The 922,746-nt window shown below is 44.3% G+C and carries 819 protein-coding genes, 53 tRNA genes, 7 rRNA genes, 1 other RNA gene, 4 pseudogenes and 4 riboswitches (1 of these 888 only partly in view); of the genes and pseudogenes, 509 read left to right on the top strand and 375 right to left on the bottom strand.

Going from position 1 to position 922,746, the window contains the following annotated elements; translation table 11 throughout:
* The first annotated feature begins 114 nt into the window (after positions 1 to 114).
* A complete protein-coding gene (gene pfkA, locus K08M4_RS01080; protein WP_009848871.1) occupies positions 115 to 1,077 on the top strand; it encodes a 6-phosphofructokinase in 963 nt (320 codons plus the stop codon).
* Between the two features lie 160 nt (positions 1,078 to 1,237).
* On the opposite strand, the gene tpiA is transcribed toward pfkA, so the two are convergent.
* A complete protein-coding gene (tpiA, locus tag K08M4_RS01085; RefSeq protein WP_012604968.1) occupies positions 1,238 to 2,008 on the bottom strand; it encodes a triose-phosphate isomerase in 771 nt (256 codons plus the stop codon).
* Positions 2,009 to 2,257: 249 nt separating this feature from the next.
* Here tpiA and K08M4_RS01090 point away from each other — a divergent pair, with 249 nt between their 5' ends.
* Together K08M4_RS01090 and K08M4_RS01095 are read left to right on the top strand one after the other, a co-directional pair.
* Positions 2,258 to 2,605 (top strand): 5-carboxymethyl-2-hydroxymuconate Delta-isomerase, encoded by a 348-nt coding sequence (locus K08M4_RS01090; RefSeq protein ID WP_004729703.1) that lies wholly within the window; start codon positions 2,258 to 2,260, stop codon positions 2,603 to 2,605.
* An 87-nt stretch (positions 2,606 to 2,692) separates the two neighbouring features.
* Positions 2,693 to 3,121: a DUF805 domain-containing protein gene (locus tag K08M4_RS01095; RefSeq protein ID WP_086048599.1), complete on the top strand. Its 429-nt coding sequence runs from the start codon at positions 2,693 to 2,695 to the stop codon at positions 3,119 to 3,121.
* A 60-nt stretch (positions 3,122 to 3,181) separates the two neighbouring features.
* On the opposite strand, the gene K08M4_RS01100 is transcribed toward K08M4_RS01095, so the two are convergent.
* The 3 genes from K08M4_RS01100 to glpX all read right to left on the bottom strand — a co-directional run bounded on the left by K08M4_RS01100 (position 3,182) and on the right by glpX (position 5,462).
* Positions 3,182 to 3,529, bottom strand: coding sequence for a DUF3135 domain-containing protein (locus K08M4_RS01100; RefSeq protein ID WP_086048600.1), 348 nt, complete (start codon positions 3,527 to 3,529; stop codon positions 3,182 to 3,184).
* A gap of 136 nt (positions 3,530 to 3,665) precedes the next feature.
* The gene (locus K08M4_RS01105) at positions 3,666 to 4,292 is read right to left on the bottom strand and encodes a helix-turn-helix transcriptional regulator (protein ID WP_086048601.1); all 627 of its coding nucleotides are present in this window, start codon (positions 4,290 to 4,292) and stop codon (positions 3,666 to 3,668) included.
* A gap of 162 nt (positions 4,293 to 4,454) precedes the next feature.
* Entirely contained in the window at positions 4,455 to 5,462 is a 1,008-nt protein-coding gene (glpX, locus tag K08M4_RS01110) for a class II fructose-bisphosphatase (protein ID WP_086048602.1), read from the bottom strand.
* 324 nt (positions 5,463 to 5,786) lie between these two features.
* Between glpX and zapB the strand changes: the two genes are divergently transcribed.
* On the top strand, positions 5,787 to 6,029 hold the full coding sequence (gene zapB, locus K08M4_RS01115) for a cell division protein ZapB (RefSeq protein ID WP_009848877.1): 243 nt from the start codon (positions 5,787 to 5,789) through the stop codon (positions 6,027 to 6,029).
* Positions 6,030 to 6,138: 109 nt separating this feature from the next.
* Here zapB and rraA read toward each other — a convergent pair whose 3' ends face one another.
* The 7 genes from rraA to priA form a co-directional block, all read right to left on the bottom strand.
* A complete protein-coding gene (gene rraA / locus K08M4_RS01120) occupies positions 6,139 to 6,657 on the bottom strand; it encodes a ribonuclease E activity regulator RraA (RefSeq protein ID WP_009848878.1) in 519 nt (172 codons plus the stop codon).
* A gap of 73 nt (positions 6,658 to 6,730) precedes the next feature.
* A complete protein-coding gene (locus K08M4_RS01125) occupies positions 6,731 to 7,648 on the bottom strand; it encodes a 1,4-dihydroxy-2-naphthoate polyprenyltransferase (RefSeq protein WP_086048603.1) in 918 nt (305 codons plus the stop codon).
* 155 nt (positions 7,649 to 7,803) lie between these two features.
* Complete coding sequence (hslU, locus tag K08M4_RS01130; RefSeq protein WP_009848880.1) at positions 7,804 to 9,144, bottom strand: ATP-dependent protease ATPase subunit HslU; 1,341 nt, start codon at positions 9,142 to 9,144, stop codon at positions 7,804 to 7,806.
* Positions 9,145 to 9,202: 58 nt separating this feature from the next.
* A complete protein-coding gene (gene hslV, locus K08M4_RS01135) occupies positions 9,203 to 9,751 on the bottom strand; it encodes an ATP-dependent protease subunit HslV (protein ID WP_004729692.1) in 549 nt (182 codons plus the stop codon).
* 237 nt (positions 9,752 to 9,988) lie between these two features.
* Positions 9,989 to 10,528, bottom strand: coding sequence for an SPOR domain-containing protein (locus K08M4_RS01140; protein WP_086048604.1), 540 nt, complete (start codon positions 10,526 to 10,528; stop codon positions 9,989 to 9,991).
* A 122-nt stretch (positions 10,529 to 10,650) separates the two neighbouring features.
* On the bottom strand, positions 10,651 to 11,655 hold the full coding sequence (cytR, locus tag K08M4_RS01145) for a DNA-binding transcriptional regulator CytR (RefSeq protein WP_086048605.1): 1,005 nt from the start codon (positions 11,653 to 11,655) through the stop codon (positions 10,651 to 10,653).
* Between the two features lie 240 nt (positions 11,656 to 11,895).
* On the bottom strand, positions 11,896 to 14,097 hold the full coding sequence (priA, locus tag K08M4_RS01150; RefSeq protein WP_086048606.1) for a primosomal protein N': 2,202 nt from the start codon (positions 14,095 to 14,097) through the stop codon (positions 11,896 to 11,898).
* A gap of 331 nt (positions 14,098 to 14,428) precedes the next feature.
* Here priA and rpmE point away from each other — a divergent pair, with 331 nt between their 5' ends.
* Both rpmE and K08M4_RS01160 read left to right on the top strand, forming a co-directional pair.
* Positions 14,429 to 14,647, top strand: a complete 219-nt coding sequence (gene rpmE / locus K08M4_RS01155; protein ID WP_009848884.1) for a 50S ribosomal protein L31 — start codon at positions 14,429 to 14,431, stop codon at positions 14,645 to 14,647.
* 331 nt (positions 14,648 to 14,978) lie between these two features.
* Entirely contained in the window at positions 14,979 to 16,268 is a 1,290-nt protein-coding gene (locus K08M4_RS01160; RefSeq protein ID WP_086048607.1) for a malic enzyme-like NAD(P)-binding protein, read from the top strand.
* 216 nt (positions 16,269 to 16,484) lie between these two features.
* Here K08M4_RS01160 and metJ read toward each other — a convergent pair whose 3' ends face one another.
* Positions 16,485 to 16,805 (bottom strand): met regulon transcriptional regulator MetJ, encoded by a 321-nt coding sequence (metJ, locus tag K08M4_RS01165; protein WP_004729686.1) that lies wholly within the window; start codon positions 16,803 to 16,805, stop codon positions 16,485 to 16,487.
* Positions 16,806 to 17,013: 208 nt separating this feature from the next.
* Here metJ and K08M4_RS01170 point away from each other — a divergent pair, with 208 nt between their 5' ends.
* The 3 genes from K08M4_RS01170 (at position 17,014) to metF (ending at position 21,827) form a co-directional block, all read left to right on the top strand.
* Positions 17,014 to 18,195, top strand: coding sequence for an O-succinylhomoserine (thiol)-lyase (locus K08M4_RS01170; protein WP_086048608.1), 1,182 nt, complete (start codon positions 17,014 to 17,016; stop codon positions 18,193 to 18,195).
* A 2-nt stretch (positions 18,196 to 18,197) separates the two neighbouring features.
* Positions 18,198 to 20,609: a bifunctional aspartate kinase/homoserine dehydrogenase II gene (locus K08M4_RS01175; RefSeq protein WP_086048609.1), complete on the top strand. Its 2,412-nt coding sequence runs from the start codon at positions 18,198 to 18,200 to the stop codon at positions 20,607 to 20,609.
* A gap of 318 nt (positions 20,610 to 20,927) precedes the next feature.
* Positions 20,928 to 21,827, top strand: a complete 900-nt coding sequence (gene metF / locus K08M4_RS01180; protein ID WP_086048610.1) for a methylenetetrahydrofolate reductase — start codon at positions 20,928 to 20,930, stop codon at positions 21,825 to 21,827.
* A gap of 125 nt (positions 21,828 to 21,952) precedes the next feature.
* On the opposite strand, the gene K08M4_RS01185 is transcribed toward metF, so the two are convergent.
* The 3 genes from K08M4_RS01185 to argE form a co-directional block, all read right to left on the bottom strand.
* On the bottom strand, positions 21,953 to 22,492 hold the full coding sequence (locus K08M4_RS01185) for a PadR family transcriptional regulator (protein WP_004729682.1): 540 nt from the start codon (positions 22,490 to 22,492) through the stop codon (positions 21,953 to 21,955).
* Positions 22,493 to 22,839: 347 nt separating this feature from the next.
* Positions 22,840 to 25,476: a phosphoenolpyruvate carboxylase gene (gene ppc, locus K08M4_RS01190; RefSeq protein ID WP_198299318.1), complete on the bottom strand. Its 2,637-nt coding sequence runs from the start codon at positions 25,474 to 25,476 to the stop codon at positions 22,840 to 22,842.
* Between the two features lie 252 nt (positions 25,477 to 25,728).
* Complete coding sequence (gene argE, locus K08M4_RS01195; RefSeq protein WP_004729680.1) at positions 25,729 to 26,865, bottom strand: acetylornithine deacetylase; 1,137 nt, start codon at positions 26,863 to 26,865, stop codon at positions 25,729 to 25,731.
* 153 nt (positions 26,866 to 27,018) lie between these two features.
* Here argE and argC point away from each other — a divergent pair, with 153 nt between their 5' ends.
* The 4 genes from argC (at position 27,019) to argH (ending at position 32,370) form a co-directional block, all read left to right on the top strand.
* Positions 27,019 to 28,023, top strand: coding sequence for an N-acetyl-gamma-glutamyl-phosphate reductase (gene argC, locus K08M4_RS01200; protein WP_017063685.1), 1,005 nt, complete (start codon positions 27,019 to 27,021; stop codon positions 28,021 to 28,023).
* 12 nt (positions 28,024 to 28,035) lie between these two features.
* Positions 28,036 to 28,824, top strand: coding sequence for an acetylglutamate kinase (gene argB / locus K08M4_RS01205; RefSeq protein ID WP_086048611.1), 789 nt, complete (start codon positions 28,036 to 28,038; stop codon positions 28,822 to 28,824).
* A 113-nt stretch (positions 28,825 to 28,937) separates the two neighbouring features.
* Positions 28,938 to 30,149, top strand: coding sequence for an argininosuccinate synthase (locus K08M4_RS01210; protein ID WP_009848894.1), 1,212 nt, complete (start codon positions 28,938 to 28,940; stop codon positions 30,147 to 30,149).
* Positions 30,150 to 30,495: 346 nt separating this feature from the next.
* Positions 30,496 to 32,370, top strand: coding sequence for an argininosuccinate lyase (gene argH, locus K08M4_RS01215; RefSeq protein ID WP_086048612.1), 1,875 nt, complete (start codon positions 30,496 to 30,498; stop codon positions 32,368 to 32,370).
* A 295-nt stretch (positions 32,371 to 32,665) separates the two neighbouring features.
* Here argH and K08M4_RS01220 read toward each other — a convergent pair whose 3' ends face one another.
* Positions 32,666 to 32,914, bottom strand: a complete 249-nt coding sequence (locus tag K08M4_RS01220; RefSeq protein WP_086048613.1) for a DUF3624 domain-containing protein — start codon at positions 32,912 to 32,914, stop codon at positions 32,666 to 32,668.
* An 85-nt stretch (positions 32,915 to 32,999) separates the two neighbouring features.
* Between K08M4_RS01220 and K08M4_RS01225 the strand changes: the two genes are divergently transcribed.
* On the top strand, positions 33,000 to 33,347 hold the full coding sequence (locus K08M4_RS01225) for a RidA family protein (protein ID WP_004729674.1): 348 nt from the start codon (positions 33,000 to 33,002) through the stop codon (positions 33,345 to 33,347).
* Positions 33,348 to 33,494: 147 nt separating this feature from the next.
* Here K08M4_RS01225 and K08M4_RS01230 read toward each other — a convergent pair whose 3' ends face one another.
* The 3 genes from K08M4_RS01230 to K08M4_RS22445 all read right to left on the bottom strand — a co-directional run bounded on the left by K08M4_RS01230 (position 33,495) and on the right by K08M4_RS22445 (position 36,193).
* Complete coding sequence (locus K08M4_RS01230; RefSeq protein ID WP_086048614.1) at positions 33,495 to 34,961, bottom strand: dihydrolipoyl dehydrogenase; 1,467 nt, start codon at positions 34,959 to 34,961, stop codon at positions 33,495 to 33,497.
* Positions 34,962 to 35,240: 279 nt separating this feature from the next.
* Positions 35,241 to 35,969: a glutathione peroxidase gene (locus K08M4_RS01235; RefSeq protein WP_016783699.1), complete on the bottom strand. Its 729-nt coding sequence runs from the start codon at positions 35,967 to 35,969 to the stop codon at positions 35,241 to 35,243.
* A gap of 44 nt (positions 35,970 to 36,013) precedes the next feature.
* Complete coding sequence (locus K08M4_RS22445; RefSeq protein WP_017099997.1) at positions 36,014 to 36,193, bottom strand: hypothetical protein; 180 nt, start codon at positions 36,191 to 36,193, stop codon at positions 36,014 to 36,016.
* Between K08M4_RS22445 and oxyR the strand changes: the two genes are divergently transcribed.
* The gene (oxyR, locus tag K08M4_RS01245) at positions 36,192 to 37,085 is read left to right on the top strand and encodes a DNA-binding transcriptional regulator OxyR (RefSeq protein ID WP_086048615.1); all 894 of its coding nucleotides are present in this window, start codon (positions 36,192 to 36,194) and stop codon (positions 37,083 to 37,085) included. The two genes, K08M4_RS22445 and oxyR, sit on opposite strands and share 2 nt — an antisense overlap.
* 118 nt (positions 37,086 to 37,203) lie before the next feature.
* On the opposite strand, the gene K08M4_RS01250 is transcribed toward oxyR, so the two are convergent.
* Complete coding sequence (locus K08M4_RS01250; protein WP_198299303.1) at positions 37,204 to 39,762, bottom strand: penicillin-binding protein 1A; 2,559 nt, start codon at positions 39,760 to 39,762, stop codon at positions 37,204 to 37,206.
* Positions 39,763 to 39,913: 151 nt separating this feature from the next.
* Here K08M4_RS01250 and pilM point away from each other — a divergent pair, with 151 nt between their 5' ends.
* The 13 genes from pilM to K08M4_RS01315 all read left to right on the top strand — a co-directional run bounded on the left by pilM (position 39,914) and on the right by K08M4_RS01315 (position 54,577).
* On the top strand, positions 39,914 to 40,939 hold the full coding sequence (gene pilM, locus K08M4_RS01255; RefSeq protein WP_086048617.1) for a type IV pilus assembly protein PilM: 1,026 nt from the start codon (positions 39,914 to 39,916) through the stop codon (positions 40,937 to 40,939).
* On the top strand, positions 40,923 to 41,537 hold the full coding sequence (locus K08M4_RS01260; RefSeq protein ID WP_086048618.1) for a PilN domain-containing protein: 615 nt from the start codon (positions 40,923 to 40,925) through the stop codon (positions 41,535 to 41,537). Before pilM ends, K08M4_RS01260 begins: the two co-directional genes overlap by 17 nt.
* Complete coding sequence (locus K08M4_RS01265; RefSeq protein ID WP_086048619.1) at positions 41,530 to 42,159, top strand: type IV pilus inner membrane component PilO; 630 nt, start codon at positions 41,530 to 41,532, stop codon at positions 42,157 to 42,159. Before K08M4_RS01260 ends, K08M4_RS01265 begins: the two co-directional genes overlap by 8 nt.
* Positions 42,146 to 42,664: a pilus assembly protein PilP gene (locus K08M4_RS01270; protein WP_086048620.1), complete on the top strand. Its 519-nt coding sequence runs from the start codon at positions 42,146 to 42,148 to the stop codon at positions 42,662 to 42,664. Before K08M4_RS01265 ends, K08M4_RS01270 begins: the two co-directional genes overlap by 14 nt.
* Before the next feature lie 35 nt (positions 42,665 to 42,699).
* Positions 42,700 to 44,418 carry a type IV pilus secretin PilQ gene (locus K08M4_RS01275; protein WP_086048621.1) on the top strand — a complete coding sequence of 573 codons (1,719 nt, stop codon included), beginning with the start codon at positions 42,700 to 42,702 and terminating at the stop codon, positions 44,416 to 44,418.
* 176 nt (positions 44,419 to 44,594) lie between these two features.
* A complete protein-coding gene (aroK, locus tag K08M4_RS01280) occupies positions 44,595 to 45,113 on the top strand; it encodes a shikimate kinase AroK (RefSeq protein WP_009848907.1) in 519 nt (172 codons plus the stop codon).
* Between the two features lie 24 nt (positions 45,114 to 45,137).
* Positions 45,138 to 46,226 carry a 3-dehydroquinate synthase gene (gene aroB / locus K08M4_RS01285; RefSeq protein WP_086048622.1) on the top strand — a complete coding sequence of 363 codons (1,089 nt, stop codon included), beginning with the start codon at positions 45,138 to 45,140 and terminating at the stop codon, positions 46,224 to 46,226.
* Positions 46,227 to 46,305: 79 nt separating this feature from the next.
* Positions 46,306 to 47,823, top strand: coding sequence for an SPOR domain-containing protein (locus K08M4_RS01290; protein WP_086048623.1), 1,518 nt, complete (start codon positions 46,306 to 46,308; stop codon positions 47,821 to 47,823).
* A gap of 69 nt (positions 47,824 to 47,892) precedes the next feature.
* Complete coding sequence (locus tag K08M4_RS01295; protein ID WP_086048624.1) at positions 47,893 to 48,753, top strand: Dam family site-specific DNA-(adenine-N6)-methyltransferase; 861 nt, start codon at positions 47,893 to 47,895, stop codon at positions 48,751 to 48,753.
* Positions 48,754 to 48,941: 188 nt separating this feature from the next.
* Positions 48,942 to 49,616 (top strand): ribulose-phosphate 3-epimerase, encoded by a 675-nt coding sequence (rpe, locus tag K08M4_RS01300; protein ID WP_029222055.1) that lies wholly within the window; start codon positions 48,942 to 48,944, stop codon positions 49,614 to 49,616.
* 102 nt (positions 49,617 to 49,718) lie between these two features.
* Positions 49,719 to 50,405, top strand: a complete 687-nt coding sequence (locus K08M4_RS01305) for a phosphoglycolate phosphatase (RefSeq protein ID WP_009848912.1) — start codon at positions 49,719 to 49,721, stop codon at positions 50,403 to 50,405.
* Positions 50,406 to 50,580: 175 nt separating this feature from the next.
* The gene (trpS, locus tag K08M4_RS01310) at positions 50,581 to 51,597 is read left to right on the top strand and encodes a tryptophan--tRNA ligase (RefSeq protein WP_086048625.1); all 1,017 of its coding nucleotides are present in this window, start codon (positions 50,581 to 50,583) and stop codon (positions 51,595 to 51,597) included.
* Between the two features lie 385 nt (positions 51,598 to 51,982).
* Positions 51,983 to 54,577 (top strand): ExeM/NucH family extracellular endonuclease, encoded by a 2,595-nt coding sequence (locus tag K08M4_RS01315; RefSeq protein WP_086048626.1) that lies wholly within the window; start codon positions 51,983 to 51,985, stop codon positions 54,575 to 54,577.
* Between the two features lie 52 nt (positions 54,578 to 54,629).
* On the opposite strand, the gene K08M4_RS01320 is transcribed toward K08M4_RS01315, so the two are convergent.
* Positions 54,630 to 57,113: a bifunctional diguanylate cyclase/phosphodiesterase gene (locus K08M4_RS01320; RefSeq protein ID WP_086048627.1), complete on the bottom strand. Its 2,484-nt coding sequence runs from the start codon at positions 57,111 to 57,113 to the stop codon at positions 54,630 to 54,632.
* Between the two features lie 350 nt (positions 57,114 to 57,463).
* Here K08M4_RS01320 and K08M4_RS01325 point away from each other — a divergent pair, with 350 nt between their 5' ends.
* The 5 genes from K08M4_RS01325 to K08M4_RS01345 all read left to right on the top strand — a co-directional run bounded on the left by K08M4_RS01325 (position 57,464) and on the right by K08M4_RS01345 (position 63,392).
* A complete protein-coding gene (locus K08M4_RS01325; protein ID WP_086048628.1) occupies positions 57,464 to 58,042 on the top strand; it encodes an aminodeoxychorismate/anthranilate synthase component II in 579 nt (192 codons plus the stop codon).
* A 465-nt stretch (positions 58,043 to 58,507) separates the two neighbouring features.
* A complete protein-coding gene (locus K08M4_RS01330; protein ID WP_065207400.1) occupies positions 58,508 to 59,719 on the top strand; it encodes an aspartate aminotransferase family protein in 1,212 nt (403 codons plus the stop codon).
* Positions 59,720 to 59,826: 107 nt separating this feature from the next.
* Complete coding sequence (gene astA / locus K08M4_RS01335; RefSeq protein WP_086048629.1) at positions 59,827 to 60,846, top strand: arginine N-succinyltransferase; 1,020 nt, start codon at positions 59,827 to 59,829, stop codon at positions 60,844 to 60,846.
* Between the two features lie 39 nt (positions 60,847 to 60,885).
* The gene (gene astD, locus K08M4_RS01340) at positions 60,886 to 62,343 is read left to right on the top strand and encodes a succinylglutamate-semialdehyde dehydrogenase (protein WP_012604932.1); all 1,458 of its coding nucleotides are present in this window, start codon (positions 60,886 to 60,888) and stop codon (positions 62,341 to 62,343) included.
* Between the two features lie 257 nt (positions 62,344 to 62,600).
* Positions 62,601 to 63,392, top strand: a complete 792-nt coding sequence (locus K08M4_RS01345; RefSeq protein WP_086048630.1) for a DUF1338 domain-containing protein — start codon at positions 62,601 to 62,603, stop codon at positions 63,390 to 63,392.
* 177 nt (positions 63,393 to 63,569) lie between these two features.
* Here K08M4_RS01345 and crp read toward each other — a convergent pair whose 3' ends face one another.
* From crp to K08M4_RS01375, 6 genes are all read right to left on the bottom strand, one after another.
* Positions 63,570 to 64,202 (bottom strand): cAMP-activated global transcriptional regulator CRP, encoded by a 633-nt coding sequence (gene crp / locus K08M4_RS01350; RefSeq protein ID WP_004729651.1) that lies wholly within the window; start codon positions 64,200 to 64,202, stop codon positions 63,570 to 63,572.
* A gap of 241 nt (positions 64,203 to 64,443) precedes the next feature.
* Positions 64,444 to 65,313: a phosphoribulokinase gene (locus K08M4_RS01355; protein WP_004729650.1), complete on the bottom strand. Its 870-nt coding sequence runs from the start codon at positions 65,311 to 65,313 to the stop codon at positions 64,444 to 64,446.
* A 77-nt stretch (positions 65,314 to 65,390) separates the two neighbouring features.
* The gene (locus K08M4_RS01360; protein ID WP_086048631.1) at positions 65,391 to 65,603 is read right to left on the bottom strand and encodes a YheU family protein; all 213 of its coding nucleotides are present in this window, start codon (positions 65,601 to 65,603) and stop codon (positions 65,391 to 65,393) included.
* A 114-nt stretch (positions 65,604 to 65,717) separates the two neighbouring features.
* Positions 65,718 to 66,725: a hydrolase gene (locus K08M4_RS01365; protein ID WP_086048632.1), complete on the bottom strand. Its 1,008-nt coding sequence runs from the start codon at positions 66,723 to 66,725 to the stop codon at positions 65,718 to 65,720.
* 270 nt (positions 66,726 to 66,995) lie between these two features.
* Entirely contained in the window at positions 66,996 to 67,466 is a 471-nt protein-coding gene (locus K08M4_RS01370) for a TIGR02444 family protein (protein WP_086048633.1), read from the bottom strand.
* Positions 67,463 to 69,385 (bottom strand): ABC transporter ATP-binding protein, encoded by a 1,923-nt coding sequence (locus K08M4_RS01375; protein ID WP_086048634.1) that lies wholly within the window; start codon positions 69,383 to 69,385, stop codon positions 67,463 to 67,465. Before K08M4_RS01375 ends, K08M4_RS01370 begins: the two co-directional genes overlap by 4 nt.
* A gap of 174 nt (positions 69,386 to 69,559) precedes the next feature.
* Here K08M4_RS01375 and kefG point away from each other — a divergent pair, with 174 nt between their 5' ends.
* The 5 genes from kefG to K08M4_RS01400 all read left to right on the top strand — a co-directional run bounded on the left by kefG (position 69,560) and on the right by K08M4_RS01400 (position 74,177).
* A complete protein-coding gene (gene kefG / locus K08M4_RS01380) occupies positions 69,560 to 70,144 on the top strand; it encodes a glutathione-regulated potassium-efflux system ancillary protein KefG (protein WP_086048635.1) in 585 nt (194 codons plus the stop codon).
* Positions 70,131 to 71,927: a glutathione-regulated potassium-efflux system protein KefB gene (gene kefB, locus K08M4_RS01385; RefSeq protein WP_086048636.1), complete on the top strand. Its 1,797-nt coding sequence runs from the start codon at positions 70,131 to 70,133 to the stop codon at positions 71,925 to 71,927. The genes kefG and kefB overlap by 14 nt, the downstream gene beginning before the upstream one ends.
* Before the next feature lie 157 nt (positions 71,928 to 72,084).
* Positions 72,085 to 72,285 carry a YheV family putative zinc ribbon protein gene (locus tag K08M4_RS01390; RefSeq protein ID WP_086048637.1) on the top strand — a complete coding sequence of 67 codons (201 nt, stop codon included), beginning with the start codon at positions 72,085 to 72,087 and terminating at the stop codon, positions 72,283 to 72,285.
* Positions 72,286 to 72,379: 94 nt separating this feature from the next.
* A complete protein-coding gene (gene slyD / locus K08M4_RS01395; protein ID WP_086048638.1) occupies positions 72,380 to 72,976 on the top strand; it encodes a peptidylprolyl isomerase in 597 nt (198 codons plus the stop codon).
* A gap of 235 nt (positions 72,977 to 73,211) precedes the next feature.
* Complete coding sequence (locus K08M4_RS01400; RefSeq protein WP_086048639.1) at positions 73,212 to 74,177, top strand: isoaspartyl peptidase/L-asparaginase family protein; 966 nt, start codon at positions 73,212 to 73,214, stop codon at positions 74,175 to 74,177.
* A gap of 182 nt (positions 74,178 to 74,359) precedes the next feature.
* On the opposite strand, the gene K08M4_RS01405 is transcribed toward K08M4_RS01400, so the two are convergent.
* On the bottom strand, positions 74,360 to 74,587 hold the full coding sequence (locus K08M4_RS01405; RefSeq protein WP_009848930.1) for a SlyX family protein: 228 nt from the start codon (positions 74,585 to 74,587) through the stop codon (positions 74,360 to 74,362).
* 5 nt (positions 74,588 to 74,592) lie between these two features.
* Complete coding sequence (locus tag K08M4_RS01410; RefSeq protein WP_086048640.1) at positions 74,593 to 75,570, bottom strand: WD40 repeat domain-containing protein; 978 nt, start codon at positions 75,568 to 75,570, stop codon at positions 74,593 to 74,595.
* A 131-nt stretch (positions 75,571 to 75,701) separates the two neighbouring features.
* On the opposite strand from K08M4_RS01410, the gene fkpA reads away from it, so the two are divergent.
* The 37 genes from fkpA (at position 75,702) to rplQ (ending at position 97,292) form a co-directional block, all read left to right on the top strand.
* The gene (fkpA, locus tag K08M4_RS01415; RefSeq protein ID WP_009848932.1) at positions 75,702 to 76,478 is read left to right on the top strand and encodes an FKBP-type peptidyl-prolyl cis-trans isomerase; all 777 of its coding nucleotides are present in this window, start codon (positions 75,702 to 75,704) and stop codon (positions 76,476 to 76,478) included.
* 204 nt (positions 76,479 to 76,682) lie between these two features.
* A complete protein-coding gene (locus K08M4_RS01420; protein ID WP_012604921.1) occupies positions 76,683 to 77,408 on the top strand; it encodes a helix-turn-helix transcriptional regulator in 726 nt (241 codons plus the stop codon).
* Positions 77,402 to 77,791, top strand: coding sequence for a sulfurtransferase complex subunit TusD (tusD, locus tag K08M4_RS01425; RefSeq protein WP_086048641.1), 390 nt, complete (start codon positions 77,402 to 77,404; stop codon positions 77,789 to 77,791). The genes K08M4_RS01420 and tusD overlap by 7 nt, the downstream gene beginning before the upstream one ends.
* A complete protein-coding gene (tusC, locus tag K08M4_RS01430; protein WP_086048642.1) occupies positions 77,788 to 78,144 on the top strand; it encodes a sulfurtransferase complex subunit TusC in 357 nt (118 codons plus the stop codon). Before tusD ends, tusC begins: the two co-directional genes overlap by 4 nt.
* A gap of 8 nt (positions 78,145 to 78,152) precedes the next feature.
* A complete protein-coding gene (gene tusB / locus K08M4_RS01435) occupies positions 78,153 to 78,428 on the top strand; it encodes a sulfurtransferase complex subunit TusB (RefSeq protein WP_086048643.1) in 276 nt (91 codons plus the stop codon).
* A gap of 181 nt (positions 78,429 to 78,609) precedes the next feature.
* Positions 78,610 to 78,984: a 30S ribosomal protein S12 gene (rpsL, locus tag K08M4_RS01440; protein WP_012604917.1), complete on the top strand. Its 375-nt coding sequence runs from the start codon at positions 78,610 to 78,612 to the stop codon at positions 78,982 to 78,984.
* 104 nt (positions 78,985 to 79,088) lie between these two features.
* Positions 79,089 to 79,559, top strand: a complete 471-nt coding sequence (rpsG, locus tag K08M4_RS01445; RefSeq protein ID WP_012604916.1) for a 30S ribosomal protein S7 — start codon at positions 79,089 to 79,091, stop codon at positions 79,557 to 79,559.
* Between the two features lie 166 nt (positions 79,560 to 79,725).
* Positions 79,726 to 81,822 (top strand): elongation factor G, encoded by a 2,097-nt coding sequence (gene fusA / locus K08M4_RS01450; protein ID WP_017104672.1) that lies wholly within the window; start codon positions 79,726 to 79,728, stop codon positions 81,820 to 81,822.
* Positions 81,823 to 81,968: 146 nt separating this feature from the next.
* Positions 81,969 to 83,153: an elongation factor Tu gene (gene tuf, locus K08M4_RS01455; RefSeq protein WP_012604914.1), complete on the top strand. Its 1,185-nt coding sequence runs from the start codon at positions 81,969 to 81,971 to the stop codon at positions 83,151 to 83,153.
* Positions 83,154 to 83,640: 487 nt separating this feature from the next.
* Positions 83,641 to 83,952, top strand: coding sequence for a 30S ribosomal protein S10 (gene rpsJ, locus K08M4_RS01460; protein ID WP_004736761.1), 312 nt, complete (start codon positions 83,641 to 83,643; stop codon positions 83,950 to 83,952).
* Between the two features lie 14 nt (positions 83,953 to 83,966).
* Positions 83,967 to 84,596, top strand: a complete 630-nt coding sequence (rplC, locus tag K08M4_RS01465) for a 50S ribosomal protein L3 (protein WP_004736763.1) — start codon at positions 83,967 to 83,969, stop codon at positions 84,594 to 84,596.
* A 16-nt stretch (positions 84,597 to 84,612) separates the two neighbouring features.
* Positions 84,613 to 85,215 carry a 50S ribosomal protein L4 gene (gene rplD, locus K08M4_RS01470; protein WP_004736764.1) on the top strand — a complete coding sequence of 201 codons (603 nt, stop codon included), beginning with the start codon at positions 84,613 to 84,615 and terminating at the stop codon, positions 85,213 to 85,215.
* Entirely contained in the window at positions 85,212 to 85,514 is a 303-nt protein-coding gene (gene rplW / locus K08M4_RS01475) for a 50S ribosomal protein L23 (protein ID WP_004736765.1), read from the top strand. The genes rplD and rplW overlap by 4 nt, the downstream gene beginning before the upstream one ends.
* A gap of 14 nt (positions 85,515 to 85,528) precedes the next feature.
* Positions 85,529 to 86,353: a 50S ribosomal protein L2 gene (gene rplB, locus K08M4_RS01480; protein ID WP_012604912.1), complete on the top strand. Its 825-nt coding sequence runs from the start codon at positions 85,529 to 85,531 to the stop codon at positions 86,351 to 86,353.
* Between the two features lie 19 nt (positions 86,354 to 86,372).
* The gene (rpsS, locus tag K08M4_RS01485; RefSeq protein ID WP_004736729.1) at positions 86,373 to 86,651 is read left to right on the top strand and encodes a 30S ribosomal protein S19; all 279 of its coding nucleotides are present in this window, start codon (positions 86,373 to 86,375) and stop codon (positions 86,649 to 86,651) included.
* Between the two features lie 10 nt (positions 86,652 to 86,661).
* A complete protein-coding gene (rplV, locus tag K08M4_RS01490) occupies positions 86,662 to 86,994 on the top strand; it encodes a 50S ribosomal protein L22 (RefSeq protein ID WP_004736732.1) in 333 nt (110 codons plus the stop codon).
* 18 nt (positions 86,995 to 87,012) lie between these two features.
* Positions 87,013 to 87,711: a 30S ribosomal protein S3 gene (gene rpsC, locus K08M4_RS01495; RefSeq protein WP_004736734.1), complete on the top strand. Its 699-nt coding sequence runs from the start codon at positions 87,013 to 87,015 to the stop codon at positions 87,709 to 87,711.
* Positions 87,712 to 87,722: 11 nt separating this feature from the next.
* Positions 87,723 to 88,133, top strand: coding sequence for a 50S ribosomal protein L16 (gene rplP, locus K08M4_RS01500; RefSeq protein ID WP_004736736.1), 411 nt, complete (start codon positions 87,723 to 87,725; stop codon positions 88,131 to 88,133).
* Positions 88,133 to 88,324 (top strand): 50S ribosomal protein L29, encoded by a 192-nt coding sequence (rpmC, locus tag K08M4_RS01505; RefSeq protein ID WP_004736737.1) that lies wholly within the window; start codon positions 88,133 to 88,135, stop codon positions 88,322 to 88,324. The genes rplP and rpmC overlap by 1 nt, the downstream gene beginning before the upstream one ends.
* Positions 88,324 to 88,578: a 30S ribosomal protein S17 gene (rpsQ, locus tag K08M4_RS01510; RefSeq protein WP_004736739.1), complete on the top strand. Its 255-nt coding sequence runs from the start codon at positions 88,324 to 88,326 to the stop codon at positions 88,576 to 88,578. Before rpmC ends, rpsQ begins: the two co-directional genes overlap by 1 nt.
* 162 nt (positions 88,579 to 88,740) lie before the next feature.
* A complete protein-coding gene (gene rplN / locus K08M4_RS01515) occupies positions 88,741 to 89,112 on the top strand; it encodes a 50S ribosomal protein L14 (protein WP_004736740.1) in 372 nt (123 codons plus the stop codon).
* Positions 89,113 to 89,123: 11 nt separating this feature from the next.
* Entirely contained in the window at positions 89,124 to 89,441 is a 318-nt protein-coding gene (gene rplX / locus K08M4_RS01520) for a 50S ribosomal protein L24 (RefSeq protein WP_004736742.1), read from the top strand.
* A 24-nt stretch (positions 89,442 to 89,465) separates the two neighbouring features.
* Positions 89,466 to 90,005, top strand: a complete 540-nt coding sequence (rplE, locus tag K08M4_RS01525) for a 50S ribosomal protein L5 (protein WP_004736744.1) — start codon at positions 89,466 to 89,468, stop codon at positions 90,003 to 90,005.
* Between the two features lie 16 nt (positions 90,006 to 90,021).
* The gene (gene rpsN / locus K08M4_RS01530) at positions 90,022 to 90,327 is read left to right on the top strand and encodes a 30S ribosomal protein S14 (protein ID WP_004736747.1); all 306 of its coding nucleotides are present in this window, start codon (positions 90,022 to 90,024) and stop codon (positions 90,325 to 90,327) included.
* Between the two features lie 29 nt (positions 90,328 to 90,356).
* On the top strand, positions 90,357 to 90,749 hold the full coding sequence (gene rpsH / locus K08M4_RS01535) for a 30S ribosomal protein S8 (RefSeq protein ID WP_009847785.1): 393 nt from the start codon (positions 90,357 to 90,359) through the stop codon (positions 90,747 to 90,749).
* Between the two features lie 10 nt (positions 90,750 to 90,759).
* Positions 90,760 to 91,293 (top strand): 50S ribosomal protein L6, encoded by a 534-nt coding sequence (gene rplF, locus K08M4_RS01540; RefSeq protein ID WP_086048644.1) that lies wholly within the window; start codon positions 90,760 to 90,762, stop codon positions 91,291 to 91,293.
* A 9-nt stretch (positions 91,294 to 91,302) separates the two neighbouring features.
* The gene (gene rplR / locus K08M4_RS01545) at positions 91,303 to 91,656 is read left to right on the top strand and encodes a 50S ribosomal protein L18 (RefSeq protein ID WP_009847783.1); all 354 of its coding nucleotides are present in this window, start codon (positions 91,303 to 91,305) and stop codon (positions 91,654 to 91,656) included.
* 14 nt (positions 91,657 to 91,670) lie between these two features.
* Positions 91,671 to 92,171, top strand: coding sequence for a 30S ribosomal protein S5 (rpsE, locus tag K08M4_RS01550; RefSeq protein WP_004736754.1), 501 nt, complete (start codon positions 91,671 to 91,673; stop codon positions 92,169 to 92,171).
* A 7-nt stretch (positions 92,172 to 92,178) separates the two neighbouring features.
* Positions 92,179 to 92,355, top strand: a complete 177-nt coding sequence (rpmD, locus tag K08M4_RS01555; RefSeq protein WP_004736756.1) for a 50S ribosomal protein L30 — start codon at positions 92,179 to 92,181, stop codon at positions 92,353 to 92,355.
* A gap of 5 nt (positions 92,356 to 92,360) precedes the next feature.
* On the top strand, positions 92,361 to 92,795 hold the full coding sequence (gene rplO / locus K08M4_RS01560) for a 50S ribosomal protein L15 (RefSeq protein WP_004736758.1): 435 nt from the start codon (positions 92,361 to 92,363) through the stop codon (positions 92,793 to 92,795).
* Between the two features lie 20 nt (positions 92,796 to 92,815).
* Positions 92,816 to 94,150, top strand: a complete 1,335-nt coding sequence (gene secY / locus K08M4_RS01565; RefSeq protein WP_004736759.1) for a preprotein translocase subunit SecY — start codon at positions 92,816 to 92,818, stop codon at positions 94,148 to 94,150.
* 41 nt (positions 94,151 to 94,191) lie between these two features.
* On the top strand, positions 94,192 to 94,305 hold the full coding sequence (rpmJ, locus tag K08M4_RS01570; RefSeq protein WP_000868186.1) for a 50S ribosomal protein L36: 114 nt from the start codon (positions 94,192 to 94,194) through the stop codon (positions 94,303 to 94,305).
* A gap of 149 nt (positions 94,306 to 94,454) precedes the next feature.
* Positions 94,455 to 94,811 (top strand): 30S ribosomal protein S13, encoded by a 357-nt coding sequence (gene rpsM / locus K08M4_RS01575; protein WP_004738779.1) that lies wholly within the window; start codon positions 94,455 to 94,457, stop codon positions 94,809 to 94,811.
* Between the two features lie 19 nt (positions 94,812 to 94,830).
* The gene (rpsK, locus tag K08M4_RS01580; RefSeq protein ID WP_004738778.1) at positions 94,831 to 95,220 is read left to right on the top strand and encodes a 30S ribosomal protein S11; all 390 of its coding nucleotides are present in this window, start codon (positions 94,831 to 94,833) and stop codon (positions 95,218 to 95,220) included.
* A 31-nt stretch (positions 95,221 to 95,251) separates the two neighbouring features.
* Complete coding sequence (gene rpsD / locus K08M4_RS01585) at positions 95,252 to 95,872, top strand: 30S ribosomal protein S4 (RefSeq protein ID WP_004738777.1); 621 nt, start codon at positions 95,252 to 95,254, stop codon at positions 95,870 to 95,872.
* Positions 95,873 to 95,894: 22 nt separating this feature from the next.
* A complete protein-coding gene (locus tag K08M4_RS01590) occupies positions 95,895 to 96,887 on the top strand; it encodes a DNA-directed RNA polymerase subunit alpha (protein ID WP_004729813.1) in 993 nt (330 codons plus the stop codon).
* Positions 96,888 to 96,911: 24 nt separating this feature from the next.
* On the top strand, positions 96,912 to 97,292 hold the full coding sequence (gene rplQ / locus K08M4_RS01595) for a 50S ribosomal protein L17 (RefSeq protein WP_004729812.1): 381 nt from the start codon (positions 96,912 to 96,914) through the stop codon (positions 97,290 to 97,292).
* A gap of 325 nt (positions 97,293 to 97,617) precedes the next feature.
* Here rplQ and K08M4_RS01600 read toward each other — a convergent pair whose 3' ends face one another.
* Together K08M4_RS01600 and bamJ are read right to left on the bottom strand one after the other, a co-directional pair.
* On the bottom strand, positions 97,618 to 98,112 hold the full coding sequence (locus K08M4_RS01600) for a DUF2780 domain-containing protein (protein ID WP_086048645.1): 495 nt from the start codon (positions 98,110 to 98,112) through the stop codon (positions 97,618 to 97,620).
* A 134-nt stretch (positions 98,113 to 98,246) separates the two neighbouring features.
* The gene (gene bamJ, locus K08M4_RS01605; protein ID WP_017078817.1) at positions 98,247 to 98,867 is read right to left on the bottom strand and encodes a BamJ family beta-barrel-assembly machinery protein; all 621 of its coding nucleotides are present in this window, start codon (positions 98,865 to 98,867) and stop codon (positions 98,247 to 98,249) included.
* A gap of 213 nt (positions 98,868 to 99,080) precedes the next feature.
* Here bamJ and K08M4_RS01610 point away from each other — a divergent pair, with 213 nt between their 5' ends.
* Positions 99,081 to 99,659: a LysM-like peptidoglycan-binding domain-containing protein gene (locus K08M4_RS01610; protein WP_086048646.1), complete on the top strand. Its 579-nt coding sequence runs from the start codon at positions 99,081 to 99,083 to the stop codon at positions 99,657 to 99,659.
* 59 nt (positions 99,660 to 99,718) lie between these two features.
* Here K08M4_RS01610 and K08M4_RS01615 read toward each other — a convergent pair whose 3' ends face one another.
* From K08M4_RS01615 to K08M4_RS01660, 10 genes are all read right to left on the bottom strand, one after another.
* A complete protein-coding gene (locus tag K08M4_RS01615) occupies positions 99,719 to 100,567 on the bottom strand; it encodes a DMT family transporter (protein ID WP_086048647.1) in 849 nt (282 codons plus the stop codon).
* The gene (locus K08M4_RS01620; protein WP_086048648.1) at positions 100,567 to 101,019 is read right to left on the bottom strand and encodes a GNAT family N-acetyltransferase; all 453 of its coding nucleotides are present in this window, start codon (positions 101,017 to 101,019) and stop codon (positions 100,567 to 100,569) included. The genes K08M4_RS01615 and K08M4_RS01620 overlap by 1 nt, the downstream gene beginning before the upstream one ends.
* A 57-nt stretch (positions 101,020 to 101,076) precedes the next feature.
* Positions 101,077 to 101,643: a Crp/Fnr family transcriptional regulator gene (locus K08M4_RS01625; RefSeq protein ID WP_004735262.1), complete on the bottom strand. Its 567-nt coding sequence runs from the start codon at positions 101,641 to 101,643 to the stop codon at positions 101,077 to 101,079.
* Between the two features lie 71 nt (positions 101,644 to 101,714).
* Positions 101,715 to 103,469 (bottom strand): bifunctional lysophospholipid acyltransferase family protein/GNAT family N-acetyltransferase, encoded by a 1,755-nt coding sequence (locus tag K08M4_RS01630; protein ID WP_086048649.1) that lies wholly within the window; start codon positions 103,467 to 103,469, stop codon positions 101,715 to 101,717.
* A 12-nt stretch (positions 103,470 to 103,481) separates the two neighbouring features.
* On the bottom strand, positions 103,482 to 103,919 hold the full coding sequence (locus K08M4_RS01635) for a YHS domain-containing (seleno)protein (protein ID WP_086048650.1): 438 nt from the start codon (positions 103,917 to 103,919) through the stop codon (positions 103,482 to 103,484).
* 9 nt (positions 103,920 to 103,928) lie between these two features.
* Positions 103,929 to 104,678: an NRDE family protein gene (locus K08M4_RS01640; protein ID WP_017078812.1), complete on the bottom strand. Its 750-nt coding sequence runs from the start codon at positions 104,676 to 104,678 to the stop codon at positions 103,929 to 103,931.
* 2 nt (positions 104,679 to 104,680) lie between these two features.
* Positions 104,681 to 105,223, bottom strand: a complete 543-nt coding sequence (locus K08M4_RS01645; RefSeq protein WP_086048651.1) for a hypothetical protein — start codon at positions 105,221 to 105,223, stop codon at positions 104,681 to 104,683.
* Between the two features lie 19 nt (positions 105,224 to 105,242).
* Positions 105,243 to 106,376, bottom strand: coding sequence for an ATP-grasp domain-containing protein (locus K08M4_RS01650; RefSeq protein WP_086048652.1), 1,134 nt, complete (start codon positions 106,374 to 106,376; stop codon positions 105,243 to 105,245).
* Positions 106,373 to 106,960, bottom strand: a complete 588-nt coding sequence (locus K08M4_RS01655) for a DedA family protein (RefSeq protein WP_086048653.1) — start codon at positions 106,958 to 106,960, stop codon at positions 106,373 to 106,375. Before K08M4_RS01655 ends, K08M4_RS01650 begins: the two co-directional genes overlap by 4 nt.
* A 351-nt stretch (positions 106,961 to 107,311) precedes the next feature.
* The gene (locus tag K08M4_RS01660; RefSeq protein ID WP_086048654.1) at positions 107,312 to 109,288 is read right to left on the bottom strand and encodes a bifunctional 2',3'-cyclic-nucleotide 2'-phosphodiesterase/3'-nucleotidase; all 1,977 of its coding nucleotides are present in this window, start codon (positions 109,286 to 109,288) and stop codon (positions 107,312 to 107,314) included.
* A gap of 415 nt (positions 109,289 to 109,703) precedes the next feature.
* Between K08M4_RS01660 and cysD the strand changes: the two genes are divergently transcribed.
* From cysD to cysC, 4 genes are all read left to right on the top strand, one after another.
* Positions 109,704 to 110,648, top strand: coding sequence for a sulfate adenylyltransferase subunit CysD (gene cysD, locus K08M4_RS01665; protein ID WP_226088532.1), 945 nt, complete (start codon positions 109,704 to 109,706; stop codon positions 110,646 to 110,648).
* Positions 110,649 to 110,666: 18 nt separating this feature from the next.
* On the top strand, positions 110,667 to 112,097 hold the full coding sequence (gene cysN / locus K08M4_RS01670; protein ID WP_086048655.1) for a sulfate adenylyltransferase subunit CysN: 1,431 nt from the start codon (positions 110,667 to 110,669) through the stop codon (positions 112,095 to 112,097).
* Positions 112,098 to 112,162: 65 nt separating this feature from the next.
* Positions 112,163 to 113,887 (top strand): SLC13 family permease, encoded by a 1,725-nt coding sequence (locus tag K08M4_RS01675; RefSeq protein ID WP_086048656.1) that lies wholly within the window; start codon positions 112,163 to 112,165, stop codon positions 113,885 to 113,887.
* A 24-nt stretch (positions 113,888 to 113,911) separates the two neighbouring features.
* On the top strand, positions 113,912 to 114,532 hold the full coding sequence (gene cysC, locus K08M4_RS01680; RefSeq protein ID WP_086048657.1) for an adenylyl-sulfate kinase: 621 nt from the start codon (positions 113,912 to 113,914) through the stop codon (positions 114,530 to 114,532).
* 163 nt (positions 114,533 to 114,695) lie between these two features.
* On the opposite strand, the gene K08M4_RS01685 is transcribed toward cysC, so the two are convergent.
* The 7 genes from K08M4_RS01685 to K08M4_RS01715 all read right to left on the bottom strand — a co-directional run bounded on the left by K08M4_RS01685 (position 114,696) and on the right by K08M4_RS01715 (position 120,471).
* Positions 114,696 to 115,604, bottom strand: a complete 909-nt coding sequence (locus K08M4_RS01685; RefSeq protein ID WP_086048658.1) for a TIGR03899 family protein — start codon at positions 115,602 to 115,604, stop codon at positions 114,696 to 114,698.
* A 513-nt stretch (positions 115,605 to 116,117) separates the two neighbouring features.
* On the bottom strand, positions 116,118 to 116,633 hold the full coding sequence (locus K08M4_RS01690) for a DUF3299 domain-containing protein (RefSeq protein ID WP_086048659.1): 516 nt from the start codon (positions 116,631 to 116,633) through the stop codon (positions 116,118 to 116,120).
* A gap of 14 nt (positions 116,634 to 116,647) precedes the next feature.
* Positions 116,648 to 117,907, bottom strand: coding sequence for an ABC transporter permease (locus K08M4_RS01695; protein WP_086048660.1), 1,260 nt, complete (start codon positions 117,905 to 117,907; stop codon positions 116,648 to 116,650).
* On the bottom strand, positions 117,904 to 118,620 hold the full coding sequence (locus K08M4_RS01700; RefSeq protein ID WP_086048661.1) for an ABC transporter ATP-binding protein: 717 nt from the start codon (positions 118,618 to 118,620) through the stop codon (positions 117,904 to 117,906). The genes K08M4_RS01695 and K08M4_RS01700 overlap by 4 nt, the downstream gene beginning before the upstream one ends.
* A 139-nt stretch (positions 118,621 to 118,759) precedes the next feature.
* Positions 118,760 to 119,497 carry a zinc uptake protein ZrgA gene (gene zrgA, locus K08M4_RS01705; RefSeq protein ID WP_086048662.1) on the bottom strand — a complete coding sequence of 246 codons (738 nt, stop codon included), beginning with the start codon at positions 119,495 to 119,497 and terminating at the stop codon, positions 118,760 to 118,762.
* 41 nt (positions 119,498 to 119,538) lie between these two features.
* Entirely contained in the window at positions 119,539 to 119,829 is a 291-nt protein-coding gene (locus K08M4_RS01710; protein ID WP_086048663.1) for a DUF2607 domain-containing protein, read from the bottom strand.
* A 90-nt stretch (positions 119,830 to 119,919) separates the two neighbouring features.
* The gene (locus tag K08M4_RS01715; RefSeq protein WP_086048664.1) at positions 119,920 to 120,471 is read right to left on the bottom strand and encodes a YtfJ family protein; all 552 of its coding nucleotides are present in this window, start codon (positions 120,469 to 120,471) and stop codon (positions 119,920 to 119,922) included.
* Positions 120,472 to 120,722: 251 nt separating this feature from the next.
* On the opposite strand from K08M4_RS01715, the gene K08M4_RS01720 reads away from it, so the two are divergent.
* On the top strand, positions 120,723 to 120,923 hold the full coding sequence (locus K08M4_RS01720) for a DUF1107 family protein (protein ID WP_086048665.1): 201 nt from the start codon (positions 120,723 to 120,725) through the stop codon (positions 120,921 to 120,923).
* Positions 120,924 to 121,194: 271 nt separating this feature from the next.
* On the opposite strand, the gene msrA is transcribed toward K08M4_RS01720, so the two are convergent.
* Complete coding sequence (gene msrA / locus K08M4_RS01725; protein ID WP_086048666.1) at positions 121,195 to 121,824, bottom strand: peptide-methionine (S)-S-oxide reductase MsrA; 630 nt, start codon at positions 121,822 to 121,824, stop codon at positions 121,195 to 121,197.
* A 195-nt stretch (positions 121,825 to 122,019) separates the two neighbouring features.
* Here msrA and tamA point away from each other — a divergent pair, with 195 nt between their 5' ends.
* From tamA to K08M4_RS01740, 3 genes are all read left to right on the top strand, one after another.
* A complete protein-coding gene (gene tamA, locus K08M4_RS01730) occupies positions 122,020 to 123,732 on the top strand; it encodes an autotransporter assembly complex protein TamA (RefSeq protein WP_086048667.1) in 1,713 nt (570 codons plus the stop codon).
* Entirely contained in the window at positions 123,729 to 127,487 is a 3,759-nt protein-coding gene (gene tamB / locus K08M4_RS01735; RefSeq protein WP_086048668.1) for an autotransporter assembly complex protein TamB, read from the top strand. Before tamA ends, tamB begins: the two co-directional genes overlap by 4 nt.
* Before the next feature lie 73 nt (positions 127,488 to 127,560).
* On the top strand, positions 127,561 to 127,914 hold the full coding sequence (locus tag K08M4_RS01740; RefSeq protein ID WP_086048669.1) for a gamma-glutamylcyclotransferase family protein: 354 nt from the start codon (positions 127,561 to 127,563) through the stop codon (positions 127,912 to 127,914).
* Positions 127,915 to 128,041: 127 nt separating this feature from the next.
* Here the strand turns inward: K08M4_RS01740 and fbp are convergent, their stop codons facing one another.
* A complete protein-coding gene (gene fbp, locus K08M4_RS01745) occupies positions 128,042 to 129,052 on the bottom strand; it encodes a class 1 fructose-bisphosphatase (RefSeq protein WP_009847754.1) in 1,011 nt (336 codons plus the stop codon).
* 269 nt (positions 129,053 to 129,321) lie between these two features.
* On the opposite strand from fbp, the gene mpl reads away from it, so the two are divergent.
* The 5 genes from mpl to thiQ all read left to right on the top strand — a co-directional run bounded on the left by mpl (position 129,322) and on the right by thiQ (position 134,981).
* On the top strand, positions 129,322 to 130,680 hold the full coding sequence (gene mpl, locus K08M4_RS01750) for a UDP-N-acetylmuramate:L-alanyl-gamma-D-glutamyl-meso-diaminopimelate ligase (protein WP_086048670.1): 1,359 nt from the start codon (positions 129,322 to 129,324) through the stop codon (positions 130,678 to 130,680).
* 37 nt (positions 130,681 to 130,717) lie between these two features.
* Positions 130,718 to 131,341 (top strand): flavin prenyltransferase UbiX, encoded by a 624-nt coding sequence (locus K08M4_RS01755; protein ID WP_086048671.1) that lies wholly within the window; start codon positions 130,718 to 130,720, stop codon positions 131,339 to 131,341.
* Between the two features lie 43 nt (positions 131,342 to 131,384).
* Positions 131,385 to 131,504, top strand: a riboswitch (TPP riboswitch).
* A 53-nt stretch (positions 131,505 to 131,557) separates the two neighbouring features.
* On the top strand, positions 131,558 to 132,550 hold the full coding sequence (gene thiB, locus K08M4_RS01760; protein ID WP_009847751.1) for a thiamine ABC transporter substrate binding subunit: 993 nt from the start codon (positions 131,558 to 131,560) through the stop codon (positions 132,548 to 132,550).
* Between the two features lie 113 nt (positions 132,551 to 132,663).
* Positions 132,664 to 134,277 (top strand): thiamine/thiamine pyrophosphate ABC transporter permease ThiP, encoded by a 1,614-nt coding sequence (gene thiP / locus K08M4_RS01765; RefSeq protein ID WP_198299304.1) that lies wholly within the window; start codon positions 132,664 to 132,666, stop codon positions 134,275 to 134,277.
* Positions 134,277 to 134,981, top strand: a complete 705-nt coding sequence (thiQ, locus tag K08M4_RS01770; protein ID WP_086048672.1) for a thiamine ABC transporter ATP-binding protein — start codon at positions 134,277 to 134,279, stop codon at positions 134,979 to 134,981. The genes thiP and thiQ overlap by 1 nt, the downstream gene beginning before the upstream one ends.
* Before the next feature lie 125 nt (positions 134,982 to 135,106).
* Here thiQ and yjgA read toward each other — a convergent pair whose 3' ends face one another.
* The gene (yjgA, locus tag K08M4_RS01775; protein ID WP_086048673.1) at positions 135,107 to 135,631 is read right to left on the bottom strand and encodes a ribosome biogenesis factor YjgA; all 525 of its coding nucleotides are present in this window, start codon (positions 135,629 to 135,631) and stop codon (positions 135,107 to 135,109) included.
* Between the two features lie 118 nt (positions 135,632 to 135,749).
* On the opposite strand from yjgA, the gene pmbA reads away from it, so the two are divergent.
* Complete coding sequence (gene pmbA, locus K08M4_RS01780) at positions 135,750 to 137,093, top strand: metalloprotease PmbA (protein ID WP_086048674.1); 1,344 nt, start codon at positions 135,750 to 135,752, stop codon at positions 137,091 to 137,093.
* Between the two features lie 148 nt (positions 137,094 to 137,241).
* Here the strand turns inward: pmbA and mgtE are convergent, their stop codons facing one another.
* The 12 genes from mgtE to K08M4_RS01840 all read right to left on the bottom strand — a co-directional run bounded on the left by mgtE (position 137,242) and on the right by K08M4_RS01840 (position 146,528).
* Positions 137,242 to 138,597 carry a magnesium transporter gene (mgtE, locus tag K08M4_RS01785; RefSeq protein ID WP_086048675.1) on the bottom strand — a complete coding sequence of 452 codons (1,356 nt, stop codon included), beginning with the start codon at positions 138,595 to 138,597 and terminating at the stop codon, positions 137,242 to 137,244.
* A gap of 148 nt (positions 138,598 to 138,745) precedes the next feature.
* Entirely contained in the window at positions 138,746 to 139,021 is a 276-nt protein-coding gene (locus K08M4_RS01790; protein ID WP_086048676.1) for an HPr family phosphocarrier protein, read from the bottom strand.
* Positions 139,022 to 139,023: 2 nt separating this feature from the next.
* The gene (gene rapZ / locus K08M4_RS01795; protein ID WP_086048677.1) at positions 139,024 to 139,893 is read right to left on the bottom strand and encodes an RNase adapter RapZ; all 870 of its coding nucleotides are present in this window, start codon (positions 139,891 to 139,893) and stop codon (positions 139,024 to 139,026) included.
* Between the two features lie 4 nt (positions 139,894 to 139,897).
* A complete protein-coding gene (ptsN, locus tag K08M4_RS01800) occupies positions 139,898 to 140,356 on the bottom strand; it encodes a PTS IIA-like nitrogen regulatory protein PtsN (protein WP_086048678.1) in 459 nt (152 codons plus the stop codon).
* 1 nt (position 140,357) lies between these two features.
* Positions 140,358 to 140,645: a ribosome hibernation promoting factor gene (gene hpf / locus K08M4_RS01805; RefSeq protein ID WP_009847742.1), complete on the bottom strand. Its 288-nt coding sequence runs from the start codon at positions 140,643 to 140,645 to the stop codon at positions 140,358 to 140,360.
* A gap of 76 nt (positions 140,646 to 140,721) precedes the next feature.
* Positions 140,722 to 142,182, bottom strand: a complete 1,461-nt coding sequence (locus K08M4_RS01810) for an RNA polymerase factor sigma-54 (RefSeq protein WP_086048679.1) — start codon at positions 142,180 to 142,182, stop codon at positions 140,722 to 140,724.
* Positions 142,183 to 142,236: 54 nt separating this feature from the next.
* Positions 142,237 to 142,962 (bottom strand): LPS export ABC transporter ATP-binding protein, encoded by a 726-nt coding sequence (lptB, locus tag K08M4_RS01815; RefSeq protein WP_009847740.1) that lies wholly within the window; start codon positions 142,960 to 142,962, stop codon positions 142,237 to 142,239.
* A gap of 2 nt (positions 142,963 to 142,964) precedes the next feature.
* Entirely contained in the window at positions 142,965 to 143,459 is a 495-nt protein-coding gene (gene lptA, locus K08M4_RS01820) for a lipopolysaccharide transport periplasmic protein LptA (RefSeq protein WP_009847739.1), read from the bottom strand.
* Positions 143,440 to 144,003: an LPS export ABC transporter periplasmic protein LptC gene (lptC, locus tag K08M4_RS01825; protein WP_086048680.1), complete on the bottom strand. Its 564-nt coding sequence runs from the start codon at positions 144,001 to 144,003 to the stop codon at positions 143,440 to 143,442. The genes lptA and lptC overlap by 20 nt, the downstream gene beginning before the upstream one ends.
* Positions 144,000 to 144,557, bottom strand: coding sequence for a 3-deoxy-manno-octulosonate-8-phosphatase KdsC (kdsC, locus tag K08M4_RS01830; protein WP_086048681.1), 558 nt, complete (start codon positions 144,555 to 144,557; stop codon positions 144,000 to 144,002). Before kdsC ends, lptC begins: the two co-directional genes overlap by 4 nt.
* Positions 144,557 to 145,528, bottom strand: coding sequence for an arabinose-5-phosphate isomerase KdsD (gene kdsD, locus K08M4_RS01835; RefSeq protein WP_009847736.1), 972 nt, complete (start codon positions 145,526 to 145,528; stop codon positions 144,557 to 144,559). Before kdsD ends, kdsC begins: the two co-directional genes overlap by 1 nt.
* A 34-nt stretch (positions 145,529 to 145,562) precedes the next feature.
* The gene (locus tag K08M4_RS01840; protein ID WP_009847735.1) at positions 145,563 to 146,528 is read right to left on the bottom strand and encodes a calcium/sodium antiporter; all 966 of its coding nucleotides are present in this window, start codon (positions 146,526 to 146,528) and stop codon (positions 145,563 to 145,565) included.
* 263 nt (positions 146,529 to 146,791) lie between these two features.
* Here K08M4_RS01840 and mlaF point away from each other — a divergent pair, with 263 nt between their 5' ends.
* The 8 genes from mlaF (at position 146,792) to K08M4_RS01880 (ending at position 152,286) form a co-directional block, all read left to right on the top strand.
* Positions 146,792 to 147,598: a phospholipid ABC transporter ATP-binding protein MlaF gene (gene mlaF / locus K08M4_RS01845; RefSeq protein ID WP_009847734.1), complete on the top strand. Its 807-nt coding sequence runs from the start codon at positions 146,792 to 146,794 to the stop codon at positions 147,596 to 147,598.
* Positions 147,588 to 148,367, top strand: coding sequence for a lipid asymmetry maintenance ABC transporter permease subunit MlaE (mlaE, locus tag K08M4_RS01850; protein ID WP_009847733.1), 780 nt, complete (start codon positions 147,588 to 147,590; stop codon positions 148,365 to 148,367). The genes mlaF and mlaE overlap by 11 nt, the downstream gene beginning before the upstream one ends.
* Positions 148,368 to 148,369: 2 nt before the next feature.
* On the top strand, positions 148,370 to 148,861 hold the full coding sequence (gene mlaD / locus K08M4_RS01855; protein WP_086048682.1) for an outer membrane lipid asymmetry maintenance protein MlaD: 492 nt from the start codon (positions 148,370 to 148,372) through the stop codon (positions 148,859 to 148,861).
* A gap of 76 nt (positions 148,862 to 148,937) precedes the next feature.
* Positions 148,938 to 149,561, top strand: coding sequence for an ABC transporter substrate-binding protein (locus tag K08M4_RS01860; protein WP_435532560.1), 624 nt, complete (start codon positions 148,938 to 148,940; stop codon positions 149,559 to 149,561).
* A complete protein-coding gene (locus K08M4_RS01865) occupies positions 149,561 to 149,869 on the top strand; it encodes an STAS domain-containing protein (protein WP_004735315.1) in 309 nt (102 codons plus the stop codon). The genes K08M4_RS01860 and K08M4_RS01865 overlap by 1 nt, the downstream gene beginning before the upstream one ends.
* 13 nt (positions 149,870 to 149,882) lie before the next feature.
* Positions 149,883 to 150,137: a BolA family iron metabolism protein IbaG gene (gene ibaG / locus K08M4_RS01870; protein WP_004735316.1), complete on the top strand. Its 255-nt coding sequence runs from the start codon at positions 149,883 to 149,885 to the stop codon at positions 150,135 to 150,137.
* Positions 150,138 to 150,145: 8 nt separating this feature from the next.
* Positions 150,146 to 151,411, top strand: coding sequence for a UDP-N-acetylglucosamine 1-carboxyvinyltransferase (murA, locus tag K08M4_RS01875; protein WP_086048683.1), 1,266 nt, complete (start codon positions 150,146 to 150,148; stop codon positions 151,409 to 151,411).
* Positions 151,412 to 151,560: 149 nt separating this feature from the next.
* The gene (locus K08M4_RS01880; protein ID WP_086048684.1) at positions 151,561 to 152,286 is read left to right on the top strand and encodes a 1-acylglycerol-3-phosphate O-acyltransferase; all 726 of its coding nucleotides are present in this window, start codon (positions 151,561 to 151,563) and stop codon (positions 152,284 to 152,286) included.
* A gap of 124 nt (positions 152,287 to 152,410) precedes the next feature.
* On the opposite strand, the gene K08M4_RS01885 is transcribed toward K08M4_RS01880, so the two are convergent.
* The 5 genes from K08M4_RS01885 to arcA form a co-directional block, all read right to left on the bottom strand.
* On the bottom strand, positions 152,411 to 152,800 hold the full coding sequence (locus tag K08M4_RS01885) for a RidA family protein (RefSeq protein WP_004735319.1): 390 nt from the start codon (positions 152,798 to 152,800) through the stop codon (positions 152,411 to 152,413).
* 135 nt (positions 152,801 to 152,935) lie between these two features.
* The gene (gene pyrI, locus K08M4_RS01890) at positions 152,936 to 153,397 is read right to left on the bottom strand and encodes an aspartate carbamoyltransferase regulatory subunit (RefSeq protein WP_004735320.1); all 462 of its coding nucleotides are present in this window, start codon (positions 153,395 to 153,397) and stop codon (positions 152,936 to 152,938) included.
* A 12-nt stretch (positions 153,398 to 153,409) separates the two neighbouring features.
* On the bottom strand, positions 153,410 to 154,339 hold the full coding sequence (pyrB, locus tag K08M4_RS01895; RefSeq protein WP_004735321.1) for an aspartate carbamoyltransferase: 930 nt from the start codon (positions 154,337 to 154,339) through the stop codon (positions 153,410 to 153,412).
* 287 nt (positions 154,340 to 154,626) lie between these two features.
* Positions 154,627 to 155,631, bottom strand: a complete 1,005-nt coding sequence (locus K08M4_RS01900) for an ornithine carbamoyltransferase (RefSeq protein ID WP_017097535.1) — start codon at positions 155,629 to 155,631, stop codon at positions 154,627 to 154,629.
* A gap of 156 nt (positions 155,632 to 155,787) precedes the next feature.
* A complete protein-coding gene (arcA, locus tag K08M4_RS01905; RefSeq protein ID WP_017096063.1) occupies positions 155,788 to 157,008 on the bottom strand; it encodes an arginine deiminase in 1,221 nt (406 codons plus the stop codon).
* Between the two features lie 577 nt (positions 157,009 to 157,585).
* Here arcA and rraB point away from each other — a divergent pair.
* Positions 157,586 to 158,002, top strand: a complete 417-nt coding sequence (rraB, locus tag K08M4_RS01910) for a ribonuclease E inhibitor RraB (RefSeq protein WP_004735324.1) — start codon at positions 157,586 to 157,588, stop codon at positions 158,000 to 158,002.
* A 125-nt stretch (positions 158,003 to 158,127) separates the two neighbouring features.
* Positions 158,128 to 158,925, top strand: a complete 798-nt coding sequence (locus K08M4_RS01915) for a glycosyl hydrolase 2 galactose-binding domain-containing protein (RefSeq protein WP_086048685.1) — start codon at positions 158,128 to 158,130, stop codon at positions 158,923 to 158,925.
* Positions 158,926 to 159,019: 94 nt separating this feature from the next.
* Here the strand turns inward: K08M4_RS01915 and K08M4_RS01920 are convergent, their stop codons facing one another.
* The 5 genes and pseudogenes from K08M4_RS01920 to pepA all read right to left on the bottom strand — a co-directional run bounded on the left by K08M4_RS01920 (position 159,020) and on the right by pepA (position 164,950).
* Positions 159,020 to 159,514: a GNAT family N-acetyltransferase gene (locus K08M4_RS01920; RefSeq protein ID WP_086048686.1), complete on the bottom strand. Its 495-nt coding sequence runs from the start codon at positions 159,512 to 159,514 to the stop codon at positions 159,020 to 159,022.
* A gap of 49 nt (positions 159,515 to 159,563) precedes the next feature.
* Positions 159,564 to 159,738: pseudogene (locus tag K08M4_RS01925) on the bottom strand (DUF2061 domain-containing protein); the annotation flags it as partial.
* A gap of 141 nt (positions 159,739 to 159,879) precedes the next feature.
* Complete coding sequence (locus K08M4_RS01930; RefSeq protein WP_086048687.1) at positions 159,880 to 162,753, bottom strand: valine--tRNA ligase; 2,874 nt, start codon at positions 162,751 to 162,753, stop codon at positions 159,880 to 159,882.
* Positions 162,754 to 162,856: 103 nt separating this feature from the next.
* A complete protein-coding gene (locus K08M4_RS01935; RefSeq protein WP_017089968.1) occupies positions 162,857 to 163,306 on the bottom strand; it encodes a DNA polymerase III subunit chi in 450 nt (149 codons plus the stop codon).
* Between the two features lie 123 nt (positions 163,307 to 163,429).
* Entirely contained in the window at positions 163,430 to 164,950 is a 1,521-nt protein-coding gene (gene pepA / locus K08M4_RS01940) for a leucyl aminopeptidase (protein WP_004735335.1), read from the bottom strand.
* A gap of 191 nt (positions 164,951 to 165,141) precedes the next feature.
* Here pepA and lptF point away from each other — a divergent pair, with 191 nt between their 5' ends.
* Both lptF and lptG read left to right on the top strand, forming a co-directional pair.
* Positions 165,142 to 166,242: an LPS export ABC transporter permease LptF gene (gene lptF, locus K08M4_RS01945; protein WP_086048688.1), complete on the top strand. Its 1,101-nt coding sequence runs from the start codon at positions 165,142 to 165,144 to the stop codon at positions 166,240 to 166,242.
* Positions 166,243 to 166,245: 3 nt separating this feature from the next.
* Positions 166,246 to 167,316 carry an LPS export ABC transporter permease LptG gene (gene lptG / locus K08M4_RS01950; protein ID WP_086048689.1) on the top strand — a complete coding sequence of 357 codons (1,071 nt, stop codon included), beginning with the start codon at positions 166,246 to 166,248 and terminating at the stop codon, positions 167,314 to 167,316.
* 62 nt (positions 167,317 to 167,378) lie between these two features.
* Here lptG and K08M4_RS01955 read toward each other — a convergent pair whose 3' ends face one another.
* Positions 167,379 to 167,855, bottom strand: coding sequence for an RDD family protein (locus K08M4_RS01955; RefSeq protein ID WP_086048690.1), 477 nt, complete (start codon positions 167,853 to 167,855; stop codon positions 167,379 to 167,381).
* 195 nt (positions 167,856 to 168,050) lie between these two features.
* Between K08M4_RS01955 and K08M4_RS01960 the strand changes: the two genes are divergently transcribed.
* The 14 genes from K08M4_RS01960 (at position 168,051) to K08M4_RS02025 (ending at position 181,896) form a co-directional block, all read left to right on the top strand.
* Positions 168,051 to 168,135 (top strand) — tRNA-Leu (locus tag K08M4_RS01960).
* 245 nt (positions 168,136 to 168,380) lie between these two features.
* Entirely contained in the window at positions 168,381 to 168,788 is a 408-nt protein-coding gene (locus tag K08M4_RS01965) for a VOC family protein (RefSeq protein WP_029223348.1), read from the top strand.
* 83 nt (positions 168,789 to 168,871) lie between these two features.
* A complete protein-coding gene (locus K08M4_RS01970) occupies positions 168,872 to 170,125 on the top strand; it encodes a cyclic di-GMP phosphodiesterase (RefSeq protein WP_086048691.1) in 1,254 nt (417 codons plus the stop codon).
* Positions 170,126 to 170,730: 605 nt separating this feature from the next.
* Positions 170,731 to 172,285: ribosomal RNA gene (locus K08M4_RS01975) — 16S ribosomal RNA — on the top strand.
* Between the two features lie 390 nt (positions 172,286 to 172,675).
* Positions 172,676 to 175,568, top strand: a 23S ribosomal RNA gene (locus K08M4_RS01980).
* A gap of 124 nt (positions 175,569 to 175,692) precedes the next feature.
* Positions 175,693 to 175,808, top strand: a 5S ribosomal RNA gene (rrf, locus tag K08M4_RS01985).
* 442 nt (positions 175,809 to 176,250) lie between these two features.
* Positions 176,251 to 177,805: ribosomal RNA gene (locus tag K08M4_RS01990) — 16S ribosomal RNA — on the top strand.
* Between the two features lie 66 nt (positions 177,806 to 177,871).
* Positions 177,872 to 177,948: transfer RNA gene (locus K08M4_RS01995), tRNA-Ile, on the top strand.
* Positions 177,949 to 177,969: 21 nt separating this feature from the next.
* Positions 177,970 to 178,045: transfer RNA gene (locus tag K08M4_RS02000), tRNA-Ala, on the top strand.
* Between the two features lie 336 nt (positions 178,046 to 178,381).
* A 23S ribosomal RNA gene (locus K08M4_RS02005) occupies positions 178,382 to 181,275 on the top strand.
* Positions 181,276 to 181,399: 124 nt separating this feature from the next.
* Positions 181,400 to 181,515, top strand: a 5S ribosomal RNA gene (gene rrf / locus K08M4_RS02010).
* Between the two features lie 39 nt (positions 181,516 to 181,554).
* A tRNA-Thr gene (locus K08M4_RS02015) sits at positions 181,555 to 181,631 on the top strand.
* A 42-nt stretch (positions 181,632 to 181,673) separates the two neighbouring features.
* Positions 181,674 to 181,789 (top strand): 5S ribosomal RNA (rrf, locus tag K08M4_RS02020).
* Together the 16S, 23S and 5S rRNA genes with 4 tRNA genes alongside form the textbook arrangement of a ribosomal RNA operon.
* Positions 181,790 to 181,819: 30 nt before the next feature.
* Positions 181,820 to 181,896, top strand: a tRNA-Asp gene (locus tag K08M4_RS02025).
* 175 nt (positions 181,897 to 182,071) lie between these two features.
* Here the strand turns inward: K08M4_RS02025 and K08M4_RS21915 are convergent.
* Positions 182,072 to 182,233 carry a hypothetical protein gene (locus K08M4_RS21915; RefSeq protein ID WP_157665727.1) on the bottom strand — a complete coding sequence of 54 codons (162 nt, stop codon included), beginning with the start codon at positions 182,231 to 182,233 and terminating at the stop codon, positions 182,072 to 182,074.
* Between the two features lie 675 nt (positions 182,234 to 182,908).
* Between K08M4_RS21915 and K08M4_RS02030 the strand changes: the two genes are divergently transcribed.
* Positions 182,909 to 183,304, top strand: a complete 396-nt coding sequence (locus K08M4_RS02030) for a DUF2391 family protein (protein WP_086048692.1) — start codon at positions 182,909 to 182,911, stop codon at positions 183,302 to 183,304.
* A 290-nt stretch (positions 183,305 to 183,594) separates the two neighbouring features.
* On the opposite strand, the gene K08M4_RS02035 is transcribed toward K08M4_RS02030, so the two are convergent.
* The 16 genes from K08M4_RS02035 to mutY form a co-directional block, all read right to left on the bottom strand.
* A tRNA-Asn gene (locus K08M4_RS02035) sits at positions 183,595 to 183,670 on the bottom strand.
* A gap of 29 nt (positions 183,671 to 183,699) precedes the next feature.
* Positions 183,700 to 183,775: transfer RNA gene (locus K08M4_RS02040), tRNA-Thr, on the bottom strand.
* Positions 183,776 to 183,811: 36 nt separating this feature from the next.
* Positions 183,812 to 183,887, bottom strand: a tRNA-Asn gene (locus K08M4_RS02045).
* Positions 183,888 to 183,911: 24 nt separating this feature from the next.
* Positions 183,912 to 183,987: transfer RNA gene (locus K08M4_RS02050), tRNA-Thr, on the bottom strand.
* Between the two features lie 56 nt (positions 183,988 to 184,043).
* Positions 184,044 to 184,119, bottom strand: a tRNA-Phe gene (locus tag K08M4_RS02055).
* Between the two features lie 236 nt (positions 184,120 to 184,355).
* The gene (locus tag K08M4_RS02060; protein ID WP_086048693.1) at positions 184,356 to 185,981 is read right to left on the bottom strand and encodes a methyl-accepting chemotaxis protein; all 1,626 of its coding nucleotides are present in this window, start codon (positions 185,979 to 185,981) and stop codon (positions 184,356 to 184,358) included.
* A 317-nt stretch (positions 185,982 to 186,298) separates the two neighbouring features.
* Positions 186,299 to 186,374 (bottom strand) — tRNA-Asn (locus tag K08M4_RS02065).
* 56 nt (positions 186,375 to 186,430) lie between these two features.
* Positions 186,431 to 186,506 (bottom strand) — tRNA-Phe (locus K08M4_RS02070).
* Positions 186,507 to 186,513: 7 nt separating this feature from the next.
* Positions 186,514 to 186,589: transfer RNA gene (locus tag K08M4_RS02075), tRNA-Thr, on the bottom strand.
* Between the two features lie 70 nt (positions 186,590 to 186,659).
* A tRNA-Asn gene (locus tag K08M4_RS02080) sits at positions 186,660 to 186,735 on the bottom strand.
* Positions 186,736 to 186,791: 56 nt separating this feature from the next.
* Positions 186,792 to 186,867, bottom strand: a tRNA-Phe gene (locus tag K08M4_RS02085).
* 7 nt (positions 186,868 to 186,874) lie between these two features.
* Positions 186,875 to 186,950: transfer RNA gene (locus K08M4_RS02090), tRNA-Thr, on the bottom strand.
* A gap of 74 nt (positions 186,951 to 187,024) precedes the next feature.
* Positions 187,025 to 187,100, bottom strand: a tRNA-Phe gene (locus K08M4_RS02095).
* 103 nt (positions 187,101 to 187,203) lie between these two features.
* Positions 187,204 to 188,337: a membrane-bound lytic murein transglycosylase MltC gene (gene mltC, locus K08M4_RS02100; protein WP_086048694.1), complete on the bottom strand. Its 1,134-nt coding sequence runs from the start codon at positions 188,335 to 188,337 to the stop codon at positions 187,204 to 187,206.
* A gap of 69 nt (positions 188,338 to 188,406) precedes the next feature.
* Positions 188,407 to 188,679, bottom strand: a complete 273-nt coding sequence (locus K08M4_RS02105) for an oxidative damage protection protein (RefSeq protein WP_010435637.1) — start codon at positions 188,677 to 188,679, stop codon at positions 188,407 to 188,409.
* Between the two features lie 28 nt (positions 188,680 to 188,707).
* Positions 188,708 to 189,766, bottom strand: a complete 1,059-nt coding sequence (gene mutY, locus K08M4_RS02110) for an A/G-specific adenine glycosylase (protein WP_086048695.1) — start codon at positions 189,764 to 189,766, stop codon at positions 188,708 to 188,710.
* A 165-nt stretch (positions 189,767 to 189,931) separates the two neighbouring features.
* Between mutY and trmB the strand changes: the two genes are divergently transcribed.
* The gene (gene trmB / locus K08M4_RS02115) at positions 189,932 to 190,651 is read left to right on the top strand and encodes a tRNA (guanosine(46)-N7)-methyltransferase TrmB (protein WP_086048696.1); all 720 of its coding nucleotides are present in this window, start codon (positions 189,932 to 189,934) and stop codon (positions 190,649 to 190,651) included.
* A 187-nt stretch (positions 190,652 to 190,838) separates the two neighbouring features.
* On the top strand, positions 190,839 to 191,759 hold the full coding sequence (gene glsB, locus K08M4_RS02120) for a glutaminase B (protein ID WP_009847707.1): 921 nt from the start codon (positions 190,839 to 190,841) through the stop codon (positions 191,757 to 191,759).
* A 247-nt stretch (positions 191,760 to 192,006) separates the two neighbouring features.
* Here the strand turns inward: glsB and hemW are convergent, their stop codons facing one another.
* The 7 genes from hemW to K08M4_RS02155 all read right to left on the bottom strand — a co-directional run bounded on the left by hemW (position 192,007) and on the right by K08M4_RS02155 (position 196,870).
* Complete coding sequence (gene hemW, locus K08M4_RS02125) at positions 192,007 to 193,194, bottom strand: radical SAM family heme chaperone HemW (RefSeq protein ID WP_086048697.1); 1,188 nt, start codon at positions 193,192 to 193,194, stop codon at positions 192,007 to 192,009.
* Entirely contained in the window at positions 193,194 to 193,793 is a 600-nt protein-coding gene (locus tag K08M4_RS02130) for an XTP/dITP diphosphatase (protein ID WP_086048698.1), read from the bottom strand. Before K08M4_RS02130 ends, hemW begins: the two co-directional genes overlap by 1 nt.
* A 48-nt stretch (positions 193,794 to 193,841) precedes the next feature.
* Positions 193,842 to 194,273, bottom strand: coding sequence for a DUF4426 domain-containing protein (locus K08M4_RS02135; RefSeq protein ID WP_086048699.1), 432 nt, complete (start codon positions 194,271 to 194,273; stop codon positions 193,842 to 193,844).
* Positions 194,274 to 194,301: 28 nt separating this feature from the next.
* The gene (yggU, locus tag K08M4_RS02140) at positions 194,302 to 194,592 is read right to left on the bottom strand and encodes a DUF167 family protein YggU (protein WP_086048700.1); all 291 of its coding nucleotides are present in this window, start codon (positions 194,590 to 194,592) and stop codon (positions 194,302 to 194,304) included.
* 29 nt (positions 194,593 to 194,621) lie between these two features.
* Positions 194,622 to 195,179, bottom strand: coding sequence for a YggT family protein (locus K08M4_RS02145; RefSeq protein WP_012604836.1), 558 nt, complete (start codon positions 195,177 to 195,179; stop codon positions 194,622 to 194,624).
* A 92-nt stretch (positions 195,180 to 195,271) separates the two neighbouring features.
* Positions 195,272 to 196,090, bottom strand: a complete 819-nt coding sequence (gene proC / locus K08M4_RS02150) for a pyrroline-5-carboxylate reductase (RefSeq protein WP_086048701.1) — start codon at positions 196,088 to 196,090, stop codon at positions 195,272 to 195,274.
* 63 nt (positions 196,091 to 196,153) lie between these two features.
* Complete coding sequence (locus tag K08M4_RS02155; protein WP_012604834.1) at positions 196,154 to 196,870, bottom strand: YggS family pyridoxal phosphate-dependent enzyme; 717 nt, start codon at positions 196,868 to 196,870, stop codon at positions 196,154 to 196,156.
* A 26-nt stretch (positions 196,871 to 196,896) separates the two neighbouring features.
* On the opposite strand from K08M4_RS02155, the gene K08M4_RS02160 reads away from it, so the two are divergent.
* Both K08M4_RS02160 and K08M4_RS02165 read left to right on the top strand, forming a co-directional pair.
* Positions 196,897 to 197,934 (top strand): type IV pilus twitching motility protein PilT, encoded by a 1,038-nt coding sequence (locus K08M4_RS02160; RefSeq protein ID WP_012604833.1) that lies wholly within the window; start codon positions 196,897 to 196,899, stop codon positions 197,932 to 197,934.
* Between the two features lie 14 nt (positions 197,935 to 197,948).
* On the top strand, positions 197,949 to 199,058 hold the full coding sequence (locus K08M4_RS02165; protein ID WP_086048702.1) for a PilT/PilU family type 4a pilus ATPase: 1,110 nt from the start codon (positions 197,949 to 197,951) through the stop codon (positions 199,056 to 199,058).
* Between the two features lie 333 nt (positions 199,059 to 199,391).
* On the opposite strand, the gene ruvX is transcribed toward K08M4_RS02165, so the two are convergent.
* The 4 genes from ruvX to rsmE form a co-directional block, all read right to left on the bottom strand.
* On the bottom strand, positions 199,392 to 199,814 hold the full coding sequence (ruvX, locus tag K08M4_RS02170) for a Holliday junction resolvase RuvX (protein ID WP_009847698.1): 423 nt from the start codon (positions 199,812 to 199,814) through the stop codon (positions 199,392 to 199,394).
* Between the two features lie 49 nt (positions 199,815 to 199,863).
* Positions 199,864 to 200,427: a YqgE/AlgH family protein gene (locus tag K08M4_RS02175; protein ID WP_054547449.1), complete on the bottom strand. Its 564-nt coding sequence runs from the start codon at positions 200,425 to 200,427 to the stop codon at positions 199,864 to 199,866.
* A 116-nt stretch (positions 200,428 to 200,543) separates the two neighbouring features.
* Positions 200,544 to 201,494 (bottom strand): glutathione synthase, encoded by a 951-nt coding sequence (gene gshB, locus K08M4_RS02180; protein WP_017077777.1) that lies wholly within the window; start codon positions 201,492 to 201,494, stop codon positions 200,544 to 200,546.
* A 9-nt stretch (positions 201,495 to 201,503) separates the two neighbouring features.
* Positions 201,504 to 202,235 carry a 16S rRNA (uracil(1498)-N(3))-methyltransferase gene (gene rsmE, locus K08M4_RS02185; RefSeq protein ID WP_086048703.1) on the bottom strand — a complete coding sequence of 244 codons (732 nt, stop codon included), beginning with the start codon at positions 202,233 to 202,235 and terminating at the stop codon, positions 201,504 to 201,506.
* A gap of 222 nt (positions 202,236 to 202,457) precedes the next feature.
* Here rsmE and K08M4_RS22440 point away from each other — a divergent pair, with 222 nt between their 5' ends.
* Positions 202,458 to 205,778: an Ig-like domain-containing protein gene (locus tag K08M4_RS22440; RefSeq protein WP_086048704.1), complete on the top strand. Its 3,321-nt coding sequence runs from the start codon at positions 202,458 to 202,460 to the stop codon at positions 205,776 to 205,778.
* A 118-nt stretch (positions 205,779 to 205,896) separates the two neighbouring features.
* On the opposite strand, the gene K08M4_RS02195 is transcribed toward K08M4_RS22440, so the two are convergent.
* From K08M4_RS02195 to metK, 19 genes are all read right to left on the bottom strand, one after another.
* On the bottom strand, positions 205,897 to 206,628 hold the full coding sequence (locus K08M4_RS02195; protein ID WP_086048705.1) for an endonuclease: 732 nt from the start codon (positions 206,626 to 206,628) through the stop codon (positions 205,897 to 205,899).
* A gap of 146 nt (positions 206,629 to 206,774) precedes the next feature.
* On the bottom strand, positions 206,775 to 207,275 hold the full coding sequence (locus K08M4_RS02200; RefSeq protein ID WP_086048706.1) for a SprT family zinc-dependent metalloprotease: 501 nt from the start codon (positions 207,273 to 207,275) through the stop codon (positions 206,775 to 206,777).
* Between the two features lie 80 nt (positions 207,276 to 207,355).
* Positions 207,356 to 208,153 (bottom strand): DUF2189 domain-containing protein, encoded by a 798-nt coding sequence (locus K08M4_RS02205; protein WP_086048707.1) that lies wholly within the window; start codon positions 208,151 to 208,153, stop codon positions 207,356 to 207,358.
* Positions 208,154 to 208,388: 235 nt separating this feature from the next.
* On the bottom strand, positions 208,389 to 209,699 hold the full coding sequence (locus K08M4_RS02210) for a cobyrinic acid a,c-diamide synthase CobB (protein WP_086048708.1): 1,311 nt from the start codon (positions 209,697 to 209,699) through the stop codon (positions 208,389 to 208,391).
* A 2-nt stretch (positions 209,700 to 209,701) separates the two neighbouring features.
* On the bottom strand, positions 209,702 to 210,766 hold the full coding sequence (locus K08M4_RS02215; protein WP_086048709.1) for a threonine-phosphate decarboxylase: 1,065 nt from the start codon (positions 210,764 to 210,766) through the stop codon (positions 209,702 to 209,704).
* Positions 210,767 to 210,803: 37 nt separating this feature from the next.
* Positions 210,804 to 211,769, bottom strand: a complete 966-nt coding sequence (cbiB, locus tag K08M4_RS02220; protein WP_086048710.1) for an adenosylcobinamide-phosphate synthase CbiB — start codon at positions 211,767 to 211,769, stop codon at positions 210,804 to 210,806.
* Between the two features lie 76 nt (positions 211,770 to 211,845).
* Positions 211,846 to 212,658 (bottom strand): precorrin-4 C(11)-methyltransferase, encoded by an 813-nt coding sequence (cobM, locus tag K08M4_RS02225; protein WP_086048711.1) that lies wholly within the window; start codon positions 212,656 to 212,658, stop codon positions 211,846 to 211,848.
* 1 nt (position 212,659) lies between these two features.
* The gene (gene cobJ, locus K08M4_RS02230; protein ID WP_086048712.1) at positions 212,660 to 213,499 is read right to left on the bottom strand and encodes a precorrin-3B C(17)-methyltransferase; all 840 of its coding nucleotides are present in this window, start codon (positions 213,497 to 213,499) and stop codon (positions 212,660 to 212,662) included.
* A gap of 2 nt (positions 213,500 to 213,501) precedes the next feature.
* Entirely contained in the window at positions 213,502 to 214,344 is an 843-nt protein-coding gene (locus K08M4_RS02235) for a sirohydrochlorin cobaltochelatase (protein ID WP_086048713.1), read from the bottom strand.
* A 228-nt stretch (positions 214,345 to 214,572) separates the two neighbouring features.
* The gene (locus K08M4_RS02240; protein WP_086048714.1) at positions 214,573 to 216,177 is read right to left on the bottom strand and encodes a cobalamin biosynthesis protein; all 1,605 of its coding nucleotides are present in this window, start codon (positions 216,175 to 216,177) and stop codon (positions 214,573 to 214,575) included.
* Positions 216,177 to 217,007 (bottom strand): precorrin-2 C(20)-methyltransferase, encoded by an 831-nt coding sequence (gene cobI, locus K08M4_RS02245; protein WP_086048715.1) that lies wholly within the window; start codon positions 217,005 to 217,007, stop codon positions 216,177 to 216,179. Before cobI ends, K08M4_RS02240 begins: the two co-directional genes overlap by 1 nt.
* Before the next feature lie 66 nt (positions 217,008 to 217,073).
* A complete protein-coding gene (cbiE, locus tag K08M4_RS02250; RefSeq protein ID WP_086048716.1) occupies positions 217,074 to 218,372 on the bottom strand; it encodes a precorrin-6y C5,15-methyltransferase (decarboxylating) subunit CbiE in 1,299 nt (432 codons plus the stop codon).
* On the bottom strand, positions 218,369 to 219,028 hold the full coding sequence (locus K08M4_RS02255; RefSeq protein WP_086048717.1) for a precorrin-8X methylmutase: 660 nt from the start codon (positions 219,026 to 219,028) through the stop codon (positions 218,369 to 218,371). The genes cbiE and K08M4_RS02255 overlap by 4 nt, the downstream gene beginning before the upstream one ends.
* A gap of 14 nt (positions 219,029 to 219,042) precedes the next feature.
* Positions 219,043 to 220,227 (bottom strand): cobalt-precorrin-5B (C(1))-methyltransferase, encoded by a 1,185-nt coding sequence (locus K08M4_RS02260; protein WP_232460213.1) that lies wholly within the window; start codon positions 220,225 to 220,227, stop codon positions 219,043 to 219,045.
* Between the two features lie 106 nt (positions 220,228 to 220,333).
* A riboswitch (cobalamin riboswitch) is annotated at positions 220,334 to 220,464 on the bottom strand.
* Positions 220,465 to 220,474: 10 nt separating this feature from the next.
* A complete protein-coding gene (locus tag K08M4_RS21920; protein ID WP_157665728.1) occupies positions 220,475 to 220,939 on the bottom strand; it encodes a phosphoglycerate mutase family protein in 465 nt (154 codons plus the stop codon).
* Positions 220,929 to 221,954, bottom strand: coding sequence for a FecCD family ABC transporter permease (locus K08M4_RS02270; protein WP_232460214.1), 1,026 nt, complete (start codon positions 221,952 to 221,954; stop codon positions 220,929 to 220,931). Before K08M4_RS02270 ends, K08M4_RS21920 begins: the two co-directional genes overlap by 11 nt.
* A complete protein-coding gene (locus K08M4_RS02275; RefSeq protein WP_086048720.1) occupies positions 221,941 to 222,897 on the bottom strand; it encodes an ABC transporter substrate-binding protein in 957 nt (318 codons plus the stop codon). Before K08M4_RS02275 ends, K08M4_RS02270 begins: the two co-directional genes overlap by 14 nt.
* The gene (locus K08M4_RS02280; RefSeq protein ID WP_086048721.1) at positions 222,894 to 223,652 is read right to left on the bottom strand and encodes an ABC transporter ATP-binding protein; all 759 of its coding nucleotides are present in this window, start codon (positions 223,650 to 223,652) and stop codon (positions 222,894 to 222,896) included. Before K08M4_RS02280 ends, K08M4_RS02275 begins: the two co-directional genes overlap by 4 nt.
* Positions 223,653 to 223,987: 335 nt before the next feature.
* A complete protein-coding gene (gene metK / locus K08M4_RS02285) occupies positions 223,988 to 225,139 on the bottom strand; it encodes a methionine adenosyltransferase (RefSeq protein ID WP_009847676.1) in 1,152 nt (383 codons plus the stop codon).
* 376 nt (positions 225,140 to 225,515) lie between these two features.
* Between metK and tkt the strand changes: the two genes are divergently transcribed.
* Positions 225,516 to 227,510 carry a transketolase gene (tkt, locus tag K08M4_RS02290; protein WP_086048722.1) on the top strand — a complete coding sequence of 665 codons (1,995 nt, stop codon included), beginning with the start codon at positions 225,516 to 225,518 and terminating at the stop codon, positions 227,508 to 227,510.
* Between the two features lie 88 nt (positions 227,511 to 227,598).
* On the opposite strand, the gene K08M4_RS02295 is transcribed toward tkt, so the two are convergent.
* Positions 227,599 to 227,835 (bottom strand): hypothetical protein, encoded by a 237-nt coding sequence (locus K08M4_RS02295; protein ID WP_086048723.1) that lies wholly within the window; start codon positions 227,833 to 227,835, stop codon positions 227,599 to 227,601.
* Between the two features lie 341 nt (positions 227,836 to 228,176).
* Between K08M4_RS02295 and K08M4_RS02300 the strand changes: the two genes are divergently transcribed.
* From K08M4_RS02300 to mscS, 9 genes are all read left to right on the top strand, one after another.
* Positions 228,177 to 228,881 (top strand): response regulator, encoded by a 705-nt coding sequence (locus K08M4_RS02300; protein WP_086048724.1) that lies wholly within the window; start codon positions 228,177 to 228,179, stop codon positions 228,879 to 228,881.
* A 62-nt stretch (positions 228,882 to 228,943) separates the two neighbouring features.
* Entirely contained in the window at positions 228,944 to 230,311 is a 1,368-nt protein-coding gene (locus K08M4_RS02305) for an ATP-binding protein (RefSeq protein WP_232460215.1), read from the top strand.
* Entirely contained in the window at positions 230,308 to 230,775 is a 468-nt protein-coding gene (locus K08M4_RS22215; protein ID WP_232460216.1) for an ABC transporter substrate-binding protein, read from the top strand. The genes K08M4_RS02305 and K08M4_RS22215 overlap by 4 nt, the downstream gene beginning before the upstream one ends.
* 16 nt (positions 230,776 to 230,791) lie before the next feature.
* Positions 230,792 to 231,550 (top strand): hypothetical protein, encoded by a 759-nt coding sequence (locus tag K08M4_RS22220; protein WP_232460217.1) that lies wholly within the window; start codon positions 230,792 to 230,794, stop codon positions 231,548 to 231,550.
* Between the two features lie 187 nt (positions 231,551 to 231,737).
* Positions 231,738 to 233,261: a PTS transporter subunit EIIC gene (locus tag K08M4_RS02315; protein WP_086048725.1), complete on the top strand. Its 1,524-nt coding sequence runs from the start codon at positions 231,738 to 231,740 to the stop codon at positions 233,259 to 233,261.
* Between the two features lie 206 nt (positions 233,262 to 233,467).
* Complete coding sequence (gene epd, locus K08M4_RS02320) at positions 233,468 to 234,517, top strand: erythrose-4-phosphate dehydrogenase (RefSeq protein ID WP_029222970.1); 1,050 nt, start codon at positions 233,468 to 233,470, stop codon at positions 234,515 to 234,517.
* Positions 234,518 to 234,683: 166 nt separating this feature from the next.
* A complete protein-coding gene (locus K08M4_RS02325) occupies positions 234,684 to 235,847 on the top strand; it encodes a phosphoglycerate kinase (RefSeq protein WP_004735491.1) in 1,164 nt (387 codons plus the stop codon).
* 155 nt (positions 235,848 to 236,002) lie between these two features.
* Positions 236,003 to 237,079, top strand: coding sequence for a class II fructose-bisphosphate aldolase (gene fbaA / locus K08M4_RS02330; protein ID WP_086048726.1), 1,077 nt, complete (start codon positions 236,003 to 236,005; stop codon positions 237,077 to 237,079).
* Positions 237,080 to 237,455: 376 nt separating this feature from the next.
* Positions 237,456 to 238,322 carry a small-conductance mechanosensitive channel MscS gene (mscS, locus tag K08M4_RS02335; RefSeq protein ID WP_086048727.1) on the top strand — a complete coding sequence of 289 codons (867 nt, stop codon included), beginning with the start codon at positions 237,456 to 237,458 and terminating at the stop codon, positions 238,320 to 238,322.
* Between the two features lie 114 nt (positions 238,323 to 238,436).
* Here the strand turns inward: mscS and K08M4_RS02340 are convergent, their stop codons facing one another.
* Positions 238,437 to 239,066 carry a LysE/ArgO family amino acid transporter gene (locus tag K08M4_RS02340; RefSeq protein WP_012604800.1) on the bottom strand — a complete coding sequence of 210 codons (630 nt, stop codon included), beginning with the start codon at positions 239,064 to 239,066 and terminating at the stop codon, positions 238,437 to 238,439.
* A gap of 142 nt (positions 239,067 to 239,208) precedes the next feature.
* Here K08M4_RS02340 and K08M4_RS02345 point away from each other — a divergent pair, with 142 nt between their 5' ends.
* Positions 239,209 to 240,105: a LysR family transcriptional regulator ArgP gene (locus K08M4_RS02345; protein WP_086048728.1), complete on the top strand. Its 897-nt coding sequence runs from the start codon at positions 239,209 to 239,211 to the stop codon at positions 240,103 to 240,105.
* Positions 240,106 to 240,215: 110 nt separating this feature from the next.
* Positions 240,216 to 240,929, top strand: coding sequence for an oxidative stress defense protein (locus tag K08M4_RS02350; protein ID WP_086048729.1), 714 nt, complete (start codon positions 240,216 to 240,218; stop codon positions 240,927 to 240,929).
* Positions 240,930 to 241,049: 120 nt separating this feature from the next.
* Here K08M4_RS02350 and serA read toward each other — a convergent pair whose 3' ends face one another.
* From serA to zapA, 5 genes are all read right to left on the bottom strand, one after another.
* Positions 241,050 to 242,279 (bottom strand): phosphoglycerate dehydrogenase, encoded by a 1,230-nt coding sequence (serA, locus tag K08M4_RS02355; protein WP_086048730.1) that lies wholly within the window; start codon positions 242,277 to 242,279, stop codon positions 241,050 to 241,052.
* 264 nt (positions 242,280 to 242,543) lie between these two features.
* Positions 242,544 to 243,197: a ribose-5-phosphate isomerase RpiA gene (rpiA, locus tag K08M4_RS02360; protein WP_086048731.1), complete on the bottom strand. Its 654-nt coding sequence runs from the start codon at positions 243,195 to 243,197 to the stop codon at positions 242,544 to 242,546.
* A gap of 124 nt (positions 243,198 to 243,321) precedes the next feature.
* A complete protein-coding gene (locus K08M4_RS02365; protein WP_086048732.1) occupies positions 243,322 to 243,921 on the bottom strand; it encodes a 5-formyltetrahydrofolate cyclo-ligase in 600 nt (199 codons plus the stop codon).
* Positions 243,922 to 243,927: 6 nt separating this feature from the next.
* Positions 243,928 to 244,110, bottom strand: a non-coding RNA gene (ssrS, locus tag K08M4_RS02370) — 6S RNA.
* 11 nt (positions 244,111 to 244,121) lie between these two features.
* Positions 244,122 to 244,430 carry a cell division protein ZapA gene (zapA, locus tag K08M4_RS02375; protein WP_004735366.1) on the bottom strand — a complete coding sequence of 103 codons (309 nt, stop codon included), beginning with the start codon at positions 244,428 to 244,430 and terminating at the stop codon, positions 244,122 to 244,124.
* 307 nt (positions 244,431 to 244,737) lie between these two features.
* Between zapA and K08M4_RS02380 the strand changes: the two genes are divergently transcribed.
* Genes K08M4_RS02380 through K08M4_RS02390 form a run of 3 tightly spaced genes read left to right on the top strand, consistent with a single transcriptional unit; the run spans position 244,738 to position 247,752 of the window.
* Positions 244,738 to 245,313, top strand: a complete 576-nt coding sequence (locus K08M4_RS02380; RefSeq protein WP_086048733.1) for a YecA/YgfB family protein — start codon at positions 244,738 to 244,740, stop codon at positions 245,311 to 245,313.
* 24 nt (positions 245,314 to 245,337) lie between these two features.
* Positions 245,338 to 246,516 (top strand): 2-octaprenyl-6-methoxyphenyl hydroxylase, encoded by a 1,179-nt coding sequence (gene ubiH / locus K08M4_RS02385; RefSeq protein ID WP_086048734.1) that lies wholly within the window; start codon positions 245,338 to 245,340, stop codon positions 246,514 to 246,516.
* Positions 246,517 to 246,528: 12 nt separating this feature from the next.
* A complete protein-coding gene (locus tag K08M4_RS02390; RefSeq protein ID WP_086048735.1) occupies positions 246,529 to 247,752 on the top strand; it encodes an FAD-dependent 2-octaprenylphenol hydroxylase in 1,224 nt (407 codons plus the stop codon).
* A gap of 183 nt (positions 247,753 to 247,935) precedes the next feature.
* Here the strand turns inward: K08M4_RS02390 and K08M4_RS02395 are convergent, their stop codons facing one another.
* From K08M4_RS02395 to ygfZ, 3 genes are all read right to left on the bottom strand, one after another.
* Positions 247,936 to 248,142 carry a DUF1107 domain-containing protein gene (locus tag K08M4_RS02395; protein ID WP_004735370.1) on the bottom strand — a complete coding sequence of 69 codons (207 nt, stop codon included), beginning with the start codon at positions 248,140 to 248,142 and terminating at the stop codon, positions 247,936 to 247,938.
* A 561-nt stretch (positions 248,143 to 248,703) separates the two neighbouring features.
* Positions 248,704 to 249,165, bottom strand: a complete 462-nt coding sequence (locus K08M4_RS02400; RefSeq protein WP_086048736.1) for an aminoacyl-tRNA deacylase — start codon at positions 249,163 to 249,165, stop codon at positions 248,704 to 248,706.
* A gap of 4 nt (positions 249,166 to 249,169) precedes the next feature.
* Positions 249,170 to 250,141, bottom strand: a complete 972-nt coding sequence (gene ygfZ, locus K08M4_RS02405; protein ID WP_086048737.1) for a tRNA-modifying protein YgfZ — start codon at positions 250,139 to 250,141, stop codon at positions 249,170 to 249,172.
* Positions 250,142 to 250,308: 167 nt separating this feature from the next.
* On the opposite strand from ygfZ, the gene K08M4_RS02410 reads away from it, so the two are divergent.
* Both K08M4_RS02410 and K08M4_RS22450 read left to right on the top strand, forming a co-directional pair.
* Complete coding sequence (locus tag K08M4_RS02410) at positions 250,309 to 250,569, top strand: FAD assembly factor SdhE (protein ID WP_004735374.1); 261 nt, start codon at positions 250,309 to 250,311, stop codon at positions 250,567 to 250,569.
* On the top strand, positions 250,517 to 250,945 hold the full coding sequence (locus K08M4_RS22450; protein ID WP_354000825.1) for a protein YgfX: 429 nt from the start codon (positions 250,517 to 250,519) through the stop codon (positions 250,943 to 250,945). Before K08M4_RS02410 ends, K08M4_RS22450 begins: the two co-directional genes overlap by 53 nt.
* A gap of 108 nt (positions 250,946 to 251,053) precedes the next feature.
* On the opposite strand, the gene nadB is transcribed toward K08M4_RS22450, so the two are convergent.
* Entirely contained in the window at positions 251,054 to 252,670 is a 1,617-nt protein-coding gene (nadB, locus tag K08M4_RS02420; protein WP_017108682.1) for an L-aspartate oxidase, read from the bottom strand.
* Between the two features lie 389 nt (positions 252,671 to 253,059).
* Between nadB and rpoE the strand changes: the two genes are divergently transcribed.
* From rpoE to acpS, 11 genes are all read left to right on the top strand, one after another.
* Positions 253,060 to 253,638 carry an RNA polymerase sigma factor RpoE gene (gene rpoE / locus K08M4_RS02425; RefSeq protein WP_004735377.1) on the top strand — a complete coding sequence of 193 codons (579 nt, stop codon included), beginning with the start codon at positions 253,060 to 253,062 and terminating at the stop codon, positions 253,636 to 253,638.
* A gap of 26 nt (positions 253,639 to 253,664) precedes the next feature.
* Positions 253,665 to 254,288 carry an RseA family anti-sigma factor gene (locus K08M4_RS02430; protein WP_198299305.1) on the top strand — a complete coding sequence of 208 codons (624 nt, stop codon included), beginning with the start codon at positions 253,665 to 253,667 and terminating at the stop codon, positions 254,286 to 254,288.
* Entirely contained in the window at positions 254,285 to 255,247 is a 963-nt protein-coding gene (gene rseB / locus K08M4_RS02435) for a sigma-E factor regulatory protein RseB (protein ID WP_086048740.1), read from the top strand. The genes K08M4_RS02430 and rseB overlap by 4 nt, the downstream gene beginning before the upstream one ends.
* Positions 255,244 to 255,714: a SoxR reducing system RseC family protein gene (locus K08M4_RS02440; RefSeq protein WP_009847654.1), complete on the top strand. Its 471-nt coding sequence runs from the start codon at positions 255,244 to 255,246 to the stop codon at positions 255,712 to 255,714. The genes rseB and K08M4_RS02440 overlap by 4 nt, the downstream gene beginning before the upstream one ends.
* Before the next feature lie 136 nt (positions 255,715 to 255,850).
* A complete protein-coding gene (lepA, locus tag K08M4_RS02445) occupies positions 255,851 to 257,644 on the top strand; it encodes a translation elongation factor 4 (RefSeq protein WP_009847653.1) in 1,794 nt (597 codons plus the stop codon).
* Positions 257,645 to 257,736: 92 nt separating this feature from the next.
* Positions 257,737 to 258,633: a signal peptidase I gene (gene lepB / locus K08M4_RS02450; protein ID WP_086048741.1), complete on the top strand. Its 897-nt coding sequence runs from the start codon at positions 257,737 to 257,739 to the stop codon at positions 258,631 to 258,633.
* A gap of 26 nt (positions 258,634 to 258,659) precedes the next feature.
* Positions 258,660 to 259,337: a ribonuclease III gene (rnc, locus tag K08M4_RS02455; RefSeq protein ID WP_004735383.1), complete on the top strand. Its 678-nt coding sequence runs from the start codon at positions 258,660 to 258,662 to the stop codon at positions 259,335 to 259,337.
* Positions 259,330 to 260,301: a GTPase Era gene (gene era / locus K08M4_RS02460; RefSeq protein WP_004735384.1), complete on the top strand. Its 972-nt coding sequence runs from the start codon at positions 259,330 to 259,332 to the stop codon at positions 260,299 to 260,301. Before rnc ends, era begins: the two co-directional genes overlap by 8 nt.
* Positions 260,302 to 260,403: 102 nt before the next feature.
* Positions 260,404 to 261,132 carry a DNA repair protein RecO gene (gene recO / locus K08M4_RS02465; protein WP_012604785.1) on the top strand — a complete coding sequence of 243 codons (729 nt, stop codon included), beginning with the start codon at positions 260,404 to 260,406 and terminating at the stop codon, positions 261,130 to 261,132.
* Entirely contained in the window at positions 261,129 to 261,866 is a 738-nt protein-coding gene (pdxJ, locus tag K08M4_RS02470) for a pyridoxine 5'-phosphate synthase (protein ID WP_009847651.1), read from the top strand. Before recO ends, pdxJ begins: the two co-directional genes overlap by 4 nt.
* Before the next feature lie 94 nt (positions 261,867 to 261,960).
* Positions 261,961 to 262,341, top strand: coding sequence for a holo-ACP synthase (gene acpS, locus K08M4_RS02475; protein WP_086048742.1), 381 nt, complete (start codon positions 261,961 to 261,963; stop codon positions 262,339 to 262,341).
* Positions 262,342 to 262,642: 301 nt separating this feature from the next.
* On the opposite strand, the gene barA is transcribed toward acpS, so the two are convergent.
* Positions 262,643 to 265,456, bottom strand: coding sequence for a two-component sensor histidine kinase BarA (gene barA / locus K08M4_RS02480; RefSeq protein WP_086048743.1), 2,814 nt, complete (start codon positions 265,454 to 265,456; stop codon positions 262,643 to 262,645).
* 165 nt (positions 265,457 to 265,621) lie between these two features.
* On the opposite strand from barA, the gene rlmD reads away from it, so the two are divergent.
* From rlmD to rpoS, 13 genes are all read left to right on the top strand, one after another.
* Entirely contained in the window at positions 265,622 to 266,941 is a 1,320-nt protein-coding gene (rlmD, locus tag K08M4_RS02490; protein ID WP_086048744.1) for a 23S rRNA (uracil(1939)-C(5))-methyltransferase RlmD, read from the top strand.
* A gap of 136 nt (positions 266,942 to 267,077) precedes the next feature.
* The gene (gene relA / locus K08M4_RS02495; protein ID WP_086048745.1) at positions 267,078 to 269,303 is read left to right on the top strand and encodes a GTP diphosphokinase; all 2,226 of its coding nucleotides are present in this window, start codon (positions 267,078 to 267,080) and stop codon (positions 269,301 to 269,303) included.
* Positions 269,304 to 269,665: 362 nt separating this feature from the next.
* Positions 269,666 to 270,481, top strand: coding sequence for a nucleoside triphosphate pyrophosphohydrolase (mazG, locus tag K08M4_RS02500; protein ID WP_029223072.1), 816 nt, complete (start codon positions 269,666 to 269,668; stop codon positions 270,479 to 270,481).
* A 132-nt stretch (positions 270,482 to 270,613) separates the two neighbouring features.
* A complete protein-coding gene (gene pyrG, locus K08M4_RS02505) occupies positions 270,614 to 272,254 on the top strand; it encodes a CTP synthase (protein WP_012604779.1) in 1,641 nt (546 codons plus the stop codon).
* 82 nt (positions 272,255 to 272,336) lie between these two features.
* Complete coding sequence (gene eno, locus K08M4_RS02510) at positions 272,337 to 273,635, top strand: phosphopyruvate hydratase (protein WP_086048746.1); 1,299 nt, start codon at positions 272,337 to 272,339, stop codon at positions 273,633 to 273,635.
* Positions 273,636 to 274,212: 577 nt separating this feature from the next.
* Positions 274,213 to 274,494: a cell division protein FtsB gene (gene ftsB, locus K08M4_RS02515; RefSeq protein ID WP_012604777.1), complete on the top strand. Its 282-nt coding sequence runs from the start codon at positions 274,213 to 274,215 to the stop codon at positions 274,492 to 274,494.
* Positions 274,494 to 275,195, top strand: a complete 702-nt coding sequence (gene ispD / locus K08M4_RS02520) for a 2-C-methyl-D-erythritol 4-phosphate cytidylyltransferase (RefSeq protein WP_086048747.1) — start codon at positions 274,494 to 274,496, stop codon at positions 275,193 to 275,195. The genes ftsB and ispD overlap by 1 nt, the downstream gene beginning before the upstream one ends.
* Before the next feature lie 2 nt (positions 275,196 to 275,197).
* Positions 275,198 to 275,677, top strand: coding sequence for a 2-C-methyl-D-erythritol 2,4-cyclodiphosphate synthase (gene ispF / locus K08M4_RS02525; RefSeq protein WP_086048748.1), 480 nt, complete (start codon positions 275,198 to 275,200; stop codon positions 275,675 to 275,677).
* A 22-nt stretch (positions 275,678 to 275,699) separates the two neighbouring features.
* The gene (truD, locus tag K08M4_RS02530; RefSeq protein ID WP_086048749.1) at positions 275,700 to 276,746 is read left to right on the top strand and encodes a tRNA pseudouridine(13) synthase TruD; all 1,047 of its coding nucleotides are present in this window, start codon (positions 275,700 to 275,702) and stop codon (positions 276,744 to 276,746) included.
* A 120-nt stretch (positions 276,747 to 276,866) separates the two neighbouring features.
* Complete coding sequence (gene surE / locus K08M4_RS02535) at positions 276,867 to 277,610, top strand: 5'/3'-nucleotidase SurE (RefSeq protein ID WP_086048750.1); 744 nt, start codon at positions 276,867 to 276,869, stop codon at positions 277,608 to 277,610.
* Entirely contained in the window at positions 277,611 to 278,237 is a 627-nt protein-coding gene (locus K08M4_RS02540) for a protein-L-isoaspartate(D-aspartate) O-methyltransferase (protein ID WP_086048751.1), read from the top strand. It begins immediately after the preceding gene.
* Between the two features lie 35 nt (positions 278,238 to 278,272).
* Complete coding sequence (gene nlpD, locus K08M4_RS02545; RefSeq protein WP_029225456.1) at positions 278,273 to 279,187, top strand: murein hydrolase activator NlpD; 915 nt, start codon at positions 278,273 to 278,275, stop codon at positions 279,185 to 279,187.
* 98 nt (positions 279,188 to 279,285) lie between these two features.
* The gene (gene rpoS, locus K08M4_RS02550; RefSeq protein WP_086048752.1) at positions 279,286 to 280,266 is read left to right on the top strand and encodes an RNA polymerase sigma factor RpoS; all 981 of its coding nucleotides are present in this window, start codon (positions 279,286 to 279,288) and stop codon (positions 280,264 to 280,266) included.
* Between the two features lie 144 nt (positions 280,267 to 280,410).
* On the opposite strand, the gene mutS is transcribed toward rpoS, so the two are convergent.
* Positions 280,411 to 282,972, bottom strand: coding sequence for a DNA mismatch repair protein MutS (gene mutS, locus K08M4_RS02555; RefSeq protein WP_086048753.1), 2,562 nt, complete (start codon positions 282,970 to 282,972; stop codon positions 280,411 to 280,413).
* Positions 282,973 to 283,096: 124 nt separating this feature from the next.
* Here mutS and pncC point away from each other — a divergent pair, with 124 nt between their 5' ends.
* Together pncC and recA are read left to right on the top strand one after the other, a co-directional pair.
* Positions 283,097 to 283,591 (top strand): nicotinamide-nucleotide amidase, encoded by a 495-nt coding sequence (gene pncC, locus K08M4_RS02560; protein WP_086050375.1) that lies wholly within the window; start codon positions 283,097 to 283,099, stop codon positions 283,589 to 283,591.
* Positions 283,592 to 283,730: 139 nt separating this feature from the next.
* Positions 283,731 to 284,771 carry a recombinase RecA gene (recA, locus tag K08M4_RS02565; protein ID WP_086048754.1) on the top strand — a complete coding sequence of 347 codons (1,041 nt, stop codon included), beginning with the start codon at positions 283,731 to 283,733 and terminating at the stop codon, positions 284,769 to 284,771.
* A gap of 299 nt (positions 284,772 to 285,070) precedes the next feature.
* Here recA and K08M4_RS02570 read toward each other — a convergent pair whose 3' ends face one another.
* From K08M4_RS02570 to K08M4_RS02595, 6 genes are all read right to left on the bottom strand, one after another.
* Positions 285,071 to 285,871 (bottom strand): TrmB family transcriptional regulator, encoded by an 801-nt coding sequence (locus tag K08M4_RS02570; RefSeq protein ID WP_009847632.1) that lies wholly within the window; start codon positions 285,869 to 285,871, stop codon positions 285,071 to 285,073.
* A gap of 54 nt (positions 285,872 to 285,925) precedes the next feature.
* Positions 285,926 to 286,987, bottom strand: a complete 1,062-nt coding sequence (locus K08M4_RS02575; RefSeq protein WP_232460218.1) for an ROK family protein — start codon at positions 286,985 to 286,987, stop codon at positions 285,926 to 285,928.
* Entirely contained in the window at positions 286,971 to 288,809 is a 1,839-nt protein-coding gene (locus K08M4_RS02580) for a glycoside hydrolase family 13 protein (RefSeq protein WP_086048756.1), read from the bottom strand. The genes K08M4_RS02575 and K08M4_RS02580 overlap by 17 nt, the downstream gene beginning before the upstream one ends.
* 9 nt (positions 288,810 to 288,818) lie before the next feature.
* Positions 288,819 to 289,652 carry a sugar ABC transporter permease gene (locus tag K08M4_RS02585; RefSeq protein WP_029223077.1) on the bottom strand — a complete coding sequence of 278 codons (834 nt, stop codon included), beginning with the start codon at positions 289,650 to 289,652 and terminating at the stop codon, positions 288,819 to 288,821.
* 37 nt (positions 289,653 to 289,689) lie between these two features.
* Positions 289,690 to 290,973: a carbohydrate ABC transporter permease gene (locus K08M4_RS02590; RefSeq protein ID WP_086048757.1), complete on the bottom strand. Its 1,284-nt coding sequence runs from the start codon at positions 290,971 to 290,973 to the stop codon at positions 289,690 to 289,692.
* A 127-nt stretch (positions 290,974 to 291,100) separates the two neighbouring features.
* On the bottom strand, positions 291,101 to 292,345 hold the full coding sequence (locus tag K08M4_RS02595; protein ID WP_086048758.1) for a sugar ABC transporter substrate-binding protein: 1,245 nt from the start codon (positions 292,343 to 292,345) through the stop codon (positions 291,101 to 291,103).
* A 500-nt stretch (positions 292,346 to 292,845) separates the two neighbouring features.
* Between K08M4_RS02595 and K08M4_RS02600 the strand changes: the two genes are divergently transcribed.
* The 5 genes from K08M4_RS02600 (at position 292,846) to K08M4_RS02620 (ending at position 299,094) form a co-directional block, all read left to right on the top strand.
* Positions 292,846 to 293,874, top strand: a complete 1,029-nt coding sequence (locus tag K08M4_RS02600) for a porin (protein ID WP_086048759.1) — start codon at positions 292,846 to 292,848, stop codon at positions 293,872 to 293,874.
* Positions 293,875 to 293,911: 37 nt separating this feature from the next.
* A complete protein-coding gene (lpxD, locus tag K08M4_RS02605; RefSeq protein WP_086048760.1) occupies positions 293,912 to 294,952 on the top strand; it encodes a UDP-3-O-(3-hydroxymyristoyl)glucosamine N-acyltransferase in 1,041 nt (346 codons plus the stop codon).
* A gap of 98 nt (positions 294,953 to 295,050) precedes the next feature.
* A complete protein-coding gene (locus K08M4_RS02610) occupies positions 295,051 to 295,533 on the top strand; it encodes an early set domain-containing protein (protein ID WP_198299306.1) in 483 nt (160 codons plus the stop codon).
* A gap of 256 nt (positions 295,534 to 295,789) precedes the next feature.
* Positions 295,790 to 296,911 (top strand): ABC transporter ATP-binding protein, encoded by a 1,122-nt coding sequence (locus K08M4_RS02615; protein ID WP_086048762.1) that lies wholly within the window; start codon positions 295,790 to 295,792, stop codon positions 296,909 to 296,911.
* A gap of 311 nt (positions 296,912 to 297,222) precedes the next feature.
* Positions 297,223 to 299,094, top strand: coding sequence for an alpha-amylase family glycosyl hydrolase (locus K08M4_RS02620; RefSeq protein ID WP_086048763.1), 1,872 nt, complete (start codon positions 297,223 to 297,225; stop codon positions 299,092 to 299,094).
* Here the strand turns inward: K08M4_RS02620 and K08M4_RS21930 are convergent.
* Positions 299,077 to 299,220 (bottom strand): hypothetical protein, encoded by a 144-nt coding sequence (locus K08M4_RS21930; RefSeq protein ID WP_157665730.1) that lies wholly within the window; start codon positions 299,218 to 299,220, stop codon positions 299,077 to 299,079. The two genes, K08M4_RS02620 and K08M4_RS21930, sit on opposite strands and share 18 nt — an antisense overlap.
* A gap of 123 nt (positions 299,221 to 299,343) precedes the next feature.
* On the opposite strand from K08M4_RS21930, the gene alaS reads away from it, so the two are divergent.
* The 22 genes from alaS (at position 299,344) to luxS (ending at position 316,577) form a co-directional block, all read left to right on the top strand.
* Entirely contained in the window at positions 299,344 to 301,926 is a 2,583-nt protein-coding gene (gene alaS, locus K08M4_RS02625; RefSeq protein WP_086048764.1) for an alanine--tRNA ligase, read from the top strand.
* Positions 301,927 to 302,146: 220 nt separating this feature from the next.
* Positions 302,147 to 303,328 carry an aspartate kinase gene (locus tag K08M4_RS02630; RefSeq protein ID WP_086048765.1) on the top strand — a complete coding sequence of 394 codons (1,182 nt, stop codon included), beginning with the start codon at positions 302,147 to 302,149 and terminating at the stop codon, positions 303,326 to 303,328.
* Positions 303,329 to 303,420: 92 nt separating this feature from the next.
* The gene (gene csrA / locus K08M4_RS02635; RefSeq protein ID WP_009847619.1) at positions 303,421 to 303,618 is read left to right on the top strand and encodes a carbon storage regulator CsrA; all 198 of its coding nucleotides are present in this window, start codon (positions 303,421 to 303,423) and stop codon (positions 303,616 to 303,618) included.
* Between the two features lie 472 nt (positions 303,619 to 304,090).
* Positions 304,091 to 304,183: transfer RNA gene (locus K08M4_RS02640), tRNA-Ser, on the top strand.
* Positions 304,184 to 304,229: 46 nt separating this feature from the next.
* Positions 304,230 to 304,306: transfer RNA gene (locus tag K08M4_RS02645), tRNA-Arg, on the top strand.
* Between the two features lie 48 nt (positions 304,307 to 304,354).
* Positions 304,355 to 304,447: transfer RNA gene (locus K08M4_RS02650), tRNA-Ser, on the top strand.
* An 85-nt stretch (positions 304,448 to 304,532) separates the two neighbouring features.
* Positions 304,533 to 304,609 (top strand) — tRNA-Arg (locus tag K08M4_RS02655).
* 101 nt (positions 304,610 to 304,710) lie between these two features.
* Positions 304,711 to 304,787: transfer RNA gene (locus tag K08M4_RS02660), tRNA-Arg, on the top strand.
* Positions 304,788 to 304,888: 101 nt separating this feature from the next.
* Positions 304,889 to 304,965 (top strand) — tRNA-Arg (locus tag K08M4_RS02665).
* An 83-nt stretch (positions 304,966 to 305,048) separates the two neighbouring features.
* A tRNA-Arg gene (locus tag K08M4_RS02670) sits at positions 305,049 to 305,125 on the top strand.
* A 100-nt stretch (positions 305,126 to 305,225) separates the two neighbouring features.
* Positions 305,226 to 305,302: transfer RNA gene (locus K08M4_RS02675), tRNA-Arg, on the top strand.
* 101 nt (positions 305,303 to 305,403) lie between these two features.
* Positions 305,404 to 305,480 (top strand) — tRNA-Arg (locus tag K08M4_RS02680).
* A gap of 101 nt (positions 305,481 to 305,581) precedes the next feature.
* Positions 305,582 to 305,658 (top strand) — tRNA-Arg (locus tag K08M4_RS02685).
* A gap of 375 nt (positions 305,659 to 306,033) precedes the next feature.
* Positions 306,034 to 306,291 (top strand): oxaloacetate decarboxylase subunit gamma, encoded by a 258-nt coding sequence (locus K08M4_RS02690; protein ID WP_010435831.1) that lies wholly within the window; start codon positions 306,034 to 306,036, stop codon positions 306,289 to 306,291.
* A gap of 31 nt (positions 306,292 to 306,322) precedes the next feature.
* Complete coding sequence (gene oadA / locus K08M4_RS02695; RefSeq protein WP_029222724.1) at positions 306,323 to 308,104, top strand: sodium-extruding oxaloacetate decarboxylase subunit alpha; 1,782 nt, start codon at positions 306,323 to 306,325, stop codon at positions 308,102 to 308,104.
* Positions 308,105 to 308,113: 9 nt separating this feature from the next.
* Complete coding sequence (locus K08M4_RS02700; RefSeq protein ID WP_004735495.1) at positions 308,114 to 309,244, top strand: sodium ion-translocating decarboxylase subunit beta; 1,131 nt, start codon at positions 308,114 to 308,116, stop codon at positions 309,242 to 309,244.
* A 171-nt stretch (positions 309,245 to 309,415) separates the two neighbouring features.
* Entirely contained in the window at positions 309,416 to 310,369 is a 954-nt protein-coding gene (locus tag K08M4_RS02705) for an NADP-dependent oxidoreductase (protein WP_086048766.1), read from the top strand.
* A 6-nt stretch (positions 310,370 to 310,375) separates the two neighbouring features.
* Positions 310,376 to 310,837 carry a YqaA family protein gene (locus K08M4_RS02710; protein WP_004735497.1) on the top strand — a complete coding sequence of 154 codons (462 nt, stop codon included), beginning with the start codon at positions 310,376 to 310,378 and terminating at the stop codon, positions 310,835 to 310,837.
* A gap of 9 nt (positions 310,838 to 310,846) precedes the next feature.
* Positions 310,847 to 313,705, top strand: coding sequence for a M16 family metallopeptidase (locus K08M4_RS02715; RefSeq protein WP_086048767.1), 2,859 nt, complete (start codon positions 310,847 to 310,849; stop codon positions 313,703 to 313,705).
* Between the two features lie 99 nt (positions 313,706 to 313,804).
* Positions 313,805 to 315,373 carry a glutamate--cysteine ligase gene (gene gshA / locus K08M4_RS02720; RefSeq protein ID WP_086050376.1) on the top strand — a complete coding sequence of 523 codons (1,569 nt, stop codon included), beginning with the start codon at positions 313,805 to 313,807 and terminating at the stop codon, positions 315,371 to 315,373.
* A 10-nt stretch (positions 315,374 to 315,383) separates the two neighbouring features.
* Positions 315,384 to 316,034 (top strand): transglycosylase SLT domain-containing protein, encoded by a 651-nt coding sequence (locus tag K08M4_RS02725; RefSeq protein ID WP_086048768.1) that lies wholly within the window; start codon positions 315,384 to 315,386, stop codon positions 316,032 to 316,034.
* Between the two features lie 24 nt (positions 316,035 to 316,058).
* Positions 316,059 to 316,577 carry an S-ribosylhomocysteine lyase gene (luxS, locus tag K08M4_RS02730; RefSeq protein WP_086048769.1) on the top strand — a complete coding sequence of 173 codons (519 nt, stop codon included), beginning with the start codon at positions 316,059 to 316,061 and terminating at the stop codon, positions 316,575 to 316,577.
* Between the two features lie 203 nt (positions 316,578 to 316,780).
* Here luxS and K08M4_RS02735 read toward each other — a convergent pair whose 3' ends face one another.
* Positions 316,781 to 318,052: an HlyC/CorC family transporter gene (locus tag K08M4_RS02735; RefSeq protein ID WP_009847611.1), complete on the bottom strand. Its 1,272-nt coding sequence runs from the start codon at positions 318,050 to 318,052 to the stop codon at positions 316,781 to 316,783.
* A gap of 127 nt (positions 318,053 to 318,179) precedes the next feature.
* On the bottom strand, positions 318,180 to 318,974 hold the full coding sequence (locus K08M4_RS02740) for a cytochrome C assembly family protein (RefSeq protein ID WP_086048770.1): 795 nt from the start codon (positions 318,972 to 318,974) through the stop codon (positions 318,180 to 318,182).
* Between the two features lie 200 nt (positions 318,975 to 319,174).
* On the opposite strand from K08M4_RS02740, the gene ffh reads away from it, so the two are divergent.
* The 5 genes from ffh (at position 319,175) to rplS (ending at position 322,791) form a co-directional block, all read left to right on the top strand.
* Positions 319,175 to 320,569 carry a signal recognition particle protein gene (gene ffh / locus K08M4_RS02745; protein ID WP_004735506.1) on the top strand — a complete coding sequence of 465 codons (1,395 nt, stop codon included), beginning with the start codon at positions 319,175 to 319,177 and terminating at the stop codon, positions 320,567 to 320,569.
* A 212-nt stretch (positions 320,570 to 320,781) separates the two neighbouring features.
* Positions 320,782 to 321,030, top strand: a complete 249-nt coding sequence (gene rpsP, locus K08M4_RS02750; RefSeq protein WP_004735508.1) for a 30S ribosomal protein S16 — start codon at positions 320,782 to 320,784, stop codon at positions 321,028 to 321,030.
* 26 nt (positions 321,031 to 321,056) lie between these two features.
* On the top strand, positions 321,057 to 321,611 hold the full coding sequence (rimM, locus tag K08M4_RS02755) for a ribosome maturation factor RimM (RefSeq protein ID WP_009847609.1): 555 nt from the start codon (positions 321,057 to 321,059) through the stop codon (positions 321,609 to 321,611).
* A gap of 26 nt (positions 321,612 to 321,637) precedes the next feature.
* Entirely contained in the window at positions 321,638 to 322,378 is a 741-nt protein-coding gene (trmD, locus tag K08M4_RS02760; protein WP_086048771.1) for a tRNA (guanosine(37)-N1)-methyltransferase TrmD, read from the top strand.
* 59 nt (positions 322,379 to 322,437) lie between these two features.
* Entirely contained in the window at positions 322,438 to 322,791 is a 354-nt protein-coding gene (gene rplS, locus K08M4_RS02765) for a 50S ribosomal protein L19 (RefSeq protein WP_009847607.1), read from the top strand.
* Positions 322,792 to 323,206: 415 nt separating this feature from the next.
* On the opposite strand, the gene yacG is transcribed toward rplS, so the two are convergent.
* The 8 genes from yacG to nadC all read right to left on the bottom strand — a co-directional run bounded on the left by yacG (position 323,207) and on the right by nadC (position 330,302).
* Complete coding sequence (yacG, locus tag K08M4_RS02770; protein ID WP_017056605.1) at positions 323,207 to 323,404, bottom strand: DNA gyrase inhibitor YacG; 198 nt, start codon at positions 323,402 to 323,404, stop codon at positions 323,207 to 323,209.
* An 80-nt stretch (positions 323,405 to 323,484) separates the two neighbouring features.
* Positions 323,485 to 324,225 (bottom strand): cell division protein ZapD, encoded by a 741-nt coding sequence (gene zapD / locus K08M4_RS02775; RefSeq protein WP_086048772.1) that lies wholly within the window; start codon positions 324,223 to 324,225, stop codon positions 323,485 to 323,487.
* 26 nt (positions 324,226 to 324,251) lie between these two features.
* Positions 324,252 to 324,866: a dephospho-CoA kinase gene (gene coaE, locus K08M4_RS02780; RefSeq protein ID WP_086048773.1), complete on the bottom strand. Its 615-nt coding sequence runs from the start codon at positions 324,864 to 324,866 to the stop codon at positions 324,252 to 324,254.
* 2 nt (positions 324,867 to 324,868) lie between these two features.
* On the bottom strand, positions 324,869 to 325,738 hold the full coding sequence (locus K08M4_RS02785; protein ID WP_086048774.1) for a prepilin peptidase: 870 nt from the start codon (positions 325,736 to 325,738) through the stop codon (positions 324,869 to 324,871).
* Between the two features lie 68 nt (positions 325,739 to 325,806).
* On the bottom strand, positions 325,807 to 327,033 hold the full coding sequence (locus K08M4_RS02790) for a type II secretion system F family protein (protein ID WP_086048775.1): 1,227 nt from the start codon (positions 327,031 to 327,033) through the stop codon (positions 325,807 to 325,809).
* Between the two features lie 15 nt (positions 327,034 to 327,048).
* Positions 327,049 to 328,734, bottom strand: a complete 1,686-nt coding sequence (pilB, locus tag K08M4_RS02795) for a type IV-A pilus assembly ATPase PilB (RefSeq protein ID WP_086048776.1) — start codon at positions 328,732 to 328,734, stop codon at positions 327,049 to 327,051.
* Positions 328,735 to 329,157 carry a pilin gene (locus K08M4_RS02800; RefSeq protein WP_086048777.1) on the bottom strand — a complete coding sequence of 141 codons (423 nt, stop codon included), beginning with the start codon at positions 329,155 to 329,157 and terminating at the stop codon, positions 328,735 to 328,737.
* A 254-nt stretch (positions 329,158 to 329,411) separates the two neighbouring features.
* Positions 329,412 to 330,302, bottom strand: coding sequence for a carboxylating nicotinate-nucleotide diphosphorylase (nadC, locus tag K08M4_RS02805; RefSeq protein WP_017079961.1), 891 nt, complete (start codon positions 330,300 to 330,302; stop codon positions 329,412 to 329,414).
* 83 nt (positions 330,303 to 330,385) lie between these two features.
* Here nadC and ampD point away from each other — a divergent pair, with 83 nt between their 5' ends.
* From ampD to lpdA, 5 genes are all read left to right on the top strand, one after another.
* A complete protein-coding gene (gene ampD / locus K08M4_RS02810) occupies positions 330,386 to 330,985 on the top strand; it encodes a 1,6-anhydro-N-acetylmuramyl-L-alanine amidase AmpD (RefSeq protein WP_086048778.1) in 600 nt (199 codons plus the stop codon).
* Positions 330,986 to 331,467: 482 nt separating this feature from the next.
* Entirely contained in the window at positions 331,468 to 332,229 is a 762-nt protein-coding gene (gene pdhR / locus K08M4_RS02820) for a pyruvate dehydrogenase complex transcriptional repressor PdhR (protein ID WP_009847596.1), read from the top strand.
* 62 nt (positions 332,230 to 332,291) lie between these two features.
* Positions 332,292 to 334,970: a pyruvate dehydrogenase (acetyl-transferring), homodimeric type gene (gene aceE, locus K08M4_RS02825; RefSeq protein ID WP_086048780.1), complete on the top strand. Its 2,679-nt coding sequence runs from the start codon at positions 332,292 to 332,294 to the stop codon at positions 334,968 to 334,970.
* A gap of 26 nt (positions 334,971 to 334,996) precedes the next feature.
* A complete protein-coding gene (gene aceF, locus K08M4_RS02830) occupies positions 334,997 to 336,904 on the top strand; it encodes a pyruvate dehydrogenase complex dihydrolipoyllysine-residue acetyltransferase (RefSeq protein ID WP_086048781.1) in 1,908 nt (635 codons plus the stop codon).
* A gap of 242 nt (positions 336,905 to 337,146) precedes the next feature.
* Positions 337,147 to 338,574 carry a dihydrolipoyl dehydrogenase gene (gene lpdA / locus K08M4_RS02835; RefSeq protein ID WP_086048782.1) on the top strand — a complete coding sequence of 476 codons (1,428 nt, stop codon included), beginning with the start codon at positions 337,147 to 337,149 and terminating at the stop codon, positions 338,572 to 338,574.
* A 676-nt stretch (positions 338,575 to 339,250) separates the two neighbouring features.
* On the opposite strand, the gene K08M4_RS02840 is transcribed toward lpdA, so the two are convergent.
* Positions 339,251 to 339,856, bottom strand: a complete 606-nt coding sequence (locus K08M4_RS02840) for a LuxR/HapR/OpaR family quorum-sensing transcriptional regulator (RefSeq protein ID WP_017103846.1) — start codon at positions 339,854 to 339,856, stop codon at positions 339,251 to 339,253.
* A 337-nt stretch (positions 339,857 to 340,193) separates the two neighbouring features.
* Between K08M4_RS02840 and hpt the strand changes: the two genes are divergently transcribed.
* Entirely contained in the window at positions 340,194 to 340,724 is a 531-nt protein-coding gene (hpt, locus tag K08M4_RS02845; protein ID WP_009847591.1) for a hypoxanthine phosphoribosyltransferase, read from the top strand.
* 92 nt (positions 340,725 to 340,816) lie between these two features.
* Here hpt and can read toward each other — a convergent pair whose 3' ends face one another.
* Positions 340,817 to 341,476: a carbonate dehydratase gene (gene can / locus K08M4_RS02850; protein ID WP_086048783.1), complete on the bottom strand. Its 660-nt coding sequence runs from the start codon at positions 341,474 to 341,476 to the stop codon at positions 340,817 to 340,819.
* A 286-nt stretch (positions 341,477 to 341,762) separates the two neighbouring features.
* Here can and K08M4_RS02855 point away from each other — a divergent pair, with 286 nt between their 5' ends.
* The 3 genes from K08M4_RS02855 to K08M4_RS02865 all read left to right on the top strand — a co-directional run bounded on the left by K08M4_RS02855 (position 341,763) and on the right by K08M4_RS02865 (position 345,406).
* On the top strand, positions 341,763 to 343,394 hold the full coding sequence (locus K08M4_RS02855; RefSeq protein ID WP_198299320.1) for a SulP family inorganic anion transporter: 1,632 nt from the start codon (positions 341,763 to 341,765) through the stop codon (positions 343,392 to 343,394).
* 322 nt (positions 343,395 to 343,716) lie between these two features.
* Positions 343,717 to 344,634 (top strand): ABC transporter ATP-binding protein, encoded by a 918-nt coding sequence (locus tag K08M4_RS02860; RefSeq protein ID WP_086048785.1) that lies wholly within the window; start codon positions 343,717 to 343,719, stop codon positions 344,632 to 344,634.
* Position 344,635: 1 nt separating this feature from the next.
* Positions 344,636 to 345,406, top strand: coding sequence for an ABC transporter permease (locus K08M4_RS02865; RefSeq protein WP_004735456.1), 771 nt, complete (start codon positions 344,636 to 344,638; stop codon positions 345,404 to 345,406).
* Positions 345,407 to 345,576: 170 nt separating this feature from the next.
* Here the strand turns inward: K08M4_RS02865 and panC are convergent, their stop codons facing one another.
* From panC to sfsA, 7 genes are all read right to left on the bottom strand, one after another.
* A complete protein-coding gene (panC, locus tag K08M4_RS02870; protein ID WP_086048786.1) occupies positions 345,577 to 346,467 on the bottom strand; it encodes a pantoate--beta-alanine ligase in 891 nt (296 codons plus the stop codon).
* Positions 346,468 to 346,475: 8 nt separating this feature from the next.
* The gene (panB, locus tag K08M4_RS02875; RefSeq protein ID WP_086048787.1) at positions 346,476 to 347,270 is read right to left on the bottom strand and encodes a 3-methyl-2-oxobutanoate hydroxymethyltransferase; all 795 of its coding nucleotides are present in this window, start codon (positions 347,268 to 347,270) and stop codon (positions 346,476 to 346,478) included.
* Between the two features lie 22 nt (positions 347,271 to 347,292).
* Positions 347,293 to 347,778 carry a 2-amino-4-hydroxy-6-hydroxymethyldihydropteridine diphosphokinase gene (gene folK, locus K08M4_RS02880; protein ID WP_086048788.1) on the bottom strand — a complete coding sequence of 162 codons (486 nt, stop codon included), beginning with the start codon at positions 347,776 to 347,778 and terminating at the stop codon, positions 347,293 to 347,295.
* A complete protein-coding gene (pcnB, locus tag K08M4_RS02885; protein ID WP_009847583.1) occupies positions 347,775 to 349,130 on the bottom strand; it encodes a polynucleotide adenylyltransferase PcnB in 1,356 nt (451 codons plus the stop codon). Before pcnB ends, folK begins: the two co-directional genes overlap by 4 nt.
* Before the next feature lie 156 nt (positions 349,131 to 349,286).
* On the bottom strand, positions 349,287 to 350,189 hold the full coding sequence (gene gluQRS, locus K08M4_RS02890) for a tRNA glutamyl-Q(34) synthetase GluQRS (protein ID WP_086048789.1): 903 nt from the start codon (positions 350,187 to 350,189) through the stop codon (positions 349,287 to 349,289).
* A gap of 140 nt (positions 350,190 to 350,329) precedes the next feature.
* On the bottom strand, positions 350,330 to 350,776 hold the full coding sequence (dksA, locus tag K08M4_RS02895; RefSeq protein ID WP_009847581.1) for an RNA polymerase-binding protein DksA: 447 nt from the start codon (positions 350,774 to 350,776) through the stop codon (positions 350,330 to 350,332).
* 135 nt (positions 350,777 to 350,911) lie between these two features.
* Positions 350,912 to 351,673, bottom strand: coding sequence for a DNA/RNA nuclease SfsA (gene sfsA, locus K08M4_RS02900; protein WP_086048790.1), 762 nt, complete (start codon positions 351,671 to 351,673; stop codon positions 350,912 to 350,914).
* A 34-nt stretch (positions 351,674 to 351,707) separates the two neighbouring features.
* Here sfsA and hrpB point away from each other — a divergent pair, with 34 nt between their 5' ends.
* The 10 genes from hrpB (at position 351,708) to K08M4_RS02950 (ending at position 368,410) form a co-directional block, all read left to right on the top strand.
* Complete coding sequence (gene hrpB, locus K08M4_RS02905; protein ID WP_086048791.1) at positions 351,708 to 354,206, top strand: ATP-dependent helicase HrpB; 2,499 nt, start codon at positions 351,708 to 351,710, stop codon at positions 354,204 to 354,206.
* Entirely contained in the window at positions 354,203 to 356,602 is a 2,400-nt protein-coding gene (gene mrcB, locus K08M4_RS02910; protein ID WP_086048792.1) for a penicillin-binding protein 1B, read from the top strand. The genes hrpB and mrcB overlap by 4 nt, the downstream gene beginning before the upstream one ends.
* 38 nt (positions 356,603 to 356,640) lie before the next feature.
* Complete coding sequence (locus K08M4_RS02915) at positions 356,641 to 358,980, top strand: patatin-like phospholipase family protein (protein ID WP_086048793.1); 2,340 nt, start codon at positions 356,641 to 356,643, stop codon at positions 358,978 to 358,980.
* 272 nt (positions 358,981 to 359,252) lie between these two features.
* On the top strand, positions 359,253 to 361,841 hold the full coding sequence (acnB, locus tag K08M4_RS02920) for a bifunctional aconitate hydratase 2/2-methylisocitrate dehydratase (protein WP_086048794.1): 2,589 nt from the start codon (positions 359,253 to 359,255) through the stop codon (positions 361,839 to 361,841).
* A 267-nt stretch (positions 361,842 to 362,108) separates the two neighbouring features.
* Positions 362,109 to 362,477 carry a YacL family protein gene (locus K08M4_RS02925; RefSeq protein WP_086048795.1) on the top strand — a complete coding sequence of 123 codons (369 nt, stop codon included), beginning with the start codon at positions 362,109 to 362,111 and terminating at the stop codon, positions 362,475 to 362,477.
* 259 nt (positions 362,478 to 362,736) lie between these two features.
* Positions 362,737 to 363,075, top strand: a complete 339-nt coding sequence (gene glnK / locus K08M4_RS02930; protein WP_004738200.1) for a P-II family nitrogen regulator — start codon at positions 362,737 to 362,739, stop codon at positions 363,073 to 363,075.
* Between the two features lie 27 nt (positions 363,076 to 363,102).
* Positions 363,103 to 364,332, top strand: a complete 1,230-nt coding sequence (locus K08M4_RS02935; RefSeq protein ID WP_086048796.1) for an ammonium transporter — start codon at positions 363,103 to 363,105, stop codon at positions 364,330 to 364,332.
* A gap of 164 nt (positions 364,333 to 364,496) precedes the next feature.
* Complete coding sequence (locus tag K08M4_RS02940; protein WP_012604721.1) at positions 364,497 to 365,513, top strand: Fe(3+) ABC transporter substrate-binding protein; 1,017 nt, start codon at positions 364,497 to 364,499, stop codon at positions 365,511 to 365,513.
* Positions 365,514 to 365,756: 243 nt separating this feature from the next.
* Complete coding sequence (locus K08M4_RS02945; RefSeq protein WP_086048797.1) at positions 365,757 to 367,382, top strand: ABC transporter permease; 1,626 nt, start codon at positions 365,757 to 365,759, stop codon at positions 367,380 to 367,382.
* Positions 367,382 to 368,410, top strand: a complete 1,029-nt coding sequence (locus tag K08M4_RS02950) for an ABC transporter ATP-binding protein (protein ID WP_086048798.1) — start codon at positions 367,382 to 367,384, stop codon at positions 368,408 to 368,410. Before K08M4_RS02945 ends, K08M4_RS02950 begins: the two co-directional genes overlap by 1 nt.
* 157 nt (positions 368,411 to 368,567) lie before the next feature.
* On the opposite strand, the gene K08M4_RS02955 is transcribed toward K08M4_RS02950, so the two are convergent.
* The 13 genes from K08M4_RS02955 to K08M4_RS03015 form a co-directional block, all read right to left on the bottom strand.
* The gene (locus tag K08M4_RS02955) at positions 368,568 to 369,980 is read right to left on the bottom strand and encodes a phosphoglucomutase/phosphomannomutase family protein (RefSeq protein WP_086048799.1); all 1,413 of its coding nucleotides are present in this window, start codon (positions 369,978 to 369,980) and stop codon (positions 368,568 to 368,570) included.
* A gap of 74 nt (positions 369,981 to 370,054) precedes the next feature.
* Positions 370,055 to 372,460: a glycoside hydrolase family 94 protein gene (locus tag K08M4_RS02960; RefSeq protein ID WP_086048800.1), complete on the bottom strand. Its 2,406-nt coding sequence runs from the start codon at positions 372,458 to 372,460 to the stop codon at positions 370,055 to 370,057.
* Positions 372,461 to 372,589: 129 nt separating this feature from the next.
* Positions 372,590 to 374,536, bottom strand: a complete 1,947-nt coding sequence (locus tag K08M4_RS02965) for a beta-N-acetylhexosaminidase (protein ID WP_086048801.1) — start codon at positions 374,534 to 374,536, stop codon at positions 372,590 to 372,592.
* A gap of 12 nt (positions 374,537 to 374,548) precedes the next feature.
* Positions 374,549 to 375,433, bottom strand: a complete 885-nt coding sequence (locus K08M4_RS02970; protein WP_086048802.1) for a glucosamine kinase nucleotide-binding domain-containing protein — start codon at positions 375,431 to 375,433, stop codon at positions 374,549 to 374,551.
* Positions 375,434 to 375,435: 2 nt separating this feature from the next.
* The gene (locus K08M4_RS02975) at positions 375,436 to 377,157 is read right to left on the bottom strand and encodes a glycoside hydrolase family 9 protein (RefSeq protein ID WP_086048803.1); all 1,722 of its coding nucleotides are present in this window, start codon (positions 377,155 to 377,157) and stop codon (positions 375,436 to 375,438) included.
* A 113-nt stretch (positions 377,158 to 377,270) separates the two neighbouring features.
* Entirely contained in the window at positions 377,271 to 378,266 is a 996-nt protein-coding gene (locus K08M4_RS02980) for an ABC transporter ATP-binding protein (protein ID WP_009847565.1), read from the bottom strand.
* An 87-nt stretch (positions 378,267 to 378,353) separates the two neighbouring features.
* Positions 378,354 to 379,337, bottom strand: a complete 984-nt coding sequence (locus K08M4_RS02985) for an ABC transporter ATP-binding protein (RefSeq protein WP_009847564.1) — start codon at positions 379,335 to 379,337, stop codon at positions 378,354 to 378,356.
* Positions 379,338 to 379,339: 2 nt separating this feature from the next.
* A complete protein-coding gene (locus tag K08M4_RS02990) occupies positions 379,340 to 380,365 on the bottom strand; it encodes an ABC transporter permease (protein WP_004734531.1) in 1,026 nt (341 codons plus the stop codon).
* Positions 380,366 to 380,367: 2 nt separating this feature from the next.
* Positions 380,368 to 381,354 carry an ABC transporter permease gene (locus K08M4_RS02995; protein WP_004734532.1) on the bottom strand — a complete coding sequence of 329 codons (987 nt, stop codon included), beginning with the start codon at positions 381,352 to 381,354 and terminating at the stop codon, positions 380,368 to 380,370.
* A gap of 169 nt (positions 381,355 to 381,523) precedes the next feature.
* A complete protein-coding gene (locus tag K08M4_RS03000; RefSeq protein WP_009847561.1) occupies positions 381,524 to 383,206 on the bottom strand; it encodes an ABC transporter substrate-binding protein in 1,683 nt (560 codons plus the stop codon).
* Positions 383,207 to 383,915: 709 nt separating this feature from the next.
* Entirely contained in the window at positions 383,916 to 387,305 is a 3,390-nt protein-coding gene (locus tag K08M4_RS03005; protein WP_086048804.1) for a response regulator, read from the bottom strand.
* 217 nt (positions 387,306 to 387,522) lie between these two features.
* The gene (rsmC, locus tag K08M4_RS03010; RefSeq protein ID WP_086048805.1) at positions 387,523 to 388,545 is read right to left on the bottom strand and encodes a 16S rRNA (guanine(1207)-N(2))-methyltransferase RsmC; all 1,023 of its coding nucleotides are present in this window, start codon (positions 388,543 to 388,545) and stop codon (positions 387,523 to 387,525) included.
* A 110-nt stretch (positions 388,546 to 388,655) separates the two neighbouring features.
* Positions 388,656 to 389,741, bottom strand: coding sequence for an AI-2E family transporter (locus K08M4_RS03015; RefSeq protein ID WP_086048806.1), 1,086 nt, complete (start codon positions 389,739 to 389,741; stop codon positions 388,656 to 388,658).
* A 76-nt stretch (positions 389,742 to 389,817) separates the two neighbouring features.
* Here K08M4_RS03015 and K08M4_RS22390 point away from each other — a divergent pair, with 76 nt between their 5' ends.
* Complete coding sequence (locus K08M4_RS22390; RefSeq protein ID WP_009847557.1) at positions 389,818 to 389,943, top strand: hypothetical protein; 126 nt, start codon at positions 389,818 to 389,820, stop codon at positions 389,941 to 389,943.
* A 140-nt stretch (positions 389,944 to 390,083) separates the two neighbouring features.
* Here K08M4_RS22390 and hemL read toward each other — a convergent pair whose 3' ends face one another.
* A complete protein-coding gene (gene hemL / locus K08M4_RS03020) occupies positions 390,084 to 391,379 on the bottom strand; it encodes a glutamate-1-semialdehyde 2,1-aminomutase (RefSeq protein ID WP_086048807.1) in 1,296 nt (431 codons plus the stop codon).
* Between the two features lie 296 nt (positions 391,380 to 391,675).
* Between hemL and erpA the strand changes: the two genes are divergently transcribed.
* From erpA to K08M4_RS03035, 3 genes are all read left to right on the top strand, one after another.
* Positions 391,676 to 392,017 (top strand): iron-sulfur cluster insertion protein ErpA, encoded by a 342-nt coding sequence (erpA, locus tag K08M4_RS03025; RefSeq protein ID WP_004734539.1) that lies wholly within the window; start codon positions 391,676 to 391,678, stop codon positions 392,015 to 392,017.
* Between the two features lie 338 nt (positions 392,018 to 392,355).
* Complete coding sequence (locus K08M4_RS03030; protein WP_086048808.1) at positions 392,356 to 393,480, top strand: efflux RND transporter periplasmic adaptor subunit; 1,125 nt, start codon at positions 392,356 to 392,358, stop codon at positions 393,478 to 393,480.
* Between the two features lie 10 nt (positions 393,481 to 393,490).
* The gene (locus tag K08M4_RS03035) at positions 393,491 to 396,580 is read left to right on the top strand and encodes an efflux RND transporter permease subunit (protein ID WP_086048809.1); all 3,090 of its coding nucleotides are present in this window, start codon (positions 393,491 to 393,493) and stop codon (positions 396,578 to 396,580) included.
* Positions 396,581 to 396,676: 96 nt separating this feature from the next.
* On the opposite strand, the gene shyC is transcribed toward K08M4_RS03035, so the two are convergent.
* Positions 396,677 to 397,966 carry a peptidoglycan DD-endopeptidase ShyC gene (shyC, locus tag K08M4_RS03040; RefSeq protein WP_086048810.1) on the bottom strand — a complete coding sequence of 430 codons (1,290 nt, stop codon included), beginning with the start codon at positions 397,964 to 397,966 and terminating at the stop codon, positions 396,677 to 396,679.
* Positions 397,967 to 398,095: 129 nt separating this feature from the next.
* Between shyC and tyrS the strand changes: the two genes are divergently transcribed.
* Both tyrS and K08M4_RS03050 read left to right on the top strand, forming a co-directional pair.
* Entirely contained in the window at positions 398,096 to 399,283 is a 1,188-nt protein-coding gene (tyrS, locus tag K08M4_RS03045) for a tyrosine--tRNA ligase (protein WP_004734518.1), read from the top strand.
* A 453-nt stretch (positions 399,284 to 399,736) separates the two neighbouring features.
* Positions 399,737 to 400,582, top strand: coding sequence for a magnesium transporter (locus tag K08M4_RS03050; protein WP_009847552.1), 846 nt, complete (start codon positions 399,737 to 399,739; stop codon positions 400,580 to 400,582).
* A 125-nt stretch (positions 400,583 to 400,707) separates the two neighbouring features.
* Here K08M4_RS03050 and dacB read toward each other — a convergent pair whose 3' ends face one another.
* Together dacB and K08M4_RS03060 are read right to left on the bottom strand one after the other, a co-directional pair.
* Positions 400,708 to 402,141: a serine-type D-Ala-D-Ala carboxypeptidase gene (gene dacB, locus K08M4_RS03055; RefSeq protein ID WP_086048811.1), complete on the bottom strand. Its 1,434-nt coding sequence runs from the start codon at positions 402,139 to 402,141 to the stop codon at positions 400,708 to 400,710.
* A 112-nt stretch (positions 402,142 to 402,253) separates the two neighbouring features.
* Positions 402,254 to 403,300 carry a porin gene (locus tag K08M4_RS03060; protein ID WP_086048812.1) on the bottom strand — a complete coding sequence of 349 codons (1,047 nt, stop codon included), beginning with the start codon at positions 403,298 to 403,300 and terminating at the stop codon, positions 402,254 to 402,256.
* A 515-nt stretch (positions 403,301 to 403,815) separates the two neighbouring features.
* Here K08M4_RS03060 and greA point away from each other — a divergent pair.
* Positions 403,816 to 404,289 (top strand): transcription elongation factor GreA, encoded by a 474-nt coding sequence (greA, locus tag K08M4_RS03065; RefSeq protein ID WP_009847549.1) that lies wholly within the window; start codon positions 403,816 to 403,818, stop codon positions 404,287 to 404,289.
* Positions 404,290 to 404,413: 124 nt separating this feature from the next.
* On the opposite strand, the gene yhbY is transcribed toward greA, so the two are convergent.
* Positions 404,414 to 404,710: a ribosome assembly RNA-binding protein YhbY gene (yhbY, locus tag K08M4_RS03070; protein WP_004734509.1), complete on the bottom strand. Its 297-nt coding sequence runs from the start codon at positions 404,708 to 404,710 to the stop codon at positions 404,414 to 404,416.
* Positions 404,711 to 404,824: 114 nt separating this feature from the next.
* Between yhbY and rlmE the strand changes: the two genes are divergently transcribed.
* From rlmE to K08M4_RS03160, 17 genes are all read left to right on the top strand, one after another.
* Complete coding sequence (gene rlmE, locus K08M4_RS03075) at positions 404,825 to 405,454, top strand: 23S rRNA (uridine(2552)-2'-O)-methyltransferase RlmE (RefSeq protein WP_009847548.1); 630 nt, start codon at positions 404,825 to 404,827, stop codon at positions 405,452 to 405,454.
* A gap of 107 nt (positions 405,455 to 405,561) precedes the next feature.
* A complete protein-coding gene (gene ftsH, locus K08M4_RS03080; RefSeq protein ID WP_041472898.1) occupies positions 405,562 to 407,532 on the top strand; it encodes an ATP-dependent zinc metalloprotease FtsH in 1,971 nt (656 codons plus the stop codon).
* A gap of 88 nt (positions 407,533 to 407,620) precedes the next feature.
* On the top strand, positions 407,621 to 408,451 hold the full coding sequence (gene folP / locus K08M4_RS03085; protein WP_086048813.1) for a dihydropteroate synthase: 831 nt from the start codon (positions 407,621 to 407,623) through the stop codon (positions 408,449 to 408,451).
* A gap of 21 nt (positions 408,452 to 408,472) precedes the next feature.
* Positions 408,473 to 409,813, top strand: coding sequence for a phosphoglucosamine mutase (glmM, locus tag K08M4_RS03090; RefSeq protein ID WP_086048814.1), 1,341 nt, complete (start codon positions 408,473 to 408,475; stop codon positions 409,811 to 409,813).
* Between the two features lie 278 nt (positions 409,814 to 410,091).
* Positions 410,092 to 410,424 (top strand): preprotein translocase subunit SecG, encoded by a 333-nt coding sequence (gene secG / locus K08M4_RS03100; protein ID WP_009847546.1) that lies wholly within the window; start codon positions 410,092 to 410,094, stop codon positions 410,422 to 410,424.
* Positions 410,425 to 410,440: 16 nt separating this feature from the next.
* Positions 410,441 to 410,525: transfer RNA gene (locus K08M4_RS03105), tRNA-Leu, on the top strand.
* Positions 410,526 to 410,578: 53 nt separating this feature from the next.
* Positions 410,579 to 410,655 (top strand) — tRNA-Met (locus K08M4_RS03110).
* Positions 410,656 to 410,892: 237 nt separating this feature from the next.
* Positions 410,893 to 411,348, top strand: coding sequence for a ribosome maturation factor RimP (gene rimP, locus K08M4_RS03115; RefSeq protein WP_004734501.1), 456 nt, complete (start codon positions 410,893 to 410,895; stop codon positions 411,346 to 411,348).
* A gap of 35 nt (positions 411,349 to 411,383) precedes the next feature.
* Entirely contained in the window at positions 411,384 to 412,871 is a 1,488-nt protein-coding gene (nusA, locus tag K08M4_RS03120) for a transcription termination factor NusA (protein ID WP_086048815.1), read from the top strand.
* Between the two features lie 22 nt (positions 412,872 to 412,893).
* Complete coding sequence (gene infB / locus K08M4_RS03125) at positions 412,894 to 415,584, top strand: translation initiation factor IF-2 (protein ID WP_009847541.1); 2,691 nt, start codon at positions 412,894 to 412,896, stop codon at positions 415,582 to 415,584.
* Between the two features lie 135 nt (positions 415,585 to 415,719).
* Positions 415,720 to 416,133: a 30S ribosome-binding factor RbfA gene (gene rbfA, locus K08M4_RS03130; RefSeq protein WP_004734495.1), complete on the top strand. Its 414-nt coding sequence runs from the start codon at positions 415,720 to 415,722 to the stop codon at positions 416,131 to 416,133.
* Complete coding sequence (truB, locus tag K08M4_RS03135) at positions 416,133 to 417,086, top strand: tRNA pseudouridine(55) synthase TruB (RefSeq protein WP_086048816.1); 954 nt, start codon at positions 416,133 to 416,135, stop codon at positions 417,084 to 417,086. Before rbfA ends, truB begins: the two co-directional genes overlap by 1 nt.
* Positions 417,087 to 417,304: 218 nt before the next feature.
* On the top strand, positions 417,305 to 417,574 hold the full coding sequence (rpsO, locus tag K08M4_RS03140; RefSeq protein ID WP_004734493.1) for a 30S ribosomal protein S15: 270 nt from the start codon (positions 417,305 to 417,307) through the stop codon (positions 417,572 to 417,574).
* A 360-nt stretch (positions 417,575 to 417,934) separates the two neighbouring features.
* On the top strand, positions 417,935 to 420,055 hold the full coding sequence (gene pnp, locus K08M4_RS03145; RefSeq protein WP_086048817.1) for a polyribonucleotide nucleotidyltransferase: 2,121 nt from the start codon (positions 417,935 to 417,937) through the stop codon (positions 420,053 to 420,055).
* 125 nt (positions 420,056 to 420,180) lie between these two features.
* Positions 420,181 to 421,104, top strand: a complete 924-nt coding sequence (nlpI, locus tag K08M4_RS03150) for a lipoprotein NlpI (RefSeq protein ID WP_086048818.1) — start codon at positions 420,181 to 420,183, stop codon at positions 421,102 to 421,104.
* A gap of 160 nt (positions 421,105 to 421,264) precedes the next feature.
* Positions 421,265 to 421,672: a MarR family winged helix-turn-helix transcriptional regulator gene (locus tag K08M4_RS03155; RefSeq protein ID WP_086048819.1), complete on the top strand. Its 408-nt coding sequence runs from the start codon at positions 421,265 to 421,267 to the stop codon at positions 421,670 to 421,672.
* 89 nt (positions 421,673 to 421,761) lie between these two features.
* On the top strand, positions 421,762 to 423,099 hold the full coding sequence (locus K08M4_RS03160; RefSeq protein ID WP_086048820.1) for an MATE family efflux transporter: 1,338 nt from the start codon (positions 421,762 to 421,764) through the stop codon (positions 423,097 to 423,099).
* Positions 423,100 to 423,185: 86 nt separating this feature from the next.
* On the opposite strand, the gene K08M4_RS03165 is transcribed toward K08M4_RS03160, so the two are convergent.
* The 3 genes from K08M4_RS03165 to K08M4_RS03175 form a co-directional block, all read right to left on the bottom strand.
* Positions 423,186 to 424,064 (bottom strand): U32 family peptidase, encoded by an 879-nt coding sequence (locus tag K08M4_RS03165; protein WP_016767826.1) that lies wholly within the window; start codon positions 424,062 to 424,064, stop codon positions 423,186 to 423,188.
* Positions 424,065 to 424,082: 18 nt separating this feature from the next.
* The gene (ubiU, locus tag K08M4_RS03170) at positions 424,083 to 425,096 is read right to left on the bottom strand and encodes a ubiquinone anaerobic biosynthesis protein UbiU (RefSeq protein WP_086048821.1); all 1,014 of its coding nucleotides are present in this window, start codon (positions 425,094 to 425,096) and stop codon (positions 424,083 to 424,085) included.
* Positions 425,097 to 425,263: 167 nt separating this feature from the next.
* Positions 425,264 to 427,303 carry a sensor domain-containing protein gene (locus tag K08M4_RS03175; RefSeq protein WP_009847532.1) on the bottom strand — a complete coding sequence of 680 codons (2,040 nt, stop codon included), beginning with the start codon at positions 427,301 to 427,303 and terminating at the stop codon, positions 425,264 to 425,266.
* 257 nt (positions 427,304 to 427,560) lie between these two features.
* Between K08M4_RS03175 and ubiT the strand changes: the two genes are divergently transcribed.
* The 6 genes from ubiT to K08M4_RS03205 all read left to right on the top strand — a co-directional run bounded on the left by ubiT (position 427,561) and on the right by K08M4_RS03205 (position 432,267).
* Positions 427,561 to 428,088, top strand: coding sequence for a ubiquinone anaerobic biosynthesis accessory factor UbiT (gene ubiT, locus K08M4_RS03180; RefSeq protein ID WP_009847531.1), 528 nt, complete (start codon positions 427,561 to 427,563; stop codon positions 428,086 to 428,088).
* Positions 428,072 to 428,575, top strand: coding sequence for a GNAT family N-acetyltransferase (locus K08M4_RS03185; RefSeq protein WP_009847530.1), 504 nt, complete (start codon positions 428,072 to 428,074; stop codon positions 428,573 to 428,575). The genes ubiT and K08M4_RS03185 overlap by 17 nt, the downstream gene beginning before the upstream one ends.
* Positions 428,576 to 428,730: 155 nt before the next feature.
* Complete coding sequence (locus K08M4_RS03190; RefSeq protein WP_086048822.1) at positions 428,731 to 429,129, top strand: DNA polymerase III subunit psi; 399 nt, start codon at positions 428,731 to 428,733, stop codon at positions 429,127 to 429,129.
* Entirely contained in the window at positions 429,122 to 429,577 is a 456-nt protein-coding gene (rimI, locus tag K08M4_RS03195) for a ribosomal protein S18-alanine N-acetyltransferase (RefSeq protein ID WP_029222735.1), read from the top strand. The genes K08M4_RS03190 and rimI overlap by 8 nt, the downstream gene beginning before the upstream one ends.
* Positions 429,578 to 429,749: 172 nt before the next feature.
* Positions 429,750 to 431,330, top strand: coding sequence for a peptide chain release factor 3 (prfC, locus tag K08M4_RS03200; RefSeq protein ID WP_012604694.1), 1,581 nt, complete (start codon positions 429,750 to 429,752; stop codon positions 431,328 to 431,330).
* 106 nt (positions 431,331 to 431,436) lie between these two features.
* Positions 431,437 to 432,267, top strand: coding sequence for a LysR family transcriptional regulator (locus tag K08M4_RS03205; RefSeq protein WP_086048823.1), 831 nt, complete (start codon positions 431,437 to 431,439; stop codon positions 432,265 to 432,267).
* Here the strand turns inward: K08M4_RS03205 and K08M4_RS03210 are convergent.
* A complete protein-coding gene (locus K08M4_RS03210) occupies positions 432,264 to 432,953 on the bottom strand; it encodes a hypothetical protein (protein ID WP_086048824.1) in 690 nt (229 codons plus the stop codon). The two genes, K08M4_RS03205 and K08M4_RS03210, sit on opposite strands and share 4 nt — an antisense overlap.
* Before the next feature lie 96 nt (positions 432,954 to 433,049).
* Positions 433,050 to 434,582, bottom strand: coding sequence for a hypothetical protein (locus tag K08M4_RS03215; protein WP_086048825.1), 1,533 nt, complete (start codon positions 434,580 to 434,582; stop codon positions 433,050 to 433,052).
* A gap of 243 nt (positions 434,583 to 434,825) precedes the next feature.
* Between K08M4_RS03215 and K08M4_RS22060 the strand changes: the two genes are divergently transcribed.
* The 7 genes from K08M4_RS22060 to deoD all read left to right on the top strand — a co-directional run bounded on the left by K08M4_RS22060 (position 434,826) and on the right by deoD (position 442,072).
* A complete protein-coding gene (locus K08M4_RS22060) occupies positions 434,826 to 434,981 on the top strand; it encodes a DUF5363 family protein (RefSeq protein ID WP_157935037.1) in 156 nt (51 codons plus the stop codon).
* A complete protein-coding gene (locus K08M4_RS03220; RefSeq protein WP_086048826.1) occupies positions 434,962 to 435,774 on the top strand; it encodes a TatD family hydrolase in 813 nt (270 codons plus the stop codon). The genes K08M4_RS22060 and K08M4_RS03220 overlap by 20 nt, the downstream gene beginning before the upstream one ends.
* A 204-nt stretch (positions 435,775 to 435,978) precedes the next feature.
* Positions 435,979 to 437,241, top strand: a complete 1,263-nt coding sequence (locus K08M4_RS03225) for a NupC/NupG family nucleoside CNT transporter (protein ID WP_086048827.1) — start codon at positions 435,979 to 435,981, stop codon at positions 437,239 to 437,241.
* Between the two features lie 537 nt (positions 437,242 to 437,778).
* A complete protein-coding gene (gene deoC / locus K08M4_RS03230) occupies positions 437,779 to 438,555 on the top strand; it encodes a deoxyribose-phosphate aldolase (RefSeq protein ID WP_086048828.1) in 777 nt (258 codons plus the stop codon).
* Between the two features lie 108 nt (positions 438,556 to 438,663).
* Positions 438,664 to 439,992: a thymidine phosphorylase gene (gene deoA / locus K08M4_RS03235; protein WP_086048829.1), complete on the top strand. Its 1,329-nt coding sequence runs from the start codon at positions 438,664 to 438,666 to the stop codon at positions 439,990 to 439,992.
* A 75-nt stretch (positions 439,993 to 440,067) separates the two neighbouring features.
* Positions 440,068 to 441,288, top strand: coding sequence for a phosphopentomutase (locus K08M4_RS03240; protein ID WP_086050377.1), 1,221 nt, complete (start codon positions 440,068 to 440,070; stop codon positions 441,286 to 441,288).
* A gap of 64 nt (positions 441,289 to 441,352) precedes the next feature.
* Positions 441,353 to 442,072: a purine-nucleoside phosphorylase gene (gene deoD, locus K08M4_RS03245; protein ID WP_086048830.1), complete on the top strand. Its 720-nt coding sequence runs from the start codon at positions 441,353 to 441,355 to the stop codon at positions 442,070 to 442,072.
* A 95-nt stretch (positions 442,073 to 442,167) separates the two neighbouring features.
* Here deoD and K08M4_RS03250 read toward each other — a convergent pair whose 3' ends face one another.
* Positions 442,168 to 442,779, bottom strand: a complete 612-nt coding sequence (locus K08M4_RS03250) for a YtjB family periplasmic protein (RefSeq protein WP_086048831.1) — start codon at positions 442,777 to 442,779, stop codon at positions 442,168 to 442,170.
* A gap of 109 nt (positions 442,780 to 442,888) precedes the next feature.
* Between K08M4_RS03250 and serB the strand changes: the two genes are divergently transcribed.
* The gene (serB, locus tag K08M4_RS03255) at positions 442,889 to 443,869 is read left to right on the top strand and encodes a phosphoserine phosphatase (protein ID WP_017103874.1); all 981 of its coding nucleotides are present in this window, start codon (positions 442,889 to 442,891) and stop codon (positions 443,867 to 443,869) included.
* A gap of 97 nt (positions 443,870 to 443,966) precedes the next feature.
* Here serB and K08M4_RS03260 read toward each other — a convergent pair whose 3' ends face one another.
* Positions 443,967 to 446,315 carry a PilZ domain-containing protein gene (locus K08M4_RS03260; RefSeq protein ID WP_086048832.1) on the bottom strand — a complete coding sequence of 783 codons (2,349 nt, stop codon included), beginning with the start codon at positions 446,313 to 446,315 and terminating at the stop codon, positions 443,967 to 443,969.
* A gap of 161 nt (positions 446,316 to 446,476) precedes the next feature.
* Here K08M4_RS03260 and radA point away from each other — a divergent pair, with 161 nt between their 5' ends.
* Positions 446,477 to 447,856, top strand: coding sequence for a DNA repair protein RadA (gene radA, locus K08M4_RS03265; RefSeq protein WP_009847515.1), 1,380 nt, complete (start codon positions 446,477 to 446,479; stop codon positions 447,854 to 447,856).
* 234 nt (positions 447,857 to 448,090) lie between these two features.
* Complete coding sequence (gene fusA / locus K08M4_RS03270) at positions 448,091 to 450,178, top strand: elongation factor G (protein ID WP_086048833.1); 2,088 nt, start codon at positions 448,091 to 448,093, stop codon at positions 450,176 to 450,178.
* Between the two features lie 207 nt (positions 450,179 to 450,385).
* Here fusA (K08M4_RS03270) and K08M4_RS03275 read toward each other — a convergent pair whose 3' ends face one another.
* The 7 genes and pseudogenes from K08M4_RS03275 to K08M4_RS03305 all read right to left on the bottom strand — a co-directional run.
* Positions 450,386 to 451,237, bottom strand: a complete 852-nt coding sequence (locus K08M4_RS03275; protein WP_086048834.1) for a hypothetical protein — start codon at positions 451,235 to 451,237, stop codon at positions 450,386 to 450,388.
* A gap of 3 nt (positions 451,238 to 451,240) precedes the next feature.
* Complete coding sequence (locus K08M4_RS03280) at positions 451,241 to 453,631, bottom strand: fimbria/pilus outer membrane usher protein (protein ID WP_086048835.1); 2,391 nt, start codon at positions 453,629 to 453,631, stop codon at positions 451,241 to 451,243.
* Between the two features lie 10 nt (positions 453,632 to 453,641).
* Complete coding sequence (locus tag K08M4_RS03285) at positions 453,642 to 454,322, bottom strand: fimbrial biogenesis chaperone (protein WP_086048836.1); 681 nt, start codon at positions 454,320 to 454,322, stop codon at positions 453,642 to 453,644.
* Between the two features lie 75 nt (positions 454,323 to 454,397).
* Entirely contained in the window at positions 454,398 to 454,982 is a 585-nt protein-coding gene (locus K08M4_RS03290) for a hypothetical protein (protein ID WP_086048837.1), read from the bottom strand.
* Positions 454,983 to 455,172: 190 nt separating this feature from the next.
* Positions 455,173 to 455,811 carry a helix-turn-helix domain-containing protein gene (locus K08M4_RS03295; RefSeq protein ID WP_086048838.1) on the bottom strand — a complete coding sequence of 213 codons (639 nt, stop codon included), beginning with the start codon at positions 455,809 to 455,811 and terminating at the stop codon, positions 455,173 to 455,175.
* Between the two features lie 238 nt (positions 455,812 to 456,049).
* Positions 456,050 to 456,265 carry a VF530 family protein gene (locus tag K08M4_RS03300; RefSeq protein ID WP_086048839.1) on the bottom strand — a complete coding sequence of 72 codons (216 nt, stop codon included), beginning with the start codon at positions 456,263 to 456,265 and terminating at the stop codon, positions 456,050 to 456,052.
* A gap of 164 nt (positions 456,266 to 456,429) precedes the next feature.
* A pseudogene (locus K08M4_RS03305) lies at positions 456,430 to 456,717 on the bottom strand (LysR family transcriptional regulator); the annotation flags it as partial.
* Between the two features lie 432 nt (positions 456,718 to 457,149).
* Here K08M4_RS03305 and K08M4_RS03310 point away from each other — a divergent pair.
* The 3 genes from K08M4_RS03310 to K08M4_RS03320 are packed head-to-tail and all read left to right on the top strand — an operon-like array spanning position 457,150 to position 459,606.
* Positions 457,150 to 457,644, top strand: coding sequence for a TadE family protein (locus tag K08M4_RS03310; RefSeq protein WP_435532561.1), 495 nt, complete (start codon positions 457,150 to 457,152; stop codon positions 457,642 to 457,644).
* Positions 457,645 to 457,655: 11 nt separating this feature from the next.
* Positions 457,656 to 458,213, top strand: coding sequence for a TadE/TadG family type IV pilus assembly protein (locus K08M4_RS03315; RefSeq protein ID WP_086048840.1), 558 nt, complete (start codon positions 457,656 to 457,658; stop codon positions 458,211 to 458,213).
* A 10-nt stretch (positions 458,214 to 458,223) separates the two neighbouring features.
* Positions 458,224 to 459,606 (top strand): vWA domain-containing protein, encoded by a 1,383-nt coding sequence (locus K08M4_RS03320; RefSeq protein WP_086048841.1) that lies wholly within the window; start codon positions 458,224 to 458,226, stop codon positions 459,604 to 459,606.
* Positions 459,607 to 459,784: 178 nt separating this feature from the next.
* Here K08M4_RS03320 and K08M4_RS03325 read toward each other — a convergent pair whose 3' ends face one another.
* Positions 459,785 to 461,473 (bottom strand): AMP-binding protein, encoded by a 1,689-nt coding sequence (locus K08M4_RS03325; protein ID WP_086048842.1) that lies wholly within the window; start codon positions 461,471 to 461,473, stop codon positions 459,785 to 459,787.
* A gap of 90 nt (positions 461,474 to 461,563) precedes the next feature.
* On the bottom strand, positions 461,564 to 462,319 hold the full coding sequence (locus K08M4_RS03330) for a helix-turn-helix domain-containing protein (protein ID WP_086048843.1): 756 nt from the start codon (positions 462,317 to 462,319) through the stop codon (positions 461,564 to 461,566).
* A gap of 194 nt (positions 462,320 to 462,513) precedes the next feature.
* On the opposite strand from K08M4_RS03330, the gene K08M4_RS03335 reads away from it, so the two are divergent.
* The 17 genes from K08M4_RS03335 (at position 462,514) to K08M4_RS03415 (ending at position 478,574) form a co-directional block, all read left to right on the top strand.
* Positions 462,514 to 462,702, top strand: a complete 189-nt coding sequence (locus tag K08M4_RS03335) for a Flp family type IVb pilin (protein WP_086048844.1) — start codon at positions 462,514 to 462,516, stop codon at positions 462,700 to 462,702.
* Positions 462,703 to 462,864: 162 nt separating this feature from the next.
* Entirely contained in the window at positions 462,865 to 463,395 is a 531-nt protein-coding gene (locus K08M4_RS03340; RefSeq protein WP_086048845.1) for an A24 family peptidase, read from the top strand.
* Positions 463,396 to 463,434: 39 nt separating this feature from the next.
* Positions 463,435 to 464,784 carry an ATP-binding protein gene (locus K08M4_RS03345; protein WP_086048846.1) on the top strand — a complete coding sequence of 450 codons (1,350 nt, stop codon included), beginning with the start codon at positions 463,435 to 463,437 and terminating at the stop codon, positions 464,782 to 464,784.
* A complete protein-coding gene (gene cpaB, locus K08M4_RS03350; RefSeq protein WP_009847499.1) occupies positions 464,777 to 465,526 on the top strand; it encodes a Flp pilus assembly protein CpaB in 750 nt (249 codons plus the stop codon). The genes K08M4_RS03345 and cpaB overlap by 8 nt, the downstream gene beginning before the upstream one ends.
* 8 nt (positions 465,527 to 465,534) lie before the next feature.
* Positions 465,535 to 466,992 carry a type II and III secretion system protein family protein gene (locus tag K08M4_RS03355; protein WP_086048847.1) on the top strand — a complete coding sequence of 486 codons (1,458 nt, stop codon included), beginning with the start codon at positions 465,535 to 465,537 and terminating at the stop codon, positions 466,990 to 466,992.
* A complete protein-coding gene (locus K08M4_RS03360; RefSeq protein ID WP_086048848.1) occupies positions 466,982 to 467,251 on the top strand; it encodes a hypothetical protein in 270 nt (89 codons plus the stop codon). The genes K08M4_RS03355 and K08M4_RS03360 overlap by 11 nt, the downstream gene beginning before the upstream one ends.
* Positions 467,252 to 467,265: 14 nt before the next feature.
* Positions 467,266 to 468,531, top strand: coding sequence for a pilus assembly protein TadG-related protein (locus tag K08M4_RS03365; protein WP_086048849.1), 1,266 nt, complete (start codon positions 467,266 to 467,268; stop codon positions 468,529 to 468,531).
* A gap of 2 nt (positions 468,532 to 468,533) precedes the next feature.
* Positions 468,534 to 468,962 carry a TadE/TadG family type IV pilus assembly protein gene (locus K08M4_RS03370; RefSeq protein ID WP_086048850.1) on the top strand — a complete coding sequence of 143 codons (429 nt, stop codon included), beginning with the start codon at positions 468,534 to 468,536 and terminating at the stop codon, positions 468,960 to 468,962.
* Positions 468,962 to 469,462, top strand: coding sequence for a TadE/TadG family type IV pilus assembly protein (locus K08M4_RS03375; RefSeq protein ID WP_086048851.1), 501 nt, complete (start codon positions 468,962 to 468,964; stop codon positions 469,460 to 469,462). The genes K08M4_RS03370 and K08M4_RS03375 overlap by 1 nt, the downstream gene beginning before the upstream one ends.
* A 1-nt stretch (position 469,463) precedes the next feature.
* Complete coding sequence (locus tag K08M4_RS03380; RefSeq protein WP_086048852.1) at positions 469,464 to 470,678, top strand: AAA family ATPase; 1,215 nt, start codon at positions 469,464 to 469,466, stop codon at positions 470,676 to 470,678.
* Positions 470,679 to 470,713: 35 nt separating this feature from the next.
* Positions 470,714 to 472,165, top strand: coding sequence for a TadA family conjugal transfer-associated ATPase (locus K08M4_RS03385; protein ID WP_086048853.1), 1,452 nt, complete (start codon positions 470,714 to 470,716; stop codon positions 472,163 to 472,165).
* A 10-nt stretch (positions 472,166 to 472,175) separates the two neighbouring features.
* A complete protein-coding gene (locus K08M4_RS03390) occupies positions 472,176 to 473,141 on the top strand; it encodes a type II secretion system F family protein (protein WP_086048854.1) in 966 nt (321 codons plus the stop codon).
* A gap of 3 nt (positions 473,142 to 473,144) precedes the next feature.
* Positions 473,145 to 474,116: a type II secretion system F family protein gene (locus tag K08M4_RS03395; protein ID WP_086048855.1), complete on the top strand. Its 972-nt coding sequence runs from the start codon at positions 473,145 to 473,147 to the stop codon at positions 474,114 to 474,116.
* Positions 474,113 to 475,117 carry a tetratricopeptide repeat protein gene (locus K08M4_RS03400; protein WP_086048856.1) on the top strand — a complete coding sequence of 335 codons (1,005 nt, stop codon included), beginning with the start codon at positions 474,113 to 474,115 and terminating at the stop codon, positions 475,115 to 475,117. The genes K08M4_RS03395 and K08M4_RS03400 overlap by 4 nt, the downstream gene beginning before the upstream one ends.
* 24 nt (positions 475,118 to 475,141) lie before the next feature.
* Entirely contained in the window at positions 475,142 to 476,923 is a 1,782-nt protein-coding gene (locus K08M4_RS03405; protein WP_086048857.1) for a hypothetical protein, read from the top strand.
* On the top strand, positions 476,916 to 477,845 hold the full coding sequence (locus K08M4_RS03410) for a glycosyltransferase family 2 protein (protein ID WP_086048858.1): 930 nt from the start codon (positions 476,916 to 476,918) through the stop codon (positions 477,843 to 477,845). The genes K08M4_RS03405 and K08M4_RS03410 overlap by 8 nt, the downstream gene beginning before the upstream one ends.
* A gap of 9 nt (positions 477,846 to 477,854) precedes the next feature.
* Positions 477,855 to 478,574 carry a class I SAM-dependent methyltransferase gene (locus K08M4_RS03415; RefSeq protein WP_009847486.1) on the top strand — a complete coding sequence of 240 codons (720 nt, stop codon included), beginning with the start codon at positions 477,855 to 477,857 and terminating at the stop codon, positions 478,572 to 478,574.
* A 68-nt stretch (positions 478,575 to 478,642) separates the two neighbouring features.
* Here the strand turns inward: K08M4_RS03415 and chrA are convergent, their stop codons facing one another.
* Positions 478,643 to 479,791, bottom strand: coding sequence for a chromate efflux transporter (gene chrA / locus K08M4_RS03420; RefSeq protein WP_086048859.1), 1,149 nt, complete (start codon positions 479,789 to 479,791; stop codon positions 478,643 to 478,645).
* 100 nt (positions 479,792 to 479,891) lie between these two features.
* Between chrA and K08M4_RS03425 the strand changes: the two genes are divergently transcribed.
* A complete protein-coding gene (locus tag K08M4_RS03425) occupies positions 479,892 to 480,818 on the top strand; it encodes a LysR family transcriptional regulator (RefSeq protein ID WP_086048860.1) in 927 nt (308 codons plus the stop codon).
* Between the two features lie 367 nt (positions 480,819 to 481,185).
* On the opposite strand, the gene K08M4_RS03430 is transcribed toward K08M4_RS03425, so the two are convergent.
* Complete coding sequence (locus tag K08M4_RS03430; protein ID WP_086048861.1) at positions 481,186 to 481,740, bottom strand: gamma-glutamylcyclotransferase family protein; 555 nt, start codon at positions 481,738 to 481,740, stop codon at positions 481,186 to 481,188.
* Positions 481,741 to 482,047: 307 nt separating this feature from the next.
* On the opposite strand from K08M4_RS03430, the gene K08M4_RS03435 reads away from it, so the two are divergent.
* Positions 482,048 to 483,232, top strand: a complete 1,185-nt coding sequence (locus tag K08M4_RS03435; RefSeq protein WP_086048862.1) for an NnrS family protein — start codon at positions 482,048 to 482,050, stop codon at positions 483,230 to 483,232.
* Positions 483,233 to 483,579: 347 nt separating this feature from the next.
* Positions 483,580 to 483,897, top strand: a complete 318-nt coding sequence (locus K08M4_RS03440; RefSeq protein ID WP_009847480.1) for a DUF3622 domain-containing protein — start codon at positions 483,580 to 483,582, stop codon at positions 483,895 to 483,897.
* Between the two features lie 174 nt (positions 483,898 to 484,071).
* Here K08M4_RS03440 and K08M4_RS03445 read toward each other — a convergent pair whose 3' ends face one another.
* A complete protein-coding gene (locus K08M4_RS03445; protein ID WP_012604657.1) occupies positions 484,072 to 485,118 on the bottom strand; it encodes a succinylglutamate desuccinylase/aspartoacylase family protein in 1,047 nt (348 codons plus the stop codon).
* Between the two features lie 271 nt (positions 485,119 to 485,389).
* Between K08M4_RS03445 and K08M4_RS03450 the strand changes: the two genes are divergently transcribed.
* On the top strand, positions 485,390 to 485,929 hold the full coding sequence (locus K08M4_RS03450) for a DUF3332 family protein (RefSeq protein WP_086048863.1): 540 nt from the start codon (positions 485,390 to 485,392) through the stop codon (positions 485,927 to 485,929).
* Between the two features lie 171 nt (positions 485,930 to 486,100).
* Here the strand turns inward: K08M4_RS03450 and K08M4_RS03455 are convergent, their stop codons facing one another.
* Positions 486,101 to 487,573 carry an aminoacyl-histidine dipeptidase gene (locus K08M4_RS03455; protein ID WP_086048864.1) on the bottom strand — a complete coding sequence of 491 codons (1,473 nt, stop codon included), beginning with the start codon at positions 487,571 to 487,573 and terminating at the stop codon, positions 486,101 to 486,103.
* Between the two features lie 456 nt (positions 487,574 to 488,029).
* On the opposite strand from K08M4_RS03455, the gene vcdP reads away from it, so the two are divergent.
* The 15 genes from vcdP to pgpA all read left to right on the top strand — a co-directional run bounded on the left by vcdP (position 488,030) and on the right by pgpA (position 501,462).
* On the top strand, positions 488,030 to 488,116 hold the full coding sequence (gene vcdP, locus K08M4_RS22575; protein ID WP_016767614.1) for a small protein VcdP: 87 nt from the start codon (positions 488,030 to 488,032) through the stop codon (positions 488,114 to 488,116).
* Between the two features lie 528 nt (positions 488,117 to 488,644).
* Positions 488,645 to 489,934 carry an NCS2 family permease gene (locus K08M4_RS03460; protein ID WP_086048865.1) on the top strand — a complete coding sequence of 430 codons (1,290 nt, stop codon included), beginning with the start codon at positions 488,645 to 488,647 and terminating at the stop codon, positions 489,932 to 489,934.
* An 84-nt stretch (positions 489,935 to 490,018) separates the two neighbouring features.
* On the top strand, positions 490,019 to 490,483 hold the full coding sequence (gpt, locus tag K08M4_RS03465) for a xanthine phosphoribosyltransferase (RefSeq protein ID WP_017084190.1): 465 nt from the start codon (positions 490,019 to 490,021) through the stop codon (positions 490,481 to 490,483).
* 89 nt (positions 490,484 to 490,572) lie between these two features.
* The gene (frsA, locus tag K08M4_RS03470; RefSeq protein ID WP_086048866.1) at positions 490,573 to 491,826 is read left to right on the top strand and encodes an esterase FrsA; all 1,254 of its coding nucleotides are present in this window, start codon (positions 490,573 to 490,575) and stop codon (positions 491,824 to 491,826) included.
* A gap of 143 nt (positions 491,827 to 491,969) precedes the next feature.
* Complete coding sequence (gene crl, locus K08M4_RS03475) at positions 491,970 to 492,359, top strand: sigma factor-binding protein Crl (RefSeq protein WP_017091097.1); 390 nt, start codon at positions 491,970 to 491,972, stop codon at positions 492,357 to 492,359.
* 76 nt (positions 492,360 to 492,435) lie between these two features.
* On the top strand, positions 492,436 to 493,620 hold the full coding sequence (gene proB / locus K08M4_RS03480; protein ID WP_198299307.1) for a glutamate 5-kinase: 1,185 nt from the start codon (positions 492,436 to 492,438) through the stop codon (positions 493,618 to 493,620).
* 92 nt (positions 493,621 to 493,712) lie between these two features.
* Entirely contained in the window at positions 493,713 to 494,963 is a 1,251-nt protein-coding gene (locus K08M4_RS03485) for a glutamate-5-semialdehyde dehydrogenase (protein WP_086048868.1), read from the top strand.
* Positions 494,964 to 495,119: 156 nt separating this feature from the next.
* Positions 495,120 to 495,569, top strand: a complete 450-nt coding sequence (gene nrdR, locus K08M4_RS03490) for a transcriptional regulator NrdR (RefSeq protein ID WP_086048869.1) — start codon at positions 495,120 to 495,122, stop codon at positions 495,567 to 495,569.
* 40 nt (positions 495,570 to 495,609) lie between these two features.
* Positions 495,610 to 496,689 (top strand): bifunctional diaminohydroxyphosphoribosylaminopyrimidine deaminase/5-amino-6-(5-phosphoribosylamino)uracil reductase RibD, encoded by a 1,080-nt coding sequence (gene ribD, locus K08M4_RS03495; protein ID WP_086048870.1) that lies wholly within the window; start codon positions 495,610 to 495,612, stop codon positions 496,687 to 496,689.
* A gap of 84 nt (positions 496,690 to 496,773) precedes the next feature.
* Positions 496,774 to 497,430, top strand: a complete 657-nt coding sequence (locus K08M4_RS03500; RefSeq protein ID WP_010436361.1) for a riboflavin synthase — start codon at positions 496,774 to 496,776, stop codon at positions 497,428 to 497,430.
* 109 nt (positions 497,431 to 497,539) lie between these two features.
* Entirely contained in the window at positions 497,540 to 498,649 is a 1,110-nt protein-coding gene (gene ribBA / locus K08M4_RS03505) for a bifunctional 3,4-dihydroxy-2-butanone-4-phosphate synthase/GTP cyclohydrolase II (protein WP_004734397.1), read from the top strand.
* A gap of 280 nt (positions 498,650 to 498,929) precedes the next feature.
* The gene (ribH, locus tag K08M4_RS03510; RefSeq protein ID WP_004734398.1) at positions 498,930 to 499,400 is read left to right on the top strand and encodes a 6,7-dimethyl-8-ribityllumazine synthase; all 471 of its coding nucleotides are present in this window, start codon (positions 498,930 to 498,932) and stop codon (positions 499,398 to 499,400) included.
* A complete protein-coding gene (nusB, locus tag K08M4_RS03515) occupies positions 499,400 to 499,867 on the top strand; it encodes a transcription antitermination factor NusB (RefSeq protein ID WP_004734399.1) in 468 nt (155 codons plus the stop codon). The genes ribH and nusB overlap by 1 nt, the downstream gene beginning before the upstream one ends.
* 114 nt (positions 499,868 to 499,981) lie before the next feature.
* Positions 499,982 to 500,956: a thiamine-phosphate kinase gene (gene thiL, locus K08M4_RS03520; protein WP_086048871.1), complete on the top strand. Its 975-nt coding sequence runs from the start codon at positions 499,982 to 499,984 to the stop codon at positions 500,954 to 500,956.
* Positions 500,956 to 501,462 (top strand): phosphatidylglycerophosphatase A, encoded by a 507-nt coding sequence (gene pgpA, locus K08M4_RS03525; RefSeq protein WP_086048872.1) that lies wholly within the window; start codon positions 500,956 to 500,958, stop codon positions 501,460 to 501,462. The genes thiL and pgpA overlap by 1 nt, the downstream gene beginning before the upstream one ends.
* 292 nt (positions 501,463 to 501,754) lie before the next feature.
* Here the strand turns inward: pgpA and dxs are convergent, their stop codons facing one another.
* The 3 genes from dxs to xseB are packed head-to-tail and all read right to left on the bottom strand — an operon-like array spanning position 501,755 to position 504,807.
* Positions 501,755 to 503,638, bottom strand: coding sequence for a 1-deoxy-D-xylulose-5-phosphate synthase (gene dxs, locus K08M4_RS03530; protein WP_086048873.1), 1,884 nt, complete (start codon positions 503,636 to 503,638; stop codon positions 501,755 to 501,757).
* Between the two features lie 21 nt (positions 503,639 to 503,659).
* On the bottom strand, positions 503,660 to 504,544 hold the full coding sequence (gene ispA, locus K08M4_RS03535; protein ID WP_086048874.1) for a (2E,6E)-farnesyl diphosphate synthase: 885 nt from the start codon (positions 504,542 to 504,544) through the stop codon (positions 503,660 to 503,662).
* Between the two features lie 20 nt (positions 504,545 to 504,564).
* Positions 504,565 to 504,807, bottom strand: a complete 243-nt coding sequence (gene xseB / locus K08M4_RS03540; RefSeq protein WP_086048875.1) for an exodeoxyribonuclease VII small subunit — start codon at positions 504,805 to 504,807, stop codon at positions 504,565 to 504,567.
* Positions 504,808 to 505,104: 297 nt separating this feature from the next.
* Between xseB and pomA the strand changes: the two genes are divergently transcribed.
* The 8 genes from pomA (at position 505,105) to K08M4_RS03580 (ending at position 514,757) form a co-directional block, all read left to right on the top strand.
* Positions 505,105 to 505,869, top strand: coding sequence for a flagellar motor protein PomA (pomA, locus tag K08M4_RS03545; protein ID WP_086048876.1), 765 nt, complete (start codon positions 505,105 to 505,107; stop codon positions 505,867 to 505,869).
* An 11-nt stretch (positions 505,870 to 505,880) separates the two neighbouring features.
* Positions 505,881 to 506,828 carry a flagellar motor protein MotB gene (locus tag K08M4_RS03550; protein ID WP_086048877.1) on the top strand — a complete coding sequence of 316 codons (948 nt, stop codon included), beginning with the start codon at positions 505,881 to 505,883 and terminating at the stop codon, positions 506,826 to 506,828.
* Positions 506,829 to 507,167: 339 nt separating this feature from the next.
* Complete coding sequence (gene thiI / locus K08M4_RS03555) at positions 507,168 to 508,616, top strand: tRNA uracil 4-sulfurtransferase ThiI (RefSeq protein ID WP_086048878.1); 1,449 nt, start codon at positions 507,168 to 507,170, stop codon at positions 508,614 to 508,616.
* A gap of 668 nt (positions 508,617 to 509,284) precedes the next feature.
* A complete protein-coding gene (locus K08M4_RS03560) occupies positions 509,285 to 510,193 on the top strand; it encodes a transcriptional regulator GcvA (protein ID WP_086048879.1) in 909 nt (302 codons plus the stop codon).
* Complete coding sequence (locus K08M4_RS03565; protein WP_086048880.1) at positions 510,186 to 510,809, top strand: alpha/beta fold hydrolase; 624 nt, start codon at positions 510,186 to 510,188, stop codon at positions 510,807 to 510,809. The genes K08M4_RS03560 and K08M4_RS03565 overlap by 8 nt, the downstream gene beginning before the upstream one ends.
* A complete protein-coding gene (locus K08M4_RS03570) occupies positions 510,799 to 511,197 on the top strand; it encodes a DUF423 domain-containing protein (protein ID WP_086048881.1) in 399 nt (132 codons plus the stop codon). The genes K08M4_RS03565 and K08M4_RS03570 overlap by 11 nt, the downstream gene beginning before the upstream one ends.
* A complete protein-coding gene (rlmM, locus tag K08M4_RS03575) occupies positions 511,194 to 512,285 on the top strand; it encodes a 23S rRNA (cytidine(2498)-2'-O)-methyltransferase RlmM (RefSeq protein WP_004734383.1) in 1,092 nt (363 codons plus the stop codon). The genes K08M4_RS03570 and rlmM overlap by 4 nt, the downstream gene beginning before the upstream one ends.
* Before the next feature lie 441 nt (positions 512,286 to 512,726).
* Positions 512,727 to 514,757 carry a TonB-dependent receptor gene (locus tag K08M4_RS03580; protein ID WP_086048882.1) on the top strand — a complete coding sequence of 677 codons (2,031 nt, stop codon included), beginning with the start codon at positions 512,727 to 512,729 and terminating at the stop codon, positions 514,755 to 514,757.
* 114 nt (positions 514,758 to 514,871) lie between these two features.
* Here the strand turns inward: K08M4_RS03580 and lipA are convergent, their stop codons facing one another.
* The 12 genes from lipA to leuS all read right to left on the bottom strand — a co-directional run bounded on the left by lipA (position 514,872) and on the right by leuS (position 527,649).
* Positions 514,872 to 515,837, bottom strand: a complete 966-nt coding sequence (gene lipA / locus K08M4_RS03585) for a lipoyl synthase (RefSeq protein WP_017096213.1) — start codon at positions 515,835 to 515,837, stop codon at positions 514,872 to 514,874.
* A gap of 4 nt (positions 515,838 to 515,841) precedes the next feature.
* Positions 515,842 to 516,501 carry a lipoyl(octanoyl) transferase LipB gene (gene lipB, locus K08M4_RS03590; RefSeq protein ID WP_086048883.1) on the bottom strand — a complete coding sequence of 220 codons (660 nt, stop codon included), beginning with the start codon at positions 516,499 to 516,501 and terminating at the stop codon, positions 515,842 to 515,844.
* Between the two features lie 195 nt (positions 516,502 to 516,696).
* Positions 516,697 to 516,975 carry a DUF493 family protein YbeD gene (ybeD, locus tag K08M4_RS03595; protein ID WP_029223108.1) on the bottom strand — a complete coding sequence of 93 codons (279 nt, stop codon included), beginning with the start codon at positions 516,973 to 516,975 and terminating at the stop codon, positions 516,697 to 516,699.
* 232 nt (positions 516,976 to 517,207) lie between these two features.
* Positions 517,208 to 518,389 carry a serine hydrolase gene (locus tag K08M4_RS03600; protein WP_198299308.1) on the bottom strand — a complete coding sequence of 394 codons (1,182 nt, stop codon included), beginning with the start codon at positions 518,387 to 518,389 and terminating at the stop codon, positions 517,208 to 517,210.
* A gap of 93 nt (positions 518,390 to 518,482) precedes the next feature.
* Positions 518,483 to 519,322 (bottom strand): septal ring lytic transglycosylase RlpA family protein, encoded by an 840-nt coding sequence (locus tag K08M4_RS03605; RefSeq protein WP_086048884.1) that lies wholly within the window; start codon positions 519,320 to 519,322, stop codon positions 518,483 to 518,485.
* A 3-nt stretch (positions 519,323 to 519,325) separates the two neighbouring features.
* On the bottom strand, positions 519,326 to 520,447 hold the full coding sequence (gene rodA, locus K08M4_RS03610) for a rod shape-determining protein RodA (RefSeq protein ID WP_086048885.1): 1,122 nt from the start codon (positions 520,445 to 520,447) through the stop codon (positions 519,326 to 519,328).
* The gene (mrdA, locus tag K08M4_RS03615) at positions 520,447 to 522,339 is read right to left on the bottom strand and encodes a penicillin-binding protein 2 (RefSeq protein ID WP_086048886.1); all 1,893 of its coding nucleotides are present in this window, start codon (positions 522,337 to 522,339) and stop codon (positions 520,447 to 520,449) included. Before mrdA ends, rodA begins: the two co-directional genes overlap by 1 nt.
* A 6-nt stretch (positions 522,340 to 522,345) precedes the next feature.
* A complete protein-coding gene (rlmH, locus tag K08M4_RS03620; protein ID WP_009848474.1) occupies positions 522,346 to 522,816 on the bottom strand; it encodes a 23S rRNA (pseudouridine(1915)-N(3))-methyltransferase RlmH in 471 nt (156 codons plus the stop codon).
* Positions 522,817 to 522,819: 3 nt separating this feature from the next.
* The gene (gene rsfS, locus K08M4_RS03625; protein WP_086048887.1) at positions 522,820 to 523,137 is read right to left on the bottom strand and encodes a ribosome silencing factor; all 318 of its coding nucleotides are present in this window, start codon (positions 523,135 to 523,137) and stop codon (positions 522,820 to 522,822) included.
* A 64-nt stretch (positions 523,138 to 523,201) separates the two neighbouring features.
* Positions 523,202 to 524,227: a DNA polymerase III subunit delta gene (gene holA, locus K08M4_RS03630; RefSeq protein ID WP_086048888.1), complete on the bottom strand. Its 1,026-nt coding sequence runs from the start codon at positions 524,225 to 524,227 to the stop codon at positions 523,202 to 523,204.
* Positions 524,228 to 524,236: 9 nt separating this feature from the next.
* Positions 524,237 to 524,893, bottom strand: coding sequence for an LPS-assembly lipoprotein LptE (locus tag K08M4_RS03635; protein WP_086048889.1), 657 nt, complete (start codon positions 524,891 to 524,893; stop codon positions 524,237 to 524,239).
* Between the two features lie 179 nt (positions 524,894 to 525,072).
* Complete coding sequence (gene leuS, locus K08M4_RS03640) at positions 525,073 to 527,649, bottom strand: leucine--tRNA ligase (protein WP_086048890.1); 2,577 nt, start codon at positions 527,647 to 527,649, stop codon at positions 525,073 to 525,075.
* 265 nt (positions 527,650 to 527,914) lie between these two features.
* Between leuS and K08M4_RS03645 the strand changes: the two genes are divergently transcribed.
* Positions 527,915 to 528,385: a zinc ribbon-containing protein gene (locus tag K08M4_RS03645; protein ID WP_086048891.1), complete on the top strand. Its 471-nt coding sequence runs from the start codon at positions 527,915 to 527,917 to the stop codon at positions 528,383 to 528,385.
* Positions 528,386 to 528,480: 95 nt separating this feature from the next.
* Here the strand turns inward: K08M4_RS03645 and lnt are convergent, their stop codons facing one another.
* From lnt to miaB, 5 genes are all read right to left on the bottom strand, one after another.
* A complete protein-coding gene (gene lnt / locus K08M4_RS03650; RefSeq protein ID WP_086048892.1) occupies positions 528,481 to 529,995 on the bottom strand; it encodes an apolipoprotein N-acyltransferase in 1,515 nt (504 codons plus the stop codon).
* A 32-nt stretch (positions 529,996 to 530,027) separates the two neighbouring features.
* Positions 530,028 to 530,918: a CNNM family magnesium/cobalt transport protein CorC gene (corC, locus tag K08M4_RS03655; protein WP_004735253.1), complete on the bottom strand. Its 891-nt coding sequence runs from the start codon at positions 530,916 to 530,918 to the stop codon at positions 530,028 to 530,030.
* A gap of 120 nt (positions 530,919 to 531,038) precedes the next feature.
* Positions 531,039 to 531,500 (bottom strand): rRNA maturation RNase YbeY, encoded by a 462-nt coding sequence (ybeY, locus tag K08M4_RS03660; protein WP_086048893.1) that lies wholly within the window; start codon positions 531,498 to 531,500, stop codon positions 531,039 to 531,041.
* The gene (locus K08M4_RS03665) at positions 531,501 to 532,622 is read right to left on the bottom strand and encodes a PhoH family protein (RefSeq protein WP_086048894.1); all 1,122 of its coding nucleotides are present in this window, start codon (positions 532,620 to 532,622) and stop codon (positions 531,501 to 531,503) included.
* A 165-nt stretch (positions 532,623 to 532,787) separates the two neighbouring features.
* The gene (gene miaB / locus K08M4_RS03670) at positions 532,788 to 534,212 is read right to left on the bottom strand and encodes a tRNA (N6-isopentenyl adenosine(37)-C2)-methylthiotransferase MiaB (protein ID WP_004735256.1); all 1,425 of its coding nucleotides are present in this window, start codon (positions 534,210 to 534,212) and stop codon (positions 532,788 to 532,790) included.
* 308 nt (positions 534,213 to 534,520) lie between these two features.
* On the opposite strand from miaB, the gene K08M4_RS03675 reads away from it, so the two are divergent.
* On the top strand, positions 534,521 to 535,696 hold the full coding sequence (locus K08M4_RS03675) for a 2-octaprenyl-3-methyl-6-methoxy-1,4-benzoquinol hydroxylase (RefSeq protein WP_086048895.1): 1,176 nt from the start codon (positions 534,521 to 534,523) through the stop codon (positions 535,694 to 535,696).
* Between the two features lie 77 nt (positions 535,697 to 535,773).
* On the opposite strand, the gene K08M4_RS03680 is transcribed toward K08M4_RS03675, so the two are convergent.
* From K08M4_RS03680 to lolB, 25 genes are all read right to left on the bottom strand, one after another.
* Complete coding sequence (locus tag K08M4_RS03680) at positions 535,774 to 536,820, bottom strand: lactonase family protein (protein ID WP_086048896.1); 1,047 nt, start codon at positions 536,818 to 536,820, stop codon at positions 535,774 to 535,776.
* Between the two features lie 157 nt (positions 536,821 to 536,977).
* A tRNA-Leu gene (locus K08M4_RS03685) sits at positions 536,978 to 537,062 on the bottom strand.
* A 68-nt stretch (positions 537,063 to 537,130) separates the two neighbouring features.
* Positions 537,131 to 537,205, bottom strand: a tRNA-Gln gene (locus tag K08M4_RS03690).
* A gap of 29 nt (positions 537,206 to 537,234) precedes the next feature.
* Positions 537,235 to 537,319: transfer RNA gene (locus K08M4_RS03695), tRNA-Leu, on the bottom strand.
* A 110-nt stretch (positions 537,320 to 537,429) separates the two neighbouring features.
* Positions 537,430 to 537,506: transfer RNA gene (locus K08M4_RS03700), tRNA-Met, on the bottom strand.
* Positions 537,507 to 537,558: 52 nt separating this feature from the next.
* Positions 537,559 to 537,643: transfer RNA gene (locus K08M4_RS03705), tRNA-Leu, on the bottom strand.
* An 87-nt stretch (positions 537,644 to 537,730) separates the two neighbouring features.
* Positions 537,731 to 537,805: transfer RNA gene (locus K08M4_RS03710), tRNA-Gln, on the bottom strand.
* Positions 537,806 to 537,834: 29 nt separating this feature from the next.
* Positions 537,835 to 537,919: transfer RNA gene (locus K08M4_RS03715), tRNA-Leu, on the bottom strand.
* Between the two features lie 110 nt (positions 537,920 to 538,029).
* Positions 538,030 to 538,106: transfer RNA gene (locus K08M4_RS03720), tRNA-Met, on the bottom strand.
* A gap of 52 nt (positions 538,107 to 538,158) precedes the next feature.
* Positions 538,159 to 538,243 (bottom strand) — tRNA-Leu (locus K08M4_RS03725).
* 87 nt (positions 538,244 to 538,330) lie between these two features.
* Positions 538,331 to 538,405, bottom strand: a tRNA-Gln gene (locus tag K08M4_RS03730).
* A 29-nt stretch (positions 538,406 to 538,434) separates the two neighbouring features.
* Positions 538,435 to 538,519: transfer RNA gene (locus K08M4_RS03735), tRNA-Leu, on the bottom strand.
* 108 nt (positions 538,520 to 538,627) lie between these two features.
* Positions 538,628 to 538,702, bottom strand: a tRNA-Gln gene (locus tag K08M4_RS03740).
* Between the two features lie 29 nt (positions 538,703 to 538,731).
* Positions 538,732 to 538,816: transfer RNA gene (locus K08M4_RS03745), tRNA-Leu, on the bottom strand.
* Between the two features lie 109 nt (positions 538,817 to 538,925).
* Positions 538,926 to 539,000 (bottom strand) — tRNA-Gln (locus tag K08M4_RS03750).
* A gap of 29 nt (positions 539,001 to 539,029) precedes the next feature.
* Positions 539,030 to 539,114, bottom strand: a tRNA-Leu gene (locus K08M4_RS03755).
* Between the two features lie 110 nt (positions 539,115 to 539,224).
* Positions 539,225 to 539,301 (bottom strand) — tRNA-Met (locus tag K08M4_RS03760).
* A gap of 77 nt (positions 539,302 to 539,378) precedes the next feature.
* Positions 539,379 to 539,453 (bottom strand) — tRNA-Gln (locus K08M4_RS03765).
* Positions 539,454 to 539,482: 29 nt separating this feature from the next.
* Positions 539,483 to 539,567, bottom strand: a tRNA-Leu gene (locus K08M4_RS03770).
* 68 nt (positions 539,568 to 539,635) lie between these two features.
* Positions 539,636 to 539,712: transfer RNA gene (locus K08M4_RS03775), tRNA-Met, on the bottom strand.
* A gap of 280 nt (positions 539,713 to 539,992) precedes the next feature.
* Complete coding sequence (gene ychF / locus K08M4_RS03780) at positions 539,993 to 541,084, bottom strand: redox-regulated ATPase YchF (RefSeq protein ID WP_029223110.1); 1,092 nt, start codon at positions 541,082 to 541,084, stop codon at positions 539,993 to 539,995.
* A gap of 10 nt (positions 541,085 to 541,094) precedes the next feature.
* Positions 541,095 to 541,685 carry an aminoacyl-tRNA hydrolase gene (pth, locus tag K08M4_RS03785; RefSeq protein ID WP_010439162.1) on the bottom strand — a complete coding sequence of 197 codons (591 nt, stop codon included), beginning with the start codon at positions 541,683 to 541,685 and terminating at the stop codon, positions 541,095 to 541,097.
* 370 nt (positions 541,686 to 542,055) lie between these two features.
* On the bottom strand, positions 542,056 to 543,000 hold the full coding sequence (locus K08M4_RS03790) for a ribose-phosphate pyrophosphokinase (protein WP_012603389.1): 945 nt from the start codon (positions 542,998 to 543,000) through the stop codon (positions 542,056 to 542,058).
* 27 nt (positions 543,001 to 543,027) lie between these two features.
* On the bottom strand, positions 543,028 to 543,903 hold the full coding sequence (gene ispE / locus K08M4_RS03795; RefSeq protein WP_198299309.1) for a 4-(cytidine 5'-diphospho)-2-C-methyl-D-erythritol kinase: 876 nt from the start codon (positions 543,901 to 543,903) through the stop codon (positions 543,028 to 543,030).
* Positions 543,900 to 544,568 (bottom strand): lipoprotein insertase outer membrane protein LolB, encoded by a 669-nt coding sequence (lolB, locus tag K08M4_RS03800; protein ID WP_086048898.1) that lies wholly within the window; start codon positions 544,566 to 544,568, stop codon positions 543,900 to 543,902. Before lolB ends, ispE begins: the two co-directional genes overlap by 4 nt.
* Before the next feature lie 160 nt (positions 544,569 to 544,728).
* Here lolB and hemA point away from each other — a divergent pair, with 160 nt between their 5' ends.
* From hemA to ybaK, 8 genes are all read left to right on the top strand, one after another.
* Positions 544,729 to 545,988, top strand: coding sequence for a glutamyl-tRNA reductase (hemA, locus tag K08M4_RS03805; protein ID WP_086048899.1), 1,260 nt, complete (start codon positions 544,729 to 544,731; stop codon positions 545,986 to 545,988).
* Positions 545,989 to 546,016: 28 nt separating this feature from the next.
* Entirely contained in the window at positions 546,017 to 547,105 is a 1,089-nt protein-coding gene (gene prfA / locus K08M4_RS03810) for a peptide chain release factor 1 (RefSeq protein ID WP_086048900.1), read from the top strand.
* Positions 547,106 to 547,110: 5 nt separating this feature from the next.
* The gene (gene prmC / locus K08M4_RS03815; protein ID WP_086048901.1) at positions 547,111 to 547,983 is read left to right on the top strand and encodes a peptide chain release factor N(5)-glutamine methyltransferase; all 873 of its coding nucleotides are present in this window, start codon (positions 547,111 to 547,113) and stop codon (positions 547,981 to 547,983) included.
* 208 nt (positions 547,984 to 548,191) lie between these two features.
* Positions 548,192 to 548,575 carry a SirB2 family protein gene (locus K08M4_RS03820; RefSeq protein WP_086048902.1) on the top strand — a complete coding sequence of 128 codons (384 nt, stop codon included), beginning with the start codon at positions 548,192 to 548,194 and terminating at the stop codon, positions 548,573 to 548,575.
* A gap of 27 nt (positions 548,576 to 548,602) precedes the next feature.
* A complete protein-coding gene (locus K08M4_RS03825) occupies positions 548,603 to 549,412 on the top strand; it encodes a SirB1 family protein (RefSeq protein ID WP_086048903.1) in 810 nt (269 codons plus the stop codon).
* A 22-nt stretch (positions 549,413 to 549,434) separates the two neighbouring features.
* Positions 549,435 to 550,289 (top strand): 3-deoxy-8-phosphooctulonate synthase, encoded by an 855-nt coding sequence (kdsA, locus tag K08M4_RS03830; RefSeq protein ID WP_198299310.1) that lies wholly within the window; start codon positions 549,435 to 549,437, stop codon positions 550,287 to 550,289.
* A 518-nt stretch (positions 550,290 to 550,807) separates the two neighbouring features.
* A complete protein-coding gene (ushA, locus tag K08M4_RS03835) occupies positions 550,808 to 552,469 on the top strand; it encodes a bifunctional UDP-sugar hydrolase/5'-nucleotidase UshA (RefSeq protein ID WP_086048904.1) in 1,662 nt (553 codons plus the stop codon).
* A gap of 119 nt (positions 552,470 to 552,588) precedes the next feature.
* Positions 552,589 to 553,062: a Cys-tRNA(Pro) deacylase gene (gene ybaK / locus K08M4_RS03840; protein ID WP_086048905.1), complete on the top strand. Its 474-nt coding sequence runs from the start codon at positions 552,589 to 552,591 to the stop codon at positions 553,060 to 553,062.
* A gap of 128 nt (positions 553,063 to 553,190) precedes the next feature.
* Here the strand turns inward: ybaK and rluF are convergent, their stop codons facing one another.
* From rluF to K08M4_RS03855, 3 genes are all read right to left on the bottom strand, one after another.
* A complete protein-coding gene (gene rluF, locus K08M4_RS03845) occupies positions 553,191 to 554,330 on the bottom strand; it encodes a 23S rRNA pseudouridine(2604) synthase RluF (RefSeq protein ID WP_086048906.1) in 1,140 nt (379 codons plus the stop codon).
* A 176-nt stretch (positions 554,331 to 554,506) separates the two neighbouring features.
* Positions 554,507 to 555,088, bottom strand: coding sequence for a DNA endonuclease SmrA (gene smrA / locus K08M4_RS03850; RefSeq protein WP_009848720.1), 582 nt, complete (start codon positions 555,086 to 555,088; stop codon positions 554,507 to 554,509).
* Between the two features lie 167 nt (positions 555,089 to 555,255).
* Positions 555,256 to 555,396, bottom strand: coding sequence for a DUF3149 domain-containing protein (locus K08M4_RS03855; protein ID WP_004736246.1), 141 nt, complete (start codon positions 555,394 to 555,396; stop codon positions 555,256 to 555,258).
* Positions 555,397 to 555,651: 255 nt separating this feature from the next.
* Here K08M4_RS03855 and K08M4_RS03860 point away from each other — a divergent pair.
* Positions 555,652 to 555,728: transfer RNA gene (locus K08M4_RS03860), tRNA-Pro, on the top strand.
* Positions 555,729 to 555,985: 257 nt separating this feature from the next.
* Here the strand turns inward: K08M4_RS03860 and K08M4_RS03865 are convergent.
* Positions 555,986 to 556,873: a TraB/GumN family protein gene (locus tag K08M4_RS03865; protein ID WP_086048907.1), complete on the bottom strand. Its 888-nt coding sequence runs from the start codon at positions 556,871 to 556,873 to the stop codon at positions 555,986 to 555,988.
* 404 nt (positions 556,874 to 557,277) lie between these two features.
* Here K08M4_RS03865 and K08M4_RS03870 point away from each other — a divergent pair, with 404 nt between their 5' ends.
* The gene (locus K08M4_RS03870; RefSeq protein ID WP_086048908.1) at positions 557,278 to 559,932 is read left to right on the top strand and encodes a beta-N-acetylhexosaminidase; all 2,655 of its coding nucleotides are present in this window, start codon (positions 557,278 to 557,280) and stop codon (positions 559,930 to 559,932) included.
* 536 nt (positions 559,933 to 560,468) lie between these two features.
* Complete coding sequence (locus K08M4_RS03875) at positions 560,469 to 561,182, top strand: oligogalacturonate-specific porin KdgM family protein (RefSeq protein ID WP_009848608.1); 714 nt, start codon at positions 560,469 to 560,471, stop codon at positions 561,180 to 561,182.
* Between the two features lie 262 nt (positions 561,183 to 561,444).
* On the opposite strand, the gene K08M4_RS03880 is transcribed toward K08M4_RS03875, so the two are convergent.
* Entirely contained in the window at positions 561,445 to 561,885 is a 441-nt protein-coding gene (locus tag K08M4_RS03880; protein WP_029223113.1) for a DUF411 domain-containing protein, read from the bottom strand.
* Positions 561,875 to 564,658, bottom strand: coding sequence for a copper-translocating P-type ATPase (locus K08M4_RS03885; RefSeq protein ID WP_086048909.1), 2,784 nt, complete (start codon positions 564,656 to 564,658; stop codon positions 561,875 to 561,877). The genes K08M4_RS03880 and K08M4_RS03885 overlap by 11 nt, the downstream gene beginning before the upstream one ends.
* 331 nt (positions 564,659 to 564,989) lie before the next feature.
* On the opposite strand from K08M4_RS03885, the gene gltX reads away from it, so the two are divergent.
* The gene (gene gltX, locus K08M4_RS03890; RefSeq protein ID WP_086048910.1) at positions 564,990 to 566,417 is read left to right on the top strand and encodes a glutamate--tRNA ligase; all 1,428 of its coding nucleotides are present in this window, start codon (positions 564,990 to 564,992) and stop codon (positions 566,415 to 566,417) included.
* An 83-nt stretch (positions 566,418 to 566,500) separates the two neighbouring features.
* Here gltX and K08M4_RS03895 read toward each other — a convergent pair whose 3' ends face one another.
* From K08M4_RS03895 to K08M4_RS03975, 17 genes are all read right to left on the bottom strand, one after another.
* Entirely contained in the window at positions 566,501 to 567,724 is a 1,224-nt protein-coding gene (locus K08M4_RS03895) for a beta-ketoacyl-ACP synthase (protein ID WP_086048911.1), read from the bottom strand.
* Complete coding sequence (locus K08M4_RS03900; RefSeq protein ID WP_086048912.1) at positions 567,721 to 568,446, bottom strand: 3-ketoacyl-ACP reductase FabG2; 726 nt, start codon at positions 568,444 to 568,446, stop codon at positions 567,721 to 567,723. The genes K08M4_RS03895 and K08M4_RS03900 overlap by 4 nt, the downstream gene beginning before the upstream one ends.
* Positions 568,443 to 568,907, bottom strand: a complete 465-nt coding sequence (locus K08M4_RS03905; RefSeq protein ID WP_086048913.1) for a hotdog family protein — start codon at positions 568,905 to 568,907, stop codon at positions 568,443 to 568,445. Before K08M4_RS03905 ends, K08M4_RS03900 begins: the two co-directional genes overlap by 4 nt.
* Positions 568,900 to 570,099, bottom strand: coding sequence for a beta-ketoacyl-[acyl-carrier-protein] synthase family protein (locus K08M4_RS03910; RefSeq protein ID WP_086048914.1), 1,200 nt, complete (start codon positions 570,097 to 570,099; stop codon positions 568,900 to 568,902). Before K08M4_RS03910 ends, K08M4_RS03905 begins: the two co-directional genes overlap by 8 nt.
* A gap of 5 nt (positions 570,100 to 570,104) precedes the next feature.
* Positions 570,105 to 570,728, bottom strand: coding sequence for a DUF3261 domain-containing protein (locus K08M4_RS03915; protein WP_086048915.1), 624 nt, complete (start codon positions 570,726 to 570,728; stop codon positions 570,105 to 570,107).
* Positions 570,725 to 573,097, bottom strand: coding sequence for an MMPL family transporter (locus tag K08M4_RS03920; RefSeq protein WP_086048916.1), 2,373 nt, complete (start codon positions 573,095 to 573,097; stop codon positions 570,725 to 570,727). Before K08M4_RS03920 ends, K08M4_RS03915 begins: the two co-directional genes overlap by 4 nt.
* Complete coding sequence (locus tag K08M4_RS03925) at positions 573,069 to 573,767, bottom strand: LolA family protein (RefSeq protein WP_086048917.1); 699 nt, start codon at positions 573,765 to 573,767, stop codon at positions 573,069 to 573,071. Before K08M4_RS03925 ends, K08M4_RS03920 begins: the two co-directional genes overlap by 29 nt.
* Positions 573,754 to 574,284, bottom strand: coding sequence for an acyl-CoA thioesterase (locus tag K08M4_RS03930; RefSeq protein ID WP_086048918.1), 531 nt, complete (start codon positions 574,282 to 574,284; stop codon positions 573,754 to 573,756). Before K08M4_RS03930 ends, K08M4_RS03925 begins: the two co-directional genes overlap by 14 nt.
* Before the next feature lie 74 nt (positions 574,285 to 574,358).
* Positions 574,359 to 575,906: an HAL/PAL/TAL family ammonia-lyase gene (locus K08M4_RS03935; protein ID WP_086048919.1), complete on the bottom strand. Its 1,548-nt coding sequence runs from the start codon at positions 575,904 to 575,906 to the stop codon at positions 574,359 to 574,361.
* Positions 575,884 to 577,710, bottom strand: a complete 1,827-nt coding sequence (locus K08M4_RS03940) for a glycosyltransferase family 2 protein (protein ID WP_086048920.1) — start codon at positions 577,708 to 577,710, stop codon at positions 575,884 to 575,886. The genes K08M4_RS03935 and K08M4_RS03940 overlap by 23 nt, the downstream gene beginning before the upstream one ends.
* The gene (locus tag K08M4_RS03945; RefSeq protein ID WP_086048921.1) at positions 577,703 to 578,065 is read right to left on the bottom strand and encodes an ApeI family dehydratase; all 363 of its coding nucleotides are present in this window, start codon (positions 578,063 to 578,065) and stop codon (positions 577,703 to 577,705) included. Before K08M4_RS03945 ends, K08M4_RS03940 begins: the two co-directional genes overlap by 8 nt.
* Positions 578,066 to 578,152: 87 nt before the next feature.
* A complete protein-coding gene (locus K08M4_RS03950) occupies positions 578,153 to 579,541 on the bottom strand; it encodes an AMP-binding protein (protein WP_086048922.1) in 1,389 nt (462 codons plus the stop codon).
* 6 nt (positions 579,542 to 579,547) lie between these two features.
* Entirely contained in the window at positions 579,548 to 580,105 is a 558-nt protein-coding gene (locus K08M4_RS03955) for a COG4648 family protein (protein WP_086048923.1), read from the bottom strand.
* On the bottom strand, positions 580,105 to 580,362 hold the full coding sequence (locus K08M4_RS03960) for an acyl carrier protein (RefSeq protein ID WP_009848591.1): 258 nt from the start codon (positions 580,360 to 580,362) through the stop codon (positions 580,105 to 580,107). The genes K08M4_RS03955 and K08M4_RS03960 overlap by 1 nt, the downstream gene beginning before the upstream one ends.
* A gap of 10 nt (positions 580,363 to 580,372) precedes the next feature.
* On the bottom strand, positions 580,373 to 580,633 hold the full coding sequence (locus tag K08M4_RS03965; RefSeq protein ID WP_009848590.1) for a phosphopantetheine-binding protein: 261 nt from the start codon (positions 580,631 to 580,633) through the stop codon (positions 580,373 to 580,375).
* A gap of 106 nt (positions 580,634 to 580,739) precedes the next feature.
* Positions 580,740 to 581,510 (bottom strand): lysophospholipid acyltransferase family protein, encoded by a 771-nt coding sequence (locus K08M4_RS03970; protein ID WP_086048924.1) that lies wholly within the window; start codon positions 581,508 to 581,510, stop codon positions 580,740 to 580,742.
* Complete coding sequence (locus K08M4_RS03975; RefSeq protein WP_198299311.1) at positions 581,507 to 582,313, bottom strand: beta-ketoacyl synthase chain length factor; 807 nt, start codon at positions 582,311 to 582,313, stop codon at positions 581,507 to 581,509. Before K08M4_RS03975 ends, K08M4_RS03970 begins: the two co-directional genes overlap by 4 nt.
* A 71-nt stretch (positions 582,314 to 582,384) precedes the next feature.
* Between K08M4_RS03975 and K08M4_RS03980 the strand changes: the two genes are divergently transcribed.
* From K08M4_RS03980 to K08M4_RS03990, 3 genes are read left to right on the top strand one after another with little or no spacing between them, the layout of a single operon-like run.
* Complete coding sequence (locus K08M4_RS03980) at positions 582,385 to 582,774, top strand: hypothetical protein (protein WP_086048926.1); 390 nt, start codon at positions 582,385 to 582,387, stop codon at positions 582,772 to 582,774.
* 29 nt (positions 582,775 to 582,803) lie between these two features.
* On the top strand, positions 582,804 to 583,877 hold the full coding sequence (locus tag K08M4_RS03985; protein ID WP_086048927.1) for a methyltransferase: 1,074 nt from the start codon (positions 582,804 to 582,806) through the stop codon (positions 583,875 to 583,877).
* A 24-nt stretch (positions 583,878 to 583,901) separates the two neighbouring features.
* Complete coding sequence (locus tag K08M4_RS03990) at positions 583,902 to 585,143, top strand: NAD(P)/FAD-dependent oxidoreductase (RefSeq protein ID WP_086048928.1); 1,242 nt, start codon at positions 583,902 to 583,904, stop codon at positions 585,141 to 585,143.
* Positions 585,144 to 585,322: 179 nt separating this feature from the next.
* Here K08M4_RS03990 and K08M4_RS03995 read toward each other — a convergent pair whose 3' ends face one another.
* Together K08M4_RS03995 and K08M4_RS04000 are read right to left on the bottom strand one after the other, a co-directional pair.
* Complete coding sequence (locus K08M4_RS03995; RefSeq protein WP_086048929.1) at positions 585,323 to 585,829, bottom strand: Fe3+-citrate ABC transporter substrate-binding protein; 507 nt, start codon at positions 585,827 to 585,829, stop codon at positions 585,323 to 585,325.
* Between the two features lie 139 nt (positions 585,830 to 585,968).
* Positions 585,969 to 587,102, bottom strand: coding sequence for a flagellar assembly protein FlgT (locus K08M4_RS04000; RefSeq protein ID WP_086048930.1), 1,134 nt, complete (start codon positions 587,100 to 587,102; stop codon positions 585,969 to 585,971).
* A gap of 192 nt (positions 587,103 to 587,294) precedes the next feature.
* Between K08M4_RS04000 and K08M4_RS04005 the strand changes: the two genes are divergently transcribed.
* Positions 587,295 to 587,930 carry a FlgO family outer membrane protein gene (locus K08M4_RS04005; RefSeq protein ID WP_012603422.1) on the top strand — a complete coding sequence of 212 codons (636 nt, stop codon included), beginning with the start codon at positions 587,295 to 587,297 and terminating at the stop codon, positions 587,928 to 587,930.
* Positions 587,931 to 587,939: 9 nt separating this feature from the next.
* Positions 587,940 to 588,371: a flagellar assembly lipoprotein FlgP gene (gene flgP, locus K08M4_RS04010; protein WP_086048931.1), complete on the top strand. Its 432-nt coding sequence runs from the start codon at positions 587,940 to 587,942 to the stop codon at positions 588,369 to 588,371.
* A 275-nt stretch (positions 588,372 to 588,646) separates the two neighbouring features.
* Here flgP and K08M4_RS04015 read toward each other — a convergent pair whose 3' ends face one another.
* From K08M4_RS04015 to flgA, 3 genes are all read right to left on the bottom strand, one after another.
* Positions 588,647 to 589,072, bottom strand: coding sequence for a flagella synthesis protein FlgN (locus tag K08M4_RS04015; protein WP_086048932.1), 426 nt, complete (start codon positions 589,070 to 589,072; stop codon positions 588,647 to 588,649).
* Between the two features lie 65 nt (positions 589,073 to 589,137).
* Entirely contained in the window at positions 589,138 to 589,455 is a 318-nt protein-coding gene (flgM, locus tag K08M4_RS04020) for a flagellar biosynthesis anti-sigma factor FlgM (protein WP_086050381.1), read from the bottom strand.
* A 177-nt stretch (positions 589,456 to 589,632) separates the two neighbouring features.
* The gene (flgA, locus tag K08M4_RS04025) at positions 589,633 to 590,379 is read right to left on the bottom strand and encodes a flagellar basal body P-ring formation chaperone FlgA (RefSeq protein WP_086048933.1); all 747 of its coding nucleotides are present in this window, start codon (positions 590,377 to 590,379) and stop codon (positions 589,633 to 589,635) included.
* Positions 590,380 to 590,455: 76 nt separating this feature from the next.
* Between flgA and K08M4_RS04030 the strand changes: the two genes are divergently transcribed.
* The 60 genes from K08M4_RS04030 (at position 590,456) to K08M4_RS04330 (ending at position 652,279) form a co-directional block, all read left to right on the top strand.
* A complete protein-coding gene (locus tag K08M4_RS04030) occupies positions 590,456 to 591,382 on the top strand; it encodes a chemotaxis protein CheV (RefSeq protein ID WP_009848577.1) in 927 nt (308 codons plus the stop codon).
* 11 nt (positions 591,383 to 591,393) lie between these two features.
* Positions 591,394 to 592,221: a protein-glutamate O-methyltransferase gene (locus K08M4_RS04035; RefSeq protein ID WP_009848576.1), complete on the top strand. Its 828-nt coding sequence runs from the start codon at positions 591,394 to 591,396 to the stop codon at positions 592,219 to 592,221.
* Between the two features lie 255 nt (positions 592,222 to 592,476).
* The gene (gene flgB, locus K08M4_RS04040) at positions 592,477 to 592,872 is read left to right on the top strand and encodes a flagellar basal body rod protein FlgB (RefSeq protein WP_086048934.1); all 396 of its coding nucleotides are present in this window, start codon (positions 592,477 to 592,479) and stop codon (positions 592,870 to 592,872) included.
* 4 nt (positions 592,873 to 592,876) lie between these two features.
* Positions 592,877 to 593,290 carry a flagellar basal body rod protein FlgC gene (flgC, locus tag K08M4_RS04045; RefSeq protein ID WP_086048935.1) on the top strand — a complete coding sequence of 138 codons (414 nt, stop codon included), beginning with the start codon at positions 592,877 to 592,879 and terminating at the stop codon, positions 593,288 to 593,290.
* Between the two features lie 17 nt (positions 593,291 to 593,307).
* Positions 593,308 to 594,018 (top strand): flagellar hook assembly protein FlgD, encoded by a 711-nt coding sequence (flgD, locus tag K08M4_RS04050; RefSeq protein ID WP_086048936.1) that lies wholly within the window; start codon positions 593,308 to 593,310, stop codon positions 594,016 to 594,018.
* Positions 594,019 to 594,063: 45 nt separating this feature from the next.
* Entirely contained in the window at positions 594,064 to 595,368 is a 1,305-nt protein-coding gene (flgE, locus tag K08M4_RS04055) for a flagellar hook protein FlgE (RefSeq protein ID WP_086048937.1), read from the top strand.
* Positions 595,369 to 595,637: 269 nt separating this feature from the next.
* A complete protein-coding gene (gene flgF, locus K08M4_RS04060) occupies positions 595,638 to 596,387 on the top strand; it encodes a flagellar basal-body rod protein FlgF (RefSeq protein WP_009848571.1) in 750 nt (249 codons plus the stop codon).
* Between the two features lie 21 nt (positions 596,388 to 596,408).
* Complete coding sequence (gene flgG / locus K08M4_RS04065) at positions 596,409 to 597,197, top strand: flagellar basal-body rod protein FlgG (protein WP_086048938.1); 789 nt, start codon at positions 596,409 to 596,411, stop codon at positions 597,195 to 597,197.
* A gap of 71 nt (positions 597,198 to 597,268) precedes the next feature.
* Positions 597,269 to 598,045: a flagellar basal body L-ring protein FlgH gene (gene flgH / locus K08M4_RS04070; protein ID WP_086048939.1), complete on the top strand. Its 777-nt coding sequence runs from the start codon at positions 597,269 to 597,271 to the stop codon at positions 598,043 to 598,045.
* Between the two features lie 93 nt (positions 598,046 to 598,138).
* Entirely contained in the window at positions 598,139 to 599,230 is a 1,092-nt protein-coding gene (locus tag K08M4_RS04075; RefSeq protein ID WP_086048940.1) for a flagellar basal body P-ring protein FlgI, read from the top strand.
* Between the two features lie 10 nt (positions 599,231 to 599,240).
* The gene (gene flgJ / locus K08M4_RS04080) at positions 599,241 to 600,182 is read left to right on the top strand and encodes a flagellar assembly peptidoglycan hydrolase FlgJ (protein ID WP_086048941.1); all 942 of its coding nucleotides are present in this window, start codon (positions 599,241 to 599,243) and stop codon (positions 600,180 to 600,182) included.
* A 221-nt stretch (positions 600,183 to 600,403) separates the two neighbouring features.
* A complete protein-coding gene (flgK, locus tag K08M4_RS04085) occupies positions 600,404 to 602,284 on the top strand; it encodes a flagellar hook-associated protein FlgK (RefSeq protein WP_086048942.1) in 1,881 nt (626 codons plus the stop codon).
* 9 nt (positions 602,285 to 602,293) lie between these two features.
* The gene (gene flgL / locus K08M4_RS04090; protein ID WP_086048943.1) at positions 602,294 to 603,484 is read left to right on the top strand and encodes a flagellar hook-associated protein FlgL; all 1,191 of its coding nucleotides are present in this window, start codon (positions 602,294 to 602,296) and stop codon (positions 603,482 to 603,484) included.
* Positions 603,485 to 603,885: 401 nt separating this feature from the next.
* Positions 603,886 to 605,085, top strand: a complete 1,200-nt coding sequence (locus K08M4_RS04095; RefSeq protein WP_086048944.1) for a flagellin — start codon at positions 603,886 to 603,888, stop codon at positions 605,083 to 605,085.
* A 647-nt stretch (positions 605,086 to 605,732) separates the two neighbouring features.
* Positions 605,733 to 606,899, top strand: coding sequence for a flagellin (locus K08M4_RS04105; protein WP_086048946.1), 1,167 nt, complete (start codon positions 605,733 to 605,735; stop codon positions 606,897 to 606,899).
* 931 nt (positions 606,900 to 607,830) lie between these two features.
* Entirely contained in the window at positions 607,831 to 609,009 is a 1,179-nt protein-coding gene (locus tag K08M4_RS04110) for a flagellin (protein ID WP_086048947.1), read from the top strand.
* Between the two features lie 81 nt (positions 609,010 to 609,090).
* Positions 609,091 to 609,516, top strand: coding sequence for a flagellar protein FlaG (gene flaG / locus K08M4_RS04115; protein WP_086048948.1), 426 nt, complete (start codon positions 609,091 to 609,093; stop codon positions 609,514 to 609,516).
* A 70-nt stretch (positions 609,517 to 609,586) separates the two neighbouring features.
* Positions 609,587 to 611,593 (top strand): flagellar filament capping protein FliD, encoded by a 2,007-nt coding sequence (fliD, locus tag K08M4_RS04120; protein ID WP_435532562.1) that lies wholly within the window; start codon positions 609,587 to 609,589, stop codon positions 611,591 to 611,593.
* Positions 611,594 to 611,596: 3 nt separating this feature from the next.
* Positions 611,597 to 611,902, top strand: coding sequence for a flagellar protein FliT (gene fliT, locus K08M4_RS04125; RefSeq protein ID WP_086048950.1), 306 nt, complete (start codon positions 611,597 to 611,599; stop codon positions 611,900 to 611,902).
* A 12-nt stretch (positions 611,903 to 611,914) separates the two neighbouring features.
* Positions 611,915 to 612,325, top strand: a complete 411-nt coding sequence (gene fliS / locus K08M4_RS04130) for a flagellar export chaperone FliS (protein WP_086048951.1) — start codon at positions 611,915 to 611,917, stop codon at positions 612,323 to 612,325.
* Positions 612,326 to 612,551: 226 nt separating this feature from the next.
* Positions 612,552 to 614,015, top strand: coding sequence for a sigma-54 dependent transcriptional regulator (locus K08M4_RS04135; RefSeq protein ID WP_086048952.1), 1,464 nt, complete (start codon positions 612,552 to 612,554; stop codon positions 614,013 to 614,015).
* A gap of 182 nt (positions 614,016 to 614,197) precedes the next feature.
* Positions 614,198 to 615,238, top strand: coding sequence for a sensor histidine kinase (locus tag K08M4_RS04140; RefSeq protein ID WP_086048953.1), 1,041 nt, complete (start codon positions 614,198 to 614,200; stop codon positions 615,236 to 615,238).
* Between the two features lie 33 nt (positions 615,239 to 615,271).
* Complete coding sequence (locus tag K08M4_RS04145) at positions 615,272 to 616,681, top strand: sigma-54-dependent transcriptional regulator (RefSeq protein ID WP_086048954.1); 1,410 nt, start codon at positions 615,272 to 615,274, stop codon at positions 616,679 to 616,681.
* A 132-nt stretch (positions 616,682 to 616,813) separates the two neighbouring features.
* A complete protein-coding gene (fliE, locus tag K08M4_RS04150; protein WP_009848554.1) occupies positions 616,814 to 617,125 on the top strand; it encodes a flagellar hook-basal body complex protein FliE in 312 nt (103 codons plus the stop codon).
* 16 nt (positions 617,126 to 617,141) lie between these two features.
* Positions 617,142 to 618,884 carry a flagellar basal-body MS-ring/collar protein FliF gene (fliF, locus tag K08M4_RS04155; protein WP_086048955.1) on the top strand — a complete coding sequence of 581 codons (1,743 nt, stop codon included), beginning with the start codon at positions 617,142 to 617,144 and terminating at the stop codon, positions 618,882 to 618,884.
* On the top strand, positions 618,877 to 619,935 hold the full coding sequence (fliG, locus tag K08M4_RS04160; protein ID WP_012603439.1) for a flagellar motor switch protein FliG: 1,059 nt from the start codon (positions 618,877 to 618,879) through the stop codon (positions 619,933 to 619,935). The genes fliF and fliG overlap by 8 nt, the downstream gene beginning before the upstream one ends.
* 126 nt (positions 619,936 to 620,061) lie before the next feature.
* The gene (fliH, locus tag K08M4_RS04165; RefSeq protein WP_086048956.1) at positions 620,062 to 620,862 is read left to right on the top strand and encodes a flagellar assembly protein FliH; all 801 of its coding nucleotides are present in this window, start codon (positions 620,062 to 620,064) and stop codon (positions 620,860 to 620,862) included.
* Positions 620,862 to 622,181, top strand: coding sequence for a flagellar protein export ATPase FliI (gene fliI / locus K08M4_RS04170; protein ID WP_009848550.1), 1,320 nt, complete (start codon positions 620,862 to 620,864; stop codon positions 622,179 to 622,181). The genes fliH and fliI overlap by 1 nt, the downstream gene beginning before the upstream one ends.
* A 22-nt stretch (positions 622,182 to 622,203) precedes the next feature.
* Positions 622,204 to 622,641 carry a flagellar export protein FliJ gene (gene fliJ, locus K08M4_RS04175; RefSeq protein WP_086048957.1) on the top strand — a complete coding sequence of 146 codons (438 nt, stop codon included), beginning with the start codon at positions 622,204 to 622,206 and terminating at the stop codon, positions 622,639 to 622,641.
* 182 nt (positions 622,642 to 622,823) lie between these two features.
* Positions 622,824 to 624,938 carry a flagellar hook-length control protein FliK gene (locus K08M4_RS04180; protein WP_086048958.1) on the top strand — a complete coding sequence of 705 codons (2,115 nt, stop codon included), beginning with the start codon at positions 622,824 to 622,826 and terminating at the stop codon, positions 624,936 to 624,938.
* Positions 624,939 to 625,048: 110 nt separating this feature from the next.
* Positions 625,049 to 625,537, top strand: coding sequence for a flagellar basal body-associated protein FliL (fliL, locus tag K08M4_RS04185; RefSeq protein WP_086048959.1), 489 nt, complete (start codon positions 625,049 to 625,051; stop codon positions 625,535 to 625,537).
* Positions 625,538 to 625,544: 7 nt separating this feature from the next.
* On the top strand, positions 625,545 to 626,588 hold the full coding sequence (fliM, locus tag K08M4_RS04190) for a flagellar motor switch protein FliM (RefSeq protein WP_009848546.1): 1,044 nt from the start codon (positions 625,545 to 625,547) through the stop codon (positions 626,586 to 626,588).
* A gap of 29 nt (positions 626,589 to 626,617) precedes the next feature.
* A complete protein-coding gene (gene fliN, locus K08M4_RS04195; protein WP_004739851.1) occupies positions 626,618 to 627,028 on the top strand; it encodes a flagellar motor switch protein FliN in 411 nt (136 codons plus the stop codon).
* Positions 627,028 to 627,468 carry a flagellar biosynthetic protein FliO gene (gene fliO, locus K08M4_RS04200; RefSeq protein ID WP_065678595.1) on the top strand — a complete coding sequence of 147 codons (441 nt, stop codon included), beginning with the start codon at positions 627,028 to 627,030 and terminating at the stop codon, positions 627,466 to 627,468. The genes fliN and fliO overlap by 1 nt, the downstream gene beginning before the upstream one ends.
* Positions 627,455 to 628,384, top strand: coding sequence for a flagellar type III secretion system pore protein FliP (fliP, locus tag K08M4_RS04205; RefSeq protein ID WP_086048960.1), 930 nt, complete (start codon positions 627,455 to 627,457; stop codon positions 628,382 to 628,384). The genes fliO and fliP overlap by 14 nt, the downstream gene beginning before the upstream one ends.
* A gap of 11 nt (positions 628,385 to 628,395) precedes the next feature.
* Entirely contained in the window at positions 628,396 to 628,665 is a 270-nt protein-coding gene (gene fliQ / locus K08M4_RS04210; RefSeq protein WP_009848543.1) for a flagellar biosynthesis protein FliQ, read from the top strand.
* Positions 628,666 to 628,671: 6 nt separating this feature from the next.
* On the top strand, positions 628,672 to 629,454 hold the full coding sequence (gene fliR, locus K08M4_RS04215) for a flagellar biosynthetic protein FliR (protein WP_086048961.1): 783 nt from the start codon (positions 628,672 to 628,674) through the stop codon (positions 629,452 to 629,454).
* Positions 629,455 to 629,463: 9 nt separating this feature from the next.
* Positions 629,464 to 630,594, top strand: a complete 1,131-nt coding sequence (gene flhB / locus K08M4_RS04220) for a flagellar biosynthesis protein FlhB (RefSeq protein WP_009848541.1) — start codon at positions 629,464 to 629,466, stop codon at positions 630,592 to 630,594.
* A 346-nt stretch (positions 630,595 to 630,940) separates the two neighbouring features.
* Entirely contained in the window at positions 630,941 to 633,043 is a 2,103-nt protein-coding gene (gene flhA, locus K08M4_RS04225) for a flagellar biosynthesis protein FlhA (RefSeq protein ID WP_086048962.1), read from the top strand.
* 27 nt (positions 633,044 to 633,070) lie between these two features.
* Entirely contained in the window at positions 633,071 to 634,582 is a 1,512-nt protein-coding gene (flhF, locus tag K08M4_RS04230; RefSeq protein WP_086048963.1) for a flagellar biosynthesis GTPase FlhF, read from the top strand.
* A 13-nt stretch (positions 634,583 to 634,595) separates the two neighbouring features.
* Positions 634,596 to 635,483: a MinD/ParA family protein gene (locus K08M4_RS04235; RefSeq protein WP_086048964.1), complete on the top strand. Its 888-nt coding sequence runs from the start codon at positions 634,596 to 634,598 to the stop codon at positions 635,481 to 635,483.
* Positions 635,476 to 636,210, top strand: a complete 735-nt coding sequence (locus K08M4_RS04240) for an RNA polymerase sigma factor FliA (protein WP_009848537.1) — start codon at positions 635,476 to 635,478, stop codon at positions 636,208 to 636,210. Before K08M4_RS04235 ends, K08M4_RS04240 begins: the two co-directional genes overlap by 8 nt.
* Before the next feature lie 42 nt (positions 636,211 to 636,252).
* Complete coding sequence (gene cheY / locus K08M4_RS04245; protein WP_012603445.1) at positions 636,253 to 636,621, top strand: chemotaxis response regulator CheY; 369 nt, start codon at positions 636,253 to 636,255, stop codon at positions 636,619 to 636,621.
* Between the two features lie 114 nt (positions 636,622 to 636,735).
* Positions 636,736 to 637,467: a protein phosphatase CheZ gene (locus K08M4_RS04250; protein WP_086048965.1), complete on the top strand. Its 732-nt coding sequence runs from the start codon at positions 636,736 to 636,738 to the stop codon at positions 637,465 to 637,467.
* Between the two features lie 9 nt (positions 637,468 to 637,476).
* Complete coding sequence (locus tag K08M4_RS04255; RefSeq protein WP_086048966.1) at positions 637,477 to 639,681, top strand: chemotaxis protein CheA; 2,205 nt, start codon at positions 637,477 to 637,479, stop codon at positions 639,679 to 639,681.
* A gap of 13 nt (positions 639,682 to 639,694) precedes the next feature.
* A complete protein-coding gene (locus K08M4_RS04260; protein ID WP_086048967.1) occupies positions 639,695 to 640,819 on the top strand; it encodes a protein-glutamate methylesterase/protein-glutamine glutaminase in 1,125 nt (374 codons plus the stop codon).
* Positions 640,820 to 640,829: 10 nt separating this feature from the next.
* Positions 640,830 to 641,612, top strand: a complete 783-nt coding sequence (locus K08M4_RS04265) for a ParA family protein (RefSeq protein WP_086048968.1) — start codon at positions 640,830 to 640,832, stop codon at positions 641,610 to 641,612.
* Positions 641,599 to 642,741, top strand: a complete 1,143-nt coding sequence (locus K08M4_RS04270) for a chemotaxis protein CheW (protein ID WP_086048969.1) — start codon at positions 641,599 to 641,601, stop codon at positions 642,739 to 642,741. Before K08M4_RS04265 ends, K08M4_RS04270 begins: the two co-directional genes overlap by 14 nt.
* A gap of 217 nt (positions 642,742 to 642,958) precedes the next feature.
* Positions 642,959 to 643,453, top strand: a complete 495-nt coding sequence (locus K08M4_RS04275) for a chemotaxis protein CheW (RefSeq protein WP_009848530.1) — start codon at positions 642,959 to 642,961, stop codon at positions 643,451 to 643,453.
* The gene (locus tag K08M4_RS04280) at positions 643,453 to 643,965 is read left to right on the top strand and encodes a DUF2802 domain-containing protein (protein WP_086048970.1); all 513 of its coding nucleotides are present in this window, start codon (positions 643,453 to 643,455) and stop codon (positions 643,963 to 643,965) included. The genes K08M4_RS04275 and K08M4_RS04280 overlap by 1 nt, the downstream gene beginning before the upstream one ends.
* Before the next feature lie 278 nt (positions 643,966 to 644,243).
* A complete protein-coding gene (gene ccmA / locus K08M4_RS04285) occupies positions 644,244 to 644,861 on the top strand; it encodes a cytochrome c biogenesis heme-transporting ATPase CcmA (RefSeq protein WP_086050382.1) in 618 nt (205 codons plus the stop codon).
* Between the two features lies 1 nt (position 644,862).
* Complete coding sequence (gene ccmB, locus K08M4_RS04290) at positions 644,863 to 645,531, top strand: heme exporter protein CcmB (RefSeq protein WP_086048971.1); 669 nt, start codon at positions 644,863 to 644,865, stop codon at positions 645,529 to 645,531.
* A 174-nt stretch (positions 645,532 to 645,705) separates the two neighbouring features.
* Positions 645,706 to 646,446, top strand: coding sequence for a heme ABC transporter permease (locus K08M4_RS04295; protein WP_009848526.1), 741 nt, complete (start codon positions 645,706 to 645,708; stop codon positions 646,444 to 646,446).
* A 14-nt stretch (positions 646,447 to 646,460) separates the two neighbouring features.
* On the top strand, positions 646,461 to 646,667 hold the full coding sequence (gene ccmD, locus K08M4_RS04300) for a heme exporter protein CcmD (protein WP_009848525.1): 207 nt from the start codon (positions 646,461 to 646,463) through the stop codon (positions 646,665 to 646,667).
* Positions 646,664 to 647,146 (top strand): cytochrome c maturation protein CcmE, encoded by a 483-nt coding sequence (ccmE, locus tag K08M4_RS04305; protein WP_009848524.1) that lies wholly within the window; start codon positions 646,664 to 646,666, stop codon positions 647,144 to 647,146. Before ccmD ends, ccmE begins: the two co-directional genes overlap by 4 nt.
* Complete coding sequence (locus K08M4_RS04310) at positions 647,143 to 649,113, top strand: heme lyase CcmF/NrfE family subunit (RefSeq protein ID WP_086048972.1); 1,971 nt, start codon at positions 647,143 to 647,145, stop codon at positions 649,111 to 649,113. The genes ccmE and K08M4_RS04310 overlap by 4 nt, the downstream gene beginning before the upstream one ends.
* Positions 649,114 to 649,118: 5 nt before the next feature.
* A complete protein-coding gene (locus K08M4_RS04315) occupies positions 649,119 to 649,670 on the top strand; it encodes a DsbE family thiol:disulfide interchange protein (protein ID WP_086048973.1) in 552 nt (183 codons plus the stop codon).
* Entirely contained in the window at positions 649,667 to 650,155 is a 489-nt protein-coding gene (locus K08M4_RS04320) for a cytochrome c-type biogenesis protein (protein WP_009848521.1), read from the top strand. Before K08M4_RS04315 ends, K08M4_RS04320 begins: the two co-directional genes overlap by 4 nt.
* Positions 650,155 to 651,375 (top strand): c-type cytochrome biogenesis protein CcmI, encoded by a 1,221-nt coding sequence (gene ccmI, locus K08M4_RS04325; RefSeq protein WP_012603452.1) that lies wholly within the window; start codon positions 650,155 to 650,157, stop codon positions 651,373 to 651,375. Before K08M4_RS04320 ends, ccmI begins: the two co-directional genes overlap by 1 nt.
* Before the next feature lie 118 nt (positions 651,376 to 651,493).
* The gene (locus K08M4_RS04330) at positions 651,494 to 652,279 is read left to right on the top strand and encodes an MlaA family lipoprotein (protein WP_086048974.1); all 786 of its coding nucleotides are present in this window, start codon (positions 651,494 to 651,496) and stop codon (positions 652,277 to 652,279) included.
* 114 nt (positions 652,280 to 652,393) lie between these two features.
* Here K08M4_RS04330 and K08M4_RS04335 read toward each other — a convergent pair whose 3' ends face one another.
* The 4 genes from K08M4_RS04335 to K08M4_RS04350 form a co-directional block, all read right to left on the bottom strand.
* Positions 652,394 to 653,656, bottom strand: coding sequence for an outer membrane protein transport protein (locus K08M4_RS04335; protein WP_086048975.1), 1,263 nt, complete (start codon positions 653,654 to 653,656; stop codon positions 652,394 to 652,396).
* A 296-nt stretch (positions 653,657 to 653,952) separates the two neighbouring features.
* Entirely contained in the window at positions 653,953 to 655,191 is a 1,239-nt protein-coding gene (locus K08M4_RS04340; protein WP_086048976.1) for an outer membrane protein transport protein, read from the bottom strand.
* Between the two features lie 297 nt (positions 655,192 to 655,488).
* Positions 655,489 to 656,217: a DUF3379 domain-containing protein gene (locus K08M4_RS04345; RefSeq protein ID WP_086048977.1), complete on the bottom strand. Its 729-nt coding sequence runs from the start codon at positions 656,215 to 656,217 to the stop codon at positions 655,489 to 655,491.
* On the bottom strand, positions 656,210 to 656,758 hold the full coding sequence (locus K08M4_RS04350; RefSeq protein WP_004736042.1) for a sigma-70 family RNA polymerase sigma factor: 549 nt from the start codon (positions 656,756 to 656,758) through the stop codon (positions 656,210 to 656,212). Before K08M4_RS04350 ends, K08M4_RS04345 begins: the two co-directional genes overlap by 8 nt.
* Positions 656,759 to 657,317: 559 nt before the next feature.
* On the opposite strand from K08M4_RS04350, the gene fadI reads away from it, so the two are divergent.
* A complete protein-coding gene (fadI, locus tag K08M4_RS04355) occupies positions 657,318 to 658,625 on the top strand; it encodes an acetyl-CoA C-acyltransferase FadI (RefSeq protein WP_086048978.1) in 1,308 nt (435 codons plus the stop codon).
* The gene (gene fadJ, locus K08M4_RS04360) at positions 658,625 to 660,871 is read left to right on the top strand and encodes a fatty acid oxidation complex subunit alpha FadJ (protein WP_198299312.1); all 2,247 of its coding nucleotides are present in this window, start codon (positions 658,625 to 658,627) and stop codon (positions 660,869 to 660,871) included. The genes fadI and fadJ overlap by 1 nt, the downstream gene beginning before the upstream one ends.
* A gap of 568 nt (positions 660,872 to 661,439) precedes the next feature.
* Here the strand turns inward: fadJ and K08M4_RS04365 are convergent.
* Complete coding sequence (locus K08M4_RS04365; protein ID WP_086048979.1) at positions 661,440 to 664,217, bottom strand: insulinase family protein; 2,778 nt, start codon at positions 664,215 to 664,217, stop codon at positions 661,440 to 661,442.
* 306 nt (positions 664,218 to 664,523) lie between these two features.
* Between K08M4_RS04365 and sixA the strand changes: the two genes are divergently transcribed.
* Positions 664,524 to 664,988 carry a phosphohistidine phosphatase SixA gene (gene sixA / locus K08M4_RS04370; RefSeq protein WP_012603460.1) on the top strand — a complete coding sequence of 155 codons (465 nt, stop codon included), beginning with the start codon at positions 664,524 to 664,526 and terminating at the stop codon, positions 664,986 to 664,988.
* A 136-nt stretch (positions 664,989 to 665,124) separates the two neighbouring features.
* On the opposite strand, the gene smrB is transcribed toward sixA, so the two are convergent.
* On the bottom strand, positions 665,125 to 665,655 hold the full coding sequence (smrB, locus tag K08M4_RS04375) for an endonuclease SmrB (protein WP_065678608.1): 531 nt from the start codon (positions 665,653 to 665,655) through the stop codon (positions 665,125 to 665,127).
* A 62-nt stretch (positions 665,656 to 665,717) separates the two neighbouring features.
* Between smrB and prmB the strand changes: the two genes are divergently transcribed.
* The 10 genes from prmB to hflX all read left to right on the top strand — a co-directional run bounded on the left by prmB (position 665,718) and on the right by hflX (position 678,036).
* Positions 665,718 to 666,650: a 50S ribosomal protein L3 N(5)-glutamine methyltransferase gene (gene prmB / locus K08M4_RS04380; RefSeq protein ID WP_009848509.1), complete on the top strand. Its 933-nt coding sequence runs from the start codon at positions 665,718 to 665,720 to the stop codon at positions 666,648 to 666,650.
* A 261-nt stretch (positions 666,651 to 666,911) separates the two neighbouring features.
* Positions 666,912 to 667,553: a LysE family translocator gene (locus tag K08M4_RS04385; protein ID WP_086048980.1), complete on the top strand. Its 642-nt coding sequence runs from the start codon at positions 666,912 to 666,914 to the stop codon at positions 667,551 to 667,553.
* A 517-nt stretch (positions 667,554 to 668,070) separates the two neighbouring features.
* A complete protein-coding gene (locus K08M4_RS04390) occupies positions 668,071 to 669,528 on the top strand; it encodes a protein adenylyltransferase SelO (RefSeq protein WP_086048981.1) in 1,458 nt (485 codons plus the stop codon).
* 157 nt (positions 669,529 to 669,685) lie between these two features.
* Positions 669,686 to 670,414 carry a response regulator gene (locus K08M4_RS04395; protein WP_086048982.1) on the top strand — a complete coding sequence of 243 codons (729 nt, stop codon included), beginning with the start codon at positions 669,686 to 669,688 and terminating at the stop codon, positions 670,412 to 670,414.
* A gap of 72 nt (positions 670,415 to 670,486) precedes the next feature.
* Positions 670,487 to 671,932: an ATP-binding protein gene (locus tag K08M4_RS04400; protein WP_086048983.1), complete on the top strand. Its 1,446-nt coding sequence runs from the start codon at positions 670,487 to 670,489 to the stop codon at positions 671,930 to 671,932.
* 110 nt (positions 671,933 to 672,042) lie between these two features.
* Positions 672,043 to 673,290: an ABC transporter substrate-binding protein gene (locus K08M4_RS04405; protein WP_086048984.1), complete on the top strand. Its 1,248-nt coding sequence runs from the start codon at positions 672,043 to 672,045 to the stop codon at positions 673,288 to 673,290.
* A 181-nt stretch (positions 673,291 to 673,471) separates the two neighbouring features.
* Entirely contained in the window at positions 673,472 to 674,410 is a 939-nt protein-coding gene (locus K08M4_RS04410) for a carbohydrate ABC transporter permease (RefSeq protein WP_086048985.1), read from the top strand.
* On the top strand, positions 674,407 to 675,264 hold the full coding sequence (locus K08M4_RS04415) for a carbohydrate ABC transporter permease (protein WP_009848502.1): 858 nt from the start codon (positions 674,407 to 674,409) through the stop codon (positions 675,262 to 675,264). Before K08M4_RS04410 ends, K08M4_RS04415 begins: the two co-directional genes overlap by 4 nt.
* Before the next feature lie 6 nt (positions 675,265 to 675,270).
* Positions 675,271 to 676,383: an ABC transporter ATP-binding protein gene (locus K08M4_RS04420; RefSeq protein WP_065113367.1), complete on the top strand. Its 1,113-nt coding sequence runs from the start codon at positions 675,271 to 675,273 to the stop codon at positions 676,381 to 676,383.
* A 285-nt stretch (positions 676,384 to 676,668) separates the two neighbouring features.
* Positions 676,669 to 678,036: a GTPase HflX gene (hflX, locus tag K08M4_RS04425; protein WP_086048986.1), complete on the top strand. Its 1,368-nt coding sequence runs from the start codon at positions 676,669 to 676,671 to the stop codon at positions 678,034 to 678,036.
* A 93-nt stretch (positions 678,037 to 678,129) separates the two neighbouring features.
* Here hflX and minE read toward each other — a convergent pair whose 3' ends face one another.
* The 3 genes from minE to minC are packed head-to-tail and all read right to left on the bottom strand — an operon-like array spanning position 678,130 to position 679,897.
* A complete protein-coding gene (minE, locus tag K08M4_RS04430) occupies positions 678,130 to 678,393 on the bottom strand; it encodes a cell division topological specificity factor MinE (protein ID WP_009848499.1) in 264 nt (87 codons plus the stop codon).
* Between the two features lie 6 nt (positions 678,394 to 678,399).
* The gene (gene minD, locus K08M4_RS04435; RefSeq protein ID WP_010436849.1) at positions 678,400 to 679,212 is read right to left on the bottom strand and encodes a septum site-determining protein MinD; all 813 of its coding nucleotides are present in this window, start codon (positions 679,210 to 679,212) and stop codon (positions 678,400 to 678,402) included.
* A gap of 22 nt (positions 679,213 to 679,234) precedes the next feature.
* Positions 679,235 to 679,897, bottom strand: coding sequence for a septum site-determining protein MinC (gene minC, locus K08M4_RS04440; RefSeq protein ID WP_086048987.1), 663 nt, complete (start codon positions 679,895 to 679,897; stop codon positions 679,235 to 679,237).
* 219 nt (positions 679,898 to 680,116) lie between these two features.
* On the opposite strand from minC, the gene K08M4_RS04445 reads away from it, so the two are divergent.
* The 5 genes from K08M4_RS04445 to K08M4_RS04465 all read left to right on the top strand — a co-directional run bounded on the left by K08M4_RS04445 (position 680,117) and on the right by K08M4_RS04465 (position 685,896).
* A complete protein-coding gene (locus tag K08M4_RS04445; RefSeq protein WP_086048988.1) occupies positions 680,117 to 680,407 on the top strand; it encodes a YcgL domain-containing protein in 291 nt (96 codons plus the stop codon).
* A 30-nt stretch (positions 680,408 to 680,437) separates the two neighbouring features.
* Positions 680,438 to 681,436: a lytic murein transglycosylase gene (locus tag K08M4_RS04450; RefSeq protein ID WP_086048989.1), complete on the top strand. Its 999-nt coding sequence runs from the start codon at positions 680,438 to 680,440 to the stop codon at positions 681,434 to 681,436.
* Between the two features lie 134 nt (positions 681,437 to 681,570).
* Positions 681,571 to 682,491, top strand: coding sequence for a LysR family transcriptional regulator (locus K08M4_RS04455; RefSeq protein WP_086050384.1), 921 nt, complete (start codon positions 681,571 to 681,573; stop codon positions 682,489 to 682,491).
* Positions 682,492 to 682,696: 205 nt separating this feature from the next.
* Positions 682,697 to 683,896, top strand: coding sequence for a NupC/NupG family nucleoside CNT transporter (locus tag K08M4_RS04460; RefSeq protein WP_086048990.1), 1,200 nt, complete (start codon positions 682,697 to 682,699; stop codon positions 683,894 to 683,896).
* Between the two features lie 185 nt (positions 683,897 to 684,081).
* Positions 684,082 to 685,896, top strand: a complete 1,815-nt coding sequence (locus K08M4_RS04465; protein WP_086048991.1) for a cation:proton antiporter — start codon at positions 684,082 to 684,084, stop codon at positions 685,894 to 685,896.
* A gap of 188 nt (positions 685,897 to 686,084) precedes the next feature.
* Here K08M4_RS04465 and folD read toward each other — a convergent pair whose 3' ends face one another.
* Positions 686,085 to 686,942, bottom strand: a complete 858-nt coding sequence (gene folD / locus K08M4_RS04470; protein WP_004734180.1) for a bifunctional methylenetetrahydrofolate dehydrogenase/methenyltetrahydrofolate cyclohydrolase FolD — start codon at positions 686,940 to 686,942, stop codon at positions 686,085 to 686,087.
* A 211-nt stretch (positions 686,943 to 687,153) separates the two neighbouring features.
* Between folD and K08M4_RS04475 the strand changes: the two genes are divergently transcribed.
* Positions 687,154 to 687,230, top strand: a tRNA-Arg gene (locus K08M4_RS04475).
* Positions 687,231 to 687,343: 113 nt separating this feature from the next.
* On the opposite strand, the gene K08M4_RS04480 is transcribed toward K08M4_RS04475, so the two are convergent.
* Positions 687,344 to 687,847 (bottom strand): GNAT family N-acetyltransferase, encoded by a 504-nt coding sequence (locus K08M4_RS04480; RefSeq protein WP_086048992.1) that lies wholly within the window; start codon positions 687,845 to 687,847, stop codon positions 687,344 to 687,346.
* A 297-nt stretch (positions 687,848 to 688,144) separates the two neighbouring features.
* On the opposite strand from K08M4_RS04480, the gene aroC reads away from it, so the two are divergent.
* From aroC to K08M4_RS04495, 3 genes are all read left to right on the top strand, one after another.
* A complete protein-coding gene (gene aroC / locus K08M4_RS04485; protein WP_017062360.1) occupies positions 688,145 to 689,230 on the top strand; it encodes a chorismate synthase in 1,086 nt (361 codons plus the stop codon).
* 112 nt (positions 689,231 to 689,342) lie between these two features.
* Complete coding sequence (locus tag K08M4_RS04490) at positions 689,343 to 689,945, top strand: COG3904 family protein (RefSeq protein WP_086048993.1); 603 nt, start codon at positions 689,343 to 689,345, stop codon at positions 689,943 to 689,945.
* On the top strand, positions 689,942 to 690,328 hold the full coding sequence (locus K08M4_RS04495; RefSeq protein ID WP_086048994.1) for a hypothetical protein: 387 nt from the start codon (positions 689,942 to 689,944) through the stop codon (positions 690,326 to 690,328). The genes K08M4_RS04490 and K08M4_RS04495 overlap by 4 nt, the downstream gene beginning before the upstream one ends.
* A gap of 51 nt (positions 690,329 to 690,379) precedes the next feature.
* Here the strand turns inward: K08M4_RS04495 and K08M4_RS04500 are convergent, their stop codons facing one another.
* Entirely contained in the window at positions 690,380 to 691,003 is a 624-nt protein-coding gene (locus K08M4_RS04500) for a trimeric intracellular cation channel family protein (protein WP_086048995.1), read from the bottom strand.
* A gap of 299 nt (positions 691,004 to 691,302) precedes the next feature.
* On the opposite strand from K08M4_RS04500, the gene K08M4_RS04505 reads away from it, so the two are divergent.
* The 3 genes from K08M4_RS04505 (at position 691,303) to K08M4_RS04515 (ending at position 692,829) form a co-directional block, all read left to right on the top strand.
* Positions 691,303 to 691,833 carry an elongation factor P hydroxylase gene (locus K08M4_RS04505; protein WP_086048996.1) on the top strand — a complete coding sequence of 177 codons (531 nt, stop codon included), beginning with the start codon at positions 691,303 to 691,305 and terminating at the stop codon, positions 691,831 to 691,833.
* Positions 691,834 to 691,842: 9 nt separating this feature from the next.
* A complete protein-coding gene (locus K08M4_RS04510) occupies positions 691,843 to 692,106 on the top strand; it encodes a YfcL family protein (protein WP_086048997.1) in 264 nt (87 codons plus the stop codon).
* 201 nt (positions 692,107 to 692,307) lie between these two features.
* Positions 692,308 to 692,829, top strand: coding sequence for an NADPH-dependent FMN reductase (locus K08M4_RS04515; RefSeq protein WP_086048998.1), 522 nt, complete (start codon positions 692,308 to 692,310; stop codon positions 692,827 to 692,829).
* A 221-nt stretch (positions 692,830 to 693,050) separates the two neighbouring features.
* Here the strand turns inward: K08M4_RS04515 and mnmC are convergent, their stop codons facing one another.
* Entirely contained in the window at positions 693,051 to 695,198 is a 2,148-nt protein-coding gene (gene mnmC / locus K08M4_RS04520) for a bifunctional tRNA (5-methylaminomethyl-2-thiouridine)(34)-methyltransferase MnmC2/FAD-dependent 5-carboxymethylaminomethyl-2-thiouridine(34) oxidoreductase MnmC1 (protein WP_086048999.1), read from the bottom strand.
* Between the two features lie 56 nt (positions 695,199 to 695,254).
* Between mnmC and fabB the strand changes: the two genes are divergently transcribed.
* Positions 695,255 to 696,466, top strand: a complete 1,212-nt coding sequence (fabB, locus tag K08M4_RS04525) for a beta-ketoacyl-ACP synthase I (RefSeq protein WP_086049000.1) — start codon at positions 695,255 to 695,257, stop codon at positions 696,464 to 696,466.
* Between the two features lie 141 nt (positions 696,467 to 696,607).
* Here fabB and K08M4_RS22225 read toward each other — a convergent pair whose 3' ends face one another.
* Positions 696,608 to 696,949 carry a hypothetical protein gene (locus K08M4_RS22225; RefSeq protein ID WP_086049001.1) on the bottom strand — a complete coding sequence of 114 codons (342 nt, stop codon included), beginning with the start codon at positions 696,947 to 696,949 and terminating at the stop codon, positions 696,608 to 696,610.
* Positions 696,950 to 696,997: 48 nt separating this feature from the next.
* Here K08M4_RS22225 and K08M4_RS04535 point away from each other — a divergent pair, with 48 nt between their 5' ends.
* From K08M4_RS04535 to purF, 9 genes are all read left to right on the top strand, one after another.
* Positions 696,998 to 698,131, top strand: a complete 1,134-nt coding sequence (locus K08M4_RS04535) for a 4-phosphoerythronate dehydrogenase (protein WP_086049002.1) — start codon at positions 696,998 to 697,000, stop codon at positions 698,129 to 698,131.
* A 12-nt stretch (positions 698,132 to 698,143) separates the two neighbouring features.
* Positions 698,144 to 699,157: an aspartate-semialdehyde dehydrogenase gene (locus K08M4_RS04540; RefSeq protein ID WP_086049003.1), complete on the top strand. Its 1,014-nt coding sequence runs from the start codon at positions 698,144 to 698,146 to the stop codon at positions 699,155 to 699,157.
* 209 nt (positions 699,158 to 699,366) lie between these two features.
* A complete protein-coding gene (locus K08M4_RS04545; protein WP_086049004.1) occupies positions 699,367 to 704,262 on the top strand; it encodes a FimV/HubP family polar landmark protein in 4,896 nt (1,631 codons plus the stop codon).
* A 196-nt stretch (positions 704,263 to 704,458) separates the two neighbouring features.
* Positions 704,459 to 705,253, top strand: a complete 795-nt coding sequence (truA, locus tag K08M4_RS04550) for a tRNA pseudouridine(38-40) synthase TruA (protein ID WP_086049005.1) — start codon at positions 704,459 to 704,461, stop codon at positions 705,251 to 705,253.
* A gap of 175 nt (positions 705,254 to 705,428) precedes the next feature.
* On the top strand, positions 705,429 to 706,355 hold the full coding sequence (accD, locus tag K08M4_RS04560) for an acetyl-CoA carboxylase, carboxyltransferase subunit beta (RefSeq protein WP_086049007.1): 927 nt from the start codon (positions 705,429 to 705,431) through the stop codon (positions 706,353 to 706,355).
* 42 nt (positions 706,356 to 706,397) lie between these two features.
* Complete coding sequence (gene folC, locus K08M4_RS04565) at positions 706,398 to 707,660, top strand: bifunctional tetrahydrofolate synthase/dihydrofolate synthase (RefSeq protein WP_086049008.1); 1,263 nt, start codon at positions 706,398 to 706,400, stop codon at positions 707,658 to 707,660.
* Positions 707,661 to 708,236 (top strand): SPOR domain-containing protein, encoded by a 576-nt coding sequence (locus K08M4_RS04570; protein WP_086049009.1) that lies wholly within the window; start codon positions 707,661 to 707,663, stop codon positions 708,234 to 708,236. It abuts the gene before it with no gap.
* Positions 708,237 to 708,297: 61 nt separating this feature from the next.
* Entirely contained in the window at positions 708,298 to 708,789 is a 492-nt protein-coding gene (locus K08M4_RS04575; protein WP_009848678.1) for a CvpA family protein, read from the top strand.
* 33 nt (positions 708,790 to 708,822) lie between these two features.
* Entirely contained in the window at positions 708,823 to 710,337 is a 1,515-nt protein-coding gene (purF, locus tag K08M4_RS04580; protein ID WP_086049010.1) for an amidophosphoribosyltransferase, read from the top strand.
* A 163-nt stretch (positions 710,338 to 710,500) separates the two neighbouring features.
* Here purF and K08M4_RS04585 read toward each other — a convergent pair whose 3' ends face one another.
* Positions 710,501 to 711,376, bottom strand: a complete 876-nt coding sequence (locus tag K08M4_RS04585) for a LysR family transcriptional regulator (RefSeq protein WP_086049011.1) — start codon at positions 711,374 to 711,376, stop codon at positions 710,501 to 710,503.
* A 228-nt stretch (positions 711,377 to 711,604) separates the two neighbouring features.
* Between K08M4_RS04585 and K08M4_RS22520 the strand changes: the two genes are divergently transcribed.
* The 7 genes from K08M4_RS22520 (at position 711,605) to recR (ending at position 717,596) form a co-directional block, all read left to right on the top strand.
* On the top strand, positions 711,605 to 712,708 hold the full coding sequence (locus K08M4_RS22520) for a response regulator (RefSeq protein WP_086049012.1): 1,104 nt from the start codon (positions 711,605 to 711,607) through the stop codon (positions 712,706 to 712,708).
* A 148-nt stretch (positions 712,709 to 712,856) separates the two neighbouring features.
* Positions 712,857 to 712,994 carry a hypothetical protein gene (locus K08M4_RS22065; protein ID WP_004734169.1) on the top strand — a complete coding sequence of 46 codons (138 nt, stop codon included), beginning with the start codon at positions 712,857 to 712,859 and terminating at the stop codon, positions 712,992 to 712,994.
* A gap of 74 nt (positions 712,995 to 713,068) precedes the next feature.
* On the top strand, positions 713,069 to 713,440 hold the full coding sequence (locus K08M4_RS04600) for a YbaN family protein (protein WP_086049013.1): 372 nt from the start codon (positions 713,069 to 713,071) through the stop codon (positions 713,438 to 713,440).
* Between the two features lie 161 nt (positions 713,441 to 713,601).
* Entirely contained in the window at positions 713,602 to 714,147 is a 546-nt protein-coding gene (gene apt, locus K08M4_RS04605; RefSeq protein ID WP_086049014.1) for an adenine phosphoribosyltransferase, read from the top strand.
* An 18-nt stretch (positions 714,148 to 714,165) separates the two neighbouring features.
* Entirely contained in the window at positions 714,166 to 716,436 is a 2,271-nt protein-coding gene (gene dnaX, locus K08M4_RS04610) for a DNA polymerase III subunit gamma/tau (RefSeq protein WP_086049015.1), read from the top strand.
* 152 nt (positions 716,437 to 716,588) lie between these two features.
* Entirely contained in the window at positions 716,589 to 716,918 is a 330-nt protein-coding gene (locus K08M4_RS04615) for a YbaB/EbfC family nucleoid-associated protein (RefSeq protein ID WP_009848672.1), read from the top strand.
* Positions 716,919 to 716,996: 78 nt separating this feature from the next.
* Positions 716,997 to 717,596 carry a recombination mediator RecR gene (gene recR, locus K08M4_RS04620; protein ID WP_004734155.1) on the top strand — a complete coding sequence of 200 codons (600 nt, stop codon included), beginning with the start codon at positions 716,997 to 716,999 and terminating at the stop codon, positions 717,594 to 717,596.
* A 95-nt stretch (positions 717,597 to 717,691) separates the two neighbouring features.
* Here the strand turns inward: recR and aqpZ are convergent, their stop codons facing one another.
* Together aqpZ and K08M4_RS04630 are read right to left on the bottom strand one after the other, a co-directional pair.
* The gene (aqpZ, locus tag K08M4_RS04625) at positions 717,692 to 718,381 is read right to left on the bottom strand and encodes an aquaporin Z (protein ID WP_086049016.1); all 690 of its coding nucleotides are present in this window, start codon (positions 718,379 to 718,381) and stop codon (positions 717,692 to 717,694) included.
* Between the two features lie 93 nt (positions 718,382 to 718,474).
* Entirely contained in the window at positions 718,475 to 718,723 is a 249-nt protein-coding gene (locus K08M4_RS04630; RefSeq protein ID WP_004734153.1) for a YkgJ family cysteine cluster protein, read from the bottom strand.
* A 159-nt stretch (positions 718,724 to 718,882) separates the two neighbouring features.
* Here K08M4_RS04630 and K08M4_RS04635 point away from each other — a divergent pair, with 159 nt between their 5' ends.
* Entirely contained in the window at positions 718,883 to 719,320 is a 438-nt protein-coding gene (locus tag K08M4_RS04635) for a YcgN family cysteine cluster protein (RefSeq protein WP_086049017.1), read from the top strand.
* Between the two features lie 177 nt (positions 719,321 to 719,497).
* On the opposite strand, the gene K08M4_RS04640 is transcribed toward K08M4_RS04635, so the two are convergent.
* The 8 genes from K08M4_RS04640 to gap all read right to left on the bottom strand — a co-directional run bounded on the left by K08M4_RS04640 (position 719,498) and on the right by gap (position 730,515).
* The gene (locus K08M4_RS04640; protein ID WP_086049018.1) at positions 719,498 to 721,075 is read right to left on the bottom strand and encodes an alkaline phosphatase; all 1,578 of its coding nucleotides are present in this window, start codon (positions 721,073 to 721,075) and stop codon (positions 719,498 to 719,500) included.
* A 192-nt stretch (positions 721,076 to 721,267) separates the two neighbouring features.
* Positions 721,268 to 723,154, bottom strand: a complete 1,887-nt coding sequence (locus K08M4_RS04645) for a BCCT family transporter (protein WP_086049019.1) — start codon at positions 723,152 to 723,154, stop codon at positions 721,268 to 721,270.
* A 214-nt stretch (positions 723,155 to 723,368) separates the two neighbouring features.
* On the bottom strand, positions 723,369 to 723,722 hold the full coding sequence (locus tag K08M4_RS04650; RefSeq protein ID WP_086049020.1) for a hypothetical protein: 354 nt from the start codon (positions 723,720 to 723,722) through the stop codon (positions 723,369 to 723,371).
* A gap of 284 nt (positions 723,723 to 724,006) precedes the next feature.
* Complete coding sequence (locus tag K08M4_RS04655; RefSeq protein ID WP_086049021.1) at positions 724,007 to 724,966, bottom strand: ChaN family lipoprotein; 960 nt, start codon at positions 724,964 to 724,966, stop codon at positions 724,007 to 724,009.
* A gap of 75 nt (positions 724,967 to 725,041) precedes the next feature.
* Positions 725,042 to 725,857 (bottom strand): 23S rRNA (guanine(745)-N(1))-methyltransferase, encoded by an 816-nt coding sequence (gene rlmA / locus K08M4_RS04660; protein ID WP_086049022.1) that lies wholly within the window; start codon positions 725,855 to 725,857, stop codon positions 725,042 to 725,044.
* 193 nt (positions 725,858 to 726,050) lie between these two features.
* Positions 726,051 to 728,087 (bottom strand): methyl-accepting chemotaxis protein, encoded by a 2,037-nt coding sequence (locus K08M4_RS04665; RefSeq protein WP_009848661.1) that lies wholly within the window; start codon positions 728,085 to 728,087, stop codon positions 726,051 to 726,053.
* Positions 728,088 to 728,394: 307 nt separating this feature from the next.
* Entirely contained in the window at positions 728,395 to 729,279 is an 885-nt protein-coding gene (locus tag K08M4_RS04670; RefSeq protein ID WP_086049023.1) for a D-hexose-6-phosphate mutarotase, read from the bottom strand.
* Positions 729,280 to 729,519: 240 nt separating this feature from the next.
* On the bottom strand, positions 729,520 to 730,515 hold the full coding sequence (gene gap, locus K08M4_RS04675; protein ID WP_009848658.1) for a type I glyceraldehyde-3-phosphate dehydrogenase: 996 nt from the start codon (positions 730,513 to 730,515) through the stop codon (positions 729,520 to 729,522).
* Positions 730,516 to 730,834: 319 nt separating this feature from the next.
* Here gap and msrB point away from each other — a divergent pair, with 319 nt between their 5' ends.
* A complete protein-coding gene (gene msrB / locus K08M4_RS04680) occupies positions 730,835 to 731,272 on the top strand; it encodes a peptide-methionine (R)-S-oxide reductase MsrB (protein ID WP_086049024.1) in 438 nt (145 codons plus the stop codon).
* Between the two features lie 179 nt (positions 731,273 to 731,451).
* On the opposite strand, the gene K08M4_RS04685 is transcribed toward msrB, so the two are convergent.
* Positions 731,452 to 732,258, bottom strand: a complete 807-nt coding sequence (locus K08M4_RS04685) for a DUF2989 domain-containing protein (RefSeq protein ID WP_086049025.1) — start codon at positions 732,256 to 732,258, stop codon at positions 731,452 to 731,454.
* 113 nt (positions 732,259 to 732,371) lie between these two features.
* Here K08M4_RS04685 and K08M4_RS04690 point away from each other — a divergent pair, with 113 nt between their 5' ends.
* Positions 732,372 to 732,653 carry a YeaC family protein gene (locus K08M4_RS04690; protein ID WP_009848655.1) on the top strand — a complete coding sequence of 94 codons (282 nt, stop codon included), beginning with the start codon at positions 732,372 to 732,374 and terminating at the stop codon, positions 732,651 to 732,653.
* A gap of 149 nt (positions 732,654 to 732,802) precedes the next feature.
* On the opposite strand, the gene ansA is transcribed toward K08M4_RS04690, so the two are convergent.
* Together ansA and sppA are read right to left on the bottom strand one after the other, a co-directional pair.
* Positions 732,803 to 733,819, bottom strand: a complete 1,017-nt coding sequence (gene ansA / locus K08M4_RS04695) for an asparaginase (RefSeq protein WP_012603507.1) — start codon at positions 733,817 to 733,819, stop codon at positions 732,803 to 732,805.
* A 118-nt stretch (positions 733,820 to 733,937) separates the two neighbouring features.
* Positions 733,938 to 735,788, bottom strand: a complete 1,851-nt coding sequence (sppA, locus tag K08M4_RS04700; RefSeq protein WP_086049026.1) for a signal peptide peptidase SppA — start codon at positions 735,786 to 735,788, stop codon at positions 733,938 to 733,940.
* A 279-nt stretch (positions 735,789 to 736,067) separates the two neighbouring features.
* On the opposite strand from sppA, the gene K08M4_RS04705 reads away from it, so the two are divergent.
* The 3 genes from K08M4_RS04705 to K08M4_RS04715 all read left to right on the top strand — a co-directional run bounded on the left by K08M4_RS04705 (position 736,068) and on the right by K08M4_RS04715 (position 740,920).
* Positions 736,068 to 738,077 carry an NADPH-dependent 2,4-dienoyl-CoA reductase gene (locus tag K08M4_RS04705; protein WP_029224084.1) on the top strand — a complete coding sequence of 670 codons (2,010 nt, stop codon included), beginning with the start codon at positions 736,068 to 736,070 and terminating at the stop codon, positions 738,075 to 738,077.
* 218 nt (positions 738,078 to 738,295) lie between these two features.
* Positions 738,296 to 738,844: an NAD(P)H nitroreductase gene (locus tag K08M4_RS04710; protein WP_004734087.1), complete on the top strand. Its 549-nt coding sequence runs from the start codon at positions 738,296 to 738,298 to the stop codon at positions 738,842 to 738,844.
* A gap of 114 nt (positions 738,845 to 738,958) precedes the next feature.
* Entirely contained in the window at positions 738,959 to 740,920 is a 1,962-nt protein-coding gene (locus K08M4_RS04715) for a DNA topoisomerase III (RefSeq protein WP_086049027.1), read from the top strand.
* A 53-nt stretch (positions 740,921 to 740,973) separates the two neighbouring features.
* On the opposite strand, the gene K08M4_RS04720 is transcribed toward K08M4_RS04715, so the two are convergent.
* From K08M4_RS04720 to K08M4_RS22395, 3 genes are read right to left on the bottom strand one after another with little or no spacing between them, the layout of a single operon-like run.
* Positions 740,974 to 741,975: a DUF3080 domain-containing protein gene (locus K08M4_RS04720; RefSeq protein WP_086049028.1), complete on the bottom strand. Its 1,002-nt coding sequence runs from the start codon at positions 741,973 to 741,975 to the stop codon at positions 740,974 to 740,976.
* Between the two features lie 7 nt (positions 741,976 to 741,982).
* Entirely contained in the window at positions 741,983 to 742,669 is a 687-nt protein-coding gene (locus K08M4_RS04725; protein WP_086049029.1) for an SDR family oxidoreductase, read from the bottom strand.
* Between the two features lie 25 nt (positions 742,670 to 742,694).
* Complete coding sequence (locus tag K08M4_RS22395; RefSeq protein WP_257789282.1) at positions 742,695 to 742,820, bottom strand: hypothetical protein; 126 nt, start codon at positions 742,818 to 742,820, stop codon at positions 742,695 to 742,697.
* Positions 742,821 to 742,931: 111 nt separating this feature from the next.
* Here K08M4_RS22395 and K08M4_RS04730 point away from each other — a divergent pair, with 111 nt between their 5' ends.
* Positions 742,932 to 743,852, top strand: a complete 921-nt coding sequence (locus tag K08M4_RS04730; RefSeq protein ID WP_086049030.1) for a histone deacetylase family protein — start codon at positions 742,932 to 742,934, stop codon at positions 743,850 to 743,852.
* A 65-nt stretch (positions 743,853 to 743,917) separates the two neighbouring features.
* On the opposite strand, the gene K08M4_RS04735 is transcribed toward K08M4_RS04730, so the two are convergent.
* Positions 743,918 to 744,008: transfer RNA gene (locus K08M4_RS04735), tRNA-Ser, on the bottom strand.
* Between the two features lie 325 nt (positions 744,009 to 744,333).
* On the opposite strand from K08M4_RS04735, the gene K08M4_RS04740 reads away from it, so the two are divergent.
* From K08M4_RS04740 to K08M4_RS21935, 3 genes are all read left to right on the top strand, one after another.
* Positions 744,334 to 744,777 (top strand): RrF2 family transcriptional regulator, encoded by a 444-nt coding sequence (locus K08M4_RS04740; protein ID WP_086049031.1) that lies wholly within the window; start codon positions 744,334 to 744,336, stop codon positions 744,775 to 744,777.
* A 36-nt stretch (positions 744,778 to 744,813) separates the two neighbouring features.
* On the top strand, positions 744,814 to 745,998 hold the full coding sequence (locus K08M4_RS04745) for an NnrS family protein (protein WP_086049032.1): 1,185 nt from the start codon (positions 744,814 to 744,816) through the stop codon (positions 745,996 to 745,998).
* A 69-nt stretch (positions 745,999 to 746,067) separates the two neighbouring features.
* Positions 746,068 to 746,220 (top strand): hypothetical protein, encoded by a 153-nt coding sequence (locus K08M4_RS21935; protein ID WP_157665731.1) that lies wholly within the window; start codon positions 746,068 to 746,070, stop codon positions 746,218 to 746,220.
* 433 nt (positions 746,221 to 746,653) lie between these two features.
* Here K08M4_RS21935 and K08M4_RS04750 read toward each other — a convergent pair.
* From K08M4_RS04750 to K08M4_RS04760, 3 genes are all read right to left on the bottom strand, one after another.
* Positions 746,654 to 746,744: transfer RNA gene (locus tag K08M4_RS04750), tRNA-Ser, on the bottom strand.
* Between the two features lie 138 nt (positions 746,745 to 746,882).
* On the bottom strand, positions 746,883 to 748,691 hold the full coding sequence (locus K08M4_RS04755; RefSeq protein ID WP_086049033.1) for a DUF3413 domain-containing protein: 1,809 nt from the start codon (positions 748,689 to 748,691) through the stop codon (positions 746,883 to 746,885).
* 27 nt (positions 748,692 to 748,718) lie between these two features.
* Positions 748,719 to 748,946 (bottom strand): YejL family protein, encoded by a 228-nt coding sequence (locus tag K08M4_RS04760; RefSeq protein ID WP_004734063.1) that lies wholly within the window; start codon positions 748,944 to 748,946, stop codon positions 748,719 to 748,721.
* A gap of 84 nt (positions 748,947 to 749,030) precedes the next feature.
* Between K08M4_RS04760 and yejK the strand changes: the two genes are divergently transcribed.
* The 4 genes and pseudogenes from yejK (at position 749,031) to K08M4_RS04775 (ending at position 752,930) form a co-directional block, all read left to right on the top strand.
* On the top strand, positions 749,031 to 750,035 hold the full coding sequence (yejK, locus tag K08M4_RS04765) for a nucleoid-associated protein YejK (RefSeq protein WP_009848690.1): 1,005 nt from the start codon (positions 749,031 to 749,033) through the stop codon (positions 750,033 to 750,035).
* A gap of 96 nt (positions 750,036 to 750,131) precedes the next feature.
* Positions 750,132 to 750,918, top strand: a pseudogene (locus tag K08M4_RS22525) (Hpt domain-containing protein); the annotation flags it as partial.
* Positions 750,919 to 751,304: 386 nt separating this feature from the next.
* A pseudogene (locus K08M4_RS22530) lies at positions 751,305 to 751,676 on the top strand (Hpt domain-containing protein); the annotation flags it as partial.
* 75 nt (positions 751,677 to 751,751) lie between these two features.
* Positions 751,752 to 752,930, top strand: a complete 1,179-nt coding sequence (locus K08M4_RS04775) for a chemotaxis protein (RefSeq protein ID WP_086049035.1) — start codon at positions 751,752 to 751,754, stop codon at positions 752,928 to 752,930.
* Between the two features lie 98 nt (positions 752,931 to 753,028).
* On the opposite strand, the gene nhaC is transcribed toward K08M4_RS04775, so the two are convergent.
* Complete coding sequence (nhaC, locus tag K08M4_RS04780) at positions 753,029 to 754,465, bottom strand: Na+/H+ antiporter NhaC (RefSeq protein ID WP_017098219.1); 1,437 nt, start codon at positions 754,463 to 754,465, stop codon at positions 753,029 to 753,031.
* 500 nt (positions 754,466 to 754,965) lie between these two features.
* Between nhaC and asd the strand changes: the two genes are divergently transcribed.
* Entirely contained in the window at positions 754,966 to 756,084 is a 1,119-nt protein-coding gene (gene asd, locus K08M4_RS04785) for an aspartate-semialdehyde dehydrogenase (RefSeq protein WP_086049036.1), read from the top strand.
* Between the two features lie 55 nt (positions 756,085 to 756,139).
* Here the strand turns inward: asd and K08M4_RS04790 are convergent, their stop codons facing one another.
* Both K08M4_RS04790 and K08M4_RS04795 read right to left on the bottom strand, forming a co-directional pair.
* On the bottom strand, positions 756,140 to 756,985 hold the full coding sequence (locus K08M4_RS04790) for an ion transporter (protein ID WP_086049037.1): 846 nt from the start codon (positions 756,983 to 756,985) through the stop codon (positions 756,140 to 756,142).
* Between the two features lie 153 nt (positions 756,986 to 757,138).
* Entirely contained in the window at positions 757,139 to 757,777 is a 639-nt protein-coding gene (locus K08M4_RS04795) for a YchE family NAAT transporter (protein WP_004734056.1), read from the bottom strand.
* A 640-nt stretch (positions 757,778 to 758,417) separates the two neighbouring features.
* Between K08M4_RS04795 and adhE the strand changes: the two genes are divergently transcribed.
* Positions 758,418 to 761,123 (top strand): bifunctional acetaldehyde-CoA/alcohol dehydrogenase, encoded by a 2,706-nt coding sequence (gene adhE, locus K08M4_RS04800; RefSeq protein WP_086049038.1) that lies wholly within the window; start codon positions 758,418 to 758,420, stop codon positions 761,121 to 761,123.
* A 147-nt stretch (positions 761,124 to 761,270) separates the two neighbouring features.
* On the opposite strand, the gene K08M4_RS04805 is transcribed toward adhE, so the two are convergent.
* From K08M4_RS04805 to sodB, 3 genes are all read right to left on the bottom strand, one after another.
* Positions 761,271 to 761,954 carry an SDR family oxidoreductase gene (locus K08M4_RS04805; protein WP_086049039.1) on the bottom strand — a complete coding sequence of 228 codons (684 nt, stop codon included), beginning with the start codon at positions 761,952 to 761,954 and terminating at the stop codon, positions 761,271 to 761,273.
* A gap of 275 nt (positions 761,955 to 762,229) precedes the next feature.
* Complete coding sequence (locus K08M4_RS04810; RefSeq protein WP_261340866.1) at positions 762,230 to 762,733, bottom strand: VC2046/SO_2500 family protein; 504 nt, start codon at positions 762,731 to 762,733, stop codon at positions 762,230 to 762,232.
* A 247-nt stretch (positions 762,734 to 762,980) separates the two neighbouring features.
* Positions 762,981 to 763,565 carry a superoxide dismutase [Fe] gene (sodB, locus tag K08M4_RS04815; protein WP_004734050.1) on the bottom strand — a complete coding sequence of 195 codons (585 nt, stop codon included), beginning with the start codon at positions 763,563 to 763,565 and terminating at the stop codon, positions 762,981 to 762,983.
* Positions 763,566 to 763,834: 269 nt separating this feature from the next.
* Here sodB and K08M4_RS04820 point away from each other — a divergent pair, with 269 nt between their 5' ends.
* Both K08M4_RS04820 and K08M4_RS04825 read left to right on the top strand, forming a co-directional pair.
* Entirely contained in the window at positions 763,835 to 764,173 is a 339-nt protein-coding gene (locus K08M4_RS04820; RefSeq protein ID WP_009848715.1) for a Grx4 family monothiol glutaredoxin, read from the top strand.
* Positions 764,174 to 764,272: 99 nt separating this feature from the next.
* Complete coding sequence (locus K08M4_RS04825) at positions 764,273 to 764,902, top strand: DsbA family protein (RefSeq protein WP_086049041.1); 630 nt, start codon at positions 764,273 to 764,275, stop codon at positions 764,900 to 764,902.
* 211 nt (positions 764,903 to 765,113) lie between these two features.
* Here K08M4_RS04825 and K08M4_RS04830 read toward each other — a convergent pair whose 3' ends face one another.
* Positions 765,114 to 766,439, bottom strand: coding sequence for a Na+/H+ antiporter family protein (locus K08M4_RS04830; RefSeq protein WP_086049042.1), 1,326 nt, complete (start codon positions 766,437 to 766,439; stop codon positions 765,114 to 765,116).
* 64 nt (positions 766,440 to 766,503) lie between these two features.
* A complete protein-coding gene (rnt, locus tag K08M4_RS04835; RefSeq protein ID WP_029222960.1) occupies positions 766,504 to 767,148 on the bottom strand; it encodes a ribonuclease T in 645 nt (214 codons plus the stop codon).
* Between the two features lie 188 nt (positions 767,149 to 767,336).
* Between rnt and motY the strand changes: the two genes are divergently transcribed.
* Positions 767,337 to 768,218 carry a flagellar protein MotY gene (gene motY, locus K08M4_RS04840; protein ID WP_086049043.1) on the top strand — a complete coding sequence of 294 codons (882 nt, stop codon included), beginning with the start codon at positions 767,337 to 767,339 and terminating at the stop codon, positions 768,216 to 768,218.
* A gap of 99 nt (positions 768,219 to 768,317) precedes the next feature.
* Here the strand turns inward: motY and K08M4_RS04845 are convergent, their stop codons facing one another.
* The 10 genes from K08M4_RS04845 to K08M4_RS04890 form a co-directional block, all read right to left on the bottom strand.
* Positions 768,318 to 768,752, bottom strand: a complete 435-nt coding sequence (locus K08M4_RS04845) for a DUF2753 domain-containing protein (RefSeq protein ID WP_086049044.1) — start codon at positions 768,750 to 768,752, stop codon at positions 768,318 to 768,320.
* Positions 768,753 to 768,954: 202 nt separating this feature from the next.
* Positions 768,955 to 769,371, bottom strand: a complete 417-nt coding sequence (gene gloA / locus K08M4_RS04850; RefSeq protein WP_086049045.1) for a lactoylglutathione lyase — start codon at positions 769,369 to 769,371, stop codon at positions 768,955 to 768,957.
* Positions 769,372 to 769,496: 125 nt separating this feature from the next.
* Complete coding sequence (nth, locus tag K08M4_RS04855; protein ID WP_010437137.1) at positions 769,497 to 770,132, bottom strand: endonuclease III; 636 nt, start codon at positions 770,130 to 770,132, stop codon at positions 769,497 to 769,499.
* Positions 770,133 to 770,338: 206 nt separating this feature from the next.
* On the bottom strand, positions 770,339 to 771,031 hold the full coding sequence (locus tag K08M4_RS04860) for an electron transport complex subunit E (protein ID WP_004734044.1): 693 nt from the start codon (positions 771,029 to 771,031) through the stop codon (positions 770,339 to 770,341).
* Positions 771,031 to 771,660: an electron transport complex subunit RsxG gene (rsxG, locus tag K08M4_RS04865; RefSeq protein ID WP_016793915.1), complete on the bottom strand. Its 630-nt coding sequence runs from the start codon at positions 771,658 to 771,660 to the stop codon at positions 771,031 to 771,033. The genes K08M4_RS04860 and rsxG overlap by 1 nt, the downstream gene beginning before the upstream one ends.
* A 12-nt stretch (positions 771,661 to 771,672) precedes the next feature.
* On the bottom strand, positions 771,673 to 772,719 hold the full coding sequence (rsxD, locus tag K08M4_RS04870; RefSeq protein ID WP_004734042.1) for an electron transport complex subunit RsxD: 1,047 nt from the start codon (positions 772,717 to 772,719) through the stop codon (positions 771,673 to 771,675).
* Positions 772,719 to 775,259 carry an electron transport complex subunit RsxC gene (rsxC, locus tag K08M4_RS04875; RefSeq protein WP_086049046.1) on the bottom strand — a complete coding sequence of 847 codons (2,541 nt, stop codon included), beginning with the start codon at positions 775,257 to 775,259 and terminating at the stop codon, positions 772,719 to 772,721. Before rsxC ends, rsxD begins: the two co-directional genes overlap by 1 nt.
* A gap of 7 nt (positions 775,260 to 775,266) precedes the next feature.
* On the bottom strand, positions 775,267 to 775,860 hold the full coding sequence (gene rsxB / locus K08M4_RS04880) for an electron transport complex subunit RsxB (RefSeq protein WP_004734040.1): 594 nt from the start codon (positions 775,858 to 775,860) through the stop codon (positions 775,267 to 775,269).
* Between the two features lie 2 nt (positions 775,861 to 775,862).
* Entirely contained in the window at positions 775,863 to 776,441 is a 579-nt protein-coding gene (rsxA, locus tag K08M4_RS04885; RefSeq protein WP_004734039.1) for an electron transport complex subunit RsxA, read from the bottom strand.
* 486 nt (positions 776,442 to 776,927) lie between these two features.
* A tRNA-Asn gene (locus K08M4_RS04890) sits at positions 776,928 to 777,003 on the bottom strand.
* Between the two features lie 509 nt (positions 777,004 to 777,512).
* Between K08M4_RS04890 and uvrB the strand changes: the two genes are divergently transcribed.
* From uvrB to luxU, 3 genes are all read left to right on the top strand, one after another.
* Positions 777,513 to 779,543 (top strand): excinuclease ABC subunit UvrB, encoded by a 2,031-nt coding sequence (gene uvrB / locus K08M4_RS04895; RefSeq protein WP_086049047.1) that lies wholly within the window; start codon positions 777,513 to 777,515, stop codon positions 779,541 to 779,543.
* A gap of 319 nt (positions 779,544 to 779,862) precedes the next feature.
* Positions 779,863 to 781,251, top strand: coding sequence for a quorum-sensing sigma-54 dependent transcriptional regulator LuxO (luxO, locus tag K08M4_RS04900; RefSeq protein ID WP_086049048.1), 1,389 nt, complete (start codon positions 779,863 to 779,865; stop codon positions 781,249 to 781,251).
* 24 nt (positions 781,252 to 781,275) lie between these two features.
* Positions 781,276 to 781,620, top strand: coding sequence for a quorum-sensing phosphorelay protein LuxU (luxU, locus tag K08M4_RS04905; protein WP_086049049.1), 345 nt, complete (start codon positions 781,276 to 781,278; stop codon positions 781,618 to 781,620).
* A gap of 84 nt (positions 781,621 to 781,704) precedes the next feature.
* On the opposite strand, the gene K08M4_RS04910 is transcribed toward luxU, so the two are convergent.
* The gene (locus tag K08M4_RS04910) at positions 781,705 to 782,592 is read right to left on the bottom strand and encodes a YvcK family protein (RefSeq protein ID WP_086049050.1); all 888 of its coding nucleotides are present in this window, start codon (positions 782,590 to 782,592) and stop codon (positions 781,705 to 781,707) included.
* Positions 782,593 to 782,786: 194 nt separating this feature from the next.
* Positions 782,787 to 782,939: riboswitch (molybdenum cofactor riboswitch) on the top strand.
* Here K08M4_RS04910 and moaA point away from each other — a divergent pair.
* The 5 genes from moaA to moaE all read left to right on the top strand — a co-directional run bounded on the left by moaA (position 782,928) and on the right by moaE (position 785,996).
* Complete coding sequence (gene moaA / locus K08M4_RS04915; RefSeq protein WP_029223023.1) at positions 782,928 to 783,917, top strand: GTP 3',8-cyclase MoaA; 990 nt, start codon at positions 782,928 to 782,930, stop codon at positions 783,915 to 783,917. Its footprint overlaps the riboswitch before it by 12 nt.
* A gap of 356 nt (positions 783,918 to 784,273) precedes the next feature.
* Positions 784,274 to 784,786: a molybdenum cofactor biosynthesis protein B gene (gene moaB / locus K08M4_RS04925; protein WP_010437177.1), complete on the top strand. Its 513-nt coding sequence runs from the start codon at positions 784,274 to 784,276 to the stop codon at positions 784,784 to 784,786.
* Between the two features lie 12 nt (positions 784,787 to 784,798).
* Positions 784,799 to 785,278, top strand: a complete 480-nt coding sequence (gene moaC, locus K08M4_RS04930) for a cyclic pyranopterin monophosphate synthase MoaC (protein ID WP_004734026.1) — start codon at positions 784,799 to 784,801, stop codon at positions 785,276 to 785,278.
* A complete protein-coding gene (gene moaD / locus K08M4_RS04935; RefSeq protein ID WP_086049051.1) occupies positions 785,275 to 785,520 on the top strand; it encodes a molybdopterin synthase sulfur carrier subunit in 246 nt (81 codons plus the stop codon). The genes moaC and moaD overlap by 4 nt, the downstream gene beginning before the upstream one ends.
* Positions 785,521 to 785,522: 2 nt before the next feature.
* Entirely contained in the window at positions 785,523 to 785,996 is a 474-nt protein-coding gene (gene moaE, locus K08M4_RS04940) for a molybdopterin synthase catalytic subunit MoaE (protein ID WP_086049052.1), read from the top strand.
* A gap of 234 nt (positions 785,997 to 786,230) precedes the next feature.
* Here the strand turns inward: moaE and K08M4_RS04945 are convergent, their stop codons facing one another.
* Positions 786,231 to 787,553 carry an IS4-like element ISVbsp1 family transposase gene (locus K08M4_RS04945; protein ID WP_086049053.1) on the bottom strand — a complete coding sequence of 441 codons (1,323 nt, stop codon included), beginning with the start codon at positions 787,551 to 787,553 and terminating at the stop codon, positions 786,231 to 786,233.
* A gap of 564 nt (positions 787,554 to 788,117) precedes the next feature.
* Between K08M4_RS04945 and K08M4_RS04950 the strand changes: the two genes are divergently transcribed.
* The 6 genes from K08M4_RS04950 (at position 788,118) to K08M4_RS04975 (ending at position 795,007) form a co-directional block, all read left to right on the top strand.
* The gene (locus K08M4_RS04950) at positions 788,118 to 789,749 is read left to right on the top strand and encodes an ABC transporter substrate-binding protein (protein WP_086049054.1); all 1,632 of its coding nucleotides are present in this window, start codon (positions 788,118 to 788,120) and stop codon (positions 789,747 to 789,749) included.
* A 111-nt stretch (positions 789,750 to 789,860) separates the two neighbouring features.
* Entirely contained in the window at positions 789,861 to 790,781 is a 921-nt protein-coding gene (oppB, locus tag K08M4_RS04955) for an oligopeptide ABC transporter permease OppB (protein ID WP_012603542.1), read from the top strand.
* 15 nt (positions 790,782 to 790,796) lie between these two features.
* Positions 790,797 to 791,699, top strand: a complete 903-nt coding sequence (gene oppC, locus K08M4_RS04960; protein ID WP_086049055.1) for an oligopeptide ABC transporter permease OppC — start codon at positions 790,797 to 790,799, stop codon at positions 791,697 to 791,699.
* A 51-nt stretch (positions 791,700 to 791,750) separates the two neighbouring features.
* Complete coding sequence (locus K08M4_RS04965; RefSeq protein WP_009848635.1) at positions 791,751 to 792,722, top strand: ABC transporter ATP-binding protein; 972 nt, start codon at positions 791,751 to 791,753, stop codon at positions 792,720 to 792,722.
* Positions 792,719 to 793,705, top strand: a complete 987-nt coding sequence (gene oppF / locus K08M4_RS04970; RefSeq protein ID WP_198299313.1) for a murein tripeptide/oligopeptide ABC transporter ATP binding protein OppF — start codon at positions 792,719 to 792,721, stop codon at positions 793,703 to 793,705. The genes K08M4_RS04965 and oppF overlap by 4 nt, the downstream gene beginning before the upstream one ends.
* A gap of 354 nt (positions 793,706 to 794,059) precedes the next feature.
* The gene (locus K08M4_RS04975) at positions 794,060 to 795,007 is read left to right on the top strand and encodes a glutathione S-transferase family protein (RefSeq protein WP_086049056.1); all 948 of its coding nucleotides are present in this window, start codon (positions 794,060 to 794,062) and stop codon (positions 795,005 to 795,007) included.
* A gap of 144 nt (positions 795,008 to 795,151) precedes the next feature.
* On the opposite strand, the gene K08M4_RS04980 is transcribed toward K08M4_RS04975, so the two are convergent.
* From K08M4_RS04980 to K08M4_RS04990, 3 genes are all read right to left on the bottom strand, one after another.
* Complete coding sequence (locus K08M4_RS04980; RefSeq protein ID WP_086049057.1) at positions 795,152 to 797,635, bottom strand: bifunctional diguanylate cyclase/phosphodiesterase; 2,484 nt, start codon at positions 797,633 to 797,635, stop codon at positions 795,152 to 795,154.
* 316 nt (positions 797,636 to 797,951) lie between these two features.
* Positions 797,952 to 800,117 carry a phosphate acetyltransferase gene (gene pta, locus K08M4_RS04985; RefSeq protein WP_086049058.1) on the bottom strand — a complete coding sequence of 722 codons (2,166 nt, stop codon included), beginning with the start codon at positions 800,115 to 800,117 and terminating at the stop codon, positions 797,952 to 797,954.
* A gap of 147 nt (positions 800,118 to 800,264) precedes the next feature.
* On the bottom strand, positions 800,265 to 801,461 hold the full coding sequence (locus tag K08M4_RS04990) for an acetate kinase (RefSeq protein ID WP_086049059.1): 1,197 nt from the start codon (positions 801,459 to 801,461) through the stop codon (positions 800,265 to 800,267).
* Positions 801,462 to 801,802: 341 nt separating this feature from the next.
* On the opposite strand from K08M4_RS04990, the gene yfbV reads away from it, so the two are divergent.
* From yfbV to K08M4_RS05005, 3 genes are all read left to right on the top strand, one after another.
* Positions 801,803 to 802,255 (top strand): terminus macrodomain insulation protein YfbV, encoded by a 453-nt coding sequence (gene yfbV, locus K08M4_RS04995; protein WP_012603549.1) that lies wholly within the window; start codon positions 801,803 to 801,805, stop codon positions 802,253 to 802,255.
* Between the two features lie 311 nt (positions 802,256 to 802,566).
* The gene (locus K08M4_RS05000; protein WP_086049060.1) at positions 802,567 to 803,532 is read left to right on the top strand and encodes an ABC transporter substrate binding protein; all 966 of its coding nucleotides are present in this window, start codon (positions 802,567 to 802,569) and stop codon (positions 803,530 to 803,532) included.
* 252 nt (positions 803,533 to 803,784) lie between these two features.
* Positions 803,785 to 805,251, top strand: coding sequence for a GGDEF domain-containing protein (locus tag K08M4_RS05005; RefSeq protein ID WP_086049061.1), 1,467 nt, complete (start codon positions 803,785 to 803,787; stop codon positions 805,249 to 805,251).
* A gap of 67 nt (positions 805,252 to 805,318) precedes the next feature.
* On the opposite strand, the gene dusC is transcribed toward K08M4_RS05005, so the two are convergent.
* Both dusC and K08M4_RS05015 read right to left on the bottom strand, forming a co-directional pair.
* The gene (gene dusC, locus K08M4_RS05010) at positions 805,319 to 806,275 is read right to left on the bottom strand and encodes a tRNA dihydrouridine(16) synthase DusC (RefSeq protein ID WP_086049062.1); all 957 of its coding nucleotides are present in this window, start codon (positions 806,273 to 806,275) and stop codon (positions 805,319 to 805,321) included.
* 70 nt (positions 806,276 to 806,345) lie between these two features.
* Positions 806,346 to 806,888, bottom strand: coding sequence for a prepilin-type N-terminal cleavage/methylation domain-containing protein (locus tag K08M4_RS05015; RefSeq protein ID WP_086049063.1), 543 nt, complete (start codon positions 806,886 to 806,888; stop codon positions 806,346 to 806,348).
* Between the two features lie 218 nt (positions 806,889 to 807,106).
* Between K08M4_RS05015 and K08M4_RS05020 the strand changes: the two genes are divergently transcribed.
* Positions 807,107 to 807,727: a YecA/YgfB family protein gene (locus tag K08M4_RS05020; RefSeq protein ID WP_009848625.1), complete on the top strand. Its 621-nt coding sequence runs from the start codon at positions 807,107 to 807,109 to the stop codon at positions 807,725 to 807,727.
* Between the two features lie 137 nt (positions 807,728 to 807,864).
* Here the strand turns inward: K08M4_RS05020 and dsbB are convergent, their stop codons facing one another.
* Positions 807,865 to 808,389, bottom strand: a complete 525-nt coding sequence (gene dsbB / locus K08M4_RS05025; protein ID WP_435532555.1) for a disulfide bond formation protein DsbB — start codon at positions 808,387 to 808,389, stop codon at positions 807,865 to 807,867.
* Between the two features lie 120 nt (positions 808,390 to 808,509).
* Entirely contained in the window at positions 808,510 to 810,102 is a 1,593-nt protein-coding gene (gene nhaB / locus K08M4_RS05030) for a Na(+)/H(+) antiporter NhaB (protein ID WP_086049064.1), read from the bottom strand.
* A gap of 641 nt (positions 810,103 to 810,743) precedes the next feature.
* Here nhaB and fadR point away from each other — a divergent pair.
* The gene (gene fadR, locus K08M4_RS05035; RefSeq protein WP_009848622.1) at positions 810,744 to 811,583 is read left to right on the top strand and encodes a fatty acid metabolism transcriptional regulator FadR; all 840 of its coding nucleotides are present in this window, start codon (positions 810,744 to 810,746) and stop codon (positions 811,581 to 811,583) included.
* A gap of 142 nt (positions 811,584 to 811,725) precedes the next feature.
* Here the strand turns inward: fadR and K08M4_RS05040 are convergent, their stop codons facing one another.
* Both K08M4_RS05040 and metG read right to left on the bottom strand, forming a co-directional pair.
* Positions 811,726 to 812,205: a YehS family protein gene (locus tag K08M4_RS05040; protein ID WP_017084024.1), complete on the bottom strand. Its 480-nt coding sequence runs from the start codon at positions 812,203 to 812,205 to the stop codon at positions 811,726 to 811,728.
* A gap of 221 nt (positions 812,206 to 812,426) precedes the next feature.
* Positions 812,427 to 814,487: a methionine--tRNA ligase gene (metG, locus tag K08M4_RS05045; RefSeq protein WP_017084023.1), complete on the bottom strand. Its 2,061-nt coding sequence runs from the start codon at positions 814,485 to 814,487 to the stop codon at positions 812,427 to 812,429.
* A 158-nt stretch (positions 814,488 to 814,645) separates the two neighbouring features.
* Here metG and apbC point away from each other — a divergent pair, with 158 nt between their 5' ends.
* From apbC to K08M4_RS05060, 3 genes are all read left to right on the top strand, one after another.
* Entirely contained in the window at positions 814,646 to 815,722 is a 1,077-nt protein-coding gene (gene apbC / locus K08M4_RS05050) for an iron-sulfur cluster carrier protein ApbC (protein ID WP_086049065.1), read from the top strand.
* Positions 815,723 to 815,978: 256 nt separating this feature from the next.
* Positions 815,979 to 816,620 carry a uridine kinase gene (gene udk / locus K08M4_RS05055; RefSeq protein ID WP_086049066.1) on the top strand — a complete coding sequence of 214 codons (642 nt, stop codon included), beginning with the start codon at positions 815,979 to 815,981 and terminating at the stop codon, positions 816,618 to 816,620.
* 106 nt (positions 816,621 to 816,726) lie between these two features.
* Positions 816,727 to 818,910, top strand: a complete 2,184-nt coding sequence (locus K08M4_RS05060) for an AsmA family protein (RefSeq protein ID WP_086049067.1) — start codon at positions 816,727 to 816,729, stop codon at positions 818,908 to 818,910.
* Positions 818,911 to 819,136: 226 nt separating this feature from the next.
* Here K08M4_RS05060 and cobO read toward each other — a convergent pair whose 3' ends face one another.
* Positions 819,137 to 819,742: a cob(I)yrinic acid a,c-diamide adenosyltransferase gene (gene cobO / locus K08M4_RS05065; RefSeq protein ID WP_029224060.1), complete on the bottom strand. Its 606-nt coding sequence runs from the start codon at positions 819,740 to 819,742 to the stop codon at positions 819,137 to 819,139.
* Between the two features lie 84 nt (positions 819,743 to 819,826).
* Between cobO and K08M4_RS05070 the strand changes: the two genes are divergently transcribed.
* Positions 819,827 to 820,276: a low molecular weight protein-tyrosine-phosphatase gene (locus K08M4_RS05070; protein ID WP_086049068.1), complete on the top strand. Its 450-nt coding sequence runs from the start codon at positions 819,827 to 819,829 to the stop codon at positions 820,274 to 820,276.
* 124 nt (positions 820,277 to 820,400) lie between these two features.
* Here the strand turns inward: K08M4_RS05070 and K08M4_RS05075 are convergent, their stop codons facing one another.
* Both K08M4_RS05075 and rne read right to left on the bottom strand, forming a co-directional pair.
* Positions 820,401 to 821,948, bottom strand: a complete 1,548-nt coding sequence (locus tag K08M4_RS05075; protein WP_004733998.1) for a SulP family inorganic anion transporter — start codon at positions 821,946 to 821,948, stop codon at positions 820,401 to 820,403.
* Positions 821,949 to 822,209: 261 nt separating this feature from the next.
* Positions 822,210 to 825,326, bottom strand: coding sequence for a ribonuclease E (gene rne / locus K08M4_RS05080; RefSeq protein WP_086049069.1), 3,117 nt, complete (start codon positions 825,324 to 825,326; stop codon positions 822,210 to 822,212).
* 618 nt (positions 825,327 to 825,944) lie between these two features.
* Between rne and rluC the strand changes: the two genes are divergently transcribed.
* Positions 825,945 to 826,889 carry a 23S rRNA pseudouridine(955/2504/2580) synthase RluC gene (gene rluC / locus K08M4_RS05085; protein WP_017078123.1) on the top strand — a complete coding sequence of 315 codons (945 nt, stop codon included), beginning with the start codon at positions 825,945 to 825,947 and terminating at the stop codon, positions 826,887 to 826,889.
* A 259-nt stretch (positions 826,890 to 827,148) separates the two neighbouring features.
* Here the strand turns inward: rluC and K08M4_RS05090 are convergent, their stop codons facing one another.
* Positions 827,149 to 827,730 (bottom strand): Maf family protein, encoded by a 582-nt coding sequence (locus K08M4_RS05090; RefSeq protein ID WP_086049070.1) that lies wholly within the window; start codon positions 827,728 to 827,730, stop codon positions 827,149 to 827,151.
* A gap of 149 nt (positions 827,731 to 827,879) precedes the next feature.
* Here K08M4_RS05090 and yceD point away from each other — a divergent pair, with 149 nt between their 5' ends.
* The 15 genes from yceD (at position 827,880) to K08M4_RS05165 (ending at position 840,993) form a co-directional block, all read left to right on the top strand.
* A complete protein-coding gene (yceD, locus tag K08M4_RS05095; protein WP_004733994.1) occupies positions 827,880 to 828,407 on the top strand; it encodes a 23S rRNA accumulation protein YceD in 528 nt (175 codons plus the stop codon).
* A gap of 44 nt (positions 828,408 to 828,451) precedes the next feature.
* Positions 828,452 to 828,622 (top strand): 50S ribosomal protein L32, encoded by a 171-nt coding sequence (gene rpmF / locus K08M4_RS05100; RefSeq protein WP_004737376.1) that lies wholly within the window; start codon positions 828,452 to 828,454, stop codon positions 828,620 to 828,622.
* A gap of 9 nt (positions 828,623 to 828,631) precedes the next feature.
* The gene (plsX, locus tag K08M4_RS05105; RefSeq protein ID WP_086049071.1) at positions 828,632 to 829,657 is read left to right on the top strand and encodes a phosphate acyltransferase PlsX; all 1,026 of its coding nucleotides are present in this window, start codon (positions 828,632 to 828,634) and stop codon (positions 829,655 to 829,657) included.
* A gap of 5 nt (positions 829,658 to 829,662) precedes the next feature.
* A complete protein-coding gene (locus K08M4_RS05110; protein ID WP_086049072.1) occupies positions 829,663 to 830,613 on the top strand; it encodes a beta-ketoacyl-ACP synthase III in 951 nt (316 codons plus the stop codon).
* 80 nt (positions 830,614 to 830,693) lie between these two features.
* Entirely contained in the window at positions 830,694 to 831,617 is a 924-nt protein-coding gene (gene fabD / locus K08M4_RS05115) for an ACP S-malonyltransferase (protein WP_086049073.1), read from the top strand.
* Positions 831,618 to 831,642: 25 nt separating this feature from the next.
* Complete coding sequence (gene fabG / locus K08M4_RS05120) at positions 831,643 to 832,377, top strand: 3-oxoacyl-ACP reductase FabG (protein WP_029222897.1); 735 nt, start codon at positions 831,643 to 831,645, stop codon at positions 832,375 to 832,377.
* Between the two features lie 166 nt (positions 832,378 to 832,543).
* Positions 832,544 to 832,777: an acyl carrier protein gene (gene acpP, locus K08M4_RS05125; RefSeq protein ID WP_012603569.1), complete on the top strand. Its 234-nt coding sequence runs from the start codon at positions 832,544 to 832,546 to the stop codon at positions 832,775 to 832,777.
* A 93-nt stretch (positions 832,778 to 832,870) separates the two neighbouring features.
* A complete protein-coding gene (gene fabF, locus K08M4_RS05130; protein ID WP_004736554.1) occupies positions 832,871 to 834,115 on the top strand; it encodes a beta-ketoacyl-ACP synthase II in 1,245 nt (414 codons plus the stop codon).
* Positions 834,116 to 834,220: 105 nt separating this feature from the next.
* Entirely contained in the window at positions 834,221 to 835,099 is an 879-nt protein-coding gene (gene pabC / locus K08M4_RS05135) for an aminodeoxychorismate lyase (RefSeq protein ID WP_086049074.1), read from the top strand.
* A complete protein-coding gene (gene mltG, locus K08M4_RS05140) occupies positions 835,096 to 836,112 on the top strand; it encodes an endolytic transglycosylase MltG (protein ID WP_086049075.1) in 1,017 nt (338 codons plus the stop codon). Before pabC ends, mltG begins: the two co-directional genes overlap by 4 nt.
* A gap of 10 nt (positions 836,113 to 836,122) precedes the next feature.
* A complete protein-coding gene (tmk, locus tag K08M4_RS05145; protein ID WP_086049076.1) occupies positions 836,123 to 836,755 on the top strand; it encodes a dTMP kinase in 633 nt (210 codons plus the stop codon).
* Positions 836,756 to 836,761: 6 nt separating this feature from the next.
* Positions 836,762 to 837,727: a DNA polymerase III subunit delta' gene (locus K08M4_RS05150; RefSeq protein WP_086049077.1), complete on the top strand. Its 966-nt coding sequence runs from the start codon at positions 836,762 to 836,764 to the stop codon at positions 837,725 to 837,727.
* A complete protein-coding gene (locus tag K08M4_RS05155; protein WP_086049078.1) occupies positions 837,718 to 838,485 on the top strand; it encodes a TatD family hydrolase in 768 nt (255 codons plus the stop codon). The genes K08M4_RS05150 and K08M4_RS05155 overlap by 10 nt, the downstream gene beginning before the upstream one ends.
* 444 nt (positions 838,486 to 838,929) lie before the next feature.
* Entirely contained in the window at positions 838,930 to 840,360 is a 1,431-nt protein-coding gene (gene ptsG, locus K08M4_RS05160; protein WP_086049079.1) for a PTS glucose transporter subunit IIBC, read from the top strand.
* A 228-nt stretch (positions 840,361 to 840,588) separates the two neighbouring features.
* Positions 840,589 to 840,993, top strand: a complete 405-nt coding sequence (locus tag K08M4_RS05165) for a hypothetical protein (protein WP_086049080.1) — start codon at positions 840,589 to 840,591, stop codon at positions 840,991 to 840,993.
* 59 nt (positions 840,994 to 841,052) lie between these two features.
* On the opposite strand, the gene K08M4_RS05170 is transcribed toward K08M4_RS05165, so the two are convergent.
* The 3 genes from K08M4_RS05170 to K08M4_RS05180 all read right to left on the bottom strand — a co-directional run bounded on the left by K08M4_RS05170 (position 841,053) and on the right by K08M4_RS05180 (position 843,710).
* On the bottom strand, positions 841,053 to 841,151 hold the full coding sequence (locus tag K08M4_RS05170) for a methionine/alanine import family NSS transporter small subunit (RefSeq protein WP_009848986.1): 99 nt from the start codon (positions 841,149 to 841,151) through the stop codon (positions 841,053 to 841,055).
* Positions 841,152 to 841,153: 2 nt separating this feature from the next.
* Positions 841,154 to 842,614, bottom strand: a complete 1,461-nt coding sequence (locus K08M4_RS05175; RefSeq protein ID WP_086049081.1) for a sodium-dependent transporter — start codon at positions 842,612 to 842,614, stop codon at positions 841,154 to 841,156.
* A 502-nt stretch (positions 842,615 to 843,116) separates the two neighbouring features.
* Positions 843,117 to 843,710 (bottom strand): outer membrane beta-barrel protein, encoded by a 594-nt coding sequence (locus K08M4_RS05180; RefSeq protein WP_086049082.1) that lies wholly within the window; start codon positions 843,708 to 843,710, stop codon positions 843,117 to 843,119.
* Between the two features lie 145 nt (positions 843,711 to 843,855).
* Here K08M4_RS05180 and cydH point away from each other — a divergent pair, with 145 nt between their 5' ends.
* Together cydH and K08M4_RS05185 are read left to right on the top strand one after the other, a co-directional pair.
* A complete protein-coding gene (cydH, locus tag K08M4_RS21940; protein WP_102248935.1) occupies positions 843,856 to 843,945 on the top strand; it encodes a cytochrome bd-I oxidase subunit CydH in 90 nt (29 codons plus the stop codon).
* Between the two features lie 41 nt (positions 843,946 to 843,986).
* Positions 843,987 to 845,189: a patatin-like phospholipase family protein gene (locus K08M4_RS05185; protein WP_086049083.1), complete on the top strand. Its 1,203-nt coding sequence runs from the start codon at positions 843,987 to 843,989 to the stop codon at positions 845,187 to 845,189.
* 144 nt (positions 845,190 to 845,333) lie between these two features.
* Here the strand turns inward: K08M4_RS05185 and pyk are convergent, their stop codons facing one another.
* Complete coding sequence (gene pyk / locus K08M4_RS05190) at positions 845,334 to 846,782, bottom strand: pyruvate kinase (protein ID WP_086049084.1); 1,449 nt, start codon at positions 846,780 to 846,782, stop codon at positions 845,334 to 845,336.
* A 319-nt stretch (positions 846,783 to 847,101) separates the two neighbouring features.
* On the opposite strand from pyk, the gene mlc reads away from it, so the two are divergent.
* Both mlc and K08M4_RS05200 read left to right on the top strand, forming a co-directional pair.
* Positions 847,102 to 848,319, top strand: a complete 1,218-nt coding sequence (gene mlc / locus K08M4_RS05195) for a sugar metabolism global transcriptional regulator Mlc (RefSeq protein ID WP_086049085.1) — start codon at positions 847,102 to 847,104, stop codon at positions 848,317 to 848,319.
* A gap of 166 nt (positions 848,320 to 848,485) precedes the next feature.
* The gene (locus tag K08M4_RS05200; protein WP_009848992.1) at positions 848,486 to 849,427 is read left to right on the top strand and encodes a chemotaxis protein CheV; all 942 of its coding nucleotides are present in this window, start codon (positions 848,486 to 848,488) and stop codon (positions 849,425 to 849,427) included.
* Positions 849,428 to 849,624: 197 nt separating this feature from the next.
* Here K08M4_RS05200 and K08M4_RS05205 read toward each other — a convergent pair whose 3' ends face one another.
* From K08M4_RS05205 to K08M4_RS05220, 4 genes are all read right to left on the bottom strand, one after another.
* Complete coding sequence (locus K08M4_RS05205; RefSeq protein WP_086049086.1) at positions 849,625 to 852,702, bottom strand: error-prone DNA polymerase; 3,078 nt, start codon at positions 852,700 to 852,702, stop codon at positions 849,625 to 849,627.
* A gap of 109 nt (positions 852,703 to 852,811) precedes the next feature.
* Positions 852,812 to 854,281, bottom strand: coding sequence for a Y-family DNA polymerase (locus K08M4_RS05210; RefSeq protein ID WP_016783826.1), 1,470 nt, complete (start codon positions 854,279 to 854,281; stop codon positions 852,812 to 852,814).
* Between the two features lie 3 nt (positions 854,282 to 854,284).
* Positions 854,285 to 854,992: a translesion DNA synthesis-associated protein ImuA gene (imuA, locus tag K08M4_RS05215; RefSeq protein WP_010437334.1), complete on the bottom strand. Its 708-nt coding sequence runs from the start codon at positions 854,990 to 854,992 to the stop codon at positions 854,285 to 854,287.
* Positions 854,993 to 855,146: 154 nt separating this feature from the next.
* Positions 855,147 to 855,887 carry a YciK family oxidoreductase gene (locus K08M4_RS05220; RefSeq protein ID WP_010437335.1) on the bottom strand — a complete coding sequence of 247 codons (741 nt, stop codon included), beginning with the start codon at positions 855,885 to 855,887 and terminating at the stop codon, positions 855,147 to 855,149.
* Between the two features lie 143 nt (positions 855,888 to 856,030).
* Here K08M4_RS05220 and sohB point away from each other — a divergent pair, with 143 nt between their 5' ends.
* Positions 856,031 to 857,092: a protease SohB gene (gene sohB, locus K08M4_RS05225; RefSeq protein WP_022570679.1), complete on the top strand. Its 1,062-nt coding sequence runs from the start codon at positions 856,031 to 856,033 to the stop codon at positions 857,090 to 857,092.
* A gap of 206 nt (positions 857,093 to 857,298) precedes the next feature.
* On the opposite strand, the gene K08M4_RS05230 is transcribed toward sohB, so the two are convergent.
* The 8 genes from K08M4_RS05230 to K08M4_RS05265 all read right to left on the bottom strand — a co-directional run bounded on the left by K08M4_RS05230 (position 857,299) and on the right by K08M4_RS05265 (position 869,584).
* Positions 857,299 to 858,879 (bottom strand): SpoVR family protein, encoded by a 1,581-nt coding sequence (locus K08M4_RS05230; RefSeq protein WP_086049087.1) that lies wholly within the window; start codon positions 858,877 to 858,879, stop codon positions 857,299 to 857,301.
* Between the two features lie 11 nt (positions 858,880 to 858,890).
* Positions 858,891 to 860,162 carry a YeaH/YhbH family protein gene (locus K08M4_RS05235; RefSeq protein WP_086049088.1) on the bottom strand — a complete coding sequence of 424 codons (1,272 nt, stop codon included), beginning with the start codon at positions 860,160 to 860,162 and terminating at the stop codon, positions 858,891 to 858,893.
* A gap of 83 nt (positions 860,163 to 860,245) precedes the next feature.
* Positions 860,246 to 862,180, bottom strand: coding sequence for a PrkA family serine protein kinase (locus K08M4_RS05240; RefSeq protein WP_029222896.1), 1,935 nt, complete (start codon positions 862,178 to 862,180; stop codon positions 860,246 to 860,248).
* Positions 862,181 to 862,623: 443 nt separating this feature from the next.
* Entirely contained in the window at positions 862,624 to 863,124 is a 501-nt protein-coding gene (locus tag K08M4_RS05245) for a YfbU family protein (RefSeq protein ID WP_086049089.1), read from the bottom strand.
* A 220-nt stretch (positions 863,125 to 863,344) separates the two neighbouring features.
* The gene (gene pflA, locus K08M4_RS05250) at positions 863,345 to 864,085 is read right to left on the bottom strand and encodes a pyruvate formate lyase 1-activating protein (protein ID WP_086049090.1); all 741 of its coding nucleotides are present in this window, start codon (positions 864,083 to 864,085) and stop codon (positions 863,345 to 863,347) included.
* Positions 864,086 to 864,248: 163 nt separating this feature from the next.
* Positions 864,249 to 865,250, bottom strand: a complete 1,002-nt coding sequence (locus K08M4_RS05255) for a lipid A deacylase LpxR family protein (protein WP_086049091.1) — start codon at positions 865,248 to 865,250, stop codon at positions 864,249 to 864,251.
* A 208-nt stretch (positions 865,251 to 865,458) separates the two neighbouring features.
* Entirely contained in the window at positions 865,459 to 867,735 is a 2,277-nt protein-coding gene (gene pflB / locus K08M4_RS05260; RefSeq protein WP_086049092.1) for a formate C-acetyltransferase, read from the bottom strand.
* Positions 867,736 to 868,042: 307 nt separating this feature from the next.
* The gene (locus K08M4_RS05265) at positions 868,043 to 869,584 is read right to left on the bottom strand and encodes a DUF3360 family protein (RefSeq protein ID WP_009846317.1); all 1,542 of its coding nucleotides are present in this window, start codon (positions 869,582 to 869,584) and stop codon (positions 868,043 to 868,045) included.
* Positions 869,585 to 870,374: 790 nt separating this feature from the next.
* Here K08M4_RS05265 and K08M4_RS05270 point away from each other — a divergent pair.
* The 5 genes from K08M4_RS05270 to K08M4_RS05290 all read left to right on the top strand — a co-directional run bounded on the left by K08M4_RS05270 (position 870,375) and on the right by K08M4_RS05290 (position 876,487).
* Positions 870,375 to 871,145, top strand: a complete 771-nt coding sequence (locus K08M4_RS05270) for an ABC transporter ATP-binding protein (protein ID WP_004736532.1) — start codon at positions 870,375 to 870,377, stop codon at positions 871,143 to 871,145.
* Positions 871,146 to 871,281: 136 nt separating this feature from the next.
* On the top strand, positions 871,282 to 872,052 hold the full coding sequence (locus tag K08M4_RS05275) for an ABC transporter substrate-binding protein (protein ID WP_060982331.1): 771 nt from the start codon (positions 871,282 to 871,284) through the stop codon (positions 872,050 to 872,052).
* A 79-nt stretch (positions 872,053 to 872,131) separates the two neighbouring features.
* Positions 872,132 to 872,872, top strand: coding sequence for an ABC transporter permease (locus K08M4_RS05280; RefSeq protein ID WP_012603591.1), 741 nt, complete (start codon positions 872,132 to 872,134; stop codon positions 872,870 to 872,872).
* A gap of 2 nt (positions 872,873 to 872,874) precedes the next feature.
* The gene (locus K08M4_RS05285) at positions 872,875 to 873,552 is read left to right on the top strand and encodes an ABC transporter permease (protein ID WP_009846321.1); all 678 of its coding nucleotides are present in this window, start codon (positions 872,875 to 872,877) and stop codon (positions 873,550 to 873,552) included.
* 199 nt (positions 873,553 to 873,751) lie between these two features.
* Positions 873,752 to 876,487, top strand: a complete 2,736-nt coding sequence (locus tag K08M4_RS05290; RefSeq protein ID WP_086049093.1) for an ImpA family metalloprotease — start codon at positions 873,752 to 873,754, stop codon at positions 876,485 to 876,487.
* A gap of 135 nt (positions 876,488 to 876,622) precedes the next feature.
* Here K08M4_RS05290 and xthA read toward each other — a convergent pair whose 3' ends face one another.
* The 3 genes from xthA to emrD all read right to left on the bottom strand — a co-directional run bounded on the left by xthA (position 876,623) and on the right by emrD (position 881,224).
* Positions 876,623 to 877,429 (bottom strand): exodeoxyribonuclease III, encoded by an 807-nt coding sequence (gene xthA, locus K08M4_RS05295; RefSeq protein WP_086049094.1) that lies wholly within the window; start codon positions 877,427 to 877,429, stop codon positions 876,623 to 876,625.
* Between the two features lie 167 nt (positions 877,430 to 877,596).
* Positions 877,597 to 879,687 carry a S9 family peptidase gene (locus K08M4_RS05300; protein ID WP_198299321.1) on the bottom strand — a complete coding sequence of 697 codons (2,091 nt, stop codon included), beginning with the start codon at positions 879,685 to 879,687 and terminating at the stop codon, positions 877,597 to 877,599.
* 331 nt (positions 879,688 to 880,018) lie between these two features.
* Positions 880,019 to 881,224 (bottom strand): multidrug efflux MFS transporter EmrD, encoded by a 1,206-nt coding sequence (gene emrD, locus K08M4_RS05305; RefSeq protein WP_086049096.1) that lies wholly within the window; start codon positions 881,222 to 881,224, stop codon positions 880,019 to 880,021.
* A gap of 512 nt (positions 881,225 to 881,736) precedes the next feature.
* On the opposite strand from emrD, the gene K08M4_RS05310 reads away from it, so the two are divergent.
* Positions 881,737 to 883,854, top strand: coding sequence for a methyl-accepting chemotaxis protein (locus K08M4_RS05310; protein WP_086049097.1), 2,118 nt, complete (start codon positions 881,737 to 881,739; stop codon positions 883,852 to 883,854).
* 170 nt (positions 883,855 to 884,024) lie between these two features.
* Here the strand turns inward: K08M4_RS05310 and K08M4_RS05315 are convergent, their stop codons facing one another.
* The 5 genes from K08M4_RS05315 to dinG all read right to left on the bottom strand — a co-directional run bounded on the left by K08M4_RS05315 (position 884,025) and on the right by dinG (position 888,930).
* A complete protein-coding gene (locus tag K08M4_RS05315; protein ID WP_086049098.1) occupies positions 884,025 to 885,158 on the bottom strand; it encodes a ribosomal protein uL16 3-hydroxylase in 1,134 nt (377 codons plus the stop codon).
* Between the two features lie 57 nt (positions 885,159 to 885,215).
* On the bottom strand, positions 885,216 to 885,386 hold the full coding sequence (gene rsmS / locus K08M4_RS05320; RefSeq protein WP_086049099.1) for a pleiotropic regulatory protein RsmS: 171 nt from the start codon (positions 885,384 to 885,386) through the stop codon (positions 885,216 to 885,218).
* Entirely contained in the window at positions 885,376 to 885,924 is a 549-nt protein-coding gene (locus K08M4_RS05325; RefSeq protein WP_086049100.1) for a primosomal replication protein, read from the bottom strand. Before K08M4_RS05325 ends, rsmS begins: the two co-directional genes overlap by 11 nt.
* A gap of 22 nt (positions 885,925 to 885,946) precedes the next feature.
* Complete coding sequence (locus tag K08M4_RS05330; RefSeq protein WP_086049101.1) at positions 885,947 to 886,726, bottom strand: sulfite exporter TauE/SafE family protein; 780 nt, start codon at positions 886,724 to 886,726, stop codon at positions 885,947 to 885,949.
* A 128-nt stretch (positions 886,727 to 886,854) separates the two neighbouring features.
* Entirely contained in the window at positions 886,855 to 888,930 is a 2,076-nt protein-coding gene (gene dinG / locus K08M4_RS05335; protein ID WP_086049102.1) for an ATP-dependent DNA helicase DinG, read from the bottom strand.
* 513 nt (positions 888,931 to 889,443) lie between these two features.
* Here dinG and K08M4_RS05340 point away from each other — a divergent pair.
* Complete coding sequence (locus K08M4_RS05340) at positions 889,444 to 890,433, top strand: porin (protein WP_086049103.1); 990 nt, start codon at positions 889,444 to 889,446, stop codon at positions 890,431 to 890,433.
* Positions 890,434 to 890,524: 91 nt separating this feature from the next.
* Positions 890,525 to 891,190, top strand: a complete 666-nt coding sequence (locus K08M4_RS05345; protein WP_232460221.1) for a YccT family protein — start codon at positions 890,525 to 890,527, stop codon at positions 891,188 to 891,190.
* Positions 891,191 to 891,271: 81 nt separating this feature from the next.
* Here the strand turns inward: K08M4_RS05345 and K08M4_RS05350 are convergent, their stop codons facing one another.
* On the bottom strand, positions 891,272 to 892,000 hold the full coding sequence (locus K08M4_RS05350; RefSeq protein ID WP_086049105.1) for a pseudouridine synthase: 729 nt from the start codon (positions 891,998 to 892,000) through the stop codon (positions 891,272 to 891,274).
* A 339-nt stretch (positions 892,001 to 892,339) separates the two neighbouring features.
* Here K08M4_RS05350 and K08M4_RS05355 point away from each other — a divergent pair, with 339 nt between their 5' ends.
* Positions 892,340 to 894,565 carry an NADP-dependent isocitrate dehydrogenase gene (locus tag K08M4_RS05355; protein ID WP_086049106.1) on the top strand — a complete coding sequence of 742 codons (2,226 nt, stop codon included), beginning with the start codon at positions 892,340 to 892,342 and terminating at the stop codon, positions 894,563 to 894,565.
* Between the two features lie 354 nt (positions 894,566 to 894,919).
* On the opposite strand, the gene cspD is transcribed toward K08M4_RS05355, so the two are convergent.
* Positions 894,920 to 895,141, bottom strand: coding sequence for a cold shock domain-containing protein CspD (cspD, locus tag K08M4_RS05360; protein WP_009846336.1), 222 nt, complete (start codon positions 895,139 to 895,141; stop codon positions 894,920 to 894,922).
* Between the two features lie 589 nt (positions 895,142 to 895,730).
* Here cspD and clpS point away from each other — a divergent pair.
* Positions 895,731 to 896,051 (top strand): ATP-dependent Clp protease adapter ClpS, encoded by a 321-nt coding sequence (clpS, locus tag K08M4_RS05365; protein WP_086050387.1) that lies wholly within the window; start codon positions 895,731 to 895,733, stop codon positions 896,049 to 896,051.
* A 39-nt stretch (positions 896,052 to 896,090) separates the two neighbouring features.
* The gene (gene clpA, locus K08M4_RS05370; protein WP_086049107.1) at positions 896,091 to 898,364 is read left to right on the top strand and encodes an ATP-dependent Clp protease ATP-binding subunit ClpA; all 2,274 of its coding nucleotides are present in this window, start codon (positions 896,091 to 896,093) and stop codon (positions 898,362 to 898,364) included.
* Between the two features lie 304 nt (positions 898,365 to 898,668).
* Here the strand turns inward: clpA and infA are convergent, their stop codons facing one another.
* The 3 genes from infA to aat all read right to left on the bottom strand — a co-directional run bounded on the left by infA (position 898,669) and on the right by aat (position 900,377).
* On the bottom strand, positions 898,669 to 898,887 hold the full coding sequence (gene infA / locus K08M4_RS05375) for a translation initiation factor IF-1 (RefSeq protein WP_001040192.1): 219 nt from the start codon (positions 898,885 to 898,887) through the stop codon (positions 898,669 to 898,671).
* An 81-nt stretch (positions 898,888 to 898,968) separates the two neighbouring features.
* Positions 898,969 to 899,667, bottom strand: a complete 699-nt coding sequence (locus K08M4_RS05380) for an arginyltransferase (RefSeq protein WP_029223914.1) — start codon at positions 899,665 to 899,667, stop codon at positions 898,969 to 898,971.
* The gene (gene aat, locus K08M4_RS05385) at positions 899,667 to 900,377 is read right to left on the bottom strand and encodes a leucyl/phenylalanyl-tRNA--protein transferase (protein ID WP_086049108.1); all 711 of its coding nucleotides are present in this window, start codon (positions 900,375 to 900,377) and stop codon (positions 899,667 to 899,669) included. The genes K08M4_RS05380 and aat overlap by 1 nt, the downstream gene beginning before the upstream one ends.
* A gap of 53 nt (positions 900,378 to 900,430) precedes the next feature.
* Between aat and K08M4_RS05390 the strand changes: the two genes are divergently transcribed.
* Positions 900,431 to 900,886, top strand: a complete 456-nt coding sequence (locus tag K08M4_RS05390) for an outer membrane lipoprotein (protein ID WP_086049109.1) — start codon at positions 900,431 to 900,433, stop codon at positions 900,884 to 900,886.
* Between the two features lie 162 nt (positions 900,887 to 901,048).
* Positions 901,049 to 902,329, top strand: a complete 1,281-nt coding sequence (gene aroA / locus K08M4_RS05395) for a 3-phosphoshikimate 1-carboxyvinyltransferase (protein ID WP_086049110.1) — start codon at positions 901,049 to 901,051, stop codon at positions 902,327 to 902,329.
* A 78-nt stretch (positions 902,330 to 902,407) separates the two neighbouring features.
* On the opposite strand, the gene K08M4_RS05400 is transcribed toward aroA, so the two are convergent.
* Positions 902,408 to 902,653, bottom strand: a complete 246-nt coding sequence (locus K08M4_RS05400) for a YciN family protein (protein ID WP_009846345.1) — start codon at positions 902,651 to 902,653, stop codon at positions 902,408 to 902,410.
* A gap of 439 nt (positions 902,654 to 903,092) precedes the next feature.
* Between K08M4_RS05400 and topA the strand changes: the two genes are divergently transcribed.
* From topA to K08M4_RS05420, 4 genes are all read left to right on the top strand, one after another.
* On the top strand, positions 903,093 to 905,723 hold the full coding sequence (gene topA, locus K08M4_RS05405) for a type I DNA topoisomerase (RefSeq protein WP_086049111.1): 2,631 nt from the start codon (positions 903,093 to 903,095) through the stop codon (positions 905,721 to 905,723).
* A gap of 551 nt (positions 905,724 to 906,274) precedes the next feature.
* On the top strand, positions 906,275 to 907,504 hold the full coding sequence (gene glgC / locus K08M4_RS05410) for a glucose-1-phosphate adenylyltransferase (protein ID WP_086049112.1): 1,230 nt from the start codon (positions 906,275 to 906,277) through the stop codon (positions 907,502 to 907,504).
* The gene (glgA, locus tag K08M4_RS05415) at positions 907,494 to 908,948 is read left to right on the top strand and encodes a glycogen synthase GlgA (protein WP_086049113.1); all 1,455 of its coding nucleotides are present in this window, start codon (positions 907,494 to 907,496) and stop codon (positions 908,946 to 908,948) included. Before glgC ends, glgA begins: the two co-directional genes overlap by 11 nt.
* Positions 908,949 to 909,231: 283 nt before the next feature.
* On the top strand, positions 909,232 to 910,029 hold the full coding sequence (locus K08M4_RS05420) for an alpha/beta fold hydrolase (protein ID WP_086049114.1): 798 nt from the start codon (positions 909,232 to 909,234) through the stop codon (positions 910,027 to 910,029).
* 110 nt (positions 910,030 to 910,139) lie between these two features.
* Here K08M4_RS05420 and K08M4_RS05425 read toward each other — a convergent pair whose 3' ends face one another.
* The 5 genes from K08M4_RS05425 to torD all read right to left on the bottom strand — a co-directional run bounded on the left by K08M4_RS05425 (position 910,140) and on the right by torD (position 914,298).
* Positions 910,140 to 910,457 carry a putative signal transducing protein gene (locus K08M4_RS05425; protein WP_086049115.1) on the bottom strand — a complete coding sequence of 106 codons (318 nt, stop codon included), beginning with the start codon at positions 910,455 to 910,457 and terminating at the stop codon, positions 910,140 to 910,142.
* 63 nt (positions 910,458 to 910,520) lie between these two features.
* The gene (locus tag K08M4_RS05430; protein WP_009846351.1) at positions 910,521 to 911,201 is read right to left on the bottom strand and encodes a TVP38/TMEM64 family protein; all 681 of its coding nucleotides are present in this window, start codon (positions 911,199 to 911,201) and stop codon (positions 910,521 to 910,523) included.
* 154 nt (positions 911,202 to 911,355) lie between these two features.
* Positions 911,356 to 911,946: a TfoX/Sxy family DNA transformation protein gene (locus K08M4_RS05435; RefSeq protein WP_086049116.1), complete on the bottom strand. Its 591-nt coding sequence runs from the start codon at positions 911,944 to 911,946 to the stop codon at positions 911,356 to 911,358.
* A gap of 127 nt (positions 911,947 to 912,073) precedes the next feature.
* A riboswitch (cyclic di-GMP riboswitch) is annotated at positions 912,074 to 912,159 on the bottom strand.
* 170 nt (positions 912,160 to 912,329) lie between these two features.
* Complete coding sequence (gene purR, locus K08M4_RS05440; protein ID WP_086049117.1) at positions 912,330 to 913,334, bottom strand: HTH-type transcriptional repressor PurR; 1,005 nt, start codon at positions 913,332 to 913,334, stop codon at positions 912,330 to 912,332.
* 316 nt (positions 913,335 to 913,650) lie between these two features.
* Positions 913,651 to 914,298, bottom strand: coding sequence for a molecular chaperone TorD (gene torD / locus K08M4_RS05445; RefSeq protein ID WP_086049118.1), 648 nt, complete (start codon positions 914,296 to 914,298; stop codon positions 913,651 to 913,653).
* Positions 914,299 to 914,585: 287 nt separating this feature from the next.
* Here torD and torR point away from each other — a divergent pair, with 287 nt between their 5' ends.
* Positions 914,586 to 915,299, top strand: coding sequence for a two-component system response regulator TorR (torR, locus tag K08M4_RS05450; protein WP_086049119.1), 714 nt, complete (start codon positions 914,586 to 914,588; stop codon positions 915,297 to 915,299).
* A 92-nt stretch (positions 915,300 to 915,391) separates the two neighbouring features.
* Here torR and elyC read toward each other — a convergent pair whose 3' ends face one another.
* Positions 915,392 to 916,198 (bottom strand): envelope biogenesis factor ElyC, encoded by an 807-nt coding sequence (gene elyC / locus K08M4_RS05455; RefSeq protein WP_086049120.1) that lies wholly within the window; start codon positions 916,196 to 916,198, stop codon positions 915,392 to 915,394.
* Positions 916,199 to 916,313: 115 nt separating this feature from the next.
* On the opposite strand from elyC, the gene cmoM reads away from it, so the two are divergent.
* The 4 genes from cmoM to mukB all read left to right on the top strand — a co-directional run.
* Positions 916,314 to 917,099, top strand: coding sequence for a tRNA uridine 5-oxyacetic acid(34) methyltransferase CmoM (gene cmoM / locus K08M4_RS05460; protein WP_086049121.1), 786 nt, complete (start codon positions 916,314 to 916,316; stop codon positions 917,097 to 917,099).
* 125 nt (positions 917,100 to 917,224) lie between these two features.
* Positions 917,225 to 918,562 (top strand): chromosome partition protein MukF, encoded by a 1,338-nt coding sequence (gene mukF, locus K08M4_RS05465; protein ID WP_086049122.1) that lies wholly within the window; start codon positions 917,225 to 917,227, stop codon positions 918,560 to 918,562.
* On the top strand, positions 918,543 to 919,343 hold the full coding sequence (mukE, locus tag K08M4_RS05470) for a chromosome partition protein MukE (RefSeq protein ID WP_086049123.1): 801 nt from the start codon (positions 918,543 to 918,545) through the stop codon (positions 919,341 to 919,343). Before mukF ends, mukE begins: the two co-directional genes overlap by 20 nt.
* Positions 919,340 to 922,746, top strand: partial view of a chromosome partition protein MukB gene (mukB, locus tag K08M4_RS05475; RefSeq protein ID WP_086049124.1) — the 5' portion only. 1,048 nt of this gene lie beyond the right edge of the window; the window shows 3,407 of its 4,455 coding nt (coding positions 1-3,407); the start codon lies at positions 919,340 to 919,342; its stop codon lies beyond the right edge, outside the window. The genes mukE and mukB overlap by 4 nt, the downstream gene beginning before the upstream one ends.

Genomic DNA, 922,746 nt, shown 5'->3' on the forward strand with positions numbered 1-922,746 from the left:
TATTCCTGTTGAGGAAATGTAACATAACGTACAAATATAGATTTAAAATCTTGTTGATATACAATCAGCAAGAACAAGAATTGAATAATAGATTCCCAAAAATCGAGGGTGAGCATGATTAAGAAGATCGGTGTTTTGACCAGTGGTGGTGACGCTCCAGGTATGAACGCAGCAGTTCGCGGTGTAGTTCGTACTGCGCTATCAGTTGGCATTGAAGTTTACGGTATTTACGACGGCTACCAAGGCCTTGTGGAAGACCGTATCGAGAAGCTTGACCGTTCAAGCGTATCTGATGTGATCAACCGTGGTGGTACTTTCTTAGGTTCTGCACGTTTCCCTGAGTTCAAAGACGTTGCTGTTCGTGAGAAAGGCATCGAGAACCTTAAGAAACACGGTATCGAAGCACTTGTTGTTATCGGTGGTGATGGTTCTTACATGGGCGCTAAGAAGCTGACTGAAATGGGTTACCCATGTATAGGTCTTCCAGGCACAATCGATAACGATATCGCGGGTACTGACTACACTATCGGTTACCTAACTGCGCTTAACACTGTTATCGATTCAATCGACCGTCTACGTGATACATCTTCTTCTCACCAACGTATTTCTATTGTTGAAATCATGGGCCGTCACTGTGGTGACCTTACGCTTATGTCAGCAATCGCGGGTGGTTGTGAGTACATCATTACACCTGAGACTGGCCTAGATAAAGATCAGCTAATCAGCAATATCCAAGATGGTATTGCGAAAGGCAAGAAACACGCAATTATCGCTCTAACTGAGCTAATGATGGACGCGAACGAATTGGCTAAAGAGATTGAAACGGCAACAGGTCGTGAGACTCGCGCAACCGTTCTTGGTCACATTCAACGTGGTGGTCGTCCTACTGCATTTGACCGTGTATTAGCTTCTCGTATGGGCAACTACGCTGTTCACCTTCTTCAAGAAGGTCAAGGTGGTCGTTGTGTTGGTATCGAGAAAGAAGCTCTTGTTCACCACGATATCATCGACTGTATCGAGAACATGCAGAACCCAGACCGTTCTGAGTTGTTCCGCGTTGCAGAAGAGTTGTTCTAAGCCACGCTTAGCGTTCGCTTGAAAATATTAAAAACCGCTGATTTATCAGCGGTTTTTTTGTGTCCGTTGTTTGGCTTTAAAGCTTGAATCTCAAACGATAGGCAACAAAAAAGGCCAACCTAAGTTGACCTTTCATTCAATTTAAACGGTGACGTTTAAATTAAGCTTTTGCTTCAGCTGCTGCTTTAGCGATAGCTGCGAAGCTTTTCGCGTCTAGAGCTGCGCCGCCAACTAGAGCACCGTCGATGTCTGGTTGTGCGAAGTAAGCTGCTGCGTTTTCTGGCTTAACAGAACCGCCGTATTGGATAACAACTTTCTTAGCAACATCTTCAGATTTCTCAGCGATGTGTGCACGGATTTGAGCGTGGATGCGTTGTGCATCTTCAGCTGTAGCTGCTTTACCAGTACCGATAGCCCAGATTGGTTCGTAAGCGATGATAGCGCCTTCAAGAGCTTCAACACCTTGAGTGTTGATAACAGCGTCAAGTTGACGAGCACATACAGCAACAGTTTCGCCTGCTTCGTTTTGTGCTTCAGATTCACCGATACAAAGAACTGGAGTTAGGCCGTTCTCTTTTAGGAATGCGAATTTCTTAGCAACGAATTCGTCAGACTCAGCGTGGTATTCACGACGCTCAGAGTGACCGATGATGATGTGAGATGCGCCGAACTCTTTAAGCATTGCTGGAGACATGTCGCCAGTGAATGCACCGCTGTTGTTTAGGTCAGAGTTTTGAGCACCTAGGATGATAGCGCTGCCCGCTTCAGTAAGCGTACGCTCAGCAAGATCAACGAAAAGTGCTGGTGGAGCAACTGCTACGTCTACGCCTGTTACGCCTTCAAGTTCAGCGTTAAGACCGTTTAGTAGATCAACAACCATTTCTTTGCTGCCGTTTAGTTTCCAGTTACCCATAACTACAGGATGACGCATAGGAATATCTCCAAAGTATTTAAATAAATCGAATGTAAAAAAGTAAACTTTATTACGAAATAATATAACAGAATAATATCAACAGATCATGACTGTGGTCATGACTTTCTTGGATCTTACTCAATGGTCAGAGTAGATTTTGAGCAAATATCAGTGATCCGGCAGACAGAATAATAGCTAACTTCTCGGATTTTTCATCGTTAGTTGCTATTAAGGGACAAACGATTGCGTTAACAATAGGAAGTAATAATGCCGAATCTAGTTCTAGAGTACTCAAATTCAGTGGATGAGCGAGTGAATATCCAAGGTTTACTGGAAGACCTCCATCAAGTTACATTAAACTGTGGTTTGTTTGATGTACCTTCTGTGAAGTCTCGTTCACTGCGCTGTCATAACTGGTTGGTCGGTGATGAAGAGGACAATGTAGATTTTGTTCATATTAGCTTCGAGTTACTTTCTGGACGTACTGAAGAACAGAAAAGAGAATTGTCGCGTTTGTTAATGCAAACCCTACAAGAACAGGCAAGCCATATCCGCAGCCTAACGGTCAACATACGAGATATGGATAAAAGTTGCTTTCAGAAAGTGATTAACTAGCTAAAAATAATCAACTAGCTAAAAGTGATTCACTAACTATTTGCTACTCACTTTTTGGTAGCGTATTAACTTTTTGAGTATTTTAAGATGTCGATGAAAGATTTACTGCTCTCTTTCAAAGGGAGAATAGGTCGTAAGACTTACTGGATTTGGAATATTTTCTACTACATAGCGATTACTGGTTTTGCTTCTGGTATCTCTGTGTTGTTCCCTGCTTACTCTTACATTCTGCTGCCAGTATTCCTATTGCTGCTCGTGATCCCAGATCTTGCGGTCACCGCTAAGCGCTGGCACGACCGCAATAAGTCGAACTATTGGTTACTGTTGAATGTGCCGCTAGTGCTAGGTCGTTTGGCTTCGCCAATGGCTGCGACTACCACAGAGCCGGTATCACCAATCCATATGGCAGCCACCGTTGCGGCGTTAGTGTGTGGCTTATGGATTTTGATTGAGTGTGGTTTGTTGAAAGGCACAGAAGGTCGTAACGACTATGGCGAAGATCCATGTAAATATTAACAATGAATAGATAAGAGGGAGCATCGCGCTCCCTTTTTTCTTTTTAATACTTTTGCACTTTTAATACATTTTAGGTTCTGCATTCGGCCTAAAAGGAACCACATTTTCCGGTTTAGATTCTTCAAAACTACAGCGACCTTCGAGTGCATCTTGGAATTTACAGAACTGACAACGAAGCTCTTGCATGAGTACGACATTAACATGATGTGGGTTTTTACAGCGACCAACCACCAAATCGATGTGACTTTGCTGAGCGCGTAGCCTGTCTTGCATGGTTTCTGAGGCCGAACAAATCATCTGCTCGCACATTTCGTGTTTGAATTGATTGAATGCTTTAGGATCGCTTTTGGCGAGTTGGACCAGTTCATCAAACGGGGGCAGATTTTGATTTGGCTGTGGCTGTGCCATGATTCCTTCCTTAGCATTAAGCATGTTTCATATACTTTAAGCTTAAGAAAGAAATCTGTACAAATTTTAATCTATCGTCATTTTCTCAACATTGAGACGGAATCGGTGGGTTAGTACTAGCTCTTAGCGCTTGGTATTACGATAAAGGCGTGGGCGTTAAGGTATAAGTACAGCGTCTTTCGCCGGCAATAATGTGTTCAGTGCGGCTTACATGACACTCATTTTTGAGCAGTTCAGTGAAAACATTGAGCTCAGATTGGCATAGGCTAGGGCAACGAGTTGCTGCTTTGCAGATGGGGCAGTGGTTCTCAATTAAGATGTAGTGCTCATCATGTTCTTGAAGTTCAGCCATGTAGCCTTCATCTTCACGAAGTTGGGTGAGTTTTTCAAGCTTACTAATGAGTGAATCACAACCAGACAGTGCAGATTGATACTGCTTAAGTGTGTGTTGTTCACGCTCGGCAGCAACCTTAGCCAACCCTTCTTTACCAAACAGATTTTCTACAGCATCAATTACTTGAATAGTGAGTTCACCGTGTCGGTCTGAAAATTGGCTGTGGCCTTGTTGAGTTAAGGACCAATGGCGAGTCGGACGACCCACTTTTACTTTCACATCATGAAACGCAAGAGTACCGTCATCTTCCAGACTTTGCAGATGTTGCCTTGCACCCATTGTCGTCATGCCAAATTCTTCTGACAGTTGTTTCGCGGTTACCGCGCCTTGACGCTTAATGGTCTGTAAGATTTTGTCGCTTGTTTTCATACTATCTCTGCCTCATGAACTTTACCATTATGAGGCAAGGTATTTATAAAGCAAACCATTTACTATAAGGCTGGTGAAATGCACAGATTATTGATGGCCAATAAAACAAAAGGCTGATACTTGGTATCAGCCTTCGTGCGTTTTGTTGAACCTAGTTTTGGTTTACAGGATGTGACCGATTACTTCTGGGTCTTTACGCTCTAGGTAGTGGATAGATTTGATGCGGCGAATCGTACGACAGCGACCACGGATAAGCAGTGTTTCTGTGGTTGCGATATTGCCTGTGCGAGTGATGCCTTCTAGAAGGTCACCCTTAGTAATACCCGTTGCTGAGAACACAACATTATCGCTGCGTGCCATGTCTTCCATCTTCAGTACGATGCCCGCCGTTACGCCCATTTCTGCACAACGTTCTAGTTCAAGCTCACCGTGCTTGCGGTTCTCTTCTGTATCGCCTTTTACTTCATGACGAGGAAGAAGACGAGCGTGCATGTCACCGTCGAGTGCGCGAATGACCGCCGCAGAAACCACACCTTCAGGTGCGCCGCCGATGCAGTACATTACGTCTACTTCGCTATCTGGCATACACGTTAAGATAGAAGCTGCAACATCACCGTCTGGCACAGCAAATACACGAACGCCCATGGCTTGCATGTCAGCGATGATTTGATCGTGACGAGGCTTAGCCAATGTGGTTACTACTAGAGTATCGAGTGTTTTACCTAGTGCTTTAGCGATGTTTTCTAGGTTTTCTGTTAGTGGCAGCTCTAGGTCAATCACGCCTTTAGCGCCAGGGCCTACTACCAACTTTTCCATGTACATATCAGGCGCTTTAAGGAAGCTGCCTTTTTCGCCTGCAGCTAATACCGCCAATGCATTTGATTGACCCATTGCTGTCATGCGTGTCCCTTCAATTGGGTCAACTGCGATGTCGACAGCGTCGCCGCCCACACCTACGTTTTCGCCGATGTATAGCATAGGTGCATCATCGATTTCACCTTCGCCGATAACGATCTCACCGCTAATTTCGGTTTTGTTTAATAGGCTACGCATTACTTCTACAGCAGCGCCATCTGCAGCGTTTTTATCGCCACGGCCAAGCCACTTGTAACCAGCTAGTGCTGCACCTTCTGTGACACGAGAGAATGACATTGCTAAATCGCGTTTCATGCGGACTCCAAAATTTTCAAAGGGGGAATAGAAATTTCGCGGCAAATTTTATCATATCCCAAAGGAAACGTTTGCCTTTTTGTTTTTTGGAGATTGCTCTCGATCAATTCGCAGTGGAAAACAGTTATTATTCATCAAAATAATCGGTTTGCCGTCGTGGTGGTAATCGTTCACGTCAATATTCGGTAAAAAGCGCTGTTTTTTTCATCGAATGGCGCAAAATATCGAATATATTGAGTGTTTATCCTTGCTCTGCTGAGTAGAATGGGGAAATAAGTGGAGTGAACCTTCACCATCAAACGGATAACTTAAAGGTAGGCCAGAATGTCTTTTGAAGTACTAGAGCAGCTAGAAGCAAAAATTCAAACAGCAGTAGATACAATTGCACTTCTTCAAATGGAAGTGGAAGAGCTTAAAGAAGAGAAACAAGCACTAGCAACAGAAGCTGGTGAGCTTAAAGCAAGCCGTCACGAGCTAGAGCAAAAAACTCAGCAAATGCAGGAAGAGCATTCAGCATGGCAAGATCGCATCCGTAACCTTCTTGGTAAAATGGATGACGTAGAGTAATCGACTCTTCAGATTTAAAAAAACGCCCGCTACTGAGTAGCGGGCGTTTTCGTTTGTGTTCTTATGTTTTGTGTTCTTTGGCTTGTTTTATTATTTGAAGCTGAGTGAGTTACTCGGCCTCTTCTTCTTCAACATCCAGATCGAGTTCTACATCCAAAGGCTCTGCCGAAAGAATAATGCCAGTGTTGTCTGCGTAGAGATAATCTTCCGGTAAGAAGGTCACGCTGCCAAAGTTCACAGGTACATCTAATTCGCCAACACCTTCTTGGCTCGCACCAACAGGGATAGAAGCCAAAGCCTGAATACCAAGGTTCATGTCTTCTAGCTCATCGACTTCACGAACGCAGCCGTAAACCACAATACCTTCCCACTCATTGTCTTCAGCAAGTAGAGCAATCTCAGCATCGATCAGCGCTTTACGCAGTGAGCCGCCACCATCGATTAACAACACACGTCCCAAACCATCTTGCTCTAATACGGAGCGAATTAAAGCGTTGTCTTCAAAACACTTTAATGTCGTGATCTGTCCTGCGAAGGATGCACGTCCACCGAAGTTGCTGAACATTGGCTCCACGACATCGACTTGATCCAAATATATGTCGCACAGTGCTGAAGTGTTGTATTCCATTAGTATACCTTTTGAACAATGAGCTTACTTTGAGTATATCGGTGCTTGATCCCTTTGCAATGATTAGTCTCATTTAACTCAATAGAGTTTGAGCTACGACAACCCCTGCAAACAATAGGTTAGTGACCAGTGAACATTTCACAATCACAGGCATCATTGGCGCGATCTGTGCTGGCTTTTCGGTTTCCCAAACGGCCTTGCCATGCTTGTAAACAATAATAATGCTCAGTAAAAACGGCAGGCTGATCCAGGCCGGTTTTTCTTGAATGAGCAGGTAGATAGCGAAAGAGGCAAGGGCGAGCCCAAGCAGTGCAAAATGATAGTGCTTGGCTTTGCGTTGCCCTAGGCGAACCGCCATGGTGCGCTTACCACATTCGCTGTCGTTTTCGATATCACGCATGTTGTTGATATTGAGCACCGCAACCGCCATCAACCCGCAGCCTAGTGCAGGCAGAAACAGGCTTGGCTCTACATGACCCGTATGTAAGAAGTAAGTACCAGAAACCCCTAACAAACCGAAGAAGATAAATACCGACAAGTCGCCAAGGCCAATATAACCATAAGGTTTATTTCCCACGGTGTAAGCGATGGCAGCCATTATGGCTAATACGCCTAACGCGATGAAAGATAAGATGCTTTCAATCGATGTTAAGGCGTGAAAAATAAGAATCAGCCCTGCGATCATGGTAAATACGATATTGAGGATGATGGCTTGCTTCATGGTTTGCGCAGTCACCGCACCTGATTGCATTGCACGTGTTGGCCCTAGACGGTTTTCGTTGTCTGTGCCTTTTACCGCGTCGCCATAGTCATTGGCTAAGTTCGACAGAATCTGTAATAGAGTGGCGGTTAAAAAAGCCAATAGTGCGATTGATAAAGAAAAGTGACCACCGGCGAACGCTAAACTACTTCCTGTAAGAATAGAGACAAGTGCGAGAGGCAGAGTTTTTGGGCGTGCGGCATCTAGCCAAATCAGTAGAGATTGTTTCATCGTAGGTCTAATTCTTTATAAGTCTTCGTTTCATACTGTGATTTGAGTATACGCCCATTTTTCGGGTAATAAAAAGCCCACTCGAAAGTGGGCCTTGAATTCGCTTATTAGCTGCTATTTCTTTGAGATAGAGCAATAAGTTGGAGTTTGGTGTGCTACAGGATGAAGCGGCTTAGGTCTTCGTCTTCTACGAGCTCGCCAAGCTTAGATATTACGTAAGCTTCATCAATCACCAATTTGCTGCCTGCTCGGTCTGTTGCGTCGAATGAAATCTCATCCATTAGGCGCTCCATGACTGTGTGCAGACGACGCGCACCGATGTTTTCTGTGGTTTCGTTGACACGCCATGCTGCATCAGCAATTTGGTTGATGCCATCTTCAGTGAACTCAATGCCGACATCTTCTGTTTTCATCAGGGCAATGTACTGTTCAGTCAGTGATGCCTTTGGCTCAGTAAGAATACGTTTGAAGTCGTGTGCTGATAGCGCTTCAAGTTCGACACGGATTGGCAGACGACCTTGCAGTTCAGGGATCAGATCTGACGGCTTAGCTACTTGGAATGCACCTGAAGTGATAAACAAGATGTGGTCAGTTTTAACCATACCGTGCTTAGTTGATACTGTGCTGCCTTCGATAAGAGGAAGCAGGTCACGTTGAACACCTTCACGAGATACGTCTGGACCTGAGCTGTCGCCACGCTTACAGATTTTGTCGATCTCATCGATGAATACGATACCGTTGTTTTCAGCGTTGAAGATCGCGCTCTCTTTTAGCTCTTCCTGGTTCACAAGCTTCGCTGCTTCTTCTTCCGTCAGTGCTTTGAATGCGTCTTTGATTTTCATCTTACGCTTTTTCTTGGTGTCGCCCGCTAGATTTTGGAACATGCCTTGCAGCTGGTTGGTCATCTCTTCCATGCCCGGAGGTGACATGATTTCAACGCCCATTTGCGGCGCGGCTACATCAACTTCGATCTCTTTGTCGTCTAGCTTACCTTCACGCAGTTTCTTACGGAAAATCTGACGAGTGTTTGAAGAAGTTGTGTCTTCCGTTGATTGCTCGTTCTGACCCCAAGCATCACGTGCTGGTGGTAGAAGGGCATCAAGAATGCGTTCTTCAGCTTGCTCTTCAGCGCGGTATTGTACTTTTTCCATCGCTTGCTGGTGCGTCATCTTGATCGCAACGTCCGTTAGGTCACGGATGATGGTTTCAACTTCTTTACCCACGTAGCCAACTTCGGTGAACTTAGTCGCTTCTACTTTGATGAAAGGCGCGTTTGCTAGTTTCGCTAGACGGCGAGCAATTTCAGTTTTACCCACACCCGTAGGGCCAATCATCAGGATGTTTTTTGGTGATACTTCAACACGCAGGCTTTCTTCAAGCTGCATACGACGCCAGCGGTTACGCAGTGCAATAGCCACTGAGCGCTTAGCGTTGTCTTGGCCGATAATGTGGCGATTGAGTTCGTGAACAATTTCGCGAGGAGTCATCTCAGACATGGTTTTTCCTTAATTCTTTAATCACTGTTGAATACAACGTTATTGATGGAAGCGGTCGTTACTCGGGCTTTGGCAGCTCAACGGTGCTTTCTAGTTCTTCAATAGTGTGGTGATGGTTGGTGAATACACAGATATCGCCCGCAATGTTCAGCGACTTTTCTGCGATTTCACGCGCATCTAAATCTGTATTTTCTAATAGTGCAGTAGCTGCTGCTTGAGCGAAGTTACCGCCCGAACCGATAGCAATCAGGTCGTTCTCTGGTTGAACTACGTCACCGTTACCTGTGATGATTAGAGAAGCGGTCTCATCTGCTACTGCCAACAGTGCTTCTAACTTACGTAGAGCACGGTCACTACGCCAATCCTTCGCCAGCTCAACGGCAGCTTTGGTTAGGTGGCCTTGGTGCATTTGCAGCTTGCTTTCAAATTTTTCGAATAGCGTGAAAGCATCTGCGGTACCGCCAGCAAAACCTGCCAGTACTTTGTTGTTGTATAGGCGACGTACTTTACGGGCATTGCCCTTCATTACAGTATTGCCTAGAGATACTTGTCCATCACCCGCGATGACGACTTTATTATTACGACGTACAGATACAATGGTAGTCACGAGTAGGGCCTCTTAATATTTCTTATCTTTGGGTATAAAAAGTATATGAGGATGGTGCTCGGATAATTCAAGGAAGGTCGAGTGATGTCGCGCAACTTATCGGCGGAAGTTGTAAGGAAATTTGGCAAAAGGGTGCGGATAAAAGAAAACCTCCACAATGGGAGGCTTTCGGTGTTTGGCTTTTCTGCTTCTGCTTCTGCTTCTGCTTCTGCTTCTGCTTCTGCGGCAAATCTATAACTACTGGGTGTCTTTCCAAATAGCACAAGGTTCGATTTTCGCTCGTTGCAGCTTATGGCGATCTCGCTCTGCATCTCGCTTCAATTTGTATGGTCCTAGAACCACACGATACCAGCTACTGCCATCCTTTTTACGGATTGAGCTTGAGATACCTTGGAAGGCAATATCCAACTTACGTGCTTCAGCTTGGCTTGAGGTTTTGTACGCGCCACATTGCATGATGTAAGGGATCTTCGAGATCTGTTGCTCTTTGGCTTTTACTTCAATCTCGCGGCTTGGCAAGGTTTCAACGTAGTCCCACTTCTCCTCTGGAGGCGGCGGAATGACTTTTGTTGGTTTCGGCTTAGGCTTTGGTTTAGTTACCACTGGAGTCGGTGCTGGCGGCTCAGGGTCATTACTCAATAGGTAAAGTCCGTAACCAAAACCACCGGCGAGGAGGATCGCCAAAAGACCACTACGCCATGGTTTACGGCGAGGGGTTTGTTTTTTGGTCGGTTTTTTCGTGCCACGACCGCGCTTTACATAATCTCTATTAGCCACAAGACAATTCAATAGTTGCTGATTCTGCCCTCATGGTAATCCAGATTGAGTGAGGATAATAGTGCAGAAATGGAAGCGACACATCAAAATGTGCCGCAGAGTTATAAGGGTATTTATGAGAACTACATTCGAGGTGGCGCAGTACTGCCTCGAACGACTAATTTAGCTTCAAGCAGGCGTGACCCTGCTTGTACATCGTTGCCTTTCAGTACGTCGAGCATCATCAGCATCGCTTGGCGTCCAATCTCATAACGAGGCTGAGAAATAGTCGTTAGCGGTGGATCGCAGTATTGAGCGAATTGGATATCATCGAAGCCAACAATCGATAGGTCTTGAGGAACACGTAAACCTAACTTCTTCGCTTCTTGAATCGCACCAATGGCCATCGCATCATTGTGACAGAAGATAGCGGTTGGTTGTTCAGGAAGAGCGAGTAATTGACGAACTGCTTGAGCGCCCGCTTCAAAGGTAAAGTCACCGACAGTGCTATAGGCTGGATTCATTGATACTCCTGCACGACGTAGCGCTTGCTGGTAGCCTTGTTGGCGGAACTTACAAAGCGTTGCTGATACTGGCCCAGAGATTTGTGCTATACGCTTATGACCTAACTGAGCTAGGTAGTTCACTGCTTCAAATGCTGAGGTCAGGTTATCGATGTGTACGGTAGGGAGTTCAAGCTCAGGGGCGAACTCACATGCCATCACCATCGGCGGTAAGTTTTTTTGTTCAGGCTTACTGACATCAAACGGATGGTCGGTACCAAGCAGTAGCATGCCATCAGCTTGTTTAGTGAATACTAAATTAACAAATGAAGACTCACGCTTCTTCTGTTGGCCGCTATCACCCAGTAGAACGAGGTAGTCATTTTCTACTGCGGCATCTTCGATACCACGAATGATCTCTGCGAAATAAGGGTCACAGATATCAGGAACAATAGTGATGATGGTTTTTGATTCGTTGCGACGTAAATTTCTAGCTAATGTATTGGGTGAGTATCCAGCTTCAAGTACTGCTGTCTCAACTCGCTTACGAGTAGAAACCGAGACTTTTTCAGGGTTCATCAATGCACGTGATACCGTGGCTGTTGAAACGCCTGCTAGCTGGGCAACATCCTTCATTGTCGCCATAAATTAAACCCTCTTTTTAATTCCTTTGTTGCCTAAGTATCTAAGGCATGAATAATAAATGTAATCGAATAGATATTGTGAAAGTGTTGCTAACACTTTTTTTATTGCAATATTTTATTCGTTTCACCCGTGTAAAGTTACGGCTAGATTAACAAAAATCACATGACTAGTGTGAAGTTGCTCACGAGAAGTATGAAATATTTGTGAACAAACTTATCATTAGTTTTAACCCAAGTGGGTTTAGCTCAGATCTTGCGGCTCAATATCGAGTGACCAACGGACTTTTTTCGCAGCAGGTAACATATTAATTGCTGGCTTGGCGCTCATTAATAGCTTCTGCATCATCGAGCGAGTCTGTGTTTGTAGAATAAGCTGCCAACGAGACTTGCCGGCTCGCTTGGCCAGTGGTGCAGGGGTTGGGCCGAGCACCATGCAATATTGGTCAAATAACGGATGCGATTCCAATGTGTGGCGCACTTGACGCAAGAACTCTTCCACCAAACGTGTGTCATTGGCTTCCGCTCTAAACAGAGTCATGAAGGTATAAGGTGGCAACATCGCTTGTTTACGCTCTGCCAATGCGGTTTGGGCAAAGTGGTTATAGTCTTTGTGCAGCAACGCTTGTAATAAGCCATGTTCTGGATGGTGAGTTTGTAAGATAACCTCACCAGGCTTACTGGCTCGTCCTGCTCGACCTGCGACTTGAGTAAACAATTGAGCCAATCGTTCAGAGGCGCGGAAGTCACTGCTATATAAAGAGGCATCAACATCCAGTAATGCCACAAGTGTGACATCAGGGAAGTGGTGCCCTTTAGCAAGCATCTGTGTGCCGATAAGAATTTGGTATTCACCTTTGCGAATCGACTCTAACGCGCTTTCTAAGCTGCCTTTACGGCGAGTGCTGTCTCGGTCAATACGAATGGTTTTGTATTCCGGAAATAGCTGGCCAAGTTGAGCTTCCAACTGTTCGGTACCTACACCTACTGTCACTAAGTTCGCTGAACCACACCCTTGGCAATGATGCACAATATGCTGCTGCGAGCCACAATGGTGGCAGCGCATCTCATTACTGTATTGGTGATAGGTGTAGTAAGCATCACAACGCTTACATTCGGCTGTCCAACCACAATCGTGACACATCAGTGCGGGAGAAAACCCTCGGCGGTTGAGGAACAACATCACTTGGTTGCCTGCTTTGAGGTGTCTTTGCATTTCAGCAATCAAAGACGCAGACAAGCCACTTTCTAGATATTCACCCTTAACATCTAACACTTTATTGGTGGTTGGTAGTGCGACACCTGCGCGCGAGGTGAGGGTGAGGTAGCTGTATTTACCTATTTGGGCGTTGTGCAGCGTCTCAAAGGCTGGGGTAGCAGAGCCTAACACAACCGGAATTTGCGCCTTATGAGCTCGCATGATCGCCACATCACGAGCGTGGTAGCGGAGGCTGTCTTGCTGTTTATATGAAGCATCATGTTCTTCATCGACAATAATGATGCCCAGATCGGCAAAAGGCGTGAACAGAGCCGAGCGCGTACCAATCACAATGCCCGCTATTTTGTCACGTGCTGATAACCAAGCATTCAATCGTTCAGAATCGTTTAATCCAGAGTGAATCACCTCAACAGGCACATTAAAACGACGCTTAAAGCGATTAATCGTTTGAGGGGTTAGGCCGATCTCCGGTACTAACACTAACGCTTGTTTACCTTGGTCGAGAATCGGTTTGATCATATTCAGATAGACTTCAGTCTTACCTGAGCCAGTAACCCCCTCTAACAAGAAGCAACCAAAGTCGGTTTGGCTATTTACCGTTGCTATTGCTATAGCCTGTTCTTCATTGAGTTTTGGCTTATCTTGATCGTTTTCGAGATCCACCGGCCATGCATGGCGTTTTGGTTTTTTCTCTACCGATTCAACCCAGCCCTTCTCTTCCAACGTCTTAAGTACCGCGCTGCCCACCTCTTCATCGATGAACTTCTGATGAGGAACCGGGCCGTGCTCAAGCATGTGCATCACTTTGGCTTGTTTGACCGCTCGGCCGAAGCCCTGCATCAGTTGATCTCTGCCTGATGGGGTCAATTGCCATTCAACAAGCGTCGCGAAGTCTGCAGCTTTGCCTTTTCGTAAGGCGCTTGGTAGTGCGTTGGCCAAGGTTTCACCTAGTGGATACTGATAGAACTGGCTACACCATACCAAGAGTGAGTAGACCGATTCCGGCCAAACGGGTTGGTTGTCTAGTAAGGCTTTAATGGGCTTGAGTTTGTCTAATTCGAATTCAGATTCGTTAACCAGAGCCGTAACAATACCTGTTAAGGTTTGTCGTCCAAAAGGCACAGAAACTCGTCCGCCAATTATAGGGAATAGGTGGCTAGGAATCTTGTAATCGAACTGTTTGTCTAGTGGAACCGGCAGTGCCACGCGGGCAATCATTGGGCGCATAAATGGACGACTTTATCTGAGTTGACGAGAGCGGACAGTCTAAAGGATAAGGCGGTTAAATTCGAGAAGCAGTTTGGACCAGCTCAGAGAGTAGAACCAGTGAAGACCACTTAAGCCTTAAATCTTAAAGTGACAAAGGAAATAAAGAGGCTATTGGTGAAAAATGTATCAAATCAGTTGATCCTACCCCACAGATTCATTACTATACTGCGCCTTAAAGGTATGGCTTTATCGCGGTTTAGTGATACAGCGGTGTCTTTATTTATTTTTTAACTACGTGTGGTGTCCGGCTTAGAATCGGATGGCGACACGGCCTAATTGAGGTTTTCCCATGAAAGTTGGTATCCACCCAGAATACAAAGCAGTTTCTGCAACTTGTTCTTGCGGTAACACGTTTGAGTTCAACTCAACGCTAGCAAAAGAATCAATCCACCTAGACGTATGTGACAAATGTCACCCGTTCTACACTGGTAAGCAACGTATCGTAGATACAGGCGGCCGTGTTGATCGCTTCAACAAGCGTTTCGGTGCTCTTTCTAGCAAGAAGTAATTCTCGCTATTTAGACATAAAAAGGACACTTCGGTGTCCTTTTTTGTTGCCTGAAATTTGAGAAAGTACTGAATCGTATTTCATTATTAGGTCAGTTAAAGTAATAGGTTACTGACGTAAATCTTACTTAATCACTTATCCCAACACTCTTTCCTCGAAATTCGCTCTAAAGTTGAGCAGGCGATAGTAATTTCAACTGCCCACTGGTCTTATTAGTAGTGAAATCTCGTTTTTTAATGATACAGATGCTTCAACCACCTAGGAACTTTGAAGTACATCCATTAACATGAACAAGATCCCCCAAATAATAATATCCTAGGAACCTACACCTATGTCTGAAGACAGCCGCCAAGATCAATCCTCTCAAGCGTTATCGCCTCAAGAACAATTCCGTCAGCAAGCTCTTGATTATCATGAGTTCCCAATTCCAGGCAAAATTGCCGTAGAACTGACGAAGCCTGCAAACTCTGCAGAAGACCTAGCACTGGCATACAGCCCAGGTGTAGCTGAGCCTGTTCGCGAGATTGCACAGAACGTCGATAACGTTTACAAGTACACAGGTAAAGGCAACATGGTTGCAGTTATCTCTAACGGTACTGCAATTCTTGGCTTAGGCAATCTTGGTCCTATTGCTTCTAAACCGGTTATGGAAGGTAAAGCGCTACTGTTTAAGCGTTTTGCTGGTTTAGATTCTATCGATATTGAAGTAAAACACCGCACAATCGATGAGTTCGTTGATACGGTTGCGAATATCGCAGATACATTTGGCGGTATTAACTTAGAAGACATCAAAGCACCAGACTGTTTTGAAATCGAGCGTCGCCTGATTGAGCGTTGTGATGTACCTGTATTCCACGATGACCAACACGGTACTGCGATTGTTACGGCAGCAGGTATGCTGAATGCGATTGAGCTTCAAGGTAAGAAACTGGAAGAGTGTAAGATCGTTTGTTTAGGTGCTGGCGCAGCGGCGGTTGCTTGTATGGAGCTACTGATTAAGTGTGGCGCTCAGCGTGAGAAGATCTACATGCTTGACCGTAAAGGTGTGATCCACACTCGTCGTGATGACTTGAATGAATACAAAGAGCTGTTCGCAAATAACACCGACAAGCGCACGCTTGAAGATGTTATCGAAGGCGCTGATCTGTTCTTGGGTGTATCGGGTCCTAATCTGCTACCAGCTAAGGCTCTTACGCTGATGGCTGATAAGCCGGTTGTGTTTGCATGTTCAAACCCAGATCCAGAGATCAAGCCTGAGCTTGCACACGAAGTTCGTTCTGACCTAATCATGGGTACAGGCCGTAGTGATTACCCTAACCAAGTAAACAACGTACTTTGTTTCCCATTCATTTTCCGTGGTGCACTAGACGTGCGTGCGAGCGAAATCAATGACGAAATGAAGCTAGCGGCGGTTAAAGCGATTCGTGAACTAGCGAAAGAAGAAGTTCCAGCTGAAGTATTGGCAGCTGCGGGCGAGACTGCACTGGAATTTGGTAAAGGTTACATCATTCCTAAGCCAATGGATCCACGTCTGCTTCCTCGCATAGCAAAAGCAGTTGCGGAAGCGGCGGTTGAGTCTGGCGTTGCTCGTATTGAGATGCCTGCTAACTATATGGCTTAATGCCTTAATAGCTTAATAGCTTAATAGCTTAATAGCTTAATAGCTTAATAGCGGTTGCTCTATTGAGCGAAAAAGAATAATAAAAAACCGACTCATTTGGAGTCGGTTTTTTTATGTTTATCATTCACAGCGCACTGACAAGTAGTGTCGTGGGTGATGTGATAAATAGGGTTCAGCTATAGCGAATCAATAATGAAGGCAGTGACTGAGTTGTTTTTATTCTTCGTCAAACGCTTCGAACTCGATACCCATCTCTGTCATCAGTTTTTTCACTTCAGTAGGAATATCGTCGGGACGGTCTTTACGAAGATCTTCATCCGTTGGTAGTGGTTGGCCTGTGTACGCATGTAGAAAGGCTTCGCACAGTAGCTCACTGTTTGTTGCATGGCGTAGGTTATTAATCTGGCGGCGAGTGCGCTCGTCAGTAAGAACCTTTAACACTTTTAGAGGGATAGAAACTGTAATTTTCTTTACTTGTTCGCTTTTCTTTCCATGCTCAGCATATGGGCTTATGTATTCACCATTCCAGTCGGCCATTGCGTACCTTCATCACTTTAGTTGTTAGAATAAATTAATAGTGGTGATTTTAGCGGGATTTACTGCCATAAGCAAAGACATATAGACGTCTGGAAGTGTTGACGTCTCACGTTTATGAAAGTAAAGTGAATAACATATATCTAACACAGCCGCAAAATGCCGACAAGCAGCTGTGATTCTCAGACGCAAAATTTGTAAGGAAGCACCTATGAGCAGCCGGAAGCCAGCAACCATCGCCGTACGTACTGGTATCGAGTCAGACACGCAACATCATGCTGTTGTCCCACCCATTTATCTTTCGACTAACTATGGGTTTCCCGCTTTTGGTGAAGTGCCAAAGTATGATTATACCCGCTCTGGTAACCCAAACCGTGGTCTATTAGAAACGGCACTGTTTGAGCTTGAGTCGGGCAAAGGTGCGGTTGTGACTAACTGCGGTACGTCGGCACTTAACTTATGGGTATCCGCTTTCTTAGGTGGTGATGATCTTATCATCGCACCACACGACTGCTACGGCGGCACTTATCGTCTGTTTAACACACGCTCACTAAAAGGTGACTTCAAAGTTCTGTTCGTTGATCAATCGGATCAAGCGGCACTGGATGCGGCGATCGCGCTTAAGCCAAAGTTGATCTTAATCGAAACACCATCGAATCCACTGGTTCGTGTGGTTGATATTGCAGAAACTTGCCGTAAAGCGAAAGAAGTGGGTGCTCTGGTTGCTGTCGACAACACGTTTTTGACGCCTGTGTTCCAAAAGCCTTTAGAGCTGGGTGCTGACTTTGTTATCCACTCAACCACCAAATACATTAACGGACACTCGGATGTTATTGGTGGCGTTGTAGTGACTAAAACTGAAGAGCACGCTGAAGAGCTAGCATGGTGGGGCAACTGTATTGGTGCGACCGGCACACCATTTGATAGCTACATGACTCTACGTGGTATTCGTACGCTAGGTGCACGTATGCGTGTTCACGAAGAGAGTTCACGTGAAATTCTGACGGCGCTGCAACAACAAGATCTGGTGGGTACGATTTACCACCCAAGCCTTCCTGAACATCCGGGCCACGAGATCGCGAAAAAACAACAACTGGGCTTTGGTTCCATGCTGAGCTTTGAGTTTGCGGGCTCTTTTGAAGCACTTAAATATTTTGTAGATAAGTTAGAGCTATTTTCTTTGGCTGAATCACTGGGTGGGGTTGAAAGCCTGATTTGCCACCCAGCTTCGATGACTCACCGTGCGATGGGCGAAGAAGCATTGGCAGAAGCGGGTGTTTCTCAACAACTACTGCGCCTTTCTGTTGGCCTTGAAGATGCGGAAGACCTAATCGACGATCTCAAGCAAGCGTTTGAAAAAACACAACGCTTTATCACTGAAGGGGAGGGTTAATAATGGCAATCTTTCGCCAGCTACATAAATTTGGTGGCAGCAGTTTAGCGAACCCCGAGTGTTACCAACGCGTGGTCAATATTCTTAGAGAGTACTCATCAGCAACCGATTTAGTCGTTGTTTCAGCTGCGGGTAAAACAACCAACCGTTTGATTGAGTTTGTTGAAGCGCTCGATAAAGACGGCCGTATTGCTCACGAATGCCTGCAAACCCTTCGTCAGTTCCAACTTGAGCTGATTGAATCGTTACTTGACGGTGAAACTGCTGAGCAATTAACGGCAACCATTCAACAAGAATTTACTGCTTTGGGTGAGCTTACAGCTCCCTTGAGTGAAGCACAAAAAGCACAAGTACTGGGTCATGGTGAGGTTTGGTCTTCACGTCTGTTAGCCGCTTTGTTGTGCCAACATGACTTACAAGCGGTTGCTCAAGATGCGCGTGCCTTTTTACGTGCAGAAGCGGGTGCTCAACCCGAAGTGGATCGCGCGCGTTCTTATCCTCTGATTAAAGAAGTTTTGGCTCAGCATACGCATTGCCGAGTGGTGATTACGGGCTTTATGGCTCAGAACTGCGAAGGTGAAACAGTACTGCTTGGTCGTAACGGTTCAGATTACTCAGCAACCGTAATAGGCGCTCTGGCAGAAGTTGAACGTGTGACGATTTGGAGTGACGTGGCGGGCGTCTACAGCGCTGACCCTCGTTTGGTTTCGGATGCGTGTTTGTTGCCTCTGCTTCGCCTTGATGAAGCGAGTGAACTCGCTCGTCTGGCGGCTCCAGTGCTCCATAGCCGAACGCTACAGCCTGTCGCTCAAAGTGCTATGGATCTGAGCTTACGTTGCAGTTATCAGCCAGAGGCGGGTTCTACACAGATAGAGCGTGTATTGGCATCCGGTCGTGGTGCAAAAATCATTACCTCTTTAGATGAAGTTCTTATCGTGCAACTGACGTTTGGTCATGGACATGATTTCGACCGTCTAGAAAGCGAAGTGTTGGAAGGTCTTAAGCGTGCTCAACTAGAGCCGCTTGCTTATGAACTTGAACCGGATCAACATTGTTTGCGTCTTGCTTACACAGAAGAGATCGCTGGTGGCGCTTTAGAATATCTACAAGATCACGCGATTGAAGCGGAAATTAAGCTTAAAGAAGGCTTCTCTCTGATTGCGGCGGTGGGTGCAGGTGTGACTAAGAACCCGAACCATTGCTACGGTTTCTATCAGCAGCTCAAGAGCTCGCCAGTTGAGTTCATCTCAGAAGCGAACTCAGGATTGAGCTTAGTGGCTGTGATTCGTAAGAGTGAAACCTCAAGCCTAGTGAAAGGCATTCACTCTCAACTATTCCAAGCGCAGAAGCGTGTTGCGATTGCTTTGTGTGGTAAGGGCAACATTGGTTCAAGCTGGTTGAGCCTGTTTGCTGAGCAAAAGGCGGAACTCGAAAAGCGTCGTGGAATGAACTTTGAATTGGTTGCGGTTGTTGATAGCCAAACCTATTGGTTCGATGACCAAGGTATTGATGCGACTTCTGTAGGTAAGCGTTTTGATGACGAAGCGATTGCCAACAACGGTAACGACTGGTTAGAGCGTTTGGGCTCTATTCAGGGTTACGATGAAGCTGTAGTACTCGATGTCACCGCAAGCCCTGTGCTTGCAGCAAAGTACCTGCAAATTGCACAACAAGGTATCCACCTGATCTCAGCTAACAAGGTGGCTGGTTCAGCATCAAGCGAGTATTACCATCAGGTACAAGATGCTTTCGCTAAGATCAGCCGTCATTGGCTGTACAATGCGACAGTGGGAGCTGGCTTACCGATTAACCACACGGTACGTGACCTGCGCGAAAGCGGTGACGATATTATTGCTCTGTCAGGTATCTTCTCGGGTACTCTATCTTGGTTATTCCAACAGTTTGATGGCACGGTGCCATTCAGCGAGTTGGTTGATTTAGCGTGGCAACAAGGCCTGACGGAACCGGATCCTCGAGCTGACCTCGATGGCTCAGACGTGATGCGTAAGCTAGTGATTCTGGCGCGTGAATCGGGTTTAGATATTGAGCCTGAAAACGTCAAAGTAGAATCATTGGTACCTGAAGAATTACAAGATCTGTCAGTGGATGACTTCTTTGATAAAGCTTCTGTACTGAGTGAAGAGTTGGCCGAGCGTTTAGAGAAAGCGCAGTCTCAACAGAAGGTTCTTCGTTACGTAGCACGTTTAGAGAAAAATGGTAAGGCAACAGTAGGCGTTGAAGCGCTATCTAAAGAACACGCTCTGGCGAACTTACTGCCTTGCGATAATATCTTTGCGATTGAGAGCAAATGGTACAAAGATAATCCATTGGTTATTCGTGGCCCAGGTGCTGGTCGTGAAGTGACGGCTGGTGCAATTCAATCTGACCTAAACAGAATGTCTAGCCTGTTTTAATACTGAGAGCGATTGGCTTAATAGTCAGATCAATTGCTTTAATACTCAGATCGGTTGGTTTAGTACGTAAATGGCATACTATTCACTAAGATAAATAAGGCTGAAAGCACTATGTGTTTTCAGTCTTTTTTCTACATTCTTTCTGCTTTGCGACCCATCTATCGGCTTGAGCTTTTCTCACTATCTACTTGAAAAAAATTCATAATCGATCTGTTGACATTAAATCGTATTCAATACATTCTGGAGACATATAGACGTCTAAACGTCGCTAGGGATTTGAGATTATTTAGTGGTTGCTTTTGCCACAGGGAGAGTAAGATGGGATACACACACGCAAGTCATATCGACGCTTTAAATCAGAATATTGCAGAGCTTTCTGACAACATCAATGTGTCATTTGAATTTTTCCCACCGAGCAGTGAGAAGATGGAAGATACCCTGTGGAATTCTGTTCACCGTCTTAAAACACTTCAACCTAAATTTGTATCAGTAACCTATGGTGCAAACTCGGGTGAGCGTGATCGTACCCACTCAATCATTAAAGAAATTAAGAACCAAACAGGCCTAATTGCTGCACCACACTTAACGTGTATTGATGCTAGCCGCGAAGAGCTGATTCAAATTGCCGACGATTACTGGGCAAATGGTATTGAGAGCATTGTTGCGTTGCGTGGTGATATTCCAGCAGGCGGCGGTGCGCCAGATATGTACGCGTCTGATTTAGTTGAACTGCTTAAATCTCGTCACGACTTTGATATATCGGTAGCGGCATTCCCTGAGGTTCACCCTGAAGCAAAAAGTGCTCAATCTGATCTCATCAACCTAAAGCGTAAAGTAGATGCGGGTGCTAACCGTGCAATCACTCAGTTCTTCTTCGATGTAGAAAGCTACTTACGTTTCCGTGACCGTTGTGTGGCGGCGGGCGTTGACGTAGAGATTGTACCGGGTATCTTGCCAGTTTCTAACTTCAAGCAAGCGTCTCGTTTTGCTGCGATGAATAACGTAAAAGTACCGGGTTGGATGGCGAAGCAGTTCGAAGGTTTGGATGATGATCCAACAACTCGTCAGTTAGTCGGTGCTAGCCAAGCGATCGATATGGTTCGTACGCTAAGCCGTGAAGGTGTGAAAGATTTCCACTTTTACACGCTAAACCGTGCAGAAATGACTTATGCACTTTGCCATACGCTAGGTGTTCGCCCACAAGTCGCTGCGCTTTAAGTAAAGCCTAATAAGTAAAACCTAAGCGCTTGTAAAAAGCCTCTGGCTGTAAAATTTCAAATCCTATAGATACAAAAAAAGGCTTGGACTCTAAGAGTTCAAGCCTTTTGCTTTTCTAGCTTAACTTAAGCAAGAGCACCAAGTTCAAGCAGTACTTCGTCCGCCCATACAATCCATGCTTCACGGATAAGTAGGTTACGACGAAGCGTTAAACGCTCTAGGCGTGCTTGCTTGTCTAGTGTAGATGGCGTTGCGTAGTAAGCCGCTTCGATTTCTTTGTAGTGAGAAACCAGTTTGCGAGACTCTTCAACTAGCTCAGCAAGTTGTACACGGTAAGCGTCAGCAGGTTGTACAGCACAAGCCATTAGCTTAGCTGAGAACTCGTCACGAACGGTTGGGTGTGCAGTTGGTTGTTCAAACCATTCACCTAGCGCGCCACGGCCTGCGTCAGTGATAGAGTAAACTTTACGATCAGGTTTGCCTTCTTGAGGCTCAAGCACGCAAGTTACCTGGTCGTTCTGAGCCATTTTATTTAGCTCGCGGTAAACTTGTTGGTGGCTAGCTTTCCAGAAGTAACCAATGCTTGAAGAGAATTCTTTTGTGATATCGTAACCAGTAGCATCGCGTGTACTTAAAACGGTTAAAATTACGTGTGGTAATGACATGTCTGAAATCCAAATGGTAAACAGTAAACAAATACTTGAACAACAAGTGTGCTTCTATGGCACGTTATATTGGTTATGTTCAAGTAGCACCAACTCAATAGTTGGTTATGTCACCTTACAAAGCCGTTTATCACCTAGGTTGACCAGTTTATTGGTCGAGTGCCGCAGATTATTATTTTGGAGTGTTTCTGCAGTGGAGCAGTAGTATATCTAAATAATAAGCATAAAGTAGAATACATGGACAAAATAACCCAAAAAACTGACAAAATACTCACTAGTGGTTATTTGGCAAAATAAAAAGGCCGCACATGGCGACCTTTTGTTTCTTTTATAGATGGAATCACTAATTAACCAGTGTTTCGCATACCTGCTGCAATGCCTGCAATCGTCACCATTAGCGCTTCTTCTAGCTCTGCTGGTGGTGTTTCACACTTACGAGTACGGTAAAGCAGTTCCGCTTGAAGCATGTTTAGCGGCTCAACATAGATGTTACGTAGACGAATTGACTCAAGTCCCCAAGGGTCGCTTTGCATCAAGTTCTCGTTATTTTCTACATTCAGCACCGCTTTGATGTCTTTCTGCAATTGTTCACGCAGTAATTCACCTAACGGCAGCAGTTCTTTATCAACAAGGCGTTGGTCGTAGTACTTAGCGATTTCCATGTTGCACTTCGAGTACACCATTTCCAACATACCTAGACGAGTAGAGAAGAATGGCCATTCACGACACATCTCTTCAAGTAGCGCTTGATGGCCTTGATCGACAGAGTATTGGATCGCTTCACCAGCGCCTAACCATGCAGGAAGTACCAAACGGTTTTGGCTCCATGAGAAGATCCATGGAATCGCACGTAGGCTTTCTACGCCGCCGTTCGGGTTACGTTTCGCAGGACGAGAACCAAGAGGTAACTTGCCTAACTCTAGCTCTGGCGTCGCTTGGCGGAAGTAAGGAACAAACTTCTCTTCACCACGAACGACGTTACGGTAAGCTTCGCAAGATACTTCAGAGAGCACTTCCATTAGGTCGCGCCATTCTTGTTTTGGCTCTGGTGGTGGCAGAAGGTTCGCTTCTAGAATCGCACTTGCGTATAGGTTGAAGCTATTAACTGCAACATCTGGCAAGCCAAGTTTAAAGCGGATCATTTCGCCTTGCTCAGTTACACGTAAGCCGCCTTTCAAGCTTTTAGGTGGCTGAGAAAGAAGAGCAGCGTGCGCTGGCGCACCACCACGACCAACTGTACCGCCACGGCCGTGGAATAGAGTCAGTTCAATACCTTCTTCTTCACAAGCCTTAACCAACTTGTCCATAGCATCATACTGCGCCCAACCAGCAGACATTACGCCAGCGTCTTTTGCTGAGTCAGAATATCCGATCATCACCATTTGGTGGTTCTGGATAAAGCCACGGTATAAATCAATGCTCATTAGCTGTTTCATCACGGCTTCTGAGTTGTTCAAGTCGTCCAGCGTTTCGAACAATGGACATACATCCATGCGGTACGGGCAACCACACTCTTGTAGCAGCAAGTGAACAGCCAGTACATCTGATGCTGTACGAGCCATAGAGATAACGTAAGCACCAAAGGCTTCACGAGGTTGAGCAGCAACGACCTTACAGGTGTCCAAAACCTCTTTGACCTGTTCAGATGGCTCCCAATCGCGTGGTAGCAGTGGGCGTTTTGAGCTTAATTCATTAGTTAAGAAAGCGACTTTGTCTTGCTCGCTCCACTGGTCGTAATCACCAATGCCTAGGTAGCGAGTCAATTCAGACAGCACATCTGAGTGACGTGTGCTTTCTTGACGAACATCGAGACGAACTAAATGCACACCGAATGCTTTTAGACGACGCAGCGTATCAAGCAGAGAACCGTCTGCAATGACGCCCATGCCACATTCGTGCAGCGATTGGTAACACGCGTAAAGTGGTGTCCAAAGTTGGTCGATGTTCTGTAGCGTTTCTTTCTTCGGTACTTCAGCGTCGTGCAGCTTTGCATCAAGCACTTCTAACGTGTTGTTCAGCAGAGTACGTAGGCTCTTCAGGATGGCACGGTAAGCTTCGTGCTCATCGCCAGCCAATTCACGAACGGCGTCATTACACTTGGTCATCGACAGTTCGGTAATCAGCTCGTTGACGTCACCTAGATACAGGTCAGCGGCTTTCCAGCGAGATAGGCGCAGTACTTCTTTGGTGATGGTGTGCGTTACGAATGGGTTACCATCGCGGTCGCCACCCATCCAAGATGAGAAGTGTACTGGGCGTGCATCGATTGGTAAGCCTTCACCAAGGTAACCTTTTAGTCGGTCATCCATTTCACGTAGGAAATCAGGCACAGCTTCCCAAAGAGAATTTTCTACAACCGCAAAGCCCCACTTAGCTTCATCAAGTGGTGTTGGGCGTTGCTGACGAATCACATCAGAGTGCCAACCTTGAGCGATAAGTTGCTCTAGGCGACGTTCGGTTTTCACTCGCTCTTTGTGTGATAGGTCGCTTAATTCTAATTTAGACAGACACTCGTTGATCTTAACCAACTTGTTGATCATGGTGCGACGAGTGATTTCTGTTGGGTGAGCAGTCAAAACGAGTTCGATGTTCAGGTCGCGAACAGCTTGAGCCGCATCTAGCTTGCTGATGTCGTTTTGGTTTAATTTGGAAAATAGAGATTGCAGCACGTCTGGTTCGCAAACATGCTCCTCACAGTGGCGAGAGATGGTGTGGTATTGCTCTGCCATGTTGGTGAGGTTGAGAAATTGGTTAAATGCACGAGCAACAGGAGTGAGTTGTTCGTTCGGCAGGTTTTTGATTTCTTCAACTAGGCTGTCACGGTCAGCTTTGTTGCCTGCGCGGGCGGATTTGGAAAGTTTACGGATAGTCTCCACTTTCTCTAAGATAACGTCACCATGTGCATCTTGGATTGTGTTACCTAGCAAGCGTCCCAGCATGCTTACGTTACTCTTGAGAGCGGCGTATTTCTCGTTCATTGTCATCCTGCCTCGTAAAAAAATTACATCCATTGTTCCTTGTTAAGTACACAATCTAGCGAAAAGTGCTGTATCTAGTCAAATAAAGCATTCTAAGTTTGCAATTATTAGGTTTAAAAATGCGGGAGAAGTAAATTTTTCAAAACTTAGGGAAAAAGTGAAATTTAATTACAAGATTGCGGCTATATCAGGGATGGCAGAATAAAAGCCACTTTTTAGGGTGGCTTTTATGTGAATGTTCGGATTGAAAAGTAATAACTAGAAACAATATTTACGGATAGATTTACTCAGAACATCAATTGTTGGGTCAATAAAATCGAAGCTTAAGAACTCATCCGGTTGGTGAGCTTGGTCAATTGAGCCTGGGCCTAACACCAAGGTTGGACATAATTCTTGAAGGAAAGGTGCCTCTGTACAGTAGTTCACGGTTTGCGATTCAATCTCACAAACTGATTCCATGCCACCAATAAATGGATGATCGTGCTGGCACTCATAACCCGGAATTGGCTCATGCAGGGGAGTAATCTCAATTCTGCCCGGCCATTTTGCTTCGACTTCTTTAAGTGCGCTGCGCAGCATGTTATCCAAACCATCTAAGCTGATGCCCGGTAAAGGACGAACGTCATAATGCAGCTCACAACAGCCACAGATACGGTTGGCGCTATCGCCACCGTGGATATGACCAAGGTTTAGCGTCGGGCTTGGAATGGCGAATCCTGGGTGATGGTACTCTTTGACTAGCTTGTCACGCAGCTGCATTAAAGCGAACAGCACTTCATGCATGATCTCGATGGCGTTAACACCTAATGCTGGATCTGAAGAGTGACCTGATTTACCGGTTACTCGCACGGCATTGGCAACATGACCTTTATGTCCACGAATAGGCACTAGGCTGGTTGGTTCACCAATAATGCAGTAATCCGGTTTAAACGGTGCATTTTCGGTGAAATGACGTGCACCTAGCATGGTGGTTTCTTCGTCACAGGTTGCTAATACATAGAGCGGCTTGGTTTGTTTGCTCCAATCCATCTTCTTTGCGGCTTCATAAACGAAAGCAAAAAAGCCTTTCATATCGGCGGTGCCTAATCCGTAGAAGCGGTTGTTGTGTTCTGTTAGTGCGTGAGGGTCGAAATTCCAACGTCCTTCATCGAATGGCACTGTGTCGCTGTGTCCTGCAAGCAATAAGCCGCCTTCTCCCGAACCCATCTTTGCGACCATATTATGTTTGCCGGGCTCGACTTCCACGACCTCAACGCTAAAGCCTACGTCTTTAAACCATTGAGCCATTTTTTCGATCACTTTCTCGTTGCCATGATCCCAGCTTGGATCGGTTGAGCTAATGGAGTCGGTGGAAATTAAGCCTTTATAGACCTCAAGGAAACTCGGTAATTGCATAATATCTTCACTTCTACTATTGACAGGAAAACCATAAGTCGGTAAAACACATATTAAATCATATTTAATGCATAAGAAATCAAATATAGCTAGAAATTAAGTATGAATAGTCAAATTTGAAATGTAACTTACCTCAAGAATGGATGTGTTGAGATGTTGAAAACCACGATCATTGGCGCAAGCGGCTATACAGGAGCAGAACTGGCTCTAATGATAAACAGACACCCTGAGCTCACGCTATCAGGTTTATATGTCTCAGCCAATAGTGTAGACGCGGGCAAACCTATCGCTGCACTGCACGGTAAGTTAGCTGGCCTGATTGATATGCCAGTGCAACCTTTAACAAATCCGGAAGAAGTGGCTAAACAGTCTGATGTGATTTTTTTAGCGACCGCGCATGAAGTCAGCCACGACCTCGCGCCAATCTTCCTTGAGAACGATTGCCAAGTCTTCGACCTATCGGGTGCCTTCAGAGTTAAAGGCGAAAACTTCTACCAAGAGTTCTACGGTTTTGAACATCAACACGAACAATGGTTAGACAAAGCGGCTTACGGTTTAGCTGAATGGAACGAACAAGAAATCAAAGAAGCTCAGCTTGTCGCAGTCGCGGGTTGTTACCCAACCGCATCACAACTGGCGATTAAGCCTTTGGTTGAAGCAAAGTTACTGGATGAGAACCAATGGCCAGTGATTAACGCGACCAGTGGCGTTACTGGAGCTGGTCGTAAGGCGACTATGGTCAACAGCTTCTGCGAAGTGAGCTTGCAAGCCTATGGTGTATTCAATCACCGTCATCAACCTGAAATGGCTGCACATTTAGGATGTGATGTGATCTTCACTCCGCACCTCGGCAACTTTAAGCGCGGTATTTTGGCGACCATCACCATGAAATTGGCTGAAGGCGTGACAGAACAACAGATACAAGATGCCTTTGAGCAAGCTTACCAAGGTAAACCTGCGGTGAGATTACTCGAAGAGACATTGCCAAGAATTCAAGATGTAGAACAGACACCTTTCTGCGATTTAGGTTGGAAGGTTCAAGGTCAACACATCATCGTTGTTTCAGCGATTGATAACTTATTAAAGGGTGCATCTAGCCAAGCGATGCAGTGTTTGAATTTACGTTATGGTTTTGCGCCATTAACTGCGTTAGTGTAAGGAAATCTAGATATGAGCCTTAATAATCAACCATTAATCATAAAGTTAGGTGGCGCTGCGCTATCTTGTGGTGAAACACTTAGCAAGTTATTTGGTGCTATCTCTGCTTACCAACAACAGGCACAACGACCAATCGTGATTGTTCACGGTGGTGGTTACCTTGTTGATGATTTGATGAATAAGTTGAACCTCGAAACCGTTAAGAAAGAAGGGCTACGTGTTACTCCTTATGATCAGATCCCAGTGATCGCTGGTGCACTAGCAGGCACGGCCAACAAACTACTTCAAGGTCAGGCAATTAAAGACGGTATCAACGCCATTGGTTTGAGCCTAGCTGATGGTGGTTTATGCAAAGTCAGCGAACTGAACCCTGAACTGGGCGCGGTAGGAAAAGCGGAGCCGGGCGACTCAACCGTTCTGCAAGCGATTCTTAATGCGGGCGCACTGCCAATCATTAGTTCAATTGGTCTGACTGAGCAAGGTCAACTGATGAATGTGAATGCTGACCAAGCTGCGGTTGCCGTTGCAGGCGCGCTTGATGCTGAACTGGTACTGCTTTCTGATGTAAGTGGTGTGTTGGATGGCAAAGGCCACCTGATTCCAAGTCTCAATCAACAGCAAGCTGATGACCTTATTACAGGAAAAGTGATTACCGACGGCATGATCGTTAAGGTTCAAGCCGCACTAGAAGCCGCTAACGGCCTTGGACGACCAATCGAAGTTGCCACTTGGCGATACCCAGACAAACTGACACAACTTTTTGCAGGTAAAAGCATAGGAACACAGTTTTTACCTCAGTAGACCTCACAACGAGTCACTACTTAAAGAATTTAGACAAATAAATTTAACACATAATAATGAAGTCATTTCCAACGCTGACCGCCATGTGCAGTATGGAAACTAGGAGAAAGAAAATGAGCAAAGTTAACGTAAAGAAAGTTGTAGTAGCCTACTCTGGCGGTCTAGACACATCAGTAATCATCCCATGGTTGAAAGAGAACTATGACTGCGAAGTTATCGCATTTGTTGCTGATGTAGGCCAAGGCGACGAAGAGTTGATTGGTATTGAAGAGAAAGCAAAAGCGTCTGGTGCTTCAGAGTGTTACATCGCTGACCTTAAAGAAGAGATGGTAGCTGACTACATCTACCCAACGCTAAAAACGGGCGCTTATTATGAAGGTAAATACCTGCTAGGTACTTCGATGGCTCGTCCAATCATTGCGAAAGCTCAGGTTGAAGTTGCACGTAAAGTCGGTGCTGACGCACTGTGTCACGGCTGTACAGGTAAAGGTAACGACCAAGTTCGTTTTGAAGGCGCATTTGCTGCACTGGCACCAGACCTACACGTAATCGCACCTTGGCGTGAGTGGGATCTAGTGAGCCGTGAAGAGTGTCTGGATTACCTAGCAGAACGTAACATCCCTTGTACGGCTTCTCTGACTAAGATCTACTCGCGTGATGCAAACGCATGGCACATCTCTACAGAAGGTGGCGTTCTAGAAAATACATGGAACGCACCGGATGAAGATTGCTGGGCTTGGACTGTAGACCCAGAGCAAGCGCCAAACGAATCTGAAACAGTGACGCTTAAAGTTGAAAAAGGTGAAGTGGTAGCGGTAGATGGCGAAACAATGACGCCATACAACGCACTGGTTTACCTAAACGAGAAGGGTGCGAAGCACGGTGTTGGTCGTATCGATATCGTTGAAAACCGTCTTGTTGGCATGAAGTCTCGTGGTTGTTACGAAACTCCAGGTGGCACAATCATGATGGAAGCACTGCGTGCAGTAGAGCAACTGGTTCTTGATAAAGCGGCATTCGAATTCCGTGAAGAGCTAGGTGTTAAAGCTTCTCACCTTGTATACGATGGTCGTTGGTTCACTCCGCTATGTAAGTCAATTCTTGCGGCAACAGATGAACTAGCACAAGACGTAAATGGTGAAGTGGTTATTAAGCTTTACAAAGGCCATGCAACGGTGACTCAGAAACGTTCTGACAACAGCCTGTACTCAGAAGAGTTTGCAACTTTTGGTGAAGATGAAGTTTACGACCAAAGCCACGCTGAAGGCTTCATCCGTCTTTACTCGCTATCAAGCCGTATCCGTGCTCTGAATAGCCAAAAGTAATCCTAACCATGAGTTAGTTAGCTAGCCTTTTACGAGCAATCGAAGGCTAGAAAATAGACATTATCATGCAAAGCCCATCCACTATTGATTAGTGAATGGGCTTTTTGCTATCTATTAGTCTAATAAATCAGCTTCGGTTTTTATCATTGAATGGCATATAATTCGCGAACCACACTAAAATAATCAATGGCTCGAACTACTGGTGAATAAATATGTGAAAATAATGAATTAATACTTTATTTTCATTTTGAATTGCCGTAAGTTTAAACCATCAGAAAAATACTGAATCTTAATCAGAATTATCATTTGCAAAAACAGTGAGCACTGTGCAATCAGGAGATACACAATGGCATTATGGGGCGGTAGATTTACCCAAGCAGCAGACACCCGGTTCAAAGATTTTAACGATTCTCTTCGTTTTGATTACCGATTGGCTGAGCAAGACATTGTGGGCTCAATTGCCTGGTCTAAAGCTCTACTGTCGGTCAACGTATTAACCGAGGAAGAGCAACAGAAGCTTGAGTTAGCGCTAAATGAGCTAAAACTTGAGGTGATGGAAGATCCTGAACAGATTCTACGTTCTGATGCAGAAGATATTCACAGTTGGGTTGAGCAACAACTTATCGGTAAAGTCGGTGACTTGGGCAAAAAGCTCCACACGGGCCGTTCTCGTAATGACCAAGTGGCGACCGACCTGAAATTATGGTGTCGTCAGCAAGGTAACCAACTGCTACTGGCACTGGATCGCCTACAAAGCCAAATGGTGAACGTTGCTTCTCAGCATCAAGAAACCGTACTTCCTGGCTACACTCACTTACAACGTGCTCAGCCGGTAACTTTTGCTCACTGGTGCTTGGCTTACGTTGAAATGCTTGAGCGTGATTATTCTCGTTTGAATGATGCGATTAAGCGTCTAGATACATGTCCGCTGGGTTCTGGTGCCCTTGCTGGAACTGCTTACCCGATGGACCGTGAAGAGTTAGCTCACAACTTAGGTTTCCATCGTGCAACGCGCAACTCTCTAGATTCAGTTTCTGACCGTGACCATGTGATGGAGCTGATGTCGATTGCATCTATCTCAATGCTTCACCTTTCGCGTCTTGCAGAAGATATGATTTTCTACAACTCAGGTGAATCAAACTTCATCGAGTTAGCGGATACCGTGACGTCAGGTTCATCTCTGATGCCACAGAAGAAAAACCCGGATGCGCTAGAGCTTATCCGTGGCAAAACTGGCCGTGTATACGGTTCATTAGCCGCAATGATGATGACAGTGAAAGCTCTGCCTTTGGCGTACAACAAAGACATGCAAGAAGATAAAGAAGGTCTGTTCGACGCTTTAGATACTTGGAATGATTGTATGGAGATGGCTGCTCTTTGTTTTGACGGCATTAAAGTGAACGGCGAACGTACGCTTGAAGCAGCAAAACAAGGTTACGCGAACTCAACAGAACTGGCTGATTACTTAGTAGCGAAAGGCATTCCTTTCCGTGAAGCTCACCACATTGTTGGTGTAACAGTCGTCGCGGCGATTGCTAAAGGCTGTGCGTTAGAAGAGTTAACCATCGCAGAGATGAAAGAGTTCTCTGAGGTGATTGAAGAGGATGTGTATGACATCCTGACTATTGAATCGTGTCTTGAAAAACGTAGTGCGCTCGGTGGTGTATCACCACAACAAGTGGCTTACGCGGTTGACCAAGCAGAGAAGCGTTTATCACAGCGTGATACTTCTATCGTTAAGGTTCGTTCTGCTCGTCTGACCGATATTGAAGCGTTGGAAGGCATGGTGGCCTACTGGGCGAATATGGGTGAAAACCTGCCTCGTTCTCGTAATGAACTGGTGCGTGATATTGGTTCGTTTGCCGTCGCAGAGCATCATGGTGAGGTGACAGGTTGTGCATCACTCTATGTGTATGACTCTGGTTTAGCGGAAATTCGTTCGTTAGGTGTTGAAGCTGGTTGGCAAGGCCAAGGGCAGGGCACCGCTATTGTGCAGCACTTGGTTGATAAAGCGCGACAAATGGCGATCAAGAAGGTGTTTGTGCTGACTCGTACTCCAGAGTTCTTTATGAAACATGATTTCTTACCTACATCGAAATCTCTACTGCCTGAAAAGGTACTAAAAGATTGCGACCAGTGCCCTCGTCAACATGCGTGTGATGAAGTGGCGTTGGAAGTGAACTTGGTAGAGCAGGTTATCGCTAAGGTGAATGTTGCTTAAAGTATTGATTTTATAGAGCCTAAAAAAAAGATCAAAAAACTGATCTTTTTTGGGAACAAACTAAGAAAAGTCCGGTCTATTAAAGTACCACTGCTTTTTCTTAGAATTTTCTAAGAAAGCCCTAGAATCGATTGGTTCTGGGGCTTTTTTCTATCTGCTGTTTGGGAAATGATAATCGCTCGATCATTATGATGGATTATCGGATTATCGGATTATCGGATTATCGGATTATCGGATTATCGGATTATTTAACCCTACATCCAATTTCGACTCTCTAGCCAATAAAGACTTTCAGCTAACGCTTTCTAGTTCTTAAAGGCAGCACCACAAACTTCATTATCCAATGCAACGACAGCAACCCACTGAACGCGAAAGCGGCCATCATCAAGGCGATGGCATTGATGGTCTTTGGGTCTTCTTTGAAAAACACCCACCACACTCCCCAACTTAAAATCGACAACACCATCAGTTGGTTCATACAACGTTGGCAGCGGCCGAGTTTGTTACGGATTTTTTCACTTTTATTGCAATGAATGCATGTCATCTTAGGTTTGATTCGCGTTATGCTTGTTGCCCTGATAATAACACGTCACAAGATATTGGATCACGGTGACACAGAGAGAAAGTCGATGATTGAGCGCCAAGAAACCAAACAACGCATGAGCCGTATTGTTAAACACAACGGCACCATCTACCTATGTGGCCAAGTTTGTGCTGATGCGACCAAAGACATCACAGAACAAACACAGACGATGCTGGATAAAGTTGAAGCCCTACTTGAGCAAGCGGGCAGCGATAAAGAGCACATGCTGTCAGCAACGATTTACTTGAAAGACATGAAAGATTTCCAAGAAATGAACGCAGTTTGGGATGCATGGGTACCAGAAGGTCACGCTCCAGCTCGCGCATGTGTGACGGGTGATATGGCTCGTGAAGCGCTACTGGTTGAGATCTCTGTGATTGCTGCTGAGAAGTAATTGCTTAAGCTTATAGTGACGCAATGGCATCAAGAGATCCCAGATACTTCGTCCCTCAGTTCTGGAAAGCCAATGGCTTTCCTTTTTAGTATCTAGTGTTTGCTAACTGCTAACTGCTAACTGCTAACTGCTAACGACAGCCTGAGATTAACAACCAGGGCCACAATCTAGACAGTGTTTCACCATCTCTGGACCTAGGTGCAGTTTCGCATTCAGGTCACGTAGCGCTGTTCGTACACCTTCTTCAATCACTGGGTGGTAGAACGGCATGTCTAGCATTTCAGAAACCGTCATCTTGTTCTGGTGTGCCCAAGCTAATAGGTGAGCCAAGTGTTCTGCGTTTGGTCCCATCATTTCAGCACCAAGGAAGCGGCCTGTACCTTGCTCACCGTAAACGTGCAGAATACCTTTGTTGCGTAGCATCACTCGTGAACGACCTTGGTTCTCGAAAGACACTTCACCTGTTGCGAAACAACCACATGTACCTAAGCGTGTGGTGATCTCTTTGTAAGTTTCACCCACCATCGCGATTTGTGGGTCAGAGAATACCGCAGAGATTTTAGAGCGGCGTAGGCCTGCACGAATCTCAGGGAAGCGACCAGCATTATCACCGGCAATACGTGCTTGGTCTGCTGCTTCATGCAGTAGAGGCAGTTGGTTGCTTGCATCCCCCGCAATAAATACTGATGGCAGCGATGTTTGTAGCGTGTAGTGGTCTGCAACTGGCACACCACGTTCATCAAGTTCTAGAGAGGTATTCTCTAGGCCAAGTTTGTCGGTGTTTGGACGACGACCTGTAGCTGCCAGTACGTATTCAACGACGTTAGTTTCTAATTCACCTTGTTTATTGATGAACTGGATTTCGACGCGAGCTTCGCCTGATTCCGTCGTAATACGCTTCATGCTTTCGATTTTTACATCAGCATCTAGGTAGAACTCTTCATTGAAGGCTTTGTCTGCGTACGCCATGATCTCTGGGTCGGTTACTGGGCCAACTTGACCACCCAAACCGAATAGTTTGGTCTTCACACCTAAGCGATGCAGTGACTGACCAAGCTCAAGACCAATAACGCCCGGGCCAAACACTGCGACTGATTCTGGTAAATCATCCCAGCTGAATACGTCGTCGTTAATGATCAGACGGTCACCAAGTTCATTCCAAACTGCAGGATAGGCAGGGCGAGAACCTGTTGCGATAACTATACGTTTAGCGGTGACAACCGTGTGGTCATCGATTTGTAGCGTGTTGTCGTCTAAGAACTTTGCGTAGCCAGAGATCTTGTCTTGTTCTGGGATTTCATCAACACCTTCTAAAACAAAACCAACAAAACGGTCACGTTCAAACTTCACTCGGTCCATCACTTCACGACCGTTAATCACGATGTCACCTTGTGGGTGAACGCCAAAAGCCGGAGCTTTCTCGATTTGGTGTACACTTTCAGCCGCTGCAATAAGCAGTTTAGATGGCATACAACCAACACGAGCACAGGTTGTACCGTAAGGGCCGCCTTCAATCATCACAACACTGTCAGTGTGTGCTTTTGCAGCGCGGTAAGAACCTAAACCTGCCGTACCGCCCCCGATAACTGCTACATCTACATTGACTTGTTTCATAATAATTTTCTCGCAATAGCTAAATTTAGTTTGAACGAACCCCTCCAACTCTGGTGATTTTTTGAGTGAGTCAGGATAGCGGGTCAGTTTTGTTATTCTGTTTTATTAGGTTTAGCTTGTGACTCTTAGGTTAGCGAGTCAGAAGCTGTATCTTTTTCCAAAACTCAGATAAGAGTGGTTTGGAATAGCTAACCCACAGAGGGTGGGTTAGCTGGTATTACTATGTTATTTAATTACTTAGGTCATTTAATTGCTAAGTGTTTATTAGCGACTAAGTGATTAACCTAGGAAAGCTTCTAGTTCTTCGCTGCCACCGATGTGTTTGCCACCGATGAATACTTGAGGAACTGTTGTGCGACCAGAGATTGCACGTAGGCTTACTGTTGTTGCGTCTTTACCTAGTACTACTTCTTCGTAGTTCAAACCTTTGTCGATTAGGTTCTGTTTCGCTTTCATACAGAAAGGACAGCCTGGCTTAGTGAATACTGTGATTGACTCTTGCTCTTTGTGCTCAGGAGCAATGTAGTTAAGCATAGTATCTGCATCAGAAACCTTGAACGGGTCGCCTGGTACGTCTTCTTCGATGAACATTTTTTCTACCACGCCGTTTTTAACCAGCATGCTGTAGCGCCATGAACGTTTGCCGAAGCCGATGTCGTTTTTCTCAACTAGCATGCCCATACCGTCGGTGAAGTCGCCGTTGCCATCTGGGATGAATGTGATTTTTTCAGCTTCTTGGTCTGCTTTCCATGCGTTCATTACGAACGTGTCGTTTACAGAAACACAAAGGATGTCATCAACGCCGTTTTCTTTGAATACAGAGTGCAGCTCGTTGTAACGAGGTAGGTGGCTTGAAGAACATGTTGGTGTAAACGCACCTGGTAGGCTGAATACGATAACTGTCTTGTCTTTGAATAGCTCTTCCGTCGTTACGTCAACCCATGCATCGCCTTGGCGAGTTGGGAATGTTACTTGAGGGATTGATTGACCTTCTTTAGATGCAAACATATTGATTTCCTTAAATAGTATTTTGAATTTTGTTCTATCAGAGCTTAACGTTTTTCTTTGCTCTGTTTCGTTTCGTTGAGCCCATTATTAGACAAATCCTTTGATAGCTCTAATCGTTTGATGTTATGGTTTTGATAGGTAAATTCTATCAAGAGCATTTTTCTTTTAAATGTTTCTATTAAAACCCTTGTTCTTATTAAAACCTGAGGTAAGAGACTGATCATGAACATTCGTGACTTTGAATACTTGGTGGCGCTCGCAGAGCATAAACATTTCCGAAAAGCGGCAGAAGCGTGTTTTGTCAGTCAGCCGACGCTAAGCGGTCAAATACGCAAACTGGAAGATGAAATTGGACTTCAGTTAACCGAGCGTAGTCCAAGGAAGGTCATATTTACAGAATCAGGCTTACAACTTGTTGAACAGGCCAAGCGCATTCTCCACGAGGTGAAAACCTTCAAAGATATGGCAAGTGGACACGGTGAAGCGATGACGGGGCCGATGCACATTGGTTTTATCCCGACCGTTGGTCCTTATATTTTACCTAAGATCATTCCTCATCTTAAAGAGTGCTTTCCCGATCTTGAGCTTTACCTGCATGAAGCGCAGACCCATCAGCTCGTGAGTCAACTTGAAGATGGCAAGCTTGATTGCTTGGTATTGGCTGCAGTTGATGAAACGGCGGCGTTCAAAGAGATTGATGTATATGATGAACCGTTAAGCGTCGCCGTACCCTGTGATCATGAGTGGGCTAAGCAAGACACGGTCGATATGCTGCAGTTAAATGGACAAACCGTACTTGCACTGGGCGATGGTCACTGCTTACGAGACCAAGCCTTAGGCTTCTGTTTTGCTGCGGGTGCAAAAGATGATGAGCGCTTCAAAGCGACCAGTTTAGAAACGCTGCGTAACATGGTGGCAGCAGGGGCTGGTATTACCTTGCTTCCTCAGTTATCGGTACCAAAGGAAAAACAGAAAGATGGTGTGTGTTATGTTCCAGCGGTGAATCCAACACCTTCACGTCGCATTGTTGTTGCCTACCGACCGGGTTCTCCGTTAAAGGGACGCTTTGAGCAACTGGCTGAAACTATCCGAACTCAATTGGAAAAAACAGCTTAACGGCCAAATTCAGATTGTAGGTACAAAGCCGTTTAAATTGTAGATAACAAAAAAGGGTTGATATGAATTCATATCAACCCTTTTTATTGGTTCAGTTACTTGGTGCAACAAACCCTAGTTAGAACAGCTCTTCTACTGCTTCACCTGATGACGTTGAGTAGATGTCATCATTGAAACGTTCAGTGATGTACTCGGTTGGTTCCGTGCCTTTCTCGAAGTACTCGAACATTGATGAGCTATCGAACTTGTTGGTCAGTAAGCCAGTTTCACGGTCGATACGAACGCGAACGATATTTTCTGGAAGCTCTTTACGTTGTGCTGGAACATCCGCTAACGCTGTGCCCATGAAATCAACCCATGCAGGTTCTGCTGTTTTAGCGCCCGCTTCTGCACCTGTAATCTGATTCTTACCAAGGTTAGAGTTGGCTTTAGTGCGACCTAGGTTACGGTTGTGGTTATCAAAGCCAACCCATACCGTTGCCACCATGCCAGGGCCGTAGCCGCTGTACCAAGTATCTTTCGAATCGTTGGTGGTACCGGTTTTACCGCCGATGTCACGACGCTTCAATGGTTGAGCACGCCAACCTGTACCATTCCAACCTGTGCCTGCACTCCAGTCACCGCCGCCCCAGATGTTGCTGTACATCATTTCACGAACAAGGAACGCGTTTTGCTCTGTGATCACTTGAGGTGCGTATTGTACTTGGGCATCCACATCTTGCTCTGCAAACTCATCAGCCATTGAATCTGAGGTCATTGGCTGTTGGCAATCGTCTTTACACACTACTTTCGGTGTCGCTTGGAATTCAGTTTCACCAAATGGTGTTTCAATGTGGCTGATGTAGAAAGGTTCAACGTAGTAGCCGCCATTAGCGAATACTGAGTAACCTTGAGCTACTTTCATTGGTGTTAAGCTACCTGCACCTAGAGCAATGGTTTCAGAGCGCGGTACTTCGTCAATATCAAAACCAAAACGAGTTAGGTAGTTACGAGTATCATCCAAGCCCACTTCGCGCAGTACACGTACCGCCATTACGTTTTTAGATTGAGCTAAGCCAATACGTAAACGAGTTGGACCTACATAGGTCGGTGGTGAGTTCTTTGGTCGCCATGCCGTACCTTGGCTCTTATCCCATTGATTGATAGGCGCATCGTTGATCAGCGAGGCTAGCGTTAAGCCTTTCTCAATCGCTGCTGAGTAAATAAAGGGTTTGATACCAGAACCGACTTGACGAATAGATTGCGTCGCACGGTTGAATTTGTTGTGTACAAAGTTAAAGCCACCCACCATCGACAATACTGCGCCGTTGTTAGGGTTCATTGCAACAAACGCGGTGTTTGCATTTGGCACTTGGCTTAGTCGCCATTCAACCGGTGTTTCAGATTCAGTTGCAGTTTCTTCGGTAGGCTCTTCAGAGACTTCATCGCCTGTTACTGCTTCATGGCGAACCCAAACTTGCTCACCAACAGCCAAAATCTCTTTCGCTTGAGAAGGTGCAGGGCCTTGGCGGTTGTCCGTTAGGAATTTACGCGCCCAGTTCATGCCTTGCCACTCGATAGTGCCTTCACCTTGGTTCTTAACCCAAATTTGAGCACTTTTCGAATCAACCGCGGTAACAACAGCAGGGACTAGGTCACCATAGGTTGGTTGAGACTTAAGGTGTTTAACGATTTGTTCTTGATCCCACGCTAATTGCGCCGTTTGCCACAATACTTTTTCTGCACCACGGTAGCCGTGACGCTCATCGTAGCCAAGTAGGTTCTTTATCGCGGCTTGGTTCGCTGCTTTTTGCAGTTTCGAATCAACGGTCGTGTAAACCTTCATACCTGATGTATAAGCTTCTTCACCGTAGCGTTCCACCATCCAAGCACGTGCTACTTCTGCAACATACGGCGCGCTCAGTTCGATCTCTGCACCGTGATATTTAGAGATAAGTTCTTCACTGCGAGCTTCATCGTACTCTGATTGAGTGATGTATTTTTCGTCTAGCATACGACGTAATACCACGTTACGACGGTTGGTCGCACGTTCAACAGAATAGATAGGGTTCATGGTTGATGGTGCTTTTGGCATGCCCGCAAGCGTAGCCAATTCACTTAAGGTGAGCTCCGGAAGATCCTTACCAAAATAAACACGCGCTGCTGCACCGAAACCATATGAACGGTGACCAAGGAAGATCTTGTTTACGTAAAGCTCCATGATCTCTTCTTTACTAAGAAGTTGTTCAATGTGGATCGCAATGAAGATCTCTTTGATTTTACGCATGATCTTTTTCTCATTAGATAAGAAGAAGTTACGCGCAAGCTGCTGAGTAATGGTACTCGCCCCTTGTTTGGCTGAACCCGACATCGCAACGACGAGCGCTGCACGGGTGATACCGATTGGATCAATACCTGGGTGTTCGTAAAAACGGCTATCTTCGGTGGCAATCAGAGCTTCAACTAAGTGGCGAGGAATCTCGTCATAAGTCACTGGGTTGCGACGCTTTTCGCCAAATTGAGAGATCAACTTACCGTCTTGACTGAAGACTTGCATTGGGGTTTGGAGCTTCACGTCACGCAAAGTGGCAACATCAGGCAATTCTGGTTTTACGTAATAATAAAACCCAAAAATTGTACTGACTCCAAGAATCATGCAAATCAATGTAAATATGAATAATCGCTTTATGAACTTCACCGGATAATCCCTGATTAGTTAAGGCTGATAAGCAGCAAACCCTTGTACTCTAGGCTAAAAACTTAGCTTTCGTTTATTAACGCTTATTTAACTAATAATCACAACCCCTAGATAATCAACGAAATGCTTGGCACTTCAGGAGCTAGGTCACATGGGTTCATCATTAATTACAGGTATAGATATAAATCATCACAGCATCAAAGCCGTGGTACTAAAACCCGTGGGGGAGTTGTATGCCCTAGCGGGATACAAAGAGCTGCCGATTTCGGACGACATTTTTACAGCTAACCATACTTTGGAGTATCAGAAAACTGTTAAGAAACTTAAAGAACTTAGGAAAGGTCTGCCTTTTGGCTGTTGCAACGTCGCCATTTCAGTACCTGATAACACGGTGATCAGCAAAGTACTGCAAATAGAGAGTGAGTTAGAAGACAGAGAGAAAGAGTTTTCGATCTATCAAACCTTTGCTCACCAGTCGCCCTTTCCTATCGAGGAGCTGAGTTTAGATTTTGTAAAGCTGGAAGACAAACGATTTGGTAAAGGATCGACAACCAGTTATCAGGTGTACGCCACTCGCAAAGAAGTAGTGGATAGTCGGGCTGATGCTTTAAATAAAGCTGGGTTTAAACCTGTTGTCGTCGACACCCAAGCACATGGGCTGCTCAATATTTGGCAGTTGGCTTCTCGGCTGTACCCAGAAAAAAAGAATTGGCTATTGGTCGATATCGGAATCGACCAAACCTCGTTAGGGATTATCCCGCAGGATTCGGCACCCTTCTATAAAGACATCGCCTTTGGTACTCAAGATCTTCGCGCTACTGATAGCCCTAATGACATAGAGGATGTGTTCGGCACCGCAGAGGATACACATAAGTTTATTGTTAATTTGATCGAAAAGCTCAAGCGCCAGTTGCAACTCTATTCCTCGGTGAATGCGCTTGAGCCGATATCCGGGATTTGGTTGATGGGCGAGGGAGCCAGCACGCCGATGCTGACGGAAGAGTTACAAAGACATTTTCAGTTAAGTTGTGAATCGCTGAATCCTTTGTCGTTATTTGAAAATAAGGTAGCGAAGAAACGTCGCTTACCCATGGACTGGCAAAACTTTGGAATTGCGGCTGGCATGGCGATGAGCGGACTCAAATGGCAAGGAGGGAAGCATGTTGCATCAAATTAACCTACTGCCTTGGCGCGATGAGATTCGAGTTCAGCATAAGAAGCGTTTTATCCACATTATCGTCCTCGGAGGTCTTCTTGCGCTTGCAGGGCAATGGGCGGTGGGTAACTATTTCCACGATCAGCAAGACAAGCAGCAAGCTCGCCTTACTTACTTAAAGCAATACATTGCGCAGCTCGACCGGCAAATTCAGTCGTTGAAAGTCGCGGAGCAAGAACATAAGGCGATTCTGACTCGACTCAACGTTGTGGAGTCTTTACAGCTTGGTCGTAACAAGACCACCGACTTTATGAACCTGATGCCAGAGCTGATTCCTGAGGGAGTCTATGTCGACAAGATAAAGATGAATGGTCAGGAAATTGAAATGTCGGGCATCAGCGACAGTACCGCTCGTCTCGCCACTATGTTGGATAATTTGGAGCGCTCCGAGTCACTTAAAAGTGTCGAGATGCACTCTATTATCCATAACCGCAAGCGCTTCAATAAAGAGTTTCAGACCTTCAAGGTCTCTTTTGTGTTTAGCCCTGTTTCTTTAGACAACGCAACCGCAGAGAGCACGACCGCGAACACAAAAGATAAGGGGGCGAATCATGGCTAACCTTCAAAATCGGATTAGTTGGCAAAATAGGATTAGCTGGCAAGATCTCGATGCTGATGAGATCACCGAATGGCCGCTGTTGCCCCAGCTGCTCGTGATTCTGTTGTTGATGGTATTGATCCAAGGTGTTGGGACTTGGCTGTATGTGCTGCCTTTAGATGATGAACTGCAGCAGATGAAGCAGCAAGAGCAGACCTTGAAAGCCACCTTGAGAATAAAGGCCAATAAGGTTGCGGCCTTACCTAAGCTTCAGAGTCAGTTGGATGAGCTAACCAGTCGCTATGACTATCTGTTAGAGCAGCTGCCGGTTCAAAAGGAACTTGCCAGTATGTTGGCCTCAGTGAATGAACTTGGTTTGGATAATGCGCTGACCTTCACGCGCATTGATTGGGGGCAAAAGCAGAACAAAGAATTCCTCTATCGGTTGCCTCTCAATATTGAGCTAACCGGCGACTACCATGAGATTGGCGATTTCTCAGCAGCCATCGCAAAGCTGCCACGTATTATTAGCTTTGATGACGTGAACTGGCAGCGAGTTAGCCAAGAAAGCAGCACGTTGCACTTTCGAGTTCGCGCTTATACCTACCAGTTTAAACCGGAGGTAGATGATGAAATCCAATAGAGCGTTGTATTCAACCTTGTTATTACTCGCGCTGACGGGCTGTAAAGCTAATCAAGATTCGTTAGAAGACTTTGTGATGCAAGTTGAAGCCAAAGCAAAAAAAGAGGTTGAGCAACTTGTCCCAGCAACGGAATTTGCAGCCGCTAACTATCAGCGAAGAGCATTTCGCCCTCCCTTTGAGCTCCCTAAAGAAGCCATCGTACAAAACCAACCTCTGGTTAAGAAAGACTGTTGGCAACCAAGCGCACGCTCTCGCAATGGCAAGCTAGAAAAATACCCGCTGAGTAAGCTGCGTTTAAGAGGCGTAATGGGCAGTGGAACAAGCGTTTCAGGGTTAGTACAAACACCCAAAGGGAACGTGGTCAATGTGAAAAAAGGTCAGTTTATTGGCTTAAACAATGGTCGAGTTACTAAGGTGACGAGCCAGTATGTACAGATTAATGAAACCCTTCCAGATGGTTTAGGTTGTTGGCATAAGCGCAACGTTAAGCTCGCTCTGAAGTAAACCAATGTCACATGATGTGGATATGAGATGTAAATATGATTAAAGGACTAAGTAAGTTAATAAACAAAGGGCTGCAAAGCCTAGTTGTGTCTGTGATGTTGGTGGTTAGCGTGTTCAGCTATGCCGAGAGCTTGCCAAATCAATTGGAAAATATTGATTTTAGGGTCAACAAGGAGAAAGACGCCGTCATCATTATTGAATTGGCAACCAGCACTGCTGTGGTGGATGTTCAACGTGCTCAGGAAGGTTTAAGTATCGAGTTACTCAATACTCAGGTGAATGACGATAAGCTTTACCTCCTGGATGTGAAGGACTTCGCGACCTCAGTTGAAGGCATTGAGGTGTATAAGGAAACGCCCAGTACGCGATTGTTGGCAACGATCGCTGGTGACTATCAATATGAATACAGCTTAAAAGGTCGCTTTATTGAGGTAGTGATCAGTAGGCCTACTATTGATGAAGTGACAATAGAGAAAAATGTTTTAGAAAAAGAAGGCAAGGTGATATCGATTAACTTCCAAGATATCCCTGTACGTAATGTTTTGCAGCTTATTGCTGATTACAACGATTTCAATCTCGTTGTTTCTGATTCAGTCACGGGTAATCTGACTTTACGTTTAGATGGTGTGCCTTGGCAGCAAGTTCTCGACATTATCTTGCAAGTTAAGGGGTTGGATAAGCGTGTTGATGGCAACGTTATCTTGGTGGCACCTAAAGCTGAGCTCGACCTTAGAGAGCAACAAGCGCTAGAGAAATCTCGTTTGGAAGAAGAGCTAGGTGAACTCAAGTCGGAAATCATCAAGATTAACTTTGCCAAAGCCACCGACATTGCCGACATGATTGGTGGGGAAGGGGCGGTAAGCATGTTGTCCGAGCGAGGCTCGATTACCATTGATGAGCGAACTAACTCTCTGTTGATCCGTGAATTAGAAGAAAACATTGCGGTGATACGAGGCATTATTGAATCGCTAGACATTCCCGTGAAGCAAGTTCAGATAGAAGCACGTATTGTCACTGTTACTGAGGGTAATCTTGATGAACTAGGAGTGCGTTGGGGCGTTTCCTCGACCAACGGAAGCTTCAAAGTTGGCGGCTCGATAGAGGGCAACCATCCATTGCAAATTACGCCGTATGACGATAATGGTGGGAATAGTGCGATTGACGATTTCCTCAACGTTAATTTAGGAGCAACTTCCCCGAGCGCGTCGAGTATTGCGTTTCAGGTAGCCAAGCTGGGTTCTGATACCTTGCTCGATCTTGAATTGTCAGCACTGCAACAAGAGTCGAAAGCAGAGATTATTTCTAGCCCACGCTTAATTACCACCAATAAAAAACCCGCTTATATTGAGCAAGGTACTGAGATCCCTTATTTAGAGTCTTCTTCAAGTGGTGCTACTTCAGTCGCATTTAAGAAAGCGGTATTGAGTCTCAAGGTGACTCCGCAGATCACCCCCGACAATCGTTTGGTATTGGATTTGAGTGTGACTCAAGATAGGCCGGGGCAAGTGGTGAAAACCGGTACCGGTGAAGCTGTCGCTATTGACACGCAAAGAATTGGGACGCAAGTGCTTGTTAATAATGGTGAAACGGTCGTGTTAGGTGGTATTTTTCAACACAGTGTGAGCAGCCAAGTTGATAAAGTTCCACTGTTAGGAGACCTTCCTGTTCTTGGCGCATTGTTCCGTCGTAGCTATGAAAATGTAGGTAAAAGTGAACTACTTATTTTTGTCACACCTAAAGTTGTGATTCAGTAATGAACAATTAGATTAAAAATAAAGTTGCATTAGTGGCACCTAACCTTGATAATTTCGGGTCTTATCACGAATTATCTGTGAGGAATCGGTGCCACGGGCCTTTTAATTTCAGTACTTGTACTGACCTACCTTGTGGCGATGTCATTGAATTAACGTTGTAAATTACTGCTAAAAACATGGCTGAGAAACGCAATATTTTTCTTGTTGGCCCAATGGGCGCCGGCAAAAGTACAATTGGTAGACACCTAGCTTCCCAACTTCATATGGAGTTTCTAGACTCTGACACTGTGATCGAAGAGCGCACTGGCGCAGACATCGCATGGGTTTTTGATGTTGAGGGCGAAGATGGTTTCCGTAAGCGCGAAGAATCTGTAATCAACGATCTGACAGAAGAACAAGGTATTGTTCTTGCGACAGGTGGTGGTTCAGTGCTGAGCAAAGAAAACCGTAACCGTCTATCTGCACGAGGCATTGTTGTATACCTAGAGACAACAATTGAAAAGCAACTTGCTCGCACTAACCGCGACAAGAAACGCCCTCTACTTCAAACAGACAACCCGCGTGATGTGCTAGAAGATCTAGCTGTATCTCGCAACGCACTATACGAAGAAGTGGCGGACTACACAGTTCGTACTGACGACCAAAGTGCAAAAGTGGTAGCCAACCAGATCGTAAAAATGCTAGAAGAACGTTAAGTTCATTTTTCGGAGAGCAAACCCATGGAACGGATTACGGTCAATCTAGCTGAGCGTAGCTACCCTATCTCTATTGGCGCCGGGTTATTTGAAGACCCGGCGTACCTTTCTTTTTTATCAGGTAAACAGAAAGTTGTTGTTATCAGTAATGTGACAGTAGCGCCTCTTTATGCTGATAAAATTTTATCGCTATTGGATCAAGTCGGCTGTCAGACATCTCTTTTAGAGTTGCCAGACGGTGAGCAATACAAAACACTTAAAACGTTCAACTCAGTGATGAGCTACATGCTTGAAGGTAATTACAGCCGCGATGTGGTGGTGATTGCTTTGGGTGGTGGTGTTATCGGTGATTTGGTCGGTTTTGCTGCCTCTTGCTACCAGCGCGGTATTGATTTCATTCAAATCCCGACGACCCTTCTTTCTCAAGTGGACTCCTCTGTAGGTGGTAAAACTGCAGTGAACCATCCCCTTGGCAAGAATATGATCGGCGCTTTTTACCAACCAAAATCTGTCATCATCGATACTAACTGCCTATCAACGCTTCCAGAGCGTGAGTTTGCAGCGGGTATGGCTGAGGTGATCAAATACGGCATCATTTACGATGAAGCCTTTTTTGGCTGGTTGGAACAGAATCTAGAGAAACTGTATCAACTTGATGAAGACGCACTGATTACCGCGATTGCTCGTTGTTGTGCAATTAAGGCTGAAGTGGTTGCTATCGATGAAAAAGAGTCAGGAATCAGAGCGTTATTGAACCTAGGTCATACATTTGGTCATGCGATTGAAGCAGAACTAGGCTATGGTAATTGGCTACATGGTGAAGCTGTGTCGTCAGGCACTGTAATGGCAGCAAAAACCGCCCAATTACAGGGACTGATTTCTCAGCAGCAACTTGAGCGAATTATTTCTATACTCAAGAATGCGAAACTACCAATCCATACGCCAGAAAGCATGTCTTTTGAAGACTTTATGAAGCACATGATGCGCGATAAAAAAGTGCTGTCTGGTCAGTTGCGTCTGGTATTACCAACAAGTATTGGTACTGCTGAAGTGGTTGCTGATGTACCTCAAGACATCATTAAACAAGCGATTGATTTCTGCCGTACTCTTTAAATTCGGTTGTGAGGTTGCCTAGCTAAAAGTTAGGCAACTGAAGCGCTTTACAGATCGAACTTATCAGTAGGGATCCCCAATGAGTTTGGCTCATGATTTAAGAGTATTGGAGTTAGAGTCTCAAGTTGAGTTGCTAGAGCGTTTACAGCTTTTAACTAACTTTGGTTCAAACTTTGTAAATGTTGCTGGTAAAACGGGTTCTGGCCGATCTTGGTTAGCTCAGCGTTATCTTGAAGCATGGTCGACAGAAAAAAATCAGTGTTTACTGCTTTGTCACCCAAGCCAAGACGATCAACAGCGCCGCGCACTTATTCTTAGTCAGATTGTTTCTGACCCACTCTTTAATCAAGATGATTCTTTATCTGATAGCCTTGCTAGGTTACTGGATGGAGAGTCGTGTAATGTGCTTATTGTCATTGATGACGCCCACCGATTGTCTGAGCTACTGGTATCAGAATTATGGATGTTGGTACTTGAATCTCAATCAAACCCTCAATGGACGATTAATATCGTTCTGTTCTCGCAAACTGGTCACCTAGACACGCTATTAACACGACTTAGTTACGGTCAGCCGCACAAACCTATCGCCCTTGAGATCGATGATCTTTCGCAACCAGAAGCTGAACATTTCTTTGAGTCACTGGTGATTCGATATGTCGATGATGAGTCAGAATCTCGGGTGCGAAATGCATTTAAAAAAGCGAAACCTTTGCCCGGTGAGCTAATGGCCTTAGGAGAATTGAAAGTGGAAAAAAGGATTATTATTCGCTCAATCATTGGTTCACCTATCAATATTGCGATTGTGGTGGCGTTGTTGTTGCTTGTTATCGGCGGCGGTTACTGGTGGATGTTTAATCAACCAACGCCTGACGATAAAGCGCAATCTATTATCGCCCCTATTGAGCAGACAGTTATTCCAACGTTGGAAGTGGAAAATGTAACTGAGCAAGCCACAATCGACGGAACTGTCGATTCTGAAGCCGAAGTTGATATGAGTTATCAAGGTGCTGACGATGACAGCTCTTCTTTGCCGCCGGTCGTGGTTGAAGAGACAGCCAGTGTTGGTCAGGTAGAACAAGATCAGCAACGTGTGGTGATCACCTCTGATGTGGTCGATGCTTTGCTTGATGATAAACCTGAGAGTGTTGATACCAGTGCAATTGAAGCTGTAGTTGAAGAAAAGACAGATGCAGTCGTTATCCCGCAGCCTGATGTTGTGGAACGTGAGTCATTGCCGGCAACGAATGAAGGTTCAGAGCTAACACAATCAGCACCTCCGACAAAAAAAATTACATTTTCATTTGCACGCGAAGAGCTACAAGCTATCTCGCCGCGCGCTTATACCCTGCAGTTGAGTGCGATGACATCATTGGAAGATGTACAATCTTTCATTGAAGAGTATGAGCTTGAGAACAAGGTTCGTATTTACCCAACACTTCGTAACGACACCAAGTGGTTTATTATCACTTATCAAGATTACCCAACGATTCAAGTGGCGCGAGATGCGGCAAGTGCGTTATCAAAACCACTTCAACAGTTGGAACCTTGGGCAAAATCGATGAATCAAGTGCATCGAGAGATAGAACGTGCGAAATAACCCTGAGCTTAGCCTCAAAATATGTTACATTCCGCAGCCTTATTTTTGAGTTGATAGATAGAGCAGTAAATGAAAAAGCAGCGTGCCTTTCTAAAATGGGCTGGTGGTAAATATGGCCTAGTTGAAGACATCCAACGTCACCTGCCACCTGCTCGTAAATTGGTAGAACCGTTTGTCGGTGCCGGATCAGTATTTCTGAATACTGATTTTGAACAGTACCTACTTGCAGATATTAATCCTGATCTTATCAACCTATACAATCTACTTAAAACCGATCCTGAAACCTATATCACTGAAGCGAAGCGTTGGTTCTGTCCGGAGAATAACCGTAGAGAAGTGTTCTTAGATGTTCGCGCTGAGTTCAATGGTACAGATAACGTTATGTATCGCTCGTTAGCTTTCTTGTACATGAACCGATTTGGCTTCAATGGCTTGTGTCGTTACAACAAGAAGGGCGGTTTTAACGTTCCGTTTGGTTCTTATAAAAAACCTTATTTCCCTGAAGCCGAGCTAGAGTTTTTTGCTGAGAAAGCGAAAAAAGCCACCTTCGTCTGTGAGGGATACCATGAAACCTTTAGCCGTGCGCGTAAAGGCTGTGTGGTTTACTGCGATCCTCCATACGCACCACTGTCGAACACGGCTAACTTTACCTCTTACGCAGGTAATGGTTTTAGCTTAGATGACCAAGCTGCACTGGCGGATGTTGCTGAAAAAGCAGCGATGGAACGCGGTATTCCTGTTTTGATTTCAAACCACGACACGACGTTAACTCGTCGCTTATATCATGGTGCAGAATTGAACGTGGTCAAGGTGAAACGCACCATTAGCCGTAATGGCGCGGGGCGTAATAAAGTTGATGAGTTACTGGCGCTTTTCCATAAAGAGAAAAACCAGCAACACGCTTCAACAGAGTTGTCGTCGTCAGAATAACCCTCGAACTCATTAAATTGAGTGACCAACGGATACTTTCTTAAACTAATCTTTCGAACTGCTAGGATCTGCTTAGGTGCTTAGGTAGAATTGCACACCAAATAGTCTTGGGATTGAGTCTTGTATTTGTGTATGAGATGTCACAAGGCGGTGATATTCGCAATTTACTCACTCTTAAGAGGTTTGGTATGAAAGATTTTCTAATCGCTCCATCGATTTTGTCTGCAGATTTTGCTCGTCTTGGTGAAGACGTAGAAAAAGTACTCGCAGCCGGTGCTGATGTTGTGCACTTCGATGTGATGGACAACCACTACGTACCTAACCTGACTTTTGGCGCACCTATCTGTAAAGCGCTGCGCGACTACGGCATCACTGCTCCTATCGATGTTCACTTAATGGTTAAGCCTGTGGATAGCATCGTACCTGAGTTTGCTAAAGCCGGTGCATCAATGATTACCTTCCACGTTGAAGCGTCTGAGCACGTTGATCGCACTCTACAGTTAATCAAAGAACACGGCTGTAAAGCGGGTGTCGTACTTAACCCAGCAACGCCACTTTCTTGCCTTGATTACATCTTAGACAAAGTCGACATGATTCTACTTATGTCGGTGAACCCAGGCTTCGGTGGTCAATCTTTCATTCCTCACACACTTGATAAGCTGCGCGCAGTTCGTAAACTTATTGACGAATCAGGCCGTGATATCCGTCTTGAAATTGATGGTGGCGTGAAGGTAGATAATATCCGTGAAATCGCAGAAGCGGGCGCAGACATGTTTGTTGCAGGTTCAGCTATCTTCAATCAACCAGATTACAAAGAAGTGATTGATGAGATGCGTGCAGAGCTTGCAAAAGTAAACGCATAATCGTAAAACTACAGATAGATTGAATATTAAGGGGCTAATTGGCCCCTTTTTTACGTCTTAGAGCTCAACTCATAAGGCGAACATAATAAATAGGAAAGTAAGATGTCATTAAGCTCAATAAAACTGATTGCCTTTGATTTGGATGGAACCTTGTTAGATAGCGTGCCTGATTTGGCTGTCGCCGCTGACCAAGCTTGTCAGGAACTGGGTTTTTCTTCAGTAAGCGAAGAACAAGTTCGCGACTACGTGGGTAATGGTGCTGACGTGCTTATCGGACGTTCACTGAGCCGCAACCTGACGGTTGATCCAAACCTAGAGCCTGAACTGCTAAAGAAAGCGCGTATCTTGTTTGATGATTTTTACGAGCAGAGTGGCCATAAGCTGAGCCACCTTTACCCATCAGTAAAAGAAACGTTAGCTGAGTTGGATAAAGCGGGCTTCACCATGGCGCTTGTAACAAACAAGCCATCGAAATTTGTACCAGCCGTTCTGGCGCAACACGATATTGATAAGTACTTTGTTGATGTGTTAGGTGGCGACTCTTTCCCAGAGAAAAAGCCGAATCCAGTAGCGTTGAACTGGTTGCTAGAAAAGCACAATGTAAAAGCTGAAGAGATGCTGATGGTTGGCGATTCAAGCAATGACATCAAAGCGGCTAAGAATGCCGGTTGTCACTCGTTTGGTCTGACATACGGCTACAACCACGGTGAGTCGATTTCAGTATCAAACCCTGACTATGTCGCAGACAATATTGCGCAATTACTAGATGTCGTTCTAGTTTCAGCATAAAGCGGATAAAAGTTAGCTAACCTACTAGCAAAATACTTATCAATGAGTACACTGGATGAGCCGTACAGAAGAGCTGTACGGCTTTCTATTTTAAAGTTAAGAAGCTAAGTTTTTCAGATACTAGGTTAAGAAACTAAGTTAACGAGCTTAGCGAACAAGCAAAGGAATTAAAACCATGAGCAAGCCCATCGTATTGAGTGGTGTTCAACCATCTGGTGAACTAAGTATCGGTAACTACTTGGGTGCTCTACGTCAATGGCAACAGATGCAAGATGATTACGATTGCCAATACTGTGTTGTAGACCTTCACGCAATTACGGTTCGTCAAGATCCGAAAGCGCTGCATGAAGCGACTCTAGACGCATTAGCAATCTGTCTTGCTGTCGGTGTTGATCCAAAGAAGAGCACGCTATTTGTTCAGTCACACGTACCAGAGCATGCTCAGCTTGGTTGGCTTCTTAACTGTTACACGCAAATGGGTGAGCTGAGCCGTATGACTCAGTTTAAAGATAAGTCTGCACGTCACTCAAACGACGTAAACGTAGGCTTATACGACTACCCAGTGTTGATGGCTGCAGACATCCTGCTTTACGGTGCTCACCAAGTGCCAGTAGGTAGCGACCAGAAACAACACTTAGAGCTAGCGCGTGATATCGCAACTCGCTTTAACAACATCTACGGTCCTGAAACGCCAATCTTCCAAGTACCAGAACCTTACATTCCAACAGTGAATGCACGTGTAATGAGCCTGCAAGATGCGACGAAGAAGATGTCTAAGTCGGATGACAACCGTAAGAACGTGATTACTCTGCTAGAAGAGCCTAAGTCGATCATCAAGAAGCTCAACAAAGCGCAAACCGATGCAGAAACGCCACCACGTATTGCCCACGATTGGGAAAACAAAGCGGGTATCTCTAACTTAATGGGTCTTTACTCAGCGGCGACGGGTAAAACCTTCGAAGAGATCGAAGCGCAGTACCAAGGCGTTGAGATGTACGGTCCATTCAAGAAAGACGTAGGCGCAGCATTGGTTGAAATGCTTGAGCCGATTCAATCTGAATACCACCGTATCCGTGCTGATCGTGCTTACATGGACGCAGTAATGAAAGCCGGTGCTGAAAAAGCCTCTGAGCGTGCGGCAGTAACACTGAAAAAAGCATACGAAGCAGTAGGTTTTGTTACTCGCCCATAGGGTGGACTAAAACAACTCGCTTGAGTATTTGAGCCCAAAGTAGCTTTTGTTTACTTTGGGCTTTTTAATGCACATTCCATTTGCCTCCCTCGAAACCCTCTTGTTTGAATTGATTATTCACGCAGTATCTGACTAGCATATCCATAATTGTAATGCTGTGCAGATGATCTTATTCAGCGCTTCTAGACTTTATAAATTTTCGCTCATTTCTATATATGTTGGAAATATATAACGTGCCAAACAATTGATGATTCCAAAGTGATAAGTTCCTCATTTTCTTGCCAACTGACTTATTCCTTTCATAAATAAACCTGATAGTTACCACAAAATACATGACTGCCCATAGATGGCAGTGACTATAAATCAATGAACTCAGGTGAAACGGATGACTCTTTTACACAAACCTTCATTGCTAGCAGTGGCAATTGGTAGCTTGTTAACCACAAGCGCACACGCTGATTTGTTTATTTCACAATATGTGGAAGGCGGCAGCTACAACAAAGCGGTTGAGATCGCCAATAACGGTGATAGCAGCATTAACTTAGATGGTTACTCACTGGCGAAGTCAGCCAATGGCAACGGATCATGGGGCGCCACTTTACCTTTAGATGGCCACGTTTTAGCGCCCGGTGAGGTACTTGTAGTCGCGCACACCAGCGCAAGTGACAAAATTAAAGCGGCTGCTGATATTCTTAACGCGTCGATTGCTAATCACAATGGTGACGATCCGCTCGCTATCTTGAATTCAGATGGTTCGGTACATGATGTTGTCGGTTTGATGGGCGATGTGGACTGGGGTAAAGATGTTACTTTGGTTCGTGCTAAACAAACACCTTCGGCGACGTTTGATGCTTCACACTGGGTATCGCTACCAAAGGACAACATTGAAGGATTAGGTTCACTAGACAATGTTGAGTTACCTGACGCGTTTGCTTGTACACAAGATGGCTCTGCTCCTGTATTCACGACTATTCAAGAGATCCAAGGCGAGGGCGCAACATCACCGTTCATTGATGGCTATCCATACATCACTGACGATGAGTACTTCGTCAAAGGTGTGGTAAGTGCAGTCACTACGGGCATAACCAAAGGTTTCTACCTGCAAGCACTTGATGATGACTTCAATTCAAGCACTTCTGAAGGCCTATTTATTCACACCAACCAATCGAGTTCAGAACTGGCTGCGGGCGATGTGGTATGTGTGAAAGGTAAGGTTCAAGAATACTACAGCCATACTCAGCTTAAAGTTGAAAACAACCAATGGCTAAAACAGGGCGAACAACAAGCGCCTGAAGCGACAGCAATTGAAGCCTTAGACAGTGACGAGAACTTCGCTGCAACGCTTGAGCGCCATGAAGGCATGTTAGTGAAAACAACCGAAGCGCTTGATATGCGTGTAACGCGTACCTTTGGTTATGACTACGCAGGTCGTCGTAACAACATGGTACTGGCCCATGAGCGTATTAACATGCAGCCGAATCAGTTATCTGCAGCTGGCTCTGAAGATGCGAAACAGCAAACTAAAGATAACGCAGACCGTCGTCTTTTCGTTGAAACCGATCAAAAAGCCGGTGACGGACAGGTTCCTTTCTATCCAGACTTTGGCCGTACCGATATTGACCAAGATGGTTCAACAGAAGACTACATCCGTATCGATGACACCATTGTTGGTCTAGAAGGCGTACTGACCTACAGTTACGGTGAGTATCGTTTAGTGACAACCAACCAGATCTCGGCTGAGAACTTTGTCCGTAATGACCCACGTACTGATAAGCCTGATATGGATGAAGGTGATCTACGTATCGCGACCTTCAACGTATTGAACTACTTTAACTCTCCATTTGGCGGTGACGCGAACCAACACGGCAACAACCGTGGCGCGAACACCATCACTGAATTTGAGATGCAGCAAGAGAAGATTGTGAACGCGATTCTTCGTCTAGATGCCGACATCATTGGTTTGATGGAAATTGAGAACAACGGTTTTGGTGAAGGCTCTGCCATTCAGCAGCTTGTAAACCAACTGAATGATCGCATTGAGCGTAAGAAAGACCGCTATACCTTTGTGGCTGTCGATTCGAACGGAGATGGCGTAACCGACGAGATGGACTCGATTGGTACTGACGTCATTACAACAGGTGTTATTTACCGTAAGAAAGTGGTTAAGCTTAAAGACAGTCGTGTTATCGCGATGCCAAGCCAACAAGCGCCAGAAGTGTTAGACGATGCTGGTAAGGTGATTGAAGACGGTAAGAACTACCAACGTGACTCATTGGCGCCAACTTTTAAAGTGAAAGGCACCAAAGAGAAACTCACCGTTGCGATTAACCACTTTAAATCGAAAGGTTCTAAGTGTTGGGAAGATGCAGCCCCTGTCGAACAGGGCGGCCAAGGTGGTGTTGATGCTGACAAGCAAGGTTCATGTGAGAACTTCCGTGTGGCTGCAGCAGTTGCTCTGGGTGAAGCGCTAGATGGCATTAAAGGCCATAAAGTGATTCTGGGTGATATGAACTCGTACGGCATGGAAGACCCAATGCTGGTACTGACGGATTACTCGGAAGAGAAATACGGTAAGCAAATCAAAGCGGCGCGTAACACCTACATTGACGGTGTCGAGCAGTTTGGCGATAACGGTGCGGTGATTACTAAGAACTACGGCTACATTAATGCTGTGGCTCAAAAGCACCCAGACAGCTGGAGCTACTCATACAATGACGAAGTGGGCGCACTGGATCATCTGTTGATCAGCGACAGCCTAAAAGACATGGTGGTGGATGCAACTGACTGGCATATCAATGGTGGCGAGTCTAAGCTGCTTGACTACAACGAAGAGTTCAAAGGTGACCTACCTAAGTACCAAGATCTCTTCCGTTCATCGGATCACGATCCGGCGGTTCTTGAGCTTAAAGTCGGTGGTTCGTTTGGTTTCGGTGCGCTGATGTCATTGTTTGGTTTAGCGATGTGGCGTCGTCGTAAGTAATAAGGCTTTTCGAGTCATAATAAACCGCTACCTATAGGTAGCGGTTTATATTTTAGTTACTTATGGATTCCATTTTTTCAAGGTCGTATTGGCGAATTTGTACCGCTTCTTCCAGTGGGACCGGTTTTGAAAACAAGTACCCTTGGACAATGTCACATCCATATTGTTTAACATATTCTAGTTGTTCAATGGTTTCGACACCTTCAGCGACGGTTCTTGTTCCTGTAGACCGCCCAATTGCGACAATGCTTTTTAATAGTTCATGAGCGGTATTCGATTCTGAAAGTTGCCAAATAAAGCTACGATCTATTTTAATTTCATGAATAGGAAGTAATGACAAATACTTCAACGAAGAGTACCCAGTACCAAAATCATCTAAGGCCAAGTGAAACCCTTTGCTACGAAGTTGATACGCAACTTTTGCTACCTCTTCTGGATTTTTTAGCATGATGCCTTCGGTGGCTTCTAGGCATATATGGGATGGGTTTATACCGTAGCGCTCTGTTATTTTTATGATATTTTCAGCAAAGTTTGTATCACCAATTTGAACTGGTGATAAGTTCAGTGCCAGTAATATAGGAGCATTGTCTGGAAAATCGAGTTCTGAATACTGTTGGTAGGCTAACTCAATTAAATACCAACTTAATGCGCGTATATGACCACTGACTTCAGCGACGGAGATAAACTCATCAGGGTAAACGTTACCCAATGTTGGGCTTTTCCATCGAGCTAGAGCTTCGATTCCCCATAACCTTCCAGACTGTAAGCAATACTGAGGCTGATAATCTAAATAAATTTCTTTTTTCTCTATCGCTGCAAGTAAATTGTCTTCAATCAGAAACTTACGTTGATTTTTCGCAGAGGTTTTTGATGAGAAAATAGCACAGTTTGCTTTGCCTTCTGATTTCACAAAATGGAGCATAATATCAGAGCTTGCGAGTAACTCATCGACAGTGCGCCCGTGATCGGGGTACACGGCGGCACCTAAGCTAAAACTGATATCAAATTCATGCTCAAAGCATTGATACTTGGTCGCAAGTTCATCATGAAATAGTTTCATGACGCTTTCTGCCTGTTTTAGGCTGTTTAGATCAGGGAAAGTAACAATAAATTCATCACCTCCGAACCGGAACACTTCTGAAAAATTAGGGCATACTTTTTTTAGCGTTTGAGATATCTGTATTAAGAGTTCGTCCCCAACACTGTGTCCGTAGTAGTCGTTGATGTTTTTAAAGTTATCTACATCAATAAAACAGACAAGAAATTTATCGTCATCTGATTGAGTTTTGGCTAACTCTTTCTCCATATAGACTTCAAAAAAGTGTCGATTAAAAAGCCCAGTCAGTTGGTCATGATTAGCAAAGTGATTTAGCGTGCTGTTGGCAGTATTGAGCTTTTCAAAGTCAGATTGAATTTCAGCTTGATAAGATTCAAAGCGACGAGATACTAGAGTGCTTACATAATATGAGAGTAGTCCGACTAATAGAACGACTATGCTATACATGAGTGCTAAGCGATTGAGCTCATCATTTCTTTTTTCAATCAACTCGGCATTTTTTTTAGCAACAAGTCTTTCTAATGCAGTGACACTAAAGCTCGCGCCTATCGTCCAGCCCCAAGTACTATTTTTGACGACATAACTAAGGTTTTCTAACGAGTGATTGTCGGCAGCTAAGTGTCTGACATAGACATCCGATTGTTCCAACAGCGTGACTGCTTGAGTGCGGAAGTGTATGTTTTTAATATTATGGATATTAGTGCCAATAAAGCTAGGAGTGGTATGAGCCAGCACATCGCCTTTCGTGTCGATAACGTAGAAGTTACTCTGTTGACCAAGTTGAAGCTGACTTAACCATTCGAGTACATTATTTTGAATGTCTGATTGGACATCTGTAATAAAGTCACTTGTACCTATGTACCAATTATATGGCGAGAAATTAACAATATAGCCTATTTTTTCATACTGTTTTGCGAATGTATTCGGCTTTATAAACCACCATTTATGAAAGCCTTCCTTTTCTTCAATTGCTTTCTTGGTTAATTCCTGAGCAATAAAGTGTCCTTTAGCATCTTTATAGTCCCATCGGGAAGCTCCTTGGGAGCTAGGAAATATAGGGTGGAAAATAACAGTCCCATCATGGTGGTAAATAAAAGGGTAACCACGACCGTCATTGAATCTGTAGTTTTTCAAACTCGAATGAACCAAGGTTGTAAACTCTTGTTCACTTAATTGCGGGTTGTCTGTATGCAGTTGATTTAGTATTGAGTGAATGCGGAGAGTATGAGTTTTTATACTGTCGCGTAGCGTAGTTATTGTTGTTTCTTCTAAATAGTTGAGCTGCTTATTTACATAGCTGACTTGAGATTTTAAATAGGCTTTTTTTTCTTCAACAATATCGGATTCTATGTGAGTGATTTCTTGATTGGTTCGTCGATAACTATCATTGACCGATAACGAAAAGACGATAATAGAAAATAGAACCACAGTTATAGTCGGTATGTAACGAATTAGGTAGACGAGCTTGTTCTCTTTCATTTTTCTATTAAAGGTCAGTAAATTCACGCTAATGATAACTCAAACAATTATTCATTGAATTGTTATTTTTTACAAAAAAAGAACCATGCCATAAATAACATGTAACTTTGTGTGGTTTTTGTTTTTATGGAGCCTTGACGTGGATGGGAGGCATCTGTTGTATTGAGAAGACAAAGTAAATCACTCTGGCTTCATTGCCAGTAACGTTTATGTATTTGTAGTGTAAAGTTATCAGGGCAGCGAAAGCTGATTTTCTTTTTGTCATTTTCACTTGCCTTTCTTGCTTTATATTGCACAATACCGCCCCTATATCTTCCAATCATTTAGTATTTAGCAAACGATTTCGACCCATGTTACTTATCATCGATAACTACGACTCTTTTACCTATAACTTGTATCAGTACTTCTGTGAGTTAGGGGTCACTGTAAAAGTTGTTCGCAACGATGAGATTGATATTGCGGGTATTGAAGCGCTGAATCCTAGCCATCTTGTTATCTCGCCGGGTCCTTGTACGCCCGATGATGCGGGCATTTCGCTACAGGTGATTGAACACTTCGTAGGTAAGCTACCGATCTTAGGTGTGTGTCTTGGTCATCAAGCCATTGCTCAAGTCTTTGGTGGTGAAGTGGTGAGAGCCAGACAAGTGATGCACGGTAAAACCTCTCCAATACGCCACAATGGCAAGAGCGTTTTTCAAGGGCTTAATAACCCTCTAACTGTGACACGTTACCATTCCCTAGTGGTGAAAAATGGCACGCTACCTGACTGCTTTGAACTGACGTCTTGGACGGAATTTGAAGATGGCAGTATGGATGAGATTATGGGGTATCAACATAAAACCTTGCCGATTGATGCCGTCCAATTTCATCCTGAATCGATTAAAACAGAGCAAGGACACCAGCTTCTCGCTAACTTCTTAGAGCGTTGAGTGTTTAAATTCGACCCTTTCTCCATCTAAATAAGCCAGTCAAACCTGTTAGTCCATTCGTTAAGCGTTTAAATTCGGGCGCACCGCGTCTCTTACTCCTCTGACGCTGATCACTTTTTATAACATTTCTCTCTCTTCAGGCTAAGTTTTTAGCCTATGCAAAATTATTCGCCTTATTTCGTCTCGACCCCAATATACCGCAATGCCAGTAAGGCTTTGCTGTTACCGGTTATGCGTTTAGGTAAAAAAAGCTTCATAAAACAGATTAATTGATGCATAAATAGTCATGGATAGTGACGTTTAGCTGGTTGTTAGGGATGGCTAAAGAATAATCTACTATTGAAAACGTTAATTAAATGTAAATATAATGCTGCAGCGGGATTATGGCGAGAGAAAATATCTTTGTCTCACTTATGAACCAGTACGCTTATTTGCGAAGCTTGCGGTATCGAGAAGGAATGTACGATGACAGTGGAAAAAAAAGTAGAACGTAGTCTGTTTAATGAGGTGATGGTGCCTTGTTATAACCCAATGGAAATGATCCCAGTAAAAGGGGAAGGCGCACGCGTTTGGGACCAACAAGGGCGAGAGTATATCGACTTTGCTGGTGGTATCGCTGTGAGCTGTTTGGGTCACTGTCACCCTGCAATGGTTAACGCAGTTACAGAGCAAGCAAACAAGATTTGGCATTTAAGTAATGTCATGACCAACGAACCAGCACTGCGTCTAGCGAAGAAGCTAACAGACGTATGTTTTGCCGAAAAAGTATTCTTTGCCAACTCTGGAGCAGAAGCTAACGAAGCAGCATTGAAGCTGGCTCGTCGTTGGGCTGCGGATGTTCATGGTCCTGAGAAATCTGAAATCATTGCATTCAAACAAGGTTTCCACGGTCGTACTTTCTTTACCGTAACTGTGGGTGGTCAAGAGGCTTACTCTGATGGCTTCGGTCCTAAACCGGGCGATGTCACTCACCTGCCTTACAACGATATTGCCGCGCTAGAAGCGCACATCTCAGATCGCACGTGTGCAATCATGATGGAGCCTCTGCAAGGCGAGGGCGGTATCATCTCTCCAACTTCTGAGTTCGTGAACACGGTTCGTGAACTGTGTGACAAACACAATGCGCTGCTTATCTTTGATGAAGTGCAAACAGGTAATGGCCGTACTGGTAACTTTTACGCTTACCAAGGCCTAGGAGTGACACCTGACATCCTAAGCACTGCAAAATCACTGGGTGGCGGTTTCCCAATCGGTGCAATGCTAACGACCACTGAACTCGCGACACACCTAAAAGTCGGTACGCACGGTTCTACTTACGGCGGCAACCCACTGGCGTGTGCCGTTGCTGAAGCGGTTGTTGATGTGGTTAGCCAACCGGAAACGCTAGCTGGCGTGAAAGAACGTGAAGCACTGTTCCGTGATGGTTTAGCTAAGATCAACGACAAATACCAAATATTCAGTGAAGTTCGCGGTAAAGGCCTATTGCTAGGCGCTGCGCTTAATGAAGCATGGCAAGGTCGTGCTCGTGATGTATTAGTGGCAGCAGGCGAACAAGGCTTGATGGTACTGGTTGCGGGTGCAAACGTGGTTCGTTTCACGCCATCACTGGTTATTACTACACAAGAAATTGAAGAAGGTTTATCAAAACTAGACAAAGCAATCGCTACGCTAGTTTAGCCTGAGCGGCGTCATAGGAATGATCGCCATTAGAGCGATCCCATGACGTACTGCTAAAGGCCCAAGATTCTCGTTTTGGGCCTATTTTGCATCTGGAGGGAATATTGATGCTAGTTGTTCGCCCAATAAAATTATCTGATTACGATGCGCTGCATACCTGCGCGGTTGAATCTGGTCACGGATTCACATCTCTTCCGGTTAACGAAGAACTGTTAACTAACCGAATTTCTCACTCTGAATACAGCTTTGCCAAACAAGACGTGACTGAACCCGGTGATGAAGGCTATCTAATGGTCGGCTTTGACACTGAAACCGGAGAAGTCGCAGGTACCACAGGCATCGAAGCCTCAATTGGCTGGGATGTTCCGTTTTACTCTTACCACATCAGCAAAGTGGTTCACTCATCGCAAAAGCTGGGCGTGAATAACGTCGTGAAGCTACTGACTTTTGGTAATAACTACACCGGATGCAGTGAAATCTGCACACTGTTCTTGCGCCCGGCTTTCCGTGGTGGATTGAATGGTCGTTTGATGTCTAAGTGTCGCTTCTTGCTCATGGCAGAACACCCTGAGCGTTTCTCAAAAACCATTTTTGCTGAGATGCGTGGCGTATCCGATGCAGAAGGTAATTCTCCTTTCTGGCAATGGCTGCAAGATCATTTTTTCTCGATTGATTTTACGCTCGCCGATTACCTAACGGGTATTGGTAAGAAAGGCTTCATTGCTGACCTAATGCCGAAGTTACCTATCTATGTGAACCTACTGAGCAAAGAAGCTCAGGCAGTAATTGGAGAGGTTCATGACAATACGCGCCCTGCACTTAAGTTGCTGGAGCGTGAAGGTTTCACCAATCGTGGTTATGTCGACATCTTTGATGGGGGCCCAACGGTTGAGTGTGATCTAAGAAATATCGAATCAGTGCGTCATGCAATTCGAGCTCAAGTGACAATTGCAGAGCATTCAAGCTCTAAAGACTTCCTAATTGGTAATACCTCGTTTGAGAACTTCCGCGCAGTAGCCGCGAAAGGCGCGTATGACCAAGCAAGCGACACAGTGATTTTATCATCTGAAGTAGCAAGCGCTCTTGAAGTAAAAGAAGGCGAATTCGTTCGCATGTTGGCTCAATAAGAGCGGCGATTATCTGTCGAAGATTTTAAGGATAGAAGTATGACTCAGTGGATAGCAGGACAGTGGGTGGCAGGTCAAGGCGACGCCATGACATCAGTAAGCCCATACAACAATGAAGTCGTGTGGCAAGGCGATAGTGCAACACCAGCGCAGGTTGAATCTGCAGTAGCAGCGGCTCGTGATGCGTTCTTAGTTTGGAAGAAACTGAGCTTTGCAGAGCGTGAAGCGATCGTGTTGAACTTTGCTGAGAAGGTAAAAGAGAACAGCGAAGAAATTGCACAGATTATTGCAAAAGAGACGGGTAAACCGATTTGGGAAACTCGCACTGAAGCGGGTGCGATGGCGGGTAAAATCGCTATCTCTATTCGTGCTTACCACGAACGTACGGGTGAAGCTTCACGTGAAGCCGCAGGCAACCAAATCGTACTTCGTCATCGCCCATTAGGCGTAATGGCGGTATTTGGCCCTTACAACTTCCCAGGTCACCTACCTAACGGTCATATTGTTCCTGCACTGCTATCGGGAAATACCGTGGTCTTTAAGCCGTCAGAGCAGACACCTTGGACAGGTGAATTTGCGATGAAGCTATGGCAAGAAGCTGGCCTTCCTGCTGGTGTGATCAACCTAGTGCAAGGCGCTAAAGAGACAGGTATCGCACTGGCTGATGCTAAAGGTCTTGATGGCGTGCTATTCACGGGTAGTGCTAATACCGGTCATATCCTTCACCGTCAATTCGCGGGTCAACCGGGCAAGATGCTGGCGCTAGAGATGGGTGGCAATAACCCTATGGTGATCAGTGACCAATTTGGTGATGCTGACGCGACGGTTTATACCATTATCCAATCGGCTTTTATCAGTGCAGGTCAACGTTGTACGTGTGCTCGTCGCTTGTATGTTCCTGTTGGTGAGAAGGGCGATCAACTGCTCGATAAGCTCGTTGCGGCTACCTTGAAGATTCGTGTTGATCAGCCATTCGCTGAGCCAGCACCCTTCATGGGTCCACAAATCTCTGAAGCGGCAGCTAAGTTCATTTTGGACGCGCAAGCTAATCTGCAATCGTTAGGTGGTGTAAGCCTAGTCGAAGCAAAAGCGGGCGAAGCGGCGTTTGTTTCTCCGGGTATCATCGATGCAACCAACATTGCTGAGTTGCCAGATGAAGAGTACTTCGGCCCATTACTGCAAGTGGTTCGCTACCAATCGCTAGAGCAAGCCGTTGAACTGGCTAATGACACGCGCTTTGGTTTGTCTGCTGGCCTAGTTTCAACCGACGATTCGGAGTGGGAATACTTCGTTGACCATATCCGTGCGGGCATTGTTAACCGTAACCGCCAGCTAACAGGCGCAAGTGGCGATGCTCCATTTGGTGGTCCAGGTGCTTCGGGCAACTTACGCCCAAGTGCTTACTACGCGGCTGACTACTGTGCTTACCCTATGGCGTCAATGGAAGGTGGTGAAACTCAACTGCCAGCTACGTTTAGCCCCGGTATTGAGCTGTAGTTTTTGCTTTTAAGCTATAACTTGATGAATCACAAGCTTATGAGCTCTAGGTTCATGAATAACAGATTCATTGATTGATTGTGTAATAAGGAAGCGGTGTTATCGCTTCCTTTTTCCATCACGTCCTACACCTAGATTGGGCGGTAGATAATAATAGAACAAGTATGTCACAGGCTGATGGCTGCTGACTCTGTGTCCAGCCTCTCCCTCTCTAATCCAAATTACTAGCTTGCTAGAACCTCTGACAAGGAGTCACCATGACGCCCGATCTACTCTTTAAACCACTATGGGATGATTACATTCACAGGCTTTGCCCATCGGCTGAGAAAGTACACCATTTGCTGAAAGAAGATGAAGCTCTGATTAATGATCACATTGCACTGCGTACTTTCAATGTTGCACCACTGGGTATTGAAACATTGGCTAAACCTTTCCTTGAGTTAGGTTACAAGGCGTGTGGCGATTACTTATTTGAGAGCAAGAAGCTAGTGGCTAAGCATTACGAGCACCCAGATCCAAACCAACCGAAAGTGTTCATTAGTGAGTTGAAAGTCGAAGAGTGTTCAAGTGACTTGCAACAGATCGTGGCTAAGTTGGTTGAGCAAGTCGACGCAAGCAAGCTTCAAGGTCATGAGTTCTTGTTTGGTGGTCGCCTTTGGGACCTGAGCTTCGCGGATTTTCAAGTTCTAGCAAAAGAGAGTGAATACGCGTCTTGGCTAGCGGCTCATGGTTACGGTGCAAATCACTTTACGGTGAGTGTGAACCAGCTCAATGAGTTCGATGAAGTACAGACTGTGAATGACTATTTGAGTGATTCAGGTTTCACTATCAATGCATCTGGTGGTCAGGTTAAAGGCTCTCCAGAGGTCTTATTAGAGCAATCATCTACAATGGCAGACAAAGTCCCAGTTTCATTTGTTGAAGGCAATGAGATGATTCCTGGAGGCTTCTATGAGTTCGCTAAGCGTTATGCGATGGCCAACGGTGAGCTTTATACAGGTTTTGTTGCAGCATCGGCGGATAAGATCTTCGAAAGCACTAACGGTTAAAGAAAGATGCGAGTACGGGCTTTGCTCTAGAGATTCAGATAGGCTTCGCTTCGAGAGTATTTTCGCTTGGAAGCTGTAGGTGTTTCATTCGTATTTTCTTTGTAGATCTTTAGAAAACAAAAAAGCCACCAAATTCGCATTTGGTGGCTTTCAAATTTTTGGCTCAGTTAATCGAGATTAACGAGTGCCGTATACCACGATAGTTTTACCGTGTGCAGAAATTAGGTTCTGCTCTTCTAGCATCTTCAAGATACGACCAACTGTCTCACGAGAACAACCAACAATCTGGCCAATCTCTTGACGAGTGATCTTGATTTGCATGCCGTCAGGGTGAGTCATTGCATCTGGCTGTTTCGCTAGGTTTAGTAGCGTTTGAGCGATACGACCTGTTACGTCAAGGAACGCTAAGTCACCAACCTTTTGGCTAGTTACTTGTAGACGGTTTGCCATTTGCGCTGAAAGGCGCATTAGGATATCTGGGTTCACTTGGATAAGTTGACGGAATTTCTTGAAAGAAATCTCAGCTACTTCACAAGGAGATTTTGCACGAACCCATGCAGTACGCTCTTGGTCTTCTTCGAACAAGCCAAGCTCACCGATGAAGTCGCCTTGGTTTAGGTAAGAAAGAATCATTTCCTTACCTTCTTCGTCTTTGATAAGAACTGCCACAGAACCTTTAACGATGTAGTACAAGGTTTCTGCCTTTTCACCAGCATGAATCAAAGTACTTTTTGAAGGGTACTTATGAATATGACAGTGTGAAAGGAACCACTCTAATGTTGGATCGGTTTGGGGTTTACCTAGAACCATAATATCTTACTTCCTCTGCAGGGTATGCTTGCCGCTTTCCATATTTTAGCTAAGCCTGAATTGACGTAGCTAGGATAAGAGCACTCGTTGAGTGCTGCAAGCTATCTTGTGTTTCGTTTAAGAATAGTATCCTTTTTCAGGTACTATTTCTTGATTTTAATCGTGACCAAGCTACGATTTTTTACGCAAAATTGTGCACATGATCACGGTATGAAAAGTAATCAACCAGAATGTTGTTTTGTTAGCCTATTTTCCCGGTTTCTATAAGTTGTTGCAGGATAGGCCTTACAATGAGTTCCATAGCAAAACTCATCTTGCCGCCAGGTACTACAAGCGTGTTGTGGCGCGACATAAATGAGCCATCAATCATAGCCAGAAGATAAGGGAAATCGACGTTTTTGATGCCGCGTAAGCGTATAACAACGAAGCTTTCATCTAAACTTGGGATCCCTTTAGCATTGAGAGGGTTTGATGTGTCTACCGTTGGAACACGCTGGAAGTTGATGTGAGTACGTGAAAACTGAGGAGTAATGTAGTTAAGGTAATCATCCATCGAGCGAACAATTGAGTCCATTACTGCTTCGCGAGAATGACCACGATCGCGTGTGTCACGAACGAACTTTTGGATCCATTCTAGGTTTACGATAGGCACCATGCCGATCAGCAAATCGACGTGTTGAGAAACATTGATGTCCCCATCTACCACACCGCCGTGTAGGCCTTCGTAAAACATCACATCGGAATTTTCAGGGATCTCTTGCCATGGTGTGAAGGTGCCTGGCATTTGATTATAAGGCACGGCTTCATCAAAGGTGTGTAGGTAGCTGCGGACTTTGCCCGTACCTTCATTACCGTATTGACGGAAGAACTCTTCTAATGCACCAAAATCGTTAGCTTGTGGGCCAAAGTAGCTGATGTGCTTACCTTGCTCGCGCGCCTTACGGATCTCGACGTCCATCTCTGGGCGAGTGAAGCGATGGAAACTATCCCCTTCAACCCAAGCAGCCTTTACGTCCATCATATTGAACATTTTGCGGAAGGCTTCTGAGGTGGTGGTGGTGCCGGCTCCAGATGAACCCGTCACCGCAATAATTGGATGTTTAGCGGACATGACAACCCTTGTCTTTTGAGTAACTTACTTGTTAGCAATCGTTTACCACTATAACACGGCTCCTTTATGAGCGCAGCCTAGAAGCGTTTTGTGACTTGAATATCAACGGTTTCATGCAGCTCAGAAAACACGATACTCACTTCTCCTGAGGCTAATTGATGTTTCACTTGGTCAATTTTGTTTTGCAGTGAAACTTCTATGTCACCGTAGTCTGTACCTTCACGCAGCACGAATTCTTTAATGAGGTTTTCCAGTGTCTCTGGCGCAATGTCTTGCCATGGGATGATCATAAATACTTCTCTCTTTTATGTTCATGGATAGGTTTATTGATGTAGAAATGAATGAGCTTAGTAATATTCTCACTTCTATTTAATAAGGCTCGGACATTTTACTAAGGCTCGTCATTATGCCGAATCTTGGATACTTTCATAGTAGGCGGGTAATGCTTCTTCTAACCAAAATCTTGGCTTGAGTGTGCTACCTGTAATGAACCCGACATGGCCACCTTTCTGAAACAGACGATAATCAATATTGTCTGGTAGTACGAACTTTGGAATCACATCATCAGTCATGAAAGGATCATCTTTGGCATGAATGATCTGAGTCGGCAGTTTGATCTTTTTGAGTTTAGGCAGTGCGGAGCATTGCGCATAATAATCTTGTGCGTTCTTGAAGCCGTGCAGAGGTGCAGTGATTCGTTCATCAAACTCATATAGTTTGGTGATCTTCTTAATGGTTTTCGCTGTGATACCAAGCTTTTCCTGTAGCAAGTTAGCTTTTTTTAAGGCGTTTGATTTTAGAGAGTTGAGTAGATACTTTTTATAGAGCTTGGAAAAGCCCTGCTCAATGCGACTAGAACAACACGCTAAGTCAAAAGGTGCAGAAACTATCGTTGCCGCCGAAAGTAGAGGATCGTCCGCGTACTCAGCCAAATAGTTCGCCAACATGTTTCCACCTAAAGATATGCCAACCGCAACTTTGGGGTTGTTGGGGAACTGCGCGTGCAGATGTCTTAGGAAAAAGCGCGCATCTTCAACTTCACCGGAGTGATATGCTCGAGCCAAGCGATTCGGTTTTCCGCTGCATCCTCTAAAGTGCATCATCACGGATAACCAACCATCTTTAGCAAAGGCATTCATCAGTCCGTTGGCGTAAGGGCTCTCAAAGCTACCTTCTAAACCGTGGAATAGAACGAATATCGGCTTGTTACTTAGTTTATCAGAGCTTGGATTGTCATTAGTCGAGTTGTCACCATCAGGCGATTCACTCCATGCAAGGTCTAGGAAATCGCCGTCGGGAGTTTCTAAGGTTTGCCAGTGAGGGTCAAACAGCGCCTGCTTTCTAATAAACCGTGGCACTAAGGTTTGTAAGTGCGGATTAGATAGACCGGCCGCTGCGGTAAATATTGTCATAAAACAGTCCATGCTTCTTTTATGGGCTTTGATAAGGTGTTGAGCTTGTAGTGAAAGGCCCACGTTTTTATTTGAGCTTGGTTGATTCTCGTCATAAGCGCAAGAGTTTCACTTATATAGGTTACAAAACAGGTTGTGGGTAACTGGTTGAGTATTATAGAGGTTAAGCTCTATATCTTGCTAATAATCGAGTCACCATCGCGTGAGCACGAAGAGCGATAGTCCCAAGTAAGCTTGGAGCTTGATTGAATAAAAGGAAAAGGGAATGCGTTAGGGCTGTGGTGCTGGTTCAGAAAAAGCGGCGTAGAGATTTTCCGCCCCTAATAAACGACAGTACTGTAAAGCGAGCGGTGATTGTTGGTTCGCAGTAAGTTGAAGAGACTTAATGCAATCAACGAGATCTGATTGCTGTTGCTTCTCTAGTTGCAGCTCAAATTGTAAGGCTTCACGGTAGAGTGAATCAACAACGTGTGCTTTGAGGTGTTTACGCAGCTCTCGATAACTATGAAGCAAGGTTTCAGAGCGGCTTAAGCATTGTTGAACCTTGTGCCACTCTTCCTCAGCAAAAGAGAGTTGCTGCTCATCAAGCCATTTGAGAAGCAGCAGTAGATTGACGTTACCATGGAATTGGTTTTGCAAAGCTAAGCACGCATCCTTAACACCGCGCACACTGTAATACTGAAGGCTAAATTGCCATAGTCGTTCCAGTGTTAGTGATATTGGGGCGTGCTCTGGGCTCATAAGCTATCCATATCCAGTTCCATCTGATCAAGCTCTTCTTGAGTGGACATCCAATCCATTTCAACTTCTTCTAGCTGTGACTTACTGCTCGCTTGGAGAGCGAGTACTTTATTCAGTTTAGCCTTATTTTCAGCTTCATACAGTGAAGTGTCGGATAATTCTTGCTCAGCTTCTTCGAGAGATAGCGTCAGCTTATCCATTTGCTTTTCAAATTGAGTTAGCTTTTTACGCAGTGGTGCCGTCAGTTTACGGAACTCGGCTTCTTTACGTTTTTGCTCTTTTTTCGCTGCTGCACTGTTGGCGCTGTCTTTTGCTGGTGCCAATGCTTGTGCTTCTTTGCGCTCAACTTTCTGTTGTTCGGTTAGCCACTTGTAGTAATCGCTTAGGTCACCATCAAACGGTGCAACTTGACGGTCGTGTACAAGGTATAAATCATCCGTAGTGGCACGAAGTAGGTAACGGTCGTGCGATACGATAACCATCGCGCCTTCAAACGTCTGCAACGCAAACGTCAGCGCCTGACGCATGTCGAGATCCAAGTGGTTAGTTGGTTCATCGAGTAGCAACAGGTTTGGTTTTTGCCATACCAGTAGCGCTAATACCAAACGTGCTTTTTCACCACCAGAGAATGGTGCAACCTTGTCGAGGGCTTTTTCACCTTGGAAGCCAAAGCTACCTAAGTAGTCACGCAGTTGTTGCTCTGTGTGTTTAGGGGCAATCTGCATCATGTGTTGCAGCGGTGTTTCTTCTGGGTGCAGCGTCTCTAATTGGTGCTGAGCAAAGTAACCCATTTTAACGCCTTGCGAATAGCTCAGCTCTCCACCTTGCTGTTTCAGTTCGCCTGAAAGCAGTTTAATCAGCGTTGATTTACCTGCACCGTTTCGACCCAGTAGGCCGATACGACTGCCCGGTACTAGATTCAAGCGAATCTTTTCTAGAATCAGGTTGTCATCGTAGCCCGCTGATACTTCATCCATCATCATGATTGGGTTCGGCAGCGCGTCTGGTTCTCTAAACTCAAAGCTGAATGGGTTATCAAACTGAGCGGGCAGCACTTGTTCCATTTTCTCCAGCGCTTTAATACGGCTTTGCGCTTGGCGAGCCTTTGAGGCTTTATAACGGAAACGGTCAATGTAACTCTGCATGTGAGACATCTGTTTCTGCTGCTTTTGGTACATCGCTTGTTGCAGAATTAGCTTTTGCGCTCGTTGGGTTTCGAACGATGAGTAGTTACCCGTGTACTCATTGAGCTGTTGATTTTCAACGTGCACGATGCGGTTGACGATAGGATCTAAGAAGTCTCTATCGTGCGAGATAAGCACTAGCGTTCCTGGGTAGCTTTGTAACCAACGTTCTAGCCACATTACTGCGTCTAAATCCAAGTGGTTGGTAGGTTCATCGAGTAGCAGTAGGTCACTGCGACACAGTAGGGCTTGCGCTAGGTTCAAACGCATACGCCAACCACCCGAGAACTGGGTTAGGTTCCATGTCATTTGTTCTTGGCGAAATCCTAGGCCATCCAATAACTCGGCAGCACGTGCTTTGATGCTGTAACCACCAATGGTTTCAATCTTGCCGTGGATCTCTGCGACCAATGTACCGTTGTCGGCTTGTTCGGCTTTCTCAAGTTGATCTTCAAGGCCACGGTATTCACGGTCGCCATCAATTACGTATTCAATGGCTGTTCTTTCTAATGCAGGTGTTTCTTGAGCAACCCAAGCCATTTCCCAGTGAGCGGGTTTACTGAATGAACCGGCATCAATCGATAGCTCGTCTTTAATTAAGGCGAACAGCGTAGATTTACCACAGCCATTTTTACCAACCAAGCCAATCTTGTCGCCAGGCTGAAAAGTGGCAGACGCTTGGTCGAGGAGTGGCTTACCGCCGCGTAGCAATTGAATATCAGAGAAAGTAATCATAATTGAAATAGCATAGAAATTAGAGGTGAACAGACGCCTGCATAGTAGGCTGAAACCAGATAAAAGTCGATCACAATGCAATTTGCGTTATGATGCCAATAACATATTAGTAACTTTTGCTTAAATTCTTGTGGCCTTGCCACCGTTTAGCCTTCAAAGGAATGTTTCAAAGGAATGAGTAATACTCCCTCGACAGACAACCCCGTGCCAAAGGTGCTGGTCATCTATGCGCACCCAGAGCCGCAAACCTCAATCGCTAACCAGATCATGGTTAAAAAGATCGAGTCGCTTGGGAATGTCAAAGTCCACGATCTCTACGCCATCTATCCTGACTTCTTTATTGATGTGCCTTCTGAGCATGCATTGCTGCTTGAATATGATGTGATCGTGTTCCAACACCCTTTGTTTATGTATTCCTGTCCTTCGTTGTTGAAAGAGTGGTTTGATCGCGTGTTAGGCAAGGGTTTTGCCTTTGGTGAGCAAAGTGCGCTTAAAGGTAAACACTGGCGCAGTGTGATTACTACCGGTGGTAAAGGAGAGGCATTTGGAGAGGCAGGCTATAATAAATATCCATTACAAGAGATTTTGCAGCCATTCGAGTTAACCGCCGCTTTGTGTCAGATGCACTGGATGTCACCTTTAGTTCTACACTGGGCAAGAAACGTCTCGGATATGACGCGTTACCAACACGCGGAAGCGTATCGAAATTGGCTGCGAGACCCGCTACAAGATATAGGAGCAGATGATGGCTCTGACTAACGATTTTCTACAAAGTAGCGTTATATTTTTAGCCGCTGCTGTGGTTGCGGTTCCTATCGCACAGCGCGCGGGATTAGGTTCGGTACTCGGTTACTTATTAGCGGGTGTGGCGATTGGCCCATGGGGACTTGGTTTAATCAGTGATGTAGAGGCGATTCTACACTTCTCCGAATTCGGGGTGGTACTGCTGCTCTTCTTGATTGGTCTCGAACTTAACCCGAAAAAGCTGTGGCAGATGCGAGCCCCTATTCTCGGACTCGGTGGCGCGCAAGTGCTGATCACCACCCTGATTATTACCGCCATCGCGTGCATGTTTGGTTTAACTTGGCAAACTAGCTTAGTCATCGGCATGGGTTTAGCTTTGTCTTCGACCGCTATTGCGTTGCGTGTTATTGAAGAGCGAGAGCTTGGTGGCAAAGAAGCAGGGCAGTCAGGTTTTGCGGTATTACTTTTCCAAGATATAGCAGTAATCCCTATGTTGGCGATGCTGCCTCTGCTTGCGGGTAATACCGGTGGCAGTTGGGCGGACATGTTATGGATGCTAGGCGGTGTTATAGGCTTACTTGTTGGTGGCCACTTCTTGTTGAGACCACTGTTCCGCTACGTGGTCATGAGCGGTGTGCGTGAATTGTTCACGGTCGCGGCGCTGTTATTGGTGATTGGTATTGCTGTCATCATGCAGCAGATTGGTTTGTCGATGGCATTAGGTACTTTCTTGGCAGGCGTGCTTCTGGCTGAGAGTGAATATCGCCACGAGTTAGAAATCGCAATCGACCCATTTAAAGGGTTACTGCTTGGCTTATTCTTTATCTCGGTTGGTATGGCGGTGAACTTAGGTTTACTGGCAGAAAGTCCATTCGCAATATTGATTGCGGTGTCGTCTCTGGTCGTATTGAAAGGATTAGTGCTGTATGCACTCGCTCGTATCTTTGGCACTCAAGCTAAAGCGCGCAGCCGAATGGCGATGATTCTCAGCCAAGGTGGTGAGTTTGCCTTTGTTATTTTTACCGCGGCGAGTGCACAAGGCATCTTAAGCGGCGACCAAGTGTCGTTCTTACTGGTGGTCGTGAGCCTTTCTATGGTGACCACGCCATTGATGCTTAAGCTGCAAGACCGATTTTTTGCTCGTCAACTTAACCAAATCAGTGAAAGCGCGATGTCTTCGGATGTGGTTGATCGCAGCCCTCGAGTGATTATTGCGGGCTTTGGTCGTTTCGGTCAGATCATTGGTCGCTTGATGTATGCCAACAAGATTCGTATTACCGTCCTTGAAAGTGATGCCAGCCAAATCCATATCCTAAGAAAATTCGGCTACAAAGTGTTTTACGGAGATTCCACTCATCTAGAGCTGTTGCGGGCAGCCGGTGCAGACAAGGCGGAAGCCATCGTGTTGTGTACTGACTCTCCTGATGAAATCATGAAAACCGTCGATTTGTGTAAGCAGCACTTTCCACGCTTAAAGATCTTAGCGCGTGCTCGAAGCCGTGTTGAAGCGTATCAATTACTTAACCACGGTGTGAGTAACTACTCGCGCGAAACCTTCCTTGGGGCACTGGATTTAGGTCGTCAAACATTGACCGAACTTGGAATGCACCCATATAAAGCGAAGCGAGCAGAAGCACACTTTAGGAAATTGGATAATGGTATGCTCAAAGAGTTACTTCCTCAGCATAATGAAGATGCTGAGTTGGCCCAACGAGCAAAAGAGGCTCGTAAAGAACTCGAAGAGATTTTTGGACACGAGATGGAAAACGATCACCAGTCTCGAAATTATTGGCAATAGCTTGAAGTGATAACTAATGCTTGAACTATAGAAATATAGCTTGAGCATAGAAATAACAGTCTAGATAACTAATCTAATAATAAACGTGGTCTCTGCTTTGCCTTTAATAGAGCTAGAGCGAAAGAACTGCGAATCCAGAGTAGTAAAGGATATCAACGTGAAACAGAAAAAACGCTTTATCGCAGGGGCGAGCTGCCCAAGCTGCAAGACTCAAGACACACTCCGCTGGTGGGTTGAAAACAATATCGAGCTGGTGGAATGTGTCGATTGCGACTTCACAGAACAGCGTAAACCGAAAACTGTAGAGAAATCTGAACACGCGAATCAAGAAATGATCGGTATTTTTAAGCCAGAATGATTGAGTTTCGTCAATTGATCCCCATAATATCCCGGTACAGAATTTTTCCTAAGCTCAACTGTTCGAGCTTAGTCCAAACCTCCTTGGAGCTCTCATGAAAATTGAAAAGAACGTAGTAGTTAGTGTTGCATATCAAGTGAAACTTGAAGATGGCGTAGTAGTTGACCAATCAACTGCAGAAGCTCCACTAGATTACCTTCACGGTCACAACAACCTAATTACAGGTCTTGAAAAAGAGCTTGAAGGCAAAGTAGCTGGCGATAAGTTCTCAGCAACTGTTACTCCAGAAGACGCTTACGGCGAGCACAACGATGACTTAGTTCAACGTGTTCCTGCAGACGTATTCCAAGGTGTTGAACAAATCGAAGTTGGCATGCGTTTCCTAGCGGATACTGACCAAGGTCCAATCCCAGTTGAAGTTACTGAAGTAGATGGCGACGAAGTTGTTGTTGACGGTAACCACATGCTAGCTGGCCAAACTCTAACGTTTGACGTTGAAGTTGTAGCGGTTCGTGAAGCGACTGAAGAAGAAGTTCAACACGGCCACGTACACCAAGAAGGCGGCTGTGGCGGTCACGACCACGATCATGATCATGATCACGAAGGTGGTTGCTGTGGTGGCGAAGGCCATGACCACGCTGAAGAGAAAAAAGACGGCTGCTGCGGCGGCGGTAGCTGTGGTTCTCACTAATACCGAACTAACGGTTTAGTTAAAGAATATTGAAAGCCTCCCTTGTGGAGGTTTTTTCGTTTAAGGAGTCTCGCTTTTTGAGCTGACTTTTAATCTAGCGAACTAAGTGCCTGCAAATCTAAGTGTCCGCAAATCTAAGCATTCGTAAAAAGTTTGGTTTTCGCTATCAGACATCAAACCATGGATGTGGTATTGATAGCACAACATTATAAGACGACGTCAGTGGAGAGTTCGCATGTCACAGCCTTTTTCAATTGCCATTCATGGTGGTGCAGGCACCATCTTACGAGAGCAAATGAGCGATGAATTAAAAACAGGCATTACCGAGGCTTTGGAAAAGTCGGTTTTGGCTGGCTATCAAGTTTTGCAATCGGGTGGCGATGCGCTAGATGCAGTGGTTGCGTCAGTCAAGGTGATGGAAGACAGCCCGCATTTTAATGCCGGTAAAGGCTCTGTTTTAACTCATGATGAATTTGTTGAGATGGATGCCTCTGTGATGCACGGGCGCGAAATGGATGCGGGTGCTATTGCCGGTGTCCGCCATATCAAAAACCCAATTGAGCTTGCGCGTGATGTGATGCTAAAAAGCGATCATGTGCTGCTGATTGGTGAAGGTGCAGAGAAGTTTGCGTTTGAACACGACTACACCTTTACCGAGCAAGATTACTTCTTTACTGAGCGTCGTTATGACCAACTTCAGTCGATGAAAGAGAAAGGTATCTTTGCTTTGTCGGAAGCAAAATATGATGAAGAGCAAGCTGATAAATACCCAGACGACAAGAAATACGGCACGGTTGGTGCGGTCGCATTAGACCAAGCCGGAAACTTAGCGGCAGCAACCAGCACAGGTGGCGTAACCAATAAGAAATACGGCCGTGTAGGTGATTCTCCTATTATTGGTGCAGGCACTGTTGCTGAAAATGGCAACGTGGCCGTTTCAACGACAGGAATGGGCGAGTTCTTTCTACGTAAAATGGTTGCCAGTGATGTAGCAGCACGAATGCGTTATCTCAAAGAAGATGTGCACACGGCTTGTGAAACGATCATTCAAGGTGAATTGAAAACCATGGGCGGAGAAGGTGGCTTGATTGCTATTGATGGCCAAGGTGATATCCACTTCGGTATGAACAGTTCAGGGATGTATCGTGCGAGTGTTGATACTAGTGGCTGCGTGGAAGTGAAAATTTATGCCGATGACTAAGTTTGTATTGGCTTAACTGGCTTTAGTTGAATTAGCGCAGGTTAAACAAACAAAAGGGCGACAGATAAGCATCTGTCGCCCTTTTAGTTTTCTATGTCCCGTCCTAAAATGTGTTTACACATCGACGACGAGAGACTAACGATATGCGTCGCTAGAATTAATTCGTTACCTTTAAACCGCACTTAATAGTGTGGAGGTGGTGTCTCTTCTGATGCGTCTGCTAAGTTAGAGCCATCCATATTTTTCACTTTGCCCACCACGAACTTCATCTGGTCTTGCATTCTCGTGATCAACATTTGTTGCTGGCTAAGCGCTTCATTGAGTTCTTCAATGGTCTGTTCTTGGAAAGCTAGCTGACACTCTAGGTCATTTACGCGGCTTTCTAGTTGTTCAACTCGCTTTTCTGTCATCGTTCTTAATCCACATTCCAAGCTTGGGCAATGCCCGCTGAGGTGCCCGATATCACACGGTTCTTATCATCAAAGGCTGCATCATACACTACAGCACGAGGAGGGCGAGCATCTTTTAGTGGCTCAGCATCGTGGCGAGAAATTCGTTTTCCATCTTGAGTATTCCACACGCTCACTTGGCTTGATGGCGTACCCGTCACCAACATACTGCCGTCGTCAGAAAAGCGAGCACTGGAGAATATCAGCTGTCGAGACCAGCTCTGCAATTGCGCTTGAGGTTCACCCGTTTCTAGATCCCAGATCATCGCTTGATTGCCGCCATCGGAGGTGAAAGCAAATTCTCCATCCCGTTGTAGCGCAACTCGTACGACTCTTTGTTCATGTTCAAAGGTACGTATGACCAAGCCTGATTCGGTATCCCAAAGGTAAGCTTTGTAGTCGTTACCGCCTGATAATGCGTAGCGCCCATTCGAAGATAGGGAGACGGAATTAACTTTTTCTCGGTGAGCGAGGAACTCCAGACGGCGTCCGGTGACTAAGTCCACATAGATAGCTTTACCATTAGATAGGCCCAGCAGTACTTTTTCACCATTGCTAGAGATATCAACATCACGAATTAAGCCATCGGAAATCGACCATAGCCCTTCAGCTTGTGTCCAAGATAAGTCCCAAACGGCGAAATTCATCTGACTGGCGGTAATGGCAAAGCGACCATTGTCAGAGATGCGAATACGGGATACTTGATTTTCGGATTGATCTTGTGGACCAAGCTGAGCCAGTTCTTTGTCTTGGACAAGATCCCAAAGCAGCAGCTGTTTTTGCTGCGAGTAGAGTAGGGCGAAGCGTCCATCTCTGCTTAACGCAAAGCTGGTGGCACCATTGGGTTCAATTTCCCAGCGTTGATCATCATCTTGGAAGAAAAAGCAGCCATTTAACAAGGTGATGACAATCGTACATAGCAATGAGTGGAAAAATATTCGCATCACATCCAATAATCCGGTTTGTGTCGAAAGACATATGACTAGTATATTGTTATAACTAACGTATTCACACCAATCTAATCATTAGATTTGTGCACAATAACCAATGGCTTGGCCATTAATTGGAGAATTCAATGAAATCAGTTTTAAAAGTATCACTGCTTGCCGCAACGGTTATGCTAGCAGTTGGTTGTCAGAAAGAAGAACCAAAGGCAGAAGCTCCACAGGTAGAAGAAGTTAAAGTTGCAGCAGTAAACTTTAAAACAGAAGATGACAAAGCGGCATACGCAATCGGTGTATCTTTCGCTAATTACTTAAGCACAAGCATTGATAAGCCAAGCGAGCTAGGTATTAACCTAGACAAAGCGATGGTTCTTCAAGGTATCGAAGACGTATTCGCAGAGAAGACGGCACTTAACGAAGAAGAGACTCGCGCAGCTCTTGAAGCTCTAGACAAACGTGTTGCTGAAACGATGCAAGCACAAGCGGCAGAAAAGTCAGCAGAAGTGAAGAAGGCGGGTGATGACTTCCGCGCTGAGTTCGCTAAAACTGAAGGCGTTAAGCAAACTGAATCTGGTCTACTTTACCAAGTAATGACGGCTGGGGAAGGCGCTTCTCCAAAAGACACTGATACGGTTCAAGTACACTACAAAGGTACGCTAACAGACGGTACTCAGTTCGACAGCTCTTACGATCGTGGCGAACCAGCAACATTCCCACTAAACCGCGTAATCCCAGGCTGGACTGAAGGTGTACAACTGATGCAAGTGGGTTCTAAGTACAAGTTCGTTATCCCGCCAGAGCTAGCATACGGTGAGCAAGATACACCGACTATCCCAGCTAACTCGACGCTAGTATTCGAAGTAGAGCTACTAAACATCGATAACGCTGAAGCAGCTCCTGCACAGTAATATCAGTTCACAACCTCGTACTAAATACGTTGATTGAATAAAAAGCCTAACTTTAAGTTAGGCTTTTTTTATGACTTGAATATGAGTATTTGATTTTTAAACTTGTTCTAAATCACTAGTTGCAATGTTAGCTAGGTGTGCAATTAAAATTTTCTGATAAACTTACATAAATTTGTTGATTTTTCACACGAAGGTAAGGAATAAGTGACTACTACAGAAACAGTCAATGCGGACATGTTACTCGAAATGGAATCAGTCCATGTCATGCCATTCAGTGAACACGATAAAATTATCTTAAGATCTTATGAGGCCGTAGTTGATGGTATTGCGAGTCTGATCGGTCCGTTTTGTGAAATCGTTTTACACTCTTTAGAAGACCTCAATACTTCGGCGATTAAAATTGCCAATGGTGAAAATACAGGTCGTCAGGTTGGTTCGCCAATCACCGATCTTGCATTGAAGATGTTGAAAGATATTGAAGGTTCTAAGCGTAACTTCTCTCGTTCATATTTTACTCGCGCTAAAGGCGGGGTACTAATGAAGTCGATCACGGTTGCTATCCGCAATGGTGAAGACCGAGTGATTGGCTTACTGTGTATTAACGTGAACTTAGATGCGCCATTCTCACAAGTGCTGCAATCTTTCATGCCTACGCAAGACGCGGACGAAGCTGCGTCATCTGTTAACTTTGCTAGTGATGTTGAAGAACTTGTCGACCAAACGGTTGAACGCACGATTGAAGAAATCAATGCAGACAAATCTGTATCGAACAACACCAAAAATCGCCAAATCGTGATGGAGCTATACGACAAAGGTATTTTCGACATCAAAGACGCGATTAACCGTGTTGCTGAGCGATTGAATATCTCTAAGCACACAGTGTACTTGTACATCCGCCAACGTAAAACAGAGGATGAAGAGGGTTGTTAAGCTATACACTCTTAGTTAATGGGCCCGTTTACGGCTCACAATCCGCAAGAAGTGCTTATCAGTTTGCCGTGGCTCTATTGAAACAGGGCCACAAACTTCACAGTGTGTTCTTCTATCAAGACGGCGTCAGCAATGGCTCTGGCATTACTGTACCTGCTAACGATGAATTTGATTTGGCTGCCGCTTGGCAAAAACTGGCGGACGAGCACAATGTTAGCCTTGAAACGTGTGTGGCTGCGGCGCTAAGGCGTGGAGTGATCAGCACTGAAGAAGCGGCGCAACATCAGTTAAGCGCATATAATCTAGCGTCTGGATTCACTCAGGCCGGCTTAGGGAGTTTATCTGAAGCGCTATTAACACAAGATAGGGTTGTGCAGTTTTGAGTAAATTGGCCTTTATATTTAACAGCTTCCCTCATACAACGGCTGCGGGTAGGGAAGGGCTAGACGCATTGTTAGCGGCTTCAGCTTACAGTGAAGACATTAGCGTATTCTTTGTCGGTGATGGCGTTACACAGCTTCTCAAGGCGCAACAGCCTGATGAATCCCTATCACGTGACTATATTTCTGCATTCAAGCTTATGGACCTCTACGACATCGAGCAGGTTTACGTGTGCCAACATAGCCTCAATCAGTTTGGTCTCTCGACCGATAACCTACTGATCGATGTGACTGCGCTAGAAATGAATGAGTTGACGCAGAAGTTAGCTCAGAGCCAAAAAATACTGACTTTCTAGGGAACGTTATGCTTCATATTGTAAAATCAGTAGACAAACTCAAGCTTGCATTGACGTACTCACAACAAAAGGATCATATCCTTTTGGTTGAAGATGCGGTGTATGTTTGCCTTCCAAATCATGAGTTATTCAATCAAATCTCAACCGTTGAACATGTGTCGGTATTAAAAACAGATCTTTATAGCCGAGGTTTACAACAACTTGCTTCAAGCGCTCTGGATCAAGTGGACTTCGATGGATTCGTAAAACTGACTGTTTTGAACGATAAATCAGTCACTTGGTAGCTGTATTTTATCAGTGTGGTTAAAAAAAGACCATCCTGAGCTCTAGACGGCTAAAAAAGATCTGTATATTTCTTGACACACATCCCACTGCTGAATAGAATTTTGCGTCCCTATTTACACTATGTGTAATAGGGCTAGATTTTTCATCAAGCTTACTTTCAAGTAAATCAGGAGCTAGTTAATGGCAACTATTAACCAGTTGGTACGTACTCCTCGTGTAAAGCAGGTTGTTAAAAGCAACGTGCCTGCACTAGAAGCGTGCCCACAAAAACGTGGTGTATGTACTCGCGTATATACTACTACTCCAAAAAAACCGAACTCAGCACTACGTAAAGTATGTCGTGTTCGTCTAACTAACGGCTTTGAAGTTACTTCATACATCGGCGGCGAAGGTCATAACCTTCAAGAACACAGTGTTGTTCTTATCCGTGGTGGTCGTGTTAAAGATTTACCAGGTGTGCGTTACCACACTGTTCGCGGTGCACTTGACTGTGCAGGCGTTAACGACCGTAAGAAAGGTCGTTCTAAGTATGGTGTGAAACGTCCTAAGTCTTAATGCGTCTTTTTTTTAAAAGAAAGCGTTAAGTAAGGCCAAACACTATTTATTTATTATTCTGAAAAGTTTTGGAAAAAACCTGAAGAAGACAACGGAGAAATTCCATGCCACGTCGTCGCGTTATAGGCCAGCGTAAGATCCTTCCAGATCCTAAGTTCAAATCTGAACTGCTGGCAAAATTCGTTAACATCCTTATGGTTGACGGAAAAAAATCTACTGCAGAGAAGATTGTTTACACTGCACTAGAAGTTATGGCTGAGAAATCTGGTAAAGATCACTTAGCTGTATTTGAAGAAGCTCTTGAAAATGTTCGTCCAGCGGTAGAAGTTAAATCTCGCCGTGTGGGTGGTTCAACTTACCAAGTACCTGTAGAAGTTCGTCCGGTTCGCCGTAACGCTCTTGCTATGCGTTGGGTAGTTGAAGCTGCGCGTAAGCGTGGTGAAAAATCTATGGCTCAACGCCTAGCTGCTGAAATGCTAGACGCGTCTGAGAACAAAGGTACTTCGGTTAAGAAACGTGAAGACGTTCACCGTATGGCTGACGCAAACAAAGCGTTCGCACATTACCGCTGGTAATACCTTTTTAGTGCTGCAAGTTTCCTTGCAGCACTTCTTTAGTTCCTATGCTTATGCTAGGAACTATTGCTATTTCTAGGGCAAGCACTTTTTAGCGAAGTATCGCTTTTAGCGCATAATCTAGACATAGCAATAGTCCCTAAGTCTCTAATAAGAGGATTCAACCGTGGCTCGTAAAACTCCTATTGAGCAATACCGTAATATCGGTATCGTTGCTCACGTAGATGCAGGTAAAACAACCACAAGTGAACGTATTCTGTTCTATACCGGTCTTTCTCACAAAATCGGCGAAGTTCACGATGGTGCAGCAACCATGGATTGGATGGAGCAAGAGCAAGAGCGCGGTATTACGATCACTTCAGCAGCAACTACTACGTTTTGGCGTGGTATGGAAGCTCAGTACTCTGACCACCGTATTAATATCATCGACACTCCGGGGCACGTTGACTTCACAATCGAAGTAGAACGTTCTCTGCGTGTGCTTGATGGTGCAGTTGTTGTGTTCTGTGGCTCATCTGGTGTTGAACCTCAGTCAGAGACTGTATGGCGTCAAGCTGATAAGTACCAAGTTCCACGTATGGTTTTCGTTAATAAAATGGACCGTACAGGCGCAGACTTCTTGCGTGTAGTTGAACAGATCAAGGATCGCCTAGGCGCAACTCCTGTTCCAATTCAACTGAACATTGGTGCTGAAGAAAACTTCCAAGGCGTTGTCGATCTTATCAAGATGAAGGCGATTAACTGGAACGAAGCTGACCAAGGCATGACTTTCACGTACGAAGATATTCCTGCAGACATGCAAGAAATGGCTGAAGAATATCGTACAGAACTTGTTGAAGCTGCTGCAGAAGCAAATGAAGAGCTGATGGATAAGTACCTTGAAGAAGGTGAACTAACAGAAGCTGAAATCAAACAAGGTCTCCGTACTCGTACCCTTAATAATGAAATCGTACTTGCTACATGTGGTAGTGCATTCAAAAACAAAGGTGTACAAGCTGTTCTAGATGCAGTTGTTGACTTCCTTCCTTCTCCAGTCGATGTACCTGCAATTAAGGGTATCGATGATGACGAGAATGAAATTGAGCGTCACGCGGACGACAAAGAACCGTTCTCAGCGCTAGCATTTAAAATTGCAACAGACCCATTTGTTGGTACTTTAACTTTCATCCGTGTTTACTCTGGTGTTGTTGAAAGCGGTAAAACAGCTTACAACTCTGTGAAGAAGCAACGTGAACGTTTAGGGCGCATTGTTCAAATGCACTCAAACAAACGTGAAGAAGTAAAAGAAGTACGAGCAGGTGACATCGCAGCCATTATCGGCCTGAAAGATGTTACTACTGGTGAAACTCTGTGTGACCAGAACCATAAAATTGTTCTTGAACGTATGGAATTCCCAGATCCAGTTATTCAGATCGTTGTAGAGCCTCGCTCGCAAGCTGATCAAGATAAAATGACTATCGCGTTAGGTAAGCTAGCGGCAGAAGATCCATCGTTCCGTGTTGAAACGGATGACGAAACTGGCCAGACACTAATCTCTGGTATGGGTGAACTGCACTTAGATATCATCGTTGACCGCATGAAACGTGAATTCAGCGTGAACTGCAACGTTGGTAATCCGCAAGTTGCTTATCGTGAAACCATTCGTGGTACAGCGAAAGCTGAAGGTAAATTTATCCGCGAACATGGTGGTAAAGGACAGTACGGTCACGTGTGGCTGAAACTGGAACCATCAGAAGCCGGGGAAGGCTTTGTCTTCGTAGATGAAATTGCCAATGGTATCGTGCCAAAAGAGTTCATCACCTCTGTCGCTAAAGGCGTTGAAGAGCAAATGAACAATGGTGTATTAGCGGGCTATCCAGTTTTGGATATCAAGGCTACACTATATGATGGTTCTTACCATGAAGTAGATTCAAGTGAGATGGCGTTTACAATCGCTGCCTCTATGGCTTTCAGAACGGGTGCACTAGAAGCGCAACCAGTTTTGCTTGAGCCTATGATGAAAGTTGAAGTAACTACTCCAGAAGACTGGATGGGTGACGTTGTTGGCGATATTAACCGTCGTCGCGGCATCATCGAAGGTATGGACGAGGGGACAGCTGGCCTGAAGATAATTCGTGCACAAGTTCCGTTGTCTGTCATGTTCGGTTACGCAACTGATTTGCGTTCTGCGACACAAGGTCGTGCTTCTTACTCTATGGAGTTTAGTGAGTACGCTGAAGTGCCAAAAAATGTTGCTAATGCAATCATTGCAGAGCGTGGTTAAACAAAAGGGATGCATTTTTTTCATTTTTTGAAAGAACAATGCGTCCAAATATTGCGCTAACGAGAGTTGGCGCATAAAATAGCAATTTCTGGCGCGTCTCGCTCAATAATGAACGTGGCGAATCATAACTAGGAAGGAACACGATTGTGTCTAAAGAAAAATTTGAACGTACGAAACCGCACGTAAACGTTGGTACTATCGGCCACGTTGACCACGGTAAAACAACTCTAACTGCTGCTATCTGTACTACACTTGCAAAAGTGTACGGCGGTGTTGCTAAAGATTTCGCATCTATCGATAACGCTCCAGAAGAGCGCGAGCGCGGTATCACAATCGCAACTTCTCACGTTGAGTACGATACTCCTGAACGTCACTACGCACACGTAGACTGTCCTGGACACGCCGATTATGTTAAAAACATGATCACTGGTGCTGCTCAAATGGACGGCGGTATCCTAGTTGTTGCTGCTACAGATGGCCCTATGCCACAAACTCGTGAGCACATCCTACTTGGTCGTCAAGTTGGTATCCCTTACATCATCGTATTCATGAACAAATGTGACATGGTTGATGATGAAGAGCTACTTGAGCTAGTAGAAATGGAAGTTCGTGAACTTCTTTCTGAGTACGAGTACCCAGGAGACGACCTTCCAGTAATTCAAGGTTCTGCACTTGGCGCTCTAAACGGCGAAAAGCAGTGGGAAGACAAGATCGTTGAGCTTGCAGAAGCACTAGATTCTTACATTCCACTTCCAGAGCGTGCTGTTGATCTACCGTTCCTACTTCCTATTGAAGATGTATTCTCAATCCAAGGTCGTGGTACTGTAGTTACTGGTCGTATCGAGCGCGGTATCCTACGCGTTGGTGACGAAGTAGAAATCGTTGGTATCAAAGAGACTACTCTTACTACTTGTACTGGTGTTGAAATGTTCCGTAAGCTGCTTGACGAAGGTCGTGCAGGTGAGAACGTTGGTGCACTTCTACGTGGTACTAAGCGTGATGACGTTGAACGTGGCCAAGTACTTTCTGCTAAAGGTTCAATCAACCCACACACTAAGTTTGAGTCTGAAGTATACGTACTTTCTAAAGACGAAGGCGGCCGTCACACTCCTTTCTTCAAAGGTTACCGTCCACAGTTCTACTTCCGTACAACTGACGTAACAGGCGATATCACACTTCCTGAAGGTGTTGAAATGGTAATGCCAGGTGACAACGTTCAAATGACTGTTGAGCTAATCGCTCCAATCGCAATGGACGAAGGTCTACGTTTCGCAATCCGCGAAGGTGGCCGTACAGTTGGTGCTGGTGTTGTAGCTAAAATCTTCGCTTAATAGCATTTAGATTTTTGCACACTCTTCATTAGAAGAACTGCGTAAGAAAAGGGAAGCTTCGGCTTCCCTTTTATTTTATTCCACTTTCCCGCCATTTTTATTTTTGCTTTCCCCTCGAACTCCCATCCCTTGTTACTCTACTTTTGTTACGCAGCTTGTCCTCGAAACCTTTACACAAATATATTCCGATTATTTTTCCAACACCACTTGCATACTAAAACGTGATCTGTATAATGCATCGCACTGGCTAACGCCGGTTTGTGAACCAATGAGCACTGAGGAGTAGGTCTTACCTAGTAATGTATACTCAGCTTATGTTCGCGGTTAATAAAAATAGTAAGCCTTGTGTTTACTTCAAAAGTTAACTGACAATGCGTCCTAATTTTGGATGCTACGGTTTCACATAAATCAATCGGCATTCTCTCGTTCTTTCGAGCTTGAGTGGCGATATTGTTTGTGTAATTTTTAATAATTGGAGCTCTGTCTCATGCAGAACCAACGTATTCGTATCCGCCTTAAAGCGTTTGATTACAAGCTAATCGATGCTTCAACTGCGGAAATCGTTGAAACAGCAAAACGTACTGGCGCACAGGTTCGTGGTCCTATTCCACTTCCTACTCGTAAAGAGCGTTTCACTGTTCTTACCTCTCCACACGTCAACAAAGATGCACGTGATCAGTACGAAATTCGTACTCACAAGCGTTTGATCGACATCGTTGAGCCAACAGATAAAACTGTTGATGCTCTAATGCGTCTTGATCTTGCAGCTGGCGTTGATGTTCAAATCAGCCTAGGTTAAGGGAGATAAGAATAATGATTGGTCTAGTCGGACGTAAAGTGGGTATGACCCGCGTATTTACTGAAGAAGGCGTTTCTATCCCAGTAACTGTTGTTGAGGTTGAAGCGAACCGTATTTCTCAAGTTAAAACTCTTGAGACAGACGGCTACGCAGCAATCCAAGTAACTACTGGTGCTAAGAAAGCTAACCGTGTAACTAAACCTGAAGCTGGTCACTTCGCGAAAGCGGGTGTTGAAGCAGGTCGCGGTCTTTGGGAATTCCGTTTAGAAAACGGCGAAGAGTTTGAAGTTGGCGCTGAGCTAAACGTAGAACTTTTCAACGAAATTAAAAAAGTAGACGTTACTGGTACATCTAAAGGTAAAGGCTTCCAAGGCGCTATCAAGCGTTGGAACTTCTCTACTCAAGATATGACTCACGGTAACTCTTTGTCTCACCGCGCACCGGGTTCAATTGGCCAATGTCAAACTCCAGGCCGCGTGTTTAAAGGCAAGAAAATGGCAGGTCACATGGGTGCTGAGCGTGTAACGACTCAAAACCTAGAGATCGTACGTGTTGACGCTGAGCGCAATCTACTCCTTATTAAAGGTGCAGTACCAGGCTCAACAGGCGGTAACGTGATCGTAAAACCTGCTGTTAAAGCATAACGTCTAGGAGTAAGTAATGGAATTGATGGTTAAAGGTGCTGATGCACTAACTGTTTCCGAGACTACTTTCGGACGTGACTTTAACGAAGCTCTAGTACACCAAGTAGTTGTTGCATATGCAGCAGGTGCTCGTCAAGGTACTCGTGCTCAAAAGACTCGTTCTGAAGTATCAGGCGGCGGTGCTAAGCCATGGCGCCAAAAAGGTACTGGCCGTGCACGTGCTGGTACAATTCGTAGCCCAATCTGGCGTACAGGTGGTGTTACTTTTGCTGCGAAACCACAAGATCACAGCCAAAAAGTTAACAAGAAAATGTACCGCGGTGCTATGAAAAGCATTCTTTCTGAGTTGATTCGTCAAGAGCGTCTAATCGTTGTTGATAACTTCTCTGTAGAAGCACCAAAAACAAAAGAACTTGTAGCTAAGCTTAAAGAGCTTGAGCTAAATGACGTTCTGATTGTGACTGGCGAAGTAGATGAAAATCTATTCTTAGCTGCTCGTAACCTATACAAAGTAGATGCACGTGATGTTGCTGGTGTTGATCCAGTATCACTAATCGCTTTCGACAAGGTTCTGATGACTGCTGACGCAGTTAAGCAAGTTGAGGAGATGCTAGCATGATCACTGAAGAGCGTATCTTAAAAGTTCTACGTGCTCCGCACATCTCTGAAAAAGCAACTATGGCAGCTGAGAAAGCGAACACTATCGTTTTCAAAGTAGCTAAAGATGCAACTAAGAAAGAGATCAAAGCAGCTGTAGAAAAGCTATTTGAAGTTGAAGTTAAGTCTGTAAATACTCTTGTATTAAAGGGTAAGACCAAACGTCAAGGTATGCGTGAAGGCCGTCGTTCAGACGTTAAGAAAGCCTACGTTACTTTGAAAGAAGGTCAAGATCTTGACTTCGTTGGCGGCGCGGAATAACAGGAGTAGTAAAAATGGCTATTGTTAAATGTAAGCCGACTTCCCCTGGTCGTCGTCACGTCGTTAAAGTTGTTAACGCTGACCTGCACAAGGGTAAGCCATACGCACCACTTCTAGAGAAAAACTCTAAGAACGGTGGTCGTAACAACAACGGTCGTATTACAGTACGTCACATCGGTGGTGGTCATAAACACCATTACCGTCTGGTTGACTTCAAACGTACTAAAGATGGCATCCCAGCGAAAGTTGAGCGTCTAGAATACGATCCAAACCGTAGTGCTAACATCGCTCTAGTTCTGTACGCAGACGGTGAGCGTCGTTACATCATTGCACCTAAAGGTGTTAACGCAGGCGACCAGATCCAATCTGGCGTAGATGCTGCAATCAAAGCAGGTAACACTCTGCCGATGCGCAACATCCCAGTAGGTTCTACTGTACACTGTGTTGAACTTAAACCTGGTAAAGGTGCACAACTAGCTCGTTCGGCTGGTGCTTATGCTCAAATCATCGCTCGCGATGGTGCATACGTAACTATCCGTCTACGTTCTGGTGAAATGCGCAAAGTTCTTTCTGAAGGTCGTGCAACGATCGGTGAAGTTGGTAACTCTGAGCATATGCTACGTGAACTTGGTAAAGCTGGTGCTTCACGCTGGCGCGGCGTACGTCCAACCGTACGTGGTGTAGTAATGAACCCGGTGGATCACCCACATGGTGGTGGTGAAGGCCGCACATCTGGTGGTCGTCACCCAGTATCTCCTTGGGGCGTTCCTACTAAGGGCTTCAAGACTCGTAAGAATAAGCGCACTGACAAGTACATCGTACGTCGTCGCACTAAATAATTTATAAAGAGGAATCGCCATGCCACGTTCTCTCAAGAAAGGTCCTTTTATTGACCTACACTTGCTGAAGAAGGTAGAGAAAGCGGTGGAAAGCGGAGACAAAAAGCCTATTAAGACTTGGTCCCGTCGCTCAATGATCATCCCAACAATGATTGGTTTGACCATCGCTGTCCATAATGGTCGTCAGCACGTCCCAGTTTTCGTTACCGAAGAAATGATCGGTCACAAACTAGGCGAATTTGCACCAACTCGTACTTATCGCGGTCATGCTGCAGATAAGAAAGCTAAGAAGAAATAAGGAGTAGATGATGGAAGCTTTAGCTAAACATAACTTTGCTCGTATTTCTCCACAGAAAGCTCGCTTAGTTGCAGACCAAATTCGCGGTAAGTCGGTAGACCAGGCTCTAGAAATTCTAACTTTCAGCAACAAAAAAGCTGCTGTTTTAGTTAAGAAAGTTCTTGAGTCAGCTATCGCTAACGCGGAACATAACGAAGGTGCAGATATCGACGATCTAAATGTCGCTAAAATCTTCGTAGATGAGGGCCCTATCATGAAGCGTATTATGCCTCGTGCTAAAGGTCGTGCGGATCGTATCTTGAAGCGTTCAAGCCACATCACTATTGTTGTAGCAGATCGCTAAAGACTAGGAGAGTAAGCAATGGGTCAGAAAGTACATCCTAATGGTATTCGTCTTGGCATCGTCAAGCCTTGGAATGCTACATGGTTTGCTAATACCAACGAATTCGCTGACAACCTAGACGGCGACTTCAAGGTACGTCAGTTCCTTACCAAGGAACTACAAAAAGCATCATTATCTCGTATCGTTATCGAGCGTCCAGCTAAGAGCATCCGTGTGACTATTCACACAGCTCGTCCTGGCGTTGTTATCGGTAAGAAAGGTGAAGACGTAGAGAAGCTACGCGCAGCTGTAGCTAAAATCGCAGGTGTACCAGCGCAAATTAACATCGCTGAAGTACGTAAGCCTGAGCTAGATGGTCAGCTTGTAGCTGATAGCATCGCGTCTCAACTAGAGCGTCGTGTTATGTTCCGTCGTGCAATGAAGCGTGCGGTACAAAATGCTATGCGTCTAGGCGCTAAAGGCATCAAAGTACAAGTAGGCGGCCGTCTTGGCGGTGCTGAAATCGCACGTTCAGAGTGGTACCGTGAAGGCCGTGTGCCTCTACACACTCTACGTGCAGACATTGATTACGCAACTTCTTCGGCTCACACTCAATACGGTGTGATCGGCATTAAAGTTTGGATCTTCAAAGGTGAGATTCTAGGCGGTATGCCAGCTGCTAACGCAGTAGAGCCAAAAGGCGATAAGCCTAAGAAGCAGCGTAAAGGCCGTAAGTAAGGAGTCGAACGATGCTACAACCAAAACGTACTAAGTTCCGCAAGGTTATGACTGGTCGTAACCGTGGTCTAGCTAAAGGTACTGAAGTAAGCTTCGGCGAATTCGGTCTTAAAGCTGTTGGCCGTGGTCGCCTGACTGCACGTCAAATCGAAGCGGCACGTCGTGCTATGACACGTCACATTAAGCGTCAAGGTCAAATCTGGATCCGTGTGTTCCCAGACAAACCGATTACTGAAAAGCCTCTTGAAGTTCGTCAAGGTAAAGGTAAAGGTTCAGTTGCGTACTGGGTTGCTCAAATCCAACCAGGCAAAGTTATGTACGAGATGAATGGCGTACCTGAAGAGTTGGCACGTGAAGCGTTCCGCCTAGCGGCACGTAAACTGCCTGTTAAAACTACTTTTGTAACTAAGCAGGTGATGTGATGAAAGCACAAGATCTACGCGAAAAGAACGTTGAAGAGCTTAACGCTGAGCTATTGAATTTGCTACGTGAACAGTTTAACTTGCGCATGCAAGCTGCAACTGGTCAACTACAGCAAACTCATACTCTAAAAGCTGTACGCCGTGACATCGCACGTGTGAAAACTGTTTTGACTGAAAAGGCAGGCGCATAATGAGCGAAACTAACCGCATCCAGCAAGGCCGTGTAGTAAGTGACAAGATGGACAAGTCTATCGTTGTTGCTATTGAACGTACTGTAAAACACCCAATTTACGGTAAGTTCATCAAACGCACGACTAAAGTACACGCACACGACGAAGACAACACTTGTGGCCTAGGCGACAAAGTTGAAATCGCTGAGTGTCGTCCTCTGTCTAAGACTAAGTCTTGGACATTGGTTAAAGTTCTAGAAAAAGCGAAGATTTAATCTTTGTAATTCTATAACTTATAAGCGGCTCCAAATAATTTTTTGGAGCCGCTTGTTTTTTGTCTACCCAATTTAAAAAAAGGGTGGTACAATTCGCGTCCCTTTTAAAGAGGCAGCCCGACCCGAGAGGGTCTAGTTTTAATATTTAGCGGAGCACTAACAATGATCCAGATGCAAAGTACACTTGACGCAGCAGATAACTCTGGCGCGCGCAAGGTAATGTGTATTAAGGTTCTGGGTGGCTCTCACCGCCGTTATGCACATATCGGTGACGTCATCAAGGTTACAGTGAAGGAAGCGATTCCTCGCGGTAAAGTAAAGAAAGGTGATGTTCTGAAGGCGGTAGTAGTGCGCACCCGTAAAGGCGTTCGTCGCCCAGACGGTTCTGTCATTCGCTTCGACAGTAATGCTTGTGTATTGTTAAATGACACTACTGAGCAACCAGTCGGCACACGTATCTTTGGTCCTGTGACTCGTGAACTTCGTAACGCGAAATTCATGAAGATTGTATCACTTGCACCTGAAGTTCTGTAAGGAGCGGCAACATGGCAGCTAAAATCCGTCGTAATGACGAAGTAATCATTCTTGCTGGTAAAGATAAAGGCAAGAAAGGTAAAGTAACTAAGGTTCTGACAACTGGTAAAGTTGTTGTTGAAGGCATCAATCTTGTTAAAAAACACCAAAAGCCGGTTCCGGCTCTAGGTCAACAAGGTGGCATCGTTGAACAAGAAGCAGCTATTGATGCTTCTAACGTTGCAGTCTTTAACGCGGCTACTGGTAAAGCAGACCGTATCGGTTTCCGTATCGAAGATGGCAAGAAAGTTCGTTTCTTCAAATCTAACGGCGAAACTGTTTCTAACTAATTAGAAGTAATTTGGAGTTCTACTATGGCGAAACTGCATGATTACTACAAGTCGTCTGTAGTCGCTGAGCTTACCAAAGAGTTCAGCTACACAAGCGTCATGCAAGTCCCTAGGATTGAGAAAATCACCCTAAACATGGGCGTTGGTGAAGCAATCAACGATAAGAAACTGCTAGAAAACGCAGCATCTGATATGGCAACGATCTCTGGTCAGAAGCCACTTATCACGAAAGCGCGTAAATCTGTAGCTGGTTTCAAAATTCGTGAAGGCTACCCAATTGGTTGTAAAGTAACCTTGCGTGGTGAGCGCATGTGGGAATTTTTAGAGCGTTTAATCTCTATCGCACTTCCACGTGTACGTGATTTCCGTGGTGTTAGCGCTAAGTCTTTTGACGGACGCGGTAACTACAGCATGGGCGTTCGCGAGCAAATCATCTTTCCGGAAATCGACTACGATAAAGTCGATCGTGTCCGCGGTCTTGATATTACTATCACGACATCTGCGGGATCCGATGAGGAAGGCCGAGCTCTGCTGGCTGCCTTTAACTTCCCATTCCGTAAGTAAGGGTAGGGTTACTGTTATGGCTAAACAATCAATGAAAGCACGTGAAGCTAAACGTGCAAAACTAGTAGTTAAGTTCGCTGAAAAGCGTTCTGCGCTAAAAGTTATCATTAGCGATGTAAACGCATCTGAAGAAGATCGTTGGAATGCGGTTCTTAAACTGCAATCTCTTCCACGTGATTCAAGTGCATCACGTCAGCGCAACCGTTGCAACCAAACTGGTCGTCCACACGGTTACCTACGTAAATTCGGTCTAAGCCGTATTAAGGTTCGCGAAGCTTGCATGAAAGGCGAGATTCCGGGTCTTCGTAAGGCTAGCTGGTAATTGCCACTTAATCATTTGGAGTAAATCTTATGAGCATGCAAGATCCGATTTCGGATATGCTGACCCGCGTTCGTAACGGTCAGGCAGCAAATAAAGTTGCTGTAAAAATGCCTTCTTCAAAGCTTAAAGTTGCAATTGCTGCATTACTTAAAGCTGAAGGTTACATCGTAGACTTCGCTGTTGACAGCGAAGCAAAACCTGAGCTAGAAGTTACTCTTAAGTACTTCCAAGCTAAACCTGTAATCGAGCAAATCAAGCGCGTATCACGTCCTGGTCTAAGAGTTTATAAAAATAAAGACTCTTTACCTACAGTGATGGGTGGTCTTGGTATTGCAGTTGTTTCTACTTCCAAGGGTCTGATGTCTGACCGTGCTGCTCGTAAAGCAGGTCTTGGCGGTGAAATCATCTGTTACGTAGCTTAAGGAGTAGATTATGTCTCGTGTTGCTAAAGCACCTGTCGCTATTCCAGCTGGCGTAGAGGTGAAACTAAACGGCCAAGAAGTTACTGTAAAAGGTAGCAAAGGTGAGCTTACTCGCGTTCTTAACAGCGCCGTAGTTATTGCACAGGAAGAAAACAACCTAACTTTCGGACCGAAAGAAGGTGTTACTAACGCATGGGCACAAGCTGGTACAGCTCGCGCTCTAGTTAATAACATGGTTGTGGGTGTTACAGTGGGCTTCACTAAGAAGCTTACTCTTAAGGGTGTAGGTTACCGTGCTGCTATGAAAGGCAACGCTGTAGGTCTAACTCTTGGTTTTTCTCACCCAGTAGAGCACGCTCTACCTGAAGGTATTAAAGCTGAGTGCCCTAGCCAAACTGAGATCATCATTACTGGTTGCGATAAGCAAGTAGTAGGTCAAGTTGCGGCTGACATTCGTTCTTACCGTGCTCCTGAGCCTTACAAAGGCAAAGGTGTTCGTTACGCAGATGAAAATGTGCGTACTAAAGAAGCTAAGAAGAAGTAAGGTATCACTATGGATAAGAAAGCATCTCGCATCCGTCGTGCTACACGTGCACGTCGTAAGATTGCAGAACTTGGTGCAACTCGCCTGGTAGTACATCGTACTCCTCGCCATGTTTACGCACAAGTTATCTCGGCAAACGGCTCTGAGGTTATCGCAGCTGCTTCTACTGTAGAAAAAGCGATCCGTGAGCAAGTTAAGAACACTGGTAACGTCGATGCAGCTAAAGCAGTTGGTAAAGCTGTTGCTGAGCGCGCTCTTGAAAAAGGCGTAGCTTCAGTTGCATTTGACCGTTCTGGTTTCCAATACCACGGTCGAGTAGCGGCGCTAGCAGAATCTGCTCGCGAAGCTGGTCTGAAATTCTAAGGTAGGGTTGGAAGATGGCTAAAGAACAACAACAAGCTAATGATTTGCAAGAAAAGCTGATCGCTGTTAACCGTGTATCTAAGACGGTTAAAGGTGGTCGAATCATGAGCTTTACTGCACTAACAGTAGTTGGTGACGGTAATGGTCGCGTAGGTTTCGGTTACGGCAAAGCTCGTGAAGTACCTGCTGCGATTCAGAAAGCAATGGAAAAAGCGCGTCGTAACATGGTTACTGTTGCGCTTAACGAAGGCACTCTTCACCACCCGGTGAAAGGTCGTCATTCGGGCTCTAAAGTTTACATGCAGCCAGCTGCTGAAGGTACAGGTGTTATTGCCGGTGGTGCAATGCGTGCCGTACTTGAAGTTGCAGGCGTACATAACGTTCTTTCTAAAGCATACGGTTCAACGAACCCTATCAACGTTGTTCGCGCAACGATTGGTGCTCTAGTAGACGTTAAGTCACCAGAAATGGTTGCTGCTAAACGTGGTCTAACTGTTGAATCTATTTCGGAGTAAGCACACGATGGCAACTATTAAAGTAACTCAAACTAAAAGCTCAATTGGTCGCCTACCTAAGCACAAAGCGTGTCTTAAAGGTCTAGGTCTTCGTCGCATCAACCATACAGTAGAACTTGAAGATACTCCGTGCGTACGCGGTATGATCAACAAGGTTTACTACATGGTTAAGATTGAGGAGTAATCAGAATGCGTTTGAATACTCTATCACCGGCTGCTGGCTCTAAACCTTCTAAGAAGCGTGTAGGTCGTGGTATCGGTTCTGGCCTTGGTAAAACAGGTGGCCGCGGTCACAAAGGTCAAAAGTCACGTTCTGGCGGCTCTGTTCGTCCAGGTTTTGAAGGCGGTCAAATGCCTCTAAAACAACGTCTACCTAAATTCGGTTTCACTTCTCGTAAGAGCCTAGTGTCTGCTGAAGTTCGTCTAGCTGAGCTAGCGAAAGTAACAGGTGACGTAGTTGATCTTAACAGCCTTAAAGCTGCTAACGTTATCACTAAGAACATCGAGTTTGTTAAGATTGTTCTTTCTGGTGACCTAAGCAAAGCTGTGACTGTTAAAGGTCTACGCGTGACTAAAGGCGCTAAAGCTGCAATCGAAGCTGCAGGCGGTAAAATCGAGGAATAATCTCGAGGAACGAGGTACAGATGGCTAAGAAACCAGGAAAAGATTTTCGTAGTGCTCAGAGCGGCTTAAGTGAATTAAAGTCGCGCTTGTTATTCGTAATTGGTGCACTTTTAGTATTCCGAGCCGGCTCTTTTGTGCCGATCCCTGGTATTGACGCAGCTGTACTTGCCGATTTGTTCGATCAGCAAAAAGGTACCATCGTAGAAATGTTTAACATGTTCTCCGGTGGTGCTCTTGAGCGTGCATCTATATTAGCATTGGGTATCATGCCGTACATTTCGGCATCGATCGTAGTCCAATTGCTAACTGTAGTTCATCCAGCGTTAGCGGAACTCAAGAAAGAGGGTGAAGCAGGCCGTCGTAAGATAAGCCAATATACACGCTACGGCACGCTTGTACTTGCAACATTCCAAGCTATTGGTATCGCAACAGGCTTACCAAACATGGTCGACAATCTGGTTGTTATCAACCAAACCATGTTTACGCTTATTGCTACCGTGAGTTTAGTAACTGGTACCATGTTTTTGATGTGGTTAGGTGAACAAATCACTGAGCGAGGAATCGGTAATGGTATTTCCATTCTGATTTTTGCAGGTATTGTTGCTGGATTGCCTTCTGCAATCGGTCAAACAATCGAGCAAGCGCGTCAAGGTGAATTGCATGTGCTTCTTCTGTTGTTTATCGCGGTATTGTCTTTTGCTGTAATTTACTTCGTAGTTTTCATGGAACGTGGTCAACGTCGTATCGTCGTTAACTATGCGAAGCGTCAACAAGGTCGTAAAGTTTTTGCAGCTCAAAGCTCTCACTTGCCTCTTAAGATTAATATGGCAGGTGTTATTCCAGCGATTTTTGCATCAAGTATTATTTTGTTCCCAGGAACATTAGCGCAATGGTTTGGTCAAAATGGTGAAAGCAGCGCGTTCGGTTGGTTAACTGACGTGTCATTAGCTCTTAGCCCAGGTCAACCTTTGTATGTAATGCTTTATGCAGCAGCTATAATCTTCTTCTGTTTCTTCTATACAGCGTTGGTGTTTAACCCGCGTGAAACAGCTGATAATTTGAAGAAGTCTGGTGCATTCGTACCCGGTATCCGCCCAGGTGAGCAGACAGCGAAATATATCGATAAAGTGATGACTAGACTAACCCTTGCGGGCGCTCTATACATTACTTTTATATGTCTGATTCCTGAATTCATGATGGTCGCGTGGAACGTTCGTTTCTACTTCGGCGGCACATCACTACTAATCGTAGTGGTAGTTATCATGGATTTCATGGCACAGGTACAGACTCATCTGATGTCACAACAGTATGATTCTGTGTTAAAGAAAGCGAATCTGAAAGGTTACGGCCGTTAATCCGGTAGTAATTATTTCGATTCCATTTACGGAGTTTAGCAATGAAAGTTCGTGCTTCCGTTAAAAAAATCTGTCGTAACTGTAAAGTTATCAAGCGTAACGGTGTCGTTCGCGTGATTTGCAGTGAGCCAAAGCATAAGCAACGCCAAGGCTAATCAGCAGAAATTTTTACTTGAAATACTAGGTAGAGTCGAGTATATTCCTCGGCCTACCTTTTGCGTGCAAAAGAAGTAGTATGCCGCAGCGTATCCATCACGGGCTTTGCTGCGGATAATTCTTTTATGAACCCCCTTAGGAGTGAATAATGGCCCGTATAGCCGGCATTAACATTCCTGATCATAAGCATTCTGTAATTGCACTTACTGCAATCTACGGTATTGGTAAAACTCGCTCTCAAGCTATTCTAGCTGAAGTGGGTATTGCTGAAGATGCTAAGATCAGTGAACTAACTGAAGAGCAGATCGATCAACTGCGTGATGGTGTAGCTAAATACACTGTAGAAGGTGATCTACGTCGTGAAGTATCGATGAACATCAAGCGTCTTATGGACCTTGGCTGTTACCGCGGTCTTCGTCATCGTCGCAGTCTACCACTACGTGGACAGCGTACTAAAACCAACGCTCGTACCCGTAAGGGTCCGCGCAAGCCGATCAAGAAATAGTCGGATAAGGTAGAGTACAATGGCAAAACAACCAACTCGCGCGCGTAAGCGCGTACGCAAGCAAGTAGCTGATGGCGTAGCGCACATTCATGCTTCTTTCAACAACACAATCGTAACTATCACTGACCGTCAAGGCAACGCTCTTGCATGGGCTACAGCAGGTGGTTCAGGTTTCCGTGGTTCTCGTAAATCTACTCCGTTCGCAGCACAAGTTGCAGCTGAGCGTTGTGGTGAAATGGCTAAAGAATATGGCCTAAAGAACTTGGAAGTTATGGTTAAGGGTCCAGGTCCAGGTCGCGAATCTACTGTTCGTGCACTGAACGCTGCTGGTTTCCGTATCACTAACATTGTTGATGCGACACCAATCCCTCATAACGGTTGTCGTCCACCTAAGAAACGTCGCGTTTAAGTTTCGTTTCTAGGAATATTGGAGAAAGATCATGGCAAGATATTTGGGTCCTAAGCTGAAGCTTAGCCGTCGCGAAGGTACTGACTTATTCCTTAAGTCTGGTGTCCGTGCGATCGATACCAAGTGTAAAATTGATAACGCACCAGGTGTACACGGCGCTCGTCGCGGTCGTCTATCTGAGTATGGCGTTCAGCTTCGTGAGAAGCAAAAAGTTCGTCGTATTTACGGCGTTCTAGAAAAACAATTCCGCAACTACTACAAAGAAGCTGCACGTCTTAAAGGCAACACAGGTGCAAACCTGCTTCAGCTTCTTGAAGGTCGTCTTGATAACGTAGTTTACCGTATGGGCTTTGGCGCTACTCGTGCTGAATCTCGTCAACTAGTTAGCCACAAGTCTATTCTAGTTAACGGTAAAGTTGTAAACGTTCCTTCTTTCAAAGTAGCGGCAAACGACGTTGTTTCTATCCGCGAGAAAGCTAAACAGCAATCTCGTATTAAAGCGGCTCTAGAAGTTGCTGAACAACGTGAAAAGCCAACTTGGATTGAAGTAGATGCTGGCAAAATGGAAGGTACATTCAAGCGTATGCCTGAGCGTTCTGACCTATCAGCTGACATCAATGAACACTTGATCGTCGAACTTTACTCTAAGTAAGGTTAAAAAAAGAGAGGACACAATGCAGGGTTCTGTAACAGAATTTCTTAAGCCGCGTCTTGTTGACATTGAACAGATCAATACGACACACGCGAAAGTAACTCTTGAGCCATTAGAGCGCGGTTTCGGCCACACTCTAGGTAATGCTCTTCGCCGCATTCTTCTATCTTCTATGCCGGGTTGTGCCGTAACAGAAGTTGAAATTGAAGGTGTGCTACACGAATACAGCACTAAAGAAGGCGTTCAGGAAGATATCCTGGAAATCCTTCTAAACCTTAAAGGTTTAGCTGTACGCGTTGCTGAAGGCAAAGATGAAGTGTTTATTACACTGAACAAATCAGGCTCAGGCCCTGTTGTTGCAGGTGACATCACCCACGATGGTGATGTAGAGATCGCTAACCCTGAGCACGTAATTTGTCACCTAACGGATGACAATGCTGAGATCGCTATGCGTATCAAAGTAGAACGTGGTCGTGGTTACGTTCCAGCTTCAGCTCGTATCCATACTGAAGAAGATGAGCGTCCAATCGGTCGTCTACTTGTTGACGCTACTTACAGCCCGGTCGATAAAATCGCCTACGCTGTAGAAGCGGCACGTGTAGAACAACGTACTGACTTAGACAAGCTTGTTATCGATATGGAAACGAACGGTACTCTTGAACCTGAGGAAGCAATCCGTCGTGCAGCTACTATTTTAGCTGAACAATTGGATGCGTTCGTAGATCTTCGTGATGTACGTGTACCTGAGGAGAAGGAAGAGAAGCCAGAATTCGATCCTATCCTACTACGTCCTGTAGACGATCTTGAACTAACAGTTCGCTCTGCTAACTGTTTGAAGGCAGAAGCGATTCACTACATCGGTGATCTTGTACAGCGCACTGAGGTTGAGCTACTTAAAACGCCAAACCTTGGTAAGAAATCTCTTACAGAGATTAAAGATGTGCTTGCTTCACGTGGTCTTTCTCTAGGCATGCGTCTAGAAAACTGGCCACCAGCGTCAATCGCTGAAGATTAATCGAAAAGTTAGAAGGATTAGGTCATGCGCCATCGTAAAAGTGGTCGTCAACTCAACCGCAACAGCAGTCATCGCAAAGCGATGTTCAGCAACATGGCTAGCTCTCTTGTTCGTCACGAAGTTATTAAAACTACCGTGCCTAAAGCAAAAGAACTACGTCGCGTAATTGAGCCATTGATTACCCTAGCTAAGACAGACAGTGTTGCTAACCGTCGTCTTGCATTTGCTCGCACTCGTGATAACGAAGTTGTGGCAAAACTATTTAATGAACTAGGCCCGCGTTTCGCGGCTCGCCAAGGTGGTTACACTCGCATTCTTAAATGTGGTTTCCGTACTGGTGATAAAGCTCCAATGGCTTACATTGAGCTTGTAGACCGCCCAGCTGCTGAAGAAGCTGCTGAGTAATCTATACTAGATTCTTAATACAAAAGCCGAGCATTAGCTCGGCTTTTTTGTATCTGCAGAATAAGGAATAGATAATATAAATTGCACCATGATATTTGGCATTTTTTGTTTGTCTTATCTACGCCATTTTTCAAAAATATCTCGTATCTCGTATCTCGTATCTCGTATCTCGTATCTCGTATCTCGTATCTCGTATCTCGTATCTCGTATCTCGTATCTCGTATCTCAAATCCCTTTTATCCAACGCATAAAAAAGAGCACCGAAGTGCCCTTACCATATTTTTCAACTAATCAACTAATCAACTAATCAACTAATCGCTAAGGCCTACTGCCAAATAGCTGCAAGTGAATCCATCAGTCCGCTGGTTGCACCTTGAGATTGAAGTGTTTGAAGAATGATTGGCGCGAATGTTGTGATCATTGACGAATCCATACCTAACCCAGCAAACGCACTTTCAACGGCACCTTGCGAGCTTAATACTGACGATAGACCCGTAGAGTCAAGCGTCGACATGCCCGGAATCAGCGTTGCGAGTTCTTTGTTGTCTACAGAGCCAAGAGAATTTTGTGCAAGTGCCAGCATTGAACCGATGCCGCCGATTGCTTGATCGCTAGTTACAGACGTCTGATTAGCAACGGTATCAGCAAGTGGTGTTGTTTCGTTTTGCTGAGACCACATATTCACAGCTGCCATTAGTGCAGTTTGTGATAGTTGGGAATAGTTGGTATCTGATGTTGAACCGGTTTGTTCAGAGTCGCTAGTGCTAGCGCAAGAGACTACAGCAAGGCTGCTGAGCATAGTGATGAGTATTTTCTTCATTATTCTTCCTTAAGTAATAAAGTAATCGACCTATTCACTATAAACGAAAAACGGCGATGTAGTCACATCGCCGTTGGATTATTTTAATTTTATTTGCCTATAGTTTTTTGTTTTACTAAAGGTTTTTATAAAAATTAAAGAATTGCTAGAAGCTCTACTTCAAATACTAGAGCTGCAAATGGTGGGATTGCAGCACCTGCGCCGCGCTCACCGTATGCTAGATCTTGAGGGATGTATAGCTTCCACTTAGAGCCAACAGGCATCATTTGTAGAGCTTGTACCCAACCTTGAATTACGCCAGTTACTGGGAATTCAGCAGGTTGACCGCGAGATACAGAGCTGTCGAAAACAGTACCGTCAGTTAGTTCGCCGTGGTAGTGAACACGTACTTGCTTGTCTGCAGTAGGGATTTCGCCAGTACCTTCAGTTAGTACTTCGTACTGAAGACCAGACTCAAGAACTGTTACTTCTGAACGAAGAGCGTTGTCAGTTAGGAAAGCTTCGCCGTCAGCTGCTGCTGCTTTAGCTAGTTCTTGACGTGCAGCTTCACCACGAGTATGTAGCTCTTGTAGTGCGTTGTTGATTTCGTCAACTTCGATAGCTGGCATGTCACCAACTAGAGCTGTTGCGATACCAGCAGCGATTGCGTCAACGTTTAGGCCTTCAAGACCAGAACCAGCAAGTTGTTGGCCCATTTGTAGACCGATACCGTAGCTAGCTTTTTGCTCTACAGTTTCAAATTTTACTTCAGACATGAAAAGTCACTCTTTTTGTCAGTACGAAAAGGGTAAGAATACCAGTATTAGCAGGCTGAATAAACGGCTAGCCCCTGATCACTTACGCTTTACCGCGTCCAAATCACAGCTATGTCAATTTTCTTGCTTTGGTCTCTGTTGTAGCGGAAAGATCTATACTGTTGGTACTTTGGTTTTTATACTGTAGTTATTCAATGTATAGGACGCAGTGGCATGAATCGTCGTCAAAAGAAAAAACAGAAAGTAGACCACTTAGCAGAGTTCAAGGACCGACTGAATCAGGTCAAAGAGAAACTAAGCTCGATCGATCTAAAGAAAATGAAAACCTCAACAGTGCAAACTTGGGGATCATTGCCGAAATTACACCAGAAATTATTGATGGTGATTTCGCCGATCATATTAATCTTATTGTTTGCACCGCTACCAGAGCCTAAAGTAGACAACGCACCAGCAACATCTCGTGTTGAGCTTGAGATAAATACTGTTGGCTTAAGCGAGCTGAAAAATACTAAAAGTAATTCTTCTGAGCCAACCAGTTGGCAAGAGTATCTTGTTAAGCAAGGAGATACGTTAGCTCAAGTGTTCCGAAATAATGATCTACCGCTGTCTGATCTTAACGCTTTGGTTCGTATTGAAGGTGCAGACAAGCCGCTTAGCCAGATTCGTAAAGGCCAGCTGGTTCGATTCAAACTAGCCGAGACTGGGCAACTAGACATTCTTCAGCTTGAGAAAGGCAATACTTCGGTGATGTTTTTCCGGTTATCAGATGGTGGCTTTGGTCGCAGTAAATAGATGAATAGTGAACCTGAGTTAAAGCACTTCACCAGACACATATAAACGATAGAAAAGAGCTAAGCATTAGCTCTTTTTTTTGGTCGCTTGAAAGGGGCGAGTGGCAAGATGATGAGCATAATACCGATAAAGGTTAACGTATCTGGTATCTCATCAAACCATATTGCACCTATTAACGCGACAAACACCAGTCCTGAATACTCAGCCAAGGCAATTTGGCTAGAGTGTGCTTTTTGGTAGGCAGCAACCGCAAGGCCGTTGTAACTCAAGATTAACGTTGCACTGAGTGCTATGTATCCCAAATGCTCCACCGATACCGGTTGCCAGTATAGGAAGCACAGTACCAATGATGCTGGAATAGAGAATAACGTTGTCCACCACAGCGTAGTGATCACCGTTTGCTCACTCGGAAGCTTTCTTACCAATACATTGAACAGTGCGAGCGTCAGAGCTGTGCCTAATGCAAACAATGCAGCCCAATGAAATTGCGATGGCCTCAAGACAATCAGTGCGCCAATGAAGCCGATAGTGGTTGCTATCACCTTACCCAGTGCGGGTTGCTCTTTGAGTAGAAACATTGAGAGAGGCAGCATCAACAAGGGTGCGACGTAAAATACAGCGTTAGCGGTGGCCAAAGATAAATGGGTAATTGCGACGACCATACATCCACTGCCAATTAGTATTAACTGTCCGCGTATGATGGTCACTTTGGCTTTTTGTAAGCGTCGTTGTTCCTTTTTCTGTTGTAGCCACAAAGGAGTAATGATGAGCAGAGATATCAACTGTCGGAAGAAAATATACTGAAGAGGTGGCACTTCGCCATTCAATAGTTTTACCGCTACGTCCGAAAGTGAGGCAAACAAGTTACCTGCAATCAGTAATAGGATACCGACAGTGATATTCGACATTACTTCTCTAATCTCATATCGACGTGCGGAATATCGTCTTCCAAGTACATCTCAGAGATCGTTTTGAAGCCGTGGCTCGCATAGAAGTTTTCTAAGTGTTGTTGCGCACCAATATCGATAGTCGTGCTCGGCCAAAGAGCCTCACAGCGTGTTAACGCTTCTTTTATCAATTGATGGCCTAAACCATCACCTCTTGCCGATTGCTTCGTTGCCACTCGACCGATGCTCGTGTTGTCGTAAGAAGTTCCTGGTGGTAACAAGCGTGCACACGCCACTAACTCTGCATTAGCATAGCCAAGCAAGTGTTCAACACCTGCGATTGTGTCTTTACCGTCGAGCTCTGGATAAGGGCAATTTTGCTCAACAACGAACACATCGACTCGTAATTTAAGTAATTGATAAAGCTGTTGTGTTGAAAGTTCAGAGAAGGGAATTGAGTGCCAAGTGATCATGTTTACATCCAGAGGTTATCGATGCTCTGAATGTACTATGTGCGATGATTGTTGGCATTAACTATTGTTAATTCGACCTTTAATTCTGCTCAGGCTGATCGCTGTTATTCCTAGATAGGCCGCAATTTGATTGTCGTTCAAGCGCTGTTCAAGGTCGGGATAGTGCTCGCAGAAAAGCTGATAGCGTTGCTCTGGGGTATAGAGCAGCATAAAGCGTTCTTTATTTTCCTTATGCATCAGCTGAGTTTCTAACAACTTTAAATACAGAGGGTTGTTTGATGCCCGCCACTCGATAACTGCGTTCATTGGCAGTTCTAACATAGTAATTGGTGTGAGCGTTTCTAATAAGTAAGGGGACGCTTGGTTTTTTATCAAACTCTCAAAGCCGATGATCCAGTCTTGTTCCCAGTAGAACTCTTTGCTGTATTGCTTACCGTCATTAGTGAGGTAGCAAGCGTGGCACAATCCCTCAAGTACAAAGTAGATTGAACTCGCCATCTCACCTTGATTGATCAGGATGTGTCTGGTTGGCAGCTCAAGCGGTTTCGCGACGGCTAATAGAGATTCAATCTGACTTTCAGAGAAGTCGAAGCTTTGTAGTTGTTCGATAAAAGAGGTGTGCATGGAAATAACCTAACCCAAATAAGTGTCGAAATCATCGCACTTATTTGAGTATAGGTACAGAGCAGGCTAAATCAGCGTCGAGTGTGTTGCTCTAGGTAGTCTTGAGCGAGTTCTCTACCCATGTATTTAGCAAGAGTTTTCAATGGTACTTTCTTAAGATTAACCACAATCAAGCCATCTAGAGCATCATTAAATGATGGGTCGACGTTAAAGCACACCAATTTACCATTCATCCCTAGATACTGGCGCAGTAGTACTGGTAGGCCTTTTCCTTGCTCCATACGCGCTAACACTTTAGAGAGCAGAGGAACACTCGCCAATGACGATAACAGATGATTTTGCCAGAATACATGATTACTGGTATTGAGTGGTGACGAAGGAGAAACTAGATTCGCCTTTTCCTCATCGTAGTGGTGAATCGATAAGGTAGTCGCGATCAACAGACGAGCATTGTGACTGTAATCATTACTGATACTGACTGGGCCGAATAGGTGAGTGTATTGAGGATGACGATACACGAAGGCCGCGATTCCTTTCCATAAGAGTAACAGTGAGTTAAGGCTCTTTTGATAAGGCTTACTCACTACAGAACGCCCAAGCTCGATACTGTTGTCTAAGGTATCGATGAATTCTTGATTGTAGTTAAACAGGCTACGAGAGTAGAGGTTATCAAGCCCGTGCTCAGCGATGAGCTTGTCGACCATACCAAGTCGGTATGCACCCACTAATTCAGCCTTGGTTTTATTCCAAACAAACAGTTGGTGGTAGTAAAGGTCATACTCATCTAAATCACAGGCAAGCCCGCTGCCTTCTCCAACTTCTCGGAAACTCTCTTCTCTCACTCGACCAATTTCTCGCATCAAGTTGGGGATTGATTGGCTTGGTGTGCAGTAGACTTCGAAGTCACCTTGCTCGAGCAATTTCATCTCTTCAGGGAGTGAATTGATCTCTATTGCCAAGACTTCTTGTGGAATCGGAGCAATCACTTGAGTATCAAAAGAGGGCGCGTGGATTGGTGTGTTCGGGCTATCTTGTTGACTCATCAGGTAGGTATTGAGTCGCAGGTAGTTGACGATATCCATTTCTTGTTCAAACGATTTTATTTCTGAGTATGGAATCGAAGAGCCAATAGAGATAGCGATCGTGGTCGCTTGCTTATTGAGGAGTTCACGGCCGAGTAGAGCTGTTCTTAATAGTGGATGGACACGGCCAGCTTGATAGAAAAGCTCACTGTTTTTACCATTGATAAAGATAGGTACCGTAGTGGCTTGATGACGTTTGACGAATTTGGCTACCGATTTGCTCCATTCGATGTCTGTCAGTGTCTTTGCCCCTTTGCGGTAACTCGAGACTTCGCCCGCAGGGAACACAATCAGCAGTCCACCATCTGCTAAGTGACGATTGGCATCTCGAATCGCTTTGGCGTTGGTTCGTTTCGATTCTTTACTGTTAAAGACATCGACTCCGATGAAAAGATCATCCAGTTCAGGCAATCGCTTGAGTAACTCATTGGCCAAAACCTTCACATCCTTTCTGACCGATCCTACGAGATCGGCAAGGATCACACCTTCAATGGCGCCAAGTGGGTGGTTCGCCACAATCACCACCGGTCCTTCTTCCGGGATGTTTTCCGTGCTTCCCGATACAACCGAGTAATCGATATTGAGCGCCGATAGGGTGTAATTCATGAATTCGAAACTAGATAACTCGTTTTGTCGATCTTGATAGAGTCGGTCTAACTTAGATAGCCCTGTTGCCCACTCGACAACAGACTCACCTAAACCAAAAGGTGTGTAACGTGGTAAACGAAAAGGACTATCAATCATAATGAAGCTACCTTATTTAATCAGTTGCGGCCAAACTTTATCGGCTTGTTGAATATGTTGTGCTTGGTCTTGCTCCCAACGCTGTTTAATCTCTTGGTCGTAGTTGAGGTAAAGCTTGTTATCAACAATCGTCCATTGGTTCGGGTCTCCGGGTGCAAAATCACTTTTTGCTGATACTGCCCAAGCGCAATAGCCACCATATTGAGGGGCATATTTTTCAGGATTATTAACAAATAAAGTCAGATTCTTTTCAGAAGAGAAATACCAGTCCGCACCCTTGTACTCGGTGCTGAATTTTTTACTGCCTTCGACGGGGTTGCCTGAAGTGAAATACGCGACAGTATCGTAACCATCGAGTGCCTTGCTGCTAAAGAATCCGGTGTAGATTTCATCGGCGGCAAATACGTATGGGCTAACAAGTAGCATGACCATGGTTAATAGTTTTCTCATGATGGACTCCTATAGATTGATTACGGGTGATAAATCGAAGGTAAAGCGCTGTTGATTTATCTGGCATGGCTTAATGGGTTCACAAGGCGATCCGGGTGCATAAAACATAGAGGCTTGGCCGTGTAGATTGCGTAAGTGTGTAAAGCTCACCGTATGTGCGTCTTCACGATGCATACAGGTCGCTAAATGAGGCTGTTCGCTATGATGGTGAGAGTGAAATTGAAGTAAGTTCTGCTGATTCTTACCTGTTGTCATAAGCTGATCGTATTTTGCTTGTCGGTAGGCTTGTACTCGCTCTAAATCAACACCGGATGAGAAGAGTGGAGAATCAGTGTCGACGATGTGCTGTTGAATACCATCCCACATGTAGGCGATAACCAACCCATTGTTCTGAGTTAAGTTCGGCGCAAAAGCCAACAAGGTAAACGGGGCAAAAGAGTGCAGGTCGAGCTGATGAAATGCTTCAGAGAGCTGACTGATGTTACGACTCGATGATAGATTCTTGAGTAGCAAACCACGGCTGACTAAAGGTCCAACAGGGACTATGCCTTGATAGTTATTGAGTAGGCATAGTGAAAGCCCGAACTCATTGATACTGATCCAGCTACCACCGCCAGTTGGGTCGAGTGGCATGATGATATCGACGCCGTTAACTCGATACTGTTTAGGCGGCATTGCTAGTGCTCGCGTCTTTTGTTCGTCACGGTTAAAAAAGACCTGATAACCATTTTCTTCAAGCAGCCAAGATACTGAACACATGATTATTGCTCCCTCAGATAGCTGCTGGTGGTTGGGGCATAACCAAAGGTATTGCATGTTTCGACATCAAGAAAGGTCGTGATCACCTTGATCATCGCATAGTGATGATTGGCATGCAGAGCAGCAAAGGTGACCTCTCTTTCTAACGTAGAAGGCAGGCTGGCGAATACTTGTGTATCCATTGAAACTTCGGTTTGGATCATGATAGGCGCTTCGAGATCTCTGCGGTCTAGTCGTTCAAGCCAGTTGATCACATAATGGATCTCTTTTACTGCAATTGAGCGGTCGTATTCGACGGGATGACCACGACGGCGAGTGTTGTAATCAACGGTCGCATTCTCTTTTAAAATTAAAGCGTGAAAAAGATCGAGCGTGTGACGAGTATGCTCACCAATAGAGCTTGTGACGTGCGGCTTTGCTCGTGTCAGATAGTCGCTGTCAGATATCGCTAACAAAAACTCTAGACCCTGATTCAATATCTCTACCGCTCCTTTGATACTAGGAGAGAAAGAAGTGAGGGCGATCGGTTGGGCTATGGGGTTCATTCATGGTCCTCGTACAAAGTTAGTCAGTGGTCGGATATTGTTGAACAAGACGTCGCTCTTCTTGCCACGCAGCGAATAAGCTCTTGAAAGAAGGAGTCTTATGGCCTCGTTGTTTTTGCTGAGCGCCAATATCAAAAAGAATACGGTATTGCAGAAGTAGCGTAGAAAATATCTCTCGCAGCGGTGTATTGCGATCCCAGATATGCCCTGCCTCACTGCTTGCGCCATTGACCTCAAGGATCGTGAAATCCTCGCCGTTCATTAGGCTGTGCATGTCCTTAAACTTGACGTCGAGTCGGCCAAAATGAAAACCATCGAAGTCATCGAATATCTCGTCTAAACGTTCAGTTAAAGCCCGAGTGATGTATTGATTGCCATCGCGGAAGATGCAGCCACGGCTATGGCTTCCTGCGAACGCGAGTTGGAACTCTTCGCTCTCTGCGAGCACTTGATCCAATTTATCTTCATGTCTTGGTAGATAAAGGTGACTAATCTGCCCAGCACGCGGGCTATTTTCAATTAATTGTTTGAGTGTCGAGCTGCCATCACCCACCACCATGGGTGCGTATTTGAGTGTGATCGAGATGATCTCGCCTTGCTTTTTGTTTGGGTAGCGAACATAGAAAACACCCGCTTCGGCTTGATAAGGCGCCTTTTCTTGCAATAGAAAGCGAGCGTTATTTGGGAAAGATTCAACATACTGCTCAAGTTGATCTTGTGTGTTGATCAGCTTGACGCCAACACCTCGGCAGCCAAGATCCGGTTTGGCCACAATCGGAAAATCGAGATCGGATTGTATGAGTGCGCGGCGTGCATCTTCAGCTTGTTTCTTACCGCTGAGATCCGTTTTGGTTAGGGTAATGAACGGTGAGATCCAACGTTGACTTGAAGATCCGGCAAGGCTCAATATCTCGTGCTTTGATTCGCCGACCATACCACTGAGTTTGATGCTCGGATTGGCGATGAGCGGGAGCGCCCAGTCAAAGTGTCGTAACCCTTGCATCAGGCTTTGAATCACCACTGGCGTGTAGAAAAACCAAGTTGGAAGAAACTCGTAAGGAGAGACACTGCGCACGGTATCTTTTTCAAGCAGGGGCATGCCTGCATTAATTTGATGCGCTGGAATGATGCGAATATCTTGCGGTGAACTCATGATAATCCTCTAGAGTAGGTTTTATTCATTAATCGATTACCGATAAACAGCAAAGCGATGGCACACGGGATGATGATCCATTGATATTCAGAGGCTTGCAGCCACGCTGATGTCCCTAAATAGTAGATGGCAGAGAAGACAATGCCAGTCCAGAGCGCAGTGGCACTAATAACGGCAAATAAGAAAGTAGGCAGTGGGATGGCGAAAAAGCCACTTAAGGTAAAACCGACGGTACGAAGCCCGGGAATAAAACGGATGATAAACAGACTGCTGAACGCGTTTTGACGTAATTTAAAGCGAAGTGCACGAAAGTACTTATTAGTGAGAGCTTTGTAACGAACGCTTCGGAAATAACGTCCTGATTTACCTAGGTAATAAAGACCTAAGTCACCCGTGGCAATGCCGATGAAAATGGCAAGCAGGGCATATTGAGGAAGAATGAGCCCTTGAGTGGCTAAACCGGCAGCGGTAACAATCGCCAGATCTTCAAGCAGGTAAGAAAGCGCAATAATGCCAAGCATCAGCCATAACAGCGACTCCTCCCCTGAATTTAACCATGCTTGAATGCTCTCGATGGTGCCCATCAAATGTCCTTATCTATCCTATTAACGAATGGCTTAATGGCCATTCATTGAGTGTAGTAAATTAAATAGACAGGAGGAGCTGAGAAAAACTTACAGATGATTGAGGATTTTTTGTGCGAGCTTGATTCAATCCGTGGTTTGGAATGCGTTGTTTAAGTCGATCTTAAAGCGAAAATATGGTGTTTTTAAAGTGGATCTTAAAGCGAAAAATATGGTGATTTTAAAGTGGATCTATCGAGTATTTGGCGTTGAAAGTAGGGCGTTGGATATGGGGATCCCATATGAAAAAGAAAAAGGCTGAGTCGTTAAACTCAGCCTTTCAGAACATTAACTATCGATTACTTAAGCAATCTATTTAGTTAGGTCAATCTGGTAAACAGCAAAACCAACATCGTCAGTCGCAACGCGTTTCATCGGGTATTGACCCTTTTCTTTGATGAACTCTGCCGCTTTCTCGCTTGGAGACGTTTCAAAGCGGATATCTAGCTTTTTATCCGTTTTGATTGGCGCAAATGACCAGTTGTTATCAGCCGTTGGGCTCACTTGACCTTGCTCTTTGCTCACTCGAGATATGTAGTTCGCTAGAACAGTACGGTTCTCATCTGGTGCATCAAATGCGATGAAGTCTTCACCCGTACCAGGGAACTTATTGCTGTATGCACGGTAGTTGTTGGTCGCGATGATGAAGTCTTGCTTCATATCGATTGGCTTACCTTGGTAAGTTAGACCAACGATACGCTCAGAACCTTCGTTAATAACCTTACAGTTACCATCATATTTTGCTGGCTGTGTAACATCAATTTGGTACTCAACGCCATCGATAACATCAAAGTTGTAAGTGCGGAAGCCATCCCAATCAATAAGCTGCTGAGGTGCAGTGCTGTTTACGTCGATTTGTTGGAATTGACCTGTAGTACACTCTAGCCACTCTTTTACTTCTTTACCGGTTACCTTCATCGCAACTAGCGTGTTCGGGTAAAGGTATAAGTCAGCCGCGTTACGGAACGTTAGTTGACCAGACTCTACTTCAGTAAAGTTCGCTGGGTCATTCTTACGGCCACCCGCTTTAAATGGAGCTGCTGCTGAAAGGACAGGAATATCGGCTAGATCAGGGTCACCTTGAATGAAACGCTCTACGTAATCTTTTTGTGCAAGGTTAACAATCTGTACTGTTGGATCGTCTTGAACAAGTGCCAAGAAGCTGTACATCACGTCGCTTGCTTTACCGATTGGTTGGTTAACGAAATCACGTGTACCTATGTGATCTGCTTCTAGTGCTTTAACGATACCAGTATCAGCGTCAGCAAGAGATTTCTTTTCGATTTTGTCGTAGATAGGGCGTGCTTCTGATTGGCCTTTAACGACTTCCCACTTACCGTCTTTTTGTGCAAGTGTTAGATCCATGACACCAACGTGGCTACCCCAACGACCAGGCATTACTGCTGCAACGCCGTTCATTGTGCCCGTTTCGTTGTCGATGCCTTGAATGTCATCAAAACCTTTACCTGGGAACACGGCGTGAGAGTGGCCGAATGCGATAGCATCAATGCCGTCTACTTCAGATAGGTAGAACGTTGAGTTCTCTTCGCCATTTTTGTATGGGTCAGTTGATACGCCTGAGTGAGGGATAGCAACGATGACTTCAGCGCCTTCCGCTTTCATTTGAGGCACTAACTCGTTAGCTGTCTCAATGATATCGCGAGCGGTCACTTTACCTTCAAGGTTCTTCTTATCCCACGTCATGATTTGTGGTGGAACAAAACCGATATAACCCACTTTCACTTCATGTTCTACGCCAGCAGTATCTTCAAAGGTGTGTGTCTTGATGATGTAAGGCGTGAAGTAGTGTTCTTTGTTTTCTGCGTCGTAAACGTTAGCACTGATGTATGGGAAATCAGCGTCGTTGATAGACTCTTTTAGGAACTCAAGACCGTAGTTGAATTCATGGTTACCTAGGTTTGCAGCGTCGTAATTTAGTTGGTTCATTGCTTTATATGCAGGGTGAACTTCGCCCGCTTCGATGCCTTTGTCTGCCATGTAGTCACCCATAGGGCTACCTTGCAGCAAGTCACCGTTATCAACTAATACGCTGTTGGTTACTTCGCTTTGAGCTTCTTTTACTAGAGTTGCAGTACGTGCTAAGCCGATTTTTTTCGATGGCTTGTCTTTGTAGTAGTCGTAATCCATTAGGTTGGTATGGATATCCGTCGTTTCTACGACACGTAATTTAATCACTTCATCGGTATCTGGTGTTGTTGTACAGCCTGCTAAAGTCAGACCAAGACCCGCAAGTACAGCCAATGACAAAGGTTTCATTGCAACTTTCATTTTGGAGCTCCAAAGTGGATTAGTAGAAAATTCGTTGCGTAATGTAACAAAATGGAATGAAACAATGATTACAACGAATGTTAATTCGTGACTTAGATCGATTCCTTTATGGTGTTCTGCAAGGCGCCTCCCAAAGCTGCTCAATCGATACGCAATTTATATCGATAATATTAGTCCATTCATTTCACCTGCTTATCGATAAATTCAGTCCCTTATCAGCTTTTCGAATAAAAAATGAAATTTTAGAATTTCCAGTAATATGAGAGGCTCGTCATAATGCTTATATCAAGGACGTATCAGGCAGACGAATAGCAAGGATAGCTCAAAACGAAGCTTCTGTTTTCTTCTAGTGCCAATACTCCCATTCACTTAAGTGGATGAGTTAAATCCCATGCTTGGTAAGACCAAGTAATGAATTGCTCGTAACGCGAGCCTTAAAGGAAGCACTGAAATGGACCAAGAACGTTTAACCCACCTAAAGCAGCTCGAAGCGGAAAGTATTCATATTATCCGTGAAGTGGCGGCTGAGTTTGATAACCCAGTGATGATGTACTCCATCGGTAAAGATTCTTCTGTGATGCTTCATTTAGCTCGCAAAGCGTTTTATCCAGGCAAGATTCCATTCCCACTATTGCACGTTGATACGGATTGGAAATTCCGCGAGATGATTGAGTTTCGTGATCGTACGGCTAAAAAGTACGGCTTTGACCTTTTAGTACATAAGAACCCAGAAGGTATTGAGATGGGTTGTAGCCCATTCGTACATGGTTCTTCGAAGCACACGGACATCATGAAAACACAGGGCCTTAAGCAGGCGTTAAACAAGTACGGGTTCGATGCCGCTTTCGGAGGTGCACGTCGTGATGAAGAAAAATCTCGAGCGAAAGAGCGTGTTTATTCTTTCCGCGATAAGAACCATACATGGGATCCAAAGAATCAGCGTCCAGAGCTTTGGCATACCTACAACGGCCAGGTTAATAAGGGCGAAAGCATTCGTGTCTTCCCGCTATCTAACTGGACTGAGCTCGATATCTGGCAATACATCTACCTAGAGAGCATCGATATTGTTCCACTTTACCTTTCAGATAAACGTCCTGTGGTTGAGCGTGATGGCATGCTGATCATGGTTGATGATGACCGTATGGAACTGCAAGAAGGTGAAGTGATTGAAGAGAAAAGCGTTCGTTTTCGTACTTTAGGCTGTTACCCATTAACCGGAGCGGTTGAATCTGAGGCGAATACGCTAACAGGCATTATTGAAGAAATGCTGGTGGCGACGTCTAGTGAGCGTCAAGGTCGAGCGATTGACCATGATCAGTCGGGCTCTATGGAGCTGAAAAAGCGCCAAGGTTATTTCTAAGAATCTAAGGAAAGAAAAATGAATAGTGCAGTAGAAGCCGAATTGGCTGAACTAGGGATTGAAGGTTATCTAAGTCAGCATCAGCATAAATCTATGCTTAGATTTTTAACTTGTGGCTCGGTAGATGATGGTAAAAGTACCTTAATCGGCCGTTTACTCCATGATACAAAACAGATTTATGAAGATCAGCTAGCGGCGGTTCACTCAGATAGCCAACGAGTGGGTACCACAGGTGAGAAGCCTGACTTGGCACTGCTTGTTGATGGTCTGCAGGCTGAGCGTGAGCAAGGGATTACGATCGATGTGGCTTATCGTTACTTCTCGACTCAAAAGCGTAAATTCATTATTGCTGATACCCCAGGGCATGAGCAGTACACGCGTAACATGGCAACCGGCGCTTCAACGTGTGATCTGGCTGTGATCTTGATTGATGCTCGTAAGGGCGTTCTGGATCAAACACGTCGTCACTCGTTTATTTCTAACCTGCTTGGTTTGAAGCATTTCATTGTCGCAGTCAACAAGATGGATCTGGTGGAGTATTCACAAGATCGTTTTGAAGAGATTCGCGATCAATATCTAGAGTTTGCTGAGAACTTAGAGGGCGAAACTAACATTCAGATTCTGCCAGTTTCGGCGCTTGAAGGCATCAACGTTGCAGCGCCAAGTAAAGAGCTTGCATGGTTCGAAGGCCCATCTCTATTAGAAGTGCTAGAGAACGTCGATATTGACCAAAAACGCTCTGCGGGTGAATTCCGATTCCCTGTGCAGTATGTCAATCGTCCTAACTTAGATTTTCGTGGCTTTGCCGGCACAGTCGCTTCTGGTCGTGTCAGCGTCGGTGATGAAATCAAGGCATTGCCTTCAGGTAAAACCTCGAAGGTGGCAAGCATTGTGACCTTTGATGGTGAACTTGAATCAGCACAAGCCGGTTTGGCGGTAACGCTGACTCTTGAAGATGAGATCGATATCAGTCGTGGTGATTTGATTGTGCTGGAAAACGCGCAAATTGAATCTACTAACTATGTATTGGCTGACATCGTGTGGATGACAGAACAACCACTGCAACCGGGCAAAGCTTACGACATCAAAATCGCAGGCAAGAAAACCGTCGGTCAGGTTGAAACGGTTCGTCACCAATATGACATCAACAACCTGTCGACTTACGCTGTCGATGAGTTGCCACTGAATGGCATTGGCTTGTGTGAATGGTCACTGAACGAGACTGTCGCGCTGGATAAATACCGTGAGAGTGCTGATACCGGTGGTTTCATCGTTATCGACCGATTAACTAACGTGACGGTTGGTGCGGGTTTGATTCGAGACCGTTTGGACTCTGTTGAACAGCAAGTTGGCAACTTCTCTGCATTTGAACTTGAGTTCAACGCATTGGTACGCAAGCACTTCCCTCATTGGGATGCCAAAGATCTAAGCCAACTACTGAAGTCATAAACGACCAAGTACCAGCTTATTGAATCAGGCGGAAACCGATCGTTTCCGCCATAAAGGACGGGTATATGTGGCAACAAGGATTTGTATTAGCGATTTTGCTCGGCATCATTACTTGCCTGCTCGTTACCCGTATTAAGCCAAGCTTTATCTTTGCTGGCGCGGCGTTTATTGCTTTTATGGCTGGCATGATCGACTTGTCGAGCCTAGCCAATAATTTCACTAACTCCTCGTTACTGACTTTAATTCTTCTGATCCTCGCATCAAGTGCGTTGGAGAAAACTCGCTTAATCAGCTGGGTTAGCCGCAATATCTCTGAAGGTCGGCTAGGTACAGTGGTTGCGAAGTTGGGTATTTCCACAGCGCTACTTTCTTCTTTTACCAATAACACCGCGGTGGTTGTCTCTTTGATCGGGGCGATCAAACGTAATCAACAACATGCGCCATCTAAATTACTTATTCCTTTGTCATATGCTGCCATCTTAGGTGGAACACTGACATTGATCGGCACCTCTACCAACTTGATCATCAATAGCTTCGTTGAAGATGCGGGTTTGCCGAGCCTAAACTTTTTCACACCGACCTTGATCGGTTTAGCTGTCTTAGTCGGTGGTGTGTTGATCCTCATTCCTCTGAGCTACTTCTTACCCAGCTACGACGATGGCTCTCAAGACGATCTACCTTACTTTCTCGAGGCGCGAGTTGAGCCGGGTTCTCCTTTAGTTGGCCGCAGCGTCAGCGAGAATAACCTCAGAGCATTGAGAAAACTGTTCTTAGCGGAAGTGATTCGAGACGGTAAAACAACCGCGTCTATAGACCCTGACTTCATACTTCAAGCTCGTGATCGACTACTGTTTTGTGGTGATGTCGAGAGTGTTGCAACACTGCAAGAGATCCAAGGGCTAACTCTGTTTGGTCAGCACCACCTGAACGGCCAGAGCTTTGTTGAGGTCGTAGTCAGTTCATCGGCAAGCTTCTGTAATAAAACCCTCAAAACCAGCCAGTTCAGAGATCGCTTCGATGCGGTTGTGGTTGCCATTCGTCGTGGTCATGAACGCCTTGAAGGTGGCCTTGGAAACATCACATTAACCGCTGGCGATACCTTGATTTTGGTTCCAGGAAAACGTTTTGAAGAACAGCGTCAACAACACAATAAAGAGTTTGTGTTGATGAACGATCTAGACTCAAGCGCCAAGCTTGATGCCGATAAATCGACGTTTGTGTTGCTCGGATTTGCTAGTGTGATTGGGTTATCGCTCGCTGATGTAGTCCCGATTATTAAAGGGCTCGCGGGATTTTTATTATTGCTGGTGGTATTTGGCGTAGTACAACTTGGTGAGCTTCGCCGCCGCTTCCCCGTCGATATTGTCGTGATCGTTGGTTCGGCACTCTCTATTGCTCAACTGATGATTTCATCTGGGTTGTCTGAGCGAATGGGGCTGATGTTTATGGAAGCCTTTAATGGCTGGGGTGTGTTTGGAGCGCTAGTCGCGACCTATTTCATGACGTTGGTCCTGACTGAGTTGGTGACCAATAATGCGGCGGCGGCACTCTCGTTCCCAATTGGCTACAGTATGGCTGTCGGTTATGGCGTTGACCCAATGCCGTTTATTATGGCGGTTCTGTTTGGTGCCAGTGCCAGTTTTATTTCGCCATACGGCTACCAAACCAACTTACTTGTTTATAGCGTAGGTAATTACCATCTCACGGATTATCTACGTATCGGCATCCCAATCTCGATTGTCTATTCGGGTTTGGTGTTGACCCTAATTCCTTACTTTTTCCCATTTTAATGCTGTTTATTTAAAGGACTAATTATGACCGCAATACTCAAACCAAAAGATGAGAATGTTGTGTGGCATCAACACTCGATTGATAAAGCATTTCGCTCTAATCTGAAATCACAAAAGCCAGCTGTGCTCTGGTTCACGGGATTATCTGGTTCTGGGAAGTCGACAGTCGCTGGAGCATTAGAAAATCGCTTGGCACAGCTTGGTTACCATACTTACTTATTGGATGGCGACAATGTCCGTCATGGATTATGTAGCGACCTTGGCTTCTCTGAGCAAGACCGTCGAGAGAATATTCGTCGTATTGGTGAGCTCGCTAAATTGATGGCGGATGCGGGTTTGATCGTGTTGTCAGCGTTTATTTCTCCACATCAAGCTGAAAGACAGTTAGTGCGAGACTTGCTACCCGAAGGCGAGTTTTTAGAGGTGTTTGTGAACACGCCACTCGAGGTTTGTGAGCAGCGTGACCCTAAAGGCCTATATAAGAAAGCACGTGCGGGAGAAATCCCGAACTTCACAGGTATTAGTTCAGCTTATGAAGCGCCTCGCAACCCAGAAATCGACTTACCTGCGGGCGAAAAGACACTCGATGAACTGGTCGAATTGTGTATTGATGCTTTAGAGAAACGTAATATTTTAGCCAACTGAGATCGCTGGTATGACTAAGGCTGCTCTCCTGCTTATTCTCGGCGGATAAATAGTGCAGCTTTGGTTTACCGAGACAAGAAACCTATCCTCTAGATTCTCTTTACACTTATCAAGACTCTTCACTGTGTACACCGTCTATTTTTTACAGTACCGACTCGACTGTCTAGACGGTGTAATTCACACTGCTTTTAACTTCTGTCTGAACCGTAAATTTCTGGCTCAATAGCGCAATCAGTTGGTCGTAATACTGCGTGTTAGGCTTGTTGCCAAGTAAGTTGCAAAGCTCATTGCCTGTAGGGCTGAATCGGTAGTAAATCAGCTTCACCCCTTTTGACAATGGTGCTAGTGACATGCCCTTACCTTGATAAGTCAAGTGCAGAGCTGGATCGAAATCAATCTCTCCAGATTCTAATTCTGTGCCCAGAATAATCCCAAGTTCAATCAAGTGGAGCAAGCTAGAGTAGGGCAGGTTGTGTCCACCAAGATTGATGGTGTTGGTGGTGTCCCTTTTACCAAAACTGAAGATTCCAGCATGGGATTTAAAACCGAGTAAAAGCTTTCTGCTGTTATCGCTACCAAAGCTACAGCCAAGTGATGCCGCTCTTTGCAGAGTGAGTGCTTCTTTCGGTGTCATATCTTGTAAGATCTTCAGCGCCTTCATTGACGTTGAGCCTGGGTTGGTCACTTCTCTCTTTAGTACCTGAGCCCATAGCCTCTGCATCGAGGTATTGTGGATCTCTTGTGCCATATCGAAGAAACGGTATAGCCAGTCCTGATCAGGGTCTCCTGCTGCTTCATCCTTACATGAAGAATGTGCCAACTTTAGAATCTGTTCTAGATTCTTTTGACGAAGTTCTTTACGTTTTCTTTCTCGTAATAGTGCTCGTTCGATAAGGGTACTTTCACCTTTATCGCTTGGTTTTGCACTATGACTAAGTAAGGAATCGAGGCCGAAGCTTTGTGCGATGTGCAGCATTCTGTTTGCACTGTCGGCAATATGAGGTTTTTTCTCATGCTTGGGCTGTGTATCGCTAGCATGCTCAATGATCACTGGCTGTTTGGTTTCTGACATAAGAGTACCGTTAGGAGACGACTCAATACCAATCGTAGTCAATAATTGCTCACCCTAGCTTGTTAAAACGCTCGATAACAGCATTAGAATTTTTGATTATAGAATAACTACTTATCAAAAAGCCCCGCCTTGTTCCCAAGCCTTTTTCTACGCTATTTCTGAACACTTACTTATTGTGATTGGTATAACTGTCTAAAATGTAACTCTTTATCTTATTGGTGGCTAGATTTTGCGTGCAGAGTTGAAGGTTTCAACAAAATTTTACTTTTGCTAATGATAATAAAATGTTAAATTTGTTGTAATTCTCAAGGAGGAGCTATGAATCAAGTCAATGATAACAAGCTGAAGAAACAGCTTAGTATAGGGTTATTACTCGCTACTTATGTGGCTGTGCTAGCTTACTTATCTAATTACATCGTGTAATTTAGAATAAAATCATCGTTATTAAACTGTTATTGAATAATATTACTTGTTCAGTGACGGCAGCTCATCCTTGAGCCACCCTTCTAATAACTACATGTCATCGTATTCTTCAATCGCAGTACCTTCAATAAGATACCCCGTTTGCGCCAAGTCATGGCTTATTGACTCCGTTTTCAGCGTACCGACTAAATAGACCACATCCCATAATTGCTGGATTGGTGCACCTTTAGGGAACTTCACATAGATGATTTGGTTCGGCGGCGGCGGCGGTACGTGGATACATGCGCCAAAGTATGGCACGAGCAGAAACTCAGTGATCATATTCTCATCGCCTTCCAACGGAATCACAAAGCCAGGAATCTTAACTGTGCTGCCATTCAACTCCGGACGAACAGCGCCAAGTGTCGACTGTTGAGGTTTGTCCATACTGTCGTGGTTAACCATCGGCATGCCAAATGAGTCGAGTTGTGCTCGCTCTGACTCTGGAATCAAGTCAATCCAATCGAGGGTTAATACCGATTCGTCAGCCTGAGTGGTGTCAGCGTGAGCTGTGCTGATAAATGGGAACATAAGTAACCCAAGTATCAGTAAGAATTTGCGTTGCATCGTAGGTTCCTATTTTAGATTCGAATAGTCATGCCATCAGACAATGACTGACGGTAAGCCCTGAAAGCGGGAATAAAGCCGATAATGATTCCGGCAACTTGCACCAACATAAGCAGTTTCCACTCATGAGGTGTGATTGCGGATATCGATATGTTGATACCATAACTTTGTTGCACAATAGGAGCAACTACTGCGATCAGGGCAAACAACACGGCAACACCCAATGTGATACCGAGGAAGGTTAGGGCACTTGCTTCACTGATCAGTAAACCAAACACATGACGAGGCCTTGCTCCCATCGCGCGCAGAATAGCCATCTCTCGACGTCTTTCTTGCAAGCTAGTCAGTAGGCTACTTAGCATTCCTAATAGTCCCGCGACTACAACAAACCCTGAAACAATCAGTAGCGCTTGTTCTGCAACGGCCATCATTCCCCACAATTCATGAAGCGCAATACCCGGCATAATGGCGCTCAAAGGTTCTTGGCGATAGTTATTGATTTCTCGTTGCAGTGCAAAGGTTTGGATTTTCGATTTAAGGCCAACCATCATCGCGGTAATCTGCTTAGGTTGGAAATCGTAGGTCTTTAATGTTTCTGCATCTGGCGTGTGCCCTAGGTTGGCTCCTGATTCCCAGCCCACGTGAATCGCTTCAATCGCCTCTAACGAAACATGCACTGTTTTATCTACTGGTGTGCCAGTTGGCGCGAGTATTCCGACAATTGTGAAGGGCAGGTTATCATGGCGACTAAAGGCAACATCACTGATACCGTGTGCAAGAATGATGTGATCACCGATTCTGTAATCTAACTTCTTCGCGACATCAGCCCCAATCACTACATCAAATAGCTGTTTAAACTCCTTACCCTGCTTAAAAGTAAGTGGTTGCTTACTTCCATAGCGATAGTTTTCGAAGTAGCTATGGTTAGTCCCCATTACACGGAAACCTTTATGCGAATCTCCCAATGAGATGGGTATCGCCCACTTTACTGCGTTGTGCTGGCTAAATTCTTCATAGCTTTTCCAGTCGATGTTGTTGGTCGCATTACCGATTCTAAATACGGAATAAAGCAGCAGGTTTACCTGACCAGAGCGGCCACCGACGATAAGGTCAGTACCTGAAATCGTATTCGCAAAGCTGCTCTTAGCTTCGGTTCTTACACGTTCCACACCGAGTAATAGAATGACTGACACCGCCACAGTGAGAATAGTTAGAATGGCTGTGGCTTTACGGTTGAGTACGCTTTTTAAGGCTAAGTGAGTAATTACTTTCATACGACAACCTTAGCTTGGTTAACGGTTTTTAAATCTATGGTTCGAGTGAACAGTTTTTCTAATGTTGGATCGTGACTAACAAAGATCAGGGTAGAACCCGCCTGATTCGCTTGTTCTAGCAACAGTTCGATGAAGGCTTCTCGGTTGTCATGATCCAAAGCCGATGTTGGTTCGTCGGCAATGATGATCTTTGGTTGGCCGATTAGAGCGCGAGCTGCAGCGACACGTTGCTGTTGACCAATACTCAGCTCAGTAACAGGTTTGTTCATTAAGGCTTGAGGTAGCTTTAATCTGAGCAACAACTCTTGAGCGGTTGCTTGCAGGCTGTTCTGACTTTCAGTGACTTGCTGCTTACGAATCTTAGAAAACTGACAAGGAAGCGTCACGTTGTCGATGACTGACAAGTAAGGAAGCAGGTTAAATTGTTGGAATATATAACCAATATGATCGGCTCTGAATTTGTCTCTCTGGCGAGGTGTTAGCTGTGTGAGATCTTGGCCAAGGATAGATACTTCGCCTTGTTCAGCTTGGTTGATTCCGGTCAGTAACCCTAACAATGTTGATTTCCCGCAACCACTAGGCCCTTTGATGAAAAGGTGCTCTTGGGCTTGGATATGCAGTGAGGGGATCTCTAGCGTTGAGGGCAATTCAGGCTTCCAACGAAAGCTGATATTTTCGAGTTTGACCACAAGTGATGAACTGTCAAAAGACATATTAGCTCCAATAATTAAAGCGGTGTCTCTACTGGACAGTTATTAGAATAATAAATTCCCAGAGCACACCGATTTGTACAGCCAAGTAAGTGAATACTTACTTGGCTGCTTATCTACGTTTAATTCAATCTAATGCTAATTAGAATCGAAAACTAATACGATCTGCGTTAAGCACTTCTTGAATTTGAGCACTGTCAGTTAGCAGGTTCACAGTCATTGATTTTGTGTTGCTGAACTTAGAGAACCACTGAGTATTCACGGTATCCAGTTTTTCAATGTCAGAACATTGGTAGTGGTACTCGACAGTGAACTCACCGTGGCCGCCTTCTGAGTGGTCATGGCCTTCGTGGTCATCATGATCGTGCTCAGCATGGTCATGGCCTTCGTGGTCGTCATGATCGTGTTCTGCATGGTCATGGCCTTTGTGGTCGTCATGATCGTGTTCTGCGTGGTCATAGCCTTCGTGGTCGTCATGACCGTGTTCTGCGTGGTCATGACCTTCGTGGTCGTCATGTTCGCCTTCAGCGTGGTCATGGCCTTCATGGTCATCATGATCGTCTTCTAGGGTGTTCGTCACTGACTTAAACTTCAAAGTACAGCTTGCATTGTTGAAACCAAATAGTTCTTCTGGCTTGTTCAGTTGCGTAATCGCTTGTTCAAACACTTTCTTTTGCTCGGCAGTTTCTGGAGCATGTTCAAAGCCAACCACATCAGCGCCGGGAGCTGTTACTTCAACAAGCAGCTCTTGCCCATCTTGAGCGATGTTCACTTCAACTTTACCGTGCACGTGTGCTTCGTGAGAGCGGAATTCTTCGTTAGCTAGAACATTCGTTGAGACAGTCATGCCGATAACAACGGCTAAAATAGTAGGTTTCATGTTTTTTTCCTGAATAAAGGTTAATTAAAAAGTAGTGGTAATTAAGCGATATTTACAGGAGGTGAACGTGCTAAATAAGCGAAATACAGGCGCTGTAACGAAATGACTGACTCTGTGATAGCGACAGTAAATTCCGAATGGAACTCTGGGATCTGTGGCAGTGAATGCGCCGTAATGAACTGATTTATCGAAAACAGTTCACAATGATGTGAAGAATGATGATGTGGGTCGATATCCACAATGTGTGTCGCTGCTAACACGCTCAACATGAGCATCAGCCCAAGCAAGAAGCCTGTTTTACGTTTCACATTATTAGGTGTGTTTTTCCACATCAGGATGATTAACCACAGAATTAAAAAAGGATACTGTTATAATATAACAATATCCTTTGGTCAGGTCTCGAAAAAGACGCGAATATCTTATTAAAGGCTCGCTTTAATCAACTCAATGACTTGAGTGACTTCTGAGTCGTTTAATGCCCCTTCTTTAACAAACAATATTTTACCTTGCTTGTCTTGAACGATAATCGCTGAGCTCTCATCTTTTAAAGCCCATGATGACGCTACGGTTCCGTCTTCATCTAGCACCATAGAAGACCATGGAAATTCTTCTTTACTACTTTCTGCTGACGATTTAACAAAAGATCCAGTTCCCCAAATCGCATCATCTTGGTTGATGATGGTCGTGGTTTGGTAGCTGTCTTCTGCGAATTTCGATGCTGTAATGGCTGCCATTAGTGGTGCGTTGAGTTCTTTTGAGCTGCTACGGCCAGCAATAGCTTGAACGACGCGAACTTTACCTAGAAGATCATTGGTTGCCCAAGCTTGATATCCAGTATTTCCGTCGTTTAGTACGATTTCACCATAGTTGCTAACATCGACAGCAGGCAGAGTTTCACCTACAGATAAGTTGTGAGCATTGGCGAAGAGTGGAGAGGCTGCGGCTAAAAAAGCCAGTAGAGTTTTGTTTTTCATTATATTTTTGTTCCGCTTATTGGTTTGCTCTGGAAGTATAATATGAAATTTGAAAAATGCCTCTTTAACTTTTTATCGTACGACGTAGAAATAAGTTGCAGGCTTGTTACCAAAAGGTATAATGCATCAATGTCGAGATGAACAATAGATTATCTTGCTGTATGCTAAGGGAATTAGCGATTGAATGTGCTTTGAATACGTTGGTGTTCAGGTGCGTGACTGTAGTACTCAAATGGAATTGAGGTTGTATTATGTTAAGAAATTTTTCTACTTACCGACCACATCAGGTGGCGCGTTTCGTTAAAGTCCTGTTCAAAGGCCAGTTTGCTATTGAGGGTATCGGAGAGTTTCGCTTCGACCAAGGCAAGGTGCTTCTCCCTGAAGTTTCAGACAAACAAAAGCTCACTATTTTTAAAGAAGTTAACGGCACCATTGCTGCTTTGCCGGTCTAATTGACTTTTATTGAGTTGAATTGCTTCAAATAGATTAACAATAAAAAAGGGTTTCCTAATGGAAGCCCTTTTTTAATAGATGAAGTTCTAGTTTGTATGCCTAATACCAATCGTAGTAAATAACTGTTCATCCTAGCTGGTTAAAACACTCGATAACATCGTTAGAAATTTTGATTGTAGAATAACTACTTATCGAAAATTTCTGCCTTGTTCTCAAGCATTTTTCCTGCGTTATTTATGATCACTTACTTACTGTGATTGGTATAACACATTATTGCGGAGGGAAGCACACACCTGTTCCACCTAACCCGCAATAACCATTCGGATTTTTAGCTAGGTATTGCTGGTGGTAGGTTTCTGCGAAAAAATATTTTCCAGCAGGTAGAACTTCCGTCGTGATCTCGTTGCCTAATGATTCAGTCATTGCTCGTTGGTATTCACGTTTAGAGTGCTCAGCGATAGTCTGTTGTTCTTCGCTGAAGGTGTATATAGCAGAACGGTATTGAGTCCCTAAATCGTTGCCTTGGCGCATACCTTGAGTTGGGTCATGGCGTTCCCAAAAGGTCTCAAGTATTCGAGCTAAAGACGTTTGTTCGCTATCAAAAATGACACGAACCACTTCGGTATGGCCGGTTTGTCCGCTACATACCTGCTCATAAGTGGGGTTAATCGTGTATCCACCAGCGTAGCCAACGGATGTTGAAATAACGCCGTCCAACTGCCAGAACAAACGCTCAGCTCCCCAGAAGCATCCCATACCAAGTAGGACTTCTTGTTGAGAGCCCGTAGGCGCATCAAGCAGATCGGTTTGATTGACGAAATGACGCTCAGTGATTCGAATTGGGTCAGTATGTCCTGGTAGTGCGGTTGCTGCAGAAACCATTTGTTGTTTGTTTAGCATGTTATATTCCTTTTCGCATACGTTTACCGCGCTGGCTTTTATTTTACTTGGGTTCATATTAACTGTTGGTCAATATTGATTAAGTCTTTACATTAGACCGTGTTATTGCCGGATTTATTACAGACTCAATGTCTTTTTAGCGGTATTATTTCTTTTCATTTATTAACGTATTGATAACTTCTTCACCAATTAAACATGATAAGAAAAACTTTACCAGTTCTGATTGGCACTCTACTGTCATCGACGCTCGCTTTCGCAGACGTTTCCCTTGAAATTAAAGGGCTTGATGGCGCGCTTGCTGATAATGTGGATGCTTATCTGAGTGCGATTCCTGAAGAAGAGTACTCGGTTTCATTAAGGTTCCAATCTCGCTTGGAGTCTATGATAAAAGAAGCCCTGAATGCGTTAGGTTACTACCACCCTAATATCACATTTTCTCACCCCGAAGATGATACCGAAATGACCGTTACGGTTGAGCCGGGAGAGCCTGTTGTTATTTATACCTCAGATATCGTTCTGACTGGTGAAGCCAAAGATGACCCTGATTTTTTGGCCTTGATAGCTAAGAGCAAGCTGTCTAAAGGTTCGATTTTGAATCATGGTAGTTATGATTCTTTAAAATCATCGATCCGCAACCTTGGATTAGCGAAAGGTTACTTTGATGGTGCGTATGATCTTAGTAAGCTAGAAGTCGCTCCTGAATTAAATCGCGCTTATGTCCGCCTTCATTACAACAGTGGAATTCGATATCACTTTGGCACCACTCAGGTTACTGGCAGTCAGATTGAAGAAGATAAGGTGAAATCGCTTAAATCATTTGAAGATGGCGAACCTTACTCAATTACCAAAGTTGGCGAATACAACCAAAACCTTTCTAATACTGATTGGTTCTCTTCCGTATTTGTTGAACCCGATTTAAGTCAATTGGGCGAAGGCCGCGAAATCCCGATGAAGGTGAGCCTTGCTCCGCAAGCTCGTAACCAAATCGAAACGGGTATCGGTGTCTCAACAGACCTTGGTGTGAAAGGCACTCTTAAATGGAAAAAACCTTGGGTTAATGACAGAGGCCATAGCTTCAATAGTAGCTTGTCGATCTCCAAGCCTGAGCAGACGATCACGGCAGCTTATAAAATCCCATTAGATGACGTACTTAATGACTACTATCAAATTAAGTATGGTATGAAGAATCTGGATAACCGTGATACCAAGAGTTTGGAGTCAAACTTAGCCTTAGAAAGGTATTGGCGTCTGGATAATGGCTGGCAACGTACGGTATTCATTCGATACTTGGTCGAAAACTATGAACAAGGTTTGCAAGATGACTTAGCGCAATTCGTATTGCCGGGTATTTCTTTCTCGCGAACTCGAACGCGCGGTGGCTCGATGCCGATGTGGGGCGATAAACAAACCATAATGTTTGAAGCGGCTGATGACACCTTGTTATCTGAAACCCAAGTCGTACGTTTTCAAGGCCAAACCGCTTGGATTCGAAGCATTGGCGATAACCACCGAGGTTTAACCCGTCTTCAATTCGGCGGAAACTTTGCGGATGAATTTGATAAGTTATCACCGTCTTTAAGATTCTTTGCCGGTGGTGATAACAGCATCCGTGGTTATGGCTATGAGTCGATCTCTCCTCGCGATAAAAGTGGTGCATTAACGGGTGCGAAATTCATGGCAACCAGCTCGTTTGAATACCAATACCGCTTGGTTGGAAACTGGTGGGGCGCTGCATTCTACGATATTGGTGATGCATTTAATGACAAGCCAGAGTGGAAGCACGGCACCGGTGTCGGGGTGCGTTGGGCGTCCCCCGTTGGTCCAGTGAGTCTAGATTTTGCTTGGGGCCTAGATGCGAAGAAAGGCGATGAGTTCCAACTGCACTTTAGTTTAGGACCTGAATTATGATCAAAGTGATGGGCAAGTGCATCAAGTGGACGTCGATCTCATTGACGTCTATTTTGCTATTGGTGATAGCCCTGCTCGGTTTTGTTTTGTTCACCAATCCAGGGTTGAACACCGTGTTGTGGGGCGCTGAAAAAGCATTACCACAACTTAAAGTGGAAAGTACTAAAGGCGCTCTTTTCCCAAATTTTACGCTTAATAATGTTCAGTTTAAAGATGACAGCCTGCATATCGATACCAAGGTTCAAAAGCTTAACTTGGCTATTAACCCTCGTTGTTTGCTTGATCCTAAGTTGTGTGTTGATCGTTTAGCGATTCAAGGGTTGGATTTCGCATTTACTGAACTGCCTCCTGCGTCTCCAGAAGAAACAGAACCTACTCCGCCCGTAACATCGGTAAAAACACCGTTGCCAATCGTGATCAACCGTATCGCTTTGTCTGATATCAAGCTGAATATCTTGGGTCATGAAATTGAATGGAGTCTGTTCTCTACGGCTTTGAGTATGCAGGGCGAAAAGCTGACGATATCGCCAACCTTATTCAATGATCTTAAGGTTAAACTCGCGGAGTCGACAGAAGAACCGCAAGCAGAAAAGGTTGAGCCAGAAGTTGCCGTTAAAACTGCTATCGAATTGCCGGAAGTCTGGATTCCTTTACAGGTTGTGTTGGAGCGTTTTGATCTTAACCGTTTCACCTTAGAACAAGAAACACCAATCGTTGTTAATCACCTTGGATTAGAGGCACGCGGGGGTAAACACACGGTTGATGTTTCAACTCTCGAACTCGATATGCCACAAGCCAGCGCGAATTTAGCGACGAAGGTTGAGCTCAAGGGGGGATATCCGCTAGAACTTTCTTTGGATGCGTTAGTGAAAGAAACCGACCTTGCTGGTCAGAAATTATCACTAAAAGCACAAGGTAGCGTGGCTAAGCTAAACCTAGATGCCCAATTTTCTGAGCTGATTGAGGCAAAGCTATCTGGGGATATTCAACCCTTAGAGCCTACTCTACCATTTGACCTTCTTTTAGAGGGCGGACAAGCGCAGTGGCCTCTTACCGGAAAAAGCGATTACCAAGCGACAATTGAGCAATTCAAAGCTAATGGCTCACTAGATGGTTTCAATGTTCTACTTAAAGGTGAGGCCGATGGTAAGGAAATCCCTGAGTTAGCCATCGATCTGCAGGGTAAAGGCACGACGGAACAGATTGAGTTCGAGCGTCTAAAGCTGAATACATTAGGTGGTGAGTTGAATGGTGTGGTCAAAGCTAACTGGAAGAGTCTCGTTAACTGGCAAGCTGATGTAACACTTAAAGACATTCAGCCGGGCCTGCAATGGCCAGAAGCCGAGGGTAACATTAGCGGAAGCATCGTCACCTCGGGTGAGTTGACGGAAGCGGGCGGTTGGGCGATTGAATTGCCTAAACTGGATATTGAAGGGATCTTGCGAGAGTACCCTCTGGATATCGAAGGTCAGTTGTCAGCGTCGGATCGCAGCGCGAGCGGTGAACCAAAGCTGAAAACCAGCGGTTTGAGCTTGGCTCATGGTGTTAACTCGATTAAGGCACAGGGGCAACTTGATAAGCAATGGGACATGGGCGTTGAGATCTTCTTCCCTGAGCTTGCAAAAAGTAGTCCTGAGCTGAAAGGTAGAGTGATCGGTAGCATCCAACTCAGTGGCCCAACGAAAGAGCCAAAAGTCGATCTCGCGCTTAATATTGATAAGGTCGATTGGAATAACGAAGCGACACTAGAATCCTTGTCTCTGATTGGCTCGGTGGTTCCTCTTCCATTACCTGAAGCTCAAGCAGACCTTGTATTAAAAGCTAAGAACTTAACCTACCAAGCACAAAACGTGGAAAGCATTGATTTAACCGTGAATGGTGGTGAGAAGCTCCATACGGTGACACTCGATGTGATATCCGATCTCGTGTCTGCAAGTTTGGCCATCTCTGGTGAGTTGATACAAAAACCTTCCATCATTTGGGATGGTTCGTTAGACAGAGTCAAAATTACCACTCAACAAGGCCCTTGGTTATTAGATCAGCCTGTCGCTATTAAAGCCGATGTCGACAAACAGTTAGCCGATGTTCAAGCGCACTGTTGGATACAAGCTAGTTCGAGTGTGTGCTTAGATGAAGACGTTCGTGTTGGAAAGTCGGGTGAGGCCAAACTGGGTATCAACCAATTCGATTTTGAGCAGATCCAAGCTCTCATGCCTAAAGAAACGCAATTACAGGGCTTAGTTAATGCGACGGCTCACGCTAAGTGGTCAGAGCAAGGTGAGCCTGAAGTTACGATAAGCGTTGATATGCCGAAAGGACAAGTTGTTCAACAAGTTGACGAACCAATCACATTGGGTTGGGAAAGCGTTGCATTGAGCGCACAACTGAAAGACAACAAACTGGATGCCGACTTTAAGCTGGATGTTTCGGATAATGGTGACTTGTCTGGCACAGTGTCGTTACCTGATATTCTCGCGGAAGATAAAATGGTCGATGCAGCCATTAAGTTGACCACCTTCCATCTCGATTTCTTACAGCCGATCCTCGGCGAATACAGCCTATTGAAAGCCGACCTGGAGAGTGACCTTCAAGTGAAAGGCTCCTTGATGCACCCTCAAGTCTTTGGTCAATTTTCTGTTGATGGCATTCAAGTCAAAGGCGATGTGACGCCTGTTGATGTGAAAGGCGGTCGTATCGACCTCGACTTTGATGGTTATAGTGCAAAACTGGATGCGAATGTTGAAACGCCTGATGGTCACCTTGATATCGTAGGTTCCGGGAATTGGCAAGATCTTAAAGCATGGCACTCTAACGTCAGAGTGTTTGCCGATGAGTTGATGGTTGATATTCCGCCAATGGTTAAAGTGAAGGTTGTTCCTGACATGACCATTGATGTCACACCAGAGCTTGCGAAAATCACTGGTGATATTGCATTACCTTGGGGGCGAATCGTTGTAGAAGACTTACCACCTTCAGCGGTAGGCATCTCTTCTGACCAAGTTATCTTGAATAAAGAGCTTGAGCCTGAAAGTGAAGGTACGATCCCATTTAATGTGATGACCAATATTAATATCTCCATTGGTGATGACTTTAAACTTTCAGCCTTCGGCCTTGAAGGGGGATTAATCGGTAAGTTGAATGTCGCTCAAAAAGACCAAGGTCCTTTCATCACTGGTGAAGTGAACATCGTGGATGGTACTTACCAATCCTTTGGGCAAGATCTCTTGATCAAAGAAGGTAAGATTCTAATGAATGGGCCTCCGGATCAACCATATGTAGCGATCAATGCGATACGTAACCCTGACAATACTCAAGATGATGTGACCGCTGGTATTCGTGTGACAGGCCCAGCTACTGAGCCAACCATAGAGATTTACTCTGACCCCGCAATGCCGCAAGCGAATGCGCTGTCCTATATTTTACGTGGTCAAGATATCGATGGTGAGTCGAACGGTTCAATGACAACGACCTTAATTGGCTTAAGCTTGGCGAAGAGCGGTAAGGTTGTCGGCGAAATCGGTGAAGCCTTTGGTGTACAAGATTTACAACTGGATACAGCAGGCTCTGGGGATGACTCACAAGTAACGGTAAGTGGCTACATTCTGCCTGGTTTACAGGTGAAGTATGGTGTGGGTATCTTTAACTCGTTAGGCGAGTTTACCGTTCGTTATCGATTGATGCAGGATCTCTACGTTGAGGCTGTATCGGGTCTAGACAGTGCCGTGGACCTTCTCTATCAATTTGAATTCGAGTAAATCAATTTGAATTCAAGTTGCTGAGGTTTCATCCATTGGTCGGTATGAAAATCGAAAGGATTATGGGGTATTTATGCAACATCTTGTTTTTGTATATGGAACCTTGAGACAAGGTCAATCGAACCACCACTATTTGCAGCAATGCGAGTACTTAGGCCGGTTTGACACCCTTGAGGAGTACGCTCTTTTTGATTTAGGTGCCTATCCAGCGATGATTCTTGGAAAGAAAAATGTCGTTGGCGAAGTCTATGCCATTAACGACGAAGTTTTAGCGTCGCTCGATCGGTTAGAGGATGTTCCTGTTGAGTACCGTCGCGAGCAAATAGAGACGATATTTGGTTTAGCATGGGTATATTTGTATCAGCTTGATCTAACGGCTAATAACGAAATACTTTCGGGTGACTGGTGTAAACGGGACAACCCGTAATAGCTATCTATTCGTAATATCTAAGCTATCTACTTGTAATTTCTATACATTCTGAGTTGTCGAACAAAAAGCCAGCAAGTGATGCTGGCTTTTTTAATGGCGTTAATTTGAGAAATAAGCGAGACGATTAGTCTCTGTTAAGTTCAAGAAACTCTTCTACTTTTTTTACCATGTTCTTAGAACCGACAAAGAAAGGCACACGTTGGTGCAGTTCTGTTGGTTTTATATCCATGATGCGTTGGGCGCCATCGGAGGCAATACCGCCAGCTTGCTCCATGATGAAGGCTATTGGGTTGCACTCGTACAGCAGACGCAGTTTACCCTGAGGGTGGCTTTGCGTACTCGGGTATAAGTAGATACCGCCTTTCAGAAGATTACGGTGGAAATCTGATACTAGAGAACCGATGTAACGTGATGTGTAAGGGCGGTTGTCGCTTGGCTCATTTTCTTGGCAGTACTTGATGTACTTTTTAACACCCGTAGGGAAGCGAATGTAGTTACCTTCGTTGATCGAATAAATCTTACCTTCATCAGGGATCATCATGTTTTCATGAGACAGACAGAAGGTGCCCAGAGATGGGTCGTAGGTGAAGCCATTGACACCTGCACCGGTTGTGTAAACAAGCATAGTTGAAGAGCCGTAAATTACGTACCCCGCGGCTACTTGCTTGTGTCCTGGCTGTAGGAAGTCTTCTTGTGTTGGTGGGGTACCAACAGGCGATACTCGACGATAGATAGAGAAGATTGTACCAACAGAAACATTGACATCGATGTTTGAAGAGCCATCCAGTGGGTCCATCAGAACGACGTATTTTGCGTTTTTGTTGAGCTCTTTATTGAAGGCGACAGCTTCGTCTTCTTCTTCACTTGCAACGCCACAAACTTGGTCACGAGCTTCTAGAGCCGCTTTAAATTTGTCGTTCGCGTAAAGGTCTAGCTTTTGTTGCTCTTCACCTTGAACGTTGTCTGTACCAACAGCGCCAGTAATGTCGACAAGGCCTGCTTTGTTGATTTCACGGTTAACAATTTTCGCAGCAAGACGAATTGATGACAAAAGGGATGATAGATCACCGCTTGCATGGGGGAAGTCACTCTGTTTCTCAACAATGAACTCACCAAGGGTGCGCATCTCAGACATGTTATTTCCTTAAACTTCTCTCAATATTAGGGGGAATTTGAGCACTATAGGATTCGCCTCTTACTTGGGCTTTATTCACCTAGACGCCTAGTTAAATTCTAAAGGTTAGATCTTTTTAATGGTAATGAACTAAGCGACGCAGATCTCACTTACTATGTCGACTAAATTTCTTTTGCATTGCTACTCGCTTTTAATCGTCATTTAATGATAATGAGTGCAGTAGTTTGATTTAGACATGGTTCATTTAGCCAAGCGTTTGGAAGCAATTTATGCATATTCATATCTTAGGAATTTGTGGCACCTTCATGGGAGGTGCTGCGGTATTGGCTCGTCAATTAGGTCACAAGGTTACCGGTAGTGACGCGAATGTTTACCCACCAATGAGCACTTTATTGGAGTCTCAAGGGATTGAAATTATTGAAGGGTTTAACCCAAGCCAGTTAGAACCAAGGCCTGATCTCGTGGTCATTGGCAATGCGATGAGCCGTGGCAACCCGTGTGTTGAGTATGTCTTAGATAACAACCTTAGATACACATCAGGGCCGCAGTGGTTGCAAGAGTTCTTACTGCATGACCGTTGGGTTCTGGCGGTATCGGGAACGCATGGCAAGACAACAACATCGAGCATGCTGGCTTGGATCTTAGAAGACTGTGGCTATGCACCGGGCTTCCTTGTCGGTGGGGTATTGGGTAACTTTGGTATTTCAGCTCGCCTTGGTGAAAGCATGTTCTTTGTGGTAGAAGCTGACGAATACGACAGTGCTTTTTTCGACAAACGGTCTAAGTTCGTTCATTACCACCCAAGAACCTTAGTGATGAATAACCTCGAATTCGATCATGCTGATATCTTCGATGACCTTGAAGCAATCAAGCGACAGTTCCATCATTTGGTTCGCACAGTGCCAAGCAATGGTCGTATTTTCTCACCGAAGCAAGATACCGCGATCCAAGATGTGTTATCTCGTGGCTGCTGGAGTGAAACTGAGTCGAGTGGTGAACTTGGTGATTGGGATGCCAAGAAGTTAGTTAAAGATGGTTCCAAATTTGAGGTGTACTTCCAAGGTGAATGTGTTGGAATCGTAGACTGGGATTTAGTTGGCGATCATAACGTAAGCAATGCTTTGATGGCGATTGCGGCGGCAAGACATGTTGGTGTGACACCTGACTTAGGGTGCGAATCACTGGCGACGTTCATTAATACCAAGCGTCGCTTAGAGTTTAAAGGCGAAGTAGCTGGTGTTTCTGTCTATGACGATTTTGCACATCACCCAACGGCGATTGAACTTACGCTGGGCGGCTTACGTAATAGGGTCGACACAAAGAAAATCATTGCCGTTTTAGAGCCTCGTTCTGCCACCATGAAGCGCGGTGTGCACAAAGAAACCTTGGCTGACTCGCTCAAGCAGGCGGATTCTACCTACTTATTCCAACCGGATAACATTGATTGGTCGGTACAAGACGTTGCCGATGCGTGCCATCAACCTGCGCACGTAAGTGATGACATGGATGCATTCGTTGCTAGAATTGTCTCAGAGGCACAAGCGGACGACCAAATCTTGGTAATGAGTAACGGTGGCTTTGGTGGCATTCATCAAAAACTGTTGGATGCGTTGGCACTCAAGGGCTAACTGAACCAAGACCTTATAATTTGAAGTAATTGAGAACATGACAAAACACGATAAAGCGATAACCCTCGCTTTCACTGGCGCATCTGGTGCGCCTTACGGACTGCGTTTACTTGAATGCTTATTGGCGGCAGATTATCAGGTCTATTTACTGATATCGTCGGCAGCGCGAGTGGTGTTGGCGACCGAGCATGAACTTAAGTTACCTGCTGGGCCAGATGCTGCGAAACAAGCTTTAGTTAAGCATTTAGATTGCGCCCCAGAAAAGCTGGTGGTATGTGGCAAAGATGATTGGTTCTCACCGGTTGCCTCTGGTTCAGCAGCACCGAAGCAGATGGTGGTGTGTCCATGCTCTGCAGGTAGCTTGGCATCAATTGCTCATGGCCTATCAGATAACTTGATCGAGCGTGCAGCAGACGTGGTTATGAAAGAGCGAGGACAGTTGTTGTTGGTGGTTCGTGAGACGCCATTTTCTACGTTGCATTTAGAGAATATGCACAAACTCTCGACCATGGGCGTGACGATTATGCCTGCAGCTCCGGGTTTTTATCATCAACCTAAGTCGATTGAAGACCTGGTCGACTTTATGGTGGCACGTATTCTTGATCACCTTGGTATCGAGCAAGGTTTAGTGCCACGTTGGGGTTACGATCAACGTAATTGATCCAAACTTGATAGCTTATTGTTAAAATTCGAATTACAATTCTGAACACTCATCGGGGAGCGAACCATTCAAATAATGAATGCGAGCTGAGATCAAGCAAGTGCTTGGGACCCGTAAACCTGAACCAGATAATGCTGGCGTAGGAATTGAGTTAGGAACAACCTCTACCGTTCTCCTCCCTCAAACCTGTGCCGCTCAGACCATGGAGAGCGTCCAGTGAAATTAACATTAACAACTCTTGCTGTTACTACAGCCATCTCTTTTTCTGCCTTCGCTGCAGACAACACCTTAACGGTTTACACTTACGACTCTTTTGCTGCGGATTGGGGCCCTCGTCCTGCCGTTGAAAAAGCATTCGAAGAAAAGTGTGGTTGTGATGTGAATTTTGTCGCGTTAGAAGATGGAGTGTCTATTCTAAACCGCTTACGTCTTGAAGGTGGCAACAGCAAAGCTGACATCATTTTAGGCCTAGATAATAATCTCATGGCTGAAGCGAAATCTACAGGCTTATTGGCTGAGCACAGTGTTGATACATCATCTGTGACGCTTCCTAACGGTTGGAACGACAGTACCTTTGTTCCTTATGATTTTGGTTACTTTGCGTTTATCTATAACAAAGAGAAGCTAGCAAACCCGCCAAAGAGCCTGAAAGAACTGGTTGAGCAACGTGACGATCTTAAGGTTATCTATCAAGATCCACGTACATCAACACCAGGCCAAGGCATGATGCTATGGATGAAGTCGGTTTACGGTGATGAAGCAACTGCAGCATGGAAGAAGCTTGCTCAGAAAACTGTGACTGTGACTAAAGGTTGGTCTGAAGCTTACTCTATGTTCCTAGAGGGCGAGTCTGATTTAGTGTTGTCTTACACAACTTCCCCGGCTTATCACATCATTGCAGAAAGTGATTCTAAGTACGCAGCTGCAAGCTTTGAAGAAGGTCATTACACTCAAGTGGAAGTGGCAGCGAAGGTTAAAGGTAGCAAGAACGAAAAGCTTGCCGATGAGTTTATGGCATTTATCTTAAGTGATGAGTTCCAATCGGCGATGCCTACTGGCAACTGGATGTACCCAGTGACCGATGTTGAGCTACCAAAAGGGTTCGAGCAACTTACGGTTCCTCAGAAAGCGCTAAGCTTCACACCAGAAGAGATCGCCGAGAAGCGTAAGCCTTGGATTCGTGAATGGCAGAGTGCACTTACTTTTTAACTTACTATTTAGGAACATGAGTTTTCTAACGTACTTTTAAAAAACTAGCTTTCTGTATTTAAAGGTTCATTCGTTATGTTTGGAGTGAACCATTTACGGTAAAAAATCAATTTATGATAAAGAAAACACCTAAGGTCGGGGTTTGGGTTGCGATACTCATTACCGCCTTCGTGGTTTCAGCAGTTGGGGCATTGCTTAGCAATGCCCCTTCTCTTGATATCAGCCAAGTATGGTCCGATCCTTACTATTGGCATGTAACGAAATTCAGTTTCTATCAAGCGACACTCTCAACGATGCTGAGTGTTGGCTTTGCTATACCTATTGCTCATGCTCTATGTCGCAGACAATTTTTTGGACGGGCCTTGTTGTTAAGGCTGTTTGCTTCGACCTTGGTTTTACCCGTATTAGTTGGCGTATTTGGTTTGCTAGCTATTTATGGTAACAGTGGTTGGTTAGCTAAATTTCTGGCGAACTTCGATATTGAATTGCCATTCTCGATCTATGGGTTGAATGGTATTTTGCTCGCACATGTCTTCTTTAACCTGCCTTATGCTAGCCGTTTACTTTTACAAGCTTTAGATACCGTACCTGCCGAGCAGCATAAGCTTTGTGCTCATTTGGGTATGAGTCATTGGAATAAATTTAAATGGGTAGAATGGCCGCGATTGAGACAACAACTGCCTCATGTGTGTGGCTTAGTCTTCATGTTGTGCTTTACTAGCTTTGCTACCGTGATGGCGCTAGGTGGAGGTCCGAAATCGACCACTATCGAACTCGCTATTTATCAAGCGATTAAATTCGACTTTGACTTACAGGCTGGTGCCTTGCTCGCGATATGGCAAATGCTGCTGTGTGGTGTATTAGCGGTGAGTATTCAGCGCTTGTCTAAGCCTATCTCCGTGACAGCCAGTCAGCTGTCGGAAGAGAAATATTTGGTTAAGGACAGCTGGTGGTCAAAAGCTTGGGATAGCTTTTGGATCATAGTAGTCTCAATGCTGGTATTGCCGCCATTAGCCATGGTTATCGTCAGTGGTATTAACTCACAAGCACTGACTGTGCTCAGCAGCGAGCCGTTTTGGGCTGCGTTAATGACCTCGGTTAAAGTCGCGTCATTAGCAAGTGTTATCGCTGTTGGTATTGGTATCGCCATACTGCTGACTAGTCGAGCATGGCGTTTACAGAACAAGAATTTTCGAGCCGATAAAATCGAGCTGATTGGCACTATTATCTTAGTTACTCCCGGGCTTGTGATCAGTACGGGCCTCTTCTTATTACTGCGTTCATTCACCGATGTTTTCAGTTTAGCTTTCTTTATCGTGATTGCAGTAAACAGTTTAATGGCGCTTCCTTACGTAATTAAAACCTTGGCTCAACCTATGCTGCATTTGTCTCAGCAGTATCAGTATGTGTGCGCAAGTTTGGGAATGACTGGTTTCACGCGTTTTAGGCTAGTGGAGTGGCGCGCATTGCGAAAACCGATGGCACAAGCTTTCTCGATCAGCTTTATGTTAGCAATGGGTGACTTAAGTGCGATTGCTTTGTTTGGTAGCCAAGATTTTAGAACTCTGCCTTTGTACCTATTCCAATTATTAGGCAGCTATCAAATGGAAGCCGCAGCTGTGGTTTCCGTGAGCTTACTGTTACTGAGTGTTGGCAGCTTTAGTCTGATTGAATTTTTATTTACTCGAACCTCAAATCTCAATGCTAAAAAGTTAAGGAACCGATGATGTTAGTGATGAAAGATGTGGAGTACCACTATCACCAAGAGTTGTTTAGTTTTGATTTTCAAGCAGAGCAGGGCGACATTGTTGCATTGATGGGGCCAAGTGGCGCAGGTAAATCAACGCTGTTGGCACTGGTTGCTGGGTTTATTGAGCCTACATCGGGAGAGATTTCGGTGGCAGGACAATCACTGATTGGCAAGGATGCACATCAGCGTCCATTAGCTATGTTGTTCCAAGAACATAATCTGTTTGCTCATCTCACCGTACGTGAAAATATTGGCTTAGGCTTGCATCCGGGGTTAAAGCTTACCGCAACCCAAAAGCTTGAAGTCGAACAGGCCGCTGCACAAGTGGGTGTCGCTGAGTATTTAGATAGATTGCCTGAGCACTTATCGGGCGGTCAACGTCAGCGTGTCGCGTTAGCTCGATGCTTTGTTCAGCCTCATGATATTTGGTTGCTTGATGAGCCTTTCTCTGCGCTTGACCCTTTGCTTCGTGAGGAAATGCTTAACCTTGTTAGGCGATTAGCCGCCGAACGAAACATTACGGTATTGATGGTGACACACCACTTAGGTGATGCGCGCAGTATCGCAAATAAGTTCGTTTTTGTAGCGCTAGGTAAGGTGTTGGTTGCAGACTCGATAGAGACACTGACGGCTGATCATCCACAGCAAGAATTAAGCTCGTTTGTTAAAGCAGGTGAATGATGATTTTTTCACTCCTGTGAGTACTTATTGATATTGATTGCTTCTTGATATCAAGTGCCTCAAAACAAAAAGACCTAGCATGCGCTAGGTCTTTTATTATCTTTCTGACTAAAGGACGGCGAAGATTAGTCGCCTAGCTTTAGCTCTTTTAAGATTTGGAAGATCTCACGAGAAGACTTAGCCGGTTTATTTGCCACTTTCTCTTTGTTAGCTTGACGTGCGAGCTGACGAAGACGTTGACGGTCTGCTTCAGGGTACATTTCCATAACGTCTGAAATGGCCGCATCGCCTTCTGCAACCACACGATCACGCAGTTGTTCTAGTTTGTGCAGTTCAACTGTTGCTTGAGAGTGTTTGTTGCGAATCTTATCTAAAGCCGCTTGAATTGGCTCTGGATCGACACTGCGCATTACTTTACCAATGTATTGAAGTTGACGGCGCTTCGCTTCATTTTTAAAGCGTTGTGCATCTTTAATCGCTTGTGCCAAATCTTCAGACAGCGGAAATTTGTCTAATACAGAAGGCTTTAGGTCAACAAGCTCTTCTCCCAGCTTTTGCAGGGCGTCCATGTCCGTTTTCATTTCTGTCTTACTTACCCAGATGATTTCTTCTTCTGGTTCCCATGGGGCTTTTTGGTTTTTGCGAGCCATCTTTTCTGCCTATGTCACTATCTCAAACGAATATATTGCCTATTTTAGCAAGAATCTTGGGGAGAAAGCGAAATTCTTGTTATCCTACGTAATATTGACCTAAAAAATTAGAATAGATATGGATGTAAAACAGCAAGTCGCCCAACAACGAGTTGAGCTAGAAGCCGCAGTAGCTAAAGCGTTGGATATGGCATCAGTGAGTGCAGACGCAGCTGAGGTTGCTATTACTAAGTCAACGGGTTTAAGTGTTTCAACACGTATGTGTGAAGTGGAAAACGTTGAATTTAATAGTGATGGTGCTCTAGGTATTACTGTTTACCGCGGCCAGAAAAAAGGCAGCGCATCTACATCAGATCTGAGTGAGAAGGCCATTGCTCAAACAGTAGCGGCTGCGCTTGATATCGCTCAGTACACTTCTGAAGACCCATTTGCAGGTCCTGCAGCAAAAGAATACATGGTAAAAGAAATTCCAGACTTGGATCTTTTCCACCCTGATGAACCCAACCCTGATTATGCTGCTGAGATTGCTATTGCTGCTGAGAAGCAAGCGTTAGCTTATAGCGACAAGATTAAGCAGAGTGATGGCGCAAGCTACGACAGCCATTATGGCGTTAAAGTTTATGGTAACAGTCATGGCTTACTAGCCAGCTACGCTTCAAGTCGCCATAGCACGAGCTGCTGTGTGATTGGACAAGGCGCTAACGGTGAGATGGAGCGAGACTACAGCTACACCGTTGCACGTCACCGTGATGAGCTATGGACGCCTGAGCGCGTAGGTCAAGAAGCAGCAGAAAAGACCATTAGTCGTTTGGATGCGAAAAAGCTACCAACAGGTCAATACCCAATAATGTTCGCTAACGATGTCGCTACTGGTTTGATTGGCCACCTTGTGATGGCGATCAGTGGTGGTAACCTATACCGTAAGTCATCATTCTTATTGGATCACCTAGGTCAGAAAATTCTACCAGGTTGGTTCAATATCTCTGAGCGTCCTCATATCTTACGTGGTTTGGCTTCAAGCCCATTCGATAGCGAAGGTGTGTTCACTCAAGATCGTGAAATCATCACTGATGGTGTGTTAGCAACTTACCTGCTAACCAGCTATGCCGCACGTAAAATGGATATGACGCCAACAGGTCATGCGGGTGGTATTCATAACTGGTTCGTTAAATCGACAGGTCAAAACTTTGAGCAGATGCTAAAAGAGCTTGGCACCGGCTTCCTTGTAACTGAAGTTATGGGTCAAGGCGTTAATACCGTGACAGGTGATTATTCACGTGGCGCAGCCGGTTTCTGGGTTGAGAATGGAGAGATCCAATATCCAGTATCTGAAGTGACGATCGCGGGTAACCTAAAAGACATGTTCACTCAGATTGTTGCGGTTGGTAACGACGTAGAAACACGTTCGCAAATTCAAACGGGTTCTATCTTGCTTGAATCAATGAAAGTTGCGGGTGAGTAATTAGCTCAATTTGCTTTAGTTTAAATCTGAAGATCAAACCTGAAGCGTAAATCTGATGTATGGAAAAGGGAGCCGATGGCTCCCTTTTTGTATTCAGCGTATCGTCTTAGAATAGGCTGTCTGTTTATTCACGCTAGATAAGTATGATTTAAATCAGAATGGTTGCTAAGCCTAAGAACACCGATAGGCCAATAACATCGGTTACTGTGGTCAGTGCCATACCGCCCGCAAGTGCTGGGTCGATATTCATCTTCTTCAGCATTACCGGGATGGTTACACCTGCAATACCCGCGACAATCAAGTTGGTCATCATCGCCGCTGAGATGATGCCTCCTAAGATCCAATTACCTTTCCAAGCTACGACTATACCGCCAATGATAACGGCCCATAGAATGCCATTAAGGAAGCCGATAGAGGCTTCTTTGAGTAGTAGTTCGCGTTTGTTACTGTCACCAATGTGACCAAGCGCTAAACCACGAATCACTAGAGCAACGGTTTGGTTACCTGCAACACCGCCCATGGACGGTACGATGGTCATCAAAACGGCAATCGCGGCCATCTCATTCAGTGTAGCCTCAAACATATTTGAAACAGATGCCGCAGCCAGTGCTGCGAGTACGTTAGCACCTAACCAGACACTACGACGACGGGCGGATTTTACGACGGGTGCGAAGGTATCTTCGTCATCGTCCATACCCGCCATGCTCATCATTGAGTGCTCGGCATCTTCACGGATAACATCAACCACGTCATCGATCGTGATACGACCGACAAGATGTTGATTACTATCGACCACTGGAGCCGAAACCCAATTACGACGTTCGAATAGGCTAGCGATATCAGAGGCGCTAGTTTCGACCGCGATCGCTTCGTCGGCATCTTCCATTACTTCTGAAACAGACACATCAGGCTGAGTCGTAAGCAGTGTGGTGAGCGAGAGGTTACCGATAAGGCGTTCTTCTTGGTCAATAACATACAGAGTATCGGTTGCATCGGGCAGTTCGCCACGCATGCGCAAATAACGCAATACAACGTCAACGTCGACATCGCCACGAATCGTGATTACATCGGTATTCATTATCGCACCCGCTGAATCTTCAGGGTACGAAAGGGCTGTTTCTACTAATGCACGATCGACGGAGTCCATTTGAGAAAGGACTTCTCGAGAAACATCGTCGGGCAGGCTTCGAAGTACGTACGCGACGTCATCGGTTTCCATGCCTTCGGTTGCTTCTGCCAAAGTTTCAGGTGCCATTTTCGACACAAGCGCATCTTTGACGTCTTCGTTTAGTTCATCAAGAATTTCACCGTAGTCTTCTGGATCGGTGAGTTGCCAGAGTACGTCACGACTTTTGCGAGGGGAGGCTTCTAAAAGGTGTGCAATATCTTCAGGCTCCATGTCCTGAAGTTGTCGACGTACGTGAACAAATCGGCCGTTTTCTAGGGCTTCGCTGACTTCTTGGAGGGTTTGGTGAGCTTGGTCGAATTCTAATTGCTCTGCCATATTTTCCTCCTATCTCATTATTCTAACAATGCTTGGAATAGTAACTTAATTCTGGGGCTTGTTTAAATCATAAACTTAGCTAGAACTAATATTTAATATTGATTGGTTCGCTGTTCGAGTCTTAGGTGTTGTGAACGAAGCGTTTTCGTTACTCACCCTCATCAAACTTTGCTTCAATTAGGTGACAGACAGCATCAAGAGCTTGCTGAGAATCAGAGCCCGCAGCTTGAATGGTAATGTGTTGCCCTTGCGCTGATTCCAGCATAAGCAGACCCATTACACTATCTGCCGTTGCGATTTTATCTTCTTCGCTATGGATAGTGATGGTTGCATCAAAGCTTTGGGCAAGCTCAACCAATTTTACGGCTGCTCTAGCGTGAAGACCCAAGCGATTTTGGATCAGTACAGTTCGAGTTAATTCCATGGTTAGCCCTGTTGGTGCTTCTCTAGGGAGGCGTGTCTGATTTGAACTTGATGGCCTAGTTGTTCGAAGTATTCACCAATTTTCTGAGTTAGGTAAACCGAGCGGTGTTTACCGCCAGTGCAACCAATCGCGACCGTTAGATAGCTGCGATTATTCTTCTCTAACATGGGTAACCACTGCTCAACAAAACCTTGGATCTGTTGCTTGAGTTCAAGCACTTCAGCATGTTTTTCTAGAAAAGAGTGAATTGGTGCATCAAGCCCAGTCAATGGTCGTAGTGCCGGTTCCCAGTGAGGATTCGGCAAGAAACGAACATCAAACACATAATCGGCATCACTTGGTAGGCCGAACTTAAAGCCGAAAGACTGAAAAACGATAATGAGTTCTTGTTTTTCTTTGCCCTCAACTTTGAAACGAACCTGTTCACTCAATTCGTAGAGGTTACAGTCACTGCTATCAATCACAATGCTGGCTTTCTCTACAAGAGGCGTCAGAAGTGTTTTTTCTAAATCAATCGCTTGTTCAAGAGAGAGTTTTTTTTGGCCGATCGATAAAGGATGAATTCTGCGTGTTTCGCTGTAGCGCTTGAGTAGCGTCTGTTTACTCGCATCTAGAAATAAGACGTTTAGGTCAATATCTGTGGCGGCTTCTAGCTGGTCTAGCGTTTCTGTAACTAACTGAGGCTCTTTTGGTAGGTTACGAATATCAATGCTAACAGCGACGTTTTGATTGATCTCGCGTACCGATTCGACGAAGTCGTTGAGCAGGTTTACTGGTAGGTTATCAACACAGTAATACCCCAAGTCTTCAAGAACTCGTAGCGCAACACTTTTCCCGGCTCCTGACTGGCCACTAACAACGATTAATCGCATGTTATTACTCGCAAGTTGGCACTTGAATCATGATGTCGTAAAGCTCTTGATCGCTTTGAGCATTACGCAACTGTTTAAGAGTTTGCTTGTCGTTAAGTCGCTCTGCCATACAAGAAAGGGTTTTCAGGTGCTCTTTACATTGTTCACTAGGAACAAGCAGAGCAAACAAGAGATCAACAGGACGGTTATCGATAGCATCAAATTCGATTGGGTCTTGGCATTGTATTAATACAGCAATCGCTTTATCACTGACATTCATGCGTGCATGGGGAATCGCGATACCGTTACCGATACCTGTACTGCCCATTTTTTCACGGCTCAGCATGCACTCAAACAGTTCTGTTGAATCTTGACCGCAGCTTTCTGCTGCGATTAGACTGATCAGCTCAAGGGCTCTTTTTTTGCTTGTGCATTGGACTGCGCTTTTAGTGCAGTCCAATGAAAGTACTTCGCTTAATTGCATGTTAGTGACTACTTAGTTTTTCTTTGTGCTTGTTGAGTTGGCGAACAAGTTTATCAACCAATGAATCAATCGCGGCATACATGCTTTCATCTGTTGCTGTCGCATGAATTTCCCCTTGATTGATATGCAGGGTGGCTTCTGCGATTTGATTGATTTTCTCAACTTTTAAAACAACTTGAACACTATTGATATGATCAAAGAAGCGCTCAAGTTTGTCGAATTTGGTGTGAACATAGTCTTGCATTGAATCGGTAAGATCAACGTGATGGCCTTGAATATTGATTTGCATAGACTTTCCTTTTCAGTTGGTTGCCTGGTTATAACTAAATTAATAGCTAACTAAATATAGAGTTAATTAAATTAGTCTATAGCAGGCGTTTACGCTGACTCGATGGGGCAATGCCCAGAGATTCACGGTACTTCGCTATGGTACGTCTAGCTACCTGAATTCCTTGGTCAGCCAGTAAAGCAGCAATCTTACTATCACTGAGAGGCTTTGCGGTATTTTCCGCTGCGACAAGCTTCTTAATGAGTGCGCGAATTGCTGTAGATGAACATTCACCGCCATTGTCAGTGCTGACATGGCTTGAGAAAAAGTATTTGAGTTCGAAGATGCCACGCGGTGTGTGCATGAATTTTTGAGTCGTCACGCGAGAGATCGTGGATTCGTGCATATCAACAGCTAAAGCCACATCATTCAGTACCATCGGCTTCATGGCTTCTGCGCCATGTTCGAAGAAACCGCGTTGATGTTCAACAATACACCGAGCGACTTTTAGTAGCGTTTCATTTCGGCTCTCTAGGCTTTTAATTAGCCATTTTGCTTCTTGCAAATTCGAGCGGATGAACTGGTTGTCAGCACTACTGCCTTTGCTACTAAGGGCCGCGTATTGTTGATTTACTTTTAGTTTAGGCACGCTATCTGGATTGATCGTGACTAACCATTTCCCAAGTTCTTTGAAGACGGATACGTCAGGAACCACATACTCGGTTTCATCCGGTGTGATCTTACTCCCGGGACGAGGATCCAACTGTTGGATTAATTGCAAAACTTCACGTAGTTCCGCTTCCTTCAGTTTGGTCTCTTTTATGACTAATTTATAATCACGGTTACCGAGTTGGTCGATATGGCTAGTAAGTACTAACTTAGCCTCGTTAAGCCAAGGAGTATCTTGTGGGAAGGTTGCCAATTGCAGTAACAAGCAATCTTGCAGGTTCACAGAACCGACACCTAAAGGGTCAAACTGCTGAATCCGTTTGCGAACCGCTTCAATTTCATCAAGCTCGATATCTTCGTTGTCGAAGTTCTCAAGGATGTCTTCACAAGATACGGTAAGGTAACCGCGGTCATCGATAGCATCAATTAGCGCAAAAGCTATGCTGCGGTCAGTTTCAGTGAATGGTGTTAAATCGAGTTGCCAGAGCAGGTAATCGTATAGACTTTGTGTGGTTTCGCCTTGATAAACGGGCATGTCGTCATCAATCGCAATGCCGGTGTTACCTGTGTTTGCGCTGTAAACGTCTTCCCAAGTTGTATCGATTTCTAGTTCGTTGCCAATCTCTGATTTTTCGATTAATTCGGAGCTATCAGGTAAGTCCGGCTCTGCGGTTTCAACTGTTTCTTTCTCGTCACTGCTAGGTTTTTCTTCCGATGTAGGCGTGTCTTCATTGCCGTCTTCGACATCGAGTAGTGGGTTCGATTCAAGTGCTTCTTGAATCTCTTGTTGCAAATCCAAAGTAGACAATTGCAACAAACGAATCGCTTGTTGCAATTGAGGAGTCATTGCTAACTGTTGGCCTAGCTTAAGTTGTAATGAGGGTTTCATTCAGTGTGACTTACCTAGTTATTATTCTAAGAACTCTCGATACTCTCTATCTAATCATAGACGGAATTGTTCGCCTAGATAAACTTGTTTAACTTGTTCGTTATTGAGAACATCTTCAGGAGTTCCCTCAGCGATTAGGTGCCCTTGACTTACGATGTAAGCTTTTTCACACACGTCTAATGTTTCACGAACGTTGTGGTCGGTAATCAAAACGCCTAAGCCGCGATCGCGTAAGTGAACAATGATTTTTTTGATATCGATAACCGATATAGGGTCAACACCGGCAAAAGGTTCGTCCAAAAGAATGAACTGAGGGTTTGCTGCTAGTGCGCGAGCAATCTCTACACGGCGACGCTCACCACCCGACAAAGCCATACCATTACTCGCTCGAATATGTTGGATGTGGAACTCTTCGAGAAGGTCTTCTAGCTTATCTTGACGTTGCGCGTTAGTCATCTCATCGCGCGTTTGCAAAACAGCCATGATGTTGTCTTCAACTGACAATTTACGAAAAATGGATGCTTCTTGAGGAAGGTAACCGATACCAAGACGAGAACGACTGTGCATTGGTAAGATACTGATGTCTCGGTCGTCAATGCTGATAGTACCTTCATCACGCGCAACCAGACCCACGATCATATAGAAAGAGGTGGTTTTACCTGCACCGTTTGGGCCAAGTAGCCCTACGATCTGACCTGACTCTACTTGTAAGCTTACGTCTGTTACAACTTTACGTTTTCCGTAGGTCTTCGCTAGGTTCTTTGCTGTAAGGACTGCCATGATTACTTATTCACTTCCGCTGGTTGTAAAACCGTTGATACTCGCTCACTGCTATCACTATCGGCAACCAACTTTTGAGAGGTGATCTGATAGGTAATCTTAGAGCCACGAATGATACTGCCATCTTGAGATAGCATCGCGTTCTTAGTCATGATCAATCTATCGGCAATCAGCTGGTAATGTAAATCATCAGCTTCACCATAGAGTGTTTTCCCATCGTCAGTAAGTTGAGAAAAGGTTGCGGGCTTTCCGAAACCTTGTATTTCTTCAATTTCACCGTTGACGGCATTACGTGTAACAATGACCTTATCGGCATTGATATTGATGCTACCTTGTTTAAGGTTCACATCGCCAAGAAAGGTTACTTGATTGCTTTTCATATCTAATTGCTGACTGTCTGAATCAATATAGACAGGCTGCTCGCTATCCGAAGATAGAGCATAGACATTAGACGCCGCAAGGGTCAAAGCCAATAAACTAAGGTGTGAGAGTTTCATATCTACCCTGAACAGAATTAAAGAGAGTCGCATTGTTGGTACCGAAGTTCCCTTTCATTGCTTGCCCCTCATTTTCAAAAAATGTACCGATCATATGGACCGGAGTGTCTGAATAAAAATCTCGGCTAGTTAGTTCAACAACCATTTTTTCAGTGGTCATTGTATCGAAACTAGCATCTGGCAACAGGTTCTTCGCCACAACGTTGTCATAAAAAGTGATGACTTGATTTTCATCCATAATTGCGCGATCAGCGGTCACTCGCCATTCTATCGTATGCCCTTCACGGAATACTGAAAGAATAGGGGCTTGAAAGTGTGTATCGCCAACGACGGAGTAGTGCTCTAGATTGGTCGATTCAACTTGATAGCTACGAATACCGCTTTCGTCATAGCTAATATTATCAAGATTCTTGCCACTAAACGCGGGCAGTTCCAAGTTTGGATCTACTTGTATCGTTGAAGTTTGCTCTTTGTCGTACAAGTAATAGGCCGACCAAGAGGCAATAAAGATGAGTATTAAGTAGATAATACGATTAAAACTCATATGCTTAAACCTTTGTGCACGTCGAGTTCGTTTCTTGCTTGTAAAATAAGGTCGCAGACTTCACGTACTGCACCGTAACCGCCGTTAATGGTTGTTACGTAGTTGGCTCTTTGTGCAAGTAATGGGTGGCCGTCTGCCACACATACCTTCAAGCCAACCTTTTCCATTACAGGCCAGTCGATTAAATCGTCTCCGATATAACCTGTGTTTTCAGGATTAACTGAAAGTTTATCGCAAATGTCTTGATATGCTTTAACTTTATCATCCTGACCTTGATAAATTAGCTTAATACCGAGAGCGGTCATTCGATTCTCAACAATTTGAGATTTACGGCCAGTGATGATTGCGATTTCAACGCCCGCGTTCATCAACGATTTAATGCCGTAACCGTCGCGCGTATGGAAGGTTTTTAGCTCTTCACCGTTGTTACCCATGTAGATGCGGCCATCAGAGAATACGCCATCGACATCGCAAATCAGCAGTTTGATCTCTTTTGCTATCGCAAATACACGTGAATCCACTGTGCCGTAAAGGGTTTCAATTGCCTGTGACATTACATTACTCCTGCTTTCAGTAAGTCATGCATATTTAAAGCGCCTACTAATTTGCCATTATCACACAACATCAGGCCATTGATGCTCTTAGCCTGCATCAAATTTAAGCCCTCAACTGCGAGCATATTGGGTTCTGCTACCGTCGGGTTAAGTGTCATCACGTCGCCGATCTGCGTGTTATGAATATCAATACGTTTATCTAAGATACGGCGTAAATCACCATCGGTAAAAATGCCCTTCATTTGGCCATCTTCACCGACGATTGCCGTCATGCCCAAGCCTTTTTGAGATATCTCTAACAGGGCATCTCGAACTAGTGCATCCGGAGCAACAGTTGGGAGTGCATCGCCGGTGTGCATGATGTCGTCTAGTTTCAACAGCAGTTGACGGCCTAAAGCACCACCAGGATGAGACAGTGCAAAATCTTGAGCGGTAAAACCTCTTGCCTGTAAAAGTGCAACGGCTAATGCATCACCCATAACCAAGGTAGCGGTAGTACTGGTTGTTGGTGCTAAACCAAGGGGACACGCTTCTTCGGGTACTGAAATCTGTAAATGAATATCAGATAAAGTCGCCATGTTTGATGCTGGCTTACCGGTCATGCTGATAATCTTAATGTTTAAACGCTTTAATACTGGGAATAGGCTGAGGATTTCTCCTGATTCACCTGAGTTGGATATTGCTATCACAATATCGCCAGGTTCGATCATGCCTAAATCACCATGCGCCGCTTCACCTGGGTGTACAAAGAAAGCCGATGTACCAGTACTTGCCAGTGTAGCTGCTATTTTGTTACCAATGTGGCCTGATTTACCCATGCCCATTACTACGACTTTGCCTTTGTTGTTCAGGATTAGGTCGCAAGCTTTGCTAAAATCATCATTAAAATATTGGTCTAATTGCGTGAGACCTGCAACTTCAGTTTCCAAAACTTGTTTTGCAACGCTGCAATAATCAAATGGCTGAGACATCAAATACTCCAAGTACGGAAAGTTAAATCAACAATTAAGCCGACATGTTCATTAGTAGGTAACTTTGATACGCCACAAACGTCACGATTAACACGCCGCCTTCGATACGATTCACGCTACGAGATTTTCCTAGTGCCATGATAACAAGAAGTAGTGATACGCCTAGCATTACCCAGAAGTCACGACCCATTGCAAACTCGCTCAAGATTGAAGGGTTTAGGATGCCCGGGATCCCCATCACGGCAAGGATATTGAAGACGTTTGAGCCAATGATATTACCCACAGCCATATCATCTTCACCTTTCATAACACCAGCTAGTGATGCTGCAAGTTCAGGTAAACTTGTGCCAACGGCAATAATGGTTAAACCAATCACAAGGTCGCTCATACCAAAGAACTTCGCGATTACAACCGCGTTATCAACCAACATGTTGGCCGCTAGAGGTAGAATAATCAGGCCAACCACCACCCACATTGCGGCTTTGGGGTTGCTCACGCCTTCAGGAACTTCAGATTCTTGTTCGTCAAGAAAGGCATCACCGTTCTTTTTCTCACTACGGCTGATTTGCAGCATCGCAAATAAGAAAGCGGCAAAAAGAACAAACAACAACACACCTTCATAGAAACCTAAATGATTATCCCAAAGCAGTGCGCCCGCTAATAGAGTGACACCTATCATTAAAGGTAGTTCACGACGAATCACACCAGAGCTAATCGATAATGGCTTGATAAGGGCTGTAATACCTAAAATCAGCGCGATGTTAGCGATGTTTGAGCCTAATACGTTACCTACCGCCGTATCTGTTTTACCATCAAGGGCTGCTGTCGCAGAAACCATCATTTCAGGGGCTGAAGATCCCATTGCTAAGATTGTCATACCGATAACTAGTGGTGAAATACCGAAGTTGCGAGCAAGAGCTGCGGCACCGTATACCAGCTTATCTGCACTCCACACCAAAAAACCTAGACCGATAATAAGAAACGCAATCGCTTCAAGCATGATGATTCCTAAAAATTAATAAAAAACGGAGAATTAACCGCTAATTTTGACTTGTTGCTAGATAAAAGGGAAGTCACTCGACAAATTAATTGCTAGTTAGTGGTAAAGAAATGTTGATGAAGAATGAATTTCTCAATGCTTTCAAATTCCTGCCTTTGTTTTCTGTTTTTAATAATTAATTGAACAGCGCTTTTAATTCTAAAGTAGACTCATTATTATTGCAGCCATAATTGGCGTTTTTAAAGCAAGGAAACAACAAAAGTATGTTGAACACTGAGCTTGTGAAAGTTAAGAATCTCAGCTTCTCACGCGGTGAGCGAATTATCTTTGATGACATCAGTTTAGAAGTTCCTCAAGGAAAAATAACCGCGATCATGGGGCCGTCAGGGATCGGTAAAACAACCTTATTACGTCTGATTGGTGGACAATTACCACCAGATGAAGGTGAAATTTGGTTTGATGGCGACAACATCCCTGCATTGCCACGTCGAAAGCTATATCAAGCACGTAAGAAAATGAGCATGCTTTTCCAATCGGGGGCACTTTTCACGGATCTGAATGTCTTTGATAATGTGGCGTTTCCTTTGCGAGAGCACACTGAACTTAACGAAAAATTCATTCGTACCATTGTATTGCTTAAGCTTGAGGCGGTAGGGTTGCGAGGCGCGGCGCAATTAATGCCGAGTGAGTTGTCTGGTGGTATGGCGAGACGAGCGGCGTTGGCCCGTGCGATCGCATTGGACCCAGAACTTATTATGTATGATGAGCCTTTTGTTGGCCAAGACCCAATCACCATGGGTGTTTTGGTTGAGTTGATTCGTAACCTCAATCAAGCCTTGGGTTTAACCTCGATTGTGGTTTCTCATGATGTCCCTGAGGTGATGAGCATTGCTGATTGGGTTTATTTGATGGCTGATGGGAAAATTATTGCTGCAGGTTCTCCTGATGAGTTGTACAACAACAGCGACCCAAGAGTGCAGCAATTTTTGCAAGGTGAATCGGATGGCCCTGTGCCATTTAGGTTTCCTGCAAATAGCTTAGAAAAGGATTTGTTTGAATATGATTGCTAAAACTATTGCGGGTGTCGGTAAGCGCGCACTTGCGATCTGTGAGTCATTTGGTCGAGCAAGCCTAATGCTATTTGGTGCTTTGTTTGGCATCCCGAAACTAAAAAACTTCCCTCTATTAGTTAAACAATTTTATAGCGTTGGCGTTCAGTCATTGGCTATCATTTTAGTTTCAGGCTTGTTTATTGGCATGGTACTCAGTCTGCAGGGCTATGTCGTATTAATCGACTATGGCGCAGAGGGTAACCTTGGGCAAATGGTCGCGCTCTCGTTGTTACGGGAATTGGGGCCTGTGGTGACAGCACTTCTGTTTGCTGGCCGTGCGGGTTCAGCATTAACGGCTGAGATCGGCTTAATGAAAGCAACGGAACAGATCTCTAGCCTTGAGATGATGGCGGTTGATCCTCTTAAACGCATTATTGCGCCACGTCTCTGGGCCGGCCTTATTTCTATGCCACTGCTCGCTATGATTTTTATGGCGGTCGGGATTTGGGGTGCTCAGTTAGTCGGTGTGGATTGGAAAGGTATTGACCACGGCAGTTTCTGGTCTGCGATGCAATCTTCTGTTGAGCTTGGCCGTGATATTGGTAACAGTATGATCAAATGCATGGTCTTCGCTATCACCGTAACTTGGATCGCACTTTTTAATGGTTATGATGCAGTACCGACATCCGAAGGTATTAGTCAGGCAACTACACGCACAGTAGTACACTCTTCTCTAGCGGTATTAGGGCTAGATTTTGTTCTTACCGCATTGATGTTTGGGAATTAATCATGCAACAAACTCGAAAATTAGAATTATGGGTCGGCACCTTTGTTATTGCCGGAATTTGCGCAATCTTAATCATGATCTTTCAAGTCGCTGACGTAAAAGGTATAGGTTCAAACCATACTTATAACCTAAAAGCGACCTTTGACAATATTGGCAGCCTAAAGGTTCGCTCACCAGTAAAGGTGGGGGGTGTCGTTGTTGGTCGAGTTCAAAGTATTGAACTTGATACTGAGAGCTACCTTCCTGTGGTTGAACTGTCTATTGATGCGAAGTACTCACAATTTCCTGATACCTCTAGTGCTCAAATCTTAACCTCGGGTTTGATTGGTGAGCAGTACATTAGCTTAGTTCCGGGCTTCATCTTTGATGATGAAGAGATGTTGGTTGATGGTGATTCTATTGAAGACACCAAGTCAGCATTAGTACTAGAAGATTTGATTGGCCAAGTGCTGTATAGCGTTGGTGGCTCTGATGACAGCGAAGCTAAGGAGTAAGATGATGTTGAAAACTATTAGTCATTTAAAAGATATTAGTCATTTAAAAGCTATCGGTTACTTGAAATCAATGTTTATGGTAGCAATGGCTTCACTTGTTTCTGCTCAAGTTTTTGCTGCAGAATCGATTGGTCGCACTCAGCCTTATCAGATGATGACGCAAGTTGCAGAAGTGGCGTTTGATCGTTTGAAGAGTGAGCAAGAGAATATCCAGCAAGATCCTGAGTTATTGAAGGTCATTGTGGAAGAAGAGTTGATGCCCTATGTTAATGCTCAATATGCGGCTCTTAAACTGCTAGGTCCAAACTTGAAAGGCGCGGATAGAAAAGACGTGGGTGTGTTTATCGATGCGTTCCGTAAATACCTTGTATCTTCTTATGCTCAAGTACTGACTCAGTACTCGGATCAGACGATTGAATTTGGTCCTGAGCCAAAAATCAAAGCAGATAGCCGTATTACCAGTATTAAGGTTAGTATCATAGATACGCCGCGACCAAACATTAAGCTTGAATTTAAGCTACGCAAAGACAAGAAGTCGGGCGAGTGGAAGGCGTTTGATATGGTTGCTGAAGGTATTAGCCTATTATCGAGCAAGCAATCAGAGTGGAATACTAAAATTCGTCAAGAAGGCATTTTACAAGTTGCTGATGAATTAGAGAAACTTGCAGCACAACCGATTCGTTTTGAGAGTAATAAATAATGAGCCACTCTCAATGGCAAGCACTAAGCTCTAAAGAGTATCAGCTGCTCGGTGATATAGACCGAGACAGTGTCCCTGCAATCTGGCGTATATTGGAAAAGTGGCAAACGACGGAATCGAGCGTTGAAATTGACCTTAGCCATATAAATCGAGTCGATTCAGCAGGAATGGTGATGCTAATTCACTTATTAGAGCATGCAAAAAATCAAAACTGTCATATAATGCTCAGTTTCGTGCCAGAACAATTACGAACGTTGTTCCAATTGAGCAATATCCAGCCAATGATGGCAGAACACATAAAAAATTAGGCAGGAGCTATTTGTGGACAGCACAAAAGTACAAGAATTATTAGCAGCGGCACTGAACCTTCAGGAGATTTTCGTGAAGGGTGAAGGCAGTCATTACGAAGTTGTTGCGGTTGATGCATGTTTTGACGGCATGAATCGAGTTAAGAAGCAGCAACTAATCTACGGCCCACTAATGGAATACATTCAACGCAATGATATCCATGCTCTTTCTATTAAGGCTTTCACGCCGGAAGAGTGGGAACGTGATAAGAAACTGATGTCACTTTAAGGTTTATGATGGAAAAGTTTCGAGTTATTGGATCGGATAAGCCGCTAAGCGGTGAAGTGACGATCTCAGGCGCAAAAAATGCAGCCCTACCAATCCTATTTGCTTCAATTCTAGCTGAAGAGCCGGTTGAAGTGAGTAATGTTCCTCACCTACGTGACATCGATACTACGATGGAATTGCTTAAGCGTTTAGGCGCAAAAGTATCACGCAACGGTAGTGTTCATGTTGATGGCCGCGAAATTAATGAATTTTGTGCACCTTACGATTTAGTAAAAACAATGCGCGCTTCTATCTGGGCTTTAGGTCCTTTAGTCGCTCGTTTTGGTGAAGGCCAAGTGTCACTTCCGGGCGGTTGTGCAATTGGTGCTCGACCTGTTGATTTACATATCCATGGCCTAGAGCAACTAGGTGCGACCATTGTATTGGAAGATGGTTATGTGAAAGCAAGTGTTGATGGCCGTCTGAAAGGCGCGCATATCGTGATGGATAAAGTAAGTGTGGGTGCCACCATTACTATCATGTGTGCAGCAACATTGGCTGAAGGTACAACTGTATTAGATAACTCAGCGCGCGAGCCTGAGATTGTTGATACGGCTGATTTCCTAAACAAACTAGGTGCTAAAATTTCTGGCGCAGGTACAGATACGATTACTATCGAAGGCGTTGAGCGTCTTGGTGGTGGCCAACACTCTGTAGTTGCTGACCGTATTGAAACCGGTACGTTCTTGGTTGCTGCGGCAGTGTCTGGTGGTAAAGTCGTTTGTCGCAACACCAGCGCTCATCTTCTTGAAGCTGCATTAGCGAAGCTTGAAGAAGCGGGTGCGAAGGTTGAAACAGGCGAAGACTGGATCAGCCTTGATATGACAGATCGTGAGCTGAAAGCGGTGAAAATCGTAACGGCACCTCACCCGGGCTTCCCTACCGACATGCAAGCACAATTTACTTTGCTTAACATGATGGCGAAGGGCAGTGGTGTTATCACTGAGACTATCTTTGAAAACCGCTTTATGCACATCCCTGAGTTACAGCGAATGGGCGCAAAAGCGGAAATAGAAGGCAACACTGCTATTTGTGGTGAAACCAAAAAATTGAGCGGCGCTCAAGTAATGGCAACGGACCTTCGCGCATCTGCGAGTCTTGTTATTGCTGGCTGTATTGCTCAAGGAGAAACCATTGTTGACCGTATTTATCACATCGATCGTGGCTACGATAAGATTGAAGATAAACTTTCAGCTTTAGGCGCAAACATTACACGGTTTAGCGAGTCGAACTAACTTAGGTTAGTGAGTTCATGAATCAGTAAGATGAAAACAGAAAAGTCGGAACCTCGGTTTCGGCTTTTTTATAGTTGTATTTACCGCGAGTGGATCTGTTGCCTATTTTGTGTGAATAGATGAATCACTTGGCGGTTGTGAGGAGCAAAATGATAGCAATATTACGTATTTTCGCAGTGGCGATATTTGCGATTCTTATGTTTGTATTTGGTTGTGGCTATTGTCTATTAAGCCCACGTAACCCGAAACACGTATTTACCTTTGGCCGTTATTTCGGTCGCATGTCGAAAATATTTGGCATGAAGTTAGAGCTTCGTATCCCGGAAGATGCCTACTCTCGTGGCCAACATGTTTATGTTGCGAACCATCAAAACAGCTGGGATCTATTCACGATTTCATCAGCGGTGACACCTAAGGTAGTGACTGTTGGTAAGAAAAGCCTAGTGTGGATGCCTCTTTTTGGTCAGCTTTACTGGTTGACGGGTAATATCCTAATTGACCGTTCTAACCGTAGCAAAGCGGTAGGTACGATTGATCAGGTAGTGACTAGTTTAAAAGAGAGCGATGTTTCGGTTTGGATGTTCCCTGAGGGGACTCGTTCTCGTGGTCGTGGCCTGTTGCCATTTAAAACGGGTGCTTTCCATGCTGCGATTGGCGCTGGTTTACCTATTATTCCTATCGTGTGCAGCTCAACAGGTGGCGTGAAGCTGAATCGTTGGAACAATGGTCATGTGATAGTTGAAATGCTACCGCCAATCAGCACTGAAGGTTACGATAAGTCTAATGTTCGTCAACTGGCTAACTTAGCCCGTGAGCAGATGGCTGCTAAGCTTGAAGAGTTAGACAAAGAAGTGGTTGAGCTTAATAAGAAGTAATCATCTAAGCGAAACGATGAACAATAAAAAAGGTTGCTAATTGGGCAACCTTTTTTGTATCTGATAAACGCTCAGCTTCATGCCAACTTGTTTACTAGAAACCGTTTATTCTAGAGGTAAAAACCTATTTGCGAACCGCAATAGCTTCGATCTCGATACCTACATCTTTTGGTAGACGAGCTACTTCAACACATGAACGTGCAGGGTAGTTTGCAACACCATGCTCATCAAAGAACTTACCGTAAACTTCGTTTACTGTGCCGAAGTCGTTTAGGTCTTTAACGAATACCGTTAGTTTTACGATGTCTTTTACAGTCAGGCCAGAAGCTTCAACAACCGCTTGAACGTTGTCTAGAGATTGGCGAGCTTGCTCTGCGATATCAGCAGATACTTCACCAGTTGCTGGGTTTACTGGGATTTGACCAGAAGTCAGAACCATATTGCCAAGGTCAACACCTTGTACGTATGGGCCGATTGCAGCTGGAGCAGATTCTGTGTGAAGTACTTTAGTCATTGGTTATTCCGTCAGTTATTGGATAAAAAGCAATTTTTAGTGTGCCCTCAAACTTAGGATAGGTAAAGAGCAAAATACCCCGCACAGGCGAGGTATTGAATAGTTTTTGCGTTCGATCGGTGTTGCCGTATGACGTTATCTTTCTGTCACGATCTCACGAGAGAAGACTTTTTCGCAGTATTTACACTTCAATCGAATATCTTCTTTCTTTTCAAAGATCTTAAAGCTGCTTTCAACGGGTTCATTGTGAGTAATACAGTTGGTGTTTGGACACTCGAACACATCGTTGATTTGCTCAGGAAGTTCTAGTGGTAGCTTCTTAACTACTTCGTAATCTTCGATTTGGTTTACGGTTGCGTGAGGCGCGTAAAGTGCTAACTTGCTTGCCTGTTCTTCAGTGATAAACACATTCTCTATCTTGAGTAAGTCTTTACCGCCTAGAGCAGAAGATGGCAGGTTTAGGCCAATCGTTACTCGCTGATTTGAGTTATGCATGTCGAACAGTTTGAGTACCTTGATCCCGATGTTGGCTGGGATATGGTCGATAACCGTTCCGTTCTTGATTGCTTCAACTTTTAATTGAGTCTCTTTAGACATGATATCTCTCCTCTACAGCGTTTCGTTAAGAACAAGGGCTAGCAGTGCTTCACGTGCGTAAACACCGTTCTCTGCTTGCTGGAAGTAGTAAGCGTAAGGTGTTTTATCGACATCGACAGTAATTTCATCAACACGAGGAAGAGGGTGAAGAACCTTTAGGTTATCACGTGCATTTTCCAGCATCGGAGCAGTCAGGATGTACGCTGATTTGATATGCGCGTATTCCGATTCATCGAAGCGCTCTTTTTGAACTCGAGTCATGTACAAGACATCAAGTTCTGGAATGACATCTTCCATGTCTGTCAGCAGTTGATACTTGATACCCGCTTCATCAAGTTCTTCGCAAATGTAGTCTGGCATCGCCAGTGCTTCAGGTGCTACGAAGTAGAAACAGATGTTATCGAACTTCGCTAGCGCTTGAGTCAACGAGTGAACCGTACGGCCGTACTTAAGGTCACCAACGAATGCAACGTTGAGGTTGTCTAGGCGGCCTTGTGTCTCAGCGATAGAGAATAGGTCTAATAGCGTTTGTGTTGGGTGTTGGTTTGCGCCGTCACCTGCGTTAATAACCGGTACACCGTTAGAAAACTCAGAAGCCAGACGCGCAGCACCTTCTTGAGGATGACGCATTACGTAAGCATCAACGTATGAAGAGATAACCTGTACCGAGTCCGCTAGCGTTTCGCCCTTCTTCGCCAGTGAGGTGTTACCACCACTGTCGAAACCAATCACATCACCACCGATGCGTTGAATAGCCGTTTCAAAAGAGAGACGAGTTCGCGTTGAAGGTTCGAAGAAGCAGCTGGCAACAACTTTGTTCTTGATGAGTTCTGGGTTTGGTTCAGCCTTTAGCTGACCTGCCGTTTGAACAATTAATTCTAGCTCTTCACGAGAAAGCTCTGGAATTGAGATGATGTGCTTTTGATAGAGCGAATTCGCCATGATCTTCTTCCCCACAATAATGTATTGGCCATAAAAAAGCCCCCCATAATGGGAGGCTTTAAAAAAGTGCTGAAAAGTAGAATAGACGGCCTGGCAAGCATGCTAGCTTGCGAGCAATATTTGGTGTTTTCACAATTTTATTATGTGTTTTCACAATATCATTATGTTTTATCACAACATTGCTTGGCGTCATTTTCACTACTCTCAGACAAATTGCCGAGAATTATACGCTTTCAATTTGTGAGCGCAAGCGATTACATCAAGCTTTTGTTTACTTTCAGTATTCGCTATTGGCCCAGAGTCGCAACCATTACCGCTTTGATGGTATGCATGCGATTCTCTGCTTCATCAAATACAATTGAGTAATCCGATTCAAAGACTTCGTCAGTGACTTCTAAGCCGTTCATTCCATATTTGTCTGCAACTTGCTGGCCGATCACGGTTTCATTGTTGTGGAAAGCGGGTAGGCAATGCATGAATTTCACTTGAGGGTTACCTGTGAGCTTAATGACATTCATATTCACTTGGTAAGGTGTCATGACAGCAACACGTTCGTCCCAAGCTTCTGGCGCTTCCCCCATAGAAACCCAAACATCGGTGTAAAGGAAATCACAGCCTTTCACACCTTCGGCAACGTCTTCTGTCAGCGTGATTTTTGCACCTGTACTTTGCGCGATAGCTTGGCACTCTTCGACAAGGTGCTCTTCTGGCCAAAATGCTTTTGGCGCGACAAGGCGAATATCCATGCCCATTTTCGCGGCACCCACTAACAGAGAGTTACCCATGTTGTTACGTGCATCACCAAGGTAAGCAAAGCTGATTTGGTGTAGATGTTTACCGCGACCATGCTCAAGCATAGTGAGGAAATCAGCCAAGATCTGAGTAGGGTGGAACTCATCGGTTAAGCCATTCCAAACCGGTACACCAGCATAAGCGCCTAGGTCTTCGACAATGCTTTGGCCAAACCCTCGGTATTCAATGCCATCGTACATGCGACCTAATACACGCGCCGTATCTTTCATTGATTCTTTCTGACCAATCTGAGAACCAGAAGGGCCTAAATAAGAGACTTGAGCGCCTTGATCAAAAGCAGCTACCTCAAAAGCACATCGAGTTCGAGTGGATGCTTTTTCAAAGATCAAAGCGATGTTTTTACCGTTAAGCTTTTTCTGCTCTGTACCTGCATACTTAGCTTTTTTAAGGTCGGCAGACAGGTCGAGTAAAAACTGAATCTCTTTAGGAGTAAAGTCGAGAAGTTTTAGAAAGTTACGATTGCGAAGATTAAAGGCCATCTCTCGCTCCTTGCGTATATAGGATCAATGAAGAACTCAGTTAAACATAAGAATGCTATATTTGTGAATATTTATTTTATTAATTTGATAAAAAAGGCCAGTACAATGGTACTGGCCTAGATAAGTTAGTGTGTTCGCTTTATTGAGTTTTGTGGCTTAGATACCGTCTCTTTCGATAGGACAACTCATACAGCGAGCGCCACCTCGGCCACGACCTAGCTCATTGCCTGGAATCGTCAAAACTTCGATACCTGCTTTGTCGTATTTTTCATTGGTGTAAACATTACGCTCATAGCCGATAACCGTACCCGGTTTCACCGTCAGTACGTTGTTAGCGTCATTCCACTGCTCACGTTCAGCTTCGTAGTTATCACCACCGGTTGTGATGATCTTCAGTTGATCGAGATCCAGTGCGCCTTCAATCGCTGTTAGGTAGTTTTCAGCTTTCTCTACTCGCATTTCGCCATTTTCTTTCGGCGTTAAGCGCCAAGTATCTAGGTCTTTACGAACGATCTCTGGATAGACTGAGAATGTGTCGATATCCATGTGTGTCATTACCGTATCAAGGTGCATACAAGAGCGGTGCTTTGGTAAATCAATCGCAATCACTTCGGTTGCTTGACCGGATTTGAATAAACTAGCGGCTAGGTTTTCAACACCTTGTGGCTTAGTACGCTCTGAAATACCGATAAGCACGGCACCTTTACCGATAACCAGAACATCTCCACCTTCAATATTCGCGTTGTCATAGTGAAGATCTTCATCACCAAAGTGCTTAATGAAATCTTGGCCTGCGAATACAGGGTGCCAGCGGTAAATTGCTCGCAAGTGATTCGTTTCTCGTTGACGAGCAGGCATCATCATAGGGTTAAGAGAGACACCGCCATAAACCCAGCAAGAAGTATCGCGGGTAAATAGATGGTTGGGCAGCGGCTCAATAACAAAATCAAGTGGGCGGTGCATCTTCGGTAGCATTGAAGAAGATTTAATAGGAAGCTCAGAGTAGGCTAAACCACCAAGTAGGATCGTAGCCAAGTGCTCATTGTCCATTTGAGCAAGGTACTCTCTTAAATCACGTGCGAATGTAGGGCCGTAACGGAAATCAGAGATTTGAGTATTAAGCAGCCACTCACGAGCTTGAGCTACAGCGAGTGTCTCAACCAGTAGGTCATGCAGTAATAACACTTCAACGTCTTGGTTACGAAGTGTTGTCGCAAAGGCATCGTGTTCTTCACCTGCTGCTTCTACTGCAAGTACATCATCAAAGAGTAACTCATGACAGTTAGAAGGGGTGAGGTGGGTGAGTGCCCTTTCAGGTCGATTTAGGAGAACTCGTCTTAATTGACCGACTTCGGAGCCAACGTACAGCTTACTCATTTTGCATCCTTACTATTAATCCAGCGTCTATTTATGACAAGCTTGTTCGTAATATGCAAGTTTTGAAAATTGTGTAAAAGTTGTGTTATTTCTCAATTATTGGTTTTTAATGCTAATTAATTAAAACTTAGTGATATTAAAATCCAATTGAAAGACTCAATGCTAGAACAAACTTTTTGCGGTTCTATGCTCAAATTTCAGTAACTCGATAATCCATTTTGCTTGGTGAACATGATTTTTCATTCAAAATTTATGCAATTATCCATTCTAAAATGAGATCTTATGCACCAATGAAGTGATCGTCAGTATGCATTTGATATGACTAACCACTCAGTTTTAGAGAAGTAAGGCGAAAAGTAACAATAAAAATGAAATGCTAAAACACACGTTAGTTAATAATATGTTGAAAATTTGTTTCTGTGATTTTGATTTCACTTTTTAATTGATATCCCCTCTGTTATCTAGCGATAAACTTACTCTTCTATACCTGATCTAGGTGGCTTTTCTAGGCGATCCATGCCATATTTCGTGGCAATCAAATTTGATCTTTTCATAGTCAACACTCTGGAGCAGACACATGTCTCACGAAGATGAATATCTATCAGTAGCGGAATTAATTGAATTTCAAAAAGGAGAGACTCGCGACATCATTGAAGCACTAATCGAAGATGGTAGCGATCCTGAAGCTCTATACGATATCGAGCATCACCTTTTTGCTGAAGATTTCGCAGTACTTGAGAAAGCCGTTGTTGAAGCATTCAAAATGGGCTTTGAAGTGCTTGAAGCTGAAGAGACAGAAGACGAAGATGGCAACAAGCTACTTTGTTGTGATGCAACGATGCAGTGTACTCTGAACGCAGAAGCGATTGATGAGCAAGTTGAGAAGCTTGTAAATCTTGCAGAGAAGTTTGACATTATCTACGACGGTTGGGGCACTTACTACGAAGGTGAAGATGCTATCTACCCTGACGAAGATGATGAAGACGAAGAGTAATTTCTTCCCAGTTTTAAAGAATGCCAGCCTTGAGCTGGCATTTTTTTATCCTCAGAAAAATAAATGTCTTTATATGCATTCATTCATTATAATGCGGTCAAAATTGATCTAGCTCAAGGAATGCTATGCGATTACCTCTCGATGGTCTTTGGCAAATATCGCCACTAACGGATCTCTCTATTCCACAAGATGACATTACTTTTCCGGCTCCGTTAAGTTCAAAGCTTCCTGATAGCTTGAGTGAAAGTGAAATCGCAGAGCAAGAGTGGCACCTGATGCATGACATCGAAGTGGATGATGCGATGTTGGCGTGCCCGTTTGTTGAGTTAGTAATGGCAGGTGTTGATTACTTTGCGGAAGTTCGACTCAATGGTGTGGCTGTGTTTGATTGTGATGGCAGCCAAGTCGAATATCGTAAAGATATTCGACCTTACATGCAGTCTGGTCGCAACCGTTTTGAGGTCCTTTTCCTTGAAGAAGAGGAGAGCCTGTTGCTTGAAGAGGATATGGATGAGTCAGTCTCTTCACCGGCTGTCGCTAAATCGGATTCTCGTATCGGAATCTGGCAAGCGCCATATCTGCAGTTCGTTCGTCACGTCAAGCTTGAGCAAGTTGTGACAGAGCAGATCTGGCATTACGGTGGTGGTTGTGAGTTCAAAGTGGATGTTATCTATCAAACGCTAAAGCCGGGGCTAATATCGGCATCAATCAAGTTTAATGGTATGACATTGGTGATGCCGATAGATGTGCGAGCAGAACATACGGGTGTTGTTTTCCAGGTTGAGGCACCGATCATTTTTGATATTGAGAATCCTAACCCTAAACATTTATACTCGTTAGAAGTGGTACTTGATGGGCAGGAAGAGAGCTCTTTTGTCGCCTTGAATCCAGCTTCTTGCGTCAGTAATTTTTTGCGTAGTTAGCGGTTATTCAATTAGCCCGTTACGTAAGGAATCAATTCGCTCACTTGCTTGTCATCTGATGAACTGCCGACGCTAACCCTATTTCAAAAACACATTATAGCGTTTTGGCCATGACAACCTCACAAGCGTCATGGCCTGTTTCTCCCCAAGCTGAATCAAGGTGTTCAAAGCCCAATTTTTCGTAAAGTTTTACGGCGGCATTAAGGCATTCGGTCGTTTCTAGATACATATGTTGATAACCCAGTTCCTTAGCTTTCTCCATCGACATATTAACCAACCTCTTCGCTAAGCCTTTGCCTCTGGTTTCTGGCAAGAAGTACATCTTTTGCAGTTCACAGACTTCTGGCATCCCTGCTAATGGTGCAAATCCACCACCACCGACAACCTTTCCATCAAGTTCAATTACCCAATACTGAGATCTTTCATTGTTATAAACGCTGAACATGTCTTCTAAGGTTGGGTCTGCTACGCCATAGCCTTTGTCTTCGGTTAGCCCGTTCTCATAAGAGACTTGGCGAATTACGTTAGCAATGCTTGGGTTATCTTCTATTTCAATTGAGCGAATAGTGAGGTTAGCAATCTGTTCCATGTTCTGCCTATAAAAATGGGTTACTCATCAGAAGCCCAATATATTGTGGTTAAGCATGTTGGTGCAAACAAAACTGTGGCTGTGTTGTTTGGCTTTCTGCTTTTCGTAGCCACACCTTCTCATGGAAGTAGTAAGCCGGGTTCTAACGTTGCCATCACACCACCAACAAAGGTATCGCCAGTCAATAAGTAGACAACGGTAAAGGCAACACTAAAGTGGATTGTAAGAATTAATACTATAGATGAAACCTATAAATAAGTGATTGGTGCTAAGGCTTGGAGTGAGAGGCATAAAAAAAGGTTGGTCATGAAGACCAACCTTTCTATTTAGAGCGGGAGGTTCGAAACCTCCTCGTTCATTCAGTTTTAAAGCGCAGCGATGGTTGCTTTTTGCTCTTCTAGCTTAACAAGAGTTTCTTGGTAGCCTTCAAGCTTCTCACGTTCTTTCGCGATAACCGCTTCTGGTGCTTTAGCAACGAAACCTTCGTTACCCAGTTTACCTTCGATACGTTTGATTTCGCCGTGAGTCTTAGCCACTTCTTTATCTAGACGAGCAAGCTCTGCATCTTTGTCGATAAGACCAGCCATTGGGATCATCAGCTCAGATTTGCCAACCAGTTTGGTTGCACAAGCCGGAGTTGCTTCGCCGTCTGCTAGAACTTTAATATCGTCTAGCTTAGCGAGAGAAGTAAGAACGATCTTGTTTGCTTCGATACGAGCTGCATCTTTCTCATCAGCGACTTTGATCATTACTTCTAAGCCTTGGCTTGGGGCAATGTCGTATTCCGCACGTAGGTTACGGATAGCGGTGATGAAAGTTTTAACCCACTCGATATCGTCAACGATCTCAGCATTGAAGTTATCTTCATTAAACTGAGGAAGCGCTTGAGTCATAATTGTCTCGCCTTCAACACCGTCTACTAGCGGCTTAACGCTCTGCCAGATAGATTCAGTGATGTAAGGAAGAACTGGGTGAGCAAGACGCAGAGTCTTCTCTAGAACCGTGATAAGCGTGTAACGAGTCGCTTGCTGTTGAGCTTCAGTGCCTTTCCAAAGAACAGGTTTAGTTAGTTCTAAGTACCAGTCACAGAATTGGTTCCAGATGAATTCGTAAAGCGTGTTTGCTGCCATGTCTAGACGGTAGTTGTCTAGATGAGCATTAAACTCTTTCGCAGCAACTTCAAACTGAGATTCAATCCACTTGTCTGCTAGAGAGAATTCCATATTTGCACGGTCTTCAACAGACAGTGACATGCCACAATTGTGCTCTTCTGTGTTCATCAGTACGTAACGGCTTGCGTTCCATAGCTTGTTACAGAAGTTACGGTAACCTTCAAGACGCTTCATGTCCCAGTTGATGTCACGGCCAGTTGAGGCCATAGCAGCAAGAGTGAAACGCAGTGCATCAGTACCGTATGGTTCGATACCATCTTCGAAAGTTTTACGTGTTGCTTTTTCGATCTTAGCAGCCAGTTTAGGTTGCATCATGTTGCCACAACGCTTTTCTACTAGCTCTTCAAGGCCGATGCCGTCAATCATATCGATTGGGTCAAGTACGTTACCTTTCGACTTAGACATCTTGTCGCCGTTTTCATCACGGATAAGGCCCGTCATGTAAACGGTTTTGAAAGGTACTTGAGCCTTGCCATCTTCGTCTTTCACGAAGTGCATAGTCATCATGATCATACGAGCAACCCAGAAGAAGATAATATCAAAACCAGATACTAGTACTTCTGATGGGTGGAATGTTTTCATTGCTTCAGTATCTTCAGGCCAGCCTTGTGTGCCGAACGTCCAAAGTGCAGAAGAGAACCAGGTATCAAGAACATCGTTGTCTTGTTTAAGAACAATTACCGGTGAAAGGTTGTTCTTTTCACGAACTTCTTCTTCAGTGCGACCTACGTAAACTTTACCATCGTTGTCGTACCATGCTGGGATACGGTGACCCCACCAAAGTTGACGAGAGATACACCAATCTTGCACGTCACGCATCCACGCGAAGTACATGTTTTCGTACTGCTTAGGTACGAATTGGATCTCACCATCTTCAACGGCTTTAACTGCTGGAGCAGCAAGAGGCGCAGTACGCACGTACCATTGGTCGGTCAGCATTGGTTCGATAACTACGCCACCACGGTCACCGTAAGGAACGGTTAGATCGTGATCTTTGATCTCTTCAAGTAGGCCTAGCTCTTCAAATTCAGCAACCGTTGCACGACGAGCAGCAAAACGTTCCATACCTTGGTATTTAGCTGGAAGATCTGTTGAGTACACATCGCTTTCTTCACCGTTAGTTGTGAAGATTTCAGCCGCATCACGGATATCACCGTTGAACGTTAGGATGTTGATCATTGGTAGGCTATGGCGCTTGCCCACTTCGTAATCGTTAAAGTCATGAGCTGGCGTGATTTTCACGCAACCCGTGCCTTTATCCATGTCAGCGTGCTCATCACCTACGATAGGGATAAGACGATTAACGATAGGAAGCAGGATTTCTTTACCGATAAGATCTTTGTAGCGAGGATCTTCAGGGTTAACCGCAACGCCTGTATCACCAAGCATGGTTTCTGGACGTGTAGTAGCAACGACAATGTAGTCTTTGCCGTCAGCCGTTTTAACACCATTCGCTAGTGGATAGCGGAAGTGCCACATGAAACCTTTTTTGTCTTTGTTTTCAACTTCAAGATCAGAAATAGCAGTGTGCAGTTTAGGATCCCAGTTTACTAGGCGCTTACCACGGTAGATTAGGTCTTCTTCGTATAGACGAACAAACACTTCTTGAGTCGCAGCCGATAGGCCGTCATCCATAGTGAATCGCTCACGATCCCAATCTACAGAAGCACCAAGACGACGAAGTTGTTGAGTGATCGTGCCACCTGATTCGCCTTTCCATTCCCAGATCTTGTCGATGAAAGCTTCACGGCCGTAGTCGTGTTTTGTTTTGCCTTCTTCAGCGGCGATCTTACGCTCAACAACCATTTGAGTGGCGATACCAGCGTGGTCAGTACCCACTTGCCAAAGAGTATTTTTGCCTTTCATACGTTGAGCACGGATAAGCGTATCCATGATCGTATCTTGGAACGCGTGACCCATGTGTAGGCTGCCAGTGACGTTCGGTGGCGGGATCATGATGCTGTAAGCTTCTTTTGATGTGTCACCGTGTGGCTTAAAGTAGCCTTTCTCTTCCCAAGTCTTATACAGAGCTTGTTCGATTGATGTTGGGTTGTATGTCTTTTCCATAGTGCTCTTATAACGGATACTGTGAATGGTTAATCGTGGTCAAACTTCATAAGTGAAGCTTCTTGAATCTAAATCCAAAGATAGCTTTAACTATGAGGTTTGACTATGGATGTTGAATCTCGATAGTTTGTAGCTGATATCCAGCCTGACGGTAAATTTTATACCTTTCTCGAGCGAGTTGCTTAGCTTTTTCTTCGCAAGGAACGAAGTCTATCACCTGAGCAAAGGCGTTCGCAAAGGTTGTATTATTATCGGCCAGATTTATTACCAGTTGGCGATTCCAATTATGTTTTACGCCTTGATAGCCAATTTCGATGTTGGTTGAATACTTTGGGCCTTCGCCAACTAAGTTATGTGCAATAAATTCATTGGGTTCGACCTGCCAGAAAACCTCAGCGATACGTTCGGCATGTTCTTTGTCATTGCAGTTGAGATAAAGTTTAGCGCCTTGTTTAGCAAAGTGCTGAGCAAGAAACAGCACATAGTGAGCAAAACCATCTTCGCTGGCTTGCGGGCTGTCTGAGGGCACAATGTAAAACGTGGCAGTCTGCATACTTAACACTCGAAACTTGAACTGAAAATCGTGGATATCAATACTACTTGGCTATCAATATTACTTGGTTAACAGGCTCTAACAAATAGCGCTTATTAAAAAAGGGCCCGTAGGCCCTTTTCATTATTTTGAAGATTGCTCTTCAGTCTCTTGGCCGCTGCGGTTCAATAAGAATTGGACTAGCATTGAGACAGGACGACCTGTCGAGCCTTTCGCTGCACCTGACTTCCAAGCTGTACCTGCACTGTCGATGTGAGCCCAGTGGTACTTCTTAGTGAATTTAGACAGGAAACAACCTGCGGTAATAGTACCGCCAGGGCGGCCACCGATGTTTGCCATATCAGCAAACGGACTGTTCAGCTGCTCATGGTATTCGTCTGCCATAGGTAGACGCCATGCGCGATCACTTGCTTGCTCTGAAGCATTAACAAGTTCATGGGACAGTGGGTTGTGGTTAGATAGAACGCCACTGATGTGGTGACCTAGAGCGATAACACATGCGCCAGTTAGCGTAGCAACATCGACAACACAATCTGGTTCAAAGCGCTCAACGTAAGTTAGGGCATCACATAGAACCAAGCGACCTTCTGCATCAGTATTTAATACTTCAACGGTTTGGCCTGACATGGTTGTTAGAATGTCACCTGGGCGGTAAGCATTGCTACCTGGCATGTTTTCACAGCCCGCAAGGATACCTACAACGTTGATTGGCAAGTTAAGTTTCGCCAGTGCTTTCATTGTGCCGAATACAGATGCAGCACCACACATGTCGTACTTCATCTCATCCATACCTTCACCTGGCTTAAGCGAGATACCGCCTGAATCGAAAGTAAGACCTTTACCGACTAGAACGATAGGTTTTGCATTTGGGTCCGCAGCGCCTTTGTATTCCATGATAGACATCATAGATTCGTTCTTAGAGCCACGGCCTACAGCTAAGTATGAAGTCATACCCAGCTTTTCCATCTCTTCTTCACCGATGATCTTAGTCTTTACTGTCTCATAATCGTCAGCTAAACGACGAGCTTGAGAAGCTAGGTAAGCAGGGTTTGCGATGTTTGGTGGCATGTTGCCAAGATCTTTAGATGCTTTCACACCTGAAGCAATAGCAAGACCATGAGAAATCGCTTTTTCGCCAAGGCTTAGCTCGCGACGAGTTGGTACGTTGAATACCAATTTACGCAATGGACGACGAGTCTCTGGTTTGTTGCTCTTAAATTGGTCGAATGTGTAAAGACCATCTTTAGTCGCTTCTACCGCTTGACGAACTTTCCAGTAAGTGTCGCGACCTTTAACGTGAAGTTCTGTAAGGAAACATACTGCTTCCATAGAACCCGTTTCGTTTAGTGTGCTGATGGTTTTTTGGATAATTTCTTTATATTGACGCTCGCCTAGCTCACGTTCTTTACCGCAGCCTACAAGCAGAACACGTTCTGAAAGTACACCAGGTACTTGATGCAGTAGTAGCATCTGGCCAGGTTTACCCTCTAGATCACCGCGACGAAGCAGTGAACTAATATAGCCATCGCTAATCTTATCTAACTGCTCGGCTACTGGAGAAAGGCGGCGCGGTTCGAATACACCGACAACGATACATGCGCTGCGCTGTTTCTCTGGGCTGCCACTTTTTACACTGAACTCCATGCGTACTCCTACATCCTGAAGACAAATCGAACTAAATGTTGGATAATGGGTTCTTACTTGTTGGATCCTATAATGGAACTGACCTTAAAGAAGAACGTTAACACTTAGCTAAAAATTTAAAAAATAAAAGGTTCAACGGGAAATTATAGTGATTCAATCAAAAAAACAAGTTTTGTATAGGTAATTTGAGCGTGATTATTGTTAGATATTTGATCCGAGAGACAATCAAGAGCCAATTTGCGATATTTTTTGTTCTCTTTCTCGTGTTTCTCAGCCAAAAGTTCATCAGCGTTTTAGCCGACGCCTCTGATGGTGATATTCCAGCAAGCCTTGTATTATCGATCGTGGGTCTAAATATGCCAGCGATGGGGCTCTTGATGCTTCCACTTAGTATCTATATTGGCATTTTGCTGACTTTTGGCCGCCTTTATGCCGAAAGTGAGATTGTGGTGATGAATGCTACGGGTATTGGCAATAAATTCCTCATCCAATCAGCACTTTATCTGGCGTTGATTACCGCAACTGTCGCTGCTTTTAACTCCTTTTGGCTGTCTCCGTGGTCACAAGATAAAGTAGAACAAATGTATGAGGAAGTGGCTGCAGAGAACAGCGTCGATTTACTACCCAAAGGCAAATTTGCAAGGACTCCCGATGGTTCTTCAGTTGTGTTTATAGAGGGTATCGATGGTAATCAATTAGACAATGTGTTCGTTTCTCAAATGCGACCTCGTGACTCAGTGCTTCCTAGTGTGATGTTCTCTAAGTCGGGAGACGTAAAAGAATTGAGCGATGGCCGCCAAGTTATTGTGATGTACGATGGTACTCGTCATGAAGGAGTGCCTTCTCGCCTTGATTATAGAGTGACGCACTTTGAAGAGTATGAAGGCTTAATTGGTCAGCGTGAAGTAGAGAAGAAAGGTCGAGAGTGGGAAGCGATTCCAACTATTGATCTTATTGGAAATCAAGATAATCGTGCCAAGGCTGAATTGCAGTGGCGCATGTCACTGGTGTTGTGTATCCCATTGTTGACTATGCTCGTTGTACCGCTGTCAGCAGTCAATCCACGACAAGGTCGTTTTGCAAAAATAGGTCCGGCAATCCTGATTTATTTGACTTACTTCTTGGCAATCAGTGCAACCAAATCTTCAATTGAAGAAGGGGACATTCCTGCTGCAATAGGCATGTGGCCAATCAATGCATTATTATTGTTTGTCGCGATTGGTGCCAACTTTATGGATAGTGTGCCTGTTAGGCGTTTGAAAGAAAAATTCAAGAAGAAGAGGTTGGCTTAAGCCGTGTTTAAGATTCTCGATTTATATATAGGCAGAACCATCATCGCGACCACGTCACTGGTATTGGTGACGTTTGTCGGTCTCTCTGGAATTATCAAGTACGTTGAGCAATTGCGGAAGGTAGGTCGTGGTACATACGATCTATTACAAGCGTTGTATTTCGTTTTATTGAGTATTCCTCGTGATATCGAAATGTTCTTCCCAATGGCGGCATTGCTTGGTGCATTGATTGGGCTTGGTATGCTTGCTGCGAGTTCTGAGCTTGTGGTTATGCAAGCCGCGGGTTTCTCTAAGTTAGATATTGGTTTATCGGTACTTAAGACTGCAATTCCGTTAATGGTGATAGTGACATTACTTGGGCAGTGGGGAGCTCCGCAAGCACAGAAGATGGCTCGTGATTTAAGAACTATCTCGGTTGCTGGTGGTAGTATTATCTCTACTCAAAGCGGTGTTTGGGCTCGTGATGCCAATGACTTCATTTTCATTGTCAAAATAGACGATGACAAGTTATATGGTTTGAACATGTGGCGCTATGATGAGAACAAGGCTCTGAAAACGGCTATATACTCAAAAGAAGTCGATTACGTTGGAGACAACGTTTGGACAATGCGCGATGTAGAACTCACCTCGTTTGAGAACGAAATTCAAGTGACTAAAGAGAATCTACCGACTTTCTCGTGGGAAACGTCTCTAGCTCCAGACAAACTCGCGATAGTGACGGTGAAACCGGAAGAACTCTCTTTAAGTGGGCTGTATGATTACGTTTCTTACCTGAAGGCATCGGAGCAAGATGCATCACGCTATGAGCTCGCTTTATGGAGAAAGATAACTCAGCCTATCTCGATAGCGGTCATGATGTTGATGGCACTGTCGTTTATCTTTGGTCCATTGCGAAGTGTGACGATGGGAGCAAGAATTCTTTCGGGGGTTATTGCAGGTTTCACCTTCTATATATCCAGTGAGTTTTTTGGTCCGGTCAGTTTGGTTTACCAAATACCACCCGCCTTTGGTGCGTTAGCCCCGAGCGTGGTGTTCCTCGGAATAGCCATAATGCTTTTGAGGCGGAAACTGTAAATAGAAAAAGGAAGGCATAACGCCTTCCTTTTTTGATCTTGATTGTAGTGAGATTGATAGCGTTATCGTGCTTGTGGTAGCACGACTACTTCAGTCTTCGCCCAGATGTCGTGAAAGCCACGCTTCTGAGGATCGAATGGAACACATAAGTTTGCCAATCCAAATCCTGAGGTTCCTAAGCGAATCAGTGCTTGGGTTACCGTAATTGCTGAGCCATCTTTGTTTTGAATACGCAGTTTCCAAGCTCTCATTCCTAGCGTTTGGCCTGCTCTTGTCCAGAAGAATACAAAGAAGTACACCCAAACTACGACTAAGTAGAAAGTATATGCAGGGCTCCAGATAGGGTGGTTCGTTAAGAAGTCACTAACATCGGCGTAACCGCTATGGTTAAAAACGCCAAGAGCCATGAGTGCGTGCAGCAGAGCGACAATGACGCCAGCCGCCAACATTTCAATAGCGATTACGATAAGGGCGTCATAGAACAAGGCACCAAATCGGCGCATTACTCCTGCTGGTGGCATTGTGTTTGTTGATGTCATGGTGTTATTACTTCTTAAAAAATTTAGGCGTCAGAATATAGTCTAAGGCTTGGCGTGAAAAGAGACATGACGCACAGCTTATGACTTAGTGGCGAAATTATCGGCAAACACACATGAATTCAAGTTTTTATACTTGCCACATCAGTTCGCATACGTATAATGCCAGACATCGAAAGGGCAATGCCCCAAGATAATGCCGGTATGGTGAAATTGGTATACACGACGGATTCAAAATCCGTTGCCTTCGGGCGTGGCGGTTCAAGTCCGCCTACCGGTACCATATTTAAATGACAAAGCCTCGACTGAAGTCGGGGCTTTGTTGTATCTGGAGAATAGAAAAGCTTACCTTTGTATTAACGGCAGAAACGCTTTTTCAATCAGTCAGATCTTGTGGTTTCATTCTTAAATCTCACCGTTTCCCTTCGTAATTCGATTCCTTAGTGAATTAATCATCTTAAATCATGATGTTACCTACCAATCTCTCTTCTATTGTCTATGTTTAAAGGAATAATAGAGGAGAGATATATGCTGACAGTAACCCCTTACTTGTTTTTTGATGGCCGTTGTAATGAAGCGTTGGATTTTTACCATAAGTGTTTTGGCGGTGTAGTTTTATCTAAACAACTTTTTAGTGATGCGCCACAAGTAATAGAGGGAGCTCAACCTGATTGGATTATGCATGCTGAGTTCGAAGCATTTGGTATGAAGCTGATGATGTCCGATGGTGTTAAAGCCAAGGAGCTTGAAGGGAACAACCTTGCACTCTCGCTTGTTACCGAGGATACCGCGACTCAAGAACACATCTTTGAAAAGCTCAAGCAAGGCGGGCGTATAATGACACCGCTAGCGGATACTTTTTGGGGTGCCCGGTTTGGCAAAGTAGAAGACAAGTTCGGTATACGTTGGATGGTGCACTGTGACTCTTTAAGTTGAACCTGTGAAATTGGATAGTGAAATTGCTGCTTGGTTTTATTAGAATTATAAATAGAGATTAATAATCAATATTATATATAAAAATGGGCAGCATAAAGATTACCGTAGATCGCATTCAGCCCGGTCTACATGTACGACTCCCGGTAAAATGGAATGAACACCCATTTCTACTCAACAGCTTTAAAATCAAAGACGACGCCCAAGTAAAAGTCATTCGACACCTTGGGATTAAGCACGTCTATATAAACCCGAACCAAAGTGATACATCACCCTTACCCGCGAACCATGTGAGTGAACAAGACCTTGATGGTGATTTACAGGTAAGCCTTGAAGCAGAAAGAATGTGGAAAGATAAACATGAACGTATCGAAACGCTAAGCTCTTACCGTCGTAGGGTGAGCCATTGCGAGAAAGAGTTCGAACGTTCGCTTGCTCGAATGCGTTCAGTGATGACTAAAATCCGTAATCGCCCATTAGATGCGGTAGGGGAGGTTAAGGCTCTTGTTGATGATATTGTCGAAACCCTAGTGAGCGATGATAACGTCACCTTGCATCTCATGAATGCAAAAGCTGATTTTGAAGATATCTACTTTCATACATTAAATGTCTCTGTTATTGCGCTAATGATAGGTAAAGCTAAAGGCTACAATACGCAACAGTTGAAAGATCTTTCATTTGCCGCATTGTTCCACGATGTAGGCAAAATCAAAATACCAGTCGCGATATTAAGAAAGCAGAGCGCACTAACGGTACCAGAAGAGAACTACCTAAAGCTTCACACCAAATATGGTGCAGATATTGTCTCAACAATTGATGACTTTCCTGAAAGTGCTAAAAAGGTGATTGCTCAACATCATGAGATGAATGATGGTTCTGGTTATCCTGAAGGTTTAAAAGAAGATGAGATCGATGAGTTTGCCAAGATAGTTGCAGTGGCTAACGCTTTCGATAATCTTTGCCATGGCAAAACGCAATATCAACAAATGATCCCATATTTGGCATTGTCTCACTTATATAAGAACGGCAAATATCTATATAGCCAAGATAATTTGGGGCTGTTGGTTAAGTTTATGGGAGTCTACCCACCAGGAACCGTAGTACAGCTTTCAAATGATTCGATTGGGATTGTGATATCTGTTAACGCCAAGCATATGCTTTATCCAAATGTACTGATCTACGATCCTAGCGTGCCAAGAACCCAAGCCCCGATCATTGACCTCTTTATTAAAGAGATCAAAATCGTTAATGCTGTTCATCCAAGCAAGCTACCGGAACAAGTTAGAGAATATCTAAACCCTAGGGCTCGTTTATCTTACTTTTTTGATAATGGCGAGTAGTTATCCACAGGTCGTTGTGGGTAATTTGTTCGAAACTTGGGGTGAAACTGGTATAAATAAGCCCTTGGTTGAAATTTCCTCACTTAACCTCTTTTTTCAATAAAAAAAGCATTTATTGCTTGTCAATATGAGTGGCATCTCTATAATGCCGCCTCACTGACACGGCAGACGCTACAAGGCTTCAGCGCAGAATGTTGGTAAGGCAACTAGCTTAAAGCGTTTAATCGCTCCTACTTTTAAAAAGTAGAAATTAATTCCCAATAAGTGTTTGACACCGAGAATTAAAACGCTAGAATGGCCGTCCACTTCGAGAGGCTCCTTACTTAAAAGGAACGCTCAACAAGTGAAGCTCTTTAACAATTTAAACCTATCAATCTGTGTGGGCACTCGTTGATGAATATCAAAACGTCATTCTTAGGAATGGCAGTTACTTCGGTAACAAACTTGATTTCAATGAACTGAGTGACCAATACGTTTAACTACTTGTAGTTATTCGGCACAGTCAATTCATTACCATTCTGTTGGAATGGTAATAGCTTTAAAATTACACTCTTTATTTATAAAGAATAGTTTTGAAGTCAGTATTCGTTGAGTCACAAAATCTTAAATTGAAGAGTTTGATCATGGCTCAGATTGAACGCTGGCGGCAGGCCTAACACATGCAAGTCGAGCGGAAACGACACTAACAATCCTTCGGGTGCGTTAATGGGCGTCGAGCGGCGGACGGGTGAGTAATGCCTAGGAAATTGCCTTGATGTGGGGGATAACCATTGGAAACGATGGCTAATACCGCATAATGCCTACGGGCCAAAGAGGGGGACCTTCGGGCCTCTCGCGTCAAGATATGCCTAGGTGGGATTAGCTAGTTGGTGAGGTAATGGCTCACCAAGGCGACGATCCCTAGCTGGTCTGAGAGGATGATCAGCCACACTGGAACTGAGACACGGTCCAGACTCCTACGGGAGGCAGCAGTGGGGAATATTGCACAATGGGCGCAAGCCTGATGCAGCCATGCCGCGTGTATGAAGAAGGCCTTCGGGTTGTAAAGTACTTTCAGTTGTGAGGAAGGGTGTGTAGTTAATAGCTGCGCATCTTGACGTTAGCAACAGAAGAAGCACCGGCTAACTCCGTGCCAGCAGCCGCGGTAATACGGAGGGTGCGAGCGTTAATCGGAATTACTGGGCGTAAAGCGCATGCAGGTGGTTCATTAAGTCAGATGTGAAAGCCCGGGGCTCAACCTCGGAACTGCATTTGAAACTGGTGAACTAGAGTGCTGTAGAGGGGGGTAGAATTTCAGGTGTAGCGGTGAAATGCGTAGAGATCTGAAGGAATACCAGTGGCGAAGGCGGCCCCCTGGACAGACACTGACACTCAGATGCGAAAGCGTGGGGAGCAAACAGGATTAGATACCCTGGTAGTCCACGCCGTAAACGATGTCTACTTGGAGGTTGTGGCCTTGAGCCGTGGCTTTCGGAGCTAACGCGTTAAGTAGACCGCCTGGGGAGTACGGTCGCAAGATTAAAACTCAAATGAATTGACGGGGGCCCGCACAAGCGGTGGAGCATGTGGTTTAATTCGATGCAACGCGAAGAACCTTACCTACTCTTGACATCCAGAGAAGCCAGCGGAGACGCAGGTGTGCCTTCGGGAGCTCTGAGACAGGTGCTGCATGGCTGTCGTCAGCTCGTGTTGTGAAATGTTGGGTTAAGTCCCGCAACGAGCGCAACCCTTATCCTTGTTTGCCAGCGAGTAATGTCGGGAACTCCAGGGAGACTGCCGGTGATAAACCGGAGGAAGGTGGGGACGACGTCAAGTCATCATGGCCCTTACGAGTAGGGCTACACACGTGCTACAATGGCGCATACAGAGGGCAGCAAGCTAGCGATAGTGAGCGAATCCCAAAAAGTGCGTCGTAGTCCGGATTGGAGTCTGCAACTCGACTCCATGAAGTCGGAATCGCTAGTAATCGTGAATCAGAATGTCACGGTGAATACGTTCCCGGGCCTTGTACACACCGCCCGTCACACCATGGGAGTGGGCTGCAAAAGAAGTGGGTAGTTTAACCTTTCGGGGAGGACGCTCACCACTTTGTGGTTCATGACTGGGGTGAAGTCGTAACAAGGTAGCCCTAGGGGAACCTGGGGCTGGATCACCTCCTTATACGAAGATACTTACGATGAGTGTCCACACAGATTGATGGTTTAGATTTAGTTAAAGCCAGAGCTTTAATTAATAACGTAAGTTATTGATTAAAGCTTTTTGCTTTATGCTCTTTAACAATTTGGAAAGCTGACTGATTAACTGACTTACGAGTCATGTTAATCAAATTTAAAAGTTCTCAATGTTTATCTTTTATTAGATAAACACAACAAACACATTCAAGTGTCTTGTATTCGAATCAAACTAAGTTTGATTCACAATTGAGTCCGGCAAACAGTCATCAAGAATTAACCCTTCTTGATGACAACCAAAAACCTTGGTTAGTTGCCATACGCTTATTTGTCTTCACTTTTTAAAGTGAAAGCAAATAGAAACCCTTTCGGGTTGTATGGTTAAGTGACTAAGCGTACACGGTGGATGCCTTGGCAGTCAGAGGCGATGAAAGGCGTAATAACTTGCGATAAGCCCAGATTAGGTAGTAATAACCTTTTGAGTCTGGGATTCCTGAATGGGGAAACCCACTTGCATAAGCAAGTATCCTGTTGTGAATACATAGCAACAGGAGGCAAACCGGGGGAACTGAAACATCTAAGTACCCCGAGGAAGAGAAATCAACCGAGATTCCGAAAGTAGCGGCGAGCGAAATTGGATTAGCCCTTAAGCTTTTAATGAGACAGATGAAGGCTCTGGAAAGTGCCGCAATAAAGGGTGATAGCCCCGTAATCGACATCTCATAATCAGTGAAAACGAGTAGGGCGGGACACGTGATATCCTGTCTGAATATGGGGGGACCATCCTCCAAGGCTAAATACTACTGACTGACCGATAGTGAACCAGTACCGTGAGGGAAAGGCGAAAAGAACCCCTGTGAGGGGAGTGAAATAGAACCTGAAACCGTGTACGTACAAGCAGTAGGAGCACCTTCGTGGTGTGACTGCGTACCTTTTGTATAATGGGTCAGCGACTTAATTTTAGTAGCAAGGTTAACCGTTTAGGGGAGCCGTAGGGAAACCGAGTCTTAACTGGGCGTACAGTTGCTAGGATTAGACCCGAAACCAGGTGATCTAGCCATGGGCAGGTTGAAGGTTGAGTAACATCAACTGGAGGACCGAACCGACTAATGTTGAAAAATTAGCGGATGACTTGTGGCTAGGGGTGAAAGGCCAATCAAACCTGGAGATAGCTGGTTCTCCCCGAAAGCTATTTAGGTAGCGCCTCGGACGAATACTACTGGGGGTAGAGCACTGTTAAGGCTAGGGGGTCATCCCGACTTACCAACCCTTTGCAAACTCCGAATACCAGTAAGTACTATCCGGGAGACACACGGCGGGTGCTAACGTCCGTCGTGGAGAGGGAAACAACCCAGACCGCCAGCTAAGGTCCCAAAGTATAGCTAAGTGGGAAACGATGTGGGAAGGCTCAGACAGCCAGGATGTTGGCTTAGAAGCAGCCATCATTTAAAGAAAGCGTAATAGCTCACTGGTCGAGTCGGCCTGCGCGGAAGATGTAACGGGGCTAAGCTATACACCGAAGCTGCGGCTACGTACCTTAGGGTATGTGGGGTAGGGGAGCGTTCTGTAAGCCGTTGAAGGTGTGCTGTAAGGCATGCTGGAGGTATCAGAAGTGCGAATGCTGACATGAGTAACGATAAAGGGAGTGAAAAACTCCCTCGCCGGAAGACCAAGGGTTCCTGTCCAACGTTAATCGGGGCAGGGTAAGTCGACTCCTAAGGCGAGGCCGAAAGGCGTAGTCGATGGGAAACGGGTTAATATTCCCGTACTTCTTACAATTGCGATGGGGGGACGGAGAAGGCTAGGTGGGCCTGGCGACGGTTGTCCAGGTTCAAGTACGTAGGCGGAAAGTTTAGGTAAATCCGGACTTTCTTAACGCTGAGATACGATGTCGAGCTACTACGGTAGTGAAGTCATTGATGCCATGCTTCCAGGAAAAGCCTCTAAGCTTCAGATTGTAAGGAATCGTACCCCAAACCGACACAGGTGGTCGGGTAGAGAATACCAAGGCGCTTGAGAGAACTCGGGTGAAGGAACTAGGCAAAATGGTACCGTAACTTCGGGAGAAGGTACGCTCTTATCAGTGAAGTCCCTTGCGGATGGAGCAGACGAGAGTCGCAGATACCAGGTGGCTGCAACTGTTTATTAAAAACACAGCACTGTGCAAAATCGTAAGATGACGTATACGGTGTGACGCCTGCCCGGTGCCGGAAGGTTAATTGATGGGGTTAGACTTCGGTCGAAGCTCTTGATCGAAGCCCCGGTAAACGGCGGCCGTAACTATAACGGTCCTAAGGTAGCGAAATTCCTTGTCGGGTAAGTTCCGACCTGCACGAATGGCGTAATGATGGCCACGCTGTCTCCACCCGAGACTCAGTGAAATTGAAATCGCTGTGAAGATGCAGTGTACCCGCGGCTAGACGGAAAGACCCCGTGAACCTTTACTACAGCTTGGCACTGAACATTGAACCTACATGTGTAGGATAGGTGGGAGACTATGAAATTGCGTCGCTAGATGTGATGGAGTCGTCCTTGAAATACCACCCTTGTAGTTTTGATGTTCTAACGTTGGTCCCTGAATCGGGATTACGGACAGTGCCTGGTGGGTAGTTTGACTGGGGCGGTCTCCTCCCAAAGAGTAACGGAGGAGCACGAAGGTGGGCTAAACACGGTTGGACATCGTGTGGTTAGTGCAATGGCATAAGCCCGCTTGACTGCGAGAATGACAATTCGAGCAGGTGCGAAAGCAGGTCATAGTGATCCGGTGGTTCTGAATGGAAGGGCCATCGCTCAACGGATAAAAGGTACTCCGGGGATAACAGGCTGATACCGCCCAAGAGTTCATATCGACGGCGGTGTTTGGCACCTCGATGTCGGCTCATCACATCCTGGGGCTGAAGTCGGTCCCAAGGGTATGGCTGTTCGCCATTTAAAGTGGTACGCGAGCTGGGTTTAGAACGTCGTGAGACAGTTCGGTCCCTATCTGCCGTGGGCGTTGGAAAATTGAAAGGGGCTGCTCCTAGTACGAGAGGACCGGAGTGGACGAACCTCTGGTGTTCGGGTTGTCATGCCAATGGCATTGCCCGGTAGCTAAGTTCGGAATCGATAACCGCTGAAAGCATCTAAGCGGGAAGCGAGCCTTGAGATGAGTTTTCCCTGGCACTATAAGTGTCCTAAAGGGTTGTCGTAGACTACGACGTTGATAGGCAGGGTGTGTAAGTGCTGCGAGGCATTGAGCTAACCTGTACTAATTGCCCGTGAGGCTTAACCATACAACACCCAAGGGGTTTTGTGGACTCAATAGAAAGACAGACCTTGAATGAGTTTGAAGAGATACTTTTAAATCAGTTTTCCGAATTATTAATTGTCGCTAATGCGTCAATTAAACAAAATTTGCTTGGCGACCATAGCATTGTGGACCCACCTGATTCCATGCCGAACTCAGAAGTGAAACACAATAGCGCCGATGGTAGTGTGGGGCTTCCCCATGTGAGAGTAGGACATCGCCAGGCTCCAAATTTATTTTCACTTTTTTAAAAGTGAAGACAAAAGTTCGACTTTGTCTATTTAATAGACAAGTCACCATAGGATTCTAAGTTTTCTTAGAGTTTTATGTTGACTTTCAAAGTGGAAAGCGTATTATACGCGTCCTGCTTAAGTGCTAAGGCACTGAAAGCGTTCTCTTTTTAGAGAACAAGCTCTTTAACAATTTAAACCTATCAATCTGTGTGGGCACTCGTTGATGAATATCAAAACGTCATTCTTAGGAATGGCAGTTACTTCGGTAACAAACTTGATTTCAATGAACTGAGTGACCAATACGTTTAACTACTTGTAGTTATTCGGCACAGTCAATTCATTACCATTCTGTTGGAATGGTAATAGCTTTAAAATTACACTCTTTATTTATAAAGAATAGTTTTGAAGTCAGTATTCGTTGAGTCACAAAATCTTAAATTGAAGAGTTTGATCATGGCTCAGATTGAACGCTGGCGGCAGGCCTAACACATGCAAGTCGAGCGGAAACGACACTAACAATCCTTCGGGTGCGTTAATGGGCGTCGAGCGGCGGACGGGTGAGTAATGCCTAGGAAATTGCCTTGATGTGGGGGATAACCATTGGAAACGATGGCTAATACCGCATAATGCCTACGGGCCAAAGAGGGGGACCTTCGGGCCTCTCGCGTCAAGATATGCCTAGGTGGGATTAGCTAGTTGGTGAGGTAATGGCTCACCAAGGCGACGATCCCTAGCTGGTCTGAGAGGATGATCAGCCACACTGGAACTGAGACACGGTCCAGACTCCTACGGGAGGCAGCAGTGGGGAATATTGCACAATGGGCGCAAGCCTGATGCAGCCATGCCGCGTGTATGAAGAAGGCCTTCGGGTTGTAAAGTACTTTCAGTTGTGAGGAAGGGTGTGTAGTTAATAGCTGCGCATCTTGACGTTAGCAACAGAAGAAGCACCGGCTAACTCCGTGCCAGCAGCCGCGGTAATACGGAGGGTGCGAGCGTTAATCGGAATTACTGGGCGTAAAGCGCATGCAGGTGGTTCATTAAGTCAGATGTGAAAGCCCGGGGCTCAACCTCGGAACTGCATTTGAAACTGGTGAACTAGAGTGCTGTAGAGGGGGGTAGAATTTCAGGTGTAGCGGTGAAATGCGTAGAGATCTGAAGGAATACCAGTGGCGAAGGCGGCCCCCTGGACAGACACTGACACTCAGATGCGAAAGCGTGGGGAGCAAACAGGATTAGATACCCTGGTAGTCCACGCCGTAAACGATGTCTACTTGGAGGTTGTGGCCTTGAGCCGTGGCTTTCGGAGCTAACGCGTTAAGTAGACCGCCTGGGGAGTACGGTCGCAAGATTAAAACTCAAATGAATTGACGGGGGCCCGCACAAGCGGTGGAGCATGTGGTTTAATTCGATGCAACGCGAAGAACCTTACCTACTCTTGACATCCAGAGAAGCCAGCGGAGACGCAGGTGTGCCTTCGGGAGCTCTGAGACAGGTGCTGCATGGCTGTCGTCAGCTCGTGTTGTGAAATGTTGGGTTAAGTCCCGCAACGAGCGCAACCCTTATCCTTGTTTGCCAGCGAGTAATGTCGGGAACTCCAGGGAGACTGCCGGTGATAAACCGGAGGAAGGTGGGGACGACGTCAAGTCATCATGGCCCTTACGAGTAGGGCTACACACGTGCTACAATGGCGCATACAGAGGGCAGCAAGCTAGCGATAGTGAGCGAATCCCAAAAAGTGCGTCGTAGTCCGGATTGGAGTCTGCAACTCGACTCCATGAAGTCGGAATCGCTAGTAATCGTGAATCAGAATGTCACGGTGAATACGTTCCCGGGCCTTGTACACACCGCCCGTCACACCATGGGAGTGGGCTGCAAAAGAAGTGGGTAGTTTAACCTTTCGGGGAGGACGCTCACCACTTTGTGGTTCATGACTGGGGTGAAGTCGTAACAAGGTAGCCCTAGGGGAACCTGGGGCTGGATCACCTCCTTATACGAAGATACCACGATGAGTGTCCACACAGATTGATTAGGTTTAGAAAGTAAAAGAGACGATATTGGGTCTGTAGCTCAGCTGGTTAGAGCGCTCGCCTGATAAGCGGGAGGTCGGTGGTTCGAGTCCACTCAGACCCACCAATATCGACTAGATACAAAGATGGGGCTATAGCTCAGCTGGGAGAGCGCCTGCCTTGCACGCAGGAGGTCTGCGGTTCGATCCCGCATAGCTCCACCATCTTTAAGTGTTTTTATTTGAAAATATTTAAAAATGGTTCATTAGTTTGAATCAAGCTCTTTAACAATTTGGAAAGCTGACTGATTGATTTACTTACGAGTAATTCAATCAAATTTAAAAGTTCTCAATGTTTATCTTTCATTAGATAAACACAACAAACACATTCAAGTGTCTTGTATTCGAATCAAACTAAGTTTGATTCACAATTGAGTCCGGCAAACAGTCATCAAGAATTAACCCTTCTTGATGACAACCAAAAACCTTGGTTAGTTGCCATACGCTTATTTGTCTTCACTTTTTAAAGTGAAAGCAAATAGAAACCCTTTCGGGTTGTATGGTTAAGTGACTAAGCGTACACGGTGGATGCCTTGGCAGTCAGAGGCGATGAAAGGCGTAATAACTTGCGATAAGCCCAGATTAGGTAGTAATAACCTTTTGAGTCTGGGATTCCTGAATGGGGAAACCCACTTGCATAAGCAAGTATCCTGTTGTGAATACATAGCAACAGGAGGCAAACCGGGGGAACTGAAACATCTAAGTACCCCGAGGAAGAGAAATCAACCGAGATTCCGAAAGTAGCGGCGAGCGAAATTGGATTAGCCCTTAAGCTTTTAATGAGACAGATGAAGGCTCTGGAAAGTGCCGCAATAAAGGGTGATAGCCCCGTAATCGACATCTCATAATCAGTGAAAACGAGTAGGGCGGGACACGTGATATCCTGTCTGAATATGGGGGGACCATCCTCCAAGGCTAAATACTACTGACTGACCGATAGTGAACCAGTACCGTGAGGGAAAGGCGAAAAGAACCCCTGTGAGGGGAGTGAAATAGAACCTGAAACCGTGTACGTACAAGCAGTAGGAGCACCTTCGTGGTGTGACTGCGTACCTTTTGTATAATGGGTCAGCGACTTAATTTTAGTAGCAAGGTTAACCGTTTAGGGGAGCCGTAGGGAAACCGAGTCTTAACTGGGCGTACAGTTGCTAGGATTAGACCCGAAACCAGGTGATCTAGCCATGGGCAGGTTGAAGGTTGAGTAACATCAACTGGAGGACCGAACCGACTAATGTTGAAAAATTAGCGGATGACTTGTGGCTAGGGGTGAAAGGCCAATCAAACCTGGAGATAGCTGGTTCTCCCCGAAAGCTATTTAGGTAGCGCCTCGGACGAATACTACTGGGGGTAGAGCACTGTTAAGGCTAGGGGGTCATCCCGACTTACCAACCCTTTGCAAACTCCGAATACCAGTAAGTACTATCCGGGAGACACACGGCGGGTGCTAACGTCCGTCGTGGAGAGGGAAACAACCCAGACCGCCAGCTAAGGTCCCAAAGTATAGCTAAGTGGGAAACGATGTGGGAAGGCTCAGACAGCCAGGATGTTGGCTTAGAAGCAGCCATCATTTAAAGAAAGCGTAATAGCTCACTGGTCGAGTCGGCCTGCGCGGAAGATGTAACGGGGCTAAGCTATACACCGAAGCTGCGGCTACGTACCTTAGGGTATGTGGGGTAGGGGAGCGTTCTGTAAGCCGTTGAAGGTGGTCTGTAAGGACTGCTGGAGGTATCAGAAGTGCGAATGCTGACATGAGTAACGATAAAGGGAGTGAAAAACTCCCTCGCCGGAAGACCAAGGGTTCCTGTCCAACGTTAATCGGGGCAGGGTAAGTCGACTCCTAAGGCGAGGCCGAAAGGCGTAGTCGATGGGAAACGGGTTAATATTCCCGTACTTCTTACAATTGCGATGGGGGGACGGAGAAGGCTAGGTGGGCCTGGCGACGGTTGTCCAGGTTCAAGTATGTAGGCGGGTGGTTTAGGTAAATCCGGACCACTACTAACGCTGAGATACGATGTCGAGCTACTACGGTAGTGAAGTCATTGATGCCATGCTTCCAGGAAAAGCCTCTAAGCTTCAGATTGTAAGGAATCGTACCCCAAACCGACACAGGTGGTCGGGTAGAGAATACCAAGGCGCTTGAGAGAACTCGGGTGAAGGAACTAGGCAAAATGGTACCGTAACTTCGGGAGAAGGTACGCTCTTATCAGTGAAGTCCCTTGCGGATGGAGCAGACGAGAGTCGCAGATACCAGGTGGCTGCAACTGTTTATTAAAAACACAGCACTGTGCAAAATCGTAAGATGACGTATACGGTGTGACGCCTGCCCGGTGCCGGAAGGTTAATTGATGGGGTTAGACTTCGGTCGAAGCTCTTGATCGAAGCCCCGGTAAACGGCGGCCGTAACTATAACGGTCCTAAGGTAGCGAAATTCCTTGTCGGGTAAGTTCCGACCTGCACGAATGGCGTAATGATGGCCACGCTGTCTCCACCCGAGACTCAGTGAAATTGAAATCGCTGTGAAGATGCAGTGTACCCGCGGCTAGACGGAAAGACCCCGTGAACCTTTACTACAGCTTGGCACTGAACATTGAACCTACATGTGTAGGATAGGTGGGAGACTATGAAATTGCGTCGCTAGATGTGATGGAGTCGTCCTTGAAATACCACCCTTGTAGTTTTGATGTTCTAACGTTGGTCCCTGAATCGGGATTACGGACAGTGCCTGGTGGGTAGTTTGACTGGGGCGGTCTCCTCCCAAAGAGTAACGGAGGAGCACGAAGGTGGGCTAAACACGGTTGGACATCGTGTGGTTAGTGCAATGGCATAAGCCCGCTTGACTGCGAGAATGACAATTCGAGCAGGTGCGAAAGCAGGTCATAGTGATCCGGTGGTTCTGAATGGAAGGGCCATCGCTCAACGGATAAAAGGTACTCCGGGGATAACAGGCTGATACCGCCCAAGAGTTCATATCGACGGCGGTGTTTGGCACCTCGATGTCGGCTCATCACATCCTGGGGCTGAAGTCGGTCCCAAGGGTATGGCTGTTCGCCATTTAAAGTGGTACGCGAGCTGGGTTTAGAACGTCGTGAGACAGTTCGGTCCCTATCTGCCGTGGGCGTTGGAAAATTGAAAGGGGCTGCTCCTAGTACGAGAGGACCGGAGTGGACGAACCTCTGGTGTTCGGGTTGTCATGCCAATGGCATTGCCCGGTAGCTAAGTTCGGAATCGATAACCGCTGAAAGCATCTAAGCGGGAAGCGAGCCTTGAGATGAGTTTTCCCTGGCACTATAAGTGTCCTAAAGGGTTGTCGTAGACTACGACGTTGATAGGCAGGGTGTGTAAGTGCTGCGAGGCATTGAGCTAACCTGTACTAATTGCCCGTGAGGCTTAACCATACAACACCCAAGGGGTTTTGTGGACTCAATAGAAAGACAGACCTTGAATGAGTTTGAAGAGATACTTTTAAATCAGTTTTCCGAATTATTAATTGTCGCTAATGCGTCAATTAAACAAAATTTGCTTGGCGACCATAGCATTGTGGACCCACCTGATTCCATGCCGAACTCAGAAGTGAAACACAATAGCGCCGATGGTAGTGTGGGGCTTCCCCATGTGAGAGTAGGACATCGCCAGGCTCTAAATTTTTAGAGTCGTTTTTCAACGGTTCTAGAACTGCTGATATAGCTCAGCCCGGTAGAGCGCACCCTTGGTAAGGGTGAGGTCCCCAGTTCGAGTCTGGGTATCAGCACCACTATTTAGTTGATTTGATTATTCAAGTTAACAACAGAATTTGTTTGACGACCATAGCATTGTGGACCCACCTGATTCCATGCCGAACTCAGAAGTGAAACACAATAGCGCCGATGGTAGTGTGGGGCTTCCCCATGTGAGAGTAGGACATCGTCAGGCTTAAATTGCATTATGCTGAATAGACACTGCGGAGTGGTAGTTCAGTTGGTTAGAATACCGGCCTGTCACGCCGGGGGTCGCGGGTTCGAGTCCCGTCCACTCCGCCATTTATTTAGAAGCTTCGCTAGAAATAGCGGGGCTTTTTTACATCTAAATTATTGTGTTTCACCCTTCCATCTAATGACTTCCATATAAGGTTTCCCGTAACCCATAACTCCTAGCCAACGCGTCCCCATTATTCTGTCACTTATCAGAAATTCCAATCCTACGACTAGAATCACATCATTTCTGATTCCAATTATGGCTTGACACAAGAATGACTTCAAACGCACGCAGCTCTTTAAGCTTACTGATCAAATACTCGAGCCATACGACGTTGTAAGTTAGGTTAATGAGACTGTTCTGACTCAGCGGCCCATTCAATACCTGAAACCATACAAGCATTACAACTCACCCTACTTGCTCAGTGCTTGGAGCCTTCCTCAAGTATTAGTTAATAGATCTTCGTCTAGGAAACCTGACTTCTGGCCTATCAGTGAATCTAGAGGATAGCCTAATGTGTAATTAGGACTCCATCATGGAGGATTTCGCTAAGAACGCTAGAGTCCTTAATGAGTCGACTTAATAGCTCTTGTTATGCATTGATCTTAAACCACTCTCGATAGCATTAAGCACTTTGTTCGAAGCATTTCAAAGGGTGAAAGCGGACTAGATTCAGTTTGAAGGTGAGAGTCGCTAGGTTGAGCTCCCCAAGTGATGCAGGAAGGATATATAAGCTAAGAAATAGAGTATCCCTCGATCCGTGCAGTGATGTTTATCACCCAACTGATTGAGATTTCTGGTTCTAGGCACTGGTATCTTAGGATGTTTACCGGTCTCTCTTCGATTCTGATGTGCTTGCTGATTCGATATGAATTAGTTGTTTTCACCGTTTTTACTCTGAACATATTGATTTCTTGCTGGTTAGTTCAAGCTATGTTTAGGTTATTACGACTAATATTAAGCTAAGAAGTGTCATTTCTGTTGCTTGGTAAGAATAGAAAATTCCCAAATCATCGGCGGATAATTTTGTGATTATTTTAAAAATAGATAAAGCCTTAAAACCTAATGGGTCGAACTATGAAATTAAGCTTTAACTTTGAAGATGCTAGCCAGATCTTTGTAGGATCTTTTGCTTTGGCCGTGCCGATTTCTTTTTCTGAAGAAGCGTGGAAGTTAGGAGAGACTTTACCGAGCGCTAATCTATTGCTGTTATTTTTACTATCAGCTGTGTTCCTCGGTTTCTATACGTATGAGAGTGTATTTCAGAAAGATATTGTCGCTCGGTTGCCGGTGTTTATTTTCAGAATAGTTATTGCTTACGTCATGACGGCAATGGTCGTTGCTTTAGTGCTAACTTGTTTGGATAAACTACCTTTATTAAGCGACCCAATTGTATCGATCAAAAGAGTGATCGTTATTTCCATGCCAGCGTCTATGGGGGCTATTGTGGTGGATAGTTTCGATAAAGAGTGAAATCGTATACCACCTAAGTTAAGTCATCAACAGAGCCTTTCTAGAGCTTGTTTAATTCACTCTTTAGACAATAAAACTAAGCTAGTTCGCTAGACAGATTTCGACATGAATGTGCGTTTGTTGGGCAATTCAAGCTAAATCAAAAGAGTAAAGCCTGATTGTTTTAGAAGAAAATTAAGACTGTGAGTTTCTAAATTGAATTAGCTATTAGAAAGGCGAGGGGAGTTGTATGAAGAGATTAGGATCTTTAGATGCAAAAAGGCCGCATCAATGATGCGGCCTTTTCTAATTGGCTCCCCTTGCAAGACTTGAACTTGCGACATACGGATTAACAGTCCGCCGTTCTACCAACTGAACTAAAGGGGAATTGATTGTTTAGTCTCTAATCAAGAGAATGGTGCCGACTACCGGAATCGAACTGGTGACCTACTGATTACAAGTCAGTTGCTCTACCTACTGAGCTAAGTCGGCATCATGAATCAAAAAGCTTTTGCTTGATGATTAACTTGGCTCCCCTTGCAAGACTTGAACTTGCGACATACGGATTAACAGTCCGCCGTTCTACCAACTGAACTAAAGGGGAATTATTCTTAAAGCTTTAAAGAAATGGTGCCGACTACCGGAGTCGAACTGGTGACCTACTGATTACAAGTCAGTTGCTCTACCTACTGAGCTAAGTCGGCACATAATATTTCTTTGTGCTTTACTGTTGTTGTCTAGGACACCAACAAATAAATTGTGGTGCCCGGAGGCGGAATCGAACCACCGACACGAGGATTTTCAATCCTCTGCTCTACCGACTGAGCTATCCGGGCGACGAGGTGTATTAAACGTGTTTTCGCGTTCTGGGTCAACACTAAATTGCAAAAAAAGTATTGTTTGATGTTTTTCTATACTTAGTGGGGTGTTTTTGTTCGTTTGGGCTGAAAAGCCTAGGTCTAGCATGCTCTAAAAGATAGTAAAACAACGGTTAACTACACTGAATGGGCGTCGAAATAAAAAAAAGCACGTATGAAAACGTGCTTTTATATTTAAGAATTTTGCTGAGAGTTTAGTGTTTTACTTCAAACCTATTTACCCAAGTCTCTAATTCGTTAGAAAGAGAAGCTAGAGTTTGAGTGCTGTTATGGCTTTCAGTTACGACATCGCTTAGTTGGTTACCACTTTCTTCGATCATATTGATACGCTTCGATATATCATCGCTCACCTGAGTCTGCTCAGCGGCTGCTGTTGCGATTTGATGGCTCATTGATGATATGGACTCTAATGCAATAACAATTTGTTGTAGCGCTTCAGAGGCATTCTGAGATTCAGTCACAGTGCTTTCACTCGTTGCCGCACACACATTCATTGTTTGAATGGCGTTACGGGAGCCTTCTTGAAGGTTATTGATCATTAACTGAATCTCTTTGGTGCTCGATTGCGTTCGACCGGCAAGATTACGTACTTCATCCGCAACTACTGCAAATCCACGGCCTTGTTCACCAGCACGTGCAGCCTCAATAGCAGCGTTAAGTGCTAACAGGTTAGTTTGCTCTGCGATATCTCCTATAACGTCCAGTACCTTTACAATATTGTTTACGTCGTTATCTAGGTTAGCGACAGCTTCACTCGCTGTACCTAACTGTCCAGCGAGGCCTTGAATATTGTCTACTGTGTTGTGAATTAGGTGCTGAGTATGCTGGCTCTGCTTATCGGCCTCATCGGTGTTACGAGCAGTATCGCTAGCTGAATCTGCAACATTATTTGCTGAAGACGCCATCTCAGTCATTGCTGTTGCGATCATTTCAGTTGATTGTTGCTGAGTTTCAGTAAGTTGAGCGATAGAACCTGCACGATCTTCCACGCGCTGTAATTCGCCTCTTAACGCTAGCATTGAAGAGTTGAGGTTTGATACTAACTCTGCCAGTGATTGACTCATTTGTTGTACAGCGTGATAGATACTGCCTTGCTCAGCTTGAGTCTCAAACGATGTTTGGATTTTTCCTTCTGCGACAGCTTGTACTGCTTCTCTTACGTCTTTGGGTTCACCGCCAAGTAGCGATAGCATACGTTTAATTGAGATAATCAAGCTTGAAAGAATGACACCAGCAATAGCCAAACATAAAATCAGTTGCCATTGTGCTGTTGACCAAAACCTTGCGTTGACTTCATTGAAGCCGATACCTGTACCTACAACCCAACCCCAATGAGGTGTTTTTTCTGCGATGGACAGTTTTTCTTCAATGCTTCCGTCGGGGAGTTTTTGTGTCCAGGTGTATTCGACTATTTGTCCTGTTCTATTGCCAAGTGCTCGCTGAATAAGTTGGCCAACGCTATTTCCATCGCCATCTTTAAAATCATTAAAGCTGGTTCCGTGTAGTTGCGGATCTAAAGGTGTTGCGACAAAAGTCATATCTTCATCAGCAACATATACATATTCATTGTCTTTATAGATATTGTTGCGCAGTAGGCGAGTGGCCAGCTGTTTGGCTTGTTGTTCTTCTAGAGTGCCATCAATAGCCATTTTTTCGACTTCAGTAAGAATGCTGTATGCACTTTTAAATAGCTCTGTCACGCGAGCTTTGTTGTCTATGTTGCTAGCAACTCTTAAGGTCCATAAACCTGTAGCCGTAAGTGCGAGCAAGGCAATCAAAATGATGCCTGATAATAAATAAGCTTGCGTTTTTAATTTCATATTTCCCCGTGCAGCGATCTAATAATAAGTATGGTGTATCATTCACGAATCTTAAGCTAAGTCGTGTAGTGCAGGTATCAGAAAGGTATCAAAACATGATGAAGATTAAATTTACGAAGAAAAAAAAGTCCCCAGAAGAACATTTTTCGCTGTCAAATGAATAAACAGAGGCAAGAGCAATTACTCTATTGAGGGTGGCGGACGTAGTCCATTTACTAGAAGATCAAGATTTAATGTTGAACTGATGTGTTATTGAATTGCGTTACTTTTATTCAAACGAAAAAAAGCCAAGTCTTTCGACTTGGCTTTCTTGAATGTGGCTCCCCTTGCAAGACTTGAACTTGCGACATACGGATTAACAGTCCGCCGTTCTACCAACTGAACTAAAGGGGAATTACTTGTCTTAACATCAGGTCTATAAAGACCATTATTTGTTAAGTACCAAATAATGGTGCCTCGAGGCGGAATCGAACCACCGACACGCGGATTTTCAATCCGCTGCTCTACCGACTGAGCTATCGAGGCAAAAGAATGGTGCCGACTACCGGAGTCGAACTGGTGACCTACTGATTACAAGTCAGTTGCTCTACCTACTGAGCTAAGTCGGCACACTAAATTCTTTGCTTTAGAGAGTAAACTCTCTAATTAAAACCTCATATAAAATGAAGTTCTTTAAAATGGCTCCCCTTGCAAGACTTGAACTTGCGACATACGGATTAACAGTCCGCCGTTCTACCAACTGAACTAAAGGGGAATTACTTGTCTCAACATCAGGTCTATAAAGACCATTATTTGTTAAGTACCAAATAATGGTGCCTCGAGGCGGAATCGAACCACCGACACGCGGATTTTCAATCCGCTGCTCTACCGACTGAGCTATCGAGGCAAAAGAATGGTGCCGACTACCGGAGTCGAACTGGTGACCTACTGATTACAAGTCAGTTGCTCTACCTACTGAGCTAAGTCGGCACACTAAATTCTTTGTGCTTTTGTTCGTGTTGCTACTCCCTGTTAAAGAGTAATGACACCAACAAATCAAATTGTGGTGCCCGGAGGCGGAATCGAACCACCGACACGAGGATTTTCAATCCTCTGCTCTACCGACTGAGCTATCCGGGCAACGGAGCGCTATTAAACGGATTTTCTGCATAACCGTCAACACCTTTTTTGAAAATAATTAAAAAAAACGTTCGTTAGTTGTTTTTTTATTCAAAAGTGAGGCTTACGTTTTACCTTGGTTAAAATCTTTCTTGAATTTTGTTACTTTTTCTAAGTATCGACGCGACTCTTTGTTTGGGTGTTTCTTTGTCAGAGCCCAGTAAGCTTGACTAGGTTGCAATGAGTTTAGGTCACGCATTGCCCGCTTTCTGTCCTTACTGAAGGTATTGAGGACCCCACCAGTGCCACCGTTGTATGCTGAGATCATGCTGTATTCAAGTGTGGTTGGGTGTTGCACGTCCTTCAAATAACGATTTTTAAGGATGTAAAAGTACGCAGTGCCAGCATCTATGTTGTTTTCTGGATTGAATAAGTACTCAGGACTTGGTTCTCCAGGTTTCTTTTTGACGAGCTTAAAGACATCTCGACCTGCGGTTTTTGGGACTACCTGCATAAGTCCATAAGCATTCGCCCAGCTCACAGCGTATGGGTTAAAGCTACTCTCTGTTTTGATGATTGCGTAAATCAAGTCTTCAGGGATGTCATAACGTTGAGAAGCGCGACGAACGATGTCTGCGTACTTATAGCTTCGTTTGCTGGCGTGATCGGCCACCATTGGAATTTCGACGTAATACGCTTTTTTAAAGTCGACTTCCTTGGTTTTTAGGTTATTGGCGATCAGGTAATCGGCGAATTTGTTAGCGCGCCATGTCCATTGGATAGGTTTTTTTTCTTGGTCTACGACTTGGTTGTAGAGGAAAGGTTGACCTTCTAACTTGATGCTTTTGGATGAGAATAGATCGACATGAGCTGGATCATCGGGTGTCAGAAGCGTCGTCATGATCGCATTTTTGAGGTGCTTTTTAGGATCCGTTAAGGAGACTGTTTCTACCGTTATGATACCTTGGCTGAAGTTCACTTCTGAACGACTTAGATAATTGTCTATGTATTTCACATAGTTACTCTTACCTGCCATCTTTACTTCACTGCTGCCCCAGCGCTTTTGGATATTGCCAGAAAAGCCACTAATCAAAGCATCCAACGCACCAGTGTCTTTTTCAAATTGCCCTGGTAGTTCTGCCAAATTACTTACAAACCGGTTGGTTGGCTCGTAGTTAACATCATAAATGCTCTCGACAAATTCACGACTGCACCCTGTTAACAATATGGCTGTTAGGAAGTAACTTAGCTTTTTCATAGTACCTCATACAAAAATGACATCGCGGCGTTAACCATGATGTCATTAAAATTTACTTAAATAAATGTCTTATTCGCTTGGCGGGGTATAGCCATCAATAACGACATCTTTACCTTCGAAAAGGAAGTTAACCATCTCAGTTTCAAGAAGTTTACGATGCTCAGGATCCATCATGTTCAGCTTCTTTTCATTGATAAGCATGGTTTGCTTACTTTGCCACTGTCCCCAAGCTTCTTTAGATACGTTGTCAAAGATACGCTTACCTAGGTCACCTGGGTAAAGTTGAAAATCTAGGCCTTCAGCATCTTTTTGAAGGCGAGCACAAAATACAGTGCGGCTCATAGTGGTTCCTCTTATCGCGTTCGTTGATTCAAACGTCGTTCAGTTCAAAGGGTAGGCTCTCAATAAGCTGCTTTACAGGAGCGGCTAGGCCAATTTCTTCCGGTTTTGATAAGTTATACCAGAGACCTTTAGTCCCTTCCATTATCAAATCTGGTTGTTTATCTAATTTTACTAATACAGGCGTGATATCTAAGTGGTAGTGGCTGAAAGTATGTCTAAACGCAATCATGGTCTTGATCGAATCGGTATCATTGTCTTTGATCGAACGAAGATCTAACTGATGTTCGATTTCTGCGTTTTCATTTTGAGGGAAACAGAATAGCCCTCCCCAGATACCAGATTGAGGGCGTTGTTCGAGCCATACTTGATTATCGTGGTACAGAATAACAAACCATGTTTCTTTTATTGGCTTCTCTTTCTTAGGCTTCTTGCTTGGGAAATCGAGTTGTCTATCGAGCTTCTTAGCTTCACACATGCTTTCAATCGGGCATAAGGTACATTTCGGCTTGCTACGGGTACAAACCATCGCACCCATATCCATCATTGCTTGATTGTACTTATCAACATCTTGATTGGGAGTATGTGCTTCTGCGTGTTCCCACAGCTGATTTTCAACTTTCTTTTGCCCTGGCCAACCTTCTACTGCGAAGCTTCTCGCCAAGGTGCGCTTGACGTTGCCATCAAGAATCGCATGAGGGAGCTTATGAACGGAGGACAGCACTGCAGCGGCAGTAGAACGTCCAATACCCGGTAGCGCGTTCATTTCTTCGATAGAAAGCGGAAACTCACCACCGTATTGCTCGGCAACAATTTTGGCAGCCTTGTGCAAGTTACGAGCTCGCGCGTAATAGCCAAGCCCTGTCCATAAGTGCAGCACCTCATCTTGTTCGGCGTTCGCTAGGTCAATAACCGTTGGGAAGCGTTCTAAGAAGCGCTGGTAGTATGGAATCACCGTGGCGACTTGAGTCTGCTGAAGCATGATTTCTGATAGCCAAACGGTGTAGGCGGTTTTGTTTTGTTGCCAAGGTAATTCTTTACGCCCAAAGGCGTCATACCACTTTAATATGGCGGTTGCGAAAGGAGTCACGACATGCTCTATGCTTTGCTATTATTAGGAGTGAAATTGCACCACACTTACGGTTGGATGTAAAACAGACAAATTGTGTGGGAATTTATCCACGGAAAGACTTGCACCGGAGGCAATTCTTTGGATAATCCCCGCTTTGATTAATCAATGTGCAGGCAAAAATCAATGAGTGAAGTGACCACTAACGAATATACTGAAGACGGCAAACTGGTTCGTAAGATCCGTAGTTTTGTTCGCCGCGAAGGCCGCTTAACAAAAGGCCAAGAAAACGCGATGAATGAATGTTGGCCAACAATGGGTATCGACTACAACCCAGAACTTCTTAATTGGAAAGAAGTGTTTGGCAACGATAACCCAGTTGTACTAGAAATTGGCTTCGGTATGGGTGCATCACTGGTTGAAATGGCAAAGAATGCGCCTGAGAAAAACTTCTTAGGTATTGAAGTTCATAGCCCAGGTGTTGGTGCGTGTTTAGGTACAGCTCGCGATGCGGGTGTAACGAATTTACGCGTAATGTGTCACGATGCAGTAGAAGTATTTGAGCACATGATCCCAGACAGCAGCCTGCATACACTGCAACTGTTCTTTCCTGACCCATGGCACAAAGCTCGTCACCATAAGCGTCGTATCGTTAAGGCTGAGTTTGCAGAGATGGTTCGCGGTAAGCTGCAACTTGATACTGGTATTTTCCACATGGCAACAGACTGGGAAAACTACGCAGAACATATGATTGAAGTGATGAACGTAGCTCCAGGTTTCGAGAATGTCGCTGAAGATGGGGATTACATTCCTCGTCCAGACGAGCGCCCGCTAACTAAGTTTGAAGCGCGTGGCCACCGTTTAGGTCATGGTGTTTGGGACATTAAGTTTAAGCGTACTAAGTAATTCTGAATCAAATTAAGTGAAGGTGAATCCGACTTAGGATTAAACCCTACACTTTATGGGATTGATTAAAGCCAACATTATTGTAATGTTGGCTTTTTTGTCCTTAGGCTTTTATTGCGATAAAGGTTTAAGGACAGAAAGTAATGTCGTACCCCCTACAAAAATAACAATAAAGAAGTAAGCACATATGAAACCAACTCAAGCTATTTTGGCCGAGATTTTAGATGAAGTTCGCCCTTTAATTGGTCAGGGAAAGGTCGCTGATTATATTCCTGCATTGGCTCGTGTATCGAACCAGAAATTGGCGATTGCGGTATACACCAATGAAGGTGAAGTCATTCAAGCTGGCGATGCTGATGAAGCCTTTTCCGTGCAATCAATCTCTAAAGCTTTAAGCCTGACGTTGGCGATGGTGTTGTATAAGCCGGAAGAGATTTGGCAACGCGTTGGAAAGGAGCCTTCAGGACAAGCCTTTAACTCGATGATTCAGCTTGAGATGGAACACGGCATCCCTCGTAACCCGTTTATTAATGCTGGCGCGATTGTCGTTGCTGACTTATTACAAAGCCGTCTATCAGCACCAAGACACCGTTTATTAGAATTTGTCCGTCAGCTATCAGGTGATACACATATCGTGTATGACAAGGTTGTGGCAGCTTCTGAGATGATGCACAGCGATCGTAATGCTGCTATTGCTTATTTGATGCGTTCATTTGGTAATTTTGAGAACGATGTTATCCCCGTACTCAACAATTACTTTCATGCTTGTGCGCTTAAAATGACCTGTGTGGATTTGGCGAAGACCTTTAGCTATTTGGCAAACAAAGGTGTGTCTGTTCAGACTAAGAAAGAGATCATCACGCCAGTTCAAACCAAACAGCTGAATGCTTTGCTTGCGACATGTGGTTTGTACGATGGGGCGGGAGAGTTTGCCTATCGTGTTGGTATGCCGGGTAAATCGGGTGTTGGCGGTGGGATTATTGCGATTGTTCCTGGCGAAATGACGATCGCGGTGTGGTCTCCAGAGTTGGATGCATCGGGTAATTCACTGGCGGGAACTCAGGCTTTAGAATTACTCTCTGAGCGTATTGGTCGTTCTATTTTCTAAAAGCGCTTTTAAGTTGGGGGCTACATTTGCAAGAGGTCCCCAACTCACTCGTCCCTCATTCTTGAGGACGACGGTGTTGTTTTTAACTTTCGACGCACTGGCTCCTAACTTTTGGGAGATAAGACTTGTTTTATGCCCGTCATTCCCGATAGCGACGAAGGAGTGTAATCGGGAATCTATTATTTGTCTGCGCGCAAATTAGAAAGGGTTGACCCTAAAGCCAACCCTTACACAATACTTCTCGAATCTATTCGTCTTCTTCTGCCATAAAGGCTTCAAGCAAATCGTTTAAGAAGAGTTTTCCTTTTTCAGTGATCTGCCAATGGCTGTCGGTTTCATTCAAGTAGCCTAGCTCTTTTGCCCATTCAATAGTTTCTTGAATAGAGTCAAAACCAAGCCCCGTAGTATCAATGAAATCCTGCTTTGGACATGCTTCCATTAGCCTGAAGCGGTTCATGAAGAACTCGAAAGGGCGGTCCTCATTAGGGACTTCAAGTTCATCCGACAGATAGGGCTTCACCAGATTCTGATACGCGGCTAGGTAACCTCTAGGGTGTTTAACCTTAGTGGTGCGAACAATACGTCCATCTGCAAAGCTCAGCTTGCCATGAGAGCCACAGCCAATACCTAGGTAGTCACCAAAGCGCCAGTAGTTGAGATTATGCTGACACTGATATCCCGGCTTGCTGTAGCCTGAAATTTCGTACTGTACATAACCTGCGTCTGCGAGCTTCTTATGGCCTAAGTCGAAAATATCCCAAAGGTCATCATCGTCAGGTAGCTTTGGCGTTTTGTAATAGAACATGGTGTTAGGTTCTATTGTTAGCTGATACCAAGATAAATGCGGAGGATTAAGCTCGATCGCTCTGTCCAAATCAGCCAAGGCCTGATCAATGCTTTGATCGGGTAAGCCGTGCATTAGATCTAGGTTGAAGCTATTTAATCCGATTTTATGCGCTAAATGAGCTGCGTTAACCGCTTCGTCTTGACCGTGAATACGCCCAAGCCTTTCCAGTTTCTCTTGCTCAAAACTTTGCACGCCTACTGAGATTCGAGTGATGCCTGCCTTTTGGTAACCTGCAAAACGCTCAGCTTCGATAGTTCCCGGGTTGGCTTCCATGGTGATTTCTATATCAGGCTTGAACGGGATGCGCTGTTCAATACCTTGTAACAGTCGGCCAATTCCTTCAGGAGAAAACAGGCTCGGGGTGCCACCACCAATAAAGATCGAATGCAATGGGCGAGGCATACCATTTAGCTGATATTTTTCGATATCAGTATCAAGATCCTCAAGCAGTGCATCGATGTACTCTTTCTCTGGGATCTCGGCTTTCAGAGCGTGTGAGTTGAAATCACAATACGGGCACTTTTGTACACACCATGGGATGTGTACATAGAGGCTGAGTGCGGGTGGTATAAGCGCTGTATCGTGCATTACAGCGCTTGCTCCTTGATTGCTTCGAATAGTGAAGCAAGAGCTTTACCACGGTGTGACAGTTGCTTCTTACGTGACGATTCAAGTTCTGCTGAGGCGCAGTTATCTTCTGGTACAAAGAATACAGGATCGTAGCCAAAGCCATTCTCACCGTGTTCTTCAGTCAGAATGCGACCTTCCCACTTACCGTGACATACTAATGGAGTCGGATCGTTTTCGTGACGCATTAGTACCAATACACAGTGAAAACGAGCTGTGCGTTTTTCAACGTCGACAGCTTGCATAGCATCTAACAGCTTTTCGATGTTTTGCTTATCAGTCGCCCCTTCACCTGAGTAACGCGCTGAGTAGATACCGGGTGCACCATTAAGGTAATCAACTTCTAAGCCAGAATCGTCCGCAATCGCTGGTAGCCCCGTTTCTTTCGCAGCGTGGCGAGCTTTGATGATGGCATTTTCAATGAAAGTTGTTCCCGTTTCAGCGACTTCTGAAACGTTGAATTCACTTTGCGCGACAACGTCGAAACCAAACTCAGACAGAATGTCTGCCATCTCGCGAACTTTGCCTTGGTTGCCTGTTGCTAAAACAATCTTACTCATGGGAATGTGGCTCTAATAAGTTAATGACTAGAAAAGTGAGCGTTGAAGCTACTCTTCTATATAGAATTTTTGTGTGAAACGCAGTGGTCCAGCCCCTTTCAAACCAGCATTGATATCGATGGTGAAAGTGATGTTCTCTTCATGGGTCACTGGAAATTCTGCAAGGTAATAAATCGCGTCACCTTCTTTTATTTCACGGAACTTAAGCGTGCGAGTATTGCCGACTAGATTTTTCGCTGTTCCTGAAACCTTAGCTGTTGTTGCTGGTTTGCCCAAAGAAGAGTTATCCAACACGCTGATATTAAGAATAGCTGAGTAACCGTTGCGCTTTAGTTGATATTGCTTAGCGACCTGCGCAGTTAAAAACGTAGAATTGAAAGCCGAGTAATGAACCTCGACATCTTTGATACTTTTAAACTGTCCAGCCCCGCTTGGTAAAGCAACAAGGGCAGTAAGTAGTGCTGTTATCCATAGACGCATAATGACTCCAATAAATAGCAAAAAGCCATCATAGGATGGCTTTGACTTCAGTTGGGATTTGGCTTGGCGAGCATATTCGAACTTGCTTGTGCCTACCGAGCTCTCCCTTTTCTATTGTAATTTTCCCTTTCGCGACCTTAAATTGTTTCGCAAGGTATTTCGCTAAGTGAGCATTGGCTTTGCCATCAACCGGTGGTGCAGTAATGGCAATTTTTAGTTCCTCACCGTGCAAGCCAACAATCTTGTCTCGGCTTGCTTTAGGTTGGATATAGAGCCTAAGAAGAATATCCTCTTCCTCGGCCCAAACCGCTTTTGGCATCGTCAAAGTACCTGATGTTTGTACTTGAATTATAGCTGATACCAAATAGGACCAATTAGGTCACCCATTAAGAAGTTCGCAAATTGCAGAACAATAAACAGTACCAGCACGCTTAAATCAAAACCGCCCATTGCTGGAAGAATACGACGAATTGGAGCAAGCATTGGTTCTGTCAGTTGATGGAACACGTATTCTATTGGACTACGGCCTTGGCTAACCCAGCTCAGGATTGCACGGATTAGCAGAACCCAGAAGATCAAACCACCAGCCGCTTTAAGCAGAGATAACGCACCAAAGATCAGGAAGCTAATATCAAATACAGCCGCACCGCCAGAGATAATCAGATTTAGAGCGACGAACTTAAGTACACATAGCACATAAGCGAAAACAACCGTCGCAAGATCAAGGCTGCCGATTGATGGAATCACTCGGCGTAGTGGGGCAACAACGGGTTGTGTCGCTTTTACGATAAATTGTGAGAATGGGTTGTAGAAATCTGCACGTGATGCTTGTAGCCAGATACGCAAGATCACAACCATGATGTAAAGATCAAAAACGGTCGAGATCAGAAAGCTCATCGAATTCATATTGTTTCCTTTTTCGGATTTACTTGCCGCTTAGGTATCACCTGAACGACACAATGCATTTGTACTGTAACTTGTATTAAAACATTAAAGCATTAAAACAGTTTTTCCATCTCTTCAGCTCGAGCGACCGCCGCTTGCATGGCTTTTGCTACGATGTCTGATAGTTGATGGTCGTTAAACGTGCGCAGTGCTTCTGCGGTTGTACCGCCTTTTGAAGTTACTTGTTCACGTAGTGTTGATAATTCAGTGTTTGGGTTTGCTACGACCATCTCTGCCGCGCCTAATGCAGACTGCTGCACTAACTTACGAGCGGTTTCTTGGTCAAAACCTTGGTTGATTGCTTCAGCTTGCATCGCTTCCATAAACAGGAAGAAGTAAGCCGGAGCACTGCCCGCCGCCGCAATGATGTTATTAATCCCAGACTCTTGCTCAACCCAGCTAACTTCACCTACAGCTTGCATCAGCTGAGATGCAAAATCTTTATCATCTTGGCTAACAGTCGAATCGGCATAAAGGCCGCTCATCCCTTTACCAAGCAGTGATGGTGTATTTGGCATCACACGCACAAGGTTCAGTTGGCAGTTTAACATCTCATTGAGTCGATTCGCATTAATACCCGCTGCAATCGAGATAACCAGTTTGTTGCTAAAATCGATGCTTTGTAAGGGTTTACATACATCAGCCATCATTTGTGGCTTCACTGATAGCACAACAACGTCTGCTTGCTCTGCTGCGGCAATATTATCGCTGGTGGTATTGATGCTGTACTCTTGCTCTAGCGGCAACCTTCTGGTGTCTGAAGGTGCTGTAGCAGTAATTTTTTGCGCTGGGTAACCACTCGCGACTAAGCCCGCTACAATTGAGCGAACCATGTTTCCCGCCCCAATAAAGGCGATGTTCTTATGTTCCATATATAAAATCCTGAGCGTGTCGCTGCGCGGTTCAAGCGAAGCTGTATCAATACTTGTACTTGGTTACTTACTACGGTTATTCGCGTAATCACGAGCACCAAAGATGGCCGTTCCAATACGAACCATGGTACTGCCAGCCTCAACGGCTGCATCCATATCACCACTCATACCCATTGAAAGGGTATCGATGTCTGGATACTTCGCTGCGAGCTTTTGTTGAAGCTCTGCCAGCTGAGAAAATGCCTTAAGCTGAGATTGATAGTCAGATACGTTAGCGGGAATCGACATCAATCCTCTTAAAGTGAGGTTGGGGAGCGACGAAATCAACTCTGCGAGCGCAAAAACTGTTTCTTCTGACGTTCCTGATTTTGAATCTTCACCACTGGTGTTCACTTGAATGAGCACCTGTAGAGGTGGAAGCTCGTTTGGTCGCTGATCATGAAGCCTTTGTGCGATCTTATCGCGATCGACGGAATGCACCCACTGGAAGCTTTCTGCGATAGGGCGGGTTTTATTGGATTGAATTGGGCCAATAAAATGCCACTCTAAATTTAGGTTAGAATGTTGTTCTGAAAAGTGTTTTACTTTATCAACACCTTCTTGAACATAGTTTTCACCAAAGGCAACTTGGCCTCCGAGTGCGGCTTCTAGAATCGCATCAATAGGTTTAGTTTTGCTGACGGCTAAAAGTTGCACTGAGTCTGGAGCTCGTCCGCACTTTTGCTCAGCACTACGAATCTGTGAGGTGATTTGTTCGATATTTTGTTGAATACTACTCATAGCTGACTTTACTTAAGGGAAAATAAATGGATATCACTGAGTTACTAGATTTTAGTGTAAAGCATAACGCGTCAGATCTACATCTTTCTGCGGGTGTATCTCCAATGGTACGTATAGATGGTGAAGTAAGGAAGCTTGGAATACCAGCTTTGAGTCATGCTGATGTGCATCGTTTAGTTTTTGAGATCATGGACGACTCACAGCGCGGTGAGTTTGAGGAAAAATTGGAAGTCGACTTCTCTTTTGAATTACCCAATGTTGGTCGCTTCCGTGTTAATGCGTTTAACCAAGCTCGTGGGTGCGCAGCGGTCTTTCGAACCATCCCTGTAGAAATCCCAACGTTAGAGCAGTTGGGCGCACCTGATATTTTTGAAAAAATTGCCAATTATGAAAAAGGCTTAGTGCTGGTGACTGGCCCTACGGGTTCTGGTAAATCGACAACGTTGGCGGCGATGGTTGATTATGTAAACCGTAATCACAACAAACACATTTTGACCATTGAAGACCCAATTGAATTCGTTCACACCAACAATAAATGCCTAGTCAACCAGCGTGAAGTTCACCGTGATACTCACAGCTTTAAAGCGGCGCTGCGCAGTGCGTTACGTGAAGACCCGGACGTAATTCTTGTCGGTGAGCTTCGTGACCAAGAGACGATCAGCTTAGCGTTAACGGCTGCAGAAACGGGTCACCTAGTTTTTGGTACTTTGCATACTAGCTCTGCAGCAAAAACCGTAGACCGTATTATCGATGTATTCCCGGGTAGCGACAAAGATATGGTTCGTTCGATGCTGTCTGAATCGTTACGTTCGGTGATTGCCCAGAAGTTACTAAAGCGTGTCGGTGGTGGTCGTGTCGCTTGTCACGAAATCATGATGGCGACACCTGCAATCAGAAACTTGATTCGTGAAGATAAAGTCGCGCAGATGTACTCGATTATTCAAACGGGCGCGGCACATGGTATGCAGACCATGGAGCAAAACGCGAAACAGCTGATGGCACAAGGCTTGGTTGACTCGGAAGAGGTCGAGAAAAAGATCGAAATTGAAACCTCAATGTTTTAATCAAGGTGAACAAAATGGAATTGAATCAAATTCTTGAAGGGATGCTCTCTCAAAAGGCGTCGGATCTTTACATCACAGTCGATGCGCCAATCCTATTTCGTGTGGATGGTGAACTGCGACCTCAGGGAGAGAAGTTGAATGCTGATCAAGTATCTCAGTTACTTGATGCAATGATGGATCAAGATCGACGCGATGAATACAAGCAAACGCGTGAGGCTAATTTTGCTATCGTGCGTGATTTTGGTCGTTTTCGTGTCAGTGCGTTCTTTCAGCGAGAGCTACCAGGAGCGGTCATTCGTCGCATCGAGACTAACATCCCAACCTTTGAGCAATTAAAGCTTCCTGACGTACTACAAGACCTGTCAATTGCAAAGCGCGGACTGGTGCTGGTGGTTGGTGCGACTGGCTCTGGTAAATCGACCTCGATGGCTGCGATGACAGGCTATCGCAATACCAATCGTTCAGGTCATATCTTGACGGTTGAAGACCCGATTGAATTCGTACACGAACATAAAAAGTGCATCGTGACTCAACGTGAGGTTGGACTCGACACCGAAAGCTATGAAGTCGCGCTTAAAAACTCGTTACGCCAAGCCCCTGATATGATTTTGATTGGCGAAATCCGTAGTCGTGAAACCATGGAATACGCGATGACCTTTGCTGAAACGGGTCACTTGTGTATGGCAACCCTACATGCCAATAACGCTAACCAGGCGCTAGAGCGTATTCTTCACTTGGTGCCGAAAGAGCAGAAAGAACAGTTCCTGTTTGATCTGTCGATGAATCTGCGTGGTGTGGTCGCTCAGCAGTTAATACGCGATAAAAATGGCAATGGTCGTCATGGTATCTTCGAAATTCTGCTGAATAGCCCTCGTATATCTGACTTGATTCGTCGTGGTGAGTTACATGAGTTAAAAGCGACCATGGCCAAATCGAAAGAGATTGGTATGCAGACTTTTGACCAAGCTTTGTATGATTTAGTGGTTGCGGACAAGATTAGCGAGGATGATGCATTCCATAGTGCAGATTCTGCCAATGACTTGCGTTTAATGCTTAAGACCAAACGTGGCGATGATGACTACGGAACTGGTGCGTTGGCTGGCGTTAAGATTGATATGGGCTAAGTCACGGCTTTGTTGATAAACACAAAACCCGCTTCTGTGGCGGGTTTTATTCGTTTATAACTTAATGCATGTTAGATGAGTGCATGTTGGAGCGATGGTTATCATATGAGTAACCGCGCTCCTTTTCTAATTTGATTTTTGACGGGTACTGTTGACCGTCGTAACCCGCGGAACCGCTTCCCATTGAGCTGCATGCCGTTATAGATAACGCTATGAATATTGCTAGAAAAATTTTCATATGAACTCCCAAGTTCTTTTCCTTTATCGCTCCTTCATTACGCAGTTAAAATGGCAAGGGATCATAAGCTTGCTCGAGTTTACTAAGTAGATCACTTAGCCATATTGTGCTTCAAACCAACTCTCTAAAATAACGACTGCAGACTGGTTATCTACGTTACCTTTGCTTAGTGCTTTATAGCCGCCCATTTCAAAAAGGTCGGCCCTAGCTTCTGTCGTAGAAAGTCTCTCATCATGCAGTTCAACATCCACACCAAAGCGTCCTTTAAGACGGTTAGCGAATTTTTTCGCCCTTGGTGTAATCGCGGCTAGATCTTTACCATGAAGGTCGGTCGGAAGGCCAACCACGATAAGATTCGGCTGCCATTCCTTAATTTGCTTTTCGATGTCATCCCAGTTTGGGATACCATCTTTGGCTTTAAAGGCTTTGAGAGGGCTTGCAGTACCTGTGATTTCTTGTCCTATCGCACTGCCAATACTTTTTGTACCGTAGTCAAATGCCATAATTGTTCGTGACATGGGGTTTCCAAATTTATCTGTGTTTGAGAGTTTATATACTGAATTGGAGTTAGGCGTGACCAGCGTCAGCGGAAAGCTGGGCGGCATTAATACCTAACATCTGCACAGCGACTTTCCAGCGGTCTGAGATGGGCGTATCGAAGATGACCTTTGGATCAGCTTCTACGGTTAACCATGAGTTCTCAGTCAGTTCGGTTTCCAGTTGTCCTGGCTCCCATCCTGCATAACCAAGCGCGACCAGATAATGCATAGGTTCATCTTCTGTCCCTAAGACCATCAGAATATCTTTCGAGGTTGTTACCGATATTTGATCCGTCATGTTGATGCTGGATTGATAACTGCCTTTGGGTTTGTGCAAAATAAACCCACGATCTTCTGCGACTGGCCCACCATTAAGTACTGGCTTATCAAGGCTTGCTTGGTTGGGTTTCGGCTGTTCAGAATCAACCTCAACTTGCTTAAGCATACTGCCGACAGTGACATCGATAGGGGCGTTAATCATCAAACCCATCGCGCCTTCGTCATTGTGCTCACAAAGGTAAATCACCGAATTTTGAAAGTATGGGTCTTTCATTCCGGGCATAGCAACCAGAAAGTGGTTCGTTAAATTCATAGAGCCTCCTGCCAGTGTGTTCCCAGTAAAGGAAAAAGAGCGGCGTAAAGCCGCTCATTGTTCTTTGCCTAGATATTTCTGTGTTTTCGAATAGCTAAGGCTTTCTTTAGTTTAGGCTATTTAGCGTTAACGCGACGCTCAATTGCATCCATTAATTTACCTGTAACTGAAATATCAAAAGCGGCTTCAATTTCACGGATACAAGTAGGGCTAGTCACGTTAATTTCAGTCAGCTTGTCGCCGATAACATCAAGCCCAACAAAGATTAAGCCTTTCTCTTTCAGTGCTGGAGCAACTGCTCTTGCGATAGCCCAGTCTGTTTCACTTAGAGGACGAGCTTCACCTGTACCACCAGCAGCGAGGTTACCTCGAGTTTCCCCTTTTGCAGGAATACGCGCTAGACAGTAAGGCATTGGCTCACCGTCAACCACAAGAATACGCTTATCACCATTGCTGATATCTGGAACAAAGGTTTGTGCCATTGCGTAGTTCTGACCGTGGTTAGTCAGCGTTTCGATAATTACTGATACGTTTGGATCGCCTTCTTTAACTCGGAAGATAGACGCGCCGCCCATGCCATCAAGTGGTTTTAGGATCACGTCACCGTGCTCTTCTCGGAACGCTTTAATTTTTTCAGCTTTACGAGTCACTATGGTGATTGGCGTCAGTTCAGGGAACCATGCCGTGAACAACTTCTCGTTACAGTCACGTAGGCTTTGTGGCTTGTTGACGATCAGTGCGCCGTTCTCTTCAGCACGCTCAAGAATGTAAGTCGCGTAGATGTACTCAGTATCAAACGGAGGGTCTTTACGCATAAGTACTGCATCTAAATCAGATAGGGCGATAGTCTGTTCTGACTTGAACTCGTACCAGCCGTTTGGATCTTCTTTGAGTTCAACAACCTTAGTGTCAGCAATGGCTACGCCTTGATCTAAATGTAGATCATCCATTTCCATGTAATGGATTTCGTAACCACGACGCTGAGCTTCAAGCATCATGGCAAAGCTAGAGTCTTTTTTGATGTTAATGGATGAAATTGGATCCATTACGATGCCAAGTTTGATCATTTTCTTCTCCTAGCCTAGATCGCCAAAACGGACTTGTAAGGCAGTAATTGCGGTTAGAGCAGCAGTTTCGGTACGAAGTACACGTGGGCCGAGTAGCGTCTCTTCAAATTTGTATTGTTCTGTCATACCGATTTCTTCAGCGGACAGTCCGCCCTCAGGACCGATCAATAGGCGTACCTTACTGATGGGTTCTGGAAGGGTATTAATTGAGTATTTTGCACGAGGATGCAGGTTTAGCTTCAGCGCTTCACTCGGTTCGCTGCACCATTCTTCAAGTTGCATAATTGGACGAATAACTGGAACCGTATTGCGGCCAGACTGTTCACATGCTGCGATAGCAATCTTTTGCCACTGCGCGAGTTTTTTCTCGAAGCGTTTAGTATCTAGCTTAACGCCACAGCGCTCTGAAATCAGAGGGGTAATGGTGTTTACACCAAGCTCAACCGATTTTTGAATCGTGAACTCCATTTTGTCGCCACGTGAAATCACTTGGCCTAAATGTAAGTCTAACGGAGATTCGCTGCTGCGCTCGATACGCTCAGTAACATTAACTGTGACGTTCTTTTTTGATACTTCAGCAATTGTCGCAGGGAATTCAGCGCCACTGCCATCAAACAGAAGAACTTCTTGGCTTTCTTTCATTCGAAGGACACGACCAACATGACCCGCGGCATCTTCGCTAAGAGCGAGTTGCCCCAGTTGGTGAATCAATTCAGGGTGGTAAATTCTTGGAGTTCGCATTATTTAATATCTCACGCTGTAGAGCAGAACAATAGGATGGAGTCTAAGGTGAAATAAAACAAGTCGGTACATAAATATTTACATGAAAACCCTATAAAAAATAAAGTCATATATTCATCATTATTATCGTTTACTGTATGCTGCACCAGAATTTTATGTGATGAAGATCTCATATTCCCTGAGTTCTCCTCTTATTGTCTATCTACGCAGAAACGAAACGATATGAAAAAAACACTGTTATTAATCTGTATGTTAATGCTTCTCTCTGGATGTGGAGGAGGAGGTGCTGAAGGAAAAGCAACTGATAATACGCAAGTCGGCTCTGGTGGAAGTGGCGACGGAGATGGCAGTGGCTCGGGCGGCTCAGGTGGAAGCGGAGGCGGTGCCGGAAGTGGTTCTGGTGGTTCTGGTGGTTCAGGCGGAAGCGGCGGTGGAGACGGAAGTGGTTCAGGCGGTTCTGGTGGAAGTGGCGGCGGAGACGGCGGTGGCTCAGGTGGTTCTGGTGGAAGCGGTGGCGGCCAGGTTAAACCTACGTTGGATAAATATGAACAGCTACCTTTAACATTCTCTGCGAATGTGACACGCAATGGGCATACCGTACAAATCAAGGTGTCTAAGTATTCGGTAAGAAGAGCTGACACAGAGTTTTACTACTACGACGCCTCTAAGTCGTCCACTTTAATTGCTTTTGACTACACCCCTGAAGTACGGAGTTATCGCGGACAGATTGTGGGTGAACCAAGCTCACAGGTTATTGGGTATGTAGACTCCAAGAATCAATTTTATGGCTTCGTCTTTTATGGCGAGGATAGAGTGTGGACAATTGAAAACCTCGTTGTTCCTAACTTGAATAATACTGCTCAAAAAACAATGGATAAGGCTTTGCATCGTTCACCTGCCGAGTTGGTTCCTGTTGATAATAACTATCAGTTGCCAGCCTCTTCTTTGAACAGCCCTATTCCTACTCGTTCACTCATGAAACTCCAAATGAGTAGTATTGGTTACCTTGTTGATATTGAATCGTTTGAGACGTCTTTCAATAAAAATATTATTGATGCTGTTGCTGCAATGGATCATACAACCAATGCATTGGATTATTTCTTTGCGCGCGATTCGTTGATTCGAGTGGATTACCCTATCGGTGTCATTACCGTTAATAGCGGTGGGAAGTCCGTCAGTGAACTCAGCCCAATATTAGATCCATTAATCAGAGCTTCATCTCCAAGTGAGTTTAAAATTGGGCATACCTTTTTCAAAAAGGGTAACCGTTGCAATGCGTCAGGGCTTTCAAGTCGTTGCGATTTTCACCCAGATCTAGCGCATGCGTTGCATGAAATCGGCCATACATTTTCGCTGGGGCACCATGTTGGGCCTGAAACTAGTACTTTAATGAGTTTCTCGTTTGCCATTGATACCAGCATGATTTCGACGATGAAGACTTCAGGGGCAATTGATCAGCGTTTAGCGCCAGCAATGGAATCGGCAATGAACCCTAAGGCAAATATAGATCACATTGGTACTACTCGTAATACATCTGTAATCGTCGATGTACTTGATAATGATTTTGATGCCAATGGTATGAATGTTGGTGGCAAATTGTCTTTAGATAGTTATACGAAACGGAGTCAAAAAGGCGGGGTTGTAGGGCTGCAATCGGGCAAACTGAAATATACACCTGTTGAAGGTTATGTGGGAGAAGACCACTTTAGTTATACGATTACAGATGACTCTGGTTTAAAAGACAGTTCAGAAGTACACGTCAGTGTAAAAAGCGATGCGCGTGTACTTTATCTGTCAGATAACAAGCTTACACTTAGAAATGATATAAAGAATCATGCCAAACTGAGTCAACCTAACTTTAAGCATCTGATCAACCGAGCTGGTAGAGAGATGTTCTTTGGTAAGCCTACTTTTACTGGATATCCAGACGTTGGTTTTTATCAATATGTGATTGATCAAACCTCGACGAATACGCCTGCGGAATTAACAGAACCAACTTTTTCTGAAAATAACTTGATGACTCTGCAAAAACACATGCCTCATGATCTAGCTCCAGGTAAGCAGAGCTTTACGGTGGTAACGCGTTATAAACAAGATGGCTTTTATCAGACAGTCCCTGAGAATAAAGGCATTCATGAAGTGAGTTTGTTTAGTTCGGGTAAGATTGATGACGGTTTTGCCTTATCCCATTTCAATGGCAATAACCATCGTTCTGGGGAGCCTGAAAAAGGGTTAGGTTGGACATTAGTTAGCCGCCAAATGTACACAAGAACTTCATTCTCAGATAGTCCTCATGTCCTCCACGCATTTGCTAAGCCGAATGAAGTTAATATTGCGAACAATGCTTGGCACTCTGTGGCATGGGTGATTGACCGAGAAAACAATCAGGTATCGACCTGGGTTGACGGTAACTTAATTCCAATGGCATTAAGTACTGACCCTACTAATTTCCGAAATTACATTCCTTTACCCGCTGGTTTTGAAGGTATATACCCTGGGGGAACTCATGCTTGGATTGATTCGAGTTGGGATGCTTCAACGGAAGGTTATGGCCCTTGGTTTATGAAGACTAACGGGCAGAATAAAGGAACTGGTGCGAATGGGATTTGGGTGTCATTTACTCGATTCATCTCTGCTAAGTTCGCGGTCGATGATGTGCAAATTTATACCTATGCTCTTGAAGAGCAAGAAATTAAAAATATCGCTCAGAATAAAGAAAAGGCCTTTACCAATAACCCTGTTAATGGAGGAAGTCAGTCTTTTTCTCAACCAATATCATTGACGTGGGACAGTCAACACGCCACAGCCTATAAGCTGCGTTGGGGATATACCTCTGCTATGACTAATGTGGTCAGTGAGCAGAGTGACAAGTCTTTTCGAATTGGTTCCCCTGATGCGACTCAAAAAGCCTTGTATTGGCGAGTCGACAGTAAACATGGCAGTGAGTGGATCGAGGGTAATGTGTGGAGTATCACTAATGCTAATGTTATTGGCGAAGCTTTAGCGCTAGCTTTTACCAAGGATGAGGTAACTGGCTCAGGTTTTGGTTCTGATAATGCTCCATGGCCTAAAAATGTGAGTAAGGTTATTGATGGCTTTAATGTTGTCGTTACAGGACAGACAAGAGACAACGATGCGTCGATATTAAGGCTAAGTAACGATACGACTATTACGTTGACCGATACTAACAACCGTCCATTTAAACAAATGCGCTTCTCAGCCGCACAATGGATACAGGGGACTGAAGGGTATTTACGAGCTGAATATTATAATGGGACATCTTGGGTTCCATTAATTACCCTACATAAAGGTGGGATGGCAAGTGGGTATGGCTTTGGTGAATTAAGGTCAAGCTTTCTTGGTATCGGCTCTACAAGTGATAAAACCAGTCACCCTGATTGGTATGATCCTGCGAGTCTAAATGCTTCAGCTTACTATACGGTTGATTTTCCTACGAATACGACGGAAGTTCGATTTAAATTTTATAGTACAGGTAGTGCTAATAACCAAGTCGCTATCGATCAACTGAACTTATACCGCTAATGTATTTAGCCGTCGAAAGTTAGTTTTTGACTGTTGGCATTAAAAGAAAAACGGCTTAAACAAAATATTGTTTAAGCCGTTTTTTATTGTGTTCTTCGCGAGAGGTTCGGAATTTAGATTATCGACACTCTTTGGCAACAAAAGGATTATGGTTGCCCTGAATCTTGTAGATACGTTGGTCACGAGTACACTCCCAATCATCGACAGGAAATTGCTTGTTCCATGCCATCATCAGGTTGGTTTGCTGCTTAGATAGCTTGAAACCATACTCTTGGCTCATGTAGAGATAGGTACGAGCAATAGAACCTTTTGCTCGGTCTGGCGGCATCACTTTGCGCTGCTTAAAGTTGACCTGCATTTCACACTGGCCATAGCTTACGCCATCCACTCCATTCCACTGGCTGAAGTTGTAGTTCGAACGGTCACCATTTACTTCACCGATGGCTGGCGTTAGGTTGTGGAGATCGGCTTCCATGGACTTGAATATTTTGTCATTGCGAGTGCAGTTCTTGCGCCCGCCATCTTGCCAGCACTGACGCTGGTGGCCGAATTGCCAAGCTGGAACCACGTGTTCCCACTCGATTCGACTTGCGCGCTTTTGCTGTTTTCGGACTTGATAACCACAGCCGTCAAGGTCGGGAATGCCCTTCTTTTTGTTCTTCCAAGTAATGTCACAGCCACAATAAAATGAAGTAGGGTGATCGAGATAAATCTTCACTGCTTCTTTTTTTGCTTTGGAGAATGAACTTGGTGGAGCGGCGAGCACGCTTTGGGTTACCAGCAGGCCAAATACTATCGATAAGTAAAATGACACCGATAGGCAAAATGCTTTTGGAGTGGTTTTTTGCATAAAAAAGACTGATAAAAGTATGATAAATATCAGTCTAGCACTCAAGTGATAGACTTCTCCATTACATTTCAATCATCAATTCAATGGAGTTCAATTTATTGAAGTAAAACGCGCTAGCTACTCGAAAGTGTGCCGAGTATCAGGCGTTAGCTGAGCTGCGTACCGGTAAAGGCTAAGGTTTGATTGCACTGTTGGCATCGGTAAGTCGATTGTTTTCGAAGTACCTTATTATGGCGCCTGATTGATAGCGGGTAAGTGGTGCACTCACATTGGTATTCAAAGGTCTTGCCTTGTACTGAGGTGATCTCAAAACTGTGAGTTGTTTTGGCTGGTACGTTGAATACTTTTTCCATCACGTATTTCCATTCATTCCCGTGAGGTCTAACGCGGCCAAATACTTGATGGGTGATCAAGTGTGCAAGTTCATGAGGCACGACCTCGTTGATGAAGGCATCTTCATTTTCGCTGAATAGCACCGGGTTGAATTTAATCTCGTTGAGTTGAAGGTAGGCCTTTCCCGCTGCCTTGCCTCTTAACTTGTAGGTGATGGTTGGGAATGAAAATTTACGAGAGAAATGTTGATTAGCGATAGCGAGGCACTCGGCCAGTTTCTTATTTGCTCGATGTTGTTGCGGGGTGTAAGACAAACGTTGTTAACTCCAAATAAAAGGCCTCAGCGTTTAAGCTAAGGCCTCATCATAACATTGCTTGTTGATCTAGCGATGCTTTACACGTGATGTTTTTTCTTAATGATCTCGTGATAAGCGTGCCATGTACCATAGCCAAGTAGCGGCATAGTGACGATCATTCCGATGCCGTAGGTGGCAAAACCCACCAAAATACCGGCACAAATAATACTCGCCCACACCACCATCGCAGAAATGTTCGATTTCACGGCATTAAAGCTAGTGAAAATTGCGCTCATCACATCAACGCGTCTCTCCATCATTAGTGGAATTGAAAATGCTGAGATACTAAATATTAGGCTGGCGATAACAAAACCAATCACAGAACCCGTAATTAAGAAGGGAGCGAACTCAGCCAATGGTGCACCTTGCACTGAAGGGTAGAGTGCGTGCAATAACGCAGCTATACGCATCCAGAATATCATCGCGACCATTAATACAATCGCAAAAGCCCATTGGTGGGTTGAGTTGCGTGTGATGGCTTTCATCGAGTGCAGTAGGCTAGCGTTGTGTCCCTTTTCTCTTTCCCAGGCTGCGTCATACAAACCCAGGGCAAGAAACGGCCCAATTAGCATGTATACGATTAGGCTAGGCATAACGACCAAATGCGTCCCTTGCCATTGGACAAGTTGAACGATAGCGATTGCCGCACCCATAAAACACAAACCGTAAAATGCGCTAATTAATGGCATTTTCACTAAGTCGTGTAGAGCTAGCGACAACCAATGAAAGGGCGCTGAAATGCTCACCTGATTACATGGTATTGTACGAGCGTATTCTGAGTCTTTGATTTCTTTTTGTTTATCGTCAAAGTCTTGTGTATTCAATGTACGAGGCATAGATCCTCCTTGATCGGCTTTCTACCTACGCTGCAGATAAATTGCAGCGAACGAAACTCGATGCCCGACTTGGCGACGTCTTTGATGTAAGCGCGCATCAGCTAAATAGTTCACGAAGCAAATTCTCATTTTGATTTGTTCGTTAACATTATTTTAACTATTGACCGTGAATCGAAAAATATCAAACTTTTGACTGATTGTTCTTAGTGAAAGCCTTCAAGGTGTATTTTTTCGGTCATGCCGACTCAAGCTGTCCTTTGAATATTTTTGCTACCAAATCAGGGTTACACGGGAAGTACCAATGAGCATAAGAAGCGATGGTGCTGTGCTTTATCCAAACAGGATCGGTAGGTCTTCCATATTGAGAGACAGGTTGAGTGAGTACCGTTTCTTTACTGTCAGTCTTTGAATAATGGAAAGTATGACCACGCAGCATTTGACCATTAAAATCGGCTTCTAGGATCCCTAGCGCGGCTAGCTTCTTCTGCATAGTCGCTTTGGCATTTAACGCGCCAACCATATTTTCTGTTTGGCTTTCTAAATCTGTCAGAGCTTTGTTTAGGTACAGCATGCCACCACATTCAGCTAAACAAGGCTTACCTTGTTCAATATGAGCGATGATTTGCTGCTTCAACGCATTATTGAGCGCCAGCTTATCTATGTGTAATTCAGGATAACCTCCCGGTAAATACAAAGCGTCACACTCTGGTAAATCATCATGTGCCAGTGGTGAGAAGAATGATAATGTAGCGCCTAATTCAACCAGCAGATCAAGGTTGGCTTGATACAAAAAAGCAAAACTCTTGTCTCGAGCAACTGCAATAGTGTGACCTGATAAAGATGCACTTCTGACCGGAAGTGCATGTTCTGGTTTTTCAAATGCTTGTGCAGCAGGAAGTGGGATATCACCATGCGTTAACAGTAATTGAGCTGCATGGTTGAGTCGCTCTTCAATGTCATCTAACTCTTGTGCTTGTACTAAACCTAAATGACGCTCTGGCAGCGACAAATCCATGTCTTTTGGTAACCAACCACAAAACTCGGTTTCAGGTTTTAGGCTTTCTTTTAGCATTTCAGCGTGACGTTCAGAACCTACGCGGTTTGCAACTACACCAAATACATCCACGTCATCACGGAATGTCGATAAGCCATTCACAATCGCGCCAAAGGTTTGTGCCATTGCGCCAGCATCTACCACTGCCAACATCGGAAGGTTAAATTTAGCGGCAATATCAGCACTCGAGCATTTGCCATCAAACATGCCCATGACACCTTCAATTAGAATCACATCCGCTTCTAACGCTGCTTGATAAATTAAGTGTTGGCACTCCGCTTCACCACACATCCACAAATCCAATTGATAAGTAGGCGTATCTGATGCAATAGATAAAAATTGGGGGTCAATAAAATCAGGCCCGGTTTTGAATACTCGAACTTTCTTTCCTTGTTGAACCAAAGCTCTTGCTAGAGCGGCGACCACGGTTGTTTTTCCGCTTCCAGAAGAAGGTGCGCCTACCACTAGGGCAGAACAGTAAGCTGTAGACATAATTATTCCTTGAGTTGTTCGAGTGCGCGAGTGAGCGCTTGCCATTGTGATTCATTGGCGGGTAACCCGAAACGAAGTGCATCGTTTTCATCACAATGACGAGTAAAAATCCCCAACCTGGCGAGTTGATGGTGCCATGATGCCGAATCCGAAATTTCAACTCGGTGAAAGAGTATCTGTGATGTTATTTTTACCGAGCCCGCCATTTGGCCAAAGTGTTGTTGTAAGAGTTGGTTCATACGTTGAGCTTCTTCATGTAGGCGTTGGCGGTTTTCTTTTTGCCAGTGAGAATTGAGCAAGGCATGTGTGGTGACATAGCGAGTTGGGCCACTGAGTGTCCAAGGGCCAAGGTGTTGTTTAATAATTTGTAAACGTAATGATGAGGCAAAGCAAAAGCCAGCCCTAACCCCCGCTAAACCAAAAAACTTTCCGACTGAGCGCAGCACTATCAGATTATCGGGCACTCCGGTTGGAAAGCTGGGTAACACTGAAAGCTCTGGAGTACAGTCAACGAATGCTTCATCGATAATTAAAGTCGCATCTTGATGGATATGGTCTAACCAAGTTAATACTTCACTTGGTGGCACACTCAGCGCGGTTGGATTATTGGGATTGATCACTACGACCACGTCTGCCGTTTTGAGCTGTTCAATTGTCGGTTTATGTTGGTAAAAGTCGAATAAGACGGCTTGTATGTCTTGTTCTGCGTACTTCTGCCACGCATGTTGATGCTCTTTGTAGCCTGTGGCTGGTAGAAGCACTTGTACGATTTTGGATTGCGTTTGGCTAATGGCGTTAGGCAAGGCTTGAATAGCCGCCTGACTGCCCGCAACAGGCAACAAAAAATTACTTTGATAGTAGGTTTGCGCTGCTGTGATTAAGCCATCGTCGTCTTCCGGTAGTCGATTCCATACTGACGCTGGAATCTCTGGAATTGGATAATGATGAGGGCTAACCCCTGTCGATAGGTCGACCCATTGATCGATCGGCCTTTGGTAGCGCAATGAAAATTCGATCAGCTTGCCACCGTGATGCGGAAGTTCGTTTGAGGGTTGTTTAATCGTCATTAGCGTACTTAAAGTAAAGAGTTAAAATAGACAAAAGTTAAAATAAATAAAGAGCCGAAAGGGAAAGCGTCAGCATCACAGCTACCCATAGCACACTGGTTTTTCGCACTAAAGAAATCGAACGAGGAATATCGTCCAAGGTTGCAATAGTGCCTTCACCCATAGGGGGTTTCTTTACGAGCTTTCCGTGGTAATAAGTATCGCCACCTATGATGATTTTTAGTGCGCCAGCACCTGATGTCATCACGGGGCCGCCGTTTGGACTGGAGCAATGTTTAGCTTGTTCTTTCCAACATTTCAGAGCCAACTTAGTGTTGCCTAATAGGCTGTAGCTAAGTGCGGTTAAGCGAGCAGGCGCCCAACCCATCACATCATCGACTTTGGCTGCCACATAGCCAAATTCTAGCCAACGTTCATTTTTGTAGCCCCACATCGCATCAAGTGTGTTCACTAATCGGAACAGTAATGCCCCCGGAGCACCAAGCAACGCGAACCAAAATAAGGTGCCAAATATCGCGTCATTGCCATTCTCTAATACCGACTCAATCGTCGATGACGTGATCTGGCGTTGATCCATGGTTTCAGTATTACGGCTAACGATCCATCCTACTTTCTCTCTCGCCAGCTCAAGATCGCCTTCGTGAAGAGGCTGATGGATCCATTGAGCGTGTTCAAGCAAGCTACGTTGGCCTACGGCTAGATATAAGATCACAATATTAAATAACCAAAAGCCAAATGTAGTATTGCCACTTAAAAAGACATCTTGCAGCCAAAAGCTTAAAGCAAACAATGGCAGAGTAGCGATTAACCAAGCGATCAAGCCTGATAGCTTTGATCGTTTGTTCAATACCTTTTCGATCCCTTGCACCATATTGCCAAAGCCGATCAAAGGGTGAAATCGTTTAGGCTCACCCAATAAGTGATCCAGCAACAAAGCACAAATCATCATTAGCGAGATCACTAAACTGGAATAACCAAAATTTACATCAAAAAAGATCATCATATCTGCCAAATAATGCTGCTGACTGGATAGTAAAAATGAATAAACGCACAAACCAATCAGCAGCTAATGAGCGAGGTTAGTCTGCGCTCTTATTGTCTTCCAATTTTCCACTTTCAGCTACACCCTCTTCAACGACACGCGCTTTACGGCAAGCGTGTGAGAAGGTGGGATCGTAAAGTTTAGAGTCAACAAAGTCATTATCGCCTAGCACTTTACTGACGATGATCATCGCGGTGGAGCGAATATTTTCATCATGCATGATTTGCGCAATAGTACCCAATGTACCACGAAAAATACGTTGCTCAGGGTGGCTGGCTTTTTCTACCACAGCCACAGGCCAGTCTTGTGGGTAAACATCAGATAGCTCACGAACCACTTTACGAATCAATGTTGCACTAAGAAATAAACACAGTGTTGCTTCGTGCGAGGCAAGGGCGCGTAAATTCTCTTTTTCAGGTACAGGTGTTCGACCTGATGCTCGGCTAAGAATAATGGTCTGGCATTTTTCCGGTAGCGTCAGTTCTTGGCCAAGAGCCGCAGCACTCGCTTGGAAAGAAGACACACCAGGAACCACTTTCCAATCGATACCAAGTTCGTTCAAGCGACGAGTTTGTTCGGCAAGCGATGAGTAAATCGATAAATCACCCGTTTGAACGCGTGCAACATTTTGACCTTTTTCGTGAGCAGTTAGATACACGTTCGTGAGATCATCAAGATCCATGTCAGCAGAGTTGTAAACCAGCGCATCTGGACGAGCGCGATCAATCACCGCTTTGGGCACTAAACTGCCCGCGTAAACAATCACAGGACACTCTTCGACTAAACGCGCGCCTTTTACTGTGATTAAATCAGGGTCACCTGGTCCAGCGCCGATAAAAAATACCGTCATATTAGTTTACCTCTTCCGTCACTGATTCTGTTTTAGGTTCAACTTTTAATGAGTGGCCGCGCTTTTGACCTTCAAGTACTTTGCCATCTTTTAGTTGGTACTTATTGGTGTAACCACGAGGCGTCACAATCCAGTCACCGAAACGGTAGCTGTTGCTGTTACCGATAACCACTGCGGCGTTCATGCCAAACTCTACTTTGGTGAATTCTGCCAGAGTAGTCAGTGTGACTTTTTGGTCATCACGATATGCTGCATTCACAATGGCAACCGGAGTATTTGGGTCACGATGTTCCAAAAGGATCTCACGTGCGGTTTCAATATGCTGAGTGCGCTTTTTAGAGCGAGGGTTGTAGAAGGTAATCGCAAAGTCAGCCATAGCCGCCGCTTCAATACGTTTGGTAATCACTTCCCATGGCGTCAGTAGATCCGACAGTGAGATAGTACAGCTGTCATGGCCTAATGGAGCTCCCACTAACGAAGCGCAAGCATTGGCAGCCGTGATACCCGGAATAATATCCAGTTCCACCTGTGCGTTTAATTCTGCATTTTGCTCTAATAACTCAAGCACCAAAGGCGCCATCGCGTACATGCCAGAATCGCCAGAACATACTAGAACGACCTCTCGGCCCTTCGCTGCTTCTTCTACTGCGGCTTGAGCACGATCCCACTCCCGAGTCATGCCGCTTTGAATGACTTCTTGCGTGTCGATAAGCGTTCTAATGGATTCAACGTACGGCTTGTAGCCTGCAACAACGTCTGCATTTTTAACGGCTTGTTGTGCCGCAGGTGTGACTAGGTCAATTGCGCCAGGCCCTAAGCCTACCAGTGTTAATTTTGCCATGATTATTTCTCTTCCTCTGGTGCGCCTAAACGAATTAAACCTTCTTTAATTTGCTTATCGATAATCTGTAGAAGCTCTGGCATATCGAGCATGCAGAACTTGTCACCTTGAATTGGCTCTGCCACTTGAACGTCAGCGTCTTCCGCTAGCATCTCTTTAATTTCTTTAAGATCGTTGATGAAGTGATTTCCCGATACCAACAGCAGTGGTACAAGGTTTAATAGAGGCTTACCTTCGCCTGTATGTTGCTCTTTGATACGGCGAATCATTTCATCTTTCACTAACTTAAATGGCCATGCGCCTTCGAGGGAGCAAGTGAAGTTACGTTGCGATAATTTGCTTAATAGATCATCACAGTAATGAATCGACTGGTGGCCCGGGTTATCTAACATAGGCGCACCGTGGTGAACGAACACGTTGAAATGATCTTGTGGAGCAAAACGATCATGGAGGGCTGAAAGCAAGTTGGTAGTCAGTTGACTGTGATGCATGATCGCTGGCGTTTGTTCTATGCGTGCAAATGAGAACTGCTTGAAGCCATCGACAATAGATGTCATGTAGCGATGTTCATCGGTAGGGAACAAGTACACTGAAACAATCAAAATACGCTCGTAACCTTGTGTGTCTAGATCGGCGAGTACTTGAGGTAGGCTGAAACATGGCGTTTCTTTACGAGCCAATTTCTTGATCACCATTTTGGAGCTGGTGGCAATGCGCACTGGTACATCTGGGTAAGTTTTACGTATGCGTTCTGCGAGAGTTTCGTAACGTTGTTGCTCTACGACGCTACCAAAGCAGCTCAGTACGATGGCTGTGCCTTGGTTATAATGACGAAGTCGTTTCATAATTGTCGCTGTCCTTATCAAATCTATATCACAAGATAAACGGGTTATCTCATGTTGGTAATGAGGTTAAACTGAGCTTTGAAATGTCATATTCATAGCTTGCTAAGTATTTGGCCTACTATGCATCTAAAGCTAAGTGGTTCCTAAAGCTAAGTGGTTCCTAAAGCTCAGTGGCTCCTAAAGCTAAGTAGTTCTTAAAGCTAAGTGGTTCTTAAAACTAAGTAGTTCCTAAAGCTCTGTGGTGCCGTCTGCATTTTCAATTGGCGCAATGAACTTAGGGTCAAGACAAGCCTTTAATGGCTTTCTTTCTACAAGGTTTGTGAAAAAATCTTTCCAGTCTTGCTCGGTAAATTCTTCGACACCTCGAACCCAAAGCCCGTTGTTCACAGGTGTTTCATGCTCAAGTAAACGTTCGTAAATCACCATTGCAGCTCGGTTACGACAGGTGCCCGCACAGTGTGTGCGGCTTATCTTGATGCGTTGTTCACCCTCTGCAAAATCGAGCGCTTTAAGCACTTGTCTTAAATCGTGCGCTAGGTTTTTGCTGCCTTCTTTGGCGCAGCGGCCACCTTCACATAGCAATACGTGATGACGGTGGTATAGCATTGGGCGGTTTAAATCGACATGCTTAGGCTTACACTGAAAACCATCTACCACTTCATTGCCATGCAGGTTGATTTTGACGCTTTCATCTAACCAGTTTTTCCATTTCTTCTTGGCGAGTGGTTCATCGTATTCGATACGAGTACAAGACAAAGTCATGTTGAAACCGTCTTGTTTGAATTTCCACTTAGGTACCAATAGTTGATCACGCTTGCCATGCTTTAACGCAGCTGCTTCAGAAACGGATGAGACACCGGTGACTTTTTTCACGTATTCGGATGGGTTTTCGATCCCTTCTACGCCGTCGAGTTGCTCGGCTGAATAAGTGTGGAAAGGGATTTGGCTTTCTGCTGAAAGCTCTAAAATACCTTTTTCATCTGCTTTTAAAGCGATGCTGGCTAAAGCAGAAACACTGGCTTTGGCTAGGTTATATTCAGCAAGAAAAACATCGATACCTGCTTTCAATACATGCAATGGGGTATTGCGGTCGCAGCCGATTCCAAGCACGAGGGATTTTGGTCGCCAGAGTACGGTTTTGCTTTCAAAGTCAGCGTAACCTTTTGGTTGTGCTTCATCTGAAATAAGTACTACACCATCCCAATCGTCGGTACTGATCTGAGTAAGATCAGTATTGCTTAACGCTGGGTGGGTAATGATGTGTCTTGGCATGGAACGTTTGTTCTGCCACCAGTTTTGCTCACCGGCATGCTGAACCACTAGAATGCGTTTTTCGTTTACAACCGCCGCGCTGGTGGCGGTGATCGCCGGTTCGCATTGTGGATCAAGCGTCCAACCAAATGGCGATCCCAGCATATCAACCGACAAGCTGCCGGCTGCGTCTGAAGCTGTGGTGATCACAGGCGTTGCATTGAGTGCTTGTGAGACTTGTAACGCGATCCCATTTGCACCACCGCGATGACCAGATAACATTGGGATCACGAACTGGCCGTGATCATCAATGCAGATCACGCCCGGATCGGTGCGTTTATCTTCTAGTAAGGGGCCGATCATTCGGCTCACAATACCCGCGGCAAAGAAGCAGATATGATGATCATATTGCTTAAATCTAGGCGGTAGAAAGCCAGACAATGGCAACGTAAGTTCATCGGCTTCTGGGTATTCTTCTTGTCCAACAGGCGCGATAAAGACATCAGCAAACGGAAACGTTTTAGCTAAGCGTTTGGCTTGCCTTGCTCCGTGTAGCGTGATGGCATAAATAGCGATTTTCATTACGCTTTACCGCTACTAGTTTTATCGATGTCAGCTTTATCACTATCAGCTTTATCACCATCAAGAACGGCACACTTCTTTGATTCATTGGTACCACGGAGTACGCCACGACGAGCACGGACGGAAAGTTGAACCATAGAGAAGTAACGGTTTTCGTTTGGTACATCACGCAGATCAGAGTACAGCTCTTGCTTCTCTGTGGTGGCATGAGAAACGTAGGTTGCACAATCCAACATGTTCATCGACTCTAATTGAGTGATCAGCTTAGGGATAACGCGACCTGCTTTGATCAGCATGATGGTGTCAAAATCTTCCACTAATTTTTCTAAGCACTCAATGCCCCATGTTGCTGGAACAACGCAAAAACGCTCTTGGCCGTCAGCAAGTGGGATCTTGGTTTGAGAAGGAATCGCAGTCACCGAAGTTATGCCAGGAATGATCACAGGATCAAGCTCAGGAAGAAGCTCTGTCAGTTCTTCTTGGATGTATGCCCATGTGCTGTAAACCGATGGATCACCTTCGGTTGCAAATGCCACGTCTTTGCCTTGCTTTAATAGATCCACAATGGTGATTGTAGCTTTACGCCATGCTGGTACATTAATGTTTGGGTCGCGCGTCATAGGGAAGTGCAAAAAAAGGTATTCGCCTTTCATTGTCTCAGGGCTAATAGAACCCGCTGCAATTTGTTGAGCAAAAGAGTGATTACTGCCTGCGTCTTTTTCTGGAAACGCAACAACGTCAACGGTACTGAGTAGTCGGTGAGCTTTCAGTGTCAATAATTCTGGGTCTCCAGTGCCGACACCTACTGCGTACATAGTTCCTAATTTCATCTGTGCTTTCTCTAATTATGTTTTTATTTAATATGTTGAGTGGCGCTTAATTAAAAAATTAAGCGCCTATTTCTGAATAAACGGCTTGGTAAAAATAAATAAATGAATCGGATTTTCTGATTGATAACGGGTGTAGTGAGCGAGTGGTACGCCCGTTGATATCGAGATTAGTTGGACTTGTGTTGGCGCTTTGCTGTCTTTACTCCATTGATGAAGTTCACACACTGAATCGACTGTGACGGCTGAACCTATCACTACGCCACCGGGTTTTAATGCTGACCAACAGAAATCCAAAATGGTGTGCATATTGCCGCGACTTCCGCCAATAAAAATACTGTCAGGCTGAGGTAGCATGTCGAGTTGCATTGGCGCTTTATCTCGAATCAGTTGTACGTTGTCGCTACCGTGCGCTCTAAAATTCGCTTCGATAGACTCGTAACACTCTTCATTTGATTCAATGGTAAATACTTGCCCTTGGCGACACTGTTTCGCCGCTTCTATCGCAATCGAACCTGATCCCGTGCCTATGTCCCACACCACAGATTTAGGTTGAATTCGCATGCTCGCTAACGCTAAGTGACGAACGGGTTGTTTGGTGATAAGTCCACGTTTTGGCATGCGTTTCATGAAGTCATCATCGCTGGCGTATTGACCTAACTCACCCCATGCGTGTGGTTGCGTTCGGTGCAATACCATCACGTTGAGCGTAGAGAAGTCGTCGGCATTTTTTAGTGCGAGATCATCGAGTGTCCACTGGCTGATTTTTTCTTGCGTTCCACCTAAGTTCTCACACACCCAAGCCGTCCAACCTTGTTGATTAAAGTCGACTAAGTGTTTCGCAATTCGAGCCGGGTTATTTTGAACATCTGTCAGTAAGCAGTAGCTAGTGCCCCATTGCATTTGGCTTGCAAGACCTTTAATGCCATCGTAATGCTGCTTTCGACCGTGAAGTGAAATGGCTTTGGTTTCTTGCCATGCAATACCCACTCGACTACAAGCGAGCTGCATAGAACAAGGCGAGGGGATAAAGCGAATCTCATCATTGGGCAATTTTTTTAATAAGGATTCACCAATGCCAAAGAACAATGGATCGCCAGAAGCCAATACCACGACGCCGCCTTCTTCACATTCATCAATGAGCTTAGAAAACCAAGATTGATAGCCTTCTTTCATTGATAAACGCTGACCTTTAAATTGGGGAAACCAATCGAGTAGACGGTCATTTCCGGCTATGACACGTGCAGACTCAACCGCATTAACTGCGCGGCTGGTTAAACTTAAGCAGCCATCTTCAGGTACACCAACAACCGTAATGGCTGATTGAGAGCATGACTCTAAAGATGAGTGAGTACTTACATTGCTCATTTTACTGACTCGGCAAGTAGGGCGTGAATGGTTGACACCACAAGCGGGCTACCGCCTTTACGTCCTAAGCTGGCAATGTAAGGCACTGTGTTTTGTTCGGTTAATGCTTGCTTAGATTCATCCGCTTTTACGAAACCAACGGGGATGCCAATGATCAGTGCTGGTTTAGCTTCTCCTGCTTCAATCATACGCAGTAGCTCAAGGAGTGCTGTAGGCGCATTGCCCACGCCTATGATAGAACCGTCGAGTAAGCCGTTATCACGAGCGTAGCGCATGGAGTGAATGGCACGCGTTTCACCTGTCTCTTTCGCGGTAGTAATGACGTCTGGGTGACTAATGAAACACTGGGCTTTATTGCCGTAAGCGTTAAGGCGAGTTTGGTTTAAGCCTGTCACTATCATGCTGACATCAGTAATGATATTGGCACCCGATTTTAATGCAGTGATTGCCGACTCAATCGCGTCCTCACTGAATTGGTACAGTTTTGCGTATTCAAAGTCACCCGTAGTATGAATGGCACGACGAACCACATTCCATTCGCCTTGATTGAAGTTGTGACCACCATGAATCGTTTCGATTTCGTCATCAATGATAGAGAAAGAATCACTTTCAATTTGACGGCCTTGTTTGGTCATTTGACGCATATCATTAGTCATAGTGTTTTCCTTGTTCATGCTTCGTCATCAAAGTCTGTGGTTTGAATACCCACATCACTTCCTTTTGAGCAGAGATGTTCTGCTAACAGATCGCCATTAAAGTCGATCAATTTGAATTCAATGCTGACGTGATGTTTGACATACACAGCAGCGTGCTCTGCAGCTTGTTTGCAGAGCAAGGTAAGAAAGTCGTAATTAGGTGTCTCTTGGCCCGATTGGGCTTCTTTCCATGTATCGAGTACGTGGCGGCCTGTATTGGCTTGGCTAACCGCTTCGGAAAATTCACTTGACGCGCCCGATTGAGTGGCGAGATCGGCAAGCAATGAAAAGTCGATCGATTTACCGGATACGTGAGTCATCATGTGTCCTGCGACCATTTTTCCGAGTTTGCCTATCATGGCGACCACGGTAACTTTGCTCACTTGGTAGCGTTTCGCAGCGCGAAGTCCGACCCCAACAAAATCTCCAGCTTGGATAAAGCACATCGAGTCATAAGTGGGTAGCATGGCCATCGCTGACTTTTCGGTTCGAGAGCCTGTCGTGAGAACTAAGTGGTCTTGGCCATTTTGTTTCGCGATTTGTACCGATTGGCGGACTGATGCTGAAAATGCAGAAGTGGAGTAGGGCTTTACGGTCCCGCGCGTCCCTAAAATTGAAATGCCACCGATTAAGCCTAAGCGTGGGCCTATGGTTTCTTTGGCGCGTTCTTCACCGTCAGGGACACAAATTTCCACTGAGATACCGGCTGATTTCCTCTGACCATCGGTTGATTGATTCCACTCTAAGGTGATCATGTCGAGAATGTTTTTATGTGGAACGGGATTAATCGCCGCTTGACCAACAGGAAGCTCTAATCCGGGTAGCGTCACACGCGCTACGCCAACCCCCCCATCGATGTGAAAACCGGGGTCTGAATGCCAGCGGGCAATACTCTGAATATGGGCTTCGTGGGTGCAGTCGGGATCGTCTCCTGCATCTTTAACAATGCTGGCGGTCACCGCATCGTTGGATGTTTGGATAAACGCGACCTTAAACGTAGCGGGCTCACCATTCGGTAAAGTGATGGAGATATAGTCAGGCTGCTGTCCGGTTAACAGTGTTTGAACTGCCGCTCTGCTTGCTGCAGCTGCGCACGCACCTGTGGTAAACCCACTGCGGAGATCGGACTTATTTTTGGATCGTTTAACTTTTGTGACCACAGTATTCTTCATCTACGTTTGAGGTATTGACGAATACAGAGCGTTCCCTTGTTAGACAAGGTATGGATAGGTGTTGAGTTTTCCCGCTCGATATTCATGTATGCCCAGGTATTCTGACTTACGATGTTGAGGTTCTCATTGCGCTTTACTCCTTCCCAAGTCGTGTGACTCAGTGGTTTGTAAAGGGCTCATCGCTTACAGCTGCGGGTACAGTCCAGGAGTTACACCTGATTCCCTGATGTTGACGTTATATTTCGATATCTATTCTGAGGATTTCTCCGTTATTAGGTGTTTCTATGATTTGCTTTGGTGTCCCTAAACTGGCTAATGTTTTTATCCAGTCGCCATGTCCGAGCAGCAAAATAGGGTTCTCATTGTTGTGGTGACGAGAAATTCGTTGGATCCACTGAATAGCCATTGTTCTTCGTTGCTGTTCTGAATCGAACTCACTGAGCTCCATTTGAGAAATGACGGGCACTTTCAGGTAGCGTGCGATCGTTTTCGCGCTCGAAATAGCACGGCCTAATTGACTGGTGTAAATAGCATTGAGGGTCAATGACTTTTGAGTCGCGAGATAACGACCGACGTTATGCATCTGTCGTTTGCCTTCCATTGTCAGAGGGCTATCCAATTGATTCTGCATTTTGCCAATTCGGTTCCATTCGGTTTCGCCATGACGAATCGCAATGATGGTGAAGCGTTCAGCTTTCATTACTTTTCTCCATCAAAATGGAAACAATGAATAGTGCTCCAAACGCGGTGGTGACAACACCAAGAGGCAGTTCTTGAGGTGCAACCAAAGTTCTTGCCAAAATATCACTTAATAGCATAAGCAAAGCCCCAATCAGCCCTGAAGTGATGAGTAACTTTTTGTGTAGTGGGCCGATGATTTTTTTCGCGATATGAGGAACCATCAAGCCAATAAATCCGACGACACCGATGATAGAAACAAAACATGCAGTCGCAAAAGCGCAGACAATAAAGACACCAGTTTGCAAGCGTTTTGTATCGACTCCCATCGTTTGTGCTACGTCGTCTCCCGCAAGTAAACAATCTAATTGACGATGTTTTAAGATACTGAGGGCTATCAAGGCGAGAAGTCCAGCAAGCACAATTAACACATTGTCCCAGCGCGCATTCCCTAGGCCTCCTAACGACCAAAATAGAATCGAATGGGCAGCACGTTGGTCACCGTGGAAGACCAAGAAATTGGTTAAGGCTGTAAATAAGAATGAGATAGCCAGCCCAGCTAAAACAATTTGAGAAGACGCTTGCCCATTTACTTTTCTGACTAGAAATAGCACAGCCGAAGCCGAGATTATTCCGCCGATGAAAGCGGCGAGTGGAAGTGTCCAAATACCGATAGCGCTGCCGATGACTGTAATCACAAACACAGCTCCAGTCGCTGCACCAGATGACAATCCAAAAATGAAGGGGTCGGCAAGGTCGTTTTTTGTGACGGTTTGTAATAACGCCCCCACAATACCCAATCCAGCACCGCAAATAATCGCGATGATTGTTCTTGGCAAGCGTAAATGCAGTACCACTTGATCTATCGGAGAGTCGATCTGTTGACTCATCGCAGCTGAAAAAATCGTAGCGACTTGTGTAAAAGATAGATTAACGCTGCCTAAACTCAGAGAAAGCATCGCTAAGAGGGCAAAAACAGAACTGAATACGCAGGTGTTCAGTACGGTTCGGTTTAGGTTAGTACTAAGACTTGTCATGGATTTCTTGGATGCGCTGTGCCAGTTTTTCAATTGCAGCTATGTTTGCTGGCCCAGGAGTAATTTCCTCATAACGTAGAGGAAGGTATTGGGTCGTCTTTACCGCTGTGGTCAGTTTCATCGCTGGGTGTTGTTCCAAAAAGGCTTGCATGCCTTTAGCGCCTGTCCCATTTTGATAATCGAGAAGAATAATGACATCAGGGTTATGCATCGCAACTGACTCCCATGATGTGGTTCCCCAGCTGATATCCAGATCTTTCATTACATTGTCGCCACCTGCCGCTTTTATCATGGCGCTCACTGTCGCGTATTTCCCGGCAGTGAATGGTTTATCTTCCCCTGAATCATACAAAAAGACTTTAAGCGGAGTTTGATTCTTGGTTTGCTGTTGAATCTGTACTAATTGCTCTTTCCACGTGGAAATCAGTGTTTGAGCTCTGTCTTGATGACCAAATAAAGTCGCAAGGCGTGTCACGTCATCGAACATCTGTTCCATGCTAGCTGGTTGCTTATCTTTACGGATGTGGCTGCAACTCTCATTCAGAATTAAAGTGTTAATGCCAAACTCTTTCAGTGAATCAGGCGTGACTGAGCCGCCCAGACGCATACCATAATTCCATCCTGCGAAGAAAACATCAGGGTTTGCATTAACTAACACCTCCAAAGACGGATATTTCGGTGCGAGCTCTGGAATGTTGCCCTGAAGGCGATTAAATTCAGGGGTCGTTTTGTAGTACCCGCTAATACCGGTCACTCCGATCATATTCTCTTCAAGCCCGAGAGAAAATGCCATCTCAGACATATTGATATCGTGAGTGATTAAGGTTTTAGGCGACGTATCTAACGTAAGTGTCGAGTCGCAGTTTTCTACCGTGATTTGAGCTTGTGCGGACATGGAAAGTAAGAAAGTAAAAGTTAAAGCTGATGCTGATAATTTATTCATGAAAGATCCTGTCCTTGGTCGAGTTCAATGTCGAAAAACTTACTTGTTTTCTGTGTGCGCTTATTGGTTGTGCTGATTAAATCTACTTCAAAAATCGGCTGAAGCTGTTTGTGGGTCAGTAGCTCTTCTACTTTTCCTTTCGCGACCAGTTCACCGTGTTCCAAAATCACAATGTGCGTCGCGAATTTGGCAGCAAGGGAAATATCATGCAGTGAGCAAATCAGTGTTTTACCCAGTTCTTTCAATAGCGATAAGACTTCCCCTTGAGCGCATGGGTCTAAGTGGTTTAGAGGCTCATCCAATACCAGGAACTCGGCGTTCTGACATAAAGATCGTGCAATATGCGCTCGCTGCTTCTGGCCTCCTGAAAGCTGTCCCATTCTTCGTTCGAGGAAAGTATCAATCTTTAGTGCTTTACTGATTTGGTCAACTGAAAAGCTAGAAGTGGCTTGATGAGAAGCGGTAAGTTGAATGTACTCTCTTAGAGCTAAACGGCTATCCACTTGACTGTGCTGTGGAAGGTAACTGATTTGTTTTGCTCTTTGCTGGCAAGTTAGTTTACTTAGTGGCAATTGGTTTATTACGACTTCGCCTTTGAAGGGAAGCAAATTAACCAGCGCCTTTAATAGCGTGGTTTTTCCAGAACCATTGCGTCCAATGACTACCCAGCGCTCACCTTGACTAATTTTCAGATCGAGTGGGTGTAGTCGTTGAGTGTTTTGTTGTTGAACAGAAAGTCTGTGGCAATAAAACATGAGTTACTGAGAATGGTTTGTTTTTAACAAGTGCCATTACATTAAAATTTAAACGTTTACGTAACATTGATCTCAGCACGTAAAATCCCCACAATTATTAAAATAAACTATTAGTTAACGCTTGTATTACTTGAAAGGGTTAGGATTGATTAGTGAAAGAATAGAAGAATAGAAGAATAGAAGAATAGAAGAATAGAAGAATAGAAGAATAGAAGAATAGAAGAATAGAAGAATAGAAGAATAGAAGAATAGAAGAATAGAAGAATAGAAAGCAAAAAGCCTCTGAGAGCAGAGGCTTTTAAAATTACGTTGTAGCTAGGCGTGTTGCGTAATGCTTACAGGCCTGCGAAGTCCGCTAGGATTGCTGCTTTATCAGTAGCTTCCCAAGGGAACTCTTCGCGACCGAAGTGGCCGTATGCAGCTGTCTGCTTGTAGATAGGCTGAAGCAGGTTCAGCATCTCTTGAAGACCGTATGGACGTAGGTCGAAGTTTTGACGAACCGCTTCAATGATGATTTCGTGAGCTACTTTCTCAGTACCGAACGTTTCAACCATGATAGAGGTTGGATCTGCAACACCAATAGCGTAAGACAGTTGAATCTCACAACGGTCAGCCATGCCAGCAGCAACGATGTTTTTCGCTACATAACGCGCTGCGTAAGCTGCAGAACGGTCAACTTTTGATGGATCTTTACCAGAGAATGCACCGCCACCGTGACGAGCTGCGCCGCCGTAGGTATCAACGATGATCTTACGACCTGTTAGACCACAGTCACCCATTGGACCACCGATTACGAAACGGCCTGTTGGGTTGATGAAGAAGTTAGTGTCTTTGTTGATCCACTCAGCAGGAAGTACTGGCTTGATGATCTCTTCCATTACCGCTTCACGTAGGTCAGGTGTTGTTACTGAATCACAGTGTTGAGTTGAAAGAACAACAGCGTCGATACCAACGATCTTACCTTGGTCGTATTGGAAGGTTACTTGAGATTTCGCATCTGGGCGAAGGAAGTCAAGCTTGCCGCTCTTACGGACTTCAGCTTGCTTCTTAACAAGCAGGTGAGAGTAAGTAATTGGAGCTGGCATTAGGATTGGCGTTTCGTTAGTTGCGTAACCAAACATGATGCCTTGGTCGCCCGCACCTTGATCTTTAGGATCCGCTTTATCAACACCTTGGTTGATGTCTGGAGACTGCTTACCAATGGTATTTAGTACAGCACAAGAGTCAGCGTCAAAGCCCATATCAGAATGAACGTAACCAATTTCACGTACTGTTTCACGAGTGATTTCTTCGATATCAACCCATGCTGACGTAGTTACTTCACCACCAACCATAACCATGCCGGTTTTTACGTAAGTCTCACAAGCAACACGTGCTTTTGGATCTTGTTCAATGATGGCATCAAGAACAGCATCTGAGATTTGGTCTGCAATTTTATCTGGATGGCCTTCTGATACAGATTCAGAAGTGAATAGGTGCTTAGCCATGAGAGCTCCACTTTTAGTTTAGTTTTTAGTTGCAAATAGTTAAATGCAAATAATTTATGCCGTCGCAATCAAGGAAGCGCCGCCATTAAATACAGTATATTTTGTAGGTGTTTCTACATCTAGACGGCTATTTTAAATTCCAACGGTCGAATTACAAGCTCTTTTTTATGATATGTCATAACCAAACGTTTGCGTGTTGGTTGTGGAAAGCCATGTTAAGTGATGTAAATGATCGAAAATTGCGGAAAATGACCGTTAAAGTGCCAGTAAAACGTTTGCAGTCGCTATAGTCGTTTGAGAGAATACCCGCGCTAATAAAAATGAAAACTTTAGCATCCATCTCTTTTTTAAATCGCTTATGTAACCAGGAGCAGACATGCCTTCTCGTAAAGATCTAGCCAATGCAATCCGCGCACTTAGCATGGACGGTGTTCAACAAGCAAATTCAGGCCACCCTGGCGCACCTATGGGTATGGCTGACATCGCTGAAGTTCTTTGGCGTGGCCACTTGAACCACAACCCAGCAAACCCAGAGTGGGCTGATCGTGACCGTTTTATCCTGTCTAACGGCCATGGTTCTATGCTGATTTACTCTCTGCTTCATTTAGCAGGTTACGAGCTTTCAATTGAAGATCTAAAAAACTTCCGTCAACTGCACTCTAAGACTCCAGGTCACCCAGAGTACGGTTACGCTCCTGGTATCGAGACAACAACTGGTCCTCTGGGCCAAGGCATCACCAACGCTGTTGGTATGGCAATGGCTGAGAAAGCATTGGCTGCACAGTTCAACAAAGAAGGCCACGACATCGTAGACCACTTCACTTATGCATTCATGGGTGATGGTTGTCTGATGGAAGGTATCTCTCACGAAGCATGTTCTCTAGCGGGTACGCTAGGTCTTGGTAAGCTAGTCGCTTTCTGGGATGACAACGGCATCTCTATCGATGGTGAAGTTGAAGGTTGGTTCTCTGACGATACACCTAAGCGTTTTGAAGCATACGGCTGGCACGTAATCCCTGCAGTAGATGGTCACGATGCTGACGCTATCAATGCAGCGATTGAAGCGGCTAAAGCTGACCCTCGTCCAACGCTTATCTGTACTAAAACTATCATCGGTTTTGGTTCGCCAAACAAAGCGGGTACGCATGATTGTCACGGTGCTCCACTAGGCGCTGATGAAATCACAGCAACTAAAGCAGCATTGGGTTGGGAACACGGCCCGTTCGAAATCCCAGCGGATATCGCAGCTGAGTGGAACGCGAAAGAAGCAGGCGCAGCGAAAGAAGCAGCGTGGAACGCTAAGTTTGACGCATACGCCGCGGCTTACCCTGAGCTAGCAGCAGAATTCAAACGTCGTACTAACGGCGAACTACCAGCTGAGTGGGAAGAGAAAGCAAACGCAATCATTGCTGATCTTCAAGCTAACCCAGCAAACATCGCTTCACGTAAAGCATCTCAAAACGCACTAGAAGCGTTTGGTCAAATGCTTCCAGAATTCATGGGCGGCTCTGCTGACCTTGCGCCTTCTAACCTGACTATGTGGTCTGGTTCTAAGTCTCTTGAAGCAACTGACTTCTCTGGTAACTACATCCACTACGGTGTACGTGAATTCGGTATGACGGCTATCATGAACGGTATCGCTCTGCACGGTGGTTTTGTACCGTATGGTGCAACGTTCCTAATGTTCATGGAATACGCGCGTAACGCAATGCGTATGGCTGCTCTGATGAAAGTTCAGAACATCCAAGTTTACACGCACGATTCTATCGGCCTAGGCGAAGATGGCCCTACTCACCAACCGGTTGAGCAGATCGCGTCTCTACGTCTGACTCCAAACATGAGCACATGGCGTCCATGTGACCAAGTTGAATCTGCAGTGGCTTGGAAACTGGCTATTGAGCGTAAAGATGGTCCTTCATCTCTAATCTTCTCTCGTCAAAACCTTGCACAACAAGATCGTAATGTTGAGCAAGTTGCAAACATCGCTAAGGGTGGTTACATCCTGAAAGATTGTGAAGGCAAGCCAGAGCTAATCATCATTGCAACTGGTTCTGAAGTTGAGCTTGCTGTTGAAGCTGCAGCACAACTAACCGCTGAAGGTAAAGCGGTACGCGTAGTATCTATGCCTGCAACTGACGCATTCGATAAGCAAGACGCTGAATACCGTGAGTCTGTACTTCCATCTGACGTTACTGCTCGTATCGCTGTTGAAGCTGGCATTGCTGACTTCTGGTACAAGTACGTTGGTTTCGGTGGCAAGATCATCGGTATGACAACGTTCGGCGAATCTGCACCAGCAGGCGAGCTATTCAAAATGTTCGGTTTCACTACTGAGAACGTAGTAAAGACAGCTAAAGAATTATTAGCGTAAAGTCCGCTTATAAATAAGAGAAAACGGAGCCAAGTGGCTCCGTTTTTTTATGCGTGCAATATTGAACCTAATGCTGATACAAATGAACTTATTCGAATTCATTTCCCCAGCTATCCACTTCTTGAGTGCCACATACTTTACATTTCACATAACGATCCATGTCGTAGTAATGCCCACCATTCACTATCGAATGAACAAATAATTTAATACGACCAAGCACTGAATGATCAATATCATAACTACTGTCTTTTCGAACGAGAACTTCACTATGTGGTGTCTCTTTATTGCACTTCTTACACAAATGAGTCGCTGGGTATCCAGACATAACCTTTCCTTTGGTTGAATAAACGAGGAAAAACAAACAGCCGCAGATTCAGGTTTCTCATTAGATTTTATTTGTATATTAAATGTTATTCATCTGCCTAGTACTGATGCTTAATTTGGCGAGAGTAGTCACTGTATCTAATGTACAAATGAATCGGATTTTTGCATATATAGAGAAATGTGTGAGGGGATGTACTAACGTCACGTAATGACAAAGTGTGCTTTATTTGTAACTGACAGCTTACATTGTGGAGTTTGAACGCATTTCATCACTCATGTTCTTGAAATGAATGAGGAAGTGAGCGAATGTATCCATAATCATTTAGTGGCATAGGTTGGGTCATGGCTAATAAGATTATTTTGATTGTGGATGATAATCAGGAAATTCTCGATGCTTTAAGCGAATATCTAGAACGCTCAAGCTTCACTGTGATTACTGCACTTGAAGGTAACGCGATGTGGAAACAGCTAGAAACTGTCACCCCAGACCTCATTATTTTAGACATCATGCTACCAGGAGATGATGGCTTAACTTTGTGCCAAAAGTTACGCTTACGATCTCAAGTCCCTATTATTATGCTAACCGCAGTAACTGATGATGCAGATCGTATTGCGGGGTTAGAAATTGGCGCTGATGATTACATAACCAAGTCGTTTAACCCTCGTGAACTATTAGCAAGAATCAAAGCTCTACTCAGGCGTTCAACATTCAGTCACAGCACAAATGAACGTAAGTTAAAATTTATGGATTGGACGTTCGATACCCTAAAACGACAATTGAAACATGAAGATGGTGAGGCAGTCTCTCTTTCTAGCGCCGATTATAACTTGCTTACCCTTATGCTTGACTCTCCCAATCAATTATTAAGTCGTAATGACATTGCACAAGCACTCTGGGGGAGGGATGCAGAGCCACTAGAGAGAGGGATCGATGTACAAATTAGCCGGTTGAGAAGGCAATTGAGGGACGATGATAGAAATACGATTATGACGGTGAGGCATCGTGGCTACATGCTTGTGATCGACTCTCATGGACTTCAATGTTGAAAAAAAACTTCTTTCAGTCAATGGTCGTACGTATTACGTTGTCTACGTTCTTGGTTATTGTCATGGCTGAAGTTCTGGCAGGTGCAGCTTGGTTTTCCACTACCTCGGTATCTAAACGAGAATCGGCGAGCCATGCTATGTTTGCGATAGCCTCTGCAGCTTCGGACACGATAAATTACTTTTCAGGGCTTCCAGTCAATTATCGTCATTTGGTTCTCGATCAATTACGAAATATTGGGGGAACACGATTCTTTATTTCCATGAATAATCATAGGCTTCCTGTTCCTTCGCTTAGTCATCACTCTTTAGTGCCTCAAATGCAGGTGCAAGCATCAGATCTTTTAGAACAACAACTTAAAACGTCACACTCAGTACATGTCACTTTGACCAAGCGAGACGATCTTCTATTGTTTAACTCAGGTATCAAGCTGAATGAGCTGCCTGCATTGTGGAAAGATTACAGCTTAGTGTTAGGTAAGCTCGATCTCCCAATAGCGGTTATTCAAGTTCAACTAGAAAATAATGAGTGGCTCTATTTAGCGACCGTTATTCCTCTGTCTTTCGATAGCTTGACCGATAAATTTATTGATAGTCGCCAGATCACCTTTCTTTTAATTGTCACTTTTATGCTAATGGGGGTCTCTTACGTCGTGCTACAAAAAGAAATTCGTCCTTTTCGATCTCTTGCTCGCTCCGCAACGCTTATGGGGTCGGAAATGCAGATTGAAGAAATCAAAGAAGAAGGAAGTTCAGAAACCAGAGCTGCGATCCATGCTTTCAACAAAATGAATCGTCGTATTAAAGCGAACTTACGTGACCGAAATATGTTCTTTAATGCTATTTCACATGACATCAAAACACCTCTAGCCTGCTTAAAACTTCGTACAGAAATGCTCAGCGACAATACGACAAGGCTTAAATTTGAAAAGCTGTTGAATGAAGTCGAGATGATGTTAAACGGAGCGTTACAGTGCATGCGAGATAATGATATTCATGAAGAATTTGAGTGGATAGACATGAATGATATTTTTGAACAATGTGCGGCTATTCATAACAAAAACAACTTATGTGTAAATCTTGTCGATATGCCAGATGTTAAATTCTACGGTAAACCATTAGCAATTAAGCGTTGTCTCTTTAATTTGGTAGATAATGGCATTAAATATGGGGATGTCGTGAATATCAGCATGTTTGTTAACTCTGATTCTATTCATATTGTACTGCGCGATTCAGGTGCAGGGATTGACGAAAGCATACTAGAAAAAGTATTTGAGCCTTATTTTAGAGGTAGCGATTCAAGCGTGGATGGGTCCGGTTTAGGCTTGGCAATTTCCCGCAGTATCGCAAGAAGCCATGGAGGGGATATTAAATTATCGAATGCACCAGAAGGAGGGCTAGAAGTCGACATTATTTTGGTAAGCAGCTTATGAAAATGTGGGTATTCTTGGTTGCTCTTTTTGTTACACAGCCAGCATTATCTACCCCCTCTATAGAGATGTTGCATTGGTGGACGGCAGAAGGTGAAGGCTCAGCATTGTCGGTGATCGAAGACAGGTTTCGTCTGCTGCCTTTTACATTAAAAAGTGATCCAATTGCAGGAGGAGGCGGTGGGCCTGCTAAATCTATCCTTCAAGCGAGAGCGATTGCTGGCTATTCACCAGACATCGCGCAGATGGAAGGTCCTGCTATTCAGTCTTGGGCGGCACTAGGGTTCTTAATGGACATGAATGAAGTCGCTAAATTGAATAACTGGGATCAATCGCTGTACCCTGATATTCAAGCCATTCACAAATACAATGGGAACTATGTTGCCATTCCTCTTAATATTCATAGACTAAACTGGATGTGGATAAACACAGAGGTATTAGCTGAACACCAGCTGCCCCCCCCCTAATGATTGGGATTCATTATTGCTGGCATTGAATGTACTAAAAAACAAAGGTATTACACCACTTGCTTTGGGGGAAGACCCTTGGCAAGTTGTTCAAATTTTTGAAAACATTGCATTCGGAGTGGGTGGTGCTCACTATTATCGCCAGGCTTTTGTTGATTTAGACTCCGAAGCTTTGAACAGCCCCGAAACACTAGAAGCACTAGATCGCTTTCGATCTCTTGCTAATATTGTTGGAAATGATTTATCAAAAATAAGTTGGGATCAAGGAACAAAAGCACTGCTCAAGGGGGAATACGCATTTCAATTTACAGGAGATTGGGCTTTAGGTGAAATGCTAAGCTCTGGCTCTAGCATTCCTGACTACATTCAATGCAGCCCATTTCCTTCTACGGAAAATGGTTTTATCTACAATGTAGATAGCCTAGCCTTTTTTTCCACTCGTTCAAATGAAGAACAGAATATAACCTCAATTATGGCCGCGCTATCTGCCCCTGAGTTTCTTTTAGAGTTCAGTAAAAAAAAGGGCTCAATACCAGCACAAGCTAATATTCCAATTGATGACTTATCGCGGTGCCAACAGAAATCTTATGATGACTATATACGAGCGAGTCGGGATGGTTCGGCAATGCCAAGCTTGACCGATTCAATGGCTGTTAATCCCGTCATTCAGAATGCAGTTTCGAATGAACTTTATCGTTATTTTATTGATTCATCGATAACGTCTAAAACACTTATCGGTCACCTTAATGCTATTAATAATGAAATGTTTCGATAGTTGATAGCCTACCTACATTGCTATGTCATGAACGAATAGGCATTACTCTTAACCACATTTCTCTGCCATTGATTAGGGCGAACCTAATGTAAAAAACGAGTTACAAACTGCTTGCTATTTGTAACCTTGAGATTCAATTAGCTTGATAAAGTTCGTTGGTATTCTAACGATATTAAAGGACTTTATTATGCTAGATAGTTTTAAAAGCGGCTTATCTAAGCTTTCCTTAATTGGTAAAGCATTGATGTTGCCCATATCTATATTACCCGCTGCGGGGTTATTACTTGCCTTCGGTGCTAAGCTCGACATTCCCCTAATGATGCGTGCTGGTGGCGTTATATTTGATAACTTAGCTTTACTGTTTGCGGTAGGAGCCGCGGTTGGTTTGACTAAGGAGTCAGGGATTGCCGCTTTAGCCGCGATTGTCGCTATGGTCGTGATGAATGCGACAATGGGGGTGGCGCTCGGCATTACACCTGAGATGGCGATGGGGGGTGGTCGTTATGCAATGGTGATGGGTATTCCTTCATTGCAAACGGGTGTCTTTGGCGGACTAATTGCTGGTATCCTCGCAGCCGTTATGTATCAACGTTTTTATGATACTAAGCTGCCTGATTTTCTTGGTTTCTTTGCCGGTAAACGCTTTGTACCGATTGTGACTGCGTTTTCTGCATTCTTAATTGGTTTAGTCTTACCCCATATTTGGTCATATATTCAATCAGGTATTGATGCGCTATCGCATATGGCGAATGGCGGAAACATGTACGTCTCAACTTTCATCTACGGATTTATGGAGCGCGCTTTAATTCCAGTTGGTCTCCATCATATTTTTTATAGCCCTTATTGGTTTTCTTTCGGTGAGTACACAACTGCCGCGGGCACCATTGTAAATGGCGATCATACCATTTGGTTTAAAATGCTTGAAGATGGAGTAAAAACGTTCTCAACCAGTGAATACCAAGAAGCAGGAAAATTCCTATCGGGTAATTTTGCTATCTACATGTTTGCTTTCCCTGCTGCATGTTTAGCTATGTATCATGAAGCGAATGATAAAAATAAAAAAATTGTAGCAGGTATTTTAGGCTCTGCTGCTCTTACTTCTTTTGTTACAGGTATAACAGAACCCGTTGAATTTGCTTTTATCTTTGTCGCACCTTTACTTTATGTTTTTTCTGCAATCATGGCAGGGGTGTCTTACGCGGTGACTTATGCGTTGGATGTTCATATTGGTAAAACCTTCTCAGCCGGCATTATTGATTTCGTGTCTTTTGGTGTTCTTCCCGCGATGGATGGGTTCAAAACTAACTGGATCAACGTGATTCTTTGGGGGCTAACCATGGCCGCTATTTATTACACGGTTTTCCGTTTTGCTATTCGAAAGTTCAATTTGAAAACAGTAGGACGTGAGGATACTCAAAGTAAGGCGATCACTTTGGACAATGAAGATTTAGCTAGTGAAATCACAATCTTGATTGGTGGTGCCGCTAACATTACTTCGATAGGAGCATGTATTACGAGATTGCGTTTACAGATTAAAGATCAGGCTCTTGTGGATGAACAAGGAATCAAAGACCTAGGTGCTATGGGGGTCATAAAAGTAGGTTCAAGTGGCCTGCAAATTATTTTGGGCTCAAGAGCTCAATTTGTGGCTGATCTTATGAGTGAAAGAACTGGTGAGTCACCAAGTGCACTATCAACTAACCTAAGTTAAAAGCACGGGCTACTTCCGATAAAGCTGATGGCAACAAGCTTGTTGTCTCTTATACATAAATAGTAACGCTATCAACGTTATGGTTGGTGGCGTCTATTTATATTTAAAATTTTGAAGTTATGACAGCTTTAGTATTCAACTAATGCGCTTTGAGTAGGATTCAGTTATCATCTGTTGCACGAAATTTTGGTTAGATGTACGGAACTATGCTAAAAGTCGCGATAAATGGATTTGGACGAATAGGGCGCAATGTATTGCGCGCTGTCTATGAAAGTGGCAAAAGCCAACAAATCAAAGTAGTAGCGGTCAATGAGCTTGCTCAACCTGACGCTATGGCTCACCTATTGCAGTACGACACCAGTCACGGCCGCTTCGGCAAGAAAATATCTAACGATCAAGAGCACATCTATGTGCATCATGGCATTGGTGCTGAAGATAAAGGCGAGTTTGATACGATTCGTATCTTACATCTGGCTGATATTGAGCTGTTGCCTTGGCGTGATCTTGAAGTCGATATTGTTCTCGATTGTACCGGTGTTTACGGTTGCCGAGATGATGGCCTAGCGCACATCGCTGCTGGAGCTAAAAAGGTACTGTTTTCACACCCTGGTGCTAACGACCTTGATAACACAATTATCTATGGTGTAAATCACGATACTATCGAAGCTGACCACCGAATCGTTTCCAATGGTTCATGCACCACTAACTGTATTGTCCCTATCATTAAAGTACTTGATGATGCCTTTGGTATTGAGTCAGGTACCATTACGACCATTCACTCTTCAATGAATGATCAGCAAGTTATTGATGCATACCATAGCGACTTGCGTCGTACTCGAGCGGCAAGCCAATCTATCATTCCTGTCGACACCAAATTGCATAAAGGCATTGAAAGAATCTTCCCGAAATTTTCTAACAAGTTCGAAGCGATATCTGTGCGTGTGCCGACGGTAAACGTCACTGCGATGGATTTAAGTGTCACAATTAATACAAATGTGAAAGTTAATGACGTAAATCAAACCATTGTTAATGCTTCCCAGTGTACATTACACAATATAGTTGACTATACTGAAGCGCCGCTCGTTTCCATCGACTTTAATCACGATCCCCATAGCGCAATCGTTGATGGTTCACAAACTCGAGTGAGCAATGGCACCTTAGTGAAAATGCTGGTGTGGTGTGACAATGAATGGGGCTTTGCGAACCGAATGCTGGATACGGTTCTTGCAATGCAAGCTTCAGAAGGCAAGAAGTAAGACCTAGAAGCAAATGTGTGGATTATTTATTTTTTAGCTTGAAATAAATACTAAGTGTCCACATATTATTAGCAGTTAAAGCATTACCAGTTGAATAATTTATAGGCTTAGCAGGGTTGCTGAGTTTCCAAAACTTTATTTTTATTTAAATTTGAGAGGACAAATCATGTCTGTGATCAAGATGACTGACCTGGAACTTGCAGGTAAACGCGTATTTATCCGTGCTGACCTAAACGTACCAGTAAAAGACGGTAAAGTAACTTCAGATGCACGTATCCTAGCATCTCTACCAACTATCAAACTTTGCCTAGAAGCTGGCGCAAAAGTTATGGTTACTTCTCACCTTGGTCGTCCTACTGAAGGCGAGTACAACGAAGAGTTCTCTCTAGCTCCTGTAGTTAACTACCTAAACGACGCACTAGACTGTGACGTTAAACTAGCGAAAGATTACGTAAATGGTCTTGAGCTAAACGCTGGTGAACTAACTGTTCTTGAAAACGTTCGCTTTAACAAAGGCGAGAAGAAGAACGAAGAAGCTCTTTCTAAGCAATACGCTGCACTATGTGACATCTTCGTAATGGATGCATTCGGTACAGCTCACCGTGCTCAAGCGTCTACACACGGTGTGGGTACTTACGCTCCTGTAGCATGTGCTGGTCCTCTTCTAGCTGCAGAGCTTGAAGCGCTTGGTAAAGCAATGGACAACCCAGCTCGCCCACTAGTGGCTATCGTTGGTGGTTCTAAAGTTTCTACTAAACTAACCGTTCTAGAATCTCTTTCTAAAATCGCTGACCAACTTGTTGTTGGTGGTGGTATCGCGAACACGTTCATCGCTGCTGAAGGCCACAACGTAGGTAAGTCTCTATACGAAGCTGACCTAGTTGAAACGGCTAAGAAGTTAATGAAAGAGTGTGCTATCCCAGTAGCGACTGATGTTGCATGTGCTAAAGCATTCGACGAAAACGCAGAAGCTGAAATCAAGCACGTTTCTGAAGTTCAAGACGACGACATGATCTTCGACCTTGGCCCTGATTCAACTGCAGCACTAGCTGAAATCATCGGCAACGCAAAAACGATTCTTTGGAACGGCCCTGTAGGCGTATTCGAATTCAAAAACTTTGAAGCGGGTACTGCGGGTATTTCTAAAGCAATCGCTGACTCTGAAGGTTTCTCAGTAGCAGGCGGTGGTGACACACTAGCGGCTATCGACAAGTTCGGTATCAAAGCAGATGTTTCTTACATCTCTACTGGCGGCGGCGCTTTCCTTGAGTTTGTTGAAGGTAAAGTACTTCCTGCAGTAGCAATGCTTGAAGAGCGTGCTAAAGCGTAATTGATTTAGAAAGGCGAGATGTGAATCTCGCCTTTTAACGTTTGCTGCATATCACACTTTTTTGCTAGAATGGCACAAGTTGTGAGCAAACGATTGCAAATTTTTAAACTTAAGTTTTTTATCTTAAAACGAATAGAATAAATAGGACTATTTCCATGTCTAAGATCTTCGATTTTGTAAAACCTGGTGTAATTTCTGGCGATGACGTACAGAAAGTATTTGAAGTAGCAAAAGCAAACAAATTTGCTCTTCCTGCAGTAAACGTAATCAACACTGATACTATCAACGCTGTTCTTGAAGCTGCTGCTAAAGCTAAAGCTCCTGTTGTTGTTCAGTTCTCTAACGGCGGCGCTGCATTCTTCGCTGGTAAAGGCGTTAAACTTGAAGGTCAAGGCGCACAAATTCTTGGCGCTGTAGCTGGTGCAAAATACGTTCACGCAGTAGCAGAATCTTACGGTGTTCCAGTTATTCTTCATACTGACCACGCTGCTAAGAAACTTCTTCCATGGATCGACGGTCTACTAGACGCTGGTGAAGAGTTCTTCGCTCAAACTGGTAAGCCACTATTCTCTTCTCACATGCTAGATCTTTCTGAAGAGTCTCTAGAAGAGAACATCGAAACATGTGCAGCTTACTTAGCTCGCATGGCTAAACTAAACATGACAATCGAGATTGAACTTGGTTGTACTGGTGGTGAAGAAGACGGCGTTGATAACTCTGATATGGACGCATCTGAGCTTTACACTTCTCCTGAAGATGTTGCTTACGCATACGAGAAACTAAACGCAGTTAGCCCACGTTTCACTATCGCAGCTTCTTTCGGTAACGTACACGGTGTTTACCAAGCTGGTAACGTTGTACTTACTCCAACTATCCTGCGTGATTCTCAAGCATACTGTGCTGAGAAGTTTGGCATTGCAGCTGACGCTCTTAACTTCGTATTCCACGGTGGTTCTGGTTCTTCTGAAGCAGAAATCCAAGAGTCTATCGGCTACGGTGTTATCAAAATGAACATCGATACTGATACTCAGTGGGCTTCATGGGATGGCGTTCGTACTTACGAAGCTGAGAACCGTGATTTCCTACAAGGTCAAATCGGTAACCCAACTGGCGAAGCTGCTCCAAACAAGAAGTTCTACGATCCACGCGTATGGCTACGTGCTGGTCAGTCTTCAATGGTTACTCGTCTTGAGAAAGCATTCGCTGACCTTAACGCTGTAGACGTACTGTAATTCTTTGAATTAAGTACTCTTTAAGTTTTAAAAACCCGCTCATTGAGCGGGTTTTTTTATGTCTGATAGAAACTTGTATTAAATATGTGAAAAACCTAGCCTACGGTGAATAAATTTCGTAGTCTTTTAGTTATCGGTATTTGTGTTTATTGGTAAGTTTTATTAATCCAAAAGCTTACATAAATATGACTTTGCAATCGGTCAAAGATAGGATATCGTGCCGAAAAACTGGACCTGGTTCAGTTTATAAAAAGGACTTGGCTTTTATTTGCTTTTAACACAGTGACTTAACAGGAGTTAAACTGTTTATTATTGTAAAAGTAAGTTTGGCTTAAGACAGTTTAGCTCATAGCATATTATATAGAGGATGCACATTATGGCTGATAGTTCGACAGCGCTTGAGACTCCAATTGTGGATGGTTTGTCTCACGCAGAGCAGTGGTTAACAAATAACTCAGATCTGTTTATTCAATACGGTGTAAACATTATCTCAGCACTGATAATTCTATTTATTGGTAATCTTATTGTTAAAGCAGTAGCGAATAGCGTGTCTAAGGTTCTTCAGAAGAAGAAAATGGACCGAGCAGTTGTGGAATTCGTCCATGGTTTAGTTCGTTACTTGTTGTTTGTTATTGTTTTAATTGCTGCACTTGGTCGTTTAGGCGTTCAAACTGCATCTGTAGTCGCTGTTATTGGTGCGGCTGGTTTGGCTGTTGGTCTTGCACTACAAGGCTCACTATCTAACTTTGCTGCGGGTGTACTTATCGTTGCATTCCGTCCATTCAAGTCTGGTGACTACGTGGAGATTGGTGGTGTAGCAGGGTCGGTTGATTCAATTCAAATCTTCCAAACCGTTCTAACAACGCCAGACAACAAGATGGTTGTAGTGCCGAACGGTAGCGTTATTGGTAGCCCAATTACAAACTACTCACGTCATGATACGCGTCGTATTGATTTGATGATCGGTGTTTCTTACAACGCTGATCTTCAGAAGACAAAAGCGCTACTGACTAAGATCTGTGAATCAGATGAACGAGTACTGAAAGAACCTGGTGTTAAAGTTGGTGTTCATACACTGGCTGACTCTTCAGTCAACTTTGTTGTTCGTCCATGGGTTAGCACTGCTGACTACTGGAATGTTTATTTCGACCTTATGCAAGCTATCAAAGAAGGCTTGGATAACGAAGGTATCGAAATCCCATTCCCGCAAATGGATGTACACATGAATAAAGTTGAAGCTTAATTTCTAGTTAGTTTTTATAGCTATAAGCTTTTATAAGGAAAGGCGGATAACTTAGGTTATTCGCCTTTTTTGTTGGATGAGTAAAGTTTGTTTGATGACTAAAGAAGAATAGGTTTACCCGTATTGCTCAATGAGTCCATTGGCGAGCACAAGTGCAATAGCGAACATCATGGTTGCTACTGCGATATCGATGCCTTTCTTAACTTTAGGTTTCGATAGCGTTGGACCTAGCTTTGCTGCGCCCAATGACAAAGAATAAAACCACACGAATGAAGCTAAGATAGTCCCCATCGCAAACGCAACTCTGTCGTTGCCTTCAAATTGCCCACCAATAGATCCAAGAATCACCACGGTATCCAAATAGAGGTGTGGGTTTAATACGGTTACAGCTAATGCACCCAAAATAACGGTGCGCTTGCCACGAGCTAATACCTCACCTTTTGATTCATCACTGGTGCGCGTTTTGAATGCACTGCGCAGTGATAGCAAACCATATACCGTTAGAAAAGCGATACCGCCCAATGTCACAGAGGTAAGCAGCAATTCATTTTGAGACAGAATTGCTCCGCCACCAAAAATACCCAATGAGATAAACAGGGTATCGAGCAGGCTACAAATCGTTGCAGTCGTTAAATGATGATTGCGTTTTATGCCTTGATTTAGGACGTACGCATTTTGTGCGCCTATCGGGATTATCATACTTGCCCCTAGACCAAAACCTTGTAATAAAACCCAAAAACTCATTTTAACCTCCACTTAATTAACGATATTTACGTGCTATGTGGCGAAGATACTCCGACCCTTTAAATAAGTATAATTAATGATTTTAATCCATTATTAGAGTTGCTAATGTGGTATTGGGTTAGCTTAAAAAGGAAGCAAATTGATGCGTGGATTGGATTATAAATGGATTGAAGCACTGGATGCCGTTGTGAAACAACGTAGCTTTGAGAGGGCCGCTGAGCAGTTATACATCTCCCAATCAGCGGTGTCCCAACGTATCAAACAGCTAGAAAAGTGGTTAGCCCAGCCAGCGCTGGTGAGAGAAAACCCACCAAGGCCTACACCAGCAGGAAAAAAACTATTGGGTTTGTATCGTCGTGTTCGCTTGTTAGAGCACGAGCTTGTGCCTGAGTTAATGAATGAAGAGGGTACTCAGCCACTATCGATATCCATAGCCACCAACGCTGATAGTTTGGCGACATGGTTGTTACCTGCACTGTCGGATGTGATGAAGTCTCATCAAGTCGAGTTGAACCTCGCGATTCATGGTGAGTCTAGAACCATTGAAAAAATAAAAAGCGGTGAGGTTGCCGGTGCGATCAGTTTGGAGCCCCAAGCGATCCCTGGATGCAGTGCTGATTACCTCGGTAGGATGGATTATGTGTGTGTGGCGAGTCCTGACTTTCATCAGCGTTACTTTTCTGAGGGCGTTAACTACGCCACCTTAAGCAAAGCGCCTGCGGTTTCCTATGATCAATACGATGATCTGCATAAGAAATTTCTGCATGATCATTTCAATGTACCCAGAGACAGTGTGATTAACCATACGGTCGGCAGTTCAGAAGCATTTGTGCGATTGGCATTATCGGGGGTTGCCTATTGCTTGATTCCTCGATTACAGATCATCGACGAGCTAGAGTCCGGTGCTTTGATTGATATTACACCGGGCTTTCTGCTGTCTTATCGCATCTATTGGCACCATTGGCAGCTTGAGAGTGGGGTGCTAAAAGAGGTATCCCAGGCGATATTAAGTTTTGCTCACAATCATTTACCTCAGTAAGTTGTTGGTTTTTTCAGCGTCAAAGTTCTGTTAGATGTGCACAATCAGGATTGGCTAAACGATAAATTACTCTATGATGGAAGGACATTTGTTTAGCATAGGTCTACCTAATGAAGTTTGTACCAAAGATGTTAGCAACGTCTCTTACTCTTACTGCTGCGTTGAGTGCTGTGAGCTTTCCATCACTGGCTGACTCTCCATCCTTTCCGCATATTTCAACAACAGGTTATGGTGAAGTCATCGCGACACCAGATATGGCGACATTCTCAGTGAGAGTGGTAGAGTCAACGATGACGGCTGAACAGGCTAAAAGTACTGTTGATAAAGTGGTAACGGGCTTTCTAAATAAGCTGCACCAAGCCGGCGTAGATGAGGCGAGCGTACACAGCTCGAACCTGTATTTATCTCCTCAATATCATTACCCGAAAAATGGCAAACCTGAACTGGTTGGTTACCGTGCGTCACGTAATGTGACCGTTCAAGTGAATGAGCTCGCTAATCTCAATGAGTACATGGATATTGCAATAGGACAGGGTATTAACCAAATCGATAATATCCAGCTGCAAGTGCGTGACCAAGCTAAGTATCAAGAGCAAGCACGCTTAGAAGCAATCAAAGATGCAAGGTCGAAAGCTAAGTCGTTAGCGAGTGGCTTTGAACGAGAGTTAGGTGACGTTTGGCGAGTTGACTACAACGCACAATCTTCTCAGCCTGTATTGATGCGTTCAATGGCAATGGATGCAAGAACCGAGTCTAATTCTTATGAAGATTCGACGATCACCATTCGTGATCGAGTGAATGTGATCTACCAGCTAGAAGAGTAGTGAGCATACCTCTGGGAGGGATTGGATCATCATGATCTATTTACCTACAGTAGGCCAAATACTAAAAAGGCTCTCATTACGAGAGCCTTTTCTATTTTTACTTATGATCTAATTCGATGATTAGTGAAGTAGACGAGCACGGATTGTGCCTTCGATCTCTTTCAGTTTAAGCAGTGCTTCTTCAGAGCGATCGGCTTCTACATCGATAACAACATAACCCATATCCGCTGCAGTCTGTAGATACTGACCTGCGATGTTGATCCCTTCTTCTGCGAAGATGGTGTTGATCTGAGTTAGGATACCTGGGCGGTTTTCGTGAATGTGTAGCAAGCGAGATGTGCCCGTATGCAATGGCAGTGATACCTCTGGGAAGTTAACACTTGATAGCGTAGAGCCGTTATCAGAGTATTTCGCTAGTTTACCAGCAACTTCAACTCCGATGTTCTCTTGTGCTTCTTGAGTTGAACCACCCACGTGAGGCGTTAGAATCACGTTATCGAACTGCATTAATGGAGACTCAAACGGGTCTGCATTGGTTTTTGGTTCTGTTGGGAAAACATCAATAGCCGCACCAGAAAGGTGACCAGAATCCAGAGCGCTACACAGAGCTGGGATGTCAACTACCGTGCCACGAGCTGCATTGATAAAGATAGAGCCAGGCTTCATGCGCTCGAACTCTTCTTTACCCATCATGTCTTTAGTTTCATTGGTTTCAGGTACGTGTAAAGAGATCACGTCACACTTATTCAGCAACTCGGTCATCGTATGAACTTGAGTGGCATTACCTAGAGACAGCTTGTTTTCGATATCGTAAAAGTAAACACGCATACCCAGGTTTTCAGCAATAATACCTAGCTGAGTTCCGATGTGACCGTAGCCAATAATACCTAAACGCTTACCACGAGCCTCGTAAGAGTTGTCAGCACTCTTTTTCCAGATACCACGGTGAGCAAGAGCATTCTTCTCTGGGATACCGCGAAGCAGTAATAGAACCTGACCTAGAACGAGTTCAGCAACGCTTCGAGTGTTTGAGAACGGTGCATTGAAAACAGGGATACCGCGCTTAGCTGCTGCTTGAAGGTTGACTTGGTTAGTACCAATACAGAAACAACCGACGGCAACCAGCTTTTCAGCCGCATCAATAACTTCTTGGGAGATGTTGGTGCGAGAACGGATACCAATGAAGTGAGCATCTTTAACTGCTTCAAGAAGCTCATCTTCAGGTAGTGAGCCTTTGTGGTACTCAATGTTTGTGTAACCAGCGGCTTGCAGTACTTCTACAGAAGAAGGGTGAAGACCCTCTAGAAGTAGAATTTTAATTTTGTCTTTTTCCAGTGAAACTTTGGCCATTGTTCTCGTCCTTAAAATGGAAAGGTTGGGCAAATGCGGCGCACGTGCTACAAAATGGCTGAAAGGGGAACAAATTCACCACTTTGTTAGGAGACAAACGTTTTCCCTGTGCGTCTTCTGAACAATAAAGTAACAAAAAAAAAATGTTTTGGGTAAGAAAATTACGGAATAAGACATAATTTTACAGCAATAAAGCAAAAAAAACGGCGCCCTAGGGCACCGTCTGTAATGAAGTAACAGAAAAACTCAATCTTCTATTATTTATTATTCGATTTTTGCACCTTCAGGCGTGCCTGTGATAACCACATCAGCACCACGGTGAGCGAACAGGCCAACCGTCACCACACCAGCAATACCATTGATGATATCTTCTAGTTGTTTCGGGTTTTCAATCGCCATGCCGTACACATCTAGGATCACGTTGCCGTTATCGGTTGTGCAGCCTTCGCGGTAAACTGGGTCACCACCAAGTTTTACCAGTTCACGTGCAACGTATGAGCGTGCCATTGGGATAACTTCAACAGGCAGTGGGAATTTACCCAACACATCAACTGCTTTGGTACCATCAACGATACAAATAAACTTATCAGAGATAGCTGCTACGATTTTTTCACGAGTCAAAGCAGCGCCGCCGCCTTTGATCATATCGCGAGAACCGTTAATCTCGTCAGCGCCATCAACATAGATGTCTAGCTTGAATACGTCGTTGCATTCGAATACTTTGATTTCTAGCGCTTCTAGTTTTTCAGTAGAGGCTACAGAGCTTGAAACCGCACCCTTGATTTTGTCTTTCATTGTGCCAAGTGCGTCGATGAAGTGATTTACTGTTGAGCCAGTACCTACACCTACAATGCTGCCTTCTTCAACATATTGAAGTGCTGCCCAGCCCGCTGCTTTTTTCATTTCATCTTGAGTCATGCCATTCTCCTGAATAAGGTCTTGCGCTTTGAATTAATCGTTTGCGTAATGATGAAGTTAACGTTTAGATATTGGGGTAATTTTTGGATATCGAGGTTAACGTTTGCGGCGCGATTATAGCGCTTTAATGGTTGTTTTCCCATTGCCAAGTTTTACTCGGAGTCACGATTTTAGGTAACGGAATGTCCCAACCTTCAATTGGTAAGCGATCGACATGTTGGCAATCGTGAGCAAGGCCAATCGGTGTTGCGCCATTGCCCGTCTCGAACCATCGAGCCAAGGTGCGATCGTAATATCCGCCGCCCATGCCTAAGCGATGCCCTTGAGAGTCAAAGCCCACCAGTGGTGTGAGAATCAGATCAAGTTGCTGACATGGTTTGACGAGCAATTGATTCAGCTGAGGTTCAACGATACCGTATTTATTAAGGACGGTCGGTGTGTCTGGAGAATAATGAAGAAATAACAGGTGTCCGGCAGAGAAGGGGTGTAATACCGGTAAATAAGTTTGCTTGCCTTGCGCCCATAACCATTCAATTAAAGGCTGGGTATCGAGTTCGCCATCAATGGAAATATAGAGGGCGATATGTTGAGCTGACTGAATCTCATCAAGCTGAGAACACTGCTTAACTAAGTCTATACCGGATTGAGTTTGTTGGTTGCCAGATAAGGCATTACGTTTGATACGGATCTGTTTGCGAAATTCGCTGCGTGTGAGCGTCTTCATAAGAAGGGATACCCCAAAGTGCCGTTGAGAATAGATGGCCCTTGAACCAGCGAGTTCAAGGCGGATCAGCAATGATTACCGTAGGCTTCTCGGCGGACCGAGCATGCTCAATAGCACTCAAGTACTAACCCTTAGGGATTGCTTATCGGCTCGGGGACGTGAATCCTCTGACAAACACTCCAGGGTAAATTTTGTGTACGCTATTGCTGTCCGTGCTTAACTTTACTGAGGACATCTGAAAGTGATGTCGTGAGCTGTTCCATTCGCTCGGTCAGTGCGTTTTGTTCATCATTTGCTTCAAACTTCTTGGTTTGTAATTCATAGCAAATGTTCAGAGCTGCGATCGTTAGCAGCTTCACTTCATTGGTTACCTTAGTACGTTCAGCCATCTCTTTCAATCGATTATCAAGATCGGCCGCCGCTGCAATCAATGACTCTTCTTGCCCTGGGGGACAATTCACTCGAGTCAGTTTTCCTAATATTTCAACGTCTACCGCTTGATTACTCATGATGGATGAACTCTTTAACGCACTATTTAAGGCTGTTGCTCTTTATCATTTTTTGAGAAAGAAAAAGTGCAAGTACCGATGAGGAAGCAATCTCCTCTGAGGGAGAAACTATAGGTAAACCGCTATTAAGATTCAAGCTTTTCAGAGTGACTGTTTGTAAATGAGAGCTTGAGCACACAGTAATTCAGCAAATTGAACAATTGGTAGTCAGTCATCCTTCAATTGCTCAGGATCGATGCTTACCAGAATTGGGGTGAAGTGGTACGATTATACTATCGATATAAAGAATAACTGAGCGAGCTATCTGATGAGCGAAACTACTTTACCTGACTACCTAACGGTTGCGACTGAACTTCAATCGGCAAGCCTAGCCGTAAACCCTGCTGAGATGCATGGTTTATTAACGGGTATGTTGAGCGGAGGCTTAAACCTGGCAGATAAAAGCTGGCAACCACTGATCTTTGATTACACCAATGAAGGCATGGGCTGGCCAGATCGCGCATTAACGCTTGCGGAAGCAACGCTAAAAATAACGACCAGCGAAATCACAGGTTCAGGCATGGAACTGTCTATGTTGCTGCCGGATGAAGACGCAAGCGCAAGCCTGTTTGATCTTGCGGACGGTGTGTCTGATTGGATTAACCACTTTATTTCTGGTTTAGGCTTGGTTGGTGCTCAATTGAATAAAGCGTCTGACGGTACCAAAGAAGCCTTGGCTGATCTGGAAGAGATGGCGAAGCTGGGTATTGATGAAGAAGACGACTTAGAAGAGCAAGCACAGCTTCTAGAACACGTTATTGAACACGTAAAAGCGTGTGCACTAACGATTCATGCTGAATTCGGTGCTCGCCCATTTGAAGATGCAGCTCCAACCATTCATTAATCCGCTTGTCGGTTTGAGGTTATAATGGCTCAGTATGATGTTGTAATTGCTGGTGGCGCAATGGCAGGGGCGACCTTAGCCCTTGCTCTGAATCACCTCAGTCAAGGTTCTCTATCGATCGCGGTAGTAGAGCCTTATCAGGTTGATCATCAAGCTCACCCTGGTTTTGATTCTCGTTCGATCGCTTTGTCTTATGGCACGGTGCAGATCCTTGATTCTTTGCATTTGTGGCAATCTATCGCACCGGTAGCAACCCCGATTAAAGATATCCATGTATCGGATAGAGGGCATGCCGGGATGACGGACATCTACAGTGAAGAGCTTGCTGTTGATGCGCTTGGCTATGTGGTGGAGTTGGCGGATGTGGGTCGAATCTATCAGCAGAAGCTTGAATCAGAAGCTGCAATTACGATGCTTTGCCCTGAGTCTGTCAGTAAAGTCGAACGTGAAGAGTTGCAAACGACGATTGAACTGACAAGTGGGCAAACAGTAACAACTAAGTTATTGGTTGCTGCCGATGGCGCTATCTCAACATGTTGCAAGCAACTCAATATCTCATTGAGTGAGCATGACTTTGAACAAGTTGCTGTGATTGCCAATATCGTGGCGAGCGAACCTCATCAAGGTCGCGCATTTGAGCGTTTTACTCATCATGGGCCAGTCGCTCTATTACCGATGAGTGATAACCGTTTGTCGTTGGTTTGGTGTTTGTCACCGGAGCAAGCACAAAAAGTGATGACGCTAAACGACAACGAATTTCTTGAGCAGTTGCAGAGTGACTTTGGTTGGCGACTTGGCAGACTCGAGAAGGTAGGCAAGCGTGCCAGTTACCCACTGATTCTTCGTCATCGTCAGCAAAATATCTCTCATCGATTTGCGATTATTGGTAATGCCGCTCAAACGCTTCACCCAATTGCAGGACAAGGCTTTAATCTTGGCATCCGTGATGTGGCTTCCTTGGCGGAAGAGTTGTGTACTCAGTTAGATGATGTGGGGCGTTACAATGGTCTTGTTAACTTTAGAAAGCGTAGAGAACAAGATAGAGACACGACGATTACGCTGACATCAAGCCTAGTTCATCTGTTCTCAAACGATTTTTTGACCGCTCGCATTGGGCGTAATCTTGGGTTAGCCGTAATTGATAACCTTCCACCACTTAAAGGTCCACTTTTGCGTCATACGCTTGGCCTAGTAGAAAGATAAGGTAGAAAAATAATGATGCAAAGTGTTGATATCGCGATTGTTGGTGGAGGCATGGTTGGCCTAGCGCTTGCTGCTGCGTTGAAAGACAGTGACCTAAGAATTGCCGTCATTGAAGGCAGGGCACCCAGTGAAGGGCTTAGCGAATTGCCTGATGTGCGTGTGTCGGCATTGAGCCGCTCTAGTGAAGTGATTCTTCGTAACTTAGGCGCATGGCAAGGTATTGAACAAAGACGTGCTGCGCCCTACCAAGCGATGGAAGTGTGGGAACAAGACAGCTTTGCTCGCATTGAATTTGACTCAACACGCTTAGCACAGCCTAACCTAGGTCATATTGTAGAAAACCGCGTAATCCAATTAGCGCTGCTTGATCAGGTTAAGAAGCAAGATAATGTCAGCCTATACATGCCTGCAACGTGTAAAACGATGGCGATTGGTGAGAGCGAAGCATGGCTAACGTTAGACAACGGCCAAGCGCTGACAGCAAAGTTAGTTGTTGGAGCTGACGGTGCAAACTCTTGGGTTCGTAAGCAGCAAGACATTCCATTAACTCATTGGGATTACGGCCACAGTGCGATTGTCGCGAACATCAAAACCACTGAGCCGCACCACAGCGTTGCTCGTCAAATATTCACACCTCAAGGCCCATTGGCGTTTCTACCAATGCAGCCAGCGAATATGAGCTCGATTGTTTGGTCTACGGAGCCTAATCGTGCCGAGAAGCTGGTATCAATGTCGGACGCGGATTTTAATAAGCAGTTAACGGCAGAGTTCGACTCAAAACTTGGTTTATGTGAAGTGGTTGGTGAGCGTTTTGCCTTCCCACTGCGCATGCGCTATGCACGTGACTTTGCTGTAGAGCGTGTCGCTTTGGTTGGTGATGCAGCTCATACGATTCACCCGTTAGCGGGGCAAGGCGTTAACCTTGGCCTATTAGATGCTGCAAGCTTAGCGCAAGAGCTGTTAACGCTTTGGGCTGCTGGCGAGGACATTGGTACCAAGCGTAACCTTCGTGGCTACGAGCGCTGGAGAAAAGCAGAGGCGGCGAAGATGATTGCTTCAATGCAGGGCTTTAAAGATCTGTTTGAAGGCGACAACCCAGCCAAGAAGCTGATTCGTGGTATCGGTATGAAGCTCGCGGGTCAATTACCGGGTGCGAAAGATGAGATCATGAAGCGAGCACTGGGTTTGTCAGGCAATCTTCCTGATCTAGCCAAGCGTCCAGTTACGCACCAATAATCGTGAATCAACAGTCGCAAATCAACAGTCGCAAATCAACAGTCGCAAATCAATAGTCGCGCATGGGTGAGGCATTGTTGATGGTCAGCTGCTGGAGCTGATTGCCATTGACTCAATCTGAACACGAAAAAAGGGTTGGCATTATGCCAACCCTTTTTGTTTTTAATTCTGTAGATAATCAGGTCATGCGTATGCGCAGCGCAGTTTCATGATTTCACTATTTATTTCTTTTACCGTTTGAAAGTGACGCCTTTCTGCTCGGTCTGGCAGCACGAGTTTACCGTTATCAAACTCAAATTTACCTACGCCGTAAATGTAGATTCGTCCTTTGAAAAGTCGACTTACATGTTTAGCAATCATACTCGGTGTATAGCGCTTAAACAGTCTCATTTTTAATTATCCTTATATTTACCTAGCCTGCATATTATAGAAAAACTCCGAGATAATTATTGTGATAAGCATGGAGTAATATGCAGTAGAGTTAACGTTAATTAGATATTTGTGCTGTTCTAAGCACTTTCTTCAGTAAATATCTATTTTTACGTGAGCTCCTCCCCAAAATAATACTGAGTAGTGAACTGCTACGAACTTTCCTGTCCGGTATTAAGCAGTGTTAATGTTACAAGTATAAGAATAGGCGGGATTTTTTTGTTTGTGTAATCAAATTGTAAATTTTGAACAAAAAAAGCCCGTCTAAAACGGGCGAATAGTCACAGATGCATTACACAAAAGTGGATACTGATGTTACTCAGTGGATTCACTTGTACTGATTTGCTTAAAGGCTAGTCAGTAAAATTACAATAACGCAAATTCAATCTTGTGACTACTTATGCTTTTGTTTTGAGTAACTATTTAATGTGGGTGTGTTTTTATTATGACGAAGTTCACACTAAAAATGTACTCAATGAAATATTGAAATGAAGTTTGCGAAGCATGATCTGTTCGAAATGATCATCGACTGATGTCAGCGACGATCGGTGCACATAGTGCTATAAGATCATTGGAATCCAACGCAACGCCAGCCATTCGATCACCCGAGCTAATGGTAACGGTCGAATTGCTCTGAATGGAAGGATCAAAAATGATCGGCATGTATCTCTTTAGAGCAAGAGGCCCAACACATCCAGCTTTAAAGCCTGTGATGCCTTCAACATCAGCGAGTGATACGCAGGTCATTCGACGGCAATTCAGCACCGAGCGTACTTTCTTTGGATCGATAGAGCGATCGCCTGGAGTACAGGCTAACGCATACTGGTTTCCCATATCCTTAAGCAGGATGCACTTCACCATTTGAGAGGCATCAATGCCTCGTTCTTGCGCGGTTTCTTCAATGCTGGTGGTTGGCTTGCTTTGTACCAGCAGGCGATAGTCCACCTGCTGTTGATCCAACCATTGTGTAATCAGTGTTTCCACGTGGCTACTCTTCGTCAAGGTTGTAAGGCAGTGGCAGGATATTCCATGTTTGATCAGGTTGCGCAGTCAATCGAAGCTGAACATCATCATCTAGGTTGTTTGGCAACACCATCAAACCAATCGCTTGGTTATCAGCAAATTGATAGACGTTTAATAGTCGGCCTGCGCCACGCCAGTTTTCACCTACGCTACGCTCTAGTTCAATCGTATTCTCTAGAGACAATACATCTGAAGTCGTTCCTGAAACAATGCGCATTTCACGTTTGTTCATGCCACGATACTTAGCGCGAGCAACCGTTTCTTGACCTGTGTAGCAGCCTTTTGAAAAGCTGATACCGCCAATCGCTTGCAGGTTAAGTGCTTGAGGAATGTGCTCGTTTTGCTCTGCTTTGGTTAGGTTCGGCTGAGCATCAAGAATTTCATGATACTGCCACAGCGCTTCCGATACTTTTTCTGCTGTGCTGCTTGATACCAAGGCTTCTGCTGCTTCTTGCGTAACAAGTAGAGCCCAACGGTTGTCAGAGACTTGAACCGCTGTGCCACCAGAGATAACACGTACTTTACCTTGGCTTTCTGAAATCGAGTCAATGTATTGATCAGCAGACGCGCCCATCACACCGATAACAACGTCAGACGTTTGCTCGATATCAACCTTAGAGAATACGGCGTACTTCTTGATTTCAACTAACTCGACTTCAATTGCCGATCTAGGCTGCATAAGAGCGTAACCACCATTGTGGTGGAACAAACGAAAGATACTCCAAACCTTTCCTTTCGCATCACAATGCGCGCCTAATGTAGATTCATCATTAGGAAGAGTGACGACATCGCACGTTACTTGACCTTGCAGGTACGACTTTTTGTCATCGCCTATCATGGTGATTGCACTCCAGTCTGACACGTGTGTGATCATCAGATCTGGAAGCGATTCATTTTGCGTATGAGCGAGCGGCTGAAATGTGTTTTTCCAATCCATTTTATCTTTCCTAAGAATTTTATTTGGCTCTATGTTAATCCGGTTCTGTTTCTTTGTCAGCCTAGGTTTTTTTGTGAGCTTAGATAGGGACTGTGACTCACATAGTAGTTGCAGAGCGTATGACTTGTTACACTCCGAGAAAGAAAAATTATAGGTGAGGATAGCCAATGTACACTGCAGAGCAGAAAGCACGAATTAAATGGGGTTGCCGTCGTGGCATGTTGGAACTTGACGTAGTTATCATGCCATTTTTCGAAGAGTGTTTTGATTCATTGCAAGAGCAGGAACAGCGCGAGTTTGTTTCTCTATTAGAGTGTGATGACCCAGATCTGTTTACTTGGGTGATGGGACACGGGCGCAGTGAAAACCTAGGTCATGCATCAATGGTTGATAAAATTGTCGCGCATAACCTCAGCAAGGTTCGTTAGGCTTCAGCTTAACCCTTCATATTCCGCATTATTTGCAAAAGGCACTATTTTTGGGTGCCTTTTGTTTTTCATCGTATTTTCTTCCATCCCTCTTGTTGCCAGTCTCTACTGTTTGTATCTCATGATCGCTTTATTCAAAACCGATGCGGTTGTGGTTAATGCGGCTCAAGGCTGTTTCGATTACAAGCTCGATGGGGAAGTTAGATTGAATGACCAACCTTATGTTCTCAAGACCGTCGATAAGGTTTGGGCGCAATTTTTCGTTAAGCTGAGCTTTGAATGTGGACATTCAGTTTTGTTATGGCGAGATAGTTGTGATGAGCGTGAGTATCGACATTTTCTGGCAAACTTACAACGAGCCCGCGAGATAAACTAGAGCATCAAATAAAAGAAAGCGTAGATAAAAGAAAAGAGAGCACTTGGCTCCCTTTCGTTTGATTGATTTTGGTTAACGTATTAAGCCGCTAAAACTTATAACCAATGGTTATGATTGGTTTCTCTCTGGTGTGAGAATGGTTGGGCCGCTGTCTTCTGCAAGCTCTGGGTAATCCAACGTATAGTGCAGGCCTCGGCTCTCTTTACGTTGCATCGCACAACGCACCATCAGTTCAGCCACTTGCAATAAGTTACGCAGTTCAAGCAGGTTGTTCGAAACCTTAAAGTAGCTGTAGTACTCATGAGTTTCTTGCTGCAGCATCTGAATACGGCGCATTGCACGTTCTAGACGTTTATCCGTTCGAACAATACCCATGTAATCCCACATGAACAGTCTTAGCTCGTGCCAGTTATGTTGAATGATCACCTCTTCATCACTGTTGGTGACTTGGCTTTCATCCCATGCTGGAAGTTCTGCACACAATTGAGATTGGTCGATGTTTTCAACGATATCTTTTGCTGCTGCCCAAGCATAAACAACACACTCAAGCAGTGAGTTTGACGCCATGCGGTTCGCACCGTGTAAGCCGGTGTAACTCACTTCACCAATCGCATATAAGTTAGTTAAGTCGGTTTGACCTTGCTTATTCACCATCACACCACCGCAGGTATAGTGCGCAGCAGGTACGATCGGGATCGGCTCTTTGGTCATGTCGATACCCAAATCCATCAAGCGGGTGTGGATCATTGGGAAATGCGCGGTAATGAACTCTTCAGGCTTGTGGCTGATGTCGACATACATGCAGTCTGCGCCTAAGCGTTTCATTTCGAAGTCAATCGCACGAGCAACCACATCACGAGGAGCCAGTTCACCACGCTCGTCGAAGTCCTTCATGAATCTTGAACCATCAGGGCGACGTAAATAAGCGCCTTCGCCACGTAAGGCTTCTGTCAGAAGGAAGTTACGCGCTTCTGGGTGGAATAAACATGTTGGGTGGAATTGGTTGAATTCGAGGTTTGCGACACGGCAACCAGCACGCCAAGCGATAGCAATACCATCACCTGAAGAGACATCCGGGTTCGAAGTGTATTGGTAAACCTTGGAAGCACCGCCAGTTGCGAGTACCACAAATTTAGCACGCACGGTTTCTACGTGTTCTTGGTTACGGTTCCAGATATAGGCACCGATAACCTTGTCTTTCGAACCACCAACCTTATCTTCGGTGATCAAATCTAGCGCATTGTGACGCTCGAAGATCTCGATGTTTGGGTGATTGTTGACGTTATCTTGCAGTGAGGTTTGCATTGCCATGCCAGTTGCATCGGCAGCGTGCAGAATTCGGCGGTGACTGTGGCCACCTTCACGAGTGAGGTGATATTTTGGTTGGCCTTCAGTGCTGTTCTCATCTTTATCAAATGGAACACCACCATCAATCAGCCATTGCACACACTCTTTAGCATTTTCAGCAATGAATTGAACTGTATCTTCTTCGCATAACCCAGCCCCAGCAATTTGAGTATCTTCTACATGAGACTCAATACTGTCCGATTCATCGAACACCGCCGCAATACCACCTTGTGCGTAATACGTCGATCCTTCGCTGCGTGGTCCTTTGCTTAATACAATTACTTTTGCATGCTCTGCTACGCGTAAGGCTAATGACAAGCCTGCCGCACCACTTCCTACCACTAATACATCACACTGATGTTCACGGTTTGCGTTCATAAAACTTATTAAATCCCGGGCTATAGTCGAGTTGTCCATGCTCAATTGACTTCGTCTTGTTTCAGGAGTTTGACTAAGACTGTTATAATCTTTCCCTAGTCATCCTAAAACACGACACAAAATCAATATATAGACAGCTATCTAGAAATATTTAATTGCTCAATACCATTGCTTTTGCTCAAGTTTCCCCAAATTGATAGGGATAACTATTTTTATTACATCACATTGTGAAACAATAATGGCAAATAATTTTAGGAAAGTTGGAACTTTCGGTATTTGGCTTAGTCACAATAGTGCTCTTGTAGACGGTGGTGTCAATACTACATTTCGCATAATTAGTACCCATATCTGTGAAGGTAAGGGTTATAACAATAGGAGTACCCGCTCGAATGAACGAGCAGCTAACCGATCAAGTGTTGATTGAGCGAGTTCAGAGTGGAGATAAGCAGGCATTTAACTTATTAGTGGTTAAGTATCAAAACAAAGTTTGTAATCTTATCTCTCGATACGTGAATAATTCCGGTGATGTACCAGATGTAGCACAAGAAGCTTTTATTAAAGCTTACCGCGCGATACCTAACTTTCGTGGTGAGAGTGCTTTCTATACATGGTTGTACCGAATTGCCGTGAACACCGCTAAAAATCATATCGTTGCCCAGAGCCGTAGGCCGCCAGCAACAGATGTAGATGCAGAAGATGCAGAATATTACGAAACAGGCAGCGCGTTAAAAGAAATATCGAACCCTGAGAACTTAACGCTGTCAAACGAATTGAAACAAGTTGTTTTTGGAGCGATTGAAGCGCTACCCGAAGACTTAAAAACTGCAATGACGTTGCGTGAGCTCGAAGGTTTGAGCTACGAAGAGATTGCAGAAGTAATGGATTGCCCTGTAGGAACCGTACGTTCGCGTATTTTCCGAGCTCGTGAAGCGGTGGAAAAGAAAATTAAACCTCTTTTACAACGCTAGAACTTGTAATAATTATGGTGAAAATAATGGCTGATAAAGAAAAGCTTTCGGCACTCATGGATGGTGAAACGATCGATAAAGCTCTCATAGTAGATCTCGAATCTGATCAAGAAAGCATGGATACCTGGCAGAGTTACCATTTAATTGGTGATGTTATGCGTGGGGATGCGCCAGAAACTCCAGAGTGGAACATTGCTAACAGTGTAGCGGCAGCACTTGATGATGAGCCTGCGCATGGTTCAATGTCGAACCTGCACCAAGTGAATGTTGAACCTATTGTTGCTCCGATTGAAGAGCAGCCTAAACCTCAGCAAGCGAAGCGTCAGCTTCCTGCGTGGTTACAACAATTTGGACAAGTTGCCGTTGCAGCCTGTGTTTCTCTAGCTGTTGTGTTAGGTGTTCAACAATATGGTGGCAGTGACCCAGCAGCACCAGAACAGCTGCCTGTGCTACAAACGATCCCATTTGCGGGTTCTGCGGAGCCAGTAAGTTTAACGCGTGACTCTGTTGAGAAGCCTGTATCTGAAGCTAACATGCAAGAGCAACGCAAACGCGTTCATGCATTGTTAGAAGATTATGAGCTACAACTAAGATTAAACAGTGATGCATCGCCAATGAAAGATGCACACCTAGAATCGGATATTGAATGAAGAAAATCCTGGTCAGTGCACTGACACTGTTCAGCTTGATGTCTCCAACAGCCTTTGCAGAGGAAACCACTGCAAAGGCCTTGTTGCATCAAATGAACGAGGCCAGTCAGCATCTAAATTACGAACTCTCCTACATATTGATAAAGAAGAGCAGTATTGAACCTCTGCTTTATCGTCATGCAGTTAACGACGACCAACAACTTGCACACCTTGTTTATCTAAGCGGCCCTGTTCGTGAGGTTATTCGACGTGGTAATGAAGTTAGCTACATCGAACCGGGTACAGAGCCATTTACTATTCAGTCTGGCAGCATGGTTGCACCTGTCATTCCGATGATTAATCGAGATATCGACTCTCTCAACCAATACTACGATTTTGTAAAAGTTGGGCGCTCTCGTGAGGCGGGCAGTACTACACAAGTATTACGCGTCGTGCCGAAAGACGGTCTTCGATACTCTTACGTGGTTTGGGTCGACGAGAAAACTAACCTTCCTTTGCGTGCCGACCTTTTAGATCGTGATGGCGAAGTGCTTGAGCAGTACCGCACTATCTCTTACGTAGTGAACGATAAGATTGCAGAAGCAATGAGCGGCTTGAATCAAGCTAAATTGCCGAAGGTTTTGTCATTGCCAGAAGGCTTGGTGAGTGAGACCGACTGGCAAGCTTCGTGGGTACCTGAAGGATTTAAATCGAAAGAACTCAGCCGTTACCAAATGGCTGCGACCGAAAAAATGGTTGAAAGTCAGCTTTTCAGTGATGGGTTATTTAGCTTTTCGGTTTATATCGCCGATAAAGATGAACATTCATTGAAAGGACAACTGGTACGCCAAGGGCGAAGAACCTTGCACAGCTTAGTGATTGGCGACAAAGAAATCTCTGTGGTTGGTGATATTCCGCCAGCAACGGCTAAGCGTATCGCTCAATCTGTCTCGTTCAATAAATCGGCACCTGCGCAATGATGACTGCGTTGGCGACCGTTAGCTCAGTCGAACAAAAAGGTAAGCAATATTTTGTTCAACTGAGCTGCGAACAACAAACTAGTTGCAGCAGCTGCTCATCTCAAAAAAGCTGCGGAACGGGTATTGTTACCAAGGCTGTTGGCAATAAATCCTTGTTTTGGCAGCTTAAAACCCAAAGCCTAGTCAAAGCTGGCCAGATCGTAGAAATTGGCTTTCCAGAAAAAAGCTTACTTCAGTCTGCGGCTATTGTTTATCTTATCCCGCTTTTCATGTTGATGGTTGGTGCTGGTTTTGGACAACTCTTGTTACAACCCTTACTCCAAGGGGGCGAGGGCATTGTTATCTTAACTGCAGCGCTGTTTACTGCTGGTGGTATTGGTTTGGCGAAGCGCTTAGCTAAACCAATGGAAGACAAATCCAAGCAAGAAGTTGTCTTGATTAGAATCCTAGGCAAGTCTCTCATCTAATTTATGATGCTTATTGCCCTTAAATTGGGTAGAATCTGCCAACTTGATTGAAATGCCGTACCAATGCTGACTGTAGATTGGACGCGTTACGGCTTTCTTATTATCCCTATTCAAAGAGTTTAGTCACACCAAGCCTATGAAGCACATTCGTAATTTTTCGATTATCGCCCACATCGACCACGGTAAGTCGACCCTTTCTGACCGCTTAATCCAAGTTTGTGGAGGGTTAAGTGAACGTGAGATGGCAGCTCAAGTCCTCGATTCTATGGATATAGAACGCGAGCGTGGTATTACAATTAAAGCGCAGAGTGTGACTTTAGATTATAAAGCTAAAGATGGTGAAACTTATCAACTTAACTTTATCGATACCCCTGGACACGTAGACTTCTCTTACGAAGTATCTCGCTCTCTAGCCGCTTGTGAAGGTGCGCTTCTAGTAGTAGATGCTGGCCAAGGTGTTGAAGCTCAAACTCTAGCAAACTGTTACACCGCGATCGAAATGGAACTGGAAGTCGTGCCAATCTTGAACAAGATTGACTTACCTGCTGCTGAACCTGAGCGTGTTGCTGAAGAAATCGAAGAGATCGTTGGTATCGATGCGATGGAAGCGACGCGTTGTTCTGCAAAAACCGGTATCGGTGTTGATGACGTTCTTGAAAACATCGTAACGGCTATCCCGCCACCGGAAGGTGATCCAGAAGCGCCACTACAAGCTCTGATCATTGACTCTTGGTTCGATAACTACTTAGGCGTTGTTTCTTTGGTTCGTATCAAGAACGGTAAGCTGAAGAAGAACGACAAGATTAAAGTAATGTCGACAGACCAAGTTTGGGGTGTTGACCGTCTAGGTATCTTCACACCTAAGCAAATCGACACAACTGAGCTAAATACTGGCGAAGTTGGCTGGGTTGTTTGTGGTATTAAAGACATCCTTGGCGCACCTGTTGGTGATACGTTGACGCTTGCAAAAGGCGGCAGCACAGAACGTCTACCTGGTTTCCAAAAAGTGAAGCCTCAGGTATACGCAGGTCTATTCCCAGTATCGTCTGATGACTACGAAAACTTCCGTGACGCACTAGGCAAACTAAGCCTGAACGATGCATCACTGTTTTACGAACCAGAAAGTTCAGCAGCACTTGGCTTTGGTTTCCGTTGTGGCTTCTTAGGAATGCTTCACATGGAGATCATCCAAGAGCGTTTAGAGCGTGAATACGACCTAGACCTGATCACAACGGCACCTACCGTAGTGTACGAAGTTGTAAAAACGGATGGCACAATTCTTTATGTTGATAGCCCGGCTAAACTGCCAGCTATTAATGACTTAGAAGAAATTCGTGAACCGATTGCTCGTTGTAATATCCTGGTACCTTCAGACTACCTAGGCAACGTAATCACACTGTGTGTTGAGAAGCGTGGCGTACAAGTCGACATGGTTTACCACGGTAACCAAGTTGCTGTGACGTACGATCTTCCTATGGCTGAAGTGGTTCTAGATTTCTTCGACCGTCTGAAGTCAACGTCTCGCGGTTACGCATCATTGGATTACAACTTCCAACGCTACGAAGCATCAAACATGGTACGTGTTGACGTATTGCTTAATGGCGAAACGGTTGATGCACTGGCGATTATTACGCACAAAGACATTGCTCAGTCTCGTGGTCGTCTATTGGTTGAGAAGATGAAAGAATTCATCCCTCGTCAAATGTTTGATATCGCGATTCAAGCAGCGATTGGTAACCACATCATTGCTCGTTCTACAGTGAAACAACTGCGTAAGAACGTAATCGCAAAATGTTACGGTGGTGATATCAGTCGTAAGAAGAAACTTCTTAAGAAACAAAAAGAAGGTAAGAAGCGTATGAAGCAGATCGGTAACGTTGAACTGCCTCAAGAAGCATTCTTAGCAATCCTTCACGTTGGTAAAGATTAACTTTCTCCAGCAGTAAACGAATAATTGAAAGTGAAAGGGTTATACTCTTTCACTTTCGTTATTTTTAAAGAAATGAAATTTAAGGGATATCAATGGCTAATACATTTTCGCTTATCTTAGTGATCGTAACTCTAGTGACCGGCATTGTATGGGCGTTGGAAAAGTTTGTGTGGGCGAAGAAGCGCCAACAAAAACTGGCTGACGTTGAAGCACAGTCGAATGGCCTAGACGCTGCAACCAGCGCAAAAGTTACGGCTCAGCCTTGGTGGGTTGAGAACAGTGTGTCCATTTTCCCTGTAATTACATTTGTTTTGGTTTTGCGTTCATTTATTTATGAACCGTTTCAAATTCCATCTGGCTCGATGATGCCAACACTATTGGTTGGTGATTTCATCTTGGTAGAAAAGTACGCTTATGGTCTAAAAGACCCGGTATGGCGCACTCAATTGGTAGAAACAGGCAAACCAGAACGTGGTGATTCAATCGTATTTAAGTACCCACCTCAGCCTAATATCGACTACATCAAGCGTGTCGTAGGTATGCCAGGCGACACCATTCGCTACAGCTCTCGTAAAGAGATCTGTATTCAGGCGAAGGGTACAAGTAGCTGTGACCCAGTGAAACTAAGTAATGTTGAAGAAAGCCAATTTATTCAAGATGGTGTGCCTCTGATTCAGCTGAATGAACAGCTTGGAGACGTAGAACATCAGATTTTAGTTAACCCATTACGCCGTGATCGTGTGCAAGCGTATCAGCCTCGCAATGGTGTTAACGAATGGGTCGTTCCAGAAGGCCAGTACTTTGTGATGGGTGATAACCGTGACAACAGTGCTGACAGCCGTTACTGGGGCTTTGTCCCTGAAGCAAACCTTGTTGGTAAGGCCGTTGCTATTTGGATCAGCTTCGAATTCGAACGCGGTTCAGACAGCGTACTTCCAACATGGATTCCTACTGGTGTGCGTTTTAATCGCATCGGTGGGATTCACTAATCGATCACATAACACATCGAGAGAGCATGAATTCTCCAATTGATAAACTAGAGAGAAAGATTGGCTATCAGTTTAATGATGCCGATCTTATCCATTTGGCACTGACTCACCGCAGTGCCGCAGGTAAACATAACGAACGTCTTGAGTTTCTGGGCGATTCAATTTTAAGTTTTGTTATCGCTGATGATCTTTACCACCGTTTCCCTAAGGTAAACGAAGGTGATATGAGCCGCATGCGCGCAACATTAGTACGTGGTCATACATTGGCAGAACTAGGTCGTGAATTCGAACTAGGAGATTACTTAAAATTAGGTCCAGGTGAGTTGAAGAGTGGCGGTTTCCGTCGTGATTCTATTCTAGCGGATGCGGTTGAAGCGATCATCGGCGCTGTCTATTTAGATAGTGATACCGAGGTTGTTCGCCGTATTATTTTAAGCTGGTACCAATCTCGCCTAGAGTCTATTCAGCCTGGTGTATCTCAAAAAGATCCAAAAACTCGCTTACAAGAGTTTTTGCAAGGTCGAAGAAATCCCCTGCCTGTCTACACAGTGACTAATATTAAAGGTGAAGCACACAACCAAGAGTTTACGGTTGAGTGTGAAGTGGCAGGTGTGGATAAACCTGTTATCGGTAAAGGCACTAGCCGCCGCAAGGCAGAACAAGCGGCTGCTGAAACAGCATTAGAGCAACTAAGCAATGTCTGATAACAATCAAGATTTCGATATCGATGCATTCTTTTCATCTGATAGCAAAAAAACGGGCCTACCGGAAAACCAACACTGTGGCTTCATCGCTATCGTGGGTCGACCAAACGTAGGTAAATCGACGCTTTTGAACCATATTTTGGGTCAGAAAATCTCGATCACATCACGTAAACCTCAGACGACACGCCACCGTATTATGGGCGTAGAAACTGAAGGCGATTACCAAGCGATCTACGTTGATACTCCTGGACTTCACATCGAAGAAAAGCGTGCAATCAACCGTTTGATGAACCGTGCGGCGAACAGCTCACTGAGCGATGTGAACCTAGTATTTTTCCTTGTTGACGGTACTCACTGGACTGACGACGATGAGATGGTACTGAACAAGCTGAGAAAAACAGATTTCCCAGTAGTCCTTTGTATTAACAAAGTAGACAACGTTCAAGACCGTACTGACGTTATGCAACACATGATGGAAGTGTCTAAGAAGATGGACTTCCTTGATGTTGTGCCAATCTCGGCGAAGCAAGGTAAGAATATCGATGTACTGCGTAAGCACGTTCGTAATTCTTTACCAAAAGCGACGCACCACTTCCCTGAAGAGTACGTAACGGATCGCTCACAGCGCTTTATGGCCTCTGAAATCATCCGTGAAAAACTGATGCGATTCACAGGCGAAGAGCTACCTTACTCAGTAACGGTTGAAATCGAGCGTTTCGATTACAACCCAGATAATGATGGCTTCCACATCAATGCTTTGATTCTTGTTGAACGTACCGGTCAGAAGAAGATGGTGATTGGTAAAGCGGGCGAGAAGATCAAAACGATTGGTCGTGAAGCTCGTATCGACATGGAAGAACTATTCGGTCGTAAGGTTTACCTAGAGACTTGGGTTAAAGTTAAGTCTGGTTGGGCTGACGATGAGCGTGCACTTCGCTCGTTAGGCTACATCGACGATCTATAATATATTGAACGTCACTTTCTGATATTAAGAAAGTTGAATTGAATATAAATACAAGAGAGAGTGCGAACTCTCTCTTTTTGTATCTGTAAGAAGGGTAAGTGATTGAGCGAAGGGTTACAGCGATGCTTTGTGTTGCACCGTCGACCATACAGTGAGTCGAGCCTGATTCTGGACGTCTTCAGTGAAGAGTACGGTCGGGTGACGTTGATGTCTAAAGGTGCGCGGAGTAAGCGTTCTAATTTGAAAGGTGCATTGCAACCTTTTACGCCTCTGCTGCTGAAGTGGTCTGGCAATGGTTCAATGAAAACGTTGCGCCAAGCTGAACCGATCAGCTTGGGGCTTCCTCTTGCCGGTATCAATCTGTATTCAGCAATGTACGTTAATGAATTAGTTGGGCGAGTGTTGATGGCCGAAGTGGCCATGCCTGCATTTTTTCACGACTATCTTCATGCCTTAACAGAGCTAGCTCATAATGAGAACCCTGAGCCAGCGCTACGTCGTTTTGAATTGGCTCTACTTTCGGCTATGGGGTATGGCGTCGACTTTTTGCATTGCGCAGGTACTGGTGAAGCGATCGATCCAAGTATGACTTATCGCTATCGAGAGCAGAAAGGTTTCATCGCTTCTGTACGTCGAGATAACCTGACATTTATGGGCGATGAACTTATCGCAATTAGCGAACGTAGGTTTATCACTAAAGAGCAGTTAAAAGCAGCAAAACGCTTTACACGCATAGCCTTAAAGCCGTATCTTGGCGGCAAACCATTAAAAAGTAGAGAGCTATTTATGCCAACAATAGCCCTCTCTAGAGCACGGAGTATTGGAAAATGAGCTCAATCCTTTTAGGCGTTAATATCGACCATATTGCTACACTACGTAATGCACGTGGTACTAAATACCCAGATCCAGTACACGCAGCTGAAATTGCTGAACGTGCGGGTGCTGACGGCATTACCATTCACCTGCGTGAAGATCGCCGTCATATTGTTGATCGCGATGTACGTATTCTTGCTGAAACTATCCAGACTCGCATGAACTTAGAGATGGCCGTGACGGACGAGATGGTTCAAATCGCACTCGATACTAATCCTGAATTCGTTTGCCTAGTTCCAGAAAAGCGTGAAGAGCTGACGACGGAAGGTGGCTTGGACGTGGTTGGTCAACTTGAAAAGATCAAAGCGGCGACGGAAAAATTGTCGGCTGCGGGTATCAAAGTCTCTCTGTTTATCGATGCAGATCGTGAGCAAATCGATGCAGCAAAAGCATGTGGCGCACCGTTCATTGAGCTTCATACTGGTCATTACGCTGATGCGAAAACAGAAGAAGATCAGCAAGATGAGCTTAAAAAGATTGCTGCAGGCGCAAGCTACGCAGACGATCTTGGTATCACAGTCAATGCGGGTCATGGTCTGACGTATCACAACGTTGCGCCGATTGCGGCACTTCCTGAGATTTACGAGTTGAACATTGGTCACTCGATCATGGGACGCGCAGTGTTTGATGGTTTGAATAAAGCCGTTGCAGACATGAAAGCCGTGATGGAAACAGCACGCAACAACGCTTAGTTCTTTAACTCGTCATTCATTTAGTTGTAAGCGTTAAGCGGTTAATCAGTAGAATCGAAAAAGTTAATAGATAGAAGTTGGTAGTAGGGTAAACATGGCTGTTGTTGGATTAGGTACAGATATCGCAGAAATTGAACGTGTTGAAAAGGCATTATCACGAAGTGGTGAGGCTTTCGCTCAGCGTATTTTGACGGATTCTGAATTTGAAGTGTTTCAACAACTGAAGCAAAAAGGGCGTTACCTTGCAAAGCGTTTTGCTGCTAAAGAAGCAGCGTCTAAAGCGTTAGGTACGGGGATTGCTCTTGGTGTGACCTTCCACGACTTCGAGATTTCAAACGATGAACATGGCAAGCCAGTTCTAAGCTTGCATAAAAAAGCGCGTGAAATCGCAGAGGCAAATGGCACAACATCGATTCATCTGACTATCTCGGATGAGCGCCACTACGCCGTGGCAACTGTGTTACTCGAATCGTAAACAGATTATCGCTACTTTATACCAATCGTAGTAAATAACTGGTCACCCTAGCTTGTTAAAACGCTCGATAACTGCGTTATAATTTTTTATTGTAGAATAACTACTTATCGAAACTATTTATTGAAAAGAGCTGCCTTGTTCTCAAGCCTTTTCCCTGCTCTATTTCTGAACACTTACTTACTGTGATTGGTATTATATCTAGCACCCTAGGTTTTAGACAGAAAAAAGCAGAGCTCATGAGCTCTGCTTTTTTATTGGCTGGTAAACCATTTAATGAATATTTGTGAGTAAGAAATATTCGCTAGGTCTTGTCTGGTTTCAAATAATGAATCGCGGTTGCTTGAACCTTATCTAATTCATCCTGAAGTTCAAAAAGCTCCGGTTCAATGTCTTCAACAGAAGAGCCTGAACGAAGTTCTTTCTCTATCGTTGCACATACCGACTTAAGCCTTGGTACACCACTGTATGAGCTGCTGCCATGCATTTTGTGGATGATGTGGGTCAGCGCTTCAATGGGGTAGTCACTGTCTTCTATCGCCTTGTCTGCTGCCTCATAAACCTCAGGAATAAAATCTACGAGCATTTGCAGCATATCGCGTGCGAGGTCTTCTTTATTGGCGGCTTGTTTCAAAGCGGCTTGCCAATCAATGATGATGTTCTTGTGCTCGCTAGCTTCAACTTCTGAAACAGAGCTGTGGTCGATTTCAGCAGAGACCGCCGGGTGATCTGGGTCTATTTTATCAATGTGTTCAATCTCAGAGGTAGGGCTCCAATGAATAAGAACCTGTTGTAATACATGCTCTTCAATGGGTTTCGTTAGGTAGTCATCCATACCTGCTTCAAGTAGTCGGTCACGTTCCCCCATCATTGCATGCGCAGTAACGGCAATCACTGGCGTGTTTGCATTGTTCGCCAACGCCTTAATTTTTTGGCAAGCGGTCACGCCGTCCATCTGCGGCATTTGAATATCCATGAAAATGACATCAAATGGAGTCTCTGTCGCTTTGTCGATAGCTTTCTGACCACTGGTACAACTGATAACTGTCTCTACGCGCTCTTTTAGCAGCGCAGTAATCAGTTTAAGGTTGGCAGGGTTATCATCAACCGCCAATACCGTAAGCGGTAGCTTCTCTTCTGAGTGTGTTTCAATCGCGGGTGCAATTAAGGTTGGAGCTTGATTCGATACCAAAGTTTGCAGTAACTTCTTGCGAGAGAGAGGCTTAGTAATGCACTGAACATCGACCTCTTTCATCAATTGCTCACCCAACGCTAGCTCGGTACTTGGTGTACCAATAATCACGTTTTGAGCGATCTTCTTCGCGCCAATCGCCCAACCACTCACGGTATCAAATTGATACTCTTGGTTCGCGGCTAAGTTAAGTAGAACGTAGTCATACGAGGTAGATTCGTCAGGCATAACCGAACGGTACGTTACCACTAAGCCTTCTTGGGTTAGGATCTGCTGAGTAATTGATGCCGCTTGCATGTTTGGCTCGATAAGCAGCAGTTGCTTGTCTTGCAGGCACTGAGTCTCTATTAGTTCTGTCATCGGCATATCGGTAGTCGATAGTCTCAGGGTGAACCAGAAGGTGGAGCCTTGGTGAAGACGACTGGTTAGGCTGATCTCTCCGCCCATTTGGCTGACCAGTTTTTGGGTGATGACCAGACCTAAGCCTGTACCACCATAACGACGAGAGATACTCGCATCGGCTTGACTGAAAGCTTGGAAAAGTTGTGCTTGTTGGCGCTCTGAGATACCAATACCCGTGTCTCGAACCATAAACTGCAGCTCAATGCTGTCTTCGCTTTGTGAACGCAGCTCAACGCTGATATCAATGTTGCCACGCTCGGTAAACTTGATCGAGTTACCCACGAGGTTAGTCAGGATTTGTTGGATACGCAGTGGATCACCAACAACGCCTGGTGGTACTTTCGGGTCGATCTTAAGCGTAAGCTCAAGGCCTTTCTCATGGGCATTAGTGGCTTGAAGGTTAACCACCTCTTCTAGGCTCGATTGGAACTCAAATGGAATGTTTTCTAGAGCGAGCTTGCCGGCTTCAAGTTTCGAGAAGTCCAAGATATCGTTGATGATGCTGAGTAGGTTATTAGCCGAGCGTTCAATGGTTTGTAAGTAGTCGGTTTGACTGTTCGATAGGTGGGTCTTGAGCATCTGGCGAGTAAAGCCAATCACACCATTAAGCGGTGTTCTAAGCTCGTGAGACATATTTGCCAAGAACTCAGATTTAACACGAGCTGCTTCTTGAGCGCGTTTTTTCGCAATGTCTAACTCAACGTTTTGAATCTCTAATTGCTCTAGGGTTTCACGCAGATCAGATGTTGCTTGGTCGATACTGTGCTGCATCTCGACGTGATATTCTGATAGCGAGACCGCCATCGCGTTGATACCGTTTTTCAGTGAGTCTAGCTCACCGTGCATTTTGCCTTCGATACGCACATCGAGATGACCACGACGAATTCTGTCGACCATGTTTTTCATATGCGTGATCGGTTGGGTGACGTCATGCATTAAACGGAAGGCAAATACGCCCGATAAACCAAGCCCAAGAATTAATACTAAGAACGCAGAGAACACTTCTTGATACTGCTGCAATCGAAGTGACGACAAGTCTAACTCTATCGCAATGTAGCCGATCGCTTGGTTTGCTTGAGACTGGCCATTAGCTGAGTTGATGTATTGGCCTTCGGCAATGATAGGCGTCCGCAGGATCAACGTATTGTCGAGTAGATCCGATGAGCTTAAATGCGGAATCGGTTTATCTTTCGGATAGGTCAGGCTTTCAAAATCAGGGTGGAAGTTTGATGTTACAAACAACTCATGACGTTCATCAAACACCGCAATACTGCGCACTAGCTTAGAATTTTTTCGATGCGCATAGCTAATCAGCTGACGAACAGACTCTCGACTTTCGAGCTTCATGCCAGACTCACTCGCAATTGCTAGTGGTTCAATGATGCTAGTACCAGTGTTAACCACTTGACCCTCAAGGTCTTGATAGCGGTTAAATGAGAAAAATGCACTCAATAGCAGCCCAATAATCAGGGTTGGAGCTAGAGTTAAGGTAATTACACGGGCTCTTAAGCCATATCTGGTCATGTTCTTTAATTACATCGAGGTCTGGATATGGGAAAATAACGCACACAATGGCGGTTAAGTGAACGGTAAGCTTAATCAAAGCCGTGACGTTCGACAATGATTCCAAGACAGAATAGTGAGTCCTGGATACCAATTACTTATTAAAAGATACATTAGGCACAAGCAATGGCACGTTTTTTCCAACCAAAAAAGAAAACTCAACTCGAGACCAAGCATCAATCGGTTTTGGTTGAACGAATGGATCACAATGGCGCTGGCATCGCTTATCAGAAGAACAAACCCGTTTTCATTGATGGCGCATTGCCCGGTGAGAAGGTGGTTATTCAACTTACTGAGAGCAAAAGTAAGTTTTCGCGAGCAAAACTCATCAAATTACTTCAACCGAGTGAACTGCGTTTAAAGCCATTTTGTAAGCACTTTAATCAGTGTGGTGGCTGCCATCTTCAGCATCTCGGTTACTCATCTCAGGTTGAGCATAAATCACAATCTTTGACGCACCTGATGAGCAAATACCAAACGGCTAACACCGAAGTTGTTGAACCGATTGTGGGTGATGAAACTGGCTATCGTCGTCGCGCGCGTATCAGTCTATTTGTTGATAAGAAGACACAGCAGCTTCAGTTTGGTTTCCGTAAGAAACAAAGTAAACAGATTGAAAACATCACCGACTGCGCGGTGCTTGACCCTCGCCTTAATGTACTGCTGCCAAAACTGAAAAGTTTACTGAATACTTTCAGCAACCTTACGTCTTTAGGACACGTTGAATTAGTGATTGGGGATACTGGCCCTGTTATGGTGCTGCGTCACCTTAAGCCTTTGGTTGAAAAAGATGAGCAATCTTTGATTGAGTTGGCTCATGCAGAAGGCGCTACGCTGTACTCGATGCCAGAAACCGATAAGTTGGTTCGTTTGGTCGGGGACGCACCAGCTTATAGCGAAACCGGTGTGACCTTACCTTTTGAGCCAAACCACTTTATACAAGTGAACCAGAAAGTGAACCAGCAGATGGTTGCTCAAGCGATTGAGTGGTTAGAGCCTCAAGCGGATGAACGTGTGCTTGACCTGTTTTGTGGGCTAGGCAATTTCAGTTTGCCTATCGCACAACAATCGGCGTTTGTCGTTGGTGTGGAAGGTGTTGATGAAATGGTTCAACAAGCAACATCTAATGCGGCGTTAAACCAATTAAGCAATACGGAGTTTTACCAAGCGAACCTCGAAGAAGATTTATCTTCACAGCTTTGGGCAAAAGAGAAATTCGATAAAGTATTACTTGACCCAGCACGCGCTGGAGCGAGTGGGATCGTAGATCAAATTTCAGCGTTAGGAGCGAAGCGTGTGGTTTATGTTTCGTGTAATCCTGCTACTCTAGCGAGAGATTCTGAGAGTTTAGAAAAACAAGGCTATCAATTAGCCAAACTTGGTATGTTGGATATGTTCCCCCATACCAGTCATCTAGAATCGATGGCTCTCTTTATCAAGGCTTAGAAGCCCTTAAATAAGGCTTAAAAATGTATTACAAAGGTGCAGGGAAGCCTGCGCTGATATCAATATGAGTCGAACTAACTTGGAATCAGTTAGTCATATTGAATTGGGTATAAAACATAATAACTAGGAAGGCATGATGGTTGCGGTACGAAGCGCACATTTAAACCCAAGCGAACAGTTTGAGCTAGAAAGTTGGATTGCGTCATTGAATCAAGACGTAAAAACCTCGAATAAACTGACCAAAGTTTATCGTCACTGTGAAGAGCTATTAAAAGATCACGAGCAAGCGTCGCTCCTGCTTTGGCGTGGACGCGAGATGATCGAAATCTTGGTTACATTGTCGATGGACCGTGCCACTTTAATTGCTGCACAACTTTTCCCTGTCGTTTCAAGCGGCGTTTTTGAGCGTGAAGCGTTTGAAGAATGCTACGGCAAAGAAACCGTAAAGCTGATTGATGGCGTTGAAGAAATGGCGGCGTTAGGCCAGCTCAACGTGACCCTTGAAGGCAGTGCTGCCTCGGGTCAAGTTGATAACGTTCGTCGTATGCTACTGGCGATGGTCGACGACTTCCGCTGCGTTGTGATCAAGCTAGCAGAACGAATTTGCAACCTCATAGAAGTGAAAAAAGCCCCTGATGCTGTGCGCCGTGCGGCAGCAAAAGAGTGTGCCAACATCTATGCGCCTCTTGCAAACCGTTTAGGTATTGGTCAGTTAAAGTGGGAAATTGAAGATTACGCTTTCCGCTACCAACAACCCGATACCTACAAGCAAATTGCCAAACAGTTGTCAGAGCGCCGTATCGTACGCGAACAATACATCACTGACTTTGTTGATGATCTCACGTCCGAAATGAAACGTTCAAGCATCAATGCTGAAGTCAGCGGGCGTCCCAAACATATCTACAGTATCTGGCGTAAAATGCAGAAAAAAGGCTTGGAGTTTGATGAGCTTTTTGACGTGCGTGCCGTACGTATTATCGCAGACCAACTGCAAGACTGTTATGCCGGCTTAGGTGTGGTTCACACCAAATACAAACATCTACCCAGTGAATTTGATGACTACGTGGCGAATCCTAAGCCAAATGGTTATCAGTCGATTCATACCGTAGTTCTTGGCCCTGAAGGCAAGACCATTGAAATTCAGATTCGAACCAAGCAGATGCATGAAGACTCTGAATTGGGCGTTGCTGCGCACTGGAAATACAAAGAAGGTGCATCTAGCGGCGTACGCAGTGGCTACGATGAGAAAATCACTTGGTTGCGTAAGCTTATCGACTGGCAAGAAGAGATGTCGGATTCTGGCGAAATGCTGGATGAAGTACGTAGCCAAGTCTTTGATGACCGTGTCTATGCCTTTACACCACGCGGTGATGTGGTCGATTTACCAATGGGTGCAACGCCGTTGGATTTTGCTTACCACATCCACTCGATGGTTGGACACCGTTGTATCGGTGCCAAAGTCGCAGGTCGAATCGTTCCGTTTACTCATAAGTTGGCGATGGGCGATCAAGTTGAGATCATTACTCAAAAAGAACCGAATCCATCACGTGATTGGTTGAATCCGACCACAGGCTTTGTTCATTCAAGTCGAGCTCGAGCAAAAATTAACGCTTGGTTCCGTGCTCAGAGTCGTGAGAAAAACCTAGAAGCTGGGCGAGACATCCTAGAAATCGAGCTAGGCAGAGTCGGTGCAACACTGAAAGATGCCGAGCAATACGCGCTGAAACGATTCAACGTCAATACACCTGATGAATTGTATGCAGGTATTGGTAGCGGTGATTTGCGTATTAACCAAGTGGTTAATCACATCAATGCTCTGGTCAATAAGCCGACGGCTGAAGAAGAAGACAAGAAAGCGCTCGAGAAGTTGCTTGAGTCGGACAATAAGCCTGCGCATCAGAGCCGTCCGAAAAAGGATGCCGTCGTCGTTGAAGGTGTGGATAACCTAATGACCCACTTGGCTCGTTGTTGTCAGCCTATCCCAGGCGATGTGATCAAAGGTTACATTACTCAAGGGCGTGGTATCTCAGTACACCGTAGCGATTGTGAGCAGTTAAGTGAGCTTAACCTACATGCACCCGAACGTATCATTGATACGGTGTGGGGCGATGGTTTTGTAGGCTCGTATATCTTAACGCTGCGTGTAGAGGCGCTAGAACGTACCGGCTTGTTGAAAGACATAACATCCCTGTTCTTGAACGAAAAAGTCAGTGTGACGACAATGAAGAGCCGTATTGACTATAAACGTCAATTGTCGGTGATGGATTTTGATTTGGAAGTGACCAATATTGAAATTCTGAGTCGCGTGACAAGCCGAGTAGAGCAAATCAAAGATGTCATGAGCGTAAAACGCCTAGGCTAGTTTTTACGTCGTACTTGGCCTTCTCACTGTGTTAACTGCACTATACTCGCTTCATCACATAGACAAGCTATGCTCAGAAGTCTCGTAAGTTTGTTGCCTTGTTAGAAGAGCCAATTACTTAGTAAAACAAAAATAGTTGTCATTCCCTACAGTGAGGGATGAACGTGATAGGGAATCTCGCCAAGCGATTTGATATCCCCAACTAGCTCATTCTTCGCTCTTGAGGATGACGGAAATAATAGAAAGGTGAGTGGTTTTGGCTGCTCACCTTTTTTAGTTCTAGTATCTTTTAGTCTGAGTACTTATTAGTTTTAGTGAAGCTTTAAATTTAAAAATCAAAGACAGTGAATAGGAATAAAACGATGAATCACCCGATTGAACAACTTGAACAGATCATGACTAAGCTGCGCGATCCTGAAGGTGGCTGTCCTTGGGATTTGAAACAAAATTTTGAAACCATTGTGCCGCATACGATCGAAGAAACGTATGAGGTGGTGGACGCGATTCACAACAAAGATTGGCCAAACTTACAAGAAGAGTTAGGCGACCTGTTGTTTCAGGTGATCTTCTACAGTCAATTAGCAAAAGAACAGGGCTTGTTTGAGTTCTCTGATGTGGTCGACGGTATTAATGAGAAACTGACGCGCCGTCATCCACATGTATTTTCTGATACCGAGTTTGCCAGTGATGAAGAAATTAATGCTAACTGGGAAGCTGAAAAAGCCAAAGAAAAAGCACAGGCAGGCAAAACTCAAGAAAGTATTCTAGACTCAATACCAAACTCTCTACCTGCACTTTCGCGTGCTACAAAAATTCAAAAGCAAGTCGCGAAATTTGGCTTTGATTGGGACTCTATTGGTCCAGTCGCAGATAAGGTTTTAGAGGAAGTTGATGAGGTGCTAGAAGAAGCGCTTCAAGTAACGCCAAACGAAGATTTAGTTGAAGAAGAACTGGGTGATTTGTTGTTTGCTACCGTCAATTTAGTGCGACATTTGGGTAAAAATCCAGAAACGGCTCTCAATAAAGCCAATCTGAAATTTTCACGCCGCTTTAAAGGTGTGGAACAAAAAGTTCGTCAGCAAGATAAAATTTTGACCGACTTTTCTCTACAACAGCTTGATTCCATATGGGATGAAGTCAAAGTGGCGGAGAAAAGATCATCAAAGCTTTTATCATGAATTGATTTGAAGCAAAAAATAAAAAATAGCAGTGTGATAGATTTCACGTTGTGGCGATAAGGGGCTTCTGGTATATTTTCATCCCGTCCAGAAGTAATCCATTTCCCTCATTCAACCAATTTCAGGTTAAACATGACGACAAATTACATTTTTGTTACTGGCGGGGTTGTATCCTCTCTAGGTAAAGGTATTGCAGCAGCATCTCTTGCGGCTATTTTAGAAGCTCGTGGTCTTAAAGTGACTATGATGAAGCTTGACCCTTACATCAACGTTGATCCAGGCACAATGAGCCCGACTCAACACGGTGAAGTGTTCGTTACGGAAGATGGCGCTGAAACTGACCTTGACCTTGGTCACTACGAGCGATTCATTCGCACCAAGATGACTAAGCGTAACAACTTCACTGCAGGTCGTGTTTACTCAGACGTACTCGCTAAAGAGCGTCGCGGTGATTACCTAGGTGCAACTATTCAGGTTATCCCGCACATCACTAACTCTATCAAAGAACGTGTAATTTCTGGCGCAGCTGGCCACGATATCGCGCTTGTTGAAGTTGGTGGTACGGTTGGTGATATCGAATCTCTACCATTCATGGAAGCGATTCGTCAGCTAGCAGTAGAGCTAGGCCGTGAACGCGCAATGTTCATGCACCTTACTCTAGTGCCATACCTAGCAGCTGCGGGCGAAGTGAAAACTAAGCCAACGCAACACTCTGTAAAAGAGCTGCTGTCTATTGGTATTCAGCCAGACATCCTAGTTTGTCGTTCAGACCGCAACATTCCTTCGAACGAGCGTAAGAAAATTGCTCTGTTCTGTAATGTGCAAGAAAATGCAGTTATTTCTATGCGCGATGTTGACTCTATCTACAAGATCCCTCAGCTTATTAAAGCTCAAGGCACTGATGAACTTGTATGTAAGCGTTTCGGCATCACAGCTCCAGAAGCAGACCTGTCTGAATGGGAACAAGTAATTTACGAAGAAGCTAACCCAACGGGTGAAGTGACGATTGGTATGGTTGGTAAGTACATTGAACTACCAGACGCATACAAATCAGTAAATGAAGCGCTAAAACACGCGGGCTTGAAAAATCGCCTAAGCGTGAATATTAAATACGTAGATTCACAAGATGTTGAGTCTCGTGGCGTAGAAGTTTTAGAAGGCCTAGACGCAATCCTAGTTCCTGGTGGCTTTGGTGATCGTGGTGTTGAAGGTAAGATTCTTGCTGCTCAATACGCTCGTGAAAACAAAGTACCGTACTTAGGTATCTGTCTAGGTATGCAAGTAGCACTTATCGAGTACGCTCGTAACGTTGCGAAAATGGAAGGGGCACACTCTTCTGAATTCTGTACTGAAACTAAGTACCCAGTTGTTGGTCTTATCACTGAGTGGACTGATGGCGAAGGTAAAGTTGAAGAGCGTACAGAAACATCTGACCTTGGCGGTACAATGCGTCTTGGTTCACAGCTTTGTCACCTAGCTAAAGGGACAAAAGCTTACGAATTATACGGTAGCGCGACGATCCATGAACGTCACCGTCACCGTTACGAAGTGAACAACAATCTTCGTCCACAAATTGAAAAAGCGGGCCTAAAAGTATCGGGTCTATCTGCGGACAAGAAACTGGTTGAAGTTATTGAGAACCCGAACCACCCATGGTTTGTTGCTGCTCAATTCCACCCAGAGTTCACTTCAACACCTCGCGATGGTCACCCATTGTTTGCAGGTTTCGTTAAAGCAGCTGGCGAGTTCCAGCGCGGCGAATTAGAGAAGTAAAAAGGAATACAGGTAGCTGCGTAAGTTGTGCTGCTACCTTTTAAATTTGACATTTATATATTCAACGAGAAGGAAACATTCAATGTCTAAGATCGTTAAAGTTCTAGGTCGTGAAATCATCGATTCACGTGGTAACCCAACTGTAGAAGCTGAAGTACACCTAGAAGGCGGTTTCGTAGGTATGGCTGCTGCTCCATCTGGCGCATCTACTGGTTCTCGCGAAGCTCTTGAGCTACGTGACGGCGACAAATCACGTTTCCTAGGTAAAGGTGTTCTTAAAGCTATTGAAGCTGTAAACGGCCCAATCGCTGAAGCTCTAGTAGGTTCTGACGCTAAAGCACAAGCTGACGTTGACCAAATCATGCTTGACCTAGACGGTACTGAAAACAAGTCTAAGTTCGGTGCGAACGCTATCCTAGCTGTATCTCTAGCGAACGCAAAAGCTGCTGCTGCTGCGAAAGGCATGCCTCTTTACGAGCACATTGCTGAGCTAAACGGTACTGCAGGTCAATTCTCTATGCCTCTACCAATGATGAACATCATCAACGGTGGCGAGCACGCAGATAACAACGTTGACATCCAAGAGTTCATGATCCAACCAGTTGGCGCTAAGACTCTTAAAGAAGGTCTACGTATCGGCGCTGAAGTATTCCACAACCTAGCTAAAGTTCTTAAGTCTAAAGGCTACAGCACTGCAGTTGGTGATGAAGGTGGTTTCGCTCCTAACCTTAAGTCTAACGCTGAAGCTCTAGAAGTTATCGCAGAAGCTGTTGCAGCTGCTGGTTACGAACTAGGTAAAGACGTTACTCTTGCTATGGACTGTGCAGCATCTGAGTTCTTCGACAAAGAAGCTGGTATCTACAACATGAAGGGCGAAGGTAAAACTTTCACTTCTGAAGAGTTCAACCACTACCTAGCTGACCTAGCGAACAACTTCCCAATCGTTTCTATCGAAGACGGTCTTGACGAGTCAGATTGGGATGGCTTCAAGCACCAAACTGAACTTCTAGGCGACAAGCTTCAAATCGTTGGTGACGATCTGTTCGTTACAAACACTAAGATTCTTGCTGAAGGTATCGAGAAAGGCGTAGCTAACTCTATCCTTATCAAGTTCAACCAAATCGGTTCTCTAACAGAGACTCTAGCTGCTATCAAGATGGCTAAAGACGCTGGCTACACTGCAGTAATCTCTCACCGTTCTGGCGAAACTGAAGATGCAACTATCGCTGATCTAGCGGTAGGTACAGCTGCAGGTCAAATCAAAACTGGTTCTATGAGCCGTTCTGACCGTGTTGCTAAGTACAACCAACTTATCCGTATCGAAGAAGCTCTAGGTTCTAAAGCTCCTTTCAACGGTCTTAAAGAAGTTAAAGGTCAATAATTCCTAGCGAATTATTAATCTAAGCTTTTTAAATGCCTCGCTTATGCGGGGCATTTTTTTGTCTGTAGAAAATGACGGGAAGAAGCTCTAGGTTCTAAAACTCCTCCTTTTTACAACGAAAGCGGTCTTAAAGAAGTTAAAGGTCAGCACTTTCTTCAAGACTTAAAGCCTCGCGAATTATTAGCTTAAAGCTTTTGAAAACGCTCTACTTCGGTAGGGCGTTTTTTTTGCCTCAAATTCGTCATTCCCTAGACTGACGGAGGAAGGCATAGGGAATCTCTTGCTTACGTTAATCGTGATAGATTCCCAACTCAGTCGTTCCTCCTTCTTGGGAATGACGTGGTTAGATGTCGTTGGTCAATGTGTGTCGTTTTCTCTTTTGCAGGTATTGGTTTATCTAATTCATGACTCCCTAGGCTGACGAAGGAGGGAGTCGGGACTCTCACCACAGGTTTCGCATAACAATAATTCCCCGACTTATTGATTCCCTGACACCACATATCTCGCACCAATAAGCTCATTATGGTATATATGTGCCTTATTCTAGTTCCTTCTTTTTCAACCGGCGAAAGGTGTTATGCGAATTTTTGCTTTAGTACTGCTCATAGTGTTTGGCTGGCTACAACACACACTGTGGCTCGGTAAAAATGGTATTTCTGATTACTACGGTGTGAACAACGAAATCCAAGTTCAGCAGCAAGTAAACGAAAAGCTCCATCTTCGTAACGCAGAGATGTTTGCGGAAATCGACGATCTACGCCAAGGCTTAGACGCGATAGAAGAGCGCGCACGTCATGAGCTTGGAATGGTAAAAGAAGGCGAAACGTTTTTTCGCATCATTGGTGAGGAATCCCATTAATGTCGACTCAACTTCAAAGTGTGATTGCCGTTGTACCTGCAGCGGGCGTCGGCAGCCGAATGAAAGCAGACCGCCCTAAGCAATATCTTAAGATTAACGGCAAAACGATTTTAGAGCACACCATTGAGAAATTACTGTCGCATCCACAAGTCTCTCAAATTATCGTTGCGATCAGCGATGATGACCCCTATTACCCGGAGTTAGCACTCAACCAGAATCCAAAAGTGGTCAGAGTGTCTGGCGGAAGCGAACGAGCGGACTCGGTACTCTCTGCGCTAAACTATATCGCTGAGCAGAAGCTTAGCGATTGGGTAATGGTTCACGATGCGGCAAGACCTTGTGTTCAACTCAGTGATATCGACAAGCTAATTTCCGGCGCGATGAGCCATGAGGTAGGGGCTATTTTAGCTGCGCCTGTTCGCGATACGATGAAGCGAGGTGCCCAAGGGCAGGTTGAGCATACCGTTGATCGAGCCGATTTATGGCACGCCCTTACACCACAAATGTTTCGAACTAAGCCTTTACGTAACGCATTGAGTCAGGCGTTAGAGCAAGGTGTTTCAATTACCGATGAAGCGTCTGCGTTTGAGTGGAAAGGTTTATCACCAGCCTTAATAGCGGGGCGTTCAGATAATTTTAAGATTACTCAGCCTGAAGATTTAGCTTTGGCTGAGTTTTATTTAAGTCAGAATAAGGAATAATGATGATTCGTATTGGTCACGGCTTTGATGTACATAAGTTTGGTGGTGAAGGTCCGGTAATTATAGGTGGCGTTAGAGTCCCTTATGAGCAGGGGCTTATCGCACACTCAGATGGTGATGTTGCCCTTCATGCGTTGTGTGATGCTTTATTAGGTGCGATTGCTGCCGGTGATATTGGTCGTCATTTCCCCGATACCGATGATGAGTGGAAAGGCGCGGATAGCCGTGAACTGCTAAAAGATGTTTATCGTCGAGTAAAAGAACAAGGCTACGTGATTGGTAATGCGGATATTACTATCATGGCGCAAGCTCCAAAGATGGCGCCTCATATAGACTCTATGTGCCACGCTATCGCACAAGATTTAGATACCAGCATTAGCAATGTGAATGTAAAAGCGACGACAACTGAGCGTTTAGGTTTTACAGGTCGCAAAGAGGGCATCGCATGTGAAGCGGTGGTCCTAATTACTAAAAGTGCGTAAGCACCAACACGAAAAGAACAGCATGTCAGATATTTTATCTTCATTGGCTTATCTAAACGGTAAACCAACTGCGAAAGCAAAACTAAAAGCAAAAGCCGAACACTTTGTCGTTAATGAAGACCTAGGTTTTGAGTTCACTGGTGAAGGCGAACACCTTATGGTTCGTATTCGCAAAACGGGTGAGAACACGAGCTTTGTAGCAAACGAGCTGGCTAAAGCGTGTGGTGTTAAGTCGAAAGACGTGAGCTGGGCTGGCTTGAAAGACCGTCATGCTGTGACAGAACAGTGGTTGAGCGTGCATCTACCAAAAGGTGAACCTGATTTTTCTGCTTTTCTTGCACAATACCCAAGCATTGAGATTTTGGCGACAGCACGCCACAACAAAAAGTTACGTCCAGGCGATTTAGTTGGCAACCAATTCGAGCTAACTTTGTCTGAAGTAACGGACTGTGAGGATGTGGTAAAGCGTTTGGAAAAAGTTGCTCAAGTGGGCGTGCCAAATTATTTTGGTGCTCAGAGGTTTGGTAATGAAGGTAACAACTTATCTGAAGCTCGTCGTTGGGGGCGTGAAAACGTTCGTACGCGTAATCAAAATAAGCGCAGCTTGTATCTCTCTGCTGCTCGTTCTTGGATCTACAACTTAATCCTTTCTGATCGTATTGAGCAAGATGCGTTTGCGTCGGCATTGGTTGGCGATATCGTCGTTAAAGACGGCGCGCAATTAGCGGTGACGGCAGACAATATCGAAACCGTAAATCAAGACATCGTGAACGGTTCTGCGTTTATTACCGTTGCTTTAGCTGGAGATAATGCGTTACCGACGACTGATGTATCTCAAGCTCTAGAGCAGAAACACCTTGATGCTGAACCGGATCTAATGGCGCTTATTTGTGGTAACCGTATGCGCCATGATCGCCGTGAAGCGTCGCTGAAGCCGATGGGCTTAGCGTGGGAAGTAAACGAAGACAATGTCACTCTTAAATTCTCTCTGGATGCAGGCTGTTTCGCAACCGCTATCGTTCGTGAGCTAGTTGAAGAAGTACACGTAGAAAGAACCTACGAGCAATAATGATTTTGCTGGGGTATAAGTCACTTTATATTGATATTTAAGTGACTTTATATTGGTATTTAGGTGACTTTATATCGGTATCTAAGTGACTTGGCATTGGAAAAAAAGAAAGGATACAAGATGAAGATTTTACTCAGCAACGATGATGGTGTGCACGCTCAAGGTATTCATGAGCTGGCCAATGAATTACGTGATCTTGCTGAAATTATCATTGTTGCACCTGACCGTAATCGCTCGGGCGCTTCAAATTCATTAACTTTAGAACAGCCTTTACGTGTTCAAGAAATTACCGAAAATACATATTCGGTACAAGGAACACCGACCGACTGCGTACATTTTGCGTTAAATGAACTGCTAAAGAATGATATGCCTGATCTGGTATTAACGGGCATTAATCATGGTGCTAACTTGGGTGACGATGTGCTTTATTCAGGCACGGTGGCAGCTGCAATGGAAGGGCATTTTTTAGGCGTTCAATCGGTGGCGTTTTCTCTGGTGGGTAAAAAACATTTTAAGACAGCGGCAGCGATTGCTCGTCGTATCGTCGAACAACATTTAGCTAACCCAATTCCAACCAACCGCCTGTTAAACGTGAATGTCCCTGACTTAGCATTAGAACAACTATCGGGTACTCAGGTGACACGCTTAGGTGCTCGTCACCATGCTGAAGATATGATTAAGCAGAAAGACCCACGTGGTCATGATATTTATTGGCTTGGCCCTCCTGGTAAGGAGCAAGATGCTGGTGAGGGTACCGATTTTTACGCCATTGAACATGGCTTTGTGTCGGTAACACCACTACAAGTTGATCTGACGGCGCATGAGTCGTTGGGTGCGATGACTACATGGTTAGGGGATAAATAAGTGAGTAATCCACAAGCCGAGCGCTTAGTTACTTTTCTGATAGAAAATGGTATTCAGGACCAAAAGGTTCTTGATGCTATTTACCAACTACCGAGAGAGAGCTTTTTATCACAGGCGATGCATCACCAAGCCTATGATAATAATGCGCTGCCTATCGGACAGGGGCAGACAATATCTCAGCCTTACATTGTTGCTAAAATGACTGAATTGCTTGAGTTACAACAAGACAGTCGCGTTTTGGAGATCGGAACGGGTTCTGGTTACCAAACGGCTGTATTGGCTCAGCTGGTTGATCACGTGTATTCGGTTGAAAGAATAAAGTCGCTGCAGTGGGATGCTAAGCGTAGGTTGAAGCAACTCGATTTTTACAACATCTCAACCAAGCACGGTGATGGTTGGCAAGGTTGGTCTTCTAAGGCGCCTTTTGACGCGATTATCGTCACCGCTGCTGCAGAGTCGATCCCTCAAGCGCTTTTGCAGCAGTTGAAAGATGGCGGTCGCTTATTAATTCCTGTTGGGGAAGACGAACAACAACTGTTGAAGATTGTTCGCCACGGCGATGAGTTCTTATCGAATGTTATCGAGATGGTGCGATTTGTACCTCTTGTACCTGGTGAGTTAGCTTAATAAAAATATTAATGGTGTAGGTGGATAGAAAGTCGATGCGTTCGAAGGTTTTTAAAGGAAGTTCTCTACTGCTTAGCTGTGCACTTGTTGGGTGTGCTGCGAATTCGCCTGCGCCAGTTTCAAGCTTAAACAAGAATTACTCATCGATTGATCGTGGTAGTTATCGCGGTAGTTACTATGAAGTGAAAAAAGGCGATACCCTTTATTTTATTGCTTACGTAACAAATAAAGATGTTAAAGAACTGATTCGCTATAACAATCTGTCTGCACCTTATACCATCCATCCAGGGCAGAGCCTTAAGTTATGGCGTCCTAGCTACAATGCACCAGCGTATGGTAAATCAACGGTAGCGGTTGCAGCCGTTGCTGCGCCAGTTGCCGCATCCACAACTTTGTTGGCCTCAAGCAAACCTAAAACAACACCTCAAAAGAGTAAAAACTCTAAACCTGCGCCCGCTCAAACAACCACCAAAGTGGCGAAAAAAGATCCACAAAAGAAGGTTGTACAATCCAAATCAAAGGAGTATGTTGGTTCTAAAGGTAAACAGAATGTTACACCGCCAACAAAACCAACGAGTAATAAAGTATCCAAATGGTTGTGGCCAACGAAAGGGAGAGTAATTAAGAATTTCTCTGTAGGCGAACAAGGAAATAAAGGCATAGACATAGCAGGACAGCGAGGTCAGCCAATAGTATCTACTGCAGGGGGAACGGTTGTTTATTCGGGTAATGCATTACGAGGCTACGGCAATCTAGTGATTGTGAAGCATAATGATAATTACTTAAGTGCATACGCGCACAACGACCGACTATTAGTATCTGAAGGGCAAAGTGTGAAACCAGGGCAGAAGATTGCAACAATGGGAAGCTCTGGAGCCAGCAGTGTTAGGCTGCACTTTGAGATTCGTTACCAAGGTAAATCAGTTAATCCAAAACGGTATTTACCTTAAATACAATATGCAAAAATCACGTATTGTATGGAGTGACATAGTCATTTAGCGACATATGAAGTTGTAATGTCATGCTAATTTCGCCAGGGGGAGGCGTTATGAGTATAAGCAATGCAGTAACCAAAGAAGAGTTCGATCTTAACCAAGCAACCACGGAACCGGAAGCTCTTGGAAAAGCAAAACGAACAGTCACTAAGAAAACCGAAGCGAAAGAAGAGACTGAAGTTACGTCTAAAAGCTTAGATGCGACTCAACTCTACTTAGGCGAAATTGGTTTCTCACCACTATTAACCGCTGAAGAAGAAGTGCTTTATGCACGTCGAGCTCTACGCGGTGATGAAGCAGCACGCAAACGCATGATCGAAAGTAACCTGCGTTTGGTGGTAAAAATTTCTCGTCGTTATAGCAACCGTGGTCTTGCACTTCTCGATCTAATTGAAGAAGGCAACCTAGGTTTGATCCGCGCCGTAGAGAAATTTGACCCAGAGCGTGGCTTCCGCTTCTCAACTTACGCGACATGGTGGATTCGTCAAACCATTGAACGTGCGCTAATGAATCAGACTCGCACTATCCGTTTGCCAATTCATGTTGTGAAAGAGCTGAATATCTACCTGCGTACGGCACGAGAGCTATCTCAAAAACTTGACCACGAACCAACGGCAGAAGAAATTGCTTCTAAGCTAGATAAGCCAGTCGGTGATGTGAGTAAGATGCTTCGTCTGAACGAAAGAGTAAGCTCCGTTGATACACCTATCGGTGGTGACGGTGAGAAAGCGCTACTGGATATAATTCCTGACATCAACAACTCAGACCCTGAGGTTTCAACTCAAGATAGCGATATCAAGAACTCGTTGATTTTCTGGCTTGATGAGCTGAATCCTAAGCAGAAAGAGGTGCTTGCGCGTCGCTTTGGATTACTTGGCTATGAACCGTCAACATTAGAAGAAGTAGGTCGTGAAATCAGCCTGACTCGTGAACGTGTTCGTCAAATCCAAGTTGAAGGTCTTCGCCGTCTACGTGAGATTCTAATCAAGCAAGGCTTGAACATGGAAAATCTGTTCAACGTAGAAAATGACTAAATGAACTGATGATGTTTCTTTGAATAGAAGACAAATAAAAACGCTGACTTTAAGTCAGCGTTTTTTTGTTTGTGGCTTTTGTATTTGATGCTGCCTACTCAAACGACAGTACAAAGCGACAATAACAAGCTATTTGGAAAAAGACTAAAGCAACTTCTTCAAGCGGTAGAGCTCTTCTAACGCTTGGCGAGGAGTCAGATCATCAGGATCAACATTCGCTAGCGCTTGTTCTACTTCACTTGGTTCAGGTATCAGGCTCAGTTGGTTGGCGATATCAACGCCACTTGGCTTCGATGTTGGCGACTCCATACTTAATGCTTCTAGTTGAGTCAGCTTCGCGCGAGCATTCTTGATTACCGCTTTCGGTACACCAGCCAATCCAGCTACCGCTAGGCCGTAAGATTTACTTGCTGCGCCTTCTTGAACCGCGTGCATAAAGGCAATGCTGTCGCCATGCTCAACCGCATCTAGGTGTACGTTTGCTAAAGTTGGTAGTTGGTTCGGTAGCTCAGTTAGCTCAAAATAGTGCGTCGCAAACAGTGTCATCGCATTGATTTGATTGGCTAGCCATTCTGCACTTGCCCAAGCCAGTGACAGACCATCGTAAGTACTAGTACCACGACCAATTTCATCCATTAACACAAGGCTATTTGGTGTTGCGTTGTGCAGAATATTCGCGGTTTCTGTCATCTCAACCATGAAGGTTGAACGACCCGAAGCCAAATCATCGGATGCGCCAATACGCGTAAAGATACGGTCGATAGAACCAATCGTCGCGCTTTCTGCTGGAACATAACAACCAATATGAGCCATCAGCGCAATGAGTGCAGTTTGGCGCATGTAGGTTGATTTACCACCCATGTTTGGACCTGTGATGATAAGCATCTTACGTTGATCATTGAGGTCGATAGGGTTAGCAATAAAGGGTTCGTCCATTACTTGTTCTACCACAGGGTGACGACCTGCCTGAATTTGTACGCCAGCAGACTCTGTCATGGTTGGACGACAGTAATCAAGGGTATCTGCACGCTCAGCCAAGTTTTGTAGAACATCAAGTTGAGACACTGAAGAGGCGATGTTTTGTAGGCGCTCTAAGTGCGGCAGTAGCAAGTCAAATAACTCTTCCCAAAGCTGCTTCTCGATAGCTAGGGCTTTCGATTTAGAGCTAAGCACTTTGTCTTCGTGCTCTTTTAGCTCAGGAATGATGTAACGCTCTGCATTTTTCAGCGTTTGACGGCGAACATAGTGTGGTGGCACAAGGTGGCTTTGTCCGCGGCTTACTTGAATGAAGAAACCGTGTACGTTGTTGTAGCCAACTTTAAGCGTGTCGATACCGTGACGTTCACGCTCTTCTTGCTCAAGTTTATCAAGAAATTCGGTTGCACCAGCGGCAAGGTCGCGCCATTCGTCGAGTTCTGCGTTGTAGCCTTCTGCTATCACACCACCATCACGAATCACTACGGGCGGGTTCTCTTTGATCGCTCGCTCAAGTAGTTCAGATACTTCATCCACAGGAGAAGCATATTGAGCAAGCTGAGTTAGGTATGGGTGCTTAAGTTGCGTCAGCGTTTCGGCAAGTTCAGGCAAATATTCCATAGCTTGGCGAAGTCGTGCCATATCGCGAGGACGAGCAGAGCGAAGAGCTAAACGCGCTAAGATACGTTCGATATCACCGATCTGTTTCAGCGTTGGTTGTAACTCTGTGAACAGAGCCAAATCTTTCATCTCGCCAATCGCATCTAGGCGCTGATCGAGTGCAGAGATATTGCGCATTGGTTGATGTAACCAACGCTTAAGCATACGGCTACCCATTGCTGTCGCAGTGTGATCAAGTACTTCTGCTAGGGTGTTGTCTGTGCCGCCACTAAGATTTTGGGTGATCTCTAGATTGCGTCGAGTCGCAGCATCGAGGATCACTGAGTGATCTTGTTTATCCATCGTCAGTGAACGGATATGTGGAAGGGCAGTTCGCTGGGTATCTTTCACGTATTGGATCAAACAACCAGCCGCACATAAGCCTAGTTTCGCGCTTTCTACGCCAAAGCCAACTAGGTCACGAGTACCAAACTGCTTATTCAATTGCTGCTTAGCGGTATCTAATTCAAATTCCCACACAGGGCGACGGCGGTTGCCATTACGACTTGCCATCAAATTTACGGGTTCGAAATCTTCAGGGAACAGCAGTTCACGTGGTGACGTTCTTTGTAGCTCTGCCGCCATCGCTTCTTCGGTTTCTGGTTCGCAAAGTTGGAATCGACCTGAGGTAATATCCAGTGTCGCGTAACCAAACTTACCGTTGTGATGGTAAATGGCTGCAATCAGGTTATCAACACGCTCAGAAAGCAATGCTTCATCCGTTACGGTACCAGGCGTTACGATGCGTACAACAGCACGTTCAACCGGGCCTTTTGAAGTCGCTGGATTACCAATCTGTTCACAAATAGCTACGGATTCACCAAGTTGCACTAACTTCGCAAGGTATCCTTCAACGGCATGGTACGGAACACCCGCCATAGGAATAGGCTCACCATTTGAAGAGCCACGCTTGGTCAGTGAAATATCGAGGAGTTGAGAGGCTTTTTTAGCATCATCGTAGAAAAGCTCGTAGAAATCGCCCATGCGGTAGAACAACAGAATTTCTGGGTTTTCTGCTTTTAGCTTTAGGTACTGCTGCATCATGGGAGTATGTTTTTGATCGGCTTTCACAGTTAACTTCTTTCGTTTATTTCTATTGCGGCTTAGGATACGTGAAAGCGTTTCGTGCGAAAAGCGACACATGCGAAAAGATGCGAATCCGAATGATATGACAGTAAATAAAGGGAAGTTGATGATGCAGATGACTCAAGATCTTAGTGAACAGCTTGGACACTTACTCGCTAAACACAAACACGTTTTAGTGACGGCTGAATCATGCACTGGCGGTGGTGTTGCTAGCGCAGTGACGGATATCGCAGGGAGCTCTGGGTGGTTTGATCGCTCTTTTGTTACTTATAGTAATGAAGCGAAGCAAGAGATGATTGGTGTACAGCTTAAAACCTTAGTTGAGTTTGGTGCAGTGAGTGAGCCTGTAGTGATAGAAATGGCGAGCGGGGCATTGCAACATTCAAATGGGACTATCTCTGTATCGATCAGTGGCATTGCTGGCCCAGGTGGCGCGACCGAAGATAAACCCGTTGGTACAGTATGTTTCGCTTGGAAAGCACTAAATGGCTGGGATAAAGTAGAAACGCATCTATTTACAGGCGACAGATCACAAGTACGCCAACAAGCCACGCACCATGCCCTGCAAGTTATTTATGATTACCTATCAATGGAAGGTAAGTAGCATTTGTACAAATTATTTTCATACAGGTATAGACACTGTATGAATAAACAGTATAATGAAAGCCAATTAGTCACCCCTATGTGGGTTAGAAATAGATTCTAGATCGCTTGTTAAGACAACCGATTATGTGGAGATAGTAATGGACGAGAATAAACAAAAAGCGTTAGCCGCAGCCCTTGGTCAGATTGAAAAGCAATTTGGTAAAGGTTCTATCATGCGTCTTGGTGATAACCGCACAATGGACGTAGAAACTATTTCTACAGGTTCTCTATCTCTAGATATCGCACTAGGTGCTGGTGGCCTACCTATGGGACGTATCGTAGAAGTTTACGGTCCAGAATCATCAGGTAAAACAACGCTAACGCTGGAGCTTATTGCTGCAGCACAGAGAGTGGGCAAAACGTGTGCATTCGTTGATGCGGAGCACGCACTAGACCCTATCTACGCTCAAAAGTTGGGTGTTGATATCGATGCTCTTCTTGTTTCTCAACCTGATACGGGTGAGCAAGCGCTTGAAATCTGTGATGCACTGGCTCGTTCAGGTGCTATCGACGTACTTGTTATTGACTCAGTAGCAGCACTAACACCTAAAGCAGAAATCGAAGGCGAAATGGGCGACAGCCACATGGGTCTTCAGGCTCGTATGCTTTCTCAAGCGATGCGTAAGCTGACTGGTAACCTCAAGCAGTCTAACTGTATGGCTATCTTCATTAACCAAATTCGTATGAAAATTGGTGTGATGTTCGGTAACCCAGAAACAACAACCGGTGGTAACGCACTTAAGTTCTACGCATCTGTTCGTCTTGATATTCGCCGTACTGGCGCGATTAAAGATGGTGATGAAGTTGTTGGTAACGAAACTCGCATCAAGGTTGTTAAGAACAAGATTGCTGCACCATTCAAACAAGCTGAAACTCAAATCCTTTACGGCAAAGGCTTCAACCGCGAAGGTGAGCTTATCGACTTAGGTGTTAAGAATAAGCTAGTAGAAAAAGCAGGCGCTTGGTACAGCTACAAAGGCGACAAGATCGGCCAAGGTAAAGCTAACGCTGGTAAATACCTACGTGAAAACCCAGAAGTTGCTCTAGAAATTGATACTAAACTTCGTGAGTTACTGCTAACTCCTGCTGTGCTTGAAGAGAAAGGTGCAGAGAAGGAAGAAGAAAACGAAGAGCTATAAGCTAACGTTTTGTTAAGTCATCTTCATAAGAATGTATGACTTTGAAAGATTTTAAAGCCTCGAAGTTTCGAGGCTTTATTGTTTTAGTCGTAAAAATGTAAGGTATTTGATTGTTTAGAGGAAAGTGACCGTAGGTGGCTGCTCTAGATTACTTATAGTTATGCACTTATAAGTCTATTCTTTATCAAATAACTAAAGAAACCCTTTAGGTTAAATAGATTTCCGTCAAAAGTTCTTTCCCCGAAAGGCCTATTACTAGACCTTTGTTCGTATCTGATTATTGAATTCGATCTGCTGAGTTAGTGCTTCTTAAGCTCGTCGAGTACCATAGCATTATGCTGTTCGTGAATCGTATTCACCCTAACGTGTTGGTGCTGATTAGGAGCCAGGCGTTCGTATTCTGTTAGGTAAATATCGCTGTGAATATGCTCTGCGATCATTTTTACAATTAAGCGATTATTGGCATATAAACCTAAGGTTTCTTCACGGTGTGAGAACATGAGGGCGAGCTTCATATCGGCTACGCACATAAAGCGGTGTGAAGGGTATTCAGTTTCTTCATTTTCAGAACGCGAATGTAGTTCTATCTTTTCATGTGGGCTCGCCATTTTGTTGAATGAAAAGCCAATCACTCGTACGCCACGTTCCACGGCGTCGCATAATTCTTTGCCAAACAGCTCAAGGTTAAAATCGGTATTCAGATAAATTTCTAGATTTGCCTGATTAATGATTTCTTTGGCCTTTTGCAGTAAGTTGTCGAACCCCGATACGTTGTAAACGAACTCTTTTTCCTCTTTCAGCATCATCTTCGATAATTCTGATTTAAGGAAATTAATATTGGTGACGGTCTTTTTTTCTATCTGGCTGAAAATCAAATCTGGTGATTTAGCTTCGTACTCTTTGGTGTCGCCATCAGACATGAAAATGTAGCCATTGGCATAAAGGTTATCGATAGACGAGTAAACAGAAGAGCGGGAGATAGAGATCTCTTTCGCGATTTTATATCCGCTGGATTGGCCATTTTTGAGTAAATTAATATAAACAAGCGCATCGGTTTTGGTAAACCCAAAATCCATTAATTTGGTGACTAGCTCTGACACGGGTTGTCCTCTGAAACTATTCAATATCTTCTCCTTCTAAGGTTACCATTCTTGTCACGACGAGCGTAAATGATTGTTGTGATTTTTTTCAGCGATGAGAAACGCTCCGCGAGCAAAGGTGAATTCATCTTGTTTTGGGTGAATAATCACTGGAATTTCATTAACGTGAATGTAGCGAGACAATGCGACTTTTAAATCTGCCGTTAATGTAGGATAGGTCGTTGCTTCGCCTGATAATACGAGTCGTGTGGGCTGTAATTGCTGAATGGGATTAACTAAACTGCGCGCCAATTGGTCGATATAAGTACGATAGATGCGCGATGCATGCGGTTCACTTTGGTCTACGCCTGAAAAAATTTGCGTTAAAGTTTGGTCTTTTAGCACGACTTGATGATATTGCCGCTCAATACTTGGTGCGGATAAAAACTGTTCAATGCAGGCCTCATTGCCACAGCGACATATAGGAGTTAAACCATCAACGAGCCATTGAAAATTTGGTAACGTTGAATGTGCCCAATGTGAGCTTAACGGGTGGTGTTCTTGCTCGTTATTTTTGTAAAAACTCATACCACAACCATCGCCCAAAAATACACTGAGTGTGGCCTCTTTGTGTAAACCTCTAGCCCTCTTATCTAGACTTGAATCTGCCGAGAGTGGTTGTTCAATTAAGTCAGCGTTCGTCGTTGCGTTACTAATCGCGTCGCACGCAATAGCCGCACTGTGTGAATGCATCACAAGCGAGCAATCGACCTTGAAGTGCTGAATCAGGTTCATTGGTAATTGGGCGAGTTCTGGCGAGTGAGTTTGACTTTGCTTTGTCAGATTATTTACTGACTGGCGATGAGATGAAAAAAACTCGGATGTGCTTATGCCTATCGCGGCGATACTTCCATAGCGGTAGCTGACGCTTGATATTCTGGTTATCAAATGTTGGGCCAAGTGGGCAAGGTCGCCAGGAATGCGCTGCACCATTCTATACACCTCTTGTCCGTTAGAAGTGCTGGCGACCGAGTAAATAGAGTGGGAATCAATCGCGATTCCCATTACTATATTTGGTTCTGCTTTAATGAGCATGATTTGATTAATGACACACTTGGATTTAGTTCGCTTGCTCAATCACGTAGCCGTAAGCGCTAATGGTCAGTGATTTATCATCGAGTATGATCTGTTTATCTTTATCGCTGTTGTTTAAAACAAACGTTAAATTGCCACGGCGGTAAGCAATGCACTCTTTGTCTGTCGTCCCTTTTTCATCCCTCACGTTTAACCAGTCAATGCTAGGCTGATTAAACTCGGGATTAGCTTTACGTAAAGCGATCATTTCTTGAATGAAGGATTTAAACTCTAAGTCTTGCTCTGATTCTTCCCATATCATGCATTTTCGGTTGTCTTCGCTGCCCATGCCGCGGCCGCCATCCATACCAATTTCTCCACCGTAGTAAATACATGGAGCGCCAACTTGGGTAAACATAAATAGATAGGCTAATTTAGCTTTGCGCTTGTCGCCCTGACATAAAGAGATAATGCGAGTGGTGTCGTGGCTATCTAATAAGTTAAACATCGCTTCATTTACGTTGCGTGGGTATGCCATGTACGACGCGTTCACTGCATTTACAAAGCTCTCTTTATCAAGGTCGCCAAGACCAAAGTAGTCGGTAATGGCTTGTGTCAGCGGGTAATTCATCAGCGAATCGTATTGGTCGCCGCGTAGCCAAGGCATACCTTCGTGCCAAATCTCCCCAAGAATGTAGCAGTCTGGGTTGGCATCTTTTACGACTTTTCGGAAGTCACGCCAAAACGCGTGGTCCACTTCGTTGGCTACGTCTAAACGCCAACCATCAATGTTGAACTCTTCTACCCAGTGGCGTGCTACGTCTAATAAGTATGCACGACACTCTTCATTTTCAGTATTCAGCTTGGGCATTTCGACGACATTCGCGAAGGTTTCGTAGTTCAAGTTCCAGAAATCCCACTCTTCTTTTGGCGTGTCTGGGTATACAGGGAATTGATTGATCCAAAACCAGTCGGCGTATTTGGACTTTGCCCCGTTATTCACAACGTCTAGCCATAGTGGTGATTGAGACCCAATGTGGTTGAATACCGCGTCGAGCATAATTTTCATGCCGCGTTTATGGGCTTCATCGACGAGTGCTTTAAAAGCTTCATTGCCGCCAAAGTGCGGGTCTACATTGTAGTAGTCAACAGTGTCGTATTTATGGTTGGCGTTGGCTGTGAAAATAGGGCACAAATACAAACCGTTCACGCCAAGATCTTGCAGGTAATCGAGCTTGTCGATCACGCCCCATAAATCGCCACCCATAAAGTTGTCGGATACAGGTCGGGTTCCCCAAGGCTGCACGTTGGCAGGTGATGTTTCAGGGCGACCATTGGCAAAGCGCTCTGGGAATATTTGGTACCAAATGGTGTCTTTTATCCACGCGGGCGTCTTTAAAACGTCACGAGGGTTTATGTAAGGAAAACAGAAGAAATTGCTTAAGTTGCTCAGCTCGATCTCTGCACTTTCAGGCGTTGAAATGTCGGCGCAGCGTTTTTCGCCAAACAGGATCTTTTCGCCGCCTTTTCCGTACAAAATAAAACCATAGCGGCTGCGACGTTTCGGTGGAGTAAACTCCGCAAACCAGTGGTCGTGGTACTCGGTTTCTCCTTCATGAATCATGGTCACTTCATTGCCACCCACCCATCCGTGAGCATCACTGCCTCCTAAATTACCACCATCGAGGCCGCCTTCTGCCCAGTGATACGGGTCGCCGATCCACAGTGAGACCTTGTCTAGTTCCCCTTTTGCGCTTCGTAGTCGAAGGTGAAGGGTTTCATTGTTATAAGCGTAGCTGTCTGCGCTTTTTGCTGAGTGAGTCAGCGAGCTTTTTGTAATCGGTTTGTTGATAACTGAATTTGTAATAGCCATAGCGGAAATCATCCCAAATTATTATTCTTTAACTGCGCCGCTGACGAGGCCGGTAGTAATGTGTTTTTGAGTCGCAACAAATAGCAAAGTGATAGGCACTGCAACCAATAATGAACCCGCGGCAAACAGCGTAAAGTTCTCTGCTGAGTTAGATGAAATCCAACTGAAAATACCGATGGCTAGCGTCATTTTTTCTTCGCTGCGTAAGATGAGCGTAGGTAAAATGAAGTCCATCCAAGGTGCGGTGAAAGAGACTAAACCAACAAACACTAAGATAGGTTTCGCGAGAGGGAGAATGATCTCTAGGAAAATGGTCATGTGACCTGCGCCATCAATTTTCGCAGCTTCGTCCAATGAAGTGGGAATGGCATCGAAATAACCTTTCACCAACCAAATCATGAATGGTAATGAGCCCGTTACATACACAAATAACAAGCCAGCATAGGTATCAATCAATCCCATTTTTGATAGCAAGATGTAGATAGCTGTCATCGAAAGAAAGGCCGGGAACATCTGCAATACAAGAATGCTCATCATAATGTTTCGCTTACCGTTGAAGCGGTAGCGAGAGAACACAAACGCTGAAATAGTTACGACAACCAGTGAAATAACCATATTCGCTGTAGCGAGAAGAAAGGTGTTTTTATACCAGTCTAAATAGGGTGTGTCCGTGAATAACGCGCGGTAGTGGTCGAGCGTAAAATCAATACTTGTGAAAGAAGAACTGAATAAGTTATTCCCCGTTTTGAATGAAGCTAGCACTGTCCAAATTACCGGGCCAAGTACTAATAATGCGTTGGCAATGAGAAATAAGTACACGACTAGGGTGCCTATTTTGCCAATGTATTTGTCCATGTTAATTAACTTATCCGTACTATTTAAATTAGCCATGTTACATACCTACATCGTCTTTGAATGACTTCATGCGGCTGAATTGCCATATCGCAATACCAGACAAGAACAAGAAGATAATGATTGAGATAACCGAGGCGATTTGATACTGCTGGAAGTCGAGTGTGAGCTTGTAAATCCAAGTGATCAGAATGTCGGTATGTCCTGCAAATCGATATTCAGGGTTGATAGGTCCCCCTTCAGTTAACAGGTAAATCGCCCCAAAGTTATTGAAGTTATGGGCAAAGGTCATGACCAACGATGGGGCTACTTGGTGCAACACCATAGGCAGGGTGATTTCTTTAAATTGCTGGAACTTGCTTGCACCATCGACTTCACTGGCTTCATAAAGTTCGCTTGAGATGTTAGTCAGAGCCCCTGCAATAAGCAGCATAAAGTAAGGTGCGCCAACCCAAACACTCACCGCGATAACGGTAATTTTTGCGGTGAAGGGGTCTGATAAGAAGGCAATCGAATCAAAGCCCCACGAGTTTAACGTCGCGTTGACTGGCCCAATCCCATTCAGTAGCAAGCGGAACATCAATAAGGTTACGAAAGCCGGAATGGCATAAGGGAGAATAAAGATAAAGCGCCATGCTTTTTTCGCTTTAATATTTCGATTTTGCAGCGCAAGCGCCAGTAAAAAACCAAACCCACAAGTACATATGGTGGCAAAAAATGCCCACAGAACCGTCCAAGAAGCGACACCGAAGAAAGTGCTCGACCATATTTTCAGTTCAAATAACGCGATAAAGTTTTTAAACCCCACCCAATCTACGAGGTTTCTTGGTGGGATATGATGGGGCGCAGAATAGTTAGTGAAAGAGACAAGTACCGTAATAATAATCGGTAAAATAATGAATGCGATACTGGCAACAAAAGCTGGCGATAGCATAATGAATGCGAACTTTTGGTCGTAAATGTCTTTAAATTGTTCACGGAGGTTCAGCCGTGACTTAAGGCTGACTTTTGCATCTTGGATATTAGCAATGTACAGACAGATGAATAAGAAGCTGTAGAGTAGCGCGATGACCCCTTCTACCAACATAAAGACCGAGTTATCACCCTGTATGATTTTAAAGCCTTCACGAACTTGAGCCACATCGCCTAAAGTGACTAAGCTTTTTAGTGAGGCCAACAGCTCCGGGAGAATCAACAGTGTGATTAGCTGCATGGCTAAAAATACACCGCCTTTTACCCAATGACCTTTTACGATCTGTGTACTCCCCATAATAAGGAGTGAAGCGGGCATTCGTGATGCCGGCTGATTCTCTGTTAACAACATTGTTTATCTCTATTGTTTAGGTTGTCGTTATGTATTCGTTTTCGGGTCACGCTCTGAATTAGCGCTGTGGCTTTATGACACAGCGCATGAACTAAGTAGCTCGTGAGTCGCGACGGGAGTTCAGAGGTTACTCTTGTAATTCTATTTGTTCTTCGATGATCGAAAGCGCACGGTTAAGAACAGCACTCGCAGGTTTATCGTTTACCCAGTAGTCTGTAATAGCGCTGGCCATTGGTGACCAAATGAAGCCCATTTCAGGAATCGATGGCATTGCGTCTGAGTAGAAACCTTGCGTAATAATGGCGTAAGTGGCTTCATCAGCATCAACAATGATCTCTTCCATAACCGACTGGATCGGAGGGAGTGCTCTTGACATCTCATAGCGTTTTTTCAGCATCGCGTCGGAAGTAAGGTAGTCTGCAAATAATTGTGCGGCTTTCGGATACTCAGTGTAAGAAGACACAACCGCAAGACGAACAGTTGCAAAAGTGCGTGGTTGTTGGCCTGCTAATTTAGGCATAGGTACAACACCAAGATTTATACCTGATTCTTGATACCCTTCGATTGCCCAAGGGCCGTCGATAATAGCGGCGACTTTTCCTTCATTAAATAAGCCACGACGTACTTGCGGGTTGCGCATATCAACTGGATTTGAATTGTTGGCCACTTGTAGGGTTTTCATTGCTTTTAAGCCTTGTTGGGCTTTTTCAGAATTGATGCCGATGTCTTTTGCATCGGTACCGTTATTACCAAATTCGTATGCGCCGTAAAGTGTGACAAACATACGAGACTCGTAATAGTTCTGTATGTCCCAAAGCAGTGCGTATTTATGTTCTTGCTTATTGTTGAAAGTTTTTGAAAATTCGATAATTTCTTCAAAAGTCTCAGGTGCTTTAGTCAGTAAATCTTTATTGTAGAACAGAGCGGTAGTGGCGAAGCTAACTGGGAAGCCATAGCTCACCCCTTCAGCTTGAGACGCATTAATCGCGTTTGGCATAAAAGTATTCGAGATACGTTCGGCAGACACCAAATTCTCCATCGCCCCACCAGCCACGACTAATCTCCCTAATAAGTCATGTTCAATCTCTACCACATCTGCCACGCGAGCAGAGCCGCCATCCTGAATCAAACGAGAAGCGGCATCGATAGGCGCTAACCCACGGAATGAAAAATCAATATCGTATCCTAACTCCTTATTAAAGGACTGAGCGGCGTACTCCATGTAGTCGAGTGTTGTTTTGTCGGTCCAGATTAACAACTCAGCCCCATTTTCTGGCTGAATTGTGTCTGCGTTTGCATCTGCTGCAGCCGCTAATGTACTGGTCGTTAACGTTGCCGCCATTAAGGCTGCCGCGAATAGATTCTTTTTCATTCCTGAATTTTTCATACTGACACCGCGCTATTTAAATTCTTAGTAGTCGTTCGTTAGGTACTACTATGGTATGTCTCACCGACAATATGTCAACATCACCTGGTTAAAGTGTCAGTGCATTTGTGATACTCGTCACCTTCTGTTTGTGCTTTTTACATCTAGTAGCTATAGGGTTTTATGTCTTGTTTATTGGGGGTTTTGAACGGTGCTTTGTTCGTTTTGATACTTAGATTAATGAAAAGCCTACCGTTTGTGATGGTGATCAATAATCTCCGCAGTCAAGGGTGATTGATCTCTCATTTCTAAATTCAATAGGAAGCAAAACATTTATAATTCTAGAACAATAAATAGGCGTTCATTACGGACGACTATGTTTTTCTGGTTAAATGTTGCGAAATCAGCAAGCCTATCAAGAGACACAGTGGATAGATAAAGAGAAACAGTGAACAAAAATAACCCTACAAATAACAACAAATGATTCAGTGAAGAATCAATAAGGAATGACCGTGAAAAAAACATTATTGTCTGTAGTGATCACCAACACTTTACTTATTAGTGCTGGCGCTTCGGCTGCTGACCGAACTATGTCTCCAAGTGATATCTTTTTTTATGACGCTTTAAAATTTGGTGGGCATGTTGGAACATCGATTGAAGTCGAAGAGAAAAACATCACTGATTTTGCATCATGGGGTGGCGGCAAGTCTAAAGAGCGTACAACGACTCATGAAGTGTTTAACGTCTTCTATAACAACGCTGCGTGGAATGCGACCGCACTTTACGCGTTCAAACTTGAAAATCGTAAGAAAAAGAAAGGCGCATACGCAGAAACAGAAAATGGATATAAGCACTTATTATCATTAAATAAAAGTTTTCAACTAGGAAATGGTTGGGGAACGGGCTTGATCTATGAGTTGGAATATACAAAGGGTGATATTGTTACCTCCGCAAAAGTCGACGGCTTGAAAACCACGAAAGCTGAGCACAGTATTCGTCCATATCTTACGTACTGGAATAATGAATATTCAGCGGGTTTCTATTCAAACCTAGAGTATCTATACAACGATTCAGATAAGAGTGCTTGGGGTTCTCGTGAAGAGGAAGGTTACAGTTTCTTATTTAAACCTTACAAGCGCTTTGGTCAGTGGGAAGTTGCAGCTGAGCTCTACTATCAAGTTAAAGAAAATAAAGCGAAAACCGCTAACGGTTCACTCAATGAAGCCAGCGATTTCACCGAAATGTACATTGAGCCAATCGTTCAGTACAGCTTTGAAGAGGCCGGTACTATGTACGTTCGTGCTCGTATTGGTGAAAACGAAACGAAACATACAGACGGTTGGGCAAAGAACGAAACTTTCTTCAAAGATATTCGTAAGGCAACTTTAGGCTATGAGCAAGCAATTGGCGACGATTGGTTGGTAAAAGGCGAACTTGAGTGGGCTAAAGACACAGAGACTTTCTCTAAGCTGAAAGGCGAAGAGAAAACTGTAGAACAAGAAACAATGTACCTACAAGCGCTTTACCGCTTCTAAGTAGCATTAATCACAACTCAAATGACAGAGTAATATTATGATCAAAGTTTCAGATATAGCCCAAATCGTTGGCGGAAAAATTGAAGGTGATAACACGGTAGAGATATCGAAGATTCGTCCAGTTTCCAGCGTAGAAGAAGGCGGCTTAGCCATTGTCTTTGCTAAAGCCGATTTAAAAGGGCTATCTGAAACTTTGGCTGATGTCATTGTTGGGCCCGAGGCCATTTTACAGACCAAAGCAAAAACAAAAATCGTGATTGAGAAGCTTGAAGCTGAGAAGCTCAATCAACTGATGCGTCACTATAAAGTTCAAAAATATCAACTATTTGATCAAGGGAACACATCAGAGACTCCCGATGTTTATATCGGTAAGCATTGTCAAATAGGTGAAGGTTGCCATTTCATGCCCGGTGTTAAAATCATGAACGGGGTAACAATCGGCAATAACGTTGCAATTCATGCCAATACAGTCATCAAAGAAGGCACAGTGATTGGTAACAATGTCACCATCGACTCTAACAACTCCATTGGTAATTACAGCTTCGAATACATGACCGGGCACAACACCCGTTATGAGCGCGTGGAAAGTGTGGGTCGAGTGATCATTGGTGATGAAGTTGAAATTGGCTGTAATAACACCATCGACAGAGGCACTTTAGGCGACACCGTTATTGGTCGTGGAACTAAAATAGATAACCTAGTGCAAATAGGGCATGACTGCAAAATAGGCCAACATTGTTTACTGGTATCTCAGGCTGGTTTTGCGGGCCACACTACTTTGGAAGATCATGTCATTGTACATGGTCAAGCCGGTACCGCAGGGCATCTTACTATCGGGAAAAATTCCGTTATTAAAGCCAAATCAGGTGTGAGCCACTCTTTCCCTGCCAATAGTGATCTGTTCGGTTATCCGGCGAAAGATGCACGTTCTTATTATAAAAACTTAGCCGTATTGAACAAATTAACTCATCAAAAAAACAGTAACCCCCGTCCAAACTCTAAATCGTCAGAACTTGATACAGACAAAAGAGCGGTGGTACCGAAAAAGAGCTTAATAGCGAGACTATTTCGTTTATAGGTTGCCGAACCGAGAGCTTTTAAAATTTAAAGCCCTAACTCGCGATGACTAAAACGGAATAGAACCCTACATATATAAAAAATAATAAGGAAATGACAATGAAACGTACTCTACTTGTAGCCGCACTTTTATCTTCAGCGTTAATGGGCTGTGCGAGCACAGCTGACACGCCAGCAGCTGTTCAAATGAAAGCAACAGGTCCTTTCGCCGATTGTAATCTCGCCACGGTGGAAGATCGCGGGCCAATTCGTCCTTCACTTTATGTTATAGGCACTTTCCCTGATGGCCAGTGGATCCACATGGAAAACCGTCAAATGTCGCATAAAGGCAAAGGTATTTACCAAGTGGTAAGCGAAGAAAAAGCGGGCAACGTAAGTTTGCAGTTCGCAACGATGGGCTGGTCTCCACAATTTACCGCAGCTGGCATGTCGATGACGGCGGGTTATGAGAAAACGCTAAAACGTGGTGGCTTTGCAAAAAACACCACCGTTAATATTCCAGAGGATGGCAAATATTTATGGAGTGTTGAAATTAGCGAAGATAAGAAGCCAGTTCGTGCATTGGTTAAAGCGTGTAAATAAGCGATGTAGCCAACCGACATAACTCACTCTATATCACCATTTATAACCACGCTATAACACCGTTTATAAACTCGTGGTTGAACGCAGTGATACAGAAGAAAGGTGCTCTGAATATCAGAGTGCCTATGTTTTAAACATAAACCTTAAATGTTCAATGATTAACGTTTACGTCTTTTTAGCCAGTAACTTGAGAGCTCCAGTCACTGGCTAAAAAGATTTTTACCTATCAAGATTTAACCCGTATTCGGAGTTTCAAATGGCAACAGTTAGCCTGCGTAAAGTAGAAAAACAGTACGATAATGGTTTTAAAGCCGTACACGGAATTGACTTAGATATTCACGAAGGTGAGTTCATGGTATTTGTGGGGCCGTCTGGTTGCGCCAAATCTACCACATTGCGAATGATTGCTGGCTTAGAAGATATCTCGGCAGGTGAAGTGCGTATTGGCGATAGAGTGGTGAATGATTTAGCGCCTAAAGAGCGTGGTATTGCCATGGTATTCCAAAACTATGCGTTGTACCCACACAAAACGGTCTTCGATAACATGGCCTTTGGTTTGAAAATGCAAAAGCGACCAAAAGAAGAGATCAAACAACGCGTAGAAGATGCCGCTGAAAAACTAGAAATCACTGATCTCCTGTATCGTAAGCCTAAAGAAATGTCGGGTGGTCAGCGTCAGCGTGTCGCGGTGGGGCGAGCTATTGTTCGTAAACCGGACGTGTTCTTATTTGATGAGCCTCTATCCAACCTTGATGCCAAACTGCGTGTTTCGATGCGTGTGAAAATCGCACAATTGCACAAGTCTCTTAAAGATGAAGGTAACCCTGCGACCATGATTTATGTCACGCACGATCAAACGGAAGCTTTAACCTTAGGCGACCGTATTTGTGTATTAAATCAAGGTAATATTATGCAGGTGGACACGCCGACCAACTTGTACAACGCGCCACAGAACAAGTTTGTGGCGGGTTTTATCGGTTCCCCAGCCATGAATCTAGTGAACACGACCCTGCGTAAGTTAGGTGATGACATTTACGTGGAACTTGCCCCTGGCGCGCAAATTATTATCCCTAAACGTTTACAAGAAAAGCTTGTGGATCATATTGATAAGCCAGTGTGTCTAGGCATTCGACCTGAACATATAGATATTGCTGCTGATGATGAGATGGTGAACGTACACCCTGGTGAGCTGACCGTGGTTGAAAACTTAGGGAATGAAAAATACCTGTATTTCAAATTGGGTGATAACGAAATTGTCGCGCGAGTGAACAACCAAAGCATAAGTACATCAGATATTGGCAGCCAAGTACGTTTCAACTTTGATTCTGCGTTCTGTCATATTTTTGATGGGGAAACTGAGCAGAATCTGACGTTGTAAGTTTATTTTTTATAACGAAAATGCTTCACAACAAAAAGTGTCAATAAGATCAAAACAGTAAAAGCTATTACTCTACAAGACTTACCTTAACAACATACCCTGAGCCTGCCTGCTAGGTTCAGGGCATTACCCGAATTCTAATAAATATAAATGATCCTGAGAATTATTTCTTAAGGCTTTGTCGTACCTGAAATTTACTGTTGCTGATAGACCTCATTATGGTGATTTAACGTAACAGCTATAGAGCGCGGCATTAATAAAAAGCAAAAACAAAATAAAACGAAACCCATAACGTGAATAAAGGACGACACATGAAGAATAAGCTTATTGTGCTATCAGCATTACTGGCTTCCCTACCTGCTATGGCAGATTGGAACCAGGCCTATTTCCGTGGTACCGCCAATAACTGGCAAGCTGAATCTATGGTTAAAGTGAAAGCAAACCACTGGCAAATAGTGAAAAAATTTAACACCGGTGATGGAACGAACTCTCCTAGTTTTAAGGTTGATCGCTTTGGTGATTGGTCTGAAAACTATCCTCTATCAAATTTCTCTGTTGACCCTAATAAAACCTACGAAATTAATTTCTATGACGACACGAATAAAGTGGTGGTCCATGAAAAACTGCCCTTTGATATGCGTGATGAAACCATGTATTTCGTATTTCTTGACCGTTTCTATGATGGCGATTCAGCCAATAATACAGCGACGGGTGCCGACATGTATTCGGCAGACAAATCGGATTTCAAAAAATACTTTGGTGGTGACTTAAAAGGTTTAACTGCAAAGCTAGATTACTTGCATGATATGGGGATCACGGCCATTTGGATAACGCCTCCAGCTGATAACATTAACGTACCTGACAGTCGGGGTGGAGCTGGTTACCACGGCTACTGGGGACGTGACTTTTTTAAAGTTGATGAGCACCTAGGTACCGTTGAAGATTTTAAAGCATTAAAGACGAAAATGGATAGCTACGGCATGAAACTCGTGCTGGACTATGCGCCTAATCACTCTAACCCTGATGATGAAGGGGAATACGGTGCACTTTATAAAAAGGGTGTCCGAGTTACCGACTACAAAAATGATAATGCAGGGTATTACCATCATAATGGAGCGATCGCTGAAAACGGTAAAGATTGGGAATGGAACGACGCATGGGCAGTTCGTAATAAAACCTTGTTTAACTTAACCGATTTTGACCAACGTAAAGATGGTCCTGCGCGTCAGTACTTGATTGATGGCGCGAAATTCTGGGTAGATTTAGGGGTGGATGCGATTCGTATTGATGCGGTGAAACATATGGATAAAGAGTTTATCCAAGATTTTACCGGACAAATAAACGCCTACGCGAAGAAAAGCCAAGGCAAAGACTTCTATTTCTTTGGTGAGTGGATGGATTCAGGTGCTGACGCAACGGGATCAAACTTTGCCTCTATCGATTTTGCCAATACATCAGGTTCTGCACTGCTTGATTTTGGCTTGAGAAACACCATTGAGAATGCCTTGCTAAACCACAATGGTACTGGCATGTATGCTATTAATAACTACATGAAGCTGAGAGACCAAAAATTCACAAGCAGTGATTGGCAAGTGGTGTTCTTAGATAACCACGATGCGTCACGTATCTCTACCGTTTTACGCTCAGACGCGAAGAACTTTGGCGCAGGTAAAGACAAGTGGGGTGGTCGTCAAAGTGTTGCATTTGCACAAGACAGAGTGGAGCTGGGTTTAGCGCTTATTATGACCTCTCGTGGCATTCCTTGTATTTATTACGGAACAGAGCACTACGCGGCTAACTTCACTACCAATGGTTTTGGCCAGCAAGGTAATGACCCATACAACCGTGAAATGATGCCAAGTTTTGATAAAACGACCAATGCTTACAAGATGATAAGAACATTGAGTAAGTTACGTAAGGACAGCTATGCGGTGCAGCAAGGTGATTATATCGAGCGTTGGATAAGCAATGATGTATTGGTGTATGAACGTAACGCAGGCGATGACGTAGTTGTGGTTGCAATGAACCTCGGTCAAGGTACATCGGTTAACGCGGTGAACTTAGGATTGGCAAACGGAACTTACGACAGTGTATTAGGCACTGACCAAGTCGTTGTTTCTAATGGCAGCGGTACATTTAATCTAGACCAAAATGAAGTGGTTATCTTACGCACTAAGCACTAACAGGTAATACAGGCTATTGATAACGGTTTTACTGGTTTTCGATTGAGTATCAACAGCATAAACCTCGTACATAGTGTGCGAGGTTTTTTTGTTTTTCTTCGCTTGAGCTAGTGGAATATTCTTCATTTTATCGAATTCCAACTAAAATCCTGTCCAAGGGTGTCTTTTCTACAAGAAAACTAGTCGAAGCCTTAACCATGATCTACAATACGGCAAAATTCTAACTCGACTATTTTCAGGAAGAGCTGCATGTACATGAGCACTGATGAGGTTCGCAACGCGTTCCTTAAGTTCTTTGAGAGCAAAGAACACCAAATCGTAGACAGTTCATCGTTAGTTCCACATAACGATCCAACCCTGCTATTTACTAACGCAGGCATGAACCAATTCAAAGATTGCTTCTTAGGCGCAGAAAAACGTGCCTACACTCGAGCAACTACGGCTCAGCGTTGTGTACGTGCGGGTGGTAAACACAATGACCTTGAAAACGTAGGTTTCACGGCTCGTCACCACACGTTCTTCGAAATGCTAGGCAACTTCAGCTTTGGCGACTACTTCAAAGAAGAAGCGATTGGCTTTGCTTGGGAATTCCTGACTGAAACGCTCGGTCTGCCAAAAGATCGCCTGTTAGTAACGGTTTACGAGACAGATGACGAAGCATTCGAAATCTGGAACAAGAAAGTGGGCATCCCAGCTGACAAGATTGTTCGCATCGGCGACAAAGAAGGTGGCAAGAAGTTTGAATCTGATAACTTCTGGACAATGGGTGACACAGGTCCTTGTGGTCCATGTACTGAAATCTTCTACGATCACGGTGAGCACATCTGGGGCGGTCGCCCTGGTACACCTGAAGAAGATGGTGACCGTTTCATCGAGATTTGGAACAACGTATTCATGCAGTTCAACCGTCACGCTGACGGCACTATGGAACCGCTACCTAAGCCAGCTGTAGATACTGGTATGGGTATTGAGCGTATCTCTGCAATCATGCAGGGCGTTCACTCTAACTACGAAATTGATGTATTCCAAAAGCTAATCAAAGCGACAGCAGAAGTAGTGGGTCACGACGATCTATCTAACCAATCTCTGCGCGTTATTGCTGACCACATCCGTTCTTGTTCATTCCTAATCGCTGATGGCGTAATGCCTTCAAACGAAGGTCGTGGCTACGTTCTACGTCGTATTATTCGTCGTGCAGTTCGTCACGGTAACAAGATTGGTGCACAAGGCGTGTTCTTTCACAAACTTGTGGGTGTTCTGGCTGAAGTGATGGGTTCTGCGGCTGAAGAGCTTAAGAAACAGCAAGAGCTTGTTGAAAAAGTACTTCGCATCGAAGAAGAGAACTTTGGTCGCACGCTAGAGCGTGGCATGGTTATCCTTAACGACGCATTAGACGCACTTGAAGGCAAAGAGCTTGACGGTGAAACAGTCTTCAAACTTTACGATACATACGGCTTCCCAGCTGACCTTACTAACGATGTAGCTCGTGAACGCGACTTTACTATCGATGAAGCAGGCTTTGAGAAGGCGATGGAAGCACAGCGTAAGCGTGCACGTGAAGCGGGTCAGTTCGGTACTGATTACAACGCAACGATCAAAGTAGACACGAACACTGAGTTCTGTGGTTACACAGGTACTGAAGGTGCGGGTGAGATTTCTGCGTTATTCGTTGACGGCGAAGAGGTATCTTCACTATCGGCTGGCGACAAAGCAATCATCATCCTTGAAGAGACACCATTCTACGCAGAGTCAGGCGGTCAATGTGGTGACGCTGGTACGCTAAGCACTGCGTCGGGTCTATTCAAAGTACAAGATACTCAGAAGCTAGGTAATGCATTTGCACACCACGGTGAGCTAGTTGAAGGCGTATTTGCTCAAGGCGATAAAGTAGAAGCGCGTGTTGATGCTGAGCGTCGTGCTGCTATCTCACTAAACCACTCTGCAACTCACTTACTTCACTCTGCATTGCGCGAAGTGCTAGGTGAGCACGTTGCTCAGAAAGGTTCTTTAGTTAAGCCAGACAACCTACGTTTTGACTTCTCTAACCTTGAAGCGGTAACACCTGCACAGATTAAAGAAGTAGAGCGTCTAGTTAACGCACAAGTTCGTAAGAATCATGTGATTGAAACGAACATCATGGACATCGAGTCAGCGAAAGAAAAAGGTGCGATGGCACTGTTTGGCGAGAAGTACGATGATGAAGTTCGCGTTCTGTCTATGGGCGATTTCTCTACTGAGCTTTGTGGTGGTATCCACGCGAGCAACACGGGTGATATCGGTCTATTCAAGATCACTTCTGAAGGTGGTATTGCTGCGGGTATTCGTCGTATTGAAGCGGTAACGGGTGAAGCTGCTCTAGATGCAGTTGATGCTCAGAATAACGCTTACGAAGAGAAATTGGCTGAATCAGCTAAGAAAGCGAAATCGCTAGAGAAAGAAATCCAACTACTTAAAGAAAAGATGGCTGCAGCTGAAGGTGCAAACATCATGGGTAAAGTAGAAGAGATCTCTGGTACTAAGGTACTGGTTGCTGCCATTGAAGGCGCAGACAACAAGAACCTACGTACTATGGTTGATAACGCTAAAAATCAAGTAGGTAGCGGCATCATCCTGATCGCGAACGTAGCAGACGGTAAAGTTGGCCTGATTGCTGGCGTAACTAAAGACCTTATCGGCAAAGTTAAAGCGGGTGACCTCGTTAAGATGGTTGCTGAGCAAGTTGGCGGTAAAGGCGGCGGTCGTCCAGATATGGCTCAAGCGGGTGGTACTGACGTTGAAGCACTACCTGAAGCGCTTAAATCAGTACGTATTTGGCTTGAAGAGCGTCTTTAAGCTTAAGTAATTGATACAAAGATGCCCAATCAACTGATTGGGCATCTTTTATTTTGTCCATTGGAAGAACCTTTGAAAAAGGTTTGATTGAGATTAACCAAGAAGGCTAATGGTAACGTTAGACTCCTTGGTTAATTTTTTATTGCTTCGCCATGACGCGGAGTATGTGTTTTTTTGTCATATATAGACATTGGTCTTGGGAAGGTGAGGAAGGGTGAAAATGCCTCTTATCGTGCAGAAATTTGGTGGAACGTCGGTGGGTTCAATTGAACGAATCCATCATGTAGCAGAAAAAATCATTGAAGCGAAAAATGAAGGGAACCAGATCCTGGTTGTCGTTTCTGCTATGTCAGGTGAAACAAATCGGTTAGTTAACTTAGCTTCACAAGTTGATAGCGTACCAAACGCTAGAGAGTTGGATGTGCTGTTAACGGCCGGAGAACAAGTTTCCATGGCTTTGTTGGCGATGACGTTGCACAAGTTGGGTTATGAAGCGACATCGATGACTGGCTATCAAGCCAAAATACACACCGATTCTAATCATAATAATGCGACGATTGAGCGTATTGATACCGCTCCTATTAAAGCGCTGTTAGATGATGACCAGATTGTCATTGTTGCTGGCTTTCAAGGCGTTAATGCAAAAGGCGATATCACGACATTAGGTCGAGGTGGTTCAGACACCACTGCGGTTGCGTTGGCTGGAGCACTTCAAGCGAAAGAGTGTCAGATCTATACTGATGTTGATGGTGTTTACTCTTGCGACCCCAGAGTCGTGAAATATTCGAAAAAATTAGATACCTTAGACTTTCCGTCTATGGAAGAAATGGCTCGTAGAGGCGCAAAGGTATTACACCTGCCGTGTGTTCAGTTTGCGTGGCACCACAATGTACCACTGAGAGTGCTTTCAAGTTTTGAAGAAGGCGAGGGCACGTTGATCGCTGGTCACCAGTGTTTGAATGATATTGCTGGCATTGCCATTCAAAGAGATATGGTGCGTATTGAGTGTTTGAATGAAGATTTACCATCTTTCATATCGCATTGCCAACTGTTAGGGATCGAAGTCTGTAGTGTGATCGAGGAAACAGAACGAGCAGCACTCATTATTAAACAAGACATAAGTGCTAAATTAAAACTAGTTTTTGCAGAAAAAATCCGTAATAGTGAACAGGTTAGTTTGTTAACTGTGGTAGGAAGCCGAACACAAGATATTGTGGTCAGTTCACATGGATTGTTGTCTGAAGGCGAAATTGATGTACAACATCACTTATTGCAGCAGCAGTCTTTAACTTTGGTGATATCACCAACGCAAGTCGATATGGCTGCTAACATATTACACAATGCATACATCGTAGCGCGTGAAACACAGGGTTATCCTAAAAAAGAAGTGCATTTTGGTTAAATAAACTCAATCGATAGTTTACGAAAATATAACTTTTGTTGGATAATGCTCTCGTAGCTAGATAAATTTAGAGATTACTCAAGGAGCAAAGAATGCTAATTTTGACTCGCCGTGTTGGCGAAACACTGATGATTGGTGATGAAGTAACAGTTACTGTACTAGGCGTTAAAGGCAACCAAGTACGTATTGGTGTTAACGCACCTAAAGAAGTATCTGTTCACCGTGAAGAGATCTACATGCGCATTCAAGCTGAAAAAGGTAATGGTAACGTTGCACCTGGCAACTACTAATACTTTTGCGTAGAGAAAGGGCTAGCATTGTTGCTAGCCTTTTTTGATCTTGAGGAACAGAAAAGAACGTTTAGATATACATTGGTTGTATAACTGCTTTGTTTTGAACTGGCGAAGCGACTGTTTCATTAATCGGTGAAATGCAAACGTGCTGAGTACGAGCGTTTATCTGTTTTTGTTTGCCAAAGCTCAAGATTTGTTAGTTTACCCTATGGCGCAATTACGCATCCCGTAGTATTGTGCAAACAGCGGTAGCACTTGCTGCTGGATAAATTAGATAATTGTTTTCAGTTGTTTCTTATGGCTAATCTTTCACCTTAATTTTTAAGGGAAAAAGCGTTAAATTGATCTTATAAGTTCAATTTGCAAGCGCTTTGATTAAATAGCAAACGGTTGGATGTTTTTGTCCTATTTTTTTCAATAAAGTGTTTGACATATTTTCGGTAAAACGTAATATGTGCCTCCGCAAGACGGTGAGGTGGCCGAGAGGCCGAAGGCGCTCCCCTGCTAAGGGAGTATGTGGTTTATAGCCGCATCGAGGGTTCGAATCCCTCCCTCACCACCATTTCTTGCACGTTTGAATTTGCAAGCAAACACAGAAGTAACAATGTGCGCCCTTAGCTCAGCTGGATAGAGTACCTGGCTACGAACCAGGCGGTCGGAGGTTCGAATCCTCCAGGGCGCACCATTCTTTAGATTACTTTGTTAAGAAGTAATGGATAAGAATAATGAATTAGGTGAGGTGGCCGAGTGGCCGAAGGCGCTCCCCTGCTAAGGGAGTATGTGGTTTGTAGCCGCATCGAGGGTTCGAATCCCTCCCTCACCGCCATTCATTACAGGCCTATGGCCTTTTTTTTGTTTCGTAGAAACAAGAATGTGATATATTTCACAACTTCTTCACTTGAAGATACCGTGCGCCCTTAGCTCAGCTGGATAGAGTACCTGGCTACGAACCAGGCGGTCGGAGGTTCGAATCCTCCAGGGCGCACCACTATTTAGGGTTTTCATTAATCCTGATGTTGAACGTTTAGTTTTGCTTTATTGTCTTAACTGCTTTATTGCCTTAACTAACAGCTTAATATCGAAACCGTTGCGCCCTTAGCTCAGCTGGATAGAGTACCTGGCTACGAACCAGGCGGTCGGAGGTTCGAATCCTCCAGGGCGCACCACTATTTAGGGTTTTCATTAATCCTGATGTTGAACGTTTAGTTTTGCTTTATTGTCTTAACTGCTTTATCGCCTTAACTAACAGCTTAATATCGAAACCGTTGCGCCCTTAGCTCAGCTGGATAGAGTACCTGGCTACGAACCAGGCGGTCGGAGGTTCGAATCCTCCAGGGCGCACCACTATTTAGGGTTTTCATTAATCCTGATGTTGAACGTTTAGTTTTGCCTAATTGCCTTACTTCACAATTAACATCGAAACCGTTGCGCCCTTAGCTCAGCTGGATAGAGTACCTGGCTACGAACCAGGCGGTCGGAGGTTCGAATCCTCCAGGGCGCACCACTTTTAGGGTTTTCATTAATCCTGATATTGAACGTTTAGTCTTGCTTTGTTGTCTTAACTGCTTTATTGCCTTAACTAACAGCTTAATATCGAAACCGTTGCGCCCTTAGCTCAGCTGGATAGAGTACCTGGCTACGAACCAGGCGGTCGGAGGTTCGAATCCTCCAGGGCGCACCACTATTTAGGGTTTTCACTAATCCTGATGTTGAACGTTTAGTTTTGCTTTATAGTCTTAACTACTTTATTGCCTTAACTAACAGCTTAATATCGAAACCGTTGCGCCCTTAGCTCAGCTGGATAGAGTACCTGGCTACGAACCAGGCGGTCGGAGGTTCGAATCCTCCAGGGCGCACCACTATTTAGGGTTTTCACTAATCCTGATGTTGAACGTTTAGTTTTGCTTTATAGTCTTAACTGCTTTATTGCCTTAACTAACAGCTTAATATCGAAACCGTTGCGCCCTTAGCTCAGCTGGATAGAGTACCTGGCTACGAACCAGGCGGTCGGAGGTTCGAATCCTCCAGGGCGCACCACCTTATTAAAGAAAGCCTCGTTTATACGAGGCTTTTTTTATGTCTGCTGCAAATTTGTTGCTATAATGTTAAATTTTGTCGTTGTTTAACTTGTTGTATTTAAAGTAATTCTTGATTGCTTCTTTGTTATTCCACCTTTCTCATATCATTTCTAAGAAAAGCCCCGTTTAAGTCACAGTTTAAATATCTATAAATGACGTATTTGACAGATTTATGTGATCTGATAGGCGAATAATTAACCTTATGTGTGCGTTATCCGTAACAGAACCTTAAACAAAATTGACAAACTTTTACCAATCGAGATAATCCATGGGTCGGGATCACTATTCGCTGAAATCCTGCACGTATGTCAGGATGACGAAGAAAGGAAGCAACATGACTAATATTGGAAGCCTGCTAGGAGATGCGGCGACTCTAATGATAACGGGGATGTCCGTTGTCTTTATTTTCCTAACTATTCTAGTTTACCTCGTTCGGTTGATGTCAAAACTGGTACCAGAAGAAGTACCAGAGCCGATCGCAGCACCTAAAAAAATTAAAAAATCACAATCAAACCCTTCAGCTGTTAGTCCACAGGTAGTGGCAGCAATTTCGGCCGCGGTTCATCAATACCGTGCGTCTACTGCTAAGTAGCATTTAAAGGATTAAAAAGGAGTTTATGAGCATGTCTAAACCACTAGCTATCACAGATGTGGTACTTCGTGACGCGCACCAGTCACTATTTGCTACTCGTATGCGTATCGAAGATATGCTGCCAATTGCGGCAGAACTGGATAAAGTCGGTTACTGGTCTTTAGAGACTTGGGGCGGCGCAACGTTTGATTCGTGTATTCGTTTTCTAGGAGAAGATCCGTGGGAGCGTTTGCGTGAGCTGAAAAAAGCGATGCCAAACACACCAATGCAGATGCTACTGCGTGGTCAAAATTTATTGGGTTACCGTCACTACGCGGATGATGTAGTAGAGAAATTTGTTGAACGTGCCCATAAGAACGGCATGGACGTATTCCGTATTTTTGATGCGATGAATGACGTACGTAACTTTGAAACAGCAGTGAAAGCAACGATTGATGTTGGTGGTCACGCTCAAGGTACGTTGTCTTACACAACCAGTCCGGTTCACAACTCAGATACTTGGGTTGATTTGGCTAAACGCCTAGAGGATCTAGGTTGTCATTCACTATGTATCAAAGATATGTCAGGTTTATTAAAGCCGTATGAAGCGGAAGAGCTGATTACACGTATCAAATCATCGTGTGACGTTCCTCTAGCGTTGCATAGCCACGCGACAACAGGTCTATCGACAGCAACAGCGGTTAAAGCCGTTGAAGCGGGTATCGATATTCTAGACACCGCTATTTCTTCAATGAGCTGTACTTACGGTCACACGCCAACCGAAACGGTTGTTGCGATGTTAGAAGGTACAGAGCGTGATACCAATCTTAAGCTCGATCAGATCGAACCCATCGCGGCTTACTTCCGTGATGTACGTAAAAAGTACGCGAAGTGGGAAGGTCAGCTAAAAGGTGTTGATTCACGTATCTTGATTGCTCAGGTTCCTGGCGGCATGTTAACCAACATGGAAGGCCAGCTTAAAGAACAGGGCGCAGCCGACCGTATGGACGAAGTGCTCGAAGAGATCCCTCGCGTACGTAAAGAGTTGGGTTACATTCCTTTGGTAACTCCTACTTCTCAGATTGTTGGTACTCAAGCGGTTATCAACGTTCTGACGGGTGAGCGCTACAAGAGCATCACTAAAGAGACTGCGGGTCTACTGAAAGGTGAATACGGTCAAGCGCCTGCTGAGGTTGATGCTGAATTGCAAGCGAAAGTGTTAGATGGTGCAGAGCCAATCACGTGTCGTCCTGCTGATTTACTTAAGTCTGAAATGGATACGTTAACGACAGACCTTTTAGAAAAAGCGAAATCAGATGGCATTTCACTCGCTGAAGATACCGTTGATGATGTACTGACATACGCACTTTTCCCACAAGTTGGTCTTAAGTTCCTTAAGAACCGTCGTAATCCTGAAGCATTTGAACCTGCACCAACTGCAGAAACGGCAGCTCCTGTTGCGGCACCACAGCCTGTTGCAGGTAGCATTGAAAGCTACAGCGTGAAGGTTGATGGTCAAGTTTATGATGTTGAAGTCGGGCCACAAGGCGAACTGACATCAGTATCTCCATCAGCGAAACCAGCACAAGCGTCTCAAGCTGCACCTGCCGCGGCTTCTGATGCAGAAGCGGTTCCAGCTCCATTAGCAGGTAACATCTTCAAAGTTATCGTTCAGCCTGGTGTTGAAGTGGCTGAAGGCGATGTGCTACTGATCTTGGAAGCGATGAAAATGGAAACGGAGGTTCGTGCTGCTCGTGGTGGTATCGTTCAGGAATTGAATGTTAAAGAAGGCGATGCAGTTACTGTAGGCGCTCCACTACTAAGCTTAGCGTAAGGGAGTACCATGGAAGGATTGATGACCTTATGGTCTGAAACAGGGATCGCTAACTTTGAGTTCGGCCAGATTTGTATGATGCTGGTCGGTTGCTTATTGTTGTTTTTGGCAATTCGTAAAGGATTTGAACCGTTACTTTTATTACCGATTGGTTTTGGTGCTGTACTAGCAAACATTCCAAATGCTGGGTTTACTGATCCAGGTGGTTTGCTTTACTACGTTTACTACATTGGTATTGAAACGGGTATTTTCCCACTGCTGATCTTTATGGGTGTTGGTGCAATGACGGACTTCGGTGCGTTGATTGCTAACCCTAAAACGTTATGGCTAGGGGCTGCGGCTCAGTTTGGTATCTTCGCAACGCTATTTGGTGCGATCTTGCTGAACTATGTTCCAGGAATGGAATTCTCAATGGCAGATGCTTCGTCAATTGCGATCATTGGTGGTGCCGATGGCCCAACCGCGATCTTCTTGGCGAGTAAGTTATCTCCTGACCTACTAGGTGCCATTGCGGTTGCGGCTTATAGCTACATGGCTTTGGTTCCTATTATTCAGCCACCTATCATGAAAGCGCTAACGACGCCGGAAGAACGCAAGATTAAGATGGCGCAGTTACGTCACGTTGGTAAAGCCGAGAAGATCCTTTTCCCGCTTGCTGTACTACTGATGACGATTCTGTTCCTACCTTCAGCAACACCTCTAGTAGGTATGTTCTGCTTGGGTAACTTAATGCGTGAAGCGGGTGTGGTTGATCGCCTTTCAAAAACAGCTCAAAACGAACTGATTAACGTCGTAACTATTTTCCTTGGCCTAGGTGTTGGTTCTAAGCTTCAAGCGGACACGTTCTTGAACTTAGAGACGCTGGGTATTTTAGGTTTAGGTGCGGTGGCGTTTAGTATTGGTACGGCGGGTGGCGTGTTAATGGCGAAGTTGCTTAATCGCTTCTCTAAAGAAGACATCAACCCATTGATTGGCGCGGCTGGTGTATCAGCGGTTCCGATGGCGGCTCGTGTGGTAAACAAGGTTGGTCTTGAGGCAAACCCTCAGAACTTCTTGTTGATGCATGCGATGGGCCCGAATGTAGCTGGTGTACTTGGTAGTGCGGTTGCGGCGGGTATTCTATTAGCTCTAGTGGGTTAGTAGGTTCCTAGGTCACGTATCGTTACGTTAATTGGTCGTCAATTTACGAATGAGCGGTTAACTTAGCCTTATTAAATGGTTTATAGTCAAAGGGATGCTTTCGCATCCCTTTCTTTTTATCAATTAGGGTGCTTGCTCATTAGGGCTTTTATCAATCAAGGAAATGTGGAAATGGAAAATAAACAGATAGCGATTACTCAATTCGGCGGTGTCGAAAACCTTAGTATTCAAACCCGTGCTATTCCTGAGCCTAAGGCTGGAGAAGTCGTGGTTAAAGTTTCCTTTTCGGGCATTAATCCGATTGATGTTAAAACCCGTGCTGGTCTAGGTTGGGCTGCAGCACAGAACAAAGATAACCTGCCTTGGGTTTCTGGTTATGACATTTCAGGGCAAATTGCCACCCTAGGGGAGCAGGCTGAGCGCTTTACGGTTGGCGACAACGTGGCAGGCTTTATTGGTTTCCCACTGCAAGGTGGCGGTTACAGCCAATATGTGTGTGTCCCGGAAGCGGCATTAAGCATGGTTCCTGATTCGGTAACTCTAGAAGCGGCCGCAGCATTACCATTAGCCAGTCAAACAGCAGCCCAAGCGCTCAATAAAGCTGAAGTGAAAGAGGGCGATCGCGTACTTATCTTAGCGGGTGCTGGCGGCGTTGGTCATCTAGCGGTTCAAATCGCCGTGGCAGCGAAAGCCGAGGTTTACACAACTTGTAGTGAAGCGAATCTTGATTACTTAGCAACGTTAGGCGCCCATGCGATTAACTATAAGTTTGCGCCAGCATCAGAAAGAGTCTCTGATGTTGATGTGCTGATTGATTTGGTTGGTGGCGATACTGCTCTCGATGCATTGAAGTGTCTAAAAGATGGCGCAAGAGTCGTGACAGTCCCCACTTTATCTGCAGAATTGATCTGCGAAAAAGCAACATTACTAGGCTTTACTGCATCAGGCATGCTGGTTGAGCCAAACCCAGAGCAAATGGACACTATGCTGTACATGGTCAGTGTCGGATTGCTCAAAACAGAAATTCAAGGTATCTACCAGTTAGACGAAGCGCAGTCAGCTCATCTACAGGTTGAAACCGGACATACCAGAGGCAAGGTACTACTTAAAATGCAAGAAGGTTGATATGCAGTGCTAGAGTTTTTTAATTCTCTGTTTGAAAACATAGCGCTGTGGTTCTCTGACTCGGCGCTGTGGGTACTCTTTATTAGTGGCTTTTTGAGTGCCACATTATTGCCCGGGGGATCAGAAGCGAGCCTTGTGGCAGCCTTGAGCTTAGATCAGTTCTCAACATCATCGATCATTCTTCTGGCGACACTCGGTAATACTTTGGGGGGCCTGACCAACTATTGGATTGGTTTATGGTTGCCTAATCGAACTCAATCTGAAAAGCATGGTCATAAGGCTATGGCTTGGCTGAGCCGTTATGGTTACTGGACATTGTTATTCAGTTGGTTACCCATCATTGGTGATCCTTTATGTCTGGCTGCGGGTTGGCTGAGAATGAAATTTATCCCTAGCGTTATTTTGATAGCGATTGGCAAAGCCGCTCGCTACAGCTTACTTGCTGCTATCTACTTCGGTTTTTTCTAAGGAGAACCTATGAAAAAGGTTTTACTTGGTACATTTTCTCTTATCGCCATTGCTGGCTGTTCTTACAATGTACCTAGCTCAACACCCTTCTTTTCCTCGTTACCGGAAGGCGTCACTCTGTTAGAAGAGGTTAAGCCTTCTAAAGATAAAGTGGTGATTCCTTATGCGAAGTATCAGCTTGAAAACGGCTTGACCGTTATTCTTTCTCCTGATGATTCTGATCCACTTGTTCATGTTGATGTGACCTATCATGTGGGTTCTGCTCGTGAACAGATTGGTAAATCAGGCTTTGCTCACTTCTTTGAACACATGATGTTCCAAGGCTCTGAGAACGTCGGTGATCAACAGCACTTCAAGATCATCACCGAAGCGGGTGGTTCGTTAAATGGCACCACCAACCGTGACCGAACTAATTACTTTGAAACCGTTCCTTCTAACCAACTCGAAAAAATGTTGTGGTTAGAATCGGACAGAATGGGTTTCTTGCTAGATGCAGTTTCTCAAAAGAAATTTGAGGTGCAAAGAGGCACGGTTAAGAATGAGCGAGCGCAAAGCTATGAAAACCGCCCTTACGGTTTGATGTGGGAGCGCATGGGAGAAGCACTGTATCCAGAAGGTCACCCTTACTCGTGGCAACCAATCGGTTATGTTGAAGACTTAGATCGTGTTGATGTGAATGACCTTAAGGCATTTTTCTTACGTTGGTATGGCCCAAACAATGCCGTGTTAACGATCGGTGGTGATATCGACGTTGATGACACGCTAGAGTGGGTTAACAAGTACTTTGGCCCTATCCCTCAAGGACCTGAAGTTAAGGCGGCAGAGAAGCAACCTGCAGTGCTGACTGAAGACAAGTACATCACCTTAAAAGATAATATTCGTCAGCCGATGGTGCTTGTTGGTTGGCCAACAACGTATCGTGGTGAAGAGACGCAGGCTTCATTGAATGCACTGTCCAACGTGTTAGGTTCTGGCACCAACAGTTATCTGTATCAAAACCTTGTAAAAACGCAAAAAGCGGTGAGCGCAGGATCTTTCCATGATTGTGCTGAGCTTGCATGTACCATGTATGTGTATGCGATGGGTAATTCAGGTGAAAAAGGCGATTTGACGGTTCTAAACAAAGAGCTGATGGATACCTTAGATCAATTCTCGAAAGAGGGCGTTGAACAAGAGCGTTTAGATCAGATCACTGGTATGGCAGAAGCGGATGCAGTTTTTGCACTGCAAAGTGTTAAAGGCAAGGTTTCACAGCTTGCGTCTAACCAAACCTTCTATGGTCAGCCGGATCGCATTGAATCGCAACTCGATCAAATTCGAGCGGTTACTCCAGAAAGCGTAAGCAAGGCATACCAAGATTTCATCGAAGGCAAGCACAAGGTTACGTTGAGTGTGGTTCCTAAGAAAAAACTCGACTTAGCGGTTCGTGAGGCTACTTTTACCACACCTGCACGTACCCTTCCTGAATACAGTAAGGTGACGGAAGAGCAACTGGATTTCAGAAAGGCGCCAAACACATTTGATCGCAGCGTGATGCCAGAAGTGAACTTTGGTGTTGAAGCGACCATGCCTGAGCTGTATCGCATGCACTTTGCGAACGGCACTGATTTGATTGGTACCGTGACCAGTGAAACGCCGACAGTACAGCTGCAAATTCAACTGCCTGCAGGCGAACGCTATGTTCGTAAAGGTCAAGAAGGCTTGGCGAACCTAACGGCTTCGATGATGGAAGAGGGATCGACTAAACGAACGGTTGAAGAACTACAGGCGACCTTAGATAAGCTTGGCAGTAGCGTAAGCATTAGTGCCGGCAGCTATACCACAGATATTTCAGTCTCGACGTTAGAGAAAAATCTGCCTCAAACCTTAGCGATCGTGCAAGAAGTTCTATTCGAGCCTAAGTTTGATGAGCAAGACTTTGAACGTGTTAAGAAGCAGATGCTTGAAGGCGTAGTGTATCAACACCAACAGCCAAGCTGGATGGCTTCTCAAGCAACCCGAGAAGTGTTGTTCGGTAGCACTGTTTTTGGTCGAGCGAGTGATGGCACCAAGGACTCTCTAGAGTCGCTAACTCTAGACGATGTAAAACTGTTTTACAGTCAGCACTATACTCCTGAGGGAGCTAATATTGTTATTGTAGGGGACATCTTGAAGGAGGAGGTTGGAAAGCAGCTTCAGTTCTTTGAAAAATGGCAAGGTGACGCTGCACCACTCACTCGTCCACAGATCATCAAGGAGCTTTCGGGGCAGAACTTGTACTTAGTGGATAAGCCGGGAGCACCGCAAAGTATTGTACGCCTAGTTCGTAAAGGCCTGCCGTTTGATGCGACCGGTGAGTTGTATTTAAGCCAGCTAGCTAACTTTAATTTAGCTGGTAACTTCAATAGCCGTATCAACCAGAACCTGCGTGAAGACAAAGCCTACACTTACGGTGCAAGCGGTTACTTTGCGAGTACGCGTGAAACTGGTGCGGTAGTGTTTAGTGCTCAAGTTAGAGCCAATGCGACGGTTCCATCGATTCAAGAGTTTATCGCTGAGCTAAACGAATTTAGTCAGAGTGGATTAACTGACGAAGAGATGAAATTTATGCGCCTTGCTGTCGGTCAACAAGATGCGCTTAAATACGAAACACCCAGTCAAAAGGCCGGGTTGTTGAGTAATATTGTTGCATTGAGCCTTGATGAAGACTACTTACAGCAGCGCAACCAGATAGTAGAAACGGTTTCAAAAGAAACTTTAAATGAGCTATCGAAGAAATGGTTTGACCCGAATGATTATCAAATAATTGTTGTTGGTGACGCGACTTCCTTGCGTCCTCAATTAGAAAAGTTAGATATTCCAATAGAAGAGCTTGAAATCATTCGTTAGAGTACACATTAAAAGGGGAGGGAAGAGATTCTACTTTTCTCCTCCAACCTAATTTATGATAGTTCTAATAAGAACAATATAAGATAAGTGAACAGAATTTTGACTGATTTTGCTGCGCGACTAAAGCAAGTTGCAACCAACCCTAAGACCTTCTCTCAATTTGGTCGTGGTGTTGAAAGGGAAACATTGCGCTACACGGAAGATGGGCATCTTGCTACTGGGCCGCACCCTAAGGCTTTAGGATCTGCGTTGATGAACGAATGGGTAACGACCGATTTCTCTGAGTCGCTACTGGAGTTTATCACGCCTGTTTCTAACGACGTTCCGACGCTTTTGAATCAGTTGTCTGATATTCATCACTTCACGCAAACCAAGTTAGACGGAGAAAAGCTGTGGCCACTCTCTATGCCTTGTTATGTGGGGAGTGAAGATTACATTCAGTTAGCGCAATACGGTACTTCTAACAACGGTAAAATGAAGACACTATATCGCGAAGGCCTAAAGCGTCGCTACGGCAGTCTGATGCAGATTATTTCGGGTGTTCACTTCAATTTCTCTTTCCCAGAAAGCTTTTGGGACAGTCTGTTTGGAGAGCAAACAGAAGAAGCGCGTTGTGAAGCTAAGTCTGATGCTTACTTTGGTTTGATTCGTAACTACTACCGCTTTGGTTGGTTAATCCCATACTTCTTCGGTGCTTCACCTGCGCTATGTTCCTCTTTCATCAAAGGAAGAGAGACAAGTCTGCCTTTTGAAAAGATTGGCGAGACGCTGTATCTGCCAAAAGCAACGGCACTTCGCCTGAGTGATCTTGGCTACACCAATAGTGCTCAAAGCGTATTAAAGATTGGCTTCAACAGCCTAGACCAGTACCTTGAAGGTTTGAATCAAGCGATTCGAACACCATCAGAAGAATTCGCTGAGATTGGCACTAAGGTTGATGGTGAATACCGTCAATTGAATAGTAACGTTCTTCAAATCGAGAACGAGCTTTATGCTCCGATCCGTCCTAAGCGTGTGGCGAAAAGTGGCGAGAAACCATCTGAAGCACTGGCTCGTGCTGGTGTTGAGTACATCGAAGTTCGCTCTTTAGACGTAAATCCATTCAGTTCAATTGGTATCAATGAACAGCAAGTTCGCTTCTTAGACCTATTCCTAACGTGGAGCGTGCTATCAGACTCTGCTGAGATGGATAACTGCGAGCTTGAATGCTGGCGCGATAACTGGAATAAGGTGATCTTAGAAGGTCGTCAGGTTGGTTTAGAGCTCAAGATTGGTTGTGATGGCGAAAGACTGTCTCTGCAAGACTGGGCGAAAAATGTATTCAAAGATCTTCGAGTTATCGCTGAGTTGATGGATGCTGAGCAAGGTGGTCGTGCATACCAAGAAACGTGCGATACGCTTGAAGCTTGGATTGATAACCCAGAGTTGACCATTTCTGGCCAGTTATTAGAAGAGACCAAGAAATTGGGTGGTTTGGGTAAAGTGGGTTGTGCGTTAGGAAAAACGTACGCTCAGCAACACAAGGCACACCAATATAAAGTGTATTCTGCTGAGTTAATGGAAGCGGAAGTTCAACGCTCTGTCATTGCTCAACAGCAAAGTGAAGAAGCGAGCACTCAAGATTTTGATAGCTTCTTAACGGACTATTTTTCATATTTAAAAGCATAGCGAGACTTTGGTGGAAAGGAAGCAAGCCTTATTAGGTCAGTCTACTCATGTGAGTGGGAAATGGTTACCTGTCGTGACCGTTGGTGTTGTCTCTAGCCTATTGGTTGGATGTGCGACGCCTCCGCCTAAGCAGCAAAATAATATATGCAGCATCTTCAGAGAGCACCCTTCTTGGTATGAAGATGCGCTCGATATGCAAGATGAGTGGGGCACACCTATTAACGTCGCGATGGCTTTTGTTAAACAAGAGAGCAGCTTTCGACATGATGCGCGTCCACCCAAAGATTACATTCTTGGCTTTATCCCGTGGGGAAGAGTCAGTAGTGCTTATGGTTATGCACAAGCTCAAGACCCTGCTTGGGAAGACTTCCAAAAAGCGACCAATAATGGTGGTTCGAGAACCAACTTTGATGATGCATTGATGTTCATTGGTTGGTACACCAGCGAGACGCGCCGTCAGTTAGGGATCTCATTATGGGACCCGTATAATCAATACCTAGCTTATCATGAAGGCCGTGGTGGCTATAAGCGCAAATCATACAACAGCAAACCATCGTTGATTAAGGTGGCTCGCAGAGTTGAACAGCAAGCAAAAGATTATGGATGGCAACTTAAACAGTGCCGAAAAGAACTAGAAGACAATCGAAGTTGGTTTTTTTAAAGCCAATCGTCATGGAGAATAGCAATGCCTTTATTAGATAGTTTTACTGTTGATCACACGCGCATGAACGCACCTGCAGTTCGTGTTGCTAAAACAATGCAAACCCCAAAAGGGGATACCATTACGGTATTTGACCTGCGTTTTACTGCGCCAAACAAAGATATCCTATCTGAGAGAGGTATTCATACTCTCGAGCACCTATACGCTGGGTTCATGCGTGCTCACCTCAATGGCTCTGCTGTTGAGATCATTGATATTTCGCCTATGGGTTGTCGTACCGGTTTCTACATGAGCTTGATTGGTACGCCTTCAGAGCAGCAAGTGGCTGACGCTTGGTTAGCAGCGATGCAAGACGTACTGAAAGTTGAGAACCAGAATAAGATCCCTGAGTTGAACGAATATCAATGTGGTACCGCAGCAATGCACTCTTTGGATGAAGCGAAAGAGATTGCGAATGCAATCATCGCTGCAGGTGTTTCAGTAAACAAAAATGATGAACTGGCATTGCCAGAGTCTATGCTTCAAGAGCTTAAAATCGACTAATCACTTTTCTTCACTTTAAATGCGCTGCACTCTAGATACATTTCAATCTAGAGACAGAGCAAGTTAGATACTAAAAGGCCCGGTTCAATGAACCGGGCCTTTTTCGACAACGTATTTTAGGACGAGACATATTTTAGGGCTAGGCAGTTGTCGCATGTGAGCTTGTGATTACTCACTTAGTTACCCCAGTCCAGCAAACCACTTTATCCGTTTACGATCTGCGGGAATACACGCACAAGCTTGATACGGTTCTCTTCGAGTTCAACAATTTCCATTGGATGGCTCGCAACCTGAACACTCAGGTGACTCTCTGGAATATCTTCAAGATGTTCCAGTATCAAACCATTAAGCGTTCTTGGGCCATCAGTAGGCAGTGCCCACTGTAAGCCTTTGTTAATGTCTCGGATGTTAGCGCTGCCTTCAATCAAGAAGCTGCCATCGCTTTGCGGTGTGATCTCTTCAGATAAACTTGGTGCGATTGAAGTCGTAAATTCGCCCACGATCTCTTCAAGAATATCTTCGAGGGTAACCAAACCGTTAATATCGCCATACTCATCAACAATCAAACCGATACGCTGTTTGTTGCGTTGGAATTTAAGCAGTTGGGTGTTAAGCGGTGTCGCTTCCGGAATAAAGTAGATCTCATCCGCTGCACGCAGCAGGGTCTCTTTATTGAATTCGTTCTTTTCGAGCATCAAGCGGTAAGCTTCACGTAGCCTCAGCATACCAACCACTTCATCTATCTGATCACGGTACAGCACGATGCGACCATGAGGTGAGTGAGTGAGCTGACGAACGATCGATTTCCAATCATCATTGATGTCGATGCCAGTGATCTCATTCCTAGGCACCATTATGTCATTCACGGTGACGTGTTCTAAATCGAGAATAGACACCAACATATCTTGGTGACGTTGTGGTATCAGGCTACCCGCTTCATTTACTACCGTTCTGAGTTCTTCTGAACTGAGATGATCGGTTGCATCATGGTTGGCTTTAACGCCTAAGATACGAATGAAGCCGTTGGTAATAAAGTTGACCAAGATAACTAATGGAGATAGCACCTTCATCAGTATTATCAATAGAATACTGCTGGCGTAAGAAACTCGTTCCGGAAACAGAGAAGCGATGGTTTTTGGTGTAACCTCAGCAAACACGAGGATCACTAGGGTCAAGGCTCCGGTTGCGATAGCCACACCGATATCCCCGTAGATACGCATACCAAGAATAGTCGCGATCGCGGATGCAAGAATATTGACGAGATTGTTGCCGATGAGAATAAGGCCAATCAATCTGTCAGGGCGACTTAGAAGTTTTTCTACGCGTTTGGCACCTTTATGACCCGTATTGGCCAAGTGCTTTAAACGGTAGCGGTTCAAGGACATCATGCCCGTTTCGGAACCAGAGAAATAACCAGAAATTACAATGAGACACGCGAGTAGCGCAAATAAGATACCCGTTGATATGTCGTCCAAAACTATTCTTTTCCTTTTTGTGTATCTTGATTAATTTATGACCGAACATGGCCGAGATGTCAATTGAATGTATCGTACTCAATATTTTTAAGGCAAGGTGTGTGAGACCTTGCCTTCATCATACAGACTAATTCAGGATTATTTCCTGAACGAAGCGGCTACCGAAGTAAGCTAATGTGAGCATGGTGGCACCCGCAAGGGCAAACCATGTGACTTTTTGCCCACGCCAGCCTTTCTGATAGTGACCCCAAAGAAGGATGGAATAGATAACCCAAGCTATAAAAGACAATACCGCTTTATGTGCTTTACCTTGAGCAAACATATCTTGTACGAAGATAAGTCCAGTTAATAAAGTACCGGTTAACAAACCATTACCGATTAAAATGATCTTGAAAAGCTGTCTTTCCACCATCATTAAAGGAGGTAGGTTAGGGTTTATCACTAACGCTTTTTTCTTTTTAAGTTTGTGATCGAGCCACGCGAGTTGCAGAGCGTATAGCGCACCGATGGTTAGCGTCGCGTATGAGAACAAAGCCAAAGAGATGTGCAGTAGTAGCTTTGGGTCATTCTCTAGATGTTTGATGAAGGTGCTAGGAAGAAAAGTAGCAGCCATTAGATTTAGAGCAGCGAAGCTATAGACAACAGGCAAAATGAACCACAAACGGGTTTTGAGCATAGCACCGCTCATGACCACAGATATGATTAAACTGATTAATGAAGCAACGTTTAAGATACTGAGGTTTTGACCACTGGCATTAAATATTAAATCGCCCAGCAACCAAGCATGGAAAACTAAAGCAAGTAATGCGCTGATAAACACCGTTTTGACACGGATTCCTGTTTGGTGCACGAGACCTGGAATGATCGTGGAAATCGCCATTGTATAAAGAAAGGCTGCTGCGATCGCAATAAGACTGTCCATGGTGTCCATTTAAATGATTACTAATTGACGAATTATACCTCGCATCGCTCTTTGGGGCTACGGTGAACCTCACTCAATTCCAAGTGAATAATGTCTCACATCACATGCGTGGATGATTAACGCTCTACAACGGGTATGACTCTAATCCGTGCTAATGTATACTCACAGTAATAGTCGCAGTTTTGAGCGAAGAGAAAACTATGTTTGATAATTTAACGGATCGTCTATCCAAAACGCTGAAGAACATCAGCGGTAAAGGTCGTCTGACCGAAGACAATATTAAAGAGACACTGCGTGAAGTACGTATGGCGCTACTTGAAGCCGACGTTGCATTGCCCGTTGTCCGCGATTTTGTTAAGCGCGTAAAAGAAGGCGCTGTGGGTGTCGAGGTTTCTAAATCTCTAACACCGGGTCAAGAATTCATTAAGATCGTCCAAGCTGAACTTGAAGCTGTGATGGGGGAGTCTAACGAGGCTCTTGACCTAGCAGCACAACCGCCAGCTGTTATCTTAATGGCGGGTCTACAAGGTGCGGGTAAAACCACATCGGTAGGTAAGCTATCTAAGCTCCTGACTGAGCGTGATAAGAAGAAAGTTTTGGTTGTGTCTGCCGACGTTTACCGTCCAGCCGCGATCAAACAGCTTGAAACCTTAGCAAGCGATGTTGGCGTCGACTTCTTCCCATCTTCAGCTGACCAAAAGCCTCTTGATATTGCAAACGCTGCAATCGACCACGCGAAGAAGAAATTCTACGACGTGCTAATTGTCGATACTGCCGGTCGTTTGGCTATCGATGAAGAGATGATGGGCGAGATCAAAGAGCTTCATACTGCCATTAAACCAGTAGAGACACTGTTCGTTGTTGATGCAATGACAGGTCAAGATGCTGCTAATACTGCAAAAGCCTTTGGTGATACGCTACCACTAACCGGTGTTATCTTAACGAAAGTTGATGGTGATGCGCGTGGTGGTGCTGCGCTGTCTGTTCGTCATATCACAGGTAAGCCGATTAAATTCTTAGGTGTTGGTGAAAAGACTGACGCACTAGAACCATTCCATCCAGATCGTGTTGCTTCTCGTATCCTAGGTATGGGCGACGTACTGTCTCTTATTGAAGACCTACAGAAAAACGTTGATACCGAGAAAGCAGAGAAGCTGGCTAAGAAGTTCAAAGAGAAGAAAGGCTTTGACCTTGAAGACTTCCGTGAGCAGCTTGGTCAGATGAAAAACATGGGCGGCATGATGGGCATGATGGATAAGCTTCCAGGCATGTCTCAGCTACCAGACAACGTTAAAGATAAAGTTGATGACAAGATGTTCAAGCAAATGGAAGCGATCATCAACTCTATGACAATGAAAGAACGTCAGCGTCCAGACCTAATCAAAGGCTCACGCAAAAAGCGTATTGCTGCAGGTTCTGGTACGCAGGTACAAGATGTAAACCGTATGCTTAAACAGTTCACTCAAATGCAGAAGATGATGAAGAAAATGCAGAAAGGTGGAATGAAAGGCATGATGCGCAACATGCAAGGCATGATGGGCGGCGGTGGAGGTATGGGCGGAATGGGTGGTGGTTTTAACCCGTTTGGTCGATAATCTACAAATGTAAGCTTTAGCTACGTTACTTTTCATAGTGTTAGCCGTGTCACAGAAAGTGTCCGGTGGCTATGTTGGTGAAAAAATAGCTAAAGCCCTTGCATTGCACCGGAATAAGAGTAAAATTCCGGGGCTTTAATTTGGCACGAGACCCCAAGCTATTTACTTATACTTGGGGTTAATTATTTTATTAAGAAAGCAAAGAGGACGACATGGTAACCATTCGTTTGGCACGTCACGGTGCAAAGAAGCGCCCATTTTATCAAATCGTAGTTGCGGATAGCCGTAACTCTGTAACTGGCCGTTTCATCGAGAAAGTAGGTTTCTTTAACCCTACTGCTCAAGGTCAAGAAGAAGGTCTACGTCTAGACCTAGATCGTGTTAACCACTGGGTTGGTCAAGGCGCATCTCTATCTGACCGCGTAGCTAAGCTAGTTAAAGACGCTCAAAAAGCGGCTTAATTCTTTTTTAAAAAGAGAAATAGCTTATGTCGATGAAGGGTAAAGAAACGATGAGCGAGCAAAACGAAAGAATTGTTATGGGTAAACTTGGGTCTACCTATGGTATTCGTGGCTGGCTTAAAGTGTTCTCCTACACAGACAATGCTGAAAGCATATTTGATTACAGTCCTTGGTATTTAAAGCTAAAGGGCGAGTGGGTTGAGTATAAAGTTGAAAGCTGGAAACGTCATGGTCAAGGCTATGTATGTAAGCTAGCGGGATTAGATGTACGTGAAGACGCGCAACTGATGACCAACTTTGAAATTGCTATTGACCCTGCTTCATTACCTGAATTGTCAGAAGATGAATTCTACTGGCGCGAATTGTTCGGTATGCAAGTTTTTACCACTAAAGGTTACAACCTTGGTGAGGTCACTGACCTATTAGAAACTGGCTCGAATGATGTTCTAGTAATCAAAGCAAATCTTAAAGATGCTTTTGGCCAAAAGGAACGGTTAATCCCGTACCTTGAAGAGCAAGTGATCAAGAAAGTTGATCGCGAAGCTCGCCGGATCGAAGTTGACTGGGATCCTGGATTCTAACTCCAAATTACAGAGCGAGAGAACACATGTGGGTTGGCATTATTAGCCTTTTTCCTGAAATGTTCCGTTCTGTTACTGATTTTGGAGTAACAGGTCAAGCGGTTAAAAAAGGTCTTTTATCTATTGAGACATGGAATCCTCGTGATTTCACTCATGATAAACATCGCACTGTTGATGACAGACCTTACGGTGGTGGTCCTGGCATGTTAATGATGGTTCAGCCTTTGCGCGACGCTATCCAAACAGCCAAACAGGCAGCACCGGGAAAGGCGAAAGTTATCTACCTTTCACCTCAAGGTCGTAAACTCGACCAGAAAGGTGTAGAAGAGCTGGCAACAAACGAGAACTTGCTTCTTATTTGTGGTCGCTATGAAGGGGTAGATGAGCGCATCATTCAATCTGAAGTCGACGAAGAATGGTCGATTGGAGATTTTGTGATGACGGGTGGCGAGTTGCCAGCCATGACGTTGATTGATTCAGTCTCTCGGTTTGTTCCGGGTGTACTTGGAGATTTCGCATCAGCAGAAGAAGATTCTTTTGCAAATGGCTTGCTAGATTGTCCCCATTATACGCGCCCTGAGGTACTAGACGACAAAGATGTGCCATCGGTACTCAAGTCTGGAAACCATAAGGACATTCGTCGCTGGCGATTAAAACAATCGTTGGGCCGAACTTGGCTAAGAAGACCAGAACTCCTGGAAAACCTAGCTCTGACTGACGAACAGGAACAATTACTGGCTGAATTCATTAAAGAGCAACGCTCTTAACGAAAAGCAAGCAGTAACCTATTAAATTTAGTATCAGTTTATTCTAGGAATTTATACAAATGAGCAACATCATCAAGGCTCTTGAAGAAGAGCAACTAAAATCAGACCTTCCTAAATTCGCACCAGGTGACACTGTTGTAGTTAAGGTTAAGGTAAAAGAAGGTGACCGTGAGCGTCTACAGGCTTTCGAAGGCGTTGTAATCGCTATTCGTAACCGTGGTCTACACTCTGCATTCACAGTTCGTAAGATCTCGAACGGTGAAGGCGTAGAGCGTGCGTTCCAAACTCACTCTCCAATGGTTGATAGCATCGAAGTTAAACGCCGTGGTGCAGTACGTCGTGCCAAGTTGTACTACCTACGTGAGCGTTCTGGTAAGTCAGCTCGTATTAAAGAGAAGCTTACTAAGAAGTAATTCTTTTTGCATTCTATCGATAAAAGCGGAGCCATTTGGCTCCGCTTTTTTGTGTCTGCTATTTAGAGTCTCACAGGTAAGAGATCCCCAACTCGCTCGTTCCTCACTCTTGAGGATAACGAACTAAACCGAAAATCCAATTAAATCGTCATTTCCTAGATTGACGAGGGAAAGAGTAGGGAATCTCTCAAATTACGTATTATTTATCGAGTTCTGAATTGTAGGATCCCCAACTCGTTCGTTCCTCGCTCTTGAGGATGACGAACTAAACTGAAAACCAAATTAAATTGTCATTCCCTAGACTGACGAAGGAAGGAGTAGGGAATCTCTAGTAGCACCGTGTTATAGGCAATAAAAAAGGATTGCCGTACTTCAAATTCTATTCGCTATTCGCTATTCGCTATTCGCTATTCGCCTAGTGTGGGTCTTCAGACCAACCATCGCTATCCGACATGTCTGGTGCGCCAGCGATACTGTTCTCTTCGTCAGCCCATTCACCGAAATCAATCATCTGACATTGCTTGCTGCAAAACGGGCGATGTGGGCTTTGTTCACCCCATTCAACGTCAGTGTTACATTGAGGGCATTTAACGATGGTGATTTTCTTCGACATAGTGATTCTTAATTAGAGGGGATTGTAAGAAATAGTTTAGGCTCGGATAAGAACCCAAGCCAAACAATAAAGGGAATGAATTAGCTGCAGATAGCCAACTCAAATTCAATATCTTGAGTACAAGCTTGCCCTGTTTCAAAGCTCATAAATTTAATAGCGAAACGGTTTTTATGACCTGAAATCATCGGATAGGCCCCGTATTGCATTGGGATTGAAAGGCGAAGGATATTCGCTTCATCAGCATCGCTCTGGAAGAAACCAGTACGAGCGATCTGATCCTTAAAGTGGCCAGTCTCTCTGGTGAGCTTCAACCATAGTGTTAGCGCTTCATACAGAGGCTGTAGGCTATCCATCCATGTCTTAGCATCTCTTATTCTCTTATCCAGAGGAAGATGTAACCAATAATGCAGAGCCGGTAAATCAAAGCAACATGAGCCACCTGGTAAGTTAAAGCGTTGACGAATGGCACTTAGGAAGCGATCTTCCTTTAGTGATTGGCCAAAACGCTCTGCCTGCATCAGTTCTCGATAGATGTTACCGATGTCATTGAGCAATGATGTCAGCATCTCTTGATCGACACCTTCAACATCTAACCAACTTTTATAGGTTACACGCTGTTTCTCAATATCTTTTGCTAGTTCGCTCTTGAGTTGGATCTGTTCGAATATTTCAATCAGATCAAAGATGGAGCGGAAAAAGAGTTGATACTGTTGAGCATCGGAAAATGCAGAAGACAAGTGTAACTGCCTCAAGAGTGATTCAACTCTTAAGTAGATGCGTGTTTTCTCATTTAGAGGATGTTCAAATTTGTGGGTGATCATCGAGCAAACCTTCATTCAACATTGTTCTATTCTGACCCATCTACAGTACTGATTGCCAGATACTTTTGATGTAAATCTGTGATTTGAGGCAAAAGTTCTTGGTTTTTAGTATGGTTTTTAATCACGTCATCTGCAACTGCTAAGCGCTGTTCTCTTGATGCCTGTGATTTTAAAATTGATTCAACTTGTTCCCTAGAAACATTATCGCGACTCATCGTACGTTCTATTTGCACTTCTACCGGCACATCAACGATTAATACGCGATCGGCCATGCCTTGCATTTGGTTTTCAACCAATAGCGGTGCAACTAATAAACCATACGGAGATGTGATTTTAGACAGGTCACTGTCAATTTTGTCGCGAATCATTGGGTGAAGAAGATCATTGAGCCACTGCTTCTCTTTAGGATCTGAGAAGATCAGCTCACGCAGTCTACTTCGGTTAAGTGTTCCATCTTCAAGCAAGATAGACTCACCAAAGTGTTCTGTAATCTGTTTTAAGCCGTCACTGCCCAGCGCCACCACTTCACGTGCCACGATATCAGCATCGACAATATCAATATTGAAATGCTCATTGAACAGGTTAGCTACTGTGGTTTTACCACTGGCGATCCCACCGCTTAATCCAATAATGATTGCCATGATTAAATCCCTAGTACAGAAGTGAAATACCAACCCATGATGTCATTGCCCCACATCAAACTTACCCAACCCGCAATCGCCAGGTATGGGCCAAATGGGAAGGCTTTATCTATGCCTTGCTGTTTCAAGCGAAGTTGAATCAAGCCGAAAACCAAACCGACCAGCGACGACAAAAGAATGATCATTGGTAGGTGTTGCCAGCCAAGCCATGCACCTAATGCGGCAAGGAGTTTGAAGTCTCCATATCCCATGCCTTCTTTGCCTGTTAGTAGCTTGAACAACCAATAAACAGACCACAAAGCTAGATAGCCAGCCATTGCGCCAACTACGGAATCTTGAAGCGATACAGGACTGATGTTAAACAGTGCCAAAGCGATACCAGACCAAACCAAAGGTAAGGTGATTTGATCAGGTAACAGCATGGTATCTAGGTCGATAAAGGTTGCGGCAATCAATGCAAAGGTGAAAAAAATCAAAGCAATGGCGTAGTAACTGAAACCAAAGTGGCTAGCCACGACGGTGCATAGTATTGCAGTCAGCAGTTCGACCAATGGATAGCGAGCACTGATTGGGTTAGCACAGCTATGACACTTACCTTTCAAGAACAACCAGCTTAATACTGGAACATTGTCGACGATTCTTAACTGGGTTTTACATTTCGGGCAAGCCGAACGAGGGATACTGAGATTGAACTTCCCCTCTGGCGCTGGGATTTTATATTGAGAGAAATACTCCGAGCACTCTTGTTGCCACTCTCGTTCCATCATAATCGGTAAACGGTGTATGACTACGTTGAGGAAACTGCCAATAAGAAGGCTAAAAATGAAAGCTAATACGGGGAATAGCCAAGGATAGTAGTGAAATACTTCCATAGTGTCCTTTACCACTTAATCAATACAAGCAGTGGTTCTCTGCTTGAGGGGTGCTTGGTTGCTTTTAGCTATCCTAACACACTCATAAGATTAAAGATCGGTAAGTACATCGCGACAACTAGCCCCCCTACAACTGTGCCTAGAAAGACGATGATCAGTGGCTCTAAAATCTTGCCTAAGTTATCGACGGTATTGTCTACTTCAAATTCGTAAATAGAGGCCACTTTATTGAGCATATCATCAAGATTTCCGGACTCTTCACCAATCATCACCATCTGCAAAACCATCTCTGGGAAGGCATTGGTATTGCGCATTGCAATGTACATCGGCATGCCTGCGGCAGTTTCACGGTGAACCTCGATGATGGCCGATTCATAATGCAGGTTGCCTGCGGTTTTAGCCGTTGTTTTAAGGCTGGTTAAAATAGGAATCCCTGAACTGAAACTGGTTGAAAGTGTTCGGCTGAACTTTGCAATCGATGCCTTGGTGATGACAGCACCCAAGATAGGAAAGCGTAAGCCAAGGCGACTGGTTGAAAGTCGAATCGAGTAGGATCGCTGACGCAGCTGCTGAAAAGACAGAATTAATAAACCAATACCGATGGCACTATAGAAACTATAAGCCTGCATCCAATGGGAAAGGTAGAGCACTTGCTGGGTGAACCAAGGTAAGTCTGCTCCGAAACCAGAAAACATCGATTCAAATTCAGGAATGACCATGGTGAGCATTAAGTAAGAGACAGTCAAAGCGACAGCGACCACCATTGTGGGGTAAATCAATGCTTTTATGACCTTAGACTTTAGCTGCTCACTCTTTTCTCTATAGGTTGCCAAGCGTTCAAAGACTTGCGCTAGGTTTCCGGAAAGCTCGCCAGTAGCGACCAAATCGGTGTACAGGTCGTCAAAGTGAGTGCTTGCCGTCCGCATCGCTTTTGATATAGGGGTTCCCGCTTCGACACCTCGACAGATGTGCAATAAAATTGATTTCATTTCAGCTTTACGGTGATTGTCTGACACTAGCTTAATGGCCTGAACGATAGGCACGCCAGTGGCAAGCATGGTCGCAAGTTGTCGAGTCAAAATGGTGATGTCTTTGGCTTTGACTCGATGTGTTAAACGAGTGACTGCTGAGATACTTTTCTTTTTGATTTTCTTAATCTGAATATGCTGCTCTTTGAGCTTTTCTCGTACTTCTAATTCGGCGAGTGCCAAGGTTTGCCCGGACACCTTTTTGCCTGAGCTGTTTATGCCTTTCCAGTGGTAGTTTTTTAATTGTGACTGCAGTTTAGTGCTCATGAGTGCTCCGATGGATTATAGATACAGGACACGTTGCAGTTCTTGATAGCTGGTGGTGCCTTCAAGCAACTTATCGATACCGGATTCTTGCAGTGTTCTCATTCCTTCTCTACGCGCGAGATCTTCAATCTCTAACGCGTTAGGTTTATTGATCAGACTATTTTTTAGTTTGTCGGTGAACGGCATTACTTCGTAGATACCCACTCGACCGGAGTAACCCTGATTACACTCATTGCATCCTTGTGGGGTGGCTTTGTAGAGTTTTTGATTGTTAGGAATTGAGTGACGCAGAAATATGTCCGGCGAGTTGTCAGCTGCTTTACAGTGGTTGCACAGTCGCCTTGCCAGTCGCTGCGCGATAATCAGGCTTAATGACGAAGCGAGGTTAAAGGGTTCTATCCCCATATGGGCGAGCCGAGTCACGGTTTCCGAAGCTGAGTTAGTATGGAGTGTCGAAAGGACTAAGTGACCCGTTTGCGACGCTTTGATCGCGATCTCTGCGGTTTCCAAATCGCGGATCTCACCGACCATCACCACATCAGGATCTTGTCGCAAGAAGGATCGTAGTGCTTCGGCAAACCCAAAACCGATCTTTGGCGTCACCTGTACCTGATTGATACCACACAGGTTGATCTCCACCGGGTCTTCAGCTGTTGAGATATTACGCTCAGAGGTGTTAAGCATGCGAAGTCCAGTGTAAAGAGATACCGTTTTGCCACTGCCAGTGGGCCCAGTCATTAAGATCATCCCTTGCGGGCGTTTTAGGGCATTGAGATAGAGCGCTTTTTGATCCTCGCTGTAACCTAATTTATCGATATCTAAATTGGCTGCGCTGCTGTCTAGAAGACGCAGTACGATCTTTTCTCCCCACAATGTCGGTAGAGTCGACACACGCATATCGATCGCCAGCTCGTCGTTCAAACGCAGCTTAATACGGCCGTCTTGAGGTAAGCGACGTTCAGCGATATCAAGTTTGGCGAGAATCTTTAAACGAGCGGATAACCGACGGCTTAAATGAGACGCGGGCTGTTGGACCTCAACAAGAATACCATCGCAACGCAGACGCACTCGGTAGTTTTCTTCATAAGGTTCGAAGTGGATGTCTGATGCGCCTTTGCGTACCGCATCTACTAATATTTGGTTGATAAAACGGCTAACAGGGGAGTCGTCTTGGCTGAGATCTTCAATTGACGTCATTTCATCGTCAGAGACTTCAACAAGATTGGCGAGTTCGTCTTGGGTGATCTCTTTGCGCTTGGAGTCTTGTCCGGAAATAGATCGGCCATACAGCTTTCGTATGGCGCCTTCTAATTCTGAGTAGTTAGCGACAACTAATTCGATCTGTAATCCGGTGGCAAAGCGGAAATCGTCTTCAGCTTGTAAGTCGGTTGGGTCGGCAGAAGCGAGTGTGAGAGTAGTATTAGATATGGCAACTGGGATTGCACGATATTTGGTGATCAACTCACGAAGCCCTAATTGGTCACACAAGATTTCATAGTCAGTATTGGCCAGCTGTACTAACGGTAAACCAAAAATGGTTTTTATATTATTAGCGAGGCTCTCGTCAGAGAAGATGTCTAGAACAAGCAAAGCTTCAGGTGTAGAAATACCTGAAGCTTGCACATGTTCCGCAATAGCGTGTTCTTGAGTCAGGCTAAGTAAACCAGCCTGACGAAGAACCGTTGGGAGGTTGGTTAGCACTTATGAGCAACCATCAATAGTTGGAAGAGTGACACCGGTACCAGCAGTAAAGGCGCAACTCCAACCTGTGCTAGCATCTCTCGTTAATGTAACTTTTGTTCCATTAATTGCACTGGTGGAATTAAATGTGAATTCAATAACATTCGCGGTTGTTGTGGTTATTCCCCCCAATGAATTAGCTGATCCTGTCGAACCAATATCGCCTATTGTGGCTGTAAGTGCGCCATTCTCTTGAATATATAGTTCTGCTGGAGTGACTAGTGCTTTTACCGTTTTAAGCCCTGATGATAGTTCACTTTTAGATACATAATCTTTATAAGCCGGTACAGCAATTGCCGATAACACCCCAATAATTGCCACGACAATCATCAATTCAATCAGCGTAAAGCCTTTCTGATTTGTTCTTTTATTTTTGTTTTTCATAGTTCTATTCCATTCGTTAGTTTGTTTCAGTGCAAGCACAGGTTGATGGAAAGAATAGAAGTTGAGATTTAGAAGTGGAATGGTGTTCAGGTGTGGGCGCGAGTGGTTTTGTATTTATTGGTGTGTTGTTTCATATGGAGCGCAAAATTATGCGATCAGCTTAGTTAACTGATTGATATACTGATAATAAAAGCAATAAAAAGGCATGGCTGATTGCCATGCCTAGAAGTTAAGTGATTGATAGAACTATGAGATTAAGCTTTGAATCGCATTGAAAGGTCCATTGCTTTTAGATGCTTAGTCAGTGCACCGACAGAGATGTAATCGACACCCGTTTCTGCGAACTCTGCAATCGTATCTAAAGTCACGTTACCTGAATTTTCTAGTGCTGCACGACCTGCGTTAATTTTAACGGCTTCACGCATCATGTCAGTGGTGAAGTTATCTAGCATGATGATGTCTGCACCGGCGCTGATCGCTTGCTCAAGCTCTGCTAGGCTTTCTGTTTCCACTTCCACTGGCTTACCTGGGTTCAGCTCTTTTGCAGTAGAGATAGCCTTCTCAATCCCACCACAAGCGATGATGTGGTTTTCTTTGATTAGGTAAGCATCAAAAACGCCAATACGGTGGTTGAAACCGCCACCACAAGCAACAGCGTATTTTAGTGCGCTGCGCAGGCCTGGAATTGTTTTACGAGTGTCTAGCAAGCGGCATTCTGTGTGCTTAACTTTGTCTGCGTAGATTGCTGTTGTAGTCGCACAACCCGATAGCGTTTGAATGAAGTTCATTGCATTACGCTCACCGGTTAATAGTGCACGTGCTGGGCCAGTTAAGCTACAAAGCGTTTGGTTTGGTTCAACTTTGTCGCCATCTTCTACGTTCCACTCGATAGTGACTTCACCGCCCAACTGTTTAAACACTTCATCAGCCCAAGCTTTACCACAGAACACACCGTGCTCACGGGTAATGATGGTTGCGCTGTTGATTGCGTCTGCTGGGATTAGACTTGCTGTAATATCAGCCGCTGGATCTAACGTTCCGCCTAGATCTTCTTTGATGGTCTCAGCCACTGAGCGAGTGATCTCGAGAGGCAGTTGCTCTTTTAAGTAGTCAAGGCGTTGGTGGCTGTTATGTGTGTTTTTCATCGCAAATCTAATCTTGAAAGGGAGTGGGAATGGAATGATACTCTTGCTTAACTTCAAATTAAAGAGGCTAGCGTGACTGCTCTATGGGTAAGGTCACATCTTATTGTGCTAGCAGAAAAGAAAGTGAGACCAAGATGACGATCAGCTTCAACGGATGGTATGACAACGCTCGGCATGTTCCTTCCCCGTATTTTGATGTTAGACCGAGCGTCGACGATATCTCTCTGCTGGTGGTTCATAACATTAGTTTACCACCAGGCCAATTTGGCGGCCCTTACATTGAACAGTTTTTCACGGGCAAACTTGATCCGGCAGATCATCCATTTTTTAAAGTGATTCACCAAATGGGCGTTTCGGCACATTGCTTGATTCGCCGTGATGGTGAGGTGGTACAGTTTGTGTCATTTCTTGACCGAGCTTGGCACGCAGGCCAGTCGAGCTTTGCGGGGCGTAAAAGGTGTAATGATTACTCGATTGGTATTGAGCTGGAAGGAAGCGACTTTATCGCTTATACAGAGCAGCAGTACCAAGCGCTTTCTCGATTAACAGAAACGATCGTATCGACTTTCCCTCAAATAACCACCGAGCGTATCACTGGTCATCAATATATAGCCCCGTTACGCAAAACTGACCCTGGTTTGGTTTTCGACTGGCAGAAGTTTAAAGGCGAGCTCAAGGTTTAAGCCTCATTATCGAAGATGCTCTTATTGTTGCTGGTGGTTGAATAGTCAACGCCTAGCATAATGACTTGTGAATTTTTGTTGTTGCGATGTAAATAAAGTGGTTAGGGGGAGGGCGTCAATAAATCGAGAGTGTGACGAGCTTATCAAACGATCTAATATTAAAAGTTATGAACAGAATTTCTACCTCTAATGTGCGCTTGGTTTGATTTTTAATCAAGTGGCACTCATCTTTCTGAAACAATCCATTTTTATCCTGAAACTTTCTAGCACGGATACTCCCCAAAAGTATTACCCCTGTAAATGGTAAGACCAAATTGGTTGCTGTTTTAAATTTCATTTGTTAAATCATGGTTAATTCGTGCTGTGTTCTATGATTCAGGTCAATTTTAGTCTGGACAGTGGCGTTTTAATTATGTTAATTTCTGCCCAACTTAAAATTGGTAATACCAATTGTCAGCGAAGAAAAAGAAGAACAACAAACTATGGCTTATCAAAGGATTCGTCAGCCAAAACTCTCGGACGTTATCGAACAAGAGTTAGAAAGGTTGATAGTGGAAGGAACACTGGCTCCAGGGCAGCAGCTGCCGCCTGAGCGCGAACTGGCGAAACAGTTCGATGTGTCTCGTCCTTCAATCCGAGAAGCGATACAACGTTTAGAAGCAAAACGCTTGCTTACTCGCCGTCAAGGTGGAGGTACGTTTGTTAGCGAAAATATCTGGAAAAGCTTTTCAGATCCTTTGCTTAATTTGTTGTCCTCCCATTCTGAAACCCAACTAGACTTGTTGGAATCGCGTCATGCGATGGAAGGGATTTCGGCTTACTTCGCGGCATTGCGTGGTACTGATGAAGACTTTGCTCGAATTCAAGCATGCCAAGAAAAAATTCGCGGTGCGCAAGATAAGGGTGATATTGAAGCCGAGTCTGCAGCTGTGATGGCTTTTCTTATTGCTTTAACAGAGGCAGCGCACAATGTGGTGTTATTACACATTGTTCGTAGTTTGGCTCCGTTACTCGAACAAAACGTCTTAGAAAATTTAAAACTGTTGCATCGTCGTAAAGACGTTGTGGAGAAAGTGAGTATACATCGAGCTAACATTGTAGATGCGATCGTTTCAGGACAGCCAGAACAGGCGCGTGAAATGTCACACTCTCATTTAGCTTACATCGAAGAAACATTGATGGATTTGACCAAAGAAGAATCGCGCCGCGAACGTTCTTTACGTCGAATCCAACAGGGTAAATAGTCGTAATACTTCGGCTTTTTACGTGTTTAGTAGAATCCAACTAACAAAAAGGATAGATCGCCATGTCTGACATGAAGCATGACGTTGATGCTCTGGAAACTCAAGATTGGTTAGAAGCTCTTGAGTCAGTAGTACGTGAAGAAGGTGTAGAACGTGCACAGTTTTTACTAGAACAAGTTCTAGATAAAGCGCGTTTAGATGGTGTTGATATGGCTACAGGCATCAACACGAACTACATCAACACAATTCCAGCAGCACAAGAGCCAGCTTACCCTGGTGACGTAACTCTTGAGCGTCGTATTCGTTCGATTATTCGCTGGAACGCAATCATGATTGTATTGCGTGCTTCTAAGAAAGACCTAGACCTTGGTGGTCACATGGCTTCTTACCAGTCAGCTGCTGCGTTCTACGAAGTATGTTTTAACCACTTCTTCCGTGCTCCAAACGAGACAGACGGTGGCGATCTAGTTTACTACCAAGGTCACATCTCTCCTGGTATCTACTCTCGTGCATTCGTTGAAGGTCGTCTAACTGAAGAACAGCTAGATAACTTCCGTCAAGAAGTTGATGGTAAAGGTATCCCTTCATACCCGCACCCTAAACTAATGCCTGAATTCTGGCAGTTCCCAACAGTATCTATGGGTCTAGGCCCTATCTCTGCTATCTACCAAGCGCGCTTCCTTAAGTACCTTGAAGGTCGTGGCATGAAAGATACTTCAGGTCAGCGTGTATACGCGTTCCTAGGTGACGGTGAGATGGATGAGCCAGAATCACGTGGTGCTATCTCTTTCGCTGCGCGTGAGAAGCTAGACAACCTATGTTTCCTAATCAACTGTAACCTACAGCGTCTAGACGGCCCTGTAATGGGTAACGGTAGCATCATCCAAGAACTTGAAGGCCTATTTAAAGGCGCAGGTTGGAACGTTGTTAAAGTTATCTGGGGTAGCAACTGGGATTCTCTACTAGCTAAAGACACTACTGGTAAGCTTCTTCAACTAATGAATGAAACTATCGATGGTGACTACCAAACATTCAAATCTAAAGATGGCGCATACGTACGTGAGCACTTCTTTGGTAAGTACCCAGAAACAGCTGCACTAGTTGCAGACATGACTGACGACCAAATCTTCGAACTGAAACGTGGTGGTCACGACTCTTCTAAACTGTTCGCTGCATTCAACAATGCAAAAGAGACAGGTGGCAAACCAACAGTAATCCTAGCTAAGACAGTTAAAGGTTACGGTATGGGTGAAGCTGCAGAAGGCAAGAACATCGCTCACGGTGTTAAGAAGATGGACATGACTCACGTACAATACCTACGTGACCGTCTAGGCCTACAAGACATCCTTTCTGATGAGAAAGTATCTGAGCTTCCTTACCTAACACTGGAAGAAGGTTCAGCTGAGTACGAATACCTACATGCTCGTCGTAAAGCACTACAAGGTTACACTCCTCAGCGTCTGCCAAAATTCACTCAAGAGTTCAAAGTTCCTGAGCTAGACGCATTCGCACCTCTACTGGGTGAACAGAAGCGTGATATCTCTACAACGATGGCTTATGTACGTACGCTTAACATCCTTCTTAAAGATAAGAACATTGGTAAGAACATTGTTCCTATCATCTGTGATGAAGCTCGTACATTCGGTATGGAAGGTCTATTCCGTCAGGTTGGTATCTACAACCCACACGGTCAAGACTACACGCCTGAAGATAAAGGCATCGTTTCTTACTACAAAGAAGCGACTTCTGGTCAAGTTCTTCAAGAAGGTATCAACGAACTAGGTTCTATGGCTTCATGGGTTGCAGCTGCAACTTCATACAGCACAAACGATCTACCGATGATTCCGTTCTACATCTACTACTCAATGTTCGGTTTCCAACGTATTGGTGACATGGCTTGGTTAGCAGGTGACCAACAAGCTCGTGGTTTCCTACTTGGTGCAACTGCAGGCCGTACAACGCTAAACGGCGAAGGTCTACAGCACGAAGATGGCCACTCGCACATCATGGCGAACACTGTACCTAACTGTATCTCTTACGACCCAACGTTTGCTTACGAGCTAGCGGTAATCATGCAAGACGGTATCCGTCGCATGTACGGTGAGAACCAAGAGAATGTTTACTACTACCTAACAGTAATGAACGAAAACTACGCAATGCCAGCAATGCCAGAAGGCGCTGAAGAAGGCATCCGTAAGGGTATTTACAAGCTTGAGTCTTACGCTGGTTCTGCTTCTGATCAACAAAGTAAGAAAGTTCAGCTAATGAGCTCTGGTACTATCATGAACGAAGCACGTAAAGCCGCTCAAATCCTGAGCGAAGAGTACGGCGTAGCATCTGATGTATTCTCTGTAACGTCGTTCAACGAACTGACTCGTGACGGCCAAGCGGTAGAGCGTGACAACATGCTTCACCCAGAAGCTGAAGAGAAAGTACCGTACATCACAACTGTTCTTGGTAACGAACCTGCAATCGCAGTTACGGATTACATGAAGAACTACGCTGAGCAAGTACGTGCATTCATGCCTTCTGAGTCTTACAAAGTACTTGGTACTGACGGTTTCGGTCGCTCAGACAGCCGTGAAAACCTACGTCGTCACTTCGAAGTAAATGCAGGCTACGTTGTTGTTGCAGCACTTACTGAACTGGCTAAACGTGGTGATGTTGAGAAATCAGTAGTTGCTGAAGCAATTGCTAAATTCGGCATCGACGCAGACAAAATTAACCCGCAATACGCATAAGACTGGCATTAAGGTAGGTAAATACAATGACAATCGAAATTAATGTACCAGACATCGGTGCTGACGAGGTTGAAGTAACTGAGATTCTTGTAAACGTTGGCGACAAGGTTGAAGAAGAGCAGTCACTGATCACTGTTGAAGGCGACAAAGCTTCAATGGAAGTTCCTGCGTCTCAAGCGGGTATCGTTAAAGAAATCAAGATTTCAGAAGGTGATTCTGTTTCTACTGGTTCTCTTATTATGATCTTCGAAGCGGAAGGTGCTGCAGCAGCACCGGCTGCGCCAGCAGTTGAAGCGGCGGCACCAGTTGCAGCTGCTCCTGCAGCGGCAGCCCCTTCTGTTGCGAACGAACTGAAAGAAGTTCACGTACCAGATATCGGCGGTGATGAAGTTGAAGTAACTGAAATCATGGTAGCTATCGGCGACGCAGTAGAAGAAGAGCAATCTCTTCTTACTGTTGAAGGTGATAAGGCTTCAATGGAAGTACCTGCACCATTCGCTGGTATCGTTAAAGAAATCAAGATCGCTTCTGGTGACTCAGTATCTACTGGTTCTCTAGTAATGGTATTTGAAGTGGCAGGTTCTGGCGCTCCAGTTGCAGCAGCTCCTGCTCCAGCGGCGGCACCAGTTGCAGCGGCTCCAGCAGCATCTGCTGAGAAAGAAGTGAACGTTCCTGATATCGGTGGCGACGAAGTAGAAGTTACTGAAATCATGGTAGCGGTTGGCGATACAGTAGAAGAAGAGCAATCTCTAATTACTGTTGAAGGCGACAAAGCTTCAATGGAAGTGCCTGCACCATTCGCTGGTACAGTAAAAGAAATCAAGATTGCAGCTGGCGACAAAGTGTCAACAGGCTCTTCAATCATGACTTTCGTTGTTGAAGGCGCAGCTCCAGTAGCAGCTTCAGCTTCAGCTCCAGCACAAGCAGCAGCACAAGCAGCAGCACCTGCACCTAAAGCAGAAGCAGTAGCTCCAGTAGCTGGCGACTTCCAAGAGAACGGCGAGTACGCTCACGCATCTCCAGTTGTTCGTCGTCTAGCTCGTGAATTCGGTGTAAACCTAGCGAAAGTTAAAGGTACTGGTCGTAAGAGTCGCGTACTTAAAGAAGACGTTCAGTCTTACGTTAAAGATGCACTTAAGCGTCTTGAGTCTGGTGCAGCAGCATCTGGCAAAGGCGGCGATGGTTCTGCTCTTGGTCTACTACCTTGGCCAAAAGTTGACTTCAGCAAGTTCGGCGAAACTGAAGTTCAGAAGCTTTCTAAGATTAAGAAGATCTCTGGCGCTAACCTGCACCGTAACTGGGTAATGATCCCTCACGTTACACAGTGGGACAACGCAGACATCACTGAGCTAGAAGCATTCCGTAAAGAACAGAACGCAATCGAAGCGAAGAAAGACACTGGCATGAAGATCACTCCACTTGTGTTCATCATGAAAGCTGTTGCTAAAGCGCTAGAAGCATTCCCAGCGTTTAACTCTTCTCTTTCTGAAGATGGCGAAAGCATCATTCTTAAGAAGTACGTAAACGTGGGTATCGCTGTTGATACACCAAACGGCCTAGTTGTTCCTGTCTTCAAAGACGTGAACAAGAAAGGCATTTACGAGCTATCTGAAGAGTTAATGGCTGTTTCTAAGAAAGCACGTTCTGGTAAGCTAACAGCGGCAGACATGCAAGGCGGTTGTTTCACAATCTCTAGCCTTGGTGGTATTGGCGGTACTGCATTTACTCCAATCGTAAATGCTCCAGAAGTAGGTATCCTAGGTGTATCTAAGTCTGAAATTAAGCCAGTTTGGAATGGTAAAGAGTTCCAACCACGTCTACAGCTTCCACTGTCTCTATCATACGATCACCGTGTGATCGATGGTGCTGAAGGTGCACGCTTCATTACTTTCCTAAACAGCGCACTATCTGACATTCGTCGTCTAGTACTGTAATTGAGAAAGTAATTATTAAGGTGACTTTCGGGTCACCTTAATTCTTTATATAAAGACTATTTTTAGAGAACAGTTTCCGGCATTTCTCATAAACTGCGGGGGAATTGTTGTCTAGCTCACAGGCTAACTTAAAGCTACTTTCACACTGTTAACATCTCTGTAAAATGTTTCCTGTTTGAAAGCCCAATAATTTTAAGAACATCTACTCAGCCTGTTAGGGATAATGACTACAAGAGGTCACAATGAGCAAAGAAATTAAAGCCCAAGTTGTTGTACTTGGTTCAGGTCCTGCTGGTTACTCAGCGGCATTCCGTTGTGCGGATTTAGGTCTAGAAACAGTACTAGTTGAACGTTACAGCACTCTTGGTGGTGTATGTCTAAACGTTGGTTGTATTCCATCAAAAGCACTTCTTCACGTATCTAAAGTAATTGAAGAAGCAAAAGCGATGGCAGAGCACGGCGTAGTATTCGGCGAGCCACAGACGGACATCAACAAAGTTCGCATCTGGAAAGACAAAGTAGTTGATCAACTAACTGGCGGTCTTGGCGGTATGGCTAAGATGCGTAATGTTACTGTTGTTAACGGTTTCGGTAAGTTTACTGGCCCTAACAGCATCGAAGTTGTTGGCGAAGAAACGACAACAATTAACTTTGATAACGCAATCATTGCTGCGGGTTCTCGCCCAATCAAACTTCCGTTCATCCCACATGAAGACCCACGTATTTGGGATTCTACGGATGCACTAGAACTAAACGAAGTACCAGAAAAACTGCTTATCATGGGCGGTGGTATCATCGGTCTAGAGATGGGTACGGTTTATCACTCTCTAGGTTCTAAAGTTGAAGTTGTTGAGATGTTCGATCAAGTTATCCCTGCTGCGGATAAAGACATCGTTAAAGTCTTCACTAAGCGCATTAAAGATAAGTTCAAGCTAATGCTTGAAACTAAAGTGACAGCGGTTGAAGCGAAAGAAGACGGTATCTACGTTTCAATGGAAGGCAAGAAAGCACCAGCAGAAGCTGAGCGCTACGATGCTGTTCTTGTTGCTATCGGTCGTGTTCCAAACGGTGCACTTATCGACGCTGAAAAAGCAGGTATCGAAGTTGATGAGCGTGGTTTCATTAACGTTGATAAGCAAATGCGTACTAACGTTCCTCACATCCACGCGATCGGTGACGTTGTTGGTCAACCAATGCTTGCTCACAAAGGTGTGCATGAAGGTCACGTAGCTGCTGAAGTTATCTCTGGTAAGAAGCACTACTTCGATCCTAAAGTAATCCCATCAATTGCGTACACTGAGCCAGAAGTTGCTTGGGTAGGTAAGACTGAGAAAGAAGCGAAAGCGGAAGGCCTGAACTACGAAGTTGCTACTTTCCCTTGGGCTGCTTCTGGTCGTGCAATCGCTTCAGACTGTGCTGACGGTATGACTAAGATGATCTTCGATAAAGAGACTCATCGCGTAATCGGTGGTGCTGTTGTTGGTACTAACGGTGGTGAACTTCTTGGCGAAATCGGCCTAGCAATCGAAATGGGTTGTGATGCAGAAGATATCGCACTGACTATCCACGCTCACCCAACTCTACACGAGTCTGTTGGTCTTGCTGCGGAAGTATTCGAAGGTTCAATCACTGACCTTCCAAATAAGAAAGCAGTGAAAAAGAAAAAGTAAATACTCTTCATACTTGAAGCCACAGCGTTGTTAACTGCGTAAGTTCACCCTAATCACATAGTAAATCTATGCTCATAGGGCTGAACTTCAGTCACTTAACAAAGAAAGGGTCGCCTAGCTGCAACTCCAATTATTTTGAGTATATCTAGATTATAAAAGCCGCTGATTCGTCAGCGGTTTTTTTGTATTTGAAGAAAAGTTAGTCGCCATGTCTGTAAGAGATCCCCAACTCGCTCGTTCCTCGCTCTTGAGGATGACGAAGTGTGGTGTTGAAGTTTATGCTTTGGCGATATCTCTAGCGTAAAGGTGAGGACCGTAGCTCTATATTCCCATCGTTCTATAGACAGACGTATGAGGTAATTGGAAAATTTTGGCTTTAGTATCTAATTAATTTTTCCGTCTCTCGTTCACGGTGATGATGAAGTAAAGCACAGTGGTTCTTTATGTCCGTCATTCCCTAGACTGACGAAGGAAGGAATAGGGAATCTCAGGCTTTAGTGTCTGATTAATTTTTCTTCTGTAGTTTACGGTGACGATGAAGTTAAGCGCAGTGGTTCTTTATATCCGTCACTCCCTAGACTGACGGAGGAGGGAGTAGGGGATCTCATTCTGGTTTTCTATCGGTAATAAAAAAGGGTTGGCCCAAAAGCCAACCCTTAAATCATTTATCTCGAATCTACTTATAAATGCACAGCATATTTAGGTAGCTATCCGTCAAGGTCGAAAGTTCTTCTTGTGTATCTACACGTTTCGCTTGGATGAATAGCGAGTAGCAAATGCCGTGGAATAGATTTGCTAGATGTTTAGGATCGTGATCGTCACAGACTTCGCCGCGTTCAATCGCCTTGCTAAACATGTTTTGTACTAACATCTGGTTAGTGCGGTTAGTGGTTACAAACAGAGGCCACACTTCATCACGAGTCGAAGCGCTCCATTCAAACCATACATTTAACCAATTGCTATCTTGAGCCACTAAAGTCACCATTTCAGTCGCAATATTACGTAGATTTTCTTTTGCGTGAATATCTAGGTCAATGTTGTCTGAAAGGAAGTTCGAGAATTGACGAACAACGTGGTTAAGTACTTCATCAACCAGATCTTCACGGGTAGGGAAGTAGTTAAATACTGTTGCTACTGACACCTGAGCGATGTCGGCAATGTCAGCGTGTCCACCGCGGCCAATGCCACGGCGAGAGAATACTTCAAGTGCGATTTCCATCAATTGAAGTTTTCTTTTTAAGGGTGAAAGCCTAGTTCTAGGTCTCTTCGTTATTGAGTCCATTTTGTTTTTCCTTGCCAACGAATTTTTATATTAATGATTTTATTATTATTTAAGCCAAGATGAGTGTAATGGTGCATATGTGAATGGTCAATCCCTTGTGCTTGTTTTATAGACAGTTACATCAAACTTGATACATAAAGCGTGATCAGTGTTGATGTAAAAGGATGCGAGTATTGGATAATGCACCAATGCACATTTCATTGAGAATCTAACAGTAAATTCGAACCATAAGGTGGTGTGGGTATTTGAGCAGTGCTAGACTTACGCACAAAATTGAGCGACACAACTGACGAAAGTGTCAACATTCGTCGCAATCACCAAATAAAATGAGAGCAGTATGAAGCATACAGTTGAAGTCATGATCTCTGAGCAAGAAGTTCAGGATCGAGTGAACGAACTAGGCAAGCAGATCACGGAGCACTACCAAGGTAGCGAAGATCTAGTTTTAGTTGGCTTATTGCGCGGATCTTTTGTCTTTATGGCGGATCTTGCTCGTGCTATCGATTTAACTCACCAAGTGGATTTCATGACCGCGTCTAGCTACGGTAATGGTATGGAAAGCTCACGTGATGTTCGTATTTTGAAAGACCTTGATGATGATATCCAAGGTAAAGATGTTCTACTTGTAGAAGACATTATCGATACTGGTAACACACTGACTAAAGTAAAAGAGATCCTGAGCCTACGTGGTCCTAAGTCTATCGAAATTTGTACGCTATTAGACAAGCCGTCTCGTCGTGAAGTCATTGTAGATACAAAGTGGATTGGTTTTGAAATCCCAGACGAATTTGTTGTTGGTGTGGGTATCGACTACGCTCAAAAATATCGTCACCTACCGTACATCGGTAAAGTGGTACCTCAAGAGTAATTATGACTCTTTGAAAAAACAAGAAAGGCTCGCAAAACGCGAGCCTTTCTTATATCTATTCTTTCTTATATCAACGGGTTAGATGTTAAGAATTAACCTAGGATTGGAGACGATAGAATTTTTTCAAGCGCCGCTAAATGGCTGTTCTCTAATGTGTTATTGCTTGAGCAACGAACACCAAGATCTTGCAGCTTGCCATTACCAATACCATAAACCACACCGTGGATTTCAATATCTTGTCCACGCTCCCATGCGCTTTGCATGATGGTTGAGTTACCAAGGTTGTAGACCTGTTCTGCAACGTTAATTTCGCACAACTTGTCACCCCACTGTTCACGAGGCAGAGATTCAATTTGCTTTCGGTACTTAAGATAGTTATCGCGAATGTGCAGTAGCCAGTTGTTGATAAGACCCAGTTTAGGGTTATCAATCGCTGCGTTAACACCGCCACAGCCGTAGTGACCACAGACAATAATATGTTTAACTTTGAGCACATCAACAGCGTATTGCACTACTGATAAGCAATTTAGGTCGGTATGAACCACTTGGTTAGCGACATTTCGGTGAACAAACAGTTCGCCAGAATACAAACCAGTGAGACGCTCGGCCGGAACGCGGCTATCTGAGCAGCCGATCCATAGAAAACCAGGGCTTTGACCCTCTTCAAGCGTTGTAAAATACTCTGGTCGTTGAGAGCGAATTTCTTCTGACCATTTAGAGTTGTTTTCAAAAAGCTGTTTAATCTCTGGCATTTTGCGTCTTACATCCCTTAATTAAGAACTCTAACTATACACAATGTTACAAATTCAATCTTGTAAAAACTGTGTCAAATAGTACTCATCTGACGTGTACTAGTCGTTAAAATCACTAACTTAGCGTAAAAGCTATGATCTGAATATAAGAGACGAATAGTGTGATTAAATTAACACTTTCTGAACCGTTGATACATTTGTTAAAGTGATAAGGTTTGTCATTTCATCATCAGGAAGGTGTGTTTTGTTTGGAAGTCGTTTTACAGATATCAATCTCAAAGGAGATATGTTTGGCGGTGTCACTACAGCCATCATCTCATTGCCTTTAGCGTTGGCATTTGGTGTCGCTTCTGGTGCGGGCGCGGAAGCTGGCCTTTGGGGCGCCATCATGGTTGGCCTATTTGCAGCATTGTTTGGTGGCTCAAGCAGCTTGATATCAGAGCCTACAGGGCCGATGACTGTGATCATGACGGCAGTAATGACCAGTATGGTGGCCAAGTACCCTGAAACAGGTATGGCAATGACCTTTACCGTGGTAATGATGGCAGGTGCTTTTCAGATATTACTCGGTACATTAAAACTCGGAAAGTACGTTACTTTGATGCCATATAGCGTAATTTCTGGCTTTATGTCTGGTATTGGCGTGATTCTTGTCATTCTGCAACTCTCCCCTTTGCTGGGGCACGCAGCCCCTTCTGGTGGAGTGATGGGCACGCTTTCGGCACTTCCTGATACCCTGGCGAATCTGAAAGTCAGTGAGCTGTTTTTAGGGGTATTAACGCTTGGTATCCTTTTCGGTTTTCCAGCTAAATACCGTAAGTATGTGCCCGCTCAATTGGTCGCGTTAGTGGCTGTCACGCTCTTATCCGTTATTATCTTTGATACCGACTCTATTCGCCGTATTGGTGAAATTCCCGCAGGCTTACCTTCTCTTGTTATTCCGACTATCAGCTCAGAGCAATTCACTGCCATGGTTCTCGATGCTTTGGTACTGGGTACTCTTGGTTGTATTGATACGCTTTTGACTGCGGTTATCGGAGATTCATTGACTCGTAAAGAGCATGATTCAGACAAAGAGCTTCGTGGTCAAGGCATTGCGAATATGATTTCAGGTCTGTTTGGTGCATTGCCCGGCGCGGGTGCAACCATGGGCACCGTGACCAACATTCAGGTAGGGGCTCGTTCTCCGCTTTCTGGTGTTATTCGAGCTTTAGTGCTTGCGCTCGTGGTATTGGTTGCGGGTGGCTTAACAGAGCCGATCCCTATGGCGGTGTTGGCTGGTATCGCGATGTATGTCGGTTTCAACATCCTTGATTGGAGTTTTATTCAGCGCGCACACAAGGTGAGTTATGCCGGCATGGGTGTCATGTACGGTGTGATGTTATTGACCGTATTTGTTGATCTGATTATTGCGGTCGGGCTGGGCGTTTTTATCTCAAACATTCTTATTATTGAAAGGCTGAGTCGAGAGCAAGCTAGACAAGTTAAGGCGATCAGTGATGGTGATGATGAAGACGATATCCCACTGACTGACAGTGAACGTCAATTACTGGATAGTGCCAATGGTAAAGTGCTGTTCTTCTACCTTTCTGGGCCGATGATATTCAGTGTTTCAAAAGCGATTTCACGTCAACACTCGAGTATTTCTGATTATGAAGCGATGATCTTAGATCTAACCGATGTGCCTATGATTGATGTTACCGTTGGCCTAGCGTTAGAGAATGCGATCAAAGATGCCCTCGATGCGCAGTGTGAGGTGTACTTATTGTGTCCTAATGAGAATACTCGTCAGCAACTAGAAAAATTCCATGTGATTGATCTTGTGCCTGAATCCAATACTTATCGATTCAGATATGAAGCCCTGACGGCTGCAACTAGCTACGTAGACAGAGATGAACATCAATTTGACTCGGTTTAATTTTCAGTAAGAAGCTGACATAACTGAGCCATAGACGCTCACTTCAATACCGATTATTAATGCCGCTAAGTGAATAACTTAGCGGCATTTTTATGTTTATTGAACACTGACTTAGGCTTCACTGTAATCAAGGTTCTTATTTGTTTTCGAAAGAAAGCCTCATTCGGTATTTGTATTAATCGTTAATCAACGATAAACTTGTTTGCAAAATGGCCGAGTAAACAAGTTTGAGTTAGTTTTCTGCTAGCTCGTATTAAGCATTACTCTCTTCCTCAAATTCGGCCATCAACATCTTATCTATAGCAAATGGCAGTCTATCTCTATGTATGCATTAGAAATTGAGCAACTAAGAAAAACTTATGCAGGGGGCTTTGAGGCTCTTAAGGGCGTGAGCTTACAAGTAGAAAAAGGCGACTTTTACGCACTACTTGGCCCAAATGGTGCGGGTAAATCCACCACTATTGGTGTTATCTCTTCACTGGTTAATAAAACATCCGGCAAGGTTAAAGTGTTCGGCTACGACATTGACACCGATCTTGAGTTAGCGAAACAGAACTTAGGCCTAGTGCCGCAAGAGTTTAACTTTAACCCGTTCGAAACGGTTGAACAGATCGTGCTGCAACAAGCGGGTTACTATGGTGTACCGAAAGCACTTGCTAAAGAACGCGCTAAAAAGTACTTATCTCAACTCGATTTGTGGGAAAAGCGTGGCGAACGTGCGCGTAACTTATCTGGTGGTATGAAGCGTCGTTTGATGATCGCACGTGCATTGATGCATGAACCTCATTTGTTGATCCTTGATGAACCAACGGCAGGCGTTGATATTGAACTGCGTCGTTCAATGTGGGAATTCCTGAAAGAGATCAATGAGAAGCAGGGCATCACCATTATTTTGACGACGCACTACCTAGAAGAAGCGGAAATGCTGTGTCGCAACATTGGTATTATCAATCGCGGTGAACTGATTGAGAACACCACCATGAAAGCGCTGTTGGGCAAATTGAGTGCCGAGACCTTTATACTGGATCTGGAAGAGGGCGCGGCTGAACCTAAGCTTGAAGGTGTGAATAGCCAAGTTATGGTCAATGGTTCGCTAGAAATCGAAATCGACAAGAACCTAGGTTTGAATACCATTTTTGCTCAATTGAGTGGGCAGCAAGTTAAAGTCCTTTCTATGCGTAACAAAGCAAACCGTCTAGAAGAGCTATTTGTGAGTATCGTCCGTGAGGGGAATAAATAATATGTATAGCCTATATTGGACCGCTTTCTGTAGTTTGTTGACCAAAGAGATCAATCGTTTTACTCGTATCTGGGTGCAAACGCTTGTCCCGCCAGCGATTACCATGACGCTCTATTTTATCATTTTTGGCAACCTGATTGGTGCGCGCATTGGTGAAATGAACGGCTTTAGTTACATGGAGTACATTGTGCCGGGTCTGATCATGATGTCGGTGATCACCAACTCATATTCCAACGTTGCCTCGTCGTTCTTTAGTGCTAAGTTCCAAAAAAACATTGAAGAGTTACTCGTTGCTCCTGTCCCTAACTACGTGATTATCGCAGGCTTTGTAATGGGCGGTGTGGTGCGTGGCTTGTTAGTGGGTACTATCGTTACCTTCGTATCGCTGTTCTTTGTCGACCTGCAAGTTGACCACTGGGGCGTGATTATTGCGACGGTATTTTTAACGTCGGTTGTATTCGCTCTGGGTGGTTTGATTAACGCTGTATTCGCACGCACGTTTGATGATATCTCTATTATTCCGACCTTTATATTAACGCCGCTGACGTACCTTGGTGGTGTGTTCTACTCGATCAGTTTATTGCCTGAATTCTGGCAGGGTGTATCGAAGTTGAATCCTATCGTGTACATGGTAAACGCGTTTAGATATGGCTTCTTGGGTGTGTCTGACGTGGGGATTGTGACATCGTTTGGCGTACTAGGCGTGTTTATCGTCGCGTTGTATGGCGTTGCACATTACTTAGTTACAAAGGGGATCGGCTTACGTAGCTAACTTTTAGTTATCCAGGATCTATTCGTTATCCAATATCTATTAGTTATCCAGGAGCTATTAATTACCCTGAATCGCAGGCAAAGAAAAAGGTCGATATTACATCGACCTTTTTTATGCTTTTCGTTTGTGCTTTGCGTTAAGAGCTAGTTTACGTAAAGAGAAGAAAGCGATTACTCAGCAGTTTCTTCTTTCACTTCTTCTTTCGTTTCCGTGACCAAATCTAAAACTTGGTTGTCGATAAGGCGAGTCTTACCTAGGAAAGCCGACATAAGAATCACTGCTTGAGTTGATTCTGAAGTGATAGCTTGTAGAGTCTTAGCATCACAAATGAAGATCTCATCGGGCTGTAGATCTGCTGCGCGAAGCTGGTCTGTTGCATCTTCAATCACTGATGCGTAATCATCGCGACCGCCGCGAATTGCACTGCTGATCCAACGCATAGTGCGCGCTAGCACAGGAGCACGTTGACGCTCATCAATGGTTAGGTTGCTATTGCGAGAGCTCATTGCTAAACCGTCCATTTCACGAACTGTCGCGACACCCACAACTTCAATGTCTAACGCTAAGTCAGTCGTCATCTGGCGAATCACAGCAAGTTGCTGGAAATCTTTCTCACCGAAGCATGCAAAGTCTGGCTGAACGATGTTGAACAGTTTAGTGACAATCGTTGATACACCGCGGAAGTGACCCGGACGAGAAGCACCTTCAAGCATGTGAGAGATTCCCGGGACTTCAACAAACGTCTGCTTGTCTAATCCTTCTGGGTACATAACCTCTGGCGTTGGTGTAAATACCAGTTCAACACCTTCGCCTGTTAGTTTGCTTAAATCAGCTTCTAACGTACGAGGGTAGTTGTTTAGGTCATCAGCGCGGTCAAACTGCATTGGGTTCACAAAGATGCTTACCACAACAATGTCAGCCAACTCACGAGCTTTCTTGACCAGAGTTAAGTGGCCTTCATGCAGGTTTCCCATTGTCGGAACAAAAGCAACCGTACGTCCATCACGCTTAAACTGTTTAATCTGCTCACGAAGAGCCGCTATTTCAGCAAAAGTTTGCATTGTTACTCCTAAGCGATTGTATGAGCATCATCAGGGAAACGTGCGCTCTCTACTTCTTCTTTGTATAGAGCGACGGCTTTACGCATATCACCTGTTTCAGATAGGAAATTCTTAGAGAATTTCGGCATGTAGTTCGCAGAAATACCGAACATGTCATGCATAACCAAGATCTGACCATCGGTAACATTACCTGCCCCGATGCCGATAACCGGTACGTCACAAGCTTCTGTAATTCTTTTTGCTAATGAAGTTGGTACACATTCAAGAAGAACGATTTGAGCACCTGCATTTTGTAGTGCTAGTGCATCAGCAACCATTTTATCGGCTTGCTCGTTGTCACGACCTTGAACTTTGTAACCACCAAAAATGTTCACTGATTGAGGCGTTAAGCCTAAGTGTGCACAAACGGGAACAGCACGTTCTGTTAGCATTTTCACAGTTTCAATCAACCAGCTTCCGCCTTCGATTTTTACCATATTCGCACCAGCACGCATTAAGGTTGCTGCGTTCTCACAGGCTTGCTCCGGTGTTGCATAGCTCATGAATGGCATGTCAGCCATAAGAAGACAGTTCGGGCTACCAGCACGCACTGAGCGAGTATGGTAAGCAATATCTTCAACGGTTACTGGTAATGTATCGTTACGGCCTTGTAGTACCATACCCAGTGAGTCACCGACAAGCAGAACTGGCATTTCTTGGCTTTCGAATAATTGAGCAAAGCTCGCATCATAAGCTGTCGACGTCGCGAATTTACGGCCTTCTTGTTTGCACTTGATTAGGTCGTTAATGGTTACTTTTTTCATTGGTTTTCCTTAATGCGCTTGGCTATTGCTGCCAAACATTGAGCCCGTTCTTATCTACTATTTTTAGTAGCTCTGTCAGCTCAGTCCCATCAGGGAGTTGTAAACTTGGTGCGATTTCAGCAAGCGGGTAGAGCACAAACTCTCTTTCTTTCATTCCGTAATGAGGAACGGTTAAGCGCTCTGAATCGATCACCTCATTGCCGTATAACACGATATCGAGATCCAAGGTTCTTGGCCCCCAACGCTCGTCTTTACGGACGCGCCCTTGCTCTTGCTCGATCTTTTGAGTGCAATCAAGCAGTTCAATTGGCGTTAATTCTGTTTTAATTGCTACTACCGCGTTGATGTAGTCTGGTTGGTTTTGCGGCCCCATTGGAGTGCTACTATATAGCTGTGAGGTCGCAACAAACGTTGAACGCGGAAGATTTTTTAGCGTTTCGATAGCCAAATTTGCTTGGCTAACGGGGTCGGCAAGATTACTGCCGACCGCAATGTAAGCTGTTATCATTCTGATTGCTTACTCTTTTTGTTTCTGTAAGTCTTACGGCGTCTATGGCCCGACTTTGATGGTGCTGCTACGTCATTAGCCATCGCTTGACGCATATTACGTCCTGCTGTCTGATAACGCTCCCACCATTTTGCTAGTTCTTTGGTTTCGCCACCTTCAATCTCACCACGCATTTCTAGGAAATCGTAGCCTGCACGGAACTTGTTGAGCTCCATCAGACGAACGGCACGTTTACCATTGCGACGAGGCAGTCGTAGTTGTAGTTGCCAAACTTCGCGAATGGTTGCGGTATGGCGACGAGGAATCGCAATTGATTTTACTTGTCGGTCAAGAATGATGTTACTTGCTTCCATGATCGCATCGTAGTGCGCCATACCCTGTTCAGCAACAAGCTTGTCAGCCAACTTGTTCATTGGGTACCAAAGCATTGCAGCAAACATAAACGCTGGGTTTACTCGCTTACCATCTTCGATGCGAAGATCCGTTGAGTCGAGTACCAAATCAAGCATTTGCTCTGTGTGTGAGTCGTAGCCTTCAGTGAAGTGTTCCGCTACTGAAGGGAACATCTGCTGGAATAGGTTGTACTCACGCATCAGGTGGTAGGTTTCTAAGCCGTGACCTGATTGAAGTAATTTCAGAGACTCTTCGTAAAGGCGCGCTGCTGGAATATCTTTTAGGAGGTGTGCTAACTCTTCAATTGGGTCGGCAGTATCTTCCTCAATATCAAAATCCAGTTTAGCGGCGAAGCGCATTGCACGTAGCATGCGTACTGGGTCTTCGCGGTAACGCGTTTCTGGGTCGCCAATTAGGCGGATCAGCTTATCTTCTAGATCTTCTACACCACCCGCGTAATCGTGGATGCTGTAGTCTGCAATGTTGTAGTACATCGCGTTGATTGTGAAATCACGACGCTCGGCATCTTCATCAACATTGCCGTACACGTTATCGCGTAGCAACATGCCTTCTTCAGATTGCGCAGAAACGTTTTTCGATGGCTCTTGGTGGTGACCACGGAAAGTTGCCACTTCTATAATGTCACGACCAAACATGATATGTGCCAAGCGAAAACGTCGACCGATAAGGCGACAGTTTCTGAAGAGGTGCTTGATTTGCTCTGGCGTTGCGTTGGTCGCGATATCAAAATCTTTTGGCTGAGAGCCTAATAAGATGTCGCGTACACCACCACCGACTAGAAATGCGTCAAAACCCGCACCATTCAGGCGATATAACACTTTAAGTGCATTGTCGCTGATCTGCTTGCGTGAAATATTGTGCTCTTGACGAGTATAAATATTCAGAGCTAATTCGTGGAATCCGCGTTGTTCGCTTGGGGTATTGTCGTTTGTATTCATTAGTTTATAACAAAGTAGGTATCGCCAGCTTTGTTTTTCTCTTAGTCCAAAGTGGTAGTGCAGAGTTTAATTGCGGCTAATAATAGCTTAGCGCGAGCCATTTGAGAACATCGTCTGCTTAGTCACAGGTATTTGTTACGGTGTTTTTATGTATCGTTATTGCGATTTGCCGTTAGTTTCGAGCTCATTGCTGTGCTCTTTTTGTAAACTATCAGGTAACTGACTGACGTTCCATTGCTGGCAGCCCCACAATAAAACTTCATCCATTGACGCCTCGCAAAGAGCATTCGGGATATCAAAACCTAAGAATCGCATCGCGTTGATTAACGTCGGTTTTGGGTTGTCGAGATCTATCGCGGTGGCATGGTTCTGTTTTGACAGTTTATTCCCCAAGCCATCGGTTGCCAATGGTAAGTGCAAGTAGCTCACGGTTTTTTGCTTGAGCGTCTTATACAAACTGATTTGTCGACCTGTTGGTTCTATCAGATCGGCACCTCTAACGACTTCTGTTACCCCTTGTTCGATGTCATCAAGGACAACCGCCAAGTTATAGGCAAACAATCCATCTCTGCGTTTGATAATAAAATCTTCTTCAGCCAATGCTTTGGGAATTTGAATCGTGCCGTGACGAACATCGTCAAAGGACTCGATGGGAAAGTCCATGCACAAGCGCACTGCCTGTTCGCCTGAATCAATTAAACCTTTGTCTCGGCAGTGGCCACTATAAAACCCACCCAAGGACTTTATCTGCTTGCGGGTGCACTCACAGTAATAGGCTTGATTGTCAGCGACCCATTGATCAATTTGAGCTTGATAGAGGCCATGACGCTGGCTTTGATAAACGACATCACCATCCCAATACAGGTGGTAAGTCTCAAGCGTCTTAAGAATGAGGTCTGCAGCGCCAGCCATTTCTCTTGGTGGATCTAGGTCTTCCATACGAACTAACCATTGTCCTTGGTTAGATTTCGCTTGAAAGTAGCTACCAAGAGCAGCAACCAGTGAGCCAAAATGAAGAGGACCTGACGGTGATGGTGCAAAGCGTCCGATATAATTCATAAGTGAAAACCTAATCTTGATGGTACCGCAGTAGCCGATTCTTAAGACGTTTAGCTTATCGCTATCAACAACGATATAAACCGCTTTTTAGAACAAACAAAAAAGGGAGCCAAAGCTCCCTTTCTTTACATCCGCAAGAATTAACCTTGCATCTGTTTCTCTTTGATCTCTGCAAGTGTTTTACAGTCAATACAAAGGTCAGCAGTTGGACGAGCTTCAAGGCGACGAATACCAATCTCGACACCGCAAGAGTCGCAGAAGCCGAAATCGTCTTCTTCGATCTTATCTAGTGTCTTCTCAATTTTCTTGATAAGACGGCGCTCACGGTCACGGTTACGTAACTCTAGGCTGAATTCTTCTTCTTGAGAAGCTCGGTCAACAGGATCTGGAAAATTCGCTGCTTCGTCCTGCATGTGGTGCACAGTACGATCAACTTCTTCCCTGAGCTGGTTGCGCCAAGCTGATAAAATTTTTGTAAAATGTTCTGTTTGCTCAGGTGACATGTACTCTTCACCTGTCTTTGCTTGGTACGGTTCAACACCTGCGATGGCTAGGATGCCTAGCGCTTTTTTCTTAGATTCTGGCATACAGCATCTCCTATTTACACCTAGTCAACTGCAAAGCAGCTATTTTTAAGGCGGGTATCTATAGCAGAAAGAACGAATGGTGGCAAATACTCTTGTTAAAACTTGCAATCAATGTGAATAGTTCAGCATTTTTGCTTAGCTATTGATAAATTCAACGGCTTGTTTTAGTTGTATTTGAGTACTGCTGAGCTCTGCTTTATAGCAAAGCACTTCAACTCCAGCGTCTTGTGCTTGTTTTAGTAATAACGAATATTTGGCGTCTATATGGTGTGCCGCGGACACTTTTTCAATGCCTGAATGTAAAACAGTGAATAAAAGTACGGCTCTACTTCCAGATTCGACCATTTCTGTGAGTTCTCGCAGATGTTTTTGACCTCTGGTTGTCACTGCATCAGGGAAAAAACCTTGCCCTTCGGTTGACGCTTGTTGTTTAGTTGATAGTTGCTGCTTAGTCGACATTTGTTGATCGTCGAGCAAAGTGACGCTTTTTACTTCGATATAGCAAGGCGGCTTTTCGTTATCTTCAAGCAGAATATCAATGCGACTATTCTCACTGCCATATTTCACTTCGGTTCGTAACGCGTTATAACCTAAGAGTTCAACTATAGTCCCATTTTCAATTGCTTCCACCGCTAACTGGTTTGCCCGCGCAGTATTTACACAAATACGGTGACCTTTGTCTGTTTCTGAGATCTCCCAGCTGTTTGGGTACTTTCTTTTTGCATTGTCTGAGGTTGAGTACCACACCGTATTGCCAGGAGTCGCACATCCTGTCATCGCTCCAGTGTTAGCGCAGTGGATAGTACGCTCGCTGCCGTCTGGAAGTTGAATGTCAGTGAGAAAGCGTTTATAGCGTTTAATAAGAGTCGCTGGCTCTAATGGAGGATTGAAGTGCATATTACTTATTTAGAGAGGTAGGTTTTTATGTACAATGTTGCCAACATTACACCACAAGGTTCACCCATTGCCACAACTGCCCATAGAAGCTGTGATGCCAGATCTGCTCGCTGGCGTACAAACACACACTCAACTTATTCTAAAGGCCGCTCCCGGTGCCGGTAAGTCAACATTCTTCCCTTTACAGTTGGTTAAGACTAATGCCGTTCAAGGCAAAATCATTATGCTTGAACCAAGGCGTTTGGCTGCCAGGAATATTGCTGCTTACTTAGCGAGCCAGTTAGGAGAGAAAGTGGGAGAGAGCATAGGTTTTAGGGTTCGTGGTGAATCTAAAACCAGCAGTGCGACTCGCTTGGAAATCGTTACTGAAGGGATCATGACGAGAATGATCCAAACCGACCCTGAATTGACCGGGGTTGATATGGTGATCTTTGATGAATTTCATGAGCGCAGCATTCACGCCGATACCGCATTGGCGTTTAGCGTGGAGATCCAAGACGCGCTGCGTGATGATCTAAAAGTGGTGGTGATGTCGGCAACCTTAGATCAACACGCGCTGCAATCTTTGTTGCCCGATGCCAAGTATGTTGAATCGCAAGGCCGAACTTTCCCTGTCGACTTCCGTTATCAGCCATTAGGCTCGAATGAATATCTAGCCCCTAAAATGGCGAAGGTGATTCAATCTCTGATGGAGAAAGAATCGGGTTCACTTTTGGCTTTCTTGCCGGGTGTCTCGGCGATAAAACAAGTGGAATCACAACTAGGACAACTTGCTAGTGATATTGATGTGTGTCCGCTGTATGGCCAATTGAGTTTTGAACAGCAGCAGAGAGCGATCGCGCCATCGGTGAAAGGGCGTCGAAAAGTGGTATTGGCCACTAACATTGCGGAAACCTCTTTGACGATTGAAGGCATTCGCTTGGTTGTTGATTCAGGTTTAGAACGAGTTGCAAAGTTTGATTTGAAGACGGGCATCACTAAGCTTGAGCAAGTGAAAATCTCTCAGTCTTCTGCTGAACAACGAGCGGGTCGTGCAGGGCGAATTGAAGAGGGCCTGTGTGTTCGTTTGTACAGTGAAACGCAACTTCTGCAGCAGCCTGCTGTGCCAGAACCTGAGATTCTTCATTCTGATTTGTCTTCGTTGGTGTCTGAATTGACACAATGGGGAGCCGCAAGTGCTGATGAATTGCGATGGTTAGACATTCCACCGAAAGCTTCAACAGAACAAGCCAAGCAACTCTTACAAAACCTGGAACTGTTAGACGGTAATGGTCAATTTACGGCACTAGGAAAACAGGCTCAACGCTTAGGACTTGAACCTCGCATCGCCAGTATGTTGGTTAAAGCGCAGCAAAGCAGCCAAGAGCTACTGAATGTCGCGATTGTTGCTGCCGCTTTACTTGAAGAGCCGGAACGCAATGTCACGGATATTCAGCACTCTTTGCATCGACTTAAGCAAAGAAAACACTCGAAAAATAGCGTGGTGATGCAGCGAGCGAAAAGCCTCGCCAGCAAATTAAAACATCACTTAGATTTGTCACAAGTTGACGAATCATTGCTACCATTAGTGCTTTGTTTTGCATTCCCTGACCGAATAGCACAAGTGAGAAGCGCGACCAGCAGTGCTTTCCTTCTAGCTAATGGCCACGGGGCTGAGGTTCGTGATGATGACCCTTTGGCGAACAATGACTATATCGTGGTGATTGATTTGATGCGCAGCACAGGGCGAGCCAGTCAGATTTTCTTAGCCACCGCGGTTGATATTGCGCAGCTAGAAGTTGAATTTCCAAAGCTGTTTGTGCGTTCCGATTACGCCGATTGGGATGAGAAACGTGGCCGCTTAGTGGCAGAGCAGCGAGTGTCTCTGGGCAAGTTGATTATCAGCACCCAAGCTTTACCAGAACCGGATGCTAATCAGGCGAGCAAGGCGCTACTCAATTATATCGCTCGCTGCGGACTTGATCGCTTACATTGGACATCTTCGGCTAAACAACTGGTTGAGCGTGTACGCTGTGCTGAACTTTGGATGCCTGAGCATGATTGGCCAGCGATGGATGACGCGAGTTTAGTTGAACATCTTGATGAGTGGCTGTTGCCGTATTTGAATGGCATTAAGTCTGCCAAAGGGCTGTCGAATGTATCGATTGAACAAGCATTGTCGGCACACCTTGGTTGGCCGTTGAATCAAGAAATCGATCAATGGCTACCGACTCATTACCTGATGCCAACGGGCAGTAAGAAGTCGATTCGATACCAATATCAATCTGAGCCAATGATCTCTGTTCGAATGCAGGAAGTCTTTGGTGAGCAAGATTCACCCTTGATTGCCCAAGGGCGTAAAAAGGTGGTGCTTGAGTTGCTTTCTCCTGCGCAACGACCACTGCAAATTACTCAGGATTTGGCCGGCTTTTGGGCCGGCGCGTACAAAGAAGTACAAAAAGAGATGAAAGGCCGTTACCCAAAACATCCTTGGCCGGATGACCCTGCTAACCATGTAGCAACCACTAAAACCAAACAACAGTTGAATCGATGATGACCAAAATGTTAACGCCAAAAAAGACACCACCTAAAAAAGCGCCAGCAAAGAAGTCACCAGCGACCAAAGCCAAGCCTAGAAAGCCAAGAGCAGCAGCGAAAAAGACTAAACCTAAGGCTAAGCCGTCTGGCAAGAGAGGTTGGTTAAAGATTCTGTGGGGCATTTCTTGGAAAGCTGGCTTAGCACTTGCCGCATTGCTGTTGTTCGTCGGTATCTATCTGGATTCAGTGGTTAAGCAGCGCTTTGAAGGTCAGCTGTTTGATTTACCAACCGTGGTTTATGCGCGAGTGCTAGACCTGTCTCCGGGTACTGCCGTTAGCTTGGTGCAGGTTAAAAATGAGCTTGATGTACTTAATTATCGTAAGGTGAATGCGCCTCGTCACCCGGGCGAATACTCTTCTTCTTCAACCAAGATTGAAATGATTCGTCGTCCGTTCGAGTTTGTCGATGGACCGGAAGCGGATCGTCATGTGATGCTGCATTTCAATGGCAACGAATTAACTCGTATTCAGTCGCTAGAGAAAAAAGGCGACATGGGCTATCTACGTGTTGAACCGAAAATGCTTGGCATGCTTGAGAAAAGTAACGATGAGCAACGCCTGTTCTTAAAACGTAATCAATTCCCAGAAGTGATGGTTGATGCCTTATTAGCAACCGAAGACCGAAACTTCTATCAACATGACGGTGTGTCGCCATTGGCCATCGCTCGTGCAATGGTCGTTAACGTTAAAGCTGGGCGAACGGTACAAGGTGGTAGTACGCTGACGCAACAGTTGGCTAAAAACCTGTTCCTGTCCAGTGAACGTACATTGTGGCGTAAGGTTAGTGAAGCCTACATTGCGCTTATCTTAGACCATCGTTACAGCAAAGACCGTATCCTAGAAGCTTACTTAAACGAGGTGTACCTTGGGCAAAATGGTGGGCAAGCGATTCATGGCTTCGGTTTAGCGTCTCGTTTGTACTTCGGTCAACCAATTCAAGAGCTCCGTATCGATCAGCTAGCACTGCTGGTGGGTATGGTGAAAGGGCCTTCGTATTACAATCCGGTTCGTTATCCTGAGCGTGCGAAGACTCGACGCGACCTGGTTCTTCGCTTATTGATGCAGCAAGACATATTAACACCGCGACAATACGAAGAAGCGGCGAGTCGTGATTTAGATATTCAAGACAACCCACGTATTGCTAGCCGTCAGCCCGCTTACTTCCAGCAAGTAAACATTGAGCTTAAGAAGTATGTCGGCGATCGATTTGAAGCGAAAAAAGGGATTCGCGTGTTTACCTCTCTGGATCCAGTTTCTCAAGATAAGCTAGAAAAGTCGATTGCTCGTAAGGTGCCTGAACTGTCAAAAACGGCAGGTAACAAGTTGGAAGCAGCGGCGATTGCTGTCGATAGAAATACCGGAGAAATCCGAGCGATGGTCGGCGGTAAACGTACCGGTTACGATGGTTTTAACCGTGCCTTGAACGCGAGTCGTCCTATTGGTTCATTGGTTAAGCCAGCAATCTACTTAACCGCATTAGAGCAACCCCAGAAGTACACATTGGCGACAACCTTGATGGATACACCACTGAGTTTAAAAGGCAGTAAAGGCAGCGTGTGGAGCCCAAGAAACTTCGATCGTAAGTTCCGTGGCGAAGTACCATTATATGTGGCGCTTTCTAAGTCTTATAACGTGCCAACTGTTCGCTTAGGGATGCAGTTAGGCATTGATAGTGTTTCAGAAACGATCGGAAAATTGGGTGTCGATAAAAACGAGATTCGTCCGGTGCCATCGATGTTTTTGGGTTCATTTTCATTAACACCGTTTCAGGTTGCGCAAATGTACCAAACCATCACCAACTCTGGTCGTATCGCACCTTTGTCTGCGCTTCGTTCTGTGGTTGATAATGAAGGTGAGGTTTTGTATCAGTCGATTCCTCGCGTGTCACAAAGCGTTGATCAGCAAGCCGCTTGGCTAACGACCTATGCGATGAAGCGTGGTGTGTCGGAAGGTACTGGTCGTTTCTTACAAGGTCAGTTTGCGTGGGCTGGATTAGCCGGTAAAACGGGAACCAGTAACGATAGCAGAGACAGTTGGTTCGTGGGTGTTGATGGTCGTGAAGTTACGACGATTTGGTTAGGCCGAGATGACAATAAACCGACCAAATTGACAGGCTCTAGTGGTGCATTACGTGTTTATGCTGATTACTTGAAGCAAAGAACGCCAGAGCAACTACTATTGCCTTGGCCGACCGGAATCGCGACAGCCCGCTATACTCGAACGCCGGAAGGCGCTTTAGAATTAGACTGCGATGGCACCGTTAAATTGCCGGTCTGGGATGAAAGTGGCAGCATTAAAAAGGGCTGTGAAAGTCAACCAAAACAGTGGCTAAAGAAGCTTTTTCAGTGGTAAAGTCATAATAGAAAAGAATGACAAGGATAGTTTAGATAATGATTTCTCGTTGGTTAGTGAGTAGCTTGGGTATTGTCGGTACTGTGATCAGTTTTCAACTGTTTGCCGCTACTGCAGCACAGGTTGATTCATCAGAACATGTTGAACTTAAAGAAGCTCATAAAAGGCCAACCGTTGCTGTCGTTCTTGCTGGTGGTGGGGCAAAAGGTGCAGCTCACATCGGTGTGCTTAAAGCCCTAGAAGAGATGCAAATTCCGGTTGATTACATTACTGGTACCAGCATGGGCGCATACGTTGGTGGTCTTTATGCGACAGGGATGAGCGCTGATGAGATCGAGAGCTTTATTTATACGGTTGATTGGAATCGTGGTTATCGCGATCGCGTTAACCGTAGTGATCGCCGTGTGCGAGACAAAGAATATGAAGACCGTTATCAACTGAATACCGATCTCGGTTTAGGTTGGGGCGAAATCAAAGCCAGAAAAGGTGTGGTTCAAGGCCAGAATATGCTGCGTATTCTGCGCGAGACAACGGGTACTTTATCTCCCCTCGATTCTTTCGACAGCCTCGCTATTCCATATCGCTCTGTCGCAACCGATATTATCGACCTTGAAGAAGTCGTGATCGATCATGGTCACCTTGTTGATGCTATGATGGCGAGTATGTCAGTACCTGGAGCACTTCCTCCTTATGAAGTTGATGGGCGAATGTTGGTCGATGGTGGTGTCACCAATAACATGCCAGTTGATGTTGCTCGAGCAATGGGGGCAGACATCGTTATTGCGATTGATATCAGTACTAACTACAAAAGCAAAGAAGACTTCACTAACTTTTTAGCCGCAGCAGACCAACTCTCTAATTACCTTGTTCAACGCAGCACTCAAGAGCAAGCCGCGACGTTAACAGACGATGATTTTTTCCTACGTCCTGATGTTGGGCAAATGGAGACCACCGAGTTCGATAAAATGCCGACGGCTTATCATGCTGGATACGAAGCGACAAGGCAGTATACGGATCAGCTTTCTAAGTTGGCGCTCTCTAACGCAGACTATCAAAAGTATATCGATCATAAACAGCAAGCTCGAAAGCAGCTAAAACATGGCGACCAGACTGTCGTTGATAGAGTTATTATTAACAACAACACCCACTATTCAGATAAGTTGATCGAAAATCGTTTAAACCTCGATTCTGGTCAGGTTATTAAAACCAGTGAAATCGAATCTAAAGTGAAAGATCTTTATGCCTTAGATCGGTTCGAGTTGGTTACTTATGAATTTGAAAATGTTGATGGCGAGGATCAACTGCTGGTCGATGTGAACGAAAAATCCTGGGGTCCAAACTACCTCAATTTTCGATTCTTTCTTGAAGATGATTTCTCTACTACCAGCCAGTATTCGCTCGGTGTTTCTGCCAACTTTACTGACATTAACAAACATGGCGCAGAGTTAAGAACCAATCTTGAAATGGGTACTGACAAGCGTATTGAAGCGGAACTCTTCTCTCCATTCTTTTCGAGTCAAAAGTTGTTCACATCTGTGTCTATTGCTTACAGCAACCAGAATCGAAATCTGCCAGCAGGAATTGGCGAGATTGGAGAACCTACACTGGATGCAACCAAAGACTATTTACCAATGTCTTATCAAGAGTATCTGAGTGAATTGGCATTGGGCTATCAACCGACATTGTGGCAAGAGCTGAAATTTGGAGCGCGTTATACAGATGGTAGCATTGAGGTGGCATCATTACCTTCACTAGGAAGTGGTGGCTATAAACGTATTGGTGCCTTTGCCAGTTATAGATTGGATACATTGGATAACTTCAGTCTTCCTACCGAAGGTTATTTTGTCGATTTAGAGTACCTTATCTCTCATGACGATTTTGAGAATGAGAGCTCTAATGGTGGTTCCGATTTTTCTTCTGAGAGCGATACAGTCTTTGAACTTTCGGCCAATTTTATGGCAGCACAAAGCATTGAAAAGCATACTTTAGTCGCAAAGGTTGATTACGGCATCGTAGAAAGTAAAAACTCAGTATTTCCTATTGATCCGAAAGAGTTAGGAGGGTTCCTCAATCTATCCGGTATTCCAAGAAATAGTTTGATTGGTCAGAACTTAGCTTACACCAGTTTGATCTACCGTTATAAGTGGTTTGAAAATGACTTCGGCCTCTTTGAATCACCGTTCTACGTGGGTGCCTCTATTGAACATGGTGGTGTTTGGTCGAACAATGACTTAAAACTGGATGAAGCTCCAATGTATACAGCAGGCTCTGTTTTTGCTGGTGTCGACTCACCGATTGGGCCGATCATATTAGCTTATGGTCGAACCGAAGATAACTTTGATTCGGTGTATCTGATTGTTGGTACTTCCTACAAATAATCATGCGTAGAGTCACCGTTTAACTGCGTAAATAGGCAAAAATAGTGGGACTTTCGTCTTAACTTGCTATGTTGGTCAAAATGATAAGATTTTAATTTAACGTTAAATTTGCTATTCTACCGCCCACAGTTTGGCCTCTATGATGCCGCTCATCAATACAAATTGAATGACAACAATGGCAATGGAGAGCCAAGTTTCCAAGGATGTTCGCTTCTTTATTTTACTAATAATTATGAAGGTAAGAAGTGAACCGCAATGAGAGGAAAAAAGTCGTGCTTGAAGCCTACCGTAAACACGTCGAAGAGCGTGCTGCCGAGGGAGTTGTCCCAAGACCACTAGATGCAGAGCAAGTCGCTGGCCTAGTTGAACTTCTGAAGAATCCACCTCAAGGTGAAGAAGAATACCTTCTTGACCTACTAGAAAACCGAATTCCACCGGGTGTAGATGAAGCTGCTTACGTAAAAGCGGGCTTCCTTACTGCTATCACTAAAGGTGAAGTAACATCTCCACTAGTAAGCAAAGCAAAAGCTGCACAACTGCTTGGTACTATGCAAGGTGGCTACAACATCGAATCTCTAGTATCTCTACTAGAAGATGCAGAGCTTGCTCCAATTGCTGTTAAAGCTCTTTCTCATACTCTGCTTATGTTCGATGCTTTCTACGATGTAGAAGAGAAAGCCAAAGCAGGTAACGCTTCAGCACAACAAGTACTTCAATCTTGGGCTGATGCTGAATGGTTTACAGCTAAAAACAAAGTAGCGGAAAAGATCACCGTTAAAGTATTTAAAGTTACCGGTGAAACCAACACCGATGACCTATCTCCAGCACCTGATGCATGGTCACGTCCTGATATCCCAGTTCACGCGAAAGCGATGCTGAAGATGGAACGTGATGGCATTACTCCTGATGAACAGGGTAGCGTTGGTCCAATCAATCAAATTGAAGAAATGCAAAAAGACGGCATTCCACTGGCTTACGTTGGTGATGTTGTTGGTACCGGTTCTTCACGTAAATCAGCAACAAACTCAGTGCTTTGGTTCATGGGTGAAGATATCCCATTCGTACCAAACAAGCGTACTGGTGGTGTTTGTCTTGGTGGTAAAATTGCACCAATCTTCTACAACACAATGGAAGACTCAGGCGCGCTACCCATTGAGCTGAACGTACAAGACATGAACATGGGCGATATCATTGATATCTACCCGTACGAAGGTGTTGTTCACAAGAACGGTTCTGTGATTTCAAACTTTGAGCTAAGCAAAGTACTTCTTGATGAAGTGCGTGCTGGTGGCCGTATTCCACTGATCATTGGTCGTGGCTTAACAGGCCGTGCTCGTGATGCTTTAGGTCTAGATGAAACGGATCTGTTTGCTAAACCAATTGATCCATCTGCGTCTGATAAAGGCTACACGTTAGCTCAGAAGATGGTTGGTAAAGCATGTGGCGTTGAAGGTGTGCGTGCTGGTCAGTACTGTGAACCTAAAATGACGACAGTGGGTTCTCAAGATACTACCGGTCCTATGACTCGTGATGAGCTAAAAGATCTGGCTTGTCTTGGCTTCTCTGCTGACCTTGTTATGCAGTCTTTCTGTCACACATCAGCATACCCGAAACCAGTGGATGTAAACACTCACCATACGCTACCTGATTTCATCATGAACCGTGCGGGTGTTTCACTTCGTCCTGGTGATGGTGTTATTCACTCTTGGCTAAACCGTATGCTTCTTCCTGATACCGTAGGTACAGGTGGTGACTCACATACTCGTTTTCCTCTAGGTATTTCATTCCCTGCGGGTTCTGGCTTGGTCGCATTTGCGGCGGCAACAGGCGTTATGCCTCTTGATATGCCTGAATCTATCTTGGTTCGCTTTAAAGGCGAAATGCAACCGGGTATCACACTACGTGACCTAGTACATGCCATTCCGCTTTACGGTATCAAGCAAGGTCTACTAACGGTAGAGAAAGCAGGAAAGATCAACGAATTCTCTGGTCGTGTACTCGAAATTGAAGGTGTTGAACACCTATCTGTTGAGCAAGCATTTGAGCTTTCTGATGCATCAGCTGAACGTTCGGCGGCAGGTTGTACTGTTAAGCTCTCTCAAGAGTCTATCGAAGAATATCTGAACTCGAACGTCGTTATGCTTAAGTGGATGATCGCGGAAGGTTACGGTGATGTTCGTACTATCGAACGTCGTATTACGGCAATGGAAGAGTGGCTAGCGAACCCTGAGTTGCTTGCTGCTGATTCAGATGCTGAATACGCTCATGTTATCGAGATTGATCTTGCTGACATCGATCAGCCAATCCTATGTGCACCAAACGATCCGGATGATGCTCGTCTTCTTTCTGACGTTCAAGGTACTGAGATTCAAGAAGTGTTCATTGGTTCTTGTATGACGAACATCGGCCACTTCCGTGCTGCAGGTAAGATGCTTGAAGAGTTTAATGGCTCTTTGAATACTCGCCTATGGGTGGCTCCGCCAACGAAGATGGATAAAGACCAACTGACAGAAGAAGGCTACTACGGCATCTTCGGTCGTGCTGGGGTACGTATTGAAACTCCGGGTTGTTCACTGTGTATGGGTAACCAAGCTCGTGTTGCTGATGCTTCGACGGTTATGTCGACATCAACGCGTAACTTCCCGAACCGCTTAGGTAATGGTGCGAACGTTTATCTAGCTTCTGCTGAACTTTCTGCTGTTGGTGCGATTCTTGGTCGTATCCCAACGAAAGAAGAGTACTTAGCGTACGCTGAGAAGATCAATGCAACCGCTGCCGATACTTACCGTTACCTGAACTTCCATAAAATGGGTCAGTACACGGACAAAGCAGATACCGTTATCTTCCAAGAACCAGCTTAGTTCCTCGTTATATTTGTAGCTGCAGCGTTGTTGACTGCGTACGTTCACCCTAATCACATAGAGCTTCTATGCTCATAGGGATGAACGTACTTGTCGCCTAGCTGCAACTCCAACTATTTAGAGGAACCCAAATGATAGAGCGTCTACTTCGGTAGGCGTTTTTTTATGTCTGAATGTTAGTTTACGAGCGACTCGATCTCTTGATGACTTCGCTATATACTCTCGCCTCATTTTTTACCCTATCTGTCATTAGTGCGCGGAGCCTTTATGGAATTTGAATTTACACGAAACACTTTAATGGGCGAGTACTATGTAAAGTGCAGCATGGGTCATGAAATTGTTGGCCGCTGGCTTCAAGAAGAGATCGGGAAAGATAAGCAGAAACTGGATCACGTGATGGCGTTGATTGAACAATCTCGACAGGATCTGAGTAATGAAGTGACGCTGCTTGGCAAAGAGATCAGCCTTGCTATCAATGAAGATGACGTAACGATTCAAGAAAACGTGTTAGCGCATGAACAAGAGATGGAAGAGGGCAGTGAGTTCGACTTCTATAATTGTGAAAGCGAAGCAAGCTGCGGAATCGACGATTTCGAGTTGCTCATCGAACGTTGGATGGACTTTTTAGGCTATTAAGGTCTAACTTTCTACTCGCTAGTTAGCCCCTATTCTTGAGTCATTTAGAGCTTTGAAGGCTCCGTTGCCCAAAACTGGAGCAACAATAGCGCCACGCATTAAGATAGTGAAAAGGCCGCACCACATTGGTGCGGCCTTTTTCATTCTTACCATCCTAAAATCTTCATGTTATTTAAAATCAATCACTTAACATTTTGGCACGCTACTTGGATTGTAATAAGAGAATTAACGGATTAAGTGAAGAGTTTAAGGAACGAATATGAAATTGATAAATGCCATTGTTAAACCATTCAAATTAGACGATGTACGCGAAGCGCTCTCTGATGTGGGTATTGAAGGTATGACTGTTTCTGAAGTGAAAGGCTTTGGTCGTCAGAAGGGACACACTGAATTGTATCGAGGTGCGGAGTACCAAGTGGACTTCCTACCAAAAGTGAAGCTAGAGATTGCAACTCAAGCTGAAAATGTAGATCGAGTTGTTGAAGCTATTAGCCAAGCAGCACACACCGGAAAAATCGGCGATGGGAAAATTTTCGTGTATGACCTAAGCCAAGCCGTACGTATTCGTACTGGTGAGATGGATGCTGAAGCACTTTAAAGAATTACAAGGACTGGAGACTTTAATATGGAACTTACAACAACAGTAACGGAACTACGTTACGCACTAGACACTTTTTTCTTCCTCATTTCAGGTGCGTTGGTTATGTGGATGGCTGCAGGCTTCGCGATGTTAGAAGCTGGCCTCGTTCGTTCAAAGAACACCACTGAAATTTTAACTAAGAACATCTGTTTGTACGCGATTGCTTGTACGACTTTCTTAGTGGTTGGTTACAACATTATGTACGTAGATAACGGTGAAGGTGGTTGGTTGCCTTCATTTGGCACTCTAATTGGTACTCAAGGTGAAGGCGCAGACCACTCACTAGAGTCTGACTTCTTCTTCCAAGTTGTGTTCGTTGCAACGGCAATGTCGGTAGTCTCAGGTGCGGTTGCTGAGCGTATGAAGCTTTGGTCATTCCTGATCTTCTCTGTGGTTCTAACTGCATTTATTTACCCAATGGAAGGCTACTGGACTTGGGGCGGAGGTTTCCTATCAGAAGCTGGCTTCAGTGACTTCGCAGGTTCAGGTATAGTGCATATGGCTGGTGCTTCAGCAGCGTTAGCAGGTGTGCTTCTACTGGGTGCTCGTAAAGGTAAATATGGTAAGAACGGTGAAATCTACCCGATTCCTGGTTCAAACATGCCACTGGCAACGCTAGGTACATTTATCCTTTGGTTCGGTTGGTTCGGTTTCAACGGTGGTTCTCAACTTATGGTTTCGGATTTTGAGAACGCAACAGCGGTTGGTCAAATCTTCCTTAATACCAACGCAGCAGCAGCAGCAGGTGCGATTGCAGCGCTACTAGTATGTAAAACAACTTGGGGCAAAGCGGATTTAACAATGATTCTGAACGGTGCGTTAGCTGGCCTAGTCGCAATCACTGCAGATCCTCTATCTCCATCACCACTATTTTCGGTAGCGATTGGTTCGGTATCTGGTGCCTTGGTTGTATTCAGTATCATTGCTTTAGACAAAGTTAAGATTGATGATCCAGTAGGTGCTATCTCGGTACACGGTGTGTGTGGTTTCTTCGGTCTAATGGCTGTGCCACTAAGCAATGCTGATGCAACGTTTGGTGCTCAACTACTGGGTGCAGCAGTAATCTTTGCATGGGTCTTCGGTGCTAGCCTAGCGGTATGGGCAGTGCTTAAAGCAACAATCGGTATCCGAGTAACTGAAGACGAAGAACTTGAAGGTATGGACATGCACGATTGTGGTGTTGGCGCTTATCCAGAGTTTGTGTCTGTAAAATAGAACATTATGTATTAATCCATAATTTACAAATATTTACACATTACCCACTTGAAACCTGCTCTCATGAGCAGGTTTTTTTGTGCTCTATCATTGAAATTAATATTTTAATAAATATAATAACGCAACTGATATAGATTATCATTTCGATATAAAGGACTTTACCAATGAAAAAATTGCTAACTCTTTCAGCTCTAGCATGTAGCGCAATCGCACCAACGGCTGCAATCGCTGCTGAAGAAGTCAACGTATACTCTTACCGTCAACCTTTCCTTGTTGAACCTATGTTTGATGAGTTCACAAAAGAGACTGGTATCGAGGTGAATGTTAAGTTTGCTAAGAAAGGTTTAGCAGAAAAGCTAGCTCAAGAGGGCGAATACAGCCCAGCAGATGTGGTATTAACTGTTGATATCAGCCGCCTATCTGAGCTAACTGAAAAAGGTTTAGTTCAAGCTGTAGAAAGTGATGTTCTAGAAAAGAATATCCCTGCTCAGTACCAAGACACAGCTAACGAGTGGTTCGCTCTAACAACTCGTACACGTAGCGTTTACTCTTCTCGTGACCGTGTTGGTCGTCTAGGTGAAGATTTCACTTACGCTGATCTAGCTAAGCCAGAATTCAAAGGTAAAATCTGTACACGTAGCGGTAAGCACCCATACAACGTTTCTCTAGTATCTTCGATGATTGCTCACAAAGGTGAAGCTGAAACGAAAGAATGGCTAGAAGGCGTAAAAGCAAACCTAGCACGTAAGCCTCAAGGTAATGACCGTGCACAAGTTAAAGCGATCAAAGAAGGTCTATGTGACGTTTCTCTTGGTAATAGCTACTACCTAGGTAAGATGGTTAACGATAAAGAGCAAAAAGCTTGGGCTGACGCTGTTTACCTTAACTTCCCTAACCAAGAGACAACAGGTACTCACGTAAATATCTCTGGAATGGCAATGGCTAAATTCTCTCCAAATAAAGAGAACGCAGTTAAGCTAATGGAGTTCCTATCTGGTGACGTGGCGCAAGGCATGTACGCAGAAGTGAACTACGAATACCCAGTTAAAGCTGATGTGAAACCATCAGAGCTTGTTGCTTCTTGGGGTGAATTCAAAGCTGATACAATTTCTCTAGACCAAATTGCTGACCACCACGCAGCAGCAATCAAGCTACTAGACGAAGTTAAGTTCGATCTATAATTTTTTACTGTAGGCTTCGGCCCAAGTAAAATGACAGCCTCAAGTCGCCATTTCGGTAACTTGGGGCTGTTTTGTTTTGGAAAATCACTTTTTGATACAAAGCTCCCCGTTAATCCCCAGAGTTATGAGCATCTCACCTTGAAGTCATTACAGTATATGGGTATAAATAAACCCCCATTAAAAGGATATGAGATGTATTTGCAAATGCATTTGTGTTTCATTAAGCCTCGTTGTAGTTAGGCGATGAAAGAAAAGAATTATTTATGGAACACCAGCAGCTGCATCATTGCTGTATTGCTGGTTTTACCGATTTTAGCGATCTTTACGACTGCTGTTGGAGAAACTGATGAGCTATTTTCTCATCTTATGTCCACAGTAATGCCCACCTATACTTATAATACGGTGGTTTTAGTCATAGGAACCTTATTCCTGTCTTTGGCTTTTGGTATTCCGTCAGCTTGGATTATGGCAATGTGCCGTGTTCCAGGAGAGCGGGTTTTGCAGTGGGCGCTAGTTCTGCCATTAGCAATGCCAGGTTATATTGTCGGGTATATCTTTACCGATTGGTTTGATTTTGCTGGTCCGGTTCAAATACTGCTACGAGAGTTAACAGGGTGGGGGCCCGGAGAGTACTGGTTCCCAGACATTAGAACCTTGTCCGGTGCTATTATTGTCCTGTCACTTGTTCTCTACCCCTATGTTTATCTGCTATGCCGCGCAGCGTTTATGGAGCAAAATGTCTCCTTATTACAATCCGCACGGTTGCTTAAGTGTTCACCTTGGGAAAGCTTTCGTCGTATTTCATTACCGCTTGTTCGCCCATCAATGGCGGTCGGTCTATCGCTGGTTGCAATGGAAACCATTGGCGACTTTGGTACCGTGAGTTACTTTGCAGTCAATACCTTAACGACTGCGGTTTACGACACTTGGTTAGGTTACTCAAGCTTAACGGCTGCTGCGAAAATATCGGCGATTATGCTGGTTATCGTGATCTTACTGCTGAGTTCAGAGCGATACAGTCGTCGCAAACAGAAATTATTCCAGAATCAATTCAGTAGCCGTGAAGATTTTCGTTACGACCTTTCCGGTTGGAAGAAGTGGTTAGCATTGTTTTGGTGCTGGGGGTTAGTGTGTGTCGCATTCTTGTTCCCTCTTGGCCAGTTAATGATTTATGCCTACAAATATTTTGCTCAAAGTTGGACCCCTGAATTCAGAGAATATGCCGTTAACAGTCTTTATGTTTCGGTAGTCGCTGCAATTATTGGTGTCGTTATTGCTTTGATTGTGAACTTCAATCAACGTGTTAGCCCAAGTAAGAAAAATCAGGCTTATATGCGTATCGCTTCAATGGGCTATGCCGTTCCAGGCACCGTGTTAGCCATTGGTGTGATGGTCCCTGTGTTGTTTATGGATCACTTGGTCAATGACATTGCAAAAGTGATGGAATGGACAGGGCCAGGTTTGATCTTCTCTGGTTCTATGTTTGCACTTATCTTTGCCATGGTCGTGCGTTTTTCAGCGGTTGCAATTGGCAGCATTGAAAGCAGTTTGAGTAAAGTTTCTCCTTCATTGGATATGGCATCTAAAACAATGGGCTGCAATACCAACCAGATGTTACGTCGTGTTCATTTACCTTTGATTAAACGAGGCGCATTGATCGCCGGATTATTGGTGTTTATCGAATCAATGAAAGAGTTAAATGCGGCATTACTGCTACGCCCTTTCAATTTCGAAACATTGGCGACTTATGTTTATAACTATGCCTCAGATGAGCACCTAGAGTTGGCGGCAATGCCTGCTGTATTATTGGTGTTGGTGGGTTTAATTCCTCTGATTATCGTAAACCGTTCCTTGGAGCAGAAACACTAATGAGTTGTGCATTATCAATTAAAGATCTGACTTGTAAGTACGAGTCCCAAACTATTTTGGAATCTCTTTCTTTAGAAGTTGAGCATGGTGAAATTGTTTGTCTGCTTGGTGCCAGTGGTTGTGGTAAGACAACACTTCTTAAAGCGATTGCCGGCTTGCTTCCATTGAGTAGTGGTGTCATGAGCTTGAACTGTCAAACCATCGACGATGGAGACAACTGGTTACCACCTGAGCAGAGAAACATCGGAATGATCTTTCAAGATTACGCCCTGTTTCCGCACTTGACGGTAAATCAGAATATCTGCTTTGGCCTCAAAGGGCTCTCTGAGCAGCAAAAGAAAGAGAAAGTGCAAGAGATGTTGGAGCTGGTTCACTTAGATGAGTTCGGTGACCGATACCCACATCAACTTTCTGGTGGTCAACAGCAGCGCGTAGCGATTGCTCGTTCTTTAGCGTACAAGCCAGACTTACTCCTATTGGATGAACCTTTCTCGAATATTGATACTCAAGTTCGCCATGAGCTGATCTCTCAGATTCGTAAAATATTTAAAAAACAGGGTGTTACGGCGATTTTTGTAACGCACAGCCGTGAAGAGGCGTTCGCTTTTTCAGATAAGATGGCGGTAATGAACCATGGTGTGATTGAGCAATATGGTTCAGCATCTGAGTTGTACTTCCACCCATCGAGCAAGTTTGTTGCTGATTTCTTAGGTGGTGGTAGCTATTTGAATGCAAAGCGTATTTCAGATAATGAATTTGAAACGAGCTTAGGTCTGATAGAAGCGAAAGCACAAACTCAGATCGAAGTGGGAGCGGAATGTGCGTTGTTACTAAGACCACAGCATATAGTGGCGAGTCATGATATCGACAGTAACCTGTCCGTACTGGAGCAACAATTTATGGGCGACCACTGTCGTTATGTGATTGAAGCGAATGGACAGAAATTGCTAGCAACGTCTTCAGAGGCTCTAAGCGTTGGTATGCCAGTAACAGTAAAAGTAGATACTAAAGGTGTGTTGGCGTTTTAATGATACGCAGCTAATACCGTTCTGCCGCATAATAAAATTCAGTCATAAAAAAGCCCAGTACTTTGATACAGAGTACTGGGCAAGAGTTCTTCACCTATAGGCTTTAACAAGGCAGTGGTTTGTTAAGTCCCATTAAAAACTGCTGCACTCTATAAGTCTATAGAGAGAGGAAGTCTTTCACTTTTTGAAGAACACGTTCTGCAGTGTCTTTATCTTCCATTTCTGCGAAGATTCGCAGCAATGGTTCTGTTCCGGAGAAGCGGGCAATTACCCAGCCACCATTCTTGAAGTACACTTTGGCACCATCTTCATAGCTGACTTTTTCAATTTCGTATTCAAATTCAGGCAGTTGTTTCTCTACGTAGATTTTGGTGTAGAGCGCTTCTTTCTCTGAAGGCTTAAACTGGCAATCTCCTTCTGCCGTATAGGCATAGCCATACTTAGAGTAGATTTCATCAAGCAGTTCAGACAGTTTTTTACCTGTCACGCTGATCATCTCAACCAGTAAACTTGAAGCAAATACGCCATCTTTACCTTTGATGTGGCCACGTATGGTTAAACCACCCGAACTTTCACCACCAATCAGTGAGTCATCTGCTTCCATTTGAGAGCTGATATGCTTAAAGCCTACAGGAACCTCAAAGCTCTTCTCGCCATGATCCGCCGCTACTTTGTCGAGTAGATGCGTGGTGGCGATGTTACGAACGACTGAGCCCTTCCAGCCTTTGTATTCTAGTAAGTAGTAGTAAAGTAGGAGTAGCACTTCGTTAGGGTGAATGAAGTGACCTTTCTCATCAATGATACCTAAACGGTCGGCATCACCATCAGTACCAATACCAATGTCATAGCCTTCTGCTGCAACTAAGTGCTTCAAGCGATAGAGCGTTGCGGCATTTGGTGATGGCATCAAGCCACCAAAATCTGGGTTTTTGCCATCGTTGATGACGTCGACATCACAGCGACCGTTGATCAGCACTGTCTGTAGAGCATTTTTCGCTACGCCAAACATTGGGTCAATCAGCACGCGTAGATTGGCTTTTTTGATCGACTCGATATCGATGAAGTTGATGATCGAATCAACAAAGTCGTTCATCGGGTTGATGATCTCGATTTCTTTGTCGTTTAACGCCTGTTCGAAATCGACTCGTATAACATCTTCGTTGGTCAGTGTTGCGATTTGCTGTTCGATCTTCTCTGTGATGATCTCGTCAGCATCGCGGCCGCCTTCAATGAAGATCTTGATGCCATTGTAGTCTGCTGGGTTGTGAGAAGCGGTAATACACGCCGAGTAGGTGCACCCCATCTCTTTTGCTTGGAACATCACGATAGGTGTTGGAACGAACTTATCAATGAAGCTTACTTTGATGTTGTTCGCTGCAAGCACTTCTGCAAACCAGCATGCCGCTTTATCTGAAAGGAAACGTCTGTCGTACCCAATAACGAATCCATTCTTCGCTGCATTTTCATTATTGATGATGTTAGCGAGCGCTTGCGCTACAAGGCGAACATTGTCTCTAGTGAACTCTTCACCAATGAAAGCGCGCCAGCCACCTGTACCAAATTTAATCATTAGAAAATCCTTTTAGTCTCATTGCCTCAAGTCGATAAAGACTTGAGGCAAGAGCTGTTCGTTAAATTAAGTGACTAGCCTAGAACAACGACAACATCGTTCACGCTGCCTTCTGCTTGTACTGGGATTGCACCTTCAACTGACTCACCGTTGATAGTGATAGAGGTAACCCCTTTGCTGACTGCATTCGGGTTTTTCACTGTGATGTTGTAGGTCGCACCACGCCATTGACGAGTAACCTCGAATTCCGGCCAATCAGTCGGGATACAAGGATCGACTGTTAATCCTTCAAAGCCTGTGCGGACACCAAGAATAAAGTTGGTTACCGCGAAGTAAGCCCAACCCGACGTACCTGTTAACCAAGGGTGGTTTGCACGGCCGTGGTCTTGGTGGTCTTTACCCATGATGAACTGCACGTACGAGTATGGTTCTGCGTAGCGTGTTTCAATCATGTCATTTTGGTTGTACGGGTTGAGTGCGTCGTAGAATTTCATCGCACGGTCACCACGACCTAGCTTCGCTTCTGCTACCCAAGCCCATGGGTTCGGGTGAGAGAAGATTGCGCCATTCTCTTTTACGCCTTGATAAACGCGAGTCACAAAGCCGATATCGTCGTTTGGTGTTGCGAATGAAGGAGAATTTAGGTGCAAGCCGTATTCAGAGAATAGGTTCTCATCAACAGCGTCCATCGCTTTCTCGCCACGCTCTTGAGAAACTGCGCCAGATAGAACCGCTAGCGTGTTTGACTCAAGGTGCACACGACCTTCAGCTTGTTGAGCGGTACCGATCTTGTCGCCATTTTTTGTTAGACCACGGATGTACCAGCCACCTTCGTCATCCCATAAGTGTGTTTCACAGGCTTCACGTACGTTTGCAGCCATTTCTGTATATTTAGCAACGTCAGCATCGTTATTGCGGAACTTTGCAAGATCTAGGAATTCTTGTAGAGCCCAGAAGTGCAGGAATGAAACCATTGAAGATTCACCGCCACCTAGGTTCAAACAGTCATTCCAGTCAGCACGTAGACCCTTACAGATACCTGTTTGCCCCACGTATTCTGCAGAAAAGTTCAGTGCCGCTTTCATGTGTTCGTAAACGGTCGCTTCGCCACCGTCTGCGTATGGAATTACTTCATCAAAGAAGTCGTGTTCACCGGTTTCCATTACATATTTGATGATGGTCGGAACGATCCATAAGTGATCATCAGAACAGGTGTCTTCAATGCCGTGGATCTTATCGTCGTCTGAAGGCGTTGGAACAACTGTTGGCGATTTTGAAGGCTCAACGTCTGCTTTCTCTGGATCAAACCAGTCTGGATCGAATAAGTGTAGACCGTAGCCGGCTTTCACTTGGCCACGAAGCAGGTCGATAATACGTTTCTTAGTCATTTGTGGATTGGCATGAGGTACTGAGATAGCATCTTGCGCAGTATCACGGTAACCAAGGCCAGTACGGCCGCCAACTTCAATGAATGATGCAAAGCGAGACCACACAACGCAGGTTTCCGCTTGGTATAGCGTCCATGTGTTGATCATGGTGTCTAAGCCTTCGTTTGGAGACTTAACTTGGAATTTGTTGCAACGCTCGTCCCAGTGATCTTTGATGCCTTGGAAAGCGGCATCAACGTTTGCTGTGTTTTGGTACTTCTCACGTAGGCGCTCACCGTTGCCTTTGCCGATACCGAGTACGTAAGCAAAGCGAACTTCTTCACCCGGTTGAATGGTAAATTGCTTATGCAGAGAACCACAGTGGTTGTAACAGGTTTGAGCGCTGTTCGAACACTTACCGTTTTCAACCGCAATCGGGTTCGCTTCATCGCGGTACATGCCAAGGAAGTTGTCACGTTGTCCGTCGTAGCTGTCTGGCGAGAAGGTTGATGCTAGGTAGTAGAAGCCTTCAAAGTCGTTAGTGTTGTAGTACAGGTCGTATTCCAGAACACCTTCTTGGTAAGACGTACCCGCAGAGTACAAAGACATCTGATGGTTCTGATTGTCCGATTGGATGTGGCTGAACGAGAACTCAACAAATGAGAAAGTACTGATGGTTCTTGGCTTGTCAGTGTTGTTCTTTAGTACAACGTCCCAAACTTCTGCATCTTCACCTTTAGGTATGAATAGCGTCTTCGTTGCGGTAATGCCGCTGTATTCACATTTGAATTTTGAGTATGACAGGCCGTGACGAATTTCGTAGTTCGCTTCATCTAGGCTCTTTGCCACTGGCTGCCAAGAGATAGACCAGTAATCACCAGTATCATCATCACGCAGGTAAACATAGTGTCCTGGACGGTCGAAGGTACCGTTTGGACGGAATTTAGTAACACGGTTGTATTCCGGAGAATTGTAGAAAGAGTAGCCGCCTGCATTGTGCGAAATCACGGTACAAAACTTTTCAGTACCTAGGTAGTTGGTCCAAGGTGCTGGTACATCAGGGCGAGTGATGACGTATTCGCGATTGTCGTTATCGAAATAGCCGTATTTCATTGTCATTTCCTTTTTAACAAACTGCATCTATGCAGCTAATTTTTTAAATAGTGATGCTGAGTCTTATCTAACTGAGCACCTTAATTTGAGTCAGCAACCGCTCGATGTGAGCGTCGCTTTGGTTTTGTTTTATTGAGCTTTCCAAGGGTTGCGATAGTCAACATTGAGTCTGTCGAGTAACGGCAAGTGCCCTTTAAGGCGAGATAGGTAATCTAGCCAGTTTCGGTTGTTTTTATGTGTCCAACATCCTTCAGCTAAAGCGCTAATTCTTGGAAATACCATGTAATCCATACGCTTTTGATTGGTGACGATCTCACACCATAGAGCACACTGAATTCCGCGGATCCGCTTACGAATTGGGTCGGTGTCGGATATCTCAGCAAGTGCTTCGTAGGTATAAGCTTGTTCTAATGGGATGACAGCAGCCCAATCTACGCCCGGCTCCTCCGGTGCATAATCTTGGGTCATGTCGAGATAGGTAAACTGTGCCGGTTGCAACACCACATCAAAGCCTTGGCGAGCGCAATTCACTGCAGCTTCTTCACTGAGCCACGAGTAGATGATGGTCTCTTTACTGACTTTGTCACCGTGTTGTGCTTCTTCCCAGCCCACCATGCGCTTGCCTAACTGCTTAAGCTTGTTCTCGGCATAGCGGAATAGATGGCCTTGTAGATCTTTGCTGTCTTGATATTGATGTTCTTTCATCAGAGCTTGAGCAGCAGGGCTGTTGCTCCACACGCCCGGTGGTACTTCATCTGCGCCCATGTGAATCAATTCGCTAGGGAAAAGCTCTGCTACTTCTTCAATAACGGCATCTAGGAATTGGTAAGTACCTGGTAAACCTGGATTTAGCACGTTGTCGTTGTAGTGCTGAATACTCTTATATTGTGTGGTGTCTGCTTGCTCTACTAGCATGTCAGGCAGTGACTTGATAGCGGCGCGGCAGTGTCCTGGGATATCGATTTCAGGAATAACCGTGATACTACGTTGCTCTGCGTATTCAATGACTTCACGAATCTGTTGCTGCGTGTAGAAACCGCCATAGTTATCCGCAAGGTGTGTGTATTGCGGTTCTAATGCATGGTCAGGGCCGCGCCAAGCGCCGATTTCAGTCAGCTGAGGCAGGCTCTTAATCTCAATTCTCCAACCTTCATCGTCAGTTAGGTGCCAATGAAATACGTTGAACTTGTAGTGCGCCAGTTGATTGATTAAACGCTTCACTTGCTCTACTGAGTGGAAGTGACGCGCGCAGTCCAACATCATGCCTCGGTACTTAAAGCGAGGGTGATCGGCGATTTTGCAGCATGGAATAGAAAAATTTTCGGCATCCAGTTGTTGAATCAATTGAATCAGACTTGCCACGGCGTGTGTAAACCCAGACTGGCTACCTGATTCAACCATTATTTGTTGTTCAGTAATGCGGAGTTTGTATTCTGCTTCGTCTAATGTTGGATTGCTGCGAAATAGAATGTCGCCGCTTTCGTCTTTTGAAAATTCAGTTGGAAGCTCATTCGAAATCGACAGTTCAAAGGTAGAAAGTAATTCTTGCTGCAACCAAGAGACGGCTTTATCTGCAAGGTGAGATTGAACCTCAATCTTGCATCCACAGCTTAGCGCGAAACTACCTTGCTTGAGTTCGATCTGATTTGGTTGAGGAATCAATGCTATCTCAGAAGCGTTAACTTCAGGTATTTGATTGCGTTCACGGTATGGCGAAGCCAGTACTATGGGTGATATCGCGACAGGCAGTACCGATGTTTCTCCATCATGATGTGACTGGATAAAGGCATCGTTAAGGCCATCAGAATAGAAGCGGAATGGGGCGCTTTGAATACTGAATTCAAGGTAGTAATGGTTGTTGGCCTTTAATACTGAAGAACTTGGTTTGAACGAGCAATAGCTTCCAACTTGAGTCAGTTCACCTTGCGATAAACTCTCAGGAAGGATGAATCGGTCAAATGCAAAATGCAGAGACCAGTCTTTTACGTCGAGGTCACTCAAGTTATGTACCGTAAGGCCAAATCGGCAGTTATTTTTTTGTTCAGAAAGAACAGCTAAGTCGATGCGATAATTCATATAACTTCCCTGCTAAGCCTGTTGATACAAGTTGTGTTGTGGTTTTCCGGCAAACATCAATGCGCCTTCAATAGCGTCGAATTGAGGTTTAACGATCCATTGTTGTACAGGTGGTGATAGCCAGTTGAGAATACGTTCAGCGATACTTCCCATTAAGCACACCTTATCAGCGCCTTTTCGATGCAGCGCTAATACAAACATTTCGATATCGGCTGCAGTCTGCTTAAGCATCTCTATAGCCAGTTCATCGCCTTCATTTGCCAGTTGAAAAATGACGGGTGAGAATTGACCATAATCCTTTGGAATCGCGCCTTTTGACCATGTCACGATCGCATCAACATCATTATTGAAATGGTTCATAACGTGTTGAGTCAGCGAAGTTTTGTTACGAATGCCATCTTCAGCGAGTAGAACTTGCTGAATTAAACGAAGGCCCATCACTGCGCCGCCGCCTTGGTCAGAAATTGGAAATTCACGACCGCCAACCACGTGTTGTTCGCCGTTGTTTAGGTAGATACCACATGAACCTGTACCACCAATCATGATCGCGCCGTCTTGGCCATTATGTGCACCAATGCAAGCACCATAGGCATCTGTATTGAGTGTCATACTTGCGAAAGGGTGTGCTTGTGCCATGAAGTCGAGCCATGCTGACTTCTGTTCAGCACCAGCGAGCGCCAAACCAATATGCATATTAGAAAAATCGTTAGAGTCGAGTTGCCCTTGTTGTGCGGCTTTGGTAATTGCATCAATTATAGAGTTCATCGCAACATCAACGCCCAATAGGATGTTGGCACTGCCACTCTTTGCTTCACCAATGAGTTTGCCTTGGTCATCTCTGATTCGAGCTCGACAAGACGTGCCTCCACCATCAATACCTACGTAGTAAAGCGTCATGATTATTGCTCCTTACTTTGCGCGAGGAAGTTGAACTGCGCAGCCGTTGCTAGCAAATACCACGCCCCATGAGGGATCCATTGTTCACCCCAGCGCCAGTTTTGAAGCATGTCGTCTTTCTGTGCTGGTGGGTTGAATGCGATGTCTTGTTCGTCTTCGAACCCTGCCGTGATGCCATTGCAGATCCCGCCCTTGGCATTGAAGAAACCAAGCTGTGATAGGTAGTCTGGGTTGTTATGACCGTGGCCATCAAGCATGCACATGTGGTAAGGATTCAATCCTAAAATCCAATCAAGGCTGTTTTGTGAAAGTTGGATTAAGCGCTTTTGAAGATCGGCATTTTGAATGTGTGCTTGAACGAAGTACGCCATGGTCGCAATTGAGCCAAGACGTGCGTTTTCGCCTTGCCACCAGTAGCCTGTCTCGTTCTTCTGAGCAACGAAGAAAGCATCGCGTTTATCACCATCGACAGATTTTACGTATTGTCTTGGGTAGCCAAATGGGTTGATGACTTTGTCGGTAATGTTGATTTCGAACTGACAAGCTTGCTCAACAACCACACGTGCTTGTTCTTTCAACTCAGTGTCAGTTTCATTATCGATGTACTCGCACAGAGCAATTACAGGAAGGCCAGCTTCAGCTGCATGGAAATAGGGGCGAGAGCCATCAGCATTAGCTGACCAAAAGTGCTCAAATGAATCATCAGATTGCTGACGTGCGATCAAGCGACTAGCCCAAGTTCTTGCTTCTAATAGGTATTGCTCGTCCTCTGTTACTCGGTACAGTTCATTGGCAGCGAGTAGGGCACAATATTCATCGATGATGTTTTCTTCGCCATCGTTTAGGTACTGCAGGTTATGTTCTTTTAGGTGCCAATAACCGCTAACGGCAGTTTCAAGATAAGTTTGGCTCGAGTAACTGCCCGAGGTTTCAAGTTCAGATGCAGCAGCTAATGCGGCGATAGCAACACCTGCACCTTGTCGGTAGCCCGCTTGCAAGTCCGTTGATTTGTTACCTTCTTGAGTGGCGTATGCGCAGATGTCACGTTGATTGATGTCTTTACTCCACTTGTCGAATACCGTCATGTAAAAGTATCCGTCAGCGTCTTGCATACGCACTAAGAAATCGGCACCGAATAGGGCTTCTTCCACTAAACGAGTCATAGAGAATTTAGGAAAGTCTGAGTTATTGCTAGTCAAGCGCACGCTTTTGAGCATGTTCCAAACGACCATTGGAATTTGTTGTGGGTTAAGGTAGTTACCATAAGATAGGTGGCTAAAATACTTACTTACATCACCTGATGCGTCATACCATCCACCGTGGACATCGACGTATCTGTCAGTGCCCATAATTTGTGCTTGTCGATCTTTTTTGTCGAAAATACCGCCACAGCGTTGTGACTTAAAGTAATGAAGTACATCAGAAAACGTGTGGTTCATTAATAGGTTGCTACCAATCTCAAATACTTCAGAGCGTAGGTTGTCAAAACGTAGGTAGTAGCGACCTGATTCAGTGAATGAACTGAAATCGATAGTGAAGAATTGCCCTTGATGCCAATTTGCTACGCGGCCTTGTTTAACCACATCAAAACTTCCGACAGTGATATGGTTGTCGGCACACACCAAAAGTGCAGTCGTACTTGATAAGCGAGCTTTCTTCGTTTGCAGAATAGCCTGCTTTGGAGCCGTGGATTCGTAGCCAATATGGTTGGTCAATAACAGCATCAATATTCTCCGACAGTCCTAGTTTCTATTGGCTAGGTACTTGAATGTTTTGGATATAAAATGTTTTGGATATAAATAGTTAGGGCCCGCAGACCCTAACTTGGTTTTATTGCTTAGCTTTCGTGTAGGTAACAACGCACAAAATGGTTATCAGCTAACTGCGTAACCCCTGGTAACTGCTCTTTACACTTGTCCATTGCATGAGTGCAACGGCCTGCAAATGGGCAACCTGCTGAGACTGGTGTCCAAAGAGGGATCTCACCTTTGTTGCCTGCGAGTTGTTCGTGGATCGATTTTTTAGGATCTGGAACCGCAGAAACAAGCAGTTGGGTGTAAGGATGCTGAGGGTTAGCAATCACATCATCGGTATCGCCCCATTCCACCATGTGTCCTACGTACATCACTGAAAGATCTTCAGCAATGTAACGAGCGGTTGCGATATCGTGAGTGATGTAAAGTAGAGACATTTGTTTCTCAAACTTCATCTCTTCCATCAGGTTCAAAACACCAGCACGAATCGATACATCAAGCATCGATGTTGGTTCATCGGCTAATACAACTTCTGCACCAACCGCAATGTTACGGGCTAGGTTGACACGTTGACGCTGACCACCAGAGAGTTGATGAGGGTACTTCTCCGCCGTTGCTTGTGGTGGCACTAAGCCCACTTGCTCTAGAAGATCGTACACACGTTCCTGTAACTCTTTCTTGTTGCCCGGAGATACTTTTTTGTGGATCAACAATGGTCGAGCTATGTGGTGAAAGATGTTATGTGTTGGGTTCAGGGAACCAAACGGGTCTTGCCATACCATCTGCACACCTTCACGGTAGTGCATAAGATCTTTTCTGCTTGAGATCTCTTGGATATCACGACCTTTGTATTCGATCGTACCGCCCGAAGGCGCGTACATTTTTGCGATCATTTTTGCTGTTGTTGATTTGCCTGAACCAGACTCCCCAACCACAGCTAGACCGCGGCTTTTGTACATCTTGAATGATACGTCGTTAATCGCACGCATCATTGGGGTTTGAATTGTGGTACTGCTTATTGGGAAGTCTTTTACGACATTCTTGCCTTCTACCAATAATTGACCGAAATCTTTGCTCATAATTGTCTCCAGAATCCTTATTCGCTTTGCTTGCTTTTCGGCGGGCGAGCCGCCTTATTCGTTATTCACGCTGAATCAGCGTGCAAGCTATAGCTTCCTTTGTACTATTGGGTCACCGTACAGGTGGCAGTTAGACAAATGCCCCGGGTCGATAGAACGCAGCTTGGTTGGTACCTTGGTACATGTTTCATGTACACGGTCACAACGAGCTTGGAAACGACACCCTTCAGGAATCTCTAAGAGGTTCAGAGGGTTGCCCGGAATACCCGCTAGTTTTGTCTTTGGCCCTGTTAGTGGAGGGAAAGAACTTCCCAACCCTTTGGTATAAGGGTGGTAAGGGTTTTCTAGAATATCTTGAGCATTAGCAACCTCGATAAGTTCACCTGAGTACATGATGCCGATGCGGTCAGAGAACTCGACCATCAATGACAAATCATGAGTGATGAACAGAATCGAGAAACCAAACTCTTCTTTCAGTGCATAGATCTTTTGTAGGATTTCGCGTTGAACAACCACATCAAGCGCGGTCGTTGGCTCATCCATAATGATCAGCTTTGGATTCAATGCTAAAGCGATAGCAATAACCAAGCGTTGACGCATGCCACCAGAGAATTGGTGAGGGTAGTCGCTTAATCGACTCGGATGAATATCTACGATTTCAAGTAGACCTTCAGCGCGTTGCTTAGCTTGCTCTCGAGTCATGTTGGTGTGACGCATAATTACGTCACAGAACTGCTCTTCCATTGGTAATACAGGGTTGAGTGCGTTCATCGCACTCTGGAATACCATCGACATCTCGCTCCAGCGGAACGCTTGCATACGGTCATCACTGTATTCAAGGATGTTTTCACCATTGAAGATAACCTCACCACCACTGATGTAAGCAGGCGGCTTATGCAGACGCATAAGAGAGAAAGCAACGGTTGATTTACCACAGCCAGATTCACCAGCTAGGCCGAATACTTCACCTGGAGCAATGTCGAAACTTACGTTGTTACACGCACGAACATCGCCAGACTCTGTGATGTAATCCACGCATAAATTGCGGATAGAAATTAGTGGTTCAGACATGATTATTTATCTCCGCTCCAAAGTGCATTTTGTGGTGGTAGTTCTGGTTCACGTTCTTCTTTGTCTTGTGCTGCTAGTTTTTTCCAACGCTTCATGCCTTTGTGAGAACGCAGCTGCGGGTTGGCAATTTCATCGACAGCGAAGTTAAGTAGAGCAAGGCCAGTTACAAGGAGTGTCAGTGCAATACAAGGAGCTAATAGTTCCCACCAAGCGCCAATCAGCATTGATGAAGAGGTTTGAACGTTGTAAAGCATGATGCCCCAGCTGATTGTGTTCGGGTCACCAAGACCTAGGAACGAAATCGTTGCTTCCATCATGATTGCGTACATCACCGAACCGATGAAGCTCGCGCCAACAATAGAGATAAGGTTTGGAAGAATCTCTACGAAGATAATACGGAATGAAGATTCACCCAGAACTTCAGCGGCCTTTACAAACTCTTTTTCACGCAGTGCTAAGGTCTGGGAACGAACAACACGCGCGCCCCAAGCCCAGGACATAAAGCCGATAACCAAGGTTATGGTGAGTGGCCCTGCCTCACCGATAAAGGCTGCAACTACGAACAGTAATGGGTATTGAGGAATAACCAGCATGATGTTCATTGCGGCTGTCAGAATGTCATCGACACGTCCACCAAAGTAGCCTGCCGAAACACCGATCACTGTCGCGAGTAAACATACGGTAAGGCCCGCACCAAAACCTACAGCAAGAGATACACGTGCGCCGTATACCACTTGTGACCAAACGTCACGACCCATACGAGTTGTCCCCAGTACGTGGTCTGCCTTCTTAGACATAATTAACGTACGACGATCGTCTGCTAGGTTTTGAGCAACCCAGCCATCAGGGTTAGTTTGTGCAGACTTAACGACGAAGCCAGGGTATTCGTGTGGGTTACCTGTACGCTTGTCTGGCACATGTTTTGTGATCAATGGAGCCGCAATAGCACCAAGAATAAAAATACTTAGGATGATGACGCCGGTTAAGGCCATCGGGTTACGCCAAATGAGTTTTAGAATATCTTTCATGATTATTTACCACCCTTACGAAGACGAGGGTCAAGAACAACGTAAAGCATGTCTGCAACTAGGTTAAAGAACAGCATGAATAGCGTCATGATAAGCAGTTGACCTTGCAGTACTTGGTAATCACGAGCGTTAATTGCGTTGAAAAGTACGCTGCCAAGACCTGGGTAGTTAAAGATGATTTCGATAATTAACTGACCACCGATTGCCATACCTAGCGACATAGAAAGTGCAGTCACACTTGGTAGCATCGCGTTACGAGCTGCGTAGTTGAATACCACTCGGTTTTCGCTCAGGCCTTTGCCTTTCGCCATGGTGATGTAGTCTTCTGCTAGTAGGTTAATCATGTTGTTACGCATGTTTACTAGGAAGCCACCAATTTGAACAACCGAAGCACACACCAGAGGCAAGAAAGCGTGGTAAGCAACGTCTTTGATGAATGCCCAACTTGTCCAGTCAGGTATTGTACCTGCGGTATAGGCGTAGCCAGTTGGGAACCACTTCAAACCAATTGCGAAGGTAAACAGCGCAAGCATGGCAATAACAACCTGAGGAACGGCTTGTAAAATCAGCATCCCTGGAGTCACAAAGGCATCGTATTTGCTGCCACGTTTCCACGCTGCAAAAATACCTAGGATTGAACCAATAGAGAAAGAAAGAATAACGGCGGTGCCTGCTAAGAATAGCGACCAACCAAATGCTCCACCCAACAGAGTATTTACAGAAAGTGGGTAGAATTGAATTGATGTACCAAGCTCCCAGCTTAGAATGTTCTTCATGTATGCGCCGTATTGAACCAGTAAGCCGCCATCAACGAAGCCTAATAGTTCTTTCATTGCCGCAATACGCTCAGGAGTAACTTGTACAGAAGCGTTCGCAAACATCATGGTAACTGGGTCACCAGGCATTGCTCTTGGAATAATAAAGTTTAACGTCGCTGCAACTAATAGCGCGACAAAATAAAATGACAAACGTCTTAAAAAATAACCCATAACTCACACCTTACTCACCCAGATTGTTTCCCTGTTTCTGGATTCAGGTCGCTCCTAGCGAAATTTGGAACGAAAAATCCCCTGACGACTAGCGCCATACTTTCAATTGATAGTGTGGGGATTTTTATAAGCGGCGTAAGAAGTTACGCCGCAAAGATTGAACGATTACTTATTTAACTGGTTTTAGGTCCAGTACATGAAGTAGACGCTCTGGAATACCAGCCCAAATGTTTGGACGGCCTTTTGGATTTTCTTCGTTCCACCAACCAGTGAATCGAGTTGTGTTGTATTGGTACATGTAAGCACCAGACATCACAGGGATTGTCACTTGGTCTGCAGCGATAATTTGCTGGATACCGTGTGCAATATCTAGCTGTTCGTTCTTGTCAGCTGTTTTGTAGAAGCTGTTTAGAAGACCATCTAGCTTGTCATTTTTGTAGAAGTGCATAGCGAAACGAGGCATACCATCACCAGATTGTAGTGATGAGTTGTAAGCACTGTTCCAGTACGTGTATGGATCCGCACCGTGGAAGTAGTTTGTGTATGCTACGTCGTATGTACCTTCAAGCATTGCTTGGTTGTAAACAGAGAAGTCAGGTGTACGAGCTTTCGCTTTAATACCGATTTCGTTTAGTTGCTCTACCGCAAGTTGAACTGTGTTGTTGAAGTCAGTCCAGCCGTTTGGCGATTGAATCATTAGTTCGAAAGACTTGCCAGATGGAGTGTCAACAAAACCATCTTTGTTTACATCTTTGAAGCCAGCGTCAGCAAGAAGCTTCTTCGCGCCTTCAGCGTTGTAAGTGTTGAAGCCTTTGTACTTGTCGTGAGTTTTTTCATCAGACCAAGCTTCAAACGCGTAGCCAAGACCCGATGCGAAATCGTTCACAGTACCGCCACCGTAGAATGCGATGTCGATGATAGTTTGGCGGTCAAGAGCCATAGAGAAAGCACGACGGAATTCAACGTTGCTCAATGCTTCATGCTTCGCAGCATCAGGGTGTTTGAAGTTAACGATGAATGCTTGTGTACCTGCTGGCGGGTACCAGTAGTGGTGTTTAGGGCTTGCTGCAGCGTATGTACGATCGATATCTGGAACGAAAGAAGACGTCCAGTCCATTTCACTGTTTACAACTTTACCTAAGAACTGGTCGTTGTTCGCAATTTGTGGAACACGTAGACAGTCAACATCTAGGTTGTCTGCATCCCAGTAGTTCGGGTTTGCACACTGGATGTACAGTTGCGCTGTAAACGTATCGATTTCTGTAAATGGACCAGAACCTACCGGGTTCTCATTGGTAAACGTTGATGGATCTTTGACGTCTTTCCAGATGTGCTTAGGTACTACAGGTACTTTAGCAATCTCGTAAGGTACGTTTGAGTTTGCTTCTGTTAGTGTGAACTTAACTTGGTTGTCGTTCAGTTTTTCTACAGAAGTTACCCAAGAGTTGATACCAGATTGGTCAAGCTCTGGCTTCTCTTTTACAAGGTTGAAAGAAAAAACAACATCATCAGCAGAGAAAGTTTCTCCATCAGACCATTTAACACCCTTACGAATGTCGAAAACAACGCTCATCAGATCATCTGACATTTTGAAGTTTTCAGCTAGACGGAACACCGGAGTGTTACCGTGCATTTCGTTAAATACTACTAAAGGCTCGTACATGAAGTCAGTTGTAGTATGTAGGTTAGTAGCACCAAGGTACGGGTTAAAGTTACGTACGAATGTAGTGTACTCTTTCGGGTGAACGGTCAGTTCGCTGCGCTCTGCAGCTGTTGCTACTGATGCAAAACCTGTTGTAGCAGTTGCAATAATTGCTGTTGCTATTGCTGTTTTTTTTATATTGGCAAGCATAGCTGTTCCTTACTATTTGCTTTCATTTCACTAATGGATTGAATGTTATCTGTCGCTAATTAGTTAGTAGATACACACTCTAGTTAAAGGCCTACCTCTTCTTCGTTGCTCCAGATTCATCTTTGATTCTGAGAAGTGGTAAGAGTGGCCTGTAGGCCTTTGGCAGGAGTAAGAAAACACCTTATCGATGAATTAATCAAACTCGTTTCCCGTCAAAAACGTTAAAAACACACAGCACCACGTCATTAACGTCAAAATAGCTTGCTTTGGTGGTTTTTTGTGCGCAATTGTTAAGGTGATGTGACTCGCATTTGGTTTTGTGGTAGTGGTCTCTTGTAAGTGGTTACTAACCTTTTTGACTTTTAATTATAGGGGCTTATCTTGCTGTGGTGTAATTGTAGATCTCGGTCACTTACCTATTTTACGTTAAATTTTTCTAGAAAATTAAATCTGCCGTTCTGTTGTGACTCGCTTCTCAAACTGCAACAAAGAGCCGGAGGAATGTGAAATTCAGCCAAGAATAAGGCTCAAAATAGTAACTGAACTGGTGATTGTTTAAGATTGAGTAACGTGTCATTTTGCTTGTTTAATGCCGTAAAAGAAGTGTATTTGAATCGACGTCATTGTCCTTTGGTCGCGTACGATATTCACAAAAAAGCCCACGCTGGGTGGGCTTCATTATTTACAGTAGCTTGAGCTTACTTCAGAGCTAACTGGTCAGTAGTTTTTGTAGCTTATCCCTTAGAGTCTCAATATGAGTTCTTTCAGGTGTCTGTTCTTTACAGTGCTCAAGTATAAACTCGATAGAGCTCAGTACCGTTCGCCAGCGAGGTGTTTTCGGTAGAGTTTCTACGCGTAGGTACTTGTCTAGCGTTCGAGTTTGTAGGGTACTGCGGTCTAGGTAGACGCGCCACAAGCCACTCTTCTCTGCGAAGGCAAACTTGGTTTCCCCAGTAACAGACTCCCAGTAGATGATGGCATTCGTCATGACATCGACCAGTACTTCACGCATCAGCTCTTGTTTGTTTTTACCTTCACCGGTTGCTTTATCTGCAAGGCGAGTAAATTCACCGCCAAGCTCTTTCAGTTGTTGAAGTTTATCTTTGTCACCCTCAAAGGCGTAGCTTGAAAGTGCCTCAACTGCCGTTTCAAGGTTATTGACTCGGTTTGAATTAACCCCACCACCGACATTAAAGATATACATAGTGTCGAGCCCTGAGCCTTCAGGTAGCTTGAGAATGTCACTTGGTATGCGCTGACGAGTGTCGTCTATATAGATGTCAATATCACCACAATAGTGAGCTTGTTCCACCTTAAGGTATTTAGGTGCAATGATCTCATCGGCCATCGAGCGTTTAAGCTGTTCTTGGCCACGCCTAAATAGTTTTGCTGCTGCTTCGTTGGCAAATCGAATACGTTGATCATCACGAATACAGATGATGGCCTCTGGGGCTGATTCTAGCTGCTCTAGCAAGCGCCCTTGAGTTTCTAGCAGGTTAGCTTCAACCATGGCTCTGTGTTTAAGCTCTAGTTGCAATTGGTCATTCTCAAGACGCCTTTGCTCAGCTTTACTTGCTGATAAGTGAGCCGTAATTCGCGCCGCCAGCTCTTGTTTGTTGAACGGTTTAGACAAGTAATCATTGGCACCTGCTTCAAAGCCACGAACTCGATCTTCTGCTTGGTTTAGTGCAGTGAGCATGATGATTGGCAACTGTGCATGATCGTATTGCTTACGCAGTGCTTCACACACCTGATAGCCACTCATACCTGGCATCATAATATCGAGCAGAAGTAACTCTGGCTTCTCTTTCTCAATCAGTTCAATGGTTTCTGGGCCGTCACATGCGGTGCGCACTCGATAACCTTCCAATTTCAAGAAACTGTCTAGCACGCGCAAGTTTACTGGCTCATCATCGGCGATCACCAGTAACGGACCGTCTGGGTCTTCACTGATAACACTATTTTCTTGTTGGTTGTTATCAATTAAATCTGGCGCTTGGAAGTGCGAATAGCTTCCTGAATCACTGTAGTTATCCAACTCTTCTTGGGTGGCTAAAGGTAAGGTAAAGCTGAACGTCGTGCCAAGCATTGGCTGGCTACTTACGTACAGTGAACCGCCCATCAGTTCAATCAGCTGACGACTTATGGACAACCCAAGGCCTGCACCTTGGCGATAGTTACTAGAGTCTTGCCCGGCTTGAATCAGTGGTTCAAAGATGTGTTCTAGGTATTCAGCAGGTATGCCTTGGCCTGTATCAACAACTTGTACGCGAATGTTGTCGTCGATAACGCTTGCTGAGATAACAATTTTACCTTCTGATGTGTACTTGATGGCATTGCCGACCAAGTTATACATCACTTGTTCGAGTCGTTGAGGATCGGACGAAACTAGCCCTAAATCACTGGGTACTTGGTTAATAATTCGAATTGGCTTATTGCCCAACAGATGATGAGACAACTCGAGTACTAAGCTGGTAGCAGCAGATAAATCAACAGCCGATTTATTAATGTCTAAGCTGCCGTAGCGCATTTTGTGGTAATCAAGTAGATCATCGACCAGTGTTGCCAATCTCTGGCCACTATTGATGATGATATCCAACTGGTACTTCTGATTGGCAGGAATAGGGCCGTTTGCGCCAGATATTAGCGCTTCAGCAATACCTACCATGCCATGTAATGGCGTTCTGAGTTCATGCGAAGTCGTCGCCAAGAATTCATCTTTCAGTTTATTGGCAAGCTGCAACTCTTCATTTTGTTTTTGAATGGTCTTAAGGTTGTCCTCAAGCTCATCATTTTGGCTCTTAATGAGTAGCATCTTTTCACGAATCGAACGCTGCATTCTTTCGAAGCTTACCGCGAGACGGCCTATCTCATCTTTTCGTTCGGTATTAATCATGGTTTCATCAAGGTCACCCGCAGAGACTTTCTCTGCTGCCCATGTGAGCTTGAGTAACGGTGATGTAATGAAGTTAGACAGATAATGGGATGCGACAAATACAAGAATAATCGCCGTCAGCATCACGATTACGAAGATCTTTTCTAACTGATGGATACGGGCAAACGCTTCTTTCTCAGGAAGCTCGACGACCAGTGCCCAAGTCGCATATTTGAGTTCAATTGGAGTATATGCAGCGATGATCGCTTGATCTTGAGCGTTGTCGAAGGTGCCTACGGCCGTTTCTCCCGCAAGGGCTTTATCAACAACATCTAAACTCAAATTAATCGACTCTTGCGAATGGGCAAGGCTACGCGGCAGATGATCATCGCCGACAAGCAAGGTCTGAATATTCGAGCTCTTGTTGAGATCGGCGATCAGCTTCGTAATACCGTTAATCGGTAGTCTAAACATGGCGTAACTGTGTAGATAGCCCTGTTGAACGATAGGTGCGCCTAACCATGCGGTCTGTTTACCATTTTCGTCTTTAAAGTCAGAAACGATAACTGGCGTGTAGTCTTCGTTGGATTTACGTTTGTCTTTTACGTCCTTTTCTAGGCGTTGAAAGGTTTTGCCGAGGTTTGCATTTTTGTACTTACCTGTCAGTAAGTTGGTGCCGTAGTCATCGTGCTTAAAAACTGAATAAGCGATGTTACCGTTAATGTCGACCAATAAAATGTCGTCAAAATCAGAACGCTTAAGCAGCTCTAAATAAGAGTTGTGGTAGCGCTTGTGAAGTAGACGATAGCGCTCGCTGCCAATAAAGCTGCTGGATTCAGGGAGAATCGATGTTTTGATTTGATCGCCAGATCCTTTTATATAACGCTGCTGCGCATTAGCGCGTGCTTCGTCAATGTCTAGCCCTAGGCGTTGAAATGCATTGATCAAACCATAGAATCGCCCGCCACTGGCATTGGCAAGCTCTGAGCGAACAAAGCCCATCACTTGAGATTCTTGAGCTTGTAGGTAATCGACAATTTGCTGCTGTTTAGTATCTCGGACGGAAACAAGGTGTGAAGTACTTTGTTCCTGAAGATCCTGACTGTGCGATTGGAGGAAAAATATCGCGATAAGTGTCACCGGGGTAATACTAAGGACAAGAAATGCCAGCATTAGAGTATTTTGAAGGCGCTTAAACTTCTGCTTACGATAGAATCTAAACATAAATTGGGTACTACTTTCCTTTGATGTACTGCTTGAAAGGGATGAAAACAGGTACAGAGAATAGAATTAATGGGTTCCAATTTAACGAAATTAACGAGTTTTTTTACTTTGACAAGTAAGTGGTATTTAAAGCGTGTGCAAAAGCTCATTTTTATGGGCTTTTGATAGAAATATGAACAGACAACGCAGATAGTGACCCTGCGCTGTGTAAAAGGAGCTATTTGTTTGCGTGATAGATCGCGAATTTGGTGGTCTTATTTAGAGTCGCGCATTTTCCAAAAGCTTGCTCGATAATTGGAATGTATTTTAAAAAACTGTTCGCAACAATAATCATCTCACCAGAACGCTTCAAGTGTTTAGGAGCCTCTGCAAGTAAGGTCTCAGTCGCGCTGTAGCTTGTATCCAAACCAGAATGGAATGGTGGGTTACTGATGATGAATTGGTAATCTTTTGATGTATCAGAGTAGACATCTGAGGCGAAGACATTCCCCGTTAAACCGTTCGCTTCTAACGTAGCTTGGCTTGATGCTACGGCAAATGCACTGATGTCGCACATTTCTAGCTCGATATCCGGGTGACGAGATGCCATTACCGCGCCCAATACGCCTGCACCACAGCCAAAGTCGAGTACTTTGCCTTTTAGTTTTGGCAGGGTATCCAACAGAAGTTGGCTACCAACATCGAATTGACCGTGGCTAAACACGCCTGGAAGGCTTTTCACTGTAAGTGATTGCTCACCAATGTTAACCGTGTAGGTTTTAAACCACTCTTGTAGGTTGAAGGCTGGTGGTTGCTCGAAGCATTGACCCCAGTAGAAAGAACAACGACGCGCTGAATCGTATTTCACGACTTTGCCGTAAGAAGCGAACATCTTTTCGATACTTTTAACACCAGAACGATTTTCGCCAACTACGACAATCTCGGTATCTTTACCTAGCTTGGCAAATAACATCGCCAACAGAAATTCCGCTTCCGCTTTGGCCTTTGGCCAGTACAGCATCACTAAGTCAGCTTTGGTTTCTTCGGTAAACTCTGCACCATAAAAACGTTGGATGGTGTTGCAGCCTTCTAATTGACGGTAGTAGCTGTAATTAGAGGTAAATACGGTGACTGATTCACAATGTTTCGCTAATTCAACAGGGAATAAGTCTTCTGCCTCACCTGCAACTAAAACATGTTTGCCTTCAAAGTAGGCGAGTTGGCGTTGAGCAATTTGGCTTGGGGCAATATAAGCTGACATAGGACACTCTATTGAATCGTTAGCAAAAAATGAGGGCGGATTTTCGCATAATCCGCCCAAAGCTTGAAGTGTTTAATACGAGTTCGGCAACCAAGTTGCTGAACAGTTGATCAACTCTTGTCTTGCTGGTTTAAAAAGTCTTTAAACTCTTCATCGTAAATATTGAAAAGAACGATAGTAATAGCAAAGATCAGTGGGCCGTAGATAAGACCAATGAGGCCAAAAAGTTGAATACCACCCAACAGTGAGAAGAAGATCATTAGGGTATTCATGCCGGCACTGCCTTGCATCAGCAGCGGGCGCAGCAGGTTGTCAATCGAACCTACAATCGCTACGCAGTAAACCGTTAGGAAAATAGCCCACGTTGTGTCACCTGTTAGGAACAAGTAAGTTGCGGCTGGGATCCAGATTAGTGCCGTACCGACCACTGGAATGAAAGAGGAAAAACCCATCATGGTGCCCCAGAACAACCCAGGGAAACCTGCAATCCACATACCTAAACCGCCTGCAATACCTTGTGCAATCGCCGTTAAGAATGAGCCCATCACTGCAGACTTAGAAACTTGCTCAATCTCAGTGAGGAGCTTGTCTTCTTGGCTACGAGATAACGGAAGAATATGACGAACCACACTAATGATTTTGTCGTGATCTCTTAATAAGAAGAACAAAACAAACAGCATCAAAAAGAAATCCATTAAGAAGTTGGTCGCATCACCAAGGATTTTCGCACTAATACCAACCAACTTAGAACCAAAGCTTGTCGCGAATTCTCCGACTTTCTGTGCGATGGCTTGGGGCTCAATGTTGTCGAAAGGCAGATAGTTATTCGCGAACGATAAAGCTTTCACTACTAAAGGGTGTTCAAACAAGGTTTGAATACCGCCGTGTGTTACCCATTGATAGGTGTTCTGAGAGAACAGAGAACCTTGCTGAACAATGGCTGCAAATACTGCCAATAAAGGGATAACAATAATGAAAGTCAGGATCACACAAGACAGCAGAGAGACGATGTTTTCTTTATTCGGGAGTTTTTTTTCAAGCCACTCATGGATCGGGAACATCAAGAGTGAAATGATAAAGGCCATTACGATTGAGTTGACGTAAGGCTCGATAAGCAAGTAGCAAGCATAAGCCGCCGCAAGTAGGGCAATGATGATCACCCAGTGGCTGGTATTGATTTTGAGTTTTTCTGACACGTTAATGGTCTCTATATTTACGTTCTGAGTTTATAATGGCTGCAAAACAGAGAGTTAGCAATGAGGAGTTTTGATAATGGGATGCTGTAATAAAGATAAGAAATGCCAAGATGAAGAACAGCAAATAAAAAAAGAGATCCCTTGGTTCAGAATGTTCCTAGGTACGCTGATGTTGCTGGTTTTTCTTTTCTGGGAACGTTAATCGCTTTTGGTTCAGCTTTAGCCTTAATCGACGGCTAAAAAGCTGTCATATTTTTGGCTAATGAACGCGATGTATAAAAAAGGGCTACATCTAATGCAGCCCTAAATTCAATCGGTTAGCGACTTATAAAGTGCTTTCGATTATTTGCTTTCAGCAGCAATGATCGCAAGAGAGCGGTCAGCCGCTTCTAGTGTTGCATCCAGTTCTTTTGAACCATGAGCAAGAGAAGTAAAGCTTGCTTCGAATGCTGAAGGTGCAAGGTAAACACCGTGATCTAGCATTAGGTGGAAGAAGCGCTTGAAGCGTTCTACATCACACTTAGTTACATCTTCGTAGCACGTTACCGTTTCTTGGTCTGTGAAGAAGAAACCAAACATACCGCCAACTTGGTGAACTAGCATAGGGATGCCGTGCTTGTCAGCAAGTTGCTTGAAGCCATTTGCCAACTGCTTAGTTTTTGACGCTAGACGCTTTTCGTTGCCTTCTTCTCTTAGAAGGTTCAAACATGCGTAGCCAGCAGCCATTGCAACAGGGTTGCCTGAAAGCGTACCTGCTTGGTAAACAGGACCCGTTGGTGCGATGTATTGCATCACGTCTTTACGACCACCAAAAGCACCCACAGGCATGCCGCCGCCGATCACTTTACCAAGACACGTTAAGTCTGGCTTGATGTTGTAGTAAGCCTGAGCACAACCTTCAGCAACGCGGAAACCTGTCATTACTTCATCAAAGATTAGCAACGCACCTTCTTGGTCACAGATTTCACGTAGACCTTCGTGGAAGCCTTTTACTGGTGGGATACAGTTCATGTTGCCCGCTACAGGCTCAACGATGATACAAGCAATCTCGCCTTTGTTTGCTGCGAAGATTTCACGTACTGAATCTAGATTGTTGAAGGTTGCTGTTAGCGTTAGTTTCGCAAAATCAGCCGGTACGCCAGGTGAGCTTGGCTGACCTAAAGTCAGTGCGCCAGAACCTGCTTTTACCAGTAGGCTGTCTGCGTGGCCGTGGTAGCAGCCTTCAAACTTAAGAATTTTGTCACGACCAGTGAAGCCACGAGCAAGACGAATCGCACTCATTGTTGCTTCTGTACCTGAGCTCACCATGCGTAGCTGTTCCATTGATGGAACCATCTCAGAGACAAGTTCAGCCATTTTGATTTCAGTTTCGGTTGGAGCACCGAAGCTAAGGCCGCGTTGAGCTGCTGCAATAACAGCATCTCGAATAACAACGTGGTTGTGACCAAGGATCATTGGACCCCAAGAGCCAACGTAATCGATATACGCTTTACCATCAGCATCAAAAATAAGTGGGCCATCAGCGCGTTCAACGAAGATAGGAGAACCACCTACGCCATTGAATGCACGAACTGGAGAGTTTACGCCACCAGGAATAGTTTGCTGTGCTTTTTCGTATAGCTCTGCTGATTTGGTCATTGATATATCCTCTTTTGACTGTCGGACCAATTGGCACGCATTGTACCTATCCAGAATCCAAGTAGGAATGCTTTCGCCCAGATAATCACCCGAATCTGGTTGTTTTGTGTGGTTACACGTTTTAATTGTTAGGTATTGGCGAGTTTACAACACTAAAAGGAACGATCCTGTGGTGAATACTTGAACGTTTCAGTCAGGTATTAGATAATCACCAGAATATAAGAAAATACTCAACAACTATGGTCTCGAATTAGATTTGTATCATGTTGTTTTTGACACAGGTAAGAGAGGTTGTCGTGAGCGAAGTAAATATCCCATTATCTTTTTCTGATGCAGCAGCTACCCGCGTACAAACGCTAATTGCTGAAGAAGAAAACCCAGAGCTAAAACTACGTGTATACATTACAGGCGGCGGTTGTAGTGGTTTCCAATACGGCTTCACATTTGATGAAAAAGTAAATGATGGCGACACTACCATTGTAAACAGCGGTGTGACGCTGGTTGTTGACCCAATGAGCCTACAGTACTTAATGGGCGGCATGGTTGATTACACTGAAGGCCTAGAAGGCGCGCGTTTCTTTGTGAACAACCCGAACGCGACAACAACATGTGGTTGTGGCGCTTCATTTAGCGTTTAGCGTGCATTGAAAGGTAGCTTGAACGGAAAGCTACATTAGAAATATTTTAAACGCCGAGCCTACGCTCGGCGTTTTTGTGTGTAAGAAATACACTATATAAAACAGACAGTAAGTCGATCTATTCTAACCATACACATCAGAGTTATTTGAAATGGAGATATGTAACCTTTATTTCATTTACCTGCGCTATAGTAAACGCCATATTTTTTAAACTGTCGATAGCGTCCAACTTCGTTGAGTGTGGTTCTGTTAAGGTTACCTCTGTGCATCAGGATGTTGCATATGACAGTGTTAAGCTAATTAGCGCGCCTTAATCACATCGGACAAAAGGATTTGCTATGCCCACTCTATTTTCTAACACTCCATTTTTTCAGAAACTGAAGCAGCCATGGTTGGTTTCTCTGGTTCTCGTTGTGCTGTTGTCTATTTGGCTTGGCTTAGGAGTGGGGCAAGCGGAAGAATCGCCAGAAAAAAAGGCGACAGAAATTCCTTTGGCCAAAGTTTCCTTTCAAACATTCACATCATCCCCCACCTTTAAAACCATTGACCTCTATGGTCGAACGGCACCCGATAGGCATGCTCGTTTGGGAGCAGAAGTTGCGGGCAAGGTTGTTAGATTGAACGTTGTTAAGGGCGATACGGTTAAAGCAGGACAAGCCATTGCCCAGATAGATAAAGGTGACTTAGAGATTCAACTAGAACGTGCTTCGGCTTTATATCGATTGAAGCAGAAAGAATTCAAAGCAGCGCAGTCGTTGAAAAAAAGAGGGCTGCAAGGCGAAATAGCCTACACCACAGCAGAGGCTTCGTTAACTGAAGCGAAAGCGATGATGCGCAATGCGGAGTTGGCTTTAAAGAATACTGTGATTACTTCGCCTTTCTCTGGTGTGGTTCAAGACTTGATGGTGGAGTTGGGTGACTTCGTTGGGGTTGGCGATCCAGTCGCAGGCGTGATTGATCTCGATCCTTTGGTCATTGAAGCCGATGTTAGTGAGCGTCATATCCAGCATCTGTTAGTCAATCAATCTGCCTTGGTTCGTCTGTTAGGGCGAGAAGAAGCGGAAGGCCGCCTACGCTATGTTTCTCGGATCTCTTCTGCTTCTACTAATACCTTCCCAATAGAGATTGAAATTGATAACTCCAAAGGTTTATTACCTGCAGGTGTCAGTGCTGAAGTAACACTCAACCTAGAAACAAGCGATGCTATCAAGATAACACCTGCGATGCTGGCACTGGATGAGGCGGGTAATCTTGGAGTCAAAACTTTGGTTTCAGTCGATGACTCACCAACCGTAAAATTTGTCGGTATTCAGCTAGTAAAGGCAGAACAAGATGGAGTTTGGCTCACAGGGTTAGGTCAGCGTGTTGATATTATTACTGTTGGGCAAGGCTTTGTGCGTGATGGTGATTCTGTGATTGCTGTTGAGCAAGGCGCTGAACTTTCTAAAGTAACCGCAGAGTAGGAGATAACCGATGTATTCAATTATTGATGCAGCCTTGTCTCGTGCTCGAACAATGCTTTCCCTTTTAGCTCTCATATTGGTCGCAGGTGTCGTCACCTATATCACGATCCCTAAAGAATCGAGCCCAGACATCACCATCCCGATTATCTACGTCTCTGTTGGACATCAAGGTATTTCGCCAACTGATGCAGAACGCTTATTGGTTAGACCGATAGAACAAGAGCTTAGGTCAATCGAAGGCGTCAAAGAGATGACCGCAACCGCAGCAGAAGGCCACGCGTCTGTGGTGTTAGAGTTTAATGTTGGTGTCGACCTTACCAAAGCAATGGCCGATGTGCGAGATGCTGTCGATTTAGCCAAACCAAAGTTGCCAGAAGACAGTGATGAGCCGACCGTAAATGAAGTAACACTCGCGTCTGAGCAACCTGTTCTGTCTGTTGTTCTATTTGGTACCGTGCCTGAACGCACCATAGTACAAATCGCTCGAGATCTCGGAGATAAACTCGAAAGCTATCGTCAGATCCTTGAAGTCGATATTGCAGGCGATCGCGATGACATCGTCGAAATCATTGTTGATCCGTTATTGATGGAGAGCTACAGCTTAGATCAAGCGGATATCTATAACCTGATCGCTCTGAACAATCGAGTAGTGGCTGCAGGCTTTGTTGATACAGGCTACGGACGTTTCTCAGTCAAAGTTCCTTCGGTGTTTAACTCTTTAAAAGATGTACTTGAGTTGCCTATCAAAGTGGATGGTAAACAGGTTGTAACCTTTGGTGATGTGGCCACGGTTCGTCGAGCGTTTCGAGATCCTGAAAGCTTTGCCCGTTTAGATGGTAAATCTGCGGTGGTCTTGGATATCAAGAAGCGTGCGGGTGAAAATATCATCGAAACCGTAGAGTTAGTTAAAGCGGTTATGGCTGGTGCTCAACAACAAGCGGAATGGCCAAATAACTTATTGGTTAAATACACCTGGGATGAATCTAAAGATGTGAAGATCATGCTCAACGATCTTCAAAACAATATCTTGTCCGCCATCATTTTAGTGGTGATCGTTATCATCGCCATTCTTGGTGTTCGAACCGCGTTATTGGTTGGAATTTCAATACCTGGATCATTCCTCACGGGATTGTTGGTGTTGTCTGTGTTTGGTCTAACCGTCAACATTGTGGTGCTGTTCTCGCTGATCATGGCCGTTGGTATGTTGGTCGACGGCGCGATTGTGGTTACCGAGTTTGCAGATAGGCGAATGCAAGAGGGGGAAAGGCGTAAAGCCGCTTACCGAGACGCAGCGAAACGCATGGCGTGGCCGATAACCGCATCGACAGCGACAACCTTAGCAGCATTTGCTCCGTTACTGTTTTGGCCTGATGTGACCGGCGAATTCATGAAGTTCTTGCCCTTAACCCTTATCGCTACTTTAACTGCTTCATTGATTATGGCGTTGCTGTTTGTTCCAGTTCTAGGTGGCTTGATCGGTAAACCTCAATACGTATCGCCCAAGAGCCAAGCTCGAATGGTGGCACTGCATAATGGTGATTTTTCACAAGCAACGGGCTTAACCAAGGCGTATTACCACACGCTTTCGATTGCGATTAAGCATCCCTTTAAGATTCTGTTCAGTGCGATATTGCTCGCGGTTGCAGTTGGTTTTACTTACTCCAAAGCGGGCCTAGGTGCAGAGTTCTTCCCTGAGGTTGATCCACCGTTCTTTAACGTTAAAGTTCGTTCTCATGGTGATCTTTCTATTCAAGAAAAAGATGACATCATGCGCGATATTGAGCAAATGATGCTTAATCATGATGAGTTCGATACTGTTTACACACGCACGGGTGGGGATGACCAGATTGGCTTGATCTCGATTACTCCTGTTGATTGGCAATATCGTCGTAGTGTTAAAGCGATTATTGATGAATTAAAGGTGCAAACCGATCAATACGCTGGTGTTGAGATTGAATATAAGTTTCCAGATGCAGGGCCTCCGGTTGAAAATGATTTAGTGATTGAGCTGTCAGCAACAACACCAGAACAGCTCAATCAGGCGGCTAAGATCGTCAGAAGCTGGGCGGATGGAAATCAAGCGCTGGCCAATATCAGCGACACTGCGAGCAAAGATGGCATCGATTGGAAAGTGGATATTCGCAGAGATGATGCTGCTCGTTTTTCGGCTGATGCGACCTTGGTGGGTAATACCGTTCAATTCGTCACTAACGGATTAAAGATTGGTGACTACCTGCCTGATGACTCATCAGAAGAGGTCGATATCTTGGTGCGTTACCCTAATGATAAAAGAGATATCGGACGCTTTGACCAGTTGAGAGTCAAAACTCCTGCTGGCTTGGTACCGATCACCAATTTTGCTCAGATTGTTCCCGACCATAAGCAAGATACGATTAAACGCCTCGATGGTAAGCGTGTAGTGAACATCATGGCGGATATGGAAGAGGGCTATAACCTTGCCCTCGAACTGCCAAAGATTGAGCAAGCGTTGAGTGAATTGGGGCTACCGAGTAGTGTCGAGTTTCGTATTCGTGGTCAGAATGAAGAACAAGAAAATTCTTCAGCCTTCTTACAAAGTGCATTCATGGTTGCACTGGCGGTAATGGCGTTGATTTTGATTACTCAGTTTAATAGTTTCTATCAAGCATTCCTGATTCTTAGTGCGGTGCTGTTCTCAACGGTTGGTGTGTTTGTTGGTCTGCTTATCTTCCAACGTCCGTTTGGTATCGTGATGTCCGGTATTGGAGTGATTGCACTGGCAGGTATAGTCGTGAACAACAATATCGTGCTGATTGATACCTATAATCAGCTAATCAAAAGAGGCTTAGATAAGCGCGACGCAATTCTGAGAACCGGTGTTCAGCGTTTAAGGCCAGTAATGCTGACTACAGTGACTACTATCTTAGGCTTGATGCCGATGGTATTAGAGATGAACATCGACTTGATCAACCAAAAAATAGAGTTTGGCGCGCCGAGTACCCAATGGTGGTCGCAACTCGCGACGGCAATTGCGGGAGGCTTAGCATTCGCGACAGTCTTAACCTTGGTACTGACTCCTTGTCTATTAATGCTAGGGCGGGACAAGAAGCCTGAAAAATAGTAGATACAGTGGTTCGATGAACATAAAAAAGAGCGCCTTGGTGGGCGCTCTTTTCGTTGGCTTATAGGGTTCTTAACCTAATTGGTATCTAGTTGCCTAATTAGTCGCTAGTAACTGGCCGTATCGCTCAAGGCTATTCAGTCGAATCTTTGAATTGGCAATAAAGGTTGCTTTTGCTTTACCTGTTAACGACTTAGATTGCGGTAATTTCACGGTACGTGCATTCTTATGTACGCCATTAACCAAGAATTCATAGTGTAAGTGCGGGCCAGTCACACGACCAGTACCGCCCAAAGTACCAATGGTTTGGCCTTGTTTTACGCGCTGACCTGTTTTCACCATACGTCGCTTCATGTGCAGGTACTTGGTGATATAGGTGTTGCTGTGGCGAATGAACACGTAGTTACCGTTGAATTGGTTGTATCCCGACTTTTGGACGATACCGTCACCCGCCGCCCAAATAGGTGTGCCAACAGGCGCTGCGTAGTCAGTACCACGGTGAGCACGAACCTTGCCTGTTACTGGGTGTTTTCTGTTAGGGTTAAAGTTAGATGTCACACGACGGAAATCAATCGGTGAGCGTAGGAAGGCTTTCTTCATTGCGCGACCGTTTTCATCGAAATAGTTGCCACTCTTATCATCCAATACCGCGGTAAACGAATCACCTTGGTTTTTGAACACGGCCGCCATGATCTTACCGCGACCAACAACTTCGCCTTCAACCACTTTCTCTTGATATAAGATTTTGAAGCTATCGTTGTTACGGATATCCAATGCAAAATCGATATCCCAGCCAAAGATGCCCGCCAGTTCCATAATTTGGTTTGCGGTCAGTCCTGCGTTCACGCCGGCATTCCAGAAGTTAGACGTGATGTTGGCTTCGGCATAGTTGTATTGGTAGGCCACTTCCTTTTTGTCGAAGCTAGAGGAGAATGAATCGCCAGACTTAGTGAGCTTGAAGCTTTCAAACGCACTAAGTTGTCGCTTCAACTGAATAAGGTCGTTGTTTTCATCAAAGCCGAATTGTAATACGTCGCCAGGCCTTAGGTTGGACAGCTGCTTCTTAATATCGTTGTTAGTATTGAGTAGAGTGATCAGCAAACGGTATGAAAGGCCAATACGTTCAAATAAAACAGAGGTGCTTTCGCCAGAGCGAACGGTGTATTTCTCCCATTTGAGTACTGCCGTCGGTGGTGCGTCACTTGAGCTAACAAGTGCTGATGCACTGATCGTCAGTGGGTAGTGTTTTCCAACGACTAAAGCTCCCGTATCGTCACGTAAGCTGTTGACGTCGGGGAGTAAGAAAATAGCGATAAAAATTACGGCACTAAAAAATGCGATAAATGCCCGGTGCAAAATGGGAAGGCGTGCAAAAATAGACAACATGTTCCGGTTCGTTCTGTAAATATTATGAAAATAGACGACGGAATAGTGTAACTGGTTTCAAAATACATCGCTATTCAAGTAAGATGTCTAATTATTATATTTTTGCCAAATCTGTGGGAGTGAACAAGAATGGCGAGTATTGAAGCTGCACTAGCCGAGATCAAACGTGGCGTAGAAGAACTGATTCCAGAAGACGAACTGATTGCGAAACTAAAAGAAGGTCGTCCTTTACGCATTAAACTGGGTGCCGATCCAACCGCTCCAGATATCCACCTAGGCCATACGGTTATCTTTAACAAGCTTCGTGCTTTCCAAGAGCTTGGTCATGAAGTGACGTTCCTTATCGGTGATTTCACAGCAATGGTTGGTGATCCATCGGGTAAGAACTCAACACGTCCACCGCTAAGCCGTGAAGACGTATTGAAGAATGCTGAAACTTACAAAGAGCAAGTATTCAAGATTCTAGATCCTGCGAAAACGCAAATTCGTTTCAATTCTGAGTGGTTATCTGAGCTTGGTGCAGAAGGCATGATTCGTCTTGCTTCTAACCAAACTGTTGCTCGTATGCTTGAGCGTGATGACTTTAAAAAGCGTTACGCTGGTGGTCAACCGATCGCAATCCACGAATTCATGTACCCACTTCTTCAAGGTCACGACTCTGTTGCACTAGAGAGCGATGTTGAGCTTGGCGGTACTGACCAGAAGTTTAACCTTCTTATGGGGCGTGAACTGCAAAAAGCAGCAGGTCAAAAACCACAAGCGGTACTGATGATGCCACTACTTGTTGGTCTAGACGGCGTTAAGAAGATGTCTAAGTCAGCGCACAACTACATCGGTATCAGTGAAGCACCAAGCGAGATGTTTGGTAAGATCATGTCTATCTCTGACGATCTTATGTGGAGCTACTACGAGCTACTGTCTTTCCGCCCACTTGAAGAAGTAGCGGAACTGAAAGCTGGCGTTGAGGCGGGCAAAAACCCTCGTGACGTGAAAGTACTTCTTGCGAAAGAGATCATTGCTCGTTTCCACAGCGAAGCAGATGCTGAAGCGGCTGAGCAAGAGTTCGTTAACCGTTTTGCTAAGAACCAAGTTCCTGATGAAATGCCTGAATTTGAATTCGAAGCTGGCCTACCAATTGCGAACGTTCTAAAGGAAGCAGGTCTTGTAAACTCGACTTCTGATGCGATGCGTATGATCAAGCAAGGCGCAGCTAAGCTTGAAGGCGAGAAGATTGAAGACAGCAAATTCGTACCTGAAGCTGGTACTGCGGTTTACCAAGTAGGTAAGCGTAAGTTTGCTCGTATTACTATTAAGTAATATTAAATCTCAATGATTTATAGAAAAGGCATCTTCGGATGCCTTTTTTATGGGCCCCTATTTATTGCCCCTTATTTATTGACAGAAAGTTGACGAAGAATTTTTTACAGGATTGCTACACTATGCGCGCTGTTAAATAGACAGTAATTCTGGAGATTTTTATGAACAATACCGACCATCCTCCTAGTTTGAATGGAGAAGAATAATCTGTCTCGGTATTGATCTATTATCCTGCCGTTCAGGTAGGGTATCTTTGTTTTCCCCTCATTCTTTTCCACACTCTAGATTCTAACAAGTAGACACATCAGTGCTTTAAGCTCTTGGTGCGATTAGTTGTATGTTCTTGATGTATATAGCTATACGTTCTTGGTGTACACCGCTCTATACTCTCGGGTACTCTCTATAGGCTACTTGTTTTGATGGTCGTTACCTTTGCCAATCGGGAGATTCGCCATGACGGTAATGAACAACACTTTTTTATCTATTGAAGCTCTGTACTCAGAGCAAGACATCCAAGCTGTATCGAATGCCTTTCAACAGTACGGACGTGAGCAACAAATTAACCTTTTGAACCGTATGCCACTTGAAGATGCGGTGTTAGTGCTTGGGCAATGCTCTCTTAGTACGATTCAGACTTTACTTAGTGAGCTAGAAGAGCAGGGCTTTGAGAAGCGCTCTCGACATCTAGCTCACCAACTAGGGCTGATCTACTCAGAAGTTGAACCTCAACAGGGTTACCTTTCAACTGGAGTGCTTAGCCATGTTAGACAGCGTATCGGTTGGATTATAGCCTTAGCGCTGCTGGGCATTGTCTCTGGGCTTATCATTGCTCAGTATGAAGACATTCTTAGCCAGCTAGTACTTCTGGCGATCTATATGCCGGTAATCGCTGCTGCGGGTGGCAATACAGGCACACAAGCGGCGACTTTGGTCATTAGGGCCTTGGCCACAGGGGAATTGAAGAAACGCCAGTGGGCCAACGTTCTATGGAAAGAGCTTAGAGTTGCTATCTGTTTAGCTCTTGCGATCGCCTTAGTGATGATTGGCCGAATCTTATTATTCAGTGACAACCAGTCAACGGGTGGTTACGACATTAATATGATTGCTTACGCGATTGCTGTTGCTCTGTTTATTCAAGTGACCATATCAACTGTACTCGGCGGCGGGTTACCGATAGTCGCTCGATTCTTCAAACTTGATCCTGCTGTGTTAGTGAGCCCTGTACTGGCTTCGATAGTGGATATCTCTGGAATGTGGATCTACTTCACTGTGGTTAATTCATTCTTAGGGATCGCTTAGCTCCTATACAAATAGGTACCTATAAAAATAACTAAAAGCACCTTAGAGACAAAAATGGCGCTGAAGATTCAAGATCTTCAGCGCCGTTTTTATTGCTTAAGTAGAAGCTTAAACAGAGTTGAACATTATTTAGGTTTGCTCTGTGTTTGACTGAATTCAACTACATCTGTGTAGAAAGCTCGTTCAAACTGGGTGATGGGTGCTTTTACTGGTTTTTCTGGATCTGGTGTGTCAGGAAAGTAATCACGGACAAACTGTACAAATAGAGAGTTTGGTTTTCCCGCTTTATCTAAACCAAAGCCTGCCATGTTATAGCTCCCATACAAAGAACCACTTTTGGCAATAATGTTACCTTGGATTGGTGCTTTTCTCATGCTTTGACGGTATTTGAGCGTTCCATCAGTACCAGATGTAGGCATAGCCTCAATCAGGTTGAGCTGTTGGTCGTTTTCCCAGATATAACGAAGCACCTGAGCCATGGTTTGCGAGGTCATGCGGTTATTTCTGGATAGCCCTGAACCATCGACCAACTGTGCTTGGTTTAGGTCAATATTGGCTTTGGTCAGTAGTATCTGCTTTATCGCTTCAGTGCCGTTATTAAAACTGCCCGGTTGAACATAAAATGTCGCACCCAGTGTTTTGGTTAGGTTGTCTGCTATTAGATTGTCTGATTTCTTGAGCATGATATTAATCAGTTCGGGAAGTTTCTCTGAGCTGTGACTTGCGATTAACGTGCTTTTGCCTGATTTATCTTTTTTACCAACGACCACATTGCCTTTTACTTCAATTCTCAGTTCTTGAAGAATCGATGTAACGACTTGATAGGTGTAAAGTTCTGGACTTTGAATCGCGAACTTGAGTGGCAACGGTTTTTTACGTTCAACTAAGCAACCAGATAGCTTGTAAGTGTTGTCTGGTGTCGTTATGAGCTCCAAGTCGCATTGTGTTGCCTTCTGCCCAGAGCGAGTTACCGTGGCGGCAGTGGTCGTCACGTCTATCGGATAGTGAGCTGGGATATATACGCGTGTTGTACCGTTATCTTTTGTATAAATAGAGGCTTGTGCGCAGTTACTGTCTAAGGTCATTGCACTAGAGGGAGCGCTGTAACAAACGCCTAAAATGTCCCAAGGCCAACCAACCGCTCGTTGATAACCAGTAAAAGCTGAGTTATCGAGGTATAAGTTGCCCTTGATTGTTTTAGATTGCGACTTAGCATATTGATCTAAAAGGTTTTTTAGATGCTCTCTTTGTAGTGTAGGGTCACCACTGAATGCGATCACGACATCTTTATTAGAACGCGCAATGCTGGTCGTGTAGTTGAAATTATCTCCTAACTCCAATTTGGCTGCCAAAGCGGTGACTAGCTTTAACGTACTGGCGGGTGGGTAAAAGCCATCGCTATTGGTGTTCAACTCACTCGAATCATCACTCAATGACTTCAGTATCAAGCTTGTGCTACTGCCATCGGGCAGTTTATCTAGAGGGAGGTATTCGAAAGCACTAATTGAATAGCTACACAGTGACAAACCACATAGGAGTAAGCTGGATAGAAGGCGCATAGAAGGTTTTCTTGGATGACTGATGTTTTCAGTATACAGATATAAAAAACGCCCGCTATACAGCGGGCGTTTTGATTCTCAATTAACTAATTAAACAATTAGGTAATCAGAATTAGAAGTCGTAACGTAGACCTAGTGCTAGCTCGTCTTCAGCTTGTGCTGAAGTTGCAGCAAGGTTGCCGCCAGCAGTACCGAACTGGTCACCCGCTGAGATTAGGTTGAAGTTGTACGATACGTAGCCACGGAAGTTAGGCTTGAAGTAGTACGTTGCATCAACAGCAATATTGTCAGCAGACGTTTCGCCGTTAGTTTCAGCGTTGTTGTATGTAGATGAGAATACTGTTTGACCTAGAGTGTAAGCCGCTGCTACTTCGTAACCAGTGTAATCACCGTCGTTCTTAGCAACTTGACCATCTGTGAATACACCAGCGAAGTATAGGTCGCCCATAGTGTAAGAACCAGAAAGCATGTATTCGTCTTGAGCATCATCACCAGAGTATTGGCTTGCGTAACCAGCACCTAGTTTAACGCCAGTTTCACCGATTGCGTAGATACCAGATAGAGAGTAACCATCTGCACTGTTGTCGCTGTAAGAAGCAACAGCATCGCCTTCGCCTGCTGGAGTACCGTCAGCTTTTAGTTCTGTACGGTCAGCAAAACGGTAGCTTGCTTTAACGCTTAGGTCTTGGAATTGACCTTTGTAAGAAAGCATGTTGTCAGCACGGTCAGCAGCATTGATTTTCATTGCTGCAGAGTTACCGTGGTAAGCCATGATATCGGTAAAGTCAGTGATTACGCCTAGAGCGCCGTCGTTTTTACCGTAAGTTACTTCACCGAATGTACCGCCAAGTCCAGCGTAAGCGTAACGGTTAGTTAGGCTGTCGCTGTTTTTGTCAGTACCTGCGCCATTTTCAGCAGTTGTGAATTCGCCTTCGTAGAAACCAACGCCGTATAGGCCGTCTTGGATTTCAACTTGACCTAGGAAGTTAAGACGGATACGAGAGTTGTCTTGAGCGTTACCATCTTTCATAGATAGACGAGCTTCCGCACGGCCACCCATTTCTAGAGAAGTGCCGTCTTGGTTGTATAGTTCTGAAGCGTTAGCACCAGTAGTAAGAGCTGCAGCAGATACAGCAAGCGCGATCATAGTCTTGTTCATGTTATTAATTCCTAATTACTGTCCATAAAGGTATTTATCAAGGATTTGAATCCTTTTTGTGTATTGCTCGTATTAATCAAGCTTCATAATCATGCTTAGAACAAAAGCGTGAAACTTGCCAGAACAATCCGTGGGGTTCTTTTTACCCCTAAAGTTCCACCATCAGGTAGTAAAATGATATCAATAAAAATTATGAACACTGTTTTATTGCGATAGCCACTTGCTAAGGTTTTGTTTTTGTTTGTTTTTTACAAAAGTGTGATCTGTGTTTATTTGGTTTATTTTTGTTTTTTTTAGATATTTTATCGCTAACTTATTGATGGGGAGGTTATTATTCATTTTTGTGATGTCTGTAATTTAGACCTAGATAAAGCTTTTATAACGCAAAGTGGAATAAAGGTGATTTAGCCATAAAGTTTGTTTACACTAAGCCAAATCGTTTTGTTTCTATCACCCAATAAGTATGTTGGGTGGATTTATGTTGGCCAAAGAAAGCTTTGGCATAGAGGTAAAAAATGGAAAAGGTTCCAATGACAGTACGTGGCGCTCAGCAGCTACGTGACGAATTAGATCGCCTACTTAAGCTACGTCCTATTATTTCAGCAGCTATTGGTGAAGCTCGTGAACTCGGTGACTTGAAAGAGAATGCTGAATACCACGCCGCTCGTGAAGAGCAGGGTATCTGTGAAGCTCAAATTCGAGATATCGAATACAAGCTATCACTGGCTCAGATCATCGATGTAACGCAGATGGATAACACAGGCAAGATTATCTTTGGCACGACAGTGACTTTGATTGACGTAGATACGGATGAAGAATTCCGCTACCAAATCGTTTCTGAAGATGAAGCCGATATCAAAACGGGTCGCATTTCTGTGAAATCCCCAATTGCACGTGGTCTTATCGGTAAGATGGAAGGTGATGAAGTACTGATCTCTACTCCTGGTGGTGACAAGGACTTCGAAATCGACAAAGTAGAATACATCTAATTGATTTTTCTTTGTTTCTGATAAGTAAAAAGGTCGCTAATGCGACCTTTTTCGTTTCTCACGCTACACTAAAAGCTAAGCGCAGTGGCTTTCTTTTAGTGAAGTTAGCTTATATTAAGCTCGCTTACTTGCGTGGAATCTCGATTTTACGTGCTTCTGACTGACGGAACAGTACTAGAACTTTACCGATAGTCTGTACTTTCTCAGCTTTAGATTCACGTACAATTGCATCGATAATCAGTTGCTTAGTCTCACGGTCTTCTGATGCAACTTTAATCTTGATCAGTTCGTGGTGGTCTAGAGCTAATTCGATTTCCGCTAGAACAGCTTCAGTAAGTCCATTTGCGCCCATTAGCACAACAGGTTTTAAACTGTGAGCTAGGCCCTTTAGATGCTGCTTTTGTTTGGTACTTAGGTTCATTACGCGGCCAATTTTATTTAGTATTAGGGTTGAAAAAACCTATTTTAACGCCATCTAAAGCTGAAGACTATAATTTATTCAGCAATTAGTACTTTCCTCCAATTTAGGTATCCAATGAGCAAACAGAAACACTCGGCCAGTTCGGGCCGTTGGTTGAAGGAACACTTCGACGACAAGTACGCAAATGAAGCCAGAAAAAAAGGCTATCGTTCGCGTGCTTATTTCAAAATGGAAGAGATTCAAACGAAAGATAAATTGCTGACTCCAGGGATGACCATTGTGGATTTGGGTGCAGCGCCTGGCGGTTGGTCTCAATATGCTGCTAAGATTATCGGAGACAACGGTCAAATCATTGCGTGTGACTTATTACCAATGGATCCGATTGCCGGAGTGAGTTTTTTACAAGGCGATTTCCGAGAAGAAGCTGTGCTAGATGCCCTTCTGGAACGTATACAACCAAACATGGTTGATGTCGTGATGTCTGATATGGCACCTAATATAGCAGGCAACAATTCTGTGGATCAGCCAAGAGCTATGTATTTAGTTGAATTAGCTTTGGATATGTGTCGACAAGTTCTAGCTACCAATGGTAGTTTTGTTGTAAAAGTATTCCAAGGCGAAGGGTTTGACCAATATGTTAAGGACGTCCGTGAGATGTTTAAAACAGTCAAAGTTAGAAAACCCGACTCTTCTCGAGCTCGCTCTCGTGAAGTGTTTATCGTAGCAACTGGTTACAAAGGTTAACGATTCTCTTCCAAGAGTGAGAGTTAACAACATGGCTACAGGTTACAAACTGTAGTACCCTACCTTTAATTACAATTAGTTATCGAGAGGCTTACACCTTGAGTGACATGGCAAAAAATTTAATTCTGTGGCTTGTTATCGCGGTAGTGTTGATGTCGGTATTCCAGAGCTTCGGCCCTGGGGAAAGTAACGGCAGAGCAGTAGATTACACCACGTTTGTACAGGAAGTTGGCCAAGGCCAGATTCAAGACGCACAGTTCAATAACAGCGAAATTACCTTCACACGTCGTGGCGGTGGTTCTAAGTATGTAACTTACATGCCTGTTTATGATCAAAAGCTACTTGATGACTTAATTAATCAAAACGTAAAAGTTCAGGGTACACCACCTGAAGAGCAGAGCCTGCTTGGCACTATCTTCATTTCATGGTTCCCAATGATCTTACTGATTGGTGTGTGGATTTTCTTCATGCGTCAAATGCAAGGCGGCGGCGGCGGTAAAGGCGCAATGTCTTTTGGTAAGAGCAAAGCTCGAATGATGAGCGAAGAACAAATCAAAACGATGTTTGCTGATGTTGCTGGTTGTGACGAAGCAAAAGAAGACGTGAAAGAGCTTGTGGATTACCTTCGTGACCCAAGTCGCTTCCAAAAGCTTGGTGGTAAGATCCCGACAGGTATCCTGTTGGTCGGTCCTCCTGGTACGGGTAAGACATTGCTTGCAAAAGCGATTGCTGGTGAAGCGAAAGTACCGTTCTTTACTATCTCTGGTTCTGACTTCGTTGAAATGTTTGTTGGTGTTGGTGCATCTCGTGTGCGTGACATGTTCGAACAAGCGAAGAAAGCAGCGCCTTGTATCATCTTTATCGATGAAATCGATGCTGTTGGTCGTCAGCGTGGCGCTGGTGTTGGTGGTGGTCACGATGAGCGTGAGCAAACACTTAACCAAATGCTGGTTGAGATGGATGGTTTCGAAGGTAACGAAGGTATTATCGTTATCGCTGCGACTAACCGTCCAGACGTACTTGACCCAGCATTGCTTCGTCCAGGCCGTTTTGACCGTCAAGTTGTGGTTGGTCTACCAGATGTACGTGGTCGTGAACAGATTCTTAAAGTACACATGCGTAAGGTTCCACTATCAGGCGATGTTGAACCATCTCTGATTGCTCGCGGTACACCCGGTTTCTCAGGTGCAGACCTTGCGAACCTTGTGAACGAAGCGGCTCTATTCGCTGCTCGTGGTAACAAACGCAATGTATCTATGGTTGAGTTTGAACTTGCGAAAGATAAGATCATGATGGGTGCAGAGCGCCGTTCAATGGTTATGTCTGAAGAAGTGAAAGAATCAACGGCTTATCACGAAGCGGGTCACGCGATTGTTGGTCGTTTGGTACCTGAACACGATCCAGTGTACAAAGTATCAATCATCCCTCGTGGTCGTGCACTTGGTGTGACTATGTATCTACCAGAGCAAGATCGCGTAAGCATGTCTCGCCAACATCTAGAGTCAATGATTTCTAGCTTGTACGGTGGTCGTCTTGCTGAAGAACTTATCTACGGTAAAGACAAGGTTTCGACTGGTGCGTCTAACGATATCGAACGTGCAACAGATATTGCTCGTAAGATGGTTACGCAGTGGGGCTTCTCTGAGAAACTAGGTCCTCTTCTTTATGCTGAAGAAGAAGGCGAAGTTTTCCTAGGTCGCGGCATGAGCCAAGCGAAGCATGTTTCTGACGATACAACTCGACTTATCGATGAAGAAATTCGCATTCTTATCGACCGCAATTACGCTCGAGCTAAGCAAATCCTAGAAGATAATATGGATTTGATGCACTCGATGAAAGATGCGCTTATGAAGTACGAAACGATCGATGCGGGTCAGATTGATGACCTCATGGAGCGTAAGACTGACATTCGTGAGCCTGCTGGTTGGGGTGACCAGGCGAAAGCAGAACCTGCAAAGGAAGAAGCTAAACCTGAAGCTAAATCAGAAGAGCAAGCCGAAGCCGAGCCAAAAGCTGAAGAGTCGACAGTTGAAGAAGTTAAATCTGAATCAGATGATGCTCAAAACAAAGATTCTTAATCACTAAGTTTTGAATTAAAACCCTGAGTACGCTCAGGGTTTTTCTGTTTATAGCCCAAGATATTTTTTCCTTTAAGACCTGCCTTTCATGATATTAAAAGCACACAATAAAACGCTCGTTTTAGACCGCCCACATGTGATGGGTATCCTCAATGTTACGCCTGACTCTTTCTCTGATGGCGGAAAATTCAATTCATTAGATAATGCTTTACTGCAAGCAGAGCGAATGATTCAGGCTGGCGTTAGCATTATTGATATTGGTGGTGAGTCGACTCGTCCGGGTGCTCCAGAGGTGTCCTTAGAGGAAGAGTTAGCTCGAGTTATCCCTGCGATTAAAGCGATTCGCGCCAAGTTTGACGTTTGGATCTCGATTGATACCAGCAAAGCTGAGGTGATGCGCCAAGCTGTTGATGCAGGGGCTGATTTGATCAATGATGTGCGCGCACTGCAAGAGCCCGGAGCTCTAGAAGTGGCCGCAGAGGCTAATGTACCTATTTGCTTGATGCACATGAAAGGTCAGCCAAGAACTATGCAAGCCAATCCAAGCTACGAAGATGTTCTAACAGATGTCGAAGCCTTTTTACAAGAAAGGGTCGAAGCTTGTGAGGCGGCCGGTATCTCAAAAGAGCAGCTGATTCTTGACCCTGGTTTTGGTTTTGGTAAAACCATCGAACACAATTACCATTTATTAGCGCACCTTGAAAAGTTTCATACGCTTGGTCTACCTGTCTTAGCGGGAATGTCGAGAAAGTCGATGATCTTTAAGCTACTAGACAAAGTCCCAGCTGACTGCATGGTCGCTAGCGTTACTTGCGCCACCATTGCTGCGATGAAAGGTGCTCAAATTATTCGCGTTCACGATGTAGAAGATACATTGGAAGCGATGAAGATAATCGAAGTGATGAATAACAATCACTAATCATAGTTAAGGAAAATCAATATGTCTGATAAAAGACGTTACTTCGGCACAGATGGTGTACGTGGAAAAGTGGGCCAGTACCCAATCACACCTGATTTTGTTTTGAAGCTTGGCTGGGCTGCCGGTCGTGTTCTTGCAAAGCAGGGCACAAAGAAAGTTATCATTGGTAAAGATACTCGTATCTCTGGCTACATGCTTGAGTCCGCACTAGAAGCGGGACTTGCCGCAGCTGGTCTTCAAGCTACGTTTACTGGTCCAATGCCAACACCTGCCGTTGCTTACCTAACACAAACTTTCCGTGCTGAAGCGGGGATTGTTATCTCTGCATCGCACAACCCCTTTTATGACAACGGCATTAAGTTCTTCTCTTCTGAAGGCACTAAATTGTCGGATGACATTGAACTCGCCATCGAAGCTGAGCTAGACAGAGATATCGAGTGCGTGGAATCTTCAGAATTAGGTAAAGCGGTACGCCTAAATGATGCTGCAGGCCGTTATATTGAATTTTGTAAAAGTACATTCCCACACAAAATGACGCTAGCTGGAATGAAAATTGTGGTGGATTGCGCGCATGGTGCGACTTACCACATTGCACCGGCTGTATTTAAAGAACTGGGTGCTGAGGTTGTTGCAATTGGTGTGGAGCCAAATGGCACTAACATCAACCATGAAGTGGGTGCGACAGATGTGCGTGCTCTACAAGCTAAAGTGGTTGAAGAGAAAGCAGCACTAGGCCTTGGTTTTGATGGCGACGGTGATCGTATCATCATGGTTGACGAGCTAGGCAATAAAGTTGATGGTGACCAAATCGCCTACATTATTGCTCGCGATGCACTGCGTCGTGGTGAGTTGAAAGGCGGAGTTGTTGGTACGCTAATGACCAACCTTGGTATGGAAAATGGCCTTAAGCAGTTAGGTATTCCATTTGTACGTGCTGCTGTTGGTGACCGTTATGTTATGGAACAACTTCTAGCTAAAGGCTGGAAGATCGGTGCTGAGAACTCGGGGCACGTTATCCTATTAGATAAAGTGACGACAGGTGATGCTATCGTTGCTGCTCTGCAAGTATTGGCCTCAGTTGTCGATAGTGAAATGACACTGAATGAGCTTTCTCAAGGTATGACGTTATACCCTCAAGTTCTAGAAAATGTTCGTTTTAGTGGTGATTCAAACCCACTAGAAGCAGAGGCTGTGAAAGCGGCTGTTATTGAAGTCGAGACGGAACTCGGTGAGAAAGGCCGTGTGCTATTACGCAAATCGGGTACTGAGCCACTACTGCGCGTAATGGTCGAAGGTGAAGACGCTGAACTTGTTCAGAGTTCTGCACTGAAAATTGCTGATGCGGTAAAAGCGAATTGCTAATAAAACGTTTGCCGTAACAGGCGAAGTCGGTCTCACTTGCGGGGGCCGGGTTTTAGTTATGTGATGATTAAAAAGGGACGTAAATGAGTTTTGTGTCCCTTTTGCCCTTTTTTTGACCACTTGCTTGGTAAAGGCTTATTTTTTAGTAAATTCTCCTTGTCAGTCATCGTCGCATTCGCTAGTATTGCTCGGCCTTCAGTTAGGAGGTCGCTAGCCTTGTTCTTGAAAATAGTTTTTTGAACGGCGCTGGCTCAACAATTAGGAACATAGGTGGAAAAATGTTTACAGTTCTACTTGTGATTTACCTGTTGGCAGCGCTTGGTGTAATTGGCCTAGTGTTGATTCAACAAGGTAAAGGCGCAGATATGGGAGCCTCTTTCGGTGCTGGCGCTTCAAACACTGTGTTTGGTGCTGGTGGCTCAGGAAATTTCCTTACCCGAATGACTGCAATTTTTGCAACTACATTTTTTATCCTTAGCTTAGTGCTTGGTAATATGTCTACACATAAAACTGAGTCACAATGGATTGACCCGACCCAAGGTCAGGTGATTCAACAAGCTGAAGATGCAGTGAGTGAAGTTCCGGCGCAAGGCGACGAAATTCCACAATAATCTGTAAAGATTTGATGCCGAGATGGTGAAATTGGTAGACACGCTAGCATGAGGTGCTAGTGCCTTAGGGTGTGAGGGTTCGAGTCCCTCTCTCGGCACCATGTTTACAAACTTGTAAAACATCTTGTTGGGCGTATAATGCTCACAAGTCGGACGCGGGATGGAGCAGTTTGGTAGCTCGTCGGGCTCATAACCCGAAGGTCGTCGGTTCAAATCCGGCTCCCGCAACCAATTTCAATGCTATTATATAGCTTGTATTGGTAGCAAGTTTGCACAGTGTGAACCTCACTGTGAGTTAAGTGTGATATCAAATATGATGGCACTTGACATATAAGGGTCCAGCAACAAAAACCCCGGCTTATACGGGGTTTTTTGTTATCTAAGCATTTATAAATGCATTTAGATGATAATGTTTGCTTGGAATTTAAATTGGGCTTTGAGCCCTTTTTTTGTTTCTGGAGTGGTTAAATGACTGGTTTAGAAAGACAACTTACTGAAATGCTTGACGCTCCAGTAGCAGCATCAGGTTATGAGTTAGTTGGATTAGAATTTATTCGTGCTGGTGAGCACTCAACGCTACGCATTTACATCGATTCACCAAATGGTATCAATGTAGATGATTGCTCTGAAGTTAGTCACCAAGTAAGTGCCGTAATGGACGTTGAAGATCCAATTTCAGTGGCTTATAACCTTGAAGTGTCTTCACCAGGTTTAGAGAGACCACTGTTCAAAGCTGAGCATTACCAACAATTTATTGGTCACGAGGTAAGCATCGTTTTGAAAATGGCTGTCGGCAACCGTCGTAAATGGAAAGGTGATATCCAATCTATCGAAGGCGAGACAGTGAAAGTATTGGTTGAAGGACAAGAAGAAGAATTCGTCCTGAGCAATATTGCGAAAGCTAACCTGATCCCTAAATTTTAGTTCTCCTAGAGAGAAGAGCTTAAGAGGCTAGATTAATGAACAAAGAAATTTTGGCGGTAGTAGAAGCTGTTTCTAATGAGAAAGCAGTTCCTCGTGAGCGTATTTTTGAAGCGCTTGAAATCGCGCTTGCAACGGCAACAAAAAAGAAAAGCGAACTAGAAATCGAAGTTCGTGTTGAGATTGACCGTAAAACGGGTAATTTCGAAACTTTCCGCCGTTGGGAAGCTGTTGAGGAAGTTGAATTCCCAACAAAAGAAATCTCTATTGAAGCTGCAAAGTACGATGATCCAGAGATCGAACTTGGCGGTTTCATTGAAGATGATATCGAATCAGTAACGTTTGACCGTATTACGACTCAAACAGCTAAGCAAGTTATCGTACAGAAAGTACGTGAAGCTGAACGCGCTCAAATCGTTGAACAGTTTATTGATAACGAAGGCGAGCTAGTCACTGGCGCAGTTAAGAAAGTTAACCGTGACACAGTGATTCTAGATCTAGGTAACAACGCTGAAGCGGTAATCCTTCGTGATGACCAACTTCCTCGTGAAAACTTCCGTCCAGGTGACCGTGTTCGTGGTCTTCTATACGCAGTTAAGCCAGAAGCTCGCGGCTTCCAGCTGTTTGTTACTCGTTCTAAGCCAGAAATGCTAGCTGAACTATTCCGTGTTGAAGTGCCTGAGATTGGTGAAGAGCTAATTGAACTTAAAGGTGCTGCACGTGACGCTGGTTCTCGTGCTAAAATCGCCGTTAAAACAAACGACAAACGTATTGACCCTGTTGGTGCGTGTGTTGGTATGCGTGGCGCACGTGTACAAGCTGTATCTAACGACCTTGGCGGTGAGCGTATCGATATCGTGCTTTGGGATGATAACCCGGCGCAATTCGTTATCAATGCAATGGCTCCTGCTGATGTTGCTTCTATCATCGTTGATGAAGATACGCACTCAATGGACATCGCGGTTGAAGCTGACAACCTAGCGCAAGCTATCGGTCGTAGCGGTCAAAACGTACGTCTAGCGTCTCAACTTACTGGTTGGGAACTGAACGTAATGACTGTTGCTGATCTAGAGAAGAAGCACCAAGAAGAAGCAGTTGCTTCTATTGAAAACTTCATGAAGTACCTAGATATCGAAGAAGACTTTGCTCAAATGCTTGTTGAAGAAGGCTTCTCTACGCTTGAAGAAGTAGCCTACGTTCCTGTGAACGAGCTTCTTGAAGTAGATGGTCTAGATGAAGGTATCGTTGAAGAATTGCGTAACCGCGCGAAAGACGCACTGACAACTCTAGCGCTAGCGAAAGAAGAAACTTTCGATGGTGTTGAGCCAGCTGAAGACCTACTTGCACTTGAAGGTCTTGAGCGTGAAATGGCTTACAAGCTAGCAGCAAAAGGCGTTGCGACATTGGAAGACCTAGCTGACCAAGGCGTTGATGAACTAGAAGGCATCGAAGACCTAACTGCAGAGCGTGCAGGCGAGCTAATTATGGCTGCGCGTAACATCTGTTGGTTCGGCGACGAAGAATAATTCAGCAAGGAGAGAGAGCGGTATGACACAATTAACAGTTAAAGCACTGAGTGAAGAGATTGGTACGCCAGTTGACCGCTTAATTGAACAACTTGCTGATGCAGGCATGAAGAAAGCAGGGTCGGACCAAGTGACTGATTCAGAGAAGCAAACATTGCTAACGCACCTTAAAAAGGAGCACGGCGATACTTCTGGTGAAACAGAACCGACTCGTTTAACTCTTCAACGCAAAACCCGCAGCACGCTAAGTGTTGCCGCTGGAGGCGGTAAGAGTAAGGATGTTCAAGTTGAGGTACGTAAAAAGCGTACTTACGTGAAGCGCAGCACTATTGAAGATGAAGCGAAACGTGAAGCTGAGGAAGTAGCTAATCGTGAAGCGGAAGAGAAAGCACAACGCGATGCTGAAGAGCAAGCGAAACGTGATGCTGCAGAGAAAGCACAGCGCGAAGCCGAAGCAAAAGTAACACGTGAAGCGGATGCAAAACGTGAAGCTGAAGAGAAGGCTCAACGCGCACAAGCTGAAAAGGCTAAAAAAGACATGAATTCAAAAAATGCAGACGCTAACGCACAAGCGAAAAAAGAAGCGGATGAACTTAAAGCTCGTCAAGAGCAAGAAGCAACTCGTAAAGCCGAAGCTGAAGCAGCTAAGCTTGTTGAAGAAGCTCGTAAGTTAGCAGAAGAGAACCAAGAACGTTGGTCTGAAGAAGAGAAGAAGAAGAAAGAGCAAGAGAAATCTGCGGATTACCATGTGACGACTTCTACTTACGCTCGTGAAGCTGAAGATGCGGCAGACAAAAAAGATGAGAAAGCACCTCGTCGTCGCAAGAAGAAACCAGCTCCAGCAACTCAACCTGGCAATAACCGTGGTGGTCGTAACCAACGTGGTCGTGGCGGTAAAGGTAAGCTTGCTAAACCAACTTCAATGCAGCAAGGCTTCGATAAGTCAGCGACTGTTGCAAAATCTGACGTTGCTATCGGCGAAACTATCGTTGTTTCTGAACTGGCTAGCAAAATGTCAGTTAAAGCAACTGAAGTTATCAAAGTAATGATGAAGATGGGCGCTATGGCGACTATCAACCAAGTGATCGACCAAGAAACAGCACAACTTGTTGCTGAAGAAATGGGTCACAAGGTAATCCTACGTAAAGAAAACGAACTTGAAGAAGCAGTACTAGCTGACCGTGATAGCGATGCTATCGCTGAAGGTCGTGCTCCTGTTGTTACTATCATGGGTCACGTTGACCACGGTAAAACTTCAACACTTGACTACATTCGTAAAGCACACGTTGCTTCTGGCGAAGCTGGCGGTATCACGCAGCACATTGGTGCTTACCACGTAGATACTGACAACGGCATGATCACTTTCCTTGATACTCCTGGACACGCGGCCTTTACTGCTATGCGTGCTCGTGGTGCTCAAGCGACAGATATCGTTGTACTAGTAGTTGCAGCAGATGATGGCGTAATGCCACAAACAATCGAAGCAATCCAGCACGCGAAAGCGGCAGGCGTTCCTCTGATTGTTGCTGTGAACAAGATCGATAAAGAGGGTGCAAACCCAGACAACGTTAAGAATGAGCTAGCTCAATACGACGTTATCCCTGAAGAATGGGGCGGTGAGAACATCTTCGTTCACATCTCTGCAAAACAGGGTACAAACATCGATGGTCTTCTAGAATCTATCCTTCTTCAGTCTGAAGTTCTTGAGCTTACAGCGGTTAAAGAAGGCATGGCATCTGGTGTTGTTGTTGAATCTCGTCTTGATAAAGGTCGCGGTCCAGTTGCAACAGTACTAGTACAGTCTGGTACTCTAAACAAAGGCGATATCGTTCTTTGTGGTCAAGAGTACGGCCGTGTACGTGCAATGCGCGATGAAAACGGTAAAGACATCGAAACTGCTGGTCCATCTATCCCTGTAGAAATTCTAGGTCTTTCTGGCGTTCCTGCTTCAGGTGATGAAGCGACTGTTGTACGTGATGAGCGTAAAGCTCGTGAAGTTGCAAACTACCGTCAAGGTAAATTCCGTGATGTTAAACTAGCTCGCCAACAAAAAGCGAAACTAGAGAACATGTTCGCGAACATGACGGCAGGCGAAGTTGCTGAACTTAACGTTGTACTTAAAGCTGACGTTCAAGGTTCTGTAGAAGCGATTGCTGACTCTCTACTGAAACTGTCAACTGACGAAGTTAAAGTGAACATCGTAGGTTCTGGTGTTGGTGGTATTACTGAAACTGACGCAACGCTTGCTGCAGCTTCTAACGCTATCATTCTTGGTTTCAACGTTCGTGCTGACGCAACTGCGCGTAATACAGTTCAGAACGAAAACCTAGATCTACGTTACTACTCAATCATCTACCAACTGATTGACGAAGTTAAACAGGCAATGGGCGGTATGCTTGCTCCTGAATTCCGTCAAGAAATCATTGGTCTTGCACAAGTTCGTGACGTATTTAAGTCGCCTAAACTTGGTGCAATCGCTGGTTGTATCGTTACTGAAGGTACGATTAAGCGTAGCAACCCAATCCGTGTACTTCGTGAAAACGTTGTTATCTACGAAGGTGAACTAGAGTCACTTCGTCGCTTTAAAGATGACGTTCAAGAAGTTAAGAATGGTTACGAGTGTGGTGTTGGCGTTAAGAACTACAACGACGTTCGCGTTGGTGACCAGATCGAAGTATTCGAAATCGTTGAGGTTAAACGTACTCTAGACTAATCAGTCTGTACGACTCGACATATTGACTAAGGTTACTAACATTACTAATAAAGGTAATAAGGTAATCGGTTGTTGAATACACCATGGGGGGCTGGTAATTACCAAGCCCCCCATCTTTCTAAGTGAGAAAAGAAAATGTCAAAAGAATTTAGCCGCACACAACGTGTGTCTCAGCAGCTTCAAAAGGAGCTTGCGCTTATCTTACAACGTGAAGTTCGTGACTCACGTATCGGTATGGTAACGATCTCAGACGTAGAAGTGTCTCGTGACCTTGCTTACGCAAAAGTGTTCGTTACTTTCCTATGTATCGGTGAGCAAACACCTGAATCATGTCTTGCTGCTCTTAAAGAGCATGAAGTGCCAGTTCGTATGGCTCTTGGTAAGCGTATTCGTCACCGCCTAACGCCTGAAGTACGTTTTACTTACGACAACACACTAGTAGAAGGCATGCGTATGTCTAACCTGGTAAGTGAAGTTTTAAACGACGATAAGCGTAAGCAAGAAGAGTCTGGCCGTACTGACGAAACTCAGTCTAAGGACGAAGAGTAATGGCTCGCCGTCGTAAAGGTCGCCCTATCAACGGGGTAATTCTGTTAGATAAGCCAACTGGCATTTCGTCTAATGATGCACTGCAAAAAGTAAAACGTATTTACTTTGCAGAGAAGGCAGGGCACACCGGTGCTCTGGATCCTCTTGCGACTGGCATGCTGCCAATTTGTCTTGGTGAAGCAACGAAGTTCTCCCAGTTTCTTCTAGATTCTGATAAGCGCTACGTAGTAATTGCTAAGCTTGGTGAGCGTACCAATACCTCTGACTCTGATGGCGAAGTGGTAGAGACACGTGATGTTAACGTGACTCAAGAGCAACTTGAACGCTGCATTGCAAGCTTCAAAGGTGAAACCGACCAGATTCCATCAATGTTCTCAGCATTGAAGTATCAAGGTAAGCCTTTGTATGAATACGCACGTGCAGGTATCGAGGTGCCTCGTGAATCTCGTAAGATCACTGTTTACTCTATTGAACTGCTTCGCTTTGAAGGTGATGAAGTTGAGATGGAAGTGCACTGTTCTAAAGGCACTTACATCCGCACAATTACTGACGATCTTGGTGAAATGCTAGGTTGTGGTGCTCACGTGACCATGCTTCGTCGTACAGGTGTAGCAAAGTATCCGTACGAGCGTATGGTGACTTTGGAGCATTTGAACGAGATCCTAGAGCAAGCACAGGCGCAAGAAATTGCACCGAAAGAGCTGCTTGATCCACTATTAATGCCAATGGACACAGCCGTTGAAGACTTACCAGAAGTTAACTTGAACGCGGAACTGACTGACCTAGTTCAGCACGGTATGCCAGTTCAGGTTGCTGGTGCGCCAACGGAAGGCACGGTTCGCATGACAAGTGGCGAAGAGAAGCTGTTTGTCGGCGTAGCTCAGATTGCTGAAGATGGCCGAGTTGCACCGAAGCGTTTGGTTGTTTTCAGAGATGAAGAGCCACAAGCGTAACGCTGAAACCTAGTTAGGTATTGGCGCTTAGCCTGGAAAAGCGAATCAATAATATAGAAAGCGAGCCCTTAATTTTAATGGTTCGCTTTTTTCGTTTTTCATGAGTTCGATTGTTATTGCACCAACTCGTAAACTTCCCTATAATCCTCGGCTCGCGTAGCGGCTGAATCAGAGATTGGCTGCTACAAATATAAACTTACTCTTATCAGGAGAGATTTATGTCTCTGAATGCAGAAACTAAAGCAGCAATCGTTGCAGAATACGCACAATCTGAAGGCGACACAGGTTCACCAGAAGTACAAGTAGCACTACTTACTGCTTCTATCAACCACCTACAAGGTCACTTCAAAGCGCACAAACACGATCACCACAGCCGTCGTGGTCTATTACGTATGGTTTCTAGCCGTCGTAAGCTTCTTGATTACTTGAAAGGCAAAAACCTTACTCGTTACCAAGACCTAATCAAGCGTCTAGGCCTACGTCGCTAATAGCGATGTCTGCAAAGACAGTTTGAAGAAAAGGAGCATTTATGCTCCTTTTTTTGTGCCTGTTATATTTTTAATGTCAAAAATGTAGGTTCTCTGTGCGGTTAACCTGATTTTTAATCGTGAAAATGTCTCTTGCCAAAAAAATAGTTTATACTCTCGCACGCGAATAATTGTTTGATTATTTCGCACCCTAATTAGCTCAACAATAACAGTCACAGATGTCGGCCAATAGGTCGCGACTATTAAAAGCAGATGTTTAGTCTGATTGAACTTCTCGTCTTTTTTTACTAGTCGCGATTAGTTATTGCTGAGCATTCATTCACTTATTCTGAAAAGAGATTTTCAGATGAAGGATATACAATGTTTGAAAAACCAGTTGTAAAGTCATTCCAGTACGGTAACCACACCGTTACTCTAGAAACGGGCGTAATGGCACGTCAAGCTACTGCTGCTGTAATGGCGACTATGGACGATACATCAGTATTCGTTTCTGTTGTTGCTAAGAAAGAAGCTGTTGCGGGTCAAGATTTCTTCCCTCTAACAGTTAACTACCAAGAGCGTACATACGCTGCGGGTAAAATCCCTGGTGGTTTCTTCAAGCGTGAAGGTCGTCCATCTGAAGGCGAAACACTAACAGCTCGTCTGATTGACCGTCCAATTCGTCCACTTTTCCCAAGTGCGTTTAAAAACGAAGTTCAAGTTATCGCTACGGTTGTTTCTATCAACCCTGACGTAAACCCAGACATGATCACTATGATCGCAACGTCTGCTGCTCTTGCTATCTCTGGTGCACCATTCAATGGTCCTATCGGTGCTGCACGTGTTGGTCACATCGACGGCGAACTTGTTCTTAACCCATCAAATACTGAGCTTGAAAACTCTAAACTAGACCTAGTTGTGTCTGGTACAGAAGGCGCAGTACTTATGGTTGAATCTGAAGCAGATAACCTATCTGAAGAAGAAATGCTTTCAGCTGTTGTTTACGGTCACGATCAACAACAAGTTGTAATCAAAGCGATCAACGAGTTTGCTGCTGAAGTTGCAACTCCATCTTGGAACTGGGAAGCGCCAGCAGTTAACACTGAGCTTAAAGCTAAAGTTGCTGAGCAAGCTGAAACTCGTCTATCTGACGCGTACCAGATCACTGAGAAAATGGCTCGTTACGAGCAAGTTGGCGCAATCAAGAACGACACTGTTGAAGCTCTAATTGCACAAGACGAAAACCTAGATGAGCGCGAAATCCGCGGCATGCTTGGTTCTCTAGAGAAAAACGTAGTACGTAGCCGCATCATTGCTGGTAACCCACGTATCGATGGCCGTGAAAAAGACATGGTTCGTGCGCTAGACGTACGTACTGGTGTTCTTCCACGTACACACGGTTCTTCTCTATTCACTCGTGGTGAAACTCAAGCACTTGTTACTGCAACGCTTGGTACACAACGTGATGCACAAATCATCGACAGCCTAATGGGTGAGAAGAAAGACAACTTCCTTCTACACTACAACTTCCCTCCATACTGTGTAGGTGAAACTGGTTTCGTTGGTTCTCCTAAGCGTCGTGAAATTGGTCACGGTAAGCTTGCTAAACGTGGTATCCAAGCAGTAATGCCTTCTGTTGACGAATTCCCATACACAGTTCGTGTTGTATCGGAAATCACTGAATCTAACGGTTCTTCTTCAATGGCTTCTGTATGTGGTACATCTCTAGCACTTATGGATGCTGGTGTTCCAATCAAAGCTTCTGTTGCGGGTATCGCAATGGGTCTTGTTAAAGAAGGCGACGATTTCGTTGTTCTTTCTGACATCCTTGGCGACGAAGATCACCTAGGTGACATGGACTTTAAAGTAGCAGGTACTAACGCTGGTATCACTGCACTTCAAATGGACATCAAGATCGAAGGTATCACTAAAGAGATCATGCAAATTGCACTTAACCAAGCGCAAGGTGCACGTAAGCACATCCTTTCTGTAATGGATGAAGCTATCTCTGGTGCTCGTGAAGATATCTCTGAATTCGCTCCACGTATCCACACAATGAAAATCAGCTCTGATAAGATCAAAGATGTTATCGGTAAAGGCGGCGCAGTTATCCGTGCTCTTTGTGAAGAAACAGGTACTACAATCGAAATCGAAGACGATGGCACAATCAAGATTGCTGCTACTGAAGGCGCAGCTGCTCAAGAAGCTATCCGTCGTATCGAAGAGATCACTGCTGAAGTTGAAGTTGGCCGCATTTACCAAGGTAAAGTTGCTCGTCTAGCTGACTTCGGTGCATTCGTTACTATCCTTCCAGGTAAAGATGGTCTAGTACACATCTCTCAAATCGCTGACAAGCGTGTTGAGAAAGTGTCTGACTACCTAACTGAAGGTCAAGAAGTACCAGTTAAGGTTCTTGAAATTGACCGTCAAGGCCGTGTACGTCTAAGCATGAAAGAAGCAGTTGAAACGCCAGCTGAAGGCGAAGCACCTGCTGCTGAGTAATTCTTAGCCTACTAATGGGACTATCGCTTTTTAGTGATTTCTAACCCATTGGTAAAAAAGCATGTTATAAAGGGGAGCATATCGCTCCCCTTTTTTTATTGCGGTCATAACAGGAGTAATTATTTGTGAAATGGTTTCAAACCGCGAGTATGTGTTTACTGCTTGTACTGACAGGTTGTGCGACAACATCAGATAACACCTCACGTTGGGTTTATCCCCCAATGGCTGTGCCGCTGCAACCAAGCGTTCAGCAAGAGGTTCAAATTGCACGTCTTAGTCAATTATTACAGCGTCCAGATTTGAACGATGAAGTTCGAGCTAAAATGCTGTTTGAGCGTGGTAACTACTACGACAGTGTTGGCCTACGTGATCTCGCGCGTCTCGACTTCAACCAATCTCTTTCATTGAACCCTGCTCAACCTGATATCTTCAATCTTTTGGGTGTTTACTTTACGCAGGTAGGGGAGTTTGATGCCGCTTATGAATCTTTTGATTCTACGTTAGAGCTTGATCCTGCAAACTCTTACGCAGAAAGAAATCGCTCTATCGCACTCTACTATGGCGAGCGTTACGACTTAGCCAATGAAGAGATGATGAAACACTATGCCGATGATCCTAGCGATCCGTTTCGCGCTTTGTGGCTGTACATCATTCAACATGAGTTAACGCCAGAACAAGCCAAGCTTGATTTACAAAAACGTTACGAAAGCCGTGATGAGCAGTGGGGCTGGGTGCTAGTCGCCATCATGCTTGATGACATTACTGAAGAGCAGGCTTTCAAGGCGATCTTAACGGGTACTCGTGATAACACGTTACTTGCGCAGCGCCTGACAGAGACATACTTCTACCTGGCTAAGCGTTACCACTTGAATGGTGACTACGCGAATGCAATCTCTCTATACAAGTTGTCAGTGTCTTTCAATGTGTATGAATATGTAGAGCATCGTTACTCTTTCTTAGAGCTAAGCCGTATATTTACTACTCTTAAAGCCGAGCACTTAGCAAAAGTTAAGTTGGCTGAGGCCGAAGAAGCAGCTAACGCTAAGTAAGCGATACATTTTGATTCCGAAAAGCCGCTGCCTGTCAGCGGTTTTTTTATGCTCCTTTTTTATAAACAGGTGGGGGGAGCTCGTTTTTGATTGCTTTTTATTTAAACAACACTAAAATAGTTAGCTTTGCTAACTAAATGCTATTCTTGATTAGGTGAGTATGCTAAACCAGAATTTAGAAAAGATTGAGCGCTTCGCCTCTAAGATATGGCGAACTCAGGTAAATGAAGATCCTATTTGCCAATTGAGCTTCAATGAGTACGATTATTTGAAGGTCATTCAAGCTTCTCCAGAGCCTATTAGACTGACAGACCTTGCTATTGAGATGCAGGTGACAAAACCTTCAGCCACGACTATGGTTCAAAGGCTTGAGAGAAAAGGCCTTGTCGAACGCAAACCGTCTCTTGAAGATGCGAGATCTAAGTTGGTGGTTTTGACCCAAAAGGCTGAAGTGGGTTTAGAAGAAGAAAGTAAGATCTATCAGGTCATGGCACAGATACTGGAAAGTCGTTTGTCTGAGCAAGAATCTCAGCAGCTGAACCTATTATTAACTAAAGCGTTGAAGTAAATAATTTAGATATTTAGTTAGCCTTGTTAACTAATTTTTCGAGTCATATCTTGTTGATATGCGACTCACAAATGAAAGTAGAGTAAGAAATGAGTAACTCAATTAGTCGCCAGTTTTGGCGATACACAATCCCTACTGTGGCTGCCATGTTGGTTAATGGCCTTTACCAAGTGGTGGATGGCATCTTCATTGGCCGCTATGTGGGGGCTGATGGACTTGCAGGCATCAATGTTGCGTGGCCTGTGATTGGTTCGATTCTCGGTATTGGTATGTTGGTGGGGGTAGGTACAGGTGCGCTTGTCTCGATTCGCCAAGGTAAAAAAGATACTCAAGGTGCTAAACAGATCTTAGCAACAGGCTTAACCTTGTTGCTAGCGATAACGCCTATTGTCTCTGTATTGCTGTTTTTGTTTGCTGATAACTTCTTGCTTTGGCAGGGCGCAGAGGGGCGAGTATATGAACTTGGCCTGCAGTACTTACATATTCTGATTGGTGCCAGTGTCTTCACGCTAGGTTCGATCGCAATGCCGTTTTTACTGCGTAACGATGACAGCCCGAACTTGGCCACGATACTGATGATTGTCGGTGCGGTGATCAATATAGCTCTGGATTACCTGTTCATCGCTCTATATGGTTGGGAGTTGATGGGCGCAGCATTAGCAACAGCGATTGCCCAGTTTGTAGTGACTGCACTTGGCTTAGCTTACTTTTTCTCGCATCGAGCAAACCTTCGTTTACGCTGGAATGAATTGAGACTGAAACTTGATGTGATTCCACAAATCTTCTCGATTGGTACATCAAGCTTCTTTATGTACGCTTATGGTTCGATGATGGTGGCGCTGCACAATGCGTTGTTCTCCCAGTATGGCGACCAGTTGATGATTGGTGCTTATGCGATTTTGGGCTACATCGTGACGGTTTACTACCTCACTGCTGAAGGCATCGCAAACGGCATGCAACCATTAGTGAGTTACAACCATGGTGCGCGTAATCAAGCGAACATTCGTAAGTTACTTAAGATTGCGATGATGAGTTCAGTATTGATCGGTGTTGCGTTCGTGCTACTTTTGAACGCGTTCCCACGTGAGTTTGTGTCAGTATTTAACTCAGATGAACCTCAGCTAGTTGAGTACACCGTGTTGGGTATTCGACTACACATGTTTGCACTGGCTCTTGATGGCTTCTTAGTAGTAGCGGGTGCTTACTATCAAGCGGTGAACAAGGGCAGCAAGGCGATGTTTGTGACGATAGGTAACATGCTTATCCAATTACCTTTCTTGTATATTATGCCTAAGTTGTACGGTGTGCCGGGGATCTGGATTGCGTATCCATTGTCCAATATCGCGTTAAGTGTAGTTGTTATGATCATGCTCTACAAAGACGTAAAGAAGCTCGATGCTGCGCCGCTGGAAACCGCGACGGCGTAGATCGTTTTTCTTAAACTGAATGATAAAAGGTCTAGCGAATGCTAGACCTTTTTTGTATCTGTTACTGATTATTCTAATTTAAGGAACTAGATGTTCTTAACGTCTAAACCTGCGAGTTGATGCCAGTAACCGTTGCATTGGCGGCTTTCAATTTTCATCGGTTTTTGACCTTGCTCGTTCGCTCTGAAGTTATTAATTTCAGAGAAGGTATCGATGCCGAGTGGGCTTAAACGAACCACATCGACTAGGTCATGCATGTTCGGTAGATCGTTAACTAGGTTGTAGCAGTAGCCCGATTGTGTCTGAATGCCGTTAAGGTTAAATACCGACTGGCCTTCTTGGCTTTCGACTTGTAGCCCTGTTGGGTATTTGATACAACAAGTTTCGCAATCGTCTTTGGCTTTGTTTTCCGCGCGAGCGGTAAAGCAACGCGCTGAGTAAGCAAGTGGTAGGTAGCCGTGGCTAAATACTTCTACTTCGAACTTATTACGGATATTAAGATCTTCGCACTGTGTCATTACGTTGCTTAGCCATTCGCGAGAAAGCTCAACAGGCATACACCAACGCGTCATACCTTGTTTCAAGAACAGGTTCAGAGTGCGTGCGTTGTAGGTATTAACCGCCGGGCCAACCACAAAAGGCACTTTGCTTTCGCTTGCTAATTGAATCGCAGACACGTCGTTGGCTTCGATCGCAAAGTCACCGTTATCAATGTACTTCTTCATGATGTTGACTTCGCTTGGTGCTTCTAGCAATGCCATGGTGGAAAGTACGACTTGCTTGCCTGAAGCCGACAGCTCTTTGGCAATATCCATCCAGTGTTTTGCTTTCATCTCACGACGCTTTGAACACACGGCTTCACCTAGGTAGATGATGTCGGCAGAGCTTGATTTCGCTTGCTCATAGAAGCTTTCAACATCTTGTTTTGGCCAAAAATAAAGTAGAGGGCCTAATGCGTATTTCATTGAGTTCTCCATTTGGCTCTATTGCCATTTACGGTGATAAGCGCCAAGCGTGGTTTGTGTACCTTCAGATACATTTGCCAGTGTCGCGTTCCAAGCTTGTTCTACTTGGTATTGTTCAGGATTCGCTAAGTAGCGATCGATAGCAGCGCGCCAAGTACGAGTCACTTGTTCAACATAAGCAGGGCTGCGTTGGCGACCTTCAATCTTCACTGAGGCAACATTGGCCGCGAAAAGCTCAGGCAACATGGATAGCGTGTTTAGACTAGTCGGCTCTTCAAGTGCGTGATAGCGCTTACGTTCACCATCGATATCCGCTTCAAAACGACCCTTACACAGCGTTGGGTAACCTGCGTTCTCACCTGCTTCATACTTATCGATAAGGATTTCATTCAAGCGAGACTCTAAGCCGTTTTCTGTTTCTTGCCAGCGAACGTATTTAGCTGGAGAACAAGCACCAACGGTATTTGGTGATTCACCTGTCATGTATGAAGAGAGGTAGCAACGGCCTTCTGCCATGATACATAAGCTACCAAAAGCGAATACTTCAAGGTCAACGTCAGAAGTGATATTACGAGAAAGCTGTTTGACCTGGTGAATCGACAACACACGCGGCAGTACGACACGCTTAACGTTGAAGTTTTTATGGTAGAAGTCGATAGCGGCTGCATTGGTCGCAGATGCTTGCACTGATAAGTGCAGCTCTAGTTCTGGGTATTTGTTTGCTGCGTACTCAAGTACCGCGATGTCAGCGATGATCAGCGCATCAACGCCTAGCGCAGCAGCGTTGTCTACAGCGTTTGTCCAACGTTCGAAGCCGTTTGGGTGAGCAAAAGTATTTAAGGCAACGTGAATTTTCTTGTTGCGGTCATGTACATACTGCACAGCACGATCGAGCTTTTTACCCGCAAAGTTAAGGCCTGCGAAGTGTCGGGCATTCGTATCGTCTTTGAATCCGATGTAGACAGCATCCGCACCGCAATCAATAGCGGTTTTCAAAGCAGGTAAGTTACCCGCTGGGCATAAGAGTTCCATTTGCTCACTACCAATAGAATAAAATTGAAGCGAGTATTTTATGAAGAATTATGAATGACGGAATTGATGTAAGGCAGGTTTAGATGGATAAATCTGCTTTTACCCCATTTGAGGTACTGACGAATGGCGAATTTACGCTTTAGCTTGGTGTTGGAGGGCGTGTTTAATTAATTCTTGTGACGACGGTTTTGGGCGAACAGTTCTTCAACCTCTTGTTTTGGTTGAGGGCGATAGAAGTGGAAACCTTGAATTGAACCACAGTTGAGGTTAGACAGCAGGGTTGCTTGTTCACTGGTTTCGACACCCTCTGCAACCACGGTTAAATCGAGAGATTTCCCAAGGTTGATGATGTTTTCAATTACGGTAATTTGCTTTGGTAAGGTATCGATATCTGAGATAAAAGCCCGGTCAATTTTAAGCTCATCAATCGGAAAGCGAGCAAGGTAAGATAGAGAAGAGTAACCCGTACCAAAGTCATCGATGGATAACGCAAAGCCAAGTCTCTTAATCGCGTTCAGCATTTGAAGCGTGTGCTCACTATCACTCATTACGGCACTTTCTGTAAGCTCAAAGGTAATCGCACTTGGATCTAGCTCAGTAGAACGCAGCAACTTCTCCATGAAATCAATCAATTTTGGATTACCAAACTGCTCTGGTGAAAGGTTGATCGCGACGCGACCAGGTAAAATACCTTGCATCTTCCAACGTTTCACCGTGGCAAATACTTCGCGCATTACCACACGACCAAGTTGTTCAATAAGGCCAGCACGTTCCGCTACTGGAATAAATGCGGCAGGGCTAATATAACCTTCTACAGGGTGCTTCCAACGTACCAGAGCTTCTGCTCCGTTAATGGTGAAGTCACGCGCATTTACTTTTGGTTGGTACCAAACCTCAAGCCCGTTCTGTTGCAGTGCTTTTTGCAGTTCTATCTCAAGCCACAGTCGCATTCGCGCTTCTTTGTTCATCTGTTCGTTGAACTTGATCAGGCGGTTGCGTCCACGATCCTTAGCTTCATACATTGCGGTGTCAGCATTCTGTAGCAAGATACGTGCGTCACTGCCATCGTGAGGAAAGCTCACACTACCAATCGAGCAGGCTAAACGCTTGCTAAAATGGTGAAGATCGAAGGGTTGGTTGATCAGAGATATGATCTTTTCAGAGAGTATTTCAGGTGTTCGTGGGTGTTCAGGCTCAGGTAGAATAATACCAAATTCATCACCGCCTAAATGGCCAATAATAGCTTGACGAGGCAGTTGTCGTTTTAAGCGAGATGCGACCTCTTTAATCACTTTATCACCGATGTGGTGGCCAAGTGAGTCATTGATATTTTTGAAGTTATCGATGTCTAAGTAGAGCATCACAACAGGGGTCTTGTTGTGAATGAACTGCTCAAGGCTTTTGGTAAACCCAAGTCGGTTGTAGAGCTTAGTCAGTGTATCGATGTAGGCATCTTCACTGTTAGCGGGTGTGTATTGTTTTGTTGTTTCTTGAGCGTCTTGAATAAGTACTAGTTGGGTACTGCTTCCAAGAATGACCGTCGAGTCGATATTTAACTGAACTTTACGTTCAAAGCCACATCGAGCACCCGTTAAACAAACCAAGCCAGACTCAGAAATAATGGAGCTGAGGTCATTATTAAAGACTGTTTTGGTTTGTTCATCGATAAATAATCGGCCTAACTCTTCGCCAATCAATTCTGTGGTGGAGTTAAAACCAAGTAAGCGCGCAGCTGCAGGGTTCGAAGACAGAATGTAGTCGTTTTCAACTAATAGCAATCCGTCTGGGAGCAGGTGAGATAGCTTGTGGAATTTCGCTTCAGACTCTTCTAAAGAACGGACAAGTACTTGGTTTTCAGATGTATCGAAGGCGTGAAAGATGATGTATTCAGTCTTTTTACCATTGGTAAGCGGAGATAGGCTGAAATGAAGGCTAGTGTCTAAAGCCGTTTCGTTTAGGGTGATTTCCGCCTCAATTGTTTCGCCATTGAATGCACGCTCATAGTAAGGCTTAAGGTGTTGGTAGAATTGCTCGCCCAAGGTTTGGCGGTCATTCATGCCTACAAGCTCTGTTTTACTTAAACCAGCAATATCACAGTAACGCTCATTCACCATAAAATAGTTATGTTGAGCATCAAGTACCGCAAAAAAGAACGGGCTGTTTGCAGTAAGCTGTGTAAACCAATGTTGTAGTTGCTGGGGAGGCATCAAAGTACTACCAATTCTCCAAGAGCTTGAATATTCACTATCGATAAACATTGATTGCTATTTGTTCAGCTATCGATGTTTACTTGTGAGTGCAGCGATTCGCTGTGATTTTCATGACCAGAGTTACTATAACTGCGATCATCAATATATTAAAGGTCGAGCATCAAACTGAATTAATTTGATACATAACAGTAACTGAGATCTCAACATCATCTATGATGCTTTCTATATTATTGACAAAGTTACGGATAAGTCACGTGATAAACAAGATACGCACTCAACTAGTTCAAAATGCCGCATCAATTTTGCGATCTCCAGTCCAGTTATTACCAAAATCAGTACAAAAAAAAGCCTTATTAGAAGCATTGAAAAATGTATTCAAGGAGGCTTTAGAGGATGGTGATTTTGAGTTCTTAGAAGACAAGTGGCTTAAAGTTTCAATAAAAGATATGGGGTTAAGTTGGTGTATTAGCTACAAAAATGAGCAACTAGTTGTCGCTGATAAAGAGGTCAATGAAGATGTGAGTTTTAGTGGCAATCTAAATGATCTCGTGTTGATTGCTGGGCGAAAAGAAGACCCAGATACGCTTTTTTTCCAACGTCGACTGTCTATTGAGGGCGATACCGAGCTAGGCTTGGAAGTGAAAAATTTGATGGATAGCGTCGATTTAGACTTATTGCCGACTCCTATGAAAACTTTGTTAAATCAATTAGCTGATTTTGTGCAGAAGGGAGTACAATCCCCAGATACACAAAGTGAGGTAATGAATGCTTATTCGAACTGAAGCACCGGCAGATATACTTGTCATCGATCGTTTATTGAAATCTGTTTTTGAAACGGATGCAGAAGCTAATTTGGTTATGAGCTTGCGTGAGAATAGCCATTTAACGCTATCGCTGGTGGCTTGTTCTGATGAAGGGGAGGTGGTTGGTCACCTGATGTTTAGCCCTCTTACTCTTGATGGTGACGATCATAACTGGCAGGGGCTCGCACCTCTCGCCGTGAAAGAAGAGTTCCGCAATCAAGGCATTGCCAAATCACTGGTTGAAGACGCATTTTCTACTTTGGTAGATTTTGGTTACCCAGCCTGTGTTGTACTCGGTGATCCTGCTTACTACGGTCGTTTTGGTTTCAAGGCGGCGAGCGAATTTGGCCTGAGTTGTGTTTGGGATGTGCCTGAAGGCGCTTTTCAAGCGATTGAGTTGGTAGAAGGGGCGTTTGCTGGGCATTCTGGTGAAATTGCTTACAGCCCAGAGTTCAACGACTTATAAGCTGATTTACCACTCAATAAGATACAAATTGATTTAGTCTAAATAAAGGAGCTTGATGCTCCTTTATTTTTTGTTAGTATCAGCCCCAATGAGCACCGTTTAAGTTCACTCGAAGAATATTAATACCAACAAACCAAAGGTTACGACCGCTAGATATGTCACAAACACACGCGCAATATCTACAAGAGATGGGCATTAGCCAATGGGAGTTAAGTCACCCAGAGCGTTTGGCTGGTTATGAATCTGAATTGACTCTGTTATCGAATGATTGCAAGTTACTGTTGGTTTCACCAGAAAAACCTCAGGATGATATCGCCGTGATGTTTGAGCGAGTACTCAAAAGTATCAAGCTCGACTTATCTCAAGCTTTACACCTTCAACCGCAACACTTGTCTGCTGTGGATTTAAGTTCGGTTGAATGGGTATGGTTTGCTGGTTGCGAATCTGCCCATGAACTGAAGGCAAAAACACTTCAATCTCCATTACTGTCTGACATTAACGGTAATAACCAACATCGCCGCGACTTATGGCAACAAATTTGTGCTTATGACTAATCAACTTTTACCCACTTCAGAACAACACCTAGACGCAATTTGGCAAATTGAGCAGACCGCGCATTCTCATCCTTGGTCTGAAAATATGATCCGTGATCTTAATAGTCGTGGAGGCAGCCACCGTGTTTTAGAAGTCGATGGAAAGGTTGTCGGCTATTTCTATGCTCAGAACATTGTCGGTGAGGTTACTTTGCTGACGATAGCGGTTGACCCTAAGCAGCAAGGCAAAGGTTACGGTAAGGCTTTGGTTGAGCACTTTCTCGATATGTGTGAACAAGCTGACGCGGAAAGTGCTTGGCTGGAAGTTCGCGAAAGTAATGTGAATGCGTTTAATCTTTACGAGAAGGCTGGCTTTAATGAAGTCGACCGCCGTCGTAACTATTATCCAACCAAGCAAGGCAACGAAGACGCCATCATTATGAGCTATCTTTTTATGTCTTTTAGCTAGTCATGTTACGTCTTTTCGCGAACTAGACCGCTAGCTCCGGAATGAGCCACAAAATAGGGTGTAAACTGACCCTTTAGAAAGTGACACGCTTTCTGTATAATCCGCACACAGAATTCAAGGGCAAGTATTATCTACTTGCCCTTTTTACGCTTTAGATCAGCAAAGGGCGACTATGTCTTTCCAACAAGAAGTGAGCAAACGTAGAACGTTTGCGATTATCTCTCACCCGGATGCGGGTAAAACCACGATTACTGAAAAAGTTCTTTTATTCGGAAACGCGATTCAAAAAGCGGGTACCGTAAAAGGCCGTGGCTCTAACCAGCACGCTAAATCTGACTGGATGGAGATGGAAAAAGAACGTGGTATCTCGGTAACTACGTCTGTAATGCAATTCCCATACAACGATTGTCTAGTCAACCTACTCGATACTCCTGGACACGAAGATTTCTCGGAAGATACGTACCGTACACTAACAGCGGTTGACTCTTGTTTGATGGTTATCGATGCTGCAAAAGGTGTCGAGGATCGTACTCGTAAACTGATGGAAGTAACGCGTCTACGTGATACACCAATCGTCACGTTTATGAACAAACTTGACCGTGATGTTCGTGACCCAATGGAAGTGCTAGATGAAGTGGAAAGCGAGCTAGGTATGGCTTGTGCTCCAATCTCTTGGCCTATCGGTTGTGGTAAAGAGTTTAAAGGCGTTTACCACATTCACCGTGATGAAACGATTTTGTATGAATCTGGCCACGGCCATGAGATCCAAGAAGTTCGTATCATCAAAGGTCTAGATAACCCTGAACTCGACGAAGCTGTTGGCGAAGATCTGGCGAGCAGTGTTCGTGAAGAACTTGAATTGGTTATTGGCGCGTGTCCTGAGTTTGATCACGAACTGTTCCTTGCTGGTGAGTTGACTCCGGTTTACTTCGGTACTGCATTGGGTAACTTCGGTGTTGACCACATGCTTGACGGCCTCACTCGATGGGCTCCAGCTCCTCAAACACGTCAAGCAAATGAGCGTGATGTTGAAGCGACAGAAGAGAAGTTCTCTGGTTTCGTCTTTAAGATCCAAGCAAACATGGATCCAAAACACCGTGACCGTATCGCATTCATGCGTATTGTATCGGGTACTTACGACCAAGGCATGAAAATGAATCATGTTCGAACTGGTAAAAACGTAAGTATCTCTGATGCGGTAACCTTCATGGCGGGTGACCGTGCGCGTGCTGAAAAAGCATACGCGGGTGACATCATTGGTCTGCATAACCACGGCACAATCCAGATTGGCGATACCTTTACTCAAGGCGAAAGCTTGAAGTTCGCAGGTATTCCTAACTTTGCGCCTGAGCTATTCCGTCGTATTCGTCTGCGTGATCCACTGAAGCAAAAGCAACTTCTAAAAGGCTTGGTTCAGCTTTCTGAAGAGGGCGCGGTTCAAGTATTCCGTCCTTTGCAAAATAACGATCTGATCGTTGGTGCAGTTGGTGTACTTCAGTTTGATGTGGTTGTAGCGCGCTTGAAAGCGGAATACAACGTTGAAGCGATTTACGAAGGTGTGAACGTTGCAACTGCACGTTGGGTTGAATGTGATGACGCTAAGAAACTAGAAGAGTTCAAACGTAAGAGCCAAGCTAACCTAGCGTTAGATGGTGGTGATAACCTATCTTACATCGCACCGACTATGGTGAATTTGAACCTAGCTTCTGAACGTTTCCCAGAAGTTCAATTCCGAGCGACGCGCGAGCACTAATAGCGACAGCTCTACATAACACTGTTGGATAATATTAAAGCCGAACTGCTTCTAGCATTCGGCTTTTTTGTTACACTAAGAGTACACCGTTTTGATGGAGTAAAGCGTGTTTGATCTCAATTTAGTAAAGCCATTCCTCTCTGTATATCAACAAAGATCGATAACCAAAGCCGCTGAATCGTTAGATCTAACTCAACCTGCGGTCAGTGCTGCAATCAAAAGGTTTGAAACCGTAGTAGGTTATGCGTTGTTCGTAAGGGTTGGCCGCTCAATAGAGCCAACGTCAATGGCTCACAAACTGGCAGATCAATTATCTGATGCTTTAGAGTTGATGGAAGGTGCAGTATCAAGAAAGCGTGATTTTACGGTTTATATGCCAGCAAACCTTCTCCACAAAATGCCTATGATCAATGGTGTTCAGCTGGTTGAATCTCCAATTTCTGTAGAGAGCGTTGTCGAGGATATCCGACTCAACCGAGTAGATTTAGTGGTCGATACTGGTTTGCCTAAACAGACAAGTTTAGCGTCTGAATTTGCAACTACCGACAGAATACTTCTTATGAGTGACCCTGAGGTTGGTCAGTTTCGCGAGCAGGTTTCTATGGATGATTTTCTTGCAGCACGACATGTAACCTTAAAGTTACTTCGCCAAGATACTCAAATGGTCGACTTTCTTTCCGAAAAGAGTTTCACCCGTGACGTGGCAATTGAAGTACGCAACCTGACGAACTTGCTCCTAGCAGTAAAAGGAACCGACTATATTGCTGCGGTTCCGGTTAGCATGATCGATTTAGCAAAAACCATCGGTTTACAGATTCATGAGCCTCCATTTTCAATGCGTCCCGTGGAGTTTGAGTTTTTCTATCACAAGAAGTATCAAACTAATGGACAACATCAAGAGTTACGAGATGAGCTTAAACAGCTACTAAATAGCTAGAAATCGAAGGCTAAACCGAATTCAACGTAATTATCGGCTTCAGGTTTAATGGTGTAAGTGACAGAAGGCTTTATGTATTTTAGGTTTATGAATGTAGCGACTTCGTAGTAGTGAGTGTTTGTTCTTGAGTTAAATCTCTCGAGGTTATTATCTTTCAAATACCACTCATCGTCTTTAATGTCTATTTCTTGATTGTACTTAACAAGAAAGTCAGCATAGCGAATTGGGCTCCAAAGAAAGCCAGCACTATAGTCTATAGAATCTGCAGCTATATTTTCTACGCATACATTTGACCTACAATACTCTTGATCAAAGGCGTAGTTGTAATTGATATCTCCGATTAAAGTCCAATTATCGTGGATTAGTTTTGCTACGAAAATACCGGTTGTAATCTCATCTTCACTGATTTTTAACGTGTTTTCAGTGTAATACGTATCGCCTTGCCAGAAAGAGTAGCCAACACCGGCTTGCCAGTATTCTTGAGTATCAACTTCTCCAAAAACACGCAACTTATCATTGATTTGATAATTTATATCAAGAGTGGCAACCGTTTTATCGTTGTTTGGATTTTGAGATAGGCTGACGGAAAAGATATCTGTAAAACGCTCAATAGATTCAATAAGGGTGTCATTTGCAGATGAATGAAAAGGAAAAGTGAAAGCTAGTGTTAATAGAATGCGTTTCATATTCAAATTCCGAATCGCTTTCCTTAGCTAGTGAGTAAAAACACCCGATAATAGCGTTCACTATTATCGGGTGAGAGGATTTAACTTGGTTTTAGATTAACCGCGTAAACGTTGTTGAATAGCGGATTTAGCTTTCTGTAACTTCGCTGGGTTGATAGATTGCAGTTTGCTACGGTTGATGTTTGAACCATCAAACACATGGTCGTGATTCTTTGTTTGAATACGCACACCGTCATCTATTTTTGAAACGGTCGCAACCCAGTCACCATTGCCTTTAACGATAGCAGCCTTGCCGTTAGCTTCTAAGTCCCCTTCAACTTTAAGCAGAGTTGTCTTGAAATCCCCACTACCAATGAATACAAGCTCGCCATCTTTGCGTTGAACTGTGCCGACCCACTCGGAGGTGTTTTCGTCGACGATGTGAATTTCACCGTTGATGATTTTCACAGCAAAGTCACGCTCTTCCACTTCGGGACGGTCTTCACCGAATTCAGGAGCCCAACGTGGAGTGTCATCAAAGTCCATGTCCGGATGTCCAGGAGAAGTTGGCAAGTTAGGACGTGAGCTATCAATTGCAATTGTTCCATTTTTGCCAGTAAGCTCAAAACCACTGTCTACACGCTCAATAGTAGCGACCCAGTCACCATTGCCTTTAACGATAGCAGCCTTGCCGTTAGCTTCTAAGTCCCCTTCAACTTTAAGCAGAGTTGTCTTGAAATCCCCATTACCAATGAATACAAGCTCGCCATCTTTACGTTGAACTGTGCCGACCCACTCGGAGGTGTTTTCGTCGACGATGTGAATTTCACCGTTGATGATTTTCACAGCAAAGTCACGCTCTTCCACTTCGGGACGGTCTTCACCGAATTCAGGAGCCCAACGTGGAGTGTCATCAAAGTCCATGTCCGGATGTCCAGGAGAAGTTGGCAAGTTAGGACGTGAGCTATCAATTGCAATTGTTCCATTTTTGCCAGTAAGCTCAAAACCACTGTCTACACGCTCAATAGTAGCGACCCAGTCACCATTGCCTTTAACGATAGCAGCCTTGCCGTTAGCTTCTAGGTCACCCTCAACTTTTACTAGAGTTTTTTCGAAGTCGCCGTTGCCACGGAAAATGATTTCACCATCTTTGCGTTGAACAGTGCCCACCCACTCACTGGTGTTTGCGTCGATAACGTGAATCTCGCCGTTAATGATCGTAATTGTAAAATCACGCTCTTCCATCTCGGGACGGTCTTCACCGAATTCAGGAGACCAACGTGGTGTAGTGTCAACATCAACGTCTGGGTGTTGTGGAAGATAATCCACACCATTGTCGCTATTGGAACTAGACGACGTGCTCAAAAGCCCTGCTACCAGTGTCGCCGAAGCCGCACCAACTGCAGCCCAAGTACCGTTAGATTGTTTCTCGTATGTTACGTCATCGACTGTAGCTGTCGTGCCTGGAGTAGCATTGGCATATTGTTCGTTTAATTTATACTGAACAGAAGCATCAATAGCGTTCATCTGCCCGTCAATAAGTTGAAGTGTTTGTTGGTTTGCTAGTTCTACGTCAACTTGAGGTGCAGAAGCAAAAGCGGGTGCTGCTAACACGCTAGAAATTGAAATGGCTAAGAGTGATGCTTTCATAAAGTAGGATCTCGTAATTGAATGGAGCGTCTTGCTATCAATGCCTCCTTGGCAAGTGCGTTTATTATTCGCTTTGGTGAGATTTTCAACAATATAGCCAGCTAGTGTTAATGTATAAATCTAATTTATGCTTTTGCAGTTTTTAGGTTGTTTGTTGAGCTTTGATGTGATTTGTGTGTGTAGTTTCGATGCTTTGTTTTATGTATTGTTTTTGTGCGCGTTGAGGCAAGACTTGAGGTAAGTATGTTCAGTTGGATAAAAGCTTGGATTAAGAAATACGATAAGTGGTGCGAAGAGCTTGGCTTAACGCCTGAAAATAAGCGCAGTTGTGTTGCTTATCGTCGTGATCCCCAAGGGAAACAAACAGAGAGTAGGGAAGATGACACCAGAATTAAGTGAATTTCCGCTGTTTGACACCCATTGCCATGCGGACTTTGACATCTTTGAGCAAGGTTTTTCACTTGATAAAGGTATTGAAGGTTACGTTAAAGAGGCGAAACAGGCGCAAGTCGAGAAGTTGATCATCCCTTCTATTGGCCAAAGTAACTGGAGGAAGCTTGATGAAATCGCTCAATCTTACCCTAATGTTTACTACGCTTTAGGTTTCCATCCTTATTTTTTAGAGCAAGCCAATGACAAGCAATTCTCAGAGCTTCACCAATTACTCTCATCAAAAAACAGCCAATGCGTTGCGATAGGAGAGTGTGGTCTCGATTTTTTTGTCGATGTTGCTCGGGAGAAACAAGAGCGTTTTTTCATCCAACAAATGGAACTAGCGAAGGTGTTTAAGCTGCCTTTAATCATCCATGAAAGGAAGTCTTATAATCGACTCATTGAACTAATAAAGCAGTATAAATTTACTTTGGGTGGCGTGATTCATGGATTTTCAGGGAGCGAACAGCAGGCTTTGGAATGGATTCAGCTTGGTTTCTATATTGGTGTCGGTGGAACGATTACTTACCCAAGAGCACAAAAAACACGCGCCACTATCTCGAAACTGCCTCTTGAATGTCTGGTATTAGAAACGGATGCACCGGACATGCCCATGCATGGAAAGCAAGGAAATATTAACCATTCCAAGTATTTAGTTACGATCTTAAATGAACTATTTTTGCTTAGAAAAGAGCCAAAGCAATCGGTTGCAATGCAAGTTTGGCAAAATAGCCATCATGTATTCCGTATATGTGAATAAAATCGAAGGTTTTTGTTTATCGTTTGCGTAAATTGCACATAGCTTGTGATTTGGCTCACATTTGTGTGTGAATGGTACATGAATCTTCTACGAAAGTGTGAGGACGGCATTACTTTATTAGTGGTCGCATGAGTATAATCACCTCCGCTTTATAGCCCCATTTTGTCACACGCCAATAAATAACTAATAAGGAAGTCATAAACTATGAGCCTGTTTATGAGCCTAGTCGGTATGGTCGTACTGATTGCAATCGCAGTACTACTATCTGATAACCGCAAAGCTATTAACGTAAGAACAGTGGGTGGCGCTTTCGCTATCCAATTCGCACTTGGTGCATTCGTACTTTACATCCCTTGGGGTCGTGATCTACTTGCAGGTTTTTCTGCTGGTGTAGCAAACGTGATCGACTACGGTAAAGACGGTACTGGTTTCCTATTCGGTAGCCTAGTTAACTTTTCAGTTGACGGTATCGGTTTCATCTTTGCTTTCCAAGTACTACCAACTCTGATTTTCTTCTCTGCACTTATCTCTGTACTTTACTACATTGGTGTAATGCAAATTGTAATCAAAGTTCTTGGTGGTGGTCTTCAGAAAGCTCTAGGAACTTCTCGCGCCGAGTCAATGTCTGCAGCAGCAAACATCTTCGTTGGTCAAACAGAAGCACCTCTAGTTGTTCGTCCATTTGTTCCTAAAATGACTAACTCTGAACTATTCGCAGTAATGTGTGGTGGTTTAGCTTCTGTAGCTGGTGGTGTACTAGCAGGTTACGCATCTATGGGTGTACCTCTAGAGTACCTAGTTGCAGCGTCATTCATGGCAGCACCTGGTGGTCTACTATTCGCTAAAATCATCAAGCCTGAAACAGATACGCCAGACGATAACATCGCTGACGAAATGGACGGTGGCGATGACAAACCAGCTAACGTTATCGACGCAGCAGCAGGTGGCGCATCAGTTGGTCTACAACTAGCTCTTAACGTTGGTGCAATGCTACTTGCATTCATCGGTCTAATTGCTCTAATCAACGGTATCCTAGGTGGTATCGGTGGTTGGTTCGGTATGGAAAACCTAACTCTAGAACTTCTTCTAGGTTGGATCTTCGCACCGCTAGCATTCATCATTGGTGTGCCATGGGAAGAAGCAACTATTGCTGGTTCTTTCATTGGTCAGAAGACAGTTGTTAACGAATTCGTTGCATACCTAAACTTCGTACCATACATCGGTGACAACGCTCAAATCGTTGAAGCGACTGGTCAAGTGATGTCTGTTAAGACTCAAGCAATTATCTCATTCGCTCTATGTGGTTTCGCAAACCTTTCTTCAATTGCGATTCTTCTAGGTGGTCTAGGTGGTATTGCACCAAGCCGTCGCCACGACATCGCTCGTATGGGTGTTAAAGCGGTTATTGCTGGTACTCTATCTAACCTGATGGCAGCAACAATTGCTGGCTTCTTCCTATCTTTCTAATCAGTTAGAAATCGATATATAGACGCCATAATAATATCGCCCCGTAGCAAGAAATTGCTGCGGGGCTTTTTTGTTTTTGGGCCTAGTGATTTTGAGCATTTGCATGAGTGAATGCTTGGAGTCGAAAATGGGTCTAGAATGTTTTTTTGAGATACAAACCGTTTGCGTTCTAAGGAGCACTACAATTTATTGATGGATACCTATAATGTATAAGCTAAAGGGATAGGATGTCTCTGTTGGCAAGAAAGTAACATTGAAATTAACTCAAACGTTATTCTTCTGGGATTAAGCCAAACTTAGCAATACGCTATATTAGCAATACACTATAGATGTTAGACACAACATGACTGATTTGTTGTGCCATAGACCAAACTGGTACTGTGCGGTGACAAGGATTGCAATTGGTAGCGAAAGTTATCAAGTCTTCAGGGAACCAAGTCCGTTCATTTGTGACTACTGAGCATTACTAAAATATCCATCTATACTGGATGGATGGTGAAGTAGTTAACTATTTGAATATATTGATCGGAGATAGAAATGAGCGATTTAAAAGCAGCAGCTCTACGTGCACTTAAACTTATGGACCTAACGACGCTAAATGACGACGATACTACTGAAAAAGTAGTAGCACTTTGTCATGACGCGAAGACTGCAGTTGGCAACACCGCTGCAATCTGTATTTACCCTCGCTTCATCCCAGCAGCTAAAAAGGCGTTGCGTGAGCAAGGTACTCCAGAAGTACGCATCGCGACTGTAACTAACTTCCCTCATGGTAATGACGACATCGAAATTGCTGTTGCTGAAACAAAAGCAGCGGTAGCGTACGGCGCAGACGAAGTTGACGTAGTATTCCCATACCGTGCTCTTATTGCTGGCAACGAAGAAGTGGGTTTTGAGCTAGTTAAACAGTGTAAAGCAGCTTGTGGTGACATCACGCTTAAAGTGATCATCGAAACAGGTGAACTTAAAGAAGAAGCACTGATCAAGAAAGCTTCTCAAATCTGTATCGAAGCCGGTGCAGACTTCATTAAAACTTCAACCGGTAAAGTGCCAGTAAACGCGACTCCTGAGTTCGCACGCATGATGCTTGAAGTTATTCGTGACATGGGCGTAGCTAAAACAGTGGGTTTCAAACCAGCTGGTGGCGTACGTACAGCTGAAGATGCTCAAGCTTACCTAGCGATGGCTGATGAGCTACTAGGCTCTGAGTGGGCAGACAACATGCACTACCGTTTTGGTGCTTCAAGCCTACTAACTAACCTTCTTAATACATTAGAAGTGACAGACCAAACTGCAGATCCAGCAGCATACTAATTTCCCTATCGGGTATAACAATAAAGTCTGTTTGATGGAGTGGTGTTAAGTCACTCCATATTACCTCTTTCCCTACAAACCATACTCACTAGAGTTTGGGAGGCACTAATGTATCTACCTCAAGAAATTATTCGCAGAAAACGTGATGGTGAAGTCCTAACGACTGAAGAAATTAACTTCTTCATTCAAGGCGTGGCTAAAAATACCGTTTCTGAAGGCCAAATTGCAGCATTCGCAATGGCTATCTTTTTTAATGAAATGACGATGCCAGAACGTATCGCACTGACGTGTGCAATGCGTGATTCGGGCATGGTGATTGACTGGAGCCACATGAACTTTGATGGCCCAATCGTTGATAAACACTCTACTGGTGGTGTTGGTGACGTAACTTCTCTGATGCTTGGCCCTATGGTGGCAGCATGTGGCGGTTTCGTTCCAATGATCTCTGGTCGTGGTTTAGGTCACACTGGCGGTACGCTAGACAAACTTGAATCTATCCCTGGTTACAATATTACACCCACCAACGATGTGTTTGGTGCTGTAACCAAAGAAGCTGGCGTAGCGATCATCGGCCAAACTGGTGATTTAGCACCGGCTGATAAGCGCGTTTACGCGACTCGAGATATCACGGCAACAGTCGACAACATCTCGTTGATCACAGCTTCAATTCTGTCTAAGAAATTGGCTGCTGGCCTTGATTCTCTAGTGATGGATGTAAAAGTAGGTTCAGGCGCATTCATGCCGACTTACGAAGCGTCTGAAGAATTAGCAAAATCTATCGTTGCAGTAGCAAACGGCGCAGGCACTAAAACAACGGCAATCCTAACGGACATGAACCAAGTTCTGGCTTCTTCAGCGGGTAACGCAGTAGAAGTACGTGAAGCGGTTCAATTTCTAACCGGCGAATATCGTAACCCTCGTTTGCTAGAAATTACGATGGCATCGTGTGCTGAAATGCTGGTTCTGGGTAACCTTGCAAAAGATTCAGACGAAGCGCGTGAAAAACTGATGGCAGTACTGGATAACGGTAAAGCAGCAGAGTGCTTCGGTAAAATGGTAGCGGGCCTTGGTGGTCCAGCAGATTTCGTAACGAACTACGATAACTACCTAGAAAAAGCAGAAATTGTTAAACCAGTGTACGCGCTAGAAAGCGGTGTAGTATCAGCGATGGATACGCGTGCAATTGGTATGGCTGTCGTTGGTATGGGCGGTGGTCGCCGTGTAGCAACAGACAGCATTGATTACGCAGTCGGTTTTGATAGCTTCATTCGCCTTGGCGAAGTAGCAAGTGACGATAAACCATTAGCAATGATTCATGCTCGCAATGAACAACAGTGGCAAGAAGCTGCGACGGCATTACAAAATGCAATCATTGTGGGTGGAGAATACACAGCAACGCCAGACGTTTACCGTCAGATTCGTTCTGAAGACGTGTAAATAACAGGTATCGGTATACGTATGTATACCGATAAACCGAGTTCTGGTGCAAAGAGCAATAAGTTGGTGAAGAAAATGAAAAGAGCATTTATTTTAGTTTTAGATTCATTCGGTATCGGCGAAACAGCAGATGCGGACACATTCGGTGATGTAGGTTCAGACACTATGGGTCACATTGCTGACCATTGTGATCAAGGCCTTGCAGACAATGCAGATCGTAACGGCCCACTAACGCTGCCAAACCTGTCTAAGCTAGGTTTAGCTATGGCTCACAAAGAGTCTACAGGTCGTTTTGCTCCTGGTATGGACGCAGACGCTGAGATCATTGGCGCGTACGGTCACGCTGCTGAGCTGTCTTCTGGTAAAGACACGCCATCAGGTCACTGGGAAATCGCTGGTGTTCCGGTACTGTTTGACTGGGGCTACTTCACCGACAAAGCGAACAGCTTTCCAAAAGAACTGACTGATCGCATCCTTGAGCGTGCTGGTCTATCTGACTTCTTAGGTAACTGCCACTCATCGGGTACAGAAATCCTAGATAACCTAGGTGAAGAACACATGAAGACTGGCTTGCCAATCTTCTACACTTCTGCAGATTCTGTTTTCCAGATCGCTTGTCACGAAGATACATTCGGCCTACAAAACCTATTAGACCTTTGTCAGATTGCTCGTGAAGAGCTAGCTGATTACAACATTGGTCGTGTTATCGCACGTCCGTTCATTGGTGCTGGTAAAGGTCAATTCGAACGTACTGGTAACCGTCGTGACCTTTCTGTTGAGCCGCCAGCGGCGACGGTTCTTCAGAAGCTGGTTGATGAGAAGGGCGGCAACGTTCACTCAATCGGTAAGATTTCTGATATCTACGCAGGTTGTGGTATCACTCAGAAAACCAAAGCAACAGGTATCCCTGCACTATTTGAAGCAACCAAAGAAGCGATCAATGAAGCGGGTGACAACACCATCGTGTTCACTAACTTCGTTGATTTCGACTCAGCTTACGGCCACCGCCGTGATGTTGCAGGTTACGCAGCGGCACTTGAGTACTTCGATGGTCGCATCAATGAAATCATCGATATGATGAAAGAAGATGACGTGCTTATCCTGACAGCAGACCACGGTTGTGACCCAACATGGCCGGGTTCAGACCATACTCGTGAACATATCCCTGTGATTGTTTACGGTAACAAGGTTCCAGCAGGCTCTCTAGGCCGTCGTGATACCTTCGCTGATATCGGTCAAAGCTTAGCGTCATACTTTGGCACATCGCCAATGGGATACGGTACAAGCTTTCTGTAATGGTTAACTAAGATAGAGGGAAACCTCTCTCTTCTTTTTTGTTTTGAGATTAAGGATATTTTCAATGGCTACTCCACATATTAATGCTGAAATGGGTGATTTCGCTGACGTAGTTCTAATGCCAGGCGATCCGCTACGTGCTAAATACATTGCTGAAACCTTCTTAGAAGAAATAGTTCAGGTGTGTGATGTTCGTAATATGTTTGGTTACACGGGTACTTACAAAGGTCGTAAGGTTTCGGTAATGGGGCACGGTATGGGCATCCCATCTTGTTCTATTTACGCGACTGAGCTGATCAAAGACTTTGGTGTGAAAAAGATCATTCGTGTCGGTAGTTGTGGTGCAGTGAGTGAAGATATCAAAGTGCGTGATGTGGTGATTGGCATGGGCGCGTGTACTGACTCAAAAGTGAACCGTATTCGCTTTAAAGGTCATGACTTCGCGGCTATCGCAGATTACAAAATGGTGCGTGCGGCAGAAGATGCAGCAAAAGCGCATGGTGTAGACGTCAAAGTCGGCAACCTTTTCTCTGCTGAACTGTTTTACACACCAGATCCTGACATGTTTGAAGTGATGGACAAATACGGTATTGTCGGCGTAGAGATGGAAGCGGCGGGTATCTATGGTGTGTGTGCTGAATACGGCGCAAAAGCTCTGACTATTTGTACTGTTTCTGATCACATCAAAACTGGTGAGCAAACCACATCAGATGAACGTCAAACGACTTTCAACGACATGATGGTTATCGCATTAGACTCTGTGCTTCTTGGTGACCAAGACTAATCATTTCTCTACAGCTTGATAAGCTAACAGATAACAAAAAGCCCCGTTGCTGCCTGAGCTTCGGGGCTTTTTCTTGGATGTCTTAAACTAAGCCGTTAAGAGCTTACATTTTTAAGCAGCCAGTTCTCCCCAGACTTAGTCTTTCTTTTACGAATAAGCATGATGAACAACACGCCACTGACAAACCCCATCAAGACCATACCGATCATGTAGCGATCGCTCTTACGGTAGTGATGATCAGAAATAGCGGTCATTTTTCCCGTCTCAAAAGTCACGCGGATAAAGCCAATGATCGTACTCTCTGGAGAGTAAATAGGCTCAACGAGTTGCTGCCTGCCAATACTTGCCGTTGAAAGAGGTGTGTCTAAGCCAAGAACCTCGCGTACCGAGAGCGCTTTTTCACTCGAGGCCAGTCGGATCCCTTCTGCATCGTAGATGGTGGTATCAAATACCAATCGATCCTGAGAAAGTTGGTTAGTTAGCTCTAGCAGGCGCTCTTGATCTTGCTGAGTGATCATCTTACTGGCTGAAAGAGATGCCTGTGAGATCAGTAGTTTGGTCAGCGTTTCCAACTGTTTTGCTTGGATTTTCTCATTGCCTTTACTGATCACTACTGTGTTTTTAATTGTTACCACGAACATAGCAGCCAACAGAATTAGGGCTAGTACTCGTAAAGCGTTACGTATTGAGAACAATGATTCATTCATGTTTCACGAAGCCTGAAATAAACAAATGTTATGATTAAGACATATTGAGACTTGCGTTTTCAAATTGCAATAGGTTAACGTTTAGCATAGTTAATTAGGAATCATACACATGGACGCTCAGAAATATCTGCCGATTAAAAGGCATACGACATTATTAACCCGACTCCCCGAGACTCGTTTCGCTTCTCAACTCGCTAAATCCAAAGCCAATTGGATTGTGTTCGGTGAGTACCTATCTCCACAATCATTCGATGACATCGACTTTTTCACTGGTACCTACAACACCATCCTCGATACGTGGAAGGTGGGGCATTATGAAGTGGCACTGATGTCAGGGAACCTAACCCCTGCACACGAAGAAATTTTACAAGCACTGAAGCTTGATTATGCTTGCCTTAGCGAGGTCCCAGACTTATCTAAGCCAGGTTTGATCGTGATGGATATGGACTCGACAGCAATTCAAATTGAATGCATCGATGAGATAGCAAAGCTCGCAGGAGTGGGAGAGTTAGTTTCTGAAATCACAGAGCGTGCGATGCAAGGCGAGCTCGACTTTGAACAGAGCCTGCGTCAACGCGTTGGGGCACTGAAAGGTGCGGATGAGTCGATACTGGAGCAAGTGCGTCAATCATTGCCATTCATGCCAGACTTAGTTGAGCTGGTGAATACTCTGAATAAACTTGGCTGGAAGACGGCGATCGCATCGGGTGGTTTTACTTATTTCTCAGACTACCTGAAAGATACTCTTGATCTTGACCACGCTCAGTCAAACACCCTAGAGATCGTCAATGGTAAATTGACGGGTGAAGTTTTAGGCGATGTTGTTTCGGCGCAGACCAAAGCGGATATCTTGGTAGAGCTTGCTGAAGAGTATGAACTGGAACTGCATAACACCGTTGCCGTAGGTGATGGTGCCAATGACTTGGTTATGATGGGTTCTGCCGGTTTAGGGATTGCTTACCATGCAAAACCGAAAGTTGAACAACAAGCTCAAACTGCTGTGCGTTATGCTGGCTTAGGTGGGGTGCTTTGTATCTTGTCAGGCGTATTAGCTAAGCAGCAAAAAATCAGCTGGCAAGCGAAGCCTTAGTCATATTTAGGGCGGTATAACGGATACAAAAAAAGCAGGCGATGAGCCTGCTTTTTCTCTTTTTAAATCCGATAAGTCGGTAAATTGATACAGCTATTTAATGCGAGAGTTCTAATCGAATCAATACTTCATCGGTAATGTCTTCTATCTCGCCATAACCAATAAAAGCGGTGACCTCACTCTCTAACTTCTTCGCTTGGTGCATACTGATGCGCGAAAGCTCGGCTAAGTCTGATTGGAATAAACTGGTTAATGGATTAAAGATCGGTGCGGTAGTGACTCGCAGTACATACACATCACCCAGATCTTGTGCATTCTTAATGAACGAGATACGTTCTTTCGTAGATGCAAAGTCTTTAACCAACTTCGTATGTACAGATTGAATTTTGTTACCAAACTTTACCGCAGCAATGTAGACATCATAATGTTTAGGCTCTGCACCCTCTATTCTTTTGAGTGGTTCAGCCAATAGGGAATTAGAGTGACCTTTAAAAATAGGTTCGAGTGAAAACTTTTGGTTGTGCCCAAGTTTAGCCAGTAAGGCTAGATGCTTATTCAGTGGGAAGTTCACACCAATGAGCTTACAACGCAACGTTGAGCCCGGCTTATCAATGAAGATTGGATTACTGACCATTTTGTTAAGCAAAACACTGTGCAGTGATTTGAGCAGTGAATCGGTAGGCAGTATTTCTTGCTTTTTGTTTAGCTTACTTTGGTTCTGATCGATAAGCCCGTTGAGGAAGGCGATCGTGCGCATTGTTTTTGCATTTTCGGTGATAACCAATTGAATGTTGCAACCATTCGGGCTTACACGAATTACGTGGTAAGGCACTGTGCTGAGTGGCAAGTTTTTATCATAGAGTTGCAGTTCATTGAAATTCACCACAACAGGATCGTCAATCTTGAGTACCATTGGTTGTTCAAGGGTAATGCTTAGTCCACGTTTTGATATGTCTACAGTGTGCCCATTTATAGTTGGACTATCTTGTGATGTGAGTTGAATGGGCGATTTAAAGCTATATCTCGGTTCTTTACGACGACTTTGGGAATCAAAGTAGATACTTTGAATGTTCCCCACCACCGTTCGCGGATGACGAAAGCGATTAAGGTCACTGCTTGGAATGCGTGGTTTTTCACTTAATAGATAATCGGCAGCACTTTCGTGATCACCGATCTCTTGCAAGATACCGCAATGAGTCAGTTGCGCTGAGCTTTGAGCAAGCGTATCTGAATGCTCAGCTAAGGCTTGTCGCTCAGAGTCGGATAATTCGAAAACCGAGAATTTGAACGCCTTCCAACTTTTACGTTTACCGCCGATGTGCCAGAACAGTTGCCTCTCTTCACGAGAAGCTTCAGGCAGCATCATCGAGTAGAACAAGGTTTTATTTTTATGTTCATGGGTAAAAGAGTAGATAACGTTACTGGTTCCCTTCACGCCAGGCTTAGCGAGTAAGTTCATACGTTGTTCGTTGAACAAAGTGCCCAAAGCTTGTTGGTTACGCTCATCATGCCAATATTGCCATTGGGGATGATTGTTATCCGTGAGTAGGGCGAGCTTCAACTCACTACCACTGAAGAATAGAGGGAGATTACAGGTGTACTTTAGATAGGTGTGTTCAATACCGCGAGTTCGCGTTCGAATGAGCCTATCTTGATTCTCATGGCTAGTTTTCTTGCTGACACTATTTAGAGATTCATCGAGTAAACGAGCCACACTCGTTGTATCGCTGATTCTGATGCATCTTAAAAATTTGACAGCATTGTTCTCGTAGGATTCATCAATACCCAGAATACGAAATTCAACCGCCTCATTAACATCGGCTTCTAGTGACTTCTCAACAAGCTCAGTGAATTTAACACTGATGATTTCCCCTAGGTTGTATTTAAACGCCCTTGGTACCTTGAACTTTGCACCCGACGGAGAAATATCAATTGTCACACCATGTAGGCTTTGTCCTTTAGGCGTGGTGATTTCAACCTGTGAGCTAATCTTGAGCCTGTTTTCTTTGCGTTTTAAATCGTAACCGAGGTTAATGGCTTCTGCTTCATAGGGGCTATCAGCGTTAGTGATATCGTGGTCATCTTGAGAGGATGTTTTAACAATATTACGAAGAGGTTGAATGCGAGGTGTCATCACTAACTCCCACACGCCCTCGGTATAACCTTTAAATTTTTTAGTACCACGTTGATACGCGTTCAAAGCTATGTCATCAAGCCAATGTTTACGCTCGTCTAGCGTGAATTGATGACATTCATTATCAATACGCCCGCGTAAATCAATGCTCTTTGTGCACGGAGCCATGATACGATTCAGTTCCATTTTAACGAGCAGTTTTAGAGACGGCGATTCGCCTTCTGTCATTTGAGAAAGAAGGAATTCGAAATCTTCGGCATGGTAGGCCGGAATAAGTCGTTCTGCTACAGATAGAATTTCAGATTGCTGCATACTTTTCTTGTTAGAATGGATGGTGCGTTATTGTTATCGACGAGTTGTATTTGATCTTTAGGTATTCGTGGCTCTACTGCAACTTTTATTTTCACCTGTACGGTCAACGGGGTCACAAAATAGCAACATTTACCCGTTACCAAGCAAATTATTGAGGTTTTATGGCTAAGGCAAAGCGAGCTTATGTGTGTAATGACTGTGGTGCTGACTTTCCACGTTGGCAAGGGCAGTGCAATGCATGTGGTGCTTGGAACACGATTACAGAAGTTAGGTTAGCCGCTTCACCTCAGGTCGCGCGTAACGAACGACTCAGTGGTTACGCTGGTGGTGCAACTGAATCTTCGGTTCAAACGCTATCGGAAATCGACTTGCAAGAGGTCCCGCGCTTTAGTAGTGGCTTCAAAGAGCTTGATCGTGTACTTGGTGGTGGTGTTGTACCTGGCGCTGCGATTCTTATTGGTGGTAACCCTGGTGCCGGTAAATCAACGCTGTTGTTGCAGACTATGTGTCAGCTTTCTTCCCAGTTACCGACACTTTATGTCACTGGCGAAGAATCTCTTCAACAAGTTGCGATGCGAGCATCTCGATTAGGGTTACCAAAAGAGCATCTCAAAATGCTCTCTGAAACCAATGTTGATAAAATCTGTCAGGTTGCAGAAAGAGAGCAGCCTAAGATCATGGTTATCGATTCAATCCAAGTTATGCATGTCGCTGATGTTCAATCGTCTCCAGGCAGTGTTGCTCAGGTGCGCGAATCGGCAACCGCATTAACGCGCTATGCGAAACAGAACAACGTTGCCGTATTCCTAGTGGGACACGTAACTAAAGACGGTACCTTAGCGGGACCAAAAGTACTTGAACACATTATTGACTGCTCGGTGCTGTTAGATGGCGGAACGGACAGTCGTTTTAGAACCTTGCGCAGCCACAAGAACCGTTTTGGTGCAGTGAATGAGCTAGGTGTGTTTGCCATGACAGGGCAAGGGCTAAAAGAAGTTAGCAATCCATCGGCTATTTTCCTGTCTCGTGGTGAAGAAGAAACCTCAGGCAGTTCAGTGATGGTGGTTTGGGAAGGGACGCGTCCACTTCTTGTCGAAATTCAAGCGCTGGTGGATTATTCGCAGCTGGCTAACCCGCGTCGTGTCGCTGTTGGTCTCGAGCAAAATCGACTGTCATTGTTATTAGCCGTGCTGCATAAACACGGCGGCTTACAAATGGCTGACCAAGATGTGTTTGTGAATGTCGTTGGTGGTGTTAAAGTAACCGAAACCAGTGCTGATCTTGCATTGGTAATGGCATTACTTTCGAGTTTCAGAGACCGCGCATTGCCAAAAGATGTGGTGGTTTTTGGCGAAGTAGGCCTTGCTGGTGAGATTCGACCTGTACCGAGCGGTCAAGAGCGCTTAAATGAGGCGTTTAAACACGGCTTCAAGAGAGCCATTGTACCAGCGGCTAACATGCCTAAAGGTGGCATTCCAGGAATGCAGATCCACGGTGTGAAAAAATTATCGGAAGCAATTAATGCTTTTGATGAGTTGTAATTGAGCTCACTTCAGCTACTCTATACAGCAGAAATTCAGTCTAACTTAAACGCTATTTTCGCTTTAAGTTAGCACTAAACTTAACAATCATTTAGATTGTTTCTTCAGATTGCCTTTTTCTATACGTTAGAAAAAGGCAAAGTTTTTTAGTCCCAAATGCATGCAAAGCTATCAGTCCTCACAGATTGTGATATACTCTGCGCGCATTTTATATCCTATTAACAGAGTAAGACAATGGCAGATTTATCGAAATACAGAAACATTGGTATTTTCGCGCACGTTGATGCGGGTAAAACAACTACCACTGAGCGTATCCTTAAGCTAACTGGTCAGATCCACAAGACTGGTGAAGTACATGATGGCGAATCAACTACTGACTTCATGGAACAGGAAGCTGAGCGCGGAATTACTATCCAATCAGCAGCTGTAAGCTGTTTCTGGAACGGTCACCGTCTAAACGTTATCGATACTCCTGGACACGTTGACTTCACAGTTGAAGTATACCGTTCTCTTAAAGTACTTGATGGCGGTATCGGTGTATTCTGTGGTTCTGGTGGTGTTGAACCACAATCAGAAACTAACTGGCGCTACGCTAACGAATCAGAAGTATCTCGTCTGATCTTCGTTAACAAACTAGACCGTATGGGTGCAGATTTCTACAACGTTGTTGACCAAGTTAAAAACGTTCTAGGTGCAACTCCTCTAGTTATGGTTCTACCAATCGGCCGCGAAGATGAATTCGTGGGTGTTGTAGACCTTCTAAGCCGTAAAGCATACGTTTGGGATGACACTGGTCTTCCTGAAAACTACGAAATCACTGATGTTCCTGCGGACATGGTTGATGACGTTGAGCAATACCGTGAAGAGCTAATCGAAACTGCTGTAGAGCAAGACGATGACCTAATGGAAGCTTACATGGAAGGTGAAGAGCCTTCTATCGAAGACATCAAGCGTTGTATCCGTAAAGGTACCCGTGATATCGCATTCTTCCCAACGTTCTGTGGTTCTGCGTTCAAGAACAAGGGTATGCAACTTATCCTTGATGCTGTAGTAGATTACCTACCAGCACCAACTGAAGTTGATCCTCAGCCTCTAATGGATGAGAACGGCGAAGAAACAGGCAACCACGCTATCGTTTCTACTGAAGAATCTTTCAAAGCGCTTGCATTCAAAATCATGGATGACCGTTTCGGTGCTCTAACTTTCGTTCGTATTTACTCTGGTAAATTGAACAAAGGTGACACGATTCTTAACTCATTCACAGGTAAAACTGAGCGTGTTGGCCGTATGGTTGAGATGCAAGCTGATGACCGTAACGAACTAACTAGCGCACAAGCTGGTGACATCATTGCGATCGTTGGTATGAAGAACGTGCAAACAGGTCACACTCTATGTGATCCTAAAGATCAAGTAACGCTTGAGCCAATGGTTTTCCCAACACCAGTAATCTCTATCGCTGTATCTCCAAAAGATAAAGGCGGTTCTGAGAAAATGGGTATCGCGATCGGTAAAATGGTTGCAGAAGATCCATCTTTCCAAGTTGAGACTGATGAAGAAACTGGCGAAACTATCCTGAAAGGTATGGGTGAGCTTCACCTAGACATCAAGGTAGATATCCTTAAGCGTACTTACGGCGTTGACCTTACAGTTGGTGCTCCTCAAGTTGCTTACCGTGAAACTATCACTCAAGCAATTGAAGATAGCTACACGCATAAGAAACAGTCTGGTGGTTCTGGTCAATTCGGTAAGATCGATTACCGTATCAAGCCTGGCGAACCTGGTTCTGGCTTTACGTTCTCTTCAAAAGTTGTTGGCGGTAACGTACCTAAAGAATTCTGGCCTGCTGTTGAGAAAGGCTTTGCTGGCATGATGGAAAACGGCGTACTAGCTGGCTTCCCTACGCTAGACGTTGAAGTTGAACTTTACGATGGTGGTTTCCACGCAGTCGATTCATCTGCAATCGCATTTGAAATCGCAGCGAAAGGTGCATTCCGTCAATCTATGCCTAAAGCTGGCGCGCAACTTCTTGAGCCTATCATGAACGTTGATGTGTTCACTCCAGAAGATCACGTTGGTGATGTTATCGGTGACCTTAACCGTCGTCGTGGCATGATCAAAGATCAACAAGCTGGTGTTACTGGTGTTCGTATTAAAGCTGACGTACCTCTTTCTGAGATGTTCGGCTACATCGGTCACCTACGTACTATCACTTCTGGTCGTGGCCAATTCTCTATGGAATTCGCACAATACTCACCATGTCCAACTAACGTTGCTGACGAAGTGATTGCAAAAGTTAAAGCAGAAAAAGAAGCTGGTAAGTAATTAGCTCTTTTCTAAATTAACTAAAAAGCCCCGCAAGTGAAAGCTTGCGGGGCTTTTTGTTATCAGTGATACCAGCGAGCGTTATTCTATTATCATAAGTATACATTTAAGCGCTTATGGGATGATCTTGGTTTTGATTAAAGAACATAGAGAAGAAATTAAAAAGGCCAACGGAAAATAAACGACAGACTTTTCAAGTACGTATTCCTAAGGCATAGCTTTAACTTCAACCGTGATCGTCTCTTGATATTTTCCAGCACGCGCAAAGTCGATGTTACCTAGCGTCACCTCAAGGGGAACTCCCCAGCGCTTAGTATCCTCATTGTTTGAGAAGGTATAAATCGATTTCTGGTTTACCAAGGCGTTATTAAATCGCAATGTATATGGGATCGTGACATTGGATTCCGACTTCTGCTTTAACTCACCATATTTCTGCTTTACTACTAATCTTACATTTGAGTTCGAAAGAAGATCAAAATCGGAGCGATAGGTGCTGTTAGATTCAAGGTCACCAAGCTGGAAGCGATAACCTGAGCTCCCTGAGCGTTGAAGGTTTGGTGCGTTAGGGACTGAGTTGAAAGCTACAAATGCTGGGACATTGAGTTTCACTCTGACATTTTTTGTCTCTGGTTTTCTATTTAGGGAAATAGAGGCTTCAAGAAGTCCGTTGTAATTACCCGATGCGGCTACTTTAGCTTCAGGCACTTTTATCCAAAACTTTGTTCTTTGGCTGTTATCCAGAGGTAGTTGAAAGCCTTTACTAGGAAAGTGGCTCAATTGGCGGAAGTTTTTGTCCAGAATAGTCAGAGGCAAATTTGTTCCAATTGAACTCAAATAGCTAGATTGTTTATTGTTGACCGATACTATGGCCGTCGGGAATCGACAGGTCTGAATATCACGCGACAACTCCAAATAAACGGGAATATAAGCGGCTAAATCTCGCTTAAATTCAACATTGCTTATGTCGACGTTAAGTATCCACTTGCCACTGCATTCGGCCAAAACCGGTTGAGATAACATGGCTAAACCGAACACTGAGAACTTAAGTAAGTGTTTCATGGTTTATCCCTCTTTAATAAGTAAAGTTGGTAGATAAATCAGATTGTCATTGATTTCTGGGACGCTCAATTTTGTTGGGCTAAAGCCATCTATGACGATGGTGTAGTCACCCGGCGCAACGCCTTCCACAACGAACCTACCTGATCGATTAGTGAAAAATTCATACGTTTTCTGTTGTCCAACTAACTGACCTTGGAAAAGTTTTAAGGGTTTTTTTGACTCGATCTCGATCTTACCAATAATCGTTTTCGATGCTGCCGAGCCGATTCTTATTATATGGCCTGTTTGTGAGCCCGGCGTAATGTTGTATTCATGATCACCAAAGTCATAACCGATCGGTGCATCCGGCACATAAATGTAGACACTGGACAATTGGTGGCCTCCAGACAACTGAACAGCATTGCTGACAGTATAGGTAGATATTGCTTCTGCAGGATCGTCTGCAACCGCATTTATTTCTACATCAGTATCTAACGAATCATGAACAGAGATAATTGCCACAGGGCCATTGATTGGCCGTGACCAAGCTAAATTACCGTCAGCCAGAGTAAGCGCTGTACTCGCTCGTAAAGAAGCGGTTTGGTAGTTTGCTGAGTTATCAAATGCTAGGTGAGAAACTTTAGCGTCGGTGATAAATCGGTTTGCTACATAATTACCTTCGACTGAATAAGTTTGAGAATCAGTATCGCCTTCCGCAGTCATCGCATAACCATAACTGCCCGTATAATCCTCCGATGGACGTTGGAATTGGGCTCGATAGGTATCTGGTTCGTTGGAGTAGGATACATTTGCATTGTATTCTCCATCGTCAGAGTTCCAGTCCCAATCTGCAGAAAAAGTGAAGCGAGTTTCGTCGATGTTTTCATTTGGGTTTTCTTCTTTTTCGATACCAGCAGAGAGTGACACGTTATAAAATTGCCAAGCAACTTCAGTCGAGGCCTGCCATTGCACCTCAGCCTCTTCAAAGTCACGATAGTCGCCGCTCAGAATTAAACTCAGGTTATCCGTAATACTGAAAACATAGTTTGAAAAGACTCGAAGGCCAGTATTCGCTTCCGCAATCTGCCAAGGTAATGCAAAATAATTATCTTGATATTCACTACCAAAACGGAAATTTGGGGAGCCGTAGCTGTCTGTTCCCCATAATTGATGAGAGTAATCTAAGCTGTAGATACTACCCGTATCGCTATTAGGCTTGTTTTTTTGTGCAGAAGCACGAACGCCTAAGTTCCCCCAATCGGAGCCAATTGTTGCGATCATGCCGAGTTGTTGTCCTTCAGGGTGGTATAAACCGTTTACACCAACTGTTAAGGTGTCGCTGATACCATAGTCATAATACCCTGAAGTTACCCACTGTTCGTCGTCATACTTAAAGTTGTTATCTTCAATCGTCGACGTTAAACCAGAGTAAAAGCCAAAATCAGAAATACCTTCTCGTAATAAACGAGAATTAAAGAACTGGCTATAAACGATGGTATCGGTTCTGCCTGATTGATAACTAATGTCTAACCGAACGTCATTGGTACCAGAAACGAGAGGCAAATCATCAAGTGTATATCGACCTGGGGGTAATCGAATCTCGGTGAGAAAAACATCGTTGATATAGATTTCCACATCGGCACTCTCATTCAATACCAGCGGTTGAGTTCCTCCGTTCTGGATGTTTCGGGTAGGTTGTAAGTCTTGATACAAACGTTCAAAAGCAAGGCCACCGAGAGGAGTACTAGGAAGGTGCCCTGCACTTGCTTGGGTGACATCACCAAAGGTTAGACGAAAAGGGGTATTTGGTTCATCGAAGAACAGGCGAGCTTCACCTCGATACACGTCGGAATTGAGATCGCTACCACCAGTTACAAAGCCAGATATTTCAACATTAGCGCCTCGGACGCCACCAATATTGGATTTCAATAACCATTCACCAAGCCAAGTTTGGGTGTCTTCTGCATTAGAGTCGTTGAATAAGGAGTAATCCGTACTGGCATTCAGTGTATTTTGTACTGTCCAAAACGCGCTTTCTGAATATTGGGCGGGTTCATATTTGCTACCAAACGAAAGCAAAAATTCAGCTGCAGCCGTTTCATCAATCACTAAATTTATGCTTTGTTCGGAGGAGTTAAAAGTTGCATTAATACCCATACGATCCAACTGTTCGACTGTGATGTACTCTTCGGAAAAATCTCGTAGTGCAGCCAATGTATCAGGGTTAATCAATTTTTTAGTCGACTGAGCTATCTGATCTACGTTGACAGATCCAACACTTATACCGTCAGAATATGCATTTACTTCACCGATTGTGTTTTCACCCCAAGTGACAGGAAATGGGAATAACCAACTTTGAGCGAACGCGGCTGGTATAGTCATTATTAGAGTGAGGTATAAAATGAGACTCTTCATGAAAGCATCATTAGTCTATTGTTTTAACAGAAACTTTCTCTGGCTGTCCCAGTTCACTTGGTAAGGCGTATTTGACGGTCGTTCCTGGCATCAAGTAAGCGCTTGTTTTTTTGCTTAGGACTTCCCAATCGACCGTTTTGTTTGCTTTATCACCAGAGAAATTAAACTCCATACCATTCATGTTCAGTACTCGCTTACCATCGTTTCGGATAGTAACTTGGCGGTTTTGAAGTGTAGTGGTTGGAATTGATTTACTGGATGTGGGAGATACAAATACCAAAGTTGCAAACTCTAGTAACATGGAAATAGAACTGTCGTCATTTTCCTCAATCTGATTTTCTAGCTCAATTTGCGTAAAGACAATACGGTAAGTGTCGGTTTGTTTTATTGACCCTGTTGGCATGTAACGTACGCGGAAAGTCTGAGACTTTTGGCCGTCAATTTTTGCTTGAGGTGGAAGGATGAGAAATTCATCTTCTGACGGGGTTAAGATTTCTTCACCAGTAGAAAAATCAGTTTGATAGACGTTTACTTCTAGGAGAATCGGCTCTTCTTCAACATTAGTCACTTTATACAAACCTTGAGAATTCCGGCCCACATCATCAAGTTCTAAATAGATGGGGCTTACCTCGTATGCGAAAAGAATAGAACTAAACAACAAAGAAGATAGAAGAGTGGTAATCCTAACCATAGATATTTCTCCATAAAATAACTTGGCTCGATAACCGAGCCAAGTTTTGTTTGTCTATAAAGTGTTGTTCGGTGATTAGCTTGCTGGACCTGCTGCTGCAAGACTCACTTTGATTTTACCTTTATATTTACCTGCTCGTGCAAAGCCTGAATCTTCAGGTTTCACATAAATGGGATGCTTGTTGATTTTGTTCACCAAGTGTTCGCCCAATGATGGAATTGGTGGTGCCGTTACTTCTATGGCATGGTCGTTTTCAGTGTTCGCCACCATGTCTGAACCAATTCTTACTTTATAGTTAATTTTTTCACCCATATTGTGCTTGGTTACACCGTTTAGTTGGTAAGCTGTGACTGAAAATTCCAAATCAGCACCGTAATTACACCAAGCACGTAAGTTACCTACTAAAACTTTCTTGTTGTTGAAGCCATTGCTCCACGAATCAGTATGAACTTTGTTTGCTTTACGTAGAACGTTATTCTTCACGTCTTTTTTACCGATTCGCAATAGACAGCGTTTTGGAACTCGACCTTCGATTCGAATCGTCTTTTGGTCCGTTTTACTCAGTGTTGTAAAGTCCACAGCGTTATTAAACTGAACCGCAGAAGCGCCAAAAGAAAGTGAAGCGGCTGCTACAGCGGTAGCAAGAAGTAACTTTTTCATAACTCAATCCCTCGTTGATTTAAGATGCATACCCGTGCATCACTTTTAAAGGTTACGAGGGAACAAAGTGCCAAACCTCATCACATAGAGTGAAAAATATCGCTTACATAGGGTGAGTTTAGAATGAGTTTTGTTATATTCCACTTTTCCTGTGATCTTACTATTTTATTGTGACCTTGCTATACGGAATTTAATTAAAGCTTTTTACCTGAGCAAGAAGTTCATACCTAGATCGCAAGTTTAATTTACGAAGTAAGTTTGATGAGTGAGTCTTCACGGTGTTGATACTGACGTGCTGTTGAGATGCTATCTGAGAGTTTGACAGTCCTTTTAGTATCAATGAGCAAGTATCCCTCTCTTTTTTTGTTAACTCTTTATAATTAAGTATATTTTCGCAGGCTGATTCATAGTTAGGTTCATTGCTTTGATAGGAAGAAACCAGTTTATTTAACACTGACCTTGGAAACCATATATCTTCTTGATAAACAGATAAAATTGCTTTCGATATAAACTCAAAGTGCTGATCTATTTGCCCTGAAAAGCCTTTCTCTAGCCATACTGTAGATGTATTGTCATTCACATTGACGGCTAACCAAAATTCGTTTCTTTCATGTAGGATAAATCCGTATCTTTTGGGGCATGGCATGGTTTGAATATCAAATAGAACAACTGTTTCAGGTTTGAGTTTCGGTACTTGCATAAAGCATTGTGAATGAGTGATTTGCGCACTAGGAATAGATACTGCAAGTAGGTCTTTTATCACCCTATAGTATGAATTGTTGCGGGTAAGAACATGAATGTCTAACGCGAGTTCAGAATCAACTTCCATGATTGACCTCTCTATTTACTCGTACAAAAAATCTTTAATTATCGGTAGGTTAATGAGGAGTTATCCCACTGTGTCTAGTTAAATAATATTAGTATTGATTAAGTATTATTCAATGTAATTGATGTGATATTTGTTTTACTTGTTGATTTTTTAAAATAATATAAGAAAATTTAATGAAATGCGCACCAATGGTTTCATACTTTAGTACCGTAAATGGTGCGTTTGTTAAAGGAGGGGGCTATTTAGTTTTTAGCTGGATGTAAATCTGCTCTACTTTGGTACGAGCCCAATCAGTTTTACGTAAAAATTTTAAGCTCGATTTAATGCTTGGGTCTTTTTTGAAGCAGTTGATGTTTACCATGTAACTCAACTCTTCCCAACCGTAATGTTCAACCAATTCAGTTAGTAGCTTCTGTAGAGTGATACCGTGAAGTGGATTATTATCTTGTGTCATGAGATGTTCTCGCCATTTATTTGAGATAAGTATACCAGTTTCGCTTTATGAATTATCCGACCATTTAAGCTGGTAGTTTATGTTTAGCTATTGAGGAACTGCCTATTTCAGGAATTGAAAGACAAGAGCTGGCTCTCCAATATCTCATTTACTTCTTCATGTAACTAATTGGTAAATGCCATTATACGCTCTTCTTTAGGCGAGTTAGGGGCAAAACACAGATTTAATAGGTTTACTTGAACGCCAGACGTCATGCCTATATCAAATGGTTTTACTAACAAGCCGCGCTCAATGAAGTCACCAGCTAAACTGTCTGTTGCAAGGCAAACTCCATGACCAGCCACAACTGTCGTTAATCCTATATCAAAAATACCTACTTCCATCCATTGAATAGAACTGTCTTGCATCGGAACATTCGCTTGTTTAAACCAATTCTCCCAAGGGAAGCAACCACCCTAGAATTGGAAAATATCTAAAAGTTGCTGTGTTTATTGCTATAAATATTGAGAGCTATCCTTATAGGTCCCTGTCTCATTATTGAGAATTTCGATCTTATTTATTGTAAAAACAACTATCGTTATCTTTATGTCTACATTCTGATAATGGATATAAAACATACGGTTATTTGAAGGGCTAATAAATTAAGGTTCAGTCTTTATTGAATTTTCATTATTGTGACTATTGTTAAGTGATTGAAAGTCATGTGGTTCGGTTTATTTTAGCCTTAATTACACCTCCCATTTATAACCCTTTAAATATGTATAGGTATAAAGATTGAACAACCAATCAATCAAACCTATAGGTGTAGGGTATGTTTTTCTATATTTTCTGAATCTCCAATGGGCCGGAGGTGATGATTAGAAAAATGCATGGGTGGGGGTTGCATAATGTCTATTTTAAGAGGCTCGGGGCGTGACAGCACACGAGGCTATCTCAAATCAAAAACAAAAGGCATCGCTATTATCGAATTTACGATTGTGGTGATCCTGTTTTTTGCGCTTTTTTTAACGGTTGTTGATCTTGGTATATATGGGTTTGTTAAATTGACCATGCAGCATTCGGCAAGAGAGGGGGCAAGATATGCCATCACAGGTCGTTCTGATCTAGATCCTGACGCATCGAGTAACCGAGAAGCGGCAATATTAGAAAAAATTTCCCAATCTTCGAGCGGTCTGCTCGACAAAGTGATGGATGTTCAAAACATACGTGTTGAAGATGTCTACGGCAATGCGATCGCTGGATTTGGTGGTTCAGGAGACATTATTTCTATTCATCTTGATTGCGAGTGGCCATCCGTAAACCCTTATATGTATGTTTTGCTCGATGACGGAAAGTTTAAATTTACCGTTAGCGCAGCAATGAAAAACGAAGCTTTTTAAGGAGGAGCAAGATGTTTCCTTTGAAGATAAAAAGAGCCGCTGAGAAAGGGTTTGCGGCAATAGAAATGACGTTAATAGCACCATTGTTCATGTTGCTTATTGTTGCTGCTGTCGATATCACGCACCTCATTCAAGCCAATCACATCATTATCAGTATCAGTCGAGAAGGTGGGAACATTATTTCACGGAGTAATACTGCCCCCCCCCAAGAAGTGATGGACATCATAGCGACGACATCGGGAACATTGGACTTGACGCAAGACGGTGTCATTTACATTACCGAGGTGGTTGGTCAAGAAGATGCTTCTCCCTACATTAAAAGTCAATATCGATGGAACCAACACGGATTAAGTAAAAATAGTGCTATTTGGTCGAGTTGCAGTAACTGGGCAAATGATGGGGAATGTTCTGATGTAGATTCAGATGATCCTCCGCTCATCAATAATCTCGCAGTTGCACTTGATGACGGGGAGATCGTTTACAGCGTAGAGGTGTTCTATGGCTACTCACCCATCTTTAGTAGAGTATTCGACGAGCAATATATTCTGAGCGACACAACATATATGTAGGGAGGTTAAAATGGATAAGGGAACCCCAATCAAATATCGTTATAGTCGGGGGTTAGTGGCTTTGATGTCAGTCATCGCACTGCCTTTTATTTTGTTAGTTGTCGGACTTTCAGTTGATGCTGGACGCGCTTACATTGTTAAGTCTAAATTATTTGCGGCGGTTGATGCTGCGAGCATTGCAGCCGCAAGAGCGGTCGCTAATGGCGAAGATGCAGGGCGTGCTGCAGCTCAAAAATATTTTTCAGCCAATATCCCCGCCGACTTTTATTCAGCAACGCCGAACTTAGGTGCGGTGAACTTCGCATATGATTCTTTTGGTAACATTTCCATAGATATTTCGGCCACAGCGCAAGTACCCACTATCTTTTTGCCCTTGATAGGGTTAGATACATTCAACCCAGGAGTTTCAGCACAATCTATCCGTCGCCCGGTAGATTTGGTGTTAGTGATTGATAATACGACCTCTTTGAGACTCGGGAGTATCGGCGACGTGACTCAAGATGTGATTGATCGGTCTAAGTCGTTCATTGAAAATTTTCATGAAGGATTTGACCGAATTTCATTGGTTAAGTTTGCTTTTGGATCTGAAGTCCCTGTGGGGTTCAATGCGACCCGTGGACATAGCAGGAGTACCATCAAATCTGAAATCGACAGTTTTAACTTTGGTAGCACTTCAAATGCCCAATATACCAATGCATCGGAAGGGATGTATCGAGCTCTGAATGAACTCAGAACAGTGACTGATCCTGCCAACTTGAAAGTGATCGTATTCTTTACTGATGGAGCACCTAATACCTTTGCAACGACGTTTGATTTTGAAGGTGGGGGTACTCACACAGGGGCTATAAGATCGAGCGATGGTAGTAGTGGTAGACCTAGAGGTCTTTGGAGACATGATACGATTGCTACCAGGTTACCGGGTGGTTACGAGGGTAGAGATATTGATGACTATATCAGCGAAATTCCTCAGTATTATACAGCTCATGATGTTAGTGCCACCGAGTTCAACATTTTGAACCCGACTCATACGGTGCGCCCAGTAGCGCAATATGCCCCTGATAGTCATTCTGCAAATGATCTGTATATCAGAGTGAATCGGGTTGCTCGTAATCTAGTTGAAGACATCGCGGAAAAGGCTAGAACGGAAGACATATATGTATTTACGTTGGGTTTAGGCTCATCACTAACATCGGCAACTGGACCTGATAGTGAGCTTGGTGAGGACTTATTGTTACGAATGGCAAACTCTAGCGCGCTTTTAGATGATCCGGACCTGAGTTCCGACTATGATCCCGCACAGCTTGAAGGGGTGTATTGCCATGCTATCGATGAAGAGGCATTAGGTCCATGTTTTGATGAGATGTTAGACGTAATTATCAGGTTAACCTTGTAATACTGGTCTGCGGGTTATTACTTGCGTTAAGACTGTCAGTTAAGAAGAACGGTCAGTAGGAATTTGAATTACATAAAGAAAGAGGGAGCTCTTCAGCTCCCTCTTATTGCCGTCTGTTATTTTAGTTGTACCTATTATTATACTGCTAACTACTATTTAGCGTTGTTACCAGTAATAGTTAATCTTCCCAAATCACCAATTTATCTTTCGGCCAGTTATGACCGATTTCATGGTATTTCTGCTCAAGGATATGTCGCTTTATCTTGAGAGTAGGGGTAAGTACACCGTTGTCGATGCTCCACGGTTCCTTAATCATCAGTACCCCTTTGATCTTCTCATGCGAGGCTAACTGTTGGTTCATTTTTTCAATGACACGTTTACTTGTTCTTTCATAACGAGCACGATCAAAATTAGGGAAGTCATGCGGTACTACGAGTAGGATCGGGCCCGGTAAGCCTAAGCCGATCAAACACATCATTTCTACGCGGCTGTATTCAAACAGTTTGTTTTCGATTGGCACGGGAGCCACAAACTTACCTTTCGCAGTTTTAAAGGTGTCTTTCTTACGTCCGCGAATCGTTAGGTAGCCCTCGCTGTCGATATCACCGATATCGCCAGTATGAAGCCATCCCTCAGAGTTAAAAGACTCTTGGGTTGCTATGTCATTTTTGTAATAACCAGAGAACATACCTTTGCTTCGAACCAAAATTTCTTCATCTTCTGCAATTTTGAGTTCGATGCCTGGGCCAGCATTACCCACAGTACCAATTTTGTCGGCTCTAAACGGGTGGTTAATCGTGCTGTAGGCGAAAGACTCCGTCATTCCCCAAGCCTCGGTAATGTGTAGGCCAACACTCTCATACCATGCAAGTAGAGCCGGTGATACCGGAGCCGAACCACACCCTAAAACGCGGGCTTGATCTAACCCTAGGCCATCAGCCAGTTTCTTCTTAATGATGTTGTTGATAAACGGAATCTTAAGTAAGAAGTTAAGTTTCTTCTGCGGCAGCTTATCTTGGATTCGTTGCTGGAAGAGAGTCCATAAACGAGGAACTGAAATAAATAGAGTAGGGCGATGCATTTTTACATCATCAATAAAGGTATCTAAAGACTCAGGGAATGCCGTGACTATACCGCCCATTACCGATGAGCCAAAGATGTACACTCGTTCTGTAATATGGGCAAGCGGTAGATAAGAGAACAGGCGATCGCCGGGTTGGATACCAATATGATCGATCAAACGTTGAACTGACCACGTAAAGGCTCCGTATGTGAGCATTGCGCCCTTTGGTAGCCCTGATGTACCCGAAGTATAAACAAGCGACATTACTTTATCATCGTGATGCTGAGGACGCTTGGTTGATGGCTCATGTGTATCGACGAGTTGCTCGAACGTGTGTTGGCACTTTGCTGCGCTATCGTAGGGCAGTGAGATACTCACCAAGTTTGGGTTTTCATCCAGTACTTTTTGAGTGGCCTTAGGATCGTCAAGCTTACCCGCTATCACAATTTTACTTTCACTGTGTTCGATACAGTACTGTATGGTATCGGCACCCGCGGTAGGAAAGATTGGGACGCTGACAAAATCTCCTAACATCATGGCAAGATCGCAGATAAACCACTCTGCACAGTTTTTCGATACGAGAGCGACTCGATCACCGGGTTGGGCTCCGAGTCCTTCTAATGCTGACGCCAGTTTCAGTGCTTTGTCGGCCACTTCTTTATAAGTAAACTCAACAAATTGGCGGTTAATAATTTGCTTTAAGTAGACTTCATCTGGGCGTTCTTCTGCCCATTTTAAAATCATGTCATTGGGTGTAGGGAGAGCTGTTGCTTGTTCTTGGCTAAACTCGTTAGGCTGAATCATTGTCTAACTCCATGTTTTTCGCTAAGTTATTTTTGTTAAAATCATGTTAAATGTACCATGATTTTTTCTTTTAGGGAGTAAAATTAGCGTTTATGTTCTTTGTTTTCCGTTATCTGTGCAGGCTCGCCTGTAACTTGCAGGCGTTACTCCAGTCCGTTTCTTAAAAATTCTCGAGAAATATGACACATCCTTGTATCCACATTGATAGGCAATGACAGCAATTTTTGATTCGGTATCTGCTTCGATTAACTTTTTGGCAAGTAGAATACGTTTATCGCACACGAAGTCTCTGAAGCTTACTCCAAAGTGTAGATGAAACTTCTTAGAAAAATAGGTGGTTGAACAGTGACATTTCTCGGCGATCTCTGTTTCTCTGATTTCTTTGTTGATGTTGTCCATCACAAAGTTAACAACTTCGGATGTGAAGACCTTTACAGGCAGTTGGTTGTTGTTGTTGTTGTTTGTGTCTCTGTCGATATCGAAGTGGGACTCGAACATATGCTGTGTCTTAGCCTTAAGCTCTTCGAATTGACTGGTCAGATGATTACTGTTTGTTTCTATGATGAAAAATATATTCTTATGATTTCGAACGATATTAGGTAACGGGTCAGAGCAAATAATGACAATTCTTTTGTTTAAGTTTTCGCAAATAGATAAAGCCATGGTAAGTAGTTGGATTTTATCTGCGCTATTCAATATGAAAAATACCAATCTTACATCTAAGTTACTGATTATAGATATGTCTTGTTTGAAGTTTTTAATAGAAAAATAGTGGCCTATTTTATTAATAATAACGGAGTTGAAATCACTATCTTTGTCCGACAATAACGGAGTTACTATTTTCATTTTAATATAATCTTAGTTTCATATTGGTTTTTTTGTCTAAAAACAACCGAATAACAAGTAATAGTAATTAGATTAGAAGTACCACAAGAAAGTGCAAGTAAATGGCAAAATAATCCTAACCTAATATATCGTTCAGCTCTAGATTTAGTTTACAGGTAAATAAAACCTGATACGTAAATCAAGGAGAGATTCTTATGAGTAACCTATTGAAAAAAATTAAAGAATTTATGAATGATGAAGAAGGTTTAACGGTCATCGAATATGTGATCGGTGCTGCTATGCTCGTGTTAGGGTTGACAACCATATTCAGTGGAATTGGTAATGTCTTGTCAGCAAAACTCAGTGCTATTGTTAATGCTATTAGTACGACAACAGCCCCGTAGACACTATGAATAAAAAGGGAATTAGAAAGCAGAAAGGACTAACTATTGTCGAGTACGTTATCGGTGCTGCTTTACTTGTCATTTTTGCTTGGGCCATATTCTCTGGTATAGCTACAGCCTTGTTCAGTAAATTCATAATAATTGTGTCAGGTATATAAATGAATGATAAGTGAATCTCTGGTTTTTTGGGTGCTATTAATTGTTGTTTCAGTCTTCGATGTGAAAGAAAGTCGGATACCAAATAAAGCTCTGATTTTATTTGTATTACTGTACTTTATTTTATTGATTAATGGCGGAATTTCTTGGGATTCACTTACGACTTCTTTAGTTGGTGCTGCAACCTTTTTCTTTTCAGGCCTTTTTTTATATTTTTTACGAGCAATGTCTGCTGGTGATGTAAAACTATTGGGTGTGATAGGCCTGTATGTCGGTTGGGGTAATTTGCTTGATATTTCTTATTATATTCTCATTGCCGCAGGGATAATAGCTACATTTTACTTGCTCTATAATAGTGCAAACAGTGAATCTCTGACCGTTAGAAACTATTTTGAAGAAAAACTAATGTTAGTTAGTGGAATGTCAACCAGAACAAAGAATGTGTCTACGGTTCATTATCGGTATTCAAATAAGGTGACGATGCCTTTCGCACCTTCAGTTGTTATAGGCTTAGCGATGTATAGCTATTTTACGTAATTTAAATTGAATTATTATTCGATGTGTTGGAGAGAACATATGGATATTAGTGGGATACCATCCCCGAGTAATTTAAAGCCTCAAATATCAGCTCCTGTGGTTCCTACATCCATTGAAATGCTTGGTGTACCTGAGGTTGTGATTGAAAATTTATTACTCAAACACCTGTCCGCTTACCCTAAGTCAGATGTATTGGATCTATCTAACTATTTATGTGTGGTTACACATATTGTAGAAAATGGACTTGCGGTACTTAGACAAAAATCATTCATTGAAGTTTTTCAACCAACTTCAGCTTTAACGTTAGATTCATCTTCACACAGCCATGTCCGTTACTCACTGTCTGAAAAAGGCATAGAAGAAGCGGATTTAGCTTTCACTCGAGATGCTTACTTAGGACCTGTTCCTGTATCTCTCTCTCAATATAGCAATATTGTGAATCAACAAGATTTACGCTCTGAATTGGTGACTCGACCGCATGTTGAAGCGGCTCTTAGTGACGTCTACGGAGTCGACAGAATGATATCGGTGTTGGGACCTGCAATTAATTCAGGCAGAGCTCTACTTCTTTATGGGCATGCTGGTACAGGTAAAACGTTTGTAGCAACACGTATCGTCAATGCTCTACACACTTCAGTGTTTATCCCTTATGCCGTTTACGCCTTCGGTAACATTATTAAAGTTTTTTCTACGCAACATCATAAACCGCTAGACAGCAACGGTAGTGAAACATTGGTTTCTCTCAAGGATCAGTACGACAAGCGTTGGCTCAATTGTGAAAGACCCAATATTCAGGTGGGTGGAGAGTTGACCATGGATATGCTCGAAGTTAATCATTCTGAGAACAGCCGAGTTTGGTTAGCGCCTTTACAAATGATGGCAAATAATGGGATTTTGGTTATTGATGACCTTGGGCGTCAACCAATGCCAGTGGACAACCTCCTTAATCGTTGGATTGTACCTATGGAGCATTACTTCGATTACCTATCGTTACCGAATGGGCAGCAAGTTACGATGCCATTTGTGCTCACACTCGCTTTCTCCACCAACTTAAACCCAGATAAGATCAGTGACCCTGCATTCTTGCGTCGGTTGGGTTATAAAATTGAATTTAAACCTCTTTGCCAACGAGACTATGAAGCTTTATGGATGAGTGTTGTTTCTGATAAAGGGGTAGAACTTCAAGATGGTTTCTTTGAGCGATTGTCTCAAATGCACACGCTATACAAAGTGCCACTTTTCCCTTGCTTACCTAAAGATCTCGCAGGTATTAGCAAAGATATTCTTTCATTTGAACAACTCCCGCCAGTTATTACTTTTGATATTCTTTCCATGGCATGGGAAGTCTACTTTACCTCTGATGGACACGAGGAAGAAAATAATGAATAAGAGTCAGGTATTCCTATTGTTTTTACTGTCCGTAGTATTCGGCTTAGCGGCTGTATTTTTTGCTAAGCAATGGATGGATAACCAAGTTCAACCGACGATCGAAGTTGAAGAGGTTGAACGTCACCCGGTTGTAGTCGCATCTCAAGAAATTGAAGCTGGAACCGTAATTGAAGATCAGTACTTAACGACGAAGCTGATGGAAGTGGATTGGATCAATGAAAATAATTACTCAGATCAAAACGAGCTAATTGGAAAAGTTGTCGCCAATACTATCTACGCAGGAGAGGTGCTTCATAAGTTGCGTTTTACCGTTCCTGGCGAAGGTTCAACACTCGCTGCGTTGATTCCTGAAAATAAGCGAGCAGTAACTATTCGAGTCGATGATGTTATCGGTGTTGCTGGGTTTCTATTACCAGGAAACAAGGTCGATATTCTTAATACCGTTTCCTATGGCAAAAACTCAGCGGCGACTCGAACCGTGTTGAAAGATATTAAAGTGTTAGCCGTAGACCAAACAGCAAGAACCAAAGAAAACAGCCCTATCATAGTTCGAGCGGTAACACTTGAGGTGACCCCTAAAGATGCAGAGAAGCTTCTTACGGCGAAGAGCAAAGGCAGTATTCAGCTCACCTTAAGAAACCCTCATGAGGTTGATAAAAAAGTCGTTCGTCGATACGTGCCTAGACCCAGTGTCACCATTATCAAGGGTACGGAAACATCCAGTGTGCGCGTCAAGGATTGAGGTGAGATATGAGAATTATATTAGCGTTATTTTTTAGCCTGATTTGTTTTTCGACCGCAAGTGTTGCTGCATTGCAAACGGGAAAAACAGTGACGGTTCCACACCATAAATCTACACATGTGGTGTTATCAGGCAAAGCGAGCAAGGTTTCACTTGGTGACCCTGATGTTTTGGATATCGTAATTTTAAAATCTAACGAAGTGTTTTTGATTGGTAAAAAGTTAGGAGCGACAAATCTGATGGCTTGGGATTCACGAGGACAGTTGATTGAGTCGATTAATATCGAGGTCACTCATGACTTAAATAGTTTGAAGTCCAAGCTGTATGAGTTTCTTCCTGATGAGACTATAGAGGTTCACAGCGCGCAGAATCGTTTGTTACTGAGTGGGCAAATTAGCAACCAACAGAAGATGAATGTTGCCATGCGAATTGCTGAAACTTACGCAGCAGGGCAAGCTGCAGACGACTCTAAAGAGAGCGGTAGTGAGCAAGTTGCTGCCACCGGAGTCATCAATTTAATGTCGATTGGTGGCGCTCAACAAGTCATGTTAGAAGTGACGGTCGCCGAGGTTCAGCGAAGCTTGGTGAGAAAGTTCGATGCCAATTTCCACTTCTTCCAGACCAGTGGCTCTAACTTTTCATGGGGTGCATCATCGGTTCCTGCTGGTGTATTAGGGGCTACGCCAATCTTTGATATTCCAACCTCTACTGATTACGGGATTTTAGGCTCGTTCATTGATAGTAATACCCTGTTTACATTCGCCCTGGATGTAGCAAAACAGAATGGTGTAGCGAAAGTATTAGCTGAACCTAACTTAACCGCATTAAGTGGATCTAAGGCTGAGTTTTTAGCGGGTGGTGAATTCCCTATCCCTGTGCCAGATGAAGATGGTATTACGATTGAATATAAAGAGTATGGGGTCGGTCTGAAATTCATCCCAACGGTTCTGAGTGATAAAAAGATCAATCTAAACTTGGCTGTGGATGTGAGTGAAATTGCGAACAGCAGTTCATTGACTATCGACCCTGGTTCGACGAATGCGACGTATTTTATCCCTCCAATCACACGTCGAAGTGCCTCTTCTACGCTTGAACTTGCGGATGGTCAAACCATTGGTATTGCGGGGCTTCTGAGTGAAAACGTACGGGACGTCAGTAACAAAATGCCAGGTATTGGGGATGTGCCAATTTTAGGTCAGCTCTTCAATAGTCAAGAGTATGTATCTGGCGAAACTGAGCTTGTCATTCTTGTTACGCCTAGGCTCGCTAAACCCGTAGACAGAAGCAAAGTCACACTGCCAACTGATGCCTTTGTTAACCCGAATGACCTGGAATATTACTTGTTAGGTAGAAGCGCTTATATTGCTGAGCCTTCTGATTCTGAAGACAACAGTAATGTAAGTTCTTCTAAACCTATCACACCAACTGATGGTGGTAGTGAAGGTTCATTCGGTCATGATTTGTAAGGAGATAGATATGATTAGAACAATGATGGTCTTTCTCGCACTGGTATTAGTCGGTTGTGCGAATGACGCGCCTTTAGGGCAGTCGGTTGCTCAGTTGAAAGTGGAACAAACGTACAACCCGAACGCTACTCAAGAGAACTTGGAAGTTTTACCTGATGGGACTGGTGAGCGTATGCAAGCTAGTTATGACAACTATGTGGGTAAAGGTGATGAGGATCTTTCCGGAAACAATAGCCAGGTTTTACAAAGCTTTAATTAGCGTGGAGGTACTTTATGTCGTATCAAGTATCAAATAGTCCCAAGAAGCAGGGAGGTTTGGTGGTCATCTTTGTGACCATTGCGTTACTCGTATTCCTTGCGGTGTCTGCTTTGGCGGTGGACATCAACCATATGCTAGTGAATAAAACGCGCTTACAGAATGCGGTTGACTCCGCTGCATTGGCTGCAGCCACTATATTGGATAACAGCAAAGACCAGGCTGCGGTATCTGCAGAAGTTACATCAACATTGAATGCTATGGCGGGAGCTTCTGGTAATCATGAATTTAATTTTTCTACAGCAGTGGTAAGTGTTGAATACTCCAATGACCCTCAAAGTTTTGCGGGGACAACTACGTTTGGTGCTGATGATGATGTTTATGTTCGCGTTAATGTTAGTTCACTGGATATGGATGAATTTTTCATTCAGATGTTTGGTTTAGCTAAAGATGTATCGGCAACAGCGGTTGCTGGGCCAAGTTCTGGACTGCAAGTTGTCAACAACATTGTACCTATTGGAGTATGTATTGGTGATGGAACTTCAGATAATGACATCAATGAAGACGGCTATGATGATGCGACGGGTGAAGCAATTACCAATGTATTTGGCTATGAAGTAGGAACCGTTCATGCTCTAAAAGTGGGTGATAAAAAACTGTCACAAATGGGGAATGGTAACTATCACTTGCTGGACTTTGGGTCTGGGGGAAAAACAGTAAAAGAGGCGTTGGCTGGTTATTACGACTACTCCGTAGCTATTGGCGATAGTGTCACTACCAAGCCCGGGGGAACTGTCGGCCCCACTGCTGATGGGTTGAACACTCGCTTTGGTGATTATGGTGGTGGTTTATCAAGTTCAGCTTATCCTTCTGATTATGTCACTACCGAGCCTAACTCCCAAATTGAGATAGATAAAAAAACGGGCGACATTAATTTTGATGGCTCTTATACCTATGCTCAATATGAGTCAGACACAAACGCATGTATTACAAACAATGGTTCGGGTTGTGTTTCTGGTGGTACAGCATGGCGACGCATTCTTCCAATTCCGATGGTCGATTGTTCGGGTAAAAGTGGTGGAGTAACCAGTTTTACCGTGCAGAAAATAGGGTGTTTCTTCTTATTGCAAAAGGCACCAAGTAACAATTCAGGAACCCCAGCAGTATTTGGTGAGTTTATACATTCTTGTAGTGTCGCTGGTGGCTCTGGTGGTTCTGAATCATCAACTGAAGGTCCATACAAAATTGTTTTGTATAAAGACCCTGATGGGGGAGGCTCTTAGTTATGAATAGGAAATTAAACAAGCAGCAAGGTCTCGCCGCTATTGAAATGATGATTGCAACACCAGTCTTATTGTTTTTCTTAGTGTTGGTTCTTGAGTTGGGAAACATTCTAATTCATTACAATGTGATATCTAAATCGGTTCAAAATGGGGCTCGATACGCAGTTAGCGAAGTGTATGGAACACAAGGTGGAACATTGGCGCCGACTGCGGAAATTCAAAACATCGTGGTTTACGGGAAAAACACGGTAGGTACAGCCATACTTTCTAGTCTTGCAACTTCTGATGTGGTTGTTACTCCTCCCACTGCAGACAGTTATGTGAGAATAACGGTTAATTATGAGTATGTCCCTCATTTCTTATCTGTCCCATTTTCATCTGAAAGTTTATCAATTCCCTTGAGTGTGTCGTCCGTGATGAGGGTTTTTTGATGGAGTCAATCAAGAAACATAGCGGCTTAGCCATCATCGAATTTACGATTGTTTCTTGGTTGGTGTTTTTGCTGATTTTTCTGATTCTAGCTTTAGGGGCTTACGTATTTTCATTGCAGATTGTTAATGAGGCGACCAGAAAAGCAGCTAGGTTAGCGACCGTTTGTTACGTGCTAGATCGCGATAACATTGCGGGGGTTGTCGTAGAAGACATACCACTACTAGGCTTTAGTGATAGTAATTTGGAGGTCGCGTATTTAGATGCTTCTGGCGTTGAAATTACTTCTGATTTCGAAGCGAACCTGAGTGCGATCAAGTTTGTTAGAGCAAGAGCTACAGGTTATGGCATTCAACTGATCAGTAACCTAAGCTTTTTAGGGGCCAATGGTTTTCTTACTGCCCCAGCGTTTGAGACAATTTTACCAGCTGAGAATTTGGGTGTGATAAAGGCTGAAACAAATACTAGGACAAGGTGTCCGGAACCAGTACAGGGTGGGTAGTATGGGCGAAGCAATTGATATTTTACCAAGTGAAGACGATGCGATTCGCCTTAAAACCAACTTGAATGTATGGCTTATCTATAGCAACGAAAAATTTCATGCACATATGAGACAGCAATTAAAACGCTGTCGAAATGTTCATATTGACTCTTTTTCTTTGCTAGGTATGACTGAAGAGTATGTGAAAAATATAGATGCTCCCGATCTTATTTTTGTTGAAGCAAGTGGTGGTTGGGCTCAGAAAATGGTGGATCTTCAAAGCTACAACCTACAGTTAGAAGAGCATGATTTATCTTTAGTTGTGTTTGGTGATGAGAGTGATAACGGCTCATTGAAAATAGCGCTAAGACTTGGTGCTTCTGATTTTCTATCTCATGACATTTCAATTTCAGGCCTTTTACCGCTTCTTAAGAAAACTGCAGCGGAGAAAATCGAAAACTCGAGCTACGGAGAAGTGTTTTTATTTATCAATACTAAAGGTGGTATGGGGGCGACCACCTTAGCGCTCAATACAGCCGTAGAAATAGCAAGTTATCACCCGAGTGAGGTGCTGTTGCTTGATATTGATCTCCAGTTTGGTGTTATTCCAGAATATTTGAATATCACACCGTCCTACAGTATTTCGGATGCCATCGACAGTTCTAATGATTTGGATGAAATGTCTTTAGGAAGTTTAGTGAACAAGCATACATCTGGGTTGCATGTTTTAAGTTTCAAACATGAAAATAATGCGGATGATTATGAGCATGCCCAGAAAATTGGAAAGTTATTACCTGTACTACGCCGTTTCTATCGCTACATTATCATTGATTTCTCTCGAGGTTTGGATCATATCTTTGCTTCAGCTATTTCCCCTGCGACCAAGGTGCTACTTGTTGCTCAGCAAACCTTAGTGTCTGTTAAAAACAGTAACCGTTTAGTAAGAACGTTGAAGTTTGAGTACGGATTACAACAAGATGCAATAGAAATCATAGTGAATCGTTATGAGAAGCGACAAACCATTAAGTTATCTGATATAGAACAGACCGTTGGAAAGCATGATATCCATTTAATGCCTAACGATTTTAAAGTGGCGCTAGAGAGTGCCAATTTAGGTCAGCCTTTGGTTGAGTCAAAAAAGAAGAGTTCGATTACACGGTCGATCATCGATTTATCTCATATCCTTTCTCCTCCGGAACAAGAAGAGAAGAGCTGGCTCAAAAAGATATTTTCATAGATTGTTTGTTCTAAGCATATAGATGAGGGATCGTTATGTTCTTTAAACGAAAAAATATTAATCCGGAGTTTGAAAAGAAAGTAGAACAGTTTTCCGAACAGGAAGACGGTGTTGTATCGCCCCTCATTCAGAAAGTAGCTAACGTTTCTCATGAAACTAAGAGTTTAGAGGCGAGTGAAGAACAAGAGAAGTCGGTGAATGAGGCGAAAAAAGTCTTAGAGCAAGAACTGTCGATTAAACACTACTTTCATAAACAGCTACTTGAAACATTAGATTTAGGTCTACTTTCTAGTTTGGATAAAGAGCGTGCCAAAGTAGACCTTCATGAAGCGATCGTTCAGTTAATGGCGGATGACCAAAGCCACGCATTAAGTGCTGAGGGGCGTAAGCGAGTCATCAAGCAAATTGAAGATGAAGTATTTGGCCTGGGCCCACTTGAACCATTATTAGCCGATAAAACGGTGTCCGATATTTTGGTCAACGGACCTAAAAGTGTTTATGTCGAACGCCGAGGCAAATTAGAAAAAACACCGTATACGTTTTTAGATGATCGTCACTTAAGAAACATTATTGATCGTATTGTCAGTCAGGTTGGACGCCGGATTGATGAAGCGTCGCCGATGGTGGATGCTCGATTAGTTGATGGTTCACGAGTGAATGCCATTATTCCCCCTTTGGCCTTAGATGGCCCTTCCGTTTCTATACGACGTTTTTCTGTAGACAGTCTAACCATGGATAATCTGCTGGAATATAAGTCAGCCTCCCCACAAATGGCAAAATTCATTGAAGCTGCCGTAAAAGGTGAGCTTAATATCCTTATTTCTGGTGGTACAGGTTCAGGGAAAACGACGACGTTGAATATTTTTTCTGGTTTCATTCCGCGAGACCAACGAATTATTACCATAGAAGACTCAGCCGAATTACAACTTCAACAACCTCATGTTATTCGCTTAGAAACCCGCCCTGCGAACCTAGAGGGCAAGGGAGAAATCAGTCAGCGCGAATTGGTTAAAAATACCTTGCGTATGCGACCAGACCGAATCGTGGTTGGGGAGGTGCGTGGTAGCGAAGCCGTTGACATGCTAGCGGCGATGAATACCGGTCATGATGGTTCTCTTGCGACTATTCACGCCAATACCCCCCGAGATGCCCTAAGCCGTGTTGAAAACATGTTCTCTATGGCTGGTTGGAACATTTCAACCAAAAACTTAAGAGCCCAAATTGCTTCGGCTATCCACCTTGTTGTCCAAATGGAACGACAAGAAGATGGTAAGCGCCGTATGGTCAGTATTCAAGAGATCAACGGTATGGAAGGAGAGGTGATCACCATGTCTGAGATCTTCCACTTTCAGCGTCAAGGTGTCGATGAGCATGGCAATATTTTAGGTTATTACACAGCAACCGGTGTGGTGCCTCAGTCTCATGACCAATTGGTGAAGCGTGGTCTTGATTTGCCGTTTGAGCTCTTTACCGAATCACATAGCTGAGGAGCGGATTATGGATAGCGTAACAGTTTCATTGGTTCTATTGTTTGTTGCGGTGTTGTTTATTTCACAAGCCTTATTATTGCCAGCTGCCGGAAAAAAAGCTAAGCACAAAGAGTTGACTCGTCGCTTAAAAGAGACACAAAGAAATATTGATGAAGAGAGTTTGTCGCTCTTAAAAGATCACTACAACAAAGAACTATCACCACTTGACCGGAAGTTGATTGTCATTCCTTTCTTTGCAGACCTAAAACGCATGCTGGAATTAGCGGGGCTGAAGCTCACTTTAAGTCGCTTTTTATTGATTGTGTTTTTGTGCGCCACTTTGTTGGCTTTGGTTGCTTTAGTCTCAAATCAAGTGTGGTTCATTTGTGTCGCGGCTTTCGTCTTTGCTTGGGTTATTGCTTACTTGTTTGTCCAAAACAGAGTGACATACAGAATGGCGCGATTCGAAGAACAGTTGCCGGAAGCTTTGGATATTATCAGGAGAGCTTTACAAGCAGGTCAGCCATTGGTCCAGGCTTTCAATGAGGTGGGGGAAGAGATGCCTGAGCCTATTGGTGTTGAGTTTAAGAACACCTACAACTTGCTGAACTACGGTTACGATTTGAGGCTCGCTATTATGCAAATGACAGAAAGAGCACCCACGGTTTCGATGTTGGCTTTTTCTAGTGCTGTCATGCTGCAGAAAGAGACAGGGGGGAATCTCTCAGAGAATCTGCAAAAAGTATCTGTGGTACTGAGAGCGCGCTTTAAACTAGAAAGAAAAATCAAAACCCTCTCTGCTGAGAGTCGCCTTTCTGCCTGGATACTAACCCTTTCTCCGTTTGCTCTGTTTTTCGGTCTTAAATTCGTAAACCCTGAATACATAGCACCTTTGTACACCGACCCTAGAGGAATATCGATGGTCAGTGTTGGGGTTATCTTGTTGGCTATTGGGGCATTGTGGATAAGAAAAATAATAAATATCGAGATATAGATTATGGAATTCTTTAATTTAGATGTATGGAAGCAAGCACTCTCTGAGTTTGGAATCAGTAGCCAAGCCGTACTTTACGGGATGATCTTGCTGACCACTATGTTACTGACCCTTACTCTTGGTTTTCTTTTTGTAGGCACTCGCTCCCCGTTGGATAAAAAGCTCAAGCAGATATCCAGTGGTAGTCATACGAGTAGTAGAAAACCTTACGATTTTACCAATACGTTAGAATCGTTAACGCCATTTATTGGACGAGGGAATAAAAAAGACAACGAAACTTACTCAGAAAAACTCATGCATGCCGGATACCATGAAAAGAGTGCGCTTTCTGTCTTTTACGCTTTCAAAGTACTGTCAGCCCTTATCGGATTTGTTTGTGCATTTATGGTGTTTTATTTAGCGATAGGTGGCAGTTACAACAACTTATTGATTGTGACTTGTATCTTTGTCGGTACGTTTTTACCCAATTTTATATTGAGTAAAATGCAAAAAGAGAGACAGAGAAAGATCAGGAATGGTGTGCCAGATGCTCTTGACCTGCTGGTGGTCTGTACAGAGTCCGGTCTTGGTTTTAATGCTGCGCTAGGGCGAGTTGCTAACGAACTATATATTTCACAGCCAGAGTTAGCCGATGAATTGGAGACTGTTTTTGCCAAGATACAAGCAGGTGTCACCATGCCAGATGCTTTGAGTCAGCTCGTTGAACGAACAGGACTTCATGAATTAGATGGGCTCATATCTTTACTTTCTCATGCCTCAAGAATGGGGGGGAGCTTGGCGCAAACCTTACGAGACTATACCGAAGATTTTCGAGATAAGCGGCAACAAGCTGCGGAAGAAATTGCAGCAAAGATACCCACTAAGATGTTATTTCCTATGTTGTTATTTATTTGGCCTTGTTTTTTTATTGTTGCCCTAGGACCTGGGATGATGATTGTTATGGACGCATTGAGTGCGCCAGGAGTCGGTTTATGATGCTAATGAATAGAATGGTTTTACTTTTACTGCCGCTATTAATTTTAGGGTGTGCCTCTTCTGATGAACCAACTAATCAGTTTGATGCCGAGTTGTATTCGGGGAAGCCAATTGACACCTTAACCAGTGACGATCCCCCTATCAGTGAAAAAGAAGCCATTATGCGTGGTGATGTGGCTTTGAGGGACAACAATATCGATTTGGCACTTTACGAATATATTCGCTCTCTGTCTTTTCCTGAGCAAGAGTTTCACGATAAAACGTTGTTTACTATCGGCCGAATTCATTCATCGAGAGGCAACTATGCACTGGCTGAAAAAGCGTATCTGGCGGCATTAGATTTTAACCCAGCGCATACGGAAGTGCTAGAGCAGTTAGGCGTGTTATATACCAAACAGCGTCGTACGGATGAGGGAAGAAGCTATTTCTTTAAAGCGATTAATGCAGATCAAGTGCGTTTAAAAAGTAGTGAAACGATTACAAATTACCAAGCCTTAAGTCAAAGTGAAGTAGCCGCTTTGAAGGTTGACAGTATGTCTCCTGCATCAGCCTTTATGGGTATTGGCGTGCTGGAAGATGTCGATGGAAAACATCAAATTGCACAAGAATACTTTAAAAAATCGCTGACTATCGATAAGACATCAGTGAAAGCTCTACTGAATATGGGGTATTCCCATTACATGTACGGTAACTACAAAGAAGCGTATCAATATACTCGTTCGGCTTTAGAGATAGAACCGAACAATGAAAAGGCTCAAAACAACCTTGCGCTCATTTATTTGGCATCAGGTGATGTGAAAAAAGCGATAAATGTGTTTATGCGTCATATGGATGCACCTGAAGCTCTGAACAATGTAGGGTATTTTTTAATTATTCAAGGTCGACCAGATGAAGCCGTTCCTTACCTTCAACAAGCTATTGATAAGAAACCCTCTTATTACAAAATCGCCAATGAAAATCTGAATAGAGCGCTATCAGAGGTAAGAGAGATGAAGCAATAACTACTTAGCGCCAGTTTTAGTGCAATGAAAAGGATCTTTATATTGCCTAACCGTGAAAGTTTTAATAAAGATGTCATTGTAATCTCTATTTTTTGGTTTGCCTGCGCATCAGTGATACTGTTTTACAAGTGGGAAGCAGTATCCGCACTCAATCTAAATGATAACGATGATTATATGCGTTATGTTCAGTTCCAAGCGTGGATGAAAAGTGGTCATTGGTACTTAGAACCGATGAGTAATTTCAATGCTCTCGATGGCATTATTATTCATTGGTCTCGGTTTCCTGATCTAATGTTATCTATAGTCGCTTTCCCATTGCTATTTATAATTGATGATAGTCTTGCTTATTCAATCTCGATTTCTGTTGTGCCATTGTTTTACTTGTTACTTTACGCATTATCATGTTTCTATTTATGTGACCAATACTTTGGGAGAAAATATCGCTTCATAAGTATGATGTTTGCTATTTCCTCTCCTTCAATTATTCATTTCCTGCCAGGTTCTATTGATCACCATAATATTCAACTTATATTAGCAGCACTGTTTCTTTCAGTTACACCTCTTACTACTCGTAGTCTCAATCAATCATGGCGTGTTTATATACAATCCACTTTCCTATCTTTATCTTTGTGGACGGGTGTGGATAATCTATTGTTGTTCTTTCCGTTCTTTTTTCTTTATACGGTCTATTTCGGTTTTTTTAATAACGGATACTTTAGTTATATCTCCAAGCTATACGCTACTTGTACGGTTTTGTCATCTATTACTGTTTTATTGAATAGGCCTTACGATGAGTTTTTTGTTTTAAAATATGATGAAGTATCATTTATTATTATAATATTATTCTTTAGTGGTTGGTTGTTTGTTCATTTTTATCACAGATTGGCGAGTAATGATAAGAGTGTAATTGAAAGGACTTTCCTGTTTATTACTCTTGGTTTGTTGTGTTTACTTCCTGTTTTTATTGTTTACCCATCACTTACTAGTGCTTTATTAATTGATTACCCTCCAATACTTAAGATGTATTGGCTTGATCAAGTGACGGAAGCTAAATCTGTTGCTAATTATATATCAACCCATGGTTTATTTTCTGTTGAAAACTATGCGTTGCTATTGGTTCCCGCAATTCTATCCCCGATATTTAAGTTAAAAAACCACCATGCAATAATATTGTACATCATCTTTATGTTTAATTTATTTCTTGCGCTATTTTGGCAGATTAGACTAATGAGGTTGTGCTTTGTTTTAGCTGCACCTTTTCAAGCATACTTTATTATGAAATTGTCCGATATTGTTAGATATTCAGTTCTAAAAATTATTGTTATCTTCTCTGGTGCTCCTTTAGCTTTAGCACTTTTTATTGTTGTTTTGTCACCAGAAGAAAAAGTAACCACTGTTTTTGATAATATAGAAAACCCACCAGATATATTTAAAGTATTAAAAGATAACGGTATTAATTCACATACAATTCTTTCTGGGATAGAAACCGGCGCTCCTGTACTAGCAAAAACCAACAACAGTATCATTGCAGCGCCTTACCATCGAAATATTGCTGGCAACCAATTCCTAATTGAAGTGATGCTAGAAGAGGACATGCTCTTAGCAAGAAAAGAAATAATAGACAAAAGGGTTGATTATATATTGATTGGTAATGACCCTCATTTATCTCTTCTGGAGGCGTCGGGAAGCGATAATTCTCTAGTTAAAAGGCTTCATGGGGATAATGTTCCAGATTGGCTAGAGGTGACATACGACGGAGTTAAGGATGGTTACCGAGTTTTTAAAGTGAGGGGTGAGAATGAATAAGCAGAAATTAGCAGTATTACTCCCATGTTTTAATGAAGCGGGTGCTATCGGAAAGACAGTTATGTCTTTTAAGCAGGCTTTACCTGATGCGTCTATTTATGTGTATGACAACAACTCAACCGACAACACGGTAAACGAGGCATTGCAAGCTGGGGCTATTGTTCGACATGAGCCTCGCCAAGGTAAAGGGGAGGTTGTCAGGCGAATGTTCTCTGATATTGATGCTGATATCTATGTGATGGCTGATGGTGATGACACTTACGATGCGTCAATATGCCCTGCGCTGATCGAACAATTGGATAATGAAAAACTCGATATGATTATTGGAAGTCGAGAGCGAGCTTCAATGGCTTATCCCAAAGGGCATATCCTAGGAAATAAGCTGTTTTCATCGCTGATTAATTTAGCATTCAATGCTCAATTGAGTGATGTGTTTTCTGGTTATCGAATTATGAGCCATCGATTTGTCAAAACCGTACCCATTTTCAGTGATGGCTTCCAAATAGAAACAGAGCTTACCGTTCATGCGCTACATCATAATATGCCAATCAAAGAAGTTTCGACGCAATATCAATCAAGGCCTGAAGGCACAGCCAGCAAATTGAATACCTTTAGTGATGGGCTCAAAATTCTCAATTTCATTTTGTTCTTATTGAGAGATGTAAAGCCAATGTTTTTCTTTGGCGTGTTGTCTATGTTGCTTTGCTTCATTTCATTGGTTTTAGGAATCCCCGTTATCATCGACTTCATCGATACTGGGCTCGTCGAAAGGGTGCCTACTGCGATTTTGTCTAGTTCAATTGCATTGATAGCGGTGATGTCTTTTTTCTGTGGGTTGATACTCGACAACGTATCACGAGGTAGGCGAGAGATGAGGATCCTTTCTATATTACGAACGAGTGATAAAACGCTATCTGAATAGGAATCAAGCATGCGAACAAGCAAGGATGAAGACAAAGAGTGGATCGATTATTTGTCCCGTTTCAGTGACGAATATGATGAGCGAGTTTATAACGGAAATACAACGGGTTATGTGATGAGAGCTGGTCATATAGCATGTGAAAAGCCATTTGGTGAAAGTGAACACTTTTCGAGAGTGTTAGAAGTGGGCTCAGGAACGGGCGAACACTTATTGCATGTTAAGCACACCTTCGACGAATACATTGTTAGTGATGGCGATGCATCAGCACTCGAAGTAGCAGATAAGCAACTCAGTCGTATAAATTCTTATGACAAACTCACTTTTAACGTAACTAATGCTTGTGAGTTAGATTTTGAAAGCAATAGTTTCGATCGCGTGATCGCAACTCATATATTGGAGCACTTATACGAGCCTCACTTGGTGATCAAAGAGTGGTTGCGAGTGTTAAAACCTGGAGGCACTCTGTCTATTTTGATTCCTACCGATCCTGGGATCGCTTGGAAAATCGGCCGTTATATGACGACAAGAAAACACGCCTTACAGAAGGGGTGGCATTACGATTACATTATGGCGAGAGAGCATGTCAATCCATGCAATAACTTAATCGCTTTCTTAAGGTATTACCTTCCTGAACACCAAAAATCATTTTGGCCGCTGAGCTTTGTGCCGCTTATTGATTGCAATTTGTTCTTCAACTTTCATGGTATTAAACCGCTATCGGGAAATTAAAGGTGCCTCTGTTTTTAAAAGTAAGAAGTAAGTGATCAAACCACTCACTTCTTATTCTCAATTATTGCTTAGATCGCCAAACCTGTAATTGCGCCAAACAACATAAACACACCCACTAACCCTACAATCGGGACCTTTACGGTTTTTAATAACCACACACCAACAATGATCAGAGCGAAGTCTATGCCGCTGCTCACTGCACTGGTGAAGATGGGTTGATACAGGGCCGCAAGCAATAGACCAACAACTGCTGCATTCACACCGGTAAGAGCACCTGCCACCAAAGGCTTGCTTGCAATCGCCTGCCAATTCTTCAGTACAGCCAGTAGCAATAAGAAACCCGGTAAGAACACCGCAACTGTTGCGAGCAGTGCACCTGTAATCGGTGCCGATGGCATCAACACATAGCCTAGATAAGTGGCTAATGTAAACATTGGGCCAGGTACAGCTTGCGCAGCGGCATAGCCTGTTAGGAAGGTATCTTGAGACAGTTGGTCACCGATACCATTTTGTAGCAGAGGAAGAACCACGTGCCCGCCACCGAATACCAAACTACCTGCTTGGTAAAATAAACCAAATACTTCAATGCCTTGAGAGTATGCACTAAACAGAGGTAAACCAATTAGTAGTGCTACAAAAATCACTAGCGGTGTTATGGATACCTTATGTGTCGAAGGTGTTGTTTTTAAGTCTTGCGAGGTTAAGAACTTACTGCCAGCCATCGCTGCAAATAGGAGCACTAAGACTTGAGGCCAGATCCCAGGAATCAAAAGTAGAACAATCGCGGTGATCACACACAGTGCTGTTGCTATCTTTGATTGGCAAAAGTTTTTGTACATGCCGAAAGTGGCGTCAGCTACAACCACGACCGCGAGTAGCTTAAGTCCGTGGATGATTGAAATGAAAAGCGGTGCTTCCAACAACTGGTTGCTCACTAAGGCCAATATCAACATTAGGATGACAGAAGGGGAGGTAAAACCGACAAATGCGGCAATCGCACCGGTTAAGCCACCTTTTTTGTAACCAACCGCGAAGCCAACCTGACTTGAGCCTGGACCAGGCAGAAATTGACTGAGGGCGACAATTTGCCCGTACTCTTCGTCGGATAACCAATTCAGTTTCTCAACAAAGGTTTTACGGAAGTAGCCAATATGTGCCGCTGGTCCGCCAAAGCTAATCCAGCCAAGCCAGAAAAAGGTTTTAAAAATTGAAAGCATGATCGATTCCAGATAAATGTTTAGCGTAATTTAGGTGGAGTTGAACTATGATTCAAATTAATTGTTTTAATTATAACTATGAATTATATGGGATTGATTTGTGGCTGATTTTAACTGGAAAGGTATTGACCTTAACCTATTGATTGCACTACAGGCACTGTATAAAACGAACAGTGTGAGCAAAGCGGCTGAACGTTGTTATGTCAGCCAGTCTGCGATGAGTCATAGTTTACAAAGGCTACGAAAGTTGTTTGATGACCCTCTGTTTGATCGTGTCGGTAGCAAGATGGAGGCGACCGATCGAGCCATTGAACTGTCCAGTACGGTAGAAGCTCTGCTCAATACCATCCAGTCAGAGGTGTTACTGTCTAAATCGTTTGATGCCGCGACTTATAAAGGGACTTGGAAGATTGGTCTTACCGATTATGCTGAGCAGATGTTCGCGCCAGCATTGTTTGACCTCATCAAGCAATCCTCTCCTAATTCGCAAGTCGTGCTGTTCAATGTAAACCGGAGTAACTATCAGCAAGTATTTGAAGACGCCAAGCTTGATATGGCGATAGGCAGTTTTGGTGAGGTCTCAAAGCAATATCGAACCACGCATTTGTACACAGAGCAACATGTCTGTTTATTCGACAAGTCGGTTGTATCTATTGAGGGGGCGATATCGTTAGAACAGTTTGTTGCTGTCGAGCATGCTCTTGTTTCACCTGCTGGGTCTTTAAAGACTGGCGTTGATAAACGTTTGGCTGAATTAGGCTTCAGCCGAAAAGTGGCTATATCTTCAAGCAACTTTTTAACAGTAAAACGTTTGATAAGAGGTAGGGAGTTATTGTGTATCGTCCCCAAACTGGTGGCACGCAATGATATTCAAGACCAAGATACCGTAGTAGCTGTAGAGCCACCTATCGATGTGCCTGATTTTGATATACAGCTCATCTATCGCAAGACTAAGCATTTAGATGATAAAAATAAGCTACTTAGGAAGCTTTTTACACAAGCCGTTTCATCTGTGGTTGCTGCATAGTTGCAGCAGTTGTTCGGTCATCAATTTTATGTGAATTATTTTTAGAAAAATCCAGCTTATTATAAGAACCAGACTATACTTAATTTACGGCTCAAAGCAGTCGTAAAGAATAGGCTTTTTGATTTACCTAAGTAAAAAAATTGTTTATATCTTAATGGTATAGATTAAAAAACCACCAGGCTAAACGGACTTAGTTGGTCTTAAAAGCGCTAGCTCCCCCTAGCGCTTTTTCTTTTGCTCTAAGTTAGCTCTAACCCCTTAGGTGTTTACAGATCTGAGTTGTTTTATCGTGTTTTAGATCAGTTAACGATCGAGTTGACCGACTAAGAGCATCGAGCTATGTAGACCGACGAATTATGAGCATCAGCTAGCTACGAACGGTCAGTATCAAGCCATCAATTACACTGTGGTGGTGATCAGAAACCCCAGCAAGGTTGCCGTATTTCGGCTGGTGGCGATCATTTTCTAATGGATGCTGCCAACCTTGTGTATGTTCTACAAAGTGCGCCGCAAAGCTTTCAGACACCTCTAAACATCCAGCCATGACAGTATCAACATAGGTTTGAACGATAGGGCTGTTTTCGCAAGGTGCTTCAATCTCGTCTTTGATGTAAACCCAGATCGATTGATCCTGTTTAAACTCATTTTGGCTTTCTATCTGAGAGGCCTTTAATTCGATTCGGTGATAACCACGCTCACGGCGATCAAACTCAGTCAGCGCAATATCATCCACTTCAAGTAAAACTCCATTCACTTGTCCCTCACCGAGATTTACGATCAAAGGTGACAACACATAGCTGTCATCGATCTTACTCCAGTGACGAACTAGGCCATGCACTATCGCAGGAATCGCTTGTCCTGTTTGACCTGTGAGTTGACGAGAAGAGGAGTTGATCAAGCTACCATAACCAAAAATATACATCGCGTTCCCTGTCTGTTCTTTTGTATTTGAGACTAGTCTTACTATATGTTTGGCTTCATCAAATGTCAGTAGTTTTTTATTTTACACACTCATGAGTCTAAATGACTTTATGGGGTGTGTTTTATTGACACTTTTTTGAAGCCTAAAGACTCCTTGTTGCTTGTTTTTATTGGCTTTATATCTTTGGCGCGTTTCATGCATTACGTTAGGCAATATTGCAGTGATGATTACTGCATCATGAATTTGACTATGAAATAGCAATTCCCAGAAGCCACTCTTGGCTTGTTATCTGAAATGAGGAACGAGTTTGTTAAATATCACAGATAAAAGTGTAGAAGATGCGATTCCTGCATATCTTCGATTAGGTTTTAGACCTTTCTTCTTTTTAGGCAGTCTCTATGCTGTGATCGCGATTGTGGCTTGGGTCATCATGTTCCAAAACGGTCAGCCAGAAATGCTAAAAGTACCGGCGCTTTGGTGGCACGTACATGAAATGCTGTTTGGCTTTGCCATGGCGATTGTGGTCGGTTTTGTGTTAACTGCGGTGCAAACGTGGACGGGCGTCAATGGAACCAAACACTATCGATTAGCCGGACTGGTTGGTTTGTGGTTGGCACCTCGTATTCTGTTTTGGACCCCCGCACCGTTATGGCTGATCTCATCGGTTGAGGCGTTGTTCTTAATCTTCGCCGCTTACGAAATTGGTTTCCGAGTTGTTAAATCGAAAGGCTGGAAGAATCTATTCTTTGTGCCGCTGTTTATATTGGCTATCGTGGCGAACTTTGCTAGTTACGCAACCATTAAGGGTATGCCTCCATTTCCATCGTCTGCAGTTTGGCAAGCGATGTTGTGGTGGTTTACCTTGCTGCTATCAGTGATGGGAGGGCGAGTTATTCCGTTCTTCACGGCACGTCGCTTCGATTTTGAAAAAGCACAACCACTGGTTTGGTTGGAATGGTTAGCGAATCTACCTTTGGTTGGCTTATTTGTATTGAGCTTCTTCCCATTGACCTTTGCTCAAGTCGGCAATGAGTTGATGGTATTTGCAGGTGTGACTCAGTTGGTGCGCTTTATCCGCTGGAAGCCTTGGACTACGTTATCTGAACCCTTGGTGTGGTCGCTGCATGCGGCTTACCTATGCATCCCTTTAAGCTTGCTGCTAAGAGGCTTGTTAGATAACCCATTTGCAAGCCATAACATGCTGCACCTGTTTGCGATTGGCGGTTTGAGTGGGCTCATTCTTGCGATGATCACACGTGTCACCATGGGACACACAGGCCGTGCTATCTATAAAGGGCCAAGTATGGTGCTGGCGTTCTCGGCTATCTTTATCGCGGCATTAGTTCGTAGTTTAGGTGTCACTTTCTTCCCTGCTTACTTATTTGAGATGGTCAACATCAGCGCGGGTTTATGGACGTTGGCGTTTGGTCTGTTTATCTGGAAGTTTGGCATGATGCTGTTAACACCAAGAGTGGATGGTCATCCGGGGTAAGCGTATTGATTTTCTAACACATTTTTAAAGGGAAGCACTGAGCTTCCCTTTTTGATCGCAGCTAGTTATCGCTTTAATTTGTCTCTGTTTGAGAACAGTTCATTTCATTGTTGTCGATAAAATAGCATAGAAGTTGATGGTGAATCGGAGAGTTACGAACCCATTGAAATCCGGCACAAACGATTTGCAGCAATGGAGTGTGATCCGCTGCAAATATTTGCAGCAATATTCATTGATTTGTGCTCTAATACCGCGCTTACCAAGGGATGGTGTTAAAAGATGCTCACTTAGATGGAGTTATCAAAGTTGACCGATCCCTTAATGATCTCCCTTAGGAAAAATAGAACATGTCTAAGAACAAAAAATTTGATATCCGCCTTACAGAAAAACGCAACGGTTGGTGTGCAGAGATTACTCGTCAAGTAACGTCTCGCAGCACAACAGTATCTAAGCGTGAGTCTGGTTTTGAAACTGAAGCTCTAGCACAAGAGTGGGCAGAGAAAGAGCTAGCATCTTTCATCGCAAACCAAGCTGAACGTAACGAGCGTAAATCAGAGCAGCGTAAAGAGCGTGACGAACTACGTCATACTAAAGAGCTTAAAGCTGAGCAAGCACGTGAAGCACGCGCAAAAGCTCGTGAAGAAGAGCAAGAAGACGCAGAGTAATCCAGCGCTTAATTAATTTACAGGTTCCTTAATTTTAAGATAAGGGACAAGTAAAAAAAGCCCCAATATAACTTTTTTCTTTCTAGTCAAAAGTATATTGGGGCTTTTTAGTTTGTGGAGTTTATTTTCGAAAATGTAGCCACTTCTTGCTAGTGACTACATGTCATTCATTGATTAGTTGTTAAGCGCCGTTAGCCAATCATCTTCCGCTACTTCTTCAATATAGCTCTCAACTGATTGTCCCACTTCATCGTCATCTTGTTTGAAGTAAGCAATGTGGAATACTGCGTCACCTTCGTTCACCAACGGTAGAGTTTGTTGGCCAATCACGATACCGCCTTTAGTGGTGATTACTTGGCCTTCTTGGTGACCTAATGGAGAGCTTATGTAAGCAAGGGTTTGTCCTGCTTCAACTTGTTCGCCAAGTCTCACCATGTTACGCAAAATACCGTCTGACTCAGCGCGGATCCAGCTGGTGGATTTGCTCAACACTGGCTCTGGCAACTTTTTACGGTTTGGGCGCAGCATGCCGATTTCTTTCATCACTTGATGTACGCCAAGGTAACCCGCACGAATCGCTAGGTGATCAAAACGCAACGCTTCACCACCTTCGTAAGTTAATACAGGGATACCCAATTTTTCCGCTTCGCTACGAAGTGATCCGTCACGCAGTGGTGAGTCAATGATCACTGGTGTTGCGAACGCTTTTGCGATGCGCAATGTTTCTGGGTTCGACAGGTTTGCACGGATCTGTGGCAAGTTAGTACGGTGAATCGCACCTGTGTGTAGATCCAAAATAAAATCACAGTGCTTCGCCACATTCTCAAAGAAGGTGTAAGCGATGCGTGATGTTAGCGATCCTTTCTCACTGCCAGGGAAGCAACGGTTTAGGTCACGACGGTCTGGTAGATAACGAGATTTATGGATAAAGCCAAACACGTTAACGATAGGCACAACAATCAAGGTACCTTTCAGTTTCTTTGGATCAATCGCATTGGTCAGTTGTCGTGCAATCTCAACACCGTTTAGCTCATCGCCGTGGATAGCCGCATTTACCATCAGTGTTGGGCCTGCTTGGCGACCGTGAATAATTTCAATCGGGATCGAAAGTGGAGAGTGCGTGTAAAGCTGAGCCGCTTGCAGTTCAATCTCCATTCTCTGTCCTGGCTGAACAGTATAACCAAGTAATTCGAAGGGTTGATTAGGTTTTAGTCTTGCCATTTAGGTTGTTCTCAACATGGTGATAATTCGTTAACACGGAATGTATCAATCGTTGATTTTTAGTACGAATCAATCGCTTTACGGTGACGACAAAACTTTTTTATGGAGGGGTTTCTTAATTAGTTTCTGTTTTTGATTTGGCTAGTTAGAAGGGGTTTATAATTGTGAATTTCCTGACAATACATTGATTTAACGCTGATATTTATTGTTCGGTTGGTTGGTATTATCCATCGCCATTTTTTGGCGGCCAAATTCAAATATCGAGATCAAAATGAAAAAAACAATTTCAAAAGTTGTAGCACTAGCAGTGGTATCTGTTGCTCTATCTGGCTGTGTGGGTAGTAATGCAGTAACCGGTTATCTAATGAAGTTTAACGTGAAGGCTGTTGATAACCGTTATGCTCGTGGTGGTTTGAACATATTGCTTGCACCGGCTTACGGTCTAACAGTTGCAGCTGATTACTTGGTATTCAACTCACTAGAGTTCTGGACTGGCAGCAACCCACTAACAGGTGCACCGCATATATTTGATACTAAGATTGATACTTACCTTGATATAAACCATCAGCTTGATAAGTCACTTACTGAAGCACCAGTGGGTCCTATTACGAGTGCTGATATGATTGAGAAAGGTCAAATGCAGCAGATCGACGAAAACACGATCCAAATGGACATCACTTACCAGTCTGGTGAGCGTGCGACATTGATCGGAGTTCGTGATGGTGAGATGGTGACATACTTCATCGACGGCGAAGTAGTGGCACAAACTTCAATTGATGAGTTAGAAAGCTACGCGGCTTCACGCGCTTAATTGTTTATTTAGTCACAAATACATAGCTACAAAGATTGGATACAAAAACAGGTACTCATTGAGTACCTGTTCTATTTTGTGTCTATAAACGGTGTTTACTGAAAAGTGCTATTTAGTGAAGAGCCCTATTTATTGGAAACACCATTTATTGAACATATATAGCTTATCGAATTATGCTTTTTCTGGGATAGCTGCAAGCAGTGCAACCATTTGATTCCAGAATAGCTCAACCGTATCGATCTTCACTTTCTCATCAGGAGAGTGAGGGAACTTGATGGTTGGGCCGAAAGAAACCATATCCATGTTCGGGTAAGGTTCTTTGAATAGGCCACATTCAAGACCAGCGTGGATAACCATGATGTTTGGTTTGTGACCGTAGATACCTTCGTACATGTCGCGGAAGATGTGCATGATCTCTGAATCAGCGTCTGGCTTCCAACCTGGGTAAGCACCAGAGAACGCGATGTTAGCGCCTGCTAGTTCAGCAACAGAGTGCAGCATGCTTTCTACTTGGCTACGACCTGAATCGATCAAAGAGCGGATCAGGCAAAGCACTGTGATTGAGTTTTCTTCTGTTGTGATAACACCTACGTTTAGAGACGTTTCAACAACACCTTCAATCTCGTCACTCATACGAATCACGCCGTTTGGACATGCGTTAAGTGCCGCGATAAAGCGAGCTTGGTCTGCTGACGCCAGTGCGCCCATTTCTACAGAAGCTTCTTCATTGAAAGTCACGATGCTGTCTTCTACTTTGCCTAGCTCTGTTGAAAGCAACTCTGTGTAGTAGTTGTATAGCGAAGCCAGTTTCTCTTGGTTTTCAGCAGGAACAGCAACCGTTACGAAACCTTCACGAGGAATAGCGTTACGCAGGCTACCACCTTTGAATTCGACGATGCGAAGGTCTAGCTCTTTTGCGTGACCCGCTAGGAAGCGAGCAAGCAGTTTGTTTGCGTTTGCACGACCTGTGTGGATGTCACAACCAGAGTGACCGCCTTTTAGGCCTTTTAGCGTTAGCTTGCGTGTTACGAAGTCAGCTGGAATCGCGTTACGTGCAATTTCAAATGTCATTGCGCCGTCAATACCGCCAGCACAACCCATGTACACTTCGCCTTCTTGCTCTGAATCGGTGTTAAGAAGGATATCACCTTCTAACCAACCAGCTTCAAGACCGAAGGCACCAGTCATGCCTGCTTCTTCATCTACTGTTAGTAGAACTTCGATAGGGCCGTGTTGGATTTCGTTTGAAGCAAGAACCGCTAGGCAAGAAGCCATGCCCATGCCGTTATCAGCGCCAAGCGTTGTGCCTTTCGCTGTAACCCACTCACCATCAATGTATGGTTGGATTGGATCTTTAGCGAAGTCATGAACTGTGTCTTCGTTCTTTTGTGGAACCATATCGATGTGAGCTTGTAGCACGACACCTTTTTTGTTTTCCATACCCGGCGTTGCTGGCTTTTTGATGAATACGTTGCCCGTTGGGTCGCGACGTACATCTAGGCCTTGCTCTGTTGCCCACGCAATAATGTATTGAGCAAGCTCCTCTTCATGTTTCGAAGGGTGCGGGATTGAACAAATTTTATCGAAAAACTGCCAAATAGGGGCAGGGGACAATTTACTGATCTCAGAATGGAATTCAGACACGGATGACTCCTTTTTTATTTGATAACCATATATTTAGGATTTCTATAGGTAAAAACTTAGAATAAAAATCTAAAATATGGGTCTGTTTTGATGGCAACAGCATACCACTTGAGCGTTTTGACGAGTAGCGGTTATAAACCTCAAATACCTCAAACTTTGAAAGCGATCTTGTCCACCTGATCATAATTAAGAGACTTGATGCTTATAAATGGCGCAGGCAAACGTTTGTTTAATTCTATTCTGTAATTTAATTACAGGAATAAGTTTTCAAAATAACCATAATTGGCCAAAAGTGTGACACATAGCAAAAAATACTTGTAATCTTTTTTCTTTAGGGTATATTAATAACCAACTTCTGATATGAAGAGTAAATGCTCAAAGGATGAGTCCGTTTTATCGCCTCCAAGGAACCGAGAAATCAAATTCGTTTTTTATTGATTTATTAAGGTGATAGTTATGAAAGGTTTACCATCTGCAATGTTCTGGCTTAACAGCTCTGTTTACACTAGCAACTTTGCATACCCTACTAGCTTTGGTTACTAATACCGTAAGCATGTAACTCGAACAGTTTTGTTCACCCCTATATATTGGAATTCTTTTACAGCCCTTTTGGTTGACAGATTCTACCGCCACTCAGTTTTGAGTGGCGTTTTTTTTGCCTGCTACTTTTCTAAACCGCTTATCACTTATCACTCATCATTTTCCTGCTGTTCTGCATGGTTGTTTTTTAAACGCCGAAATATCAATTTGCGCCTTATTACTGATTCTGTTGAAAAATACGTAACTATTGTGAGTTTGAATTCAGAATTTATAAGCTAGATTCTCAATGAAAATAGCCGAGGGTAGAAAAAACAACCAACTAATTACATTGGATGTTTTGCTTTTAATTGCTTGTTTTTAAGGGCTATTTTCCATTAATGCTTTGGTTTTTAATTGCTTCGTTTAATACGGCATTCTGATAAATATCGATTAGAGCCTTAATTCTATCTGGAATTTGTTATTTGATAACTTTATAATCCACAGCCAATCGATTACGCAACCGTTTACTCTTTACCCTTATAGGATTCGATAATGTTCGAAAAGCTATTCAAACTCAGTGAAAATGGCACCAATGTGCGCACTGAAATCATCGCAGGTCTAACAACCTTCCTAACAATGGCTTACATCATTTTTGTAAACCCAATGATTCTAGCTGATGCTGGTATGGACCATGGCGCTGTATTTGTAGCAACCTGTTTAGCAGCTGCTATTGGCTGTTTTATCATGGGCTTTGTTGCTAACTACCCAATTGCTCAAGCTCCAGGCATGGGTTTGAATGCATTCTTTACCTACGCTGTTGTAATGGGGATGGGTTATACGTGGCAAGTTGCTCTGGCAGCGGTTTTCGTATCGGGCGTGATCTTCATCTTCTTAAGCATCTTTAAGATCCGTGAATGGATTATCAACTCGATCCCTATGTCTCTGCGTGTTGGTATCTCAGCGGGTATCGGTCTTTTCCTAGCGTTTATTGCTCTTAGCAATGCTGGCATCGTTGTTTCTAACCCTGCGACTAAGGTTTCACTTGGCGATATCACTGCGATTGCGCCAATGTTAGGTGCGCTTGGTTTCTTCCTGACTATTGCTCTTGTTCACCGCGGTGTGAAAGGTGCGGTAATGATTGCGATTCTAGCCATCACGGCTATCGGCATTGCAATTGGTGACGTTCAATACGGCGGCATCATGTCTACTCCACCAAGCCTAGCGCCAACGTTCATGCAGCTTGATTTCTCTGCTGTATTTGAAATTGGTATGATTTCAGTGGTATTCGCATTCTTGTTCGTCGATTTGTTCGATACAGCGGGCACTCTGGTTGGTGTTGCAACGAAAGCAAACCTAATCAAAGAAGACGGTAAACTGCCTCGTCTGAACAAGGCACTGCTTGCTGACTCAACAGCAACATCAATTGGTGCACTGCTAGGTACATCAAATACAACCTCTTACGTTGAGAGTGTTGCGGGTGTCGCTGAAGGCGGCCGTACCGGTCTAACAGCGGTTGTTGTTGGTATCTTGTTCCTACTGGCTCTTTTCTTCTCACCGCTTGCCGGTATGATTCCAGCCTACGCAACATCAGGTGCGTTGTTCTATGTAGCAATTTTGATGATGTCTGGCCTAGTTGGTATTGATTGGCGTGATCTTACGGAAGCAGCCCCAGTCGTGGTAACATGTCTGCTTATGCCGTTGACATACTCTATCGCTGAGGGTATATCACTAGGCTTCATCGCTTACGCTGCAATTAAGCTGCTAAGTGGTAAAGGTCGCGACGTTTCACCTGCTGTGTGGGTAATGTCGGCTATCTTTATTCTTAAATATACTTTCGCTTAATCGTCTAGATTTCTGCTTAATCGCTGAAGAGGCTATGTTTGAAATAGCCTCTAATAACATGACAAAATTATTAGGTTTTATACTATGAGCAACAAATTCGTTATCACTTGGGACAATATGCAGACTTACTGCCGTCAACTTGCTGAAAAGCAAATGCCAGCAGAGCAGTGGAAAGGCATCTGGGCAGTGAGCCGTGGTGGTTTGGTTCCTGGTGCAATCTTGGCTCGTGAGCTAGGTATTCGTCACGTAGATACGATTTGTATTTCTAGCTACGACCACGATCACCAACGTGATATGACAGTCGTTAAAGCACCTGAAGGTGACGGCGAAGGTTTCCTAATCGTTGAAGACCTTGTTGATAGTGGTGACACTGCACGCAAGCTTCGCGAAATGTACCCTAAAGCGAAACTTATCGCTGTATGTGCAAAACCATCTGGCGCAGATTTGTTAGACGAATACATCGTTGATATCGCTCAAGACACATGGATTGAGCAACCTTGGGATACTAGCCTAAGCTTCGTTGAGCCGGTAAATCGCAAGTCAAAATAAGTGTAAACTTAGTTTTTTGAGAAATGACCCTTTATAGGGTCATTTTTTTTTATATGATTAGTAACAACCATTTCTTATTAAGTATCCCAATGTCTGAATCAGAAGAAACGAGCTCGAACCTTTCGGAAACCTTGTTTGTAAAGCACAAGCAGGCCAAAGAGACCTCAATGCTTACGCGTTACATGCCAAGTTCAGAAGAACTGTTGGATAAAAAACGTGAAGAGCAGAACTCATCTTGGTATCGAAACCTAAGACGTCTTCAGTGGGTATGGCAAGGCGTAAACCCGATAGAGCAAGAAGCGGTATTGGCACGCATCGCCTCATCCGATAATTCTCGTACCACCGATGAGTGGTTAGATACCGTGATGGGCTACCGCAGTGGTAACTGGGCATACGAATGGACCAAGCTGGGTATGCAGCATCAGAATCGTTCTAATGAGAAGAAGGGTGAAGAGATGGCTGAAGAGCTGTTTTCAGCCTCTTTGTGTTTCAGTATTGCGGGTTACCCACACCTAAAGAATGACAACCTTGCTGCTCAGGCGCAGGTATTAGCGAACGCGGCGTATTCTGAAGCGATCAAACACACCAAATTGATCGTCAAACAAATCGAAGTGCCGTATCAAAACAAGAAGATCAAAGCGAATTTGCATCTAACCAAAACAGACAAACCACAACCGGTTGTGATTGTCAGCGCGGGTCTAGATAGCTTGCAAACCGATATGTGGCGCTTGTTTAGGGATTATTTAGCACCAAAGAACATTGCCATGCTAACGGTAGACATGCCATCGATAGGGCACAGTGCACATTGGCCGTTAACAGAAGACTCATCTTGTCTTCACCAAGCTGTTCTGAATGAGCTGCCTAACATCCCATGGGTCGATCACCACAAGGTTGGCTTGTTTGGCTTCCGCTTTGGTGGCAATGCGATGGTGAGATTATCTTTCCTAGAGCAACATAAGCTTAAAGCGTGTATCTCTTTAGGCGCGCCAATTCACGATATCTTTGTTCATGCCGACAAACTGAAACAGATGCCGAAAATGCATTTAGATGTGTTGGCTTCGCGTCTTGGTAAAGGGGCGGTGGATATCAACAGCCTTTCTGGGCAATTGATGGCGTGGTCACTCAAGGTACAAGGTTTGCTGTCAAACAGTAAAACCAGTGTTCCGATCTTGGCATTGGCCTTAGAGGGCGACCCTGTATCACCTCCAATGGATAATCAACTGGTTGCTATTTACAGTGATTACGGCAAAGCGAAGAAAATCAAAGCTAAGTCAATTACACAAGGTTATGAGCAATCCCTCGAATTGGCGATAAAATGGCTTGAGGATGAATTATTTAGATGACATTTCTCCTAAATTAGTTAAGCATGAAAAGTGTACAAAGTAAGTACCTGATACTCAGAGATAATTTATAAAATCCAATTGCGTAGTTTCTACGTATAACAGTCTGAGTAGCGTCATTCTTAACATTGAAATGGAGATTCAATATGTCAGAAGTGACACAACAACCTACGCATTATCGCTTGTTAAATGTTTTAAAAGCTATTGGCCCTTACTTAAGAGAGCCGCAATCAGAAGAAGGCCACTATATTTTTGATTGCTTGTCTGTGTGTGTGAACGATAAAAAATCACCAGAAGAACGTGAGTTTTGGGGCTGGTGGTTGGAGTTGGACAAGTCGGAAGAAGGATTTTCGGCGAAATACAACACGGGTAAATACAACATCGATGGTAACTGGGATCCTTTGCCATTACCTAAAAAGGCGGTCGCTGAGGTCTCTCGAACTCAAGAAGCCTTTCACCAAAAGCTGGTTGATGAACTTCAAAAGAAATTTGAAATCGGCGTTCAGTTAGACGAAGAGTCTGTCGAATTCGTCTGATTTTAAAGGTTACTCTTCTATATAAAGCAAAAAGGTGCGATTTCGCACCTTTTCTACTTGTGAATTCCCCTTTTGATTGCTAAAACATCACCTCTTATTTGTTTTATCCATAAAAGACTTCATGACAACAAATCATCAAAGCGGGACAACAGCACAGCGTAAAACTGTCGTTGTTAAACTGGGTACCAGTGTCTTAACTGGTGGAACATTGGCATTAGACCGCGCTCATATGGTTGAGCTGGTTCGTCAATGTGCTGAATTAAAAAAACAAGGCCACTCTGTGGTTATGGTTTCGTCTGGCGCAATTGCAGCCGGACGTGAGCACCTTGGTTACCCCGCACTTCCCAACTCGATGGCAAGCAAACAATTGCTTGCGGCAGTTGGGCAAAGTCAGTTGATTCAAGTTTGGGAGTCTTTGTTTGCTATCTATGGCCTTAAAATTGGCCAGATGCTACTGACTCGTGCTGATCTCGATGATCGCGAGCGTTTTCTGAATGCTCGTGACACGATCAACGCACTCGTTGAACACGATATAATTCCGGTAGTAAACGAAAACGACGCAGTAGCCACCAACGAAATTAAAGTGGGCGACAACGATAACTTGTCGGCACTGGTTGGTATTTTATGCGGCGCTGATAAGCTTTTGCTATTAACCGACCAAAAAGGCCTGTTTACCGCTGACCCTCGCAAAGATCCAAACGCTGAACTCATCAAAGAAGTGAAAACCATTGATGACACATTGCGTAAGATCGCAGGCGGAAGTGGTACTACGTTAGGTACCGGCGGCATGGCGACAAAACTGCAGGCAGCTGATATTGCTCGTCGTGCGGGTATTGAAGTGATCATTGCAGCGGGCAGTGCTGAAAATGTGGTGTTTGATTCATTGAGTGACAACCCACAAGGCACGCGTTTCTTGCCTTTAGCTGAAGCGCTTGAAAACCGTAAACGTTGGATTCTAGCGGGCCCTGCTTCTGCCGGTGACATCGTGGTTGATGATGGTGCCGTTAATGCTGTGAACACTAAAGGCAGCAGCTTGTTGGCGAAAGGGGTTATTCGAGTTCAAGGCGAATTTTCTCGTGGTGAAGTTACCCAAGTCACAGACAGCAAAGGCAAAGTAGTCGCGCGTGGTATCGCCAGTTACTCAAGCCAAGACCTAGCAAAAATTGCAGGCAAGCACAGTAAAGATATTGGCGACATTCTTGGATACGATTATGGGTCAGAAGTCATTCATCGTGACGACCTAGTTGTGATTCAAGAGTAGTTCGTGATGATAAGGCGATGCACTACGAATATACATAATCGTAAATCGCCTTGTTACATCCAAAGACAGACAGAATTTAGGGAGAGTTAAACGTGGATTTAACTAACATGGGTATCGCAGCAAAAGACGCTGCGTTTCACCTAGCGACCGCATCAACGGCGCAAAAGAACAAGGCATTGGCGATCATCGCTGATGAGTTAGAAGCAAATGCGGCAGATATTTTAGAAGCGAACGCAAAAGACATCGAACTTGGCCGTGAAGCGGGTTTAACTGACGCACTGCTTGATCGTCTATTGCTGAACGAAGAGCGTCTAAAGGGTATTGCTAATGACGTCCGTAACGTGATTAGCCTGAATGACCCAGTTGGCAGCGAGATTGACAGCAAGGTACTGGAAAACGGTATGTCACTGTCTCGCCGTCGCGTGCCACTTGGCGTGGTGGGTGTTATCTATGAAGCGCGTCCAAACGTAACGATTGATATTGCAGCTCTGTGTTTGAAGACAGGTAATGCAAGCATCCTACGTGGTGGTAAAGAGACGTTCTTCTCGAACATGGAGCTGGTTAAAGTTATCCAGTCTGCATTAGAGAAAGCGGAGCTTCCAGCCGCTTCAGTTCAGTACATTGAGAAACCTGATCGTGAACTCGTATCTCAACTGCTTAAACTGGATGACTACGTGGATATGATTATTCCTCGTGGCGGCGCTGGCTTACACAAGATGTGTAAAGAGAACAGCACCATCCCAGTGATCATCGGCGGCTTTGGTATCAGCCACATCTTTGTTGATGAAAGTGCGGACCTTGAAAAGTCGGTTGATGTGGTTGAAAACTCGAAAGTTCAGCGTCCATCTGCATGTAACTCCTTGGACACGCTGCTAGTGCACGAAGCGGTTGCTGAGGCTTTCTTAGCGCAGCTAACACAGCGTTTAGCGGGCAAAGTAACCTTGGTTGCTGACGCTAGTGCAAAATCATTGCTTACTGGTTTTGAAGACCAACGTGATGCCGTTGAAGGTGACTTTGACACTGAATGGCTAAGCTACACGCTAGGCGTAAAAGTCGTTGCGGATGTGGCAGAAGCGATTGACCACATGCGCGTACACAACGCGAGTCACTCAGATGCGATCATGACCAACAGCCTAGAGAGCTCAGAGCGCTTTATTAACTCTGTCGGTTCTGCGGCGGTTTATGTGAATGCATCAACACGTTTTACTGATGGCGCACAGTTTGGTTTGGGTGCAGAAGTTGCTGTATCTACTCAAAAGCTGCATGCTCGCGGCCCAATGGGCTTAGAAGAACTGACAAGCTACAAATGGGTCGGTAAAGCGAACTATTTGGTTCGCGGTTAACGCTGGTCGTTAATTTTACTCCTCAGCTCATTTTTGAAATGGCTTTGGAGTAGCAATAATCAATGAATCACCACACAAAAGGGCCTTAATTGGCCCTTTTTCTTTCCTAACGTTTGGCAATTCCGTTACACTGATATTCAATTATTTGGAGGTGATATGCATTGTCCTTTTTGTTCAGAGAACGACACTAAAGTAATCGATTCAAGACTGGTAGCCGATGGCCATCAGGTTCGTCGTCGCCGTCAATGCCTTGCATGTAGTGAACGTTTTACGACTTTCGAATCGGCAGAACTTGTGATGCCTAAAGTCATTAAGTCGAATGGAAACCGCGAACCATTTAACGAAGATAAAATGGTCGGTGGTGTTCAGCGCGCCCTAGAAAAACGCCCAGTGAGTGCTGATGCGATTGAACTTGCGATCAGTACGATTAAGTCACAACTCCGTGCAACTGGTGAGCGTGAAGTACCAAGCGAGATGATTGGTAATCTTGTTATGGACCAATTGAAAGAATTGGATAAAGTGGCGTACATCCGTTTTGCCTCTGTTTATCGCAGCTTTGAAGACATCCGAGAATTTGGCGAAGAAATCGCTAGATTAGAGGATTAACCCCTCAATCATGTCTAACTTTACTCCCTTAGATTTTCAAATGATGTCGCGTGCTATTCAGTTAGCAAAACGCGGCATTTATACCACGGCACCCAACCCGAATGTGGGCTGTGTCATAGTACAAACCGATGGTCAGGTCGTTGGCGAAGGTTTCCATGCCAAAGCAGGCGAACCTCATGCCGAAGTGCACGCTATGCGAATGGCCGGCGATAAGGCAAAAGGTGCGACCGCTTATGTCACGCTAGAACCTTGTTCGCACTATGGTCGAACGCCACCTTGTGCTGAAGGTTTGATTAAGGCTCAAGTTGCGAAAGTGATTTGCGCCATGCAGGACCCAAACCCAAAAGTCGCGGGCCGTGGTATTAAGATGCTACGCGACGCGGGTATCGAGGTTGAAATTGGTTTGCTTGAGCAAGATGCTCTCGATTTGAATCCTGCATTTATCAAGCGTATGCAAACCGGCATGCCATTTGTTCAATTAAAGATGGCCGCTAGCCTCGATGGCCAAACGGCATTGGGAAATGGTCAAAGCCAGTGGATCACCTCGCCAGAAGCGCGTCGTGATGTTCAGAACTACCGAGCAAAATCAGGCGCTGTGTTATCAACTAGCCAAACGGTGATTGAAGACAACGCGTCGTTGAATGTTCGCTGGACTGAGTTACCAAGCAGTATTAAAGATCATTACGCTGAAGACGAACTGCGTCAGCCGATTCGCGTGATCCTTGATCGTCAAAACCAACTTCGCCCTGAACTCAGATTATTTCAGACTCCAACATCGGTATTGAGAGTAGCCGAAGCGTCTGCTGATATTACAGTCGGAACTACAGATGCTGGTCAGCTTGATTTACACGATCTGATGCGTCAATTACCTGCGAACCATATTGATCATGTTTGGGTCGAAGCGGGTGCGACATTGGCAAAAAGCTTGATTGAAGCGCAGCTAGTGGATGAGCTAATCCTCTATTTAGCACCTAAACTTATGGGCAGTGACGGACGAGGTTTGATGGGCGCATTAGGGCTCACTTCAATGTCTGATGTGATTGACCTAGAAATTAAAGATGTTCGACAGGTTGGTGTGGATATTCGCATCGTAGCGAAACCCGTATTTCGAAATCGATAGTAACGAAACCGATAGTAACGAAACAATAGTGGGAATAGTTCTACTAACCAAATACATGTCGTTGACAACAAAAAGAGTTTTAAAATGTTTACAGGAATTGTAGAAGCCGTAGGTACATTGAGTGCAATCACTCCCCGCGGAGAAGACATCACCGTAACGGTTAACGTGGGCAAGCTTGATATGGCTGACGTTAAGTTAGGCGACAGTATCGCGACCAATGGTGTGTGTTTGACGGTTGTTGAATATAACGACCACAGCTACAGTGCAGACCTTTCGCTTGAGACCCTGAAAAAAACGGGTTTTGTCGATTACCAAGCCGGCGACAAAGTTAATCTTGAGAAAGCAATGTTACCAACCACGCGTTTCGGTGGTCATATCGTATCGGGTCACGTTGATGGTGTGGGTGAGATTGTTGAGCGTAACCAAGTTGGTCGTGCGATTGAGTTCTGGGTAGAAATGCCTGCTGAAATCTCAAAGTACGTGGCTCAAAAAGGTTCGGTGACGGTTGATGGTATTAGCCTTACCGTGAACGATTTGCGCAAGAACGCATTTAAGCTGACGATCGTTCCTCATACCTCTTCAGAAACGACCATAGATCAATTCAATGTTGGTCGCAAAGTGAATCTAGAAGTCGATGTATTGGCGCGCTATATGGAGCGTTTACTGCAAGGCCAGCAGCAAGAGTCTGAGCCTGAATCTCGACTGACGATGGAATTCTTACAGCAGAATGGTTTTGCATAACCGTTTGTACAAAGCTTGCTAAAGAGCACTTTGTAAAAGCGCAGCAATATCATCAGGTTTAAATAGTGTCGGTTCTAGGAAGCAGAACCATTTCAAAGGATATAGAACAATGCCAATTAGCACTCCTCAAGAAATTATTGAAGACATTCGCCTAGGGAAAATGGTTATCCTGATGGATGATGAAGATCGCGAAAATGAAGGCGATCTGATCATGGCAGCAGAACATGTTACGCCAGAAGCGATTAACTTCATGGCGATGTATGGCCGTGGCTTAATCTGTCTAACGCTGACTAAAGAGCGTTCAAACCGCATGGGTCTAGCGCCTATGGTTCAAGACAATAACGCTCAATACACGACTAATTTTACGGTTTCGATTGAAGCGGCAGAGGGCGTAACAACCGGTATTTCTGCATCAGACCGCGCTGTGACGGTTCAAGCTGCTGTTGCGAAAGATGCGAAAGCGGCTGACTTAGTTCAACCGGGTCATATCTTCCCACTGACAGCTCAAGAAGGCGGCGTTCTAACGCGCGCGGGTCACACTGAAGCGGGCTGTGATTTAGCACGTTTAGCGGGTTGTGAACCAGCTTCAGTTATCGTTGAGATATTAAACGACGATGGCACCATGGCACGTCGCCCTGATCTTGAAGTCTTCGCTGAAAAACACGATATCAAACTAGGCACCATTGCTGACTTGATTGAATATCGTAACAACACAGAAACGACGATTGAACGTGTAGCACAATGCCATCTGCCAACAGAGTTTGGTGATTTCGAGCTTGTGACTTACCGTGACACGATTGATAACCAGATCCACTACGCGATGCAAAAAGGTGACCTGTCTGTGGGCGCTCCTCTAGTACGTGTTCACCTGCATGACACGTTCACCGATCTACTTCACTCAGACCGTGGTACAGAGCGCAGCTGGTCGTTAGATAAAGCAATGAAGCGCATTGGCGATGAAGGCGGTGTGCTGGTTATTCTGGGCAACGAAGAGTCGTCTGATTCTTTGATTCACAAAGTGAAGACATTCGAAGCGCAAGATAAGAACGAGCAGCCAACCATGGCGAAGAAGCAAGGTACCTCGCGTCGTGTTGGTGTCGGTTCTCAGATTCTTCAAGACCTAGGCGTACACGATATGCGTCTGCTTTCTTCAAGCACTAAGCGTTACCACGCATTGGGTGGTTTTGGTCTTAACGTTGTTGAGTATGTTTGCGAGTAAGTCGATATATCTCTGTTTATAGCAACATAATTTACCGATGATTCCAGTGGCTCTTTTGGTGATTCGTTTTGCCAAAAGAGCAAAGTAGTTGAGCCCGATTCAAAACGTGTTAAATACACGAGCTTGACTACTGGTTGCTCCTATATGGTTGAGAGCCGTGCTGCGTTATCATCTTTACATCTCCGGTGTCTGTTCTTCTAAATTAGCATTAGATATTGCTCACAGTTTTGTGCTAGAATCCGGCGATTCTCACTTGATGAAAATAGTTAAAGGAAGGCTTATGAAAGTGATCGAGGGTGGCTTCCCAGCGCCAAATGCAAAAATTGCTATCGTTATTGCTCGTTTCAACAGTTTTATTAACGAAAGTTTACTTTCTGGTGCAATCGATACTTTAAAGCGTCATGGACAAGTAAGCGAAGACAACATCACTGTTGTTCGTTGCCCTGGTGCAGTAGAACTTCCACTTGTAGCGCAACGCGTTGCAAAAACAGGTAAGTTCGATGCGATTGTATCTCTTGGTACAGTAATCCGTGGCGGTACACCTCACTTTGACTATGTTTGTAGTGAATGTAATAAAGGTTTGGCACAAGTGTCTCTGGAATTTTCTCTTCCAGTCGCGTTTGGTGTTCTTACTGTTGATACGATCGATCAAGCTATTGAACGCGCAGGAACCAAGGCTGGTAATAAGGGTGCAGAAGCCGCACTTAGCGCACTTGAGATGATCAACGTTCTTTCTGAAATCGATTCCTAATGGGGGCCAGTGTGAAACCAGCCGCACGTCGTAACGCACGTCAATTTGCTCTACAAGCAATTTATTCTTGGCAAATTACTAAAGAAAATATTGCTACCGTTGAAGAACAGTTCTTATCTGGTGGTAAGTATGATGAAGAAGAGCATCATGCCGCAGAACCTGCTCTAGCTATGCCAGAAACAGACGTTGCATACTTCCGCGACTTACTAACTGGTGTTGCTCTTAGCCACATGGAACTTGATAGCAAGCTTCGTCCATTCGTATCTCGCCCTATGCAAGATCTGGATTTGATGGAACTAGCGCTTCTACGTTTAGCTATGTACGAGATGACTCGTCGCGAAGATGTACCATACAAAGTGGTTATCAACGAAGCTATCGAGCTTGCAAAAGTATTTGCAGCAGAAGACAGCCATAAGTTTGTTAACGGTGTGCTTGATAAAGCTGCACCACACGTTCGTAAGAAATAAGACGTTCGTATATTGAATCTAAAGGTCAGCTTTTATGCTGGCCTTTTTTGTAACTAAATTTCTGTAATCTCCATGATTACGGCGATTTTTATGAGACTAAAGATAGGGCATGTGATGTCTGGCGAATTTAACCTGATTGAAAAATATTTTGTAAATCGACAACCACAACGTAAAGACGTTCTTCTGGCTGCTGGCGATGACTGTGCTTTGGTCAAAGCGCCGGGCAATGTTGAGATAGCGATCAGTACGGACACCTTAGTGGCGGGCACTCACTTCCTAGCGGAAGCAAACCCAGCTTGGGTGGCACACAAAGCCTTGGCTTCGAACATCAGTGATCTTGCGGCTATGGGAGCAACGCCTGCTTGGGTTTCATTTGCGTTAACTATGCCAGAAGTCGATGAAGAATGGCTTGCTCCCTTCTGTGACTCCTTCTTCAAGCTCGCTGACTACTTTGGTATTCAGTTAATTGGCGGTGATACAACCAAAGGGCCACTAAGTCTGACATTGACTGTACAAGGTTTTGTGCCAGAAGGTCGAGCACTGCGTAGAGATGGCGCTAAAGTGGGCGACTGGATTTACGTAACGGGTAATCTAGGGGACAGCAAAGCTGGGTTAGACGTGTTACTGAACCCCGAAAAGAACAAAGTGAAGCCTTATGCGCTAGAGCTTGAAGAGAGGCACTACCTGAGCACTCCGCGAATATTGGCGGGTCAAGCTCTAGTTAACCTTGCTTCATCGGCTATCGATATCTCTGATGGTGTTATTGCTGATTTAAAACATATCCTCAAACGTTCTCAGGTTGGTGCGAGTATTGATGTAAGCACGCTGCCCCTCTCTCCAGAGTTACGTCAGTTCGCTTGTGATATTACTTCAGCTCAGCAGTATGCGCTGACCAGTGGTGAAGAGTACGAACTTTGCTTTACTGTGCCTGAAGAAAATAAAGGTTCATTGGAAAGTGCTTTGTCGCACACAGGAACAAAAGTCACCTGCATTGGCCAGATAAGACCTGTAGAATATTTTGAACTACACAATAATGGTGAACCACTAAGTTGGAACTTAACTGGTTACGATCACTTTAAGGCTAATTGATGACAAACCCACTTTCTCTTATTTCTCTTAAAAACCCTTGGCATTTATTGGCAACCGGTTTTGGTAGTGGCTTATCGCCGATTATTCCTGGAACTATGGGTACGCTTGCGTCGATTCCGTTGTACCTATTATTGGTTCAGCTCCCTTTTCCTGCTTATGTTGCGGTAGTGGTTGTAAGCTGCATTATTGGTATCAAAATTTGCCAAGTGACCTCTGATGATATGGGCGTACACGACCATGGCTCTATCGTATGGGATGAGTTTGCGGGCTTTTGGATCACCATGGGCCTAGTACCTTTATTGAATATCCCTACGGACGACTGGAAATGGCTGTTCACTGGTTTTGTCTTATTTCGCTTTTTCGATATGGTAAAGCCTTGGCCAATTGGTTGGTTAGACAAGCGAGTTCACGGCGGCTTAGGTATCATGATTGATGATATTGTTGCGGGCATTATGGCGGCGATTTCGCTGTATGCTGTGGCACATTTTGCGGGCTGGTTAGTTTAAGTTAGCTGAAGGATTAATACCAATCGTAGTAAATAACTGTTCACCCTATCTGGTTAAAACGCTCAATAACTGCGTTAGAAATTTTGATTGTAGAATAACTACTTATCGAAAATTTCTGTCTTGTTCTCAAGCCTTTTTCCTGCGCTATTTATGATCACTTACTGTGATTGGTATAAGATTTAGTTGCAAGCACATTAAGCTAAGTCTCGGATACTAAAAGGTTGACCCTAGGGTCAACCTTTTTGTTTTTATTGCTTACGAGCTTACGAGCTTACGAGCTTACGTGTTAAGGTTATTTAGCAAGATAGTCTGAGATAGACTTCTTTATGCCTTTCGCATCTAAGCCAAGCTCTTCATGCAGCTCATCCTGTGTTCCTTGAGCAATAAACTTGTCTGGTAGACCAAGGTTCAATACTGGCATCAGTAGCTTTTCTTTCATCAAGAATTCAATCACACCCGCGCCTGCACCACCTGCAATCGCGTTTTCTTCGATAGTCACTAGTACATCGTGGTCAGCAGCAAGTTGTTTGATCAGGGCTTTATCGAGCGGTTTCACAAAGCGCATATCAGCAACTGTCGCATCAATAGCGTCAGCCGTTTGAAGTGCACTCTCAAGGAAAGTACCAAAGCTCAGGATAGTGACTTTCGAGCCATCTTTTGCTTTTTCGCTTTCGCGAACGATACGACCTTTACCAATTTCTAGCGCAGTAAATTCACTTTGAATCTCAGTTCCCATGCCATTACCGCGAGGGTAACGAACAGCACTTGGACCTGTGTGCTGGTGGCCTGTGTATAGCATTTGGCGACATTCGTTTTCATCGCTTGGCGCCATGATCACCATGTTTGGAATGCAGCGCATAAAGCTTAAGTCGAACGCACCTTGGTGTGTTTGACCATCGGCACCGACAAGACCTGCACGGTCAATAGCGAACATAACCGGTAGATCCATGATTGCCACATCGTGGATCAGTTGATCGTAGCCACGTTGTAAGAAAGTCGAGTAGATAGCCACAATCGGCTTGTCACCCGCAATCGCCATACCAGTTGCTAGTGTCACAGCGTGTTGCTCAGCAATCGCTACATCGAAGTACTGCTCTGGGTACTCTTTCGAGAAACGCACCATGCCAGAACCTTCACGCATTGCAGGCGTAATTGCCATTAGCTTAGGATCTTGAGCGGCCATATCACATAGGAAGTCGCCAAAAATCTTAGAGAAAGTTGGTTTAGAACTGGTGCTCTTCGGCAGACTCGAATGTGCAGGATCGAACTTAGGTACGCCGTGGTAGCCAATTGGGTCTTTCTCAGCTGGCTCGTAGCCTTTGCCTTTCTTGGTCATGATATGTAAGAACTGAGGACCTTTTAGATCTCTCATGTTCTTGAGCGTTTTAATCAACTCATTCACATCGTGACCATCAATTGGGCCAATGTAGTTAAAGCCTAATTCTTCGAACATGGTGCCAGGTACAACCATGCCTTTTAGGTGTTCTTCTGTACGACGAACCAACTCTTTAATCGGCGGAACGCCTGATAGCACTTTCTTGCCGCCCTCACGGATTGACGTGTAAAGACTGCCAGAAAGAACTTGAGCTAGGTGGTTGTTTAGAGCTCCGACGTTTTCAGAGATCGACATCTCGTTATCGTTAAGGATAACCAGCATGTCATTATGAATATCGCCCGCGTGGTTCATGGCTTCGAAGGCCATACCTGCGGTAATCGCGCCATCACCAATCACACTCACGACTTTACGGTTCTTACCTTCTTTCTTCGCACTGATCGCCATACCAAGTCCGGCGCTGATCGATGTTGAAGAGTGACCAACAGATAGAGTGTCGTATTCGCTCTCTTGACGCCATGGGAATGGGTGCAGTCCATCTTTTTGACGGATAGTCGACAAGCGGTCGCGACGACCCGTAAGAATCTTGTGTGGATAGGCTTGGTGGCCAACATCCCAAACCAATTGGTCAAAAGGCGTGTTGTACACATAGTGCAGAGCAACGGTGAGCTCTACTGTACCTAAGCCTGACGCTAAGTGACCACTTGACTGGCTCACCGAGTTAAGAAGATAGGTACGTAATTCATCACAAAGCTGTGTAAGCGTCTCTTTTGGAAGTAGACGCAAATCCTCTGGCTTATCAGCCAAAGCAAGAGTTGGGTACTTTGATATATCAAGAGTCATAGGTAATGCGCGCTTATTGTCTTAGTTCTTGCGCTCGATGACGTATCGGGCGAACTCTTCGAGTGACTGGGTATTGTATGGGATTGCAGCCAAAGCTTGAAGCGCTTCCTGTAGCAGAGTTTGCGCTTTTTCTTGAGCGCCCTCTAAACCTAACAAAGAAGGGTAGGTGCTTTTGTTCAATTCTTGGTCAGAGCCCTGTGGTTTACCCAAAGTTTCAGTATCGCTGGTGATATCTAAAATATCATCTTGAACCTGGAATGCTAATCCAATGGCATCGGCGTACTTGTCTAATTGAGGCATCAATTCAAGCGCTTTTTCGCCAGCAGCAAGTGCACCTAAACGAATCGCACATTTCATTAACGCGCCCGTTTTATTTCGGTGAACTTCTTCTAATTCTTCTAGCGTGACAGAGCGGTTTTCAGCTTCAATATCAAGTGCTTGTCCAATACACATACCTTGTGCACCGGAGGCTTCGGCTAAGCGTTGAATCATTCGAACGCGATTGTTTTCACCGTCAGCACTTAATGTGCCTTCCGCAAGTATAGTAAACGCGAGAGTTTGTAGTGCATCGCCAGTTAAAATTGCCGTTGCTTCATCGTATTTGATGTGACAAGTCTGATGGCCACGACGCAATTCATCGTCATCCATTGCAGGAAGATCGTCGTGAATCAGAGAATAGGCATGAATACATTCGATAGCAGAGGCTGGAGTGTCGAGCTCTTCAACGGTGCAGCCGAGCATGTCCCCTGTAATGTAGACAAGAAATGGACGTGCGCGTTTACCGCCTAAAAGTAGCCCATAACGCATAGCGTTGATGAGGTTCTGATTTTGGTGTGGTAGGCGATCAAGCCAAAGGTTCAGTTGCTCGTTATTACGTGCTTGATAAGACAATAAAGTCTCGATCATAGGGGATCTCATACAATTCGTTATTCTGGTTGTGGGTTAAAGTCACTAAGTTCTGCATTTTCATCGTTGTGCAGTAGGATGCTCACGCGTTGTTCTGCATCGTTTAGTTTACTTTGACCAGCACGAGCGAGGGAGATGCCTCGTTCGAACTTTTTCAGCGCATCATCTAAAGCTAGATCACCATTTTCTAGTTGATCAACCAAGCCATCAAGCTCTTCGATTGCCGCTTCAAAGCTCATATTTTCAGGTTTCTTAGTAGCCATAATAAATCTGCGTTTGGAAAGATGAACGAACGTTACCCTAGGCCGCTGAGATGGTCAAATGTAACCAAGAATTTTTGCTAGAAAGTTCATTTTTAAGGAGCTTGAACTTGCTTTGATTGAATAACCGCGGCTTTATCGAGTTTATACGCTATGGATAAGTCTAAAGTAAGCCAATAGTTGTGATTCAAAAACGAAAAGTGTGATACTTAAACTAAGAATTAACTAAAAGATCTTATAGTCTTGCCGATACAAAGATTATCGTCGACATAGAACTGTAAAAAGCATGAGGAGTGCTCAGTGGATTTAGCAACCCTAATAGGTTTGATTGGTGGATTTGCCTTCGTAATTATGGCAATGATCCTAGGTGGAAGCCTCGGGATGTTCTATGACACGACATCCGTTTTAATCGTGATTGGTGGTTCAACGTTTGTTGTTCTAATGAAATTCACCATGGGACAGTTTTTTGGTGCGGCAAAAATCGCCGGTAAAGCATTTATGTTTAAAGCCGATGAGCCAGAAGATCTTATTGCTAAAGTTGTTGAGATGGCGGATGCTGCGCGTAAAGGCGGTTTCTTAGCACTCGAAGAGATGGAAATCAGTAACAGTTTCATGCAAAAGGGCATTGACCTATTGGTAGATGGCCATGATGGCGATGTGGTGCGTGCAGCACTGCAAAAAGATATCGCGTTAACCACAGAACGTCACGAACAAGGCGCCAAAGTTTTTTCAGCGTTTGGTGATGTGGCTCCAGCAATGGGGATGATTGGTACCTTGGTGGGTTTGGTTGCCATGCTTTCGAACATGGATGATCCTAAAGCGATCGGGCCGGCGATGGCGGTTGCACTTTTAACCACCTTATATGGTGCGATTCTTTCGAACATGGTGTTTTTCCCGATCGCGGACAAACTTGCTCTACGTCGTGACCAAGAGACACTGAATCGTCGTTTGGTGATGGATGGCGTACTTGCGATTCAAGATGGTCAAAACCCACGAGTCATTGACGGTTACCTGAAGAGTTACCTAAATGAAGGTAAGCGCACTATTGATGGTGAAATCGCTTAAGGGGAATAAAAATGGATGAAGAAAATCCATGTAAATGTCCCCCTCCTGGTTTACCACAATGGATGGGAACATTTGCTGACTTGATGTCATTGCTGATGTGTTTCTTTGTACTACTGCTCTCATTTTCTGAGATGGACGTACTGAAATTTAAACAGATCGCGGGCTCAATGAAATTCGCGTTTGGTGTGCAAAACCGCTTGGAAGTGAAAGACATTCCTAAAGGTACCAGCATTATTGCGCAGGAGTTTCGTCCTGGTCGCCCAGAGCCAACTCCGATCGATGTGATCATGCAGCAGACCATTGATATTACGCAGCAAACGCTTGAGTTTCATGAAGGAGAATCTGAGCGTGCTGGTGGTACCATGCGTGATCAGGGCAAGATGACGGGTGGTAAATCAGCAGAGGTTTCTGCGCACAACAACCAAAACTCAGAATCAGATCAGCAGCAACAGCAAGCTCAAGAACAGTCTCAAGAGATGGAAACCTTGCTGGAAAGCATCAAGAAGGCGTTGGAGCGAGAGATCGACCAAGGCGCGATTGAGGTGGAAAACCTTGGCCAACAGATTGTGATTCGAATTCGTGAAAAAGGCGCGTTCCCATCAGGATCCGCTTTCCTTCAGCCTAAGTTCCGACCTTTGGTTAGACAGGTTGCCGAGTTAGTGAAAGATGTTCCGGGCATTGTCCGAATCTCTGGACATACTGATAATCAACGTCTTGACTCAGAGCTTTATCGCTCTAATTGGGATTTGTCATCGCAGCGTGCGGTGTCTGTGGCTCAAGAGATGGAAAAGGTACGTGGCTTCTCTCATCAACGCTTAAGAGTCCGTGGTATGGCAGACACTGAGCCAGTAGAGCCTAACGATACTGAATGGCAACGTAGCTTAAACCGACGTGTTGAAATCAGCATTATGCAGGGCGAACCGCTTTACAGTGAAGAAGTCCCAGTTATCGGTCAGTAGCATGTCGATGTGCGTCTGTTAATATGTGAATGACAACCAAAGCTCAACTTTATACACTTTTAATTAGAAAGAGTGCTAAAGGTTGGGCTTTTTCTTTGCTTGTTTGTACGGCTTCCTGAAACTGTACTTATGCCGCTTCGAAATCTGCTACTTTTAATAACAGGCAGTTTAATGATGAGGTTGAAGCACGCACTCTTTTCCTTGTTTGATTTTCTCATGTATAATTCGCGCCCTTAGATTTAATATTGATCTATTATTGCTTCAATAACTATGTGAAATGACCTTTTACGTGGTGATGAACCTACTAAAATTTGTGAACCTTATTGGCGTGAAAGTACTATGAAATTTATTGTTAAGCCTCATCCGGAAATTTTTATTAAAAGTGAATCGGTGCGTAAGCGCTTCACAAAAATTCTAGAACGTAATATTCGCACTATTCTTCAGCGTCGTACTGAGTCTGTGGCTGTCTTCAACCGTCGTGACTACATCGAAGTGACGTCTGAGAGCGACAAATACTTTAAAGAAACACTCGAAGTATTGACGCAAACTCCGGGTATTCATCACTCCCTTGAAGTTCAGCAATCAGAGTTTAAAGACTTGCATCATATTTACGAGCAAGTTCTTGAGCGAAGCGGTGCTCTTATTGAAGGTAAGACTTTCTCTGTGCGTGCTAAGCGTCGTGGTAAACATGACTTTACCTCTATTGAGCTAGAACGCTACGTAGGTGGTGGTTTAAACCAAGCGGTTGAATCAGCAAAAGTAAAACTGAAAAACCCAGATGTTACCGTTAAAGTTGAAGTCGAGAACGAGAAGCTAAACCAAGTTATTGAACGTCATAAAGGCCTAGGTGGTTTCCCTCTTGGTACTCAAGAAGATCTGCTTAGCTTGATCTCTGGTGGCTTTGATTCTGGTGTTTCAAGCTACTTACACATCAAACGTGGTTCTAAAGTGCATTACTGCTTCTTCAATCTTGGTGGCCCTGCTCACGAGATTGGTGTTAAGCAAGTTTCTCACTATCTATGGGATAAATATGGCTCATCTGCAAAGGTGAAGTTTATCTCTATCGATTTTGAACCTGTAGTTGCAGAGATCCTTGAGAACGTTGAAGACGGCCAAATGGGCGTTGTTCTTAAGCGTATGTTCATGCGTGCTGGTGGTATGGTTGCAGAGCGTTTCGGCATTGAAGCGTTAGTAACGGGTGAAGCTCTTGGTCAGGTTTCTAGCCAAACACTAACTAACTTGCGTCATATCGATAACGTGACCGATACTTTGATCCTTCGTCCACTTATCAACTGGGACAAAGAAGACATCATCGATCTGTCTCGTAAGATTGGTACTGAAGATTTCGCTAAAGTAATGCCTGAGTATTGTGGTGTTATCTCTAAGAAGCCAACAGTGAAAGCGAAGAAAGGCAAACTAGAAGCGGAAGAAGCTAAGTTTAACTTCGAAGTGCTAGAGCAAGTGATCGAGAATGCTCGTATTATGGATATCCGTGATATCGAGAAAGAGAGCCAAGAACAGGCACCAGAAGTGGAGCAAGTTCAAGCAGTTGCTGAGCACGCTGTCGTTCTTGATATCCGTAGCCCAGACGAAGAAGACGAAAGCCCGCTAGAGATCGATGGTGTTGAAATCAAACACATCCCGTTCTTCAAGCTTTCAACTCAGTTTGGTGACCTAGACCAATCGAAAGAGTACTTATTGTACTGTGACCGTGGTGTCATGAGCCGTCTGCAAGCGCTTTACTTGCAAGAACAAGGCTTCCACAACGTTAAGGTTTACCGCCCATAGTGGTGTGTTGACCAACCGTTAATAATTTTGCAAAGCCGCATACTGAAAAGTAAGCGGCTTTTTTATTATCATGATGAAGGATTGACAGTAGAAAGAGGCATGCGTTTGGACGTGCTATCGTCATGCTCAGCTTTAAAATTTTTGATTGATAGAACTGGTGCGATCTAAGCGGGTTTATATGTAACTGAAGAGGTGTGAGTATCTTGAAGTATTCTGTTACTTTTTAGTGCAACTCAATGGTTCTATTTGTATGTGTTCAGTTGTTTATTTGAGTGCGTGTCTAATTCTGTGATTAACGATGAAAAATAATAAAGATTAATTAGCACAGCTATTGATAAACTTATTGTTACTTTTCTTTGTACATAAAAAAACACCGCCCATAAGGCGGTGTAAACAAATTTGACAGACAGGTCAAAATAAATACAGGAAGTACATGCCTCGTTTCAGTATGGAACTGCAACAAAACATTTGGTAGAACTCTACCCAACTCGAAAAGAACGAGTTTGCAAACACAACATCGCAGGAGCTAAGCCAATTGATTCTAGAGAGAATCAAGCCGTTCAGGCTAGCTACTGCGGGATGAAATATAGAATTTCTCTGGCCGCTAGGCAATGGACAAATTATAATGTTTCAGATAAAAAAAACTAATGCTTATTTAGAGAGTAACTATGTCTCGTCGATTACCCCCATTAAACTCGCTAAGAGTGTTTGAAGCCGCAGCTCGACACTTGAGTTTTACGCGCGCTGCAGAAGAGCTGTTTGTTACTCAAGCTGCCGTCAGTCATCAGATCAAAGCGCTGGAAGAATTTTTGTCTCTGAAGCTTTTTCGTCGAAGGAATCGTTCTTTGTTGCTGACTGAAGAAGGACAAAGCTACTTCTTGGATATCAAAGATATTTTCACATCACTTGCTGAAGCGACGGATAAAGTGCTTGAGCGAAGTGAGAAGGGTGCATTGACCATCAGCTTACCTCCAAGCTTTGCGATTCAATGGTTAGTGCCAAGACTCGCTGACTTTAATCAACAAGAGCCTGATATTGATGTAAGAATCAAAGCCGTTGATATGGATGAAGGCTCGCTGACCGATGACGTAGACGTTGCTATCTATTATGGGAGAGGCAATTGGTCTGGTTTAAGAGCCGATAAGCTTTATCAAGAATATTTAATTCCTTTATGCTCACCTTCGGTGTTGCTTGGAATCAAGCAGTTAGAAACGCTCAGTGATTTGGCATGTCATACGTTACTGCACGATACCTCGCGTAAAGATTGGAAGCAGTTTGCCAAGCAAAATGGCATTGATGGCGTAAACGTCAATCACGGTCCTATCTTTAGTCACTCAACCATGGTGTTGCAGGCGGCAGCTCACGGTCAAGGCATTGCACTGGGTAACAACGTGTTGGCGCAACCTGAAATCGAAGCGGGTCGTTTGATTGCGCCTTTTGACGAAGTGTTGGTGAGCAAGAATGCCTTCTATGTGGTTTGTCATGAGAAACAAGCTGACATGGGCCGTATTTCCACCTTCCGCGACTGGATGCTGGCGAAAGCGCAAAGTGAACAAGAGGATTTACTCGATGAATAACGTCATCATTGATGGTGAAGACAATCCAATCACCTTTATCTTTGCACATGGTGCTGGCGCAGGTATGGATCATGAGTTCATGCAGTCGGTGGCAAAAGGGTTAGCCTTTAAAGGGATACGAGTTATCCGTTTTAATTTCCCTTACATGATTAAACGTGCTGAAGATGGCAAGCGTCGTCCACCTGACAGAGCCCCTAAGCTGCTTGAAGCCTACCAAGAGATCATTGAGCAGGTTGATGCTGATAAGCTTGTGATTGGCGGGAAATCGATGGGAGGACGCATGGCGAGCCATTTGTCTGAAGTCGATAAGGTGGCAGCGATGGCGTGTTTGGGTTTTCCTTTCCACCCTCCAGGTAAGCCTGAGAAGTATAAAGGTGAGCATCTTGCTGAATTAGAGAAACCTTGTTTAATTTTACAAGGTGAACGTGACACCTTTGGTAAGCGTGAAGAGTTTGCTGATTTTGATCTGTCTGGTTCTATTCGTGTTGAATTTATTCCCGATGGCGACCACAGCTTTAAGCCTCGTAAGAGCTCTGGTTACACCGAACAGCAGAACATAGCTTTAACCGTTGAGAAGCTATCAGCGTTTATCAAAGAGGTGCTTAATGAGAAGTAAGTATTTACTCACCTTTGCAGGTATCTCTGGCGCAATAGCCGTAATGCTAGGTGCCTTCGCTGCTCACGGGTTAAAAGCTGTCTTACCAGAGTATCTGCTAGGCGTGTTTGAGACAGGTGTTCAGTACCAGTTTATCCATACACTAGCAATATTGGCGTGTAGTGCTCTGCTACAGATGAAACTTGGTGCTAAATCACAAAAATATTTTTTCATTGCGGCAATTTGCTTTATCATCGGCATCCTTTGTTTTAGTGGCAGCCTTTATGGCTTAGCACTGACAGGAATAAAATGGTTTGGCCCTATCACTCCATTTGGTGGTCTACTATTTATCATTGGTTGGGGAGTCTTCTCCTTCGCTGCTTTGAATATAAAAGAGGTAACTCAGTGAAACACGTACTACTTTATTGTCGCTCTGGTTTTGAAAAAGAATGTGCTGGCGAAATTCAAGACAAGGCAACACAACTGGAAGTGTTTGGTTTTCCTCGCTTAAAGAACAATACAGGCTTTGTATTGTTTGAATGTTATCAAGCAGGCGAAGCCGATAAACTGGTTAAAGAGATCGACTTCCAATCGCTGATCTTTGCTCGTCAAATGATCGCGGTAGCAGCTGAAATCAAAGATCTGCCAACCGATGACCGTATCTCTCCAATTCTTGAGGCGCTTTCTGAGAAAGAAGGTTTCCCACGTTGTGGCGATATCCGAATTGAAACGCCAGACACTAATGAAGCGAAAGAGCTTTTGAAATTCTGTCGTAAGTTTACTGTGCCAATGCGTCAAGCTATGCGTGGTAAAGGCTTGATGACAGCGAAAGACAATGTTAAGAAGCCTGTGCTTCACTTATGTTTTATCGCTCCGGGTCACTGCTTGGTGGGTTACTCTTACCCAACCAACAACTCACAGTTCTTTATGGGCATTCCTCGTTTGAAGTTCCCATCAGATGCGCCAAGCCGTTCTACATTGAAGCTAGAAGAAGCATTCCACGTATTCATCCCTCGTGATGAGTGGGATGAGCGTCTTGCTCCAGGTATGTGGGGCGTAGATTTAGGCGCGTGTCCAGGTGGTTGGACTTACCAACTGGTTAAGCGTTCTATGTTCGTTCACTGTGTTGACAACGGCATGATGGCGGACAGCCTAATGGAAACCGGTCAAATTAAGCACCATATGGTAGATGGCTTTAAATTCGAACCTGACCGTAAGAACGTGACTTGGATTATCTGTGACATGGTTGAGAAGCCAGCTCGTGTTGCTCACTTAATGGGTGAGTGGATCATCAAAGGCTGGGCGAAAGAAGCACTGTTCAACCTTAAACTGCCAATGAAAGGCCGTTACGATGAAGTACTGCAGGATATCGAAAACCTAAAACAGTTCTTGATTGATAACAAAGTTAAATTCAAGATGCAGGCGAAGCACCTTTACCACGATCGCGAAGAGATCACGGTTCATATTCAGTCGCTCTCGAATATCTCACCGTACTAATATTTACGTTAGTGTGTCAGTGATAAATAAAATGCTCCTTTAAGGGGCATTTTTTATATCTGAAGTTTGTTTATGAGCTTGATTATCGCTTCGTACGGATAGTTTAGAAAGGTTGGTCTATGTGCGTTTTTTAGTCATATTTAAGTGTAAATATGACTAATTCAACTTGGTTGATAGTCGTCGAATTGTCGACTATTAGTGTCGATATGAGACAAAAAATCCGTAAGCTATCGATACTTACGGCTACCTAGTTCAGCGATGAAACGAAGAAGGGTTTATTTAAAATTCAGCAGTAAATTACAGCAAGAACATCCTAATCAAATTGTATTTTATTATAAGTAAGTAAAGAATGTAAATGATAACCATTTCTATTAACATAGTTATTAGTGTCGTGTACCATTCGTGCACTTTTACTTAAATCTATAAAATATAAGTCGCATTATGAAACTTAAAGCATTATCAGTAGCCGTTACGGTTGCCTTAACCTCATTTACAGCATTTGCTGCCGACGAACCAGAAACTGTAGTCGTTATCGGTTCTGCCCTTGACCAATTGATTCAGACTGAAATCAACTCTGATACACTGGAAAAGAAGCAAGCATCAGACATCAAAGATGTTTTGAATACTATGCCTAGCGTTACGGTTGACGGGAACGCACGTTACTCTCGCAAAGTATTTGTACGTGGTATGGAAGACAAATTTGCCGTAGTGACTATTGATGGTGCGCGACAAGAAGGTCAGCTTTTCCACCACTCTGGTGACCAAGCGATTGATCCTGCAATGCTAAAAAGAGCTGAAATTGAATTAGGTGGTAACTCTGCACTGTCAGGTTCTGGTGCTATCAATGGTTCATTTAGCTACGAAACAAAAGACCCAAGCGATCTTCTTAAGCCGGGTGAAAGCGTTGGTGCTCGAGTAAAAACAAGCTATCAAACAGCTTATGAGCGTTTTGCAACCAACGTTGCTGTGTATGCAAAGGTGAACGACAAGCTACAGTTCATGGGTATTGCGAACTATTCAGAAGATGGCGATCTGCACATTCCTGATCAAGAAGCGGTAACCTCTAAGCAGGGTGAGCTTAAGTCAGGTTTGGCTAAAGTTGTTTTCATTCCTAATGATGCCAATGAATTTAAACTGACTTTCAACCGATACAGTGATGGTGGTACGCGTCAGCTTTCTGGTGAAAAGGCGGGTGCTCTGTATGCTGACGATAAACACGACTATCATTCGCTTAATCGCGATACAGTGACGCTACAGCACGAATACGATGCGGGTAGTGATCTAGTTCATCTGAAAAGTAATGTTTACTACAACCGTCAGTACATGGATCGTGATGCTCTTGAAGGTACCGCTTGGGGCAAAACACCAGCAGGTGATTGGTTCAAAGATGGGAAAATGTCTTACCCTAAGCGTGAATACAATGTAACAACCATTGGTGGCGACATTCGTAACGTTTCTTGGGTTGGTGAGCATGAGCTTACTTATGGTCTTGAGGGCTACAAGGCAAAGCAATGGATTGATGCTGGTGAAGGCGTATATCTAAGCGGTACTAAGCAAGGTCAAACTGAGAAGTACGGCATGGATGGTGGTACGGTGACGGCTTATGGTCTGTATCTGCAAGATATGTACGAGTTCAGCGACTTCCGTTTAACAACAGGTCTTCGTTACGACGTTCACAAACTGGGTGGTGTGTACAAAGGTAAATTTGATCAACTATCTCCAAAGTTCAAAGGTGAATACCAAACAACGGAAAATCTAAAACTTCGTGTGGGTTACGGTCGTCTGTTTAAAGGCGCGTCACTGCCAGAAACGCTAACGATGAAAGCACCAAGCAAAGTTAAGCAGTCTGATACTAAGGCGATGACGGGTAATAACTACGAAGCTGGCTTTGATTACGAACTAACACGTTTGCTTGCGGCTGATTACGCGATTCTAGGTTTCACGGCTTATACCTATGACCTTGATAACCAAATGCACCCAACTAAGAACAACGCAACATTATCGAATAAGTATGATGTTGAAGTTTGGGGTGTAGAGACTGTATTGAGCTATCAGTTAGATGCATTAAGTGTTTACGCTAACCACTCTTACTCAGATGGTGAGCAAACAAGCCTGAAAACCGGCAAAACAAGCCACATGAATAAAACCGGTATTCATAACTTTAAGGCCGGTTTTAACTACAGCCTAAACAATGAATTTGTGTTTGGTTGGGATTCACGCTTTGTTCCGGGGAACGATTACGAGAACGAAAAAGGCAAAGAGATCAAACGCTCTGGTTTCGCAACGCACAACATTTGGGCGGCTTACACACCTACGTTTGCTAAAGACCTAGAGATGAACCTGGGTATCGATAACCTGCTTGATAAGAAGTATGCAGAGCATACTGGTTTTGGTATCTCTTGGGGTTCAGAAAAGTACACCAGCTATGAAGCGGGTCGTAACTTTAAAGCTTCTATCGCTTATAGCTTCTAATCTTCTCTTAGCTGAAAGTTATTCTAGAAATAGAGACTTATTAGTATTGAGTTAGAAAAAAGGCGCTGAACATACAGTTCAGCGCCTTTTTTAAGTTTGGTATAAGCAACGTGATTACTTAATTTCCATACCTTGAGCTTGTAGGTCTGCATGGTAAGAAGAACGTACAAATGGACCACAAGCTGCGTGAGTGAAACCTAGCTCTAGAGCAATCTCTTTCAGCTCATCAAACTCAGAAGGTGGCACGTAGCGTTCTACTGGTAAGTGGTGACGGCTTGGTGCTAGGTATTGGCCTAGTGTCAGCATAGTTACGCCATGTTCGCGAAGATCTTTCAATACTTGAACGATCTCTTCTTTCGTCTCACCAAGGCCCATCATCACACCCGATTTGGTTGGGATGCTTGGATGCTGCTCTTTGAATTTTCTTAACAGATCAAGAGACCACTTGTAGTTCGCACCTGGACGCGCTTTACGGTATAGACGCGGCGCTGTCTCTAGGTTGTGGTTGAAAACATCTGGTGGGTTGTCTTTCATTAGTTCAAGCGCAACGTCCATACGACCACGGAAGTCCGGAACCAGTGTTTCGATACGAATGTTTGGGTTTTGCTCGCGAATTTCACGGTTACAATCAGCAAAGTGTTGAGCACCGCCATCACGTAAGTCGTCACGGTCTACTGAAGTGATTACAACGTACTTCAGTTTCATGTCTTTAATCGTCTTAGCCAGTTTCTTCGGCTCTTCGGCTTCTGGAGCATTCGGTCTACCATGGGCAACATCACAGAACGGGCAGCGACGAGTACAGATAGCGCCAAGAATCATAAACGTTGCCGTACCGTGGTTAAAACATTCGGCTAGGTTAGGGCAAGACGCTTCTTCACAAACTGAGTGCAGGTTGTTTTTGCGCATTGCAGATTTGATTTCTTGAATACGATGGCTGTCTGAAGGAAGTTTAATCTTCATCCATGCAGGCTTACGTAAAACTTCTTTCTGTTCAGCAGGCATATTCTTTACGGGAATTAATGCCATTTTGTCAGCGTCACGATATTTAACGCCTTTTTCCATTTGGATTGGTTTGCTCATGATTTTATGCTTCTGCTGTAATGTTACTGGTGGCTTGAATGTCTACTTGGTCATAGCCGAGTAGTTCTACGAGCTCTTGTATTAACTGTTGCTCAACGTTTACTAGTTCAGTTGGACCGCCGAGTTGGCTTACCTGCGCCATTTCCATCCCTTGATAACCGCATGGGTTAATACGTTGAAATGGAGACAAGTCCATATTGACGTTGAGTGCTAGCCCGTGGAACGAGCAACCGCGTCGAATTCGTAATCCGAGTGAACAGATTTTCTTGCCATCGACATAGACACCAGGAGCGTCTGGTCGGGCAGTTGAATCTATATTGTAAGCTTTCAGAGTATTGATTACGAGGTTCTCAATATGAGTAACCAAATCACGCACTCCGAATTTCTTGCGGCGGATGTTAATCAGGAAGTAAGCGACTAACTGACCGGGGCCGTGGTACGTCACTTGGCCGCCGCGATCGCTTTGTATCACAGGAATATCACCGGCATTTAATACATGCTCAGCTTTGCCAGCTTGTCCTTGAGTGAAGACAGGGTTGTGTTCAACCAACCAAACTTGGTCTACGTCTTCTTCTGTGCGTTCGTCTGTGAACTTATGCATGGCTTTCCATACAGGTTCGTAATCCTGACGGCCTAATTTTTTTACGATTAGCTTATTTTGCAAAGCTGCACTCCCTCAAGGATTAATAAAGTGAACGCATTATAAACGCGAAACATGATTCTAACTACAGACGGACTGCAAGGTTTTTCAACTTTCTTTGTATTTATTGAAAATTAAGTTGAATGAATTTGACCTCGTTAGGGTGCTTTAAACAAAAACAGCGGCAATAAGCCGCTGTTTTTCATGTGTAATCGGAGATTACAGAACCATACGAACGATTTCTATCTCGCCCAGTTCTTTATATAGCGTTTCTACTTGTTCAATTGAAGTCGCAGTAATATTGATCGAAACAGAGTGGTAGTTGCCTTTCGCACTCGGTTTTAGCGTTGGGCTGTAGTCACCAGGAGCGTGGCGCTGAATCACTTCTAGCACTAGCTCAGTCAGTTCTGGCTTAGCGTAGCCCATTACTTTGTAAGTGAATGAACAAGGGAACTCTAAGAGATCTTTTAGTTTTGCATCAGAATTGATGTTCATGATTAGCTCCAAAAGGCTAGACTCTCGCAAATTGGCGAAATGTCGATAAAAAGCGTGTTCGGTCAACAGACACGAGTAATAAGGCGGAATATTACGTGTAAATATCACCGAACTCAAGATCAACAAAAGCCGCACATGGCGGCTTTTGTTTCGTTAATGAGCAAATCATGAATCTACTCATTAGGTTAGCTATACAGCAAGCTTAGATTTTGCGTAGAACAAACCGTTGACTGGTTTAGAATAAACCTTTGAACAGCAGTACTAGGTAGTCCCATAGACGGCTAAATAGGCTGCCTTGGTCTACATCTTCAAGTGCAAGTAGTGGGTATTCAGCCACGTCTTCACCATCAACTTGGTAGAATAGTTTACCTACAACATCACCTTTGCTAATTGGTGCTTCTAGCTCTTTCTCAAGAACGAAGCTAGCTTTTAGGTTCTTCGCTTGGCCGCGAGGTAGAGTTACGAAAGTATCTTCGTCGACACCTAGAGCAACGGTGTCCTTGCTACCCATCCAGATTTTTTCTTCAACGAACGTCTCACCAGCGGTGTGTGGTGCCACTGTTTCAAAGAAGCGGAAACCGTAGCTCAGTAGTTTTTTGCTTTCTGTTTTACGAGCGTTCGCATTCTTGGTGCCCATAACAACCGCAACTAGACGCATTTTGCCTTCTGTTGCTGAGCTTACTAGGCTGTAACCTGCATTGCTTGTGTGGCCGGTTTTAATACCATCAACGTTCATGCTCTTATCCCATAACAGACCGTTGCGGTTGTACTGGGTGATGCCATTGTAGGTGAATTTCTTTTGTGAGTAGATACGGTACTCATCTGGTACGTCGCGAATCAGCGCCTGACCAAGTAGTGCCATATCGTAAGGCGTTGAGTATAGGTTAGGATTGTCTAGACCGTGCACGTTAGCAAAGTGCGTGTCTTTCATTCCGATAGAGCTTGCCCATGCGTTCATTAGGTCAACGAATGCATCTTCAGAGCCGGCAATATGTTCTGCCATAGCAACACAAGCATCGTTACCTGATTGAATAATGATACCGCGGTTCAGTTCTTCAACCTTAACGGTTGTGCCAACTTCAATGAACATCTTTGATGAATCAGGGAAGTTTTTAGCCCAAGCATTTTCACTGATAACAACATCGTCGTTTAGGTTTATGTTGCCACGATCTAGCTCTTGGCCGATCACGTAGCTTGTCATCATCTTAGTTAAACTTGCTGGAGAAAGTTGAGTGTTCATCTCTTTCTCTGCGAGTACTTTGCCTGAATGGTAATCCATCAGAACAAAACCCTTAGCGGCGATTTGAGGAGCATCAGGAACAATAATAGGAGCGGCGAATGACGATGTGGCTATCGTTGCAGAAAGTACAACTGAAGTAGCAAAAATCGATTTAACAAGTTTATTAGATTTAATCATTTTGAATGCAATTATTAGGTGAACTATTCATATATTAACAGAATCACTCTGTCACACCAGAGCGCTGATTACCAGAAGTAACTGTTAGATAAATTAGCGAGTTAGCGTGTGTTTTTTTATATAAGCTGACGGGTAGCCCATTAGCTTAACTTGTTCTAATTTTTCTTGAGTCAGAGCATAGTCATGAAATGGCCCAAGCATCAGGCGGTAGTTCTCATCATTTGGCTGCAAGAACGTTGCTACAGCTAACTTTTCGCCTAGATCTTTGGCTAACTTCTCGGTTCTATCTTCATGTGGAGAAGTGGCTACTTGAATAATAAATTGAGGTAAAGCCGCCTTTTTATTCGCGTCGGTTGGCATAGCCACAGTGATGACTTCTATCTCAACATTTGCTGTACCTGTTCTCAATACATCGAGTTTGTAAGCCGCCGCATAACTAAGGTCAATGATTCGCCCTTCATGAAATGGACCTCGGTCATTGATGCGCACAATCGTCGTTTTGTCATTATCGGTATTCGTCACTTTTACATAGCTCGGAATCGGCAATGTTTTGTGTGCCGCAGACATCGAATACATGTCGTAGATCTCGCCATTCGACGTTAAATGACCATGAAACTTTTTCCCGTACCAAGAGGCTTTGCCTTTCTCGGTAAATCCTTCTGTCTGTTTTACTATTTTATAGTCTTCACCACGTAGGGTGTAGTCAGTGTTACCGCCTAAGCTGTAAGGTTCATACTGAGGATGGGCATCCTCTAAATGTTCTACTGAGATCGGCGTGTCTGGCGCAATATCTGAATCTATATCGTAGCGGCCTGTTGGTTCGGTCGAAGAACAACCGTTAATAACTACGGCTAGGCTCACTATAGACAATAGTTTTTTTATTGGCAGCTCATTAACCAAAGATGTTTTTATAGGAATTACGTTAACAGACATCAATTAGGTCGCCTTTGAGAATGCTTTTCTGTGTGTATGGATTGACATTAAAATACCGAAACCGGCCATAAGGGTAACCATCGAGGTACCGCCATAACTGACTAGAGGTAGAGGGACACCAACCACAGGTAGAATGCCGCTAACCATACCTATGTTTACGAAAATATAGACGAAGAAACTCAGTACAATACTGCCGCCCATCATTCGACCAAATGCTGTTTGAGCTTGGCTTGCAAGCACTAAGCCTCGGCCAATAATGAACAGGTAGATAGCAAGCAAAAACAAAATCCCAATCATGCCCCACTCTTCGGCGATGACCGCAAAAATAAAGTCAGTATGGCGCTCTGGAATGAACTCTAGTTGAGATTGGGTACCTTGCAGCCAACCTTTTCCTGATATACCACCAGAGCCGATTGCAATCTTACTTTGGATGATGTGATAGCCTGCACCTAATGGATCTGACTCAGGATCAAAAAGGGTTCTTACTCGCACTTTTTGATATTCACGCATCAAGAAGAACCATAAGATTGGAATAAACCCACCCAGTGCAATCACGGCACTGGCAATGATCTTCCAACTTATACCTGCCAGAAATATCACGAAGATACCAGAGGCTGCAATCAGAATAGATGTTCCTAAATCTGGCTGTTTAGCGATAAGAATTGTAGGTACAAACACCATCACTAATGAAATAGCCAAGGTTTGGAACGTCGGTGGTAGTGAGCGTTTACCAATAAACCTTGCTAACATCAAAGGAACTGCAAGCTTCAATAGTTCAGAAGGTTGAAATCGAATAAAGCCGAAGTTTAACCAACGCTGTGCACCTTTAGATGCTTCACCAAAGAACAATACGCCTAACAGTAAGATAACACCGCCCGCAAACAGTAGCGGGGCTAATGTCTCGTAAGTTCGGGGTGAGATTTGCGCTAAGAAGATCATCACACCTAAAGACAACACCATACGCATTGCTTGGCGATCCATCATCGCAAGACTTTGTCCGCTGGCGCTGTACATGATCAATAGGGCAAAGCCCATTAAAACCAGAATGCCAAGCAATAGCGGTAGGTCGATATGCAGCCGTTCAAATAGGGCTCTATTTCGTCCAGTTGAAGGATCAAGTTTCATTATTTTATTGGCTCACTTTCATAATCTTCTGCAAGAATAATATGGTCTAAAATTCTTCTTACAACTGGGCCACCATTTGATGAACCACCGCCAGCATTCTCCAAAACGATAGTTACGACCGCTTCAGGATCTTCAAAAGGCGCATAACCGGTGAAGAGGGCGTGATCGCGTAAATGCTCTGCGATCTCATCTGCGTTGTACTCTTCATCTTCTTTTAGACCGAATACTTGTGCAGTACCTGATTTACCAGCCGTTTGATAAGACATTTTTTGGAATGAGCGTCTTGCTGTGCCTTTCTTTCCGTGGTTGACCCGTCTCATGCCTTCTTGTGCGATATCCCAGTATTTCTGCTTAACGCCAGTAACCGGAGGATACGTTTCGATTTCAGAGAGCGTTTGTGCGTCGAACGGTTGGCTATTCTCAATTGTAGCTCGAAGTAAATGGGGGGCTGTTACTTCCCCTTCATTGACCAATACAGAGGTCGCTTTTGCAATCTGCATTGGTGTTGCTGTCCAGTAGCCTTGCCCAATGCCGACAGGGATGGTGTCACCTTGATACCAAGGTACACGGTGTCTTGCCATTTTCCATTCACGCGTGGGCATATTTGCTTTGCTTTCTTCGTAAATATCGATACCAGTGTAATCACCGAAACCGAATAGCATCATCCATTGAGATAAGCGGTCGATGCCTAAATCAAATGAAATCTGGTAGAAGAAGGTATCAACCGATTCTTCAATGGCTTTCTCTATGTCAACGACGCCATGTCCCCAGCGTAACCAGTCACGAAACGGTTTTGTTTTCGAGTTGGGTATCTTCCAATAACCTGGGTCGTTACGCGTGGTGTTCGGTGTAATCACGCCTTCTTGCAGCGCTGCAACGGCAATAAATGGTTTGATCGTAGAAGCTGGTGGATAAATCCCAAGCGTTGCACGGTTAACCAAAGGTCGGTCTTTGTCTTGTAGCAGGGCATTATAACCTTTCGAGGAAATACCATGTACGAATGCATTCGGGTCGTAACTTGGGCTCGATACCATGGCTAACACGCCATTGTCTTTCGGATCCAGAACTACGGCTGAGCCTCGACGTCCATCAAGCAGTTTGTGAACGTATAGCTGAAGTTTGATATCTAGATTAAGCACGATATCTTTGCCTGGAGCCGAAGGCACAAATTTAAGAGTGCGGATCACTCGTCCACGGCTGTTAACTTCGACTTCTTGATAACCAGCGGTGCCGTGTAACATATCTTCGTAATAGCGCTCAATACCGAGTTTTCCGATATCGCGGGTGGCTTGGTAATTGGCGTCTTTCTCTTCGCGTACCAAGCGCTGCATATCGCGGTCGTTGATACGAGATACGTAGCCAATAACGTGAGTCAGCACATCACCATAAGGGTAAAATCGCTTTAGCGTCCCTGTCACTTCAACACCCGGAAATTTGTGCTGATTAACAGAAAAAACCGCAACTTGTTCTTCGGTGAGCTGATTCAGAATCGGCACTGATTTGAAGCGACGTGAATTCCGGCGATCATGATTAAAACGTTCTATACGTTCCGGTGGTATTTCAATTAACGCTTGCAAACGAACAAGCGTATCTTCCATATCGTTGACTTTTTCTGGGATGATCTCTAGGTTGAAAACGGGGCGGTTTTCAGCAAGAAGTACTCCGTTGCGGTCATAAATCAAACCACGGTTCGGTGCGATTGGAACGACCTTTATACGGTTGTCGTTGGAGCGGGTTTTATAGTCCTGATATTGATTTACCTGAATGTTGTAAAGGTTTACAACCAGTAACCCCATCATCACTATAATCCCTGCAAACGCAACAAAAGCACGACTAGTAAATAGTCGTGCTTCTGCTTTGTAATCACGAATTTGGCTACGTTTACGTAACATTAACGCTTATTCTCGATGATAAGGGTGGTTAGCAGTGACGCTCCAAGCTCGATACAAGCTTTCAGCCATGATAACGCGTACTAGTGGGTGAGGGAGAGTAAGTGCTGACAGAGACCAACTTTGGTCTGCTGCCGCTTTACATGCTGGTGCTAATCCTTCAGGCCCGCCAATAAGGATAGAAACGTCACGCCCATCCAGCTTCCAACTTTCCAATTGCTCTGCGAGTTGGGGCGTATCCCATTTTTTTCCCGGGATATCGAGCGTAACAATGCGATTACCTTTTGGAACTGCAGCTAACATTGCTTCGCCTTCTTTTTGGAGAATACGTGCAATATCGGCATTTTTACCGCGTTTTCCAGCAGTAATTTCAATGAGTTCCAATGGCATATCATGAGGGAAGCGGCGTTTATATTCTTTAAACCCTTCTTCAACCCACTTTGGCATTTTTGTACCAACTGCGATTAACTGGATCTTCAAAGCTTAGCCCCAAAGTTTTTCTAGTTGGTACAGTTCACGATGCTCTTCTTGCATAACGTGAAGCATGCTCGTGCCCATATCTAGAACAACCCATTCACCTTCTTGTTGGCCGTCCATGCCAAGGGGATTCATGCCTGCCTTGCGCACTTCATCAGCAACATGCTGTGCAATAGAGGCAACATGGCGCTTCGATGTACCAGTACAAACAATCATGTAGTCAGTAACACTTGATTTGCCTTCTACATCGATAGTCACAATCGATTCTGCTTTCATGTCGTCGGCTTTGTCTGCAAGAAAATCTTTTAGTTCTTCACGTAACACGGGGTGTTCCTTTAATCTGAGTTTAGCTTTTTAGGGTCTGTTGACCCTAGAATATACCACGCTTTTATGCGTGAAATGGGATTGAAGCTGACGGGATACAAAACTCTACGCTTAACTGATGAATTAGTGGCCAAGGCGACTGTTCATATTGCGTTTTTGTCATCAATTCTGCTTGAGTGAGCAGCGCAAACAGGGAGTGTAATTGAGATATCGAAACTCTTGTTAGCGCGGCGTTATAAAGAGGTTTTTTAGATTGCCAGATACGTTGCTTTTCAAATACCTGCGTGATTGGCATCCGTTTCATTTGTTGCTGCATTTGTAATAGCAGAGCAAGCTCACGTTGTATGCTGCGCAATAAGATAACGGGTTCGATACCTTCGGCTTCTAACTGACGCAGGATTCGTTGTGCGCGGTTGCCTTTGCCTGCTAATAACGCATCACTCCAATGGAAGGGAGTAAAATGGTTGTGCCGACTCAGCGATTCTTCTAAGCGTACTAATGTGAGCTTTCCATCTGGGTATTGGAGAGCCAGTTTTTCTAGGCTTTGGGTGAGTGCAAATAGATTACCCTCATGCCATTGTGCCAGCATTTGTATCGCTTCAGGATCCGGTGACAAGCCGATTTGACGACAGCGCGTTTGGACAAATTGAGGTAATCGGCTAACGTCTGGGGTTAGGCAGCTGATCCAGTGACCCTGATTAGACAGCGCTTTAAACCACTTCGCACTTTCTTGAGCCTTAGTGAGCTTAGTGCCAATCAAGATCAATAGAATATCGTTGTGTATATGCTCAGAGATTGCGAGTAGCTCTTTTGCAATCGCCGCATTGACCCCGGACTCTGGTAATTCAAGTTCGATGACCTGACGACTAGAGAATAGGCTCAATGCTTGAGTGCAGTCGTAGACTTGATTCCAGTCCAAACTGCTATCAATAGCAAAGCGGTGGCGTTCTTCGAAGCCTTGCTCTTTGGCTGTCTTTTGAATCGCTTCTCGGCTTTCCTGCTGCAGTAAAGGTTCGTTACCAAAAATTAGGTAAACGTTACTTAACTGCTTAGCAAGTTGCTCAGATAAACGATCAGCAAAAATACGCATTAAATAAACCTATTGCTCGACAGTTACGGCAGGCTCAGCATCAGGTGCTGCACTTGCGTCGAACTCAACGTCGTCAATTTCGATGTTCTTGATGTTGTATTGTTTCTCAAGCTCTTTCACTTGAACTTGTTCAAGTTCTTCTAGAGCCATGTTATCAGCGGCAATAGTCGCTTTCAGACGGGCCATCTGGCGAAGGATTTGGCTTGTTGCCAACTTGCGCATCTCATCTTCAATCATGTCACGTTCAACCGATTTCGCGAGCGCTGTTAGTGGGTTGTCCAAATAGCTTCGGGTTACGCTGGTTGAGAAGGTTTTGTCGCCTAGCTCTGGTATCGTCACACGATATGATGCATTGAGCGTCAGTTCTTTCTCAGCGGCACGAGTGTTTTGGTAAAGAGACAGGGTGCGCTCACCGACGCCTTCACTAATGATGTGCAGGTTAGGGATATTTTCAGCCGCTGGCACTATTTCTACATCATTCATACGCAGCTGGCTTTTCATCATACGTGTAAACGTACTGTATTGGTCGTAACTGGTCACAGAGATCTTGTTGAGTTCTTCTGGCACAGAGTAATCACCACGTAGGTGAAAACCACAGGCGCTCAGTAGGCTAACGGTTAGAACAACAATAGTAACTTTCAATGAATATAGTGAATTCAGGCGCATTATTTGATGGCTCTCATGAAGGTAGAATACTTATTTTAAAGCTTTAGTTAGTTAGAGTTGTTAGGCTCAAGTCTAAAGCGCTTAAATAAGTAGACAGGGTTATTAGCTACCCTGTCTACAGACTGCTTTTGATGAATTAAGTTCTTTAATTCTTTAGCAATTGCACTATGTTAGCGAAATTAGTTCGCAACGATGTTTAGAAGCTTACCAGGTACGAAGATAACTTTACGGATAGTTAAGCCATCTAGGAACTTCTTAGCGTTCTCATCATTTAGACCAAGTTCACGAACTTGCTCTTCTGTCGCGTCAGCAGCAACCGTTAGTTTTGCTCGTAGCTTACCGTTGATCATTACAACGATAGTCTTCTCGTCTTCAACTAGCGCTTTCTCATCGAAAGTTGGCCATGTTGCTGAGTCTACGTTTGATTCACCAAGTGCAATCCACATTTCGTAAGAGATGTGTGGAGTCATTGGGTAAAGCATGCGAACAACCGCTTTTAGCGCTTCATCAAGAATTGCACGATCTTGTACAGATTCTTGTGGCGCTTTCGCTAGCTTGTTCATCAGTTCCATGATCGCAGCGATGGCAGTGTTGAATGTTTGGCGACGGCCGATATCGTCCGTTACTTTCGCGATAGTCTTGTGGATATCACGACGAAGTGCTTTCTGGTCGCCAGATAGCGCAGAAGCGTCAACAGATTCAGCAGCACCTTTAGCAGAGTGAGCGTGAACTAGTTTCCAAACACGCTTAAGGAAACGGTTTGCGCCTTCAACACCAGACTCTTGCCACTCAAGCGTCATGTCTGCAGGTGATGCAAACATCATGAATAGACGTACCGTATCAGCACCGTACTTGTCTACCATCTCTTGGGGGTCGATACCGTTGTTCTTAGACTTAGACATTTTGATCATGCCTGAGTGCTCAACGTCGCGGCCTTGGTTATCGACTGCTTTTTCAATGCGGCCTTTCGCGTCACGGTCGATAGTCACGTCAGTTGGAGCAATCCACTCTTTCGTGCCTTTATCGTTCGTGTGGTAGAACGCGTCAGCTAGAACCATGCCTTGACATAAAAGTTGCTTGAACGGTTCATCAGATGTCACGTAACCCGCATCACGAAGAAGTTTGTGGAAGAAACGAGAGTAAAGTAAGTGCATACATGCATGCTCAATACCACCAACGTATTGGTCAACTGGCAACCAGTAGTTTGCTTTCTCTGGATCTAGAATGTCATCAGCTTGTGGTGAACAGTAACGTGCGTAGTACCATGAAGATTCCATGAACGTATCGAACGTATCAGTTTCACGTAACGCCGGTTCGCCATTGAATGTTGTTTTAGCCCACTCTAAGTCAGCTTTAATTGGGCTAGTTACGCCATCCATTACCACGTCTTCTGGAAGAATGACTGGCAGTTGGTCTGCTGGTACTGGGTGAACTTCACCGTCTTCAGTGGTTACCATTGGGATTGGAGCACCCCAGTAACGCTGACGAGAAACGCCCCAGTCACGTAGACGGAAGTTTACTGTCTTCTTACCTTTACCTTCAGATTCAAGCTTCGCTGCGATTGCGTCGAATGCTTCTTGGAACGCAAGGCCATCGAATTCGCCAGAATCGAACAGTACACCTTTCTCAGTGTAAGCCGCTTCAGACACATCTAGCTCAGAACCGTCTTCTGGCTTGATTACTGGGATGATATCGATGCCGTACTTAGTTGCGAATTCGTAGTCACGTTGGTCGTGAGCAGGAACCGCCATTACAGCACCTGTGCCGTAATCCATAAGAACGAAGTTAGCTACGTAAACAGGAACAACGCGACCGTTAAGAGGGTGGATAGCTGTTAGGCCAGTATCCATACCTTTCTTTTCCATCGTTGCAAGTTCAGCTTCAGCCACTTTGGTGTTACGACATTCTTCAACGAATGCTGCAAGCTCAGGGTTGTTCTGTGATGCTTTCTCTGCAAGAGGGTGACCTGCAGCGATACCAACGTAAGAAACACCCATTAGTGTGTCTGGACGTGTTGTGTACACTTCTAGCGGCGCTTCTTCGCCGTTAACAGCGAAAGATAGTTCAACACCTTCAGAGCGACCGATCCAGTTGCGCTGCATGGTCTTAACCATTTCAGGCCAACCTTCAAGGTTGTCTAGATCGTCTAGCAGCTCTTGAGCGTACTCAGTGATCTTAATGAACCACTGTGGGATCTTCTTTTGTTCTACCGGAGTATCACAACGCCAGCAGCAACCGTCCTCTACTTGCTCGTTCGCTAGTACAGTTTGGTCGTTTGGACACCAGTTAACAGAAGAAGTCTTCTTGTAAACTAGGCCTTGTTCGTAGAGTTTTGTGAAGAACTCTTGTTCCCAACGATAGTACTCAGGTGTACATGTTGCGAATTCACGTTTCCAGTCGTAACCAAAGCCTAAAAGTTTAAGCTGGTTTTTCATGTATTCGATGTTTTCGTAAGTCCACGGAGCAGGTGCTGTGTTGTTTTTTACAGCTGCGTTTTCTGCAGGTAGGCCGAATGCATCCCAACCGATTGGCTGCATTACGTTTTTGCCTTGTAGACGTTGGAAACGAGATACCACATCACCGATGGTGTAGTTACGCACGTGACCCATGTGCAGTCGGCCACTTGGGTACGGGAACATAGAAAGACAGTAGAATTTTTCTTTATTTGGGTCTTCACTTACAACGAAAGTCTCGCTGTCATCCCAGTGTTGTTGAACCTTTTGTTCAATCTCTTGCGGGTTATATTGTTCTTGCATCGATGGTATCCGTTTATCTTGGAATTTGTGAGTTCGGTTAGAACAGAATCTTACAGATCGTCATAGAATACCTAAAGGAGCTTAGTACAACAATAGTTATACCCTTCATACTTGCAGTTGCAGCGTGGTTGATTGCGTAAATTCAACCGAATTACTTAGGACAGCTATACTTAAGGGTATGAATTGCATTTGTTTGTTAGGGACTGGTCGCTTCACTTAAGGTCAGTTCACTAAGATAAAGCTTGGTCATCTTAAGGAGGTCGTTATGCCGAAGAAAAAAGCACTCTATGAAGAAGTCGTCGAAGAGGTGATAGAAACGCTGAAGCATAGTCCTGAAGAGCTTAACAACAAAATAGAAACGTCAGGTAAATATGCGAAAGCAGCCAATGACATGACCAAAGACGAATTGTCATTGATTTCGGCCTACGTGAAGTCGGACTTAAAAGAGTTCTCCGAAAGCTATGAAGAGAGTAAAGGTGGTCCATTTTATTTAATGATCACAGATTCTATTTGGCAAGGACTCTTGGATATCACTGATCGTACTAAGGTGGAATGGGTTGAACTGTTCCAAGATCTAGAACACCAAGGCTTGTATCAAGCGGGTGAAGTCATTGGTTTAGGAACCTTAGTATGTGACGAGTGTGGTCATCAAACCGAATATAATCACCCAACCAATATCATTCCATGCATTAAATGTGGCTCTACAGGGTTTAGCCGAAAAGCCCTTAAGCCGTAACCATAGCGCTATCAACGTAAACCACAGCAATAAAAAAGGGTTGACCCAATCAGTCAACCCTCTAATCACTTTTCTTCGAATCTCGAATCTCGAATCTAGTCTTTTCTTCTCATAAACCAGCCAGCCACCAAACTCAGCATCGCCCAAATATACAGTGGCCAAGTACCTACTGTGTGATAAGGCGTTTGACCATCCGTTGAAATGAGTTCAGCTTTTAATACTGCTGTTTCAAACTGAGGCACTTGTTTGATGATGTTGCCTTTGTAATCGGTAACTGCAGTCACACCATTGTTGGTAGAGCGAATAACTGGCTTACCAAGCTCCAGAGCACGCATCTGTGCGATTTCCATATGTTGCAACGGGCCAATAGAACGACCAAACCACGCATCGTTAGAGAGTGTTAAGATAAAGTCAGTTTCATCTGTTACGTTCTGCCTAACTTGGTCATTAAAGATGATCTCATAACAAAGCGCCGGTGCTAGATGACGTCCATTTGCCACGATGTTTGGTTGAACAAAGTCGCCACGGCTAAATGATGACATTGGCAAATTAAAGAAAGGTGCTAATGGGCGCAGGATATCTTCAAACGGAACAAACTCACCAAACGGTAACAGGTGGTGTTTATGGTAGCGTTCGTCTGGATCGTAGCTGTATTCACCGTATGGATTGACACCTAGAGAAAGAACGCTGTTGTAGTACTTCTTATCTTCAGACTGGTTGAGTACGCCAGTGATGATTGAGCTGTTGTTCATCTTTGCTGCGCTATCTAAGTTACGTAAGAAAGATGGAATCTCAACTTCGAATGCTGGAATAGCAGCCTCAGGCCAGATGATGATATCGGCGTCCCAGTTTTCTCGGCTTAGGTCTGTGTACTTCATCATCGTTGGCCAGCGATGGCTAGGTAGCCATTTGCTGTCTTGATCGACGTTGCCTTGTATTAAGACGACTGACGTTGTTTTTTCAGGGTTCGGCGTGACCCAATCGATGTTGCGAATACCAAAGCCAGCGCAAAATACGACAGCGGGAATAATAGCGATACTCCATGCCCTGTTAACAATCGCATAAGCGAATGCAGAGGCTGAAACAATGATCGCTAGAGTTACTAGCTCTACACCACCAATCGGTGCGAATGAGCCTAGTGGAGAGTCGATTTGGCTGTAACCTAGCCATAACCACGGGAAGCCAGTCATTACCCAACCACGCAGCCAATCACAGATTAACCACAATGCAGGAGCCGCGAGGAAAAAGCGGCTTAGGTTATTAGCAGGGAAGTACTTGTTTAAACTCCAAGTAAATAGGCCGGAGTAGACCGCAAGATAACCAACAAGCAATGCCATTAAGAATAAATTGGCAGCCAGAGGCATTCCGCCAAAGCCATCAATACTGACGTATACCCAACTAATACCAGTCGTGAATTGGCCTAAGCCCCATGCGTAACCAATCCAAAGCGCACTTTTAGGAGAACGGTTGTGGATCAGTAACAGCAACAAAGCTGGGCTGAGAATAGCAAGAGGCCATATTGAATATGGAGCGAATGAAAGGGTAGTTATAGCGCCAACAAAAACGGCCGCAAGCGGCCGTAATAGGCGATGAATAAAGGTCTTAGTCATCTAATTTCTGTCATCTCTTTAGAGAGAAGTTGTTATTCTTCGATAGTCGGAAGAGGCTGCTCGTCAGGGATGGTTACCTGTAGCTGAATCACACGACGGTTATCTGCTGATGTTATTTTGAAATGGTAGTTTCCAATTTCTACAATTTCGCCACGAACAGGCAGATGACCGAGTGCTGTCATTACCATACCACCCACAGTATCGACTTCATCATCACTGAAGGAAGTGTTAAACGTATCGTTGAACTCTTCAATGGTGGTTAAAGCTTTAACCGAATAGGTATGCTTACTCAGCTTACGAATATCTAGCTCTTCTTCATCGTCGAACTCGTCTTCAATTTCACCAACGATTTCTTCGAGGATATCTTCAATGGTTACCAGGCCAGAAACACCGCCAAACTCATCGACAACGATGGACATGTGGTAACGCTCTTCTTGGAACTCCTTGAGCAGGCGATCAACTCGCTTACTTTCAGGAACAACCACGACAGGGCGAATCACTTGTTCGATATCAAATGGGGCACTTTCTGAACCCAAATACTTAAGTAGGTCCTTCGCTAATAGAATGCCTTCAACATGGTCTTTATCTTCACTGATCACTGGGTAGCGAGAGTGTTGAGCATCAGTAATAAGCGCAATCAATGTATCTAAATCATCGGTGCGTTCAACTGTAACCATTTGAGAGCGAGGCAGCATGATATCGCGTACTCGCATCTCTGAAATTTCCATAACACCCTCGAGCATGTCGCGTGTGTCGTGGTCAATTAGGTCATTAATTTCTGAATCGCGGATTACATCTACGAGCTCTTGGCGATCTTTTACTTCACCTTGAAATAGTTGGCCTAGGCGTTCAAAGAAGGACTTTCTACTCGGACCTTCAGATTTTTTACTTCCCTCAGAAGTGGGGGGGTTACCTTCGTTCATGATTTCTCAAAAAATAACGCTATCAGAAGTGTGATAGCACACGTTACAACTCAGATTCCTGCGAAAATCACAGGTTCGATGAGTTATTGTTTCTCTGCAACCTACTTTACTAGAATCAAATTACTTTTCTAGAATATACGGGTCTTCAAACCCCATAGTTTGCATGATTTCTGTTTCGAGTGACTCCATCTCTTCAGCTTCATCATCTTCGATATGATCATAACCTAGCAGATGCAGACTGCCATGTACAACCATATGGGCCCAGTGTGCTAGCAGAGGCTTACTTTGCTCTTCTGCTTCTTTTTCGACAACTTGGCGGCAGATAATGAGGTCACCCAGTAGATCTAATTCCATTCCTGGCGGTGCTTCAAATGGGAAAGATAACACGTTAGTTGGTTTATCTTTTCCACGGTAGTCATGATTGAGCTGGTGGCTCTCTTCTGTATCAACAATACGAACGGTGAGCTCGGCATTCTCTTGAAACTGAGGAATTGTCTTGTCCAACCAAAGCTGAATATCTTGCTCAGTTGGAAGACCTTGCTCATTTTCGACCGCTAACTGCAGGTCTAGTTCAATAGGCATCTATTTATCACCTTGCTCTGCAATTACAGAGCTATTTTGTGTTGCTAATTGTGTCGTAACGGATTGCTGAGCTTCAAGAAGTTTGGCTTCACGCTCTTCACGTTTACGCTTTTCAAACTCTTTGCGTTCTTTCTGGTCTTTCGCTTCCCACTTCTCGTACGCATTCACGATACGAGCAACGACAGGGTGACGAACGACGTCTTCAGACATGAAAAAGTTAAAGCTAATGTCATCCACTTCACTGAGTACTTCAGTTGCATGGCGTAGACCTGATTTTGCCCCACGAGGCAAATCGATTTGCGTGATATCACCTGTGATCACAGCGCGTGAGTTAAAACCGATACGAGTTAAGAACATCTTCATCTGTTCTACTGTGGTGTTTTGGCTCTCATCAAGAATGATAAACGCATCATTTAATGTACGACCACGCATGTAAGCCAGTGGCGCAACTTCAATCACGTTACGCTCAATCAGTTTCTCTACACGCTCGAAGCCAAGCATCTCAAACAGTGCATCGTAAAGTGGACGCAAATACGGGTCTACTTTTTGGCTTAAATCACCAGGCAGGAAACCAAGCTTCTCACCGGCTTCAACAGCAGGGCGAGTCAGTAGGATTCGGCGAACTTCCTGACGTTCAAGTGCATCAACCGCTGCCGCAACGGCTAAGTATGTCTTACCTGTACCTGCAGGCCCAATACCAAAAGTGATGTCATGAGTGACCATGTTCATTAGGTATTGTGCTTGATTTGGTGTGCGTGGTTTGATGACGCCTTTTTTAGTCTTAATGGTCACTTCTTTGCCGTAGTCAATTTCAGACTCGACGTGCTGCTCCAAAATGCCAGACTCGGTGACCGCCAGATGCACTTGCTCTGGTTCGATATCGATTATGTTGCCTTTAACTGGAGCCGTTTCAACATAGAGGTGTTTGATAATGTCTAAAGTTGCGGCAGTTGTGTGAGGCTTACCGACGATAGTAAAAAAGTTGCTACGGTAATTAATCTCAACACCCAGACGACGCTCAAGGTGCTTGATGTTGTCGTCAAATGGTCCGCATAAACTTGCCAAGCGCTTGTTGTCTGCGGGCTCTAGATTTATCTCTAAGGTAACGATTTTATTGCTCAAATTAACCTCTCATTCTGTACCATTCTCTCTTAAATAAAAAAAAGAGAGCAAGAAGCCCGATTTAGACCGGGCTTCTGATGGTGATATCCCTATGTCTAAGATGGTCACTTAGTTAGGTAATTTCAAGCTTTGAGTTTGGGCTTTGTGCTCAAACAGTTGTATTGGCTATGGCGTAAATGTCGCTACACCTAGCTCGTCTTCACGTTTTGTTTTTTCCATCATTTCTGCTGGAGTCATTACAACGCGTAGACCCATGTCTTTTTCTGTGCGAACTAATTCACCACGTAGTGAGTTGGTGTAAACCTCAGTGATCTTCACATCTACGAATTGACCGATAAGATCAGCAGAACCTTCGAAGTTCACAACACGGCTGTTTTCAGTACGACCACGAAGCTCCATTAGATTCTTTCTTGATGGACCTTCAACAAGGATACGCTGCTCTGTGCCTAGCATTAGGCGAGAGAAACGCATAGCTTGTGTGTTTACTGTCTGTTGCAGTTCCCACAGGCGATCTTTCTTCTCTTGTGCTGGTACATCACATGGGTAATCAGCAGCAGGTGTACCTGGACGAGGAGAGAAAACAAAGCTGAAGCTCATATCGAAATCAACTTCTTTGATTAGCTTCATTGTATCTTGGAAGTCTTGCTTAGACTCACCAGGGAAACCAACAATAAAGTCAGAGCTGATTTGAATATCAGGACGAGCTTTACGCAGTTTACGGATAATTGATTTGTATTCGATTGCCGTATGCGGGCGTTTCATCATCGTAAGAATACGGTCACTACCACTTTGTACAGGCAAGTGTAAGAAGCTCACGAGTTCAGGTGTGTCTTTGTAAACTTCAATGATGTCATCACCAAATTCAAGCGGGTGGCTTGTAGTGAAACGAATACGGTCGATACCATCGATAGACGCAACTAGGCGAAGTAGTTCTGCAAATGTGCAGATGTCGCCTTCGTAAGTAGGGCCACGGAATGCGTTTACGTTTTGGCCTAGTAGGTTAACTTCACGAACGCCTTGCTCTGCAAGTTGTGCAACTTCGTAGAGGACATCATCCATTGGACGGCTAACTTCTTCACCACGAGTATATGGCACAACACAGTAAGTGCAGTACTTAGAACAACCTTCCATGATAGAAACGTACGCCGTTGCGCCGTCTGCTTTTGGCTCTGGCAGGTTATCGAATTTTTCGATCTCAGGGAAAGAGATGTCCATTACTGGCTTTTCGTTAGACAGTGATGACTTAATCATCTCTGGCAAACGGTGTAATGTTTGTGGGCCAAAGATTACGTCTACGTAAGGTGCACGTTGACGAATGTGGTCACCTTCTTGAGTCGCTACACAGCCACCCACACCGATCACCACACCTTCTTTTTTATCTTTAAGCGTTTTCCAACGACCAAGCTGGTGGAATACTTTTTCTTGCGCTTTTTCGCGGATAGAACAAGTATTCAATAGTAGTACGTCTGCTTCCTCAGGTACTTCAGTTAGCTCATAGCCATTTGCAGCGTTAAGCAGGTCGGCCATTTTTGATGAATCATATTCATTCATCTGACAGCCCCAAGTTTTAATTAGCAGTTTCTTACTCATTATATGTTCGCTCGATCGTTAGTTTAATTTAAGGGAGCAAATCGCCCATTATTCATCCGCTAGCTCCGTTCGTCATAATTCGGTATTCAATTTTATGACAGGCTCTAGCGGCAAGCGGCGTATTGTACTGGTTTCAAAACCGACTGACTAGTAGTCTGAACAAATCTCTTATGTAGTGGTTTTTATTATCGTCAACGCCATATGCCATAAGGGGTAACCCTTCTTTCGAATAAGGTTTTTGGTTACAAGTTCGTTAAGAAAAAGTACAATCAAAAACAGTCAAAGAATCAAACTGATAAGTACAAAATATGAACAGTTACGATATTGTAGTCGTCGGTGGCGGCATGGTTGGTGCAGCAACAGCAATCGGTTTTGCAAAGCAAGGTCTGAGTGTTGCGGTGATCGAAGGTTTTGCCCCACAAGCTTTTGATGAGTCGCAAGCGATGGACATTCGTGTGTCAGCGATTTCTCAAGCATCGGTCGATTTGCTTGAAGATCTTGGTGCATGGCAAAGTATTGCAGCGATGCGCGTCTGTTCTTACAAGCGATTGGAAACTTGGGAACATCCAGAGTGTCGTACTCGGTTTGATGCAGCATCTCTTGATTTACCTCGTTTAGGCTATATTGTCGAGAACAGACTGATCCAGTTAGGTTTATGGTCTCAATTTGATGCCTACGACAATCTCGACTTGTTATGTCCAGAAAAGCTTGATGAGATTGAGTTTGGTGAAACCAATATCGTTAAGCTTCAATCAGGAGCTGAGTTATCAGCGAAGTGGGTGATTGGTGCTGATGGCGCGAACTCAGCCGTTCGTCAGCAAGCTGGGATTGGTATTACCGCTTGGGATTATCGACAGCACTGCATGCTTATCAACGTAGAAACAGAACAGCCTCAACAAGATATTACTTGGCAGCAATTCCTACCAACTGGTCCTCGTTCATTTTTGCCATTGTGTTCTCTAACCTCCGACGGTCAAGAAGTCGGGCAGGGATCGTTGGTTTGGTATGACTCCCCATCTCGCATTAAGCAATTATCATCGATGAGCCCTGAAAAGCTGCGTAATGAAGTACTTGCTAACTTCCCCACGGAATTAGGAGACATCAAAGTCCTCAACTCTGGTTCGTTCCCTCTTACTCGACGTCATGCGCAATCTTACTTCAAGAACAATTGTATTTTGGTTGGAGATTCTGCACACACGATCAACCCATTAGCAGGGCAGGGTGTCAATTTAGGCTTTAAAGATGTTGCCGCTCTATTAGATATTTCCAAAGAAAAAGGTGAATTGAATCAAGCTGTAGCAAGACGCTATGAAGTGATGAGAAGAGGCGACAACTTAATGATGCAGAGTGGAATGGATTTCTTCTACAAGACATTCAGCAACGACATTGGCCCGTTAAAGTTTGTCCGCAATGCTGCACTAAAGTTAGCAGAAAACTCAGGGCCGATTAAAGCTCAAGTATTGAAATACGCCTTGGGCCTTTAAAACGGTTAGTTCAGGTTGTTTTTATAGATAAGGAGAGCCGATGCTCTCTTTTTTTGTTTTTGTTTTTGTTGTAGTGCTTATTGTTGCTGAGTAACACAAACAGGCGCATCAATAGCTAAAGAGCATCCCGTATAGGTGAGAGAACCATCCTCAACATTGCGTTTGAATGACGCGAGGTTGTTGGAGTGCTGGTTGGCGGCGATAAGCCATTGGCCGTCATTAGTGATATGAAAGTCGCGAGGGAACTTACCTTCAACATCGTAACTATCCATAAAAATGAGCTTTTGAGTGACTGAATCGATTCGAAAACAACTGATTCTTGATTGATGTCGGCAAGACACATAAAGGAATTGCTCATCAGGCGATAGCTTAATTGCAGCGGCGGCTTCTCCCTTATCCATATTAGGTAATGCATCAATCTCATCCACTATATTCCAAATACCTAAAGACTTTTCCAAAATCAATATCGTTTCAGAGAGCTCACAGATTACATAGGCTTTGTCTTCAGCTTTGTTGAAGATTAGGTGACGAGTTCCATTTCCTGCGGGCGCTTTAATAGACTGCATTGGCTCATCAAGGAACTCTTCTTGCTCTTCGTCAAAGTAATAGAAGTTGATTCGATCGGTGCCGAGATCGACAGTCACAAACTGTGGTGAGTTTTGTAAGAACAAACATTGATGGGCGTGTGGGCTAGTTTGTCTGTCTTTGTTCGGCCCTGAGCCAACCATCTTGATTGTTTTGAGTCGTTTATCGATGTTGCCATTGATACTTAAGCTAAAGATATCAAATGTACCTGACGAGTATTGGGAAGTTATAGCAAATTTATTGTGTGGATCTATCGCAACGTGGCAGGGGTGAGCGCCCGAGATTAGGCCTGTATTGGACGCGATTTGTGAATCAACATTAGGTATATGAATGAGTTTCGGCAGTTTCTTTTGCTCAACCTCAGATGCTGTATAGATTCCAGACTTTGTCGCGGTGACAAAAGAGGGGTTATGACATTCGGCAATAAGCTCTAGAGGTAATAGTTTTCCTGTTTCTAGATCTAACTGAGTTTGATAGACACCTTGGCTTTTACTTGGCGTATCCGTGTAGCAACCGATCGTTAATGGGAGGGTTTTCATAGGTAGTCATACTCAATTAGAAAGTGGAGCAGACATTGTCTTATAAAATCGTATTAAAAGTGAGGTTATAGAAGAGAATACTTGGTGACTTGGCTAGCAGAATTGCATATTCCAGATAAAACAAAACCCAGCTAAAAAGCTGGGTTCTATTCAATGATGGTGCGGTCGGAGAGACTTGAACTCTCACACCTTACGGCGCCAGAACCTAAATCTGGTGCGTCTACCAATTCCGCCACGACCGCAGCAAAGCTTTTACTCTAGCAAAGAGTATAGTTAAGAAGACTTATGGTTTGTCTAAGTAACGTTGTAATGGCTGGGCTACCTGGATTCGAACCAGGGAATGCTGGCATCAAAAGCCAGTGCCTTACCGCTTGGCGATAGCCCAACAGGATATCAATTAAGATATCTAAATAATGGTGCGGTCGGAGAGACTTGAACTCTCACACCTCTCGGCGCCAGAACCTAAATCTGGTGCGTCTACCAATTCCGCCACGACCGCAGCAAAGCTTTCCTCTCAACTAAGTAAAGAGCCTAGCGAAGAGTATAGTTATATCGACATTGGTGATTCAATATAACGTTGTTTGTACTTTTTCTTTCATAAAGAAAGAATGGTGGCTACTGCGGGATTCGAACCTGCGACCCCATCATTATGAGTGATGTGCTCTAACCAACTGAGCTAAGTAGCCAATAGTGAATTTTTATGTATTCACTATTTTATCTCTAATTAAAGAGAAATAATGGTGCGGTCGGAGAGACTTGAACTCTCACACCTCTCGGCGCCAGAACCTAAATCTGGTGCGTCTACCAATTCCGCCACGACCGCAGCAAAGCTTTCCTCTCAACTAAGCAAAGAGCCTAGCGAAGAGTATATAGTTAAGAAGACTTATGGTTTGTCTAAGTAACGTTGTAATGGCTGGGCTACCTGGATTCGAACCAGGGAATGCTGGCATCAAAAGCCAGTGCCTTACCGCTTGGCGATAGCCCAACAGGATATCAATTAAGATATCTAAATAATGGTGCGGTCGGAGAGACTTGAACTCTCACACCTCTCGGCGCCAGAACCTAAATCTGGTGCGTCTACCAATTCCGCCACGACCGCAGCAAAGCTTTCCTCTCAACTAAGTAAAGAGCCTAGCGAAGAGTATAGTTATATCGACATTGGTGATTCAATATAACGTTGTTTGTACTTTTTCTTTCATAAAGAAAGAATGGTGGCTACTGCGGGATTCGAACCTGCGACCCCATCATTATGAGTGATGTGCTCTAACCAACTGAGCTAAGTAGCCAATAGTGAATTTTTATGTATTCACTATTTTATCTCTAATTAAAGAGAAATAATGGTGCGGTCGGAGAGACTTGAACTCTCACACCTCTCGGCGCCAGAACCTAAATCTGGTGCGTCTACCAATTCCGCCACGACCGCAGCAAAGCTTTCCTCTCAACTAAGCAAAGAGCCTAGCGAAGAGTATATAGTTAAGAAGACTTATGGTTTGTCTAAGTAACGTTGTAATGGCTGGGCTACCTGGATTCGAACCAGGGAATGCTGGCATCAAAAGCCAGTGCCTTACCGCTTGGCGATAGCCCAACAGGATATCAATTAAGATATCTAAATAATGGTGCGGTCGGAGAGACTTGAACTCTCACACCTCTCGGCGCCAGAACCTAAATCTGGTGCGTCTACCAATTCCGCCACGACCGCAGCAAATCTTTATAGTTATATCGACATTGGTGGTTCGATGTAACGTTGTGCTCTTGGTTTGCTATTTAGCTTAAAAACAAGCCAACTAAAAACAAAGAGTTTTAATAGTGGCTGGGCTACCTGGATTCGAACCAGGGAATGCTGGCATCAAAAGCCAGTGCCTTACCGCTTGGCGATAGCCCAACAGGATGTCAATTAAGACATCTAAATAATGGTGCGGTCGGAGAGACTTGAACTCTCACACCTCTCGGCGCCAGAACCTAAATCTGGTGCGTCTACCAATTCCGCCACGACCGCAGCAAATCTTTATAGTTATATCGATATTGGTGATTCGATGTAACGTTGTGCTCTTGGTTTACTATTTAGCTTAAAAACAAGCTAAGTAAAAAACAAAGAGTTTTAATAGTGGCTGGGCTACCTGGATTCGAACCAGGGAATGCTGGCATCAAAAGCCAGTGCCTTACCGCTTGGCGATAGCCCAACAGGATATCAATTAAGATATCTAAATAATGGTGCGGTCGGAGAGACTTGAACTCTCACACCTCTCGGCGCCAGAACCTAAATCTGGTGCGTCTACCAATTCCGCCACGACCGCAGCAAAGCTTTCCTCTCAACTAAGTAAAGAGCCTAGCGAAGAGTATAGTTATATCGACATTGGTGATTCAATATAACGTTGTTTGTACTTTTTCTTTCATAAAGAAAGAATGGTGGCTACTGCGGGATTCGAACCTGCGACCCCATCATTATGAGTGATGTGCTCTAACCAACTGAGCTAAGTAGCCATCTGAGAGCGAAGTAATATAATATAATCTCGCTTCCAATGCCATTATCTTTTTAAAGATAATTACACTTTAAATTGTGGCTGGGCTACCTGGATTCGAACCAGGGAATGCTGGCATCAAAAGCCAGTGCCTTACCGCTTGGCGATAGCCCAACAATGATATCAATTAAGATATCTCAATATGGTGCGGTCGGAGAGACTTGAACTCTCACACCTCTCGGCGCCAGAACCTAAATCTGGTGCGTCTACCAATTCCGCCACGACCGCTTTACTTTCCTAAAAACTCTTTGCTGTAAATAAACATATGTTTAATAACAAACAGAGTGCTTAGGAAATGGTGGCTACTGCGGGATTCGAACCTGCGACCCCATCATTATGAGTGATGTGCTCTAACCAACTGAGCTAAGTAGCCATTTCCAAATTGTTGCTCATTTCGAGACGTTGCCGCTTCGTTGTGAACGGGGCGCATTATGCGGAGTTGAGTGAAACCCGTCAACTTTTTTTTTGAATAAATCACGAATAAACATCTGTTCGGTTTCTTTTTAGTCAAAGAGGCGTATTTGTCAGCAAGAAATAGGTTCAAATGCCGATATATATAGGAAGTTAAGTTTTGGATAAGAAGCTCTTTAGAAAGAGCGAAAATGAAAAAGGCCAGTGAATTCACTGGCCTTTTATTAGATGTTTATCGGTAATTAAACGTTGAAACGGAAGTGAACAACATCACCGTCTTTAACGATGTATTCTTTGCCTTCAAGACGCCATTTACCTGCATCTTTTGCTCCGCTTTCACCGCCAAATTCGATGAAATGTTCGTAACCAACTACTTCAGCACGGATGAATCCTTTTTCGAAGTCGGTGTGGATCTTACCTGCAGCTTGTGGCGCAGTCGCACCTACAGGGATAGTCCAAGCGCGAACTTCTTTAACACCCGCAGTAAAGTAAGTTTGAAGAGTCAGTAGTTCGTAACCAGAGCGGATCACTCGGTTAAGGCCTGGTTCTTCGATACCCATGTCTGCAAGGAACTCTTCACGATCTTCATCGTCAAGTTCAGAAAGCTCAGATTCGATTGCAGCACAAACAGCAACAACAACGTTGTTCTCTTTTTCTGCGTACTCACGAACTGCGTCTAGGTAAGGGTTGTTTTCAAAACCATCTTCAGCAACGTTTGCGATGTACATTGTTGGCTTAAGTGTTAGGAAGTTAAGGTAGTCGATCGCCGCTACTTCTTCTTTAGCAAGTTCAACAGTACGAGCCATACCACCTTCAGTCAGGATAGGTAGTAGCTTTTCAAGAACCGTAGTTTCGAATTTAGCGTCTTTATCGCCGCCTTTTGCTTTTTTAGCATTGCGGAAGATCGCACGTTCACAGCTATCTAGATCGGCAAGAGCAAGCTCAAGGTTGATCACTTCGATATCTTCGATAGGTGATACTTTGCCTGAAACGTGAACGATGTTTTCGTTTTCAAAGCAGCGTACAACGTGACCGATAGCATCAGTTTCGCGGATGTTAGCTAGGAACTTGTTACCTAGACCTTCGCCTTTAGATGCGCCAGCAACTAGGCCTGCGATATCTACGAATTCCATTGTCGTTGGAAGGATCTTCTGTGGATTAACAATTTTTGCTAATGCATCTAAGCGTAGATCTGGAACCGGAACGATACCTGTGTTTGGTTCGATCGTACAAAATGGAAAGTTTGCTGCTTCGATGCCTGCTTTAGTCAGTGCGTTAAACAGAGTTGACTTACCAACGTTTGGTAGACCAACGATGCCACATTTAAAACCCATGATATAAACCTTATTCTGCTTTGAACGTATGTAAGCGATTTTGTGCTTTTGGTAGGCCATCTTTCAATAAGATGTCTAGGCTACGAACCGATTCGTCAACGACAGCCTCGATACACTCTTGCTCTTTCGCAGGAGCTTTGCCTAATACATAACCTGCAACTTTATCTTTGTGTCCTGGATGGCCAATGCCTAATCTAAGACGATAGAATTCTTTATTGTTACCCTGTTTGCTGATGATGTCTTTCAGACCATTATGTCCTCCATGACCACCACCTTTTTTAAACTTTCCAATACCAGGAGGAAGATCTAACTCATCGTGAGCGACCATGATCTCTTCTGGCTTAATTTGGTAGAACTTTGCTAAGGCAGCAACTGCTTTGCCTGACAAGTTCATAAAAGTCGTTGGGATCAGCAAACGAAGATCTTCACCATGAACCATGATACGACCCGTTAGGCCAAAGAACTTTGGTTCGTTCTTCAGTGTCACGTTATGTACACGTGCTAATTCTTCAACTACCCAAGCACCCGCATTGTGGCGAGTTTTGGCGTATTCTGGACCTGGATTAGCCAGTCCAACGAGAAGTTTTATTTGTTGGCTCAAGGTATGGATCTCTCTTGGGATTTCAAAAAGCGCCGTATGATATCACAGTTTATGAAAAAGGTGCGAGCTAGCTGATAGCAACTCAATGATTCAAACTGTGCTCAAATTCACTTTGTGGTCGTTATACCAATCGTAGTAAATAACTGGTCACCCTAGCTGGTTAAAATGCTCGATAACTGCGTTATAATTTTTGATTGTAGAATAACTACTTATCAAAAAATCACGCCTTGTTCTCAAGCTTTTTTCCTGCGCTATTTCTGAACACTTACTTACTGTGATTGGTATTAGATATAAAAAAAGCACTTCATCGAATGAAGTGCTTAATATCTTTTTCAGATTGTTCTGCTAAAGCAAAGCTATAGAGCTTTGATTAGTTGAACATCGCAGAGATAGACTCTTCGTTGCTGATACGACGAATCGCTTCAGCAAGCATGCGAGAAAGGCTTAGTTCAGTTACTTTACCTGTCGCAGCCATCTCTGGAGAAAGCTTGATTGAATCAGTAACAATAACTTGGTCTAGAACTGAATTGCGGATGTTTTCTGCAGCAGTACCAGAGAATACAGCGTGAGTTGCGTAAGCGAATACACGCTTAGCACCGCGCTCTTTAAGCGCTTCAGCTGCTTTACACAGTGTGCCACCAGTGTCGATCATGTCATCAACGATAACACAGTCACGACCTTCAACATCACCGATTAGGTTCATTACTTCAGAAACGTTAGCACGTGGACGACGCTTATCAACGATAGCGATGTCAACATCACCTAGCGCTTTAGCTGTAGCTCGAGCACGTACAACACCACCAAGGTCTGGAGAAACCACTACTGGGTTTTCTAGACCACGGTTAGCCATGTCTTCTAGAAGAACTGGAGTGCCGAAGATGTTATCAACAGGTACATCGAAGAAGCCTTGGATTTGCTCTGCGTGTAGGTCGATAGTAAGAACGCGGTCAACGCCAACGTTAGAAAGGAAATCTGCAACAACTTTTGCAGTAATAGGCACACGAGCAGAACGTACACGACGATCTTGACGGGCATAACCGAAGTAAGGGATTACAGCAGTAATACGGCCAGCAGAAGCACGGCGCATTGCGTCAATCATTACCACCAATTCCATAAGGTTGTCATTGGTTGGTGCACAAGTTGATTGAATCAGGAATACATCGCTACCACGAACGTTTTCATTGATTTGAACAGCGACTTCGCCATCAGAAAAACGGTCTACAGTAGCATCGCCAAGAGAGATGTATAGACGATCAGCAATACGTTGGGCTAGTTCAGGTGTTGCGTTACCAGCAAATAGCTTCATATCAGGCACGGTGGAAACCTCGGGTTGCGTCCAGTTTTAAATAGATTGTGGGTGGGCTGATTGGTATTCAGCCAAAGTTTCTTTCAAAGGAGAAATGTTTCGTCCTTTCGCGACAAACGCGGAAACTGTGTCAGGCAGTTGCTCTAGCACCAATTCGGCTTCTTTTTTGCTGCTAAATTCAGCAAAAACGCACGAACCTGTGCCAGTCAATCTCGACGGCGCGTATTGTAGCAGCCATGAAAGTTGCTTATCAACCTCTGGGTACAGCATTCGCACAATTTTTTCGCAATCGTTTACGTATTCTTGCTCTAGAAGCGTTGCTAGCGCTCGCTTTGGCGTATTTCGAGTTAATTCTGAATGTGTGAATATGTCTACAGTTGCTATGCTCACTTGAGGTTTGACAACGAGATACCATTTTTCATCCGGATTAGCTGGCTGTAGTTTTTCTCCAATCCCTTCAGCAAAGGCGGCGTACCCTCGAACGAAGACAGGAACGTCAGCGCCAAGCTTCAAACCGATCTCGGCGAGTTGATCATCTGACAGGTTGAGTTGCCATAAATGGTTGAGAGCGACTAACACGGTTGCGGCATTTGAAGAGCCCCCACCAATACCGCCTCCCATTGGAAGCACTTTCTTTAACTCAATATCCGCACCGAAAGTCGTCGATGTATATTGTTGAAGGGCAGTTGCAGCTTTCCAGATCAAGTTATCTTCTGTCGCAACGCCTGGAATCTCAGGTGTGATGGTTATCGAGCTTGTTTTTCGGTTTGCGGTAACCGTAAGTTCATCACCAAAGTCGACAAACTGAAATAGGGTCTGAAGTTCGTGATAGCCATTGTCGCGTTGGCCAGTGATATAGAGAAATAAATTCAGCTTAGCTGGCGAAGGCCAGTGCGTTGGCGTTGTTATCATTTTTTCAGTGTCCACTTCGAAACTACAATGTTGATTTTGTTCTCGTCTTGCTTGAATGACAATCGGATAGGGAGGGGAATTGTCTCTACGTTCGTGCTGTCTTCACCAGAGTTCTTGTTGTCTTCACCAGATAATAGTGTACTTGGCACCTCTACATTTCGGTAATTATCAAAATTGAGTGTCCATAATTGACCGCTGACTTGTTTGGACAGAGATTCAAGGGTGTTGGTGGTGTTCAATTGGTAGTTGTCTGCTTGGTCAGGAATGCCAAGGAACCATTGTGGTAAGTGATCTATGGGGATCTGCAATCCAGTAAGTTGTTCTACCAAGGCTGAAGCACTCGCATGAGTAAATACTTGGTCATCATAGGTCACGACTTTTGCACCCGATGGTTCGATGGTTAGGTTCAATGCGGTTTGACCGAGAAAAGTCGTAAGCCTTAGTTGACTCTGATTTGGTGAATGCTTCCATATGAAGTTTAGGCTTTGGCGCTGCTCTGGAGAAATATAAGCGAGCTTGCCTGAGGCTTGATAGTTTTCTATCTGTAAAAGCCGGTTTTGGTGACTTTGCCACTCAACGCTGGTCGGTTGTTCTGGGATAGACGAGCAACCCACCATAATTATGGTCAAAAAAATAAGAGACGTGATTTTACGAAGCTTGCTCATATTTGCTCACAACTTGTTCAAATTTATCTAAAAAACGCTTCAACTATAGCATTGAATTCACGAACTCAAGAAAACAAATCCCGCTTGCTCTTTAAATAGAGCCATGCATCAAGTAAAATTCGCCCCTTGTTTCCATTCCCTGATCGAGAACTTCTGATACATGTCTTTGCTTGCCGTAGGTATCAATCACAATACAGCGTCGGTTGAATTGCGAGAAAAAGTCGCTTTTGGTCCAGATAAATTATCTGAGGCACTTAAGCAACTTAACGCAAATGCACACGTAAATGGAAGTGTCATACTTTCTACCTGTAATCGAACTGAAGTGTATTGTGACGTCAAAGGCGTGGCAAAAAACAAGTTGATCGATTGGCTGTCTGTATTTCATCAAGTTAGCCCTGAAGAATTAAAACCGAGTATCTACATCCATGAAGAACAAGCCGCGATTAAGCATTTAATGCGCGTTGCCTGTGGTTTGGACTCTCTGGTTCTGGGTGAGCCGCAAATTCTTGGTCAGGTAAAACAGGCTTACACCGATTCGCGAGAGAACAAATCTGTTGATGCTTCAATGGAAAAACTGTTCCAGAAATCATTTTCTGTTGCGAAGCGAGTTCGAACTGAAACCGAAATTGGTGGCAGTGCGGTTTCTGTTGCTTACGCAGCCTGTACATTAGCTAAACACATCTTTGAATCAATTGCTGAATCAACAGTGTTATTGGTGGGTGCGGGAGAAACCATTGAACTGGTGGCTAAACACTTGTCAGCCAATGGTTGTACCAAGATGATTGTGGCTAACCGAACTCGTGAGCGTGCTTTAGGACTAGCTGAAGAATTTGGTGCTGAAGTTATCAGCTTAAACGAGATACCTGATCATCTTCATCGAGCGGATATTGTGATCAGCTCAACCGCAAGTCCGTTACCTATTATTGGTAAGGGCATGGTAGAGACCGCGCTCAAGACAAGAAAACATCAGCCGATGTTGTTGGTTGATATTGCGGTTCCCCGAGATGTTGAGTCTCAGGTCGGTGAACTGAATGATGCTTACCTATATTCCGTTGATGATCTGCAGTCGATAGTTGATGGCAACATTGAACAGCGTAAAGTGGAAGCGATTCAAGCGGAAGCCATCGTTAGTGAAGAAAGTGCCGCGTTCATGAGTTGGATGCGCTCACTGCAAGCGGTAGACAGTATTCGTGACTATCGCAAATCGGCCAATGAAATCCGAGAAGAATTATTAAGTAAAAGTTTGCAATCACTGGCCGCTGGCGGTGACCCTGAAAAAGTTTTACTTGAGCTAAGTAACAAGCTCACAAACAAATTGATCCATGCTCCAACGCGTGCGCTTCAAAGTGCCGCAGAGCAAGGAGAACCTGCAAAATTAACGGTCATTAGACAGAGTTTGGGCTTAGAAAACCCTCAATAATATTCGACCCCTATTAAGATAAGACATTATGAAAGCCTCGATTCTAATAAAGCTTGAAACACTTGTTGAACGCTATGAAGAAGTTCAACATCTACTTGGTGATCCCGATGTACTTGGGAATCAAGATAAATTCCGTGCCTTGTCAAAAGAGTATTCTCAATTAGAAGAGGTGACGGGGTGCTTTAAATCATACCAGCAAGCTCAAGAAGATTTAGAAGCTGCTGAAGAGATGGCAAATGAAGACGACGCAGAAATGCGTGAAATGGCTCAAGAAGAAATCAAAGATGCGAAAGCGAACATTGAACGTCTGACTGATGAGCTGCAAATTCTTCTGATTCCAAAAGATCCAAACGATGAGCGTAACTGTTTCTTAGAGATTCGTGCCGGCGCAGGTGGCGATGAAGCGGGTATCTTTGCAGGTAACCTTTTCCGTATGTACTCTAAGTTTGCAGAGAAGAAAGGCTGGCGCGTTGAAATCATGAGCAGTAATGCTTCTGAACAAGGTGGCTACAAAGAGATGATCGCTAAAGTTAGTGGCGACGCTGTTTACGGCACAATGAAGTTTGAGTCTGGCGGCCACCGTGTACAACGTGTACCTGAAACTGAATCTCAAGGCCGTGTTCATACTTCTGCATGTACCGTTGCGGTTATGCCGGAAATTCCAGAAGCTGATCTGCCTGAAATCAAAGCGGGCGATCTTAAGATCGATACTTTCCGTGCATCAGGCGCGGGTGGTCAGCACGTTAACACCACGGATTCAGCAATCCGTATTACTCACTTACCAACGGGTACAGTAGTAGAGTGTCAAGACGAGCGTTCTCAGCATAAAAACAAAGCGAAAGCGATGGCTGTTCTTGCTGCTCGTATTGTTCAAGCAGAAGAAGAGCGCCGCGCGGCAGCTGTTTCTGATACACGTCGTAACCTACTAGGTTCTGGTGACCGTAGTGACCGTATTCGTACTTATAACTACCCACAAGGTCGTGTTTCTGATCACCGCATCAACTTAACTATCTACCGCCTGAACGAAGTTCTGGAAGGTGATATGCAAAGCCTGCTTGATCCTGTTCTACAAGAGCACCAAGCCGATCAACTAGCAGCACTTGCTGAGCACAACTAATTACTATGCAGCCAGCATATACGGTTGAAAGTGCTTTAAAGTCAGCAATCGTACAGCTTCAAGAGGGCGATAACGCATCGCCCTCGATTGACGCTGCGGTACTGCTTTGTCACGCCTTAGACAAACCTAGATCTTACCTACTGACTTGGCCAGAGAAGCATCTCACTTCAGAGCAAGAGTCCGAATTCAATGCTCTTCTAAAACGTCGCTTAACCGGTGAGCCTGTGGCTTACATTGTTGGTGAGCGTGAGTTTTGGTCACTGCCGTTAAAAGTCTCTCCTTCTACATTAATCCCGCGTCCGGATACGGAACGTTTGGTTGAAGTGGCGTTAGATAAAACGTATGGCAAGCAAGGTGCGATTCTCGATTTAGGCACGGGCACAGGGGCTATTGCATTAGCATTGGCGTCTGAAATGCCGAATCGACCAGTGACGGGTATTGATCTTCGTCCGGAAGCGCAGCAACTCGCGACAGAAAACGCTCAGCGATTAAATATCACTAATGCCACTTTTTTACATGGCAGTTGGTTTGAACCTTTGAACTCGGTGAATTCTGAAGAAGAAGCTGTAAAGTTTTCGTTGATTGTCTCTAACCCACCTTACATTGAGAAGAATGACCCTCATTTATCTCAAGGTGATGTGCGTTTTGAACCGATCACTGCGTTAGTCGCTGAAGAGAAAGGTTTAGCTGATATTCGATACATTTCTGAAAACGCACGACGCTTTTTGGAAAACGAAGGTTGGTTGGCATTTGAACATGGCTATGACCAAGGCTTGGCGGTACGTGAGATAATGCAACAGCTGGGCTACTTGGATGTGGTTACAGAAAAAGATTACGGTGGTAATGACCGAGTGACACTAGGTCGTTACTGTTCATAGCTAGTGATTGTTCATTGGCTGCGGTTAATCATCTTGTGAGCAATAGATGATGAACTTGCTAAATTGATACCTTTAACTCGAAAAGACATTTCACTCGATAATGCATTTAACGCAGAAATACAGAGCATTAACGCAGAAATACCGAGCATTAACGGGTATTGTGTGGCTCGTGTTAACGAAAGAACATATAAAAATATAAAGGAATACCATGTACGAAGGTTTAAAACATTTTCACCTATTAACGATTGCTATAAGCGCACTACTTCTTTCTATTCGTTTTGCTCTTATGATGGCTAACTCACCTAAGCTTAAGCATCCTTTCTTGCAGCGTTTCCCTCATATCAATGATTCGTTGCTGTTGCTTTCGGGTATTGGTTTGATTTTTATCACTGGTTTTATTCCATTTACACCAGCAGCACCATGGTTAACTGAAAAACTAACCTGTGTAATGGCTTACATCGCATTAGGCTTCTTTGCGCTTAAGTTAGGTAAGAACAAGCTATTGAGAGTTTTCTCATTCTTTGGTGCGCTTGGCTGGTTAGCAATGGCTGGTAAAATTGCAATGACGAAAACACCCATATTTTTCGGTTAATTATCTCCTTATTTCGGTTAACAACCTATGTACGAATTTTTTGATGAAGACTTTGATCAGCTAGAACTTGCTGAAGGTGCATTGATCCTAAATAAGGCCATTGACCCTGAAACTCAAGATTGTTGGGCAGAGCAAGAACTCGCAAGATTATTAAAAGACGCCGAGTTTGCGTTAGTTAATGAAACCGACGAGCAACAGAAGTTTGAATCCTTTATTCGACTATTCTTTTACGAGTGGGGCTTCGCTGGCGATAAAGACGCTTACTTCTCATCGGAAAACGCGTTTATCGATAAAGTACTAGAGAGAAAGAAAGGGATCCCAGTCAGTCTTGGGGCAATCTTCCTTTTTCTAGGACGCAAGCTAGGCTTTCCTGTAGAGGGTGTCTCTTTTCCAACTCAGTTTCTGCTTAAAGTCAGTTGGTATGGCCAAACTCCGGTCTATATTAATCCTTACAATGGCGAGTATGTTGGTCAGCAAACATTGCGAGCATGGCTTATTGGGCATGATGGCCCATTGGCTAAGCTAAAAAGTGAGCATTTAAAAGTCGCAGACCACCCAACCATTATTGGTAAGTGGTTGGCTTTATTGAAAAGTGCATTGCTGAGAGAGGAGCGTTATACGCTTGCACTAAAGTGTACCGATCTGGCGTTAACGTTTGTGCCGGATGATCCGTATGAAATCCGTGACCGTGGTTTCATCTATCAGCAACTTGATTGTCACCAGATTGCCGCCACTGATTATCAGTACTTTATTGATCAATGCCCAGATGATCCTGCATCTGAGTTACTTAAATCTCAAGTGAATGTCATGACGGAAAAAACCGTCGTCGTTCACTAGTTAATTATTATTTAGAGAGAATATGATGGAACAGAAAATAGTTCATATTGGCGACATGCCAATTGCTAACGATAAGCCATTTACGCTATTTGCGGGCATGAACGTTCTTGAATCTCGCGATCTAGCTATGCAGATCTGTGAGCACTACGTGAAAGTAACAGAGAAGCTGGGCATCCCTTATGTATTTAAGGCGTCTTTTGATAAAGCGAACCGCAGCTCTGTTCACTCATACCGTGGTCCTGGCATGGAAGAAGGTCTTAAAATCTTCCAAGAGCTGAAAGATACCTTTGGCGTGAAGATCATCACTGATATTCACACTGAAGCACAAGCTCAGCCTGTTGCTGATGTGGTTGATGTAATCCAGCTTCCAGCGTTCCTCGCTCGTCAAACTGACCTTGTTGAAGCAATGGCTAAGACTGGCGCGGTTATCAATGTGAAGAAGCCTCAGTTCATGAGCCCGGATCAAGTAGGTAACATCGTTGATAAGTTCGCTGAGTGCGGCAACAAGAACATCATTCTTTGTGAACGTGGTTCTTGCATGGGTTACGACAACTTAGTTGTTGATATGCTTGGTTTTGGTGTAATGAAAAAATCATCAAACGGCAGCCCAATCATCTTTGATGTGACTCACGCGCTTCAAATGCGTGACCCTTCAGGTGCTGCATCTGGTGGTCGTCGTGAGCAAACTGTTGAGCTTGCTAAAGCGGGCATTGCGACGGGTATTGCTGGTCTGTTTCTTGAGGCTCACCCTAACCCGGATCAAGCACGCTGTGATGGCCCATCGGCGCTACCTCTAGATAAACTAGAACCGTTCTTGAAGCAGATGAAAGCACTTGATGACCTTATCAAAGGCTTTGAGCATATTGATATTAAATAATTGAGATGGATGTGAAGTAACGGAAACGTTATTTCACAAAAGTTGAGCTAAAAAAGCCCAGTTCTTTGAATTGGGCTTTTTTTTATCTCGTAAAAGCAGCTGAACATAATACCAATCGGAGTAAATAACTGATCACCCTAGCTTTGATCACTTACTTACTGTGATTGGTATAAATCGCTCATTAAAAGAGTTGTTAACGAGGCGGGTTGTTACCTAAGAAACTCGTATATGAGTGTGAGGTCTGTCCTGTTTGCAGTAAATTACCGACTTTCATCACACTTTATAAGTAAACGATTGCTTGTGATGCAGGGGAAGTTTGAGTGTAATCTCATAATTTTGTTACACTTAACTGTTGATCTATGCGTGACCTATTCGACATAAATATGAAATCATCGTGTTACATCTAGAATGTTAATTTAAGATTAGTCATGTTGAAGTCTTATTGTTCGAACTCCACAAGGAGTCGCAATGGATTATAGAAAGCAGTGGATTCCCCTAAAAAGTTCAAAGGTATGACAATGAAGCAACGCCTTATTCTAAAGACAGCACTAAGTGCTGCAATCCTAGCTACTTTAGCTGGATGTGCCTCTCAATCAGCTCATGATTGGAACCAAGACGAAACTTATAAGCTAACTATCCTGCATACGAACGACAACCATGGTCGTTTTTGGCAGAACAAATACGGCGAATACGGCATGTCTGCGCGTAAAACGCTTGTTGACCAACTTCGTGCAGAAGTTGAAGCAGAAGGCGGTAGCGTGTTGCTTCTATCTGGCGGTGACATCAACACAGGTGTACCAGAGTCAGACCTTCAGGATGCAGAACCTGATTTTAAAGGTATGAATAAAATTGGTTACGATGCAATGGCATTGGGTAACCACGAGTTCGATAACTCACTAGACGTACTGCAAAAACAGATCGACTGGGCTAACTTCCCAATGCTGTCTGCAAACATCTACGACAAAGCGACAGGCGAACGTAAATTCCAAGCTTACGAGATGTTTGAAAAGCAAGGTATCAAGATTGCTGTTATCGGTCTAACGACTGAAGATACTGCGAAAATTGGTAACCCAGAATTTATTGCTGGTATCGATTTCCGCGACCCTAAAGAAGAAGCGAAGAAACTGATCGCTGAACTTAAAGAAACAGAACAACCAGATCTAATCTTCGCTGTGACTCACATGGGTCACTACGAAAATGGTCAGCGTGGTGTTAACGCTCCGGGTGATGTAGCACTAGCGCGTTACCTAAATGAAGGCGATCTAGACATGATCGTTGGTGGTCACTCTCAAGAGCCTGTATGTATGGAAGGCCCTAACGTTGCGAAGCAAAACTTCAAGCCGGGTGATGAATGTAAACCAGACGTTCAAAACGGCACTTACATCGTTCAAGCTCACGAGTGGGGCAAGTACGTAGGCCGTGCTGATTACGAATTCCGTAACGGCGAACTAGAGATGGTGAGCTACGACTTGGTTCCCGTTAACCTTAAGAAGAAAGTTAAGATTGACGGCAAGAAGCAACGTGTTCTGATTCAAGATGAAATCGCACAAGATCCAGAGCTACTTGAATTCTTACGTCCTTTCCAAGAGCAGGGTCAAGCTCAGTTAGAAGTTCAAATCGCTGAGACAAATGGCAAGCTTGAAGGTGACCGTAACGTCGTTCGCTTCCAACAAACTAACCTGGGTCGTTTGATTGCAACTTCTCACATGGAGCGTGCAAAAGCAGACTTCGCTGTGATGAACTCTGGTGGCGTTCGCGATTCAATTGAAGCTGGCGATGTGACGTACAAAGATGTACTAACAGTACAGCCTTTTGCAAACATCCTGACTTACACTGATATGACAGGTAAAGAAGTTCTAGATTACCTAAACGTAGTGGCGACTAAACCTGTTGATTCAGGTGCTTATGCACAGTTTGCAGGTATTTCTATGACGGTTGCTGACGGTGAAGTATCGAATGTCTTCATCGGTGGCAAGCAGCTTCGTTTAGACGAAACTTACCGCTTCACGGTACCAAGCTTTAACGCTGCTGGCGGTGACGGTTACCCTAAATTATCTGATCACCCTGGCTTTGTGAACACAGGTTTTGTTGACGCTGAAGTACTAAAAGAGTACCTAGAAGCAAACAGCCCTGTTGATGTGAACAAGTACGCACCTTCTGGTCAAATGGTTTACAAGTAATTGAACCCAGTTAATTGAATCACTAGGTGCTAAATTAGATTGACTCTAGCACCATGATAAATTTAACTAAAGCGACGCCTCGGCGTCGCTTTTTGTTTATCTATCGTTTGGATTTTGTCATGACCCCTGCAATTAACCTTGCCAAAAAAAAGAAAATTGTTCATACCGTGCATCAGTATCATCATGATGCGAATAACACTAACTATGGGTTAGAAGCTGTTGAAGCACTTGGTCAAGATCCCAAACGTGTATTCAAAACACTGTTGTTCTGCTTGAATGGTGTGGCGAAAGATTTGGCGGTTGCCGTTATTCCCGTCGACCAGAAACTAAATCTAAAGTTTGCAGCAAAAGCGGCGCAAGGTAAGAAAGCAGAGATGGCTGATCCTGATATTGCTCAGAAAACCACGGGTTATGTGGTGGGAGGAATCAGTCCTCTTGGTCAGAAAAAAGCATTGCCTACCTTTGTTCATTTCAGCGCTACCGATTTTGAAACGATATGTGTGAGTGCAGGGAAGAGAGGGTTAGAGATCGAGCTAGATCCGAAAGACTTAGTACTACTTACGCGAGGTCAGTTTGCTGAACTATGCCTGTAGCTTGTGCTTTCCATAACGATAAACGTACATGATCACAAATAAAAACGCCCGCTAGACTAATCTAGCGGGCGTTTCTTTATCGACTGTCCCGTCCTGAAATGTGTTTACACATTGAGGGCGAATTATGACTACTTTTTCAAACCTAAAGTACCACCAACACGTTTAGCTGCTGGTTTGTTCGGTCTGTTTGAATCTTGACTGCGGTTTGTCGGCTTACCACTTCGACGTTCGTTATTGTCGCGATCTGTGCGATTGCGATCCGAACGGCTTTTATCTGAATTAGAGCGCTCTGAACGAGAGTTTGATTTCCAGTTCTCGGTATTGCCACCGCCACTGCTTTCACCATTCGATGAATTACGGCCTCGTTTCGAGTTAGGTGCATGACGGAATTCGTCCGCATTGTTACCGCGGTAAGTGCGAGTACGATTTTCGTTTTGATTGCGGCGCGCTGTGGAAGTTTGGTTTTCTTCACGGCTATCGAAAAGTTTTGCGTCTGTCGCTTTACGAATACGCTGGCCTTTCGCGTTCATTTTTGACGCATCTTCAGTACTTACAGAGCCTTCACACATCGCTAAAATTTCAGTGATCTCTTCGTCGCTCAGGTAGCGCCATTTTCCGTTAGGAATACCGTCTAGTGAGATGTTCATAATGCGAACGCGGCGCAGTTTAAATACCTCGTAACCCAATGCTTCACACATACGGCGAATTTGGCGGTTAAGGCCTTGCGTTAGTGTGATTCTGAACGAGAACTTGGTCTCTTTCTCTACCTTACATGGCAAGGTAACCGTATCGAGAATATGAACGCCAGCGCCCATTTGCTTCAAAAACTCAGTCGTAATTGGCTTGTCTACACGCACCACATATTCTTTTTCGTGGTTGTTACCCGCACGTAGAATTTTGTTTACGATATCGCCATCGTTAGTCAAGAAGATAAGACCATCAGAAGGCTTATCTAGACGACCAATAGGGAAAATACGTTTGTGGTGGCCGATAAAGTCGACGATGTTGCCTGGAATATCACGCTCAGTAGTACAGGTGATACCTGTTGGTTTATTAAGAGCAATGTAGATCGGCTTTTCTCTTGAACGAACAGGTTTATTGTCGATCTCAACATCATCACCAGGTAAGACTTTAGTCCCCATTTCAGGGATCTTACCGTTAATAGTAACTCGGCCAGCATCAATGAGTTTGTCGGCTTCGCGGCGTGAGCAAAAACCAGTTTCACTGATGTATTTATTAAGGCGTTTAGCTTGGGATTCTTGTGACATGATATTCTCTTAGCGTTTCACAACGGAAATATAGATAAACAAAAAGCAACCTCTGAATAGTTGCTTTGAGTTGGGATTCGTTAACTGAGGCAATTTTAGCACTTGGTGTGAGTCTAGGCACGAAATATCGCTCTTGATGCAAGACCGCTATTAGCTTACTTATCTATCTCAACTTATCAACTGCTGCGCTTTTGATGGCGCTCTCTGTTCTCTAGCTTTTTGTCATTACTCTTTCTGAGCATGACATAGACCGCGCCAGTACCACCATGAAATTGCTGAGCAGAATGTACACATTGAACATCGTTAATTTGTGTTAGCCAATTTGCCACGTAGCTTTTCATCATTGCTGGTGGATTCGAACGCTCACCTTTACCGTGGACAATGATAACGGTGCGAACATCCATTCTTAAACACTGGCGTAAAAATGAGAGTACTTCGTTACGAGCGTCTTTCAGTGTTTTCCTATGAAGGTCGAGTTTGGCTTGAATAGGGTATTTGCCTAAGCGCAGCTTTTTGTATACGCCTTCTTGTACACCATCTTTCTTGTAAGCAATGACATCGTCTGGCTTGATCATTGGAGAGTAGTCTAATGATAAGTAGTCTTTCTCGTCATCAGACAGCCACATGGCGGCTTCACGCTTAGCAAGGTGAGATTCTGTGACTCGGTGTACTTTCTGGTGTTCGGCGGTGTCATGGTCGATACGTTTAACATCGCCCATCATTTCTTGGAATAGATCTAAGTCGTCATCATGAGACATAGTGTGTATCTCAAGTTGGGTAAGGATAAGGTAAGTATACCTAAGTTGAGGCCGGGTTTAAAAATGAAAAAACCGGAGAAGACAATAAGTCGGCTCCGGTGCAAAGCGTTTTTACATCTACCTAAAGAAAATGATACTTAAAAGTAGATGATTTAGGCTGAGCGATTCTAGTGAGGAGATTTTTCAGTCATAACTTTGTAGATGAAGAAGCCTCCATAGAACATCATGAGACCCAGAGCCCCGAATATTACTATCATTGAAGATAGCCCCACCGCATTACCAAATAGGAGTTCTAGCCAAAAGTCCATGTGTATACCTCAAAGTTATATGACATGAGTTAGTGTATTAACTGGTGTTATCAATTCACTGATCTGGATCAATCCTGTTTCATAAGTTAAATACTTGTTGGTAACTGTGTGTTTTTCGTCACATAGGCTTTTGGGTTGTACGTCTTTTGTTCGAACGATTCGATATTGTAAAAAAGAGTGAAAAAAGCCCTTGCGGATAAATTCAGAATCCGTATTATACGCTTCATCGACAGGCAATTAGCCAGTTAGATATCTCGGTGAATAGCGCAGCTTGGTAGCGCATCTGGTTTGGGACCAGAGGGTCGGGGGTTCGAATCCCTCTTCACCGACCACATTAAGAAAGCCTGCTCAATGAGCAGGCTTTCGTCGTTTTAGAACATAGGAAATAGGATCAGAACCAAAGTGGGGTTCGCCTGATATTCCAAATAAGCTCTTCACCGTCACATTAAAGAAAGCCGTAGTACTCTTTGTAATAGAAGGTGCTACGGCTTTTTTGTATTTTGGAATAATTAAAGCGTTTATATGGTTTAGGCCATGAGGGGACGCCAGTACCATCCTCATAGCGAGAAGACAACGACGCTGAACCTGGCTAGCTTTTCGCATTAACTTCAAATTGACACTGAGCTTGTTGGCTTTGTGATTGTTGAGTGACATTGAAACCTTTCTCTTCTAACAACTGCAATAAGTTACCTTCTCCTATTAGGTGCAAGGCGCCAACTACAATCAAGTAGCTCCCTTTCGAGTCAAGTTTCCAATCATTGGCAGATAGCTTGTTTGCCCAGTCGATATTGCGATCGGTTAAAAATGCTTTCTCTAGTTCAGGCGACATCTCAGACAGCTCTGCGAAGTCTTCCAGTTTCGCTAAATCACCCGCTTTCCAGCTTTCGATTAAGCAATGAACCACACGATCAGTTTGGTCAAATTCCTCAAGGCTACTGATTAACCACTCCTTACCGTCGTCCTTTTGTTTGGTCATCAGGTCTATTTGGAATTGTAGTGGTTCTAAACTGATAACCGGAACATCTTGGATAGTAGCTTTGTAAGCTAGCGTCGCATCAACGCCGCCGGCGGAGCCATAACCAAGGTTTTTTAGCTGCTGCATCTGTATAGCGAGAGAAGTCGCCCAAGGCGGTGAGCTAAGTAGCTGCTGAGTAGGCATATCCAATGATTTTGAGATGCTACTTAATAATTGTTTTTGTTCTTCGTTTAATACATCAGCTGTAGTCACTTTGCTAGCAGGATAAACAACACCCTCTGTCTTCCTTATATCTGTCTCAATAACTAATCCGTCACCGTTTTTTAGCGTGTCGATGATTGCCGAAGGAAGTGGGTACATACTCTCACCCCCAACGTGCACAGAACCTAAGATAGTAAGCGTCAGATCATCCTTTTTGGCTTGCCAATAAAGAGGTTCGGCCGCAGCTTGTTTGGCTGAAAATGCGAGAACGAATAAAGTTACGTACCAAAATGTGCGCAAGGAAAGCTCCTATTAAAAGATATGAACTCGTTAAAATTGATTTTGACGGCGTTTTTTAACGGTTTTTTTTGAGAACGATGTCACGTTGTTTGTACGAAAAGTATAACAACACGAACAAACTCTTAAACCTTTCTCTCTATCAACAACACGATTTTATGAAATCCGTTAAAAAGATTGTGATTCATTTCTCAATTTTTACGTCAAAATAAAAATGACGGAAGTGCCGTGGATTGTAACTTTATGATTTTAATATAATTAATTTTATCAGTGTTTTTGAGATTTGAAGCTGATCACTTTATTAACCTGATTTAATTCACGGCAAAAAATAAGCCCATATAGTTTATTTAACTTTCGAAGCGCTCCACTTTGCTTCTGACTCAATTTTAAATTTATGGGTGAATACGATGTTGAAGAGAAACTTACTATCTGTAGCGGTACTGGCTGGTTTGACGGGTTGTGCTGTAACGCAAGCACCTGAGCAACAGGTGGTTAATGCACTGGCTGATAACCTTGATGTGCAATATGAAATTCTAACCAATCACGGTGCGAATGAAGGCATGGCTTGTCAGGACTTAGGTGCTGAGTGGGCGTCATGTAATAAAGTGAACATGACTCTGACCAATGACGGTGAAGCGATTGATTCGAAAGATTGGACTATCTACTTCCATAGTATTCGCCTTATTTTAGATGTTGATAACGAACAATTTAAAATCACTCGTGTAACGGGTGACCTACACAAACTAGAACCAACAGATAAGTTCGATGGTTTTGCCGCCGGTGAAGAAGTGATTCTTCCGTTAACGAGTGAGTACTGGCAACTGTTTGAAACTGACTTTATGCCGGGTGCATTCGTAACTGCGCCAAATGCAGAACCTAAGATGATTGCTTCATTGAATACTGAAGATGTCGCGTCGTTCGTAACCGGTTTGGAAGGAAACAACCTTAAGCGTACACCTGATGACAACAATGTCATGGCGACTGCTGTTACGCGTTTCGAAAAGAATGCGGATCTAGCAACGCAAGACGTTTCAACAACGCTTTTGCCAACCCCAATGTCGGTAGAAGCGGGTGAAGGTTCAGTGAGCATTGCTGGTGGTATTGCATTACCGAAAGAGGCATTCGATGCTGAGCAGTTCGCTGCAATTGAAGAACGTGCAGATGTGGTAAACGTAGATATGAGTGGCGACCTACCTGTTAGTGTTGCCGTTGTTCCTACTCAGTTTACGGGTGATTTAGCAAAATCTGGCGCTTATGAACTAAGCATCTCGGAAGAGGGGATTGCGATTAAAGCATTTGATAAAACAGGTGCTTTCTACGCAGTTCAGTCTATTTTTGGCCTAACAGACAGTCAGAACGCTGAATCACTACCACAACTGTCGATCAAAGATGCACCACGCTTTGATTACCGTGGTGTGATGGTGGATGTTGCTCGAAACTTCCACTCAAAAGATGCCATCCTAGCGACGCTAGATCAAATGGCTGCATACAAGATGAATAAACTTCACCTTCACTTAACTGATGATGAAGGTTGGCGTTTAGAAATCCCAGGTTTACCAGAGCTAACGGATGTAGGGTCTAATCGTTGTTTTGATTTGGAAGAGCAAAGCTGCTTACTGCCTCAGCTAGGTTCCGGTACAACAACAGACAACTTTGGCTCTGGTTTTTTTAGTAAAGCGGATTACGTCGAGATCTTAAGCTACGCAAAAGCGCGCAGCATCGAAGTAATTCCAGAAATTGATATGCCAGCACACGCTCGCTCTGCTGTGGTATCAATGGAAGCGCGTTACACTCGCCTAATGGCGGAAGGCAAAGAAGCTGAAGCAAGTGAATATCGCTTGATGGATCCACAAGATACTTCAAACGTGACGACGATTCAGTTCTACGATAAGCACAGCTTCATCAACCCATGTATGGAATCATCGACTCGCTTTGTTGATAAAGTGATTACTGAAATTGCAGCAATGCACAATGAAGCGGGTATGCCGCTAACGACTTGGCACTTTGGTGGTGATGAAGCGAAAAACATCAAGCTAGGCGCAGGCTTTCAAGATGTTGATGCTCAAGACAAAGTGGCATGGAAAGGTAACATTGAGCTAGACAAGCAAGACAAACCATTCCAACAGTCTCCACAATGTCAGTCTTTGATTGCTGATGGTTCGGTGAGTGATTTTGGTCACCTGCCTGGCTACTTTGCAAAAGAAGTATCAAAAATTGTTGCAGACAAAGGCATTCCTCACTTCCAAGCTTGGCAAGATGGCTTGAAGTATGTGGAAGAGGGTGAATCTGGCTTCGCTACTGAAACGACTCGCGTTAACTTCTGGGACGTTCTTTACTGGGGCGGCACTTCATCAGTGTACGATTGGTCAGCGAAAGGTTATGACGTGATTGTCTCTAACCCAGATTACGTATACATGGATATGCCATACGAAGTAGACGCAGCAGAGCGCGGTTACTACTGGGCAACGCGTGCAACGGATACTCGTAAGATGTTCGGTTTCGCACCAGAAAACATGCCACAAAATGCGGAAACCTCATTAGACCGTGACGGCAATGGCTTCACTGGTAAAGGCGAGATTGAAGCAAAACCTTTCTACGGTTTGTCTGCACAGCTTTGGTCTGAAACAGTACGTACCGACGAGCAGTATGAATACATGGTGTTCCCTCGCGTACTTGCAGCAGCAGAGCGCGCATGGCACAGAGCGGATTGGGAAAACGACTACAAAGTGGGCGTTGAGTACTCTCAAGATACCGACCTAGTAAATAAGCAGTCTTTAAACAACGACTTTAATCGCTTCGCGAATATTGTTGGTCAACGTGAACTGGCTAAGCTTGAGAAAGCGGGTATTGATTACCGACTACCAGTTCCGGGGGCAAAAGTTGTTGATGGCAAGCTAGCGATGAACGTTCAATTCCCTGGCGTAGAGCTTCAATACTCAGCGGATGGTGAAAACTGGCTAACGTATGATGAGCAGCAACGTCCATCGGTTTCTGGCGAAACTTACATCCGCTCTATCTCTGAAAGTGGCGAGAAAGTAAGTCGAGTGACTTCGGTGAAATAATCGATAAGCAACATTAATAGATGAGCTCCCTAACTATTATCTTACTCAGATAAAAGTGGGAGCTTTTTTTTCGTCCAAACTAAGTTCGGTACATTCCTTAAACTGAAACATATAGAAATAGCCTTTGTTTATAACGTCAACAATGCACATAAGGTGAGCTTCATCGCAAAAGTGACGCACTTCTCATTCTTCTCTTCAAAAAATAAGTCCGCCATAAAAAACTATAAATCAGGTGTGATTGAAACAACTGAATCTAATTTTATGCCGTGAAATAACGTGATCTTGATCCGTTTTGATTATTGGGTTTCTTTTTTTATCTATTTTTATGATTTTAAGTTGTTGATTTATTTAAGTTAAATAACTTTCCTTTTTTTGATGGTGAGAGAGATCACTCTGTTTGTCCTTTTATTTTTAAACGTAAATTAAATCGAGCAAGATAGATTTCATGCCAGGGAGGCTACCAATTACTCAAGCGGCGAAGGTGAATGATATACCGAAGATATGTCGCTGAAAAATTTAAACTAAGGCTGTTTACTATGAAAAAAATTATCGCTCTAAGTGCACTTTCTCTTGCTTTCGCTTCTAGTGCTTTCGCTGGTTCTTCTTACGTTACAGGTAATATCCAATTTCACGACGATGGCCGCATCCACGGTTCTGATATGACTTCGACTCTAGAAGCTGGCCACACGTTTGACAACTCTCTAGGCGGTTTAACTGTTTACACTGAGTTTGATGGCATCCAACTTGGCGACCTTGAAGGTCTAACTGCTGCTGAAACTGGTGGCGACGCAACAACTGGTCAAGCAAATGCATTCATCACTGTTGGTGGTGAGCAAGCTTTCAATATCACTGACAACCTATGGGTTGCAGCGGGTTACCAACATGTCTTCTCTGCTGGCGAGAGCATTCAGTTCCGTCCACTGGTTAAAATTGGTTACAACTTCGACAACGGTATCTCTATTAGTAACCGTACTCGTGCACACATCGATGACACTTCTGCAGATGCTGACACTGATTACCGCATGGATAACCGCATTGCTTACTCTGTAAACGAAGACCTAGCGCTTAGCTACAACAACGTATACATGATTGATGCTGAAGCTATGGATCACGAGCTTCGTGCAACATGGACTCGTCAAGGTGTTCAACCTTACTTCGAATTCCGTAGCCAAGCTAACGGAGTTGATTTCGCGAACGGCGCGTCTAAAACAAACAACGCATTCGTATTCGGTGCATCTTACGGCTTCTAAGCTGATTCACTTGGCTGCTTAATCGATTAGATTATTAGCCAAGTGAGTTTCTTCGCTAATTAGCTTTTTTGTTAAATAGAGTTTTTGCTAACTAGCGACGAAAACATAGTGGTACTAACAGCCCGGTTGGTGCCGCGACAAGATTTGCTTTACTGTCCAAAAGCAAAGAGCCTAGTAAGTAAACCACAGTCTTGGGTTTGCTTAATGCTAGGCTCTATTTTTATGACTTATTTTAATTGCTTGGCGTTGGTCTAGTTAAGCTTTATTTTCCGTTGTAATGACGGTACTCAAACACCTGACCTTTCTCGTTAAATGCATACACAGAATACTCGTCTTTCTTATCGCCATACTCCATGCCCGGAGAGCCCATTGGCATGCCTGGAACCGCCAAGCCAATCGCGTTGCGTGGTGGGTTCTCTAAAAAGGCTTTCACGTCCTCTGCAGGAATGTGCCCTTCAAATACGTAACCGTCGATCTCTGCCGTATGGCAAGAAGCCAGTTCTGGCGTTACTCCTAACTTCTGCTTGATCGGGTTCATGTCATCATGGAGTTTCTCTGTGACATCGAAACCTGCGTCTTGCATGTGTTCTGTCCATTCTGTGCAGCAGCCACAATATGGAGACTTATGGTTTAGTACATTAGTAGCGAGAGCTTGTCCTGAAATTGCAGCGAGTGCAGTAAGAGTCATAACTTTACGAATCATGGTGAACCTCATGAATATGGTTTTTGTTGATATTAGAATGAGTGGGTTTGAACAATCTTAATCTGTTGGCATTGCTGACTACGGTGATTGATGACATCGCCATCGCAGCGCCTGCAACGACAGGGCTAAGTAAAAATCCGAAGAATGGATAGAGCACACCAGCCGCAATTGGAATACCTAACGAGTTATAGATGAAGGCACCAAACAGGTTTTGCTTCATATTTCTCACGGTCGCCTGGGATAGCTCTATCGCATTACTCACAGACAGTGGCGACGAGTTGAGCAGCGTCATTTGCGCACTTTCAATCGCCACATCACTACCACTGCCCATTGCGATTCCTATATCCGCTTGAGCAAGAGCGGGTGCATCGTTAATACCGTCTCCTACCATGGCAACGCTCTTATATTGTTGTTGAAGCTGAACAATATGCTGAGCTTTCTGCTCTGGAAGCACTTCCGAGATAACCTCGTCGATACCGACGTTTTTACCTATTGCTTGAGCCACAGAGTCGTTGTCGCCCGTTAATAGTACGGTGTGAATTCCGGCGGATTTTAGTTGAGCAATGGCTTGTTTGCTATCTATTTTTAACGAGTCTGAAATGCCAAATATGCCTTCCAGTTTTTGATCGATTACAACGAAGATGGGTGTCCATGCTTGTGTACGACAAAGCTCGATGAAATCCGCGCCAATGTCTGTATTGACACCTAATTGGGTTAGGAACTTAAGTGAGCCAACTTGCACGTTCTTGCCGTTAATTATTGCCTGTACCCCAAGCCCTCGTTGGTTTTCAAATTCGCTGTGGGGTAGTGCTGAAACTTGTAAGCTCTCAGCATATTGGCAAACGGCTTTCGCTAATGGGTGTTCTGACCCTACCTCTACCGAATAGGCGTAAGCCAGCAGTTCTTGTTCTGATAAGTCGCCATAAAAGGCCTGCTGAACGGTTGGCTTACCTTGGGTTAGGGTGCCTGTTTTATCAAATACGACAGCATCGATTTTGCTTGCAGATTGCAACACATCGGCATCCTTGATCAGAACACCAAACTCAGCGGCTTTGCCCACGCCGACAGTAATAGAGAGCGGTGTCGCTAAGCCCAGGGCACATGGACAGGCGATGATCAGTACAGTGGTTGATACCACGAGCATGTAACTTGCACTCGGTTGTGGTCCAACAAAAAACCAAACTAGGGCGGCAATGGCTGCGATCGCGACCACAACAGGTACGAAAATGGCAGAGATAGAGTCGGCAAGCTTAGCAATCGCAGGCTTGCTGCTTTGTGCTTGGCGAACCATCTGAATGATTCGAGCCAGCATGGTGCTTGAACCAATTCCTGTCGCTTCAATAACTAAGCTACCATCACCATTGATGGTACCAGCAGAAACGCCATCATTAATTGATTTAACGTTGGGAAGTGGTTCGCCAGTCAGCATCGATTCATCGATATAAGATTCGCCAGATACCACGACACCATCGACAGGGACTTTTTCTCCCGGTTTCACTCGAACTTGCATACCGACTTGAATGGCTTCTACAGCGATGGTTTGCTCTTTACCATCGACGATAACCACAGCCTTCTGAGGTTGTAAATTAATCAGTGCCTGCAAAGATTTGGTGGTGCGTGCCTTGGCTTTAGCTTCAATGTAGTGACCCAAAGAAATAAGGCCAACAATCATTGCACTCGCTTCAAAATAGACATGGCGTGATGGTTCTGGGAACCATGATGGAATCAGCACAACCAGCATTGAATAGAACCATGCCGCGCCCGTACCTAGAGCGACCAAGGTATCCATGGTTGCACGCTTGTGCATCAGTGATTGCCAAGCGTTAGTAAAGAAGCTGCGTCCTGAGGTCGCAAGCAGTATCAAACAGACGACTCCGACCAACCCCCAAGCCAATTGGTCATTAAATGTAGCAATGGTCATGCTGCCACCGAACAGACCCCACGCCATCAGCGGAGCTCCGATAACCAGCGCACTTACTGAATTCTTTAGGAAAGCTTTTTGGGTACGAAGTTGTTGCTCTTGCTGTTTTTGTTGTTGAGTTGCCGCGTCATCAACGAACTCGGCACCGTAACCTGCGTTTTTCACCGATTCTATTAGCGCGCTCTCGATGACGTCACGTGTTTCAGATGTGAAGACCAAGGCTGTCTGTTCAGCGAGGTTGATCTGAGCTTGGTCGACGAACTCATTCTTTTTCAGCGCTTTCTCTACCGAAGAAACACAACTCGCACACGTCATTCCCTCAAGAACAAGGTGATAGGTATATTGGCTAGCAGCAGGTTTATCTTGTGTCGGTTCCACTGACGCTGTTTTTTTATCGTCTTCTGATTCTTTATTAGATAAAGGCTCATTAATTTCAGAGTAAGGAGTCGCGTGATAACCCACACTTTCGATTAGCTCAATAAGCTCGGGTTCTGAAAGCAGAGTCACCACCGACAATTCATGTTTGCTGATTTCTAGGTCTGAGGTTTGCTCGGTGTGTTCAAGTACTTGGGTCAGTTTATTCACGCACTTACCGCAGCTAAGGCCGGATAGCGAAAGGTGCAGTATATTACCCATGGAATAACCGAGGGTCATTAACTGTTCACTGAGTTGAACGTAACTAAATGGAGTCGAAATATCGATGTACGTCGGCGATATGTTGTTGATCGTCGTATTATCGAGAACGTCAAACAATGTGCGGACTTTCTTTGCACAACCCATGCAATTTAAGCCGTTGAGCGCAGTTGTGTAATGGTTCATATCGATACTCCAATTCTCATCTACGCCTAACATAAACCTTCCCGTAAGGGTAAGGTCAAACATAAATTCAAGAATTTGATCTTAGTGGTGCATTAGCTGGTGGATTCAATTTGGGAATGAGAGAGGGGAATAAAGAATGTGCGACTATAATCTACAGGCTAATACCATCGATTTGCTACTTTGAAGACGTAATTAGTCTTTCAATAACAGCTTTCGTACAACAACAGTGCATTAATCATTCACTACTGATTGTAGATTTAAGCGGTGGTGATAAAATAGCGCCCAAAATTTAGTGATATTTTTCTGTTGCAGGCTTTGTAATGGCAATCACTAAAAGAATCACCTACATAATCAAGGTATTTAAATGACGGTTAAAACTCGTTTTGCTCCTAGCCCAACTGGCTATCTTCACGTTGGTGGTGCACGTACTGCACTTTACTCTTGGCTATTCGCTAAGAACCAAGGTGGTGAATTCGTTCTACGTATCGAAGACACGGACCTTGAGCGTAACTCTCAAGAAGCGGTTGATGCAATTCTAGAAGGCATGCAATGGATGGGTATGGAATGGGATGAAGGTCCTTACTACCAATCTAAGCGTTTTGACCGTTACAACGAAATGGTTGATAAGCTACTTGCTGAAGACAAAGCTTTCAAATGCTATGCGTCTAAAGAGCTGCTTGACGAAATTCGTGCAGAGCAAGAAGAAAACAAAGAAATGGCTCGTTACGATGCGAACCACCCTAAAATTGTTGCAGCAAACGAAGCAGCAAAAGAAGGTGATGCATGCGTTATCCGTTTCCGTAACCCTAAAGAAGGTAGTGTAGTCTTTGATGACCAAATCCGTGGTCGCATCGAAATCTCTAACAGCCAACTTGATGACCTAATCATTCGTCGTACCGACGGTGCACCAACATACAACTTCGTAGTTGTAGTGGATGACTGGGATATGGGTATTACACACGTTGTTCGCGGTGAAGACCACATCAACAACACACCTCGTCAAATCAACATCTATGAAGCACTAGGCGCGCCAGTTCCAACTTTCGCTCACTGTGCAATGATTCTTGGTGATGACGGTGCGAAACTTTCTAAGCGTCACGGTGCTGTATCAGTAATGCAGTACCGCGATGAAGGTTACCTACCAAATGCACTAAACAACTACCTAGTTCGTTTAGGTTGGTCTCACGGTGACCAAGAGATCTTCTCTCAAGAAGAGATGATTGAATTCTTCAGCCTGAACGCAATCAGCAAGTCTGCATCTGCATTCAACACTGAAAAACTACTTTGGTTGAACAACCATTACATCAAGACTTCTGAGCCTGAGTATGTTGCAAAATACCTGCAATGGCACCTAGATGCACAAAAGATCGATACAACAAACGGCCCAGCTATCACTGAAGTGATCAAGCTAGTTGGCGAGCGTTGTAACACGCTTATCGAACTTGCTGAGCAATCTCGCTACTTCTACGAAGATTTCTCTGAGTTTGAAGCTGGCGCAGCGAAGAAGCACCTACGTGGTGTTGCTAAAGGCCCGCTAGAGCTTGCTCTTGCTAAGGTTGAAGCACTTGAAGAGTTCACTACAGCAAACATCAAAGATGGTGTGATTGCAGCAGTATGTGAAGAGCTAGAGATCGGCATGGGTAAAATCGGTATGCCACTTCGCGTAGCAGTAACAGGTGGCGGTCAGTCTCCTTCTGTTGATGCTGTGATGGAGCTTGTTGGTAAAGAGCGCGTAATCGCTCGCATCAAGATGGCTCTTGAGTTCATCGCAGAGCGTGAAGCTAACGCTTAATTGAGCTTTTGCTAGATTCAAAAAAGGGTCAGTAACTTGGTTACTGACCCTTTTTATTTGTCTTGAGTTTTATCTAACCAAGCTCAGATTTTCTTGAAGATGATTGAAGTGTTGATTCCGCCAAAGGCAAAGTTATTACTCATTACATACTCAACATTCAATTCGCGACCAGAACCTGTAATGTAATCGAGTTTGCCGCAGCGTTCGTCGATATTCTCAAGGTTTAAGGTTGGGCTGAACCAACCTGAGTGCATCATCTCTAAGCTTAACCAAGCTTCAATTGCGCCACATGCGCCAAGCGTATGACCAAAGTAGCTTTTCAATGAGCTGATTGGCACTTCACCAAAAATGTTCGCGGTCGCATTACTTTCTGCAATATCGCCTTTATCTGTTGCCGTTCCGTGCGCCGAAACATAACCAATTTTTTCAGCAGGAAGCTGTGCATCTTTCAGCGCTTTCTCCATACAGATTTGCATGGTTTCCATCTGAGGTTGAGTCACATGAGCTGCATCGCAGTTGCTGGCAAAACCGATGATCTCAGCGTAGATCTTTGCGCCACGAGCCACAGCATGTTCATACTCTTCAAGAACAAGTGTACCTGCGCCTTCACCTATAACCAGGCCATCGCGCTCACTGTCGTAAGGGCTAGGGGATTTTTCTGGCGTGTCGTTTTTTAAACTGGTCGCAAAAAGGGTATCAAAAACGGCAGATTCGGTTGGGCATAGCTCTTCACCACCACCGGCAACCATCACGGTTTGGTAACCGTGTTTGATTGCTTCATAGGCGTAGCCAATCGCTTGGCTTCCTGAAGTACAGGCACTGCTGGTGGGAATCACGCGGCCGCGCAGACCAAAGAACAGGCCTACGTTGACCGCTGCGGTATGTGGCATCATTTGCACGTAAGTGGTTGCAGTGATCGCTCGCGTCGATTTCTCGTTAAGCATCACGCCAAATGCACCAACGGCATCAGTACTACCGGTTGAAGAACCGTAGGCAATACCGGTTTCGCCATTAGTCAAAACGTCGTGGCCAATCAAGCCTGATTGTTCTAACGCGTTTTCGGTGGCAACGGTTGCTAGACGAGATACACGGCCCATACCACGCACTTGCTTGCGCTTATAGTGTTTAGGCAGTTGAAAGTCGTCAATAGGTGCAGCAAGCTTGGTGTTGAGGCCGTCGTACTGCTCAAAGCTTGGCATGTACTGGGTCGCATTTTTACACGCTTTCAGTTTTGGCTCGATGTGCTGCCAATCGTTGCCAAAAGCGGTAACGCCTGACATGCCAGTTACAACAACGCGGCGGGTCATACTAAGCCTCCATTAACTGAAATCACTTGGCGAGTTACGTAGCCGGCAATATCCGACATTAGGTAGCTGACTAGGCCTGCTACTTCTTCTGGTTCACCCATGCGGCGTAATGGAACTTGAGGCAGCGCATGCTCTTTTACATGCTCATCAACCATCCCGGTATCGATTAGACCAGGAGCGACACAGTTTACCGTTATCTTGCGTTTTGCGAGCTCTAGAGCCAGAGACTTAGTTGCGCCAATCACACCTGCTTTTGCTGCGGCATAGTTGGTTTGACCGCGGTTACCCATGATGCCTGATACCGACGCTAGAGTGATGATGCGACCGCCTTTGCGCTTTTGAACCATTGGCATTACGCACGGGTGCAGTACATTGTAGAAACTGTCTAGGTTGGTGTGGATAACGCCATCCCACTCTTCTTCAGTCATGGCTGGGAAGGCCGTATCGCGAGTAATCCCCGCATTGTTCACCACGCCATAGTAAGCGCCATACTCAGCAATATCAGCCTCAAGTATTTCGCGACACTCGCTGCGGTTGCTGATGTCAAACTGGATAAGACGCCCAGCGCCACCCAGATCAGTAATTGACTTCAAAGTATTTTCTGCACCTTGCTTGTCACCCATGTAGTGAACGGCGATTTCAAATCCGTCTGTCGCGAGTTGAATAGCGATCGCTTTACCAATGCCTTTGCTGGCACCTGTAACTAAAACCTGACGGGTCATGATGGGCTCCTAGTTTTCATTTCTTGTAATTTTTGTTCGGTTGGTACATAGACATTGAGCTGGCATTGAGCCACTAGCTCGCCTTGGTCTTCGACTCTGGCGGTAAATACTGCCATACCGCTGTCTTCCATGAGTTGTTCAGCATAGATATCAAGGGTTTGACCTTGAGTAAACTCATCACAAAGTGACTTATAGCGACGAGAACCTAATAAAAAACCGATTGGGGGAATGGTGCCATTTTTCAGCGCATGATACCCAGACCATGCAGCAACAGATTGCGCCATAAACTCGATACCCACATAAGCAGGTACGGTTTGAGATTCGGTGTTAAAGAACAGGTTGTGCGCGCCAATGTCGACCTGGCAGTGAATCGATAATGCCTCAACGTTGATAGCTCGATCGATTAATATCATCGGATCATCGTGTGGGAGAAGTTGGTCTACAGAAGGGATATCAGTCATTTATTACACCAAAAATCAGGCTAATGTTGTTGCCACCAAAAGCGAACGAGTTGCTTAAGATGTTCTTTACTTTAAGTTTCTGGGGACAGTTTACCAAATCAATCTCAATATCTTCAGCTTTATACTGACATTTTTGTAAGGGGAGTGGTAAGTCATATTTTAGAATATGCCACGCAATTGCAGCCTCTATCGCACTTGCCGCTCCAAGAGTATGTCCTGTTAGAGGCTTGGTTGAACTGACGGGAACCTTGTTTGAGAAAATACGATAGATGGCTTTGCTTTCCATTGAGTCATTGAGTGGGGTTGCGGTGCCATGGGCATTAATATAACCGATGTCTTCTGCTTGTAACTGTGCAGAATATAACGCCTTTCTCATTGCTTGTTCTGCGCCGTTACCTTCTGGATGGGGTGCAGAAATATGGTGTGCGTCGGAGCTATCACCGCAACCCAGTAGGGCGATGTTCGAAGTACTTTGAGTTGCATCAGTAGCGGTTGGTTTTGTCTTGCTAAGCAACATGAATGCCGCAGCTTCTCCGATGTTGATGCCATCACGCTCGGCGCTAAAGGGCTTACAATATGTCGTTGATAGTGCTTCAAGACCATGAAAGCCATTGAGCGTCAGTTTACACAGTGTATCGACACCGCCAACCAATACAGCATCCGCCATTCCAGAATCTAACAAACGTTGGGCAGTAATAAATACACGGCCACTTGATGAGCAAGCGGTCGAGATCGCGTAGCTTGGCCCTGTTAAAGAGCAGTGTTGGCTGATGAACTCCGATACATTACCAAGCTCTTGTTTTGAATAGTGGAAACCTTCGGGGAAAGAGCCATGGTCGAGTTTGTGTTTAAACGCCGTTTCGCCATCAGAAATACCAGAAGTGCTTGTGCCGATGACTACAGCAATCCTATCTGCGCCATATTGTGATTTTGCTTGTTCAATAGAATCTTTTATTTGATTAACAGCCGATAACGCCAGTTGATTGTTGCGAGTGGCGTATTTCGTTTGAACTGATGAAATTTCTGGTAAATCTCCCGCGACCTTACCAACGACCGTCGGCTTACCGTCGTTTAGCATGTCGCTCACTTCAATCATATTGGAGTCGCATTGATTGCTGAGGCAGCTATGAATGTCAGCAACGCTTGAGCCTAATGCGGAGTGGAAACCACAGTCTTGGATATAAATAGGCATAATGTTCAGCTCTTACTTGGGTTATCGACAATCGTTGAGTTCAACGTTTGAATGGTGATGGTGTAGCCTTGAATCAAATGCTTGAAAACAATATTGCCCGTGGTTTTGTGTGCTCCGGGCTCTGCTTGGTAATCAATTTCAATGATTGCCTGTTGGTTTTCATCAAACACGGTGCGGCTGTTGTCTGTATCGACCAAATGCCAACCGATGCCTTGCAGAGGCTGAGCCCATGCTTCAATTGGCCATAGAGTCAGCATTAAATTAAATAACACCTGCTCAGGTTGCGGCAGGGTTGCGCCAAGACCGGACAGAACTTGAGTCTCAATGGCTTGGTTTTGGTATTGCAGCGATAAGATGCGCGTTCCCCAAGAGGAAAAGCCCGCTAACACGACTTTATCTGGTGTGACTTCGACTTGAACAGGCAGTTGCTGTGTATCGTCTTGCCATGTTGCGCTGATCAGTTGGCTCGCCGCAAATGAGTATCCCAGTTCAGCAGGCAGCGGCAAGGCTAGCTCGGTGTCTTTGTCGATTGCGACACTTGCACCTGTAGGCTGTTGAGACACCATCGAACAAGCGCTGAGTAATAAGCTCAATCCAACGGCTAGCGCTGCCTTGATTGTTTTGTTCATCTAAAAGCCTCTCGAGAGTTTGATTTTTCCGCTGCTTGTTGGTTGTTGATTGCAAGTGGTGAAAGCAACCATGCGACGAAAATACCGGTTAACACGGTAACACCGAAGCTATGAATGGCATGAGTTTGACTCAGTGACAGAAGGCCAAATGAAAGCAATGTCGTGAGACCCGATAGGGTAATCGCCAATAACGTACTCAGGGATTTCTTCTGCTCAGCAAAGAACAAGGTATAGTCGATACCAATCCCTAAAATCAGAATCAAGCCCAGCAGATTAAACAGGTTTAACGTTGAGCCTAAAATGCCCGTGATCGCTAAACCAGCGACTCCGGCAATTAACGATGGCAACAGCATTAACAGGCTTTGCTTTACACCGTAGCGCCAACCTAACACCATCCCAATAGCGGCCAAAGCAATCAATAATAGCTTGGTGATCTTGACTCTGTATTCCGTAAAGAGAGCGGAGATTTCATCGGCTTTATTAAGGTATTTAACACCTTGTTGCTGAGCAAAGCTTGAATCGAGCCATTGAGAGAACTGTTCTGAATCTGTGACATCTTTGATCAAAATGACCGACGCGGCTTGCCCATCGATCGGCTTTAACCAAAGTGGTCGAACAGGTTCTGACACTGGTGATTCTAAAAATCCAGATACCGTGATTGCCTCGAACTTAGGTAGCTCTGGAAAGCTAGGCCAACCAAGCGTGTTCTGTAAGATATGGCTTTGCTGGCTATAGAGTTGTTCAACCAATTGATAGTTATCATGCTGTTGTTGTTTGCTTAACAATTGTTGATTGATGCTGCGATATCCAGAGATACCTTGGCTATTGACTAAAGAATCTAAGCTCGTGGTGATCTCTGCCAGTTTTTTTAGCAGTTTTTGGTCGCTCTTGGCGGTCACCAGCAGCATATTTTGACCACTGCCTAATCCTGATATCTCAGTAATGGCTTGTTCTTGCTGTTTGAGTTGATCAGGCATCGCTTGAAGTTGACGAATATCGTCGTCGTAGCGAATTTGGCTGAGTGATATCAAACTAACGACAGTCACTATTAATGGTAAGCCAATTCTAAATTTTTGGTTGCTCCAGAGGCTTAACCAAGTATGCCAAAGCTTCGATAAGGGAAGAGGTCGTTCTTGACTTGGTTTTGCCGCTAAAACCGGATACCAACACACCACACTGGCGTAAGCTGCGATCAGTCCAATGGACGAAAAAAGAGCAAGTTGCTGTAAACCGGGGAAAGGTGCCACCAACAGACCTAGGTAGCCAATCAAGCTGGTGATCAGACCCAATGTGATCGCAACGATAATATGTTTCAACCCTTTGTCGCTTTGCCATTGATTACCAGCCGCCAAACGATCGGTTAGGTAATGGAAAGAGTAGTCGATGGATACGCCAATTAAGCTGGCACCGAACACCAAACTAAATAGGTGAACCTTGCCGAAGATAGCTACGGTGCTTGCAAGGGCAACCAACAACCCAGTACTGATTGAAAGCAAGGATAAGGCAAGTGGTAAGGCACTACGAAATGTCAGCCACACCAGTAAAATAACACCGGCTAATGAGCCTAAGCCAATGGTGCTGATTTCTGATTTCGCGCTTTCGGTACCGTAATTGGCGTAGAACACCACACCAGTATGCTGCACTTTGGCGCCAAACTGTTTCTCAATCTCACGCTCCAGTGCATCAAGACCCGGAAGTTGTTCTTGAATCGCCAAGCTGTAAGGTGAGCCTGCCAAAGTCGCCGTCACCAAAACATGAGTTTGGTCATTCGATTGAGCTGTGAGGTACCCTTCTTTCAGGACAAAGTTACTTGATTGAACGCCAACAGCACTGATGTAGTCGCGAAACAGCAGGAATGGGTCGAGAGATAGCTCTGCAGCAGTGACGCCTGAGAAAGGATTGTACAGAGACTGAATGACATATTGAGCTCGCGAATCTGGCGACTGTGTCAGCGTCTCTTTTTGCTGTTGGGTCAGCAGTTGAGCTCGGTGACGAAAATAGAAATCGCTCCATTGGCTTTGAGTGCTGGCGTTGATTTTGCCCTGCACTTGCTTAAAAAGAGGGGCTTGACTTGAGAAAGCTCTTTGGTTGAGTTTTTTTTCAAAAGAGTCAGTCGCGGCAACGGCTTGTTCAATGTCTGTGGCGCTTATGATAAACACCAGTTGCTCACTCATCGAGCTAGATATCTGCTGAAAGGCTTGCTCTACCATTGGGTCTTGCTGGTTTTCAGGCAGCAATTTCATGATATTGCTTTCAATAGGTACCGATGAAGAAAAAGCGAATTGTTTGATTAACAATCCGCTAAATAGCACTACGACAACTAGCCAGACAAGGGCAAGCTTAGAGTTGAAATTGTTGTGCTTCGGCATCTGATAAAACTTCTGGTTGATGGCTTAATTGGCTAAATTCGATCACCGTGCTGTCTCCGCGTATCTCTTTCAACTCAATGCGTTCAATATCATTTTCACCTTGAAGCGTGATGGCTTCAAACACCGCGTTCATCGGTGCACTTTTGGGCTTTAGGGTCAGTGTCCATCGTGTCTCATCTGAACTTGCGTCTGCACTTTCATCTGAGTTTAGCTCGTTCGCTGGTTCAAATGACAGTGAGAACTGCTCTTGGAGTTTTTGAGTATCACCGTGGAACACCGATAAGAATATATGGCTGAAATAAAACGCCATCGGGTTTTCTTGGTCGGTGATGATCTTGGCTGGTTGATCAGCAAACCTTTGGCTCAGTTTGTTGTCGGTTAGCACCAAGCTCACAGGGAAGGGTGTCGTTTGTGTCCAAAGCAACCCATTCGACTTGTCTAACAGGAAAGTACCTTGTGATGTTAAAGGCTGAGCGAACATTTCCATATTGCGTGTTTGAATGAACTCCCCACGCACTATGTTGTTTGCACTTAATACTGTTTGCAGATCTAAAATAGAGCCAACCCTAGCTGTACTTTCATTAGCAATAACAAAGCCACTCGCCATCATAGAAGCGAGCCCTATTAGTGCGATGCTGATGTGTTTGCGACTGCGTTTAAACAGACTCATGTTTCACCTGCTGCAGTGTGTTAGATACTTGAGATTGTTCGGATTGTTGGTCGCTTGATTGCTGCTCAGTTGATCGAGGTAAGCAGCCAAATTGGTGCCAGTGCTCGACTTTATCGGTAAACACTTTCGGCGAAGCAAAACACATCTCTTGCTCTTCAATGGTTACTGCAACCTGCATGGTGTGGGCGCGTGTCATACGAGCACCTGTATTGGCATCGTGAATTTCGTAGTCAACACGCAAGCGGTTTTCCCATTCAGTTAACTTAGCGGATACCTTGATCTGATGATTAAACGGTATTGCTTTGATGTACTTTACACGTGTGTCGATGATCGGCCACATGTAGCCTGAATCCTTCATCTCATGATAGTTGTACTCAATCTTATCCATCATGATGCGCCTTACTTCTTCAAAAAATCGGAAGTAATTACCGTGATAGATCACGCCCATCGGATCGGCATCTTGGAATGAGGTGATAAGTGTCACCTCTGATTGTAATGGATGAAGGATTTCAGACATAAATCGCTCTCAACAATATTGCGTTAAGGGTTAGCCAACTTTATGACGTTGGCTACTCTATGAGGTTAGCTACTCTATGAGTAAAGTGACCAGTGCTGACTTTGAATACGATCAATGAAGTGGCGTAGATCGCCTTCAAGTGGTCGATCTTCTACGATAAATTCAAACTCTTTGAGTACTTCGTCTCGAATGTGCTTTAGGTTTTCACTCATGTGGTGCTCATCAAGCTCATTGTGGCGTTTACGAAGCTCAAGCGCTTGTGTGCCCGCCAGAAGTGATGCAGCCGCGACTTGTTCAGTCAATTCAAGCACACGTAAGCAGTCACGAGCCGAAATGGTACCCATGCTTACTTTATCTTGGTTGTGACACTCGGTTGAACGAGAGAACACGCTTGCTGGCATGGTGTGTTTCAATGCTTCTGCTGTCCATGCTGAAACGCCGATCTGTACCGCTTTGAAGCCGTGGTTAATCGGTTTACGTTCGCCTTCTGCACCGGTTAGGTTGAATGGCAAGCCGTTGTTGAATTTGTAATCCATCAACTGCGCCATTTGACGATCAAGCAGATCTGCAAGGTTAGCTACCGCTGTTTTTAGCGTATCCATCGCCATTGCGATATGGCCACCGTAGAAGTGTCCACCATGCAGTACTCGCTCATTGTCGCCATCGATAATTGGGTTGTCGTTAGCGCTGTTGAGCTCGTTTTCGATCATTTGGCGTAGCCAAGGTAGAGAGTCTTGAACCACACCGATAACGTGCGGAGCACAACGCAATGAGTAACGATCTTGCAGACGGTCACTGTTGCGAGGTGGACGATCCGCTTGCAGGTCATCACGTAGCCATGCTGCAATTTGTTGTTGGCCTGGGTGAGGTTTCACTGCGAACAGTGCTTCGTCGAAGTGGAAGTCGTTGCCCTGCATCCCTACAGACACCATTGCTGTAATTTTTGTTGATAGCTGAGCTAGGTATTCCGCACGTTTGTAGGCGATACAAGCTAATGCTGTCATTACCGAAGTGCCATTCATCAAGGCCAAGCCTTCTTTTGGCTTAAGCTTGATAGGGTTAATGCTTAGCTCTTTATAAACATCACTGGTGGGGCGAACTTCACCTTTGTAGATAACATCACGCTCACCGATCAGTGCTGCAGCCAAATAAGAGAGAGGCGTTAGATCGCCACTAGCACCGACAGAGCCTTCTTGAGGAATACGCGGTGAGATATCTTGGTTGATCAGAGTGACGATCTGATTGAGAAGATCGTGAGTCACACCAGACACACCTTGTGACAATGAACAAAGACGCGTCGCTAATACAGCACGAGCTTGCTCATGAGATAGGATTTCACCTAAACCACAGCCGTGAAAGCGCGTTAGATGCAGAGGGAGTTCGTCAACTAGGTTCGGCGGAATCGCAACGGTACATGAATCACCGTAGCCAGTGGTTACGCCATAGATCACGCCTTCTTCTTTTAATAGACGTTCTAAAAAAGCGACACCGCGGTCGATCTTAGATGTGAACTCATTACTTGAGTTCATCGAGGCTTTTGCGCCTTGTGAAATAGCGACAACATCCTCAATCGTGAGGCGTTCGGCACCAAAAGTGATGCTATTTGGATTTTTTTTCGTCATGGTGCTGGTTGCTCAATGTCCAAAAGTTAAAAAAGTTGTACCACTGAAGCGGTGCTTTCAGTGTGTAGTGCTGAAGTCGGTCTGCGTATTTCTGCACGACTTGCTGTAAAGATTGTTCGCGAGTCTTTCTTGGTAGCTCTATCTTGTCGCTAAAATGCTCAAAATAGACATTAAAATGCGGCTTAGTTTGTGAGTCATCTCGTAGGCCAAACAGTAAGAATACTGGCGCTTTGAGAACAGAGGCTAACATAAATGGCCCTTGAGGGAAGGGTGCTTCCTTACCCAAGAACTCAGCCCATACTGAACGGCTCTCTTTGCTGGTGGAAGTTCTATCGCCGACAATCACGATCCATTCGCCTTGCTCCAACTTCTGTTGTAACAAGATAGCCGTATCAGGCCCCATCGAGGTCACTTGAATCAAGTTTAAGTCAGACTGCGGGTTGACCGCTTTCATCACTGAATTGAAACGCTCAGCGTGCTCGGTGAAAACCAATGCATTGATTTTGATGTTTGAGTGTCTGCGACCTAAAGCGCGGCACAATTCGATATTGCCAAGGTGAGAACCCAGAATCAGCACACCTTGTTGGTTTGCCACCATGCTCTCAAATTGTTCTTGACCATGAATGCTCAGGTTATCGACCGAAAAATCCCCTTTCCATGCCGCCAACTTGTCTAGCATGGTGTGACCAAACGAAAGCAGGTGATTGTAACTGGTGAGTTCAGTCGGTAGCTCAATATTCTGTTGCTCTGCGTAAGCCTTAAGCTGGAATAGGTATTGTTCAGAGGCGTTTCGCGCGCGCTTGCCTGTCAAATGGTAGTAACGCATCACACCGCGCAAAATTAGATTAAATACGCCTCGGCCTAACAAAGTATAAACGGCCAATAACAGTTTGATTCCCAGCACAGTGCCGCGTTCTTGAGTACGTGACCAATGGGGTTGTTCTGGACCTATTTGTTCGGAATTTACCTGTCTTGAATCTGCCGAGGAACCTTGGCTATTTTCAGCCGATAAATTCTTCGCTGAGTCCGACTTGAAATGACGCGCGATCAGTTTTGGCGCTCTTGGCAGCATGCCGAAGAACAGTCGCGTGTGCATCCAGCTGATTTTTACGTTGTCCCACAGTGCATCGAAATGAGAGATCCCATTTTCTGGGTAGATAACACGCGTTTCAACGAAGTCGATATCGCAGCCTTCCCAATACAGGCGAACCAGAATCTCAATATCGAAGTCCATTCTCGAACCGACATCGTATTTATTCAGTACGGTTTGCGTCTTATCGATTGGATACGCTCTAAAGCCACACATGCTGTCTTTAATTGATAAAGAAAGGGTTTCTATCCATACCCAGATATGTGTCGCGTAGCGTCCGTAGAGCCTTGCCTTAGGCACGCTGTCGTCATAGACAGGCTGACCTGAGATCAGGCGTTGGGGCTTAGTTTGTGACGCTTGGATCAATGCGGGTAGGGCGTCTAGGTCATGTTGACCATCAGCATCAATCTGAATGGCATGACTAAAACCGAGCTCTTGCGCTCGTGTTATGCCAGCTTTTACTGCGCCGCCTTTGCCTTGGTTATGCTCCAGTGTTACCAAAGTCACACTTGGATTATCTGTTAGTGGGGCCAGAAACTGTTTGGTCGCGAGTTCACTGCCATCATCAACGATAATAATCGGTAGTTCGAATTTGAGGAGTGGTGAGACGACCTCGGGCATGGTTGCGCCGTGGTTAAAGCACGGAATTAGGAAGCAAGCCTTGTAGTTGCTTTCTTCAAGTGCGTGTTGAGAAACCGCCTCAGCGCTATTCACTTTTCTCTCCCAGCTTCATTTTTCCTGAAGAGTGGGTCTGCTCACCGTTATTCGAGGTGTAACTGAAGCTTAATTTATCTTTGTCGGCTTCCCATTTAAGTGATAACTGAATGGTAGAATCTGGCAGGATAGGCTCTTGGAATTTGATGACCTCCATGCCTTTAAAGTAACCAGGAACGTTCAGCTCTTCGACAGCATAGTGAAGTGCCCAATCAATTTGTGTCACGCCCGGAAGAATAGGGAAGCTCTTGAAGTGCCCCTGAAAGTCGGTGATATCGCCAGTAACATGGAGTGTCAAAGTCGATTCTTTCTCTACCGTATTAACAGCAATGACGTTTGGTTTTCTCTTATCCATAGCGTGTGCTTAGAATCCTTGGGCTGAAATGGGTGTTCTGACAAAAATATAAAAGATAATCTCAGTATAAAATGCGACCAGTGATTTTTATGATTTTACGAGCTGCTCTATGTGAGAGGTTAACCGCTTACCTTGGCTGTTGAGCGGAATCTCATCAACAACACGATACTTTCTTGGGATGGCGATTGGCTCTAACCACTTTCTCAACTCTGAACGTAGCATCAACCAGAATTTGCCTTTACTCATGGTGGCGAGGCTAGCTTGGCCTTCATCAGATAATACCAAAACCGACGCTAAAATTAAGCGCTCAGGTTCTTCAAAGGAAATGACTACACACTCGCTTATCCAAGGCAGTTGCTCCAGTCGCTTTTCAACTTCAACCAGTGATACTCGTTTTTCTTCAATCTTGATCACTCGGTCGGTTCGGCCTTTCAATATGAATTGACTACCCGAGACCATTTCGCACTCATCGGCGGTTTGATACCAGTTGTTTCTGTCGATGTAAGGCGACAATAACTTAATGCAATTCTCACTATTGAGACTGGCCTCAATACAGTCAAAAAGCTGCCAAGGCGTTTGAACGCTTTCTTGCTGACGAAATGCGATACCGCCGGTTTCAGTACTACCAAAAACCTCGATTGGCAAATGCCCTAACAAGTTGAGGGCTTGGTGAGCAGATTCTGTTGGTAAAGGGCCACCAGAAGAGAACACTCCCGCTAGATGCGTAGACTTTGTCTCGTGTTTTAATCGTTTGAGTAGCGCAGGGCTGCTGATCAGCACGCTCTGTTTGTTAGCGTGAGACAGTATCTGTTCCGGGTATTCGAGATTGTGTCGAGAAAATGGAACGCCAGAACAAAGCGGCCATAAGATTCGAAACAACAGACCATAGATATGTTGGTGTGAGACCGTGCTGTGGACTTGGTTGTCTCTAAGCAAGGTACCCCAGTTTTTATCTAGCTGAGCGATTTCAATATCTAGATGTTCTAAGGTCTTATGGATTGCTTTGGGTGTACCGCTTGAGCCTGAAGTAAACAAGGTCAATGGGGTAGCGGCTAAATCAATGGTCGTTTGGTCATTTGCTAGAAGAGTGGATGTTTCTATGTTTGAGTCCAACAATGCCTGGACGTTGCAAACCTCGTTTACTTCTACTTTGCCAATCGCATCATCGACTAACAGGCAATCAAAATGCTTACTCAGCTCGGCAAGCGCACACGGTTGATAGTTGCCCGGTAAAATGATGTGCTTGTTGCTGACTGCGCACGCTAAAAAGGCCACCGAAAATAGGTAGCTGTCTTGGGTGCAAATCGCAACTCGTTGAAAAGGGGATGAAGATAAAAGGTGTACGAGTTTAGATAAATTGAGGTTGAATGTTTGCCATGTCATCTCGCTATTGTCGCCGAAGCAGACAATAGATTCAGGAGCTCGGTTTTGACTGAGGAGTTCAGATAACGAGATATAAGATACGGTTTGGGTCATAACAATTTAACTCTGACGAATGCGCTGTCTTACTACCCACTCTCCTGCAAAAAGTAACCCTGCAAACAAGTAGCTGAGTAAGCCATTGTATAGGGTCCATATTTCAAGAGGTTGGAAGCAGGTATAAAGTGCGATAGAGCCATTGATAACAAAGAAAAAACACCAAACCTTGGTGACTTTTCGTGTGTAATCAACGCCACTTTGCGGAAGTTCGGGCTCTTGGAGTCGAGCAAGCCGCTCGATAATCGTTTGCGGTTGCCATAGGCTTGAAGCGAACACAACCAGCATACAAACGTTAACGATGACGGGATAATAAGTTAGCCAGCCGTGCTGTTTGAAGGTTAACCCTAATGCCAACAGAACAATCCCCGCACTTCCGCTGATCCAAGCTAGGTGTTTTAGCTCTTTGATTTTAGCCTGACCACCTGTGAAAATGCGGACAGCAAAAATAGCGGCTAAGACGATACCAACGGTTTGTAGGCCAAACTTGTTGAGTCCAAAGTAAACCGCTATTGGATAAGTGAAAAGTATGATTGCCGACAATAAAGTCAGCAGAGGACGCATTATGCGTCCTTCAATAGTTCAACCACAGACTCCACAACGTCATTAACGGTGCGTACTGCTTTGAACTCTTCAGGTTTGATCTTCTTACCCGTGACGTTCTGTAAGTGAACGACCAAATCAACGGCATCAATGCTGTCTAGGTCGAGATCGAGATAAAGGTGTGCTTCTGGAGTGATATCTTCAGCATCAAGCTCAAACAGCTCGATAAGCGCATCTTTAACCTGGTTGAATACTTCTTGTTGGTTCGCTTGTGTCATAAAGATCTGTCTAGTTGTTCGTTTTAGATGAGATGTAGTTAGCTAGGTTTTCAACCGATGCAAAATGCTGGCGAGTGTTTGAATCGTCGGCATCGATAACAATGTTGTACTTTTTCTTGATAGCAAGGCCAAGCTCAAGGGCATCAATAGAATCTAACCCAAGTCCATCACCAAAAAGTGGTGCTTCCGTCTCAATTTCATCAATGCTCATGTCTTCAAGGTTCAGTGCGTCGATGATCAGTTGTTTTAGTTCGTTGTGTAATGTTTCCACTTAGGCCTACTTAGTACTTTATCTAAATGCTACTTCAAGGGGGGCGATTCTACATTATGTGATGTATTTTCGAAACGCTGATATCACCAGTTGTTTTATTGATGAGCTAAATATTTTCTTCGGAAGGAAAAATAGTCTGTGCAAGGTGTTGATTGAGGCGCCTTGCTGCCGAAGTTAAGTTGTTCGAATTCTCAATAAATGGTGCGACGTCTATTTTACCTTTCACCGCGATATGAAAAAAGGGTTTAGTGGCAGGAACTTGATACCACTTTTTCTCTTTTGTTAAGAATGTCGGAGAAACCGTAATATGAATCACGCGTAAGTCGGTTTGTGTTCGAGTGGCAATTTGTGCCGCACCACGTTGTAAGGATGGTTCAATTCCTGGCGTTGTGCGAGTTCCTTCGGGGAAAACTAACAATACATTGCCACGCGAAAAGCGTTCTTCACAGCGTTCTAAAAGATCGTCAGGAGTTTGGTTGGGTATGTATCCCGCTGCTTTGACAATCCTCTTCATAAACGGGTTTTCCCAAATAGCGGCCTTAACGAGGCAATCACACTGAGGCAATTGAGAGGCGATCAGTACATAGTCAATCAAGCTAGGATGATTGGCAACAATGATGCAGTTGCGATCTTCGCGGAGCAATTCGGCGCCATCAATTCGGTAATCAATCGCGCCCGTGAACTTCATTATTTGGCAGAATGCATTGAATGAGAAACGGATCAATCGCTGTGCTTTGAGTTCTCTTTCAATGATATTGCGAGTCGTTAGTGCAAAAGAAGGTAAGATTAAGAAGCTTAAGACCAAGCCACCCAAACCAAAGATGGTAAAGCAGAGCCCAGTCGCGAATACTCGCCAATATTGGCCTACTTTATTCACTGTTGCGTTCCTGATTTGGCGTTATTCCACGACCAATTTTGGTGTTTACCTGCAATAGTCCAATGCTGAGTCCCCAATAGAATATGTTGTAATGCTTGTAGACCTTGTGGCAAATCAGTTGTTGAGCTTTCGTTAGCTATTGATTTGCTGGCTATTGGTTTACTTACTATTGGTTTGCTCACAATCGGCCTGTTAGGTATTGCTCTCGACACTGAGTAGTTATTGCCTGTGGTTAGCACTAAGCCCAAAGCATAATCAGCATAGTGCTGATCTTCGTACTCTCGGTATACGTCAGGCAGAGGTTGGTCGAAGTCAATGACGAGTACACGATGTGACGGATACTGATGTAGGTAAAGATAAGCTTCAATCAGAGCATTGTGGAAAGTATCTTGCCCTGCCGCTATTGAAGTCAGTGGAATTGGTGCTTTTGCAGCAATCGTTGTTAGACCTGCAGCGGTGTTGTGTACTGATTGGGAAAACGCCATTGGAGAGGCGTCGTCACCTTCTAATATTGATTGAATTAAAGTGGCTGTTCGGTGGAGCTCACCATGTCGACTGGCAAAAACCAGATAATCAATCGAGGTATCTTTTAGTAGGGTTAATGCGGTTTGGACGGCCAGTTTGCTTTGCAGGCTCATTCGGCGGCGCATCATAGGAGGGATGGCTTTAAATTCAGTTGAGCCATTTTGTGGCCAATCTAAATGAGTGCTCCACGTTTGCCACTCAGCAAAGGAATAGAGGCCTGGCGAATTTGCTGACCATTTTTCAATATTAAACGACATTAATTGGGATTGATTTGACATAGAGTATTGATTTACTTTGGGTCTAACTAATACTATGCATGCTTATAAATAAACACGGGTAAGGAGTTTAAATGAAATTACTAAAAATAGCCGTTTCAATGTTATTTATACTCGTTCTTGCAGGCTGTGGGCGTGTCCAACCTGTAATGAATGTTGAGGATACTCCAGTTGCTTTGAATCTTCAAAGTAAACAGGTGAAATCAGCAATTTATGAGTCTGCTGAGAACCGAGGTTGGTTGGTTTCAGAAATCAAACCAGGCCTAATCCGTGCTGAACTGTATGTCCGTTCACATCATGCTGTGGTTGATATTCCATATAATGATAAGTTTTACTCTATTCTTTACGTCGAATCTGAGAATTTGAAGTACGACGATGGTGAAATACACCGCAATTACAACCGTTGGGTTAATAACTTGAACGTTGATATTAAACGCAAGCTTGCACAAATGGCTGCTGAGTAGCTCTCTATTATTTTAAAGTTAGGTTTTTCGTGTCGGAATATAAATTAGATCCATTCAACGCATTAGAAGCAAAAACAGAAGCGCAAAAATTGTCTTTTGCCCCTATTGTTTTTCATACAGCTCGTACACTTCGTGATTTAGGTATATTGAAAGCGTTAGATGACGCAGGCAATGATGGTTTACCCGCTGAAACTATTTCTCAAGCAACGGGTGTATCCGAATACGGTGTCAAAGTTCTGCTTGATATGGCGTTGAGTGCTCATATCGTTACCTGGGATAAGCCCCGCTATAAAATGGCTAATCTAGGTTTTTATCTATTGCACGATGGCATGACCAACGCAAATATGGATTTCACTGCTGATGTCTGTTACGCCGCGATGATGCATTTAACCGAAGCAATAGAAGAAGGCACACCTGCGGGCCTGAAAGAGCTGGGTGATTGGGAAACGATTTACCAAGGCTTGTCTCAATTGCCAGAAAAAGCAAAAGAGAGTTGGTTTAAGTTTGATCATTTCTATTCAGATCGTTCGTTCCCTGTGTTGCTTGAGAAAGTTTTCAGTAAGAAGCCTAAATCGCTGGTGGATATTGGCGGTAATACAGGTAAGTGGGCGATGCAATGTTGTAACTACGACTCTGATGTCGAGGTGACGATTGTCGATTTGCCGCAGCAACTAGAAATGGCAATGGCAAACGCAACACAGCACGGTCATCAAGACCGAGTGACTCCATTCCCCGCTAACATGCTTGATAAACAGCAAGCGCTGCCGACAGGTACAGACGTGTGGTGGATGAGTCAGTTCCTTGATTGCTTCTCGCCAATGGAAATTCTTAGCATATTAAAACGTGTTCGCTCTCATATGTCAGAAGACGCGACTGTTTATATTCTTGAACTGTTTTGGGATGCACAGAAATACGATGCGGCTTCTTATAGCTTAAATGCGACGTCTCTCTACTTCACTTGCTTGGCCAACGGCAACAGTCGCTTTTACCGCAGTGAAGACTTCCTAGAGATAGTGGAAGAGGCTGGCTTCGACGTGGTGACTCGTACCGATGATATCGGTCTTGGGCATACGCTTCTGGAGCTGAAAGCTAGCGCGAAATAATCATGGTAAACATGGCTTAAATTAATGAAAAAACTGTCAACTCAAGTAGTGATCATCGGAGCAGGCCCATCAGGGTCTATTGCTGCGTCTTTGCTTCATAAAAAAGGCATCGATGTTCGAGTGATTGAAAAAAGCCTTTTTCCCCGTTTTTCTATTGGTGAAAGCCTGTTACCAGCATGCATGGAAGTGATCGAACAAGCGGGCATGACTGAAGCGGTGGTTAATGCTAACTTCCAATTTAAAGATGGCGCGGCTTTTCGTAAAAATGGCGTTTATACGGCGTTTAATTTTGAAGATAAGTTCTCTTCTGGGCCGGGAACGACGTTTCAGGTTCAACGAGGCTCGTTTGATAAAGTATTGGCAGACAGTGCTGAAGCGCAGGGTGTTACCATTGATTACCAACATGAACTGGTAGGTATTAACTTCGCTGAAGATCGTACGATATTAGATGTACAAGTGCAGGGTGGAGAGCGTTATCAGCTAGAGGCTCAGTACGTCCTGGATGGTAGTGGTTTTGGTCGAGTGTTACCAAAGATGCTCGATTTAGAAGAACCATCACAACTTCCTCCGCGCAAAGCCATTTTTACGCATATCAACGATCATATCTCAGTAATAGATACTGACCTTGAATACGATCGCAGTAAAATTTTGGTCTCGGTGCATCCAACCAACCCTGATGTATGGTATTGGTTGATTCCTTTCAGTAACGGCGTCTCTTCATTTGGTGTGGTAGGGGAGCCTAAATTCTTTGAATCATACCCAGAAGACAAGATTGCGGCGATTAAGCAGCTGGCAACAGAAGAGTCGGGTTTAGCTGAAATATTGGCAAATGCAGAGTATCCGAACCCTGCGGGCGAAATCGGTGGTTATTCTGCCAACGTAAAACACCTTGCAACAGACAAGTATGCGCTCTTGGGCAATGCCGGTGAGTTCCTTGACCCTGTGTTTTCATCAGGCGTGACGATTGCGATGAAGTCGGCTCAGTTTGCGGTTGAGTGCGTGGAAAAGCAGCTCAATGGTGAGAAGGTTGATTGGGACCGTGATTATGCGGATCCGCTGATGGTTGGCGTGAATACCTTTAGAACGTATGTTGAAGGGTGGTACTCAGGTACCTTGCAGGATGTGATTTTCTATCAAGACCCCAACCCGAAGATTAAGCAGATGGTGTGCTCAATTTTGGCTGGCTACGCATGGGATCAAACCAATCCTTATGTGAAAGAGTCAAAGCGTCGATTGAAGACGCTGGCAGAGATATGCCGAAGCTAGGTGGTCTATTTAGTATGTAGTAGCATGCTAAATGGTCACTATCGTTAGCCATAAATAAAAACAGCCGCAATGCGCGGCTGTTTTTGTATCAGATAAATCTGAGAAGCTGATTTTCAGAGCGAATACCAACTCCAGTAAGTAAGAGAGCAAAAATTCTAACGAAGTTATCGAGGTTGATACTACTTCAGGTCGATGCTGTTCAATCGTCCCATAAAGATAAGCAGCTCAATGACATCTTTGTGGGCTTCAAGGAGTGCTCGTTTGGTTTGGCTATAGGCCGCGAGTCGACCGTGTTTCCGTATAGAACATACTTTTGTTCTGTATTTGTAATCGCCATTTTCAGAGAAAACACGCCATTTCGCAATGTAGCACTCGTCGCGATGTTCAGGGTCACTCTGCGTTGGATTAGGCTTAAATACAATTTTAGGCTCTAAACTATGAGGCAGACGTGTCATGAGATAGGGCTCTTTGAGGACCTTTGGCCAAAACTTGCCCCAAAGCTGCCTACCCAGCTCATCTCTTAATTTGATGGTTTTCTTGAGTGCTTTCTCTTCCCCCATACGAACGAAACCGACTGAACGATGCAGTACCGTATCGTCGGGAGTATGAATGTGGATCTTAAAAGCGGTCTTACCTTTCGAGATAAAGCGGTAACCGGTAGCACCAATTAGATTATTCTGGCTCATAGTTTGCTAAATGATGATTATGTTATTAATAAGGTTACGACAAATACCGCGAAACCGAAACTAATCCTCGTGAAAAAAATAAAGCCTTAGCATTTTTGCTAAGGCTTTATTAGAAAATATGATCTGATAGAGCTGCTAACTACATAATTTTCTGCATCACATCACCAATTTGAATGCTTCCAGCCAGACTTGGCTGATCGATCGTAAGTTCAGCTTCGTTTTCATAAACGCGAGAAACGGTCAGTGTGATATCACTTTGAGAGACCTTATTGCGTGGTAAGCCTCTTTGGTCGATAAATGAACCCGTGTGCCAGAGTTGAAGTTTGTCACCTTGTTGAACGCCGTGTATTCGGCCTAAATCAATGGTAACTGTATTGCCAAACACCGCGGCGACCTCTGGAAGGGTGATTTTACAAGATACTTCCGATTCTAAATCCAACATAATATTGCGGCTGACGCGAAGCATCATACTGCCATAGGTTGATGCCCAGAAACGAGCACTGCGGGTATCGATTTCACTGGTCTTGGCAAATGGCCATTTTGCCACTTCACGATAGCTTCGGTTGTAGACCTGATGCCCTGTTTTACCATCGAAGACTTGCATTTCTAACGCAAATTGGCGGTTGATAATGTCATCTTTCAAAAGCTTAGATTCGATGGTCGCTGTTAAGTCGGTGATATCACCGCCGATGATGTATTGTGCGCCCGTATCTTGCGCGATCATCTTGATCACTTCAGGTCGGCGCTTGTCGATGTCGTAATTTGTTGTACCAACAGAGACAAAACTTCGAGATTCTTGCGCCAGTTGTCGGTTAACGACATGGCCAAAATCATCACCAATGTTATAGATTCGGCCCATAACAGCTTGCTGTGGAGAGCTCACATCAATATTGCCAACCAAAAATGTCTTTTTATATTGGCTCTCATGGCAAGCACTTGCCGAAGGGTAGATGTCAATCTTTGCTGTGACCATTATATTGCCACTGCGTTTCTTCTCATTTTCTACCAATATGTAGCGCACTTCATGATTGGTAAATTGAAATTCTTTCTTTTTTGCATCTAAGTAGGGAGTGAGGTTTGCAATGCTGCCGATGTCAGCGCCAGAGAACTGTATGGCTTTGTAGACGGCATCTTCTAGTGCATGAACCCTTGCCGCATCCTCTGACGATACGATGGTTGCAGTACCGGTAACTTCATACCAAGAGGCATGAGTACTGAAGCTGATGGTTGTCAGTAAACTTATTGAAAATAAGTAATAAATTATTTTTTTCATCTATTCGTTACCAGTTGGGTATAAATATTGCTTAACAAATATCTATAAGCTTAAAGCTGACTCAAGTGCGTTTTTCATAATCTGAACCATTAATGAATAGCAAAGATTGTTCCAACATTGTAATCCATTGAAAAGATTAATGGCGAGAACATATTGGAACAGCAAGCACTAAAACTATCTGGAGATAAGAGAATGAAAAAATGGCTCGTAGTAATGAGTGTCATGTTAATGACATCATGCGCTTATTCGCCAATCTATAATGGTAAGTCTGAGTATTCGGGCAGTCCGTTTATGTTGATGGACAGCCCGCGTCATACGATGGATTTTTTTGTTGAAAGCATGACCGAAGATTTGATCTTGTCGAATACGAGTATTTCAGCCAGAACACCCATTGCCATTACCTCGTTTGTCGACCTGCAGCACATGGACACAACTAGCTGGTTAGGAAACTCGGTATCAGAAGGTTTCATTCATCAGTTTCAGCGTCGAGGCTTTAAAGTGGTTGATTTTAAAACCACAGGCTCTATCCAAGTGACCCATCAGGGAGATTTTGCTATTAGCCGCGATTGGAAAGATTTAGCTCAAGAGCAAGACGTTCAGTATGTTTTGACTGGAACTATGCTTCGTCAAGAAGGCGGTGTTCTAGTGAATGCTCGCGTAGTCGGAATGCAAACTCGTATTGTTGTTGCTTCCGCACAAGGCTTCTTACCTGCAGACCGTATTGGTCGCGATTTAGATACTCTGAACAGTATCCGAACTCAAGATGGGGTTATCATTCGTTCTGATCCAACGATCAGTCAGCCTCATACTGTTATTCTTCGCCCTTAGGAGTTCGTGATGAAGAAGTTAATATTTGTTGTTGCCGTTTTATTGCTTGTCGGCTGTCAACCATTACAAAGCATGAGACCTAATGACTTTTTGGTTGCGGTTGGCTACGCGAGTGTTAGCGAGCAGAAAGGTCGTAATGACGAAGAGAAACGTATCCGAGCAATGAGAGCCTCTAAAATTGATGCGTATCGTGAACTTGCCGAACAAGTATATGGTATGCGCGTGAGTGGTCGTGCTGAGCTTGAAGATCAACGTCTTGGTACTGAGAGAACTTCAGGTGCGGTTGATGGTGTTATCCGTGGTGCAGAAGTGGTGCGTAGTTATCCTGTTGGCGATAGCTATGTGACTGAACTGCGGTTAGATATCCGAAAAATGGAACAACTGCGTAATTATGGCGAAGTTCAGCCTGTTCCAGAGAAGAGACAGCAAACGTTGTTCTAATTTAAATATTATCTAGTTATAGGCTTATTCAGTTAAATTGGCTGCCAATCGCTTTCCAGATGGTGTATCGGCAATCAATAATAGCTATGAATAAGAAAGCGGCAAGTATGAAAATACTTGCCGCTTTTTGTTTATCGGCTTTGGGAGTACATTCACAGGTTTAGTGGGAGCTTTGACTGGTGTTACGAGAAGGGTAGGCTGAGATACAGATACAGATACAGATACAGATACAGATACAGATACAGATAAAGATATGAAGGGTAAGGTTTACCTAGCTAGGCTTTAACGTTGGTTCCTAGCGTCGAAATGGTATGCGTTTGACCACCGGCATTGTAGGTCATGCCAATTTTTCCGTGGCTTTGCTGCATCATATTGCTGAGTTTTTTGAAGCTAAGGTGTGCTCGATTCAAGGCTTCGCCATTTACCAGGTTCGCTTGATGGCAATCGTGCACTATGGACTTGATGGTTGTGACTAACTGAGCAAGTTCAGGGTTTTCGGTCAGTTCAGATATATTAGTATGGGCAGCGATTCGTTGATCGGTTGATCTTAGTTGTTCAACAAGAACCACTTTCTCTTTGGCTATTCGCTCAATATCGCTTGATTGTCGGCTTGTAATAGCGATTTTCTCTGAACTCAATAATTCAGATAAGGCTTTGGCATTTTGAAGTTGGAAATTAACTAAATCTGCTAGTGCCGCCATAATGTAACCTACTAATAACCTCGTGTACTTTAAGATAATAACTTTATTTAAAAGTTAATGTTTGCTTAAAGACCTTTTAATTCGTTTTCAAATTTCATCATGTTGTCGGCCAACTTTTCTGGGTCAACAGTGTATGAACCATTTGCGATCGCTTCTTTTATTGCTGCGACTTTCACGGAATCGAAACTTGGTTGCGCTGCCATCTCTTGATGGAGTTGACCAATCGCCTTGCCTTGTTGGCTTAGTGAAACCGCATCTTTGCTTGCTGGTGATTTAGATGATACATCCGAACTTGATGTATCAGACCTAGAATCAGAGCGCACTGCTGAGCGGTTAGTGCTCGTTAGGGTTTGCCCTGAACGAATATTATCAATACCTGCCATAGTTAAGCCTTTTTCTTCAAAATGGGAACCTGTACAGTCAGTATCGACCATGGGTTCAAATACTTTAGCAATTTTTAGCTCATTAGTCGAAAAGGAAGCAAACGCCTCGACCGTTATATTCGGTGTTAGAGTTGAGAATAAAAAGCGCTAACGATACCGACACTTAGAAGTGAAGTGTTAAAAGTAAACCGTGACTTCAGACATGCTGGTAACAATTCCTTCGATTATACGCTGTGATTTGTCATTTTTCACCCTAACTTGATCACCCATTGAGCCATCGGTAAGTGCAGTCCCTTTGGTGGTAATGGTCATGCCACCTTTTACTGCTTGTATGATAACCTTCTCATTTCGGCATACGACACAAATATCGCCTCTTTCGACAACATCACCTGGCCTCAGGTTCTTTTTTACCTTAGCACCGACGACTTGTTGTGGAGCGGTAAAACCTTGGCGACGAAATTTGTTGAGAGAAATCATCGCGGTCGTGACATCGTATTGACCGATGATTTCGCCTCTTGCCAGTGAACGAGTCGTTGTGACAAGTGGAACTGACATTGAAATGCGCACAGGCACGTAAACACGCCATTCATCAGGCACACAACGAACTAAAACGGTAATGCTGCTACGGGTGTTGGTTGTTGTTGAGGCGCTTGTCTCGAGGGGAATAGGGCAATTTGTGGCTTTGATTCTAGAGTCAATATTAGCTGAATTAACAAAAAGTTCACCGCCTCGCGGTTGCTCGACCGAATCAAGAATGTGTTGCTCAGCGGCTGATTGGATCATGTCAATTTGTTCCGGTGTTGCCGCGTGTATAAAAAAACTAAACAATATTGTTAGAATGCCGATAAACTTAGCGACAGTTTTAAAAATAGTTCTACACATAGCTATGGAAAAAAGATATATGTTTGTTTTATGATATGTCATTTTATTTCTCTAGTGGTTCGTAGCCTGCAGTAGACTAACACTTTCTATCCAAAAAGTTTGATATGGAGATGAGCTCATGACGGGTATTCTTGATTCAGTGAATCAGCGTACGCAACTCGTCGGTCAAAACCGATTAGAATTACTAACCTTTCGCCTAATGGGGCGTCAGCGTTACGGTATTAATGTATTTAAAGTGAAAGAGGTTTTACAATGCCCTCGTCTGACTTTAATGCCAAATTTACATCATCTCGTAAAAGGTGTAGCTCATATTCGTGGTCAGACAGTTTCTGTCATTGATTTGAGCTTAGCGGTAGGCGGGCGTCCAACATCAGATATCGATAAGTGCTTTGTCGTGATTGCTGAATTTAACCGTACTATCCAAGCATTCCTTGTAAGCTCTGTAGATAGAATTGTTAATATGCACTGGGAAGCTATTCTTCCACCACCAGATGGTTCGGGTAAAGATAACTACCTAACAGCGGTTACTAATATTGACAATGAGCTTGTGGAAATATTAGACGTTGAAAAAATCTTGGCTGAGATTTCTCCAGTTGATGAAACAATGGATAGCAGAATCGCAGAAGAAATTGCAGAAGTTGAACAAGAGAAAGAATTGGTTCGCCGAATCTTGATTGCTGATGACTCCACGGTTGCTCGTAAGCAGGTTCAACGTGCTATCGAATCAATTGGTTTTGAGGTCATTGCTGTTAAAGATGGTAAAGAAGCCTATGAAACTCTAATGAAAATGGCATCGGAAGGCAGTATTTACGATCAAATTTCATTGGTGATTTCAGATATCGAAATGCCAGAAATGGATGGATACACGCTGACTGCTGAGATTCGTCGTCACGCAGAACTAAAAGATTTATATGTAATTTTGCACTCATCATTGAGTGGTGTATTTAACCAAGCCATGGTTGAACGTGTAGGAGCTAACTCCTTCATCGCGAAATTCAATCCTGACGAGCTTGGTGGCGCGGTTAAAGCTGCGTTAACTAACTAAAAGAGACATTAATGACTGCTATAACAATAAGTGATCAAGAGTATCGCGATTTCAGCCGTTTCTTAGAATCTCAATGTGGCATTGTATTAGGTGACAGCAAGCAGTATTTAGTGCGCAGTCGTCTAAGCCCATTAGTAACGAAGTTTAATGTAGCTTCATTATCTGATTTGCTAAGAGATGTAGTGACAGGTCGAAACCGTGAGTTGAGAGTGGCGGCAGTGGATGCTATGACGACTAACGAGACACTTTGGTTCCGAGACACTTATCCGTTTGCTGTACTAGCGGATAAACTTCTACCGGAAATAGCGGCAAATAAACGTCCTATCAAGATTTGGTCTGCGGCAAGTTCTTCAGGCCAAGAACCATACTCAATGGCTATGACGATACTTGAGACCCAAGCACGTAAGCCGGGTATGTTGCCAAATGTATCGATCACCGCTACTGACATTTCAGCAAGTATGTTGGATATGTGCCGCACCGGCGCTTATGACAACCTTGCTTTGGGACGAGGACTTTCTCCTGAGCGCCGTCGCACTTTCTTTGAAGATGCTGGCGATGGTCGTATGAAAGTGAAAGACAACGTTAAGCGAATGGTAAACTTCCGTCCTCAGAACTTGATGGAGAGCTATGCACTGTTAGGCAAATTCGACATTATCTTTTGCCGTAACGTGTTGATCTATTTCTCACCGGATATGAAGTCAAAAGTACTTAACCAGATGGCAAATAGCCTGAATCCTGGTGGTTACCTATTGTTGGGTGCGTCTGAATCGTTAACCGGCTTAACGGATCGTTTTGAAATGGTTCGCTGTAATCCAGGTATCATCTACAAATTAAAGTAATTAGTGTCGCTACTTTAAGATGTAACATTACTGTCTTTATTCAAAACCCAGCCAAGTGCTGGGTTTTCTTTTTCCTGTTTAAACGATATCTTTATGTCAGAGTGACATTCCAATTTACTCTATTTATTGGCTTGTATATTGCAAGTTTACCCACGAGTGACCTGTAAAAGTAATGGTCGGCCACTTTGTTTTTAAAGTTGGTATATATATTGCTTAGGTTATCTCATAACAGTCAGTTCTTGAGTTGAGGTTTACATGGCTATTTCTTTTGACAATGCTTTAGGCATTCACCAGCACACAGTTGGTGTACGTGAGCGTAACGCTGAGGTGCTTTCCACCAATATCGCGCAAGCTAACACGCCTGGGTATAAAGCAAAGGGATTAGACTTTAATAAATCACTGCAAGCGGCAAGTTCTGGGGCAAGCATTGGTCTTAGCCGAACAGACGGTCGGCATATTTCTGCCTCAACGACGGTGAACGGGGAAACGATGTATCGAATTCCTACGCAGCCTGATACCGGAGATGGCAATACGGTTGATTTGGATTTGGAAAGAAACCTTTTCATGCAAAACCAAATTAGGCATCAAGCCTCTCTCGACTTCTTAGGAAGTAAGTTCAAGAATTTAACTAAAGCGATAAAAGGGGAATAACTAGATGAGCTTATTTAATGTATTCAATGTGACTGGTTCTGCTATGAGTGCTGAATCTGTTCGTCTAAATACTACCTCAAGCAACCTTGCTAACGCAGACAGTGTAAGTAGTTCTGCTAAAGACACTTACAAGGCTCGCCACGCAGTGTTTGGCGCTGAGTTAAATCAGGCACGTAATAGTGGTCACACTGTGCCAGTGAAAGTATTAGGTATTGTAGAAAGCGATAAGCCGCTGAGCGCGGAGTACAACCCAGATCACCCATTAGCGAACGACGAAGGCTATATCTATAAGCCTAACGTGAACGTTATGGAAGAAATGGCAAACATGATTTCAGCATCACGTGCGTACCAAACAAACGTACAGGTTGCTGACTCGAGTAAACAAATGCTGCTGCGTACGCTGCAGATGGGTCAATAAGGATAAGGAGGTAGCAAATGGCTGGAATCAACAATGTTGGTCAAAGCGGCTTGTCCTATGTTGACCAGCTGAAGAGTCTTCAAGATGGTGCTAAGAAGCCCGATGAAACAACAGGTAAGCAGGATCTTAAACAAGATGACTTCTTATCTTTGTTAACTAAGCAACTTGCACAACAAGACCCTTTTAAGCCGGTTAGCAATGACCAGATGATTGCGCAAATGGCTTCATTTGCGACCGTAGATGGCATTGGGAAAATGAATACACAGTTTGAAAACTTGAATTCATCAATGACCTCTAACCAAGCACTGCAGGCATCCTCTTTGGTTGGCCGTGACGTATTGGTTCCTGGAGCGGCAGGTGTGAAACAAGGTGATGGCGGTATGGCGGCAATGGTTAAGCTTCCTCAGGCAATGGACAATGTAATGGTCCGTGTTGAGAACGAAGTTGGCCAATTGGTTCGCACTTTTGATATCGGCTCAAAACCATCGGGTGACACACGTGTTGAGTGGGACGGAAAAGACGAAGACGGTAATCCATTGCCGGCCGGTAAATACAACGTGAAAGCGTCGGGTTTATTGGAAGGTGAGAACACAGAGTTTCAAGTGTCGAGTTATGCGAACGTGAACAGTGTGCTTCTTGGTAAAGGCGATGGCAACGTACTACTCAATCTGGCTGGTTTTACATCGCCAGTACGACTTGCTGAAGTACTAGAAGTTGGTAAAGCGTAGCTCTTTTTAAAGTGATTATGCTAGCTAGATTAGGAGAATATTGGAATGTCATATGTATCTTTAAGCGGTCTGTCCGCTGCACAGTTAGACCTGAATACAACCAGTAACAACATTGCGAACGCAAACACATTTGGCTTTAAAGAGTCTCGTGCAGAGTTCGGCGATGTTTACTCAAGCTCGTTGTTCACTAACGCGAAAACGACGCCAGGAGGCGGTGCGCAAGCTAGCCAAGTGGCACAACAGTTCCATGAAGGTTCAAGTATCTATACGAATAACCCAATGGATTTGCGTGTAAGCGGTACAGGTTTCTTTGCAGTATCGAAAGACCGTATGGTGCCGGAAATCAATGAACTAACGCGTAATGGTGCATTTCACCTAAACAAAGACAACTACATGGTTACGGCTAATGATGAGTTTCTTTTAGGTTATGATGTTGACCCAAATACGGGTGAAGTTCTTTCTTACGCACCAAAGCCTCTCGACATTCCAGCTGAGTTTGGTAAACCTAAACAGACAGAAAACATTGAAGTAGGGGTTAACCTTCCTGCGAACGGTGATCTTAAAGACCCGGCGACATTTGACTTCAAAGATCCTGACACCTATAACCGTGCAACGTCTTCGACGGTCTACGATTCTATGGGTCAGTCTTACAAGTTAACGACTTACTACCTAAAAGATCAAACTCAACCTAATACTTGGCAAACGTACTACACCATGTCTGATGAAACGGGTGAAAAGCCGGTAAACATCACAGGTGGTGACGCGACGAATTCAGCAGGTCATGTTGGTCACACAATGAAGTTCAACAATGACGGTACATTAGCAAGCCTTAACAATGGTCAGCCAATTCTCTCTGATCCTATCGGTGCTGGTGAGAACGCAATTGATTTGAACGGTGCTGATCCAACACAGGTACTTAACTTTGGTCTGGATTCTTCAACTCAGTTTGCCGCTCCGTTCGAACTTTCTAGGTTTGATGAAGATGGCGCGACAACAGGTTTCTTAACGAAAATCGATTTCGATGAGTACGGCAGTGTTCTAGGCAGTTACTCAAACGGTGAAAATGTGATACTAGGCCGCGTAGGTTTAGTTCGTGTACCGAATGAGCATGGTCTAGATAAGAAAGGCGGCACTCAATGGGATTCTACTAACGCTTCAGGTGATAAAATCTGGGGTGAATCAAATAAAGGTTCATTTGGTAGTATTAACAATGGCTCACTAGAGCAGTCGAATATCGATATGACTCAAGAATTGGTTGATTTGATTTCTGCTCAACGTAACTTCCAAGCGAACTCTCGTTCTCTAGAAGTGCACAACCAACTGCAACAGAATATTCTTCAGATTCGTTAATCGTTTCGAGCGTCTGAATCATCTGCGAATACCCAATTCAATGTTATTGAGTTGGGTATTGTTGATGAATGACGTATGGCTATTTGCTTTTCTATTTGCCGCCTCTATTGCCGCACGGTAATGCCACAGGCAATAATTCTTCCAGAATGATCCTTTGATGATCACCCTTCTTGTTTGTTTTACATTTAAATTGTTGATAAATAACGCTTAAAAATATTGGCATAATGCTTGCTTAATTAGCCCCAGAAGATGATTTTTGGAGCAAAATTATGGATCGCGCACTGTTTCTTGCCATGAGTGGCGCTAAACAAAACATGCAGGCGTTGCAGCTACGTTCAAACAACCTTGCCAACGTAAGTACTACGGGTTTCCGTGCTGATTTAGCACAAGCACGTTCAATGCAAGCGTATGGTGAAGGCATGCCTACTCGTGTCTTCAGTATGACAGAGCGTCCGGGCCATAATTTCGCACAAGGTAGCGTGGTAACCACTGGTCGAGATCTCGACGTTACGATTCAAGGTGATGGCTGGATTTCAGTCATGGACAACACGGGTCGTGAAGGTTTAACCCGTAACGGTAACCTAAGGGTTGACCAAAACGGTTTACTTACCAACGCAAGTGGCCATTTAGTGCTCGGTGAAAACGACGCACCAATCACGCTCCCAATCCCAATCAGTAAAGTAGAAATTGGTACCGATGGTACGATCTCCGTTATTCCTCAAGGCGCTCCTGCTGAAGAATTGGCGGTGGTTGACCGTATTAAACTTGTACGTCCAGACAACCAAAGTTTGTTTAAAGATACGAATGGTCTATTCCGTTCTAAAAACCCAGATCAGGCATACGAAGCGGATGCAGCGGTAACGTTGCTGAAAGGTGCTATCGAAGGCAGTAACGTAAATGCCGTAGGCGAAATGACCAGCTTAATTGACTTACAACGTCAATTTGAAATGCAGGTCAAGATGATGAGCACCGCAGAGGAAATGGACAAGTCGTCTGATTCACTGCTTCGTATGAGCTAATAGAATTTTAAGGAAATTACTATGCATCCAGCATTATGGGTAAGTAAAACCGGTTTAGACGCCCAACAAACCAATATTTCAACAATTTCAAACAACCTTGCCAACGCATCAACCATTGGTTTTAAAAAGAGCCGTGCGGTGTTTGAAGATCTGTTCTATCAGAATATTAACCAACCAGGCGGTCAATCGTCTCAGAATACTGAGCTACCGAGTGGCTTGATGTTGGGTGCCGGTTCAAAAGTCGTTGCAACTCAAAAGGTGCACACTCACGGTAATGCACAAACGACGTCTAACAGCCTAGATATGATGATCGAGGGTGATGGTTTCTTCCAAGTTGAAATGCCAGATGGTGAAACAGGTTATAGCCGTAACGGTCAGTTCACACTGAACGGTGACGGTGCGATCGTAACATCGGGCCAAGGTTATGCCCTACAACCCGAAATCGTTATTCCTGAAGACTCGATTTCGGTAACGGTTGGTAACGATGGTGAAGTGTCGGTTCGTCTGCGTGGTCAGCAAAACAACGTCGTGGTTGGCCAAATTACCATTACTGACTTCGTAAACCCAGGTGGTTTAGAGCCCATCGGCCAAAACCTTTACTTGCCTACAGGCGCAAGTGGTGACCCGCAAGAGGGGGTTCCGGGGTTGAACGGCTTAGGTAATGTTCGTCAGTCTATGCTTGAAGCATCCAATGTAAACGTAACTGAAGAGTTGGTTAATATGATTGAAGCTCAACGTGTATACGAAATGAACTCAAAAGTTATCTCGGCGGTAGATAAGATGATGAGCTTCGTTAACCAACAGCTCTAGCGGGTTAATTCGCTATCTATTTACGTCTACTTAATCGTTCTATTTCCATTGTTTGCTGAGAGTACATCGCCATGAAACGTATTGTTTGTTTAGCTCTATTTTTAACTATGACGGGCTGTACCACACTGGAGCCAATTGAAACTCCGGCGCAAGAGAACGCAACCACTGTGGTTGATGCTGTAGAAGGCGACAAGTCGGCCCAGGAAAGCTCTGGTATTATCGACACACTTCGAGATAGAACGGACCCTATTGCTGGTGACCCTGCATGGGCGCCAATCAACCCCAAGAAAAAACAAGAGCATTATGCAGCAGCAACAGGCTCACTGTTCAATGTTAACCACATTGGCAGCATGTATGATGACTCAAAACCTCGCGGTATTGGTGACATCATTACAGTTGCGTTAGATGAGAACACGCGAGCGACCAAAAAAGCTAATGCAGATATGTCTAAATCAAACGACGCATCAATGGAACCGTTAGCTGTAGGTGGTGAAAATCTAGAACTTGGTAAATACAATTTTTCTTACGATCTGAGTAACACCAACACCTTTGCTGGAGATGCATCAGCTAACCAAAGTAACAGCATCAGCGGCTACATTACTGTTGAAGTTATCGAAGTATTAGCCAATGGCAACCTAGTGGTTCGTGGTGAAAAGTGGATGACCTTGAATACGGGTGATGAGTATATTCGCCTAAGTGGCACCATCCGCCCTGATGATATCGACTTTGAGAATACCATTGCTTCGAACCGTGTTTCGAACGCACGAATTCAGTACTCGGGTACGGGTGTGCAGAAAGATATGCAAGAACCTGGATTCTTGGCACGATTCTTTAATGTATCACTGTAGAGCTTGAGGCCTTGTCCGCATGTTGACACTCTCAGGATTGTCTAACTTCAAGCTAACTCATTATAAATTAAAGTAATACAGACAGGTTGCTCAATGAAAAAACTAACACTCGTACTCTTCGGCATGCTATTCCTTGCCACCAGTGCTCATGCTGCGCGTATTAAAGACGTGGCAAAAGTGGCGGGTGTTCGTAGTAACCAACTTGTCGGCTACGGTTTGGTCACAGGTTTGCCGGGCACCGGTGAGACAACTCCCTTTACGGATCAAACGTTTAACGCAATGCTGCAAAATTTTGGCATTCAATTGCCGCCTGGTACTAAGCCAAAAACCAAAAACGTAGCGGCTGTTATTGTTACCGCTGAATTACCGGCTTTCTCTAAGCAAGGTCAGGAAGTTGACGTAACTGTATCGTCTATTGGTTCTGCAAAAAGCCTTCGTGGTGGTACTTTGCTGCAGACTTTCCTTAAAGGTCTAGATGGTCAAGTGTACGCTGTGGCACAAGGTAATTTGGTGGTGAGTGGTTTTAGTGCTCAAGGCAACGACGGTTCTAAGCTCGTTGGTAACAACCCAAACGTCGGTATCATCTCTAGCGGTGCGACGGTAGAGCAAGAAATCCCAACTCCATTTGGCCGTGGTGACTACATCACTTTCAACCTAATCCAATCTGATTTCACGACAGCTCAGCGCCTAGCTGATGCGGTGAATAATTTCCTTGGCCCTCAAATGGCGTCTGCGGTAGATGCGACTTCTGTAAAAGTTCGTGCGCCACGTGAAATCAGCCAACGCGTAGCTTTCTTGTCTGCCATTGAAAACATCGAATTTGACCCAGCCGAGGGCTCTGCAAAAATCATTGTTAACTCTCGTACCGGTACTATTGTTGTTGGTAAGCACGTGCGTTTAAAAGCAGCGGCGGTAACACACGGTGGCATGACGGTTGCGATCAAAGAAAACCTAAATGTAAGCCAGCCTAATGCATTCGCTGGTGGTCAAACGGTCGTGGTTCCCGATTCAGATATCGAAGTAACCGAAGCCGATGGCAAGATGTTCAAGTTCGAACCCGGCTTAACGCTCGACGATTTGGTACGAGCTGTCAACGAAGTTGGCGCCGCACCTTCTGATTTAATGGCAATCCTTCAAGCACTGAAACAAGCGGGTGCAATTGAAGGTCAGTTGATCATTATTTAAGGAATCAAGCATGATTAAAAATAACAATGACATCGGCTTTATTCATGATATCGGTAGCCTAGACCGCCTTCGTCAACAAGCGGTAAGCGGTGAAGAAGGCAGTGAAAAAGAAGCGCTAACCGCTGCGGCGAAACAGTTTGAATCTATTTTTACTTCGATGCTGTTTAAGTCGATGCGTGATGCGAACTCGAGCTTTAAATCAGATATGTTAAACAGTCAGAACGAGCAATTTTATCGTCAGATGCAAGATGACCAAATGGCGAGTGAGTTGAGTGCTTCAGGTTCATTAGGTCTTGCGGATATGATCGTGGCTCAGTTAAGTGCTGGTCAAGCAAGCGACGCAACAGAAGATAAGGTTCGTAGTGAAGGCTTTGATACTTCATTGCAAAGGCCTCGATATTCAGGCCGTGCAGAAGATAGAGTATCGGATGTTCAATCTTCGCAAGCTATGTCAACAACAGGAGTGTCACCTGCAAAACAGTCCGCTTCATTTGACTCTCCAGAATCGTTTGTTGCCTCAATGAAGCCTTACGCTGAAAAAGCGGCGAGTGCGCTCGGTGTTGATTCGTCTCTACTATTGGCACAAGCAGCCCTTGAAACAGGTTGGGGTTCTAAAATGATTAAGAACTCATTGGGTAACAGCAATAACCTATTTAACATCAAAGCTGATAGAAGCTGGAAAGGCGATAAAGTTGCGACTCAAACACTAGAGTTCCATGGTAAAACAGCTGTTAAAGAGTCGGCTTCATTCCGTTCTTACTCTAATTTCGAAGATAGCTTTAATGATTACGTGAAGTTCTTGAACGAAAACCCAAGATACGAAACGGCATTGCAGCATCAAGGTAACTCTGAGAATTTCATCAAAGGCATTCACCATGCGGGTTACGCAACCGACCCTAACTATGCCGACAAGGTTTTACGAGTTAAAGCTAAGATTGATGAGATGAAATAGCGTTATTGAATGCACTCGAGAGCTTGCCACCGGCAGGCTCTTTTCTTATCCGCCCCTTCAGTTCTTACGCATCATTCATAGTTTTCTCCTTACACTTCAACAAATTATTGTCTTTTAACTCTCCGTTATTTCTATTGGCACATATATTGCTAATTATCTTAATAATAAGCTGTAGTAGTTAATCAGTTCATGCTGGTTTTGTTAAGTTTTTTGGGGGCATTATGGCGTCGGATCTTCTGAATGTAGGAGCACAAAGTGTTCTTACTGCTCAGAGACAGCTAAACACCACAGGTCATAACATTTCTAACGCCAACACAGAGGGCTATAGCCGTCAGTCTGTGGTTCAAGGTGTGAATGACCCGCGCCAGTACGGTGGTCAAACCTACGGTATGGGTGTGCATGTGGAAAATGTTCGCCGCTCTTGGGATCAGTTTGCCGTCAAAGAACTTAACTTATCAACAACCAATGCCGCTAACAAAGCGGATACCGAAGCTAACCTGGATATGCTGTCAAGCATGTTGTCATCGGTTGTTTCGAAGAAGATCCCAGAGAACCTTAATGAATGGTTTGACTCGGTTAAGACGCTCGCAGACACACCAAATGATGTTGGTACACGAAAAGTCGTCATAGAAAAAGCTGGGTTATTAAGTAAAACGCTAAATGAATTTCATGAAACCGTTCGTCAACAGTCTGATTCTGCGAATAAAAAATTAGACATGGGTATCGAGAGAGTTAACCAAATTGCATACGAGATCCGTGATCTTCAGCGACTAATGGTACGAACTCCCGGACCTCACAATGATCTACAAGATCAGCACGAACAGCTAGTTAATGAGCTTTCTGGTTACACTAAAGTGACGGTGACACCACGCGCTAATAATGAAGGCTTTAATGTCCATATCGGTAACGGTCATACCTTAGTTTCTGGTACAGAAGCGAGCCAACTGAAAATGATCGATGGCGTACCAGATGCACATCAGCGTCGTCTTGCTATCGTAGAAGGAAAGTCATTAAAGGCGATTACTAACCGCGATATTGATGGACAAATCGGCGCGATGTTAGACATGCGTGATGAACATATTCCTGCCGTTATGGATGAGCTTGGTCGTTTGGCGACCGCGTTTTCATACGAGGTCAATGCATTGCAATCACAAGGTTTGGATCTCAATGGCAATGTAGGTAAAAACCTGTTTACCGATGTGAACTCTGAGCTGGTGGCTAAGTCTCGTGTTACTGCTCATGGACAGTCAAAAGCGGATGTCGCAGTTTATATTGATGATACTTCCGCTCTAAAAGGCGGCGAGTACGGCCTGAAATACGATGGCAGCGACTACGTGGTTATTAAGCCGGATGGTGAAACGGTAAAAGTTAGCACTAATTCAACCGGAAATGCCTTTTATTTAGATGGCATGCGAGTGGAAGTTCGAAACCCGCCTGAATTGGGCGAGAAGCTTTTACTACGTCCAACTCGTAACTTTGCCGCGCAGATTCAGATGGAAACCAAAGACCCTAAAGATATTGCGGCACAAAGCTATGAGGCATCAACTACGTTTGCCAAAGGCACCGCGGATTTCAAAATATTGGCGGCAGGTCAACTGCGAGAGTTTGAAGTGATCGTGTCACCAAAGGGCGAACAGTTTGCGGTTACTGATCCTAAAGGCAACATACTTATGCAGCCTCAACCGTATCCACCACAAGGCCCTGTGACTATTAATGGCACAACGTTTGAACTTACACCGGGTGCGGTGGCAAACGACAAATTTACGGCAAACCTTGTCCCATCAGAAGGTGACAATGGCAACTTGCGTAAATTGCAAAATCTCCAAACAGGCAAAGTCTTGGATGATGGTGAGTCTACGATTCTAGATCTTTACCACAACTTGAATACCAATACGGGCTTGAAATCTTCAACGGCAAATCGCTTGAGTGATATTGCTAGATTAGAAAAAGAGTCAGCTCAAGAACGTATTGCTTCAGTCTCTGGGGTGAACCTAGATGAAGAAGCGGCAAATATGATGAAATTTCAGCAAGCGTATATGGCTTCGTCACGCATCATGCAAGCCGCCAATGATACGTTTAATACTATTTTGGCTTTGAGGTAGGAAGTATAAATGTTGACTCGTATTTCTAGCTTTCATAATTATCAGTCAGTACAAAATGACTTTCGCCGCCAAGAAAATAAGGTGCATCATAATCAAGCTCAACTGGCTTCTGGTAAGAAACTACAGTCGGCGAGTGATGATCCTTTGGCGACGCATTATTTACAAAACATCGGCCAGCAATCTGAGCAACTTAAACAGTATGTTGATGCGATCACTCTAATTAGAAACCGCCTTGAACATCATGAAGTCATGGTCGCCAACTCGGAAGGGTTCGCGGATGAAGCAAAACGAACCGTGATGGAAATGATTAACGGTGCACTTTCTCCGGAAGACCGTTTAGCGAAGAAACGTGAAATTCAAGAGTTATCGAATAATCTTCTGCACTTAGCTAATACTCAAGATGAGTCGGGTAACTACACATTTTCAGGCACCAAGCCCAAGAGCCAACCATTTTTTCAAGATAATGAAGGGAATGTCTCTTATCAAGGTGATGACTATCAAAGAAAGATGCGAGTAGCAACGAGCTTTGAAATGGCAATGAACGATCCGGGCAGTAAGTTGTTTATGGAAATAGATAACCCGTTTGGTGATTACGAGCCTCAGTATGATCTTGAACCAGCCTCTGAGTTGTTACTAGGGCGTGCAACCAATAAAGCTGAAGATAGTTCTACCTATAAAGTGACTTTTGTTGATATGCAAACAGGCAAGTTTGCTTACCAGCTTGAAAAAGATGGCAAAGTGGTTGCATCGGAAGACTTTGATCCTTCGAAAGGTGTTGTCTATGAAGGTCTGAATATCCAATTCAAGGGGCAGATCACTAAGGGGGACTCGATCACTTTAGAGCCGAGAAAGACATTCTCCATTTTTGATACGTTCAAAGAGACCGCCGAACAGGCTGAAAATCCAGTATCGGATGCATCGGCAACGGCAAAACTGCACCAAATGACAGAAGAATTTCATGCCGCGTTTATTCATTTGACTAAGGCGAGAACGGATGTCGGTGCACGTTTGAGTACGTTGGATATTCAAGAGCAGCAACATGAAGATTTTAAGTTGTCTTTAGCGAAAGCCAAAAGTAACTTTGAAGACTTGGATTATTCGAAAGCCATCATTGAATTCAATGAAAACTCTCGAGCGTTACAAGCTTCACAACAAGCGTTTGGCAAGACCAAAGACCTGACCTTGTTTAATTATATTTAGCTGTGAACAGTCGTTAATCTGGGGTTAGTTCTCTGCCGTATGTGCTATGCCATACGTGCGAATGATTCTATCGATTGCCGCTTTTTTATTCAAAGTAGCATGTTTAAAAAATAGCGGCAAAAAACGGCAACGAGAGATATGAATCTCTTATATTCTCGACTTAATACAATTAGCATAGACGATCATTTTTAATTAACCATCTGTTTTTATTGTAATTTTTAAATTATTGCAATTAATTTTAAAAGTTGGCACATAACATGCTTTTGTATTTGTCATAAATGATTAATACAGATCTTAAACCTTATCTAGGGTTTATCGCGTAATACACGGTCAGTGCTTATCCATATGAGAGTAAAGCTGGCCGCTTCGCAGAAATTTTGCGAACTCATAAGGAGAGCAATATGGCTATTAATGTAAGCACTAACGTATCTGCTATGACAGCACAACGATACTTGAATAAATCGTCTAATGAACTAGCGACCTCTATGGAGCGTTTGTCATCAGGCCACAAGATCAACAGTGCAAAAGATGATGCAGCTGGTCTACAAATATCAAACCGTTTAACAGCCCAGTCTCGTGGTCTTGATGTAGCGATGCGTAATGCTAATGATGGTATTTCGATTGCTCAAACTGCAGAAGGCGCGATGAACGAATCAACGAACATACTACAACGTATGCGTGATCTAGCGATTCAGTCATCAAACGGCACCAACTCTCCGGCAGAGCGTCAAGCATTAAACGAAGAGACTATGGCTCTTCAAGATGAGCTTAACCGTATCGCTGAGACAACGGCTTTCGGTGGCCGTCGCTTATTGAATGGCTCATTTGGTGAAGCTTCATTCCAGATTGGTTCAAACTCTGGTGAAGCGATGATCATGGCGCTGACGAGTATCCGAGCGGATGATTTCCGTATGGGTGGAACAACATTCGACACTGAAAACGCTAAAGATAAAAGCTGGGAAGTACCACTAGAAGCCAAAGATCTTAAGTTTGAATTCAAAACTAAAGCGGGTGAAGAGATTACTCTCGATATAAGCGCCAAAGCCGGCGACGATATCGAAGAACTAGCCACCTACATAAATGGTCAATCTGATTTGATTAATGCGTCGGTTACCGATGAAGGACGCCTGCAGGTATTTGTTGCTGAGCCAGATTTAGATGGTGAGATGAGAATCTCGGGTGGTTTAGCTTCCGAACTTGGTTTCAAAATTGATGCTCCTGAAGGCCAGGAAACCACAACTACGGCGGATGGCAAAGTTGTACCTGCTCCTGCTGTAGGTCGAACGACATTAGTTCAAGATATCGATTTGAATACTGTAGCAGGTTCACAAAACGCAATCAGTGTCATCGACTCTGCAATGCAGTACGTTGATTCACAGCGTGCTGATTTGGGTGCGAAACAAAACCGTCTAAGCCACAGTATTAATAACTTGGCAAACGTTCAAGAGAACGTAGACGCTTCAAACAGCCGAATCAAAGATACGGACTTTGCGAAAGAGACAACGCAAATGACCAAAGCTCAAATTCTGCAACAAGCTGGTACATCAATACTAGCTCAAGCAAAACAGTTGCCTAACTCTGCAATATCACTATTGCAATAGTTATTGGTGGAACTCGCTATTCGTGTTCAGACGTGAACCGCTTAGCGAGGGAAACTGGCAAGCATACTTACTATTGGGTGTTTAGCTCTCTCATCTCTCACCTGCTATCCATTTTTACGGTAAGAATGCAACGGCGCGTCGGAAATGTGTTCATTTCTCGATGATCTCCGCACAGGCTCTGACACGCCAACTAGCCCCGGTTCCTTCACAGGAAAAGGGGCTTTTTCCTTTCTACTTCTACATTTTTATTTTCTTGCCAATCTTCTATCTTTATCTTTTGAATCCTCAAAACCTCGATTTTACTCATCTGTTTCACGAAAAATAACATCACTCTTTGTATAAGAAGCATACCAATCTGCGCTCTTTGGTGACTGTTCTTTTCTCGACCTTGGGTCACTCTAATGATGCTTAGTGTGTTTTTTGAACACATTTGAATGCATTCTCAATTGAAGACTGCCACAGTTATAGAAAATGTAAGATTTTAAGTATTTGATAAAATTGATTTTAATATTTAATTTGTGGTTTTTTGAAAGTTTTTCTAAAGCTTCTGAATTTCGAGCCGTTATTAAAAGTAACTTAGAGATAACTACTTGGTTTTCCGAGACGTCGGAAACCGCTATACCGGAAAATCAATTGGAGAAATCACCATGGCAGTGAATGTAAATACCAACGTTTCAGCAATGACAGCACAACGTTACCTAAACAGTGCAAACAGCGCTCAACAAACATCAATGGAACGCCTATCTTCAGGCTCTAAAATCAACAGCGCAAAAGATGACGCTGCTGGCCTACAAATCTCGAACCGTTTGAACGTTCAGAGTCGTGGTCTTGATGTTGCTGTACGTAACGCGAACGATGGTATCTCTATCGCTCAAACGGCAGAAGGTGCGATGAATGAAACATCGAACATTCTGCAACGTATGCGTGACTTGTCTCTACAATCAACAAACGGTTCAAATACAAAAGCTGACCGTGTTGCAATCCAAGAAGAAGTAACGGCGCTTAACGATGAACTAAATCGTATCGCTGAAACTACATCTTTTGGTGGTAACAAGCTGCTTAACGGTACTCACGGTACTAAATCATTCCAAATTGGTGCGGATAATGGTGAGGCAGTAATGCTTCAACTGAAAGACATGCGTTCTGATAACGACCAAATGGGCGGTAACAGCTACCAATTTACAGAAGCTAAAGGTAAAGATTGGGGTGTGGCAGCTGGTGCGAATGACTTAACCATGTCATTAAAAGATAGCTTCGGTGACCAACGAGAAATCAACATCTCTGCTAAAGCAGGCGATGATATTGAAGAGCTAGCGACTTACATTAACGGTCAACAAGACCTAGTAAAAGCGTCAATTGATGAAGAAGGTAAACTGCAAATCTTCGCTGGTAACAACAAAGTTGATGGAGAAATTGCATTTTCTGGTGCTTTATCAGATGAACTAGGCATGACAGCAGGTGCGAAGCCTGAGGACCCAAAAACGCTAGAGGCTAAGCAAGTTACGGTTGATAGTATCGACGTAACGTCTGTTGGTGGTGCACAGGAATCTGTAGCTGTTATCGATGCGGCACTGAAATATGTAGATAGCCACCGTTCTGAGCTTGGTGCTTTCCAAAACCGTTTCGACCACGCAATTAACAACTTAGATAACATCAACGAAAACGTTAATGCATCTAAGAGCCGTATCAAAGATACCGATTTCGCGAAAGAGACGACTCAGATGACTAAATCTCAGATCCTTTCTCAAGCTTCAAGCTCGATTCTTGCTCAAGCGAAGCAAGCTCCGAACTCGGCACTTAGCCTACTAGGTTAATCGGTTGAAAGGCCACGTTAATGAAAAATGTTAACGTTTGGCTTCCACAAATTAGCTCGTGGTGAGAGATGAGCGCTAAATAAACCCAGCTTCGGCTGGGTTTTTTATTGCCTGCTATTTAGCTAGGGCGTATTTGGGAAAAGGCAGTGTTGCTGGCATAAGCGAGATTCCCTATCACGTTCGTTCCTCACTGTAGGGAATGACGGGGGGCTCCATAGCTAGTTGCTTGGACAAAGTCGGATCGAGTAAACAATTTCTCAGGTTCAAACCATTTCCAGATTCAAACAATAGTTTTCATCGTCATTCTAGAACCGAGTAGAACGAGGTATCAGGAATCTGTTTTTGATGAGGAGGTCTATTGGGTTTTTACTGACCACTGTCCACAATGACGAGTTACCTACAGTCGGTAAGAAGATATACGTCATTCCAGAACCGAGTAGAACGAGATATCAGGAATCTTTTCTTATATCAATGTTCTGATGGATATTGATACACATAGTGTTAATACCAATCGAAGTAAATAACTTACCACCCTAGCTTGTTAAAAAGCTCGATAACGGCGTTAGAGTTTTTGATTGTAGAATAACTACTTATCGAAACTTCTTATCGAGAAGAGCAGCCTTGTTCTCAAGCATTTTTCCTGCGCTATTTCTGCTCACTTACTTACTGTGATTGGTATAAATCCGGCTTTAAAAGGTGCCGTGAGATTAATCGAGCTACTTCACGTTTTTTTTTACTATTGAAAATAATACGAAAAAAAATGCATTTTTTATTAAAGCTTCTAGTTAAGGGGCCGTTAAAGGGATTGAGAGAAATGATATGTACCAATGTAAGGTGAGAGAGACACTGGTATATAAAACAAAATTACATGTGTTTTTGTGAGGTGAGAGTCACATAAGTGCATGAAAAAAATGCCTAAAGGAGATCAATTATGGCGATTAATGTAAGCACAAATGTGTCTGCAATGACGGCTCAGCGCTACCTAAATAGCGCGGCTGAAGGTACTCAAAAATCAATGGAGCGTTTGTCTTCTGGCTATAAAATTAATAGCGCAAAAGATGATGCTGCAGGCCTACAAATCTCTAACCGCTTAACGTCGCAAAGCCGTGGCCTAGATATGGCTGTAAAAAATGCGAATGATGGTATCTCTATTGCCCAGACAGCTGAAGGCGCAATGAATGAGTCAACCAATATCCTGCAACGAATGCGTGACCTTTCCCTTCAATCTTCAAACGGCTCAAACACGAAATCTGAACGTGTTGCAATCCAAGAAGAAGTCTCTGCTCTAAACAAAGAACTTAACCGTATTGCTGAAACGACCTCTTTTGGTGGTAACAAGCTTTTGAACGGAACTTTCGGTAGTCAATCTTTCCAAATTGGTGCAGATTCTGGTGAAGCAGTAATGCTGACGATGAATAATATGCGTACCGATACTGAAGCGATGGGCGGTAAGAGCTATAGCGTTGCTGAGGGGAAAGATACGTCTTGGCGCGTAGGTGAAGATTCTGTTCTAACGATGAAGTACCAAGATCAGTTTGGTGACGTTCAAGATCTGTCGATTACTGCGAAAAAAGGTAATGACATGGAAGAACTTGCCACTTACCTAAACGGTCAAAGCCCAGACATTCAAGCTTCGGTAGGTGAAGGCGGTAAATTGCAACTCTTCGCTTCAAGCCAAAAAGTTGATGGTAATGTAGAGTTTGGCGGCTCTCTTGCTGAAGAGCTAGGTCTTGGCTCTGGTAAAGATGCAGAAGGTAAAGAGATTCCTGGCAGCAGTAAGGCTATTGTAACGGATGTTACTGTTAACGACATTGATGTAACTTCTGTTGCAGGTTCAAACAATGCTGTCTCTATTATTGACGGGGCCTTAAAGGCAGTCGACAGTAACCGTGCTTCTCTTGGTGCATTCCAAAACCGTTTTGACCACGCAATCAGCAACTTAGAAAATATTAACGAAAATGTTAATGCGTCTAAGAGCCGAATCAAAGATACTGATTACGCAAAAGAAACAACGGCAATGACGAAGTCTCAAATCTTACAACAAGCGAGTACTTCTATTTTAGCTCAAGCAAAACAATCACCATCAGCAGCTCTAAGCTTATTGGGCTAAACTTACTTCAGTAAGTAACGGTAAACTCTACTTTGAGTAGGGTTTTACTGTTAGGCTCATAAAGGTGGGAGGGAGAGTGTTATGGAAATATTATCTAACGCACCGAACATCCAGCCTTATGGCTCACCTAATGGCATTAAATTTGCAAGCGATAAAGGTAGTAGTGCGTCGAGTACTTTACAACTGAAAGAAGCAACATCTTATGACAAGGTAGATAAATCGAAAGAGATGGCTACCGAAGCGGCGATTCAATTAGCTCAACATAGACAAGAGCTAAATGATGCGGAGCGAGTCAAAATGGTGGAGAAGGTAAATGAATTTATATCTTCTCTCAACAAAGGTGTTGCTTTTAAGGTTGATGAAGAGACCGGGAGAGATGTGGTTACCATTTATGAGACCACAACGGGCGATATTATTCGCCAAATTCCCGATGAAGAAATGCTCGAAATTCTAAGGCGCCTAGCAGCCCAAACCTCGAATAGTGGAATATTGGAGGCTAAGGTTTAAGTCGTATTATTGAGGTGGTTTAATGAGTTTTGGCCCAATGGGGATTTCGTCTGGCATGGATATCAATTCCATGGTCAGCAAAATTGTTGATTCGGAGCGTGTGCCTAAACAGCAACAAATCAACAATGAACGAACGCGAATCGATACCAGCATTAGTGCCTATGGAAGACTCAGAGAGTCCCTTGATTCGATGAAGAACCTGATGACAAGCTTTCGCCAGGACAAAGCTTTTGCTGTGCGAACAGTAGAAAGTTCTGATGAGGGGCTTGTTTCTGCAACCGCGACTACCGAAGCTATCGCTGGCAAATATGCCATCGATGTGTTGCAGCTTGCCCAGAGCCATAAAGTGGCTTCTGATGTACTGTCAGAGGACATGAGATTTGGCCCTGGTAAGCTGCAGGTTTCGCTTGGTAAAGAGAGCTTCGAGACACAAGTTAGTGCTAACTCAAAACTGCGTGATGTTGTTAGAAGTATTAACAGTGCCGGAGATAATCCGGGTGTCCGAGCTTCTATCATTAATGATAAAGAAGGACCTCGATTAGTCCTCGCTTCAAATATGTCTGGTGAAGACAATCAAATAAAACTCCACGTTGACTCTGAAGATAACAACCCTCTAAAAAAATTAGAATATAAAACCCTATCAGAAAGACTGAAAGCCTTAGAAGATGCTCGCTCAGTAGCGCAAGGCGTCTTAGCTGATGCCCCTCCCAAATTGGATGCCGACGGTAACCCTATTCCTGACGGTTTCGCTGTTCCGTTGCGAGACGTTAACGGGAATACTGTATTTGATGTAAACGGTAATCCTATTTATGAAAGAAAAGCGGAACCGGTAGTTGAACCCGAAGATCCTTTCGCTGAATTTGATCGTGACAATTTAACTTATGGCCAAGCAGCGGCAATAGCTGGTCAGAAGGCGCTAGATGCTTCCGCTTTAGCGGCTTCAGGGATGCCAGAAGATACAATCCCTGGGTGGAACAATACCGCTTCAGGCACATTGCTCGATTCTTTTTTTAGGCCTGAACTTGAGCTTGACGAAAAAGCCATAGAGAAAGCGGCGGATATTCCAGGGTGGTCAAATACTGCCGCTGGTACGCTGACGGATTCTTATGTGACTCCCAAAGAAGCGCAGCAGAAACTCGATGCCGAGAAAGCCAGAATAGAAAGTAAATTGGTTGATGAACGTTCTGAGTTAGCGAAGAGAGTTGAAAAAGGTGAACTAACCCCTGAGCAAGCTAAGCAATTAGAGAGAGCTAGGCTATCTCCGGGAGAGCGAACACATTTAGACAAGGTTGATAAAGCTCAAGCTGACCTTGCGCTAGCTCAACAGTCTTTTGACCAATACAGCGGCATGACGGAAGTGCAAGCCGGACAAAATTCTATGGTTGTTCTGGATGGCATTGCTCAGCTCTCTAGCAATAATAATGTGATTGAAGATGCCGTTGAAGGTATTGATATTACGGTTAAAGGCAAAACCCCTAAAGATAAGCCGCCAGCAGAGATTGGTGTTGAGTACGACCGCAATCGTGTTCGTGAAGATATTGAAGCTTTTGTTAACTCTTATAATCAGTTTTACCAAGTATCTAAAGACTTAGCGGGTGTCGATCCACTGACTGGTCAAAAAGGTCCTCTTTCTGGCGACAGTACGGTACGCAGTGCAGATTCTCGATTGAAAGGTGTGTTCTCATCAAGTATTGAAGACGCGCCTGACGATATTAAGTCTTTGACTGAATTTGGCATCACCACAACAAGGCAAGGCTCGCTAGAAATTAACTACGATATGCTTGACCGTCAACTCAACAATCACTTTGATAAGTTGGGTGAGTTCTTTGGTGGTAACAATGGCTTTGCTAAAAAAGTCGAAGATGCGATTCAAGGGATCACAGGTGTCACTGGCTCTATCCGTACCAGAGAAAAGAGCCTAGTTGAACAAAACTATCGATTGGTTGATGACCAAGTCGCACTCGATCGCCGTATGGATAGCCTACAGAATCGTACGCACTCTAAGTTCACTGCTATGCAAGATGCGACCAGCAAGATGCAATCTCAATTGGGCAGCATGATGAGTGCAATGGGCTAATAGATGAGCAAACTGCTTCAAGAGCTTTGTGAGCTCGATCAACTAATTATGTCTAAGCTCGAATTTAGTGAAATTAATGCTGAAGAAATAGCGCATCTTGTCGATAACAGAGAACAGTTATTGCAAAACGTGCTTCAATTAATCGATTCATGTCCCGACGTTAAGCAAAGCTCCGAGTGGTTTGAAGCCATTTCGAGAACAAGACAATTGGTCGAACTGATGCAGTCTGAGACTGGTCTAGTAGGTAAAAACTTACATAAATACCGACATGGCGCCAAATCAGTTCAACAATACAAAAAGTTTTTATAGAAGAGGTTTACTATGCGCGGTTCTTTACAGGCATATAAAAAGGTATCAGTGGATAGCCAGCTAACAGCTGCCTCACCGCATAAAATTGTTCAGATGCTAATGGCTGGTGCTATCGAGCGCTTGATTCAAGGTAAAGCGGCAATGCAAGCGGGCAACATCCCGGTGAAAGGTGAGCGACTGAGTAAAGCTCTAGATATCATTATTAGCCTGCGTAGTTGCCTATCGATGGCCGATGGTGGCGACATTGCGAAAAATCTAGATCAACTTTATGAGTTTATGATCACGCAAATTTCTGCTGCAAATCACAAAAATGATCCGCAGCCAATTGATGATGTTATCGATATTATCCGCGAAATTAAGAGCGCTTGGGACCAAATTCCGAATGAATATCACAATTTAACGTCTGCGGATGTAGGTATTTAAAGAAACATCCCAGTTTAAACCAATCGCATATCTCTGAATTGCTTGGTTGCCTTATTTTTATAATCAAATAAAATAGAAGCCATTAGATAGCCTAATGGCTTTTTTCGTTGCTGGTTTCCTAAGTTTGTCCACGTAGACCATAATCATTGATACTTTCTCTGTTTTATCTCTTACGTCGCTTACCATTTTCCGCATCGCACCAAAATAAAGGCAATAATTCCTACTTATGCAAGGTTTGGCAAAACTGCTTGTCGTCGATGATAACGCTCAAAATCGTCACAATTTAAGCACAATATTAGAGTTTGTAGGAGAGAGCTGCGAAGTAATCAGCTCTGAACAAGCACACACAGTCGACTGGTCTCTACAGTGGGCTGGTTGCATCATTGGTTCAATTAAAGCCAAAGGCTTCGCATTACTGAATGAAAAGCTTGTTCACGTTAATCACATCCCATTACTGGTGATTGGCAAAAACGATTACCCGGTAGAGGAGCTCACTAACTTTGTTGGTGAACTTGAACTTCCTCTTAACTACCCGCAATTAAGTGATGCATTAAGGCACTGTAAAGAATTCTTGGGCCGCAAAGGGGTTCAAATTCTACCTTCGGCACGCAAGAACACATTGTTTCGTAGCCTCGTTGGGCAAAGTGTTAGCATCCAAGAAGTTCGTCACCTGATTGAACAAGTCTCGTCTACTGAAGCTAACGTACTGATTCTTGGCGAGTCAGGAACGGGCAAAGAAGTTGTAGCACGTAATGTTCACTATCATTCTAAACGTCGTTCTGGGCCTTTCGTACCCGTAAATTGTGGCGCTATCCCGCCAGACTTGCTCGAAAGTGAATTGTTTGGTCATGAGAAGGGCGCGTTTACTGGTGCAATTACCGCACGTAAGGGCCGTTTTGAATTAGCTGAAGGTGGCACGCTGTTTCTTGATGAAATTGGTGATATGCCAATGGCGATGCAAGTTAAATTGCTCCGTGTTTTACAAGAGCGCTGTTTTGAGCGTGTAGGTGGCAATAGCACTATTCAAGCTGATGTTCGAGTGATTGCTGCAACACACCGCAATCTTGAAAGCATGATTGAAGACGATTTATTCCGCGAAGATCTTTACTACCGCTTGAATGTCTTCCCAATTGAAATGCCATCGCTTCAAGACAGAAAAGAAGATGTTCCTCTATTGCTGCAGGAGCTGATGACCAGAATGGAAGCTGAAGGTGGCATGCCAATCTGTTTTACTCCTCGCGCAATCAATTCTTTAATGGAGCATTGCTGGCCGGGCAACGTTCGCGAATTAGCTAATTTGGTTGAGCGAATGGTTATTCTGTATCCAAATAGCTTGGTTGATGTGAATCATCTTCCAACTAAATATAGATACAGTGATATCCCTGAGTTCCAACCTGAGTTTAATAATTTTGCATCCGAGGAAGAGCAAGAGCGAGATGCTCTTTCTGACTTGTTCTCGGAAGACTTCAGTTTTGAGCAGCACGATGAGCTTGCTGACAATGCGAATGCACCTCAAGATTTACCCGCTGAAGGGGTTAATTTGAAAGAGCTGCTCGCTGATATGGAAGTGAATATGATCAATCAAGCGTTGGAGGCTCAGGGTGGTATTGTTGCTCGCGCTGCTGACATGCTTGGAATGCGCAGAACCACTCTGGTTGAAAAAATGCGTAAATATAACTTGCAGCGTTAGTGGCTATTTTTGACGAAGACAAAAACTAGCACACACATTTTAGCTTTTTGGCAACTTTAGCTAAACGAACAGATAAACCATAGTCGAGTTGTTGCTTGCTTAACTATGTGATAAATATAGCAAATAGCCTGACTTGTGTTGTACATGTCAGGCTGTTTTAGTATTTGAGGCAAATTTTTGACATGCACCTATCTAACGAACCAGAAAATCAATCACATTTAGATTCTGTTGAGCAACAGGTTGAGCGCTATAAGCAAGTGCTTGATGTGATGCCAGCAGGGGTCATCTTGTTAGATACAGATGGTGAGGTGAGAGAGGCCAATCCTGAAGCGCATCGTATTCTCGGAGTAGAATTGGTTGGTGAGAAGTGGTTTTCGGTAATACAAAATGCCTTTGAACCAAGAGACGATGATGGTCATGAGATCTCGTTGAAAAATGGGCGAAAAGTACGTTTGGCCATTTCAGCCTCGACTACCGGTCAGCTTATTTTAATTACCGACCTCACGGAAACTCGTTTATTACAGTCTCGAGTGAGCGATCTTCAGCGTTTATCTTCACTGGGTAGAATGGTGGCCTCGCTTGCTCATCAGGTTCGTACGCCGCTTTCTAGTGCGATGCTGTATGCATCAAACCTTGCCGCGCCAAACTTGCCGCCGGCAACAAAAACGCGTTTCCAATCTAAGCTGATGGATAGACTGCATGATTTAGAGAAACAGGTGAATGATATGTTGTTGTTTGCCAAAGGTGGCGACAATAAGGTGGTTAAGCCATTTACCATCGCGGAATTAATCATCGAGTTTCATCCTATGGTTGAGGCAGCGTTAAAAAGCAACCAGATTGATTATTGTCAGGAAGTTGAAGATGAAGAGACTCAAATGTTTGGCAACGCCAATGCTATCGCTTCTGCTTTAAGTAATCTGGTTTTGAACGCGGTTCAAATTGCGGGTAAGAAATCGCAGATAGATGTGTTTTTTAGGCCGGTAAACGGTGAACTTAAGATATCAGTACAAGACAGTGGCCCCGGTGTACCCAAAGAACTTCAAGGTAAAATTATGGAACCTTTCTTTACCACTCGTTCTCAAGGTACAGGTCTAGGTTTAGCGGTTGTACAAATGGTATGTCGAGCACATGACGGTCGACTGGAATTGATATCAGAAGAAGGCGATGGTGCATGCTTTACCATGTGTCTACCGTTGGAAAGAAATGCTTCTTCTGAAGACTAATAAGTTTTAACTGAATTTACACTGGAGAATCCTATGGCTCAAAGCAAAGTGTTAATCGTCGAAGATGATGAAGGTCTACGCGAAGCCCTTGTCGATACACTCGCGCTTGCTGGTTACGAATGGCTGGAAGCGGATTGTGCGGAAGATGCTCTGGTAAAATTGAAATCAAACTCTGTTGATATCGTTGTCTCTGATGTACAGATGGCAGGTATGGGCGGTTTAGCATTGCTAAGAAACATCAAGCAGCATTGGCCAAATCTTCCGGTGCTATTGATGACGGCCTATGCCAACATTGAAGATGCGGTCGCGGCAATGAAAGAAGGCGCTATCGATTACATGGCAAAGCCATTTGCGCCAGAAGTGCTGTTAAACATGGTGAGCCGTTACGCTCCCGTAAAGTCGGATGACAATGGCGATGCTATCGTTGCCGATGAGAAAAGCATTAAGTTAATGATGCTGGCTGACAAAGTGGCTAAAACCGATGCCAACGTGATGGTGCTAGGGCCAAGTGGTTCCGGTAAAGAAGTCATGTCTCGCTATATTCATAACGCCTCGAGCCGTAAAGACGGTCCGTTTGTTGCGATTAACTGTGCCGCGATTCCAGATAACATGTTGGAAGCGACACTATTTGGCTACGATAAAGGAGCGTTCACTGGTGCGATTCAAGCTTGCCCTGGCAAATTTGAGCAAGCTCAAGGCGGTACTATTTTGTTGGATGAGATCAGTGAAATGGATCTTAGCCTACAAGCGAAACTACTGCGTGTGTTGCAAGAGCGCGAAGTTGAACGTCTTGGCAGTCGTAAGAGCATCAAACTGGATGTCCGTGTTCTAGCAACCAGTAACCGCGACCTAAAACAGTATGTTTCTGAAGGGAATTTCCGTGAAGATTTATACTACCGACTGAATGTATTTCCAATTACTTGGCCAGCACTGTGTGAACGTAAAGGCGATATCGAGCCGCTTGCGAAGCATTTGGTTGAGCGTCATTGTACCAAGCTTGGAATGCCTGTTCCTGTTCTGTCTGAGCAAGCCATTAGTAAACTCGTCAATTATCCGTGGCCGGGTAATGTGCGTGAACTGGATAATGTCGTGCAGCGTGCTCTAATTTTGAGTGAGCAAGAAAATATTTCAGGAGAACACATCTTACTCGAAGGTGTGGACTGGCAAGACGCAACTGGCTTACAGCAAATTGTTGAAGGCAGCAGTGTTGCAGCCCCAGAAATTAAGCCGATTGCCGAAGCGAATCCTATCGGTAAAGTTGCAGCAAGCAGTGAAGGACTTGGAAATGAGCTTCGAGATCAAGAGTATGCAATTATTCTTGAAACATTGATCGCTTGTCATGGCCGACGTAAAGATATGGCTGAAAAGCTAGGTATTAGCCCTCGTACATTGCGCTATAAATTAGCGAAAATGCGTGATGCTGGAATAGACATTCCAAATTGAAGATAAATTAGTAGTGTCAGCTTTCTGACTGGTGTATTACGATAGCTAGTCAAATTGATGCATGGCACGTTAATTGCTCTGTCAATAATAAAGCTAAATAGATAGTCATAATTTTGACTCCTGAGGTAGTAAATGAGAATAGATGGTTTACAAGGCGAAATGCAGGCAATGATGGTTGAAGCTGCCAGTACGCGTCCTGCTGCAACAGGGCAAGCGGTCGGTGCAGATTTTGGCAACATGCTGACGAATGCCATCAATAATGTGAACTCATTACAAAAGACCTCTGGTAATCTTCAAACTCGTTTTGATAGTGGCGATCAAAGCGTGTCTTTATCTGACGTGATGATTGCTCGTAATAAATCTAGTGTGGCTTTTGAAGCGACGATCCAAATTAGAAATAAATTGGTCGAATCGTACAAAGAGCTGATGAATATGCCGGTATAAGTTGGGTAGTTAAATAGTGGCAGATAACAGTCAAACAACAGATTTAACCGTAAGCGATAGCAATGACCACGCACTTATTGCAGGTTCTGAGCTAGACGGAGAAGGGCAAAATACCGATTTAGGTGAGCGCAGTTCATCGAAGTTCGACATGTCTGTCGGTGATCTCGACTTGCTTCGTCAAGTCGTCTTAGTCCTTTCTATCTCGATCTGTGTAGCGCTTATTGTAATGCTGTTTTTCTGGGTAAAAGAACCAGAAATGCGTCCATTAGGCGCTTACGAAACAGAAGAGTTGATCCCGGTTCTTGATTACTTGGACACACAGAAAATTGAGTACTCTCTTGAAGGGAACACGATCTCGGTACCGGCAAGTGAATATAATTCATTAAAGCTTAATATGGTTCGAGCTGGTTTGAACCAAGAGCGAAACACCGGTGATGACATTCTCATGCAAGACATGGGTTTTGGTGTATCACAACGTTTAGAGAAAGAGCGTCTTAAATTAAGCCGTGAAAGACAGCTCGCTAAAGCTATTGAACAGATGAAGCAGGTACGTAAAGCTCAAGTTTTACTTGCCTTACCTAAGCAAAGTGTCTTTGTTCGTCACAATCAAGAAGCCTCTGCCTCAGTATTCCTGACACTTAAAACGGGGACGAACCTCAAGCAGCAAGAAGTTGATTCTGTTGTGGACATGGTGGCTAGTGCCGTTCCGGGGATGAAAACTTCGCGAATTACGGTGACCGATCAGCATGGCCGACTTTTGAGCTCTGGCTCTCAGGATCCAATGTCAGCGGCACGCCGAAAAGAGCACGAGTTAGAGCGTAATCAAGAGCAAGCGCTGCGTGAAAAAATTGACTCTATTTTGATCCCGATTCTAGGGTTTGGCAATTACACGGCTCAGGTTGATATTCAACTCGACTTTAGTGCTGTGGAACAAACAAGAAAGCGTTTTGATCCAAATACTCCAGCAACCCGAAGTGAATACACATTAGAAGACTATAATAACGGCAACGTTGTGGCTGGTATTCCAGGGGCTTTGAGTAACCAGCCTCCTGCTGATGCTTCGATTCCTCAGGATGTGGCTCAGATGAAAGATGGTACGATGATGGGGCAAGGTTCGGTTCACAAAGAAGCGACCCGCAACTTTGAGCTGGACACGACCATTAGTCATGAGCGAAAACAGAGCGGCACGGTTAATCGTCAGACCGTATCTGTCGCAATCAAAGATCGCCAATCATTGAACCCTGATACGGGAGAAGTGGTTCACACCCCAATTCCAGCAAGCGAAATTAACGCGATACGTCAGGTATTGATTGGAACTGTGGGTTTTGATGAAAACCGCGGTGATTTACTCAATGTTTTAAGCATGCAATTTGCACCTCAAGTAACGGATATTGTTGCTGACGTACCAATTTGGGAGCATCAACACTTTAATGATTGGGTTCGTTGGTTTGCGAGTGCGTTGGTTATTATTGTTGTCGTATTGGTGCTTGTTCGCCCTGCAATGAAAAAACTGCTTAACCCAGCAGCAGACGATGACGAGCAAATGTACGGACCCGACGGCATGCCAATTGGTGCTGACGGCGAAACTAGTTTAATTGGTGGTGATATTGAAGGTGGTGAGTTATTTGAATTTGGTTCAAGTATCGACCTACCTAACCTTCACAAAGATGAGGACGTACTGAAAGCAGTACGTGCACTTGTAGCGAATGAACCAGAGCTAGCAGCTCAAGTAGTTAAGAATTGGGTGGCAGATGGCTAACGAAATTGTTCCACAACAAGCAGAAGGTGGTGAGCTTGATGTCGCAAGTGTCGATATCGAGTCTATCTCAGGCGAAGAGCGCGCTGCGATCTTGTTGCTAAGTTTAAGTGAAGAAGATGCTGCGGGTATCATTCGCCATCTAGAACCTAAACAGGTTCAGCGTGTTGGTAGTGCAATGGCACGTTCAACGGATTGGTCTCAAGAAAAAGTAGGTGCTGTGCACCGCGCTTTCTTAGATGATATTCAGAAGTACACCAACATCGGTATGGGCAGTGAAGACTTCATGCGTAATGCGTTGGTGGCTGCTCTAGGTGAAGATAAGGCGAATAACCTTGTTGATCAGATCCTTTTAGGTACTGGTTCTAAAGGTTTGGATTCTCTTAAGTGGATGGATCCTCGTCAGGTGGCAAGCATCATCATTAACGAGCACCCACAGATTCAAACGATCGTATTATCTTATCTGGAATCGGATCAGTCTGCGGAGATCTTATCTCAATTCCCTGAGCGTGTTCGCCTTGATTTGATGATGCGTATTGCTAACCTTGAAGAAGTTCAACCTTCAGCTCTCGCTGAATTGAATGAAATCATGGAGAAACAGTTTGCGGGTCAAGCGGGTGCTCAAGCTGCCAAAATTGGTGGCCTGAAAGCCGCTGCTGAGATCATGAACTACATGGACAATAATGTAGAAGGCATCTTGATGGGGCAAATTCGAGATCAAGACGAAGACATGGCAACGCAGATCCAAGATCTTATGTTTGTCTTTGAAAACCTTATTGAAGTTGATGACCAAGGTGTTCAGCGATTGCTGCGTGATGTTCCACAAGACGTTCTACAGAAAGCGCTTAAAGGTGCTGATGAAAGCCTACGTGAGAAGATCTTCAAGAACATGTCTACGCGTGCAGCTGATATGATGAGAGACGATATTGAGGCGATGCCGCCAGTTAAAGTCTCTGATGTAGAAGCGGCTCAGAAAGAGATCTTGGGTATTGCGAGGAAGATGGCAGACAGTGGCGAGATTATGCTGTCTGGTGGCGCCGACGAGTTCCTTTAATACAGAAACCTCAAGAGCCCCACATTGTTGGGGCTTTTCTTTATCCAGCCTCAAACCACAGATTAACTACCGTGTAATTGCTTGAATCTACAACGCAGTTGGACGCACTCATAGATAGGTACTGATATGTCAGGTGATAGAAAACGCGGCTTCCTTCGCCCTGAAGAAGATAATACGGTTGCCCAGCCTCAGAAATGGGGGCTGCCTGACTATACCTCTGATGTGAATAAGCAAGCCAAAGAAACGGCTTTTAACTACGATCCTGGTTGGATGCCGACGGTTGAAGAAGCCATCGAAGATGAAGAACTGGTTCTAACTGAAGACCAAATCGAACTGATCAAGCAAGGGGCTTATCAAGAAGGGCTTCATCAAGGGCAAGAAGCTGGTTTTAAACAAGGGTACGACAAAGGCAAAGAAGAAGGGTTTGCTGCAGGCCACGAAGAAGGCAACCAAGCCGGAAAACTTGAAGGTGTGACTGCGGGTCAAGAGTACATTCAACAGCAAGTTGCCATCTTTATGGGACTCGCCAACCAATTCGCTCAACCATTAGAGTTGATGAATGCTCAGGTTGAGAAGCAATTGGTCGACATGGTACTGACCATGGTTAAAGAAGTGGTTCATGTTGAAGTGCAAACCAACCCACAAATTATATTAGATACCGTGAAAGAATCGGTAGAGTCACTGCCAATCTCAGGTCACGCGATCACATTGAAGCTAAACCCTGAAGACGTTGCAATAATACGCTCAGCGTATGGTGAAACGGAATTGGACTGTCGTAATTGGACGTTGGTATCAGAGCCTGCACTTAACCGTGGTGATGTCCAAATTGAAGCGGGTGAGTCGAGTGTTAATTACCGCATGGAAGAGCGCGTGAAGAACGTCATTCAAAGCTTCTGTGGTGTAAACCGTCATCAAGGTCATGAGTAATGCTTGAGTTGGCGAACCGTCTCAGTCAATACAAAGTCGAAGGACTAAAGTCGCGACCAATTGCTTCAGGCAAACTCGTTCGTGTTGTTGGTCTAACGCTTGAGGCGACCGGCTGTAAAGCACCTATCGGCAGCTTATGCTTGGTCGAAACCATGTCTGGTCAGATGGAGGCCGAAGTCGTCGGCTTCTCTGGCGATAACCTGTTTTTGATGCCGAGTGAACAAATTACTGGGATCTTACCAGGTGCTCGCGTGACACCGATGACATCAGAAAGCGGTATCCCTGTTGGAATGGAGTTACTTGGTCGTGTTATCGATGGTGTCGGTAATCCACTTGATGGGCTAGGTCCAATCTATACCGAGCAACGCGCTTCATTTAACGCCGAGCCAATCAACCCTTTAGCTCGTAAACCTATCTCTGAGCCACTTGACGTTGGCTTGAAAGCGATTAATGGCTTGTTAACGGTGGGCAAAGGGCAGCGTATCGGCTTGTTTGCGGGTTCCGGTGTTGGTAAGTCGGTCACGCTTGGGATGATGACTCGTGGTACAACCGCGCAAGTGGTTGTAGTGGGGTTGATTGGTGAGCGTGGACGCGAAGTAAAAGAATTTATTGAAGAGATCCTTGGCGAAGATGGTCGTAAGCGATCTGTTGTGGTCGCTGCTCCTGCGGATTCATCGCCATTAATGCGATTGAAAGGCTGTCAGACCGCACTGGCTGTAGCCGAGTACTTCCGCGACCAAGGTTTAGATGTACTACTACTGATGGACTCATTGACCCGTTTCGCTCAGGCGCAGCGTGAAATTGCTCTGTCTGTCGGTGAACCGCCAGCGACTAAAGGTTATCCGCCATCAGTATTCGCCAAGCTTCCTGCGCTGGTGGAACGAGCGGGTAACGGCAACGACGAACAAGGTTCTATCACCGCTTTCTTTACCGTGTTAACCGAAGGTGATGACTTACAAGACCCTATTGCCGATGCATCGCGAGCGATTCTAGATGGTCACATTGTTTTATCTCGTGAGATGGCGGATGCTGGGCATTATCCTGCGATTGATGTTGAGAAATCGGTCAGTCGTGTTATGCCTCAAATCACCACTGAAGAACATGTCTTGATGTCGAAAGCGGTTCGCCAAGTGTTGTCTATTTGTCGTAAGAACCAAGATTTGGTATCGATTGGCGCCTATAAACCGGGGACAGACCCAGCTATTGATAGTGCCTTTACCTTGAAACCTAGATTGGATGAGTACTTACAACAGAAAATGAAAGAAACGGTTCCGTATGACATGTGCGTTAACATGTTAAAGCATGTGTTAGGCGGTTAGGCCGTGTTGAATAAGGTCAATCATGGATAACGCGTTAGAATTTCTTCTCGATCAAGCGAAAGACCAAGAGAACCAAGCCGTATTGGCGCTGAATCAAGCGAATGTCGAGCTTCAGGGTTACTACGAACAGGTTGAACAGATCGAAAAATATCGACTTGATTACTGTCAGCAACTTGTTGACCGAGGTAAGGCCGGATTAACCGCTAGCCAATATGGTCACTTAAACCGTTTCTTAACGCAATTAGATGAAACGCTCTCTAAGCAGAGAGAAGCGGAACACCACTTTAAGAATCAGGTCGATAACTGCCAAAGCTATTGGATGGAGTTACGAAAAAAGCGTAAATCCTACGAGTGGTTGATGGAGAAAAAGCAGAAAGAGAAAGCAAGGCTGCAAGACCAAAGAGAGCAAAAGCAAATGGATGAGTTCTCGACTCTGTTATATAGCCGAAAGAAAATGTGACCTTAAACCTCGAATGACGCAGGTGCTGTTATCCAGATGGCATAATTAAAATTTATAGGCATGTTTCTTGCTCTGTCTTATATAAAATTGCGCGTTGTGTCTAGCTAAGGCATGAATCGTATCCGACTTTCTTTTTGTTGTCTGATTCATGGCAGCAAAGCTAGTAGATAGAGCTTGTATATATGAATGTTAGTCTTTCCTCAAATTCAGCGACCAACAAAACGTCATCGTTGTTGGACTCCGGTTCTGCCTCTTCAAAGGTAGAAGATACTGGAGACTCTAAAGGCTTCTTTGAGTCTTTCAAAGAAGCACTAGGCTTTGAAGAAAGTGACAGTAAAGTCGCAGCAAAAGACGCAGAAATCACCGCGAAACCTGATGCTAAACAGGCCTCTACCGAAGGTGAAGCGTCAGCCGAAGCGAACAAAGGTGATTCAGCTGAATCAAAGGCTACTGACGAAGTGAACGAAGCGCAAAGCAAGCAAGCAGCTTCAGAAGTAGAAGGCGAGAAAGCTGCTGAGGAAATATCTGCAGAGGCTGCGTCTGGATCTGAGGCTGAGCTCAAAGCCAATTCGGGTACTGATAGCACTGTCGCTGATAAAACTGTCGCAGATAAGGCGGATGGTAAAGATGCGCAGGTTACGACGAATGATTCTAAAGAACAGGTTGCTCAATCCCAAACTCAGGGTACATCAGCTGTAGATGGCTCTGCGCAAGCATCGCAAGCTAATGCAGCGATGAATGAAGGCAATAAATTGCTTGGTCAATTGGATGAGGCAAACAAAACTCTAAATCAAGCGCCAAACGGCAAAGGCTTGCCTCAGCAAGGTCAGGTAGATAAAGCCCAAGGTAATATCTCCGGTGCTTCAGTTGCAGTAGCCTCCGTTACGGATGAGGCGACACAGCAAACGAATGCAGCAACCCAAGAGAATAGTCTAGAGGTGGATTCTGAAATCGCTGTTCTTACCGGAGGTAAGGGTGTGTCTCAGCTGACCGATGATGAAATCCGACAGTTGATGGATAAAGGCGTCACTCCAGAACAAATTGAAGCCAGTATGAACCGAGAGCTGAGTCAAAAGAACGCGGCTAGTGCCGCGGTGGCCGAACAGAGCCAAGCGATCTCAGCTGCGGATATTGAACTAGCCAAGCAGGTTGATGCCCATACCAAAGCACTAAAACAATTGAATGGACAAATCGAATCAGAACAGTCTGTTGTCGATAGCTTGCTTAAGAAGCAACAAAGTGGTGCTAAGTTGACGGTTGATGAGCAAGCCGCTTTGGCTAAAGCGACCTCTAACTTAGACCTGTTGAATCAACAGCTCACTAACGTTCAACAACAAGCAACGGCTTTGCTAAATCAAGCCCCGGCTGTGAACAGCGCGTCTGGTGAACCCGCTGCTATTGATTGGGATAATACGGATTCAAGCGAAACTAAAGCCTTAGCTGCGGCAGCATCAACAGCAGCTGTAGCGACGGCTGCACAACAAGTGTCAGCGCAGGCCACTTCTCAATCAGCAAGCAATGCTCTTGCGGATAAAGCGCTAACACAACAGGCTGCTCAACAATTGACGTCTCAACAGGGGAGTGCAGCTCCTACGCAACAGCAAGCAGCCTTAGATCCTAGTTTGACGGCACAAAGCTTAGCGATGAATGCAGCACCAGTCGCTACCAAGGCGGGTGCGACTGATGCGCTTCTTAAAGCAGGGGCGGGTGCCGCAGCATTATCAGGCTTGGGTAAAGCTGGCGCGAAAGACGATTCTAAAGACTCGACCTTTGCTCAGCAGATCGCTTCTGCGGCAGGTGCGCAAGGTACAGCCACAGTAGGTTCAGCTCCGACACGAGCAGAAATTCAAGCGGCTCAACAGGCTCCTTTACAGCTCACTAAAGAGCTAGCCAACGAGCAGGTGGCAGAAAAAGTACAAATGATGATGTCTAAGAACCTTAAGAACTTGGATATCCGTCTTGACCCACCAGAGTTGGGGCAGATGAAAATTCGCATGACCATGAATAATGACGTGGCGAACGTGCACTTTACTGTCGGTAGCCAACAAGCGAGAGAGGTTATTGAACAAACCTTACCTCGTTTGAGGGAGATGCTTGCTCAGCAAGGGATGCAGCTTGCTGAGTCTTCAGTTCAGCAACAGAATTCTGGTCAGGGACAAGACAGGTACAACAATGGTGAGCAACAATCAGGCTCTAACCGTATAAATGATGGTCAAGGTGATGAAAACCTTGATAGCAACAGCAATCTTGAATTGAATGTCACGTCAAAGCGTGATGGAATTAGTTATTATGCCTAGTATCAGGCTAAAACACTTAGCTAATGGAAAGAACCGTTAGTTTATAGAAGAACAGTTAGTTAATAGAAAGTACCGTTAGTTAATAGAAGAACAGGAAGTTAGAGCTGAATATGGCAGAAGAACAAGAAACACCGAAAGGAAAGAGTAAGCTTCTTATTATCGTTATCGCGGTTGTTGTGCTGTTACTTGGAGGTGGTGGTGCCGCATTTTTCTTAATGGATTCCGATGATAAAACTGAGAGTGCTGGATCGTCAGCTGAGGTTCAATTCATGGACGCTGATCCAGTGGTCTATGTTAATGTGCCTCAAGCTTTCTTATTTAACGTTACGGGCGATAAGAAAGATCGCTTAGTTCAGATAAAAGTACAGCTGATGGTACGTGGTATGAAGAATGAAGTTCTCGCTCGATACCACTCTCCACTTGTTGAAAGCGCACTACTTGCTACATTCGCTTCGGCGACGGTCGATCAATTACGATCTCCTGCCGGCAGAGTTGAACTGCGGAACAAGGCGACTGAAGATATTAAAGCAAGCTTAACTCAAGCTGTTGGCCAGCCGGTCATTGAAAAAGTGTTATTCACTGACTTTGTAATTCAATAGGTAATATGTGACCGATTTATTAAGCCAAGACGAAATTGATGCGCTATTACATGGCGTTGATGATGTTGAAGACGTTGAAGATGTCTTAGAAACCGAAAGTGACAATACGGTCAATTTTGATTTCTCATCACAAGATCGAATCGTTCGTGGTCGAATGCCGACCCTTGAACTTATTAACGAGCGTTTCGCACGTCATATGCGTATTAGCTTGTTTAATATGTTGCGTAAGACGGCTGAAGTGTCGATCAACGGCGTACAGATGATGAAATTTGGTGAGTACCAGAACACACTCTATGTACCCACAAGTTTAAACATGGTTCGCTTCCGCCCGTTAAAAGGTACTGCGCTAATCACGATGGAAGCTCGGCTAGTTTTCATTCTCGTAGAGAACTTTTTTGGTGGTGATGGTCGTTTTCACGCCAAGATTGAAGGTCGCGAATTTACACCAACAGAAAGACGAATTATTCAGTTACTACTGAAAATTGTTTTTGAAGATTACAAAGAAGCTTGGTCTCCCGTGATGGGCGTTGAGTTTGAATACTTGGACTCTGAAGTAAACCCAAGTATGGCTAACATTGTGAGCCCTACCGAAGTGATTGTTGTGAGTTCATTTCACATTGAAGTCGATGGCGGTGGCGGTGATTTCCATGTGGTTATGCCTTACTCAATGGTTGAGCCGATTCGTGAACTGCTGGATGCTGGTGTCCAATCAGATAAAATGGAAACCGACGTTCGTTGGAGTTCAGCATTGCGTGATGAAATCATGGATGTGCCAGTCAACTTCCGTGTCAATTTGCTCGAGCAAGATATCTCTTTGCGTGATTTGATGGAACTTCGTCCTGGGGATGTTATCCCGATGAATATGCCTGAGCATGCAACCATGTTTGTTGAAGAACTGCCGACCTATCGTGTGAAAATGGGCCGTTCTGGAGAGAAGCTCGCGGTACAGATTTCTGAAAAAATTGAAAGACCTCATGTGGTCAAAACCGATCTCGCTTTTCTTGGCAAAGACTTAATGTCTGAGCTGGAAAATAGCGAAGATGAAGAATAGCAAAGTAGATAAAAGTATAGGAATTGGTAATGGAACCTAGTGAAGATCAAAAGCTAGCAGACGAATGGGCTGCAGCACTTGGTGAAGACCCTTCAGCACCGTCAATCGATGTTGATGATGTTCTCGCAGCACCACTTGATGAGTTAACCGACTCATCGTCTCCAATTTCAGAAGATGAGCGTCGTAAGCTGGATACCATTATGGACATCCCAGTGACTATCTCAATGGAAGTCGGCCGCTCTCAAATTAGTATCCGTAACTTACTTCAATTGAACCAAGGTTCGGTTGTTGAGCTAGATAGAATTGCTGGTGAGTCACTTGACGTGATGGTTAACGGCACTCTGATTGCTCATGGAGAAGTGGTTGTGGTGAATGACAAATTTGGTATTCGTTTGACAGACGTTATTAGTCAAACAGAACGAATTAAGAAGTTGCGTTAATGAGCTTCTTGTCTCAGAGACTGGCGGGCTCTTCTCTCGGAATGACAGGTTTTTCTCGCAGAGTCTTGGGAGTAGGGCTACTTGCTACTCCTTCTATTGCCTTTGCGGCAACGCCTCCTTCTCTCGATTTAGCGACCACCTTTGGGTCGCTAATTTTCGTTATAGCCTTCATTTTATTTATTGCTTGGCTACTGAAGCGAATGCAAGTGCCTGCGATGTCGAATCAACAAGGTTTGGCTATTATTAGGCAAATTCCGGTAGGCACAAAAGAACGTATCGCTATTGTACAAGCGGGTGATGAACAGTTCTTGGTAGGCATTACCACACAATCGATTCAGCTGATCTCTAAGCTCGATAAACCTCTTACTCAGGAGATGCTGGAAAAAAGTACATTTTCAAGTCAGCTTTCCCAGCTAATAAAAAAAGATGCAAACAAGTAACGGATTTTTGAATCCATTTTACTTTTGCCATGCCGGATTTTTCCGTACGGTGAAAGTGTGGTTGGTTCAGCTCATTATATTCTGCTCTCTCGTATTTAGCGTGTCAGTATTTGCACAGGTTGAAGATGGCACTGTCATTCCTGCGAATACCGCTGGATCTGAGTCGGTCACCATCAGTACGATGCAGCAAGATCAAGCCAAATCGAAGACTATGACCACTGGTAGCTTAACCGGTAATGGTGGCGGCATACCTGCATTTACCATGACCACCAATGCCAATGGCGGTGAAGACTACTCGATTAACCTGCAAATTCTTGCGTTAATGACCATGCTTGGCTTCTTGCCGGCGATGGTTATTTTGATGACATCGTTCACCCGCATTGTGGTTGTGATGTCTATTTTGCGTCAGGCAATGGGTCTTCAACAAACACCTTCAAACCAAGTGATTATTGGCATTGCGATATTTCTGACCTTCTTCATCATGTCGCCAGTAATCAGTCAGGTAAATGAACAAGCTGTTCAGCCTTATTTGAATGAACAGATATCAGCGCGACAGGCGTTTGATGTTGCCCAAGGGCCGATTAAGTCTTTTATGCTTAAACAGACTCGAATCAAAGACCTTGAAACTTTTGTTGAAATTTCAGGAGCGGAAGTGACGAATCCTGAAGATGTTTCAATGGCGGTTCTGATTCCTGCGTTTATCACGTCTGAATTGAAAACAGCTTTCCAGATAGGCTTTATGCTGTTCTTGCCGTTCCTAATTATCGACTTGGTGGTAGCATCAGTTTTGATGGCCATGGGTATGATGATGTTGTCACCAATGATTGTATCGCTGCCGTTTAAGTTGATGTTGTTCGTCCTTGTTGATGGTTGGAATTTGATACTCTCCACACTCGCCGGCAGTTTTGCCTTGTAGCTGGGGGAAGCATGAATCCTGAAATATTCGTAGATTTGTTCCAAGATGCCCTTTGGATGGTACTAATTATGGTTTGCGCCATAATTATTCCTAGCCTGCTGATTGGTTTGGTTGTGGCTGTTTTCCAAGCGGCTACTTCGATTAATGAACAAACTTTAAGTTTCCTACCACGTTTGATCGTGACGTTATTAGCGTTGATGATGTTTGCACATTGGATGACGCAAATGATGATGGAGTTCTTTTTCGAACTCATCGAACGCTTGCCACAAGTTCTGTACTAATTCGATATGGAATACCCAACGAGCCTTGTACTAGAGTGGTTAGCCAATTATTTTTGGCCCTACACTCGCATCTCAGCCATGCTGATGGTGATGACAGTAACCGGTGCACGCTTTGTGTCGCCGCGTATTCGTCTGTATTTAGGTTTAGCGGTCACCTTTGCGGTGATGCCTGCGATCCCCGCTGTTCCTAAAGAGATTGAACTGCTCTCTTTCCAAGGTTTCTTGACTGTATTTGAACAAATCGTGATTGGCGTTGCCATGGGGTTTGTCACCCAATTCATGATTCAAACTTTCGTAATGCTCGGCCAGATCTTGGGTATGCAATCAAGCTTGGGTTTCGCCTCTATGGTGGATCCTGCTAACGGACAAAACACGCCAGTACTGGGTCAATTGTTCATGCTGCTAGCAACCATGTTTTTTTTGGAGACAGACGGTCATCTGAAAATGCTGCAGCTGGTGGTGTTCAGCTTTAAGACTTTACCCATTGGCAGTGGAAGTTTGACCTCTGTTGATTATAGAGAGCTTGCCCTGTGGCTTGGTATCATGTTCAAAACAGCACTAGCGATGTCATTGTCTGGTATTATTGCGCTGCTGACGATTAACCTTTCGTTTGGTGTAATGACGCGTGCGGCGCCTCAACTAAATATCTTTTCTTTGGGTTTCTCATTTGCGCTACTCGTGGGCCTATTGCTTTGTTGGTATATCCTTGGCGGCTTGTTTAGTCACTATGAGTTATTCTGGATACAAACCGAACAACAGATATGTCGTCTAATCAGGTTAGAGTGCTAGGAGACTAAAATGGCAGAGTCAGACGGTCAAGAACGCACGGAAGACGCCACGCCCAAACGCTTGCAACAGGCCAAAGAGAAAGGGCAGGTTGCAAGGTCAAAAGAGTTAGCGTCGGCGTCGGTACTTATTGTTGGTGCGATTGCTTTAATGTGGTTTGGTGAATCGATGGCGAAAGCTTTGTTCGAGACCATGCAACGTCTGTTTTCTCTGAGTCGGGAAGAAGTTTTTGATACCACAAAACTCCTCGAAATTGCGGGTGGCGCATTAGTGAACCTGTTGTTCCCGCTGTTCTTAATCCTGATAACCTTATTTGTTGCTGCCGTCATTGGTGCGGCGGGTGTCGGGGGGATTAATTTCTCTATGCAGGCGGCGATGCCTAAGGCGTCTAAGCTAAACCCACTCAGTGGTATTAAGCGTATGTTTGGCCTGCAGAGTTGGGTTGAACTGTTGAAATCTATCTTGAAAGTGGCACTTGTTTCGGGAATGGCCATCTATCTTATTCAAGCTTCTCAACACGATTTAATGCAACTGAGCATGGAGGTATACCCACAGAATATCTTCCACGCTTTAGATATCTTGCTTAATTTTATTCTGCTGATCAGCTGCTCTTTACTTATCGTGGTGGCGATTGATATCCCGTTCCAGATTTGGCAACACGCCGATCAGCTGAAGATGACCAAACAAGAAATTAAAGATGAACACAAAGATACTGAAGGTAAGCCTGAAGTTAAGGGCCGCATTCGTATGTTGCAAAGAGAAGCTGCCCAGCGCCGTATGATGGCTGACGTACCTCAAGCGGATGTGATTGTGACCAACCCGGAGCATTTCTCGGTGGCTCTACGCTATAAGCAGAATCAAGACAAAGCCCCCGTTGTAGTTGCGAAAGGTGTTGATCATATGGCAATGAAGATTCGTGAAATTGCCCGTGAAAATGACATCTATATTGTTCCTGCGCCACCATTGGCTAGGGCGCTTTATCACACTACCGAACTAGAACAACAAATTCCTGACGGTCTGTTTACAGCAGTTGCTCAAGTGCTTGCATATGTGTTTCAACTGAAACAGTACCGAAAACGAGGCGGAGAGAGGCCAAAACTCCAAGATTCTAATATGCCGATCCCACCTGATTTACGACATTAGATCAATTGCTTGAGCTCTGCTTGATGAACCCTGATAATAGCGGGCTAGCTAATCCTCTTTTTAAAGAGGCGATGGCAATAATTTGACGAAAAGTGTTGGTACAGTGTTTGCTATATCAACCCCGACTATTATAAGTCGGTCATTAATAACCTTAGCATTGTAAATCTGAGCATTATAATCCCGATCAGTATAAATCCTAGCGTTATAAATCCCGAGCATATAAAGCTTAGTATTATAAGCCTGTGCATTTTTAACCTATGCACTTTAAACCATAGCCACATAGCTTAGACCTGAGCCTCAAATAGCTTAGTGAGATGGCTACAACATAGCGAAACTGTCTAGACTTATGAAATTCTCCCTGCCTTTTGCGGACAAGCTGCCTAAAATTCCTAATCGTGCAATGCCTGCAATTGGCGCGCCCGTTATGGTACTTGCAACGCTCGCTATGGTGGTGTTGCCAATACCAGCCTTCTTGTTGGATATGTTCTTCACTTTCAACATTGCACTGTCTATGGTTGTGTTACTGGTTTCGGTTTATACCCGCAGGCCTTTGGACTTCGCTGCATTCCCGACCGTACTTCTGATTGCGACTCTACTTCGATTGGCTTTGAACGTTGCTTCGACACGTGTGGTATTACTCCATGGTCACGAAGGTGGTGACGCGGCCGGTAACGTTATTGAAGCCTTCGGTAACGTGGTTATCGGCGGTAACTACGCGGTAGGTCTAGTGGTGTTTTTGATTTTGATGATCATCAACTTCATGGTTGTAACCAAAGGTGCGGGTCGTATTTCGGAAGTCAGTGCGCGTTTCACCCTAGATGCCCTACCGGGTAAACAGATGGCAATCGATGCCGACTTGAATGCGGGTTTGATCGACCAAGATCAAGCTCGTACACGACGTTTTGAAGTGACCAAAGAGGCCGACTTCTACGGCTCGATGGACGGTGCATCTAAGTTTGTAAAAGGCGATGCGATCGCTGGTATCTTGATCTTATTCATCAACATCATTGGCGGCTTGAGTATCGGTATGGCTCAGTTTGACCTTGGTTTTGGTGAAGCCATTGAAATCTATACGCTACTGACTATCGGTGACGGTCTGGTTGCACAAATTCCATCGCTGCTACTTTCTATTGCTGCGGCGATGATGGTGACGCGTCAAAATACCGATGAAGACATGGGCGAACAACTTGTCTTCCAAATGTTCGATAATCCCAAAGCCCTAATGATCACTGCCGCTATCCTCGGCATTATGGGTATTGTTCCTGGTATGCCACATTTCTCATTCTTGAGCCTTGCTGCTGTAGCGGGAGCCGGTGCTTACTTTATCGATAAAAAGAACAAGGCAAAGGTAGAAGAGAAAAATCTACCTGCAACCGCTAATGCCAATGGTGATAAGCCCGCATCGCAAAAAGAACTGTCTTGGGATGATGTTCAACCCGTAGATATTATTGGTCTCGAAGTGGGGTATCGCTTGATTCCTTTGGTTGATAGAGACCAAGGTGGTGAGTTGCTTGAGCGCGTGAAAGGTGTACGGAAAAAGCTGTCTCAAGATTTTGGTTTCTTGATTCCAGCCGTACACATTCGCGATAACCTAGAACTGACACCAAACAGCTATCGAATTACCCTGATGGGGGTTGCGGTTGGTGAGGCTGAAATTAAACCGGACATGGAGCTCGCTATTAACCCTGGCCAAGTCTACGGAATGATAGATGGAGAGCCGACGATTGATCCTGCCTTTGGTCTTGAAGCTGTCTGGATTCGTGAAGAGCAGCGTGAACACGCACAAGCCTTAGGTTATACCGTTGTAGACTCTTCAACCGTACTTGCCACACACCTTAGCCAGCAGTTAACGAATAACGCTTCACAGTTGATTGGCCACGAAGAAGTTCAAAACTTACTTGAGATGCTTAGCCGATCAACACCTAAGTTGGTGGAAGGTTTTGTACCGGATCAATTACAGCTTGGTGTGGTTGTAAAAGTTCTGCAAAACCTACTAAATGAAGCGATTCCAATTCGTGATATTCGAACCATTGTTCAAACTTTGTCGGAGTACTCTTCTAAGAGTCAAGAACCTGACATATTAACTGCAGCTGTTCGTATCTCACTAAAACGACTAATTGTTCAAGAAATCAATGGTATAGAGCCGGAATTGCCAGTTATAACCTTAATTCCTGAGTTGGAACAAATCTTGCATCAAACCATGCAGGCATCCGGCGGAGAATCTGCTGGTATTGAACCTGGTTTAGCCGAACGTTTACAGACCTCACTTAGTAATGCGACACAAGAGCAAGAACTGAAAGGTGAGCCAGCGGTATTATTGACCTCTGGTGTTTTACGCTCGACTTTGGCTAAGTTCGTGAAAAACACGATTCCAAGCTTGAGAGTATTATCTTACCAAGAGATACCAGACGAAAAGCAGATACGCATAGTACAAGCTGTTGGTAATTAAGCCGCCTAATTAGAACGGACGATCGAATTGAAAATTAAACGATTTTTTGCAAAAGACATGCGAACAGCTCTGCTCCAAGTTAAAGAAGAACTTGGCTCAGAAGCGGTGATCATGTCTAACAAAAAGGTCGCAGGTGGCGTGGAAATTGTTGCCGCTATTGATGGCGAATCCAGCCCATCGACAGCGAGCCCTAGACTCAATAAACCTAAGCAGCCTACGCAAAGCCAGTACACCCAAATGACTGAGTCAAAAGTACCAGCTGGGCGTCGTCAATTAGATGATGACAAGGTTAGTATCCAACCTAATGCTGAAGGCGGACGCTCAATGACCAAGCGCTTTGCGAACATGCTAAAGCAATACAGTCATGGTGCAGAAGATGAGCAACAACATCGCGCTGAAAACGAAGACTCGCTATCAGCATTGCTCAATCGCCAGTCAAGTAAGGGTCATCAACCTCAGAGTAGCCAACATTCTAGCGGCAGCCTCGACTCGACTTTTGCTCGTGAAACGGGTTTATCTAAATTGATTGCCGAAGATCGCAGAGTAGAGCGTCCAGCACCTCGCTTAGATCCTACCCGTTATGATCGTGGTCGAGAGAATACTCAGTCCAAAGGTTCAGATACTGAAATGGAAACGATGCGAGATGAGATGACTTCAATTCGTCGTCTGTTAGAGCATCAAGTGTCAGGTTTAATGTGGCAAGAAGTTGAGCGTCGTGAACCGCTCAGAGCCATGCTTATTAAGCGTCTTGAGCGTATGGGTGTATCTGCAGAATTAGCCGATCAAATGGCTTGCTATATTCCTGAAGATACCAAACCAGCACGAGCATGGAAGGCTTTGTTAGCACTGGTTGCTGACCAAATCTCTGTAACACAAAAAGATATTTTAAAACGCGGCGGTATTGTGGCCTTACTAGGCCCGACTGGCGTAGGTAAAACAACGACTGTTGCTAAGCTCGCAGCCCGCGCAGCAATGGAGTACGGTGCAGACAACGTTGCACTTGTGACAACGGACACATATCGCATAGGTGCACATGAGCAGTTATCGATTTATGGTCGAATTATGGGGTGTCCTGTAAGAGTTGCTAAAGATTCTAGTGAATTGGCCGATGTAATATATCAGTTACGTAATCGTCGCCTGATTCTAGTCGATACTGCAGGTATGGGACAACGAGATGTTCGCCTATCTGAGCAGTTAGACACATTGATGCAAGAGAGTGGTTCCGTTATCAATAGTTACCTTGTGTTACCCGCAACCGCGCAACGCAAAGTACTACAAGAAACCATTGAACACTTTAGAAGAATCCCGCTGTCGGGATGTATCCTGACGAAGCTGGATGAATCGCTTAGTTTGGGTGAGTTCATCAGTGTGGTAATACAAAATGCATTACCAGTTGCTTATATAGCAAATGGTCAACGAGTTCCTGAAGATATCGTTATCGCTCAGCCAAAGTACATGATTGCTAAGGCCAATGAGTTATTAGAAAAATCGACAGAGAATGAACCTCATTACTGGAATAGCGATTCTGAAGGGCTCTAGGCGGCGGATAAATATGAATGAGAATATGATACACGATCAAGCTAGCGGCCTCCGTCGCTTAACCCAGCCTTCACTCACGAAAGTTATTGCTGTAACGGGTGGTAAGGGAGGTGTCGGTAAATCGAATGTAACGTTAGGTATGGCTATTTGTATGGCTCGCCAAGGCAAGAAAGTCATGGTGCTGGATGCTGACTTAGGATTAGCTAACGTAGACATCATGCTCGGCATTCGTTCTAAACGAAATCTTGGGCATGTGTTGGCTGGCGAGTGTGAGCTTAAGGATGCGATTGTCGAAGGTCCGCATGGAATTAGAATAATTCCAGCGACATCGGGCACACAAAGCATGACTGAACTTTCACACGCTCAACACGCCGGGTTGATTCGTGCTTTTGGTTCGCTTGAAGACGAGATGGATATCTTGTTGGTTGATACAGCTGCGGGCATATCCGATATGGTCATCAGCTTCTCAAGAGCAGCGCAGGATGTGGTTGTGGTGGTTTGTGATGAACCAACGTCGATTACTGATGCATATGCATTGATTAAACTGCTGAGTCGAGAGCACCAAGTTCAGCGATTCAAAATTGTTGCAAATATGGTCAGAAGCTACCGCGAAGGCCGAGAATTATTTGCAAAGTTGACTTTGGTCACAGAGCGCTTCTTGAATGTGAGCCTCGAACTCGTAGCATGTATTCCTTTAGATGATAAAGTACGTCAATCAGTTAAGAGACAGAAAATCGTAGTAGATGCGTTTCCTCGCTCTCCAGCTGCATTGGCAATCAGCTCTTTGGCTAATAAGGCATTGACCTGGCCAATACCAAAAACACCAAGCGGACACTTGGAGTTTTTTGTTGAAAGGTTGCTGAACCGTACTGAATTTATAGAGGAACCATTTGGTGAATAAAGCGCTTACTTACGATCAACATGCTAATCACAATAGCCAGCAGGCTTTTTTTGAGAAGTACTCTGTGTTGGTTAAGCGTATCGCTCATCATTTGTTGGGGCGATTACCGCCTAATGTATTAGTTGATGACTTGATTCAAGCCGGCATGATTGGCTTGATTGAAGCACAACAGAACTATGATGGTACCAAAGGCGCAAGCTTTGAGACGTACGCAGGTATTCGAATTCGTGGGGCAATGTTGGATGACATTCGCCGCGGGGATTGGGTGCCGAGATCAGTTCATAAAAATAATCGAGAAATCAGTAGTGCAATCGCAGAATTAGAGGGCACTCTCAATCGCGATCCTAGTGACGCTGAAGTGGCAAAGCACATGGGGCTGAGTTTAGACCAGTATCACAGTGCGTTAACTGATATTAATTGCTCAAAATTGGTTGGGATAGAAGACTTAGGTGTCTCTGATGATGTAATATCTCCGAATGAAGATTCTCAAGATAATACGCCTTTTCAAGGGGTTGCTGATGAATCATTCCGCCAAGCTTTGATCGACTCGATAAAACAGCTTCCGGAAAGGGAAGGCCTCGTGCTTTCGCTTTATTACGACGAAGAACTCAATTTAAAAGAGATTGGGGAAGTATTAGGTGTCAGCGAATCTCGTGTCAGCCAAATACTAAGCCAATCTATGCAGCGTTTACGCACTAAATTAAGTGCTTGGACACAGAACGACTAACAACACTGATTTTATTCAGTGGAGGCTAATTTGAACAAAAACATGAAAATTCTCATTGTTGATGACTTTTCAACGATGCGCCGAATTGTTAAAAACCTACTTCGTGATTTAGGTTTCAACAACACTCAAGAAGCAGACGATGGCTTGACCGCGTTACCTATGCTGAAAAAAGGCGAATTTGATTTCGTGGTAACTGACTGGAACATGCCGGGTATGCAAGGTATTGATCTTCTAAAACACGTCCGTGCAGACGCTGAACTTAAGCACCTTCCAGTGCTTATGATCACAGCAGAAGCTAAGCGTGAGCAGATCATTGAAGCAGCGCAAGCGGGTGTTAATGGTTACATTGTGAAGCCGTTCACTGCCGCAACTCTAAAAGAGAAACTCGACAAGATTTTTGAGCGTTTATAAGCACTCATAATAACCTGTTTTAGGCGCTTCATAGAGAGACATTAACTTTTTTGTTTCCCGTTTATCTCTAAGGCTGAAGCGTAACAAACTATGCGGAGTAAGGCCGGACTCAGGATGATTTCATTAGAACAAGCAAAAAAATTAGTAGAGCTGCTTGAAAACGACGAGCAGCAAGGTGCTGATTCTCTTGTTAGAAGCATTTATGAAGATAATTTTAATCTTCAAGATAACCCAATGCTTCAAGAAATAGGCAGTCTGACTCGTGACCTCCATGATTCTTTGACACAATTCAACTTTGACGAGCGTATTAACGTTATCGCAAATGATGAAATCCCTGATGCCAGGGATCGCCTTCAGTATGTCATTGATAAAACGGAAGTTGCGGCGAACAAGACGATGGACGCTGTCGATCGTTGTATGCCAATTGCAACTAATTTACACGAGTGTTTACTTCAAGTAAGGCCTCAATGGAATGAACTGATGCATGGCCGCATTGAGCTGGTAACATTTAAAGCTTTATGCCACCGCATTGATGGATTACTTGTCCAAGTAGAAGGCGATAGTACTGAACTACGTGGACAACTGACTGAAATCTTGATGGCTCAGGATTTCCAAGATTTAACTGGGCAGATTATTAGCAAAGTTATTACCTTGGTGAATGAGGTTGAAGGACGTCTGGTAGAGATCCTCACCGTATTCGGTGCGAATCAAATAGAACCAACACCAGAGACAGAGAAGAAAGCATCTATTGCTCCTGAGGGTCCGATTATGAACCCAGAAGCTCGTGAAGATGCTGTTGCATCTCAAGATGAAGTCGACGATTTGTTATCCAGTCTTGGATTTTAAAGGTAACGTATGAGCTACGATTTAGACGAAGATATTCTTCAGGACTTTTTAGTCGAAGCAGGAGAGATCCTTGAACTCCTATCAGAACAACTGGTAGAGCTAGAGAATAACCCTGACGACAAAGAACTACTAAACGCTATTTTCCGTGGTTTCCATACAGTAAAAGGTGGTGCTGGTTTCCTAGCATTGACCGAGCTGGTGGATACTTGTCATGGTGCTGAGAATGTGTTCGACATTCTAAGAAATGGCCAACGCAGCGTAACATCAGGACTGATGGATACGATGCTACAGGCTTTAGATACCGTCAATGTACAGTTTAAAGCCGTGCAAGATGAAGAAGCTTTAGTACCAGCAGACCAATCTTTACTGGATGAACTTCATCGCCTCTGTAAGCCAGAGTCAGCAGATGAAGTGGCACCAGTAGAAGCTCCAGCACCGGTTATCCCTGAGCCTATCGTTGCTGCTCCTGAGCCTGTTATTACTCCGGAACCTACTGTTGAAAGTACAAACATCAGTGCATCTTCCGTGGATGATATTTCTGAAGATGAATTTGAGCGCTTGCTTGATGAACTTCACGGTAAGGGTGGTTCACCAACGACATCTTCTGTAGACACACCAGCACCAGCACCCGTGGCACCTCAGCCAGTTGCTGCCAGTGGTGACATTACTGATGACGAATTTGAAAAGTTGTTAGATGAACTGCATGGTGCAGGTCAAAGCCCGACAGCTGCAAGCTCAACGCCACCTCCTCCTCCGCCAGTTGCTCCTGTAGCCAAAGCACCAGTTAAGTCTGAAGGCGATGACCTCATGACTGATGCTGAGTTTGAGAGTTTACTTGACCAGTTACACGGTTCAGGTAATGGCCCTTCAATTGAAGAGTTGGATGCTGCGACTAAGCCTGTTCAAGCGAAGCCCGAGCCTGTTGCGCCGAAAGTCGCTCCTAAACCACAGCCTGCTCCTGTTGCTGTAAAAGCAGAGCCTAAGCCTAGCGTACCAGCAAAAGCTGAAGTTAAAGCGCCAGCGAAGAAGCAGCAAGCTGAAGCCACAGTTCGTGTTGATACATCAACACTGGATACCATCATGAACATGGTGGGTGAGCTAGTGTTGGTTCGTAACCGCCTTGTGAGCTTAGGTTTAAACAGCAACGACGAAGAAATGTCGAAAGCTGTCTCGAACTTAGACGTAGTTACTGCTGACCTACAAGGTGCAGTAATGAAGACGCGTATGCAGCCGATCAAGAAAGTATTTGGTCGTTTCCCACGCGTTGTCCGTGACCTTGCTCGTACCTTGCAGAAAGACATCGTTCTTGAAATGCGTGGCGAAGAAACGGATCTTGATAAAAACTTAGTAGAAGCACTTGCTGATCCCCTGATTCACTTGGTGAGAAACTCTGTCGATCATGGTATCGAAATGCCAGATGATCGTGTTGCTGCGGGTAAATCTAAAACCGGTAAAGTGATTCTGTCTGCCTCTCAAGAGGGCGACCACATTGAGCTTGCTATCGTTGATGACGGTGGTGGTATGGACCCTGATAAGCTTCGTGCTATCGCGGTTAAGCGTGGTCTGATGGATGACGATGCAGCGTCTCGCCTAACAAATAAAGAGTGTTTCAATCTAATCTTTGCTCCTGGCTTTTCAAGTAAAGAAAAGATCTCAGATATCTCTGGCCGTGGTGTAGGTATGGACGTTGTGAAAACAGCGATCAACACACTGAATGGTTCAATTGATATCGATTCAGAGATGGGTCAAGGCACCAAGATTACCATTAAGGTTCCGTTGACACTTGCAATTCTACCAACCTTAATGGTCGGTGTTGCGGGTCACCCGTTCGCATTACCACTGGCATCGGTTAACGAGATCTTCCACCTAGATTTAAGCCGCACAAACGTGGTTGATGGTCAGCTGACTATCATCGTTCGCGACAAGTCTATTCCACTGTTCTACCTACAAAATTGGCTGACACCTAAAGAAGGTCTTGTTGAAGGACGTCAAGGTCATGGTCATGTTGTTATTGTGCAACTTGGTAGTCAACGTGTTGGTTTTGTCGTCGATGCGCTTATCGGCCAAGAAGAAGTGGTTATTAAGCCACTTGATAAACTTCTTCAAGGCACGCCAGGAATGGCAGGTGCGACAATTACAAGCGACGGTCACATAGCATTGATTTTAGATGTGCCGGACTTGTTGAAGCAGTACGCAGCTGCATCAAGAATTTAATTTAAGGATAAATATGGCGATTAAAGTATTAGTCGTTGATGATTCGAGCTTCTTCCGTCGACGAGTAAGCGAGATCATCAACTCGGAGGCTCGCCTAGAAGTCATCGATGTAGCAGTAAACGGTAAAGAAGCGGTTGAGAAAGCGAAACAGCTAAGACCTGACGTGATTACCATGGACATCGAAATGCCTGTCATGGACGGTATCACAGCTGTTCGCGAAATTATGGCTGCGTCTCCAACGCCTATTTTGATGTTTTCATCGTTAACGCATGATGGTGCGAGAGCTACGTTAGATGCTTTAGATGCTGGTGCTCTAGATTTCTTACCTAAGAAATTTGAAGACATCGCTCGTAACCGCGATGATGCTGTCGCATTGCTTCAACAGCGCGTGATTCAGATTGCTGCAAAGCGCGCGTTTATGCGACGTGCACCTGTTGCGCCAAGAACTACGGCAACAGCTACGGCTTCAACATCAGCGCCATTGCGCCAGCCTATTTCAGCAACAACCCCAGCGGCTAAACCCGCGGTTGCATCAACCGCGAAATTCAGAGCTTCGGGTAAAAAGTATCAATTAACTGCAATTGGTACTTCTACTGGTGGGCCAGTTGCACTACAGAAAATTTTGACACGCATCCCTGCCAGCTACCCACATCCCATTGTGTTAGTGCAGCATATGCCAGCAACGTTCACCGCTGCTTTTGCTAGCCGATTGAATACCTTGTGTAAGATTGAAGTTCGTGAAGCTCAAGACGGAGACTTGTTGAAACCTGGGGTGGCTTATCTTGCTCCAGGTGGAAAGCAAATGATGATTGATGGTCGCCCGGGTTCGGCGCGTCTGAAGATTATCGATGGTGGTGACCGAATGAACTACAAGCCTTGTGTGGATGTTACTTTTGGTTCTGCAGCTAAGATCTACGGCGATAAAGTATTGTCTATGATCTTGACCGGTATGGGTGCTGATGGTCGAGAAGGTTCTCGCATGTTAAAAACCGCGGGTTCGACCATTTGGGCGCAAGACGAAGATAGCTGTGTTGTATATGGTATGCCTCAAGCTGTAGCGAAAGCTGGCATTTCTACGGAAGACCTACCTCTAGACCGCGTTGCGGAACGGATTTTGGTTGAAGTTGGGTTAGCTTAGGTAAATCGACATGATTGTTTGGAGTGTTGCAAACCAAAAAGGTGGCGTTGGGAAAACGACAACGACAGTGACCCTAGCCGGCTTACTTGCCTTAAAGGGCCATCGTGTGTTGTTGGTTGATACTGACCCTCATGCATCACTAACCACCTATCTGGGTTACGACTCAGATACGGTGGAATCGAGCCTGTTTGACCTGTTCCAGCTGCGTCAGTTTTCTACGCAAGCTGTGAGAGAGTTGACAATACAGACTGAAATTGAAGGTATCGATATTATTCCCGCACACATGTCATTGGCGACATTAGACCGTGTAATGGGAAATCGAAGTGGTATGGGTTTGATCTTAAAGCGAGCTTTGGCCGCTTTGAAAAATGACTATGACTACGTGCTTATCGATTGCCCACCTATTCTTGGTGTGATGATGGTGAATGCGCTGGCTGCTAGTGATCGTATCTTGATTCCGGTACAGACTGAATTTTTGGCAATGAAGGGGTTAGAGCGCATGATTCGCACTCTAACCATTATGCAGAAGTCTCGTAAAACACCGTTTAAGGTGACGATTGTCCCGACGATGTACGACAAGCGAACCAAAGCGTCATTGCAAACATTGACTCAGCTTAAAGATGACTACCCAAACCAAGTTTGGACATCTGCTGTGCCAATTGATACCAAGTTTAGAGATGCCAGTCTAAAGCGTTTACCTGCATCTCATTTTGCATCGGGTAGCCGTGGCGTGTTTGCCTATAAACAGCTGCTTATTTATCTCGAGAGGTTAGCGATAAATGAGCGCGAATAACGAATCGACAATGACGCAACCAAGTTTATCGAGTGAACAAGCAATCGATGATTACTTTACTGCGCTGTTAGGTGATGAAAACTTTGAATCTGATGCTTTTTTTGTTGACGAGTCTAGCGACGAATCACAAACTAAAAAGCCAGAGCCAGAGCCAGAGCCAGAGCCAGAGCCAGAGCCAGAGCCAGAGCCAGAGCCAGAGCCAGAGCCAGAGCCAGAGCCAGAGCCAGAGCCACAATTGTCGACAAGTCACTATTCAAGCTACGCTGAAATACGCGCCGCAGAATTTGAAGTGCCTAATCTTGAGGATGTTCAGAAACTTCTGAGTCGGTTAGAAGCAACGAATGTCGTTGATGAGCTGAATCTAGATGAGTTGATGGATCAGAACACACAGCAAATTGCTCAGCAGGCAGACATGCAAATGTTTGACGCTGCAGTTGAGTCTGTTCAAGTGACTGTAGACCCTGAAATTCAAGATTGGGATCTTCCTGAACCAGAATTAGCCGTTGAAAGCGAACGGGTCGTCGAAGCTGAAGCGCTTGAAACTGAAGTGCCCGTAACTGAACATTTTGAAGTTAAGGCGGCTGAATCCGATCTTGAATCTCCTCAAATCGATCCAGTTACCGAACTTGAAACCCAAGCCGGAGGAGCCGGTCAGTTTACATCTTGGGAAACGACGGCTAGAACTGAAGATTTTCAAGTACTGTATTTTGATGTCAACGGTGTGACGTTTGCGGTGCCACTTGATGAGCTCGGGGGGATCCATCGCCTTGAAGAGGTAAGTCATATTATTGGTAAACCTGCTTGGTATTTGGGGTTGCAAACTAATCGTGACAGTAAGCTGGATGTGGTTGATACCGCAAAATGGGTAATGCCTGAAAAGCTATTATGTGATGATTATAAAGATAACTATCAATATATAGTAATACTTGGCGAAAGCTTGTGGGGGCTTGCGAGCACAGAGCTCAAAGGTACCGAGCTGCTTAATACAGATAAAGTACGCTGGCGAGAAACGGCAGGCAAACGGCCATGGCTCGCTGGTATGGTAAAAGAAAAAATGTGTGCTTTGATTCATGTTGAAGCATTAACCGCCATGCTAAATGCAGGGCTAGACGTAAAATCATTGGGCTAATACCAATCACAGTAAGTAAGTGCACAACAATAGTGTAGGAAAAAGGCTTGAGAATAAGGCGGAACTTTTTGATAAGTAGTTATTCTACTATCAAAAATTCTAACGCTGTTATCGAGCACTTTAACAAGCTAGGATGAACAGTTATTTACGACGATTGATATAACAATAAGCATCAAGTTAATAATAGTGGTCGGCAACGACGGCAAGAGGATTATCTATGTCTCATATGAGTGAAGTTGAAGTAAGAAAAGATCAAACTAATGATGAAGTGCTTCAATGGGTAACATTTCAACTCGAAGAAGAAACTTACGGCATCAATGTAATGCAAGTACGTGAAGTATTGCGTTATAGCGAGATTGCTCCAGTACCGGGCGCTCCAGACTACGTTTTAGGTATTATCAACCTGCGTGGTAACGTTGTTACTGTTATTGACACTCGTTCTCGCTTTGGTTTGATGCAAGGTGAAATCACAGATAACACTCGCATTATCGTTATTGAATCTGAGCGCCAAGTAATTGGCATCCTAGTAGATAGCGTTGCTGAAGTGGTTTACCTGCGTTCTTCTGAAATCGACACAACACCAAGTGTTGGTACTGATGAAAGTGCTAAGTTCATCCAAGGTGTTAGCAACCGTGATGGTAAGCTGCTTATCTTAGTAGATCTAAACAAACTACTAAGCGAAGATGAGTGGGATGAGATGGCTCATCTGTAATGTTTGAAGCGCTTCCTTTAAGCCCCGTCGCTCTGATATCTGGCGTTGGGGTTTTTACGTTATTCATTGTGATTTTGATTAGCAAAGTAAAAAGTGCGATTCAAAAGCAGATCGATAAGTCACGCCTGCAAGTTCGTAACTTGGACAAAGAGCTTCAAAAGTCGAGTAAGCAATTACTCGAGGTTCGCTCTGTTGTGGTTGGTCTTGGCCAGAAAGTGACTGAACAGCAAGATCTGATAAAGCATTTGAATGAACGTATTGTTGAGTTGGAACATGCGGACACCGACGGGCGTCTGTATACGCGTGCAACAAAAATGGTGCAGCTTGGTGCTGGGATAAACGAACTGATCGAAGAGTGTGAATTACCTAAAGCGGAAGCTGAGCTGATGATGTCTCTGCAGAATAAGCTCGCAGGTAAAGAAAAAATTCCTTCGTTAAGAAGTAACCCTTCACCGTATGACGAACAACCTGCACCCCCTCGTGATCGCAGAGACCCGACTCGACGTCGTTAAATTGAGCGCTTACTGCGAAATGAGCAATTGATGTTTATCACGCAACTCTCTTAAAAGAAGCTTCGGCTTCTTTTTTTATGCCTGTTATATCTATATAGAACGATGTTTATAAGTGTTTGTATCTAATGCAATATCTTGTTTGTTGGTGAAAATGTGTAAATTGTGATGCGGTGGTAACAGTTTCTTACGGAGTTTGTTCTTTCGAAAAGGCCTAGTCCTGTTTTGTGACCTTATTGGTGTGCTACTATAGCCCTCTCATTACTCGACTAAATTTACCTATGCTAGAAGTCTCAAATTTAACTGCTATTCGTGACGACAGGGTTCTGTTTGAATCGTTGTCTTTTCAATTGAAACCCGGAGAACTGGTTCAAGTTGAAGGTCGTAACGGTACTGGGAAAACGACACTCCTTAGGATTATCACTGGGCTAGGCGATCGCGATGACGGCACTATCTCTTGGGATGGCGAATCTATTGAGTCGAGTCGAGATGTGTATCACCAAAATTTGCTTTTCTTGGGTCATCAAACCGGCGTGAAGCGTGAGCTTAGTGCCTATGAGAATCTGAGCTTCTATCAATCGATTCACAGTAGTGGAACGAGTAAGGAAGAACTTTACAATGCATTGGCTCAAGTAGGGCTTGCTGGTAGAGAAGACGTCCCAGCAGGACAACTTTCAGCGGGGCAACAGCGCCGTGTAGCGTTGGCTCGCCTGTGGTTGAGTAAGCAAATGTTATGGATTTTAGACGAACCACTGACTGCGATAGATAAGCAGGGTGTTAAGGTTCTGGAGTCTCTTTTTTCTCAGCATGCAGATAACGGTGGCATTGTGTTATTAACCACGCACCAAGATATGTTTGCTGATAGCCCGAAACTAAGAAAAATAAAGTTGGGTGAGTAATATGATCTCTTCAATGACAACGATCATCCGACGTGAGCTATTGATCGCATTTCGTCGCCAAGCCGATATCTTTAACCCTCTGTGGTTTTTTATTATTGTCATCACCCTTTTCCCATTGAGTATCGGCCCTGAGCCAAACCTACTTGCGCGTATTGCTGCGGGTATTGTTTGGGTAGCGGCTTTGCTTTCTGCATTGCTCTCGTTAGAGCGTTTATTTCGTGATGATTTTCAAGATGGCGCGCTTGAGCAGATGATGTTGATGCCCATCCCGTTGCAGTTGGTAGTCTTGTCCAAGGTCATAGCACACTGGTTATTGACAGGGTTACCATTAATACTGATCAGTCCGTTGTTGGCGGTACTGCTGTCCTTGGATTTCGATACTTGGTTATCGGTAGTCTTAACGTTATCGGTAGGTACGCCTGCATTAAGCTTTATTGGTGCGATTGGTGTGGCTTTAACGGTTGGATTACAAAAAGGTGGTGTGCTGTTAAGTCTGCTTATTTTGCCGTTGTATATCCCAATTCTTATATTTGCTACATCAGCGATTGATGCCGCAGCACTAGGCGTTGCGTATACCGGACAACTAGCTGTATTAGGGGCAATGCTAATGGGCGCGATGACGCTCACCCCATTTGCCATCAGTGCAGCACTGAGAGTGAGTGTTAACTAGTTAATTACTTGGTTAAGGTTAACTAAGCACTCACCAACACTTTGCTTGTTTAAAGTGAACGATTTAAAGCTGTCAAATGCCTAGAGTCACTGAAAGGCAAAGTAAACCAAATAAATTATAATAATTATAGCTGTGATAGCTGTAAGCAATATGAAGTAAGAGTGAGATTACAACATGTGGAAATGGCTCCATCCCTACGCCAAAGCAGAAACCTCTTATCAGCTTGCTGGTAAACTTCTGCCATGGTTTTCGATCCTAGCGCTATTGTGTCTATCCGCCGGTACTGTCTGGGGGCTTGCATTTGCGCCTTCTGATTACCAGCAAGGCGATAGCTTCCGAATTATCTATATCCATGTTCCATCTGCAATTTGGTCTATGGGTGTATACATGTCGATGGCAATTGCTGCCTTTATCGGTTTGGTATGGCAGGTAAGGTTATCAGACATGGCTGCTTTGGCTATGGCGCCTATCGGTGCTGTATTTACCTTTATTGCGTTATTAACTGGCGCAGTTTGGGGTAAACCAATGTGGGGGGCTTGGTGGGTTTGGGATGCACGTTTAACTTCAGAGCTGATTCTTCTATTCTTATATTTGGGTGTGATTGCACTTCACCACGCGTTTGACGACCAAAAAACCGCAGCAAAAGCAGCCGGCATTTTGGCGATCGTTGGTGTAATTAACCTACCTATCATTCACTTTTCAGTAGAGTGGTGGAACACACTCCACCAAGGCGCGACAATTACTAAGTTTGATAAGCCTTCTATTTCAAGTGACATGCTATGGCCGCTTCTTCTTAACATCTTCGGTTTTGCCTTTTTCTTTGGTGCTGTGACTATGGTTCGTTTTAGAAACGAAATCATCAGTAAAGAGAGTCACCGTCCATGGGTTCGCAAGCTAGCGGCTAATAAAGCGTAGTAGGGTAGGTAATTATGTATTTTGAATCTCTGAGTGATTTCTTTGCCATGGGTGGCTACGCCTCATATGTATGGAGTGCATTTGGAATCACATTCCTCGCGATGATCATTTTACTGGTCGTAAGCGTTCGTCGTGGTAAGCAATTATTAAATGAAGTACAAGCTAAGATTGACCGTCAAGCTCGTATTGATGCAGCAAAAAATATGGAGAACACTCTATGAACCCAAGACGCAAAAAGAGGCTAGGCATTATCTTAGCGATCTTTTTTGGTATCAGTGCAACTGTTGGATTGATGGTTTATGCACTTAACCAGAACATGGATCTGTTCTATACACCAACTGAGCTCGTCAACGGCAAAGATGGTAAAAAACCTGAAGTGGGTCAACGCTTACGTATTGGTGGCATGGTTGTAGTCGGCTCGGTAAGCCGTGACAATGAATCATTGCGTGTAAGCTTCGATTTGGCTGATGTAGGCCCTAAAGTGACGATTCTATATGATGGCATCCTTCCTGATCTTTTCCGTGAAGGCCAAGGTATTGTTGCTCAAGGTGTCCTTAAGGATGCAACGACAATTGAAGCGTTTGAGGTGTTGGCAAAGCACGATGAAGAATATATGCCTTCTGAAGTTGCTGAAGCAATGAAGAAAACTCATGAGCCTTTGCAATACACGACTGAACAAAAAGAAGGAAATGCTCAATGATAGCCGAGATCGGCCATTTTGCGATGATCCTGTCTTTGGGACTTGCACTGCTGCTAAGCGTGCTCCCACTGTATGGAGCCGCTCGAAATAACACATTATTGATGAACAGTGCACGACCGTTGTCGTGGGGTATGTTCGGATTCCTAGCGATTTCGTTTTTTATCTTGTGTTACGCGTTCTACACTAACGATTTTACGATTCAATACGTAGCAAGTAACTCGAATAGCCAACTGCCTTGGTACTACCGAATCACTGCGGTCTGGGGGGCTCATGAAGGCTCACTACTGCTTTGGGTTCTAATCCAAGCGGGTTGGACGGTAGCCGTTGCAACGTTTAGTCGTGGTATGCCTCAAGAGTCTGTGGCTCGCGTACTCGCGATTATGGGTTTGATTACTGTCGGCTTCTTGCTGTTCATTATCGTAACGTCTAACCCGTTTTTACGTACATTGCCTTTCTTCCCTGTTGATGGCCGTGACTTGAACCCACTACTGCAAGATCCGGGTTTGATTATTCACCCGCCAATGCTTTACATGGGTTATGTAGGTTTCTCTGTTGCGTTCTCTTTCGCAATCGCTTCTCTAATGAGCGGTCGTTTAGATACGGCATGGGCTCGTTGGTCTCGTCCTTGGACAATCGCTGCTTGGTTATTCCTAACAGTAGGTATCGCTCTAGGTTCATGGTGGGCTTACTACGAACTTGGCTGGGGTGGCTGGTGGTTCTGGGATCCAGTAGAAAACGCTTCATTCATGCCTTGGTTAGCTGGTACTGCTCTAATGCACTCACTAGCGGTAACCGAAAAGCGAGGCACATTTAAAGCTTGGACAGTATTACTGGCTATCTCTGCATTCTCGCTAAGCTTACTAGGTACATTCTTAGTTCGTTCGGGCATCTTGGTATCGGTTCACGCATTCGCGTCGGATCCTGCTCGCGGTATGTTTATTCTAGGTTTCCTAGTCTTTGTTATCGGTGGTTCACTGCTGTTGTTCGCCGTTAAAGGCGCATCGGTTCGTGTTCGCGGTAATTTTGATTTGGTTTCTCGTGAAAACGCACTGCTTGGTAACAACATCTTATTGATTGCTGCGCTTGTCGTTGTGTTAGTCGGTACGCTACTGCCATTAGTTCACAAACAGTTAGGCTTGGGTTCGGTATCTATCGGTGCACCATTCTTTGATATGTTGTTCTTCTGGTTAATGATCCCGTTCTCGTTCTTACTTGGTATCGGTCCTCTGATCCGTTGGAAACGTGACAACCTATCTAAGCTCGTTAAACCTATGATGATCTCAGGTGCACTCTCACTGGGCTTAAGTGCGCTAATGGTTACGATGCTGGCTGACCGTTTCAGCGGTACCGCTTTTGCTGGTTGGGTAATGGCATTCTGGATTATCTTCATGCATGGCTTTGAGCTTCATGAACGTGCGACACACCGTCATACATTCCTGAAAGGCCTGACTAAACTACCTCGTAGCCACTGGGCGATGATGTGTGGTCACATTGGTTTGGCCGTGACAGTGATTGGTATTGCGATGGTGCAAAACTACAGCATCGAACGTGACGTACGCTTAGCACCAGGTGAAAGCTACCAACTTGAAGAGTACAGCTTCCTGTTTACAGGAGTTCGTGACAAAGATGGCCCTAACTACGATGGTTACATTGCTGACTTTGAAATTACCAAAGAAGGCAAATACATCAACACGCTTCACGCTGAAAAACGTTTTTACACAACCGCTAAGTCGATGATGACAGAAGCGGCGATTGATCGTGGCGTAACGCGCGACCTTTACATCGCAATGGGTGAGCGTTTAGACGACAATAAATCTTGGGCTGTGCGTATCTACTACAAACCATTTGTACGTTGGATCTGGGCTGGTTCTCTGATTATGTCGATTGGTGGTGTTATTGCTATCAGTGACCGTCGTTACCGCTTCCGTAAGCCAACGAAAAAGTCTACTAAAGAGCAGGAGGCTTAATTCGAATGAACAAGAAGATTTTATTCATTCCATTGATTGCGTTCATGGTTCTAGCTGGAATCTTTGCGACTCAATTGATGCGTAACCAGTCGGGTGATGACCCGACTAAACTTGAATCGGTATTGATTGGTAAGCCAGTACCTGAGTTCGGTTTAGAAGACTTAGAGCATCCAGGCAAGTTTCATGATCAAGCTATCTTTAAAGGTGAGCCACTGCTTCTAAATGTGTGGGCGACTTGGTGTCCTACTTGTTATGCAGAGCACTCTTACTTGAATAAGTTAGCGGGTCAAGGCGTTAAGATTATTGGCCTTAACTACAAAGATGATCGCAATAAAGCGGTAGGTTGGTTAAAAGAGCTGGGCAATCCATACTTGATCAGCCTGTTCGATGGTAACGGCATGCTAGGTCTTGACCTTGGTGTGTATGGCGCTCCAGAGACTTTCCTCATTGATGCTAACGGCGTAGTTCGTTATCGCCATGTTGGTGACGTGAACCCAACTAACTGGGCATCGACGCTTGAGCCGATGTACCAAGAGTTGTTGGAGGAAGCGAAATGATTAAGAAGACACTGATTGCTCTATTCGCTACATTTGCTATTTCGGCGACTGTTTCTGCTGCGCCTATCGAATTTCATGAATTTGATACCGTTGATCAAGAGCAGCAGTTCAAAGAGCTAAGCAACACGCTGCGTTGCCCTAAATGTCAGAACAACACCATTGGTGATTCGAACGCAGAGCTTGCGGTTGATTTACGCCAAAAAGTGTATGAAATGACAAAAGATGGCAAGTCGAAGCAAGACATCATTGATTACATGATTGCTCGCTACGGTAACTTTGTTACTTACAACCCACCACTCACATTAGCCACATCAATCCTTTGGGTTGGTCCGTTTGCGGTAGTCGTGTTTGGTTTCGGTTTGATCATTTTACGAAGCCGAAAGTCAAAGTCGAAAGCAGTAGAGTCAGATAAAGACTGGGATGCAGACAAAGAAGCTCGTTTAAAAGCGTTACTCGATGAAGAGAACGACGGAGATAAGAAGTAATGACTCTATTTTGGATTTCTACCATTATCCTTTCGCTAGCAGCTATTTTCTTAATTGTTCTGCCCTTCATAAATAAGAAGGCGAACAATGATGAAATGCTTCGCGACGAGTTGAACAAAGCATTCTATAAAGATCGTCTCGTTGAGCTCGAAGTAGAAGCAGAAGAAGGCCTTGTTGATAACCAACAAGAGCTGATCGCTGATTTGAAACAGTCTCTACTTGATGATGTACCTGCGCAGAAAGAGATGAAGAAGACCCAAATCTCAACATTGGGCGTCGTAGTACCATCTATTGTCCTAGTCGTGGTTGTTACATATGGTATGTACTTTCAGTTTGGTGCTCTGGATAAAGTCCAACACTGGCAAGAAGTGAGTTCAAACCTTCCTGAGTTGTCTAAAAAGCTAATGTCATCGGAAGGTGGTGCATTAACGGATGATGAACTAGAAGATTTGACTCTGGCACTTCGTACTCGTCTGCACTATCAACCAAAAGATTCGACAGGTTGGTTACTATTAGGTCGTATTGCATTGGCTAACCGCGACGCGGAAACTGCGAAAGATTCGATGCAAAGAGCTTACAAGCTTGAGCCAAAGAATGAAGATGTTCAGCTAGGTTATGCACAAGCATTGATGCTTTCACCTGATGATGCGGATCAAAACCAAGCTCGTTTAATTTTGAGCCGTTTGATTCAAAACGACTATGTTGATCTTCGTGTGTTCTCGTTGCTAGCGTTTGATGCGTTTGAGCGTCAAGACTACCCAGGTGCTGTTAAGTACTGGAGCATCATGCAACAGATGATTGGTCCACAAGACAGTCGCTATGAAATGTTGTCGCGCAGTATTGAAAGTGCACAGAAGAAAATGGGCAATGCTATGGGCGTTGACCAAGGTAAAACTGTTGCTGTAACGCTTGAATTATCTGGTGATGTGAATGCTGCCCCTAGTTCAGTGTTAGTTGTATCAGTGCACAGAGCAGACGGCTCACCAATGCCTATTGCTGCGGCTCGTTATCCGCTAGGAACTTTCCCTCGTACTGTCGTTCTTGATGATGGCAACAGCATGTTGGAAGGGCAGAAGCTGTCCAGCCTTGAAACTCTAATGGTTAGAGCTAGGCTTGATACAGATGGTAACGTTTCAACTCGAGACGGTGATTGGTACGGTGAAAGTGAAGTGGTTGAACTGGGTGCCCCAGTTACCATTGATATCAATAAGCAATATTAATCATTACTTTGCATAGGTGTTAGCTATTCCGATTTATTAAAAAACGGTATAGACTTACGCAACCAATTGAGGCCAGCGATTGCTGGCCTTTTTTATTATTCCTTATGGAAAAGGTGATATGTCTATCAGTGTTTTAAGACTTTCGAGTTTACTCTTCATCGCAAGCTTAACGGTAGGTTGTTCGAGCGTACCAGATGAAAGCAATGGCGATGATAACCTCGAAACCTCTGAATATGTCGAAGAGTCCCATCCGAACGACCCTTTTGAAGGTTTCAACCGAGCGATGTGGGATATCAACTACGAGTATCTCGATCCTTATTTGGTTCGACCTGTTTCTCTTGCCTATGTTGACTATACCCCTGTACCAATTCGCTCTGGTATTTCCAATTTTTTAGCCAACTTAGATGAGCCATCAAGTATGCTCAACAATCTCATTATGGGTAATGGTGGGAAAGCGCTTGATCATTTCAATCGTTTTTGGATTAACTCTACCTTTGGTCTTCTTGGTCTGATTGATATTGCTAGCGAAGCGGGGATCACCAAATATGACGAAAAGTCGTTTTCTGATGCGATTGGGCATTATGGGGTAGGGAATGGACCGTATTTTATGCTGCCGGGATATGGCCCTGTGACGACTCGACAAGTAACAGAGCAAGTGGATAGCTTATACGTACCTTTGTCTCTGTTTACCTTCTGGGCAAAGTTAGGGAAGTGGGCCTTTGAAGGTATGGAAACACGTGCTCAGTTGGCCTCGCAAGAAGCCTTATTAGATGACTCTCCAGACCCATATGCTTTGACTCGTGATATTTACATTCAACGTCAAGACTTTAAAGCTGAGGTCGAGCCAGAAGAGGTTGATCTTGAGGAAGAAGATTTCATTGATGAGTATCTCGAAGATTACTAAATACAAAGCTTAGATAAGCAGATAAGAGAAAGGCTCGATGTTAATTCAACATCGAGCCTTTTTAATGCTGTCTACTTTTCTACCTTTCGGTAAGTAGATAATTAGGTAACTAGCCTAGAAGCGGTAGTTAGCTTGGATACCGACTAACCAGATGCTGCCTGTCACTTCGCCTTCGAAGCTACCACCAAAGTAATCTGCTTTTGGATCTTTTTCATGCATTTTCGCGTCTTTCGCTAGAATGTAAGTGAAGCCTGCATCCAGAGTTAGCTGTTCAGACCATTGGTAGCCCGCACCAATACTTAACCAAGTGCGGTCTGTTTCTGGGATCGTCGCAGTACGGTGCTCTTCGCTTACCGCTGAAGTATCGTAGGCAATACCAGAACGTAGTGCTAGTTTAGGGGTCATTTGGTAAGTAGTACCGATTGCAAAACGGTAGTTGTCTTCCCAGTTCTCTTGCTTGATCTCTACGCTTTTTTCGCCAGGGAAATCAGCAACAAGTTCTTTAAAGCTGCTCCAGTTCGTCCAGTTAATACTTGCGTGAACCGCTACAGTGTCTGTCAACTGGTGGAAGCTAGCAAGTTCAGCTGTTGCCGGAAGAGCGAGATCCATTGAGCCACTTTTGTGTGCTTCTGGGTATTTAGGGTTGAAGCCAAAACCTTTAGCGTAACCTTCTAGAGTTAGATCTACTTCTGATTTGTAGGTGAAGCCTAGGCGGTTGTCTTCATTAATATCCCAAGCGGTACCAACTTGCCAGCCCCATGCCTTGTCATCACCTTCCATGTATTTCAGAGTTGTTCCCACTGGTAGAGTAGAAGCGGCAGTAGCGCCAAAGCTACCTTCAGCCATGATGTAACGTACGCCACCACCAATAGAAACACTCTCTAGAACTTGATATGCCGCGTTCAAGTTCAGCTCCATAGTAGTCACACTTGCTTCGTTACCATGGTTTGCGCCACCGAAGTCTTTACCTAGGTCTGTTGCCATACCGTAGTTTGTGCCTGCAGCAAAACCCAACGCAAATTTGTCATTGTACTTATGAGAAGCATAAAAATTTGGAATAAAAGCACTGTGCGCGAAGTCACTAGAGTTTGATGCTGTTGTACCACTGCGAGTTGTAGAAGTCCCTTCAATATCAATGTTTGGGTCTACGTAGATACCACCAACAGAAACCTGTGTGCCTTCTAGGTATGTAAGAAGAGCGGGGTTACGCCACTGTGCATCTGCACCATCAGCCATCGCAGCTTCACCAGCGTACGCACGACCTAGGCCTGTTGCTGAATATTCTGCTAGTTGAAAACCTGCCGCGTTTGTTACGGTAGAAGTCGAAAGTAGTCCAACTGCCACTGCAGCAGAGAGAAGAGTTTTATTCATTTTCATTATTATGTTCACTGAATCATACGTATTTAGTGGCGTGATTCTACGTTTAGAGTTATTACTTTAAAAATGAAATTCGAATAAAACAGTGTTTTAGGTATTAAATGAGAAAAAATGTTTAATTATTAGAGAAATCATCTAAATGTTTCGGCTGTGTTGCGAAGTTTGAGCGTACACATGTAGCTATATATTTGCTCTGCAGGCTACAGTTGTAAGCTTAAATTGAGGTTGGTCAGTGGTTTAGGTAAACAAAAAGGGTCGCACAATGCGACCCTTTTGAGATTATAGCTAGCTTTATATTAGAAGCTGCGGCTGTACTGAAGACCTAATAGGATTGCATCAGCATGTGTCGTCGCTGTTAGTGGCGTTTTTGAAGAGTTTTCTGAAACTTTCACATCGTCGCCTAACAAGTATGTAAAGCCGAAGTCTACGTTTGAAGCGGTGTCAATGTGGTAAGTGAAACCAGCAGAGAACCACTGACGGTCTGAATCCGGAACAGAGATAGATGTTAGTTCGTCTTGCGCACTGGTGTCATACATGTAACCGGTACGTAGTGTCCACGTATCGTTTAGGTAGTAAGTACCACCAATTGCGTAGTGCCAGCCATCTTGCCATTTGTATTCTTTATTGTACGCGCCTTTGATCGCACCTTGAGATAGGTTCTGGAATTCGATCTGGTCGAAGTCACCCCAGCCGATCCATTGTACAGAGTAGTGAACTGCGAACTTAGTATCTTCAATTTTGTGGAAACCAGAGAATTCAGCGATGTCTGGTAGTGGTAGCGTGATCTCTTGGCCCTTGTCATCTTTAGCGGTGATTTCAGGGCTGTAACGGTAAGATAGACCAAAACGGTTGTTTTCATCTAGTTCATAAACGGTACCAACGTTAAAGCCAACAGCCCAACCATCAGCTTTGTCGACGTTTAATAAAGGAGTGCCAAGAGGTACATTACCAGCTTGCATGCCTACACCTGAGGTGCGTTTCATAGTGCCTTGACCATAAATAAGGTCTAAACCTGCACCGAAGCTCCATTGGTCGTCTAGTCGGTAAGAACCTGCAAGACCAAAGTTAACGCTCTTAACATCCGTTAAGCCGCCGTATTCAGCTGCCGGGTAGTTGTTGTCAAACTCTGTTTTAGTACCGAAGTTTGAGTAGGCATTGATACCCCAAGCAAATTTTTCATTTACCGGAACGATTAAGTGGATGTTAGGTGCGATTGATGTGTCACCTACATCATCAGTATTATTTACCGGAACTTTGCCACCAACGTAGTTAACGTCGTTGACTTCAATCATTGAGGTGATACTTTCGAAACCAAGAGACAACTCAGTTTTATCAAAAAGTGCCATTGCTGCAGGGTTACGTGCCATAACTGACGCGTTATCTGCGATTACTGCATCACCAGCAAAAGCACGGCCAATACCGGTTGCTGATTGTGCGTTAAGTTGGAAACCTGCTGCCATCGCTTGCGAAGACGCCAGTGTAATTGTTACTGCTAAAAGAGACTTTTTAAACAGACGCGTGTTGTTGGTAGTCATTCATTTATTCCTTTTTATATCCGCCTCTACAGGGCGATTAATTTGAGCAATTGCTCAATGGTGGCTGATCCTATTCGCAAGTATACGATATACAAATCCGACCATTGGAAATTTTGAGTGGAAAATTACGGAAATGACGCCTATCTGGCACGAAAATGGAGAGAAATGCTGTTTTTTAGAGTTTTAACTCTAGAGGTATTGGTGTGGTGAATGGTTTTGCGACTTATTGATAAATAAAGCCCAGCAATATCAGTGATATACTTGCTGGGCCTTTTGTTACGGGGCTTTGAGAGCAAATTAGCTCATTGGTTTGATCATTTTTGTCAGCTTTTCGGCGATTTTAGAGACATCCTCGCCATCTTCCCCTACAAGGATCAAACTGCTGCCATCGATCGGTGTTACCGAGCCTGACATGCCTTTTTCATCAAAGTCGATAGACTTGTCAGTCGGAATGCCAGTTAAAAACAGCGTGACTTTGCCTTTTTCGCCTTGGAAAACCATGTGCATTGCGTTGGATTTGCCAAAACCACAGTGGTTCAGGTAATAGACGTGGTAAGGGAAGGCTTCGTCAAACTGGTAAGCAAACGGGTTCATTTTTGCGTTGATCTGTTGTGATGTAACCTGTTCGTCGATTGAACTAACAAAGCTCTTTTCATCAACAACATGTTTCATTGCGGTATCGACCAAGCTTGCTTGAGCTGGAGAGACCAACGCGTTGCCCCAGTTGACTTGACCAACCAATAAACCTGCAACAAATGCCACAGAAGCCGCCATTGCTATTGCTCGCCTTGCAAACGTAGGTCTTACTACTTTGCTCTCTTCGCTTGAGGTTTGATTGAACAGGATACGATCTGCAAGATCGTCTGGTACATCCACATTCAATGCTGAATGGATCTGCTTATCAAGCGATAGTACATCGTCTAAGAAATTACTATTGGCTTCGCTGTTTGCTGCTGCATCAATAATATCTTGTGTACGTTGCTTAGGTTCCGACAATACACGACGACGAAATTCCAAATCATCCATTATGTTGCCCCCTCTCTGCCTCTTCTGTATCCAGCATCTCTTTCAACTGATTTCGAGCTCTGAATAAACGTGTCATCACCGTGTTTTTGTTGAGGTCGAGAATATCTGCGATCTCATCACCACTAAAACCACCAATCACTTGTAAGAAGAGGGGTTCACGGTAATCGATTTCAAGTTTCATGATCTGAGCTTGCAACCACAGGTGTTGATGATGTGGGTCATCGCTGACACTTGCATCGTTACCATGATCGTCGATATCAACCAGATCAAACTGTTTGCGTTCAAAACGTCGAGCGTTCTCGCGTCGCAAGATGGTGATCAGCCAAGATTTAGCGGCTTTTTCATCTTGTAAGCTATCGAGTGACTTCCATGCACGAAGGCAAGTCTCTTGTACTAAATCTTCGGCAATGCTTTTGTCTTTACATAGCCAATAGGCATAGCGAAAGAGGTCACGATGATAGGCGCGCACGAGTGCTTCGTACTTTCTTTGTTTGTCCATATCAGAGTTGACCGGACGCTTGGCTGTTTTCTTTCCAAACATTTTTATTATTGACACACGAGCCTCCATAATTGCTCTGCGTATAGCTGTCTTCTATACGTTGTGCTTCGTTATATATGCTGTTTCGTTTTTAGGGCTAACGTCGGCAGGAAGTCGTAAAATCACATTAAAATTGATCTACTTCAAAATTTAAGCCCTCGAAAACGCTATAGTACACCTTGTCGTCTAGTTAGTCATTCGTGGCTAGCATGTTGAGCAAGACGACACTTCCTTTTGAAGGCTGACTTTACTTTCTCCTAATCAGGAAACTGATTATTTCAATTGGCGTTAAGTTAATTGCTTTATATACATTCCGACCACACAGTTTTGTGTGGTTTTTTTTTGCCTCAAGAAAACCATTCCTTACATAGCGATAACAGCTTTGCTTGCAATAGTTTAGTATCTTACGACAACCTTTCCCTCAAAAAGGTTCGCCTGAATGTTCAGTTAGATTTTCAAGCAGTGGGATACTCGTATCACGTTTATTTAAACGCCTGTTTGATTTAATTAACAACTTGTTTACAATGCTTCAGGTCAGACCTCTTAACCTTAAGGAGAAACCATGGGCAAACAGGAAGTCAAAACGCGTTCTGGAGAACGTGTTGCCGTTGTCGCTGGACTACGAACCCCATTCGCTCGTCAGAGCACAGAATTTAGCCAAGTGCCTGCGGTTGACCTAGGCAAAATGGTGGTGAGCGAAATGCTTGCAAGAACTGATGTCGATCCTGCGCTGATCGAACAAGTTGTGTTCGGCCAAGTAGTGCAAATGCCAGAAGCACCGAACATTGCACGTGAAATCGTGTTGGGCACAGGCATGGACATCAATACTGATGCCTACAGCGTGACGCGAGCATGTGCGACTAGCTTCCAAGCTGCAGTTAACGTGACCGAGAGCATTATGGCCGGCACGATTGATGTTGGAATTGCGGGCGGTGCGGACTCTTCTTCTGTATTGCCAATTGGTGTTTCGAAAAAGTTAGCGGCGAACTTATTAGCACTGAGTAAAACGAAAACCATAGGTCAAAAACTGAAGATTCTTAAAACATTTTCAGTCAAAGATTTAATGCCAGTACCACCAGCAGTCGCAGAATACTCGACAGGTTTGTCTATGGGACAAACTGCTGAGCAGATGGCTAAGACACATGGTATTACTCGCGAAGCTCAAGATGCACTTGCTCACCGTTCTCACTCTTTGGCTTCTCAAGCATGGAAAGAAGGCAAGATTAAAGACGAAGTGATGACGGCATTCCCCGCGCCTTATAAAAAGTACCTAGCAGAAGACAACAACATTCGCCACGACTCGACGGTTGAAGGTTACGCTAAATTGCGCCCTGCATTCGACAGACAATACGGCAGTGTAACGGCAGCCAATGCCACGCCTCTTACTGATGGCGGTGCCGCAGTGATGTTGATGCGCGAAGGCAAAGCGAAAGAGCTAGGCTTAGAAGTGCTTGGTTATATCCGTGGCTACGCGTTCTCAGCGATTGGTGTTGAAACGGATATGTTGATGGGTCCGACTTACGCGACCTCTCAAGTATTGAAGAACACAGGCCTAGAATTATCAGATCTAACGCTTATCGAGATGCACGAAGCATTTGCAGCCCAAGTTCTGGCTAACGTTAAAATGTTTGCAAGCGATGAATTTGCTCAGAAAAATCTTGGCCGTGAAAAAGCGCTTGGCGAGATTGATATGGAGAAGTTCAACGTACTCGGCAGTTCAATTGCCTACGGACATCCGTTTGCAGCGACTGGCGCACGCATGATGACCCAAACACTACGTGAACTGAAACGTCGCGGCGGCGGCTTAGCACTGAATACGGCTTGCGCGGCTGGTGGCTTAGGTGCAGCAATGATCTTGGAGGTGGAATAATGTCTACGACTCTTGATGTGAAAAAAGAAAAGAAAGCAGTCAAAAAAACGGATTCAAAGCCAGTGACTGTATCTAAAAGTGACCAGACGGTTTCAAACGATGAAGCCGTAAAACCGGCGACCGCGTTTTCTTTAACTATCGATGACCAAGATATTGCATGGCTTGCGATCGATGTGCCAAACGAGAAAATGAACACACTCCAAGCGGCGTTTGCTGGAGAAATGAAAGCCATCTTCGTGCAACTAAAAGAAAAGCAAAGCCGAGTTAAAGGCTTGATCGTACATTCATTGAAGCCAGATAACTTTATCGCTGGTGCTGATGTTCGAATGCTTGATGCGTGCAAAACCGCTGATGAAGCACAGTCTCTCGCTCGCCAAGGGCAAGAGATGTTCCAAACATTATCTGATTTGCCTTACCCAGTGGTTGCTGCGATACATGGTCCATGTTTAGGTGGTGGTTTAGAGCTCGCACTAGCATGTGATTATCGTGTATGTACTGATTCCGACAAGACCCGTCTTGGCTTACCAGAAGTGCAGTTAGGCTTATTACCCGGCTCTGGTGGTACACAACGCCTGCCTCGCCTTATTGGTTTACTGCCTTCTCTTGACCTTATTCTTACGGGCAAGCAACTGCGCGCTAAAAAAGCGAAATCGCTCGGCGTTGTCGATGCTTGTGTACCTGAAACTATCTTGCTTGAAGTTGCTAAGAGCTTTGTTGAAAAGAACTCAGGCGGCAAAAAAGGTAAGCGTCTTGCGTCTAAAGTTCAGGCTTCGACCAAGGAAAAGCTAATCTCACGAAATAACCTTGGTCGAAAAATGATTTTCGAACAGGCTTCAAAGAAAACGAATCAGAAAACGCGCGGTAATTACCCTGCAGCTGATGCGATTCTTGATGTGATTCGGTACGGCCTTGAGAACGGCTTTGATAAAGGCCTTCAGTATGAAGCGAAGCGTTTCTCTGAATTGGTGATGACCGCAGAATCTAAAGCCCTTCGTTCGATTTTCTTTGCCACGACTGAAATGAAAAAAGAGCACGGTGCAGACGCAGAACCAAAAGCGGTTAAGCGTGTTGGTGTACTAGGCGGCGGTCTTATGGGCGCTGGTATCAGTCATGTCAGCGTTGCAAAAGCGAAAGTTCCGGTTCGTATTAAAGACGTATCAAATGAAGGTGTGCTCAACGCACTTAACTACAACTTTAAGTTGTTCGATAAGCAGCGTAAACGTCGTATTCTGAGCCGAGCGGGTCTTGAAAGTAAGATGTTACAACTGTCTGGTGGTATCGACTTTACGAGTTTTAACCACACCGATGTGGTGATTGAAGCGGTATTTGAAGATCTTGACCTTAAGCAATCAATGGTTGCAGACATTGAAGCCAATGCTAAGTCAGAGACTATCTTTGCGACCAACACGTCTTCACTGCCAATCCACAAAATTGCAGAGAAAGCGCAGCGACCAGAAAACGTGGTTGGTCTTCACTACTTCAGCCCGGCAGAAAAAATGCCGCTAGTAGAAGTCATCCCTCATGAAACAACGTCAGAAGAGACGATTTCGACGGTGGTGGCATTAGCGAAGAAGCAAGGTAAAACGCCGATTGTTGTTAAAGACACGGCAGGTTTCTACGTGAATCGTATCCTTGCTCCGTACATGAATGAAGCCGCGCATCTGTTATTGGCGAATGAGCCGATTGAAAAGCTCGACAGCACGTTATTGGACTTCGGTTTCCCGGTTGGCCCAATTACCTTGCTAGATGAGGTAGGCGTTGATATCGGAGCGAAGATTATTCCGATTCTGGTTAATGAACTAGGCGACCGCTTCCAAGGCCCTGATGTGTTCGATATTCTTTTGAATGACAACCGTAAAGGTCGTAAGAGTGGTAAAGGATTCTATACCTACAAGGGTAAGAAGAAGGAAGTGGACAAGTCAGTTTACAAACTGCTTAAGCTGCAACCTGAGCCTAAGCTAAGTGACAACGATATCGCTATGCGCTGTGTACTGCCGATGCTTAACGAAGCGGTTCGTTGTTTGGATGACGGTATTATCCGCAGCCCACGTGATGGTGATATTGGTGCTATTTTCGGTATCGGTTTCCCTCCATTCCTAGGTGGTCCGTTCCGTTATATGGATCAAATCGGTATTAAGTCATTGGTTGAGATGATGAACGACTTCGCTAAGAAGTACGGTGATCGTTTTGCGCCATGTGATGGCCTACTGACACGTGCTGGCTTGGATGAGTCTTTTTATAAGTAACTCTCTATGCAGGTAACGTTCTAGGACATTAATTATCAAGCCCGTATCAAGCAATTGATGCGGGCTTTATTTTTATGTGCGAGCGAAAGGAATGAGATTCCCTACTCAGTCGTTGCTCCTTCTCGGGAATGATGGAGGGAGTGATGTGTTCTGTCTGATAGCATTGGCTTGGTGTCGGAGATTCCAGATTAAGTTGTTCCTCCTTCTCGGGAATGGCGGGGGAGGGGGATGTGTTCTGTCTGGTGGCGTTGGCTTGGTGTGGGAGATTCCCGGCTCAGTCGTTCCTCCTTCTCGGGAATGACGAGGAGAGGGATGTGTTTTGCCAGATATTATCGGTGTGTCGGGAGATTCCCGATTCAGTCGTTTCTCCTTCTCGGGAATGACCAAAGAGAGGTTGAAAGTAAGCTATTAGTGTCAATAGGCGGATTGTGGCTAATGCATTGCAATCAAAACTACCGTCATCTCCTAAAGCGACGAAGGAGCGTAATAGGAGATCTGTTTTTATGCTGCACCCAATAAAAAAGGTTGATGCTTTCACATCAACCTTATGATTTTCATTCCAGCTTTATCAGCCAAGCTCACAGTCTTTAGGGCGCAACTGAAACTCATCAATAGAGCCTATTTCCACACCTGCTGATAACTTCTCTTCTTCGTTATGAGCGTTACCTTGTGCGTGCATAATCAGACGATTCGCTGTACGAGGTTTAAGTTGGCTAACCACAAAACGCATCATGTCTGAGCGAGTCAGGCCTTTGAGCTCTTCTAACACGCGATCCCTCTGGTTGAATTCCCAATCCTTATTGCCTATGGCAACCCATAAGCGTTGAGCACGTCCTCGCAAGGTGGTGTCTGGCGTTGAAATTTGATTCCAGAGGCCGCGTTTACTGCTGTGCCATTGATAGTCGTTAAGCTCTAACAGCACCATGTAAAAGGCATTGAGGAACTCATCTATCGAGGCTAACAAGTCTGCCGGGGCAGCATTAGGCGATTGCACATACAACACAATTCCTGGGTGTCGGTTCAACGGCATATTACCAGTGCCGACCATATAACCCAGCTGCTGCTTAGTACGTATCTCATGGAAGAAAGTGGCTGACATCAAGTGGTTTGCCAATGAATACAGTGCAATATTTGTAGGTGATATATCTGAACATTGGTAGTAAACCACGATGGCTGAATCATCTTGATTACACACCACTTCACGTTGGAAACTACCATTATCACCCAGCATGATTAAAGGGCGCAGTGACTCTTCGTATGCTTGATCTTGAACACGCAATGCATCTTTTAGCGTTTCAGCCATCTTATACGCGTCAGCTTTTTTCCAGTCACCATACACAAACATTTCGACATGCAGTTCAGCCAAAATAGCTTGAACAAAACAAGAAAGCTCATCGACTTCGATTGTTTCCAGCGCTTCAATTAAAACGGAATAGGGTGGGTTATTTGGCTGTAAGATTCCCGTCATCGCATTGAACAGCTGAGAAATAGGACGGTCTTGCGACGCGTTATTCCAATTTCTGAGCAATTGATGCTTAATCGTTTCGAAGCGTGTTGGACTAAAGTTACGAGCTTGAAAATGCTCAAGGATCATATTGAGCAACTGTGGTTGCTTTTCGCTGAACCCAGAAAGAGTCAGTGTGACACCGCCTTGATGGGTATACATGTTGTACCCCATACCAGCAATCTCAGCTTGATACGTATCTTTTTCAAGTGAGTCTAAGAACATCTCTACACACAAGCGTGTTTTAACGATGTTTCTCGGGGTGGCCACTGAGTGTGGGCTATCTATAGCGATATACACCACACCTTTAGGTACTCGAAATTGATGATCTTGTAGATGCCACAGTTTGAAACCGTCTAATTCTTCTAACAGTTGCGGGTACTTAGCATCACCTTCGAGTTCAGCCGGGTCTAAATCGTAGCAAATAAACGGGTTTTTATTTGGAAGCTCAAACTGCCAACTGGGGTTGATGCACGTAAAGCATAGAATTTGCTCAGCGCTAAAAGGCGTAACAGAGTAGGGTGTAAAGTACCACTTCGCTTCTCTGTCATACTCGAAGCCTTGAGCTACGACGGTGCTCCGCATGTTGTCGACGGATAAGTAGCGAAGCAAAGAGCGTTGTAACTCTTTGTCGAAATGCGACATTTTGTAATCGCCATACACCACATCTTGCTCTTGGTAATGCTGCATGTTGATCACGAGATGGCTGACGACATCAAGTGGTCTTGAGGGCTCTTGAAAGCGGAAGGCTGATTCCAAAACAGCCCGTTTTTCGAGGTAACGCCACTCTTCAATACCTTGTTGTTCAATCAACTTAATGTACTGGAACACTGCTTGAATGATGTTATCGGTTTTGGTTAAACCTTCGATGGTTAATGAGCAACTGACTGTGAAATCACGGTAGTTACTGCCGCTTGCGCCGCCACCAGCCGAGAGTGAGGTTATCCAACCTTTCTCTTTTAACTGCATCATCAAGCTACCTTCTCCTTCATAACCTAAAAGGTGTGCAAAGAATGACAATGGCTTAATACCATAGTGTTCGTCCATGCTTGGCATCGGGAAGGTTAAGATAAGTTTGCGCACTTCTTTGATCGGTTTAACGTGTACTTGTACCCCCGTGCTTAATTCGCCAACAATCGGTACTTCAACCTTTTTACCTTGTAGTTTGTGGTTGGTAATCGAGCTAAAGCGATCCTCAACCCAGCTTTGCATCTCGTCCAGTGATTGATTACCAGACAGCGTCAGTGTCATTAAGTCTGAAGAGTACTGCTGCTGGTGGAAAGCCAAGATCTCTTGTCGAATCGTCTCGCCGTTTCGGTCACCCAACGTATCGATATTACCGACAGAAAACTTCGAGAATGGGTGACAGTGATTTACCAATTCTTTGGTCACTTGGTACAAGCGTCGCGAGTCGTCGTTGAGTTTCATTTTATACTCTGAATCAACGGCTTGGCGTTCTTTGTCTAATGCTTCTTCGTTGAACAGGGGGGCGGTAAAAAACTGGCTGAAGCGATCGAGTGCATTTTCAAAGGCATTCAATTCAACATCAAAAAAGAAGCAGGTGTGTTCGGTTCCTGTCCAAGCGTTGTTGCTACCGCCATGTTGGCTGATAAAACTTTGGAACTCTCCGACCTTTGGATACTTTTCAGTTCCCAAAAATAGCATATGCTCTAAGTAGTGAGCTAAACCCTCTCGGTCTGTAGGGTCATCAAAGTGCCCGACATTAACGGCGAGTGCGGCTGCAGCTTTTTGAGCGTTCTGATCGTGAACTAACAGTACTCTCAACCCGTTATCCAATGTTACGTAACGGTATTGATGTTCATCATTAGGGCTTAAATGCACAGATGCATCTCCAGAGAAGGTGGTTTTTAAATTATGTACGCGATGATTTAAGGTGCAAACCTCGCGATCATATTTTGGGATATGAAGTGCTTTTTGGCGACTTCTAAATCACTTTTATCGATTTTTATCAGTGATTTATTTTCTTTTAATAAGATTGTTAAGAAAGTCGAACTCTTTAGCAAGTGACTTGATATAATTATTTATATAGACTGCGTTTTCTCTAGTTTGAGAGCCAAACGCTAAGTAGCGTATCGCTGATATATAGGATATATCGACTTTCGAAATGTTACGTAGACAGGACTGAACATGAAAATATTCATAATGCGCCACGGTGAAGCAGAACATTTTGCTAACTCGGATGCAGAACGAGCGTTAACGAAGCGCGGTAAAATGGCGTCTCTTGCGGTAGCTCAAGCTGCAAATGAGCAAGGATTTAGCCAGTTCGATAAAGTGCTTGTGAGCCCATATCTAAGGGCACAAGAAACGTGGTTAGAAATCTCTCAGGCATTTTCTGGAAAGAAAGTCGAAACCTGTGATGATATTACGCCTTATGGTATGTCTGACGATGTGTTTGATTTGACCATAGCAATGGCTGAAGTAGAAAAGCTAGAGACCATTTTATTTGTTTCTCATTTACCTCTAGTGGGCTATTTAACGGCTGAATTTGCGACGGGCATGGCGCCACCTATGTTCCCAACCTCAGGGCTAGCGTGTATTGAATTCGACCTTGAAAAACAAAAAGGCGAGTTGCTTTGGAACATTAACCCATAGCTGAGACCGTTTTCTCAAGACAAATTTAAGGGCACCTCATGATTATTGAGATGCCCTTTGTTGTTTCTAACGGACCATTCCGACCAAGCGACAAGGTGCTGGACGTACTTATTTAGAATAAAGAGCAAGTCGATGGCTATTTATCTGGGATAGCAAGTAAAACCAGTAGCGCCCCATGACCACCGAACTCTAAAGGTGCTTGGTGAAAAGCCATCACATCTGGGTGCTGTGCTAACCATAAAGGCACTTTCTGTTTAAGGATGTGTTTACCAATACCGTGCTGTACACAGGCACATGCCACACTTTCTTTAATACAGTGAGCAATCATCGCGCCAAGTTCTCGTTTGGCTTCCTGCTGCGTCATACCGTGCATATCAAGATACACATCAGGTACGTAGACACCACGACGTAAGCGCTTCACCTCATATTTAGAGACATCATCGCGCGCATAACGTGTCGGGCCCTCTTCGCTAAGATGCGGAATGAACTCATCCGAGAAATAAAACTCGCTATCACTGGCTTGTCTTGCCGTTCGAGTAATTTCTTTTTGCTTGGCATTTCTTTTTGGCTGCTGGACTATGGTATCCTGTTGCAACTTTTTAACGCCCTTTACTGCATCGTTGAACAGGGCGAAATCGTCATCGAAGTCGGTGTCTTTTTTGCTCATCAGGTTATGAATTCTAATTAGAAACGTAATTAGCAGTATTGTAGCGCTTTTCGGAGACAATTTTGGATAAGATTTTTGTAGAAGAAGCGGTATCAGAACTACACACGCTTCAAGATGTGATTCGTTGGACTGTTAGTCGCTTTAACGCAGCGGGCCTATTTTATGGTCACGGCACTGATAACGCGTGGGATGAGGCGGTACAACTAATTTTACCTACTCTTTATCTGCCGATTGATGTTCCTTCGCATGTGATGAACTCTCGTTTAACGAGCAGCGAACGTCTGCGTATTGTTGAGCGCGTAATCAAGCGTATCAATGAGCGTACACCAACGGCTTACTTAACCAATAAAGCTTGGTTCTGTGGCCTTGAGTTCTTCGTTGATGAGCGCGTTCTTGTGCCTCGTTCTCCAATTGGTGAGCTGATTGAAGCTCAATTCCAACCTTGGTTAATTGAAGAGCCAACTCGCATCATGGATATGTGTACGGGTAGTGGTTGTATTGCTATTGCTTGTGCTCATGCATTCCCTGACGCAGAAGTAGATGCGATTGATATCTCTACAGACGCATTGCAAGTTGCAGAGCAGAACGTTCAAGATCACGGTATGGAGCAGCAAGTGTTCCCAATCCGTTCAGATCTTTTCCGTGATTTGCCAAAAGAGAAATACAACCTGATCGTATCTAACCCACCTTACGTGGACGAAGAAGATATGAACAGCCTGCCAGATGAGTTTACTCACGAGCCAGAACTTGGCCTAGCAGCGGGTACAGACGGTCTGAAATTGGTTCGACGCATCTTAGCTAACGCACCTGACTACCTAACTGACGACGGTATTCTTATCTGTGAAGTGGGCAACTCAATGGTTCACATGATGGATCAGTACCCAGAGATTCCATTCACTTGGATTGAATTCTCTAACGGTGGTCATGGCGTATTCATGATCACTCGTGAGCAGCTTGTTGCTTGCGCAGATGAGTTCTCTATCTACAAAGACTAGGTTACTGTTAGTTGTTAGCTTAGGGGTTTAGCTTAGAGATTAAGCTAAAAACTTAAGGTTAGAATCTGATAAGACGTTCTATTTGAAACGTTTGAATTTAAACGCCATGCAGCAATGCATGGCGTTTTTTATTGCCGAAATTTAAGGGATAAGTAAGCAGCACAGAGTGAACGTGTTCAATATTTAGTTGCTTAATATGAATAGCTATTACATATTGGTGCTCAATATTTAGTCGTTTTAGTGAGTTAAGGAGAATTCGCGATGACCTTTGATACATGGATTTATTATTTGCTAGCGGTGTTGATTTTAACTGCCTCACCAGGGCCAAGCTCTTTGTTGTGCATGACTAAGGGTGTGCAATCTGGCTTTAAGTTATCGATATTTACCGCCTTGGGTAGCGTGACTGCCATTACCGGAATCCTCACGTTATCTTTTACCGGTTTAGGGGTGATCATTGCTTCGTCAGAAGTGGTGTTTAATATCATTAAGTGGACGGGGGCTGCTTACCTTATTTATCTCGGTTGGAAGTCGTTACGATCGAGTCAGCAAGATTACGACAAGTTATCGAATCAACAAGCAGACTCTCAACCTGTTAAAGAAAGCGCTGCACAGCATTATGTGAGTGGCTTTATTGTTGGTGCGAGTAACCCAAAGGCTATCTTGTTTTTTACCGCACTTTTCCCTCAGTTTATTGATCCATCGATAGCGCTATTTCCTCAATTTGTAGTGTTCGCTTTGACCTTCGTTGTTATGGAGTTGTCTTGGTTATTGGTCTACGCCTACTTAGGTGCTAAATCATCAAATTGGTTGTTTGCGAAAGGCCGAGCTAAGGTTTTCAATCGTATCACTGGAGGCGTGTTTATTGGTGCAGGTGCGCTGCTTTCTGCGACAAGCAGAGCGTAATTTTCAATTTATCAAAGGCCTGAATAGTTACGGAAAATTATTCAGGCTGTCATAAAAGGTTAATATTAATGTGCTTGCTGCTTTTAGCGAAAAGTCGATATATTGGTGTTACATCATCACGTTCTCAGGAGAGACATATGCAGCATCAAGAAATGATTCAACACAGTAATTTTGGCGTAATCAGTCGTACTTGGATTTTCTCTACCCTTTCTCTTCTGGGTATTCTTGCTCTAATGTAGTCAGCTTCATGGCTCTATATTTTCAGTTTTATTATGAATATACTTTTCAAAAAGTCTTCAAAGTTAGAACTCTTACACTCGTAAATGTGGCTCTTCTCATCAGGCTAGCCACTTAACCTTTTCTTAGTTGTACCTTCCTCTCAGGAACCTTTTTCTCTGAATAATCTTTTTGTCTCATTACCCCCCTTTATCTCAATAGACTCACTGCATAACCTGATCTGAAGTTGTTATCAAACTGTGATAATCTTAAGTCATCTTTTATCTACAGTGTATCTCTCATGTCTGTCTGGGATTCTATTTCATTTAACAATCGATTTACCGCATTACCTCGACTGTTCTATACCCCAATTCAACCTACACCGCTCAGCAATGTCCAATGGCTCGCATGGAACCATAACCTTGCGAATGAACTCGGCTTTCCGTCATTTGAGGACGCCTCTAAGGAATTGCTTGAGACGCTGTCGGGCAATGTTGAACCTGAGCCATTCTCGCCGGTAGCAATGAAATACGCAGGCCATCAGTTTGGCTCTTATAACCCTGATTTAGGTGATGGAAGAGGGTTGCTTTTAGCACAAGTTGTCGCTAAAAGTGGTGAAACCTTCGATTTACACCTGAAAGGTGCAGGCAAAACCCCCTATTCACGTATGGGCGATGGCCGTGCGGTTATTCGCTCAACGGTGCGTGAGTATCTATGTAGTGAAGCAATGGCGGGTCTTAATATCCCAACCACTCGCGCGTTGGCAATGATGACCAGTGACACACCGGTTTATCGTGAGAAGCAAGAGTGGGGCGCATTGTTGGTGCGCGCTGCTGAGTCACATATTCGTTTCGGTCACTTTGAACACCTGTTTTATACCAATCAGTTGGCAGAACATAAATTATTGGCCGACAAAGTCATCGAATGGCACTTCCCAGAATGCCTCGATGAAGATAAACCCTACGCTGCTATGTTTAATGAGATTGTTGATCGTACTGCGGAAATGGTCGCGTTGTGGCAAGCGAATGGTTTTGCTCATGGGGTGATGAACACCGATAACATGTCGATCATCGGGCAAACCTTCGATTATGGCCCGTTCGCCTTCTTAGATGAATATGACCCTCGCTTGATTTGTAATCACTCCGACTATCAAGGTCGTTATGCCTTTAATCAGCAGCCTAGAATTGGATTATGGAATTTGTCAGCACTGGCTCATTCTCTTTCGCCGCTGGTGGATAAAGCCGATTTAGAGGCCGCGTTAGAGCAGTACGAACCGCAAATGAATGGTTATTTCAGTCAGATGATGCGTCGTAAGTTGGGGCTGCTTTCGAAACTAGAGGGCGACAGTCGTTTGTTTGAATCGTTGTTCGAACTGATGTCGCAAAATAAAGTCGACTACCCAAGGTTCTTTAGAACGTTGTCGAACTTGGATACCTTGCCGCCACAGGACGTGATTGATTTGGTTATCGATCGCGAGGCCGCAAAGCTATGGGTGGATAACTACTTGCAACGCTGCGAATTAGAAGACAGTTCAGTGGCAGGTCGCTGTGAAAAGATGAGACAGGTGAACCCTAAATACATCCTCAGAAATTACCTAGCCCAGCTTGCGATAGATAAAGCTGAGCGCGGTGATAGCAGCGATATTGATGCACTAATGGTGGTGCTGGCAGATCCTTATGCAGAACACCCTGATTATGAACATCTGGCAGCTCTGCCTCCTGAGTGGGGCAAAGCCATGGAGATCAGTTGTTCTTCTTAGCCTTTAATGATTCTTTGAGTCGCTAAGTACAGATAGAGGTCACTAAGTTGTGATCTTTATCTGTTCGTTCTTCTAACTTTACAAACATGTCAATAATCAAATAATCGGCCAGCCTATACACTATGTGAATAAATTGTAAATTTAATAGGTTTGGGCGATGCCAACAAATACTCGAATTCTCGTGGTGGATGATGATCAAGAAATCTGCGAGCTGCTGGAAGAGTACCTCACAAAATCGGGTTTCGCTGTCTCTTCGGTGGGAGATGGTGTTGAACTCGAAACTTATCTGCAAAGTAATGGTTATCCAGACCTGATTCTGCTTGATGTGATGCTACCCGGTGACGACGGTTTTACCTTGTGTCAGCGAGTTCGAAAGCAATCGAATGTACCTATCATCATGCTGACTGCGGTATCGGATGAAACCGATCAGATTATCGGGCTGGAAATTGGTGCCGATGACTATATTGCCAAGCCGTTTAGCCCTCGTCAGTTAATGGCTCGAATCAAAGCGCTGTTACGCCGTGTTCAAGTAGTCGATGACAAACCCAATGATGCACTGCCAAAGCAGATTATTTTTGGTGATTGGACGCTTGATACGCTCGCACATCGAATCTCACACAATGAGAGCTCAGAAGAGATGGACTTGTCGGGCAGTGATTTTTCTTTGTTGATGTTGTTCTTAACTCGACCTAACGAAGTTCTCGACCGGGATACTATCTCTTTTGCGACCAGAGGCCGTGAAGCACTGCCTTTTGAACGCGGTATTGATGTGCAGCTTAGTCGCCTGAGAAGCCGATTGGGTGACAGTGGCAAATATCCTCATTACATCAAAACCATGCGCGGTAACGGCTACATTCTTGCTGTGCCGGTTCAGTATGAACACTAAGCATGACCTACTGTTAATTAAGTAACGCTAATAAAATATTTCCAATGAAGTATTCCGGATGAAATATCTCGTATGAACTGGATGAGTTGGTTGAAACCAAATTCGTTAGTCGCAAGAACCTTATTGTTGACACTGTTAGCCGTGGTAATAGCTCAGGGCATCGCAACGTCTATCTGGTATAGCGAATCAAAACACAAAGAGCTGGAAGGGATTCGCTCTGCCTCGTCGAGCATGGCGAACATGTTTGCTTCAACGGTGACTTTTTTCCAATCTCTACCCGTTAAATATCGTCATATCGTGCTAGATCAAATACGCAATATGGGCGGTACGCGTTTCTTCGTTTCTTTCAATAAAGAGGCTTTGATTGTCGAGCCGATTCCCGATACCCGCTTAAAAACTGCCTCAATTGAGGCCATAGAAAGTGTTTTGAGTAGCAAACTCAATAAAGTGGCGTCAGTGCGGGTTGATTTCTCTCGTCCGGAGCACCTTCGTTTGCTCAAAAATGATATCTATTTAAGCGATCTCCCGCGATCGTGGGCACATCATACTTTAACCTTAGAGCCTCTTAATCCGCCGATTCTGGTTGTTCAAATAGAATTAACCAGCCACGAATGGGTATATATCGCAGCGTTGTTGCCAGCGCCATATGTAAAACTCGACGATACGATTCTCGGTCGTGAGCAAGTCATTTTCTTAGTTTCTTCGACACTCATTCTATTGGTTTTGACTTACTTGATGATTCGTCGTCAAGTACGCCCTCTTAAAAAGTTAGCAAGAGCGGCTAATGAGATGAGCATGGATATTCAGCAGCCTCCGCTTAACGAAGAAGGGGCAACGGAACTGGTCACTGCCACTCGAGCCTTTAATCGCATGCAGCAACGGATTCGTCGCTATGTTGCTGACCGAGAGCACCTTTTCTCTGCGATCTCCCATGACTTAAAGACACCAATAACACGTCTTAGGTTGCGTGCAGAGTTGTTGGAGAGTGAACTAAAGAAAGACAAATTCAATAAAGATCTCGATGAACTTGAGATGATGGTTAAAGGTGCTTTGCAAGCGGTAAGAGACACGGACCTTCATGAAAACAATGCCATTATCGATCTCAACGAGATGATGCTCTCTGTAATTGAACTGCACAACCAACATCAAACCTTAGTTGAGTTTGAGCCGACCGTGGTTGAGCCGTTAGTCGCGAAACCACTGGCGATTAAGCGTGTACTGACCAACTTAATCGACAATGCGGTTAAGTATGGTTCATCAGCTGAAGTGGAAATCAGCGGTGACGACCTTTGGGTCGTTGTGACTATTCAAGACCGTGGTAATGGCATTCCAGAAGACAAGTTAGAGTTGGTTTTCGAACCCTACTTTAGGTTAGCAACCGACGACCAAGGACACGGTTTAGGCCTCGGCATCTGCCGAAATATCCTGCACGGACACGGCGGAGATCTCATTATTCGCAACTACCCTCAAGGTGGCTTGGAAGTCAAAGTCTATATCCCCACAGGCCTAGAAGTGTAGTGTAACAATCACGTTACATTGGGGTTACCTTTTGTTTCAATCTTATCAATCAGAATAAGTAGACTCTTTATTGAACCGGACGTCGAGTCCGCTAAACATGGAAGATTATAATGAAAATCAATAAAACCCTACTTACTATATCTCTTCTTGCTGCCTCAACATTTTCTCACGCTGGTGAAGTGGAAGTGCTTCACTGGTGGACTGCCGGTGGCGAAGCGAAATCCGCTGCGGTACTGAAAGAGATGATTGAACAACAAGGCCATACGTGGAAAGACTTCGCAGTTGCTGGTGGCGGCGGCGAAAGTGCGATGACTGTTTTGAAAACTCGGGCTGTATCGGGCAATCCTCCGTCTGCCGCACAGATCAAAGGTCATGATATTCAAGAGTGGGGTGGTTTAGGTTTTCTAACGTCTCTCGATGCGACTGCTAAACAAGAACAGTGGGATGAACTACTACCAGAAGTAGTGACTAAAGTGATGAAGTGGGATGGCGAATATGTAGCAGTTCCTGTCAACGTTCACCGTGTTAACTGGCTTTGGGCTAACCCTGTTGTTTTAGAAAAATCAGGTGTGACGGTTCCAACGACATTAGATGAGTTCTTTGTTGCTGCAGACAAGATTAAAGCGGCTGGCTTTATTCCACTGGCTCATGGTGGTCAACCTTGGCAAGACGCGACGGTATTCGAGGCAGTAGCACTTGATGTACTAGGCAGTGAAGATTACAACAAAGCGTTCGTTGATCTTGATATGGACGTATTATCTGGCGACAAGATGGTGGAAGTGTTCACCAAGTTCAAAAAGATGCGTGACTACATTGACAGCAACTCTCCAGGTCGTGATTGGAACGTCGCAACTTCAATGGTTATCAATGGCGAAGCCGCGATGCAAATCATGGGTGATTGGGCGAAAGGTGAGTTTACTGCGGCAGGCAAAGTGCCGGGTAAAGATTACATCTGTGCACCAGCTCCAGGTACTGACGGCCAATTTACCTTCAATATCGATAGCTTTGCGTTCTTTGAGTTAAGTGACAAAGAGAACCAAAAAGCGCAGCAAGACCTAGCGAAAACCATTCTTACTAAAGACTTCCAAGAAGTCTTCAACCTTAACAAAGGTTCTATCCCTGTACGTCTAGATATGGACATGTCTAAGTTTGACCAATGTGCGTTGGACTCAATGGCAACCTTCAAAGCGAGTGCTGAATCTGGCGACCTTGTTCCGAGTATGGCTCACGGCCTAGCGACAACAAGCTACGCTCAAGGCGCGATCTATGACGTAGTGACCAACTTCTTCAATGAGAAAGATGCCGATCCGAAACAAGCGGCAGCTAAGTTAGCAAAAGCAGTGAAAGCGGCTATCTAATCTAACTTGATAAGTGACACGCAACGCACGTGAGTGACGGGCTGTGTTGCTTTATCGAACCCCCAGGGTGGGTAGGCTCGTAGGGAGCCTATCTACTCTTCACTCCCAATTCTGATATGCGTGATGCTGATGTGGTGCCGAAAGGTAAGCCATCGGCTCGATTGTGCAACAAGGATAAGTTATGGAGCATATTTTGACTGAGTCGACTCCAAAACCCACAAGGAGCCAGCCTGCACCGAAACCGAGTTTTGCTGACAGGTTGCAACATTGGTTACCTAAAATTGTACTGGCGCCGACCGCGTTAGTGACCGTGGTGTGTATCTACGGCTACATTTTTTGGACGGCAGCGTTGTCGTTCACCAACTCTCGATTTCTACCGAGCTTTAACTTCGTTGGTTTAACCCAATATGAAAAGCTGATGGACAACGATCGCTGGATCACTTCAATCACCAACCTCGGTGTGTTTGGTTTTCTATTTATGGCTATTGCCATCTTGCTTGGTGTTGGTTTAGCGGTATTGCTTGACCAAAATATCCGTCAAGAAGGAGCGATTCGTACTATCTATCTCTACCCAATGGCGTTGTCATTCATCGTGACAGGTACGGCGTGGAAATGGATTCTTAACCCGGGTCTTGGCATTGAAAAACTGATGCAAGATTGGGGATTTACTGACTTCAAATTTGATTGGCTAGTCGACTCTGAAATGTCGGTCTATACCTTGGTTATCGCGGCGCTTTGGCAGTCTTCAGGGTTTGTGATGGCGATGTTCTTAGCGGGTCTGCGTGGTATCGATTCTTCAATTATCAAAGCGGCGCAAATTGATGGGGCAAGCTTACCCACTATTTATCTCAAAATCATTCTACCTTGCTTGCGTCCTGTGGTTTTCAGTGCGGTGATCATCACCTCACACATTGCGATTAAGAGCTTCGACCTTGTGACGGCAATGACGGCGGGTGGCCCGGGTTATTCATCGGATCTTCCAGCGCTATTTATGTATGCACACTCATTTACTCGTGGTCAAATCGGCCTTGGTGCTGCCAGCGCTATGATGATGCTTGCTGGTATCTTAGCGATTCTCGTGCCTTATCTTTACTCTGAACTTAGGGAGAAAAAGTCATGATGAATAACATCAACTTTGCTCGAATCTTTATTTATTCAGCACTGCTTTTCTTCTGCTTGGTGTATTTAATGCCATTGTTCGTCATGGCGCTGACGTCATTCAAAACCTTGCCTGATATCAAGGCAGGCAACCTGATGAGCTTGCCAAAAGAGTGGGTGTTCGATGCTTGGTATAAAGCGTGGGACACCGCGTGTACGGGCGTAAAATGTGAAGGCATCAAAGGCTACTTCTGGAACTCGTTCCAAATGGTGATTCCTGCGGTTGCGATTTCAACATTGCTCGGTGCATTCAATGGTTATGTTGTGACGAAATGGCAATTCAGAGGTTCAAACCTGTTCTTTAGTTTGTTGTTATTTGGCTGCTTTATTCCATTCCAAGTGGTGTTGCTACCAATGGCAACCATGCTCGGTAAGATGGGACTAGCGAACACAACCATCGGCTTGGTGATTGTGCACGTTATCTACGGCATGGCGTTTACGACTCTGTTTTTCCGTAACTTCTATATCTCGATTCCCGATGAATTGATCAAGGCGGCAAAGCTCGACGGTGCTGGCTTCTTTACGATTTTCTTCAAGATCTTATTACCGATCTCGACACCGATCATCATGGTGACGGTGATCTGGCAGTTCACCGCAATCTGGAATGATTTCTTGTTCGGGGTGGTGTATTCGGGCTCAGAAACTCAGCCGATCACCGTGGCATTAAACAACCTAGTCAACACCAGCACAGGCGTTAAAGAATATAACGTCGATATGGCTGCCGCGATCATCGCGGCACTGCCAACGCTGTTGGTGTACGTCTTCGCAGGAAAATATTTTGTTCGTGGCCTAACGGCAGGATCAGTAAAAGGATAATTACCCATGGCAACATTAGATTTAAAACAGATCCGTAAAACCTATCGCAACGCGGACAACGAAACGTTAAAGGGCATCGACATTAGTATCGATTCGGGGGAATTTTTGATACTTGTCGGCCCTTCGGGGTGTGGGAAATCCACCCTAATGAACACCATCGCTGGACTCGAGAATATTAGCTCGGGTGAGATTGTAATTGATGGTGTAGACGTGGCGCAGGTAGAACCTAAAGATCGCGATATTGCGATGGTATTCCAGTCGTACGCGCTTTACCCAAACATGACGGTACGCGGCAATATCGCTTTCGGTTTGAAGATCCGTAAGATGCCACAGCAAGAGATTGATGCAGAGGTAAACCGAGTAGCGGAAATGCTGCAAATCGAACAGTTGCTGGATCGTAAACCGTCGCAACTTTCTGGTGGTCAGCGTCAACGTGTCGCGATGGGGCGCGCCTTGGCTCGTCGTCCTAAGCTGTATCTGTTTGATGAGCCGCTTTCTAACTTGGATGCCAAGCTGCGTGTTGAAATGCGTCACCAGATTAAACGTCTGCATCAGAAGCTCAACACCACGATCGTTTATGTAACCCATGATCAGATCGAAGCTATGACTTTGGCGGATCGCATCGCAGTAATGAAAGACGGCGAACTGCAGCAACTTGGCACACCACAAGAGATCTACACCAAACCAAATAATATGTTCGTGGCGGGCTTTATGGGGTCACCATCCATGAACTTCATTAAGACTATGGTGGATTTGGATGAGGAACAGAACCCGATCATCAAAGTAACTGGCACGGCAGAGCAAGAACACCACATTCGATTGCCACAGAGTATGCGTGACCAAGATGGCAAGGAATTGGTGATTGGGTTGCGTCCAGAACACATTACTGAGCAAGAAGGTGATGATGTGTCGGCAACCACAAAGCTAGACCTACAATTGGAAGTGTTGGAGCCAACAGGGCCAGATACCATCGCAATGGTTAAAGTGAACGACCAAGAAGTCGCGTGTCGTTTATCGCCAGAATTTGAAGTGTCGGTTGGGCAAATGGCACCACTGCATTTTGACTTATCAAAGGCGGTATTCTTCGATGCTCAAACCGAAGCGAGAATCGACTTTTAACTTCTAACTTCTAGTTGCTGAGTTAGTTTAACAATCAAAGTTCATGTCTAAATCAAAGGCAGTATCACCAACGAGTAATAAGTAAGGTGATGCTGCCTTTTTCGTTGGCTATACTTGCTTTCTATCCCTTATAAAAACAGGGGATAAACGATATATATGCTTCTACTGCAATAATATCGTGATTTAGTATCCCTTAGCTCTATAAAGCTGACGTAGAAACGCGTAGGATCACACTACTTTAGATCAAATACTAGGTTGCACTTTGGTGCATAGACAGAATAAAACATGAAACTAACAGCAAAACCAGCGGCGAATAACGCTTTACTTATTTCTATTACGACACCGGATTTTAAAGGTGACGAAGCAAAAGAGTCTCTTGCCGAACTTGCTCGCTTAGTGACAACCCTAGGGTTTAAAGTCGTCGGTACGCAATCGCAACACCACAGTTCATCTCAAAGACAGAATGTGCTGGGTGCAGGTAAGCTTGCTGAAATTGCACACCTAACTGGTTATCAAGGCTCTATTGAAGAAGCAGAAGATGAAGACTTTATTGATGAGTCGTTTGATTTTAATGCTGAAATCGATGAGCTAGATTTTGATGATCTTCCAACGGGCAACTTCCAATACGGTGCCGCTGATGTTGTGGTATTTGACTGTGATTTAAGTCCTTCTCAAATGCGTACTGTTGAGGCGAGTTTGGGTGTGGAAGTATTTGACCGTACTGGCATCATCATCGAAATCTTTAGCCGTCACGCTCGTACTCGTACTGCTCGTCTGCAAGTTGATATCGCTCGTCTAAACTACTTAGTGCCACGACTTCGTGAAACGGCTGAGGGTGATAAAGAGCGTCAAATGGGTCAGGGCGCAGGTGAAACTTCACTTGAGCTAGACCGTCGTAACGTACGTGACCAAATTGCTGCGCTTAAGCGCGAGCTAGTAAGCGTACAAGATGAAATGAAGACTCGACGCACAAGGCGCGCAGAGCTTTTCACTGTTGCTTTAGTTGGCTACACCAATGCCGGTAAGTCTTCGATGATGCGTGCAATGACCGCAACCGAAGTCGTGGGTGAAGATAAACTGTTCGCAACACTAGATACTACGGTTCGTGCACTTCAACCAATTACTCAACCGCGTATCTTGGTTTCAGACACGGTTGGTTTCATCAAGAAATTGCCACACGATCTGGTTGCTTCGTTCCACTCAACGCTAGCAGAAGCGCATGATGCTTCATTGCTACTTTATGTTGTTGATGCTTCTGACGTTTCATTCCGCGCACAACTTGATGTGGTACACGACGTATTAGCACAAGTGGGCGTTGAAGGTAGTGAAAAACTATTAGTGCTGAATAAGTGCGATAGACTGACTGAAGAGCAGCAATTAGAGCTTACCGAAGAATTCCCAGATGCGATGCTAACGTCAACTCGTGATCCGTTAGATATCACGAAACTGCACAAGTACATCGTTGGTGTTGCTGAAGAAGGCATGATCGAAGAAGAGATTACCATTCCTTATTCTGGCCAAGGCATCATTGGTGAGATTCGCTCAAACATGAGTGTGGTAAAAGAAGAGTACGATTACGAATGTATTAAGCTAACGGTTCGTTCAAGCGCAATTGATTTGGCGCGTTTGAAAAAGCGTATGCAGAATTCTTAATCTTTTTTCGTGTTTAGACATAATTGAAAAGACAAAAAAGAGAGCCTAGGCTCTCTTTTTTATTGAATATTGATAAACTCCGCCGAACTCTGCTTATCGGTCTTCTTCTGGAAGCTTGACGTTCAGCTCTAATACTGAGATGTCGTCATCTTTGTGTTCGAAAGTCAGATCAACCATTGATGGATCGACGTCAACGTACTTCGCAATACACTTCAAGATGTCTTCTTTTAGTTGCGGCAGATAAGACGGCGCTGGGTCGTCATGGCTGCGTCGCTCGGCAACAATGATCTGCAAACGCTCTTTAGCTAGGTTTGCGGTTGTCTTTTTTTGTGGTCTAAAAAACTCTAGTAATGACATTGCGAATTAGCCCCCGAACAGTCTTTTGAAGATGCCTTTCTTCTGTTCCGTTAAGAAACGGAAATCCACTTGGTTACCCAGTAGTCGTTCTACAGTATCATTGTAAGCCATACCTGCATCGGTTGCTTCGTCAAAAATAACTGGAACACCTTTGTTCGACGCGTTCAGTACTGCTTGGCTCTCTGGAATCACACCCAGTAGAGAGATGTGAAGAATCTCTTCAACGTCCTCAACACTGAGCATCTCACCTTGAGTTACACGTGCTGGGTTGTAGCGAGTCAGTAAAAGGTGCGTTTTTACTGGTTCTAAGCCATCTTCTGAACGACGAGACTTAGAATCAAGAATACCGAGAATACGGTCTGAATCGCGTACAGAAGAAACTTCTGGGTTAGTCGTAACAATCGCTTCATCAGCAAAGTAAAGCGCCATCAGAGCGCCTTGCTCGATACCTGCAGGAGAATCACAGATGATGAAATCAAAGCCCATTTCATCCAGTTCATCAAATACACGACGAACACCATCTTTTGTTAGTGCATCTTTATCACGAGTTTGAGAAGCCGGAAGAATGAATAGATTCTCTGTGCGCTTGTCTTTGATCATCGCTTGGTTCAGTGTCGCTTCGCCATTGATAACGTTAACGAAGTCGTACACAACACGACGCTCACAACCCATGATTAAATCTAGGTTACGCAGACCGATATCAAAGTCGATAACTGCGGTTTTCTTCCCTTTCAGAGCTAAGCCTGAGGCAATAGCTGCACTGGAGGTCGTTTTGCCTACCCCGCCTTTACCTGACGTTACAACGATAATGCGTGCCATTTTGTTTTCCTTTTTATTTCTCTTATATTGCGAGGACATCAACGTGTAATACATCGTTTGCCATACTGAACATGGTTTTCTTCTGCCAGTACTCGCTTTCAATTTGATCGCTGAGCCAGTAATTTCCAGCAATGGAAACCAGCTCGGCTTGTAAATCATTACAAATTATTTTTGCTTCAGTTTGACCACTCGCGCCTGCAATCGCACGACCGCGTAAAGTGCCATGGATATGGATGCTGCCATCGGCAATCACTTCCGCACCGGCACTCACATGGCTGAGGATCAACAGGTCGCCATCTTTTGCATACACTTGCTGACCAGAACGAATCGGCGTTCTCACCACTTTTATCGGAGCCATCTTCGCTGGAGCTTGAGAAGGAGATTTACTGGCTGTCATCACGGCAAAACCAGCTTCTTTCGCTAGGTTCTGCATACGCTTATCCGAACAACCAGCCACACCTACAGGGATCATGCCCGCTTGAGATATACCCTCTTTCAGTTTCACAAAATCGATATCACCCGCGACTTTGCTAATATTGATAACAACAGGTGCAGCAGCGAAAAAAGTGGGAGCTTGGTTTACTTTTTCTTGAAGAAAAGACACCGCATTTTCGACTTGATCATCGGATAAGTGCAAAACAGATAGCGTAAAACTGCTACCTTTTAGATCTGGATTACTAGACATCGAAAACTACAGGACCTCAATAGCGGATTGGTACAATTTCTTTATCAATAAAATAAAGGGCGTTGCCTGAAACTTGGTTTATCATGTTATATTCCCAAACCAAGCACAGCAAGTAATCTTGTTGTCAAATGAACGTTTTGTTCCCAATATTTCCCTTAACATAAACTATTGATCTCGTAAGTGAGAGTTTTGTAGTCATAAACAATAAAAAGGTTTGTCATGCTGTGTTCTATATATAAAAGTTCAAAGAAAGAAGGAACATACCTTTATATCCCTAAGAAGGATGATTTCTCACAAGTTCCTGACGCATTGATGCAAATGTTTGGTAAACCTAGTTTTGTAATGGTAATAAAAATGGATGGCCGTAAACTGGCGCAAGTGAACATTGATAAAGTGAGAGAATCACTGAACACCGATGGTTTCTTTTTGCAGGTTCCGCCACCACCGGTTAATGAACTTGAACTTCATAAAGAGCGTAAAGCTCAGCAAAAAGTTCAAGACGAAGAGTGATAGCTACCTTAATTCAGGGAGGAGTGATCGTTGAGTAAATTTTCGAAAACCATATTGGCTGTGTCGGCATTACTATTGGGTAATAGCCTGTCCATTGGTTCAGTTCAGGCTGAAGAGCTGAGCTTTGAGCAATATGTAGAGAAACTAAAGCAACAAGGCCGTTCAGAAGGCATCTCTGAAGCGATCATTGAAGAAGCCTTTGATGGTGTGACGTTTAAGCCAAGAGCAGTGAAAGCCGATAAAAACCAACCTGAGAAAAAACTGACTCTGGATGAATACATCCCACGCGCAGTGCCAGATTGGAAAGTGAAGCAAGCAAGGTCACTCTATAAGAAACACTACACCGCGTTAAAGCGTATTGGTGATGAGTATGGTGTTCAACCAAGATTCATTGTCGCGCTATGGGGTGTTGAGAGTAATTTTGGTAAGTTCACGGGCAATTACAGTGTTATCGATGCATTAACGACCATGGCCTACGAAGGGCGCAGAGAAGCGTTTTTCCGTAGCGAAGCCATGGCGGCACTGGCGATTCTTGACCAAGGCCACATTACACCCAAAGAGATGAAAGGTTCTTGGGCTGGTGCAATGGGCCAACCTCAATTTATGCCTAGCTCATTCCTAGCTTATGCTGCAGATGGTAATGGCGACGGTAAGAAAGACATTTGGGGTACTGAAGAAGATGTCTTTGCTTCGGCGGCTAATTATCTCAGCCAATCAGGTTGGGATGACAAATATACTTGGGGCCGTCAGGTTCACGTTCCGGCAACCGTGTCTATCGAGATGCAAGGCCGAGATAAGGACAAAGCGAAATATCTAAAAGAGTGGTCTGAACTCGGTATTAAGCGCTTTGACGATCGCCCATTGCCAACGCTTGATGAAGACATTAAAGCTTGGCTGATTATGCCAGACGATGAAACCGGTCGTTCGTACCTCATTTACAACAACTACAATGTGTTAATGAAGTGGAATCGTTCTTACTACTTTGCTTTGGCAGTAAGCCATCTAGCAGACAGAATCAAGTTTGATTAGTAGATCCAGCTTGCTTTGATAGCATTTGGCCTACCATAGGCAGAACGAACTAAAGGACTCTTCGGAGTCCTTTTTGATTTTATATTTTAGAGATTTAAGAAGGTGGTCTTGTGCTAACAGACAGAGCTGCACAGATGGTGATATTCCATGCGCTGATCAAGCATGAAGGTTTTACTAGTGCTGCAAAAAGCTTGAACGTTTCGGTGTCTCATATTAGTAAGCAAGTTGCTTTGCTCGAGGACTCGATAGGTATCAAGCTGGTGCAAAGAACCACACGTAGCCTAACGTTAACTGCGGCAGGAGATGTATTCTATCAGCACTGTGAGCTGCTGTTTAACACCGTAAAAGCGGCTCAAATGGACATGGACAGCCAGCGTGATGATATCTCTGGAATATTGCGAGTAGGGTTGTCACAATCATTTGGCACACTGCATATCATTCCTGCGATTGATCAACTCAGACAGCTTTACCCACAGCTGAGAATTGAAGTGCATTTGTTCGATTACAAAGTGGACATGATTGAAGAGCGCTTGGATCTCTGGATCACCAATAATGAAGACCTGCCAGAAGGTTATATTGCGCAGCGTTTAGCCGACAGCCAATTTGTAGTGGCCGCATCACCGGATTATCTAATTAAGGCAGGGACTCCCCATGTACCTTCGGATCTGATTGACCATAACTGCCTTATCTATCGCAGCCGTGAACGAGACTATACCTCGTGGGCATTTGATAACGGACATGAGAATCTCAGTGTCAAAGTGGCTGGTGATTATTCGGTGGATTTGGCCGAAGCGGTGCGAGATGCCGCGGTATCAGGGTGGGGCATTGCTTACTTGGCGACTTATTTAGTCAAAGAAGAGTTTAGAACAGGCAAGTTAATCCAAGTATTACCAGAATGGAGAGCCAGTCAGCTAATGCCATTCTACGCCGTCTATCCGAGTAGAAAGAACATGCCAAAGAAGCTTTCAGCAGTGATTGAGTTCATCAAAAAGCATGTTGGTTCGCCGACGTATTGGGACAAAAACCTCAAAACTTGCGTTGAGCTGCATCGTTAATTGTTTCCTAATTCATAAATATAATTTCCATATGGAAAAAGTATGCTTTTCAAGCAAGTTAAATCATTAAAATTCAACGCTTTAATATAATCACAGGCAAGGCGGTGATAATCCCAACATCACATTAACAACCGCACCTTGCCGCAAACGATTTCCTCTATACAATGCGTCGCCTTTCCTACCTACAACTTTTAGGTTGACGCATATGGCTTCCCTACTTGGAATTATCACTATTTTAGTAGCCGCTTGGTTACTATCTACGGACAGAAAAAATATCCCACTAAGAACCGTCTCTATGGCTTTCTTATTGCAAATCTCATTCGCGCTATTGGTTCTTTATGTACCAATGGGTAAAGAAGCGCTGAATGCCGCTACTGGTGCGGTATCTAGTTTGATCAACTACGGTCAAGAGGGGATTAACTTTTTATTTGGTGGCCTAACGAATAACGGATTTGTTTTTGCTATTAACGTTCTCGGCATCATTATCTTTTTCTCTGCATTGATCTCAGGTTTGTATCACATCGGCTTTATGCCAAAGGTGATCAACATCATCGGCGGTGCTTTGCAGAAGTTTCTTGGCACAGGTCGTGCGGAGTCACTGTCTGCAACGGCAAACATTTTTGTTGGCATGATCGAAGCGCCATTGGTGGTTAAGCCTTACCTAAAACATATGACGGACTCACAGCTGTTTGCCGTAATGGTATGTGGTTTGGCCTCTGTTGCTGGTGGCACGCTAGTGGGTTATGCATCGCTGGGTGTTGACCTAAACTATCTGATCGCTGCGGCATTCATGTCGGCACCAGCTGGTCTATTGATGGCTAAAATCTTAGTACCAGGCAGCCCTGAGGATGTTCAAGAAAATATTGAGTCTGGTGTGGAGATTCCACGAGCAACAAACGTAGTTGAGGCAATGGCAGATGGGGCTATGTCTGGACTTCGTATTGCCGTTGCGGTGGGTGCGACACTTCTGGCCTTTATCAGTGTGATTGCGATGCTGAATGGCTTGTTAGGTATTGTTGGTGGCTGGTTTGGCGTAAACCTAAGCTTCGAACTTATCCTAGGTTATGTGTTCGCACCCGTTGCATGGCTGATCGGTGTACCATGGTCTGAGGCTGTGGTTGCAGGCTCGCTGATCGGTAACAAAATCGTTGTGAATGAGTTTGTGGCTTTCATCCAGTTAATGGACGTAAAAGATGCACTGAGTGAGCACTCAAAAGCGATCGTTACTTTTGCACTATGTGGTTTTGCAAATATCTCTACCATGGCAATTCTGATCGGTGGTTTGGGCAGCTTAGTTCCAGAGCGTCGCTCTTTCATCTCACAATACGGCTTCAAAGCGATTTGTGCAGGTGTGCTTGCCAACTTAATGAGCGCAGCGATTGCTGGTGTGGTGCTTTCTCTTTAGCTAGATGATAAGTACAGAGTGGATGAGTCAGTCACTTTGTTTCCCCTATAGTAAAGTGACTGATTAATCACACTAATATTCGGTTAGCATGAAAAAGAGAGCCTATAGTTTAATTACATAGGCTTTATTGTTTCAGCAAATAGGTTTGTATCACAAGGTGTGGCGCAAACCTTTTAGGGGCACAAATGGATTTGTCGATTACTTCTTCTCTGGCGTTAATTGGACTCTTGTCCTTGGCTTGTCAGTTGCTTGGCTGGCGTTTGCGTCTCCCCGCTATTCTCCCTCTACTTGTCGTCGGCCTAATGTTAGGTCCCGGCCTAAATATCCTTAATCCTGATGCCATTTTCGGTGATGTGCTGTTTCCTCTGATCTCATTAGGGGTCGCCATCATTCTTTTTGAAGGTGCATTGACCCTTAATTTCAAAGAAATCAGAGGCCACGGTCGCATGGTGACTCACTTGGTGAGTTTCGGCATGTTGATTACATGGGCGTGCATTGTGGTGGCTGCATACTACTTTGTAGATTTCAGTTGGCCATTGGCGGCACTGTTTGCTGCATTAGTCGTGGTGACTGGCCCAACGGTGATTGTTCCCATGCTGCGCAGCATTCAGCCCAAATCTTCGTTAGGCAGCATCTTACGCTGGGAAGGGATAGTGATTGACCCGATTGGCGCTCTGTTTGCCGTCCTTGTTTACGAATACATTGTCTCTTCTGCCGATCCTACAAGCCATGTTCTGTCGGCGTTGGGGCTGACTTTAACCATTGGTTTGGGCTTAGGGATCATCGGTGGCCATTTGATTGCTAAGATGCTGAAAGGGCATTGGGTTCCCCACTATTTGCGTAATGTGGCCGTGCTGACGTTAATGCTCGCCGCGTTCTCTTTTTCAAATGACCTGAGTGAAGAGTCTGGCTTATTAACCGTGACTATCATGGGTATCTGGCTCGCCAACGTGAAAGGCTTGGATCTTGAAGACATTATTGAATTCAAAGAAACCCTGACTGTGTTACTCATTTCTGCGTTGTTTATTCTGTTAGCTAGCAGGCTTGATTCAGGGACTTTTCTCTCAATAGGTTGGGGCGGAATTGGCTTATTAGCGGTCGTCATGCTGGCGGCTCGTCCTCTGAGTGTGTGGATCAGCGGGATCGGCACGGATCTTACCTCAGCAGATAAATGGTTTTTGAGCTGGATGGCGCCTCGTGGGATCGTTGCTGCTGCGGTTTCTTCTTTGTTTGCTATCAAGCTTCAAGAGAAGCAATTGATTGAAGGGGCTGATTTACTGGTGCCAATGGTGTTCTTGGTCATCATTGGCACGGTTGTGATTCAAAGTCTAACCGCAAGTTGGTGGGCAAGAAGGTTAGGTGTGACTCAAGAGAAAGCGCAAGGGGTTATCTTCTTTGGCGCGACTCATTTTGCAAGACAGTTCGCCAAGGTGTTGGCGACACACAACATCAACAGTGTACTTGCCGATACCAACTGGGAAAGCATTCGCTTGGCGCGTATGGAAAACCTCAATGTCTATTTTGGTAATCCAGCCTCAAGCCACGCGGAAAATAATCTGGAATTGGACGGGATAGGGCGTGCCATGATCGTTTCGCCTTACCGTCAAACCAACCCACTAGTCAGTATGCACTATCAAGATGAGTTTGGTGAAAATAAGGTGTTTGAGCTTGAATCGACAGAAACTAAACACGAAAGGCACTCAGTGAGTCGAGATGGCAACAGAAGTCTGTTTTCAGAAGGGATTACCTATTCCAAGCTTAATTCATTGATGGCTCAAGGCTGCCAAATTAAGAGCACGGGTTTGACCGAAGCGTTCGACCTTAATGAGTTTAACGCGCTGTATCCTAAAGCGATTCCACTTGGTGTGATTACTGGGGGTGACTTCCGATTGGTGACGCAAGGTTCTGATTTGGAAAAACTCATATCAACGGAGTGTCAGGTCATTAGTTTATTGCCGCCTTCTGAACAGACGGAAAAGGTCGAGATACCAGATAAGTAGCAACGAGCACTGCATCAAAAGCGAGTCGCCCTGATTCAAAAACGAATAGCTTTATATCAAAAAGCGAATAGCTTAGTATCAAAAAAGCCGCAACGTTCATCACGTTACGGCTTTCGAATTCTGCTTAGCTTATTTTACTCTAGGGCTAGGCCATTGATACCTATTGCTACCTAAGCCGTCATTGCAGACTATTTCGAGTGAAACTGCTCACAAGCGATCATGGTGTTCTCGATTAGGCTCGCAACTGTCATTGGTCCAACACCGCCCGGTACTGGTGTGATGAAGCTCGCGCTCTCTTTAGCCACATCGTATTCAACGTCGCCAACGAGCTTGCCAGATTCCAAACGGTTGATGCCTACATCGACCACAACTGCGCCTTTCTTAATCCAAGCGCCAGGAATGAAGTTAGGCTTACCAACGGCAACCACAACAACATCTGCTTGACGTACATGACCTTCAAGGTCTTTGGTGAAGCGGTGACACGTTGTCGTTGTACAACCGGCTAGAAGAAGCTCTAACGTCATTGGGCGACCTACGATGTTTGATGCGCCAACCACAACCGCGTGTTTGCCACGTAAGTCGATGTTATAACGGTCAAGCAACGTAATGATGCCTTTAGGCGTACAAGAGCGCAGCTTAGGCATACGCTGAGCTAAACGACCTACGTTGTATGGGTGGAAGCCATCAACGTCTTTTTCCGGTGTGATACGCTCAAGAACGTGAGTAGTATCGATACCAGCAGGCAAAGGCAGTTGAACTAGAATGCCATCAATCTCTGGGTCTTCGTTGAGTTGATCGACTAGCGTTAGCAATTCATGTTCGGTGGCAGTTGCTGGTAAATCAAAAGATTTCGAGACGAAACCAACTTCTTCACACGCTTTGCGTTTACTGCCAACGTAAACCTGAGATGCCGGGTCTTCACCCACTAAAACAACCGCTAGGCCCGGAGCACGCAATCCAGCTTGAGTACGAGCTTTTACACGTGCCGCTACTTCAGAGCGAACTGTTTGAGAAATTAGCTTTCCATCAATATTTTGAGCAGTCATGAATTTCCTTAGTATTGATATTCAAGTTAGTGGCTGATGTTTTTGGCGCATTATTCCAGAAAATCTTTTTGATTACCATCAAGCAAACGTTTGCTTTGTTCTATTTTCCAACACTTATAATCCTATTGCACTTTTTTTACTCACTTGGATCAGAATGTTACATAAAGCCGTTGCTTTACTGATTCGAATTCGTATAATCCTTTCCTGTAGCGCGCCCTTAGCTCAGCTGGATAGAGCACCTCCCTTCTAAGGAGGTGGTCGAAGGTTCGAATCCTTCAGGGCGTACCACTATTTAAAGAAACCCGATAACTCCCTGAGTTGTCGGGTTTTTTGCATTTCAGAACAACTTAATCTTTCAATGCCATGTTGTGTCTTTAGATCTCTTTGTCTTTCAGTTGTTGCTAAACGGCAACGAGCTGTGGTGTATATCTAAGGCCTAGCATACTGCATCCATCTTCCAAGTAACGATCGGTCACGACGTCGAAACCGAACTTACCATAGTAGTCTTTAAGATGAGCTTGTGCCGAAATAAAAATTGAGCAATCAGGGTAAATCTTCCTAGTGGTATCAAAACTCACTTGCATGAGCTGGTTACCTATCTGTTTACCTCGGTATTCTTTCGCTACGATCACTCTCCCGATACAAACATCATCTGCATCAGAATCGTGCAGAGGGAGAACATCGATGGGGTATCCAAGCTTCTGAGCCATAATTCGGCTATAAGCTACTAGACGTTCGTTCTCATAGCCCATGACGTGATAAGTATCTGGGTGATTATCTTTACCATCCAAATCACTGTATGGCGTGTTCATATCTACGATAAAAATATCGACTCTTTGCTGTAAGAAATCATAGAGCTCTTGAACAGACAGGTCCGCAAATTTTTTAACTCTCCACTCGATCATCATTTTTCTCCTTATTATTTTGGGCTACAACATAGAGAGTATTCAAACCGAGTTCATTAACCTTTGTTAACTGGCTATGAAACTATTCAAAATCACCACTTTAAAGCGCCACTCATTTTTCCTCGTTATTAATTTCGTTCGGCTGATGTAATAGAAAGTTAAAATTGTTGGTTTTTTGGGGTTTACATCATTTGGTAATAAAGCCAATATGAATTCACGAAGAATAGACAAGTAAAGCTGTTAGCCCGTAGGTTTAGGAATCAAACCTTCTGCTCAATGGCTGATTTAGAGGAAGTAATGGCAGGAAACAGTATCGGACAACATTTCCGCGTGACCACGTTCGGAGAAAGTCACGGTATCGCACTAGGATGTATCGTAGATGGGTGCCCACCAGGATTAGAAATTACCGAAGCAGACCTTCAAAGAGATTTGGATCGTCGTCGCCCGGGTACTTCTCGCTATACAACGGCTCGCCGTGAAGCGGATGAAGTAAAGATTTTATCCGGTGTATTTGAAGGCCAAACTACGGGGACTTCTATTGGTTTACTGATTGAAAATACAGACCAGCGCTCTAAAGACTATTCCGAAATTAAAGACAAATTCCGCCCTGGTCATGCTGATTATACGTACCACCAAAAGTACGGTGTGCGTGATTACCGTGGCGGTGGTCGCTCTTCGGCTCGTGAAACGGCAATGCGTGTTGCGGCAGGTGCGATTGCGAAGAAATACCTGAAACAAGAATTTGGTGTTGAAATCCAAGCATACCTTTCTCAAATGGGTGATATCTCAATTGATAAAGTCGATTGGAACGAGATCGAAAACAACGCTTTCTTTTGCCCAGATGCCGACAAGGTACCTGAGTTTGACCAACTGATTCGTGACTTGCTAAAAGAAGGCAACTCGATCGGTGCGAAGATTCAAGTGGTTGCGACTAAAGTGCCTGTAGGCCTTGGTGAACCAATTTTTGATCGTCTAGATGCCGACATCGCACACGCTCTTATGAGTATCAATGCGGTGAAAGGTGTTGAGATTGGTGATGGCTTCGATGTCGTTAATCAGCGCGGTAGTGAACACCGTGATCCATTAACTCCAGAAGGCTTCAGCAGTAATCACGCTGGTGGTATCTTAGGCGGTATTTCTACTGGTCAAGATATTGTGGCAAGCATTGCGCTTAAACCCACATCAAGCATTACCGTTCCTGGTGACACTATCACCAAAGACGGTGAAGCAACGCAGCTAATCACTAAAGGCCGTCACGATCCATGTGTTGGTATCCGAGCTGTGCCTATCGCAGAAGCGATGTTAGCTATTGTATTGCTTGATCACTTGCTACGTCACCGTGGTCAAAACTTTGGTGTGACAACAGAAACACCACAGATCTAAACGGTTAATGACAATCAATTACAATCAATTACGTAAGAGCTGTTTTTCTTATGGTAGATTTTAAAGGTACAGAATCTACTTTGAATCCCCTTACTGGTTGGAGTAATTATTTATGCTCAAAAAGCTTCTCTTAGCAACGCTGTTTCTTAACGGTTGCGCTTCTGTTGATTACGATAGTGTTTACTATTCGAAGTGTGATGCATCATTGGAAGGTGAAAGGTCACTCACATTTTATGTCAAGGGTGATACCGCCATTCTCTCTGGGGTTGTATGTAGCGGATCTCCCGATGCTTTTGAAGATATGTTAAATCAGAATCCGCAAGTGACCATGCTAGAGTTTAAGAATATCAATGGTTCTGCGGATGATGAAGCAAATACGGAGCTGGGTTTGATGGTTCGAGAAGCTGGTATGAATAGCTATATCGGTTCATCTGGACTTATTGCTTCGGGCGGTACTGATCTGTTTTTAGCGGGTGTAAAAAGAACCGTTGAACAAGGTGCGAAAATCGGAGTTCATTCATGGAGTTCAAGTGATGGGTTGAATGGCTCTCTGCTGCCAAAAAATCATTTTGAACATGAACGTTACTTGGGTTATTACGAAACGTTAAATATCGATTCAAGTTTCTATTGGTACACTTTGGAAGCTGCGAAACCCGAAGGTATGCACTACATGAGTCGAGAAGAGCTTGTTCAGTATGGGGTTATTAAACAATGAAACGATTAATTTCAGTGTTTATGATTCTACTTCTTACCGCATGCACAACAGTAGAAAGCGAGCAGGAAGTAAAGTTTCAGTGCCAAGCACCAGCAACGCTAGAGTTTAATATAAAAGGGTTAAAACCGACGGCTGAAAGTGAATGTTTTTTTGGTGAACTTTCAATCATTGAAGGTGGTTCGGATAAGCATGAGTTAGAGTTTTGTGCGAATAGTTCGAGCCAAGAATATGATTTTAAAGCTGAATTTAGTTCGCAACCGAACGTATTTAATTCTCTTCACTCTAGTGTTGGTAAACGCGCAAGTATTTCTTTTGTCGAAACGCTTAATTATTTGCGTGAAGAAACGTATATCGCGAACTTTAACGTGGACTGTGTTGAATAACCATCTCTCATGAATTTGCGCTTCTAATTTTTTAGAAGCGCAAATCTGGAATTAGTGAACCGAGCTTTCAGGGTCTAACTGGAATGACGGTAAGCGCCACTTGAATCTTACAGCCGCCATACGTAGCAAGTAACCAACCACAAGCGTAACGGTGGTTGCGGTTACGTCGTTGATGCCAAACTCAAGTAAGCCTAAGTACAGCCCTGAAGCGACAAGGGCAACAGACGCGTACAGCTCTTCATGCAGCACTAATGGTGTTTGACGGCAGATAAGGTCTCGCAGCAGGCCACCAAACACGCCAGTCACCAATGCAGACACCATGCAAATCATTGGGTGCAAGCCCATGGTCATCGCCACTTTAGTACCAATGATACTGAATACGATAAGCCCCAACGCATCCAAACGAATGAACAAGCCTTTTAGCTTGATTACCCATTTGGCTAATCCCGTTGTGATAACACCAGCAATACAAGTGATCGCCAGGTACTGGGGGTTTTCAACCCAGCCTAAAGGGTAATGGCCGAGTAAAATGTCTCTTACTGTACCGCCGCCAATTGCCGTTGCACTTGCAACCAGCATTACACCAAACCAATCCATTTTTTGTTTGCCAGCACTGAGAGCGCCGGTCATGGCTTCTGCCGTGATGCCAATGATATACAAAACACTTAGTAGCATTGCTGTAACTCTATAATTTAGGTCTATAAATTGGAGTCTTATAGGCCATAGGGATATAAAAATGAAGCGCGAGTGTAGTAGTAAAAACGCTGATTGACGAATGAATATTTGTACCGTGAATAGGCATTTCAGATTAGCTAAACTAATCATTCACCTCAAAATGGTGTAATCTGGAAGCAGCAATCGATTGTCATCATAAAGTATTATGATCAACCTAATGTCATTGCCAGTGATAGGGCTTTACCGAGCGCCTAAAAAAACGCAAAATGCCCCAGTTATTTTTACTTAAATTTGATCTTATGACTCACCAATATCCAGACATCATCAATATTTTCAATCAAACCTTTTTCGAGAGCTTCAATACTAAGCTAGAACTGGGAGCGGACGAGCCTATTTACCTGCCAGCCGATGATGATACCCCACATCACAGAATTGTTTTCGCACGTGGCTTTTATGCTTCAGCGCTTCACGAGATAGCGCATTGGTTTGTGGCTGGCCCTGAGCGTCGTTTATTGGAAGATTTTGGTTACTGGTATGAGCCTGATGGCCGAACTGAGGCGGTTCAAGCTGAGTTTGAAAAAGTGGAAATTCGCCCACAAGCGTATGAATGGATCATTGCGACCAGTGCAGGCTTTCCTTTTAATGTCAGCTGTGACAATCTACACGGCGATTTTGAGCCAGATCGTTTGGCCTTTATGAATAAAGTACACAGCGAAGTCATGGGTATCTTTGAAGTTGGTCTTCCGCCTCGCGTGAAAATGCTCTCTGAAGCATTACGTAGCTTCTACGACGTTGAACCTTTATGTACTAGCCAATTTATTGTGAAATAAGAGAATATTATGATTATCGAATTTGAAGAAAAACTACTTGAATTAATTGATGCTCGCATTGAAAACGCATCAGACGATGAACTGTTTGCTGGTGGTTACTTACGTGGTCATATTTCTCTTTCAGTGGCTTCATGTGAAGAGGACAGCATTGAAGACGTAGCAGAAGTAAAAGCACGTATTGAGAAGAGCTTAGATGACGCTCGCTCTGAACTAACGCCAGCAGACCGCACTATCGTTAATGACCTTTGGGTTGAACTGCAAAACCAAGCGTAACTGCTCGTCATTTATCGTTAGCCGCTCAGTCCCTTCCTTTTCATTTTGCTGAGCTACTTTTGAACACTTACTGACTGTGATTGGTATTATTTGAGACTCATTCAAAATTTTTGAATGAGTCCGTTCATTTCTGGTGATGGTTCCATTTTCTGACTACGTTATTCTAATCCCACTTAACGGAATTACAGAAAAGGTCACATCATGAAAGTTATCGCATTTGGCGCAAGCACCAGCTCTACCTCTATCAACAAAACACTAGCAACTTACGCAGCTAACTTGATTGAAGGTGCTGAAGTTAAAGTTCTAAACATCAACGATTACAATGTTCCTATGTTCAGTCAAGACACTGAAAAAGAGATTGGCCAAGCGGAAGGCGCTCAAGCATTTTTGCGTGACCTAGCTGAAGCCGATGCATTCGTTATTTCGTTTGCAGAGCACAACGGTCACTACCCAGCAGCGTACAAAAACCTGTTTGACTGGGCGACACGTATTGAACGTTCAGTGTTTGGTGAGAAGCCAGCGATTTACCTAGCGACATCACCAGGCCCAGGTGGCGCACAAACAGTACTTGGCGCTGCAACCGGTTCAGCTCCGTACTTTGGTGGTAATGTAAAGGCGTCAGTTTCAGTGCCAAGCTTCTACGATAACTTTGATTTTGAGTCGGGTGCTATTAGCAACGAAGAGATTGCCGCTCAAATTAAAGACGCGATTGCTAAGCTGTAAAAGCGGAAAGTAAAGCGAATAGCTGAAAAGTAACGAACTGCTCTAGAATAAGAAGCAGCGACGTAGACAAGATTAGAAAAATAAAGCCCGAACATTGAGAGATGCTCGGGCTTTTTGTTTGGGTCGAACTAGGACGTGTTGACCTTTCGCTGCAAAAATTAGCTCGTAAGCTCAACACGGCCTAATACTTATTTGAATATTTAGACCTAGTCTAGAATCGACTATTCCGCACTGGTTTGTTTTGTTGAGATCCAACCTTCTGTTAACGCTTTGCCTTTACGTAATCTTCTAATCCACATTCGACTTGGATGAATGGCTTCGAGCACATCAACCGGAAGAGGTAGAGGATCGCCACAAATTTGTGAGGCTAAAACTTCAGCTAAAAGAGGGGTCGAGCTCAAACCACGCGAACCTAAACCAATAAAGCAGAACAAGTTCGGATAGCTGGTAACAGGTTCGATATCGTCGATAGCATCACGCTGCGGATTAAAGTTGTGCAGATTCTGATATTGCTCTTTGATTGATTCAAAATCGCCAACATTACCGACGAAGGGTAGGTGATCTCGACTCACGCTGCGGATACCTTGGCGCGCTAAGTTACCGCTGGTATCGACATCTTTTGTCCACGCTTGCTCTGGCAACGAGCCGTGTAAGCGCTCGCCATTATGTTGTTGCACCTCAATATCAAATTCTTGGTCGATATTGGTCTTGTCGTAATTCGCGCCAATACAGTGGTGACCATTATTTGGATTCTGCGGCGTAAGATAGCCATCAAAGCACAACACGGTTTTTAGCTGGCTGAGATTCTCTGTAGTCGGGATATGACTCACTTGGCCTTTAACAGGCGTCAGAGGTACTGGCTGAGTCTGTTCAAACTGAGTGAACTTGTGTCCGTTCGCGACAACTACTTGGTCGTGCTTGGTTTGAATCTCACCTTGAGGTGTCTCAATCGTCAGCAACCATTGTTGTTCAGCTTCGAGCCATTCAAGTTGCGTGACCTGATGTTGATAGTGCGCGCTCACTTGATTGGTCTCTTCTAACTTGCTAATCAAACCTTGAGTAAGCTGAAGAGGGCTTAGCCAACCTCCCAGTGGAAAGTAGACACTCTCTTTATCGACCGGTAAGCCAATCTTTTCGTTGGCTTGCTCTGGCGTTAAACGCTGAATCAGATCTGTGTGGAAATTGCCTTCTAACATGCGGTTGAGCTTTTTAGTGGAGCCTTCATCCCACATCAAAATGTTCACGCCACACCAGTTGTGATCAAATTGAACAGACTGAGCCGCTTGATTAATAAATTGACGAGCAAACAGTAACCCTGGGCCAAACACGCGAGACACGTTCGAGGTCGCTTCACTTAATAACGGGTAAATCGCACCTTGGTTGTTACCCGAGGCATTGCCCGCGGCTTGTGGGTGTTCACAATAAAGGGCGATGTTTTTACCACGGCGGCTTAGCGTTTTGGCTAATGCAGCACTGGCGACACCACCACCAATGATTGCGACGTCTTGCGATTCACTGTGCTCTGAAAGGCCATACCAAGGTTTGATGTTGGTATGAGCGTGCTTCTCGTCAAGGCGGCCTGCAATCATTTCACGCTTAGTACCAAAGCCTTTAACTTTTTTCATCGCAAAGCCCGCTTCGATTAAACCGCGGCGAACAAAACCTGCTGCGGTGAAGGTGGCGCAGCTGCAATCTTGCTTAGCTAGCTTGGCCATGCCGTTGAATAGGTTTTGATTCCACATTTCTGGGTTTTTGCTTGGCGCAAAGCCATCTAAGAACCAAGCGTCAACCAAACCTTCCTGCGGGGTCGGCACGTTTGGCATACAATCTTTGATATCACCAAACCATAAATCGAGTGTGATCGCGCCGTCGCCCAACACAATACGGTGACATTCAGGCAGGGCGATAGGGTAGTGTTCTTGGAGTTGTGTCGCATACTCCGCTAATTCTGGCCACGATTGGTGCGCTTTGATTAGATCATCTTTATTTAAAGGATATTTTTCAAAACTGATGAAATGTAACTCTTTGGTCATAGCTTGTGGGTTATCTTTAAGAAAAGCATCGAACCATTGCCAGACTGCGAGAAAGTTTAAACCTGTACCAAAACCGGTTTCAGCAATCACAAAACGGCGTTGTTGATGTTCAACCCAACGCTCTGGAAGGTGGTTTTGTTTTAAAAAGACGTAGCGAGTTTCTTCTAAACCGTTAACATTAGAGAAGTAAACGTCGTCAAATTGGTCTGAAACTGGCGTGCCAGACTCATTCCATTCCAGCTCTGCATTAGTAATTGAAGTCATAAAATCTATCATTTTGTGATTTGAAGCGATATGTTGGTAGGGATTGTACGAATTTCTAGGAAAGCTGACCACTTTTGTTAGGCTTCTTAGTTATCATCTAGCTGAATTTAGAATTATAGGAATGTCACATGAAACGAGTCGTAATCACCGGTATGGGTATTGTTTCAAGTATCGGTAACAACGTCGAAGAAGTTTTAGCATCACTGAAAGAGGGTAAATCAGGTATTACCGCTTCAGAGCAGTTCAAGGAAAATGGCTTGCGCTCTCAAGTTTGGGGTAACCTAAAAATGAACCCTGCTGACCATATCGATCGCAAAAAAATGCGCTTTATGGGTGATGCAGCGGCATTCGCTTATCTTTCAATGGAGCAAGCAATTGCTGACTCTGGTTTAACTGAAGACCAAGTATCTAATGACCGCACGGGTATCGTAGCGGGTTCAGGTGGTGCTTCATCTCTAAACCAAGTAAACGCAGTAGACATCATCCGTGAAAAAGGCGTGAAGCGCGTTGGCCCATACATGGTTCCACGTACAATGGCTTCTACGGTTTCTGCTTGTCTAGCAACACCTTTCAAAATCCGTGGTGTGAACTACTCTATGAGTTCTGCATGTGCAACATCTGCACACTGTATCGGTCACGCAATGGAGCTTATCCAACTTGGTAAGCAAGACGTAGTATTCGCTGGTGGCGGTGAAGAACTGGATTGGTCTCTGACTATGATGTTCGACGCAATGGGCGCACTTTCTACTAAGTACAACGACACGCCAGAATTGGCTTCTCGTACTTACGATGCTGACCGTGACGGTTTCGTTATCTCTGGTGGCGGCGGCATGCTAGTTGTCGAAGAGCTTGAGCACGCTGTTGCTCGTGGCGCAAAAATCTACGGCGAGATCGTAGGTTACGGCGCGACTTCAGATGGCTACGACATGGTTGCTCCTTCTGGTGAAGGCGCGGTTCGTTGTATGAAGATGGCAATGCAAAACGTTGACGGCGTTGACTACGTGAACACTCACGGTACTTCAACTCCTGTTGGTGACGTTAAAGAACTTGGTGCAATCCAAGAAGTCTTTGGCGGCAACAGCCCAGCAATCTCAGCAACTAAAGCGATGACAGGTCACGCTCTAGGTGCAGCTGGTGTACATGAAGCAATTTACTCAACGCTAATGCTTGATAACGGCTTCATCGCACCAAGCATCAATGTTGCAAACCTAGACGAAGCGGGCGCAGGCCTAGACATCGTAACTGAAGCTCGTGAACAAGAGCTAACAACGGTTATGTCTAACAGCTTTGGTTTCGGCGGTACGAACGCAACGCTAGTAATCAAAAAATACCAAGGCTAATTGAAGCTAAGGTTAAATTAATAAAAGGTTAATCGTTAGTGGGTGATGTGAGTGCTGATTCAACACGCACAGGTCGTCCATTAATGTTGACCAACAGAACAAAGCTTTTTAAACATAGATTTTCAAACGTGTTTTTAAACCTTAGCTTTGTAAGCTTCGCTTTAGAAAATAGTTTTTTAAATTTGAGTTTAGAAATTGAAAGGTTTCCAGAGCTTGATCAGTACTGGCTTTGGTTAGCACTGGTTGAACAGACGCAAGACTCTGTCTCCTGGAGAGCGAGATAGGATCCTTTTGTTCTGGATGTTTGCCCGATTGTTTATTCAATCGGGCATTTTTCGTTTTAGTCTTCTGACTTTTGCTTTTTGCTTTTAGGTATTGGTTCTTATTTCTGTTCTTGTTTGTGCAGATTAGGCGATTCAGCCCTTTATTTATAATGTATTCCAATTGCGACTCGACACCGTGTGTGGAATTTTGCACAATCATTTCAATTCACATTTAAGGTCGACAGACCCCAACGAAAGTACCTTCCCAATGAAAATCTTAATCGATGAAAATATGCCTTATGCTGAAGCGCTTTTTAGCCAGCTAGGTGAAGTGACAATGAAGTCCGGTCGAACGCTAACCGCTGACGATCTTGTTGACGTAGATGCTCTGATGATTCGCTCGGTGACTAAGGTCAATGAAGCGCTGATCAGCAAAGCGAACAAGCTTAAGTTTGTTGGAACCGCAACGGCGGGTATGGATCACGTTGACCAAGCATTGATGAAAGAGCGTGGCATTTTCTTTACTGCGGCGCCTGGCTGTAACAAGGTGGGTGTCGCTGAGTATGCCTTTAGCGCAATGATGGTACTTGCGCAGCAACAAGGCTTCTCTGTATTCGATAAAACGGTCGGTATTATCGGTTGTGGTCAGGTAGGTAGCTACTTAGCGAAGTGTCTTAAAGGTATTGGTATCAAAGTTCTGCTGAACGATCCTCTAAAACAACAAGAGGGTGATACTCGTGAGTTTACGGAATTAGAGACACTGCTTGAGCAGTCAGACGTTATCACTCTGCATACGCCAATCACTAAGACGGGTGAGTTCCCAACGCATCACTTGATCAATGAGCAAGTACTGGAAAATTTACGTGCTGATCAAATTCTGATTAATGCGGCTCGTGGTCCTGTGGTTGATAACCAAGCGCTAAAAGCTCGCTTACAAAAAGCTGACGGCTTTACTGCCGTTCTTGATGTGTTTGAGTTTGAACCTGAAGTCGACTTTGAACTTCTACCGCTGCTCGCTTTTGCAACGCCTCACGTAGCGGGCTACGGTTTAGAAGGTAAAGCACGTGGCACCACGATGATCTTCAACAGTTATTGTGAGTTTTTAGGTACTGAACAGCGTGCTTATGCAAGCGACTTATTGCCGACAGCCCCAGTGCCTCAAATGAAATTAGATAGAGCTTGGGATGAAGCAACACTGCACAATTTGACTCAGTTGATCTATGATGTGCGCAAAGACGACGCCTTATTCCGTCGCAATATCGCTACGCCGGGTTCTTTTGACAAGATGCGTAAAGAATATTGGGACCGCAGAGAGTACAGTGCAGTCGAGTTAACGGGCGACGAATCTTGCAATTTAACGCCGTTATCTAAACTCGGCTTTATGGTAAAGCCAACTTTATAAAAGAGAGAAACAATGAGCCAAGAATTTAATATTGCTATTTTAGGTGCGACTGGTGCGGTTGGTGAAACCATTCTTGAAGTACTTAAAGAGCGTAAATTCCCTGTCGGTGAAATGCACTTACTAGCAAGTGAACGTAGTGAAGGCAAAACTTCCCGTTTTAACGGCAAAACAATACAAGTACAAAACGTAGAAGACTTCGATTGGTCTCAAGTACATATTGCGTTTTTCTCTGCAGGTAGCGAGCTTTCAGAGCGTTGGGCTCCAATCGCGGCTGACGAAGGTGTTGTTGTTATCGATAACACATCACGTTTCCGTTACGAATACGATGTTCCTCTGGTTGTGCCTGAAGTGAACCCTGAAGCAATTGCTGAGTTCCGTAACCGTAACATCATTGCGAACCCGAACTGTTCTACTATTCAGATGGTAGTAGCACTAAAACCAATTCACGATGAAGTAGGTCTTGAGCGTATTAACGTTTCAACTTATCAATCTGTGTCTGGTGCAGGTAAGCCGGGTATCGATGAGCTAGCGGGTCAAACGGCGAAGCTTCTTAACGGCATGCCCGCTGACAAGTCAGCGTTCTCACAGCAGATCGCCTTCAACTGTATTCCTCAAATCGATGAATTTACAGAGAACGGCTACACACGTGAAGAAATGAAGATGGTTTGGGAAACTCAAAAGATCTTTGCTGATTCATCAATCACGGTTAACCCGACTTGTGTTCGTGTTCCTGTGTTCTATGGTCACGCTGAATCTCTACACATTGAAACTCGCGCGCCAATTGGTGCAGATCAAGTGGTTCAGCTTCTAGAAAATACGGAAGGTGTTGAAGTATTCCAAGCTTTAGATTTCCCAACTCAGGTTCGTGATGCGGGTGGTAAAGACCACGTAATGGTTGGTCGTATTCGTAACGACATCAGCCATCACAGCGGTGTGAACATGTGGGTTGTCGCTGATAACGTTCGTAAAGGCGCAGCAACAAACGCAGTTCAAATCGCTGAAGTTCTGATTCGCGATTACTTCTAAGCTTCACTGCTTTGATAAACAAGCCTCACTCTTTTAGTGGGGCTTTTTTAATCGATTGAAAATATTGTTAGTCAAATTGTGTGAAATTGCTGCGAATATTGTCGCTGCAACACATTTTTTGTTTTCATCTCTATAGCTTTACGTCGTTTATCCGATATATTTAACAGTTCATCAATTTATTCGAATTTAAGCACCTAGCTGAGCCTTTTATGTTTCAAATTTTCAAGCCGTGGTTAATGCCTTTTGCCGTTATCATTGCGACTCAGATTTCCGTTGTTCGTGCAGATTCCATTCGAGTTGTAGGGCCTAATGGCCAGATACAATCAGCGCCTACGTTTTCCGAACCTCTTCAAAGAGCGCAATTGAATCGTGCTGGGCCCTCTCGTTTTTACGGCCCAACTCTGGGATCGGAAACATTGTGGTCAATTGCCTCAAGGTTACGCCCTGATAATTCCGTTTCAGTTCAGCAAACCTTGTTGGCTATTTATCGTCTAAATCCACAAGCGTTTGAAAACCAGAATATCCACAGCTTGCTGCCTGCCAGTAATTTACGTGTGCCTTCTTTAGAGCAAGCACGAGCAAGTTCGACGCAGCAAGCCGTTAATATCATGAATGCGCACCTTGCTAAGCTAGATGCTCCTGTGACTAAACCCGCAGCGTCAAAGCCAAAAACAGCGCAAGCGTCAAGCCGCCCTGATGCAAGCTCAAACAAGGTTGCTCCTGCAAAGCAAGTTACTCCAGCTAAAAAGTCATTGTCGCCTTCTCTAGCTCAATCAGCTCCTACTCAAGAGATGAACAAGTTAGAGAAACAGCTTGAGCTTTCAGAAACTGAGCTATTGTCACTTGAAGAGAAAAACCATCAACTTCGTTTGATGCTGTCGAATGTTCAATTGGAAGTAGACGAGCTAAAAACAGAGCTTAGTGATGAAGATCGCATTCGTAGCGAAGTGGAAAAGCTGCTTGATGAAGAACGTAGAAAGAATGCCGAGATTGCAAAAATGGCCCCAAGTGCCATGGACCAATTGTTATCAAATGGTTGGTTAGTTACGGCTCTGGCGGTTATTCCTGGTCTTCTACTTGGCCTTATCATAGTGATCTTGTTGGGGCGTCGCTCTAAAAATAATGAGCAGCAAACACAAGACCAATCAACTCAATCAGATGCAAGTAGCGTCGCGCCTATCGCTTTAGGCGACGAGATGGACGACTTTGATAATGAGTTGTCTTTAGACGATGAACAATTTGGCAGTGAAGATGATACCGACAAGTTGTTTGATGACCAAGCATCGCCTGAAGAAGATGTATTTGCAGGTTTAGATGATTCTGATCTCGATTTTAATCTCGATGATGACGATGATGACCCATTTGCGAGTATTGGCGAAAATGGTGATTTAGACACTAACTTCGATGATCTGGAGCTAGACAGCAGCAACGGCATTAGTGTTAATGGCGATGACAAGGCGCTTGGTCTTGAAGAGATGGAGCGCGCACTTGATAAAACATCAGGAAGCGAACTCGATTCTGATGAGGCCGACTTTGATCTTTCAGATGATAACTCAATGTCGAATGAAGATATTGAATCGCTACTATCACAGGAGTCTGAGACTGAAGATCTAGGCTCTAACGAACTAGACCAATCTCTATTAGACGATCTATTTGCGCTTGATGATGAAGATGATGACAGCTTCGATATTGATGCTTTAATCTCAGAAGAGCAAAGTGATTCGATTTCAAATACCGACACATCAGCAACCGATGATTTTGACATTGATGCGCTTATCTCTGAGCAACAGAGCGATACTACGCATGCGGATGTGAGCAACGATGAGTTTGATATCGATTCGTTGATCTCAGAGCAGCAGACGTCACAACCTTCGGCTCCTAGTGTAGAAGATGATATTGATGACATCTTCGCTCAGGTTGCAGCTCAGAACGATCAAGTTAACGAGCCTCTAAGTCTCGATAATGATGAGGTTGCCGAGAATCTAAACAGCGCTTTGGCGTCTGATGATGATATCGATAACATCCTTTCCCAGTTTGATCTGCCAGCCGAAAGTGAAGAAACTCAAGGCAGTGTCGATCTGCTCGATGAGCAATTGGCAGGGGACGATGTTGATCTCAGTAATTCAACCGATCTTCTAGACGATATGTTGAAAGATGAATCGGATGATGACTCTGAGAGTGATCCTCTAGGTTTTGACTCATTATCGGAACTCGAAGAACTTTCAGGTTTGTCGACCGATGATGAGCTAGATATTTCGGAAGATAGTACTGAAACCTTGGATGAGTTGATTGATGATTCTGATGATGACTTTGAACTCGATGCCGAGAGCACAGATCTACTAGATGATTTTCTAGACGATGACGCCAATGGTGCTCAACTTACCGTCGAAGGTGATGAGACGTTAGATGAACTGCTAGGTAATGATCTATCAGTAAATGAAACCGATGAACAAGATTCAGAATCTTTAGATCCATTTGATGATCTACTAACAAGTGGCATTGAAGACGAGCTTGAACCTGAAGAGAAGGCGTTTGATAAAGAGTTAGACGAAGCCTTTGGTTTTGACAACGCCAACGATGAGTCTGAAAAGGACTCAGACGTTGAGCTTACTCCGTTAACCTCAGAAACACCTGAAGTTGAGCCTGAGCAAGCGTTGGACATTAGTGAAACTCCACAACCTGAAGTCGTCACTGATGAATCGTTAGATTCGGAACTGATTCAAGACAGTGCTGACGTTAAGCCAGAAAATGATGAAGCCTTTAATCGTGATGACTTTATCGATGATTTGTTCGGTGTCGCACCAGCAACGGATGCTTTGCTTGATGACTCGCTAGAAACAACAGACGAAGCGTTGATTGATGAGTTAATGACTTCTGATGGCAATGATTTGTTGCCAACGACAGAAGAGCCTGTTGAATCATCAATTGAAAAAACGGTTGAACCAGAGCAAGCGTCTCTTTCAGACAGCAACGAAGTATCAGCGGAAGAACTAGTATCAGAGGAAGAAATAGTACCATCGGTTGAAGAAGATGATCTGGATATCGACTCATTGCTCTCTGAGAACCCTGACTTTGAAGCGCCAACTTATGATGAGCAGGTTCAAGAAGAAGCTGAAGAGCAAGCTTCGCCATCGTCTTTAAATGATATCTCTGAAGATGATGAAGAGACGGTTGAAGACTGGTTAGCAGAAGCTATCGATGATGTAGAATCTCCAGCGAACATTGACTCTGATTTTGACTTCGAACCTAAAATTCAAGGTAGTGACCAACTCGACGATGTGGTTGAATCCCTGCCAGAGCCAGAGCCAGAGCCAGAGCCAGAGCCAGAGCCAGAGCCAGAGCCAGAGCCAGAGCCAGAGCCAGAGCCAGAGCCAGAGCCAGAGCCAGAGCCAGTTCGTGCTGCACATATGCCAGAGATCGTTCCAAATGAATTTGGCGTGCCAGAAGACGATGACTGGCTGATTGAAGACGAGACTGCCCAACAAGAAACATTGGCACAAGTTGATGAAGTAGCGGAAGAGCCGGTGGTTCCTGCTGTTGAGTCTCAGTTAGATACTGAACCTCAGTTAGACCATGAACCGCAAGTTGAAGCTGCACAACAAGTTGAAACCGAACCTCAAGTAGAAGCAACGGAACAAGCTGAAGCGGTAGAGCAAGACAGCGAAGACGAGTTCTCGATTGATGATTTTGAGCTTCCAGAGTTTGGTGAAGAAGATGCGTTGGTGGAAGCCAACGCAGAAGCTGATGTTGAAGTAATACCAGAACCAGTTGCTCCTACTGTTGATTCTCAACTAGACGCTGAACCTCAAGCAGAATCGGCACCGCAAGTTGAAGCTAAGGGACAAGCTGAAGTTCTAGGACAAGAAGGCGAAGACGAGTTTTCGATTGATGATTTTGATCTTCCAGAGTTTGGTGAAGAAGATGCGTTAGCGGAAGCGGTTAGCGAACCGGATGAAGCGCAGTTAGAGCAAGATCTTGCTCCAGAGTCCGAAAAGTTTGAGTTCGATGACCTTGACCTGCCTGAATACGATGAAGAGAGCGCAAAAGCGGATTCAGTCTTAGATGACATCGAACAAAGCAGTGCTGAGCCTGTAGCGGAAGAGCAAGGCGTAGAGCTCGATGAGTTTGATTTGCCGGAATACGGTGAAGACGAAGCTATCTCTGATGCGTTTGCTGAGAAACCAACGCCACTGACTTCTTTCAGCCCACAGGGTGAAGAGCAAGATGCGCTGCATGATTTATTTTCAAACCCGCAGAGTTTTAGTCATGGTGATGACTTCTCGGATACAGAAGATTTCTCAGACGCAGAAGGCTTCTCAGATGCAGAAGAGTCTGATTTGGCTAGTTTCACACAACCTGACGAATCACCCGATTCGACGTCAGGATTAAACTCAGCACGATCAGAATTAAGTCCAGGACCTTCTGACTTAAGCTCAGTGCCTACAACAGTTCAAGACGATCTGTTAGAAGGTTTTGAGGATTTTGATGAGACAGCATTAGCTGAATTACTTTCTGAAGATGTTCAAGACTCTGTCGACAGCATGTTCGACAAGCCACTGGATGCTACATCGATTGATAGTGCAGGGCTCGATATTGACGCCATGCTTGAAGTCGGCGGCGAAGACTGGAAAGGCTTCAACCTAGATCCCGAACAGCAATCGAGCATGCATAATGATGTGCCTGATGATCAACAGGCGATTTGGGCTTCAGCAGAGCAGCAAGCAGAACCGAAAATCAAACAAGAGAATTGGGGTCAACAAGAGAATCTAACAGAGTCAGACAACGGTCGTGATAAGCAATACATGACGATTGATGAGTTGATGGCTCAAGTTGAGCAAGAAGGCGAAGACGCGATTAATCCAGATGACGAAGAGTTGAAGCTAGATGTTGGCCTAAATGAATTCCCAGACGTTATCGGTGACATTGGTAATTACGATGTCGACAGCAACGCAGAAGCCGCTGGTAAGCTCGATTTGGCTAAAATATACATTGAGATGAGTGACTCACAAGGTGCAATTAAGCTTCTAGAAGAGGCTATCGTTGACGGCAGTGATGATATTCGTCGAGAGGCAAAGAATCTTATCGATACGTTAAACGGTCGATAAATTCAAAAAATTATAAAGGGTAGCGTTGGCTACCCTTTATTTTTTTGGGCGCACCCAAGAGCCACTGTTTTATTTCGTTTTTTAAATCATAGTCTAGGGTGGTAGTGATTGTTTATTACAGTTTTAGCCCCTTCCTATTTGGGCTAATACGCATTTCCGTATATACTTCTTGCCCATTTTCAAAGAGAACAAGAACATGAAAATTGCTTTAGGTATTGAATATAACGGTACCCACTACTTTGGTTGGCAGCGCCAACGAGACGTGAAAAGTGTCCAAGAAGAATTGGAAAAGGCTCTTTCAGTTGTCGCGAATCACCCTGTAGAAGTTATGTGTGCTGGTCGCACAGATGCCGGTGTTCACGGTACGGGACAAGTCGTTCACTTTGAAACTAATGTTGATCGTAAAATGGTGGCATGGACAATGGGCGCAAATGCCAACATGCCAAAAGATATTGCCGTTCGTTGGGCAACAGAAGTGAATGAGGATTTCCATGCTCGCTTTTCTGCAACAGCACGCCGTTATCGCTATATTATCTTTAACCATGCACTACGTCCTGGCATCTTGAATTCAGGTGTGAGCCATTACCATGGTCACCTTGATGAGAAAAAGATGCATGAGGCGGGTCAGTACTTACTTGGTGAGAATGACTTTACTTCGTTCAGGGCTACACATTGTCAATCTCGTAGCCCATGGAGAAATATGATTCACTTAAACGTGACTCGTCATGGACACTACATAGTGATCGATATTAAAGCGAATGCGTTTGTTCACCATATGGTGAGGAATATTACGGGTAGCCTAATTGCAGTAGGTAAAGGTGAGCAAAAACCAGAGTGGATCCAGTGGCTTTTAGAGTCTAAAGATCGAAAAGTGGCTGGCGCAACCGCCAAAGCGGAAGGCTTGTATCTGGTAGATGTTGATTATCCTGAACATTTTGAATTACCAAGAGAGCCTATTGGTCCTCTATTTCTGCCCGATAATTTGAACTAAATGTGAGACTTAGGTTCAAAAACTATTACGGTTTCGTGCGTAAAATAGTCACAGAAAATAGGTACAACCAGTTTTTTATCTACAGTCGTTGTTTTATGTGGTTTAATTCCCTGCATAATTCCCAAATTTATTTCTTTCGCAATCAAGCGGAGGAATCGAAACAAAAAGGTCTTCCATGAGTTGGCTTGAAAAGATTTTAGAAAAAAGCAACATCGTAACATCTCGTAAAGTGTCTATCCCTGAGGGTGTTTGGACTAAGTGTACTTCTTGTGAGCAGGTTCTTTACCATGCTGAGCTAGAGCGTAACCTAGAAGTGTGTCCGAAATGTGACCATCACATGCGTATGAAAGCGCGCCGTCGTCTGGATACATTCCTAGACAAAGGCGAGCGTGTTGAACTAGGTACGGATCTTGAGCCACAAGACAAACTGAAGTTTAAAGATTCTAAGCGTTACAAAGAACGTATCTCTACTGCTCAGAAGAACAGTGGTGAAACCGATGCATTAGTTGCAATGAAAGGCGAACTGCTTGGTTTACCTATCGTAGCGTGTGCGTTTGAATTTTCATTCATGGGCGGCTCAATGGGTTCTGTTGTAGGTGCTCGTTTTGTGAAAGCGGTAGATGCGGCTATTGAGAACAACTGCGGTTTAGTTTGTTTCTCGGCAAGTGGTGGTGCTCGTATGCAAGAGGCATTGATGTCTCTCATGCAAATGGCAAAAACCAGTGCTGCTCTAGAGCGTTTATCTGCGAAAGGCCTACCGTTTGTTTCAGTTATGACTGACCCAACAATGGGTGGTGTTTCTGCAAGTTTGGCAATGCTTGGTGATATCAACATCGGCGAACCAAAAGCGCTTATCGGTTTTGCTGGACGTCGTGTAATCGAACAAACGGTACGTGAAGACCTTCCTGAAGGTTTCCAACGCAGTGAGTTCCTACTAGACCACGGCGCTATCGACATGATCGTTGACCGTCGTGAGATGCGTCAGCGCGTTGCAAGCCTTGTTGCTAAAATGACCAACCAGCCTTCACCATTAGTAGTTTCTGTGAACGATTCACCGAATGAAGCTACTTATGAAGTACCAGAAGCGCCAGAAAAAGGGTAAAGTACCTTCTAACAAACCTACTTAATCATGGTTATGAGTTAGATGAGTCAACAACCTATTCCTCAAGCCACATCCTCTTTGGAGATGTGGCTTGATTATTTATCAAACATCCACACAAGCGCTATTGATCTTGGATTAGACCGAGTTCAGGCCGTCGCCTCTAAGGCAAACCTCACCAAACCTGCTCAACACGTTATTACTGTTGCCGGAACTAATGGCAAAGGCTCAACGTGTGCACTAATGGAAGCTATTCTGTTGGATGCAGGTTACTCAGTTGGTGTCTACAGTTCTCCTCACTTAATTCGCTATAACGAACGTGTTCGTATTAACGGACAAGATCTATCCGATGAAAAGATGGTTCAGTCTTTCAATTTCATTGAGAAAGAGCGTGGCGAGATCAGCCTTAGCTTTTTCGAATATGGGACTTTAGCGGCGTTACGTGCTTTTCAAACTGAAGCGGTTGATGTTGTGTTATTAGAAGTGGGTCTAGGTGGACGCCTAGATGCGACGAATATCGTTGAGCATGATGTTTCTGTGATTACCAGTTTGGCTGTCGACCATGTTGACTGGCTAGGTGATGACATTAATGTGATCGGTTTTGAGAAAGCGGGCATTTATCGTAGCGGTAAACCGGCTATCTGTGGTCAACCTAAACCACCGGCTACAGTTGCGGCACACGCTGACGATATTAAGGCTGAGTTCTATCAAGTAGGTATTCAATACACTTATGATGTAGACGGCGATACTTGGAACTGGCGCAGCGGTGCATTCCAATTAGAATCGCTACCTATTCCAAGCTTACCACTGCCGAACGCAGCAACTGCATTGATGGCATTAGGCACTTCAGATCTAAGCATTAGTGATGTGAACGTTGTTAACGGCATGAAGAATGCGCAGCTTCCTGGGCGTATGCAGCAAATTAGCGAACAACCCGTGATTGTGCTTGATGTGGCACATAACCCGCATTCTGCTGAGTACTTTGCGCAGCAAGTCGCGAAGAAGTATGCAGGCAAAAATTTACACGTTGTAGTCGCCATGCTTCATGACAAAGATATCCCCGCGACATTGGAAGTATTAGCACCAATAACAACACATTGGTACCCAGCTTCGCTGAACGGCCCACGAGCCGCAACAGCCGCTGAATTGTGTCAAAGCTTACCTCAAGGCGTAGAGCAGTATTCAAACCCTGTAATAGCGTTTGAAGCGGCTTTAACTTCTGTTAAAGGTGACGATGTTGTGTTGGTTGTCGGTTCTTTCCATACCGTGGGTGAAGTGTTGGAGCATTGGCAGAAAAAAGGAAACTAAATGGCAAGTAAATTCCAAAGCCGATTAGTCGGCACCATCATTTTAGTGGCCATTGGCGTGATTGTATTGCCTGATGTGCTGGATGGTAAGAAGCTCCACTATAAAGAAGAGTTTGCAAGCATTCCGATTAAGCCTGAGCTTGATAGTAATGTTGAAGTGTTTGAAGTACTAGACCCTGTTGAAGATCAGATTGCATTGCCGGATTCTCCGGTTGAGCAGGTGGTTGAAAGTGGTCCCACTGATAATTCAAACACGCAAACTGCGTCGGCTTCCAGTAACAAAGAAGCGGATAAAGTGGCAGTGGTGGTTAAGCCGGTACCCGAAAAAAATGAATACCAAGACAGTGCTTGGATTATTCAATTGATGGCTTTAAAGAATGCTGACAACGCAAAAAACGTTGTTAAGGATTTACAGAAGCGTGGTTATCAGGCTCATACCAAGCAAGAAAAAACGTTTACGCGAGTAATTATTGGCCCGGATGTTTCTAAATCCAAACTTGAGCGACAAATTAAGGAATTAGAAAAAATTACGGGTTCAAAAGGCCAATTGCTCAAGTTTAAACCGTTAAATCCATAAGAAAACGTTTGCGTCAGCATTTTTTCTGTTAAAATGCGCGCCAACTTAAGATGAAGAATTCATGAATTGGTTAGATTTTGTCATTTTAGGCGTGATCGGCTTCTCTGCCGTGATCAGTTTAGTTCGCGGTTTCGCTAAAGAAGCCTTGTCACTTGTTATTTGGTTTGGAGCATTTTTTATTGCTAGCCAGTACTACGCTAAATTAGCTATGTACTTCACCAATATCGAAGATGAGATGTTTCGAAACGGAACGGCGATTGCAGCATTGTTTGTTGCAACGTTAGTTGTTGGTGCCTTAGTTAACTATGTCATCGGTCAGCTAGTTCAGAAAACAGGCCTGTCGGGTACAGACAGAATCCTCGGTGTCGTCTTTGGCGGCTTACGTGGTGTTTTGATTGTTTCTGCAGTGTTGTTTTTCATGGATGCGTTTACTGCATTCCCAAGTTCTGAGTGGTGGAAGAATTCGCAATTGGTTCCGGAATTTAGTCGAATCATTGCGCCGTTCTTCGAGCATTTACAAGCAACATCTAGTTTCTTATCTGGCGCGCTTTAGCGCCAGTTAATGTCGAAAATCGAGGATTAGGACATGTGTGGTATTGTTGGAATCGTGGGTTCAACACCTGTAAACCAGTCTATTTATGACGCTTTAACGGTATTGCAGCATCGTGGCCAAGATGCCGCTGGTATTTGTACCATAGAAAGCAATCGTTTCCGTCTGCGTAAGGCGAACGGTTTAGTTAAAGATGTTTTTGAAGCAAAACACATGCAACGCCTCCAAGGTAACGTGGGTATTGGTCATGTTCGTTATCCGACAGCGGGAAGTTCGAGTGCTTCTGAAGCTCAACCTTTCTACGTAAACTCTCCATTTGGCATCACGTTGGCGCACAACGGTAACCTAACGAATGCGAGTGAAGTTCGTGAGAAGTTGTTCGAAAAAGACCGTCGTCATGTCAACACAACTTCTGATTCTGAAGTTCTACTGAACGTATTGGCTCATGAGATCGATACTGTTAAAGGCAATGTGACTTCAGAAGACGTATTCCGCGCGGTTGCAAACGTGCATCGTACTATTCGTGGTGCTTACGCAGTGACAGCGATGATCATCGGCCACGGTATGATTGCATTCCGTGACCCACATGGTATTCGCCCATTGTGTCTTGGTAAGCGTGAAATTAACGGTAAAACAGAGTACATGGTTGCGTCTGAGTCAGTAGCGTTAGACGCTGTTGGTTTTGATTTTATGCGCGATGTTGCTCCAGGTGAAGCTATCTACGCAACATTCGAAGGTGAGCTTTTCACTAAACAATGTGCAGACAACCCACAATTAAACCCATGTATTTTTGAGTTTGTATACTTTGCACGCCCGGATTCATTCATCGATAAAATTTCGGTTTACAGCGCACGCGTTGAGATGGGTGAGATGCTAGGTAAGCGTATTAAAGAAGAGTACGCAGACTTAGACATTGACGTGGTTATTCCAATTCCTGAAACGTCGAACGATATTGCGCTACGAATAGCTCAAGCGATTGATAAGCCATATCGTCAAGGTTTTGTGAAAAACCGTTATGTTGGCCGCACGTTCATCATGCCTGGTCAGCAACAACGTAAGAAGTCGGTTCGCCGTAAGCTCAACGCAATCCGTTCTGAGTTTAAAGGTAAGAACGTTCTATTGGTTGATGACTCTATCGTTCGCGGCACAACATCAGAGCAGATCATTGAGATGGCTCGTGATTCTGGCGCAAGCAAAGTCTTCATGGTTTCTGCTGCTCCTGAGGTTCGTTTCCCGAACGTTTACGGTATCGATATGCCAAGCGCAACTGAGCTTATTGCTCATGGTCGTGATAACGAAACGATTTGTAAGCAAATTGGTGCAGACGCGTTGATTTTCCAAACGTTACCAGACCTGATTTCTGCAGTAGGTATGGGTAACCAAGACATCTCTCGTTTTGATACATCCGTATTTAACGGCGAATATGTAACGGGCGATATCGACCAAGCGTACCTAGATTTCCTAGACTCTTTACGTAATGACGATTCAAAAGTTGAGCGCGAGATCCAACAAGACCTCGCTAACTTAGAGTTACATAACGAAGGTGCTTAGCTTTTCACTCGTTATACATGTTTTGTTAGTAATAAAGCATTCTCGCTAATAATAAATCATCATTGTTAGCGGGTTGAAGCAATAGCGAGTAATAAAGACCTAAGTAATAAAAAAACCAGAGCATCGGCTCTGGTTTTTTTGTTTTCGGAGAAGAGGATTAACCTTAATGAATGTGATACGCGATCACAAAATCAATAAACAGCCTAACTTTCTCTGGCAGGTGGTCTTTGTGATTATAAAGCATGTAAATATCACGAGGGTTAGCGCTCCAATCTTCTAAGACTTGTACAAAGCTGCCATCTTCTATGTATTCACGGATCATCACGTCAGGCATTAGAGTAATACCTAGGCCTTCAGCACAGGCTTGTTTTACTACATTGAGTGCGTTGGCGTTGAATCGACCCTGTTCGCTATTTACTACCGTCTCGTCATTCGAATTACTCAGCTGCCACTTAATCAATGGGTAGCCTTTGAGTAGCGAGTGGTTTGCTAACTCTTCAGCATGGCTTGGAGCAGGGTGCTTCGCCAAGTAGTCAGGGCTTGCGATAAGAATATCTTTTACTTCACTGATCTTTCTTGCGATTAAGCTTGAATCACGCTGAGGACCAACTCTGAAAATGACGTCCCACTCGGTCGGATCAAGCTGATCGGTTTGGTTGTTCATCATCAACTCAATATTGATATCTGGGTATTGAGTCATAAAGTCGCTGAACATCGGCATCATCATGCGTTGGGTCAGGTTTGAAGGTGCCGTAATGCGAATCTTGCCTGAAGCCCCTTTGCACTCGTCAGTCAGCTCTTCTGCAGTTGAAGAGAGACGTTGCAGTAACGGAGAGCATTCGTTGAAGAAACGTTCGCCTGCCTCTGTTAAAGATAGTTTACGCGCGTGTCTATTGAGAAGCCTTAGGTTTAGTGAATCTTCTAAGGCTTGGATGCGTCGTGTAATGGTCGCAACCGGAATCATTGTCTTGCGCGATGTTGCGGTGTAGCTCCCATTTTCAACGACGAGTCGAAAGAGGTTTAAATCATCTAATTTCATAAATCCAGACACATTTGTTTACAATCTCAGCTAATTTATACGTAATACTGAGATCAATGTTTGCGTTAAGTCAACTCGTTGCACTATTTACCAGTATTCCAACCCTTGTCGCGAATTACCAGTAAAGAGTGCGCATTTGTGTATTTAGCAATTTGTTACTAAGTTTTATATTAGTTCTTAGAACAGATAACAATAATAATTCGACTTAGTTTTGTGAGGTTAGAGATTATGTACAAAACTCACAGTCAGCCAGTTATGACCTCGGCTCAGGAAGTTCTCAATCAAAAGTGCGTTATGTTGGTTGATGATGATCCTATTTTTCGCCGGATAACCAGCGCGTACTTAGACAAGATTGGTTATAAAGTGGTTGAGGCTGAAAATGGACTGGACGCTCTGCAAAAGCTTAGAGATTCAGCGCCAGATTTAATTGTGTGTGACTTATCAATGCCAATTCTGGATGGCATAGAACTTGTAGAAGAGCTCAGTTTAGAGTATCCGTCTCTGCCTATGATCGTTGTGTCTGGCACGGATGATATGTCTGATGTGGCGAAAGCATTGCGATTTGGTATCAAAGACTTTTTAGTTAAACCTCTGGAGGACCACGGTCACTTAGGAAGTGCGATTGCGAATACTTTGACAGATTCGTTCGATAACATCTCAGACCTGCGAGATTTTTCGAGCCAATGGTTCTGCGTTGATGATGGGGGAGAGATCCCTGAAGACCAAGAGCTGCATTGGCATCTAAATTACCTGCAAGATAACCCTAGTGCTGCAAGAGATTTATTGCACGCGCTGCTTCCTGAGAAAGACACACGACAAGGCTCATGGCGTTGCAGTTACCGCTTACTACAGTCAACGGAGATGATGCCACTTGTGTTTGATTATGCGTGGATGATGAATGGGCAGTTTGCTTTCTACCTTGTCGATTCGTCATCTTCTGATAACGGTGGCTCAGCGGCTACATTGTTGGTGAGAGCGTTATTCCACGATTACATAAGAAATCGAAAAGATTTTAACGTTGATCTCAAAGATATTGCGGAGATTTTGGAGAAGGGGATTCGTTGTTCTAAATGTTCAACCCCAGTGAATGCTTTGTTTGGTGTTGCTGACCTTGCTGTGGGAACCATCTCTATTTTGCCTGCGGGTTTGGATGGGCAATGGTCGAATGGTGAATTTAATCAACATATTGCTGCGGGAGAGCGCTTGGGTGAGAACTGTAAGAAGAACTTTATTACACGAGATCTACCGATTGAACAGGGCTGCCAGCTTTCGTTGAGCCTGCTTGGGTCGGCCAGTTTTAGTTTAGACATACACCAAGGGTCCACTGATTAACCCTATATTTCCTCGGTTTTTGTGAATAATTGATTAAGGTATAGTTGCGCAAATGGTGTGGCTATGCCTTTTTTGTTAAATGTCGATTTAGCAAAGTGGGTTTGGTTCGCCAGATACTTACCTTTACTAACAAAAACAAGAAGCAATCATGGCAGATAACAAAGACTTTCAAGACCCGTTTAATGTATTCTACTTTTTAGGATTTTTAGCCGCATTTTTGGCGATTCCATTATTACCAGCAACCCTTACGTTGATCCGTGTATTCAATGGTTACGCAACATTTTAGTTAAGCTATCGTCGCCGATTGGTGATAGCTAACTCAAGGAGGCCACAATTAGCGTTCGAGTTTTAAGCCTCAATATTGCTGGTGGCCTTTGTATATTTCTTGCAGTTTTAGGGATAGCTTTACCCGTACTGCCAACTACGCCTTTTCTCCTTCTTGCCAGTGCATGTTTCATGCGAAGCAACCCCAAGGTACATAAATGGATGCATGAGCATAAAAAGCTCGGTCCCTTATTGAACAATTGGTATCAACACGGCGCTGTCACCAAACAAGTTAAAACGCGTGGCGTGTTTTTTATTTTGTTAAGTTTTGCGTTATCGATCTACTTTGCCCCGATCATTTGGGTCAAGGCTTTCCTAATTTGTGTACTTGTTATTCTTCTCACATGGTTTATGCGACTTCCAACCCATGAGTTGGTTGCTGACAGCAAAGAAAATCACTACCATTAAGCCAGTGTGCCTGCTTGTATAGCGGGCGTTTATTATTTCAGCAATTCGAGTTATGACTCTCGTTGCAATGAATACCAATCGTACCTTTCCTTAATTCCGAGCGTTGATGTTTGATTCGTTGACGAGAGTTTGGAAAGCGGCCTAATGAAGTGCATAAGATTATGAACACAGAAAAAATCTCTCTGATCAAAGCAAGCATCAAAAGCATTCCTGATTACCCTAAAGCGGGTATTTTGTTCCGTGACGTAACAAGCTTGATGGAAGATCCTACCGCTTACAAAGCGACAATCGACCTGTTAGTGGACACATATAAGGACATGGGCTTTACTAAGATCGTTGGTACTGAAGCTCGTGGTTTCCTATTTGGTGCACCTCTTGCTCTTGAGCTAGGTGTCGGCTTCATCCCTGTTCGTAAACCTGGCAAGTTGCCTCGTCAAACTTTGGCACAATCTTATGAGCTTGAGTACGGCACTGATACGCTAGAAATCCATACCGATGCTATCGTTGAAGGCGATAAAGTGCTGATGGTTGATGATTTGCTAGCAACCGGCGGTACGATTGAAGCGACAACAAAGCTGATTCGTCAGCTTGGTGGTGTGGTAGAACACGCTGCATTTGTTATTAACCTTCCAGAAATCGGTGGTGACAAGCGCTTACAAGGCTTAGGTCTAGAAGTGTTTAGCATCTGCGAATTCGACGGTCACTAATCCTTTTCGGAATTATTCATGAGCTATCTTGCGTTAGCGCGAAAATGGCGACCAACCAAATTTAAAGAAGTGGTTGGTCAAGCCCATGTTTTAACAGCATTAGAGAATGCCCTTAGCCAAAATAGGTTGCATCACGCTTACCTATTCAGCGGTACTCGAGGTGTCGGTAAAACGACCATCGGCCGTTTGTTTGCTAAGGGTCTCAACTGTGAAACAGGCATTACTGCAACCCCTTGTGGTGAGTGTGCAACCTGTAAAGAGATCGATGAAGGTCGTTTTGTTGACCTGCTCGAGATCGATGCTGCCTCACGTACTAAGGTAGAAGATACCCGCGAGCTTCTGGACAATGTTCAGTACAAGCCTGCACGTGGTCGCTTCAAGGTTTACCTAATCGATGAAGTACACATGCTGTCTAGGCACAGCTTTAACGCACTTCTAAAGACCTTAGAAGAGCCGCCTGAGTATGTGAAGTTCTTGCTCGCAACGACGGATCCACAAAAGCTTCCTGTGACTATATTGTCGCGTTGTCTGCAATTCCATCTTAAGCCGATTAGCGTTGATAATATCCACGAGCAACTCGATCATATTCTTGAACAAGAAAATGTGACGTCTGAATCTCGTGCGCTTGGAATGATTGCTCATGCCGCTGATGGCAGTATGCGTGACGCTCTTAGCCTAACAGACCAAGCTATCGCATTAGGTAATGGCAATGTAGTGACAGACACTGTTGCTCATATGCTTGGAACGTTGGATACAGACCAAGCGATTCATCTACTTGAAGCGATTAGCAGTAAACAGCCTCAGCAAGCGATGACTTGTATTCAAGCTCTTGCTGAAAATGGCGTTGAGTGGGATGGATTGCTGAGTCAACTTGCGACTCAATTACACCGTTTGGCGATGTATCAAGCTCTGCCGTCTACTTTAGACAAGGCCCAGCCTGATGCTGAAAGGCTAGAACTGCTGAGCAAAGCGTTAAGCCCTCAAGACATCCAACTCTACTACCAGATAGTGTTGAAAGGGCGTCAAGACTTACCATTATCACCAACCGCTCGTGTTGGCATTGAGATGGTGGTTCTGCGTATGTTGGCATTCAGACCTGCAGAGCAAACTGTTGCTACGGCAATCTCGACTCAGTCGACAAGCCCAGCGCCTGCTCCTGCTCCTGCTACTCAGAATCAGAATCAGGTTCTGAGTGTTGCTCAGCCTGTGAATCAACCTGCGCCAGAGCCGAGACAGCCAACACAGGTTCAACAGCCCGTTCCGATGCAACAACAGGCGCCTCAGCAGCAAGCTATACCGCAACAGTCGGTACAACAGCAACCACCGCAGAATCAGAGCCAATATTCAGATTCGCAAGGTTACGCTGATCACTCAGGCAACCAAGGTTATCCAGAACAGGATTACCCGCACAGCCAGTATGATGCACCACCGGCTTATGATGAGCGTCCAAGCTACGGTGCAGAGCAGCCTCAGCAGCAACAAACGAATTATCAGAGCCAGAGTCCGGTTCAACAGCCAAGTACTGCACCTTCTGCTCCTACTGTTTCGCAAGAGCAACCAGCGCGCGCAACTTCGCCAGTGAGTGGTTTACGCCACCAATTGCGTTCTCAACGTAGGGGCGGGACGATAGCAGATAACAAAGGTTCGGCGCCAAAAAAGGCTAAAGCGACACCAGCTAAAACTTCAGTTCTTGATCGAGTTGCTCAGCAACACGGTGGTTCTGAGCGGGTGTCGCCAGCTTCTTTATCCGCCTCTTCTGCAGAAAAGGTAACCAATGATAATGAACCTTATCGCTGGAAACCGTCTAAACCTGTAGTGAAAGAGGTGAGCAAAGAGCTTACACCTACTCAGATCAAGCGTGCGTTAGAGCATATTAAGACACCAGAAATGGTCGAAAAATTGCTTCAAGAGTCGATTGCTCAAGATGAATGGTCCGCCATGATTCAAAAGCTAGAGACAGCCAAGCTTGTAGAGCAGTTAGCATTGAACTCAGTGTTTGCTAAAAACGACACATCAATCACTTTAACGTTAAGAGCGAGCCAAGCTCACTTGAATACGGATCGTGCGCAGAGTGAGCTATTGCAGTCTCTCAATACTGTGCTTGGAGAAGAGTGTCATTTGAGTGTTGAAATCGGCGATGGTGGAGAAACGCCACTAGAACTACGAGAAAGATTGTATCAAGGTAAGTTGAAAGACGCGTTTACCGCTTTGGAAAACGATGCCAACGTACAGTTTATTGAAAGACGTTTTGCTGCAGAACTCGACAGAGACAGCGTTCGTCCTATCTAGAACTTTTTCACGTTTAGTGACCGGCGTATCATCCCAGATAAGCAAATCTGAGAACTGAACATCGAGGGGTTGAATCACACTGTTTTAGCCCCCATTTAAGCACGAATAGCTTAATTAATTTTAATAAACCAATTAGACCAGAGAGTAATAACATGTTTGGTAAAGGCGGTATGGGCAACATGATGAAGCAAGCCCAGCAAATGCAAGAACGCATGCAAAAGCTTCAAGAAGAAATCGCTAATATGGAAGTTACAGGTGAGTCAGGTGCTGGCCTTGTAAAAGTAACGATCACTGGTAGCCACAGCGTTCGCCGTGTTGATATCGATGAAAGCCTAATGGAAGACGATAAAGAGATGCTTGAAGATCTTATCGCAGCCGCTTTCAACGATGCAGCTCGTCGTGTTGAAGAGACTCAAAAAGAGAAAATGGCTGGCGTAACTGGTGGGATGCAACTTCCACCAGGTATGAAGATGCCTTTCTAAGTAACTTATTCTTAAAGGTTAATTCTAGTAGTGGTTTGTGTTGAACTGGCCACTGCTTGAAAATTAGAACGGTTAACTATGCGTACCAGTCATATGCTGGAGCATTTGATGGAGGCCTTACGTTGTCTACCTGGGGTTGGCCCCAAGTCGGCACAGCGTATGGCCTTTCATTTGTTACAGCGCGATAGAAAAGGCGGCCTGCAGTTGGCTGAAGCTCTTAGCCAAGCAATGACAGAAATTGGTCATTGTAATGAGTGCCGTACTTTTACTGAAGAAGAGACCTGCCACATTTGTACCAATCCTAAACGTCAGGATAACGGTCAAATTTGTGTAGTAGAAAGCCCAGCCGACATTGCAGCTATTGAAGCAACGGGTCAATATTCCGGTCGTTACTTTGTGTTGATGGGCCACCTTTCACCACTTGATGGTATTGGTCCAAGTGACATCGGTCTCGATGTCTTGGATTACCGCTTACGTCGTGGTGATATCACTGAAGTTATTTTAGCGACTAACCCGACAGTAGAAGGGGAAGCGACAGCACATTACATTGCTGAGCTATGTAATGCCCATGAAGTGAACGCTAGTCGTATCGCCCATGGTGTTCCTGTAGGTGGTGAGCTAGAGCTGGTGGATGGCACCACGCTTTCGCACTCGTTACTCGGTCGTCATAAGATCTAAAAAAGCCGCTTGGTGAACCATCACCAAGCGGCTTTTTCTTCTTTTGTTATAAAGCTTTGTTCTTGAACGTGTCTATTCTAAAACCTTTCAAACGATTAATCAGAGCCGCGCACGGCTTTGTAAATCGCAGCCCCAATCACGGCACCAATAATCGGTGCAATCCAGAACAGCCATAATTGCGAAACAGCCCAATCACCGACAAACACAGCCACACCGGTACTTCGAGCCGGGTTCACAGAAGTGTTAGTCACCGGAATACTGATAAGGTGAATCAAGGTCAAGCAAAGCCCAATTGCGATAGGTGCAAACCCAGCCGGTGCTTTCGAATCAGTCGCACCCATGATCACGAACAGGAACACCATGGTCATGACCACTTCACAGACCAGAGCCGCAGTGAGCGAGTAACCGCCCGGTGAGTGTTCACCGTAACCATTGGAAGCAAAGCCAGATGCCGCAGCGTCAAAGCCAGCTTGGCCTGAAGCAATCACAAACAACACACCACCTGCGATAATACCGCCAATCACCTGAGCGATAATATAAGGCGCAACATCTTTAGCATCAAAGCGGCCTCCGCTCCAAAGTCCGATAGTGACCGCTGGATTAAGGTGGCAACCGGATATATGACCAATAGCGAAAGCCATGGTGAGTACGGTTAAACCGAAGGCGAGAGAAACCCCGAGTAGACCAATTCCCACATCGGGGAAAGCTGCGGCTAAGACAGCACTACCACAGCCACCTAACACCAACCAAAACGTACCAAACATTTCTGCGATATACCTATTCATAACGATCCTTATTAATCTTTACCAGTATCAATAAGATAGTTTAGATCTATCAAAGTTGTGAAATCTTGGGCATATATAGGAAGAAAAGTATTGTTAGGTTATTGCTTCGAGCTCAATAAGGTTATCAAGCGCTTCTTGGTCTGTTTTACCACAGATGATAGGGCAGGCTTTGAATTGGTGACATACCTTCGGGCGTGAAGGTTGACCAAATAATTTGCATAGATCTTGCTCATTTAATTGAATGCAGCGTACGCCAGCAGGCTTACCATTAGGCATTCCAGGAATAGCAGATGTAATACTTGGAGCGATACAACAAGCTCCACAACCTAGGCGACATTCCATCAAATTAAACTCACTAAATAACAGGGTGCGCGATAGTAGCAAAAAATGATGAGAGTGACAGCTGTTGATTGAATCAAAGAATGAACAATTATTATCCTTGAACTTTTTATGGGCTAGCGGTATAACACGCACCCCAGTAAAAGAGTAAGAAGTAATCCTATGACGATTCCATTTTGGCAAGAAAAGACACTAGAGCAAATGACCGAGAATGAGTGGGAATCACTGTGTGACGGTTGTGGTAAGTGTTGCCTGCATAAACTTATGGATGAAGATAGCGATGAAGTTTACTACACCAATGTGGCGTGTAGCTGGTTAAACGACAAAACATGTTCGTGTAAAGATTACCCGAACCGATTCACTTCAGGTGAAGAGTGTTTGAAGCTGACTCGTGACAAGATTCATGAATTCCATTGGCTACCAGACACTTGTGCTTACCGACTGTTATCAGAATCCAAGTCGATTCCTGAGTGGCACCCATTGATTACGGGGTCTAAATCAGAAATGCACGCTGCTGGTGAAAGCGTTCGTAACAAAGTGGTCTACGAAATCGATGTTGTCGATTGGGAAGACCACATCTTGAATCATCCAAATCGCTAAGTATTATAAAACAGTCGCTCTTGAGCGGCTGTTTTGCTATTTGGCGTCGCCTAAATTTAAAACTTACTTAATTACTTAATTACTTAATTCTTTAACTTAAAGGCTTAAAGGCTTAAACGCTTAAAACAAAAAAACGCCCCGTAGGGCGCTAAGTAAAACGAGTAAAAAAGATTCAGGCTAGTTTACTTGTTGTTTAATGTACTCACCCAGTTCTGAGTGGTGCATGATTTTCGAAACTGGCAATATCTTTTCAGCAGGGCCCCAAGCAAACACGTTCACTGGTGTGTGAGTATGTGTACCTGTACCCCAAACGATGTTTTGACTTGTTGCTTGTTCACGGGCAAGCAGGTTGCCACGGTCGTTATAAGGGAAGAATGCATCGAAATCGTTGATAGCAGGCACTTCTTCTGCCGACAAGTATTTGTGTTGAGCCAATCGGTATGGGTTCGGCTTACTGGCTAATACATTTTTTGCTTGTTCAGCTGTAATAGCGAACTCACTATTCTTGTTGACGATCTCAGCCAGTTTTTCTGGTGTCTGCAGCGCCTTACCCAACTTTTGAAATTCGCTGATCATGCCGTAGTAGCTTTGCTTCTGATTGTATAGACCATCAAGAATATCGAATGCGCCAAAGTTAAAATTGGGTGCATATTCGCGATCGGCGAAGGCTTCGCCAGAACGTTTCTGTGGTTTTGGTAGGTCGTTAGAAGAGTAGCTGAAACCGAAAGATCCTGTTTCGTGGTCTGCAGTTACAATTACGATCGTATCTTCACGATCTTTTGCCCATTCATATACCGTTTGGATCGCTTCATCAAATTTGAGCAGTTCATGCAGCATCGTGCCTGCATCGTTACTGTGTCCTGCCCAGTCGATTTGGCCACCCTCGACCATTAGGAAAAAGCCGTCTTCATCTTTGGATAGGATGTTGAGCGCTTTTTGTGTCATCTCTTTCAGGCTTGGCTGAGTTCGTTCGCCACTCTTTTTCTTGTTGCTGTAAGCGATGCCATCATCCATGCCTGAGTAGGCGAATAGGCCAAGTAGTTTATCGCCCTTAGCATCGTCTAGCATGTCGCGATTAAACGCCAGCTTGTAGCCGTCTTTCTCTGCTTCAGTCAGCAGGTTACGGTCGTCTTTACGCTTCGATTTTAGGTAAACATCACCTTGAGTCAGTTTCTCAAGTTGCTTATAGGTTTCACCTTTGTCGTTGGTTGATTTTGGGATCCAATGACGTAGCCCTCCAGAGAGCATCACATCAGCACCCGTTGCTAACATATCAGATGCAATTTGATTCTCTAAAGAACGGTGAGGTTGGTGAGCGGCGAAAGAAGCAGGAGTCGCGTGAGTTAAGCGCGTATCGGACACGAGCCCTGTTGCTTTACCTGCCTTTTTAGCTTTCTCTAGAACTGTCTCAACATGATTGCCCTGAGAATCAATGCCAATCACTTCTGAACCACTGTAGATACCCGTTGCAAGCATGGTGGCTGAACAAGCAGAATCGACCACAATTGCATCTTCTGGGTGAGTCAGGGATGAACCAATAACCCCTTCTTGAGCAAGTTGATAAATGGCCGTTTTGGTCCCTTTATAGATGGAATTTGGCGCTTGGTTTGCGTAGGTTTCCAATAAGCCAACTTGCTGAGGTCCCATGCCGTCGCCGATCATCAGAATGACGTTTTTGATTTCTGAGGAAAGTACGTTGAATGAAAGTGTTGAGGTTGCCACTGCGGCAATGATTGGTTTTATAATGTGCTTCATTGGTTATCCCTTTTTATATAAGCGGGATGATTAGAACATCGATTTATGTCAAAGTCGTTTCATATTTATTTCATCAATGTGAAATTGAGCAATAACTCCAATTTTTTAAAAGCATAAAAAAAGGCTCACATTTCTGTGAGCCTTTGTCGTATTTAGGAGGGTCCAAATCAATGGACTGCGTCATGGCTAATGTCAAGCAAGCGGTAAGTCTGCAACCACCTGGTTGAACGTGATACGAGCATTCTGAGCTTGCTCAGATAACTCGATTTTTTTCGCTTGTGCGGCACTAAGATTACTCTCGGCCTGCTCAAGTGCTTGTTGTAGGTTCTCTGGTAACTCGTGAGTTTCCATTTGTGAACCTTGTTCTAACACATAAGCGCGAATTTCTTTTTTCACTGCGGCAAGTTCTGTGTAGGCAACTCGCTCAAGTTCTGCGGCCTCTTGTGCAGCATCTTTTTCTTTCTCAAATTGAGCTAGCGCCATACCTTCTGCAGACCAAGGATCCATATCTGGTAGTTCTTCGATGTTGATCGTTGGCTCGATGTACGCGTCTTGATGGCGTAGGTCGAGGCTCGTTGCACGAACCGCTGAAATCATCAGCATCACAGAGATCACCAGTAGCGGTAAGCCACCAACTATTGCTGCCGTTTGTAGCGTACTTAGACCACCCAAGAACATCAGAATCGTTGGCAAGAACGACAGAGTGAATGCCCAGAACATACGGTTCCAACGCATTGGCTCTTCGGTCACGTTGTTTTGCACAACAGACGCTAGGATGTATGAGATTGAGTCAAATGTAGTTGCAGTGAAAATAATACACAGCAAGGTGAACACAGCGATCACTAATGTGCTCATTGGCAGTTGCGCAAGCATCGAGAAGATAGCTTTGGTAGCGCCTTCTGCATTCAAAATCGCTACTACATCCAGTTCACCAGAAAGTTGCAGTGATAGGCCATAGTTACCTAAGATCATGAAGAACAAGAAACAACCTAGAGAGCCAAAGAAAATTGAACCTGACACCATTTGTTTGATGGTTCTTCCGCGAGAGATACGCGCAACAAACAGGCCCATACTTGGTGCAAATACTAGCCACCATGCCCAGTAGAAAATGGTCCAGTCTTGTGGGAAGTGCGTGTTCTCAAAGGTACCGTAACCACCAAATGGTTCAGCCCACGTTGCCATCACGAAGAAGTTAGACAGTAGACGACCAATCGAGTCTAGGCCTGTTTCAAGCATGAAGATCGTCGGGTCAGCAATCAGAACGAAAGTCAGTAGACCCATTGCACCCCAGAAATTGATGTTACTCAGGATCTTGATGCCTTTTTCCAAGCCAGCATAAGAAGAGTAAGCAAAAATTGCCGTACAAACTAAAAGAACCATTGCTTGCGTAAGGTTGTTTTTAGGTAGACCGAATAGATGATTCAGGCCTTCAGTGATGAGAGGTGCGGCTAAACCTAGTGTTGTCGCAGCGCCACCCAGTAGACCGAAAATGAATAGGATATCGACGATTTTCCCTGGTACGCCTTTACTGCGGTGTTCACCAAGAACAGGCATTAACGCACTAGAGATCTTTAGAACAGGCTGTTTACGCACATAAAAGAAGTAGGCGATAGGAATTGCTGGGATCAGGTAGATAGACCAAGCAATTGGTCCCCAGTGAAACAAACCATAAGTTGCCGCCCAACGAACCGCTTCTTCACTGCCGGGTTCTAGTTGGAAAGGCGGTGATTGGTAGTAGTAAGCCCACTCAATACAGCCCCAGTACAAGATACTTGCGCCAATGCCACCACAGAAAAGCATTGCAGCCCATGATGCTGTTTTGAATTCAGGCTCTTCATCGGCTTCGCCCAGTTTAATTTGTCCCATGTCACTGAATACAACGTAAACCATGAAGGCACAAGCAGCGAGGCCTAGAGCAAGATATAGAAATCCAAGTTGATCCGTCATGAACGTTTTCGCAACCGCAATCCAGTGTGCGCCCTGAGCCGGGAACAAAATGAGCGGGAAAACTATCGTGAGTAGGAGTGCAATAGCACCAAAGAAGGTAGGCTTATCAATAAGCTCAAAAGTGTTTTTCACGAGTATTATTCCATTAAAATGAGAGCGGAATTATGGAATGAACTCGTTTTTTAGACCAAATCGGGTCTGTTGTCGTGACGACAAATTGCTTCTATTCGATAAAAGATAGGTAATGAAAGAATAGAGAAGCGGAGCCGTAAAGTTAGCCTAAAGCGATAAATTAGGCCAATGCTATAAATTAGACCAAGGCGATAAGTTAAACCAAGGCGATAAGTTAAACCAAGGCGATAAGGATGCCACCTACGGTCAACGCTGCGGACAAGAATTGCCCCGCTGAATATGAGCCATCGTTCTCTTCTTCCACCTTGTCTGGATGATCCATACCTAGTGCGCCGTGAGCGAACGATTCAACTTTATCGGTAACGGTTGCATTTTCCGCCTCGACTTTCTTCGCTTCGTTATCGATTTGTTTAAGAGCAAATAATAGCGCTTTTCCTTCATCAGAAAGCTTAACGGTATTTTGTTCAATCTTGAGTGGAGCAGGCTTTTCAGCCTCAGTGCTTTTATTCTGTGCGTTCATTTTCGCAGGTGAATACAGCTGAGTATTACTCGTTCCTACTGGTGTCATATCGCTCTCCTTACCTATCCTTAAATATAGTATCGGCAGAGGTGTGAAAAACTTGTGCATTTAATCACCGTGGTGATGTTTTTTTATTCGCACATTGTTTTTTCGTCTGCTTAGTCAAACCGTCTAGTTATTAAGCAAATCTTGTGCCGATAAGGGATTCGAACGTTACATAAAGATAGGGGGAGTGATAGGATCTAATGAAGTTCTGTCGATGGGCTAGTTATCTTGGGTTAGCCCATCGTTTCGTGCTTTTATAAGAATGGATAAGAATGGATAAGAATGGGTTAGTCGCACTCTAGGCTAGCACCGCGCTTAGACAGATGTTTGTATGCCTTCATTCTGTTCTCTTTTTTAACAAAACGAGCGGGTGGAGAAAGCACTTTTAACTGATAGTCACTGCTATCTGATGAGATATCTTCAACTGGGCTGATGATGGCAATTTTCAAATCGGGATTACGACGTAAAATTGATGCCGCTGTGCCTAAACCACCTTCGGTGTGGAATTTACCTGCCACATGAATCACTTGTTGGTTTGGGTTTGATGCGAGGTAGTCAACAATTGACTCCGCCATGGTTTCGTCCCAGGTGACTTGAGCGGCAAACTGCTTTTCTGTTTGCTCTGGCGTGCCGTGATGCATCGAAGCCATGAATTTTTCTTTGTAGGGGCTATCGCCAGTATCCACTTCTGAAGCAATCCATTGACGCTGTTCCGTCGTTAGCTGATCTAGATAAGGTAATCCCTTACGGCCAATGCATTGTACGAAGGGTTTTGGTGCGTTTGCCGCAATGATATCGACGTCATTGGCTTTAGCGAACTCAACTAAAGCGCGATAATCACTTTCGTAGTTTGGCCAAGCAGCCGCTTGAGACATAAGAATTTGTTCGCCAATTTCATCATTGAGATATTGGTTTAATGTGTCTTGATGTTCTCGAGTGAATTGTTCCATTGAAAGTGCGATGTTTGAAGTTGCGTTGCGGCGCGCTTTTAAGAAATCGGTTTGGAAGCGGTGGATTGCCGAGTGAGTGTGCCATTCGCCAATAAGAACCACATCAGCGCCAATCAGCTGTTTAGGTAATGCATTGAGAGACAGCGTTTCGCCTTGTGGAGAAGCAAACTGGTAATCATAGAATGTGGAAACGGTTTCCGTTTGCGTGTTAGCCACTTTTTGAGAAGTGTTGTTTGAAGGTTGATTAGTACAAGCCGTGAGCAGGGTTGCTAATCCGATAAGAATAATACGTTGCATGAAATGCCTCCTTGAAGAACACGCATACTAAAGGAGGCAAGATGATATTTCAATGCAAACGATAATCAATACCAATTAAATCTGTTTGCGGTACACTCGCAGCATAAAGTCCGCTTCACAGTTGAATTGCTCAGCATCAATGAGTTGTTGTTTAAACTCTTCACTCGCTTTCCAAGCAAACGGCGTCATCTGTAGCAGGTCGAATGCGTCTGACCCCGATAGTTCCATCATATAGTTTAGTTGCTCTTGGTGCTCAAGAGTAAAACCTTCAATCATTTCTGGATCTTCATCGTGCAAGCGAACACCATCATAAATTGCATCACGCAGCTGATATAGGTGTCGGCTAGCCGGTGTCACGGTGATTACCACGCCATTGTCTTTGATGGTGCGCTGCAGTTCTTCAGCCTTGCAAGGCGCGTAAATGCGTAGAATGCCGTCTAAGCTGTTTTCCGCAAAGGGTAGGCGATGGCTAGAAGCGACTGAGAAGTCGACAGCAGGGTAGCGTTTAGCGGCGTATTTGATAGCAATCTTAGAAATGTCTAGTCCAAAAGTAGCGCCACTCTTTTCTTGAAGGTTTACCGCAATTTCATTGGTGTAATAACCTTCACCACAACCGATATCCAATAGGCTAGGGGCGGTTGCTGGCAGATAGCTAGCGCATAAACCAACAGCGGCTTGACGCATTGGATCGTAGTGGTTGCCTTCAAGGAAGCGGCGGCGAGCTTGCATCATCTCTTTGTTGTCACCTGGATCTTTTGAGCGTTTGTGGTGTGCTGGCATCAAATTAACATAGCCTTCTTTTGCTAGGTCGAACTGATGGTTCTTTTCACACTTAAACGTACGATCGTTTTGAGATAAAGGTTGGTGACACAAAGGGCATTGGTAAGTCATTGCGAACTCGAGGTAGAAATTTCAAGTCCAAAATTTTAACAGGAAGCATTGTGGGGCGCTAGAATAAACGCAGCTGTCTTGGTTTACGGCAATTAGTGAAGATACAGAGGCTGTCAGTGAAGAGATAGAGCCAACGTATGGTTGGCTCTATTGGTCATGAGCAAGTCACTGATAGAAAAAGTGAACTCGGCTTTTAGCTAAAGAAGTTAACTTGGTTCTTTAACGACTCAGCTTGTTTTTGAAGTTCATCAGCACTGTGAGAAGTCTTAGCGCTGGTTTCACGGCTTTGCTGGTTCAAATCGCTGATCGCATGCGCGTTCGCTGCTATTTCTTGAGAAACCTGAGCTTGCTCTTCTGATGTCGCAGCAATGGTTTCAGCTTGAGAAGCAATAGATTCAACTTGAGAGGCTATCGACTCTAGGGCTGTACCTGCTTCTTGCGCTTTATCAAGTACTTGGTTGGCATTTGATTGGCTTTGTGTCATCAGGTTCACGGCATTGTTAGTTGAAGATTTTAACTTCTCGATGATGCTCACTACGTCTTGTACTGACGTTTGTGTACGATGAGCCAATGTTCTTACTTCGTCAGCGACCACGGCAAAACCACGACCCTGATCACCCGCTCGTGCTGCTTCTATTGCAGCGTTCAACGCAAGTAAGTTGGTTTGTTCGGCTATGTCATCAATCATCTTGGTGACGGTTTGAATGCTTTCGCTATCAGAACTCACTTGCTCGATGGCCGATGCTGACTTGTCTAATTGATCATTCAGCTGGGCCACATCAATACACACACCTTCAACGACTTCTAAACCTTTCTGGCTGTCTTCATTTGCAAGGCGAACATTTTCAGCAATGCTGTTCACTTGCTGTGCCACTGATTCAGCAGAGGTGGCCATCTCTTCAATGGCCGTAACGACTTGCTCAACCTGTGCTTGCTGGCGGTCAGATTGGCTCAGATTGTGGCTAGCATCCTGTGACACACTGCTAGAGCTGTTTTGTACTTGATCACTGGTCGTACGAATTTCTCCAACGAGTGTATTCAATTGAGCAGCCATATTCGCAACGCCGGTATTTAGGTTGCTGATTTCATTCTTAGTCTGTTTACCGTTGTTTGGAATATGTAAGCTGACTTCGCCTTTTCCTAAGCGCATCATGTATTCGTTTAAAGTCGTTAACGGCGTCAAGGTACGGTTCAATACGAGCGTTAACACGACGATGGTAGCGGCGGCAATCAAGGTCGCGATTATCGCGATAAGTTTCAGCAGTTCGTCGCTGCCTTTAGTGACTTCATTAATAAATGTGCCGCCAAGTAGTTTCCAATTCCACCCCGGGACTTCGGTATAGACGAGGTATTTTTCGCCCACTGTTCCTTGATACTCAAAAGGGTAGAGAATCAAGCCGGATGGCTGCTCAAAGAGCTGATAGAAAGGTTTGTTACCGTCGTAGTCGGCAACATCCACAATAGATTTATCACCTCCAGCATTAGTAGGGTGCAGTAAGTACTGGCCTTGATGCTCTTCTTCATTGTCAACGATGATGGTATAGCCAGTATCGCCCCATGAGACAGAACGCAATGACTCGAACAGGTTTTGTGTCGCCTCTTCTACGGGTAGACCAATGAAAGAGACACCGTTAACTTTGCCTTGTGCATTCGTTAAAGGCGCGTAGTAGGTAATGTAGCGTTGGCCGAAGAGCTTCACTTGCGCGTAATAAGCTTCGCCATTTTTGAGTTTGTTATAGCCAGGATGATCCTTGCCTAACGTTGTGGCAACAACACGTTCCCCTGACGGTTTTTTAAGAGAAGTAGACACGCGAATAAAGTCATCGCCAAATGGGGCAAATAGGGTTGCTACAGCGCCGGTGTCGCGAGTAAAGCTATCAACGAGTTTAGTGTCGTTGATTAGGCTCTCACCATATTGAGTCAGGTTAGGAATGGAATGACCGTTGAACTCAACGTCGTAATTCTCAACATAAACACCTGCTAGGTAACCGTTACGAAAGGTGGATTCTAAAACTTTGGCGGTATGCAGGTAGGCATCGAATTGGCCAGATATGGTTTTGGCCATTGCTTCTACTTTGGATTGGTGTTCCCTTAACGTGTTGTCTAATAATACTTGTGAGGCATTGCGATACACGAGCGTTGCGATAGAGCCAAAGGCGATAAGTAAGCACAGCAAAATGACCAACTTAAGTTGGAAGCCAACACTTTGATTTTTGTATTTCTCGAACATGAATTCATTATCCTGTCTTCATTGAGGTGTTGTTAAGTGGTTTTAGATAAGTTTGTTATTGAGCCTCCTATCATAAGAACTTATTCATAGGCAGTAATTGATAAGAATTAATGAATTGATAGTTATATTTATAAATTATGGCGTATGAGATATGAAATGAAATTTGGAATGTATTAAATCAGAGTAGATAGACTTTACTGAGAGTTAAATGACAAGTTGGTCATGGTTATGGGAATAGAGAAGGTTAGGGGCAATAAAAATGCAGCTCATGGCTGCATTTTCGTTTCTAATTGGCGTTGCTTTAAGCTTATTTCGAAGCTAGCACCGTAATCAGCTGGTGGCTTTCGCCAGGCTGTAGCGTTTTACCTGCTTCTAGGCTCGGGGCGTGCAGTGTTGACTCTACACACATCATGGTTAGGTAACCGTCGTCTTGCATGTCGCCCATCGCTGCTGCGCCTTCCGCCCACGGGTTCCACAATACTGCAGAGTTATGACCGTGGTTTTCAACCGTTAGTGTGCGATCCAGCTTTTTGTCAGCTACAAATATTTGCGCTTCTGGTTGCGTGTAAACGCGGTCAATCGTGTCAGTCAGTACCAGTTCAGCACCACCTTGGCAGATCTTGCCACCTTGCAGGCTATCAATGTACTCAGCACCCATACCGGTTGTGGTTGTGTTGTGAATATCACCAACGTTTAGGTAAGTGTGTAGGGCTCCAGAGAAAGTCCATGGTTGTGAATCTGCGTTCTTCACATCCAAAGTTACTTTCAGTTGGTCACCAATCTCAACATTCAGTCGAGCATCGAACTGATGCGGCCATACTGCTAGCGTTTCTTCGTTAGGTTTTAAACCTAAGCTAACGATTACGCCTGCTTCGCTTTCACGGTGCTCAACCAATTGCCATTCGCTTGAACGTGCAAAACCATGTGCCGGTGCTGCAATACGACCAAACCAAGGCCAACATACTGGAATACCACCGCGCAGAGCTGTCTTTCCATCGAACTTAGCTTGCTGACTCATCCAAATTAAGTCTTCCTGACCTTGCGGCTGGAATGACACCACATGGCCGCCAAACAATGAAATGGCTGCGTTTGCTTTATCGTGGATAACGCGAACCAATTTTACACCTTCGTGTTCAACGATAGTCACATTATCAGAAAGTACAGTCAGTGCCGGTAGAGTAGATAAATCCATTACATGATCCTTCTAAGGAAATTGAATTCAAATGCTGGCTAGAACAGTGCTTGTGATTTTATGAGTGACAAGCAGAGCCAGTATTGGAATTGAATTTCAGTGTTTTGGTGATTGGGATTGAAGTCGGGAGCTGTTTAAAAGATAGCAGGTATTAAAAAGGCGACACTAAGGTCGCCTTTTTCAAAGTCTGCTCAAAACAGTCTTTGCTAATGCTTATCTAAAGCGATTTCTAAAAAGAAATTACTTAGAGATGTGAGCGATTAGGTCAAGAACTTTGTTTGAGTAACCGATTTCGTTGTCGTACCAAGATACAACTTTAACGAATTTGTCAGTTAGAGCAACACCAGCTTTAGCATCGAATACTGAAGTTTGAACTTCACCGATGAAATCTTGTGATACTACTTGGTCTTCAGTGTAACCAAGAACGCCAGCCATTTCGCCTTCAGAAGCTTCTTTCATTGCAGCACAAATTTCTTCGTAAGATGCAGCTTCTTTTAGGTTAACAGTTAGGTCAACTACAGATACGTTAGCAGTTGGTACACGGAAAGCCATACCAGTTAGAAGGCCGTTTAGTTCTGGAAGAACAACGCCTACAGCTTTAGCAGCACCAGTTGAAGATGGGATGATGTTTTGAGAAGCACCACGGCCACCGCGCCAGTCTTTAGCAGAAGGGCCATCTACAGTTTTTTGAGTTGCTGTAGTAGCGTGAACTGTAGTCATAAGACCAGACTCAATGCCCCACTTGTCGTTAAGTACTTTAGCGATAGGTGCAAGACAGTTAGTAGTACAAGAAGCGTTAGAAACGATGTCTTGACCAGCGTAAGATGCTTGGTTAACGCCCATTACGAACATTGGAGTTGCATCTTTAGAAGGACCAGTAAGAACTACTTTCTTAGCGCCAGCAGTGATGTGCTTACGTGCAGTCTCGTCAGTTAGGAAAAGACCAGTTGCTTCAGCAACTACGTCTACTTCGATAGCATCCCACTTAAGATCTTCTGGGTTACGCTCAGCTGTAACACGTACAGTTTTACCGTTAACGATTAGGTTACCGCCTTCAACTTCAACAGTACCGTTGAAACGGCCGTGAGTTGAGTCGTACTTAAGCATGTATGCCATGTACTCTACGTCGATTAGATCGTTAATACCTACTACTTCGATGTCTGCACGCTCTTGAGCTGCGCGGAATACGAAACGGCCGATACGGCCAAAACCGTTAATACCTACTTTGATAGTCATTGTAGTTGCTCCACAACTTAATTTCTGATTAAAGATAACTGGTAGTAAAATTACAGAATCCAGTATACATCTGCAATAGATAATCCGACTTAACTTGTTTAATGTCAAAAAAAAGCGACGCTTTTCTTAACAATTGGGTGTAAGTGGTTGAAAATTGACCATTGCGAGTGGCTCTGTACCCTTCCAGTTGGGTAAAATACCTCTAAATGATGATTCACTTATGAGTGTATATGTACAATGTTTCCTGGTGAGAAAGTATGTGCTACAAAACGACCCATATGCAAGCCTTTATAGAAAAAAGTAAATATAATAACTGGGAATGTGGAGATATATTAACGTGGTTCAAAAGGGAGGAGATATGATAAAGCCTGATGAATACTGGCGTGAGCACCTAACGGATGACGAATTTGCTGTGTGTCGTCAGCGTGGTACTGAAGCCCCTTATAGCGGTAAGTTGCTGCACAACCATAAGACGGGTGTCTATAGCTGCACATGCTGCGAAAGCCCTTTGTTTCTGTCGGATAACAAATATGACTCTGGGTGCGGTTGGCCAAGCTTTGATGCCCCAGTGAATGATCAAGCAGTGCGCTATATAGAAGATCTAAGTCACGGAATGAAGCGTGTCGAGATCCGTTGTACCGCTTGTGATAGCCATTTAGGTCACGTTTTTCCTGATGGCCCCAAGACAACAGGTGAACGGTTCTGTGTGAATTCCGTGTCGTTAGTTTTCAACAAAAATGACGAAAGTACGAAATAACTTGTCACAATTGTCTAATCCTTACAGGTTGTATTTGTTGATTGAGTGGTACTGAACGGTCTAAAACTTAGGTATTTCCTAGTTAAATCTAGTCAAACAAAAACAGCTACCATGATGGTAGCTGTTTTTTTGAAAGCTTGTGAATAGGACGTTTGGACTAGAACACGAGAACCGTGCGATCAGTAACGAGGGACGATTGAAGGGCTGTAAACCTCATCTTCAATAGCTTCTACTATATTGTCCGCGTCTTGATTCAGTTGTTCGTATGTTGACTCATCGAAACGGTACAACACGGTAAGTTCTGCTTCCGAAGCAATAGGTACATCAAACTCTTTCGCTACCATGGCCCACACGTACGCCTTTTCCATATGCCCAAGGCTGTGGTTGATACTCGCCATCGATTTGAAGATCTCGGTGTTGACCTTCGAACCATTAGAAAGCGTTAACGCATTGTTGAGTAGCTTAAGCGTTTTTTCATGGTCACGGGTAGTATAAAAAGTGGCTAGCGCATATTGCATCTCTGCTGTGTTTAATGCTTCTGTCCCTTCTAATTGCAGGAAACTGCGTCTTGCGTTGGTATCCCCAGTTTGTGACCACATAAAATAAAGCGTTTCCGGGGTATTTGATCGCGAGAGTTCATCAACAATACGCTCAGACTCTTCGATACTATTCATTAACGAGGTGAAGCGACGTTCTTGAAGTTTGGATTGATCGATCGTTTCAATTTGTGCTGCAAGTTCTAAACACTTTTTGTAGGCAGAGACTAATTCGAACTCTTTAATCTTATTGGTATCGCTGGGTTTTTCTTTTGCTTCAAATCGATGCCAGACGAGGTCGGTACGTGCGACACGGCACTGTCCGTCATTCATATTTAACTTTTCACACTGAAGCCACGGGTTGCTTTCGCACAATTGAGCGGTATTTTTGTTCCCGTCAAAACACCCAACCAGAGTGAAAGGCAATAGGCTTAGTACCAACCATTTCATAATTTTCATATTCCTTCACTTGTGATCAAATACACTTATTTTCAGTCAGGTTCTTGACTCAATTCTGATACGGGTTATTTTCTGGTGAAAATTGTTAAAACTAAGGCCTTACCATGGATGCAGAACAACTTCTTAGCGCAATGACCCCCGAGGTCTACGAACGTTTAAACTATGCAGTTGAAACGGGGAAATGGCCAGAAGGAACGGCGCTCTCTAAAGAACAGCGCGACTCGTGTATGCAGGCGGTTATGTTGTATCAATCGAAACATAACTCTGAAGCTCAACATATGACAATTGCAGCCGGCGGAGAAATTAGCTTTAAATCAAAGTCTGAACTAAAGAAGCAGTTTAAGTCCGACCAAGAAGATATTGTTAGAGTTAATCCTAATCATTAGGCTTAAATTACAACAAAGGGGTGGCACTGTGCCACCCCTTTTTTACTGTTAAGCTGTTTATTTATAAACAATAATACGATTTAGTTCAGGTTTACGTGAGGGGGCTTGATTAAAGGTAAGCCCTTGGCTAAACGAATCGCAGGATAGGCTTATAAGCTCATCTCACCGCGTAACACTTGTTGCATTTGAGCCTTCACTTCTTCGTAGCTTAAATCTTGGCTCAATAGATAATGTAATTTCGCCAGTGCTGCTTCTGGTGTCATATCGTAACCACTGATAACGCCCGATTCTGCTAGTGCACAACCCGTCGCGTAACCACCCATGTTGACTTTACCCGCCAAACACTGAGTTAGGTTCACTACAATCACACCTCGTTCAGAGGCATCTTTTAAGTGCTGAAGTAGCTCTTGATTTTGTGGTGCGTTACCAACCCCAAAAGTAAGCAGGATCATTGCATTTACAGGTTGTAGTAGCGTGTTGCGAATCACTTCATGTGAGATGCCTGGGTACATAGTGATTACGCCGATGGGTTGCGGAGTAATGTTATGAACCTTGAAAGCACCTTCAGGTTGTTCGTTTACCTTAACGTTATTGCTGATCTGGATATTGATACCCGCTTCTAGCAATGGGGTTAGGTTTGGAGAGGTAAACGCATTGAAGCCATCTGCGTGTGATTTTGTGCTGCGGTTACCACGCATCAACTTGTTGTTGAAAAACAGTGTCACTTCGTTGATCGGGTAGTTCGCTGCAATGTGCAGAGCATTTAGCAGGTTCGCTTGTCCGTCTGAACGTAGCTCTGCCAATGGGATCTGAGAGCCCGTAACAATCACAGGTTTGCCGAGGTTTTCCAGCATGAAAGACAGAGCAGAGGCGGTGTAAGCCATTGTGTCTGTACCGTGTAGGATAACGAAACCATCGTACTTATCGTAGTTCGCGCGAATATCATCAGCGATAGTCTGCCAATCAAGTGGCGTCATATCTGAAGAGTCCATCAATGGAGAGTATTCATGAATGGTGTACTCAGGCATTTCTGGGCGATGGAATTCAGGCATGCCAGCTAGCTGCTTATCCATAAAACCTGCGACTGGGACATAGCCGTGGTCCAAAGACTTCTGCATGCCAATTGTGCCGCCGGTATACGCGATATAGATGTGTTTTCTTTCCATGGCGATTAATACTTAGTGTGATATAGGGAACAGGGGGGCGATTATAGCGAATTATCATGCAATAAAAAGAGGCGCCTCACACAGAGGCGCCTCTTGATAACAAAGCGTTGAGATTATCTTATTGAACTTGGCAGTTTAAGCAAAAAGCGTATCGGCCTTGTGGGTCGTTAAAGTTACCTAACAGCTGGCTATCTTGAGCTAACTGCTGAGTAACAGGCTGTAAACTACTTGGAATCATTGATTGAATATCAAAGCCTATCGACATCTGAACTTGATTCATAAATTCTTGAATAAATTGTTCAGTCGTTGAAAGTGGCTCTTCTACCCAGTAGATGTTGTAGGTTTCTAGCTCTGCAAGTGAAGCCGCTACTGCGATCGCATCATCAAAATCACCAATTTCATCGACTAGACCTTTCTGGATTGCATCTTGGCCAGTCCATACTCGGCCTTGAGCGATCTTGTCGACGGCATCGACTTCCATGCCGCGATTCGCTCCAACTAGGCTGATGAAACGGCGGTAGCCATTTTCAATGCCCATTTGGAACGCATCTTTCGCGCCGTCGCTAAGCCCAGTTGTAATACCAAGACCAGAGAAAGGTGACGTACCAACGCCATCAGTGTAAACACCAATATCGTTCAACCCCTTTTCGAAGGTTGTGATAACACTGAAGATGCCAATCGAACCGGTTAAGGTTGTTGGTTGAGCTAGGATCTTGTCCGCACCCATCGAGATCCAGTAACCACCAGAAGCAGCAAGGCTAGACATGGAAACCACAACCGGTTTGCCGGCTTCTTTAAGCGCTTCGACTTCGTTGCGAATCACTTCTGAAGCAAAGGCACTGCCGCCCGGGCTGTCTACACGAAGTACAACGGCTTTTACTTGATCGTCATTACGAGCTTGGCGAAGTAGGGCTGCTGTGGTATCACCACCAACGGTGCCGCGTGGCTGCTTACCATCCATAATTGCTCCGCTAGCAACAATCACAGCAACATCGTGCGATTCACTTGTTAGGTCAGGAAGCATGGTTGTACGGTACTCGTAGTACCCCAACGCGTTATAGCTGTCTTGGCCGTCACTGCCGAAGACGTCTGCGAGCTTTAGGCGAACTTGTTGGCGAGTTGCTAACTCATCCACTAAGCCAAGTTTCTCAGCCAGTTTTGCGATATCGCCATCAACCGACTCAAGATCTTTTAAGAAAGAGTCCATGCTTGGGTTCAGCGTTTTCGCGTCGATCTGACGGTTGTTGCTTACGTCATCAACGTATGCGCCCCACAGTTGGCTTAACCAACGAGAAGCAGATTCTTTCGCTGCGTCTGACATGTCGTCGCGAATGAAAGGTTCGATTGCAGACTTGTAAGTACCGACGCGGAATACATGTGTGTTGACGTCTAGCTTCTCTAATAACGTTTTGTAGTAAAGCGAGTAGGCGCTGTAACCTTTAAGAAGAACGCCACCATCTGGTGATAGGAAGACTTTAGTTGCGTAGCTGGCTAGGTAGTATTGGCTTTGGTTATAAAAGTCACCTACCGCATAAATTGGTTTGCCAGTTGCTTTGAACTCGTTAAGTGCTTTAGCTATGTAGCGCAGCTTGGTCAGATTGGTTTCTGGCAACTCTTTGAGTGCTAAAACGATACCAGTAACCTTGTCATCGTCTTTGGCGTAGCGAATTGTTTCAACAATATCAAACAGGACGTTCTCTTTTGGAAGGTCTTTGCCAAGCAGTGAACCCGTGACCGAATCCATCGGATTGATATAGCGACTTTGCTCCACGATAGGACCAGACAGGTTAAGTACTAAAGCCGATTCCTGTGGAACAGTGGGTTGAGTTGTGTCTGAGTGGAAGTATACAAAGTAGATGATGGCGATACTGAGTAAAAAGAAAAGGTTAACCAGCGCAAGACGCACAAACGTGATGAGCTTCCAAATCCCTTTAAAGATCGTACCTATAAATTTGAATATCTTTTTCATTATGTCTCCGCAGTGAGATCACGTGGCTTTAACAAGCAACAGTACTATTAATCTCAATAATATGAACTGCTTAGTATCCTACGATAATTCCCTAGCTCAAACTACACCAAGAATTGTTAATCGATATATATTCTCATTAAGTGTAGACAAATTAAGGGTTTCTGAACGATTAATACCTTCAGCATTATGATCAGTGTTACAAAAATGTAAACGGTTGTTTGAACTTTTGGTGATTGAGTTATATTGTGGTCAGACCACAAGGATATAATAATAGAAGTGATGTCTGCCATGTACCCACATTTACTCGAACCACTCGATCTTGGATTTACTCAGTTACGTAACCGTGTATTGATGGGATCAATGCACACGGGTTTAGAAGAAAATAAAGAAGGCCTCCACAAGCTTGCCGCGTTTTATGAAGAGCGAGCAAAAGGAGGCGTTGGCCTTATTGTTACCGGTGGTTTCTCTCCTAATTTACGTGGCAGATTGACCCCATTTAGTGCTGAGTTCAGTAAAGTTAAGCACGCAAAAGCTCACCAAGTTGTTACCGAGGCCGTGCATAAGCATGGCGGTAAAATTGCTCTTCAGTTGCTGCATGCTGGCCGCTATGCCATGCACCCATTCGCGCAAAGTGCTTCGGGCATCAAAGCGCCAATCGCTAAGTTTGCACCGAGTGAGATGAGCCCTCGTCAAATTAAAAAGACCATCGGTGCTTTTGCCAATAGTGCAGAACTCGCTCAGGTTGCTGGCTATGACGGAATTGAGATCATGGGCTCTGAAGGCTACTTGATTAACCAATTTATCTGTAAACGTACCAACATGCGTTATGACGAATGGGGCGGTTCTTATGAGAAGCGCATGCGTTTCCCGCTAGAGATCGTTAAATCGATTCGCGAAGCGGTGGGTAAAGATTTCATCATTATTTTCCGCTTATCGATGCTGGATTTGGTTGAGCAAGGCAGCACGTTCGAAGATGTTGTACTTTTGGCTCAGAAGCTAGAAGAAGCGGGCGTGACCATTATCAATACTGGTATTGGTTGGCATGAAGCTCGTGTCCCAACTATTGCGACACAAGTTCCAAGAGGGGCATTCTCTTGGGTGACGGAAAAAGTAAAACCATACGTGTCGATCCCAGTGGTGACGTGTAACCGAATCAACACGCCAGAAGAGGCCGAACGTATCCTCAGTTCAGGACAGGCCGACATGGTATCAATGGCTCGTCCATTCTTGGCTGACCCTGACTTTGTTAATAAAGCCGCTCAAGACCAAGCGCAGTTCATTAACACCTGTATCGGTTGTAACCAAGCGTGTCTTGATAACGTATTCAAAGGCAAACGAGCGAGCTGCTTGGTGAACCCTCGCGCTTGTTACGAAACTGAAATTGTTGTGCAACCAGCTCAAGCAACCAAAACCATTGCCGTCGTCGGTGCTGGGCCAGCAGGTTTAGCTTGTGCAACAACGTTGGCACAGCGTGGGCATAAGGTTGATCTGATAGAGAAAAATGACCGCATCGGTGGACAATTTAGATTGGCAATGCAGATTCCGGGTAAAGAAGAGTTCAGAGAAACGATTCGTTACTTTGCTAACCAAATAGATGCATCAGGCGTGAACTTAAAACTGGATACTGAAGCGACGTTTGAGATGTTGTTGAAGTACGATGAAGTCGTCATGGCGGCCGGTGTTGAACCAAGAAAGCTTGATATTGAAGGGATAGACCAAGAAAACGTAGTCGATTACCAAACCTTGATTCGTGAAAAGACACCAGTAGGCGAAAAAGTCGCGATTGTTGGTGCCGGTGGTATTGGTATTGATGTGGCAACTATGCTGACAGAACCGACTTCACATAGCTTGGATGACTGGCTGCATGAGTGGGGCATTGATAAGAATATGGAGCACCCAGGTGGACTTTATCCTTACCCTGATTCGTTCAGTGATAAAACGGTTTGGGTAATGCAGCGCAAAGCAGGCCGTGTCGGTAAAGGCCCGGGTAAAACGACGGGTTGGATCCATAAGCGCACACTAGAGAAACGAGGTGTGAACTTACTTGGCGGCGTGAGCTACAACAAGATTGACGACCAAGGTCTGCATATCAGCGTTGGTAAGAAAGATCAGGTACTCGATGCCGATTCCGTTATCGTGTGCGCGGGTCAGGTTTCTGTTCGTCCATTCGAAGACATGTGGCAAGAGTTTGGTGGCAAACTACACGTGATAGGCGGCGCCGACTACGCGGGTGAACTGGATGCGGTACGTGCGATTCGCCAAGGTGTTGAGCTGGCTATTAAGTTATAGAATCAGCGATTAACTGTAATTTTATCGGTAGATATTATTACTTAATTTGCTGAGTTAGATTTTAAACAAGGCTCCTAAGTCATAGATTTAGGAGCCTTTATTGTTTCCAGTATTGTTTGAACTATAGTGTCAATTGGACAGCCGTTGAGATTTATTATCGTTTGTATTCTGTGCTACAGTTCAACTATACAAACAATAAAAATTAGTAAGGACTTCAAATGGATGCTTTGGATCTATTGCTCAACAGACGCTCAATCGCAAAACTCTCTGATCCAGCACCTGAAGGTGTGGCGTTAGAAAACATCATCAAAGCGGGCTTACGAGCTCCAGACCACGGCGCATTGACACCATGGCGCTTTGTTATCGCACAAGGCTCAGGGTTACAGAAGCTCTCTGATATTTTGGTTCGTGCGGCACAAGCTGACGAGAGCGAAGAAGCGGTCATTGAGAAAGTTAAAAAAGCGCCGTTTCGAGCTCCGATGGTGATCACTATCATCGCAAAGGTAACTGAGCACGAAAAAGTGCCCGCGTTCGAACAACACTTATCTGCGGGTTGCGCTGCACAGGCGATGCAAATGGCAGCCGTCGCTCAAGGTTTCCAAGGGTTTTGGCGCTCAGGTAAGTGGATGTTCCACCCTGAAGTTCACCAAGCTTTCGGCCTAGAAGGCGACGACGAAATCGTTGGTTTCCTATATTTGGGTACTCCGGGCTGTACGCCAATGAAAGCGCCAGAACGTGACTTCTCAAAGTTCGTCGAGTTCTTGTAAAGAAAGCTGAAGCTTGAATAGTGGATGCTAACTGTATAAACAACCAGTTTTCCTTGATTTCTAGGGGCCACATTAGATAATGTGGCCCTAATTGTTTGTAGCATCTGGAAAAACATGTCTCGTCTTATCATTGCTGAAAAACCAAGCCTCGGCCGCGCGATTGCCGCTGCACTACCTAATCCACAGAAGAAAGACCAAGGGTTTATCAAATGTGGTAATGGAGATGTGGTGACTTGGTGTATTGGACACTTATTGGAGCAGGTTGAGCCGGACGCTTATGACGACCGTTATAAGAAGTGGAACTTAGCCGATCTTCCTATTGTGCCAGAGCAATGGCAACTAAGACCTCGTAAGACGTCAAGCAAACAGCTCACAGTGATCCGAAAGCTATTGAAGGACGCGACCCAAATTGTCCATGCGGGTGACCCGGATAGAGAAGGGCAGCTGCTGGTGGATGAAGTGATCGATTACTGCAAGGTGTCTAAGGCCAAGAAAGAGTCGATGGACAGGCTGCTGATCAGCGATTTGAACTTACCAGCCGTGAAGCGTGCGCTCTCTCAAATGCGCAGTAACCGAGACTTTATTCCATTGTCTATTTCTGCTTTAGCACGCTCTAGAGCCGATTGGCTGTATGGCATGAACATGACCCGAGCTTACACCTTGCTTGGTCAAAAGGCGGGTTACCAAGGCGTGTTGTCGGTAGGGCGAGTGCAAACGCCAGTGCTTGGTTTGGTTGTAAGACGTGATGAAGAAATCGAGAATTTCATTCCTAAAGATTACTTCACTCTGCACGCTTTGATCCCTTATCAAAACAACGGCCAGAGCTTTGATATTCGAGCGCGTTGGAAACCAAGCGAAGCATGTAAACCATGGCAAGATGAAGAAGGCCGAGTGCTCAATCGAAAGCTGGTTGAGAACGTGGCTAACCGAATTGCGAATCAACCTGCAACCGTGACGGAATCAGAGCAAAAGCAAAGTAAACAAGCTGCGCCACTGCCTTATTCGTTGTCAGCACTGCAGATTGATGCGTCTAAGCGTTTTGGTATGAGTGCTCAGCAGGTTCTCGACACTTGTCAGTCGTTGTACGAGAAACACAAACTCATCACTTACCCGCGTTCTGATAGCCGCTACCTACCTAAAGATCATTACTCGCAAAGAGAGTCGGTCGTGGATGCTATCGCTAACAATGCGAAAGAGCTGCAAAGTGGTGCTCAAGGTGCGGATCTTTCTCTTAAATCCAAAGCATGGAACGACAGCAAGGTCGATGCTCACCACGCGATAATTCCTACTCCGAAAAAGTCATCGGTGAACGGCCTGTCTGCCAACGAGATGAAAATCTATCAGCAAATCGCTCGTCAGTATCTAATGCAATTCTATCCACCTGCGGTTTTTGCCGATGCCAAGTTAGTCTTTGATATTGCTGGTGGTGTGTTCATCGCAAAAGGGCGTCAGCTTATCAACCCCGGTTGGAAGGTGTTGATGGGGAAAACGGATACCGAAGAAAAAGGTGATGGCACGGATACGGTTCCACCGCTGGATAAAGGGACTGTGCTCACCTGTCGTGAGGGTTTGATTGGCGATAAGAAAACTGAACCACCAAAGCACTTCACGGAAGCTACGTTGCTTCAAGCGATGACAGGTATCGCGCGTTTTGTTGCTAACAAAGACCTCAAAGCTATCTTGAAAGAGACCGATGGCCTTGGAACGGAAGCAACCCGAGCGGGTATTCTAGATACTTTGTTCAAGAGACAACTGTTAACGCGACAAGGTAAAAGCATCCATAGTAGCCCTGCAGGCAGAGGTTTGATTAATGCTTTACCTGAGGACTCGACCTTTCCCGACATGACGGCTCACTGGGAGCATCAGTTGCAAGGCATGGCTGAACGAAACCAAGCGTATCAACCCTTCATGCAAGCGCTAGAAAGTAAGATCGATGGCTTGATGGGTAAGGTAAAAACAGGTGAAGTCCCTGAATCTCTGCGTCATCTTCCTAAAGTTGAAAGACCAGCATTCAAGCGCCGTAAAGGTGGTGGGACAAGGAAGAAGACTTACGCGAAGAAAGGCGCTAAAAGTTAATCAGTTAGAAACTGAAAGCTAACAACACCCATTATTGATATTGGGAATCAATATTAACGACCGACCTTGCGCCCACAACGTTTAAACAGCTGCTGCCAATAATCAACATGGCGGCGAGTTGATGCTCGAAAAGCTTGATGTGCATCTTGGATGGGAAAGTAATAACTGTGCAGTTCAGGTTGCGCGTCAAACATCCCAAGTTGCGGGGCTAACTGCTGAAAATAGCCATCCAGCTGCGCCATGTAAGGCTGAACCTTACCAATGTATTGCTGCTCGAACACATTGTTGAGATAACGAAACTTAGTGGTGTCTCGCTGCTTCCCGCAGATGATGTTGGCATCAAAAGTAGTGAGTTGCTTGGTGATGGTATCAAGCTCAACCGAAGCACGAGCCAGCGAGTAGTATAAATCCCCGAGCGTAGAGCTCTTCTCTAATACTTCTTGTACCTCAGTGGTTTTGCCGGAAACGAGCGGCGCGTTTAACGCTTGGTTGAGATGTTCTAAGGCGCCACTGGTTTGTCGTACCTGATCACCGATATCAGCGTGTAACCACCGACTACCACGCATCTGAGACTGCATCGCATCGCTGGCATAGATTAGATTCCACTGGTGCCGCGGAAACTGTGCGAGCTTCTGCTGCTCGATTTCTTTCAGTAGCTCTACGACCTCAGGGTCTAATTCGCTACCGGATAAGCATCTCCCGACACCTGCAAGTAGGGCGACTTGATAATCGTAATTGCGAAACTCATCCGCGACTTTCCCAAGAACCGAATTTCTTTCTGCAATCAGATTGAACAATCCACACTGACGAAGCTGGTAACTGTCGATGAGACCGATAGAAAGCGAGGGCACGTCAAGCAGCAGTTCTCGTTTTCTCGGTAGGCTTTCAAATTCCCATTCCTCTTTTATCTCGTCAGCATCTTGTACTCTGGCTATCTTGGTTTGGTAGTCGTCGAACAAGTCTCCGGGGCCATCACTGAAACAGCCAGCCAGCATCACCGTCAGACAAAACATTGTTGAGTGCTTAACTAGGTTTGAGAGAGGGGCATCACTCATCTACGGGTTACCAGTCTATTTCGCTGCCATCGAAATTGAAGAAGTGACCACTTACTTCGGTATTCGATGACTCGATGACTTTAATCAGGCCAGAAGCTGAGGTGTTGGTGTCGATCAGAGCATTAGGGCCGCCCATTTCAGTCTGTACCCAACCAGGATGCAGAGCTAACACCGTAACGCCGTTATCGGTTAAGTCGTTACTTAGGCTCTTCACAACGGAGTTTAGAGCGGCTTTGGAGGAGCGATAGATGTAGCCGCCTCCTGAGGTGTTCTCGGACATGCTACCGACTCTAGAAGACAGGCAGGCGATCTTTTTGACGTCACTAATTTCTATAAGAGGTAATAGAGTCTCGACAAGCTTCAATGGCGCAATGGTGTTGACTTCGAATACACGGCGCCACTCTTCGACATCTGTATTACCCAGACCATAACCTTTTGGACCATAGTAGCCAGCGTTGTTGATCAAGATATCAATCGACTCTATTTGCGAAGTGAGGTGGCTCACCGCTTGGTAATCGGTTATCTCTAATTGAATGCAGGTCAGGTTGCTGTTGTGGTCTGCGAGAGAGAGCAGTTCTTTTGCTGAGTTGGCATCACGATAAGTCGCGTACACCTTGTGGCTACCTTCCAAGTATTGTTGAGTCAGGCTTAAGCCAATGCCGCGATTTGCTCCAGTAATGAAAATAACGCTCATGGTGATTCCTTTTTAGTTCAATTAGTTAAGTTTGATGGCTTAACACGAGAAAATCAACGCTCCACCAACTGGCCATTAGCATTCCTACAAAAATCATTACTGCCGCCATTGAGCCGCAGATCACCCCAAAGATGAGTATTAGGTTTTTCATTGCTGTCTCTTTTTGAAAATCAAGTTTAATGATAACTATTATCATTAATTAAGGTTGTCGCCTAGGCTGAGACTGTTATGATTTTGAGAAAGATACGCAATTAACCTGATTATGATTCCTTTAATTTACCACCCAATCTATTCGCAGTTACCTTTACCAGAAGGTCACCGTTACCCGATTAACAAATATCAGTTGTTACACAGTGCTGTTGAAGCATTAATGGATAGAGAGCCTCTATGGAAGCGTCAGTTTGAAATCTTCCAACCAACGCCGGTTTCGGTTGAACAGGTAAAGCAGGTGCACGATGGTGAATATGTCGATTTGCTGGTTTCTGGAAATTTGCCTGCAGCAAAAATGAGACGTATCGGTTTTCCGTGGAGCGGACAGCTTATAGAAAGAACACTCTATTCAAGTGGTGGAACCTGCTTGGCCGCAGAAATGGCAATAGAGAGTGGTTTAGCGATTCATTTGAGTGGTGGTTATCATCACGCACACCATGATTTTGGTAGCGGCTTTTGTTTGTTGAATGATCTGGTTTTGGCGGCTAAGCATGCGCTGACCTTTGAACATATAGATAAAGTGTTGATCGTCGACAGCGATGTTCATCATGGTGATGGCACAGCGACTCTTTGCCAAGAGAATGACGACATCATTACTTTGTCGTTCCACTGCGACAAAAACTTCCCTGCACGAAAACCACTGTCTGACTTAGATGTGCCGCTAAGCCGTGAAACGGAAGATGAAGAATTTCTACGTTGTTTTGAACAAGTCACTAAGCTGGCGATCGCACACCATCAACCTGATCTGATTATTTATGATGCGGGGATCGATATCCATCAAGACGATGAACTGGGTTATTTGAATGTCTCGACAAAAGGGATATTTGAACGCGACTGTTTGATGATTGAATTAGCGAAATCAGAGTCTATTCCGATGGCCTGCGTAGTCGGTGGCGGATATCGAACTCAGCACCAAGATCTGGTTCCAATTCACATGCAGTTATTGAAGGCCGCATTTGCTGTTAGCAGTTGAGCGGTGAGCTTGTGTGATCTCCAGATACAAAAAAGCCGCTGATTTCTCAGCGGCTTTCTTTAATGTGGTGGAGGGATAGGGATTTGAACCCTAGAACCGCTATTAACGGTTGCCGGTTTTCAAGACCGGTGCTTTCGACCACTCAGCCATCCCTCCAGTGCTGCGAATAATATAGTGGGGCTATTCGCTTGTAAATACCCTTATCAACTGACTGCTTTTTTTATGAACAGGTTTGCGTGTTTTTATATAGCCAGAGTGAAAATATATCGAAAAATGTTCCTGATCGTTTCGATTTAGAGGAATAGATATCGTTTGAGAAAGGAAGGTGGAGAAAGGGTTTCATATAACAGATGTGAAAAACGTCATTAAGATGGACGCCTTCGCTTGTTGGTGCTTAGCCATCACTCCTCATTAGGGTCAACTTGCCTTTGTTGTCCATAAGATTCATAATAAATACATCTTATAGAGTGAAATATCCAACATGCATATCACACGTTACACTGATTATTCCCTACGCGTTCTGATCTATTTAGCGATCAACAACCAATCTCTTAGCACCATCGGCGACATTGCTAACAGTTATGGCATTTCTAAAAACCATTTAATGAAGATCGTTCAACAACTTAACCTAAAAGGTCACCTGATCGCCACAAGAGGAAAAAATGGTGGTTTGAAGCTCAGTTGCCATCCAAGTCAGATCAACATAGGTACGTTAGTTCGAGAGTTAGAAGACAAGCGTAACTTGGTTGAGTGTTTTGGCGAGGATAATAGCTGTGTTATTACACCAAATTGCCAATTAAAAACTATCTTTGCTGAAGCCCAAGAGTGTTTTTACAAAAGCTTAGACGCTTATAGCTTGCAAGATCTCCTCGGCGAAGGGCACAGCTACAAACTAGGGCAACTTTTGGCGGTTGACGTTATTTAAGCAAGCAAGTTTTGTTTACTCACTAGGTTTACGATGATGAAAGATTTAAATCACTCCTCTAACAATGGCGTTTCAATGACGGCATTTTTTGAGCTCGCGTTTCGACCGTTTTTTTTGTTTGCATCACTTTTTAGTATTGCTGCTCTAGTTGGTTGGGCCGCGTTTTGGAATGGCAGCGCAACTCTGAATGTTTATGGCGGAGCAATGTGGTGGCATATTCATGAAATGTTATTTGGCTTTGCAGCCACTGTCGTGGTTGGCTTTCTACTGACGGCCGTACAAAACTGGACGGGTGTCCGCAGTATTAACGGACGCGGGCTAATGATACTTCTGGCTATCTGGTTGTGTGCGAGAATAGCCATGTTCCTGCCTAATGTCTTTAGCCCTTGGTTGGTGGCTGGGCTCGATTTACTGTTTTTACCTATCGCTGTCATTTATCTTGCTCACAATATTGTCAGTGTGAAGCTTTGGCGAAACCTGTTGTTCGTCCCCATTTTATTGCTAATGACTTTTGCCAATGCGGCGATGCACTATGGTGTTCTATTTCAGCAGCCAATCTTAATTTCACAAGCTAGCACAAGCATGGTGCTGTTGGTGACCCTAGTCATGTGCATTATGGGTGGACGAGTCTTTCCTATGTTTACCGCGAATGGCACACAGACTCCACGAACTCCTGCATTACCATGGCTCGAAAAGCTGAGCATAGTGAGCACGATTTTCGCCGTTGTGTTGAGCTTTAAGATAGTTCTGGTTCCACAAGATATCGTTGCTACCGTGTTTATTGTCAGTGGCTTGGCAAATGCGGTTAGGGCGGTAAGGTGGAAAATATGGGTCGCTTTTAAGACTCCTCTAGTGTGGTCTTTACACTTAAGCTACTGGGCCATTTCGTTAGGATTGGTCTTGTATGGCGTTTCGATCATTTCGCCATTGGTCACGCAATCACAAGCGATTCATGCGCTAACCGTGGGTGGAATGGGAGTGATGATCTTATCAATGATTTCACGTGTGTCGCTAGGACATACAGGTCGAACTATCGCGATTGGCAAAATAATGACTGCGGCGTTAATTGCCATTGTTTTTGCCTTTATTGTTCGAGTGTTTGGTGGATACTTTACCAATAATATTGTCTCTATCATCACCTTATCCAGTGCTCTGTGGGTTGTCGCGTACAGTTGTTTCGTTGTGTTGTACTTACCAATTTTAATAAAACCCAAAGCTTAAATTACTACAAGTTGCGAATGTTCAATATTGACGATTTTAAAGTTGCATTTAAAATGCATCTTTAATATTATGTCTGCAGTGAATGACTTAAATACAATCAAAGAGAGCATGATTATGAGCTGTTGTGGCGGATGTGGTGGTTCAAACCACGAAGAAAAAGCAAAAGAAGCTGAACAAAAGAAACAAGCAGAGCAGCAAGAGACTAAGCAAGAAAACGCTTAATTAAAGCAACGCTCAAGTAAAATTTAAGAATCCAGAGACTTCGATGAAGCCTCTGGATTTTTTTGTTTTTATGGCTTCATGACGAGAGTTTAGACACGACTAGATCACTTCATTGAATTCGACCCTTTCAAGTGAACTTCTGTACTTGAATGACATTCATTGTTAGCTTGCTCATATCTTTCAGTACGTAGCGCCGAATTGGCTTAATGCTTAAGTCTGTGGTTTGAATACGAAGAATATTTATTACGTTGGAGTTAGTGACATTCAAATAATAATATATTGATGACAGGTTTCAGGTAGTGAGGAACAGGTTTCAATCAGTTAACTAAAATGCGGTTTCGGGAATGGTTAGTGGTTAGACTCAAACGTTAGGTTCGATGACCATACGCTAGATGCAAAAAAGCCGCTGATTTCTCAGCGGCTTTCTTTAATGTGGTGGAGGGATAGGGATTTGAACCCTAGAACCGCTATTAACGGTTGCCGGTTTTCAAGACCGGTGCTTTCGACCACTCAGCCATCCCTCCATTGGCGTGAATAATATAAGGGGGAGAGTGCCTTGTAAACCCTTAATTATCATAATCTTGTTTGGTTGCTTGTTTTCTAGTCATTAGCGGCAATAAAAAAGGGAAGCCATTAGCTTCCCTTTTCTGTTTGATGACTATTTAGTCATTTTTTGTGTAGAAACGCTGTAGCTCAGTCAGGCCTTGCATTAATACTGGTAAGCGAGGGCTTACATCTTTTAGGCGTTTGTAGTTTTGGTCATACAACTTGTAGTTACCAAATTTATCTAACACAGTGGTTTGCTGCTCGGTAACAAGGGCAAGTTCACGTGAGTCACCCGCGAGAATCCACTTTCTTTTACGCTCATTAAACAGGCTGCGACCGCTACTGAAATCCGTTGGGTTTGAAGATACGCCCAATAGTTCTTGCATCAACGTTACGGACACGTCTAGATGACTAGAACGGTGAGTATATTCAGAAGCAGACTTACCAGGCCAGCTGATAAACAGTGGCACTTGTAACTGATAACGACTGTAGTTGGAGTTTGCGCCCCAGCTGTTGGTCTTAGTTTCGTTAAACTCGCTACCGTGATTAGAGGTAATGATAACCACCGTGTTGTCGGTTAGCTCTAAGCGTTCCAGTTCAGCGTAGATTGTTGCTAGCTGAGCATCGGCTGCTTGAGCAGACTTTTGATAGTCTGCAGCAAAACGTTCTGCTGTCGTTAACGTTGAGTCTGACTCTGAACTTGAATCGTAGCTAGAGAAGTTATCCAGCGTGGTCAGCTCAATGAAGTTAAACCAAGGACGTTTAGCTTGTGGTGATTGAATCCAGTTAGACCAAGCTTGTATCGCGCTTTTGTCATCATAAGTTGCTTGCTCTGGCATAACATCACGGCCTCGGAAGATGATTTCCGAGTAAAGTGCATCGTCAAAGTTGTCGCCACTGAAAGCCGCAAACTTATAATTGTGATTATCTAATACATCTAACAGTACTGCACTTGAACCCTGAGCTTCGATGCTGCTTGCGTAGCTGCTTGGAAGGCCATAGAACAAACCGAAGATACCAAACATGTCGTTACTTGAACTGTAGTGATTGGTGAAGTTGATCGATTGTTGTGAGTATGCGTAGCTGTTTGGCATCGCTGTGGCATTGAGTGCATCAGAGCGAAGGTTGTTTACACTCACCATCAGGATATTAAGATCATCACTGCGGCGGTTGTATTGAATTTTTTCGAGCGGGTAGCTAACTAAGTTTACGTTCTCTTTGTTGGCTTCTAAACGCTGTAGATACTCTTCACGGTCTAACAGACCATGTTTTTCCATAAAGCTTTTCGCTGTCATTGGGTATGACAGTGGGAAGTTCGCTTTCTGGCTAGTAATTGGGTTGTAGAAATACGCATCAGCCCACATGTAGGTCAAGTGGCTGCTGATAAAACACAAGAAGAAGACGGCAGTAATCGGACGGCCAATGTGTTTATGAGACAGTTTACGTTGCTTACGCCAAACCCACTCAGACAGACCTAGCTGTAATAAGAAGATAAGTGGCATAACAATGAAGAGGTGTTGCAAATCAGATGTGAATGCAGACTCCTCTCCACTGAATAAAACCTCCCACACGACAGGTGTCAGGTGGAGGTTTATATTTTGATACGTTTGGGTATCAATCAGTAGGACAGTTAAACCTATGGTTGCGAAGATAACGGCAACCAAACGTAATAACTTCCTCGACGGAAGAATAAAAGTGAGTGGGAACAGCACTAATAGATAGAGCGCGAACACCAAAAATCCAAAATGACCAACCCATGATGCAGCCAAATAGAATTGACCCAATAGGGTTTCCGGCCAAGCAGATTGAGTAATATAACGAGTACCAATCAACATCGCAGCAATGATGTTGAAAAATGCAAACCAGTGGCCCCAACCTACCAGTCGAGATACACGATCGCTATATGAGTTTGCGCTGTCTACCATTTATAATTCTTTTTCCGTCAATCAAACTTAGTGAGACTTTTTATCTTCAAGAGAAGAAATTAAAGCTTCGGCAAATTTTTCAGCAATTCCTTTGCGTTGTGAAGCAGCAACGTTCTGATTTAAGACATTGGTTGCGATATTTCCAGCGATCATCAATGAAAGCTCAGGTGAAGCTTTGTGCTTAGTCAGTACAGCACCTACTTCAGCTAGGATTTTTTCAACTTGATCATCTGTGTATTTAGATATAATCGGCATAAGGACTCTAATAATGATAGTAAAAGCGGCTTATGATAACCTACTATGCACAACAACTGAAACCTGAACGGTAATATTTTCGCTATGAGCCTTCACCTTTCCAACGTAATTTTACACCAGCTAAGCAAGAACGATCAGGAAGAGCTGATTGTTAACTATCGTGCTGAATCTCTAGAAAACGATACTGCATCTGAAAACCTAGTCGCTGAACTTCACCGAGTTTTTAATTCAAAAGCAGGTAAAGGATTTGGTTCTTTCAAATCCGACAGCGAATTCCAGCAGTCGTTGCATGAATTTCGAGCTGGAGAACAAAGTTTTTATGATTTCTCTCAAAAAAGTGCGCTACGTCTAAAAGATGAGCTTTCAAAGTATCCTTTTGCTGATGAAGGCACTTTGGTACTGGCTGAATATCAATCACTGGCGACAGACTACCTTTTCATCGGACTACTGCCTTCTAACCAAAGTTTGAAAGTGACCGAAGGGCTAGATATTAGTGCGACGGATTACCTTGATATCTCGAAGATGGATATTGTTGCGCGCCTTGATCTTTCAACATACGACACAGACAAAGAGTCAAACCGTTACCTTACTTATATTAAAGGGCGCGTTGGTCGTAAAGTCGCTGACTTCTTCTTAGACTTCCTTCAAGCAGAAGTAGGCTTGGATGCTAAGCAGCAAAACCAAGTATTGATGCAAGCGGTAGAAGACTTTGTTTCTGACTCTAAGTTAGAGAAAGAAGAAGCGATCAGCTATAAAAAACAAGTTGCGGATTACTGTAACGAACAGCTTAAAGCGGGTGATGAAGTTCAAGTTCGTGAACTTTCTGGAGAATTGCCAGCAAGCACAGATGGTACAAGCTTCTTTGACTATACTAGTGAGCAAGGCTACGAGTTAGAAGACAGCTTCCCAGCAGACCGCGCAACTATGCGTAAACTAACAAAATTTGTTGGTGCTGGTGGCGGTTTGAATGTTAGTTTTGATAGTCTGCTTTTAGGTGAGCGTATCTTCTACGATCCAGAGACAGACACGCTAACCATTAAAGGGACGCCACCGAACTTACGTGATCAACTGACTCGCAATAAGTCATAGTCCGAAGTTATTAGGTAGCAAGCGACAGCAGTTTGTTGTCGCTTGTTTATGTTTAGCAACATAATGGTTTAGAGTTCGCATGAACAAGGAATATCGATGGAACAATCAGTAGCAAAGCCCAATCGCTTTAAAAGACCCGCAACTTTTTTGGTTGCACTCTTGGCTCTGTGGCTACTTCCTTCACTGGCTCTCCTTAATCTAAGCCGTTCTTACTCTCACTCACTCGCTCAAATTGAAGAACTCGGTATTCGTGTTAATGAACTGAGGCAATCGCTTTATTTCTCTGAGCCGCTGCGAGTCTCTCGTATTAATGATTTAGCACTCGATGCTCAGTTGGTTTATTCGATCCGACTGCAGATAGAATCTGATTTCCAACACGCCTTGTTTCGTCCTGATGTGAACCAACTGCTTTACGTTGCCGATCAATTTTTAGAAAAATTTGATGAATTCATTCCGATAGAAAGTCAGGTGCAAGATATCGTCGATAACATCAAAGTGTTACGCACAGATACTGAGCTTTCCCCTAAGTTAAAGCCGCTACTCAACGAATTTGGTGTCGTCGTTTTTGAAGCGATGTATTCCGATAACCAAAGTTCATCAGCAACTTATCGCGCCTTTGATTCTATACTTGAAAAATCTTATTCATTAAAATCCGAAGAGCAAGATGCACTCCAACAATTACTGGCTGATGCTTCAGCATTGCTGAGTGATTACGCTCAGCTCAATTATTTAGTCGATAAAATTAAGAAGAATTCAGTAAACGAACAGATCATTAAACTTGAAGCTGAGTTCCATGATCGTCAATACAACCTATTATTGATCATGCTAGGTTTAAGCTTAGTGGCAATGATTGCGTTACTGTTGTGGAGCGTTAGGTCCCAAAAATCGAAGAAAGAAGTAGACCAAGAACTCAAACAGGAACCAGTCATCGATTCAAGTCAGGACGATGCTCTCTCTACTTCCAACAAAGATACGTCTTCTCGTAACGATACTGCTGCTCGCAATAATATTGTTTCTCATAGCGATACTGTTTCTCACAGCGATATTGCTTCTTCCGCGGTGACGCCACCAAGTAATCCCCCATCAGTATTAGATATTACGCCAGCGAGTCAACATTCTGATATCCAACCTCAGCAGAGTGTTTGTGCGACAAGCCCGCAAGCTATTTCACAAGAACCGATTTTGCAAGAACCTATTCCACAAGTTCCGGTTCAGCAAAATTCTATTCAGCAACCCCCAACTCAGCGAACACCAGAACAAGTGCAAGAGCCAGAGAAGCACATTGCCAGTGTGACGGATTCAAAGCCAGCGATTGATATTGAAGAGATGCTAGAGACTCTCGATGGCGATACCGAATCTGTTGAATTGTTGCTCGGGGTCTTTGTCGAAGATCACGCTGATGACTACACCAGATTCAAATCTCTACTCATCAAGGATGAAACCTCTGCGGCTCGCATTGTGCACAGCTTAAAAGGTGTGGCTGGCAGCATCAAAGCGTCTCGGTTAGCGATCATCGCAGCGACTATTGAAATGACAATGAAGCAGTCCAGAGCCATCAGCGAGCACGATTTAGCTGAACTAGAGCTGGCAATAAAAGCCTCTGTGGATTCTGCTCATGACTATTTAAATACCCAACGTTAACTTTTGTAATTTTTTGACAATACTCTGACGAAGCGCTCATACAATCCGCGCCCTTAGTCTTTGTCAGAGGTTTATATGTTACGAGTTTCGAGTCGAAGTTGGATGGTGTTGGTGCTTAGCATAGTTCTAAGTGGTTGTTCTCTCTTAGAAGTTAAGCTAGATAGTCAAACGACGCCTCTTACTCAGCAAGAGTTACAGGCTCGGATCATGACGCGTGAATACGCCAAGATATTTTTTACAAGAGTAGAAGACTCGGCCGATCTCATTGCGCAATCTTACCCTGCTGATGACACCTTACATCAATCTTATGTGTTGCTTTGGAAGATCCATGCTGAGCAGGGCTTACAGCAAGCCGCCTATCAAACGTCACCTATGTCTGCCTTAATCGACTCCTGGGTTTTTACCGCTCAAATGAATCAGTTTTATAGCCAAGGTGATGGTGCTGTCCTGTTCGCGACGGATGATGCGGTAAAAACGGCTCACTTTCTGGAACAAGAAGCAGAGAAACTGGCAAAGGGTGTATTGAGCTCAAGTGATTTCAAAAAGAGCAAAGCATTCGTCGCAGAGTTCGCCGCGAGCAATCCTTTTAAAGATCTTACCTTCAGAAGCACACCCGCTTACCGTGAATGGCTAAGTTACCTTGGTAAAGACGAATCTCAAATCGTTCAAAGCCTAGGTACCATGCCGGAGGCGATGGGCGATGCATCAGACCGCTTAAGCCTCATGGCTGACCAAACACCGAAATTGATGACGTGGAAAGCTGAGTTGGTGGCGATGAATAGCTCGCTAACGGGTGAAGACCTATCGATGACGCTGGAAAGCCTTTGTCAAACATCAGCAAGCATACAGGACTTCATTGAGAATAACCCTGAGTACATGCAAACATTGGCTTCTATTATGTCGACAGAAATGCAGCCTCTGCTCAACGACCTAAGTGATAATACAGATCAAAAATTGGCGATGCTCACTGAAGAACGTGTAGCCTTAGAAAAAATGGTGACACGAGAGAGAGAAGCTCTGGTCGCGATGATTGCGAAAGAGCGTATTGAAATTGCAGGCATTGTGACTTCTGAAAGGGAACTGTTTACACAAGATCTTGATCGCGTCTCTCAAGAGGTGGTGGTACTCGCTATTGATAAACTGATGGACTTAATCAAAGGTGTGATTATTTACTTCATCCTGTTTATCTTGGTGGTGTTCTTTGCACCGTTAGGCATCGGTTATTGGTTGGGTAAGCGAACCATAAATAATTGAACAAATAGATAAATCAGTAGATAAGAAAAGAGCGCCCAGGGCGCTCTTTTGGCATTTATATCATCAACATTTTTGTGCTTACGCACTAAAGCCTTAGCTTAAGCTTGTTGCTTGCTCAGTTCAGCTGCTTCTTCAGTTTCAAGCGCTGGTGCTGTTGGTTCACATTTATCCACGAACCAACCCATGTAAGACGTTACGATAGTCACGAGGATACAGATGAAGCTCAACCACATGAACGGAGCGTAAGAGAGCGTTGCGACACCAAGAATACTCGCCATGTAGATACCGTTATCACTCCAAGGAACCATGCCTGAAGTTAACGTGCCACCGAACTCAGCGTTACGAGATAGATTTTTACGTTGATAACCTAAACGGTCGTAGTTTTTCGCACAGATTTTTGGCGTTAGGATTAACGATACGTACATTGCAGAACCGAATACGTTACCCATGAAGGCCGTGCCGATCGTGCTTGTTGCTAGAGAGCCTGCGCTATTTACTCGGCGCTCGAACACCTTAGCGATCGTCTCTAGTACGCCCACTTTATCCAGTAAGCCACCAAAACCTAAACCAAACACAATTACCGCTACCGAACCAAGCATTGAAGACATGCCGCCACGGTTAAGAATCGAGTCAATAAACTCTACGCCAGAGGAGATAGAGAACGGTGCCCAAGCAGTATTGAATGCCGTTAGGAAATCGATATCTTGGATCATGACTGCCCAGATAATACCTAGCAGAGAACCGAAGCTGATTACCGGGAATGAAGGCATGCGGAAAGCCAACAGACCAAGCACGATCAGTACTGGGACAAATGAGTAAGGCGTGATGTAGAACTGAACTTCCATTGCTTTAATGACAGAATCTACTTGGCTCATGTCAACGTTACCTGCGTAGTGAAAACCAAACGCAGTAAACATGATGCCAGTAATCACGTAGCTGATTAACGCAACTGGCAGCATGCCCTTGATGTGCTCAACCACTTCAACACCAGACATTGAAGAAGCCAGAATCACTGAATCAGAAAGTGGAGACATCTTGTCGCCGAAGTAACAACCTGACAGCACTGCACCTGCAGTAATCGGTGCTGGAACACCTAGGCCTTGGCCAATACCCATCATCGCGATACCTGCTGTACCCGCAGCGCCCCAAGAAGTACCAGTTGCCAATGCGGTTAGAGAACAGATAATCATGGTCGCTAAAAGGAAGATAGAAGGGTGGATAGCTTTCAGACCATAGTAAATGATAGTAGGTACGATCCCGCCTGAGATCCAAGTACCAACAAGAGCGCCAACGGCTAAAAGTATTAAAACCGCGCCTAAGCCATTGGATATTCCTTTGAGTGCTGCTTTTTCTAAGTCTTTGTATTCGTGGCCAAGGCGAATACCAAGAACCATGATAATGAACCAACCAATATACAAGGCAAGTTGAATTGGAAGGTCAAGCTTTGCTGTAAAGGAAAAAGCAAGGGATAGAAATAATCCTAACGCGATGAATACCTGCAATAGGTTCGGTAGGCGAGTTTTACTCTGCTTCATAAAAGCCTCTTGTGATTTCGAGCATTTATAGTGCTTCGTTATGGTGTGTGGTGCAAAACGGACACTACAGTAATTAGTTTATTATATCGAAAAAATACGCCCAAGTTGTGATATTTGACTGCTAACGCATTCAATTATGGTTTCATTATCTGAAATGTTGTTAAATTCATGGTTATTACATGTTGAAACTTGTCGCACGTTGTTTTCGTTTTGTGAAGTATTATTCTGAATAGTATTGGTTAAAAAGAGGGATTTACTGTTTGTGACGCGAGTGGGATTAAGCTGTTTTGACGATGCAAATGTTTGAATTTGAGGATAATGGGCGTTTTATCAATGAGGTGGATATTAAATGTCGATACAGAGATAACTGCACGATTCATTGCGTTCACTTAAAAGAAACGAAAAAGTTACACTTTTTGACAAAAAGCACTTGAGTTCTGTTTCTGAAAAACTTATAGATGGGGGAGAGCAATTTTTAATTTATACATGGAGAGTGAGCGATGAGAGTAGGTCTAGTTGGTTGGCGCGGTATGGTTGGTTCTGTATTGATGCAACGTATGGTTGAAGAGAAAGATTTCGACTTGATTGAACCTGTTTATTACAGTACGTCTCAGATTGGTATTCCTGGCCCTGTTTTAGGTGGTAAAGATGCGGGTCTACTTCAAGACGCTTTTGATATTGATAGCCTAAAACAGCTTGATGCGGTGATTACCTGTCAAGGCGGAGACTACACCTCAAAAGTATACCCAGCACTGCGTCAAGCAGGTTGGAAAGGCTATTGGATTGATGCGGCTTCTACCTTACGTATGGACGCGGATTCTATCATCACTCTTGATCCTGTTAACTTGGCTCAAATCCAACAAGGCATCCACGGCGGTACTAACACTTTCGTCGGCGGTAACTGTACTGTGAGCTTAATGCTTATGGCTTTGGGTGGTCTATACGAGAAAGGCATGGTTGAGTGGATGAGTGCCATGACTTACCAAGCCGCTTCAGGTGCGGGCGCTAAGAACATGCGTGAACTGATCTCACAAATGGGTGTTATCAACGATAGCGTAAGTTCAGAGCTAGCAAACCCTTCAAGTTCCATTCTTGATATCGATAAGAAAGTCGCTGAAACCATTCGTTCATCTTCATTTCCAACCGATCAGTTCGGTGCTCCGCTTGCGGGCTCACTGATTCCTTGGATCGATGTGAAGCGCGAAAACGGTCAAAGTAAAGAAGAGTGGAAAGCCGGCGTTGAAGCGAACAAGATTCTTGGCCTAGATGGCCAGCCAATCCCAATTGATGGTACTTGTGTAAGAATCGGTGCAATGCGTTGTCACGCTCAAGCACTAACTATTAAGCTTAAGCAAGACGTGCCAATGGATGAGATCGAAGAGATCATCGCGACGCACAATGATTGGGTTAAAGTGATTCCTAATGACCGCGACATCACGGCACAGGAACTAACACCAGCGAAAGTAACAGGCACAATGTCTGTACCAGTCGGTCGTCTGCGTAAGATGTCGATGGGTAACGATTTCCTGAATGCGTTTACTGTAGGTGACCAACTGCTTTGGGGTGCTGCAGAGCCATTACGCCGTACGCTGCGCATTATCTTAGCTGAGAAAGCGTAATACTTGTTTTTGAGAATAATTAACGAAAAAGCGCCTTAGGGCGCTTTTTTTGTTTTTATTCTGTCTCGTCGGTCACGACACGCTTGTCGGGGTCTGCCAATTCACTCGCACAGTGTTTGCAATACAGAGCATCTGAATCATGACCTGCGCGGTTACAGTTTGGGCACTTAACCAACTCTTTGTGCGAGTTCATCTCATTACTGAGCTCTGCGGTAATAATTCCTGTCGGCACCGCCAAGATTGAGTAACCCAGCAACATGGTAAGCGAAGCGATCGCTTTACCCAGCGCGGTTTGAGGGATCATGTCACCGTAGCCAACCGTAGTAATGGTCACTATTGCCCAATAAATACTGTGGGGAATGCTTGTGAAGCCATTTTCTGGGCCTTCAATGACAAAGATCAGAGAGCCGAAGATAACGACCAAGATGCCGACTGTGCTAAAGAATATGAGTACCTTTCGTCTTGCCATTAATAATGAGCGCAACAAAATATTGGAATCTTGTAGGTAACGAACCAGTTTTAGGATTCGGAAGATACGCATGACTCGTAATAGCCTAACAACGCCCATAAACGAAGCTCCAGGGAAGATGATCGCTAGGTAGGTCGGAAGAATCGCCAATAGGTCAACAACACCATAGAAGCTGGTGGCGTAAGATTTCGGATTTGGAGAGCAATAAAGCCTTAATAAGTACTCTAGTGTGAATAGTGCTGTGAAGCTGTACTCGATGTAACGTAGCTGCTGTGACCATTCGACCATCACGCTAGGGATAGACTCTAAGATAAGCACGATAAGTGAAACCACAATCGCAACGATTAGTGATATATCGAATGCACGGCCGGCCGGCGTGTGAGTACCAAAGATAATGACGTATAAATGATGCTTTAGAGGCTGACGTGACATAAGGGGAGGTTCATCTTCTGTTAAAGTTCTTAACAGTCATTATACAAGCTTCATAATAACGAGGCGAGTTAAAGCCTATTTCGCTTCACTCGCCTCGTTGATAAAGCTGTACAGGCTGGCTTTGAATCGCCAGAATCCGGTTTAGGTTTAGCGCTATGCTAATCCTGGGAATAGGTTACGTAAGCCGTTGGCGATGAACTCGATGCCCAGCGCGCCAAGAATCAAACCCATGATACGTGTGATCACGTTGATACCTGTTTGACCTAAAAAGCGAACGATAACCGGCGCCGAACGGAATAGAAGCCAAGAGCAGGTTGCAAACGCGATGATGCTAATACCAATTCCCACAGTATCAATGGCTGCAGGGTAACGAGATCCGTAAACAATGGTAGAGCTGATTGCCCCGGGGCCCGCCATTAAGGGCATAGCAAGAGGAACGACTCCGATTTGCTCTTTACTGATGTATTCAGATTTCTCTTGTTTATTCTGCTTATCTTCACCGAGCTTACCGCTCATCATCGAAAACGCGATGCTCAGTAATAGCAACCCACCTGCAACTCGGAATGAGTCTAGCGATATGCTAAACATATCAAGCAGCATTTGCCCCGCAACAAGCGACACTATTAGGATAACGGCAACAGCAATGTTGGCTTGTAAGGCTGTCCTGTTCCTCTCTTCTGGTGGCATATGTGCAGTAAGAGAAACAAAAACAGGCATGATGCCGATTGGGTTTACGGCAGCAACAAGCCCAAGGAAGAATTGCATAAAAATAGCGAGTTCTAAGCCTTGCATGAGAGCGATCTCCAGTTAGCGAATTTTAAGGTTGAAGGTTTGATTCTGTGAATAGTCAGAGCGCGTAATGTAAGGGACAAATTGGATTTGCACGAATGAAAAAAACTAACCTGAAATAGGGGATTATTTTTAGAAAAACTAATTGAATATCGCTTTTGTATTGGCCTTGTTGCAAGTTGGTCGTTAGTGTTTCATTTTGTAATTTATTATCGAGTAACTGTTAACCATCGCACGAATTTAATAAAAATTATGTCAAAATCTAGCCCGTGCAACGGTATGGATATACTCTCAGTAGCACGAATATAGCTGTATACATGTAATTTAACTGACTAAAAATGAAACTTTTTTACAGTTTGTTACGCAATGTAGAAAAAATTTGTCTGTTTGCTTGTTTTTTGAACTAACTAAAAGTGTGATTTTAATCTATATAAATCATGATCTTAAGTCGGTTTTTGCGATTGCCTTACTACTTTTTGGTTAATTCTTTTTGGGTAACTGATCTGGGTCAATTTTTTTCACACAGTGAAATAATATACTCAGCCCTGAAAGCAATTTACTAAGAACGTTGTTGTTTGAGGTTAAAAGCAAGCAGCGAAATTAATAAAAAGTTTTTAATATTTATTATTTTAGGAGATCCACCATGCCTGTAACTAACTTAGCGGAACTTGATGCTCTAGTAGCACGCGTTAAAGCAGCACAAGAAGAGTTTGCAACATTCTCTCAAGAGAAAGTAGACGCAATCTTCCGCGCAGCTTCTCTTGCTGCTAACCACGCTCGTATTCCACTTGCTCAACAAGCAGTTGCTGAATCTGGAATGGGTATTGTTGAAGATAAGGTTATCAAAAACCACTTTGCATCTGAATTTATCTACAACAAATACAAAGACGAAAAAACATGTGGCATTCTTGATGAAGATGAAAGCCTAGGCACAATGACTATCGCTGAGCCTGTAGGTATCATTTGTGGTATCGTTCCAACAACGAACCCAACTTCTACAGCAATCTTCAAATCTCTAATCTCTCTTAAAACACGTAACGGCATCATCTTCTCGCCACACCCACGTGCAAAGAACTCAACGAACGATGCAGCTAAACTGGTTCTAGACGCAGCAGTAGCAGCGGGCGCTCCAAAAGACATCATCGGTTGGATTGACCAACCATCTGTAGAACTTTCTAACGCGCTGATGAAGCACGACGGTATTGCACTTATCCTTGCTACTGGTGGTCCAGGCATGGTTAAAGCGGCATACTCTTCTGGTAAGCCTGCTATCGGTGTTGGTGCTGGTAACGTTCCTGTAGTTATCGATGAAACAGCTGACATCAAACGTGCTGTAGCATCTATCCTTATGTCTAAAACATTCGATAACGGCGTTGTATGTGCTTCTGAGCAAGCAGCAATCGTTGTTAGCGAAGTATATGACGAAGTTAAAGAGCGTTTCGCTTCTCACAAAGCTCACGTTTTATCTAAAGCTGACGCTGATAAAGTACGTAAAGTACTGCTTATCGACGGCAACCTAAACGCTAAAATCGTAGGTCAACCTGCTCCAGCAATCGCTGAAATGGCGGGTGTTAAAGTTCCTGCTGATACAAAAGTACTTGTAGGTGAAGGTCTTGGTAAAGTTTCTTACGATGACGAATTCGCTCACGAGAAACTGTCTCCTACTCTAGGTCTATTCCGTGCAGACGACTTCGAAGATGCTGTTGCTCAAGCGGTAACGATGGTTGAAATCGGTGGTATCGGTCACACGTCTGGTCTTTACACCAACCAAGACGTAAACGCAGATCGTATTCGTTACTTCGGTGACAAGATGAAGACGGCTCGTATCCTAATCAACATCCCTACTACTCACGGTGGTATCGGTGACCTGTACAACTTCAACGTTGCACCTTCTCTAACTCTAGGTTGTGGTTCATGGGGTGGTAACTCTATCTCTGAGAACGTAGGTCCTAAGCACCTTATCAACAAGAAAACTGTAGCGAAGCGAGCTGAAAACATGTTGTGGCACAAACTACCTAAGTCTATCTACTTCCGTCGTGGTAGCCTTCCAATCGCAATGAGCGACCTAGAAGGTAAGAAACGCGCATTCCTAGTAACTGACCGTTTCCTATTCAACAACGGTTACGCAGATGACGTAGTACAAATCCTGAAAGCACAGGGTATTGAAGTTCAAGTATTCTTCGATGTAGAAGCGGATCCAACACTGTCTGTTGTTGAGAAAGGCGCTGAAGCAATGAAGAGCTTCCAACCTGACGTAATCCTTGCTCTAGGTGGCGGTTCTCCAATGGATGCTGCTAAGATCATGTGGGTTATGTACGAGCACCCAGAAACTCACTTCGAAGAACTAGCAATGCGCTTTATGGACATCCGTAAACGTATCTACAAGTTCCCTAAAATGGGTCAGAAAGCTGAGCTAGTATGTATCACTACTACTTCAGGTACGGGTTCAGAAGTTACTCCATTCGCAGTTGTTACTGACGACAAGACTGGTGCTAAGTACCCACTAGCGGATTACGAAATCACGCCTAACATGGCTGTTGTTGATGCTAACCTAGTTATGAACATGCCTAAGTCTCTAACAGCGTTCGGTGGTTACGATGCAGTAACTCACGCACTAGAAGCTTACGTATCTGTTCTTGCGAATGAATACTCAGATGGTCAAGCTCTTCAAGCGCTTAAGATGCTTAAAGAATACCTACCATCAAGCTACAAAAATGGTTCAGCAGACCCAATCGCTCGTGAGAAAGTACACAACGCAGCAACTATCGCTGGTATTGCTTTTGCGAACGCATTCCTAGGTGTGTGTCACTCAATGGCTCACAAAATTGGTGCTGAGTTCCACCTACCACACGGTCTTGCTAACGCACTACTTATCTCTAACGTTGTACGTTACAACGCGAACGATAACCCAACTAAGCAGACTGCATTCTCTCAGTACGACCGTCCACAAGCACGTCGTCGTTACGCTGAAGTTGCTGACCACCTAGGCCTAAGCCAAGCTGGTGACCGTACTGCTCAGAAGATTGAACGTCTACTGACTTGGTTAGAAGAGCTTAAAGTTGACTTAGACATCCCACTGTCTATCCAAGCGGCGGGTGTTAACGAGTCTGACTTCATCGCGAAACTAGACGAGCTAGCTGTAGAAGCGTTCGATGACCAGTGTACAGGTGCTAACCCACGTTACCCTCTAATCACTGAGCTTAAAGAAGTTCTAACAACGTCTTACTTCGGCCAACCATACGTTGAAGGTGAAACTTTCGAAGGTACTACAGTTATCCTTAAGAAAGCAGATCAAAAGCCAGCTGACGCGAAAGCGCCAAAAGCTAAAAAAGAAAAAGCTAACGCATAATAAGTAAGCATTAGTTTGAGATAGGTTTTCGCTAGCACGATACTTATCTATCGGGAAATTCAAAGCCCCAACCGAAAGGTTGGGGCTTTTTTTGTATGAATTGGAATAGGTTTGTTTTTTATTCTCCACTTACATCTCCGCAGACGCTTACACCTCTGCAGCGACAACCCGCCCACTAAAGTAATCATTAGAGACGATGTATTCCGTTGTTCTGGTCAGTTCGTCTTGAAGTTGTGCCCAGTGACACCCATTGAGCTTGCCTTCGGAGTTATGGACGGCAGGGACAACACCGCCGACTCGAATACCAAATGGCGTTAGCTCTTTCGCCCAGCTATGGGTAAAGCCGGTAATCATGGAGTTTGCGCTCTCTAAGCCTGACACATCATGAAAGTCATCGTGAGATATCACATTCACAATCACGCCTTCTTTGTCTTGCTCTCGTAATCTCTCTGCACTGATTTGCCCAAAAGAGAAAAGGGTCGATGCCATAGCTGACAGATCATTGATAAAGCTACCGACAGGTTGATCGCCAATTAGACTAGGCATTGGGGAGCTTATCCAGTTATTGACCAGAACATCGGGTGTCGTGTTGAAGGTGGCTTGAATAAAATCAAATACGCTGAGAATAGCTTGGTTGTCATTCCCTGCGAGCGTGTAATGGTAAACAGAGTCGGAGAAGCGGGCGCATTGTAAATAAGTCGCCTGAAGTGCTTCTGCGTCTTTATCACAAAGGATGACAGTGGCTCCAAGGTTAACAAAGTGATTCGCAATCGTTCCTCCCAATCGCGAGCCAGCAGATGTTACCAATATAATTGAGCTTTTTATTTCCATCCCAGTACCTAAGCAAATCGTCCATGTTGGATAAGAATGGGTTAAATTTCATACAGCGGGTGTGAATTGGCTCAAACTAAGGTGTACCCATTGATAACTTTCTATGAACTTTGTGGCAGGTCACATTTTGCAGTAACTTCAAGTGGTAACCGACATCTTCGGTTTGATGACGACCAAAGGTGATGGTTCATATTGCTTATATCAATCATTCAAACAGCGAGATTGAACAAAGAATAGTCGTGAATATTGAGCGAGAGAGGAATGCTAGGCAGCAGTTATACTTGCGCCTGAATCTGATACTGACGTTGAGCTGTCGATAGCTCGTTGTAGAGCGTCGCATTTGGTAAATCAGGCAGCTGTTTATTTGCGAGTTTACGCCGGTCATGACCAGAAAGGTTTTGGTAAACCTCTTCGGGGAAGTCGGCCGTATCTTCAGGCATGAAAGCAAGTGCTTCAGGTTTCAAATAGTGGCTTAGTTTGGCGCTGGCAAGGCTAGCTTGATGAAAGTGATTCGATTGTTTCGCTGAAATTTCATACGACGATTGATTCGAACGCAGTTGTTGCGGCTCTGCTACGCCAAATTGCTTGCGTAGGCGATCTTCAGTCGTTTCAGTGACGTCAATCGTGTCGATGGGAGTACAATCGCGAACATCATTAGAAAACATAGATAACAGCAACGCAAAATCTGCACGGCGACCTTGCTCAACCGCTTGGCTGATCCCGATGCCGAACTTCAGTTCGTTAATGATTCCTGCTTTGTCTAAAGTATGTATTTGCATGTTGCCTCTCATTGGATACATCTTTAACGGCATGGAATCGGCAAACTTTAGAGTTTAATCACAGGCAAATAAATAATTTATGCAGAGAGAGGAAGAGCGCAAGGAATAGGTAGCGAAGTAAGCACTTTAGGCTCATTGGCTCAGAAAGGTTTAGATTTTATGGAATACGACAGATACAAAAAAGCTCACGCCGAGGCATGAGCTTTCATTAGATAACTCGCTATAAATAGCGCAGCGTAAGTAATAATTACTTAGCTAGGTTCTCTTCTACGAAAGACCAGTTTACTAGGTTCCAGAATGCAGCCATGTAGTCAGGGCGAACATTGCGGAAATCGATGTAGTAAGCGTGTTCCCATAGGTCAACAGTTAGAAGTGGAGTAACACCTTCTTCTGTTAGAGGAGTAGCAGCGTTAGAAGTGTTAACGATGTCTAGAGAACCGTCAGCTTTCTTCACTAACCAAGTCCAAGAAGAACCGAAGTTGTTGATTGCAGAATCAGTGAATTTCGCTTTGAATTCTTCGAAAGAACCGAATGCAGCGTTGATAGCTTCTGCAACAGCGCCTGTTGGTTCGCCGCCTGCTTTAGGAGCAAGACAGTGCCAGTAGAACGTGTGGTTCCAGATTTGAGCTGCGTTATTGAAAACACCACCAGTAGAAGTCTTAACGATCTCTTCTAGTGTTTTGCCTTCAAACTCAGTACCTGGGATAAGACCGTTTAGCTTAACAACGTAAGTGTTGTGGTGCTTACCGTGGTGGAAATCTAGCGTTTCTGCTGAGATGTGTGGTTCTAGCGCGTCTTTCGCGTAAGGAAGAGCCGGTAGTTCAAATGCCATTGCTCAATTCTCCATTGATATGAAAGAGTTAACTCTTTCGATTGCTTCCAGTGATATTATTATTCATGGCTCGCTATATTGCCAACCACGGTCAATTTGCTGACTTGCGATATAGTTTAGCAAGTTTTTACTTTATTAAAAGCTTAATTCATCACTTTTGTGGGAATTGTTAGCCTAACTTGTTAACCGCTTTTTTTATATGGTTTTTATTCTTTTGGTTTGGGGTAGAATAAAGGCAATGAAAGCCGTAATCCATTAACGAGGAAGCAATGGAAACTATCGATAAAATCAAACAGCAAATTGAAGAAAACACTATTCTACTGTACATGAAAGGTTCTCCTAAGCTACCTAGCTGTGGTTTCTCTTCTCAAGCGTCTCAAGCGCTAATGGCATGTGGTGAGAAATTTGCTTACGTAGATATCCTACAAAACCCTGACATCCGTGCAGAGCTTCCAGCTTACGCACAATGGCCAACGTTCCCACAACTTTGGGTTGAAGGTGAGCTAATCGGTGGTTGTGATATCATTCTTGAGATGTTCCAAAAAGGTGAGCTTCAGCCAATCGTTAAAGAAGCCGCTGCTAAAGTAGCTGGCGACGACGCTGAGTAAGCTTTAGGCCTTGGTGCTTAAATATTGAATGGAAGGGGCCTTAATTAGGCTCCTTTTTTCGTTTGAGTGGTTCAACAAAGACTCGATAAGGAATGAACAATGAACGTAAAACTTCATTATGTGCATGATCCAATGTGCAGCTGGTGTTGGGGTTACAAGCCAACGCTTGAGTTATTAAAACAACAATTGCCAGCGAGCATTGAGTTTAACTACGTAGTCGGTGGTTTGGCTCCAGATTCTGAAGAGCCGATGTCAGAAGAGATGAAAGGCAAGCTTCAAGCGATTTGGAAGCAGATTGAAATTAAGCTGGGTACGGAATTTAATCATGAATTTTGGACTGAATGCCAACCGGTTCGCAGTACTTACCCTGCGTGTCGTGCCGTGATCGCCGCTGGTTTTCAGGATCACTACGAAGCAATGCTTGAAGCGATCCAACACGCTTACTACCTTCGTGCGATGCTGCCTCATAGCCAAGAAACGCATTTGCAGTTAGCTCAAGAGCTAGGGATGAATGTACAACAGTTTGAAAATGACCTTTCTAGTAAACTTTTGGAAAGCGAGTTAGATGACCAGTTAGGCTTTAAAGAAGCGATGGGAGTGCATTCTTACCCAAGCTTAATGCTTGAGGTGAACGGTATCTTTAGTGAAGTTGAATTGGATTACCATTCAACGGAAGCGACGCTTAAGTCTATTCGCGAGATACTTGTGAATAACGCTCCCGCTGCGTAATTCAGTGAAAGCTGTTCATATTGGCGTAATGATTTCTAAGGCTTATTCGTAGGAGTAAGCCTTTTCTTTTGTTCGATGCAATGAGTTTATTGCGGTGATAATGGGCTGAGAGTTAAAGAACAAGAGAAAAGGAAGACATTCCAGATACAAAAAGACCGCACGATGCGGTCTTTGTAATAGATAGCTTAGGGCTCTTTACGACCGAATCGAATTACAGAACCATAGCTGCAACCCAACCGAATACGATCAGTGGGATGTTGTAGTGTAGGAACGTCGGTACTACGGTTTCCCATACGTGCTCGTGTTGACCATCAGCATTAAGACCAGATGTTGGACCTAATGTTGAGTCAGAAGCTGGAGAGCCCGCATCACCTAGCGCAGCTGCGGTACCTACTAGCGCGATTGTTGCCATTGGTGAGAAACCAAATGCTGCCGCTAGAGGAACGTAGATAGTTGCAAGGATTGGAATCGTAGAGAACGAAGAACCAATCCCCATAGTTACTAGTAGACCAACAACGAGCATAAGTAGCGCTGCTAGAGGTTTGTTGTCACCGATGCTTGTTGAAAGCGCTTCAACCAGAGACTCAACGCCACCCGTTTGCTTCATTACTGCCGCAAAACCAGCCGCTGCAATCATGATGAAACCGATCATTGCCATCATGTGAACGCCCTTAGTGAAGACATCGTGTGTCTCTTTCCAAGCGATTACACCACCGAAGGTGAAGACCATGAAACCAGCCAAAGCACCGATGATCATAGAACCCGTCGACAGTTGAACCGTTAGCGCAGCAACAATACCCGCAGCAGCCACTAGGATGTGCTTCTTGTTGATCTCTTTCACTTCGGTTGAAACAACAGTATGAGACGTTTCTTTGTACTGGCGAGGCTTACGGTAAGTAAAGAATACTGCCGTAAGCAGGCCAAAGATCATGCCTGCAGCCGGTAACAACATTGCCATTGGTACTTGGCTTGCTACTACGTTTTCAAGACCGTTGTCGTGAAGGTTTTTAAGCAGGATGTTGTTTAGGAAGATGCCACCAAAACCGATAGGTAGAACCATATACGGAGTAATCAGGCCAAAAGTAAGTACACACGCAACCAGACGACGGTCTAGGTTCATTTTTGCGAATACGCCTAATAGAGGTGGGATTAAAATTGGGATGAAGGCGATATGCACAGGAATCACGTTTTGCGAAGACATGGTCACTAAGATCAAAGATGCAAGGATGCCGTATTTTAGACCATTAGATGCCGCACTGTTCTCTTTGCCGTGAATGCGCTTAATGACGCTTTGAGCAAGTAGGTCTGTGATACCAGAACGAGAGATAGCAACAGCGAATGTACCAAGCATAGCGTAGCTAAGTGCGATAGTTGCACCGCCACCTAATCCACTTTCGAAAGCCGCGACAGCATCGTTCAAGTCCATACCAGAGGCTACGCCACCGATAATTGCACTGAACGTGAGAGCCACGACTACGTTTACACGCATCAAAGCTAAAACAAGCATGATGCAAACTGAAATTACAACAGGGTTCATATTATTCTCGGGATGTTGTGTTTTTTATGACGGCAATACGAGTGAACGTTTACCGACTCTATTTTTATTCTTCGTCAACAAGAGGCCAACCACCAAGGGCTTTCCATTTGTTTACAATGCCGCAAAATAACTCTGTGGTTTTTTGCGTATCATACAAAGCAGAGTGTGCTTCTTTGTTGTCAAATTCCATCCCTGCAGTGCGGCAAGCTTTAGCCAAAACGGTTTGGCCGTAGGCAAGACCACTAAGGGCTGCAGTGTCAAAAGTTGCAAATGGATGGAAAGGGACGCGTTTAAGCTTACAACGCTCACTTGCTGCATTAACAAAGTTTAAATCGAACGTAGCATTGTGAGCGACCATGATTGCGCGACTGCAATCTGAAGCTTTTTGTTCTTTTCTCACAAGCTTGTAGATTTCTTTAAGGGCTTCTTGTTCCGACACAGCACCACGTAATGGGCTAAATGGGTCTTTAATTCCGTTAAAGTCTAATGCTGCCTGCTCTATATTTGCGCCTTCAAAAGGCTCAATGTGAAAATGAAGCGTTGATGCAGGGTGCAGATCTCCGTTCTCATCCATTCTTAGTGTAATGGCACAGATTTCTAATAATGCATCGGTTTCAGCGTTAAACCCTGCGGTTTCCACGTCGATGACCACTGGAAAATAGCCACGAAAGCGTTTTTTTAGGGTCAGAGCTTCGTTTTCTACAGTCATGTTAGCCCAAATATGTGTGATTAAGGCTGCATTATTGCAGATAATAGCGGTGATAAAAACTAGGGAAGGGCAATAAATCATAAATTAGCCGACCTATTTCGGCTTGATAATTGCATATTCAAACGTGAGAGAAAAATGCGGCAATTGGCTGCATTGTTAAACGAATTGCTTAAGAGATACTCCACTTTATGAAGAAACAACTCATAACAGGTTCAATGCTATTTTCGCTACTTATGTCGTCATCGGTATTGGCACAAGAAAAGCGTTACGGAGCATCTCCTCAACAGTCGACGTGGGAGATGGTGGCTAATACGCCACTTGAGTGTCGCTTGGTTCACCCAATCCCAAATTTTGGTGATGCTGAGTTCTCATCTCGTGCGAGTAAAAAGATCATTTTAGACTTTGAGCTTAAAATGCGCCGTCCAATGGGGGCGACACGCAACGTAAGCTTGATCTCTATGCCGCCAGCTTGGCGTCCGGGCGAAAGTGCTGACCGCATGACGACCATTAAATTCTTCCAACAATTTGATGGCTATGTTGGTGGTCAAACCGCTTGGGGTATTTTGAGTGAGTTGGAGAAAGGGCGTTACCCGACATTCAGTTATCAAGAGTGGCAGAGCCGAGATCAGCGAATCGAAGTTGCACTGTCATCGGTATTATTCCAAGAAAAGTACAATGTGTTCAGTGACTGTATCGCCAACTTATTGCCTTACAGCTTCGAAGATATCTCTTTTACTATCTTGCACTACGATCGTAACAGCGATCAGTTGAATAAGTCTTCACGTAAGAGACTCAGCCAGATTGCCGACTACGTTCGCTATAATCAAGACATCGACCTTGTGCTGGTGGCTACATACACCGATTCCGTCGATAGTAAAGGTATTAGCCAGAATCTTTCAGAGCGCAGAGCGGAATCATTAAGAGAGTACTTTAAATCTCTAGGCTTGCCAGAAGACCGCATCCAAGTTCAAGGTTATGGTAAGCGCCGTCCAATTGCTGATAACAACTCGCCAATTGGTAAAGACAAAAACCGACGTGTTGTGATCTCTTTAGGTCGCACACAGGTTTAAGCTGAACAATAGCTCGTTTTGAAATGACAAAGCCCGTTTTCACTGATGACGGGCTTTTTTATATTTGAAATTTGGAGCCGTTGTGTTTAAGTAACTCGTTTAGTTCAAGCGGAAGCGAGCAATCATTTCACAGTTGGTCGCGGTATCGATTTTTTCCACCATAGAGGCAATTTTAGGATTGGGGTGGCGTTTCATGAAATCGATAAGGGCTTTCTTACAGCAACCAATAGAGTCAATGAAGCTTGAACATTGCGAATTGGGGCATTGAGGGATCAGGGTCAGTACTTTTTCTGAAGCCAATTGGAGATATTTGAGTTCATATTCAGTATCGCCGGCCCATCGCCAAAACTGAGCGAGGTTGTGGCAAGAAATCACAGAGATAAGTAAGCGCTCGTCCGCTTGGATATCGGTACGTTCAGTAATTTTTTCGCTTAAACTCAATGCTTGCTGATAGTGAAGAATACTTTGTACAGGATCGTCGAGCTGCAATGCCGTATCGGCAAGTAACGTGTGTTTTTCCCATTCGCTAATCATTGTGTTACCTCACTAATCAATAGGGGACTTAATTTAAATGATAATTATTATCATGTAAAGTTTCATCAGTGAGAATGTTGTAATAATTAGTAAAGAATATCAATTATTAATAGAGCTATAAAAAAAGCGAGCTTTATGCTCGCTTATTATGTTTGTTTATACTGGGCTTTAAAGCCAGAATATTGCAGAGTCTAGCGAAGGATTAACCCTCAAGACCTGCGCTTGCTTGTTTGTTCTGAATTAACTCAATCATGTAGCCATCGGGGTCTTTTACGAATGCGATATGAGTTGAACCGCCTTTAACAGGGCCAGCCTCACGTGTTACGTTACCGCCTGCCGCTTTAATTGCATCACACGTTGTGTAGATGTCATCAACACCGATAGCAACGTGACCAAAAGCTGAGCCAAGGTCATATTCAGTCGTACCCCAGTTGTAAGTCAGCTCAATCACAGCGCCTTGAGATTCGTCACCAAAGCCAACGAAAGCCAGCGTGTATTCGTACTCTTTGTTTTCGTTCTTACGCAATAGCTGCATGCCCATTACGTTTGTGTAGAATTCGATAGACTTATTTAGATCACCAACGCGTAGCATGGTGTGTAAAATACGGCCGTTTGACATGATTTGCTCCTAGCTTTAACTATGTATACGTTTTTGTAATTCTGTTTTATGCCGCTAGATAAACGCGGCGCTTTTGGCCAATAGGCTTGTTAGCTTCTTTCGCTTAGGGCTAACAGCTTATGAGCCTAGACGTCCGTCTTCTCTTTGAACTCACATAGGTCTTCTATGATACAGCTGCCACAGCGTGGCTTACGCGCAACACAGGTGTAACGTCCATGAAGAATGAGCCAATGGTGGACATCCAGTTTGAATTCTTTGGGAATAACTTTGAGCAGCTTTGCCTCGACATCGTCGACGGTTTTACCCATCGCTAACTTAGTGCGGTTTGATACACGATAGATGTGAGTATCAACGGCAATGGTTGGCCAACCGAATGCAGTATTTAACACTACGTTGGCTGTTTTACGACCAACGCCTGGAAGGGCTTCTAATGCAGCGCGATCTTCCGGTACTTCACCATTGTGTAGGTCAAGCAGCATACGACACGTTTTGATGGTGTTTTCTGCTTTCGAATTAAACAGACCGATGGTCTTGATGTACTCTTTTAGGCCATCGACACCTAGGTCGAAAATAGCCTGTGGAGTATTAGCCACAGGGTAAAGCTTATCAGTGGCTTTGTTGACGCTGACATCGGTTGCCTGCGCAGATAAGAGCACGGCGATCAGCAACTCGAAAGGACTGTTCCAGTTAAGCTCAGTTTCTGGCTTGGGATTGTTTTCTCTTAAACGCTCAAGTATTTCTACTCGTTTTACATTGTTCATAGCGACATTACTTTCAAATAGTTAGGGCTTGAGTTCCGGCGGAGTTCTTTCAAACTTACTCGTTTTAAAATAACAAGTTCCGCAATGGTTCAGGCTTTATCATCGGTTACGCGCTCTTATGAGCGTCATTATTATGTGTACTTGGTTAATCTATTTACCTGCTGAGCGGTTGAGTTACTCAGCAGGGTTTAAGCTACTGTAACTTATCAGGCATTGGTAACGCGAGCGCGTTCAATAGCTGGTTTTTCTTGTTTGGGCTGTCTAGCTTTAGCTTGGTTGTCGATGATATTTTTCAAAGCAATCAAGAAACCAACACCAATAAAGGCACCTGGTGGTAGCAGGGCTAACAAGAAGCTGTTATCAAATTGGAATATCTGAATGCGCAATACCGAAGCCCAATCACCAAGGAGCAAGTCTGCGCCATCAAATAGGGTTCCGTTACCAATAACCTCACGCATCGCACCCAATACAACCAGTACCGATGTCATGCCAAGGCCCATCCAGAAACCATCTTGAGCAGCAGGTAAAACTTCGTTTTTAGAAGCGAAGGCTTCAGCTCTGCCAATGATGATACAGTTGGTTACGATCAGTGGGATGAAGATACCCAAAGATAGGTAAAGCCCGTATGCGTAGGCATTCATCAGTAGTTGAACACAGGTTACCAGTGATGCAATGATCATCACGAATACTGGAATACGAACTTCTTTTGGCACATGGTTTCGAACCAAAGAGACAGAAACGTTCGAACCGACCAATACAAGCAAGGTAGCAATACCTAAGCCAAGTGCGTTCGTCACTGTCGAAGAGACAGCCAACAGCGGACACAACCCAAGAAGCTGAACTAGAGCAGGGTTATTGGCCCACATGCCATTTTTAATCAGTGTTTTATGGTCACTCATTATTCACCACCACAATTTAGAGGTTGAGCAAGCAATGCTTGGTTGTTTTGGTTAACGTACTGTACCGCCTGTTTGACGGACTTAACGACCGCTCTTGGTGTGATGGTCGCGCCAGTAAACTGGTCAAAGTCACCACCATCTTTGCGAACTTTCCAGCGATCAAGATTCGACTCGGTTACTTGTTTACCTGCAAAAGAGAGTATCCAATCACTCACTCGAAGGTCAATCTTATCGCCTAACCCCGGAGTTTCCCTGTGGGAAAGCACACGTGTACCCAAAATGGTACCGTCAATTTTCATCCCAACAATTACTTTTATTGCACCATTGTAGCCATCAGGAGCAATGGCTTCGATCGCAATCGCACTCGGTTCACCGTTGAGTGTAGCAATATAAGCCGGCATTGCTTGTTCTGTTCCAAGCTCCTCAGCTTCCACCAAAGTACAAGCTGAAAACAGCTCGTTGTCATGAAGATTGTGCGGGATCACTTGGTTAAGCACAGACAGTAACTGAGCCTGTTCTTGCTGCTTAATCTGGTCTTTGGTCAGGTAGTGAGTTACCGCGACCAAACCTGTAGAAGCACACGCAAAAATCGCGAGTACAAGGCCGTTTTTCTTAATTGCATTTAGCATGGTATCCGCTCCTTAGTGGCCGTATGTACGAGGTTTGGTGTAGTAGTCAATCAGTGGAACACACATGTTGGCTAACAATACAGCAAACGCCACGCCATCAGGGAAGCCACCCCAACTGCGGATAATAAAGACTAACCCGCCGATCAGCGCACCAAATACCAAGCGACCTTTCACTGTCGTCGAGGCTGAAACCGGATCGGTTGCAATGAAGAATGCACCAAGCATGGTTGCGCCAGACAATAGGTGAATGGTTGGCGAAGCGGTTTCACCTGGCGTTAAGATTAAGAATACCAGGCTAAACAGCGCAAGGCTGCCGATGAAAGCTACCGGAATATGCCATTGAATCACACGTTGCTTAATCAACACTAGGCCACCAACAAGGTAAGCAAGGTTTACCCATTCCCAACCCACGCCAGCTAACCAGCTGAATTGAGGTTGAGACAGAGCTTCAGAAGCTGTGTTACCTGCCGTTAATGCGGTTTTGAAGGCATCGAGTGGCGTCGCCATAGTGGTGCCATCAATACCAAGACGAGCTTGTTGTAGAGATAAACCTTCATTATTGAAACCAGTAAAGATCATCAAGAAGGAGTCAACAAAGCTTGTTGCTTCAGCGGTTAAGCTGGTCGGCGCATTCCAACTGGTCATTTGAACTGGGAATGAGATCAGCAAAACAACGTAAGCAACCATCGCTGGATTAAATGGATTTTGTCCAAGGCCGCCATATAGGTGCTTAGCGATGACAATAGCAAAGAACATACCTATCACTAGAATCCACCACGGAGAGTGTGGGGGAATCGCGACACTGAGTAGCCAAGCGGTCACAACAGCGCTGTAATCACGCAATGCCATCACTGGCGGACGCTTTCTTAACAGCATTACAGCGGCTTCAAAGGTAACAGCAAGTGCAATAGCAAATACTAACTGGATGAGTGTACCCCATCCAAAGAAGTAGGTTTGAGCTAGTAGACCTGGCAATGCACAAATAGCGACCCATTTCATGAGATCTGGGGTACTTCTACGATTGTGCGCGTGCGGTGAGCTGGCGATAAAGAAGGCCACTACTCTTTCTCCTCATTATTCTTTTTGTCTTGCTCTTGCTGCGCCTTTCTTGCTTTAGCACGAGCAATTGCGGCAGCAACAGCTGCTTTTTTAGGATCGACTGGTTCTGATCGAATCTCAGCTTCCACTTCAATTTCAACTACAGCTTCAGGAGCGGTTGCTTCTGCTTCGACCTGCTTAGCTTGCTGTGCTTTCTTCGCTTTAGCGCGAGCTATTGCAGCGGCAACGGCAGCTTTTTTAGGATCGACGGGCTCTGATTGAATTTCAGCTTCAACTTCAATCACTGGCTCAGGAGTTTCTGCTGTTTGGTCTTGCTTAGCTTGCTGTGCTTTCTTGGCTTTAGCTCGAGCAATAGCGGCAGCAACTGCATCTTTCTTAGCGTCACCTGAGCTTGCAGCTGGAGCTTCAGAAGCTGATTCTGTTTGCTGTGCTTTCTTGGCTTTAGCGCGAGCAATGGCCGCAGCGACCGCGTCTTTCTTAGCGTCACCTGATTTTTCAACCGGAGCTTCAGAAGCTGATTCTGTTTGCTGTGCTTTCTTGGCTTTGGCGCGAGCTATTGCAGCAGCGACTGCGTCTTTCTTAGCGTCACCTGAGCTTGCAGCTGGAGCTTCAGAAGCTGATTCTGTTTGCTGTGCTTTCTTGGCTTTAGCGCGAGCAATGGCCGCAGCGACCGCGTCTTTCTTAGCATCACCAGATTTTTCAGTCGGAGCTTCAGAAGCTGATTCTGTTTGCTGTGCTTTCTTGGCTTTAGCGCGAGCAATGGCCGCAGCGACTGCGTCTTTCTTAGCATCACCAGAGCTTTCTGCAGGAGTATCAGTTGCTGCTTGTTGCGCCTTGCGCTCTCGAGCTTGACGCTTACGTTCTTCACGCAGTTTAGACATTTCTGAATTGTCTGGTTCAGCGCCATCGGCTTTTTGAGCCGCAGCTTGTTTTGCTTTTGCCTTGGCAATCGCAGCAGCAACCGCAGGTTTTACTGCTGGTTCCGCATTAGGTGTTTGGTCTGCCGCTGCTTTTTGCGCTTTAACGCGAGCAATAGCAGCTGCTATTGCATCATCACCATCCGCAGATTTCATATCTTTACGACGGTTGTCAGCGGCTTTCTTAAAGCGGTTTTCACGTTCTGCTTTGTCACGCTCCATACGAGCGTTTTTCTCTTCGAAACGAATCTTGGCGCGCTCTGCAGCTGTCGCTTCGTCTTTTCTTGTTTTGATTTCGGCTTTCGCTTGGCGATAGTACTGAACAAGAGGGATTTCACTTGGGCAGACAAACGCACAAGCACCACATTCAATACAGTCTTTAATATTCAGCTCTTCACACTTATCCAACTCGTTGGCTTTCGCATGCCATTGCAGTTGTTGAGGAAGTAGAGACGCAGGACAAGCTTCAGCACACGCGCTGCAACGAATACATTCCATCTCGTAAGTGCTTGGTGAGATCTCACGACGCGTTGGCGCTAAAATACAGTTCGACGTTTTGGTGATTGGCACATTGGCATGCGGCAAGGTAAAACCCATCATCGGGCCGCCCAAAATTAAACGCGGCAGTTTTTTATCTGCTTTGTAGCCAAACTCTTCAAGTAACTCATGTACTGGTGTGCCTAATAGTGCCCAAACGTTACGAGGTTGCTTAAAGGTTTTACCGGTTAATGTCACAACGCGGTTAACCACAGGTTCGCCGTCAATTACCGCTCGCTTAATCGAGTAAAGAGAACCGACGTTCTGAACCAAAACACTAATGTCTGCAGGGATGCCGCCAGCTGGAACCTCTTTGTTGGTGAGGATCTTGATAAGTTGCTTCTCACCACCAGAAGGGTATTTAGTTGGGATAACACGAATGACGATATCTTTGTCTTTTGCTGCAATCTCAAGTGCTTTTATCGCGTCGGGCTTGTTGTCTTCAATACCAATCACGGTCAGTTTTGGTTGAAGGATGTGTTCAACCACTTCGATGCCTTTTAGTACTTCTTCGGCATGTTCTTGAAGCAACTTGTCATCAGAGGTGATGTAAGGTTCACACTCAGCAGCGTTGACGATCAAAATGTCGGTACGGCCAAGGCCTGACTGAAGCTTTTTCGCGGTAGGGAAGCCTGCACCGCCCATGCCTGAAATGCCAGCTTGGCGAATCACATCAAGCAGCTCGTCTGAGGTCTTTGTTGAAAAGTCTTCAACTGGGTGTTTTTCAATCCAAGTGTCTAAACCGTCAGGTTTAATAACCACACTGAGTTCACTTAAGCCTGAAGGGTGAGCGGTAGTTCTTGGTTCAATAGCGGTAATCACACCCGATGTTGGTGCGTGTACTGGCAAGGTAAAACCCGTGTCCAAGGCTGTCAGTTGTTGGCCTTTTAGCACGGTGTCACCCGCAGCAACCAATAAGTTACCTGGCTTACCGATGTGTTGTTTTACAGGAAGAACGATTTCTTCAGGAAGCCTTGCATGAACGATGTCAGTGGTATTGGACTGTTTCTTGTTTTCAGCAGGGTGCACACCGCCCGGGAAGTTCCAAATAGAGCCCGTACGAATTTGTTCAATTAAAGAGATCATACTAACCCTACGCCTTAGGCTCTGACGCAGTCGCATCAGTTGCTTGGTTAGTGATATCTGTAACAGGAATGATGTTCATCTGCCATTTCCAATTTTCAGTCGTTGTTGCCACTGGAATCATTTCGATACAGTCAGTAGGGCACGGTGCGACACATAGGTCACAGCCTGTACATTCATCTTTGATGACGGTGTGCAGTGCCTTGGTGCCACCAACAATGGCGTCAACAGGACAGGCTTGAATACACTTGGTACAGCCGATACACATATCTTCATGAATGAAAGCAACGGTTTTTACTTTGTTATCTAAGTCATGAGCGGAGTCTTCAACTTCTACGCCCATTAAATCTGCAAGCTTCTCAATCGTAGCTTGGCCGCCGGGAGGGCATTTGTTGATCTTATCTCCGTTAGCGATCGCCTCTGCGTATGGGCGACAGCCAGGGTAGCCACACTGACCACATTGAGTTTGCGGCAATATGGTGTCGATTTGATCAACGATCGGATCAGCTTCTACTTTAAATCGGATAGAAGCAAAGCCTAAGATAGCGCCAAAAACGGCGGCTAAAACGGCGAGTGCAATGATTGCAATTAAGATGGTACTCATGCTTACTTCACCAACCCAGTAAAGCCCATAAATGCCAGAGACATTAGGCCTGCTGTGATCATCGCAATCGATGCGCCTTTGAAGGGCATTGGAACATCAGCAACCGCAATACGTTCACGCATCGCAGCAAATAGGATCAGAACAAGAGAGAAACCAACAGCCGCGCCGAAACCATAGATGATCGACTGAATGAAGTTGTGGTTTTCATTGATGTTCAGAAGTGCCACACCTAATACCGCACAGTTGGTGGTGATAAGAGGCAGAAAGATACCCAATAGGCGATAAAGGGTAGGGCTGGTTTTGTGAACGACCATTTCCGTAAATTGAACAACTACCGCGATAACCAAGATAAAGCTCATGGTACGCAGGTATTCAATACCCAGAGGGGTAAGGATGTAGGTTTCTACTAGGTATGCAGATACCGACGCTAACGTCAGAACGAAAGTCGTCGCGAGGCCCATGCCAATCGCAGTCTCCAGTTTCTTGGAGACTCCCATGAAAGGACATAGCCCTAAAAATTTCACTAGCACAAAGTTATTGACCAGCACTGTGCCAACCAACAACAAAAGGTATTCGGTCATAATGGATTAATTCTTGAGATTCCGATCCCGATATTATCCTGCTTTGCTTACCTAATAACAACCAAGGATCACTAGGGATTTAGACACTTGGTGAAAAAAACATCAGGTAATCGATTGATTATTAAAGTTACCGTAAGTATAGACGGCCAATTTTTACTTCGTGAGACAAGTTTGTAGGAGTAGTTGAATTGGATCTTTCATAAGATCATTCTTGAATTGAGCTCGATTTGCTTCCTAAGAATAGGGTCATATTTGTGGATTTTGGTGCTCAGAACTATCAAAAAGAGAAGGAAAGCTGCGAGTCGAATACATTCCCAAACCGCTAAAACGCAAAAAGCCGCATCGAGTGATGCGGCTTCTTTAAATTTGGCCCCCTTGTCGAGACTTGAACGCGGGCGGCTAGGTTTGTGACATTAACTTGGAACAAGTTAGTCGCAGTTATATACGAAAAAAGCCCAATCTTTCGATTGAGCTTTTTTCTGAATTTGGCTCCCCTTGCAAGACTTGAACTTGCGACATACGGATTAACAGTCCGCCGTTCTACCAACTGAACTAAAGGGGAATTGCTTGTTAGCGACGCGAATTTTAATAAGACTCCTATTTTCTGTCAATAAAAAATAGCAGAAAAAAATAAGATAAAAAACTTTACTTTCTTGAACGCCTTATCAGATTTAGCTTTGCTTTAGTTATCCACCAAAATTGTGGATAAGTGTGTGCGTGAAACTTTAACAACAATCATTGGGATAAATCTGGAAATGTGAAAATCTGCAGTAACGTGATGTATTTAAACGGCTAATGTCGAAATATCACGATTGTATAACTTTTTAAGATTATAAAATAAACAGTAAAACAAGTGCTATTTTTAGATTTTTTGGGGAAAAGTAGTGGATTAAAAATCGAGTAATTTAGCTGAAGAGATCTTGCAGGGGCACGGATAATACCAAGTTCCAAAAATAAAAGCTATAACTGATATCTAATCTTAAGATGCATTTCTCTAGATAATAGTTGCAACGACACTCCTCCTAGAGTGACAATGACCTGATTAAATAAACAGTATGGAAATGGCGACCTATGAGTAAACTCTTTGACTTGGTATCGGACTACAGTCCGTCCGGTGACCAGCCGACGGCGATAACCAAATTACTAGATGGACTAGATTCTGGTTTGGCACATCAAACTCTATTAGGGGTAACGGGCTCTGGTAAAACATTTACCCTTGCCAACGTCATTTCTCAATCTCAAAGACCTGCAATATTGTTAGCGCCTAATAAGACACTGGCAGCTCAACTTTATGGCGAGATGAAGTCATTTTTTCCAAATAATGCCGTTGAGTACTTCGTTTCTTACTACGATTACTACCAGCCTGAAGCGTATGTACCGACCACAGACACATTCATTGAGAAAGATGCGTCGGTGAATGCTCATATCGAACAGATGAGACTTTCGGCGACCAAGGCCTTATTGGAGCGAAAAGACGCCATCATTGTGGCTTCTGTATCGGCTATCTATGGTCTTGGTGATCCTAAGTCTTATTTGAAAATGATGCTTCACTTGAGTCGTGGTGAGGTTATGGATCAGCGTGATATTTTGCGCCGTTTGGCGGAGCTGCAATATTCAAGAAACGACGTCGCATTTGAACGTGGTCAGTTTCGCGTGCGCGGTGAAGTGATTGATGTTTTCCCGGCTGAATCTGATCAAGATGCGGTTAGGATTGAGATGTTCGATGACGAAGTCGATTGTATTAGTATCTTTGACCCACTAACTGGTGCAGTTAAGCAAAGAGATTTACCGCGCTTTACGGTTTATCCAAAAACTCACTATGTAACCCCACGAGAGAAAATCCTTGAGGCGATTGAGAAGATTAAGGATGAGCTGCGCGATAGGGCTCAATACCTAAAAGATAATAATAAGCTTCTCGAAGAACAGCGTATCTCTCAAAGAACTCAGTTTGATATCGAAATGATGACGGAGCTCGGTTTCTGCTCGGGTATCGAAAACTACTCTCGCTATTTGAGTGGACGTAATGAAGGTGAAGCACCGCCAACCTTGTTTGATTACTTACCTAATGATGGTCTGCTGATCATTGATGAGTCGCATGTAACGGTACCGCAAATCGGTGCCATGTATAAAGGTGATCGCTCTCGTAAAGAAACCTTGGTTGAATTTGGTTTCCGCCTACCTTCGGCATTGGATAACCGTCCAATGAAGTTTGAAGAGTTCGAATCGATCGCTCCTCAGACTATTTTTGTGTCGGCCACGCCGGGTAATTACGAAATAGAAAAATCAGACGGCGAGATTGCTGATCAAGTGGTGCGTCCTACTGGTTTGTTAGACCCAATTATCGAAGTAAGGCCTGTCGCGACTCAGGTTGATGACCTATTGTCTGAAATCAGAATACGTTCAGCGAAAGAAGAGCGTGTGCTTGTCACTACGCTAACTAAGCGAATGGCAGAGGACTTAACTGAATACCTGAGTGAGCATGGCGTTAAAGTTCGTTACTTGCACTCAGATATCGATACTGTTGAACGCGTAGAAATTATCAGAGACCTACGTTTGGGCGAGTTTGACGTGTTAGTGGGTATTAACTTACTTCGAGAAGGTTTGGATATGCCGGAAGTATCGCTGGTGGCGATTCTTGATGCGGACAAAGAGGGCTTCTTACGTTCTGAGCGTTCTCTTATTCAAACAATTGGTCGTGCGGCACGTAACTTGGAAGGTCGAGCAATTCTATATGGAGACTCAATTACTAAGTCGATGAGAAAAGCGATTGATGAAACCGACCGCCGCAGAGAGAAACAGCAGGCCTACAACGAAGAGCAAGGTATCACGCCACAAGCACTGAAACGTAATATCAAAGACATTATGGAGTTGGGTGACCTGACCAAGTCGAAACAGCAGCGCCAGTCAAAACAAGTTCCTCTATCTAAGGTTGCAGAGCCTTCTGAAAGTTATGCGGTGCTTACGCCACAACAGCTTGATAAAGAGATCAGTAAACTGGAAGCAGCGATGTATCAGCATGCTCAGAATTTGGAATTTGAATTGGCGGCACAGAAGCGCGATGAAATTGAACAACTAAGAAAACAGTTCATTACCAATAGCTAATTTCACTTCAGCTAATCGCACTTCTTGCGCAAAAAAATTATTCTTGAAAACATAAGAATTGAGAGTGTATTAGACAAAAAAACAGCCAGTAGGAAACGTTCTACTGGCTTACGTTTGTGAACACTCTGTCCACTAACAACGTCAGTTGGCTAGGTGACCCGAAGGTCATCGATACCGCTGCATCGTTCGTGCCATATAGATAAAGCATTGATTGTTTTAAGCAAGCAAATTAACCACAATATTTATATTGTGGTTAATTTGCATAATGCAAAGCGGAATGCGATTATAATAAGAAATGCAAATTATAAATGGCTAGGATATGCAATCAAAAACGTTAGATAACAAATCGAAGTATTTGTTAATGGTAGAAGATACCGCGTCGGTAGCAGCGTTATATCGATCGTATCTTACACCGCTCGAAATTGATATTAACATTGTTGGCACTGGCCGCGATGCAATCGAGAGTTTGAACCATCGAATCCCAGACCTCATTTTATTAGATCTACGCCTGCCCGATATGACGGGTATGGATGTACTGTTTGCTGTAAAACAAAAATATCCTGAAGTTCCCGTTATCTTCATGACGGCTCACGGTTCTATCGATACCGCCGTAGAAGCCATGCGACATGGTTCCCAAGATTTCCTTATCAAACCGTGTGAAGCCGACCGACTCCGTATTACGGTGAACAACGCGATCCGCAAAGCGACAAAACTCAAAAACAGCGCTGAACATCCCGGTAATCAAAACTATCAAGGTTTCATTGGTAGCAGCCAAACCATGCAGCAGGTTTACCGAACTATCGATTCTGCCGCATCCAGTAAGGCCAGTATTTTCATCACTGGCGAAAGTGGTACCGGTAAAGAGGTGTGTGCTGAAGCCATTCACGCTGCGAGCAAGCGTGGAGATAAGCCATTTATCGCGATTAACTGTGCGGCGATCCCTAAAGATCTGATTGAGAGTGAACTGTTTGGTCACGTTAAAGGGGCCTTTACTGGTGCCGCAACCGACCGTCAAGGTGCTGCTGAACTTGCAGACGGTGGAACACTGTTCCTCGATGAATTGTGTGAAATGGACTTAGAGTTACAAACTAAGCTTCTGCGTTTTATTCAAACCGGTACTTTTCAAAAAGTCGGCTCTTCGAAGATGAAGAGTGTGGATGTTCGTTTCGTATGTGCAACCAACCGCGACCCTTGGAAAGAAGTTCAAGAAGGTCGCTTTAGAGAAGATTTATACTATCGTTTATACGTGATTCCACTGCACTTGCCGCCATTGCGTGAGCGTGGCGAGGATGTCATCGAAATTGCATATTCATTGCTGGGTTACATGTCTGTCGAAGAAGGTAAGGCGTTCGTACGTTTTGCTGAAGAAGTACTCGATCGCTTTAATCAATATGAGTGGCCGGGGAACGTTCGTCAGTTACAAAATGTGTTGCGAAATGTGGTGGTACTGAATAATGGTAAAGAGATTACTCTCAACATGCTTCCACCGCCATTGAACCAACCCATTGAAAACAGTCTTCGTTTAAAAGAGAAGCAGAACGAAGACATCACGGTAAAAGATATTTTCCCATTGTGGATCACTGAGAAAACGGCTATCGAACAGGCCATTAAAGCGTGTGACGGTAACGTTCCTCGTGCGGCAGGCTTCTTGGATGTCAGTCCGTCTACGATATACCGTAAATTGCAAACATGGAATGCGAAGCAGTAATCACCAAATAATAAGAAAAGAGCAATGATGATAATATTAAATCAGCAAAAAGTTGATGAGCTTGCCGGTGAAATAGGGCAAGAGAATGTCCCAGTGTTACTGGAAATATTTTTAGGTGAATTGAAGGGATACTACGAACACTTAGAGCTAAATAAAGAGTCAGATACATCCAAGTATTTAGCGGATATTAGCCATGCACTTAAGAGCAGTGCTGCGAGCTTTGGTGCGGACTCTTTGTGCAATTTTGCGATTAACCTAGATGCAAAAGTGAAACAAGCACTGCCAGTGACAGAGGTCGACTTTCAAGGTATGCAGGAAATTTTGTTATCCACCTACCAAGAGTACCAGCAGTTAATGACAGAGCTTTAAAGCGATCAGTTATCACTTAATTAAAAAAGGAGCATTGTGCTCCTTTTCTTGTTTTTGTTCGGTACATAGATTCAGAAAGCCGAGTTAAACCAACTGATCCCTAATTGCTTGTTGGAGTTTTACGCGGTCGTGTCGCCAGTCTCTATTTGGAGAGGCAAGGTCAGTCGTCACGCAATTCCATAGCCCTTCAAGTTCAGGGTGCGGAGCGTTACCCAATACAACATCGATCTTTCTTGCCTTGCAGGTACGTTCACACCACTCCAATTGCTCTTGTAGCGTCATTTTCCCTGCAGGTCCATGCTCTGGCGACAGGTTTTCAACGAAGATAACCTTGGCTTTAGTATTATCTGCGATCGCTTTACCAATCTCTGGCAGTAGAAGTGGCGGCATTACACTGGTTAGAAAGCTTCCTGGTCCAAGGACAATGCAGTCTGCTTGCTCAACTGCAGCAACAGCTTCTTTGGTTGCCGGTACTTCTGGAGACAAGTCCATCATGCGCAGTTTTTCTGTCATATCGTCAACGTTGGTTTCACCCGTAACCCAACGACCATCCATTGAAAGTGCTGTGAGATCGGAAGGATGTTCCGTCATTGGCACAATATTCACATCGACTTTGAGCATATTTCGAATTAGGTTGATTGCTTCCAATGGGCGAACGGAAAGGTTGTCTAGCGCCGTTAGCATTAGGTTACCTAAGTTGTGACCATCGAGTTCACCCTGACCGCGAAAGCGGTATTCAAACATCATCGAACTGATCGAAGGTTCTGTGATTAATTGGTTGATACAGTTACGAGTATCTCCCCAAGCAATACCACCTTGGCAGTCTCGAATACGCCCGGTTGATCCACCATTATCTGTTGTTGCAACAATGCCAGTCGCATTGCTACCAAAGTCTTTTAATGCAGCTAGCATGCGACCTAAGCCGTGACCGCCACCGATTGCTACGACTTTCTTTGAAGAGTAAATATTCATTTTTTGTTCTTGTTAGATTATTACCAACTATAATTTAGGTTAAATGCTTCTCGTCAGATACTCAACAAGAGTTATTTTGAGGGTTTGATACGTTTTTTTTGCCGATGTGACCCGTTTTTTACCATCGGAGCTAGATTCACGTACAAATATTAAGTATTTTATTACTCAGCTACTGCGCGTGTGAATATAACGCTCAGTTGCCATAACTCCGAGCTCTCGCATGCTAAGTCGCACAGTGGTATTTGCTGTACCGATACGCATCAAGAGCCAGTGACATGTTGTCACAAGGGCTTAATTGGAAATGATTATGCCTCCCGTGTTTGGAAAGGTGTTCCGTGGCGCAACAATTCGAAGATAGATTCCATCGCAAGTTTTATTACTTGCGCTTGTCGGTTACAGACGTCTGTAACTTTAAATGTACTTACTGCTTGCCGGATGGTTACAAACCGTCAGGGCAAAAAAACTCGTCTTTTTTAAGTGTTCCCGAGATCAAACGCGTTGTAAAAGCGTTTGCTGATTGTGGTACCTCAAAGATCCGCATTACTGGCGGAGAGCCGAGCCTGCGTAAAGACTTTCCTGAAATCATACATACCGTTGCTTCTACTCCAGGCATCGAAAAAGTAGCCACCACAACGAATGGCTACCGCATGGAGAAACAAGTAGGGCAATGGCGTGATGCTGGTTTAACCCATATAAACGTAAGCGTGGATAGTTTAGATTCGCGAATGTTCCATCAGATCACTGGTGAGAATAAGTTTACTGAGGTTATGCGGGGCATTGATAAAGCGTTTGAGGTTGGCTTTGAACAAGTCAAAGTCAACGTCGTATTAATGAAAGACCTCAACAGTCAGGAATTACCAGCCTTCCTTAATTGGATCAAAGACAAGCCCATTCAATTACGTTTTATCGAGCTGATGAAAACCGGCGAGATGGACGAGTTGTTCGATAAACACCATGTGTCTGGCGTTGCGATTCGCAACCAGCTTATTGCTAATGGTTGGCTGTTAAAAGTCAAAGCCGTTAACGATGGCCCGGCGCAAGTGTTTGTCCACCCAGACTATCAGGGTGAAATCGGTTTGATCATGCCTTACGAGAAAGACTTTTGTGAGAGTTGTAACCGACTGCGCGTTTCTGCGACCGGTAAACTTCACCTATGTCTGTTTGGCGACCATGGTGTTGAACTGAGAGATCTGATTCAAGAAGATCAACAAGAGCAAGAGCTCATTGATCGAATTCAGGCTCAGCTTCAAACCAAGTCTGTTAGCCACTTCTTACATGATGGCAACAGCGGCATGACTCCAAACTTGGCGTCAATCGGCGGTTAACCCGCTAACTACTCTAAAGCATTTTATCACTCAGCTTCTTTAAGCTGGGCGAATAAGTCTAGGGCGTGTTGCTCTTTCGAGCTGATTTTTGCAGCGAGTTGCTGGGTATTTATACAAGGCAGAGGCTTTGATGTGTAGCTAGCCTACATGAGAAGCCGATAACGTCGTAGAAATGACCAGCAAACGCTGCCCGAAGGGTTGGGCTAAAAGCGTTTTACTCTTTGTTGAGGGAGATTTGCTTAGAATGACTAGGCTACTTCCCCCTCGCCGCGATTAAAACGCTTTTATCTCGAACAAAATTTAATCACGAAAGGTCAACACGCCCTAATAATTGAAAAATATATATAGGTGAACAAATGGGTCACGCAGAAAGCAAATTTCAAGCAGCAAACATCGCAGTACTAACGGTTTCAGATACTCGTACAGAAGAAAACGATACGTCAGGTGGTTACCTAGCTGAACATGCTAAAGAAGCAGGCCACAACGTGGTTGATAAGCAAATCGTTATCGATGACATGTACAAGATTCGCGCTATCGTATCTCAGTGGATTGCTGATGACAGCGTACAAGCGATCATGATCACTGGCGGTACGGGTTTCACTTCTCGTGACAGCACCCCAGAAGCACTTAAGCCACTATTCGACAAAGAAGTAGAAGGCTTTGGTGAGCTATTCCGTCAAGTGTCTTACGAAGAGATTGGTACATCGACAATTCAATCTCGTGCGATTGCGGGCTTTGCTAACCACACAGTAATCTTTGCGATGCCTGGTTCTACTGGTGCTTGTCGCACGGGTTGGACTAAGATCATCAAGCAACAGATGGATGCTAGCCACCGTCCTTGTAACTTCATGCCACATCTTTCTGTATAAGGTGGTTTGAGCATGAGCCAATTTACCCACATTAATGCGTCTGGCGAAGCGAACATGGTCGATGTATCGGCTAAAGCGGAAACGGTACGCGAAGCGAGAGCGGAAGCTTTCGTTCAAATGTCAGCAGAAACGCTAGAGCTGATTGTTTCTGGTAGCCATCATAAGGGTGATGTTTTCGCAACGGCACGTATTGCTGGCATCCAAGCGGCGAAGAAGACGTGGGACTTGATTCCACTGTGTCACCCTCTACTACTAACTAAAGTAGAAGTGCAGCTAGAAGCTATCGAGTCTGAAAACAAGGTTCGCATTGAATCTGTTTGTAAGCTTGCAGGTAAGACGGGCGTTGAGATGGAAGCGCTAACGGCTGCTTCTGTTGCTGCGCTAACGATTTACGATATGTGTAAAGCTGTTCAGAAAGACATTGTTATCGAGAATGTACGCCTGTTAGAGAAGACGGGTGGTAAATCTGGTCACTTTAAGGTGGAATCATGATTACTGTACTGTTCTTTGCTCAAACTCGTGAACTTGTTGGTGTCGATAGCGTTGAAGTCGACGCGCAATTCGGCACCATCGAAGCGATTCGCAGCCACCTTGTAACACAAGCAGGCAAATGGGATATCGCATTGGAAGAGGGTAAGCTTCTGGCTGCGCTTAACCAATCAATAGTACCTTTGACGACTGAAGTGAAAGACGGCGATGAAGTGGCTTTCTTCCCACCAGTAACTGGAGGTTAACCATGAATGACTCTCGAGTTATTGATCCAAGAGTAGTCGTTACTGCAGAAGATTTTTCTGTGGGTGACGAATACGATTATCTAGCTCAAGGCACAGCTGCAGGAGCGGTTGTGACGTTTGTTGGTAAAGTTCGCGACATGAACCTTGGCGACAACGTGATTGGTTTGTCTCTAGAGCACTATCCAGGTATGACAGAGAAGTCGCTGAGTGAGATCTGTGATCAAGCTGAAGCGCGCTGGCCTATTCAGAAGATGCGAGTGATTCACCGTGTTGGTGACCTAGACATCGGTGACCAGATTGTTTACGTTGGTGTATCCAGTGCGCATCGTGGCGCTGCCTTCGAAGCGTGTGAGTTTGTTATGGACTTTCTGAAAACCAAAGCGCCGTTTTGGAAAAAAGAACGTACTACGGAAACCACTCGTTGGGTAGACTCGCGAGATTCAGATGCTAAGGCTGCAGAGCGTTGGGAAAAATAGCCCGCTAAAATTTCAGTCACGTTTTTAAATAGTGGAACTGATATATACAGTCCTGACGAAATTAGTAGACCTTATTTAAATAAACAGAAGCCGACTCTCTAAGTCGGCTTTTTTGTACTTGTTATAAAGTTATATATAAACAAATTGTATTTTAATGGATGATTAAGCACTTCCTGTGAATACAAATTCTTATAACAAACTAGCCCTTATTGGTTAATGCCGTTCGGATAAGCATTACTGCTTGAATCTGAACGGATATTTGGCTGGGACAAAGAGGACTGAACGTGGAAACGTTCGGTCCTTTCTTTTATCTGGAAGAATGAAGTGACTCAAACTTTCTCTCATCCTTTTCAGTTTTACAGGTAAAGTTCCGTCTGGACTTAAAGCTAACCAACGTAATTGCGCATCAATAAGGTTAATTGCGGCGGTAAAACTGACCCTAGTCGCTCGAACCCCGGCTTCTGAAGCTATCTTAACCATCTCTAATCGCACTAAGTTATAGGCAAGTAATACGCCCCAAAGCTCTTGCTTCACACCGGCAGAAAAACGACTTCGTAAAGTGACGTGACTTTGAAGTTGAGTCTGTTTAATTTCACCATAACCCTCTTCAATCTCCCAGCGTTGCCAATAAATACGCAGCAGGCTTTCTAGCGAGTATTTGCTAGGGTCTGTAAGTGAAGTAATAAAACCTTTTATCTCACCTTTTGGCTCTTGATATAGGACTAATCTGGCTTCCCAACGTGCGGGTAGATTCGGATTCTGCCGTTGAGCTTGAGGAGAGATAGGCATTGAGATAAGCATGTCGTTCTCCGCATATTTCTCCAACACTTCATAGCGTAGTTTACGTTTTGCAGGCATTAACCAGTGGGCATTTTCAGCACTCTCTTGCCAGGACAGTAAAAGGTCTGCCGAGAAATAACAACGATCAAATAAGGTCAATGAGTGTGCGGGGATGTCATTGAATAGGCGCTTAGCTAAGGTCGTTTCACCGACATGACAACCATCAAAAGCCGCCCCCATAATCATTCGAGTTTCTGTTGACATCAAAGCGACTAAACGAAGTTGAGGGTAAGGTTTCAATTTTTTGGAGATGAACCCAAATTCTTCAGCGTTCTCTGGGGAATCTTGGCACCGAAATGTTGTTCCATCGACAGCAAGAACATTAAGTTCTAAGTCTTTGTCTTGTTGAAGGATATCTCCGTTCCAAGCCTTTACCGTTGTGTGAAACAGAGCCGCTAACGGACTCTCATCTAGACGTCGGCGTGAATCAGTTAGGACACTGGGTGCAACACGAGACCAGCTATCTTCAGGTTTAGGCTGAAGTGCAATGTCTAATGAACTGCATACCTCTTTGATAGACATGTTGCGTTGCAGCCCCATCCAAATAACTAACCAGACAGCTTGCTGAGCGGGAAGTCGGCGTCGTCTTATGCTCGCTTTATTGGTTTCAAGAAGAGCTTGTTCTATCCACTCAATCTGAATGGCGTCGACGACAGATTCATAATTGTCGGCATCTTCAATGGTCTCGTGTGCCATTGCTAATTCTTGTTCAAGCATAAAAAATCCCCATCAACGTTGTTGATGGGGATTATCTGCTAACTGCAAGATCGTTCAAGTCTTCTTAAACGATCGGCATTAAGCCCTTATTGGTGCAGTATTTCTTCTGTTTTGGTGCAGTGCATTATGCTGTTTTGTATAAAGTGATAACTCTCACAAATAATGCAGTCTATTTAGGGGATATGTGATGTGCACTTAGATTTAATGTGGCATTAATGTTAACTTATTAAAGGTGTTCTAGCATAAGATGCTAAAAAAAAGTATCTACACAGATACATCAACACTAAAGGCTGTTGTTTAATAAATCCCTATGTGTAACTCACTATTCATTAGGTTTTTATTAGACATTTACACTGATACCTTGAGTATTTCGGAGAATTATCCGATTTTTTGCGACTTGTTTATGGCAAATTACTTCAATGGTTGATAGTGTGTGCCTCAATCTTTGTAAGGTTTTAGATTTTTATGCTTAAATTTTAAGCTAAATAAATCTAAATCACTGCCGTTCAGTGAACTTAGCAAAGAAGTCATGGATGCAATACGAAAAAACTTGGAGTTTATTAAATGTACAAGAATAAAATCACTCAGGCCCTTCTTCTAGGTGCTGGTTTGGCAGTGGCTGCCACTTCTACTCTTTCTATCGCTGCTGAAGTTCCAGCAGGCACAGAATTAGCAAAAGTTCAGGAACTTGTTCGCGGTAACGGTACTGAAGTTGCGACTATCGACCCACACAAATCTCAAGGTGTACCAGAATCTCACGTAATTCGTGATCTTCTAGAAGGTCTAGTGAACCAAGATGGCGAAGGTAATACTATCCCTGGTGTTGCTGAAAGCTGGGAAACGACAGACAACAAAACATTCACTTTCCACCTACGCAAAGATGCAAAATGGTCTAACGGCGATCCTGTAACAGCTGAAGATTTCGTTTACAGCTGGAAACGTGCAGTTGATCCTGCCACTGCTTCTCCATACGCTTGGTACATGGAATATACCAAGATGGTGAACGCGAAAGACATCGTAGCGGGTAAGAAAGACAAGAGTGAGCTAGGCGTTAAAGCTGTAGATGCAAACACGCTTGTTGTTGAATTAGAAACAGCGGTACCATACTTCGTAATGATGATGGGCCACACAACAGTGAAGCCAGTACACAAGGCAACTGTTGAAAAGTTCGGTGACCAATGGACTAAGCCGGGTAACTTCGTCGGTAACGGCGCATTTTCTGTTGATCAATGGGTTGTTAACGAACGTCTAGTTCTAAAGCGTAACGACCAATACTGGAACAACGATAAAACTGTTCTAAACAAAGTCACGTTCCTACCAATCGAAAACCAAGTTGCGGAAATGAACCGTTTCCTATCTGGTGAAATCGACTTCACAAATGAACTTCCAACTGAGCACTTCAAGCGTCTTAAGAAAGAGCACGCGGAAGATGTATCTGTAGCAGGTAACTTGTGTACTTACTACTACATCTTCAACACGAAGAAAGCGCCATTTGATGACGTTCGCGTACGTAAGGCGATCTCTTACGCAATTGACCGTGACATCGTGACTGGCGCTATCCTAGCGCAAGGTCAAAAACCAGCATACTTCCTGACGCCTGAAATCACTGCGGGCTTCGATCCTGAGCTGCCTCAGTACGGTACAATGTCTCAAAAAGAACGTAACGTAGAAGCGGCACGTCTTCTTGAAGAAGCGGGTTACGGTAAAGACAATCCACTAAACTTCAACCTACTTTACAACACTTCTGAAAACCACAAGAAGATTGCTGTAGCACTAGGTTCTATGTGGAAGAAAACACTGGGTCTTAAAGTCACACTTGAAAACCAAGAGTGGAAAACTTACCTATCTTCTAAAGATTCTGGTGACTTCGAAGTAGCTCGTGCTGGTTGGTGTGGTGACTACAATGAAGCGTCGTCATTCCTAACGCTAATGAAGAGTAACAACACTACCGGTGGTGTTCACTACGACAGCGCGGCTTACGATCAAATCATTGATAAAGCACTGAACTCGACTTCAGAAGAAGAGCGTAAAGCACTTTACCTTGAAGCTGAGGCGCTAATGGCGAACGACATGCCTATCGCACCTATCTATCAATACGTGAAATCACGTCTACTAAATCCGCACGTTGGTGGCTTCCCTACTAACAACGCGGAAGATAAGATCTTCTCGAAAGACTTATACATCAAAGCTCAATAAGCTTCGATTCTAAAAAGTTAATATAACTATAACGATACAGACACTACATGCGTAACACGCGCATGTAGCGTCTTTCTAATTTTAATTGTCACAGACTGAAAGAGTGAGTTTATGCTTAAATTCATTATGAAAAGGATATTTGAAGCAATTCCAACAATGTTGGTGTTGATCACTATATCTTTCTTTCTCATGCGTTTCGCACCGGGTAACCCGTTTTCAAGCGAGCGTCCATTACCGCCAGAAGTTATGGCTAACATCGAAGCTAAATACGGCTTAGATAAACCAGTATTTGAACAGTACACCACGTACTTAACCAACATCCTTCAGGGTGATTTTGGTCCATCTTTCAAATATCAAGATTACACAGTAAATGAGCTGATTGCTGTAGCACTTCCAGTATCTGCGAAGGTAGGCTTCGTTGCCTTTATCTTTACGCTAATTATGGGGGTCACCGTCGGTACTATAGCCGCATTGAAGCACAATACCTGGGTCGACTACACCATAATGTCGACTGCCATGCTCGGGGTGGTGATGCCATCCTTCGTGTTGGCACCAGCGCTTATTTACCTTTTCTCCCTGCACTGGAATATATTCCCAGCAGGTGGTTGGCATGGCGGCACCTTCGCGTACATCGTGCTACCTGTTATTGCGATGTCTCTTCTATATGTAGCGACCTTTGCTCGTATCACTCGCGGTAGCATGATTGAAACTCTAAACAGTAACTTTATCCGTACTGCTCGAGCTAAAGGTCTAAGTTACCGTTATATCGTTCTTAAACATGCGCTTAAGCCAGCAATGCTGCCTGTTGTTTCATACATGGGACCTGCATTCGTAGGTATCATCACAGGTTCAGTTGTTGTTGAAACCATCTTCGGCCTGCCAGGTATCGGTAAGCTGTTTGTTAACGCCGCGTTTAACCGTGACTACTCGTTAGTAATGGGTGTAACCATTTTGATTGGTTTCCTATTCATCTTATTCAACGCAATTGTTGATATTTTACTAGCGCTTATTGACCCGAAAATTCGCTACTAACAGGGACGCATGGTTATGTTGAAGAAAAAAGAAAACTTAGAAGCGATCGAAAAATTCTCTGAGAGTTTGGAAATTGAAGGTCGTAGTTTGTGGCAGGACGCGCGTATTCGTTTTATGCGCAACAAAGCGGCAATGATCAGTCTGTTTATTCTGACGATCATGGTGCTATCAGTAATTTTCTTGCCTATGCTGGCGCAGCATGCTTACGATGATACTGACTGGTACGCAATGCACGTTGGTCCAAATGCGGATCACTGGTTTGGTACCGACAGTTTAGGTCGTGACTTATATGTTCGTACAATGATTGGCGGCCGTATTTCTCTTATGGTTGGTGTGATGGGCGCATTTGTAGCGGTACTGATTGGTACGCTTTACGGTGCAGCTTCAGGCTTCATTGGCGGTCGTACTGACCGAGTGATGATGCGTATCCTAGAGATCTTGTACGCTGTACCATTCATGTTCCTTGTGATCGTACTGGTAACATTCTTTGGTCGTAATATAGTACTTATCTTTGTTGCTATCGGTGCGATTGCTTGGCTCGATATGGCGCGAATCGTACGTGGCCAAACGTTGAGTTTACGTAGTAAAGAATTCATTGAGGCTGCTCACGTATGTGGTGTAAGCAAATGGAAGATCATTACACGTCACATCGTACCAAACGTATTAGGTATTGTTGCAGTTTACTCAACGCTACTTATTCCAAGCATGATCCTTACTGAATCATTCTTATCTTTCCTTGGTCTTGGTGTTCAAGAACCTATGACAAGTTGGGGCGCACTGTTACAAGAAGGTTCGCAAACAATGGAAGTTGCTATTTGGCAACTGGCATTCCCAGCGGCATTCATGGTAGTTACGCTGTTCTGCTTTAACTACGTAGGTGATGGTCTGCGCGACGCGCTTGATCCAAAAGACAGATAAAGAAATAGCAAATAAAAATACAAAAGCTATAAAAGATTGAAGGAAGCAATGATGAGCTTATTAGATGTCAAAGATCTGCGCGTCGAATTTACCACGCAAGATGGTATCGTAACCGCAGTAAACGACCTGAACTTCTCACTCAACCAAGGCGAAACGCTGGGTATCGTTGGTGAGTCAGGTTCGGGAAAGTCTCAAACGGTATTTGCACTGATGGGGTTGCTGGCTAAGAACGGCATCATCTCAGGCAGTGCAAAGTTTGAAGGCAACGAAATTCTCAACCTACCTGAGAAAGAATTGAACAAAGTTCGCGCTGAACAGATCGCGATGATCTTCCAAGATCCAATGACCTCACTGAACCCTTACATGAAAGTATGTGATCAGTTGATGGAAGTTCTCATGCTGCATAAAGGTATGGGTAAAGCGGAAGCGTTCGAAGAATCAGTACGCATGCTTGAAGCGGTGAAAATCCCTGAAGCACGTAAACGTATTACCATGTATCCACACGAATTTTCTGGCGGTATGCGTCAACGTGTGATGATTGCAATGGCCCTGCTGTGTCGTCCGAAACTGCTTATCGCGGATGAACCAACAACGGCGTTGGATGTAACTATTCAAGCGCAAATCATGGAATTGCTGAACGAGCTTAAAGATGAGTTTAATACTGCGATTATCATGATCACCCATGACTTGGGTGTGGTTGCTGGTTCTTGTGACAAAGTATTGGTGATGTACGCAGGTCGTACTATGGAATACGGCACGGTTGATGAAATCTTCTATGAGCCAAGCCATCCCTATGCGGAAGGCCTGCTTAAAGCAATTCCTCGTTTGGATACCGAAGGTGAAATTTTACCGACGATTCCAGGAAACCCACCCAACTTACTTCGCCTACCGACAGGTTGTCCTTACCAAGACCGTTGTCACCGTGTAATGGACCGTTGTAAGCAAGAAGCACCAATTCTACAGCCATTTGCTAAAGATCGTCAGCGTGCTTGTTTTTCAGACTGGGAGACTTGGACAAAATGAGTAAAGAATTACTATTAGATATTAAAGACCTAAAAGTTCACTTTAGCATTGCGGCTAAGTCTGCTTGGCCTTGGGCGAAACCATCAAACCTTAAAGCGGTTGATGGGGTTGATGTTCACCTTTACGAAGGCGAAACACTAGGTGTAGTAGGTGAGTCTGGTTGCGGGAAATCGACTTTTGCACGCGCGATTATCGGCCTAGTTGAAGCGACAGAAGGTCAAGTGATGTGGTTAGGTCAAGACCTGACTAAGATGCAAGAAGTGAAACGTCGTGAGACTCGTAAAGAGATTCAGATGATCTTCCAAGACCCACTAGCATCGCTTAACCCGCGTATGTCAGTTGGCGATATCATTGCTGAGCCTCTCGAGACTTTCTACCCTGAACTGTCTAAACAGGAAGTGAAGGACCGAGTGAAAGAGATGATGGCAAAGGTTGGTTTGCTACCCAATGTAATTAACCGTTACCCGCATGAGTTCTCTGGTGGTCAATGTCAGCGTATCGGTATTGCACGTGCGCTTATCTTGAAACCTAAGATGATCATCTGTGATGAACCTGTTTCTGCACTGGATGTATCAATTCAAGCTCAAGTAGTTAACCTTCTTAAGGAACTACAGAAAGAACTTGGTTTGTCTTTGGTTTTCATCGCGCACGATTTGTCAGTGGTTAAACACATCTCTGACCGTGTATTGGTGATGTACCTAGGTAACGCAGTAGAGCTTGGTGAATCAGATGCCTTATTCTCCGACCCTAAGCACCCGTACACTAAAGCGTTGATGTCTGCAGTTCCGATTCCAGACCCTCGCTTAGAGCGCAGCAAAACGATTCAGATGTTGGAAGGTGATTTACCGTCGCCAATTAATCCGCCATCAGGTTGTGTGTTCCGTACTCGCTGCCCACAAGCAACAGGGGCATGTGCGCAAACTAAGCCAACCATTCAAGGTGATGATGTTCACGCAGTATCTTGCTTGCACGTACAAGTCTAGAGCCTATTTAAAACGGTTCAGCCTGTGACAGGCTTAAGCGCAACTTTTTTATGAGTTGCGCTTTTTTTGTGCCCCAACTTTCTCGTGAACAACCTCCTTCAAATAATTTGAACAACTAAGCCAACTTCTTCTAGTTTTGAAAAAGTTGGCTTTTTTTATACTAATACCAATCGTAGTAAATAACTGCTCATCCTAGCTTGTTAAAACGCTCGATAACGGCGTTAGAATTTTTGATTGTAGAATAACTACTAACAGAAAAATTCTTCCTTGTTCTCAAGCCTTTTCTCTGCGCTATTTCTGAACATTTACTTACTGTGATTGGTATAAAAAATTTTGGATTACAGAGGTTTGGATATGGGTAAGTTAGTTGAAGGCGTTTGGCATGATGTTTGGTACGACACAAAAGAAAGCGGTGGTAAGTTTGTTCGTGAAGATGCAGGCTTTCGTCACTGGGTAGAGAATAAAGCGGGCGCGCAGTTTCAGCCTGAAAGTGGCCGTTATCACTTATACGTATCATTGGCGTGTCCATGGGCGCACAGAACTCTTATCTTCCGTGAGATTAAAGACCTGACCGATCACATTGACGTGACGGTGGTTTGCCCAGACATGATGAGTGAAGGTTGGCAAATGGGGTTACCTGAACCTCTGTTCGGCCATACTCGTATGCACCAAATCTACACTCAAGCCAAAGCGGATTACTCGGGTCGAGTAACGGTGCCAGTGTTATGGGATAAGAAAACCAACACCATCGTGAGTAACGAGTCGTCTGAAATTATCCGTATGTTCAATTCAGAATTTAATGAGTTAACGGGTAACACGGATGATTACTACCCGTGGGAGTTGTCCAAGAAAATTGATGAGTGGAATGACTATATCTACCCAAGCATTAATAACGGTGTTTATCGTACTGGTTTTGCAACCACACAAGAAGCTTATGAAGAAGCGTATGACGCGTTATTTGAAGCGTTAGATAAAGTAGATGCACATCTTAGTGAACATCGTTATCTGGCGGGTAGCGAGATTACAGAAGCAGATTGGCGCTTGTTTACTACTCTGGTTCGATTTGATGCGGTCTATGTTGGGCACTTTAAGTGCAATAAGCAGCGAATTGCGGACTACCCACATATTCAAGGTTACTTAAAAGAGTTGTACCAAGTTGAGGGAATTAAAGAGACGACCGATTTCTACCATATCAAGCGTCACTACTACTACAGCCACACAGGTATTAATCCGACTCAAGTAGTCCCCCTAGGACCTGAATTAGATTTGGAATCCCTACATGGTCGTGAAATCCTAAATTGATTATACGAAGCAGAATCAATTATTTTTATAACTCAAGGCATGACTTGGTGTGTGCCTTAAGTGCCTCTTCCCGCTGTGTCTTTTCCCACTATGGGCTTGCGTAAATCATTTATCAGAAAGATAACTCTAGTTCAGTAGATTGATTTACACCTCAATTGCCTCTAGTTGTCTTTGTTGCTCAAGATATGTAACGAGATCCATTGCGCTGACAGGGCGAGAATAGAGGTAGCCTTGAATTGCGCTGCAGTATAGCTGTTTAATCGAACGCAATTGTGCTTCGGTCTCAATACCTTCCACAACTAAATTGAAACTGAAAACACTCGCGAGAGAAGTAATGGCTTCAACAAGTGCAAATTGCTTCTCATCGACATCGATATTGTCGACGAACGATTTATCTATCTTAATCTCATTAATAGGTAGAGCTGCAATATAGCTTAATGATGAGTACCCAGTACCAAAGTCATCGATTGAAACTTGCATTCCTAGCTCTTGAAAGTGGTTCATGACTCGTGTAACAGCTTGTAGGTCTTCCACAAGCACACTCTCAGTAATCTCAATTTTAATTTGATTAGCAGGCAAGCCGTACTTAGTGGCTAGTTCAGAAAATTTATCCACTAAATTATTATGAGTAAAAACAGCAGGCGAGAGATTGATCGATAACGAGAGAGGCGCATCTAGTTGGTCGCTAATCGCGCTAATATCACGCATGCTAGTTTCAGCGACAAAGAACGTAATGTCATTAATTAGATTCGTTTTTTCCGCCATGCTGATAAATACGTCAGGTGGAATAAATCCTAACTTTTTGTTTTGCCAACGACAGAGCGCTTCTACCCCTAACACTACACCTGAATGTACGTCGACTTGAGGTTGATAGTGAACGTACAGTTCTTCGTTATTTAAAGCAGAATTAAGCGCGTTCTCAATCTCGAGTTTACTGTGAATATCATCAGAAATAGACTCGTTAAATAATTGAATAATGCCTTTGCTTGTACGTTTCGCGAAATAGAGAGCCATATCAGCTTTAGAGATTAACATTTCTATATTGTCAGCATGATCGGGGGATAACGATACGCCGATGCTTGTCTTAATCGATAGGCTTTCCCCTTTGATATTGTATGAGCGTTCGATTGCCTGCTTAATCTTGTTAAGAATTGGTGTCAAAGATTCAGCTGTCGGTAGATTGTCTATAATCGCAATAAACTCATCCCCGCCAAAACGGAAATACATTTCATTCGGCTCAGTTAAATGTTGTAGAGTTTGAGCAATGTTTTTGAGCAGTTGATCCCCATAGCCATGACCATGAGCGTCGTTAATATTTTTAAAATCATCTAGGTCGATAAAAAGTACAGCGATTTTAGTCGTATTTTGTATGTTTCTTTCTTGTATGACCGCAAAGCTCTCTTTTAATGCAGTTCGGTTGTAAAGACCGGTGAGTGAGTCGTGGTGAGCCAAGTAAGAGAGTTCTTTACGGTTCTGCTCTAGTTTATGGAAGTCATGTTTAATTCTGTTTTGGAAGGTAGTAAAACGTCGTGCGATGGCATTACCCATATAGAAACTAATGACCAGCAAAGTTAGGAAGCTTGCTGCACTATAAATGATGAGTTCAATCGTATCGTGCTTTAGTGATTCTTCGGTGACCAGTTTGTGTGCGATAGAGTATTGTTCAATGGCTTGGGTATAAGCACTACCAACGATATACCACTCCCAGTCTGGAATTTTTGCTACATAGTTAATGGTGTCTTGCGAACGATTGTTAGCCAACCCGTTATCGAGGCTGATAAATCGTTCTTGGAGTGAATTAGTTGAGTTTTGACTTTGAATAATTAACTGAAATGTAGGATGTTTTGACCCAATGAGTTCTTGCGACTCGTGCGCCAAAAATACGCCTTGCTTGTTGAGTACGAAAAGCTGATCAGAACCAGGAAGCGTTAAGTTTTTCAGCCAATTTAATGATTGTTGTTTTAGGTCACTTTCAACATCAACGACATAATCACCGGAGCTTATAACCCAGTCTAGTGGTTCAAAGTAGACAGAATATCCAATTTTTTCGTACTCTGTCTTGTTATCACCTGGTTTGTGAAACCACCACCTATAAAAGCTTGTTTTCTTCTCTAGCGACAGTTTGACCATTTCTGTGACGATGGGAGCGCCTCGCGTATCTTTAAGCGTGGAAAGGTCCTGTCCTTCGAGGTGGGGCCAGAATGGGTGCATGATACCTTTAGCTTGGCGATCAACAATAAAAAGGTAACCACGATCACTATTGAAGCGAATGTCTTTTAACGCACTTTTAATGATGGATTCGATTATTTCTCTTGGCTGTGATCTGTTGTCTTCGTAGAGACGAGTAGAGATTCGATGTGCTTCTTCTAATCGTTCTTTTACGACTTGTTTTAGTTCTGACTCGGTGGTTGATTTTAAATAGAGAACTTGGCTTTTTGCTACGTCGACTTGGCTTTTAAGCAATTGTTTGTGCTGATCTTTAAATAGTTGCTCAGCTCTAACTAATTGTTTTTGGTTAGACAGGTGTGAGTTGTACAGAAATGAAGAAATTAGTACGAGTGAAAAAAGTGCGATAAAGCTAACTGGGAGCCATTTGATCAACGTGATCAGCCGAGTATCTGACGTCATAGTGTTATGAAATACAAAGAAGTTTATTTATTATGTAAAATAATATAACAAAGATTATCCATATGGCGAAGGGTAAAAACGTTTAAGGACATAATTTTATTGGGGAAATGTCAGATAGGTTAAAAAGTGCAATGAGGTTGGATTGTTTCTAAATCAGTCATTTGATTAACCATTGTAATGGTGCTCGTTGGGTCAGCGAGTCTTAGGGCATTCATTACGAGCCCTCCAACGTGTAAACATACTTCAAGACGGGATAATGACCAAAAAAAAAGCCCATGCAAATTGCATAGGCTTTAAAACGAGACAGAAAACGTAATTAGTTAATTACTTTTTCTTCAGCTTGAGCGGCTTGGTCTGCTTGGATAGCCGTTAGAGCTACTGTGTAAACGATATCGTCTACTAGAGCGCCACGAGACAAGTCATTTACTGGCTTGCGCATACCTTGAAGCATTGGACCGATAGACACTAGGTCTGCTGAACGCTGTACAGCTTTGTAAGTCGTGTTACCTGTGTTTAGGTCTGGGAATACGAATACTGTCGCTTTACCTGCAACTGGAGAGTTTGGCGCTTTAGAAGCGGCTACGTTTTCCATGATTGCTGCGTCGTACTGAAGAGGACCGTCGATCACAAGATCAGGACGTTTTGCTTGAGCAAGTTTTGTTGCTTCACGTACTTTATCTACGTCTGCACCTTTACCAGATTCACCAGTAGAGTAAGAGATCATAGCAACACGTGGGTCGATACCGAATGCCGCAGCAGAATCTGCAGATTGGATAGCGATTTCAGCAAGCTGTTCAGCTGTTGGATCAGGGTTGATCGCACAGTCACCGTATACAAGAACTTGATCAGGCAGAAGCATGAAGAAGATTGAAGATACGATAGATGCATCAGGAGCCGTTTTGATGATCTGGAACGGAGGAACGATTGTGTTCGCCGTTGTGTGAACAGCACCAGAAACTAGACCGTCAACTTCACCAGCTTCAAGCATCATAGTGCCTAGGAATACTGAATCTTCTAGCTTCTCACGAGCTACAACTTCAGTCATACCTTTAGCGCCACGAAGTTCTACTAGGCGAGCTACGTAGTTTTCGCGAACGGATGCAGAATCGATGATCTCAACGCCAGCGCCTAGCTCAACACCTTGTTGTGCAGCAACGCGACGAATTTCTTCAGGGTTACCAAGAAGTACACAAGTTGCGATGCCGCGCTCAGCACAGATAGATGCTGCTTTAACGGTACGTGGCTCATCACCTTCAGGAAGAACGATGCGCTTAGCCGCTTTACGAGCAAATTCAGTTAACTGGTAACGGAATGCTGGTGGGCTTAGACGACGGATACCTTGAGTACCTTCAGATAGAGAATCAATCCAAGGGCCATCAATGTGGCTTGCAACGTGATCGTTAACGAACTCGATACGCTCTTTATCGTCTGCAGGCACTTCTAAGTTGAAGCTCTGTAGGTTAAGAGACGTCTGCCAAGTGTTACCTTGAGCCTTGAAGATCGGTAGACCTGTAGCGAATGCAGGAGCACAAAGGTTCGCAATGCTTTCTGGAATGTCGTAACCGCCAGTCAGTAGGATTGCGCCAATCTCAACACCATTTTTCGCAGCAAGAGCTGCAGCAACGATAACGTCAGGACGGTCTGCTGAAGTAACCAGTAGTGAACCTGGTTTGAAGTGCTCAATCATGTGAGGTAGAGAGCGTGCACAGAAAGTGATGCTCTTAATACGACGAGTTGAGATTTCACCTTCATTAACGATTTCAGCGTTAAGGTGTTTAGCCATATCAACCGCACGAGTTGCGATTAAGTCGATGCTCCATGGCACACAGCCAAGAACACGGATAGGGCTAGAGTTGAAGATTTGCATTACTTCAACGTTCGCTTGCTGAGCGCTATCTGCATCGTCAAAGATTTCAGATAGATCAGGGCGAGTACGGCCAGCTTCATCAACAGGAGCATTAAGCTTGTTAATGATCACGCCTTTGATGTTCTTGTTCTTAGTGCCGCCGAAGTTAGAACATGCTACTTCGATGTGCTCTTTAAGCTGAATAGGGTTGTATGTACCAGGGGTCGCAACGAATACGATCTCCGCACCAAGTGTTTTCGCGATTTCCGCGTTTACTTGGTTTGCAAATGGGTGCTTACGAGTAGGAACTAAGCCTTCGATAAGCGTTACTTCTGCGTCTTTATTGATTTTGTTGTATTGCTCAACAACTGACTCAAGAAGTTCGTCCATTTTTTCGCTACCAATCAAAGCTTCAGCTTTAGTCATTGCGATTGGCTCACCAATCTTAATGTCGCTGTTTGTGCTAATGATAGTAGACGTTAAATCTGGTTGGTTACCACCGCTACGAGGTTGAGCGATTGGCTTGTAGAAAGAAACACTTACGCCCTTACGCTCCATAGCGCGAAGAACACCCATGCTAACACTAGTAAGACCAACACCAGCGCTTGTAGGGATAAGCATAATAGTACGGGACATTGACGGACACCTTTAACTATTGGAAATAAAAAAAGCTCAACTGCTATTCCCACCGATATTTAAATTGGGGTAGGAATAGAAGTTGAGCCCCATTTTCTTGATATGAAAAACTGACTAGCTTCGAGTGAAGCTAGTCAGGAAAATCAATTAAAGACCTGCTAGTTTCGCAGTGTCTTCAGCAATGACTAGCTCTTCATTAGTAGAGATAACCATTGCAGGGATACGGCTGTTAGCTGTAGTGATAGTACCTTCGCCGCCGAAACGTGCTTTAAGGTTAGCTTCGCTATCAACTTCGATGCCGAAGATGCCTAGGCGGTTAAGAACCATTTCACGGATTGGGCCAGAGTTCTCGCCGATGCCGCCAGTGAAAGTGATTGCGTCTAGACGACCTTCTAGAGTTGCAGTGTAACCAGCAACGTACTTAGCTAGACGGTGACAGAACACGTCCATTGCACGAGTTGCTTCTTCTTTCTCGCCGTAGTTGTCTTCAACGAAACGACAGTCAGAAGTCACTTCAGTTAGACCAGCAAGACCAGATTCTTTAGTTAGCATGTTGTTGATTTCTTCAACAGAGTAACCAAGAGCGTCGTGTAGGTGGAAGATGATTGCAGGATCTAGGTCACCACAACGTGTACCCATTACAAGACCTTCAAGAGGAGTAAGACCCATAGAAGTATCTACAGATTGACCGTTCTTGATTGCACATACAGAAGCGCCGTTACCTAGGTGACAGTTGATGATGTTAACTTCTTCAACTGGCTTGTTTAGTAGGCCTGCAACTTCACGAGTGATGAATAGGTGAGAAGTACCGTGCATGCCGTAACGACGGATGCCGTGCTCTTTGTACAGGTTGTACGGTAGAGCGTATAGGTAAGACTCAGAAGGCATTGTTTGGTGGAACGCAGTGTCAAATACAGCAACGTTTTGTAGACCAGGGAAGTTCTTTTGAGCCGCTTCGATACCGATAAGGTGAGCAGGGTTGTGAAGAGGTGCAAAAGTCGCAGCGTCTTGAATACCCTTAAGAACTTCATCAGTGATAAGAGCAGAAGAAGTGAACTGCTCGCCGCCGTGTACGATACGGTGACCGATAGCGCCAAGGTTAGCTTTAAGCTCAGGCTTAGAAGCAAGAATAGTTTCTACCATGAAAGATAGTGCTTCTACGTGAGCTGCGCCCGCGCCTAGTTGTGCTTCATGCTTGCCATCAAGTTTCCACTTCATACGAGCTTCTGGAAGACCAAGACACTCAGCAAGACCAGTTAGGTGCTCTGCACCTGATTCTGCATCAACAACAGCGAATTTAAGAGAAGAACTACCACAGTTTAAAACTAAAACTAGCTTAGACATTAATGACTACCTGTTTATTTTTCTGATCGAAATCAGTTAAGGATGAAAATTAATCTCAAGAATAGTCGAAGCACATGGGCTTGCGTACTAACCTTGGTCAAAAAAACGTTAATTTCCGTATAAAGTGAAAGCACTCTTTATCAAAAAGAGGCTTGTGCATTCCTTGCAGAAGTCTTCTCAAAGTTGCTTAAATTGTAAATAAGGGCAACAATGAGATTGAGGTCTGCAAATAATAGCGATATTGTGCAAATATAACAAAAAAATTTGAAAGAATATTATTTTTCGTCAAATTTTTGTGTTTTTAGTTGATGGTTTCAACTTTTTTTTAATGGGAGACTCATATGAGCAATAGAGTTGGTTTAGCGAGTAGTTTAAAAGATGGCCAAAAGTACATGGATCTCTGGCCCGTCCGCAAAGAGTTAAACTCGATCTTCCCTGAGCAGCGCATTATCAAAGCGACGCGTTTTGGCGTGAAAGTGATGCCAGCGATAGCTGCTATTAGTGTTCTTACACAAATGGTCTTTAATAATTATCAAGCGATGCCACAAGCTGTGGTCATGGCTTTGTTTGCAATCAGCTTACCGCTTCAAGGCATGTGGTGGTTAGGTAATCGCTCAAACACAAAACTTCCACCTGCGCTAGTCTCATGGTATCGCGAACTTCACGAGAAGATCACTGAAACGGGTTTCGCGTTAGAGCCAATGAAGTCGCGTCCTCGTTATAAAGAATTGGCGATCATTTTAAATCGCGCATTTCGTCAGCTAGATAAATCGTCAATGGAACGTTGGTTCTAATGAGTTTCAACTCTCCCTCTTGTCTGAGAGCAACTATTCATCATTGATGGTTTGTTCTCAGGTTTGATTTTTATTATTTTCGCTTCGCTTTTATTCACCTATCTCCCCCTCATTCCTTTTTTCTCTTAATACTCATGTAGTTTCTTACTTTTCAAATTCTGCCTTTCACTATTTCACGCATTTTTCGAGCCTTGTTGTGTTTTTGTTAAATATAACTTCAAGTCATCAATGGTTACTGGTAATAGTATCAATAGTGATGTTGTTCTCTTTGAGCGAGCAATAATGAGTAGAGCTTGATTCAGGGAGCGATAATGAGTTCTGTAAAAAAGGTATTGGCAGCGGTCGTAAGTTGTCTGTTGTTGCTATGGACAAGCAATGTCATGGCGAACATTGCCAAAGTTTCGGTTTCACAAGTTGTTGACCATCCAGATCTGAATGCAACACGTCTAGGACTTCTTGAAGGATTGAGAGCAAAAGGTTACGAACCGGGTAAAAATTTAGAGTTCTCTTATGAAATGGCTGGTGGCAATCCCGTTCAGGCTGCAAAAATAGCCAGAGAGTTAGTTAGTGAGAACCCTCATGTATTAGTTGGCATCGCGACACCGACCTCGCAAGCGTTGGTTTCAGCGACTCGAACGATCCCGATTGTGTTTACTGCAGTAACAGACCCTATCGGCGCAAGGCTTGTTAAACAATTGGAACAGCCGGGACGAAATGTCACGGGCCTTTCTGACTTATCACCTATTTCCCAACATGTATCTCTTATTAAAGAGCTACTCCCTAATGCAGGTTCAATCGGTGTGGTTTATAACCCTGCCGAAGCGAATGCCGTTGCATTAGTTGGGTTATTGAAAAAGTCTACACTAGACTTTGGTTTTACTTTGCATACTGCTAAAGCGTTGACTATCGATGATGTAGAAGAAAAAACAGCATCCGTGGCTAAAAAATCTGATGTTATCTACGCGCTAACCGATAACACGGTGGCAAGCGGTATTGAAGGACTTATAAATGCAGCAAACCAAGCTGGCACCCCCGTGATTGCAGGAGCAACGTCTTATGTTGGCAAGGGAGCAATAGCTGGGTTAGGTCTAGATTACTATGACGTTGGGGTGCAGACCGCTGATTATGTGGCCGCTATTTTGAACGGACAAAAACCAGGGAAGTTGAATGTTAAAACAGCTCAAAGCTCACAGTTGGTAGTTAACCTAGATGCCGCTCGTGAGCTTGGTTTGACGCTACCTAAGTCTGTGGTTGATCGTGCGATAGTCAGCCGTTGATTAGTATTGACATCAAAAAAAACAATGCTCGATAAGTCACTTTGTTAACAGGGGTTTAAACCATCACAATGAACAACATTAGTCGACTCTCACCATTAGCTGCGATCTACTTTATTCATCTTTAAGTAGTTATTTCCCCGTCAGGTACATCGTTAATATCAATTTACATTTTTTTACATCGAGAGGGCTGTCGATTAATGTCATAATATTAATGGAACCAATGAAAATAACTGAGCGCTAAGAGCACATTCTATGAAAGTAAATAGGCACTTTAGCCTTACCTTTGTCTTCGGCTTTCCCGCGGTGATCGCGATCATGTTACTTGGACTGATAGGTAAAAATCATTTTGATGTGGTAAAGAAAGATATCAGCAGTGAATTTCAGCGCATTGAAGAAGTGTTCAAACGAACCACTAAAGTTGTTACCGCTTTAGACTACAGCTTTTCTAATTACTACAAATCAGGAAACCCTCTTTTCCTTGACCACAATAAGCAAGTAGTTGACGGCCTTTGCCGAATTTGGCCTATTGACGTATTACTTCTTGCTGATGGAAAAACGGCAGATATCCCCTCTGTCGATATCGACTATATGTTAGTTGGACAAGAGTCCCTTTGTGATGAAGCTAGCGATAGCTATAAAAGTGCGTCAGAGAAAATTGCTCTCGCGCCAATTCTTTCATTTTTGTCCCAGCTTGATGAATATCACAACGGCGTACACTTTATAGATACTCGTGGTTATGTGATCTCTTCGCCTGAAGACTTTGCTAAAGAGCTAGGGAAAGAACTACTTTCGACCATAAAAAGCCGCCCGTATTGGCAAAGAACCGCCAACAATCCAGAACAATTGACTTTAACGGGTCCTGCGTATCGATTTGACTCTCTTGACCGTATGATAAGCATGACGATTCCGGTGTTTCATAAAGGGATACATCAAGGAATGCTTTCTGTTGAGATTGACGCAAGTAAACTGCTTACGAGTTCGAATGAGCACTTAGCCGGTAGAATCGATATTATTGATACCACCTTGGTTAATCCGGTTGACAGCGCTACTTTCTATCACGCGATACAACTGGAAGGAGTCACCTCTCATCACGCGATGTACTACGAATTAGATTTTGCTAAAGAGGTGGAACACTTTTTTGTCTACGAGAAAGACAGCCTGATTGTCGCTATCATCGTATATCTATTTTCTGTAACGCTCTTTTTCTTCGTTAACTCCAATATTGAACGTGGTTACTTCAAAGAGCTGGCAGCTAAAGATCCGATGACCGGGCTGCTAAACCGTAGGGGACTGGAAGCTTTTTGGCGCAGTGTGGAGCATGACCAGTTATTCGCCTTGACTGTATTTGACATTGATAATTTCAAGTTGATTAATGATACCTTTGGGCATGACAAAGGGGATGATGTTATTCGCTACATGTCCCGTCAGATAAGTAATAGCATTCGAAGTAGTGATGTCGCAGCAAGGTTTGGTGGTGAAGAGTTTGTCGTTTATCTAAAAGGTGATGACCGTGAGACGTTAATGAGGACATTAGAGCGTGTTAAAAATGCTGTCTGTGCGAACTCAGCTAACATTGTACCTAATGGTTTTACTGTCTCTGGTGGTGTTTGTATTACTGAAGCTGAGCATAACAACCTAAGCTTTGAAGAGATATTCAAACACGCGGATGAAAAGTTGTACGTGGCTAAGACGACTGGTAAAGACCGCATCGAGTTCTAACCACGTTATTGAAGTCTCACGCTGCAGAGGAGGAAAGCGCTGCTTTCTCTCCATGGCTAAGATCCGGTTAAGCTGAGTGGAAATGCTCTTCTTGATAACGTTGTAGGCGCTCTACGATAGGCGGCGCTTTCTTGAAAGTACGAATTTCTTTAAAGAGTTCATCCGCTTCAGGGTAGCCTTTACTTAGATAAACAAACCACTGCTTCACTCTATTGGGGTAGTACATGCCTTTGTCCCCTTTTATTTGGAACTCTGAGTAGCGCAGTAAAAGTTCAATGACTTTATCCCACGGCATTTTGTGATGGTTATGCTTAACGACGTTACCAAGGTTGGGAATGTTGAAAGCGCCACGGCAGACCATCAATGAATCGACGCCAGTGGCTTCTATGCAATCTTGACCATCTTGGTAGTTCCAGATTTCCCCATTGGCAATCAATGGCAGAGACGTTTTCTCTCTTATCTGATTGATGTAATCCCACTTGATTTCACTGGCTTTATAGCCGCCAACTTTGGTTCGTGCATGTACGGTGAGTTCGTCAGCCTTTGCTTGCTCGATAGCGTCGACAATTTCAAAGCATTCTTCCGGGTGCTCCCAACCTAGTCGAATTTTTGCAGATACGGGAATGTGTGCTGGCACCGCCTCTCGACAGGACTTCACCACTTGATAGATGAGTTCGGGTTCTTTTAGCAATGACGCACCACCATTACTTTTGTTTACCGCTTTTGCAGGGCAACCAAAATTAAGATCAATGCCTTTGGCACCTAAACTAGCAGCTTGAAAAGCATTCTCAGCCATCCAATTTGGGTGTTGCCCTAGAAGCTGGAGATGAATTGGCACACCAGCCATGGTCTGAGACCCTTGATGTAATTCAGGGCAAATACGGTGAAAAACATGCGGAGGAAGAAGTTGATCAACTACGCGCACAAATTCCGTCACACAGAGATCGTAATCATTGATCTCTGTGAGAATTTCACGCATTAGATGGTCTAAAACGCCCTCCATAGGGCCAAGTATTACTCGCATTTGCTTTACCGAAACTGAATGGATCGAAAATTAAGACGCGTGATTGTACGGGCAAGTTAAAAGCTTGTCACTATGAGCTAGGTGAATCTGACGTAACAGTTATTTCACCGGTTAGAGGGAAGTAGTTGAGCCTTGGTAAATCTTCGCCTAGCGAGTAACCATCAGTGTAGTAGTAATAGCAGCTTGGATCTGATGTATACCAAGCAACGATCGGTTCTTCTGAAGGGAATACTGATCTACCGTGATCTCTAACGGTGAGGTCAGTATTCATGAGCGCCCGCCAAAGCCTTGCGCAGTCACTCCCTCTAATTGCAGTCCCCGAATTAATCGGTAGTTGATCAACAGCGATTGGAAAACCAGTCGATGAAGGATAAACGCTGCCTTCACCATAATCGACATCTTGATTAAAATCAGGCTCTCCATCAACAAGCCACTGTGAGTGGTAAAGGTTAACCGCAGTTCGAAAAGAAGAAAAAGCACCTTGAGCTGTGGCTTCATGGCTATCGCGTTGGTAATTTAGAAAGCGAGGAACTGCGGTAACGGTAAGTATGCCTAAAATAACGACGACAGAGACTAGCTCTATCAAAGTAAAACCATTTTGGTGTTGTTTCATAATGCATTCTATATGTAACTAAATATTCCAATGACTCTTTTACACTTCAAACTTAAATTTTCAAAATGAAATAAGTTTAGTTTGCTGAATGGAACTAAAGATAATGTTTGCGTGGCTACTGGTAGGTGTAATTAATCATAGAGCTATACGAATAATTACTAATTGTTAGCCTTGTGGGTATAATGGAGACAACAGAATTGACTGACTAGTGAAGTAATATGAAGTATCAATTATTGAGTCTTCCTGACTCAATTAACGACGTAACAGCCCAGTTTGTAGAAGGTGCTATATTTGCATCTAACCTTGCAACTAAACCTCTTGACCCAGAGGCTTGGTTACCTATAGCTATTCCTGAAACTGGTCAGGACTTTGTTCCTCAAGTCACCGAGCAAATTAATCGCCAACATAACCTCATTCAGCGAAGTGAATATTTGCTTACAGAAGTGCTTGATGCAGATAACTTTGCTGAACAGCTAGCCGATTTTTCTGAAGGTTTTATGATGGTCTGGCCGACGATTGAAGAACAGTGGCAGGAAACGTCAATCGCAGATGGTACATTGCGCATGCTACAAGCAATGTTAACAACATTCATGCTGGCGATTGATGAAGAACAGACAATCGAGCAAATGAAAGCGGCTGGATTAGAAACCCCGCCAACTTTGAATGATCTAGTCGGGCAAGTCGATTTGATGGTGACAGAAGTTGCGCTAGCAGCGGATGAAGCGATGCTCGGAAATAAATCTCAAAGTGTGAATCCGTTTAAAGGCATCGGCCGAAATGATGTTTGCCCTTGTGAAAGCGGTAAAAAGTTTAAACAGTGCTGTGGAAAAAACAGTTAATAACGCTTTATGGATAAACTTAGCTTTGAGTGAGTAATAGATTTACTTTAAGTGATAAAAAAGCGACAAAAAACGCAAGTAATAAAAAGTCGACCTCGTGGTCGACTTTTTCGTTTCTGAACATGATGAGCTAATTGTTAGTCATTCTTTGATTTAACGAATTGAGAGATCACTACGAAACCGAAAACAAACAAGTTACCCGCGAAGATAATCACTAGCCATTGAGGCATTGAAAGGTCTAAGAACTGCCATACGACTTTGCTGCAGTCGCCGTAGGCCTCAAACATCCACGGAGCCCATTGGTTTAATGGTGCCCAGCTAGGGAAGGTCACGAACAGGTCGCAGGTAGCGAAAGGAGACGGGTTAAACTGGTAGTCAACGTGTTCTAAAGCTAGCAGTAATCCCTTATACGCGCCTAACCCCCAGCCAACTAAGCCTAACCAGCGAGAGAGAGGATTATGCGGGGCAATAGCACCAATTATTGCTGCGATGCCGATAGCGAGCATAGCAACGCGTTCGTAGATACACATGACGCAAGGGCCGAGCATCATCACGTGCTGAAAGAAAAGAGCACATGCTTCAAAAAAGACAATAAAAGCCAGCAGTAAAAGCCAAGATAAACGTCCCTTAGAGAAGTCTTTGAGCATTGCAAAAAAGTTCACGAATTTAATCCTGTCAATAAAATAAAAAAGCCCTGATTACTCAGAGCTTTTTATCTTGGATAAGTTTCCTAATCAACTAATATTTTTGATTAGTTAGGTGTTTGGCAACACAACGTTGAGTTAGTGGCCACTAGAGATAACTGGAGCGAGCACCTCACCAGTACGGTGAATGATCCAACCTGCATCATAAAACCATGCTGTCATCGGCTCTATGAAGAACACAATACCGGCAAGGCCAACAAGTGCTAGCACGATAGTATATGGCAGAGCCATCAATACCATACGGCCGTAAGACAGTCGAATTAACGGAGCAAGTGCTGATGTTAATAGGAATAAGAATGCAGCCTGGCCGTTTGGCGTAGCAACAGAAGGTAAATTAGTACCTGTATTGATAGCAACAGCAAGTAGATCGAATTGGTCGCGAGTAATGACGCCCTCTACCAGAGCTGTTTTCACTTCGTTGATGTAAACCGTACCAACGAATACGTTGTCTGAAACCATCGACAAGATACCATTGGCTACGTAGAAGAGTGCGAGCTGTGCGCCTTTATCTTCAACGTGAAGTACAGCATCGATTACTGGCTTAAATAGAGCCTGGTCGATGATTACAGCAACAACCGCGAAAAAGACGGCAAGCAGTGCGGTAAATGGCAGTGCTTCTTCAAAGGCTTTACCCATCGAGTGCTCTTCGATAACGCCAGTAAACGCTGTTGCTAAGATGATCACTGAAAGGCCAATCAAACCGACTTCAGCGACGTGAAGCGCTAGGCCAACAATAAGCCAAACTGCGATTGCACTTTGAACCCATAGTTTTGCAACGTCTTGTTTTGTACGGTTTGCGCGTTCTTTGTTGTCAAATTCAACTAAGATTTGGCGAACGTTATTTGGCAGCTCTGCGCCATAGCCAAATACTTTGAATTTTTCTACAAGTGCACAAGTTAGAATACCGCAGAAGAAAACAGGCAACGTTACTGGCAGCATACGGATGATAAATTCACCGAACTCCCAACCCGCTTGCTTAGCAATGACTAAGTTTTGTGGTTCGCCTACCATAGTCATTACACCGCCCAGCGCAGTACCCACACCAGCGTGCATAAGCAGTGAACGTAGGAATGCACGGTAGTTTTCTAGGTCATCACGAGTTAGCTCAGAGATCTCTTCATCATGAGTATGATCGTGCGCAGACGTTGTGCCCTTGCCTGATGCAACCTTGTGGTAGATAGAGTAGAAGCCCACTGCAACGCTAATGACTACGGCGATTACTGTCAGCGCATCTAGGAAGGCCGACAAGAATGCTGCAGCGACACAGAACGCGACAGAGAGTAGAATTTTGGATTGGATACCGAGCAGGATCTTCGTAAAAATGAACAGAAGTAGTTCTTTCATGAAGTAGATGCCAGCAACCATGAATACTAGTAAGAGTAATACTGGAAGGTTTGCTTGTAGCTCATGATAAACCATTTCTGGTTTAGTCATGCCAATGGCGACGGCTTGAATTGCCAATAAACCACCCGGTTGGAGAGGGTAGCATTTTAGAGCCATAGCTAGAGTGAAAATAAACTCAACCACTAGTAGCCAGCCCGCAACAAATGGGTCAACTAGGAAAAAAACAAACGGGTTGATGATTAAAAAGGAAATGATGGCAAGTTTATACCAATCAGGAGCTTTACCAAGGAAGTTTTTGATAAAAGCGTTTCCGAGAGACATCGGCATGTTAATACTCTTTTATGTTGATTATGAATAGACAAGCAATACAACATTTTGAGAATCGAGTTATAGATATAGTTAAAACCTATAACTAACAGTGACTTAGAAAAACTACATTCCATGTAATGTTCTGTGGTCTTGCCAAGTCACTCCCTTAGAAACTCAAGCACTGCTTATTTTTGAGCGCAACTCTACTCTTAGATAACATTTAGTCAACAGGAAAACCCCTGTAGCACTAAAAATACCTCTTTTTTGTTGAGAAACGCGATCAAAGTAGCGCAAGCATACCACTTAAAATGCGATAAAAACCGACTAGAATCAATATTTCAGCGAAATGATTGAAATTTACAGAATAACGACGGCTTATATATGATTATTACAACTTAATATTGCAAATTAATAGATTTAAAAATATGACTAATCTCATTGATTTTTAAAAGAATTTGTTGTGTTAATGGTTTGTTTAAATGATGGTTTACAGTCGCTTGCTATCCAAACCTTGAGTGCAAACGTGTGCTGAACTTTAGAGTTTTAGCTCTACTTGGGTTTTGAGTGAGTAAAATTTTTTGGAGGTATTTCCGCAGGGTGTTAACTAGTGGTATGATGAGTAAATTAGAACAAAATAATTAAATTGGATTGAAGTGTAGATGGTCATTAAGGCAAAGAGCCCGGCAGGATTTGCAGAAAAGTATATCATTGAAAGTATTTGGAATGGCCGTTTCGCTCCAGGTTCTATCTTGCCCGCAGAACGCGAGCTTTCTGAGCTGATTGGTGTTACACGTACTACGCTTCGTGAAGTACTTCAGCGTCTTGCTCGTGATGGTTGGTTGACAATCCAACACGGTAAGCCAACTAAAGTTAATCAGTTTATGGAAACGTCAGGTCTTCATATCCTTGATACATTAATGACGTTGGACGTTGATAACGCAAGTAAAATGGTAGAAGACCTGCTTGCTGCTCGTACTAATATCAGCCCTATCTTTATGCGTTATGCATTCAAAGCAAATAAAGAGGCTTCAGAGCGTACGATTACTAACGTAATTGAATCTTGTGAATCTTTACTTGCGGCACCTACTTGGGATGAATTCTTAGAATCGTCGCCATATGCTGACAAGATCAAACAATCGGTGAAAGAAGACGTAGAAAAAGATGAAGCGAAGCGTCAAACGATCTTAATTGCTAAAACTTTTAACTTCTACGATTACATGCTTTTCCAACGTTTAGCATTCCATTCAGGTAACCAAATTTATGGCCTGATCTTTAATGGTGTTCGAAAATTGTACGACCGTGTTGGTAGCTACTACTTCTCTAACCCAGAAGCTCGTCGTTTAGCCATGGAGTTCTACAAAAACTTGTTTGTTATTTGTGAAAGCGGTGAGCGTGAGAATTTGCCACTTGTGATTCGTAACTACGGTATCGCAAGCGCACAGATTTGGAACGAGATGAAGACAACGTTACCGACAAACTTTACTGAAGACGACAGCTAAGTCTTTTCATTAAACTACTGTTCGGTTGTTTTACTTATTGAGTAAACGACGTAAAGAAAACGAAAAAGCGGCGAGATAATCAAATTATCTCGCCGCTTTTTATTTATTGATAGTTGGTGAGAACGTATCAATAGGCAGTAACTTACCCTGCAAACTCTTCTGAGTCTGGACGGTTAGTAAATTGCACGCCATTTAGAAAATCGCAAAGTAGTTGGTCTTCACATACTTTGTAGTTCTTGTTCTCTGGCTTACGGAAGTAGGCACCAATCTCGTACTTACTTAGGCTGATGCCTACCACTTCTAATATATCTAATACATCTTCTGCTTTCATGTTCAACGCAATACGCAGCTTCATGAAAATCATATTGTTAGTCAGAGCAACTTCAGGTTTAGGCTGAACACCCTCTTTTTTGCCACGCTTAAGGTTGATAAAACCATTTAGGAACACCGCTAACTCTTTATCTTTCATCGTAGAGCATGACTTGTCGTTGTCTTCTTTTAGCCAATTGATCACTTGGTCATGAGCAACGGTCACATCAGCTTGCTCGATAGCTTTAATGATCTGTGCATTTTTAAGGTTTAGCGCGTGTTGAATACGACGCAAGATTTCGTTGTTAGTCACTGGGGATTCCTAAAAAGGGTTTGGAGAGTAAAGAGGTGTTGGTTAGCCCGTTATCGTCGACAAACCAATTTCTACTCTACATAGCATAGTTGACGGCGACTCTAACAGAGAACGCTTATTTTCGGTAGATATAAAAAATCCCCAATGCTTATTAACTCATTCAAGTTAAAAGTGCATTAGGGATTTCGCTATGAGTGCTTGTTATCTGACTGAAGCCAGAGCTACATTACACGCATACCAGGTTGAGCACCTTCGTGTGGCTCAAGGATCCACAGGTCGCTGCCACCAGGGCCCGCGGCTAGGATCATGCCTTCAGACATACCAAACTTCATCTTACGAGGTTTTAGGTTTGCGACCATTACGGTTAGCTTACCTTCTAGCTCTTCAGGTTTGTACGCTGACTTGATACCAGAGAATACTTGGCGAGTCTCACCACCGATGTCCAATTGGAATTTCAGTAGTTTGTTCGCTTTTGGTACTTCTTCACAAGAGATGATACGAGCAATACGCATATCGACTGCTGCAAAGGCATCGAACTCAATCTCGTCTGCGATTGGCTCTTTGTCTAGCTCAGTTTGGCTTGCTTGCTCTTTTTCAGCTTCTGCTTTTTCTTTCGCAGCTGCTTCTGCGGCTGCATCTTCTTTAGAAGATTCGATCATTGCTTCCACTTTCTTCGGATCAATACGGCTAAACAGCGCTTTGAACTTAGTGATTTCGTGATCAGTTAGCGGTGTAGCAATCGCTTCCCACGTTAGCTCTTCGTTTAGGAAAGCCTCAGTGCGAGCCGCAAGCTCTGGCATAACTGGTTTCAGGTAAGCCATTAGCACGCGGAATAGGTTAATACCGACAGAAGAAACTTCTTGAAGCTCTTTCTCTTTGCCTTCTTCTTTCGCAAGAACCCAAGGTGCTTTTTCGTCAATGTACTGGTTAGCTTTATCTGCTAGTGCAGTAATTTCACGGATAGCGCGGCTGAACTCACGAGTTTCGTATAGCTGACCGATACGCTCAGCAGCAGCAACGAATTCGTTGTATAGCTCAGGTTCTGCAAATTCAGCAGCAAGTTTGCCTTCAAAACGTTTCGTGATGAAGCCAGCGTTACGAGACGCTAGGTTAACAATCTTGTTTACGACGTCAGCGTTTACACGTTGAGTGAAGTCTTCAAGGTTAAGGTCAAGGTCATCAATACGGCTGTTTAGTTTCGCAGCGTAGTAGTAGCGTAGACACTCAGGGTCTAGGTGGTTTAAGTACGTACTTGCTTTGATGAATGTGCCTTTCGACTTAGACATCTTCGCACCGTTCACCGTTACGTAGCCGTGTACGAATACGTTGTTTGGCTTACGGAAACCAGCGCCTTCTAGCATTGCAGGCCAGAATAGGCTGTGGAAGTAAACGATGTCTTTACCGATGAAGTGGTAAAGCTCAGTTGTGCTGTCTTTCTTCCAGTATTCGTCAAAGTTTAGATCGTCACGCTTGTCACATAGGTTCTTGAAAGAAGCCATGTAGCCAACAGGAGCGTCTAGCCATACGTAGAAAAATTTGTTTTTCTCGCCTGGGATTTCGAAGCCGAAGTAAGGTGCATCACGAGAGATATCCCACTGTTGCAGACCAGACTCGAACCATTCCTGCATTTTGTTTGCAGTTTCATTCTGTAGAGAGCCAGAACGAGTCCACTCTTTAAGCATGCTTTCGAACTGAGGTAGGTCGAAGAAGAAGTGCTCAGAATCTTTCATTACTGGAGTTGCGCCAGAAACCGCTGATTTAGGGTTAATTAGCTCAGTTGGGCTGTATGTCTCACCACAGTTATCACAGTTATCACCATACTGGTCTTCTGACTTACACTTAGGGCAAGTACCTTTTACGAAGCGGTCTGGTAGGAACATCTCTTTCTCAGGATCGAAAAGCTGAGAAATAGTGCGGCTAGAAATGAAGCCGTTCTTTTTAAGTTCGAGATAGATGTGAGAAGCCAGTTCACGGTTCTCTTCGCTATGTGTGCTGTGGTAGTTATCAAAGCTGATATCAAAGCCAGCGAAGTCTTTTTGGTGCTCTTCACTAACAGCAGCGATCATCTCTTCTGGCGTGATACCCATCTGTTGAGCTTTAAGCATAATTGGCGTGCCGTGAGCATCGTCAGCACAGATGAAGTTTACAGTGTTGCCACGTAGACGCTGGTATCGAACCCAGATATCAGCTTGGATATGCTCAAGCATATGGCCAAGGTGAATAGAGCCGTTAGCGTACGGAAGCGCACAAGTTACCAAAAGTTGTCTTGGATCAGTTGCCATACTTAATAATTCGCTTTTTTGATAGGTATAAATTTTGAGAGGTAATACTACTTTATAACGTGTGATACGCCAAGGTATCAGACAAAGGATTCCCCTAGTTTTTTAGGGGTTCAGTCTTCATCTCGTGGGTGATAGCATAAATAAAAAAAGGAGCCCCAATGCGTAACTTTACTTCTAAGCAAGATTTCTGTTCATGGTTGAATGAGTTCGAGTCACCAATCCTCATCCCAGAGTGGGCGCTACACCAAAATATTGTATCGGTTGATCCTCGTGGGTCGTTTGTCATTACCTTGCCTTTTGCAGCTAATCAGCTCGCGGTTGAACTGGAACATTGGATCCACTCCCAGATTGAACAACAGCTTGTCAGCACTTTTCAGTTTGAAGTGAAAGTGAAGCCGTCTGCGCTGGAAACTACAGTCGCAACACCATTGAAAGGCGTTAAGAACATTATCGCCGTGACGTCGGCAAAGGGTGGGGTGGGTAAATCGACAACTTCGGTAAACCTTGCGCTTGCGTTATCTAAGTCAGGTTCAAAAGTGGGCTTGTTGGATGCGGATATCTACGGCCCATCAGTGCCTATGATGCTTGGCCAACTAGACGCGAAACCAGAAGTACAGAATAACAAATGGATGATGCCAATCGAAGCTCATGGCATTTTTACTCATTCTATCGGTTACCTTGTATCAAAAGATGATGCGGCAATCTGGCGTGGACCTATGGCAGCTAAAGCTTTAGGTCAACTTGTTAATGAAACCGTCTGGCCTGAGTTGGATTACCTTGTTATCGACATGCCACCGGGCACGGGTGATATTCAACTAACCTTGTCGCAGCAGATCCCAGTGACGGGCGCGGTTGTGGTGACAACTCCGCAAGATTTGGCATTAGCTGATGCGCGTAAAGGTGTGGCGATGTTCGATAAAGTGAGCGTGCCAGTTGCGGGCTTAGTGGAAAACATGAGCTACCATATTTGTAGTCACTGTGGCGAAAAAGAGCATATCTTCGGTGCTGGCGGTGCAGAAGCCATGTCAGAAGAGTTCTTTCTCGATATTTTGGCGCAAATTCCCCTGCATATTGATGTACGAGAAGACATCGACGCGGGTTGCCCAACGGTGATACGTCGTCCAGATAGCGAACACACGCGTCATTACTTAGAGCTTGCTGAGAACGTGGCTGCGCAGATGTTCTGGACTGGTAAGGCGAGACCAGAGGCGATTAACTTCTCGATGGTTGAATAGCAATGGCTGATCACAAAGGTGTGTAAATCATGTGTGGGTGAGATAAACAACGGTTGGATTAGGTGGATAGCCATAGGGGTTGTGCATATAGTTGTATTTAAGTTATTTGAAAGCAAACGATTGTTTTAAGTAAATGTATTAAGATCATCAATTTGACTGCAATTAGCTAACATCGCGACTAGAATCTATATGCTTTAGCCCCTATAATCAGGCGGTTTATCTCTTCCCACCACCAAACCATATCGGGTGCAAATTAATGTCTGATAATAATCAATGTGTCATCGTAGGTATCGCTGGCGCTTCAGCTTCAGGAAAAAGCCTGATCGCGAGTACGATTTATAATGAGCTGCGCGAAAAAGTAGGCGACCATCAAATTGGTGTTATCACGGAAGATTGCTATTACAGCGACCAAAGTCACTTGAGTATGGAAGAGCGAGTTAAAACTAACTACGACCACCCAAATGCACTAGATCATGACCTTTTATGCGAACATCTACAGCAGCTAATGAGTGGCAATGCCGTAGAAGTTCCAGAATACAGCTACACAGAACACACACGCACTTCTGAAGCGACTACACTTACTCCTAAGAAAGTGATCATTTTAGAAGGTATTCTGCTTCTGACAGACCCGCGTCTTCGTAAACTAATGCACGCAAGCGTATTTATGGATACACCGTTGGACATCTGTCTACTACGTCGCGTTAAGCGTGATGTAGAAGAGCGTGGTCGAACAATGGATACGGTACTTAAACAATACCAAGAAACAGTACGCCCAATGTTCATGCAGTTTATCGAGCCTTCAAAACAACATGCAGACATCATCGTTCCTCGTGGTGGTAAAAACCGTATTGCGATTGATGTGCTAAAAGCGCATATTGCGAAGTTGTTGAAGTCTTAATCGAATAAAATTTTGCCTAAGTGACTCACTTAGCTTTATTTTTTACCGAATCAGTGGCACTTTTATAGTGCCACTTTCTTTTGGAATCTAAGCAAGGAATATGCGGATGAAGAAACTACTCATTTTCATAGCTGTACCAGTGTTTGTTGTCGTTGCAGCAATTCTGGCACTAGTGCTGTTAGTGAATCCCAACCAATTTAAGCCATTAATTGTCGAACAAGCCCAAAAACACACCGGCCTAGAGCTCGTGATCGAGGGTGATATCAGCTGGCAATTCTTCCCATCTATTGGCTTCGAACTTGGTCAAACTGAATTACGTAACCCTGAAGGGTTCACCCAACCAAACCTGTTTAAGGTTGATACCGTTGGCGTTGATGTTTCGGTTACTCCGCTATTTAGCAACCAACTAGAGATCGGCAACATTACTCTAGATGGTGCAGAATTCTATTTAGAAACGCTTAAAGATGGTCGCAAGAACATCGATGCGCTCACACAAGCGTCTGCTCCTAAGGATTCTGAACCTGCAGCGGATACAAGTTCTGAAGCAACACCGGCGTCTCAAGAGCAAACTTCTACAGACACATCTGGCTGGACGATCAATCTTGCAGGTGTAACAGTCTCAAACGCATTGTTTGAGATGGACGACAAGCAAGCAGGTTCATTCACTAAGCTATACGATGTGTCTTTGAGTCTTTCTGAGTTTGCCGTTGATACATGGACGACCGCGACGTTTGCGGCTTCTGGTGAAAACAACCAACAGAAGTTCTCTTCAAATGGCAGTGCTGAATTCAAATTAGCGGAAGGCTTTGCAAGCTACGCATTACGAAATATTGACCTTAATGCCAAGTTCAATGATCCAGCAACGTCGATCGAGTCAGCGAAGATTGGCTTAAATACGTTTGAGTTCGATAAGGTTAACCAACTGACTTATGCGGTGATTGGTAATGCTGCTGGTCTTGACCTTGATCTTAAAGGTGGCGGTGACTTGACTGTCGATAGCGCGATCTCAAGAGTTACACTGAACAAGTTAACATTAGACTCAACATTCAAAGGTGAAACGCTTCCTCAATCACCAATGAAAGTGGATATGCTGTCTGACTTAAGCTTTGATCTAACTAAGAGTCACTTGAGCTTTGTGCTAGAGAAGCTGCAAGCTAACGCTATCGCACTAGACGGTAAAGCGGACATCACTTTATCTGAAATACCAAAGGTTCGTTTTTCTCTTCATAGCCCGAACATCGATTTAGATGAGTTCTTAGGCCTAGGTAATACATCAGAAACAGCGAGTGCTGCGCCTTCTGATTCTGCTGGTGGCTCAACTTCAAATACTACAGCTTCTTCGACGTCAAGCTCAGGTAGCTCGACTTCAAGTTCAGATAACTCGGCTCCTGCGAAAGAAGTAGAACCTGACCTGTCAGCACTGAAAACGCTTGATGTGAAAGGTAATATCACAATCGATAAGTTCAAGGCGAACAACGCAAAAATGCAGAACGTGAAAACGGCGTTCTCAGTTAACCGTGGTATCGCAGAACTGACATCGTTTACTTCGAATCTTTACCAAGGCTCTATCTCGGCAACAGCACGATTAGATGCACGCAAGACGCCAGCGACTTACACGGCTAAGAAAAAGATTAAAGGCGTAAAAGTACAACCGTTATTGTTTGACGTAGCGAACAACGATACGCTGGAAGGTACTGGTAATATCGATGTTAACGTTAAAGGTAAGAGCTTGACGCCAACAGGAATCAAGAAGAACTTGGTTGGCACTATTGCGATTAACTTTGAAGATGGTGCGGTTAATGGCATTAACATCGCGCAACTGATTCGAGAAAACTACGCTAAGATCAAAGGCGAGAAAGTCGAAAGCAAAGACGAGTCTCAAAAGACAGATTTTAGTGCAATGAAAGCAACACTCAAGGTTGATAAAGGTTGGGTTTCAACGAATGACTTATCGGCACAGTCACCTCTTTTACGCGTGACAGGTCAAGGTAAAGCAAACTTCATCAATGAAACGGTCGACTTCCTGGTTCGCACGTCAATTGTTGGCTCGCTTGAAGGCCAGGGTGGCAAGAGCATTGATGATCTCAAAGATGTGACGATTCCAATTAAAGTTACCGGCCAGTGGGCTGACCCTAAATTTGCGCTTGTCTTTGATGATGTGTTGAAACAGAAAGCTGAAAAAGAGATTGATCGCGGTATTAAGAAACTTGAAGAAAAATACGGTGACAAGATCAAAGATGAGAAAACTAGAGATGCAGTCAATGGTTTACTCAAAGGCTTGTTTAACTAATCGCTATTTTAAATAAATAGCATATAAAAAGCGCCATTCCTTATTACGAGGAATGGCGCTTTTTTTTTGGCTGCCGATAACACCCAAGAGATTCCCTATGACACTCGTCCCTCGTTCTAGGGAATGACGATCGGTGCTCGTCCTTTATTTAGGGGAGTAACACTGAAGCGTCGTCATCCTCGAGAGAGAAGAGTGACCAAGTCGGGGATCTCTGGTTGGAAGGCTGTTACCAATCCACACCTTGCAGAGCTTTTACTCCAGATTCAAAAGCGTGTTTTACGTTACGTACTTCTGAAACAGTATCGGCCATGTCCGTTAAAGTGCGGTGTGCTCCACGGCCTGTGATGATCACTGATTGCATTTTAGGACGGTTATTCAGAGCTTCTACCACTTCATCCAGTTCAATGTAGCCATAGCTCACCATGTACGTCAGCTCATCAAACAGAATTACATCAATCGACTCATCGGCTAGCATGCGTTGGCACTCTTTCCATACGCGCTGTGCGGCTTCAATATCTTTCGCTTTATTTTGAGTTTCCCAAGTAAAGCCTGTACCCATCACTTGGAACTCTACATCGAGTTTTTGAAGAACGTTCTTTTCACCGTTATCCCAAGTTCCTTTTACAAACTGAGCAACGGCACATTTCTTACCGTGACCGACTGCACGTGTAATCGTACCGAAACCTGATGTCGATTTGCCTTTACCGTTACCAGTAATAACCAATAACAGTCCTTTCACTTCTTGCGCTGCTGCGACACGTGCATCGACTTGCTCTTTTACTTTCTGTTGTCTTGCTTTATGGCGTTGTTCTTTGTTGTCTTCGGTCGACATAACAAATCCTTTTAAGTTGTGATTACGCCTATCATAGCCTAACTTAACGATAGCAAAAACCATCGGAAGAACAGGTGATTACGGATGAAAAAGATACTCGTGGTTTGTATGGGGAATATTTGTCGTTCGCCAACAGGAGAAGCGGTGCTGAGAAAGAAAGCTCAGCTGATGGATATTAATGTAACGGTCGACTCCGCTGGGACGATTGGCTTTCATCAAGGCAATCCGCCAGACTCGCGTTCAAAGTCAGCAGGAGAGAAGCGAGGCTACAGCTTTAAAGGGATTACTTCTCGTAAAGTGGTAGATAAGGACTTCGAAGAGTTTGACCTGATACTCGCGGCAGACAAGGCGAATTTGGATGACTTGATGAGGCAGTGTCCTGCTCACCTCCAATACAAGCTCGCGCTGTTTTTGAGCTTTGGAGAGTCACAGTATCAAGAAATTCCCGATCCTTATTATGGTGAGGGGAATGGCTTTGAATTAGTGTTGGATTTAATCGAAGAGTCGAGTGATGCAATATTAAATTCGATTTAACGTCGAAGCGATGTGCGGTGTTTGAGCAAAAAAGAACAAGATCAACACGATCAAGAATTATAGATATAAAAAGGCCGACATCGAATGTCGGCCTTTCTAAATCTAATTTAAGCGATAGCTAAGATTACTTAGACATTACTTTGTAGATTGGATCTTCTGCAACGTTCGCTTCAACTAAACTACCGGCTTTGTGCAGCATAGCAACACAGTCTTGGCTTAGGTGGCGAAGGTGAAGTGTTTTACCTAGCGCCGCGTAACGGTCAGCAATCGTGTCGATCGCTTCAATAGCAGAGTGGTCAGTAACGCGTGAGTTTGCGAAATCGACGATAACATCTTGTGGATCGTTGTATGCGTCAAACAACTCTAGGAAGTTAGCGGTTGAACCAAAGAAGATTGGGCCGTTAACTTTGTATTCTTTAGAGCCTTCAGCGTTAACTGATTTGTCTGCGTAGATGTGTTTAGCATGTTGCCAAGCAAACATTAGTGCTGAAGCGACAACACCCACACCAACAGCGACAGCAAGGTCAGTCAGTACGGTTACCACAGTAACCAGAACGATAACGAAGAAATCTTGCTTAGGAACGCGACGCGCCAACTTGAAGGTTGCCCATTCAAACGTACCGATAACAACCATGAACATCACGCCCACAAGTGCTGCTAGAGGAATCATTTCGATAAGCGCAGAGCCGAACAGGATGAACATCAGTAGTGCAACTGCCGCTACGATACCTGAAAGACGTCCACGACCGCCTGAGTTTACGTTGATCATCGATTGACCGATCATCGCACAACCACCCATCGCACCGAATACAGAACACGTTACGTTAGCCATACCTTGACCAACACATTCACGGTTAGATTGGCCACGAGTGTTTGTCATTTCGTCTAGTACCGTGAGTGTCAGTAGAGACTCAATCAGGCCGATAGCTGCAAGGATAATTGCGTATGGCAGGATGATTTGTAGTGTTTCGAAAGAAAACGGAACAGCAGGAATAGAGAAGGTTGGCAGAGAGCCTGCAAGTGTTGCGGCTTCATCACCAGACATGGTACGTAAGAAGTCAACAACAGTACGAGTTTCAAGATCTAGACCGACAACCAAAGCCGTTACTGTAACAATAGCAACCAGTGAAGACGGTACTGCTGTTGTTAGTTTAGGTAGGAAGTGGATGATACCCATTGTTAGTGCAACTAGGCCTAACATCAGTGTCATTTGACCGCTTGGTAGCCAAGTCAATGCACCTGTTACGTCCGGTGCTTTAAATTGCCCAAGTTGTGCTAAGAAGATAACAATCGCCAAACCGTTCACGAAACCAATCATTACTGGATGTGGAACGATACGGATGAATTTACCTAACTTGAATACACCCGCTGCAATTTGCAGAAGGCCTGCTAGCATTACTGCCGCGAATAGGTATTGAACGCCATGGGTTGCTACTAGGCTCACCATTACAACAGCCATTGCGCCGGTAGCACCAGAAATCATACCTGGACGACCGCCAAAGACAGAAGTGATTAAACCTACGATGAATGCTGCGTAAAGACCAACCATTGGGTCGACGCCTGCAACGAAGGCGAATGCTACGGCTTCAGGTACCAGAGCTAGGGCTACTGTAAGACCTGAAAGCACATCATTTTTTACAGAGTGCTTTGAAAATTGTGGGAATTCGAACATGTTTGCTCAGCTATGCTAAAAATGGATTTACCGACACGAGTGTATTGCGTAGCCAAACAGTGATGGAAAAGAGCGGCAATAGCGAAGTGTCGAAAAGATAAGTGCGCGAATGCTACCCAAAAATGTGATTAAGTTCAAGGTTGAACCCCATTTTGAGCAATATATCTATTATAACCAATCTGAGTTGTGGATATAAAAAAAGGGCGACTTATGAATAAGTCGCCCTTAGATAGTTCTCTGCAGATTACTCTGCGAAGCTCATTAGTATTGAGGTTTAGTCATGCCAGCGCCGGCTTTATTTGACGCTGCTTGGCTACCTGCACCTTTCGATACAAAACGCTCAGTACGGAATGGAGCTGCAACAACTTGAATCTCTTTGATCTCTTGAGGACCAGGAGCTTTAGTCATTGGAGAGCCCGCTTGTTTCTTCGCTTTTGGTGCCGCTTTAGGAGCTTCTGCTTTTACCACAGGCGCTTCTTCTACTTTTGCACTTTCAGCTTTAGGCGCTTTAGCTTCAACAACTGGTGTTGCTTCTGCTTGCACAGCTTCTGCTACAACAGGCGCTTCAACTTTCTCAGCTTCAACGACCACTGGTGCTTCTTCAGCGACAGTAGGAGCTTCAGTTACCTGAGTTTCAGTAGCCGCGTTTTTAGCAATAACAGCAGCTTCTTCACGGCGGATAATTACTTTACCCATCGCAAGTTCAGGACATGCAAAACCGCCTGCCATAGCAGTGTTACTTTGCGGTGCAGTCTCTTGAGCTACGTTTTGCTCTTGTACAGCAACTTGAGTTTCAACTGCTACTTCAACTTCAGCCACTTCAGGTTTTACCTGGTTATGGTGAGGTTTTGGAATGAAGCGAGGCATCACTTTACCCATAGCCATCTCTGGAGAAGCTACACCACCTTTACGTAGGCGGAATGGGTTAGGGCGACGATCACGACCGCGACGACGACGTTGACCACTTGCACGTAGGTGACGTGGTGAACGGCGGTTACGACGTTGCTTCGGCTCTTCCTGTTCAGTTTGCTCTGCGTCTGCTTGAGTTGCTTCTACTTGTTCCACAACTTTTTGCTCTTGAGCGACTGATTGCTCTTTCGCAATAGACTGTTCTTTAGCAACAGTTGACTCATTTGACGAGTTTTCTGCAGCTTCAGCTTGCTGGTCTTTAATACGAACTTGCTTGTTCAGTTTACGACGCTGACGACGCTCTTTAATCTTAGCTGCTTTCGCTTCTGGCTTAGCCTTAGGCGCTTCTAGTTTATCAGCTTGAGCTTCTGCCGCTAGCTGTAGACCTTCTTCTGCTAATTTAGATGGTGCTAGCTCTTCGCGTTGCTTCTGCTCATCACGTGGCTTATTGCGACGGTCTTGCTTAGGCTTACGAGGCTGACGATTTTGCTGTGGAGCTGTTTCTTTCTGCTCTTCAGGCTTCTCATCACGAACTGGCTTACGACGGCGTTTGTTGTCGCGGTTTTCGTTACGATTATCACTACGCTCACCACGTTGTTCGCCACGGTCACCACGTTGGTTACGACGACGGTTATCGTTACGATCACGGCGTTGACGGTTGCCGTTATTGCGATTGTTTTTAGGTTTTTCTTCTTGCTTCTCTTCTTCTTTTTTCTCTTCTTGAGTTGAAGATCCAAATAAGAAGCTACCGATAGCTTTGAAGAAACGACCAACTAAGCCTGGTTCTTGAGTCGCTGCTGATTCAGCTTTTTTCTCTTCTACAGCTTTAGGTGCTGGAGCAGGAGTCGGTGCTGATTGAGCAGGAGCTGCGAAGCCTTTAAGAGCTGGCTCTTCGATCTTCTTAGGACGAATAGTCTGTTCTGCTGGCTCTTTGCTTTCTGCTTCTTTTAGAGCTTCTAGCTTGGTAGGCAGCAAGTAAGACAGTAGGTCGAACTCTTCACCTTCACGAACACGGATAACCTCAAAGTGTGGCGTTTCCATGTCAGAGTTAGGAACAACAGTGATCTTAACTTCTTGGTTCTTCTCGATGTGGTTTACTGAGCGACGTTTCTCGTTCAATAGGTAAGAAGCGATTGGAACAGGCACAACAGCAAGTACTTGTGCTGTGTTGTCTTTTAGAGCTTCTTCTTCGATCAGACGTAGAACAGATAGTGCTAGTGATTCGTTATCACGAACAACACCAGTACCTGTACAGCGAGGACAAATGTGGTGGCTTGCTTCTGCTAGTGATGGGCTCAAACGTTGACGAGACATCTCTAGAAGACCAAAGCGAGAAATACGACCAATCTGAACACGTGCGCGATCTAAACGAACAGCATCACGTAGACGGCTTTCTACTTCGCGTTGGTGGCGAACCGGAGTCATATCGATAAAGTCGATAACAACAAGACCACCTAGGTCACGTAGACGCAATTGACGTGCAATTTCATCGGCAGCTTCAAGGTTAGTGTTAAGTGCTGTTTCTTCAATATCGCTGCCCTTTGTTGCACGAGCAGAGTTGATATCGATAGAAGTCAGAGCTTCTGTTGGGTCGATTACGATAGAACCACCAGATGGAAGACGAACTTCACGTTGGAAAGCAGATTCGATCTGGCTTTCAATCTGGTAATGGCTGAATAGTGGTACTTCACCATCGTATTTCTTAACGCGATTCATGAAATCTGGGCGTATTAATTGAATGTGCGCTTGTGCACGTTCAAAAATAGTATTGCTATCGATTAGAATCTCGCCAATATCACGACGTAGGTAGTCACGAATTGCGCGAACAATAACGTTACTCTCTTGGTGAATTAGGAAAGGAGCTGCATTTGAATCAGAAGCTTGCTTGATAGCGCCCCAGTGATTCAATAGAACGTTCAAGTCCCACTCTAGCTCTTCTGCACTTTTGCCAACACCCGCTGTACGCACGATTAAGCCCATACCTTGAGGAAGCTCAAGAGTGCTTAATGCTGCTTTCAGTTGAGTGCGTTCATCACCTTCGATACGACGAGAAATACCGCCAGCACGAGGGTTATTAGGCATAAGAACTAAGTAACTACCCGCCAAAGAGATGAAAGTTGTCAGTGCAGCGCCTTTGCTACCACGTTCTTCTTTCTCAACTTGTACGATTACTTCTTGTCCTTCTCTTAGCACTTCTTTAATGCTAGGACGGCCTTGGTATGTATAACCTTCAGGGAAGTATTCGCGGGCAATTTCTTTAAGAGGGAGGAAACCGTGACGCTCTGCACCGTAATCAACAAATGCCGCTTCTAGGCTTGGTTCAATACGGGTAATACGTCCTTTGTAGATATTCGCTTTCTTTGACTCGTGACCTGGACTTTCGATATCTAGATCGAACAGTCGCTGGCCATCAACCAAAGCGACACGCAACTCTTCTTTTTGAGTTGCGTTAATTAACATTCTTTTCATTTAGAAATTCTCATTGTCTTTTCTTATTTTCATCATTGGTCTTATCGCTTTAGTTCGTTTCTCATGGTGCCAGATCCCATGGCTTTATCGGTGCAGCCTCCCGGCTGGAGAGGGATGCTCTGGGGCACGTCAGTCATCATAGGGAGTTAGCCTATGATCCGCGATGTGGCGGTGAATACTCAACATGAGTGTACGTGAGTAGAGCGATAAGGAACTCAGTTGACCGTGTCTTACGCCGATTGCAGCACTGTCTAATCTGAGTCATCTACTCATTTACTTGCTTATGAATGGTTAGCTGTTTAAATATCAGTCAATCCATTGATAGCAGCTGTGAACTATAGCAGTGGTCGGTAAACACAGCAATCTGCTTTGTCGTAATGCGGTAAAAAAAACAGTTTTTGTTTGAGTTTTGATAGCTCTAACTCACTGTCTATAAATAATTTATCAATTGATATTTTAATTTGCAGGAAGCTTGGTGCTTTTTTGTTCGAAGAATCAAAGAAATATAGAACTTCAATGACCTTTTAGGGATGTAGTCGCAGGGATTATAGATAAATAAGTTCAGATTAGGGCTAAGAAAATCTCAATTATCAAAAGTGACAGTGATACAATAAACCAATGAGCGAAATTAGAACCCAAGTCCAATTTGTCGACATTGACGAAGATATGGCTGGTCAGCGTATTGATAACTTCTTACGCAACCAATTAAAAAACATCCCGAAAAGCATGATTTACCGAATCGTGCGTAAAGGCGAAGTCCGCGTTAACAAGAAACGCATTAAGGCTGAATACAAACTAAAAGCAGGTGATTTAGTTCGTATCCCACCGGTAACGATTGAAGAGAAAACGGAAGAGAACGTACCAAGCACGAAACTCAATAAGGTTTCGGAACTGGAACAGTGCATCATCTATGAAGATGATCACATGCTGATTCTCAATAAACCATCAGGTACTGCAGTTCATGGTGGCAGCGGCTTGAAGTTTGGCGCGATTGAAGCATTACGTGCACTTCGTCCTGATGCTCGTTTTCTTGAATTAGTGCATCGTATTGATAGAGATACGTCTGGCATTTTGCTTGTTGCTAAGAAGCGCTCGGCGCTAAGACACCTTCAAGCACAGTTCCGTGAAAAAACGGTTCAAAAATATTACTTCGCTTTAGTGATGGGTGAATGGAAGAACAGCTGTAAAGTGGTTAATGCCCCTTTATTGAAAAATGAAGTAAACAGTATTGTTCGCGTAAACCCGAACGGTAAGGCTTCTGAAACTCGTTTTAAGGTTTTGGAAAAATTTCAAGATGCGACGCTAGTCCAAGCAAGTCCAATTACAGGCCGTACACACCAAATCCGTGTGCACGCTCAGTATACAGGTCACCCAATCGCTTGGGATGATCGCTACGGTGATCGTCGTTTTGATGCTTACACCGGTAAGGTTGGCCTTAATCGTCTGTTCTTACATGCAGCTAACATCAAGTTTACCCACCCGGGTAGCGAAGAGAAGATGGATATCTCGGCGCCGATGGAAAAAAGGTTAGAGAGAGCCCTAACTGGCTTACGTAAGCTTTAGGAAGATACAAGATTGAAAGGCCTAGCTCTTCTAGTCTTACTTATCGACTAACAAAAAAGGTTGACGAATTTCGTCAACCTTTTTTGTTTTCATATGTTGCAGAAGCTCCCCAACTCGCTCGTTCCTCGCTCTTGAGGATGACGACTTTTTAAGGTCACGTTCTATAGCATTAGCGGATTAGATAAAATTGCGCGTTCCGTCATTCCCTAAACTGACGAAGGAAGGAGTAGGGAATCTCCAACAGAGTGGTAAGTATCGCTTACAACACGTTCATTCCTTGTGCCTCAAGCATATCGACTAAATCGATCAGAGGTAAGCCGATCAGCGTGTTTGGGTCTTTACCTTTCATTTTCTTAAATAACGCGATGCCTAACCCTTCACACATAAAACTGCCAGCGCAGTAATAAGGCTGCTCTTTCTCAACATAAGCAATGATCTGCTGATCTGTTAAATCACGGAAATGCACGATGAAGGTATCTAAGCGAGTGTCGGCTTTATTGGTTTCACTGTTCCATACCGTTACCCCAGTATAGAAAGTGATGCTTTTGCCGCTTTGACGAGATAATTGCTCGATCGCTTTTTCACGAGTAAGCGGTTTACCAATGATTTCTCCGTCAATCACACAGACTTGATCGGAACCAATCACTAGGCTTGGTTGTTCAACACTACAAGATTTGGCTTTTGTCTCGGCGAGACGCATCACTAACTGTTGAGGTGTCTCTTCTGGAAGCGGCGTTTCATCGCAGTCAGGCTTAGCTGTGACAAAGTTTAACTGTAGTTTTTTGAGGATCTCTTGCCTAAATGGAGATGTAGAAGCTAAAACTAGTTGGTAATTTCTCATTTTAATTTACAATTCGTGTAAGCATTTAGTTCAGGATAACGTAACTTAGCCTGCTATTCATAATGCTCTGAACAGGAAAGGTAGGAAAGTACATTTTTTTTGCCATTTCCTTTGACTAAACACGATTTGGAAGATAAGATTCGCGCCCTATGCAAAAGGAAAAAATACCGCGTACAGTTGATCCGGCAAGAACGGCTCAAAAACGACTCGATATGGATGGTATCATTCAAGTCAGTCTTTTGAAGCGTTTAACTGAAACAACTGAAGGCGTAAAACGTGACGCGCAAGTCTCAATGTCATTTGGGCTTGATGAACAACGATTAGTCGTTATCTCTGGTAAAGCTAACGTCGAAGTCGATTTAGAGTGTCAACGTTGTAATGAGGTTTTCGCACATGAGTGCGATGTCCAATTTACTTATACTCCTGTTTACAGCGAGAAAAGTGAAGAGGAAGCACCGGAAGAGTACGATTTGGTAGATCTGAACGAGTACGGTGAGTTAGACCTGATTCAATTAGTTGAAGACGAGTTCATCCTTGGATTGCCACAAATAGCAATGCACGACGATGCGAAATGTAGCGTTAACTCAAATAACTTGGTGTTTGGTGAACTTCCTGAAGAAATTGAGGAAGATAAAAAGCCGAATCCATTTGATGTTTTAAAAAACTTAAAGAAGTAACTTATTAATAAGTATCTTTAAGAATTTACATAGGAGTAGGGTCAATGGCCGTACAAAAGAGCAAGAAATCACGTTCAATGCGTGGCATGCGTCGTTCACACGATGCGCTAACTACAGCTGCACTTTCTGTAGACGCAACTTCAGGTGAAACTCACCTACGTCACAACGTGACTGCCGAAGGTTTCTACCGCGGCAAAAAGGTTATCAACAAGTAAGGTTGACCTTTGCAAAATCTAACCGTTGCGCTTGATGCAATGGGCGGGGACTTCGGTCCTCGTGTAACAGTGCCTGCCGCCGTGCAGGCACTGTCGTATTTCCCAGAGCTAAAAGTCGTTCTAATAGGTGATCGAAACGCGATCACATCTCAATTATCTTCATTAGGTCGAATGCCTGATTCTCGTTTGAGTATCCAGCATTGTGATCGAGTTATTTCCAATTCTGAAAAACCTTCACTGGCCCTACGTAACAGTCAGGGTAGCTCTATGCGTGCTGCTATCGATCTGGTTGCCGAGTCACAAGCTGATGCTTGTGTGAGTGGTGGTAATACAGGCGCACTGATGGCGTTATCTCGTTTCAGACTCAAACTTCTTCCCGGTATTGATAGGCCTGCATTGGTTTCAGCTTTGCCTACCGCTTCTGGTAACCGTACCTGGATGCTTGATTTAGGGGCGAACGTTTCTAGTGACGCAGATTCGCTGTTTCAGTTTGCTGTAATGGGCAGTGCATTAGCGGAGCAACATTTAGGTCGGGCGCCTCGTGTCGCTATCTTGAATATCGGCGCTGAAGAAATTAAAGGCAATGACCTTGTAAAACGATGCGCTGAAATGTTGTCTAATACTCAGTCTGTGAACTTCATAGGCTATATTGAAGGTAATCAATTACTTCAAGATGCTGCTGATGTCGTCGTATGTGATGGTTTTGTGGGCAATGTCTGCTTAAAAACGTGCGAAGGTACGGCTCAGCTCTTTATTGATAAGCTAAAAACGCGCATGATGGCTTCAACAATAAAGGGTTGGATTGCCAGAATGTTGTTTTCTGAGCTATTTACCGAATTAAAAACCTTGAACCCCGACCAGTATAACGGCGCAAGTTTGTTAGGATTGCGCGGCATTGTCATTAAAAGTCATGGAAGTGCTGATGTGTCTGCAGTCGTCAACGCGATTGGTGAAGCAGTACACGAGGTCAAACGACAAGTCCCCAGCCGCATTAGCGATCGTTTGGAAGCGGTTTTACTCGAGAGGCATTATTAGTCTTCATGTATAGCAAAATTTTAGGTACTGGCAGCTACTTGCCATCTCAGGTGCGTACTAACGCAGACTTAGAGAAAATGGTAGAGACTAGCGATGAGTGGATCGTTGCTAGAACAGGTATTAAAGAGCGTCGTATTTCAGCGGAAAACGAAACCGTTGCAGATATGGCGTTTTACGCTGCTGAGAATGCCATTGAAATGGCAGGTATCGACAAAGAAGATATTGATTTAATCATCGTTGCGACAACCAGCAGTAGCCATACATTCCCGTCTTCGGCATGTCAGGTACAAGGTAAGCTTGGTATCAAAGGCTGCCCTGCGTTTGATTTAGCTGCGGCGTGTTCTGGCTTTGTCTATGGATTGTCTGTTGCTGATCAACATATCAAGACAGGTATGTGTAAAAACGTTTTGGTAATCGGTGCGGACGCACTGTCAAAAACCTGTGATCCGACTGACCGCTCTACTATCATCTTATTTGGTGATGCTGCAGGCGCGGTAGTTGTAGGCGCAAGCGAAGAGCCAGGTATTTTGTCGACTCACATTTACTCTGATGGTAAATACGGTGAGCTTCTAAGCCTAGAAGTTCCAGAGCGTGGCGGTGATGCAGACAAATGGCTGCACATGGCGGGCAACGAAGTGTTTAAAGTGGCGGTAACTCAGCTTTCTAAGCTAGTTAAAGACACATTAGCGGCGAACAATATGGATAAGTCAGAGCTTGATTGGTTAGTTCCACACCAAGCCAACTACCGTATTATCTCGGCAACCGCGAAAAAGCTGACAATGTCGCTTGATCAAGTAGTGATTACTCTTGATAAGCACGGCAATACGTCGGCGGCTACCGTACCAACGGCCCTTGATGAGGCTGTTCGCGACGGGCGAATTAAACGTGGTCAAACGCTTCTACTTGAAGCGTTTGGCGGCGGCTTCACTTGGGGTTCTGCGTTAGTTAAATTCTAACCCCAAGCGATAATTAACAAACAAGGCACATAACTTATGTGCCTTATTCAATTTTTTGCTTTGCTTAAAGGAAAATTACAATGAGCAAATTTGCTATCGTATTCCCAGGCCAAGGCTCTCAAGCTATCGGTATGCTTGCTGACCTAGGCGAACAGTATGATGTTGTTAAAAAGACATTTGCTGAAGCTTCAGAAGCACTTGGTTACGATCTATGGGCATTGGTTCAAGATGGTCCAGTAGAAAATCTAAATGAAACTTTCCGTACTCAACCAGCTCTACTAACAGCGTCTGTTGCAATCTGGCGTGTATGGCAAGAGCTTAGTCTAGAGCAACCTGCAAACCTTGCAGGCCACAGCCTAGGCGAATACTCAGCACTCGTGTGTGCGGGTGTTATCGACTTTAAAGAAGCGATCAAGCTGGTTGAGCTACGTGGTCAACTGATGCAAGAAGCGGTTCCTGCGGGCGTTGGTGCAATGTACGCAATCATCGGTCTCGATGATGAAGCGATTGCTAAAGCGTGTGAAGAAGCGGCACAAGACGAAGTTGTGTCTCCAGTTAACTTCAACTCACCTGGCCAAGTTGTTATCGCGGGTAATAAAGCAGCAGTAGAGCGCGCTGGTGCACTATGTAAAGAAGCGGGCGCTAAACGTGCTCTACCTTTACCAGTATCTGTGCCTTCTCACTGTGCCCTTATGAAGCCTGCAGCAGACAAGCTAGCCGTTGCTCTAGAAGCTCTAGAGTTCAACACGCCGGCACTGCCTGTTATCAATAACGTTGATGTTATTGCTGAAACAGACCCTGCAAAAATCAAAAGCGCACTTGTTCGCCAACTGTACAGCCCAGTTCGTTGGACTGAAGGTGTACAAGCGATGAATGAGCAAGGCGTAGAGAAGCTACTAGAATTAGGCCCAGGTAAAGTTCTTACCGGTCTAACAAAACGAATCGTAAAAACTATGACAGCTGCTGCAGTTAATGACACTGCATCACTAGAAGCTGCTAAGTAAATAAACACCTAATAGAGAAGTTATGATGAATTTAGAAGGCAAAGTTGCACTAGTTACAGGCGCAAGCCGTGGTATCGGTCGTGCAATCGCTGAACTTTTAGTTGAGCGTGGTGCTAAAGTTATCGGTACTGCTACGTCTGAAGGCGGCGCTGCTGCAATCAGCGAGTACCTAGGTGAGAACGGTAAAGGTCTTGCTCTTAATGTAACGGATGTTGACTCAATTGCTGCTACACTGAAAACCATCAATGATGAATTCGGCGCGATTGACATTCTAGTTAACAACGCAGGTATCACTCGTGATAACCTACTTATGCGTATGAAAGACGATGAGTGGAATGACATCATCGATACTAACCTAACGCCTATCTTCCGCATGTCTAAAGCTGTTTTGCGTGGCATGATGAAGAAGCGTCAAGGACGTATCGTAAACGTTGGTTCTGTAGTTGGTACTATGGGTAACGCTGGTCAAGCTAACTACGCAGCTGCAAAAGCGGGCGTAATTGGTTTTACTAAATCAATGGCTCGTGAAGTTGCGTCTCGTGGTATTACAGTGAACACTGTAGCACCTGGTTTCATTGAAACTGACATGACTAAAGCGCTAAATGATGATCAACGTGCAGTAACTTTGGCGAATGTACCAGCAGGTCGACTAGGTGACCCTCGCGAAATCGCTGAAGCTGTGGTATTTTTGGCGTCACCTGCGGCAGCTTATATCACAGGTGAAACACTTCACGTCAATGGCGGTATGTACATGGTGTAAATTATGTGCAACATTTGTGCATGATTTAAGTCAAGATCATACGTAATTTCGGTTAAAATCGTGAAAATTGTGGTTTGACCAGAAAAGTTGACCTTGCAACTTTCAATAGATTGAATAAACTACGGAAAACATCGCATAAAGCGAACTCTGTAAAGGAAAAGAAAAAATGAGCAACCTCGAAGAACGCGTAAAGAAAATCATTGTTGAACAGCTAGGTGTAGACGAAGCTGAAGTTAAAAACGAAGCTTCTTTCGTTGATGACCTAGGTGCAGATTCTCTAGACACAGTTGAGCTAGTAATGGCTCTAGAAGAAGAATTCGACACTGAAATCCCAGATGACGAAGCTGAGAAAATTACTACTGTTCAAGCTGCTATCGATTACGTAACTAGCGCTCAGTAATAATCTCTCCCAGGCGGTCACCTTGACCGCCTGTGTTTTATCTAACTCATCTATCCTCATCTTAAATCACCTCAATCCCCGGAGTGTAATATCGTGTCCAAGCGTCGTGTAGTTGTCACTGGCATGGGTATGTTGTCGCCGGTAGGCAACACTGTAGAATCTTCTTGGAAAGCCCTGCTAGCTGGTCAAAGTGGTATCGTTAATATCGATCATTTTGATGCAACCAATTTCTCAACTCGTTTTGCAGGTCTAGTTAAAGACTTTAACTGCGAAGAGTATATGACTAAAAAAGATGCTCGTAAGATGGACTTGTTCATCCAGTACGGCGTCGCAGCAGGTATTCAAGCTTTAGATGATTCAGCCCTAACTATTACTGAAGAAAACGCCCCTCGTGTAGGCGTTGCTATCGGTTCTGGTATTGGTGGTCTTGGTTTGATCGAAGCCGGTCACAAGGCTCTAACTGAAAAAGGCCCTCGTAAAATCAGCCCGTTCTTCGTACCGTCGACGATCGTGAATATGATTGCGGGTCACATGTCTATCATGCGTGGCCTACGCGGTCCAAACATCGCGATTTCTACGGCATGTACGACTGGCCTACATAACATTGGTCACGCGGCTCGTATGATTGCATACGGCGATGCTGACGCAATGCTAGCGGGTGGTGCTGAAAAAGCATCGACACCACTAGGTATGGGCGGTTTTGGTGCGGCTAAAGCACTGTCTACTCGTAACGATGAGCCTCAAAAAGCTTCTCGTCCATGGGACAAAGGCCGTGACGGCTTCGTTCTTGGTGACGGTGCAGGCATGATGGTTCTTGAAGAGTATGAACATGCTAAAGCTCGTGGCGCTAAGATTTACTGTGAGCTAGTTGGCTTCGGTATGTCGGGTGACGCTTACCACATGACATCTCCAAGTGAAGATGGTTCTGGTGGTGCACTAGCAATGGAAGCGGCTATGCGTGATGCTGGCATTACTGGTGAACAAATCGGTTATGTTAACGCACACGGTACTTCGACTCCTGCAGGTGACGTAGCGGAGGTGAAGGGCATCAAGCGTGCTCTTGGCGAAGCAGGCAGCAAGCAAGTATTGGTTTCTTCTACGAAATCAATGACAGGTCACCTTCTAGGTGCTGCAGGTTCTGCTGAAGCTATCATCACAGCGATGTCTCTAATTGACCAAATTGTTCCACCAACAATCAATTTAGATGATCCTGAAGAAGGCTTAGATATTGATTTAGTACCTCATACTGCGCGTAAAGTTAGCGGTATGGAATATGCTGCATGTAACTCGTTCGGTTTCGGTGGTACAAACGGCTGTTTGATCTTCAAAAAGATTTAATCTTTTTATTAAAGACGTAAACACTCGTAGATAGTCATAATTAGACTTGTTTTTAAACGGCTTGATGCTTTAGCATTGAGCCGTTTCTTTTTATGGGGAAAAAACATGTTTTGGGTTGATGGAGAAAGCCAGCAAACTATCGATATATTGGATCGCTCGTTTCAGTACGGCGACGGCTGTTTCACGACAATGCTCGTGAGTTATGGTGAAATACAACATTTTTACGCTCATCAGCACCGTGTAGACGAATGCCTTAAAGCACTACGCATTTCTGCTCTTGATTGGGATGTGGTTCGCCTTTGGATCGATAATGCACTTCAACATATCCAAGATAACGATCTTCATAGGACAAAGAATCTTGATGGTTCATCGAATCTTCAAGGTAAAAACATGCCCCATAATACAAAAGCAGGGATCAAGCTACACGTTAGCCGTGGGGCTGGCGGTCGTGGCTACAGTACCAAGAATATCGTCAAGCCAATAGTAACCATCAGTACCTTTGATTTCCCCAATCATTATTCAGCATGGCAAGACTCCGGTGTCGAGCTAGGTATCTGCCGTCAAGCACTAGGTTTGAGCCCACTGCTCGCTGGCCATAAGCACAATAATCGTCTTGAGCAGATCTTGATGAAAGATGAAATGGATCAGGCTGATGAAGTGGATGGTGTGGTGCTTGATATCTCGGGCAATGTGATAGAAACCACCATGGCCAATCTGTTTTGGCGCAAAGATCAGATGATATATACACCTCAACTCACGCAAAGCGGCGTGGCTGGGGTTATGCGTAAGCATGTGTTAACGGCGCTGAATCAGAGTGAACTTTCCGTTACAATTGGTGATTACAGCCTATCCCAGCTCATGCAAGCTGATGAGATTTTCATAACCAACTCCATTTTAGGGGTTGCCCCAGTTACCCGTATTAGTGATATCCAATTTAAGATTGGAACCGTTACTCGTAGCCTTCAAGGACAACTAAACTCGTGATCAAAAAGTTATTCATTTTTATTATCTTGTGCCTAATCGCAGCCGCAGCTGCTGGTTTTTATGTTTACAACCAAGCGCAAGATAACCTGAAACAAGTTATTCAATTAGAAAAACCGCAGGTGGTTACCGTTGCTTCAGGTAGCAGCTTTAACCGCGTTCTAGCCCAGTTGATTAACGAGGGGCTTTTCGAGGCTTCTCCTTACGAGAAATTAATCCGTAAGTTACATCCTGAGCTTGTAGACGTAAAAGCGGGTACATTCCTGCTTGAACCGGGTTTAACCTTAGAGCAGGCGCTACAAGTGCTTGTAGAAGGGAAAGAGCACCAATTTACGATTACCTTCGTAGAAGGCAGTCGTTTTGATGAGTGGCTTGTTCAGCTAAAAGACAACGAATTCATTCAGCAAACGTTAGACGGTGTTTCTGAAAAAGAGATCGCCGAAAAGCTTGGTATCGAAAATGAAAAGCTAGAAGGCCTGTTCTTAGCGGAAACATACCACTATACCTACGGCACTACGGATTTAGATTTGTTGAAACGCGCACATCGCGATCTAATGAATGTGGTCAATGATGAGTGGGAAAATAGAGCCGGTAAGTTGCCTCTTAAGTCGCCGTACGAAGCGCTAATTCTTGCGTCTATCATCGAGAAAGAGACTGCAGTAGCGTCAGAGCGTGAACGTGTGTCTTCTGTGTTCGTTAACCGCTTGAACAAGCGTATGCGTTTGCAAACTGACCCAACGGTTATCTACGGGATGGGCGATAGCTACAAAGGTAATATTCGTAAGAAAGACCTACGCACTCCAACGCCATATAACACCTATACAATGAGTGGCCTACCGCCGACGCCTATTGCAATGGCGGGTAAAGCGTCGATCAATGCTGCGCTGAATCCAGAGAAGAGCAACTACCTGTATTTTGTTGCGAGTGGAACGGGCGGTCACGTATTTTCAAAGAGTTTGACTGAGCATAACCGTGCAGTACGAGCTTACTTAAAGCAATTAAGAAAAAACAAATAAAGAAATAATTATGAATCAGTCGAAATTTATCGTAGTCGAAGGCCTTGAAGGTGCTGGTAAAAGTACAGCAATCAATACCATCGTTGAGACATTAAAAGCATCGGGTGTTAAAGATATCGTCAATACTCGGGAGCCGGGTGGCACTGTCTTAGCTGAAAAGATGCGCTCATTGGTTAAAGAAGAACATGAAGGCGAGAAGCTTCAAGATATGACGGAATTACTGCTGATGTACGCGGCACGTGTTCAATTAGTAGAAAACGTCATCAAGCCCGCACTCGACAGTGGTAAATGGGTATTGGGTGATCGCCATGATATGTCTTCTCAAGCATACCAAGGTGGTGGTCGTCAGATTGCACGCACTACTATGGAATCACTGAAAGCAACCACGCTAGGCGGTTTTAAGCCAGATCTAACCCTATACTTGGATCTTGACCCTAGAGTAGGGCTTGAACGCGCTAGAGGCCGTGGTGAGCTTGATAGAATTGAAAAGATGGATATCTCATTCTTCGATCGTACGCGTGAACGTTACCTTGAGATTGCAGAACAAGACGAAACGGTTCTTGTGGTTAATGCACAGCAAGAGATTGAGCAAGTGGCTGCTGATATTAAAGTCGCGCTTGGTGCTTGGCTCAATAAACAGTAGGTAGTCATGGCTGAAGTGTATTCTTGGCTCACACCAGTATGGAGTGAGTGGAAAAAAAGTCTCGATGCAGAACGTTTTCCTAACTCTGTGATTGTTAATGCACCTGAAGGGCTCGGCGTTGATGCGTTGATTAGCCAACTTACCGACGCATTGATGTGTACGAACTATGAAATCGAGTCGTGCGGGTTTTGCCACAGCTGCGAACTGATGAAGTCGGGCAGTCATCCTGATTTTCATGTGATCTCACCAGAGAAAGAAGGTAAGTCGATCACGGTTGATCAAGTGCGTGCCAGTAACCGCTGGGCTCAAGAGTCTTCTCAGTTAGGTGGTTTGCGCGTTATCTTGCTTACCCCAGCTGAAGCAATGAACGAATCGGCTTCCAATGCACTATTGAAAACTCTGGAAGAGCCATCAAGCAAGTGCATCTTCATTCTTTCAACTCGCAACAGCAATCGCTTAATGCCGACTATTATTAGCCGTTGTCAGCAGTTCAATGTGGTTAGCCCACAGTTGGAGGTCGGGTCGGCGTGGCTAGATGGTGAAGTCGGTAAAGCGGTACCGCAGTACATTTTAGCGCTCAATGACAACGCGCCTTTAAAAGCAAAGGCGATGTTTGAGCAAGGCGGTGTTGAAGCCTCAACAAAAGTGCTCGATGGCTTTGTCAATGTAATCAAAGGCACTCAACCTGACATGCTGAAGTTTTCCACAGAGCTTGGTAAAGATCCTTTGGTTCAATTAGGCTGGCTATGGCACTTACTGTCTGACGTGCAAAAGCTGCATTTTGGTTTGGCGAACCAAGCCATTACTCCTAGCGCGAAAGCATTGGTTGAAGTGATGTCTTATCAAAGTGCTTATACAGCATCTCATAAACTGTTGATATTGATTGAGCAGTTAAAGCAACACCCTGGGCTCAATACGGAGCTACTCATAATGAATTGGCTGATAGCCACTTGCGAGGAAACATGTTCGTAGATTCCCACTGTCATTTAGACAAACTGGATTACCAAGATTTACACACCAACGTAGAAGACGTGGTTAACAAGGCGAAGGCAGCCAACGTAGACCAACTGCTTTCTGTCGGTGTGACATTAGACTCGTTTGAAAACATGCTTGAGATGATCTCGCCGTTTGATAACGTTAAGGCTTCGTGTGGCGTTCATCCTCTCGATGTAGAGAGTGATTTCAACTTAGAAAGAATGCGTGAGTACGCGAGTAACCCTAAAGTTGTGGCGATTGGTGAGACTGGCCTAGATTATCACTACCAGCCAGAGACGGCAGAACTGCAACAGCTTAGGTTCAAGCAGCACGTTGAGTTGGCTGTTGAGCTTAATAAACCTTTGATCATCCACACGCGTAACGCGCGTGAAGATACGTTAGCTATTTTACGCGATGGTGGAGCAGAGAAGTGCGGTGGTGTGATTCATTGCTTTACTGAAGATCAAGCGTTCGCCGAAGCGGCAATGGAATTAGGTTTTTATATCTCGATCTCAGGTATTGTGACCTTTAAACAAGCCACAGAACTTAAAGATGTTGTGAAAAACCTACCGCTAGATAGGTTGCTGATCGAGACGGATTCGCCATACTTGGCTCCGATTCCATATCGAGGTAAACAGAATCAGCCTGCATATGTGGTCGAAGTGGCGGCTTATATCGCGCAGTTGAAAGGGCTGTCAATGAAAGATGTTGCTGAACAAACAACCAAAAATTACCGAAAACTTTTTTTGCGATAAAAAACTAACTAAACAAATAAAAGGGAGCGAAAGCTCCCTTTTTGTGTTTTTGATCACCAAAAGTACGTTTTTTTTTAATGTTTACTAATTATGTTGAACTTGAGAGCACTATTTACATCATTTGTAATTTTGTTACTAAAAATAACATTAGCTCCTATTTTATTTACCCAGTAAAATAATACACCTACCAAAAAATATAGATATATTTCAATGATTTAATTGCTTGTAAAGCATTGCATTTCTAGATTTGACATGTGATCCAAGACGTGTTTTGAAACTAAATTTCGTAAGTGACTAGAAAGTTAGTTCCGCATCAATATATATTTAGCGGCAGAAAATATAATGCAATACATGGTTACATTTTCACTGGGTGCTAACATATAGGCTACGGGGGTGTGCCGTTAGAACCCATATAATTATTTTATCTTTATCAGGAGCATAAACATGTTTAAGAACCTTTTTGCTAACCTGCAGAAAGTTGGTAAGTCTCTGATGCTACCAGTATCAGTTTTACCAGTTGCGGGTATTTTGCTAGGTGTCGGTGCAGCAGACCTTCCTTTCATTCCAGAAATTGTTTCAAACTTAATGGAACAAGCGGGTGGTTCAGTATTCGGTCAAATGGCACTACTGTTCGCAGTAGGTGTAGCACTTGGCTTTACTAATAACGACGGTGTAGCTGGTCTAGCTGCTATCGTTGGTTACGGCATCATGACCGCTACACTTGGCGTAATGGCTGGTGTAATGGGCGTTGATAAAATCGATACTGGTGTACTAGGTGGTATCCTAGTCGGTGGTGTTGCTGCTTGGGCATTCAACCGTTTCTTCCGTATTCAACTACCAGAGTACCTAGGCTTCTTCGCTGGTAAGCGTGCCGTGCCAATCATCACAGGTTTCTCTGCGATTGGTCTAGCAATCCTACTATCTGTAGTATGGCCACCAGTTGGCGGCGCTATCTCTGCGTTCTCTGATTGGGCTGCTCACCAAAACCCACAAGTGGCGTTTGGTATCTACGGTATCGTTGAGCGTTCTCTAATTCCATTTGGTCTTCACCACGTTTGGAACGTACCTTTCTTCTTTGAAGCTGGTACTTGTGTAAACGCTGCAGGTGAAACTCAAAACGGTGTTCTTACTTGTTACCTAGTTGCTGATGACGCATCTCGTGCAGCGGGCAATGGCTTCGGTCAGCTAGCTGGTGGTTACATGTTCAAGATGTTCGGTCTACCTGCTGCTGCAATCGCGATTGCACATTCAGCTAAACCTGAAAACCGCGCTAAAGTAATGGGTATCATGGCTTCTGCTGCGTTAACTTCATTCCTAACGGGTATCACTGAACCAATCGAATTCTCATTCCTATTCGTTGCTCCTGTGCTGTACGCAATCCACGCTCTACTAGCTGGTTCTGCATACGTTCTTGCGAACACTCTAGGTTTTGTACACGGTACATCTTTCTCACACGGTCTAATCGACTTCCTAGTTCTATCTGGCAACGCGTCTAAGATGGGCCTAATGGTTGTTTGTGGTGTTGCTTACGCTGCAATTTACTACATCGTATTCCGCACTGTGATTAAAGCTCTAGACCTTAAAACTCCAGGTCGCGAAGACGAGTCAGAAGACGAAATCGTTGCAACTGGTACAGAGCTTGCTGGTGAGTTAGTTGCTGCATTCGGTGGCAAAGCGAACATCACTGGTCTTGACGCTTGTATTACTCGTCTACGTGTAGCCGTTGCTGATACAGCAGTTGTTGACCAAGATAAACTGAAGAAACTAGGCGCTGCAGGTGTTGTTGTAGTTGCTGGTGGCGTACAAGCTATCTTCGGTACTAAGTCTGACAACCTTAAGACAGACATGGATGAGTGGATCCGTAACAACGGTTAATTCGCTGATTCAATAAATTGAAAGGAGGCCTTACGGGCCTCCTTTTTTGCTTTCTGCAATATGCAAAACGTCCTCACGCTTAATCTCTTCTTACCAACCCGTTCTACTCAATTCGATGTATTGAAGACAGACTACGAACCTTGAACGCCAGTTCGCTTTTACCTAGCGATGACACCTTTCGCTGAGATTCCCGTAGACTGCGTTTTTTAACTACAGTCTGAGAATATTATGAAACATCGTTACTTGATCGGCCTTATGTGCTGCAGCGGAGCCTCGTTTGCTCACGCTTCTGAAGTTCCAGCTTTGGAAGTTGGATTAGCCATTGACCAAGACCTGAGTGTCGTTGTGGAATTTGATCAGAAGTACCGTGCCACGATTGGCAACGATGGTGCTGCATTTGACTACATTTTGAAGCGTGGTCAGTTTGAGACTGAAGCTCCATTGAGTTGGTATGTCGGTGCTGGTGCTTGGACTGAATGGAATGACGACTTTGGCTTACGCTTGCCGTTAGGCGTGAAAGTGAATTTCCACGAAGGTTGGAATGCTTACGCTCAAGTTCACCCTGAACTCGACATGTATAAAGGTGTTGAGTTACAAGTGGGTGGTGCGCTAGGTATCACTTACAAGTTCTAAGTGATGAGACAAAAAAATGCCAGCTTAGTCGCTGGCATCTTTGAATGGTTTAAATAAGGTTATTTCTGTTTGTCCATTGCACGCTTTATGCAAATTGCCGCACCACCCCAAGTGATACCAAGGCCAAGAACCATCATAATAATTGCACTAGTTGTCATGACTATGCTTCCTTCTTACTTGTGATATTTATGATAACGCCAATTGCTAATAATCCTGCGATCATTACCCAACCAAGCGTCAGGTCGTAGCCACCGTAACCGTCTGTAAACAATGCGCTTAGTTTCGTTGCAAGAATGATTGCAAGCATAACTGGAGTGACGAAGCGTAAACATACGTTAAACCATGCGCCAATAGAGAAATCTGAAATCTCATTGACGTACGCACGTACATCGCTAACTTTGTTTAGTAGCCATGCCATTAGAAGGATTTCAATGAATCCGCCTACCATGATGCCGACGTTGTTAGCGAAGTGGTCGACTAGGTCTAGTAGAAGTAGACCGCCGTTAGTTGCAAATGCCATAGACACCACAACACCAACGCCAATAACAATACTTGCTGCTTTTTTACGGCTCCAGTTCAGTTTGTCCATAACTGCTGATGTTACCGCTTCCATAATTGAGATATGAGAGCTTAAACCAGCCACAACAAGTGCAAAGAAGAATAGTGGACCCAGAATATACGGTGCTGGAAGTAAATTGATCGCTGCAGGTAGCGTAACAAACGCAAGGCCAACGCCTGCTGATACGACCTCAGTTAATGGTTTACCTTGCTCTTGAGCCATGTAGCCAAGAACAGAGAAAATCATAATACCCGCAAGAATTGAGAAACCACAGTTGATAAGAACCGTCATGAACGCGTTGTTCGTGATATCTGATTTTTCAGGCAAGTAGCTTGAGTAAGCCAACATGATTGAAAAACCAATACTTAGCGTGAAGAAGATTTGCCCATAAGCAGCAGCCCATACCTTTACGTCCCAGATCTTGCTGAAATCAGGTTCGAACATGTAGTTCACACCATCTAGAGCTCCCGGTAGGAAAACCATGCGTCCGATAAGCAAAATTACCATTATGAACAACACTGGCATCATTACTTTAGAAGCACGTTCGATACCAGCTTTAACACCACCCACAATAGCGGCATAAGTGATTGCCCAAGCGAGTAACATTGCGCCAGCGATGCCCCATTGGATGCTACCTAGGTTCGTCGGTGAATTATCACCTAGAGCTAGATATTCACTGAAGAAGAATGCGTTAGTGTCTGTTCCCCAGCTTTGATTGAATGACATACCGAAGTATGAAATCGCCCAACCGATAACGGCAACATAGTAGACCGCAATGACAGCCGCTACACCCACTTGGAACCAGCCAAGCCACTCAAATTTTGAGTTGATGCGCGCTAAGGTTGCAGGTGCAGAACCACGATATTTTTGACCCATACTGAATTCTAGGATCATAAATGGGATACCAGCCGTAAGCATGGCAAATAGATATGGAATGAAAAAAGCGCCGCCGCCATTTTCATAAGCCATGTATGGAAAACGCCAAATGTTTCCTAAACCAATAGCAGATCCTACTGCGGCAAGGATAAATCCTGCTCGGGATCCCCACTGTTCTCGCTTCATATTTAACTCCTTTACAACTTCCCTGAGGTATGAAGCTTCTCGTCACGCTGTGCTTGGTAAGGAGATGATAGTTAAAACAGGCAAACGGTTTGACTGTTTACTTTATCTTCCGTGATTAAGCAAAAGTTTAGATTATTATGTTGTTAGCGATTGGAGAACTCAGCGGATAATTCTTAATTGTTTGATGTGTGTTTGCATAACCTGAAATATTCAGCTGATGCGTGATAATGAGCCTACCTAGTTAGAATGGTTAAAGCAATAGATTAGGTATGTTTAATAACTGTGGGGTTACGGTCTTTAAAATGTTAAATGATAGTTATTTTAGAGGTATGGATTGGTTTGTTGTTTAATGATTGGTTTATATGTCTGAATTTTGAGGGTTTGTTGGGTTATATGACTTTATTTAAAAGTAGAGCGTATGACTGAAATTCATACACTCTATAGTTGAACTGTCCAACCATTCGGGGATCTATTGGTATGAGATGCTTATGGTCATCGATACCTAGAAAGTAAAACTCAGTCCGACATTGGCTTGAAATTGGTTCATCCAGTCGGTATCAAAGCGGATGATGCACTCTTGCCCGTTGCTCGGGATGTTACAAACACCGGAGGTGTCGTTATCGACAACGGTACCTAGCCAACGTAGTTGTGTATTCAATGCTATGCGATCGCTAAATTTGTATTCCAAGCCACCAAAGATAGAGGTTGAGAACCCATACTTATCTTTTGCCCAGTCTACATCGACGTAAGAAGCACCAAGGCCTAATCCCAAGTAACCAGACAACACCGGAGAAGCTGGGTAGTAAATGCTACTTTGAAAGTGCAGGTATTGGATGGAGGAGCTTAGGTTGAGCGTTTCTAATTCAGAGCTTTGATTAGAATAGAAAAAGCCGATGCGTCCTTGCTCGAGTGGTGTTTCAATCGCAAAGGTGTAGTTTTCAGACCCTTTCATATCATAGGTTTTACCGTCCTGGTCTTCGACACTGCCACCGCCGGTATAACCCACCATCGGAGTAACGATGATCTCCGGGGAAGCATACGCATTTGAAACGGAGATCAGCGTAATCAGTGCCATCATATTTGCTTTGTTATTCATGAGTATATCCTTATCCATACACTTACTAATTGTGATGGTTACATCAATATTGTGCGACTAATTTCGACGATTCTTGAAGATACTTCACACACCTGATAGTACTTAAATAGAGACTCGACAAATTAATAATAAGCCAGAGGTGTCTATGGACCATAATCTGAAAAATGCCCTACAAATCACGGTTGTCATCTACGCAATCATTCTCTCATTTGGCTTTATTGCAATTGGTAGTTAATACCATCTATTGCGAGGCTGAGTTTTTATACTCAGGGAATCATGAATAGTGGGATTATAACCAATATTGATACAGCAATAGACTTAGACTATTACGCTAAGTTTATTGCTGGAAAAACAGCACTGGTCGCTCAAGGTGGCGGACAGAGAAGTATTTTTACTTCTGGAGTGCTGGATGCCTTTCTTCTTTCTAACTTTGACCCCTTCGACGAATTTTTTGGTACTTCAGCAGGTGCTCTCAACTTATGCGCTTATCTGTGCCGTAATAAAGGCCTCGGCCGTTCTTTCCTTCTAGACCTCACTACAGCACCTGAATTCTTCAATCTCTTTTCTTATATACGACACAGAAAGAACCTTGGATTAGAATGGGCCTTAGAACAAATCATGGCTTACCCATACAAGCTTGATTTGGATTTAGGACGACAAACGCTAGGCGATCGCCATTTCTATGCAGCCGTAACGGATTCTAAAGACTTACGAGATCACTACTTCCCAGTTTTGGGTGAAGATTGGTACAAAGTGATGATTGCAACCTGTGCGATCCCTCGCTTATACAATGATGAAATCTTTATTGGCGACAATGCTTATGTGGATGGTGGTGTATCAGCATGTATCCCTGTTCAAGAAGCGTGGCGTAGACAAGCCCGTTCCATTGTTGTGATCCGAACTGAGCCAGCGTTAGAGGAAGAGGTTGAGGTTCAAGCTAACAGTACGCGATTAAAAACACCCAAACCGATATCAGCCGAAGAACTGGAATGGTTCCGCGAATCTTTCGACAGTGTTCAAGGTCATTGGCAACAAAAAGTGGAACAGTGGAAAACCGATTGGATCTCGTTCTTTCAACAACAAATCCTCAGCTCAAAAGAACAGAAGCGCGACAGATCGCATTTAGATTTGCTCAATGGTGGTCGATGGTTATTCGGCGCTGATGATATCTATCGTTTGAGTCATTTGATTGGTGATAAGTTTGATTCCGGTTTAGCGGATATGCTGATGGTACATTACCAGACTTACTCATTGACCCAGAATTTTTTGAACTCCCCACCAGACGATGCGTTTGTTGTGCAAATAGCCCCAAGCAAACCGCTGAAATCCAATTCATTAATGAGTAATGAAGAAGATTTACTGCACGATTATGAATTGGGTTTAGAAGCCGGTTACCGATTTGTAGAGACTTATACCTCTACGGAAAATGCCCGCAGTTCATACATGCCACAGTTGGGTTCCATTGCTGCTGAGAAGTAATGCTTGAGGTTGATTAGTCACGACGTTAATTGTTGATGTTATTAACGAAGAATATACTGAAATGAAAAAGGGTTACTGAACTTGGTTCAATAACCCTTTTTTGTCTTTGAAATTATGCTAATCGTTTCACTTTACGTTCAAACATTAAGTGACAGGCAAGATCCTCATACAGTTGGTCGACCCCGCCACATCCATAATATCGCCTTGGGTGACGATCACGAGATCGCCAAACTTAAGATGCTCTTTCTCTTTTAGGCAGGTGAGCGTAGATAGGGCAATGTCAAAGCTGTCCTCGGCTTCTGTCTCAAAGTAGATAGGTGTCACACCTCGATACAAGGTGCAGCGATTAAGTGTTCCTTCGTTACGAGACAGCGCATAGATAGGCATGTCAGCACTTAGGCGAGACATCATCAATGCAGTGCGGCCTGACTCAGTGAGAGTGACTACGCCTTTAATGCCTTCCATATGGTTTGCCGAGTAGATAGTCGCCATCGAAACGGTTTCTTCAGCGGTAACAAAAGTGCGATCAATACGGTAATTGGATTGGTTGTTAATTCCCGCCATCTTTTCAGCACCAATACACACTTCAGCCATTGATTTTACGGTTTCGACCGGATAATCACCTGCAGCAGTTTCACCTGAAAGCATGACCGCATCGGTTCCATCAAGCACCGCATTGGCAACGTCCATGACTTCGGCTCGGGTTGGCATTGGCGCTGAAATCATCGATTCCATCATTTGAGTGGCGGTGATCACCGTTCGGTTAAGCGCTCTAGCACGGCGTATAAGCTGTTTTTGTACTCCGACTAACTCAGGGTCGCCAATTTCCACTCCGAGGTCACCACGAGCCACCATGACGACGTCTGAGGCCATTATGATGTCATCCATGTTCTCAACAGTGGCTACCGTCTCTGCTCGTTCTACCTTTGCTACGAGGTGAGCTTCTAAGCCAGCTTCTCGTGCGAGCTGTCGAGCGTAGTGCATGTCTTCGCCGTTGCGCGGGAAAGACACCGCGAGGTAATCCACTTTGATTTGTGCTGCAGTGACGATGTCGCGCTTGTCTTTTTCTGTCAGCGCTTCTGCGGAAAGGCCGCCGCCTTTCTTGTTGATGCCTTTGTTATTTGAGAGAGGACCACCAATGATGACTTCTGTATGAACACGGCAGCCTTCCACTTTGGTTACTTTTAGCTGAACACGACCATCGTCGAGCAACAAGATGTCGTTAGCTGAAACGTCGTTAGGTAATTCTTTATAATCAAGACCGACCGCTTGTTGGTTGCCTTCGCCTAAACCTAGGCTACTGTCGAGAGTAAATTGGTCACCAACGGCAAGTTGGATTTTGCCATCTTTGAATGTTGACACTCGAATCTTGGGGCCTTGTAAGTCACCGAGAATAGCGATTTGAGTGCCAAGTCTTTTGGCAATTGCTCTGACGTTTTCTGCACGTTGTATATGGTCGTCGCTAGTGCCGTGAGAGAAGTTCATACGGACGACATTGGCACCGGCTTTGATGATCTCTTCAAGCACGTTACCTTTATCAGTAGAAGGGCCTAGCGTTGTGACGATTTTCGTTTTTCTTAATTCGGCTGTCATGAATACTCCTAGAGTGAGGCCAAGTAATCTTTTAAAAGACTGAATTAAGTATATGCATTAATTGAATATTTATTGGGAGCTATGAGGATATTTCTTTATTTGTCTCTAATTATTGAATTCAGGGCTCAATAACGATGTTTCATTAAGAAAATTAAGTCTCAATTTATCGATGTAGGTACGGATTTTTCTCGAACTATTTGACTAGATACACAAAGATTCATGTATATACGTGATACGGGTCACGGCGATATACCAAGTGACTTCACAATTACTTCGCAAAGTAAAAAAATTACCGCGTTGATGATTTCTGGAGCGTAAAATGTACATGGCTCAACCGGGCCATATTGATCATATCAAACAGGTCAATGCTGGTCGTGTATATAAACTAATTGACCTTAGAGGTCCTATTTCTCGTATCGATCTGTCCAAGCAAAGTGAGTTGGCTCCGGCGAGTATTACTAAAATTACCCGTGAACTCATTGAAGCTCACCTTATTCACGAAACGACGGTTCAAGAAGCCACGACTCGTGGGCGTCCTGCTGTCGGTCTGCAAACCAATAACGAAGGTTGGCAGTTTCTGTCGATGCGTCTTGGTCGCGGATACTTAACGATCGCGCTCCATGAATTGGGCGGCGATGTACTTATCGATACTAAGATTGATATTCATGAACGTGACCAAGACGATGTGCTTGCGCGTCTTCTGCATGAAATTGATGAATTTTTCCAAACTTATGCGGAGCAACTCGATAGGGTAACAAGTATTGCGGTTACGCTACCGGGTCTTGTGAATTCTGAGCAGGGGATTGTGTTGCAGATGCCACACTACAACGTTAAAAACTTAGCGTTGGGTCCTGAGATCTACAAAGAAACAGGTCTACCTGTCTTTATTGCCAATGATACCCGAGCCTGGGCATTAGCAGAGAAGTTGTTTGGCCACTCTCAAGACAACGATAATTCCGTTCTTATCTCGATTCACCACGGTGTAGGCGCCGGGATCATTCTTGACGGTCGAGTATTGCAAGGTCGCCACGGTAACATCGGTGAACTGGGTCATATTCAGATCGATAAACAAGGCAAACTTTGTCATTGTGGTAATCATGGCTGTTTAGAAACGGTCGCGAGTTCTCAGGCGATCCGTGAACAAGTGAAAGAGCGACTGGCTAATGGTGAAGCATCGTCATTAACTGTGTTTGAAGATGTCACTATTGAACAGATTTGCGCTGCCGCTGCCGATGGCGATCCATTGGCTGTTGAAGTGATTGAACAGTTAGGTCGTTACTTAGGTGCCGCGATAGCTATTGTGATTAACCTTTTCAACCCTGAGAAAGTCTTGATCGGTGGTGTTATCAATCAGGCTAAAAGCGTGTTGTACCCTGCGATTCAAAAGTGTATCGAAGAGCAAAGTTTATCGGTTTACCATCAAGATTTAGAGCTGGTGGAATCTCGATTCTATAAACAAGCCACCATGCCAGGTGCGGCGCTTGTTAAACAAGCTTTATATGATGGCCAATTGTTAATGAAAGTGATTGAAGGCTAACCCCTTTTTATCGTTTTTAGCCTTCCTTGAATCCTTTCCATGCACTTAAACTATGTATAACAGCATTTGTTGTACTTAGTTTAAGCATCTGTGTATTTGCGCTTTGCTTTAACCTATCGAATTAGGCTATTGTAGCCACAGTTATTATTAGTCACTAAGGTGTTGTATGTCTGGCGTTTTAAATTCGGTTGATCAGAGAACTAAACTCGTCGGTGAAAACCGTCTGGAACTCTTGTTATTCAGCTTAAATAGTCGCCAATTATTTGCGATTAACGTATTTAAAGTTAAAGAAGTCTTAAAAGTGCCTGTACTCACTCGCTTGCCAGGCTCTCATCATCATATTACGGGTGTTGCTTCTTTACGTGGTGAATCTGTTCCTGTTATTGACTTACGCAGCGCGATTGGTTTCCCACCATCACGTGATGAGACTCAAGAAAATAACTTGATCATTACCGAATACAACCGAACCGTACAGGGCTTCTTGGTTGGACAAGTTCGCAATATCGTGAATACGACATGGACAGAAATCCAGCCGCCACCAAAGACTACGGGTCGAGCAAACTACTTAACTGCTATCACGCACATCCAAGAAGAAGAGCAGCACAAAATCGTTGAGATCATCGATGTTGAAAAGGTGTTAGCCGAGATCATCGACTACGATGTGTCGATTTCTGACGGTGTTCTAGATCAGCAGTTAGCGAATGAAATGGTTGGCCGTAATGTGCTTATCGTTGATGACTCTTCAACAGCGCGCAATCAGATCAAAGGCACCTTGTCGCAACTTGGTTTGAACATTATCGAATGTTGTGACGGCTTAGAAGCACTGACTTTACTTAAGAAGTGGTGTGATGAAGGCAAAGACATCAATCAAGAAATATTATTGATGATCACCGATGCTGAAATGCCAGAAATGGATGGCTACAAACTGACTCACGAAGTTCGAACTGATCCTCGAATGCATGATTTGTTTATTACGCTAAATACTTCATTAAGTGGTAGTTTCAATGAAGCCATGGTTGAGAAAGTAGGGTGTAATCGCTTTATTTCTAAATTCCAACCAGACCTCTTAGTTGAAGTGACTCAAGAGCGAATGCGTCAGATTTTATAATTAGTGCAGTTGCATGGTTTGTTTCGAATAACCTTGACGAAAACGTTCGCTAGTATTCGATGCAGCATATTTTAAAACTGAATATGCTTAACGACTAACGTAACTTTTTGCACACAATCTAAGGGAAGCGGATGCTTCCCTTTTTCGTTTCTAGCGTTTGTTGGACGGCTACTTGATTCGTTAATGAAAATGATTCGTTAATGAAAATCTCGGGACTTGGTGTTCAAACCAACAATTTCATCGGTAATATCGATGAGCTTCCCAGCAATCACATGCACGACTTCGCCTTCCTTCTCTAAGACCCCTTGCACCTTTAAAGCCTTCGCTGTCAGATAAGCTTGTTGCTGTGCGCGTGCGGTGGCTCCCCATACCACAACGTTAATATTGCCCGTGTTATCTTCTAATGTGACAAAGGTGACACCGGCTGCGGTGCCGGGTGACTGCTTACCAGTGACTAAACCAACAACCGTGACCATGGATTTATGTCTTTGTTGTTTTAAGTCTTTCATATGTGTGAAGCGGCCTAATCGATTCGTTTCTTCTAGTAAGGTGATAGGGTGCTTATTTAGCGAAATCCCGACACTACTGAAATCCTCTAATAAATTTTGCATTTCACTGGGTTGATGAAGTGAGTGTTTTATGTCGTCGTGAACTTGACTAAATAACGGTAAGTCAGATGCTGAATCCATCAGTGCCCAACGAGTTTGGAAACGATCACCGGAAACATTGTGTAGCGCATTGGCCGAGGCGAGCAGTTCGATGTCTTTTTTATTGATCGATAGTTGCTTAACCTGACTCGGATGGCGATAACCGGAGCGTGGGCGATTGGCGAGAATACTCTGAATGCCATGTTCGCTTAGGCCTTTGATTTGTCGTAGCCCTAAGCGAATCGCTAAACCATTCTGATGTTCAACGACTATGTGGTTGTCTTGTGAGGTGTTCACACATACTGGAAGAATCGCCACATTGTGTCGTTGTGCGTCTTGTACCAACTGTGAAGGGCTATAAAAGCCCATGGGTTGGCTATTGAGCAAAGACGCGTAGAAACATTCTGGGTAGTAACATTTCAACCAAGCTGAGCAATAGGCTAAAACGGCAAATGAGGCGGAATGGCTTTCTGGAAAGCCGTATTCACCAAAACCACATATTTGTTTAAATATCTGCTCAGCAAACTCTGTCTCATAACCGCGATTTTGCATGCCCTCGATGAGCTTGTTTTTGAACTTAAAGACGTTACCATTTTTCTTCCAAGCCGCCATGGCGCGTCTGAGTTGATCCGCTTCTCCACCTGTAAACCCTGCTGCCACCATCGCGAGCTTAATCACTTGTTCTTGGAATATCGGCACACCTAAGGTGCGCGACAGTACCGATTTAACATCCTTAGATGGATAGCTGATTGGCTCAATACCATCTCGACGCTTTAAGAATGGGTGAACCATATCGCCTTGAATAGGCCCAGGGCGTACGATAGCGATTTGAATCACCAAGTCGTAATAAGTCCTTGGTTTGAGCCTTGGCAGCATGCTCATTTGCGCGCGTGACTCAATTTGGAATATACCGACCGTGTCTGCTCGTTGAATCATGCCATAAACCTGAGGATCGTCCTTGAGGCGAGTGATCTCTGCGATGGTGAGTGATCGCCCGTGAATGCGTTTGATCAGGTCGAAGCACTTACGAATCGCAGAAAGCATACCAAGCGCGAGTACATCGACTTTAAGCAGCCCTAAGGTTTCAAGATCATCTTTATCCCATTGAATGATGGTTCGATCGTGCATAGCTGCATTCTCGACGGGAACCAATTCGTACAAAGGCCCAGAAGAGATCACAAAGCCACCAACGTGCTGAGATAAGTGACGTGGAAAGCCGATGATCTCATTAACTAAATGGATAAATTGCTGACCTTTCAAAGAGTCCGGTTGCAGCCCCAATTGAGTTAATTGAGCCTGCCAACCTAAGCTTTTGTCTCTGCGGTTGGTGTTCTTTATGAAGTAATCCAGCTGAGTTTCTTGTAGCCCTAAAGCTTTGCCGACATCTCTTACTGCACTTTTGAAGCGATATGAAATGACCGTTGCGGCAAGTGCTGCGCGTTCTCTACCGTATTTTTTGTAGATGTATTGGATGACTTCTTCACGGCGCTCATGCTCAAAATCGACATCAATATCCGGCGGCTCATCACGTTCTTTACTGATGAAGCGTTCAAATAATACTGAGATCTGTCTTGGGTCGACAGAGGTGATTTCTAAGCAGTAACAGACCACGGAATTGGCCGCTGAACCTCGACCTTGGTAAAGAATCCCTTGGCTTTTGGCAAACATGACGATGTCGTGGATCGTGAGAAAAAAGAAAGGGTAGTCAAGCTCGTCAATCAGCCCCAGTTCTTTCTCTATGATTTGTTGAATGTCGTTAGGCACGCCTTGCGGGAAGCGAGCTCGTTTTCCTTTTTCGACTAACATGCGTAGATAACTCATGGGTGTCTCACCTTGAGGAATCAGCTCGCTTGGGTATTCGTAGCGCAAGCTGTCTAACTCAAACTCGCACAGCTCTGAGATTCGGTTGCTCTCTTCTAGCCACTCAACTTTGAATATATGAGAGAGCTTATTAATACTTCGTAAACAGCGCTCGGCATTAGCGAGTAAGTGACTGCCCACTTCGGTAATAGGTTTTTGGTATTTTATCGCAGTGAGTGAGTGCTGTAAGGGTAAGCGGTTAGCATTGTGCATCAGCACGCCACCACAAGCGGTTATCGGCAGTTGATGATGGTGTGACATCTCGACGCAATAGTCGATGTACTGCTGATCGGTTTGCTTTAGGTGTCGTTGTAAGCCGATCCAAAGCCGGCCTGAATGATGCTGAGAAAGCCATTGCCCCCAGTGTGCATCTTCATTTTTCTGTTGAGGGAGCCAAACAATAAAGCAGTGCTTAGCCGACATGATATCCCACTCAGAGAGTTGATAATGTCCTTTACTGCTACGACGTCTCGCATTGGTAATAATACGACACAGCTCGGCATAGGCTTCTCTGTTTGGGCATATCAAGATCACTTGGCACTCTTCATTTAACCAAAACATGCTCCCGACAATTTGTTTGAGCGACAGTTTATGTTGCTTGATTGCTGAGTGAACCTTAACGATGCCCGCCAGCGAGCACTCATCAGTAACTGCGAGCGCTTTGTAACGTAAGAAGTCGGCCTGTAAAACAAGCTCCTCTGCGTGTGAAGCTCCTTCAAGGAAGGAGTAATTACTTTGGCAAAATAGCTCTGAGTATTGCTGAGACATAACGTAATCTCACTTAACCATTGCGAGTGAATATGATTGAAAAAGGATGTTGAAGTTCAATAAGCAGAACGGACGAGATAGCGAAGTTTCTTACTTTCTGTCTTACAAACTAGCTAAATAAGCCGTGCAAAAACCACTGTTTATCTGGTGTTCTAAATATCCAGAGCCATCGACCGTTTTCACTGTGAGCAATAAAGTAGTCACGAATGATCTTCTCTCCGTCCCACCAGCCAGACACAATGCGCTCAGGGCCTTGAGATAAGGTGACGCTTTCGGTTAGTGCTTCGGGCTCTGGCAGTAAAATACTGGGCCTGAGTCGTTGTTGGTTGACGCTGAGAGCTATGGTTTGTTGCTCGCTCCCTGAGGGAGTTTGTCTCTTTGACACAGGTTTACTCAGTGTTGGGAGTGAATACTGATTGGCCTTTTCTGGCCTTGGGTCGTATTGTATTTTCGGTGTTTGAATGCAGGCTTGCCCAAGCTTTGCTTGCAGTAGTGAGAGCAAATCTAACGTGGCAAGTGTTCCTGTGTTACCATCAAAAAGATCATGGTAGGCCATTTGCGGTTCTCCATGACGAACCAAGGATAGGGTCAGCCCCTGAACCGGTGCTGTGAGCTTTAGTGATTCTAAGGTGAGATGCGTGAGATTTGCCCACTTTGTCGCAAGGTAATCACCTTGTGCTGAATAAAAAGAGACAGGGTGGTCGTCTTTATTTCTTAGGTGCAAAGTCAGCGTTAACTCGAAAGCCACTCGGTCACGTAACCTCAAAAAGCATTCGAGCTGATTCAACAATTTCAGCAAAGGCTTTTCGATGAATAGGATGTTTTCAATATCAAACAGCAGCTCCAAATATTGTTGGAAACTCTCTGGTGGATGATAAAAATCAATAGGGTGCTTGAACTGCCCATTAAGACGACCCACATAGTTCACCAAGTCGATATCAAAGCGGCGCGCGACATCTTGCAAAGGCAGCTTTAATAGGTCTTCTACGACATTGATACCAACACGATTCAGGCGCTCAACTTGTTTAGCAGGAAGCTCGCTTGAACTCAGCGCCTGCTGACTTACCCAAGCTTTCATTTGCTCAACATTGTTCGTCGCTTGGTTGATGGATTGCTTGCCTAAAAGGATTGCAGAAAGCGGCGAATAACCCGTGGCAAAGCTGAACTGGATATTGAGCGTTTCTAAATGGCTTTTGAGTTCATGCCAGTAGTTATCTAGCCCATCGTAAAGCGACAGCATGTTAGAGGCCTTAATCAATAATCCATTAGGTGGCAGTAAGGCCATGTCGGATGTAACCAGATAGGCCCATTGAGCAATCTCTTTCAGCTTATTTTTCTCTAGCTCAATGATGTAAGGGTGAACGTGTAAGTTATGGCAAAGCGCCGCTGCAGATCCTAGCCCCATACCTAGTGTTATGCCTGATTCCAGCGCGGCTGGGTTAGCTTGCAGCACATGGTGATCTTTTTCATCCACGATGATAATAGGTTGTTCGCGTGAGTCTTTGCTTGAACCCAATTCATTAGAGTTAAACAAGGTATCCAACTGCAGAGATGGAAAGTGCAGATAAAGCCACAACATACGCTAGCCTTGCTTTGCAATAGGAAAAGCAAGCACAGTGTTACCTGACAAAGCACGGTCTAAGTTGTCTTCATAAACGACTTGCTCTGTGAGTAACGGCCAGTTATGTGTCATGTCTAGAATAAAGCTGCCATACGACCAACTGCCTTTTCTTTTGGTGATCTCAACCTTTAACCCTTGAGCGTGAGAAGACAGCTTCATGCTTAAAGAAACGGGTAGGGATAACTGATTATGGCTGGTAGCTTTAAAATGAAATTGCAGACACTTACCGGTTTCGCTTGCTGCTTGCAGGCGCTTGGTTTGGTGGATTTCGAGATTGGTTCCCCATAACAATACAGAATGACAGGCACCACTCTTGAGGCACTGTTCAGCGGCCCATAATGCATCGAGGTCGCGTTGAGGCTCGATAACGAGAATATTTTCTAGTTGAATCCTTTGGCTGCTAAAAAACTCGGCACCTATTTTCCCTGGCGGGTTAATGAATATGGCCAGTTTCTGTGAGTTTTGTTGAGCTAAATAAGGAGTGAGTAGACGAAGTTCACCGATCCCTTGTTGTGACTCAACTTCAATAACGCCGTGCGTTGGGAAGCCGCCATCAAGTTGCTTATCCAATTGAGGATAGCCTGTCGAAGTGGTACTTCCTAGCGTTGTTGATTGTAATCCTTTCCAGATTAACTGGCGGTCTTGTAAGTTTTTTATTAGTTCATGCATAATTAAATACCTGTATATACATACAGTATATTTAACAATGAAAAAGATGCAAAGCAAAATGACGAAAATTAGCGGAAGTAAGCGTTAGATGATTGATTTGGATATAAAAAAAGCCGCTATTAAAGCGACCTCTTGTTATTGCTCATAATATCAGCTACTTAGGTTGAGCATCGATACATTGGCCATTAATGTCTGTCACACTTGGGTTCATTAAGTGTAGATAAAGCGGGATGATGTCGAGTGGCGTTTTTAACTTGTTCGCATCTTCACCTGGGTACGCTTTTGCACGCATGCGTGTTTGAGTGCCTCCTGGGTTAATTGCGTTTACACGGATGTTAGTGTCTTCAAGCTCGTCCGCTAGGATTTGCATCATGCCTTCTGTTGCAAACTTTGAAATTGCGTAAGTGCCCCAAAACGCACGGCCAGAGTGACCAACCGTTGAAGAGGTAAAGACAATACGACCGGCTTCCGCTTTTTTAATAACTGGCAGTAATGCTTGAGTCATTAGAAATTCAGCTTTAACGTTGATTTGCATGACGCCATCAAACGTTTCTTCATCGATTTGATTAAACGGACTTAACGTGCCAAGCACACCTGCGTTATGCAGTAGACCATCTAAGCGACCGAACTGAGATTCAATGGTTTCAGCCATGTCGATGTAGTTCTGTTTCGTCGCGCCTTTTAAATCCAGTGGGATAATCGCAGGTTGCGGGTAACCAGAACTTTCGATTTCGTCGTAAATCAATTCAAGGTTTTTGACATTGCGGCCTAACAGAATGACAGTTGCGCCATGTTGAGCGAAACTTAGTGCGGCTTGGCGACCAATGCCAGCACCGGCACCTGTAACCAAAATTACTTTATCTTTGAGGGCATCTGTAGAGATTGGGTAATCCACTGTGCTTATCCTTCTTTCTTTTATTATGTTCGTCATTCCATTGATGTTAAATCACACAGATAACCGCAGGAATGATGAGAAATTCTTGGTAATCGTGACAAGATGGTTACAATACACTAATTCATACAATAGGGGATATGACATTGGAATTTTTGTTGGACTACGGCTTGTTTTTAGCCAAGATTGCGACAGTTGTAATCGCCATCATTGCAATTTTAGTGATTGCTAAATCGGTGGGTGGAAAATCAAGCGCGATTAAAGGTGAGCTGGAAATCACGAACCTATCTGAACATCACAAACAAACGATTGAGCAACTTGAGCACCATCTACATGATGATGCTTTCATCAAAGCCCGTGATAAAGCAGAAAAGAAAGCGGAAAAAGAAAAAGTAAAATCACGTGGCAAAGAAGTGAAAAAAGCAGCGAAAGAGGGTGAGCTTGATAGCAAGCGTGAACCACACCTATTCGTTCTCGATTTTAACGGCAGCATTGATGCGAAAGAAGTGGCTTCGTTACGTGAAGAGGTAACGGCGGTGTTGGCTGTGGCTCGTGAAGGTGATGAAGTATTGCTTAAGCTTGAGTCTGGCGGTGGCATGGTTCACGGCTATGGTTTGGCGTCTTCTCAACTTGATCGCATCAAAGCAGCAGGTTTGCCTCTAACTATCTCGGTAGACAAAGTAGCCGCGAGTGGTGGTTACATGATGGCATGTATTGCGGACAAAATTGTATCTGCACCGTTTGCTATTGTTGGCTCTATTGGTGTTATTGCTCAACTGCCAAACTTCAATAAATTGCTTAAAAAGCATGACATTGAGTTCGAACAGCTAACGGCGGGTGAGTACAAACGCACGCTTACTATGTTTGGTGAGAACAGCGATAAAGCACGCGAGAAGTTTAAAGAAGAGCTCGAAGAGACGCATGGCTTATTCAAAGACTTCATCCGTGATCACCGCCCAGCACTCGATCTTGAAAAAGTAGCAACGGGTGAGCACTGGTTTGGCACACAAGCGCATGAACTTGGGCTAGTGGATGAGATCAGGACTTCTGATGATTTAGTCGTAGCAGCATGTAAAGACAAGACGGTTCTAGCGATTCACTACGTACAAAAGAAAAAATTATCAGATAAGCTAGCAGGCGTTGCAGGTAAATCTGCAGACAGTGTGCTGATGAAGTTGATTGAACGTGGCCAAAAGCCGATTGTTTAAGCTTATTTAGCTTTAGCTCTAGTATCTAGGTTTAGTGCCTTGCGTCTATTGAAGACGTTTGAGCCTTAAAAAGAAAGCGCATAAGTCATCAGACTTATGCGCTTTTTATTGCTCCACTTCCGAGCGGGTTTAACCACTATGTTGTAGGGGGAGCGGAGTCTTATATCAACCACTTACCACTTGCCATTTACTTCTTGTGATTGGCATTAAATCTTGGCTCCATAATCATTGCGCTTTGGACAAGTGGTCAGAATTTCTCTATGACCCGTATCTTTGACTTCCTCCAAAATTACATCAAAGCCCCATAAACGATAGAGATGTTTCATCACTTCGTCGTAGCCTTTATCAAGCGGGATACGGCCGTGAGGCACATACTGCAGTGTCATTGAACGATCACCACGAACATCGACATTAAACACCTGAATATTCGGCTCAAGGTTGCTTAGGTTGTATTGCGCCGCAAGCTTTTCACGAATCAAGCGATAGCCCGGATCGTCGTGAATAGCGCTTATCTCAATCGTGTTTTTGCGGTCGTCGTCGAGCACAGAGAACAGTTTAAAGTCTCGAATGATCTTTGGAGAAAGATATTGGCTGATAAAGCTTTCATCTTTGAAATTGTGCATGGCAAAGTGCACCGCCTCTAACCAATCACTTCCGGCTAATTCAGGGAACCACTCTTTGTCTTCATCGGTTGGTTCTTCACATATGCGTCGAATGTCTCTAAACATGGCAAAGCCAAGCGCATAAGGGTTTATCCCACTGAAATAGGGGCTGTTGTAGGCGGGTTGTGCGACCACGCTGGTGTGGCTGTGTAGGAATTCTAAGATGAACTTATCACTCACCAAGCCTTCGTCGTAAAGATGGTTAAGAATGGTGTAGTGCCAGAAGGTTGCCCAACCCTCATTCATTACTTGAGTTTGTTTCTGAGGATAGAAGTATTGGCTCACCTTGCGAACAATACGAACACACTCACGTTGCCAAGGTTCAAGCAGTGGCGCGTTTTTCTCAATAAAGTAGAGAATGTTTTCTTGAGGCTCACTAGGGAAACGGTTCTTGGTTTCTTCTTCCTTACTTTTGTTCTGAGGAACGGTTCTCCACAGCTCGTTCACTTGAGATTGCAGATAAGCTTCGCGCTCTTCTTGTCTTGCGGTTTCTTCTGCAATGGAAATCTTCTCAGGGCGTTTGTATCTGTCTACACCGTAATTCATGAGAGCATGACAAGAATCGAGAAGTTTCTCGACTTCAGCCACACCATACTTTTCTTCGCAATCGGTAATGTACTTTTTCGCAAACAATAGGTAGTCGATAATCGAGCTTGCATCCGTCCAAGTCTGGAATAGGTAGTTGCCTTTAAAGAAAGAGTTATGACCATAACAAGCATGAGCCATTACCAACGCTTGCATCGTGACCGTGTTCTCTTCCATCAGATATGCGATACAAGGATCTGAATTGATCACGATTTCGTACGCTAATCCCATTTGGCCGTGTTTGTAGTTTTGTTCTGTCTGGATGAACTTCTTACCAAAAGACCAGTGGTTGTAATTGATGGGCATACCAATACTGGAGTAAGCATCCATCATCTGCTCAGAGGTAATCACTTCAATCTGGTTCGGGTAAGTGTCTAAACGGTAATGCTGCGCCACACGCTTAATTTCTACGTGATATTGCTCTAAGAGGTTGAACGTCCAATCTGGACCATCAGGCAGCATCTTGTCGTTTCTCTTCTGTGTCGCTTTGTCTCTATCGGCAATGTTTGATTTCTCTGCAACGTTTGATTTTGCTGTCATGGCAAGCCCCCTTACGCTGTCTCTTTCTGGAACAGTTCTCTAAACACAGGAAAAATATCATCCACTGTTTTAATGTTTTTCATGGCGAAGTTGTCAAAGCTACTCTCGAGTTTTTCGTACTCGTGCCAAAGCGTTTGGTGTGAACGGCGGGTAATCTCGATGTAAGAGTAATATTGGCAAGTCGGCAATAGCGTATTGACCAGCAGTTCTTTACAGCGAGGCGAGTCATCAGCCCAGTTATCTCCATCAGAAGCTTGTGCTGCGTAGATGTTCCACTCATTAGCAGGATAACGGTCTGCGACAATTTCTTTCATTAGTTTCAGTGCACTAGAAACGATGGTGCCGCCAGTTTCTTGTGAGTAGAAAAACTCATGTTCGTCGACTTCTTTAGCCTGAGTATGGTGACGAATAAACACTACATCGACGTTTTCGTATGTGCGATTGAGGAATAAGTAAAGCAGTACGTAGAAGCGTTTTGCGATGTCCTTGGTGGCTTGATCCATTGAGCCCGATACATCCATTAGACAGAACATTACCGCTTGGCTGGATGGAATAGGGCGCTTCTCGTAATTTTTGTAACGTAAATCGAAAGTGTCAATGAATGGCACGCTCTCAATGCGTTTACGCAGTTCGGCGATCTCTTCTTTTAGACGTGTTTCTTCAAAGGGTTGTGCAGGCTCAGTCATTTTAACTTGGTCGAGCTGCTCCATTAGAGTATTTAATTCACGCTTTCTGCCCGCCGTCATCGCCGTTCTTCGAGCGAGAGATTGTTGTAGAGAGCGGACAATAGCGATGTTAGATGGAATCCCCGCGCTTTGATAACCAGAGCGGTGTGTTTTCCATTCGGTGATTTTGTTGACCTGATTCTTCTCTAGATTAGGAAGAGCTAAATCTTCAAAGAGAATATCAAGATATTCATCTTTTGAAATTTGGAAGGTGAATTCATCTTGGCCTTCGCCATCAGGGCTAGCATCACCTTGGCCTGCGCCACCACCTTGACCGCCACCTTTAGGGCGTTCAATTTTATCGCCCGTGATGAACTGGTCATTACCTGGGTGAACTCGTTCTCTTACGCCGCCTTGACCTTGGTGAAAGCTTGGTTCTTTGATGTCTTTATGAGGAATAGTGACGTCTTCACCGGTTTCAGTATTGGTGATTGAGCGTCGGTTAACTGCATCGGCCACAGATTCTTTGATTTGCTCTTTATGGCGTCTTAAGAAGCGCTGTCTATTTACAGCACTCTTATTTTTGCCATTGAGCCTCCGATCGATAAATTGTGCCATAAGAACTCCCTCTCAGCTGATGTCGCGATCCTACTTTTTTATTATGTACGAGCTGCTCACTTGAACAGCTCAGTACCGTTTGGTTATGAGGATTTGCGAACTCTTAGGTACCACTCGGATAGCAGTCTAACTTGTTTCTCGGTATAGCCTTTTTCCATCATACGAGCAACGAAGTCGTCATGTTTTTTCTGATCATCCGTTGAGGTCTTAGCATTGAACGAAATAACAGGAAGTAGCTCTTCTGTGTTGGAGAACATTTTCTTCTCAATCACAGTGCGCAGTTTCTCGTAGCTCGTCCACACCGGGTTTTGACCGTTATTGTTGGCTTTGGCACGAAGCACAAAGTTCACAATTTCATTTCGGAAGTCTTTAGGGTTACTGATCCCAGCTGTTTTCTCGATTTTCTCTAGTTCACCATTCAGAGAAGCACGGTCAAATAGCTGTCCTGTTTCTGGATCGCGGTACTCTTGGTCTTGAATCCAGAAGTCCGCGTAGGTGACATAGCGGTCGAAGATATTCTGTCCGTACTCAGAGTAAGACTCTAGGTAAGCGGTTTGAATTTCTTTACCAATGAATTCTACATAACGCGGTACTAGGTATCCTTTCAAGAACTCAAGATACTTCTCAGCGGTTTCTTGAGGGAACTGCTCACGTTCGATTTGTTGTTCAATCACGTAGAACAAGTGAACCGGGTTTGCCGCCACTTCTGCTTGGTCGAAGTTAAATACACGAGACAGGATCTTAAAGGCGAAACGCGTTGATAGCCCAGACATGCCTTCGTCAACACCTGCGTAGTCTCGGTACTCTTGGTAACTCTTCGCTTTTGGATCGGTGTCTTTTAGAGTCTCACCATCGTAAACCCGCATTTTTGAGAACAGAGAAGAGTTTTCAGGCTCTTTTAGTCTCGATAGGATGCTGAATTGCGATAGCAGATCGAGTGTGCTTGGTGAACAAGGGGCTTTGGAGAGTTCACTGTGCTCAAGCAGTTTTTGGTAGATCTTAACTTCTTCAGAGACACGCAGACAGTAAGGAACTTTTACAATGTACACACGGTCGAGGAAGGCTTCGTTGTTTTTGTTGTTACGGAAGGTCTGCCACTCGGATTCGTTTGAGTGAGCCAGAATCATACCGTCAAATGGCAGTGCAGAAAGCCCTTCGGTACCGTTGAAGTTACCTTCTTGGGTTGCTGTTAGAAGTGGGTGCAAGACTTTGATTGGCGCCTTGAACATCTCCACGAACTCCATCACACCTTGGTTTGCTTTACACAGCGCACCAGAGTAGCTGTAGGCATCAGGGTCATCTTGAGAGAAGTGCTCAAGTTTACGAATATCGACTTTACCAACCAGAGACGAGATATCTTGGTTGTTTTCATCACCAGGCTCTGTCTTCGCAATCGCAACTTGGTCGAGAATAGAAGGGCGCAGTTTGATGACTTTGAATTTGGAGATGTCACCACCGAAATCATGGAGGCGTTTCGCTGCCCAAGGTGACATGATGGAGCGTATGTAACGTTTCTCTATTCCGTACTCTTGTTTCAAAAGATCGCCATCTTCGTTTACGTCAAATAGACAGAAGGGGTGATCATTCACTGGGCTTCGCTCACCATCGGCAGACAGCACATAGATTGGTAGCTTTTGCATCAGTGCTTTGAGTTTTTCAGCAAGGGAAGATTTACCACCGCCCACAGGGCCAAGTAGATAAAGGATTTGCTTACGTTCTTCTAAACCTTGCGCTGCATGTTTTAGATAAGAAACAATCTGTTCAATCGCGTCTTCCATGCCGTAGAAATCTTTAAATTCACTGTAGCGCGAGATGACACGGTTCGAGAAAATACGACTTAGTTGAGGGTCTTGAGCTGTGTCAATGACCTCCGGTTCGCCAATGGCAAGTAATAAGCGCTCGGCAGCATTCGCGTAAGCACTTTTATCGTCTTTACACAGCCCTAAGAACTCTTGCAATGTCAGCTCTTCTTCCTTGGCTGCTTCATAACGTGATTGATAGTGGTCAAAAATACTCATAGTCACATTCCCCTTGTTAACCAGTCAAAACTGACGAGCGATTGAAAAATAGGCTCTCCCTACATTTTAAGGTTAGACCCGCTTCCACAATTTTGCTTAACAATTATGTATTTATTTACAATTTTGCGTGTGAAAAACGTAGCGAGAGCAATAGGCAATTGAGGCTCTTAGAATCAAGTTATTTTACATTCGAGGGGATTTGATCGTTTGTTTTAAGATTTTAGGGCGTTTAACAATAGTTATGCTGGATTGATGCCTGTCAGACGTATATCTGAACCTTATCGATATTCGTGAGTGGTTAATTAGATACTTTATAAGTCACTGTGTTTTTTGATGTTGTTGGCGTTTTTTAGCCCTGTGACCCGAATAAAAAAGGGTTACTCATCATGAGTAACCCTTTTTTGAAACTTTATAAGCCCAGTTAAAGCTAATTTTCTAATGCATTAAGCACTAAAAATTTGAGATAGCTCTGTCGCACATAGGTGGTATTGACGAGGGCAGTTGCGCCATGTTGTTAGCATGCGACGGTATTTCTCTAGCATTGGCATTTGGCTATTGAAGTGGTGATCAGCTTTGTCAAATTGAGGATAAAGACCTTCAGAGTCAACAAGGAAACGTACGTAATGTACGATTTGCGCTTCAGATGCGATATCGAAACCTAAGAACTGTAGACGACGTTGATCAACTTCAGCACGCTCTTGATCTGCAAGCATTTTATTTGACTCTTGCATGGCATGGTACATTTCCATGATGTCGATAACTTCGCGACATTCTGCTTCAGTCAAACAACCAAATTCTTTGTTAAGCTCACGCATTTGGAGTTCATAACCACGTTCTACAATCGTTTGTAGACGCTGGTATTTAGCTGAGTTCTCAGGATCCATTTGAGACATAAGGTAGTATTGATTTGATAGAATTAGACGCTGAGCATTGGTCATTTCCATGGGAGGAACCTCACTAAAAAACTAAATGTTATATTATTTGTTGCAGTAAGAGTAACAGCATTCCTAAGAGTGGAAACATGATCTCAACACGGATTTAATATGATTTTTTGAATTGATAAACAAAAGTTGTAAAGAAAAGTGAAAGGATTGTTTGGCTCATAAAAGAAAATGCCCCAATCGAAATTGAGGCGTTTGAAATCACTATTAACGTAAGTCTAAATTAGTATTTTACGTTTGAATGGTATTGACTGAGGATAGCTACAATCTCATCCATTTTCTCTTTGCTTGGCGGGTTTGTACCTTCAAGAGGGTAGTCGTGCCCCAATGCTTCCCACTTATGAGCACCTAGCTTGTGGTAAGGAAGCAGTTCTACTTTTTCGATGTTATCCATGTCCTTGATGAATTCACCTAGAAGATGAGCATCTTCAGGACTATCCGTGTAGCCAGGAACAATCACATAACGAATCCACGTCTTCTTACCTATTTTGTGTAGGTAGCGTGCAAAATCCAGAGTACGTCTGTTTGATACACCAATGAAATCGTGGTGAATTTCATCTCGCATATGTTTAAGATCCAGCATGACCAGATCAGAGGCTTCTAGTACTTCATCGACCACTTCAGTGTGTTTACGAATATAGCCATTAGTATCAAGACAAGTGTGGATGCCTTCTGCTTGCGCCGCGCGGAAAAAATCACGAACAAACTCAGGTTGTAGCATCGCTTCACCACCAGAACAGGTGATACCACCGCCTGATGCTTTCATGAAATGACGATAAGATTTTGCTTCGTTGATGATTTCTTCGACCGTTACTTCCTTTCCGTCATGAAGATCCCATGTATCGCGATTATGGCAGTACATACAACGCATTAAGCAGCCTTGAAGAAACACAATAAAGCGGATACCAGGGCCATCGACAGTACCACAAGATTCGAATGAGTGAATGCGACCAGTTGTAGACATGAGCTATTCTCGTAGAGGAATTTATACCGTTTATTTTATTACAAAAACGGCACATAAAATAGGGTCAAATGGTAACTAGGTCTTTAAAAATAAAGGCAATCACCAGTGAAGATGATTGCCTTTATTAAACTTGAAAAGTAGGCGATGAAAGCCTTTTCTATGGCTAGAAGAAAGCAAACATAGTGATGCCACCAGTACCGTATATTGACTTTGTTGCTTCTTCGTAATCGGGTGTTTTTGCCGTGAGTGCGAAAGATGCACCAACGTATTGGTTATACCAAGCAATACCAAGTACAGCTGTTGCTTGAATGTTCTCTAAGGTTACATCGTAGATAGCGGGATCTTGGTCGTTTTTCTTTGCGTAATCATTAACACCGGAGCGATCCCCTTCGATAGTCAGGTCATTAAATCGGTAACGCCCTTCAAGGCCAGCGTAAGTAAACCAACCTGTATTTGATGCACCTATCATGCCTGCTTTGAATGGGTTTTCTGTGCTGATGTTAGCTGCGCCAAAGTTGCCGCCCAAGTCAGTACCCCAACGGAACATAAACCCAGTAGAAATGTCGCTTCTAAAATTACCAACGTTGATCTCTGATACGTTAGAGATTTCGAAGTCAGTATTCGCTAACGCTTGATTACGCATTAGGTTGAAATGACTTAAGTAACCAAGGCTACCTGCGTACTCATCATCAACTTGATACTTCCAACCCATAGGTTCGTCTGATTTAGTGATTGAGTGAACCAGTTTTTGAGCGTCTTCGGAAAGTGCTCGCTCGCCTGTAGTACCAAACGTGATGTTAAAACGCTGGGCTTGTTGTGGGTTCAAGCTGATGTAGTTGAATTCTGTATGTAGGTAACCTGCGTATGGACGATCATTGGCTGATGGTTTTTCTAATTCAATGTCAGAAGGCGTGTACATCTTGTGACCAATGGTGATTTCCCACTTATCTAAAGAGCTTGCGCCCCAATAGGAAAGGCTCAATGGTTTTACCCAAGCGTATGGCGTAATACTTGACGATGTGTAACCCAGAAATAAACCGTTGGTATAGTCTTGGTCGACACCAAAGATACCATCGTTGTCTAACGCAAAAGTTAGCGTAGAGCGTTCAGATGCCAGTGATGAACAAGAGAGGAGAATCAGTGGTAAATAACGAAGGTATTTCATGTAGCGGTTACTCTAAAATGATGAGCAGAAATAGTACCGTAGTTTGAGTGGTTTTGTAGAAAAAAAGTGAACGGAAGGGGGCTTTTCTGCTCAATCTAACACTTTGAGAGGCTGGTTAAATCAATACGATTTATGCCAGATATAAAAAAGCCCCGCACATTGGCGAGGCTAATTAATATTACTGAGTAATCAGTTTAAGCGTTTAAGCTTATAGAGACTCAGTAAATGTACGTGCGATTACGTCAGCTTGCTGCTCTGTAGTCAGAGAGTTAAAGCGTACAGCGTAACCAGAAACACGAATCGTTAGCTGAGGGTATTTCTCAGGGTGCTTAACTGCGTCTTCAAGAGTTTCGCGGTTAAGAACGTTTACGTTCAGGTGTTGACCACCTTCAATGCCAGCTTCGTGGTGGAAGTAACCATCCATTAGGCCTGCAAGGTTAGCACGTTGGCTATCTTCTTCTTTACCTAGCGCGTTTGGCACGATAGAGAAAGTGTAAGAGATACCATCTTGAGCATCAGCAAACGGTAGTTTACCTACAGACGTTAGTGAAGCTACAGCGCCTTTCTCATCACGACCGTGCATTGGGTTAGCACCAGGAGCGAAAGGAGCGCCAGCACGACGACCGTCTGGAGTGTTACCAGTTTTCTTACCGTAAACCACGTTAGACGTGATAGTAAGAACTGACTGTGTAGGGATTGAATCACGGTAAGTCTTAAGCTTACGGATCTTGTTCATGAACGTAGAAACTAGTTCACAAGCAATGTCATCTACACGAGAGTCGTTGTTACCGTATTTAGGGTAATCGCCTTCGATTTCGAAGTCAGTTGCGATGCCATCTTCGTCGCGGATTGGTTTAACAGTCGCGAATTTGATTGCAGACAGTGAGTCAGCTGCAACAGATAGACCAGCAATACCACAAGCCATGGTACGACGAACGTCACGGTCATGAAGAGCCATTAGAGAAGCTTCGTAGCTGTACTTGTCGTGCATGTAGTGAATGCTGTTTAGTGCAGTCACGTATTGCTTAGCTAACCAATCCATGAATGTGTCTAGGCGACCCATTACGTCATCGTAGTTAAGTACTTCGTCAGTGATCTTGTCGCCAACTGGGCCAACTTGCATTTTAAGCTTCTCATCAACGCCGCCGTTGATTGCGTAAAGCATAGTTTTTGCAAGGTTAGCACGAGCGCCGAAGAACTGCATTTGCTTACCAACGATCATTGGCGATACACAACAAGCGATTGCGTAATCATCAGAACCAAGGTCAGGACGCATTAGGTCATCATTTTCGTACTGGATAGAAGAAGTATCGATAGATACCTTCGCACAGAAACGTTTGAAGCCGTCAGGTAGTTGCTCAGACCAAAGAACAGTGATGTTTGGCTCTGGAGAAGGACCCATAGTGTATAGCGAGTTTAGGAAACGGAAGTTCGAACGCGTTACTAGCGTACGACCGTCGATACCCATACCACCCATAGATTCTGTTGCCCAGATTGGGTCGCCAGAGAATAGCTCATCGTACTCAGGAGTACGTAGGAAACGAACCATACGCAGCTTCATTACGAAGTGGTCGATCATTTCTTGTGCTTGGTCTTCTGTGATTTTGCCAGCAGCGATATCACGCTCGATGTAGATGTCTAGGAAAGTCGAAGTACGACCTAGAGACATTGCAGCACCGTTTTGAGATTTAACAGCAGCTAGGTAGCCGAAGTAAGTCCACTGGATAGCTTCTTGAGCAGTTTGAGCTGGCTCAGAGATATCGAAACCGTATTTCTCAGCCATTTGCTTGATTTGACCTAGAGCACGATGTTGCTCAGAGATCTCTTCACGCAATTGCATTGTTGCAGAAAGATCTTCGCCGTTCTCGAAACGCTCTTGTAGAGAAGCGAATTGAGCCGCTTTGTCTTTCATTAGGAAATCAATACCGTAAAGTGCAACACGACGGTAGTCACCAATGATACGACCACGGCCGTAAGCATCAGGAAGACCAGTCAGAACACCAGACTTACGACATTTTAGGATATCAGGAGTGTAGATATCGAAAACGCCAGCATTGTGTGTTTTGCGGTATTCTGAGTAGATTTTTGAAACCATTGGGTCAAGAGTTTCACCGTATGCTTTACAAGAACCTTCAACCATACGTACACCACCGTTAGGGATGATTGCACGTTTTAGTGGCTTCTCAGTTTGTAGACCAACGATAGTCTCAAGATCTTTCTCAATGTAACCTGCATCGTGAGCAGTAATGGTAGAGATAACAGAAGTATCGAAATCTACAGGTGCTTTAGTTGCGTTTTCCTGTTTGATACCTTCCATTACCGAAGACCAAAGCTTGTTAGTTGCTTCAGTACCCTCAGAAACTAGGAAAGACTCGTCGCCTTCATATGGCGTGTAGTTCTTTTGAATGAAATCACGAACGTTTACTTCGCTTTGCCACTCACCTGCAGCAAAATCTTCCCAAGCTTTAGCAAATTGCTCTGCCATGACATACCTACCTTTTTAGTAGAAAAAATACGTACATTAACACTGTTGAGCCAGTGCCCCTCGTAAGGGTAGTACACTCTTATTAATAACAATATATATGAGCATATGAGCGTCATATGGTTATATATATTGTCACTACCTTTTATATGTTGTCTTTACTCTATGTATTCAAGACTACGCTAAAAAATTTCTGTAAACCTTAAACTAAATCAATAAATGCCAAAAAAAGTTGAAAAAATTTGAGTGGCAGGGGTTGCCACCCAAACTTTTTTTTAGTCCCAATGCTACTTTTGTGTAGTAATGAGCATTATAGCCAAGCTTTTAGGCCATATTGACTTTCTAGCATACCAACGGCAAGCATTGCTACTAAACAGATAACTAAAACGCCAACTGGGATTACAATCTTATCTACAAATGATAGACGCTTCGCACGCTCTTTATCACCAATTAGACCGTTGTTATCAAGAAGCATAGTCAGAGCCCATGCTAATACAGGGTTAACAACCGCTGAACCGAAGATACAGATACCCGCTGCTTGAGAATCCTTTGAATCCTTAACCATTTGCATACCCGCTTCAAGTAGAGGTAGAGATACACCTACAAGTAGCGCAACACGCATCACTGGTGGCCATACTGCAACGTCCATTGGGAAACCAAGAATCGCAACAATAATACATAGAGAACCAAGCAAGATTGCGCCGCCAGGAATTGGACGTTTCGCGATTGCTGCTGGGATCATGTAAGTACCCCAAGAAGAAGTGATGTTACCACCACCAACCGCTGTACCCACCATTTGACGAACTGAACACATAGTCATAGTGTCATCAACGTCCATCAGAACTTTTTCAGACTTTTTAGGGTAGTTTAGTTCTTGGAAGATACGGTGACCTAGGAAGTCAGGTGACCACATCGCTACCGCTAGGATTGCAAATGGTAGAGAAGCGATGAAGTGTTCAACGTTTGGCAAGCCAAGCATCCAACCTTCAGAAGTCGAACCCCACCAGTAAACTGGGTTTAGGTTTGGGATACCCATTTCAGTTTCGAATACGATATCGAAACCAGCGCCCAATGCTAATGCAATAGCAAGGCCTGTGAATGCACAAACTGGGATAGCTAACCAACGCTTGTTCACTTTTGCTAAGAAAGCATAGATAGCAATAGTAATAGCAAGAACGATTAAACCAACGTAACCCATGCTGCCCGCTTCAACCGTAGAAGATTGAAGACCAACCGCCCATGCTTGAATCGAGTTAATTTGGCTCATGGTACCTGTTAGGCCTAAGAAAATGAGCAAGCCACCAGCGGTACCTTCCGAAGTCAGGTTAACCAGCTTGGAGCCGCCTTTTAGGAAACTTAGGATTAGACCGAAGACACCGATAAGGATTGCCAATGCAAGAGGGTGAGCACCAGCGAGAGCGATGGTACCAATAAGAGGGATCATTGGGCCGTGGTTACCGGCAAGGTTTGCTTTAGGGTTGAAGAAACCAGAAGCAAGGATACAGAACAGCAGTGCAGGAATCAGCATTTCTACACGAGCAACTTCAATCGCGAAGTCTTTACCTAGGTTTACGTGATCCCAAGCTTGAGTTAGGCCATCAGCCCAAGACATCATTACTGCTGAGTACATCGCGATGATACCGATGGTACCAGCAAGTGCAGGAACAAGATCTTCAAGTTCAAAACGGAAATCACGGCCTGGAAGGTTTAGGCCAAAACGACGAGGCTTCATGATTTGAAGTTCGTGATCTAAGTAATCTGAGCGGCTCTCAAATTCAGAAGCAGGGCGGTGTAGCTCTTTATAGCTTTTCTCTTCTACTTCAGAGTTCGCATTATTCACAACGTCTGACATAGATTCCTCATATTTTTATGTTAGTAATTCAAAAATTGAATTATAAAGTTTCGCGTAATTGCGTTATTTATTAGTTATAACTTATTAATATTATGTTGCACGGTTTTGGTGTGCTTTATGCAGCTAAGTTAAAAGAAATGTTCGGCATTTTTAATGCCTTATTCTTTGCTGCTGAGTCTAACAAGCTTACCCTTTAGGGTGATTGATCTTGATCACTTTATGAGTTTATGTGAAAGAAAGCTACAAAACGAAGCGATTCATTAACGTACCGTTGATGAATTGTGTAATTAGTTTTCACAAATTGACGTTACCTATCTTCTTCATGTCTTGCCCTATATAGCATGAGCTGAATAGCTCTTACTTACTGAGTTATTTCACTATTAGCCACTTATCTCTTAGTTGCCTATGAAGTTTTAATCACTCAATCGCTTTCAAATAACGTTCTCATCGAGTGAGTTTGGTGTACTAATGCGCGTGTTAGATTTCGTCGGCAGCGCAGTTTTTAAGTTCACAAAACGTGTTTTTCTTGTGAGGCATCAAGCTACGAGAATCTCATTTGATTAACTTTATTTAAACAATGTCAGAGTTGTAATTACAGCTTGTTGATACATTTCATTCAGTAAATTGAGACTAAAACGCTATTCATTGCATAATAAGTCAGAGTTAATCGCTATTTATTCCTAATTATTAGGTTAATAATTTGTTGCATGTTGTTCCGTGTGGTGCTAGTTTGTATCGCATGAAAAGGTCGGAGTACCTTGCATTTTCACAAACTTGGGAGAGAAAGCGCATGAAAGATGTACCAGCGCTGGACATAAAGGATTTACACAAAACGTTTGGTCAAAATGAAGTTTTAAAGGGAATTTCACTTTCTGCGCATAAAGGCGATGTAGTATCGATTATCGGATCTTCAGGGTCGGGTAAAAGTACTTTCCTTAGATGTATCAACCTTTTAGAGACACCTACCGCTGGCGAGATTTGGGTTAATGGTGAATTAATTCAAATGAAAAACAACCGCCAAGGTGTTTCTGTTCCTGCCAATGAAAAACAAGTACAGCGAATCCGTTCTCGCTTGGCGATGGTTTTTCAGGGTTTCAACCTGTGGTCTCACCTGACCGTTCTCGAAAATGTTATCGAAGCGCCTGTTCACGTCTTAGGTGTACCTAAAGCACAAGCGATTGAAAATGCAGAGTTACTACTGAAGAAAGTAGGCCTGTATGAGCGTAAAGATTACTACCCAGGTCATTTGTCTGGCGGGCAACAACAACGTGCTGCTATTGCGCGAGCACTAGCGGTAGATCCTGAAGTGATGCTTTTTGATGAACCAACATCGGCACTTGATCCTGAGTTAGTAGGGGAAGTACTTGGTGTAATGCGCGATCTAGCAGAAGAAGGAAGAACCATGCTTGTGGTAACACATGAAATGGCTTTTGCTCGTGACGTATCAAATCATGTGATGTTCTTACATCAAGGCTTGGTGGAAGAACAGGGCGATCCAGCTAAACTGTTTACTGAGCCTGAATCTGAGCGATTACAACAATTTATATCATCGATTTACTAATCAGAATTGAAATGCTGTTGCTAAGGTAAATGGCGACAGTGTTAACAATGAAACACAACAAGTAAGTTAATAAGTAACAACAAACACAATATTAAAATTAGCAAAACATAAAAACCTAAATCACAGGAGTAGGGATATGAAAAAGTGGTTATTAGTCGCGGCACTTGCTGCAACTGCTGCAACGGGCGTAGCTCAAGCAAAAGAATGGAAAACAGTACGTTTCGGTATTGAAGGTGCTTACCCTCCATTTAGCTGGACAGAAGCTGACGGTTCACTGAAAGGTTTCGATGTCGATATGGCTAACGCGCTTTGTACTGAAATGCAGGTGAAGTGTAAGATCGTTGCACAAGACTGGGATGGCATTATCCCTTCTCTACTTGCTCGTAAATATGATGCGATCATTGCGGCAATGTCTATCACGGAAGAGCGTAAGAAAAAGATCGATTTCACAGGTAAATACGCACTTATCCCAAACAAGTTCATCGCTAAAAAAGGTGCAGGCCTTAACTTTGATGATCTAAGTGGTCAAAAAATTGCCGTTCAACGTGCAACAACTCACGACAAGTACCTAACAGATAACTACGGCGACACAGTAGAAATCGTTCGTTACGGTTCATTCGATGAAGCTTACCTTGATCTAGCTAACGGCCGTGTTGCTGCTGTACTGGGTGATGCATCTGCTCTAGAAGAAGGCGTACTAAACAAAGCGGGTGGTGAAGCCTACGAGTTTGTTGGTCCATCACTAACTGATCCTAAGTGGTTCGGTGAAGGTTTTGGTATTGCTCTACGTAAGCAAGACAAAGATCTGACTAAGCAATTAGATGCTGCAATCCTTTCACTACGTGAAAAAGGCATCTACCAAGATATCGCTGCTAAATACTTCAACTACGACGTATACGGTAAGTAATCTCTAGCGTCACTTCTTAAGGGAGAGGTTCTCCTCTCCCTGTCTTACCAACTTTTTCGCAGTTCTGTTGGAATTCATTATGTTTGATTTACAAGGATATGAAGCGTCGATCCTGAAAGGGGCGGTGCTTACAATTGAAGTTGCCTTGCTGTCGCTAATTTTAGCTATGGTTCTTGGTATGCTAGGTGCCTTAGCTAAACTCGCGCCTTATCGCTGGGCTCGTGCTATTGCAACCCTCTACACAACCGTTATTCGCGGCATACCCGATCTGGTATTGATGATGCTGATTTTCTTTGGTGGACAAATCCTTTTAAACAACAGTTTGTATTCCATCAATGAGTGGCTCAATGAGTGGTTCACATCAAGTGACCCTAACCACGAATGGACCGCTTACCTACCTGATTATATCGATGTTAGTCCATTTATTGCTGGTGTCTTAACTATTGGCTTCATCTTTGGCGCGTACATGGCAGAAACCTTCCGTGGTGCAATAATGGCTGTCGACAGCGGTGAGATGGAAGCGGCAAAGGCTTATGGCATGGGCCCTGTTTTAGCGTTCCGTCGTATTCTATTACCGCAAATGATTCGTCACGCACTGCCGGGGTTTGGTAATAACTGGTTGGTTTTACTAAAAACTACCGCGCTGGTTTCTATTATTGGCCTTGAAGACATGGTACGTGTTAGCGCTCTGGCGGCGGGTTCAACCAAAATGCCATTTACATTCTATATGACGGTAGCAATCATCTTCTTATTCTTCACCAGTGTTTCGACGGGCTTACTTAAGTTGGTTGAACGTAAATTCAGTATCCACGCGAGGTAGTTATGGACTTTTCATTGATAATTGAAAGCCTGCCGATTTACCTTGGTGGTTTATGGACAACGGCTTGGATGGTTTGTGTCGCTTTGATTGTTGGCTTATTCGTAGCCATACCATTAGCTATCGCTCGTAACAGTCCAAATATGATGATTAATGCACCAGCTTGGTCGTTCATTTATTTCTTCCGTGGTACGCCGTTATTGGTGCAGTTGTACCTGATTTACTACGGAATGGACCAATTCTTCCCAGTAAAAGACACACTATGGGAAAATGCATGGTTTTGTGCTTTGGTGGCATTCATCCTTAACACATCGGCATACACAGCTGAAATCATTCGCGGTGCGATTAACGGCTTACCAAAAGGTGAAGTTGAAGCAGCAAAAGCGTATGGCATGAGCACACCTAAGACATACCGACGCATCATTTTACCAAGTGCTCTACGTCGTGCATTACCGGCTTACAGTAACGAAGTTATCTTTATGCTTCATGGTTCAGCGGTAGCAGGTATCGTAACCATTATGGATCTGACGGGTGCAGCACGTTTGGTTAACTCACGTTACTATGCTCCATTTGAATCTTTTTTAACTGCGGGTCTGTTCTACATGGCACTAACGTTTATCATCATTGCGATTTTCAAATTTGCAGAGAAGCGTTTCCTTGCTTACTTAAGGCCGTTAAGTTAACTCTACGATACAGATTTTCTTAGATAAACGGCGCTCTTGTAGCGCCGTTTTTAATTTCAATTCAATTGTTCGGGTTCTAATAAGTTTAAGTGGTATTTGTTAAATTCACTCCATAAATTACGAACCCATTAGTCGAATCAATTGACTTAAGTAAACCCATAGATACACTTGCTCCAATTTTTTTGAGTGTCGTATAACAATGAAAAAAAACATCTTATCTTTGTGTCTAATTCTGCCGTCGTCTCTACTACTTTCTGCATGTGGTGGTTCTAGTGATTCCGCTCAACCCCCGAGTAAAACGGCGGTACAAAAAGCGCTTGAATCCGGAGATGCATCCCTTGTATCTAATGCCAATGAGTTTATTGACGCCAGCCAAACGCTCGTTGCCCAATACAAATCTGATTACAGTCAAATTAAACAGTCTCTATCTAAAAATTCAGACGGCACGCCGCTGCGCAATCTTCATTGGGATCCAACACTCGATGCCGCGATAATCTTACCAACTTACGGCTTCAACGATGTCATCCTGCAAACCAATAAAGCGATGCAGAGTGGATATACTGACCAAGAGCTTGCGATTGGTATTGCAGGTTATACATCGAGCGGTAATCGTTACGCTGCGTTAGCAAGTAACCCATTTCGAACTAAGCAACGTTCAACGGATTCAGTCAACGCAGAAATGGAAGTGTGGTTGAAAAACTTGGTGGGTTGGGCATCAGGCACAAGTTCACCTAAGAATGTTGTCTTGGCTCAGATGGATCAGTCTTATTATTTTCCTGATGACAAAGCAACGCGAAACTGGCTAACGAGCAACATCAATCCTTCGATGGTTATCAATGATGACAACGCGTGTGACGGCAGCAAATTAAGCCAATGTATTGAAAAGAATAACCCTGATTTATTGATTTTGTCTCAAAAGTTAAATAATGGTGACGAGATTAACGATGTGATGAAGGGGTTACGCTTGGCGTTCAACAAAAAAATCCCCGTGTTGTATTTGCATCTTGATGGCGGTATGACGGACTTAGGCAACGCGCTATTTGCAGAAATGCATGTCACATATGTTGGTGATAACTATTGGCGAAAGCTAGGGCTATCAAATTGGGATTCAACACAACTGATTGATCGCATGCCAGATAATATCGTCAAACAACAAGCACTTTTACAGCGCCTGAAACATGATAGTTTCACTGTTGACTTGAATTTATGTGATGACAAATCTTGCCCAGATCAGTCCAACATGGATGAAGAGTTCTATAAGGCAGCGAACAGCATTCGTTCACACCTAACGACGCTTGATAGCAAAAAAATTGATCTCTTTGCATCCAAGAACTACGAATATGAAAAACTGTTACTGCTACTTGCTGATCATTATCGACAAGACGTTAAGTACCCAATGGGTAAAGACGTAACAGATAGAATCGACTTTCTTCGATCGTATTACAGTGATTACGCGACATACAACACTCGACAACATAATGCAGCGCAGCCGAGTTTAGGTAATTTCAGCACCAAGAATTTTAAGAATGTCCCTCTCATCACCAAGAATATTACTTTAGAGTCAAAGAGAAACTTCCGTGCGGCGGGTGTCTATGCTTTACCGGGTAAGACGATCAAAGTGACGCGCTTAGATAATAACAAAGTGGCAACGTCGATCGCTCTTAATACACTACGCAGCGGCGCGACTCATGAGTTTTCGGGTAAAGACGGCTATGCAAGGCCAAAGTTTTTGACCTCGGTAGCTTACCCCGTAAAGCATGGAGAAACGATATATCTGACCTCTGCCTATGGTGGGACACTACAAGTTCATTTTGATACCAACGATATTGATGTAGAGCTGCGCTTTGAAAATGTTGCTCAACACCCTGTTTGGCGAAGTGAAGCGGACAACGATAGCTTTGTCGCGCAGCTTGAAGAAGGCAATTTTGACTGGGCAGAGTTAATGACACCCGGATTCGAAGTTCATTCTAAACTCGACAAAATGAAAGAGTCTATCGGCGCGTCTGATTGGGCTCAGCCTCATGATATGGCGCTCGCTACTGAACGTTACGTACACAATCTTCCTCATGCGCTTGCGGGCTTTAAAGGGCCGGGTATTGATGAGATTGCTGAAATACATCAATACGGAGAGGCAAAGGGCTGGGAAATTGCGAGCATTGATATTGTGAAACACATGAATGCCGATCAAGCGACTTGTGGTTACGGTTGTTCAGGGAACCCTTACGATGCTTATTGGTCTTTTCATCCTCTAGGGCATGGTGATTTGCACGAGCTTGGTCATGGACTGGAAAGAGGACGTTTTAGATTCGCTGGATGGGAAGGCCACTCGACAACCAACTACTATTCGTATTTCAGTAAATCAAAGTATTACAAAGATACGGCCAAGGTTTCGTCTTGCCAAAGCTTAGACTTTAAAGGGCAGTATCAACTGTTACAGCAGAGCCGAACTCAACCAGATCCAAACGCTTTTATGGCGGCTCAAAATCAAACCGGTTGGAGTTGGGGTGCTCGTGTGTTCATTCAAATGATGATGTTAACGGAGCAGCAAGGTGTATTGAATTCCGGTTGGCATTTGCTAGGGCGTTTACACTTGATTGAACGTGAATTTAATCGCTTGAAAGCCAGTGATGAGCTCTGGAGTAACGGTAAAGGCTCGATTGGTTTTTCAGATTACACCACACAAGAAGCGGCAGGCATCACCAACAATGACTGGTTGCTTATCGCATTAAGCTACGTTGCAGAAAGGGATATGACGCAATACTTAGATATGTGGGGATTCAGTTTCAGTGATAAAGCGAAGCAACAAGTCACCGCTCTTAGTCTAAGTAACATGCCTTTGACATATTTTGCATCGTCTAATCAAGGCTATTGCTTAGATGAGTTTGCTAAGAAGCCGCTAAACGTTGATGGCACGACCGTTTGGCCGCTTAATTAGGTATATGCCTGATAGAGTCACGAATAAAAAAGAGAGGAGATACTATCTCCTCTCTTTTTTATTAGCTTCTGTTTAGCCTAGTGAGCACGATTTACCAGCTACTTGATATGGCTAAGTTTTGTTACCTAAAAGTAACTACTTAAACGTTGACCAAATCGGAGCGTGATCTGACGGTTTTTCAATGCCGCGTAGCTCGTAGTCGATGCCTGCTTCAGTACACTTATCAGCAAGTTTCTGAGTCGCCAGTACCACGTCAATGCGTAAGCCGCGGTTGTCCACGAAACCTTTTGAGCGGTAATCAAACCACGAGTATTGATCGCTCACTTCAGGGTGCAGTAAACGGAAGCTATCCACAAAGCCCCAATCCATCAGTGTTTTTAACCATTCGCGCTCTTCTGGTTGGAAAGAACACTTACCTGTTTTTAACCAACGTTTCGCGTTAGGTTCACCAATACCGATATCAATATCGGTAGGGCTGATATTAATGTCGCCCATTACGATTACTTGTTCATCTTTGTTGTGGTAATCGTTTAGGTACGTCATTAAGTCCTTGTAGAACTGACGCTTATACGGGTATTTAGTTTCATGCTTAATGTTGTCCCCTTGAGGGAAGTAACCATTTAGCACAGTGACCTTTTCACCGTTGTCATCTTCAAACGTCGCCATGATCATACGCTTTTGATGATCTTCATTGTCTGTAGGAAAGCCTTTCTGTACAGAAATTGGCTCTTGCTTACAAAGCATAGCCACACCGTAGTGCGCCTTTTGGCCATGGAAGTAGACCTTGTAACCCATAGCTTCAACATCAGCTAGTGGGAAGGCTTCATCGTGCACTTTGATCTCTTGTAGGCCAATCACATCAGGTTGGTGCTTATCGATAATAGCTTGCAGTTGGTGAAGGCGGGCTCTAAGGCCATTGATGTTGAAGCTGATTACTTTCATTTGTTTTTATACCTCTCGTAAACCCTTACGATTGCTTGTTTATCAAGGGTTTGTTGATTTGGTGGATTTAATGATTAATCGTATTTAACCATGCTTAATAATTTCTGTCGCCACTTTGTCGCCCCTAAATGGCGACAAAATGGTGTGAATACTCACTTTTTCAGAACCTATTGAGTCTTTAGCAAGTTTAAAAAGAAAGCGTATTCAAGTGCGTCTTCTTTTAATCGTTTAAATCGACCGGAAGCCCCGCCGTGACCAGCTTCCATATCGGTTTTGAACAGCAGTACGTTGTTGTCTGTTTTCATCTCACGCAGCTTCGCCACCCACTTCATCGGCTCAAAGTATTGTACTTGTGAGTCATGCAGGCCTGTTGTTACCAACATGTTCGGGTAGCTTTGAGCCTTCACATTGTCATATGGTGAGTAACCTAGCATGTAATCGTAATAGGTTTTATCGTTCGGGTTGCCCCATTCGTCATACTCGTTGGTGGTGAGAGGAATCGATTCGTCAAGCATGGTTGTCACTACGTCTACAAACGGAACATGTGCTCCGATGCCACGGTACAGTTCTGGTGCTTGGTTGATGATTGCGCCCATCAATAGACCGCCAGCAGAACCACCAACGGCGAACACTTTATCTTGTGCGCCGTAGCCTTCTTCAACCAGCCCTTTGGTTACATCGATAAAGTCGTTGAACGTGTTTTGTTTGGTCAGCTTTTTGCCGTCCTCATACCAAGGGCGCCCGAGCATCTCTGAACCTCGAATATGTGCGATCGCATAAACGAATCCGCGATCAAGTAAGCTGAGACGAGCCGAGCCAAAGGTTGGTTCGATCGTGTGGCCGTAAGAGCCATAGCCGTATTGGTAGATTGGGTTAGTGCCGTCTTTCTTGAATAAGTCTTTGCGATAAACCAGAGAGACAGGTACTTGCTTACCATCGCGAGCCGTTACCATGATTCGCTCTGATTGGTAGTTATCCGCTTCGAAATCACCCAATACAGGTGTTTGTTTCATGACTTCGGATTCTCCTGAACTTAGGTCGAAATCATAGTAAGTACCTGGCGTGGTTAAGCTGCTGTAATAGACGCGAACTTTTGAGTTATCTAATTCATAGTTACTTGTTAGGTAAGCAGCAAAAGCAGTGTCGTTAAATTCAAGTGGGAACTCTTTCCCTGTTGAGAGTTGACGAACTTTCACTGTAGACAAGCCATTCGCACGTTGCTCGTAAACCAGATGGTCATCAAACAGCTCGAAGTCAACAAGCTGAGTATTCTCGTCAGCAGCAATGACATCGACCCATTTAGAGCGGTCATGCATCTCGTCAGCAGTGACTTTCATTAAACGGAAGTTGACCGCTTGGTAGTTGGTGTAGATGTAGTACCAATCACCTAGCTTAGCGATGCTGTACTCGATACCCGTTTCTCGTGGGTAGAAAGCTTCAGCTTTAGCGTTTGGATTGTTGGCATCTATGACTGAAACACCGCTAGTTTCTGTACTCGAGTGCCAAATGTAGGCCTGTTCACCATCTTTGCTTTTGCTCAAAGAGGTGTAGTAAGCGCTGTCGGTTTCTTCGTAGATTAACTCATCGCTTGTCTGAGGTGTGCCCAAAACGTGACGGTAAACTTGATAACCAAGTAATGTTTGTGGATCTTTTTTGATGTAGTAAAAGGCTTGGTTGTCGTTTTGCCATGCAATCGCGCTCGAAGCCCCTTCAATTTCATCTGTTAGGTATTCACCTGTCGTGAGGTCTTTAATCTTGATGGTGTAAATACGGCGGCTCAGCGTGTCTTCGCCATAGGCCAACAAGTTTTCGCTTGGGCTGATCGTTAAGCCACCAATACTGAAAAATTCATGGTCTTTTGCTAGTTCGTTAACATCTAAGATGACTTGCTTGTCTGTACCTAAAAAGTCATTTTCACGCAAGTGAACTGGGTATTCGTTGTCACCTGTGACTTCATTCGAGTAGTAGTAGCTGCCTTTGCGAACCGGTACCGAATGGTCGTCATTTGCGATTCGGCCTTTGATCTCTTCAAATAACTGTTCTTGTGATGCTTCAGTGTGTTTCAGCACGGCCTCTGCGTACTGGTTTTCTTGCTCAAGATGCTGCAAGATCTCTGGGTCTTGGCGCTCATCATCGCGCATCCAGTAATAATCATCGATTCGGGTATCACCATGAATCGTCATTGCATGAGGGACTTTCTTAGCTACGGGAGCTTGGGTTTGATGTGCGATGAGTTGCGATGGAGAGTTGTGGTCCATGGTTGTTATTCCTTGATTGCTGCATCCGGCGACAAGTGCGGCCGATACGGCTAATGTGGTTAAAGCGAAACGCATCTGTATATCCTATTGTGTACCTTACTCGTTTTAATGCCAGCATCCTTTAGTGGTTAGTTTTCTTCCAGTGATGTTATTTATAATTAGATTCTGGATAGGCACTTTCAACGTAAGTGTCTGTTATTGTTTTCAATAAATCAAAGTAATGTTTAATGGAATCGATGGTAGATGTGAGCTGGGGGAAAACGTGCAATGAAAAAGGGACACACTTTTCAGTATGTCCCTCTTCGTTGTTTGAGCTGAGGTAGAGTTTACTTTAGATAGCCAATGGCATTTCGTTTGAATGGTCAGGTTTACGATTAACCCAACGTAAACCAAGCATGGCGATGAATGACATTGCAATCATCAAGCAACCGAGCGGCAGTTGGTCTTGAGCTGGGAAGAACGAGGCCAATAGTGTTGCGATGCCAGCACCTAGGTTTTGCATACCACCGAGGATCGCGCCCCCTGTACCTGCGTGGAATGGGAATGGCGAAAGCGCTCCCGTTGTTGCTGCTGGAAATAAGATACCAGCGCCTAAGAAGTAAATCGTTGCACCGCCAATCAAAGTTAATGCTGTTGTTTGACCGAATAGACCCGGTATCAATACCACTGTTGAGCCTACCAAGATAGCAACTAGACCAACATTCAGTACACGGCGCTCACTGCGACGTTGTGCGATGTAACTAGATAGGCCTGCACCGACTAAGTAGCCTGGAATGGGCAATACAAACAACAAGCTTACTGTGGTTGCTGGCAAGCCAAGTACGCCGCCAAGCAATACACCTGCTGCAGCTTCAAATACCGCTACGCCAGAAAACGTTGCGACCAATACCAATAAGAAACCTTGGAAACGTTTGTCAGATAGAACAAATTTGTAGCTGTTGGCAACCGATTCATGTTTGCGTCGTTCTTTTGGCAGTGTTTCCATCATGCTTGTCATCATGGTGATCACTACTGCGATGCCAAACAGCGCAAGGAACAAGTAGCTAGAACGCCAACCGAAAGCTTCTGTTAAGTACCCACCTAATACAGGAGCCATCAATGGTGAAAAAATCACACACATGCTAATTAAGCTGTTTGCGCGGTGCAGTTCTGCGCCTTCAAAACAGTCGCGAGTCAATGTACGAGACATCGCACCACCACAACCGATGCCCAAACCTTGTATAAAGCTACCTGCTAAAAACCATTCATATTCGTGAGCAAACAATGCCACCAAAGTACCGATGATGTAGATGATCAAACCGACGACGATGATTGGTTTGCGACCTAGGCGATCAGAAAGTGGACCGTATGCAAATTGCGACAGACCATAAGGGATCAGGTAGCACGCCATCACAGCTTGAAGCGAAGATGCTGAAACCAAGAACTCACCCGCCATATGACCGATAGAAGGCACGTACATCGTTTGAGTCATTTGACCCACGGCAGTCAGGATAGCGATTAAAAAGGTAAGTTTCGCTAATGGAAACGAGGCGGACATTTGCGTATCTCTCCAAAAATTAGGACGTAAAAAGCCTTGGCGCTCCATTAAGGAGAGCCAAATAAGTACAGTAACCTGGGAATCTAGGCGCGAGATATTAGAGATTGAGCGTCTACTTAGCAACCAAAAAGTGTGAAGTTGATCAAGATAAAAATCTATAGCTTGGATTATAAAAACTAATCCGAATTTGGTTGGGTTATTAAATATAAGGGGTCATGGGCTTCCTTGAAATGTTGCCATTACTCTGAATCAATTTGCGTTATTAATGACCGGAAGCGTAGGCATCAAGAAGCCTAAGTCTGACAAGCTGAAAGCTCTTGAAATCAAAGCAATAATAGACAAAACACACGATTTATTAACATTTCTATAAACTTTCGTTTTATATGCCCGTAATTTGTGCTGTAATTATCCGCTAAGCTATTCGTCTAACTCATTCACATTGTGCATAACAGTTTGTTACTAATGTGATGGTTACGGTTATGGAAGTCTTTTGGCTTAAATAAGGATATTAAATGCGCTCTCTATCAGTACAGTGGAAAATAACCCTCTTAGCCGGTTGTTGTTTAATCATTACGTCACTGTCTCTCATTGGTTTCTCGATCTACAACGCGACGAGCAATCAACAAGTCATAAAATCTCAAAGCTCAGAATCGGTGATTAACAAAACTCAACAGTTGTTGGCATCCGTTTCTCAGCTTAATGCTCAAGAAACTCAACGTTATGTCGATGAAGCTATTTATCGAGCAGAAATGTTGGCTTCTAGTGCTCAGTTTCTAAAGAACAACGCAGACGAAAACTTTACCCCAAGTGAAGAGCTTCGTACTGCGTTAGATGAGATGGTTCGTCGTTCCGTTTTGAACTTTGATTCTATTCAAGGGGCTTACCTAGTCTTCAAGCCCGATTTACTTGATGCTGAAGATGCGAATTATGTCGATGCGGATTATGTCGGCTCGAATGAAAGAGGGCGTTTTGCTCCTTATTGGAAGGTCGCAGATAATGGCGAGAATGTTCTCCCTAATGTGTTATCAGAATCAATATTGAGTGATAACAAAAACAGCGAACGCTTTTTCTGTCCTTTGTCATCAGGGCAAACGTGTATTAGTACGCCAAGAGTCGTGAGTAGTGGTGGTCAAGAACTGCTTACGTCTTCGATTTCGGTGCCTATCATAGTTGATGGCGTGGCGATTGGTTTCTTGGGCATCGACTTAAGGCTCGATGGTTTAACCAATGTTGTCACTCAATCGGATCAAAGTTTGTTTGATGGTGCCGGTGCGGTTTACGTCGTGAGTTTAGACGGTTCCGTTATCGCTTCTGATGATCAAAGTATTGCGGTTGGTTCGAGTTTTCAAAGTAACAATACAAGTAGCGATCTAATGACGGACTTTATCTTTGGTGGTGAAGTCACGACTCAGTGGAGTGAGAATGGTGAGTGGTTACTCGCATTTGCGCCTGTTGTCGCCGCAAACCAAACTTGGGGTGTGCTGTTTGAGATTCCAAGGGGCAGTGTGGTTGCTGACGCGAATCAATTGGATGCCATTATTAGTACTAAGCTAAGTGAAGGTATTAAGACTGAAGTGATTGCGGGTATTAGCTTTATTCTTTTCGGTCTAGCGATCATCGCTTTTGCTTCATTGTCTATTGTTAAGCCTATCCGACAGGTAGTTGAAAGGCTCAATGATATTGCTTCAGGTGAAGGTGATTTGACTCAGCGTTTGGAAGTGAAATCTCAAGACGAAATTGGTCAGTTATCACAAGGGTTTAACCTGTTCTTAGATAAGCTTCAGCACACGATTAAAGAGGTGATTCAGACCACTGAGCAAGTGGCGAGCACGACAAGTCAAGCGAAGGCCTCTGCATCAAGCACTCGTGAAAGTAGTGAGTCTCAGTTTAAAGAAGTGGATCTTGTGGCGACCGCGGCAGAAGAGATGACTCAGACTTCGGGCTTAGTAGTACAAAATGCTGAAATAGCCGTTGATGCCGCTTGTGAAGCGAATCGTTCTGCTCAGCAAGGCCAACAGGTTATCGAACTTTCTGCCGGTGAGATGAGAAAGCTGGTGGATCGTATGTCGAGCGCCGTGCCTATTGTTGAAGAGTTGGCTAAAAATAACGGTAACATCACTGAGATCTTAAGTGTGATTGAAGGGATCTCTGAGCAAACCAACTTACTGGCATTGAATGCGGCGATTGAAGCGGCTCGTGCAGGTGAGCAAGGTCGAGGTTTTGCCGTCGTTGCTGATGAGGTAAGAAACCTCGCAAGTCGCACACAGTCATCGGTTGGTGAAATCAGAGCCGTGATCGACAAGGTCCACGCGGGCACTCAAGATGTCGTTGAAGCGATACAAGAAGGTAATATTCTCGCTAACGACACGGCATTACATGTTCAAAAAGCGGTCGAAGATCTGGGTTCGATCTTTACTTCTATAGAAGCGATCAGTGATATGAACAACCAGATCGTGAGAGCGGCAGAAGAGCAGCAATCGGTTTCCGGTGAAGTGAACCAAAGTGTGGTTAATATCCGTGATTTGAGTGCGAAGATCTTGGATCAAGCCGCAGCTTCTGAACAAGTGGGCAGCGAAATTGACCAACTGTCTCAACAGCAGCAGAAATTGGTGAATCAATTCAAGGTCTAGCAGTTTAAGGTTTAGTCATTCAAGCTCTAGTTGTTCGCAGTTTAGTAAGCTAAATTTATTAAACGTTGGAATAGAAAAAGGGACAAATGAAGATTTCATTTGTCCCTTTTGTTTTTCTTAGGTTCTATCGCTTTAGGGCTTGGCGATATCCGCGAAACCGATTAACCAAGTTAGTCTTCGATAAACCAGTAACCTTTATTCACTAATTCTGTCACGACAGTTACACCTGAAGGAGAAAGATTGGTTGCTGAGTTAATTACCGAATCATCACACAGTACGTTTAGTAGCGACGAATCAGCCTGTTCAACTTTAACCACTTCACCATTGATGTAAGCTGTGTTGCTTTCATTCTCATGGTATAGCGCCTTTAACCCCGATACTCGACAGATCTCGCCTTCTGACTCTAAGTGCTGGGCGATCTCTTCTTCTGTCCATAATGGCTCAGGAGCGACAATATCAAGCTGGTGGCGTGATTGGCTTAGCAGACACCCCATGAATTCACTGATGGTTTCAGGTTGCTCTAGTGCAGATTTCAACATGTCAGTGAGATTGCTTAAATCCGATGCACGAATTTTGCCGTAGCCTTCTTGCGTTTTGAACTCTGGATCATGCAGGTGGACATCACCCATATCATGAGCAAGTACAAAGTCGGCAAAGTTGCTGATCAGCTCTTGTTCTTTAGGGGAGCGGTAGCCAATAGAGTAGCTCATTGACGGCTCTAAAGTGTTCCCTTCATGCGGGAAACCTGGTGGGATATAAAGGATATCGCCCGGCTCTAAAGTTTCATCAATGATCGGGTCAAAACCTTCGATTTGACGAAGTGCAGAAGCTTGAACGGTCTCTTTATATTGACCCACATCTTTTGCGCCGACTTTCCACTGGCGTTTACCTTGGCCTTGAATGATGAATACATCGTATTGATCAATATGGGGGCCTACGCCACCTTCTGGTGCTGAATAGCAGATCATTAGATCGTCGAATAACCAGTTTGGTAACGCTTGGAACGCTTCAGTCAGCTGATTGGCTCCTTGATGCCAGTGGTTAGCTGCTTGAACGATCAATTGCCAATGTGTTTCAGTGAGTTCGCCAAATTTCTCTTCTGTGAATGGACCATGTTCTGCAGTCCATTGATTGTCGAGGTTAGAGACAAAGCGAGAATCCACTTCTTCTTCCATCGATAAACCAGCAAGTTCTTCCGGCGAAATTGGGTCGACGAAGTTTTGGAAGCCACCTTTCAAGATGGTTGGTTTTTTATGCCAGTAGTTTTCAAGAAACTCGGGCATAGAAAAGCTAAGTTGGTACATGTGAATCCTGTATGTTTTTATGCTAGATGCTAGATGCTAGATGCTAGATGCTAGATGCTAGATGCTAGATGCTAGTTTGGCTTGTAAATCTTGTTGGACAATCTTAATTGCTTCTAACGCAACCTTTGGGTCGATTTCGTTGCTTTCGAGCAGATAGATCAGGTCGACAGCTAACTTAACTTCTTCTGGGGCGTTATCCAGTGGTGATGATGGGTTATCAGTGCTCATTTCGCTTAGGGTTCTCTAAGTTGATCAGTCTTTCAATATTTTTCATGGAGTCTTCGCAGCGTTCTAATCGTTCTTTTGCTAATTGCCAAGCCTCGTCCGCTTTTTTCTTACTGTGGCGAGGCGCAGATTCAAACGCTAACTTGCGTATTCGTACTAAATCGACCAATCGCTTTTGCCAATCTTGGTGCTGAGCGAGCTCGTTGTATAGGTCGTTAAGGTTTTTCCCTGACTTACTTTTTCGATCTAACCGTAAATCATGGTTGGCTAACTCTCTTTGGATTGCAGCTATCTGATTAGTGAGTTTTTCTGTCAGGTAGTTGGCCCGAGATGCGGTAAGTTGATTTGTCGCTTGTTCTCGAACAATAGTGTTGTACGTTGCCTGAGTTTCGAGTGCGTAGGGCAGTAAAATAGAAGAGCTGCACTTAAATAAGGTTCTATCAAACAAGGCTTGATGATAAGCACCACGCGATTTGTCAACTTGAGAGCAATGGCCAATCAAGGTATCAATAATACTTTTTAGCTTTGAAAAATGATTCATTTTGCTTCCCGTTTGCTGGTGGTTATAAGTTTACAAACCACGCTTCGTAAGCCAGTTTAATTGCAAGTACGCTTACAACAGTAACAAAAACAGGGCGTATAAATGTAGCGCCGAAACGAATAGCAGAATGTGCTCCAACAAATGCACCAGCCATCAAGCAAAGACCCATGGTTAAACCAAGAACCCAATCAATATGCCCAAGAATCGCGAAGGTCACCAAAGACGTAAAGTTACTGGTAAAGTTCATGGCTTTAGATAGACCAGAAGCCAGTAAGATATTGAGACGATAAAGCGCCATTGAGCTCACAGTCCAAAAAGCGCCGGTTCCTGGGCCTGCAACACCATCATAAAAGCCGAGAATGAATCCTTGGTACTTTTGCTTTCTCTTGAGTACCGGGCACGGTTTAGGAGACACATTATGGCTCACATCTGGAGTCTTATGAAAAATGGTATAGACCGCTGCTGCAAGAATGACTAGCGGTAATACCTTCTCTAACCACTCTGTGCTTATGGCATCAACAGTCAGGGTGCCGATTGTTGCACCTATTAAAGTAGATATGAATGCATTGACCCAACATTCAGGTTTGAACAGCTTCTTGCGATAGTAAGTAAAAGCGGCTGTTGATGAGGCGAATGTTGCGGCCAGCTTATTAGTGCCGAGTGCAATGTGTGGCGGTAAACCAAGCGATAGCAAAGCTGGTACAGTTAACATCCCTCCGCCACCGGCGACAGCATCAATAAAGCCTGCAGAAAATGCAACCAAGGCAAGTATGACCAACATGGTTGGCTCAATCATTTCCATAAATAGCTAGTGTTCTCGTTATCGGCTGATAGGGCAGCCACATGAAGAATCGAGGGATTAGTCATGCTGGGTTGTGAATGCAAGGGCCTAGCGATGGCAGGCCCATAACTACCACGAGGGTAGGAAAATTAGTATTTTATTGTTCTTTTAAAAGGCGGTAGCGAATCGAGTAGGGACTTTCCATATCGCTTCGTGACTATGCGTCTATCAAGGATCGTGACTTTACCAGAATCTCGTTCTTTACGCAGCAATCTACCCACAGATTGAATAAGCTTTTTACTCGCTTCTGGAACAGTAATCTGCATAAAAGGATTACCGCCACGAGATTCAATATATTCTGAATGTGCCCGCTCTACAGGTGAGGTAGGAACACCAAAAGGAATCTTGGTAATAACAAGGTTTTCAAGCAGCTCGCCAGGCAGATCAAGACCTTCAGAAAAGCTACCCGTTCCAAAAAGAATGCTGGTTTTACCTTGGTCTATGAGCTTTTTATGTTTTTTTAGGATTTCAGTTCGTGAGGTATCCCCCTGAACCTGTAACGCCCACGACTTTTTAACGAAATCTGTTGCCAAAGCTTCGGCCACTTGGTTCATTTGCCAATAAGAAGAGAATAGAATGAGATTGGCTTTGTTGTCTTCTATTACCTTAGGCAAAATTTCAATAAGATATTCGGTAAACTGAGGTGCTTGTGGTTCGTACTTCATTGCAGGTACCACTAATTCAGCTTGGTTCTGATAATCAAACGGCGATGCCAAAGCAAGAAATTGTACGCCATCTTCTGCTTTTTGGCTGATACCTGATTGATGACAAAAAAAGCTGAAAGAGTTGAGTGCTCTCATGGTCGCAGATACTAACACTGCACCAACACAACGACTCCAGATTTGCTGATCCAGTTGCCAACCGACTTCTAATGGTGAGACATTAACAACAAAGTCCCCCTCGCTTTCTTTGCTTAATTCAAGCCAACGAGCCAAAGGCGCCCCTTTTTCTCTCTTAGGCTCAGCCATTAATCGCCAAACTTGAGCAAGGTTTTCTGTTCTTTGTATATAAAAGCCAATTTCTGCAAGCGCAGGCTCTGCAAGCTTTGCTGAAAGCTCTCCGTCTTTAACTCGTTCTGCAATCAAGTCTGCAATTTTTGCTACGGCTTGGCTCGCCTTTTGCGTTAATTGTTTGAGATCTTTCGATTCGCTTTCTAACCATTCAGGTAAGTCACCATGCTCGAAGCGATACAAGCCATCTTCAAAGTGGTTAGCGTCAAACTGTTTGCTCATTTGAGTCAGAGTCGGGATCAGTTGTTGTACTGAGTCTTGCAACTCATTTCTAAATCTATGAACACGTTTCTCGTCTGCTAGCCCAGAAAGCTTAGTGATCGATTGATTCAAACGCTCTAACCAAGAGGCAGCACCTTTTAAGCTTGCGGCAGCAGAGGAGTGATCTCTCGCTACGTGTGGCAAGTGGTGAGCTTCATCAAATATATAGATGCTATTTTCTGGTTCTGGCAGTATCACACCGCCGCCTAGGTCCGCATCAGCCATCACTAAACTGTGATTGGCGATAATCACGTCTGCTTTATCTAGCTCTGAACGCGCTTTTTGGAAAGGGCAGTCTCTGTGCGTAGGCATACTGTTGTTACAGCTGTGCTTATCACTGACAATCATCTGCCAAATCATGTTGTCGATAGGTTTTGGCCACGAATCACGGTCGCCATCCCATTTACCTTGGGTGAGGCTGCGGTACATGGTTTGCAGTTGCTCGATGTCTTTCTTTTTTGGTTTGGACTCGAACATGGCTATTTGACCGCCATCAACCCCACACGCAGCGGCCAACTTCTCTGTACAACAATAACGCTGTCTTCCTTTCGCTAAGATGAAAGAAAACTCTCTATCAGTAAGTCGTCTATATAGAGGGAGATCTTTATTGACGAGCTGTTCTTGTAGCGCAACGGTCGCTGTTGAAATGACGATTTTACGATTGTTGAGCACGGCGACAGGGATTGTTGCCATTAAATAAGCCAGTGACTTCCCGATCCCGGTACCTGCTTCAGCAACAATCATGCGATTACTTTTGTGGTATTGACCACAAAGTGTCTTCGCTATTTCTGCAACAAGGTAATTTTGAGCACGTCGAGGTACAAAGTTATCCAACTGATCTTGGAGGTTTTGATAACTGGTGCGGATAGAATTTTGAATTTTAGTAGTTAGCATACTGTGACCTACGTAACGGAGCGAGGATAGTAGCACATATCACTAGTCGGTACATTTACCGCAAAATAGCTTGCTTTTGAATCAAAGGTAGATCTCGTTCACAAAAAAAAACTGAACCTTCAGGAACTTAACGATTTTATTTATGTTACGAAATATATATATTAAAAAATCGCACAATGCAGGTGTTAAGTTCTGTAAATCACGCTTTAAATCTAAATGTGCGGATTATTATACTGAATTGTTCTTTATTTGGGCTATTATATTTCCCTTTAAATTTAAGGGTAAGTTGCTCGTAAAATGATGAAAAAAAATGTAAACATATGATTTTTATGTATTTTTGTTTTTTTTAGGTTTGTTTTTAGTTTATTTGACACGCAGGATAATCTTTTGCAATCTAGACCACGAAATTTAGTGGCGGTGATTAACTACCAAAGAGTAGTAATGACCAGTCATAAAAAATAAAAGGGAACCGGGCAAGGATCTCCCATTCTTAGAAAAGGCAGTGGATTTATTATGAAAAAGACTCTATTAGCTCTAGCAGTTATGACAGCAGCTGGTTCTGCAAACGCAGCAATCGAAATTTACAACCAAGACGGCGTTTCTGTTGACCTTAAAGGCGACATCGAAGTTGTATACAGCAACGAGTACAAAAAAGGTTCTTCAATGGAACAAAAAATCGAAGACGCTGACTTCGGTTTTGATATCAAGTACATGGTAAACGAAGATTGGAAAGTTGGCGCTTACTGGGAATTCAACGGTTCTGAGAACGCAAACGCTCAAAAAACTCGCAATGGTGATACTTACGTAGCGGCATACAACGACACTTTCGGTTCAATCAAGTTTGGTCGCCTATGTACTGCTGTTGATGATCTAGGTATTGGTAAAGATGAAGCTTACGGTATCTCTACACTTCTAGACAACGCAACTAACGAGTGTGCTGACGAAGCTGTTCGTTACGATTACGACAATGGCGCTCTATACGCAACTCTAGGTTACGTGCAAGACAAAGTAAATGGCGAGAACAACAAAGAAGAGCCAGGTAAAGATACTGAGTACTTCGATGCTCGTATGGGTTACCGTTTTGCTGATTTCGATGTTTCTGCATTCGTTGCTAATTTCGATACTAACGTAGCAAAAGGCGATCACCAAGGTTACGGTGCTGAGCTAGTATTCTCTGGTATCGAGAACGTTTACCTATCTACAGCATACTACGGTGTAAACTCTGATACTGCGAACGATGACAACTCTGTAATCGCATTTGCTGCAGGTTACACTATGGGTCTTTGGGGCTTCAACACTGGTTACTCAATCGGTGACCACGACGATAAAGTTAAAGAAGAAGATCGTTGGTTCGTTAACTCTACTTACGCAATCGCACCAAACACTAAAGTGTACGCGGAAGTCGGTGGTATTGACTACGATTCAAAACGTCTTAACGACAAAGGTGCAAAATACTACAAAACAGATACTGGTCTAGCAATTGGTGTTGAAGCATCATTCTAATGACCTCGTAATCGAGTTTTAGAAAAAAAGCCACCTTAGGGTGGCTTTTTTGTTAGGATAAAGAACAGTTTATTCGATTTGAAAGAGAGACATGATGAAGAAAGTATTGTTAGCTTTGGGCTTACTTACAAGCGTTATTGGCAGTGTAAGTGCCGCTACTCTAACGCCTCAGAAAGGCGTATCAATTCTGTACATTAATGGTCAAGCTGCTCAAAACAAAATCAGTGAAAACCAGATTAATGAGGGTTTTAACCAGGTTTTAGTTCGTTTTGATAAAAAATTTGGTAACAGCGGTGTTTACTCTTCGGCACCTTATGTATTGAATTTTGATGTTACTGGTGAAGAGGTTGAAATTAAGTCTCCAAAAGTACGTAGCTATATGGAAGCGGAGAAGGTCTTTGAAGCTGTGAATCCATCATGGGTCGTTTTGCAGGATGATGTCGCCATTAAATATCAACAGGATGTCATTGAACGTAAGCCCGGTTTTGCACCGTTTGGCGGTCTAGAGTCTCGACTGGCTGAGCATAATGCAAGTAAGGCAGTCTATTTTAAAGATGGCGTGTTACTTGATAAACCAGCGGAAGCAGTGGTATTAGCTTCTGTGGTAGACAATACGACAGCACAGACAAGTGGCAAAGCTCAGAAACCGGTGAAACTGGCTGACGCACAGAATGTTGAGCAATTGCAGGCTTGGTATATCAAAGCATCTAAGCAAGAACGCAAAGAATTCCGTAAATGGATGATAGACCAAGAGTAATCAATCTTCATCTACAAAAAAAGCGAGACTAATAAGAGTCTCGCTTTTGCTATATTGGTACTTTTTCTGTATCAGTAACAGCTAAATCTCTTTCCATTCACCTGGCTGAAGCTGACCCACGTTCATATTGCCCATTGAGTAGCGGATTAGACGCAGGGTAGGAAAGCCTATGTTTGCCGTCATTCGTCTTACCTGACGGTTACGTCCTTCGATGATGGTAATCGCTAACCATGTTGTTGGTATCGCCGCTCTGAAGCGTACAGGAGGAGTTCTTTCCCAAACCTGAGGTTCTTGCATCACTTCTACTTCTGCAGGCAATGTCATACCATCTTTTAGTTCAACACCTTTTCTCAATTTATCTAAATCTTTCTCAGAAGGTGCCCCTTCGACCTGTACCCAGTAAGTCTTGGGCGACTTTGAGTTTGGCTGAGTCAATTTCGCTTGAAAGACGCCATCATTGGTCAAGACCAATAAACCTTCACTATCGCGGTCTAAGCGACCAGCAGCATAAACATCTTTTACGGGAATAAAATCCGCTAGCGTTTTTCTACCTTCGCCATCAGTGAACTGGCTGAGAGTATCGAAAGGCTTATTGAACAGAATTACTTTGCGATCTTCGGGTGCTACCTTAGGCTTTGCGTTGGTAGGTTTGCCTTTATATCGGTGTTTGCTGGAGTGCGGTTTTTTGTGTGAACTGCCAGTGTCATTTTTGCCACTGTGTTGATTCTGTCTATTACCGCTTTGTTTTAATGTGGTACCAGAACGAGCCGGTTTGTCTGAACGAGATGCGCTGCGTGAGCGAGTAGACATGTTAACTACCTTGCAAAAATGTAAACGAAGTGTGCCGAAAAGTTTTCATGGAAACGGAATTGAGCTATCATTTGCGCGCCTAAAAGACACAAAATAGAACAAGTTGATGGACTCTTAAGCCTGATTTGTTTAATTATACCTTCGTGTTTTATTATAACTGGCTCTTTTATTAAAACAATGCACTCACGGATTTGGCTCATGCTGTCATCAAGATTGCATGAAAAATAAGATAGAGTACGACTATCGAGTAAGCAGTTTTCACTCTCAGAGTGGCTTACTGGTCAATTTATAACACTCTCACTGCTTTAAGTGAGCTTGTAAGAACTATAGGGAAATTTCATGCCTACTGAAAAACCAACGATCATCTATACCATTACTGACGAAGCTCCGGCGCTAGCAACTTACTCTCTGCTGCCTATCATTCAATCTTTTACGGCTTCTTCTGGTATTAACGTTGATACTCGCGACATTTCACTTGCAGGGCGCATTATTGCCAACTTCCCTGACTACCTGAACGAAGAGCAACGTATTGGTGATGCATTAGCAGAACTTGGTGAATTGGCTAAAACACCAGAAGCGAACATTATCAAGCTTCCAAACATCTCTGCATCTGTACCTCAACTTCAAGCAACAATCAAAGAACTTCAGTCAAAAGGTTACGCACTTCCTAATTACCCAGAAGAAGCAAACACTGACGAAGAGAAAGCCGTTAAAGCGACTTACGATAAAATCAAAGGCAGTGCAGTAAACCCCGTACTACGTGAAGGTAACTCGGATCGCCGAGCTCCACTTTCTGTTAAGAACTACGCGAAGAAAAATCCACACTCAATGGGTGCATGGTCTGCAGATTCTAAGTCGCACGTTTCAAGCATGGACGACAAAGACTTCTTCGGTAGCGAAAAATCAGTAACGATTGAAGGTGCTACAGAAGTGAGCATTGAATTCGTTGGCAAAGATGGCGCGAAGAAAACACTGAAGCCTGCTTTTGCACTGCAAGATAAAGAGATCATTGATGCGTCAGTGATGAACAAGGCCGCTTTGGTTGCGTTCTTCGAGAAAGAGATTGCATCGGCTAAAGAGCAAGGTGTACTGCTTTCTCTTCACATGAAAGCGACGATGATGAAAGTATCGGACCCAGTAATCTTTGGTCATGCGGTTAAGGTTTACTACAAAGACGTGTTTACTAAACACGGTCAGCTGTTCGAAGAACTCGGTGTTGATGTTAACAACGGCATTGGCGATGTATACGCAAAAATTGCTGCACTTCCTCAGGATCAAAAAGTAGCAATCGAAGCTGACATACAAGCGGTATACGAGACTCAACCACCATTAGCGATGGTTGATTCGGATCGCGGCATTACTAACTTACACGTTCCAAGCGACATCATTGTTGATGCATCTATGCCTGCAATGCTGCGTTCTTCTGGTCAAATGTGGGATCCAGAAGGTAAGCAAAAAGACACAAAAGCTATGATCCCTGATCGCAGCTACGCGAGCATCTACCAAGCGGTTATTGATTTCTGTAAAGAGAACGGTGCTTTCGATCCAACAACGATGGGCAGTGTACCAAACGTTGGTCTAATGGCTCAAAAAGCGGAAGAGTACGGCTCTCACGATAAGACTTTCATCCTTGAAGCTGCGGGTCAGGTTCAAGTTGTAGACGCTTCAGGCTCAGTGCTTCTTGAGCAAGACGTAGAGGAAGGCGATATCTTCCGTATGTGTCAGGTTAAAGATGCACCGATTCAAGATTGGGTTAAGCTAGCGGTTACACGTGCTCGTGCTTCGGGCGTTCCAGCGGTATTTTGGCTAGATGCGTCACGAGCGCATGATGCTCAACTTATCAAGAAAGTAGAAGCGTACCTTCCTGAATACGATACTGATGGCCTTGAAATTAAGATTCTTGCGCCACTTGAAGCAACTCAATACTCATTGGTTCGTATCAAAGAAGGTCTAGATACTATTTCGGTTACAGGTAACGTATTACGTGATTACCTAACTGATTTGTTCCCGATTCTAGAGCTTGGTACGTCAGCTAAAATGCTGTCGATTGTTCCACTAATGAATGGCGGCGGTCTGTTTGAAACAGGTGCTGGCGGTTCTGCGCCTAAGCACGTGCAACAAGTAGAAAAAGAAAACCATCTGCGTTGGGACTCTCTTGGTGAGTTCTTGGCACTAGCGGCATCTCTAGAGCACCTAAGCGTAGTAACGGGGAATGCTAAGGCACAAGTTCTCGCTGATGCACTTGATAAAGCGACGGGTGAATTCCTAGACAAAAACAAATCTCCTTCACGTCGAGTAGGTGAGCTTGATAACCGTGGTAGCCACTACTACCTTGCAGCATACTGGGCGAAAGCGCTGGCTGAGCAAACGGTTGATGCTGACCTTGCTGCTGAGTTCGCAGGTGTTGCAACTCAATTGGCTGAAAGTGAAGAAGCTATTGTTGCTGAGCTGAATAACGCTCAAGGTCCAGCTGGCGACTTAGGTGGTTATTACCTACTTGATGATGCTCTGGTTTCATCACTAATGCGTCCAAGTTCAACATTGAACGCATTCATTGACGCATAATGATTAGACTTATCGTTAGCAAGTCATAGATTTGGGTTGCTAACGAGTAGCTTGCTTTGACAATTAAGTCATAGACAAAGCCGAAACGAAAGACACTTTAACGACAACGTTAAAGCGTCTTTTTTTTATTCATAATGCTTTCCTAGGCCTAGAAGTACCTTGGGGGTGTAAACATCGCTCGCGCGAATTGTACTGTGAGAAAATTGTACTGTGAGCAAGTTTTTAGCTCCCAGATCGAAAAACCGCTCATTTAATCCTGTATTACAGGTATCGAATGAGCGGTTTCAATATTTTGCTTACCTATCAGCCATTAGATCGGACTGATGGAGGTCAACAACATGATCTGGCAATCGCCTATTTAACGGCGCTGCCCTCTACAGGAACAACGGAGCTAGCATGGGAGCCTTTAGGTCCACTTTCTACTTCATAGTCGACCTGCTGACCTGCCTTTAAGGTTCGATAACCTTCCATTTGTATTGTGGAGTAGTGCGCGAAAATATCGCCGTCTTCACCTTCTGGACAAATAAAGCCAAACCCTTTGGCATTGTTAAACCATTTTACTGTACCTGTAGCCATGCTATACATCCCTCATGCATTTTGTTACTAACGTTGTTATATCAAATCAATGTAAGTTCGATTGATATTATTCCTATCAACTAAAGAATTTCAGCTAATAGCTTGAATCTCGTACATTGCTTACGGAAATTAACGCTACCCTGCGTAATTATTCCTTATTATTAATTTTTAACGCGTATTACTAGGTCTAGAATCGTGTTACGAATTTGTATCAGAAAAACCTTTTAGCTCCAATGTAGCTAATGATTGAGTACAGTCAATAGCAAATTGGTATAAAAATGATCAATTTTAATAACAAATCACATTCGAGATTGACGGCATACTATTAACTAAATAGTAACTTAACGATGATCTTATCGGCACCATCAATAGTTATGGTGTCTTTTTAATCAATCACATATGTTAATCCTGTTAATCGAGATCTTTTATTTGCAGCGATGGAAATGGTGGATTAGGCTCAGTATAGAGGAATATTTTTTGGTACTGTTTCTTGGTGCAGTTTCTTAGTACACCGTAATGCGTGAATGTGGTAAGTTTGAGTCAACTAAACATCCACGACTTCCAAAAAATAACCCTTAGCAAAGCTAATATGAGTAGAAACTTTGAATGGGCATCTCCAGGCTCAGATTTACTGGAGAAAGAGAGAACGAAAGTAAAGCCACCGGCAATGTATAACGTTGTATTACATAACGATGACTACACGCCTATGGACTTTGTAATCGAGATCCTAGAGCGATTTTTCTCACTAGATATCGAAAAAGCAACGGAAGTGATGCTCAAGGTTCATTATGACGGTAAAGCTATTTGCGGCACATACAGTGCTGAAATAGCGGAAACAAAGGTAGCGCAGGTAACGATGTACTCAAAGGAAAATGAGCATCCGCTACTATGTACAATGGAGCAAGTATAAATTGCTCGAACAACACTGTTGTTCCCTTAGGAGGTACTTATGCTAAATAAAGAATTAGAGACGAGTTTAAATGGCGCATTTTCTCGTGCGCGAGACAAGCGACATGAATTCATGACTGTCGAACACCTCCTACTAGCATTATTAGAAAATGATGCGGCCAAGGAAGCGCTCCAAGCTTGTCAGGCTGATCTCGATGCTCTTCGCAATGAGCTCGATATTTTTATCGACCAAACGACCCCACTTATCCCTGAAAGCGACGAGACTCGTGAAACCCAGCCCACGCTAAGTTTTCAACGAGTACTTCAGCGCGCTGTTTTTCATGTTCAATCTTCAGGTCGCAGTGAAGTAACAGGTGCAAATGTACTTGTGGCTATTTTTAGTGAGCAAGAGTCTCATGCGGCGTATCTTCTTAAGAAAAACGACATTAGCCGCTTAGACATAGTGAACTTCATTTCACACGGTATTACCAAAGGCAGTAATGAAGGCGATAGCGGTTCATCTCCTGATTCATTTGGTGGTGCAGAGAATGCCGAAGAAGCTAACTCAGAAGATCGTCTAGAAAATTTTGCGACCAACCTTAACGAAGTAGCGAAGCAAGGTAACATTGACCCACTAATCGGTCGTGATAAAGAGTTAGAACGTACCGTTCAAGTTCTGTGTCGTCGTCGTAAGAACAACCCTCTGTTAGTGGGAGAGGCGGGTGTGGGTAAAACTGCTATCGCTGAAGGTCTTGCATGGCGCATCGTTGAAGGCCAAGTACCTGAAATTATTCAGAGCAGCGTGATTTACTCTTTGGATATTGGTTCACTGCTTGCGGGAACAAAATATCGTGGTGACTTTGAGAAACGCTTTAAAGGGATTCTCAAGCAACTAGAGAAAGAAGAAGACGCTATCCTGTTCATTGATGAGATCCATACCATTATTGGTGCAGGTGCAGCATCGGGTGGCCAGGTGGATGCAGCAAACCTAATTAAACCGTTATTAAGCAGCGGAAAATTACGTTGCATCGGTTCAACGACATACCAAGAGTACAGCAGTATTTTTGAAAAGGAGCGTGCTTTAGCTCGTCGTTTCCAGAAAATTGATATTATCGAACCATCGCTAGACGATACAACCAAGATTTTGATTGGTTTGAAGCCAAAATACGAAGCTCACCACGAAGTGCGTTACACCAATAAAGCGTTGCGTGCTGCAGTGGAATTATCAGCTAAGTACATTAATGAACGTCACCTTCCTGATAAGGCAATTGACGTGATTGATGAAGCCGGCGCTCGTAGTCGTTTGGCGCCAGCAAGCCGTCGTAAAAAAACGGTAAGCGTGGCTGACATTGAGTCAATGGTTGCGAAAATGGCTCGTATTCCTGAAAAATCAGTATCATCTTCAGACAAAGATACGCTGCAGAAACTGGATGACCGCATGAAAATGTTGGTATTCGGACAAGACCCAGCGATCGATGTATTGAGTGAAGCCATTAAGCTAACTCGTGCAGGATTGGGTGCAGACAATAAACCTGTTGGTTCATTCCTATTCGCTGGTCCTACTGGTGTAGGTAAAACAGAGGTGACTGTACAGCTGTCTAAGTTGATGGGTATTGAACTGTTGCGCTTTGACATGTCTGAGTACGGTGAGCGTCACTCTGTGAGTCGTTTGATCGGTGCTCCTCCTGGTTATGTTGGTTATGATCAAGGTGGTCTGTTGACCGATGCTGTCATCAAGAACCCACACTCTGTTGTGCTACTTGATGAGATCGAGAAGGCTCACCCAGATATCTTCAACTTGTTATTACAGGTGATGGACAACGGCACGCTAACCGACAACAACGGTCGTAAAGCGGATTTCCGTAATGTGATCCTAGTGATGACGACCAACGCTGGTGTTGCTGAAACCGAGAAGAAATCGATCGGTTTGATCCAACAAGATCATGCGCCAGATGCGATGGGCGAAATCAAGAAGGTATTTACTCCTGAGTTCCGTAACCGTCTTGATAATATCATCTGGTTCAATAGCCTTGATCCAAGTGTGATAAGCCAAGTTGTTGATAAGTTCATTGTTGAACTTCAGGTCCAACTGGACGCTCGTGGCGTATCTTTAGAGGTTTCTGAGGATGCTCGTCATTGGTTAGCTGAAAGAGGCTATGACAAGACCATGGGCGCTCGTCCGATGGGACGAGTGATTCAAGAGAAGCTTAAAAAGCCTCTTGCTAATGAATTACTGTTTGGTAGTTTGGTTGACGGCGGTACGGTTAAAGTATCCCTGATAAAAGACGATCTAGATTTCATCTATGTTGGTGCTAAAGAAGAGGTTATGCATTAAGCCTATTTCTTAACAGCTTAAGCTGTTGCTGACTGCTTATTGAGAGCGCGGTACAGCTAATCACGATAATAAACGCATGACTTCGGTTGTGCGTTTTTTTATGCTTGCGAGATGCGAGATGCGAGATGCGAGATGCGAGATGCGAGATGCGAGATGCGAGATGCGAGATGCGAGATGCGAGATGCGAGATGCGAGATGCGAGATGCGAGATGCTAGGTTGGTGTTGTTGGAGTGGTAAAAAGTTCAGGCGATAAAAAACGGAGCCTTAAGGGCTCCGCTTCTTATCGTATTCGGTAATTAAAAATTAACGAGCACGGAAGACGATGCGGCCTTTAGAAAGGTCGTATGGAGTCATCTCAACAGTTACTTTATCACCAGTAAGAATACGGATATAGTTCTTGCGCATTTTACCAGAGATGTGTGCTGTCACTACGTGACCGTTTTCAAGCTCAACACGGAACATTGTGTTTGGTAGAGTATCAAGGACAGTGCCTTGCATCTCGATTACGTCTTCTTTAGCCATCTAATCCTCTTTCGAAATTTGGCGGTTTTCAACGGCTTGATTGTGCCGTTAAAATCAAAATATGTAAAGTTGTCGCGTATTCTACCCTCGCCACCGCTGATTTACTAGCCTTTGATGACGTTGAAATCGTACTTTATAGTTCATCGCAGGGCATTCATCGATTTGATAACCCAAATATAACCATTGTTTTTGTTCTTTCTGGGCATGTTGGATCTGGAATAGAACGCCAAGAGTTCCCATGGAAATGTCGATATCAGGGTCGAAGAAGGTATAAAACGCGCTCGTACAGTGAGACATGATGTCTGTAACGGCAATGCCGACTAACTGCCCCTCATCATAGATGTGCATGAACTTTGTAGCAAGCCATTCATTTTTAGAAAAATGCAGAAACTCTTCTTTCTTCGGTGGATACATGGTTCCCGAACGGTGGCGAGCGGTGATATAGCGGCTATACAAGTCAAACCAGTTGTCATCCATTTCATCTTTCAGCTCCCAACGCAGCGCTTTGGCCTTGTTGAGTATTCGTCGTTGGCTCTTGGAAAACTTGACCTCGGGAATTGATAGTCGAATCGCTTGGCACGATGAGCAATTATCGCAATGTGGTTTATAAATGGTTGTTCCACTGCGGCGAAATCCATTCGCAAGTAGAACTTCATAGTTATCTGCGGTGTGCATGTGTTCATCAAGCGTGACTGCCACTCTTTCTTCTAGATGGGGTAAGTAACTGCAAGCGTGATTGTCTGTTAATCCAATTCTGATTTGTTGTAAATCTGGATTCATTAAGGCATTTCCTTTAGCCATTGTTTTTTAAAACATGCATCGTTAACGGACGTTTCTTTGAGTAATCGAAGAGAACTTAGGAATTCATCCCTATCAACCTCGATAGCGCCCAAGGATTCCAAGTGTGGGTTCATGACTTGGCAATCAATGAGTTGTCCGCCGAATTGTGTAAAGTGCTCACAAAAGTACCATAGCGCAATTTTAGAGGCATTAGTCTTCAGGCTGAACATCGATTCACCGCAAAAGACTTGGCCTCTTTGTAACCCATAAAGCCCGCCAATCAGGTCGTCATCTTGCCAAACCTCAACTGAGTGGCAGAACCCTAATGAAGCGAGTTCACGGTAGGCTGCTTGCATGTCATTGTTTAACCAAGTTTCCTCTTCGGGTCTCAGTGAAGAGCAATAACCAATTACTCTGTCCGTCGCTTGGTTGATGCTGACACGGTAATTATGCTTTCTTTGAAATTTTTTAAGACTTTTTGATGGTTCGAATGTCTTAGGATTAAATACCGCTCGCGGTGCAGGGCTCCACCAAAGTATAGGCTCTCCTGGGCCATACCATGGAAATATACCTTGGCTATAAGCGTTCAGAATTCGTATGGGTGACAAATCACCACCGAACGCGAGTAGACCGTTGGGTTCATCAAGCGCGTCGAAGGGCGAAGGAAACTCTATACTAGTAGTATCAAGTTCGGTTAGGTATATAGTCATAAGTACCGCATTACAGATTAATCACTGACCAAGAGGTCTTTAGGAGTTTTACCATGAAGAAGTTGCTTTGGATTTTACTTGTTTTGCCCATGTTGGCAAATGCAGCTTACAACAGAAACCAAGCCAGACCAGTGAATGAGGTCGTTTACGGTGAGGTTGATACGGTCAGGTACATTACCCAACAGGAGATCGTAGAGTCTAAAGCGAATGGTTGGGAAACCTTGTTGGGTGCGGCAATTGGTGGTTTGGTTGGTAATCAATTTGGTGGCGGCACAGGAAAAGAAGTCGCAACGGCGGTTGGTGCTGTAGCGGGGGCGGGGATCGCTCGTAATCGCGGTAATACGCAATATCGGGTGGAATATAAACTCGTTGAATTATTGGTTAAAACCAAGGATGACAAACTGGTTAACATCATTCAAGACGTTGACAATTCGATGTTGTTCAATAGAGGTGATGATGTGCGGATTCTCTATTTTTCAGATAGCGTTCGAGTCGATCTAGCGTACTAGTATATAAATATGTTTGGTTGGCTAATTAATCGCCTTTATCGAGGGGATTAGCTCTGGAGTTCGTTGGAAAAGTTCGTTAGTCTGCAAGTACGAAGAATTATTCATCACCCGAAAATAAATACGCGCCAGTGACTTCGGGTGGTACAAGGACTATAAGAACTAATGGAAAGCCTTACGTTACAACCAATTCAGAAAGTGAGCGGGGAAGTTAACCTACCTGGCTCAAAAAGTGTTTCTAATCGTGCGCTTCTTTTGGCTGCACTTTCAACGGGAACAACTCGCCTAACAAACTTACTAGACAGTGATGACATTCGTCATATGTTGAATGCATTAACACAGTTAGGTGTTGATTATCAGTTGTCTGCAGACAAAACGGTTTGTGAAGTGACTGGTGTTGGTGGTGCATTCTCAAGTGACAAAGCCCTAGAGCTTTTCTTAGGTAACGCGGGTACAGCAATGCGTCCATTGGCTGCTGCACTTTGTTTAGGTCGCGGTGAATACGTTCTTACTGGCGAGCCTCGCATGAAAGAGCGACCAATCGGTCACTTAGTGACTGCACTGCAAGAAGCCGGCGCCGACGTTGAATACCTAGAAAACGAAAATTACCCACCATTGAAGATCACGGGTACTGGCCTTAAAAGCGGTACGGTTTCAATCGATGGTTCTATCTCTAGTCAATTCTTGACGGCATTTTTGATGGCTGCACCTTTAGCTGAAGGCGAAGTGACCATCAAAATCGAAGGTGAATTGGTTTCTAAGCCTTACATCGATATTACGCTGCATATCATGAAGCAATTTGGTGTGGATGTTATCAACAATGACTACCAAGAATTTGTGATTCCAACTGGGCAATCTTACATAGCACCCGGTGATTTCTTGGTTGAAGGTGATGCATCATCTGCGTCATATTTCCTTGCAGCCGCTGCTATCAAAGGTGGCGAGATTAAAGTGACAGGTATTGGCAAAAACAGTATCCAAGGTGATATCCAATTCGCTGATGCACTTGAGAAAATGGGTGCTGAAATCGAGTGGGGTGATGACTACGTTATCTCTCGTTGTGGTGAGCTAAAAGGCATTGATATGGACTATAACCATATTCCAGATGCGGCGATGACAATTGCGACAACGGCTTTGTTTGCTAAGGGAACAACCGCAATCCGCAATGTTTACAACTGGCGTGTGAAAGAGACGGATCGCTTAGCGGCAATGGCAACAGAGCTTCGTAAAGTCGGCGCTGAAGTCGAAGAGGGTGAAGACTACATCATTGTTAACCCTGTTACTCAACTGACACATGCGGCGATCGATACCTATGATGATCACCGTATGGCGATGTGTTTCTCGTTGGTTGCTTTGAGTGACACCCCGGTGACGATCAATGATCCAGGTTGTACATCAAAGACATTCCCTGACTACTTCGATAAGCTGAAAATGCTGAGTCTATAAAAATACTAAGTCTATAAAAATGATAAGTATATAAAGGTCCAGGAACAAAAAAGCTTGCCTAGATGGCAAGCTTTTTAATTATTGCTGAATTGTAAATTCTTTCGAAAGGTGATGCGCCAAGTACTTAAACATGTTAAATACCGCGGTTGTATTTTCTGTCGGCATTCCATTGTTGTCTAAGAAGTATTCACCTTTGAAAATGAGCACATCGTCTTTTTCTACTACGCTGTTTGCGCGCATGCCTTCAATGTAGTCATCATGTGATTGGATAATTTGGTTTGCGATAAGCAGTAAATCAAATTCTGCTATTACTTTCTTTGTCATGAGTTTATCTCTGATAACTGAATATAACGTTGAGTTTATGGTGTCGAACTAGAAATTCAATGATTTCACAACCGATTAAGAGAGTCTTTTCAAACATCCACAATTTATTTTGTGATTTATGACAAAAATAATTGAATGGGGCTCGCGTTAGATTCGCTGACAAGCTTAGTATGAGCGCGTTTAGACGTAATGCCTGATGAATAGGCTCTTGCAAGTATTCTTAGTGAGTACTTTATAGCTTCTTTATATTGTGACTCTTTTCTCTATGAGTCGTCGAATTGTCGAGCGATCAGATCCAATTTTGAAAAAAGCGGTTGATCTTCTAGTAATCTCGCACAATAGTAAAAAAAGAAGCAATGAATTTAGAATATCATGCGTAAAAGCCCACAAGCTAAATTGTTGGTGCTGAAGCATCGTGATTAAGGACGTTAGAGTCAATATGGGTAAATCGCTCGTTATAGTGGAGTCGCCAGCCAAGGCTAAAACTATCAATAAATATCTTGGCAAAGACTTTGTCGTTAAGTCGAGTGTAGGTCACGTTCGTGATTTACCAACGGCGGGTCAAAGTACTGGTCAAAAGGCTGCTGCAGTTTCAACCAAGGGTATGAGCCCAGAAGATAAAGCTCGTATCAAGAAAGAAAAAGATCGCAAAGCTCTGATTAAAAAGATGGGTATCAACCCATATCAAGAGTGGGAAGCGAACTACCAAATTCTACCTGGTAAAGAAAAAGTCGTTGCTGAATTGCAAAAACTGGCTGAGAACGCAGACCATGTTTATCTCGCAACCGATTTGGACCGCGAAGGAGAAGCTATCGCATGGCACCTTCGTGAGATCATCGGTGGTGATGAAACGCGATACAAACGAGTGGTTTTTAACGAAATCACTAAAAATGCTATTCAGCAAGCTTTCGAAACTCCAGGTGAGCTAAATATCGACGGCGTAAACGCACAACAAGCACGACGTTTTATGGACCGTGTTGTTGGCTTTATGGTGTCACCACTGCTTTGGAAAAAAGTAGCACGAGGCCTATCCGCTGGCCGTGTTCAATCTGTAGCTGTAAAACTACTGGTTGAACGTGAGCGCGAGATCAACGCTTTTATCCCTGAAGAGTTCTGGGATGTGCATGCTGATACCAAAACGGCAGAGAAAACAGATTTCAGACTGCAAGTTGCTCAAAAAGACGGTGTTGCGTTTAAACCTGATAATGAAGCGCAAACACAAGCTGCAGTAAGCGTTTTAGAAAAAGCGCAATACGAAGTATGTAAACGTGAAGACCGCCCAACTAAGAGTAAGCCGTCTGCACCTTACATCACGTCGACTCTGCAACAAGCGGCGAGTACACGTCTTGGTTACGGCGTAAAGAAAACCATGATGTTGGCTCAACGTTTGTATGAAGCGGGTTACATCACTTATATGCGTACTGACTCAACCAACTTGAGTTCAGAAGCTGTAGAAGCCGCACGTGAATACATTGGTTCTGAGTTTGGCGCACAATACCTTCCACCGAAGGCGCTTGTATACGGCAGCAAAGAGGGCGCACAAGAGGCTCACGAAGCGATTCGTCCTTCAAGTGTCGATGTTAAGTCAGAAGACCTAAACGGCGTAGACGCAGACGCACACAAGCTTTACTCGCTGATTTGGAATCAATTTGTTGCATGTCAAATGACACCTGCGCAGTACGATTCAACGACGGTAAGCGTTAAAGCTGATGAGTACACGTTAAAAGCGAAAGGTCGTATTCTTAAATTTGATGGTTGGACTCGCGTTCAACGTCCAATGGGTAAAAATGAAGATACGATTCTTCCTGCTGTACAGGTTGGTGAAAAGCTAGACCTAATCGCATTAGACCCTAAACAGCACTTCACTAAGCCGCCGGCCCGTTTTACTGAAGCTGCGCTAGTTAAAGAGCTTGAGAAGCGTGGTATTGGTCGCCCTTCAACGTACGCATCAATCATCTCTACGATTCAAGACCGTGGTTATGTAAAAGTTGAACAGCGTCGTTTCTATGCTGAGAAGATGGGTGAAATTGTTACTGACCGTCTAGATGGCAGTTTCAATGATCTAATGAACTATGACTTTACGGCTCGTATGGAGCAGAAGTTAGACCAAATTGCAGAAGGCGAAGCAAGCTGGAAAGGCGTGCTAGATAACTTCTTCGAAGACTTTACTGGCGATTTGGAAAAAGCGGATTTAGACGAAGACGCTGGTGGCATGAAGCCAAATCATATCGTAGAAACCGATATTGAGTGTCCAACTTGTAGCCGTAAAATGGGTATTCGTACGGCTTCGACAGGCGTATTCCTGGGTTGTTCTGGTTATGCACTTCCACCAAAAGAGCGTTGTAAGACAACAATCAACCTTGGTGATGAAGAAGGTATTATCAACGTTCTTGAAGAAGACGTTGAAACCGCAGCACTTCGAGCGAAAAAGCGTTGTCCGATTTGTGAAACGGCAATGGATGCTTATCTGATAGATGATAAGCGTAAGATGCACGTGTGTGGTAACAACCCTAACTGTGAAGGTTATGTGGTTGAACACGGCGAATTCAAAGTGAAAGGCTATGATGGTCCGCTTGTTGAGTGTGACAAATGTAGTTCTGACATGGTTTTGAAGAATGGTCGTTTCGGTAAATACATGGACTGTACGAGTGAAGATTGTAAGAACACTCGTAAGATTCTGAAGAATGGCGAAGTAGCGCCACCTAAAGAAGACCCAGTGCATTTCCCTGAACTCCCATGTGAAAATTCAGATGCATACTTCGTACTTCGTGATGGGGCTTCTGGTTTGTTTATGGCCGCGAGTAATTTCCCTAAATCACGTGAAACACGTGCACCATTAGTGGAAGAACTGGTTCGTTTTAAAGACCGTATTTCACCTAAATTCCAGTATCTGACATCAGCACCGGTTGCTGATCCTGATGGCAAGCCGACAGTCGTTCGTTTTAGTCGTAAGACAAAAGAAAACTACGTTCGTACCGAAGTGGACGGTAAACCTTCAGGTTGGACCGCTTTGTACATCGACGGTAAGTGGGAAGTTACGGATAAACGTAAAAAGCCTAAAGAGAAGTAACTGAATGTGTGACCCGATCTGATATGGGTTGGCATTTTATTGATGAAAAAGCAGCCATTAGGCTGCTTTTTTTGATCTAAATATGACTAATTATGCTGTCTCTCGATCGTCGGCCTTACCTGTGTCTATTTGTTAAATTCAGGTCATGAAATAAATGAAATGGATAATAATCTTTAATTATGCAACTTTAACGAGAATGTAACTTAATTCAAATATTGTAACTCAAAGATCAGTGTTTAGTTGTATACCTGATGTGTGACGGGTGTTAATGTAATGTTTCGCCCGAACGGTGTAGTGTGAGCTGCTTTAAGTCTTAGGAAAGCAATCAGCTTACATAGCACAGAATGGCGTATTAAAAATTGAAATCGACCGAAAAGTCGATAACGTATATAAAACCAAGTGCAAAGAATAGTGCACGCATAACAACGTTTGGCTTAGGATATTGTCACTGTATGTGAATGAATATTCGTTAAGTACCGAAATAAGTGTTAGTGCTCATCCCCCAGAGGAAGACACCTCTACGAGTACTGACATCGACAAGCTATAGATATATGGAGAATAAAATGGCTGGTGTATTGGGAATGATTCTTGCTGGTGGTGAAGGCTCTCGCTTAAGACCTTTGACTGAATCTCGCAGCAAACCCTCGGTTCCTTTCGGTGGTAGTTACCGCTTAATTGATTTCGCTTTGAACAACTTCGTTAATGCTGATCTTATGAAGATCTACGTATTAACACAATTTAAGTCACAATCTCTGTTCCACCACATGAAAAAAGGTTGGAATATCAGTGGCATCACAGATCGTTTTATCGACCCAATTCCTGCGCAAATGCGTAAAGGAAAGCGTTGGTATGAAGGCACAGCAGATGCTATCTACCAAAATATGGGCTTTATGGAGCGGGAAGAACCTGATCAAGTCTGTATTTTTGGTTCTGACCATATCTATAAAATGGACATCAAACAAATGCTTGATTTCCATAAAGAAAAGAAAGCAGCGTTAACCGTCTCTGCACTGCGAATGCCGCTTGCTGAAGCATCAGAGTTCGGTGTTATCGAGGTGGATGCTGACGGCCGTATGATTGGCTTTGAAGAGAAACCTGCAAATCCGAAGTCGATTCCGGGCGATCCAGAATCAGCGCTCGTTTCAATGGGCAACTACGTGTTCGAAGCGAAAGAGCTTTTTGCTGAACTAACGGAAGATGCTGATAGAGAAGGTTCGACACACGATTTCGGCAAAGACATTATTCCAAACATGTTCCCACGTGGTGATGTGTTTGTTTATGATTTCAGCACCAACCGTATTACTGGTGAGAAAGAAGAAGTTTACTGGCGCGATGTAGGTACGATTGACGCGTACTGGCAAGCGCACATGGACCTTCTTAAGAAAGATGCGCCATTCTCGCTATACAACCGTAAATGGCCGCTACACACTTATTACCCGCCACTACCACCCGCTACGTTTACTGATTCGGCAAATGGTCGAATTCAGATCATTGATAGCCTTGTGTGTAGCGGTAGTTATGTACGTGGTTCGCGTATTGAAAAGAGTGTATTGGGCTTCCGCAGCAATATCGCATCAGCGTGTGATATTAGCGAAAGTATCTTACTCGGTGATGTAAAAGTGGGTGAGGGTTGTATCCTGCGCCGCGTTATCATTGATAAAGATGCAGATATCGCACCGGGTACACAGATTGGTGTGAATCTGACAGAAGACAAAAAGCATTACCACGTATCTGACGATGGTGTTGTAGTGATTTCTAAAGGAGCACGAGTTGGTTACTAAGACTCTCTCGGTACTTTTTGTAGCGTCTGAAGTTGAAGGCTTGATCAAAAGTGGTGGCTTGGCTGACGTAGCCAAGGCACTGCCAAAAGCGTTACAAACACTCGAACAAGATGTTCGAGTGACCATCCCTGCTTATAGAAACATTCCGAACATTGGTTCTGCTGAAGTTATTTTGTCAACCGAGCTCGATCATTGGCCTCACACTGCTTATCAAGTCAAAAAGTTGAGTGTCGAAGGTGTTCAAGTCTTCGCTATTGAATGTGCCAAGTATTTCGACCGCCCTGAAATGTACGCAGAGAACAATCAAGCGTATGCCGATAACGGAGAGCGCTTCTCGTTCTTCAGTACGGCTTGTTTGGATATGCTTCCTAAGCTCGCGTTCCAACCTGATATCATTCATGCAAATGACTGGCACACAGGTTTTGTGCCTTTCTTGCTTAAATCACGTTATCAACAACACGATTTCTTTGAAAATACGCGCAGTGTTATCTCGATTCACAACGCAGTTTTCAAAGGTGTGTTCGCATACGATGAACTGCAGTTTCTACCAGAAATGCATAGCTACAATGTGCCTGAAGCTTCAGTGAGTGACACGCATGTCACTATGCTGAGAGCCGGCGTGATGTGTGCTGATAAGGTCAATGCAGTAAGCCCAACCTACGCAGAAGAGCTGAAAACGGAGTTAGGTAGCCATGGCATGGCAGCAGAGTTCCAACATCGTTCGGCAGACTTATTTGGAATTCTCAACGGTTGTGATTACGGAGCTTGGAACCCGGAAACAGACGCTTTCCTTCCTCGTAAATTCAAAGCGACGAAACACAGCATGACTCGTGGGAAATCAGCTTGTAAGCAAAAACTGCAACAAGATGTTGGCTTACCCGTTACCGATTGTGCGGTTTATGGCATGGTTTGCCGTCTGACCAACCAAAAAGGCGTTCATTACTTACTGCCGATCATCGAGCAGTTTTTGAAAAACGATCTTCAGATCGTGATTGTCGGTACTGGTGATCCGGTTTTGGCGAGTCAATTGAAAGAGTTATCCGCACTTCATTCAGACAAGTTTTCATTCGTAGAAGCCTACAATAATGAGCTGGCGCATTTGGTTGAAGCGGGTTCTGATTTCTTCTTGATGCCTTCTGAATTTGAGCCTTGTGGCTTGAACCAAATCTACAGCATGGCTTACGGCACTTTACCGATTGTGCGCTCTGTCGGGGGGTTAAAGGATAGCGTCAATGACTACGATCAGGATCCCGAGATAGCGACCGGCTTTGCTTTTGAAGAGCCAACACCGCAAGCATTACTAGCGGTATTACATCGTTCATTACTACTTTATGCACAAAATCCATCTGAAATTAAGCGCGTTCAGCTTTACGCGATGCAGCAAGATTTTAGTTGGGAGGATGCAGCAAAAGAATATCTTACGATGTACCATTCTGCATTTTAACGTGTTGACTTAGCTTTAAAATTCAGTTGTTGAATAACAACAGCTCATAATAAAAGAAGGCGCTCTGATAGTAGAGTGCCTTTTTGTTTTCTGGTCAGATCACATCACGTTTACGAAGAGAAAGCTTGCAAACTCATTTTAGTCAGGTAGAAAAGGTGGTCAGGTATTCACATGACTAGTGTTGGGTTTGACACTATTATCACTTAAAATTCTTAATTGCGTGATATCCTTAGTCATCGCCTTGTGATGAGGCTTAGCTCCATAAATAAATTAAGCGATAGGTATGTCTGAGAGTTTATTATTTCATAAAACATTTACTCACCCTACGAGCGATGAGTGGGTTGTGTTTGTGCATGGCGCCGGAGGCAGTTCCTCCATTTGGTTTAAGCAGATCAAAGCCTATAAACAGCATTTCAACTTGCTTCTCATTGACTTGAGAGGGCATGGTAAATCAGACAATATACTTAAAGATCTGATTTCGAACCGTTATACGTTCAAATCAGTAACGCTCGATATACTTAAAGTGTTAGATCATCTAAAAATCCGATCCGCACACTTTGTAGGCATGTCTTTGGGTACGATTATCGTTCGCAACGTGGCTGAATTGGCGGCAAGCCGAGTACGTTCGATGGTGCTTGGTGGTGCCGTTACTAAACTTAACACTCGTTCTCAAGTCTTAATCAAATTAGGAAACTTGAGTAAGCACATCATTCCTTATATGTGGTTATATAGCCTTTTTGCTTATGTTGTGATGCCGCAAAAAAGTCAGAAAGAATCACGTCACCTATTTATCCGCGAAGCTAAAAAGCTGTGCCAAAAAGAATTTAAACGCTGGTTTATCCTAACTGCTGATGTAAACCCTCTTATGAAGTACTTCAAAGATAGAGAGTTGCCGATCCCAACCCTTTATTTGATGGGAGAACGTGACTACATGTTCATCAAGCCCGTAAAAGAGATGGTTGCAGCGCACGAGTCGAGTGAGTTAGTGGAAATAGCGAATTGCGGACATGTGTGTAATGTAGAAAACCCTGAAGAGTTCAACCAACGCTCTATCGCGTTTATTCAAAAGCAAATTCAGTGATTCTCTAGATCCTTGATCAGAACATACTTGAATAGAATTGAAATAAAAACGGGAAGCTAATAATAGCTTCCCGTTTTTATTTTGAGGGAGGAGTATCGTTCGTTATGTTTTTATTCTGGTGATGCAGCACCGCACTGCCAACAAGACCCGAATTGTGCTTCATTGATTTCATGACACTCACCACAACGCCACTCTTCATAGATGATCGAATCTTGCTGTTTTTGGTAGTCATTGACGATCGTACGGGCTTTGTTAGCGAGCTCTGGCTCATATAACCATACGTAAGGGTCTGTATCTTCAGTAAATGGGATTTCCCCTTTTAAACCAAACAAACCCTCACCACGGACTTCACACGCAATATTCTCACTTTCTAACAATCCACAGATGATATGAGCTTCTGTCGGATTCGATGCACTGAAGATTTTCATTGAAATAGAACCTTATTTGGCTGCATGCATTATTTAGCTATATAAGTTATTTAGTTATATTCGTTACTCAGCGACAGGTGCTGAGCGAAATTTATTCATCAACCATTTGGCAATAATTGGGAACACACCCAGTAAGGCAAATGACAACAGTACTGAGGGAGACACGATACCCGAAAGTGAATCAATTTCTGCGAGTTGAGTTCCGGCATTCAAGAAAACGGCAGTACCCGGCAACATCCCGATTTGACTTGTAATGTAGTAACGACTAACCGACATCGGTGTTAGACCCATCAACAGATTAATAAGGAAGAATGGGAACACGGGAATTAGACGCAGAGAAAACAAGTAAAATGCGCCATCTTTTTCAACGCCTTTATTGATGGTGGCTAACTTGTCACCAAACTTGGTTTGGATCCAGTCACGTAACAAGTAACGGCTACTTAAGAAGGCGAGGGTTGCACCAATGGCACTTGCAAAGGACACCAGTAGTAAACTGTTCCAGAAACCAAACAGCGCAGCGCCTAACAGCGTAACAACGGCAGCGCCAGGAATTGAGAAAGCCGTAATCATGACATAAGCGACAAAGTAGATAGCGGCAGCGGCAATGAAATTGCTCTCGATGTAGTCATTCAAAACAGCTTGTTGGGCTTTCGCATTTTCAAGCGTTAAGTACTGGCCGAAATTGACGCCTAACAAGACGATGGTTATGACCAACACAATACCCAATATCATTTTTTTACTCATTGATACTTCCTCTAAATTTTCAATGCATACCATTAGTTTTTCAATGTATACCATTAGTATAGATAGACAGGCAAAGCATAGAATAACTTTCACCAGATATAAAAAAAGCCGCAAAAATGCGGCTTAATTATCTAGATAGTTTGCACTGACAATGTTAATTGACGTGATTGATAAGCTCTTCACGACGTTGCTGCGGTATAACAGACCAATGTGTACCATTGATCGCGCCTTCTAGCGCCCATAACAGTTCAATACTGACAGAAGACGCATGCGATTCTTTGATGGCGTTAAATGCGTTTACAGAGCCAGATTCATATAAACGTTCTACAGAATCGATCCCTGCCTTTTTCAACATCCGCTCGGTGGCGAGTCGAAGGTTAGGCAGATCTTTGAGTCGAGTTGGTTTAGCAGAAGATTGTTCAGCTTTCTCTTCTTTAGCAAAACCTAGAGACGTAGTCGCAAGCTGCAAGATTTTCTCTTGGTCTTGCCATAAGCCTTCAGGTAAAGCGAAATATTTAGTAACGACAGGAAAACCACGTTTTTTGTAGACGTATGGTTGAAATCCTTGTTGTTCGAATTGTTGCGTTGTGCATTTGTCAGATCGTATATGCAACTGGTCATTCACAACCAGGGCAAACATTGTGTCATCAGCAAAAAGCCCGAATCCACCAAACATTGAGCGTGACTTAATTTTTCCTAGGGGCTCAAATAATTTCATTGAGTCCTTTAGTATCGGTTTATCCATGTTATTTATCTCGGTGTATTTGAACTACGCCACCAAATAAGCAGGTCCGAGAGATTAGCAAAATGTTGCAATTAAATTGTCAATAGGCTGTAAATTACTAAAGTATTAGCAGTTACTGCATTTTGCCATCGGTAACCCCGCTACCATACCAACGAGTGGTTTAGGCCGGAAGCTTTGCGTCCCACTTTTTCAAGTGGTTTGCCCTGTGCGTGACTGGGTTATTAGAATAAAGTTTTTGTTGAATTAGGCTCACACTTCTTACTTGAAAATGTGATATTGCTTCAATTAATGATCTTCGAATTATGCATGCAAGTGCATTTTGTTTGTTGAGAAAAAAAACGCACCTAAAGGTGCGCTTGATTAAACTAAACTCATTACATCAATTAATTTAACGTTTTAACTGTACTTCGTTCAACAATTTCAGGGTGCATTTCGAAGACGCGTTTTTCGTGGTCTTTGTCTTTTATACGCTCTAGTAGTATTTCGAATGCATTTTTACCAACACGGCGCTTAGGTTGGTGAACCGTCGTTAACGGTGGAGAGAAGTATTCAGCCAATTCTATGTTGTCGTAACCGATCACTGAGATATCTTCAGGAATACGAATGCCTTTTTCTTGCAATCGGCTCATCAGTCCTAATGCCATCGTGTCGTTAAAACAGAATACAGCGGTAGGGCGATCTTCCATCTCAATGATTTGGTCAGCAGCAATCACAGCTGTGTCACATTCAAAGTTGCCTTCGATGATCATATTTTCATCGGCAGTAATCTTCGCTTCGTTGAGTGCGCGTTTGTAACCCGCGATGCGTTCAACACATGCCGCTTTGTCTAAGTGGCCACTTAAACAAGCAATCTTGGAGTGACCGTGCTCAATGAGGTACTTGGTCGCTAGGTAACCACCTTCCTCAGAGTTGTCGATGATCTTATCTGCTTGAGAACTCTCAGGGCCCCAATCCATAATTACTTTAGGGATGTCAGCGTGACGGTCTAACATGCCTCTCAGTTCTTCAGTTAGGTCAGAACACATAACTAAGATGCCATCTACACGTTTCTCTGCAAGCATTCGAATGTAGTCACGTTGCTTCTCATAGATACCGCCCGTATTACACAGGATCAAAGTGTAACCTTGACGGTAGCAGTAGCTTTCAACACCATCGATAACTTCAGAGAAGAATAGGTTAGTTGATTGAGTAACTAGCATGCCGATAGTGCGGGTTGTATTGCACTTCAAACTACGAGCAACGGCACTTGGTGCATAGTTCAGTTCGTCTACGGCTTTATTTACTTTTTCTTGCGTCGCTTCTGCAACAAAGCGAGTTTTGTTGATTACGTGAGAAACGGTTGTTGTTGATACGCCTGCTAAGCGAGCGACATCTTTTATAGTGGCCATGGTTTTATCCTATTAGAAGCTACTTTCCCAAAGTACGGAATGAAGTAGCCGTTAAGCTACCTAACTAAGAGCTTAAATTTGTAGGGCTCTTTGGGTACTAAAGTGCTAAAAAACAAAAAACCGCTATTGAGCGGCTTGTCTTAACACCGAAATGCTCAAAACTATAATAAGCATAGCATTTCGTGAATGTTTCATATTTTATCGTTTGCGGTCACAATTTTAGACTGACTAGAAATTACTCGCAATAAAATTCACCCGGAAATCCGGGTGAATTGTCACATTCTTCTGAATTTATTTAACGAGTCATCCAATAAGCTTATTCACCAGCGAGGTATTGGGTGTCCAATTTGCAGAATGCAAGTAGCAGAGATGAGACTGAAGCGTAGAAACCGAATTCGTCAACGTCATGACATTTAACGTTGAACTTTGGTACCCAAGTAAGAAGTTGTTGTTCGATAAATTGCTGTTGAACAGCGAAGGATTTCTCTAGTTCTTCTTCAAGTTCAGTTTCGTTCGAACGAATGATGAGATTACCTAGGAAATCGAGTTCGATAGCAATGTGGTCAGCTGGCTCTTTCAGGTCTTGGTTAACCACCAAGTTGTGTTTAGCCATGATCTCTTCCATATCTTTTGCTGGCTTATCGTTCAAAAGGCCAGTCTGGCCGATATACATAGAAGCGTAAGGAAGTGCGCCATGTTTATCAGTCTTTAAGAATAAGTCACAGAAGTCAGCAGACAATTCTAATTGAGCATCTTCACGTGTTTGTAGACGGTTTAGCGCATCCACTAAGCTATCAATTGCCGGCTTTAGTGTTTCATTTTCGCCTAAACCAGTTAGGAAAGAACGAATTTCAACAGAGTGGTAGTGATCGAGTTCTTCTTGAGTGAGCTCTTTAGCGAACAAGCTTGATAGCCACCAGTATATTTCTGCTCGTTGTTCGTTGAATGCTTTCGTATCTTTCATTTCTTAGATCCTGATTTAGTCTTGTGGTGTGTGTATACCTAGCATCGTCGAGTGATTTGGGTATAGGCACACCAAGGCTGAATAACAAGGTTATTTGCGAAACGCAAAGTTACTCGTTAGTAGTAATGCCTATATTGAATTGCGATGGGCGACAAATAGCAAGGTTTAAGATTGTCTTGTATCAAAAAAAAATCATGTTTCTGGCTTTTATCTTCTGTAGTACTAGAATTGTTACGAGTTATGAATAGAATGGTCAATGAAACTATTAAATAAGAAAAGTGGTGTAGATGAGCTATCACGTATTAGTCGTAGAAGATGATGTGGTAACCCGCAGTAAACTGGTTGGATATTTCCAGAATGAAGGTTACACAGTGAGCGAAGCTGAAAGCGGTGCTCAAATGAGAAAAATGTTAGAAGAAAATAACGTTGACCTCATTATGTTAGACATCAACTTGCCAGGCGAAGATGGATTGATGCTAACTCGCGAATTACGCAGTCAATCAGACATTGGCATAATTTTAGTTACTGGACGCACGGATAGCATTGACAAGATCGTTGGCCTTGAAATGGGCGCTGATGATTACGTTACTAAACCTTTCGAACTTCGCGAGTTGTTGGTTCGAGTTAAAAACCTCTTGTGGCGCATTTCGGCGGCTCGTAAGACAGCAGCGGTTGCGGTAGAAGAAGCAGGAGACGAATCTGTGGTTCGTTTTGGTGAGTGGACGTTTGATATACCTCGCCGTGCATTAAGTAAGAATAACGAGCCGGTGAAATTGACCAAAGCGGAATATGAACTGTTGGTTGCGCTCTCTTCTTACCCTAACCAAGTTTTAAGTCGTGAACGTATCTTGAATATGATCAGCCATCGAGTGGACGCGCCGAATGACCGCACTATTGACGTGTTAATCCGTCGTATGCGTGCAAAAATGGAGTTTGACCCTAAAAACCCACAAATTTTTGTGACAGTTCACGGTGAAGGTTACATGTTTGCTGGTGACTAATTTCCCGTGGAAAGCTGGTTTCAGTAACGATACTTGAACGTAAAAAAAACCGAGACATCAATGATGCCTCGGTTTTTTTGTTACTGAACTTTTTAATTGTTTATCATCGGAGTACTGCTCTCGACAGGGTCATTACTTGTGTCTAGCCAATCTCGCAAGCTTTGCCAAACTAATCCCATCGTCTCATGCCAATAGCGCTCAGTCTGCTCGAGATAGATAGCCTTAGGCATGTACTTATTCCATGGTTCAACGATCCCTTCTTGTGCAAGGTAGTTGGTTGGAGCTGGTAATGGTTTCATGCCAGCGGCATTGAATTCATTAAGTGCGCGAGTCATATGGCTAGCTGATGTCACGAGCACCATTTTCTTATTCTTAACGAATGCAGCGGCTTGGCGAGCTTCTTCCCATGTATCTTTCGCGGTCTCAAGTAGAATGATGTCGGGTTTTGCCACGCCGAGTGCTAGCGCTACTTTAGCCATCATTTTTGCGTTGCTCACCTCAGTGCCTGCGCCATAACCAGACAAAATGAGTTTAGCTCCAGGGTAAAGACGTAAGATACGAATCCCTTCACTTAAGCGCATCAGACCGGTGCGGCTAAGTTCTGATGTTGGCGGGATTTGGTCATCAACAACGTGACCACTTCCAAGAACCATAATGTAATCGACGGTATCATCGATAGGTAAAAAAGCGGTGTGTTGCCTTTCCATTGGCATTAAAAGTTGACTAGAAACAGGCTGGAAAGCGATTAGGAAAATACCACAGAGGGCTGAGAGGGTAATTAGGCAACCTGTCTTCCGTTTTGCAGTAAACATCACTAGGGCTAAACCCAGAAAAGCGAGAATTAACATTGCTGGCAGTGGCATCAGTAACGAAGACACTACTTTTTTCAGCTCAAACATATCCGAATAGTCCGAAAAAACATCACTTAGTAGTAAAAAGAGACATCGCCTCTTTATTCCTGAAATTCCTGTGACAGAATAGCAGGCACGATAGGACATAATAACTCAAGTAGCCGTGACTGAAGACCGTAATTTCGACGATATTGCCCACAAATTTGCAAAAAACATATACGGCTCTGACAAAGGAGAGATCCGTCAGTGCATCGTATGGGAAGATTTAGAACAAGCTTTGAGCAAATTTGAGCAATCCGCTTCGCCGTTGCATGTGCTTGATGCCGGAGGTGGGCTTGCTCAAATGTCGCAAAAAATTGCGACACTAGGCCACAACGTTTCTCTGTGCGACCTCTCTTCTGAAATGTTGAAGCTAGCGGAAGAAAGCATCGCAGAAGCAGGTTTACTCGAGCAGTATCGTTTTATCCATTCTCCGGTACAAAAAGTGGCAGAGCATCTCGAAGAGAAAGTCGATTTTGTGATGTTTCATGCCGTAATGGAATGGTTAGCAGACCCTAAACAGGCGCTTGATTTGTTGTTGGAACAAGTAAAACCCGGTGGCATCGCCTCGATAATGTTTTACAACCACCATGGTTTAGTCCTGAAAAATGTGATTTGTGGCAACATTCCTCATGTATTGAATGGGATGCCACATCGAAAAAGGTTTAAGCTGCAACCACAAAAAGGCTTGAGGCCTGAAGAGGTTTATCAATGGATAGAAGACGCTGGTTTAGATATCTGTGGTAAATCAGGCATTCGCTCTTTCAGTGACTACATAGGTAATATGGAGTTCATGGGCGATTACCAGTTCGAAGATGTATTGGAACTAGAGAAACAGCTATGTCGCCAAGAGCCATACCTGTCACTAGGCCGTTATATTCACGTTTGGGCTCAAAAACCTGCGCAATAGCAGTGGTGAATGTGGTAAAAGAAGCCACAACATGCGCTATGCAATCGTAACAAGCCCGCGTCATAAAGAAATAGGCGTCATATCTAATACGTTCGATATGACGAAGAACAGTAACAGGAACCACAATGAGTGAAATGACTCAAACTGCCGAAGAGCAGCCAATTGATGAGTTGGTGGGCTGGGTCAAGCAGCATGATTTTTCATTAAACTTGCCACCAGAGCGCTTAGCATTTTTGATTGCTATCGCAGTACTAAGCAATGAAAGGTTCGATGAAGAGTTGGGCGAAGGTGAACTGCACGATGCATTTACCATTGTCACTCGACTGTTTGAAGATACTGGCGAAGCGTCTGCGTTTCGTGCCAACAATGCCATCAATGAGCTAGTTAAACAGAAGTTGATCAGCCGCTTTACCAGTGAAATCACCGATGGTGCGAGCATCTACCGCTTATCACCGTTGGCCGTTGGTATCTCTGATTATTACTTACGTCACCGTCAGTTCTCTAAATTAAAACTGTCTATTCAGCTTTCTATGGTTGCCGATGAGATGGCAAAAGCCATTGAAGCTGCGCAGAAGGGCGGAACTCCGGGGCATTGGAAAAAGAACGTTTACGGCGTGCTCAAATATTCAGTTGGTGAAATTTTCGATCAGATTGATCTTAACCAACGTGTTATGGATGAGCAGCAACAAACCGTTAAGCAGCAAATTGCCGACCTATTAAATAAGGACTGGCGAGAAGCGATCAATAACTGTGAGTCTTTGCTATCGGAAACCTCAGCCACGCTAAAAGAATTGCAAGACACCTTGCAAGCGGCTGGTGACGAACTGCAAACACAGATTCTCGATATTCAAGAAATTGTTTACGGTGACGATGAACTCGAGTTCGTTGGCGAAACCCTGTTCGGTTTGCAAATGAAGCTTGACCGAATCACCAGTTGGGGTCAGCAAGCAATCGACTTGTGGATCGGCTACGACCGCCACGTTCACAAATTTATCCGTACCGCTATCGATATGGATAAAAACCGTGCCTTTAGCCAACGCTTGCGTCAGTCAGTCACTGACTACTTTGATGCGCCATGGTTATTGACCTATGCAGACGCAGAAAAACTTACGGATCTTCGTGATGAAGCACTTGTGCTCCGTGATGACGAAGTGATGGGGCAAGCGCCAATCGACGTAGAATACGAAGAATTTGAGCAAGTGAACGATCTACTTTCAGAACGAATCGCAGATATGTTGAAAGCTCACAAACAGCAAGGCGCGCCAATTGATCTTGGCCTTGTGCTACGCGATTACCTCGCAGCACACCCTCGCACACACCATTTTGATTTAGCCAGAATTGTTGTCGACCAAGCCGTGCGCTTAGGTTACTCAGAGTCTGACTATCAGGCTATTCAGCCGGATTGGCAGGCAATCAACGATTTCGGTGCAAAGGTACAAGCAAATGTCATTAACAAGTACTGATGATTACATGCCAGAGAAACTGGTAAAAGCGATAGCGAACCCATTGTTTCCTGCGCTAGATAGCATGTTGCGTTCAGGCAAGCATGTTTCAACGGAAGACCTCGATAACCATGCGTTGCTTTCTGATTTTGAAGTTGAGCTTCAGCATTTTTATCAACGCTACAATACGGAACTGGTAAAAGCGCCTGAAGGTTTCTTCTATCTGCGCCCGCGTTCTACGTCTTTAATTGGCCGTAGTGTTTTGTCTGAGCTCGACATGCTAGTTGGCAAAGTATTGTGTTTCTTATACCTAAGCCCAGAGCGTTTGGCTCATGAAGGCATATTCAGCAATCAAGAGTTGTTTGATGAACTGATGTCGTTAGCGGATGAGAAAAAACTCATGAAGCTAGCAACCAACCGTGCGTCTGGTTCTGACTTAGATAAAGAAAAGCTGTTTGAAAAAGTACGTACTTCTTTACGCCGTTTGCGTCGTATCGGCATGCTGATCGTGATTGGTGAAACAGGTAAATTCCGTATCAGCGAAGCGGTGTTCCGTTTTGGTGCGGACGTTCGTGTTGGCGATGATATGAAAGAAGCACAATTACGTCTTATTCGCGATGGTGAAGCCGTGGTTCATACACAAGAGCCAAACCAAGGCAGCTTGCTAAATGAAGAGCAGGCAGAAGCTGCATTAGAACTAGACGTAGACGAAAACGGTCAGCAAGACATTTTTAACGATCAAGCCGACTTTGATGACCAATCAAACCTTGGCGAACAGAACAAAGTAGAAGGTGATGCATGATTGAAAGAGGTAAGTATCAATCATTAACCATGATCAACTGGAACGGCTTCTTTGCGCGTACTTTTGATATTGATGGATTGGTTACAACGCTTTCTGGCGGTAACGGTGCGGGTAAGTCGACCACAATGGCGGCATTCATCACCGCACTTATTCCAGACCAAAGCCTTCTGCACTTCCGTAACACAACGGAAGCGGGTAGTTCGCAGTCTTCTCGTGACAAAGGTCTTTACGGTAAGCTTCAACCTGGCGCATGTTATGCCGCGCTAGATGTGGTGAACTCTCGTAATCAACGCCTATTGTTTGCGGTAAAACTGCAGCAAGTTGCGGGTCGTGATAAGAAAGTAGACATCAAACCATTTGTTATCCAAGGCCTTCCAAGCCACGTGAAACCAACGGATGTATTGATTCAGAACGTTTCAGACAGCCACGCACGTGTATGTCAGTTGAGCGACGTGAAAGCGGCGGTTGCACAATACGAAGGCGCGCATTTTAAAGCATTTTCTTCGATTGTTGATTACCACTCACAGATGTTTGAATACGGTGTGGTTCCAAAGAAACTGCGTAACAGCAGTGACCGTTCTAAGTTCTACCGTTTGATTGAAGCATCGCTTTACGGCGGTATCTCAAGTGCGATTACACGTTCTCTGCGTGATTACCTTCTGCCGCAAAATGGCGGTGTGAAGAAAGCATTCCAAGATATGGAATCAGCACTGCGTGAAAACCGCATGACGCTAGAAGCGATCAAAACGACTCAGTCGGATCGTGACCTGTTCAAGCACTTGATCACTGAATCTACGAATTACGTGGCAGCAGATTACATGCGCCATGCCAACGATCGTCGTAACAAGCTTGATCAAACAATGAAGTTCCGTGGCGAACTGTTTGGTTCTCGTGAAACCTTGCTTGATCAAAACAACTTGTTGAACCGCGTTCAAGAAGAGCTTGAGCTGTTGGTCGATCAAGAATCGGCATTAGAGCAAGACTATCAAGCGGCTTCGGATCATCTTCAATTGGTTCAAACAGCACTTCGTCAGCAAGAGAAAATCGCTCGTTACAGCGAAGATCTAGAAGAGCTTAATGAACGTCTAGAAGAGCAGATGATGGTGGTTGAAGAAGCTCAAGAGCGAGTACTTCTTGCTGAAGAACAGGCAACCATAACTGAAGAAGAAGTGGATAGCCTGAAAACTCAGCTTGCTGACTACCAACAAGCGTTGGATGTTCAGCAGACTCGTGCGCTTCAATACCAGCAAGCGGTTCAAGCACTAGAGAAAACTAAGCAACTACTTGGTGATGAGTCTATTACGGCAGAAAGCGCATTAACTCTGGTTTCTGAGCTAAAAGCACAAGAAGAATCAAGCACTCAAACGCTACTGTCTACTAAACATAAGCTAGACATGTCTTCTGCTGCGTCTGCACAGTTCGACAAAGCACTGTCTCTTGTTAAAAGCATCGTTGGTGATGTTGAGCGTAAAGACGCTTCTCACAGCGCTAAACAAGCGTTAGAGAAAGGCCGTAACGCAAAACACGTTGTTGAAAATGAACAGCAATGGCGTGCGCAGCACCGCGACATGGCGCGTGATGTGGCACAGCAGCGTCAAGCAAAAGAGCTGGCGACTGAATACCAAAAGCAACACAACATCTCACTGACTGACGAAGCGGTTTTCGATGAAGAACGTGAACGCCATGCTATGCAGATCGAGTCTCTTGAGTACGCTCAAGAAGAGCTGCGTGAAGCGAAGAGTGAGCAACGTCGTGTACAACAAAACCATGACCAAGAGATTCAAAAACTCGAGGCTATTGCTCCTGCGTGGATTACAGCTAATGACGCACTTGAAGCACTCAGAGATCAAACAGACGCTGAGCTAGAAGATAGCCAAGCAGTTATGACTCAAATGCAGCAAGTGCTTGAAAACGAGAAATCTCAAGCGGTAGCAAAAGATCAGTTGGCAACGCGCCGAGCTGAGCTTGAGCAAGAAATTGAACGTTTAGCGTCTCCAGGTGGCTCTAACGATCCTCGCTTGAAGGGCTTAGCGGATACACTGGGTGGCGTGCTGCTTTCTGAGATCTACGATGACATTACCATTGGTGATGCACCGTACTTTAGTGCGATGTATGGCCCAGCTCGTCACGCAATTGTGGTTTCGGACCTTGATGGCATTAAAGAGAAGCTGGTGGATCTCGATGATTGTCCAGAAGACCTTTACATCCTAGAAGGCGATGTAGACGCGTTTGATGATAGCTCATTCAATGCCGATGAGCTTGAAGGTGCGGTCTGTGTTCAGTTAAACGATCGTCAAATGCGTTACTCGCGCTTCCCTGAGATTCCATTGTTTGGTCGTGCGGCTCGTGAGCAACGATTAGAGAAATTACGCGAAGAGCGTGATGTTGTTGTGGAAAACCATGCGAAAGCGGCGTTTGATGCACAAAAGCTGAATCGCCTATACCAAGCGTTCAACAACTTTGTAGCTAAGCACCTACACGTTGCTTTTAACGCCGATCCTGAACAGGCGCTAGTGTCTATTCGCGATAAGCGTAACCAAATTGTTCGTTCTCTGGCAGAGCTAGACTCTAAAGAGCAGCAGCAACGTAGCCAACTTCTGCAAAGCAAGCAGGCACTCGGTGCGCTAGATAAATTAGCACCAATGGTTCGTATTTTAGAAGACGAAACATTGGCTGAGCGCTTAGCTGAATTAGAAGCACAACTTGAGCGTTTAAGCGAAGCTAAGTCTTACTTGAATACTCATGGCAAAGCGCTTACTTCACTAGAGCAAATTGTATCAGCACTCGATGCTGACCCAGAACAGTTCGAGGCACTAGAAGCACAATACCAACACGCTGACCAAGCTCTACAAAGCTTGAAAGGTAAAGTGTTTGCTCTGTCTGACTTAATCGAACGTCGTCACTACTTTGCTTACGCGGATTCTGTAGACCTGCTTAACAAGAGCAGCGAACTGAGTGAGCAATTGAAAGCGAAGTTGGTTCAAGCAGAACAAGCAAGAACCAAAGGCCGTGATGGCTTGAAGCAAGCTCGTGAACAGATGAACCAGTACAACCAAGTATTGGCAGCACTGAAGAGCTCACATCAAGCGAAACAAGAAACGGTTCAAGAGTTCAAACAAGAGCTACAAGAGTTTGGCGTCAATGCTGATGAAGGCGCTGAAGAGCGCGCTGTGCGTCGTCGTGACGAGCTTCAAGAGCGTCTACACACATCTCGCAGCCGTAAGAGTGAATACGAGCGTACGATTACGTCAACAGAACTTGAGATGAAAGCCCTGGCTAAGCGTCTTAAGAAAGTTCAGAAAGAGTACACCGAGCTTCGTACCTTCGTTGTTGCAGCAAAAGCCGGCTGGTGTTCAGTACTTCGTTTAGCTCGTGAGAATGACGTGGAACGTCGTCTTCATAA

Source organism: Vibrio syngnathi, assembly GCF_002119525.1.
Taxonomy (GTDB): Bacteria; Pseudomonadota; Gammaproteobacteria; order Enterobacterales; family Vibrionaceae; genus Vibrio; species Vibrio syngnathi.

What these genes read in the sequence shown, in the direction of transcription:
- pfkA (WP_009848871.1), top strand. Translation starts at nt 115, where the DNA reads ATGATTAAGAAGATCGGTGTTTTGACCAGTGGTGGTGACGCTCCAGGT.
- tpiA (WP_012604968.1), bottom strand. Translation starts at nt 2,008, where the DNA reads ATGCGTCATCCTGTAGTTATGGGTAACTGGAAACTAAACGGCAGCAAA.
- K08M4_RS01090 (WP_004729703.1), top strand. Translation starts at nt 2,258, where the DNA reads ATGCCGAATCTAGTTCTAGAGTACTCAAATTCAGTGGATGAGCGAGTG.
- K08M4_RS01095 (WP_086048599.1), top strand. Translation starts at nt 2,693, where the DNA reads ATGTCGATGAAAGATTTACTGCTCTCTTTCAAAGGGAGAATAGGTCGT.
- K08M4_RS01100 (WP_086048600.1), bottom strand. Translation starts at nt 3,529, where the DNA reads ATGGCACAGCCACAGCCAAATCAAAATCTGCCCCCGTTTGATGAACTG.
- K08M4_RS01105 (WP_086048601.1), bottom strand. Translation starts at nt 4,292, where the DNA reads ATGAAAACAAGCGACAAAATCTTACAGACCATTAAGCGTCAAGGCGCG.
- glpX (WP_086048602.1), bottom strand. Translation starts at nt 5,462, where the DNA reads ATGAAACGCGATTTAGCAATGTCATTCTCTCGTGTCACAGAAGGTGCA.
- zapB (WP_009848877.1), top strand. Translation starts at nt 5,787, where the DNA reads ATGTCTTTTGAAGTACTAGAGCAGCTAGAAGCAAAAATTCAAACAGCA.
- rraA (WP_009848878.1), bottom strand. Translation starts at nt 6,657, where the DNA reads ATGGAATACAACACTTCAGCACTGTGCGACATATATTTGGATCAAGTC.
- K08M4_RS01125 (WP_086048603.1), bottom strand. Translation starts at nt 7,648, where the DNA reads ATGAAACAATCTCTACTGATTTGGCTAGATGCCGCACGCCCAAAAACT.
- hslU (WP_009848880.1), bottom strand. Translation starts at nt 9,144, where the DNA reads ATGTCTGAGATGACTCCTCGCGAAATTGTTCACGAACTCAATCGCCAC.
- cytR (WP_086048605.1), bottom strand. Translation starts at nt 11,655, where the DNA reads ATGGCGACAATGAAGGATGTTGCCCAGCTAGCAGGCGTTTCAACAGCC.
- priA (WP_086048606.1), bottom strand. Translation starts at nt 14,097, where the DNA reads ATGCGCCCAATGATTGCCCGCGTGGCACTGCCGGTTCCACTAGACAAA.
- rpmE (WP_009848884.1), top strand. Translation starts at nt 14,429, where the DNA reads ATGAAAGTTGGTATCCACCCAGAATACAAAGCAGTTTCTGCAACTTGT.
- K08M4_RS01160 (WP_086048607.1), top strand. Translation starts at nt 14,979, where the DNA reads ATGTCTGAAGACAGCCGCCAAGATCAATCCTCTCAAGCGTTATCGCCT.
- metJ (WP_004729686.1), bottom strand. Translation starts at nt 16,805, where the DNA reads ATGGCCGACTGGAATGGTGAATACATAAGCCCATATGCTGAGCATGGA.
- K08M4_RS01170 (WP_086048608.1), top strand. Translation starts at nt 17,014, where the DNA reads ATGAGCAGCCGGAAGCCAGCAACCATCGCCGTACGTACTGGTATCGAG.
- K08M4_RS01175 (WP_086048609.1), top strand. Translation starts at nt 18,198, where the DNA reads ATGGCAATCTTTCGCCAGCTACATAAATTTGGTGGCAGCAGTTTAGCG.
- metF (WP_086048610.1), top strand. Translation starts at nt 20,928, where the DNA reads ATGGGATACACACACGCAAGTCATATCGACGCTTTAAATCAGAATATT.
- K08M4_RS01185 (WP_004729682.1), bottom strand. Translation starts at nt 22,492, where the DNA reads ATGTCATTACCACACGTAATTTTAACCGTTTTAAGTACACGCGATGCT.
- ppc (WP_198299318.1), bottom strand. Translation starts at nt 25,476, where the DNA reads ATGACAATGAACGAGAAATACGCCGCTCTCAAGAGTAACGTAAGCATG.
- argE (WP_004729680.1), bottom strand. Translation starts at nt 26,865, where the DNA reads ATGCAATTACCGAGTTTCCTTGAGGTCTATAAAGGCTTAATTTCCACC.
- argC (WP_017063685.1), top strand. Translation starts at nt 27,019, where the DNA reads ATGTTGAAAACCACGATCATTGGCGCAAGCGGCTATACAGGAGCAGAA.
- argB (WP_086048611.1), top strand. Translation starts at nt 28,036, where the DNA reads ATGAGCCTTAATAATCAACCATTAATCATAAAGTTAGGTGGCGCTGCG.
- K08M4_RS01210 (WP_009848894.1), top strand. Translation starts at nt 28,938, where the DNA reads ATGAGCAAAGTTAACGTAAAGAAAGTTGTAGTAGCCTACTCTGGCGGT.
- argH (WP_086048612.1), top strand. Translation starts at nt 30,496, where the DNA reads ATGGCATTATGGGGCGGTAGATTTACCCAAGCAGCAGACACCCGGTTC.
- K08M4_RS01220 (WP_086048613.1), bottom strand. Translation starts at nt 32,914, where the DNA reads ATGACATGCATTCATTGCAATAAAAGTGAAAAAATCCGTAACAAACTC.
- K08M4_RS01225 (WP_004729674.1), top strand. Translation starts at nt 33,000, where the DNA reads ATGATTGAGCGCCAAGAAACCAAACAACGCATGAGCCGTATTGTTAAA.
- K08M4_RS01230 (WP_086048614.1), bottom strand. Translation starts at nt 34,961, where the DNA reads ATGAAACAAGTCAATGTAGATGTAGCAGTTATCGGGGGCGGTACGGCA.
- K08M4_RS01235 (WP_016783699.1), bottom strand. Translation starts at nt 35,969, where the DNA reads ATGTTTGCATCTAAAGAAGGTCAATCAATCCCTCAAGTAACATTCCCA.
- oxyR (WP_086048615.1), top strand. Translation starts at nt 36,192, where the DNA reads ATGAACATTCGTGACTTTGAATACTTGGTGGCGCTCGCAGAGCATAAA.
- K08M4_RS22445 (WP_017099997.1), bottom strand. Translation starts at nt 36,193, where the DNA reads ATGATCAGTCTCTTACCTCAGGTTTTAATAAGAACAAGGGTTTTAATA.
- pilM (WP_086048617.1), top strand. Translation starts at nt 39,914, where the DNA reads ATGGGTTCATCATTAATTACAGGTATAGATATAAATCATCACAGCATC.
- K08M4_RS01260 (WP_086048618.1), top strand. Translation starts at nt 40,923, where the DNA reads ATGTTGCATCAAATTAACCTACTGCCTTGGCGCGATGAGATTCGAGTT.
- K08M4_RS01265 (WP_086048619.1), top strand. Translation starts at nt 41,530, where the DNA reads ATGGCTAACCTTCAAAATCGGATTAGTTGGCAAAATAGGATTAGCTGG.
- K08M4_RS01270 (WP_086048620.1), top strand. Translation starts at nt 42,146, where the DNA reads ATGAAATCCAATAGAGCGTTGTATTCAACCTTGTTATTACTCGCGCTG.
- K08M4_RS01275 (WP_086048621.1), top strand. Translation starts at nt 42,700, where the DNA reads ATGATTAAAGGACTAAGTAAGTTAATAAACAAAGGGCTGCAAAGCCTA.
- aroK (WP_009848907.1), top strand. Translation starts at nt 44,595, where the DNA reads ATGGCTGAGAAACGCAATATTTTTCTTGTTGGCCCAATGGGCGCCGGC.
- aroB (WP_086048622.1), top strand. Translation starts at nt 45,138, where the DNA reads ATGGAACGGATTACGGTCAATCTAGCTGAGCGTAGCTACCCTATCTCT.
- K08M4_RS01290 (WP_086048623.1), top strand. Translation starts at nt 46,306, where the DNA reads ATGAGTTTGGCTCATGATTTAAGAGTATTGGAGTTAGAGTCTCAAGTT.
- K08M4_RS01295 (WP_086048624.1), top strand. Translation starts at nt 47,893, where the DNA reads ATGAAAAAGCAGCGTGCCTTTCTAAAATGGGCTGGTGGTAAATATGGC.
- rpe (WP_029222055.1), top strand. Translation starts at nt 48,942, where the DNA reads ATGAAAGATTTTCTAATCGCTCCATCGATTTTGTCTGCAGATTTTGCT.
- K08M4_RS01305 (WP_009848912.1), top strand. Translation starts at nt 49,719, where the DNA reads ATGTCATTAAGCTCAATAAAACTGATTGCCTTTGATTTGGATGGAACC.
- trpS (WP_086048625.1), top strand. Translation starts at nt 50,581, where the DNA reads ATGAGCAAGCCCATCGTATTGAGTGGTGTTCAACCATCTGGTGAACTA.
- K08M4_RS01315 (WP_086048626.1), top strand. Translation starts at nt 51,983, where the DNA reads ATGACTCTTTTACACAAACCTTCATTGCTAGCAGTGGCAATTGGTAGC.
- K08M4_RS01320 (WP_086048627.1), bottom strand. Translation starts at nt 57,113, where the DNA reads ATGAAAGAGAACAAGCTCGTCTACCTAATTCGTTACATACCGACTATA.
- K08M4_RS01325 (WP_086048628.1), top strand. Translation starts at nt 57,464, where the DNA reads ATGTTACTTATCATCGATAACTACGACTCTTTTACCTATAACTTGTAT.
- K08M4_RS01330 (WP_065207400.1), top strand. Translation starts at nt 58,508, where the DNA reads ATGACAGTGGAAAAAAAAGTAGAACGTAGTCTGTTTAATGAGGTGATG.
- astA (WP_086048629.1), top strand. Translation starts at nt 59,827, where the DNA reads ATGCTAGTTGTTCGCCCAATAAAATTATCTGATTACGATGCGCTGCAT.
- astD (WP_012604932.1), top strand. Translation starts at nt 60,886, where the DNA reads ATGACTCAGTGGATAGCAGGACAGTGGGTGGCAGGTCAAGGCGACGCC.
- K08M4_RS01345 (WP_086048630.1), top strand. Translation starts at nt 62,601, where the DNA reads ATGACGCCCGATCTACTCTTTAAACCACTATGGGATGATTACATTCAC.
- crp (WP_004729651.1), bottom strand. Translation starts at nt 64,202, where the DNA reads ATGGTTCTAGGTAAACCCCAAACCGATCCAACATTAGAGTGGTTCCTT.
- K08M4_RS01355 (WP_004729650.1), bottom strand. Translation starts at nt 65,313, where the DNA reads ATGTCCGCTAAACATCCAATTATTGCGGTGACGGGTTCATCTGGAGCC.
- K08M4_RS01360 (WP_086048631.1), bottom strand. Translation starts at nt 65,603, where the DNA reads ATGATCATCCCATGGCAAGACATTGCGCCAGAGACACTGGAAAACCTC.
- K08M4_RS01365 (WP_086048632.1), bottom strand. Translation starts at nt 66,725, where the DNA reads ATGACAATATTTACCGCAGCGGCCGGTCTATCTAATCCGCACTTACAA.
- K08M4_RS01370 (WP_086048633.1), bottom strand. Translation starts at nt 67,466, where the DNA reads ATGAGCCCAGAGCACGCCCCAATATCACTAACACTGGAACGACTATGG.
- K08M4_RS01375 (WP_086048634.1), bottom strand. Translation starts at nt 69,385, where the DNA reads ATGATTACTTTCTCTGATATTCAATTGCTACGCGGCGGTAAGCCACTC.
- kefG (WP_086048635.1), top strand. Translation starts at nt 69,560, where the DNA reads ATGAGTAATACTCCCTCGACAGACAACCCCGTGCCAAAGGTGCTGGTC.
- kefB (WP_086048636.1), top strand. Translation starts at nt 70,131, where the DNA reads ATGGCTCTGACTAACGATTTTCTACAAAGTAGCGTTATATTTTTAGCC.
- slyD (WP_086048638.1), top strand. Translation starts at nt 72,380, where the DNA reads ATGAAAATTGAAAAGAACGTAGTAGTTAGTGTTGCATATCAAGTGAAA.
- K08M4_RS01400 (WP_086048639.1), top strand. Translation starts at nt 73,212, where the DNA reads ATGTCACAGCCTTTTTCAATTGCCATTCATGGTGGTGCAGGCACCATC.
- K08M4_RS01405 (WP_009848930.1), bottom strand. Translation starts at nt 74,587, where the DNA reads ATGACAGAAAAGCGAGTTGAACAACTAGAAAGCCGCGTAAATGACCTA.
- K08M4_RS01410 (WP_086048640.1), bottom strand. Translation starts at nt 75,570, where the DNA reads ATGCGAATATTTTTCCACTCATTGCTATGTACGATTGTCATCACCTTG.
- fkpA (WP_009848932.1), top strand. Translation starts at nt 75,702, where the DNA reads ATGAAATCAGTTTTAAAAGTATCACTGCTTGCCGCAACGGTTATGCTA.
- tusB (WP_086048643.1), top strand. Translation starts at nt 78,153, where the DNA reads ATGCTTCATATTGTAAAATCAGTAGACAAACTCAAGCTTGCATTGACG.
- rpsL (WP_012604917.1), top strand. Translation starts at nt 78,610, where the DNA reads ATGGCAACTATTAACCAGTTGGTACGTACTCCTCGTGTAAAGCAGGTT.
- rpsG (WP_012604916.1), top strand. Translation starts at nt 79,089, where the DNA reads ATGCCACGTCGTCGCGTTATAGGCCAGCGTAAGATCCTTCCAGATCCT.
- rpsJ (WP_004736761.1), top strand. Translation starts at nt 83,641, where the DNA reads ATGCAGAACCAACGTATTCGTATCCGCCTTAAAGCGTTTGATTACAAG.
- rplC (WP_004736763.1), top strand. Translation starts at nt 83,967, where the DNA reads ATGATTGGTCTAGTCGGACGTAAAGTGGGTATGACCCGCGTATTTACT.
- rplD (WP_004736764.1), top strand. Translation starts at nt 84,613, where the DNA reads ATGGAATTGATGGTTAAAGGTGCTGATGCACTAACTGTTTCCGAGACT.
- rplW (WP_004736765.1), top strand. Translation starts at nt 85,212, where the DNA reads ATGATCACTGAAGAGCGTATCTTAAAAGTTCTACGTGCTCCGCACATC.
- rplB (WP_012604912.1), top strand. Translation starts at nt 85,529, where the DNA reads ATGGCTATTGTTAAATGTAAGCCGACTTCCCCTGGTCGTCGTCACGTC.
- rpsS (WP_004736729.1), top strand. Translation starts at nt 86,373, where the DNA reads ATGCCACGTTCTCTCAAGAAAGGTCCTTTTATTGACCTACACTTGCTG.
- rplV (WP_004736732.1), top strand. Translation starts at nt 86,662, where the DNA reads ATGGAAGCTTTAGCTAAACATAACTTTGCTCGTATTTCTCCACAGAAA.
- rpsC (WP_004736734.1), top strand. Translation starts at nt 87,013, where the DNA reads ATGGGTCAGAAAGTACATCCTAATGGTATTCGTCTTGGCATCGTCAAG.
- rplP (WP_004736736.1), top strand. Translation starts at nt 87,723, where the DNA reads ATGCTACAACCAAAACGTACTAAGTTCCGCAAGGTTATGACTGGTCGT.
- rpmC (WP_004736737.1), top strand. Translation starts at nt 88,133, where the DNA reads ATGAAAGCACAAGATCTACGCGAAAAGAACGTTGAAGAGCTTAACGCT.
- rpsQ (WP_004736739.1), top strand. Translation starts at nt 88,324, where the DNA reads ATGAGCGAAACTAACCGCATCCAGCAAGGCCGTGTAGTAAGTGACAAG.
- rplN (WP_004736740.1), top strand. Translation starts at nt 88,741, where the DNA reads ATGATCCAGATGCAAAGTACACTTGACGCAGCAGATAACTCTGGCGCG.
- rplX (WP_004736742.1), top strand. Translation starts at nt 89,124, where the DNA reads ATGGCAGCTAAAATCCGTCGTAATGACGAAGTAATCATTCTTGCTGGT.
- rplE (WP_004736744.1), top strand. Translation starts at nt 89,466, where the DNA reads ATGGCGAAACTGCATGATTACTACAAGTCGTCTGTAGTCGCTGAGCTT.
- rpsN (WP_004736747.1), top strand. Translation starts at nt 90,022, where the DNA reads ATGGCTAAACAATCAATGAAAGCACGTGAAGCTAAACGTGCAAAACTA.
- rpsH (WP_009847785.1), top strand. Translation starts at nt 90,357, where the DNA reads ATGAGCATGCAAGATCCGATTTCGGATATGCTGACCCGCGTTCGTAAC.
- rplF (WP_086048644.1), top strand. Translation starts at nt 90,760, where the DNA reads ATGTCTCGTGTTGCTAAAGCACCTGTCGCTATTCCAGCTGGCGTAGAG.
- rplR (WP_009847783.1), top strand. Translation starts at nt 91,303, where the DNA reads ATGGATAAGAAAGCATCTCGCATCCGTCGTGCTACACGTGCACGTCGT.
- rpsE (WP_004736754.1), top strand. Translation starts at nt 91,671, where the DNA reads ATGGCTAAAGAACAACAACAAGCTAATGATTTGCAAGAAAAGCTGATC.
- rpmD (WP_004736756.1), top strand. Translation starts at nt 92,179, where the DNA reads ATGGCAACTATTAAAGTAACTCAAACTAAAAGCTCAATTGGTCGCCTA.
- rplO (WP_004736758.1), top strand. Translation starts at nt 92,361, where the DNA reads ATGCGTTTGAATACTCTATCACCGGCTGCTGGCTCTAAACCTTCTAAG.
- secY (WP_004736759.1), top strand. Translation starts at nt 92,816, where the DNA reads ATGGCTAAGAAACCAGGAAAAGATTTTCGTAGTGCTCAGAGCGGCTTA.
- rpmJ (WP_000868186.1), top strand. Translation starts at nt 94,192, where the DNA reads ATGAAAGTTCGTGCTTCCGTTAAAAAAATCTGTCGTAACTGTAAAGTT.
- rpsM (WP_004738779.1), top strand. Translation starts at nt 94,455, where the DNA reads ATGGCCCGTATAGCCGGCATTAACATTCCTGATCATAAGCATTCTGTA.
- rpsK (WP_004738778.1), top strand. Translation starts at nt 94,831, where the DNA reads ATGGCAAAACAACCAACTCGCGCGCGTAAGCGCGTACGCAAGCAAGTA.
- rpsD (WP_004738777.1), top strand. Translation starts at nt 95,252, where the DNA reads ATGGCAAGATATTTGGGTCCTAAGCTGAAGCTTAGCCGTCGCGAAGGT.
- K08M4_RS01590 (WP_004729813.1), top strand. Translation starts at nt 95,895, where the DNA reads ATGCAGGGTTCTGTAACAGAATTTCTTAAGCCGCGTCTTGTTGACATT.
- rplQ (WP_004729812.1), top strand. Translation starts at nt 96,912, where the DNA reads ATGCGCCATCGTAAAAGTGGTCGTCAACTCAACCGCAACAGCAGTCAT.
- K08M4_RS01600 (WP_086048645.1), bottom strand. Translation starts at nt 98,112, where the DNA reads ATGAAGAAAATACTCATCACTATGCTCAGCAGCCTTGCTGTAGTCTCT.
- bamJ (WP_017078817.1), bottom strand. Translation starts at nt 98,867, where the DNA reads ATGTCTGAAGTAAAATTTGAAACTGTAGAGCAAAAAGCTAGCTACGGT.
- K08M4_RS01610 (WP_086048646.1), top strand. Translation starts at nt 99,081, where the DNA reads ATGAATCGTCGTCAAAAGAAAAAACAGAAAGTAGACCACTTAGCAGAG.
- K08M4_RS01615 (WP_086048647.1), bottom strand. Translation starts at nt 100,567, where the DNA reads ATGTCGAATATCACTGTCGGTATCCTATTACTGATTGCAGGTAACTTG.
- K08M4_RS01620 (WP_086048648.1), bottom strand. Translation starts at nt 101,019, where the DNA reads ATGATCACTTGGCACTCAATTCCCTTCTCTGAACTTTCAACACAACAG.
- K08M4_RS01625 (WP_004735262.1), bottom strand. Translation starts at nt 101,643, where the DNA reads ATGCACACCTCTTTTATCGAACAACTACAAAGCTTCGACTTCTCTGAA.
- K08M4_RS01630 (WP_086048649.1), bottom strand. Translation starts at nt 103,469, where the DNA reads ATGATTGATAGTCCTTTTCGTTTACCACGTTACACACCTTTTGGTTTA.
- K08M4_RS01635 (WP_086048650.1), bottom strand. Translation starts at nt 103,919, where the DNA reads ATGAGAAAACTATTAACCATGGTCATGCTACTTGTTAGCCCATACGTA.
- K08M4_RS01640 (WP_017078812.1), bottom strand. Translation starts at nt 104,678, where the DNA reads ATGTGTTCAGTATCTTGGCTGCTTGAAGAAAATGGTTATCAGGTCTTT.
- K08M4_RS01645 (WP_086048651.1), bottom strand. Translation starts at nt 105,223, where the DNA reads ATGAACCCCATAGCCCAACCGATCGCCCTCACTTCTTTCTCTCCTAGT.
- K08M4_RS01650 (WP_086048652.1), bottom strand. Translation starts at nt 106,376, where the DNA reads ATGAGTTCACCGCAAGATATTCGCATCATTCCAGCGCATCAAATTAAT.
- K08M4_RS01655 (WP_086048653.1), bottom strand. Translation starts at nt 106,960, where the DNA reads ATGGGCACCATCGAGAGCATTCAAGCATGGTTAAATTCAGGGGAGGAG.
- K08M4_RS01660 (WP_086048654.1), bottom strand. Translation starts at nt 109,288, where the DNA reads ATGAAAGTTGCAATGAAACCTTTGTCATTGGCTGTACTTGCGGGTCTT.
- cysN (WP_086048655.1), top strand. Translation starts at nt 110,667, where the DNA reads ATGAATAGTGCAGTAGAAGCCGAATTGGCTGAACTAGGGATTGAAGGT.
- K08M4_RS01675 (WP_086048656.1), top strand. Translation starts at nt 112,163, where the DNA reads ATGTGGCAACAAGGATTTGTATTAGCGATTTTGCTCGGCATCATTACT.
- cysC (WP_086048657.1), top strand. Translation starts at nt 113,912, where the DNA reads ATGACCGCAATACTCAAACCAAAAGATGAGAATGTTGTGTGGCATCAA.
- K08M4_RS01685 (WP_086048658.1), bottom strand. Translation starts at nt 115,604, where the DNA reads ATGTCAGAAACCAAACAGCCAGTGATCATTGAGCATGCTAGCGATACA.
- K08M4_RS01690 (WP_086048659.1), bottom strand. Translation starts at nt 116,633, where the DNA reads ATGCAACGCAAATTCTTACTGATACTTGGGTTACTTATGTTCCCATTT.
- K08M4_RS01695 (WP_086048660.1), bottom strand. Translation starts at nt 117,907, where the DNA reads ATGAAAGTAATTACTCACTTAGCCTTAAAAAGCGTACTCAACCGTAAA.
- K08M4_RS01700 (WP_086048661.1), bottom strand. Translation starts at nt 118,620, where the DNA reads ATGTCTTTTGACAGTTCATCACTTGTGGTCAAACTCGAAAATATCAGC.
- zrgA (WP_086048662.1), bottom strand. Translation starts at nt 119,497, where the DNA reads ATGAAACCTACTATTTTAGCCGTTGTTATCGGCATGACTGTCTCAACG.
- K08M4_RS01710 (WP_086048663.1), bottom strand. Translation starts at nt 119,829, where the DNA reads ATGTGGAAAAACACACCTAATAATGTGAAACGTAAAACAGGCTTCTTG.
- K08M4_RS01715 (WP_086048664.1), bottom strand. Translation starts at nt 120,471, where the DNA reads ATGAAAAACAAAACTCTACTGGCTTTTTTAGCCGCAGCCTCTCCACTC.
- K08M4_RS01720 (WP_086048665.1), top strand. Translation starts at nt 120,723, where the DNA reads ATGTTAAGAAATTTTTCTACTTACCGACCACATCAGGTGGCGCGTTTC.
- msrA (WP_086048666.1), bottom strand. Translation starts at nt 121,824, where the DNA reads ATGCTAAACAAACAACAAATGGTTTCTGCAGCAACCGCACTACCAGGA.
- tamA (WP_086048667.1), top strand. Translation starts at nt 122,020, where the DNA reads ATGATAAGAAAAACTTTACCAGTTCTGATTGGCACTCTACTGTCATCG.
- tamB (WP_086048668.1), top strand. Translation starts at nt 123,729, where the DNA reads ATGATCAAAGTGATGGGCAAGTGCATCAAGTGGACGTCGATCTCATTG.
- K08M4_RS01740 (WP_086048669.1), top strand. Translation starts at nt 127,561, where the DNA reads ATGCAACATCTTGTTTTTGTATATGGAACCTTGAGACAAGGTCAATCG.
- fbp (WP_009847754.1), bottom strand. Translation starts at nt 129,052, where the DNA reads ATGTCTGAGATGCGCACCCTTGGTGAGTTCATTGTTGAGAAACAGAGT.
- mpl (WP_086048670.1), top strand. Translation starts at nt 129,322, where the DNA reads ATGCATATTCATATCTTAGGAATTTGTGGCACCTTCATGGGAGGTGCT.
- K08M4_RS01755 (WP_086048671.1), top strand. Translation starts at nt 130,718, where the DNA reads ATGACAAAACACGATAAAGCGATAACCCTCGCTTTCACTGGCGCATCT.
- thiP (WP_198299304.1), top strand. Translation starts at nt 132,664, where the DNA reads ATGATAAAGAAAACACCTAAGGTCGGGGTTTGGGTTGCGATACTCATT.
- thiQ (WP_086048672.1), top strand. Translation starts at nt 134,277, where the DNA reads ATGTTAGTGATGAAAGATGTGGAGTACCACTATCACCAAGAGTTGTTT.
- yjgA (WP_086048673.1), bottom strand. Translation starts at nt 135,631, where the DNA reads ATGGCTCGCAAAAACCAAAAAGCCCCATGGGAACCAGAAGAAGAAATC.
- pmbA (WP_086048674.1), top strand. Translation starts at nt 135,750, where the DNA reads ATGGATGTAAAACAGCAAGTCGCCCAACAACGAGTTGAGCTAGAAGCC.
- mgtE (WP_086048675.1), bottom strand. Translation starts at nt 138,597, where the DNA reads ATGGCAGAGCAATTAGAATTCGACCAAGCTCACCAAACCCTCCAAGAA.
- K08M4_RS01790 (WP_086048676.1), bottom strand. Translation starts at nt 139,021, where the DNA reads ATGGAATTAACTCGAACTGTACTGATCCAAAATCGCTTGGGTCTTCAC.
- rapZ (WP_086048677.1), bottom strand. Translation starts at nt 139,893, where the DNA reads ATGCGATTAATCGTTGTTAGTGGCCAGTCAGGAGCCGGGAAAAGTGTT.
- ptsN (WP_086048678.1), bottom strand. Translation starts at nt 140,356, where the DNA reads ATGCAATTAAGCGAAGTACTTTCATTGGACTGCACTAAAAGCGCAGTC.
- hpf (WP_009847742.1), bottom strand. Translation starts at nt 140,645, where the DNA reads ATGCAAATCAATATTCAAGGCCATCACGTTGATCTTACCGATTCAATG.
- K08M4_RS01810 (WP_086048679.1), bottom strand. Translation starts at nt 142,182, where the DNA reads ATGAAACCCTCATTACAACTTAAGCTAGGCCAACAGTTAGCAATGACT.
- lptB (WP_009847740.1), bottom strand. Translation starts at nt 142,962, where the DNA reads ATGGCAGTCCTTACAGCAAAGAACCTAGCGAAGACCTACGGAAAACGT.
- lptA (WP_009847739.1), bottom strand. Translation starts at nt 143,459, where the DNA reads ATGAAACTCTCACACCTTAGTTTATTGGCTTTGACCCTTGCGGCGTCT.
- lptC (WP_086048680.1), bottom strand. Translation starts at nt 144,003, where the DNA reads ATGAGTTTTAATCGTATTATCTACTTAATACTCATCTTTATTGCCTCT.
- kdsC (WP_086048681.1), bottom strand. Translation starts at nt 144,557, where the DNA reads ATGTCACAGGCAATTGAAACCCTTTACGGCACAGTGGATTCACGTGTA.
- kdsD (WP_009847736.1), bottom strand. Translation starts at nt 145,528, where the DNA reads ATGTCTCAGCCATTTGATTATTGCAGCGTTGCAAAACAAGTTTTGGAA.
- K08M4_RS01840 (WP_009847735.1), bottom strand. Translation starts at nt 146,528, where the DNA reads ATGCTTGAAGCGATTGCGTTTCTTATTATCGGTCTAGGTTTTTTGGTG.
- mlaF (WP_009847734.1), top strand. Translation starts at nt 146,792, where the DNA reads ATGTTGAACACTGAGCTTGTGAAAGTTAAGAATCTCAGCTTCTCACGC.
- mlaE (WP_009847733.1), top strand. Translation starts at nt 147,588, where the DNA reads ATGATTGCTAAAACTATTGCGGGTGTCGGTAAGCGCGCACTTGCGATC.
- mlaD (WP_086048682.1), top strand. Translation starts at nt 148,370, where the DNA reads ATGCAACAAACTCGAAAATTAGAATTATGGGTCGGCACCTTTGTTATT.
- K08M4_RS01860 (WP_435532560.1), top strand. Translation starts at nt 148,938, where the DNA reads ATGGTAGCAATGGCTTCACTTGTTTCTGCTCAAGTTTTTGCTGCAGAA.
- K08M4_RS01865 (WP_004735315.1), top strand. Translation starts at nt 149,561, where the DNA reads ATGAGCCACTCTCAATGGCAAGCACTAAGCTCTAAAGAGTATCAGCTG.
- murA (WP_086048683.1), top strand. Translation starts at nt 150,146, where the DNA reads ATGGAAAAGTTTCGAGTTATTGGATCGGATAAGCCGCTAAGCGGTGAA.
- K08M4_RS01880 (WP_086048684.1), top strand. Translation starts at nt 151,561, where the DNA reads ATGATAGCAATATTACGTATTTTCGCAGTGGCGATATTTGCGATTCTT.
- K08M4_RS01885 (WP_004735319.1), bottom strand. Translation starts at nt 152,800, where the DNA reads ATGACTAAAGTACTTCACACAGAATCTGCTCCAGCTGCAATCGGCCCA.
- pyrI (WP_004735320.1), bottom strand. Translation starts at nt 153,397, where the DNA reads ATGTCTAAAGAGACTCAATTAAAAGTTGAAGCAATCAAGAACGGAACG.
- pyrB (WP_004735321.1), bottom strand. Translation starts at nt 154,339, where the DNA reads ATGGCGAATTCGCTCTATCAAAAGCACATCATCTCAATTCCAGAGCTT.
- K08M4_RS01900 (WP_017097535.1), bottom strand. Translation starts at nt 155,631, where the DNA reads ATGGCCTTTAATCTTCGCAATCGTAACTTTCTAAAACTTCTCGACTTT.
- arcA (WP_017096063.1), bottom strand. Translation starts at nt 157,008, where the DNA reads ATGAGTAAGCTGTACGTTGGCTCCGAAGTCGGTCAATTAAGACGAGTT.
- rraB (WP_004735324.1), top strand. Translation starts at nt 157,586, where the DNA reads ATGTCTCACGAAGATGAATATCTATCAGTAGCGGAATTAATTGAATTT.
- K08M4_RS01915 (WP_086048685.1), top strand. Translation starts at nt 158,128, where the DNA reads ATGCGATTACCTCTCGATGGTCTTTGGCAAATATCGCCACTAACGGAT.
- K08M4_RS01920 (WP_086048686.1), bottom strand. Translation starts at nt 159,514, where the DNA reads ATGGAACAGATTGCTAACCTCACTATTCGCTCAATTGAAATAGAAGAT.
- K08M4_RS01930 (WP_086048687.1), bottom strand. Translation starts at nt 162,753, where the DNA reads ATGGAAAAGACATACAACCCAACATCAATCGAACAAGCTCTGTATAAG.
- K08M4_RS01935 (WP_017089968.1), bottom strand. Translation starts at nt 163,306, where the DNA reads ATGCAGACTGCCACGTTTTACATTGTGCCCTCAGACAGCCCGCAAGCC.
- pepA (WP_004735335.1), bottom strand. Translation starts at nt 164,950, where the DNA reads ATGGAGTTCAGTGTAAAAAGTGGCAGCCCAGAGAAACAGCGCAGCGCA.
- K08M4_RS01955 (WP_086048690.1), bottom strand. Translation starts at nt 167,855, where the DNA reads ATGACATCAACAAACACAATGCCACCAGCAGGAGTAATGCGCCGATTT.
- K08M4_RS01965 (WP_029223348.1), top strand. Translation starts at nt 168,381, where the DNA reads ATGCTGACAGTAACCCCTTACTTGTTTTTTGATGGCCGTTGTAATGAA.
- K08M4_RS01970 (WP_086048691.1), top strand. Translation starts at nt 168,872, where the DNA reads ATGGGCAGCATAAAGATTACCGTAGATCGCATTCAGCCCGGTCTACAT.
- K08M4_RS21915 (WP_157665727.1), bottom strand. Translation starts at nt 182,233, where the DNA reads ATGCTTGTATGGTTTCAGGTATTGAATGGGCCGCTGAGTCAGAACAGT.
- K08M4_RS02030 (WP_086048692.1), top strand. Translation starts at nt 182,909, where the DNA reads ATGAAATTAAGCTTTAACTTTGAAGATGCTAGCCAGATCTTTGTAGGA.
- K08M4_RS02060 (WP_086048693.1), bottom strand. Translation starts at nt 185,981, where the DNA reads ATGAAATTAAAAACGCAAGCTTATTTATTATCAGGCATCATTTTGATT.
- mltC (WP_086048694.1), bottom strand. Translation starts at nt 188,337, where the DNA reads ATGAAAAAGCTAAGTTACTTCCTAACAGCCATATTGTTAACAGGGTGC.
- K08M4_RS02105 (WP_010435637.1), bottom strand. Translation starts at nt 188,679, where the DNA reads ATGAGCCGCACTGTATTTTGTGCTCGCCTTCAAAAAGATGCTGAAGGC.
- trmB (WP_086048696.1), top strand. Translation starts at nt 189,932, where the DNA reads ATGAGTGAAGTGACCACTAACGAATATACTGAAGACGGCAAACTGGTT.
- glsB (WP_009847707.1), top strand. Translation starts at nt 190,839, where the DNA reads ATGAAACCAACTCAAGCTATTTTGGCCGAGATTTTAGATGAAGTTCGC.
- hemW (WP_086048697.1), bottom strand. Translation starts at nt 193,194, where the DNA reads ATGCACGATACAGCGCTTATACCACCCGCACTCAGCCTCTATGTACAC.
- K08M4_RS02130 (WP_086048698.1), bottom strand. Translation starts at nt 193,793, where the DNA reads ATGAGTAAGATTGTTTTAGCAACAGGCAACCAAGGCAAAGTTCGCGAG.
- K08M4_RS02135 (WP_086048699.1), bottom strand. Translation starts at nt 194,273, where the DNA reads ATGCGTCTATGGATAACAGCACTACTTACTGCCCTTGTTGCTTTACCA.
- yggU (WP_086048700.1), bottom strand. Translation starts at nt 194,592, where the DNA reads ATGCCAAAAGCGGTTTGGGCCGAGGAAGAGGATATTCTTCTTAGGCTC.
- K08M4_RS02145 (WP_012604836.1), bottom strand. Translation starts at nt 195,179, where the DNA reads ATGAATTCGATGAGCTTTCTGATCTCGACCGTTTTTGATCTTTACATC.
- proC (WP_086048701.1), bottom strand. Translation starts at nt 196,090, where the DNA reads ATGGAACATAAGAACATCGCCTTTATTGGGGCGGGAAACATGGTTCGC.
- K08M4_RS02155 (WP_012604834.1), bottom strand. Translation starts at nt 196,870, where the DNA reads ATGAGTAGTATTCAACAAAATATCGAACAAATCACCTCACAGATTCGT.
- K08M4_RS02160 (WP_012604833.1), top strand. Translation starts at nt 196,897, where the DNA reads ATGGATATCACTGAGTTACTAGATTTTAGTGTAAAGCATAACGCGTCA.
- K08M4_RS02165 (WP_086048702.1), top strand. Translation starts at nt 197,949, where the DNA reads ATGGAATTGAATCAAATTCTTGAAGGGATGCTCTCTCAAAAGGCGTCG.
- ruvX (WP_009847698.1), bottom strand. Translation starts at nt 199,814, where the DNA reads ATGTCACGAACAATTATGGCATTTGACTACGGTACAAAAAGTATTGGC.
- K08M4_RS02175 (WP_054547449.1), bottom strand. Translation starts at nt 200,427, where the DNA reads ATGAATTTAACGAACCACTTTCTGGTTGCTATGCCCGGAATGAAAGAC.
- gshB (WP_017077777.1), bottom strand. Translation starts at nt 201,494, where the DNA reads ATGATCAAACTTGGCATCGTAATGGATCCAATTTCATCCATTAACATC.
- rsmE (WP_086048703.1), bottom strand. Translation starts at nt 202,235, where the DNA reads ATGCGAACTCCAAGAATTTACCACCCTGAATTGATTCACCAACTGGGG.
- K08M4_RS22440 (WP_086048704.1), top strand. Translation starts at nt 202,458, where the DNA reads ATGAAAAAAACACTGTTATTAATCTGTATGTTAATGCTTCTCTCTGGA.
- K08M4_RS02195 (WP_086048705.1), bottom strand. Translation starts at nt 206,628, where the DNA reads ATGCAAAAAACCACTCCAAAAGCATTTTGCCTATCGGTGTCATTTTAC.
- K08M4_RS02205 (WP_086048707.1), bottom strand. Translation starts at nt 208,153, where the DNA reads ATGCCTCGTACATTGAATACACAAGACTTTGACGATAAACAAAAAGAA.
- K08M4_RS02210 (WP_086048708.1), bottom strand. Translation starts at nt 209,699, where the DNA reads ATGTCTACAGCTTACTGTTCTGCCCTAGTGGTAGGCGCACCTTCTTCT.
- K08M4_RS02215 (WP_086048709.1), bottom strand. Translation starts at nt 210,766, where the DNA reads ATGACGATTAAACAACCCTCAAACGAACTTCCGCATCACGGTGGCAAG.
- cbiB (WP_086048710.1), bottom strand. Translation starts at nt 211,769, where the DNA reads ATGATGATCTTTTTTGATGTAAATTTTGGTTATTCCAGTTTAGTGATC.
- cobM (WP_086048711.1), bottom strand. Translation starts at nt 212,658, where the DNA reads ATGACGGTATTTTTTATCGGCGCTGGACCAGGTGACCCTGATTTAATC.
- cobJ (WP_086048712.1), bottom strand. Translation starts at nt 213,499, where the DNA reads ATGGCAAAATTAACACTGGTAGGCTTAGGGCCTGGCGCAATTGACCTA.
- K08M4_RS02235 (WP_086048713.1), bottom strand. Translation starts at nt 214,344, where the DNA reads ATGAAACGACTTCGTCATTATAACCAAGGCACAGCCATCGTACTGAGC.
- K08M4_RS02240 (WP_086048714.1), bottom strand. Translation starts at nt 216,177, where the DNA reads ATGAAAATCGCTATTTATGCCATCACGCTACACGGAGCAAGGCAAGCC.
- cobI (WP_086048715.1), bottom strand. Translation starts at nt 217,007, where the DNA reads ATGAAATTAGGAACTATGTACGCAGTAGGTGTCGGCACTGGAGACCCA.
- cbiE (WP_086048716.1), bottom strand. Translation starts at nt 218,372, where the DNA reads ATGAGCAATGTAAGTACTCACTCATCTTTAGAGTCATGCTCTCAATCA.
- K08M4_RS02255 (WP_086048717.1), bottom strand. Translation starts at nt 219,028, where the DNA reads ATGACTAATGATATGCGTCAAATGACCAAACAAGGCCGTCAAATTGAA.
- K08M4_RS21920 (WP_157665728.1), bottom strand. Translation starts at nt 220,939, where the DNA reads ATGAAAGCTGAACGCTTCACCATCATTGCGATTCGTCATGGCGAAACC.
- K08M4_RS02270 (WP_232460214.1), bottom strand. Translation starts at nt 221,954, where the DNA reads ATGACAAGTCTTAGTACTAACCTAAACCGAACCGTACTGAACACCTGC.
- K08M4_RS02275 (WP_086048720.1), bottom strand. Translation starts at nt 222,897, where the DNA reads ATGAATAAATTATCAGCATCAGCTTTAACTTTTACTTTCTTACTTTCC.
- K08M4_RS02280 (WP_086048721.1), bottom strand. Translation starts at nt 223,652, where the DNA reads ATGTTTTATTGCCACAGACTTTCTGTTCAACAACAAAACACTCAACGA.
- metK (WP_009847676.1), bottom strand. Translation starts at nt 225,139, where the DNA reads ATGGCTAAGCACCTATTCACTTCTGAATCTGTATCAGAAGGCCATCCA.
- tkt (WP_086048722.1), top strand. Translation starts at nt 225,516, where the DNA reads ATGCCTTCTCGTAAAGATCTAGCCAATGCAATCCGCGCACTTAGCATG.
- K08M4_RS02295 (WP_086048723.1), bottom strand. Translation starts at nt 227,835, where the DNA reads ATGTCTGGATACCCAGCGACTCATTTGTGTAAGAAGTGCAATAAAGAG.
- K08M4_RS02300 (WP_086048724.1), top strand. Translation starts at nt 228,177, where the DNA reads ATGGCTAATAAGATTATTTTGATTGTGGATGATAATCAGGAAATTCTC.
- K08M4_RS02305 (WP_232460215.1), top strand. Translation starts at nt 228,944, where the DNA reads ATGGCTGAAGTTCTGGCAGGTGCAGCTTGGTTTTCCACTACCTCGGTA.
- K08M4_RS22215 (WP_232460216.1), top strand. Translation starts at nt 230,308, where the DNA reads ATGAAAATGTGGGTATTCTTGGTTGCTCTTTTTGTTACACAGCCAGCA.
- K08M4_RS02315 (WP_086048725.1), top strand. Translation starts at nt 231,738, where the DNA reads ATGCTAGATAGTTTTAAAAGCGGCTTATCTAAGCTTTCCTTAATTGGT.
- epd (WP_029222970.1), top strand. Translation starts at nt 233,468, where the DNA reads ATGCTAAAAGTCGCGATAAATGGATTTGGACGAATAGGGCGCAATGTA.
- K08M4_RS02325 (WP_004735491.1), top strand. Translation starts at nt 234,684, where the DNA reads ATGTCTGTGATCAAGATGACTGACCTGGAACTTGCAGGTAAACGCGTA.
- fbaA (WP_086048726.1), top strand. Translation starts at nt 236,003, where the DNA reads ATGTCTAAGATCTTCGATTTTGTAAAACCTGGTGTAATTTCTGGCGAT.
- mscS (WP_086048727.1), top strand. Translation starts at nt 237,456, where the DNA reads ATGGCTGATAGTTCGACAGCGCTTGAGACTCCAATTGTGGATGGTTTG.
- K08M4_RS02340 (WP_012604800.1), bottom strand. Translation starts at nt 239,066, where the DNA reads ATGAGTTTTTGGGTTTTATTACAAGGTTTTGGTCTAGGGGCAAGTATG.
- K08M4_RS02345 (WP_086048728.1), top strand. Translation starts at nt 239,209, where the DNA reads ATGCGTGGATTGGATTATAAATGGATTGAAGCACTGGATGCCGTTGTG.
- K08M4_RS02350 (WP_086048729.1), top strand. Translation starts at nt 240,216, where the DNA reads ATGAAGTTTGTACCAAAGATGTTAGCAACGTCTCTTACTCTTACTGCT.
- serA (WP_086048730.1), bottom strand. Translation starts at nt 242,279, where the DNA reads ATGGCCAAAGTTTCACTGGAAAAAGACAAAATTAAAATTCTACTTCTA.
- rpiA (WP_086048731.1), bottom strand. Translation starts at nt 243,197, where the DNA reads ATGACTCAAGATGAAATGAAAAAAGCAGCGGGCTGGGCAGCACTTCAA.
- K08M4_RS02365 (WP_086048732.1), bottom strand. Translation starts at nt 243,921, where the DNA reads ATGAAGACGCTCACACGCAGCGAATTTCGCAAACAGATCCGTATCAAA.
- zapA (WP_004735366.1), bottom strand. Translation starts at nt 244,430, where the DNA reads ATGAGTAATCAAGCGGTAGACGTTGAAATATTAGGAAAACTGACTCGA.
- K08M4_RS02380 (WP_086048733.1), top strand. Translation starts at nt 244,738, where the DNA reads ATGAGCGAAACTACTTTACCTGACTACCTAACGGTTGCGACTGAACTT.
- ubiH (WP_086048734.1), top strand. Translation starts at nt 245,338, where the DNA reads ATGGCTCAGTATGATGTTGTAATTGCTGGTGGCGCAATGGCAGGGGCG.
- K08M4_RS02390 (WP_086048735.1), top strand. Translation starts at nt 246,529, where the DNA reads ATGATGCAAAGTGTTGATATCGCGATTGTTGGTGGAGGCATGGTTGGC.
- K08M4_RS02395 (WP_004735370.1), bottom strand. Translation starts at nt 248,142, where the DNA reads ATGAGACTGTTTAAGCGCTATACACCGAGTATGATTGCTAAACATGTA.
- ygfZ (WP_086048737.1), bottom strand. Translation starts at nt 250,141, where the DNA reads ATGGATTGGAAAAACACATTTCAGCCGCTCGCTCATACGCAAAATGAA.
- K08M4_RS02410 (WP_004735374.1), top strand. Translation starts at nt 250,309, where the DNA reads ATGTACACTGCAGAGCAGAAAGCACGAATTAAATGGGGTTGCCGTCGT.
- K08M4_RS22450 (WP_354000825.1), top strand. Translation starts at nt 250,517, where the DNA reads ATGCATCAATGGTTGATAAAATTGTCGCGCATAACCTCAGCAAGGTTC.
- nadB (WP_017108682.1), bottom strand. Translation starts at nt 252,670, where the DNA reads ATGAACGCAAACCGTGAACATCAGTGTGATGTATTAGTGGTAGGAAGT.
- rpoE (WP_004735377.1), top strand. Translation starts at nt 253,060, where the DNA reads ATGAACGAGCAGCTAACCGATCAAGTGTTGATTGAGCGAGTTCAGAGT.
- K08M4_RS02430 (WP_198299305.1), top strand. Translation starts at nt 253,665, where the DNA reads ATGGCTGATAAAGAAAAGCTTTCGGCACTCATGGATGGTGAAACGATC.
- rseB (WP_086048740.1), top strand. Translation starts at nt 254,285, where the DNA reads ATGAAGAAAATCCTGGTCAGTGCACTGACACTGTTCAGCTTGATGTCT.
- K08M4_RS02440 (WP_009847654.1), top strand. Translation starts at nt 255,244, where the DNA reads ATGATGACTGCGTTGGCGACCGTTAGCTCAGTCGAACAAAAAGGTAAG.
- lepA (WP_009847653.1), top strand. Translation starts at nt 255,851, where the DNA reads ATGAAGCACATTCGTAATTTTTCGATTATCGCCCACATCGACCACGGT.
- lepB (WP_086048741.1), top strand. Translation starts at nt 257,737, where the DNA reads ATGGCTAATACATTTTCGCTTATCTTAGTGATCGTAACTCTAGTGACC.
- rnc (WP_004735383.1), top strand. Translation starts at nt 258,660, where the DNA reads ATGAATTCTCCAATTGATAAACTAGAGAGAAAGATTGGCTATCAGTTT.
- era (WP_004735384.1), top strand. Translation starts at nt 259,330, where the DNA reads ATGTCTGATAACAATCAAGATTTCGATATCGATGCATTCTTTTCATCT.
- pdxJ (WP_009847651.1), top strand. Translation starts at nt 261,129, where the DNA reads ATGAGCTCAATCCTTTTAGGCGTTAATATCGACCATATTGCTACACTA.
- acpS (WP_086048742.1), top strand. Translation starts at nt 261,961, where the DNA reads ATGGCTGTTGTTGGATTAGGTACAGATATCGCAGAAATTGAACGTGTT.
- barA (WP_086048743.1), bottom strand. Translation starts at nt 265,456, where the DNA reads ATGACCAGATATGGCTTAAGAGCCCGTGTAATTACCTTAACTCTAGCT.
- rlmD (WP_086048744.1), top strand. Translation starts at nt 265,622, where the DNA reads ATGGCACGTTTTTTCCAACCAAAAAAGAAAACTCAACTCGAGACCAAG.
- relA (WP_086048745.1), top strand. Translation starts at nt 267,078, where the DNA reads ATGGTTGCGGTACGAAGCGCACATTTAAACCCAAGCGAACAGTTTGAG.
- mazG (WP_029223072.1), top strand. Translation starts at nt 269,666, where the DNA reads ATGAATCACCCGATTGAACAACTTGAACAGATCATGACTAAGCTGCGC.
- pyrG (WP_012604779.1), top strand. Translation starts at nt 270,614, where the DNA reads ATGACGACAAATTACATTTTTGTTACTGGCGGGGTTGTATCCTCTCTA.
- eno (WP_086048746.1), top strand. Translation starts at nt 272,337, where the DNA reads ATGTCTAAGATCGTTAAAGTTCTAGGTCGTGAAATCATCGATTCACGT.
- ftsB (WP_012604777.1), top strand. Translation starts at nt 274,213, where the DNA reads ATGCGAATTTTTGCTTTAGTACTGCTCATAGTGTTTGGCTGGCTACAA.
- ispD (WP_086048747.1), top strand. Translation starts at nt 274,494, where the DNA reads ATGTCGACTCAACTTCAAAGTGTGATTGCCGTTGTACCTGCAGCGGGC.
- ispF (WP_086048748.1), top strand. Translation starts at nt 275,198, where the DNA reads ATGATTCGTATTGGTCACGGCTTTGATGTACATAAGTTTGGTGGTGAA.
- truD (WP_086048749.1), top strand. Translation starts at nt 275,700, where the DNA reads ATGTCAGATATTTTATCTTCATTGGCTTATCTAAACGGTAAACCAACT.
- surE (WP_086048750.1), top strand. Translation starts at nt 276,867, where the DNA reads ATGAAGATTTTACTCAGCAACGATGATGGTGTGCACGCTCAAGGTATT.
- nlpD (WP_029225456.1), top strand. Translation starts at nt 278,273, where the DNA reads ATGCGTTCGAAGGTTTTTAAAGGAAGTTCTCTACTGCTTAGCTGTGCA.
- rpoS (WP_086048752.1), top strand. Translation starts at nt 279,286, where the DNA reads ATGAGTATAAGCAATGCAGTAACCAAAGAAGAGTTCGATCTTAACCAA.
- pncC (WP_086050375.1), top strand. Translation starts at nt 283,097, where the DNA reads ATGCAGATGACTCAAGATCTTAGTGAACAGCTTGGACACTTACTCGCT.
- recA (WP_086048754.1), top strand. Translation starts at nt 283,731, where the DNA reads ATGGACGAGAATAAACAAAAAGCGTTAGCCGCAGCCCTTGGTCAGATT.
- K08M4_RS02580 (WP_086048756.1), bottom strand. Translation starts at nt 288,809, where the DNA reads ATGATTTCCGCTATGGCTATTACAAATTCAGTTATCAACAAACCGATT.
- K08M4_RS02585 (WP_029223077.1), bottom strand. Translation starts at nt 289,652, where the DNA reads ATGGACAAATACATTGGCAAAATAGGCACCCTAGTCGTGTACTTATTT.
- K08M4_RS02590 (WP_086048757.1), bottom strand. Translation starts at nt 290,973, where the DNA reads ATGTTGTTAACAGAGAATCAGCCGGCATCACGAATGCCCGCTTCACTC.
- K08M4_RS02595 (WP_086048758.1), bottom strand. Translation starts at nt 292,345, where the DNA reads ATGAAAAAGAATCTATTCGCGGCAGCCTTAATGGCGGCAACGTTAACG.
- K08M4_RS02600 (WP_086048759.1), top strand. Translation starts at nt 292,846, where the DNA reads ATGACCGTGAAAAAAACATTATTGTCTGTAGTGATCACCAACACTTTA.
- lpxD (WP_086048760.1), top strand. Translation starts at nt 293,912, where the DNA reads ATGATCAAAGTTTCAGATATAGCCCAAATCGTTGGCGGAAAAATTGAA.
- K08M4_RS02610 (WP_198299306.1), top strand. Translation starts at nt 295,051, where the DNA reads ATGAAACGTACTCTACTTGTAGCCGCACTTTTATCTTCAGCGTTAATG.
- K08M4_RS02615 (WP_086048762.1), top strand. Translation starts at nt 295,790, where the DNA reads ATGGCAACAGTTAGCCTGCGTAAAGTAGAAAAACAGTACGATAATGGT.
- K08M4_RS02620 (WP_086048763.1), top strand. Translation starts at nt 297,223, where the DNA reads ATGAAGAATAAGCTTATTGTGCTATCAGCATTACTGGCTTCCCTACCT.
- K08M4_RS21930 (WP_157665730.1), bottom strand. Translation starts at nt 299,220, where the DNA reads ATGAAGAATATTCCACTAGCTCAAGCGAAGAAAAACAAAAAAACCTCG.
- alaS (WP_086048764.1), top strand. Translation starts at nt 299,344, where the DNA reads ATGTACATGAGCACTGATGAGGTTCGCAACGCGTTCCTTAAGTTCTTT.
- K08M4_RS02630 (WP_086048765.1), top strand. Translation starts at nt 302,147, where the DNA reads ATGCCTCTTATCGTGCAGAAATTTGGTGGAACGTCGGTGGGTTCAATT.
- csrA (WP_009847619.1), top strand. Translation starts at nt 303,421, where the DNA reads ATGCTAATTTTGACTCGCCGTGTTGGCGAAACACTGATGATTGGTGAT.
- K08M4_RS02690 (WP_010435831.1), top strand. Translation starts at nt 306,034, where the DNA reads ATGACTAATATTGGAAGCCTGCTAGGAGATGCGGCGACTCTAATGATA.
- oadA (WP_029222724.1), top strand. Translation starts at nt 306,323, where the DNA reads ATGTCTAAACCACTAGCTATCACAGATGTGGTACTTCGTGACGCGCAC.
- K08M4_RS02700 (WP_004735495.1), top strand. Translation starts at nt 308,114, where the DNA reads ATGGAAGGATTGATGACCTTATGGTCTGAAACAGGGATCGCTAACTTT.
- K08M4_RS02705 (WP_086048766.1), top strand. Translation starts at nt 309,416, where the DNA reads ATGGAAAATAAACAGATAGCGATTACTCAATTCGGCGGTGTCGAAAAC.
- K08M4_RS02715 (WP_086048767.1), top strand. Translation starts at nt 310,847, where the DNA reads ATGAAAAAGGTTTTACTTGGTACATTTTCTCTTATCGCCATTGCTGGC.
- luxS (WP_086048769.1), top strand. Translation starts at nt 316,059, where the DNA reads ATGCCTTTATTAGATAGTTTTACTGTTGATCACACGCGCATGAACGCA.
- K08M4_RS02740 (WP_086048770.1), bottom strand. Translation starts at nt 318,974, where the DNA reads ATGGACAGTCTTATTGCGATCGCAGCAGCCTTTCTTTATACAATGGCG.
- ffh (WP_004735506.1), top strand. Translation starts at nt 319,175, where the DNA reads ATGTTTGATAATTTAACGGATCGTCTATCCAAAACGCTGAAGAACATC.
- rpsP (WP_004735508.1), top strand. Translation starts at nt 320,782, where the DNA reads ATGGTAACCATTCGTTTGGCACGTCACGGTGCAAAGAAGCGCCCATTT.
- rimM (WP_009847609.1), top strand. Translation starts at nt 321,057, where the DNA reads ATGTCGATGAAGGGTAAAGAAACGATGAGCGAGCAAAACGAAAGAATT.
- trmD (WP_086048771.1), top strand. Translation starts at nt 321,638, where the DNA reads ATGTGGGTTGGCATTATTAGCCTTTTTCCTGAAATGTTCCGTTCTGTT.
- rplS (WP_009847607.1), top strand. Translation starts at nt 322,438, where the DNA reads ATGAGCAACATCATCAAGGCTCTTGAAGAAGAGCAACTAAAATCAGAC.
- yacG (WP_017056605.1), bottom strand. Translation starts at nt 323,404, where the DNA reads ATGTCGAAGAAAATCACCATCGTTAAATGCCCTCAATGTAACACTGAC.
- zapD (WP_086048772.1), bottom strand. Translation starts at nt 324,225, where the DNA reads ATGATCACCCACAAATTTGAACATCCTCTAAATGAGAAAACACGCATC.
- coaE (WP_086048773.1), bottom strand. Translation starts at nt 324,866, where the DNA reads ATGGCAATCATTATTGGATTAAGCGGTGGGATCGCCAGTGGTAAAACC.
- K08M4_RS02785 (WP_086048774.1), bottom strand. Translation starts at nt 325,738, where the DNA reads ATGGAAGTATTTCACTACTATCCTTGGCTATTCCCCGTATTAGCTTTC.
- K08M4_RS02790 (WP_086048775.1), bottom strand. Translation starts at nt 327,033, where the DNA reads ATGAGCACTAAACTGCAGTCACAATTAAAAAACTACCACTGGAAAGGC.
- K08M4_RS02800 (WP_086048777.1), bottom strand. Translation starts at nt 329,157, where the DNA reads ATGAAAAACAAAAATAAAAGAACAAATCAGAAAGGCTTTACGCTGATT.
- nadC (WP_017079961.1), bottom strand. Translation starts at nt 330,302, where the DNA reads ATGAAAAACACACATAACAGCCACCAACGCCTTGACTACTTAAAAGAG.
- ampD (WP_086048778.1), top strand. Translation starts at nt 330,386, where the DNA reads ATGGGTAAGGTCACATCTTATTGTGCTAGCAGAAAAGAAAGTGAGACC.
- pdhR (WP_009847596.1), top strand. Translation starts at nt 331,468, where the DNA reads ATGGCTTATCAAAGGATTCGTCAGCCAAAACTCTCGGACGTTATCGAA.
- aceE (WP_086048780.1), top strand. Translation starts at nt 332,292, where the DNA reads ATGTCTGACATGAAGCATGACGTTGATGCTCTGGAAACTCAAGATTGG.
- aceF (WP_086048781.1), top strand. Translation starts at nt 334,997, where the DNA reads ATGACAATCGAAATTAATGTACCAGACATCGGTGCTGACGAGGTTGAA.
- lpdA (WP_086048782.1), top strand. Translation starts at nt 337,147, where the DNA reads ATGAGCAAAGAAATTAAAGCCCAAGTTGTTGTACTTGGTTCAGGTCCT.
- K08M4_RS02840 (WP_017103846.1), bottom strand. Translation starts at nt 339,856, where the DNA reads ATGGACTCAATAACGAAGAGACCTAGAACTAGGCTTTCACCCTTAAAA.
- hpt (WP_009847591.1), top strand. Translation starts at nt 340,194, where the DNA reads ATGAAGCATACAGTTGAAGTCATGATCTCTGAGCAAGAAGTTCAGGAT.
- can (WP_086048783.1), bottom strand. Translation starts at nt 341,476, where the DNA reads ATGCCAGAGATTAAACAGCTTTTTGAAAACAACTCTAAATGGTCAGAA.
- K08M4_RS02855 (WP_198299320.1), top strand. Translation starts at nt 341,763, where the DNA reads ATGTTTGGCGGTGTCACTACAGCCATCATCTCATTGCCTTTAGCGTTG.
- K08M4_RS02860 (WP_086048785.1), top strand. Translation starts at nt 343,717, where the DNA reads ATGTATGCATTAGAAATTGAGCAACTAAGAAAAACTTATGCAGGGGGC.
- K08M4_RS02865 (WP_004735456.1), top strand. Translation starts at nt 344,636, where the DNA reads ATGTATAGCCTATATTGGACCGCTTTCTGTAGTTTGTTGACCAAAGAG.
- panC (WP_086048786.1), bottom strand. Translation starts at nt 346,467, where the DNA reads ATGCAAACTTTTGCTGAAATAGCGGCTCTTCGTGAGCAGATTAAACAG.
- panB (WP_086048787.1), bottom strand. Translation starts at nt 347,270, where the DNA reads ATGAAAAAAGTAACCATTAACGACCTAATCAAGTGCAAACAAGAAGGC.
- folK (WP_086048788.1), bottom strand. Translation starts at nt 347,778, where the DNA reads ATGATAACAGCTTACATTGCGGTCGGCAGTAATCTTGCCGACCCCGTT.
- pcnB (WP_009847583.1), bottom strand. Translation starts at nt 349,130, where the DNA reads ATGAATACAAACGACAATACCCCAAGCGAACAACGCGGATTCCACGAA.
- gluQRS (WP_086048789.1), bottom strand. Translation starts at nt 350,189, where the DNA reads ATGAATTATATCGGACGCTTTGCACCATCACCGTCAGGTCCTCTTCAT.
- dksA (WP_009847581.1), bottom strand. Translation starts at nt 350,776, where the DNA reads ATGCCAGAATCTAAGAAAAAAGCGCTAGGCATCCTAGCCATCGCAGGT.
- sfsA (WP_086048790.1), bottom strand. Translation starts at nt 351,673, where the DNA reads ATGCACTTCAATCCTCCATTAGAGCCAGCGACTCTTATTAAACGCTAT.
- hrpB (WP_086048791.1), top strand. Translation starts at nt 351,708, where the DNA reads ATGTTGCCAACATTACACCACAAGGTTCACCCATTGCCACAACTGCCC.
- mrcB (WP_086048792.1), top strand. Translation starts at nt 354,203, where the DNA reads ATGATGACCAAAATGTTAACGCCAAAAAAGACACCACCTAAAAAAGCG.
- K08M4_RS02915 (WP_086048793.1), top strand. Translation starts at nt 356,641, where the DNA reads ATGATTTCTCGTTGGTTAGTGAGTAGCTTGGGTATTGTCGGTACTGTG.
- K08M4_RS02925 (WP_086048795.1), top strand. Translation starts at nt 362,109, where the DNA reads ATGGAATTTGAATTTACACGAAACACTTTAATGGGCGAGTACTATGTA.
- glnK (WP_004738200.1), top strand. Translation starts at nt 362,737, where the DNA reads ATGAAATTGATAAATGCCATTGTTAAACCATTCAAATTAGACGATGTA.
- K08M4_RS02935 (WP_086048796.1), top strand. Translation starts at nt 363,103, where the DNA reads ATGGAACTTACAACAACAGTAACGGAACTACGTTACGCACTAGACACT.
- K08M4_RS02940 (WP_012604721.1), top strand. Translation starts at nt 364,497, where the DNA reads ATGAAAAAATTGCTAACTCTTTCAGCTCTAGCATGTAGCGCAATCGCA.
- K08M4_RS02945 (WP_086048797.1), top strand. Translation starts at nt 365,757, where the DNA reads ATGAAAGAAAAGAATTATTTATGGAACACCAGCAGCTGCATCATTGCT.
- K08M4_RS02950 (WP_086048798.1), top strand. Translation starts at nt 367,382, where the DNA reads ATGAGTTGTGCATTATCAATTAAAGATCTGACTTGTAAGTACGAGTCC.
- K08M4_RS02955 (WP_086048799.1), bottom strand. Translation starts at nt 369,980, where the DNA reads ATGATTAAATTTGGTACAGGTGGCTGGCGCGCTTTCATTGGTGAAGAG.
- K08M4_RS02960 (WP_086048800.1), bottom strand. Translation starts at nt 372,460, where the DNA reads ATGAAATACGGCTATTTCGATAACGACAATCGCGAATACGTCATCACT.
- K08M4_RS02965 (WP_086048801.1), bottom strand. Translation starts at nt 374,536, where the DNA reads ATGAATTATCGCATCGACTTAGCTGTTCTTTCTGAACAAAAAAATAAC.
- K08M4_RS02970 (WP_086048802.1), bottom strand. Translation starts at nt 375,433, where the DNA reads ATGACGCTTTACTACGTAGGTATTGATGGTGGAGGCACGTCTTGTCGA.
- K08M4_RS02975 (WP_086048803.1), bottom strand. Translation starts at nt 377,157, where the DNA reads ATGCTGTTATTGACCAACCATATTGGCTACGAATCCACGGCTCCAAAG.
- K08M4_RS02980 (WP_009847565.1), bottom strand. Translation starts at nt 378,266, where the DNA reads ATGAGCAAAGATTTCGGTCAATTATTGGTAGAAGGCAAGAATGTCGTA.
- K08M4_RS02985 (WP_009847564.1), bottom strand. Translation starts at nt 379,337, where the DNA reads ATGTCTGAACCACTAATTTCTATCCGCAATTTATGCGTGGATTACATC.
- K08M4_RS02990 (WP_004734531.1), bottom strand. Translation starts at nt 380,365, where the DNA reads ATGAAAGATATTCTAAAACTCATTTGGCGTAACCCGATGGCCTTAACC.
- K08M4_RS02995 (WP_004734532.1), bottom strand. Translation starts at nt 381,354, where the DNA reads ATGGGTTATTTTTTAAGACGTTTGTCATTTTATTTTGTCGCGCTATTA.
- K08M4_RS03000 (WP_009847561.1), bottom strand. Translation starts at nt 383,206, where the DNA reads ATGCTTGCCAATATAAAAAAAACAGCAATAGCAACAGCAATTATTGCA.
- K08M4_RS03005 (WP_086048804.1), bottom strand. Translation starts at nt 387,305, where the DNA reads ATGTTTAGATTCTATCGTAAGCAGAAGTTTAAGCGCCTTCAAAATACT.
- rsmC (WP_086048805.1), bottom strand. Translation starts at nt 388,545, where the DNA reads ATGTCAGCTTATATTGCCCCAAGCCAAATTGCTCAACGCCAACTCGCC.
- K08M4_RS22390 (WP_009847557.1), top strand. Translation starts at nt 389,818, where the DNA reads ATGGGATGCTGTAATAAAGATAAGAAATGCCAAGATGAAGAACAGCAA.
- hemL (WP_086048807.1), bottom strand. Translation starts at nt 391,379, where the DNA reads ATGACCAAATCAGCAGAGCTATACGAAAAAGCACAGCAAACTATTCCT.
- K08M4_RS03030 (WP_086048808.1), top strand. Translation starts at nt 392,356, where the DNA reads ATGCCCACTCTATTTTCTAACACTCCATTTTTTCAGAAACTGAAGCAG.
- K08M4_RS03035 (WP_086048809.1), top strand. Translation starts at nt 393,491, where the DNA reads ATGTATTCAATTATTGATGCAGCCTTGTCTCGTGCTCGAACAATGCTT.
- shyC (WP_086048810.1), bottom strand. Translation starts at nt 397,966, where the DNA reads ATGTTGTCTATTTTTGCACGCCTTCCCATTTTGCACCGGGCATTTATC.
- tyrS (WP_004734518.1), top strand. Translation starts at nt 398,096, where the DNA reads ATGGCGAGTATTGAAGCTGCACTAGCCGAGATCAAACGTGGCGTAGAA.
- K08M4_RS03050 (WP_009847552.1), top strand. Translation starts at nt 399,737, where the DNA reads ATGACGGTAATGAACAACACTTTTTTATCTATTGAAGCTCTGTACTCA.
- dacB (WP_086048811.1), bottom strand. Translation starts at nt 402,141, where the DNA reads ATGCGCCTTCTATCCAGCTTACTCCTATGTGGTTTGTCACTGTGTAGC.
- K08M4_RS03060 (WP_086048812.1), bottom strand. Translation starts at nt 403,300, where the DNA reads ATGAACAAGACTATGATCGCGCTTGCTGTATCTGCTGCAGCTCTTACT.
- greA (WP_009847549.1), top strand. Translation starts at nt 403,816, where the DNA reads ATGGAAAAGGTTCCAATGACAGTACGTGGCGCTCAGCAGCTACGTGAC.
- yhbY (WP_004734509.1), bottom strand. Translation starts at nt 404,710, where the DNA reads ATGAACCTAAGTACCAAACAAAAGCAGCATCTAAAGGGCCTAGCTCAC.
- rlmE (WP_009847548.1), top strand. Translation starts at nt 404,825, where the DNA reads ATGAGCAAACAGAAACACTCGGCCAGTTCGGGCCGTTGGTTGAAGGAA.
- ftsH (WP_041472898.1), top strand. Translation starts at nt 405,562, where the DNA reads ATGGCAAAAAATTTAATTCTGTGGCTTGTTATCGCGGTAGTGTTGATG.
- folP (WP_086048813.1), top strand. Translation starts at nt 407,621, where the DNA reads ATGATATTAAAAGCACACAATAAAACGCTCGTTTTAGACCGCCCACAT.
- glmM (WP_086048814.1), top strand. Translation starts at nt 408,473, where the DNA reads ATGTCTGATAAAAGACGTTACTTCGGCACAGATGGTGTACGTGGAAAA.
- secG (WP_009847546.1), top strand. Translation starts at nt 410,092, where the DNA reads ATGTTTACAGTTCTACTTGTGATTTACCTGTTGGCAGCGCTTGGTGTA.
- rimP (WP_004734501.1), top strand. Translation starts at nt 410,893, where the DNA reads ATGACTGGTTTAGAAAGACAACTTACTGAAATGCTTGACGCTCCAGTA.
- nusA (WP_086048815.1), top strand. Translation starts at nt 411,384, where the DNA reads ATGAACAAAGAAATTTTGGCGGTAGTAGAAGCTGTTTCTAATGAGAAA.
- infB (WP_009847541.1), top strand. Translation starts at nt 412,894, where the DNA reads ATGACACAATTAACAGTTAAAGCACTGAGTGAAGAGATTGGTACGCCA.
- rbfA (WP_004734495.1), top strand. Translation starts at nt 415,720, where the DNA reads ATGTCAAAAGAATTTAGCCGCACACAACGTGTGTCTCAGCAGCTTCAA.
- truB (WP_086048816.1), top strand. Translation starts at nt 416,133, where the DNA reads ATGGCTCGCCGTCGTAAAGGTCGCCCTATCAACGGGGTAATTCTGTTA.
- rpsO (WP_004734493.1), top strand. Translation starts at nt 417,305, where the DNA reads ATGTCTCTGAATGCAGAAACTAAAGCAGCAATCGTTGCAGAATACGCA.
- pnp (WP_086048817.1), top strand. Translation starts at nt 417,935, where the DNA reads ATGTTTGAAAAACCAGTTGTAAAGTCATTCCAGTACGGTAACCACACC.
- K08M4_RS03155 (WP_086048819.1), top strand. Translation starts at nt 421,265, where the DNA reads ATGCTAAACCAGAATTTAGAAAAGATTGAGCGCTTCGCCTCTAAGATA.
- K08M4_RS03160 (WP_086048820.1), top strand. Translation starts at nt 421,762, where the DNA reads ATGAGTAACTCAATTAGTCGCCAGTTTTGGCGATACACAATCCCTACT.
- K08M4_RS03165 (WP_016767826.1), bottom strand. Translation starts at nt 424,064, where the DNA reads ATGAAATACGCATTAGGCCCTCTACTTTATTTTTGGCCAAAACAAGAT.
- ubiU (WP_086048821.1), bottom strand. Translation starts at nt 425,096, where the DNA reads ATGGAACTCTTATGCCCAGCGGGTAACTTACCTGCTTTGAAAACCGCT.
- K08M4_RS03175 (WP_009847532.1), bottom strand. Translation starts at nt 427,303, where the DNA reads ATGCCTCCCCAGCAACTACAACATTGGTTTACACAGCTTACTGCAAAC.
- K08M4_RS03185 (WP_009847530.1), top strand. Translation starts at nt 428,072, where the DNA reads ATGCTTATTCGAACTGAAGCACCGGCAGATATACTTGTCATCGATCGT.
- K08M4_RS03190 (WP_086048822.1), top strand. Translation starts at nt 428,731, where the DNA reads ATGTCACAAACACACGCGCAATATCTACAAGAGATGGGCATTAGCCAA.
- rimI (WP_029222735.1), top strand. Translation starts at nt 429,122, where the DNA reads ATGACTAATCAACTTTTACCCACTTCAGAACAACACCTAGACGCAATT.
- prfC (WP_012604694.1), top strand. Translation starts at nt 429,750, where the DNA reads ATGTCTTTCCAACAAGAAGTGAGCAAACGTAGAACGTTTGCGATTATC.
- K08M4_RS03210 (WP_086048824.1), bottom strand. Translation starts at nt 432,953, where the DNA reads ATGAAACGCATTCTATTAACACTAGCTTTCACTTTTCCTTTTCATTCA.
- K08M4_RS03215 (WP_086048825.1), bottom strand. Translation starts at nt 434,582, where the DNA reads ATGAAAGCATCACTCTTAGCCATTTCAATTTCTAGCGTGTTAGCAGCA.
- K08M4_RS22060 (WP_157935037.1), top strand. Translation starts at nt 434,826, where the DNA reads ATGTTCAGTTGGATAAAAGCTTGGATTAAGAAATACGATAAGTGGTGC.
- K08M4_RS03220 (WP_086048826.1), top strand. Translation starts at nt 434,962, where the DNA reads ATGACACCAGAATTAAGTGAATTTCCGCTGTTTGACACCCATTGCCAT.
- K08M4_RS03225 (WP_086048827.1), top strand. Translation starts at nt 435,979, where the DNA reads ATGAGCCTGTTTATGAGCCTAGTCGGTATGGTCGTACTGATTGCAATC.
- deoC (WP_086048828.1), top strand. Translation starts at nt 437,779, where the DNA reads ATGAGCGATTTAAAAGCAGCAGCTCTACGTGCACTTAAACTTATGGAC.
- deoA (WP_086048829.1), top strand. Translation starts at nt 438,664, where the DNA reads ATGTATCTACCTCAAGAAATTATTCGCAGAAAACGTGATGGTGAAGTC.
- K08M4_RS03240 (WP_086050377.1), top strand. Translation starts at nt 440,068, where the DNA reads ATGAAAAGAGCATTTATTTTAGTTTTAGATTCATTCGGTATCGGCGAA.
- deoD (WP_086048830.1), top strand. Translation starts at nt 441,353, where the DNA reads ATGGCTACTCCACATATTAATGCTGAAATGGGTGATTTCGCTGACGTA.
- K08M4_RS03250 (WP_086048831.1), bottom strand. Translation starts at nt 442,779, where the DNA reads ATGAATGAATCATTGTTCTCAATACGTAACGCTTTACGAGTACTAGCC.
- serB (WP_017103874.1), top strand. Translation starts at nt 442,889, where the DNA reads ATGGACGCTCAGAAATATCTGCCGATTAAAAGGCATACGACATTATTA.
- K08M4_RS03260 (WP_086048832.1), bottom strand. Translation starts at nt 446,315, where the DNA reads ATGCAGCAATCTGAAATTCTATCTGTAGCAGAACGACTTATTCCGGCC.
- radA (WP_009847515.1), top strand. Translation starts at nt 446,477, where the DNA reads ATGGCTAAGGCAAAGCGAGCTTATGTGTGTAATGACTGTGGTGCTGAC.
- fusA (WP_086048833.1), top strand. Translation starts at nt 448,091, where the DNA reads ATGGCAGATTTATCGAAATACAGAAACATTGGTATTTTCGCGCACGTT.
- K08M4_RS03275 (WP_086048834.1), bottom strand. Translation starts at nt 451,237, where the DNA reads ATGAAACACTTACTTAAGTTCTCAGTGTTCGGTTTAGCCATGTTATCT.
- K08M4_RS03280 (WP_086048835.1), bottom strand. Translation starts at nt 453,631, where the DNA reads ATGAAGAGTCTCATTTTATACCTCACTCTAATAATGACTATACCAGCC.
- K08M4_RS03285 (WP_086048836.1), bottom strand. Translation starts at nt 454,322, where the DNA reads ATGGTTAGGATTACCACTCTTCTATCTTCTTTGTTGTTTAGTTCTATT.
- K08M4_RS03290 (WP_086048837.1), bottom strand. Translation starts at nt 454,982, where the DNA reads ATGAAAAAGTTACTTCTTGCTACCGCTGTAGCAGCCGCTTCACTTTCT.
- K08M4_RS03295 (WP_086048838.1), bottom strand. Translation starts at nt 455,811, where the DNA reads ATGGAAGTTGATTCTGAACTCGCGTTAGACATTCATGTTCTTACCCGC.
- K08M4_RS03300 (WP_086048839.1), bottom strand. Translation starts at nt 456,265, where the DNA reads ATGACACAAGATAATAATCCACTTCACGGTATCACTCTACAGAAGCTA.
- K08M4_RS03315 (WP_086048840.1), top strand. Translation starts at nt 457,656, where the DNA reads ATGTTTCCTTTGAAGATAAAAAGAGCCGCTGAGAAAGGGTTTGCGGCA.
- K08M4_RS03320 (WP_086048841.1), top strand. Translation starts at nt 458,224, where the DNA reads ATGGATAAGGGAACCCCAATCAAATATCGTTATAGTCGGGGGTTAGTG.
- K08M4_RS03325 (WP_086048842.1), bottom strand. Translation starts at nt 461,473, where the DNA reads ATGATTCAGCCTAACGAGTTTAGCCAAGAACAAGCAACAGCTCTCCCT.
- K08M4_RS03330 (WP_086048843.1), bottom strand. Translation starts at nt 462,319, where the DNA reads ATGAAAATAGTAACTCCGTTATTGTCGGACAAAGATAGTGATTTCAAC.
- K08M4_RS03335 (WP_086048844.1), top strand. Translation starts at nt 462,514, where the DNA reads ATGAGTAACCTATTGAAAAAAATTAAAGAATTTATGAATGATGAAGAA.
- K08M4_RS03340 (WP_086048845.1), top strand. Translation starts at nt 462,865, where the DNA reads ATGATAAGTGAATCTCTGGTTTTTTGGGTGCTATTAATTGTTGTTTCA.
- K08M4_RS03345 (WP_086048846.1), top strand. Translation starts at nt 463,435, where the DNA reads ATGGATATTAGTGGGATACCATCCCCGAGTAATTTAAAGCCTCAAATA.
- cpaB (WP_009847499.1), top strand. Translation starts at nt 464,777, where the DNA reads ATGAATAAGAGTCAGGTATTCCTATTGTTTTTACTGTCCGTAGTATTC.
- K08M4_RS03355 (WP_086048847.1), top strand. Translation starts at nt 465,535, where the DNA reads ATGAGAATTATATTAGCGTTATTTTTTAGCCTGATTTGTTTTTCGACC.
- K08M4_RS03360 (WP_086048848.1), top strand. Translation starts at nt 466,982, where the DNA reads ATGATTTGTAAGGAGATAGATATGATTAGAACAATGATGGTCTTTCTC.
- K08M4_RS03365 (WP_086048849.1), top strand. Translation starts at nt 467,266, where the DNA reads ATGTCGTATCAAGTATCAAATAGTCCCAAGAAGCAGGGAGGTTTGGTG.
- K08M4_RS03370 (WP_086048850.1), top strand. Translation starts at nt 468,534, where the DNA reads ATGAATAGGAAATTAAACAAGCAGCAAGGTCTCGCCGCTATTGAAATG.
- K08M4_RS03375 (WP_086048851.1), top strand. Translation starts at nt 468,962, where the DNA reads ATGGAGTCAATCAAGAAACATAGCGGCTTAGCCATCATCGAATTTACG.
- K08M4_RS03380 (WP_086048852.1), top strand. Translation starts at nt 469,464, where the DNA reads ATGGGCGAAGCAATTGATATTTTACCAAGTGAAGACGATGCGATTCGC.
- K08M4_RS03385 (WP_086048853.1), top strand. Translation starts at nt 470,714, where the DNA reads ATGTTCTTTAAACGAAAAAATATTAATCCGGAGTTTGAAAAGAAAGTA.
- K08M4_RS03390 (WP_086048854.1), top strand. Translation starts at nt 472,176, where the DNA reads ATGGATAGCGTAACAGTTTCATTGGTTCTATTGTTTGTTGCGGTGTTG.
- K08M4_RS03395 (WP_086048855.1), top strand. Translation starts at nt 473,145, where the DNA reads ATGGAATTCTTTAATTTAGATGTATGGAAGCAAGCACTCTCTGAGTTT.
- K08M4_RS03400 (WP_086048856.1), top strand. Translation starts at nt 474,113, where the DNA reads ATGATGCTAATGAATAGAATGGTTTTACTTTTACTGCCGCTATTAATT.
- K08M4_RS03405 (WP_086048857.1), top strand. Translation starts at nt 475,142, where the DNA reads ATGAAAAGGATCTTTATATTGCCTAACCGTGAAAGTTTTAATAAAGAT.
- K08M4_RS03410 (WP_086048858.1), top strand. Translation starts at nt 476,916, where the DNA reads ATGAATAAGCAGAAATTAGCAGTATTACTCCCATGTTTTAATGAAGCG.
- K08M4_RS03415 (WP_009847486.1), top strand. Translation starts at nt 477,855, where the DNA reads ATGCGAACAAGCAAGGATGAAGACAAAGAGTGGATCGATTATTTGTCC.
- chrA (WP_086048859.1), bottom strand. Translation starts at nt 479,791, where the DNA reads ATGCTTTCAATTTTTAAAACCTTTTTCTGGCTTGGCTGGATTAGCTTT.
- K08M4_RS03430 (WP_086048861.1), bottom strand. Translation starts at nt 481,740, where the DNA reads ATGTATATTTTTGGTTATGGTAGCTTGATCAACTCCTCTTCTCGTCAA.
- K08M4_RS03440 (WP_009847480.1), top strand. Translation starts at nt 483,580, where the DNA reads ATGTCTAAGAACAAAAAATTTGATATCCGCCTTACAGAAAAACGCAAC.
- K08M4_RS03445 (WP_012604657.1), bottom strand. Translation starts at nt 485,118, where the DNA reads ATGGCAAGACTAAAACCTAATCAACCCTTCGAATTACTTGGTTATACT.
- K08M4_RS03450 (WP_086048863.1), top strand. Translation starts at nt 485,390, where the DNA reads ATGAAAAAAACAATTTCAAAAGTTGTAGCACTAGCAGTGGTATCTGTT.
- vcdP (WP_016767614.1), top strand. Translation starts at nt 488,030, where the DNA reads ATGAAAGGTTTACCATCTGCAATGTTCTGGCTTAACAGCTCTGTTTAC.
- K08M4_RS03460 (WP_086048865.1), top strand. Translation starts at nt 488,645, where the DNA reads ATGTTCGAAAAGCTATTCAAACTCAGTGAAAATGGCACCAATGTGCGC.
- gpt (WP_017084190.1), top strand. Translation starts at nt 490,019, where the DNA reads ATGAGCAACAAATTCGTTATCACTTGGGACAATATGCAGACTTACTGC.
- frsA (WP_086048866.1), top strand. Translation starts at nt 490,573, where the DNA reads ATGTCTGAATCAGAAGAAACGAGCTCGAACCTTTCGGAAACCTTGTTT.
- crl (WP_017091097.1), top strand. Translation starts at nt 491,970, where the DNA reads ATGTCAGAAGTGACACAACAACCTACGCATTATCGCTTGTTAAATGTT.
- nrdR (WP_086048869.1), top strand. Translation starts at nt 495,120, where the DNA reads ATGCATTGTCCTTTTTGTTCAGAGAACGACACTAAAGTAATCGATTCA.
- ribD (WP_086048870.1), top strand. Translation starts at nt 495,610, where the DNA reads ATGATGTCGCGTGCTATTCAGTTAGCAAAACGCGGCATTTATACCACG.
- K08M4_RS03500 (WP_010436361.1), top strand. Translation starts at nt 496,774, where the DNA reads ATGTTTACAGGAATTGTAGAAGCCGTAGGTACATTGAGTGCAATCACT.
- ribBA (WP_004734397.1), top strand. Translation starts at nt 497,540, where the DNA reads ATGCCAATTAGCACTCCTCAAGAAATTATTGAAGACATTCGCCTAGGG.
- ribH (WP_004734398.1), top strand. Translation starts at nt 498,930, where the DNA reads ATGAAAGTGATCGAGGGTGGCTTCCCAGCGCCAAATGCAAAAATTGCT.
- nusB (WP_004734399.1), top strand. Translation starts at nt 499,400, where the DNA reads ATGGGGGCCAGTGTGAAACCAGCCGCACGTCGTAACGCACGTCAATTT.
- thiL (WP_086048871.1), top strand. Translation starts at nt 499,982, where the DNA reads ATGTCTGGCGAATTTAACCTGATTGAAAAATATTTTGTAAATCGACAA.
- pgpA (WP_086048872.1), top strand. Translation starts at nt 500,956, where the DNA reads ATGACAAACCCACTTTCTCTTATTTCTCTTAAAAACCCTTGGCATTTA.
- dxs (WP_086048873.1), bottom strand. Translation starts at nt 503,638, where the DNA reads ATGACTCTTGATATATCAAAGTACCCAACTCTTGCTTTGGCTGATAAG.
- ispA (WP_086048874.1), bottom strand. Translation starts at nt 504,544, where the DNA reads ATGATCGAGACTTTATTGTCTTATCAAGCACGTAATAACGAGCAACTG.
- xseB (WP_086048875.1), bottom strand. Translation starts at nt 504,807, where the DNA reads ATGGCTACTAAGAAACCTGAAAATATGAGCTTTGAAGCGGCAATCGAA.
- K08M4_RS03550 (WP_086048877.1), top strand. Translation starts at nt 505,881, where the DNA reads ATGGATGAAGAAAATCCATGTAAATGTCCCCCTCCTGGTTTACCACAA.
- thiI (WP_086048878.1), top strand. Translation starts at nt 507,168, where the DNA reads ATGAAATTTATTGTTAAGCCTCATCCGGAAATTTTTATTAAAAGTGAA.
- K08M4_RS03560 (WP_086048879.1), top strand. Translation starts at nt 509,285, where the DNA reads ATGTCTCGTCGATTACCCCCATTAAACTCGCTAAGAGTGTTTGAAGCC.
- K08M4_RS03565 (WP_086048880.1), top strand. Translation starts at nt 510,186, where the DNA reads ATGAATAACGTCATCATTGATGGTGAAGACAATCCAATCACCTTTATC.
- K08M4_RS03570 (WP_086048881.1), top strand. Translation starts at nt 510,799, where the DNA reads ATGAGAAGTAAGTATTTACTCACCTTTGCAGGTATCTCTGGCGCAATA.
- K08M4_RS03580 (WP_086048882.1), top strand. Translation starts at nt 512,727, where the DNA reads ATGAAACTTAAAGCATTATCAGTAGCCGTTACGGTTGCCTTAACCTCA.
- lipA (WP_017096213.1), bottom strand. Translation starts at nt 515,837, where the DNA reads ATGAGCAAACCAATCCAAATGGAAAAAGGCGTTAAATATCGTGACGCT.
- K08M4_RS03600 (WP_198299308.1), bottom strand. Translation starts at nt 518,389, where the DNA reads ATGATTAAATCTAATAAACTTGTTAAATCGATTTTTGCTACTTCAGTT.
- K08M4_RS03605 (WP_086048884.1), bottom strand. Translation starts at nt 519,322, where the DNA reads ATGTCTGTTAACGTAATTCCTATAAAAACATCTTTGGTTAATGAGCTG.
- rodA (WP_086048885.1), bottom strand. Translation starts at nt 520,447, where the DNA reads ATGAAACTTGATCCTTCAACTGGACGAAATAGAGCCCTATTTGAACGG.
- mrdA (WP_086048886.1), bottom strand. Translation starts at nt 522,339, where the DNA reads ATGTTACGTAAACGTAGCCAAATTCGTGATTACAAAGCAGAAGCACGA.
- holA (WP_086048888.1), bottom strand. Translation starts at nt 524,227, where the DNA reads ATGCGTATTTTTGCTGATCGTTTATCTGAGCAACTTGCTAAGCAGTTA.
- K08M4_RS03635 (WP_086048889.1), bottom strand. Translation starts at nt 524,893, where the DNA reads ATGCGCCTGAATTCACTATATTCATTGAAAGTTACTATTGTTGTTCTA.
- leuS (WP_086048890.1), bottom strand. Translation starts at nt 527,649, where the DNA reads ATGCAAGAACAATATAACCCGCAAGAGATTGAACAAAAGGTTCAACAA.
- K08M4_RS03645 (WP_086048891.1), top strand. Translation starts at nt 527,915, where the DNA reads ATGCCGAAGAAAAAAGCACTCTATGAAGAAGTCGTCGAAGAGGTGATA.
- lnt (WP_086048892.1), bottom strand. Translation starts at nt 529,995, where the DNA reads ATGACTAAGACCTTTATTCATCGCCTATTACGGCCGCTTGCGGCCGTT.
- corC (WP_004735253.1), bottom strand. Translation starts at nt 530,918, where the DNA reads ATGAACGAAGGTAACCCCCCCACTTCTGAGGGAAGTAAAAAATCTGAA.
- ybeY (WP_086048893.1), bottom strand. Translation starts at nt 531,500, where the DNA reads ATGCCTATTGAACTAGACCTGCAGTTAGCGGTCGAAAATGAGCAAGGT.
- miaB (WP_004735256.1), bottom strand. Translation starts at nt 534,212, where the DNA reads ATGAGTAAGAAACTGCTAATTAAAACTTGGGGCTGTCAGATGAATGAA.
- K08M4_RS03675 (WP_086048895.1), top strand. Translation starts at nt 534,521, where the DNA reads ATGAACAGTTACGATATTGTAGTCGTCGGTGGCGGCATGGTTGGTGCA.
- K08M4_RS03680 (WP_086048896.1), bottom strand. Translation starts at nt 536,820, where the DNA reads ATGAAAACCCTCCCATTAACGATCGGTTGCTACACGGATACGCCAAGT.
- ychF (WP_029223110.1), bottom strand. Translation starts at nt 541,084, where the DNA reads ATGGGTTTTAAATGTGGCATCGTTGGTCTACCAAACGTTGGTAAGTCA.
- ispE (WP_198299309.1), bottom strand. Translation starts at nt 543,903, where the DNA reads ATGATAACAACGCCAACGCACTGGCCTTCGCCAGCTAAGCTGAATTTA.
- lolB (WP_086048898.1), bottom strand. Translation starts at nt 544,568, where the DNA reads ATGAGCAAGCTTCGTAAAATCACGTCTCTTATTTTTTTGACCATAATT.
- hemA (WP_086048899.1), top strand. Translation starts at nt 544,729, where the DNA reads ATGTCTTTGCTTGCCGTAGGTATCAATCACAATACAGCGTCGGTTGAA.
- prfA (WP_086048900.1), top strand. Translation starts at nt 546,017, where the DNA reads ATGAAAGCCTCGATTCTAATAAAGCTTGAAACACTTGTTGAACGCTAT.
- prmC (WP_086048901.1), top strand. Translation starts at nt 547,111, where the DNA reads ATGCAGCCAGCATATACGGTTGAAAGTGCTTTAAAGTCAGCAATCGTA.
- K08M4_RS03820 (WP_086048902.1), top strand. Translation starts at nt 548,192, where the DNA reads ATGTACGAAGGTTTAAAACATTTTCACCTATTAACGATTGCTATAAGC.
- K08M4_RS03825 (WP_086048903.1), top strand. Translation starts at nt 548,603, where the DNA reads ATGTACGAATTTTTTGATGAAGACTTTGATCAGCTAGAACTTGCTGAA.
- kdsA (WP_198299310.1), top strand. Translation starts at nt 549,435, where the DNA reads ATGATGGAACAGAAAATAGTTCATATTGGCGACATGCCAATTGCTAAC.
- ushA (WP_086048904.1), top strand. Translation starts at nt 550,808, where the DNA reads ATGAAGCAACGCCTTATTCTAAAGACAGCACTAAGTGCTGCAATCCTA.
- ybaK (WP_086048905.1), top strand. Translation starts at nt 552,589, where the DNA reads ATGACCCCTGCAATTAACCTTGCCAAAAAAAAGAAAATTGTTCATACC.
- rluF (WP_086048906.1), bottom strand. Translation starts at nt 554,330, where the DNA reads ATGTCACAAGAATCCCAAGCTAAACGCCTTAATAAATACATCAGTGAA.
- smrA (WP_009848720.1), bottom strand. Translation starts at nt 555,088, where the DNA reads ATGTCTCATGATGACGACTTAGATCTATTCCAAGAAATGATGGGCGAT.
- K08M4_RS03855 (WP_004736246.1), bottom strand. Translation starts at nt 555,396, where the DNA reads ATGGACTTTTGGCTAGAACTCCTATTTGGTAATGCGGTGGGGCTATCT.
- K08M4_RS03870 (WP_086048908.1), top strand. Translation starts at nt 557,278, where the DNA reads ATGTTGAAGAGAAACTTACTATCTGTAGCGGTACTGGCTGGTTTGACG.
- K08M4_RS03875 (WP_009848608.1), top strand. Translation starts at nt 560,469, where the DNA reads ATGAAAAAAATTATCGCTCTAAGTGCACTTTCTCTTGCTTTCGCTTCT.
- K08M4_RS03880 (WP_029223113.1), bottom strand. Translation starts at nt 561,885, where the DNA reads ATGATTCGTAAAGTTATGACTCTTACTGCACTCGCTGCAATTTCAGGA.
- K08M4_RS03885 (WP_086048909.1), bottom strand. Translation starts at nt 564,658, where the DNA reads ATGTTAGGCGTAGATGAGAATTGGAGTATCGATATGAACCATTACACA.
- gltX (WP_086048910.1), top strand. Translation starts at nt 564,990, where the DNA reads ATGACGGTTAAAACTCGTTTTGCTCCTAGCCCAACTGGCTATCTTCAC.
- K08M4_RS03895 (WP_086048911.1), bottom strand. Translation starts at nt 567,724, where the DNA reads ATGACCCGCCGCGTTGTTGTAACTGGCATGTCAGGCGTTACCGCTTTT.
- K08M4_RS03900 (WP_086048912.1), bottom strand. Translation starts at nt 568,446, where the DNA reads ATGACCCGTCAGGTTTTAGTTACAGGTGCCAGCAAAGGCATTGGTAAA.
- K08M4_RS03905 (WP_086048913.1), bottom strand. Translation starts at nt 568,907, where the DNA reads ATGACTGATATCCCTTCTGTAGACCAACTTCTCCCACACGATGATCCG.
- K08M4_RS03910 (WP_086048914.1), bottom strand. Translation starts at nt 570,099, where the DNA reads ATGCCTATTTATATCCAAGACTGTGGTTTCCACTCCGCATTAGGCTCA.
- K08M4_RS03915 (WP_086048915.1), bottom strand. Translation starts at nt 570,728, where the DNA reads ATGAACAAAACAATCAAGGCAGCGCTAGCCGTTGGATTGAGCTTATTA.
- K08M4_RS03920 (WP_086048916.1), bottom strand. Translation starts at nt 573,097, where the DNA reads ATGCCGAAGCACAACAATTTCAACTCTAAGCTTGCCCTTGTCTGGCTA.
- K08M4_RS03925 (WP_086048917.1), bottom strand. Translation starts at nt 573,767, where the DNA reads ATGAGTCTGTTTAAACGCAGTCGCAAACACATCAGCATCGCACTAATA.
- K08M4_RS03930 (WP_086048918.1), bottom strand. Translation starts at nt 574,284, where the DNA reads ATGTCTGAAATCCTTCATCCATTACAATCAGAGGTGACACTTATCACC.
- K08M4_RS03935 (WP_086048919.1), bottom strand. Translation starts at nt 575,906, where the DNA reads ATGACGAAAAAAAATCCAAATAGCATCACTTTTGGTGCCGAACGCCTC.
- K08M4_RS03945 (WP_086048921.1), bottom strand. Translation starts at nt 578,065, where the DNA reads ATGGATAAGAGAAAACCAAACGTCATTGCTGTTAATACGGTAGAGAAA.
- K08M4_RS03950 (WP_086048922.1), bottom strand. Translation starts at nt 579,541, where the DNA reads ATGACCCAAACCGTATCTTATATCTCGTTATCTGAACTCCTCAGTCAA.
- K08M4_RS03955 (WP_086048923.1), bottom strand. Translation starts at nt 580,105, where the DNA reads ATGCGTCCTCTGCTGACTTTATTGTCGGCAATCATACTTTTCACTTAT.
- K08M4_RS03960 (WP_009848591.1), bottom strand. Translation starts at nt 580,362, where the DNA reads ATGACACAAGCGAACCAACAAGAAGTATTCAACCAGGTTAAAGATGCG.
- K08M4_RS03975 (WP_198299311.1), bottom strand. Translation starts at nt 582,313, where the DNA reads ATGTCAAATCAATCCCAATTAATGTCGTTTAATATTGAAAAATGGTCA.
- K08M4_RS03980 (WP_086048926.1), top strand. Translation starts at nt 582,385, where the DNA reads ATGAAATTACTAAAAATAGCCGTTTCAATGTTATTTATACTCGTTCTT.
- K08M4_RS03990 (WP_086048928.1), top strand. Translation starts at nt 583,902, where the DNA reads ATGAAAAAACTGTCAACTCAAGTAGTGATCATCGGAGCAGGCCCATCA.
- K08M4_RS03995 (WP_086048929.1), bottom strand. Translation starts at nt 585,829, where the DNA reads ATGAGCCAGAATAATCTAATTGGTGCTACCGGTTACCGCTTTATCTCG.
- K08M4_RS04000 (WP_086048930.1), bottom strand. Translation starts at nt 587,102, where the DNA reads ATGAAAAAAATAATTTATTACTTATTTTCAATAAGTTTACTGACAACC.
- K08M4_RS04005 (WP_012603422.1), top strand. Translation starts at nt 587,295, where the DNA reads ATGAAAAAATGGCTCGTAGTAATGAGTGTCATGTTAATGACATCATGC.
- flgP (WP_086048931.1), top strand. Translation starts at nt 587,940, where the DNA reads ATGAAGAAGTTAATATTTGTTGTTGCCGTTTTATTGCTTGTCGGCTGT.
- K08M4_RS04015 (WP_086048932.1), bottom strand. Translation starts at nt 589,072, where the DNA reads ATGGCGGCACTAGCAGATTTAGTTAATTTCCAACTTCAAAATGCCAAA.
- flgM (WP_086050381.1), bottom strand. Translation starts at nt 589,455, where the DNA reads ATGGCAGGTATTGATAATATTCGTTCAGGGCAAACCCTAACGAGCACT.
- flgA (WP_086048933.1), bottom strand. Translation starts at nt 590,379, where the DNA reads ATGACATATCATAAAACAAACATATATCTTTTTTCCATAGCTATGTGT.
- K08M4_RS04030 (WP_009848577.1), top strand. Translation starts at nt 590,456, where the DNA reads ATGACGGGTATTCTTGATTCAGTGAATCAGCGTACGCAACTCGTCGGT.
- K08M4_RS04035 (WP_009848576.1), top strand. Translation starts at nt 591,394, where the DNA reads ATGACTGCTATAACAATAAGTGATCAAGAGTATCGCGATTTCAGCCGT.
- flgB (WP_086048934.1), top strand. Translation starts at nt 592,477, where the DNA reads ATGGCTATTTCTTTTGACAATGCTTTAGGCATTCACCAGCACACAGTT.
- flgC (WP_086048935.1), top strand. Translation starts at nt 592,877, where the DNA reads ATGAGCTTATTTAATGTATTCAATGTGACTGGTTCTGCTATGAGTGCT.
- flgD (WP_086048936.1), top strand. Translation starts at nt 593,308, where the DNA reads ATGGCTGGAATCAACAATGTTGGTCAAAGCGGCTTGTCCTATGTTGAC.
- flgE (WP_086048937.1), top strand. Translation starts at nt 594,064, where the DNA reads ATGTCATATGTATCTTTAAGCGGTCTGTCCGCTGCACAGTTAGACCTG.
- flgF (WP_009848571.1), top strand. Translation starts at nt 595,638, where the DNA reads ATGGATCGCGCACTGTTTCTTGCCATGAGTGGCGCTAAACAAAACATG.
- flgG (WP_086048938.1), top strand. Translation starts at nt 596,409, where the DNA reads ATGCATCCAGCATTATGGGTAAGTAAAACCGGTTTAGACGCCCAACAA.
- flgH (WP_086048939.1), top strand. Translation starts at nt 597,269, where the DNA reads ATGAAACGTATTGTTTGTTTAGCTCTATTTTTAACTATGACGGGCTGT.
- K08M4_RS04075 (WP_086048940.1), top strand. Translation starts at nt 598,139, where the DNA reads ATGAAAAAACTAACACTCGTACTCTTCGGCATGCTATTCCTTGCCACC.
- flgJ (WP_086048941.1), top strand. Translation starts at nt 599,241, where the DNA reads ATGATTAAAAATAACAATGACATCGGCTTTATTCATGATATCGGTAGC.
- flgK (WP_086048942.1), top strand. Translation starts at nt 600,404, where the DNA reads ATGGCGTCGGATCTTCTGAATGTAGGAGCACAAAGTGTTCTTACTGCT.
- flgL (WP_086048943.1), top strand. Translation starts at nt 602,294, where the DNA reads ATGTTGACTCGTATTTCTAGCTTTCATAATTATCAGTCAGTACAAAAT.
- K08M4_RS04095 (WP_086048944.1), top strand. Translation starts at nt 603,886, where the DNA reads ATGGCTATTAATGTAAGCACTAACGTATCTGCTATGACAGCACAACGA.
- K08M4_RS04105 (WP_086048946.1), top strand. Translation starts at nt 605,733, where the DNA reads ATGGCAGTGAATGTAAATACCAACGTTTCAGCAATGACAGCACAACGT.
- K08M4_RS04110 (WP_086048947.1), top strand. Translation starts at nt 607,831, where the DNA reads ATGGCGATTAATGTAAGCACAAATGTGTCTGCAATGACGGCTCAGCGC.
- flaG (WP_086048948.1), top strand. Translation starts at nt 609,091, where the DNA reads ATGGAAATATTATCTAACGCACCGAACATCCAGCCTTATGGCTCACCT.
- fliD (WP_435532562.1), top strand. Translation starts at nt 609,587, where the DNA reads ATGGTCAGCAAAATTGTTGATTCGGAGCGTGTGCCTAAACAGCAACAA.
- fliT (WP_086048950.1), top strand. Translation starts at nt 611,597, where the DNA reads ATGAGCAAACTGCTTCAAGAGCTTTGTGAGCTCGATCAACTAATTATG.
- fliS (WP_086048951.1), top strand. Translation starts at nt 611,915, where the DNA reads ATGCGCGGTTCTTTACAGGCATATAAAAAGGTATCAGTGGATAGCCAG.
- K08M4_RS04135 (WP_086048952.1), top strand. Translation starts at nt 612,552, where the DNA reads ATGCAAGGTTTGGCAAAACTGCTTGTCGTCGATGATAACGCTCAAAAT.
- K08M4_RS04140 (WP_086048953.1), top strand. Translation starts at nt 614,198, where the DNA reads ATGCACCTATCTAACGAACCAGAAAATCAATCACATTTAGATTCTGTT.
- K08M4_RS04145 (WP_086048954.1), top strand. Translation starts at nt 615,272, where the DNA reads ATGGCTCAAAGCAAAGTGTTAATCGTCGAAGATGATGAAGGTCTACGC.
- fliE (WP_009848554.1), top strand. Translation starts at nt 616,814, where the DNA reads ATGAGAATAGATGGTTTACAAGGCGAAATGCAGGCAATGATGGTTGAA.
- fliG (WP_012603439.1), top strand. Translation starts at nt 618,877, where the DNA reads ATGGCTAACGAAATTGTTCCACAACAAGCAGAAGGTGGTGAGCTTGAT.
- fliH (WP_086048956.1), top strand. Translation starts at nt 620,062, where the DNA reads ATGTCAGGTGATAGAAAACGCGGCTTCCTTCGCCCTGAAGAAGATAAT.
- fliI (WP_009848550.1), top strand. Translation starts at nt 620,862, where the DNA reads ATGCTTGAGTTGGCGAACCGTCTCAGTCAATACAAAGTCGAAGGACTA.
- fliJ (WP_086048957.1), top strand. Translation starts at nt 622,204, where the DNA reads ATGGATAACGCGTTAGAATTTCTTCTCGATCAAGCGAAAGACCAAGAG.
- K08M4_RS04180 (WP_086048958.1), top strand. Translation starts at nt 622,824, where the DNA reads ATGAATGTTAGTCTTTCCTCAAATTCAGCGACCAACAAAACGTCATCG.
- fliL (WP_086048959.1), top strand. Translation starts at nt 625,049, where the DNA reads ATGGCAGAAGAACAAGAAACACCGAAAGGAAAGAGTAAGCTTCTTATT.
- fliN (WP_004739851.1), top strand. Translation starts at nt 626,618, where the DNA reads ATGGAACCTAGTGAAGATCAAAAGCTAGCAGACGAATGGGCTGCAGCA.
- fliO (WP_065678595.1), top strand. Translation starts at nt 627,028, where the DNA reads ATGAGCTTCTTGTCTCAGAGACTGGCGGGCTCTTCTCTCGGAATGACA.
- fliP (WP_086048960.1), top strand. Translation starts at nt 627,455, where the DNA reads ATGCAAACAAGTAACGGATTTTTGAATCCATTTTACTTTTGCCATGCC.
- fliQ (WP_009848543.1), top strand. Translation starts at nt 628,396, where the DNA reads ATGAATCCTGAAATATTCGTAGATTTGTTCCAAGATGCCCTTTGGATG.
- fliR (WP_086048961.1), top strand. Translation starts at nt 628,672, where the DNA reads ATGGAATACCCAACGAGCCTTGTACTAGAGTGGTTAGCCAATTATTTT.
- flhB (WP_009848541.1), top strand. Translation starts at nt 629,464, where the DNA reads ATGGCAGAGTCAGACGGTCAAGAACGCACGGAAGACGCCACGCCCAAA.
- flhA (WP_086048962.1), top strand. Translation starts at nt 630,941, where the DNA reads ATGAAATTCTCCCTGCCTTTTGCGGACAAGCTGCCTAAAATTCCTAAT.
- K08M4_RS04235 (WP_086048964.1), top strand. Translation starts at nt 634,596, where the DNA reads ATGAATGAGAATATGATACACGATCAAGCTAGCGGCCTCCGTCGCTTA.
- cheY (WP_012603445.1), top strand. Translation starts at nt 636,253, where the DNA reads ATGAAAATTCTCATTGTTGATGACTTTTCAACGATGCGCCGAATTGTT.
- K08M4_RS04250 (WP_086048965.1), top strand. Translation starts at nt 636,736, where the DNA reads ATGATTTCATTAGAACAAGCAAAAAAATTAGTAGAGCTGCTTGAAAAC.
- K08M4_RS04255 (WP_086048966.1), top strand. Translation starts at nt 637,477, where the DNA reads ATGAGCTACGATTTAGACGAAGATATTCTTCAGGACTTTTTAGTCGAA.
- K08M4_RS04260 (WP_086048967.1), top strand. Translation starts at nt 639,695, where the DNA reads ATGGCGATTAAAGTATTAGTCGTTGATGATTCGAGCTTCTTCCGTCGA.
- K08M4_RS04265 (WP_086048968.1), top strand. Translation starts at nt 640,830, where the DNA reads ATGATTGTTTGGAGTGTTGCAAACCAAAAAGGTGGCGTTGGGAAAACG.
- K08M4_RS04270 (WP_086048969.1), top strand. Translation starts at nt 641,599, where the DNA reads ATGAGCGCGAATAACGAATCGACAATGACGCAACCAAGTTTATCGAGT.
- K08M4_RS04275 (WP_009848530.1), top strand. Translation starts at nt 642,959, where the DNA reads ATGTCTCATATGAGTGAAGTTGAAGTAAGAAAAGATCAAACTAATGAT.
- K08M4_RS04280 (WP_086048970.1), top strand. Translation starts at nt 643,453, where the DNA reads ATGTTTGAAGCGCTTCCTTTAAGCCCCGTCGCTCTGATATCTGGCGTT.
- ccmA (WP_086050382.1), top strand. Translation starts at nt 644,244, where the DNA reads ATGCTAGAAGTCTCAAATTTAACTGCTATTCGTGACGACAGGGTTCTG.
- ccmB (WP_086048971.1), top strand. Translation starts at nt 644,863, where the DNA reads ATGATCTCTTCAATGACAACGATCATCCGACGTGAGCTATTGATCGCA.
- K08M4_RS04295 (WP_009848526.1), top strand. Translation starts at nt 645,706, where the DNA reads ATGTGGAAATGGCTCCATCCCTACGCCAAAGCAGAAACCTCTTATCAG.
- ccmD (WP_009848525.1), top strand. Translation starts at nt 646,461, where the DNA reads ATGTATTTTGAATCTCTGAGTGATTTCTTTGCCATGGGTGGCTACGCC.
- ccmE (WP_009848524.1), top strand. Translation starts at nt 646,664, where the DNA reads ATGAACCCAAGACGCAAAAAGAGGCTAGGCATTATCTTAGCGATCTTT.
- K08M4_RS04310 (WP_086048972.1), top strand. Translation starts at nt 647,143, where the DNA reads ATGATAGCCGAGATCGGCCATTTTGCGATGATCCTGTCTTTGGGACTT.
- K08M4_RS04315 (WP_086048973.1), top strand. Translation starts at nt 649,119, where the DNA reads ATGAACAAGAAGATTTTATTCATTCCATTGATTGCGTTCATGGTTCTA.
- K08M4_RS04320 (WP_009848521.1), top strand. Translation starts at nt 649,667, where the DNA reads ATGATTAAGAAGACACTGATTGCTCTATTCGCTACATTTGCTATTTCG.
- ccmI (WP_012603452.1), top strand. Translation starts at nt 650,155, where the DNA reads ATGACTCTATTTTGGATTTCTACCATTATCCTTTCGCTAGCAGCTATT.
- K08M4_RS04330 (WP_086048974.1), top strand. Translation starts at nt 651,494, where the DNA reads ATGTCTATCAGTGTTTTAAGACTTTCGAGTTTACTCTTCATCGCAAGC.
- K08M4_RS04335 (WP_086048975.1), bottom strand. Translation starts at nt 653,656, where the DNA reads ATGAAAATGAATAAAACTCTTCTCTCTGCTGCAGTGGCAGTTGGACTA.
- K08M4_RS04340 (WP_086048976.1), bottom strand. Translation starts at nt 655,191, where the DNA reads ATGACTACCAACAACACGCGTCTGTTTAAAAAGTCTCTTTTAGCAGTA.
- K08M4_RS04345 (WP_086048977.1), bottom strand. Translation starts at nt 656,217, where the DNA reads ATGGATGATTTGGAATTTCGTCGTCGTGTATTGTCGGAACCTAAGCAA.
- K08M4_RS04350 (WP_004736042.1), bottom strand. Translation starts at nt 656,758, where the DNA reads ATGTTTGGAAAGAAAACAGCCAAGCGTCCGGTCAACTCTGATATGGAC.
- fadI (WP_086048978.1), top strand. Translation starts at nt 657,318, where the DNA reads ATGGGCAAACAGGAAGTCAAAACGCGTTCTGGAGAACGTGTTGCCGTT.
- fadJ (WP_198299312.1), top strand. Translation starts at nt 658,625, where the DNA reads ATGTCTACGACTCTTGATGTGAAAAAAGAAAAGAAAGCAGTCAAAAAA.
- sixA (WP_012603460.1), top strand. Translation starts at nt 664,524, where the DNA reads ATGAAAATATTCATAATGCGCCACGGTGAAGCAGAACATTTTGCTAAC.
- smrB (WP_065678608.1), bottom strand. Translation starts at nt 665,655, where the DNA reads ATGAGCAAAAAAGACACCGACTTCGATGACGATTTCGCCCTGTTCAAC.
- K08M4_RS04385 (WP_086048980.1), top strand. Translation starts at nt 666,912, where the DNA reads ATGACCTTTGATACATGGATTTATTATTTGCTAGCGGTGTTGATTTTA.
- K08M4_RS04390 (WP_086048981.1), top strand. Translation starts at nt 668,071, where the DNA reads ATGTCTGTCTGGGATTCTATTTCATTTAACAATCGATTTACCGCATTA.
- K08M4_RS04395 (WP_086048982.1), top strand. Translation starts at nt 669,686, where the DNA reads ATGCCAACAAATACTCGAATTCTCGTGGTGGATGATGATCAAGAAATC.
- K08M4_RS04400 (WP_086048983.1), top strand. Translation starts at nt 670,487, where the DNA reads ATGAACTGGATGAGTTGGTTGAAACCAAATTCGTTAGTCGCAAGAACC.
- K08M4_RS04405 (WP_086048984.1), top strand. Translation starts at nt 672,043, where the DNA reads ATGAAAATCAATAAAACCCTACTTACTATATCTCTTCTTGCTGCCTCA.
- K08M4_RS04410 (WP_086048985.1), top strand. Translation starts at nt 673,472, where the DNA reads ATGGAGCATATTTTGACTGAGTCGACTCCAAAACCCACAAGGAGCCAG.
- K08M4_RS04415 (WP_009848502.1), top strand. Translation starts at nt 674,407, where the DNA reads ATGATGAATAACATCAACTTTGCTCGAATCTTTATTTATTCAGCACTG.
- K08M4_RS04420 (WP_065113367.1), top strand. Translation starts at nt 675,271, where the DNA reads ATGGCAACATTAGATTTAAAACAGATCCGTAAAACCTATCGCAACGCG.
- hflX (WP_086048986.1), top strand. Translation starts at nt 676,669, where the DNA reads ATGAAACTAACAGCAAAACCAGCGGCGAATAACGCTTTACTTATTTCT.
- minE (WP_009848499.1), bottom strand. Translation starts at nt 678,393, where the DNA reads ATGTCATTACTAGAGTTTTTTAGACCACAAAAAAAGACAACCGCAAAC.
- minD (WP_010436849.1), bottom strand. Translation starts at nt 679,212, where the DNA reads ATGGCACGCATTATCGTTGTAACGTCAGGTAAAGGCGGGGTAGGCAAA.
- minC (WP_086048987.1), bottom strand. Translation starts at nt 679,897, where the DNA reads ATGTCTAGTAATCCAGATCTAAAAGGTAGCAGTTTTACGCTATCTGTT.
- K08M4_RS04445 (WP_086048988.1), top strand. Translation starts at nt 680,117, where the DNA reads ATGCTGTGTTCTATATATAAAAGTTCAAAGAAAGAAGGAACATACCTT.
- K08M4_RS04455 (WP_086050384.1), top strand. Translation starts at nt 681,571, where the DNA reads ATGGTGATATTCCATGCGCTGATCAAGCATGAAGGTTTTACTAGTGCT.
- K08M4_RS04460 (WP_086048990.1), top strand. Translation starts at nt 682,697, where the DNA reads ATGGCTTCCCTACTTGGAATTATCACTATTTTAGTAGCCGCTTGGTTA.
- K08M4_RS04465 (WP_086048991.1), top strand. Translation starts at nt 684,082, where the DNA reads ATGGATTTGTCGATTACTTCTTCTCTGGCGTTAATTGGACTCTTGTCC.
- folD (WP_004734180.1), bottom strand. Translation starts at nt 686,942, where the DNA reads ATGACTGCTCAAAATATTGATGGAAAGCTAATTTCTCAAACAGTTCGC.
- K08M4_RS04480 (WP_086048992.1), bottom strand. Translation starts at nt 687,847, where the DNA reads ATGATCGAGTGGAGAGTTAAAAAATTTGCGGACCTGTCTGTTCAAGAG.
- aroC (WP_017062360.1), top strand. Translation starts at nt 688,145, where the DNA reads ATGGCAGGAAACAGTATCGGACAACATTTCCGCGTGACCACGTTCGGA.
- K08M4_RS04490 (WP_086048993.1), top strand. Translation starts at nt 689,343, where the DNA reads ATGCTCAAAAAGCTTCTCTTAGCAACGCTGTTTCTTAACGGTTGCGCT.
- K08M4_RS04495 (WP_086048994.1), top strand. Translation starts at nt 689,942, where the DNA reads ATGAAACGATTAATTTCAGTGTTTATGATTCTACTTCTTACCGCATGC.
- K08M4_RS04500 (WP_086048995.1), bottom strand. Translation starts at nt 691,003, where the DNA reads ATGCTACTAAGTGTTTTGTATATCATTGGCATCACGGCAGAAGCCATG.
- K08M4_RS04505 (WP_086048996.1), top strand. Translation starts at nt 691,303, where the DNA reads ATGACTCACCAATATCCAGACATCATCAATATTTTCAATCAAACCTTT.
- K08M4_RS04510 (WP_086048997.1), top strand. Translation starts at nt 691,843, where the DNA reads ATGATTATCGAATTTGAAGAAAAACTACTTGAATTAATTGATGCTCGC.
- K08M4_RS04515 (WP_086048998.1), top strand. Translation starts at nt 692,308, where the DNA reads ATGAAAGTTATCGCATTTGGCGCAAGCACCAGCTCTACCTCTATCAAC.
- fabB (WP_086049000.1), top strand. Translation starts at nt 695,255, where the DNA reads ATGAAACGAGTCGTAATCACCGGTATGGGTATTGTTTCAAGTATCGGT.
- K08M4_RS22225 (WP_086049001.1), bottom strand. Translation starts at nt 696,949, where the DNA reads ATGATTGTGCAAAATTCCACACACGGTGTCGAGTCGCAATTGGAATAC.
- K08M4_RS04535 (WP_086049002.1), top strand. Translation starts at nt 696,998, where the DNA reads ATGAAAATCTTAATCGATGAAAATATGCCTTATGCTGAAGCGCTTTTT.
- K08M4_RS04540 (WP_086049003.1), top strand. Translation starts at nt 698,144, where the DNA reads ATGAGCCAAGAATTTAATATTGCTATTTTAGGTGCGACTGGTGCGGTT.
- K08M4_RS04545 (WP_086049004.1), top strand. Translation starts at nt 699,367, where the DNA reads ATGTTTCAAATTTTCAAGCCGTGGTTAATGCCTTTTGCCGTTATCATT.
- truA (WP_086049005.1), top strand. Translation starts at nt 704,459, where the DNA reads ATGAAAATTGCTTTAGGTATTGAATATAACGGTACCCACTACTTTGGT.
- accD (WP_086049007.1), top strand. Translation starts at nt 705,429, where the DNA reads ATGAGTTGGCTTGAAAAGATTTTAGAAAAAAGCAACATCGTAACATCT.
- folC (WP_086049008.1), top strand. Translation starts at nt 706,398, where the DNA reads ATGAGTCAACAACCTATTCCTCAAGCCACATCCTCTTTGGAGATGTGG.
- K08M4_RS04570 (WP_086049009.1), top strand. Translation starts at nt 707,661, where the DNA reads ATGGCAAGTAAATTCCAAAGCCGATTAGTCGGCACCATCATTTTAGTG.
- K08M4_RS04575 (WP_009848678.1), top strand. Translation starts at nt 708,298, where the DNA reads ATGAATTGGTTAGATTTTGTCATTTTAGGCGTGATCGGCTTCTCTGCC.
- purF (WP_086049010.1), top strand. Translation starts at nt 708,823, where the DNA reads ATGTGTGGTATTGTTGGAATCGTGGGTTCAACACCTGTAAACCAGTCT.
- K08M4_RS04585 (WP_086049011.1), bottom strand. Translation starts at nt 711,376, where the DNA reads ATGAAATTAGATGATTTAAACCTCTTTCGACTCGTCGTTGAAAATGGG.
- K08M4_RS22520 (WP_086049012.1), top strand. Translation starts at nt 711,605, where the DNA reads ATGTACAAAACTCACAGTCAGCCAGTTATGACCTCGGCTCAGGAAGTT.
- K08M4_RS22065 (WP_004734169.1), top strand. Translation starts at nt 712,857, where the DNA reads ATGGCAGATAACAAAGACTTTCAAGACCCGTTTAATGTATTCTACTTT.
- apt (WP_086049014.1), top strand. Translation starts at nt 713,602, where the DNA reads ATGAACACAGAAAAAATCTCTCTGATCAAAGCAAGCATCAAAAGCATT.
- dnaX (WP_086049015.1), top strand. Translation starts at nt 714,166, where the DNA reads ATGAGCTATCTTGCGTTAGCGCGAAAATGGCGACCAACCAAATTTAAA.
- K08M4_RS04615 (WP_009848672.1), top strand. Translation starts at nt 716,589, where the DNA reads ATGTTTGGTAAAGGCGGTATGGGCAACATGATGAAGCAAGCCCAGCAA.
- recR (WP_004734155.1), top strand. Translation starts at nt 716,997, where the DNA reads ATGCGTACCAGTCATATGCTGGAGCATTTGATGGAGGCCTTACGTTGT.
- aqpZ (WP_086049016.1), bottom strand. Translation starts at nt 718,381, where the DNA reads ATGAATAGGTATATCGCAGAAATGTTTGGTACGTTTTGGTTGGTGTTA.
- K08M4_RS04630 (WP_004734153.1), bottom strand. Translation starts at nt 718,723, where the DNA reads ATGGAATGTCGCCTAGGTTGTGGAGCTTGTTGTATCGCTCCAAGTATT.
- K08M4_RS04635 (WP_086049017.1), top strand. Translation starts at nt 718,883, where the DNA reads ATGACGATTCCATTTTGGCAAGAAAAGACACTAGAGCAAATGACCGAG.
- K08M4_RS04640 (WP_086049018.1), bottom strand. Translation starts at nt 721,075, where the DNA reads ATGAAGCACATTATAAAACCAATCATTGCCGCAGTGGCAACCTCAACA.
- K08M4_RS04650 (WP_086049020.1), bottom strand. Translation starts at nt 723,722, where the DNA reads ATGACACCAGTAGGAACGAGTAATACTCAGCTGTATTCACCTGCGAAA.
- K08M4_RS04655 (WP_086049021.1), bottom strand. Translation starts at nt 724,966, where the DNA reads ATGCAACGTATTATTCTTATCGGATTAGCAACCCTGCTCACGGCTTGT.
- rlmA (WP_086049022.1), bottom strand. Translation starts at nt 725,857, where the DNA reads ATGACTTACCAATGCCCTTTGTGTCACCAACCTTTATCTCAAAACGAT.
- K08M4_RS04665 (WP_009848661.1), bottom strand. Translation starts at nt 728,087, where the DNA reads ATGTTCGAGAAATACAAAAATCAAAGTGTTGGCTTCCAACTTAAGTTG.
- K08M4_RS04670 (WP_086049023.1), bottom strand. Translation starts at nt 729,279, where the DNA reads ATGGATTTATCTACTCTACCGGCACTGACTGTACTTTCTGATAATGTG.
- gap (WP_009848658.1), bottom strand. Translation starts at nt 730,515, where the DNA reads ATGACTATCAAAGTAGGTATTAACGGTTTTGGCCGTATCGGCCGTTTC.
- msrB (WP_086049024.1), top strand. Translation starts at nt 730,835, where the DNA reads ATGTGGAGATATATTAACGTGGTTCAAAAGGGAGGAGATATGATAAAG.
- K08M4_RS04685 (WP_086049025.1), bottom strand. Translation starts at nt 732,258, where the DNA reads ATGAAATGGTTGGTACTAAGCCTATTGCCTTTCACTCTGGTTGGGTGT.
- K08M4_RS04690 (WP_009848655.1), top strand. Translation starts at nt 732,372, where the DNA reads ATGGATGCAGAACAACTTCTTAGCGCAATGACCCCCGAGGTCTACGAA.
- ansA (WP_012603507.1), bottom strand. Translation starts at nt 733,819, where the DNA reads ATGGAAAGAAAACACATCTATATCGCGTATACCGGCGGCACAATTGGC.
- sppA (WP_086049026.1), bottom strand. Translation starts at nt 735,788, where the DNA reads ATGAAAAAGATATTCAAATTTATAGGTACGATCTTTAAAGGGATTTGG.
- K08M4_RS04705 (WP_029224084.1), top strand. Translation starts at nt 736,068, where the DNA reads ATGTCTGCCATGTACCCACATTTACTCGAACCACTCGATCTTGGATTT.
- K08M4_RS04710 (WP_004734087.1), top strand. Translation starts at nt 738,296, where the DNA reads ATGGATGCTTTGGATCTATTGCTCAACAGACGCTCAATCGCAAAACTC.
- K08M4_RS04715 (WP_086049027.1), top strand. Translation starts at nt 738,959, where the DNA reads ATGTCTCGTCTTATCATTGCTGAAAAACCAAGCCTCGGCCGCGCGATT.
- K08M4_RS04720 (WP_086049028.1), bottom strand. Translation starts at nt 741,975, where the DNA reads ATGAGTGATGCCCCTCTCTCAAACCTAGTTAAGCACTCAACAATGTTT.
- K08M4_RS04725 (WP_086049029.1), bottom strand. Translation starts at nt 742,669, where the DNA reads ATGAGCGTTATTTTCATTACTGGAGCAAATCGCGGCATTGGCTTAAGC.
- K08M4_RS22395 (WP_257789282.1), bottom strand. Translation starts at nt 742,820, where the DNA reads ATGAAAAACCTAATACTCATCTTTGGGGTGATCTGCGGCTCAATGGCG.
- K08M4_RS04730 (WP_086049030.1), top strand. Translation starts at nt 742,932, where the DNA reads ATGATTCCTTTAATTTACCACCCAATCTATTCGCAGTTACCTTTACCA.
- K08M4_RS04740 (WP_086049031.1), top strand. Translation starts at nt 744,334, where the DNA reads ATGCATATCACACGTTACACTGATTATTCCCTACGCGTTCTGATCTAT.
- K08M4_RS04745 (WP_086049032.1), top strand. Translation starts at nt 744,814, where the DNA reads ATGAAAGATTTAAATCACTCCTCTAACAATGGCGTTTCAATGACGGCA.
- K08M4_RS21935 (WP_157665731.1), top strand. Translation starts at nt 746,068, where the DNA reads ATGTCTGCAGTGAATGACTTAAATACAATCAAAGAGAGCATGATTATG.
- K08M4_RS04755 (WP_086049033.1), bottom strand. Translation starts at nt 748,691, where the DNA reads ATGGTAGACAGCGCAAACTCATATAGCGATCGTGTATCTCGACTGGTA.
- K08M4_RS04760 (WP_004734063.1), bottom strand. Translation starts at nt 748,946, where the DNA reads ATGCCGATTATATCTAAATACACAGATGATCAAGTTGAAAAAATCCTA.
- yejK (WP_009848690.1), top strand. Translation starts at nt 749,031, where the DNA reads ATGAGCCTTCACCTTTCCAACGTAATTTTACACCAGCTAAGCAAGAAC.
- K08M4_RS04775 (WP_086049035.1), top strand. Translation starts at nt 751,752, where the DNA reads ATGTTACGAGTTTCGAGTCGAAGTTGGATGGTGTTGGTGCTTAGCATA.
- nhaC (WP_017098219.1), bottom strand. Translation starts at nt 754,465, where the DNA reads ATGAAGCAGAGTAAAACTCGCCTACCGAACCTATTGCAGGTATTCATC.
- asd (WP_086049036.1), top strand. Translation starts at nt 754,966, where the DNA reads ATGAGAGTAGGTCTAGTTGGTTGGCGCGGTATGGTTGGTTCTGTATTG.
- K08M4_RS04790 (WP_086049037.1), bottom strand. Translation starts at nt 756,985, where the DNA reads ATGTCACGTCAGCCTCTAAAGCATCATTTATACGTCATTATCTTTGGT.
- K08M4_RS04795 (WP_004734056.1), bottom strand. Translation starts at nt 757,777, where the DNA reads ATGCAAGGCTTAGAACTCGCTATTTTTATGCAATTCTTCCTTGGGCTT.
- adhE (WP_086049038.1), top strand. Translation starts at nt 758,418, where the DNA reads ATGCCTGTAACTAACTTAGCGGAACTTGATGCTCTAGTAGCACGCGTT.
- K08M4_RS04805 (WP_086049039.1), bottom strand. Translation starts at nt 761,954, where the DNA reads ATGGAAATAAAAAGCTCAATTATATTGGTAACATCTGCTGGCTCGCGA.
- K08M4_RS04810 (WP_261340866.1), bottom strand. Translation starts at nt 762,733, where the DNA reads ATGCAAATACATACTTTAGACAAAGCAGGAATCATTAACGAACTGAAG.
- sodB (WP_004734050.1), bottom strand. Translation starts at nt 763,565, where the DNA reads ATGGCATTTGAACTACCGGCTCTTCCTTACGCGAAAGACGCGCTAGAA.
- K08M4_RS04820 (WP_009848715.1), top strand. Translation starts at nt 763,835, where the DNA reads ATGGAAACTATCGATAAAATCAAACAGCAAATTGAAGAAAACACTATT.
- K08M4_RS04825 (WP_086049041.1), top strand. Translation starts at nt 764,273, where the DNA reads ATGAACGTAAAACTTCATTATGTGCATGATCCAATGTGCAGCTGGTGT.
- K08M4_RS04830 (WP_086049042.1), bottom strand. Translation starts at nt 766,439, where the DNA reads ATGAACCCTGTTGTAATTTCAGTTTGCATCATGCTTGTTTTAGCTTTG.
- rnt (WP_029222960.1), bottom strand. Translation starts at nt 767,148, where the DNA reads ATGACTGTAGAAAACGAAGCTCTGACCCTAAAAAAACGCTTTCGTGGC.
- motY (WP_086049043.1), top strand. Translation starts at nt 767,337, where the DNA reads ATGAAGAAACAACTCATAACAGGTTCAATGCTATTTTCGCTACTTATG.
- K08M4_RS04845 (WP_086049044.1), bottom strand. Translation starts at nt 768,752, where the DNA reads ATGATTAGCGAATGGGAAAAACACACGTTACTTGCCGATACGGCATTG.
- gloA (WP_086049045.1), bottom strand. Translation starts at nt 769,371, where the DNA reads ATGTCAAACGGCCGTATTTTACACACCATGCTACGCGTTGGTGATCTA.
- nth (WP_010437137.1), bottom strand. Translation starts at nt 770,132, where the DNA reads ATGAACAATGTAAAACGAGTAGAAATACTTGAGCGTTTAAGAGAAAAC.
- K08M4_RS04860 (WP_004734044.1), bottom strand. Translation starts at nt 771,031, where the DNA reads ATGAGTGACCATAAAACACTGATTAAAAATGGCATGTGGGCCAATAAC.
- rsxG (WP_016793915.1), bottom strand. Translation starts at nt 771,660, where the DNA reads ATGCTAAATGCAATTAAGAAAAACGGCCTTGTACTCGCGATTTTTGCG.
- rsxC (WP_086049046.1), bottom strand. Translation starts at nt 775,259, where the DNA reads ATGATCTCTTTAATTGAACAAATTCGTACGGGCTCTATTTGGAACTTC.
- rsxB (WP_004734040.1), bottom strand. Translation starts at nt 775,860, where the DNA reads ATGAGTACCATCTTAATTGCAATCATTGCACTCGCCGTTTTAGCCGCC.
- rsxA (WP_004734039.1), bottom strand. Translation starts at nt 776,441, where the DNA reads ATGACCGAATACCTTTTGTTGTTGGTTGGCACAGTGCTGGTCAATAAC.
- uvrB (WP_086049047.1), top strand. Translation starts at nt 777,513, where the DNA reads ATGAGTAAACTCTTTGACTTGGTATCGGACTACAGTCCGTCCGGTGAC.
- luxO (WP_086049048.1), top strand. Translation starts at nt 779,863, where the DNA reads ATGCAATCAAAAACGTTAGATAACAAATCGAAGTATTTGTTAATGGTA.
- luxU (WP_086049049.1), top strand. Translation starts at nt 781,276, where the DNA reads ATGATGATAATATTAAATCAGCAAAAAGTTGATGAGCTTGCCGGTGAA.
- K08M4_RS04910 (WP_086049050.1), bottom strand. Translation starts at nt 782,592, where the DNA reads ATGAATATTTACTCTTCAAAGAAAGTCGTAGCAATCGGTGGCGGTCAC.
- moaB (WP_010437177.1), top strand. Translation starts at nt 784,274, where the DNA reads ATGGGTCACGCAGAAAGCAAATTTCAAGCAGCAAACATCGCAGTACTA.
- moaC (WP_004734026.1), top strand. Translation starts at nt 784,799, where the DNA reads ATGAGCCAATTTACCCACATTAATGCGTCTGGCGAAGCGAACATGGTC.
- moaD (WP_086049051.1), top strand. Translation starts at nt 785,275, where the DNA reads ATGATTACTGTACTGTTCTTTGCTCAAACTCGTGAACTTGTTGGTGTC.
- moaE (WP_086049052.1), top strand. Translation starts at nt 785,523, where the DNA reads ATGAATGACTCTCGAGTTATTGATCCAAGAGTAGTCGTTACTGCAGAA.
- K08M4_RS04945 (WP_086049053.1), bottom strand. Translation starts at nt 787,553, where the DNA reads ATGCTTGAACAAGAATTAGCAATGGCACACGAGACCATTGAAGATGCC.
- K08M4_RS04950 (WP_086049054.1), top strand. Translation starts at nt 788,118, where the DNA reads ATGTACAAGAATAAAATCACTCAGGCCCTTCTTCTAGGTGCTGGTTTG.
- oppB (WP_012603542.1), top strand. Translation starts at nt 789,861, where the DNA reads ATGCTTAAATTCATTATGAAAAGGATATTTGAAGCAATTCCAACAATG.
- oppC (WP_086049055.1), top strand. Translation starts at nt 790,797, where the DNA reads ATGTTGAAGAAAAAAGAAAACTTAGAAGCGATCGAAAAATTCTCTGAG.
- K08M4_RS04965 (WP_009848635.1), top strand. Translation starts at nt 791,751, where the DNA reads ATGAGCTTATTAGATGTCAAAGATCTGCGCGTCGAATTTACCACGCAA.
- oppF (WP_198299313.1), top strand. Translation starts at nt 792,719, where the DNA reads ATGAGTAAAGAATTACTATTAGATATTAAAGACCTAAAAGTTCACTTT.
- K08M4_RS04975 (WP_086049056.1), top strand. Translation starts at nt 794,060, where the DNA reads ATGGGTAAGTTAGTTGAAGGCGTTTGGCATGATGTTTGGTACGACACA.
- K08M4_RS04980 (WP_086049057.1), bottom strand. Translation starts at nt 797,635, where the DNA reads ATGACGTCAGATACTCGGCTGATCACGTTGATCAAATGGCTCCCAGTT.
- pta (WP_086049058.1), bottom strand. Translation starts at nt 800,117, where the DNA reads ATGTCCCGTACTATTATGCTTATCCCTACAAGCGCTGGTGTTGGTCTT.
- K08M4_RS04990 (WP_086049059.1), bottom strand. Translation starts at nt 801,461, where the DNA reads ATGTCTAAGCTAGTTTTAGTTTTAAACTGTGGTAGTTCTTCTCTTAAA.
- yfbV (WP_012603549.1), top strand. Translation starts at nt 801,803, where the DNA reads ATGAGCAATAGAGTTGGTTTAGCGAGTAGTTTAAAAGATGGCCAAAAG.
- K08M4_RS05000 (WP_086049060.1), top strand. Translation starts at nt 802,567, where the DNA reads ATGAGTTCTGTAAAAAAGGTATTGGCAGCGGTCGTAAGTTGTCTGTTG.
- K08M4_RS05005 (WP_086049061.1), top strand. Translation starts at nt 803,785, where the DNA reads ATGAAAGTAAATAGGCACTTTAGCCTTACCTTTGTCTTCGGCTTTCCC.
- dusC (WP_086049062.1), bottom strand. Translation starts at nt 806,275, where the DNA reads ATGCGAGTAATACTTGGCCCTATGGAGGGCGTTTTAGACCATCTAATG.
- K08M4_RS05015 (WP_086049063.1), bottom strand. Translation starts at nt 806,888, where the DNA reads ATGAAACAACACCAAAATGGTTTTACTTTGATAGAGCTAGTCTCTGTC.
- K08M4_RS05020 (WP_009848625.1), top strand. Translation starts at nt 807,107, where the DNA reads ATGAAGTATCAATTATTGAGTCTTCCTGACTCAATTAACGACGTAACA.
- nhaB (WP_086049064.1), bottom strand. Translation starts at nt 810,102, where the DNA reads ATGCCGATGTCTCTCGGAAACGCTTTTATCAAAAACTTCCTTGGTAAA.
- fadR (WP_009848622.1), top strand. Translation starts at nt 810,744, where the DNA reads ATGGTCATTAAGGCAAAGAGCCCGGCAGGATTTGCAGAAAAGTATATC.
- metG (WP_017084023.1), bottom strand. Translation starts at nt 814,487, where the DNA reads ATGGCAACTGATCCAAGACAACTTTTGGTAACTTGTGCGCTTCCGTAC.
- apbC (WP_086049065.1), top strand. Translation starts at nt 814,646, where the DNA reads ATGCGTAACTTTACTTCTAAGCAAGATTTCTGTTCATGGTTGAATGAG.
- udk (WP_086049066.1), top strand. Translation starts at nt 815,979, where the DNA reads ATGTCTGATAATAATCAATGTGTCATCGTAGGTATCGCTGGCGCTTCA.
- K08M4_RS05060 (WP_086049067.1), top strand. Translation starts at nt 816,727, where the DNA reads ATGAAGAAACTACTCATTTTCATAGCTGTACCAGTGTTTGTTGTCGTT.
- cobO (WP_029224060.1), bottom strand. Translation starts at nt 819,742, where the DNA reads ATGTCGACCGAAGACAACAAAGAACAACGCCATAAAGCAAGACAACAG.
- K08M4_RS05070 (WP_086049068.1), top strand. Translation starts at nt 819,827, where the DNA reads ATGAAAAAGATACTCGTGGTTTGTATGGGGAATATTTGTCGTTCGCCA.
- K08M4_RS05075 (WP_004733998.1), bottom strand. Translation starts at nt 821,948, where the DNA reads ATGTTCGAATTCCCACAATTTTCAAAGCACTCTGTAAAAAATGATGTG.
- rne (WP_086049069.1), bottom strand. Translation starts at nt 825,326, where the DNA reads ATGAAAAGAATGTTAATTAACGCAACTCAAAAAGAAGAGTTGCGTGTC.
- rluC (WP_017078123.1), top strand. Translation starts at nt 825,945, where the DNA reads ATGAGCGAAATTAGAACCCAAGTCCAATTTGTCGACATTGACGAAGAT.
- K08M4_RS05090 (WP_086049070.1), bottom strand. Translation starts at nt 827,730, where the DNA reads ATGAGAAATTACCAACTAGTTTTAGCTTCTACATCTCCATTTAGGCAA.
- yceD (WP_004733994.1), top strand. Translation starts at nt 827,880, where the DNA reads ATGCAAAAGGAAAAAATACCGCGTACAGTTGATCCGGCAAGAACGGCT.
- rpmF (WP_004737376.1), top strand. Translation starts at nt 828,452, where the DNA reads ATGGCCGTACAAAAGAGCAAGAAATCACGTTCAATGCGTGGCATGCGT.
- K08M4_RS05110 (WP_086049072.1), top strand. Translation starts at nt 829,663, where the DNA reads ATGTATAGCAAAATTTTAGGTACTGGCAGCTACTTGCCATCTCAGGTG.
- fabD (WP_086049073.1), top strand. Translation starts at nt 830,694, where the DNA reads ATGAGCAAATTTGCTATCGTATTCCCAGGCCAAGGCTCTCAAGCTATC.
- fabG (WP_029222897.1), top strand. Translation starts at nt 831,643, where the DNA reads ATGAATTTAGAAGGCAAAGTTGCACTAGTTACAGGCGCAAGCCGTGGT.
- acpP (WP_012603569.1), top strand. Translation starts at nt 832,544, where the DNA reads ATGAGCAACCTCGAAGAACGCGTAAAGAAAATCATTGTTGAACAGCTA.
- pabC (WP_086049074.1), top strand. Translation starts at nt 834,221, where the DNA reads ATGTTTTGGGTTGATGGAGAAAGCCAGCAAACTATCGATATATTGGAT.
- tmk (WP_086049076.1), top strand. Translation starts at nt 836,123, where the DNA reads ATGAATCAGTCGAAATTTATCGTAGTCGAAGGCCTTGAAGGTGCTGGT.
- K08M4_RS05150 (WP_086049077.1), top strand. Translation starts at nt 836,762, where the DNA reads ATGGCTGAAGTGTATTCTTGGCTCACACCAGTATGGAGTGAGTGGAAA.
- K08M4_RS05155 (WP_086049078.1), top strand. Translation starts at nt 837,718, where the DNA reads ATGTTCGTAGATTCCCACTGTCATTTAGACAAACTGGATTACCAAGAT.
- ptsG (WP_086049079.1), top strand. Translation starts at nt 838,930, where the DNA reads ATGTTTAAGAACCTTTTTGCTAACCTGCAGAAAGTTGGTAAGTCTCTG.
- K08M4_RS05165 (WP_086049080.1), top strand. Translation starts at nt 840,589, where the DNA reads ATGAAACATCGTTACTTGATCGGCCTTATGTGCTGCAGCGGAGCCTCG.
- K08M4_RS05170 (WP_009848986.1), bottom strand. Translation starts at nt 841,151, where the DNA reads ATGACAACTAGTGCAATTATTATGATGGTTCTTGGCCTTGGTATCACT.
- K08M4_RS05175 (WP_086049081.1), bottom strand. Translation starts at nt 842,614, where the DNA reads ATGAAGCGAGAACAGTGGGGATCCCGAGCAGGATTTATCCTTGCCGCA.
- K08M4_RS05180 (WP_086049082.1), bottom strand. Translation starts at nt 843,710, where the DNA reads ATGAATAACAAAGCAAATATGATGGCACTGATTACGCTGATCTCCGTT.
- cydH (WP_102248935.1), top strand. Translation starts at nt 843,856, where the DNA reads ATGGACCATAATCTGAAAAATGCCCTACAAATCACGGTTGTCATCTAC.
- K08M4_RS05185 (WP_086049083.1), top strand. Translation starts at nt 843,987, where the DNA reads ATGAATAGTGGGATTATAACCAATATTGATACAGCAATAGACTTAGAC.
- pyk (WP_086049084.1), bottom strand. Translation starts at nt 846,782, where the DNA reads ATGACAGCCGAATTAAGAAAAACGAAAATCGTCACAACGCTAGGCCCT.
- mlc (WP_086049085.1), top strand. Translation starts at nt 847,102, where the DNA reads ATGTACATGGCTCAACCGGGCCATATTGATCATATCAAACAGGTCAAT.
- K08M4_RS05200 (WP_009848992.1), top strand. Translation starts at nt 848,486, where the DNA reads ATGTCTGGCGTTTTAAATTCGGTTGATCAGAGAACTAAACTCGTCGGT.
- K08M4_RS05205 (WP_086049086.1), bottom strand. Translation starts at nt 852,702, where the DNA reads ATGTCTCAGCAATACTCAGAGCTATTTTGCCAAAGTAATTACTCCTTC.
- K08M4_RS05210 (WP_016783826.1), bottom strand. Translation starts at nt 854,281, where the DNA reads ATGTTGTGGCTTTATCTGCACTTTCCATCTCTGCAGTTGGATACCTTG.
- imuA (WP_010437334.1), bottom strand. Translation starts at nt 854,992, where the DNA reads ATGCATGAACTAATAAAAAACTTACAAGACCGCCAGTTAATCTGGAAA.
- K08M4_RS05230 (WP_086049087.1), bottom strand. Translation starts at nt 858,879, where the DNA reads ATGACAGCAAAATCAAACGTTGCAGAGAAATCAAACATTGCCGATAGA.
- K08M4_RS05235 (WP_086049088.1), bottom strand. Translation starts at nt 860,162, where the DNA reads ATGGCACAATTTATCGATCGGAGGCTCAATGGCAAAAATAAGAGTGCT.
- K08M4_RS05240 (WP_029222896.1), bottom strand. Translation starts at nt 862,180, where the DNA reads ATGAGTATTTTTGACCACTATCAATCACGTTATGAAGCAGCCAAGGAA.
- K08M4_RS05245 (WP_086049089.1), bottom strand. Translation starts at nt 863,124, where the DNA reads ATGGAAATGACCAATGCTCAGCGTCTAATTCTATCAAATCAATACTAC.
- pflA (WP_086049090.1), bottom strand. Translation starts at nt 864,085, where the DNA reads ATGTCTACAACTGGTCGCATTCACTCATTCGAATCTTGTGGTACTGTC.
- K08M4_RS05255 (WP_086049091.1), bottom strand. Translation starts at nt 865,250, where the DNA reads ATGAAATACCTTCGTTATTTACCACTGATTCTCCTCTCTTGTTCATCA.
- pflB (WP_086049092.1), bottom strand. Translation starts at nt 867,735, where the DNA reads ATGGCAGAGCAATTTGCTAAAGCTTGGGAAGATTTTGCTGCAGGTGAG.
- K08M4_RS05265 (WP_009846317.1), bottom strand. Translation starts at nt 869,584, where the DNA reads ATGTCAGACGTTGTGAATAATGCGAACTCTGAAGTAGAAGAGAAAAGC.
- K08M4_RS05270 (WP_004736532.1), top strand. Translation starts at nt 870,375, where the DNA reads ATGAAAGATGTACCAGCGCTGGACATAAAGGATTTACACAAAACGTTT.
- K08M4_RS05275 (WP_060982331.1), top strand. Translation starts at nt 871,282, where the DNA reads ATGAAAAAGTGGTTATTAGTCGCGGCACTTGCTGCAACTGCTGCAACG.
- K08M4_RS05280 (WP_012603591.1), top strand. Translation starts at nt 872,132, where the DNA reads ATGTTTGATTTACAAGGATATGAAGCGTCGATCCTGAAAGGGGCGGTG.
- K08M4_RS05285 (WP_009846321.1), top strand. Translation starts at nt 872,875, where the DNA reads ATGGACTTTTCATTGATAATTGAAAGCCTGCCGATTTACCTTGGTGGT.
- K08M4_RS05290 (WP_086049093.1), top strand. Translation starts at nt 873,752, where the DNA reads ATGAAAAAAAACATCTTATCTTTGTGTCTAATTCTGCCGTCGTCTCTA.
- xthA (WP_086049094.1), bottom strand. Translation starts at nt 877,429, where the DNA reads ATGAAAGTAATCAGCTTCAACATCAATGGCCTTAGAGCCCGCCTTCAC.
- K08M4_RS05300 (WP_198299321.1), bottom strand. Translation starts at nt 879,687, where the DNA reads ATGGACCACAACTCTCCATCGCAACTCATCGCACATCAAACCCAAGCT.
- emrD (WP_086049096.1), bottom strand. Translation starts at nt 881,224, where the DNA reads ATGTCCGCCTCGTTTCCATTAGCGAAACTTACCTTTTTAATCGCTATC.
- K08M4_RS05310 (WP_086049097.1), top strand. Translation starts at nt 881,737, where the DNA reads ATGCGCTCTCTATCAGTACAGTGGAAAATAACCCTCTTAGCCGGTTGT.
- K08M4_RS05315 (WP_086049098.1), bottom strand. Translation starts at nt 885,158, where the DNA reads ATGTACCAACTTAGCTTTTCTATGCCCGAGTTTCTTGAAAACTACTGG.
- rsmS (WP_086049099.1), bottom strand. Translation starts at nt 885,386, where the DNA reads ATGAGCACTGATAACCCATCATCACCACTGGATAACGCCCCAGAAGAA.
- K08M4_RS05325 (WP_086049100.1), bottom strand. Translation starts at nt 885,924, where the DNA reads ATGAATCATTTTTCAAAGCTAAAAAGTATTATTGATACCTTGATTGGC.
- K08M4_RS05330 (WP_086049101.1), bottom strand. Translation starts at nt 886,726, where the DNA reads ATGGAAATGATTGAGCCAACCATGTTGGTCATACTTGCCTTGGTTGCA.
- dinG (WP_086049102.1), bottom strand. Translation starts at nt 888,930, where the DNA reads ATGCTAACTACTAAAATTCAAAATTCTATCCGCACCAGTTATCAAAAC.
- K08M4_RS05340 (WP_086049103.1), top strand. Translation starts at nt 889,444, where the DNA reads ATGAAAAAGACTCTATTAGCTCTAGCAGTTATGACAGCAGCTGGTTCT.
- K08M4_RS05345 (WP_232460221.1), top strand. Translation starts at nt 890,525, where the DNA reads ATGATGAAGAAAGTATTGTTAGCTTTGGGCTTACTTACAAGCGTTATT.
- K08M4_RS05350 (WP_086049105.1), bottom strand. Translation starts at nt 892,000, where the DNA reads ATGTCTACTCGCTCACGCAGCGCATCTCGTTCAGACAAACCGGCTCGT.
- K08M4_RS05355 (WP_086049106.1), top strand. Translation starts at nt 892,340, where the DNA reads ATGCCTACTGAAAAACCAACGATCATCTATACCATTACTGACGAAGCT.
- cspD (WP_009846336.1), bottom strand. Translation starts at nt 895,141, where the DNA reads ATGGCTACAGGTACAGTAAAATGGTTTAACAATGCCAAAGGGTTTGGC.
- clpS (WP_086050387.1), top strand. Translation starts at nt 895,731, where the DNA reads ATGAGTAGAAACTTTGAATGGGCATCTCCAGGCTCAGATTTACTGGAG.
- clpA (WP_086049107.1), top strand. Translation starts at nt 896,091, where the DNA reads ATGCTAAATAAAGAATTAGAGACGAGTTTAAATGGCGCATTTTCTCGT.
- infA (WP_001040192.1), bottom strand. Translation starts at nt 898,887, where the DNA reads ATGGCTAAAGAAGACGTAATCGAGATGCAAGGCACTGTCCTTGATACT.
- K08M4_RS05380 (WP_029223914.1), bottom strand. Translation starts at nt 899,667, where the DNA reads ATGAATCCAGATTTACAACAAATCAGAATTGGATTAACAGACAATCAC.
- aat (WP_086049108.1), bottom strand. Translation starts at nt 900,377, where the DNA reads ATGACTATATACCTAACCGAACTTGATACTACTAGTATAGAGTTTCCT.
- K08M4_RS05390 (WP_086049109.1), top strand. Translation starts at nt 900,431, where the DNA reads ATGAAGAAGTTGCTTTGGATTTTACTTGTTTTGCCCATGTTGGCAAAT.
- aroA (WP_086049110.1), top strand. Translation starts at nt 901,049, where the DNA reads ATGGAAAGCCTTACGTTACAACCAATTCAGAAAGTGAGCGGGGAAGTT.
- K08M4_RS05400 (WP_009846345.1), bottom strand. Translation starts at nt 902,653, where the DNA reads ATGACAAAGAAAGTAATAGCAGAATTTGATTTACTGCTTATCGCAAAC.
- topA (WP_086049111.1), top strand. Translation starts at nt 903,093, where the DNA reads ATGGGTAAATCGCTCGTTATAGTGGAGTCGCCAGCCAAGGCTAAAACT.
- glgC (WP_086049112.1), top strand. Translation starts at nt 906,275, where the DNA reads ATGGAGAATAAAATGGCTGGTGTATTGGGAATGATTCTTGCTGGTGGT.
- K08M4_RS05420 (WP_086049114.1), top strand. Translation starts at nt 909,232, where the DNA reads ATGTCTGAGAGTTTATTATTTCATAAAACATTTACTCACCCTACGAGC.
- K08M4_RS05425 (WP_086049115.1), bottom strand. Translation starts at nt 910,457, where the DNA reads ATGAAAATCTTCAGTGCATCGAATCCGACAGAAGCTCATATCATCTGT.
- K08M4_RS05430 (WP_009846351.1), bottom strand. Translation starts at nt 911,201, where the DNA reads ATGAGTAAAAAAATGATATTGGGTATTGTGTTGGTCATAACCATCGTC.
- K08M4_RS05435 (WP_086049116.1), bottom strand. Translation starts at nt 911,946, where the DNA reads ATGGATAAACCGATACTAAAGGACTCAATGAAATTATTTGAGCCCCTA.
- purR (WP_086049117.1), bottom strand. Translation starts at nt 913,334, where the DNA reads ATGGCCACTATAAAAGATGTCGCTCGCTTAGCAGGCGTATCAACAACA.
- torD (WP_086049118.1), bottom strand. Translation starts at nt 914,298, where the DNA reads ATGAAAGATACGAAAGCATTCAACGAACAACGAGCAGAAATATACTGG.
- torR (WP_086049119.1), top strand. Translation starts at nt 914,586, where the DNA reads ATGAGCTATCACGTATTAGTCGTAGAAGATGATGTGGTAACCCGCAGT.
- elyC (WP_086049120.1), bottom strand. Translation starts at nt 916,198, where the DNA reads ATGTTTGAGCTGAAAAAAGTAGTGTCTTCGTTACTGATGCCACTGCCA.
- mukF (WP_086049122.1), top strand. Translation starts at nt 917,225, where the DNA reads ATGAGTGAAATGACTCAAACTGCCGAAGAGCAGCCAATTGATGAGTTG.
- mukE (WP_086049123.1), top strand. Translation starts at nt 918,543, where the DNA reads ATGTCATTAACAAGTACTGATGATTACATGCCAGAGAAACTGGTAAAA.